The sequence below is a fragment of the Sphingobium indicum B90A genome, from assembly GCF_000264945.2.
Lineage (GTDB): Bacteria > Pseudomonadota > Alphaproteobacteria > Sphingomonadales > Sphingomonadaceae > Sphingobium > Sphingobium indicum.
In genome coordinates this window covers 1354988-2253715 of sequence record NZ_CP013070.1, presented here as the reverse complement: position 1 = coordinate 2253715, position 898728 = coordinate 1354988, and the positions used below count along the sequence as shown (strand labels likewise).

Genomic DNA, 898728 nt, shown 5'->3' with positions numbered 1-898728 from the left:
AAAACTTTCATCGAGACATTCAGCGCTGTGGATGCGGTCGAGGCGAAAATGGCGGAGGTTCTCGCCTCGGTCCGCCTGGCGTGCCACGAGATAGCTACGCAATCCTAGCAACAGCCCATGCGGCTCGACCGTTCGGGTTTCTGCGTCAGTCTCGCCATAGACAATACGCATTTTGAACGGTCCGCGCAGGGCCTCGATCAGAACGTCGGTGACCTCGGGTTTCATCGCGACCTTTGGGCCTGGCCGCGCCACTTGGCCCAACGCGGAAAGGACCGCCTCCGCATCGGCTTCGGACCGCAGCGCATCACGTGGAGAGAGGCGCGTTATCAGGCTGTCTCTTAGATCTTCCAGCGCCCGGGCATGGCGGAGCCGGTTCTCATCACGGGCTGCGCGAGCGGCGATTTCCAGAGCCTCGATGGTGTTTTCCTGGCGCGGTTGCAGCCGCTCAGGGATGGGACTTTGGATGCGCCAGCGCCGACGGCGATCATCATCTTCCACAACAACGACATTCGCGAAATTATCCTCCAGCGCACTTGTCATGCGCTGCGCTGTGCGGTGCGAAATGCCGAATTCCTGAGAGATTTCCTCAAGACTGATGCCCAAACGCCGCGAGGCGGCGAGTTGGGCGAGGCGCAGAAGATCGTTGGCCTTGGCGAAAGTCATTATACGTCCATGTCAGAGATTGACACCCTTGCATGCTAAGGAACAGGGTAGCGCCTGTCGAGGTGATTCCCTCGTGGGCGGCGTTGGGCAATCAAGGGGGCCAAGTGAGGACGATCGGGAACACCATTCTGTTTTCAGCGACCGACCTGATGCGGTTCGTCGGCTGCGCGCATGCGACAGCGCTCGACCTTGCCTATATGCGCGGCGAGCCGCTCACTCCCCGGGAAGATACCGAGGATGCCGCGCTGCTTCAGAAACAAGGCGATGCCCATGAGGCCGCCCATTTGGAGAAGCTGAAAGACGCGGGCAACGGGGTAGTCGAGATTGCGCGTGGCGATCTTGCGCAGAACGCGGACGAGACGCGAGCGGCGTTGGCGCAAGGCTCGCAGATAATCTTTCAAGGGGCTTTTCTCGCCGAGCGTTGGGGTGGGTGGTCCGATTTTCTTGAGCGGGTCGAGCGACCATCATTGCTGGGGCCGTTCAGCTACGAAGTGACCGACACCAAGCTGAAGCGCAAAGCCCATCCCAAGCATGTGCTGCAGCTCGTGCTCTATTCCGACCTTTTGGCGGAGATCCAGGGCGTGATGCCGGAGCATGCCCATGTGCAGCTCGGCAATGGGACGCGCGCGACGCTGCGTTTGGCCGACTATGCCCATTATGCGCGCGGTGCGCGGGCTAAGCTCGAGGCCTTTGTTGCTTCCCCTGTGCCAACGCGGCCGATCCCCTGCGCTGATTGTTCGCTGTGCCGATGGGCCGACCATTGCGACGCCGTCTTCACCAGCCAGGACAGCCTGTTCCAAGTCGCCAATATTACCCGCGGCCAAGTGAAGAAGCTCGAGGCGTCCGGCATCGAAACCATGGCCGCGCTGGCTCGGCATGACGGCCCGGTGCGCGGCGTTGCGAGTGCGACGGCGGAGAAGCTTGTCGGCCAGGCCAGACTGCAGCACGCGCGCAAAACCGGCGAACCCGCCTTCGAGTTGCGTCCGGCACAGCCAGGCAAAGGCTTTGACCTGCTCCCTCGGCCGCAGGCGGGCGATCTCTTCTACGACATCGAGGGCGACCCCCATTACGAGGGAGGCCTTGAATATCTGCACGGCGTGTGGGCCGATGATAGTTTCCATGCCTTCTGGGCTCATGACCATGCCGCCGAAGCGCAAGCGCTCGAACGGTTGCTTGCGTTTTTTCGTAATCGCCTCACGGCTTATCCGCAGGCCCGCATCTATCATTATGCACCCTATGAGATCACCGCGCTGCGGCGTCTCACCACGCGCTATGGTATCGGCGAGGCCTTTCTCGACCGCCTCATGCGCGAACGCCGCTTTGTCGACCTCTATGCGGTCGTGCGCGGCGCGCTCATCGCTTCCGAACCGAGCTACTCCATAAAGGCGCTGGAGGCCTTTTATGGCTTGAAGCGCGAGGGCGAGGTCAAGACAGCGGGCGGGTCGGTCGTTGCTTATGAAAATTGGCGCGAGACGGGCGATCAGCAAATCCTCGACGAGATCGAGGACTATAATCGGATCGATTGCCAGTCGACCCAGCTACTGCGCGATTGGCTAGTGGGCATCCGGCCCGATGGTCCCTGGCCCGTGCTTGCGCAGGACGCGGCCGAGCAGGAGGTGGTCGAGGACGAGGAAACGACGGCGCTGCGCGATCGCCTGGCCGCATCCTCTCTGACTCCAGAGCGTCAGGAATTGCTGTTCAATCTGGGGCTGTTCCACAAGCGTGAAGCCAAGCCTGCTCAGTGGACGGTTTTCGACAGCGCGGCGCGCGATGAGGAAGAGCTTGTCGATGATCTCGACGCCTTGGCGGGACTCGAGGCGATATCCGGGATCGAACCCATCAAGCGCTCGGTGATGCGCACCTATCGCTTTCCGTCTCAGGAAACCAAATTGCGCGAAGGCGGCAAGGCCACTGTGCCCGGGATTGACGGGCCGCCGTCAACCGTTGCGATTGAGGCGCTGGATCGCGATGCGTGCACGATCACCTTGAAGGTCGGCGTGGCAAGGGCCGAACTCCTCACCGATCGGCTGACCCTGCATCCGGATTGGCCGCTCGATACCAAGGTGTTGGCCGCAGCGGTGCGCGACGTCATCGAGGATCAATGCGGGCCGCGGCGCTATCGTGCCGTCGATGATCTGCTGTCGGGCGCCGCCCCGCGCCTGAACGGCATCGACGGCGATATCCTCTGCGGCGGGGAACCGGTGGCGGGCGCCATTGCCGCGGCGCACGCCATGGACCAGACGTTGCTCCCGATCCAGGGACCGCCGGGAACGGGCAAGACGCACGTCACGGCCCGGGTGATCCTGGCGCTGGTTAAAGCGGGACATCGGGTCGCCGTCGCCTCGAACAGCCATGAAGCGATCCGCAATGTCCTGCTCGGCTGCCTGCGCGCGAGCGAGGAAGAAGGTGGTGGCTTTCCAGTGTCGTTCGCCCACAAGGTTTCCAGCGGAGATGATGGCTATGCCAGGGATTGTCCCGTTCACCGGGCCACGGCCAATGATGACCTGATCCTCGCCCGCGCCAATGTGGTCGGCGGCACGGCCTTCTTCTTCGCGCGCGATGAGAATGTGCAGGGCTTCGATTGGTTGTTTGTCGATGAGGCGGGGCAAGTGGGCCTCGCCAACATGGTCGCCATGGGTCGTGCCGCGCGCAATATCGTGCTGGTCGGCGATCCGCGCCAGCTGCCTCAGGTCATCCAGGGCGCACATCCTGCGCCCGCCAACCTGTCATGCCTGGAATGGATGCTGGGCGAGCATGCCACAGTGCCTGCCGATCGGGGCATATTCCTTGCTGAGACCCGGCGGATGCATCCGGAGGTTTGCGACTTCATCTCCGACCAGGTCTACGAGGGACGCCTGGCCAGCCATAGCGATACCAAGCGCCAGAGCGTTACCGGAACGGCCTGGCCCACGGCCGGTGCCTTCTGGGTGCCGGTCGTCCACGAAGGCAATGCCCAGATCGCCGCCGAGGAAGTTGCGGCGATCGGCGCGGCAATCGAGAATCTCCTGCAAGGGAGCTGGACCGACAAGAACGGCGCCACGCGCCCTATCGGCCCCGGCGACATCATCGTAGTCGCCCCCTATAACGCGCAGGTCAACGCGCTGCGGGCGGGCCTGCCGAGCAGCATCCGCGTCGGCACGGTCGATAAGTTCCAGGGCCAGGAAGCCCCTATATGCCTGGTCTCCATGACGGCTTCCTCGGCCGATGAGACCGCCCGCGGCATGGAGTTTCTCTTCTCGCTCAACCGCATCAATGTCGCGGTTTCACGCGCCAAAGCGCTCGCGCTTGTATTTGGCAGCGACCGCTTGCGCGAGGCCAACTGCAGCAGCGTCGAGCAGATGCGGCTCGTCAACACGCTCTGTGCGCTTCCGCCGCTTTCTGCGCCCCACAATACGGGATCTTGATCCATGCGTTTCCTCCACACAGCTGACTGGCAGCTCGGCAAGCCCTTCGGCCGGTTCGAGCCCGAGGTGCGCGCGGCGCTTGGCGAAGCCCGCTTCGACGCCATCGACCGGATCGGCGAAGTCGCGGCCGCCAACCAGGTGGAACATGTGATTGTCGCAGGCGACGTCTTCGATACCGAGGGTCCCGAAGATAGGGTCATCGTCCAGGCAGTCTCGCGCATGCAGCGCTATCCCTGCCGCTGGTGGCTGCTCCCGGGCAATCACGACTATGCCCGCAACGGCGGACTGTGGGACCGGGTCCGTCACAAAGCCTCGGACAATATCATCCTGCTCACCGAGCCCGTCGCGCAGGAGATGGAAGCGGGGCTCTGGCTGCTTCCTGCGCCGCTCCTCCACCGCCACCATCTCGACGATCCGACCGAGCTGTTCGACAGCATGGAAACGCCAGGCGCGAAGCTGCGGATCGGCCTTGCACATGGTTCGATCCGTGATTTTACTGCGCGCGGCGAGACCAAGAACCAGATCGCGCCGGATCGCGCGAAGCGGTCCAGTCTCGACTATCTGGCGCTCGGTGATTGGCATGGCACGCTCAAGGTCGAGCCGCGCACATGGTATGCCGGCACCCCCGAAACCGACGGTTTTCAGCGCGATGAGCCGGGCCATGCCCTGATGATCGAGCTTGCGCCGGGAGTGGAGCCAAAGGTGGAACCCGTGCGCACCGGCCGCTTCCAATGGCTGCTCAGGGATTGGACCTTGCAGGACACGGCCGCCTTTTCGGCGGAGTCCGACGTGCTGCTCTCGGCTATCGATCCTGCGGCAACGCTGCTGCGCCTTTCGCTTGCAGGCATCACGAGCCTTGCCGACCGCGTCGAGATCCTGTCGCGGCTCGAAGATGACCTGCGGCATCGCCTCCGTTTCCTGGATGTCCGGGCGGACGATCTTGTCGGCCGGCCGGGCGAGCAGGACTTGGCGGATCTCAAGGTCGAGGGATTGCTCGGCATAGCGGCTGAGAAACTCACCGAGACAATCGCAGCTGGCGGGACTGAAGCCATATTGGCGCGGCGCGCGATGGAGCGGCTCTTTGTCGAATATCATCGGGGGAGCCAAGCATGAGCCTCCAACTGCGGCGGATCAGCCTCAACAATTTCCGCAAGTTCCGCGAGCCCCTGACGATCGAAGGGCTGGGCGAGGGGCTCAACATCATCATCGAGCCCAACGAGCGTGGGAAATCCACGATCCTTGAGGCCCTGCGTGCGGCTTTCTTCGTCCGCCATGCCACGAAGAATCAGCTCGCTCAAAGTTTTGCGCCTTATGGCGAGGCGGTCGCGCCAGAAATCGAGGTCAGTTTCGACATTGGCACCGACAGCTGGAAAATCGCCAAGCGCTTTCTCAAAGGCCCCCAAGTCGAAGTCACGGGGCCGCAGGGCCGGGCGCAGGGCGAGGAGGCCGAAAATCGCCTGCAGGCGCTTCTAGGGTTCGTCAAGGATAGCAGCCAGCGCGGTGACCCGGCCACATATGGTGCGCTCGGTCTGCTATGGGTCCCGCAGGCGCAGGCGCTCGAAGTGACGGCGCCCGGCAGCATCGTGCGCAGCAGCATCCAGGCGACGCTGGAGGCAGAGGTCGGGACGATCGTCGGCGGCGCTGCCTATGAGCGCGTCCGAAAGCGGATCGATGAGCAATATGACATTTACTGGACGCCGACAGGAAAAGCGCAGTCGAAGGGGCGCTGGCAAGCGGCGCGGGATCGTGACCAGCAGGCGCGGCAAACCGCTGCGGATGCGACCAAGCGGCTCGATGCGCTCGAAACGAGCTTCGGCGAGCTGGAGACCGCGCGCGGCCGACTGAAAGTTATCGAGCGGGAGCTGGCGGACGAGACCGAGCAAGAACAGCGCGCCGGTCTTGTTCAGTCTCTGGAGATCGCCAGGGCTGCTGCGCAGATCCTGGAGACCCGCAAAGCCGAGCATGAGATTTTCTCTGCAAACCTCGATCGTCTCGACGATCTGCAATCGCAGCATGAGGCGGCGAAGGAAGCGCTGACGGCCGCTAGCGAATCTTTGACCGCAATCACCGCCGATCGGGAGCAGCTTGCAGATCAGCTGGAAGCGGGTCGCACGAAGGTGGTTGAGGCGAAGGCAGCGCTCGACAAGGCGCGAGATGATCGCGCCACAGCCCGTCAGGCGCTTGTGGAAGGGGACGCACGTCTCGCTAGGCGGCAGCGCCACGCGGCGATCACCGATGCACGCCAGCGGCACACCGAACTCCTCGATCTAGAAAAGCAACTGGCCAATGCCCGCAATCAGGCCGCACAGGTCATTCCGGCTGAGGCGTTCGCTCGCCTGGAGGCCAATGATCGTGCTGTCGCGGAAGCGCGGGCCGCCGTCAATGCCGGCGCTACCACTATCGAGCTTACGGGCGACGCTACGGGCATCACCATAGGCGGCGAGCCCCTGACACCAAATAGCCCGCGCACATTGACCGGTGAGACGCAGATTGCCCTGGGCGGGGGCGTCCTGGTCATCCGTCCGCCGGCAACGGCAGCCAGTGCGGAAGCCCGCCTCGCCGAATTGCTCGAGCGACAGGAACTGGAACTAGCCGGATGGGACGTGGCCGGCCTCGCCGCGGCGCGGACGCGAAACGATACCGCGCGCGACGCGCAGGGGACCGTCCAACTGCTCGAAACCAAGATCGCCGGGCTGACGCCGACACAGCCGCTGTTGGATCTTGCGGCAGGCCCTGATGCGCTCAAGCTGTTCGTGGCAGGTGTTCCAGCGGAATCACCGGCGGCCGATGAAGACGAGATCTCGACCGATCAGCTCACCCGACGCCTGGAAGAGGCGGAAACGGTCGTAGTGCGCGCTGAAACCCTGCACGACCAAGCCGTTCAGGACCTGCGAGAAATAGAGGATAGGGACCGCCCGCTTGCCGCCAAGCAGGCGGGCGCGGAGCGCGATCAGTCTCATGCATCGGATCGCATCGCTCAGCTCGAACAGAAGCCCGATTTTGCCGGGCTGGCCGACGCCATCGCCAAAGCCCGGGAGAATGTTGCCCAGGCCGCTGTCAAGCTGGCCGAAGCGACGCGCGACGCCACCGCGCATGATGCGCAGGCGATCAACCGCAAGATCGAAACGATCGATAGCCGGGCAAGGGCAGGGCAAATCCGGCGGAGCGACCTCGAAAAGGATATCGCCCGCCTTGAGGCGATCATTGAGAGCGAAGGTGGCAAAGGTCTGGCGAGCCTGGCCGCAGCTGCAGCCGAAGAAGCTGATGCCGCAACGCAGGCGCTAGCTCGGCTCGACGAAGAGGCGGCCACGGTCAAAATGCTCAAGGATGTGCTGGACGAGGCGCGTGCGGAGGCATCTCGAACCTTCGTTGGCCCAGTGGCCCAGCGCGCCCGCGTGCATGTTGAGCGCCTGTTTCCAGGCGCAGACCTGAGCTTCGATGAAGAGTTAGGGCTGGCATCCGTCACGCGCTCAGGCCTGAGCGAAGCCTGCGGCACGCTTTCGAAGGGAACGCAGGAACAGTTGGCGGTCCTGACCCGCCTTGCCTTTGCCGACATGCTGCTGGAGCAGGGCATGCCGGTTTCGCTCATCCTCGACGATCCCTTGGTCTATTCCGACGATGGCCGGCTCGATCTGATGACGGAAATCCTGGAGGAAGCCTCCCAACGCATGCAGGTGATCCTGCTGACCTGCCGCGACCGGGCATTTCGGCATTTACAGGCTCAGCGTGTGCAGCTTTAAGCTCATAGCAAAGATCGGAATTCTATGAAGCTTTTGCGTAACAGTGGAAATGAGCGAGTTATTGATAGGCTTCGGGACTGGCTGCAGCCGGACGCAGCGGTTGATTTTATGTCGCCTGTCTTCTCGCTTTACGCATTTGCCGAAATGCACGACCATCTCAGCAAGATCGGACACTGTCGGATCCTTCTTGGCTCTGACAGTGCCATTACGAATTCCCTCTACGGCGGCCCTGCCGACATTGCCGCACGCGGTAAATTGCAGGGTCGATGGCTTGCCAAAATCGCCGTTGAATGGCTGAGCAAACATGCCGAGGTCCGCCACGTCCCAACTGCGCCGCCCCAATCCATGATCATTATTTCTGAAAACCGCAACCGCCACGTTCTGACCGGCACATGCGGGTTCACCACCGATGGCTTGGGAGTTACACCAGGTGACCGACTGGGCCTTGTCCAGCTTTCCGATACAGAAGCAGAAGCGGAGGCATTCGCCGACTGGTTTCAGGCAAATTGGTGCGGAGTGAAACCGAACCCGAGCCAACTTCCCATCAGCCTTAACGTGGCTGCGAGCCATCGCCCACCTTCTCTGCTTTATTTTAAGGTGCTCTACGAGCTGTTCAGGGATTTGGGCGACGAGCTGGACGAGGAGCGGATTATCAAGTCCGCGACGGGCATCCGCAACACGACCGTCTGGAACAAGCTGTTCAAGTTTCAGCGGGATGGCGTCGTCGGCGCTATCGACAAGCTGGAGCGCATCGGCGGCTGCATAATCGCCGATAGCGTCGGTCTCGGCAAAACCTTCGAGGCCCTGGCCGTCATCAAATACTACGAGCTGCGCAACGACCGCGTTTTGGTGCTCTGTCCCAAGCGGCTGCGCGACAACTGGACGCTCTACAAGGCCAATGATCGCCGCAACGTCCTGGCAGGCGACCGCTTCAATTATGACGTGCTGAACCATACCGACCTGTCGCGCGACGGCGGTTTGTCGGGCGATATCGACCTCGGGCATGTGAATTGGGGCAACTACGATCTCGTCGTGATCGACGAGTCCCATAACTTCCGCAACAAGGCGACCCATAAGGATCGCGACACGCGATACGACCACCTGATGAAGCGCATCATCAAGGCGGGCGTGAAAACCAAGGTGCTGATGCTGTCGGCAACGCCGGTCAACAACCGGCTGGCCGACCTCAAGAACCAGATCGCCTTCATGACCGAAGGCAGTGACATTGCCCTGATCGAGCACGGTATTCCGAGCATCGAGGCGACCATCCGCAAGGCGCAGGGGCAATTCAACCGCTGGCTCGACCTCCCCGAGGATGAGCGACGCCCCGCGCGGCTGATGGACATGCTGGGCTTCGATTATTTCAAGCTGCTCGACATGCTCACCATTGCGCGGTCGCGTAAGCATGTGCAGCGCTACTACGGCACGGAGGAAACCGGCCAGTTCCCCGAGCGTCTGCGTCCGGTCAACATCAAGGCCGACGTTGACCTGGCGGGCGAGTTCCGCCCCATCCGCGAGATCAACAACGAAATCCGGCGGCTGACGCTCGGCGCTTATGCGCCCTTGCGATACGTGCTTCCGCACAAGCAGGCCGCCTACGACGAAAAATACAGCACCAAAGTCCGGGGCGGCGAGAGCTTCTTCCGGCAGGTCGACCGCGAGGAAAGCCTGATTCATCTGCTGCGGGTCAATATCCTGAAGCGCATGGAAAGCTCGGTCGCGTCTTTCGCCCTCACCATCAAGCGCCAGCTCGATGACGTGAACGCGCTTCTCGCCAAGATCGATACCCACGAGGAGTCCGTCGATGAGCTGGCCATTGACGATGTTGATATCGACGATCCCGCATTCGAGGCGCTGCTCGTCGGGCGCAAGGTTAAGGTGCTGTTGCAGGACGTTGATCGCGTGCGCTGGCGGCAAGACCTGATCGAAGACCGCAACCGGTTGGCCACGTTGTTATCGGCGGCGCGCGCCGTCACGCCCGAGCGGGACGCGAAGCTCGCCGCCCTCAAGGAGCTGATAGCACACAAGGTTGATGCGCCGATCAACGGCGATAACCGCAAGCTGCTGCTCTTCACGGCCTTCGCCGACACGGCGGACTATCTGTACCGCGAGCTTGCGGGCTGGGCGCATTCGGCGCTTGGCATCAACCTCGCCGTGGTCAGCGGCACCGGCGCGAACAAATCCAGCTTGCCCGGCCTGCGCTCGGATATGAGTTCGATCCTGAGCGCCTTTTCGCCCCGCTCCAAGGAGCGGCCGGAGGAAATGGCGGGCGAGGGCGAGATTGACCTTCTCATCGGCACGGACTGCATTTCCGAAGGCCAGAACCTTCAGGACTGCGATTTCCTCGTGAATTACGACATCCACTGGAATCCGGTGCGCATCATCCAGCGTTTCGGGCGTATCGACCGTATCGGCTCGACCAACACCCGCATCCAGCTCGTCAATTTCTGGCCGAACATGGAGCTGGACGAATATCTCGACCTCGAATCCCGCGTCAGTGGCCGCATGGTGCTGCTCGACGTTTCGGCGACGGGCGAGGAGAACGTCATCGAGTTTCAGGCCGGAAACCAGATGAACGACCTGGAGTATCGCCGCGCCCAATTGCAGAAGATGCAGGACGCGGTGATCGACCTGGAGGATTTATCGAGCGGCGTTTCCATCGCCGACCTGACGCTCAACGATTTCCGCATCGATCTTGCAGGCCATCTGCGCGACCATCGCGACCAGCTCGAAACCCTGCCGCTCGGCACCTATGCCGTCGTGTCGGGGCTGGAGCCGACCGCATCGGACAATGATTTGCCGCCCGGCGTCATCTTCTGCCTGCGCGCCGTGGGCGACGCCGCAGCGCATGCCGCCGAACCTGGCTATCCCTTGAGCCCCAATTTCGTCGTCCATGTTGGCGACGAGGGCGAAGTCCTGTTGCCCTACACGCAGGCCAAGCAGGTGCTCGACCGGCTCAAGAAAACCGCCATCGGGCGCGATTTTCCCGATGCAGAGGCCTGCGCGCGCTTCGACAAGGACACGCGGCTTGGCCGCGACATGGAAAGTTATCAATCGCTTCTCGCCCGTGCTGTCGCCTCGATTGCGGGCAAGAGCGAGGAGCGCGCCATCGCGAGCCTGTTCTCACCCGGCGGCACCCATGCCCTCAAGGGCGAATTCGCCGGTATCAATGATTTTGAGGTCGTCGCCTTCGTCGTCATCCTGCCGCCTGCTGCATCCGAGGGCGTATGACAGCGGATGGAAGCGTGCGCGCCATCGTTGATGCTCTTGCGCTTCCAACCGGCGCGAGGGTCGATGCCCGTGTTCCCAAGAAACTGCTGATCGAGCAGGGTGCGCCGACCAGCACGGACAAGCGCGCCATTCAGGAAGGCGTTGACGAGCTGCAATGGTTTGCGGCCTGCAAGCCCGCGACCATCGGCGTCCCAGCCTTTGCCGACGAGGAGCGCGACTATCTAGAAATCGCCGTCATCGGTTGCGCCTTCCGTGCCGGTGCCAAGGGGACGCGACTGATCGAACTGATCCACCGCGCCATTCCATATCCCGTGTTTCTCATAACGTCGGATGAGGGCGGTTTGACCCTATCCGCCGCGCACAAGCGCAAGGCGCAGAACGAAGCTGGCCGCGTCGTAGTGGAGGGCGTTGTCGCCGCCGCTGGCCTGCATCTGGACGGTGCAGATGCGATGCAGACGGCGTTTTTAGCGAGCCTGGCGCTGGCGGCGCAACCCCGAACCGACCTCCACAGCCTCTATTCCGGCTGGATCGGGCGGCTGGAAGCGCTCAACGCTTCGCGGTTGACGGGGGCCTTCGCGGCAACCGATAATGGTGAAATTGTCATCAGACGTCGTCAGGCGCTCGACGCGCACGCGAAAATGAGCAAAGAAATCGAGGTGTTGCGAGGCAAAGCCAAGCGCGAGAAGCATCTTGCTCGTCGCGTGGAAATGAACATGGAAATACAAAGGCGCGAGGCCGAACTTGCGGAAAACTCTAAATGGCTGTGAATAGTCAAGCAAAGGCACCGAGGGCGATTGTTGGCCCTGTCATTGCAGATCTCGATTCAATCGGGGCGGGCGATGTAACTATTGCTACGGCTTTCTATTCCATGGGCGCACTTAATGCGCTCAACATCGAAGCCAACAGCCTTCGCCTTTTCGTGCGCCTTGATTTAACGTCACCCGTGGAATGGGCGCTCGGCTCTCTGAATCCTCCAGCGCTACGAGATTTTATCCAACGTCATTACGCCACGTGCAACGAGGTAGCACTTTTCGTGAGCCCGTCCGCTCACGCTAAAATTTATAGCGGTCAGCAGGGATATTTGATTGGCAGCGCCAATCTCAGCACGCGGGCGTTGTCTGGAAATGCCGCTGAGGTTCTGTGGTTTGAACGTGACCAAGCGCGGCGCGACCTGATGGATCAAATGTTTGGCGAATACTCACGCCTTTTTAAGCCTCTGAAATTTGATGATCTTGTCGACTACGTGAAGTCGTATGAGAAAGAGGTCGCAAATATAAAGAAAAAGCTACCGCCAATTCTGAATATTGAAGAAGATAGGGTAGCATCCCGCATTATGCGACCCACGCGTTTTGGGGATTACGATGATTTTCTAAAATGGCTTTCTCGCCAGACGGATGATGCGTCGAAAGAAATATCTCGACGCGCGCATGGTAAGGCGCAATTGAGCGGTCACATACGTCAAAACTTCTTTGGGCTTCGGCAGTTTTTTCTCGTTAATCCGGGCAATATGAGCCTGCTTTCTAAGCAGGAGGCAGACACCTACACGTTATCCAAGGATGCAAAAACGGCGGCCACGCTCAGTGCATTTGTTAAGCAGCGCGCACAAGACGAAGGGCCGTTCAAGTTATCCACCTGGCGCACCTATCTGCCTGAGAGCGCAGGTGGTAAGCCAAAATCCGGGGGCGGCACCAGCGGAAATTTGAAGCGTATGCTTCCATTGGTCGCCCGCTATATGCGAGCGAAAGTAGGGAAAAATTCGTGAGTAAGAGTCTTGAGCAAATGAAAAAAATCGAAATGGGCGACGCGCTTACCCAAAGCCAAAATCTCGTTGAAGAGAATATCGCCCGCTTGCTGGAGCTTTTCCCCGCTTTACTCGTCGAGAATAGCGACGGCGGATATGCCGTCGATGTTGAGGTATTGAAGCAGCTGGTCGGCGACGCGACGGTCTCGACCGCCGATGAAAAATACGGGCTATCTTGGCACGGCAAGCGTCAAGCGCGACAGATCGCATTGACGCCTTCAACCGGCACGCTCCTGCCACGTCCGGATGAAAGCGTCGAGTGGGACGGGACGCGCAATCTCCTGATTGAAGGTGACAACCTCGAAGTCCTCAAGCTCCTGCAGAAGAGCTATAACCGAAAAATCAAAGCAATCTATATTGACCCGCCCTACAATACCGGGCGGAATCTCATATACCCGAACGACTATCACGATGGTGTTCGCACCTATCTTGAGGTGACTGGTCAGGTCGAGGGAGAGAAGAAGCTTCAAAGTAATCCGGAGTCGGGAGGCCGCTTCCATACTAACTGGCTATCGATGATTTATCCGCGCCTCAAACTTGCGAGAAATCTTTTGGCACCGGATGGTGTTTTAGTCATCACGATTGATGACAACGAAGTCAGCCAACTTGGCGTGATACTCCGTGAGGTCTTTGAAGAAGGGAACTTCGATCACGTCTGCGTCCCTGTCGTTCATAACCCGCGCGGCGTGCAGGGTAAGAATTTCTCTTACGTTCATGAATACGCGTATTTTGTTTACCCGGCAGGCACCAAGGCAATCTGCGACCGAAAGATCGATGATGCAGATGTGGACTGGTCGCATCTTCGGAATTGGGGCTCTGAATCGGAACGCTCCGATGCCAAGAATTGCTTCTACCCGATCATGGTAAAGGACGGCGCGATTGTCGGCTTTGGTGATGTTTGCCCCGACGAATTCCATCCCAAGCAAACCGAAGTGATTGACGGCATTTCGTACGTTTATCCAATCGATAAGGCGGGAGTGGAGCGCAAGTGGCGCTATGCGCGGCAATCGGTCGAGGGAATTGCTTCGATGCTGCGCGCCAAGCAAACGAGCTATGGCTACGAGATCGAACTTGGGAAAACCTTTGGCCTCTATCGAACCATTTGGAACGACAAGCGGTATGACGCCAACGACAATGGAACCGGCCTTGTTGGCGAATTGGTTCCCGGATCGCCGTTTACCTTCCCGAAGAGCCTTTGGGCTGTCTACGATAGCTTGCTCGCTGCGACCGGGAACGACCCGGACGCCATCGTTTTGGACTTCTTCGCTGGCAGCGGCACGACGGGTCATGCCGTTATGGAACTGAACAAAGACACTGGCGGTAACCGCCGGTTCATTCTCGCTCAACTGCCGGAGCCGGTCGACGGTAACAAGAAATTTCCCACAATCTTTGAGGTAACGAAAGCCCGCATAAAAGCCGCAGGAGAGCGCATTAAGGCGGCAAATCCCATGTTCGCTGGTGATGTGGGTTTTCGGGTTTTCAAGCTCGCATCTTCCAATATTCGTGCATGGGATCCAGAGCCTTCAGACCTTGAAGGCACGCTGCTCGCCAATGCCGAGCACCTTGTGGCGGGACGCACAGAGCAGGACGTGCTTTATGAGCTGCTGCTCAAGCTGGGGCTTGACCTGTGTGTACCTATTCAAACGAAGGAGGTTGCGGGTAAGGTCGTCCGTTCCATCGGCGGCGGCGCGCTGATTGCCTGTCTGGCCGATGGGCTGTCCAAGGAAACGGTCGAAACCCTCGCCAACGGAATTGTCGCATGGCGGAAAGAGCTTGCCCCTGCCGTGGACACCCGCGTGGTCTTCAAGGATTCCGGCTTCGCTGATGACGTTGCCAAATCCAATATGGCCGCGATCCTGAACCAGAACGGCATTCTTGACGTGCGTAGTCTGTAAGGGAGGCCGGAATGAAACTGCATTTCGAGCCCGATCTCGATTATCAGCACACGGCAATCGAGGCCGTCTGTGATCTTTTCCGTGGGCAGGAAATCAACCGCACCGAATTCACCGTCACGCGCCGTCCGCGCCCGCTGCGCGATTCAACGGGGCAGGCGGGTTTAGACCTGGGCGCATTTACCGGCGTTCAGGGTGAACTTGGCCTTGTCGAAAACGAATTGGGCATCGGCAACCGGCTATCCCTGCTCGACGATGAGATCGTTACTAACCTGAAGGATATTCAGCTCCGCAACGGTCTGCCGCCGTCGTCGGCGCTCGCGTCCGGCGACTTCACCGTCGAAATGGAGACGGGGACGGGCAAGACCTACGTTTACCTCCGCACGGTCTTCGAGCTGAACAAGCGTTTCGGCTTCACCAAATTCGTGATCGTCGTGCCGTCCGTCGCGATCAAGGAGGGCGTCTACAAGACGCTCCAGATCACCGAGGAGCATTTCAAAGGCCTCTATTCCGGCCAGCCCTTCGACTATTTCCTCTACGATTCCGCCAAGCTCGGCCAAGTGCGGAACTTTGCCACCAGCCCGACCATTCAGATCATGGTCGTCACCGTGGGCGCGATCAACAAGAAGGACGTGAACAACCTCTACAAGGATAGCGAGAAGACGGGCGGCGAAGCGCCCATCGACCTGATCCGTGCGACGCGCCCCGTCATCATCGTCGATGAACCGCAGAGCGTTGACGGCGGCTTGCAGGGCAGCGGCAAGCAGGCGCTCGGCATGATGAACCCGCTCTGCACCCTGCGTTATTCCGCTACCCACGTGGACAAGCATCACATGGTCTACCGGCTTGACGCCGTGGACGCCTATGAGCGCAAGCTGGTCAAGCAGATCGAAGTGGCCTCGCTCGAAGTCGAGGGCGGCCATAACAAGGCCTATTTGCGTTTCCTGTCGGCCAACAACCGGGGCGGCGCTGTTACAGCCCGCATCGAAGTGGACGCGCAGCAGGGCGCACAAGTCCGTCGCAAGGAAATCACCGTGCAGGACGGGGACGATCTTGAGGATGAGACTGGCCGCGCCGTCTATAAGAATTGCCGCATCGGCGAAATCCGCGTTTCCGGCGACAGCTCATTGCTGGAGGTGAAAACTGACGGCTCCGAAACCTTCCTCTCGGTCGGTGAAGCCATCGGCGACGTGGATGCGGACGCCATCAAGCGGCTGATGATCCGCCGCACGATCCAGGAGCACCTGGAAAAGGAAAAGCGCCTAGCACCGCTTGGCATCAAGGTGCTGAGCCTGTTCTTCATCGACGCCGTGGATCACTACCGCTCATACGATGAGGACGGAAATGCCGTGAAAGGCAAATATGCGACGATGTTCGAGGAAGAATATCGCCGCGCCGCCAAGCTTCCCGAATTTTCCAGCCTGTTCAAGGAAGTCGACCTCACGTCCGAAGCCGAGGACGTGCATGACGGCTATTTCTCCATCGACAAGAACAAGCGCTGGACGGACACCGCCGACAACAATCAGGCGAACCGCGACAGCGCCGAGCGCGCCTATAACCTCATCATGAAGGACAAGGAAAAGCTCTTGGGCTTCGAGACGAAGCTCAAGTTCATCTTTTCCCACTCCGCCCTGAAAGAGGGCTGGGACAATCCCAACGTGTTCCAGATTTGCGCTCTGCGTGAAATCGGCACGGAGCGGGAACGCCGCCAGACCATCGGTCGCGGCCTGCGCCTGTGCGTCAACCAGCAGGGTGAACGGCTGCGTGGCTTCGAGATCAACACGCTCACGGTGGTCGCGACCGAGAGCTATGAGACCTTCGCCGACAACCTCCAGAAGGAAATCGAGGCCGACACCGGCATTCGCTTCGGTATCGTCGAGCAGCACCAGTTCGCGGCGATCCCGATCCAGAAGGACGACGGTACGCTCACGATGCTGGGCTTCGAGGAATCGACGTCGATCTTTGACTTCCTCAAGGCCGAGCAGATGATCGACGCCAGAGGCAAGGTGCAGGACAAGCTGCGGCAGGCACTGAAGGAGGGGACTCTGACCCTCCCGCCTGAATACGCCGCGCATTTGCCGCAGGTGAAAGAAGTCCTGCGCAAGGTCGCTGGCAAGCTCGACATCAAGAATGCCGACGAGCGCGTCACGGTCAAAACCCGTCAGGCCGTCCTGCAAAGCGCCGAATTCCAGGCGCTGTGGGAGCGCATCAAGCACAAGACGACCTATCGGGTGCATTTCGACAACGCGAAGCTGATCGACGATTGCGTCAAGGCCATTGCCGGTGCGCCGCCGATTGCCAAAGCGCGCGTCACCATCCGCAAGGCCGACCTGGCCATCGGGCAGGGCGGCGTGCTCGCAACCGAAACCTCCACGTCCGGCCCCGTGACCATCGAGGAGGGCGATATCGTCCTGCCCGACGTGCTGACTGATCTTCAGGATCGCACCCAGCTCACGCGGCGCAGTCTCGTCACCATCCTGACCGAGAGCGGCAGGCTGTCGGATTTCAAGCGCAATCCGCAAGCCTTCATCGAGCTGGCCGCCGAGGTTATCAACCGCACCAAGCGGTTGGCTCTCGTCGATGGCATCAAATATCAGCGCGTCGGCGTCGATACCTTCTATGCGCAGGAGCTGTTCGAGCAGGAGGAGCTGACCGGCTACCTTAAGAACATGCTCAAGGACACACAGAAATCCGTGTTCGAGCATGTTGTCTATGACTCGGGCGGCGTCGAGCGCACTTTCGCCGAACAGCTCGAAAAGAACGAGGCCGTGAAGGTTTACGCCAAGCTCCCCGGCTGGTTCAAAGTGCCGACGCCGCTTGGAACCTACAATCCCGATTGGGCGGTTCTCGTGCAGATGGATGGCGAGGAACGCCTTTATTTCGTCGTCGAAACTAAGGGCAGCCTGTTCGCGGATGATCTGCGGGACAACGAAGCGGCAAAGATCGCTTGCGGAGAGGCACATTTCAAAGCTCTGGCGATCAACCAAAATCCGGCCCGTTACGTCAAGGCCACCAGGATAAATGACCTCATGGAACATAGCTGAACTTATTGGCCTCGCGAACGACAGCGTCTTCTCGAGGCCAAATTCGCGAAGCTTAACATAAGTAACATTATCAACCTTTTATCGTTTTATATCAATCATTTATCATCCGACGAGCAAGGGTCATTCCGGTGAATTGATATCCGCCCAATAGGTGATCTCCTCGAAAAGGTGCATGCCTTCCGGATCTTCCCATCCCTTACGCCCGTCATCCCACCGGCCGATTACGGGACGATCTCCTTCCCAGAGCAGCATGAGGCGACCGTCTTTTCGGTCGTCGGGCATCGCGCCAATCGGGTCCCACGGGATGTATTTCGCTGTGATCACGCAAAATCTCCTCGCATGCCGGCGGCGCGCGAGTTCATTCACGCTGCGCTGCTCCAGCAACGGCATTGAAGATCGAATCGACGATGTCTAGAAATAAAGTGCCCCGACGGTTTGCAAAGCAGGGACCGCCGGGGGATACCCAGCTCATATGGCGCAAGGGTGCCTAAAAATCAAGTGAAAAGGTTCCCGTGCCAACATTCGTTCATGCCTTGTCCGCTGACCGCTTCGACACTTATCTGAAGTGGGCCGGAGCCGATCAGACGCTCGCAGAGCGCCTGTACACCTATAATGTGCAGCTTTCCGCAGCCCTCTATGGCCCTCTACACATGCTCGAGGTCGTGCTGCGTAACATGGCGGACGCGCGGCTTGCGGCCCAACATGGCGCCGCCTGGATCGACGATCCTGCGATCCTTGTGACGAACTATCAGACGGGCGCAATCGCAAAAGCACGGCAAACGCTGCAGAAAGACGGGAAGGCAGCGACCCGTCCGCAGATCGTAGCGGAGTTGAACTTCGGCTTCTGGGCGTCACTCTTCGGCCCCAAGTCACACCACCTCTGGCAAAGCCTGCGACCCATCTTTCAGGCCAAAGGCGTACAGCGCGGTGTGATCGCGCGGGACTTGCGCGACCTGCGTATATTGCGCAACCGCGTCGCCCACTATGAACCCATCATCGCGCTTCCGCTCGCGCAGCGCTATGCGAGTATCACGACCTTGACGGGCTGGCTGTCTCCAAGCGCCGCGACATGGATCGCCAAGTATTCGACATGGCCGACACTTTATCCGGCCGTACCCATCCTTGTGCCCGACCCTGCATCTGGAGATTTGCTGGTGGCGCCAGCGGCGCTACCCTTTCTCCCTGCATGACCTATCTCTCCGCGACGCCTGGATCTTGAGGACAATGTCGCCCATCCAGCCCGGCATGGCCGAGCGGGCCGCGACCAGCGCGCGCGTACCGGCATCGTCGAGGCGCGCGGCGAAGCGCCCGATCACATCCGCGTCGATATTGCCCTTCCCTAGATGCGCGAGCGCCTGGACGATCGCATTCACAGACTCCGGCGCGTCGAGCACCGGCGCGCGGCTGTGCTTCAAGGTAACGCTGCGGCCGCCAGCCTTGGCGGTGCGGGTGCGGCCGCTGGTGGCGTAGCTCACCCGGGCGGGCACCTGCGTCGAGATACCAAGGCTATTGGCCGCCGCCGCTCCCGACGGCGCGAGCGCATCGCCGCTCTGCGCGGAGAGCGCCTGGGCCAGCTGCCCGGGATCCGGGCTCAGGGCACCAAGCTTGTCATGCTGGCGGGGATAGTCGTAGAGACCGCGGCCGATCCGACGGATGTCACCGGCATGCGCGAGACGCGACAGCGCCATGTCGACCGAGCCGCGCGTACCGAAGTCGACGAACTGCTTGGGCGTAAACACCCAGCCACAGCCCTTGCCGCGCACACGCTTCATAATCCGGTCAGCCACCGCAGACATGTCCATGCTCCTGTCTGTTAGATAGTAGCATGGTTTTTTCTAACAAGCCATGGCCACAGAAAGCGCCAGTTCTCTCGATTTTCCAAGACATTCCAGCACATGGTAGTGGGAGCATCCCTTCGCAAGATCAACCGCCCCATGCAAATCAACGCTCCCGCCCACGCTCCGGCGCTGGCCGCTCGGGACCAGCTCCACCCTCCAGCTCGCGCGCCGGCTCTGTCGCTTGCCGCCCCTGCATCATCTCGCGGGCCAGGGCCAGACGTCGGGAGACCGCCGGCGGCATAGCCGCCAGGAAACCCGCAATTTCGTCGGAAAGCGCCTGGTCGTCGGCCTCGCCGGTGCGTGCAAGCGCCACTGCCGCCTCCGCATAAGCACCGCGTATCTGCTTCTGGCGAACCAGCGCCATCACGTCTTGCGGCCGCCGTTCCTCATCGCGCGCGCGCGCAAAGGCCCGAGCGCGCAGCACGTTGAGTTCATCCATATTGAGCCGGCGCCCCTCCTGACCGATCCGAGCATCGAGATGCAGCGCTGCTGAGCGCACACGCTTTTGAACGTGACCGCGTGCGCGTCTGGGCGTCGCCTCAGCCGCGATGCCGCGCACCCGTAGCTCATGCGCGAATGTCTCTCGCATATGATGGAGGTCGGCCTTGCGCGGATTGAACCGCGTGCCGTCCGCACCTTCGGTGGCCACCGTCAGATGGACATGCGGATGATCGGTATCTGTATGGAGCGCCAGCATATAGGCGTGATTGTCCTCGAACAGGATCCGGGCGAACGCCTGGGCGGCGTCCTGCAGCGTCTCGGGATCGGTCGAACCGCCGGGCATGGAGAGGACCAGCGACAGCGAGGTCGGCCGATCGCGGCCATGCTCGTTCATCGCCTCGTCGAGCATGGTCCAGTCCTGCGCAATCTCCTTCAGGCGCTTGGGATCGTCAATGATCTCACCCTCGCTCGAGCGCACCGCGAGCTTCCCGTGCCGAGCAACATAGTCGAAATGCTCGGATAGATGATGCGCGCCATATTGCTTGCCCGAGACCTTGACCATGACCTCCGGGGCCTTGCGCACGATCCGCTCGAGCTTGGCCCGAGCCTCGGACTGGCTCAGCGGCGCGGCGCGCGCCTGCCCTCCCCGGCCCGATCCGCCCCGTCCGACGCGCACATAAGCCCCCCGCAGTATCCGTTTCCCACCGGTGGGCGGCCGCCATGCCTCCATGAGGCTGGGCAGCGGCAGGATGCCCTCCTCCTCAAGCATCAAGGCTGTCCCAATAGGCAAGATCGCCCTTGAGCGCGGCGCCGAGACCGGCAAGCGCGATCCGGATTTCCGTCCGAAAGCTTGCCACCCGCGCCGCCTCGCGCGCGACATCGAGCCCGGATTCGACCATCACCGAAGCATTGAGCGCACGCGTTGCCTGATTGAGATTGATGCCGATCCGGTTGAGCTCGCGCCACGCCTGAGCCACTGCCGCCCGCTCTTCAAGCGGCAGCGGCGCCGCAGAATGCAGGCGGCGCCGCACAAGCCTCGTCACCCAGTCGGTGCGCTTCATACCCAAAGCATCGGCCTCGGCATCCAGCGCGGCAATTTCCGCATCGGTCAGCCGGATCTCAAACCGCCGTGTTGTTCGCTCCCGCCGGCGGACTGGTCCCGGCGTCCCGCCCGCCTCCGCGTCCACTGCAGTCATGACGAGGCGCCGCAGCAAAGCCGAGCGGCCACCGGCGCTGTCCGCCGCAGCATCGAAGCGCTGGGCGATGTCATCGTCGAGACGGAAGGTGAAGACGGGCATGCATCAAAGGCTATTTGTAGGGGCTCGCAATCGTAGCGGCGTCTGCTCGCCAACAGCGCGATTTCCTGCTCACGCTATCTGCCACTGGCGCGTGGCGCCGTGCTCAAATTAGCTGCCAATGTGCTCGCCCTCATCCGGCGCTGCTCGCAAACGAGGCGTCGCACTCACGCTGTCTGCCAACAACTTCGACCGCCAGCGGGAGGTCGATCAGACGGCCATAGGCTGTCCCGTTTCTCCATCTGCACCGGGCAGTTTCGGGAAAAGCCAATCGGGAACACATTTCGGGAAAATGGCACCTCGTTGCCATCGAGCGCGCCTTGCCGCCGTCAGCCGTCCCACTCGACCTTCGTTTTTGGGAAACTGCTTATCGTCCGGGCGGGGGCGGTTCGTCGAACAGCATTTCCAGATCATCGGCCTCAAACCCGCCCTTGGGGCGCTCGACGAGCGTGAAGCGCCATCGCTGCCCGCGCCGTAGCTCAGTGAACCCGGCGCGCTCCGCCGCTCGGACGTGGACAAAGACCTTGGGCTGCTTGTCGTCACGAGAGATGAAGCCCCAGGCCCCACCACGGTCGAGGTATTTGATCGTTCCGGTCGGCATGATGCCTTCCTTTCGGGCCTAGCCCTCCTTGGCGCAGGCGAGGCACATCGTCGTCGCGGGCGCACGATCGAGGCGCTTGGCCTCGATTTCCTCACCACAGCGGACGCACCAGCCATAATCGCCGCTGTCGATCCGCATCAGTGCGGCGTCGATGCGGCTACATTCGGCTTGCCGGTGCCGCTGCGCCGCCAGTGCCATTGCCTGCACCTGCATGGCGTCGATCCGCGACAGGCGGCCGACGCTTTCCTGATCGAGCGTGACCGGGGCGCGCGTTTCCTCGGCCGCAGCATCATCGGCGACGAGCTGATCGCGAAGCGCCAGCAGTTGCCGACGCCGCGCATCAAGGTCCGGCGCGTCCCCGGCTATGTCAGCGTACCAACAGTACCGGGGCGCGAACGGTGCGGATCATCGTTGTCGTCGTGCTGCCGACGATCAGGGTGCGAAGCGGCGAGTGTCCATAGGCACCCATCACCAGCATCGCGCCGGGATGCGCCGCCATATGATCGCCGATCACCGCATCGACCTTGCCGTCACGCAGGACGGTTTCGGAACAGGCGGGCAGCGTTGCTGCCGCTGCGCCGAGCTGGTCGCGGTGTTTGCCATCATCCGGCCCCGCCATGACGAGGTGTACTGGCAAACCACCGAACAGCGGCGAGGTAGCGACATGACGGACAGCGCGGCAGGCGGCGGGGCTGTTGTCGAAGGCGATCACCACCGCGTCAGGTGCCTTGGCTTCGCGTGAGGCGATCAGCACCGGCTTGTCGCTGGCACGCACGACCCGTTCGACCTTGGAGCCGATATGGTCGGTCGCGAACTCGCCCGACGCGCCGCGCTTGCCGATGATGACCAATGCAGCATCGGCTTCACGCTCGACGATCGTCTCCACGATCCCTCCATGCAGGTGCATCGACGCGACCGTGATGCCCTGCTCCTTCAAGCGAGTGCCGCCTGCGTCCAGCAGGATGCGCCCTTCCTCGATGGCAAGACGCCCCGCCGCTTCCTCGATGCGGGTCAGCTCTTCCAGCAGCTCGCTTTTGACACCGAGGCCGATCGCGCCGCTATGATCGTTGCGCGATGCCACGGCATCCTTGCGCTGGACGACGTGCAGCAGCTCGACATCGGCCCCGAGCCGGGTAGCGGCCCAGGCCGCCAGATCGACGACGCTGGTCGCGTAGGTGGATGCGTCGATACAGGCCAATATGCGGTTCATAAGCCCTCTCCTCAGTGGGCGCCGAGCGCTGCTTCGGCGCCGGGCTTGTCATGGACGGCGAAGCGATCGACCATCGTCGCGCTCGCCTGATTGAGGCCGATGACCTCGACATGGGTGCCTTCGCGGCGGAACTTGAGGATCGCCTTGTCGAGGCTCCCCACCGCCGAAATGTCCCAGAAGTGCGCGGCGGTCAGGTCGATGACCACATTGTCCAGCACCTCCTTGAAGTCGAAGGCGTCGGCGAACCGCTCGGACGAGGCGAAGAACACCTGACCCGAGACGCGGTAGGTCCGCGTCCTGCCATCCGCGCTCAGCTCGGATGCCACGTCGAACAGGCGCTTGACCTTGCTGGCGAAGAACAGACCGGACAGGATCACGCCTGCGACCACGCCTTGCGCCAGATCGTGCGTCGAGACGACAACCAGCACCGTCACCAGCATGACAACCGACGACTGCCACGGATGGCTCTTGAGGTTCCTGATCGATCCCCAGGAGAAGGTGCCGATCGACACCATAATCATCACCGCGACCAGCGCCGGCATCGGAATGCGGGCGACCAGCGGCCCCAGTACGACGATCAGGAACAGCAGGAACGCGCCCGACACAAAGGTGGAAAGGCGGGTGGAGCCGCCCGACTTCACGTTGATGACCGACTGCCCGATCATGGCGCAGCCGCCCATCCCGCCGAGGAAGCCGGTCAGAAAATTGGCGATACCCTGCCCCTTCATCTCGCGGCGCTTGTTCGATGGCGTGTCGGTCAGATCATCGACGATCTGCGCGGTCATCATCGATTCCAGCAGGCCAACCGCCGCCATCGTCAGCGAATAGGGGAAAATGATGCGCAGCGTTTCCAGCGTGAACGGCACCTGTGGGATGCCGAACGCTGGCAGCGACGAGGGCAGCTTGCCCATATCGCCCACCGTGTTGACCTTGATGCCGGCATAGATCGAGACGATCGTCAGGATCACGATCGCGACCAGCGGCGACGGGATCGCCTTGGTCAGACGCGGGAACAGGTAGATGATCGCCAGGCCCGCCGCGACCATCGCGTAGGTTTCCCACCCGACGTTCGTTAGCTGGGGAAGCTGCGCGATGAAGATTAGGATCGCGAGCGCGTTGACGAAGCCGGTGATGACCGAGCGTGACACATACTGCATCAGCAGGTCGAGCTTCAGGAAGCCGGCGACGCCCTGGATCAGTCCCATGAGGATGGTGGCGGCAAAGAGGTACTGGACGCCGTGATCGCGGATCAGCGGCAGGACAAGAACCGCAATGGCGGCGGTTGCGGCCGAAATCATGCCGGGGCGTCCGCCCACGAGCGAGATGATGACGGCGATGGAGAAGGAGGCAAACAGCCCGACGCTTGGATCGACGCCGGCAATGATCGAGAAGCCGATGGCCTCCGGGATCAGCGCGAGCGCGACGACGATACCCGCAAGCACGTCGGCGCGCGGGTTCGAGAGCCATTCGCGTCGAAGCGAAGTAGCAAATGTCATGTAGAAACCTGATCGCAATAGCGAGGGGCGCACGCCGTCAGACGCGTTCAATCAACGATACTCGGAAGCGAGGCCCAAATTCGCTAAGGTTATCCCGGGGATAGGCGCCGGGCCGAGCCACCCGAATCAATCCGGGTCCGTCGAAGGCCTCTAGATAGTCACTGATCGGACCATATTGCAACTGCGAACATCAGCAGCCTGCATTCCCATAATACCATCCCATTCGGGACGGTCGCGGCCAGCGCGCTTCGACTGGTTCAGTCGTAAACGTATATCTGTGCCCGTTTTATGCGCCACCCGCTGTTCGCAAAAACCTTCCTTTCTGACGACCTTGCCGGCGGGCCATGACCGCAACGCATTTCTGCCGCCCGCCGCTTGTCAGAACTGGGCTCTGTTGCAAAGATTGGCGGCAGTCAGAGGTAGGCTGTCGCTCTGCGCCGATCAGGCGGCTGCTGCGAAATGGTGGTTGAGCATGCCCATGGCCTCCGTCAGCGCCGAGGGCCCAATGCCAAAAGCTCTCTCCACAAGGCGCACCTCGCCCCTGATGCCGGGCTGCAGGCACCAGGGGCGAGCCTGTCCTTTGCGCAGGGCTCGCATGACTTCGAATCCCTTGATCGTGGCATAGGCCGTGGGGATCGATTTGAAACCGCGCACCGGCTTGATCAGTATCTTGAGCTTTCCGTGATCGGCCTCGATCACGTTATTGAGATACTTCACCTGCCGGTGGGCCGTCTCCCGGTCCAGCTTTCCTTCGCGCTTCAATTCGGTGATCGCTGCACCATAGCTCGGCGCTTTGTCGGTATTGAGCGTGGCAGGCTTTTCCCAGTGCTTCAGGCCTCGCAGGGCCTTGCCCAGGAACCGCTTCGCTGCCTTGGCGCTGCGGGTCGGCGACAGGTAGAAATCGATCGTGTCGCCCCGCTTGTCGACTGCCCGGTACAGGTAGGTCCACTTGCCCCGCACCTTGACGTAGGTTTCATCCAGGCGCCAGCTCGGATCAAAGCCACGCCGCCAGAACCAGCGCAGCCGCTTCTCCATCTCCGGGGCGTAGCACTGGACCCAGCGATAGATCGTCGTATGGTCGACCGAAATGCCGCGTTCCGCCAGCATTTCCTCAAGGTCGCGATAGCTGATCGGATAGCGACAATACCAGCGCACCGCCCACAGGATCACATCACCCTGGAAATGGCGCCACTTGAAATCCGTCATCGTTCCGTCCGTCCAATCTCCGCCAAGCATGCTCAAGCTTCACGATTTTTGCAACAGAGCCCCTCTGGGTGCCCCTTTGGCGGTCAACAGGGCCTGAGCGTCTGCCCACGTCTCCGGCGAGATCACAGCAGGGAAATAGTGCGGCACCGTGTCCAGCGGAATACGCCGTTTCTTGCCGTCGGCATATTCGGTCCGATGGGGATGGAGGACGCCAATCACGGCCGGATTGGTGAGTATCTTTGCAATATAGGAGCGATGCCAGTGCAGGCCCTTGCGCTTCCCTGTGCCCCAAGGCTCGACCCCTTCACCATTCAATGTAGCCGCGATCGAGTGTTGCCCCGTTCCATCTAAGGTCATCGAAAATATACGCCGAACGATCGCTGCCCGCTCGGGGATCACCTTGATCTGCTGGGTCTGCTTATCTAACTCAAGCCACGCAGGGACGATGCCTGTGAGAGGCTTGGCGGCCACGTTTGCCCTCTTGGCTTCCCAAGCAGCGGACAGACGCTTTGCTTTGGTGGCGCTCTCGTCATTCGCCCGCATGAAGGTCAGCACAGCTACCAGTAGGTCCGTGGGGTCTCGGTCCAAGGAGGCCGGCGTGTACTCGCGCCCATCGTTAAGGGTGACAACGGAAACCCCCGCCTCCACGATGTCCTCCAACACTCGCATGGCCTTACGGGGCACCAAACGGCTTAAACGATCTAGCTGCTCTACCAGCAAGACTGACCCTTGCGGGACCAGCCCGACCTTCACGGCTTCGAGGAAATCTGCCAGTCGTCCCGCTTCGGCATTGCGGCCCCGGAAGCCTGATATGCCCTCATCGTGGAAGGTTAGGACCGTGTCCAATTCCAGATCATGCTCGCGGGCGTATTTGGCCGCCATGTCTGTTTGCCGGCGGCGGCTATCACCCTTGCTCTGCTCAGGCGTACTAAACCGCAAGTAAGAGTAGGCTTTTCGGCGGGGGATAGGGGAGGCGCTTGGGTTCATTTCGTCCATCGGCATAAGCTACCCGAAGCAGGGGTCTTATGTCCATAACCTGCTGATGGTCGGCCCGCCCGGCGCGGGCAAGTCGCTGATGGCGAGTTGCCTGCCCGGCATATTGCCCGAACTGACGCCGGGCGAAGCGCTGGAAACATCCATGGTGGCGAGTGTCGCGGGAACGCTGGAGGGCGGGCGGATCAGCCGGGCGCGGCCCTTTCGCAATCCGCATCACAGCGCGTCCATGGCGGCGCTGGTCGGCGGCGGGCACAAGGCGCGGCCGGGCGAGGTCAGCATGGCGCATCTGGGCGTGCTGTTCCTCGACGAACTGCCCGAATTCCAGAGGACCGTCCTGGACTCGCTGCGCCAGCCGCTGGAGACGGGGGAAGTCACCGTGGCGCGGGCCAATGCGCATGTCACCTTCCCGGCGCGGGTGCAGTTGGTGGCGGCGATGAACCCCTGCCGCTGCGGCCATCTGGGCGACCCGGCGCTGGCCTGTTCCCGCGCCCCGCGCTGCGCGGCGGACTATCAGGCCAAGGTGTCGGGACCGTTGCTCGACCGCATCGACCTGCATGTGGAGGTGCAGGCGGTGACGGCGGCGGACCTGGTCCTGCCCCCTCCCGCCGAAGGATCGGCCGAGGTCGCGGCCCGCGTCGCGGCGGCGCGGACGGTGCAGACGCGCCGCTACGAAGGGACTTCGCTGCGCACCAATGCCGAGGTGGATGGAGAGCGGCTGGAGGACGTCGCCGGGCCGGATCAGGCCGGCCGCGAACTGCTGGCGCAGGCGGCCGCGGCGATGAAGCTGTCGGCGCGGGGCTATACCCGCGTGCTGCGCGTGGCGCGCACCATCGCCGACCTGGCCGGCGCCGAGCGGGTCGGGCGCGTCCATGTGGCGGAGGCGCTCAGCTACCGGCGGCGGGCCCCGGTGAACTGACGGCGCATTCCGCCCGCCGGCGCGCCCTCGCTCAGGGCTTGCCGCGTTCCGCCATCACCACGTCCATGTCGGCCATGGCCAGCCGCAGCAATTCCACCATGCTGCTGCGCGCCGCGGCGGTGTCGCGGGCGGCGATGGCCTGATAGACCGCCTCGTGATCGGGCAGGGGATCGCGCGGCAGCAGCTTCTTGCGATGCTTGAAGGTGGTGGTCCAACCCACCGCCGCTCCCACCGAACTGGCCAGCGCGGCGAGCGCGTCATTATGCGTCGCCGCCAGCACCGCATGGTGGAAACGCTGGTCCGCCGCCCGCCCCTCCGGCGTCGAAAGGCCGTGCTTTCCCATCTCGTCCAGCGCCTGCGCCATGACGGCCAGTTGCTCGTCGGTCCGCCGCCGCGCCGCGAATTCGGCCGCCGCCGGCTCGATCACCCCGCGCAGTTCGAACAGGTCGCGGATGAAGTCGCGGTCCGGTTCCCCCGCGAACATCCAGGCCAGCATTTCCGGGTCCAGCACGTTCCATCGGCTGCGCGGCAGCACGCGGGTTCCGGCCTTGGGCCGGCTTTCCAGCATCCCCTTGGCGATCAGGATGCGCACCGCCTCCCGATAGGCGGTGCGGGACACGCGGAGCCGCTCCGACGCCTCTATCTCCCCCTCGAACAGGTCGCCGGGCTTGTGGGTTCCCATCAGGATCGCCGTGCCCAATTGCCGGGCGATGGCCTGGTGGATGCGAAGCGAGCCTTCGTCCGTAGCTATCTTGCGTTCCGTTACGTCCTTGCGCTCGCTTTCCAATGTTCAGGCCCCCCTGTTCAGTCGTCGAAGGCCGTCGTAGGGCAATGCCGGCCACAAAGGAAGGCGTCCGCCACCAATCGCAACGGCGCGATGTCCGCGTCGATCGCCCGGTCCGCGACCAGCCCGACGAAGCGGCGGTACATGGCCGGATATTCCTCGTCCGGCGCCTTGATCTGGACTTCGCCGTCCAGGCGCAGCGTGTTGCCGCCCTCCGACAGCAGCAGGCTGCCGTTCGCCGTCTCGATCGCGATGTCCCAGGTCTGCGGGCCGGTCTGGCGCCAGTCGAACAGGGCCTCCACCGCCGCGCCCGAAGCCGTCGCCATGCTGAGCGCCGCGCCGATGGGCGCGTCCTTGTTCTCCGGCACTTCCAGCCTGGCCGACAGCATCGTCACCGGCTCCGGCACGATCTCCGTCAGGATCGACAGGGCGTTGATGCCCGGATCGAACACGCCGAAGCCGCCCGCTTCCCAGATCCAGGGCTGGCCCGGATGCCAGTGACGGACATCCTCGCGCCACTGGATGTCGATGCGGCGGATCGCGCGCGACGCTATCCACGCCTTCGCCTGCGCGACCGCGGCGGCATGGCGGCTATGCCAGCTTGCATAGAGGGTGACGCCCTGGGCCCCGGCAAGGGCGATCAGCGCCTCCACTTCCGACACGGTGGCGCCCGGCGGCTTTTCCAGGAAGACATGCTTGCCCGCCAGGATCGCCTGCCGCGCCGCCTGGTAGCGGACCTGCGGCGGCTGGCAGAGGATGACGGCGTCCATGTCCGCCTCCCCGGCCAGCATCGCGTCCAGATCGGGATAGTTGTTCAATCCCTCTCCCTGCGCATTGCGGCTGGCGACGGCGACCAGCTCTATGCCGTCGGTCCTCGCAATGGCGGGAAGATGCTGGTCGCGGGCGATCTTGCCCAGCCCGACAAGGCCTGCCCGGATGGTCATAGGACTTTCACCCTTGCCAGGCCTTCGTCCGCCGCGCGGCGCAGGCCGTTGCGCACCGGCAGGGTGAAGGGCGCGGCCTCCACCTCGAACACGTCGCCTTCCCGCGCGGCGAAGCCGTCCGAAAAGGAGAGGGTGGCCGTGCCGAAGAAATGGACATGGATGTCGCCCGGACGACGGAACAGGCCATATTTGAAATGATGATGTTCCAGATTGCCGATCCGGTGCGACATGTTGGCCTCGCCGGAAAGGAAGGGCCTTTCCCAGACCGTCTCGCCATCGCGGACGATGCGGCTGGTGCCGCGCAGGTCGTCGGGCAGGTCGCCCAGCAGCAGTTCCGGCCCCAGCGCGGCCTGACGCAGCTTGCTGTGCGCGAGCCAGAGATAATTGCCGCGTTCGGTGACATGATCGGAAAATTCATTGCCCAGGGCAAAGCCCAGCCTGACCGGCGCGCCGTCCGCGTCGATCAGGTAGATGCCGGCGACCTCCGGCTCCTCCCCGCCATCCTCCGCGAAGGCGGGCATGGCGAAATCCTCGCCGGGATGGACCAGTGTCCGGCCGTCGCCCTTGTAGAACCATTCGGGCTGCGCGCCGATGCCGCCGTCGGCGGGCTTGCCGCCCTCCACGCCCATCAGGAACATGCGCATGCTGTCGGTCAGATCGCCCGACGCGGCCGCCTTGTGCATCTTGTCGCGGCCCTCCGCCGATCCGAGATGGGTAAGGCCCGTGCCCGCGACCAGCAGATGCGCGGCATCCTCATGGTCGATGGGGCAGAGCAGCCGGACGGCGGAAAGGTCCACCGTCCCGCCCAGCCGCGCTTCGGCCATGGCGGCCAGGCCTTGCCCCGCCGCGATCGCCTCCAGCGCCAGCGCGCGGGTGGAATCCGCGCCCTCCACCCGCCGGGCCGCGCCGGTTCCGTCAAGGGCGGCGACGCCGCGGCGGCCGCCCTCCTCGAACTGGACCAGCGAACGGATCATGGATGGCGTCCCGGACAGGCTCACCGGGCGATCTCCAGCCTGCCTTCGACGCGGCGGTTGAGCTTCCACGGATTGGCGGCCTGGAGGGCGGGCGGCAGCACCGCGTCGGCCACGTCCTGATAGCAGACCGGCCGCAGGAAGCGCATCATCGCCAGCGTGCCCACGGACGTCGAACGGCCGTCGGAGGTGGAGGGGAAGGGGCCGCCATGCACCATGGCATGGGTGACTTCCACCCCGGTCGGCCAGCCGTTCGCCAGCACGCGCCCGACCTTGCGGGACAGGGTGGGCAGCAGCTTCGCGGCATCGGCCTGGTCGCCGTCGTCCATCTGGAGCGTCGCGGTCAACTGCCCCTCCATCCGGGCGATGGTGTCGATGACCTCATCGATCGTCGCGCATTTGACGAGGATGGAGGAGGAACCGAACACTTCATGCGCCAGCGCCGGATTGGCGCGGAACTGCTCGCCGCTGGCGGCGAACAGAGCATGCTGGCCGCGATGGACGCCGTCCGCCGCCATGCCGCGGGCGATGGTGGTGACGCCCTCCGCCCCGGCCAGCGCCGCGACGCCCTTTTCATAGGCGGCATGGATGCCGGGCGTCAGCATGACCTGCGCCGCATTGCCCGACAGGGCCTGGGCCGCCGAAGCGACGAAACGGTCCAGATCGGGGCTGTCGATCGCGATCACCAGTCCGGGATTGGTGCAGAACTGGCCCGAAAACAGCGTCAGCGATCCGACGAAGGCGGTGCCCAGCGCTTCGGCGCGGGCGGCGAGCGCGCCGGGCAGCAGCACGACCGGATTGATGCTCGACATTTCGGCATAGACCGGGATCGGCTCCTTGCGCTCGGCCGCGATCTTCATGAGGGCAAGGCCGCCGCCCCGCGACCCGGTGAAGCCCACAGCCTTGATGCGCGGATCGGCCACCAGCGCGCCGCCCAGGTCGTTGGTCGTGCCGGGCAGGTAGGAAAACACGCCTTCATGCAGGCCGCTGTCCCTGACCGCCGCGGCGATGGCGCGGGCGACCAGTTCGCCGGTGCCGGGATGGGCCGGATGGCCCTTCACCACCACCGGGCAACCCGCGGCGAAGGCGGATGCGGTGTCGCCGCCCGCGACCGAGAAGGCGAGCGGGAAGTTGGACGCGCCGAACACGGCGACAGGACCGACCGGCTGGTTGACGCGGCGCAGGTCGCTGCGCGGCAGCGGCTGGCGCTCCGGCAATGCCTTGTCGATGGTGGCGTCCAGCCAGTCGCCCTGGCGCACATAGCCTGCGAACAGGCGAAGCTGGCCGACGGTGCGGCCCCGCTCGCCCTCCAGCCGCCCGCGCGGCAGGCCGGTCTCGGTCATGGCGGTGGTGATCAGCAGGTCGCCAATGGCCATGATCCGGTCGGCCACCGCCTCCAGAAAGGCGGCGCGGGCTTCGGGCGTCAGGGTCGAGAAGCTCTCGAACGCGGCGTCGGCCAGCGCGCAGGCGTCCGCCACATCGGCGGCCGAAGCGTTGTGAAAGGCGACCTCGCCCTTCGCGCCGGTCGACGGATCGATGGCGAAGAAGGGTTCGCCGCCCTGGCGCTCGCTCGCGCCGACAAGAATGGCTCCGTTGAACATGGGGATAAACTCCGAAATGGGATTAATGATTGTCGCGCGGCAGGCCCATGGTCTGGGCGATGCGCTGATATTTCTCCGCCCCTTCCAGGATCGCGCCGGTGTTCAGCTGGCCGACGACGGAGCGCTGGATTTCTTGCCACGGCGTCTGCGAGGCGGGATATTTATAGCCCCCCTCCGCCTCCAGCGCCGCCCGGCGGCCGGCCAGTTCCTCGTTTGAAATGAGGACGTTCACCGTGCCCTTGTTCAGGTCCATGCGCACCCGGTCGCCGGTCCGCAGCAGCGCCAGGCCGCCCATGGCCGCCGCTTCGGGCGAGGCGTTGAGGATGGAGGGACTGCCCGAAGTCCCCGACTGCCGCCCGTCCCCGATGCAGGGCAGAGCGGACACGCCCTCGGTGATGAGGTAGGCGGGCGGCCGCATGTTCACCACCTCCGCCGCGCCCGGATAGCCGACCGGGCCGGCGCCGCGCATGAACAGCAGCGTATCGGGCGTGATGCCGACGGCCGGATCGTCGATCCGCGCATGATAATCCTCCGGCCCGTCGAACACGACCGCCGGGCCTTCAAAGGCGTTGGGATCTTCCGGATTGGACAGATAGCGCTCCCGGAACTCGTCCGAAATCACGCTGGTCTTCATCACCGCCGCGTCGAACAGATTGCCCGACAGCACCAGGAACCCGGCATCCTCCTTCAGCGGCCGGGCGAAGGGACGGATGACCTTCTCATCCTCGATCTCCACGCCCCGGCAATTCTGACCCATGGTCTTGCCGTTGACGGTCATCGCGCCCTCGCGGATCAGGCCCTGTTCGATAAGCTGGCCCACCACCGCCGGCACGCCGCCGGCGCGATAATAATCCTCGCCCAGATATTCGCCGGCGGGCTGGAGGTTCACCAGCAGCGGCACTTTGTGCCCCACCGTCTCCCAATCCTTGAGCGGCAGCTCCACCCCCACATGGCGCGCGATCGCCGCCAGGTGGATCGGCGCATTGGTCGACCCGCCGATGGCGGAGTTCACCACGATGGCGTTGTGGAACGCGTCCAGCGTCAATATGTCGGACGGCTTCAAGTCCTCCGCCACCATCTCGACGATGCGCCTGCCGGTCCGATAGGCGACCTCCTGCCGGTCGCGATAGGGCGCGGGGATCGCCGCCGATCCCGGCAGCATCATGCCCAGCGCCTCGGCCAGCGAGTTCATCGTCGTCGCCGTGCCCATGGTGTTGCAATAGCCGGTCGACGGCGCGGAGGACGCCACCAGCTTGATGAAGCCCTCATCGTCGATCTTGCCCGCCGCCAGCAATTGCCGCGCATGCCAGACGATGGTGCCCGAACCCGTCCGCTCGCCCTTGAACCATCCGTTCAGCATCGGTCCCACCGACAGGGCGATGGCGGGGATGTTCACGGTCGCCGCCGCCATCAGCAGCGCGGGCGTCGTCTTGTCGCAGCCGGTGGTCAGCACCACCCCGTCCAGCGGATAGCCGTAGATCGCCTCGACCAGCCCCAGATAGGCCAGGTTGCGGTCCAGCCCCGCCGTCGGCCGCTTGCCGGTTTCCTGGATCGGGTGGACCGGAAATTCCAGCGCGATGCCGCCCATCTCCCGAATGCCCTCGCGCACGCGTTCCGCCAGCACCATATGATGGCGGTTGCAGGGCGACAGGTCGCTGCCCGTCTGGGCGATGCCGATGATCGGCTTGCCGCTGCGCAGTTCCTCCAGGCTCAGGCCGAAATTCAGATAACGCTCCAGATAGAGCGCGGTCATGTCTATATTGTCTGGGTTGTCGAACCAGGCGCGGCTACGCAGTTTGTCGGCGGGCTTGGACGAATCGCTCATTGGGAAAGGCACCTGTCGAAGAAGATGGTGGATGGATTCCGGGGCAAGTTGACCCGCTCGCCCCTCAGATATACTCATACAAATAGATTTTCAAGGATGCTTCGGACGAAGTGATGAATTTGATGAGCCGCTATGAGGTCGTCGGCGACTGGGGCACCAGCCGCCTGAGGCTGTTCCGCGTGGAGCAGGGCCGCGTGACGGCGCGCCATGACGGCCCCGGCATCGGCGCGGCGGCGGGGCAGGCGGAAGCGGCCTTCGCCGCCGCCATCGGCCCCTGGCTGGAGGAAGCCGCGCCGACGCAGATCCGCCTTTGCGGCATGGCTGGCGCCCGCGACGGCTGGGTGGAGGCGCCCTATGCGGATTGCCCCGCCGACGTCGCCGCCTGGCGGGCGGCGGCGACGCGGTTCGCCTGGCGCGGCGTGCCCGTCGCGATCATGGCGGGCCTCGCCTGCACCGGCGCGAACGGCGCGCCCGATGTGATGCGGGGAGAGGAAACACAGATATTCGGAGCCATGGCGCGCGATCCGGCGCTGGGGCAGGGCCGCCGCCTGATCGTCCTGCCCGGCACGCACAATAAATGGGCGGTGGTGGAGGATGGCCGCGTCTCCTCCTTCCGTACCATGCCGACGGGCGAGCTTTTCGCACTGCTGCGGGACCGTTCCACCCTGGGCGCGCAGGCCGACCGGCCCGATCCTGCGCGGGAGGCGCAGGGCTTTGCAGAGGGGCTGGCGCGGGCGCAGGAGGGGCGCCCGCTCTCCTCCCTGTTCGCGGCGCGGACCATGCGGCTGCGGGCGGGGCGCCCGGCGGAGTGGGCCGCGGGCTATCTGTCCGGCCTGCTGATCGGGACGGAGATCGCGGAGGTCGCGGACATGCTCGAACAGGCGGACGACATATGGCTCATCGGCGACGGCCGCCTCTCGACGCTCTATGCCGAAGCGCTGGGCAGGCGGGGGCTGGCGGCCCAGGCGCTGGACGGCGACGCCTGCTCGCTGGCCGGGCTGGGCCTTTCTGGGCACCCCCACCATCCCCACGGAGACCCGTCATGACCCTCGACGACCTGCTGGCGCAAGGCGCGCCGCCCATCTGCGCGATCCTGCGCGGCATCCGGCCGCAGGAGGCGCTTGGGATCGGCGCAGCCCTGATCGATGCGGGCGTCCGCATCCTCGAAGTGCCCTTCAACTCGCCTGATCCGCTCGCCAGCATCGCCGCGATGCAGGCCGAATATGGCGACCGGGCGCTGATCGGCGGCGGCACGCTGCTGTCGGTGCGGGCGGTGGAGGAACTGCACGGCGCGGGCGGGCGGATCATGGTGACGCCCAACACCGACATGCAGGTGATCGCAAGGGGCGCCGAACTCGGGCTGGAACTGCTCCCCGGCTTCATGACCCCCAGCGAAGCCTTCGCCGCGATCCAGGCGGGCGCGCGCCGGATCAAGCTCTTTCCCGCTGCCCGTCTCGGCCCCGCTTATGTGAAGGCGCTGAAGGACGTGCTGCCCAAACATGTGGGCGTCTGGGCGGTCGGCGGCGCGGGCGCGGACACGATCGGGGAATGGCTGGCCGCCGGCTGCGAGGGGATCGGCGTCGGCGGCGCGCTCTACCGCCCCGGCGACGGCGCGGCGACGGTCCGGGACCGGGCGGCCGAACTGGTCGCCGCGTGGCGACGGACGCCCTAGGCCGCGTGGACAAATTCGGAATGTCGGGAATGGCCAGTTGCGGTCTTTAGTTTCCGTCACCCCGGACTTGATCCGGGGTCCCGCTTTTCTTGTAAAACAGCGCCTCGACCAAGGCAGCGGGACCCCGGATCAAGTCCGGGGTGACGAATAGGGGGAGGGGTGACGAATGGGGGAACGTCCGCTCCCCACCCAAATCACTCAGTCCGGCGAGTCTTGAATTTGTCCACGCTGCTTTGAGCATTTTCAAGTTGGCCGTTCACGGTCGACGGCTCGGAAAATGCGACCTCTAAGGGGCGTCACCCCACCTGCCGCGCCTCGTCCCGGTCCAGCATGTCGCGCACCTTGGTCGCCAGCTCCGCATAGGTGAAGGGCTTGGTCAGCAGTTCCACGCCCGGGTCGAGACGGCCGTGATGGATGATGGCGTTGCGCGCATAGCCGGTGGCGAACAGCACCTTCAGCCCCGGTTGCTGCGCCCGCGCCTGTTGCGCGATGTCAGCCCCGGTCATGCCGCCGGGCAGGATGACGTCGGTGAACAGCAGGTCGATGGATTGCGCCGCCGCGTCCAGCGCCCGCAGCGCCGCCGCGCCGTCATTCGCCTCGATCACCCGATAGCCCAGTTCCTTCAGCACGTCGACGGTATAGGCGCGCACCTTGTCGTCGTCCTCGCACACCAGCACCGTCTCGTCGCCGCCGCATATCGGCGGGGTGCGATGCTCCGTGCCCGTGTCATTGTCGGGCAGGGGACCGTAGAAGCGGGGCAGGTAGATCTTGACCGTCGTGCCATGGCCGCTTTCGGAATAGACGCGGATATGCCCGCCCGACTGCTTGATGAAGCCATAGACCATCGACAGGCCCAGGCCAGTGCCCCGTCCGACCTCCTTGGTGGTGAAGAAGGGTTCGATGGCGTGGCTCAGCACCTCCTCATCCATGCCCTCGCCGGTGTCGGACACGCTGATCAGCACATATTGGCCGGGGGAAACCTCCGCCTCCTGCGTGGCATAATCCTCGTCGATATGGGTGTTGGCGACCTCTATGGTCAGCTTGCCGCCGTCCGGCATGGCGTCGCGGGCATTCACCGCCAGGTTCAGCAGCGCATTCTCCATCTGGTTGACGTCGATCTCGATCGGCCAGATGCGCGCGCTCTGGATCGTCTCCACCTCTATCGTCTCGCCCAATGTGCGGTTGAGCATGTCCGACATGCCGCTCACCAGCCGGTTGGGGTCAATCCGCTCGGGCGCCAGCGGCTGGCGCCTGGCAAAGGCGAGCAGGCGCTGCGTCAGCAAAGCGGCCCGCTCCGCGCCCGCCATGGCGTTGTCGGCGGCGCGCCGCAGCCGCGCCTGGTCCTCGTGCAGGCCGCGTTGCAGCAGTTCCAGATTGCCGGTGACGATCTGGAGCAGATTGTTGAAATCATGCGCCACGCCGCCGGTCAGCTGGCCCAGCGTCTCCATCCTCTGCGCCTGCCGCAGCGCCTCTTCCGCCTCCGCCAGCGCCCTGGCATGGGCGCGCTGCTCGGTCACGTCGCGGGCGACGCAATAGATAAGGTCGTTTTCCGGCACGGCCGTCCAACTGAAATTGCGGTAGCTGCCGTCCTTCGCCCGGAATCGGTTTTCGAACCGCACCGTCGGCGTGCCCCGCGCCAGCCCGGCGATCTCGCCCTTGGTCTTCTCCAGGTCGTCGGGATGCTCCATCCATTCGGACGTGCGGCCGATCAGTTCCGCCTCGCTCCATCCCAATATGTCGGTCCAGGCCGGACTGGCCGCCAGCCAGGTGCCGTCCCGGTCGGCGACCAGGAAGGGGTCGCGCGCCAGCGCCCAGAGCCGGGCGCGGTCGGCCCGCATCTCCTTTTCGGCCAGCACGCGCTTGGTCGTCTCGCTGACGATGCACAGCGCGCCGCCGACGGAGCCGTCCGCCTCGAACACCGGGGAATAGTTGATGTCGAAGAACACCTGTTCGCCCTGTCCGCCGTCCCGCTCGATATAGAAGGGGCGGTCCTTGGCATGCACCGACTGGCCCCGGTCGATGACGGAACGCAGCAGCGGCTCCAGGTCGTCCCACAATTCCGTCCACCCCTCCCGCGCCGGGCGGCCCAGCACGCGGGGATGCTTGTCTCCGATGGTGGGCGCATAGGCTTCGTTATAGAGCGCGCAGAGTTCCGGGCCCCAGAACAGCACGATCTCCGCCTGCGACGACAGCATCAGCCGCACGGTCGACACCAGCGCGGGCGACCAGCCGTTCACCGGCCCCAGCGGCGATCCCGCGTCGATGCGGGCGGTGAGCGCGCCCAATGCGCCCTGGGCGGCGATCATCTCCGCTATGCCCGGCGCGCCGCTCAATCGATTATCCTGGGTCAGCCTGTCCATAGGGCCAGATACGCCTGTCCAACGCTTTGTATCCGTTCATGCAGAAGGCGTTACGACCTTTGTCCATCGTTCCGGGTTATCCTTGCAACGCGCGAAACAAGCGCGCATGGATCGGCGCCATGACCGCGACGACCCTGAGCCGACCCGCCACCGCCGTCCCACGCCCCGCGCCGATCGCGCGCTGGCTGCTGACGGTCGCAGCCCTCGTCTTCTGCATGGTCGTGGTCGGCGGCATCACCCGCCTGACCGAATCCGGCTTGTCGATCACCCAGTGGAAACCGATCGCCGGCGCCATCCCGCCGCTGACCCACGACCAATGGATGCAGGCCTTTCGCGATTATCAGAAGATCCCGGAATATCGGCAGTTGCGGCAGGGCATGACGCTGGGCGACTTCCAGTTCATCTTCTTCTGGGAATGGGTGCACCGGCTGCTGGGGCGGCTGATCGGCCTGGCCTTTGCGCTGCCGTTGATCTGGTTCGCGTGGAAAAGGGCGATCCCCCAGGGCTATGGCCTGCGCCTCGTCGCGTTGCTGGCGCTCGGCGGACTGCAAGGCGCCATCGGCTGGTGGATGGTGGAATCGGGCCTGTCGGTGCGCACCGACGTCAGCCATTACCGGCTGGCGGTGCATCTGCTGACGGCGCTGTTCATCATGGGCGGGCTGATCTGGACCGCGCTCGACCTGCTGACCCGCGCCAAGACCCCCTTCGCCAAGCCCGCCATGCTCCATCCCTTCGCGGTGGTCGCGCTGCTGGCGCTGCTGGCGCAACTGATGTTCGGCGCCTTCACCGCCGGGCTGGACGCGGGCTATGTCTCCAGCACCTGGCCGCTGATGAACGACCATCTGGTGCCGCGGGGGATCGAATGGCTCGGCTCGCTCTGGGCGACCGTCTCCAGCGATCCCTATCTGGTCCATTTCATCCATCGCTGGTGGGCCTGGGTCGTCGCGATCCTGCTGGTCATGCTGGCGCGCATGGCCCGGCAGGCGGGGCAGCGCGGTCCGTCCATCGCGATCAACGCGACGGTCGGCGCGCAGATCGCGCTCGGCATCGCCACGGTCGTCAGCGGCATGGCGCTGCCTCTCGCGGTGCTGCACCAGGCGGTCGGCGCGCTGGTGGTCGCATCGGCCGCCTGGGGCGCCCACGCCCTGGGCGAACGCCGGGGATAGGCGTTGCCATGCCACGCAGGTATTATTTTACCCGTCAGCAAAGCCGCCGAATCGCTTGACTTGTGCCCTTCGACCCGTCATTAGCGCGCATCTTCGAAAGCTGGAAACAGCCTTCAATTCACTGTTTCATTCTTGGAGTATTGGCACCATGAAGGCGCTGATGAAGACCACCAAGCCGGCAACCCCGGCCACGGTCGAAAAGAAATGGGTTCTGATCGACGCGGAAGGCCTCGTCGTCGGCCGCCTCGCCTCGACCGTCGCGAACATCCTGCGCGGCAAGCACAAGCCGAGCTTCACCCCCCATGTCGATTGCGGTGACAATGTCATCATCATCAACGCGGAAAAGGTGAAGTTCACCGGCCGCAAGCTGACCGACAAGGTTTATTACAAGCACACCGGCTATGCCGGCGGCATCAAGGAAACCACCCCCCAGAAGGTTCTGGAAGGCCGTTTCCCCGAGCGCGTCCTGGAAAAGGCCGTCGAGCGCATGATCCCCCGCGGCCCGCTGGGCCGCCAGCAGATGCGCAACCTGCGCATCTTCGCCGGCGCCGAACATCCGCACGCCGCGCAGAACCCCGAAGTGCTCGACTTCGCGTCGCGCAACCGCAAGAACAAGGTGGGTGCATAATGTCCGATAACCGCCAGTCCCTGTCCGACCTCGCGTCGCTGACCGCCAACGCGCCGGCTCCTGCCGCCGCGCCCGCCGCCGACGCTCCGATCGCGCCGGCTCAGCCCGCCGCTCCGCTGCGCGCCCAGGAAATCGACAGCCTCGGCCGCGCCTATGCGACCGGCCGCCGCAAGGATGCCGTCGCCCGCGTCTGGGTGAAGCCCGGCACCGGCAAGATCACGGTCAACGGCCGCGACCAGGAAATCTACTTCGCCCGCCCGACCCTGCGCCTGGTGATCAACCAGCCCTTCGGCGTCACCGAGCGCGAAGGCCAGTATGACGTGATCGCCACCGTCAAGGGCGGCGGCCTGTCCGGCCAGGCCGGCGCGGTCAAGCACGGCATCGCCCAGGCGCTCGCCAAGTACGAGCCGGCGCTGCGCAGCGCCGTCAAGGCCGAAGGCTTCCTGACCCGCGACAGCCGCGCCGTCGAGCGCAAGAAATACGGCAAGGCCAAGGCCCGCCGCAGCTTCCAGTTCTCGAAGCGCTGATCGTTCGATCAATATGAATGCAAGGGAAGGGGCCGGTTTTCCGGCCCTTTTCTTTTTCGGGCAGAAAGATTGCCGACCGAAGAGACGAGGGAGACGGCAATCCCCTCCCGGTTATCTCTATCCCCGGTCGCCGACATCGGCGAGACGCGCCGTCGCGATCTGCTGGATCTGGAGGACATCCTTGCGCGCCTCCAGGAAGCGGCGGGGATTGATGGCATTGCCGTTCACCCGCACCTCGAAATGAAGATGCGGCCCCGTGGAGCGGCCGGTCGATCCCATGCGCGCAATGGCGTCGCCGCGCGCCACCTGTTGGCCGACCCGCGCGCTGAAGCCGGACAGATGGGCGTAGCGGGTCAGGATGCCGTTGCCATGCGTGACCTCGATCACATTGCCATAGCCGCTGCGCTGGCCGACGAAACTGACCTTGCCCGATGCGGCGGCCAGGATCGGCTGGCCCATGCTGCCCGGAAAATCCAGGCCCGCGTGAAAGGCCGCATGGCCGTTGAACGGATCGCTGCGATAGCCATAGCTGCTGCTCATCATCGGCGTCGCCGTCGGCTTGCCGGAAGGGATGGCGAGCAGGCTCGCTTCCAGGAATTCCATGCGGGACAGCGCCTTGGCGAGCTTTTCGAACTCGCCCGGCAGGACGTCCTGTCCTTCCCAAGGCACGAAGGGGCCGCCCATCGCCCGGTTTTGCGCGCGGGCGGCGCTGCGGGCGAGGCTGTCGGGATTGAGGCCGAAGCTGCGGATCGCGGCGGCCGCCTTGTCGGCGCGCTTCTGGACGGCGCCGGTCAGCAGGGCGGCGAAGCGGCGCTGCCGGGCGTCGATCCGCAGCAGCGGCGCCGCTTCCGGCGCAACGCTGATCTTGGTGTCTAGCTTGGACGTGCCGCCCTTGGTTCCGCCATCGACCTTGCCGACCACATCGCCGGCGGGGGCCGTGCCGTCCTGGCCGAAATGCGTGCGGTAAAGGTCGTCCATGAAGTCCTGGCGCTCCTGCAGCTCCTGCGCGAGCTGGTCGACCGACTTGCGATAGCGCGCGACCTGGCTGGCGCTGCTGGAGATGGCCTTGTCCCGGGCGGCGAGAGCGGCGCGCTCCTGCTCGATCTCAGCGCTGCTGGCGGCCACGGACAGGCCGAATCCAATCCCGCCGACCAGGGCGGAAGAGAGCAGGCCGACCGCGGCAAGCTGCGCCCTGCGCGAGATATGGATGAACTTCACCTGGCCGCCGGAGCGCAGGAAAATCTCCCGATCCGGGCACAGCTTCGAACACCGGGCCGTCATGCCGGCCCAGAGGGCGGCTGCCCCCATCTTGCTCCATTGCGACAATTGCGACCCCGCGTGCGTTTTTAGTGAACGGGGCGCTAACAAATGGAATCGAGTCGCGCGAATCCGGCGACGGGGAGTCGTGACGAGTCGAAGGATGAACGGGGTGAAACGTGGAACTATGCAAATCGGTTCCGGCCTGCCGCAAATTTTTCTCGGCCTGTCTTCCCTGGCGCGGCCCGACAGTCCCGGTGCATCATCTCAGGACGGACGGCTCGTTTATCCGCCTCTTCGCCACGCAGGCCGGGCGTTCTTGACCCGCGCCCCCCGCATGGCTATAGGCGCGCCTGCTCAAAGACCGGATAAGGAGCGGATTCGTTCGTGCCGATCCCGGTCCTGGGGCATCAGAGCTGAACATTGCCGGTGCTCCTGCGGCTCCGGGCGGGTTTCCGCCGGAGCCTTTGCCGTTTGGAGGCGATTCGTTTTCCAGGCCGCAAGGAACGCGGGGATGCATGCGGTAAAGTAACTGAAAAAGGTGAAGGGCTTCATGCCAACGATCAACCAGCTGGTCCGCAAGGGCCGCGAGCTGCAGAAGACCAAGTCGAAGGTTCCTGCAATGGAAGCGAACCCGCAGAAGCGCGGCGTTTGCACCCGTGTCTACACGACGACCCCGAAGAAGCCGAACTCGGCCCTCCGCAAGGTGGCGAAGGTGCGCCTGGTCAACCAGCGCGAAGTCATCACCTACATTCCGGGTGAAGGCCACAACCTTCAGGAGCACAGCGTCGTGCTGATCCGCGGCGGCCGCGTGCGCGACCTTCCCGGTGTGCGCTATCACGTGCTGCGCGGCGTTCTGGATACCCAGGGCGTCAAGGACCGCAAGCAGAGCCGTTCGAAGTACGGCGCCAAGCGTCCGAAGTAAGGGGAGACCAGAAACATGTCACGTCGTCGTCGCCCCGAAAAGCGCGTCATCCTGCCCGATCCCAAGTTCGGTGATGTCGTGCTGTCGAAGTTCATGAACAGCATCATGCAGGACGGCAAGAAGGCCGTCGCCGAGTCCATCGTGTACGGCGCTCTCGACACTGTCGAGGCGAAGTCCAAGAAGGACCCGATCGCCATGTTCCATGACGCGCTGAACAATGTGAAGCCCGGCATCGAGGTCCGCAGCCGCCGCGTCGGCGGTGCGACCTACCAGGTCCCCGTCGAAGTGCGCCCGGAGCGCGCCCAGGCGCTGGCGATCCGCTGGCTGATCACCGCGTCGCGCAACCGCAGCGAAACCACCATGGCCGCCCGCCTGTCGGGCGAGCTGCTGGACGCCGCCAACAACCGCGGCAATGCCGTCAAGAAGCGCGAAGACACGCACCGCATGGCGGAAGCGAACCGCGCCTTCTCGCATTATCGCTGGTAATCCGGCGCTGGAAAAAGGCGAAGCGGGCATCCATATCGCCCGCTTCCTCTCATGGTTTCAAAAAATCGGTCCGTTCGCCATGGGTGGCTACCCATGGCGAACGGATTGGTTTAGGGGCCACGCGCAGATTTAACGAATCCCCAACCGCCGGCGCGCCGGCAACGGAGAAGCATCATGGCCCGCAGCCATCCGCTCGAACGCTATCGCAATTTCGGTATCATGGCGCATATCGACGCCGGCAAGACCACCACGACCGAGCGCATCCTTTACTATACCGGCAAGTCCTACAAGATCGGCGAAGTCCATGACGGCGCCGCCACCATGGACTGGATGGAGCAGGAGCAGGAGCGTGGCATCACCATCACGTCTGCGGCCACCACCTGCTTCTGGAACGACCATCGGCTGAACATCATCGACACCCCCGGCCACGTCGACTTCACCATCGAAGTCGAGCGTTCGCTGCGCGTGCTGGACGGCGCGGTCGCCGCGTTCGACGGCGTCGCGGGCGTGGAGCCGCAGTCGGAAACCGTGTGGCGCCAGGCGGACAAGTACAAGGTGCCGCGGATGTGCTTCATCAACAAGCTCGACCGTACCGGCGCCAACTTCTATTATTGCGTGCAGACGATCATCGACCGTCTGGGCGCCACCCCGGCCGTCCTCTACCTGCCCATCGGCGCGGAATCGGACTTCAAGGGCCTGGTCGACCTGGTCGAGAACCGCGCCATCATCTGGAAGGACGAGAATCTGGGCGCCGAATTCTCCTATGAGGAGATTCCGGCCGACCTCGCCGACAAGGCTGCCGAATATCGCGAAAAGCTGATCGAACTCGCCGTCGAGCAGGACGACGATGCGATGGAAGCCTATCTGGAAGGCAATCTGCCCGACGTCGCCACGCTCAAGAAGCTGATCCGCAAGGGCACGCTGGGCCATGCCTTCGTGCCGGTGCTGTGCGGCTCGGCGTTCAAGAACAAGGGCGTCCAGCCGCTGCTCGACGCGGTGGTCGATTATCTGCCTTCGCCGCTCGACATTCCCGACGTCCAGGGCATCAACCCCGACACCGACGAGCCCGACAGCCGCAAGACGGCCGACGATGCGCCCTTCTCCGGTCTGGCGTTCAAGATCATGAACGACCCGTTCGTGGGTTCGCTCACCTTCCTGCGCGTCTATTCGGGCACGCTGACCAAGGGCAGCTATCTGAACTCGGTCAAGGACAAGAAGGAAAAGATCGGCCGCATGCTCCTCATGCACGCCAACTCGCGTGAGGACATCGACACCGCCTATGCCGGCGACATCGTCGCCCTGGCGGGCCTCAAGGAAACCACCACCGGCGATACGCTGTGCGCCGAGCGCCAGCCGATCATCCTGGAGCGGATGGAATTCCCCGAGCCGGTGATCGAGCTGTCGGTCGAACCCAAGACCAAGGCCGACCAGGAAAAGATGGGCATCGCGCTCAACCGCCTGGCCGCCGAGGATCCGTCTTTCCGCGTCTCGACCGACCACGAATCGGGCCAGACCATCATCAAGGGCATGGGCGAACTCCACCTCGAAATCCTGGTCGACCGCATGAAGCGCGAGTTCAAGGTCGAGGCCAATGTGGGCGCGCCGCAGGTCGCCTATCGCGAATATCTCGCGAAGAAGGTCGACATCGACTACACCCACAAGAAGCAGTCGGGCGGATCGGGCCAGTTCGGCCGGGTCAAGGTGACGGTCATCCCCGGCGAGCGCGGTTCTGGCTACCAGTTCTTCGACGAGATCAAGGGCGGCAACATCCCGCGCGAATATATCCCGTCGGTGGAAAAGGGCTTCCGCGAGACGGCCGAGACCGGTCATCTGATCGGCTTCCCGATCATCGACTTCGAAGTCCACCTGACGGACGGCGCCTATCACGACGTCGACTCGTCGGCCCTGGCCTTCGAAATCTGCGCCCGCGGCGCGATGCGCGAAGCGGCCGCCAAGTCGGGCATCAAGCTGCTCGAGCCGATCATGAAGGTCGAGGTCGTGACCCCGGAGGAATATCTGGGCGACGTCATCGGCGACATGAACAGCCGTCGCGGCCAGATCCAGGGCACCGACAGCCGCGGCAACGCGCAGGTGGTCGAGGCGATGGTCCCGCTGGCCAACATGTTCGGCTATGTGAACCAGCTTCGTTCGTTCACCCAGGGGCGCGCGAACTACTCGATGATCTTCTCGCACTATGACGAAGTGCCGCAGAATGTGGCGGACGAAGTCAAGGCGAAGATGGCCTGATAATTTTCCTTGGCCGGGTCGTGTAAACGGCTCGGTTAGGGGCTGGTATTCTCTGAATTTGCTGCTATGGACGCGCCTTCGCGAGGCGCGGCCGAGCGGTCAGACCAAAGCTGATTTGATTAGAAGGTAGGATAAAATGGCTAAGGCTAAGTTTGAGCGGAACAAGCCGCACTGCAACATCGGCACCATCGGTCACGTCGACCATGGCAAGACCTCGCTGACCGCGGCGATCACCAAGGTGCTCGCCGAAACCGGCGGCGCGACCTTCGTCGACTATGCCAATATCGACAAGGCTCCCGAGGAGCGCGAGCGCGGCATCACCATCTCGACCGCCCACGTCGAATATGAGACCGAAGCCCGCCACTACGCCCACGTCGACTGCCCGGGTCACGCCGACTACGTCAAGAACATGATCACCGGCGCGGCCCAGATGGACGGCGCGATCCTGGTCGTTTCGGCCACCGACGGCCCGATGCCGCAGACCCGCGAGCACATCCTGCTCGCCCGCCAGGTCGGCGTGCCGCAGCTCGTCGTGTTCATGAACAAGGTCGACCTCGTCGACGATCCGGAAATCCTGGAACTGGTCGAGCTGGAAATCCGCGAACTGCTGTCGTCCTACGACTTCGACGGCGACAACATCCCCGTCATCCCCGGCTCGGCCGTCAAGGCTCTCGACGGTTCGAACGACGAAATCGGCAAGCAGGCCGTTCTGAAGCTGATGGCTGCCGTCGACTCGTTCATCCCGCAGCCGGAGCGTCCGGTCGACAAGCCGTTCCTGATGCCGATCGAAGACGTGTTCTCGATCTCGGGCCGCGGCACCGTCGTGACCGGCCGCGTCGAGACCGGCATCGTCAAGGTCGGCGAGGAAGTCGAGATCGTCGGTCTGAAGGACACCCGCAAGACCACCGTCACCGGCGTCGAAATGTTCCGCAAGCTGCTCGACCAGGGCGAAGCCGGCGACAACATCGGCGCGCTGATCCGTGGCGTGGGCCGTGAGGAAGTCGAGCGCGGTCAGGTTCTGGCCAAGCCCGGCACCATCACCCCGCACACCGAGTTCGACGCGGAAGTCTATGTCCTGTCGAAGGAAGAAGGCGGCCGTCACACCCCGTTCTTCGCCAACTATCGTCCGCAGTTCTACTTCCGCACCACGGACGTGACCGGCGAAGTGATCCTGCCCGAGGGCACCGAGATGGTCATGCCCGGCGACAATGTGAAGCTCGGCGTGAAGCTGATCGCCCCGATCGCGATGGATGCGGGTCTCCGCTTCGCCATTCGTGAAGGCGGCCGCACCGTCGGCGCAGGGGTTGTCGGCACGATCTCGAAGTAATATAGGACCGCAGCGGCGCGAATCGCCTGATTCGCGCCGCTGAGTTTTTTGCCGCCCCGGATCGCCTTTCTCCGGCTCGCATGAGCTAGAAGGGCCAGGAACGGGGCGGATATTTTTTGGTTGGCGCATTTTCACAAGTCATCGGCTGCTCCGGCTGATTTCTGAAAATGCTCCGGGGTTTTTGGCTCTTTCGCATCGGTACAGGAACAATGGACAGCAACATCCGCATTCGCCTCAAGGCGTTCGATCATCGCGTGCTCGATCAGGCGACCGGCGACATCGCCGACACCGCCCGCCGCACCGGCGCCCTTATCCGCGGTCCGATTCCCCTTCCGACGCGCATCGAAAAGTTCACGGTCAACCGTGGCCCGCACATCGACAAGAAGTCGCGCGAGCAGTTCGAGGTCCGCACCTACAAGCGCATGCTTGACATTGTGCAGCCGACGCCGCAGACGGTCGACGCGCTGATGAAGCTGGACCTGGCTGCCGGCGTGAACGTGGAAATCAAACTCGCTTAAGCGAGTTTGCCTTCAGCCCCGGCGAAAGCCGGGGTCTCGGGCAGACAAGCAAGTTCCTGTTGTCCTTTTGGCGGCAGGGTATCGGGCATTCCGGCTTGCCGGAAGCTCAAACGACACAAGGGATACCGCACGGCCCGCCGGTGAACCGGCCAAGGCTCGTGGTCCTGGTCCCCCGTCGCCTTTCCCTGGCGGGATCGGCATCCAACCCGGACGGGGTGATTGTTATGCATGGGTTGGCCGCGAGGGAGAGATCCTGAGCGGTTTTTTCGTTGGATACGCCCGCTGCTAAGGCGGGCCTCTATGGGAGTAATCGGTGATGCGCACAGGCGTGATCGCTAAGAAAGTCGGGATGACCCGTCTGTTCCAGGAGGACGGACGTCATATTCCGGTTACGGTTCTGGCCCTTGAGGGCAATCAGGTCGTGGCCCGCAAGGAAGTCGAGCGTGACGGTTATGTCGCGGTTCAGCTCGGCGCGGGCGTCGCGAAGGTCAAGAATGTCGCCAAGCCGCAGCGCGGCCACTTCGCCAAGGCGGAAGTGGAGCCGAAGGCGCGCCTGGTCGAATTCCGCGTCGCCGAGGATGCGCTCCTCGATGTCGGCGCCGAGATCGCGGCCGATCATTTCATCGCCGGCCAGCTGGTCGACGTTGCCGGCCACACCCAGGGTAAGGGTTTCGCCGGCGCCATGAAGCGCTGGGGCTTCGGCGGCATGCGCGCCACCCACGGCGTGTCGATCAGCCACCGCGCCCATGGTTCGACGGGTAACCGCCAGGATCCGGGCCGCGTCTTCAAGAACAAGAAGATGGCCGGTCACATGGGCGACCGCGAGCGGACCCAGCAGAACCTGGAAATCGTCCGCACGGACGTCGAGCGCGGCCTGCTGTTCGTCAAGGGCAGCGTCCCCGGCGCCAAGGGCACCTGGCTGACCGTCTGCGACGCCGTCAAGGTGAAGCGTCCGGCGGACGCGCCCTATCCGGCGAGCCTGAAGCAGGCTGCCAACAGCAACAACGCTCCGGCTGAAACGCCCGCTGAAGAAGCGGCCGCGCCCGAAGCGACCGAAGGCCAGGAGGGCTAATCATGAAGGTCAAGGTACAGACCCTCGATGCCGCAGCCGCCGGTGAAGTGGAACTGAACGATGCCGTGTTCGGCGTCGAACCCCGCACCGACATTCTGCACCGCGTCGTCACCTGGCAGCTCGAAAAGCGTCGCGCTCCGGCTCGCGCCACCCGTGAGCGTTCGGACGTTGCCCGCACGGGCAAGAAGTTCGGCCGCCAGAAGGGTGGCGGCACCGCCCGTCACGGCGACCGCAAGGCGCCCGTGTTCATCGGCGGCGGTAAGGCGCACGGCGCCCGCGCCCGCACCTTCGGCCACGACCTCAACAAGAAGGTTCGCGCGCTCGGCCTGAAAATGGCCCTGTCGTCGAAGGCCAAGGACGGATCGCTGATCGTTCTCGACAATCTCGACGTGGCGGAAGGCAAGACCAAGGCTCTGGTCGCGCACCTCGCCAAGCTGAACCTCAACAAGGCTCTGTTCATCGACGGCGACGCCGTGAACGTCAGCTTCGCGAAGGCTTCGGCGAACATCATCGGCGTGGACCTGCTGCCCGCCGTTGGCGCCAACGTCTACGACATCCTGAAGGCCGACTCGCTGGTGCTGACCCGCGCCGCGGTCGAAAAGCTGGAGGCCCGTTTCAATGGCTAAGAAAGAAGCCGCGACCGTCGACAACCGTCATTATGACGTCGTTGTCGCGCCGGTCATCACCGAGAAGTCGACCCTTCTCTCCGAGAACAACGCCGTGGTCTTCAAGGTCGCCAACGATGCGTCGAAGCCGGAGATCAAGGCCGCCGTCGAAGCCATTTGGGGCGTGACGGTCAAGAGCGTGAACACGCTGGTCGCCAAGGGCAAGACCAAGAAGTGGAAGGGCAAGCCCTATACGCGCTCGGACGTCAAGAAGGCGATCGTTCGCCTGGCCGATGGCCAGTCGATCGACATCACCGAAGGAGTGCGCTGACCATGGCGCTTAAGAGCTACAACCCGACCAGCCCCGCCCAGCGCGGCCTGATCCTCGTCGACCGCAGCGCGCTGCACAAGGGCAAGCCCGTCAAGGCGCTGACTGAAGGCAAGCGCAAGACCGGCGGCCGCAACAACAAGGGTCATGTGACCTCGCGCGGCATCGCCGGCGGTCACAAGCAGCGCTACCGCATCATCGACTTCAAGCGTCGCCTGTGGGACGTCGAGGGCACGGTCGAGCGTCTGGAATATGACCCCAACCGCACCGCCTTCATCGCGCTGGTCAACTATCCCGACGGCACCCAGGCCTATATCCTGGCGCCGCAGCGTCTGGCTCCCGGCGACAAGGTCGTCGCGGGCAAGAAGACCGACGTGAAGCCGGGCAATGCGATGGAACTCGGCCAGATGCCGGTCGGCACCATCATCCACAATATCGAGATGAAGCCCGGCAAGGGCGGTCAGCTCTGCCGTTCGGCGGGCACCTACGCCCAGCTCGTCGGCCGCGATCGTGGCATGGTGATGGTCCGCCTGTCCTCGGGCGAGCAGCGCTACATCCGTTCGGACTGCATGGGCACCGTCGGTGCCGTGTCGAACCCGGACAACGCCAACACCAATCTCGCCAAGGCCGGCCGCAATCGCTGGCTCGGCAAGCGTCCGCTGACGCGCGGTGTGGCGAAGAACCCGGTCGACCACCCGCATGGCGGCGGTGAAGGCCGGACCTCGGGCGGCCGTCATCCGGTCACGCCCTGGGGCAAGCCGACCAAGGGTGCACGCACCCGCCACAACAAGGCGACGGACAAGTTCATCATCCGTAGCCGCCACGCGAAGAAGAAGAGGTAAGCGAGATGGCTCGTTCCGTCTGGAAAGGTCCGTTCGTGGACCTCAGCCTTCTGAAGAAGGCGGAAGTGGCGCAGGACGCCGGTGGCCGTTCGGGTCCGATCAAGACCTGGTCGCGCCGTTCCACCATCCTGCCGCAGTTCGTCGGCCTGACGTTCAACGTCTATAACGGCCGCAAGCATGTGCCGGTCTCGGTGAACGAGGACATGGTGGGTCACAAGCTGGGCGAATTCGCCCCGACCCGCTACTTCCCCGGCCACGCCGCCGACAAGAAGGGCAAGCGCTAATGAGCAAGGAAAAGGCTCCCCGCCGCGTCGCGGACAATGAGGCGCTGGCCGTCGGCACGCAGATCCGCGGTTCGGCCCAGAAGCTGAACCTGGTCGCCACGCTGATCCGCGGCCGCAAGGTCGAGGACGCGCTGAACATCCTCGCCTTCTCGAAGAAGGCGATGGCCGTCGACGTGCGCAAGGTGCTGGCTTCGGCCATCGCCAATGCGGAAAACAACCACAATCTGGACGTCGACTCGCTGGTCGTCGCGGAAGCATCGGTGGGCAAGAGCTTCACCATGAAGCGCTTTCACGCTCGCGGCCGCGGCAAGTCGACCCGGATTCTCAAGCCCTTCAGCCGCGTGCGCATCGTCGTGCGCGAGCAGGCCGAAGCGGAGGCGTAAGCACATGGGTCACAAGAGCAATCCGATCGGTCTGCGTCTGCAGATCAACCGTACCTGGGACAGCCGCTGGTTCGCGGAAGGCGCCGACTATGGCCGCCTGCTGCTGGAGGATCTGAAGATCCGCCAGTACATCATGAAGAACCTGCCGCAGGCCGCGATCTCCAAGGTCGTGATCGAGCGTCCGGCCAAGCTGTGCCGCGTGTCGATCTACGCCGCCCGTCCCGGTGTCATCATCGGCAAGAAGGGCGCGGACATCGAAAAGCTGCGCAAGAAGCTGGGCGGCTTGACCTCTTCGGACGTCAGCCTGAACATCGTCGAAATCCGCAAGCCGGAAATCGACTCCAAGCTCGTCGCGCAGGGCATCGCCGACCAGTTGGAGCGCCGTGTGGCATTCCGCCGCGCCATGAAGCGCGCGGTGCAGTCGGCCCTGCGTCTCGGCGCGGAAGGCATCAAGATCACCTGCGGCGGCCGTCTGGGCGGCGCGGAGATCGCCCGCGTGGAATGGTATCGCGAAGGCCGCGTTCCGCTGCACACGCTGCGCGCGAACGTCGACTATGCCGAAGCCGAAGCCCACACCGCTTATGGCGTTTGCGGCATCAAGGTCTGGATCTTCAAGGGTGAGATTCTGGGCCACGATCCGATGGCCACCGACCGGCTGATGCTGGAGGCTCAGACCTCCGGCGTGCGCCCGGCGCGCTGAGAATAAGGTAGGTATAGCGTCATGCTGCAACCGAAAAAAATGAAGTTCCGCAAGACCTTCAAGGGCCGGATCAAGGGCGACGCCAAGGGCGGTTCGGCTCTGAACTTCGGCGCCTATGGTCTGAAGGCCCTGGAGCCCGAGCGCGTCACCGCGCGCCAGATCGAGGCGGCCCGCCGCGCGATCCAGCGCCACCTGCGCCGTCAGGGCCGCCTGTGGATCCGCGTGTTCCCCGACGTGCCGGTTTCCAAGAAGCCCGCCGAAGTCCGTCAGGGCAAGGGCAAGGGTTCGGTCGAATATTGGGCAGCCCGCGTCAAGCCGGGCCGCATCCTGTTCGAACTGGACGGCGTGCCCGGCCCGCTCGCAGCAGAGGCTTTCTCGCGCGCCGCGATGAAGCTGCCGATCAAGACGAAGGTTGTCGCTCGCCTCGGCGACACCTCCCACCTGGAGGGCTAAGCCGTGGCGAATGTTGCCGACCTCAAGACCAAGACGGACGACGAACTGTCGACCGAACTCAACAACCTGAAGCGCGAGCAGTTCAACCTGCGCTTCCAGGCGGCCACCAACCAGCTCGAAAAGCCGAGCCGGGTGCGTGAAGTCCGCCGGTCGATCGCGCAGATCAAGACCCTGCAGTCCGAGCGTTCGCGCTCGGTCGCGAAGTAAAGGAAACACACGATGCCCAAGCGCGTGCTGACGGGAACGGTGGTTTCCGACAAGACCGACAAGACGGTGGTGGTTCGCGTGGAGCGCAAGGTTAAGCATGCGCTCTACGGCAAGATCATCCGCCGCTCGAAGAAGTACCATGCCCATGACGAGGGCAATGTCTACAAGGAAGGCGAAACGGTCCGCATCGAGGAGACCGCTCCGATTTCCAAGCTCAAGACCTGGAAGGTCATCGAGCGCGTGGACACCCACAAGTCGCCCGAAACGGCGGCCTGAGGTTAGTCATCGGCCGTAAGGGTCGAAATTTCGGACGCGGGGCTGGCCTTTTCGTCAAGAAGAGGTTACAGGCCCGCGCTTCGTGTTTCGAATCTTCCGGTCGAAACTCGAATTCGGAACCGCCGGGAATTGCCCCGGTAGGCCAAATAAGAAGGAACCGGATCCATGATCCAGATGCAATCCAATCTTGACGTCGCTGACAACAGCGGCGCCAAGCGCGTCCAGTGCATCAAGGTGCTGGGCGGATCGAAGCGTCGCTTCGCGAGCGTGGGCGACATTATCGTCGTCTCGATCAAGGAAGCCGCGCCTCGTGGCAAGGTGAAGAAGGGTGACGTGCATCGCGCCGTCATCGTGCGCACCGCCAAGGACGTGCGTCGCGCTGACGGCAGCGTGATTCGCTTCGACGGCAATGCCGCCGTGCTGATCAACAAGAACGAGGAGCCGATCGGCACCCGTATCTTTGGCCCGGTCGTTCGCGAACTGCGCGCCAAGAAGCACATGAAGATCATCTCGCTCGCCCCTGAGGTGCTGTAATGAGCGCTGCCAAGATCAAGAAGGGCGACAAGGTCGTCATCCTGGCCGGCAAGGACAAGGGCCGCACCGGCGCCGTCCTGCAGGTGCTGCCGAAGGACGACAAGGTCCTGGTGGAAGGCATCAACGTGCATGCGCGCCATCGCAAGCCGGACCAGGCGAACCCGCAGGGCGGCATCGAGCGCAAGCCCGCGCCGCTCCACATTTCGAACGTCGCTGTCGCCGACAAGGATGGCAAGCCGACCCGCGTCCGTTTCGAGGACCGCGACGGCAAGAAGGTCCGCGTCGCCGTCAAGTCCGGTGAGGTGCTGTAATGAGCGACAAGTACATCCCCCGCTCCAAGTCGCTCTATGACGCCGAAATCGCCAAGGCGATGACCGCGAAGTTCGGTTACAAGAACGTCATGGAAGTGCCGAAGATCGAGAAGATCACGCTCAACATGGGCGTCGGCGAAGCGACCCAGGACAAGAAGAAGGTCACTTCGGCGGCCGAGGAAATGGAACTGATCGCCGGCCAGAAGCCGGTCATCACCAAGGCCCGCAAGTCGATCGCGCAGTTCAAGCTGCGTGAAGGCATGCCGATCGGCGCCAAGGTCACGCTGCGCCGCGAGCGCATGTACGAGTTCCTGGATCGCCTGATCAACATCGCGCTCCCCCGCGTGCGCGACTTCCGGGGCCTGAACCCGAAGAGCTTCGACGGCCGCGGCAACTACGCCTTCGGCATCAAGGAGCAGATCATCTTCCCGGAGATCAACTATGACCGCATCGACAAGGTGCGCGGCATGGACATCATCGTGACCACCACGGCGAAGACGGACGAGGAAGCGCGCGAACTGCTGCGTCTCTTCGGCTTCCCCTTCCCGATCGAAGAGAAGCAGGCGGCCTGAACGGGCCCCGCTTCTCTTTCCGACAAACCCAAGGAAAGAGAACTTAAGTCATGGCGAAACTGAGTTCGATCAACAAGAACGAGCGCCGCAAGAAGCTGGTGAAGAAATATGCCGGCCGCTATGCGAAGCTCAAGGCGATCGCGAATGATACGACCGCTGACGACAGCGATCGTCTGATCGCGCGTCTGAAGATGGCGGAAATTCCCCGCAACGGCAATCCGACCCGCGTGCGCAACCGCTGCGAGCTGACGGGCCGTCCCCGGGCCTATTACCGCAAATTCCGTCTCTGCCGCGTGCAGTTGCGTGATCTGGCCAACAAGGGCCTGATCCCCGGCGTCACCAAGTCGAGCTGGTAAGGATCATTTGAGATGGCATTGACCGATCCCCTGGGTGATATGCTCACCCGCATCCGCAACGGGCAGCAGGCGAAGAAGGACAGCGTCGTGTCCCCCGCTTCGAAGCTTCGCGCCCGCGTGCTCGACGTGCTGCAGCGCGAAGGCTATATCCGTGGCTATTCCGAGGAACTGCTCGGCAACCATCCCGGCCTGCGCATCGAGCTCAAATATTTCGAAGGCCAGCCGGCGATCAAGCATGTCGCCCGCGTGTCCAAGCCGGGCCGCCGCGTTTACTCCGGTTCCAAGGAACTGCCGGTGATCCGCAACGGCCTGGGCATCACCATTGTCTCGACGCCCCGCGGCGTTCTGTCCGACGCCGAAGCGCGCGAGCAGAATGTCGGCGGCGAAGTGCTGGCGGAGGTGTTCTGATGAGCCGTACTGGTAAAAAGCCGGTTGCCGTCCCCGCGGGCGTCACCGCCGCCATCGCCGACGGTCAGCTTTCGGTGAAGGGGCCCAAGGGCACCCTGTCGCTGCCGCTGGCCGACGAAGTGACCTACAGCATCGAGGAAGGCTCGATCGCCGTGAAGCCTGCCAATGACAGCAAGCGCGCCCGCGCTTTCTGGGGCATGCAGCGCACGCTGATCGCGAACCTGATCACCGGCGTGACAGAGGGCTTTTCGAAGAAGTTGCTCATCACCGGCGTCGGTTACCGCGCCAACGCCCAGGGCAAGACCCTGAAGCTGCAGCTCGGCTATTCGCACGACGTCGATTTCGCGGTGCCGGAAGGCATCGAGATCAAGACCCCGGACAACACCACGGTCGAGATCAGCGGCATCGACAAGCAGAAGGTGGGTCAGGTTGCCGCCGAGATCCGCCGCTGGCGCAAGCCCGAACCCTATAAGGGCAAGGGCATCAAATACGCCGGCGAGTTCATCTTCCGCAAGGAAGGGAAGAAGAAGTAAGATGGCAAAGCTTTCCCTCTTCGCGCGGCGCCGTCGCCGCGTCCGCACCGCGCTCAAGGCTGTTTCGGGCACGCGTCCGCGCCTCAGCGTCCACCGTTCGGGCCGTCACATCTACGCCCAGGTCATCGACGACGCGCAGGGCAAGACCCTGGCGGCCGCGTCGACCCTGGACAAGGATGTGCGCGGCAAGACCGGCGCCACCGCCGACGCCGCCGCCGATGTCGGCAAGCGCGTCGCCGCCGCGGCGACCGCCGCCGGCGTCACCCAGGTCGTGTTCGACCGTGGTGGCTTCCTGTTCCATGGCCGCGTCAAGGCGCTGGCCGATGCGGCCCGTGAAGCCGGGCTGGAGTTCTGACAAATGGCTGACGAAAACGAAATCCAGGCCCAGCCGGGCGCACCGGCTGCCGTTGAAGGCGGCGAGCAGACCGAAGGCCGTCGCGGCCGTGGTCGCGGCGGCGACCGCAACCGTGGCGAGCGTGGCGGCCGTGGCCGTCGCGACGACCGTCGCGGCAATCGTGACGAGGAACAGGGCGAGGAACTGATCGAGAAGCTGGTTCACATCAACCGCGTCTCGAAGACCGTCAAGGGCGGCAAGCGCTTCGGCTTCGCGGCTCTGGTCGTCGTCGGCGACGGCAAGGGCCGCGCGGGCTTCGGCCATGGCAAGGCGCGCGAAGTGCCCGAAGCCATCAGCAAGGCGACCGCTTCGGCCAAGAAGGCGATGGTTCGCGTTCCGCTGAAGGAAGGCCGCACGCTGCACCATGACGGCCTGGGCCATTTCGGCGCGGGCAAGGTGACGGTTCGTTCGGCCCCGGCCGGTACGGGCATCATCGCCGGTGGTCCGATGCGCGCCGTGTTCGAAAGCCTCGGCGTCGCTGACGTCGTGACCAAGTCGAACGGCACGTCGAACCCCTATAACATGATCCGCGCGACCTTCGCGGCGCTGGGCGAGCAGACCAGCCCCAAGTCGGTGGCGCAGCGTCGCGGCAAGAAGGTCGCCGACCTTCTGCGTCGCGGCGGCGTCTCGGCCGAAGTCGCGCAGGCCGATGCCGAAGCGATTGCGGAGTAACAGGATATGGCGAAGATCAAGATCAAGCAGATCGGTTCGCCGATCCGTCGCCCCGAAGCCCAGAAGAAGATTCTGATCGGCCTGGGCCTTGGCAAGATGCACCGCGTGGTGGAACTGGAAGATACCGCGGAAGTCCGCGGCGCGATCAAGAAGCTCCCCCATATGGTGGAAGTGGTCGAGTAATATCCGTCATCCCGGCGAAGGCCGGGATCTCAGGCCGCTGGGCGAACCCTCGATGGGGTTCTGCCCAGCCTCACGAGGCCCCAGCCTTCGCTGGGGCTGCGGCCCGGCCCTTTGGACCGGGCCTTGCGCGAACATAGCGAAAGCGAGTGCACAATGACCAAGCTTAACGAACTCAATGACAATGCCGGCGCCCGCAAGGGCCGGATGCGCGTGGGCCGTGGTATCGGTTCCGGCAAGGGCAAGACCGCCGGTCGCGGCCAGAAGGGCGCGAAGGCGCGTTCGGGCGTCAGCATCAACGGCTTCGAGGGTGGCCAGATGCCGCTCCACATGCGCCTGCCGAAGCGCGGCTTCAACAATATCTTCGCTAAGGATTTCGCGATCGTGAACCTGGGCGCCGTGCAGAAGGCGATCGACGCCGGCAAGCTGGACGCCAACGCGACCATCGACCATGCGGCGCTGAAGGCCGCTGCCCTCGCCCGTGGCGGCAAGGACGGCGTGCGCCTGCTCGCCAAGGGCGATCTGACCGCCAAGGTCAGCTTCCTGGTCGCCGGCGCGTCGAAGGGCGCGGTCGAAGCGGTCGAGAAGGCCGGCGGCAAGGTCGATGTGATCGAAGTCGTTCCGGCGGCTGAAAAGGCCAAGGCGAAGAAGGGCACCGCCCTTGCCGCGAAGAAGGCCGCTGCAAAGGCCTGATCCGGCCCGCCAAGTCTTGCAAGCATGACCCCGCTGCCCGATATGGGTCGGCGGGGTCATGTGCATCGGGGAACGCTGTTTGTCGCAGGAGCGGCAAATCCCGGTTCGACAGCGCCCCATGACCTCGCTAAGGGGTTAGCGATTCAGGCCGGAGCGTTACTCCGGCAAGATGTTTTGAAGGGCAGCCAAGATGGCATCGAGAGCCGACCAGCTCGCATCCAATCTCAGCCTGGCGAAGTTCAGCCAGGCGACCGACCTCAAGAAGCGCCTGTGGTTCACGCTGGGCGCGCTGATCGTCTTCCGCTTCCTGAGCTTCGTGCCGCTGCCGGGCGTCGATCCGACCGCGCTGTCGCAGCTCTACGCGCAGACCAATGGCGGCATCCTCGACATCTTCAACACCTTTTCGGGCGGATCGCTCTCCCGCATGAGCCTGATCGCGCTGGGGGTGATGCCCTATATCACCGCGTCCATCGTGGTGCAGCTTGCCGCCAGCCTCTCGCCGCAACTCGCGGCGATCAAGAAGGAAGGCGAAAGCGGCCGCAAGAAGCTCAATCAATACACCCGTTACGGCACGGTCGGCCTGACCGCCGTGCAGGGCTATTTCATCGCCGTGGGGCTGGAGAGCTTCGGCGCGCAATCGGGCGTGCAGGCGGTGGTCGACCCTGGCTATCTGTTCCGGGTCGCGGCGGTGGTCTCGCTGATCGGCGGCACCATGTTCCTGATGTGGCTGGGTGAGCAGATCACCTCGCGCGGCATCGGCAACGGCGTCTCGCTCATCATCATGGCGGGCATCGTCGCGCAATTGCCGGTGACGCTGAGCAACCTGTTCAAGTCGAGCAGCACGGGCGCGATTTCCGGCCTGGTGATCTTCCTGGTGATCGTGCTGGGCTTCGGCCTCATCGCCTTCATCTGCTTCATGGAGCGGGCGCAGCGCCGGGTGCTGATCCAATATCCCAAGCGCCAGACGCGGCAGGGCCTGATGCAGGCGGACCGCAGCCATCTGCCGCTGAAGGTCAATACCGCGGGCGTGATCCCGCCGATCTTCGCTTCGTCGCTGCTGCTGATGCCGCTCACCGTCTCGCAATTCGCCGGCCAGACCGTGGCGGGCGAGAGCAGGCTCGGCGATTTCGTGCTGACGCTGAACCAGTATCTGTCGCACGGCAGCCCGGTCTATATGGCGCTCTATGGCCTTGGCATCGTCTTCTTCTGCTTCTTCTACACTGCAGTGGTGTTCAATCCGGAAGAGACGGCCGACAATCTCAAGCGCAACGGCGGCTTCATCCCCGGCATCCGCCCGGGCAAGAACACCGAAAATTATCTGGATTATGTGCTGACGCGCATCACGGTAATCGGCGCGGCCTATCTGGCCTTCATCTGCCTGGTGCCGGAATTCGCCATCGCCCGGGCGGGCATTCCCTTCTACCTTGGTGGGACTAGCCTGTTGATCGTCGTCAATGTTACGGTCGACACCGTGACGCAGATCCAGAGCCACCTGCTCGCCCATCAATATGGGGATCTGATCAAGAAGGCGAAGCTGAAGGGGCGTCTGCGCTAACGCTGCGCGGCGCGGTTAAAAAGCGCGAAGAACAGGGGAGAATGCGCGACATGAATATCATTCTGCTCGGCCCTCCGGGCGCCGGCAAGGGAACGCAGGCGACGCGCCTGGTGGACAGCCGGGCCATGGTGCAACTGTCGACCGGCGACATGCTGCGCGCGGCGGTGAAGGCCGGGACGCCCATCGGCCTCAAGGCCAAGGCGGTGATGGAGGCCGGCGAACTGGTGTCCGACGAGATCGTCTCCGGCATCATCGGGGAGGCGCTGGACGCCCTGGCTCCGGAAACCGGCGTGATCTTCGACGGCTATCCCAGGACGGAGGCGCAGGCGCATTCGCTGGACGGCATATTGGCCGACCGCAATCGGACGCTGGACCATGTGATCGAACTGGAAGTGGACGAGGACGCGCTGGTCGAGCGCATCACCGGCCGCTTCACCTGCGCGACCTGCGGCGAGGGCTATCACGACAGGTTCAAGACGCCGAAGGTCGAGGGCACCTGCGACAAATGCGGCGGCCATGAATTCAAGCGCCGTCCGGACGACAATGAGGAAACCGTGCGGACCCGCATGGCCGAATATCGCGCCAAGACAGCGCCCATCCTGCCGATCTACGAAGCGCGCGGCATCGTGTCGCGGGTCGACGGCATGGCCGACATGGACGATGTGACCGTCGCTATCGCCGCCATATTGGACGGCAAGGCCGCCTGAGCTAAGCTGGCCCTCCATTCCGGAGGGAATTTATGCGCAAGATCGTGGCTTTGGGGTGGGCTGGCGCGGCGATGGCCGCACCGGCCCATTCTGCTGTTACCGCCAGCAGCGATGCCGGCTTTGCGGTGGAGAACAGCGTTCAGGTCGCCGCCGATGCCGCGACGGTCTATCGCCTTCTGAGCCAGCCCGGACGCTGGTGGAACGGTGCGCATAGCTATAGCGGCTCTGCCGCCAATCTCAGGCTGGAACCAGTGGCGGGCGGATGCTTCTGCGAAGCATTGCCGGGCGAAGAGGGACGGGTGGGCAGCGTCGAACATGCCCGTGTGATCCATGCCGCGCCTGACCGGCAATTGCGGCTGTCCGGCGCCCTTGGGCCGTTGCAGGCCGAAGCCGTGACCGGGACGCTGACTTTCGACATCGCCCCGTCCGGGAAGGGCGTGCGTGTCGTCATGAGCTATGTGGTCGGCGGTTATATCCGCATGGGCGCCGCCAGGATCGCGCCGGTGGTGGACAAGGTGCTGGCGGAGCAACTGTCGGGATTGAAACGGGCGGCAGAGGAGGATGCCGCTGGTCGAACCGGCCTGTGATGGGCGTTCCTGGGGTCCGCAGCCAGCGGCAAGAAAGGCCATGAGCGGACATTAGTTTTCCGTCACCCCGGACTTGATCCGGGGTCCCGCTTTTGCCTCTACACCGCGCCCAGCCCAAGGCAGCGGGACCCCGGATCAAGTCCGGGGTGACGAATGGGGGAATGACGGCTTCCCACCCAATCCAGTCATCGACGGAAGCATGGCTTATATCGCTGCTTAACCACGATATTAACGGAATGATTGCTGTTTCTTTGCTATGGCGCGGTCATGCCGGGGCCGCGCCCTTCTTCCCGCCGATTGACGGAACTGGACGCCTTGCGCGGGCTGGGCGCGCTATGCGTGCTCGTCTTCCATTATTCCACGCGCTTCCATGAACTGTTCCCGCAGGCGGCCCATGTGCCCTTCCGCTTTCTGGGCGGCAATTACCGGGTGCTGCTGTTCTTCGCCATTTCCGGCTTCGCGATCTTCTTCACGCTCGACCGCATCCGCACGACGGCCGATTTCCTGGTCAACCGTTTCGCGCGGCTCTATCCCGCCTATCTCGTCGCGATGCTCCTGACGCTGGGCATCGAATCCCTGGCGCGGGTTTCCCAATTGCTGATCGGGTCGGCGGCGATTCTGGCCAACGTCACCATGCTGCAGGGCTTCGCCTTCCTGCCGGAGGTGGACGGCGCCTATTGGACGTTGACGGTGGAGATCGCCTTTTACGCCTGCATGCTGTCGATCTGGAAGTACACGGGGCTAAGGCGGCTGGAACTCTTGCTGCTGGGCTGGCTGGCCGCGCGCTGGCTCTATGCGCTGTGGCCGGGCATGCCGGAAAGGATCGTGATGCTGCTGGTGCTGCGCTATGTGCCTTTCTTCATCATCGGCATATTGTCTTATCGCGTCTGGGCAGGGCAGCGAAGCTGGCGCCAGCAGGCACCCCATGCCGCGCTCGCGCTGCTGTCGGTCGCGACGATCGACAGCCCGGACATGCTGCTGGCCGGCGTCCTGCTGCTGGCGACGTTCGTGGCGCTCGTCGCCGGGCGGCTGCGTTTCCTCAGCTTTCGTCCGCTCGTCTGGATGGGCGGGATCAGCTATTCCTTCTACCTCATCCATCAGCATGTCGGCTTCGTCGTCATGCTGAAGATGGCGGAGGCGGGGTACAGTCCCTGGACGGGGTTCGCGGCGGCATTCGCCGTGGCGCTGGTTTTGGGCACGCTGATCAACCGGCTGGTCGAGCGGCCCGCCGGGGAAGCGATATTGCGCTGGTGGCGGAATCGGGGAAGGTCCGCGCCCAACGAAGGTGCGCCGAGCCAAGCCTGACCGCTCTCCCCGCCCAGGCCATTCACAACCAATTCAAGCAGCCCGCGTTATGCATGGCATGGATGCAGGATGAAGGAGAAAGGCGATGGCCTGGATCGGACGGAGGTTCCTCGCGGCGATCGGCCTTGCCGGTGCGCTGGCCTTGGGCGGCTGTGCTTATGACGATGGCTATTATGGCGGCGTGAGCGTGGGCAGCGGCTATTATGGCGGCGGCTATTATGACGATTATTGGGGTCCGGGCTATTATCGTCCCGGCTATATGGCGGCTGGTATGACGGCTACTACTATCCCGGCAGCGGCTATTATGTGTACAATCGCAGCGGCCATCGCCAACGTTGGAGCGAAGGCCAGCGCCGCTATTGGGAAGGACGCCGGGAGGCCCGCCGCGATGACGGGCGGCGCGGCAACTGGAACAATGGCGCACCGCGTCAGGGCTGGCGGGAGCGTTCCGGCGGCGACGGCAATCGGTGGAGCGGCAATTGGCGGAACGCCCGTCAGGGCAATCCCGCTGCGGGCGCGCAGGCGCCCCGGCCAGGAAGGGGACAAGGGGATATGACGACGCCACGGACGGAACGCAATTGGGGGACGCCGCGCACCCGATCCGACGGCGGCGCGCGTTCCGGCCGTGAGGGCTGGCGGGGTCGGCGCGACTGATGCGGCTTGGGTCCAGCGCGGTTCTCGCCCTGCTCCTGCTCGCGGCCTGCGACGGCCGGGAGGAGAGCGCGATCGACAATCTGGCCAATGGCGCCAATGCGGCGCAGGTCGAAAATAATTTCCGGGCGGAGGCGCAGGCGGTGCTGGAGCCGCTTAACCCGCCGGCGCCCGGCATGCCCGGCGGCCTGCCGGTCGACCCGCAGCCAGTGGTGGAGGAAGGCTCCATCGATCCCAAGGGCGCGCAGGGCGCAGCCCAGGTAGTGCAGGGCTATTACGGCCTGCTGGAGGAAAAGCGCTATAATGACGCGCAGGATCTGTGGAACGACAACAGCGCCATGGGGGCGGAAGACGATGCGCGCTTCGCCGCCCGTTTTCGCGGATTCAGCGAGATCCATGCCCAGTTGGGCGCGCCCGGCGCGATCGAGGGGGCCGCGGGATCGCTGTTCGTGACGGTGCCGGTGCAGGTCTATGGTCGCCTGGCCGCGAACGGCAAGCCCTGGTATCGGCTGCGGCAGGTGACGTTGCGCCGGGCCAACGATGTGCCCGGCTCCAGCGAGGCGGACCGCCGCTGGCATATAGAGAGCATCGGCCCCTATGCGCCGCCGACTGAGGAAGCGGCGGAGACGGGCAACGCCATCTCCGCCACGGATGGTCTTCTTAAGAAATAGTCGCCTTCACGATCTTGCCGGGGGTCTTGGGCGGCTCGCCCTTGGGCAGGGCGTCGACATGTTCCATGCCGGAGGTGACTTCGCCCCAGACAGTATATTGGCCATCCAGGAAGGTGGCGTCGTCGAAGCAGATGAAGAACTGGCTGTTGGCGCTGTTCGGATTCATGGCGCGGGCCATGGAACAGACGCCCCGGACATGCGGTTCGCGGCTGAATTCGGCCTTCAGGTCGGGCAGCTTCGACCCGCCCATGCCGGTGCCGGTGGGGTCGCCGCCCTGGGCCATGAAGCCGGGGATGACGCGGTGGAACACGACGCCGTCGTAGAAGCCGTCCTTGGCAAGCTGGATGATGCGCTCGACATGGCCGGGGGCCAGGTCGGGACGCAGCTTGATGACGACGTCGCCGCCGCTGTCGAGGGAAAGGGTCAGGGTGTCGTCGGCCATGAAAAATCCTCTCTTCGGGGAAAATTGGGGTGATGGACCATATAGAGCGTTGAGACGGGGATGGAAGCCATTGCAATTGTGACGGGCATGGGCAAAAGCAGCGAAATGCTACAGGAACCGGACAGTAGGGGACGCGATGAGCGAACGAGCCGATACGGCCGAACCCCGGCCGGACGAACTGGGCGATATCGCCGCTGAACAGGCGGAATCCCGCCATGACGAGGATGACCGGCTGAAGGGCGAATTCGTCTCCGCCGTGCTGGACGCGGTGGAGGCGGACGACCGCGACCGCGCGCGCGAACTGGTCTCGCCGCTGCACCCCGCCGACATCGCCGACCTTCTGGAACTCACCCCCTCCGAACGGCGCGGGCAGGTGGCGGCGGCGCTGGGCGACCTGGTCGGCGCGGAGGTTCTGTCCGAACTCAACGATTATGTCCGCGACGACCTGCTCGATGCGCTGCTGCCCGAACAGGTGGCGGAGTTCGCCGCCGAACTGGACACCGACGACGCCGTCGCCATCATCGAGGATATGGAGGAGGCCGACCAGCAGGCCGTCCTCGACGCGATGGAGCCGGAGGACCGCGCCGCCATCGAAAGCGCGCTCTCCTATCCGGAGGAATCCGCCGGGCGCCTGATGCAGCGCGACCTGGTCGCGGTGCCGGAACATATGACGGTCGGGCAGGTGATCGACTATCTGCGCGACAATCGCGACCTGACCAGCGATTTCTGGGAAATCTTCGTCGTCGACGAGGCGCACAAGCCGATCGGCACCTGCCAGTTGAGCTGGGTGCTGACCTGCCCGCGCAGCGTCGCCATGGCGGACCTGATGAAGCGCGAACAGACGCTGATCCCGGTCGACATGGACCAGGAAGAAGTGGCGCTGCGCTTCCAGAAATATGCGCTGATCTCCGCCGCCGTGGTGGACGGCAGCGGGCGGCTGGTCGGCATGATCACCGTCGACGACATCGTCCACATCATCTCCGAGGAAGCGGGCGAGGATATCCTCCGCCTGTCCGGCGCGGGCGAGGGCGACATCAACCAGCCGATCCTGGAAACGGTGCGCACCCGCCTCCAATGGCTGGTGGTCAACCTCGGCACCGCGATCCTGGCGGCGTCGGTGGTCGGGCTGTTCCAGTCGACCATCTCCCAATATGTCGTGCTGGCGGTGCTGATGCCCATCGTGTCGGGCATGGGCGGCAATGCGGGGACGCAGACCATGGCGGTCGCCGTGCGCGCCCTCGCCACCAACCAGCTCACCAGTTCCAACACCATCCGCCAGATCGCGCGCGAATTCCGCATCGCCAGCGCCAACGGCACGGCGCTCGGCATATTGATCGGCGTCGCGGTGGGGCTGATTTACGGCAATCACGACCTTGGGATCGTCATCGCGCTCGCCATGCTGATCAACAATCTGGTGGCCGGGCTGGCGGGCATATTGGTGCCGGTGACGCTCGACCGGATGAATATCGACCCGGCCGTATCCTCGGCTGTGTTCGTGACGGCGATGACGGACGTGATGGGCTTCTTCTCCTTCCTCGGCCTTGCCACGGTCTGGGGTTTGTAATCGGCCAGCCAGCGCCCATCTTCCTGCCATGCCGCTGCACCTCACCAAGATCGCCTTTCGGAGCGAAAGTCCCGCGACGCTCCGCGCCTGGCTGGAAAGCCATGCGGAGGAGGCGCGGCTGACCACGCGCTACCTGCCCAAGCGGGTCGAGGAACTGGCGGGCGGTTCGCTGTTCTGGATTCACGGGCACCAGCTTGTCGGGCGCAGTCCATTGCTGGGCTTTCAGGAAACCGGGCAGGGCCGTTACTGGATCAGGCTGGAACCCCGGCTGATCCCGGTGCGCACATTGCCCAAGCGGGCGCATCAGGGCTGGCGCTATCTGGAGGACAAGGACGCGCCGCCTGATCTGGGGTCGGGCGAAGCGAACGATCTGGACGCCATGCCGACGCGGTTGCTGGGGGAATTGTCGAAGCTGGGGTTATTGTAGGATCCCTCGGTGACTTTCAGGCGAGCACCTTCACCTGCTCTCCAATCTCCCGCAGTTCCGCGACGAAGCGCTTTCTCTCCTCCATCTTGCGAGCCTCATCCGGCACCCTCAGCAAATAGCTGGGATGCACCGTGATCCAGCCCTGCGCGCCGCTCTCCAGGGCGATGGGCGCGCCGCGGACGCGGCTGATCGTCACCGCCTTCCCCAGCAGCGCCCGCCCCGCCGTGGCGCCGAGCGCGACGATAATCCGGGGCCGGACCAGCTCCAGCTCCTGCGTCAGCCACCAGCGGCATGCCTGGATTTCCGGCGTTTCGGGCGTCTGGTGGATGCGCCTCTTGCCGCGCCGCTCATGCTTGAAATGCTTGACGGCGTTGGTGATGTAGGCGCGCCTGCGGTCGATCCCCGCCTCCTCCAGCGCATAGTCGAACAATTGCCCGGCCGGCCCGACAAAGGGGCGCCCGGCCAGATCCTCCTGATCGCCGGGCTGTTCCCCGATGAACATAAGCGGGGCGTCGACCGGCCCTTCTCCGAACACCGTCTGGGTCGTGTCGCGGTAGAGCGGGCAGCGGGTGCAACCCATCGCCTCCTCCCGCAGCGCGCTCCAGGCCGCCGCGGCGTTCCCCTGCCGGGCGGAAGGCTTGGGCGGCGTCGCGATCATGGCCGCCTCCCGTGACTGGGCGCCTGCCACAAGCTCCGGGATGAGCGCGGCTTCGGGCAGGTTGCGCCAATATTTCCGGGGCATTTCGGACAGCATCGCGCCGACCTTGAGCCGCGCCGGATTGAAGATCGCCGCATAATAGCCCTTCCAGATGTCCTCGACCGGGTCTTGCGCGGGCGCATCCCGGCGGGTGGCGCCCGGTCCTTCGGTCAACGCATCGCCGTCCCAATGGATGCTGAGTTCCGGCGTCAGGATCGACCAGCGCATCGAGGCGAAACGGCGCGCGAAGAATCCGGCATTGGCGCGGACGATATGATGGTCCGGCTCGAACCAGGCGACGAAGCGAGGCCCCTCCGCATCGGCCAGTTCGCGGAAGCGGACGAAGGCGCGCATCTTGTGCATGTCGCGCCGCACCGCCTTGGCCAAGGCCTCCACCCGGCGGACCAGCGGGTCGGCACGATCCTCCAGGCTGGCGGGGCGGTCGCGCAATTGGACGAGCAGGGCGTAGAGCAGGGCGAAACGCTCCGCATCGCGGTGCAGGATTGCCCTTTCCGCCAGTTCGACAAAGGCGCGCGGAACGGAAAAGGCGACCTCGCCTACGGGCGGAGGCGCTTCGTCCGCCGCGAAGAGATCGCCTTCATCCCCTGTCTGCCAGAGGATGTCGGCTGGCTTCGTGCCGGCGAGGGCGAAGGCGCGCGCGGCCACGCGCCAACCGTCGAAATCATCCGGTCCGTTCAGCCGCGCGCGATGCATGGACCCTAATCATTCGCCTCGGCGCGCTGCAATTCGGCCGGTTTGCGCTGGGCGAACCGGGCGGCCAGCTTCTGCTCCTCCTCCGCGGTCAGTTCCTTCGCCGCGTCGGGGAACATCTCCTCCTCTTCCTCCTCGATATGGTGGAGGTAGCGCTTCTTCATCTGGGCGAAGACGCGGTTCCATTCATCGCCATTGAAGGGCAGGCCTTCCAGTTCCTCAAGATAATCGTCGATCTCCTTATGCTCCGACACGCTGTGCTGGGCGTCTTCGCGCAGGTCGGGCCGCGCCAGCATGGTGGCGTAGAGCGTTTCCTCCTCCGCCGCCGCATGGGCCGTCACCTCCACCCGGAACTGTTCGAACAGCTTTTCCAGCCGATCCGGCTCCGCCTGCGCATCGGCCATCTTGTCGAACAATTGCCGATGGGCGTCATGATCCTGCTTCAATCGGTCGAAAATGCTGGCGTCGGCCATGGGGCATGCTCCTTCTCTTGCGGAAGGAACAACGATGGACCGGGCCTTTGGGTTCAGCCGAACAGGGCGTGAAAAATGATCGCGACGGGAATCCAGAGCAGCCCGCCGCCAATGCTGGCGCCCCAGAGCTGCACCAGATCGCGGCGGAAGCGAAGGTCGAGGCTGTGCGCGGGCAGGCCGCTGCTGTCGAGCAACTCCCAGCGGCGCTCCAGCCCCCGCGCCGCGACGGCAAAGCCGCCGATCGCCACGATGATGCCCAGGTGCAGCAGCAGCGACCCGCCCATCTTGGCGACGATGAAGATCTGAAGCAGGCAGAAGACGACCAGGGCGACGGCCAGATGGGTGCTCATCCGCTGGGCATGGCCCGTGCGGCGGGTCGCGCCATCGTTCCACTTCGTCGCCAAAAATCCGGCCCTTTCCTTGCGTCGGACAAGGAAAACATGAACCGCCCGTCCGATCAACGGCAAAATGCGCGCGACTCATGGAAAAAGCTCATATTGCGAGGCGGGCGGGTGCGCGATGTGCAGGGTCAGCCGGTCGGCCAGATGCACCGGGCGCCAGTCGGCCGCGACCAGGAAGGGGCGCAGCTTGGCGACGCTCCGCGTCAGCCGGGCGACATCGTCCAGCCGCAGCCGCCGGTGGCGGCGGCTGGCGACGATCCGGTCCACCGCCTTCACCCCCAGTCCCGGCACCCGCAGCAACGCCCCGCGCGGGGCGCGGTTGACGTCGACCGGAAAGCAATCCCGGTGCCGCAGCGCCCAGGCGAGCTTGGGATCGATGTCGAGCGGCAGGCAGCCGGTGGCGGGATCGGCGGCGCTTTCCAGTTCCTGCGCCGAATAGCCGTAGAAGCGCATCATCCAGTCGGACTGGTAGAGCCGATGTTCGCGCATCAGCGGCGGACGCTTCAAGGGCAGCACGCTGCTGGGCGAGGGGATGGGGGAGAAGGCGCTGTAATAGACCCGCCGCAGCCTGTGCCGGCTGTAGAGCGCACTGGCCCGCCGGATGATGGCGCGGTCGTCCGCCTGGTCCGCGCCGACGATCATCTGGGTGGACTGGCCGGCCGGGGCGAAGCGCGGCGCATGGGCGTAGCGGCGACTGGCGTCCGACCCATCCTCTATGGCGTCGCGCATGCCCGCCATGGCGCTTTCGATCCGCTGCCCGTCCTTTTCCGGCGCCAGCCTGCGCAGGCCCTGCTCGGTCGGCAGTTCGACGTTGATCGACAGCCGGTCGGCATAAAGGCCCGCCTGGCGCGCCAGTTCCGGATCGGCGTCGGGAATGGTCTTGAGGTGGATATAGCCGCGAAAATCATGCTCCTCGCGCAGGCTGCGGGCGACGGCCACCAACTGTTCCATCGTGTAGTCGGACGACCGGATGATGCCGGAGGAGAGGAACAGCCCCTCAATATAGTTGCGGCGATAGAAGCTGAGCGTCAGGTCGACCACTTCCCGCACGGTGAAGCGGGCGCGCCGCACATCGCTCGACCGGCGGTTGACGCAATAATGGCAGTCGAAGATGCAGCTGTTGGTCAGCAGGATCTTGAGCAGCGAAATGCAGCGGCCGTCGGGCGCGTAGGCATGGCATATGCCCATGCCCTCGGTCGAGCCGATGCCGCCCTTCCGGCCCGAGGCGCTGTCGCGCTTCGCCGTGCCCGACGAGGCGCAGGACGCGTCATATTTGGCGGCGTCGGCCAGGATTTCCAGCTTCTGTCGGGTGGTGAGGGCGGTCATGATTGTTCATCATATGTTCCTCATCCGCCCCTGTCCATAATCTCGATCAGTCAGGCTCGCCGGGATCGGCATCCAGGACCTGGCGCACCTTTGCCGCCAGTTGATCGAGCGTGAAGGGCTTGGCGAGGAAGGAGACGCCGGGGTCGAGCATGCCGTTATGGACGATGGCGTTGCGGGTATAGCCCGTGGTGTAGAGGATCTTGAGGCCCGGTCGGCTCGCCCGCGCCCGGTCGGCCAGGTCGCGCCCGTTGATGCCGGGCATGACCACGTCGGTGAACAGCATGTCGATGCGCGGCTGGATCGTCAGCATTTCCAGCGCCTGTTCGCCGTCGGATGCCTGGACGATGGTGTAGCCCAGCTCCCGCAGCGAATCGACCGACATGTGCCGGACGCGCTCCTCGTCCTCCACCACCAGGATGATCTCTTCCCCCTTGGCGCGGGGCAGTTCGGCGGGCGCCGCCTGGACGGCGCCGGCGACCGGCTCCGGCCCGTAATGGCGCGGCAGGTAGATCTTGATGATCGTGCCCTCGCCGGGTTCGGAATAGATTTTCACATGACCGCGCGACTGCTTGATGAACCCGAACACCTGGCTGAGGCCGAGGCCGGTGCCCTTGCCCACGCCCTTGGTGGTGAAGAAGGGGTCGAAGGCGCGCTCCACCACCTCGGGCGGCATGCCGGTGCCGCTGTCGGTGACCGACACCATCACATATTGCCCGGCCAAGACGTCGTTGTGGGCGGCGGCATAGGCATCGTCGAGATGGGCGTTGGCCGTCTCGATCGTCAGCTTGCCGCCCATGGGCATCGCATCGCGCGAATTGACGCAGAGGTTGATGATGGCCGATTCGAGCTGGCTGGGGTCGATGCTCGCCCGCCACAGCCCGCCCGCCAGCACGGCCTCCACCCGGATGCTCTCGCCGATCGTGCGGCGCAGCAGTTCAGACATCCCGCCGACCAGCTTGTTGACGTCGGTCGGCTGCGGGTCCAGCGGCTGCTGGCGGGAAAAGGCGAGCAGCCGGGCGGTGAGCTGGGCCGCGCGTTGCGCCCCTTCGGTCGCGTTGTCGACGCCCCTGACGATCCGGACGTCGGTGCCCGGCGCCAGCCGCCGCCGGACAATGTCGAGCGAGCCGATGACGATGGCGAGCATATTGTTGAAGTCATGGGCGATGCCGCCGGTCAGTTGGCCGATCGATTCCATCTTCTGCATCTGGCGCAATTGCCCCTCGGCGGCTTCGCGCTCCCGCGCCTCGCTCATCAGGCGGCGGTTGATGTCGGCCAGCGCCTGCTGGCTTTCCGTCGCCTCGGCCACGCGGCGATAGGCGGTGCGCAGCGCCACCGCGCCCAACAGGGTGATCAGCACGGCGGACACGGCAAGTCCGATCGAAACCATGGTGCTGAGGCGATTGTCATTGGCCGTCCGGCCCTTCAGCAACTGCGCCTCGCGCGCCCGCATCGCCGCCACCAGGGCGCGGATGCGGGCCATCGTGACCATGCCCGCATCGAAATCGCCCGCCGGGATGATCTCCCCCCGCCGCCGCCGCTCTATGCCCGTGCGCATCAGGAACAGCCGGTCGTCCAGCAGTTCCTCCAGTTCCTCCACCGATCGGGCCTGCGGGGGATTATCGCGCACCTCCACGCGCAGCGCGGCGAGTTCCTGCCGCCATCGGCCGCGAAATGCCTCATAGGGACCAAGGAAGGAGTCCTTGCGCGTCAGCATGAACCCGCGCTGGGCGCTTTCCGCCTCCTGCACATGCAGCAGCAGCGTCGAAAGCTGGTTCTCGACGCGCAGGGTGTGCTGGACCCAGATGTTGACCCGCTGCTGCACCGCGTAGAGCCAATAGGTGCTGCCCACAGCCAGCCCGACGATCAGCAAGGCCAGAAGCAGCAGGAAGATCGACCGTTCGGGGCGGATGGCGGGCATGGCGCGGAAGATGCGGAAATATGGTGCGGGTAGCAAGCGGGGACAGGCGGTTGCAATCGGATGAGGCCTGACGGGCGCGTCGGGCATTGGCTGCCGTAGAGCGCGATGTGGGGGCGGGGGAGTTGGAACGCCCGCCCTCATTCCCCCGGCCTAATCCCGCCAGCGTGGATCGATCCGGTCGATCTTCCGCACCAGCGCCTCGAAATCCGGCACGCCGGGGCCGGTCGGCAATTGCACGCCGCTCAGGTCGCGCTGGTGCACGGCGATGACCTCCGGCGGGATGTCCACCGGCGTCCCGGCCGCGCCGGTCGCGACCTGTATCTCGCAGGCGCGCTGGAGCAGCCATTGGGTCAGGAAGGCTTGGGGCAGGGACTTCGCCATGACCAGCGTGCCATGGTTGCGCAGCATCATGATGCGCCGGTCGCCCAGATTGGCGACCAGTCGTTCTCCCTCCTCCGGCCGGATCGTGACGCCTTCGAAATCATGATAGGCGATTCGGCCGATGAAGGCGGCGGCGTAGAAATTGGTGGGCGTCAGCCCCTCCCGCGTGGCGCTGACGGCCATGCCGGCGGTGGTGTGCGTGTGGATGATGCAGTGCGCGTCGGGCAGGTGGCGGTGGAAAACGCTGTGCTGGGTGAAACCGGCGCGGTTGACCGGATAGGGGCTGCCGTCCAGCACATGGCCGTCAATGTCGATCTTGACCAGGTTCGACGCGGTCACTTCGCCGTAGAGCAGGCCGAAGGGATTGATCAGGAAGGCGTTTTCCTCGTCCGGCACGCGCAGGGTGATGTGATTGTAGATCAGTTCCGACCAGCCCAGATGGTCGAAAATGCGGTAACAGGCGGCAAGTTGCTGGCGCGCGGCCCATTCCGCGGGCGACATGTCGGGGCGCTTGCCCTTGGTTCTGGCGGCTGTTGCCATGGCGATCCTCCTTATCGTTGATGGGGCGACTATCTGCCTGTCCCGCGCCTCTGTCGAGAAAAACGGCTTTTGGGTTGAATTTGCGCGACTCTGCTGGTAGGGCGCGCCCCACACGGCGCAGGGTGACCTGCGGCGACTCACCGCTATTTCATTCGGGCGGCCCGTCGGGAAGGGTTGAATTTCCTGGCGATCCGTCCGTTTTCGACTGGAGTTTGACTGGCTTATGCAAATCATCGTTCGCGACAACAATGTCGACCAGGCCCTGCGCGCGCTCAAGAAGAAGCTGCAGCGCGAGGGCGTGTATCGCGAGATGAAGCTGCGCCGTCACTATGAGAAGCCCTCGGAAAAGCGCGCCCGCGAAAAGGCCGCCGCCGTTCGCCGCGCCCGCAAGCTGGAGCGCAAGCGCGCCGAGCGCGACGGCGTCCGTTAAGGACCGCCGTTTCGGGGCGGCCGCCCGGCCGTCCCTCCTTCCGCTGAAAACACCACCCGCACCAATTTGCGAGGCTTAAGCCATGTCGACCACGGCCGTTCCCCTTCATCCTATCGCCAAGGGGTCTTTGACGCGCCTCTGGGTGGGTGTCGCCGCGGTGGCGCTGGCGGCCGGCGGCCTGGCCTGGGCCGGGCAGCGGGGCGTGGAGCCTTCGCCCGCCAGCTTCCTGGTGCATAATGGCGGCGAAGAGGGCGTGGTGACGACCGAATCGGGTCTCCAGTTCAAGGTGCTGGAGGAAGGCGCCGGTCCCAGCCCGACGGCCGCCGACGTGGCGCTGGTGGGCTATAAGGGCGCGTTGCTCGACGGCACCGTGTTCGACGAGAATCCGCAGACCGCCATGCCGGTGGACGGCGTGGTTCCGGGCTTTTCCGAAGGTTTGCAGAAGATGAAGAAGGGCGGCAAGTACCGCCTGTGGATTCCGCCGCAGCTTGGCTATGGCGAGCAGGCGGCGGGTCCGATCCCGGCCAATTCGGTGCTGGTGTTCGATGTCCAGTTGCACGACTTCAAGTCCAAGGCGGACATCATGCGCATGCAGCAGATGATGCAGCAGGGCGGAATGCCGCAGGGCGCGCCGGGGCGCTGAGTCCGGACATGGCGGAAAAGCAATTAGGGCCGGGATTTCCCGGCCCTTTTTGTTGAGCCAACGCTCCCTCCGGCGCAACCTGCTCCTGCGAAGGCAGGAGTCCAGTTCAGGCGGTGCCATGGTCCACTAGGGTGTGTGGGGATTCAGCCCATGGCGGGCTGCAAATAGCGGCTTTCTGCGCTTCCGGTGCTCACGTACTGAAGTACGCTGCGCGCCGGTTCTCGAAATCCACTATTTTCGCCTCGCCCTGAACTGAATCCCCACACACCCTAGGGCAGGACTAGGCTCCTGCCTGCGCAGGAGCAGGTTGCATACACTACCCGGCCACCGGAACCGCCGCGCTCCTGCCGTTTTCCGCCTCCAGCGCCTTCGACCGCTCCTCCAGATAGACCTTGATCATCGCGACGATGGGATCGGCCAGGAACAGCCCCATGATCCCGAACAGCGCGCCGAAGAGGATCTGCGCGGCCAGCACCAGCGCGGGCGCCAGGTCGGTCGCCCGCTTGGCCACCATCGGCACGATCAGATAGCCGTCGACGATCTGCACCGCCAGATAGACCCCGAAAGCGTAAAGCCCCGCATCCACCCCGGCGGAAAAGCCCACGAGCACGATCAGCACGCCCGAAATGATCGATCCGATATTCGGCAGGAAGGCGAACAGCCCGGTCAATATGCCCAGCAGCCCCGCCATCGGCACGCCGCCCGCCCACAGCAGCAGCCAGGTGCCGACCCCCTCCACCGCCATGCCGATCAGCCGCCCGAACATCAGCCGCCGCAGCGTCCAGCCCATCCTGTCGGCAATGGCGTAGAAGCGGTCGCGCCTGTCCATCGGCAGCATCCAGGCGACGCCTCGCTCATAGATTTTGGGTTCTATCGCGATGAATATGGCCAGCACCAGCATCATCACCCCGCTGGTGACCGCGCCGACCATGGTCCCGACCGCCGCCGTCACCCGGCCGAGCGAGCTCATCGCCTGTTGCGCCAGGCTCTTGAAATCCTCCGGCCCTAAATCCCCCGGCATGGTGGTGACGCCCAGTTGCTGCAACCACTGGCCGATGCGGTTGACCTGCGTCTCGACGATCACCCGCATCGCCTGCGCCTGCGCGGCCAGGCTCGATCCAGTAAGGTAGAAGGTATAGACCAGGAAGGTCAGCGCGGCGACCAATATGATGGCCAGCCGCCAGCCCCGCCCGATGGGCATCAGCCTGCCCAACAGCCGCGTGCCGCCGTCCATCATCGTCGCCAGCACCAGCGCGCCCATGATCAGCATGATCGGCTGGGCCAGCAGCACCAGCAGCGCGATGGCGATGCCCATGGCGAACCACACGCCCGCCCGCTTGACCTCATGCTGGACCAGCGGGCTGCGCAATTCGCTGGGACCGGGTTCCTCTCTGTGGATTTTCGTCCCGCTCAACCCAAAGCCCCTATCCGAAACGCTTATTTCGGCGGGGTAACGCTCGCCGGGCGCAGGCTGTTCCCCGCGCGGCCAGCGCGGAAGGCATGGAGCCAGCTTAGCGGGTTCCAGGACGAATCGCCGTCCAGCGAGAAGGTGATGAACTCAGCCCGGCCGCCGATCGCTTCCCACGGCACCGGCCCGCCCAACCCGTTTTCCTCCAGCGGCGCGCGGCTGTCCGCGCTGTTGTCCCGATTGTCGCCCATCAGGAAGACATGGTCCGCCGGAACCCGCACCGGCCCGTACCAGTCCAGCGTGCTCGGCCCCATGTCGATGGTGACATAGCTTTTGCCGTTGGGCAGCACCTCCTGCCGCACCGGCAGTTCGCACCAGCTTCTGCCGCTCGCGTCCGTCACCAGCGCGCCGGGGAACTGCATGGGTGGGCAGGGGGCGTTGCCGTCGACGGGGATGCGGATGGGCTTCAGCACCCTTTGCCGCACCGGCACGCCGTTCAGCACGACCTGGCCGCCGCGCACCTCCACTATGTCGCCGGGCAGGCCGATGACCCGCTTGATATAATCCTCCCGCTTGTTCTGGGGCGAGACGATGACGATGTCGCCGCGTTCCGGCAGGCGCCCGAAAATCCGCCCTTTCAGAAAGGGCAGCGGATGGAAGCTGGGGGACACGTAGGACCAGCCATAGGGATATTTGCTCACCACCAGCCGGTCGCCCTTCAGCAGCACCGGCATCATCGATTCGCTGGGGATGTAGAAGGGCTTGGCGACGAAGCTGTGGAAGGCCAGCACCGCCAGGATCAGCAGGGTGATGCTTTTAACCTCCTGCCACCAGTTCACCGGCGTCTTTTCCGGTTCGGAAGCCGGGCTGCCGGGCTGTTCGGATGAGGCGGAATCGTTTTCGGTCATGTCGGCTGCCGTCATGGGAGGATTTCCGGCTGGAGAGGTGCGACGCTTATAACGGCAGGGCTTCGATAATCACAAAGGCCTGCGCCCATGGATGATCGTCGGTGAGCGTCAAGTGAACGACCGGCCGGTGCCCCGCGGGAACCAGCGATTCCAGCCGGGCCAGCGCTCCGCCCGTCAAATGCAGCGTCGGCGCGCCGCTGGGGCCATTGACGACGCCGATGTCCTTCATGAACACGCCCTGCTTGAACCCGGTGCCGACGGCCTTCGAAAACGCCTCCTTGGCGGCGAAGCGCTTGGCAAGCGTGCCCGCCTTGGTGAAGGGACGGCGGTTGGCCTTGGCCCGTTCCACATCGGTGAACACGCGATTCTCGAACCGCTCGCCGAAACGGTCGAGCGAATTCTCGATTCGCTCGATATTGCAGAGGTCGGAACCCAGGCCGACGATCAACGCGCCAGGTCCATCTGGCGGCGCATTTCGCGGATGCTGCTCTCCAGCCCGCCGAAGATCGCCTCCCCGATCAGGAAATGCCCGATATTGAGTTCGGCGATCTGCGGGATCGCCGCGACCGGCCCGACATTGTCGAAGGTCAGGCCATGGCCGGCATGGGGTTCGATGCCGTTCTTCGCCGCCAGCGCGGCGGCGTCGGCCAGCCGCCGCAATTCCTCCGCCCGTTCGGACCCTTCCAGATGCGCGTAGCGGCCGGTGTGCAGTTCTACCACCGGCGCGCCCAGGCGCATGGCCGCCTCGATCTGCGCGGCGTCGGGCTCGATGAACAGGCTGACGCGCACGCCCGCCTTGCCCAGCGCGTCGACGATCGGGTGGAGAGCGTCGATCTGCCCGGCGGCGTCCAGCCCGCCTTCGGTGGTCCGCTCCTCCCGCTTTTCCGGCACGATGCAGGCGGCATGCGGCCGATGCCGCAGCGCGATGCCCAGCATTTCCTGCGTCGCCGCCATCTCCAGGTTCAGCGGCACCGTCAGCGCCGCCATCAGCGTGGCGATGTCCTCGTCCCGGATATGCCGCCGGTCCTCGCGCAGATGGGCGGTGATGCCGTCGGCGCCCGCCTTGGCCGCCAGCAGCGCGGCCTTGACCGGGTCGGGATGCGTTCCCCCGCGCGCGTTGCGGATGGTCGCCACATGATCGATGTTGACGCCCAGGCGCAGATGAGCGGGGGTTCGGGACATGGGCTACTGCTTCCGGCTGCCGGGCTTGATCGCCGGGATCGCCGCCAGTTCGGGCGGGATCTGGTCGGCGTCATAGACCGGGAAGTTGATGCTGACGAGCGGGTAGAAGGGCACGCCCAGCTCCACCTCTCCGGCGGAACGGTCCACCAGCGCGGCTTCCGCTATGACGATGCCGCCTTCCGCCGCGACCGCCTCTATCGCCTGGCGGGAGGACAGGCCGGTGGTGACGACGTCCTCCACCATCAGCACCTTTTGTCCCGGCGCGATGGAAAAGCCGCGGCGCAGTTCGAACCTGCCCTCCGGCCGCTCCAGGAACACGGCGTCCTTGTCCAGCGCGCGGCCGATTTCATGGCCGATGATGAGTCCCCCCATCGCCGGGGATACCACCAGGTCGATTTCCTGCCGCAATTCGCGCGGCAGCTTCTGCACGGTGGCGCGGGCCAGCCGTCCGGCGCGTTCCGCGTTCATCAGCACGCGCGCGCATTGCAGGTAGTTGGCGCTGCGGCGGCCGGAGGACAGGATGAAATGCCCCTCCAGCAACGCGCCCGCAGCCCTGAATTCCGCCAATACTTCCTCGTCGGTCATTCTTGTCTTCGATCCATTCGCCCGTGCCGCCCGCTTCATGCGCGATGCGGCGCGCCTTTCCCGTCATGGGTCGCCCCATGATCTCGCCCCATGTTTGCGCGGTTGCGCGCGGGGAGCGAGATAGGCTCACCAACTAGGCGTTGCAACAGCGAAGAAAATCTGGTTGTGGAACCTTGAGGCGTTACAAAAGATGCTTATAAGCCGCGGCAGACCGATACGGGCGGGGGGGACGTGTATGCGTGCGTCTTCGTTGCCGCGGCGCCAAGGGGTTACGGGGTAAGAAGACGCTTATGAACAAGGTGAAATCGCTCGTTCTCGCCGGGTTGTTGGCCTTTGCGCCGACGCTCGCCATGAACGGTCCGGCGCTGGCCCAGGACAATGCCGCGGTTGCGGCTCCGGCTGCCGGGAATGAAGCTGTGGCCGCTGATTCGGCCGGCAATGCAGCGGCTCCCGCCGCGGAAGCCGCGCCCGCCGCGAAGGTGGCCGCGCCGCCCCGGATGAAGCCGACGCCGGGCATCGGCATGCCCATGCCGGGTGAAATCACCCTCCAGAAGCAGTTTTCGCCCACCGGGCACACCGCACGCTGGCTGCATGACGTGATGCTGCTGCCGATCATCACCATCATCTCGATCTTCGTGCTGATCCTGATGCTCTACGTGATGGTCCGCTTCCGTCGCAGCGCCAATCCGACGCCGTCCAAGACCTCGCACAACACGGTGATAGAGGTGATCTGGACCGTGGTGCCGGTGGTGATCCTGCTGGCCATTGCGGTTCCCTCCATCGGCCTGCTCGCCGACCAGTACAAGCCCGCGCCGAAGGATGCGCTGACCGTCAAGGTTACCGGCTATCAGTGGTATTGGGGCTATGAATATCCCGACAACGGCATCCCGGAATTCGTTTCCAACATGCTGCCCAAGGACAAGGCGGAGGCGAACGGCGAGCCCTATCTGCTCGCTCCCGACAATCGCCTGGTCCTGCCGGTCGGCCGCCCGATCAAGCTGATCATCACCGGCGCCGACGTCATCCACAGCTTCGCGGTCCCCTCCCTCTGGGTGAAGATGGACGCGGTGCCGGGCCGCCTCAATGAAAAGAGCTTCACCATCGAGAAGCCGGGCGTCTATTACGGCCAGTGTTCGGAATTGTGCGGCGCGCGCCACGGCTTCATGCCGATCGCGATCGAGGCTCTGGAACCCGCGCAGTTCGACCAGTGGCTCCTGTCGCAGGGCGGCACGCTGAAGGGCGCCGCCGCCGCGACCACGGCCGAAGCTGCCGCGCCCGCCGCCGCTCCTGCCGCCAAGCTTTGATGTAAGGGCATAGACGCCATGACCACCATTACCGCAGATCATCACGGCGATCATGCTCATGATCATCATGACGCCGACCACAAGCCGGCCTTCTTCCAGCGTTGGTTCATGTCGACCAACCACAAGGATATCGGCACCCTCTACCTGATCTTCGCGATCATCGCCGGCATCATCGGCGGCGCGATTTCCGGTCTGATGCGCGCCGAACTGGCGCAGCCGGGCATCCAGTATCTCCAGACCTGGGCGCAGTTCAGCGACGGTCCCGAAGCGACGCTGGACCAGGCCTATCACCTCTGGAACGTGCTGATCACCGCCCACGGCCTCATCATGGTCTTCTTCATGGTGATGCCCGCGATGATCGGCGGCTTCGGCAACTGGTTCGTGCCGATCATGATCGGCGCGCCGGACATGGCCTTCCCGCGGATGAACAATATCAGCTTCTGGCTGCTCATCCCCGCCTTCGTCCTGCTGCTCGGCTCGACCTTCGTGCCCGGCGGCACCGGCAACGGTGCTGGCACCGGCTGGACGGTCTATGCCCCGCTCTCGACCAGCGGTTCGGCGGGTCCGGCGGTGGACATGGCGATCCTGTCGCTCCACGTCGCGGGCGTCAGCTCGATCCTGGGCGCGATCAACTTCATCACCACCATCCTCAACATGCGCGCGCCGGGCATGACCCTGCACAAGATGCCGCTGTTCGTCTGGTCGGTGCTGGTCACCGCCTTCCTGCTGCTGCTCGCGCTTCCCGTGCTCGCCGCGGCGATCACCATGCTGCTGACCGACCGCAATTTCGGCACCACCTTCTATGATGCGGCCGGCGGCGGCGATCCCGAACTGTACCAGCATCTCTTCTGGTTCTTCGGCCATCCCGAAGTGTACATCATGATCCTGCCGGGCTTCGGCATCATCAGCCAGATCGTCTCGACCTTCAGCCGCAAGCCCGTGTTCGGCTATCTCGGCATGGCCTACGCCATGGTCGCGATCGGCGTGGTCGGCTTCGTCGTCTGGGCGCACCACATGTTCACCACCGGCATGTCGGTGAACGTGAAAATGTACTTCACCGCCGCCACCATGGTGATCGCGGTGCCGACCGGCATCAAGATCTTCTCCTGGATCGCGACGATCTGGGGCGGCTCGATCAGCTACAAGACCCCGATGGTCTGGGCGCTGGGCTTCATCTTCCTGTTCACCGTGGGCGGCGTCACCGGCGTGGTGCTGGCCAATGGCGGCGTCGACGACGTGCTGCACGACACTTATTATGTCGTCGCGCACTTCCACTATGTGCTCTCGCTGGGCGCGGTGTTCGGCCTGTTCGCGGGCTTCTACTACTGGTTCCCGAAGATGTCGGGCCGGATGTACAACGAATTCCTCGGCCATCTGCACTTCTGGGTGTTCTTCGTCGGCGTGAACATGCTGTTCTTCCCGATGCACTTCCTGGGCCTGTCGGGCATGCCGCGCCGCTATCCCGACTATCCGGAGGCGTTCGCCTATTGGAACAAGTTTGCCAGCCACGGCTATGAGATCATGGCCGCCGGCATGCTGATCTTCTTCGTCAACCTCATCTGGTCGCTGGCCGCGGGCAAGAAGGCGGAGGGCAATCCCTGGGGCGAAGGCGCCACCACGCTGGAATGGACCCTGTCCAGCCCGCCGCCCTTCCACCAGTTCGAAACGCTGCCGGTCATCGACTGACCGCAGCCGGGGGCGTTCCGGTTTGCCGGAACGCCGGGATTGGCGTAAAGGCCGCCAGTTCCTGGAATCAGGCAATCCCGGCACGGTCGCCGCGCCGGGATGCCGCATGAGGAGACTATGGCAAGTTCGCCGTTCATGTCCGAAGGTCCGCTTCCCGTGATTCCCGCGCATTGGCGGGACTTTGTCGCGCTGACCAAGCCCAGGGTGATGACGCTGGTCGTCTTTACCGGGCTGTGCGGTCTGCTCGCGGCGCCGGGGCATATCCATCCGGTGCTGGCCTTCACGGCGATTCTCTGCATCGCGCTCGGCGCGGGCGCGGCGGCCGCGCTCAACCAATGGTATGAGGCGGACATCGACGCGAAGATGAAGCGCACGGCCAACCGCCCGCTGCCCGCGGGCCGGATGGACCGGCAATCCGCGCTGCATTTCGGCGTCGGCCTGTCCTTCTTCTCCGTGCTGCTGATGGGCGTCGCGACCAACTGGCTGGCGGCGGCCGTGCTGGCGGTGTCGATCCTCTTCTACGTCTTCGTCTACACCATCTGGCTCAAGCCCCGGACCGCGCAGAACATCGTCATCGGCGGCGCGGCGGGCGCTTTCCCCCCGGTCATCGGCTGGGCGGCGGTGACGGGCGACATCGGCGCGCTGCCGGTCGCGCTGTTCATGCTGATCTTCTTCTGGACGCCGCCCCATTTCTGGGCGCTGGCCCTGTTCGTGAAGACCGATTATGCGGCGGCGGGCATCCCCATGCTGCCGGTCGTCTCCGGCGAGGTCGCGACCCGCCGCCAGATCTGGTTCTACACCGCGATCATGGCGGTCGCCGCCATGGCGCCGGTGCTGCTGCGCCTGACCGGCCCGATCTACGGCACGACGGCCCTGCTGGGCACGGCGCTGTTCGTCGCCATGGCCTTCCAGGTGCTGCGGCGGCGGGAAAGCGACCCCGCCCGCATGGCGCCCGAACGGCGGCTGTTCAAATATTCGATCCTCTATCTCTTCCTCCTCTTCGGCGCGGTCGTGGTCGACCGCTGGGTGTTCGCATGACTCCCGACGAAGACAGGCAGGTCCGGACGCGGCAGAAATCCCGCGCCATCGTGACGGGGGTGCTGCTGGGCGCGCTGGTCATCCTTTTCTACGCGATCACCATCGCCAAGATCGGTGGGGGACAGTGATGGCCAGCCTTCCTCCTTCGCCCTTCGACCGGGATCGCCGCAACCGGCGGACGATGATCGGCATGGCGGGCGTGGGCCTTGCCATGCTGGGCCTGGGTTTCGCCTCGGTTCCGCTCTACCGCATCTTCTGCGAGCGGACCGGATTCGGCGGCACCACGCAGCGGGCTGACGCCGATGTGCAGGTTGCAGAAGCGGCGGGGCATCGCATGTCGATCCGCTTCGATTCCAACGTGACGCCGGGCATGCCGTGGCAGTTCCACCCGGAACGCCACACCCAGACGGTGACGGTCGGCGCCCGGAACATGGCGATCTTCGTCGCGAAGAACCTGTCGGACCGGCCGGTCACGGGCACCGCCACCTTCAACGTCACGCCATCCCAGGCGGGCGCCTATTTCACCAAGATCCAGTGCTTCTGTTTCACCCAGCAAACGCTACGGCCGGGGGAGCAGGTGCGCATGCCGGTGATCTATTATGTCGATCCGAAGATATTGACGGATGCCGACAATAAGGACACGCAGGAAATCACGCTGAGCTACACCTTCTATCCTGTTGAGCAGGATAAAAAGCCAAGCTAAGGCACAATCATAACGCGAACGGGGATGAGAAACGTCATGGCAGGCGCCAAGAACCACGATTATCATATTCTTCCGCCCAGCATCTGGCCCTTTTTCGGCTCCATGTCGGTGCTGGTCATGGCTTTCGGCGCGATCATGTGGATGCATCCGGACGCCACGCCGGCCGGCGGCGGCTGGGTTTTCCTGATCGGCCTCGCGGGCGTGCTGTTCACCATGTATAGCTGGTGGGCCAATGTCATTACGGAGGCGCATGCCGGCGACCATACGCCGGTGGTGCAGCTCCACCTGCGCTACGGCATGATCCTGTTCATCGCATCGGAAGTCATGTTCTTCGTGGGCTGGTTCTGGTCCTTCTTCGACTTCTCGCTCTTCCCCAGCCAGTTGGCGCCGATCGAGGGGATGTTCCCCTCGAAGGGCATAGAGGTGATGAACGCCTTTGAACTGCCGTTGCTCAACACGCTGATCCTGCTCTGCTCCGGCACGACCGTGACCTGGGCGCACCACGCCCTGATCCATGGCGACCGCGACGGGCTGAAGAAGGGGCTGACGCTGACGGTCATCCTGGGCGCGCTCTTCTCCGCGATCCAGGCCTATGAATATGCCCATGCGCCTTTCCCCTTCGGCGGCAGCCCCTACAGCTCGGCCTTCTACATGGCGACCGGCTTCCACGGCTTCCACGTGCTGGTGGGCACGATCTTCCTGATCGTGAACCTGATCCGCGCGCATCGGGGCGATTTCACCCCGCGCCAGCATTTCGGCTTCGAAGCCGCCGCCTGGTACTGGCATTTCGTCGACGTGGTGTGGCTGTTCCTCTTCGTCGCTATCTATGTCTGGGGCGGCTGGGGCGCGCCGGTCCACGGCGGCTGATCCTCCCACCAATGAGTGCACGAATAACGGCCGGACCTGTTCCGGCCGTTTTCTTTTTGGGCGGCGGGCATTATGCCTGACGCCATGTCGGCCCCCGATCCTCATCCGCCCGCGCCGCAGCCCTTGCTGATCGGCGCGATGGCAGGCGCCTGCCCGCAATGCGGCGCGCCCACGCTGTTTTCCGGCCCGGTCCGCTTTGCTGCCGCCTGCCGTTCCTGCGGGTTGGACTATGGCCAGTTCAATGTCGGCGACGGCCCCGCCGCCTTCCTGACGCTGATCATCGGCGCGCTGATGGTGGCGATGGCGCTGATATTGGAACTGAAGGCCCATCCGCCGCTCTGGCTGCACCTGCTGCTCTGGACGCCGCTGACCGTGGCGGCGGTGATGGGCAGCCTGCGCGTGGCGAAGGGCGCGCTGCTGATCCTGGAATATCGCAACAAGGCGCGCGAGGGCCGCCTGATCGCAAGGGACCGCGAAGCATGAGCCGCCGCCTGCCCCTCATCCCCACGCTGATCGTCGCGGCGGCGGTGCTGGTCATGATCGGCCTCGGCGTCTGGCAACTCCAGCGCCGCGCCGAAAAGGAAGCGACGCTGGCCTTGGTTGCCGCCAATCCGGCCAAGCCGCCCGTCGCTTTCCCGGCCCATCCGCCGGTGCCGCCCGAACTTCTTTTCCGCCGCTCCTCCGCCCATTGCCTGCGCGTGGTCCACTGGCGCAGCGAAGCCGGGCGCGCCGCTGACGGATCGGTCGGCTACCGCTACATCGCCGAATGCGCGACCGGCGCGGAGGGTCCCGGCGTGCTGGTCGCGGCGGGCGTCGCGAAGACGCCTGACGCAAGGCCCCAATGGCAGGGCGGCCAGATGCGCGGCTGGATAGGGGAGGAACCCGATCACCGATCCCTTCTGTCGCGCATCGGCGGCCAGGCCATGCCGCTCCGCCCCATGCTGATCGCCGGGGAGCCGGTGCCGGGCCTCAAGCCGCTGGCGCCGCCCACCGCCGCCGACGTGCCCAACAACCATCTGGCCTATGCCGGGCAATGGTTCTTCTTCGCCGCCGTCGCGATGGTCATCTACCTGCTCGCGCTGCGCAGACGGACGCCGCGACCTTAAATGCTTGCCCGAAGGCGCGTCGAGCGCTACCGGGCTACCCCCATGCACTATGTGAGCACCAGGGGAAGCGCGCCCGCGCTCGGGTTCGAGGATGTGACGCTGGCCGGGCTGGCGTCCGATGGCGGACTCTATGTGCCGGAAAGCTGGCCCAGCTTCTCCGCCGACCAGATTCGCGCGCTTTCGGGCCTGTCCTATGTCGAAACGGCGGTGCGGGTCATGACGCCCTTCGTCGCCGGATCGCTGGGCGAAGAGGAACTGCGCGAATTGTGCGCCGCCGCCTATGGCCGGTTCAGCCACGACGCGGTGACGCCGCTGGTGCAGCTCGACGATCGGCACTGGCTGCTGGAACTGTTCCACGGGCCGACCCTGGCGTTCAAGGATGTGGCGTTGCAACTGCTCGGCCAGTTGTTTGAACGCTTCCTGTCGCGGCGGGACGATCATCTGACCATCGTCGGCGCGACGTCCGGCGACACCGGGTCGGCGGCCATCGACGCAGTGGCGGGGCGAGAGAAGATCGACATCTTCATGCTGCATCCCGACGGCCGCGTGTCCGACGTGCAGCGCCGCCAGATGACCACCGTGCTCGCGCCCAATGTCCATAATATCGCCATCGACGGCAGCTTCGACGACGCGCAGGCGCTGGTGAAGGCGATGTTCAACGACGCCGATTTCGCGCGCCGCTTCAACCTGTCGGCGGTGAACAGCATCAACTGGGCGCGGCTGATGGCGCAGGTCGTCTATTATTTCTACGCCGCCGTGCGCCTGGGCGCGCCGGACCGGGCCATCGCCTTTTCCGTCCCCACCGGCAATTTCGGCGACGTGTTCGCAGGCTATGTCGCGGCGAAGATGGGCCTGCCCGTCGCGAAGCTGATGGTCGCGACCAACGTCAACGACATCCTCCACCGCGCCTTGGCGGAGGGCGACTATAGCCAGGGCCAGGTGGTGGCGACCGCGACCCCCAGCATGGACATCCAGGTCAGTTCGAACTTCGAACGGCTGCTGTTCGACGCGGGCGGCCGCGACGGCAAGGCGCTCGCCGAACAGATGAAGGGCTTTGAAGCCAGCAAGGCGATGCGCCTCACCAATGCGCAGCGGGATGGCGCGTCCGCGCTGTTCACCTCGGCGCGGGTCGATGCCGACGCCATGACCATGGCGATGCGCTGGGCCTATGACGCGGCGGGGCAGGTGATCGATCCGCACAGCGCCATCGGCCTGGCGGCGGCGCGCTCGATCGACCTCGATCCGGCGGTGCCCGTGGTCACGCTGGCGACGGCGCATGCGGCGAAATTCCCCACGGCGGTCGAGCGGGCTACCGGCATCCGCCCGTCTCTGCCTTCGCGCGTGGGCGACCTGTTCGCGCGGGAAGAGGCCTATGCCAAGCTGCCCGGCACCTTCGAAGCGGTCACCGCCTATGTCGCGGAGCGGGCGACGCCGAGGGGCTGAGGTGAACCTCCAGACCCTTCCCGGCGAACCCTGGTCCGATTACGGCCTGATCGATTCGGGCCATGGACGGAAGCTGGAACGCTATGGCCGCTACCGCTTCATCCGGCCGGAGCCGCAGGCCATGTGGGCGCCCGCGCAGGACGACTGGCAGGCCGACGGCGAATTCATCCCCGGTTCCGACGAGGAAGGCGGCGGGCGCTGGTTCTACGAACGGCCCGTCCCGGCCGAAGGCTGGCCGCTGCACTGGCAAGAGGTGACGTTCCAGGCCAGTTGCACGCCCTTCCGCCATCTGGGCTTCTTTCCCGACATGGCGCCGGTCTGGGACTGGATGCGCGGCAGGATCGCGGACAAGGACCAGGCGCAGGTCATGAACCTGTTTGGCTATACCGGCGTCGGCACGCTGGCGATGGCGGCGGCGGGCGCGCAGATGGTGCATGTCGACGCTTCCAAGAAGTCGGTGGCGCAGGCGCGGGCCAATGCGGCGCTGTCGGGGCTGGAGGATCGCCCGGTCCGCTGGATCGTCGACGACGCGGCCAAGTTCGTGGCGCGGGAGGTGCGGCGCGGCCGGCGCTATGACGGCATATTGCTCGACCCCCCCAAATATGGGCGTGGTCCCGATGGCGAGGTCTGGCGGCTGGAAGAGGATCTGCCGGGACTGATCGCGCATTGCCGCCAATTGCTGGATGCGGACAGCCGCTTCCTGTTCTTGACTGTCTATGCCGTCCGCATGTCGGCGCTGGCCATCGGGGAATTGCTGCGCCAGGCCTTTGCCGATCTGCCGGGCACCGTGGAAGCGGGCGAACTGGCGGTGCGCGAAGAGGCGCGCGGATTGATGCTGCCCACCGCGATCTGGGCCCGGTGGAGCCGCTAAGTCCATTCTGTCAGGTGGCGACGGGCGGCTGAAGTTTGTTCCGTCTGCGCGGTTCAGACGTGTCAACCGGGCTCCTGCCCGCGCCCGATTAACGCGGTGCGCTCTAGAAACTGGCCTTCAGCCCGTCGATCACGAATTGCGCGGCCAGAGCCGCCAGCAGGACACCCAGCAGCCGCGTGATTACCGCCTCGATCTTGGCGCCGAGCAGCGCCATGATCGGCCCAGCGGCCAGCAGCGACGCCAACATCAGCACCAGCGTCACGACCACGGCGCCGATCACCACCAGCCGTTCGCTCAGCCCTTCCGCCCGCGACATCAGCAGCATCACCGTGGCGATCGAACCCGGTCCGGCGATCATCGGCATCGCCATGGGGAAGACCGACACATCCTCCACCTCGGGCGTCTCCGCGATCTTCTGCGCCCGGTCTTCGCGCCGCTGGGTGCGCTTTTCGAACACCATGTCCATGGCGATGATGAACAGCATGATTCCGCCCGCGATGCGGAAGCTGTCCAGTTCGATCCCCAGAGTGCCCAGCAACTGCTTGCCCCAGAGCGCGAACAGCAGCAGGATTCCGGCCGCGATGGCCACGGCGCGGATCGCCATGCTGCGCCGCTGGACTTGCGTCGCGCCGGTGGTGAGGCTGGCATAGATCGGCGCGCAGCCCGGCGGATCGATCACCACGAACAGGGTGACGAAGGCGGAGATGAACAGTTCCGTCATGGCGCCGCGGCCACCCTGTCGTCGATCACGGTTTCATAGTCGGTCCCATTCCACATGCGCACGGTCACGCGGCGGCTGCCGTCGGCTGCGGCCTCTGCGTTCCAGCTCAGGCTTTCGTCGCGGGGAGCCGTCTGCATCTCGCCCTTTGCCGCTTTGCGGCCCGGCGGAGGGCTGGCGGGGCGCGGGGCCTCTCCTGCGCGGGGGCGCTTGCAGGTCGCGACCTTGCCGATGAGGAATTCGGGCGCTTCACGGGCGCTGGCGAGCGTGTCGCCATGGTCCATGATCCACTTCCACTCGCCCTTCCTGTCCCGCTGCCAGATGGTGGTGAAATAGCCGACCGATCCGTCCGGCCGCTTCCAGCCGCCGGTGCTGGCCGCCAGATTGCCGTCGCAGGACACATAGATGGCCGACGGCGTCCAGCTTACCGGGGCAGGGGGGTCGGCCCGCCCCTTCAGCCATTGCTTCGCCAGGACCCGCTGCGGCACGAACATGACGGCCTCGTCCGCAGCGGTTTCGCGGAAGGCGGTCCATTGCCCCTTCTGCTGCGCCAGCCGGTTGAAGGCGAGTTCGGCGGCGAACACGGAACTGGGGTCGGGCTGATAACGCATGGGCGGGCGTGCGCCCACCAGCGCCGGCAATGTCAGGGCAAGAAGCGCGGCGCGCGCCTTCACAGCCCCTCCGGCCTGGGCAGTCCGGCCCGCGCATGCGCCGCCACCAGCGTATTGCGCAGCAGGACGGCGATGGTCATCGGCCCGACGCCGCCCGGCACCGGGGTGATGGCGCGGACATGCGCCAGCGCTTCGGCCGTGGCGACGTCGCCGACGATCCGGCTCTTGCCGTCCTCCGTATCGGTGACGCGGTTGATGCCGACGTCGATCACGGTCGCGCCCGGCTTGATCCATTCGCCCTTCACCATCTCCGCCCGGCCCACGGCGGCGACGACGATGTCGGCGCGATGCACGACCGAGGCAATGTCCCGCGTGCGGCTGTGCGCGATGGTGACCGTGCAATTTTCCGCCAGCAGCAATTGCGCCATCGGCTTGCCCACGATGTTGGAGCGGCCGACCACCACGGCTTCCAGCCCCGAAAGGTCGCCCAGCTCATCCTTCAGCAGCATGATGCAGCCCAGCGGCGTGCAGGGCACCATCGCCTCCTGCCCGGTGGCGAGCAGGCCCGAATTGACGACATGGAACCCATCCACATCCTTGGCGGGATCGATCGTGCCGATCACCGACGCCTCGTTGATGTGCGGCGGCAGGGGCAACTGGACCAGGATGCCGTCCACCCGCTCGTCGGCATTCAGTTCCTCGACCAGGTCCAGCAATTCCTCCTCGCCTATGGAGGCGGGCAGCTTGAACTCCATGCTCTCCATGCCCGCGGCGACGGTCATCTTGCCCTTGTTGCGGACGTAGACGGAACTGGCCGGATCTTCGCCGACCAGCACCACGGCCAGCCCCGGCTTGCGCCCGGTCTTGGCGATGAAGGCGCCGACCCCGTCCGCGACCTTGCCGCGAAGCGTCTCCGCAAAGGCCTTGCCGTCGATGATCTTGCCGATGGTCATGATGCTTCACCCTGTTATTCGATAATGGTGGAGAGCCGGCCAGAGGCCAACGCTTCACCGCCCCCCTTGATCCGCAGCCGCTTTAGCCGGTTGGCGTCGCCCGATTCCAGCGAAATCGCGCCGCGTGGCCAATCCAGCCGCTTCGCCAGCAGCGCGATCAGCGCCGCATTGGCCTTGCCCCTTTCCGGCACGGCGCGGACGCGGGCGCTCAGCCAGTTCGCGCCCTTGTCGTCCGTCCAGACGCCGCCGACCTCTTCCCGCGCCGCGCCCGGCGTCAACCGGACGGAAAGGATGAGGTCGTCTCCGTCCCGACTCCAGACCGTCACACCAGTCCGAACAGCGGCGGCAATATGGCCTGGCGGATGATCAGAATGCCCAGCAGCACGACCATGGGCGACAGGTCCAGCGCCCCCAGGTCCGGCAGCACCCGGCGGATCGGATTGTAGATGGGCGCCGTCATCCGATCCAGCGCCACCATCACCGTGCGCACGAAATCATTGGAAAGATTGACGACGTTGAAGGCGATCAGCCAGCTCATGATGGCCTGGATGATGATGATCCACCACAGCACATCGAGCAGGATGACGATGATCTGATAGAGGGCGTAGGCCATGCGATCTCCGATTTGATTGGGATTGCTCTAGCCGAGGCGGGCGGCGCGGGACAAGCCATGGTGGGAGATTTGATTAAGTTGGGCGGTCGAAGGCTGGTGGAGGGAATGGGGCGTGACCTGCGTATTTCCCCTCCACCATCGGCTGCGCCGACGGTCCCCCTCCCCATGCAGGCATGGGGAGGAATGGGTTAGCGGCGCACCAGGGTACCTGCGCCGCGGTCGGTGAAGATTTCCAGCAGCATCGCATGCGGCACGCGGCCGTCCAGGATGACGGCGGCGTCCACCCCGCCTTCGACCGCGCGGACGCAGGTTTCCAGCTTCGGGATCATGCCGCCGCTGATCGTGCCGTCCGCCTCCAGCCCGTTGATCGCCTCCGGGTCGAGATCGGTCAGCAACTGGCCCTGCTTGTCCAGCACGCCCGCCACGTCGGTGAGGAGGAAGAAGCGCGCCGCCTGCAATTCCGCCGCGATGGCGCCCGCCATGGTGTCGGCATTGACATTATAGGTGTGCCCGTCCGCGCCGATGCCCACCGGCGCGACCACCGGGATGATGCCGTTCTGGGTCAGCGTGTCCAGGATGCTGCGGTCGACCCTCACCGGATCACCGACAAAGCCCAGGTCGACATTGCGCTCTATGCCGGAATTGGGGTCCGCCTCACGCTTGCCCAGCACCTTTTCGCACAGGACCAGGCCGCCATCCTTGCCCGAAATGCCGACCGCGCGCCCGCCAGCGCCGGAGATCCAGCCGACGATTTCCTTGTTGATGGAACCGGCCAGGACCATTTCCGCGATCTGCGCGGTTTCCTTGTCGGTGACGCGCAGGCCGCCGACGAACTGCGATTCGACGCCCAGTTTCTTCAGCATCGCGCCGATCTGCGGCCCGCCGCCATGGACGACGACGACATTGATGCCGACCGCCTTCATCAGCACCACGTCCTCCGCGAAATCGCGGGCCGCCTCCGGATCGCCCATGGCGTGGCCGCCATATTTCACGACGAAGGTCTTGCCCGCATATCGCTGCATATAGGGCAATGCCTCGACGAGGGTTTCGGCCTTGGCGAGGAGCGCCGGATCGGGGGCGTGCTTGCTGTTCATGCGCGGGCGCATAGGGCTTTATGCCCCCCGCTGCAAGTTAGCGGTCGAGCCGCCGCCCCAGCGCGACCAGCGCGTAGATGACCGGCGGCACCAGCAGGGCCGACAGCGCGACCTTCGCCAGCATCTGGCCCAGCAGCAGTTCGCCGATGGGGAACACGCCGTAGAAGGCGATGGACACGAAGAGAAGCGTGTCCGCGATCTGGGAGAGGATGCTGGCCACCGCGGCGCGCAGCCAGAGGAGGCGGTCGCCCTCCCTGCCTTTCAGCGCGGCGAAGAGGGTGACGTTCAGCGTCTGGGAAATGCCGTAGGCGACGATGCCGCCCAGCCAGATGCGCGGCGTGCCGCCCATCATCAGCGCGAAGGCGTCTCGCCTTGCCGGGTCCATGTCGCTCGCGGCGGGCACGGCCAGCACGGCGATGGACAGCAATATGGAGGCGATCAGCGGCAGGAAGCCCACCTGCACCAGCCGGTTGGCGACGGCGCGGCCATGCAGTTCCGCCACTGCGCTGGAAATCGTCACCAGCAGCAGGAAGGCGAAGATGCCCGCCTCCACCGCCAGCGGGCCAAGGCCGAACCAGGGGCCGATGGCCGACAGTGGTCCCAGCGTCACCTGCTTGTTGCCGAGCACGCCCGCGATGCAGACCATGCCGCCGTAGAAGATCGAGAAGACGAAAAGCGAACGCGCGATGGGCGCGGGATGCGAAGCCATTGCCGGCACTTACCGGGGTTTTGGCGGAGTGGGAAGTGGTTAGACGACGGGACAGCTTCCGTTCGCTCGCTCAGCTCTCCAAAACGCCCTTGGCGGCGCGCAGCCCCGCCTTGCCGTTCCGCGCGAGCGTGCGTTTCAACGCTTCCGGGCTTGGTGCGACGAGGAAGCCGAAGCTGACGCAGCCCTGTTTCGTCTCCACCGCATGGTGCAGGCGATGGGCCTGGACGATCCGCTTCATATAGGCGGAGCGCGGGACATGGCGATGGCCGACGCGGCGGTGGACGATGATGTCGTGGAAGCCGAGATAAATGGCCCCATAGGCCGCGATGCCGGCGCCCATCGCCGTCGCCCAGTCGCCCCATTGCCATTGCACGCCGCCCAGCAGCAGCAGGATGGAGGGCATGGCGAAGATCACGAAATAGAGGTCGTTCGCTTCCCAGCGGCCGGTGCGTTCCCGATGGTGGCTGGCGTGCAGGAACCAGCCCGGCCCGTGCATGACCCAGCGGTGCATGACATAGGCGAAGCCCTCCATCGCGGCGACGGTGGCCAGGAAGATCAGGATCGGCGGCAGGGCGTTCATGCGCGCCCTTATAGGGCGAGGAGCCTGTTCAGGCGACCCGCAAAAAGGGCAAAGGAAAAAGGGCCGCGATCCAATGGATCACGGCCCCCCAAGACTTTTCCGTCGATCAGAAGGACGCGGTGACCGAACCGACCACGCCACCCCTTGCCGCGTCGCGGAAGTTGCCGACGCCAGCATTGGGCCGGAAATGGGTGTCGGTGTCCACATAGCTGACGCCGAAGGTCAGGTGGCTCCAGGTGTAGGTCGCGCCGACGCTCCAGTCGGTATAGCCCTTGCCGACGGGAACCAGATAGCTGGGACCGAAATTGTGGCCCAAATGCGCCGACACGCCCAGCGGGGTGTTCGGGATGCTGGCCGACAGGTCGCCCGCGAGGTACAGATTGTCTTCACGCGGCTTGCTGCCAGCGAAGGACAGGGCGTGCTGCTTGGGCGCATAGGCGGCGCTCAGCTTGGCGGTCGCCGGGCCGAACGTGCCCTTGACCGAGGCATAGGGCTCGACGAAGTCGGTGTTGCCGCCGCCCGAGCTAGGATAATAATAATAGAGCACGCCGACATCGAAGGTGGCCGCGCCGACCGTCTTGGAATAGCCGGCGATCAGGTCGAGTTCCTGGTCGCTGCCAGCGGCGACATAGTCATCGATGGAAGAACCCCAGGTCGAGACATAGAAGCCCGACGCATGGGTCACGGTGATGCCGCCCTGCAGCGCGAAGCGCTTGTCGGTCTGCGAGAGGCCGCGGAAGCGATAGTCGGTGACGACCGCCGCGTTGCCGGTGACAGTCAGTTCCGGAGTGGGCTCGTCCTGGGCGAAGGCCGGCGCGGAGAGCGCGGCAAGAGCAACGGCCGAGAGGCCGAGAATGGACTTACGCATATGGTTTCCCCTTGATGGTTCTGCGATCGTCCCGCCTGCGTCATGGTCCCCGGTCTCTTGTCGCCCTGCACGGGATGGACCGGGTTGCCTCAACGGGTGAGGAAATGCCTGCCTCCACTGCGGCGCACAAGAATTTATTGCCGTTGCGTGTCGTTTGCTTCTCTAATGTTGCTGGTCTGCAACAAAATCAGGCATGATTGTGGCGCGGCGCTGGTCGATGCGCGCTTTTCGCCGCAATTGCCGGGTCGTTATTGCCGGAATGAGCCTTCGCGGGGCGCGTGGATCACCCGCTGCGGATAGGGAATGGTGATGCCATGTTCGCGGAACAGCAGCCACAACCGGCCGAGAACATCGGACTTCACATTGCCGACGCCGCTTTCCGGATCGCTGATCCACACCAATATATCATGTTCGACGCGATTCTCGCCAAAGGCGGTGAGCCAGACATTGGGCTTGGGATTGCGCAGCACGCGGGGGCTTTCCTGCGCGGCGCGCAGCATCAATTCCTGCGCCAGCTTCAGGTCGCTGTCATAACCGATGCCGACGGGGATGCGGACGCGGACGTTGCGGTCGGAATAGGACCAGTTCTCCACCTCCTGCGTCATCAGGTTCTCGTTGGGGATCAGATGTTCCTTGCCGTCGCGGGTGATGACGCTGACGGCGCGCACGCCGATCTTGTTCACCCAGCCGAAGCTGTCGCCAACGACGATGACGTCGCCCGGCTTGATCGATCGGTCCATCAGCAGGATGATCCCGGCGATCAGGTTGCCGAAGGTCTTTTGCAGGCCGAAGCCGACCGCCAGCCCCAGCGCGCCCGAAAAGACGGCGAAGGCGGTCAGGTCTATCCCCAGCAGGTCGACGCCGATGAAGAAGGCGGCGACGACAACGACTATGGCGGCCAGCTTCTGCGCGAGCAGCTTCTGCGTGGCGTCCAGCCCGTGGGCGCGGGTGATGCTGCGCCCGACAACGCGGTTGGCAAGGCGGACCAGGGCGAACAGCGCGACGCAGATCGCCGCCATGCTGACCAGCCCCAGCAGCGTGACGCGCCGCTTGCCCAGGTCCAGGCCCACGCCGTCCAGCATGTCCGCCACCGGGGCGAAGCCGCCGCTGCTGCCGGAAAGGACCATCACGAACAGCAGCAGGGCAATCGGCAACACCGCAAGGCGCGGAATGGCGAGGCTGCGCAATATGTGCACCGCCAGCAGCGAGAGCGAGAGGGCAAGCGCGGCGCCCAGGATCAGATGGGCGAAATCCCCGATCGGCCAGAGGGCGACAGCCAGAGCCATGACGGCGGCGGCGATGGCGTGGCGCAGGATCGGGCGCAGATGCCCGGCCAGCGCCTCCCCCAAAGCGCGGAATCGGCGGCGCAGGCGAGGCGAGGCGAATCGGGCGACGGCGCTGGCGACCAGATGGATGGCGACGGCCAGCGCCAGCGCGACCAGTGGGTGGACGACGGCCGGATCGCCGGGCAACAGGGACAGGAGGTCGGGCAGGCCAGGCGTCATCCGCGCGCCGCCCGGAAGCGGGCAAGGCCGGCGTCCAGATCCGCCATCAGGTCGTCGCTGTCCTCCAGCCCGATCTGGAGGCGGACGACCGGCCCCTCCGCCTGCCAGGCGGTGGCCGTGCGGTATCGGGCCGGATCGACGGGAAGCGCAAGGCTTTCGAAGCCGCCCCAGCTATAACCGATGCCGAAATGGGCAAGGCCGTCGATCAGGGCGGCGCGCGCCTTTTCATCGCCGCCCTTGAGGACGAAGCTGAACAGCCCGCTGGAGCCGGTGAAATCACGCTGCCACAGGGCATGGCCAGGGCAGGAGGGCAGGGCCGGATGAAGCACGCGGGCGACGTCGGGCTGCTGCGCCAGCCATTGCGCGATGCGCAGGGCGCTGGCCTGGTGCTGGTTGAGGCGGACGCCCAGGGTGCGCAGGCCCCGCGCCGCGAGCCAGGCGTCGTCGGGGCTGGTCATCTGCCCGAACAGATAGGCGGCCTGGCGGATTTTCGCGAAGAAGGCCGGGGTGGCCGTCACCGATCCGATCATCACGTCGCTGTGGCCGACGATATATTTGGTGCAGGCAAGGATGCTGATGTCGACGCCATGGCTGAGCGCCGGGAAGAACCAGGGCGTGGCCCATGTGTTGTCGATCAGGGTCGCGATGCCCCGGTCGCGGGCTATGGCGGTGATGGCGGGAACGTCCTGCACCTCGAAGGTCAGGCTGCCGGGGCTTTCCAGGAAGATGGCGCGGGTGGCGTCGGTGATGAGGTCCGCGATCCCGGCGCCCGCCATCGGGTCGTAATAGACCGTCTCTATGCCGAGCGGCCGCAGCATCTGTTCGCAGAAATTGCGCGTCGGGTCATAGGCGCTGTCGACCATCAGCAGTTGGTCGCCGGGCTTCAGCACCGCCATCAGCGCGCAGGCGATGGCCGCCACGCCCGACGGATAGAGCATGGTGCCTTCGGCGCCCGGCTCCATTTCGGTGAGGGCGTCGGCCAGGCTCCATGCCGTCGGCGTGCCCTTGCGGCCGTAGAACAGGCGTTCATGCGTGCTGCGCCCTGCCGCGCTACGCAGATGCGCGACATCGTCGTACAGGATGGTCGATGCGCGCCAGACCGGCGGGTTGACGATGCCGCCGGGCTGGCCGGGCATGCCGGTCCATTCGGGCTTGCGGCCCGCCTGCGCGATCTGGGTCAGGGGCTTGCGGTCGCGCCGCTTGTCGGAATCGCGGCTCATGCGGCGGGGCCGGTCGCTTTCGGCGTGGCGGGGTCCAGCCCCCATTCTGACCAGCTTCCGTCATAGAGGGTGACGTCGGTCTTGCCGAGCAGTTCGAGGCCCGCAAGCAGGATCGCCGCCGTCACGCCGCTGCCGCAGCTCGTGATGATCGGGCGGTCGAAATCCGTCCCGGCGTCAAGGAACAGGCGGCGCAGTTCCTCGCCCCGCTTCATGCTGTTGTCGGCATGGTAGAAGGCGGAGGAGGGAATGTTGCGGCTGCCCGGAACATGGCCCGACGCCATGCCGGGGCGGGGCTCCTTCTCCTCGCCCGTGAAGCGCGGCGCGCCGCGCGCGTCCAGCACCTGTTCGGCCTGACTTTCGACATTGGCGAGAAGATCCTCCTTGGTGCGGACCTGGCCCGCCGCGCGCTTCGCCACGGCATTGCCGGGTGGCGGCGTCGGCATGCCGCTTTCCGTCGGCCGTCCCTCCGCCAGCCATTTGGGCAGGCCGCCGTCCAGGATCGCCGCGCTCTTGCCCACGCCATAGAGGCGCATCATCCACCAGCCGCGCGCCGCGCTGTGGGTCGGGCTGTTGTCATAGACGACGATGCGGCTGTCCGCGTCGATGCCAAGCCGGCGGCAGCGTTCCGTCATGAAATCGTCGGTCGGCAGCATGCCGGGACGCGGATCGTCGGGATCGGCCAGGGTGGGGAGGTCGAGGAACGCGGCGCCGGGGATATGGGCGGCCTCGAACTCGGCCCTGGGGTCGCGGGGCACGCCGGGCAGGAACAGGCTGGCGTCGACGATCCGCAGGTCTGGCTTGCCCAATTCCCCCTCAAGCCAGTCGGTCGATACCAATATGTCCATGCGCGCCCTTGCTCCCTGGCTGGTTCGGCCACCCGCACGGGTGGCGCGGAGCCATTCTAGGAGCGGCAGGCGGAGGTGGAAAGGGCCGATTGGCCTTAGCTGGAGAGGCTGAGCGCGGTCGCGCGGCTGCCCGGCGCGCGGTATTGGCGCGGGCCAAGGTCAAGGCGGAAGGGGGAAAGGCGCTCGGCCGGGGGCGACTGTTCCTCCCCGACGATGAAGACGCCGCCGCTGCGTCCCGTCCCTTCGCTCTCGCCCGTCCAGCGATAATGGGCGTCGAAGGCGATCAGCGGGATCAGCAGGGCGCGCTGGCCCATGGGGATCGCGGCGATCGCCTGGGCGTCGAGGCGCATTTCCCCGCTGAGCTTCTGCGTTTCGCCCGGCGCGATGGATACCACCGAATGGACGGGAAGGCCGGTTTCGCCCGCGAAGAACGACTGGAACAGCGCCTGTTGCTGCGCATCGGCATTGGTGATCAGGCTGCGGACGAGGATGTCCTCCGCCGCGCGGGTGCCGCGATTGCGGAGCGTCAGCCGATAGCCGATGGTCGCGCCCAGCAATGTCAGGCGGGCGGCCTGCACGTCCATGGCAAGTTCGATCCATGGGCGGTCGGCATCGTCCGGCGCGGCTTCGGGTTCGGGCGGGGCAGGCGTTGCGCTGGGAGGCGGAGGGGGCGGCGGCGGCGCGGTGTCGGCTTCCGCTTCAGCTTCGTAAGGCGGTTCCTCCGCCGCGTCCTGCCTGCGGCGGCGCAGCCAGGAATAGGCCCCGATCAGCAGCATGGCGGCCGCCGCTGCGGCGGCGATCCAAGGCCATGCGGGCGCGGCTGGAGGCTCAGGCGGACTTGGCGATACCGGCGTCGGACTCGAAACAGTGCCGTTGTCGGCTGAGGGGAGGTCCTGGTCGGCGGCGGGAGGCGGCGGCGAAGCGGCTTCGCCGGGAACCGCGCTTTCGGCCGGGGCCTGGCTTTGCGGTGCGGCTTGCGGCGGGCGCACCGGCTCGGCGGATCGCTGGACAGGTTGGTTTTGCGCCGGTGCCGGCGTCGGGACCGGCGCGGCGATGGGCGGAAGCTGAATCGTCGGCGCGACGACCGGCGGCGGCGTCGCTGGGGTCGGCGCGCCGCGGAACACGTCCAGTTCCGGCCCCTGCGCATTGGGATCGGTCCGCGGTTGCGCCGGCGTGCGCGGCAGGTTGAAGACCGGCTCCGCACCATTGTCCTGCTGCGCGAGGGCAGGCGCGGCCAGCAGCAGCGGCGCGGCGAACAGAAGCGAGAAGCGAAACCCCATGGGTGGCAGCCAAGGCATTCGCCCAAGTGAACCCGCCATGAACGAAAGGCAAGAGAGGCGCGACGATGACATCTGCCGTGCGATGGCGTAGATGGCCTGCCCATGACTGACATGCCGACTCCACTTCAGCCGTCCCCGATTCATTTGGGCCAGACCAGCGCCCTGCCTGCGCGTCCGGAAGACGCCGTGCTGGACTATGTGCCCAATCCCCGGCCGGGCAAGCCCTATCTGGTGCGCTTCACCGCGCCGGAATTCACGTCGCTCTGCCCGGTGACGGGACAGCCGGACTTCGCGCATCTTGTGATCGACTATGCGCCCGCCGCGACCATCGTGGAATCCAAGTCGCTGAAGCTGTTTCTGGGCGCCTTCCGCAACCATGCCGCCTTCCACGAGGATTGCACGGTCGGAATCGGCGAACGCCTGTTCGCGGAGATGAACCCGGTCTGGCTGCGCATCGGTGGCTACTGGTATCCGCGCGGCGGCATTCCCATCGACGTGTTCTGGCAATCCGGCGAGCCGCCCGCCGGCCTTTGGCTGCCGCCGCAAGACGTGCCGGGCTATCGCGGCCGGGGGTGAACCCTGCCGTCATGCCAGCGAAAGCTGGCATCTCAGGAGGGGAAACGTGACCGTGCGGCGAAGTTGGACCTACATCATGACCAACAAGCCGCATGGCGTGTTGTATGTGGGGATCACCAGCAGCCTTGCCGCCCGCGTCGACCAGCACCGTCGCGGCGTGGGTTCGGCTTTCTGCCGCAAATATAATCTGTATCGGCTGGTGCTGGCTGAGGAGCATGACCGGGTCGAGGATGCCATCGCCAGGGAAAAGGCGCTGAAAGCCTGGAAGCGGGATTGGAAGATTCGGTTGATCGAGGAGAGCAATCCGGAGTGGCGGGATTTGTTCGACCTTATCGTGTAGCGGCCTGAGATCCCAGCCTTCGCTGGGATGACGGGAGGTGTGCTGGTGCGACGGCATCGCTTTGTTTGACAAACGAACAACAAGATTCGACCAACGACATCGGCGGCGAGGCGCCCGGCTTGACCGGCAGGCCGAAACAGCCGATCCCCCTGTCATCCTGGCGCGCGTCTTCAGCCGTGCCGTTCCAACCTGTCGGAGTTGCGAACCCCATGTCCTTTTCGAAGATACTTCCGCTGATGCTGGCGGCCGCGCCCCTTGCGATGGCGATGCCGGCGCTGGCGCAGACGGCGGCTGCCGGGCCAGCCGCGGGCGTCACCACCCAATTGCCCCGCGGCGCCGCGCCCAGCCATTATGCCATCACCGTCACGCCCGACGCGGCGAACCTGAAGTTCACGGGCAAGGTGAAGATCGACCTCGCCGTGGCGCAGGCCATGCCCACGCTGGTGCTGAACGCCGCCGACCTGACCGTGAGCAACGTCACCCTGACCCCGGCCAAGGGCAAGGCGATCAAGGGAAGCGCCAAAATCGACGCCGACGCCCAGACCGTGACCTTCGATTTCGGCAAGCCGGTCCAGCCGGGCAGCTACACGCTCGCCATCGACTATGCGGGCATCATCAACACCCAGGCGAACGGCCTGTTCGCGCTCGACTATAGCGACAATGACGGCAAGGCGAAGCGCGCCCTCTTCACCCAGTTCGAGGCGCCCGACGCCCGCCGCTTCGTGCCCAGCTTCGACGAGCCGAGCTACAAGGCGACTTTCGACCTTTCCGCCGTCATCCCCGCCGACCAGCTTGCCGTCAGCAACATGCCGGTCAAGAGCAGCGCCGCCGCCGGGCCGGGCAGGAAGCTGGTGACGTTCGGCACCAGCCCCAAAATGTCCTCCTACCTGCTCTTCTTCGGCCTGGGCGAGCTGGAGCGCGCCACCAAAATGTCCGGCGCGACCGAAGTTGGCGTGATCACCGGCAAGGGGAATACCGGCAAGGCGCAACTGGCATTGGACGCGTCGGCGGCGATCCTGCCCTATTATAACGACTATTTCGGCGTCCCCTTCCCGCTGCCGAAGCTCGACAATGTCGCCGGGCCGGGCCAGAGCCAGTTCTTCTCCGCCATGGAGAATTGGGGCGCGATCTTCACCTTCGAACGCGCCTTGCTGGTCGATCCGCGCTTCACGTCGGAAAGCACGCGGCGGACCATCTATTCCATCGTCGCGCATGAAATGGCGCACCAGTGGTTCGGCGACCTCGTCACCATGGCCTGGTGGGACGATCTCTGGCTGAACGAAGGCTTCGCAAGCTGGATGGCGACCAAGGTCACGGACAAGCTGAACCCGGAATGGGAAATGCTGCTCAGCCGCGTCAACGGCCGCGAGCGGGCGATGAGCCTGGATTCGCTGGCGACGACCCACCCGATCCTCCAGAAGATCCACACCGTCGATGAAGTGAACCAGGCGTTCGACGATATCACCTATGAAAAGGGCGAGGCGGTCATCACCATGCTGGAGGGCTTTGCGGGGGAGGATGCGTGGCGTTCGGGCATCCGCGCCTATATGAAGCAGCACGCCTATGGCAACACCGTGACCGACGACCTGTGGAAAGCGGTCGAGGGCGCGGGCGCGAAGGGCGTGGTGGGCATCGCGCATGATTTCACCAGCCAGCCGGGCATTCCGCTGGTGAAGGTGGACAGCGCCCAATGCCAGGGCGGATCGACGCTCCTGTCGCTGAGCCAGGGCGAATTCAGCCGCGATCGCAAGAACAAGACGCCGCTCAAATGGAATGTGCCCGTCATGGCGCAGACCATTGGCGGCGCGCAGCAGCGCCTGATCCTCAACGGCTCCGCGCAGGTGACGCTGCCGGGTTGCGGCGCCTATGTCATCAATGCGGGCCAGACCGGCTATTATCGCTCGCTCTATCCGGAAGCGAACGTCAAGGCGCTGGCGAAGGACTTTACGAAGCTCGCCTCCATGGACCAGATCGGCCTGCTGGCGGATAATTTCCAGCTTGGCCTGGGCGGCTATCAGCCCATGGGCCTGGCGCTCGACCTGGTGGACGCCGTGCCCGCCGACGCCAGTCCCGCCGTGCTGGCGGAGGTGCCGGACTATCTCGACAGCGCCCACACCATGCTGGAAAGCGACAAGGCGGCGCAGGCGCGGGTCGCGGCCTATGCCTCTAAAAAACTGAGCCCGGTGCTGGCGATGGTCGGTTTCGACGCCAAGCCGGGTGAAAATCCGCAGGTGCCGGTGCTGCGTTCGGCGCTCGTTTCCACGCTGGGCGGCATGGGCGACAAGGCCGTGGTGGCGGAGGCGAACAAGCGCTTCGCCGCGCTGGCGTCCAATCCGGCGGCGCTCGACGGGCCGCTGCGCAATGTCTGGCTGCGCATCATCGCGGAAAATGCCGACGCCGCGACCTGGGACAAGCTGCGCGCCATGGCCAATGGCGCGAAGTCGGACCTGGAAAAGAGCACGACCTTCGCGCTGCTGGGCGTCGCCAAGGATGAGGTGCTGGCGAAGAAGGCGCTCGACCTCGCCATGACCGACGAGCCGGGCAAGACCACCAGCGCGGCGATCATCTCCGCCGTGGGCGGGGAGCATTCGATGCTGGCGGTGGACTATGTGCTGGCGCATCGCCAGCAATATGAAGCGATGATCGACGTGTCGGCGCGCAGCCAGGCGATTGCGCGGCTGGGCGGCAACTCGGCCGATCCGGCGATGGCGACGAAACTGGACGCCTATGCCACCCAATATCTGACGCCGGAATCGCGCAAGGTGGTGGACCGCTCCATCGCCGCGATCAAGACGCGGATCGAGACGCGGGCGCGACTGAAACCCGCGCTGACCGCCTGGTTCGCCACCAAGTGAAAGGAAGGGCGGTGGAGCGATCCACCGCCCTTTTCATTCCTCCCTACGCAAAGCGTGGGGAGGGGGACCATGCGAAGCATGGTGGAGGGGAAGCAGCACAGGTCGCGCCTCCTTCCCCCTCTTCCTTACCCCAACGGCGCGCTCGCCCAACGCCGCAGCCGCCCGTACAGCGCCGCGATCACGCCAAAGAAGGCAAGGATCGACAAGGGCACCGCCCAGCCATTTTCCGCCACCAGCGCCAGCGGCGCATCGCTGTCGGTCGCCGCGACCATCCCTGCGAAGGCCACGCCGAACAGGCTCTCCCCCACGATGAAGCCTGTCGCCATCAGCACCCCCATGCGCTCGGCGAATTCGGGGTTGGCCTGACGCAGCGCCCAGCGGTTGTAGACATGCCCGATCACCGCGCCGACCGGGATCAGCAAAGTCAGCGCCATCGGCAGGTAGATGCCCATGCCCACCGCCAGCGGCGGCAGCCGCAGCTTGCCCGCCTTGCCCAGCAGTTCGTCGATGGCGACGACGACCACGCCGATGCCCGCGCCGAAGCCGATCAGGCCCCAGTCGAGATCGCCGCCCAGCACGCCCTTCGCCAGCGCCGAAATCAGCGCCGCCTGCGGGGCGGGCAGGGCGGTCTCCTTGGCGCCCGGCGCGCCCGCGAAACCGAAGGCGCTGTTGAGCAGGTCCAGCACCGGCGGGATCACCAGCGCGCCGAAGATCACGCCCAGCACCAGCGCCACCTGCTGCTTCCAGGGGGTCGCGCCGACCAACTGGCCGGTCTTCAGATCCTGCAAATTATCGTTGGAAATGGTCGCGATCCCAAAGATGATGGCGGTCGTGAACAGCGCATAGGCGATCAGCGCCTGGGCCTGCTTCGGATCGCCGCCCGACCCGTAGATCGCCGCCAGGATCAGCGAAGCGCCCAGCACCGCAAGTATGCCGACGCCGGAAATCGGGCTGTTCGACGCCCCGATCAGGCCCGCCATATAGCCGCAGACCGACGCGATCACGATGCCCGCGACCAATATATAGGCCAGCGTCAGGCCGATGATCGGCACCGGATTGGCCGCGATCGGCCCGCCCTGCGCGAACAGCCACAGCAGGATGGCGATGGGGATCAGAGAGGCGAGAATGGTGCCGCCGACGATGCCGATGGGCAGGTCGCGCTCGGTCAGTTCCAGCAGCCCGGCATTGCCGCCCTTGCGCACCTTGGCGGCGGCGAGGGCGGACCGGATGCCGCTGACGATGGGGCCAAGGATTTTGAGCAGGGTCCAGATCGCCGCGACGCCTATGGTGCCCGCGCCGATGAAGCGCGCCTTCATGCGGAAGGTGGCGCCGACGATCTCCGAAAGCTCCGCGCCCGAAGGGAGCGGCGCGGTGAGATAGGGCACCAGCCCGACCCAGCTTATCAGCAGGCCGAAGAACATGGCCACGCCCACTGACAGGCCGACCAGATGGCCGACGCCGATCAGCGCCATGGAAAAGCTGGTGGAGACGCTCGTCGCGCCCGCGCCGAATTTGAAGAAAGTCGCGGCTTCCTCCGCGACCAGCTTCGTCTTGGCGAGGATGGAGAAGGCTGCGGCCGCGACCGAACTGGCGACGATGGCGGCCAGCCCGCGCTTATTCTCCTCCAGCCCCTCGCGCGATCCAGCGCCGACCTTCAGCACTTCGGCGGCGGCCACGCCTTCGGGATAGGGCAGGTCCGATCCCGTCACCAGCGCCCGGCGCAGCGGCACCGAATACATGACGCCCAATATGCCGCCCAGCGCGATGGTGAAGGCGGAGAGCCAATAGGGGAAGCCCTGCCACCAGCCGATGATGACCAGCCCCGGCAGCACGAAGATGATCGCGGACAAGGTGCCCGCCGCCGACGCGATGGTCTGGACGATATTGTTCTCCAGAATCGTGCCGGTCGCGAACAGCCGCAGCACCGCCATGGATATGACGGCGGCAGGGATCGACGTGGCGAAGGTCAGGCCGATCTTCAGCCCCAGATAGACGTTCGCCGCCGTGAACAGCAATGTGATGAGCGCGCCCAATATCACGCCGCGAAGCGTCAGCTCCGCCATCGGGGCCGCCCTGGCCGAATCACCTGTCACTTGTCTGTCCCCTTGCCTGCGGTTGTTTTATCGATGTCCGGTAATAATGTTGCTTGCGCGTGGATCAATCGGAAAGTGTCAGGAAGGGGAAACGGGTCCGCGCTCGGCGGCGACGGCCTCGTCCAGATAAGCGTCCACCAATTGTGTCCAGAGCATATAGCCGCGCGGGTTCATGTGCAGCCCGTCGGGTCGGAAGAGCGACGCGTCGGGTAGGCCGTCGGCCGCCAGCAGCACCCGCCCGACATCCAGATAATCGAAGCGCGTCACCCGCGACCGCGCCGCCACCGTCATGTTGACCGCCGCCATCTTCGGCCAGAGTGTCCAGCGGATCGGGCTGGGCTTCAGCGACAGATAGGCGATATGCGCCTTGGGATAATCGGCGCGAAGCTGCCTGAGCAGGGTCAGCACATTGTTCGCGACCTCGGCCGGGGTGGCGCCCGCCGCCAGATCATTTTCCCCGACATAGACCAGGATGGAGCGCGGCTTCGCCTTGGGCAGCAGGCGCTTGTAATAATGCAGCACGTCGGGCGTGGTCGCGCCGCCGAAGCCGCGATTGACCGTGCCGATGTCGGGGAAGCTCCCGCCAATGTCCCACAGGCGTATGCTGGAACTGCCCAGGAACAGCGTGGCGTCGGCGACCGCCGGTCCCGCCTCATTGGCCTTGGCGAAGGCCTCGATCTCCCGGGAAAAGGGGAAGGCGGGGTCGGCGTTGATCCTGGGTGCCGGGACCTGCGGCTCCGCTGCCCGCAACGCGCCGCCCGGCCCGATCAGCAGGCCAAGGCCGAGCAGCGCGGACGCGACCTTAATGCCGATGCAGCGGACGGAGTTGATATTTGCCGTTCGCATAGGTGCCGAACATGCCGGAGATGGCGGGATGGTCGACAGGCTCCTCGCTGTCGTCCGCGACCAGATTCTGCTGGCTGACATAGGCGACATAGCTGCTTTCGCCATTTTCGGCGAGCAGGTGGTAGAAGGGCTGGTGCTTGTCCGGCCGGACCTCCTCGGGAATGGCCTGGTACCATTCTTCGGTATTGGCGAAGACCGGATCTATATCGAACACCACGCCGCGAAAACCGAAGAGGCGGTGCTGCACGACATCGCCGAGGCTGAAGCGGGCGTGGACGATGGGCGGGGCGGTAACATCGGGTCCGAAAATCTGAATCATGTCGTTCATATGATGCAATTTAGGATGGTTGCGTTGCGAAACAAGAAAAATGCTCGCCGCTGCTTGGCAAGGTAGGAATCATTCGCTAATGGCCGCCGCTCGACCGGGACGGCGCGCGCCGGACCTTCTGCGGAGAGGTGGCAGAGTGGTCGAATGCACCGCACTCGAAATGCGGCGTGCCGGCAACGGTACCGAGGGTTCGAATCCCTCCCTCTCCGCCACCTAGCTTTCCTTCCACATCCGTTCCGAATCATGAAAGCTTAGCTTTTCTGCGGCTTTCAGCGTGATTCGCGTCCACGTTCATCCCTGCCAGTCCACCAGTGACCGATTGGAAATGTGGGAAAGAATGTGGGAGATTTGGTGGCATGGGAAAGCTCTCCGCCAGCGCCGTGAAGGCAGCAACTCGTCCCGGGCGGATCGGGGATGGCGATGGCCTGTTCCTCGTGGTCCAGCCCGGCGGCGGCAAGAGTTGGGTCTGCCGGGTGCAGAAAAATGGCAACCGGCGCGACTTTGGCCTGGGCAGCGCGTCCAAAGTCTCGCTGGCGACAGCCCGCGAGCGGGCGCGGGAAATCCGCACCTGGGTCGAGCTTGGGCTGGATCCGATCTTCGAGCGGCGCAAGGCCCAGGGCATTCCCACCTTCCGGCAGGCTGCGGCCCGGGTGATTGCTGCTCACAGCAAGACATGGCGAAACGAGAAGCATGAGAAGCAATGGCTCCAGACGCTCGATGCCTATGTGTTCCCGAATATAGGCCATGTCCAGGTCCACGAGATCACTGGCCCGATGATCCGCAATCTGCTCTCCGACATCTGGCTTGCCAAGCCGGAGACGGCGCGGCGGGTCCGTCAGCGGATCGGCACCGTACTCGATTGGGCCTATGCCTCCGGCTATCGCGAGAGCGAGGCGCCGATGCGGGCGATCACCAAGGGGCTCCCCCGGCAGCCCAAGAAGGAGGGGCATTTTGCGGCCATGCCCTATGCGAAGGTGCCGGCCTTCATGGTCAAGCTCGCCGAGCGGGAATCCTTCAGCCGTCTGGCGTTGCGCTTTGCCATCCTGACCGCCGTGCGATCGGGCGAGGTGCGCGGCGCGGCGTGGGAAGAATTCGATCTGGAGGAGAAACTCTGGACGATCCCCGCTGCGCGGATGAAGGCGTCGCGCGAGCATGTCATTCCTCTGTCGGCCCCCGCTCTCGCCATCCTCGAGCGGTGTCGCGAACTGCGAATCGGGTCGCGGTCGCTCGTGTTTCCCGGTGCCAGGGGGGACATGCCGATGAGCGACATGACACTCACCAAGCTGCTTCGTGAGATGAAGGAGGACGCAACCGCCCACGGATTTCGCTCTGCCTTCAGGGACTGGGTCAGCGAGGAAACCAATCACCCCGGCGAAATCGCGGAAGCGGCATTGGCGCACCGGGTCAGGGATAAGACGGAAGCTGCCTATCGGCGAGGTAATCTGCTCGAAAAGAGAAGGAAGCTGATGGACGAATGGGGGGCTTATTGCAGGACGCGATGACTGGCCGCGGCCCATAGTGGACGAACAGCCCCGAAATTTCAGTTTTCAGGTTCGCTCGGTCCGGTCTTCCAATTTATTCTGGCGGCAGAGCGTGCTGCGGTCCGTGGCGAGTTTTTTGAAGAGGGTCTGGAGATGATCATTTAGCTTGGGAAACTGCCCGTTGCCCGCCGATGCTCAGTCTGGCGCACTCGTAACGCGGAGTTAACCTTGGCCGCGAATAGATCGGGGGATGGAGAGACGAGCTCAAGCCAGTGCTGCAGGCACGCCCGTGGCGCCTCGCCGGCGGACAGCGCCCGTCCTGCCCGACGCTGTCTATCGCGATCTCCTCTCCACGCTCTTCACCATGACAATGCCGATCATTGGCTTTGGTATTCTATATGTCGTCGTGGGGTTGCTCATTTATCGCAAATGGCAGGATGGCATCATCCTCGGCCTGATTGTCGCAGCCGTCCTCGTGACTGCGGTGCGCATAGTGATGATCGCGCGCTTTAATCAGGCCGGCGGCGTCCGCCAGGACATTGAACTGCTTCACCGATGGGAGAGGAGGCATATCCTCCTCACTTGCCTGTTTGCCCTGCTCCTGGCGGGGCTCAATGTCCGCGCCCTCATGACGCACCAACCCCTCATTCACGTAGCGACGCTCAGTCTTGTCTTCACCTTCGGCGCGGGCATCGTGTCACGGAACGCATCACGACCGCTCTTGTGCATCTTGAGCCTTGGCTGTTGCGTTCTCCCGACTGCTTTTGCCATGATGCTGCACGCGGCGAGCAAATATGATGAACCGCTCCATGGCGAATTTTTCGCTTTTGAGGCACTTCTGCTCCTTGTGGTCGCAGCGATGAGCCTCAGTTCGGTTCGCCATCTTTTTCACGCGGCCGTCGAACATCTGACCATGAAACACGACCTTGCGCAGCTTGCCCGCTTCGATCCCCTGAGCCGGTCGAGTTCATCTATCGTGAAGAACCCGACATGCAGCAGGATGGCGATACATATCCCGATAGCGGTTGGCGTATCCGGGGCCGGCAAGGTTCAGCATCCGATGCGGATATGGAAGCGCGGAAATCTTCCTATGTAGCGCTGGGAGCCGTGCTCAATCGAGACGATAGCTGGCTGCGGTGGATTGACGCACCGGTCGGCACTGCCCTGATGCGGGACTTCGACAGGAATATTTATGTGGCGCAGGAGTAAGGCCGGTCCACATCGAACGGAAGCTATCTGTCGCGATAATCACTTACTTCGATCAGACCTCTAAGCCGCCTCTTTTGCGTCCATATCCAGCACCAATTGCCGCCCGTCATCCTGCGCTTTCGCATGGATCGGGCACAGCGTCCTGCTGCCGCAGGCAAGCGTCATCCACTCGATTTGTCCGTCGATCTTTGCGCCATCATGCCGCCCTTCGCGCATGATCCTGACGATGCCAGCGCCCTCTGCGGCTACCGCAAAATGGCAGCGGCCGCTGCCAATATCATGATGGCCTTTGAGCAATGTCCCGTCGGAAAAGGCGAAGGAAAAGCCATCCGTCACGGCGCTGGCGGGCAGGTCGAGAACGGTCTCGACATCGCCGGTCAGCTTGAGCTTCCCGCCATCCATTGCCTCGATCTGCACGCCCATGCCTGGCCCTTCCCCTGAGAATCGGAATGGGCCTGAGAATAGAACATATAGGGAACATAAGGAAGGGGTGCCGGTTAGGGAGATGCGCGCAAGATAAAGGCCGGCACGCTTCGTCGCATCTGCCCGGCCAAGCCCTTGTCTGCACATCCTTTTTTGCGGAGACGGCCTGTCTCCTTCGGGAGATCGAACCGGCACTGTTCGCTCGCAACGCCGCAGGAAAGCGGGACTTCTGCGCGAGATACTTGAGGCGGTGGGGCCTTTCTCGCCATATCCTTGATGATGGCACAGGATGACGATAGCTCCGAGCCCCGCGTCGGGCGTTCGCGGCGCGACAGCGCCCGCCCACCGCGTGGCACGAGGCTGCGCTCGGAGATCATGAAGCAGGTCGCTCGGCGCGGCGGCAATCCGCGCCGATTGGGTGATGCTGGTGTGGGTTCTGGACCTCGCACCGGCCGCTTCAATGCGCGGGGCCGTGGCGCCCGGATCGCCGCCGCCGTGCCGCGCGGCTCGGGCTGGTCCTTCGACCGGGGCAGCGGCATGCGGGTGCGGCCCCGCCGCGTGACGGTGAAGGCTCGGGTGGTGAAGCTCGCCGGCAAGGCGGGGGCTGTGGGTACGCATTTGCGCTATCTCGAACGCGACGGCGTCAGCCGTGAAGGGGATCGCGGGCGCTTCTACTCGACCTTCGCCGATGAAGCCGATGCCAGGGCCTTTGCCGAGCGTGGGGTGGACGACCGCCACCAGTTCCGCCTGATCGTCGCGCCCGAGGATGGTCCGGCCTTCGATCATCTGCGCGATTTTACCCGCGACCTGATGGCGAAGATGGAGGAGGATCTGGGTACGACCCTGGACTGGGTGGCGGTGGATCATTTCGACACGGGCCATCCCCATAGCCATATCCTGATCCGGGGCATCACCGAGGACGGCAAGACCCTCAATATTGCAGGCGACTATATCGCCCATGCCATCCGCTACCGGGCATCGGAAATCATGACCCGGGCGCTGGGACCGCAGAGCGAGATCGAGGTGCGCCAGCAACTCGCGCTGGAGGTCGATGCCGAACGGCTCACCCGGCTCGACCGGATGATGCTGGCCCAGGCCAAGGATCATGTCATCGACCTCCGCCGGATGGAGGGAGAGGTGGCGTTCGATCCCGGTCACCAGCTGCTGCTGGTTGCCCGGGCGCGGGTGCTGGAGCGGATGGAGTTGGCACAGCAGGCCGGACCGCTTTCCTGGACGCTTACCCCTCATATGGAAAAGACCCTCACCGATTCGGGGCTACGCGGCGACATCATCCGCCTCATGCACCGGGAGATGACGAAGGAGAAGGAAGCGACCCAGATCGATGCCGGCCGCTACGTCGTCCATGGCGTCGATGGAGTAGCCGCACAGATGACAGGGCCGGTCATTGGCAAGGTGGTGAAGCGAGGCGCTGCCGATGACGATCATGAGCGCCGCTATCTCATCGTCGACGGCATCGACGGGCACAGCCATTATGTCGATATCGGCACCAGCACAGAGCCCACGCCGGTCGGCGCCATGGTGAGTCTGACGCCGAGGCAGGCCGAACCCCGGGCCGTTGATCGCACCGTCATCCAGATCGCCCAAGCCCATGCCGGACGCTATGGTCTGGGCATTCACCTCAACCATGACCCTCATGCCAGCGAGGCTTTCGTGGAAACCCATGTGCGGCGGCTGGAAGCCATCCGCAAGGCGACCGGCAAGCCTGAACGCGAACCGGATGGGACATGGAAGATCGGTCCCGATCATCTCGATACCGTGCGGGCCTATGAGCAGAGGAAACTCAGGGCCGAGCCGGTCAAGGTCGAGATGCTGTCGGCAGGGCCGATCCTCCAGCAGGCGGGCGTTCATGCCGCGACCTGGCTGGACCGTGAGCTGACCGCCCCTGACAAAGCGCCCATCGCCACCAGCGGTTATGGCCAGGAGGTGCGCAAGGCGCTGGCGCTGCGCCAGCAATGGCTGGTCGAGCAGCAACTGGCTGAGCGGCAGGGCAATGAGGTGATCTACCGCCGCAATCTGCTGCGCATCCTCCGGGAGCGCGAGGTGCGGGCCCTGGCGGGGCAGCTGTCGAAGGAACTGGGCCTGCCCTTTGCCGAGACGGTGCCCGGCGAACGGGTGGAGGGAACGCTCACGCGCAAGGTGAACATGACCTCTGGGCGGTTCGCGCTGATCGAGCGCAGCCATGAGTTCACGCTCGTGCCCTGGCGCGATGAGCTGGAACGGCATGTCGGCAAGCAGCTTTCCGGGCTGATGCGCGAGGACCGGCGGATCAGCTGGACCATAGGCCGGGGCCGCAGCGGTCCCACCATCGGCGGCATGTGAGTCCGATCCGGGCCCATCTGGGCCGATCTGCACCATCCCCAAGCAGAAGCCGGACAGCGATACTCGTCCATGGCAGCGGATCGCTTCTGTGTCCCCCCTTGCGCTGGGCTGGTCCGCTGCCACCGGAGATCAACCCCCTATGAAGAGCTACAAGACCCGGCATCAACTGTTCCTGCCCGAGGAGATGAGCAGGCGGCTTGAGCATCTGGCAAAGAGCTCGGGCCGGGCGCGGTCGGAAATATTGGTCGAGGCGCTCGACGCCTGGTTCAACCGGCGGCAGGCGCCAAAGAGCGATGAGGCCATCGGCATCCGTCTCACCAGGATCGAGCGCAACACCGACTGGCTGCGGCGCAACCAGGCACTGGTCTGGGAGGTGCTGGCGCGCATGGTCCGGCATCAGCTCACCACCGGGGCCATGACCCCGGTGAACGCCGCCGCGCAGGCCGCTGGGGCCAAGATGTTCGCCGAGCTGATCGACGAGATTGCCGATCGGTTCGCGGGCAAGGCGGCTCCGGCGACCGACGATCCCATCACCCGAAAGCTGAGGAGTTTGCAATGAGCCGTGAGCATCGACCGCTGAAGAACACGGACCTGCCGCCGCAGGACGGGATCGAACCCATCACCGTGCGCATTCCCGACGCATGCCGGATGCTAGGGATCCGACGCAGCAAATTCTATGAGCTCATCGCAGAGGGCGAGATCAGGACGCTCAAGCTTGGAAGTGCTACGCTCGTGCCCGTCGAGGGGATCAGGGAACTGGTGGCCCGGCTCAAGGAAGGCTGACCTGGAAAGCCGCCGGGCCGCCGCCGACCAATAGCCGCCATACGGGGGCGACCGCTAATCTTCCCAAAAGCAGCCGCTCATCGAACGAGTTTGCTTGATCTTCCTATTTTGCTAATTCGTGTCAATGAGAACCGCGATCTTGATATTGGTAGCCGTGACGAGTGGTTGTGGTTCGAAATCGAGCGTTGATCCCTTCGCAAACTGCGCGACCCCGATCCCCGGCTTTCATAGTTTCCGTTCGCGATATTTCGCCGAACATTGGTCCGCCCCGATAGACGGGCATTATGCCAACATCGTGAAGGTCGATAAGTCCGGGAGGATTACTTGGAACGGCGTCGATCTTTCCTCAATGCATGACGATGGTGAGGCGGCGCTTGAAACCTATTTGACGGGCCTTAACTCAATACCCGTTCCCAAGCCTGTCACGGCCTTAGATTTCGATGCTGGCGCACCTTGCGCAAAGATCACCGCCGTTCGGAAATTGTTGATCACGCATCTGCATTGCTCCGACACAGGCAAGTGTTTTCAAGGCACCCTCGAATAACGCGACCAGCATGCCGGGATGAGCACTCATCTGACTGAAAGCGGACTGTCCCCTTTCCCCCACCATCGGCTCTCCCGGCCCACGAATCGCGTCCAGCTTCCTGTAACCCGCTGGTCCGGTTCGGGATTAGAAAACTGCCCAGCGGCAAGCGACCAGAAATTGCCGTTCCGCTTTACCTTGTGCTTGTCCGAAACCGGCCACTGGGCCAGATGTGAATAAAGTTGCGTCTGGGGACCAATATCATATGCCATTTGAACCTTTTGGCTATCGTTTTGAGATCAACTCGCCGATGTCACCGAGTGAAGTAAAAATCGCCATTAAGTCGCGTAAGAAGGGGTGGTTCGACGCCAAGAATGGTGCGCGCGGTTGGATTGTCGGACCATTGATATGTCTCTGGTTTAGTGCGTTTGACCAATATGGCCCCATGTTGTTCGGGGTGATTTCCAGCGATGCCGCAGGGTCGCGAGTGCGCGGCAGAGCGGGTTCCGACCTTAACGGCGTGGTCATGTTTTCGCTCCTTATCCCGTTTATGATTTTCATAGTATACAAACTAATTTCGCAAGGGACCGCGTCATTTCGTCAGTTACTGGTGATTGCAGTGGTTTTCCTTCTTGGAGGGCCACTTATTTATTGGTTGGCGCACAAAGGTCGACGAGAGGCTGAACCTCTCATCCGGTTTCTTCGCGACACTCTAACTGTCTCTGGAAAAACGCTTCGACGGAAATCAGACGCAGCCGTCATTTCCAGAGAGTTGGTCATGTCTATCGGAGGGGAGAGGTTTTCAGGCGTGGTCACGCCCAATGCGATCCATGATGCGTTAATCGCGGTTGGAACCGGCAGTTTTGTGATCTTGGAGGCGGGGCCAGAAACCTACATACAGACTGCTTCTCGCGACGGTGCCTATATTGTGGAGAAGCGAGATGGGGGGAGTTTTGAGCACTTCCGAGCGTTACGTTCCAACGATAATTTGCGACTTGCCGAACGCAATAATGATCTGTTTGATTTCGAGGAAGTCCGAGAAGTGTTCATGGCTTACGCTTCAGAAGCTTCCGCGCCACCCTTTGTAACTTGGGAGAAAATGCACCTAAGCGAGTAAATCTGATGGCTGATATCGCTCAATTGCTCTCCAAACCCGCCAGTCCGCAAACCACCCAGCATTGTCGCTCCTGCCCTCGAATCGTGTCATTCTACCGAGAGGCCGATGGTCCGCTCGCGAGCGGGGCAGCCGACAGGCAGGTTTTCGATGGAAGCGGACTGGTTGGTTACGGGCCGAGACGATCTGAATTTCGTCACACTATGCCCGGCCTTGGGTGGATTGCGGAATGGCCGTTCGTTGGTGAATATCAATAGAAGCGGACGTCGAAAGTGCATAAGGCGGGAAGGAGTTAGGCATAATGACGAACGCACAATGGACAGGTATAGTGCTTTTCGTCTCCTGTGGCCTTCTCGTTTTGGTTTTCGCAGCCAACTACAATTTGCCCGGAAATGCGGTGATACCCGGACGCGTGACCAAGCCAGTCGCATATTGGGGCAACATTGCGTTCTTCGGTGGTTTCGCGTTGTTCGGTTTATATGGCGCAACTATCGGATTTTAGAATGTCGGCTTCGGGGCCGCTACAGAGGCCGTGTTGGCGTCAGTGATTGGCCGACTGTTGTCCGTCACATACCTGCGACCCATATAGCGAATGCCGCATACCCAGTCATGAGCGTCAGTGCGACTAACCGTCCGGTATGCATCCAGAACAATAATGGCCCCTTACGCCGCCTTGGAGAAAGGCCGTATGAAGGCATAATACCCGTCGCCAAGCCCCGGACGAGAAGAACAGCAAACAGAACGGCAAAAGCCAAAGGGAAAATTGATGCGCTCATGACGACCGATTATGGCTGCTCGCTGCGCGGCTCACAATGTCTGCATATGGTCGTTAGACGACTATCACGCCCATATCGCTACTGCGCTGATGGAAAGTAGGATCGCGACGGCGATGCCCGCCCATACGCGCCAAGGCAGTAGCGATCCAATAAAACCGGCTATGAAATCCATCATCTTTTCATGATGCAGTGATCATTCAACGTCCGCAATCAGGAAACGCAACGAGGCGATTTTCTGGCCGACATTGGTCGACTCCGGCGCGGCTGCTTCCTCCGTACGGCAAGGGCAGCTTCCCCAGTCGCCTGCCACAGACCGGTCATTTCGGAATCAGCCAATCTCGGCCGAACAATAGTATCTGGACAGATCCAAGAGCGTCCGTCATCATGCTATTAAGCTGGTGATTTTATGACCAGCAGAGATGTCCGTGGGAACGGGCGTGGGAAAGCTGCAGTTAACGTGGACGAAAGGCTTGGATTTATACCGTTTTATTTGCGAGTATTAATCCCTCCCTCTCCGCCACCTAGCTTTTCTTCCCCATCCGTGGCCCGATGATCGCAATCTGCTCTCCGACATCTGGCTTGCCAAGCCGGAGACGGCGCGGCGGGTCCGTCAGCGGATCGGCACCATACTCGATTGGGCCTATGCTTCGGGCTACCGCGAGAGCGAGGCGCCGATGCGGGCGATCACCAACGTGCAGCATAGCAGCGGCTTCTGCGGCCGACCCCTTTTGCGGCCGTTCAGCTGACGATTTTGGATCCGCAGGTGCAGATAGTCCGCTAGCCGGCTCAGCTTGATCTCGGCGCTCAGGCGCTCGATGGACCTTACTGAAAGGATCGAGATGCCATGAACCTACACTTGCTGGATCATCGCCGTCGTCTGGCTGGCCTCTAGGAAGCTCGGGATAGCTAGCTTGCGCAACTTGGCCATGGATAGCTTAGCCGTACCGGGCAGCCTCAGCACTCTTCCACTCCGGCCGGGAGAATGGCGCCTCTAAGCTGTCTGAGCCAGGGGCGGTGCCGCGGCGGCAAGTCTACCGTAGCGCCTTCCGACGCCCTTTCCTGCATCCTTGGCGGCGTAAAGAGCTTCGTCTGCCCTAAGCCGCAGTTCCACGGTATTTGCGGCGTCTTCGGGCAGACACGCGAAGCCGATACTGGCGCCTACCCGGGCTGGCACGCTCTGGCCGGTTTCGTATGCGTGGCGAGAAATGGCAGCAATCAGTCGGTCGGCAAGTGGGGCGACTTGGTCTGGCACCATTCCCCGCACAACAACCATGAATTCGTCGCCTCCCATGCGCGCGAGCAAATCATCGTCCCCGAGTGCGTCGCGCAGTCGACGTGCCACCTGGGTGAGCAGGAGATCGCCAGCACCATGTCCGAACCGGTCGTTCACCTCCTTGAAGCCATCGAGATCGATGCTGATAAGCGCCATCTGCCGCTCCGCATCAGGAACTATCCGACTGAGAGCTTGATCCATCCCTTGTCGGTTGAGGACGCCGGTAAGCCAGTCGTGCTCGGCCAGATGGCGGGCGTGGGCCTGCGCCGCCAGGGTCTGCAACATCGATCGATGAAAGGTCATGATGATCTGCATTGCACCCAGCAAAAATGGTGGTGTAATTGGGAGGATCACGAGGAGCCATGGCTGGCCGGATGTGACTGCGCCGGTCACAAACGGGATATCACAAAGTAGAACGAGCAAGAACGCAAAGCGCGGAGCGGCATAGTTGCGGGCGCAGATCGGTCCGATCATTGCCATAACGAGCGTCGCTGAAAGGACGCTAAGGACAAGATCCCCCGAGGAAATGATCGTGAATGCAAGCAGGCCCTGCAAGGTGCACCATAGGACGGACAAAAGAACGGACCTGTCAATTGTCGGCAGGTGAGTCGAGCTACGCTGGGCCCGACCTTGCCATTCGATCACTCTACAGGCAGCAACCGCCACCTCGCCTGCGATGAACAACCAGTAGATCGGCTGTCCGCTGCGATGCCATGCAACCAGTTCGATGGTCAGCGCGCAAAAGGATCCCATCAGCGCGGCCAGCGGCGTGGTGAGAAGTTGCGCTAACAAAAACTCGCGGCCGGCATCGTCGACGTCATTCGTCGGCTTAAAGAGCCACTGCGCCGCCCGAAGTCGGCAGCTAAGCCTTGCTCGACCCGATATGTCTACGGCAGGTTGACCCATAGCCCAAATGTGACCGGAACGCCTTCAAAAAAGGTTAATCATTCGCCGCGTTGAGACATCTTCGTGGATCAGAGGCGATATTCAGCGCCTCTGGTCACGACATGCATGGATAGTATGCAAACGGCGTCCACCTGGCCTGGCGCCATGGGTCCGCCGCTTCAAGCTGCCTGATTGCAGACGACCCATTCTTGCCCCTCAACCGCGCCATCTCCTTACCCTCCCGATCGCTGCGGCGCTCTTGCCGAGCCTTTCACGGCCAGAGCTTGATTCCGCAGCCTGCGAGCAGAGGCGTGGCTGCCCGCAAGCCGCCTTGTCTCCAGCCGATAACGATGGTCTTGTCGCCTCTCCTTGACCCATGGATGATATCACGGCCGGAACAGTCCGTAGATATCCGGATGGACGGCAATCGGGGGCATATCGATCTTCCGCCGGTTGACAGGCCGGCGCGTGACGCTGCCTGCCGGTCGTTTTGCCGGGGAGACAAGGCGTGGTGAGGGTAGGGAAGCAGCTTGATCATGCCGGTCTCTCCGCTTCGCAGGCGCGGGAGCGGCTGGCCGAGGATGGTCCCAACGAGCTGCCCCGCCCGAACCGGAGGACGCCGCTGCGGATCGCGGCGGAAGTGCTGCGCGAACCCATGTTCGCCATGCTGCTGGCAGCCGGGATCATCTATCTGCTGCTTGGTGACAGGACGGAAGCGTCGGTCCTGCTCGGCTTTGCGGGTCTGTCCATCCTTATCACCATCGTCCAGGAAGCGCGGACGGAGCGCACGCTGGAGGCGCTTCGCGACCTGTCGGCACCGCGCGCGCTGGTCATCCGCGATAACGAAACCGTGCGCGTCCCCGGCCCTGAGGTCGTGCATGGCGATATGCTGGTGCTGGAAGCGGGTGATCGCGTCGCGGCCGATGCGCTGGTGATCGAGGCGCAGGAGATGGAGGCGGACGAATCGCTGCTGACCGGGGAGGCGGTTCCGGTTCGCAAGCGTACCGCCCGAACCGGCGAACCGGATCGGGCCGAACCGGGCGGCGACGATACGCCTTATCTTTTTTCGGGCGCCGTCATCACGCATGGGCGCGGCATTGCGCGGGTGAGCGCCACTGGCCTGCGCAGCCGCATCGGTCAGGTCGGACGGTTTCTGGAGACGTTGGAAACGGAAGTCCCGCATCTTCAGAAGGAAACCGCGCGGATTGTCGGCCTTTGCGCCATCGGCGGCGTGACTGTCGCGCTGCTGGTGGTCCTTCTCTATGGCGGGTTGCGCGGCGACTGGATGGCTGCGCTGCTTGCCGGGGTCGCAACAGCCATGTCCTTGCTGCCCGAAGAATTCCCCGTGGTCCTCACCATCTTCCTCGCCATGGGCGCGTGGCGCATCGCGCAGGTGGGCGTGCTCACGCGCCGCGCGTCCGCCGTCGAGGCTCTGGGCGCCGCGACGGCGCTATGCACTGACAAGACCGGGACGCTGACGCAGAACCGCATGACAGTCACGGAACTGTGGCTCCCGTCAGGGGAAACGGTGCCGCTGGGCGACGGATTGGTCTTGCCCGAATTCCATGCCCTGATCGAAACTGCGGCGCTGGCCAGCGCCCCGGTGCCGGTCGATCCCATGGAGGTTGCCTTCCACGGTGCCGCGAGGGATGCCCGCGTTCCGGCGCGGGAAGGATGGCAACTGGTCCACACCAATGGGCTTCGGCCCGACCTGCTGGCTATGTCCAATCTGTGGCGGACAGGCGCGGAAGGAACGCTGGCCGTAGCCGCCAAGGGCGCGCCGGAAGCCATAGCCCGACTTTGCCGGCTGGATGCCGCAGCGCATCAGGCGCTTGATCAGGCCGTCCGCGCCATGGCGGCCCGGGGCATTCGCGTGCTGGGGGTGGCCAGCGCGACGATCGCGCCGGAGGATCGGGACAAGGGGCATGAAGCGCATGACTTTTCGCTGCTCGGGCTGGTCGGCCTGTCCGATCCGCTGCGGGCGGGGGTTCCCGAAGCGATAGCGCAATGCGCCGCCGCTGGTGTCCGGGTGGTGATGATCACCGGCGACTATCCCGCCACGGCCCAGGCGATCGCGGCGCAGGCGGGAATCGCTTCGGACGGAGCCATGACCGGCGATCAGATCAGCGCGCTATCGGATACCGAACTGGCCGAGCAGGCGAAGGAAATGACCATTTTCGCCCGCATCATGCCCGAACAGAAGCTGCGCATCGTCTCCGCGCTCAAGGCGGCGGGAGAGGTCGTCGCGATGACCGGCGACGGGGTGAACGATGCGCCTGCGCTCAAGGCGGCGCATATCGGCATCGCCATGGGCAAGCGCGGCACGGATGTGGCGCGCGAGGCAGCAGCCATCGTCCTGGTGGAGGATGATTTCGGCGCCATCGTCGTCGCCATCCGCCTTGGCCGCCGCATCTACGACAATATCCGCAAGGCCATCGGCTTCATCTTCGCCGTGCATGTCCCGATTGCGGGGCTTGCCCTTTCCCCGCTGCTGCTGGGCCTGCCGCTGGTGCTGGGTCCGATCCAGATCGCCCTGCTCGAAATGATCATCGATCCTGTCTGCGCGCTCGTCTTCGAAGCCGAGCGCGCAGAACAACACATCATGCGACGACCTCCGCGCAATCCCGCCAAACGCCTCTTTTCCATGGACCTCATCGTCCCAAGCGTTCTTTACGGCGGCATCGCCTTCGCGCTGCTGCTGGGGCTTCACATCGCCATGACATATTGGGGCTTTGCACCCGATCGAGTGAGGACCGTCCTGTTCTTCGGGTTGGTTGCTTCCATCATGGCGCTGGTGCTGGTGAACCGATCCTTCAGCACGTCGCTGACCCGTGCGCTCTGGCGTAACAATGCGTCGCTGCGCTACATGGCGGCTGCCGTGCTGGCAGCGTGCGGATTGATCCTAACCCTGGAGCCGCTGCGCCGCCTGCTCCACTTCTCCCAGCCAGATCCAGCAGATTTGCTGTTCCTGATCTTGCTGCCTGTCCTGCTGCTCTTGCTGTGCGAAGGCATGAAAGGCTGGCAGAAAAATATCAGCCCCTGATCCTTCGCTCTCCCTCATTCTGCGGGCGCGAAACATCTCGCCATGGCTTCGTCATCCGACGACGGCTTGCCGCATGGGTCGAGGTCATGGAGGAATGCGATGATGTCCGTCACTTCCTGGGCTGACAGGACAAAACGGGGCATATTCCGGTGACCGACCTCCAGCCCCTTGAGCAATGCCGGCCGCAAAGCATCGACAGGATATTGTCGATAAAGATTCCGGAAGGGCGGCGCGAGCGGGTCGGGGCTGTTGCCGGCCTCGCCAATGGCATGGCAACTCGCGCAACGCCGCTCGGCCAGTTCACGCCCTCGGGATACATCTCCAGCATTCCCGGCCGCGGCCATGGTTGCGGCACTCATCAGCGCGAGGCTGATTGCGATGGCGACCTTCCACATGGCTCTTTACCCCGATGACAGGAGGTCTGAATAAATCCGAAGCCCGCCGCTGTCCAATCCCGTCAAGCCTCGAGCGCCACGGGCTTGCCGATCCTGCGCGGGGCGGAGATGCTTCCGCCCTCGAAACTGCGGCCGTGGGCGTTCACAGCGGCTGCCGGTTGAGCCGGAGCGCATTGGCGACCACGCTGACGGAGGACAGCGCCATCGCCGCGGCAGCGATCATCGGGGACAGCAGGATGCCGAAGATCGGGTAGAGCAGGCCGGCCGCGACCGGTATCCCCGCCGCATTGTAGATGAAGGCGAACACCAGATTCTGGCGGATGTTGGACATGGTCGCCTGCGACAGGCGCCGCGCCCGGACGATGCCATTGAGGTCGCCCTTGAGCAGGGTGACGGCCGCGCTTTCTATCGCCACATCGGTGCCTGAACCCATGGCGATGCCCACATCGGCGGCGGCCAGCGCCGGCGCATCGTTGACGCCGTCCCCGGCCATCGCCACGATCCGGCCTTCCTTCTTGAACTTCGCGACGACCGCACTCTTCTGGTCGGGCAGGACTTCGGCCTCGACCTCTTCGATCCCCAGTTTCGCCGCGACCGCCTCGGCCGTCGTCCGGTTGTCGCCCGTCAGCATCACGACCCGGATGCCTTCCTGCCGCAGGGCCGCAAGCGCCTGCGGCGTCGTTTCCTTGACCGGATCGGCGATTGCGAAGGCGCCCGCGACTTTGCCGTCGACGCCGATGAAGATAGCCGTAGCGCCCGTGCGGCGAAGGTCATCCGCCTGCTCGCTCAGTTCGGAGGGGTCGACGCCCTGATCCTTGAGAAACACCGCATTCCCCAACACGATCCGCTTGCCCTCGACAGTACCAAGCGCGCCTCGTCCGGTGGGCGAGTCGAAGTCGGCGACCTCAGGCAGATCGAGCCCCCGCGCCCCGGCGGCCTCGACGATGGCGAGGGCCAGCGGATGTTCCGATGCGCGCTCCACCGCCGCCGCCAGCCGCAGGACTTCCCCATCATCGAAGCCGGTTACGGGCACGATCCCGGTCACGGCGGGACGCCCTTCGGTGAGGGTGCCGGTCTTGTCGACGACCAGCGTGTCGACCTTCTCCATATGCTCCAGCGCTTCGGCATTCTTGATCAGCACGCCGAGCCCCGCGCCGCGCCCGACGCCGACCATGATCGACATCGGCGTGGCGAGACCCAGCGCGCAGGGGCAGGCGATGATCAGCACCGCGACGGCTGCGACCAGGCCATAGGCGAAGCGCGGCTCCGGCCCCCAGATGCCCCAGCCGATGAAGGCGAGCATGGCGATGCCGATCACGACCGGCACGAACCAGCCGGAGACCTGGTCGGCCATGCGCTGGATCGGCGCGCGCGACCGCTGGGCCTCGGCCACCATCTGGACGATGCGCGCCAGCATCGTATCGCGCCCGACCTTCTCGGCGACGATGACGAGAGCGCCGGTCTGGTTGAGCGTGCCGCCGATCACCTTGTCGCCCGCCGCCTTGGTGACCGGCATGGATTCTCCCGTCACCATCGACTCGTCGAGCGAGGAACGGCCGTCGGCGACGACGGCATCGACCGGCACCTTCTCGCCGGGGCGGACGCGCAATCGGTCTCCAACCGACACCAGATCCAGGCCGATCTCTTCTTCGGTGCCGTCCGGCCCGATCCGGCGCGCGGTCTTGGGCGCAAGGTTGAGCAGCGCCTTGATCGCGCCCGAAGTGCGCTCGCGCGCGCGAAGCTCCAGCACCTGCCCCAGCAGGACCAGCACCGTGATCACCGCCGCCGCCTCGAAATAGATGGCGACGCTGCCGTCCGCTCCCCGGAAGGCGGGCGGGAAGACGCCTGGCGCAAGCGCCGCGACCATGCTGTAGGCCCAGGCGACTCCGGTGCCCATCGCGATCAGCGTGAACATGTTGAGGTTGCGGCTCTTGAGCGATGTCCAGCCGCGCTCGAAGAAGGGCCAGCCCGCCCACAGCACCACGGGCGTCGCCAGCACCAGTTGAATCCAGGTCGAGACCTTCATCGGCACCAGATGGTGGAGAGCAGGGAAGACATGCCCGCCCATCTCCAGCAGGAGCACCGGCAGGGCCAGCGCAAGTCCGATCCAGAAACGGCGGGCCATGTCGCGCAGTTCGGGACTCGGCCCGCTTTCGGCGGTGACCGTGGCGGGCTCCAGCGCCATGCCGCAGATCGGACAGGCGCCCGGATGATCCTGACGGACCTCCGGATGCATCGGACAGGTCCAGATCGTCCCCGGCGGAACATCGGCCTGCGGGGCAGGGGGACCGAGATAGCGTTCGGGGTCGGACACGAACTTGGACCGGCAGCCTGCGCTGCAGAAATGATAGGTCATCCCGGCATGATCCGCATGATGCGGCGTCTTCGCGGGATCGACCGACATCCCGCAGACCGGATCCCTGGCCTGAGACCCGCCGGAAACATCCGCCTGATCATGATGATGGTGATGTTCATGCGTCATCGAGCAGCTCCTGCGGGGGCATGGATTTCCATCGTTTTATTTGCGGTTATGAATCCCTCCCGCCGCCAGTTCAGCCCCTGAATGGACAGGGCGTCGCCCTCCATAGCGTCGCTGTTGCCGCCGAAGTCGGCCTCCAATTTTCCTTAACCATATCTGCGTATGATTCGCCGAAAAGGTCGAGGGCGAAATGAGCGTAGAAGCAAAATTTTCAACCGATGATGCACAGGAACTGCAGCTACCACAAAGCCCGAAGCGACAATGGTTCCGTCTGCCGCGCAGGATGCTGGTCGGCGGCGTTCTGTTGGTGATGGCCTTCGCCGTGCTGGTGCGCAGCTTTGTCTTCACAGCCGGTTACAATACCACATTGGTGGCGGATATAGGTGTCGTCAGGGCTCCGATCTCCGGCGAAGTCGACCGGCTTGGCGCGAATGTCGGGGACCGCGTGACGCGGAACCAGCTGCTGGGCAGCTTTGCCGCTCCGGTCGGCCTGTCGGCGGCTGTCCGCGCCGGATCGGAAGATGTGGATCAGATCCGCACGAAACTGGTCAGCATCGACGGCCGAATGGCCGCTCTTGCGGCGGACGCCGCCCGCATCCGCAGTGAATCGGGCATCTATCGATCTGAAAAGCTGGTGCAGATGGATGCCGTCGCGGACGAAAGCTCCGCCCAACTGTCCGCCGCGCAGGCGCGGCTGGCCTTTGCGCAGAAGCAGTTGGAACGCGCCCGGTCTCTTGCCGAGCGGGGCTTTATCAGCGCGGCCGGACTTCAAAGGGCAGAACAGGATCAGCGCGCCGCCCTGGCAGAGCAGAATGCGGCGTTGGCGCGCCGACGCACAAACCTGATCGAGGCGCGCGCCGCGGGTCGAGGCCTGTTCCTCAACAACGGCTACAGCAACGTCCAATATTCGACCCAGCGCCTGAGCGATCTCAACCTTGCCATGAGCGAACTGCGGGGCGAGAGGGAGAATCTCGCCGCAGCGCTCGCCAACGCGCAAAAGCTGAGCGACGGCGGCAAGGCCGGCGCCATGCGGCGGTTGCAGCTTCCGTTGCAGGCGAGCGTCAACGGACGGGTGTGGGCGAAGGTCGCTGCCCCCGGGGAATCGCTGCGTGAAGGCGATCCGATCTACATGCTCGCGGACTGTTCGTCCTTCTTCGCCTATTTCACCGTTGGCCGCAGCGCCTACAGCAAGCTCAACATCGGCGCGCCCGTGACGTTCGTCGCATTTTCGAACGGCGATCGCTGGCCAGGCACCATCGTCAACATGGGGGTGGGCGATCCTTCCCAGCTCCGCGTCACCAGCCACATTCCCAATCCTGCCGCGGGCGAATATCTGATCGGCGCGCGGATCATGCTGGATGCGCAAGGCCGGAAGCAGTGCCCGGTCGGCACGGCGGGCCGGGTGGTGCTGTAACGCGGCCATGAACATCGTCGAGATCCCCTCCTATTTCTGGGGCCTCGCCACCCTGGGCCTTTGCCTGCTGGTGTTTCCGCAACTCGACCCAGCCAACCGCCTGCATCGGCTGATCGTCAGCGCCGCCGCGATCGGATCGATCCTGATCTACATGATATGGCGCCTGCTCGCCACGCTCGATCTGGATAGGCCGGTTTCCGCGCTGCTTTCCGCCGGCTTCTTCATGCTGGAGGTCTGCTCCACGCTGGGCGGGGTGCTGGTCCTGGTCGTGCTGACGCGAAGGCGCGACCGCCTGAAGGACGTCAGCAGCAACATACGCTGGCTGCACGCCAACAGGCCCAGCGCGGCGATCTTCATCTGCACCTATAATGAAGATATAGGCATTCTCGACCGCACGATCACCGGCGCGCTCAACCAGAATTATCCGGCGAAGGTCTACCTGCTGGACGATGGCCGCCGGCCGGAGGTGGAGGCGCTGTGCCGCCGCCGCCAGGTGGAATGGCTGACGCGCCCGGACAATGTTCATGCCAAGGCCGGCAATATGAATGCGGGCATGACGACCCTGGCGGCGCGCGGCGAGATGCCGGATTTCGTCGCCATATTGGATGCGGATTTCGTCGCGCTGCCCAATTTCATGTCCCATTGCCTGGCGCTGTTCCAGGATCCCGCCGTGGGGGTGGTGCAGACGCCGCAGCACTTCTTCAACCCCGATCCATTGCAGCACAGGATCAAGGGGCATCTGGACCTGCCCGACGAGCAGCGATTCTTCTTCGACACTTTGCTGCCCGCCAAGGACGGATGGGGCACGGCTTTTTCCTGTGGGACATCGTCGGTCGTCCGCACCGGCGCGCTTGCCCGGATTGGCGGCTTCCCTACCGACAGCATTACCGAAGACATGCTGCTGTCGATCCGCATGAAGGAGCATGGCTTCGTGACCGCCTATCTGAACGAAAAGCTCAGCCTTGGCCTCGCGCCGGAGGGAATCGGCGAATATTGCACCCAGCGCATCCGCTGGTGCATCGGCGCGATGCAGATCATGCGCAGCGCCGACGGCCTGTTTTCGCGCAAGGGGCTGAACTGGATCGACAGGATGAGCCTGATGGAAACCCTGCTCTACTGGATGGGCAGCTTTCCCTTTCGCCTCGCCTGTCTGCTGGTGCCGATCCTCTATTGGTTGACGGGCCTTACCGTCATGGATGCGCCGATCGGCGAGCTTGCGACTTTCCTGCTGCCCAGGATCCTGGTGGAAGCCTTCGCCATCAGCTGGTATTCCAACGGCCGCATCCTGCCGCTGTTGACGGACACGTCCCAGTTGCTGGTCGCGCCAGAGATTGTGGCGGCATCCTGCCACACCCTGCTGTTCCCTGGGGAACGTCCGTTCAAGGTGACCAACAAGGGCGGCGACCGTTCCCGGACGGTGATCCACTGGAAATTGCTTTCGCGCTTTGCGGTCGTCCTGCTGCTGACGGCGGGCGGGATGCTGTTCAGCTATGGCTCGCCGCTGGCGCCCACCTTCTTCTCCGAACAGAAAGACGTCGTGGCGTTCTGGAGCATATACAACGTCCTTGTCTGCATCATCGCGATCATCGTCTGCATCGAAAAACCCCGAAGGGCGGAAGAACGCGCCCCCATCAGCGGAACGGCGCTTTTCAACGCAGGGGACAGCGCCACTCCGGTCCGGCTGCTCGACATTTCCTCCAGCGGCGTGGCCTTTGCCAATGAAGGCGGTTGGCGCATAGGCGACAGGGGCACGATTTCCATCAGGGAATTGGGGGAGGTTCCGGCGATCATCGCGCGGATCACGGATCGCGTCGTCGGGGCAAAGATCCTCCTTTCGCCCCAGCAGCAGGTTGCGCTTACACATTTCCAGTTTGCCGGCGATCGCATGCGCACGCCCGACGTGTCCACGCTGGGCAGCGTCCTGGCGCTGATCAGGGGGCTGGCGCTGAACTGATCGGATGCGGCGACTGATCGGATGCGGCGACAATCGGCGCCAGCATGGCCACCGATATTATTGCCCCATCTCCCGTCGCGCCATGCGTCATGCCGGCGCCGGTCCGGAACTGTCCCGCTGCACCAGCCTGAAGCTGAAGTGCGGCGTGTCGGCCGCGCCCCCCGCCAGCGCGTCGATCACGGCGCTGCCCATCGCCTCCAGCGGCTGGCTGACGGTGGTGAGGGGCGGCCAGGCCGTAAGGCCGGCGGGCGTGTCGTCGAAGCCGACCACCGACAGATCCTCCGGCACGCGCAGCTTCAGCCGGTGCGCCACCGTCAGCGCGCCGAGCGCCATGTCGTCATTGGTCGCGAAGATCGCGGTGGGGCGCTGGCCCTGGGTCAGCAAATGCTCGCCGGCCTTTATGCCCGACTCGAAATCGAAGGCCCCTTCGACGAACAGCCCCTCCTCCAGGAGCAGGCTCGCCGCGATCATGCCGTCGCGAAAGCCCTCGACGCGCTGCATCGCCGCCTTGTGGCTGGCGGGCGGGGTGATCACGCCGATGCGGCGATGGCCAAGACCGATCAGATGATCCGCGACCATCCGCCCCGCCGCCCGTTCCGGCGTCGGGATGTTGAAGCTCTCCGCCATCACCGATCCGGCGATGCGGGCGCAGGGCAGCTTCAGTTCGGACAGGCGCTGGAGCAATTGCGCGTCGTCGGACAGCGGCGGCACCAGGAAGACCCCGTCGGGCCGCAGCGCCGCGACCAGGCGGTCGAGAATGGCGAAGCGTTCCTCCCCCGCCAGCGGCATCGGCTCCACCACCAGGTGATAGCCCAGATCCCGGCATCGGTTCGCCGCGCCCGACTGGATGCCGCCATTATAGGAAGGCGCGGGGTTGTTGTAGAGGAAGGCGATCATGAAGGACCGGCCCCCAGCCAGCCGCCGCGCCGACTGGTTGGGCCGGTATCCAAGCTGGCGGATCGCCGCCGTCACCCGTTCGCGCAGCTCCTCGCTGACATTGGGCGCCTTGTTGACCACGCGGGACACGGTCTTGATCGATACGCGGGCCAGGGCCGCGACGTCGTGGATGCTGGGCATCAGCGATGCCGGTCGGAAGGAGGAGCGGTCATAAGCCGGTCTTGCCATGGAAGGCGAAGCGAGGAAACAACGTTTACCCGGACAATCGACAGGCAAAGCCATCATGGTTGTGCCGGAACCGCAACCATGGCGCTCCGATCGGCAGATCGATGCCCATCGTCGTGAAAAATCTTCTTGATCGGCCATCGGCGCTGGGCTAGAGCGACAAGACAACGTTGTCATACTCTCCAAGCAGGACAACGGCTGTCATCCCGGGCGGCGGTCGGATGAACTGCACGCTTCAGGTCGTTGCCCGGGATGCGCTTTTTTCAGGATCGACGCAGCGTCAGCAGCACTTTCAGGCCGGGGGCGTTGTCCTCCAGCGCCACTCCGCCATGATGCAGCCGCGCCACCGCCTCCACCAGCGACAGGCCCAGCCCAGATCCCGGCCTGCCCCGCGCCGGGTCGAGCCGACCGAAGCGCCTCAGGGCGGCAGCACGGCTCTCCGCCGGGATGCCTGGGCCATTGTCGGCCACGGCGATCAGCAGGTCGCCATTCTCGATCGCCGCGCTCAATTCGATGCGGTCGCCGCCCTCCGCATAATAGAGCGCGTTTTCGACCAGATTGGCGAGCGACTGGCTCACCAGTTCGCGATGGAGCGGAAAGACCAGCGCGTCAGGCGCGGAAACGGCCAGCGCAAGGCCGCTATCCTCCACCAGCGGACCGTAGATTTCCTCCACGTCGCGCAGCAGTTCCGCGACCTGGGTATCGCGCCGTCGGTCGCCGCCGAAGCCTGCCTCGGTCCGGCTGATGAGCAGCGCGGTGGTCAGCATGGAACGCAGCGTCTGCGCTTCATGATGCACCTTTTCCAGCGCATCCAGCGCGGTGTCGTCCCGCGTCTGGGCGCTGGCCTGCTCGACCACGGAAATGAGGCGCGTCACCGGGGATTTGAGGTCGTGGGCAAGGCCGTCGGTCATCATGCGAAGCTGCGTCACCAGCGCATCGATCCGTTCCAGCATGGCGTTGATCGACTGGCCGAGCCGGTCGAAGGCGTCGCCGCTGCCGTCGGTCGGCACCCGCCGGTCGAGCGCGCCGACGGCGACGTCATTGGCGGTCGCCGCGATGTCCGACACCTGCCGCGCCAATATGCGGCCCAGCATGATCGCGATGCCCAGCGCCAGCACCAGGCTCATGACGAAGGCGACGGTCAGCGCCTCCTCATAGATGCGGGTGAGTTGCAGGCTGTTGGAAACCACCATGCCGGTCAGCAATTGCCCGCCGTCCCCCAGCTTCACGGGAATGACGCCCATCGGCTCCGGCGCGTCGCGGCCCGTGCGGTAGAGCGACATGATCTGCCAGCGCCCGTCGGCGGGCAGCCCGGCTGGCCAGGCGCCCAGATTGCCGCTGATCGGCCGTCCGGCCGCGTCGGTCAGCAGCAACACGGCGCGTTCCCCCTCTATGGCGCGGAATCGTCGGGCGATCTCGGCGCGCAGGGCGGCCGACCCGCCGCTGCGGTGAAGCGCGAGCAGGTCGTCGCGGGCATCCTCCACCGCCTGCCGGTCGGCGGCGACGACGGTGCGCTGGCTGGCCTGCTGCACGAACAACAGCACGCCGCCCGTCACCAGGAACTGGCAGAGGAAGGCGAGGCCGACGAAGCGCCCGATGGTCGAACGGGCAAAACCGAACCAGCGGCGGGAGGGAGGGGGCTTAGCGATTGCTAAAGGGCCTTTTTTGGGTGGTTTGCCTTCATCCCTTTCGTCACCCCGGGCTTGACCCGGGGTCCCGCTGCCTTTTCCAGGCGGGCACCTCGAAAGAAAGCGGGACCCCGGATCAAGTCCGGGGTGACGGTGGAGCCCTCCCGCACGCCGCTAACTCTCCGGCCCCAGCCGATAGCCCATGCCGCGCACGGTATGCAGCAGGGGCTTGTCGCCGCCATCGTCCAGCTTGCGACGCAGGCGGCTGACATGCACGTCGATGACGTTGGTGCCGGGATCGAAATGATAGTCCCAGACGCCTTCCAGCAACATGGTTCGCGTCACCACCTGGTCTGGATGGCGCAGGAAATATTCCAGCAGGCGGAACTCGCGCGGTTGCAGGTCGACGGAGCGCGATCCCCGCTTCACCCGGCGGGAAAGCAGGTCCATCTCCAGGTCCGCGTGCCGCAAATGGGTGACGACCCCGCCGCCGCCGCCCCGGCGCAGCAGCAACTGGACGCGGGCCATCAGCTCGGCGAAGGCGAAGGGCTTGGCCAGATAATCGTCCGCGCCGCTGGTCAGCCCCTCCACACGGTCCTCCGGCGTGCCCAGCGCGGAAAGGATGATGACCGGCGTTTCGATCTCCGCCGCGCGCAGGGCCTTCAGCATCGCCATGCCGTCCATCGCCGGCATCATTCGGTCCAGGATGATCGCGCCATAGCTGCCGTCGCTCGCCAGGAACAGGCCGTCGCGGCCATTGTCCGCCCGGTCGACGGTGAAGCCCGCCTCGCCCATGCCCTTGGCGACATAGGCGGCGGTCGCCGCATCGTCCTCCACCACCAAGATCTTGTGGCTCATCTCTTTCCTCCCGGCCGGTCCAGCATCACCACCCGCATCCGGTGCGCATGCTTCAGGCCCAGCGCTATCCTGGATCGGTCATGGCGTAGCAGATAGGCGCTGGCCTGATCCAGCGAGCGGATCGGCATGCCGTCCAGGCTGACCACGCCGTCGCCGACGCGGATGCCCAGCCGCGACGCCTGGCCGTCCGTCTCCATGCTGGTGACGACCAGCCCAGATCCGTCCGGCACGCCGTTGCTGAGGGTGATGCCGGGCAAGGCGCGGGCCTGCGCGGCGGCCGCCTCCATCCGGTCGTCGCCGGCATGGCGGACGTGCAGGAAGAAGGCGCCGCTCATGACCAGCGCGCAGAGCGCCAGCGCCGCCAGAAGGACGCCCGATGCCGCGTTGCTCAGCCTCTGCCTGTCCATGCGCCTGCTTTCATGGGCGGAAGGATGATCCATGGGAGCCGCCATGTCATGTTACGCTTTGTTCATGCCGCGGTTCATGCCGCGGCCGGGCCTTCATGGACGGCGACCCGCCCCGTCCGCTCCAGCTTGCCCCAGCCCACGACCCAGCCGCCGATGGCCGACGCGATGGCCCGCACCACCACCCAATACATGATCTGGCGATAGACGAAGCGCTGGGCCACCAGCAGATGCGGCGGATAGCGCGCATCCCGATTGTCGAGCGCATAGGCGACCCAGCCGCACAGCATGTCGATGCCGGTGAAGGCCAGCCAGTACAGCCCCATGGTCCAGACGTCGCCGCTGGTCTGCGCCCAGCCATGCTGCTTCACCCGGACGATGGTGCCCAGGATGGACGCGATCAGCGCCAGGTCGATCAGGGGAGATATGGCGGCGAACATTATCTGGAACAGCCACGCCTGCGGCAGTCCCACCAGCGCCAGCCCGGTGGGCCGCCGGTCGCGCAATATGCGGCGATGCTTCCACAGGCATTGCAGCGTGCCGAACGCCCAGCGATAGCGCTGCCGGGCGAGCGCCCGGAAGCTTTCCGGCGCCTCGGTCCAGGCGACGGCTTCGGGATCGAAGGTGACGCGCCAGCCTGCCTGCTGGATCGCGATGGTCAGATCCTGATCCTCCGCCAGCGTATTTTCAGGATAGCCGCCCACCGCGTCCAGCGCCGCCCGCCGCCACGCGCCGACCGCGCCGGGCACCACGGTCATGGCGTCGAACCCGGCCAGCGCCCGGCGCTCCAGATTCTGCGCGGTGATATATTCCACCGCCTGCCAGCGGGTGACGAGGTTGACGCGATTGCCCACCCGCGCATCGCCCGCGACCGCGCCCAGCGCCGGATCGGCGAACCAGCGGGCGAGCCGGGCGATCGTCTGCGGCTCGAACTGGGTGTCGGCGTCCAGCGCGATGACGATCTCTCCGGTCGCTTGCGCCAGCGCCCGGTTCAGCGCCGCCGCCTTGCCGCCGTTCGGGAGCGTCAGCAGCGTCACGCGGGGATCGTCGGCGAAGGCCTGCGCCACGATGGCGCTGGTGGCGTCCCTTGACCCGTCGTCCGCGACGATCAGTTGCAGCCCCGGATATTGGCTGGCCAGCACCCGGCGAACCGAGGATTCGATGACCCGCGCTTCATTATAGGCGGGGATGATGACGGAGACGGTCGGCTGATGGTCCGGCGGCGCGGGGCGGCCGCGCCGCGCCTGGAACCAGGCGAGGAAGGTCATCAGCACCGCCCGCGCCAGCCCTAGCGAGATGGCGACGTAGAAAATCCACCCCAGCAGCGCGGACAGCGTCGCCAGCGCCACGAAGGCGGCGACGTCGACCCGCACCGCCAGCAGGTCGCCGGCCCCGACCGGCGGCATGGCCGCCTTCGCCGGAATCCCGGCAAGCTGCGACACCGGCACGAAGCGATAGCCCTCCGCCCGCAACTGCGCAATGATGCGGGGCAGCGCGGCCACCGTCTGCGACCGCTCGCCCCCGCCGTCATGCAGAAGGACGATATTTGCGGAGCGGTCGGCGCTGGCCGCATGCACCTGGTCGATCACCTGCCGCACTATGGCGTCGGCGCCGGGGCGCTGCCAGTCATTGGGATCGACATGCAGGCCGACCACCGTATAGCCCAGCTTCTGCGCCGCCAGCGCGGGGCCTAACTCGTCCGCCGTGGTCGGTTCCGCATCGCCGAAATAGGGGGCGCGGAACAGCCGCATGCCGCGCCCGGTATAGGCCTGCACCAGCCGCTGCGTGGCGTTGAGCTGCAACCGGGTCGGCTCCTCCGACCAGGTGGCGAGGTTCGGATGGTCGTAGGTGTGGTTGCCGATCTCGTCCCCGTCCGCGACGATCCGTTGCAGCAGCCCCGGATGCTCCAGCGCGTTTTCGCCGATGACGAAGAAAGTGGCGGGCGTGCGCGTGCTCTCCAGCACCTTCAATATCTTCGGCGTCCATTCCGCATCCGGCCCGTCGTCGAAGGTCAGGGCCAGCATCCTGCGGTCCTGCCCGCCTGCGCGCTCCACCTGATAAGGCGTTGGCAGAGCGCCATAGCTTTCCTGTTCGATGGTCCCCTGCGGCCCGAAGGCGATGGCGCGATGGCCCTGCGCGGGCGTGGCGGTGATGCGCAGGATTTCGCCCGAACCCTCGACATCGGTGTTGAGCGTGCTCGCCATCGTGCCCAGCTTCGGCCGGCCGCCGGTGCGCCACGCGGTCAGGTCTGCCCAGAAGCCGGGGTCTTCGCTGCCCAGCCGCCACAGCGCGACGCTCCGGATGCCGAGCCGCTTCAGCACCAGCAACTCGTTCCAGCTCGCGGCGGCGTCCAGCATCCAGATCTGGTGGCGCTGCCCCGCCTCGTCATAGGCGAAGCCCGCATTGCCGCTCGCCGCGTCGTAGAGCGGGCGGGCGGCGCTGTCATGCGCGGCGAGCCAGGCCTCGTCCAGCGACAGGGCGTCGGCGGTCCCGCCATGCCAGTCATAGGCATAGCTGCCGAGCGCGACGACGATCCTGTCAGCGCCGATGGCGCGCAGCGCTGCCTCCGCCTGCCGGGCGAACCAGCCCTGCGCGGCGATGGGGCCGGGCTGGCCGCCCTGCCAATGCTGGTCGTAATCCATCAGGATCACCCGGTCCGCCACGGCGGCAAAGCGGGCCAGCGGCCAGCCTTGCTCCCCCGCGGGCACCGTCAGCGCGATCTTCGCGCCCTGCGGCAGGGCGACGCGCAACATGCGCAGGAAGCGCAGATAGCCGGGCATGGCGCTGTCGGGCAGCGATTCGAAGTCCATGACCAGCCCCGCCTCATGGCGGCGGGCGACATAGCCGCCCAGCTGACGGGCCAGCGCCCGCGACGCGACGGCATTGCGCAGCAGCCGCGCCGCGCCCGCGCCGTCCCAGCTTTCGCTGCCGATATTCTGCACCATGGGCAGCACCCTGGGCGGGCGGGGCATGGCGGCGATCATGCGGTCGAACGCCGCGTCGGCCGCGACATGGATCGGCTTGCCGGCGCCGGGCACGCTGATCAGCGCCGGCACCACCCAGTCCAACTGCCCGACATGGCGGCGCAGGGAGGCGATGCTGCTTTCATCGCCCGGCATGTAGAAGCCGACGTTCAGCGGCCGGGCCTGCGCGCGATGCCCGCCCCAACGCGGCAGCCATCTGGCGATGCCCCGGCGCAGCGAGGATATGCCCGACAGCCGGGCGGCATGCGGCTGGGGCAGCGGCAGGGCAAGGTCGCCCTCCGATGGGACGGCGACCAGGGTGGTGGCGAAGGCGAAGGCGGCCAGCAGGATCAGCAGCAACGCGCCCGCCAGCAGCCGCCGCGCCCAAAGCCCCCTGCGGCCGGTAGGATCGAAGAAGATCGGTCTGATCATGGTTCGCGCTGTCGCCCTGTTTCGCAGCGCAGCCTTTAGCCGCCGCGCCCTGCCGAGCCGATGAGCCGTTCATGAAATATCGGTCATATATTCGAACGCGGGGAATTGGGCGGGAGCGGACGTCAGTTCCTCCCTGCGCGCAGCGTGGGGAGGGTCGAAGAGAGGCACGTGACTCTCTTCGACGCCGCCGAAGGCAGTGGTGGAGGGGAAATGGCGGGACCTGCGTATTTCCCCTCCACCAGCCTTCGGCTGGTCCCCCTCCCCATCTCTCGATGGGGAGGAATAGGATAGGCTTTCCCCCAAACCAACCGCGGCAGTTCATACTCCACGCCGAAAATGCGCGGGCGGTCTTGCCCTTCATCGCCCGACATCCGATATCGCCGCCATCGTCCGCACGTTCCATGATTTTCAGGGAGTTTCCATGTCAGCCAGTCCCCGTGCCGTGACGCGCGCCGTCGAACCGCTTTTCCTCGATCGCTGGTCGCCGCGCGCCTTCGATTCCTCCGCGATCCCGCAGGAGGATCTGGACACGATCTTCGACGCGGCGCGCTGGGCGCCCTCCGCCTTCAACTATCAGCCCTGGCGCCTGCTCTACGCCACCCGCGACAGCGTCGACTGGGGCCGCTTCCTGGGGCTGCTGATGCCTTTCAACCAGGCATGGGTGCAGAATGCCTCGGCGCTGCTGTTCATCCTGTCCGACACGCTGATCGCCGCGCCGGGATCGGAAGATTTCAAGCCCTCGCACAGCCACAGCTTCGATGCCGGCGCGGCCTGGGCGCTGCTGGCGTTGCAGGCGACCCGGATGGGCTATCACAGCCATGCGATGACGGGCGTCGATTTCGACAAGGCGCGGGCGGAACTGGGCGTGCCGGATCGCTTCCGGATCGAGGCCGCCGTCGCCATCGGCCGCATCGCCGACAAGGCGATCCTTCCCGAAGCGCTCCAGGAGCGCGAGGCGCCGAGCGGCCGCAAGGACATTGCGGAATTCGTCACGGCGGGCAATTTCCCCGCATAAGGCGGGAGCGCGGTTCCAACCTCAGGCCTGGGTTCCTGCCTGCGCAGGAACACGGCCTTGCATCATTACTGGCGGGGCCTTCGGTTCGCCCTGAACTGAATGTCGATCCTAATGATCGACTGCCATCTTCAACCAACCCCAAAAATGGTGAGGCCCGGTCCCGCTTGCGCAGGCCGAGCCTCATTCCCTCTCCAAACTGGTAAGCGGATCAGCCGTCGTAATCGCCGCCGATATTCTGGTTGCGCGGCGGGGCGGCGGCGGTCAGGCGCAGGGCCTCCGCCGACTGGGCGATCGAACCGATTTCGTCCGGCGTGTCGTCGTCGTCGATCTGCACCTTCTGCAGCGATGCGACGAGCGAATCGTGCAGATCCACCGGCAGGACGGTCTCCTCCGCGATCTCGCGCAGGGCGACGACCGGGTTTTTGTCGCGGTCGCGATCCAGCGTCAGCTCGGCGCCGCCGGAAATCTCGCGGGCGCGCTGCGCGGCAAGCAGGACGAGGTCAAAACGGTTGGTAACCTTGTCGACGCAATCTTCGACGGTAACGCGGGCCAAACGGGCGCTCCTGAACCAAGAGAAATCGTGAAAGGCGCGCCTAACAGCGCAGGTCTTAAGAGTCAATGAAAAGCCCATAAACTGTGGCCAGCCGCCCCGAATGAGGGCATGAACGGAGCATGGCGAGCATCCAGCAGGCAGAGCCGGGGCCAGGCGAGGGGCCAGGTGAGGGGCAGATCGGCCTGTCGCTGCATGGCGACCGCCTGCGCGTGATAGAGACGGGACCGGCGCTGCGCCAGGCGCTGGTGGACCTGATCGACGGCGCGCAGGAAAGCCTCAAGCTCTATTATTACATCTTCGCCGCGGACGGCAGCGGGCAACTCGTCCTCGACCGGCTGATCGCGGCGCGGGGGCGCGGCGTTGCGGTCACGCTGATGATCGACGCCTTCGGATCGGGATCGACGCCGCTCGCCTTCTTCGATCCGCTGCTGGCGGCGGGCGGGCATTTCGGCCGCTTCGGCGCGCGCCGCTCGATGCGCTACCTGATCCGCAACCACCAGAAGCTGGCGATCGCCGACGACCGGCGGCTGCTGATGGGCGGCTTCAATGTCGAGGACGGCTATTTCGGCATTCCGGAGGAGGATTGCTGGCACGATCTGGGCCTGCTGGTCGAAGGGCCGCAGGTGCAGGCGATGACGAGCTGGTATGGCCAGCTCTGGCGCTGGGTCTCGACCCGCGGGCAGCGTTTCCGCACGCTGCGCCGCATGGTGCGCAACTGGCACAGCCCCCTCCATCCGAAGGCAGGCGATCCGATCCGCTGGGTGATCGGCGGCCCCACCCGGCGGCTCAGCCCCTGGGCGCAGCTTGTGAAACACGATCTGGAGCGGGCGCGGCGGCTCGACATGGTGGAGGCCTATTTCTCGCCGGGCCGCGGCATGTTGAAGCGCATCGCCCGGGCGGCGCGGCGGAAGGGATCGCGCCTCGTCCTGCCCTCCAGGTCCGACAATGGCGCCACCGTCGCGGCGGCGCGCCTGCTCTACGGCCCGCTGCTCAAGCGCGGCGTGGAAATCTGGGAATATCAGCCCTGCAAGCTGCACATGAAGCTGATCGTGGTGGACGATGCGGTCTATGTCGGATCGGCCAATTTCGACATGCGCAGCCTGTTCCTGAACCTGGAGATCATGCTGCGCGTCGAAGATCCCGGTTTTGCCCAGGCGATGCGCGCCCTGGTCGACCGGCGGGTCGCGCAAAGCCGCCAGGTCACGCTGGAAACGCACCGCGCTCAGCGCAGCCTGCCGACGCTGGTCAAGCAGTGGATCAGCTATTTCCTGGTCGGCGTGCTGGATTACACCGTGACCCGCCGGCTCAATTTCCGCGACCCGGATGCCGATTAGGGCGGGGACAGAGCCGTTGCGGTTCCCCCCGCCCCGGAAGCGCGCTAGGGTGGCGGCGTGACAAGGGAGACGGACCCGGCGGCCTACGACCTCGCCGTGATCGGCGGCGGCGTCAACGGCTGCGGCGTGGCGCGCGATGCGGCCGGGCGCGGTGCGCGGGTGTTGCTGCTGGAGCGCGGCGACCTGGCGCAGGGCACCTCCTCCGCCTCCACCAAGCTGATCCATGGCGGGCTGCGCTATCTGGAGCATCGGGAGTTCGGCCTGGTGCGCGAATCGCTGGCGGAACGCGAGCGGCTCTGGGCGATCGCGCCGCACATCATCCATCCGTTGCGCTTCGTGCTGCCCTGGGTGCCGGGGCTGCGGCCGCGCTGGATACTGCGCCTTGGCCTGTTCGCCTATGACCATATGGGCGGCCGCCGTGCCCTGCCGCCGACCCAGAGCGTCGACCTGCGCCGGCATCCGGCCGGGCGGCCGCTGAAAACAGGCTTCGGCACGGCCTTCGTCTATTCCGACGGCTGGGTGGACGATGCGCGCCTCGTCATCCTGAACGCCCGCGATGCCGCCGACCGGGGCGCGGAGGTGCGCACCCGGACGGACGTGCGGCGGCTGGAGCGGGAAGGCGGCGGCTGGACGATCCATGCGCAGGCAGGCGACGGAACGACGCCGCGCTTCCGCGCCCGCGCCGTGGTCAACGCCGCCGGGCCGCTGGCGCTGGACCTGCTCCATCGCGCCCATGGCGAGACGGACCGCCACATGCGGCTGGTGCGCGGATCGCATATCGTCGTGCCGCGCCTGTTCGACCACGGCTTCGCCTATTTCTTCCAACTGCCCGACGGCCGCATCTTCTTTGCCCTGCCCTATGAGCGCGACTTCACCCTGATCGGCACGACGGACCGCGACCATGGGGGATCGGTCGACAACGTCCGGCCCGATCCCGAAGAGATCGCCTATCTCTGCGACGGGGCGAACCGCTATTTCCGAAGGACCATCGCGCCGCAGCATGTGCTGTGGTCCTATGCCGGGGTCCGCCCGCTGGTCGACGACGGCTCCGGTCGACCGGAAGCGGCGACGCGGGGCTACCGGCTGGAGCTTGACGCGCCGGACGGAGAGGCGCCGCTGCTCAGCCTGTTCGGCGGCAAGATCACCACCTATCGCCGCCTCGCCGGGGAGGCGGTGGCGATGCTGAAGCCCTTTCTCCCCAGCCTGTCGGGCGGCGACTGGACCGCGAAGGCGGCGCTGCCGGGCGGCGACTTCCCGATGCAGGGGCGCGACCGGCTGATCGCGGACCTGGGCTGCGACTATCCTTTCCTGGACTATGCCTCGGTGGAGCGGATCGCCTGCGCCTATGGCACCCGCGCCTGGGATTGGCTGGACGGGGCGCGGGACATGGACGGGCTGGGCACGCATTTCGGCCACGGCCTGACGGAGGCGGAGCTGCGCTATCTGGTGGCGCGCGAATGGGCGATGACGGCCGACGACATATTATGGCGACGGACGAAGCTGGGGCTGCGTCTGGACGCGGGGCAGAAGGCGCATGTCCGCGAGTGGCTGGGGGAGACGGGATGAGCGAGCGGCCGATATTGGTGCTGGACGAGGGCACGACGTCCACCCGGGCGATGCTCTACGCCCCGGACGGGCGGCGGCTGGGCATGGCGCAGGCGGACCTCAGCCAATATTATCCCCAGCCCGGCTGGGTCGAGCATGATGCGACGGAGATCTGGGAAAAGACCCTGGCCTGCGCGCGCGACATGGTGGCGCTGGCGGGCGGGGCGGATCGGGTCGCCGCCATCGGCATCACCAACCAGCGCGAAACCGTGGTCGCCTGGGACCGACGGACAGGCGAGCCGCTGGCCCCCGCCATCGTCTGGCAGGACCGCCGCACCGCCGGTCATTGCGCCGCCCTGCGCGAGGCGGGGGAGGAGGAGGCGGTCCAGCGGCGGACGGGACTGGTGCTCGATCCCTATTTCTCCGCGACGAAGATGCGCTGGCTTCTGGACCATGCGCCCGCCGTGGCGGAGGCGGGAGCCAGGCTCGCCTTCGGCACCATCGAAAGCTGGCTGATGTGGAAGCTGACCGGCGGACAGCATGTCAGCGACGCCAGCAATGCCAGCCGAACCCAGTTGATGGCGCTGGACGGCACGGATTGGGACATCGGCCTGTGCGACCTGTTCGGCGTGCCGCCGCAGGCCCTGCCGGAGATCGTCGACAATATCGGCGCCTTTGGCGCGACGCAGGCCGAATGGTTCGGCCAGCCGATCGCGATCCGGGGACTGATGGGGGATCAGCAGGCGGCGACCATCGGCCAGGCCTGCCTGACGCCGGGCGACGCCAAGGCGACATTGGGCACCGGGGCCTTCGTCCTTGCCCATATGGGCGGGGCCGTGCCGGTATCGCGGCATCGGCTGCTCGGCACCCTGCTTTGCCGCCTGCCGGGCGAGACGAGCTATGCGCTGGAAGGATCGCTGTTCGTCGCGGGCAGCCTGGTCCAGTGGATGCGCGACGAACTGCGCCTGATCGCCACGGCGGAGGAAAGCGAAGCGCTGGCCCGTTCGGTGCCGGACAGCGGCGGCGTCGCCATGCTGCCCGCATTGGCGGGGTTGGGCGCGCCGCACTGGCGCGCCGACGCGAAGGGGACGATCCATGGGCTGACGCTGGGCACGAAGCGGGCGCATATCGTGCGCGCGGCGCTCGAATCGCTCTCCCACCAGCTTCACGACCTGGCCGGCGCGTTCGCGGCGGACGGCATGCCCTGGCGAACCCTGTGCATCGACGGCGGGATGAGCGCCAACGACTGGATCGCGCAGGATCTGGCCGACATTCTGGACCTCCCCGTGGATCGCCCCGCCGATGTGGAGACGACCGCCAGGGGCGCGGCGATGCTGGCGGCGGTGGGCGCGGGCCTGTTTCCCTCCCTAGCCGCGGCAGCCGCGGCGATGCGGGCGGAACGGCGATGCTTCATGCCGGCCTTGCCGGACGATGCCAGGAACGAAAGGCTGCGGCGTTGGCATGCGCTGCTGGCCTGTGCGTGATTTCTCGCGTGTATATTCGGAATCGTGAGTATATTTTAACGATAAGCGTCTAATGCGGGGCGGAACATGCAGACGTCTCTTCAACATCCTTCTTCCCGCCTTGCGCCGCTCGCTTTGGGTTGCGCCTATTTCCTCATGGCGGCGCTGGCGCTGGCCAGTTCGCGCTTCGAAGGGGGACTGGCCTTCATCTGGGGCGCCAATGCGCTGCTCATGGCCTATCTGCTGACGTCGCGAGCCGGCGCCTGGCCCTGCGCGCTGATCGTCTGCGGCGTGGCGAGCGCGCTGTCGACCGCCCTGTGGGGCATGGGGACGCTCGCCGCCGTGCCGATGGCGGTCATCAACCTGCTGGAAGCGGTGATCGTCGCGCTGATCTGCCGCCGCTTCGCGCCGGGCGGCAAATTCGCCGGATCGATGCAGCGGCTGTTCGTCTTCATCCTGGCGCTCTGCGGCCCGGCCAATCTGATCGCGGGCCTGGCCGCCGCCACGGTCGCGTCGGCGCTGACGACGGTGCCCTTCGCCTCGTCGCTGCTGCAATGGTATACCGGGCATGTGCTGGGCGGGCTGACCTGCACGCCGATCCTGATGATGCTGATGCGGGGCGAATTGCGGCGCTGGTTCGGCCAGACCCCGCCCCGGGGCAAGTGGGAGGCGCTGGGGCTGTTGCTGCTCTTTGCGCTGGCGACCGCCTTCGTCTTCTATGCGGCGCGCTATCCGTTGCTGTTCGCGCTGCTGCTGCCGATGGTCGCCATCGTGTTCCGCCTGGGCAATCTGGGCGCGGCGGCTTCGGTCATGATCCTGGCCATGATCGGCGGCATGGCGACCATGACCGGCCACGGCCCGCTGTACATGATCCCCGGCACGCTGGGCGAGCGGATGCAGTTCTTCCAGCTTTTCCTGGCCTTCAGCTTCCTGCTGTCCATGCCGATCGCGGCGGAACTGAACAGCCGCCGCCGCCTGTTCCAGATGTTGCAGGAAAGCGAGGCGCGCTACCGCGCCATTGCGGAAAATAGCGGCGACGTGGTGCTCAACATCAGCGTCGGCGGCGTGATCGAATATGCCTCCCCCGCCGCGGCGGAGCAGATCGGCTGCGCCCCGGAACTGCTGATCGGCCAGGATGCCGCCAATCTGGTCGACCCGGCGGACCGGGACCAGGTGATCGCGACGCTGGACCGCGCGCTGGACCAGCCGGGAGAGGTGCAGACGGTGGAATTCCGTCCCTTCATCTCCGCGCAGGGCAGCGAATGGTGCGAGATGGTGGCTCGGGCCGTCGTTGACGAACGCGGCCTGCCTACCGGCGTCGTCAGCACGATCCGCGACATGTCCCGGCACAAGGCGCGGCAACGCGCGCTTCAGCAGGTGGCGGCGCTGGATTCGCTGACCGGGGCGGACACCCGCCGGGCCTTCCTGGAAAAGCTGGAGGAGGAGATGCTGCGCGTCCGCCACGGTGCGCGGGCCTGCCTGTTGCTGATCGACATCGATCATTTCAAGGCGGTCAACGATTGCTATGGCCATGGCGCGGGCGACCGCGTGCTGGCGGGTTTCGTGGAGCGGCTGCGTCCGGGGCTGCGCGGCGGCGACAGCATCGGCCGTCTGGGCGGCGAGGAATTCGCCATATTGCTGAGCGGCACGGATGTCGTGCGGGCGAGCATGATCTGCGAAAGGCTGCGCGAAATGGTGACGGCCCATCCGGTTCAGATCGATTCGGGCGAGGTGATCCCGGTGACGTTCAGCGCGGGCTTGGTCGGGCTGGGCAGCCAGAGCGACGCTCAGGCGGTGCTGGAGGCGGCGGACAAGGCGCTCTACAACGCCAAGCACAGCGGACGGAACTGCCTGCGCCTGGCGGCGTAGGGAGCGTTTGGACCCTCTGGACGAAGCGCCCTCCCGGCGGTTGGGCGCGCGCAGCAGCGCGACGGGGATAATGGCGGGCCGAAAAGTTCCCCAGGTCTATCGCAAGAATCTCGCGATGATATGTTGTAACTTTCCCCCGCCTCGCTTATGTAGCACGCACCATGCCGATCAGCCTTCGCCAGCATCTGCTCAACGGCCGGATCGATCGCCTCGCGATCGCTCTGTCGGGCATGTGCGTGGCGCATTGCTTCGGCACGGCCGTGCTGCTGGGCGTGCTCGCCTCGGCCGGGGGGATTTTCGAAAGCCCGATCTTCCATGAGGCCGGACTTGCGCTGGCGATCCTGCTCGGCGCGGTGGCGCTCGGCCACGGCGCGGTGGCGCATGGCTTCATGATGCCCGCCGCCATCGGATCGCTGGGCCTGGGCATCATGGCGGGCGCGCTCACCATGGACCATGGCTGGCAGGAAAGCGCCTATACGTTGCTGGGCGTCGGCATCCTGGCGCTCGGTCACGATCTCAATCACCGCGCCGGGCGATAGCCGCTCCGGCATCTCAGGCGGGACCGCCCAGCGATCCGGAAATGCGGCAAGCCAAGAAGGTCGGTCCTCGACCCCGGCTCAGATCGGCTTCCGGTCCAGCCGGTGCTCGCCCTTCACCCAGCGCACGGTGCCGGTGCTGGCGCGCATCACGACGCTGTCGGTGGTGAGCCTGCCGCCCGGCAGCCGCTTGACCCCGGCCAGCAGCGATCCGTCGGTGACGCCGGTCGCCGCGAAGATGCAGTCGCCCTTGGCCAGTTCGTTGAGGTCATAGACCTTGTCCAGATCGGCAATGCCCCATTTGCGGGCGCGGGCGCGCTCGTCGTCGTTGCGGAACAGCAGCTTGCCCTTGAACTGCCCGCCGACGCAGCGCAGCGCCGCGCAGGCCAGCACGCCCTCCGGCGCGCCGCCCGAACCCATGTACATGTCGATATTGGTTTCCGGATCGGTGGTGGCGATCACCCCCGCCACGTCCCCGTCCGGGATCAGCATGATGCCGCAGCCGATGGCGCGCAGCTCCGCGATCAGCTTCTCATGGCGCGGCCGGTCCAGCACGCAGACGATGATCTCATGCGGATCGACGCCCTTGGCGCGGGCGACCGCCTCGACATTCTCCTTCACCGGCCTGTTGAGGTCGATGACGCCGTCCGGCAGGCCGGGGCCGACCGCCAGCTTCTCCATATAGACGTCGGGCGCGTTGAGCAGGCCGCCCTCCTCGGAAATCGCCAGCACGGCCAGCGCGTTGGGACCGGCCTTGGCGGTGATGGTGGTGCCCTCCAGCGGATCGAGCGCGATGTCGATCCGGGGGCCGGTGCCGATCGCGTTGCCGACCTTTTCCCCGATGTACAGCATCGGCGCCTCGTCCCGTTCGCCTTCGCCGATGACGACGGTGCCGTCCATATAGAGGTCGTTGAAGGCCAGGCGCATCGCCTCGACCGCGGCGGCGTCGGCGGCCTTTTCATCGCCCCGGCCGATCAGCTTCGACGCGGCGATGGCGGCCGCCTCGGTCACGCGCACCATCTCCAGCACCAGCACGCGATCGAGTATCGAGCTTGCCTGCACCATGTCGTTTCCCCTTCAGCCGCTATTTTGGGGAGGGCGATAGGATGTCGGCCGGCCATTGTCGAGGGCGTGCCTTTCACGAAGCCGATGCAATGAAGGCATTTGCCCGATTGAGCGCCGTCATATGGCGAGATTGGATGGAGAGCGGACGTTCCCCTATTCGTCACCCCTCCCCCTATTCGTCACCCCGGGCTTGACCCGGGGTCCCGCTGCCTTGGGCTAGGCGCGGACTCAGAAAGAAAGCGGGACCCCGGATCAAGTCCGGGGTGACGGTAAATGATGTCCGCTCACGGCCAACTTCAGCCCCGCCAACACACCTCCAAGCATCAATCCAGTATATGCATCACCACCGGCGTTTGCAGCAGGCTGTCCGACCCGGCCAGCCGGTCCAGCGTCTCGCGCACGCAGCGTTCCTCGCCCGCATGGGTGACGATCGCCACCAGCACCCCGTCCGTCTGGCTGGCGCCGCGCTGGATCATGCTCTCTATGGACACGCCGGCGTCGCGGGTCGCCGCCGCGATCTCCGCCAGCACGCCGGGCCGGTCCTGCACCTTGAAGCGCAGATAGGCGCGGCCGACGCGCTTGCCGGCATCCGCGGGCTTCTGCTGCGCGAGCGCCGCGACCGGCATGGCCAGCGCGTCGCCATATTCGTCGCGCGCCACGTCGATCAGGTCAGCGACCACCGCCGATGCGGTGGGGCCGTCGCCGGCGCCGCGCCCCTGGAAGAAGAGGCGGCCGACGAAATTGCCCTCCGCCACCACGGCGTTCAGCGATCCGTCGACATGGGCGAGCGGATGGTCGAGCGGCACCAGCATCGGATGGACGCGCTGGAACAGGCCTTCCGGGCCGTTTTCCGCCATGCCGACCAGGCGGATGCGATAGCCCAGCGCCGCCGCTTCCGCGATGTCGGCGGCGATGACGTGCCGGATGCCGGTGATCGCGACCGCGTCGAAATCCAGTTCCGTGCCGAAGGCGAGGCTGGCGAGGATGGTCAGCTTGTGCGCGGCGTCGACGCCGTCGATGTCGAAGCTGGGATCGGCTTCGGCATAGCCCAGTTCCTGCGCTTCCTTCAGCACCTCGTCGAAGCCGCGTCCTTCTTTCTCCATCGTGGTCAGGATATAGTTGCAGGTGCCGTTGAGGATGCCGTAGACGCGGGCGATCTCGTTCGCGGCCGCGCCCTCGCGCATGCCCTTGATGACCGGGATGCCGCCCGCGACCGCCGCTTCATATTTGAGCGCCACGCCCGCCTTTTCCGCCAGCCCGGCGAGGTCCAGGCCATGATGGGCCAGCATCGCCTTGTTGGCGGTGACGAAGGGCTTGCCGACGCTCAGGCACTGGCGGGCGAGGGTGAGGGCAGGGCCGTCCGCCCCGCCGATCAGTTCCACCACCACGTCGATGTCGTCGCGGGTCGCCAGCGTCGTCATGTCGTCCACCCATTCATAGGGCGACAGGTCGACGCCGCGATCCTTGTTCCGGTCGCGGGCGGAGATGGCGACGATCTGGATCGGGCAGCCGGCGCGGCGAGCGATCAGGTCCGCATTGGTCTGGAGCAGCCGGATGACCCCGCCGCCCACCGTGCCGAGGCCGACCAGCGCGACGCGCAGCGGGGCATGGCGGTGCAGATTGGTCATGGCTTGCGTTCATCCTTCCTGATCACGAGACGCCGCGCTGATAGCGGCCTCTGCGCGTCTGTCCAAGGAAAAGGAGCCGATGTCGGAACCGGAAAGGCTGTCGCCGCTGCCAGGTCAGCGAACCGTCCTCGTCCGCCCGCAGGGGCCAAGGGCGTCCAGGACAATCCGATAATCCGCGCGGGCCAGCTCGGCATCCTGGGGCGACAGCGCGCGCACGGACCGGGCAGGCAGGGCATCGGGCAGGCCGCAGGCCAGGCGGTACCAGAGCAGGCTGCCGGGCGCGGGGGGGCGGGCTGCCTCATCCACGATCTCGCCCAGCGCCACGGCCCAGCGCGGTTGCTGCCCGGGCCGGCGCAGTATGGACAGCGAGACAGGGTCGCCATTTTCGGTGCGCAGGAAGATCTGCGTCTCCCCTTCCCCGGCGATGGTGCCCGCGACGTGGAAGGCGTCGCCCAGCCCCACGATGCGGGGCGGCGCATCGACGGCGACCAGTTCGGACAGGATCGCCTTCACCCGCTCGGTCTCGGCCGGGGTGGCGAGGATCTGCGCGTCGCGGGCGATGAGCTGGATTTCGCCGGGACGCCCTCCGGGACGCGCGAACAGGATGACCTGCGCCTTCTTCAGCTTGGGCATCTTGCCCCGCGCGTCGAGCGGCGCGTCATAGAGGTAGCGGACGGTCGGGCTGATTCCCCCTTCGCCGCGAATCAGCGCGCCGACATTCGCCTCCACATAGACCCTTTGATGCCCCGGCGGCACGGCGCCGGCCTGCCCCGGCTTCAACTTGATGATGTTGCCAATCCGCGCCTGTGCCACCAGCGGCGCGGCGTCGGCGAGGTCGGCTATGTCCGCATAGGATAGGCCCGCGACACGCTCGGATGATTGCGCTACCATCCGGTCCGAATCCGGCTGAGCCGCAGAAATCCGCGATTGTGCGGCGAAAATGAGGCAGATCAGGGTGAGCGTCCGCAGGGGCATGGTGGATTTCTTTTTCATCTTCGTCCTAATGATGGCAGTCCGTGACATGTTTGTCACATGCAAGTCTTTCCGGTGTGTAATGGCGGTCGCAAATGATCATATCGATAAAGCGTTTGCGTGCCACGATGCGCCGCGATAGGAGTTCGCACGGTAGCAAATGGACGGATAGGGGCCAAGATGACCGGGGTTAGCCCGGCCAGCTCGGGCCGTTTTTGGCTTATTTGCCGAATAACAACTGGTAAGCTGAGTTAAGGAGTGTCGTTGCCGAATGGCCTATGCTGACCACTCGCAAGGATCGAGTCGTACGATCTCGATCATCATCGTCGCCCTGATTCACGCTGTTCTGGGTTACGCCTTCGTCACCGGCCTTGGCATGAAATATGTCAAAAAGGCGGCGGAACAGCTGAACGTGATCGACGTAAAGGAGGAACCGCCGCCACCGGACGAGGAGCCGCCGCCGCCGCCGCCAGACCAGCCGGTCGAACCGCCGCCGGTCGTCGCGCCGCCGCCGATCGTTCAGACCCCGGCGCCCGCACCGCCGATTCAGACGGTCCGGACCCCGCCGCCGGTCTTCAACCCGGTTCCGGTCGCCGCGCCGCCGCCGCCGGCTCCGCCGCCGCCGGAGGTTCCCGCCTCCCGCGCGTCCCCGCGCAGCAGTCCGGGTAGCTGGCTCAGCGATGCCGACTATCCCAGCCGCGCGCAGCGTGAAGAACGTTCGGGCACGGCCGGGTTCCGCCTGGAAATCGGTCCGGACGGTCGCGTGACCAACTGCACCATCACCTCTTCGACCGGCCATGCCGACCTCGACGAGGCGACGTGCCGCCTGCTGCCGCGACGTGCGAGGTTCAAGCCCGCGACGGCAGCCGGAGGCGGTCCGATGTCGGACACGTACAATGGCCGGATCACCTGGCGTCTGCCGGAGTGATTTTGAAAAGGGCGGGCGGTCGCCTCCGGATGATTGGACGCCGCCTACCCTTGTTTATTGATCCTTTGAGAGGGAAGTCTTGAACATGTTGATGTATCTCGCAGCAGCTGCCGCGCCCAAGGCGGAGAACCCCTATGGCCTGATGGAGGCCCTGGAGCAGGGCGGCACCATCGCCTGGACCGTTTTCATCATCCTTTGCGGTATGTCGGTCGGCACCTTCTACATTCTGTTCACCAAGCTGATCGAACAGCAGAAGGTGATCAACCAGGGCAAGAAGGTTCGCGCAACCTTCTGGCGCGCCGCCAGCCTGAAGGAAGGCACCGCCAAGCTCGAAAAGAACTCGGCCTACAAGCAGATCGTCGATGACGGCATCAAGGCCCAGGAAGAACACACCAAGCTGACCGACCCGGTCGAAGCCCATGACTGGCTGCACGGCTCGCTCGCCCGTTCGGAAGCTTCGATCAACTCGAAGCTCGGCGGCGGCCTGGCGTTCCTCGCCACCGTCGGTTCGACCTCGCCGTTCATCGGTCTGTTCGGTACGGTTATCGGCATCTACCGCGCGCTCATCAAGATCGGCGCCGCCGGTCAGGCCTCGATCGACGCCGTCGCCGGCCCGGTCGGTGAAGCTCTGATCATGACCGCCCTGGGTCTGGCCGTGGCCGTTCCCGCGGTGCTCGCCTACAACTTCCTGCAGCGCCGCAACAAGTCGATCGCCGAACAGCTCAACGGCTTCACCGTCGACCTGCTGGCTCACCTGGTGTCGAACGGCGCCGTGAAGCCGACGATCGCCGCTGCCCCGGCCGCTCCGGCCGCCAAGCCGGCAGCCGCGCCGACCAAGGCCTGATAGGCTGAGATGCCGATAAGGGGGCCGGCGGCGGCTGCGACGCTCGGTCTCCCCTTATCGGACGTGGGCTCCGGAACGCCGGGGCGCCATCGACAAGCATGTTAGGAAATAATCAATGGCAATGAGTGTTGGCTCTGACGGCGGTGACGACAAGCCGATGTCCGACATCAACACGACGCCGCTCGTCGACGTCATGCTGGTGTTGCTCATCATCTTCCTCATCGCGGTCCCGGTCGTCGTCCAGACGGTTCAGCTACAGCTTCCCAAGGTCGCGTTCGAGCCGACGACGACGAAACCGGAAAATGTTTCCCTGTCGATCACGCAGGCTTCCGACGGTAGCTGTGCGGTCTACTGGAACCTGACCCGCGTGTCCTCCAACGAGCTGCTCGACCGCGCGGTCGCGAAGCTGGAGGCGGACATCAAGAAGGCGGGCGGCGTTGAGAACCTGACGCCGGAGGATCTGCCCGAAGTGCATATCCGCGGCGACATCAACGTTCCCTATCGGTGCATCGGCGGCACCATCTACACGATGCAGCGCGCCGGTTTCCCGAAGGTCGGCTTCATCTCCGAGCCCGAACCGGGCACGACGACCCGCCGGCTTTAAGTTCTAGGAGTATCGCCACATGGCTATGAGTGCCGGAAGTGAAGATGGCGAACCGATGGTGGAAATGAACACGACGCCGTTGATCGACGTCATGCTCGTTCTCCTCATCATGTTCATCATCACCATCCCGATCCAGACCCACGCGGTCAAGATCGACCTGCCGCAGAACGCCCCGCCGACCGACAGCGTCATCGACCCTGTCAAGAACAAGGTGGCGATCGATCCCAGCGGCGTCATCACCTGGAACGGTTCGGCCATCGACCTGCTGACCCTGCGTCAGTATCTGCAGCAGTCGCTGCGGTTGCCGGTCGAGCCCGAATTGCAGTTCCAGCCCAACGCGGCCACCCGCTACGTCGTCGTCGACGAGGTGCTGGCCGAGATCAAGCGCGCCGGCGTGACCAAGCTGGGCTTCGTCGGCAACGAACAATACGGCAATTTCTAAGGCCGTCGGGACCGGGTCCGGCAACGCTGGACCCCGGTTCGGGAAAGATTTGCGCATCGGACGGGGCGCATGTCGGGCGTTCGCTGGATCATCGAACGCCTGCGCGCCCTCAGGGCACGAATACGCCGCCGCTGTCTGGCCGGGAATGTTCGACTTCCCGTTTCCGGGCGCGGGCTGGGGTGACGCAATCGGGCGCGTGATGCGCGGACCTGCATGGGGGCTGCTTCGGCGGCCCCTTATTTTTGCCTGGCCTTGCCCGGTTTAATGCTTTCTTCACCGCGACCGGCGATGATGCGGATGGTCAAATCGGCATTGGATCATGGGCGCCACAGTTCAGACAAATCCGTATCGCGGCAGCAATCGTCTGGCGGATCGCCGCACGGCGCTGATCGGCGTTCGGATCCGGCGGCCGGGCGAAACCTGGTTCAAGAGCCAGGTCACGGATGTCTCCGAAGTCGGCTTCCGCCTCAAAAGTTTCATGAAATTGGCGGCCGGCGACGATCTTTGGATCATGCTGCCGGGCTTCGAAGGCCGCCGCGCGCGCGTGTTGTGGAGCCGGTCGCATGAATCGGGCTGCGTCTTCGAACGCCCGCTGCATCCGGCGATCCTCGATCACATCATCCGAATCGGCCAATAAGCCATCGGGCCTTGCCTAAGGGCATGCGCCGACCATTCGCCCATCGCGCCTCTCATCGGCGCGATGAACGCCCCCGCGTCACGCGCAGCATCCGCTGGAGCATTTTCCAGTCGGCCCTAAACGCGCAGCGCTGGCCCAAACACGCCTGACCGGCTGCGGCGCGGATCCGTCAGAAGAACAGCTTGCGGAAACTGATCGTCACCGCCCGCCCCAGCGGGTCGAGATAGCCGGGCTGGTAGCGGACCGGCGTGATCCCGTCCGCATCGGTGACGCTGCGCCGCTGGTTGAACAGATTGTCGATGCCGATCGATATGCGCGCGCCGCGCAGGAAGGGATGCTTCTTCACCAGCGAAGGCATCTGCCCCAGATTGGCGAACAGGCGCAGGTCCGCCGTCGCCAGGCTGCCGAAGTCCAGCCGCGATGCCCCACCCGTGGTTCCGCCCAGCGCGCCATCGACATGGGTGCCGCTTTCCCAATCCACGCTCAACCGCGCGCCCAGGCCGTTATTGACATAGCCCAGCCGCGCATTCAGCTCATGCCGCGGCTGGCCGCCCGACGACCCTGTGGCGTCGCCGTTCAGCAGGTCCAGTTCCGGCACGCCGGGCGCGATCAGGATGCTCTCGTTGAGATGCCAGGTGTGATAGAGGCTGAAGCTGAGCCGCCCACCGCCTCCGCCGCCCCTTCCGCCGCCGAAACCGCCCGGCCCGCCAAAGCCGCCGCCCGGTCTTCGCGGGCCTTCGCCAAGGCCTCCGCCCGGGCCGCCGCGATCGCCTTCGCCCCGTGGCCGCTCGCCGCCATCCTGCCCTTGAGGGCGCTGCCCGCCCGGCCCGCGATTGCCGAACAGGCCGCGCAGATCCTGCAATTCCCTGGGTCGCTCCTCCGGCTTGGCGCCCGCGGCCCGCCAGGCCTCCACCACCTTCTGGATGTGCGATTTCAGCGGAACGGACAGGTCGAAACCCCAGCGAAGCTGCTCGCTCCGCGACCGCAGGAAATTGATTGGCCGCGCATCGATCTGCGTCAGATTGCCGTCATCGTCCCGCAGGAAACGCTGGGGGAAGGCATCCTCGATGGCGGGGGTCGGCGTCGGAAAGGCCGAGATCGGGTTGCTCGTCCGGCTGTTGGCGTAGGTCGCCGTCAGCGTCAGATTGGGTTTCTCGAACGGCTTGATATTGGCGCTGAGGCGGAACTGGTCGCGCACGCTTTCTCTGAGGGCGGCATTGCCCCCGCTCAGTTGCGTCACGAACACGGTCTGCCCGGTCGCATAGTCGAACACCGACACATTGGGTGTGGAGATCGGCGGATCGGTGATCTGCGCGCCCGTGGGCGCGGCGCGATCCTGGTTCGCGGACATCAGCAACTGCACGGCGGGCACCGGCCGCCAGCGCATGCCGTATCCCAGGGTCGAAAGCGTACCGAAGTCGGAATAATGCTGCGCCGCCGCGTTCACATTGACGCCGATGTCGCCCACCGCGCCCAGCACTCCCTTCGACCGGCTGGTGATCGGCAGGTCGACGCTGATCTGCCCGCTGCCGATTTCCCGGCTGTAGCTGTTGTCGCGCTGCTCGCCCGAACGGATCGACCAGCTATCGAAGCCATTGGCCGATCCGCCCACGCGCACCGCGGTCGTCACCGCCCCGGCCGGCAGGTCGAACAGCGGACCCGACAGCAGCAGGTCGCCCTGCACCGCCTTCGATTCCGCCTCCGCCCGGTCGATCACCCGCGTCGACAGCAGGTCGGACGAAAAGCCGCCGAACGGGTCCGCGCCCGCATCGATCGCGCTCTGGATCGCGCCGGTCGCGAATCCCCGGTCGGTCGAAGTGCGCGTGTTCGAATAATCGCCATTGCCGGTGAAGGACCATTGCCAGCCGCCGCCCAGAAGGCCGCTGAGCGTCACCCCGACATGGCCGGTCGTGCCCTTGATCTGCTGCCCCAGCTCGCCCGCCTGGCGCAGATAGCGATAGAAGCTCGTCGGCGTGGCGAAGGGCGAGAAGGGGTTGCCCGCCGGCAGGTCGAACGCCGCCGCCTGGAACCCTTGCAGGCTGTCATTGTCGGACAGCTCCAGCCGCCCGTTGACGGTCATCGACACCTTGCCCAGGGCGCGGGCCAGGGTCGCATTGGCGGCGAAGCTCTCCGTCGCCGGGCTGAGCGTGCGATGATGGGCCAGCTCGCCGCCGGTCATGCCGTTCCCGCCCACCAGAAAGGCGTCGATGCCCGACTGCCGGTTGGCCCGCTCGCCCTGCACGATCGGCGCCACGCCGCGCTCGCTTTCCAGCAGCGACGCGGCGGTCCTGTACTGCATGTCGAGGGTGAAGCGATTGTCGCCTCGGATGCGCAGCAGCGCGCCTTCGACGGAGCCATTCTCCCGCCCGCCCTGCGTCGTGGCGCCTGCCCGCAGGTCCGCCGTTTCGGCGCGGAACCGCTGGCGCAGTACGATGTTCACCACCTTCTGCGTCGGCGCATAACCATAGCTGAGCGCCACCTGTTCGGGCAGGATGTCGACCCGCGCCACCGCTTCGGACGGGATGTCCTGGATTTCCGAAAAGCTGGAGATCCGCTTGCCGTTCAGCAGGATCACCGGCGTGCCGTTGGTCTGGGGCGACAGTTCCGCGATCATCTCCGATATGGACGTGACGCCCAGGGCGCGGACATCGGCGGCGGAAAGCTGCTGCTCCGGCCTCACATTGCCGACCACGGCGCCGCGTTCGGGCTGGCCGGTGACGACGATCTCGTCCGCATCGTCCATCTGCCCGGCCGGGCCCCTGGGTTCCTCGGTCTGCGCCATCAGCGCGCCCGGCGCCGCACTCATCATCAACGGAAACAAAAGACAGGCAAAGGAACGGCGCACTGTTTACCCCTTAGGATCAAACCCTGAATGCTCTCCCTCTAGGCGGGAGTTGTCGCAAGACTCTGGCAATGCCCATAGAGATTTGTCGCAAAATGTAACCCGGCATCGCCCCGCCCGACCCGCCGCGCCGGAAAGGGGACCGTTCGCCTGCCGATTGCATTGCCCGCCAGACTTTCTACACCTTGGCCCATGCGCACGCTCTATCCCGCCATCGAACCCTTCGCCTCCGGACATCTCGATGTGGGCGACGGCCACCGCGTCTATTGGGAGCGGGCCGGGACGCCGGGCGCCAAGCCTGCCGTCTTCCTGCATGGCGGCCCCGGCGGCGGCATATCGCCCGATCACCGCCGCCTGTTCGATCCGGAACGCTATGACGTGCTCCTTTTCGACCAGCGCGGCTGCGGCCGCTCGACGCCCCATGCGGAGCTGGAGGCGAACACAAGCTGGCACCTGGTCGCGGACATCGAACGGCTGCGGCGGATGATGGGCGTCGAGCGATGGCTGGTCTTCGGCGGAAGCTGGGGGTCGACGCTGGCGCTGGCCTATGCCCAGAGCCATGCCGACCGCGTGACCGAACTGGTGCTGCGCGGCATCTTCACCATCCGCAGGCAGGAAATCGACTGGTATTACCAGCAGGGCGCCAGCCGCATCTACCCGGAAAAATGGGAACGCTTCGTCGCGCCCATTCCGGAGGCGGAGCGCGGCGACCTGCTCCACGCCTATCGCCGCATCCTGACCGGCGACGACCGCGCCGCCCAGATCGCCGCCGCCAAGGCGTGGAGCCTTTGGGAAGGCGAAACCATCCGCCTGCTGCCCGACGAGGCGCTCTCCGCCACCCATGAGGCGGACGACTTCGCACTGGCCTTCGCCCGCATCGAAAATCATTATTTCGTCCATGGCGGCTGGCTGGAGGAAGGGCAGCTCATCCGGGACGCCGGGAAGCTGGCGGACATTCCCGGCGTCATCGTGCAGGGCCGCTACGACATGGCCTGCCCCGCCGAAACGGCCTGGGCGCTGCACAGGGCCTGGCCGCAGGCGCGCTTCGAGATGATCGAAGGGGCGGGCCATGCGTTCAACGAACCGGGCATATTGGACGCGCTCATCAGGGCGACGGACGGGTTTGCCGCCCAAGCGAAAGGATAATCATGCGCACATGGATGGTGCTGGCGGGGGTGTTCGGCCTGATGGCCTGCGGCGAGGGCAGCGACCCGATCACTGCGGTCGACCGCCGGGAAACGCCGGAAACCGGCGCGGCGGCAGCCGTCGCGAAGCTGGACGAGGCCCAGCGCAACGGTGTGCTGGAACGCGCCGTGCGGGCGTCGGGCGCGGCTTGCCCCACCGTCATCCGGTCGGAGCGGATGCAGGTGCGGCCCGGCGTCCAGGGTTGGAAGGCCGAGTGCAATGACGGCACCGCGCATCTGATAGAGATCCACGCGGACGGCACCGCCGACGTCACCAGCCGCACGCGCTGACCGCCGGTTCGGGGCATGTCCCGGTCCGACGCGATGGCGGACCATCGCCGTCAGCCTGCGGCGACATCCTGAAACTGGAGGTTGGCCAGCCGCGCATAGAGGCCCTTCTGCCGCATCAGCATGGCGTGGTCGCCCTGTTCGACCAGCCGTCCTTCGTCCAGCACCAGGATGCGGTCCGCCGCCCTGACCGTGGCGAGGCGATGGGCGATGACGATGGTCGTGCGCCCCTGCATCAGCCGGCCGAGGGCGTCCTGCACCAGCCGTTCCGATTCGGCGTCGAGGGCGGAGGTCGCTTCGTCCAGCAGCAGGATCGGCGCATCGCGCAGCAGGGCGCGCGCGATGGACAGGCGCTGGCGCTGGCCGCCCGAAAGGCGCGCGCCGCCTTCGCCCAGAAAGCTGTCCAGGCCCTGCGGCAGGGCGCGCAGGAAAGCCTCCGCATTGGCGGCGCGGGCGGCGGCCCAGATCTGATCGTCGCTGGCGTCCCATCGGCCGTAGCGCAGATTGTCGCGGGCCGACGCGGCGAAGATGATGCTTTCCTGCGGCACCATGGCCATCATGCCGCGCACCTCCGCCGGATCGGCCTGGGGCAGGGGAACGCCGTTAAGGCGGATCACGCCCGAATCGGGATCGTAGAAGCGCAGCGCCAACTGGATCAGCGTGGATTTCCCCGCGCCGGACGGGCCGACGATGGCGACCGTCTCGCCCGGCGCGATGTCGATGGAGATGCCGTGCAGCGCCGCCTGATCGGGCCGGGTGGGATAGCGGAAATGCACATCCTCGAACTGGAGATGCGCGCCATGCTCGGTCCGCGGCACGGGAACGGGGCGGGGCGGGGCTGTGATCTGCGGCGTGGCGCTCATCAGTTCATGCAGCCGCCCGGCGGCGCCCGCGCCGCGCAGCAGGTCGCCCCAGGTTTCCGACAGCGCGCCGAACGCGCCCGCCACCAGCCCGCCCGTCAGGACGAAGGCGGCGATGCTGCCCCCCGAAAGGCGCCCGGCGGCGACGTCCAGCGCGCCCTGCCACATGACCGCCGTGATCGACCCGAAGACCAGCGCGATGACGATGGCGGTCATCGCGGCGCGCAGGGCGATCCGGCGGCGCGCCGTGGCGAAACCCGCCTCGACCGTGGTGTCGAACCGCGCCGCTTCCCGTCCTTCCTGGCCGAAGGCCTGGACGATCTTCATCGCGCCCAGCGTTTCCGACGTGACGCTGCCGACATCGGCCAGCCGGTCCTGGCTTGCCCGCGACAGGGCGCGCACGCGGCGGCCAAGGCCGATGATCGCCACCAATATGACCGGAATGCCGAGCAGCAGCAGCCCCGCGAGCTTGGGCGCCAGCGCGAAGAGATAGATAAGGCCGCCGGTCCCCGTCACCACATTGCGCAGCGCGATCGAAACGGTCGATCCCACCACCTGGTCGATGATCGCCGTGTCGGCAGTCATGCGCGACGCGATTTCGGAGGGGCGGTTTTCCTCGAAGAAGCGGGGTTCCTGCCGCAGCAGATTGGCCTGCGTGGCCGATCGGATGTCAGCGACGACCCGCTCCCCCAGCCAGGACACGAAATAGAAGCGCGCCGCCGTGGCCAGCGCCAGGATCGCGACGATCAGGAACAGATATTCGAACCACCGGCTGATGTCGCCGCCGCCCATGAAGCCCCGGTCGATGACCAGCCGGAAGCCGCTGGGGATCGCCAGCGTCGCGGCGGAAGAGACCAGCAGCGCGGCGAGCGCCCCGGCGATGCGGCCGGGATAGCGGCTGGCGAAGCGCCAGATCATCGCCAGGCTGCCAAGCGGGGGGCGCGTCCTGTCGCGCGGCGATGGCTGTTCCACATCTACCATGACGCCGCGCTCTAAAGGGATTTCGCGTGAAAGGGAACATTGTCCATCGGTCCTAGCCGGCGGGCGCGATCTCCGCCGCCAGCGTCATGATGCGCTGCGGCCCGGCCCGGCCGGTCAGGGCATAGGCCATGTCGCCCGCCTCCCAATAGGCGATGACGTCCTCTGCGCGCCGGGCGAGCAGCGGGCGCGCCTCCGCCGGGGTTTCGGCCCGGTCGGCGAAGAAGGACAGTTGCTCCCCCTCCGGCGTGGTGATCGACACGGCGACGGCGGGGCTGTCGGGCGTGGGATAAAGCTGCACGTCATGGACGCGCCATCTGGCGGGCAGCGGCGGCAGGACGATGCCGGTCGACCGTTGGATCTCGCCGGGGTTGAGCGTCGCGCTTTCCACTTGCGACGCCATGCTCTGGCGCAGCAGCCCGGTGCGGTGGGACGCGGCGGCCTGGTCCAGGAAGGTGGTGGCCTGCGCGGACTGCGGAAATTCGCCCAACTCCCCCCTCGCGATCCAGCCGCTCGCGACCAGGGCGGCGATGCCCGCCGCCCGGCCGATATGGCGCCAGGCGCGGCGACGGTCATTGTCGTTGGCGACCGGGACCGATGTGTCGCGGCGGCGGCCGACCAGCGTTCCCTTGGTCCCGTCATGCCTCAGCCGGAAATCGATATGCGGCCACCGCTTGCGCCAGCGCCTGGCGACCAGCCGCTCGCCGGGGCGGGCGGCGTCGTCCAGCAGCACCACCGCCCCCGGAGACAGGCGGGCGAACAGGCTGTCCGCCGCGCCCCGCACCAGCGGATGCACCGCCCAGGGCGGCCCGTCGATGATCAGCAGGTCGATGCTGTCGGGCAGGCTGTCGATGTCGTACCAGCGGCCCGGCCAGTCCTCGCTCTCCGCAACCAGCGGCGCATGGCGCAGATCGGCCGTCAGCCCATGGTCCGCCAGCCAGTTGCGGGTCGCCTGCACGAATCCGTCATGCTGGTCGAAGCTGGTCAGCCGTCCTCCGCCGTGCAGGGCAAGGGCGCGGGCGGCGATCAGCGTCGATGCGCCCGCCCCCAGTTCCACGACATGGGCAGGCCGCAGCCGCGCGATTTCCCGCACGATATGGCGCAGGAAACCCATGTCCGCCTTCCAGCTTCCCAGATGCGGCAGGGCGTCATGGGGCAGGCCAAGCTCGTCCAGCAGGGCGCGCTTGTCCGCCTTGCGCCCGCCCGACAGGCTGGCCAGCAGCCAGGGCCAGCTGATCGCGCCGAAGCCGATGCGCCAGGCCATGTCGGACAGCCGACGCCGGGCCGCCAGCGCATCGGCGTCGTCGATGGGCAGCAGGCCGGTCAATTCTCTGGAGGTCACGGCTAAGCCTATCCTTTATCTGCGGGTCGAGACTGGTTATGCGGCGGGATAGCCCGTTCGCATAGACCCGACTATCGCCAGCATAGGGAACGCCGATGACCCGCATCATATCCGCGACTGTTGAACGTTGGCCGGTCGCGGGAACCTTCACCATCAGTCGCGGGGCCAAGACGTCGGTGGACGTCGTGGTCTGCACCGTGGGCGACGGCGCGCATGTCGGCCGGGGCGAGGGCACGGCCATCTATTATGAAGGCGAGACGGCGGAGGGCTGCGCGGCGGCGATCAACGCCTATTCAGGGCCGCTGGAGCGCGACGCGCTGCTGGAAGCGATGCCGCGGGGGGCGGCGCGCAACGCGCTGGATTGCGCGCTCTGGGATCTGGAGGCGAAGCGCGCCGGCGCGCCCGTGTGGAAGCTCGCCGGGCTGGCGGAGCCCGCGCCCCTGCCCACCGCCTTCACCATCAGCCTGGGCGCGCCGGAGAAGATGGAGGCGGATGCGCGGGCAGCGGCGGGACGCGGCTTCGGCCTGCTCAAATGCAAGCTGACGGGCGAGGGCGACCGGGCGCGGATCGCCGCCGTGCGGGCGGGCGCGCCGGACGTGCGGCTGATCGTCGACGCCAATGAAAGCTGGCACGAGCTGGACATCGCGGCGGAGGCGCAGGCCCTGGCGGACCTGGGCGTGGAGATGGTCGAACAGCCGGTCTTCCACGGCAGGGAGGAACGGCTGGCGGGGATCAGGTCGCCGCTGCCGCTCTGCGCGGACGAGAGTTGCCACACGCGCGCCGACCTCGACCGGCTGGGGGATTTCGACGCGGTGAACATCAAGCTCGACAAGGCGGGCGGGCTGACCGAGGCGCTGGCCCTATCGCGGGAGGCAAGGGCGCGGGGGTTCCGCGTGATGGTCGGCTGCATGCTGGGCACGTCGCTGGGCATCGCGCCCGCCGCACTGGTGGCGCAGGGGGCGGACTGGATCGACCTCGACGGCGCGCTGCTGCTGGCGAGGGACCGGGAAGGGGGGCTGCAACTGCGCGACGGGCTGCTGCTGCCTGGCGGGCTATGGGGCTTGGATTAAGTTATCTCCCAACCCGTCATGCTGAACTTGTTTCAGCATCCATCGTGCCTCCAGGCACCTTACGCCGGTGGGGAGAAATGGATGCTGAAACAAGTTCAGCATGACGAAGGAGGAGAGGGGGGCGACCCTCAATAACCCAGCGTCAATCCCACCGCATAATATTTCGGCCCCACATTGGCTTTCGCCCGCAGCTTGGGGATCAGCGGCATGGCAAGCGTCGCATAGGGGCGTGTATTGTCGCCGCTGAAGCGCACGCCTGCGCCGATGGTGGCGGAGGCGGGGAGGGTATAGCTCGCCTCCACCCGCCCATAGAGCTTCGTGTCCCCATCGCGCAGATAGACGCCGCCGCCCGGCGTCAGGCTGAAGCCGCCAATGTCCATCGCATAGCCCGCGCCGATTTCCGTGCCCCAATGCCCATCGGCGCGTCCGTAATTGGCCTCGGCCCCTATCCCTTCGGCATGGGCGGCGGGGGCGAAGGCGAGCGTGGCGGCGGCCAGCAGATAGAGGGGCTTCATGGCTGTTCCCAGATGTCCGTTCATGATCGCACCCGCCTGACTCCCGCCGCCGCGCCGGGCAAGCGGGAGCAGGCAGAGCGAGTCCGATATGCGGCCAGGCGAGTCAGGCGCGGGCGTCGCCCCCCGGCTGGTCGACCCGCACCACCGGCTGCACCTCAGCATAGGGCATGATCGCCCGGCCGTCGGGCGCGGCGGTGAAGCTGGTCTGCGTGGGATAGGCGAATTCGATCCCCTCCGCGTTAAAGCGCTTCCAGATGGCCAGGCCCACCCGGTGGCGCGAGAGGAAATAATCGTGCGTGTCGGGGTCGGGCACGTCGAAATTGAGCTGATAGTCGAGCGAACTGGCGCCGAAGCTCACCAGCCCCGCATTGACGAAGACATGCCCTTCCGCCTCGACGATCTCCTTCAGCATGGCGGGGATCGCCTCGGCCTTGTCCTCCGGCGTCTGGTAGATGATGCCGATGGCGAAGGTCACGCGCCGCTGCGCCAGCGTCTGCAGGCTGGTGATCTCCTTCTGGAGGAGGTTCGCGTTGGAGATCACCTTCTTCTCGCCGCTCATCGCGCGCAGGTGCGTGCTTTTCAGGCCGATGCGCTCCACCCTGGCGGTGGTCTGGTCATATGTGATGACCTCCCCCTGCCGGAACGGCTTGTCGAAGATGATCGACAGCGCGGCGAACAGGTCGGAAAATATGCCCTGCGCCGCCAGGCCGATGGCGATGCCGCCGATGCCCAGGCCCGCGACCAGGCCGGTGACGTTCACCCCCAGATTGTCCAGCACGACGATCAGCGCGATGGCGAACAGGGCGAATGTTACCAGCACGCGGATCAGGCCCATGGCGTTGGCCAGGCTCTGGCTCTCGTCCGCCGTGGTGCGCCGCTCGACCAGGCCCAATATGATCTCCCGCGCCCAGATGGCGCATTGGAACACGGCGGCGATGGTGAACAGGAAGGCGACGGTCTTCAGCACCATCTGCGGCGGATTGGCGTAGCTCACCACCAGCCGCGCTGCGACCATCGCCATGAAGAAATGGGTGGTGCGGGCAAAGGCGCGGCCGGCGACATTGGCAAGGCCCAGCGTGTCGCCCGGATGCCCCTTCAGCCGTCCGCCCACGCTGCGCAGCGCCGTCAGCAGGCTGTAGATGACCACCGCCGCGCCGATGGCGATCAGGATCTGCAGATAATGGAGCGAGAACCAGTGGACCGTCGATTGCCACATCTCGCCGAGATTGGGCGGGCGGACGTCGATCTGCGGCAGGGCGGCGGTGTCTTTCTTGGCGGCCATGAATATCCTTGCGGTTCTGGATGCGGATCAGGCCGCCAGGGGAAGGGCGGTCGTGCCGCCGGCCTCCTCCAGAAAGGCGATCAGTCCGCGTTCGTAACGGGACAGATAGCGGGTTGCGCGCGGCAGGCGAAGCCCCTGTCGCCATATGTCCTGTCCGTTGCGGCAAAGCTCTATCAGCGCGGGGTGGATATAGCTTTTGCGGCTGATCGCCGGGGTGTTGCCCAGCGCCGCGGCGACCGGCTCTATCATCTGCTTGAGCGAGACGCTGCCCGCCGCCAGCGTTTCGAAGGCGATGACGGAGGCGCCCCAGGTGCGGAAATGCTTGGCGGTGAAATCGCCGCCCATCGCCTCCGATATATAGGCGTTGACGTCGCTGGAGGTGATCGGCCGGGCGATCCCTTCCTCATCCACATATTGGAAGAGATGCTGCCCCGGCAGGTCCTGCACCGCGCGGACGAAGCGGACAAGGCGGCGGTCGGTGATCGTCAGTTCATGCTCCCGCCCGGACTTGGCCCGATACCGCAGCCGCAGCGCCTGGCCGCGCAGGTCGACATGGCGGCGGCGCAGCGTGGTCGCGCCGAAGCTCTTGTTCGCGGCGGCATATTGCTCGTTGCCGACGCGCACCTTGGCCAGGTCGAGCAGGCGGACGACCGCGGCCAGCGTCTTTTCCTTGCGCAGGCCGCGCTTCGACAGGTCGGCCTCGATCCGCGCGCGCAGCCTGGGCAGGGCGCGGCCGAAGGCGGGGCAGCCGGCATATTTCTCCGCCTCCCGCGCGGCGCGGAAATCGATGTGATAGCGATATTGCTTGCGGCCCCGGTCGTCATAGCCGGTCGCCTGAATATGGCCCTGAGGGTGGGGACAGAACCAGCAGTCGCGATAGGCGGGCGGCATGGCGATGGCGTTCAGCCGGTCGATCTCCTCCCGATCGGTGATGCGCGTGCCGCTGGCGTCGAAATAGGCCCATCCCCTTTTCATCGCCCTGCGCGTGATGCCGGGCAGGCTGTCATTGGCATGGACGACGGAATCGGGCGGCATGGTTTTTCCTCAACCCGCCGTTCCTCGCTTCGTTCCGCAATGCGCGATGGGGGCAGGAAGAGAATGGGTACCCGCCATTTCCCCTATTCGTCACCCCGGGCTTGACCCGGGGTCCCGCTGCCTTGGACGAGGCGCGGTGTAGAGGAAAAAACGCGGCCCCCGGATCAAGCCTGTCCTGAGCTTGTCGAAGGTGACGGTGCGGCCATGTCAACTCCTGGCCAATGACCGAAGCCCAACCCCTCAATGAATCCGCCCGAACCGCATGCCGCCGGACAGTTGCCAGTGCTGCGGATGCCTGCGCATCACCGACAGATGGGCGAGCGTCAGCGTCAGGCACAGGATCGCGGCGGGGATCGCCACCGCCTGCGCCATTGGCGCCAGCAGGGCGACCGCCGTCGCGGCGACCGTTCCGCCCAGCGCCATCAAGGTCGCGCCCGGCTCCCCATCCGGGCCGCGCAGCCAGAAGACGCAGCCGCCGATGCCGAGCGCAAAGGCCATGGCGAACCGCGCCGCCTGCGCCGGTTCCGCCAGGCCGCAGCCGATCAGCAGCAGCAGGATCGCTCCCGCCAGGCCCCGGCGCGGCAGGCGTCCGAGCAGATGGGCGATGACCGGATAGATCAGCAATTCGCCCATGGCGATGGCGGCCAGTATCGCGGCGGCGAGCCGCGCCTGCTCCGGCCCCGCGATCAGCGCGACGAGCGCCGTCCCGGCCCAGGGCGCCAGCCGCAGCGGCGCCATGCGGATATGGCTGATCCAGCCCCGCAGCCCCGCGCGCGTCTCCCAGCGCCGGTCCGCCAGCCGCAACTGGAAGGCGGCGACGATGAACAGGGCTTCGGCGCCCCAGGGCAGCAGCGCCGGCGCGACCAGCGGCGCGGCGAGCACCAGCCCCAGCAGCAGCCCGTGGGCCGCGCCCAATATCCTCAACTCGCCCTTCATGCGACGCTCCCCTGCGCGACTGGTGTTGCGGGAAATAACGGCCGCCGGGCCGCCAATTTGCGCTTGCGGGTCAAATAAGTGTCGAGTCCGATCTGCAACGACAGCATCATGAAGATGAACGGCTGATAGGCGATGCCCACGAACAGCGATCCAACCATGTAGATGACATGCCCCTGCTGCAGGGCGAGGGCGAAGGGCGACACCCATGCCTCGTCCCCGTCCCGCGCCCGGTACATGCGCCGTATCGCCTCGGTGCGGATGAAGCAGATGAGGTGCAGCAGCCCCCACAGGACGAAACCGAAATAGCCCTGCTCTCCCAGCATCTCGAAATAGGCGCTGTGATAGGCGCGGCCATGGTCGGTGATCATGCGCTTTTCCATGCGCGATCCGGCGGCGTCGATCACCCGTTCCTGCATGACATAGGTGAACTTGTTTTGCAGGTAATTGTCGAAGCCGCCGCCGCCCGGATGGTCCTTCACATAGTCCAGCGTCCATTTCCACACGGCGAGGCGGGTGGAGGCGCTTTCGTCCTGGCTGTGATTCTCGATGGTCGACATGCGCTGGGTGAAGCTGGCGGGCAGGAAGGGGATCGCCGCCAGCGCCGCCAGCGCCATCAGCGGGCCATAGAGGAACCGCCGCTTCGACCGCATCAGCATCAGCCCCGCGAGGACGGCGATGCAGACCAGGCCCGTCCGCGCCTCCGTGCCGATGGGCATCAGAAGGCAGGCGAAGCAGAGCGCATAGGCGAACAGCCTGACCCGCCAGTCGGGGGGAAAGACGGTGCCGTGCCGCGACAGCCACAGGATCAGCGGGATCAGCGAAATGGCGACGGTCGAAATGATGCTGCCTTCATAGAGGCCGCTATTATTGTCCACCATCAGGTTCAGCACGCCATAGCCGCCGCCCGACAGCGCCGTCTTCATGCCGCCGTTGATGATGATCGTGCTGGCGCAAAGCACCATGAACAGGGCCAAGGCCTCGATCCGCAGGCGCGTGCGCAGCGTGACGGGCAGGAAGATGGCGAACAGCATCGCCTTCCACACCCAGCCCCATTTGGTCGCGGCGTTGATCGGGAAATCCGCCGTCATCGTGGTATAGGCGCACCAGGCGAGCAGCAGCAGCAGGATCGCCTGGCGCGCCGACAGGCGGCAGTCCTTCTTGTCGTCGACCAGCATCCACGATCCCACCGCTGCCACGAAGGCGATGAAGGAAATGGGAATGCTGTTCAGCAGGAAATAGGACAGCCGCTGGGGCGAGACGATGTCGATATAGGCATAGACGGCGATCAGCAGGAACGGCCGCTTGAAGCCGGCCAGGAAAAAGGCGCCGAGGAAGGCGACGAAGAACAGGTCACGCATCGCCATTCTCCGGATCGCGATCCAGATCGGGCCGCGACAGCAACCGCCAAGCCGCCAGCATGATGACGCCATGGCTGATGAGAAGAGAAAGAGCGTCGATCATCGCGGCTGTGCGAACTATCCATCATCTACAACGTGCTCCTGCGAAGGCAGGAGCCCAGTCCCAACGTCTGAACTGGGCTCCTGCCTTCGCAGGAGCACGGTGCCATGGACGCCGGATCACCTCGTCATAGCCCAACAGAGTTGACGGCCCGTTAAACCTTTTCCGGCAAGACTCAGCGCCATGACACGGATTCTCCATGTGCTGGACCACAGCCTGCCGATGCACAGCGGATATACTTTCCGCACCCGCGCGATATTGCGGGCGCAACTGGCGAAGGGCTGGGACGTGCGCGGCATCACGGGCCATCGCCACGCCGCGCCGGGACCGCTGGAGGAAATCGTCGACGGCCTGCATTTCCACCGCACGCCGGGCGAATCGACCGGCGGCAATCCGCTGCTGCGCGAATGGCGGGATATTTCCGCCCATGCCGACGCCATCGAATCGCTGGTGCGCCAGTGGCGGCCCGACATCATCCACGCCCATTCCCCGGTGCTGAACGCGATCGCCGCGCAGAAGGTGGCGAAGCGGCACCAGATTCCCATGATCTACGAAATCCGCGCCTTCTGGGAGGATGCGGCGGTCGGCAACGGCACCGGAACGGAGGGCAGCCCCCGTTACTGGCTGACCCGCCAGCTTGAAACCCATGCGGTCCGCGCCGCCGATGCCGTGGCGGTGATCTGCGAAGGGCTGCGCGGCGACCTGGTGGCGCGGGGCATCGACGCCGCCAAGATCATCGTCTCGCCCAACGGCGTCGACATGGACCAGTTCGGCACGCCCGTCCCCCGCGATCCTGCGCTGACGGCCAAGCTGGGCCTAGATGGAGCCGATGTCGTCGGCTTCATCGGCAGCTTCTACGATTATGAGGGGCTGGACGACCTGATCGCCGCCCTGCCCAGACTGGTGCGCGCCCGCCCGAAGGCGAAGCTGCTGCTGGTCGGCGGCGGCCCCCGCGAACAGGCGCTGCGGGATCAGGCCATGGCCTCACCCTTCGCCGACCATATCGTCTTCGTCGGCCGCGTGCCCCACGATCAGGTCGAGGATTATTATGCGCAGGTCGACATATTGGCCTATCCGCGCAAGGCGATGCGCCTCACCGACCTGGTGACGCCGCTGAAGCCGCTGGAGGCGATGGCGCAGGGCCGCCTGGTCGCGGCGTCCAGCGTCGGCGGCCATCGCGAACTGATCGAACATGGCGTCACCGGCACCTTGTTCGCGCCGAACGATCCCCCCGCCATCGCCGCCGCCCTGGCCGGGATGTTCGCGGATCGCGGCTTCTGGGACGAACGGCGGGCGGCGGCGCGCGCCTTCGTCGAGCGCGAGCGTAACTGGTCGTCAAACATTCTTCGCTACGAACCCGTCTATCGGCAATTGCTGGCGCGCCCCCATCGGGTGCGGGCGGCGGCGTGACGGGAATGCGCGGGCTGGCGAAGGCGCTGCTCGGCGCGCTGGGGGCCGGGCTGCTCCTCTTCTCGCTGCCGGTCGGGCTGGTCGAAACGGTCGTGGCGTCCAGCGGCCTCAGCGAAGCCGTGCCGGCCGCCGCGCCGCCGCTGGGGCTGAAGGCCCGGCTGCTGCTGGCGGGTTTCGGCGCGGCGATGGCGCTGGGCCTGATCTGGGCGGGACAAAGGGAAAAGCGCGTCGCTCTGCTGACGCATGACAAGCAAGGGCGCGGGAACGGCGCCTCAGGAGTGAGTGAAATGGGTTTTGCATTGTCGAAGCTGAACTGGCTGTCGCGGGACCGGCGCAAATCGGGGCCGGCGCTGCGCCGCGCCGACGCCCATCCCGACGCGCCCGCCCGGTCGCCCATCTTCGCCAGCCGCGACTTTGGCGGCCTCGACATTTTCGCCCGCACCGCGCCGGGGCGCGAAGATGGGAAGGCGCAAGCCCCCGTCGAAGCGCCCGCCTCCGTGCCGGGCGGCCTTTCCATTCCCGGCGCGCCGGAACGATTGCCGGAGGAAACGGCCTTTGCCCGCCTCCAGCGGGCGTTCGCGCCGGAAACGGCGGATGCCGAACCTCAGCAGGCCGCGCAACCCGCGCGATCGGAGCGGACTTCCGCCCCCACCGCGCATCTGTCGCTGTCGGAACTGACCCAGAGGCTGGAACAGGGCCTTGCCCAGCGCAAGCGCATGGGCCGGCCCGCCTCCGTTCTGGCGGACATGCCGGTCGAACCCGCCGTGCCGGTGCGCGACCAGGTCGAGCAGGGCGTGGACGAAGCCCTGCGCGCCGCCCTGGGGACTTTGCGCACCATGGCCGGCCGCGCCCGCTGAACCGACCGGCAGGGCGCGCTGGACGGCGCGCTCCGACCGGGGCCGATTCACCAGTCCTCTATGGTGAGCGCCGACAATTCCATCCACTCGCCGCCCGGCGCCGGACGGCTGCTGTCGATGCCGATGTCCGCGACGAAATGACCGGACAGGCTCCATTCCGCTTCCTCTATCCCCTCGGCGAAGGCGGCGCGCCGTTCCGCGGCATCCGGCCCGGCAAGCGTCAGCGCAATGACATGGCGCCGCCCCTGGAACAGCGCGCTGGCCCATGGACGGCTGGCGGCGCGCTCCACCATGACCTCCCCGCCCGCCCGCGCGATCAGTTGCGCCAGCAGGCGAGGCAGCGGGTCGCGCGCTTTTGCCCTACCTTCATTCTGGAGCAGATTCCGGATGGGAGCGTTCACCTGGATGCTTGTCATTCGCCCGTGCTCCTGCGATATGTGTTCATGAAATGTTCTACTCGTCTCTTCATCCGTTCGCCCGGTTCGCGGCCCCTGCGCAGGTCCAAGACCAGCCGGGGATCGCGCACGCTCTCGCGGCCGAACCTGGTCGCCGGAATATCGTTTTCCCGCAGAAATTTCTCGACCTCACGCAACAACATATCCCCGCTTCTCCTCTGCCGATTCGATCCGCCGGCGCGAATCCTCAGGCGATTTTCATGTTGCCAAATTTCCTACTTGTCTAGGAAAATTCCTATCAGTAATGGATGAGATATGGTCGGTACTGGAGAAAATCCGCGCATGGTGCTGGAACGGCTGATTGCCGAGCGGGGCGACAGCTATTCGGATCTCTCGCGCCTGCTGAACCGCAATCCCGCCTATATCCAGCAGTTCATCAAACGCGGCACGCCGCGCAAGCTGGATGAGGAGGACCGGCGCATATTGGCCCGCTATTTCGGCGTGGCGGAGGAGATGCTGGGCGGATCGGCCCAGCGCGGCGCGCCGCCTTCCAGGGTGCGCTCGCTGCCCTCTGTGGTCAGCGTGCCGCGCCTTTCGCTGGGCGCTTCGGCCGGGCCGGGATCGCTGGACGAGGATGAGCGGGCCGCCGGCCTGATGGCGTTCGACGCCAACTGGCTGCGCCACTTGGGGGTGCGGCCGCAGAAAATATCGATCATCCGCGTCGACGGCGAATCCATGGCCCCCACGCTCAGCGACGGCGATGAGATCATGGTCAATCATGACGACGATGCGGAACGTCTGCGCGACGGCGTCTACGTGCTGCGGCTCGACGGGGTGCTGATGGTGAAGCGTGTGGCCATGGGGCCGCGCCGGGGCTTTTTTTCCGTGCTCAGCGACAATCCCCATTATCCCGACTGGATCGACATCGATCCGGCGCTGGTCGTTATCGTGGGACGGGTGGTATGGACCGGACGACGGCTGGTCTAGAGCGGGTTTCGATCTGATTGAATCAGATCGCCGCTCTAGATTATTTGTTTTCCGCGATTTCTTAACCAGCGATCGGTTCCGATCGCTTGGAAATCGCTCTAGGAGGCTCGATTTTGAACGATAACGGCGCCGTCATCCGCAAGGCCATGGAATGGCGCGGGGCGCGGCTGGCGCTGGCGACGGTGGTGGCGACCTGGGGTTCCGCCCCCCGGCCACGCGGCAGCCATATGATCGTGCATGAGGACGGCCGCTTCGAAGGCAGCATCTCCGGCGGCTGCGTGGAAAGCGACGTGCTCCAGCGCGCCGCCGAGGTGATCGCGGGCCGGCCGGCGCATCTGGAAAGCTATGGCGTGGCGGACGGCGATGCCTGGGCGGTCGGCCTGCCCTGCGGCGGGGAAATCCGCGTGCTGGTCCAGCCGGTCGGCGCGGATGGATTCGATCCCGCGCTGTTCGAACGGATCGCGGCGGAAAGCGAAAAGGGCAGGGCGCTCACCCTGTCGACCGACCTGGAAACCGGCCTGACGCGGGAAGGGGCGACCGAGGGCCAGTTCCACAACCGCTACGATCCGCCCCGCCGGTTGCTGATCGTGGGCGCGGTGCAGATCGCCCAGTCGCTAAGCGCCCTGGCCCAGGCTATCGGCGTCACCCCGGTCGTCATCGACCCACGCGGCCGCTTCCTGACGGAGGAGCGCTTCCCCGGCGTCGAACTGGATGACCGCTGGCCCGACGAAGCCGTCGCCGCCCGCTTCCCCGGCGAATCGACCGCGGTGGTGACGCTCAGCCACGACATCAAGATCGACGATCCGGCATTGGTTGCGGCCCTGCGCGCGCCCACCGGCTATATCGCCGCGCTCGGTTCCCGCAAAAGCCACGCGGCGCGGCTGGAACGGCTGGCCGCCTTGGGCTTCCCCCCGGAAGAACTGACACGCATAGACGGCCCCGCAGGCCTGAACATAGGCGCGGTGGGCGCCGCCGAAATCGCCCTCTCCGTCGCGGCCGGCATGATCGCCGCCTTCAACTCCAAACGCTAAAAATCCTCCCCATCAACGATGGGGAGGGGGACCATTCGCAAGGCAAATGGTGGAGGGGAATTGCGCAACGCTCACCCCTAACAGCATTTCCCCCCATTCTTGCCCCCATAGCGCGCCTCCTGCCGCTCCCGGAAAAAGGCGATCCGCTCCATCGGCACCCGCTCCGGATGATGCTCCCGCATATGCCGCAGATAGGCGTCATAATCCGGCACCCCGACCATCATGCGCGCCACCTGCCGCAGCCTGTGGAGAAACAGGCTCATTCCGCCGGCACCAGTTGCGCCGGAATTTCCCGAGCCGTCGGCGCCGCAGCCTTCCGCGCCGCCAGGCAGGTGCGCAGCGTGAAGAACAGCACCGCCAGCACCACGAACAGGAATATCGCCACCAGCCCGGCGTCGACCCGGTCGTTGAAGATGATCGCTTCCATCTCCGCCATCGACTTGGCGGGGGCCAGCACTTCGCCCCTGTCGGCAGCCGCGCCGAACTTGGCCGCATGCGCCAGGAACCCGACCTTCGCATCCGCCGAAAACAGTTTCAGCCAACCCGCCGACAGGGTGCAGACCAGCAACCATGCAGCCGGAACGATCGTCACCCAGGCAAAGCGGTCCCGCTTCATCCTGAACAGCACCGCCGTCCCCAGCATCAGCGCGATGGCCGCCAGCATCTGGTTGGAAATGCCGAACACAGGCCAGAGCGTGTTCACCCCGCCCAGCGGATCGGTCACGCCCTGATAGAGGAAGAAGCCCCATGCCGCGACCGTCAGCGCCGTCGCGACGATCCCCGGCGCGATGGTCTTCGTATCCTTGAACCCCGGCACCGCCAGCGCGATCAGATCCTGCAACATGAAGCGCCCGGCCCGCGTGCCCGCATCCACGGCGGTCAGGATGAACAGCGCCTCGAACAATATCGCGAAATGATACCAAAACGCCTTCATCGCCGGGCCGCCCACGACATGGGAGAAAATCTCCGCCATCGCCACCGCCAGCGTCGGTGCGCCCCCGGCGCGGGAGATGATGCTATGCTCCCCCACATCCTTCGCGGTCTGCAGGATCAGGTCGGGCGAGATGGGAAAGCCCATGGCCGTCACCGCCGCCGCCGCGCTTGCCGCGTCCGTGCCGATCGCCGCCGCCGGGCTGTTCATCGTGAAATAGATGCCGGGGTCCAGGATCGACGCGCCCACCAGCGCCATGATCGCCACGAACGCCTCCATCAGCATCGCGCCATAGCCGATCATCGGCGCATGCGCTTCGCTGGCGATCAGCTTGGGCGTGGTGCCGCTGGAAATGAGGGCATGGAAGCCCGAAACCGCCCCGCAGGCGATGGTGATGAACAGGAAGGGGAACAGTCCGCCCGCCCAGACCGGCCCGTTGCCGCTCGCGAACTGCGTCACGGCATGCATTTTCAGCGGGGGCGCCATGATGACGATGCCCACCGCCAGCGCCGCAATGGCCCCGATCTTGAGGAAGGTTGACAGATAATCCCGCGGCGCCAGCAACAGCCACACCGGCAATATCGCGGCCACCGCGCCATAGCCGATCAAAATCCAGCAAAGCTGCACCGGCGTGAAGGTGAAGGCCGGACCCCAGACCGGCGAAGCGGCGATGCTCTGCCCATAGACGATGGCCGCCAGCAATCCGACCAGCCCCAGCAGCGACACTTCCCCGATCCGCCCCGGCCTGATCCACCGCGTATAGACGCCCATGGCCATGGCGAGCGGCACCGTCGCCGCCACGGTGAACATGCCCCAGGGGCTTTCCGCCAGCGCCTTCACCACGATCAGCGCCAGCACGGCCAGGATGATGACCATGATCATGAAGGCCCCGAACAGCGCAATGGTGCCCGCGACCTGCCCCATTTCCATGCGGATCAGCTCGCCCAGCGACTTGCCGTCGCGCCGCATGGAGATGAAGAGGACCATGAAGTCCTGCACCGCGCCCGCCAGCACAACGCCCGCGATGATCCACAGCGTGCCCGGCAGATAACCCATCTGCGCCGCCAGCACCGGCCCCACCAGCGGCCCCGCGCCCGCAATGGCGGCGAAATGATGCCCGAACAGCACCGTCCGGTCGGTCGCGACATAGTCCAGCCCATCGGCCCGCCGGATCGCGGGCGTGGGCCGCGACGGGTCCAGCCGCATCACGTGCCGCGCGATGTAGAGCGCATAATAGCGATAGGCGACCAGGAAGCTGCTGACCGCCGCCACCACGATCCACAGCGCGTTGACCGTCTCGCCGCGCGACACCGCCACGACCGACAGCGCCGCCGCGCCCACTAACGCTATCATAATCCAGGGTATGTGCCGGGTCATCGCTTTCTGGCTGCCTTTTCGTTGGATACCCGCACAGTAGGGCCACGGTCCTCAAAGACAATCATCTTGTCCGGAACCCCGTCCGCGCACCGATTGCCGCTCATCGGCGGCGCGCCGATCTGCCCGGATTCGCCTTGGAAAGAAAAAGAACATATCATGAACATATATGACCGATTCGCATGGAGCAACCGCCATGGAAAGCCGCCCGACCGACACCCTGTTCCGCCTGTTCTTCGCGTTGAAACCGACGGCGCTGATCGCCCGTCAGACGGATCATTTCGCCGAAAGCATCGCCGGCGGCGCCCGGCGGATCGCCGTGGATCACCAGCATGTGACGCTGGCGATCACCAGCGACCATGTCGATTATCCCTATGCCGTGATCAAGGCGCTGATGCGGGCCGGGACGGGCGTGATGGCGGAACCGTTCGACCTGCGGCTGGACCGGCTCAGCATCGGCAGCCGGTCCGCCGCCCTGCGGCCATCCCATAATGTCCCGTTGCTCGGCGCGCTGCAAAGGCGGATCGCGGCGGCGACGAAGGGGGCGGGGGTGATGCTGCGCCCCGGCTGGAGCTTCAGCCCGCACCAGACGCTGTTCTACCGCGACGGCCCGCCCGAACAGCGCCGGGTGGAGGGCTTTGGCTGGCATGTCGACCGCTTCATGCTGATATGCAGCCATGTCGGGCGCACCCACCATGAAACCCTTGCCACATGGACCTTGAAGGGGAGCGGGCAGTACAGCCTTTTCTGAGGATCTCAGCGCTTGCGCACGAACTCGGCACGAAGCACCAGTCCCTTGATGCCGTCATGGCGGCAGTCGATTTCCTGGGGATCGCCGGTCAGGCGGATCGATTTGATCAGCGTGCCGCGCTTCAACGTCTGGCCAGCGCCCTTGACGACCAGATCCTTGATCAGCGTGACCTGATCGCCGTCCGCCAGCAGATTGCCCACCGCATCGCGCACTTCGACGGCATCGGCGGCCTGGGTTCGGGCAGCAGCCTCGGCGGCGCTGATCCACTCGCCGCTGGCTTCGTCATAGACATAGTCATCATCGGCCATGGCGGCTTATCCCTGCGTTACGCTTTCCAGCACGGCGGCGCGCAATTCGGGAAGGCCCATGCCCTTTTCGCTCGACGTCGCGATGATGTCGGGATGGGCGGCGGGCCGCTTGCGGATCGCGTCGGTCACCGCTTGCTTCACCTCGGCAAGATGGCTGGCCTTCACCTTGTCCGCCTTGGTCAGCACGATGCGGTAGCTGACCGCCGCCGCGTCCAGCATGTCGAGGATGTCGGTATCGACATCCTTGATTCCATGGCGGCTGTCGATCAGCACCAGCGTGCGCTTCAGCTTCGGCCGGCCGCGCAGATAGTCGTTCACCAGGAAGCGCCATTTGCGCACCATGTCCTTGGGCGCCTTGGCATAGCCATAGCCCGGCATGTCGACCAGCCGGAAGCGCAGCGGGTCGCCCACGTCGAAGAAGTTGAGTTCCTGCGTCCGCCCTGGCGTGTTGGACGTCCGCGCCAGCCCGTTGCGGTTGGTGAGCGCGTTCAGCAGCGATGATTTGCCGACATTGGACCGGCCCGCGAAAGCCACCTCGTTCACCGCCATGTCGGGCAGGAATTTAAGGTCGGGCGCGGATTTGAGGAAGGCGATGGGGCCTGCAAAGACCTTGCGCGCTTCCTCGATCAATTCAGCCTGTTCCTGTTCGGTCAACGGGCCGGCCTTATTTCGCGGTCGCTGCGCTGAGTTGCGGGTGGCGCTTGTAGAGCCACCATTGCTGCAGCATCGACAGGCAGTTGTTGGTGATCCAGTAGACCAGCAGGCCCGCCGCGAAGGGCGCCATGATGAACATCATCATCCACGGCATGATCGCGAACACCTGCTGCTGCATCGGGTCCATCTGCGCCGGGTTCAGCTTGAACTGGAAATACATGCTGATGCCCAGCAGCAGCGCCAGCACGCCGATGCCCAGGAAGGCGGGCGGGGTGAAGGGCAGCAGGCCGAACAGGTTGACGATGTGCAGCGGATCGGGCGCGGAGAGATCCTTGATCCACAGCACGAAGGGCTGGTGACGCATTTCGATGGTAAGCTGCAACACCTTGTACAGCGCGAAGAAGATCGGAATCTGAATGAAGATCGGCAGGCAGCCGGCCAGCGGGTTCACCTTCTCGCGCTTGTAAAGCTCCATCATCTCCTGCTGGAGCCTGGGCTTGTCGTCCTTATATTTCTCCTGCAGCGCCTTCATCTTGGGCTGCACGGCCCGCATCGCCGCCATGCTGGCGAACTGGCGCTGGGCGACGGGGAACATCAGGCCCCGGACCACGAAGGTCAGGCAGATGATCGCCACGCCGAAATTGCCGATATGTTCGAACAGCCAGTGGAGCAGGGCGAAGATCGGCTTTTCGAACCAGTAGAACCAGCCCCAGTCGATCGCCCGGTCGAACAGCGGAACGCCCGCATCCTGATAGGCTTCCAGCGTCTTCACTTCCTTGGCGCCGACGAACAGCCGGTTGGTCTGCGTCACCGCCTTGCCCGGCGCGACCATGATGGGGGCCAGCGACACGTCGGTCTGGAACTGCGTGCCGGCGCCCTTGCGCATCTGGCCGGTAAAGGCGGCCTTCTGGTCCGGGATCAGGGCGGAGAGCCAATATTTGTCGGTGAAGCCGATCCAGCCGCCGGTCGACTGGAAGCTCTGCGTGGCCGGGCCCTTTTCCAGATCCGAGTAGTTCACGTCATAATTGGCCGCGCCGTTGAACACGCCCATCGGGCCGACATGGATCGTCCAGGTGTCCGGGTCCGCCGAGGGCGTGGCGCGGCTGACATAGCCATAGCTCTTGACGCCGACCGCGCCGGCGCCGCCGTTCGACACCTTCTGCTGCGCGGTGATCATGTAGTTTTCGTCGATGGAATAGCGGATTTCGAAGGTCTGGCCCGCGCCATTGTTCCAGCTCAGCGTGACGGGGCTGGTCGGGGTCAGTTCCTTGGCGCTGGCGGTCCAGACGGTGCCGCCGTCGGGCGTCTTCACCCCTTCGCCCTGCCAGCCGAAGCCCGCAAAATAGGCATGCTTCGTGCCGCTGGGGCTGTAGAGGCGGATCGCGGGCGAGGATTTCGCGATGGTTTCCTTGTAGGTCGGCAGCACGATGTCGTCGATGCGCGCGCCCTTCAGGTTGATCGACCCGGTGATCTTGGGCGTGCGGATGGCCACGCGGGGGCTGTCCTTCAGCACCAGCGCCAGATCGCGGATCGCGGCCGCGCCTTCGGCAGCGGGCGCGGCGCCGGACGGGGTGAGCGGCGTCGTCTTGCCGCCCTCGATCTTCGTGGCCGGCGGATTGGCGGCGGGGAAGAAATATTGGGCGACATAGGGCCAGCCGAACAGGATCGCCGCGGTCAGCACCACCGCCAGGATGATATTCTTCTTGTCGTCCACGCTTGTCGCTCTCGAATCTCGTCTGTCAGGGAACCGGGTCGTAACCCGAACCGCCCCATGGGTGGCATCGCATTAGCCGCTTCGCGGCCAGCCAGCTACCCTTCACCGCACCATATTTGCCGATCGCCTGGATCGCATATTCGGAACAGGATGGGGCATAGCGGCAGGAGGGCGGCAAAATGCGCGAAGGCCCGATCTGCCAGAAGCGCGCGACCAGGATGAGGATGCGGGATATCACCCTCCCACATCCGTTCGGGCTGAGCCTGTCGAAGCCTTTTTCTTCTCTTTGGAGGAATCCCGCCTCCTTGGCGGCGCTTCACCCAGGGGCCGCGACATCACCTTCTTCAGCGCCTTCTCCAACTCGCCCCGAAGCAGGCCGAAATCGCGCTCGATCCCCTCGGACCGCCCGATCAGCACATGGTCGGCGCCGGCCACGCCATGAACGGGCAGCAGTTCCCGCGCCAGAACGCGAAAACGGCGCTTCATCCGGTTGCGGATGACAGCGCCGCCAATCTTTTTCGTGACCGTGATGCCGTAGCGCATCGCCGGATCGCCGTCGCCGCGTTCGCGCACCAACAGGACAAAGCCCGGCATGGGCGCGCGCCGCCCGCGATTCGCCGCCAGAAAATCAGCGCGCCGGCTCATGACCGCAGGCGCGCGTTCAAGCGGCGCGTCGTTCAGGCGCTCAGGCTCTTGCGGCCGCGGGCGCGACGAGCGCGCAGCACGTTGCGGCCGCCGGGGGTCGCCATGCGGGCGCGGAAACCGTGACGGCGCTTCCGAACCAGATTGCTCGGCTGATAGGTGCGCTTCATCGTTCATTCCTCAAAAAACTAAAAGAATCGGGCGTGACAAAAAAGGGCCGCCGGGCAGGCGGCCGCATGTCAGAGGGCGTCCGATAGGCAAAAGGGAGAGGCGAGTCAATGGTCGAGGAGGGGGGATCATGGTTTTGAAGATGGTTGAACGGAATGTCGGATCCTGGCCATCCCAAGACATTCCCCTCCCGTAAACGGGAGGGGTTAGGGGTGGGCGCGAGCGGAGCGAGCTTCTGACCCAACCGTTGCGAATCAACGCAGATGTTGCGCTAGCCCCCTCCCGCCTGCGGGAGGGGGAATGACGGCTAACCACCCCCAAAGCCGCCGCTTATTTCCCCCGCGCCGCGCTCACCGCCGCTTTCAGCGCATCATAGCCCACAGCCCCGTTCAGCACCTGTCCCCCGATCACGAAGGTCGGCGTGCCGCTCGCCTGCAGCTTCTGCGCCAGCCCGATATTGGACTGGATCTCCGCATCATATTTGCCCCCGGCGATCGCCGCCTCCGCCGCTTTCGCGTCGATCCCGACCTTCGCCGCCGCCGCCAGGATGGTCTCCCGCGTCACCTTCCCCGCGGCATAGAGCGCCCTGTGGAAAGGCATATACTGGTTCTTCTCCGCCGCCAGCAGCGACACCTTTGCCGCATCGATGCTCTCTTCGGACAGGATCGGCAGTTCGCGATAGACCACCTTCACGCCCTTGTCCTCGCCCACCAGCCGGGCGAGATCGGGCAGCGAGGCCCGGCAATAGCCGCAGGCATAGTCGAAGAATTCGACCACCGTCACATCGCCCTTGGCCGCGCCTTCCCACGCCCCGGCATAGGGCGTTTCGATGGTCTGGCGGCTGGCGTCGATGGTGCCGGACATCCGCTTGGCCTGCAATTTCTCGACCGCCTGCGGAATGATCTCCGGATGCTCCAATATATAGTCGTGCACGATCCGCTCGATCGTGGCCTTGTCGCTGGCGTCGACGCGGCCCGTGCTCTGGGTGCCGAGCGCAGCGCCCGTCGCGGTGGCGGCGATGAAGGCGAAGACGCCAAGGGTCATCATCATGGTCCTGTTGGAAAGCGCAGCGCGAAAGCCGGGACGCGATTGGTCTGTCATCTCTTCTTTCGCTTCTGCTCGACGGCTGCGCGGGAAACCATGGCGATATCCTGCGCGCGCAGATAGTCAACCGTGCCCGGCTTCAACCCCTGCATCGCGGCGTCGGCGCTGCGCAGCGCCATCTGGTCCTCGCCCATCATCGAATAGCGCTCCGCCGTCGCCAGCGCGGCGCGGGGCAGGTCGCCGCGATGTTCATAGACCACGCCCAACTGATACCAGGCGAAGGGGTTTTCCCGGTCCCGCGCAATGGCGTTGCGCAGCACCTTCTCCGCCTCCGCGAAATTCGCGTCATTCTCCGTCGCGATCAGCGCATGGCCCAGCAGCGTGGCGATCAGCGGCTGGTTGGTCAGTTGCACCGCCTCGCGCAGCGGCGGGATGGCGTCGGCGGGCTTGCCGCTTTCCAGCAGCACCTGCCCTTTCAGCTCCAGAAAATAGGGATCGTGCGGCGCGGCGGCCAGCAACGCGTCGACCTCCGCCAGAGCCTTGTCCGGATAGGCGCTCTTGTGCCAGGCATAGGCGCGGGCATAATGAGCCGGGAGCGACTGGTCGCTTTCGGGATATTTGAGCAGGGTCTGGCTGGGTTCCGACACGAAGCCCACCAGCTTCGCCTTGATCCTTTCGAACCGCGCCTCCAGCTTCGGGTCCATCGGCTTGTCCCAGGCGGGATCGACCGTATAGACTTCCCGCAGCACGTTGATGCGCTCGCCCGACAGCGGGTGGGTGCGGCCATAGCTGTCGTCCTGCGGAATGGCGAGGCGATATTCCTGGTTCTGCAGCTTCTTGAAGAATTCCAGGCTGCCCTTGCCCGAAACCCCCGCCTTGCTGAGATAACGCGCCCCGGCAAGGTCGGCGGAGCTTTCCTGCGCCCGCGAAAAGGCCAGGAACTTGCCCATCGCCGCCTGCTGCCCCATGCCGAGGATGCCCATGCCCGCTTCCGCGCCGCCCGCCGCGATGGCCGCCGCACCCAGCACCAGGCTGAGCAGGGTGATGCCGGTCGCCTCCTTCATCCCCTCTCCATAACGGATGACATGGCCGCCCTCTATATGGCCGAGTTCGTGCGCGACCACCCCCTGCACCTGGTTCACATTGTCGGCGGCCGCGATCAGCCCGCTATGCACCCAGACATATTGGCCGCCCGCGACGAAGGCGTTGATATTGGGGTCGTTGATGACCAGCACCTGGACGTTGCGCGGCTCCATGCCCGCGGCCTGCACCAGCGGCGCGGACATGTCGGCCATGAACGCCTCCGTCTCCGCGTCCCGCAATATCTGCTGCGCCGCCGCCGGGCGCGCCAGCAGGGCCAGCGATGCCGCCGCAACGGCCGCGAAACGAAGCCAGCGCGAGGTCATGCGATCACGATTGGGCATGCAGGGGCGGTGCGGGGCAGGGGAAGAGGCTCCATCGCTGACTGTCCGGATGAACGGCAACTGAAAGGCGTTATGTAGCCTATTAAGCGGCAGGTCCAATAGCGGCTTTGGGGGGAAGCGGCCTTTCCGTTTCCATGCCATATGGAACTAGCCAGAGTTCATAACCCGACTTGTGAACGTCCACCATCGGTTCTTTGCAGTCCTGCCCATCTTCGTCACCCCGGACTTGATCCGGGGTCTCGCTGCCTGAGACCAGGCGCAGGGGAGAGAAGAGCGGGATCCCGGATCAAGTCCGGGATGACGAATGCGAAGGTCCAGCGCCGGTTGAAACCCGGCGTCCAAAATCATTGCAACGCCGCGACATCATTCCCACCCGAAAATAAAAGCGCCGCCGTCTGGCCGGTCGAACCGGCAAGACGGCGGCGTCTTATATTATCGCGTGCGCGTTACTGGCCGAAGGTGCGTTGCCACCAGCCACGGCGCGGGGTGCCGTCATCATTTTCACCGCCGCCCTCGGCATCGCCGTTCACCGTGACCGCTTCGGCGGTTTCGGCAGGCGCGACGGCTTCGACTGGCGCTTCCGGCGCAGCCTCTACGGCGACGGCTTCTTCCGCTACCGGCTCAGCCTTCTTGCGACGGGTGCGCTTGGGCTTGGCGGGGGCATCCTCAGCCACCGGTGCTTCCGGCACGGCTTCGACGGGCGCGGCTTCTTCCGCTACCGGTTCGGCCTTCTTGCGGCGGGTGCGCTTGGGTTTGGCAGGCGCCTCTTCGGCCACTGGCGCTTCCGGCGCGGCTTCGACAGGAGCCTCGACCACGGCTTCCACTGCCTCGGCGGCAGGGGCTGCGCTTTCCTTCGCCTTGCGTGCGCGGGGACGCCGGCGGGTCTTGGGTGCTTCCTCCTTGGCCGGTGCTTCGGGCGCGGCTTCCGCGACCGGCTCGGCGACCGCCTCGGCCTCGACGGCCTCGACCGCTTCCTCGCTCGCGACCGAGCCTTCGCTCACCGCTTCCTCGCCAGCCTCGCGGCGGCGGCGTCCGCCCCGGCGGCCACGACGACCACGGCGACGGCCTTCGCCTTCACCCTCGGCGGCGGCTTCCACAGTCGCGGCTTCGCCTTCGCCCTCGGCGTCCTCCTCGGCCACGTCGGCATCCTCGCCGGCTTCGCCCTGCGCTTCGCCCTCGGCGCGATGCTCGTCGCGCTGGCCGCCCCGACGGCGGCGGCGGCGGCGGCGACGACGGCCGCCTCCTTCCCGATCATCGCCGCGATCCTCGCCACGCTCGGCGCGTTCCTCCTGCGCGGCTTCGACCTCCTCGATCTCTTCCTCGTCCAGTTCCTCCACGACGTCGAGATCGTCATCGTCCTCGACCATCGGCGTATAGTCGACCACCCGCTCCGGACGCGGCCCGCTGGCCTCGACCGACATGCGCGCGCCCTCCACCTCGCCATCGGGCAGGATCGCGATGCGCACGCCATAGCGCTGCTCGATCTCGTCCAGTTCGCGGCGCTTGTTGTTGAGCACGTAGAAGGCCGCCTCCTGGCTCGCCCGCAGCGTGATCAGGTTGCCGCGCCCGCGCGCCGCCTCCTCTTCCAGCATGCGCAGCGCGGAAAGGCCCGCCGACGAAGCGGTGCGGACCAGCCCGGTGCCCTCGCAATGCGGGCACTGGCGGGTGGACGCCTCCAGCACGCCGGTGCGCAGCCGCTGGCGGCTCATCTCCATCAGGCCGAAGCCCGAAATCCGGCCGACCTGGATGCGGGCGCGGTCGTCCTTCAACGCCTCCTTCATCGCCTTCTCGACCTTGCGGATGTTGGAGTTCATCTCCATGTCGATGAAGTCGATGACGACCAGCCCGGCCATGTCGCGCAGGCGCAACTGCCGCGCAATCTCCCGCGCCGCCTCCAGATTGGTGGCGACGGCGGTCTGCTCGATGCCATGCTCGCGGGTCGACCGGCCGGAGTTGATGTCGATCGACACCAGCGCCTCGGTCGGATTGATGACCAGATAGCCGCCGGACTTCAACTGCACGACGGGATTGTACATCGCTGCAAGCTGGTCCTCGACGCTCGCCCGCTGGAACAGCGACACCGCGTCGGCATATTGCTTCACCCGGCGCGCATGGCTGGGCATCAGCAGCTTCATGAAGTCCTTGGCCGCCTTGTAGCCATATTCGCCCTCGACGATGACTTCCTCGATATCCTTGTTGTAGATGTCGCGGATCGCCCGCTTGATGAGGTCGCTGTCATTGTGGATCAGCGCGGGGGCGTCGGATTTCAGCGTCTTTTCGCGGATCTCGTCCCACAGGCGCGCCAGATAGTCGAAGTCGCGCTTGATCTCCGGCTTGGTGCGCTGGAGGCCCGCGGTGCGGACGATGCAGCCCATGGTGGAGGGCAGGTTCATCTCCGCGATGATCGACTTGAGCCGCTTGCGGTCGGCGGCGTTCGAAATCTTGCGCGAAATCCCGCCGCCATGGCTGGTGTTGGGCATCAGCACGCAATAACGGCCCGCCAGCGACAAATAGGTGGTCAGCGCCGCGCCCTTGTTGCCGCGCTCCTCCTTGACGACCTGCACCAGCAGCACCTGGCGGCGCTTGATGACGTCCTGGATCTTGTAGCGGCGGCGCAGCGCCATGCGCTTGCGGCGCAGTTCGTCGGCGGCGTCGTCGCCCTTGCCGCGACGGCCGCGGCCCCTGCCGCTGTCACCATTGCCGTTTTCGGCCGCCTCTTCGCCATGATCCTCATCGTCATGATGATGGGTCGCCTCGACGACTTCCAGACCGCCATCGCCCGCATCGGCATGATCGTCATCGTCATAGTCGGCGCGCAGCGCGGCCTCTTCCTCCGCATGGGCGCGTTCCTCGCGCAGCAGCGCTTCGCGGTCCTCGCGGGGGATCTGATAATAATCGGGATGGATTTCGCTGAAGGCCAGGAAGCCGTGGCGGTTGCCGCCATAATCGACGAAGGCCGCCTGCAACGACGGCTCCACGCGAGTGACCTTGGCCAGGTAGATATTGCCCTTGAGCTGCTTGTGCTCGGCCGATTCGAAGTCGAACTCCTCGATCCGGTTACCTTTGACGACCGCGACCCGGGTTTCTTCCCGGTGGCGCGCATCGATCAGCATACGCATTGTCATTCATTGTTCTCCGGCGCTGGCGGCCGACGGCACTGGGCCGGGCTGCCGCGCGATAGCAAGGGGGCGGCGCGAATTGCTGCATCGCCCGGTTTGGACAGGAAAATTGCGCGTCTGCTGCCGGGGCAGGGCCGGACCATGTGCCGGACACCGCCAACCACGCCGCATCGCCCGGGATCGGGTTCAGCGTGGATTGGAAATCATGCCTCATGCAGCGTCAACCTGTTCGGGCATCGGTTCCGGGCGTTGCTGCCCGCCGGTGCCATCGTGAATATCCCCGAAAGAACGGCCGCCTGAAAAAAAGACGCGTCTTCAAGGAATGTGAATGGGTAGCAGTCAAACTGGCAAGGAGCAACGGCCCTTGGAAATATTGTTTCACGTTGCGCCATTCCGGCCGGGACAAACCCCGGGCGATTTACCGCCCTTATGGTAAATATGTCGTTAAGCCTGTCGTTGGGCAATGCCTGACCCGCCATTCGGCTTCAGGCCGGACGCCGCGAAATTGCGCTGGACGGCGATGGGCCGCCCGGTGCACAAGCGGCCCATGCTTCAAAGTCTTGCGCTCGCAAGCATGATCCTTTCGGCCGCGCCCCTTTCCGCCGCCCCCCTTCATGGCGATCGGGCGAGCATCCGCTTCGACGCGCCCGCGCACATGGCGGCCCGTCCGGCGAAGCGCCTGCACGGCATCACCGTTCCCATCCCCCCCGTGGCGCGCGGCGTCTCCCTGCCGCCGGTGGAGGGGCCTCGCGACGCGTCGCGCCCGCTGGTCGTGATCGACGCCGGCCATGGCGGCCATGATCCGGGCGCGGTCAACCGCGACAATGGAGAGCGAGAGAAGGACGTGACGCTCGCCATCGCATGGGCGATCCGCGACCAACTGCTGCGGTCGGGCCGCGTCCGCGTGGCGCTGACCCGCAATGACGACCGCTTTCTGGTGCTTCAGGAACGCCACGGCATCGCCCGCCAGCTCAATGCGGACCTGTTCATCTCCATCCACGCCGATTCGGCCGACAATGACAAGGCGCGCGGCGCGACCGTCTATACCCTGTCCGAAACCGCCTCCGACCGGGAGGCTGCGCGGCTTGCGGCGCGCGAAAACGGGGCGGACGTGCTGAACGGCGTCAATCTGGGCGGCCAGTCGAGCGATGTCTCCTCGATCCTCATCGACCTGACGCAAAGGGAAACGATGAACGTTTCGGTGGCCTTTGCCCGGCTGCTCCAGCGCGAGGCGGCGCCCTATGTCCCGTTCCGCGGCACGGCGCATCGCTTCGCCTCGCTGATGGTGCTGAAGGCGCCCGACACGCCGTCCGTGCTGTTCGAGGCCGGCTATCTCTCCAACGCCGCCGACGCGGCTTTCCTGGCGTCCAGGGAGGGGCGGGAAAATATCGCCAGGGGCGTCGCCCGCGCCATCGAGGTGCATTTCGCCCGCAGGCTGGCGGCAGGCGACAAAGGGGCGGGCGGCTAAATATTTCGGTGCTCCTGCGCAGGCAGGAGCCCAGTCCAGACGCTTGAACCGGGTTCTCACGAGCCACTCGTCTCGTTCGAATGCCTGCGCCGGAACACACGCCGTTTTGATCGAAGGGCAGCGCAGGGCTTCTGCTCATGCCCTGCCATTCCACGCTGGCGCTTCCCGCATTTTGACCTTACAGCCTCGACCATCATGGAAGAGGCACGCCCCGAAAACGCCGCATCGTCCTTCGTTCAGCGCCTGCGCCAGGGCGCGATCGACTTTCGCGAACGCTTCCGGCCTCATTGGGACAAGCGCTGGTTCCGCTGGATCGCGACGGGCCTGGGCGGCCTCATCCTGGCCTATGCGCTGTTCTGGCTGGTCTTCGCGCGCGGCCTGCCTGATGCTGCGACGCTGCTCAACTATGAGCCGCCGCTGCCGACCATCGTGCGCGACACCAACGGCCAGCCGGTCCACAGCTACGCCCGCGAACGGCGCGTGCAGCTCCAGTACAGCGACTATCCGCCGCTCCTCATCCGCGCCTATTTGTCGGCGGAGGACAAGACCTTCTTCGAACATCATGGCGTCGACATTCCCGGCTTCATCGGCGCGGTGTTCGACTATGCGACCAAGATCGGGTCGGGCCAGCGCGCCCGCGGCGGCTCCACCATCACGCAGCAGGTGGCGAAGAACCTGCTGATCGGCGACGAATATTCGCCCACGCGCAAGGTGAAGGAGATGATCCTGGCCTATCGCATGGAAGGGGTGCTGACCAAGCAGCAGATCCTCGAACTCTACCTCAACCAGATATTCCTGGGCCGCAACGCCTATGGCGTGCAGGCGGCGGCGCGCGCCTATTTCGACAAGGACGTGGCCGACCTCAAGCTGCATGAAATGGCCTATCTGGCGATCCTGCCCAAGGGTCCGGCCAATTATCGCCCGGAAAGCCCCACCGGCCATGAACGCGCCCTGGAACGCCGCAACTGGGCGCTGGGGGAAATGTACAAAAATGGCTGGATCACGGAGGCGCAGCGCAATGAGGGGCAGGCCCAGCCGCTCGGCACCGTGGCCGCGCACGGCTCCAGCTTCGACGCCCGCGCCGGCGGCTATTATATGGAGGAGGTGCGCCGCCGCCTGATCCAGCTTTTCGGGGAAAAGGCGGAGGATGGCCCGAACAGCGTCTATGCCGGCGGCCTCTGGGTGCGCAGCCCCTATGACCCGAAGATGCAGGATCTGACGACGACGGCGCTGCGCAACGGGCTGCTGCGCTTCGACGCGGGCAAGGGGTGGTCCGGCCCGGTCGCCAGGATCGACATGGATCGCGGCTGGCATCGCGAACTGGCGGCAAGCTATATCGACGTCGACTATGCCGGATGGCGCGTCGCGGTGATCGTCAGCCGAGATTCCTCGGCGGCGCAGATCGGCTTTTCCGACGGATCGACCGGCACCCTGCCCGCCGACGCCGCGCAACTGCCCTATCGCAGGACCGGCGGCCCGGCCTTCGCCGCGATGAAGCCCGGCGACCTGATCGTGGTGGCGCGCAACGGATCGAGCTGGGCGCTGCGCAACGTGCCCGAAGTGTCCGGCGGCATGGTGGTCGAGGAAACCCATTCGGGCCGCGTCCGCGCCATGCAGGGCGGCTTCGACAACCGCCTGTCCTCCTACAATCGCGCCACCCAGGCGATGCGCCAGCCCGGCTCGACCATCAAGCCCTTCGTCTATGCCGCCGCGCTGGACAATGGCATGACCCCGGCCTCGATCATCGTCGACGGGCCGCTTTGCGTCTATCAGGGCGCGGGCCTGGGCCAGAAATGCTTTCGCAACTTCACCGGCGGCAGCGCCGGGCCGCAGACGATGCGCTGGGGCGTCGAACAGTCCCGCAACCTGATGACCGTGCGCGCCGCCAGCCAGACCGGCATGGACCGCGTCGTGCGCACGATCAAGGCGATGGGCATCGGCGATTACCAGCCCTATCTCTCCTTCGCCTTGGGCGCGGGCGAAACCACGGTGGAGCGGATGGTGAACGCCTATGCCATGCTCGCCAATCAGGGGCGGCAATTGACGCCCAAGCTGATGGACTATGTGCAGGACCGGCGCGGCAAGGTGATCTGGCCGCTGCGCTGGCGCGCCTGCGACGGCTGCAACATGGCCAATTGGGACGGCAAGCCCATGCCCCGCTTCGGCTTCGAGGGGCGGCAGGTGATGAACCCGATGACCGCCTATCAGGTCGTCCACATCGCCGAAGGCGTGATCCAGCGCGGCACCGCGACGGTGCTGGCGGACCTGAAACGCCCGCTGTTCGGCAAGACCGGCACCACCAACGGCCCGACCAATGTCTGGTTCGTCGGCGGATCGCCCGACATCGTGGCGGGCGTCTATATCGGCTATGACCAGCCGCGCAGCCTGGGCGGCTGGGCGCAGGGCGGCCGCGTCGCCGCGCCGATCTGGAAGGCGGCGATGGCCCCGGTGCTGGAAACCATGCCCAAAACGCCCTTCATCGCCCCAGCGGGCATCCGCATGGTCACCATCGACCGCCGTTCGGGCAAGCGCGTCTACGGCGTCTGGCCGACCGACGAACCCAAGCCCGCCGTGATCTGGGAAGCGTTCAAGCCCGAATCCGAACCCCGCCGTTCGATCCGCAAGGAAGAGGTCGCCGCGCAGGACAAGGCCGCCGCCCGCATCGAAGCGACCGTCCAGCGCCGCCAACGCACCGACAGCGACTTCCTGCAAGACCAGGGTGGGATCTACTGACCTGCGGTTGGGGGTGGGGATCGGACGTTCCCTTATTCGTCACCCCGGGCTTGACCCGGGGTCCCGCTGCCTTGGTCGAGGCGCTGTTTTACAAGAAAAGCGGGACCCCGGATCAAGTCCGGGGTGACGGGAAACTGATGTCCGCAACTGGCCAATTGCGGCTATCAGGCGCGCCGTGTTCCTGCGAAGGCAGGGACGCAGTCCGGCTCTCTGCGGGGTATCGGACCTTCCGAACTGGGCTCCTGCCTCCGCAGGAGCACGCTGTGCTTCAAGGAAATGGGCCTGTCCGCTCCCCGCCCCTGTCGCTTGGTCAGGCAAATCCGGAATTTGCCCTTCTCCTCTGGCGAAGGCGGCCTGATGGCGCATCCATTCGCACTCGGCGTGGCGGGGTGGACGGGCGGTGCCTGTTCGTGGAGGAAGAAGGCGACGGCGGTTCGATCAGATTTGCTGACATGGCTCTTGGTTCCTGTCGCCGCCTGATTAAGGGTCGGCCGAAACAGGCGCCGGCAGCTTTTCCCTCTGGCTCTGATCGTCTTTGCCGATCAGGATGGCGGCAAAGGAGAGTCCAGGATGAGCGGAAAGATCAGGGTCGGCATCGGCGGTTGGGTCTTCGAACCGTGGCGCGGCACCTTCTATCCCGAAGGACTGCGGCAGAAGGACGAGCTGGCCTATGTGGGACAGCATCTGACCGCGACGGAGATCAACGCCACCTATTACAGCACGCAAAAGCCGGCGACCTTCGCCGGCTGGGCGAAGGCCGTTCCGGAGGGCTTCCAGTTCGCCGTCAAGGCCTCGCGCTTCTGCACCAATCGGCGCGTGCTGGCGGAAGCTGGCGAGTCCATCGCCAAATTCGTCAACCAGGGGTTGATCGAACTGGGCGACCGGCTGGGACCGATCCTGTGGCAGTTCATGCCGACCAAGACATTCGATGCGGAGGATTTCGGGGCTTTCCTGCAGCTGCTGCCGGCCAGCGTCGACGGCGTGCCGCTCCGCCATGCGCTGGAGGTGCGGCATGGCAGCTTCGATGATCCGGCCTTTTTCGACCTCGCCCAAAAGGCCGGAGCGGCCGTGGTGCATGCCGACCATCCGGAATATCCCGCGCTCCACGGTCATGATGTCGGCTTTTCCTACGCCCGGCTGATGCGCACGCGGGAGGAGGAGCCGACCGGCTACTCGGCGGAGGAGATCCAGGGCTGGGCGGACAAGGCGCGCGAGCGGGCGGCCAGGGGCGACGTCTACGCCTTTTTCATCAGCGGCGCGAAGGTCCGGGCGCCCGCCGCGGCGCAGGCCATGATTGTGGCTTTGCGGTAACATCGACTGTTGCATTTGCTGCAACTGCGGAACCGTCCTTTGCGATTGTTACAATGGCATGTCGGGCGCATAGGCCCGCTCGCCCTTGGTGGCGATAAAGAACAATGATTGCAGGACGAATGATATGCGACACACGGTTCAGGGCGTTGCCCTTATGGTTGCGGTCGGCGCGCAGATGCTGACCTTCTATTCGGTGCTGTTTGCCTGAGCGCAACATGGCCCGATCCAAAAAGTCCGTCATGGACATAGAAAGAGCCGCCCTGGATATTGCCACGGGCGGCTCTTTCATTATCGCGGGACTGGATCAACCTTCCGCCAGCCATCCCGCCAGCAGATAGGCGACGACGCCGACCGGACCCAGGGCACACAGCGTCAGCAGCACGAGCGCGATCCGGATCAGCGTGACATCCAGGCCAATGCGGTTGGAAAGCCCGGCGCACACGCCCATGATCTTTCCATTGCGGCGGTCGAGGGTGAAGCTGTTGTTCATGAATCTGGCCTTCCTGAAGATGCGACGGGATCAGGCGATCGGCGCGACCGGAACGGCGGCGCCGATGAAGATCGCGGAAACCAGCAGGGCGCCGGTAAGGGCGAAGGCGGCGGTTTGCAGCTTGGCGAACATGATATACTCCCTGATATGTGCCTGGCCGGACCGTCCGGCCGTGATGCCGGGAAGATTGCAGGAGCCGTGCCAATTTCGATTTCAACCGGAATTTCAGGGGATTTTGCGAACTGGCCGCCATTTATTGGTGGGAAAATTTCCGTTAATTGGGTAAATTTCCTGCAAGTCAGGAATATTTGCAGCGTGTTTGTCTGAACGAGCCGCTCCTCTTCGTCTATGGCACGCTCCGGCCCGGCTGCGACGATCCGATGGCGCGCTGGTTGCGCGATGCGGCGCGCCATGTCGGCCCGGCTGTGGCGCAAGGCGGGCTCTATCGCGTGGCTGCCTATCCGGGTTTCGTGCCAGGCGAAGCCGGCGACGTGGCGGGCGACCTGTTCGCGCTGGCCGATCCGGGGGCGGTTCTCGCCGCGCTCGACGATTATGAGGAATGCGCCGCCCATTTCGCCCGGCCGCATGAATATCGCCGCGAACGGCTGACCGTCCGCGGCGAAAATGGGCCGGTGGAGGCGTGGACATACATCTACAATCGCGACGTCGCCGGGCTGGAGCGGATAGAGAGCGGGGATTTCCTGAGTTGAAAATGGCCTGCTCCGGGCGTGGGCGCGGCTGTGGCACGCTGCTTTGCATCGGATGCATGTCGCGCAGGCCGCGTTTCTGTCGCGCACCCTTATGCGCAAAACCAGTTCCAACCTTCGTGCGCGGCTGGGGCATTTTCGAGTTGACCGTTCACGGTCAACGGCTCGGAAAATGCGACATCAAAGGACAAGAGCGTTTTCGCTCATTGTGAAAAGGCTCTAGGTTCTTCCGCCATGGCTTGAGGAGAGACGCGCATGACCGACCAACAGGATCAGCCCGAACGTTTGCCCGAAGACAGCAACTGGATCGGTTCGACCGGCCTCGACCGGCGCAAGCTGCTGGTGGGCGGGGCGTTCGCCGCCGGTTTCGCCGCCGCGTGCCGCCCCGTGTCCAGCAGCGCGGTCCAGACCTCCGGCGAGGGGCTGAAGGAGGAAGCGGTGTCGATCGAAGCGAGCGACGGCTTCGCCATGCCCGCCTTCGTCGCCCGGCCCGCCGCCGCCAAGGCCGCGCCGATCATCGTCGTCGTGCATGAGATATTCGGCGTGCATGAATGGATACGCGACCTGTGCCGCCGCTTCGCCAAGGCGGGCTATCATGCCATCGCGCCCGACCTGTTCGCCCGCCATGGTGACGCGACCAAGGTCGCCGATTTCAAGCAACTGGTCGGCACCATCGTGTCCAAGGCGTCCGACGAGCAGGTGTTGAAGGACATCGACGCCACCTATGCCTGGGCTGGCAGCCATGGCGGCGACGGCAGGCGGCGCGGTATCACCGGCTTTTGCTGGGGCGGGCGAGTGGTGTGGCTCTACGCCGCCCACAGCGCGGAACTGGACGCGGGCGTCGCCTTCTACGGCCGGCTGATCAGCGACAAGACCGAATTGCAGCCGCTCAGCGTCATCGAGCAGGTGAGCGCGCTCAAGGCCCCGGTGCTCGGCCAATATGGCGCGCTGGACAAGGGCATCCCGCTGTCCGATGTCGAGAAGATGCAGGCCGCGCTGAAGATTGCGGGCAAGTCGCCGCCGGATGCGATCACCGTCTATCCCGGCGCCGACCACGGCTTCATGGCCGACTATCGCCCCAGCTACAACGAAGCCGCCGCCAAGGCCGCGTGGGACGCGACGCTCGGCTGGTTCGGCAAATATGTGAAGGGATAAGGATCGTTCGGCCGGGGCCGGCCTGAACCGATGCCTTATTTCTGCTTCATCGCCTCCACGGCGGCCAGCGTGCTCTTCACATGGCCGGCATAGTTCATCTCGCTATGGACGAAGGCGATGCGGCCGCTGGGCGCGATGACATAGGAGGTGCGGTCGGTCATGCCCGGCCGCATCTTCAGCGCCACGTCATAGCCCGACACGATGTTGGGACCAGCCGACGCCACGGCGAACTTGCCCGCGCATTCCTTGGTGGAGAAGGCGACCAGATCGTCCACCGGATCCGCCGACATGCCGATGACGGTCGCGCCGGCCTTCCTGAAATCCTCGATATGCTCCGCGAATTCCCGCGCTTCGGCGGAGCAGCCCGGCGTGAACGCCTTGGGGAAGAAATAAAGCACCACCGGCCCGCGCTTCAACTGGTGCGACAGAGTCAGGGTGAAGGTCTTGCCCGCCATTGCGCCGCGGGTGGTGAAGTCGGGCGCCTTGGCCCCGATGGCCAGCGCCGCCATGGCGCCCTGCGAACCGACGGCGGCAGCGGCAAGGGCGAGAGCGATGTTCAGGCTTCTCATCATCGGCTTCCTCTTCTTTCAGGCGGTGGGGCGGGGGACATGCGATAGTCCATCCCTTCGGCCATGGTGATGACTGCAACGTTCGCCGCGCGCAAGTCCGCCATTGGACCGGCCGGATCGCGGGACAAGAAAAGTCCGCCCATTTCCGGCGCGCCATGGCATAACCCCCTTGGTCGAGAAGGAGTGCGGCAGGGATGAAGCAGGAACGCGGGCAGGCCGGAACCCATTGGCGCAACGCCGGTTTCCTTTCCATGCGCGCGATGATCCTCCTGCCGCTGCTCGTCCTTGCGGCGTGCGGCGACAAGCCGGGCGAACAACCCGGCATCGCCACCAATATCGTCGATGAGGCGATGAACGAGGTCCAGCAGGTGCCGGAGGGCGCGAACGGCATGCAGACCGCGGAGCCCGCGCCGGAAATGCCTTCCTCCCCCGCGCCGGTCGGGTCGACCATCCCCGCCAGCGTGCAGGGGCGATGGGCGGGCCTGGACGAAAGCTGCGCCGACCGCGCGACCGAACTGGAACTGACGATCACGCCCACCAGCCTGGTCTTCCTGGAGAGCGAGGGGAAGGCGACCGGCGTGTCCCATGGCCCGGACGGCCGCATTCGCATCGACGCGGCCTTCACCGGCGAAGGGCAGAGCTGGAACCGGAAGCTGGAATTGCGTCCCTCGGCCAGCGGGCGGGAATTGACGGTGATCGACGACGGCCGGGCGGTGACGCGGAAACGGTGCAGTTAGGCGGCGCGGTCGAGTTCAGGGCTGGCCGGGGTGTGATTTGGGTGGAAAGCGGCCATTCCCCTATTCGTCACCGCTCACCCTATTCGTCACCCCGGACTTGATCCGGGGTCCCGCTGCCTTGGACGAGGCGGGCGCTCAGACAAGAAAGCGGGACCCCGGATCAAGCCCGGGGTGACGGAAAACTAATGTCCGCTCATGGCCAATTCCAGCCACTCCTTCTCCACAGGCCGCGCAAGGATTGAATCTTCCCAAATCCGCCGCCCTCGGATAGGGGCAGGCACTTGATGCGTTTGCCCGTCTGAAGGCCAGGCGCCCCGACATTCTGGAGACCACCCATGCGCGCCGAAGCGCAGCAATATATCGACCGCATCGACGCCGCGCTGGACCTGCTGCGGCGCTTCCTCGACTGGGACCGCGCCCTTCGCCGCCTCGACGAGCTGAACGCCCGCGTCGAAGACCCGACGCTCTGGGACAATCAACGCCAAGCGCAGGAGGTGATGCGCGAACGCACCCGGCTGGACGCAGCCATCGGCGCGACCCGCGCCATCGACAGCGAGAAGACCGACACCGCCGAACTCATCGAAATGGCCGAGGCCGAAGGCGACGAGGACATGGTGAACGAAGCCATCGCCTCCTTGAAGGCGCTGGCCGACCGCGCCGATGAGGACAAGATCAAGGCGCTGCTGGCGGGCGAGGCCGACGCCAGCGACACCTATCTGGAAATCCACGCGGGCGCGGGCGGCACGGAAAGCCAGGATTGGGCTGAAATGCTCAGCCGCATGTACCGCCGCTGGGCGGAACGGCGCGGCTACAAGGTCGAACTGGTCGACTATCAGGCGGGCGACCAGGCGGGCATCAAGTCCGCCACCTTCCTGTTCAAGGGCGAGAACGCCTATGGCTATGCCAAGACCGAAAGCGGCGTGCACCGCCTGGTCCGCATCAGCCCCTATGACAGTTCGGCGCGCCGCCACACCAGCTTCTCGTCCGTCTGGGTCTATCCGGTGATCGACGACAATATCGAGATAGAGGTCAATGAAAGCGACCTCAAGATCGACACCTACCGTGCTTCGGGCGCTGGCGGCCAGCACGTCAACACAACGGACTCCGCCGTCCGCATCACCCACGTTCCGTCGGGCATCATCGTCGCGTCGCAGAATGACCGGTCGCAGCACAAGAACCGCGCCACCGCGATGAACATGCTGAAGGCGCGCCTCTACGAAGCGGAACTGCGCCGCCGGGAGGAAGCCGCTTCGGGCGAATATCAGGCCAAGACGGAGATCGGCTGGGGCCACCAGATCCGCTCCTACGTCCTTCAGCCCTATCAGTTGGTGAAGGATCTGCGCACCGGCGTCACCTCCACCTCGCCCGACGACGTGCTGGACGGTGCGCTCGACCCCTTCATGGCCGCCGCCCTGTCGCAGAAGGTGACGGGCGAGAAGGTCGATGTGGAGGATGTCGACTGATGAAGGGTCCGATGCTGGCGGCCGGAACACTGCCAGCATGCTTGCTCCTGCTGGCGGGCTGCGGCCCGTTGTCGCCGGACAGCAATGGCGACCGCCCGGCAGGCGCCCGCGCCTTCCCCCGCGCCGACCGGCCGGTGGCGCCCATCGTCTCCACCCGCTGGTCCAGCGAGGAAGCCCGCGACCGGGTGAACGAGGCCGAGGATATCATGGACCGCGCCGGCATCCGCCCCGGCATGACCGTGGCGGACATCGGCGCGGGCGAGGGCTATTATACCGTCCGCCTCGCGAAAAGGGTGGGGAGCAATGGCCGCGTGCTGGCGGAGGACATCATGCCCGAAGTGATCGAGGCGCTGTCCCGCCGCATCACCCGGGAAGACTGGCGCAATGTCAGCGTCCGCCTCGGCGCGCCGGAGGATCCGAAGCTGCCGGAAAACAGCTTCGATCGCATCCTCATGGTCCACATGTACCATGAAATCGCGGAGCCATACGCCTTTCTCTGGCATGTGAGTCCCGCGCTCAAGCCGGACGGCGAGTTGATCGTGGTCGACGCCGACCGCCCGACCGACCAGCATGGAACGCCGCCGCGCCTGCTGGCCTGCGAACTGGCGGCCATGGGCTTCCGGCTGGAGGAACTGATCCCCAAGCCGACGGCCGGCGGCTATTTCGCCCGGTTCAAGCGCATCGCCGCCCGCCCCGAACCCGCCTCCATCGTGCCTTGCGCCCTGCGGTCCTGAACCCTTGCCGCCCTGAAATGCTTTCCTTCGCCCGTAATATGATTAAGGGGCGACCAACATGATTCTCATACCGGGGGGAGAGGCCGGGATATGATTGATCTGACTGGCGCCGGGGAAAGGCGGCTCGAACCGCGCCGCAAGATGTTCGGGCCGGTGGCGCTGCGTTTCGGCGGCATGGCGGCCAGGGCGCATTTTCTGGACCTGTCCTGCTGGGGCGCGCTGGCCTATTGCGAAACGCCGCCGGGGCAGGGCGCCTATCTCGTCGTCGAAGCGCTGGGCGTGCAGGCCAGCGCCCGCGTCATCTGGGCAAACGGCAAGCGTTTCGGCATCCAGTTCAGCCAGCCCCTGACCCAGGAGGCGATGGACGCGTGGATAGAAGGCGCCTGAACTTCCGGTTCCGTCAGCCCTTCCGCCGCCACCTCCGAAAGAAGGACATGCCCAGCAATCCGCCGCCGACCAGCGCCGCGATCGCCCCTCCGGCGCTTGCCAGCGCCCAGGCGCCGGCCGCCAGCAGGCCTGTCAGGAAATCGACGATGATCAGCGTCAGATGGATCATCGGCGTAGGAAGGCGTCAATCCTGCCCAAGTTCCTTCGCTTCCTGATATTTGAGTTCCAGAAAGCGGTTCTGCACCGCCAGCTTGTCGAGGTCGCCGCTCGCCAGATTTTCGCTCATCCGCGCGATTTCGGCGTCGATCACGCCCAGCCCATCGATCAATTGCCGTTCGGGAACGCGCCCATTGCGCTCCTCCCGCCGAAGCGGCTCGGGAATGGATCGGTAGCCGGTGACGAGTTCGGGCAGGTGATCGGCCAGCAATTTGCGGATTTCCTGCGCCGCCGGATCCTGCTCGCCCAGCCGTTCGAGTTGCGGCGCCAGAGCTTCCAGCTTGACGCCGATGCTGTCGACCAGCGTGACGGCGGGCGCGGGCAGCGCCTTGCGCTGGTTTTCCAGCCAGATTTCGGTTTGCAGGGGCAGGGCGGTGAGCGCGGTGTCCGCCAGCGCCTCCGTCCGCACCCTTTTTTCGCCGGGCAGCATGGCGACCAGCAGCACGGCCGCCAGCATGACCCCCAGCGCGATCATCACCCCGGTCGTGCCCAGCGGGGTCACGAAACCCGCCACCGCGCTGGCGACCAGGACCGCAACCACCGCCCAGAAGGCATGTTTGACCTTCCGCATCAGCGCCGCGTTGCGCCGTTGCCGGGCGCGCGCCGACAGGCTCTGCCCGCGCTCGCTGTGGCGGCGGAGGACGGCCTCCGCATCGGCCAGCACGCGGTCGGAACGGCCCATTCCCTTACGCCTCGATGGAACTCAGCAGCGGATTGTCGGCCCGCGCCTGGCTCGCCGCCTGCGCCTGTCCTTCGGCGCGGGCGATATAGCCCTTGGACTTTTCCACCTCGTTCGACAGCGTGTTCACCGTCGTCTTCATATTCTCCAGCGCCTTCAGCTTGAACGCATCGATATTGTCCATCGTGTCGTAGATATTCTGGAAGGCGCGCTGCAGCGTCTCGATGGGAATGGTGCTGGACGCGGCCTGCTCGTGGATCTGCGCCGTCTGGTTCTTCAGCATCTCGCCGGTCGAATCGATCATGTTCGCGGTGGTGGTGTTGAGCGCGGTGATCTGTTCCAGCACCAGGCGTTGCCCGACCAGCGCCTGCGCCACGGTCACGGCGGTGCGCAGCGCGGCCACGGTCGTGGTGCTGGCGCGGTCCACGCCCTTCACCAGCTCCACATTGTTCTTCTTGACCAGGTCCAGCGCCAGATAGCCCTGCACCGTCACCGCCATCTGCGTCAGCAGGTCCTGCGTGCGCTGGCGGATGTAGAAGAGGGCGCTCTCGCGGATCGCCTTGGCCTTGGCCGGATCGGTCGGATCCAGTTCCAGCGCCTTCGCCTCCAGCCGGGCGTCCAGCGTCTTGGAGATGTGGATCATCTGCTCCAGGCGGCCCATCGTGGCCCACATATTCTGCCGCTCGACATCGATGGCGGCATTGTCCTTGATCAGCACGTCCTTGCCGCTGGCGAGGGAACCCAGGATCGAATTGATGTGGCTCTGCGCGCTCTTGTAGCTGTCGAAATAATCGCGCATCCGGTTGCCGAAGGGGATCAGGCCGAACAGCTTTTTCGGCGCGGTCAGGCTGCCGCGCCTCCCCGGATCGAGATCCTCGATGGTGCGGCGCAGTTCCGCCAGGTCAACCCCGACCTTGTTGTCGCTGTCCATCGCCCGCACCGGCCGGTCGAGGAAGCGGTTGCTGTGCCCGGCCGCTTCCGCGATTTCCTTGCGCCCCATATTCGTAAGCTGGTCGACCCGCTGGCCGAATTCGGGCGAATTGGCGTCCTGCGCCACCAGATCGTCGATGAAGGCATCGACCTTCTCGTCCAGCTTCGAGCGTTTCTCCTCGTCCAGCGGCACCAGCCCTGCCGCCTTTTCAGGCGCGACCGGCGGCACCGGATCGGGCGGGGTCAGGTTCAGCGTGTCAGCGGCGGCGGTCGGCGCGGTCGAAGCCATGTCATCTCCCAGGGGCGAGGGGGGTTCGAACTGTTATATGCGTATAGAACAGTTGGCCCGCAAGTCCATGATGCGAGCTTTAAACCCTCACCCCTTGCCATTGCAATCGCCCGGCGCCCGGTTAGCATGGCGCAAGGCACGAAGGAGGGCGCATTGAACGACGGACCGGACGAACAGAGGATCGCAGCCGTGGCGGCCGATCCGCGCTATGCCCGGCTGGTGGCGCGGCGGGCGCGGCTCGGCTGGCTGCTGTCCGCCGTCATCTTCTTCGCTTTCGTCGGCTATCTGCTGCTGGTCGCTTTCGACAAGGCGCTGCTGGGCATGCCGATCGGCCAGGGCGTGACCTCGATCGGCATTCCGCTTGGCCTTGGCCTCATCCTGCTCGCCATCGCGCTGACCGGCGCTTATGTGGCCCATGCCAACCGCCATCATGACGCCCAGATGGCCGCGCTCCTGACCGACCACGGCTTCCAGGATCGCGCCGCATGACGGCGTGGCTTGCCGCGCTCGCCGCCGTTTCCATCGCCCTTCTCCCACTCCCCGCGCTCGCGGCGGCGCTGGAGGGGGAGGCGCAGCGCCAGCCGGTCAACTGGGTCGCGATCCTCATGTTCGTCGCCTTTGTCGGGCTGACGCTCTGGATCACCAAGGCGGCTGCGGCGCGCACCCGCACCGCGTCCGACTTCTACACGGCGGGCGGCGGGATCAGCGGTTTCCAGAACGGCCTCGCCATGGCGGGCGACTATATGTCGGCCGCCTCCTTCCTCGGCATCTCGGCGCAGATCTTCAACGACGGCTATGATGGCCTCATCTACTCCACCGGCTTTCTGGTGGGCTGGCCGATCCTGCTGTTCCTGATGGCGGAACGGCTGCGCAATCTCGGCCGCTTCACCTTCGCCGACGTCGCCTCCTACCGCTTCGCCCAGCCGCCGGTGCGCAGCTTCGCGGCGGTCAGCACCTTGCTGGTCGTCAGCTTCTACCTGATCGCGCAGATGGTCGGGGCGGGGCAGCTCATCAAGCTGCTGTTCGGCCTGCCCTATGCCGTGGCGGTGGTGATCGTCGGCGCGCTGATGATGCTCTATGTGCTGTTCGGCGGCATGCGCGCCACCACCTGGGTGCAGATCATCAAGGCGGTGCTGCTGCTGGGCGGCGCCAGCTTCATGGCGCTGATGGTGCTGGCGCATATGGGTTTCAGCCTTGAAGCGCTGTTCGCCCGCGCGGTGGAGGTGAAGACGCAGGCGGCCCTTGCCGATGGCGCGACCACGGCCGAAGCGGCGGAGAGGGGGCGCTCCATCATGGCGCCGGGCAATTTCATCAAGGATCCCGTCTCCGCCATTTCCTTCGGCCTCGCGCTGATGCTGGGAACCGCGGGCCTGCCGCACATATTGATGCGCTTCTTCACCGTTCCCGATGCGAAGGAAGCGCGCAAGTCGGTGCTGTGGGCGACCGGGTGGATCGGCTATTTCTACATCCTGACCTTCATCATCGGCTTCGGCGCCATCGTGCTGGTGGGAACGGAATCCAGCTATCTGGACGGGCAGGGCGCGCTTCGCGGCGGCGGGAACATGGCGGCGATCCATCTGGCCCATGCGATTGGCGGCAACGCCTTTCTGGGCTTCATTTCGGCGGTGGCCTTCGCGACCATCCTCGCCGTGGTGGCGGGGCTGACGCTCTCTGCGGCGTCGGCGGTCAGCCACGATCTCTACGCCACGGTCTTCAAGCATGGCCAGGCGAGTTCGGCGGACGAACTGCGCGTGTCGCGGCTGACCACGCTGGCGCTGGGCGCGCTGGCGGTGCTGCTGGGGCTGCTGTTCGAAAAGCAGAATGTCGCCTTCATGGTCAGCCTGGCCTTCGCGCTGGCCGCGTCGGGCAATTTCCCGGTGCTGATCCTCTCGCTGCTCTGGAACGGATGCACCACGCGGGGCGCGGCCTGGGGCGGGACCATCGGCCTGCTGACCGCCTTCGTGCTGACGCTGCTGTCGCCCGCCGTGTGGACGACCACCTTCAACCTCGGCCCCGCGCCCTTCCCCTACAGTTCCGCGGCGATCTTCTCCGTCCCGGCGGGCTTCCTCTCGATCTGGCTGATCTCTTTGCTCGACCGCTCGCCCCGCGCGGCGGTGGACAAGGCGGGCTATCCGGCGCAGCGGGTGCGGGCGGAAACGGGGATCGGCGCCTTCGCGGCATCCGACCACTGAGCCTTTCTCCCAGCCGACGCGCCGCCCTTGCCGCAGCGCGTCATTTCCTGTAGGGGCGCGCCCGATAGTCCTGAGCAGGCGCGGTGCCCGCCGGGAAACCTTAAATCCCGAAGGCAGTTGCATGTCCCTGCGTAATATCGCGATCATCGCGCACGTCGACCATGGCAAGACCACGCTCGTCGACCAGCTTTTCCGCCAGTCCGGCACCTTCCGCGACAACCAGCGCGTCGAGGAACGGGCGATGGACTCCAACGACCTGGAAAAGGAACGCGGCATCACCATTCTGGCGAAGCCCACCTCGGTCGAATGGAACGGCACGCGCATCAACATCGTCGACACGCCCGGCCACGCCGACTTCGGCGGCGAGGTGGAGCGCATCCTGTCCATGGTCGACGGCGTGATCCTGCTGGTCGATTCGTCGGAAGGCGCGATGCCGCAGACCAAGTTCGTGACCGGCAAGGCGCTGGCCCTGGGTCTTCGCCCCATCGTCGTCGTCAACAAGATCGACCGCCCGGACGAGCGCATCCAGGAAGTGCTGGACGAGGTGTTCGACCTGTTCGTGACGCTGGACGCCACCGACGAGCAGCTCGACTTCCCGGTCCTCTATGCGTCGGGCCGCAACGGCTATGCCAATGAAGACCCGTCGCTGCGTTCCGGCACGCTGGAGCCGCTGTTCCAGAAGATCGTCGACCATGTGCCGCCCCCGGCGCTGGACGTGGACGCGCCGTTCAGCTTCCTGGTGACGCTGCTCGACCGCGACAATTTCCTGGGCCGCATCCTCACCGGCCGCGTCAATTCCGGCACGCTCAAGGTCAACCAGCCGATCCATGCCATCGACGCCGACGGCAATGTGCTGGAAACCGGCCGCGCGTCGAAGATCCTGTCCTTCCGCGGGCTTGACCGGGTGCCGGTGGAAGAGGCGAAGGCGGGCGACATCATCAGCCTTGCCGGCCTGACCGTCGCGACCGTGGCCAACACCATCGCCGACCCGTCCGTCACCACCGCGATCCAGGCCCAGCCGATCGATCCGCCGACCCTCTCGATGCGCTTTGCCGTCAATGACTCGCCGATGGCGGGCCGCGAAGGCAGCAAGGTGACGAGCCGCATGATCCGCGACCGCCTGATGCGCGAAGCGGAATCCAACGTCGCGATCAAGGTGACGGAATCGGCCGACAAGGACAGTTTCGAAGTCGCCGGTCGCGGCGAACTGCAGCTTGGCGTGCTGATCGAGACGATGCGCCGCGAGGGCTTCGAACTCGGCATTTCGCGCCCCCGCGTGCTGTTCGGCGAGGATGAGAACGGCAACAGGACCGAGCCTTATGAAACCGTCGTCATCGACGTGGATGATGAATTCTCCTCGACGGTCGTCGACAAGATGAACCAGCGCAAGGCGGAAATGACCGACATGCGCCCGTCGGGCGGCGGCAAGACCCGCATCACCTTCTCCGCGCCCTCGCGCGGCCTGATCGGCTATCATGGCGAATTCCTGTCCGACACGCGCGGCACCGGCATCATGAACCGGCTGTTCGAGAAATATGGCCCGCACAAGGGCAATATCGAAGGGCGCAAGAACGGCGTGCTGATCTCCAACGGCGCGGGCGAGGCTGTCGCCTACGCCCTCGGCCCGCTGGAGGAACGCGGCGTGCTGATGGTCGGCGTGGGCGAGGCGCTCTACGAAGGCATGATCATCGGCCAGAACGCCAAGCCGGAAGACCTGGAAGTCAATCCGATGAAGTCGAAGGCGCTGACCAACTTCCGCGCCAGCGGCAAGGATGACAGCATCCGCCTGACCCCGCCCTGGAAGATGACGCTGGAACAGGCCATCGCCTATATCGACGATGATGAGATGGTCGAGGTGACGCCCAAGAACATCCGCCTGCGCAAGCGCTATCTCGATCCCAATGAACGCAAGCGCATGTCGCGGGCCAAGGCTGCGGCCTGATCGTTGGAGGGATGAAAAGGGGTCGGGTCGCGAGACGCCGGCCCCTTTTCATGGGAGGCCGGCAACGATGCCAGCCATGCGATTCCTTGTTTTCCGCGATTTCTTGACCAGCGATCGGTTCCGATCGCTTGGAAATCGCTCTAGGGCGTGTGGGGGATTCAGCCCATGGCGGGCTGCAAATAGCGGCTTTCTCCGCTTCCGGTGCTCACGTACTGAAGTACGCTGCGCGCCGGTTCTCGAAATCCACTATTTTCGCCGCGCCCTGAACTGAATCCCCACACACCCTAAAAGGATCGCCCCCAGAATTTGGCGACCTTCGGATCGCTGGCGCAGGAGGTTCGCAGCGCCTGCCATTGCGCCTGATCCAGCGCCGGGCGATAGGCCGCGCCCGGCTTCACGGCGGCGGTAAAACGGCGGCGGCGTTCGGCGGAGAGCGGATGGGAGGAAAGCCAGCTCATCGCCCGCGCCTCCCTTCCTTCCTCCTTGCCGCCGATCCGTTCGAAGAAGGCGGCGGTCGCGGCGGGCGAAATCCCGGCGGCGCGCATCTGCTCGATGGCGACGCCGTCCGCAGCGGTTTCCGCGCCCCGGCCATAGCTCAGCGACAGCACGCCGTTCAGATAATTGCCCGCATTGCCCCCCGCGCCGCCCAGCACGACGCTGAGGCCTAGCTGGCGGATGAGGCCCGTCATCGTGTCGCGGTGGCGCACATGGCCCAGTTCATGGCCCAGCACGCCCGCGACTTCATCGGCGGACTTGGCCTGCTGGATCAGCCCGTCGAACAGGATGATACGCCCCCCTGGCAATGTCACCGCGTTCACCATCGGAATGTTGGCGAGCGCTATGTCGCGGGCCTCGCCGCCGGGGTCGACCTGCGTCGCCAGCCGCCTGAGCGCGGCGTCGCCCGCCGGCGTGCGGCAGAACCGGCCGCCGAAATCGCCCACCATGGCGTCGCCCATCCGGTTCTCCCAGCTTTGCGGGACGAGCGGGGCGACGACGGCGGGCGCTTCGAGCGCGCCCCAGACGATCAGCGCGGCGGCGATGGTGAATATCCCCGCCGCCGGCCACAGGCCGAAGCGGTCGATCCAGCGGCCATAGCGTTCGCCCTTCGGCAGATGGGCGGCGATGTCGGGAGGCGCTTCGCCGGAAAAGCCCAGGCGCCAGCCGGGCACCGCCTTATGCCCATAGGCCGAACGGTCGTCGTGCAGGCCGATGACGGTAAGGTCGCTCCAGTCGGCGGGCAGGCCCGTCCAGCCGCTTTCCGGCTCCTCCAGCACGAACCCGGCCCCGGCGGGACGAAGCAGGACGTTGCGCCGCACCGCCGTCACGCCGTCATAATGCCAGAGCCGGAAGTCCGACATGCCGTTCAGAAAGCGCCGACGTCCAGCGCGTCGAGCAGTCCCTCGCCATGGCGGCTGGTCTTCGTCTGCGACTGGGTGAGTTCATCGGTATAGATGGTGCCGGTCGCGCCCATATGGGTGACAAAGAATTTCCAGTGCCGATATTGCAGGAAGATCGCCCCGATGCCGATCGTGCAGACCACCAGCGCAACATCGCCCAGGAACAGCAATATCCAGTCCTTGGTCCGGGCGTAGAAATGGAAGTCGAGGCCGGTGAGCGACAGTCCCTCCACCGCTTCCCGGAAGAAGCTGGCGTAGAAGGCGAGAGCGATGAGGCCGAGCCCGAGATAGAAGACCAGCACGAATCCGATCACGCCCAGGATCGCGCCGGCCATTTGCGATCCGGCGCCTCCCTGCCCCGGAAAGCCCAGCATCGCCGCCATTGCCGCGCCGCCCACGAACAGCAGGATCGGCAGCAGGTAGAAGAGGAGGAAGCGCTTGAAGGTCGGGCCATGATCGCCCGCCGCTTCGAAGGCGTGCGGGCCGAAGCTCATCTTGTTCCAGCGCTCGTTCCACAGCGACATCATCGACCAGGGGATGAGCAGGCCGAGAGCCATGCTGCCCACGGCCGACTTCCACATATAGGAAATGCCGTAGCCGAAGCCCTGATCGTCGCTGCCGCCCCGGATGCCGTGCCACCATGTCCGGCTCAGGCGGTAGCGCAGCGCGCGGAAGCGGGCGAGGCCGACCATGTAGAAGATCGTCACGAACGCCGCCAGCGTCAGTATCGCGGCGATGCCCCCATGCCCCTGGAGGACGAGGGCCTGCGCGCCGAATTGCAGGAAGAGGAACGGCAGGCCGATCAGCGCCAGCACCATCAGGAAGCCCAGGAACAGCTCCTTGCCCGTTCCCGTCCATTCCAGCCTGTCGTCGATGAAGCGCGTGTTCGCCCAGAGATAGCGTCGCGTGCGCGTCGTCGCCCAGAAGCGGTATATGCCCAGCGTGACGATCGTCAGCAGCAGGTTGGTGAAGGCGATGGGCGCATAGTCGCGCCAATTGCCCTCGAAAGCGAAGCCGTCGCCGCCAATGCGTTCCTGATCCATGAATGCCCCCTTTGTCCCCGGCGGCAGAAGACTATGCCGGGGACCGTCGGTCAAGGGGTTTCGTGACCGTGCCGGACGCTATCCCGCTGAAATGGCGGGGATTGCTCTTTTACGCTCGATCAGAAGCGGGCATATCGTTCATTGCCGACAAAGCCGAGCTTCGTCACGCCTGCCCGGCGGATGTCGGCCAGCACTTCATCCACCGTCACGTAACGCGCTCCCGCATCGGGCTGGAACTGGAGTTCCGGTTCGGCAGGCAGGCGCAGCGCGGCGGCGAGATATTGGCGGAGGGTCAGCCGGTCGACGGCCTCGCCGTTCCAGCGGACGGTGCCGTCGGCGTCGATGCCGACCCTGTTCTTGACGGCGTCGATCGGCGGCGGGGTCAGCTCCTTGGGGGTCTGCGGCAGGTCGACGCCGACGCTGTGCGTCTGGAGCGGGATCGTGATGATGAACATGATCAGCAGCACCAGCATCACGTCGATCAGCGGCGTGCTGTTCATGTCCGACATCGGCGTTTCCCCGTCGCCCGGCCGGGGTCTTGCGAAGCTCAAGGCCATATGCGTCCCTCCCATGGGAATAATGATATAACAGCACATACATCATGCGCTGACCGCGATGCGCTGGCAAGAGGGCTTCTATTGACAGGGCGGGCGGCCCATTTATGGGGAAGGCGCGGCTTTTCCCGGCTGCGCGATCCGCCATTTCAACAGAAAGACCCTCCGTGTCCGCCATGCTCAAGATCACCCTGCCCGACGGTTCCGTGCGTGAAGTCGCGCCCGGCACTACCCCGGCGGACATTGCGGCGGCGATCGGGCCGGGGCTGGCCAAGGCGGCCATCGCGGCGCGGGTCGATGGCGAGCTGCGCGACATCATGCGGCCGCTGGAGGCCGATGCGCAACTGGCGTTGGTGACGTCGCGGGATGAGGCGGACGCGCTGGAACTGGCGCGGCACGACTTCGCCCATGTGCTGGCCGAAGCGGTGCAGGCGCTGTTTCCGGGAACGCAGATCACCTTCGGCCCGGCGACGGACGACGGCTTCTATTATGACTTCGCGCCCCCCCTCGTCGAAGGAAAGCCGCGACCCTTCACGGAGGAAGACCTGCCCGCCATCGAGGCGAAGATGCGGGAGATCATCGCCGCCGACAAGCCGCTGCGCCGCGAGGTGTGGAAGCGCGAGGACCTGATCGCGCGCTGGCGGGCCGGGGGCGAGACCTTCAAGGCCGAATGGGCCGCCGAACTGCCCGAGGGCGAGGAACTGACCGTCTATTGGTCGGGCGGCGACTGGCTCGACATGTGCCGGGGACCGCATCTGGCCTCGACGGGCAAGCTCGATCCCGCGGCGTTCAAGCTGACCCGCGTGTCGGGCGCCTATTGGCGCGGCGACCAGAAGAACGCGATGCTGAGCCGCATATATGGCACCGGCTGGCTCAACCGGAAGCAGCTCGACGCGCACCTCACGCGGCTGGAGGAAGCGGCCAGGCGCGACCATCGCAAGCTCGGCGCGGAGATGGACCTGTTCCACCTCCAGCAGGAGGCGCATGGATCGGTCTTCTGGCACCCCAAGGGCTATATCATCTGGCGGGCGCTGGAGGCCTATATGCGCCGCGCCATCGACGATGCGGGCTATCGCGAGGTGAAGACGCCGCAGGTCATGGACGCCCGCCAGTGGGAGCAGTCCGGCCACTGGGGCAAATATCGCGAAAATATGTTCGTCATCCCCGACGAGGTGCCCAATGTCGAGGATGAAGGGCCGCTGGTGTCGGACGATGCCGACTGGATGGCGCTCAAGCCCATGAACTGCCCGGCGCATGTCCTGATCTTCCGCCAGGGGATCAAGAGCTATCGCGACCTGCCGCTGCGCTTCTACGAAAATGGCTGCTGCCATCGCAACGAGCCGCATGGCGCGCTGCACGGGCTGATGCGCGTGCGCCAGTTCACGCAGGACGACGCGCATATCTTCTGCCGCGAAGACCAGATCGTGGAGGAAGTGCGGGCCTTCTGCGCGCTGGCGGACCGCATCTACAAGGATTTCGGCTTCACTTATTCGATCAAGCTGGCCCTGCGTCCCGAAAAGCGCTTCGGCAGCGATGCGATGTGGGATCAGGCGGAAAACGAACTGCGCGACGCGGTGGCGGCGGCTGGCCTCGACACGCCCGAATATGGCTGGGAGGAGCTGCCGGGCGAGGGCGCCTTCTATGCGCCGAAGCTGGAATGGCATCTGACCGATGCGATCGGGCGGACCTGGCAGGTAGGCACGATCCAGTCGGACCGGGTGCTGCCGGAGCGACTCGACGCGTCCTATGTCGGCGAGGATGGCGAGCGGCACCGGCCGGTGATGCTGCATCGGGCGATCTTCGGTTCCTACGAGCGGTTCATCGGCATCCTCATCGAACATTATGCGGGCCGTTTCCCGCTCTGGCTGGCGCCGGTGCAGGCGGTGGTGGCGACCATCGTGTCCGATGCGGACGGCTATGCAAGCGAGGTGGCGGAAAAGCTGCGCGCCGCGGGAATCCGGGCGGAAACCGACCTCCGCAACGAGAAGATCAACTACAAGGTGCGCGAACACAGCCTGGCCAAAGTGCCCAATCTGCTGGTCGTCGGCCGGCGGGAGGCGGACGAGGGCACGGTGGCCCTGCGCGAGCTTGGCAAGGAGGGGCAGAGCGTCCTTTCTGTCGACGACGTCATCGCCCGTCTTGCAAAAGAGGCGCGGGCGCCCGATATGCGGTGAGGCAGCAATGCCACATGGGGCCGGTAAATCCGCGTTGCGGACTTGCCGCCCCTTTCGGCTTTGCGCTAAAGGGCCGCCAGAGTCGATCGATCAACTACCATAGGAGAAGCCACTATACGTCCCCCAATGATGCGCCGTCCCATGGCGCCGCCGCCGAAGTCCGGTCCCCGTTACAACGAGTTCATCAACGTGCCCAAGGTGCGCGTGATCGATGACGAAGGCGAAAATCTGGGCGTGATGTATACGCAGGAAGCGATAGAGCGCGCCTATGAGATCGGGCTGGACCTGGTCGAGGTGTCGCCCAACGCCGATCCGCCGGTGTGCAAGTTCCTGGACATCGGCAAGTACAAGTACGAGGCGCAGAAGAAGGCGAACCTCGCCCGCAAGACCCAGAGGACGCAGGAGATCAAGGAGATCAAGATGCGTCCGAACATCGACGATCACGACTATGATACGAAGATGAAGAAGGTCCATGATTTCATCGGCGAGGGCGACAAGGTGAAGATCACCCTGCGTTTCCGCGGCCGTGAATTGTCGCATCAGCAGCTTGGCATGCAACTGCTCCAGCGCGTGGCGGAGAATGTGGGCGAGATCGCGAAGGTCGAAGCCTATCCGCGCATGGAGGGCCGCCAGATGCTGATGGTGCTGGCGCCGAAATAAGGCCGCCGATTTTTAGACGAGCTTTGTCGATCGGTCCCCCTCCCCATCGAAAGATGGGGAGGGGGACCGGCCGAAAGCTGGCGGAGGGGAGCGCCGCAGGCCCTTGCGCGAACTGCAAGGCCGGGCCTCATCCGGCTTGGCCGCCGAGAATCGACGCGGATGTCGCGCCGCATTTCATCCTTCGCTCCCAAACCGGATTGTCGCCAACTCAGCCGTAAACCGGCGTGGAGGGCCGTTCCGCCCGCTGGATGCGGTCGCGGCCTGACTTCTTGGCGCGGTAGAGCGCCTCGTCGGCCTGGCCGATGGCCGCCATCACCGGCCCACCCCGCCATGCGCATAGCCCTGCGGAAAAGGTGATCGGCTGGTCGCTCACCATGCCGACAGGCTCCCGCCGCATCCGTTCCGCGATGCGCGCCAGCGACCAGCTCGCCTCATCCTCTATCGCGTCCTGATAGAAGATCGCGAATTCCTCGCCGCCCCAGCGGGCGATGATGTCGATGCGGCGGGTCTGCGACGACAGGCGAGAGGCGAAATCGGCCAGCACGCGGTCGCCCTCGTCATGGCCCAGCATATCGTTGACCTGCTTGAAATGGTCGAGATCGATGATCGCGATGCAGCCCCTGCGCCTGGCGAGCGGAAGCGCGTCGAGCTGCGCCAGGAAGCCGCGCCGGTTGGCGATGCCGGTCAGCGCATCCTCATTGGCGGCGATGTTCAGTTCGTCGATCCGCTCCCGCGTCGCGACGGCGGCTCCGCGCACCCCATGGAAAAGCCTGGAAATAATGTCCCCCACTTCCGGCAGGGTCGGCCCGCCGCGTTTGCGGGCGGACTGCTCGGCCGGGTCCAGCGCGTCCGCCAGCGCGTGGATCGGGTCCAGCAAGGCGCCGATGCCGATCAGCGCTCCGGCTGCACCCGCCATCGTCGCCAGGGCGAGGACGATGAATTCCGCCCAGGCGATCCGCCCCGTCGCCGCGCCCCAGACGATATAGCCCAGCAGCGGCAGGTGGGTGGTCAGGAAGCAGAGGGTGAAGAGGCGAAACCGCAGCGAGCGGGGAAAGATGAAGGATGTCGCGAGGTAGAATTGCATCCCGTGGCCCTGTCATTGCAATCGGGGCAAAATTGGCGCGGCGCGTAAAGAGGGGATGAAGGAAGAGGGTTAACGCCCGGCTCAAGGACGAACCGTGCCGTGCATGAGTCGAACGGTTGGAGCGTCATGCGGAAAAGCCGGTCCGGCAGCCTGTCGGAGGGCAGGATCGCTCTCCGCCGCAAGGGATGCTCTGAACTGCTTCAGCGGGACGCGCCCGGCACCCATTTCACATCGCCCGCGCCATTGCCGTTCAGGCGCCGGGCCAGCACGAACAGCAGGTCGGACAGGCGGTTGAGATAGGCCAGCGCGTGCGGATTGAGCGCGACCTCGGCCGCCGCCGCGGTGGCGGATCGTTCGGCGCGACGGGTGACGGCGCGGGCCAGGTGCACGGCCGCTGCCGCCGCCGACCCGCCGGGCAGGACGAAGCTGTCCAGCGGCGCCAGGTCCGCGTTCATGACATCGATCTGCCGCTCCAGCCGCTCGACCTGAAGGGCGACGATCCGCAGCGCCCAGGGTTCGTCCTCTCCGTCCGGGATGGGCGTGGCAAGGTCGGCGCCCAGGTCGAACAGGTCGTTCTGGACCGTCGTCAGCCAGCCCGCCTCCGGCCTGTCGCCGATGGCGATGACGGCAAGCCCGATGGCGCTGTTCGCTTCGTCGACATCGCCCACCGCCTGCATGCGCGGGGCATGCTTGGGCAGGCGCGAGCCGTCGACCAGCCCGGTGGTTCCCCCGTCCCCGGTGCGGGTGTAGATCTTGTTCAGCTTCACCATGCCGGGCGGCGCATCAGCCATTGCCCTTCATCAGCAGCAACAGCGCGACGATGATCACCGCCACCGCCTGGAACAGGATGCGGTTCATCATCATCCTGTTCTGCTTCAGGCTGGACGGGCTGGGTCCGCCCTCGGGCGAGTTCAACTGCTCCTTGGTCATCTGAAGAAAGGCGACGATCCCCCGGATCAATGCGAACAGGGTGGCGCCCATGGCCAGGATCAGGGCGATGACGAGCAGCGTGTTCATGCGCTGAATCTAGGCGCTGGCCAGCGAAATGCCAATCGGAAAGCGCGCATGGCGCAGATCGTCGGCCAGGCGCCGGGGGTCCACGCCCTCCGCCCGCAGATCGGCAAGCGCGATCGACCCGTCCCGCTTGGCCAGCCGCCTGCCGTCCGGCCCGGCCAGCAGCGGATGATGGACATAAAGGGGGGACGGCAGGCCAAGCAGCGCCTGGACCAGCCGGTGGATGTCGGTCGCGCTCCGCAGGTCGTCGCCGCGCAGCACATGGGTCACGCCCATCGCCGCATCGTCCAGCGTGCAGGAGAGATGATAGCTGGCGGGCGCGTCTTTGCGCGCCAGCACGACGTCGCCGGCGGCAAGCGGCTCGGCGCGGACGGGCGACGCCGCGTCGTCGGCGGGCGGGAAGGGCAGGGCGCGCCAATGCAGCGGCCCGGCCTGCGCGACCGCGCGCGCCATGTCGATCCGCCAGGCATGCGGCTCCCCCGCCGCGATCCGCCTTGCCCGCGCCGCTTCGTCCAGCCGCCGGCATGTGCCGGGATAGACCGGCCCCTCCGGCCCATGCGGGGCGGCGGCGCTGGCGGCTATGTCGGCGCGGGTGCAGAAACAGGGATAGAGCAGGCCCATCGCCTCCAGCCGCTCCAGCGCGGCCCGGTAGCGGTCCAGCCGCGCCGACTGGAAGACGATCTCCCCGTCCCAGGCGATGCCCAGCCAGCGCATGTCCTCGACGATGCCGTCGACATGCTCCGGCCGGCTGCGGGTGCCGTCTATGTCCTCGATCCGCAGGCGGAAGGAACCGCCCCGCGCATGGGCCAGGTCCATCGCCAGCAACGCCGACCAGGCGTGCCCCACATGCAACCTACCCGTGGGGCTTGGGGCGAAGCGAGTCACCATATGCTGTGGCTGTGCCGATTGAGTCATACAGGCCCTTGACGGGGTGGGGGTGTTAATGCTGTCATGCCGGCGTCACGTTTCTGAACGATCAGGGCGGTGGCGAAAGGGGGTTGAAGGGTAATATATGTACCATCCCGACCTGATACGACATCCGGAAAACTGTCCGGCTTTGGTGCTGAATGCGGACTACACGCCTTTAAGCTATTATCCACTGAGCCTCTGGCCCTGGCAAACCGCCATCAAGGCGGTTTTTTTGGATCGGGTGGACATCGTCGCCAGTTATGAGCGGCAGGTGCACAGCCCCAGCCTTCGGATGCAGATCCCATCGGTGATCGCGCTGAAGCAATATGTGAAGCCGTCGGAACATCCCGCCTTCACCCGGTTCAACCTGTTCCTGCGCGACAAGTTCGCCTGCCAATATTGCGGCTCCCCGAACGACCTGACCTTCGACCATGTCATTCCGCGCCGCGCCGGCGGGCGGACGACCTGGGAAAATGTCGCGACGGCCTGCTCGCCCTGCAACCTCAAGAAGGGCGGCCGCACGCCGAAGGAGGCGCATATGCAATTGCACGTGACGCCGATCCGCCCGACGAGCTGGCAGTTGCAGGAACATGGCCGGGCCTTCCCGCCCAACTATCTGCACGAAAGCTGGCACGACTGGCTTTACTGGGACGTGGAACTGCTGGCTTGAAATCCTGGGCGGGGGGACCGCATGCTCCCGCCCGCGCGGGAACAGGCCGCGTCCCTCATTCCATTCCCGGCAGCCAGTCCAGGTCCATATCCTTGTGCCGGTTGGTGTAATGGCCGATCTCCTCCAGCCGCGCCATGTCGCGCAGGGTGATCCGCCCATTGGCCCGGCTGATCAGCCCTTCCTGCTCCATCTGCCGGATCATCCGGTTCACATGGACGGAGGTGAGGCCGATGGCGTCGCCGATCTCCTCCTGCGTCAGCTTGAGGTCGAAGCTGTCGGTGATGCTGTCGTCCGTCACCCGCAGGCGATCGAATATGTCCAGCAGGAAGGACGCCACCCGCGCCTTGGCCGACGTCCGCCCCAATGAGGCGAGCCGGTCGGTCAGCGCGACGCGCTCCGCATTGGACAGCAGGAACAGCAGCGCCGCGACGCGGGGATATTCCTCCAGCAGGCGGCGCAGCGCATGCTTGTCGAACGGGCAGATGATCGCGTCCGACAGAGCCACCAGCGATTCCGGCGCCCGGCTGTAGATCGTGCTGGCCGATCCGATGAAATCGCCCGGAAAATAGACGCGCAGGATCTGCCTGCTGCCGTCGGGCAGGATGACGAAGCTCATCACCCGCCCTTCGCGCAGGACGAACAGTTCGGTCACCATCTCGTTGACGCGCTGGATCATCGCGCCGCGCCTCACCTTGCGGGGATTTTCCTCCAGCCTCGTAAGCGCCTTCTTCTCCGCATCGGACAGGGGCACATGCTTCGCCAACCTGTCCGCGAAACAACTTGTTGCCACCAAAAACACCTTTTTGCTTGCATTGTCGTTACGATGGCAAAACGCCCCACGCGTCTTTTGGCTGCATTTCCGCAAACTGCACTAAACTCGATCAATAATGGGCGGGCGAACGCACAAATGTTTCAAGGGCGCGCAGAAACGCGCCCATGAACGGACAGCCGCGCCGCACGCCTTGCGGAAACCGGAATTAACGTTAAGAACCCAGCCGATGGACCGCATTCACATCCGCGGCGGCAAAGCGCTGAACGGCCGCCTTCCCATTTCCGGCGCGAAGAACGCCGCGCTGACCCTGCTGCCCTGCGCGCTGCTGACCGACGAGCCGGTGACGCTGCGCAACCTGCCGCGCCTGGCGGACGTGGACAGCTTCGGCCACCTGCTGAACCAGCTTGGCGTGTCGACCATGGTGGAGGGCGCCCGGCCGGAGGATTTCGGCCGCGTCATGACCATGCGGGCAGGCCGCGTCACCTCTACCGAGGCTCCCTATGACATCGTGCGCAAGATGCGGGCGTCGATCCTGGTGCTCGGCCCGCTGCTCGCCCGCGCGGGCGAGGCGCGGGTGTCGCTGCCCGGCGGCTGCGCCATCGGCAACCGGCCCATCGACCTGCACCTGAAGGCGCTGGAGGCGTTCGGCGCGGTCATAGAGATCAACGCCGGCTATGTCCGCGCCAGTTCGCCGGACGGGGGCCTGCCGGGCGGCATCTACACCTTCCCGGTGGTGTCGGTCGGCGCGACGGAAAATGCGCTGATGGCCGCCGTGCTGGCCAAGGGCACCTGCACCCTGGAAAATGCCGCGCGGGAGCCGGAGATCGTCGACCTCTGCAAGCTGCTGATCGCCATGGGCGCGGACATAGAGGGCGTGGGCTCCGACAAGCTCGTCATCCACGGCCGCGACCGGCTGCACGGCGCGACCTACAGCGTCATGCCCGACCGGATCGAGGCGGGCAGCTATGCCTGCGCCGCGGCGATCACCGGCGGGTCGCTGGAACTGGCGGGCGCCTGCGCCGACGACATGCACGCCATCCTGGCCGCGCTGCGCGACGCCGGGGTCCATGTCGAGGAACTGAGGGACGGCATCAGGGTGTCGGCGGACGGCCGGCTGCGCCCGCTCACCATCTCGACCGCGCCTTTCCCGGCCTTCCCGACCGACATGCAGGCGCAGTTCATGGCGATGCTGACGCTGGCCGACGGCGCATCGGTGCTGACGGAGACGATCTTCGAAAACCGCTACATGCACGTGCCCGAACTGGCCCGCATGGGGGCGGACATCGGCGTCAACGGCCGCACGGCGGTGGTGCGCGGGGTCGACCGGCTGGTCGGCGCGCCCGTCATGGCGACCGACCTGCGCGCCTCGATGAGCCTCATCCTCGCCGGCCTCGCCGCGGAGGGGGAGACCCAGGTCAACCGCGTCTATCATCTCGACCGCGGCTATGAACGGCTGGAGGAGAAGCTCTCCGCCGTCGGCGCGGACATAGAGCGCGTCAGCGATGGCTGAAGGACGCGGGCTCGAGACGGACCGCGCGGCGCTGCTGGCGCGCTACGATCTCGATACCGGGGGCTTCGACACGCTCGACCAGATCACCGCCTTCGCCGCCGCGCTGTGCGAAGCGCCCATCGCCCTGGTCAGCGTCGTCGAGGATGAACGCCAACGTTTCCTCGCCCGCAACGGCCTGGATGTGGAAGAAACCCCCCGCGACATATCCTTCTGCGCCCATGCCATGCAGGGTCCGGAAATCTTCGTGGTGTCCGACGCGACGCGGAACCCCGATTTTCGCGACAACGCCCTCGTCACGGGGGCGCCCTTCATCCGTTTCTACGCCGGTGCGCCGCTGATCGACGGCGAAGGGGCGTCGCTGGGCGCGCTCTGCGTCATCGACGACAAGCCGCGCGACGACCTGACGGATCTTCAGCGCCAGGGGCTTTCCCTGCTCGCCCGCCAGGTCATGGTGGAACTGGAGGGCCGCCGCCGCGACCGCGACGTGATCGCCCGGCAGCAAAGGGACGCGCAGGCGGTGGCGGAAAGCGACCGCATGTTCCGGACCCTGGCCGACACCATGCCGCAAATGGTCTGGTCGACGCTGCCGGACGGCTATCATGATTATTACAATGCCCGCTGGTATGAATTCACCGGCGTTCCCGCGGGATCGACCGATGGCGAGGGATGGAACGGCATGTTCCATCCGGACGATCAGGAACGCGCCTGGGGGCGCTGGCGCCATTCGCTGGAAACCGGCGAACCCTATGAGATCGAATATCGGCTGCGCCATCATGGCGGCGATTATCGCTGGACATTGGGCCGCGCCCTGCCGATCCGGGACGAACATGGGGCGATCGTGCGCTGGATCGGCACCTGCACCGACATTAACGACCAGATCGCCATGGTGGAGGAGCGGGAGGTCATCGCCCATGAACTCTCCCACCGGATCAAGAACATATTTTCGGTGATTTCCGGGCTGATCGGCCTGTCGGCGCGCCAGCATCCGGAAATCCGCGCCGTCGCCGACGACCTGCGCGACCGCATCATGGCGCTGGGGCGCGCCCATGATTTCGTGCGGCCCCACGGCCCCAATTCGCAGCCGGACAAGGGCGAGGGGCGGCTCTGGGGCATATTGGAACAGATTTTCGCGCCCTATCGCGACGCGCTGGGTCCGCGCATCCATTTTTCCGGCGACAATCCCGAAATCGACGACCGCTCGGCCACGCCGCTGGCGCTGCTGTTCCATGAACTGGCGACCAACGCCGCCAAATATGGCGCGCTCTCCCTGCCCGACGGGCGGGTGAAGATGGAGGTGAAGGACGAGGACGGCCAGATCCGCATCGACTGGCGGGAGGAGGGCGGTCCGTCGACCGTCCCCCCGACCGGCGAGGGTTTCGGCAGCCGCCTGATGCAGCTCAGCGTCGAACGGCAACTGGGCGGCCGCATGACCCGTGACTGGCGGCCCGAGGGCCTCAGCCTCAGCCTCTGGATTCCAGCGCGCTCCATGAGCCGGACGCCGGCAGGAAAGGGGTGAAGCCGGCGATTTCGGCGGCTTCCAGTTCGGGCCGCTCGGTGGCGGCCAGATGCAGCGTCTCGGCGATGCTGCGGGCGCGGAAAGGCTTGGTGATGACGCCCAGCGCAGCGACGGAGGCGGCGCCGATCTGCGCCGGATTGGCCGTCACATAGATGACGCGGATGCCATATTGGCTGGCCAGTTCGACGCCGATGCCCGGCCCGGTCGGGCCGTCGCGCAGGTTGAGATCGACCAGGGCGATGTCGCAATCATAGGCCGCGTCGAGCGCCGCCTGGCGATCCGCCGCGATGGCGCCGACGGTAAAGCCCGCGTCCTCCACGATATGCTCGATTTCCAGCGCGACGAAAATCTCGTCTTCTACGATCAGAACCTTTTTGCTCATTCCAACGTCCAGGCAACCGGAGGCGTAAAATGCGCAAATCGCCGGGCGGTTCCCCAAGGCGCTGAAATTTTTTCAGGCGCCGTCGGGCGGCACGCTGGTCCAGAGCGTTTCGAACGCGGTGCCCCGCATCAGCAGCACGGAGGCGGGATAGCCCGCGCCGCTGGCCTTGCGGGCGGTGTCGGTGGCGTTTTGCACCGCCGCCTCCCGCGTCGCGAAGGGGCCGTAATAGCGGTTGTCGAGGTTGATCTTCCACACGCCCTCATGTTCCAGGACGATGTAGCGGGCATGGGGCAGGGGCACTTACAAGACCTCCGTATTATAATGGTGCCAGGCCATGATCGCCGCCGCGCCGCGATGGGGGCGCCAGGGTTCGGCCAGTTCCCGGGTCAGCTTCTCGCCGGGCCGTTCGGGCAGGCCCAATATCCGCCCGATCTCGATCTGCACCGCCAGGTCTCCCGCCGGCCAGACATCCGGCCGCCCTTCCGCGAACAGCAGATAGATTTCCGCCGACCAGCGCCCGATCCCCTTGATCCGCACCAGTTGCGCGATGGCTTCCTCATCGTCCTGGGGCAGGTCGTGCAGGTCGATGCCGCCGCTCACCACCAGTTCCGCCAGGCTGCGGGCATAGCCCTGCTTCTGCCGCGACAGGCCGCAGGCGCGCAGCGCGTCGAAATCGCGGGAGAGCAGGGCGTCCGGCGCGCAGCCCGCGCCCAGTTCCGTCTCCAGCCTGCGCCAGACGGCGGCGGCCGCGGCGACGCTCACCTGCTGGCCGACGATGGTGCGCAGCAGGGTTTCATAGCCCGGTTCGCGCATGCGGGGCAGGGGATAGCCGACCCGGCCGATCGCCGCGGCGAAACCCGGCTCCATGGCGGCGATGACGTCCAGGCTGGCCCGCAACTCTTCCGCTGTATTCACCATCAATTGTCGCCCGGCCCTTGATTTCCCGTCGCCCGTCCGACATGAGCGGCGGGAAAAGATATGAGGGATCTGGGTACATGGCGAAACTGATCGTGGTCAACCGTTCGGGCGAAGAACAGGCGGTGGAGGCGCAGAGCGGCCTTTCCGTGATGGAGATCATCCGCGACAACGGCTTTGACGAACTGCTGGCGCTGTGCGGCGGCTGCTGCTCCTGCGCGACCTGCCATGTCTTCGTCGACCCGGCCTTCGCCGACAGCCTGCCCGCGATCAGCGAGGATGAGAACGACCTGCTCGACAGTTCCGACCATCGCAACGAGACCAGCCGCCTGTCCTGCCAGTTGCAGTTCAGCGATTCGCTGGACGGCCTGCGCGTGACGATCGCCCCGGAAGACTGAGTCCCCCCCAAAAAATTCCTCCCTATGCGAAGCATGGGGAGGGGGACCGGCCGAAGGCTGGTGGAGGGGAAATACGCAGGTCGTGCCCCCTTCCCCTCCACCAGCCTTCGGCCGGTCCCCCTCCCCATCTCCCGATGGGGAGGAACAGGTCGCACCCCCAACCGTCCACCGCCGCTAAGGCCGCACCCTCAGCGTGGCCGCAGGCGCCTCGCCGGTCAGCGGCGTCACCTTCCACACGATCCGCTTGCCCTGCGGCATATTCTGCGCGCCGTCCTCCTGATTCTGGCTGACGATCTCCGCATCGGTGGTCAGCGTGAACAGCCCGTCCAGCGCCTTGGCCGCATCCTCGCCCGCGCCCCCGCCCATCGGGTTCTGGCTCTTGTCATAGCCGTTGGAATAGCCCGGCGCCTTCACCCGCACCCGGTCCTCCCCGCGCAGTTCCACCGCGACGAAGGGCAGCACGATCTGCGCATCGCTGTTGAACGGAAAGAGGAAGGCGTGGGTCAGCCGACCGCCGATGGCATAGTCGATCTCGAACCGCCGGTTCCCCATATAGCGGGCCGACCGAAATCCCTTTTCCTTCGAAAGCGCCGCCGCGATGGCCTGCATCTGCTGCTCGTCGCCCTTGCCGTCCTTGCCGTCGAAACTCTCCCCCTGCTCCTTCGATTGAAGCGCGGTGCGCAGGCTGCTCTGCCTATCCTTGGGCGCGGCATCGTCTATCGGATCGTCGCCCGACGGCATGGAGCCAAGCCCCTTGCCGACATCCGACGCCAATATCTCGCCCTTATAGGTGAAGCTGAAACTCCGGTCGGCGCGGATATCCAGCGTCGATTCGAACCTGCCCGGCGTCACCAGACAGGCCGACAGCAGCAGACTGGCCGCCAGCACCCCGGCGAAGCGAAGAAAAGCGCCCATGTCCACCCCCCGTCAGTCGCTCTTACCGGCTGGCCGCCGCGTAGAGGGCAATCGCCGCCGCATTGGACACGTTCAGGCTTTCCATGCGCGGACTGATCGGCAGTTTAGCCAAAATGTCGCAATGCGCCATGCTGTTGTGCCGCAGCCCTTCGCCCTCGGCCCCCAGCACCAGCGCGACCCGTGACGTGCCGATGGCCTCGCCCAGGGTCTGCTCCGCCGCGCCGTCCAGCCCGATGCGCCAGTAACCCGCCTCCGCGATCTCATCCAGAGCGCGGGCCAGGTTCACCACCCGCACCCAGGGCACGATCTCCAGCGCGCCCGAAGCCGACCGCGCCAGCACCCCCGATTCGGGCGGCGCATGCCGGTCCTGCGTCACGATGCACAGCGCGTCGAACGCCGCCGCAGACCGCAGGATCGCGCCGACATTATGCGGGTCCGTCACCTGGTCCAGCACCAGCACCGGGCGCTTGTCGTCCTGCCCCGCCTCCAGCACGTCGCCCAGCCACACATCGTCCAGCGGCTCCACCTCCGCCACGATGCCCTGATGCGGCGCGTCCGACGGCACCATCCGGCCCAGATCGGCAACATCGGCATAGACGATGGGCAGGACCGGCGGCAGGTCGAGCGCATTCAAAGCGTCCCGCGTCCCCCATATCTTGCGCACCACCCGGTCGGGATTGGCCAGCGCGGCGATGACGGCATGCCGTCCATAAAAACGGGGGAAAGTGCCCTTGGCCTTTCCGGTGCGATTTCCTCTTTTCATGGGAAGCGCTCTTTTCACATTGAGCCATTGACAGGCAAGTCTCCTTTCGCCATTGGAGCGCCCTCCAGCCGGTCGGGGCACTCTCCGACGCGGTTAGGCGACTGGACAGGTGGCCGAGTGGTTAAAGGCAGCAGACTGTAAATCTGCCCGGGTTTCCCGTACGCTGGTTCGAATCCAGCCCTGTCCACCATCGCCCCCCTCAGGCCGCACTGACCGGCCTTATGGCTCAGCCCATCTCTCCGCCGGTTGCTTGCATGCGTCGACGGGATAAGTGCGGTTCATCCGACATCTGCTACACTTCCCCTGATGAGCATCAACCGCCGCGCCGTCCTGACCGCTGCCCTTGCCGGCTTCCTCACGCTCCCGCTGCCCCGCCGCGCCCTCGCGGCGGGCGAGGTGGAGCGCGTGGACGACCTGATCGCTCGCATGACCATAGAGGAAAAGGCGGGCCAGATGACCTGCCTGGCCGACAGTTTCCGCCCCTATAACCCGCCCAATCCGCAGGTCGGCATCCAGAATGAAAGGCAACTGGCGGACGAGATCCGCAAGGGCAGGGTCGGCTGCCTGTTCAACGGCATCGGCGTGGCGGGCGCCCGCCGCGCACAGGACATCGCGCTCAAACAAAGCCGCCTCGGCATCCCCCTGCTGTTCGCGGGCGACGTGATCCATGGCCTGAAGACCATCTTCCCCGTGACCCTCGCCGAATCGGCCAGCTTCGATCCGGCGCTCGCCGAACGCACCGCCCGCGCCATGGCGGTGGAGGCGACGGCGGCGGGCCTGCACCTCACCTTCGCGCCGATGGTCGACGTCGCCCGCGACCAGCGCTGGGGCCGGGTGGTGGAGGGGGCGGGGGAGGACGTCGCCCTCGGCAGCCTCTTCGCCGCCGCCCGCGTGCGCGGCTTTCAGGGCCGCGATCTGCGCCGCGACGACAGCCTGCTCGCCTGCCCCAAGCATTTCGCCGCCTATGGCGCGGTCGCGGGCGGCCTGGAATATGGCAGCGTCGACATCAGCGAAGAGACGCTGCGGGAGACGCATCTGCCCCCCTTCGGCGCGGCCTTCGCGGCAGGCGCGCTCGCCACCATGGCGGCGTTCAGCGAGATCAACGGCGTCCCCGCGACAGCCGACCGCGACCTCCTCACCGACCTGCTGCGCGGCGAGATGAAATTCCGCGGCTTCGTCTTTTCCGACTATACCGCCGACGAGGAACTGATCGCCCATGGCTATGCGGAGGATGAGCGCGACGCCGCCCGCCTCGCCATTCTCGCGGGCGTCGACATGTCGATGCAGAGCGGCCTCTATATCCGCCACATCCCCGATCTGGTGAAGAGCGGCGCGGTGCCGATGGAGACGGTCGACGTGGCCGTCCGCCGCATCCTCTACGTCAAGACCGCCATCGGCCTGTTCGAAAACCCCTACCGCTCATTGAATGAGGAAGTGGAAAAGACCCGCATCTTCACGCCTTCCCATCGCGCCCTTGCCCGCGAAGCCGCCACGCGCTCCATCGTGCTGCTCCAGAACAACGGCGTCCTCCCCCTCGACCCCGCCAGGGGCCAGACCATCGCCCTGATCGGCCCCTTTGCGGAGGACAGGATGAACGTCTACGGCCCCTGGGCCTTTTACGGCGACAAGGGGAAGGGCGTCGACATCGCCACCGGCCTGCGCGCCGCCATGCCGGACCCGTCCAAATTGCTGATCGCGCCGGGCAGCGGCATATTGACGCCCATCGACGGCGGCGTCGCCAAGGCGGTGGAGACCGCGAAGGCGGCGGACATCGTCCTCCTCGCGCTGGGTGAATCGCAGGACATGTCGGGGGAGGCGCAATCGCGCACCGCCATCGAAATCCCCATCGTGCAGCAGGCGCTGGCCGACGCGGTCGCCGCCACCGGCAAGCCCGTCATCGTCCTGCTCCGCCACGGCCGCGCCCTCGCGCTGCACGACGGCGTGGCCAATGCGCAGGCGATCCTCGCCACCTGGTTCCTGGGTTCGGAATCCGGCCACGCCATTGCCGACATTATTTTCGGCAGGGAAAACCCCTCCGCCAAGCTGCCGGTCAGCTTCCCCTGGGAATCGGGGCAGGAGCCTTTCTTCTACGACCGCAAATCGACCGGCCGCCCGGTGATCGACAACCGCACCGAATATCGCTCGCGCTACACGACCACCGACAACAGCGCCCGCTTTCCCTTCGGCCACGGCCTCAGCTACAGCGAGTTCGTTCTCGACCAGCTCAAATTCTCCGACACCGCGCTCCGCTGGGACGCCGCCATCGGCATCACCGTCCGCGTCACCAACAAGGGCCAGCGCAAGGGCAGCGAAGTGGTCCAACTCTACATCCGCGACCGCGTGGCGAGCCGCACCCGCCCCATCCGCGAACTCAAACGCATAGAGCGCGTCACGCTGGGACCGGGGGAAAGCAAGACGCTCCGCTTCTCCCTCTCCCGCATCGACCTGGAATTCGTCGGCGCAGGCAACCGCCGCATCGCCGAACCCGGCGCCTTCGACCTGTGGATCGGCCAGTCCAGCGTCGGCGGCCTGCAGGGCGCCTTCACCCTCTACGCCGCAGGATAGCAGCGGCCATGGGCCTTCACCCCATAACGTCATCCCGGGCTTGACCCGGGATCCCGCTTTCTTTTCTTCCGCCGCGCCAGGGGAAGCTGGACCCCGGGTCAAGCCCGGGGTGACGAAACCCGGATGGAGTGGGCGAAACCCTGTCCTACACCCCCGCGACCATGCCATAACCCCACCGGCTCTTTCCCACCGTCAACCCACCCACCCCGCACTAGGGTGTGTGGGGATTCAGCCCATGGCGGGCTGCAAATGGCGGACTTCTGCGCTTCCGGTGCTCACGTACTGAAGTACGCTGCGCGCCGGTTCTCGAATTCCACCATTTTCGCCTCGCCCTGAACTGAATCCCCACACACCCTAAGCGGGCACCTCCGCGCACCCATTCCGCAAAAATTCTCCTATTGCGAAATCAACGCCACCACTCCGCACCCACGCAAATGCGTGGGCCACAACGCCGTGAACTTCGCAACGACAGCACCTGCTGCAAAACTCCACCCCGACGCCTTCACCCCACCTCGCGCCTCTATTTTTTCGTTTCCGCATTTTCCGAGTCAGCAGGTGATACCACCCGCTTTGAAAATGCTTTAGAGGCCCCCTCCATGCTCAACCTGAACGGCATCACCGTGCGCCTCGGCGGCCGCGCTATTCTCGACCGCGCCAGCGCCGCGCTGCCGCCGCGCAGCCGCGTCGGCCTCATCGGCCGCAACGGCGCGGGCAAATCGACCCTGATGAAGGTGATGATCGGCCAGATCGACCCGGATGAGGGCAGTTGCGACATGCCCCGCGACACCCGCCTCGGCTATATCGCGCAGGAAGCGCCGTCGGGCACCGCCACCCCCTTCGACACCGTCCTCGCCGCCGACAGGGAACGCGCCGAACTGATGGCGGAGGCGGAGCATACGCAAGACCCCGACCGCCTCGGCCATATCTACGAACGGCTGAACGCCATCGACGCCTATACCGCGCCGGCCCGCGCCGCCCGCATCCTGGTCGGCCTGGGCTTCGACGAGGAAATGCAGGGCCGCCCGCTCGACAGCTATTCGGGCGGCTGGAAGATGCGCGTGGCCCTCGCCGCCCTGCTCTTCTCCAATCCCGACCTGCTGCTGCTCGACGAGCCGTCCAACCATCTCGACCTGGAAGCGACGCTCTGGCTGGAAAACTTCCTCAAAAGCTATCGCGGCACCGTCGTCGTCATCAGCCATGAGCGCGACCTGCTCAACAATGTGGTCGACTATATCCTGCATCTGGAGGGGGGCAGGGTCACCCTCTATCCCGGCGGCTACGACGCCTTCGAACGGCAGCGCGCCGAACGCCTCGCCCAGCAGGAGGCCGCCCGCGCCAAGCAGCAGGCGGAGCGTGAGAAATTGCAGGATTATGTCGCCCGCAACTCCGCCCGCGCCTCCACCGCGAAACAAGCCCAGTCCCGCGCCAAGGCGCTGGCGAAGATGCAGCCCATCGCCGCCGCCATCGAAGACCCGACGCTGCATTTCGGCTTCCCCAGCCCGCCCGAACTGCGCCCACCGCTCATCACCATGGACATGGCGGCGGTCGGTTACAACGACACGCCCGTCCTGCGCCGCGTCAATCTGCGCATCGACCCCGACGACCGGCTGGCGCTGCTCGGCCGCAACGGCAATGGCAAGACCACGCTGGCCCGCCTGATCGCCGCGCAGTTGAAGCCGATGGAAGGCGCGATGAACGCTTCGGCCAAGATGAATGTCGGCTATTTCACCCAATATCAGGTGGAGGAACTGGACGTCGGCGACACGCCGCTCGAACATATGAGCCGGGTGATGAAGGGCGCAACCCCCGCCGCCGTCCGCGCCCAGCTGGGCCGCTTCGGCTTCTCCGGCGAGCGGGCCACGCAGAAGGTCGGCTCCATGTCGGGCGGCGAAAGGGCGCGGCTGGCGCTCGCCCTCATCACCCGCGACGCGCCGCACCTGCTGATCCTCGACGAGCCGACCAACCATCTCGACGTCGACAGCCGGGAGGCGCTGGTGCAGGCGCTGAACGACTATTCGGGCGCGGTGGTGATCGTCAGCCACGACCGCCACATGATCGAACTGGTGGCCGACCGCCTCGTGCTGGTCGACAACGGCACGGCCCAGCCCTTCGACGGCAGCCTGGAGGATTATACCGACATCATCCTGCGCAAGGCCGACGGAAACGGTGGCGGCAATGGGGGTTCGGGGGGCGATGCCCCGAAGACCGACCGCAAGGCGGAAAAGCGCAACGCCGCGCAATGGCGCGAACGGCAGAAGGCGGCGAAGAACGCCGTCAGCAGGGCGGAAAAGGAAATGGCCGCGCTGGCCGCCGAACGCAGCCGCATCGACCAGGCGCTGTTCGACCCCAAAAGCGCGACCGGCGCGGAGGCGAAGATGACCATGACCGAACTGATGATGAAGCGCGCCGACCTCGAAAAGAAACTGGAAGCGGCCGAAGAAAGCTGGATGGAAGCCAGCGCCGCGCTGGAGGAACTATAAGAGCCTGCTCCGCACCAGCGCTGACCTTCACCCGCCCGAAGGTTCCTCCGTCAAAGGCCCCTCCAACCCATCCGCCCCCGTCCGCATCTTCGTCACGATATTCCACGTCGCGATGAACAGCGCCGCGATCACCGGCCCGATGACGATGCCGTTGAACCCGAACAGGTCGATCCCGCCCAGCGTCGTGATCAGCACCACATAGTCGGGAATCCGCGTATCCCGCCCGACCAGTATCGGACGCAGGATATTGTCCACCATCCCGATCACGAACATGCCGCAAAAGGCGAGGATCAATCCCTCCACCACCGCCCCGGTCACGAACAGGTAGATGGCGACCGGCACCCAGACCAGCCCCGTCCCGACCGCCGGGATCAGCGAGAAGGCCCCCATCAGCACGCCCCACAGCAGCGCCCCCGGCAGCCCCAGCGCCCAGAACACCACGCCGCCGATCACCCCCTGCACGATGGCGACGACGATGCTGCCCTTGATCGTGGCGCGGGTGACGATGACGAACTGCTGCATCAACGCCTGGCGATAGGCGGTGCGCATCGGCGCCGCCCGGTCCACCATCGCCGCCAGCTTCGGCCCGTCGCGCAACAGGAAGAAGGTCAGGTACAGCATCACGCCCAGCGCCATCAGGAAGCTGAAGGCGCTCTGCCCGATCTGCAGCGCCTGCGTCGCCACCGTGCGGAAACTGGACGTTATGCCCTCGCTCAGCATCTCGCGCACCGCGGCGAAATTGGTGATGCCCAGCCGCTCCAGAAAGGCCGCGGCCCATCTGGGCAGGCTCGCCTGGAACTGCGCGAACATGCGGGCGAAGTTGATCTCGCCGGTTTGCACCTTGGCGTAGAAGAGGGTCGCTTCCTGCACCAGCGCCATGGCCAGGATGATGGCCGGCACGATCACCAGCGCGACGATCAACAGCAGCGTCAGCGCCGCCGCGCTGTTCCGGTGCCGGGGCATCATGCCGACCAATCCCTGGTTGACGGGGGCGAACAGGATGGCGGCGATCACGCCCCACAATATGGCCGCGAAAAAGGGTTCGATCACCAGGGCGAAGGCGACCGAGACGATGAGGACGAAGCCCAGGAAGACTCCATCCTCTATCCGCGCTGCTGACGGCTCTTTATTGTCCATGACGCCGCTTTGGCAGAAGTCCCGATGTAAATCTATCCGCCGGTCATTCCGCCTTGGCACTGAACCCGAAGCTGACAGATACCTTGGGGTCCAGCCCCGCGCTGCTGTCGCCATTGCCGACGCCGAAGGATGCGCGGGCTATGGTGGCCGATCCGGAAACCTTGCGCGCCTTGCCGGTGCCGGACAGGGTGAAGCGGATGCTCTGCGGCTTGCTCACGCCCTTGAGGGTCAGGGTGCCAGAGGCGCGATAGCCGTTCGCGCCGGCCTTCTCCGCGCCCTTTGCGGTGAAGACGGCCTTGGGGTGCGCCGCCGCGCCGAAAAATTCGTCCCCGGCCAGCATGCCGTCCTTGTAGCTGTCCCCGACGCTGGCGCTTGCCAGGTCGATCTCCACGCGGATGTCGGCGCTGTCCGGATGGTCCGGGTCCATCGCGATCTTCGCCGTCCATCTGGAAAAGCCGCCGCTGATCGTCTCGCCGCCGTTCCCGACGGAAAAGCCGATGGTCCCGCCGGGCTGCACCGCCCAGGAGGGCGGCGGGCCGGCCGGTTCTTCCGCCGCCGCCGCATTGTCGGCTTCGGCCGGGACAGCAGCATTGCCGGCACTGTCGGCCGGCTCTGCGGCATTGGCGGGCGTTTCTTCTTCCTCCCCGACCGCCGCTGGCAGGACCGGCGCGGCGGCCGCCTTCGGAGCGGGCGCAGGCAGGATGACGCGCCCCAGGACGAACCCCAGCGCGATCAGCGCGGGCAAGGCCGCCAGCCACAGCGGAGAGCGGGCGGGCATCATCCGCCACAGCAACCCGTCGCCCTTCAGGACATGATGCCGCAGCGCGCCCGCGACATGCAGCGCGAACAGCGCGATGCCGATCCAGGCGATCAGGCCGTGCCCGCCCTCGGCCAGTTCATGCGCGTTCATGGGCAGGGGCAGGTGGGGCAGGGGGACGATGCCGAAGATCAGGGTCGGCACCTTCACCTTCGCGGTCGACACCAGCGCCCATCCCGTCAGCGGCGCACCCAGCATGAAGAGGTAGAGCCCCGCGTGCACCGCCTTGGCCAGGGCGCCCTGCCAGCCGCGCTCGACCGGCGCCGGGCGCGGCTTCCAATAGCGTATGGCGATGCGGGCGCAGGTCAGCAGCAGGATAGAGATGCCGATCGACTTGTGCCATTGGAACAGCGCGAAGCCGCGCGCGCCGAGATCTTCCAGCGCCCATCCCACCGCGATCTGGAAGGCGAGCAGGGCGGCGATCGCCCAGTGCAGGAAAATGGCCAGCCGGCTATAGCGTTGCATCAAGACCCCCATGCGACAATGTGGCGCGGAAGCTATGCCGCGCCTGCGCGGAAGTCCACCGCCGCGCCGGGAAACGATCCGTTACCTCAACGGATGAACGGCCTTCGCGCCTGTGTCATAAAGGTCGCAGCCCGACCAATTTCCACCTGATGATTGCATCCCGGCGGCCAGTGGCTAAGAGCATAGGAAAACAGGACACAGGACAAGCAGGACATGGCCAAACCCGAATCCTGGCGCCTTAGCCCGGCAGCTTATCGTTTCGTCACCAGCATCGACACCCGCTTCCAGGACATCGACACGATGGGCCACATCAACAATGTGGCGATCTCCGGCATATTCGAAACGGCCCGCATCCGGTTCCACCATCATCTGGGCCGCCATCCGCAGGAACAGGGGGTGCGCTGGCTGGTCGCGAACGTGAACCTGAATTTCGTCGAGGAAGCCCATTTCCCCTATCCGTTCGAGGTGCATTGCGCGATCGGCCATATCGGCCGCACGAGCTGGACCATCAGTTCGGCCGGCTTTCAGAAAGGGGTGTGCGTCGCGACCGCAGACACCACCGTCGTCACCCATGGGTCGGAGGGACGTCGCGCCATAGACGAAACCCTGCGCGAGGCGATGGAACGCAATTTCATCATCCGCCCCGACTGAATGTCGATCGGTCCTGGCGGAAGCCGTCCATGCGGCGGCTCCACTGGAAGGCGATGACCGCGGCCTTGGCCGGCTGGATCATCGCCAGCGCGAGCAGGATCGCAAGGCCGGGCCATAGCGCCGCCTGCACCCCCAGCGGAATGTCCAGCGCCGCGTTCACCTCTATCATCAGCGGCACGAGCAGGTGCCCCAGCAGCAATATGACGATATAGGCGGGGAAATCGTCCGCCCGCGACGCGTCCCACGCCTGCCCGCAATGGCGACAGGCGGGGCTTGGCTTCAGGAAGCGCGCGAACATGCGGCCTTCGCCGCAGGCGGGGCAACGGCCCCTGAGGGCAAGCGCGAGCGCCGGCCGCAAAGGCCGCGCCGCATCGTCATGGGGCAATCCCTGATCCATCGCCTTCCCCTATGGCCAATGGACGGTCCGCGCAATATGCGCGCATCCTGTTAGAGCTTCCGCGCCGCGCAAAGCCTGTTAAGAAGCGGCCATGCGCCTTCCGGGACCGACCGAAACCTTCGTCCTGTTCGACGACGCCCGCACGCGGGCGCCCGCCCCCGCGCGCCTCTATCGCGATCCGGTGTCGGTCATCGCCGCCCATCGGCTGGCGGAGGTGCAGCCGGCGCTGGACCGCCTGGCCGAAGCGGCGGAGGCCGGGCTGCACGCCGCCGGCTTCATCGCCTATGAAGCCGGGCTGGCGCTGGAGGATCGCCTCCACCCGCTGGCGGAGCGGCACCGGCAGGACCGGCCGAAGACGCCGCTTCTCTGGTTCGGCCTGTTCGAAGGGGTGCGCCTGATCGATCCGGGCGCCATGACCGGCCTGCTGCCCGATCCGGCGGGCGCCGGGGTGGACAGCGTCCAGCCGCTGATCGACGAGGGCGCCTATCGCGCCGCCTTCGCCCAGGTCCAGGACTATATCCGCGCCGGCGACATCTATCAGGTCAACCTGACCTTTCCCTGCGCCGCGCATTTCAGCGGCGATCCCATGGCGCTCTATGCCGCGATCCGCCCGCGACAGCAGGCCGGTTATGGCGGCATGCTGCGCACCGGCGACCATATGATCCTCTCCTTTTCGCCGGAGCTGTTCTTCACCCATGTCCGCGGCCAGTTGACCGCGCGCCCGATGAAGGGCACCGCCCCCCGCGATCCCGACCTGGCCCGCGACGCCGACCTCATCCAATGGCTGGAGCGGGACGCCAAGCAGCGCGCCGAAAACCTGATGATCGTCGACCTGCTGCGCAACGATCTGTCGCGGGTCTCCCGCGCCGGCACGGTCACGGTGCCCGACCTGTTCAAGGTGGAAACCTATCCGACCGTCCACCAGATGGTGTCGACCGTCCGGGCGCGGCTGCTGCCTGGCCTTTCCCCGGTCGACGTGCTGCGCGTCCTCTTCCCCTGCGGGTCGATCACCGGCGCGCCCAAGGTTCGGGCGATGGAGATCATCGATGCGGTCGAACCCTTCGCGCGCGGCGTCTATACCGGCTCCATGGGCTGGATCGATCCGTCGGGCGACGCCGCGTTCAATGTTGCCATCCGCACCATTTGCGTCGAAGAAGGCAGCAGGGAGGGGCGCCTGGGTCTGGGATCGGGCATCGTCGCGGATTCGGATGTCGCGTCCGAATGGGCGGAATGCCTGGCCAAGGGGCGCTTCCTCGCACCGGCCTGATTCATCGGCGCCATCATCGATCGGCATAAGGGGTTTGCGGTTTTCCATGGCATTGGCTGACGGACGGTTCGATCTGCTCGAAACCATGGCCTTCGATCCGGTCGAAGGCATCAGATTGCTGGAACTGCATCTGGAGCGGTTGAAGACCAGCGCGGAAGCGCTCGACTTCGCCTTCGACCGTCATGACGTGCGCAATGAGCTTCAGGCCGCGACCTTCCGCCTGCGGGAGCGCAGCCGCCTTCGCCTGCTGGTGTCGCGCCGGGGCTCCATCGCCATCGAAGTGCGCGAATATCGCACCTGGCCGCAGGCGATCATGCAGGTCGCGCTCGTCCCCCGCAACGCGCCCGCCGCCGATGCGCGGCTGGCGCACAAGACGACGGACCGCTCCCTCTACCGCGACGCCTTGCATCGCGGGGGCACCTATGAGGTGGTGATGACGGATGAGGAGGGCTTCGTGACGGAGGGCAGCTTCTCCTCCATCTTCATCGAACGCGGCGACAAGCTGCTGACGCCGCCTTTGTCGCGCGGCGTGCTGCCGGGCGTGCTGCGCCGCAGCCTGCTCGACATGGGCGAGGCGGTGGAGGCGGACCTGCGCCCCCGCGACCTGGAAAATGGCTTCTTCATCGGCAATGCCGCGCGCGGCATGGTGGCGGCGTCGCTGTCGCGTTGATGCGCCGAACCGATTTTCCCTGACCCTTATATCCGCACCTGCGGCCACCGGACGCCAACTGGCGGTTGCCCCTTCTTTCGTTGCGCACTAAGGAGCCTGCCGTCCGTATCATTGCGGGCCTTGGGGATTCTTCAGAAAGATTGTCACGATGAGCCAGACTTCCGCAGCCCTCGGTCGCATCCAGCCCTCCGCCACCCTGGCGATGAGCGCGCGCGTGAATGCCCTGAAAGCCGAAGGCGTGGACGTCATTGGCCTCTCCGCCGGCGAACCGGACTTCGACACGCCCGACTTCGTGAAGGAGGCGGGGATCCAGGCGATCCGCAAGAACCTCACCCGCTACACCGATGTCGACGGCACCGCCGACGTCAAGGACGCCGTCGCCTTCAAGTTCAAGCGCGACAATGGCCTGCTCTACAAGCGCAGCCAGATCAGCGTGAATTCGGGCGGCAAGCACACGCTGTTCAACGCGCTGGTCGCGACCGTCGATCTCGGCGACGAGGTCATCATTCCGGCGCCCTATTGGGTCAGCTATCCCGACATCGTGAACTTCGCGGGCGGCACCCCGGTCTTCATCGAGGCGCCGGCGAGCCAGGGCTACAAGATCACCGCCGCCCAGCTCGACGCCGCGATCACGCCCAGGACCAAGTGGGTCATGCTGAACTCGCCCTCCAACCCGTCGGGCGCGGCCTATTCGGCGACGGAGCTGAAGGCGCTGGGCGAGGTGCTGCTGCGTCATCCGCATGTGCTGGTGATGACCGACGACATGTATGAGCATGTCTGGTATGCGCCGACGCCCTTCGCCACCATCGCGCAGGTCTGTCCCGACCTCTACGACCGCACGCTGACGGTCAACGGCTGTTCCAAGGCCTTTTCCATGACGGGCTGGCGCATCGGCTTTGCCGGCGGCCCGGAATGGCTGATCAAGGCGATGGGCAAGCTCCAGTCGCAGTCGACCAGCAATCCCTGCTCGATCAGCCAGGCGGCCGCCGTCGCCGCGCTGACCGGCGATCAGGATTTCCTGGAGGAACGCAATGCCGCCTTCAAGAAACGCCGCGACATGGTCGTCGCCATGCTGAACGACGCGCCGGGGCTGGACTGCCCGACGCCGGAGGGCGCCTTCTACGTCTATCCCGACGCCAGCGGCCTGATCGGCAAGACGACGCCCAAGGGGCAGGTCATCGACAGCGACGAAGCGCTGATCGGCTATTTCCTGGACGAAGCCAAGGTCGCCGCCGTCCATGGCGCGGCCTTCGGCCTCTCCCCGGCCTTCCGCATCAGCTACGCCACCTCCGATGAGGTGCTGCGCAAGGCCTGCACCCGCATCCAGGAGGCCTGCGCTGCCTTGAAGTGACCGTTTCAATCCCCCTGTCGAAGATGGGTGAGGGATTGAAGCTGGAGAGGGGAAGGGCGGAACAGGCCTGCCTTCCCCTCCCGACCCCCCTCTTTTAGGCTGTATCGACATTCAGCCCTGACGGCCTGCAAATGGTTGAAGCGAGTCACGTGCCTCGCTTCAATTTCCGTGCTTCCGGTGCTCACCTACTTTGAGTAGGCTGCGCGCCGGGTCACGGAAAACCACCATTTTCGGCTCGCCATCTTCTGAATGTCGATACAGCCTAGGAAATGGAAAATTTCCCCGTCGCCGTCTTGCGGATGGAGAGAGGGAGTTTATATCCCGTTTCGAACCGAAACTGGCTTGGTCCGACATCCATCGTTCCGCATCGGGCGTTGGTCGAAACTGCCCTGGCGCAGCGTTCATCCGGGACTAAGCCGCGCGACATTCATGGCCGCCCCTTGCGGCGGCCGAGACGACCGAAAGGAAGAACGCCATGTTGGCCTTCTTGAAATCCGACCTGTTCCTGCGCTTTCTGGGCGGGTTCGCGATCGGCGCGATCGGCGTCTTCGTGCTTCAGCCGAACAGCGACGCGCCGCCGCTGACCGGCCAGGCCATGGCGGCGTCGGCCCCGGCTCCGATTGTGGACAATGCGGCGCGCTGACGGCATCGCCCTCGCCTTTCTGGCGGCTTTGGCCGTCGCTTCCCCCTTGCGCGCGGAACGGGCGGTGCTCGCGCCGGTTCCGGCGGTTGACGCCGCCCCGGCCCGAAAGCTCGAAACCGCCATTTTCGCGGGCGGCTGCTATTGGGGCGTCGAAGGCGTCTTTTCGCATGTGAAGGGCGTGCGTCTCGCCGTGTCCGGCTTCGCGGGCGGCCCGCGTGGCCGCAGGGTGGATTACGAACAGGTGAGCGAGGGCGATACCGGCTTTGCCGAATCCGTCCGCGTCACCTACGACCCCAGGCAGGTCAGCTACGGCACGTTGCTGCGCATCTTCTTCTCGGTGATCGCCGATCCGACCACGCTCGACTATCAGGGTCCGGATCACGGCACGCAATATCGCAGCGCGCTGTTCCCCCTGAACGCGGAGCAGGAACGGGCCGCCAGGGCCTATCTCGTCCAGCTTGGCCAATCGGGCCTCTGGCGCGACCCCATCGTCACCCGCATCGAACGCTTCACCGGCTTCCAGGATGCGGACGACTATCATCAGGACTTCCTGAGGAAAAACCCCCGCCACCCCTATGTCCAGCGATGGGACATACCCAAGCTGACGGCCCTCAAGGCGCTGTTTCCCGCATTTTACAGCGACCGCCCCTCTGCTTGAAAGGAAATTTCATGAGCGACACCCACGGCCTCAAGCTGCTCTCGACCCTGCATGAAGACGGTCGCCTGACCGTCGAACTGGCGGAAGAAACGCTCCCCGCGCCCAAGGGCGACGAAGTGCTGGTCCGGGTGGAAGCCGCGCCGATCAATCCTTCCGACCTGGGTCTGCTGTTCGCTGCCGCCGATCTGGCGAATGCCGATTATGCGGAGGGCCGGATCGTTGCCCGCATGTCCGATCCGGCGCGCCGAGCGCTGGCGGGGCGCGTCGGCCAGCCCATGACCATCGGCAATGAAGCCGCCGGCACCGTCATGGCCGCGGGCGAGGCGCCGGAAGCCCAGGCATTGCTGGGCAAGCGGGTCGCGATGATCGGGGGCGGCATGTTCGCGGAATACCGCCTGCTTGGCGCCGCAGGCTGCATGGCCCTGCCGGACGATGTCACGGCGGAGCAGGGGGCGTCGGCCTTCGTCAACCCGCTGACGGCGCTGGGCTTCGTCGAAACCATGACGCGTGAAGGGCACAGGGCGATAGTGCACACCGCCGCCGCCTCCAATCTGGGCCAGATGCTGGTGCGCATTTGCCAGGAGGACGGCATTCCGCTGGTCAACATCGTCCGCAATGAAGCGCAGGTGGCGATCCTCCAGGACATGGGCGCCGAATATGTGCTGGACAGTTCGAAGGAGGACTTCGTCGCCCGGCTTCAGGATGCGGTCGCTGCCACCGGCGCCACCATCGCCTTCGACGCGATCGGCGGCGGCCATCTGGTCAGCCAGATTCTCAACGCCATGGAGCAGGTGGTGAGCAAGAACGCGCCCTATAGCCGCTATGGCTCGGACATATTGAAGCAGGCCTATATCTACGGCGCGCTGGACATGTCGCCGACCATCCTGACGCGCAGCTTCGGCTTTGGCTGGAATATCGGCGGCTGGCTGCTTTTCTCCTTCCTGCAAAAGGCGAGCACCGAAACCGCCGAGCGCCTGCGCCAGCGGGTGCGCGATGGCCTGACGACCACCTTCGCCAGCCATTACAAGGCGCGCATCTCCCTCAAGGAAGCGCTGAGCCGCGACGCGGTGCTGACATATAGCGCCCGCCGGACGGGGGAGAAATATCTGATCGTACCCAATGGCTGAGTTGGGGTGGGAAGCGGACCTTTCCCCTATTCGTCACCCCGGACTTGATCCGGGGTCCCGCTTTTCTTGTAAACTAGCGCCCAGCCCAAGACAGCGGGACCCCGGATCAAGTCCGGGGTGACGGAAAACGGATGACCGCAACTGGCCGAAGCGCCCCTCTATAGAAAGGTCGTAGCCGCCGCCATTGCGCCAGCCCCCGCCAGGCCAGCCAGCAGCGCCACCAGCATGTAGCGCCAGCCGCTGCCCACCCGGATCAGCCTGACCTCCGTCAGGGGCGGCGGCGGGGGGGCGCCGCCCTTTTCCGGAAAGGCCTCCTCGATCCGCTTCACGAGGCCCGGCAGGCGCTGCAAGATCCGGACATTCTCGATCAGCGCGTCGGCGGCCTTCGCCTCCGGCCCCAGTTCGGCGCGCAGCCATTCCTTCACATAGGGGCCGCTCGTCTCCCACAGGTTGATGTCAGGGTCGAGCGCGGTCGCGACGCCCTCCACCATCACCATCGTCTTCTGCAGCAGCAGCAGATGCGGCTGGGTCTGCATGTCGAAATCGCGGGTGATGGCGAACAGGCCGTCCAGCATGCCGCCGACCGACAGTTCGCGCACCGGCTTGCCCCGCATCGGTTCGCCCACGGCTCTGAGCGCGGTCGCGAACTCCTCGACATTGTGATGGCCCGGCACATATTGCGCCTCGAAATGGATTTCCGCCACGCGGCGGTAATTGCCGGTGATGAGGCCGTAGAGGATCTCCGCGAGCCACATCCGCGCCCGCCGGTCGATCCGGCCCATGATGCCGAAATCGATCGCGACGATGTCGCCATTGGCGGTGACGAACAGATTGCCCTGATGCATGTCGGCATGGAAGAAGCCTTCGGCGATCGCCTGGCGCAGGAAGGCGTTGACCAGCCTTGCCGCGATCTCCTTCACATCATGGCCGGCGGCGATCAGCGCGTCCCGGTCGGAGATCTTGACCCCGTCGATCCACTCCATCGTCATGACCTTGCCGGTCGTGCGGTCCCAATCGATGGCAGGCACGCGATAGCCGGGCATGGCCTCCATCGCCTCGCCCAGTTCCGAAGCCGATGCCGCTTCGCGCCGCAGGTCCAGTTCCCGCGCCGTCCAGCGCTTCATGTTCGCGATGACGAGGCGGGGACGGAGGCGGGCCACTTCGCCGCCCAGCATCTCGACATGGGCGGCGGCCCATTCATAGGTCTGGATGTCGCGGTTGAACTGGTCGATGACGCCGGGACGGATCACCTTCACCGCGACGTCGCGCCCGTCCGTCGTCACGGCGCGGTGCACCTGCGCGATGGATGCGGCTCCCACCGGCGCCTCGTCGAAGCGGCTGTAGAGCGTTTCCAATGGCCGCCCGAAGCTCTGCTCCATCTGCGCCCGGATGGTGGCGAACGGCACGGGGGGCAGGGCGTCCTGCAGGCGCAGCAGGTCGTTCGCCGCATCCTCCCCCACCAGGTCGGGGCGCGTCGCCAGCGTCTGGCCCAGCTTGATCGCCGCCGGGCCGATCGACTGGAAGGCGTCGGCATAGCGCGGCTGCCGGGGCACCCGCGCGCCCAGCCGCGCCACCCGCACCAGCCGCCGCACCGGCGTCGGCGTCAGCGGATCGCGCTCGATCCCGGTCAGCGCGCCATGCCGCGCCAGGGTGCGGCCCCATTTCAGCAGCCGCCAGATATGCGTGAGGTGGGAAGGCATCGCTATTTATGCCCTTCCCCTGCGGGAGAAGGACGTGACGGGCGCCCCATCAGATTTTCCACCCGCTATGGATCGCCACCAGTCCGCCGAGGATCGGCTCCACCTTCGTCTGCACGAAGCCGGAGTCGCGGATCATCCGCTCGAACTCCGGCATGGGGGGGAAGCGGCGGATCGATTCGACCAGATAGCGATAGCTGTCCTCATCATCGGCCAGCAGCTTGCCGAGCCGGGGCACCAGCCGGTGCGAATAGACGTCATAGACGTCGGAAAAGCCCGGCCATGTCGTGGTGGAAAATTCCAGGCAGAAGAATCGCCCGCCGAACTTCAGCACCCGATGCGCCTCGCGCAGCGCCCTGTCGACATGGGTCACGTTGCGGATGCCGAAGGCGATCGTATAGGCGTCGAACGCCCGGTCCGCGAAGCTCAGCTCCTCCGCATTCTGTTCCGACCAGATGAGGCCCTCCAGCCCCTTCTTCTTCGCCCGCTCGACGCCCACGGTCAGCATTTCGGGGTTGATGTCGGACACGGTCACCTGGGCGCCATGGCGATGCAGGCGGAAGGCGATGTCCCCTGTGCCGCCCGCCATGTCCAGTATCCGCTCGTCCCGGCGCGGCTTCACCCGGTTGACGAACTGGTCCTTCCACAGCCGATGCGCGCCGCCCGACATGGCGTCGTTCATCAGATCATATCTGGACGCGACGTTGGAGAAGACGGCGCGGACCATCCCCTGCTTTTCGGCGGCTTCGACATCGCGATAGCCAAAGGAAGCGGTTTCACTCATGGCCGCACGCTCTAGAGCATTTTTCCGGGCAGAGGAAACATCTGAGATCGGGTAAAATGTCCATGGCCCGCCGCATGCGCCAAGTCGCCTGTTGCCGGGCCGTCCGGCGCATTACATAGAGGGCCATGCCCGAACTTCCCGAAGTCGAAACCACCGTGGCGGGCCTGCGCTCCGTCCTGCAAGGCTCGCTCCTGACGCGGGTGGAGCCGCGGCGCGCCGACCTGCGCTTCCCGATACCCGTCGACCTGCGCCAGCGGCTGACCGGCGCCACCGTCACCGGCCTGTCGCGCCGCGCCAAATATGGCCTGATCGACACCGATCGCGGCGACACGCTGATCTTCCACCTTGGCATGTCGGGCCGCTGGCGAATCGATCCGGCGGAGATCGGGGCGCATGATCATCTGCTGATCGGGACGGGGGGAGGGCGGCTGCTTGCGCTGAACGACCCGCGCCGCTTCGGCTCGCTCGACCTGGTTCGCAGCGAGGCGCGGGAAGCCTATAATCCCTTCACCCGCATGGGACCGGAACCGCTGGGGCCGGATTTCACCCCCGATAGCCTGACCGCCGCGCTCAAGGGCAAGGCGACGTCGATCAAGGCCGCGCTGCTCGACCAGCGCATCGTCGCGGGACTGGGCAATATCTATGTCTGCGAGGCGCTGAACATGGCGGGCATCGCCCCGACGCGCGAAGCGGGCCGGGTCGGCCGGGCGCGTCTCGTCCTGCTGGTCGACGCGATTCGGGAGGTGCTGGCCGCCGCCATCGCCGCGGGCGGCTCCACCCTGCGCGACTATGCGCGGCCCGACGGGGAACTGGGCTATTTCTCCAAGCAATGGCGGGTCTATGGCCGCGAAGGGGAGCCCTGCGTCTGCGGCACGCCCATCAGGCGCCGCGTGGACGGGGGCAGATCGACCTTTTTCTGCCCGAAATGCCAGAAATAGCGGGGCGCTCGGCGGTTGACGCAACCCCGGTTCCCCTGTAAGGGGCGCACCTTCACGAGAGCTGGTTGGCGATTCCGACGGGCTCCTTCACGAGATTTGACGAGAACCGAGGACAATAAATGGCCAATACGCCGCAAGCCAAGAAGCGCATCCGCCGCAACGCCCGCCGCGCCGAGATCAACGGCGCCCGCATCAGCCGGATTCGCACCCTGGTGAAGAAGGTCGAAACCGCCCTCGCCGCCGGCGACAAGGCTGCCGCGACCACGGCGCTTCAGTCGGTCCAGCCGGAACTCGCTCGCGGCGTGGCCCGCGGCGTGCTGCACAAGAACACTGCGGCCCGCAAGTTCGGCCGTCTGACGAAGCGCGTCAGCGCTCTCGGCTGAGACGCAGCCGCTTTTTTAAGCTCGTCAGTCAGGACAGGCCCGCCCCGCAATCATGCAGGGCGGGCTTTTTCATATTCTGTTCACCAAAGGGTCATTTTGGAGGAAGCCCCGGTTTCCCGCGATTCTCCTTCGATTCGAGCGCGGGGCCTGCTTGGGCAAGCTTATAAGTAACTGAAAAATGGTGATAATTTATCAAACCGGCCTTTTCTGCGGAGTTTGCCGAGTCAACGGGTTTATTTAACATTTTTGACAGGCAGCGCCCTTGATCCGATGAAGCAGGCCTGTCTATTTTGATCCTCCGGCCGCCACTCGAATCGAATTTCCGGCGGTCATCAGAAGGTTGGTTGATGCAAGGCGTTCGGAAAGGCGGGGCTTTTCCGGAACGGGTCTCTGTGTCGCATCGCCCCTGCCTATGGGGGTGCAGTTGATGGGGGTCGACTGTTTATGAAGGATATTGCGGCAGTGATTGGAAGTTTGAGCGGTCTCGACACGCAGCAGAATGCGCGCCTGGAGACTGCCTGGGCGACCATTCGCGCCGGCCTGCGCCGCGATATCGGCGCGCGCATGTTCGACCAGTGGCTGAAGGCCGCGCAACTGGGCGACTATTGCCCCGAATCGCAGACGCTCGACCTGCTGTTCGCTTCCGACTTCACGGCCAATTTCGTGTCGGGCCAGTTCGGCGACCGCCTGCGGATGGCGTGGCGCTGCGCGGGAGCGGGCGTGCGGGAGCTGCGCCTGCTGCGTGCCCCCAATGCGGTCGGACCCCGCATTCTGGAATTGCACCAGGCGGAGGAGACCGTTGCCGACGACGGCGCCGCCGACCTGCCACCCGCTTCCAATTTCCAGCCGCGCCATGGCTTCGACGGGTTCGTGACGGGCGAGACCAATCATCTCGCCTTTTCGGCGGCCCAGGCCATGGCCGGGGAAGCCCAGCCGCGCTTCAGCCCCCTCTTCATCCATGGCGGCACCGGCCAGGGCAAGACGCACCTTCTCCACGCCATCGCCCGGCTCTTTTCCAGCCATTCGCCTTCGGCCCCGGTCCTCTATATGTCGGCCGAGCGGTTCATGATGGAATTCGTGAACGCGATGCGCGCCAATGAAACCATGATGTTCAAGGCGCGGTTGCGGGCGGCGCGGCTGCTGCTGATCGACGACATCCAGTTCATCGCCGGCAAGGGATCGACGCAGGAGGAGTTCCTGCACACGATCAACGACCTGATCGATTCGGGCGCCCGCATCGTCGTGACCGCCGACCGCGCGCCGCAGATGCTGGACGCGATTGATGCGCGCATCCTCTCGCGCCTGGCTGGCGGGCTGGTGGCCGACATCCGTCCTGCCGGACTGGACCTGCGCCTCGCGATCCTGGAGGCGAAGCGCGCCATCGCCGGCGATCCGCCGGTGCCCGACGCCGTGGTGGATTTCCTTGCCCGCTCGATCCGTTCCAATGTGCGCGAACTGGAGGGCGCGTTCAACAAGCTGATCGCTTACGGCCAGCTTACTGGCCGCTCCATCGACCTGGAATTCGCGCAGGCGATGCTGGCGGATGCGGTGCGCGCCAATGCCCGCCGCATCACCGTGGACGAGATACAGAAGGCCTGTGCCGCGCATTACAAGATCGACGCGGCGGAAATGCGTTCCAAGCGCCGGGCGCGGGCGGTGGCGCGTCCCCGTCAGGTGGCGATGTACCTCGCCAAGAAGATGACGCCGCGTTCCCTGCCCGAAATCGGCCGCATCTTCGGCGGACGCGACCATAGCACCGTGATCCACGCCGTGCGCACGATCGAGGAACTGCGTCAGAGCAATCCGGACATGGACGCCGACATTCGCGCCCTGCAGCGCCAGTTGGAAGGCTGACAGCCGGGTGGCTTTGGATTAGGCTTTGCCCATGATCCGACAGCTTGCCCTTTTCCTTGCCGCTTTCATCGCCTTCACCCCCGCTTCCGCCCAGACGGCCCCGGTTCCGCCGCCCGCCGATGTGAAGGTCGCGCTGGAAACCGGCAGCGGGCGGATAGTGGTGGCCGTGCATCTCGCCCAGGCGCCCGTCACCGCCGCCAATTTCCTGCGCTATGTCGATCAGAAGCGGCTGGACGGCACATCATTCTATCGCGGCGTCGGCACGGGCGATTATGGTTTCGTGCAGGGCGGGGCGCAGAACGACCCAAAGCGCATATTGCCGCCGATCAAGCATGAACCGACCAGCCAGACCGGCCTCACCCATGATGACGGCGCGCTTTCCATGGCCCGCTATGCGCCCGGCAGCGCCACCGGCGATTTCTTCATCGTGCTAGGCAAGATGCCGGGCATGGACGCGCATCCCGAAGCGCCGGGCGACAATCAGGGCTTCGCCGTCTTCGCCCATGTGGTGGAGGGGCTGGACGCGGTGAAGACGATCCTCGCCGCGCCCAAATCGCCCACGGCGGGCGAGGGCGTGATGAAGGGGCAGATGCTGGAAGAGCCGGTGAAGATACTGACGGCGCGGCGTATCCCCTGATCGCCCTATAGATGGAAGGCGACAGTTCGCTTTCTCTCCCCGTTCGCCCTGAGCTTGTCGAAGGGCCTTACTTCTTCTTCGGATGCGTGATTTAAAAGAAAAGTGAAGGGCTTCGACAGGCTCAGCCCGAACGGTTTTCTGAGGTCCGCTAGTGGCCAAAAACCCCACAGCCCCATAAAAAACCCGGCGATCCTCGACCGCCGGGTAATTGGGCATGGCCATAAGCCGCCCGCCTGAAAAACCGCTCAACCCTTCTTTTCGGGCGGCAGCGTGATCTTCACATTTTCCCCATTCTGGCCGGGGAAGCCGGTGAACATCGCGTCGATCAGGTTCGGCACCAGATAGGTCAGCTTGTTGGACAGCGACTGGGCCTGCGCCTTGCCCTCGAACAGGCGGCGATTGTCGGCGGCGCGGTCGATCTTCATGCTGAGGTCGCCGGTGTAGACGGTATAGCTGGTCACGTCATTATAGCCGCCCGGACCGAACAGCCACGGATCATAGAAGCCATAGCCCCAGGGGCGGCCCCAGCGGCCGCGCCAGCCCCATCCGCCGTAGAAGAACGGGTCCGGCGCGCCGAAGCCGGTCGAGCGCACCTTTTCCCGCCCATTGTCGACGCCATAGGCCACGCGCACGATCAGGTCCGCCCGCGCCGGATCGCCGGCCGCGACATAGCCGGTCTGGGTCAGCCGCTGGCCGACAAGGTCGGCATAATGCGAAAATTCAAGGCCGCCTGCCAGGCGCGGATCGTCCGCGACGATGGTGAAGCTCTGGCCGGCGGGGGCCGGAAGCTGCTGAAAGCGGGCGACGTCCGCCTTGAACGACGTCGCGCAGCCTGAAAGCGCCGCGAGCGCCAGGGCGGGCGCCGCGAGCAAGCCGATCTTTTTGAAACGGGTCATTTTTCTTGCGTCCTGTACCAGGCACCAAGCCTGCCAAACATCTTGCGTCCTGCCTTAACAAAACGCAACTGAACATCGTTTGAACGCGCGTAACGGGCGAACGGGCGCAAACCATGTCCTGCCATCCCTATGACGGCGCGGCACGGATCATTCCGTCAGACCGGAAACGGCCGCCGCTTCGACGGCCGCCGCGGCATCAGCGCATCAGGCCCATCGCGTCATAGGCCGCGCGGAGCGTGGGCTCGGCAGCGGCAGACGCCTTGGCCGCTCCCTTTTCCAAGATGGCGTCCAGCGCCGCGTCGTCGGTGCGCAATTCCATGAACCGCGTGCGGATCGGGCGGAGCGTTTCCACCAGCAGTTCGCCCAAGGCCGGCTTGAACGCGCCGAAGCCCTTGCCCGCGAACTCTGCGCAGACGGCGTCGGCGGTCCTGCCCGCCAGCGTCGCATAGATGCCGACCAGATTATTCGCCTCCGGACGCCCGGCCAGCCCCTCTGCGCTTTCGGGCAGCGGTTCGGGATCGGTCTTCGCCTTCTTCACCTTCTGCATGATCGCGTCGTCATCGTCGGTCAGGTTGATGCGGCTCATGTCGGACGGGTCGGACTTGGACATTTTCGCTGTGCCGTCGCGCAACGACATGATGCGCGCCGATTCCTTCGGGATGATCGGGTCGGGCAGGGTGAACAATTCCACGCCGAAATCGGTGTTGAACTTGGTCGCGATGTCGCGGGCCAGTTCCAGATGCTGCTTCTGATCCTCGCCCACCGGCACATGGGTGGCGTTGTAGACCAGGATGTCCGCCGCCTGGAGCACCGGATAGACGAACAGGCCGATGGACGCCCCCTCGCGATCCTTGCCGACCTTATCCTTGAACTGGGTCATGCGATTGAGCCAGCCGATCCGCGCCGTGCCGTTCAGCAGCCAGCACAGTTCCGCATGGGCGGGCACCCGCGCCTGGTTGAACAGGACGGAACGGTCCGGGTCGATCCCGGCGGCCACCAGCGCGGCGGCCATGTAGCGGACATTGCGGATGCGCTGTTCGCGCCCCTCATGCACGGTGATCGAATGCATGTCGGCCAGGAAGAAGAAGCACTGGCTCTGGCTGTCCATCTCATCCTGCATCCGCACCCAGTTGCGGATCGCGCCCAGATAATTGCCCAGGTGCAGATTGCCGGTCGGCTGGATGCCGGAAAGGACGCGCATTCTTCTATCCGTTCTCTGTCTTGGTTGCACTTTTGCGCCGCATCAGCGCCTTGAGGTCGGACAGCCGATAGGCGCCCGTGACGAAACAGGCCACCCCGTACAGCGCGATCCCCGCGCCGACAAGCAGGGCGAGCGCGACATAGCGCTGGACCATCGCCCCGCCGAGCCACGGATCGAGCACTCCCTCGCCCGCATAAAGCACGCCGCCCATCGCGGCCGCAGCCACCGCCAGCCGGGGCAGGCGCCGCCGCAATTGCGCGTCGGCGGCGAAATGCCCGCGCTTCACCAATGTCAAATAGAGCATCGCCACATTGACGGTGGAGGAGAGCGCCGTCGCCAGCGGCGGCCCGACATGGCCCAGCAGCGGGATCAGCACGATATTGCCGATGATGTTGATGAGGATCGACAGCATCGCATAGCGCACCGGCGTCTTCGTATCGCCCCGCGCATAATAGCCGGGCGTCAACACCTTCACGAGCACATAGGATGGCAGGCCGATGGAAAAGGCCGACAGCGCCCATCCGCAACGCTCCGCATCCTCGACGGTGAAGCGCCCATATTGGAAAAGGCCCCGCACGATCGGTTCCGCCACGGTGATGAAGGCGACGGTCGCGGGCAGCGTCAGGAACAGCGCCAGTTCGATGCCCCGGTTCTGCGTGTCCATCGCTTGCCTGTCCTGCCCCGTGGAAAGCAGGCGCGAAATGGTCGGCAGCAATATGGTGCCCAGGCCGATGCCGATCAGCCCCAGCGGCAACTGGTTCAGCCGGTCTGCATAATAGATATAGGTGATCGAACCGGAGGCGAGCAGCCAGCCCGACAGAGCGGTCGAGATCAGCAAGTTGATCTGCGAAGCCCCGGCCCCCGCCGCCGCCGGGACGATCAGCCGCAGCAATTCCTTCACATCGGCATCGAAGCGCGGGCGCTTGAGCTTCATCGACACGCCCGCCCGGCGGCAGGCCCAGATCAGCCAGAGCAGTTGCAGCGCGCCGCCGACCGTGACGGAAATCGCCTGCACCCGCGCCGTTTCATATTCGTCGGCGCCATGGAACAGCCACAGCCCCGCGATCATCGCCACGTTGAGCAGGATCGGCGCGGCCGCATTCACCCAGAATTTGTCGAGCGAATTCAATATCCCGCCCAGCAGCGACGCCAGGCTGATCAGTGCCAGATAGGGCAGGGTGATGCGCGAAAGCATGACCGCGAAGGCGAACTGCTCCGGCGTAGGATTCTGGCGGGAGAAGCCGCCGGAGAGTGCCCAGGTGATCGGCCACGCCGCCGCGATCAGGAGCGCGGTGAAGACGACCAGCACCGGCAATAGCACGGCAAGGGCGCGCTCGGCGAAATGATAGCCTTCCGCGACCCCGCCCGGTCCCGCCGCCTTGCGGTTGAACATCGGGATGAAGGCGGCGGAAAAGGCGCCCTCGGCAAAGAGGGCGCGGAACATGTTGGGCAGGCGGAAGGCGACCCCGTTGAAGGCGTCCGACGCGAAGCCCGCCCCGACATAGCGCGCCGCCAGCGAATCGCGCACCAGCGCGAGTATCCGGCTGGCGAGCGTCAGCCCGCCGACGGAACCGAGGGCCTTGGCGAGCTTCATGGCAAGACCTCTCCTCCCGTTCGCCCTGAGCTTGTCGAAGGGCTGCACTTCTTCTTGATCGGAAGAAAGTGGAGGGCTTCGACAAGCTCAGCCCGAACGGGGGGATGGATCATTCCCAGACTCAGGCGTGCCCTGCCGGTTCGCCCGCGGTCTGCGCCATCGCCTCGGCCTGCTGGATGTAAAGCCCCCCGAAATCGATGGGATCGAGCAGCAGCGGCGGGAAGCCGCCATCGCGGATCGCGTCGGCCAGCACGCGGCGGGCGAAGGGGAAGATGAGGCGCGGCGCTTCCGCCAGCATGAAGGGCTGCATCTGGTCCTCCGGCACGTTGCGCATGCCGAAGATCGCGGCATAGACCAGTTCGACGGCGAAGGCGGTGCCCTGCGGCGCGGTCGCCTTGACCTCGATCTTCAGCGATACCTCGACCACTTCCTCGCCCACCTTGTCGGCGCCGATGTTGAACTGCACGTCGATCTGCGGCTGGTCCTGCCACTGGTATACGGCGGGCGCGTTCGGATTTTCGAAGGACATGTCCTTCACATATTGGCTGATCAGCGCGATCTGCGGGCCGTTGTCGGCGCCATTGCCGGTGGTCTGAACGGTATCGGCTTCCTCGGCCATCTGATTTCCCTGGTTCTTAAGGTTTGCTGGGGGCGGAATGTCCGCGCCTGTCGATCCGCGCGCTTAGCAGGGGCGGCGGGAGGGGGCAATGCGGCACTTGAACAGCGGCCATTTGAATATGCGCGGAAACATGCCTATGTTGGTTGCGTTACAGTTTCAGATTCAGTCCAAAGGGTGCCTGACCCCGTGTATGTGATCGTTATCCTCGCCATGATTGCCGGTTTTCTGGCGTTGCGGCTTTATTCGGTGCTCGGCAAGCGGACCGGGCATGAGCAGGAGCCCGCGCTTCGCCCGGCGGAGGAACGCGCCAAGGTGACGATCGTGCAGCCGCGCCCGGTTCCGGAAATGGCGGGCGATTCGGTCCGGCTGTCCGAAGGGCTGATCGCGCCCGGCGGCGAAGCGGGCGTGCGCGCGCTGATCGCGGCGGACCGCAGCTTCGACGTGCCCCAGTTCGTGGAAGGCGCCAAGGCCGCCTACAAGATGGTGCTGGAGGCGTTCTGGCGCGGCGACCGGCAGGAACTGGAATGGCTGTGCGACGCCGATGTGCTGGCCTCCTTCGAGGAAGCGATCGCGGCGCGGGAGGCGGAGGGCCATGTCCTCGACAACCGCCTTGTCCGCATCGAAAAGGTGCAGATCGTCGACGCGGGCGTCACCGGACGCATGGCGGAGATTTCGCTGCGCTTCGAAGCGGACATCGCCGCCGTCACCCGCGACCGCGACGGCAATGTGGTTGCCGGCTCGCTGACCGACGCCGTCGGCACCAACGACATCTGGACGTTCACGCGCGACCTGCGCAGCACCGATCCCAACTGGAAGCTCAGCGAGACCGATGAGGCGGCATGACCCTGCGTCAGTCGTGGGGGGCGCTGGCCGCGGCGCTGCTGCTGTCGGCTTGCGCGGGCGGCGTGATCCCGCCCGGCGCGGGCGGGCCTGCGCCGGCCCGGCCGCCTCGCGGCGGTGGAGAGACCGCAACCCGTCCCGTTCCCGCCACCCCTCGTCCGCCCGTGCCGGTCACGCCCCCCGCGGCCGCGCCGACGGACACGGCCAATGCTGTTAGCGCCGGCGTCACGCCCGGCCCGGCCATTGCCGACCTCATTCCGTCCGGCGATCGTTCGCGCAAGGCGTTGCAGGCCTTTCGCCTGTCCTGCCCTTCGCTGATGCGGCGGAACGACCAGAGCGGACTGACGCGCGGTTCGGACTGGAACAGCGCCTGCGCCGCCGCGTCGAGCTGGCCGGAAGCTTCGGCCGGCGAATTTTTCGCCCGCTATTTCGAGGCGGTGCAGGTGGGCGATGGAAAGGCCTTCGTCACCGGCTATTATGAGCCGGAGATCGCTGGGTCACGCATGCGGCAGCCTGGCTATGACGTGCCGATCTACCGCCGCCCGCCCAATCTGATCGACGTCAATCTGGGCCAGTTCAGCGACAGCCTGAAGGGCAAGACCATTCGCGGCAAGGTCGACGGCACCAATCTGGTGCCCTTCGACGAAAGGTCGCAGATCGTTTCGGGGTCGCTCGCCGGCAGGGGGCTGGAACTGGCATGGGCCGCCGATCCGGTGGAATTCTTCTTCCTTCAGGTGCAGGGCAGCGGACGGCTACTGCTGCCCGATGGAGGGGTCATGCGGATCGGCTATGACGGCCAGAATGGGCTCGATTATACCGGCATCGGCAAGCTGATGAAGGATCGCGGCCTGATCCAGGCCGGGTCGATGCAGGACATCATGCAATATCTGCGCGCCCATCCGGCCGAGGGCGCGGCGATCATGAACGAGAACAAGAGCTTCGTCTTCTTCCGCGAACTGACCGGCGCCGGCCCCCTTGGGGCGATGGGAGTCGCGGTGACGCCCGAAGCCACGGTGGCCGCCGATCCCCGCTATGTGCCGCTGGGCGCGCCGGTGCTGCTTTCGCTCGACCGGGCGGAACCCAACGGCATATGGATAGCGCAGGATACCGGCGGTGCGATCAAGGGCGCCAATCGCTTCGACAGCTTCTGGGGCGCGGGCAGCAATGCGCGCAGCGTCGCGGGCGGCATGTCGGCGCGGGGCAGCGCGCTCGTCCTGCTGCCGATCGGATCGGCGGCGCGCCTCGGCCAGCAGCCCTGACGTCATGCGGCGATGCCTCGGCGCAGTCTCACCTCCGATGAACAGGCGCTCTGGACGGCGCTGACCCGCTCGATCAGGCCGCTGAGGCCGGGCGCGCGCGTCTCCGCCATCCCCACGGTTCCGGTTCCCGCCAAGGAGAAGACAGGGTTAACGGTTCCCTCCGCCCGGACGGTCGCGACGGCCCAGCCGCGCACGCCCGCGGCCACCCTGGATTCAGGTTGGGAGCGCAGAATCCGTAGCGGAAATCTGACGCCCGACATGACCATAGACCTGCACGGCCACAGCCTGTCGGCAGCCCATGCCCGGCTTAACCAGGCGCTGGCCTCGGCCTGGGCAAGGGACGTCCGCATCATGCTGATCGTCACGGGGAAACCGCCGAAAAGCCCGTCGGCAGGCGGCGGTCCGCGCCGCGGCGCCATTCGCGGCGAGATCGGCCACTGGCTGGAAACCAGCAGCTATGCCGATCGCATCGCCAGCGTGCGGATCGCGCATCAGCGCCATGGCGGCGACGGGGCGCTCTACGTCATCCTGCGGCGCAAAAAATAAGCCTTTCGGACGGATCCACTGACCTTTTCTTAACCACTGTCCTTCATATCCCGATGATCCAGTCCAAACCTCGGGCTGGCTGGGCAGGGAGGCACATGCAGGGCGTGACATTGACGAGCCGCGCCACCGCCTTCGCCTGTGCCGCGGGGGCGCTGGTGTTCATCCTGTCGCTGGTCCTGGGCCAGGGGCAGGCCACGGACATGGACGGCGTCGGCCGATCCCTCATCATCGCGATCCTGTGCGGTACGCTGAGCTGGGCGTCCGCCCGCCGGACCGTGGCCACGACCGCAAGCGCCATCGACGGCGCGACCGAACGCCTGCTGGCGGCGGCGCATGGCGACCTGCAATCCGCCGTGCCCCGCGACATCGGCCAGGAACTGCCCGATCTGTCGGTGGCGATGGAAAGCCTGTTCAGCCAGGTGCGCACCAATCTGGACCATGTGCAGGCGCTGGCCCTGTTCGATCCGGTGACGGGCCTCGCCAACCGCATCAGCTTTTGCCGGCAGGTCGAACGGCTGCTGGCGGAACGCAGCGAGGAGGGGCTTGCCGCCCTGTTCTTCATCGACCTGGACGGGTTCAAGGGCGTCAACGACACGCTGGGCCATGCGGCGGGCGACCAGTTGCTGGCGCGCGTCGCCGGCCGGCTGCGGGAAGTCGCCATGGCGCAGGCCAGCGCGGGCGCGGGCGATTGCCTGATCGGTCGCCTGGCGGGCGATGAATTCACCCTGTTCGTCCCCAGCTTGTCGGACATGGACAGCGCCGGGCGGATCGCCCGCGCCATCCAGTTCGCGCTGCGCGAGCGCTTCGACCTGGGCAGCCAGCATGTCGACCTGGGCGCGTCGATCGGCGTCGCCTGTTATCCTGAACATGGCGACACGCTGTCCGCGCTGCTGCGGTCGGCGGACATCGCCATGTATCATGCCAAGCATCAGGGCCGTAACCGGGCCGAGATGTTCACCACCGAACTGGCGCTGGAAGCCGCCGACCGCGCCGAGCTGGAGCGCGACCTGCTGCTGGGCCTGCAACGGGAGGAGTTCCTGCTGGAATTCCAGCCGCAGATCGAGATCGGCAGCGGCCGGGTCATCGGCGCCGAGGCGCTGATCCGCTGGGCGCATCCGGAACGCGAGCTGGTGATGCCCGGCTCCTTCGTGCCCATCGCGGAGGAAAGCGGCGCCATCGTGGCGCTGGGCGACTGGGTCATGGGCCGGGTGTGCGAGACGGCGGCGCGCTGGTCGCAGGCCGGTGTCAGGCAGCGGATCGCGATCAACATATCCTCCCGCGAACTGGGGCAGGCCGATTTCTTCATGCGCCTGCGTCATGCGATAGACGCGCATCGGGCGCCGGCGATCATGCTGGAACTGGAGATCACCGAATCGCTGGCAATGGAGATGAAGGCGCGGACTCTGGACCAGATCCGCGCCCTGCGGCGGGACGGCGTGCGCATCGCCATCGACGATTTCGGAACCGGCTATTCCAACCTCTCGCGACTGCGCGAATTGCCGGTCGACCGGGTGAAGATCGACCGTTCGCTGGTCCGCGACATCGCCGTTTCGGCCGAAGCCCGCACGATTTGCAGCGCCGTCGTCGGGCTGATCCAGGGATTGGGCATGGAAGTGGTGGTCGAGGGGGTGGAGACCGAGGCGCAGATGGAAATGCTGCGCGTGATCGGCTGCACGCTGTTCCAGGGCTATCATCTGGCGCGGCCGATGGGCGAGGAGGATTATCTCGCCCGCTTCGCCGCGCCCGCGCCGCTGGCCAGGCAACGCTCCGTCTGAGGCGGCGGCCTATTCGCTTCCCGCTCACCCTGAAATGAATGTCGATGGGTCCTGGGCAGCGTGGACAAACTCGAAATGTCGGGAAATGGGTTTTCCGTCACCCCGGACTTGATCCGGGGTCCCGCTTTCTTGTCTGAGCGCCCGCCTCGTCCAAGGCAGCGGGACCCCGGATCAAGTCCGGGGTGACGAACAGGGGGGAGGGGTGACGAATAGGGGAACGTCCGCTCCCCACCCAAATCACTCAGTCCGACAAGTCTTGAATTGTCCACGCTGGTTAGACTAGCTCGCCAGGGCCTTCGCCGTAACCAGCCGATAGATTTCGGCGAGGTCGCGCAGGTCGGCCAGCGCTACCGCCTCGTCCAGCTTGTGCATGGTCGCGTTGTTGAGGCCGAATTCCACCACCGGGCACAGGCGCGAGAGGAAGCGCGCGTCGGACGTTCCGCCGGTGGTCGACAGTTCCGCCTCCACCCCCGTCACGTCGCGGATCGCGCCCGCGACCATGTCCGACAGCATGCCCGGCTCCGTCAGGAAGGGTTCGCCGCTGATCTTCGCTTCCACCCTGCCCCCTTCGGCCGCGGCGATGGCGGCGATGCGGTCGACCAGCTCCGCGCCGCCATGTTCATTGTTGAAGCGGATCGAGATGCGCGCCTGCGCGGCGGCGGGGATCACGTTGGTCGTCGGATTGCCGACGTCCAGGTTGGTGATCTCGATATTGCTCGCCTGGAACCAGTCATTGCCCTCGTCCAGCACCAGCGCGTCGATGGCGGAAAGGATGCGGATCAGGCGCGGGATCGGATTGTCGGCCAGATGCGGATAGGCGACATGGCCCTGCACGCCGTCGACATGGATCCACATGTTGACCGATCCGCGCCGGCCGATCTTGATGACGTCGCCCAGCCGCCGCGAGGAGGTTGGCTCGCCCACCATGCAGAGGTCAGGACGCAGGCCGTGCGCGGCCATCCGCTCCATCAGGGCCAGCGTGCCATGGACGGCCGCGCCTTCCTCATCGCCGGTGATGATCAGGCTGATCGTGCCGGGCAGGTCTTCGGGCAGGTCGTGCAGGGCCGCGACATAGGCGGCGATGGCGCCCTTCATGTCGACGGCTCCGCGCCCGTAGAGCAGCTCGCCGCGAATCTCCGGCCGGAAGGGATCGCTCGCCCAGCCATTGCCCGGCGGGACCACGTCCAGATGCCCGGCAAAGGCGAAATGCCTGCCCGGCCCGGTCGTCCGCCATGCCAGCAGATTTTCCACCGGGCCGTCCGGCGCCTCACCGGCCAGGAAGCGGTCGACGGTGAAGCCCAGCGGTTTCAGCATCGCCTCCAGCACGGCGAAAACCTCCCCCGTGGCGGGCGTGACGGAGGGACAGGCGATCAGCTTCTCGGCTATGTCGATTGGGTTGGCATCGGTGCTGGTCTTGCTCATGCGGTTGCGTTAGAGCATTTTGAAGCCGGCTGAAACAGGCGCGGCGCGCAAAATGCGGTGGAGAACAGGGCGCATTTTTGAAGCCGGCGGAAGCGCCGGCGGCGCTGCCGGCAGGAGGACATGTCATGCCCAAGGTCGACCTTGCGGCCATCGAACAGACCAATCGGACAGGCTATCCGCCTGAACATGCGGGCGCGGTGGCGGGGCGATGGGTGCGCAGGCTGGGGCCGGCGACCGGCCTTTCGGATTTCGGCGTCAGCCATGTGGTTCTGAAGCCCGGCGCGGCATCCTCCCAACGGCACTGGCATGAGGATGAGGACGAGTTCGTCGTCATGCTGAGCGGCGAGGCGGTGCTGGTCGAGGAAGGAGGGCGCACGCCGCTGCATGCCGGGGACATGGCATCCTTTCCGAAGGGCGATCCCAACGGCCATCATCTGGTGAACGAAAGCGGCGAGGATTGCGTTTTCCTGGCGGTGGGGCGCGTTCCGCTGGGGGATGCGCATTATCCCGACATCGACATGCAATGGGTCGGGGGCAGCTATCGCCGCAGGAATGGAAGCGGCTTTTGAGGCTGGACCGCCGGGCATTGATGGCCACTCTGGGCGCCGCGATGACGGCTCCCAAGGCCCTGGCCGCGTCCCCCGCCGGGGTGGTGAAGCCGCCCCGGCTGCGCCCCGGAGACAAGGTGGGCCTGATCGAGCCGGCGGGCTTCACCGACGATGCCTTCGACCTCGATCTGGTCAAGGAAACGATCGTCGCCATGGGGCTGGCGCCCAAGCCCGCCCGGCATCTGGTCGAACGTCACGGCTATCTGGCCGGGACCGATGCCGACAGGGCGGCCGACGTCAACGCGATGTTCGCCGATCCGGAGGTGCGGGCGGTGTTCGCCACCCGGGGCGGATGGGGCTGCGCGCGCATCCTGCCCTATCTCGACTTCGCGAAGATCAGGGCCAATCCCAAGCTGCTGGTCGGATTTTCCGACATTACCGCGCTGCATCTGGCCTTCGCGGCGCGGGCGGGTTTCGTCACCATCCACGGCCCCAATGCGGCGAGCAGTTGGCCGCGCTTTTCCTGGGACGCCTTCCGCGCCGTCGCCTTCGAAGGGGCGACGCCGCTGATGGCCAATCCGGAGGGGCATGAGGACCGGCTGGTGCAACGCAGCGGGCGCATCCTGACCTTCCGGGGCGGGAAGGCGAGCGGGCGGCTGCTGGGCGGGAACCTGACCGTGCTCTCGACGCTGATGGGAACGCCCTGGCTGCCGGATTTCGACGGCGCGATCCTGTTCATCGAGGATGTGAGCGAGCAGCCCTATCGAATCGACCGGATGCTGACCCAATTGGCGCTCGCCGGCGTGCTGGGCAGGGTGGCGGGCGTGGCGTTCGGGCAATGCACCGATTGCGGCCCCAGCGGCGCCTCCTATGGCGGGTTCACCCTGGCGGAGGTGTTGCAGCAGCATCTCGCGCCGCTGGGCGTGCCGGCTTTCCAGGGCGCGCTGTTCGGCCATGTCGCCAGCCAGTTCAGCCTGCCGGTCGGCTGCCGGGCGGAGATCGACGCCGACGCGGGAACGATCCGGCTGCTGGAGGCGGCGGTTCGCTGAAAGGAGCGACGACATCGAGCCGAGGGTTCAGTCCTTGTCGTCGGTGGGCCGCACATAGGCGCCGCGCCCGTCGGGCGGGACGAGCGACCTGTCCTGGATCGTCAGGACGAGCGTGCGAAAGCCGGGTTCGGGCACGTCCCTGGTCTTTTCGGAGGTAAGGATGACGGCGCCGTCCCTCTCGGCCCACCGCCCCTCCGCGAACAGGTCGAGCGCGCCATAGACCAGATACCATTGGAAGCGGCCGTCCGGATGCAGCATCAGTTCGGACCCCGTCTCCATCACGCCGCGCAGATAATAGTGCCCCGCCCGTTCGCCGGCTTGCGCCCAGGCCGGCCCGGCCAGAAACGCGGCAAGGGGGAGAAGGGCGGTGAGGACGCGCATCGGGCGATGCTATCGCAGGATGGCCCGGCGGAACAGGCCTCCCATGCGCGCGGGCTACGCCCGACGCGGCGGGACGCCTGCCCAAGCCATCGTGCTCCTGCGAAGGCAGGAGCCCAGTCCCGCCCTCCCGCTTGAACTGGGCTTTCATGGCCCCCAATGCCCGCAAGGCCTCAGCGCGCCGCGCTCGACGCGATCCCGGCCCTTTCCCCGACCGCGATCCTTCGCTAAAGCCGCCCGATGATCCTCGTCATCGACAATTATGACAGCTTCACCTGGAACCTCGTCCATTATCTCATGGAACTGGGCGCGCAGGTGGACGTCGTCCGCAACGACGCCATCTCCGCCGGGCAGGCGCTCTCCACCGGCGCGCAGGCTTTCCTGCTGTCTCCCGGCCCGTGCACCCCCAATGAGGCGGGGGTCAGCCTCGATCTGGTCGCCGCCTGCGCCGATGCGGGCGCGCCGCTGCTGGGCGTATGCCTGGGCCATCAGTCGATCGGCCAGCATTTCGGCGGCAGGGTGGTGCGCGGCGGCCTGATGCACGGCAAGACCTCCCCCGTCACCCATGACGGCAGCGGCCTGTTCCAGGGGCTGCCTTCGCCCTTCACCGCCACCCGCTATCATTCGCTGATCGTGGAGGAGATTCCCGAAACGCTGATCGTCAACGCCACCAGCGAGGACGGCTCCGTCATGGGTTTCCGGCATCGCGACCTGCCGATCCATTCGGTTCAGTTCCACCCGGAAAGCATCGCCACCGAACATGGCCATGACATGCTGGCGAACTTCATGCGGATCGCGGGCATTCCGGTTCGGGAACGCGTGACGGGCTGAACCGCTTTCCTTTTCGGCCTCGCCAGCGGTCCTCATACCTCCAAGGCCGCAGCGACTTTCGCGCATCCCATCTCGACTCCGGCGCCGTCCCATGATTAAGGCAGCGACGATGACCCGCCTGCCCGATCCAACCCTGCCCCTCGACGCGCAACAGGCCGCAACGGCCTTCGACCTGCTGTTCGATGCCGACCTGCCGGAAGAGGAGATCGCCGGCTTCCTCGTCGCCATGGCCCGACGGGGCGAGACGGCGACGGAGATCGCCGCCGCCGCCCGCGCCATGCGCCATCGCATGATCCCGGTCACGGCTCCGGCGGGCACGATCGATGTCTGCGGCACGGGCGGGGACGGGCACCATACGCTCAATGTCTCGACCGCCGTGTCGCTGGTGGTCGCGGCCGCGGGCGTTCCGGTGGCCAAGCACGGCAATCGCGCCGCCTCCTCCAAGGCCGGCGCCGCCGACACGCTGGAAGCGCTCGGCCTGGACCTGGACCGCGCCGCCGCGACAGCCGAAGCGACGCTGGCCGATCTCGGCATCTGCTTCCTGTTCGCGCAGAACCATCATCCCGCGCTCAGGCGGCTCGGCCCCATTCGCCGGGCGATAGGGGAACGCACCATCTTCAACCTGATGGGGCCGCTCGCCAATCCGGCCGGGGTGCGCCGCCAACTGGTCGGCATCGCCCGCCCGGACTATGTCCCCATCTATGCGGAGGCGCTGGCGGAACTGGGCGTCGACCATGCGATGATCGTTTCGGGCGACGAAGGGCTGGACGAACTGTCGCTGGCCGGCGGCAACGCGCTGGCGGAGGTGAAAGGCGGCGGCCTGGTCGCGATGCGTCGCCTGACTGCCGCTGAACTCGGCCTTTCCACCCATCCGGTCGAGGCCATCAGGGGCGGCGACCCCGCCCATAACGCCGCCGCCCTGCGCGCCCTGTTGCAGGGCGAAACCGGGCCCTATCGTGACGCGGTGCTGCTGAACGCCGCCGCCGCCCTCGTCGTCGCGGACGCCGTGTCCGATTTCCGCGAGGGCGTGGAGGAAGCCGCCGAAACCATCGACCGGGGCCTTGCCAACGCGTTGCTCAATTGCTGGATAGCTTTCAAATGACCAACAAGCTGATCGAAATCTGCGACGTGAAGCGGGATGAGGTCGCCCGGCGCAAGGCCGCCACGCCCATATCCTCGCTCCACGCCCGCGCCGCCGCACAGACGCCGCCGCGCGGCTTCCGCAAGGCGCTGGACGATGCCGCCCGCTCCGGCTTCGGCCTGATCGCGGAGGTCAAGAAGGCCAGCCCGTCCAAGGGCCTGATCCGCCCCGATTTCGATCCGCCCGCCCATGCCCGCGCCTATGCGGCGGGGGGCGCGGCCTGCCTGTCGGTTCTGACCGACGAACCCTATTTCCAGGGGCATGACGATTATCTGGTCGCCGCCCGGTCCGCCTGCGCCCTGCCGGTGCTGCGCAAGGATTTCATGGTCGATCCCTGGCAGGTGCTGGAAAGCCGGTCGTTCGGCGCCGACGCGATCCTGATCATCGTCGCCGCGCTGGACGACAACCAGATGGCGGAGATAGAGGACGCCGCCCTTGGCCTGGGCATGGATGCGCTGGTCGAAGTGCATGACGCGCAGGAACTGGAGCGGGCGATGAAGCTGCGTTCCCGCCTGATCGGCGTCAACAATCGCGACCTGCGCGACTTCACCGTCGATTTCGCCCGCACCTACGAACTGGTGGGGCAGGCGCCGGAGGGCTGCACCTTCGTCGCGGAAAGCGGCATCGGCGGCCATGACGACCTGATCGCCATGTCTGACCATGGCGTGCACTGCTTCCTGGTCGGGGAAACGCTGATGAGGCAGGCGGACGTCGAAGCCGCCACGCGCAAGCTGCTCACGGGCCGATGAGCAAGCTCACCCATCTGGACGAGGAGGGATCGGCCCATATGGTCGACGTCTCCGCCAAGGCGATGACGACGCGCAAGGCCGTTGCGGGCGGGCGCATCAGCATGACCCCCGAAGCCGCGGCGGCGATCGCGCAGGGATTGGTGAAGAAGGGCGACGTGCTGGCCGTAGCCCGCGTGGCCGGCATCATGGCGGCGAAGAGGACTGCCGACCTCATCCCGCTCTGCCACCCGATCCCGCTCAGCTCCGTCAGCATCGACCTCAATCTGGACGGCAGCGGCGTGTCCGTGACGGCGACCGCGAAGACGGCCGGCCAGACCGGCGTGGAGATGGAGGCGCTGACCGCCGCGTCGGTCGCGTTGCTGACGGTCTATGACATGGCCAAGGCGCTGGACAAGGGCATGGTGATCGGCGAGGTGCGCCTGCTGGCCAAGAGCGGCGGCAAGTCCGGCGACTGGACGGCCGGAGACGGACCGGCATCATGAGCCTGCTTCCGGTCGCGGAGGCGCAAAGCCGCCTGATGGCGCTGGCGACGCCGCTGCCGGCGGAGCATGTGGCCGTTCCCGCCTGCGCTGGACGCTGGCTGACGGAGGATGTCGTCGCGCTGCGCGACCAGCCCTGGGCCGACCTTTCCGCCATGGACGGCTATGCCGTTCGCGCCGCCGAATGGCCGGGGCCGTGGCAGGTCGCTGCCGAAAGCGCGGCCGGCGGGCCGCCGCCGCCGCTGCTCGAACCCGGCCAGGCCTGCCGCATCTTCACCGGCGCGCCCTTGCCCCAGGGCGCGGACAGCATCCTGATCCAGGAAAACGCCGCGCGCCAAGGCGATGTGCTGCGCGGATTGGACGAGGCGCTGGCGACCGGCCGCCATGTCCGCCCGGCCGGTTCCGATTTCCGCAAGGGCGGCCTTTTGCTGAAGGCCGGCGGCGCGCTTGGCCCCGCGCAGATCGCGCTGGCCGTGCTTGGCGGCCATGCTGCGTTGCCCGTCTCGCGCCGGGCGCGGGTCGCGCTGCTCTCCACCGGCAACGAACTCGTGCCGCCCGGCATGCCGACGCAGCCGGGCCAGCTTCCCTCATCCAACGCGCCCATGCTGGCGGCAATGCTCTCCGGCCTCTCCTGCGACATCGTCGACCTGGGCATCGTGCCCGACGATCTGCCGGGCACGGTCCGGGCCTTCGTCCGCGCCGGCGAAGCCGACATCATTCTTTCGACCGGCGGCGCGTCGGTGGGCGATCACGACTTCGTCCGCCCGGCCTTCGTCCAGGCGGGCGGCTCGCTCGATTTCTGGAAGATCCGCATGCGGCCTGGCAAGCCGCTGATGGCGGGGACATTGGGTTCCGCCGTCTTCCTGGGCCTGCCCGGCAATCCGGTGTCCGCCTTCGTGACGGCGACCCTGTTCCTGCTTCCGCTTGTCCGCCATATGATGGGCGCGGCGTCGCCCCTGCCGCGCACCGCGCCCGCAACGCTCGCCGCCCCGCTGCCCGCCACGGGGGAACGGGACGATTATCTACGCGCCTTCCGCACCGAAGCCGGCATTGTTTCCGTGACGTCGCAGGACAGCGCCGCCACCGCCGCACTGGCCATGGCGGACTGCCTTATCCTGCGCCCCGCCGGTTCGGCCCCGGCAGCCGCCGGCGATCCCGTCACGGTCCTCCCCCTCGCATAAGGAAAGGGGCCGCCCAGGCGACCCCCTTCCCGTGCAGTCCTGATGGATGGCGGCGACAATCGGCCGCGCCGGAACGCCGCCTTACCCGTTCAGCGCTGCTGCTTGCCGGGCGACTTGTCCTGACGGCGCTCGTCGCCCATCTGGCCTTGCCGGTTTTCCTGCTGCTGCTGGCGTCCACCCTGGCGGGAGCGGTCGCCGCCCTGCTGGTCGCGACGTTGATCGCCGCCCTGATTGTTCTGGTTGGCCATGTTTCTCTCCTATTCACCTTCATCGGGGAAGGCAGGCTTTAAACGGCCCGTGGCCTCCCGCGTTCCCGTAAACGCGGCCAACGGTTAGGCGCTTGACTTGCCCCGTTCCGTTTCCTATGCGTTCTCCATCCGTTCCAAGGAGGGCAAGGCGAGATGTTGACACCCAAGCAACAGGAATTGCTGAGCTTCATTCAGACCCGGCTGGAGGAGGGGGGCGTGTCTCCCTCTTTCGAGGAGATGAAGGAAGCGCTGGACCTGCGGTCCAAATCCGGCATCCACCGCCTGATCAACGCGCTGGAGGAGCGAGGCTTCATCCGCCGGCTGCCCAATCGCGCCCGCGCCCTGGAGGTGCTCAAGCTGCCCGACGCCATGCATCGCGCGCCCAAGCTGGTCGTGCCGGCCAAGGCGCCGCTGACGAGCGGTCCGGCGTTGAGCCAGCCGCCGGTCGCCGCCAACGACATATTGGAGATTCCGCTGCATGGCCGCATCGCGGCCGGCGTGCCGATCGAGGCGCTGGAGGGGCAGAACATGCTTTCAGTCCCCGCCGCGCTGCTGGGCACCGGAGATCATTATGCGTTGGAGGTGGCTGGGGATTCGATGGTCGAGGCAGGCATACTCGACGGCGATTTCGCGCTGATCCAACGCACCGACGTTGCGCGGGAGGGGCAGATCGTCGTCGCGCTGATCGACGAAAATGAAGCGACGCTCAAATATTTCCGGCGGGAAGGGCCGAAGGTTCGGCTCGATCCCGCAAACAGCGCCTATGAGCCGCAAATCTACGATCCGCGGCAGGTCCGCATCCAGGGCAAGCTGGCCGGGTTGCTGCGCCGCTATAACTGACCGCCCCTGTATCCGCGCGGCCGACCGGAGGGTCGCGCGATCCACGGGTGCTCGTCATTCCATGCCTTCGCGCCGCGCATGGCGCCATGGTCCAGATCGATGGCCAGGCCGCCCGTCCGGGCGAGGAACCGTCGATCCGCCTTCAGCCAGCGGGGGCGACAGGCGCCCGGCAGGCGACGGTCGCTGACGACGATGTCCGCATGGGCGCAGTCCCGCGCCAGTACCGCATTGTCGATCTTCACGCTGCTCCGCGTCAGCAGCAGGTTCCAGTACCGGCGTCCACCTCTCAGGCGAACGGCGCAGAGATCGGGAGAACAGCGCGCCTGGGGCAGCGTCGTCAATGCCTGCAAGGTGCCGTCATGACCCGCGCTTTCCACCATGACGTCGCGGGCATATCCGCCAGCGCGGGCGCGCAGCATCGCCATGCCGCCATCGGCGGTGCGCAGCGCGACATGGCGGCCATCGCCGCTGATCAATATGGCGGGCATCGGGCTGGCCAGGATCATCGTCATGCCCGCGGACACCGGCATCAGGCCCGCCCAGCGCCACCCGCTTCGCCATAGCAGGCACCAGAGCATTCCCATCAGGATCAGGCCGAACACCGTGCCCGATTGGGCAGGGGCCAGCACCACCGCCCAGGGGCTGGACGCCACGCCATGAGCGACCAGCAACAGCAGGTCGAGTGCCCGCGCCGTGAGCCACCAGAAGGGCGCGCCCCATCCGCCCAGGTCGAACAGCAAGGCCATCGCCTCCAGCGGCATGACGACCAGGGTGGTGAGCGGTATCGCCACCAGATTGGCGACCGATCCCAGCATTCCCGCCTTGTGGAAATGGAACAGCGCAATCGGCGCCAGCACCAGTTCCACGGCCAGCCCCGTCGCCAGCATGCCCGCCAGATTGCGCCCGATCCGGCGCCACATCCCCTCGTCACGCGCAGCCACGAAGGTACGGAAGGCCGGATGCTCGCCCAGCGACACCAGGGCGATCACCGCCGCGAAGCTCATCTGGAAACTCGGCCCTACCAAGGCTTCGGGCCAGAGAACCAGCACCACCAGCGCCCCTGCCGCCACCAGCCTGAGGGTGATCGCGTCGCGCCCCATCGCCATCCCGCCCAGCACCAGCAAGGCAGCGATGCAGGAGCGCACGGTCGGCACTTCGGCCCCGGTCAGCAACGTATAGCCGATGCCCGCCAGTGCTCCTCCGCCCGCGGCGACCAGCATCAGCGGCCGGTCGAGCGCCGCCCGTCGGCTGAGCGCCATCATCCGCATCAGCAGGAAGATCACCGCAGCGATCAGGGCCGTCACATGCAGGCCGCTGATCGACAGCAGGTGCGCAAGGCCGCTGCGCCGCATCGCCTCAGCATCCGCTTGCGCGATCGCGCCCTGATCGCCCGTGGCCAGGGCAGCGGCGATGCCGGCGCCCTTGCCCGGAACGCGCTCCAGAACATGCTCGAACAGGCGCGCCCTCAATCGGGGGGCGGCCGTGGCGGGCCGCAGGACCGCGACCGGCGGCAGCGCGCGCCCGGTCGCGCCGATGCCCTCGAAATAGGCGCGGCGCGCAAAATCGTAGCCGCCCGGCAGGCTGGGCGGCGCGGGCGGCATCAACCTTGTGCGGAAAGCGATAATGGCGCCCTCTCCGACCCCCGCCGGCATCGACGCATCGTCAAGATTGACGCGCACCAGCGAGGGCAGGGCGGGCATGCCGATCGGCCGGACCAGCACGCGACTCATGCGTTGCGCGGGCAGCCTTTCGACCGACCGGACCTCTCCCTTCAGCGCGACGAAGGTGGGGCGGGCAAGGGGCGGCGATCCCAGCATCATCGATTTCCCCCAGACCAGCAGACATCCCGCGCAGGCCAGAAGTCCCCCGGCGATGATCGCCCGGCGCATCCGCCCGCCTGGCGGCAAGAGCAGCGCGCCGCAGGCCGCCGCCAGCATCGCGCAACAAAAGGCCAGCCATTCCAGGCGATTAGGAAGAACGAACCAGGCCGCTATGCCGATCGCCAGCGCGACCGGAACCCATAAGGGCAGGCGTTCGCGCTCCTCCTCCAGCCAAAGCTCCAGCCCGCGCCCAATCCGCGCCGCTTTCCCCCGCACAGAAGTGACAACGGAGGTTTGTCGTGGCTCGAAAGCCATGCTAGGGGGCGTCGCGATCATGGATGTGTCGGGTGGCTAATCGGGCGAATGTCAGGGAATGAAGCGGTGAGTGCTACAGGTTCGAACAAGCAGGTAGTAACCCGTTTTGCGCCGTCGCCCACTGGTTTTCTTCACATCGGCGGGGCGCGCACCGCGCTTTTCAACTGGCTGTTCGCGCGCCATCATGGCGGCAGGTTCCTGCTGCGGATCGAGGATACCGACCGGGCCCGCTCCACGGAAGAGGCGGTCGCCGCCATATTCGACGGGCTGGAATGGCTGGGCCTGGGCGGCGACGAGCCGGCGGTCTTCCAGTTCGAGCGGACGCCGCGCCATGCCGAGGTGGCGAACCAGTTGCTCGCGGGCGGCCATGCCTATCGCTGCTATGCGACGCCGGAGGAACTGGCGGAACTGCGCGAACAGCAGCGCGCCGCCAAGCAGCCTATGCGCTATGACGGGCGCTGGCGCGACCGCGATCCGTCGGAGGCTCCCGAAGGCGCGCCCTTCGTCATCCGCCTGAAGGCGCCGCGCGAGGGCGAGACGGTGATCGAGGACGCCGTGCAGGGGCGCGTCGTCGTGCAGAATGCGGAACTGGACGACATGATCCTGCTGCGTTCCGACGGCACGCCCACCTATATGCTGGCCGTGGTGGTCGACGATCATGACATGGGCGTCACGCATGTCATTCGCGGCGACGACCATCTCAACAACGCCTTCCGCCAACTAGGCATCATAAGGGCGATGGGTTGGGAAGAACCCGTCTATGCCCATATCCCGCTGATCCACGGGTCCGACGGGGCCAAGCTGTCGAAGCGGCACGGCGCGCTGGGCGTGGACGCCTATCGCGACGAAATGGGCATGCTGCCCGAAGCGGTGCTCAACTATCTGCTGCGCCTGGGCTGGGGCCATGGCGATGAGGAGATCATCTCCCGCGAACGGGCCGTGGAACTGTTCGACATTGCAGGCGTCGGCCGTTCGCCCTCGCGCTTCGACATCAAGAAGCTGGAAAATTTGAACGGCCATTATCTGCGCGAAGCCGACGATGCTCGACTGGCGGCATTGGTCGCGCCAAGGGTCGCGGCCCGGCTGGGCATCGCCTTGCCTGAGGGCGGGCAGGAACTGCTGGCCGCAGCCATGCCGTCGCTCAAGCCCCGCGCCAGGACGCTTAATGAAATTGCCGAGGGCGCGGAATTCCTGTTCAAAAATTGCCCGCTCGATTTTGACGAGAAGGCCCTGGCTCTGCTAGACGACTCCGCGCGCGCGCTGCTGGGGAAGACGGCCGACGCTCTTGCACCCGTCCAGTCCTGGACGGTCGAAGCGATCGAGGAAGCGATACGCCGCGTGGCGGAGGATGCCGGCCTCGGGCTTGGAAAGGTCGCGCAGCCTTTGCGCGCGGCGTTGACCGGTCGCACGGTTTCGCCGGGAATTTTCGACGTCCTTTTCCTTCTGGGGAAGGCGGAGAGCTTGGAACGATTGTCCGCTGTGAGGCACGCATCGGGCAATTGAAGTATCAGGAGAACACCATGTCGGATAACAATGCCATTTTGAGCGTCGGGGGCGACGCGAAAGACTATGCCATTCTGAACGGCACGGTCGGCCCGCAGGTCATCGACGTCCGCAAGCTCTACGCCAACACCGGCATGTTCACCTACGATCCCGGCTTCACCTCTACCGCGAGCTGCGATTCGGGCCTGACCTATATCGACGGCGACAAGGGCATATTGCTGCACCGGGGCTATCCCATCGACCAGCTTGCCGAACAGTCCAGCTTCATGGAGGTCAGCTACCTGCTCCTCAACGGCGAACTGCCGTCGAAGAAGGAACTGGAGGATTTCACCCGCACCATCACGCGCCACACCATGGTGCATGAACAACTCACCACCTTCTATCGTGGTTTCCGCCGCGACGCGCACCCGATGGCGATCATGTGCGGCGTGGTCGGCGCGCTGTCGGCCTTCTACCATGATTCGACCGACATCAACGATCCGGAACAGCGCAAGATCGCCAGCCACCGCCTGATCGCGAAGATGCCGACGATCGCGGCGATGGCTTACAAATATTCGGTCGGCCAGCCCTTCGTCTATCCGCGCAACGACCTCAGCTACACCGCCAACTTCCTGAACATGACCTTCTCCGTCCCGGCGGAGGAATATGTCATCGATCCGGTCGTGGTCGACGCGATGGACAAGATCTTCACGCTGCATGCCGACCATGAGCAGAATGCGTCGACCTCCACTGTGCGCCTGGCCGGTTCGTCGGGCGCCAACCCCTTCGCCTGCATCGCGGCGGGCATCGCCTGCCTCTGGGGCCCGGCGCATGGCGGCGCGAACGAAGCGGCGCTCAACATGCTGCGCGAAATCGGCACCGTCGACCGCATTCCGGAATATATCGCCCGTGCCAAGAACAAGGACGATCCGTTCCGCCTGATGGGCTTTGGTCACCGCGTCTACAAGAATTACGACCCGCGCGCGACCGTCATGCAGAAGACCGCGAAGGACGTGCTGGAGAAGCTGGGCGTCAACGACCCGATCTTCGACGTGGCGAAGGAACTGGAGCAGATCGCGCTCAACGATCCTTATTTCATCGAGAAGAAGCTCTATCCGAACGTCGACTTCTATTCGGGCGTGATCCTGTCGGCCATCGGCTTCCCGACCGAGATGTTCACCGTGCTGTTCGCGCTCGCCCGCACCGTCGGCTGGGTCGCGCAGTGGAACGAGATGATCTCCGACCCCGCGCAGAAGATCGGTCGCCCGCGCCAGCTCTACACCGGCCCGGCGCAGCGCGACTATGTGCCGGTCGAAAAGCGCTGAACGGCGCTCAATGAGATAGGGAGGCGGCGCCCGTTTGAGGCGCCGTTTTTCGTTCTGGCGGGGATGGGCGTGGCTGAAGTTGGCCATCTCCCGGCATTCAGAATTCCCAGACGCTGCTCGTCCCGCCGCCTTCGCGGGACCATCGGCTGTTCACTCCATGCTTCTTACTCCACCCTTCCCCAAAGCCGCCGCACTGGTTAGAGCCGCCTCATGATCGGCCGTCTTACCTTGAGCGATTTCCGCAACCATGCGGATGCGCTGATCATGCCCGATCACAGCTTCATCGTGCTGACCGGCGATAATGGCGCGGGCAAGACCAACATATTGGAAGCCGTGTCGATGCTGGCGCCGGGACGCGGCCTGCGCGGAGCGGCCCTGCGCGACATGGCGCGCCAGGACGGCGCGGGCGGCTTCGGCATAGCGGCGGAGGTGGATGGAGTGATGCTGGGGACCGGCGTCCTCGCCTCCGCCCCCGACCGGCGACAGGTGCGGATCGGCGGCGTCGCCTCCTCCGCCAACGCGCTGGCGGATCATCTGTCCATTGTCTGGCTCACCCCCGCCATGGACCGGCTGTTCACGGACAGCCCCGGCGGGCGACGGCGTTTCCTGGACCGGCTGACGCTGGCGCTTCACCCCGGCCATGCCACGCACAGCGCCCGCTATGAGGCGGCGATGCGGGCGCGCAACCGGCTGCTGAACGATCTGTCCGCCGCCGATCCTTCCTGGCTGAGCGCGCTGGAAACGCAGATGGACGAGCATGGCGCGGCCCTTGCCGCTGCCCGCCTCGATCTGGTGGGCCGCTTGCAGGCCGCGCTGGAGGACCAGCCCGACCATCCCTTCGCCCGTCCGCTGCTGGCGATAGAGGGGGAAGGGGAGGGCGAGGAACCCCTGGGGTTCCGCCTGTCCCGCGAGCGCCGCCGCGACGCCGCCGCCGGGCGCACCTTGTCCGGCCCGCACCGGCAGGATCTGGCCGTCGTCCACGCCGCCAAGGCGCAGCCTGCCGCGCTTTGCTCGACAGGCGAGCAGAAGGCCTTGCTGCTCTCCATCCTGCTCGCCCATGCGGCGCTGGTTTCGGCCCATCGCGGCCAGCCGCCGGTGCTGTTGCTCGACGAAGTGGCGGCGCATCTCGATCCGTCGCGGCGGGCCGCGCTGTTCGACCGGCTGCGCGAAACCGGCGGCCAGGTCTGGATGACGGGAACGGAACCAGGACTTTTCAACGACTTGCCCCTGGCTAGCCGGTTCGGCGTAACGGCCGGCCAGGTCTTTCGTTCCGCAGATTGACGCGCTGCAACAACGACTCGTCGCTGGTTGCTTTTCATCCCGTCCGGCGTCTGCCCTAAAGCGTCTCACGGGGTTAAGTCGTTCCAATAATCGGGGGTCGCATTCCTATGATCGGTGGTTTTCGCGCTATTGTCGCAGCGGCAACGCTTGCACTCGGCGCCCTGATCACGACCCCGGCCGCCGCCGGCGTCCTGCAATGCGTGCCCTTCGCCCGGCAGGTTTCCGGCATCGAGCTTTACGGCAACGCCAATAGCTGGTGGAGCCAGGCCGAGGGCCGCTATGAGCGCGGCCATGAACCCCGCGTCGGCGCCGTCCTTGCCTTCTCTGCCAGCCGTTCCATGCCGGTCGGCCATGTCGCCATGGTCAGCAAGGTGGTCAGCGAGCGCGAGGTGCTGCTGACCCATGCCAACTGGTCCTATCGCGGCGGCATAGAGCGCAACGTCCGCGCCATCGACGTGTCCCCGAACAATGACTGGACCGACGTGCGCGTCTGGTATGGCCCGATCGGCGACCTGGGCCTTCGCCCGAACCCGGCCAAGGGCTTCATCTACGCGCACAAGGCGGGCGAGGCTCCGGTGCAGATCGCCATGGCGGATCGCGCGACCGCGGGCGCCGAGGCCGCCCGTGGTGCTTTCTGACATTTTAACCATTTCCTAAGGGCTGCCGCCTAGTTTCCTTGGCGGTGGGGCGATTCTGAGACTTTTGGGGTCGCATGAAAGTGGGAATGATGCGCTGGGCAGCCTTGCTGCTGGCGGGCTTGGCGACGACGCCCGTGCTGGGCGCGACCGTGCTGCAATGCGTGCCCTATGCGCGCACCGTGTCCGGCGTCCGGATCTATGGCGACGCGCTGACCTGGTGGGACCAGGCGGAAAATCATTATAAGCGCGGCCATGCGCCCCGCAGGGGCGCGGTGCTGGCCTTCCGTCCCGTCGGCCCGATGGTGCTGGGCCATGTCGCAGTGGTCAGCAGGGTGCTGGACGACCGGCGCGTGCTGATCCGGCATGCCAACTGGTCGGCGCCCGGCGCGATCGAGGAGGATGTGCTGGCAGTCGACGTGTCCGAGGAAGGCGACTGGAGCGCGGTGCGCGTCTGGCACAGCCCGACCAACCAGATGGGCGCGCGCAGCAACCCGACCTTCGGCTTCATCTATCCCGACAAGCCGCAATTGCGCGAGTTCCGGCCAGACCCGGCGCTGGGCGTCAGCACGCGCTTCGCCAGCATGACCGTCGTCAAGGATGATCCGGAGGAGGAGGCCGCCTCACCGCGCCGGGCCGCCGCCGCGCCGCCGCGCCTGGCGCTCGACCTGCGCGCCATCGGTTATGCCGATGCGACGCCTTCGGCCCGTTCGCTGCGCGACATCATCGCGGACGTGAAGCGGGACTCCGCCCTTCGTTGAAGCATCCCGGTGTTCCTGCGAAGGCTGGAACCCGGTTCCTTTTCAGGCAGCGCAGGCGAAAATCATTCCGCCTTGTCCGCCGCTTCCTCCGCGCCCTCGGCAGGATTCTCGAACCAGGCCTCGACCGGCCCGGACAGCTTGATCGTCAGCGGCTGGCCGTGACGGTCGCGGGTCTTGCCCGCCGCCACGCGAATCCAGCCTTCGGAGATGCAATATTCCTCGACATCGTTGCGGACGCGGTCCTTGAAGCGGATGCCGATGCCCCGCTGGAGCACGTCCATGTCGAAAAAGGGACTCTTCGGGTTGGTGGAAAGGCGGTCGGGGGGCGTATCGCTCATGATGGTCCAAATCCTGTCAATCTGGGCGCGGCCTAGCCTCCAGGCCCACCTGCCGTCAACCGTTACGGTCCATCGTCGACATCGCAGAAGATGCGCCGGATAACCCCCTGCGCCAGCCAGGACTGGAAACGGGCATGTGCATCGGCCAGATCCAGGAAGGGGTAGGCGACCGGCCGTTCCCCCGCCGCCCGGCTGGCGACGACCAGCCGCATCATGGCATCGGGGGCCGTGGTCAATATGCGCCCGCGCCGGTCGGTTGCGGCGCTGTTGACGCCGACGACATGGCCATCCTCGGCAAAGACCGGCCCGCCGCTGATGCCCGACAAAGTGCCGTCGCCCATCGGAATGCGCGCATGTTCGGCCCAGGCGAGCACGGGCTGCGTATCCTGCCCAGCGCCACGTCGGGCGCGGGCGGCGCCGATCAGTTCCGATATGACCAGCGTCGGTTGTCCGCCCGGAAAGCCCATATGATAGCCGACCGATCCGGGCGGCGGCATGCGGTCCGACAGCGGCAGCGCGTGGTCGCTCGCCACGCCGCCGCGCACCAGCGCCGCATCGGCCTCCCGGCTTTCGACCAGGCGCGACACGGGACGGGCGAAGCCGCCCTGCTCTATGCCGACCCGCGCGCAGCCATGGGTGACATGCTCGGCGGTCAGCCAGGCGCCGTCCCGGTCGATGGCGAAGGTCGTGCCCATGCTGTCGGCGGGGGCCTCCGTCCGTTCCTCGATGACGAAGCTCTCATCGCTCCATTGCGGCATCGGCCGGCGCGGCGAGCGCGGGTCGAACGCCTCGACATGCAGCGGCGTAGGCTTGGTGACCTCGCTGATCCACAGCAGGGCGAGGATGATGCCGAGCAGGCCGGGCAGACAGCCGAAGCGTCGGCCCGCCATGGCTCAACCCGCGACCGCGCCGGCGGTGAGGCAGGCTATGGCGACCTTCATCATGGCGAGGAAGATGGCGGCGGACCGTTCGTCCGCCTCGATCCGGGTCGGCAGCGCGCCGAGCAGGAAATCGACCGCGCGAAAGGCGATGAGTTGCAGGATCAGCGTCACGCTGCCCCAGATCATGATGTCCCAGACATTGACTGATCCCGCCAGGCAGAAACCCAACGGCACGGCCAGCCCGATCGCAGCCCCGCCCAGCGAGATCGCCGCGGCCCCGTTGCCCGCCCGGATCAGCGCGAATTCGTCATGCGGGGTGATCCACATGTAAAGCGCCAGCGCCGCCAGCCAGGCCAGCGTTGCGGAGGCGAGGTGCAGCAGGAAGATGGGCAGGCCGGACAGCAGGCTCTGGATGACGGGCATGGGATCGGTCATCCCGTCAAAATGCCGCAAGCGCTTGCCGGGCGCAATCGCGATAGACGACGGAATGGGCGGGCCTTTCCAATCCTCCCCATCGGCGGATGGGGAGGGATTTCATGGCAGAAGGTCAGGTCAATTGCACACCCGCACCTTCACGCGCCGGTCGCGATAATGATTGTAGCGCCATTCGGTCCAGCAACGCTGGCGATAATGCCCGCGCCAGGACCGCCGGTCGCCGCGCCAATAGCGGCGGTCGTCATGCCGCCAGTCGCGCCGCCCGTCCCAGCGCCTGTCGTCCCAGCGCCTGTCGTCCCAACGCCTGTCGTCCCAACGATCGCCGCGATACCCGTCGCGATAGCCATAGCCGCCATAATATTGCGCCTGTGCAGGGGCCGCGCTCGCCCCCATGGCGGTGATCGCCAGGCCCAGGGCGGCAGCGCCCTTCCACAAGATGTTCATGTCCGTTTCTCCTCAGCATGCACGCCCGTCGCCGGGGTCATGAAGGAAAGATGCTCCGGCCTTACTGAACCGTCCGGGAACGGCGTCGTCAGCCAATGTTCATGGATGGATCAGCGGCCCCGAAGGGCGCTTTCCGCCTCCAGCATATAGTCGCGGGTGATCGGCAGGCTGCGGCGGTCGCGAACATATTGGACCTGGTAATTCACCATGCCGCCATGTTCGAACACGGTGGCCGCGCCCGCCAGATAGAAGGTCCATAAGCGGAAGAATCGTTCGTCGTACAGGGCGATGATGTCCGCCTTGTGCGCCAGCGTCCGCTTGTACCATTGGCGGATGGTGAGGCCGTAATGGATGCGCAGCACCTCTACATCCGTGACCATCAGGCGCGTGCCCTCGCTGCCCTGGATCATTTCCGACAAGGCGGGGATATAGCCGCCGGGGAAGATATATTTCCGGGTGAAGGCGTCCGTGATGCCCGGCCCGTCGACCCGGCCGATGGTGTGGACCAGCATCACCCCGTCCGGCGTCAGCAATTCGCGGCACTTGTTGTAGAAGGTGCGGTAATCCCCGGTCCCGACATGTTCGAACATGCCGACCGAAACGATGCGGTCGAAGGGGCCGTCGATGTCGCGATAGTCGATCAGTTCGAAGCGCACATGGTCGGCCACGCCCGCATCCTGCGCCCGCTGCCGCGCGACCTTGAGCTGCTCCTCCGACAGGGTGATGCCGGTCACGTCCACGCCGCAGGTGCGGTGCAGGTACAGCGCCATGCCGCCCCAGCCGCAGCCTATGTCCAGCACCTTCATGCCCGGTTTCAGGTGCAGCTTGGCGGCGATATGCGCCTTCTTGTCCTCCTGCGCCTGTTCCAGGCTGATCCCCGCCTCATTGTCCGCATCGGGGAAATAGGCGCAGCTATATTGCCGGTCCCGGTCGAGGAAGAGGGCGTATAGCGCGCCCGACAGGTCGTAATGATGCGCCACATTGGCCTTTGCCCGCGCCCGGTGATTGGCGGCCCACAGCTTGCGCCGGACGGCCTTGAACCCGCGCTTTATGGCGCCAAGGTCGCTGATCGACTTGCCCGTCTCCCACGCATTGTTCATGCGGATGAGGGAGATCAGTTCCATGATCCCGCCGCCCTCTATGGCGACGCGCCCGTCGATGAACGCCTCCGCCATGCCCAGGCGCGGATCCTTGACGATGTCGAACGGCACCCGCGCGTCGTGGAATTTCAGCGCCAGCGACGGAAAGCCCGGCTCAGGGGTTCCAACCGTGATCTTCCTGCCGTCATGATAATAGATGCTGAGCTGGCCCCGCGTGACCAGCCGCTTGATGACGCGATCAAACAATTTCATGGGGCTACCCTGTCAGGTCATCCGGTCGGCGTCAAATGCCCGCATACCAGTCATAACCGGCCCGGTCCTCCCAATAGCCGCCCTTGCCGCCGCCTATGCCCTCCAGGCTTGCGACCGCCTCGATCTTCATCAGATATTTCGCCTGCTTGTAGCCCAGTTGCCGTTCCACCCGCAGCCGGAGCGGCGCGCCGTTCGCCACGCGCAGGGGTTCGTCGTTCAGCGCGAAGGCCAGGATGGTCTGCGGGTGGAACGCGTCCACCAGGTCGATGCTTTCATAATAGCCGCGCCCGCCGCCCATATCGTCGGCGCAGTGGAAGACGATGTACCGCGCCCCGTCCCGCAGCCGCGCCGCGTCGAGGATAGGCTTCAGCGGCACGCCGCGCCATTTGCCGATGGCGCTCCACCCCTCGACGCAGTCGTGGCGCGTGATCTGCTCGCGATGGGGAAGGGCGTGGAGCTGCGCTAGGGAGAGGGAAAGCGGCTGTCCCACCAGCCCCGACACGTGCAGCCGCCAGTCGGCAAAGCCGTTGCGCCACAGCGCCTTATATTCGGGCGTGTTTGGATTGGCCGTGCCGTTGGGGCGGAAGAAGGGGGAGATCTGGTCGGGCCGGAATTCCCGCGCCAGCGCGTCGCGGGCCATCAGGCCGCGCTGCGCCCATTTGTGGAAATTCTCGGCGGAAAACAGCGCGTCCCGTACCGCCTCGTTCTTCGCCAGCCGGTCGCATCCCGCCAGCGTCGCGGCGGCCCCCAGCACCAGGGAGCGGCGGCTGAGGATCAGGCTCAACGCCGCGCCTCCGGCACGCGATAGCGCCCGCTGATCATCGAGCGGATTTCGTTCAAGGGTCCGGCGAGCAGCACCATCAGCATATGCACCAGGAAAAAGGCCGCCAGCGCGAAGGCCGCGATGAAATGGATCGAGCGCGCCGACTGGCGGCCGCCGAACAGGTCGACCAGCCAGGGCCAGGCCGCGTTCATGCCCGGCGACATGGCAAGGCCCGTCAGGATCATGAGCGGCAGCGCGACGAAGATCACGGCGATATAGCTGGCCTTTTGCAGCACATTATAGCGCAGCGCCGCTTCCCCCGCGGGAAAGCGCAGCCGGGCATGATCGCGGATGTCCTGCCACACATGGCGCGGCGCCAGTTCCCCGCGCCGGAAGGCAAGGTCGCGCCCCAGATGCCCGCCGAACAGGCTCCAGAGCATGTAGAAAAGCAGCGCGAAGGCGAAGATCGGCGCGGCGCTCAGGTGCCAGTGCCGCGACATCGCCAGGTCATAATGCGCGGGCAGGGTGATCCAGCTTCCGAACCGCTCCAGCCCCAGCCAGGCATGGTCGTAATTCGCCCCATATTGCCCCCAATAGAGCCGGGGATGCGCGTTGAAGATGCCCAGCCCGCTGGTGAACAGCACATAGAGCAGCAGCGCGTTCAGCCAATGCCACAGCCGCACCGGCAGCCGGTGGCGCAGCACCGTTTTCCGCTGGGGCAGGGCGCGTTCCATGGGCCATGGATACCCTTTTGGGCCGACAGCGTCAAAAGGATGGAGATGCTGTGCGCATGAAGCTTTTTTCATGATTTCGTTCATATGGGAGCCAGCTTGCAGGTCCATAAGCGCGTCGAAGCGCCCATGGGAACGGAAAGGGGAGGCGCCCCATTTTCATGCAAAGTCAGACTGTTGCGAAAAAGCATCATGCGTTCGTAAAGTTCATATCCAACTTGCAACAATAACAATCAGGTTACATATGCGCGTCGTCAGCGACACCAATCGCTGCATGCAGGACGGGAGGATAGACCGAATAGAATCGGCATTCCAAATGGCGATGAAATAAATAACGCAACGCTATCCCGTAAAAAGAGAACAAACGCCTGTCCTGTTCCTGGACTGTGCGTTTCTGATGACATGAGGACTTTATGAAGACTGTGATTTTCGCAGCCCTTGCTGCTGCCGCCGTTTCCGCTCCCGCTTTCGCCCAGGACGCTGCGCCCTTCACCGGCCCGCGCGCCGGCGTGACGCTGGGTTATGACAAGTTCGACGGTAACGACGGCTTCGCTTACGGCGCCAGCACCGGTTATGACATTGCGATCACGCCCAACGTAACCTTTGGTCCGGAAGTGGCATTCAGCGACTCCACCACCAGCCTGGGCGCCGGCGTGGAAGTTAGCCGCGATCTCTCCGCTTCGGTGCGTCTTGGCTATATCCTCAATCCGAAGGTGCTGGCCTTCGGCAAGGTGGGCTATGCCAATACCCGCGTTGAAGCGTCGAACAGCAACTCGGGTGGATCGTTCGAAGGCGTGCGCTATGGTGGCGGCCTGGAATTTGCTGTGACTGGCAACACTTACATCTCGGCTGAATATCAGCGCAGCGAGTATGAAGACGGCATTGGCGGCCGCGACGCTGGCGTCGTCGGCATCGGTTTCCGTTTCTAATCCCCTCTCGGATGGAACAGGGAAAGGGCGGCCCGGCTGGGGCCGCCCTTTTTCCATGCCCTGCTTCCGTCGTCTCGATGATCGGTAGCGCTTCCTGTTCCTGCGAAGGCAGGAACCCAGTCCTGCCGCTCATGTTGAATTCTTCGCTACCTAATCCCAGGGTAGCGCCCTCAAATCCGGTTCCACCCAAGCGCGCCGCGCCTCCACCGACATCAGCCGCTCCCGCGACCAGTAGGCGAACAGCCAATCCTTGTCGGCCATCGGAGATTCCATCAGCGCCGCAAAGGCCTCCGCTGGCGAAGCCCCGCCCGGCAACCCCGCCAGCACCGCCCGCGCCGCCATCAGCGAAGCCAGGGTGATCGTCTCATGATAGCCGGACGTGTCGCTGTTCACCCCGCCGACGCTCTCATTATAGGCGGCGATCATTCCCGCCATGTCGCGCTCCGGCACGATGTCCGGCCGCCGCAGCATCAGCCACAGCGCCGTCGAGAAATGCGCCCGGTGCGTCCATTCCTCCTTGGGCAGCGTCCCCGCGCAAAAGCCCGTCGCAATCCGCTCAATCTCATCGTCCGTCATTCCGTTCGCCCCCAAAAAAGAAAAACCCCGCCGTTCCGGGCGGGGTTTCCATCTCACGCCACATAGGCGCGCCTATTCGACCCCGCTCTATCCCAGCGCCGCTTGCTTCTCCGCCGCCAGCCGGTCCAGTTCCGCCCGGCTCTTCTTCTCGCTGGCCGACTTCAACTGCCCGCAGGCCGCCATGATGTCCCGCCCGCGGGGCGTGCGCACCGGCGCGCTGATCCCGCCCTCGAACACGATGTCGGAAAAGCGCCTGATCCGCTCCGGCGTCGAACATTCATAGTCCGTGCCAGGCCAGGGATTGAACGGGATCAGATTGACCTTGGCGGGCAGCTTATACTGGCGCAGCAGCCGCACCAGTTCCCGCGCATCCGCGTCGCTGTCATTCTTGTCCTTGATCATCACATATTCGAATGTGATGCGCCGCGCATTGTTCGCGCCCGGATAGTCGGCGCAGGCCTGCAACAGATCCTCGATGCCGTATTTCTTGTTCAGCGGCACCAGTTCGTCGCGCACATCCTTGGTCACGGCATGCAGCGAAACCGCGAGATTGACGCCAATCTCTGCCCCTGCCCGCGCCATCATCGGCACCACGCCGGAGGTCGACAGGGTGATCCGCCGCTTCGACAGGGCCAGCCCGTCGCCGTCCATCACCACCTTCAACGCATCGCGCACATGGTCGAAATTATAGAGCGGCTCGCCCATGCCCATCATCACGATGTTGGTCAGCATCCGCCCGTCGGTGCTGTACTGGGATGCGTCGTCCGCCTCATCGTCATTGGCCGACGCCATGCTCCCCTTGGGCCACTCGCCCAGCGCATCCCGCGCCAGCATCACCTGCCCGACGATCTCGCCCGGCGTCAGGTTGCGCACCAGCCGCATCGTGCCGGTATGGCAGAAACGGCAGTTGAGCGTGCACCCGACCTGGCTGGAGACGCAGAGCGTTCCCCGGTCCGCGTCCGGGATGAACACCATCTCATAATCCTGCCCGTCGTCGGACCGCAGCAGCCATTTGCGCGTGCCGTCGCTCGACACCTGCGCCTCGACCACTTCGGGCCGCCCCACGACGAAGCGTTCCGCCATCCAGCCGCGCATCGGCTTGGCAAGGTCGGTCATGGCGTCGAAATCGGTCTCGCCGCGATGATAGAGCCAGTGGAACAACTGTTTCGAGCGCAGCTTCGCCTGCTTGACGTCCAGCCCGGCCTCTTCCAGCGCGCCCCCGATTTGCGGCCGCGACAGCCCCATCAGGTCGACGCGCCCGTCTTCGCGAGGCGTCACGGCGCGGGGCACCGGCACAGGATCGATAGCGCCGGGAATCGGCATCAGGGGATTGGCGACTGACTGCATGCCCGCGCCCTTAGCGGATTTCGGGGGATTTTGGAAGGGCGGCGCTAAACCTCCCCCGTTCGCCCTGAGCCTGTCGAAGGGCTTTACTTCCTCTTCACCTTCAACGCTCGAAAGAAAGTAAAACCCTTCGGCAAGCTCAGGGCGAACGGGGAGGGGGGAAGGCCTTACCGAATCCTTGCACACCCCAAAGCCGCAGCATCGATCGCCGTAGCCGCCCCGCGCAACGCATAGGTATCCGCAAAACCCCGCCCCCGCGCATCCCGCGTCTGCACGCTCATGCTGGTCGCGGATCGCATCGCCGCGACGATCGCCGCGTCGGCCCGCATATCCGGCGCCCAGGCATCCACCTGCCCCGCCACCAGCGTGAACCGCCGATCCCCCACATTCAGGATCACCGCCGCGTCATTCGCCCGCATCCGGCTCAATCGGAAATGCACCTGCCCGCGCACCCTCTGGCGCGGCCAGCTTCCGACCGCCGCAAAGCCCTCCGACTTCGCGGCTACGGGCATGGCGATGGCATAGCAGCGCGGGCCGCCGCCGGATGGGGAAGGGGCCGGATCGCGAAACGCCCCCCACGCCTCGAACACGCCCAGCGAGTCCCGTGCCTGCGCGGCGCCGCCGACGGTCAGCAGGGAAAGAGCGAGGGGCCACAAAGCTTTCACTCCCCCGGCAAAGCGCAAGCCGTTCCTTTTTGCAACCCTCGCCGCAACAAAGCGCCACCCAGCGCTTGCAGGGGCCGCAACAGCGGCTATGAAGGATCATCCATCATTGTCGCCCGGATTCGACTGTCTCCGGGCTTTCGCAAGAAAAGAAACGGACAGAACAGGGACATGAAGGCCACCATCGAACGCGCAACGCTGCTCAAGAGCCTCAGCCACGTCCAGTCGGTGGTCGAGCGGCGCAACACGATTCCGATCCTGTCCAACGTGCTGATCGAAGCGTCCGCGGACGGCGCGATCAAGCTGATGGCGACCGACCTCGACCTCCAGATCGTCGAAAGCGTCTCCGCCCAGGTCGAACAGCCCGGTGCGACGACCATTTCGGCCCACACCCTGTTCGACATCGCCCGCAAGCTGCCCGAGGGGTCGCAGGTCTCGCTCCACGCGGCGGAGGGCAAGATGCTGATCCAGGCGGGCCGCGCCCGCTTCAACCTGTCGACCCTTCCCCGCGACGACTTCCCGGTGATCGCCGAAGGCGACCTGCCGACCAGCTTCGAACTGCCCGCCGAAACGCTCAAGCAGATCATCGACAAGACGCGCTTCGCCATCTCGACCGAAGAGACGCGCTATTATCTCAACGGCATTTATTTCCATGTGTCGGATGACGGCCAACCCGTTTTGAAGGCCGCCGCGACCGACGGCCACCGCCTCGCCCGCGTCACCGTGCCCCGTCCCGACGGCGCGGACGGCATGCCCGGCATCATCGTGCCCCGCAAGTGCATCGGCGAACTGCGCAAGCTGCTGGATGAGGTCGATGGATCGGTGCAGATCAGCCTGTCCGCCAGCAAGATCCGCTTCGGCCTGGGCAGCGCGATCCTGACCAGCAAGCTGATCGACGGCACCTTCCCCGATTACAGCCGCGTCATCCCGACCGCCAACGACAAGCTGCTCAAGATCGACCCGCGCAGCTTCGAGGAAGGCGTGGACCGCGTCGCCACCATCGCCACGGAAAAGACCCGCGCCGTCAAGATGACGCTGGACCGCGACAAGATCACCCTGTCCGTCACCAGCCCCGAAAACGGCACGGCGGCGGAGGAAGTCCCCGGCGCCTTCCAGGGCGAGGGTTTCGACATCGGCTTCAACGCCCGCTATCTGCTGGACATTCTTGGCCAGATCGACAGCGACCTGGTGGAACTGCACCTGGCCGACGCCGCCGCCCCGACCCTGATCCGCGAAGACGACCGCAGCCCGGCCCTCTATGTGCTGATGCCGATGCGCGTCTGAGGGGTTAAGCCGCTTCAAGACATATCCTCCTTCCGTAGGCGGGAAGGGGAATGTCTTGGGAACCATTCACCGCAGGAACTCCCCGATCAGGTAAGTTTCTTTCAATCTCTTGTCGTTACGCGGGATATATGACTTCCTTGCGGGCGAACCTGGCAGAACTGCAAACGCGGCGGACCGATCTCGTCGCCGCGCTCGGCCTTGCCGAAAGCGGCGCCTCTGTCGACGCATCCTGGATTTCCGGTACTTTCGTCCATATCGCCCGACTCTGGCCGCTGATCCTGCTGGGGAAGCTCTGCATCACCGCGTTGCTGCACGTGCCTCTCTACGGCGACGGCAATGCCGGTCATGCCGTCGCTCTGGCGGCCATGTTGCTGGTCGACGGCGTCGCCATCGTCCTGCCGCGCGGGGCCAGGTTCCAGCTTTTGCGGCCGCACCACCAGAAATGGCTGATGCTGCCCATGGTGCTGCTCTCGGGCCTCAGCTTCAGCCTGATGCTGGGCCCGGCGCTGATCGCCGGCGAACCGTCGCGCAACCTGGTGGCGGAAATGGCGGTTGCGCTGATGGCCGTTTCGATCTTCGGCGACCGGCGCCTGCTGGGCGTCAGCTATTTCTGCGGCTTGCTGATCGCATCCATCCTGCACCGAAGCGATTTCGCCCAGATCGGCCTGTTGATCAGTTGCATCGCCGCGATGCTGGTCGCCGCGCTGCGCCAGGCGCAGGCCGACATGAACCGCGCCATCGCCTTCCACCAGCGGGACTTGAGGGCGCAGCGTTCCGACCGGCTGCTCCGCGAATATGAGCAGTCGGGCCGCGGCTGGTTCTGGGAAACCGACCGCCATGGCTGCATCGCCTATATTTCCGACACATTGGCCCGCACGCTCGGCCTGGGTAACGAGGCGCTGATCGGCCGCCCGATCACGGAGATCATCCGCCCCGGCGACCGGCAGGATGGCGATGGCGAGCGCACATTGGGCTTCCACCTGTCGGCGCGCACGGGCTTTGCCGAAATCCCGGTCCGCGCCGCCATGGCGAAGGACGAACGCTGGTGGTCGATCTCCGGCCAGCCGGTGTTCAACGAATTCGGCCAGTTCCATGGCTTCCGGGGAAGCGGCACGGACCTCACCGAAATGCGCCGCAGCCAGGCGGAGGTGACGCGGCTCGCCCAATATGATTCGCTGACCGGGCTTGCCAACCGGGTGCAGATGATGCGCTCGCTGGAGCAGGCGGTCGCGGGCAAGAAGGGGCAGCCGCGCGACTGCACGCTGATGATGCTGGACCTCGACAGGTTCAAGATCGTCAACGACACGCTGGGCCACCCGGCGGGCGACGCGCTGCTGCGCCAGGTCAGCGAACGCATCCAGCGCGTGGTCGGCAACAAGGGACTGGTCGGCCGCCAGGGCGGCGACGAGTTCAAGATCCTGCTGCCCGGCCGGCCCGACAAGATCATGCTGGATCACCTGGCGCGGGCGATCATCACCGACGTGTCCCAGCCCTATATGGTGGAAGGCACGGCGGTCGTCATCGGCGTGTCGATCGGCATCTCCTTCTGCCCGCAGGACGGCGTCACGGCGGATGAACTCATCCGCAACGCCGACCTCGCGCTCTATGCCGCCAAGGGAGACGGGCGCGGCGTCTATCGCTTCTATTCGCCCGAAATGCACGCCGATGCCGAGGATCGCCGCCAGTTGGAGGAGGATCTGCGCAGGGCGCTGGTCGAAAACGCCTTGCACCTCGTCTATCAGCCGGTGGTATCTTCTCGTACCGAACAGATCGCCGGCTATGAGGCGCTGCTGCGTTGGCAGCATCCCGTGCGCGGGGCGATCTCCCCCACGCTTTTCATCCCCATCGCGGAGGAAAGCGGCCTGATCGGGCCGATCGGCGAATGGGTGCTGCGCACCGCCTGCCGCGATGCGGCGCAATGGGCGGATGGCGTGCGGGTGGCGGTGAACGTCTCGCCGATCCAGTTCGCCAATCAGGGCCTGCCCTCGATCGTCATGAATGCGCTCGCCGCCTCCGGCCTGACGGCCGAGCGGCTGGAGCTGGAGATCACCGAGAGCGTGTTCCTGAACGACGATGACGGCACGGATCTGATGTTCTCGCGCTTGAAGGGCATCGGCGTGCGCCTGGCGCTGGACGATTTCGGCACCGGCTATTCCTCGCTCGGCTATCTCAAGAAAGCGCCTTTCGACAAGATCAAGATCGACCAGAGCTTCGTGCGCGGCGCCGCGATCAAGGGCAGCCCCAACAGCGCGATCATCAAGGCGATCGTCAGCCTGGCCGAAGCGCTGGGCATGGACACCACGGCCGAGGGGGCGGAAACGCAGGACGAACTCGCGCTGATCCGCAACCTTGGGTGTAGCCATATCCAGGGCTATGTCTATGGCCGCCCGCTGCCGGCGGCGGACGTGCTGATCCAGCAGCATGGCCATGGCGGCGTCGTCACGCCGCAGGGCTTCCAGTCGAGCCGGACGGAACGCAAGACCATGCTGCGCACCGTCGCGGTCCACCATGACGGCCATGTCTACACCGGGCGCATCCGCAACATCTCCGCCACCGGCGCGCAATTGGAAGGCTTGTGGAACGTGCCGGAGGGCACGCTGTTCACGATCGAACTGGGCGACAACCAGACCGTCAACGCCATGGCGCGCTGGTCCAGGGGAGATCGGCTGGGCGTGGAATTCGTTCAGGCGATCGACCCTTCCACCCTGCGCGCAATGCCTCGGTCGATGGCTTCTTGAGGACGCGCGGCGACCGGGCCGGTCCGTGCGAAAAGGCTGGGCGGGAGTTGGCCAATAGCGGACATCATTTACCGTCACCCCGGACTTGATCCGGGGTCCCGCTTTTCCCTCCACACCGCGCCTCGTCCAAGGCAGCGGGACCCCGGATCAAGCCCGGGGTGACGAATAGGGGGAGGGGTGGCGAAATCGGGAACGTCCGCTCTCCACCCTCTTCCAGTCACTCGAGCATCGCGGCGAGGGCGGGCGTCATATATTCCTGTCCACCGCCTCCAACCCGCCGGATCAGGCATGCGGCGATGCCGTGCCGCGTGGCGAGGGCCATGCCCCGTTCATGCCCCATTATCGTGATCGCCGTCGCCCAGGCGTCGGCCAGCATCGCGCTTTCGTGGAGCACGGTCACGGAAGCGACGTCATTGGCGATCGGCGCGCCGGTGGCTGGGTCCATGCTGTGGGAGAGGCGAATGCCCGCCTCCTCGCGAAAGCGGCGATAGTCGCCGGAGGTGGCGACCGACATGCCGCAAAGCGCTATCCGCAGCGTCGGGAGCCGGAGGCCGGGCGGCGCCTCCACATCCACCCACCAGGGTTGAAGGTCTGGCCTTATGCCTTGCCCCCGCAATTCGCCGCCGATCTCCACCAGGAAGTGCGCGGCGCCACGTTCGCATAGCGCATTGGCGACGGCATCGACGGCAAAGCCCTTGGCGATCCCTGAAAAGTCCAGCGTCACATCGGCCATCCGGCGGGCCCGGTCGCCCTCTATCTCCATGGCTCTCCAAGGGGAGGGGTGATGGGACTCTTCGGAAAGGCCCTTCAGCCCGCCCGGACCGAAGCCCCATTTCGCCACCAGCCGGCCCACCGCCGGATCGAAGGCGCCGTCCGACAGCCGGGCCATGTCCAGCCCGGCGCGCAGCACGGCCAGCATGTCGGCAGGCAGCGGCATCCATTGGCCGACCGGCGCGGCATTGAAGCGGCTGATGGCGGAATCCGCCTCCCAATTGCTCATCTGCGCGATGATGCGGCTCAGCACCGCTTCTATCGCCGCCGCGCTGCCGGGAGGCGCGTCGACGATGCGGGCAGACCAGCTCGTGCCCATGGTCGGCCCGCCAAGGTCGCTGATCCTGCCTGTCCGGACGCCCGGTCCGAACATGTCGGGCGAAAGGTTGGGCGGGATAGCGATGCGGATCGGGCGAGCGGTCAGCCCTGCACCTCCACCGTCATGGCATAGGTGGCGCGGTCCTGGGGCGGGCCCATGGGAGGGCGCGGCGCGCCTTCGCCCTGCGGCTGGCCCTGGGGCCTGCCCGCGCCCGGCGCACCGCCGGGGCCGCCCGCGCCGGGGCCTTCGCCGCCGGGGCCGCGCCGTCCGCCGGAGCTGATGCTGACCCAATACATGCCCGCTTCCGGCCAGGTGAAGCTGACCTTCCCCTCCGCGTCGGTCTTCGCGTCCATCTGCTTGAGGTCCGACCGATAGCGGATGCCGCCGGGAATGGCGACCACGTCCAGCCCGGCGGCCGGCTTGCCGTTCAGCAGGAACTGGAAGGTGGCGGCTTCGCCCACGGCAAGGTCGTTGGGGTGGGTGACGGGCACCATTTCCAGCCCCTTGCCCGTGGTCGTGAAGACCTTGCGGTCCGGCTCGCCCGCCGTCACGAAGGTTTCGATCCGGGTGCGCGCCGTCGCCGTCTGCACGTCCGTCGCGCCCTGCGGCACGGCGGTTGCCAGCGTCGCGGCGGTGGTGCCGCGCGGCAGCATCTTGCGCTCGCCGTTCAGCATGTAACTGCCCATCAGCATCTCGTTGACGATGGCGATCTTGTAGGTGCCCTTCGTCTTGATGCCGAGGTCGAAGGTCTGGCGCAGCTTGCCGATGGCGCGGTTTTCCACCTGCGCCGCGCTGCCGTCCGGCGCGGTCGCGATGGGCTGCCAGTCCTGGCCCGGATGGTCGAAATAATAAAGGTCGCTGGAAATGGCGGCGTCCACCGTCACCCATTCATTGCCGGAGCCCGCGAACATGGTTTCGGACGGCAGCATCCAGGGCCGCGCCGCGTCCGCCATCTGCGGCAGGGCCATGGTGGCGCTGGCGGCAAGCAGCCACAACGTCTTGCGGAATTTCATCATGGCTTCCCTCCTCAGCGCGACAGCACGGCGCTGACCGCGCCCAGTTCGAACTGGCCGCTGGCGCTGCCCCTGGCGCCCGCTGCCGTCACGTTGAGCGGCACCCGCACCGCCTCCCGCCCGCCGGATTCGCGCGCGGCCTCCACCACCAGCGTATATTTGCCGGGGGCCAGCGCCGGCATGCCGCCCTTTCCGGCGGTGAAGCTCAGCTTATGGGTGCCGGGCGCGCGGGTGGCGCCGGAGATGCCGTCGGCGGGCAGGGTCAGCGAACGGCCCGAGGCGCGCCACCACATGCGGATGTCGCGCAGCCATTTGACGCCGGCATTGTTGCGCTTGTCGACATCGTAGAGGACCGACAGGGTACGGGCGGGCGCGCCCTCCTTCTCCAGCCAGATCGCGACATAGGGGCGGTGATATTCCGCCACCGACAGGCGCGGCAGGGTGAGCGTGACGTCCAGCGTCTGCGCGGCGGCGGGCATGGCGAGGGCGCTGGCACCCATGGCCGCGCCGGTCAGGACGATCTTGTGGCTGATTTGCATGAGGTGAAGCATTCCCCCGTTAATGGATGAAGATGATGGCGAGGACCGCCGGAATGGCGAGGCCGGCGGCGACCAGCGGCCAGGTGGTCGGCCGCTTCCTGGCGTGGAGCCAGAGCAGCAGCAGGCCGGTCAGGGCGAAGAGGAAGCAGGCGATGGCGAAGATGTCGATAAACCACTTCCAGACATTGCCGGCATTGCGGCCCTTGTGCAGGTCGTTGAGATAGCTGATCCAGCCGCGGCTCGTCGCCTCGCTGGAGACTTCGCCGCTATGCCGGTCGATCGATACCCAGCCATCGCCGCCGGGGCGCGGCAGCGCCAGATAGACTTCGTCCGCCGACCATTCCGCCTCGCCAGCGCCGCTCTGGCCGATTTCCTTCTCCACCCATTGGGCGACCGGGGCGGGCAGGGGCTTCCTGGCGTCTGGCGCGTCGTCAGGCGCGACCTGCTTCAGCAGGGCGGGCGGCAGGGTGGCGGACCTGGTCACGGTCTGCGGCGACCCCTCGACATCGGCGGCGTGGTTCAGCGTGATGCCGGTGAAGGCGAACAGCAGCAGGCCGATCAGGCTGATCGCGGAACTCACCCAATGCCAGCTATGAAGCTGTTTCAGCCAGAAGGCCTTGGCGCTCTTCTTCTTGTTCGGCTGGGTGCGGACGGGGGCGTGCATCGGAAGCGGGACGAGTCCTGTGGGAGATGAGGCGGGTTGAATAACGCGAACGACTCGCAATTGCAAACATGGGGCGTGGCAAATTTGTATCAAAATGTACCGGGCAACGCCGGATCGTTTCCGCAGAGCGCCGGTCGGCAGGGGAGGGCGCCGTCATGCTATTGACGGGTGGCCCTATCGCAATTAGCCGCCTTCATGAAACGGGCGTGACATGAAAAACGTCATTCGCTCCAACGGGCTTTCCTGCAAGGAACAACGATATGCTGACGCCGGCCATAGCCGCTGGAATGCTGATGATGGGCGCGCAGGCGGGAACGGATGGGGCGGCGGCGGCCGTTCCTCCCCCCATGGCCGCGCCCGACGCTCCGGCGGCCGCGCAGGCCCCGCCGGAAGGCGCGCCGCAAGTGCTGGTCGTGCCGCCGCCGCCGGTGATGCCGAACCTGCCGGGCGCCGATGCGCCTGCGGCTGCCGCGCCCCAGCCGGGGGAGATCGTCGTCACCGGCCACACCCGCCCGCCGCCGGGCGATCCGCTGGAACGGCTGAACGAAAAGAGCTTCGAGGCCGTGCAGTCGGTCGACAAGGCGGTGGTGGAGCCGGTCGCAAAGGCCTATAACAAGGGCCTGCCCAAGCCCGCGCGCAAGGGATTGCGCAACTTCTTCTCCAACCTGCAGGAGCCGGTGGTCTTCCTTGCCTATATGCTCCAGTTCAAGCCGGGCAAGGCGATGGAGACGGCGGGGCGGTTCACCATCAACACGACGTTGGGCGTGGCGGGCCTGTTCGACGTGGCGAAGCGCAAGCCCTTCTTCCTGCCCTATCGGCCCAATGGCCTCGCCAATGTGCTGGGCTATTACGGGGTGGGGCCGGGGCCTTACATGTACCTGCCCATCGTCGGGCCGACGACGCTGCGCGACATCATCGGGGACACGGTGGACAAGCTGATCGTGCCCTTCGCCGTGGGCAAGCCGTTCAACGAGCCCAAATATGTGATCCCCGCGACGATCCTGAACCAGTTGGGCCAGCGCGCCGCCTTCGACGAGACGATCCAGCAGATCCGCAGCGAGGAAAATCCCTACGCATATTATCGCGAACTCTACCTGAAGCAGCGCAAGGCGGAGATCGAAGCGCTGCACGGCCGCGCCGTGGAGGAGCCGGTGACGCCGGTCTACGGGCCTGGGTTGGGGAAGGCGCTGCCGCCGGAGCCGACCCCAACCCCCTGAAAATTGTCCTGTTTGGGTTGAAGCACGACGTGCTCCTGCGCAGGCAGGAGCCCAGGTCGACCGTCGGAACTGGGTTCCTGCCTGTGCAGGAACACGCTTCCTTCCAAACCGGACAACCCCCGTCATTCCCACCTCCGCGGGAATGACGGGAGTTGTGCGTGTTGGAGGATAGGGCGGGGATCACCGCCCCAACAACCCCCGCGCCTGCCCGGCGATCTCCGCCAGCATCGCGACATTGGGCGTCGCCGCCGCCTTGGCGCGCTGGACCAGGGCGCGGAACTGCTGGATGCGGGCGCCCTTTTCCTTCAGCCATGCCTCGACATGATGGGCGATGTCCTTGCCGGCCCCTTGCGCCAGGAAGTCGAGCCGCACCTGCTGCATGTCGCGCGCCACGCCGGAGATCAGCAGCCGCTCCCACGGGTCGGACGGCGCCATGCGCGCGGCGGTGGATTGGACCCAGTCGATGCCGACCGCTTCGCCCAGATGGGTGAAGGCGCGGGTGAGGGCGACTTCATCCACCGACAGGCGCCCGGCCAGCGCGGCGATGCCGACCGCGCCGTCCAGCTTGAACAGGCCGGCGGCGCGGCGGGTCAGCGCTTCCGGCGCGCCCAGGGCCAGCAGCCGGTCGGTCACCGCTGTGACGCGACGCAGCGCCTCGCTGGTGAGCAGGTCGTCCACCTGCTTCGCCAGCTTGTCCACGCCCTTGGCCAGCGCGCCATGGCCCGCCTGCGGCAACGTGCCGGGCGGCAGGCTGCGGAGGATGTCCGCGATCTGCGCCCGCATGCCGCTGGCGATGTCTCCGAACAGGGCAAGCCGGGCGGCTTCGGACATTTCCGCCGCGTCTATATCCTCCCATAGCCCGCGAATGTCGTACAGCCGCTCCGCGATCAGGAAGGCGCTGGCAAGGTCGGCCAGCGAACAGCCCTCCTCCTCCGCCAGTTCGAACGGATGGATCAGGCCCAGCCGGTTGACGATGCGGTTCGCGACCTTGGTGGCGATGATCTCCTTCTTCAGCGCGTGGGCGGCGATGGCGTCGGCTTCCTTCTTCCGCATCGCGGGCGGGAAGGCCTGGGCCAGTTCGGCGTCCATGCCGGCGTCGGCGGCAAGGTCTCCATGCTCGATGGCGTCCTGCAAGGCGAGCTTGGCGGTGGAAAGCAGCACCGCCAGTTCGGGCCGGGTGAGGCCAAGCCCATCCTGGCCGCGCCGCAGCAACTGGTCGTTGGCCGCAAGGCCCTCGACCTGCCGATCCAGCCGGCCCGACTCCTCGAAGGTCTCGATCAGCCGCACATAGCTTGCCAGTTCCGCCGCGCCGCCAGCCTCCGCGATGGAAAGGCCGAGCGCCTGGAGCCGGTTGTCCTCCAGCACGATGTCGGCCACCGCGTCGGTCATCCCGACCAGCAGCTTGTTGCGGTCTTCGAAGGACAGGCGGCCCTCCGCCATTTCCTTGTTCAGCGCGATCTTGATGTTCACCTCATTGTCCGAACAGTCGACGCCCGCCGAATTGTCGATGAAGTCGGTGTTGATCCGCCCGCCGCGCAGGGAGAAGGCGATGCGCGCCGCCTGGGTGACGCCCAGATTGGCCCCTTCGCCCACCACCTTCACGCGAAGCTGCTCGGCATTGACGCGCAGCCGGTCGTTGGCGGGGTCGCCCACATCGCCATGGCTCTGCGCGGCGGCCTTCACATAGGTGCCGATGCCGCCGAACCAGAGCAGGTCGTTCGGGCTTTTCAGGATCGCGGAGATGAGCGCGGTCGGCTCCATTTCCGTGTCGGCGACACCCAATATCGCCTGCACCTCCGGCGTCAGGGGAATGCTCTTGAGGCTGCGCGGGAAGACGCCGCCGCCCTGGGAGATCAGCGCCTTGTCATAATCGTCCCAGCTTGATCGCGGCAACTGGAACAGCCGGTTGCGTTCCTCCCAGCTTCTCGCCGGATCGGGATCGGGGTCGAGGAAGATGTGGCGGTGGTCGAAGGCGGCGACCAGCCTGATCGCCTTGCTCAGCAGCATGCCGTTGCCGAACACATCGCCCGACATATCGCCGCAGCCCACGACGCGCACCGGATCGTTCTGCACGTCGACGCCCATTTCCGCGAAGTGGCGCTTCACGCTGATCCACGCGCCCCTGGCGGTGATGCCCATCGCCTTGTGGTCATAGCCGTTGGAGCCGCCGCTGGCGAAGGCGTCGCCAAGCCAGAAGTCCCGTTCCAGCGCGATGGCGTTGGCCACGTCGGAAAAGGTCGCCGTGCCCTTGTCGGCGGCGACGACGAAATAGGGGTCGTCGCCGTCATGGATGACGACCTGCGCCGGGTGCCGCACCTTGCCCTTGACGATATTGTCGGTGACCGACAGCAGGGCGCGGATGAAGATGCGGTAGCTTTCCGTGCCCTCCGCGAACCAGGCGTCGCGGTCGACCTGCGGATTGGGAAGCTGCTTGGGATAGAAGCCGCCCTTGGCGCCGGTCGGCACGATGACGGCATTCTTCACCCGCTGCGCCTTCATCAGGCCCAATATTTCGGTGCGGAAATCGTCCCGCCGGTCGGACCAGCGCAGCCCGCCGCGGGCGACCGGACCGGCGCGCAGGTGGATGCCCTCGACCCGCGGCGAATAGACCCAAATCTCCCGCCAGGGCAACGGCGCGGGCAGGCCGGGAATCCGCGCGCTGTCCAGCTTGAAGGCCAGCGCCTCCTGCGCGGCCCCGCTATAGAAATTGGTGCGCAGCGTCGCGGAGATCACGGCCCGCAGCAGGCGCAGCACGCGATCCTCGTCTATGGCGGTGACCTTCTCCAGCCCCGCCTCGATCTCCCGTTGGGCGGCAGCGGCGCGGGCTGGGCCGTTCCTGGCCTCCGGATCGTGCAGCGCTTCGAACAGCTCGATGAGCTGGCGGGCGATGCCCTGTTCGCGCCGCAGCGTTTCGGCGAAGGTCGCCATGCCATAGGCCATGCCGGTCTGCCGCAAATAGCGGAACAGGGCGCGCAGCAGCACGACCGATCGCTGGTCCAGCCCGGCGGTGACGATCAGTTCGTTGAAGCGGTCGTTTTCCGCCACGCCTTCGGTGACTTGCGCGATCGCCTCCGTGACGATGTTGGCGCGGGCGATCACCGTTTCCGCGTCGCCCCCCGCCGGCAGTTCCAGGACGAAGCGCTGGACATGGCCAAGCGCGCCCCCCTGTCCCCTGGCTTCCACCGCCGTCAGCATCTCGTCGATCACGCGGAAGCCGAAATTCTCGAAGGCGGGGACCACTTCGGACAAGGCGATGGCGTCATGGCTGTAGAGTTTCAGCCGCAGCCGTTCGGGCGCATCCTCAGCATTGCGGTAGATGCGGATCGACTTGTCGCCGGGGGCCGACAGGCTGTGCAGCAGGCGGATGTCGATGGCCGCCTCCGCCGGGCCGGCGCCGTTGCGATAGCCCATGGGGAAGCCGGGGGCGTAGCGCTGCGCCAGCGTCGCGGCGCGGCCCGCCTCCTCGCTTTCGGCCAGCGCCTCCTCCACGGCGGGCAGCCAGCCGCGCACCATCTGCTTCAACTGCCGGTCGAGCGGTTGCTCGTCGGGCACGATGCCGCCGTCGCGCAGGTCGAGCGTGATGCGCAGCAGGGCGAGGCCGCTTTCCTCCAGCGCGATCGACCAGCTCAGCACCGGGCCGTTGCAGGCCTGGCTCAGCATGTCCTGCACCGCGACGCGGCGCGCCGTGGTCAGTTCCTCGCGCGGCAGCCAGGCGAAGGCGTAGAGATGGCGCGCCAGCGCGCTTGTCCCCAGCACCAGCTTCGGGCGCGGTCGGTCCGTCAGCGACATGAAGGTCAGCACCAGCCGCTCCAGCGTCTCGCGGTCGAAACCGATGAGGATGTCGTGTGGCAGGGCGGTCAGCGCATGGGTCAGCATCTTGCCCGCATGGCCGTGCGGATCGAAATCGAACTTGTCCATCAGCGCCGACAGGGCGGAACGCAGCAGCGGCACCTTGTCCGGCGTCGTCGCCAGCCCCGCGCTGGTCCACATGCCGGCGTGGATGGAAAGCGCCGTCACCTGCTTGCCGTCCCGCACCGGCACGATGATCAGGTCCAGCAGGACCGGGCGATGGACCCGCGAAAGCCGGTTGGACTTGATGATGAGCGGCGTGCGCTTGCCTTCCTCGAACCAGTTGAAGGCCGCATCCAGGGTGGCGGGGGCCAGCAGGGGCCGGTCGTGCAGGCCGCAGACGCCGATGCGCGTGGTCGCCTTTCCATCGCGACGGCGCACTTCATGGCCGATCTGGGTGAAGTGGCGGGCCAGGAACCAGCGGAGCAGCGCCGCCCCTTCCTCGTCCGGCACGGCATCGGCGTCGGCGGCCATCGCCTCCCGCATCCTGGGCCAGTCGGCCACGGCGGCGCGGACGTCGGCCAGCGTTTCCTCCAGCGCCTTTTCCAGCGCCCGGCGGGCCTTCGCATCGGCGCGGTCCGCCTCGATATAGATCATCGATTCCCGGCGCGCGCCGGCGGTTTCATTGTCCAGGATCGCCTTCAAATGACCGTTGCCGTCGCGGTCGACCGACAGGACGGGATGCAGCAGGCGATGGATGATGATGTCGGCGGCGGCCAGCGCATTGGCGATGGAATCGACCAGAAAGGGCATGTCGTCATTGACGATGGCGATCCGCATGTAGCGCCCCGTCGCCCCTTCGCCCAGCGTTTCCATGGCGATGGCGACATGGCCGGGGCGGCGGGTCGCGGCGGTCCCGGCGATGAAGGCGGCGGCCGTCAGCATCGCCTTCTGGTCGAAGCCTTCGCTTTCGCCGGGAAGCGCCCCCCGCGCCAGCGCGGCTTCCAGCGCCTTGCTTATATTATGGTCAACTTGCCTCGATTCAGCCAATGCCGTCATGCGCCTGCCTCTTGCCGCGGGTTCTTTCCCGCTTTCGTGAACGGAGAAGGCGCTGCAGAACCGCCACGCGACTTCTCAAATCGATGCGGTCCACTATGCGCTACTGCGGCGTGAGGCTCAACCCAGAATGGGAAACAAAGTTACATCATATTGAAATAATATGATGCAGCGCAACATGGGACGCATGCCCGAAGAGAAGAGATGGAGATCGGAGCATGATGCCGTCCTGTCAATCCGGCACGGCTGTTTCTGCCGACGGAGGGGGCTTGGGGAGCGACCAAGGAGGGTTCTGATCGCTTGGAAATCGCTTTAGGGTGTGTGGGGATTCAGCCCATGGCGGGCTGCAAATAGCGGCTTTCTCCGCTTCCGGTGCTCACGTACTGAAGTACGCTGCGCGCCGGTTCTCGAAATCCACTATTTTCGCCGCGCCCTGAACTGAATCCCCACACACCCTAGCCCGCAGCGGCGATGATCGCCCGCTGGCCGATCTCCGACCCTTCCGGCAAGGCGCCGACGATGGCGAGCGATCCGTCCTTTTCCCGCCGGGCGATGACCACGGCCAGGCCGTCGCCGTCGGTGGCGACCGCGAAGGGATCGAGCGCGGCGGCAGCCTTCATCGCCGCGCGCGCGGTCTGCTGGCGATCGGGCTTGGCCGGGCTGTCGGTGCGGCGCTGGGCCCGTTCGTCGCGGACCAGCGCTTTCAGGCCGCCTTCATAATTGGCGAGATAGTCGCCGAAGCTGCCCAGGGCGATGCCGTTGGCGCGGGCATGGTCCAGCGCTGTGGCATATTCGGTGATGCGCGTCTTGTCGTAGCTGGAACCGAAGACCAGCTTCACCACTGCGGTCATCGGGGCGCGGGCCTGGACCTTGAGGCCGCTATTCTCCAGCAGTTCGGCATATTCATCCGGACGGGCAATCGTGACCAGCGCGAAATCGTAGCTGAGGCCGATGGCGCGATAGAGCGCCGCATGGCTGCGCGCTTCGCTGGTGCGGGCCTGCTCCGCGCTGTCGCGGGCGAGGGCGAGCCAGTCGGCCAGCGGCGCGTCCTCGTCCGGGCTTTCCATGCCGCCAAGGTCGAGCGTGTCGAAATCCTCCACGGCCGGACCGTCGGCCCAGATCGGCGCGACCGGCGGCGCGGTGGGGCTGGATAGCAGGGCGGCTTCTACCTCCCGGTCGATCTCCGCCGTGACGGCCTGGCTGGCCGCTTCCTTCCAGTTGATGACGCCGAAGACGAAGTCGATCGTCTCGTCATCCGAGGAGAAGGGCATCAATATGCCGCGATACAGGATTTCCGCCCCGCGCTGGTTGACGAATCCGGCTTCGAATCCGATGGGCGCGGCGTTGGCGATGATCTGGAGATAATGGTCGGTCAGCCGCGACAGCAGCGACCGGGCGGGCACGTCGTTGATGTACTGGATCTGTCCTTCGATCTCGCATTCCTCGCGCAGCGCGGTGCCGAGATAGACGATGGCGGGATTTTCCAGCCCCGTGCTGAAGTCGAGCAGGACGCTGAACGGCCCGAAATCCTCCAGATCCTGGGGCACCAGATCTTCGATGGACGGCAGGCTGCGGTCGCCCAGCAGAGACGCCCAATAATTATAGGCGCGCACCTGCATCCGGCGCTCGTCGGCGCCGACAAGCGGCGGCGTTTCGATAGCCGCGTCGTCGGCCGGACCGAAATCGTCCTCGTCATCGGCGATTTCATGCCCCCGCAGAGTGTCCATCCCATCGGTCCTTGGTTCGGGTAAGATCTTCCTTAAGACTCGACAGTGCCATTGGATGGTAAACATGCCGTAAAGGCGGGATGAAATGATGATCCGAAGCGGTTTGGAGGCGGCGAGGGACGGCAAATCGCATTTGCCCGCTTGTCCTTCCCGCCAAGCGCTGTTATCTGCCCGCCCCAACGCCGCTTTAGCTCAGTCGGTAGAGCATCGCATTCGTAATGCGAGGGTCACGTGTTCGAGTCACGTAAGCGGCACCAGTCCTCATTTGAAACTGATTAGTCTTCTGACTTCTCCCCGGTGTGATCCGATCACAACCGGCAGTCTGTCGTTCCCTTCCTCATAGAAAATCCCCTGACTACCGTTCAGGAACGAGATTTTTCTTCGATAGCTGTTCGTAAGCTATTGGTGCGATTCGACGTGTCGGATATATTGAATGAACGGATTTTCTTTAATTTATATCCGTCCCCCCTTCATCCCATCCCTAAATACCACAAAACCAACTATCGGTCCTACACGTCCCAATGAGAACAAACCAAGATCGAATTTCCTACCGTCAGTCCGTCCTGTCGTTCGTGAATCTCCAGCGATTCTCGTCTCCCTTCGCTGTGACCTTGACACTGAAACAGGGGATTGCGGGTGCCGGTGGTTTGGCTGGTCGTTACCAGAAGATCGACATGTACGAGGTTCGAAAGAATTTCCGTCACTTCATGAATTTCCTGAACCGTCAGGTGTATGGAAAAGCTGTGGAACGGTACGGTAAACGGATCGATGTCCTGGCGGTGATCGAGGGTGGGAATCTCACCCGGTCCCACTACCATCTCATTCTCGATTGTCCCCGACCGGAACTCGAACTGGAATTCCCGGCGATGATCCGTGACTGCTGGTCCCGGACCGAATGGGGCTACAAGCAGATCGACATCAAATCCCAATGTGACGAGGGATGGTTGTCCTACATTAGCAAGCTACAGAGTAAGGTCGAATATGATGAATCATTCGACTGGGAAAACTCTCACCTGAGTTGATCGCTGGGTCTAAGACCCCCTTCGACCACCTTCGCTATCATCCACAATCCCAACTTGGTTCGAAAACAGCATCGGACCTTGATTCTATAATATTATCTAAAACACTTAGAAACAGTTCTGAAATCACTTCTACAAAACATTAAAGAACCGCATTTAAAATGTGCGAAGCACCATCCGAAGGATGTATTATAAAACCAACTAAGGAGAATATATGACAGACACAAAAACACTTGTAAATTTCAACGTGCCAACAGCCACTCTACAGACATTCGATAAGCTATGCCGTTTGTACGGCAAGCCAAGATCGCAAATTCTGAATGAGCTGCTCTATGGGTATATTCTGGAATTCGGTAAGCAGGCATTTTCCAGAATCGATCAGGTTCGAAAAATCGATGAGAGCCTGAATTCAGCCTTTGAAAATGGCGATGGCACGGATTTGGATGATTTGCCGCCGAAGGCGGAAAATGACGTTCAGACCGGCTTGAATCGGAAATTTTCGAGCTTTGGAAGAAAGGATGAAAAGCCTTTGGAGGATCGCTGACATGCGGGAAGCGATCCGAAGGAGGAAGGTTAGAAGGGTGCTGTTGACGCTGCTCGATATAACGCCATTTCAACGTGCGGTGGCTTTCGAGAAGGAAACGATCAGGGAACGGCTTTATAGCCGTAATCTGGTTTCGATGGAGGTTCCGTGCCGGTGAGCCTCTTCGAAATTAACGCCCGTTGTCCATCCTTTCTGATGGCGGGAGCCCGTCCACGACAAACCAAGGTTTATTTTGGACGGAGCCCGGTGATGAGCCGTTATGTTGCCTATTTTCGAGTATCGACAGCCGCGCAGGGACGATCCGGTCTAGGGCTGGCTGCTCAGAGATCGAAGATCGAAGCGTTCCTAAACGTCGATGACGAGGTGATTGCCGAATTTGTCGAGGTTCAGTCTGGCAAGGCTGATAATCGCGAAGAACTGTGGAAGGCGATTGCCCATGCCAAGAAGCATGGAGCGAAAATCCTGATTGCAAAGCTGGATCGGTTTTCGCGCAAAGTCAGCTTCATCGCCGGGATCATGGAGCAGGGGATTGGGCTGGTGGTGGCCGAGATGCCCCATGCCACGGATTTCCAGCTGCATATTTTTGCGGCTTTGGCGCAGGAGGAACGGCGGCTGATTTCCGAACGGACCCGCAATGCCTTGGCGGAAGCGAAGAAGCGGGGAGTGGCCTTGGGCAAGAATGCTCAGGCATTGAAGGAACGGCGACGGCAGCAGGCATTGGATTATGCCCGTTCCATCGAACCGATTTTGGAGCCGATGCTGACGGGCGGCTGGTCGTTCACGGCCATTGCCGATAAGTTGAATGTTGCCGGAATCGATGCTGCCAAGGGTGGTCGGTTCACGGCCCAGACGGTGAAGAACATCATCGTCCGCCTGCGCATGGAGGAAATAGCCCATGCACGTTGAGAGGATTGGTCCTGTTTCGCTGACTGGCGTTGCTGGTTCTCCATTTTATTATGCCCGCTACCGGAAGAACGGTCGGCAGGTCGTGAAATCGCTCAAGACCCAAGATGTTCATGATGCGCGCCGGAAGGTGGAGGCGATTGCCGAGCAGCTTGGTCATCGCAAGGTCAAGGAACGAGTCGATTTCAGCTTTCGCCGTTTTGCCCTCGACACGATTGAGGCTGACCGGAAGAAGGTCCAGCGCGGCGAACGGGCTGCTACGCTGGTCAAGGACAGCGAATGGATTTTAAAGAAATATCTGACGGAGCGGATTGGAGCCGTCGATATCCGCAAGGTAGATTATCAGCGGATGCAGGAGGTAGTGGACGAACTGACCGACCTCGAATTGAAATCCACGTCCATCAAGCGGATCATGGTGCTGGTCAGCAAGACGTTGAAAACAGCTGTCCGTGCCGGGGTGTTGAGCCATGTGCCGATGATGCCGGAAATCAGCCTGAAGCATCGGACGCGGGGATGGTTTTCCGAGCAGGAATATGATCGTCTGCTACAGGCTTGCCGCGATCATGAGAAGGCGAAGACGAAGGTTCGTTCGCAGACGGTGGGATCGGAATTGCGGCGGTTCATCCAGTTCATGGTCGAGACGTTCATGCGGCCTAGCGACGTGAAATTGCTGCGGCATCGTCATGTCGAGATCGTGCGGACCAACCGGACACAATATCTGCGGATTTCCACGGATTTCAGCAAGACCGTTGCCACGCCCATTATCTCGATGCCCGGCGCTATCGATGTATATGAGGAGATTTTGAAGGAGCAGAAGGCCAACGGCTTTGGCGGGCCGGATGATTTTCTGTTTCTGCCACGATATACGGGCCGGAAATTCGCCTTTGAACTGCTGCGTCGGCAGTTTCGGGTGGTAGTGGAATCCGCTGGATTATCTGTGTCGGCGACAGGTGAGGCACGGACGATCTATTCCCTGCGGCATACCGCTATCATGTCCCGGCTCATCAGCGGCGATGCCATCGACCTGCTGACGCTTGCGAGGAATGCCCGCACCAGCGTGGAGATGATCGACCGTTTCTATGCCAAGCATCTGACGGCGGAAATGAACGTTGAGCAGCTGCACGGTGCGAAGTTGGCATTCGCGGATTAGCGGGAGCTGCCGGATGAACGTTTCTCAGGAGCAACCTTGGTAAAACGCCTGATGGCATCAAACGCAAGATAGTGGCTCTCATAGCACCGTGACGCCGGTTGGAGCTGATACTATACGGGCGGCCATGGCGATAAAGCGCAACATTAAGCTTGTGTCGGACGAACAGCTGCAGGCGTTCTTCGATGACTTCGAAAGCAGTTCCACGGTGCTGGAGGGAGGCGGCCTCAGTTTTCCTGGCTTTCGCGCAACAAATTATTTGCAGGAAATCCTTCCGGACGCCTTTATCGTTAAACCGGCGCTGCGACGTTCAGCAGCCATTCGGCTCTTTCGTAGGGCACTTTTTCAAGCGCGCCGAGACGGGCCGCTGACAGCTGAAACGGTTATCGGAAGAGCAGAGGAATTTCTGCGAACGGATCGTGCTGTCAGCCTGAAGAAGTTCACTCTGTGGACAAAAATCAGAGCTAAAGGGATGGATCAAGCGCAGGAAATTAAGTTCAAATGGGGCGACATTGTCAACGGCGGAGCAAAAGTCGGCCATTCGGCGGCGTAAAACCAGGCCATCGTGTTACATGCCGGGGGGAGTGGCGTGAGGGCGTAGCCCGAGGGCCACTCCCCCCGGCATTGGTGTAATTTTCAGGGTCTGGTTTTGGCCTTGCGGGCCCGGCTGTGCGCGAGGCGATAGCTTTCGCCGTTCATCTCGAGGATGCTGACGTGATGGGTCAGGCGATCGAGGAGCGCGCCTGTGAGACGCTCAGATCCGAAGGTTTCGGTCCATTCGTCGAAGGGCAGGTTGCTGGTGATGAAGGTGGAGCCGCGTTCGTAACGCTGGGAGATCAGCTCGAACAACAGTTCGGCGCCGGTCTTGGAGAGCGGCACAAAGCCCAGTTCGTCGATGATGAGCAGCTTGTATCCGGCCATCTGCTTCTGGAAGCGCAGAAGACGGCGCTCGTCGCGGGCCTCCATCATTTCGCTGACCAGCGCTGCCGCGGTGGTGAAGCCCACCGACAGTCCTTTCTGGCATGCTGCCAGTCCGAGCCCCAACGCTACGTGCGTCTTTCCGGTGCCTGATGGCCCCAGAGCGATGGCGTTCTCACGCCGCTCGATCCACTCGCAGCGCGCCATCTCGAGCACCTGCATCTTGTTGAGCCTGGGGATGGCGGCGAAGTCGAAGCTGTCGAGGCTTTTGACGGCGGGGAAGCGCGCGGCCTTGATGCGCCGCTCGACCATGCGACGCTCCCTGTCGATCATTTCCATCTCGACGAGGCGGGCGAGGAAGCGGATATGATCGACGCCTTCAGCGGCACATTGCCGCGCGAGCTTGTGATGCTCACGCAGGCACGTAGGCAGCTTGAGCGCCTTGAGATGGTGAGCGAGAAGGATCTCCGGGGCCTGATCGCTCATGCGGCCTCCTGCCGGTCGGAGAGCAGGCTCAGATAGGCTCTGGCAAAGGTCTTCTCGACCGTGGTGCGTGGCAGGAAGGGATAGACGTCCAGGTCCAGCCTGGGCGGTACGCGTTCGATCCGGCACAGGACGAGGTGCTTGACGGCATCGAAGCCGATGGCGCCAAGATCGATGGCCTGTTCGACCGCCGCCTGGAGATCGGCGAGGGTGAACGTTTCCAGCAGGCGCAGTACCTGCACATATTCGCGCCTGCCATGTTTGTGCATGCGCCCTTCCATCAACCGCTGCAGTGTCGTGAACGCTTCGGGCAGGTCCCAGCCCTGCAAAGGCGCAGCCTGGTCGAATGCGTTGATCTTCTGCTCGATCAGCGGGAGATAATGGAGCGGGTCGAAGACAACCTCCTCGCGGGCATAGCAACGAGGATGACGGGCGATGACTTCGCTGCGGCAGCCGATCACCACCTCATCGACATAGGCCCTGATCCAGACCTCCTGATGGCCCCAGGCCACCGGAACCGAATAATCGTTGGTCCTGTAGCGCACCAGGGATTGCGAGGAGACCCGCCCGCCTTTCTGATCGCAGGCCTCGAAGGGTGTAGCGGGCAGAGGCTGCATGGCCGCGAGATCGCGCTGCAGCCGCTCACCGATCGTCTCGCTCTGCCCGCGCACCTTGTCCTGCTGGCGCTTGCGGCATTGCTCCTCCAGCCACAGGTTGAACGCCTCCCAGGTCGGGAACTTCGGGATCGGCACCATGAAGTTGCGCCGGCAATAGCCTACCAGCCCCTCCACATTGCCTTTCTCGTTCCCCTTGCCCGGGCGAGCATAGCGGTCGCGGATCACGTAATGTGACAGGAAAGCGCTGAACAGCGTGGCACGCTGCCGCGTGCCGTCGGGCAGGATCTTCGTCACAAGGCAGCGATCGTTGTCATAGACGATCGAGCGCGGTACCGCGCCGAAAAACGCGAAGGCATGCACGTGTCCGTCCACCCAGGCCTCCGCCACCGCCGCCGGATAGGCCCGCACATAGCAGGCATCACTGTGCGGCAGATCGAGCGCGAAGAAGTAGGCCTTCTGCTCCACCCCGCCGATCTCCACCAGCGCTTCCCCGAAATCGGCCTGCGCATCTCCCGCAGGGTGCGCCAGCGGCACGAACATCTCCCGGCTGCGCTGTTCGCGCTCCCGGATGTAATCCTTGATGATCGTATAGCCGCCGGTGAAACCATGCTCGGTGCGCAAACGGTCGAATACCCGCTTCGCCGTATGGCGTTGCTTGCGCGGGACACTGCGGTCACCCTCAAGCCATCCATCAATGATCGCCACAAACCCGTCCAGCTTCGGGCGCTGCGGTACGGACTGGCGCCGGTAACCCGGCGGCGATGAAAACGACAGCATCTTGCGTACCGTTTCGCGCGACACATTGAAACGCTTCGCCGCCGCCCGTTGGCTCATGCCATCCGCGCAAGCCAGACGGACCTGAAGATAAAGTTCCACGCTGTAGATCCCCACACCTCCCTGACTCGGCAGAAAGGCTTCAAGGTGGACGACTTTTACGCCGCCCGCAGCAGGACTATCCCGCCGCTACCGTGGTCGAATATTGCTCCGCCGTTCTCACGCAGAACCAGCAGAGAATGCCGATGCAGCAGGGCCAAACGATGCTGTGCTATCTGCTACCGCCTATGACCTGACGGACAAACAGTTGATCTCGGCGTTTACTGCGGCAACGGGGCGTTCGCCCATGTTCACGGTGGAGACGGATCATGGGTCTCCTGCCTATGTGACGCCACGCCAACTTCTTCACATGCCGTTCGGCGCGGTCCTGTTGGCGAACCTCACGGTGAAAGAAACGGGCCATGCGGCCGCTGGTGGAATCCGAATATATTACCTCAAACACGACGGCGACCGCTTCTTGTCGTCAGGCAAATTCGAAGAAATTTATACGAGTGACATGGGCCTGCCGCCTGAGAAGATTACTGTCACTGGTAGTTTCACCACATATCCGGCGATCTATATCGAGGATGGCGATGGCAACGGAGGGTACTGGTCTGGATGGGTAGACCTGATAGAACTCCGCCCGGAAGGGCCGGCGCGGTCTGACGCCATTCCCGTATATTATTCAAATAAGGATGCCATCCCCGGCAACGGGGAAAAGCCCGTTGAGTTGGAGGGCAAGATAATCAACATCCGACGTGATAAGGGTTTCGACGTCGTTGACGAGAAAGCTGGAATTCGAGAAAGCTATATTCGCTCTGGGACCAAATTTGTCCGGGCAGGGGGAGGAGCTTCCAAATTCCCCGATCTATGATTCCCGTCCTCCTCGCCATAGCCGATCGTTAAGCGAAGAATTCGTCCAGCGTAGGCCCTGGCTCAGGCAGGGGGATGATCGTCACGTCAGCTATGGTCCGCTGAATGGTGAGCTGCGCCTCCGATTTCCATCCGGCGAATTTGCGGCAAGGTCCGCACTGGACTCTATAATCATGTAACGGCACGTCCGACACATGCCATTCCAGTGCGAACCGCCCGCATTTCGGACACGTGGTTGGCGCGTTACGATCAGTCATGTTTCACCAGTATCCATGCCATGCCGTCGCGGGCAATCTTGCCGTCATTCTTTAGAGTCGTCAGCTGCGGGCTGAGGCTCGTCCTTGCTACGTCATCCCGGCCATATTCCTTAGCGAAGCATTCCAGCAGGTCGAGCGCGGATGCTCCCTGCGGGAAATGACGTTCCAATGCGTCCAGCACCATTGCCTTTACGCTCATCTTCCGCCCACCGCTCGGCGGCGTGGCAGCCTTCTCGACAGATTCTATCTGTGGGATCGCAGCAAGAGCTGCTTCGACGGCTGCCATTTCGGCCTCGATTGCTGCGACCTTCGCTATCGCGTGATCCAGTTCCTCTGACAGCTTGCGCTTAAGCGCCGCAAGAACGTCTACTGTGCTTTCCATAAGCGGAATTTAACAGGCGGATGGGCAGCCTTCAATCCAATCCCAAAAAAAATTTAGGGCAGAATTAAAATTCATCTTGCGCGAATTAAAACCAATGATATTGAGCCTCCGTCCTTTAAGGGCAATTTAATCCAAACCCACCCAATCTAACCCATTGGGTTTACTGACGGAGTTTAACAATGATTCGTAATGCCAACACCTACGCCTATCACGTCTGCATCGCAGGACAGGGTGGCCTGCCTATGGTCGAGCCCGTCTGGGCTTCTCAGGAGCAAAATAGCTTTGATCCGGCCACCTCAACCCCGCTTCCCTTCATCATGGGGGTAGATTTGAGCCATGAACACGAGGGCCGCATCTTTAATGACAAGGGCGATTGCATCCAGACTTTCGCCTTCAATGTCGAGCCCATGGCCGGTGGGTGGGTCGATAAGCACGGTGTCGCTGCTTTCAACGAACGGCAAAGCGTCGTTTTGGAGTTTCAGTTTGAGATGGAGGAGGCGATCGATTGGGGCGACTTCATTCTTAACCCAGTCGCTTATGTTCGTCATGGCGGCTGCTTCTTGGATGCAATTGAGATTAACGGAAAGCTCTGCATGCCCCTTTCGGCGACCGAAAATTAATTGTGTAATTTTTAAAAATAGGACCATCTAATTATGTTTAAAGATCTTAATTTGCTTTCTCAGCCGCCCGTTCTCCCATTCGAAACGCGATCCAGCCGCACCCAGATTCACATCACTGGCTGTGCCGGTTTGGTGAAGCTAGACAAAATTAGGAATGACGTGGCGACCTACTGGGAAAAGCAAGACGTCGAAGCGTTCGGGGTGCATATTTTCGAGAAGGAACTGAGCGTCGATCAACGGCTGGATGGCACGCCGATTAACCCGCGCCGGTCGCAGAAAAACTGGGGATGCATTTGCAACGTCGCTTCTGTCGGCGGGATAGAACTCGAAGGTCGCGTGGAGATTAGAGCATTGTCTCCCGACGGCGATTTGCTGCTGCACTTTGCACAAGATCCGGGAAAGACCGGCTGGCCGATCAACCAAGTGGATGACCGGAGTTTCTTCCAGCTAGAACCCTGCCGTCGCTATGCCGCTGGTCGGACTTTCGGCGTTGGCTCTGGCACATTCATAATTGAGGATAGCAGCCCATTCGATCCTGATCTGATGGACCTGAATATCGTCCAGACTGGCTGGGGCGGCTTCATCAATTCTATTAGCTACAAGGGCGAGGTGATCGACATGCACGATCACGTGTGGATAGCTGAACAGCCGCCAAGAGCGTTTGTCTTCGAGGCGGAGGGCAAGCGGGCATGAGTATCCACGAAACATCTTTACGAAATATCGCCCACGCTCAGATTGAGCGGCTGGAGGGCCAGCTTCATGCGATGAAGGATGCGCTTGGTCTTCTGCTGTCGCATGCCATATCTACCAGCGGTGATCGAACATTCGATATGATCGATGCCTTCCAAGCGAGTGTCGATGCTTCCAGTTTGGAGTTCGATAATGCGCGGAGCTTGGATGCTGCTCTGCATATGGCCGATGGCATAGTGGAGGAGGCCAGATATTGGCAAGATTTTGAGCGAAAATGTGCTGCTAATCTGATCTGATAGAAATGGCTCCCCTCGCATGAGGGGAGCATTTCGGCCCAAATGTCATTTGCCAAAGCGGGTCTTGAAGGTGCCAACAGCATTGGTGATGTGCGTGTCGAACTCACCGGCACGAACAGCCTCCCGCACAGTCTCGAACGTTTTGACCAATTCCTGCCGGTCCTTGACCCGGATGGCGGTCTTGCCCTTGGCAAGCTCCAGCGTCTGATTCCCATATTTGATCCAGACGATAATCGTCCCATCCTTGTCCTCCAGCCACCACGGACGGACGCGGGTGCGAACGGGCGTTTCCGTAACTTCGTCGCTCGCTTCATCGCGGACGCGGCGATATTTTACTCGCTGATAGCCTTTCCCGGTTTCCGATGCCTGCGCTAGTGCGATCTGATCGCCGATCCGGTCAATCAGCTTTTGGCGCATGGTGTTGATGCCACGGGTCCGCATTTCGGTGGCATTGGACTGGACGAGAGTAAGCGAAGAAAGCAGAGACATGGACAACCTCCTGTTTGTTGGTTGCCACGCGGTCCACTGGGCCATCTGTTCGGACAACGGCTAATACAAGCTTTTGCCTACCGCTATCGTCGCCAATTTGTCAGAGATGGTGACAGCAATTGCTGTCACCTCCTTTCGTCAAATTATTCTGCGGCTTCCTCGATGGGTGTATCGTCGACCGCCTTCTTTTTGCTCCGAATTTTCGTTGCCGCGACTGCAACCGTTCCGGCTGTGGCCAACGTTTGAGTGGCGAGATTTTTAACCTCGTCTGCAAAGCCGGGGATCGTCTTGATGGCTTGGAGCACTATCTTTGACGATGCAAGCTCATGCAGGGGGCTGCCGTGGCTGTGTGTTTCGACTACTCTAAGCGGCAGTTCATCCAAACGATTCAAGGCTGATGCCAGCAGTCTTGCTTCAAGCTCCTTATCGACCCTTGCTGCTTCACGGCTATACCCTTCATACGCACGGGAAACCGATGCTTTGAAAGCGTAGTCTTCTGCTAAACGAAATCGCTGGCCGATCTGTTTGGTTGCAAGCCAAGCAAACCACACTGGCGCACCCACAGCGAATACAGAGATCAGCACATTCAGCGCGACAGTCACAGGAGGAGCGGTCTTGATAATGTCAGACAGTTCGACAATTCGGTAGATGCCCAGTCCACAGGCCGCAACGAGCGCAATGAGCAGTCCACCAACCCAATATTTTATAGAACCAGAAAGCGAATCGGACCGTTCGCTAAAGGCGGCCGCAAGGCCAACGCTGGTAGCGGCTGAATAGGCCGTTTCACAACGAGCCAAAATTCCCTCGGCATTTTCCTTGAGTGAGATGAGATTCTTCTCATTGGCTTCTGCCGTCTCACGCAACGTCTCGATGTGAGCATGGTCTTTGGAGACGGCTCTCTCGATGTCCGAAATTTTCTGCCGATACTCTGCTAAAGATTCCATCGTTTCTGGCAAACGGTCAGCAGCATCATACGCATTTTCGATTTGATCGACCATTTCACCGAGCGATCCAGTTCGGGGCTCCAGATCCCTTAACCGTGCCTCCATGCTCGTGATGCGTGTTTTCAGCTGGCGCAATGCCTTCGAGGCATCCGACCCATCATCGCTCTTTAAAATCGGCTTTAAAGCATTTCGCAAACCGTTGAGCGTCAGAACATAGGCAGCAACACCTTGGTTTGCATTGCCCCAAATGTTGCCAACTGTTGTTTGGCGAAGGTGCTGTAGTCGACGAATGTAATCCTGGAGACGAGACTCGGCCTCACCAAGATTCGCTTCGTCGTGATCGGTGATAGAGTCTAAGACTGACTGTGCATCTTCCATCAACTCGACACGCGTGAGACCGGGGAAGCTCCAGTTGTTGTGTGCGTTGCCAAAGGGCTCATCGTTTGGAATGGAAGAGCCGACCTGAGAAATCAGCTTTTCGAGTTCCTTTTTTAACGTCGATAATGTGTCGCTCACGAAGCCCCCGTTCAATTCATCCCATAGAGTGGGCAGTTGAACGCGGAAGCTACCTTACTGACGGCAGCGTTGAAAAGCCTCGATATTTTATTCTCAATCCATCTTCGAGGTTTTTGTCGGTGAAAGAGCATCTGTTATGCCGTGACCCTATTGGGGTCAAAATGGACTGCGATTTTGCCTCATAACTGACTGATTTTCATAAAGAAAAGTTGGATCAGTTTGTTTGTCAAAGAGGGGCAAAACAAAGAAAAATACTGTAAATTCAGTATGTTATATGAAGAAATGTTATTCGTAATGCGAGGGTCACGTGTTCGAGTCACGTAAGCGCACCAGTTTTTCAAGCGCTTAGCAGCATTCCAGACCAGCCCATTCCCATGAATGAGCGTGGATAAGCACACGATAAGCACGGGGAGATTGATCTGCCCCCACCGAGTGGACCGATTGGTTTGCTAGTGGATTAAGCCCATCGCCGCCATATCCGGACGGAGGTGGAGCGAAGCGGAACCGGAGGCCGGATATGGCGGTGTCGCCGTTTCTGGTGCCGGTGGTCGGTAGCCCAGGCGGCTGTGCGGGCGAACGGTGTTGTAATGCCGCCGCCATGCTCGATCAGCACCTTGGCCTCCGCGAAGCTGTAGAAGACTCGCCGTTGAGCAGTTCGTCGCGAAGCGACCCGTTGAGCCGCAGGTGGGCATAAAGATTGGTGTGCGCGGTCGGCAAAGGGGGTCGTGTTCGATAACTGCGGTTATGTTTCCTGCTCGCTTGCTGGTTGACGGAGTGGCACGGAATGCGCATATTTATACGTATGAAAGGAGGCTGCAATGGGCAGGTATGAGCATGAATTTGCTGGGCAGGCCCGTAAGCCGACCAATGTGTCTCTCGATATAGCGCTGGTGGCGGAGGCGAAGAGGCTGGGTCTCAACATTTCGCGTGCATGCGAGGTAGGATTGATCGAGCAGATAGCCAAGGAGCGGGGGCGGCTATGGAGGGTGGAAAACGCTTCTGCGCTAGCAAGCTCAAATGATTACGTTGAGCAGAATGGCTTGCCTTTAACGAGGCACCGCCAATTCTGATGGCGAAATTCGATGTGTACCGCCAGAAGAGTGGCGGTCCCTTTGTGCTCGATTGTCAGGCGGACCTGCTCAGCGATCTGAACACGCGCCTTGTCGTCCCGCTGCTGCCGATTGACCGAGCCCCCAAACCTGCCGCGCGGTTGAATCCGATATTCGAGGTGGAAGGCGTGCGGTTTGTGATGGTTACGCAGTTTGCTGCGAGTGTCCCTATCCGCGAAATAGGAGAAATAGTGCAATCGCTCGGTTCTGAGGCGGACGCGATTGGTGCCGCACTGGACATGCTCATCATCGGTTTTTGAAACTGGGAGCCGGAGCGCGTATCATCTTGTTTGGCATAGAGGCCGATTGGCATTGACTTGTTGGAAAATGTTGCTGATATGCTCCCACCGTGATAGCAAATCGGGGTGGATGATAGAGATATCATCGGAAACGTATCGGCATGCATATGCCATTTGGTTGCGAACCGGAAGTTGGCCGGTTGCGCAACACCACGGCGACATTGAAGTTAAATTCAATCCCTATCACGATCCTAGAAACGGGCAATTCACTTTCGCGCCGGGCGGGTCGCGCTCGCTGAGTCGAGTAATAGTTTCACCTGGTCGGCGAGATGCTACTCGCACGGAGGGTGTGGCGACGGTCGCCGGTGGTCAGGTTGGCGGCGGCTTGAATGTCCTGCCCGCCGAAGGCCGATCCGCGCCGCCCCAAGATATTGTGTATCGGTCAAGCGAAAGTAATGCCGCTATTGTACTTGCATCGTTGCCTCGCGTGCCGAGAGTCCCGCGCGGAAGCAATATTCGGGCATTCCAGGATCCTATGACGCTGCAGCAGGCTGTGCCCGGTTTGCGAGGCCAGCCCGGAGGGGCGATTGTCGCGCTTGCCGACAGCCTCTTCGATATTGCTGGTCCTGCACAAGAACTGACCGCCGAACTGACGCGCGAATGGTCGAACCAGTTGATTAACCAAATCCGAGCTGTCGATCCTAATTATCGGTTTGATAGTCTTGGTTTCCCTCAGACATTGCACGGCCAGGTCAACCAATTGAACACGCTGCGCTTCGATCAAGCTGTAGCATTTCTAAGAACCGGGAACGAAGTGCGTCCATTGCAGGTCGAAACGCTCCGTTTTGTCCAGGAGAGAGTTGATCAGGCTTATGCGGAGGGTATCAAATTGTTACGTGCAGGCAGGCTGAATATTCGCCTTTCGGAGCAGGAAGCACTGGGCAATTTCATTGATCGACGGGTCCGGAGCGACCTGCGTAGGCGTTACCATCAATATGGCATTGATGCGGCCGGGAAAGGGCCAGTGCGCGTGAACAGGAGAGAGAATGACAGTTCCGGCAGTGAGTTGAGTTTTCGGCTTCCCGATATTCGTGTCGGCAATATCGCCTACGATGTTACACTCACGCAAAAGACCTTGCGAACGCCGCAGGTGCGCGGCTTTTTCGATGCTGATTTTCGTCCGACCCATGTGGTCATCATTCGTCTTCGTCAGATCGGGGCCGAGAGTAGCTACATTATCACCCGACCGGAGGCGAAGCGATGAGCGATCCTTTCATTAGCTCTTACCATAATCCTGATCCTTATATTCCTGCATCCCTCAGCGAAATCTATGATCTGCTGGGGTCCATGTTTTTGGGAGCGCCTACCTTCATCGACAAATCGGGGGTATTTCCGGAGCGGAATATCGACAGTGAGTTTCATGCATTGACCGAAGGTGCGCAAAAGGTGCGCAAGAAACTGGGGGAGGAGGATTATGCGCAATTGATCAACCTTGCTGGACAGGCGAAAGCCCTGTTCGCCGATGATCCTAACGATGATAATGACAAAACCGATCAAGGCCGGAGCCTATTATATGAAATTGAGAAATTGATCCAAGCTGCACGGTGGCATCGCGTGGCAGTCCAGCTGAAGGATGATGAGGGCGAGGTTACTGGCGACTGACGTAATGACCCTATCCCAGTTCTGCCACCGGCCAGAATGAGAGATCCGGCTTTTCATCGACCGGGGTTAACCCCGGCCGATGAAGCAAATTCGGCAGGCGTCATGAATCCCAGGGATGTGTGAGGTAGTGCAGCCTTGATGACGGCCGCGCGCGAGACACGCTGGCGCCAGAACCAATCGTGCGAGGCAATAATAGCGTGCGGCACGGTGGCATACGTGCTTGCCGGGGCCGTTCGCAAGTTTGCGATTCGGCGCAGCGGCCAAAGACAGATCATCGATCTGGCCGTTGCTGGAGACTTCCTCGGATTTGGCCGGCCGATCCAGCTTTCTTCCTCGAAGCCGCGTCGAACGACACGCGAATCGCTTGCTTCACACGCGATCAGATCGAGCGGCTGGCAGTTCGCTTCGCTTCCATAGCGAAGCTGCGCGCGGCTATGATGCGCACGGGCGGTCGGGTTTCACATGATGGCTTCCAAGGTTGGTGTCGCAACCCCTCGGAATCATATCGAAGCTCGGCCGTCCATCGTTACGGCCGCGTTCTGACATAGTCTCTCAGAGAGAACGTGACACGGCTCTCGAAACCCATAGGGTACGCCGAAACTGGTGGAAGGTGTCCAACATGAAGATGATCGGCCTGATCGGGGGCATGAGCTGGGAGAGCTCCGCCGAATATTACCGCATCCTCAATGAGGGGGTGCGCGAAAGGCTGGGTCCGACCGCATCGGCCCGGTGCCTCCTATGGTCGTTCAACTTCGCGGAAATCGAGGAATTGCAGCATAAGGGAGACTGGCGGGGTCTGACGGCGCGCATGGTTGATGCGGCACGACGCCTCGAAGCGGGTGGTGCGGACCTATTGCTGATCTGCACCAACACTATGCACCGCATGGCTACCGATGTTCAGGCGGCGGTCGACGTGCCGCTGCTCCACATCGCGGATCCCACCGCGGAGCGCATCAAGGCGGCCGGCTTCAGCAAGGTTGGGCTGCTCGGCACCGCATTCACGATGGAACATGCCTTCTACAAGGGGCGGCTCGCCGATCAGCATGGCCTTAGCGTCATAATTCCAAACGACGAGGACCGCGCCACCGTCCACCGCATCATCTATGAGGAGTTGGTCGCAGGGAAGGTCTTGCCGACATCGCGTGATGCTTACCGCGCGATCATAGCCCGCCTGGTCGAAGATGGCGCACAAGCGGTAATCCTGGGATGTACCGAGATAATGCTGTTGGTCCGGCCTGAAGACAGTCAGGTGCCAATTTTCGACACGACCGCGATTCATGCGGCAGCGGCGATCGAGATAGCCCTGACTGGCTAACCGGGTGCCACCACCCGAAGCTGGTGGGGTGATGCATCGGGACCTGACGCCATGCTCCCGGAAGCAGACCTATACTCGCCCCTTCTTAGCATTTTTTTCACCATGATAGTTTAGGAGCGATAGATCTGGGAGAAGCTGGCGCGTGCTCAAGGCGTTACAGATTGGCTACAAACCTCGTGAGACACGTCATCCGGTGTTGATTCCGGCGCGGATGCGTGTGGGCCAGTCCTGGATCGAAGTGGTCATTCATAATCTGTCCTCCGGTGGCGCACTCGTGGCATCTGACGAAGCCCCTGAGCGCGGCACCTATATAGAGATCCGGCGTGGGCGACAGACGATTATAGGGCGGGTCGTCTGGCGGAAAGATCGCTTTTTCGGGATTCAGGCGCAGGGCAGGCTCGACATCGCTGCCATAATCAATGAACCCCGCTTGGCTTCCCGTCCCCGATCTGCGAATGATCCCGAATCATCCTATGAACGCCGAGCTCAGCCAAGAGCGGACGCAGATGCTCGCATTGCGCGCCAATTGGAGAATAGCCGACGTTGGTCAGCGGCATTCCAATTTGGTGTGTTCGTAGTCCTTGCTCTCATTGCTGCAGGCTTTGCCGCCAACGAACTTTACCACATCCTCTCGCGACCGTTTTCCGAACTGGAAAGTCACCTTTAGGTTTCGTGGACAAAGGGTATCCATAGTTTGACTGAGGCGAGTGCGACGAAGCCCAGATAGGATTCTCGGGTTTTGTCGTAGCGGGTCGCGATGCGCCGCCAGTTCTTGCAGCGGCTTGGTCAAGCCATTGGGAGGAGCAATTCTTGATCCTGTCAGAGTCCATCCCGCGGTTCGCAATCATTGGCAAGGAACGTCCGATAATTGTCCTCAAGTCCGGCAGAACTGTGCTGACCGAACGATCCATTGAATTATTCGTCAGCTTGAATGGGTCGTCGTCGACCCTTCGATCATGTTCCACCATGTGGCTGGCGAGCCAGCCGTTTTAACGCCTCATCTTTGGTCGGAAGCATCCAAGGTCACCCGCGTGGCGGCGGCAGCGGCGGCAGCCCGGTTTTCCACGCCCATCTTCACGAAAATCTGTTCCAGATGCTTGTTCACGGTACGCGCGCTGATGTTGAGTATCTCGCTCGCATCCCGGTTGGACTTGCCGCGCGATATCCACAACAGGACTTCCGCCTCGCGCCGGGTCAGGCCGAAGGCCTCCTGAAGATCGACTATCTCGCCATCCTCGATCGTGCGGGAAAGATGGAACATGGCTTCGCCCGCCCCATTTTCGCCCCTTGCGGTAACGGTCAGCCTGCCGCCATCGATCGGAATGACGACTGAACGCTGGCCGGGGGCGCTCCGGGCGGCAAGGGTCCGCATCGCGCTTTCGACCTGGGCGGTGACGGCTGGCCCCAATTCTTCGAGAAATTGCCGGGTCTGGTCCGTCGCCCATTTGATCCCGCCCGCTTCGTCGGCCACCATGATGCGCCCGCCCGCATGGTCCAGCGCGGCCAACGCCCGGCGCGCGAGCCGGGCGTTGCCCAGATGGACGGCGATGCGCGCGACCAGAACCTCCAGCACCAACGGCTTGGTCACATAATCGACCCCGCCCGCCTCCAGCCCGCGCAGGACATCGGCGGTTTCGGTAAGGCCGGTCATGAAGATCACCGGCAGGTGCGCCGTCGCGGGTTCAGCCTTCAGCCGGCGGCAACCGTCGAAGCCGCCCATGCCCGGCATCACGGCGTCCATCAGGACCAGGTCGGCCCCCTCCGCCAGGGCCAGCGCCTCCTCTCCCGACGCGGCCAGGATGGCGTCCCAACCCTCGCCCTCCACCATGCGGCGGAGCATGTCCCGGCTGTCGGGATCGTCATCGACGATCAGGATTTTCGCGGTCATGACGGCTCCGTCCCGTCGACCGTCGCGGCCGGACCGAGCAGTGTCAGCACCCGGTCGCGCATCTCTTCCACATCATAGGGCTTGAGCAGATAGTCGTCATGCGGATCGTCGATCTGGCGCGGGCGCTGAAAGTCGTGGACATTGGCCGACACCATCAGGATGCCCACATCCTCGTCCTGCTCCTGCCCGCGGATCGCGCGCGCCACGTCCCAGCCGCTCATCCGCGGCATGGCGATGTCCAGCAGGATCAGGTCCGGCCGATGTTCCCGATAGAGGCGAAGGCACTCCGCGCCGTCCTGCGCGAAAACCAGGCGGCAACCCAAGGGCGACAATATCCCGCGCGCCAGATCGAGATGCGCCGGATCGTCGTCCGCCACCAGGATCGTGCGGGGAATGCCTGCGTTCCCTGGCGCGACCGCCGCGCTTTCAGCCTTGCGATCGGCGCCCGGCGCTTCGGAAAAGAACATCTTGACGCGGAAGACGCTGCCCGCGCCGGGCCGGCTTTCCACCGTCACCTGTCCGCCCATGATGTCCGCCAGCAGCCGCGTTATCGTCAGGCCCAGGCCGACGCCGGGCTGGCCCGGCACCGCGTTGATCCGCTCGAACGGTTCGAAGATGCGCTTCAGGTCGTCGGCGGCGATGCCCACGCCGCTATCCTTGATCTCGAACTCCGCCACCGGATTGCGCCAGTGCACGGCGAGGGAGGCGGACCCGTGCGGCGTATATTTGATCGCGTTGGAGATGAGGTTGATCAATATCTGCCGCAGCCGCTTTTCGTCGGAATAGACCCATTGCGGCAGATGGGGGGCGCGGCTGTGGGAGAACTGAATGCCCCGCGCAGCCGCCTGAAGCCGGAACATGTCGCCCAGTTGGTGGAGCAGGTCGTGCAGGTTGACCGGGGCGCGCTGGATGCGGACCGACCCGTTTTCGATCCGCGATACGTCGACCAGCCCGTCGATCAGGTCGGTCAGATGGGTGGCGCTGCGGCGGATCACGCGGACCGCGTCGGCCAGATGCGCCGGATCCTTGTCCAGCAACTGGGCATAGCCGGAAATGGTGTTGAGCGGCGTGCGGATTTCGTGGCTGATGCCGACGATGAAGCGGCTCTTGGCCAGGTTGGCGGCGTCGGCGGCTTCCTTCGCGCGTTGCAGTTCGGCGTCGGTGCGGGCGTGCGCCTCTATCTCATCGACCAGCATGCTGGTCTGCCGGTCGGATTCCTCCTCGGCCGCCCGCTGGCTTTCGCGGCTGAGCACCAGATACCAGGTCGGAAAGATGCCGACGATCAGCATGCCGCCCAGCGTCGTCCACAGGATGCGGGCCACCGTCCGGCCATCGCTGCCCTGCCCGACGGATTGGTAATAGGTGACGGCCAGCACGACCGAAATGATTGTCGCCGTCAGGCCATAGGCGCCCAGGAAGCGGACGATGCGCAGGTAGACGATGTCGTTCAGCGTCCACGGCACGATCCGCCTCATCGCCTGCGCCAATTGGGCGGTCCAGCTTTGCGGCGGCTTGCAGGCGTCATGGCATCGCGCCTCCAGCGTGCAGCAGAGCGAGCAGATATTGCCCTGATAGACCGGGCAATGCGCCATGTCCGAAGGTTCGAAGCTGTTTTCGCAAAGGATGCAGCGATGCTCCTGCGGCGCAAGGATGTCGACCGGGCGGGCGAGATAATAGCGCCCGCCCGTCGCCCAGGCGAGCAGCGGCGCGGCGATGAAGGTTGTGGCAAGGCCGATGATGGGCGACACGGCGCGGGCGTCCTCGCCCAGCATGCCGCTGAAGCTGGCGGTGGAGATGAGGAGGGAGAGGACCATCGCGCCCACGCCCACCGGGTTGATGTCGTGCAGATAGGCGCGGCGAAACTCAATGCCCTTGGGCGATAGGCCGAGCGGCTTGTTGACCATCAGGTCGGCGATGACCGCGCCGAACCATGCGACCGCGAAATTGCTGTAGAGCGCCAGCACGCGCTCCACCACATTCTGGATGCCGCCCTGCATCAGCATCAGCGCGATCAGCACGTTGAACACCAGCCACACCGCGCGGCCGGGATGGCGGTGGGTCAGCCGGGAAAAAAAGTTGGAGGAAGCGATCGAGCCTGCATAGGCGTTGGTCACGTTGATCTTGATCTGGCAGATGGCGACGAACAGCCCCGTCAGCATCAGCGCGGCCATGGGCGAATGGAGCAGCGCCCCGAAATTCATGTAATAGAGCATGGTCGGGTTGGTGGCGTCGCCCACGCCCATGCCCGCGCCCAGCGCCATGACCGCCAGGAAGGATCCGAACAGGATCTTGATCGCGCCCGGCACGATCCATCCCGGCCCCGTCAGCAACAGCGCCGTCCACCAGCGCCTTTTGCCTGCCTGTTCCCGGTCCGGCAGGAAACGCAGATAATCGACCTGCTCGCCGATCTGGGGCAGCAGAGAGAGGAATACCGCAAGGGCAAGGCCGAAGCGGAGCGACGGCGGCGCGGGGGACGTCCCGGCATAGCCGGTCCATAGCGCCAGCCCATCCTGCCCCTTGCCGATGAAATAGAGCAGCGGCGCGCATTGCAGGATCAGCCAGATCGGTTGGGTCCAGTTCTGCCAGGCGCTGATCCGCGCGAAGCCATAGGCCGATATGGGGATGACGATGAGCGCGCTGATCAGATGGGCGATGGGCAGGGGGATGCCGAAGCACAGTTTGAGCGCCGCCGACAATATCACCGCCTCCAGCGCGAAGAGGATGAAGGTGAAGGAAGCGTAGACCGCCGAGGTGATGGTCGAGCCGAGATAGCCGAAACCCGACCCCCGCGTCAGCAGGTCCATGTCGACATTGTAGCGCGCGCCATAATAGCAGACGGGCAGGCCCGATATCAGGAAGATGATGCCCGCCATCAGCAGCGCCAGGACCGTGCTGTCGAAGCCGTAGGCGACCGTGACCGTCGCCCCGATCGCTTCGCAGGCGAGGAAGGCGACCGAACCGAGCGCCGTGTTGGCGACCCAGGCGGGCGACCAGCGCCGCGCCTTCCGGGCGGTATAGCGCAGCGCATAATCTTCCAGCGTCTGGTTGTTGACCCACTGGTTATAGATGCGGCGGGTTCCGACCACGCGCTGCCGCTTGGCGACGATGCGGCCCGGAAGGTTGGAAGCGCCGCCCCCCGCCATGGTTCAGCCCGTCGCCAGCAGCAGCACGCCGCCCGCCGCGCCCAGCATGCCCGCGAAACGGCTGACCGGACGGCCGGCGAAGCGGGCGACGGCAAGGCCCGCGCCGTGCAGCAGCGCCGTCGTCAGCGCGAACCCGGCCGCGAACCGCCAGGCGACGGCGCCATGCGGCAGTTCCGCGCCATGGGCATGGCCATGGGCAAGGGCGAACAGTCCCACCAGTGCGAGCGCGACGGTGAGCGGCGCCCGCACGGCGAAGCAGAGGGCCAGCCCCAGCACCACCAGCGACGTGGCGATCATGCCCTCCGCCAGCGGCAGCGCGCCGCCCGCCGCGGCCCAGCCGAAACCCGCCAGCATGCAGGCGATGAAGGCCAGGGGCGGCGCTCCTATATGGCGGGGCAGGGCGATGCCCGCCCACAGGCCCACCATCAGCATCGCAGCCATATGGTCGAAGCCGGTCAGCGGATGCTGCAAACCGGCAAGGAAGGCCGATCCCTGCTCGCCATGCCCCGGATGCGCCCAAGCGGCGGTGGGAAGGACGGCAACGGCCGCCGCAACGATCGCGCGTCCCTTCATGCTTCCGATCATCATGCTCCCTTCCGTTCCAGGCCACCGGCCTTGATAATGAAATTCGCCACGTCCGCCACGCTTTGTCCTGCCCGCACATTGGCGAAGACGAAGGGGCGATCCCCCCGCATCTTCCTCGCATCGCGGTCCATCACCTCCAGGCTGGCGCCGACAAGGGGCGCGAGGTCAATCTTGTTGATGACCAGCATGTCCGACCGGGTGATGCCGGGGCCGCCCTTGCGCGGGATCTTGTCGCCCGCCGACACGTCTATGACATAGATGGTGATGTCGGCCAGTTCCGGGCTGAACGTCGCCGCCAGATTGTCGCCGCCGCTTTCGATCAGGATCAGGTCCAGCGCGGGAAAGCGCCGTTCGAGCTGGCCGACGGCGGCAAGGTTGATCGATGCGTCCTCCCGGATGGCGGTGTGGGGGCAGCCGCCGGTTTCCACGCCCAGGATGCGTTCGGGCGCCAGAGACCCGGCGCGGGTCAGGAATTCGGCATCTTCCTTGGTGTAGATGTCGTTGGTGATCGCCGCGATGTCATAAGCGTCGCGGAAATATTTGCACAGCGCGTCCATCAGCGCCGTCTTGCCGGAGCCGACCGGGCCGCCGATGCCGACGCGCAGAGGGCCTGAATGGCCGAAATGATCTGAATCGAATATGTCGCTCATGTCCTGAACAGCCTGGTATATTGGGTTTCATGCGCCATGGAGCCGAGGTCCGCCATCAAGCATGCCGATCCCATGGCCAGGAAGGGGTCGCCGTCGGGCAGGTCGGCAGCCTGCGCGGCGGCGGCGATGATCGCGGGCCGCAGCGCCAGCATGACGCGCTGCCCGTCGGTCTGCCCCAGGGGCACGAGCCGTTGGGCGGCGGACACCAGATTGGCCGCCAGCCCGTGCAGATAGGCGGTCGCGGCGGGCCGCAGCGCGATGCCATGGCAGGCGAACAGCGCCGCCGCCGCGACCGGGTAGACGAGATCGTCGGGTTCGATCCCCTCGATCAGCCTGTCGAAGGCGGAGGCCCCCGTCGCGTCGAGGGCGATCCGGCGGAACGCCCCGCCCTGCGCCGTCGCCTCCAACCTCCGCTCATGGCTCGTCTGGCTGGCCGCGCCAAGGTCGGCAATCTCCAGCAACCCGTCCCGGTCGCCCGCCCGTGCCGCGCGCCAGGCATGGACGAACAGCACCATGTCGTTATGCGCCGACCCGCGGGCGATCAGATCGCCGATCCAGTCCGCGGTGCTGGCGCGATCCGTTACGAAGCCCGCCTCCACCGCCCATTCCAGCCCGCCCGAATGAGCGAAGGCGCCGATCGGCCAGGCCGGCGACATCCAGCTCATCAGGTCGAACAGCGCGCCTTCATCCATGCGCATGCTCGTGGCGGTGATGATCCCCGCCGTCATGATGATGGCGCCCATGGCCGACACCCTCATAGGCGCCGCCTTCGGGATCGAAGGGCGCCAGCACATGTTCGCAGCGTCCGCCCAGCCCCTCGATCATCTCCGCGATCACATGGTCGTGCCGGATGCGCATCCCGTCGCCCAGCAACTGCGTCGGCAGGTGCCGGTTGCCCAAGTGCCAGGCCAGCCGCAGCAGCAGTGGCATGTTGGGCGCCGTGATCTCGATCAGCGGTTCGGGCGCGGCCTCCACGCGAACAAGCTCTCCGCTATCCAGCGCCAGCCCGTCGCCGTCGCGCAAATGCACGGCGCGCGGCATGTCGAGCAGGATGCCGCGCCCGCCCTGCGTCGTATAGACCATGCGCCGCCGGTTGCGCAGATCATGGTCCAGCCGGACGCTGTCGGCCCAGGGACCGTCGACGCCGTCCCTTGCCTGCGGGATGATGGAGAGGATGCGGTTCACCGGGGCGTTCATGGAACGGGCCTTCAATAGAGGTGGTAACGTTGCGCCAGCGGCAGCTCGGCCGCCGGTTCGCAGGTCAGCAATTCGCCGTCGGCATGCACTTCATAGGTTTCCGGATCGATGCGCAGGTCGGGAAGCGCGTCGTTCAGCTTCATGTCCTTCTTGCCGATGCCCCGCGTGCCGACCACCGGCAGCACCGCGCGCGCCAGGCCCAGCCGTCCCGCCACTTCCCCGTCGATCGCGGCCTGGCTGACGAAGCTGATGCAGCTCGCCGCCATCGCCTTGCCATAGGCGCCGAACATCGGGCGGGCATGGACGGGCTGGGGGGTGGGGATGGAGGCGTTGGGATCGCCCATCATGGCGTGGACGATCATCCCGCCCTTCAGCACCAGATCGGGCTTCGCGCCGAAGAATGCGGGGGACCAGAGCACGAGGTCGGCCAGCTTGCCGACCTCCACCGATCCGATCTCGCGGCTCATGCCCTGCGCGATGGCGGGGTTGATCGTATATTTGGCCACATAGCGCCGCACGCGCAGATTGTCGCTGTCCGCCCTGTCGCCGGGCAAGACGCCGCGCTGCGCCTTCATCTTGTGCGCCGTCTGCCAGGTGCGGGTGATGACTTCGCCGACCCGGCCCATGGCCTGGCTGTCCGACGAGAGGATCGACAGCGCCCCCATGTCGTGCAGAATATCCTCCGCCGCGATGGTTTCCTTGCGGATGCGGCTTTCGGCGAAGGCCAGATCCTCCGGGATCGACGGGTCGAGATGATGGCACACCATCAGCATGTCCAGATGCTCGTCGATGGTGTTGACCGTGAAGGGCATGGTGGGGTTGGTGGAGCTGGGGATCACGTTGGCGAAACCCGCCAGCTTCAATATGTCGGGCGCATGGCCGCCGCCCGCGCCCTCGGTATGGAAGGCGTGGATGGTCCGCCCCTTGAAGGCGGCTATGGTGTCCTCGACAAAGCCGCTTTCGTTGAGCGTGTCGGTGTGGATCATCACCTGCACGTCCATCCGGTCCGCCACCGACAGGCAGCAGTCGATGGCGGCGGGCGTGGTGCCCCAATCCTCATGCAGCTTGAGCGCGGCGGCCCCGGCCTCCACCATTTCGACGATGGCTTCGGGGCGGCTCGCATTGCCCTTGCCCGCGAAGGCCAGGTTGATCGGGAAGCCCTCGGCCGCCAGCAGCATCCGCTGGATATGCCACGGCCCCGGCGTGCAGGTGGTCGCGTTGGTGCCGGTCGCCGGCCCCGTGCCGCCGCCGACGAAGGTGGTGACGCCGCTGCTCAGCGCCTCCTCCACCTGCTGCGGGCAGATATAGTGGATATGCGCGTCGATGCCGCCCGCCGTCAGTATCTTGCCCTCGCCCGCGATGATCTCCGTTCCCGGCCCGATGACGATGTCCACGCCGGGCTGGATGTCGGGATTGCCCGCCTTGCCGATGGCCGCGATGCGCCCGTTCTTCAGCGCCACGTCGGCCTTGTAGATGCCGGTCCAGTCGATGATGACGGCGTTGGTGACGACCGTATCCGCCGCGCCCGCCGCATTGGTGATCTGGCTCTGGCCCATGCCGTCGCGGATCACCTTGCCGCCGCCGAACTTCACCTCCTCGCCCAGGATCGTGCAGTCGCGCTCTATCTCTATGATCAGGTTGGTGTCGGCAAGGCGCAGGCGGTCGCCCGTCGTCGGGCCGAACATGTCCGCATAGGCGGCGCGGGGCATGGCATAGGGCATCAGTCCAGCGCCCCCATGACCTTGCCCTGAAAGCCGATCACCGTCCGGCCGCCGCGCAGGGGGATGAGGTCGACCTCCCGCGTCTGCCCCGGCTCGAACCGCACCGCCGTCCCGGCGGGAATGTCCAGCCGTTGGCCCAGCGCGGCCTGCCGGTCGAAGATCAGCCCGTCATTGGCCTCCGCGAAATGATAGTGGCTGCCGACCTGGACCGGCCGGTCGCCGCTGTTCGCGACGGCAAGGCGCGTGACGGGCTGGCCCGCGTTCAGGATGTGATCGCCGGGGCCGGGCAGCAGCTCGCCGGGAACGACGTCATCGTATGGGGTCATGCACCGTCACCAGCTTCGTGCCGTCCGGAAAGGTCGCCTCGACCTGCACATCGGGGATCATCTCTGCGATGCCGGGCATCACCTGCGCGCGGCTGAGCACATGGGCGCCCGCCTCCATGAGGTCGGCGACGCTGCGCCCGTCGCGCGCGCCCTCCAGCACATGGTCGGAGATCAGCGCGACGGCTTCGGGATAGTTGAGCCTGACGCCCCGTTCCAGCCGCCGCCGGGCGACCATCGCCGCCATGGCGAGCATCAGCTTGTCCTTCTCCCGCGGGGTCAGCAGCATCTCAGCACCTCCACACGCGGGGCAGGGGGCGGCCCTCGCGCAGGGCCATCAGCGCCGCCATGATGTCGGCGCGCAACGCCGCGCCGTCCGGCGCGAGCAGCCGGATGGCGAGCAGGCCGTTCCACGCGCTGGCGGCGGCGCGTCCGGCCGGTTCGGCCAGGGCCTGCCGCACCGGCTCCAGCAGCGCGGCGGCGCGGGCGGAGGCGTGGACGATGACGGCCATCGCGCCTGCTCCCCCGCCGATGGCGGAGCGGCGCATCATCGCGTCGACATCCCCTTCCAGCGCCAGCGCGTCGGCATAGATCAGCCGGCCGTTCCGGTAGATGCGCATCCGGTCGCCGAGCGCGCCGTGCGCCATGCGCTCGCCCATCGCCGCGCGGCCCAGGACCACGGCCTCCAGCCCCAGGAAGGTCACGTCGGCATCGAGCAGGATGCGCGTCTCCCGGGCCAGGCGGGCGCGGTCGAACAGGATCGTTTCCTGCGGCAGCCATTCCGCGTCGGCGCCCTGTTCGACCCGCAATTGCGTATAGATCCGGCAGCCATGGGACAGGGCGCGATAGACTTTCTCCGCCGCCTGGCCCGTCACGGTGGCGCTGGTCTCCGCCGCCCAGCGGACGGACTGGCGCACGCTGTCGCCCTCCGCCAGGCCGCCCGCCGTGTTGATCAGCACGGCGCATGGCCGTCCCCCTTCGTCGCGGCGCGGCATGCGGGCGCGCAGGCAGCCTGCCTGATAACTGTCCTTCATCACGGTCCGCCCGTTTCGTTGCCCGAAAGCGAGCCGCAACTCGCCATGGCTGCGCAGGCTGTTCGGCACCGCACAAGGACCGGAAGCGATCCGGGCGGCCTGCCTGCCGATGTCGGGGTCGAACGTGGGACCGAACAAGATTTGTCTCCTCCCCGATCATTATCTCCAGAAAAAATCCGCGTTCAATGCGCCTTGTCGCCGAAAGGGTGGACGTTTGACGTATTGACCGCCAACGCCCCAAGGGCGGCGCGCGGCGCCCCTCCGGCCTGCATCCGGATCTACGTCAAATGCCGCATGCCGTGTTGCTGCTGCATTGCACAATATGTCCCCGCAAATCAGTAAAGGGGACAATCACGATGAAGCGATACGGGAAAATGGCCATGCTTCTGGCAGCCGGAGCAGCGGCGCTGACGGCCGGTTCGATACAGGCCCAGGCGCAGGATGCGGGCAGCGAGCCGGTCATCCTGACGGGCGGCGTCACCTTCCTGACCGACTATCGCCTGCGCGGAGCGTCGCTGTCCGACAACAAGCCGGTGATCCAGGGCGTGGTGTCGGCCAAGATCCCGGTCGCGGGGGCATTCAGCATCTATGGCGGCATCTGGGGTTCCAGCCTGGACAAGGATGCCGGAGGCGGCGCGATGGAAACCGATTTCTTCGGCGGCGTGCAGGCCGATGTCGGCGACGTCAATATTCGCGCCCGCTATTTGCGGCTCGTCTTCCACGACATCGACGATCTGGATTTCGACCAGTATGAATTCGGCATCAACGCGCCGGTCGGCCCGGTGACGGGGGGCGCGGGCGTGATCCATGACGAATATAATGGCGGCGGCCATTCCACCTATGTCTACGGCAGCGCGCGCTATGCCGTGCCGAAGACCGGCCTCGCCTTCCGCGGCCTGCTCGGTTACGAGGACGGGACCAACTGGGACGACAAGGTCAACTGGCAGCTTGGCGCCTTCTATACCTATAAGGCGGTGACCTTCGGCATCGATTATGTCGACACCAACCGTTATTCCGCCAATTCGCGCGGCGGCAACCGGGCGAAGGGCGCGGCGCTCTTTTCCATCGGCGCGGTCTTCTGACCCGCGCACCCACGCACACTACGTCAAATGACCCATGGCTGCGCGCATCGCGCCGCAGCATCCTTGCCCGGTGGAGCGGCGACGCGGTCGGCCGGGCAACAGTCACAGGAGCATATTCATGAAAAAAGGGCTTGGCAGGAAATCCTTTCTGGCGCTGACGCTGGCCTGCACCATGCTGGCGACCGCGTGCGGCAAGTCGGAAAGCGGCAACGCCACGGCGGCGGCCGGCGGCGACGCGATCAAGGTCGGCATCCTGCATTCGCTGTCCGGCACCATGGCGATCAGCGAGGATACGGTGAAGAATTCCACCCAACTCGCCATCGATGAGATCAACGCGGCGGGCGGCGTGCTGGGCAAGCAGATCGCGGCGGTGACGGAAGATGGCGCGTCCGACCCAGCCATCTTCGCGCAGAAGGCGAACAAGCTGGTCTCCGACGACGGCGTAGCCACGGTGTTCGGCGGATGGACCTCCGCCAGCCGCAAGGCGATGCTGCCGGTGTTCGAAAAGACCGGGAACCTGCTCTGGTATCCGGTGCAGTTCGAAGGGAATGAATGTTCACCCAACATCATGTATTCGGGCGCGCAGCCCAACCAGCAGACCCTGCCCGCCTATGACTGGGCGAAGGAGAAGGGCTACAAAAACTTCTTCCTGGTGGGGTCGGACTATGTCTATCCGCGCACCGCGAACCTGATCGTCAAGAAGCATCTGGAAAAGGACGGCCTGAAATTGGCCGGCGAGGAATATCAGCCGCTGGGCGGCACCGAATTTTCCGGCGTCATCGGCAAGATCAAGGCGGCCAGGCCCGACATCATCTTCAATACGCTGAACGGCGATTCCAACGTCGCCTTCTTCAAGCAGATGGCGGCGGCGGGCCTGACGCCCAAGGTGATCCCGGTCATGTCCTTCTCCATCGGCGAACAGGAAGCGCAGGCCATGGGCCCGGCGCTGGTCGAGGGCAGCTATGCCGCCTGGAACTATTTTCAGACGCTGGATGGCGACGCCAACGCCAAGTTCATCAAGGCGTACAAGGCGAAGTTCGGCGAGGACAAGGTGCTGACCGACCCGATGGTCCACGGCTATGTCGACGTCTATGTGTGGAAGGCGGCCGTGGAAAAGGCGGGCAGCACAGATCCGGCGAAGGTGCGGGCGGCGGCGGTGACGCTGGACGCTGTCGACACGCCGCTGGGCAAGGTGAACTTCGTCAAGAACAACAGCCTGGTCCAGACCGCCTATATCGGCGAAGCGGACCCCAAGGGCCAGTTCAAGATCCTCTGGACGTCGAAGGGCGCGATCCAGCCCGAACCCTATGATCCGCTGGCCTTCCCCGGAAAGACCTGCAGCATCGGCTGACGACGCGACCCGTCGGCCCGGTGCGCAACCCGCCTTCGCGTCCGGTTCAGGCTCCCTCTCAAGAACCGGCGCGAAGGCGGAAAGCGCCAAGGACCAAGCAACAGGGAGGCGCCCATGGACGCCGCATTTCTCTTCGGCCAGCTTTTCAACGGCTTCAGCGTGGCGTCGCTCTACATCCTCGCCGCGCTGGGCCTGGCGCTCAGCTTCGGGCTGATGCGCGTCATCAACATGGCGCATGGCGAAATATTGATGGTGGGCAGCTATCTTGCCTATCTCACCATCCTGTTCGTGCCGGGGCCGATGGGCATCATCGTCGCCATGCTCGTCGCCTTCCTGGGCGCGGGGATGCTCGGCGGCCTGCTGGAAGTGACGCTGGTGAGCAAGCTCACGTCCAGGCCGCTCGACACGCTGCTGGCGACATGGGGCGTCAGCCTGATCCTTCAGCAGGCGGCGCGCGACCTGTTCGGCGCCACCGGCGTATCCGTGACCGCGCCCGCATGGCTTGACGGCGGCTTCGCGCTCGGACCGCTGCAACTGCCGACGATCCGGCTGTTCATCCTGCTGCTGGCGGCGTTGATACTGGGCGGCCTGGCCGCGTTGCTGCGTTATACGCGCATCGGCCTGCTGGTGCGCGCCGTCAATCAGGACCGGGCGACCGCAGCGGCGATGGGCGTCAACGTGCGCCAGGTGGACGCCTTCATCTTCGCGCTGGGCGCGGGCGTCGCGGGCGTCGGCGGCGTGGTGCTGGCGCTGCTCGGCCCGGTCACGCCGACCGTCGGCCAGGGCTATATCGTGACCGCCTTCCTGGTCGTGATCCTGGGCGGCCTTGGCAGCGTCGTCGGGACGACGCTGGCGGCGCTGATGATCGGCCTGTTCATGGCGCTGTCGCAAATCTTCGTGGACGTGAGCTTCGCGCAGGTGCTGACGCTGATCTTCGTCATCCTCTTCCTCCAGTTCCGGCCGCAGGGCGTGATCGCCGTCCGCTCCCGCGCGCTGGACGCAGAATAGGAGACCGGCGCATGACCGGGACGCTCCCCATCAAACAGGCCGCCACCGGCGTGGCGCTGATCCTCGCCATCGCCGCGCCGTGGCTGCTTTCGGCTTATGACCTCAACCTGCTGGCCCGTTTCCTGGCGCTGTCGCTGACCGCCATGGGGCTTGTCCTCATCTGGGGCGAAGGCGGGATTTTGAGCCTGGGGCAAGGCGTGTTCTTCGGCCTGGGCGGCTATGCCCTCGCCATGCATCTGAAGCTCGCCGGACTGGCGGAGGGGGAATTGCCCGACTTCATGATCTGGTCGGGGACGGAGGCGCTGCCCTGGTGGTGGTCCCTGGTCAAAAGCCCCTTCGCCGCCGTCGCGGCCGTGCTGGTCGTGCCGACCGCGCTCGGCGCGCTGATGGCCTGGGCCATATTCCGGCGGCGAATCGGCGGCGTCTATTTCGCGCTGATCACCCAGGCGCTGGCCCTGGCCTTCGCGACCCTGCTCGTCAGCCAGCAGGGGCTGACCGGCGGGTTCAACGGCCTGACCGACTATCAGACGCTGTTCGGCTTCAACCTCAACCTGCCTTCCACCACGCTGGCGCTCTATTTCATCACGCTCGCGCTGGTCGTGGCAGGCCTGTTGGGCCTGCGCTGGCTGCTGGCGAGCCGCTACGGCAAGCTGCTGCGCGCCAGCCGCGACGGCGCGAACCGCATGCGTTTCCTGGGCTATGACCCCACGCCCTACAAGGTGATCGCCTTTGCCGTCGCCGCGCTGCTGACCGGCATGTCGGGCGCGCTCTTCACCCTGCATGCCGGCGTGGTGTCGCCCGCGCTGGTGGGCGTGGTGCCCTCCATCGAGATGGTGATCTGGGCCGCCATCGGCGGGCGCAACAGCCTGATCGGAGCGATCGCGGGCGCGCTGCTGGTCAATTTCGCCAAGGACAAGATTTCGACCGCCATGCCCGAAGTGTGGCTCTATGGCCTTGGCGCGCTGTTCATCGCGGCCGTCACCATCCTGCCGCAGGGCCTGGCAGGCCTGTTCGGTCCCGACCATCCCTTCCGTCCCGGCAAGGCAGGCGACCTGTTCGCCCGCTGGCGCCGCGAAAGGGCCAAGACCGCGTCGCAACCCATCGCAGGCGAGGCCGCGCCATGACCGTTCCCATGCTCCAGCTTGAAAATGTCGTCGTCGATTTCGACGGGTTCAAGGCGATAGACGATCTGTCGCTGACCATCGAAAGCGGGTCGATGACCGTGGTGATAGGCCCCAATGGCGCGGGCAAGTCGACCATGTGCGATTCCATCATCGGCAGGGTCCGGCCGGCTTCCGGCAGAGTCCTGTTCCACGGCGCGGAGATACAGGCGGAAAGCGAACATGCCATTGTCGGGCGCGGTATCTGCCGCAAGTTCCAGACGCCCGGCGTGCTCGTCGCCCTGTCGGTGATCGACAACCTTGCCATCGCCGCGACGCGCGACCGGAACTGGTGGGCATGTTTTTCCCGCAAGGGCGAGGCGGAAGCGCGTGCGCGCGCCGAGGAGATATTGGAGCAGATCGGCCTCACCGATCGCCGCGACACGCTGGCGGGCAATCTGTCGCATGGCGAAAAGCAATGGCTGGAGATCGGCATGGTGGTTGCGACCGACGCCGAACTGCTGCTGCTCGACGAGCCGACGGCCGGCATGGGCGCTTCGGAAAGCAGCCAGACCGCGACCCTCGTCCGTTCCCTGCTGGGCAAGCATGCGGTGCTGGTGATCGACCATGACATCGATTTCGTGTCGCAACTGGGCGGTCATGTCGTCGTGCTGCATCAGGGACGGCTGCTGCGCGAAGGCACGCTGGAGCAAATCCGCGCCGACGAGGAAGTCGCCGCCATCTACCTCGGGAGGGCGAAATGACCGACCTCATGAACCTGCGCAGCGTGTCCGCCGCCTATGGCAAGGGGCAGGTGCTGTGGGACGTGGCCTTCGACCTGAAGGCCGGGGACGCGATCACGGTGCTGGGCCGCAACGGCGTGGGCAAGACGACGCTGATCCGCACCATCATGGGCCAGTTGCCGGCGTCGGGGGGCCATATCTACTGGCATGGCGACGAAATCACGGAGATGCGCCCGCATCAGCGATCGCGCATCGGCATCGGCTTCGTGCCGCAGGGGCGCCATATCTTCCCGCATCTGACCGTGCGCGAAAATCTGGAAGTCGGCCTATCCGCGCTCGCCCGCAAGGGGTTCAAGGGGCCGAAGGCAGTGCCCGAAATGGTGTTCGACCTGTTCCCCAAGCTGACGCAGATCGCAGGCCGCAAGGCCGGGGTTCTGTCGGGCGGCGAACAGCAGCAGCTCGCCATCGGTCGCGCCCTGGCGGGACAGCCGCAACTGCTGCTGCTCGACGAACCGACGGAGGGCATCCAGCCCAATATCGTGCAGCAGATCGAGGACGCCCTGCGCCGCGTGCGGACCGAACTCAACGTCGCGATCCTGATCGTCGAACAGAATCTGGATTTCGCCTGGAGCTTTGCCGACCGCTATCTGGTGATGCAGCGCGGCCGGATCGTGAAGGAGGGCAGGACCGCGCAGGACAGCGCCGATACGGTGGCCCATCTGGTCCATGTCTGACGTTTTCGGTCGGCCGCGCGGGTCGGCTTTCTAGACCCCTGTCCCTCAGTTCATGACGCGGCGTTCGGCTTCGGCAAGGGCAAGCCTTCTTCCCGTGACCAGCGTCTGGCCGATGAAAAGGACGATCAGGATCGAACCGACCGTCCCCACGAAAATATCAAAGCCGGACCAGCGCCCGAAAAGTCCCGGCGCCGTTCCCAGCACCATCATCATGACCGTCATGCCGATCAGCATGAACCTGAGTTCGGTCGGCCCGGCGGAAAGGTAGGACAGCTTCAATTCGCCCAATACCCGCGCCGAGAGAAAGGCGTGGATCGACAGCAGCAGATAGCCCGCGAGCGCGACCATGGCGACATCCATCGTCACGAACGGGCTGAGGCCGATCCCGGCCAGGATGAGCAGCGTCGCCAGCCCGTCGCAGCTATGATCGATGAAATAGCCGTAGGACGGGCGCTCTATGCGCCGGTATCGCGCCAGGCTGCCGTCCATGGAATCGCCGAACCACTGCACCGCATAGCCCGCAATGGCAAGCAGCAGCCAGGACGAGGCGATGTTGCTGGCGGCATATCCGGCAAAGACCATGACCGCGCCTGCCATGCCGGTCGCGGTCAGGCGATCCGGCGTTACCCAGGACGGCATTCGTCGGCACAGCCAGTCGAGCAGCCGCCGTTCATTGGCGGCAAGCCAGTTCTGCTGGATTCGGGAAAGCGATGGAGGGGATTGGGGTTGGATCGTCATAGGCCTTCGATCATGGTCTGGAACAGCCGGCGCGTCCGGGGAGCGGCAGGCGCGATATATGCCGGCATCAACCGCCGCATCCGAAGATGCGCCGGCCAAGGAAAATCGGCGCGACGACAGATGCCGTCAGTGTAGCCCTAAAGGAAAGCCGGTCTTGCTGCATGATATGCTTCCCTATGCGCGGGAGCACTCAAGTCTCTCTGTCGGGTCGTGCGGAAAGAAGACCCGATGGGCCTTCCTAACAGCCTTCATGCGGGCCGAACAGAATTTTCCCGACCCTGGGCGCTTTTCCGACAGACGGACGGGATGTTCCGTGCTATTGACCCATTATTGCGCGAAATTTGCCGCAAGCATTCGCCGTGACAGAGAGACCGTCGTGCTCCCGCTTGCCAGCCGAGGAGCCTATGATGGAAGACCTGAATTACCTGTTGAAGCGCGAGCAGGAGGAATTGCTGCGCGCCCGGATCGCCCATGGCCCGGCGGCGCGCCGGGCTCATCAACGGCTGGCGGAAGGATATGCGGGTCGCATCCGCCGCCATCCTCATCCCTATCGATCCCGGCGCCCGGATGGCTCTGCGTCGTTCAACCCGTTCCCGCTCGACGTGGAAGGGGGCGCGGCATGAGCAGGGTCGTCAACGTCAGGGTCGCCATGGATGTCATCAAGGCGACGTGCGCCAAGCATGCATTCCGGGTGTCCGCGGTGGAAACGCTGGTTTCCGGCGGCACCAGGGTGGTGATGCTCGATCCCCGGGACGCCGACGCCTTCCGCATATTGATGAAGGACAAGCTGATCGAGGGTGCCGTGACGCGATCCGCATCCCACATGGCCCGGCAATGGACGCCCTCGCACCATCGGAGATGACCATGGACCGCTTCGATTATCTCGCGCGCCGCAAGCAGGCGGAGCTGAACCAGGCCGCTCTTGCCGTCTGCCCGGTCGAGAAGAACCGGCATGAGGAGCAGGCGCGCGCCTATGCCAAGATCATTTCCGTCCTGCGCCGGGAAGAAGAAGCCTCACTGCATGTCCGATAGCCGGGCGCGACCGCCCGGCTTCGCCGCGAACCAGATATTATGCCAACGCTCCGTGCTGCCGACATAGGCCGGCAGGATGATTTCGTCGACTTCGAAACCCGTTTCCTCAAGCCTGCCCGCAAAGCCGTCGTCGGCGTAGGAAGACCAGACGGACAGCAGGCCCCCCGGCCGCAGCGCGGCATAGGCCGCGGCAAGGCCGCGATGGGAATATAGTCGGTCGTTACCGGACGTGATGAAGCCGTCCGGGCCGTTATCGACATCCAGCAGGATGGCGTCGAACCCATCCGACGTCTCCGCAATGATGTCGTAGACGTCGCGCAGGCGGAGGCTGACGCGCGGGTCGGCAAGATTTTCCTTGAACAGATGCGCCAAGGGTCCCTTGGCCCAGACGACGATCTGGGGAACCAGCTCCGCGACGGTCACGAAGGCCTGCGCGCTCCAGGCGGCAAGGACAGCGTCCAGGGTGAAGCCCATGCCGAGCCCGCCGACCAGGACATGACCGTCCTTTCCGGCCAGGCGTTCGCTTGTCAGGGTGGCAAGCGCCATTTCCGACAGATGGTCCTGGCTTCCCATCAACTCGTCGCGGCCGAACTGTATGGAAAATTCCTTGCCGCATTTGAGCAGGTGCAACTGGCCGCCGCCCGGAATGTCCGCGACATCCACCGTTTCTATGGGCGGATGGCTTCTTGCCCTTCCGGTCCTGGCCTGCCGCTTGCCGGCGACGCCGACCTGCATGTCAGAAGGCCGCCTTGATGAAGCGCCGTTACGATTCATGCTGTTCCTGTCGCTTTTTCAAGATCAGTCGCGACGTAAACCAGCATGGCGTCCATTGCGCGGTGACGATGTTCAATGCCCGGCCCGCACCTTCTTTGCAAGGCCGCGCGGCAGATCCTTTTCCGTGGCGGACGCGCTGCCGATGTCCTCTGTCACGAGGGAAAGGGGCGGCGGGGCACCCGATCATCTCCCGCGGCGGACGACGTGCCCATGTTCGTGCCCCGCCGCGCCGTTCAGGAGTTTGCGGCCTGGTCGCGGGGGTGAAGCACGAAGCGATAGTCGAGCGTGTGGAAGGGCACCTCGACAGTCTCGCCGGTCGGCGCGACGCCCGGTTCGTGCCTGACGAACTGGCCCACGCAGGAACCGCGCACGCCGAAGACCGAGTCGGAATCGAGATATTCGTCGCCGTCGACGAAGACATGGGTGATCAGGGGATCGAAGCCGGGCTTGGCGATCCTGTAATGCATGTGGGCCGGGCGCATCGGGTGGAGCCTGGTGGCGTCCAGCATCTCGCCGACCGTGCCATCCGATGGGATGGGATAGCTTTTCGGCAGGATCGATCGGAAGCTGAAGCGTCCTGCCGCGTCGGTGTGGAAAACGCCTCGAAGCGCCGCTTCATCCAGCGACCAGTCCGGCGACTGAACGTCGTAAAACCCCTCGGCGTCGGCCTGCCAGACATCCACGACGGCGTCGGCCACCGGCCCATCGGGCGACACCACCTCCGCCCGCACGAAAAGCGGTTCGCCCTCGACGCCCCTGGCGAGATTGCTGCCATGCGTGGCGAGCACGGGCGCGCCCTCGACATGGAAGGGGCCGAAGACGGTCTGTTCGGTCGCCTCCGCAGGACGGCTGTGATTCTGGGCGACGACCAGCATGGAAAGGCCCAGCGTGTCGGACAGCAGGACGAATTCCTGGCGGACGTCGGAACACATATGTCCCGTGCGGGTCAGGAACTTGATCCCTTCCATCCACTCCGCTTCGGTCAGCTTGGTTTCCCGCGCGAAATCGTGCAGATGCCTGATAGCGGAGGCCAATATCTCATGCAATCGCGGATCGGGCGTGTTTTCGATCCGGCGCAGCACTTCCGCGGTGATGGTAAATTCGTTCAAGTCGCGCATGACGGGCTCCAGGCGCCTCCGGATCGGGCGTCCATTTGCTACTCTTATCGGCCCGTCAGGGGACGCGCTCCTGTGAGAAAATGCGATTTTCATGCAGAAACTGGCTGAGCGCCCGGCCGCGCAACGCGTCGGTTCGACAGGTCAGGACTGCACCGATCGGCGATAATGCCCCGGCGTCGCGCCCACATGCCGCCTGAAGGTGTGGGTCAGATGCTCCTGATGGGAAAATCCGCAACTATAGGCGATTTGCGCCAGCGACAGGTCGCTGTGCGCCAGGAGCCTCCTTGCCCGGTCGACGCGCCGCCGAAGGACGAATTGATGGGGGGACAGGCCGGTGGCCAGCTTGAACTGGCGGACGAAATGGGAAACGCTGAGGCCGCCGACCAGGCTCAATTCCTGAAGCTGGATCGGCCTGTCCAGATGGGCTTCCACGAAATCCTCCACGCGTTTCAGCCGTCCTCGCGCCAATCCGCGATTGTTCTCGGCGGCAGGGGAGGGGGGCGCCGAATAATCGTGCCGGATCAGCCGGGCCGCGATCGCCAGCGCCATCTGGTCCGCATAGAGGGCGGTGGAAGCGCCGCCCGACGCGGCGACGCTTCTGACCTCCAGGGCCAGTTGTTCCAGCAGTTCGTCGCGCTGGCCGATCCGGGGGCGGAGGCGGATGCCGTCGGGAAAGTGATAGCCCAGGGACGCCGCCACCTCGTTGACGACGCTGCTGCGGATATAAAGATGCAGGGTTTCGACCGAATCCGCCAATTGGATGGAAAATGGCGAGTTGGCCGGCCACAGGCAGAGGCCCCCCGGCGGCACGACGGTCGTGATCCTTTCGTCTTCGGTGGCGCCGGTGATCTGGGCGGGGCCGCCCAGATGGAACACCAGCAGATGGTCCGGCACGGCCCTGGCGGACGCTTCGAAGGGTTCCTCCTGCTGTTCCGACAGGAACAGGGATGTCCAGCCCAGCGCGGCGCTGGAAGTCTGGACGGGGTTGCTGGAACCCAGGAACAGCCCGTGCGTGTCGCCGATGTCAAAATGTGCGGCCGCCGCCATCATTCCTCCACTAAATGCGCTCAGCCACGGCCAATCCGTGCGGCCCGTTCAGCCATCATGGGTGCATCGCGCCGGTCATAGGCCCGCCGGCCGCAAAAATACAGGGCCTGCCGGTCGGCGCCAGCCGCCCACCGTGCCGACCGCCCAACGAAGGCAGCAAGATTATGCAGAAGAAAGGCGGCCGGACGCAGGATCATGCCGCGGACATGGCGGCAGGATGGCGCATCCGTCCTGCCCCGCCGGAACAGCGCGATCGTCGATGTTCGGGGGCAAAACCAATGGAAAGAAGTCCCCCCATGCTTTACCTGCGCATCTGCTTTGACAAGCCCGACATGCTGGCGCGCCGCGACGAATATCGCCAGGCCCATCGCGCCTATCTCGCTTCGGGCGTGGTCAAGCTCGTGCAGGCAGGCCCGATGATGGCGGATGACGACAGCCACAATATCGGCAGCTTCATGGTCGTGGAAGCCGAAGACCTGGAAAGCGTGAAGAAATTTCACGATGAGGATCCCTTCACGAAAGCCGGCATTTTCGATGAGGTGCGCATCTGCCGCTGGGACCGCCACATCGGCTGACCGGCACATCGGCTGACCGGGGCTTCTCGATCCGGGGCGGCAATTGATGGCGCCGCTTCGCGCGCCCGCCGCAACGCTGCAAGTGGACCTATCTCTACGCTGTATCGACATTCAGAAGATGGCGAGCCGAAAATGGTGGTTTTCCGTGACCCGGCGCGCAGCGTACTTAAAGTACGTGAGCACCGGAAGCACGGGAAACCGCCCTTTGCAGGCCGCCAGGGCTGAATGTCGATACAGCCTAAAGCGGCGCGCCACGAACCCCCGGCCGCCGTCGACCGCATGTTCGCCGCACTGCGCCGGCGGTAAGGCAATGCCGGCAGGCTCGCCCGCTATCGGCGCGTGATCCGTCAGGCCCATGCCCGGTTCAGCCCCCCTCGACACCGATCGCGACGGCAGGGCTTGCCGGCCGGGCCGCGGCGCGCATCGGGACCGCCAGACCTTGCCCGCTGGGCATTGTCGCTGCCGATGCGAACCGGCTGCTGCCCAGGCCCCCGAACGACCGGCCCGGCGCCGATGGCCGTGACGCCGTCATCCCGAAATGGCGGATCGTTGGATGCGATGCGTTAGGCATTGCGTCATATCGGCATGAACTGGATCCGAATTGACGCCTTTCAACGGGATGGAGGTGTTTCTCGATGGAATCCGATCCTCATCAACTGGACAGGACGGACCTGCGCCTGCTGCGCGAGATCGTCGAGGACGGCCGCATTTCCGACGTCGCGCTGGGCGAGAAAGTGCATCTGTCGAGCACGGCGGCCGCTCGTCGCCGCAAGATATTGGAGGAACGGGGCATGGTGCCCCGCTACGCGGCCAGTCCCGACCTTGTCCGGTTGGGATATGGCATCGTCGTCCATGTCTCGATCGAACTGGTGTCGCAGGCGGAGCAGGTTCTGAACGAATTTGAACAGGCGGTCGTCAAATGCCCGTCCATGAGCTATTGCAGCTTCGTGTCGGGCGACACGGATTTCATGATGACCGTGCATGTCCGGTCCTTCGCCGATTACGACCGTGTTTATCGCCGGGAACTGTCGACCCTGCCCCATGTGGCGAAGATCCGCAGCAGTTTCGTCATGCGGCCGGTCGCCCAGCGAACGGTTCCGCCGGTCCTGTTCGAAGGGCTGAAATAAGGCCGGTGCGAATCATCCGGCGCATCCCGCCTGTTGATGCCGGATTCCGGCGCTTCATGACCGATATGCGCCGGATTTCAGCAATATCGGCCGGTTTTCTTGTCGACTTTAACGGGAAGCCGCGATGCCAACTGTGTAACATCTGCGGTGCGGGACCATGGAAGGTCCGGCGACGATAAGATGTGGTTGGGCGCCCGGAATGCCGGGGCCGATGCAAGGTGATATTCCGGGGAAAGCCAACAGGCGTTCGTCAGCCCCTGACGATCACGTGCCGTCATGGCGCGAACCCTTGCCCATGCCTGAGGAGGATGACGAAAGGCCCGCAGGACGCGCAAACAGGGGACATCAAGATGGTGGTTGCACTTCCAGGTAGGTCATGGGCAGGTAGGTCATCGACGGGTAGGACATCGGAACGCCGTCATCGACATCGCAGGCATTTTCTGGCGACGACGGGCGGGTTGCTCACCATGCTGTCGGCCGCGCCGGCCCTGGCTCAGGACGCCGCCGACGCGCCAGAGGCGAGCCAGATCATCGTCACCGGATCGCGCATCGTGCGCGACGGCTACAGCGCGCCCACGCCCGTCACGGTGATGAGCCAGGCGGACATCGCGGCCCAGGCGCCCGCCAATATTTCCGACTTCGTCAACCAGCTTCCCTCCATCGCGGGCAGCGGCACGTCGGGCACCCAGTCGGGCGGCCTTTCCAACGCGGTGGCGGGGATCAATTCGATCGGCCTGCGCGGCCTGGGCACGGGACGCACGCTCGTCCTGCTGGATGGCCAGCGGTCGGTGGCCTCGACCGTCGGCGGCGTGGTGGATATCAACACCATTCCGCAGGATCTGGTGGAACGGGTCGAAGTCGTGACCGGCGGCGCTTCGGCGGCTTACGGATCGGACGCCGTGGGCGGCGTCGTCAACTTCGTGCTGAACAAGGATTACAAGGGGTTTCGCGTCGGGCTGGACCAGGGAATCTCCAGCCATGGCGATGGCCGCAACTACAAGATCATGGCCAGCGCCGGCCTGTCTCTGCTCGACGACAGGCTGCACATGCTGTTCAACGGCGAATTCTTCCACCAGAATGGCGTGGATACGATAGACCGCGACTGGAACGACCGCGGTTATTTCATGATCAACAACCCCGCCTATAACGGCACAAACGGCCAGCCGCAGCGGCTGGTGGGGACAGGGGTGGGGCCTTCGGGCTATACGGCGGGCGGGCTGGTCGGCGCCGGTCCGCTGCGCGGCACCTATTTCCTGGGCGCCGGGCAGACCGGGCAACTGACCTATGGATCGGTGCTCAGCCCGTGGATGGTCGGGGGCGACACCGGCGTGACGCTGGCCGGGCATATCGGCACCAATTCGCTGATTCCGCATGACGAGCGCCTGAGCTTCTTCAATCGCACCGCCTTCGACCTGACGCCGGACATCACCATCTTCGGCCAGTTTTCCTACAATCGCTCCACAAGCCGCAGCTTCTATCAGCAGACGCCCAGCACCGGCGTCACGATCCAGGCGGACAATGCCTATCTGCGGACCTATTACCCGGCGGTCGCGGCGCGGATGGCGGCGGGTTCGTCCTTCACGATGGGGACCAGCAACGCCGGCTTCCCGGTTCCGGGCAGCGACATAAAGCGCGAGGTCTATCGCTTCGTCGGCGGGGTCGAGGGCACATTCGGGCTGCTCGAACGGAACTGGAACTGGAACGCCTATTATCAGCATGGCGAGACCAAGGCGCATGAGGAACTGACGAACACCTGGAACAACGCCCGGATGGCGCTGGCCCAGGACGCCGTGTTCGGGCCGGGCGGCAGCATCGTGTGCCGTTCGACGCTGACCAACCCCACCAATGGCTGCGTGCCGATCAACCGCCTGGGAACCATGGGCCCCTCGGCGGAGGCGCTCGCCTATATCTACGGCGCGCAGCAGCCCCAGCGCGACCAGACCATCAAGCAGGATGTCGCAGCCGCGACCATCAACGGCGAGCTGTTCGACCTGCCGGGCGGGGCGGCGGCCGTAGCCTTCGGCGCGGAATGGCGCAAGGAGCAGATCGGCGGCACCGTCGACCCGCAGTTCAACTCGGGCTGGCTCTACGGCAACTATCTCGTCAATCGCGGCAAATATACGGTGAAGGAAGGCTTCCTGGAAGTCGACCTGCCGGTGATCAAGGGGCTGAACCTGAACGCGGCCGGCCGCTTCACCGACTATTCGACATCCGGTTCGGTCCAGACCTGGAAAGTCGGCGGAACCTTTCAGCCGATCCCCGACATCCGCTTTCGCGGCAATGTCAGCCATGACATCCGCGCGCCCAATCTTCAGGAACTGTTCGCGGCGGGCACGGCGCGCACCAATACCGTCATCATCCCGGCAGGCGCCAATGCGCCCGCCACAGGTTCCCTTCAGTTCGTGCAGAACCAGGTTGGCAATCCGGCCCTGACGCCTGAGGTCGCGGACAGCTGGACGGTGGGAACGGTGCTGACGCCCGGCTTCCTTCCGGGCTTCACCGCCTCCTTCGACTATTATTCGATCAAGATCGACAAGGCCATCGGCAATGTCACCGCTCAGGATACGGTGGACCTGTGCTATTCGGAGGGGGTTGCCGCCTATTGCAGCAATATCGTCTTCGTCGGAAACACGCTCAGCAGCATCGTCCTGCGCCCGATCAACTTCGCGAAGCAGACCGCTAAGGGTTTCGACATCGAGGCGAGCTATCGCCTGCCATTGTCGAACATATCCGAAAATCTGCCGGGAACTTTCACGATCCATGGCATGGCGACCCATTATATCAAGAACGTGATCGACAACGGCATCAGCTTCCCGATCGACTATGCCGGGGTCAATGGCGGTTCGCTGGCGGGCACCTATTCCTCGCCGAACTGGGTCTATCGCATCAGCGCCTTCTATGATGCCGATCCCGTCACCTTCAACCTGGTGGCGCGCGGGTTCAGCGACGGCGTCTATGGCAACGACTACATCCAGTGCACGACCAACTGCCCGGCATCGACCACGCAATATCGCACCATCAACGACAATCATATCGACGGCGCGACCTATGTCGACGCGTCGCTGGGCTTCAAATTCAAGGCCCATGGCGGCAAGGGGACGTTGACCTTCATCGTCAACAACCTGTTCGACAAGGCTCCGGTCCCCGTCGGCAACGGTCCGGACGGGAACAACGTCCCCGCCTATGCCCAGACTAGCCGCAGCCTTTACGACGTGATCGGCCGCGTCTACCGCGTCTCCGTCAAAATGCAGTTCTGATGCCCCGAAAGAAGGTATTGACGTCCATGACATGCATGAAGAAAGCCGCCATCGTCCTCGCCTTGGCCTCCACCCTCATGACGCCCGTGGCCCAGGCCGCGGCGCCCAAGGCGATGAAGACCGCCGCGGCATCGGCCGTGGACGCCCAGGCCAAGCAGATCCAGGTGATGGTGGATCAGGTCTTCAGCTATGCCGAGCCGGGGTTCCAGGAGGTGAAGACCTCCGAATATCTGACCGCGATACTGGAACGGAACGGCTTTACCGTGACGCGCGGCGTGGCGGGCATACCCACGGCCTTCACCGCCACCTGGGGCAGCGGCGGTCCGCTGATCGCGCTGGGCAGCGACATCGACGACGTGCTGGGCGTGTCGCAAATTCCCGGCATTCCGAACATCAAGCCGCTGCTGGAAGGCGCGCCGGGCCATGGCGAGGGGCATAATGCGGGCATGCCCCTGGTCATCGCCGCCGCCATCGCGGTCAAGCAGGTGATGGAAAAGAACAAGATTCCCGGCCGGCTGATGCTGTGGCCCGGCGTGGCGGAGGAATTGCTGGCGACCAAGGCCTATTATGTCCGCGACGGGCTGTTCAAGGATGTCGACGCCTGCATCTTCACCCATGTCAGCAGCGATTTTTCGACCGGCTATGGCGAAATGGGCTCCAACGGCATGGTGTCGGTCGAATACAGCTTCCACGGCAAGACCGCGCATGCGGGCGGCATGCCCTGGGAAGGGCGCAGCGCGCTGGACGGGGTGGAACTGATGGACGTGGCGTGGAATTTCCGGCGGGAGCATCTGCCGCTGACGCAGCGTTCCCATTCCGTCATCACCAATGGCGGCGGCCAGCCCAATGTGGTGCCGGACACGGCGTCGGTCTGGTATTATTTCCGGGAACGGACGTTCAAGTCGATCCGCGATCTCTACAATGTCGGCAATGAGATCGCCGACGCTGCCGCCAAGGCGACGGGCACGACGGTGACGCGCCAGATTTTGGGCTATGCCGCGCCGAATTTCGGCAACAAGCCGCTGGCGGAAGCCGCCTATGCCAATATCGTGGCGGTGGGCATGCCGAAATGGACCGCCGACGACCAGGCCTTCGCCAAGGCGGTGCAGGAGACCAACAAGCGCAAGGTCGAACCGCTGCGGGACAAGGTGGCCGAACTTTCCACGCCCGAAAGCCGCAAGCCGTCGATGGGGGGCGGCTCCGACGACATCGGCGACATCATGTGGACGGTGCCGACCATCACCATCCGCTTCCCGTCGAACATCCCCAACATGATCGGCCACAATGTCACGTCCGCGATCGCGATGGCGACGCCGATCGCGCACAAGGGCGCCGTCGCGGGGGCCAAGGCGCTGGCGATGACGGTGCTGGACTTGATGACCACGCCCAAGCTGGTCGCGGACGCCAAGGCCTATTTCAAGGATGTGCAGCTCAAGACCGACAGCTACGACCCGGTGATCACCGCATCGGACAAGCCCGCCATCTGGCTCAATGCAAAGACGATGAAGCTGCTGCGGCCGGAAATGGAGAAATTCTATTACGATCCCGCCAAATATCCCACCTATCTCGACCAGCTTGGCATCAAATATCCGACATTGACGCCGCAATAGGAAGCAATCCACAGCCATGAACATGAAAAGGAAAAAGCCTTTGGGTCGCACCCTTGCTCTTGTCGCTGCGTTGCTGTCCACCGTTGCTTCGCCCGCCGTTGCGGTCGCGGCGTCGCCCAAGGCCCTGAAGGCCGAGGCCGTGGTCGGCGTGGAAGCGCAGGCCAGCCAGGTCCAGGTGATGGTGGATCAGGTCTTCAGCTTTGCCGAGCCCGGTTTTCAGGAGGTGCGCACCTCCGATTATCTGGCGGGGATATTGGAACGGAACGGCTTTACCGTGACGCGCGGCGTGGCGGGCATACCCACGGCCTTCACCGCCACCTGGGGCAGCGGCGGTCCGCTGATCGCGCTGGGCAGCGACATCGACGGCCTGCTGGGCGTGTCGCAGACGCCCGGTTCGCCTGCGATCAAGCCGCTGGTCGCGGGCGCCCCCGGCCATGGGGAGGGCCATAATAGCGGCATGCCGATGATGATCGCCGCCGCCATCGCGGTCAAGCAGGTGATGGAGAAGAACAAGATTCCCGGCCGGCTGATGCTGTGGCCCGGCGTGGCGGAGGAATTGCTGGCGACCAAGGCCTTCTACGTGCGATCCGGCATGTTCAAGGATGTCGACGCCTGCATCTTCGGCCATGTGAATACCGGCTTCGGCACGGCCTATGGCGACATGGGCCTTACCGCCATGGTGTCGGTGGAATATGAATTCACCGGCAAGACGGCCCATGCCGGCGCCATGCCGTGGGAGGGGCGCAGCGCGCTGGACGCCGTGGAGTTCATGGACGTGGCGTGGAATTTCCGCCGCGAGCACCTGCCGCTGGCCCAGCGTTCGCACGACGTCGTCACCAATGGCGGCGGCCAGCCCAATGTGGTGCCGGACAAGGCGTCGGTCTGGTACTATTTCCGGGAAAAGGACTTCGCCTCGGTCCGGTCGCTGTTCGAGACGGGCAATGAGATCGCCGATGCCGCCGCTCAGGCCACCGGCACTACGGTGAAGCGCCGCCTGCTGGGCTATGCCGCGCCGAATTTCGGCAACAAGCCGATGGCGGAGGCCGCCTTCGCCAACATCCAGGCGGTCGGCATGCCCCAATGGTCGGCCGCCGACCAGGCCTTCGTCCGGTCGGTGCAGACGGCCAACAAGCTGAAGGTCCAGCCCCTGGGCACGGCCGTGATGCCGCTTTCCACGCCGGAAACGCGCGGGTCCGCCAGCATTGGCGGATCGGACGACATCGGCGACGTGATGTGGGCGGTTCCGACCATCACCATCGGCTATCCGGCTAACATCCCCAATGTCATCTTCCATCATGCCACCGCCGCGATGGTCATGGCCACGCCGATCGCGCACAAGGGGACGGTGGCGGGAGCCAAGGCGGTCGCGATGACGGTGATCGACCTGATGACCCGGCCGAAGCTGCTGGCGGACGCCAAGACCTATTATCGCGACGTGCAGTTGAAGACCCAGTCCTACGATCCCGTCCTGACGGCGGAGGATCGGCCGGCCATTCACCTCAACGAAAAGGTGATGAAGGAGATGCGGCCGCAGATGGAGAAATATTATTATGATCCCGCGCGATATTCGACCTATCTGGAGCAGTTGGGAATAGCATATCCCGGTCCGGCCGCCGACAAATAAGGTCCGGCGACCTCTGGCTCAGCGCCGCCATCCTGCGCTCTGGAGGATTTGGCGAGCGCGATGACGCGGTGGATCGGCTTCATTTCCGGCCTTCGCGGGAACGGCGGACGAAGAAAAAGGCCGGAGCGTGACGTCGCGCTCTGGCCTTTTCGGGCTTCAGGGCTTGCGCCCCCCCCCTCGGCCCCGTCACCCGATCTGCTGGTCGGGCAGCGCATGGGTGGGCCTCGATCCCCACAGCGCATAGAAGAGGATGTAGAGTTCGCAGGCCGCGGTCAGCAGGAAGCTGGTCTGCAAGCCGAAATGGTCGGCCAGCCAGCCCTGCACCACCACCAGCGCGCCGCCGGCGATCGCCATGATCAGCAGGCCCGATCCTTCCTCGGTCAGCGGCCCCAGCCCCTTGATGCCCAGGGTGAAGATGGTCGGGAACATGATCGAGTGGAACAGGCCCACCAGGATCAGCGACCACATCGCCACCTCGCCATGGGCGAAGACGGTGATCATCATCACGAGGAAGGCGCCGATAGAGAAGGCGGCCAGCACCTTGCCCGCGTCGAACCGCTGCATGATCGCCGACCCCGCGAACCGGCCGACCATCATCCCGCCCCAGAGGAAGGTCAGGTAACGGCCCGCCTGCTCATGGGTCAGGTTGGCGATGTCGGGCTGGCTGACGAAGTTCACGAACAGGTTGGCGACGCCGATCTCCGCGATCAGGTAGATGAAGATGGCCGGGATGCCGAACACCAGGTTGCGATGCGCCCAGAGCGAATGCTTCTTCCGCTCCTCCTTGGCGAGGCGGGTGGCAGACGCGCCCATGGCGGGCAGCGGGAAGCGCGCGATCACGACCGCCAGCACCACCAGCACCATGGCGACCAGGCCATAGGGCAGGATCACCGACTGGGCGTCGGCCAGCCGCTCCGCCTGCGTCAGCACGACTTCGCCCTGGGCGGTGCCGCCCTTCGACCGGCCGAGGATCAGATAAGCCCCGAACATCGGCGCCAGCATAGTGCCGGCCGAATTCATCGCCTGCACCAGGTTAAGGCGGGACGAGGCGGTTTCCGGCCTGCCGACCACCGCGACATAGGGGTTGGCCGCGACCTGGAGCAGGGTGATGCCGCTGGCGATCACGAACAGCATGAGCAGCGTCACGCCATAGGAGGGGATGGACGCCGCCAGCATCATGCCCAGCGCGCCCGCCGCCATGACCAGCAGGCCCGTCACCAGCGACCTCTGGTAACCGATGCGCTCGATCAGCTTGGCCGAGGGGATGGAGGCGACGAAATAGGCGATGAACCATACCGATTCGATCAGCGTCGTCTGGGTGTAGCTGAGTTCGAACACGCTGCGCAGGTGCGGCAGCAGCGTGTTGTTGATGACGGTGATGAAGCCCCACATGAAGAAGAGGCTGGCCAGCAAAGTCAGGGCAGGGCCGTAGCGCGTGCCCGGATCATGGGCCGCCACGGGCGCCGCGGTTGAGGAAATCGGTCCTGCCATTCATCCTTCTCCGGAAGTGTCGAAAAGGCGCGCCGCCGGAACAGGGTTGCGCCTGATTATTTTGTATGAGTATATCTCCACCGATGACGCGTCAATGGCGTCGGGGAGGAACCGCATGCGAAAGGCCCTTATGAATAAAATGGTATTGGCAACGTTGTCATACGGCGGCGCCCTGATGATGACAAGCACGGCGGCACTGGCGGCGGAGGCCAGCCGCGCGCCCGCCGGCACGCTGGCCGACGGCACGGCGATCGAGGCGATCACATTGAAGAACGCGCAGGGCGTGTCCGCCACCATCCTGACCTATGGCGCGACGCTGCAAAATCTGGCCGGGCCGGACCGCAACGGCAGGATCGCGGACGTCCTGCTCGGCTATGACGATCTTGCCGGCTATGTCGACCGTCCCAATTATTTCGGCGTGACCGTGGGCCGCTATGCCAACCGGATCGCGGGCGGCAAGTTCACGCTGGACGGCAAGAGCTATCGATTGCCGCTCAACGACAAGGTCAATTCGCTGCATGGCGGCGGCAAGGGATTCGACAAGCAGGCGTGGAAGGTCGTGTCGCTGAAAAGCGGGCCGACCGCCACGCTGGTCCTGTCGCTCACCAGCCCGGACGGCGACGCCGGCTATCCGGGCAAGCTCGACGCGACCGTCACCTATACGCTGGACGAGGCGGGCAATCTGGGCATCGCCTTCGACGCGAAGACCAGCAAGCCGACCATCGTCAACATGACCAACCATGCGATCTTCAACCTGGCGGGCGAGGGATCGGCGGAGAGCGCGCTGGGGCATCTGCTGACCATAACCGCCAGGGCCTTCACCCCGGTGGACGCCAATCTGATCCCGACCGGCGAACTGAAGCCGGTGGAGGGCACGCCGTTCGATTTCCGCGCGCCGCGCCGCGTGGCGGACGGCATTCGCGATGGCCGCGACGCGCAGATCGTCGCCGGGCGCGGCTATGACCATAATTTCGCGCTGGACAAGGGCGTGACCAGGACGCCCGAACTGGCCGCGCGCCTGGAAGACCCGGCGTCGGGCCGCGTGCTGGAGGTGCTGACCACGGAGCCGGGCGTGCAATTCTACACCGGCAATTTCCTGGACGGCACGCTGATCGGCAAGCAGGGTCATCTCTACCGCATGGGCGACGGCATTGCGCTGGAGCCGCAGAAATTCCCCGATTCGCCCAACCAGCCCAAATTCCTGTCGGCGCGGGTCGATCCGGGCAAGCCCTATCACCACCAGATGATCTACCGCCTGTCGGTCAAGCGCTGAAGACCGGGCATGGCCGAATGGGGCGGGCGACAGGCTGGGCGGCCCTAGGCTGTATCGACATTCAGCCCTGGCGGCCTGCAAATGGTTGAAGCGAGTCGCGTGCCTCGCTTCAATCCCCGTGCTTCCGCTGCTCACCTGCTTTGAGCAGGCTGCGCGCCGGGTCACGGAAAATCACCATTTTCGGCTCGCCATCTTCTGAATGTGGATACAGCCTAACTCCGGCTGAACGGCAGCAGCGCTTCATAGACCGGAAGCGGCGGCTTGCCCTCTACCGGAACCCCCCGGCGCAGCAGGAAGGCGTGGCGAACGATCTCCGCCTGCTGCTCCAGCCCGTAGCGGCGGAAAGGTTTGCCAGGCACGATGTCGTAAGCATAGCGGCAGAAGGGATGGCGCATCAGCGGCAGATACCATCTGCCGCCCCGCTGCGCCTGCCAGACATGGGTCATCTCATGGATGAAATGTCCCTGGATGGACAGCGGGCTGTCGCAGAAATCGGCGCAGAACAGGCCGCTTTCCGGATGGAACCATAGGTCGCCGTCCGGCGCCATGGTGACTTGCCGGGGCTGGAAGGGCCACCATTTGCGATCATGCACCTGCACCCGCCGATAATCGATGGCGGCGGCGAACACCGACCGGGCGAGGGCGGTTTCGGACTCGGTCAGCGGGCGTCCGGTCAATGCGCCTCATGCTCCGTCGATTCGGCGGCCGGAGCGGCGGCGCCGGGCTTCTGGATGACGGCGTCGACCAGCAGGCGGTCGCCATTGGCCAGCAGGAAGGTGAGCGTCATCTTGCCCCGGCCGATCGCCGTGTCGTTGACGCCCCAAAGCATCAGATGCTTGCCGCCCGGCGCGAAGGCGACCTTGGATTTTGCCGGGATGGGAACGCTGTCGAGCGGCTTCATGGTCATCTTGCCGCCCTCGCTCATGCTTTCGTGCATCTCGACCTTCAGGGCGTAATCGGTGAGCACGCCGCGCAGCGCCGTGTCCGCATCGCCGCCATGGGCGACGAAATATCCGGAGGAGGGCATGTCCTTGTTGGGGCTGAGCCGCACCCAGGCCTGATCGATATAGGTGGGCGCGGGATCGCCGCAGGCGGCGAGCGCGAGAGGGGCGGCAAGGGCGATCAGCGGGTAAAATGCGCGCATGGGCAAAGGCTTCCTCAATGTCCCGTTTCCGGTCGTTTCCATGAGGTAATCGTCACAGCTTCTTGTGCCAAGCAAAAGCACGCCTATATCCCTTGCGCAAACGCCCTTGCCTTGGCGCTTTCGTGAGGTATGGGGCCGTCAACCGCTGAATATGATTTGGGGTTCAAAGAGGACACAATGGCAAAAGTAATCGGTATCGACCTGGGCACCACCAACAGCTGCGTTGCTGTGATGGACGGCGGCAAGCCCAAGGTGATCGAAAATGCGGAAGGCGCGCGCACCACGCCCTCCATCGTCGCCTTCACCAAGGATGGCGAACGCCTGATCGGCCAGCCCGCCAAGCGGCAGGCCGTGACCAATCCGGACAATACCATTTTCGCCGTGAAGCGCCTGATCGGCCGCCGCTTCGACGATCCGATGACGAAGAAGGACATGGAGCTGGTGCCCTACAGCATCGCCAAGGGTCCGAACGGCGACGCCTGGGTGCAGGCGGGCGGCAAGGATTATTCCCCTTCGCAGATTTCCGCCTTCATCCTGCAGAAGATGAAGGAAACCGCCGAAAGCTATCTGGGCGAGACGGTCACGCAGGCGGTCATCACCGTTCCGGCCTATTTCAACGACGCCCAGCGTCAGGCGACCAAGGACGCGGGCCAGATCGCTGGTCTGGAAGTGCTGCGCATCATCAATGAGCCGACCGCGGCCGCGCTCGCTTACGGCCTCGAAAAGCAGGACGGCAAGACCATCGCCGTCTATGACCTTGGCGGCGGCACCTTCGACATCTCGATTCTGGAGATCGGCGACGGCGTGTTCGAGGTGAAGTCAACCAACGGCGACACCTTCCTGGGCGGCGAGGATTTCGACGCCAAGCTGGTGGAATTCCTGGCGGCTGGTTTCCAGAAGGATGAGGGCATCGACCTCACCAAGGACAAGCTGGCGCTCCAGCGCCTCAAGGAAGCGGCGGAAAAGGCGAAGATCGAATTGTCCTCGGCGCAGTCGACCGAAGTCAACCTGCCCTTCATCACCGCTGACCAGAATGGTCCCAAGCATCTGGTCAAGACCATCACCCGCGCCGATCTGGAACGGCTGGTGGCCGACCTCATCAAGCGGACGATGGAGCCTTGCAAGAAGGCGCTGGCCGACGCGGGCGTCTCCGCGAGCGAGATCAGCGAAGTGGTGCTGGTGGGCGGCATGACCCGCATGCCCAAGGTGCGCGAGGCCGTGAAGGAATTTTTCGGCAAGGAACCGCATACCGGCGTGAACCCGGACGAAGTCGTCGCCATGGGCGCCGCCATCCAGGCGGGCGTGTTGCAGGGCGACGTCAAGGACGTGCTGCTGCTCGACGTGACCCCGCTGAGCCTCGGCATCGAGACGCTGGGCGGCGTGTTCACCCGCATGATCGACCGCAACACCACCATCCCCGCCAAGAAGTCGCAGGTCTATTCGACCGCCGACGACAATCAGCAGGCGGTGACGATCCGCGTGTTCCAGGGCGAGCGTGAAATGGCGGCGGACAACAAGCTGCTCGGCCAGTTCGACCTGGTCGGCATCCCCCCCGCGCCGCGCGGCGTGCCGCAGATCGAGGTGACGTTCGACATCGACGCCAACGGCCTCGTCAACGTCCATGCCAAGGACAAGGGCACGGGCAAGGAACAGCAGATCCGCATCCAGGCGTCGGGCGGCCTGTCGGACGCCGACATCGACCAGATGGTCAAGGATGCCGAGCGCTTCGCCGAAGAGGACAAGAAGAAGCGCGAGGCGGCCGAGGCGAAGAACAATGCCGAAAGCCTGATCCACACCACCGAGCAGCAGCTTAGCGAGCATGGCGACAAGGTGGACGCTGGCCTCAAGTCGGAGATCGAAACCGCCATCGCCGCCACCAGGTCGGCGGTCGAGGGCGGCGATGCCGAGGCGATGAAGGCGAAGGCGCAGGAATTGGCGCAGATCGCCATGAAGCTGGGCCAGGCCATTTACGAGAAGGAGCAGGCGGCCGCCGCTGCTCCGGGCGGGGACGCGCCGAAGGCGGACGACGATGTCGTCGACGCCGAATTCTCCGAAGTGGACGACAACAAGGCGTAAGCTGATGTGCTTGCCCCGTCATGACTGCTATGGCCGTGACGGGGCAGGGACGCCGGGGGCGAGATGAGCACCGAAATCGACTATTACGAACTGCTCGAAGTCGAGCGCACGGCGGATGCGGCCGCGATCAAAAGCGCATACCGCAAGCTGGCGATGAAATATCACCCGGACAAGACCGGGGGCTGCACCGACAGCGAGGCCAAGTTCAAGGCCGTTTCCGAAGCCTATGAATGCCTGAAAGACCCGCAGAAACGCGCCGCTTATGACCGTTTCGGCCATGCGGCGTTCCAGAATGGCGGCGGTTTCGGCGGTGGCGGGCGCGGCGCGGGCGGCTTTTCCGACCTTGGCGATATTTTCGAGACCATCTTCGGCCAGGCGGCGGGCGGCTTCGGCGGCGGGCGGCAGGCCCAGCGGCGCGGCGCGGACCTGCGCTACGACATGGAAATCACGCTGGACGACGCCTATCACGGCAAGAAGACCGAGATAGAGATAGAGGTTTCGGCGCCTTGCGAAAGCTGCGACGGGTCCGGCGCGCAGCCGGGCACGGGCGTCAGGAGTTGCGGCACCTGCCATGGCCATGGCCAGGTGCGGGCGCAGCAGGGCTTTTTCGTGGTCGAACGCACCTGCCCATCCTGCCATGGCGCGGGCCAGGTGATCGAAAGCCCCTGCCGTAGCTGCCGGGGCGAAGGCCGGGTGGACAGGCCCAAGACCCTGTCCGTCAACATTCCCGCCGGCGTCGACGAAGGCACCCGCATCCGCCTGTCGGGCGAGGGCGAGGCCGGGGCGCGGGGCGCTCCCGCGGGCGACCTCTATATCTTCCTGCATGTGAAGCGGCATCCGATCTTCGAGCGGGACGGGACGACCCTGTTCGCCCGCGCCCCGGTCAGCATCACCACGGCGGCGCTGGGCGGCGTGATAGAGGTGCCGGGCCTGGACGGGCAGCGGCATGAGATCCGGATTCCCAGCGGCATCCAGTCCGGCAAGCAGATCCGTCAGCGCGGCGCGGGCATGCCGGTGCTGAACGGGCGCGGGCAAGGCGATCTGGTGATTCAGGTCGATGTCGAGACGCCGACCAAGCTGAGCGCCAAGCAGCGCGAACTGCTGGAAGCGTTCCGCGAAACCGAAACGGGCGAGGAATGCCCGCAATCGACGGGATTTTTCAGCAAGCTCAAGGAATTATGGGGGGATTGATTTCTCCCCATTTCCTTTAAAAGCACCGTGCTCCTGCGAAGGCAGGAGCCCAGTCCCACCCTTCGAACTGGGCTCCTGCCTTCGCAGGAGCACGGTGCGCTTGATTGAAGCAAAGCTTCCTCCCCCTCCCGCCGCGCCCAGCGAAAAAGGGAAATTCCCGCGCCATCGGCAGGAAGCTGGCCACGCTCGCCACCAGTCCCGCGCCCATAATGTCCAGAGCGCATAGTCCAGCCCGACCAGCGCCATCGACACCGCCAGCTAAAGCCTGAGCGCCGGCAGCGCGCATCCGACATAAACCAGAGCGTGGTGGAGGTCGACAGCAGAGCCATCGCCGTGAGCGCGGCCAGCCATTGCAGACTGTTGGCGACCAGCATCAGCATGCCCAGCATGCAGGACAGCAGAAGCGCGCGCCCGCGCCGATCATATTGTCCGATGGGCCTATGCCGCCCCGGGCGCATTGTGTCAGGAGGTCGGCGGCGGTGGAGGAAAGCGCAAGGACGCCCGCCCGGTTGGCCGGGGCGCGGCGTCCCTGCCTCGTCCTGGGACTCAGGCCGCCAGGAACATTTCCGGATCGAGCGCCATCAGGCTGTCCGCGCCGCCCTCGATCTTCCGGCGGAGCGCGCCCGCGTCCGGCATGATGCGTTCCGCGAAGAAGCGCGCGGTCACCAGCTTGGCTTCCAGGAATTTGGCGTCGCCTTGGCCGGCCGCCAGCAGGGCGGTGGCCGCCTTCGCCATGCGCAGCCACATCAGGCCGGTCGCGACGATGCCCAATATGTGCATATAGTGAACCGCGCCGGCGCCGGCATTGTCGGGGTTCTTCATCGCATTCTGCATCAACCACATGGTCGCCGCGCCGAGCTGGCCGCTCGCCTTTTCCAGCGCTTCGGCAAAGCCGGCGAGCTTTTCGTCGCCCTTGGCCTGCGCCACTTCCTCCCCGACGATCTTGAGGAAGGCCTGGAGCGCGCGGCCGCCGTTCATGGGCAGCTTGCGTCCGACAAGGTCCATGCCCTGGACGCCGTTGGTGCCCTCGTAGATCTGGGCGATGCGGGCGTCGCGGACATATTGTTCGACGCCATTTTCCCAGATGTAGCCATGGCCGCCGAACACCTGCTGCGCCATCACGGTGACGTCGAAGCCCTTGTCCGAGCCATAGCCCTTGATCACCGGGGTCAGCAGTTGCAGCAGGTCATCGGCCGCCTGCCGTTCTTCCTCCGTGGCCGCCTGATGGGCAAGATCGACCTGGAGCGCGCCCCAGAGCATCAGCGCGCGCAACCCCTCCGTCAGGGCCCTCGCCTCCATCAGCATGCGGCGGACGTCGGGATGGGCGAACAGCGTGTCGGCCTTTTCCTGCGGATCCTTGGGGCCGGTGAGCGCCCGGCCCTGGCGACGTTCATGGGCGTAGGCGGCGGCGTTCTGATAGGCGACCTCCGCCTGGGCCAGTCCCTGCAGGCCGACGCCCAGGCGGGCGGCGTTCATCATGATGAACATGGCGGCCAGGCCCTTGTTCTCCTCGCCCACCAGCCATCCGGTCGCGCCGTCATAGTTCATGACGCAGGTGGAATTGCCGTGGATGCCCATCTTGTGCTCCAGCGAACCGCAGGAGACGGCGTTGCGCTCGCCCAGCGATCCGTCCTCGTTCACCAGGAATTTGGGAACGACGAAGAGGGAGATGCCCTTGCTGCCTTCCGGCGCGTCAGGGGTCTTGGCCAGGACGAGGTGGATGATGTTTTCCGTCAGGTCATGCTCGCCGGCCGAAATGAAGATTTTTGTGCCGGTGATCGTGAAGCTGCCGTCAGGCCCTGGCACGGCCCTGGTCTTGATGAGACCTAGATCGGTGCCGCAATGCGGTTCCGTCAGGTTCATCGTGCCAGCCCATTTGCCCGACACCATATTGGGGATGTAGATCCGCTTCTGCTCCTCGCTGCCCTTGGCGATCAGCGCTTCGACCGCGGCATTGGTCAGGCCGTGATACATTTTGAAGCTCAGATTGGCCGAGAGCGTATATTCGCTGACGGCCGTCCCAACGATGCTTGGGAGGCCCTGGCCGCCATATTCGATCGGCGCGTTCAGCGTCGTCCAGCCGCCCTCGACATAGGTGTCATAGGCCGCCTTGAAGCCGGTCGGCGTGGTGACGCTGCCGTCCGGGTGGCGGGTGCAGCCCTCCTTGTCGCCCACGGCGTTCAGCGGGAAGAGGATTTCGGCGGCGACCTTCCCGCCTTCGGTCAGGATCGCCTCCACCAGGTCGGCGGTCGCGTTTTCGAAGCCGGGCAGATTGGTGTAGCGATCCAGCCCGAGGACATGGTCGAGCACGAAGCGGGTGTCGCGAACAGGGGCGGTGTAGCTGGGCATGATCTTCTCCGACGGATTTTGTTCTGCGGTTAGGGGGATTATTGCTGGAGGACGTCCAGGAAATGCATCAACTCCGCGATGGTGGCGTCGATGTCCTCCTTCTGGCGGTTGAGCAGGGCGATGCGCGCCTCGCACTTGGCGACGGTGACGCGGAGCTGTTCCTCATGCTCCTCGTCGGCGTCGTAGAGGTCGATCATCTCGCGAATGTCGGACAGGCTGAATCCCACCCGCTTGCCGCGCAATATCCAGGCCAGGCGGGCGCGGTCGCGACGCGAATAGATGCGCGCAAGGCCCTGCCGTTCCGGCGCGATCAGCCCTTCGTCCTCGTAGAAGCGCAGGGCGCGCGCGGTGACGCCGAATTCCTCCGACAGGTCGGTGATGCTATAGGCTTGCCGGTCGCTATGATCGGGCAGTTCGACGATGCCCGCAAGAGTGGTGCGTTTGTCCATGGCAGGTGATGTAACTCTGCTTTACGTTTACGTCAAGGTTAGTATGCCAGCCGTGGCCCTTTTGTCCTAGTGACAGGACGGGCGGGCGCCGCTAGGGCTTTGCGCCATGATGGGGGCAGTCAGACGATCGGAATCCGCGAAGGGCCTTTTGGCCGCGCTGGCTATGCTCGTGCTGGCGATGCAGCTTGTCGCGCCTTCGGGCTTCATGCCTGTGCGCACCGAACGGGGCGTTGTGGTGACGCTCTGCACGGGGCAAGGGGCGGTCAACGTCGTGGTCGACCGGACTGTCTTCGACCGGGACGGGGCGTCGGACAAGCATCGCCCGGATGACGGCGCACCGGGGCAGCAGCATTGTCCCTTCGCCGCATCGGTGCAGCCGCTGGTTCCGCCGCTGGCCCTCGCCGATCTGCCTCTGCCCGCCTGGCAATTGGGTTTCGGGTCGATCGCCTTCGCGCTCAAGACCGGGCTGATCGCCCGGCTGGCCGCGCCGCCGCCGCCCTCCTCGGGGCCGCCCGCCTTCTGAAAAATCCGCCATTTTCCGCGATTTTTTCAGCAAGGTCATCGTTTCATGTCTGTCTTTTCCGTTTCGCGCGGCATTTCGCTGTGCGCGCTTGCCTGTTCCCTGTCCGCTCCCGCCCTGGCCGAGGAGGCCGAGCAGAGCCGGATCATCGTCACCGCCAGTCCCATGGTGGAGGATGCTGCGACGAAAATCGTCCGCACCCCCGGCGGCGTCGACGTCGTGCCGGCGGAGGATTTCGGCGACAAGCTCGCCGTTTCCCTGCGCGATGCACTGAGCTTTTCCCCCGGCGTCTATACGCAGCCCCGGTTCGGGCAGGAGGTGCGGATTTCCATTCGCGGGTCCGGCCTGTCGCGGGGCTATCATATGCGCGGCCTGACGCTGTTGCAGGACGGCATTCCGATCAACATGGCCGACGATAACGGCGATTTCCAGGAACTGGACCCGCAGGTGTTCCAGCATCTGGAGGTCTATCGCGGCGGCAATGCGCTGCGGCTGGGCGGGTCGACGCTGGGCGGGGCGATCAATGCGGTGACGCCGACCGGGCTGAGCGCGCCGGGTGCGGAGATGCGGGTCGATGGGGGGGCGTTCGACACGCTACGGGCGAAGGCGGCCTATGGCTATAGCGACGGGCGCGGGGATGCGTGGGCCGCGTTGACCGCCGATCGGTCCGATGGCGATCGGGACCATGGGCGGCGGCGGGCGCTGCGGTTCAACGGCAATGTCGGGCTGAAGCTCAATGACCGGGTGGAGACGCGCTTCTATGCCAGCGTGCAGACGATCCGGCAGAAATTGTCCGGCGCGCTGAATGAAGGCGATGCGCTGGACTATCCGGCCAAGGGCAATTTCGCGGGCGATCAGGCGCGCAACATCGATTCGATCCGGCTGCAGAACCGCACGACCGTGGCGCTGGATCGCGGCGAACTGGCCTTCGGCGTCTATTTCAACGCCAAGGCGCTGGATCATCCCATCTATCAGGTGGTCGACCAGAAGTCGGAGGATCGCGGGTTCTTCGCCAGCGTCGATCTGGCGGCCGATCTGGGCGGGATGCCGGTCGAACTGACTTTGGGCGCGCAGGCGCGGTTCGGGCATGGGCGCTTCCGCCAGTTCGTCAATCTGAACGGGCGGGCGGGTGCGCCGACCTCTTATCAGAAGGCGCGGGCGCAGACGATCAACAGCTATGGCGAGCTGCGGATCGCGCCCGTCGCGGGGCTGTGGCTGATCGCGGGCGGCATCTATACCCATGGCGAGCGGCGGCTCGACAACCGCCTCGCCCCGGCGCGGAGCGGGGACGTGTCGTTCGACGCCTTCGCGCCGAAATTCGGGCTGCTGTTCGAGCCGGCGCAGGCGGTGCAATTCTACGCCAATTACAGCCGCTCGGCGGAATTGCCCGGCTTCATCGAACTGGGGCAGGCGCCCGCCGGTGGTGCGCCGGGCTTTACGCCGCTGGCCACGCAAAGGGCATGGACGGTTGAGGTGGGCACGCGCGGCACGCTGGGCATCGCGCATTGGGACGTCAGCCTCTATCGCGCCGATCTCAAGGGCGAGTTGCTGCAATATAATGTGGTGGCGGGGCTGTATCCGGCAGCGACCTTCAATGCCGGGCGGACGCGGCATCAGGGGATAGAGGCGGGGCTGGACCTGAAGCTGACCCCATGGGCGAGCCTGAGGCAGGTCTATCAATATAGCGATTTCCGCTTCCGCGACGATGCGCAGTTCGGCGACAATCGCCTGCCGGTGGTGCCGCGCCATTTCTACCGGGCGGAGCTGAAGTTGGGGACGGAGCGGCTGAGCATTTCGCCCGCCATCGAATGGCTGCCGCAGGGGGCATGGGTCGACTATGCCAACACGAAGCGGGTCGGGGATTATGCGACGCTGAACCTCGGCGCGCAGGCGGAGGTGAAGCCGGGCGTCACCCTGTTCCTGGATGCGCGCAACCTGACCGGGGAGCGGGCCGTGGGCGATATTGGCGCCTTGGTCCGCTATGTGCCGGACAATCCAGCGACGCTTGCGAATGAGGGCAGCGTGGCCTTCTACCCCATCGAGCGGCGCGCCTTCTATGGCGGCGTGCGGGCGCGGTTCTGACCGTGAAAAGCGGTTCCTTCTATCGGGCGATGTGGCGCTGGCATTTCTATGCCGGGCTGATCGTGTTGCCGGTGCTGGCGCTGATGGCGGTGACGGGCGCGCTCTATCTCTACAAGCCGGAGATCGAGCGGGCCGTCTATCATGACCGGATCGTGGTGCGGCCGGGCGGAGTGCTGCTGCCGCCGTCGCGGCTGGTCGCGGCGGTGGAGAAGGCCAGCGGCGGGGCGGTAAGCCAGATGCAGCGGCCCGCCGCCGCCGATGAAAGCTGGCGGCTGACGGTCGGCGGGACGGTCTGGTTCGTCGATCCCCATGACGGACGGATATTGGGGAGGCTGGTGGACGGCGGTGTCATGCGGACGGTCAAGGAACTGCACAGTCTGGCGTTGACCGGGCCTGTCGGCAACCGGCTGGTCGAGGTGGTGGCGGGCTGGGCGATCCTGTTGTGCGTGACCGGGCTGTATCTGCGCTGGCCGCGTGCCGGGAACCGAGCGCTGGCGCTGCGCGGGCGGCCGGGCGGGCGGCTGTTCTGGCGCGACCTGCATGGCACGGTCGGTTTTCTGGCGGCGGGGGCGATCCTGTTTCTGGCGGTGACCGGCATGCCCTGGACTTCGGTCTGGGGCGGAGGGTTGCGCGGGCTGATCGCGGAGCGGGGGCTGGGGCGGCCTTCGGCGGCGGTTATTCCGTGGAGCGCGCCGGTGAAGGAGGCGCTGCCCTGGGCGTTACGGGAGCGCGGCGCTGTGCCGGGCGGTTCGGGTGGCGTGGGCGTGGATGAGATCGTGCGGATCGCCGAAGTGCGCGGGTTGAAGGGCGGGGTCATGATCGGCTTTCCGGCCTCTGCGGGGATGCCGTGGCTGGTGTCGGCGCAGGCTGTGAAGGCGCAGGATGCGCATGTGCTGACCATCGATGCGGGGTCCGGCGCGGTGGCGCAGGATGTCGACTGGCGCATGTTCGGCGGCGGAGCCAGGGCGGTCGAATGGGGCGTCGCCACCCATCAGGGGCTGGAATATGGCGAGGCGAACCGATTGCTGATGCTGGCGGGATGCCTGTGCCTGCTGCTGCTGTGCCTGACCGCGCCGCTGCTGTGGTGGAAGCGGCGGTCGGGTGAGCCGCCTGCGGCGGGGCTGCGCGAGAAGCGGGTCGTGGCGGGATCGATGCTGGGGCTGGGGTTGCTGTTTCCGTTGACCGGGTTGAGCATGGCGGCGGCTTTGGCTGGGGAATGGGTTTGGGGGCGGTTGCGTTCCGTTCGGTCTTGATGCGTTGCGCTGTCGTGACTGGTTTGGGTGGAAAGCGGACCTATCCTGTTCCTCCCCATCGGTAGATGGGGAGGGGGACCGGCCGAAGGCTGGTGGAGGGGAAAAGGCGCGACCTCCGAATCTTCCCCTCCACCACCGCTTTCAGCGGCGGTCCCCCTCCCCACGCTTCGCGTAGGGAGGAATTGATGTCCGCTACTGGCCAATTGCCGATTAGGATCGCGACGGGGGCTGGAGCCGACTCGGCTTTAGGTTTAGGGGCATCGGCATGTTGCGCCTTTCCGGATTGAAGCTGCCCCTCGACCATCCTGCCGAGGCGATGCCAGCCGCCATTTGCGAGCGGCTGGGCCTGGAACCGCGGCAATTGCTGAGCCATGTCGTGGTGCGGCGGGGCAATGATGCGCGGCGGAAGAATGCGATCCAGCTTGTCTATAGCGTCGATATAGAGGTGACGGACGAGGCGGAGGTGCTGGAGCGCTTCGCCGGGGACCATGACGTGCGGCCGCGTCCGGACACCGGCTATCGCTTCGTGGCGAAGGCGCCCTCCGGCTGGTCGGGCAAGCGGCCCGTCGTCATCGGCGCGGGACCGTGCGGCCTGTTCGCGGGGCTGATCCTCGCGCAGATGGGCTTCCGCCCGATCATCCTGGACCGGGGCAAGGTGGTGCGGGAGCGGACCAAGGATACATGGGGCCTGTGGCGCCGGGCCGAGCTGAATCCCGACAGCAATGTCCAGTTCGGCGAGGGCGGGGCGGGGACTTTTTCCGACGGCAAGCTCTATTGCCGGGTGAAGGATCCGCGCTTCCTGGGACGCAAGGTGCTGGAGGAATTCGTCGCGGCGGGCGCGCCGGACGATATTTTGACCGAGGCGCATCCGCATATCGGCACCTTCCGCCTCGTTTCCATGGTGGAGGCGATGCGGCGGCAGATAGAGGGGCTGGGCGGCGAATATCGCTGGCAGCACCGGGTCGACGATCTGGAACTGGAGCGGCAGGGCGACGGCCCGCGGAAGCTGCGCGGGGTGCATCTGGCGGACGGGGGCTTCATCGAGACCGATCATGTCGTGCTGGCGGTCGGCCACAGCGCCCGGCCGACCTTCGAAATGCTGCATCGGCGGGGCGTGCATATCGAGGCGAAGCCCTTTTCCATCGGCGTGCGGATCGAGCATCCGCAAAGCTGGATCGACCGGGCGCGCTACGGCAATTGCGCGGGGCATCCGGTGCTGGGCGCGGCGGCCTACAGCCTGGCGCATCATTGCGCCAATGGGCGCACCGTCTACAGTTTCTGCATGTGTCCCGGCGGGCGGGTGGTGGCGGCGACTTCGGAGGAGGGGCGCGTCGTCACCAACGGCATGAGCCAATATTCGCGTGCGGAGTTCAACGCCAATTCCGGGCTGGTGGTCGGCATCGATCCGGAGCGCGACTATCCCGGCGGGCCGCTGGCGGGGATAGAGTTGCAGCGCCATTGGGAAAGCATGGCCTTCGTCGCGGGGGGCGAAAGCTATCATGCGCCGGGGCAGAAGGTGGGCGATTTCCTTGCCGGCCGCGCCTCGACCGAATTGGGGGAGGTCATTCCCTCCTACAAGCCGGGCGTCACCATGACCGACCTGTCGCGCTGCCTGCCCGATTTCGTGCTGGAGGCCTTTCATGAGGCGATCCCGGTGTTCGGACGGCAGATCGCCAACTATGACCACCCCGACGCGGTGATGACGGGGGTGGAGACGCGCACCTCCTCCCCCATCCGGATCACGCGGGGGAAGGATTTTCAGAGCCTGAACGTCGCGGGGCTCTATCCCGCCGGGGAAGGGGCGGGCTATGCGGGCGGGATACTTTCCGCCGCCATCGACGGGATCAAGGTGGCCGAGGCGGTGGGGCTGAGCATCGTCGGAGCGTAGCAGGGCCGCGCTATCCTCCCGCGACTTCGGCATCGGGACGCCGCCACCGCCCGACGGCGCAGGGGCCGGCACTGACCGGGAGGAACCGGAACCCCGGCACAGACATTGTGCATATCGTCAGCGGGCGAGGCGTCGGGACGGGACGCGCGGGCGCATTATGCCGCGATCCTCTCGACCGTTTGCCCGAATAACGCCGGCGTGCGGCCCACGCCGCCGGAAGGGAGGCGCGGCGATGATCGTCATTTACGTTCACGCCCTGACGGCGACCGGCGTGGTGCGCAATGCGCGGCTGCTGGCGGCGGCTTTGGCGGAGCGCGGCCATCGTGTGGAACTGGTCACGGCGGCGCCGGGCGGCGAGGGCGTGCCGGGGGTGCGGCACTTCCCGCTGCTCCAGCGGAGCCATGCGTCGAGCCTGATCGAAAAGCTGATCGCGATCCGCGCGCTGCGCCGCCATTTGCGGCGGCGCAGGTCCAGCCTGCTGATCTCCGCCGGCAATCATGGCCATTTCGTCGCCTGGGCGGCCAGCAGGGGCCTTGGCGGCCCGCGCCGGGTCTATCGCATCAGCAACGACATGGTGCGCGCCATTCCGGGCGCCCCGCATGGCGGGTCGGCAGGGTGGGAACGGCGGATCATGACCCACCTGATCGCCGCGGATGCCGACCGGATCGTGCTGGTGTCGCCGACCCTGGCCGCAGCCCCGGCCTTTGCGGCGGCGGCGCGCGAGGGGCGGGTGGCGGTCATCCCCAACGGCATAGACGCCGCCGCGGCGCGGGCAAGGGCGGAAGGCCCGGCGCCCCATGGCTGGATGACGGAGGGTGTTCCGGTCATCCTCGCCATCGGGCGGCTGGCCAGGCAAAAGAATTTCGAGACGCTGCTGCGCGCCTTCGCCACCCTGCGGCAGAGTCGGCGGGCGCGGCTCATCATCCTGGGCGAAAGCCGGGACCGCATGCGCGACAGGCTCATGGCGCTGGCCCGAAGGCTGGGCGTGGCGGACGATCTGGCGCTGCCCGGCGTGGTAGCCAATGTCTTCCCCTGGCTGGCGCATGCCGACGCCTTCATCCTGCCGAGCTGGTGGGAAGGATCGCCCAACGTGCTGCTGGAGGCGATGGCCGTGGGCGTTCCGGTGGTTGCCTCCTGCACGGCGGGCAATGCGGCCGATCTGCTGGATGGCGGGCGCTTCGGCCGGCTGGTCGATCCCGCCGATGCCGCAGCCATGGCGGATGCGCTGCTGGGCCAGATCGATCCGGCGCGCGCCGTCCTGCCTGGCGACAGGATCGATGCGTTCAGCCTGGACCGGGTGAGGGCGGCCTGGATGAATATCGTCGAGCGGCGGGACGTGCCGGCATGCCCCGGAAAGGACCGAGTCGTCGCGGCGAGGCGCGGTCCCGCCCATCAAAACTGATCAACGACAACGGGTTGGCGCATATCCCGGCCTCATCCTTGCAGCCATGCGGCGGCACCCGGGAAACGGGCCGATCGTGAAATATCATGCATGCCGATGAGATTGCTGGTTTATATTCATTACCAGGAGAGCCGATTTTATAATATATAACTTCGCGCCGCTTTCGGCCGGTCAGACACCGCCGCAGCCGCGATCCACTCAATCATTATCCCGGCGGAGGAGGCCCTTATGCGTGCCAGATATTTGGTGCTTTGCTCATCCCTGCTGCTGTCGACAGGGGTGAGCGCCAGACAGCCCGGCGAACAACTGACCGTCATTGCGTCTGCGGATAAGGAAATGACCATCGAAAAATGGCAGGGACGGACCGCGAGCCGGCTGGCCGGCAGCATTCGCCGCGCCGCCGACCAGAATTTCGACCGCGATGCGACCGGCTATACCCGCGTCGAATTCCGCCTGGGCGAGGATGGGCGGCCCCAGGCCGTCGCGCTGGCCCGACCTTCATCCTCGCGCGCCGTCGACCGCATATCGCTGCGCGCGGTGAGCACCATGGGGCGGCTGACGCCCCTGCCGCCGCAGATCGCCGCCACTTCCCGCTTCGAGGCATGGATCATCGTCGCCAGCGATGCCAGGGAACGCGACGACATGTTGGGGCGGTTGCGCACCGACCACCGCGCCCGGATGATGGCGCAGGCCGGCGGCGACCGGCCCGTCCTGATTGCGTCGCGCTGAACGCCGTCCTTCCCCCCACGGACGACATGGCGCGACGCGGAGTCTGGAGGAGCGGCCTGCCGGCACGATGCGGCGCGGGCCACCGGCGCGCATCCGCCCATTCGCTCCTCCAGCTTCCGCCGCCTGTTAGCGGAATGGGCGGCGGAGCGGCGTTAGGGCTGCGCCTTCGCCATCCGGACACGGTCATGCGTCTTGCGGGCAATCCCCATGCCCGAAATTCAGCGAACAGATAGGCGTTGACGCCTTTCCCTATGCTCGACCTGTCGGTTCCCGCCTGTCCACGGCTCCCGTCGCGGCGCCGGCGTCATGGCGCCCAGGTCGACGGGCGTTTTCAGCCGGGTGCCCGTCAATGCCGGACATGGTCGCGACCTGAACCAGCCTGTCTCCTGCGACAAGCGCCCCAGCGTGCACGCTGAATATGTCGGAAGCCATATATCGGCTGAACGGATATTTTAATATTCTGTATCAAAGCGATACATATTTGCTCCCCATGTCGAAATAGGGTGGAGCATCGATTGTGGATGCGTAAAGATACGCAACAGGGACAGGCTTCCGGTCGGAAACGGGGCTGGCCGGCAGCGGGGGTTCAGCGAAGGCCAGTTCCGATGCCGACGCCGGCCTTCCGGAACCATCGGAGGCATGAATTTGGCGCCAATCTCCCCGCGGGCTCCCGCAACGGCTCTGCGGATGATCGCGCCAAAATGCTGCACAGGGCGACAAGGGTGGGAGAGGACATGATTGGCAGCTTGGGGGTCGCGCTTCCCGGCACGGGGTGCAGGGCATGATCGCCGCGATGTTCCTTGCTTCCGCCCTGACCGTGGTCGACGGCAGCATGCTGCGCGTGAATGGCGAGCCGATCCGGCTGCTCGGCATCGAGGCGCCTGACATTGCCGACCGCTGCCGCAAGAGGAAGGCCTGCGCGCGGGATAGTTCCCGCCAGAGCAGGGAAAGCCTGAAGCACGCCTTGCGCGACCCCATCACCATCGTTCCCGTGGCGCGCGACGCCGATGGCCGCACGGTCGCCATCGTCTATGCCGGGGGGCTCAACATGTCGTGCGAGCAGCTTCGCAAGGGCATGGCCGTCTACAAGCCCGCCTGGGACTTGGGGCGCCGCCTGGCCAAGGAATGCCGTTTCGCGACAAAGCGCTGACCGGGCTGGGCATCCTTGGCGGTCAATGCCCGGCAGGTTTTGCCGCTCTCAATATTTTCGAAGAAAATGTGGATGCCCGACAAGGATTCGAACCTTGATTGACGGAGTCAGAGTCCGCTCTCTTACCATTAGAGGATCGGGCATCAGGATGGGCCACAGGCTCACCGGAGAGGCGCAAATAGGCGGCGATTCCGGATTGGTCAAGGGGGTTTGAGACAGGCTTTCCCGACAATCATACCCTGCCGACCGCCGCCCCGAAAGAAAACCCGCCGGACAAGCTGTCGCTTCCGGCGGGTTCTCCATCGATCCCTTTTGGGGTACGAAGGGCTGGGAGCCGCTTCCTGAGATAGGAAGCGGATCCCTTTATTTCAAAGCGCTTATTCCATGTCCTCAGTGGTGAAATCCTCACCCTGGACGACGGCCAGCGGATCGTCGCCGATGGCGGCTTCCGGACCCTGGCGCAGTTCGGCGGCATGCTCTTCGGCAGCCGTCTTGGGTGCGATCAGGTCGACCTGGCTGGAGGCGCGCAGCGCGGCCCGCATCGCCGCGTCGCGCGACGAGGCGGCGACCCGCATGCGGTTCATGCCCGCGCCCGTGCCCGCCGGAATCAGGCGGCCCACGATGACATTTTCCTTCAGGCCCACCAGCGTGTCCTTCTTGCCCTGGACCGCCGCTTCCGTGAGGACGCGGGTGGTTTCCTGGAAGGACGCCGCCGAGATGAAGCTGCGGGTCTGCAGCGACGCCTTGGTGATGCCCAGCAGCACCGGCTTGCCCTCCGCCGGCTGGAAGCCGGGCTGGAGCTTCGCGTTGATCTCCTCCATCTCCTCGCGGTCGACCTGCTCGCCCACCAGCAGCGTGGTGTCGCCGGACACGGTGATCTCGACCTTCTGCAGCATCTGGCGAACGATCGTCTCGATGTGCTTGTCGTTGATCTTCACGCCCTGCAAGCGATAGACTTCCTGGATTTCGGCAACCAGATATTCGGCCAGCGGCTCGATGCCCAGCACCTCCAGAATGTCGTGCGGGTCGGGCGAACCACCGATCAGATTGTCGCCGCGCTTCACATAGTCGCCTTCCTGGACGTCGATCACCTTGCTCTTGGGGATGAGGTATTCGACCGGCTCGCTACCATCCTCGGGATTGATGGCGATCTTGCGCTTCGCCTTGTAATCCTTGAGGAACTGGACGCGGCCCGACACCTTGGCGATGATCGCATTGTCCTTGGGCTTGCGGGCTTCGAACAGTTCGGCGACGCGCGGCAGACCGCCGGTGATGTCGCGGGTCTTCGCAGCTTCGCGAGAGACGCGCGCCAGCACGTCACCGGCCTGCACCTGCGCGCCGTCGTCCACCGACAGGGTCGCGCCCACCGCCAGCATGTAGCGAGCGGCTTCGCCCGACTGGTCGTCGAGCAGGGTGAGGCGCGGACGCAGATCCTCCTTGGTGCGGGCGGAACCGCGATGCTCCGTCACCACGCGCTGGGCGATGCCGGTGGCTTCGTCGGTCTGCTCGGTCAGCGTCTTGCCGTCGATCAGATCCTGATATTTCACGATGCCCGGCTTTTCCGTGATCACCGGCATGGTGAAGGGATCCCACTCGGCGAAGCGCTCGCCCTTCTTCACGGCATCGCCATCCGCGAACAGGATGGTGGCGCCGTAAGGCAGGCGGTGCGTTTCGCGCTCACGGCCCTCGGAGTCGATGATCGCGATCTCGCCATTGCGGGCGAGGCTGAGGCGGCGACCGTTCTTGTCGGTGATGGTCGGCATGTCGCGCAGCTCGATCGTGCCGTCCGACATGGCTTCCAGGTTCGACGTTTCGTTGAAGTTCGCCGCGCCGCCGATGTGGAAGGTACGCATGGTAAGCTGCGTGCCCGGCTCGCCGATGGACTGCGCCGCGATGACGCCGACCGCTTCGCCGATATTGACCGGGGTGCCGCGAGCGAGGTCGCGGCCGTAGCACTTGCCGCAGACGCCCATCTTGCTTTCGCAGATGAGAGGCGAGCGGATCTTCACCGACTGCGTGCCGATGGCCTCGATCTGGGCCACGAGCGCTTCGTCGAGCAGCGTGCCGATCGGCACGATGACCGAACCGTCCTTGCTGTCGACGATGTCCTGCGCCGTGGTGCGGCCCAGGATTCGTTCGCCCAGCGAGGCGATGACGCTGCCGCCCTGGACGATGGCCTTCATCTCCAGCGCCTTGTCGGTGCCGCAGTCCTCTTCGACGATGGTGCAATCCTGGCTGACGTCGACCAGACGGCGGGTCAGGTAACCCGAGTTCGCCGTCTTGAGCGCGGTGTCGGCCAGGCCCTTGCGGGCGCCGTGGGTGGAGTTGAAATATTCAAGGACGGTGAGGCCTTCCTTGAAGTTCGAGATGATCGGCGTTTCGATGATCTCGCCCGAAGGCTTGGCCATCAGGCCGCGCATGCCGGCAAGCTGCTTCATCTGCGCCTGCGAACCGCGAGCGCCGGAATGCGCCATCATGTAGATGGAGTTGATCGGCGCCATGCGGCCGGTCTGCGGATCCTTGGGCTGGGCGCGGATTTCGTCCATCATGGCGTTCGCGACCTGGTCGCCGCAACGGCTCCAGGCGTCGATCACCTTGTTGTACTTTTCCTGCTGGGTGATCAGGCCGTCCTGATATTGCTGCTCATAGTCGGCCACCAGCGCCTTGGTTTCGTCGACCATCGCGGTCTTCGAATCCGGGATCACCATGTCGTCCTTGCCGAACGAGATGCCGGCCTGGAACGCGTGGCGGAAGCCCAGGGCCATGATGGCGTCGGCGAACAGCACCGTGTCCTTCTGACCGGTGTGGCGATAGACCTGATCGATGACGTCGCCGATTTCCTTCTTGGTCAGAAGGCGGTTGACGACGTCGAAGGGCACCTTGTGGCTCTTGGGCAGGCATTCGCCCAGCAGCATGCGGCCCGGCGTGGTTTCAAACCGCTTCATATACTGATTGCCGGCTTCGTCGGTCTGCGGCACCCGGCTGACGATCTTCGAGTGCAGGGTAACGGCCTTGGCATAGAGCGCCTGATGGACCTCCTGCATGTCGGCCAGCAGCATGCCTTCCCCCGGCTCGCCTTCGCGCTCCATCGACAGATAATAGATGCCCAGAACCATGTCCTGCGACGGAACGATGATCGGCTTGCCGTTTGCGGGGCTGAGGATGTTGTTGGTCGACATCATCAGCACGCGTGCTTCAAGCTGCGCTTCCAGCGAAAGCGGCACGTGAACGGCCATCTGGTCGCCGTCGAAGTCGGCGTTGAAGGCCGAGCAGACCAGCGGGTGAAGCTGGATCGCCTTGCCTTCAATGAGGACCGGCTCGAACGCCTGAATGCCGAGGCGGTGGAGCGTCGGCGCGCGGTTCAGCATCACCGGATGCTCGCGGATCACCTCGTCCAGGATGTCCCAGACTTCCTTGCGCTCCTTCTCGACCCACTTCTTCGCCTGCTTCAGGGTCATGGAAAGACCCTTGGCGTCGAGGCGGGCGTAGATGAAGGGCTTGAACAGTTCGAGCGCCATCTTCTTCGGCAGGCCGCACTGGTGCAGCTTCAATTCCGGGCCGGTCACGATGACCGAACGGCCCGAATAGTCGACGCGCTTGCCGAGCAGGTTCTGGCGGAAGCGGCCCTGCTTGCCCTTGAGCATGTCGGACAGCGACTTCAGCGGACGCTTGTTCGCGCCGGTGATGACGCGGCCGCGGCGGCCATTGTCGAACAGGGCGTCGACCGCCTCCTGCAACATGCGCTTTTCGTTGCGGACGATGATGTCCGGGGCGCGCAGTTCCATCAGCCGCTTCAAACGGTTGTTGCGGTTGATGACGCGGCGGTAGAGGTCGTTAAGGTCCGACGTCGCGAAGCGGCCGCCGTCCAGCGGCACCAGCGGGCGCAGTTCCGGCGGGATCACAGGAACCACGTCCAGGATCATCCATTCAGGCCGGTTGCCCGATTCCAGGAAGCTCTCAACGACCTTGAGGCGCTTGATGATCTTCTTGGGCTTCAATTCCGACTTGGTGACGGCCAGCTCGTCCAGCAGCACCTGCTTCTCGCCCTCCAGGTCGAGGTCCATCAGCATCTGCTTGACCGCTTCCGCGCCGATCCCGGCGGAGAAGGCGTCCTCGCCATATTCGTCCTGCGCGTCGAGCAGTTCGTCCTCGGTCAGAAGCTGGTACTTCTCCAGCGGGGTCAGGCCCGGCTCGGTGACGATGTAGCTTTCGAAGTAGAGGACGCGCTCAAGCTGCTTCAACTGCATGTCGAGCAGCAGGCCGATGCGGCTGGGGAGCGACTTCAGGAACCAGATATGCGCGACCGGCGCGGCCAGTTCGATATGGCCCATCCGCTCGCGGCGGACCTTCGACACAGTGACTTCGACACCGCACTTTTCGCAGACGATGCCCTTGTACTTCATGCGCTTGTACTTGCCGCACAGGCATTCATAGTCCTTGATCGGACCGAAGATGCGGGCGCAGAACAGGCCGTCACGTTCCGGCTTGAACGTGCGGTAGTTGATGGTTTCCGGCTTCTTGATCTCGCCGAAGGACCAGCTGCGGATGCGCTCCGGAGAGGCAAGGCCGATCTGGATCTGGTCGAAGGTTTCCGGCTTCTGGATCGGATTGGCGAAGTTCGTCAGTTCGTTCATTTTCATGCTCCTAAGCCAAAGGCTTCAGGTTCAAATTCCGTCCGTTCGCCCTGAGTAGGGACTGAGCTTGTCGAAGGCCCGTATCGAAGAGTCCTTCGATACGCCATTTCGCTCAATGGCTACTCAGGACGAACGGTGATTCCATGGTCCGGCTTACTCGGCCGCCTGCGCGAAGCCGTCGTCGTCCTCGATCTCGTCCATCGACGCGAGTTCGACGTTGAGGCCCAGCGAGCGCATCTCCTTGACCAGCACGTTGAAGCTTTCGGGAATGCCGGCCTCGAACGTGTCGTCGCCCTTGACGATCGCCTCGTAGACCTTGGTGCGGCCGACCACGTCGTCCGACTTCACCGTCAGCATTTCCTGCAGCGTGTAGGCGGCGCCATAGGCCTGGAGCGCCCACACCTCCATCTCGCCGAAGCGCTGGCCGCCGAACTGAGCCTTGCCGCCCAGCGGCTGCTGGGTGACGAGGCTGTAGGGGCCGATGGAACGCGCATGGATCTTGTCGTCGACCAGGTGGTGGAGCTTCAGCATATAGATGATGCCCACGGTCACCTTGCGGTCGAACTTGTCGCCCGTGCGGCCGTCATACAGGTCCGACTGACCTGAGGAGTGCAGGCCCGCCAGCTCCAGCATTGCCGACACGTCGGCTTCGCGGGCGCCGTCGAACACCGGGGTCGCCATCGGCACGCCGCGCGACAGATGTTCGGCGAGGTCGACGATCTGTTCCGGCGTCCGGCCTTCGATCTGATCGGCATATTGCGGCCCATAGGTTTCGAGCAGACGGGTCTTCACCGCGTCCGGCATCTCGCCCCCTTGAGCGTTCGGATTGGCTTCGCGCCATTCCTCCAGCGCATGCTTGAGTTGCTGGCCGAGGCCACGGGCGGCCCAGCCCAGATGCGTCTCGAAGATCTGCCCGACATTCATGCGCGACGGCACGCCCAGCGGATTGAGCACGATGTCGACATGGGTGCCGTCCTCCAGGAACGGCATGTCCTCGATGGGCAGGATGCGGGAAATGACGCCCTTGTTGCCGTGACGGCCCGCCATCTTGTCGCCCGGCTGCAGCTTGCGCTTCACCGCGACGAAGACCTTGACCATCTTCAGCACGCCCGGCGGCAGTTCGTCGCCGCGCTGCAGCTTGTCGACGCGATCCTCGAACTTCTCGACGATCAGCTTCACCGCTTCGTCATATTGCGCCTTGACCGCTTCGATCCCGGCCTGGCGGGCGTCGTCCGCGACCGCGAACTTCCACCATTCATGCCGCTCGACCTCGGCCAGCAGCGCTTCGTCGATCTCCACGCCCTTCTTGATGCCCTTGGGCGCGGCGGCGGCGACCTGACCTAGCAGCATTTCCTGCAGGCGGTTGAAGGTGGCGCGGTTCAGGATGGCGCGTTCGTCCTCCCGGTCCTTGGCGAGGCGGTCGATTTCCTCCCGCTCGATCGCCATGGCGCGCTCGTCCTTGTCGATGCCGTGGCGGTTGAAGACGCGCACTTCCACGACCGTGCCCGCGACGCCCGGCGGCAGGCGCAGCGAGGTGTCGCGCACGTCGCTCGCCTTTTCGCCGAAGATGGCGCGGAGCAGCTTTTCTTCCGGAGTCATCGGCGATTCGCCCTTGGGCGTAATCTTGCCGACCAGGATGTCGCCCGGCTCCACCTCGGCGCCGATATAGACGATGCCCGCCTCGTCGAGGTTGCGCAGCGCTTCCTCGCCGACGTTCGGGATGTCGCGGGTGATGTCTTCCGGACCCAGCTTGGTGTCGCGGGCCATGACCTCGAACTCCTCGATATGGATCGAGGTGAAGACGTCATCCTTCACGATCCGTTCGGAGATCAGGATGGAGTCCTCATAGTTGTAGCCGTTCCAGGGCATGAACGCGACGAGCGTGTTGCGGCCCAGCGCCAGTTCGCCGAACTCGGTCGACGGACCGTCGGCGATGACGTCGCCCGCCTCGATCAGGTCGCCCACCTTCACCAGCGGACGCTGGTTGATGCAGGTGTCCTGGTTCGAACGCTGGAACTTCTGCAGCGTGTAGATGTCGACGCCCGACTGGCCGGGTTCGATGTCGCCGGTGGCGCGGATCACGATGCGGGTTGCGTCGACCTGATCGATGATGCCCGCACGACGCGCCGCGATGGCGGCGCCTGAGTCGCGGGCGACCGTGCCCTCCATGCCGGTGCCGACGAAGGGCGCTTCGGCCCGGACGAGCGGAACCGCCTGACGCTGCATGTTCGATCCCATGAGGGCGCGGTTGGCGTCGTCATTTTCCAGGAAGGGGATGAGCGAGGCCGCGACCGAAACGAGCTGCTTCGGGCTGACGTCCATCAGGGTGATATGATCCTTGGGCGCCATCAGGAATTCGCCCGCCTCGCGCGCGGAGATCAGGTCTTCCGCCAGCGTGCCGTCGGCGTTCAGTTCCGCGTTGGCCTGCGCGATGGTGTGCTTGGCTTCTTCCATCGCGGACAGATAGACGACCTCGTTCGTCACCTTGCCGTCGATCACCTTGCGATAAGGCGTCTCGATGAAGCCGTACTTGTTCACCCGGCTGAAGGTAGCCAGTGAGTTGATCAGGCCGATATTCGGGCCTTCCGGCGTTTCAATGGGGCAGATGCGGCCATAATGCGTCGGATGGACGTCGCGGACTTCGAAGCCTGCGCGCTCGCGGGTCAGGCCGCCCGGCCCAAGCGCCGACACGCGGCGCTTGTGGGTGACTTCCGACAGCGGGTTGGTCTGGTCCATGAACTGCGAAAGCTGGCTGGAGCCGAAGAATTCGCGCACCGCGGCCACGGCGGGCTTCGCGTTTATCAGGTCGTTCGGCATCACGGTCGACACGTCGACGCTCGACATGCGTTCCTTGACGGCGCGCTCCATGCGCAGCAGCCCGACGCGATACTGGTTCTCCAGCAATTCGCCGACCGAACGGACGCGGCGGTTGCCGAGATTGTCGATGTCGTCGATCTCGCCCTTGCCGTCCTTCAGGTTCACCAGTTCCTTGACGACCGCAAGAATGTCCTCGGTCCGCAGGGTGGTGACGGTATCCTCGGCGTCGAGGTCGAGGCGCATGTTGAGCTTCACGCGGCCCACGGCCGACAGGTCATAGCGTTCCGGATCGAAGAAGAGGCCCGCGAACAGCGCTTCGGCGGTTTCCTTCGTCGGCGGTTCGCCGGGGCGCATCACGCGGTAGATGTCGGCCAGCGCCTGGTCGCGCTCCTCGGCCTTGTCGGCCTTCAGCGTGTTGCGGATCCACGGGCCCGTGGTGACATGGTCGATGTCCAGCAGTTCCAGCCGGTCGATGCCCGCCTTGTCCAGCTTTTCGAGATTTTCCGGCGACACTTCGTCGCCCGCCTCGATATAGATTTCGCCGGTCGCCTCGTTGATGAGGTCATAGGCGCTGTAGCGGCCATAGACTTCCTCGGTCGGGATCAGCAGGGTTTCCAGGCCGTCCTTCTCCGCCTTGTTGGCGGCGCGGGGCGAAATCTTGTGACCGGCGGCGAAGACGACCTCGCCCGACTTGGCGTCGACGATGTCGAAGGCGGGCTTCTGGCCGCGCCAGGCTTCGGCGGTATAGGGGATCTGCCAGCCGCCTTCGCCGCGCACGAAGGTCACCTTGTTGTAGAAATAGCCGAGCATGTCCTCCGGCGTCAGGCCCAGGGCATAGAGCAGCGCCGTGACCGGCAGCTTGCGCTTGCGGTCGATGCGGACGTTGACGATGTCCTTGGCGTCGAATTCGAAGTCCAGCCAGCTGCCGCGATAGGGGATCACGCGGGCGGCGAACAGATATTTGCCCGAAGAGTGGGTCTTGCCGCGGTCATGGTCGAACAGCACGCCCGGCGAGCGGTGCATCTGCGACACGATGACGCGCTCCGTGCCGTTGACGATGAAGGTGCCGTTCTGCGTCATGAGCGGCATGTCGCCCATGTAAACGTCCTGCTCCTTGATGTCCAAAACGGAGCGGGTTTCGGTGTCTGCATCCACCTCGAACACGATCAGGCGCAGCGTGACGCGCATCGGCGCCGCATAGGTGATGCCGCGCTGACGGCATTCCTCGACGTCATATTTCGGGTCTTCCAGCTCGTAATGGACGAAGTCCATCTCGGCGGTGCCGGCGAAGTCGCGGATCGGGAAAACGCTGCGCAGCGTCTTTTCCAGACCGGAGACATAGCCGATCTTGGGGTCGGAGCGCAGGAACTGCTCATAGCTCTCCCGCTGGACCTCGATCAGGTTCGGCATCTGCACCACTTCGTGGATGTCGCCGAATACCTTTCTGATGCGCTTCTTCGCGCCGGTATTGCTGATCGTCGGGAGAGCCTTGGTCGCCATTGCGTATCCTGCCTGGTTGTTCGTCGCATTTTTTCGCATCGCAGCGAAAATTCAGCCTGGCCTGGCGATTTCAGGGGTGATTCGCCCCATCATCGCCACGCAAAAAAGTGCGGGCCGGGACTGTCCGATCCGCACTGTCAGCGTCCTGTGACCCGCCGTTTTCGCCCAATCCCGCCGGTTCCGTGCGCTAAACGAAGCCGGTCCCCGGGCGATCCGGGGGACGGTTCCCCCCTTGCCCGAAGGCAAGGCCGGAACCGGATTTGAAAGGTGCATATAGGCCCCATGTCCCCCTTTGTGAAGGGGGCAGGCGGCTTGATTCTGGCTGGTTGCCGCCAAGGGTCGTTGCTGTAGAGAGATGGGGTGATTCCCGCCGTCATTCAACCCTTTCCGCCATCGTCGCGCCTGCCGTGAAGCAATGGGCCCGCCTGTGCTGCGTATCGGCGCTGGCCATGGCGCCTGCCCATGCGCAGGCGGATGAAGGCGAGGGCGCGCAGGGGCGGATCGTCTTCGTCACGGCCCGCCGCGTGGCCGAAGCGCAGGACGCGGTTCCGATCAGCCTCGTCCGCCTCGATGCGACCGACCTGGAACGGCGCGGCGTCGCGCGGCTGGCCGACCTGGCGGGGGTCGTGCCCAATCTCGCCATGCCCACGGTCGGCGCCTTCGGCGCGCAGCAGCCGATCATGCGCGGCGTCTTCTCCCCCATCGGCGCGTCCACGGTCGGCCTCTATGTCGATGACGTCCCTGTCCAGATCCGGTCGCTGGAGGTGGCGGGCAATCCCGACCTGCGCCGTTTCGACCTTGATCGCGTGGAGGTGCTGCGCGGCCCGCAGGGCACGCTGTTCGGCGCCGATTCCATGGGCGGAACGATCCGCGTGCTGACCCGGCAGCCCCAGTTGGAAGGCCTGGATGCATGGGCCGGCGCGGAGCTTTCGTCCGTCAGGGGCGGGGGGCTTGGCCGCGAAGTGCAGGCGGCGTTGGGCGGCGCGATAGTGCCCGGCCGGATCGGCGCGCGCATCAGCGCCTATCATCGCCGCGACGCGGGCGTCGTCGATCGGTTCGATCCCGCCTCCGGCGCTTTGCTGGCCCGGAATGTCGATCATGACGCGACGCTGGGCCTGCGTTTCGCCGTGAAGGCGGCCCTGGGCGATCGTCTGGAGCTGACGCCGTCGCTTTTCTACCAAAGAACGGCGCGGGGCGACCTGCCCTTTTACGAAAGCAGCCTCGGCCCCTTCCGCCAGTCCGCCAGCCTGCGCCAGCCGGGCCGCGACCGCTTGCTTCTGCCCAGCCTCACCGCGCGGATGGACCTGGGCGGCGCCACGCTTACCGGCGTCACCGCATGGCTGGATCGCCGCAACCGCCAGATCGTGGACTATTCCGGCTTTTTCGGGGAGATCGTGCTGGGCGGCATGGTTCCCGGTATCCGCACCCCAGGCGGCAGCTATAGCCGCACGACGGTCGACCAGGCCGTTTTCACGCAGGAACTGCGCGTCGCGTCGGCCGATCCGCAGGCGTCCGTCCGCTGGCTCGTCGGCGCTTTCTACAGCCGTTCGCGGATCGCCATGGAACAGGGGGTGGTGGAGCCGGGGATCGCCGATCTGGCGCAATCGCAACTGGGCCTGTCGGTCGAGGAGATTTTCGGCCTGCCGCTGCTGCCGGGCGGGCAGAGCTATCACAGCCGCCAGCAGATTCGCGAGCGCAGCCTGGCGGCCTTCGGACAGGTGAACTGGGCCTTTGCGCCCCGCTGGGAAGTGACGGGGGGCCTGCGGTTGTCGCATAATCCCTTGCGCTTCCGCCTGATGTCGGAGGGGCCTTTCGCCGGCGGCAGCAATGCGGTCGGCCCCCGACGCCAGAGCGACACGCCCCTCATCCCCCATGCCGCCCTGTCCTGGCGTCCGGGGGGCGACAGCCTGGTCTATCTGAGCGCGGGCAAGGGTTTTCGCGGCGGGGGAACCAATGGAGCGGTGCCGGCGAACGGTTGCGCGGCCGATCTCTCCGCATTGGGCCGCGCCGCCGCGCCGGACAGCTATGGCTCCGATTCGCTCTGGAGCTACGAGGCGGGGGTGAAGGCGGGATTGCCCGATCGGCGGCTTCGCCTGTCGCTGGCCGCCTTCCGCATCGACTGGCGACGCATACAGCAGTCCGTCACCCTGCCCAATTGCGGCTTTTCCTATGTCGACAATCTGGGCGCGGCGCGCAACCGGGGCGTCGAGCTGGCGTTGCGGAGCGAGCCGTCGCGGCGGCTGGCGCTGGATTTTTCGCTGGGCTTCGTCGATGCGCGCTTCCGCCGCGATGTCGGACCTCCGGGCGCGGGCATCGTCGCTGCGGGGGACCGCATTCCCTATGTGCCGCGCTGGTCGGGGACGATGGCGGCGGAATATGGCTTCACGCTGCCGGGACGGCTGGAGGGGTTCGTCCGGACCGAATGGCGGCATGCCGGACGTTTCCGCCGCGCGCCCTCGACCCGGTCCACCGCCTATGATCCACGCGTCTATGCGGGCGAAGGAAGCGACCTGCTGTTCCTGCGCCTGGGCATCGGCCGGGACGGATGGCACCTGTCCGCCTTCGCCGACAATCTGCTGGACAGCAGGACGGTGCTCTATCGCAATGCGGAACTGGTGCCGGCGACCGGATCGCCCCTGCGCGAAATGACGCAGAGGCCGCGCACCGTCGGCCTGTCAGCCAGCATCGGCCTTTGACGGACGTACCGACGCGATGAGCGGCGCCGCGGCCAGCGCCAGCGCCGCATAGACCGATATGGGTAGGCCATAGCCGCCGCCCGCAGCGCGCATCTGGTCGGTCCAGAGCGGCGCCAACGCGCCCAGCAGGCTGACCACCGCGGTGTTGAGGCCCAGCAGGCGCGCGAACGCCTCCTCCTTCACGACGTCGGCCAGCAGCATCGATCCGGACTGGCCCGGCAGCGCGCTGGCGACGCCCCAGAGCAGGACGAACAGCCAGACCCCGGCCATGCCCATCATGCCGGCCCCCAGCAATGCCATCGTCCCCGCCGCCAGCAGCAGCGCCGTGGCGATCAGGCTGCGCCGCGCGCCAATGCGGTCGGCCAGCATGCCGCCCGCCAGCAGCGCGGGCAGGCCGACCAGGTTGGCGCTGCTATAGGCCAGGACCGCGCCGGACTGGCCTAGGCCCTGCGTCATCAGGCAGTCCACCGCCGCGAACAGCACGCCGTTGATGGCAAGCTGCAACAGGGTCATGGCCAACAGGATCCGACGGAAATTCCCGCTGCCCAACGCCCTCCATGGCGCGTCCCGACCCGCCGCCGGTTCCGGCGCGACATCCGCCCGCCCGCCGGGCACGATCAGGACCAGCGGAGGGCAGGCCAGCATGATCGCCGCGGCGCAGAGCAGCATGGCCGCGCGCCATGTCCAGCAGGTCATGGCCGCGCCGACAAGGGGCGGCACCACCGCCCCTGCGGCGACGGCGGCGCCCAGGAAGATGGCGAGCGCCAGTCCGCGCCGCGCGACATGATGCCGGGTGATGACAGCGATGCCGGGCACGATGGTCGATGCGCCGACGCCAAGGCCCGACAACGCCATGCCCGCCATCAGGACGGGCCGCTGCTGCGCCATGGCGGCAAGGGCGAAGCCCGCCGCGCTCAGCAGAATGCCGATCAGCAGCACCGGGCGGACCCCCGCCTTGCCCAAGGCCCAGCCGACCGTCAGGCTGGCCAGGCTCATCGCCAGCAGGAATATGGTGATGCCGCCGCCTGCCTGTCCGAAATCGGCCGCCATGCCGGGAAGGAGCACGCCCAGCGACATCAGCGTGCCGCCCTGGACCAGCAGGGTGATCGCCGCCAGGGCAAGGACCGGAGGCCAGCCGCCGTCTGTCGAAGGACGGGGAGAGGGGTGCAAGGGGCGCGGCACGGCAGCAGCCTTATCGGTTTTTCCAGTGATTTGAACGGGGAATGTCCGATTTGTGCAATGCGGCGAGGTGCGCTTGCGTATATCCCGTATCGGGAAATCGGGGAGAATGGACAAGGCTGTGATCCGGACGGAGGAAATCTACGACGCGGCGACCGACGATGAGTCGTTCGATCGGCTGGCTGCGACGCTGGCCGATGCGGTCGGCGCGCGATCGGGCGTCCTGCATTGGGGCCGCACGCCCCAGCATGTCGCGGAAATTTCCTATTCCGGCTATTTCTCCGACGCGCAAATGGCGCTTTACGACGAGGAGTTTCAGGGCGACGACATCTGGGGCGTCGCGCTGGACCGGGCGGAGGCGATCAACCGCGTCTGGAATGTGGAGGCTCTTGTGCCCATCCGGGCCTATGAGGACAGCCGGATCTATAATGAGTGGATCAGGGGCATGGGCGACGACACTTTCCATTGCCTGGGCGGCGTGATCCAGAAGGACGGGACGACCGGCCATATCGGCCTGCACCGGGGCCGAGCGCAAAAGCCCTTCAGCGAGGGCGAGGTGCGGGCGATGCAGGACAATATCGGTCATATCGGCCGCATGTTCGCAATCCGCAGCAAGCTGGACCGCGCCCGTCATCATGGCCGATCGCTGCACGCGACGCTCGACATGGTGGGCCACGCCGTCTTCACCCTGCGTCCCAACGGCGCGCTGATCGACTGCAACCGCCTGGCGGACGCGCTGCTGCGCCGGGGCGATGCGCTCGGCCTGCGCCAGCGGCAGTTGAAGGCGCTCGACCCCCGCGACGACGAAGCGCTGCAGGCGGCCTTCCGCGCCGCGGCCGCGCGCCAGGGCGGGCAGGCAAGCGCGATCTTCGTCCATCGCGAACGGGGCCTGCCCTATGTGCTGTCGATCGCCGCAGTGCGCGTCGGCACGGAACGGCAGATCGTCGCGATCGTCACCGATCCGGCCGACCGCGATCTGAGCCTTTCCAGCCGCATCCGCGCCCTATACGGCCTCACCAGGGCGGAGGCGGAGGTGGCCGAGGCGCTTTGCCAGGGACGGGGGCTGGAGGAATTGTCGCAGGAACGCGGCGTCGCACTCAACACGGTGCGGACGCAGATCAAGAATATCTATGTGAAGCTGGATTGCAGCCGCCAGTCCGAACTGGTCGCCCGCATCGGCGCGCTGCCGCGCCTGAGCGGGTTCGAGGACATGGAATAAAGGGCGTGACGCGGCGCGCCTTCACGGTTGGGCGGGCGCCGTGACCGCCGGTGAGGGCGGCGCGATCTTCACCACTTCGAAGCGTTCCTTCCGGCGCACGCCCGCCAGTTCCGGGGCGGCGGCGGGCGGCGCGGGAACCGCCGCCCTGGGATTGCGCTGGAGCATGCATTCATCCTTGTTGCCCCGCGGTGTCTGAAAGCAGTTCCAGAGCGATCGCTGCAATCCCGTGGCGCTGTTGTGGATATAGGCAAAGGCCATGCTTTCCATCTGGTCGCCCGACAAGGGCAGGCCGCCCGGCGCAGTCCCTGTCCGCCAGGCCATGATCCGGCATTCCGGTCGCCCGGCGCAAAAGGTCTGGGCCATGGCCGGCCAATTGTCGGGCGAGGCGGTGCGCCCCAGTTCGACCAGGAAGCTCCTGGCCCCCGGCGCGATGGCGATCAGCCGCACGCCCGCCATCGTCCGGCCCAGCGAATCGGCCCCGATCATCTGTTGCGGCCTGGCGGCGAGATCGGTCACCGTGCTGCCGGCCAGGATGAGCGGCGACGGGCCGGCAGGCGCGGCCGGATCGCCCTGATGCGCGGAGGACAAGCGCGCGATGCGCTGCACCAGCGGCTCGCCGCTCTCGCCAGCGCGGCGGAAGGCGGGGGGCGTGCCCCACCAGCCCCGCCAGCGGAAGAAGAGATGAGTGCCGACCGACGCGATCTTGTCCAGGCTGCCGCTCCAATAGGGAACCACCCAGTCGGTGTGATAATGGGTGGCGTAGCCGACCGGCCTGTAGACCTTGCCCGCCAGCGCCGACCGGGCGATGTCCCGCGCCCTTTCCCAGGCCGCCTGGGTCGGCGCGCGGGCGAGCGCGCCGTCGCAGGTGAAGGTGAACTGGCACCCCGTCGCCCGTTCCTGTCCCTGAAAGACGACGCCGCAGACCGTCTTGGGAAAGGCGGGATGCCGCACGCGGTTCAGCACCACCTGCGCGACGGCCCGCTCGCCCACGGCATCGTCGCCCGCCTCGTAAAGCTGCGCGGCGGCCAGGCAGTCCGTGGCGCGGGCAAGGTCGACGGGCGATCCTGAGAAGATGAATGGCCGCGCCGCCGGATTGGGCAGGCGGGAGAAGGGAATGGCGGCGTTCAGCGCCCGCGCCTGGTCGCGCTCCAGGGCATAGACCTCCACCGGGGCAACCGCCGGCGGAGGCGTCGCGGGACGCCTGAACCGGGCGGCGGCGACCGCCTCCAGGCGCGCCTTGCCCGGTGGCACCCGCGCCTCCCACGCGGCGACCAGGGCGGGCAGGCCGACGAACAGCAGGGGCCAGAGCAGCCACATCGAACGATGCGGCTGGATGCCGAGATGTGCGTCGTTCATGCCCGTTCCGGCTCTTGCCTGCGTCCGGCCTTATTCGGGCAGGAAATCGGGCACCGACAGATAGCGTTCGCCGGTGTCATAGTTGAAGCCCAGAACGCGGCTGCCCGCCGGCAGTTCCGGCAGCTTCTGGGCGATGGCGGCCAGCGTCGCGCCGGAGGATATGCCCACCAGCACGCCTTCCTCCCGCGCGGCGCGGCGGGCAAACTCCTTGGCGTCGGCCGGATCGACCTGGATCACGCCGTCCAGCAACTGCGTGTGCAGGTTCGCCGGGATGAAGCCCGCGCCGATGCCCTGGATCGGGTGCGGGCCGGGCTGGCCGCCGCTGATGACATGGGACAGGGTCGGTTCGACCGCATAGACCTTGAGATGGGGCCAGAGCGATTTCAGCACCTGCGCCACGCCGGTGATGTGGCCGCCGGTGCCGACGCCGGTGATCAGCGCATCGAGCGGCGCGTCGGCGAAGTCGGTGGCGATCTCCTGCGCCGTGGTGCGGACATGGACGTCGATATTGGCGGGGTTCTCGAACTGCTGGGGCATCCAGCTGTTGGGCGTCTGCTCGACCAGTTCCAGCGCGCGCTCGATCGCGCCCTTCATGCCCTTTTCCCGCGGCGTCAGGTCGAAACTGGCGCCATAGGCCAGCATCAGCCGGCGGCGCTCCAGGCTCATGCTTTCGGGCATGACCAGGATCAGCCTGTATCCCTTGACCGCCGCCACCATGGCCAGGCCGACGCCGGTATTGCCGGATGTCGGCTCTATGATGGTGCCGCCGGGCTTCAGGTCGCCCGACGCCTCTGCCGCCTCGATCATCGACAGGGCGATTCGGTCCTTGATCGACCCGCCGGGGTTGGACCGTTCGGACTTGATCCACACTTCCGTGCCTTTTGGCGCGTCCCCGAACAGCCGGTTTACGCGGATATGCGGCGTGTTGCCGATGGTTTCCAAGATGCTGGATGCCTTCATTGCGCTATCTCCTGAATGGATTTTGGCTCCTGCGTGGACTCGGCCGCCCTTGTTTCGGGTGGGTCGAAGGTACGGGCAAGACGGAGTTCTGGAAAGAGCTTCGCCCAGATCAGGGTTATCGCGATGGCGCCGATCCCGCCGCCGATCACCGCCGCGACAGGGCCGACCAGCGCGGCGAGGAAGCCGGATTCCGCCTCCCCCAGTTCGTTGGAGGCGGAAATGGTGAGCTGCGACAGGCTGGACACGCGGCCGCGCATCTCGTCCGGCGTGTGAAGCTGGATCAGCGACTGCCGGACATAGACCGACACCATGTCGGCCGATCCCAGCAGGACCAGCGCCGCAATGCCGACTTCGGGCGCAATGGCGCGGGGCAGGAAGGCGGTGGAGCCGAAGACGATGGTGGCGATGCCGAACAGAATGACGGCCCCCAGCATTTTCAGGCCCACCTCCGTCCTCATCGGCCGGAAGGAAAAGAAGAGGGCCGTGGCGCCCGCGCCGATGCCGGGCGATGCGGCGAGATGGCCCAGGCCTGCCGACCCCACATGCAATATGTCGCGGGCATAGACGGGCAGCAGCGCGGTCGCGCCCGCCAGCAGCACCGCGAACAGGTCCAGCGTGATGGTGGCCAGCACCAGCCGGTTGGTGCGGACATAGGTCAGGCCGTCGATCATCTGGCGCACCGGATGGCGGCTGGTGTCGCGGGGCGGCTGGGGCACCGGGCCGATCAGCAGCATGCAGAGCAGGGCGACGGCGAACAGGCCCGACGCCAGCGCATAGGCGCCCCAGGGCTGCGCCGCATAGGCATAGCCGCCCAGCGCCGGCCCGGCGATCATGCCCGCCTGCCAGACGACGCTGGAAATGGCGATGGCGTTGGGCAGCACCTCGCGGGGCACCAGATTGGGGGCGAGCGCGCTGTAGGCCGGTCCGTTGAAGGCGCGGGCGACGCCGACGATGGCGGCGATGCCGAAGATCAGCGGCAGGCTGACCCAGCCCTCATAGGTGGCGAAGGCCAGCGTGCCCGACGCCAGCACCAGCAGCAGCAGGGTGAAGCGGGTGATCATGCGGCGGTCGAAATGGTCCGCCACCCATCCGGTCACGGGGGTCAGGAAGAAAAGCGGCAGGAACTGGGCCAGGCCGATCAGCCCAAGCTGGGCGGCGGCGGCGCCGGTGCTCATGGTTTCGCGGGCGACATTATAGGCCTGCCACGCCAGCACGATCATCATGCCATATTGCGCCAGCACCGCCGTCAGCCGGCCCAGCAGATAGGCGCGGAAATTGCCGAAGCGCAGAGGGTGGCGGGGAATGGAGGGGCTGTGCATGGCACCCCTCCTTTAGCGCCTGCGCAGCGGGTTTCGCAACCGAGCGAGTAGAGAAAAGGCGCAGCAATATTTGGGGCGGGGAAGGTTTGGCTTTTAGGTGGGGCGGGGGATTGGGGATGTGGAGGGGTGGTCGTTATTGGCCCGTTACGGTCATCAGTTTCCGTCACCCCGGACTTGATCGGGGGTCTCGCTGCCTTGGACGAGGCAGTGTAGAGGGAAAAGCGGGACCCCGGATCAAGTCCGGGGTGACGGAAGGAGGAATGACGGCTTCCCCCCCCAACCCCCTCAATCCGGCGCGTGCAGCATGATCCCGCTGACCGACCCGTTGCGCACCGAGCAGACGAAGGGCACCGACCCCCGGCCGCCGGAGACTTCGCCTTCCACTTCCCACCCGGTGGACATGGTGCTGGCGGCCACGCGGCCCAATATCTTCGCGCCCGGCCCGGCCTCTTCCCGCGCCTTGGCAGCGCAGGCGTTGCGCGCCGCCGCGGCGGTGCGGATCGTGCCATAGCCGGGGGAGACATAGGGCTGGCGCTTCGCGTCGCGTTCGGCCTGGCGGTCGCGGGCGATGTCGCTGGCGATGGCGGCGTCTACGGCGCGGTGCAGGTCGCGCCGATTCTGCGCATGGAGGGCCTGCGCATGGACGGGGAGCGCCAGGCCCGCCGACGCCAGACCCAGGATGCAGATGATCGTCTTTCGCATGGCGTTTCTCCCCTCCGCTTATTTGAACAGGCTGCCCAATATGCCGCGCACCAGTTGGCCCGCGATTCCGCCCGACCTGCGGCTGGACCCGCCGAACACGGCGCGGCCCAGTTCATTGGCGACCTGACGCCCGACCGACGACGCGGCAGATCGGGTGGCGGACTGGATCGCCTTGTCGAAACCGGACGGCTTGGCGGCTTCACGGGCGGCGGCGGCTTCCTGCCGGGCCTGTTCCTTGAGCTGGGCCTCGCGCTGCTTCGCCTCCACCTTGGCCTGGGCGGCGGCGGCCTTGTCGGCTTCGGCCTGCGCCTTGGCGGCCTGCGCGGCGGCTGCGGCGGCCTGACCCCGCGCCGCCAATATCTCCTCGGCGGACTCGCGGTCGACGGTCGCGTCATATTTGCCCGCGCAGGGCGAAATCGACTGGATGATCGCCCGCTCCTTCGCGTCCAGCGGGCCAAGGCGCGAGCGGGGCGGGGCGATCAGCGTCCGCTGCACGATGCCGGGCGAGCCGTCCTCCTGCAACAGCGACACCAGGGCCTCGCCCACCTTGAGTTCGGTGATGGCGGTCTCGACATTCAGGTCCGGATTGATGCGGAATGTTTCCGCCGCCGCCTTGATCGCCTTCTGGTCGCGGGGGGTGAAGGCGCGCAGCGCGTGCTGGACGCGGTTGCCAAGCTGGCCCGCCACATCCTCCGGAATGTCGATGGGGTTCTGCGTCACGAAATAGACGCCCACGCCCTTGGATCGGATCAGTCGCACCACCTGCTCGATCTTGTCGGTCAGCGCCTTGGGCGCGTCGTCGAACAGCAGATGCGCTTCGTCGAAGAAGAAGACGAGCACCGGCTTGTCCGGATCGCCCACTTCGGGAAGCGTCTCGAACAGTTCGGACAGCAGCCAGAGCAGGAAGGTGGCGTAGAGCTTCGGGCTCTGCATCAGCCTGTCGGCGGCGAGGATGTTGACATAGCCGCGCCCCTTCTCATCCACCTTCAGCATGTCGTGGATGTCGAGCGCGGGTTCGCCGAAGAAATGGTCGCCGCCCTGGCTTTCCAACTGGAGCAGCTGCCGCTGGATCGCGCCGACGCTGGCCTTGGTCACATTGCCATATTGGGCGGACAGGCTGTCGGCATTTTCCGCGCAATAGGCCAGCATCGCCTGCAGATCGCCCAGATCCAGCAGCAGCAGGCCCTGCTCGTCGGCATATTTGAAGGCGATGGAGAGCACCCCCTCCTGCGTTTCGTTGAGACCCATCAGGCGGGACAGCAGCAGCGGCCCCATCTCGCTGACGGTGGTGCGGACGGGATGGCCCTGCTGCCCGTACAAGTCCCAGAAGATGGCGGGATTGTCGGCATAGCTGTAATTGTCGAGGCCGATCTCCTGCGCGCGGGCGACCAGCTTGTCGGCATTTTTCGCGGTGGGGGAACCGGCCATGGAAATGCCAGACAGGTCGCCCTTCACGTCGGCGAGGAAGACGGGGACGCCCAGCGCGGAGAAGCTTTCTGCGATGCCCTGCAGCGTCACGGTCTTGCCGGTGCCGGTCGCGCCCGCGATCAGCCCGTGGCGGTTGGCCCGGCGCAGGTTCAGCGTCTGCGGGATGCCGCCAACCTTGTCCGGCGCGCCAAGGCCGATGAAAATGCCGTCGCTCATCTCGCGTCATTCTCCCAAAAGGTGACGGGCCGCGCCCACCGGAGTCTGCCGCCCCTTTGTAAAGGGGAGGCGGGGCTTCCGGCAAGCGCGACCCGTAACGATCGGCTGGTTTTCAGTTCCTTGCCTGTCGCGCGTAGCGCGCCCTTATTTGTCGCGCAGCCGCACCGGCAGGAACACGGCGGGCTGGCCGCGCCGCAGCACCTGAAGCAGGATCGCGCTGCGGCCCTGCGCCGACACCGCCTTCACCTGCGCGTCGAGGTCCGCCTGGGTCGCGACGGGCCGGTTGTTCGCGGTGATGATCACATCGCCGCGGCGCAGGCCCTTGGCGCCCGCATCGGTCGATCCGTCGACGGCGGTGATCACGATGCCCCGCGTATCGGCGGCGATGCCGAGTTGGCGGATGATGGTGGAGGTCAGCGGAATGGCCGAAATGCCCAGCGATTGCTGGCTGGCCTGCCCGTTGTTGGACGGGTTGTTCGGCTGCTGGCTGAAATCCTCATCCTGGCTCTGAGCGAAGGCGTTCAGTTCGTCCTCCGACGGGCGTTCGCCCACCACGGCGGTGACGGTCTGGCGCTGGCCGTTGCGCAGCAGCACGATGGGGACGCGGCCGCCGATGGGTTGGGAAGCGACGATGGACGAGAGATTCTGGTCCGGCGTCACTTCCTGGCCGGCGACGCTGACGATCACGTCGCCCGCCTTGATCCCGGCCTTGTCCGCGCCCTTGCCCGGCTCCACGCCCTGGACGAATTCGCCGCGATTCTTGGCGAGGCCGAGCGAATCGGCCAGATCCTCGCCCAGCGGGCTGATCTGGATGCCCAGATAGCCGCGCTTGACCGCCTGGCCCTTGCGCAGCGTGTCGACGATCGGCGCCGCCTGTTCCGACGGGATGGCGAAGCCGATGCCGACATTGCCGCCGGAGGGCGAGAGGATCTGGCTGTTGATGCCGATCACATTGCCGCGCATGTCGAACATCGGGCCGCCGGAGTTGCCCTGGTTGATCGAGGCGTCGGTCTGGATGAACTTGTCATATGTGCCGCCGGTGCCGCGATGCACGGCGGAGATGATGCCCGCCGTCACCGTGCCCGACAGGGCGAAGGGGTTGCCGATGGCGATCACCCAGTCGCCCACGCGCGCCTTGGTGCTGTCGCCGAACTTGACGAAGGGCAGCGCCTTTTTCGGCTCGATCTTCAGCACGGCGATGTCGGTCGCGGGATCGCGGCCCACCAGCCTGGCCGGATATTCCTCGCTGTTGGTCAGGGTGACGGTGATGGAATCGACGCTGGCTCCTTCGGCGCCGGCGGACACCACATGGTTGTTGGTGACGATATAGCCGTCGGCCGAAATGATGAAGCCCGACCCCAGTGATTGCGCCTGGCGCGTCTGCGGCCTTCCGCCCGGAGCGCCGAACAGGTCGCCGAACGGCGTGCCGGCAAAGGGATTCTGCACCTGCACGCGCTGCTTGGTGGAAATGTTGACCACGGCCGGTTGCAGCTTTTCGACCATGTCGGCCAGGCTGGCCGGGGCGCCGGCGGGGGCTGCTGCCTGCATGCCTTCATTCTGCGCGACCTGGGCGCCGACATTCGGGCTGGAGGTAACGGCGATGGCGGTGCCGCCGAGCAGCAGGGCGCCGGTAATGGCATAAGCGTAACGCACTCGTGACGGTCCTCTCATGAACTTGGCGAAGGAAAGGCGGGACTCTGCGATGAGCGGGATGCGCCGTCTAGTCTTAACCCTCATTGAATGACGCGGGTTCCGTAATGAAATCAACGCCCCTGAAACTGTTTCAGGAAATCATTGTCGCGGGAGAGGACCATGGCGGTCGACCCCTGCCGATCCGGGGCGAACGTATAGCGATAGGCCTGCATGGCGCGATAAAAATCGTAGAATTGCGCATCCTTGCCGAAGCTGTCCGAATAGATGCGGGCGGCGTTGGCGTCCGCTTCGGCGCGGATGATCTGCGCCTGCTTGGCCCCCTGGGCCCGGATGGTGAGCGCCTCCTGCTCCCGCGCCGTCCGCATCCGGGTGAAGGCGCTTTCCAGCGGCGCGCCGTCGGGCAGGTCGGCCCGCTTGATGCGCACGTCGACGATCTGCGCGCCATATTGGCGGGCGACGCGGTTCAGGCCGGCCTCTATATTGTCCATCACTTGGCCCCGCTCGGGGGAGAGCAGCGCCGCGAAGGGCCGCTTGCCCAGTTCGTTGCGCAGCGCGGAACCCAGGATCGGGCGGAGCGCGTCCGACACCCGCTCCTCGCTGCCCGCCGCGATATACATGCGCAGCGGATCGACGATGCGGTAACGGGCGAAGGCGTCGACCTGCAGGCGCAACTGGTCGGTGGACAGCACCTGCTGCCGCTCCATCTCCACCGACAGCACGCGCTTGTCGATCCACACGATCTGGTCGATGAACGGCCAGCGCAGGATGACGCCCGCGCCGGTCTTGCCGAAATCCTCGTTCGGGCGGTATCGGTTGATGATCTTCTTGGGATCGCCGAAGCGCACGATCACGCCCTGCTTGGTTTCGGGCACGATGGCGATGGTGCTGCCGACCAGCAGCAGCGCGGCGATGGCCAGCAGCGCCAGCGCGACGGGATGGCGGACAAGGCTCTGCATCACTGGCCCTCCACGGTCGCGCTGCCCTGCGGCGCGCCGCCCTGTGCCCTGCGCCTGAGTTCGGGAAGGGGCAGATAGGGCGTGACATTGCCGCCCTCGACGATGGTCTTGTCGACGTTCGACAGAACACCCTCCATGGTTTCATAATACATGCGGCGGCGGGTCACGTCGGGCGCGAGCTTGTACTGCTCGTACACCTTGTCGAACGCGGCGGCCTCGCCCTGCGCCTTGGCCGTCACCTGCTGCGCGGCGGCGCGGGCTTCGTTGAGATAGGTCTGGGCGGTCTGCTGCGCAGCAGACACGGCCTTGAACGCGTCGTTGACGGCGGTCGGGGGATCGGCCTGCTTGATGGCGACGCCCTGCACGCGGATGCCGGACCTGTAGCCGTCCAATATCTCCTGCATCCGCTGCTCGACCTGCTGCTCGATCTCGGTGCGGCCCGCGCCCAGCGCATCCTCCAGGCTGACGCTGGCGACGACCGAGCGCATCGCGCTTTCGGCGACTTCGCGCACCGAGGAGTCAGGGTCGGAAAGCTGGAACAGGTAAAGTTCCGGGCTGCGGATGTTCCAGCGCACCGAATAAGCGAGGTCGATGATGTTCTGGTCGCCGGTCAGCACCAGATTCTCGCTCTCCGCCCGCGTCGACCCGATGTCGATGGTGCGGATTTCCTCGACATCGACGGTCGTCACATTTTCCAGCGGGGCGGGCAGCGTCAGGCTGATGCCGGGGGAGAGGGTGCGGCTGTACTTGCCGAGCAGGGTGACGACGCCGCGCTCCTGCGGGCCGACGCGGTGGAAGCAGGTCAGGACCAGCCACAGCACCACCAATATGCCGATGGCGGCTGGCCACAGCGCCTTGCCGGAGGGGCGCGGCGGCAGATTGCCGAAGCCGCCCCCGCCCTGGCCGAAGCTCTCCTTGCTGCGGCGGAGCAGTTCCTCGATCGCGGAAGGGCCCTTGGCGCCGGGGCGGCCCGGCTGGGTCCAGGGGTTGCGCGGTCCGTCGCTCCCCTTGCCGTCGCCGTCCCTGCCCTGGCCGTCATTGCCGTCCGGCCCGTCGCTCTTGCCGCCCCACGGACCCTGGGCCATGGCGCTCGCTATGCCCGGCATCCACCCGAAAAATCTCTTCATGCCCCCTCTATAGGTAGGCTCTCCGGCGAAAAACAGTGCCCTTCGCAACGATTATTGTTTCGAATGATGTCGGCGGCCAAGAAAAACGGCCCCCTGCCGGTTTCGCCGGACGGGGAAAGTCCCTAGATGGCCTGCCATGACCCAGCTCGAAGATTTCGCCGCCCGCCTGAAAACGCTGACCGACGGCCGCGCCAGCGCGCCGCGCCTCAAGGACGGGGTGATGTCGCTGGCGCTGGACGTGGCGGGCCTGTCGCCGGAGCAGCGCGACGCCGTTGCCGCCGCGATCCGCGAAGGCGCGCTGACCGTGCCGGGCGTCGACGACGTGCGCATCGCCATGACCGCCGAGCGCAAGCCGTTGAAGATCGTCGCCGTCGCGTCGGGCAAGGGCGGGGTGGGCAAATCGACCCTGTCGGCCAATCTCGCTGTCGCGCTGCAAAGGCTGGGGGTGAAGGTCGGGCTGGTCGACGCGGACATTTACGGCCCGTCGCAGGCGCGGCTGATGGGCAGCGAGGACAGGAAGCCGCAGGCCAGGGACAAGCAGCTCATTCCGGTGCAAAGCCCCTTTGGCGTTCCGATGCTGTCCATGGGGCATCTGGTGGAGCCGGGCAAGGCGCTGGCCTGGCGCGGGCCGATGGCGGGCAATGCCCTGGCCCAGTTGATCGAGGCGGATTGGGGCGACATGGAACTGCTGGTCGTCGACATGCCGCCGGGCACCGGGGACGTGCAATTGTCGATGGTGCAGAAGCACAAGCCGGTCGGCGCGGTCATCGTCTCCACGCCGCAGGATCTGGCGCTGATCGACGCCACCCGCGCCGTCAGCCTGTTCGAACAGACGCAGGTGCCGATGATCGGCCTTGTCGAGAATATGGCGGGCTATGCCTGCCCCCATTGCGGGGAGGTGTCGGACCCCTTCGGCCAGGGCGGCGCGGAAGCCGCCGCCGGGGAGATGGGCATGCCCTTCCTCGGCCGGATACCGCTCGCCATCGACATTCGCCGCCGGTCCGACGCTGGCGATCCCCCGGCAGCGGGCGACGACGCGCACGGCGCGGCTTTCCGCGCCATTGCGGAGAAGGTGGCCGCATGGTTGCGGGACGGGCGCTGACATCCCTTCTTCCGTCGTCCCAGCCTCTTCTCTCGTCATCCCAGCGAAAGCTGGGATCTCGTGAGGCTACGCCGCGCCCTATCGCCTGAGATCCCAGCCTTCGCTGGGAGGACGGGGTTGGCGGCAAGGCTGCCCGATGGAACAGCAGGACAGCCCATCCCCCATCGTCATGCTGAACGTGTTTCAGCATCCATTTCTCCCCATGCGGCCAAGGCGCCTGGAGGCACGATGGATGCTGAAACACGTTCAGCATGACGGAGGAAGGGGCGCAGGGTCCAGCCACCCCTGCACGCACCCCGCCATCATGTCGATGGAACGGCTTGCGCCCCTCCCGCGTCCTTCCCATGTCCCAGCAACAGGAAGGACCGCCCCATGCCGCTTACCGCCGACCAGGATATAGCCGATCTGCTGAACGAAACCCGCACCATCGCTCTGGTCGGCATCTCCGACCGCCCCGATCGGCCGAGCTACGGCGTGATGAAGACCCTTCAGGACCATGGCTATCGCGTGCTGCCGGTCAATCCGCAGATTGCGGGCGAGCATGTGCATGGCGAGTTCGTCTGGGCCAGCCTGTCGGACATCGGCGTGCCCATCGACATGGTCGACATCTTCCGCCGCAGCGAGGCGGCGGGCGAAGCGGTGGACGACGCCATAGCGGCGGGCGCGAAGGCGGTCTGGATGCAGTTGGCCGTGGTGAACGAAGCCGCCGCCGCCCGCGCCGAGGCGGCTGGCCTGAAGGTCGTCATGGACCGCTGCCCGGCAATAGAGATACGCCGCCTCCGGCTTGAGCCGGTCGGCTCGCAATAGGGCTTTCCAGAGCTTCCGCGCCTCTTTATCAGCGGTCTCATGGGGCGCGCACCGCGGAAGCAGGGTCAGCAGACGGAAAGGGGTTTGAACCGGCGCGCGCTGCTGGTCGGCGGCGGCGCGACGGCGGGCCTGCTGCTGGCATGGGCGGTCTGGCCCCGCGCCTATCGACCCAATCTCAACACCGCGCCGGGCGAAACCGCCTTCAACGCCTTCCTCAAGATCGACCGGGCGGGACAGGTCATCGTCATCGTGCCGCAGACGGAAATGGGGCAGGGGGTCTCGACGCTCCTGCCGCAGATCTTGGCCGACGAGCTGGGCGCTGACTGGCGCACCATAGGCGTGCAGAGCGCGCCCATCGGGCCGCTCTACGCCAATGTCCTGCTGGCGCGCGAATGGCTGGCCAATGACTGGAGCAGGCTTGCCGGGGAAGCGGGCGAATGGACCATCGATCAATATGCCATCCGCCGCGCCCTGATGCTGACCGGGGCTGGCACGTCGGTCCCGATGTTCCACCAGGCCTATCGGGAGGCGGGCGCGGCGGCGCGGGTGCTGCTGTGCAAGGCGGCGGCGGCGCGATGGGACGTGGCGTGGGAAAGCTGCGACATCAGGGACGGCATCGTCTCCGACGGCGGAAAGCGCACGCTGGAACTGGGCGAGGTGGTGGAGGATGCCGCGACATTCGACCTGCCCGACATATTGCCTTTCCGCCAGGCGGAGGTGGATCGGTTGGCGGGGCAGGATCTTCCCCGGCTCGACACCCCGTCCAAGATCGACGGCAGTCATAATTTCGCCGCCGACATCCGCCTGCCCGACATGGTCTTCGCTTCCATCCGGCAGGGTCCGATCGGGGACGCCGTCCTGAAAAGCGTCAATGAGGGCGCGGCGAAATCCGTCACCGGCTTCCTGAAACTGGTCCGGCGGGAACGCTGGGTGGCGGCGATCGCCAGCAACTGGTGGACGGCGAACAAGGCGCTGGATCTGGCCGACCCCGTCTTCGCGCTTTCCGGCACGCCGGTGGGCAGCGCCGGGATCGAGGCGGCGCTGGAGCAGGCCTTTGCCGACTCCTCGGGCGAGCGGCTCTATGAGCGGGGTGATCCGCAATCGCTGTTCGAGGATGCGACCGTCCTCGCCAGCGAATATCGGGTGCGGCCGGGCCTGCATCTGGCGATGGAGCCGATGTGCGCCATCGCCCGGATCGGCGAGGACGGCGCGGAGGTGTGGATGGCGACGCAGGCGCCCGGCCTGGCCCGCGCTGCCATCGCCAGGGCGCTGGACCTGCCGGCGGAGGCAGTGACGCTCTATCCGCTGCATGCTGGCGGGGGCCATGGCCGCCGCATGGATTTCGAGGCAGGGGTGCAGGCCGCGCTCCTCTCCCGCGAGATGGGGCGGCCAGTGCAACTGCTCTGGTCCCGGCTGGAGGATGTGATCCAGGACCGGCCCAGCGCCCCCGCCCATGCGCGCATGGCTGGCAAGCTGGGCCGCAACGGCGCGGTAGAGGGCTGGTCCGCGAAGGTCGCCGCCCCCTGCGCCCTGACCCAGACATGGGCGCGCATCGCCCATGGCAAGCTGCCGCACGAAGCAAGCGCCGATGCATCGGGCACCTCCACCCGGCTGGCGGTGGCGGGCATGGATTTGCCTTATTCGGTGCCCAACTGGGCGGTTGATCATTTCCCCGCCGATGTCGGCCTGCCGCTGGGCTTCGCGCGCGGCAACGCGAATCTGCACGGGGCGTTCTTCACCGAAAGTTTCATGGACGAACTGGCCCACCAGGCGCAGATGGAGGCGATGTCCTTTCGTATCCAGATGCTGGGCGGCAATCCCCGGCTGGCGCATTGCCTGACCACCGTGGGCGCCATGGGCGGCTGGCAGGGCGGCATAGAGGGAAGCGGGCAGGGGCTGGCGGCGCATGTGATGAACGGCGCCTTCATCGCCGTCATGGTGGAGGCGGGCGTGGACGAGGGCAAGCTCCAGGTCTCGCGGATCGTCGCCGCCGTCGACGGCGGGGAACAGGTCAATCCCGACATCGCCCGGCAGCAGGTGGAAAGCGGTCTGATCCACGGCTTGGCATTCGCCATGGGGGCGTCCGTCCCCTATGCGAAGGGCATGCCGACACGGGCGATATTGGGCCGGATGGGCCTGCCCCGGCTGGACGATGTGGGGGAAGTGACCGTCGAACTGATCCGCAGCACAGCGCCGCCCGCTGGCCTCACCGACCTGGGCGCGCCCGTGGTCGCGCCCGCGGTGGCCAATGCGCTGTTCACCACCACCGGGCGGCGGTTCCGCAGCCTGCCCCTGTTGATGGAAGGATGAGGGACTTGGGCAAGATCGGCCTGCTGGTCATCAATCTGGGCACGCCGGACGGGCCGGACCCGGCGTCGGTGCGGCGCTATCTGGCCGAATTCCTGTCCGATCCCCGAGTGGTGGAGATACCGCAATTCCTCTGGCAGCCGATCCTGCGCGGCCCGATCCTGCTGACCCGGCCGAAGAAATCGGCCCATGCCTATCGGCAGGTGTGGATGAAGGATGGGTCGCCGCTCGCCGTCTATACCCGCGATACGGCGCGGGGGTTGCAGGACAGGCTGGGGCCGGAGGTGATGGTCGACTGGGCCATGCGCTACGGCAATCCTTCCATCGGCTCGCGGCTGGCGGCGATGGTCGCGGCGGGGTGCGACCGCATCCTGCTGGCGCCGCTCTATCCCCAATATTGCGCGGCGACGACGGCGACCGCGCTGGACGCCGCCTATGCCGCGCTGGGGAAGATGCGGGCGCAACCGGCGATCCGCACCCTGCCGCCCTATCATGCCGATCCCGCCTATATAGAGGCGCTGCGCGCATCGACGCAGGCGCAGCTTGCCGCGCTGGACTTCGCGCCGGACCTGCTGATCGCCAGCTTCCACGGCATGCCGGAGAGGACGCGGCAATTGGGCGATCCTTATCGCGACCAGTGCGTCGAAAGCGCGCGCCTGCTGGGCGAAGCGCTGGGCAGAGAGGTGCGCGTCACCTTCCAGTCCCGCTTCGGCCCCGCCAAATGGCTCGGCCCCGCGACCGACGAGACGCTGCGGCAACTGCCATCCGAAAATGTCCGGAACGTTGCTGTCCTCACTCCCGGATTCTCGGCGGACTGCCTGGAAACCCTGGAGGAAATCGCCATTCGCGGCAAGGAGGATTTTATCGCTTCCGGCGGTAATAATTTTGTCCATTTGAGTTGTTTGAACGCGTCTCAGGACGCTATGAATCTGTATGAGAGTCTGACCCGTCGCGAACTGGCCGGTTGGCTGGAGAGGTAAGTTTCGTCCCGTCATTTTTCTTTGAGGAGAGCCATCATGAGCAAGGTTGCAGTCGTCACGGGCGGAACACGTGGAATTGGCGAGGCAATCAGCCTGGCGCTCAAGGACATGGGGTTCGCGGTCGCCGCAAACTATGCCGGCAACGACGCCAAGGCGCAGGCCTTTTCCGAGAAGACCGGCATAGCGTCGTTCAAATGGGACGTGGGCGATCACCAGGCCTGCCTGGACGGCTGCGCGCAGGTGGTCGAAGCGCTGGGGCCGATCGACGTGGTGGTCAACAATGCAGGCATCACGCGCGACGGCGTGCTGGCGAAGATGAGCTTCGACGACTGGAACGAGGTGATGCGCATCAACCTTGGCGGCTGCTTCAACATGGCGAAGGCGACCTTCGGCGGAATGCGGGAGCGCGGCTGGGGCCGTTTCGTCAATATCGGATCGATCAACGGACAGGCGGGCCAATATGGCCAGGTCAACTATGCCGCCGCCAAGTCCGGCATTCACGGTTTCACCAAGGCGCTGGCGCAGGAAGGCGCGAAATATGGCGTTACCGTCAACGCCATCGCGCCGGGCTATATCGACACCGACATGGTCGCCGCCGTTCCCCCCGCCGTGCTGGAAAAGATCGTCGCCAAGATTCCGGTCGGTCGCCTGGGCCATGCCGATGAAATCGCGCGCGGCGTCGCCTTCTTCTGCAGCGAGGATGGCGGTTTCGTGACCGGCAGCACGCTGTCGATCAATGGCGGCCAGCACATGTACTGATGGCAGGCGAGGGGCCTTCCCATGACGCTTCGGCGCCGGCGGCATCGCCCTTCGCTCCGCCGGTCAAGCGCAGCGTGACGATTGCGGGCCATCAGACCGCGATCAGCCTTGAACCGATATTCTGGCAAGCCCTCCGCGCGGCCGCCGCGCGGGAGGGCTTGCCGGTCAACGCCCTGATCGCGCGCATCGACGTGGCGCGCATGGCGACGGCCGCGCCACCCAATCTGGCGAGCGCGATAAGATGCTGGCTTTTCGACGGCGCTATACGATCATAAAATAATAATTAGTCGCAATAGCGTTGACTCTGCGAACAAGTCGCAATAGCAGGCCCCTCAAGGTTCAAGAAAGGGGTTCTTTTTCCATGTCCAAAGCACTGTCACGACCTTCCTTCCTGGCGCTGGGTTGCGTCGGCGCGATCGCCTTCGCCACGTCCGCCCAGGCGCAGGACGCCGCGCAGGGCGCCAAGCTCGGCGGAATGACGGTTACCGACACGGCCATCGACGAATCTCCGATCAAGGTCGAGAAGGCTGAATCGCCCAAATATACCCGGCCGTTGCTCGATACGCCGCAGACCATCACCGTGATCGGCAAGGAAACCATCCGGCAGCAGAACCTGCTGACGCTGCGCGAAGTGCTGTCGACCGTTCCCGGCATCACCTTCGGCGCGGGGGAAGGCGGCTTCGGCTATGGCGACCGCATCATCCTGCGCGGGCAGGACGCGAAGAACGACGTCACGGTCGACGGCGTGCGGTCCGGCGCGTTCCTGAACCGCAACGAAGTCTATAATATCGAACAGGTCGAAGTCACCAATGGCGCCAATTCGGTAATGAACGGCGGCGGCTCCGTCGCCGGGACGATCAACCTGGTGACGAAGCGTCCGCTGGCCGACGACAACACGATCCTCAACGCCGGGATCGGCACGGACAATTATTATCGCGCGACCATCGATGCGAACAAGCGCGTCAACGACCTGATCGCCGTTCGCCTCAATGCCGTCTATCATCGCAACGACGTGCCGGGCCGCGATGTCGAGGACTATGAGCGCTGGGGCGTTGCGCCCGCGATCACCATCGGCATCGACAGCCCGACCAGCCTGACGCTGCAGGGCGAATATCTCGACGACAAGGCAATGCCGCAATATGGCATCCGCTACTTCCCGGCTCTGGGCGGCATCGTGGACCAGTTCGACCGTTCGGGCTATTACGGCTTCGCCAATCTCGACCGTCAGGACAGCAAGACCAAGTCGTTGCAGGCGATATTCAGCCATGCCTTCAGCGACACGGTCAAGGTCCGCAACCTGACGCGGTACGAACATATCCGCCAGGACACGGTGACCAGCCAGCCGAACGGGGTCTTCTGCCTCGACAACGGCACGGCGGGCGGCTTCAATCCCGATACCGGCGGTGCTTGCACGCAGCGCATCGGCACGACCGCCGCCGGCGAGACGCTCACCATCCCGGTCGGCTATTACCTGCCGATCGGCGGTCGCGGCAACCAGCGCTTCATCACCAATGAAACCGCCTATAACCAGATCGACCTCAGCGCCGATTTCGACACCGGGGGCATCGGCCATACGCTGGTCGTCGGCGGCTCGGCCCTGTGGGAGCGCTACGACCAGTTGCAGGGCAGCCTGGGCCGTACCGCCAACGGCTTCGATCCCTATGCCGCGCCCTTCACCACGCCGACCACCGGCGCCAGCGCCGCCAATCCGGCCTATAATGCCGCCGCCAGCCTTGGTTTCTACCTGCCGCTGGTGAACATCGCTGATCCGTCTGCGGGCATCGTCGGCCCGGCCGCCACTACCGGCCTGCCCCGCGTCTATGGCAGCAACAATTATGTCGGTCCCGTCAACTTCATCCTCGGCACGCATAATGTCGGGGAGCAGACCAGCTACGCCGCCTATCTGTTCGACACGATGAAGTTCACCGACTGGTTCGAGATCAACGGCGGCATCCGCTATGAGAAGGTCAAGGGCTTCAACCGCACCTTCACCTACAACACGACCGGCGGCTCGGCGCAGCTTGGCCAGATCAGCACGGTGGGCAATCGCCTGGAGGTGGACGACAATCTCTTCTCCTTCCGCGTCGGCGCGGTCGTGAAGCCGACGCCGGACACCAGCCTGTATGTCGCTTTCGGCAACTCCAAGCTGCCGTCCAAATCGTCGGTCGACGGAAGCTGCACCGCGGACAATGCCGCGGGCGGCAGCGGCACCTGCAATGTCAGGCCCGAAACCACGAAGAACTATGAAATCGGCGCAAAGGCCGACCTGTTCGACAAGCAATTGCTGCTGACGCTGGCGCTGTTCCGCAACGACCGCAATCAGATCAAGGTGGTGTCGGGCGATCCGCTCCTGCCCGATCAGGCAACGGACGGCCACCAGCGGGTGGAGGGCGTGTCCTTCGGCGCGTCGGGCAACATCACCAGCAACTGGACGATTTCAGCCAATTACATGTACCTCAAGAGCAAGATCAAGCAGGGGGTTTCCGACTATTGCCTCGCCCATCCGGGCGCGACCGACCCGGCCGCCGGCACATGCGCCAACAGCACGACCTTCCTTGATCCGACGGCCGGTTACTCGCTGACCAATACCCCGAAGCATTCGGGCAGCCTGTTTACGACCTACCGCTTCGGCTTCGGCCTGGAACTGGGCTATGGCCTGACCTATCAGGGCAGCTTCCTGCTGAACCAGCCGTCGCTCGCCCAACTGGTCGCCAACAGCTATGTCGGTTATCGCGTGCCGAGCTACACCATCCACCGCTTCATGGCCTCCTACCCGATCACGGAGAATCTGACGGCGCAGGTGAATGTGCAGAACTTCACCAATGAGAAATATGTGACCACGGTGCGCAACAACACCAATAATAGCTGGGCGCAGCCCGCCCCGACCCGGTCGGCGGTGTTCAGCCTCAACTATATGTTCTGACCGATCCCTATCCCCCGGCACTCGTCCCTTGCCGGGGGAAACGGGCGGGCGGCGATGCACTCCCATCCTCCTCGGGTCGCCGCCCGTCCGGTCCCTTCGCAAAGATGCGATTGAGTAGCATTAGGATTCGCGTTATGGACGGGCTTCGCCTGCACGGCGGCAAAGGGGATCTGGCATGCTTCGCGTAGCGGATAGATTTGTTGAAGAGGTGGAGGATGACGCGATCCTCGCGCCGCCCGCCGCCCCGCCTTCCATCCCCAATGCGCCCTTCCGCCCTGAAGCTGCTCCGGCCCGTTATGGCGCGCGGCGCGGACTGAACTACCCGGCGGTCCTTGTCATCGTCCTGCTTCATGCCGTCCTGATCGCCGCGCTGGTCCAGGCCCGGCATCATGTGCAGCGCGTGCGGGAGGCGCGCCTGTCGGTCGTGAACCTCATGCCGCCTCCACCCCCGCCCCCTTCCGCGGAGGCGCCGCCCCCGCCCCCGCAGGCCGAGGTCGTCGCCCCGCCGCCATTGGTGAAGGTACCCCAGCCGCCGGCGCCGACAGTGGCGACCACGCCGGACATTGCGCCTCCTGCGCCGCCTGCTCCCCCCGTCACGGTTTCCGCGCCGCCCGCGCCGCCCGCCGCATCCATGGGATCGAGCGTCGTCCAGGGCGGCGACCTGGGCGCGCAGATGATCGCCGGCAAGCCGCCCCGCTATCCGGTGGAAAGCCGTCGCAAGCGCGAGCAGGGGACGGTCGTCCTCGCGCTGACGCTGGGTCTGGACGGCGCGGTGGAGAGCCTGTCCATCGCCCGGAGCAGCGGTTTTCCCCGGCTGGACAATGCGGCGCGCGACGCGGTGCGCGGCTGGCGCTGGAGGCCCGTGATGCGCGACGGCCAGGCCGTCCGGGTCAAGGGCGTGGTCGAGATTCCCTTCGTCCTGCGCAGCGGGACGGAATGATGGACATGGCCTGTTTCCGCTCATCGCCATGCTGACCGTCATTCCCGAATTGCTGGATGCCGATGCGGTGCGGCGCCTGCGCGACCTGATCGACGCGGCGCAGTGGGTGGACGGCAATGTCACCTCCGGCCATCAATCGGCGCTGGCCAAGCGCAACCTGCAACTGCCGGAGGATTGCGCCGAAGCGAAGCAGGCGGGGCAGATCGTGCTCGACGGCCTCCGCCGCTCGCCCCTGTTCATCGCCGCCGCGCTGCCGCTGAAGATATTTCCGCCGCTGTTCAACAGCTATGCGGGCGGGCAGGCCTTCGGCACCCATGTCGACAATGCAGTGCGGATCCAGGCGGGCACGGGCTTTCGCGTGCGGTCCGACCTGTCGATCACCGTCTTCCTGGAAGAACCCGATCGCTATGACGGCGGCGAACTGACGGTCGAGACCAATTTCGGCGTGCAGCAGGTGAAGCTGCCCGCGGGTCATGCGGTGCTCTATCCGTCATCGTCGCTGCACCGGGTGGAGCCGGTGACGCGGGGACGGCGCGTGGCGAGCTTCTTCTGGCTCCAGTCCATGGTGCGGGACGACGCGGCGCGGCAGATGCTGTTCGATCTGGACAGCAGCGTTCAGGCGCTGGCGGGCGAACTGGGGCATGACGATGCGCAGGTCATCCGCTTGACGGGCGTGTATCATAATCTTCTGCGGCGGTGGGCGGACGCCTGACGCGATGCGCAATGGCCGACAGCGGCACGCGCAAGCCGTGCCTGCTCCCCGCTGCTTCTCCTTTCGCGAGCGGTGCCCCCGCAAAAAAGTTCGCATTCGGTAGTTGAAGTGGCCGCTTCCCCTCCATTCGCCAAAGGTTTAAAGGCGGCGTCATGAACGATCTAACCCTTCCCTCCGCGCCCGCCGAAGCCAAGGCGCAAAGCTGGAAAGTGACCTTCCCCTGCACCCGCGCCGAGGCTGAGGCGCTGGATGGCGACATCGCTGCCTTTGCCCTGATGGATCGGCCGCCCGTGCTGATGACCAGCGAAGCGGAGCCTGATAATGAGCAGAGCTGGCGGCTGGACGCCTATTTCGAAGGCCAGCCCGGCCCCGCCGCGATCCGGCTGCTCCGCTCGCTCGTCCCCAGCGCCGCCGGCATCAAGCCGGTGATCGAGCAATTGCCCGATGAGGATTGGGTGACGTTGAGCCAGCAGGGGTTGGAACCCGTCACCGCCGGCCGCTTCCACGTCCGCAACCTGGCCGGCGATCCTGCGGCGCCCGGCCACGTCAATTTCCTGATCGAGGCGAGCCGCGCCTTCGGCACGGGCCAGCATGAAACCACGGCGGGCTGCCTGATCATGCTCGACCGCATGCGGCGCGTCGGCATGCGTTTCGGCAATGTCGCGGACATCGGCACGGGCACCGGCCTGCTTGCCTTCGCCGCGCTGCACCTTTGGCCGCGGGCCTATGCGACCGCGTCGGACATCGACCCCGTGGCGGTCGAGATCAGCGCCGCCAACGCCGTGGCCAATGGCGTTGCGACGGGCAAGGGGCAGGGGCAGCTTGCGCTCTACACCGCCGCCGGCGCGGATCACCCGGCGATTGCGACGCGCGCGCCCTATGACCTGCTGATCGCCAATATCCTGGCCGGTCCGCTGATCGAACTCGCCCCGTCGCTTTGCGCGCTGGTGGAGGAAGGCGGCACCATCCTGCTTGCGGGGCTGCTCCGGGAACAGGCCGATGCGGTGCTCGCCGCCTATCGCGCCCAGGGGATGCGCCTGGCCGAGCGGGCGGACCGGGGCGACTGGCCTACCCTCCGCCTGCGCAAGCGGCCCCGGATCGGCTGGAGGCGCCCGATCCGCATCGACGGCAATGCGCGTGGAGAAGCGCCCGGCTTCGGCAGTCTTTGATTTTCAACGCGGGGAATCGCTGCCCGATCGCTTGGCCACGGCCTCAGTTCGCGAATCCAGCGCCCAGCAGCAGCAGCAATTTCACGTCGATTGCGAAACCGTCCATCCGCCATGCCGCGATCCTGTCGTGGATGGCGTTCAGCGGCACGCGGTGGACCAGTATGTCCTCGCCTTCCACGCCGCCGCCTTCGCCGGTTTTCATGAGGTCGTGGGCGCGGAACAGGCTGAAGCTCTCCGACACCATGCCCGGCGAACTGTAATATTCGCCCAGATTTTCCAGCCGGCCGGGTCGGTAGCCGGTCTCCTCCTCCAGTTCGCGGGCGGCGGCGAGCATGGCTTCCTCGCCCTCATCCTGGTCGCCCACCAGCCCGGCGGGCAGTTCGATGCAGCGGCGGCCCAGCGGCACGCGATATTGGTCGACCAGCAGCACATGCCGGCCATCCGCAGCCTCATCCACGGCCAGGATGACGGCGGCGCGGATGCCTCGCGCCCGGCCGACATATTCCCAGCGGCCCCGCCGCTTGGCGGTGATGAAGCGGCCCTCCCACATGATCTCCTCGGGGGAGGTTCCGTCCTGTTCGCTCATAATTCGATCAACCTGTCGGGCAGTTCATTGGGATTGTCGCCGGTTGCCGGGAAATGCTCGGCCAATACGCGGCCGACCTGCCGCACCGCCTCTGCCATGCCTTGGGCGGCGCGGCCTTCGCGCACGCCATCGATCAGCGCCGCCATGGCCTCGCCCCAGACCTCCGGCGCGACTCTTTCGTTGATCGCCGCATCCGCGACCAGTTCCGCCCGATGTTCGTCCAGCGAGAGGTAGATGAGCACGCCGGTCCGCCCCCGCGTGCGCCCCTGGGCGACGGCTCGGAACAGGGTGATGGCGCGGCGGCGCACGCGGCGGGCCTTGGTGGCTTTCGGGGTCAGGGCCATGCGCAGCGGCATCCAGGCGAGCGCGTAGCGGACGAGGAGGAATTTGAGGATCAGCAGGCCCAGCAGGACCGTCAACAGCTTCCAATCCTCGATCTCATGCTCCCAGCTTTGCAGCAACCAGGAACAGAGGCGGCGGAAATGCTGCGGGAATGCCGCCGCCGCCGACAGGACCAGGAACGCCGCGCCGATGGCCCAGTGCAGTCCCGCGTCATGATAGGCGTCGGAGCGGCGCGCGACGATGGTGACGATCTCCCCATCGGTCGCCTTTTCCGCTTCGGCCACGGCGGCGGTCACGCGGTCGTGATCGGCTTCGTTCATGATCAGGCGCATCACCAGTCCCCCGAAGCGCCGCCGCCGCCGAAGCTGCCGCCGCCGCCGGAAAAGCCGCCGCCACCGCCCCAGCCGCCACCGCCCCAGCCCGATCCACCGCCGCCGCCCCAGCCGGAATCGCCCGGTCCCCAGAGGATGATCGGTCCCGATCCACCCCGATAGCGTCGCCCCTTGCCCCGTCCGGAAAGCATGGCGATGACGATGATCGCGACGATGATGAGCCAGAATATCGCCATGAATGTCCCGCCATCGTCCGACGCGTCGCGCGCCTTTGCCTCGGCCTGCGCCGCAAGCGCCCTGGCCTCGTCCGGCGGCAGGGTCAGCAGCTTGCCGATCGCGTCCACGCCCGCATCGATGCCGCCGGGCAAGTCGCCCGCCTTGAACCGGGGCGTGATGGCGTTGCGGATGATCTGGGACGACAGGGCGTCGGTCATGATGCCTTCCAGGCCGTAGCCGACCTCGATCCGCACCTTGCGTTCGTTAGGTGCGACGATCAGCAGTGCGCCCTCATTCTTTTCCTTGTCGCCGATCCCCCAGGCGCGGCCCAGCCGGTAGCCATAATCGGATATGTCATAGCCCTGAAGGTCGGGCAGGGTCGCTACCACCAATTGCCGTCCGCTCTGCCGTTCCAGCGCCGCGAGCTTGTCGGTCAGCGCCTGTTCCTGTTGCGGGGAGAGCAGGGCGGCGTCGTCCACCACCCGGCCGGTCAGCTTGGGGAAGGTCTGGGCCTGTGCGGAAGGCGCGATTCCCGTCACTCCCGCCGCGGGCATGAAAACCAGCAGCGCGAGGATCAGGAACAGGCGGCGGAGCATCACCGGATCAGTTGCCGAAATCGACCTTCGGCGCTTCTTCCGCGCCGGGCGTGGTGGCCTGGAACGGGGTCATCGGCTTGGCGCCATGGATGATCTTCGCACCGATCGCGTCGGGGAAGGTGCGGATGCGGGTATTATAGGCGCGCACCGCTTCATTATAGTCGCGGATGGCGACGGCGATGCGGTTCTCCGTCCCTTCCAGTTGCGACTGGAGGTCGAGGAAATTCTGATTGGCCTTGAGGTCCGGATAGGCCTCGACCGAGGCGAGAAGGCGGCCCAGCCCCTGGCTCAGTTGCGCCTGGGCCTGCTGGAACTGCTGCACCTTGGCGGGGTCGGACAGATCATCGGCATTGACCTGAACCGATGTCGCCTTGGAACGGGCTTCGGTTACCTTGACCAGCGTGTCCTGTTCCAGCTTGCCGGCGGCCTTCACGGTCGCCACCAGATTGTCGATCAGGTTCGCCCGGCGCTGATATTGCGCCTGGACGTCGGCCCATTTCGCTTTTGCGGCCTCCTCCGCGGCGGGGACGCTGTTGATGCCGCAGGCGGACAGGGCAAAGGCGCCCAGCAGCGGCAGGAGGAACAGGCGGAATTGGCGCAGGATCGTCATGGAACATCCTCTGGCTTGTTTCGCCCATGGAAATAGGCGGTTGTGGAACCCTTCGCAACGGCCCATGCTTTTTCCTATCGCAATCGGAACAAGGGGTTTTGCCATGGGGCTGATTTCCGAATTCAAGACGTTCATCAACCGCGGCAACGTCATCGACCTGGCCGTGGGCGTGATCATCGGCGGCGCCTTCGCCACCATCACCAAATCGTTGACCGACGATCTGATCATGCCGGTGGTCGGCTATGTCTTCGGCGGGGCGGACTTTTCCCGCTACTTCATCCGGCTGGGCGACCTGCCCGCCGGGTTCAAGGGGAATCCGGAAAGCTATGGCGACCTGAAGGCAGCCGGGGTCGCCATGTCCGGCTGGGGCGAATTCCTGACCGTGTTCGTCAATTTCCTGATCCTGGCCTTCATCATCTTCCTGCTGGTCAAGGCGGTGAACAAGCTGATGCCCAAGCCTGAGGAAGGCCCCGCCGCAACGCCGGAAGACGTGATGCTGCTGCGCGAAATCCGCGATTCCCTTAAAAAATAAGTCGTTTCCGCGACGAAAGGAGCGTGCGGCGGGAACCATCCTTCGCGCGACCAGTTGATGGGCGTCAGGGTTCCGGGCTTCCGGCACCCTTGCCGAATGACGTCAGCCCATGGGGGCGCAACAGGAGAAAACGCCGTGAAAACCATCGTATCAGTCCTTGGCCTTGCCAGCCTGATCGCGCTTGCTGCGTGCGATTCCAAGCAGGAGAACAAGGTCGAGAACGCGTATGAGAATCAGGCGGACGCCATCGACAACCAGGCCGACAATATGGAAGCGATGGCCGATAATCTGAGCGGCAATGCCGAAGCCGCCGCCGAAAATGCCGCGGACGCGCTGGAAAACAAGGCGGACGCCACTCGCGAAGCTGGCGAGAAGGCGGGCGATTCGGTTGAGAAGCGCGAGGCGCAATAGAGCATCGCGCTCCAGGTTCAGCGCCGTTAACCGAGCCGCAAGGGGCGTCGCGACTGCCGGTCGCGGCGTCCCTTTTTCCTTTCGCGGTTTCACGGTCGCTGTCTTTAACGGGGATTTAACCACAGCCGCGCCATGGTCCGCGCCTATCCATGAGGCGGTGGAATGGACGAGCTACTCCAGGAATTCATATCGGAAACGCAGGAAACGCTGGAGGCGCTGGCTGGAGAGGTCGTCGCCTGGGAAGCCGATCCCGCCGACCGGGACCGGCTGGACGCCATTTTCCGCTTTTTCCATACGGTGAAGGGAAGCTGCGGCTTCCTGAACCTGCCGCGCTTCGAACGGCTGAGCCACGCGGCCGAGGATGTGTTGTCGGAAATCCGGGCGGGCAAGCGGATCGCCGACCCGGCCACCGTCAGCGCCGTTCTGGGCATCATGGACCGCATCGCGGAACTGGCGGAGGCGGTGGCCATCGGCGCCGCCCTGCCGCAGGAGAATGACGATTATCTGATCGCCGCGCTGACCGGCAGGCTGGTCGCGGCGGAGGTTGCCGGGCCGGATGAGAATGAGTCACTGACGGCGGCCGTCGCGGTGGCGAGGGCTTCGGGCGGGCAGGCGGCGCCGCGCACCATCCGCCTGCCGCTGTCGCTGATCGACCAGTTGATGAACGGCGTGTCCGACATGGTGCTGGCCCGCAACGAGCTGTCGCGCAAGCTGCGCGAACGGTCGGGCGATCCGGAGCTGGAGAGCGCCTTCGAACGGCTGTCGACCTGCGTGGCGGACATGCGCGACGCCATTTCCAAGACGCGGATGCAACGCGTCGACCGGCTGTTCACCGCCATCCCGCGCATGGTGCGCGACCTTGGCCGGGATCTGGGCAAGCGCATCGACCTTAGCCTGGAGGGCGGCGATGTCGAGATGGACCGGGAAATGGTCGAGATGGTCGTCGATCCGCTCACCCATATCGTCCGCAACAGCATCGACCATGGCATAGAGACGCCGGAAAAGCGGCGGGCGCTGGGCAAGCCCGAAGCGGGCCGGCTGCGGCTGGAAGCGCGCCAGTCGGGCAACCAGATCGTCATAGAGATTTCCGATGACGGGCATGGGATCGACACCGGACGGTTGGTCGACAAGGCTATTGCTGCGGGCCGCCTGACGCCCGAAGCGGCGGCGCGGATGAGCGAGGCGGAGAAGCTCGACCTGATCTTCCACCCCGGCCTTTCGACCGCCAACCAGGTCACGGCCATTTCCGGGCGCGGCGTCGGCATGGACGTGGTGCGCGCCAATGTGGAGCGGATCGGCGGCGTCATCGCGCTCGACAACCGGCCCGGCTGCGGATTGACCATCACCCTTCGGGTGCCGCTGACGCTGACCATCATTCCGGGATTGATCGTGCGGGCCGGCGACCTGCATTTCGCCATTCCCCGCGCCGCCGTCGTGGAAATCCTGCACGACAACAATGAGACGCTGAACATCGCGCAGGTGGGCGGCGCCAAGATCGCGACGATCCGTTCCGTCCGCCATTCGATGATCGATCTGGAGGATGTGCTGGGCATGGAGCGCGTCGCGCAGCCGGGGCCGCGCGCCGTGATGGTCGTGCGCTCCGCGACCGGCGTGCCGTTCGCCATGGGCGTGTCGGCGGTGGAAAATCACGAGGAACTCGTGATCCGTCCCGCATCGCCGCTGGTGATGGCGTCGGGCGTCTATGCCGGCATGACCCTGCCCGACAATGGCAAGCCGATGCTGTTGCTGGATGCGGCGGGCCTCGCCAATGCGGCGCGCCTGCCCAATATCGTCGACGATCATGCGGCGCGTCGGGCCGGAGAGGGCGAGGAGGCGCAGGGCGTCGTCGAGATGGTTCCCGCCTTGCGGTTCGAGGAATATTCGGGCGAGCGTCGATTGCTGAAGCTGTCGCTGATCGAGCGGGTCGAGGACATCGACGCCCGGCTGTTCGGCCGGTCGGGCGGTTGCGGCTTCGTGCGCCTGGACGGACGGCTGGTGCCGGTCGCCAACGGTCATCACGCCTTTTCCGAGGAGAAGGTCGCAGCGCTTCGCCTGCGCGACGGTGCGCGGGAGGCCTGCTATCCGGTCGCCGCGGTGCTCGACATCGTGGAAATGCCCGCCGTGCCGGACATGGTCGCAATGCATGGCCTGTTGAGCGGCGTCGCGGTGATCGACGGCGAGCATCTGGAGGTGATCAATCCCTTCGCCCTGTTCGCCGCCCTGCCGGACGAGCCGATCGCCGAGCGGAGCAGCGGCCGCTGCCTGCTGGCCGACAGCGAGGATGGCTGGACCCGCGAGATATTGGCGCCGCTGCTTCGACAGGCCGGGCATGAGGTGGTGATGGGCCTGCCCGCCGACGAAGCGGTCGACCCGCAGGACGTGGTGCTGTTCACCGGATCGGACGCGTCGCAGGCCGGCGAACTGCTGGGCTGCCGCATCGTCCATCTGCGCGCCACGCCCCGGCCCGCCGGTCCGCAGGACAGCAGCATCTATCGTTACGATCAGGACGCGCTGATGGCCGCGCTCTCCGGATCGCAGCGGTAGGAAGGGAGAATGGCCGCATGAACCAGCTTTACCTTTTCGCCACGCTGGCGGGCACGAGGATCGCCGTCCAGACCCGGGAGGTCGAGGCGGTGGTCAAGCTGACCGACATCTCGCCGGTGCCGGGCATGGGCGCGCATGTCGCGGGCCTTTCCGCGCTGCGCAGCCGGGTGCTGACCGTCATCGACGCCGCCGCGCTGGTGCGCGGGCTGCCGACGCCCGCGGAAAAACGCGGTTTCGCGATCATCGCCGACATCAGCGGCCACAGCTATGGACTGATGGTCGATGCCGTGCACGACATCTGCCAGGTGCCGGAGGGCGAATTGCCGCTGCGCGGCCAGCTGGATCCCGCCTGGGCTCCCTATGCCCGCGGCCTGGTGGAGCATGAGAGCCAGCCCTATCTGCTGGTGTCGCTGAGCGGCTTCATCGAGGGCGGCTCGCTCGCGCAGGCCGCATGACGATCTCGCACCGGCGTTTACCAAATCCTCGCCTTTGCCGGTTAAGGCCTGTGACCATGGGACGCAAAAAAAGGGACGCATTATGAAAAACTGCCTGGTCGTCGATGATTCGAAGGTCATCCGCAAGGTTGCCCGCCACATATTGGAATCGCTCGACCTTTCGGTGAGCGAGGCGGTCGACGGCCGCGACGCCCTTACGCAATGCGAAACGTCCGTGCCGGATGTGGTCCTGCTGGACTGGAACATGCCGGTGATGAGCGGCATGGAATTCCTCCAGGCGCTGCCGGACGCCAATCTGGCCACGCGGCCCAAGATCATCTTCTGCACCACGGAAAACGGCATCGGCCATATCAAGGCCGCGGTGGAGGCAGGCGCGGACGAATATGTGATGAAGCCGTTTGACCGGGAAACGCTGGAAAGCAAGCTGACGATCGTCGGCGTGATCTAGCGCCGCGTTCGGGATCGACCGATCTCCGCCGACCTTCCCGTCTTTTCCTTCAGCTCGCCTTTGTTCAGAAAGATTGCCTTCGATGACCGTTCACGTGCCGATCATGGCCAGCAGGGACGAGGACAGGGCGCTGCGCACCCTGATCGTCGACGATTCGGTTGTGGTCAGGACGGTCATAGAGCGGATTTTGAACGCCGACCGGCGATTTTCCGTCACGCACAAGACCAACAGCGCCGAACATGCGCTGGGCTATTTGCAGGACCATGAGGTCGACCTGATCCTGCTCGACATAGAGTTGCCGGGGCAGAGCGGCCTCATGGCGCTGCCGGCGATCCTGGGGATCAACCCCCGCGCCAAGGTCGTGATCCTGTCGGGCAATTGCGAGGAGGGGAGCGCCGCGGCGGTCGAGGCGCTGGCGCTGGGCGCGAGCGACATATTGGCCAAGCCGGGAAGCGGCAGCTTCGGCGAGCATTTCCCCCAGGCCCTGATCGACCGCCTGTTGCGTCTGTTCAGCGGCGCTGCGACCCCGGTCACGGTCCGACCGCCGCTGCGGATCGATCCGGAACAGGCGGCCAAGCCGCTTGCCTGCCTGGGCATCGGCGCATCGACCGGCGGCATCCATGCCCTGGGACAGCTTTTCGCGGGGCTGGCCGCGCCGCTGGGCGTGCCGATCCTGCTGACCCAGCATCTGCCGGCCAGCTTCACCCATTATTTCGTCCAGCAACTGGGGCGGATGACGTCCCTGCGCGTCAAGGTGGCGGAACAGGGCGAGATGCTGGCACCCGACATCGTCTATGTCGCGCCGGGCGACGCCAATCTCCAGCTTCGGCCGGGCCTTCACGGCCGGGTGTCGGTGGCGCTCAATCCGCAGCGCACGCCGACCGGCAACCTGCCCGGCGTCGACCCGATGTTCGCCAGCATGGCCCAGGCCTATGGCGCCGGCGCGGCGGGCGTGGTGCTGACCGGCATGGGGCGGGACGGGACGGCCGGCGCGCGCGACATCGTGGCGGCGGGCGGCTGGATCGTGGCGCAGGACGAAGCGAGCAGCGTGGTCTGGGGCATGCCCGGATCGATCGCCGGAGAAGGATTGAACTGCGCCCTGCTGGAACCCCATGCGATCATGGACTTCGTGGCGCGAAGAGGAAAGAACAGGAACTGATGGCATTGCCCCCTTCGGCCGACTCCCTCCCGTCCGGTTCCGCTTCGGCCGCTTCCATGGGCGGCGCGGCGCGCATCCTTTCCGGCCTGCTGGAGGCGCGCACCGGGCAGATCCTGTCCGAAAGCCGGGCCTGGCGGATGGAAACGGCGCTGAAGCCGGTGCTGCGCGCCCATGGACTGAGCGACATGGATGCGCTGGCGTCCCGCCTGATGGGGCGCAAGGACGCTACGCTGGAAAATGACGTGGTGAACGCGCTGCTCAACAATGAGAGCAGCTTCTTCCGCGACCTCCAGATCTTCGACATGATCCACCGCCATATCCTGCCGCGCATCCATGGGCAGCGGTCGGACCGGACGTTGCGCATCTGGAGCGCGGGCTGTTCGACGGGGCAGGAGGTCTATTCGCTGGCGATCCAGCTTTGCAACGACATGGCGCGCTGGCGCGGCTGGCGCATCGAGATATTGGCGACCGACATCTCCACCGCGGCCATCGCCCAGGCGAAGGCAGGCATCTTCACGCAGATGGACGTGCAGCGGGGCCTGCCGGTGGGCGACCTGCTCAAATGGTTCGACCCCGCGGGCGACGACTGGCGCGCCAATGCGGCGCTGCGCCAGATGATCGATTTCCGCACCGACAATCTGTTCGACGCGCGCGCGCCCCAGGGGGAATACGACCTTCTGCTCTGCCGCAACGTGCTCCTCTACTTCACGCCCGAACGTCGCCAGAGCGTGCTGCGTCTCCTTGCACGGCACAGCCATGCGGGCTCCGTCCTGCTGCTCGGCGCGGGGGAGACGGTGATCGGCCATAGCGACGATTTCATCCCCCACGCCGAATTTCGCGGCGGCTATGGACGCCGGGACGCCGCGACCCAGGCGGGCGGAGCGATGCGCCGGGCGGTCTGATCGCCCCGGCGGGAAAATGCCGCAGCCCGCTTGATTGGCCTGCCGCTGTCGGCCATGGTCTGTCCGCGCCCTCCAGGCGCTGACGGACGCATGCGAGTGACTGGCCCTTGGCGATGAACGACTTTCCGATGATCGACACGCCGTCGCCCAATTTCGACGAGCGCAGCCTGCCAATCTCCATGCTGGTGCTGCATTATACGGGAATGGTCGATGCGGCCACGGCGATCAACTGGCTCGCCAGCCCGGAATCCAAGGTTTCCGCCCATTATGTCGTGACGGAGGATGGGCAGGTCATCCGCATGGTCGATGAGGAAAAGCGCGCCTGGCATGCCGGACGGGCGCATTGGCGCGGCATCGACGACATCAATTCGGCCAGCATCGGCATAGAGATCGTCAATCCGGGCCATGAATGGGGCTATCGGCCCTTTCCGGACGCGCAGATGGGGTCGCTGATCCCGCTGATCCACCAGATCGTGCAGCGGCACAAGATCACGCGGGGCAACATCGTCGGGCATAGCGACGTCGCCCCGGCGCGCAAGCAGGATCCGGGCGAGCTTTTCCCCTGGGGGCAGTTGGCGCGGCTGCGGCTGGCCTTGCCGCGCCCGACCAGGAATCTGATGGACCCGCATTGGAGCGACGGCGGCTTCATGCTGGCGCTGGAGCGTTTCGGCTATGACATTGCCGAGCCGCAGGCGGCGGTGGTGGCGTTCCAGCGGCGCTTTCGCCCCGAACTGATCGACGGGATCATCGATGGAGAGTGCCGGGCGATCCTGCTGGCGCTGCTGCTGCCCAAGCCCCAGGGTGACGACTAAGCGGCGTGATGACTGAACGGGGATGACGGATGCCCCGGACCCGTGTATAGGCGCCCATGCCAGAGGGCCGGGCGGCCGCGGCGTGGCGGGTAACTTCCACGGCGAGGAAAGTCCGGGCTCCACGAAATGACGGTGCCGGCTAACGGCCGGCTGGAGTGATCCAAGGGACAGTGCAACAGAAAGCAGGTCGCCCAAGGCTTCGGCCCCAAGACTTCGGTCGGGTGAAATTGAAAGGGTGCGGTAAGAGCGCACCGCGCCTGCGGCAACGCAAGGCGGCACGGTAAACCCCACCGGGAGCAAGACCGAATAGGGGCGGCGCGCAGTTTCGGCTGCTAGGCCAGTTTCGGCTGAGACCGCCCGGGTTGGTTGCTTGAGGGACGGAGCGATCCGTCCCCTAGAGGAATGGTCGCCACCCTTCGCAAGAGGGGGACAGAACCCGGCTTACAGGCCCTCTGGCATCTCGATCGGATGAACAGCCGGATTTCGGCTTTTAGCCACTTCCCGACATTCCGAATTTGTCCACGCTGCCTAGTTCTGCCGTTGGGAAATTTTCGCAGCGTCCGAACTGGGTTCCTGCCGGCGCAGGAACACGACGGCCCATATATTCTCAACCCAGCCCGAACTCCGCCCAGATGGGGAGATGGTCCGACGCCTTGCGGGCCGCCGCGCTTTCATGGACGCCGCAGTCGACCAGTTTCAACCGCCCGCAATGCATGATCCGGTCGAGCCGCGCCACCGGGCGCCGCGCATGGAAGGACCGGCCGCAGGGCGCGAAGCTGTAATGGCGGGCGAAATCGGCCAGGCATCCCCGTTCCGCGCTCCATTCGTTGAGGTCGCCCATCAGCACCGTCGGCATGGCGTCGCGTGAGGATGCGGCGTGGATCACCGCCGCGGCCTGCTTGCGTCGCCACAGCCCGGACAGGTCGAGATGCATGCCGAAGACGCGCAGGGACGCCTTGCCCAGCGTCACTTCCGCCATGGTCGCGCCGCGCGGCTCCAGGCAGGGGAGGTGCAGCACGTCGTGCGCGCCGACCTCCGCCTCCTTGCGCACCAATATCGCGTTGCCGTGCCAGCCCATCGAGTCCACATGCACGTTCAGCGGCACGGGCCGGTAGGGGCTGATGCTCTCCAGCAGCCAGGGTGGCAGCGCCGCCGAGCGCACGCCGAAGCGGCGGTCAGCCTCCTGCAACGCGATGATGTCCGCGTCGAGTTCGTTCAGCACGTCGATCACCCGCTCGGGAACCCGGCGGCGGTCGGTGCCAATGGCTTTGCGGATATTGTAGCTGGCGACGCGAACGGTCTTCATGGCGAAACAATGCGCCATGGCACGCCCGGTTTCCATCGGAAGATGCAAAGAGCAATTGTGTTCCGCATATGTTCTGATATGCGTGAGCCATGGCAAAAGCAAAGCGCAAATTCGTCTGTCAGCAATGCGGCACCGTTTCCGGCCGGTGGCAGGGGCAGTGCGACGATTGCGGCGAATGGAACAGCATCGTCGAGGAAGCGGCGGAGACGGTCTTTTCCGCCCGCCATGACCTGCATAGCGGGGGCAGGGCGCTGATGCTGGTGGGGCTGGACGACAAGGTGGAGCTGCCGCCGCGCACCACGACCGGGATCGCGGAATTCGACCGGGCATTGGGTGGCGGGATCGTTTCCGGTTCGGCCACGCTGATCGGCGGCGATCCGGGCATCGGCAAGTCGACGCTGCTGTTGCAGGCGGCGGCGCGCATCGCTTCGGCCGGGCACAGCGTCGCCTATATCAGCGGCGAGGAGGCGTCGGACCAGGTCCGGCTGCGCGCCCAGCGCCTGGGTCTGGGCAATGCGCCGGTGCAACTGGCCAGCGCCACTTCCGTGCGCGACATACTGACCACGCTGGGGGAGGGCGCCCCGCCCGCGCTGCTGATCATCGATTCGATCCAGACGATGCACAGCGACCTGATCGAGGGCGCGCCGGGCACGGTCAGCCAGGTGCGCGCTTCCAGCCAGGAACTGATCCGCTTCGCCAAGCAGCGCGGCACCGCGCTGATCCTGGTCGGCCATGTGACCAAGGACGGCAGCATTGCCGGTCCCCGCGTGCTGGAGCATATGGTCGACACGGTGTTGAGCTTCGAGGGCGAGCGCAGTCATCAATATCGTATCCTGCGCGCCATCAAGAACCGCTTTGGCGGCACGGACGAGATCGGGGTGTTTGCCATGGTGGCGGAAGGGCTGGAGGAGGTCGCCAACCCCTCCGCCCTGTTCCTCACGCATCGCGACGAGAATGTGACCGGCGCGACCGTGTTTCCCGCGCTGGAGGGGACGCGGCCGGTGCTGGTGGAGATCCAGGCGCTGGTGGTGCGGCTTTCCAGCGGCGCGACCCCCCGCCGCGCCGTGGTGGGGTGGGACAGCGGGCGGCTTGCCATGGTGCTGGCCGTGCTGGAGGCGCGCTGCGGCCTCAGCTTCTCGACCTGCGAAGTCTATCTGAACGTCGCGGGCGGCTATCGCCTGTCGGACCCGGCAGCCGACCTTGCCGTCGCCGCCGCGTTGATGTCGGCCCTGTCGGAGCGTCCCGTGCCCGCCGATGTCGTCCTCTTCGGCGAAATCGCGCTGTCGGGGGAAATCCGTCCCGTGGCGCATGCCCCGCTGCGGCTGCGGGAAGCCGCCAAGCTGGGTTTCAACCGCGCCTTCGTCCCCGCCGCCGTGGCGGACGGGGTCAAGGGCATTTCGGTCAGCGGCTATCGCGCCCTTGCGCAACTTGTTGACCAGATGCTTGGGCGCGGATAGCCACGGCGCGATGAACGCGATCGATATTCTCGTCCTGCTGCTGATCGGCGGCTGCGCCATTTTCGGGCTGATGCGGGGTTTCGTGCAGGAAACCCTGTCGCTGATCGCATGGGTGCTGGCGATCTTCGCGATCCGGCTGTTCCATGCCTCGGTCACGGAACTGGCCACGTCCTTCGTCGGCAGCACCAGCGGGGCGGCGGTGCTGGCCTTCGCGCTGGTGTTCGGCGTCACCTTCGGCGCGGGCAAGCTGCTCGCCCGCGCCATTGGCCGCCGCACGCGGCAGTCGGTGCTGGGGCCTGTCGACCGGGTGCTGGGCGCGGGGTTCGGGGCGGTGAAGGGGCTGATCGGCGCGACGCTGGTCTTTCTGGCGTTCAGCCTGGTTTACGACACCTTCTACGGCAGCGGCGCACGGCGGCCGGACTGGCTCTCCGACGCGCGCACCTATCCGCTGCTGAACGCCAGCGGCCAGGCGATCAGCGAATTCGTCGCGGAACGGCGGGCGCGCAGGCCTTCGGAAACGGATTAGGGCAGCCCCGTCCGTTCCGCCTGCGTATTGGAGGCAACTTTCGGTTCTGCCCGCCCGTTTATGGGGCAACAGCAACCGAAGGAGACATCCGATGGGTGAGATGACCGACAAGGTGAAGGCGGCCGGCAACAAGGCTGCCGGAGCGATCAAGGAAGCAACCGGCCGCAACCAGCGCGATCCCGATCTGGTCGCGGAAGGCCGGGCGCAGAAGGCCAAGGGCACGGCGCAGGACATCAAAGGTTCGGTCAAGGGCGCGCTTGGCGACAAGATCTGAACGCAAGTCCAAGAGCGTTTCATAGAATGGCCTCGCCTTTTTGGCGGGGCCTTTTACTGTATTATTGACATCATACGCCTCTTGCTGTTCCAATCCGTTCGGCAAGGGAGTTCAGGACCATGTTGGACAGACGGTCGATCATCGCGGGCGGGACGGCTTCGTTCCTGTGCGCCGCCGGGTTGCGGGCGCAGGTTCTGCCGCCGCAGGGTTTTGCGACGCCTTCGGGCACCGTCCCCTTCGCGCCCGACGTGTTTCGCGAGCGCCGCCGCCGGGTGATGGAGGCGTTGAAGGACGGCGTCGCCGTCGTCCATGGCGCGGGGCCGGTGGAAAGCGGCGCGGCGGTGGCGCCGCCCTTCGTGCAGGATGGCGATTTCGCCTGGCTGACCGGCATTGTCGACGAGCCGGGCGCCGTCCTGGTCATGGCGCCTGCCGAGCGCACGGTCAGGGAATGGCTGCTGCTGCCGTCCCGCGACGTGGAGTCGGAGCGGTGGGAGGTAGAGCGCCTGCCGCTGGGCACCGAACTGGAGCGGCGCACGGGCTTTTCGCGGGTGGCGCGCACCAGCGGCCTGGGGAGCCTGGTCACCACCCTGGCCGAGCGGTCCAAGACGCTGCATTTCCTGGGGCCGATCGTCAGCGCGTCCGCGCCCGTGCCCAAGGCGCTGGAGCTTTACGGCAAGGTGATGCAGCGGGTGCCGGGCGTATCGTTGAAGGACGACAGCGGCCTTCTGCCCTCGCTGCGCATCGTCAAGGAGGCGCGCGAACTGGAGTTGATGCGCAAGGCGATGGCGGCGACGGCGCGGGGCCATCTTGCGGCGATGAAGCAGGTGCGCCCCGGCATGACCGAAAGGCAGTTGAAGGCGATATTGGAGGATGGCTTCCGCGCCGGGGACGGCGAGGGGCTGGCCTATGACAGCATCGTCGCCACCGGGCGCAACGCGGCGTCGCTGCACTATACGGGCGGCGGCGGGGTGATCGGGGAGAAGGATCTGATCCTGATCGACGCGGCGGCCTCCGTCGGGGGCTATGCCTGCGACGTGACGCGCACCTTCCCTGCCAGCGGCAGGTTCACCGACGAGCAGCGCGCATCCTATGAACTGGTGTTGGCTGCCCAAGCGGCGGCTGTCGCGAAGCTCAAGGCCGGGGTCTATTATGAGGATCTGGTCGAGGCGGCGAAGGAGGTGTTCCGCAAGGCGGGGCGGGTCGACGATTTCACCCATGGGTTGGGGCATCTGGTCGGGCTCGACGTCCATGATGCGGGCGACATGTCGAAGCCGCTGCCGGCGGGCGCGGTGATCACGGTGGAGCCGGGGCTTTATGTCCAGTCCGCCAATTACGGCATCCGGATCGAGGATCTGTACCTGATCACGCCGACAGGATCGCAGCGGTTGAGCGAGGGCGTGCCGCGAACGGTGGAGGAGGTCGAGGGGGCGATGGGGCGGTAGGCTTGCTTTTGGATAGCGCCGGGCTCCTGCGAAGGCAGGAGCCTATGCCGCGTGGACAGATTCGGAATGTCGGGAAATGGCCATACCCGACCTTGTTGCATCCTAATTCCCTTTCCGCTAAAGGCGCCGCAAGCAATCGGGCGGTTCGCCGCCTGATACCCTGACAAATCCATGGCGCCCAAAAGGGGGCACCGGATGGACGCTGGCCGGCGAGGTTTCGCCCGCCGGCGATTTTGTCGTTTGGCGGGGTGGCGTAGTTTTCCGGGCCTTTCGGTCCAAATGAGGTGATGATGTTCGATTCGCTCAGCGATCGTCTTGGTGGGGTATTCGACAAGCTGCGTGGGCGCGGTGCGCTGACGGAGGACGATGTCCGCGCCGCGATGCGCGAGGTGCGAATCGCGCTGCTGGAGGCCGATGTCGCGCTTCCCGTCGTCCGCCAGTTCGTGGAGCAGGCGACCGAGCGGGCGGTCGGCAGCGACGTGCTGCGCTCGGTCACGCCGGGGCAGATGGTCGTCAAGATCGTCTCCGACACGCTGACCGAGACGCTGGGCGCGGAAACCAGCGATCTGCTGATCGACGTGATCCCGCCCGCCGTCATCATGATGGTCGGCCTGCAGGGGTCGGGCAAGACCACCTCCACCGCCAAGATCGCCAGGCGCCTCAAGGAAAAAGAGCGCAAGAAGGTGCTGATGGCATCGCTCGACGTCCAGCGCCCCGCCGCGCAGGAGCAGTTGGCGGTGCTTGGTACCCAGACCGATGTGGCGACCCTGCCCATCGTGCCGGGGCAGCAGCCGGTCGACATCGCGAAGCGGGCGTTGCAGGCGGCGAAGCTGCAGGGCTTCGACGTGGTGATGCTGGACACCGCCGGTCGCCTGCATGTCGACCAGGCGCTAATGGACGAGATGAAGGCGGTCGCCGAAGTCTCCAACCCGGCGGAAATCCTGCTGGTGGTCGACTCGCTGACCGGCCAGGACGCGGTGAATGTCGCGACCAGCTTTACGGCGCAGGTGCCGCTGACCGGCGTGGTGCTGACCCGGATGGACGGCGATGCCCGTGGCGGCGCGGCGCTGTCGATGCGGGCCGTCACCGGACGTCCGATCAAGTTCGCGGGCACCGGCGAAAAGCTGGACGCCATAGAGCCGTTCCATCCGGCGCGGGTGGCGCAGCGCATCCTGGGCATGGGCGATGTCGTGTCGCTGGTCGAGAAGGCGGCCGAGACCATCGACGCCGAGGAAGCCGACAAGCTGGCCAAGAAGATGGCCAAGGGTCAGTTCGACATGAACGACCTGCGCGCCCAGTTGAACCAGATGCGCCGCATGGGCGGGCTTGGCGCGCTGGCGGGCATGCTGCCGGGCCTCAAGAAGGCGCAGGCGGCGATGGCCAATAGCGGCGCCAACGACAAAACGCTGATCCATCTGGACGCGATGATCGGGTCGATGACCCCCAAGGAGCGGGAAAAGCCCGCCCTGATCAACGCCAAGCGCAAGATCCGCATCGCCAAGGGCAGCGGCACCACGGTGCAGGAAGTCAACCGTCTCCTGAAAATGCATCAGGAAATGGAAACGGCGATGAAGAAGATCCGCAAGATGGGTGGCCTCAAAGGGCTGGCCAAGATGTTCACCGGCGGCGGGCTGGACGGGATGCTCGGCGGGGGCGGCGCGCCGCCGCAGGGCCTGCCGGGGCTGGGAGGCAATATGCCGAACCTGCCGCCGGGCTTTCAGAATTTCTTGAAGAAATAGCCCGTCATCCCAGCGAAGGCTGGGATTTCAGGCACCAGATCCCAGCCTTCGCTGGGATGACGAATTGAGAAACAGACAGTTAGTTAGAAAGGTCAAATTACATGGCAACGTCCATTCGTCTTTCGCGCGGCGGTTCCAAGAAGCGTCCCTATTATCGCATCGTCGTGGCCGACAGCCGCGCCCCGCGTGACGGCAAGTTCATCGAGCGCATCGGCAGCTACAACCCCGTCCTGCCCAAGGGCGACGAGAAGCGCGTCGTTCTGGACGTCGAGCGGGCGAAGCACTGGGTCGCCGCCGGCGCGCAGCCGACCGACCGCGTGGCCCGCTTCCTGGACGCCGCCGGCGTGAAGGAGCGCGCCGCCCGCAACAACCCGAAGAAGGCCGAGCCGGGCCAGAAGGCCAAGGATCGCGCCGAAGACCGCGCCGCCAAGGCCGCGGAAGCCGCTGAGGCCGCCGAAGCCGCCAAGGCCGCCGCCGCCGAGGCCGCTGCCGCTCCGGCCGAAGAGCCGGCTGCCGAAGAAGCAGCCGCTCCGGCTGAGGAAGCCGCCGCCGAGCAGGCCGAAGGCTGAGCCCTTTGACCGACAAGCCCGTCACTCTCGCCGTCATCATCGGCGCGCATGGGGTGACGGGCGAGGTCCGCCTGAAGCTGTTTGGGGAGGGGGCGGAAACGCTCAAATCCTATGGCGGCTTCGATGCGGCGGGGCGCACATTGACGTTGAAGTCGGTGCGCCCCGGCCCCAATGGCGCGGTCGCGCGCTTTGCCGAGGTCGGCGATCGCTCCGCTGCGGAGGCGTTGCGGGGGACCGAGCTGACGGTGCCCCGGTCCGCCTTGCCTCCCCTGGGGGAGGGCGAATATTATCATGCCGACCTGATCGACCTGCCCTGTTTCTCCAGCGAGGGAGAGGGGCTGGGCCATGTCGTGGCGGTCGAGAATTTCGGCGCGGGCGACATCATCGAGGTGGAGCGGCCCAACGGCAAGCGCTTCATGGCGCCGATGCATGCGGTGACCATCGCGGATGGGCGGGCGGTCGTCGAGGCGGCCTTCGCCGTTTGATTTTTCGGTTGGCCTGCTCCTGCCTTCGCGGGAGCATGTTGCGTGTAGATGAGAGACCGTTGGAGGGCGAACCATGCCGAAAATCCTTGCCGCCCTCTACCTGCTCCTGATGGTCGCCGCTGGCTGGCGGCTGTTCGCCATGTCCTGGTCGCGCGCGCTCAAGATCGCGGCGGCCGCGGCGCTGGTCATTCCCATTCCCATGCTGTTCCTGCTGCCCGCGCTGATGCAGCCGGACCGTCCCTTCGCCGACCTGCTGCGCGGCATCGGCATCGCGTTGATGCTGGGCGGCGCGGCGTCGATGCTGGGCGGCGTGGCGGGGGCGTGGCTCAAGGCGCGCAGGACGTGAGCTTCCAGGCCCAGCTATTGACCCTCTATCCGGAGATGTTTCCGGGGCCTTTGGGCATGTCGCTGGCCGGGCGGGCGCTGGCGGAGGGGAAATGGGCCTGCGATCCGATCCACATCCGCGACTTCGCCACGGACAGGCACCGCACGGTGGACGATACGCCTGCGGGCGGCGGCGCGGGCATGGTGCTGCGCGCCGACATATTGGCCCATGCCATCGACCATGCGCTGGCAAAGCGCCCGGACCTGCCCGTCATCGCCATGACGCCGCGGGGCGCGCCGGTCACGCAGGGGCGGATTCGCGAACTCGCCGCCGGTCCGGGAGCGACCATCCTCTGCGGCCGGTTCGAGGGGTTTGACGAGCGGATTTTCGAGGCGCGGCCCGTCGAGCAGGTCAGCATGGGGGACATCATCCTTTCCGGCGGGGAAATGGGCGCGCTGATGCTGCTGGATGCTTGCATCCGCCTGCTTCCTGGGGTAATGGGCGCCGCTTCCAGTGGGGATGAGGAGAGCTTCGAAAGCGGCCTCCTCGAATATCCGCACTATACCCGGCCCGTTATATGGGAAGGGCGCATGATCCCTGAAGTGTTGCGATCGGGGGATCATGCGAAGATCGCCGCCTGGCGGAAACAAAGGGCGGAAGAGGACACACGGCTAAGGCGGCCGGACCTTTGGGAACGCCATATCGGCGTTCGGGACCAGTCGCCCTCTGGTGCGCAACGCGAGAAGTAGGACTTAGAAGTCATGAACCTGATCCAGCAGATCGAGGCCGAGAATATCGCGGCCCTGGCCAAGGACATCCCGGAATTCCGCCCCGGCGACACGCTGCGCGTCGGCGTGAAGGTCATCGAAGGCGACCGCAGCCGCGTTCAGAATTACGAAGGCGTCTGCATCGCCCGCTCGAACAAGGGCATGGGCAGCAACTTCACCGTGCGCAAGATCAGCTTCGGCGAGGGCGTGGAGCGCGTCTTCCCGCTTTATTCGCCGAACATCGATTCGATCACCGTCGTCCGCAAGGGCGTGGTGCGTCGCGCCAAGCTCTATTATCTGCGCGGCCGCACCGGCAAGCGCGCTCGCATCGCCGAGCGCCGCGACGTGCGCAGCGAGGATTGATCCTTCCGAAAAGCTGTCCTTGACAGTTGTAAAAAAGAGACAGGCGGCGTCCGTGAGGGCGTCGCCTTTTTCTTTGTGTTTCAATGGCTTGATTGGGAATTGTCTCGCCTCTCGCGGGTCTGGCCAAGCATGATTTCGCATGCGCATCGAAATTCGTTTTTCCTTGATGGCGGTTTTGTGTCAGCGTTCCGTTTCCAGAGGTTGCTCAATATTTCCGACGATCAGACCGGCAGGTTTGGCGCAGGGAAAGTGCGTCTTGAAGATATTTGGAGAAATAGAGGCAATTAAAACAAGAAAATATCTGTCGGGAGAGGCTCTTTTAATAACAAAAGCAAGGGGCCTGTTCATGAACGCAAAGAGTTTTATTTCTCGTACGGCGATGATTATCGCGCTATCGTCTCCAACGACTATTCTGGCTCAGACGACGGATCCGCAAGCAGCCTCTGCCACCGATGGCGCTGCGATCATCGTGACCGGCACCCGCCTCACCGGCATGCGAGCGGTCGATAGTCCTGCTCCGATCCAGCTTTTGAGCGCGGATACGTTGCAACGCACGGGGTCTCCGGACCTGATGCAGAGCCTGGCGCAACAGCTTCCCTCGGTTCAGGCGCAATCCTTCGGCGGTGACCTTCAGGCGCATAATCTGCAGATGAAGCTGCGCGGCCTGAGCCCGAACCACACGCTGATCCTGGTCAACGGCAAGCGCCGCCATGGCACGGCCAACGTTTCGGTCGCGGGCGGGCCCTACGGCGGCAGCGCCGCGCCGGACATCAGCTTCATCCTGCCCGAATCGATCGAGCGCGTCGAAGTGCTGCAGGACGGCGCGGCGGCGCAATATGGCACGGACGCCATCGCGGGCGTCATCAACTTCCTCCAGAAGAAGGCCGACCATGGCGGCTCGATCAATGCCACCGGCGGCGAATATTATGACCAGGGCGGCAAGACCTACGCGATTGGCGGCAATATCGGTCTCGCCCCTTTCGAGGGCGCTTATCTCAACATCTCCGCGCAGAAGAAGCACAAGGGGTTCAGTTTCCGCGGCGACATCAATCCGCAGGCGATCCGGTTGTCCTCGACCTACCCGGAAATCAAGAATCTGCCCGGTTATCCCTATACCAACCGGATCATCGGCGATCCGCACATCGACCAGACGGTCGTGAACTACAATGCCGGCTATGAATTCGGCGATTATGAAATCTACAGCTTCGGCAGCTACGGCCACAAGAAGGCGGCCGCCTATGAAAATACCCGGCCGCCGACGACCGTCGTCAGCGCCAGCGGCGTGCCCTATTATGCCGGGGGATTCCAGCCGCAGGAGCGGATCGACGAAACCGATTATTCGGTGACCGGCGGCTTCCGCGGCACGGTTGGCGACACGACCTTCGACCTGGCCTCCACCTACGGCAAGGATGTGGTAGAGGTCTATGTCTACCATTCGGCCAACGCCCAGCTTTACGCCGATACCGGCTTCACGCCCGAAACCTTCCACAATGGCGATTTCTTCAACACCCAGTGGAGCAACACGCTCGACCTGACGCATGCGCTGGACGTTGGCCTTTCGGAACCGATCAACATCGCGGCTGGCCTGGAATTTCGGCACGAGACCTACGGAATCCGCGCCGGCGATCCGGCCTCCTATTATGGCGGCGGTGCGCAGTCCTTCTTCGGCTACAGCCCCAATGACGCGGGCAAGTATAAGCGGGACAATTTCTCGCAATATCTGGACATCAGCCTAAAGCCGCTGGAAAACTGGCTGGTGGATGGCGCGGTCCGTCACGAACATTATAGCGACTTCGGTGACACGACCGTCTTCAAGCTGACCACCCGCTACGACTTTTCCGATGCCTTTGCGCTGCGCGGCACGGTCAGCACGGGCTTCCGTGCGCCGACTCTGGCGGAAGGCGGCTATTCGGGCCTGAACGTGGGCCCCGGCTTCATCGGCGGCGTGCTGCCGCCCGCTTCGGCCGCGGCAGGAGCGTTGGGCTTCGGCGGTCTCAAGCCTGAAAAGTCCACCAACTTCAGCCTGGGCACGGTGTTCAATCCCACGCGGAACTTCACCCTCACGCTGGACGCCTATCAGATCACGATCCGCAACCGCATCATGACCTCGACGGCCTTCTCCGGTTTCACCGGCAATCGCTGCCCGGCGGGCTATGCCGGCAGCAACGCGGCGGCCTGTCTGCCCTTCGATGCGGACCAATATGCCATTTACAACCAGCTCGCGGTGCTGAGCGCGGTGAATGCGGCGCTGGGCGGCAGCAGCACGGTGACCGACTGGCGGACGGCGGATGCCATCCCGGCCTATGTGCTGTTCGCGGACAATGGCATCGATCGCAACACCGAAGGCGGCGTGTCGGTGCAGAGCTTTGTCAATGGCGTGAAGATGCGGACTCGCGGCATCGATCTGGTGGCGAGCTACCTCACGGAGCTGGGCGATATGGGCAAGCTCGACCTGACGCTCACCGCCAATTACAATCAGAACAAGGTGCTGGGCATCAATCCGCTGCCCTCCGCGCTCTATTCCAGCACGATCAATCCGGAGCTTACGCGCCTGATCGACGCGACGAGCGAGGTGGAACTGGAGCATAGCACGCCGCGCTTCCGGGGCACGTTCAACGCCTTCTGGACCTGGGGCAAGTTCACGGCGAACCTGCGCGAAAGCTATTATTCGCAGGTCTACACGCTGGAAACGGCGCGTAGCGGTCCGGATGCGGGCAATCTGATCAAGGTGCCGGTCAAGGAGGCGTTCATCACCGACCTCGAACTGGGCTATCAGATCGCCAAGCCGATCAAGATTTCCGTCGGCGCAAACAATCTGTTCAACAAATATCCGACGCAGCGGTCCAAGGAGTTCATCCGCAACACGGAGCTGGCCAATCAGGAGCGTGGCTATTCGACGAGCAAATATCCGACCTTCTCGCCCTATGGCATCAACGGCGGCTATTATTATGCGCGCGTGAACGTGACTTTCTAAAGAACATGGGCGGGCCGTTCGGTCTGCCCTTTTCGACCGGAAAGGCGGCGAACGGCAGCGGTCCGTCGCCGCCTTTTCTTCCATCTGGTACGTAAGCCCATGCCGCTTCTTCATCGTCTCGCCGTTCCGGCCGATGAACCATCCCTTGTCCATGTGATGACCCTGGCCATCGACCGCCTGCAATCCGGCTTCCTGACGCCTGAGCAGGTGAAGACCAGCCATGGCTTCATGGGGCTGGACAGCCGGTTGATCGCGGACGGCACTTATTTCGTGATCGAGGATCGGGGGGAGATTGCCGGGTGCGGCGGGTGGAGCCGGCGCGCCACGGCCTATGGCGGCGACCATAGCGCGGGGCGGGACGACCGGCTGCTCGATCCGGCGGCGGAGGCCGCCAGGGTGCGGGCCATGTACACCCATCCCGATCATGTGCGGAAGGGCGTGGGCACGATGATCCTCTCGCTCTGCGAAGCGGCGGCGCGGGCGGAGGGCTTTGCGGCGCTGGAGCTTTCCGCCACCATGGCGGGGGTGCCGCTCTATCGCAGCTTCGGCTTTGCCGACGTGCGGGCGTTCGAGGATAGCGGCGTGCCGCTGATCCTGATGCGCAAGCCTATTTCCGACTCGTGAACCACAGGCCGATCAGGCTGAGCGCCGCCGCCGCCGACATGTAGAGGCCGACCAGTTCCACGCCCTGCACCTGGATCAGCCAGGTCGCGACGATGGGCGCCATCGCGCCGCCGATGATCCCGCCCAGGTTGAAGGCGAAGGATGCGCCGGTATAGCGCAACTGCACCGGGAAGAGATGCGGCAGATAGGCGCCCAGCGGGCCGTAGACGAAGCCCATCAGGAGCAGGGCGAGGCTGAGGATCAGGAAGATCGGCAGCAACTGCCCGGTGCCCATGGCGGGGCCGAAGATGACGCCCATCGCCACCGTGCCGATGCAGCCCGCGACCAGCACGCGGGTGGGGCTGCTCCTGTCCGCCCACCAGCCCGCGATGACGATGCTGAGCGCCATGAACAGGATCGCGCCCAACTGGATGGCGAGGAAGGTTTCGCGGTCGATCTTGAGCGTCGTGGTGCCGTAGCCGAGCGCGAAGGCGGTCGCGATATAATAGACGGCGAAGCAGGCGGCGCAGGCGAAGGTGCCCGCGACGGCCGCGCCCAGATGGCTCTGGAGCAGCGTGGCGAGCGGCACGGCGGGCGGCGGGGCTTCGGCGCGGGCGGCGGCGAATTCGGGCGTTTCGGTGAGCTTCAGGCGAATCCACAGGCCCAGCAGCACCAGCACCGCGCTGCCCAGGAAGGGCAGGCGCCAGCCCCAGGCGAAGAAATCATCGTCGGTGAGGAAGGTGCCCAGGACCAGGAACAGCCCGTTGGCGGCGATGAAGCCGACCGGGGCGCCCAATTGCGGGAACATGCCGAAACGGGCGCGCCAGCCCGGCGGGGCGTTCTCCACCGCCAGCAGCGCCGCGCCGCCCCATTCGCCGCCCAGCCCCAGGCCCTGGCCGAAGCGCAGCAGGCAGAGGATCAGCGGCGCCCACCAGCCGATGCTTTGATAGGTGGGCAGGAAGCCGATGGCGAGCGTCGACCCCCCCATCAGCATCAGCGACGTCACCAGCGTCGCCTTCCGCCCGATGCGGTCGCCATAATGGCCGAACACCGCCGCGCCGAGCGGCCGGGCGAAGAAGGCGAGGGCCAGGCTGCCATAGGCCGCCAGCAACTGCGCGGAGGGGGAGGAGGCGGGGAAGAAGAGCGGGCCGAAGACCAGGCTGGCGGCGGTGGCGTAGATATAGAAGTCGTAGAATTCCACCGCCGTGCCGATCAGGCTGGCCGCCAGCACCCGCTTGTGCCGCAGCATCGCGCCGATCCCGCCCATCTCCTCCGAAGTCGCTTCCGCCACCTGCGCCGCCCCCGTCGCCATCATTTCGCTCTTTTCTGGTTCAGCAATTCATAGGCCATGACCGCGCAGGCCACCGCCGCGTTCAGGCTGTCCGCCTTGCCCAGCATCGGCATCTTCACCAGCAGGTCGCATTCCGCCTCATAGCTTTCGGGCAGGCCCTGCGCCTCATTGCCGACCAGCAGGAAGCTGGGGCTTTGGTAGCGCGGTTCCTGATAGTCGCGCGTGGCCTTCAGGCTGGTGCCGATCAGTTCGCCCGGTCCTTCGCGCAGCCAGTGCATGAATTCGCCCCAGCGCGCCTGGGTGATGGACTGGGTGAAAAGGGCGCCCATGCTGGCCCGCACGGATTCGACGGAGAAGGGGTCGACGCAATCGTCGATCAGGATCAGCCCGCCCGCGCCCACGGCGTCGCCGGTGCGCAATATGGTGCCCAGATTGCCGGGATCGCGCAGCGACTGGGCGACGATCCAGATGTCGGCCTTGCCCCGATCAAGCTTCGCCAGCGGGGTCAGCCGGTCGCGATAGACGCCGACCACCGCTTGCGGATTGTCCTTGCCGCTGATCTTGGAGAGGATGTCGGGCGTGGTTTCGATGACGTCGCCGCCCGCCGCCTCCATCGCCGCGATCAGCTCGGCGGCCAGGGGATGGGTGGAGCCGGCGTGGAACAGCATTTCCGGCAGCACGCCTTCCTCGCGCGCTTCGGTCAGGATGCGCAGCCCTTCGGCCAGGAAGAGGCCCTCCGCCTTGCGGAATTTCTTTTCGCGCAGGGAGCGGACGCGCTTCACCAGCGGGTTGGAAAATCCGGTGATCTCTCGCGCCACGATCCTGTCTCTTGCCCTTTTCGAAGGTCCGCCGAAACGGCCTCTCTATAGGGGGAGCGCGGAAAAGGGTAGGGGGCTTGGCCGTTCAGAAAACCGCCGCCACCAACTGCGCGAACGCGTCGGCGCGGTGGCTCATGCCATGCTTTTTTTCCGGGTCCATCTCGCCGAAGCTGATGTCGTGGCCATGCGGCTGGAAGATCGGATCATAGCCGAAACCCCGGTCCCCGCGCGGCGGCCAGATGATGGTGCCGTCGACGCGGCCCTCGAACGCCTCCACATGGCCGTCGGGCCAGGCGAGGGCAAGCGCGCAGATGAAATGCGCGCCGTGGCCCGCTTCCGGCCCCTTCGCCTGGATATTGTCCCAGACCAGCCGCATGGCGATGCCGAAATCCTTGGTCGGGCCGGCCCAACGAGCGGAGAAGATGCCCGGATCGCCGTTCAGCGCCTCCACGCACAGGCCGCTGTCGTCGGCCAGCGCGGGAAGGCCGGAAAGGTCGGCCGCCTGCATCGCCTTCAACTCCGCATTGGCGATGAAGGTCGTGCCGGTCTCCTCCGGTTCGGGCAGGTCCAGCGCGGCTGCGGACACCGTCTCTATGCCATAGGGCGCCAGCAATTCGCCGATTTCCCGCACCTTGCCGGGATTGTGGCTGGCGATCACCAGTCGTCCCGGACCCAGCTTGCGGATCGCCTGTTCCTGCCCGAAATCGTCACTCATCCTGTCGTCCCCTATCGTCGCCCGCGCTGAAACGAGCGGAAGGAAGGATTATCTCCCGGTCGCCTTGTCCTGCGCCGCGAAAATCTGCGCGCAACCGATGCGGGCGAGGCGCAGCAGGCGCAGCAGTTCCTCCTCGTCATAGGTCGCGCCCTCGGCGGTCGCCTGCACCTCCGCGAACTTGCCGTCCCCCGTCAGGATCAGATTGGCGTCCGCCTCGGCATTGCTGTCCTCGGCATAGTCGAGGTCCAGCACCGGCGTGCCATTATAGATGCCGCAGCTTATCGCCGCGACCTTCTGCACGATGGGGTCTTCGGCCAACGCGCCAGACGCCAGCAGCCCGTCGATGGCGATGCGCAGCGCCACCCAGCTTCCCGAAATGGCGGCGGTGCGGGTGCCGCCATCGGCCTGGATCACGTCGCAGTCGACGACGATCTGCCGCTCGCCCAGTTTCTGGAGGTCGACCACGGCGCGCAGCGAGCGGCCGATCAGGCGCTGGATTTCCTGGGTGCGGCCCGACTGCTTGCCCTTCGCGGCCTCCCGGCTGCCGCGGGTGTGGGTGGCGCGGGGCAGCATGCCATATTCCGCCGTGACCCAGCCCGATCCCTTGCCGCGCAGGAAGGGCGGCACCTTTTCCTCGATGGAGGCGGTGCACAGCACGCGCGTGTCGCCGAAGCTGACCAGGCAACTGCCCTCGGCATGGATGGTGAAGCCGGGTTCCATGGTGATGTCGCGCATCTGGTCGGGCGCGCGGCCGGAAGGACGCATAAATATTCTACTCCGAAGCGTTGTGTCGAGCGGGCTTAGCGTCGGGCGGCCCATCATGCCAGTGGCGATGCAGCCGAAAGATGCTAGAGAGCGGCTATGCGGACGAAAGCATTATCGATCTTGGCGGCCCTCGCCCTGTTGGGCGGCTGCGCCATGGAACAGGCGGAGCTGGAAAAGCCGACCCTGGCCGGCGACACGATCAGGTTTTCCGCCGGTCCCTGCTTCGGCGCCTGCCCCAGCTACAGCCTGCGCGTGACGCCGGACGGGTCCGGCCTGATCGAGCCGCAGCGCTTCACCGCCATTCCCGGCCCGACCCGCTTCACCGTGACGCCGGCGCAATATCGCCGCTTCCGCGCCGCGCTGGCGCAGTTCCGGCCCGCGCAGGGGACGGTCCGGCGAATCGGCCAGGGGGAAAATTGCGTCCGCTTCGCCACCGACATGCCCGGCTATGTGATCGAATGGACCCGCGGAGAGGCGCCGCCCACCCGGCTGGAGTTCCAGTCGGGCTGCATGGACGCGGGCTATGGCAAGCTGCGCGCCGCCATAGCGTCGATCCCCAGGATGCTCGATGTTGCCGCCATGGTGAAGCCGACGGCGGCGAAGGGCCGGTGACGGACGGGCTTGAGCCGCAACCGATGCTTGCCTAGATAAAGGCCATGGCGGTCACCCCGATCACCGAACTGAACGAACGCGCGCGTGACGTTTTCCGTCTGGTGGTCGAGAGCTATCTCGGCACCGGGCTGCCCGTGGGTTCGCGCACGATCAGCAAGATGGCGTCGCTCAGCCTGTCGCCCGCCTCCATCCGCAATGTGATGCAGGATCTGGAGGAACTGGGCCTGCTCGCCGCGCCGCATACCTCCGCCGGCCGTATGCCGACCGAAACGGGTCTGCGGCTGTTCGTCGACGGCATGATGCAGGCGGCGGAACCCTCGGTCGAGGAACGGCGCGCGATCGAGGCCGGGATCAGCGAAGGCGGTCCGATCGAGGAGGCGCTGTCGGCCGCGACCGCCGCCCTGTCCGGGCTTTCGGCCTGCGCCGGCATCGTGATGGTGCCCAAGCGGGAGCCGGTGCTGCGGCAGTTCGGCTTCGTGCCGCTGAACGAGCGGCAGGCGCTGGCGGTGCTGGTGGGGCAGGACGGTTCCATCGAAAATCGCGTCGTCGACCTTCCCGTCGGCGTCACGCCGATGATGCTGAACGAGGCCGCCAACTTCATGTCGGCGCGCTTCGGCGGCATGACGCTGGCGCAGGCGGGCGACGCCCTGCGGCGCGAGGTGGAGGGAGACCGCAGCGCGCTTCAGGGCGCGGCGCGGGAATTGGTGGCGCGGGGCATCGCCCTCTGGTCGCAGGATGCCGACGACCGCCCGGTGCTGATCGTGCGCGGCCAGGCGCACCTGCTGGACGACGGCACCGCCGCCGACCTGGAGCGGGTGCGGCAATTGCTGGAACAGCTTGAAGGCAAGCAGGAGATTTCCCGGCTGCTGGAAAGCGCGCTGGCGGGCAGCGCGACCAAAATCTTCATCGGTTCGGAAAACAAGCTCTTTTCCCTGTCCGGTTCTTCGGTCATAGCCGCCCCCTACCGGAGCGGTGACGGCCGGGTGGTGGGCGTGGTCGGGGTAATCGGCCCGACGCGCTTGAACTATGCGCGGGTGATCCCCATGGTGGACTTCACCGCACAGACGCTGTCGAGATTGATGAGATGAGCGAAGACAAGCAGAATATCGAGAATACCGAGGTCGTGGACGAACTGCCCGAGGATACCGCGCCGGCAGGCGACGCGGCGGCGGAGCGGATCGCGAGCCTTGAAAACGAACTGGCCACCGCCAGGCAGGACGTGCTCTACGCCCATGCCGAAACGCAGAATGTGCGGCGGCGGCTGGAAAAGGAACTGGCCGACGCGCGCGCCTATGCCGCGACGGCCTTTGCCCGCGACATGCTGTCGGTGGCGGACAATCTGGGCCGCGCGCTCCAGGCGATCCCCGCCGACCTGCGCGAGGACGAGAAGTTCAAGGGCCTGGTCGCCGGGCTGGAAGCCACCGGGCGGGAACTGGAGGCTGTGTTCGGCCGCAACGGCATCGAGAAGCTGGTGTCGGTCGGCCAGCCGCTCGATCCCAACAAGCATCAGGCGATGATGGAAGTGCCCTCCGCCGATGCCGAGCCGGGGACGGTGCTGGTGGAGATGCAGGCGGGCTATACGATCAAGGATCGGTTGCTGCGTCCCGCGCTGGTGAGCGTGGCGAAGAAGCCCGACTGATCGGTCGCGCCGGGGGGTGGCCCGACGGTCGTCCTGAGTGGCGTGGACAATTCGGAACGTCGGGAAATTGGCTAATCCAGGACATTCCCCCTCCCGCAAGCGGGAGGGGTTAGGGGTGGGCGCGAGCGGAGCGAGCTTCCGGGGTAGCCGTTGAAAGCCGCCGCTGATGTCGCGCCAGCCCACCCCCTGGCCCCCTCCCGCCTGCGGGAGGGGGAATAACGGCTCCCCGCCCCAAAACACTCAGTTCGGCGAGTCTTGAATTTCTCCGCGCTGCCTGGACGCTCACGAGCCACTCGTTTCGCTTGAGCGCCTGCGCATCGAGCGGCAGGAGGACGCCGATGGCGAGCGCTTAAGGCAGGCGGCGGCGGATCATCCGGACCACTTCGCCTTCGGGAGAGCGGCGGGCGGTTCCGTCCCGTCGGCCGCCCGCCCTTCAGGCGACTTGCCGTCCTAAGTCGGAGGATGCGGCGCGCAGGCTGGACAGCTTGCCCTCCACGCTCATGAAGCCGCGTTCCAACTGGTCGATTTCAGAAGCCACCACTTCGGTATCCTGGCGGATCGCGCTGATGGTCGAGGACATGGAGTCGGCGGCAAGGGCGGTTTCGTCGACCGCCGCGGTGATCATCGTCACCGTCTGCGCCTGCGCGTCCATGGCGTGGCGGATGCGTTCGGCGCTGGCCTGAACCTCTCCCACCGTGTCGCGGATGCGCTCGTTGGTCTCCACCGACTGGCGGGTCGAGGCCTGGATGTCGGCGATCTTGCCCGCGATTTCGTCCGTGGCGCGGGCGGTCTGGTTGGCCAGGCTCTTGACCTCCTGCGCCACCACCGCGAAGCCGCGCCCGGCATCGCCGGCGCGGGCAGCCTCGATCGTGGCGTTGAGCGCGAGCAGGTTGGTCTGCCCGGCAATGTCGCGGATCAGGCCCAGGATCGATTCGATCGATTTCGCATGGTCCGACAGGGTGGTGGACATGGCGACGGCATCGCCCGACTGGCGAGCGGCGCGCTGGGCGACGCCGGCGGCGCTCTCCACCTCCGTCCGGGCATCCTCTATGGCGCGGATCAGTCCGGCGGAGGTGCGGGCGGCTTCGCGCATGGCAAGGGCGGATTGTTCGGCGGCGGCGGCGACTTCCGACGCCTTGCCCAGCATGCCGCGGGTCGCGGCCGACGCGTCCTTCGCCTGCTCGCGCAACGATTCGCCCAGTTGCGACGCGCCGTCAATCTCTCCCATGATCCGCTGTTCGAACATTGTGCCGAAGCGCTGGCGTTCGTTGCGCTGCGCCTCCGCCTCGTCGCCGGCGACGACATTGGCTATCAGCCCGGCATCGACCATGCTGACCTGCATCATGACATGCACCAGTTGACGGCGGCTCGCGTCATCCTCCGCGCGTTGCCAGATAAGGTCGACCAGCTTTTCATTGGCGATGGCGACCGGCATCAGCACCGCGCGCAGCGGAGAGCCGTGCTTGCGCGCATGGCGCACGCAGGAAATAGAGGAGAAAGCCCATTCCCCCGATTCGTAATAGCCCAGTTTCTGGCGCACATATTCATGCGCCTCCGTCTCGATCTTGGCGAGCGTGGCGGGGCTGAGCTTTTGCCGCAGCCCGGTCTGTTCGAGATAGGCGTCGAAGAAGGTGCGCGCCGCCATGCCGGCCTGATCGCCCAACAGATCGCGAATCTGGCGCAGGCCGCGCGCCAACTCGCCATGGGGATCGACCTCGCTTATCATGGCGAGCAGGGCGTTCTTGGGCGTGGCGGCGGAATTCATGTGCGGCAAAACCCCTGAATTGGTCTGATTGTCCCGACGGGCTATAGGGCCATTTGGTTAATCACTTCTTAGGGCCGACCCATATTCCGCGCTGGAGGAACGGCCATGTCCCGCATGAAGCGGCGCAAGGCCGGCATTCACGTCCCTGAACGATGAAATTCATTATCGCTTGTGGAACGATCCGCGATCACGCGGTCAGGGCGACTTGCCCTATCGACATATCGCTCCTAAGGGGACGGGACTCGAGGGACAACATCAGGGATGTAGGGAAGATATGGCGCGAACCACGAGCCGGCCGCTCTCGCCGCATTTGACGATCTGGAAATGGGGGCCAGCCATGGCCGTCTCCATCATGCACCGCGTGACCGGCAACGGTATGGCGACGGCAGGGGCCTTGGGCCTGGTCTGGTGGCTGATGGCCGCCGCCATGGGGCCGGAGGCCTATGCGATCTTCGTCGCATGCGCGACATCGCCTATCGGCTATCTGGTGATGGCGGGGCTTAGCTGGTTCTTCTTCCAGCATCTCTGCTCCGGATTGCGCCATCTCGTGCTCGACATGGGCGCGGGCTATGAACTGAAGAGCAACAAGAGCTGGTCGCTGCTGACCTTCGCCCTGTCGACGCTCCTCACCATCGGCTTCTGGGCCGCCATCTGCACGGGGAAATTCTGATGGGTACGGGAACCGGGATCGGCCGCGTCCGCGGTCTTGGATCGGCCAGGCATGGCGCGCATCACTGGCTGGCGCAGCGCTATACCGCCATTGGCAATCTGCTGCTGGTGCTGTGGCTGCTGTTCAGCCTGATCGCCCTGCCGGGCCTCGATTATCAGAGCGTCGTGGGCTGGATCGCCAATCCGCTGGTGGCGGTGCCGCTGATGCTGATGATCGTCAGCATCTTCTGGCACCTGCGCCTGGGGATGCAGGTGATGCTGGAGGATTATGTCCATGACAAGGGCCTGGCCTTCCTCTCCATGCTGCTGCTGAACTTCTATGCCTTTGGCGGCGCGGCCGCGGGCGTCTTCGCGATCGCCAAGATCGCCTTCACGGGGATCGTCAAATAATGAGCGAAGCCTACAAGATCATCGATCATACCTATGACACGGTCGTCGTGGGCGCCGGCGGCTCCGGCCTCCGCGCCACCATGGGCAGCGCGGAGGCGGGCCTCAAGACCGCCTGCATCACCAAGCTGTTCCCGACCCGCAGCCACACCGTGGCGGCGCAGGGCGGCATCGCGGCGAGCCTGGGCAATAATTCGCCCGACCACTGGACCTGGCACATGTACGACACCGTCAAGGGGTCGGACTGGCTGGGCGACCAGGACGCGATCGAATATATGGTGCGCGAGGCGCCCGCCGCCGTGATCGAGCTGGAACATGCGGGCGTGCCGTTCAGCCGGAACGACAACGGCACCATCTACCAGCGTCCGTTCGGCGGCCACATGCAGAATATGGGCGCCGGCCCGCCGGTGCAGCGCACCTGCGCCGCCGCCGACCGCACCGGCCACGCCATGCTGCATGCTCTGTACCAGCAGAGCCTGAAATATGACGCGGACTTCTACATCGAATATTTCGCCATCGACCTCATCATGGAAGACGGCCCGAACGGCAAGGAATGCCGCGGCGTCATCGCCATCTGCATGGAGGATGGCTCGATCCACCGCTTCCGCAGCCATGCCGTGGTGCTGGCGACCGGCGGCTATGGCCGCGCCTATTTCTCCGCCACCTCGGCGCATAGCTGCACCGGCGACGGCGGCGGCATGGTGCTGCGCGCCGGGCTGCCGCTCCAGGACCTGGAGTTCGTGCAGTTCCACCCCACCGGAATCTACGGCGCGGGCGTGCTCATCACGGAGGGCGCGCGCGGCGAGGGCGGCTATCTGACCAATTCCGAAGGCGAGCGCTTCATGGAGCGTTATGCCCCCTCGGCCAAGGACCTGGCGTCGCGCGACGTCGTGTCCCGCTCCATGGCGATGGAAATGCGCGAAGGGCGCGGCGTGGGTCCGAACAAGGACCATATCTACCTGCACCTCGACCATATCGATCCCAAGGTGCTGGCGGAGCGCCTGCCGGGCATCACCGAGAGCGGCAAGATCTTCGCGGGCGTCGACCTGACCCGCCAGCCGCTGCCGGTGACGCCGACCGTCCACTATAATATGGGCGGCATCCCCTGCAATTATCATGGGCAGGTGGTGACCAAGGTCGGCGACGATCCGGAAGTGGTGGTGCCGGGCCTCTATGCGGTCGGCGAAGCGGCCTGCGTGTCGGTCCATGGCGCGAACCGCCTGGGTTCCAACTCGCTGATCGACCTTGTCGTGTTCGGCCGCGCCACCGGCCTGCACCTCAAGGAAACGCTGAAGCCGAACGCCAGCCATCGTCCGCTGCCCAAGGATGCGGCAGACCTGGCGCTGGGTCGCCTGGATCACTATCGCAACGCCAAGGGCGGATCGCCGACGGCGAAGATCCGGCTGGAAATGCAGCACACCATGCAGAAGCATGCCGCCGTGTTCCGCGACAGCGCCCTGCTGGCCGAGGGCGTCACCAAGATGGCGCAGGTCAACCAGAGCCTGACCGATGTCGGCGTGTCGGATCGCTCGCTGATCTGGAACACCGACCTCATCGAGACGCTGGAACTGGACAATCTGATGTCCCAGGCGGTCTGCACCATGGTCAGCGCGGAAAACCGCAAGGAAAGCCGCGGCGCCCACGCGCATGAGGACTTCCCGAACCGCGACGACAATGAGTGGATGAAGCACACCGTAAGCTGGTTCGACGGCTGGGGCGGAAAGGGCGGCAAGGTGACGCTCGATTACCGTCCGGTGCACGACTATACGCTCACGGACGAGGCGGAATATATCAAGCCCAAGGCGCGCGTTTACTAAGGCCGCTTGGACAATTCGGGATGGCGGGGAATGGCCAGTGGCGGTCATTACCCCACCGTCACCCCGGACTTGATCCGGGGTCCCGCTTTTCTTGTAAAGCAGCGCCTCGACCAAGGCAGCGGGACCCCGGGTCAAGCCCGGGGTGACGAATAGGGGAATGACGGCTCCTCACCCAAATCAGTCTGGCGAGGCTTGAATTTGTCCACGCTGTTTAAGGGCAGGTTTCGATCGCTTCGAAATCGCTCCGCGAAGCGCGGTCTGGCCGAAACGGGAGAGGGCGGGCTGCGAGGCTCGCCTTTTTTCTTGAGGGCGGTATCGCGTCAGGCGATTGGCCGCTTGCGGCGGGCATCTTCTACTGGGGACGGGCGCATCGCCGCCCATCCTTATCCCGTCGCATTCGGTTTGCGCCTCATGCCGCGTGGAATGCGCCGTGCCGCGCGACCGCGACGCGGTTGCGGCCGGAGCGTTTGGCTTCGTAGAGCGCCATGTCCGCCACCGCCAGCCAGCTTTCGCCGGTCGGCCAGTCGCCGCGCAGTTCGGCCACGCCGAAGCTGACCGTCACGCGCAGCGGCGGCGGGCCGGGGATTTCGGCCGCGGCAATCGCCTCGCAGAAACGTTGCGCCGCGCTGGCGGCGTCTTCCTCGGCGGTTTCGGGCAGCAATATGCCGAATTCCTCGCCGCCAAGCCGTCCCAGCGAATCGCTGGGCCGTTGCAGGCTGGTGCAGAGCCGGGCGATGCCCCGGATCACCTGGTCGCCCGCCGGATGGCCATGGGTGTCGTTGATCCGCTTGAAATGATCGATGTCGAACAGCAGCAGGCTGGCGGGCCGCTGATGCCGTTCGAACAGGGCGATGGCGCGGTTCATTTCGATGAGGAAGGCGCGGCGGGTCAGCGCGCCGGTCAGATGATCGCGTTCGGCGATGCGGCGCAGTTCCAACTGTTCGACCACCAGCGCGGCCAGATTCTTGAGGATGGCGATCTGGCCGGGGTCGAATTCCCGCGGCACGGTGTCGATGGCGCAGAGCGAGCCGATATTATAGCCGTCCGGCGTCTCCAGCGGGATGCCCGCATAGCTGCGGATATTGGGATCGCCCATGACGAGCGGATTGTCGCGGAAGCGGGCGTCCTCCTGCGCGTCGGTGACGACCATCGGCGCCCGCTGGCGGATGGTGTGGTCGCAAAAGGCGATGTCGCGGGAGGTTTCGCCGGCATCCAGACCGGCCCGCGACTTGAACCATTGCCGTCCGGCGTCGACCAGCGAGATGGCGGAAATCGGCACGCCCAAAATGCTGCGGACCAGATCGGTGATGCGGTCGAAGGAGGGTTCCCTTGGCGTGTCTAGAACGTCGTAGCGTTCCAGCGCGGCCATGCGCGCCGGTTCGTCGGTCAGCTTGGGATCGAGCATTGCCAATGCACCTCAATGGCCGGCGCAGCCGGTCCTGCGGCCCGCGACTCTCGTTGAACCTTTATCTCACGATAATGGCTTGGCGATGTTTAACAAAGACTTGGCGGGCACGACCCGCCTCATTCCTCGCCGAACTTGTCCTCGACCAGCGTCACCAGCTTGCCCAGCGAATCGGCCGCCTCCGGGCCGGTGGCGCTGATCGTGATGCTGTCGCCCATCGCCGCGCCCAGCATCATCAGCCCCATGATGGAGGTTCCGGTGACTTCGCTGCCGTCCTTGCGCACGGTGATCTGCGCGGGCAGGCCGCTGGCCAGGGTCACGAATTTCGCGCTGGCGCGGGCGTGGAGGCCCCGCCGGTTGCTGATCCTGACTTCCCGGCTGATTTCGCTCATGTGGTGCTGCCCAACAGTTCCGATGCAACGCTGATATATTTCTGGCCCGCCTCCCGCGCCGCGGCCACGGCCTGGCGCACGTCCATGACCTTGCGCGCGCTTTCCAGGCGGATCAGCATGGGCAGGTTGATGCCCGCGATCACCTCTATCTCGCCCGCCTTCAGCAGGGAGATGGCCAGGTTCGACGGGGTGCCGCCGAACAGGTCGGTCAGCAGGATCACGCCCGACCCGTCATTGACGCGCGCGACCGCGTCCGCAATGTCGGCGCGGCGCATCTCCATGTCGTCCTCCGGCCCGATGCAGATGGTCTCGATCTGCTGCTGCGGACCGACCACATGTTCCATCGCGACGACGAATTCCGTCGCCAGCGCCCCATGGGTGACGAGTACCAGTCCAATCATCTTGCTTACGTGGCCCACCTGTTCTTCATGGATTACGCTTTCGGGCCTCCCGGTGCGCGCTTCTCCAGGGCGTCCTGGGGCGCTGATTCCATATTGCGGTGCGAGACCGTGGGCGAAAAGCCCGCATCTTGCAAGTCTCTGGCGATGCGTTCGGCGACATGGACCGACCGATGGCGGCCCCCGGTGCAGCCGAACGCCACGGTAATGTAGCTTTTCCCGCCCTCCGCATAGCGGGGCAGCAGCAGCGTCAGCAATTGTTCGATCCGCTGGACGGCCTCCTCATAGGCGGGGTCCGCCATGACATAGGCGGCGACGTCGGGGTCCAGGCCGGTCTTGGGCCGCAGCGCCTCCTCCCAATGCGGGTTGCGCAGGAAGCGCATGTCGAACACCAGGTCGGCGTTCAGCGGCACGCCCCGCGAATAGCCGAAGGACATGATCGTCAGCACCGGGTCCGACAGCCCCTCGCGGGAGAAGCGGTTGCGGATTTCCTGCTGCAAGCCGTTGCTGGTGAGGCTGCTGGTGTCGATCACCTGATTGGCCCAGCGGCGCAGCGGTTCGGTCAGTTCCCGTTCGCGGGCGATGCCGTGGCGGGCGGGGCGGTCGGTCGCCAGCGGGTGGCGGCGGCGCGTCTCGGCGAAGCGGCGCTCCAGCTCGGCGCCGGAGCAGTCGAGGAACAGCGTCTCGACATCATGGCCGTGGCGGGAGCGCAGCGCCTTGATCCGCTGGACGATGGCGGCGGCGTCGAAGCCCCTGGTCCGCGCATCGATGCCCAGCGCCAGCGGACGGTCCGTCCCCTCCTCATGCCCCTCCGGCAGGGGGGTGTCGAGCAGCCGGTCGAGCAGCACCAGCGGCAGATTGTCGACCACTTCCCAGCCCATGTCCTCCAGCGTCTTGAGCGCGGTGGTCTTGCCCGCGCCCGACAGGCCGGAAACGAGCAATATGGTCTTCGGCGTTTCGAAACTCACGATGGGCTCGCGCTCTTCAGGCCCATGTTCCTGACTGCGAGTTCCACCTTGATCGGGGCGGACGCTTCGAACGGGGCGAGGCGGACGACGGGGATGTCGACGCCCGCGATCGATCGTTGCACGGTTTGCGGCGGCATGCGCTCCACCGCGTCGCTCAGGTCGACGGCCAGGGCGACGGGGGCGTTGTCCGCATGGGGCATGTCGACCAGGCCCAGGCCGCGCACCTCCATCATCCCGGCGATCCGGTCGGGGGCGCGGGCGAACAGGCGGCCCTCAATCTCCAGCAGGCGGGTATAATCGTCGCTGACCAGCACCGCGCCGCGATCGATCAAGCGCAGCGCCAGGTCGGACTTGCCCATGCCGCTGGGGCCGCAGAGCAGCACGGCCCGGCCGTCAATCGCCACGCTGGTCGCATGCAGGGTTTCGCAAGAGGGTGTCGACGCCATATCGCCTTATCGCTTTGACGTCATATTAGCCCGTCTTGGCGCTGGGGGAAATCGAATTAACCGAGGGGGTTCCCATTATGGTGCGGTTATCAAATCCTCCCTACGCGGAGCGTGGGGAGGGGGACCATGCGAAGCATGGTGGAGGGGAAATTCGGAGGTCGTGCCCCATTCCCCTCCACCACGCTTCGCGCGGTCCCCCTCCCCATCTCCCGATGGGGAGGATTTGGAGAGGTTTGCTTTTTACCGCCGCCTTATTCCGAAACGATGCCCGGATCGCGTTCCACCGCCATGGGCAGGCGCATGATGAAGCAGGCGCCGCTTTGCGCGTCCTGGCGGTCGGCGATGCTGATCTTGCCCTGGTGCCCCTCCACGATGGAGCGGGCGATGGCGAGGCCCAGGCCGCTATGCTTGCCGAACGCCTCGCTTTCCGGGCGGACGCTGTGGAAGCGGCGGAAGACATGTTCGCGTTCGGATTGCGGGACGCCGGGGCCTTCGTCCTCCACGCTGACCAGAACTTCATTGTCCGCCACCGTCGCGACGATCTGGACCAGCCCGCCGTCGGGGGAGAAGGAGATCGCATTGTCGATGAGGTTGTCGAGCACGCGGACGATCCGCTGTTCCTCGCCCAGCACCACGGCAACGTTCCGGCGCGGGCGGGCGAAGGCCAGGCGGACGCCGCGGGGCACGCCGCGGGCTTCGCGGGCGACCACCATCCGCTCGATCAGCAGGCCCAGGTCGATCGGCTCGAACCGGGTGCGCGACAATTGGGCGTCGATGCGGGACGCCTCCGCAATGTCCGTGACCAGCCGGTCCAGCCGCCGCACATCGTCCTGCGCGATGGCCATCAACTGGGCGCGCAGTTCCGGCTTGTCCACCCGGTCCAGCGCGTCCAGCGCGGAACGCAGCGAGGCGATGGGGTTCTTGAGTTCATGGCTGACGTCGGCGGCGAAGGCGTCCGTCGCGTCGATCCGCTGGCGCAGCGCATGGCTCATGTCGGACAGGGCGCGGGCCAGCATTCCGATCTCGTCGCGCCGGTCGGGCAGGCGGGGCACGGTGACTTCGCGGGCGCGGCCGAGGCGCACGCGCACCGCGGCGCGGGCGAGGCGCTGGAGCGGCTGCACGATGGTTCGCGCCAGGAACAGCGAGAGCAGCACCGACGCCAGCACCGCCGCCGCCAGCACCATGCCCAGGCGGAAGCGTTCGGCCCGGACGATGCGGGTGATGTCGCGGGCGTTTTCGGTCGCCAGCAGGCCGGTGCCGTCCTTCACGTTGACGGCGGCGGAGATCATGAAGGTGCGGTCGGGCGCATAGCGGTTCGCCGCCTGGGTCCGGCCGCTTTTCCGCGCCACCACCATTTCAGGCCAGGCCTGCGCCCGGTCGACCGCCGGCTCCTCGAAATTGGGCGGCCGGTCGGCGGAGACGATGCGGTCGATCACCTTGTCGAGGAAGCGGGCGACATGGCGCTGCCATCCCTCCTCGGCGGGCAGGCGCAGGCGATAGCGCGGGGCGTTCATGGCGAAGCTGTCGGCGATCAGCCGCCCCTCGGCATCATAGCGGCGGACGCGGTCGCCGGTCTGCCGGGCATAGGCGGCGATCAGCGCGTCCTGCCGGTCCGCAGGCGCATTTTCCAGGCCGATGGCCAGCAGCTTCAATTCGCGGGCCGACTGTTGCAGCCGGTCGTCGACGATGCGCGTGCGGTAGCTGTCCAGGTAGAAGAAGCCGCCCGCCAGCAGCGCCAGCGCGAACACGTTGACCGCCAGGATGCGGGGGGTCAGGCTGATCCGGCCGGACCAGCTCCACCCCGCGCCCGCGTCATGCTTCTTCGGAGAAACGATAGCCGGCGCCATAGAGGGTGTCGATTGCGTTGAATTCGGGGTCGACTTCGCGGAACTTGCGGCGAAGGCGCTTGATGTGGCTGTCGATGGTGCGGTCGTCGACATAGACGTCGTCCTGATAGGCCGCGTCCATCAACTGGTTGCGGTTCTTGACCACGCCGGGGCGGGCGGCGAGCGTTTCCAGGATCAGGAATTCGGTGACGGTCAGCGTCACGTCCAGGCCCATCCATTTGACGCGGTGGCGGGCCGGGTCCATCTCCAGCCGTCCGCGCACTATGGGTTCGGCGACCGGCTCGTCGGGCGCGGCATCCGCCTTGCTGACCTCCGCCCGGCGCAGGATGGCCCGGATGCGCGCGATCAGCAGCCGCTGGGAAAAGGGCTTGCTGATATAATCGTCCGCCCCCATGGCCAGGCCCAGCGCCTCGTCCAGCTCATCGGCCTTGGACGTCAGGAAGATGACCGGCATATGGCTCTTTTCCCGCAGCCGCCGCAGCAGTTCCAGCCCGTCCATGCGCGGCATCTTGATGTCGAACACGGCAAGGTCGGCGGGATTTTCGATCAGCGCCTTCAGCGCCGCCTCCGGATCGGAATAGAGGCGCGTCAGAAACCCCTCCGTCTGCAATGCGATGGAGACGGAGGTCAGTATATTCTTGTCATCGTCCACCAGAGCGATGGTTGCGGTCATGCTGTGTCCCGAAAAATCGTCGGCAATGGGAATGCCCCTGCGTTAGACGAAGGCGGCTGCCCCCGCAAGGAAGGTCCGGCGGCGGGTTATGCGGTGTAGCCGTGGGAATTCGGGATAAACGCAGCAGTTGCGGAGTTTTCCGGGGTTTGACGCGCCTTATGCAAAGGCTTATGCCCGATGCGTCTGCAGCAGACGGTGCCAGCGGCCTGAAGATCGCGGCGTCGGGAGGCGGACCGGCCGTAAGCATATAACATGGCGGCCGGAGATAATGATATTCAGGAGTAAAGGCGTGCAGGCCAAATCCCCTTTCACCCTCGATCAGCAGGGTATTTCCACCAGCGCTGATCAATATTGGAATCTGGGCACCGCGCCGCTGGTCGAAGCCGCGCTTGCCAATGGCGAAGGCATTTTGGCCAAGGACGGCCCGCTGGTCGTCAAGACCGGCAAGCATACCGGCCGGTCGGCGAGCGACAAGTTCATCGTCCGGGACGCGGAAACCGAATCCACCGTCTGGTGGGGCAAGACCAACGTGCCCATGACGCCGGAGCATTTTGCGGCGCTGAAGGCCGATTTCTTCGCCGCGCTGGGGCAGAAGGACAAGCTCTACATCGCCGACCTGTTCGGCGGATCGCAGCCCGAACATCGCGTCAACGTGCGCGTCATCAACGAATTCGCCTGGCACAACCTGTTCATCCGCACGCTGCTGGTCCGTCCGGGCGCGGAGGAGCTGGCCGGCTTCACCCCCGAATATACGATCATCGACCTGCCGACCTTCCAGGCCGATCCGGCCCGCCACGGCAGCCGCAGCGAAACCGTCATCGCGGTCAACTTCACCGAGAAGCTGATCCTGATCGGCGGCACGCGCTATGCCGGCGAGATGAAGAAATCCGTCTTCGGCATCCTCAACTATCTGCTGCCCACCCGCGGCGTGATGCCGATGCACTGTTCGGCCAATATCGGCCCCGATGGCGACACCGCCGTCTTCTTCGGCCTGTCGGGCACGGGCAAGACCACCCTGTCGGCCGACGCCAGCCGCACCCTGATCGGCGATGACGAGCATGGCTGGTCGGACACGGCGGTCTTCAATTTCGAGGGCGGCTGCTACGCCAAGATGATCAACCTGTCGGCCGAGGCCGAGCCGGAGATCTTCGCCACCACCAAGCGGTTCGGCACGGTGCTGGAAAATGTCGTGATCGACGAGGAAACCCGCGAGATCGACCTGGACGACAACAGCCTGGCCGAAAACAGCCGCGGTTCCTACCCGATCGACTTCATCCCGAACGCGTCGGAGAAGAATCTGGGGCCGGTGCCGAAGAACATCATCTTCCTGACCGCCGATGCCTATGGCGTGCTGCCGCCGATCGCGCGGCTGACGCCGGAACAGGCCATGTATCACTTCCTTTCGGGCTATACGGCGCGGGTCGCCGGGACCGAGATCGGCGTGACGGAGCCGACGGCCACCTTCTCGACCTGCTTCGGCGCGCCCTTCATGCCGCGCCATCCCTCCGTCTACGGCAATCTGCTGAAGGAACGGATCAACAAGGGCGGCGTGACCTGCTGGCTGGTCAACACCGGCTGGACCGGCGGCAAATATGGCGTCGGCAAGCGGATGCCGATCAAGGTGACTCGCGCCCTGCTGAACGCCGCGCTGGACGGCAGCCTCAACAATGCCGAATTCCGCGTCGATCCGAATTTCGGTTTCCAGGTGCCGGTATCGGTGCCGGGCGTGGATTCGACCATCCTCGATCCGCGCGCGACCTGGGACGACAAGGCGGCCTATGACGAAACCGCCGGCAAGCTGGTCAAGCAGTTCGTCGACAATTTCGCCCAGTTCGAGGACCATGTCGACGCATCGGTGCGCGAGGCGGCCCTGACCGCCGCCTGACGCCAAGGCAATCCGCGAGGAAAGGGGGCCGGAGGAGCGATCCTCCGGCCTCTTTCGCTTCCTGTCGGCGGGGCGGGATGCTATCCTGCATCAAATCATTGGCGGGATATGTCCTATGTTTGACGATTTGCTGAGAAATCTGGGCGGCCTGGAAGCGGTCGCCGCGAAGATCGGCCTTCAGCCCGAACAGATGCAGGCGCTGATGAGCGAGATCGGCGGCAAGATCGCGGCGGGCGAGACCGACGTCGCCGCGCTGGCGACCACGGCGGCCGAACATGGCGTGTCGGCGGACAAGTTGCAGGAACTGTTCGCGCAGTTCGGCGGGCCTGAGGCCATATTATCCAGGATCGGCGGCCTGTTCGACAGGGACGGCGACGGCAATCCGCTCAACGAACTGGGCGGGCTGGCGAAGGGATTGTTCGGCTGATCTCCGTCATCCCAGCTTTCGCTGGGATGACCTGTTTGGCAGGAATAGCCGGGCATACCCCCGATGGGGTATGCTTTTGGATAGGGAAGCGGTTATGAACTTGCGCGGGGACGGGCGTGTCGGCGCTCCGGAGCAAGGGAAATCATCATGGTGGGGGTCATGCTGCGCGGCAGCGCCGTCATTGCGGCGATCTTGAGCGGCAATGCGCAGGGACACAGCTCATTCGGGCCAAGCGAATGGATGCAGGACGGCGCCTGCATGCCCGCCTATCGGGCCTTGCATGCGTCCCGGCCGCGCAATCTGCCCTGCTGCGTTCCGGCGCGGCGGGCGGCGCCGCTCCCTTGCCCCCGGTCCTGATGCCGGCGCGGATGATCGCCAGCTTTCGCGCCGACAAGTTTTTTTCGCCTTGCCTTGGAACGTCCCAGGGGGCATTCGCGCTGCATAGCTTATTGCGAAGCCCACGCAACTGACGCTCCTACCAGGCGACAGTCGCCCTGGATTTGGCAGGGGAAAAGGTTTTGAACGACGTGACGATCGAAAAGCCGGTGCTGGAACCGACCGGCGCGCTATCCGTGGAAACCGTGCTGTCGGTGCGGCATTGGAACGAACATCTTTTCAGCTTCCGCATCACGCGGCCGGCCAGCTTCCGCTTCCGGTCGGGCGAGTTCGTGATGATCGGGTTGCAGGGCGACAATGGCAAGCCGCTGCTGCGCGCCTATTCGGTCGCCAGCCCCGCCTGGGACGAGGAACTGGAGTTCCTGTCGATCAAGGTGCAGGACGGGCCGCTGACGTCGAAGCTGCAACTGATCCAGCCGGGCGACCAGATCTATCTGGGCCGCAAGCCCACCGGCACGCTGGTGACGGACGCGCTGCTGCCGGGCAGGCGGCTGTTCATGCTGTCGACCGGCACGGGGCTGGCGCCTTTCCTCAGCCTGGCGCGCGATCCGGATGTCTATGAGTTCTACGAGCAGGTCGTGGTGGTGCATTCCGTCCGCCGGGTGAGCGACCTCGCCTTCCAGGACGAACTGTCGGGCAAGCTGGCGGACGATCCGCTGGTGGCGGAACAGGCGGCTAGCCAGTTCCATTATGTGCCGACCGTGACCCGCGAGCCGTTCCGCAACAATGTCCGCATCGACAAGCTGGTCGAAAGCGGGGCGCTGTTCGAGGGCATTCCGGGCGAAGCCAGGTTCAACCCGGAAACCGACCGGATCATGATGTGCGGCAGCATGGAGATGATCAAGCAGTTCGGCGCCTATTTCGAGGAACAGGGCTTTGCCGAGGGTTCCAACGCCGCGCCGGGCGCCTATGTGATCGAGCGTGCCTTCGTAGGCTGATCGTCCGAGGGATCGACGGGGGCAAGCGCCAACAGGTGACGCCGTCCTTGAAGACCATCAGGGCCAGGGTGGTGCGCTGAACGGGGGCCGAACCGCCGGTGCAGCATTTGCCTGCAGTCGGTCCGGACGGCGGCATCGACGCTCCGGTCGCCGCAAAGGCGGGCGCGGCAAGAGCGTGGCGCGCCCGCAAGTCTGGAGCAGGCAGCGGATTTCGGAGCAGCCGCGCCGTCGGATCGCAATCAGCGGGATGGGGGGAGGAGCGATTTCAGCGCGCTTCGCAACCGATCCGGCCTGAAGGGCTTTACTAGGCGCGGCACATTCGCGAAGCGGGCGGGGATGGCCCAGCCGTCATAGCCGGTGGCGAAGGCGAAGGGGATGCGCTGCGCCGCCAGCGCGTCGGCGACAGGAAACGCCATGTCGCCGCACAGGTTGACGTCCAGCACGGCAAGGTCGATCCGCGTTCCCGACTCGATCAGCGACAGCGCGTCCGCAACGCGGGGCACCGGGCCAAGGATCACGGCATTGTCCTGCGTCAGCGCCTCGGCAAGGTCGGTGGCGATGAGATATTCATCCTCCGCGATCAATATGCGGCAATCCTGCAATGCAGCTTCCGTCATCTTCCACCGCCTTCATCCCGCAGCGGGACATGGCCCGGCAATCCCCCGCGCAGCAGGGAACGCCGGGGACTCGACTTCGTCGAGCAGCCTGGCGCGGACCTGCGCCACAGCTTGTGCCTTCTTGCCCATGATCTTCCCTGTTGCGCCATCATGGTAACGCGCCCGCAGGGGAATCGGGCCTAAAATAAGTCGCTTGCCCTGAACTTTTTTCCGGACGGCTTCATTGCTCCCTTGGAAAAGCGAAGCCTGCCCGACAGGGACATCAATGCGGCCGGGGCATTGGCCAGGCGAGTGGATGCCCGAATGGCTGTGCCGTCCATGGCGACAAGGCCGAAATCGACGAACCGCCGGACTCCGGAACGGTCAATCGTCGGTTTCCGCGACGCCGTTGCGATTGTCGTCCTCGCCGACGGAGCGGCCGCCCAGATGGCCGGTGCCGTGATAGCCGATCTCCGTCTGGCCGCCATGGCCCATGCGGCTGCCGAAGTCGTTTTTCGACTTCCTGCGTCCATGCGGATAGGGCGCGCCGGCGCTTTGCCCGCCCGGACTGGCGGCCGACATGTCAAGATCGCTGACGCCGTCGGGATGGGATCGCTTGCCGCCATCCTGCGGCTGCATGCTCCTGTCCTCGCCTTCGTCGTCATCGGCAGGCGCCATGTCCGCGCCGCCCGCCTCCACGAAGGCGGTGCCGGATATGTCCTCAACCTCCGCCCGCACGCCTTTGATGTGGCGGCGCCTATGCGCCTTGCCGGCAGGCTCGTCGGCGGCGCGTTCGCCGCGCCAGCCCTGTTCGGGCGGGGCGGCATCGTCCTTGATGGGCGATCCTTGCCCTTGCAGAAATGCGTTGCGCTCGTTCATCGCGATTCTTCCCGAAAATATCTTCTCTCCGTCACCAACGTCCCGCGTCGCGGGGCGATCCGCATGGCGGGCTAAACTGGATCAGTTTCCGGCGGCCTTTCCCCTGTTGCGGCGGATGCCGATCCCGAAGGGCGAGTTTTCGGAAGAACCCGGCGGGAATATCCTGGATCGGTTGGCTGTAAACTGAATTATCGCTCCATCGCGGATCGCGGAACGCTTGCTGCCGGCGCGGCTTAACTGCCCTTGTTCGATGTGGGAGCAGTCATGGCCAGGGCGAATAGAAGCATCGGGGCAAGGGTTCGACTGCTCGTCGGCGCGGCCATCGAGACGGCGGGGATCGCCGCGCTGTGCATCCTGGCCCATGCCTGGCTGACCGGCGCGTCGCTTCGCCCGGAGGCTGTCATGGCCGCGATGCTGGGCGCGGGCGCCATCGTCCTGATCGCAGGGAGCGTGATCGCCTGCGTCGTTCCCATCCTGCACGGCGATTTCAAACAAGGTCAGCCGCGAATTCGCGGCAGTCGTTTTTCATCCGGCAATGGAGCCTGAGGAGATCATTCCATGTTCATGCATAACAAGCGGCTTCAATATACGGTGAGGGTTTCCGAGACCAATCCCGCGCTCGCCTCCCTGCTGCTGGAACAATTTGGCGGGCCGGACGGAGAACTGGCGGCGGCCATGCGCTATTTCACCCAGGGACTGGCCGAGGACGATCCGGGGCGTAAGGACATGCTGCTGGACATCGCGACCGAGGAACTCAGCCACCTGGAAGTCATCGGGTCGATTGTCGCCATGCTGAACAAGGGCGCGAAGTCGGCCCTGACCGAAGCGTCGATGGAGGAGGCGGAACTCTACATGTCGCTGAACGCGGGCGGGAACAGCCATACCCAGTCGATCCTCTATGGCGGCGGGCCCTCGCTCACCAACAGTTCGGGCGTCCCATGGACCGCCGCCTATGTCGACAGCCGCGGCGATCCCACCTGCGACCTGCGGTCCAACATCGCCGCGGAAAGCCGGGCCAAGATCATCTACGAACGGCTGATCAACATCACCGACGATCCGGGCGTCAAGGATGCGCTGGGCTTCCTGATGACACGGGAGGTTTCGCACCAAAAGAGCTTCGAAAAGGCGCTCTATTCGATCAAGGACAATTTCCCCGCCGGCAAGCTGCCCGGCCTTGCCCCCTATGCCAGCCTCTATGTCAACGCGTCCCAGGGCGAAGGCGATGCGGTCGGCCCCTGGAACACGGGCGAGCAGTGGGAGCGGATCGACGATATTGAGAGCAGGTTGCCTCTCGATGGCGGCGACGGCCAGGCGTCGGTCGCGCTCCCCGAGCAGGAGATGCAGGACTTCGCGGCGATGACCGAACGCCTGAAGTCCGATCCCAACGCCAATCCGGTGACCGGCGCCGATCTGGGCGGCGGGCCGGGCGCGGGCAAGCTGAGCGACGAGGATCTGGGCGGGGCGAGCGACATGGCCGACGCCCGGTCGCAGGCCGCCGCGAAACGCCCCTTTCCGTCGGGCGAGGAATGAGATGGTAGGGTACGCCTTGCGACGGAGCGCGGGAGAGCAGGCCAGCCGTTGAGCATCGACCTGTCGCCGGTTCTGGCCGGCACGACGGCCAGCCTGCTCGCGGGCGCGGCGACCGGATTGGGCGGATTGCCCCTGCTGGGCATCGGCCGGTCGGCGCTGCGTTACCAGGGCGCGATGCTGGGGTTCGCGGCGGGCGTGATGCTCGCCGCGTCCTTCTTTTCGCTGATCGTGCCTGCTGTCGGCATATTGGATCGGCAGGGCGTCGGTTCCTGGCCCGCGGCAGGGACGGTTGCCGTCGCGGTGCTGGTAGGCGGGCTGCTGCTGCTGGCCCTCAGCCGTTTCTCCCTGGAGCGGTTCACCACTGCCGAGGGCTTGGACCGGATCGGCCATCGCATCTGGTTGCTGGTGGCGGCGATCACGCTCCACAACGCGCCGGAGGGGCTGGCGGTCGGCGTCAGCTTCGCGCGGGATGCCGGGGGAGAGGGCTATGCCACGGCGCTAGGCATCGGCATTCAGAACATACCCGAAGGCTTTGCCGTGGGGAGCGCGCTGGCGTTGCGCTACCCGCCGATATGGGCCTTTGCCGGGGCGCTGGCCTCAGGGTTGGTGGAGCCTGTCTTCGGGGCCTTGGGCGCGGCGCTGGTGCATCGCTACGCCATGCTGCTGCCCATCGCCCTGTGCCTGGCGGCAGGCGCGATGATCAGCGTCGTGATGGACCAGATCGCGCCGGAACTGGGCGAGGACGGGCAGTCGGCGCAGGCGAGCCTGCTGGTCGGCCTTGCGGTCATGACCTGCCTTGACATTGCGCTGGGTTGAAGGCGGTTCGGCGCGGCGCCGGGCTGGCGGAGTGAAAAGCGCGGCCGCACTAACATAGGGTTGCGACACCGGAGTCCTCCTTCGGCCCGCCGGGCGTTGTCGCAGCGACAGCCCTGTAGAAGGAGAACCCCATGCCTTGTTCCAGCATGCCGCGTCCCGCATCCACTGCCCTGATCCTGATTGCGGCCTCCGCCCTGCTTTGCGCTTGCAGCCCCGCCGCGCAGAATGAAAATGGCAGGGTGCCGGGCGGGACCAACCAGCAGGAGGCGATCAACGCCGCCGGCGACATGGGCGGCGCGAACGCGATGCCGGGCATCGGCGCTCCCGGCGCGGGCGGCAACGGGACGCAGCCATGAGCGGCGGCGGCACGTTCCGGCCCGGCCTGCCCGCCTGCCTGGCCCTGCTGGTCCTTTCCGGCTGCAACCAGACCGACGGCGCGTCGGAGCAGGGGCCGGCCAATGGCAGCGCCACGGTGGCCAAGCATTATGAAGGGCCGAAGCCCGAAGGCGTTTCCCGCCCGGACGAGGCGGTCACCACCACCTTCTACATCCCGCAGGCGGCGATCGGGGATATGTATGAGATGGAGGCGGGCAAGATCGCCATGGTGCGCGCCCGCGCGCCCGAAGTGAAGGCATTTGCGCGGATGATGGTCGCCGACCACCAGCGGAGCAGCGATCGGCTCCGGCGCTTCGTCGCCGACAATCCGGTCAACATCGCCATTCCGCAGAATATCGATGCGCGCCGCCGGGCGATGCTGGGCCAGCTCAACGGCGCGGGGGACCAGGAATTCGACAGCGTCTATGTCGGCCAGCAGGCCGCGGCGCATCTGGAGGCGTTCAACCTGCAAAGCAGCTATGCCAGGCGGGGCGATTATCCGGCGCTCAGGAAGATGGCGGGAGAGATGGTTCCCGTGATTGCGGCGCACCGCAAGCAGGCGGAGGCGCTGGACGCCAGATTCGGTCCGACCGCGCGGTCGGTCCCGGCCGGGCAATGACGCGCGGAGGTTATCATAAGTTAATGTGCGCCTGAGGCGACGCGCCTATCCCTTTCCCTGGGGGCGATATTGTCGCAGGCGCAAGAACAATGGACCGGATCTTCACCAACGTCGCCACCAGCAGCGCACGGCTGATGGGACAACCCCATGCTTTCATCCTGTCGACTTTGCTGATCATTCTATGGGCCGTGTCGGGGCCGTTTCTTCACTACTCCGACACATGGCAGTTGATCGTGAACACTGCGACGACGGTGCTGACCTTCCTGGCCGTCTTCCTGATCCAGAACAGCCAGAACCGCGACGGCGCAGCCATGCAGGCGAAGCTGGACGAGATCATCCGGTCGCTGGACAAGGCGCGGGTGGAATTCGTCGGCATCGAACATCTGACCGACGCGCAGATCGCTGCGATCCGAGACGCGCTGGAACGCGACATCAAGGACAAGTCCGGCCGCGAAGGGTCGATCGGACCCACGGTCGAGCGCCTGCTCCAGCGTTATTGAGCGGCGCTATGCGGCGAGGCGGCTCAGCTTGAACCGGATTTCCATCGTCAGGCCGGCATCCTTCCATGACCGGACGAGGGTGCCGCCCGTGCCCTTGAGCGACGCCTGTTCCAGCGCCGTTCCGAAGCCTTCGCGATCCGGCGTCCGGTCCAGGCGGGGGCCGCCGCATTCCGCCCAATGGATGATCGCATCGTCATCCTGAACGCTGACGGTGACGTCCAGCCGGCCGTCCGGGGTCGAGAGCGCGCCATATTTGGCGGCATTGGTCGCCAATTCGTGCAGCAGCAGCGCGACCGAGGTGAACGCGCCGCCGCCGACGGGCAGGTCCGTGCCCTTCACGAATATGCGCTTGCGCTCATCCGCCAGTTCGTGGGGAGCGACGATGGCCTCCAGCAGCGAGAACAGGGTGGTGGAGCTTTCCGTCGTCCCTTCATTGTCCAAGTCGGGCAAGGTGAGCTGGTGCGCGGCGGCGAGGGCCATCAGCCGCGCCGTCAGGTCGCTTGTCAGTTCCCCGACATCATGCGCGCCGCGCGCGCTCAGCGCCACCAGCCCGGTGGCCAGGGCGAAAAGATTTTTGACGCGGTGACGCATCTCCTTGAGCAACAGCATCTGTTGCGCGGCGGCGCGTTTCTGGGCGGTGATGTCGCGGGCGATCTTGGAGGCGCCCAATATCTGCCCCGCCGCGTTGCGGACGGGGGACACGGTCAGGGATATTTCGATGAGCGTGCCGTCCTTGCGGCGGCGGACCGTCTCGAAATGATCGATCCGCTCGCCGGCGCGCAGGCGCGCGAGGATATGCTCCTCCTCATGCAGGCGGTCTTCGGGAATGACGATCGTCACCGGCTTGCCGATCGCTTCCTCGGCGGAATAGCCGAACAGGCGGGACGCGCCCCGGTTCCAGGTGGTGATGACCCCGTCCAGCGTCTTGCTGAGAATGGCGTCGTCGGAATTTTCCACAATGGCGGCCAGCCAGGCTCCGGCGTCGATTTCCGATGTCCTGTCCGACCTGCCTGCCTCAATCGCTATATCCGGTAGATCCGACAATCCTGCTTCCTTGCGTCCGCCCTGTCGGGCGCTAGAAGGCTGCATGGAAAGCCAGCCTCGATGGGCCGCTTATAATGGCCGTTCATTGCTGTGCACTTAACCAGATTAAGCATCCGGTCTTGGTCGCGCCGGCTTTTTCCCGGCCGTCAACGCACCTGTCGCTCCGGAACGGGCGGGGCCTGATGACAAGCCATGCCCTCCGGCTCCATGGTGGTGGGGGAGCCGAGCGAATGGGCAGGCGGATCGTCGGATTTGCGCGGATCGCCGGGGGACACCGGCAACATCTTCCCGGTCTTCCGGTCCAGTGCGCGGGCCACGACGATGTCCGCCACCGTCGCGCCCATGACGAAGGCGATCGGCGCCCAAAGCGGCCGGCGCCGGCTGGCGAGCACGAGCGCCGCAAGGTCCAGCGCATCGCCGGCCACGCGGTTCCAGACCCGCGTGGAATGCGCCGGCGCTGCCAGGATGCCGGCGCCGGACAGCAGTTCGCGTGCGCCGAACAGCCTTATCGTGACGCGGGCGGCGGCATGGTCATGGCCCAGCCGCCTGGCGATGGCGCGCGGCCGGGCGACTTCCGCCAATCCCAGTCCTATGGAGAAAAGACCCAGCCCAAGGCTCCAATGCTTCGGTTCCATCTGCAACCAGCCTCCTGGGCAGGAGAACGGCGGGTCGCGAAGGCGGGTTCCCGATGGCGCCGGACGCGCTCTAATGCATGTTAGGGCGGATGTCCTATGTTCCGGCGCGCAATGGCGGAGTTCGGACGAGGAATATCATCGACCTGAATGAAAACTGATGAACTGGCGGAGGATGCGACAGTCGGCATCCGCTTCATCCAAGTGGAACACAGCCGCCTCATGGTTCGTTCTCGCGTCCTCAAGAAACGAATACAGGAGAGTATATGCGTGAGATCAGTTTTTCCATGCGTGCTTTCGCTGCCGCATCGGCCCTGTTCCTGGCGAGCACGCCCGCAATGGCCGGCGACGAGGAGCGCGCTCTTGCCGCGATTGCGCAGGCCCAGGGCAAGATCGACGCGGCGGGCAAGCTGAAGGCCGGCGACTTCGATCCGGCGGTGCTGGCGAAGGCGCAGGCGTCCCTGCGTCTGGCGCAGGAGCAGCTCAAGAGCGGCAAGGAGCAAGCCGCCATCCGGGCGGCGGTCGAGGCGCAGCAATTTGCCGATACCGCGATCGGCGAAAGCCGCCTGCGCGCCGAAGCCGATGCGCGGATGCAGGCGTCGACGGCCGCGGTCGCGCAGCAGGATGCCGCGGCGGCCAATGCGCGCGCCGAGGCCGCCGAGCGCGCCGCCGCTTCCGCGGCCGCAGATGCCCGTGCCGCCCGCGCCGCCGCGGCGGCGCCCGTGCCAGCTACCACCACGGTGACCACCGAAACCGTCAAGACCGCCCCCGTCACGGCGCGCAAGGCGGCCCCGGTCAAGCGCAAGGTGGTGCGGCGGACGACAAGCCCAGTCCGCGCTTCCGTGGTGGAGAAGACGACCACGACCGTCACCCAGCGCTGAACGGCCAATGGCGCACATGGCGGCTTTCCGAACGGGAGCCGCCATGTTTCGCGCATGGCGACCGATCGGGTCGGAACAATCGCGGGCGGCGCGACTTATCAAGCTGACTTTACGCAGCGAGGCCGATCATGTTGTGGACCATCCTTGTCATCCTCCTCATCCTGTGGGCATTGGGCGCGTTCGTCATGCCGGTCGGCGGTGCGTTGATCCATCTGCTGCTGGTGCTGGCGTTGGTCGTGCTGATCTATCAGCTTGTGGCGGGCCGACGGGTTCCCTGATCTCTTAAGTTCAGCACGTCCTGAGTAATGTCGGCATTTATCGCGGCAGTCGTTGCGGCGGGCGCATGAAGAGTTGATCCGGATCAGTATGTTTTTTCAGGAACGCACCCGCGATCCGGGATTTTTAGCCATGATGAATGAGAGGTTTTATCGTGGCGACATTATGGGAATATCACGGATCACAATTTTTGCAGCAGCGTTTTCAGGAGGAACTTTCCTACTGGAATCGCGAGCGGCTGTCGCCGGCATTTCCGTCGGACATGACGGCGGACAGGTTCGACCGTGACCGGCGCATGCTCCGGCTGGAGCATGGCTTCATCGAGGAACTGCGCGCCGAGGTCCGCGAGAAGGCGGCGCGGGCGCCGACCGATCCCGACGGGTTCATCGCCTGGTTCGAAGGGCTGAAGGAAAGCGGGCCGGGCCAGCACGATCCGCTTTTCCCCTGGCTGGCGCAGGAAGCGAGCCGGGACGAAATCCGGTGGTTCCTCTCGCAGGAGGCGGCCGGGGAAGCAGGGTTCGACGATCTGGTCGCGCTGACCCAGGTGAAGCTGCCGCCCCGCGCCAAGCTGGAACTGGCGCGCAATTATTGGGACGAGATGGGTCGGGGCAACGCCAAGGGCATGCATGGGCCGATGCTGAGCCAGTTGGTCGACATACTGGACCTCGACATCGGCATCGATAGCACCGCGTGGCAGAGCCTGGCCCTCGCCAATGCGATGACGGCTATGGCGACGTCGCGCTGCCACGCATGGCACAGCGTGGGCGCGCTGGGGGTGATCGAGCTGACCGCGCCCGGCCGCTCCGCGCATGTCGCCCAAGGCCTGCGCCGCATCGGGCTGAGCGGCGGCGAAAGGCGCTATTTCGATCTGCACGCCGTGCTGGACGTGAAACATAGCCGCGACTGGAACGATGAGGCCATAGCGCCGCTGGTTGCCGAAGACCCCCGGCGGGCCACCGCCATGGCGGAAGGCGCGCTGATCCGCCTGCGATGCGGGCAGCGTTGCTTCGAGCATTATCGCGCCCATTTCGGGCTGGGATGAGGCGCGATGGCGGCGAACCCCAAAATCCTGCTGGTGGAGGATGATCCGGCGATAGCCGGCATCATCGCGGAGCTGCTGGAAGAGGCGGATTACGAAGTGGACGGTCCCCATGCCAGCCTGGCCGACGGCATGGCGGCGGTCGCTGCGGACTTCCCGGCGGGCGCGGTGCTCGACGTGCGGGTGGGGGATGGGGACGTCGGCCTGCTGGCCGACGATCTGGACCGATATGACATCCCTTATCTGTTCTGCACCGGAGCCTTCGCGCATCCCGCGCTGGATGCCCATCCCGGCGCGCCGCTGGTGCCCAAATGGGCCTTGTCCCGACAGTTGATCGATGCCCTGCGCCAGATCGTGCATTAGAAAGAGGATGCCCCCATGAGCGCGCCAGATGGAAAGGGCGATACGGCCGAAACCCTGTCGCCGATCATCTCCGAAGATATTGAGAAGGCGGCCGCCGCATTGCTGAAGGACTGCTGTTCCGCCGAACTGACCCTGGCGACGGCGGAAAGCTGCACCGGCGGGTTGCTTGCGTCGCTGCTGACCGATGTGGAGGGCGCAAGCCATGCCTTCGAGCGCGGCTTCGTCGTCTATAGCGAGGATGCCAAATGCGAATTGCTCGGCATCCGCAGCGAGCGGATCGAGGCCTGCGGCGCGGTCAGCCGGGAGGTGGCGGTGGCGATGGCCGAAGGCGCCATCGAACGGTCCCATGCGGACATCGCCCTTGCCGTAACCGGCTATGCCGGCGCGGCGCCGCCGGGGGAGGAGGCGGGCCTGGTCCATTTCGCCTGCGGCAGGCGCGGTGGATTGACGGCGCATCGGGAGGAACATTTCGGCGATATAGGGCGAGGGCCGGTGCGGATCGGCGCGATCCGGGTCGCGCTGGAGATGATGAGGCAGGCCCTTGAGCAAGGTTGAGGATTTCGCGTCGATCCATAGCCACGGCCTGGTCCGCATCGCGGCGGCGACGCCCAGGGGCAGCGTCGGCGATGTGGGAGCCAATGCGCGGGAGATCCGCGCGCTGGCGCAGCAGGCGGCGGACGGCGCGGCCGACCTGGTCCTGTTTCCCGAACTGTGCCTCTCCTCCTATGCGATCGACGACCTGCACTTGCAGGAGGCGCTGCTCGACCGGGTGGAGCGGGAAGCGGCGGCGCTGATCGAGGGGAGCGCCGGCTGGCCGGTGCTGCTGGTCGGCGCGCCGCTTCGCCGCGGCGGGCGGCTCTACAATTGCGCGCTGGTCATCGCGGACGGGCGGCTGCTGGGCGTGGTGCCGAAAAGCTATCTGCCCAATTACCGGGAATATTATGAAAAGCGCTGGTTCGCGCCCGGAGCCGGTCTTTCCGGGCTGGAGATCGATGTCGGCGGCCATGTCGCGCCGTTCGGCACGGACCTGCTGTTCGCGGCCGACGGCTATCCCGACTTCATCTTCCATGTCGAGATCTGCGAGGATTTCTGGGCGCCGCTGCCGCCCTCCACCATGGGGGCGATGGCGGGTGCGCTGATCCTGTGCAATCTTTCGGCATCCAACATCACCATCGGCAAGGCGCGCGACCGGCATCTGCTCTCCGCCTCCCAATCCGTGCGCTGCCAGGCGGCCTATGCCTATTCGGCGGCGGGCGCGGGCGAGAGCACCACCGACATGGCCTGGGACGGGCAGGCCATGGTGCATGAACTGGGCGAACTGCTGGCGGAATCGGAGCGGTTCGGGGATGCGGCCGAGCTGCTTTACGCCGATGTCGATGTGCAACGCCTGCGGCTGGAGCGGATGCGCAACGGCACCTTCAACGACAGCGCCGTCGTCGCGGACCATCCGGAAACCCGTTTCCGCACCGTCCGTTTTCCGTTTCGGCGCAGTGGCGGGGACGTGGGCCTGCATCGGTCGCTCACCCGCTTTCCCTTCGTCCCCGCCGATCCGGCGCAGCTTGCGGCGGATTGCTACGAGGCTTTCAATATCCAGGTCGAGGGGTTGGTCACGCGTTTTCGCGCCACGGCGGGCAAGCATTTCGTCATCGGCGTGTCGGGCGGGCTGGATTCCACCCACGCGCTGATCGTCGCCGCCAAGGCCTGCGACCGGCTGGGCCTGCCGCGCTCCGCCATATTGGGCTATACCATGCCGGGCTTCGCCACGGGCGAGCTGACCAAGGGCAATGCCTGGGCGCTGATGAACGCGCTGGGCGTCGCGGGGGAGGAGATCGACATCCGTCCTGCCGCGCGCCAGATGCTGGGCGACATGGGCCATCCCTTCGCGCGGGGAGAGCCGGTCTATGACGTGACCTTCGAAAATGTGCAGGCGGGGCTGCGCACCGACTATCTGTTCCGGCTGGCCAATCGCCATGGCGGCTTCGTGGTGGGCACGGGCGACCTCAGCGAACTGGCGCTGGGCTGGTGCACCTATGGCGTGGGCGACCAGATGAGCCATTATGCGGTCAACAGCGCCATTCCCAAGACGCTGATCCAGTTCCTGATCCGCTGGTGCATCGCGACCGGCCAGTTCGACGCGGCGACCGCCCGGATATTGGACGCGATAGTGCATACCGAAATCTCGCCCGAACTGGTGCCGGCGGGGGAGAACGGCGCCTTGCAGAGCACGGAGGATCGGGTCGGCCCCTATGCGCTCAACGATTTCTTCCTGCATTACATCGCGCGCCTGGGCCTGCCGCCGTCGAAGGTCGCCTTCCTGGCATGGCACGCCTGGCGGGACGCCGGGAAGGGAGCGTGGCCGGCCGATTATCCGGAGAGCGCCAAATGCGCCTATGACCTGCCGACGATCCGCCATTGGCTGGAGAATTTCCTCCACCGCTTCTTCGCGATCAGCCAGTTCAAGCGGTCCGCGCTGCCCAATGGGCCGAAAGTCTCCTCCGGCGGCGCGCTGTCCCCCCGCGGCGACTGGCGGGCGCCGTCGGACGGGACTGCGACTGTCTGGATCGACGAATTGGCCCATGGCCTGGATGGCGATGAAAATAAATCCTGATCCACGCCGAAGTCTTCACTCGGCGCGGTGACCACATGTTGGAACAATAGTCTGAACACGGATTTTAGGATCGATGCCGATATTTCACATTCACCTGTTCAACGACGATAATGTGATCGACGAGGCCGGCCAGCAATTCGCCGACGTGGCGGAGGCGCGGGCCGAAGCCGTCCGCAGCGGGCGCGAAATCATCGCGGAACATGTCATTCACGGCCGGCCGATCAACCTGGATCATCACCTGGTCCTGCAGGACGATCAGGGCCGAAGGTTGGAAACGATATATTTCCGCGATGTCGTGACGTTCGATGGCTGACCTGCGAGGATTCCGCGGGGCGCCCCTGTCGCGCATCATCCCCTTGCGGCCCCTGCGTCCCATGACGCGGAGCGTCGGCTGATGCCGCATCCAGCCTTGCAACTGTTCCTCAACCGCCTTCTGCTTCGCTCCGCGCTGGCGGAGGAGGAACGGCAGGCGATCCTGTCCATGCGCGTCCATCCGGCGCAGGTGTCGCCCAATGTCGACATCGTCCCTCCCGGCCGTCTGGTGACCTATTCCTGCCTGGTGGCGGAGGGGCTTGCAGGGCGGTTCGGGCAGTTGCCGAGCGGCCTGCGCCAGATCACGGCGATGTATATTCCCGGCGACATGTGCGACCTGCATTCCGCGATGCTGCCGCGGGTGGAATGGGCGTTGCAGGCCCTGTCGGCGCCGCTTGCCTATCTGAAGATCCCGCATGAGGAATTGCTGCGGGTATCGCGAACCTATCCCCGCGTGGCGGAGGCCTTTTGGCGCGACTGCGTGGTCGACGCCTCCATCATCGCGCAATGGGTGGTCAGCCTGGGCAGGCGGGACGCGACGGCGCGCACCGCGCATCTGCTGTGCGAAATGGCGTTGCGCCTGGAATGCGCGGGTCAGGGCTCGCGCGAGGCCTTCGAACTCAAGGCGACGCAGGCGCACATCGCCGACGCGCTGGGTATCACGCCGGTGCACATGAACCGCGTCGTCCGCGGGCTGAGGCTGCAGGGCGTCCTGTCCTGGACCGGGCGCACCATCCGCGTGCTGGATTGGGACGGCCTCGTCCGCATCGCGAGCTTCGACAGCGGTTATCTGGAAATCCCTCGGGAATAGCTCACAGCAGCCAGCTTGCCGCCAGCGACAGGGCGCAGAGGAAGGTGACGCCGGTCGTCGTCCAGCCCAGCAGGTTGGTCCAGCGGCCATTGGTGCGCGCGCCGACCACGCCGGGGCGGTTGGTGAGCAGCATCATGAGCAGCAGCAGCGGCGGCACGGAAAAACCCTGGACGATGCCCGACCAGACCAGCGCCTTCATCGGGTTGAAGCCCAGGAAGTTCATCGCCACAGCCAGCACCGTCACCGCCGCGATGATGGCATAGAACAGCCTGTTGTCCTGCGGCGCGTCATGCAGGCTGCCCGCGCGGCCCAGCCCCTGCACCACGTCATAGGCCGCGCCCGTGGTCATCACCGGCACCGCCAGGAAACCCACCCCCACCACGCCGGCGGCGAAGAGGAATTTCGCGGCCTGACCGGCGATGGGCTCCAGCGCAGCGGCAGCGTCGGCGGCGGTCTCGATCTCCGTCCGTCCGGCGGCGTGGAGGGTGATGCCGGTCGCGAGCAGGATGAAATAGAGGATGAGGTTGGAAAAGATCATGCCGGTCAGCACGTCGCGGCTCGTCCGCTTCATCTCCGACGCGGTCGCGCCCTTGCGCTGCCAGAGCCGGCGGCGGCCCAGGGCGATCTGCTCCTCCACCTCCTGATTGGATTGCCAGGTGTAGATATAGGCGGAAAGCGAGGTGCCTATGCAGGCGACGATCAGCGACAGCGATTGCGCATCGATCCTGAGCGCGGGGATGAAGGTGGCGCGCAGCACCGCGACCGGATCGGGCCGGGCCATGACCGCCGCCGCCACATAGGCGAGGAGGATGAGCGCCAGCCAGCGGAACACGCGCCGGATGAGCATGTAGGAACCGAAATATTGCAGCGCGAAGATGATCGCCGCCGCGCCCACCACGATCAGCGGCACCGGGATGGGCACCAGCAGGTTGAGCGCCGCGCCGATGCCGCCCAGGTCCGCCGCCGCCTCTATGATGTTGCCGGCGAAGGCGAGCGTCACCAGCGGCAGCAGCAGCCAGCGCGGGAACTGATCGCGGATGCAGGCGAACAGGCCCTTGCCATAGACCTGCCCGATCTTCGCCGACAGATAGACGACGACATACATCATCGGCAGCAGGACCGGCGCGATCCACAGAAAGGCAAGGCCGTAGCGCGCCCCAGCGCTGGCATAGGTGCCGATCGCGGAAGGATCGTCGTCGGCGGCGCCCGTCACGATGCCGGCGGCGAGCATCTTCATGACGCCCCGGCGCGGCCTGTCCATCGGCATGCCGGTTTTCAGCGGTTCACGGGATTGGGCAGTCAATTTCCACCTCGAACGGGCAAAGCCGTGGTTCAACACGGCAGGCACGGCAGGAGGTGCATGGCCGTTAATCCATGATAGTGGGCCGGTTTCCAATATGCGCCGATGCCGGATTTTCGATCACATGGGTTAGCGGATCGGCCGGGTCGCGCCGCCGGACCGGAACGCGCTCCGCCGGAGGGGAATTGGGGCGGCATGGCGGATCATATGGCAGATTGGGCGGCTGCGATGCGGGCGGGGGACCATGCCGCCGCCTGGGCGATTTCGGAACGGGAACTCCAGCGCCGCGACCCGGCCCGCCGGGACGATCAGGCGCTGCCCTATCATCAGCGCTGGGTATGGGACGGGCGGCCCTATGAGGGCAGGCATTGCCTGGTGCGCTGCTATCATGGGTTGGGCGACAGCATCCAGTTCGCCCGCTTCCTGCCGATACTCGCGGCGCGCGCGGCGTCGCTGACGGTGGAGATGCAGCCGCGCCTGATCGACATCATCGCCGGACCGGGCGGCGTTATCCGCTTTCTCCCCTTTCTGGACGCCCATCCGATGCCGCCGTCCGAATGCGACCTGGAGATCACCGAACTGGACTTCGCGCTTCGGCTGACCCCAGCCGATGCGCCGATGCCCTATCTCGCGCCGGAAAGGGGCGTGCTGCCGCATGGTTGCGTCGGGCTTTGCCATGGCGCTGGGTCGTGGGACGCGGCGCGTTCCATACCGCCGCACCTGCTGGCGCCGATCTGCGCCATGGCGCCCTGCATCAGCCTGATGCCCGAACCGACGACGCTGCCCGTGCTGAACCCGGACGGATGCCCCTTTGACATGAAGGCGACGGCGGCGCTGGTCGCCGCGACGGAGCTTGTCATCACCGTGGATACGATGATCGCGCATCTGGCCGGCGCCATGGGCAAGCCGACCTGGCTGCTGCTGAAGTCCGATCCCGACTGGCGCTGGCCGGTGGGCGCGCGCGGCACGCCCTGGTATCCGTCCATGCGGATCTATGCCCAGCAGAGCGCCGGGGACTGGGAAACACCATTGGCCGAACTGGTGCGCGACCTTGCCGCCCATCCGGCGATCACAGCGGAAAGGTAGCTGAACATGGGAGACATGCCGACCCCGTCCGTGCCCGTGTCCTGGGGGGAGTTGCTGGACAAGATGACGATCCTGCAGATCAAGCAGGAGCGGATCGCCACGCCCGCGGCGCGGGACAATGTGGGCAGGGAATATCGGTTGCTGAGCGCCATTGGCGGGCAGGCCCTGCGGGATGGGGCCGTGGGCGGACTGGTCGAAAGCCTGAAGCGGGTGAACGAGGCGCTTTGGGAAATCGAGGACGCGATCCGGGGGGAGGAGGCGGCGGCGCGGTTCGGCGCGTCCTTCATCGACCTTGCCCGGTCGGTCTACCGGATGAACGACCGGCGCGCCGCGATCAAGCGGGAGATCAACCGCCTGCTGCAATCCGAACTGGTGGAGGAAAAAAGCTATGCCGCCTGCGCGGGGGATTGAGATGCGGCGGCTGGGCGTCCTGACATTCCACCGTTGCATCAACTACGGTTCCTATTGGCAGGCGCGCTGCCTGGTCGAGGGATTGCGCGGCATGGGCGTCGAGGCCGAATTGCTGGACCATGACTCGCCGCGCGTCACCCGGGCCGAGCTTCGCTGCGCGCTCAGCCCCACCCTGCCGCAGCGGACGCCGCGCAGCGATTTTCCGGCCTATGCGCGCAAGACCCGGAAATTTCGCGAGGCGTTCGAGCGATTGCCCCTGTCGCGCCGGTTTCCCATCGATCGGCCGGAAGAGATGGGGGATTATGACGCCGTCATCGTCGGCAGCGACGAGGTGTGGAACCTGCGTCATCCCTGGTATGGGGGCTGTCCGGCCTTTTACGGAACGGGGGTTCGCGGAACGCTGATCTCCTATGCGGCCAGTTTCGGCAACCAGAATGCGTCGGATGGACTGTCCGACCATTGGGCCAGCCAGATCGGCAACTTCGCCTCTATTTCCGTGCGCGACGAAAACAGTCGTCGGATGATCAGAACCGCGCTGGGGCATGATCCCGACGTCGTGCTGGACCCTTGCCTGCAATTTCCCGGACCGGCAGCGCGCAGGGGCGCGTCGGGCGAAGGCTATGTGGCGCTTTACGGTCATAATTTCCCGGAGTGGTTCTGTCTTTCCGTCCGCCACTGGGCAAGGGCGCGCGGGCTCCCGATCCGCAGCATAGGCTATCGCAACGACTGGGCGGACGAGCAATGGCTGGAGGCCGGACCGCTGGAATTCGCCGAGCTGATGGCGGGCGCCGACGCCGTCGTCACCAATTTCTTCCACGGCTGCGTCTTCGCTTTGCTGAATGGGCGTCCTTTCGTCGCGGCGCCGTCCGCCTACCGCATGAACAAGGTGCGCGACCTGATGCAGGGGCTGGGCGCGGAACGGCACATGATCCTGCCGGAGGATGATGACCGGACCGTCGCCCGCCGCCTCGACGAACCACCCGCGCCGGCGGTGCGGCAGCGCATCGATCGATTGCGGGCGCGGTCGAGCGATTTCCTGCGCCGGGCGCTGGCGATGGCGTCATGAGCGCTGCCGCGGTCAGCCCCCGTGACATGGTTTCGTCGGGCCTCTGCATCGGCTGCGGCGGTTGCGTCGCGCAGGCCCGGCCGGGACAGGCCCGGCTGGAATGGAACAAGGACGGGCATCTTAATCCGGTCGGCGACCGGGACTGGTATCGGCGGCCCAGCGAAGGCCTTTCGGCATGCTGCCCTTTCTCTCCGCGCGCCATGGATGAGGATGAGATCGCCCGGCGGCGTTTTCCGGCGGCAGCGGCGCAGGATGATCATATCGGCCGTTTCGATGCCGCCTATGTCGGCCATGCCGCCGAAGCAGGTTATCGCGAGAGGGGCAGTTCGGGCGGCATGGCAAGCTGGGTCGCGGGCGAACTGTTGCGGCGGGGGATGGTGGACGGCGTGGCGCATGTGACGCGGGCCGATCCCGCGACCGAGGGGCGTCTGTTCCGCTATCGCATAGCGCGCGATCTTCCCGCTTTGTGGGAGGGGGCGCAGTCGCGCTACTATCCCGTCGACATGGCCGAAGTGCTGCGCGAGATCCGGGAGGTGCCGGGCCGCTATGCCGTCGTCGGCATTCCCTGCTTCATCAAGGCGGTGCATCTCGCCTGTGACGCCGATCCGTTGCTGCGGGCGCGCATTGTCTTCACCTTGGGCCTGGTGTGCGGGCATATGAAAAGCCGTCATATGGTGGCCAGCTTCGCCCGGCAGATGGGTCTGCGCCCGGCGTCGGTCCGGCAGATCGACTATCGGGTGAAGGACGCGGCGCGGCCGGCCAACTGGTACAGGGCGCGGCTTGCCGACCACGCCGGCGAGCAGCGGATGCAGGATTGGTGGCACCTGGTGGATGGGGACTGGGGGGCGGGATTCTTCCAGAACCGCGCCTGCGACTTTTGCGACGATGTGGTGGCGGAGACCGCCGACATTGCTTTTGGCGATGCCTGGGTGGAACCCTATTCCTCCGACGGGCGCGGCACCAATGTCGTGGTGGTGCGATCGTCCGCGCTGCATGCGATGCTGCGCGAAGGGATCGATGCGGGAAGGCTGGCCTTGCAGCCCGTCGCCGCCGGTTTCGTGCGGGAAACGCAAGCGGCGGGCTTTCGCCAGCGGCGGGAAGGGCTGGCCTATCGGCTTTGCTGGCGAAAGGCGGGTGTCCGGCCGCGCAAGCGCGTGCGGCCGGGCAGCGCGGGCCTGCCGTGGCGGCGCAGGATGATCTATCGGCTGCGCCACGCGATCAGCAGGGGCAGCGGCACGGTGTTCCGGCTGGCCGAGGTTGTGGGCAGGCCCGGCCTGTTCCTGCTCTGGGCGCGGGCCATGCTGAAGCTCTACCACGGCCTTGCTTATTCGCGGGGATGGCTGGGGAGGGTGTTGGACCGTTTCGCGTGACCCTTGGCAGCAATGGTCAGCGGGCGCCCGTTGCGCCCTTACCCCTTGTCGCGTTCCACGAATTTGTTGAACCGGCTTTCCTTCCCGTCCTTCGTCTTGTCCTGATAGAGGAAGGCGAGCTTGTTCTCATCGAAGATGCGGAAGAATTCATCCCACTCGATTTCGTCCAGCGCGTCGTCCTCCTCGCGAAAGTCGATGCGCAGCAGGCCGCCGCCCTTTCCATTGTCCTCGGTCGCCTTGACGATTGTGGGGCGGCCGCCGCGATCTTCCACCCATTTGCGGATGGTGTCATGGTCGGTGGTCGTGTCCGATGCGCTCATGATGCATTCCTTTCCTTATCTTGTCGCGGCGGCATAGATGCCGTCCATGATGTCGGCCACATGCGCCAGTTCTTCGCATCCCGGATCGAAGCGGGGGGAGCGGGCCAGCTTTTCGGCCCATTCCCCCGCCATCCGGCCGCCCCATGGATCGCCAGGCTCGGACAGCGCCTCCCGCGCCGTGCCGCGGAACAGCTCTGCCCGGAAGTCGTAGAAGGAGCCGTCGATGTTGCGGAAGGCGACGCCCGCCTTGTCGCCGTAGAAATCGGCGGCGATCACCGCATCCTGCCCCGCATGGAGGTTCCAGGAGCAGGCGATCCGGACCATGCGCCCGTCCGCCAGATGCAGCGTCGCCATGCCGAGATCCTCGACCTGCCGGCCGCGATCCTCCAGCGGGTGTCCTTTCGCGAAGAGGGCGGCATCGATCCGCTCCACCTCAGGGAAGTCGAGCACCCAGAGCGCCAGGTCGATCAGATGCACGCCAAGGTCCATCATGCAGCCGCCGCCCGACAGTAAGGGATCGTGGAACCACGGCTTGTCCGGGCCATAGGCGTTGTGGAAGATGAGGTCGACGGCATGAACCTGGCCCAGTTGGCCGGCGCGGACATGATCCCGCAGGGCACGCATTCCTGCGGTGCCGCGATAGGACAGGTCGACGCCCAGCAGCCGGTCAGCGGCGCGGGCGGCGTCGATCACTGCGCGGACCTCCGCCCCGGTGCGGCCCAGCGGCTTCTGGCAGAAGACCGGCACGCCCCGCTCCAGCGCGCGGATCGACTGTTCTGCGTGGAGCGCGCTGGGGGTGGCGATGACGATGCCGTCGAGCGGCTGTTCCAGCAAGGCGTCGAGCGAGTCCAGCCGCACCGCATCGGGAGCGAGCAGGGCTGCCTCCGCACCGTTGCCGGGCAGGGCGTCGGCAATGGCGGCGGCCTCTATCCCGCCGGTCGCCAGCATGGCCTCCATCCGGTTGCGGCCGATCCAGCCCACGCCCAGAAAGCCGATGCGCGGGCGGGTGAGGAGGGCGGGGGCAGGGGCGATGGCGGCACTCATGGGACGATGATCGCCTTTACGAAGCCGTCCGGCTTGTCCCGCGTGGCGTCCAGCGCCTCGCCCAGCCGGTCGAGCGGATAGCGGTGGGTGATGAGCGGCGCGGGATCGATGCGGCCGGAGGCGACGGCCGCGACCGCTTCCCTCATGCCCCCGACATAGGCCGCCGGATCTCGTTCATGCGCGTTGATGACGTCGATGCCGCGCCAGTTCCACAGCCACATGTTCACCTGGCGCGGCCCGTCCTGATGATAGCCCGCGACGATCAGCTTGCCGCGTTCGGCGGTGAGTTCGCCCGCCAGGTCGAGCGGCCATTGCTTGCCCACCGCCTCTATCGTCCGTTCGCAGAAGCGTCCTTCGGTGAGCGCGCCGACCCGATCGATGATCGCCTGATGATCGTCCATCGCGATCGTCTCCGCCGCGCCGTGATCGCGGGCGAGGTCGAGCGAGGAGGGGCGCCGCGAAATGGCGATGACGCGGGCTCCGGCCTCCGTCGCCAGCCGGGTGAGCAGCGCCCCCAGAAAGCCGATGCCGATGATCGCGACGGTCTGGCCCGGCCGGATGTCGGCGCGGCGGAAGATGTTGAACGCGCACCCCAGGGGCTCGCCGGGGAAGGGCAGCCCGTCCAGTTCGGGCGGCAGCCGCACGATGGCGCTTTCGTCCGCCAGATCATGGTCGGCATAGCTGGCATAGGAAAGCGCCGCCACGCGGTCCCCGACCGTTACGGAGGTCACGTCCTTCCCGACGGCATCGACAATGCCCCAGCCCTCATGGCCGAGCGCGCCCGGCTCCAGCGGGAAGCCTTGCCATTCCGGTCCCGCCCAGGGGGTGAGGTTGGAGGCGCAGACGCCGCATCCCTCCAGCCTTATGCGGACCTGACCGGGGCCGGGCCGCGGCATCGGAACCTGGTCGATCCGCACCGCGCCGGGGTCGGTCACGACCGCCGCGCGCATGGTCGCCGCCTTTTCGGCCGGCTCGCGCTCCGCCATCAGCAATTCGCTCATTCCGCCGCCAGCGCTATCGCGCCCTCCCCACGAATGAAGGCCTCCAGCGCTTCATGCGCCCGGTCATCGGTCATCTGCATCGGCGGATGCTTGCAGAAATAGGCGGCCGCCGGATGGATGGGGCCGCCCAGACTGCGATCCAGCGCTATCTTGGCGCAACGGATCATGTCGATGGCGACGCCCGCCGAATTGGGGCTGTCCTCCACCGACAGGCGCAGTTCCAGGTTCATCGGCACGCCGCCGAAGAGTTGCCCTTCCATGCGCAGGAAACAGACCTTGTTGTCATTCTGCCAGGCGACATAGTCGGACGGGCCGATATGGATATTCTCATCCTCCAGCCGGGTTTCCGCGACCGACTGCACGGCTTCGGTCTTCGAAATCTTCTTCGACTTCAGCCGCGAACGGTTCGACATGTTGAGGAAGTCGGTATTGCCGCCGGTGTTGAGCTGATAGGTGCGGTCCAGCTTCACGCCCCGCTTGGCGAACAGGTCGGTGAGAACCCGATGGACTATGGTCGCGCCCAGTTGCGCCTTGATGTCGTCCCCGATGATCGGCACGCCGGCCCGTTCGAACCGGTCCGCCCATGCGGGGTCGCTGGCGATGAAGACCGGAATGTTGTTGACGAAGGCAACGCCCGCCTCCAGCGCGCATTGCGCGTAGAATTCCGTCGCCTGCTGCGATCCCACGGGCAGATAGTTGAGCAGCACGTCCACCTTCGCCTCGCGCAGCCGCTTTACCACCTGTGCGCGGTCGGGTTCGGCGGCGTCGGCAGGCAGGAAGGTGCGCTCGTCGGGATGGTCGGCCATGTGGTCCGCGCAGCCGTCCAGCAGGCGGCCCATCTCCACCTTGACCCCGCTTGGGCGGACGTCGCCGCAGAAGGTCTGGGTGCAATTGGGCCTGGCGAAGATCGCTTCGGCGATGTCGCGGCCGACCTTTCGCCGGTCGATGTCCCAGGCGGCGGCCAACCGGATGTCGCAGGGGCGATAGCCGCCCAGTTCCCAATGCATCAGGCCGCTATGGTCGTTGCTTTCAGCGCGATAGTGCGACAGGCCCTGCACCAGCGAACTGGCGCAATTGCCGACGCCGACGATGCCGATGTTGATGGCTTGCATGATGCGTCTCCGTCAGGCGGTGCGGGCGACCGGCTGGGCGGCCGATGCCGGGGCGTAGCGGTCGATCATCCAGGCGCAGAAATCCGCGAAGGCCTGCGGATCGTGGACCGCGCTGCTGTGATGGGGGGCGATGCCCAGATGTTCGGGCGTGAAGCAGAAGGTGACGGTGACGTCGAAATCGCCGAGCGCCTCCATCTGCCGGTCGAACCAGTCGACCGCATTGGGACGGAAGCTGTCGGCCCAGCTCAGGCCGGTGCGCAACTGCTTCACCCCCAGCCGCTTCATCCAGTCGACGGCATCGTTCAGGCGCGGATCATTGAAATGGAACCATTGCATCAGCCCCATCTCGCCAGCGACCCTGGCATAGTCCTCCAGTGCGGGCTTGGGCGTGCCGTCGGCGCGGATCAGCCCCATGTAGAAATGGCGGTAATAGCTCGATCCTTCCGCCTCGCGATGGCGCGTGGTCGCGCCCCATTCCTGCGGCAGGTCGTAGAGGCTGTACCAGTAGATGCGCGGCACCCGCCCGATCAGCAGTTCGGCGGTGCGGTTGAGGCCGAAGACCTGCACTTCCTCCGCGCCGAAGGAGCCGACGCCGACCTCCGTCACCCAGACCGGCTTGTCGGGCGCCACCGCCTCGATCTCCGCGATCCTGGCCGGCCAGTCGTTGAGCGGCCAGAGGTTCCAGTCGAGCGGGAAGCCGTGCACCGCCACGACATCCACCGCGTCCAGCGCACCATGGTCGCGCATCCGGTTCACCCAATGCGGATCGATGGGCGACATGCCGCCCAGCACGCGGGTCACGGCGGGATTGGCGTCGGCAATTGCGGCGCCCGCGCGGATCACCATGTCGGCATAGAGCGACCAGTCGGGGTCGACCTCCGGGTCCCAATGCGACTTGTTGTTGGGTTCGTTCCAGATCATCGCGGCTTCGATCATGCGTCGGTTCCCTCCTCTGGTCCTTTGGCTGGATAGACGGCCGGCCTGCCCATCAGCTCCCCGAACGGGACCGGGGCGGCGCGGCAGAGATAGACTTCCTCCTCCGGCTCGGCCTCTATGGTGAAGCCGGCGGCGCGCAGCAGCGCCTGCGCGCCGGCCTTGTTCGGGGCCCACCAGTTGGTCCAGTCATGCGCGAATTTCCGTTCGATGAAGTGCAGGCGCGGATAGGCCGGATTGTCGAAGAAGCCGGGCGGGCGGCTGGTGCCGGGGACGTGGAAAGGGTGATCCTCCGGCACCAGCAGCACGTCGGACGAACCCTGCTGCATCGTCTGGAACAGCATCATGTCGCCCGCCACATGCTCGCGGATCAGGTCGAGCGCGAGCAGAGGGTGCCGCAGATGGTAGAGCACGCCCATGAAGATCACGAGGTCGAAGCGGCGGCCGAGCTTTCCGACATCATAGACGGACAGGTTGCGGAACTCGATGCCGTCATGGCCCAGCGCTTCGGCGGCGAAACGGGCCTGGGCAAGATAGCGGTCGTCGGAATCGATGCCGAGGACTTCCGCCGCGCCGCGGCGTTTCATCTCGATCGAATAGAAGCCGGCGTTGCAGCCGATGTCGAGCACCGATTTTCCCGACAGGTCTTCGGGAATGGCGTCCGCAAAGCGCGCGAACTTGAAGGCGGGATAATCGCCCAGGAAATGGTCCGGCGCGGTTTCCATGCCGCCGATGCGAAGATTGTGGAACCATGGGCCCAATTCCTCGATCTGGCGGCGCAACGCGTCGGTCTTGCGGTCGGCTGCGAGATTCACTGTCTTCATGCGGGCACCTCGTTCAATCGGGTCACGCTGCCGCCGGCCGACCCCAGCAGGATCGTGCTGATCGAACCGGGATCGACTTCGAACCTCAGCAGATTGTCGAGGCTGAGGCCGAGATAATGCGCGATCGTCCCGCGGATGATGTCGCAATGGGTGACGCAGAGGATGGTGGCCCCCGTGTTTTCCCGCGCGACCGTTTCCAGATGCCGGACGGTCCGGGCGACTGCGCCGCCCATCGTCTCTCCGCCCGGCGTCGCGCTGGTGGAGCGGCTGCGGTTCCAATCGCGCCAGCGCGGGTCTTGCTCCAGTTCCGGAAAGGACCGTCCGTTCCAGGAGCCGAAATCGACCTCGTCCAGATCGGGGGCGATGACGACCTCCAGCCCCAGGGCTTGGGCGATGATCGACGCGGTTTCCACCGTGCGCCGGCGCGGGCTGGCATGGATGGCGTCTATGCCGTGCAGGCCACGCCATGCCGCGACGCCGGCTGCCTGCACGCGGCCGCGCGCGGTGAGGGGCGACATGCCCGCCCGCCCGCTCAACAGCCGCCCATATTCGCCATGCATCCCATGCCGGATCAGGTGAAAGCAGGTAAGCGGCGGTTCGCGGGAGGAAGACAGCATCAACATAGATGCTGCTTAACAGGATCGGGAGAAGGAAAGTTCCATAGACGTAATTCTCAAAAAGGTAAATGGAAACATCGTGAATAACTTGTGTGTCACCCGTATAACATAGATTATTCTCATGAGTTTGTACTGAGTGGATATTAAAGGATTTCTCGAAATATTACCGGAACCTGGCGGTAGAAGAAGATGTTGATGGTCCCGTTGCCACGGTTGCGGGGAATGGAACGTTCCCGCAGCCAATCCTTGGCAAATCATCATCAATGAGGGGAGCGGCCGTGGAAAAGATACTTGTCACGGGTGGCGCCGGCTTCATCGGCCGGACGGTTTGCCGGGAATTGCTGGCACGCGGCCATGCCGTTCGCGTGCTGGACAGCATGATAGAGCAGGTTCACGGAGACATTGAACGGCCGGCCGACCTCGATCCGGAGGTCGAGCTGATCCGCGCCGACATACGCAACGGCCATGCGGTGGACCGCGCCTTGCAGGGTGTCGACGCCGTCATCCACCTCGCCGCCGAAGTCGGGGTCGGCCAGTCCATGTATGAGGTGGAGCGCTATACCTCGGTCAACGACGTCGGCACCGCCGTCCTCTTCGAACGGCTGATCGACCGTCCGGTGCGGCGCGTGGTGACAGCCTCCTCGATGAGCATCTATGGCGAGGGGCTGTACCGCGACGAGGATGGCCGGATCGTCCAGGACGCGGAGCGCGGGTCGATCCGCGACAATCAGAAGATCTGGGATCCGGTCGACCGACAGGGTCGCCCGCTTACGCCCATCGCCACGCCGGAATGGAAGCAGCCCAATCTCGCCTCCATCTACGCGCTCAACAAATATGTGCAGGAACGCACGACCCATATCATGACCGCGCCCTATGGCATGGAGGGCGTCTGCCTGCGCCTGTTCAACGTCTATGGGCCGGGGCAGGCACTTTCCAACCCCTATACCGGCGTGCTGGCGATCTTCGCGTCCCGCCTGCTGAACGGGCAGAAGCCGATGATCTTCGAGGATGGCGGGCAGCGCCGCGACTTCGTGCATGTCGGCGACGTGGCGCGCGCCTTTGCCGACGCGCTGGAACTGCCGCAGGCGGCGGGCGGCACCTTCAACATCGGTTCCGGGCAGGACCGTTCCGTCACCGAAGTGGCGCAATCGCTTGCGCTGGCGATGGGCCGGAACGATGGGGAACCCGAAATTGTCGGCAAGGCGCGGACCGGCGACATCCGCCATTGCTTCTGCGACACCGGCAAGGCGGAGGAAGTGCTGGGCTTCAAGGCGCGGCAGGACTTCCAGCAGGGCCTTGCCGTGCTGGCCGAATGGGTGGCGCGGCAGACCGCCGACGACCGCGTCAATCAGGCGCGGGCGGAGCTGGAAGCGCGGGGGCTGGTCGCGTGAAGCGCGCCGACGGAAGGCCCGTGCTGGTCACGGGCGGGGCCGGTTTCATCGGCTGCAACATCGCCGACCGGCTGGCGGGGGAGGGCGAGCAGGTCGTCGTCTATGACTCGCTGGCCCGGCCCGGTGTCGAGCGCAACCTTGCCTGGCTGGAGCAGCGCCACGGCGCCGCGATCACGCCGGTCATCGCCGATGTGCGGGACGATGCGGCGGTGGACCGGGCGGTCGCCGGCGCGAAGGCGGTCTTCCACATGGCCGCGCAGGTCGCCGTCACCACCAGCTTCACCGACCCGCGCGCCGACTTCGAGGTGAACGCGCTCGGCACGCTCAACGTGCTGGAGGCGGCGCGCCGCCGCGCCGCGCCGCCGCCCGTGATCTTCGCCTCCACCAACAAGGTCTATGGCGGGCTGGAGGATCTCGACTTCCCGCTGATCGACGGCGCTTATCTGCCAGCTGCCGAGCATCTGCGCGCCAATGGCATCGACGAGAGCCGCCCGCTCGATTTCCATACCCCCTATGGCTGTTCCAAGGGCGCGGCGGACCAATATGTGCTGGATTATGCACGCAGTTTCGATCTGCCCGCCGCTGTGCTGCGCATGAGCTGCATCTACGGCCGGCGGCAGATGGGGACGGAGGATCAGGGCTGGGTCGCGCATTTCCTGATCAGCGCCCTGGAGGGGCGACCGATCACCCTTTATGGCGACGGTCATCAGGTGCGCGACATATTGGACGTGCAGGATGCGGTGGACGCCTATCTGGCGGTCTGGCGGCAGATCGGACGGGTGAGCGGCCGCGCCTTCAACCTGGGCGGCGGGCCGGACAATGCCGTCAGCCTGCGGCAGATCCTGGCCTTTATCGGCGTCCATCTGGGCAAGTCCATCGTGCCCGACTTCGCGCCCTGGCGGGCGGGCGACCAGCGCTATTTCGTCGCTGACACCGGCGCGGCGCGCACGGCGCTGAACCTGAAGGCGCGCAAGCCCTGGCGGCAGGGCGTGGCCGATCTGGCCCGCTGGCTGATGGAGGAGCGGGCGGAGAGCGCCGGGCCCAGGCTGATGACCGCGAGCGCGCTGTGAGGGGCGGCGGGCATCTGCTGCTGTCCGCCGACGCGGTGGGCGGCGTCTGGCAATATTCGACCGACCTGATCCGCGCGCTCCAGCCCCATGGCTATCAGGTGACGCTGGCCGTCATGGGGCCTGCGCTGAGCGAGGCGCAGCGGGCGGAGGCGGCGGCCATAGCCAATTGCCATCTGGTGGAAACCGGCCTCGAACTCGAATGGCTTGCGGCGGAAGCGGCGCCCATCGTGCAGGCCGAAGCGCGGCTGGCGGAAATGGCGGGCGACCTTCGCGTCGACGCGGTGCAACTGCATACGCCGGCGCTGGTCAGCGCCGGCCGTTATCCCTGCCCGGTGATCGCGCTGCTGCACAGTTGCGTCGCGACCTGGTGGGAAGCGGTGCGCGGCGGTCCCATGCCGGAGGATTTCAACTGGCGCGCGGCGCTGGTCGCGGCCGGCCTTCGGCAGGCGACCCGCGTCATCGCGCCCAGCATGGCTTTTGCGGAGGCGGCGCGCCGCCGCTATGGCGTGCTCCCCATGGCGGTCCATAATGGCCGGTCCTTTCCAGTGAAGCCGCAGGCGATGCAGGACCATGTGTTCACGGCCGGTCGCCTCTGGGACGAGGGCAAGAATATCCGGGTGCTGGATGAGGCGGCCGCCCGCATCGCCGTGCCGTTCAGGGCTGCCGGACCGCTTGAGGGGCCGCAGGGAGCGGGGATCGGTCTGCATTCGCTGGTGTCGCTCGGCCCGCTCGACAGCATGGCGCTGGCTCGGCATCTGGCCAGCCGGCCGGTCTTCGCTTCGGCGGCGCTTTACGAACCCTTCGGCCTTGCGGTGCTGGAGGCGGCGCTGGCCGGTTGCGCGCTGCTGCTGTCCGATATTCCGACTTTCCGGGAGCTATGGGATGGCGCCGCCATCTTCGTCCATCCTCGCGACGCGCAGGGCTTCGCCTGGGCGATAGAGGAATTGCTGGGCGACGGCGCCACCCGCGTGGAAATGGGCCAGCGCGCCCAGACGCGGGCGGGCGCCTACACCCCCGCCGCCACGGCCGCGCACATGGCCGGCCATTATCGCGCCGTCCAGCGGAAGGTGGCCGCATGAAGATCCTCTATTTCACCCATTCGCTGCTGTCCTGCTGGAACCACGGCAATGCCCATTTCCTGCGCGGCGTGCTGCGCGAACTCGCGGCCATGGGCCATGACGTGCTGGCGCTGGAGCCGGAGGGCAATTGGAGCCTCGCCAACCTCCTGTCCGACCATGGGGAGGAGGGGCTCGCCGCCTATCGTCAGGCCTATCCCGAACTCCGTGCCCAAGGCTATGGCATGAAGGACGATCTGGTCGCGCTGGTCGACGGCGCCGACCTCGTCATCGTCCATGAATGGAACGAACCGTCGCTGGTCGGCGCGCTCGGCCTGATCCGGGCGGGGCGGAGCGATTTCACCCTGCTGTTCCATGACACCCATCATCGCGCCGTGTCCGATCCGGATGCGATCCGGGCGTTCGACCTGTCGGGCTATGACGGTGTGCTGGCGTTCGGCGAGGCCTTGTCGGAAGTCTATCGAAGCTGGGGCTGGGGCGAGTGCGTCTGGACTTGGCATGAAGCCGCCGACACAAGGCATTTCCGTCCCTTGCCCGGTGAGAAAAGCGGCCTCGTCTGGATCGGCAACTGGGGCGATGGGGAGCGTACCGCCGAGCTGGAGGATTACCTCTTCCGCCCGGCGCGGCAGGCGAAGCTCCCGCTCGACATCTATGGCGTGCGCTATCCTCAGGAGGCGCTGGCGACGCTGGAACGCTACGGCGTCGCCTATCATGGCTGGGCGCCCAATGCCGCCGCGCCGGAGGTCTTCGCCCGCCACCTTGCCACCGTTCATGTGCCGCGCCGCTATTATACGCAGCTTCTGCCCGGCATTCCGACGATCCGGGTGTTCGAGGCGCTGGCCTGCGGCATTCCGTTGCTGTCCGCCCCTTGGGACGACAGCGAAGGGCTGTTCCGGCCCGGCGAGGATTTCCTCTTCGCCCGGACCGGCGACGAGATGAAGAGCCATATGCGCGCCATCAGCGAGGATGCGGACCTTCGCGCCAGCCTCGTCCGCAACGGATTGGAGACGATCCGCAGCCGCCATAGCTGCGCCCATCGCGCGCAGCAGCTGATGGACATCACGGCGTCGCTCGACGCGCAGCCGATCAGGAGCGTTGCATGAAGATCGCCTTTTACGGCTCCAGCCTGCTTTCCTCCTACTGGAACGGCGCAGCCACCTATTATCGCGGGATATTGGAGCAGCTTGCCCGGCATGGCCATCGCATCGCATTCTATGAACCGGATGCCTTCGACCGGCAGCAGCATCGTGACATCGACCCGCCCGACTGGGCGCGCGTGGTGGTCTATCCCGCGACGCCGGACGCGCTGAAGGGCGTGATGGACGAGGCCGCCGAGGCCGACGTCGTCGTGAAGGCCAGCGGCGTCGGCGTGTTCGACGACGAGCTGCTGGACGGCGTCATGCGCCGCGCCCGGCCCCATGCGCTGCGCATCTTCTGGGATGTGGACGCCGCCGCGACGCTGGACGAGATGCGCGCCGATCCGGACCATGCCGTGCGCCGCGCCTTGCCCGGACTCGACATGGTGCTGACCTATGGCGGCGGCGATCCGGTGGTGAACGCCTATCGCGGCTTCGGCGCGGTGGAGTGCGTTCCCGTCTACAATGCGCTCGATCCGCAGAGCCATCATCCCGTGCCGCCCGATCCGCGCTTCACCGCCGATCTCGCCTTCCTTGGCAACCGCCTGCCCGACCGGGAGGCGCGGGTGGAGGAATTCTTCCTGAAACCCGCCGCCTTGTTGCCCGGCCGGCAATTCCTGATCGGCGGCAATGGCTGGGATAGCAAGGCGATGCCCGGCAATGTCCGCCATCGCGGCCATATCTACACCGCCGAGCACAACGCCTTCAATTGCAGCCCGCTGGCCGTGCTGAACGTTGCCCGCGACAGCATGGCGCATATCGGCTTTTCCCCCGCGACCCGCGTGTTCGAGGCGGCGGGAGCAGGGGCCTGCCTGATCACCGATGCGTGGGAGGGGATAGAGATGTTCCTGACCCCGGACGAGGAGGTACTGGTCGCCCGCGACGGGCAGGATGTGGCGGATCATCTGGCGGCGCTGACGCCGGAGCGGGCGCGGGCGATCGGACAGGCGGCGCTCGCCCGTGTCCGGGCCGAACACAGCTATGAACTGCGCGGGCATCAGGTCGACGAAATCCTGCGCGACCGATCCGGGCGGCGCGCCGCCAGGCAGCATCAGATGGAGGGAGCATGAAACTCGTCGTCCTCGGCCTCAGCCTGTCTTCATCCTGGGGCAATGGTCATGCCACGACCTTCCGTGCCCTGCTCTCCGCCTTTGCCGGGCGCGGGCATGAGATACGCTTCCTGGAGCGGGACGTCCCCTGGTATGCCGGCCAGCGCGACCTCATCGATCCCGCCTTCTGCCGGCTGGAATTCTACGACAGCGTGGAAGCGCTGGAAGATTGGCGGCATGAGATCGAGACGGCGGATGCGGTCATGGTCGGCTCCTATGTGCCCGACGGCATCGCGGTCGGCCATTATGTGCAGCGCACCGCGCGCGGGGTCACCGCCTTCTACGACATCGATACGCCCGTCACGCTGGCGGCGCTGCGCGAAGGGCGGTGCGACTATCTGTCGGCGGAACTGATCGCGGGCTATGACTGCTATTGCTCCTTCACCGGCGGCCCCACGCTCGACCTGCTGGAGCGGCATTATCGTTCCCCCATGGCGCGGGCGCTCTATTGCTCGGTGGATGCGTCGGCCTATCGGCCGATGGACGTGCCGAAGAAATGGGATCTCTCCTATCTCGGCACCTACAGCCCGGATCGCCAGCCCACCCTGGAGAAGCTGCTGATCGAACCGGCGCGGCTGCTGCCCGACAGGCGTTTCGTCGTCGCCGGGCCGCAATATCCCGATGACATCGACTGGCCCGCCAATGTGGAGCGGATCGAGCATCTCGCCCCGCACGACCACGCCGCTTTCTATTCCGCCTCGCGCTACACGCTGAACGTCACGCGCGCCGACATGATCGAGGCGGGCTGGTCCCCCTCCGTCCGGCTGTTCGAGGCGGCGGCCTGCGGCACGCCGATCATCTCCGACGTCTGGCCGGGACTCAACGAACTGCTGGAGCCCAATCGCGAAATCATCTTCGCCTGGAATCCGGAGCAGGTGATCGTCGCCCTGCATGAGGATCGCGCCGATATAGGCGAGGCCGCCCGCCGCCGCATCCTGGACCGGCATATATCGCGCAACCGCGCCGCCGAGCTGGAAAACTGGCTGCAGGGGGCCGCCCGGATGCGCACGCGGGACATGGCGGCCGCCGAATGAAGAACGACAGGACAGAAAAGGACGGAGGGTCGATGAACGGAAAGCGTGAAACAGCCCTGGTGGCCGGAGGAGCCGGCTTCATCGGGTCGCATCTGTGCCGGACGCTGCTGGATCAAGGGCATGAGGTCATCTGCCTCGACAACCTCCAGACCTCGCGGGAGGTCAACCTGCGGATGCTGGAGGGGCATCGCGCCTTCACCTTCGTGCGCGGCGACATCGTCGATCCCCTGCCCGATGCGGTCACGCGCAGGCGCGACATCAGCCGCATCTACAATCTCGCCTGCGCGGCTTCGCCGCCGCAATATCAGGCCGATCCCGAACATACGATGCTGACCAGCGTAGTCGGAACCGATCGCCTGCTGCGGCTGGCGGAGCAGGTTGGCGCGCGCTTCCTGCTCACCTCCACCAGCGAGGTCTATGGCGATCCGGAGGCGCATCCCCAGCGCGAGGACTATCGTGGCTGGGTGAACTGCACCGGCCCCCGCGCCTGCTATGACGAGGGCAAGCGCGCGGCGGAGGCCATGGCCTTCGACTTCGCCCGGCTGGGCCGCGCCGATGTGCGGGTGGCGCGGATCTTCAACACCTATGGCCCGAACATGCATCCCGACGATGGCCGCGTGATCTCCAACCTCGTCTGCCAGGCGTTGTCGGGCGACGCCATCACCATCTATGGCGACGGATCGCAGACGCGCAGCTTCTGCTTCGTGTCGGACATGGTCGACGGGCTGATCCGATTGATGGAGGCGCCCTTGTCCGACATGGCGCCCGTCAATCTGGGCAATCCGGAGGAATACAGCATCCTGCAACTGCTGGACCAGGTGGTGGCGGCCACCGGCACGCGGTCGCAGGTCGTCTTCCAGCCGCTGCCGGTGGACGATCCGCGCCGGCGCAGGCCGGACATCCGCCGGGCGAGCCAGTTGCTTGGTTGGGAACCCCGCGTTCCCCTGAGCGAGGGGCTGGCGATCACCTGCGCCTTTTTTGAGAAGGAACTTTATGACCGCGCGCCGGGATTCGCATGCGCGTCCTTCGTCGAAGGGGCGGGCATCGCGGCGGAATGAAGCCGGGCGTCAGGCGCTGCCCTGGCGGCGCCAGGCGAGCGAGGCGACGATTTCCCTGGGGGCGATGGGCTTTTGCAGCCGCAGGACGTCGTTGAGATCGGACGGTATGACTTCCTCGTCATAGCCGGTCAGGAAGAGGAACGGCACGCCCCGTTCCTTCAGCAGCCGGGCGAGGCGAAAGGAGGGGCCGTTCCCCAGATTGATGTCCAGCACGGCGGCGGAGGGCCTCCCAGCCGGATCGCGTCCATGGCCTTCTCCTCGGTCGGGAAAGGGCCCAATATTCCGGCTCCCGCGTCGCGCAGCGCGTCCGCAGTGTCGAAGGCAAGATAATAGTCGTCCTCGACGATCAGCACCGTCTGGGCCGCGAGAGCGGTATCGTCCATCCGTCCGTCCTCAGTTGCCGCCCGCTTCGGCGGGGCTGGCCTGATGCGATCCGTCGGCGCCCGTCCCGGCGGTGTTGAAGAAACCGCCCGCCAGCAGGATGGCGAAGGCGATCACGACCAACGCCAGGCTGATGCCCAGGACATAGCGGGTGACATGGGTGGAAGCCCCGCTCCGCGCCTCCTGCCGCGAGACATGGGTGACGACGCGGCCGTCTTCCTCTTCCTTGTGCATCGCAATCTCTCCTTTCCTTGGGGAGAGAACAGGCACGCGGACAGGCTGGTTCCCGGCAAGGCGCGGTTCGTGCCGATCTTTTGTCGCTCAGCGCCTGCGGTGAAGGAACTCCGCTATGGCATTGACATGATGGCCGACCCGCTCGACCGCTTGCTCCAGCCGGGCCCGCGACGTGCCGAAACGCTGCTGCCAGTAGCGCGCATCCCCCTCCCGATCCAGCGAGACATGCTTGAGGTCCGCTGGAGCGGCGGGGGCGGAGAGGGTGCGGACGTCGGTCATCGGCCCGCGTTCAAGAGATCGATATGATGTTTCACCACGGGCACGATCTTCGCCGCCGCATCCTTGAGCGAACGATTGGAGCCATTGGCGGCATAATCCTGGTGCAGTTGCAGCGCCTGGGCGTGGGCCGCCTTCTGCTGCTGCCAGTAGAGGGTGTCGCGGGCAACGCCCCTTGCCTGCTTCAGCGCCGCGACCTTCGCCTGCTGGTCGGGCGTCAGGCCGGGCGGCGGCGCCTTGACGTCGGAGGCCGCCGCCGCGCTCTTAAGCATGGCGGTGCTCTTCCCGTGATCCCCGATCATCATGGTGGCGAAGCTCTTGACCCTGGCGTCGCTGGTCGTTTCCAGCACGATCTTGCTGGACGTCTGCTCGAACAGGTCGCCCGCGCCTGCCTTGCCCAGATAGGCGGCGGGCGATTCCGCAGCGGCGGCAGGCGTGGCGAGCGCCATCAGCGGCATCAGAAAGAGCATTCTGGACATGGATCGTTCCTCCTGCCGATCCAGCGATTTCGCCGGCTTTGCGGTTCCGCGACCTGACGCCGGCACGATAACCTGGATTAGGCGGACGGCAATTTCCAGAGGAGCGCCGGGGGGATGCGCCACGTTCATCGGCTCTTTTCCTCGTTCCATCCAAATTATTTCCATCATGCAAACATAAGTGAATCCGGCATGAACCAGAACCGCTATGGTGGGGTCAGGTTCAATCGACATTGATCCAGGGGGGCTTAACAGGGAGTAGTCCATGTTAAGCCAGGTTGCCGAAAGCGAAAACCAGGTTCATTTCCGAATGCATCAGTTTCTGGCGCGGGAGAATGAGAAGCCCGATGCCATGCTGTATGTTCAGGAAGGGTGGGCGTGCCGTTACCGGCTGTTGTCGGACGGCCGCCGCCAGATCACCGCGCTGTACCTGCCGGGGGATTATTGCGACCCGCAATGGGCGCTGGGCGGCGTGTCGTCCCAGCCGGTGGTGGCGATCACCAATGTGAGGGCGCTGCGGTTGCCCTGCCGCATACCGTCGCACGCCGGTTTCGATGGGCGGCACGGCTTCTGGCAAGCGCTGTCCGGCACGATCGAGCGGCAGGCCAACTGGCTCGTCACCCTGGGGCGCAAGACGGCGCTGGAACGGGTGGCGCACCTGCTGCTGGAACTGTTCGAACGCATGCGGCAGGCGGGCCTTGCCTATGGCCAGCAATGCGCCATGCCGCTGACGCAGATGGAAATCGCCGACATGACCGGGCTGACCCCGGTTCATGTGAACAGGACGCTGCAATCCATGCGCGCGCGAGGTCTGGTGGAACTGCAATCCAAATGGCTGCGGATACCGGAGCTTCCGGCCCTGCGCGAAGTCGCCGCCCTGACGGGTCACGACATGGCGGGATGATGGGAAGCGCCGGCAGAGGCGGGTGCCGAAGAACAGGGACGGCATCGGGGCAGGAAGGGATCGCCCGCCGCCATGCTGTGGAGGATGAGGCATAATCGTCATGCCTGGCCTTCGATGCCGCGAAACGGGAAGGACCGCCGTATGCATGAACCGGAACGGCCCAGCGACCGGCGTCTCGGGTGGGCGGCGATCTGGGTGGTGGGGATTGTCCTGCTGGTGATCGCCGTCGTCTTCATCGGGCGCAATTTCTGGCACCATGACGTGCTGAAGGAAGACCAGCAGACGGGCGAGAACCGCGCCGACGACCATGAGGGCCTGACGCCGAACGAAAAGCGGTGAAACCGGCCATATAGCCTAGGGTGTGTGGGGATTCAGTTCAGGGCGCGGCGAAAATAGTGGATTTCGAGAACTGGCGCGCAGCGTACTTCAGTACGTGAGCACCGGAAGCGCAGAAAGCCGCTATTTGCAGCCCGCCATGGACTGAATCCCCACACGCCCTAGTCGCTGGGGTGGAGCAGCCTCTTGGTCATGGGCAGGCTGATGTGCACCTTGAACGCGTCGGGCGTCCAGTCGATGGTGCCCGAACCATCCAGTTCGAACGGGATCGTCTTCGTCAGCAGCTCCGTGCCGAAGCCGGAACGGCGGACCGCCGGGGGGGCATCACTGCTCTTTTCCTCCCACAGGATGCGCAGCATCGGCACGGCCTGTTCGCGATCGCTCCACCAGCGGAGCCAGACCTGGCCCCCATCCGACCCCAGCGCGCCATATTTGATGGAATTATTGCCCAATTCGTGAAAGGCGAGAGCCAATGTCGTCGCGGCCGAGGTGCGCAGCCGGATGTCCGGCCCCTCCAGAAAAGCCTGTTCCCCGGCCCTGACGGCGAACGCCGCCAATTCGTCCATGACCAGGTCGTGCAGTTCAAGGCCGTGCCGTTCCGCCAGGGCCAGATTGGATTCGATCCGGGCGATGGCGTCCAGCCGTCCCAGGAAATGGCTGGTGAGATGGTCGATGGAATCGCTGGTGGCGGCCGTCCGCCGAAAGATGGAGCGGACGGAAGCGATCAGGTTGCGCAGCCGATGCTGCACGTTGCGTAGCAGATATTGCCGCGCCGCTGCTTCCATGGCGTCGACATTACTGAACTGGACGACGCAGATGCGATAGTCGGGCGTCGCCACCAGCACGGCGGCGAACAGCCGCGCCTCGCATTTTCCGTCGTCCCAGCTCAGCCGCGCCGCGGACTCGCCCGATGCCGGGACGACCAGCCGCCCGCCGATCAGCCGCTCCGGCCGGATGCCCAGCAGTTCCGTCAACGCCGCATTGGCGCGCAATATGGCGTCGTCCGGCCCGACCTGGACCTGGGGCAGGGGGCATGCATCGAAGAGGGCGAGAAAGTCGCTCCAGCCGTCGGTCGGGGATGGTGTCGTCACGATGTCTCTTGCGCCGCCGGATGCAGATAGTACGGGTCGAAGGCGCAGACGCGCTCCAGCGCTGCCAGGTCCGGCACGACGAGATGGCGCCGGTGCAATTCTATCAGCCGTTGACGACGCATTTCCTGCAATATCCTGTTGGTGTGCACCATCGTCAATCCCGTTGCGTCCGCCAGTTCAAGCTGCGTGACGGGAAAGTGGAAGCCGCCGCCGCTGACGAGGCCTACCGTCAGCAGCCGGTGATAGAGTTCGCAGAAGAGGTGGCTGAACCGCTCCAGCGCGGTGCGGCGGCCCAGATTGACGCACCATTCGCGTTGGATGGAGGCGGTGATCAGGGCGTTGATCCACATCGCCCTCGTGACTTCGGGATGGCTGAGCGCGATCTCCTCGAACTGGTTGCGACCGACTTCCGCCACCTTGATCGGCGTGAGCGCGGTGACGCCATGGTCGGCGCGATGCAGCAGGAAACAGAAGGGATCGCACAGGTCGCCGGGCAGCAGCAGGCTGACGATCTGGCGGCGGCCGTCCTCCAGCATCTTGTACCGGGCGGCCCATCCCTCCAGCAGGAGGAAGATGGAGGTCAGCCGGTCACCCTGGGCGAACAGGTCCGTGCCGGTGCGCAGCGGCGGGAGCGTGCGGCATGCCAGCGCGTTGATCATGTCCCGGTCGCGCCGGCCAAGTGGCCAGTGCGCCGCCAGGTTGAGGGTAGTGATGCTATCCTTCATCGCGGCATGCGGGATATCGAGCGATGACATGGCGCGTTTTCACCTATGTTGTTTTTCGTCGCTCATTCCCGTGCGACGGCTTGCGGGAGAGGAGAGATGAATGACGAAAGGGGCGGCCCCCGGCACGGTTCGCGTGCTGGTGGTGGAGGAGGATTATTTTCTCTCGAGCGATCTTGGCGTCTTGCTGGTCGAGGAGGGGTTTTCGGTGATGGGGCCGCATGGCAGCCTGTTCGGCGCGCTCAAGGCGATTGCGGCGCAACTGCCCGACATCGCCCTGTTCGACGTCAATCTGCGGGGGGAGATGAGCTATCCCCTGATCGACGAACTGACCGCGCGGTCCGTGCCGGTGATCATCGTGACCGGCTGTGACGAGCAGAGCCTGCCGACGAACTGCCGGGGATGCAGGCGGGTCGCCAAGCCCTATTCCCCCGCCGACATATTGAAGGCGATCGATGCGGTTCTGGCCGGGACCGGCCATCGGCTCTGACATCGGGACTCTCCCATTCCTTGCGAACCGATCATGTGCCCGGTCGTTCCAAAGCCCCGCCTGCGAGACGATGGCGGCGGATCGGCGGGCGCCCGGACGGTCGAGGGATAGGGTGGGCGGCATGGCAGGGCAACCAGCGGCAGGACGAGCCGTTCCCCAGCAATGCTGATCTGGGTTAATCGCCGCCTGCTTTCCAGGTTGACGGGCATCGGGCGCGTCACTGATCGGGACGGGCCTCAACCCCGGCCGCGAATCGAAAATTCCGACATCATCTGGATGAGCGCCTCCAGCCCCTCGTCCCCCTTTTCCAACGCGTCGTTCAGGGCGCGTTCGATGATGTCCGAAACGAATTGGGATGGGCCGGCATAGGCGAGGGACCAGGTGAGGAAATAACGATGCGGGGTTTCGCCCGATGCGATCGTGCGAATTTCGCCATGTCGCGGATCGCGCAATATGCTTGCCTTCAGTTCTTCGATGGCAGACGGCGCGCCCTCCAGATATTGGGCGAAGCGGTTGCCCGTGAACAGGAGCGCGCCGGTCACGTCCAGCGAACGATTGCGTGGGATGGAGATATCGACGATTTCTTGTATGTGTTTTTCAACGTGGGTTGCATCGAACTGGCTGGTGCTAATATAGGACCATCGAGTGAACATGCCGCAATGATGCCATTTGTCTGAGGAAAGTAAAGGCGGGGCTTGCGGTGGCGTGGAAAAGTCGGGTAAAAATGGCCCGGCAAATATAGACATGCACGGTTAATGGAACTGTTCCGGCCGACACCGTAAAAATACTTATTGCCGCGATAATCGGCCTACAAGTTCAACCGTTTAAGGGATTCCACGAATCTGGGGGAACCTGTATGACCGAGCCGCTGGAAAAGGCGTCCGACGACAAGGGCGCGATGATGGAGAAACGCCGGCATCCGCGGCAGACCGTCTTCAAGACGGCGCTGCTCTATCCGGTCGTCGAGGAAGCGAACCTGTCGGTCGAGAATGTGTCGCATGCGGGGCTGAGCGGGCGATGCGCCCTGTCGCTGGGCCTGCATCAGCAGGTTCATGTGAGTTTCGACGACGCCAGCTTCCGCACGGCGGAGGTGCGCTGGATCAACGGTTCCCAATGCGGTCTCCTGCTGGAGGAGACGTTGCCCTGGATTCCGGGCGAGGAACCCGACCCGAACGCCGCGCCCAACCGATATCAGCCGCGCAGCCTGCGTCTGGCGGTCAATTTCTCCGCCACCCTGGTGACATCGACGCCCGTGCTGATCGGGACGATCCGCAATCTTTCCGCAGAGGGAATGATGATCGAGGTGGGCGGGCTAAGCGAAGGCACGCGCCTGCTTGTGAAAACCCGTGGTCTGGATATACGAATGGGGCGGGTGCAATGGTCGAGCGGCGGAATGATTGGGGTCTTCTTCGAAACCCGCCGGGCGACGACGAACTGACGCGAAAAAAAAGGATCGGAGGCGAAACCATCGGCGGTTTCGCGCGTTTGCGCGGAATAGGTGGTTTAGGCGAATGGCTATGAACCCAGGATGCCCAGTCTATATCGTGGACCACGACAGCCGGATGCGCCAGGATCTGGTGCGCATCCTGCGTCGCGAGGGATTCGCGCCCGTCCCCTTTTCCTGCGGTGCGGATTTCATCGAGGCGCTGGATTTCCTGGCTCCCGGCATCGCGTTGATGGAACTGCATCTGGCCGACATGGCCGGGGCGGCGCTTCAGCAGGAACTTTCCTCGCGGCGGGTGGACATTCCCCTGGTCGTCATGACCGCGTCCCGCCACATTCCCACGGCCGTCGACGTCATCAAGCGCGGCGCGGTCGACTGCCTGGAAAAGCCCTTTGCCGACGGCCTGCTGCTCAAGGTGCTCGCCAACGCCTGGCCCATGCTGGAGCGGAACATCGAGATCCAGCGGCGCCGGGAAACCGCAGCGGCCTATTTCGGCAGCCTCACCAAGAGGGAGCTGGATGTCGTGCGGGCGCTCAGCGCCAGCGGCAGCAACCGGGATGTGGCCGATGAGCTGCGGATCAGCGTCAGGACGGTGGAGATGCATCGCGCCAGCATCATGAAGAAGTTTGGCGTCAGGAAATTTTCGGAGATCATCCGGTTTCTGCCGGATGCAGGATTATCGTAATCGTACAGGTGCCCGGTTTTTCCATCTGCTTCAGTCAATGGATTGGCAATGATGACATGGGATGTTCGCCGCCCGTTATTCGGGCACGGCATTGTCAGGAGAAAATGGACCGATCTCAGACAGACATCTGACAGTGCAACAGCGCCTTCCTTCAAACCATGGTTAATGGTGGAGGAACCAGTAAGGGGTGGAAGTCATATCGCCGACGATCCGGAATTCTTCAAATCGCGGGAAGAATGCAGAAGGATCATCGGGCAATATCAGAAAGTCCAGAATGTCGCGAGTTTCGAGGAAGAGGAAGGCAGCATAGACTGCCTGTGCTGATCGCATCCGTTCCGTCGCCTTCATCGTCGATGCGCATCATCCGGGTGGATCGGCGATCCGCGCGACCATGCCGGAGGCGGGCGGGAACATCAGCTTCTCGACGCCCCCGGTCGTCAGCAGCGGCCGCCATTTTTCCTGCGATGTCCACGCGGCCGCCCGGTTGCCGAGATTGAAGGCGCAGAGCAGCCGCTCATTCCCATGCGTCCGTTCGAACAGCAGCAATTCGTCCGGCCCCTCCAGGAATTGGATCGCCCCCGCCCGCAGAGCCGGCGATCCGTTGCGCAGCGCAAGCACCCGGCGCGTCCAGTGCAGCAGCGAATCCGGCCGCGCCTCCTGCACGTCGACGGCCAGGGCGCGATGCGATTCCCCGACCGGCAGCCAGGGCTTGACCTCCGAAAAGCCGAGATAGGGCGCGTCCGACCGCCAGGGCATCGGCGTCCGCGCGCCATCGCGGGACAGGGTCAGCGGCCAATTGGCGATGGCTTCTGGATCCTGGAGATCCTCGAACGCGATGTCGACCTGCGGCAGCCCCAGTTCCTCGCCATAATAAAGGAAGATGTTGCCGCGCAGGCAGGCCAGCAGCAGCATCTTCATCCGGCAATAGGCGTCCGGGTCGATCGCCCCGGCCCAGCGCGACACGGCGCGGGGCGCATCGTGATTTTCGAACGCCCAGCTTGGCCAGCCCGCATCGGTCCGGGCCGGCCATTTGGCGAGCGCGGTCCTGAGGAAGTCGGCGGTCAGTTCGGGCGCGTAGAGAAAGTCGAAGCCATAGGCCGTATTCAGTCTGCGATGGCCCTGGGTAAAGGCCTTCATCTCGACATCGCTGTTTTCGCCGCCGACTTCGGCCACGGTGAAGCGGTCTTCATATTCATCGAAGACCTGCCGGACCTTTTCCAGGAAAAGGGGAATGTCGGGATGGCTCTGGCTGTATTTCCTGATCTGGAAGTCGAAGGGGCGGGTGCGGACCTTGCCGTCTTCGGGCGCGGGCGGGTTGTCGCGCAGCAGCGGGTCGTGCATCGAATGGTTGATCGCGTCGATGCGGAAGCCGTCCACGCCGCGGTCCAGCCAGAAGCGTATGATGTCGAACACGCTTTGCTGCACCTGCGGATGATGCAGGTGCAATTGCGGCTGTTCCCGCAGGAACTGGTGCATGTAATATTGGCCGCGCCGCGCGTCCCAGGTCCAGGCCGGGCCGCCGAAAACCGACTGCCAGTTGTTGGGCGGCGACCCGTCCGGCTTGGGGTCGGCCCAGACATACCAGTCCGCCTTGGCATTGTCGCGGCTGGAGCGGCTTTCGGCGAACCAGCCATGTTCATCGGACGTGTGCGCCCAGACCTGGTCGATGACGACGCGCAGGCCGAGTTCATGCGCCCTGGCCACCAGGGCGTCGAAATCCGCCAGCGTGCCGAAGATCGGGTCGACATCGCAATAATCCGACACGTCATAGCCGAAGTCGCGCATCGGGCTCCTGAAAAAGGGCGAAAGCCAGATCGCGTCCACCCCGAGCGACGCGACATAGGGCAGATGCGCGGTGATGCCGGGAAGGTCGCCTATCCCGTCGCCGTTGGAGTCGGCGAAGCTGCGCGGATAGATCTGGTAGATAGCGGCGCCGCGCCACCAGGGCAGGTTCGAATCCGTCATGGGGCAGGGACACTCCGCACATTGCTGGCATAGGATGTCCTTCTGACGGGATCGGGGGGCTTTTCATAGGGGCCTTGATCGCCGGGTCGGAAGAGGGAAAGCCCGACCCTTACCGCGAAGCAACCGCCTTGGGCTGGGGCAAGGGCGGTGCTCCCGTCCCCAGGGTCGCCAGATATTTGATCACCGCGGCCCGATCCTCCGGCTTGCGCAGTCCGGCGAAGCTCATCTTCGTCCCCGGCATGTCCCGCCCCGGCGAGGCGAGGAAGGCGAAGAGTCTTTCATAGCTCCAATCGCCCTTTTGCGCCCGCATGGCGGGGGAATAAGCGAAGCCCGCATGGCTGGCCACCGCTCTGCCGACCACGCCCCACAAATTCGGCCCGATCCCGTTGGGGCCGCCTTGGCCAAGGTCATGGCAGCTCATGCATTGCTGCGCCTTCCGCTTCCCCGCACCGGCGTCCGCACTGGCGAGCAGGGCGCCGAGGTCAGGGGGTGGAGCGGCTGCGCCGCCGCCGCCCTCCGTCCCGGGCGCCGGCGCCTTGCCCCGCATGTCGCGATGATAGGCGATGACGCGGCTGCCTTCCCCCGGTTCGCTGAAGCTGGCGGGCCAATCGCGCTGGATGGCCGCCATGTCGACGCGCGGCGGCATGTCGTCCATCCTGTAGGCAAGCTGTCCCGGCCTTTCCCGCGTGTAGAGCCGGTCGCTGAACCACCCCGCGCCCAGCAGCGTCGCGGCCGCCCCGGCGACGCACAGCCCCACCGCCAATCCGCGCATCCGGCCCATGGCTCAGCCCCCTCCGCCCATGAAGATGGCGCGGGTCCAGAAGGCATAGTTCGCCTCTATGGTCATGATCCGCACCAGCACCAGCAGCACCAGCGGCGGCACCAGGATCGCGTAGATCAGCGACAGCCGTTCCCAGGCCAGATGCATGAAGATCGACAGGATCAGCCCCGCCTTGAGCAGCATGAAGAGGATGATCAGCGTCCAGCGGACGATGCCCTGCACATGGAGGTAGTCGACCATGTAGGACATGGCGCTCAGCAGGAAGAGGTATCCCCAGACCTTGAGGTAGAGGCTGATCGGATGATGCTGCCCCTCATGGGCGGCCGATGGATGTTCCATGATCCCCCTCCCGTCACCAGAGATAGAAAAAGGCGAAGATGAAGACCCAGACGAGGTCGACGAAATGCCAGTACAGCCCGGCGATCTCGACCGCGCTGTAATCGCCGGTGCGGTCATAATGGCCGCGCGCGACCTTATAGGCGATGATCAGCAGCAGGATGACGCCGCAGGTCACATGCAGCCCGTGGAAGCCGGTGATCATGAAGAAGCTGGCGCCAAATTGCGGCGCGCCCATCGGGTTGCTCCAGGGGCGCACGCCTTCCTCGATCAGCTTGGTCCATTCGAAGGCCTGCATCGACACGAAGGTCGCCCCGAACAGCGCGGTCAGCAGCATCAGCGCCGCCGTCTTCCGCCGGTCGCGGCGGTATCCGAAATTGACGGCCATCGCCATGGTGCCGCTGGAACTGATCAGCACGAAGGTCATGATCGCGATCAGGATCAGCGGAATATCCTGCCCGCCGATGCTGAGCGCGAACACCTCCGCCGTGTTGGGCCAGGGCAGCACGGCGGAGGCGCGCACGGTCATGTAGCCGGTCAGGAAGCAGGAGAAGATGAAGGTGTCGCTGAGCAGGAATATCCACATCATCGCCTTGCCCCAATGGGTCTGGCGGAAGACTTCCTGGTCGGCGGACCAGTCGGCCGCGATCTCCCGCAAGGTGGGGGCGATGACTTCCCTATCCCTGATGCCTTGGGCCATGGCGCTAATCCTCAGGTCGACAGCAGCAAAGCGGCGAGAACCAGCCAGATCGCCAGCAGGAAATGCCAGTAGAGGGCGCACAGGGCGATAGTGCGCACGTTCGCCCTCGCCAGCGCCCGCCCGGCGGCGACGAGGCCGCCGACGACGTGCAGGCCGTGAAGCGCCGTCAGCAGGTAGAAAAAGGCATTGGCCGGGTTGGCAGACAGGCCGTAACCCGCCGTCCGATAATGCCACCACAGCATGAGTTGCCCGGCGAGAAAGAGCAGGCTGAGGGCCGTTCCGGTCAATGCTGCGCGAACCTGCCGCCTCTGCCGCGCCACTTCCCAGGCGATGCTGCTGGCGATCAGAACCGCCGTGTTGATCCAGAGCAGCGGCGGATCGGGCATCTGCTGCCAGTCGTCGGCATGGCCGATCGCCTCATGCAGCCCCATGCGCATCAGATAGGCCGCCACGAGCAGCGAGAACATCACCAGCGCCACGCCGAAATAGGCGACCATGCCGACCGTTGCCGCCGATGGTCGTTCGCGTTCGACCGGATTGCCCGGCTCCCAGCTCTTTTCGGTGAGGCGCGTAATGATGCTCATCCGCCCAATTCCGTTCTGGGCTCCGTCTGGGGGATGAAGTCGCGTTCCGCCCCCGGCACGCTGTAGTCATAGGCCCAGCGATGGACCACCGGCAGATGCGGTCCCCAATTGCCGTGGGCGGGCGGCGTGTCGGGGGTCAGCCACTCCAGGCTGGCCGCGCCCCAGGGATTGGGACCGGCGCGGGGGCCGCGGAACAGGCTCCAGATCATGTTGAAGAAGAACAGGCCCTGCGCCGCGAACACCACCAGCGCGGCGATGCTGATCCATTGATTGGCGAGGTGCACCGATTGCGGGATGAAGGCCGTATCGCCCAGCGCATAATATCGGCGCGGCACGCCCAATATGCCCAGATAATGCATCGGTAGGAAGATCGCGTAGACGCCAAGGAAGGTGATCCAGAAGTGGAGTTTCCCCAATGTCTCGTTCCACATCCGCCCGGTGATCTTGGGATACCAGTGATAGATGGCGCCGAAGATCACCAGCACCGGAGACACGCCCATGACCATATGGAAATGCGCGACGACGAAGAAGGTGTCGGACAGCGGCACGTCGACGCTGACATTGCCCAGGAACAGCCCCGACAGCCCGCCGTGGATGAAGGTGAAGATGAAGGCGATGGCGAACAGCATCGGCACGCGCATATGGATGTCGCCGCGCCACAGCGTCAGCAGCCAGTTATAGACCTTGATCGCGGTGGGAATGGCGATGATCAAGGTCGATGTCGCGAAGAAGAACCCGAAATAGGGGTTCATGCCGCTCACATACATATGATGCGCCCAGACCAGGAAGCTGAGCGCGCCGATGATGACGATCGCCCAGACCATCATGCGGTATCCGAAGATGTTGCGCCGGGCATGGACGCTGATCAGGTCCGACACGATGCCGAAGGCGGGCAGGGCGACGATATAGACTTCCGGATGGCCGAAGAACCAGAAGAGATGCTGGAACAGGAGGGGGCTTCCCCCCTGCGTGTCGGTGATCGCGCCCATGGACTGCATCGTCGGCATGAAGAAGCTGGTGCCGGCGAAATGGTCGAACAGCATCATGATCGCCGCGACGAACAGGGCCGGAAAGGCGAGCAGGCCCATCACCGACGCGGTGAAGATGCCCCAGACCGACAGCGGCATGCGCATCAGCGTCATGCCCCGCGTCCGCGCCTGGAGCACCGTCGTCACATAATTGAGGCCCCCCATGGTGAAGGCCGCGACGAAGATGGCGAGGCTGACCAGCATGGTCGCTATGCCCCATTGGTGGCCGGGCGTCCCTTCGGTGATCGCTTGCGGCGGGTAGAGCGTCCAGCCCGCTCCCGTAGGCCCGCCGGGCACGAAGAATCCGGCCACCAGCACGACCACCGACAGCAGGTAGAACCAGTAGCTCAGCATGTTGACGAAGGGGAACACCATGTCCCGCGCCCCGATCATCAGCGGGATCAGGTAATTGCCGAAACCACCCAGCAGCAGCGCCGTCAGCAGGTAGACGACCATGATCATGCCGTGCATCGACACGAATTGCAGGTAATTGTCGGGCTGGATCGCCGGGAACACCCCCGGAAACCCCAGTTGCAGCCGCATCAGCGCCGACAGCACCAACGCCACCAGTCCGATGGCGATGGCGGTCACGCTATATTGGATGGCGATGACCTTGTGATCCTGGCTCCAGACATATTTCGTGACCCAGCCATGCGGATGATGCAGCGGGCGCAGGTCGTCGGCCAGGGTCGTAGCCATCAGCGAATGCTCCAGGAGGCAGGGACGATGCAGGCATTGGCCTTGATCAGCAGGATCGACATGGCGGCGGGGGGCGTCTCCGCCAATATCTGGCCGAAGCTGCTCTGCTGCGCCTGCCATTGCGCGAAGGCCTGGGGCGTTTCCACCACCACCTTGCCGCGCATCGCATGATGGCCGGTGCCGCACAGTTCGGCGCAGAGGATGTCGAACGTGCCCGTCTTCGTCGGGGTCAGCCAGAAATAAGTGACGATGCCGGGCACGAGGTCCATCTTGGCCCGGAATTCCGGCACGTAGAAATCGTGCAGCACGTCCTTGGACCGCAGCACGATCTTCACCGGCTTGCCGACCGGCAGGTGCAGGTCGCCGCTTTCGACCAATATGTCGTCGCGTCCGAACGGATCGAGCGGATCGAGCCCCAGCCCATTGTCGGGGGTGATATATTTGACCCCCGCCGCGCCCAGCACGCCGTCCGGCCCCGGATAGCGGAACGACCATTGCCATTGCTGCCCCACCGCCTCGATGACGGTGGCCTCTTTCGGCACCGACACATATTTGCCCCAGGCGACGAGGCCCGGCGCCAGCATCCCGGCGATGCCGATGGCGGTCCAGAATGTCAGCCGCCTTTCCAGCGTGCTGTTTTCCGGTTCATAATGCGCCCGGTGGCCGGGGCGGTGGCGATATTTGGCGAGTGCCCAGGCAAGAAAAAGGTTGAGCCCGACAAAGGCCGCCCCGCATATCCAGAGCGTCACGTCCAGCGCGGAATCGATCGATCCCCAATTGGATGCGATGGGCGTGCTCCACCAGGGACTGAACAGGTGAAAGGCGACCGAGCCGACCACGAGCATGGCGATGGCTACCGCAACCGGCACAAGCCCTCTCCCACATTGGCAGGCGCTCGCAGCCTTTCAATCCGGCATTTCGAGTCGCCCCGGTAACACCTGCTTCGGCAACTTACAGAAAAAAGGCTGATGGGGGAAGCGGTTGGGAAATGGATGGGTGCGGGCGTCGCTTGCGCCTTTTCCGGTTCGGGCCTTCATGCCCGATTGACAGCGTCCGCCATTGCGACGAAAAGAACAAATAGGGAACATATATGGCTGAGTCGGTGAAGACCCTCGCCGCCCTCAGGCGGCATATCGCATCGCTGGAGGGCGTTCCAGCCGCGCAGCCCCATGCGCGGGTGGAAACCGGCCATGCGCCGCTCGACCATGCGCTGGACGGCGGCTTGGCGCGGGGCCGGGTGCATGAATTCTTCGCCGCGGCGGATGAAGCGGCGGCGGGGGCCGGCCTGGCCCTGATTTTAGCGCGGCTGGCGGCGGGGGAAGCGCCCCTGCTCTGGCTGCGCACGGCGGCGGCGGGCCGGGCCGGAGGCATGCCTTATGGTCCTGGACTGGCGGCATTTGGCATCGATCCCGCCCGGCTGCTGATCGGCGTGATGGCCGATGAGGCCATGCTGCTGCGGGCGGCGGTCGATGCGCTGCGCTGCCCCGCGCTGGGCGCGCTGCTGGCGGAATTGCGCGGTCCGGCGCCCTTGCTGGACCTGACCGCCAGCCGGCGGCTGGCGCTGGCGGCGGAGTCGTCCGGCGTCACGGCCTTCATGTTGCGGGTAAGCGGCGATCCGGTGCCGAGCGCGGCGGACACGCGCTGGCGCGTGGCGGCGGCGCCATCGCCGCCCTTGCCGGGAAATGGGCCGGGCAGGAGCGCCTTCGACCTCAGCCTGCTGCGGCGGCGGGCGGGACGGGATGGGCTTTGCTGGCGGCTGGCCTGGGACAATGGCCGGGGCATGTTTGAAGAAAGGGAAGGTGGGCGCGATGAACGCCATGGCCTTGGACAGGATGGCGGCGGACGGGACGGCGGAGGACGCGATGGGCAAGCGCCGCTATCTGGCGCTGTGGTTCCCGTTCCTGCCGATCGACCGGCTGCGCATCGCGCGGCCTGACCTCTGGGCGCAGGGCGAAGGACCGGCCGTCGTCGTCGAGCAGGTGCGCGGCGCGATGCGGCTGGCGACGCTCGACGCCGATGCCTTGGCCCTGGGCCTGACGCCCGGCATGACGCTGGCCGATGCGCGTGCGCGGGAGCCGGAACTGCGCGTGTTCGATGCCGATCCCCATGGCGACCAGGACTGGCTGGAGCGGCTGTGCGACGGTTGCGCCCGCTATACGCCGGTCGCCGCGCTGGATTCGCCCTTCGGCCTGATGCTCGACATTAGCGGCTGCGCCCATCTCTGGGGCGGGGAGGACATGCTGGCGCGAGAGGTGACGGAGCGGCTGGAGCGCCATGGCATGCGGGTGCGCCATGCTCTTGCCGGAACGGCGGAGGGCGCGCATGCGCTGTGCCGTTTTCCGGTCGGCGCGGCGGCGGACGAGGATGCGGCGCTGCGCCGCCTGCCGGTGGAGGCGTTGCGGCTGGAGGATGAAAGCGCGGTGGCGCTGCGCCGGGCGGGGTTGCGGACGGTGGGAGATCTGGCGGCGCGGCCGGCGGCGGTCCTGGCGTCGCGCTTCGGCGAGGAGGCGGTGGACGCGTTGAATAACCTGCTGGGGCTGGGGCGGCGGCCGCTCGCGCCCCGGCGGTCGCGCCCGGCGATCCGGATCGAGCGGCGCTTTGCCGAGCCGATGGGCAGCACCGCCTTTGCCCTCCGGACGCTGGAGGAGATGGCGGCCGAGGCGGGGGAGCGGCTCAGCGAACGCGGGCAGGGCGGGCGGCGGTTCGAGGCGCTGTTCTTCCGCAGCGACGGCCTCGCCTTTCCCTTGCGGGTGGAAACCAGCCTGCCGGTGCGGGACGCGCCCGCGATCATGCGGCTGGTGCAGGAACGGATCGATGCGCTGTCCGATCCGCTGGACCCCGGTTTCGGCTTCGACATGCTGCGCCTTGCCGTGCAGCGGGCGGAGCCGATGGCGCCCACGCAACTGGCGCTGGAAGGGGGAGAGGCGCGTCGCGAGGAAAGCGTCGCGGCCCTGGTCGACCGGCTGTCGATCCGGGCAGGCCGGGCGCGCATCCAGCGGCTTCACCCGAAGGACAGCCATGTCCCCGAACAGGCCCAGCTTGCCCTGCCCGCCGTGGAAAGCCGCGCCCCCATGAACTGGCCGCAGGAGGGGGAGGAGGGGGAGCCGCCCATGCGCCCGCTGCATCTGTTCGATCCGCCCCAGCCGATCGACGTGGTGGCCGAGGTGCCCGATGGTCCGCCGCATCGCTTCCGCTGGCGCAAGGCATTGCATGAAGTAACGCGCTATGAAGGCCCCGAACGCATCGCGCCCCCATGGTGGACGGCCAGGGACGGCGCTCTGGAGGGGGAAAGCGTGGGGCTGACCCGCGACTATTATCGGGTCGAGGATGCGCGGGGGCGGCGCTACTGGATATTCCGCAACGGGCTTTACGGCGCCGAAGCGGAACATCCCGGCTGGTACATCCATGGCCTGTTCGCATGAAGCGCCACGGCAAGGGCCCCGACCCGTCCAGGCCCAAATCCATCGACCGGCGCGAACTCAACGCGCTGGAGAAGGCGCGCCGGAAGCCCCGTGGCGAACCTTCGCCGACCGGATTGCCCAAGGCGCCGCCCTTTGCCGAACTGGTGGCGGCGACCAATTTCTCCTTCCTGCGCGGGGCATCCCATCCGCAGGACATGGTGGCGCGCGCCATCGCCCTGGGGCTTGAGGGGCTGGGCATAGCCGACCGCAACAGCGTCGCCGGGGTGGTCCGCGCCCATGTGGCGCGCAAGCGCTGGCCCGAACGGATGCGCGCCGCCTTGCTGGAGGCGCGCAAGGAAGCGGGACAGCCGCTGGAACTCAGCGAAGAGGAGGAGCGCGCCTGCCGGACCGACCTGCGGCTGGTCGTCGGCGCCAGGCTGGTCTTCGTGGACGGCACGCCGGACATCGTCGCCTATCCCGCGACCCGGCGGGGTTGGGGCGAACTCACCAAATTGCTGACCCTCGGCAATCTCCGTTCGGTGAAGGGCGATTGCATCCTTCGCTATGAGGATCTGACCGCCTATCTGGACGATCTGCTGCTGATCGTGATGCCTGGCTCCACCGCCACCCAACAGACCGCGCATCGCAAGCCGGTGGACTATGAACATGACGACCGGCCGTCGCAGGAAGCGATCAGGCAGGGCCATCTCAGCCTCGTGCCGCCGCCGGCTCCGTCCGACCTGGAAGCTCTGCTGGTCCGATTGTCGCATCTTGCGCCGCGCCGGGTCTGGCTGGCGGCGGCATTGCGGCGGGATGGGCGGGATGCGCGGCGGCTGGCGCAGTTCAAGGGGCTTTCGGCGATAACGGGCGTGCCCTTGCTGGCGACCATGGACGCGCTCTATGCCAGCCCGGCGCAGCGTCCCCTTCAGGACGTGCTGGGCTGCATTCGCGAAGGCACCACCATCGCCAGGGCAGGACGCCTGCTGGAGGCGAATGCGGAAAGGCATGTCCATGACCCTGCCGAAATCGCCCATCTGTTCCGCGATTGCCCGGAAGCGGTGGCGGAAAGCGGACATTTTCTGAGCCGGGTGCATTTCACGCTCGACCAGCTTTCCTATGAGTATCCCCATGAACCCGTGCCGGAAGGATGGACGGCGCAGCAATGGCTGGAGGAACTGACCTGGTCCGCCGCCCATGCCCGCTATGGCGCGCGCCTTCCCCTGAAAGTGCGCCAGACGCTGGAAGAAGAATTCAGTCTCATCGCCAAGCGCAACTATGCCTATTATTTCCTGACCGTGCACGACATCGTCGCCTTTGCCCGGACGAAGGGAATCCTTTGCCAGGGGCGCGGATCGGCGGCGAACAGCATGGTCTGCTTCCTGCTGGGGGTGACGTCCATCGACCCGCTCAGGCACGACCTGCTCTTTTCCCGCTTCGTATCCGAAGATCGCAACGAACCGCCCGACATCGACGTCGATTTCGAACATGAGCGGCGCGAGGAGGTGATGCAATATATCTACGAACGCTATGGCCGTCATCGCGCCGGGATCGCCGCGACCGTCATCCATTACCGTTCGCGCAGCGCCGTGCGGGAAGTGGCGAAGGTGCTGGGCCTTGGCGAGGATGTGTCGGCCCGCCTCTCCAGCACGGTCTGGGGCAGCTATTCGAGCGACATGAACGACGCCCGGATCGTGGAGGCGGGCTTCGCGCTCGACAATCCGCAGATCGCGCAGTTGAAGGCGGTTGTCGACCAATTGCTGTCAGAGCCCTTTCCGCGCCACCTTTCGCAGCATGTGGGGGGCTTCGTGCTGACGCAGAACCGGCTGGACGAGACGGTGCCGCTGCATCATGCGGCAATGGAGGATCGCAGCTTCATCGAATGGGACAAGGACGACATCGACGCCCTTGGCCTGATGAAGGTCGACGTGCTGGCGCTGGGGATGTTGAGCTGCATCCGCCGGGCGTTCGACCTGATGCGGGAACAGGGGCTGGGCGACCATCAGTTGACGGTCGATATGGAAGCGCAGGACGAAGCCGTCTACAACATGCTGTGCAAGGGCGACAGCATCGGCGTGTTCCAGGTGGAAAGCAGGGCGCAGATCAACATGCTGCCGCGCCTGAAGCCCCGTTCGATCTATGACCTGACCGTGCAGGTGGCGATCGTTCGTCCTGGACCGATCGAGGGCAATATGGTCCATCCCTATCTGCGGCGGCGATGCGGGGACGAGAAGGTCGAATATCCCCGGCCATCCCCGCATCATGGGCCGGCCGACGAACTGCAGAAATTGCTGGGCGAGACCTACGGCGTGCCGCTGTTCCAGGAACAGGCGATGAAGCTCGCCATCACGGCGGCAGGCTTCGAGCCGGCGGAGGCCGACGCCCTGCGCCGCGCCATGGCGACATTCCGCAATGTCGGCACGATCCATCATTTCCGCGAGAAGATGATCAGGGGCATGGTGGAGCGCGGCTATGAGGCGGAGTTCGCCGAACGATGCTTCAAGCAGATCGAGGGTTTCGGCAGCTACGGCTTTCCCGAAAGCCATGCATTGTCCTTCGCGCGGCTGGTCTATGTGTCGGCCTGGATCAAATGCCACCAGCCTGCCGTGTTCGCCTGCGCGCTCCTCAATTCGCAGCCCATGGGTTTCTATGCCCCGGCCCAGATCGTGCGCGATGCGCGGGAGCATGGCGTCACCGTGCATGATGTCGATGTGAATATGAGCGGGTGGGACAATGCGCTGGAACCGCTGCTGCGGTCGCGGGACGGCGGGCGGGGCGAGGGAGAGGGGCGAGCCCTGGCGTTGCGCCTGGGGCTGCGGCAGGTGGAGGGTTTTCGCGAGGATTGGGCGAAGCGACTGGTCGCGGCGCGGAAGGAAGGGCTGTTTTCCACCATGGAGGATCTGGCGCGGCGGGCGGGATTGCCGGCGCGGGCCTTGCGATTGCTGGCGGATGCCGATGCCTGCCGCTCGCTGGGGAAGGACCGGCGGACCGCCCTGTGGGAAGCGCGGCGGACGCCTTCGGACGAATTGCCCCTGTTCGCCGCCGCCAAGGCCCGAGAACTGGGGGAGGAGCCGGATGCGATGCTGCCCGCCATGGCTTTGTCCGAGCATGTCGAGGCCGATTATCTGGTGACGCGCCTGTCGCTCAAGGGCCATCCGATGCAATTCCTGCGCCCGGTCTTCGCGGCGGAAGGCGTGCTGAGCTGCGCCCAGATTGCGGCGGCGAGGAACGGGACGCTGGTGAAGACGGCCGGCGTGGTGCTGGTGCGGCAGCGGCCGGGCAAGGGCAATGCGGTCTTCATCACCATCGAGGATGAGACGGGGATCACCAATATCCTTTTGTGGGCGCGGTTGTTCGAAATGCAGCGGCGCCCGGTCATGGCGTCGCGGCTGATGCTGGTCGAAGGGGAAGTGCAGCGCAGCAAGGAAGGCGTCGTCCACCTGATGGCATCCCGCGTGCATGACAGGACGGCGGAATTGTCGCGGCTTTCGCAAACGGATGTGCAGGAACCTTCCCGCATGCGTCCTCGGCATGCCTCCGGGCATCCGCGCAATGTGCGGATATTGCCGCAATCGCGGGATTTTCATTGATGCGGGAAGAAGTTTGCGGCTTCCCTTTGAGGAGTTACTTACGGATGTGAATAAAGTGTTAGAAGATTTTTCCAATATATATGATAATATTCATGTAATATTTATAAATTCTCTCATATTATTTTTGACATATATACAAATCTGCGAATTAAATTTCCATATACAATTATATCGAAGGATATATACTATAAAATATACCTAATTTATGTTAGGAAATCATGATTCATTAACCCGCATTATTTAAAATCCCGCCTGTGTTCTGGAGCGATGATCCGCGCAGAAAGGGAATGGGAATGTTCGGCAGAGCGGTGGGGCGATTGCTGCGGGACAGGACTGGGAATGTCCTGATGATGGCGGCTGCCTCCATGCCCCTATTAGTGGGCGCGGCGGGGCTGGCGACCGATACGGTGCAATGGACCCTCTGGAAACGGCAGATCCAGCGGCAGGCGGACAGCGCCGCGCTGGCGGGAGCCTATGCGGTGGCGCAGGGCTTCAACGCGTCCGACAGCGCGACAGCGGACATCAGCCGCATGGCGCTCGTCGCCCTGACGCAGACTCCGACGATCGAAAATGCGCCTACCAGCGGTCCATTCGCCGGCAATGCCCAGGCGGTGAGGGTGGTGCTGCAAACCTCCGCGGAACTGCCCTTTTCGAAGATATTGGGGGTGAAGGCGCCGGTTATTTATGGCGAGGCGACCGCTGCGGTAGTGGGCAGCGGCGATTATTGCGTCGTGTCGCTGGAAAAGACGAGTACGGTCGGCATCACGCTCCAGGGCAATGCCACGGTCAATCTGGGCTGCGGCATAGTTACCAATTCGCGGGCATCCAACGCGGTCTATGCAGGCGGCAGCAGCACGGTGGCGGCGACTCCGGTGGCGGCGGTGGGCGGGCTGACGTCCAGTTCCAACTATGCTACCGGCACCACTCTATTGCCTTACAGTATCCCGGTGCAGGATCCCTTTGCTGGGTTGCCCACGCCTACAGCCGCCAACTTTACTGGGTGCAACCAGAAGCTCAGCGCCAAGAGCGGGGAAACTCAGTCCTATTCGCCCGGCTGCTATAATAATGTCGACATTAAGGGGACGGTCAATCTGGAGAAGGGCGTTTATTATATCGACGCTACATCGTTCGATGTCGGTGCGCAGGCGACCATCAACGGCACTGATGTCACCATCATCCTGACCAGCAGTAATGCTGCCAACAACCCCAGTTCCATCTCGACCATTAACATCAACGGCGGCGCGACGATCAACCTGAAGGCGCCGACGGACACCGCCAACCCCTATCATGGCGTCCTGTTCTATCAGGACCGGCGCGCGCTGGATTCGGGAACCAACACGATCAACGGCAATGCGAGTTCGGTCCTGCAAGGCGCTTTCTATTTTCCGGGCCAGGCAATGTCGTTCAGCGGCACGTCGGGCATGACCACCGACTGCGTGAAGATGGTGGGCAAGCGCGTCACCTTCATCGGCAACAGCAATATCGTCAATCAATGCAAAGATACGGGAGTCGACAAATTCACGGCAACGCTGGTGAAGCTGGTGGGATGATGAAGCGGCTGCTCTCCGACCGATACGGCAACAGCACGGTCGAACTGGCGATCATCATGCCGGTCCTGGTCCTGCTGACCTGCATGGCGGGCGACGTCGCCATGGCGTTCAAGGCGAAGATCGGGCTCCAGCGCGCGGCGGAGCGCACGGCGCAATTGGCGGCCGCGGGCGGCTACACCAACGACACCACCGACACTTCGAAGGCCTATAATAATCTGGCCGCCGACGCGGCGGCCGCTGCCGGCGTTCCGACCGGCAACGTAACCGTCACACCCACGCTGCTCTGTAATGCCACTGTGCAGACCGCCAGTCCCGAAGTTCCATGCCCCGACGGTCAGCAGACGAAGCGCTATGTCGCGATCGCCATTTCAGGCACCTATACGCCGATGTTCGCCAAGCTCATGCCCAACAGCCTGTGGTCGTCCCAGGGGATCGCGCTCACCGGCTCAGCCTCGGTGAGGCTGCAATGATCCGGCTGGCGCGGGACCAGCGCGGCGCGGCGGCGATCGAATTCGTCCTTGCCGTGCCGCCGTTCATCATGCTGTTGATGGGCGCGCTGCAACTGGGCATCATCGCCTGCGCGCGCACGGGCCTGCAACACGCGGTGGACGAAGGCGCGCGCTATGCCAGCATCTTCCCCAGGCCTTCCGATACCGACATCATCGCCAAGGTCAACTCGCGCGAATTCGGCCTGGACCCCGCCTATACCAACAACCCGACCGTCACCCACGGCACGCAATATGGCGTGCCTTATACCGAAATCACCATGACCTATTCCCGGCCATTGAACTTCATCGTCTATCAAACCCGGGCCATATCGATCAGCTATACCCGGCGAGCCTATTAGGCCGTAAACTCGTAAATGGCGCGCCTCGAACGCGCCATTTACGAGTTTACGGCCTAACGCCTCAACTGGCCCCGGATACCGGACGGGCCGTCGCACCCTGCTTCTGCTTGCGGAGGGGGCTGTGCAGGGGAAGCCTTCCCGCTCCCCATCGCAGATCGTCCGCCATTCGCATGAAACTGCCGCGCTTCTTTTCCTCTTCCGCCTGCGACATGGCCATCGACCTTGGAACCGTGAACACGGTCATCTATGTGCGCGACCGGGGCATCGTCCTCAACGAGCCCTCCGTCATCGCGATCGAGACCCGTGACGGCATTCGCAAGGTCAAGGTGGTCGGCAACGAAGCCAAGCTGATGATGGGAAAGACGCCCGCCGGCATCCAGGCGATCCGGCCGTTGCGCGACGGCGTGATCGCGGACATCGACGTGGCCGAGCAGATGATCAAGCATTTCATCGACAAGGCGCTGAACGGCGCCAACCGCTTCGGCCGCCGCCATGAAGTGGTGATCTGCGTGCCGACAGGTTCGACCATGGTGGAACGGCGCGCCCTGCGCGACGCCGCCTCCAACGCGGGGGCCTATCGGGTCCAGTTGATCGAGGAGCCCATGGCCGCCGCGATCGGCGCAGGCCTGCCCGTCACGGAGCCGCGCGGGGCGATGGTGGTCGACATCGGCGGCGGGACGACGGAGGTCGCCGTCCTGTCCCTGCGCGGCATCGCCTACAGCAGTTCGGCGCGGGTCGGCGGCGACAGGCTGGATGACGCCATCGCTTCCCATATCCGTCGCACGCATAATCTGATGATCGGCGAAGCGACGTCGGAACGGGTGAAATGCGAAATAGGCGCCGCGACCTCGCCGGATGGCGAAGGCCGTCGCATGACGGTGAAGGGCCGGGATCTGGTGAACGGCCGCCCTGCCGAAATGTCGATCAGCGAGGCGGAGATCGTGGATGCTCTGTCCGAGCCTGTCGGCCAGATCAAGATGGCGGTGATGACCGCGCTGGAACAGACGGCGCCGGAACTGTCCGCGGACATCATCGAGGAGGGGATCACCCTGACGGGCGGCGGCGCGCTGCTCCGGCGGCTGGACGAAGCGTTGTCCGACGCGACGGGACTGCCCGTCACGGTCGCGGACAAGCCGCTGATCTGCGTGGCCATGGGTGCGGGCCGGGCGCTGGAAGACCGCGCTTATGACGGCGTGCTGACCATTTCCTGACAACCGCCTGCCGCTGGCGGGCGGGAGTTGGGGTGGAGAGCCGTCATTCCTCCTTCCGTCACCCCGGATCAGGTCCGGGGTGACGGAAAACCGATGACGGGAAGCGGCCCACTCCTCCAGGCCGCCCGTGCTCAGCGATTCTACCCTTCCCGCCCATAGGCGACCACGGTTTCCACCTCCGCCTTGTCGCCCAGCACGACGCCGACGCGCTGGTGCAGTCCGGTTGCCTTGACCTCCATGATCCGCTGATAGCCGTTGCTGGCGGCGCCGCCGGCCTGCTCCACCAGGAAGGACATGGGGTTCGCCTCATACATCAGCCGCAGCCGCGCCTTGTCGGCATAGCGGTGATCGGCGGGATAGAGGAAGATGCCGCCCCGTTTCAGGATGCGATGCACGTCGGCCACCATCGAAGCGGTCCAGCGCATGTTGTAATCCTTGCCCAGCGGCCCCTCCGTGCCCTGGATGCGTTCCTCTATGTAGCGCGCGATGCCGGGCGACCATTGCCGCCGCCGGGCCATGTTGATGGCGAATTCGGCATTGCCCTGCGGCATTTCCATCGGCCCGTCGGTCATCCGCCACGATCCGATTTCGCGGTCCAGCGTGAATTCGTAGACGCCCGTCCCGATGGTCAGCACCAGCAGCGTCTGCGGCCCGTAGATCGCATAGCCCGCCGCGACCTGCTGCGTGCCGGGCTGGAGGAAATCCTGCTCCGTCACCTCGCGGCCCGAACATTCCTCCGGCGCCTTGAGCACGGAGAAGATGGTGCCCACGCTCAGGTCGACATCGATATTGCTGGACCCGTCGATCGGATCGAACAGCAGCAGATATTCGCCCTTGGGGTAGCGATTGGGGATGCGATGGATCGTCTCCATCTCCTCCGAAGCCATGGCGGCCAGGTGCCCGCCCCATTCATTGGCGTCCAGCAGCAGTTCGTTGGCGATGACGTCCAGCTTCTTCTGCACCTCCCCCTGCACATTCTCGCTGCCCAGGCTGCCCAGCACTTCGCCCAGCGCGCCCTTGGACACGCTGTGGCTGATCGTCTTGCAGGTGCGCGCGACGGTTTCGATCAGCAGGCGCAATTGCGGCGGGATGGCATTGGCCTGGCGCTGCTGCTCGATCAGGAAGCGGGTGAGGGTGACGGATTGCATAGGCGGTTTACTCGCTCAAGAGAATATGGCGCGCGGAACGCACGCCATGCATGGGACCGCAAATGCCGTAGCGGCCGGAAAGCCATCGGAAAAGCGCCAATTCATAACGCCCCTGTGACGAAGGACGACCCGTTCGCGCTTCGGGACTGACCGCTATTCAATGGCAAAATGTCCATCCGTCCTAGACCCGCTTGGCGATGGCGCCCGCCGCCCATCCCATCCCAACCGCCAGCATCATCGCGACTAGGCCATAGGCGAAGGGCCATTGTTCGGCCGCGACGGCCATGAAGCGTTCGAAGCCCGATTTGCGGACGGTGATGTCGCGCACGGCGGCGGCCACCACGCGGCCATCCTGCACGAGGAAGGTTTCCGCGGTATAATCGCCCACGATCACGCGCGCCGAAAGCGGCAGCCGGGCGCGATAGAGCACGCCGTCGGTGATTTCGACCGTTCCGGGCCGCTCGACATAGAGCCCGGCGCGTTCCCTGAGGTCGATCAACCCCTTCTGGAACCGATCCAGTTCCGCGCTGTCGTTGAGCGAGGAGGGCGAAAGCTGGAGCTTGTCCACGCCCATCTCGTAGATCGCGGCCGTCCGCTCATCGACCACCTTGTCGACCGGCCGGGACGATGCGATGGCGTAGAAGCTGGGGGCCGAGCGGAAGCGCGCGCTGTCGGCATTGACCCAGATGCCGGCAACCTTCCGCTTTTCGCGCATCGTGATCGACTGGTCCGGCCCCTTCAGCACGACCATGATGTCCGGCGGCTTGCTGGGCCGTCGCCCGTCGGGATAGACGATCGCGCCGAACAGCAGCAGGTCCGCGCCGGTGAAGCTATATTGTATTTCCACGTCCCGCTGGGACACGTCGGGCACCAGTATCGGTTCGTCCGCCGCGGTCAGCAGCAGCAGGGCCGGGGGCAGCGCCAGAAGCGCCCGCCGCCTCACCGGATCTCCACCGTATAGATTTCGTCGGGGCGGAACCCCAGGCCCAGCGCCATCCGCGCCGCGACCAGCAGAACGATCGCGGCCAGCAGGATGCGCAGATATTCGGGCCGGATCGTCATGGAGATGCGCGTCCCCAACTGTGCCCCGGTGACGCTGCCGATCAGCAGCAGCAGGGCGAGCACCAGGTCGACCGCATGGGTCGTCATGGCGTGCATCATCGTCGTCGCCATGGTCACGAACAATATCTGGAACAGCGACGTGCCGACCACCGACTGGGTCGTCATGCCCAGCAGATAGAGCATCGCCGGGACCAGGATGAACCCGCCGCCCACGCCGAGCAGCATGGTGAGGATGCCTGTCGCCATGCCCAGCAGCAGCGGCGCCAGCGGAGAGATGTAGAGCCCCGACCGATAGAAGCGCCACCGCATCGGCATGGCGGCGACCAGCGGATGATGCCGCCTCTTGCGCGCCTGGATCTTCCTGCCGGTCTTGAGCGCGACCAGAGCCTGTATGGACTCCTTCGCCATCAGCGATCCGATGCCGCCCAGCATCAGCACGTAGAGAATGCCGATCACCGTGTCGATCTGCCCTATGACTTGCAACATGCGGAAGATCAGCACGCCCAGGCCCGCGCCCACCACGCCGCCGGCGATCAGCACGCCGCCCATGCGGAAGTCGACCGTGCCGCGCGCCATATGGGTGAAGACGCCGGACACGCTGGCGCCCGTCACCTGGCTGGCCGCCGAAGCCGCCGCGACGGTCGGCGGGATGCCGTAGAAGATCAGCAGAGGCGTCGTCAGAAATCCGCCGCCGACCCCGAACATGCCGGAAAGCAGGCCCACCACGCCGCCCAGGGCAATGATGACCAGCGCATTCACCGACAGGTTGGCGATGGGCAGATAGAGATCCATGCGGTTCCTGGGTTAAGCCCAATATGCGGAGAGATAAAGGCGCAGCCGCTTAAAAATCAGCCCCCAACGTGACGGCGAGGCCGGAAGGCGGCGCTGCCCGGCCTGCAACGCGTTCCCGCCATTCGATGCTCAACCTTGCTGCGGCGGGTTTAAGCGGCAGGCGCATTTGAAGCTCCGGGCCGATGTCCAGCCGCTCGACCTGCGGTTGCGCGCCGCCGGAGAGGCTGCCGCCGATCCGCACGGGCGAATGGCCGAGCGGCGACAGCAGCGACATCTTGCCGTCGACGAACAGGTCGCGGGAGCGGAAACCGACCATGCCGCCCTGCGCATAGGCTTCGGCTTCCAGAAAGCGAGCGAGCGGCGTCGGCCCGAAACCGCCCACGGCCAGCACGGCATTGGCGTTGCGCCCGCCCTTGCCCAGCGCGATCCGTCTCTCAGCCGCGAAGCTGATCGCAATGCTGCGTGCCGGCTGCCATGCCAAGCCCAACGCCGCTTCGGGAGAAGCCGGATCGTTGAGCGCGGCGCTGGCTCGCGCATAAGCGGTCGCCCGGCTCGATGCCTGCGGAGTCAGATCGAAATCAAGGCGGACGCCCGATTGCGATCCGCCGAGCCTGCCGCCCGTCACCGCATCGGCGCGGGTCGCGCTTCCGTCGCGCCAGAACAGCCAGGCGCTGCCATGCCAACGCGCAACGCCTGCCGATGGAGGGGAGGCAGGAGGCAATGCAGGCGCAGGGTTGATCGGTGCAGCGGTTTCACCGGCCTTGCCCATCTCCCATGCCGTCGAGGCTTCCTCTTTGGCGGCCAGGGCGGGGGAGTTCGCCCCCATCGTCCTGCCCGGCCGCGATAATGCCATGAAGCGCCTGGGCCGCGCGAGGAGCGCGGCGCCCGGCCCTGCGCGCGGCGCATCCCGCCAAAGCGGCAGGCCAAATCTTCTCGCCTTTGCCGCTCCATTTTTCGAATAGGCGGCAGGATGGAAAGTCTCCTCATCGATCATTCCCGTCGCCGCATCGGGAAGGTCGCCCTCCGAACCGGCCAGGCGGATCGCGATCCAGCCCGTCATGACCAGGACGAAGAAGCGGAACGGGCGCCCCGTGGCGGCCTCGTTCATGCCGGAGAATCCAGGTCGGGAAAGCGGTGCTGCGTCTTGTCCCAGGTCAGCGGCCTGCCGACCAGCGACCGAAGATACAGGAACACCGCGCGACGGGCGGCCATCATCGCAATGATGTTCGCGATCAGCGTGCGCGGTATCGCCCCCAGCCCGAAGGCCCAGCCATAGGCGAGGCCCGCGAAAATCGCGCGCATCGCCATGCGCCAGATCATGAAGCCGAAGTTGATCCACAACAGCGCTTCGACCGTGGGCGTGGGATTGGGCACTGGAAAGGCGGTGAACAGGCTTCCGACCAACAGCACGCCCCAGAGCAGCAGCGCCAGATAGGCGGTGAACAGGATGAAGGCGGAAAGGGCGGCCGTGCGGTCCCGCATGCGCATCCACCATTCGGCGGGGCCGCCGTGCCAGCCCATGCGGTCCCACCCGGCAAGCGAAATGCCCACCATCCAGCGCGCCTTCTGTCTGACGGCGCCCTTCAGATTGTCGGGGAAATATTCCTTTGTCGCGACAAGTTGGCCGTCCCTGTCGCGCATGCGGACGAATATGCCGCGCCCGCCCATATTGCCGATGCGCAGCCCGACCTCATAATCCTCGGTCAGCGATTCCGGATCGAACGGTCCGCCGGTGGCGGGATTCACCAGCCGCTCCAATATCTGCCGCTCGAACGCGCAGGCGACCCCGGCCGAGGGCATGGACGCGCCCATGGCTTCGCGCACGGTCAGGAACTTGCCATGACTCTCTGAGAATTCGTCGCAGTAATGATTGGCTATGGCCCTCGACCACCAACCTCCATGGCCGCGCAGCGGCAGGACCGGGAGCTGGACGAGCTGGAATCGGTCCGTCATCAGATCGAACAGCAGGATCTCGTCGCGGTGGACGACATCTTCCGCATCGTGCAGCGCGATCGCCTTGAAGCGGACCCCCGTGCGTTCCTCCTCCCGCAGCATGGCGCGCCAGGCTACGTTCAGGCAATCGGCCTTCGTCGTCGGTCCGTCCCGTTCGTTGATGCACAGGATCAGCCGATCGTTCCCCGCGGCCAGGGGCGCAAGGATATCCAACGTCGCCCGGTCATTGGGATAGACGCCGACGAAGATCCGATAATCCTGATCGCCCCACTGGCCCAGCGCATTGTCCAGCATCGGGCCGATCACATCCGCCTCCTGCCAGGCGGGTATGAAGATGGCGATGCGGCCTGGCCGCGGCGAAGCCGGAAGGGTCGCGGTCGTCATTCGTCGGTGGCGCGAATAGATAATCAACTTGCGCCACAGCCTTCGACACAGGAAGACCATGTCTATGATGAAATCATCGATTCCGCCGATCGCCAGTCCCACCACCGCGAACAGCAGGATTTCATGATGAACCCTCGCCAGAACAGCGAAGATCGCTTCCCCCACGGAATGTAACTCCCTATCTCCGCTGATCACCATATGGCAGCAAAGATTTGATTCTCAAATATTTATTCATTGCCATATCGAAACTATATTGAGTCCCAACGTCGCAGGAGCAAGCATGATCAACCGTCCATCCTCGGCATTGCGCGATTTCCTGAGGAGCGAAGCGGGCAGCGGCATCCTGCTGATGGCGGCCGCCGCCATGGCCATGCTGTTCGCCAATCTGCCCGGCGCGGCGGGGCACTTCCATCACGCCTTCGTCCATGCCGGGATCGGGCCGGAACTGAAGCCCGGCCTGGGCCGCATGACCGTCCACCTGTGGGTCAATGACGGGCTGATGGCGATCTTCTTCCTGCTGGTGGGGCTGGAGATCAAGCGCGAACTGGTCGACGGAGGCCTTTCGACATGGGAACGCAGGCGGTTGCCGTTCATCGCGGCGGCGGCGGGCATGGTCGTGCCGGCCTGCGTCTATCTCGCCATCGCCGGGGGGCAATCCGCCCTCTCGAACGGCTGGGCCATTCCGGCGGCCACCGACATCGCCTTTGCGATCGGCGTGGTGGCGCTGCTGGGGCGGCGGGTGCCGGCCTCGCTCAAACTGATGCTGACGGCCATCGCCATCGTCGACGACATGGGGGCTGTCGCGATCATCGCGCTGGTTTACACCCAGGGCATCGACCTGGCCGCCCTGGGCGGCGCGGCAGCGATGCTCCTGTTGATGTGGGGGCTCAACCGCTTGCGGATTCAGGCGCTCTCACCCTATCTCCTGATCTTCGCGGTCCTGTGGTATTTCACCCTGCTTTCCGGCGTGCATGCGACGGTGTCCGGCGTGCTGACGGCGATGTTCATCCCGATCAAGCCCACGCCCGGCGCGCCGGACGCCGTCGACAGCCCGCTGCATCGGCTGGAGCATGCGGTGCATCCCTGGAGCGCTTATCTGATCGTGCCGCTTTTCGGCTTCGTCAATGCGGGCGTGCCGGTGGATCGCACGGTGATCGGCATGCTGTTTACGCCATTGCCGCTGGGCGTGGCGCTTGGCCTGTTCTTCGGCAAGCAGATCGGCATCTTCGGCGGAATCTGGCTGGCGGACCGTTGGGGGATCGCGGAAAGGCCCGGCGGCGCAAGCTGGGCGCAGGTCTATGGCATGGCGCTTCTTTGCGGCATCGGTTTTACGATGAGCCTCTTCATCGGCGCTCTCGCCTTCCCCCATTCCCCGACGCTTGTCGAGCAGGCGAAGATCGGCATTCTCGCCGGCTCGCTGCTTTCGGCCATCATGGGCTATCTCGTCCTGCGCGGCGCCAGGCGACCCTGAGGATCGGGATTATCCGCCAGGCCGCTCCTTCCATGCGCCGGATGGAATCGCATGGCCATTGGCCCGATGCTATCGTGCGCCTGCCGTAGAGCGACTCGCACAAGATGCGAACCCCAACCAATCTCTTTCAGCGATCAGGTAGGAGGGTGAATATGAATGGGGAGATGGATGTCAACTATCTGCTTCACAGGCAGCAGGTTGCAATGATCCGCGCGCAGATGAGCCGGTCGGCAAAGGGCCGGGAAGCCTATGAAGGCCTTGCGCGCGGCTATACGGATCGGATCGACGCCTATCGCCGTCGGAATGAAAGGCTGGTCGATCTGGCGCATTAAAGCCGCGCGCTCTGGCGGAGCCGACCGGCGATCATCTTCGTTCGATCAGCCGCTCTATCGATTGGCGGTGCGTTTCATTGTCGCCGCATTCCTTTTCCAGAACCGACTTGATCTGCTCCAGTTCCGCTTCGGTCAGATGCTCGATGCCGATGAATTCATTGCGCGCCGTCGACATGGCGCGGATCAATTCGTCCATTTTCGCCTGGATGGCGGAGCTGTCGCGATTTTGCGCATTCTGGATCAGGAAGACCATCAGGAAGGTGACGATCGTCGTGCCGGTGTTGATGATAAGCTGCCAGGTGTCGGAATAATGGAAGATCGGGCCAGTCACGATCCAACCCAGGATCACCAGCACGGCCAGGATGAAGGCCGCAGGCTGGCCCGACCAACTCGCGATCCGGTGGGCAAAGGCCGTGAAAATCCTGTCCATCTCTCTTTTTCTCCCTTGGCCGCGGCAAGCATTTAGCCTCTGTTCAGACCATGCTTGCCATGAAGCGGGGATGACAGCCATCCCCCTCCGTTCGCTGGCCTGCGGGCTCGGCGCTTCCCTCCTTCTCATGTCCTGCGCGACCGTGTCGCCCGAATCGCGTCTTCGCGCGGGGCTGATCGATGCGGGCATATCCCCCCGCATGGCGGCCTGCATGGCCCAAAGGATGGTCGACCGGCTGAGCCTGCCGCAACTCCGCAGGCTCCAGTCGCTGGCCTCGCTCCGCAAGTCTCACATGGCGGACATGACCGTCGATCGGTTCCTCTTCAAGGTCCGCGCGCTGGAGGATCCGGAGATATTTGCCGTAACCAGCAAGGCGGCAATCATCTGCGCCATCGATCGCTGATTCCGCAATAAGGCCGGGGATCGCTTCGCAAGGTTTTGCAATTTTGCAAAGTTGATTTGCGAAATTCGCTGGCATTGCCCCTTTGCCTGTGCTTAGCCGCTGATCACAAGAGTTTCAGCGGAAAGGACGGGCGAGCCCCATGAACATCCACGAATATCAGGCGAAGGAGCTGCTGGCGAAATATGGCGCGCCGATCGCCGCCGGCTATGCAGCCTTCTCCGTCGAGGAAGCCGTCGAGGCCGCCAAGAAGCTGCCTGGGCCGCTCTATGTCGTGAAGTCGCAGATCCACGCCGGCGGCCGCGGCAAGGGCAAGTTCAAGGAACTCGGTCCCGATGCGAAGGGGGGCGTCCGCCTGGCCTTCAACCTGGACGAGGTGAAGGCCCACGCCGCCGACATGCTGGGCAATACGCTGGTCACCATCCAGACCGGCGAAGCGGGCAAGCAGGTCAACCGCCTCTACGTCACCGACGGCGCCGACATCGCCAAGGAATTCTACCTGGCTCTGCTGGTCGACCGCGCCACTGGCCGCGTGGCCTTCGTCGTGTCGACCGAGGGCGGCATGGACATCGAGGAAGTCGCCCACTCGACCCCTGAGAAGATCCATACCTTCGCCGTCGATCCGGCCACCGGCTTCATGCCGCACCATGGCCGCGCCGTCGCCGCCGCGCTGGAACTGACCGGCGATCAGGCGAAGCAGGCCGCCAAGGTCGCATCCTCGCTCTATGAGGCCTTCCTGGCGACCGACGCCTCGCAGATCGAAATCAACCCGCTGGCCGTCACCCAGCAGGGCAACCTGCTCGTCCTCGACGCCAAGGTCGGCTTCGACGGCAACGCGCTGTTCCGTCACAAGGACATCGTCGAGCTGCGCGACCTGACCGAGGAAGACGCAGCCGAAGTCGAGGCTTCGGAATATGACCTCGCCTACATCAAGCTGGACGGCAATATCGGCTGCATGGTGAACGGCGCCGGCCTGGCCATGGCGACCATGGACATCATCAAGCTGAACGGCGAATTCCCCGCCAACTTCCTGGACGTCGGCGGCGGCGCTTCCAAGGAGAAGGTGACCGCAGCCTTCAAGATCATCCTGAAGGATCCGGCGGTGAAGGGCATTCTCGTCAATATCTTCGGCGGCATCATGAAGTGCGACATCATTGCCGACGGCATCGTCGCCGCCGCCAAGGACGTGAACCTGTCGGTTCCGCTGGTCGTCCGCCTGGAAGGCACGAACGTCCAGCAGGGCAAGGACATTCTCGCGGCTTCGGGCCTGGCCATCGTCCCGGCGGACGATCTGGGCGACGCGGCCAGGAAGATCGTGGCGGAAGTGAGGAAGGCGGCCTGACGCAGCTTTACGCCTGAACAAGACACCAAAAAGGGGTGCGGGTGGTCCGGGAACGGACCGCCCGCGCCCTCGTTCGCATTTGCTGGCGCATCTGCGGGCTTGGCGTGAATGAAGGAAGGATGTTGAGATGAAGATCCTTGTGCCCGTGAAGCGGGTGATTGATTACAATGTGAAGCCTCGGGTGAAGGCGGATGGAACGGGCGTCGACCTGGCGAACGTCAAGATGAGCATGAACCCGTTTGACGAGATCGCGGTCGAGGAAGCCATCCGCCTGAAGGAAAAGGGCGTGGCGACCGAGGTGGTCGCCGTGTCGATCGGCGTCGCCAAGGCGCAGGAGACGCTGCGCACGGCTCTGGCCATGGGAGCGGACCGGGCGATCCTGATCCAGACCGATGACGAGGTGGAACCGCTGGGCGTCGCCAAGCTGCTCGCCAAGGTGCAGGAAGAGGAAGGCGCCGGCCTCATCATCCTGGGCAAGCAGGCGATCGACGACGACAGCAACCAGACCGGCCAGATGCTCGCCGCGCTGCTGAACCTGCCGCAGGGCACCTTCGCCAGCAAGGTGGAGGTCGAGGGCGACAAGGTCAGCGTGACCCGCGAAGTGGACGGCGGCCTGGAGACGGTGAAGCTCAACACGCCCGCCATCATCACCACCGACCTGCGCCTGAACGAGCCGCGCTATGCTTCGCTGCCCAACATCATGAAGGCGAAGTCGAAGCCGCTCGCGACCAAGCCGCCCGCCGATTACGGCGTGGACATTTCGCCGAGGCTGGAGACGCTCTCCGTCGCGGAACCGGCCAAGCGTTCGGCCGGCGTGAAGGTGGCTGACGTCGATGAACTGGTCGCGAAGCTCAAGGCTCTGGGAGTTGCCGCATGAAGACGCTTGTCTGGGTTGAACATGAGGGCGGCGCCGTCAAGGACGCGACCCTTTCCGCCGTCACCGCCGCGTCGAAGCTGGGCGAGGTGCATCTGCTGGTCGCCGGTAAGGACGTCGGCGGCGTTGCCGCCGAAGCCGCCAGGATCGCTGGCGTGGGCAAGGTCCATGTCGCGGACGACGCCGCTTTCGGTCATGCGCTGGCCGAGAATGTCGCGCCGCTGGTCGTCGAACTGATGGGCAGCCATGACGCTTTCGTCGCGCCGGCCACCAGCAACGGCAAGAATATCGCGCCGCGCGTCGCCGCTCTGCTCGACGTGATGCAGATCAGCGACATTTTGTCGGTCGAGAGCGAAGATACGTTCACTCGTCCGATCTATGCCGGCAACGCCATCGCGACCGTCAAATCGAAGGACGCCAAGAAGGTCATCACCGTTCGCGGCACGGCTTTCGAGAAGGCGGCCAAGGAAGGCGGCAACGGGGCGGTGGAAGCGGTGGCTTCGACCGGGGACAAGGGGCTGTCGTCCTTCGTCGGGGCGGAGATCGCCAAGCTGGAGCGGCCGGAGCTGACTTCTGCCAAGGTGATCGTTTCGGGCGGTCGCGCGCTGAAGGACGGCGAGACGTTCGAGGCGACCATCTTCCCGCTGGCGGACAAGCTGGGCGCGGCGGTCGGTGCGAGCCGCGCCGCGGTCGACGCCGGTTATGTGCCGAACGACTATCAGGTCGGGCAGACCGGCAAGATCGTGGCGCCGGAAGTCTATATCGCCGTGGGCATTTCCGGGGCGATCCAGCATCTGGCGGGGATGAAGGACAGCAAGACCATCATCGCCATCAACAAGGATGAGGACGCGCCGATCTTCCAGGTGGCGGACATCGGGCTGGTCGGCGACCTGTTCAAGGTGGTGCCGGAGCTGGTCGAGAAGCTGTAAGCGGTTTCCCCCAAAGGTTCAAAGGAGGGCGCGGGCCTTTGGGTCCGCGCCCTTTTTTCGTTCTATTCGCAGCGGACGTCATTCTTGTCGATGGCGCGGCCGGCGAGGGCGCCGCCGGCGCCGCCGATGATGGTGCCCAGCGTCTTGGAGCCGCCCGGCGCGATGATGTTGCCCAATACGCCGCCCGCTATGGCGCCGACGATGGTGCCGGTGGTGCCGTCGTCGCGCTTGCAATAGTAGCGGCCGTCATTGTCGCGGTAGATATAGTCATTCTCGCCGATGGGACGGCCGCCGGGGCGTTGGCCGTAGCCGGGCCGGTCATAGCCGTAGCGGCTGCCGTCGCCATCCGAAACGCAGGCCGTCAAGGGCATCGCAAGCAGCGCCGCTGCCAATAGGGGGGTGCGCATGTTTTTCTCTCCTCATCTTGTCCCTGCCACGGGGACAACCCCTGGGAGAGGGGGAAGTTGCGCAAAATAGTCTGCCCGCCGCGGCGCCAAAAGGGGGGAAAGGCAGCCGGGCGGGCAGTGATGCCAGCGGGGAGAGGGTGTTCACCGCTGGAAAGGGATGGGGTCGGCCGTCAGGGCGTCAGGGGCGCGGCGGTGGTGCTGGCGGCGGGCGTGGCGAGATTGGGGCTGGTCGCCGTGCTGTCGCTGTCGCGGCGCTGGTCGAGGTCCGACTTGGCCTGGTTGTAGCGGGCGACGAGATCGTCCTTGAATTCCGTCAGCTTGCCTTCGTCATAGAGTTTCTTGCCGACATAGCCTGCGATCGCGCCGAAGATCAGGGTGCGGATCATGGGGTTGGCTCCTTGTTTCGTAGGGAATTTGCAAGGATAACATTGGCGGCGCGGATCGGTTCCGGCGGTGCGGCAGGGCGAGCGGGGCCGGCGATGCGAGGAGCCGGGCGGCGTTGTTCAGCCCGCGGCGGCAACGCGGCGGGCGCGGCTTTCGTCGACATATTCCTGTCGTCGGGCCATGACCAGAAAGGCGGCTTCGGAGCGCAGGCAGCGCTGGCGGACATTGTCCAGGGTGGCGGCGTCGGCTTCGTTTCGGGCCTGGCGGGCGAGGGCGCGGAAATCGGGGTTGGCCATGGGACGCTCCTTTCAAGAGTGGCGGGCGCCGCGTGGGCGGCGCCCGGCCTGTCAGCGGCGCATCATTGCGCGTGCTGGATATTCACCGCCGCCATCTTGCCGCGCTTGTCCTGCTCCAGATCATAGGAGACGCGGTCCTTTTCGCGCAGGGTGGCGAGACCGCCGCGCTCCACGGCGGAGATGTGGACGAAAGCGTCCGGGCTGCCGTCATCGGGGGCGATGAAGCCATAGCCCTTGTCGGCGTTGAAGAATTTGACGGTTCCGATGATGCTCATGGGGTATTTCCTTCTTTACGTGGGCGCGTCCCGTGTGGACGGGCCTTGCGCTAGAGGGGCAGGGAAAGAAGGAAGTTTGGTGCCGCAAAGCGCCGAAAGACCGTCGATTTGCGACTATAGCATTCCCCATATAGGGGCATGAGGGCGGAATAGCAAATCGGCGGGTGCGATCATGCTGCTCCCGCCAGCGCGGCGAAGCCGAAAAAGGTGTCGCGGGCGCGGGCGGCGGCATGTTCATAGGGGCGGCGCTCCGCCTCCACGCGCAGGGCCAGCGCCTGTTCCTCTGCCGTCGTCAGGTCGCGCTCATAGGCGTCGATGTCGTAGAGGGCGTCGCTTTCGTCGCCGTCGAAGCCGGGCGGCGCGGGATAGTCGGTGCGCCAGCCGTCCCTTTCCGCATCCCACCAGATGCCGCGCAGCCGGGCGGCGGCTTCCTCCGGCGGGAAGCTGGCGCGGTCGACCGGCGGAGCGGCGGGAATGGGCCGAAGTTCACACCGTCCATCGAGGGGGAAGAGCGGGGCCTTGCCGCCCTCGCCCAGCGCCAGGCGCGCGGCGACGAACAGCGCGGCGGAGGCGCCGGGCGACACGGCGGTGGCGGCCTGTTCGATGGCGGGCGCTTCTTCGGGGGAGGCGGGGCCGGGCAGGGCGGCGTGGTCCGCATCGGCGGCCATGGGCGGGGGCGGGGGCGGGGCGTCGGGGCGGTCGGCCTGCGCCTGATCCTCCGGACAGAGCATGTCGAGATAGGCGGCGAAATCCTGCGCCACCACGCGGGCGAGGGCGGCGTCGCTGCCCTGCGGCGGGCTGTCGGCCATGCGGTCGAGGCGGGAGAGCATCGACATGGCGAGGCGGTTGTCGTGGCGGTGGCGGGTGATTTCGCCTGCGTCCATGTCCTTGCGGATCACCTCCTCATGGCCGGTGAGGGCGCGGGCGAGCAGATCATCGGCGAGGCGGGCGCGGGCGATGAGGATGGCGGCGTCCCAGCCCAGGCGAAAGGCCGCGCCGTCGCGGCGGATGCGCAGGGCATAGGCCGAGCGCGGGCTGATGTGGGCGGCTTCGCAGGCGGAGAGAATGATGCCGGTGGCGGCGAGGGTTTCAAGGAAGGCGCGTTGGCGAGCGGGGCTCCAGCCGTCGGCGCGGATCTGCTGCGCGGGGGTGGGGAGGGGAGGGAATTGGCAGGTCATGGCAAGGCCCTTTTCCATTAGGTGCTTTGCCGGGAGGATATGTCAGGGGAGGGGGTGTAGGACAGAACAAAACGGGAACATTTTCAGTAGCCGAGCAGGAACTGTGCAACACCGCTCCACCGTCCAATGTTCTACACAGTACATCGACTCATATATGATCGCGTTAGGTGATAGGCTAGTAACATTTTCGGAGCTTGACGGCACAATAGAGGTCGTTCAGCGTAACGACATGGACGAAGTGAAGATTGAACAAGACCCGGACGGCGAAATCGCTCCCTTGGATCAGCAGGAGGACGAAGAAGATGTTTTGGGAAGCAATGGGCTTACCCGTTTCGACGCGGCAATTTCGTCGACTGATTGGACTACCGAAACAGTCATAAGCCAGCTCCGAAAAGGCAATATATTTCTCGATCCGGACTTCCAACGTCGGGACGCATGGACGGTACAGAGGAAGAGTCAATATATTGAAAGCTTGATACTCGGAATTCCCACTCCACAAATTATTCTTGCGGAGAGAAAAGAGAAGCGAGGATCTTACCTTGTTATTGATGGTAAGCAACGCTTGCTTTCTCTTCGGCAGTTCTCCGCATCTGCAAACGATAAGGAGTTTTCCCCCTTTAAACTTCGTGGCCTGCAAATGAGAGATGATCTTAATGATCAATCTTATGATGATATTTCAAATAATTTGTTTAAAGCGGTGGCGCCAGATTTTGATAACGCTACTATTAGAACCGTAGTAATTAAATCATGGCCTTCAGAAGAATTTCTTTATGAGGTTTTTCTACGTATAAATAGTGGGAGTGTCCAACTTTCACCACAAGAACTCCGGCAGGCTTTGCATCCTGGCCCATTCACCAAGTCTCTTAATGAATTTGTAATATCGAGTAAAACAATTCACGAAATGCTTGGCCTAAAGCAGCCTGATTTTCGGATGAGGGATAATGAACTAGCGCTGCGTTTTGTTGCGTTCAAATTATTTTTAGAGAATTATAATGGAAATCTCAAGTTAATACTTGATGAAACAACAAAAATTTTAAACTCTGGATGGAAAAATTGCTCAAATTTGGTTGATGATCTTTTTAAAGAAATGGAGTTTTCAATAAAATCAACCAAAGATATTTTTGGACGGGACGCATTCAAAAAATGGAATGGATATCATTTCGAAAACAGAATAAACCGTGCAGTTTTTGATGTGATGGCTTACTATTTTTCTGATCGGCAGACTGCCGAGCGCGCGATTGTTCGAAAAGATGATGTTGTTGCAGCGTATAAAGACATATCAAAGGATTGGCGTTTTAGTTCATCAGTGAGCGGGACGACTAAGAGCGTCGAAGCAGTGCATTATCGATTCTCACTCTGGTCAAATGCTTTGAACAAGGTCTTGGACCTTAATCTAAGTTCTCCCATCTGACCGATGGCACGGCCTCCAAGACTGAGAGAATTGGAAAAACGTTACAAGGAATTGAGAAAGGAATTTCTTCCATCCCATTTTTCTAAAACGGGGTCGTATTCTGACGCTCAATATCGTTTTGCAGCAGCCTTTCGACTATTGTTTCACTCAGAGCTTGAGGGATACCTAGAAGCTTTGGCGTCGACTTTGCTCGACGGCATCGACGTTCGGGTCAGGTCTGGTCAGCAGTGCAAAGGTGCAGGCGCTATTCTTTGTCTTTATAAATCTGAGACAATGGGCGGCATGCCCATGCAAACTGACGAAATTGACACGCGGTCGTTCATCATTCGAAAGCAGCTGGCCTGCATTAACGAACATAAGCGCAGAATAGCCTCCAATAATGGAGTGAAGGTTCACAATTTACTCTCGATGTTCATACCCTTGGGGCTGGATGAAACGCAAATTAGTGAACAGCTTCTGATAGACTTGACGACTCTTGGGGCAAGGCGTGGGGATGTGGCGCATAAAGGTTTTAGGGCTATCACGGCCTTACCCGATCCAAAAGAAGAGAAGATTTTGGCTGAAAGGATCATCATTTCCCTGAAAGATTTTGAGATCCTCGCAGCCTCGATCTTCTAACTACTCCGCTGCAACAGCTTCCATCCCCAACAACGGCGCGAGATAGCGCCCGGTAAAGCTCCGGGCGTTCTTCGCGACCTTTTCGGGCGTGCCTTCGGCCACCACTTCGCCGCCCTTGACGCCGCCTTCCGGGCCCATGTCGATGATCCAGTCGGCGGTCTTGATGACGTCCAGATTATGTTCGATCACGACCACGCTGTTGCCTTGTTCGACAAGGGCGTGGAGGACTTCCAGCAGTTTGCGGACGTCCTCGAAATGGAGGCCGGTGGTGGGTTCGTCCAAGATATAGAGCGTGTTGCCGGTGGCTCGACGCGACAATTCCTTGGCGAGCTTGACGCGTTGGGCTTCGCCGCCCGATAGGGTCGTCGCCTGCTGGCCGACCTTGATATAGCCCAGGCCCACTTCGGCCAGCATCGCCATCTTGTCGCGGATCGGGGGGACGGCCTTGAAGAATTCCACCGCATCCTCGACCGTCATGTCGAGGACGTCGGCGATGGACTTGCCCTTGAACTTCACCTCCAGCGTCTCGCGATTGTAGCGGGCGCCGTGGCAGACGTCGCAGGTGACGTACACGTCGGGGAGGAAGTGCATCTCTATCTTGAGCACGCCGTCGCCTTGGCAGGCTTCGCAGCGGCCGCCCTTGACGTTGAACGAAAAGCGGCCGGGCTTGTAGCCGCGCGCCTGCGCTTCGGGGAGGCCGGCGAACCAGTCGCGGATGTTGGTGAAGGCGCCGGTATAGGTCGCCGGGTTGGAGCGGGGGGTGCGGCCGATGGGCGACTGGTCGATGTCGATCACCTTGTCGCAATATTCGAGGCCGGTCACCTTGTCGTGCGGGCCGGCGACGATGCGGGCGCCGTTGAGGGCGCGGGCGGACGCCGCATAGAGGGTGTCGATGGTGAAGCTGGACTTGCCCGAACCCGACACGCCGGTGATGCAGGTGAAGGTGCCGAGCGGGATGCTGGCGGTGACGTTTTGCAGGTTGTTGGCGCGGGCGTTGTGGACGGTGAGTTTCTTGCCCGATCCCTTGCGGCGGCGGGGCGGGACTTCGATGCGGCGGGCGCCGTTCAGATAGTCGGCGGTCAGGCTGTCCTTGTGCGCGAGCAGTTCGTTGAGGGTGCCCTGCGCGACGATCTGGCCGCCGTGGACGCCCGCGCCCGGCCCCATGTCGACGATATAGTCGGCGGTGCGGATCGCATCCTCGTCATGTTCCACGACGATGACGGTGTTGCCGAGGTCGCGCAGGCGCTTGAGCGTGACGAGCAGGCGGTCATTGTCGCGCTGGTGCAGGCCGATGGAGGGTTCGTCGAGGACGTAGAGGACGCCCGACAGGCCGCTGCCGATCTGCGAGGCGAGGCGGATGCGCTGGGACTCGCCGCCGGACAGGGTGCCGCTGGTGCGGTCCAGGTTCAGATAGTCGAGGCCGACATTGTTGAGGAAGCCGAGGCGCTCCACGATTTCCTTGAGGATGGCGCGGGCGATCTGGTTCTGCTGGTCGTTGAGGCGGGTGGGGAGGGTGGAGAAGAAACCGAGCGCGTCCACCACCGAGCGGCGGGTGGACATGGAGATGTCTTCGCCCGCGATCTTCACCGCCAGCGCTTCGGGCTTGAGGCGGGCGCCGTGGCAGGTCTCGCACGGCATGGCGGTCTGGTATTTGCTGAGTTCCTCCCGCATCCAGGCGGATTCGGTCTGGAGGAGGCGGCGGTTGAGGTTGCCGATGACGCCTTCGAAGGGCTTTTTGACCTCATAGCTTTTCTTGCCGTCGACGAAGCGCAGGGTGACGGGCTTGCCGGCGGTGCCGTGGAGGATGATCAGCTTCACCTCCCCCGGCAGGTCGGCCCAGGGGGTGTCGAGGGAGAAGCCGAACTCCCTGGCGAGGGAGCCGAGAACCTGCATGTAATAGGGGCTGGGCGGGTTGGACTTGGCCCAGGGGACGACGGCGCCCTTCTTGAGGCTGAGGGCTTCGTTGGGGACGACGAGTTCGGGGTCGAACTCCTGCCGTTCGCCCAGGCCGTCGCAGGCGGGGCAGGCGCCCTGGGGGGCGTTGAAGGAGAAGAGGCGCGGTTCGATCTCGGCTATGGTGAAGCCGCTGACGGGGCAGGCGAACTTCTCGCTGAAGACGATGCGGTTTTCGGGGATGCCGGCGTTCTTCATGCCCTTTTTGGTGGAGGTGAGGTCGGCGGCTTCGACAAGCTCAGGGCGAACGGAGGTGGGGGTGGGCCCCAGCGCCTCCGCCACGCTGGTGTCGGCGAGGTCGACATAGGCGAGGCCGTCGGCGAGTTTCAGGGCTTGTTCGAAGCTGTCGGCGAGGCGGGTGGCCATGTCGTCGCTGACGGCCAGGCGGTCGACCACCACTTCGATGTCATGCTTGTATTTCTTGTCGAGGGCGGGGGCGTCCTCGATCGCGTAGAGTTCGCCGTCGATGCGGACGCGGGTGAAGCCGGCCTTCTGCCACTCCGCCAGTTCCTTGCGATATTCGCCCTTGCGGCCGCGGACCACCGGGGCGAGGAGATAGAAGCGGGTGCCTTCGGGGAGTTGCATCACGCGGTCGACCATCTGGCTGACCGTCTGCGCGCTGATGGGGAGGCCGGTGGCGGGGCTGTAGGGAATGCCGACGCGCGCCCAGAGGAGGCGCATATAGTCGTAGATCTCCGTCACGGTGGCGACCGTGGAGCGCGGGTTGCGGCTGGTCGTCTTCTGCTCGATGGAGATGGCGGGGGAGAGGCCGTCGATATGCTCTACGTCCGGCTTCTGCATCATCTCCAGGAACTGGCGGGCATAGGCGGAGAGGGATTCGACATAGCGGCGCTGACCCTCGGCATAGATGGTGTCGAAGGCGAGGGAGGACTTGCCGGAGCCGGACAGGCCGGTGATGACGATCAGGCTGTCGCGGGGAAGGTCGACGTCGACGCCCTTGAGATTATGCTCGCGTGCGCCGCGGACGCTTATGGTGGTCAGCATTCGGTAGACCTTTGCCGAGAAATTTGCGTGAGACTCATGGGGGCGTGTTGTTCCAGATTTGTTCTTGGGAGGCAAGGGCCGGGCCGGCGCAAGATAGGGACTGTGCGGCGAAAGGAAAAGGCGGCGGCTTTGCTCCCGCGCCGGGCTGGGTTAAAGGGCGGGGATGAGCGGGATTTCGGTTCGGATGCGGTGCGGGGCGCTGGCCGCCGTAGTGGCGCTGGCGGGGTGTGGCGGGGGCGTCGAATATCGGCCGGTGAGCGACGTGCCGGTGCGGGTGGGCAAGCCCTATAGCGTCAGGGGCGTGACCTATGTGCCCGCCGCCGATCCCGGCTATGACTATCTGGGCTATGCGAGCTGGTATGGCGGGGAGAGCGGCAACCGGACCGCCAATGGCGAGCGGTTCCGGCCCAAGGCGGTGACGGCGGCGCATGTGACGCTGCCGCTGCCGAGCTATGTCGAGGTGACGGCGCTGGAGACGGGGCGCACGATCCTGGTGCGGGTGAACGACCGCGGCCCCTTTGCCGGGCGCGGGCGGATCATCGACCTGTCGCGCGGGGCGGCGGAGCAACTGGGGATCAGGGCGGCGGGACATGCGCCGGTGAGGGTGCGGGTGGTGGAGCCGCCGGAGAGGGACCGCAGGAAGCTGCGCGAGGGGCGGCAGGCGCCCGAGCGGCCGGTGGTGGACGCCCGGACGCTCGCCAATTTGCGGGCGCAGCTTGCTGCTGAGGGGCGCTGATGTCGTTCGTGGATGCCGGTCGTCGGTTCGTCGTCCGGGGATGCTGCCGGGCGCGGCGGGTCGGCGGATCATCGAATGGGGAAAACGGTCCCTTCGCAGCGGCGCTATGATGCAGGGCGAGGCGGCGATCACCGAATCCGGTTCGGCGGTTCGCCTGACGACAGTTTGAAAAGAGATCCCGGAGAGCCCGACAGCTTCCTGGATGCACCCCCGGCCATTCCCTTGCGCCGGGGGTGCTTTTTTATGTGCTTCGACTGCTGGACATTGTAATTTTACGTTACGGAAACATTGTTTTTCTTGCGTAAAATTGTCGTTTGTCCGCGTGAGACTGCACTTGGTCGAGAAGATCGTCGTTGGCCGACAGCAACGGGCACCAGTCGAAAGCGAAAAGCGGCGCGTTTGCAATGCGCCTAATCAGAATGGGCGAAGACAGAGACGATGATCTGTTGGAAGGCCCCTCTCTTCTCTTCGCTTGAGGTTCGCGCCGCGCTCCACGCGGAAGGGCCGACAAAAGCATAGCGTTGAGGAGACAATTGCCATGATCGCCATCAAATTCGCCGCTGCCATTGCCGCCATGGGCGCCGCCGGCACGGCTTCCGCCATCGAATTCGAGTCCAACGGAAAAAGTGTCGAGGTCAGCTATCATGATCTGGACCTGTCGAAGACGAGCGACCAGCGGGTCCTGAATGCCCGGATACGCCGTGCTGCGGCAAAGGTCTGCCCGCTCAACGATAACACGGCCGCGTTCGAGAAGTGCCAGCAGGTTGCCGCCGCGCATGTCCGCGGCGCGGTGGAACTAGCGATCGCCAAGGCCGGGAATGGCGAGCGTTTTGCCGATAGGGGCAAGGAAAAGCCCGTCGGTGCGGGCAACTAAGCTTTTCAATCGATTTTGAAGGAAGGCCCGGTGGTTGCCGGGCCTTTTTTGTTTTGGGAGCGGAGCGTGATGGGGTGACGTTGCGCATTTCCCCTCCACCACCGCTTTCGGCGGCGGTCCCCCTCCCCATCCTCGATGGGGAGGATTAATAAGGGTCAGCGGCCCGCCAGGGCGCGGGCGTTGGCGAGGTAGGTGCGGCCGATGCGGATTTCCGTGTCGTCGGCCAGGCAGGCGGACCAGACGCCGCTGCCGTCGTGGCGCAGGCGGGCGATATGGTCGCGGCGGACGATGTGGGAACGGTGCAGGCGGACGAATTGCTGAGGGTCCAGCCGGTTTTCCAGCGAGCTGATCGTCTGGTGCAGCAGATAGCTGTTGGCCCCGACATGCAGCCGCATATAGTCCCGCTCCGCCTCGATCCGGTCGATCTGGGCTGCGCCGATGCGGATCAGTTCGGAGCGGTGGGGCACCCAGAATTCCTCCGCCCATTCGGGTTCATCCTCTGCGCTGGTGGCGGGGGAGGGGGCGGCGCGGTTGCCCAGCGCCTGTTCGACCCGGTCGATGGCGCGGGACAGCCGTTCATGGGCGACCGGCTTTAGCAGATAGTCCACGGCGGCGAGGTCGAAGGCCTCCACCGCGAAGCCCTCGAACGCGGTGACGAAGATCACCGCCGGGCATATGCCCATGCGCGAGGTCGCCCGCGCCACGCCTATGCCGTCCAGCAGGGGCATGGCGATGTCGAGCATCACCAGGTCCGGCTCCAGCCCCTCGATCAGGCGCAGCGCCGCTTCTCCATCGCTGGCGGTGCCGACCAGGGCGATGCGCGGTTCGCGGGCGCAGAGCATTTGCAGGCGTTCCACGGCCAGGGGTTCATCGTCGACGATCAGCGTTCGGATGGTCATGGGTTCAACCTTTCACGGATCGCGCCAGGGTGTGCGGAGATTTCGTTCGGGGCGAGGCGAAAATGGTGGATTTTGAGAACCTCGAAACGAGGCGCGTGACTCGTTTCGACGCAGCGTACTTCAGTACGTGAGCACCGGAAGCGCAAAAAGCCGCCATTTGCAGCCCGTCCCGGACGAAATCTCCGCACACCCTAGCTCCTGCGGATGATGGGGAGGGTGAGGTCCACCGCGAAGCCGCCGCCGGGGCGCGGGCCGTAGTCCAGGCGGCCCTGTTCGCCGAAGCGGGCGGTCAGGCGGTCGCGCACATTGGCGAGGCCGATGCCGCTGCCCGCGTCGGCCTCGCGGGGCGGCTTGTCGCCATTGTCGGTGACGCTGATGTGGAGCATGCCTTCCTCCTCCCGCGCTTCGATGGCGATGGCGACCGGGCTGGAGGTGCGCGACACGCCGTATTTGATCGCGTTTTCGACCAGCGGTTGCAGGATCAGGCCGGGGACGCAGGCATTGAGCAGCCGGTCGGGAATCCGGATGCTGGTCGACAGGCGATCCGGGAAGCGGACCGCCTCGATGTCCAGATAGAGTTTCTGGAGATGCACCTCCTCCTCCAGCGAGACATCCTCCAGCGGGTCGCCGGTAAGGCTGGTGCGGTAGAAGTTGGAGAGGGAGAGGATCATCTGTTCCGCCTCGTCGCGCCGGTCCTTCATGACCAGGGAGGACAGCGAGTTCAGCGTGTTGAACAGGAAATGCGGGTTCACCTGGTAGCGCAGCGAGCGCAGTTCGGCCTGCTGGGCGGCGCGTTCCAGCCGGTCGGCGCGGCGTTCCACCCGATGCGCCTCGCTGGCGTAGGAAAGGGCGAGGTAGAGGCCCGCCCAGGCGGCGAGGAAGAAATAGCGGCTGATCGCGTCCTCCACGATCTGCATCAGGGCGAAACCCTGTTCGCTGGCATATTTCTGATAATCGGAATCGGGAAAGAGCGAGGCCGGGTCGTAGATGTTGAAGACATAGAAATTGGCCGCCGCCGTCGCCAGCGCGAAGGGCGCGGCGAGGGTGAAGGCGGCGATGATGCGCGTCGCGAGCGGCTGGCGGTCGAAGCGGCGCAGGCAGAGATAGAGAACCCAGGTGACGACGATGCCGATCACCGTCACCACGGCGCGGCGGGCGGCCATGGTCCCCTGCGCCTCGAACCCCATGACGGAGGCGCGCAGCGTCACCAGCACCGCGTAGAAGAACCAGAAACCCAGTATCGAATAGAGTGCGACCGTCGGCGGCACGCCCGGCTCGCCGTCCTCGTTTTTCATGCTCATGGGCGGAAGTCTAGGCCAAGGCGGGGGCGCTGTCGCCCCTGGACGGCGAAGCTGGTCGAAGGGTTCCATGCGTTGGTCGATAGGGGAGCGGGCGGAACCCGCCCCCGCCGCCGTCCGTTTCATGGCGCGAGGCGCTGATGCGTTCAAAAGGAGAGCATGATGAACGACAAGACCGATATTCGGCCCAACAGCCGCGAGGAAGCGGGCGACAAGCGGCCCACCGACGCGCAGGACCATGCCGTGACGACCGAGGAGAAGCTGGACGAGGGATTGATGGACAGCATGGATGCGTCCGACCCGCCGTCCGCGACCGCGCCGGGCGACAATGGCGATCCGGTTCCGTCATCCGGTTTCCCGGAAGGCGAACAGGGACCGGGAGGCAAGGGCCATCCCGAAGGCAAGGGCGGAAAGGACGGGCGATAGACGCTGGGGGAAATCGTGATATGATCGGTTGGAGGGCAGCCGCGACGTTGCCCTCCGCAGGTGAGAGGAGCCACTTCATATGCCGACTTCCGCCACTCCCGCGATCGAGCGCATCGCCCGCGTGCTGGCGGGGCGCCAGCTCAGCCTGAACGGCGAGGGCAGCGATCCGCATGCGGCGAGCGCAGTCGACGCCAGTTGGCAGGACCATGTCGACGATGCCTATGCGATCCTGCACACGCTGCGCGAACCCGATGCGCAAATGGCGCAGGCGGGCGATGTGGCGGTGTGGCGCAGCATGATCGGCGCGGTGCTGGAGCGGCGCGCGGATTAGGGGATTGGGGCCGGGGCGGACCCGCCATTAAGCGACCGTGCTCCTGCGAAGGCAGGAGCCGGGTCCGGGCGGTGCGATGGTCCATAGAGGGCGGAACTGGGCTCCTGCCTTCGCAGGAGCACGGTGCGCTTTGGACCGGACGCTCTCCGCCGGCGCGCTGTCCCTCCGTTGGGCGCATTCATGAAAATTACATGTTGCGCCGCACAAAGAAAAATGATTCCCTATGCTTGTCGGCAGAACCGGCGCTTAAGCTTGCAGTAACCATAGGGGGCGCATGTTCTGCTTACGACTTGAAGTCGGAGGGCAAAGACATGGCACGAGTGCAAGACCTGCGGACGGGGCGATCACCCTGGCGGAATTGCGAGAATTCGCCAGTTTCCCGGCCGCTACGCAGCGTTACATCCGAAGATCGCTGGACATCGGACTCCATCGGCGCGACGCCATGAAGCTGTGGTCGCGCGACATGGTGGAGGAAGCCAGCATCCGGGCGCAGGCGCGGGTCTACGGGCGGCTGGACGAGATCAAGGCGCGGGTGCCCGACGACAGCGGCCTGGACCAGATGGAGCCGTTCATGGCGCCGCTGGTGACGGTGTCCGCCTTCGACCTGGGGCAGGACCGGCTGTGCAGCTTCTCGGCCTATCGCTTCCTCTATGAGCGGCTGTTGGGGCGGGATCGCGGCCGTGGCTGCCGGGCGCCTTCTGCGCGGCGGCCAGCCTGCCGCATCTGCACCCCGAAAAGCGCCGGGCGCTGCTCCAGTCGATCAGCGAGGCGGCGGCGACGGCGGTCGGATGGTCGAACCGGGAGCCGACCTTCTATCCCGAATGGGTCGAGAAGGTGGACCTGAGCAAGGCGAACTGAACGTGCGATTCGGGTCCGTCCGGGGGACGGGCGCGGGAAACGCGGCGATGACGGCGCGGCGGGCGAGGCCCGGCGCGCCGTTGCCTTTTCCTGTCCGGAAGACCCGCCATCCCATTGATCCAGATCTGGATTATCATCATCGACTTGCCGGCGGAACTATGCCCTATTGCCGCCCGCAGGCGCGAGCCTGCGTGCGACCCAACTGAAGCCCCGCCCTTCTTCGCAAGAGGCGGGGCTCCTTTGCCTTTGGCGAGGAAGGACGGGCGCGGTTGGCGGAACGCAAGCCCTTGAATCGCTGGTCGGAGTTCCTAGATCGGGGTTCGTCACTCTTCCCCTTGGAGTGACGCCTCCCTGAACCTTGGCCCCGCCGTGGAGCTTGCTCCGGCGGGGTTTCTTTTTCGGCCGGGTCGGTGCCGTTCCGCCTTCCTTGCCGATAGCGATTGACAGGCATAAATGTGTAGATACACATATAGGAGCGAATCGGCATGATCGAACCGATGGGGTTCGGTCGCGCCGCTTCGGTGGAAGGCGGCTGGAGCATCGCGCGGGAAAGGCGGGAACCGATCCGCTTGGAACGATGCGACACCAAAAGCTCCGGCCCGAAGCCCTCGCAATCGTCGCGGCGGGGCGGATCTGTTTTCGACGCTTGTCGGGGACAGGCCTTTCCAATCTCAAGCAGAGCCCATCGGTCGAATGGGCCTTCCCGGGAGGGGGATTGATGATGATGAAATGGAAGGCTGTGCTTTGTCTTGCCGGCGCGGCGGTGGTCGTGCCGGTTGCCGCTCATGGTCAGTCGCCGTCCGGACCCATCGGGGAGGCGCCGGCATCGGCGGAACCGGCCGCCAGCCCGGCCGACATCGTCGTGACGGCGCAGAAGCGCGCCCAGAGCCTCAGCACCGTGCCGATGTCGGTGACGGCGCTGACCGGGGAGCAGCTTGCGGCGCGGGGGATCAACGATGTCCAGGATCTGGCGAAGGTCACGCCCGGCCTCAATTTCGTGCAGAGCGGCAGCGGCGTGCCGGTCTATTCGCTGCGCGGCGTGGGCTTTTACGACACGGCGGTGGGCGCGCGCCCGACCGTCAGCGTCTATGTCGACGAGGCGCCCTTGCCCTTTTCCGTGATGACGACCGGCGCCGCCTTCGATCTGGAGCGGGTCGAAGTGCTCAAGGGGCCGCAGGGAACCCTGTTCGGCCAGAACGCCACGGGCGGCGCGATCAACTATATCGCCGCGAAGCCCAGGGATGAGCTTGGCGCGGGCGTGACGGCGAGTTTCGCGCGCTTCAACACGCTGGACGCGCAGGGCTATGTCACCGGCCCGCTCGCGCCGGGCCTCAACGCCCGCCTGGCGGTTCGCGGGGTGCGCGGCGACGGCTGGCAGCAAAGCTATACCCGCAACGACAGCCTGGGCCGCCAGCGCATGCTCCAGGGCCGGTTCCTTCTGGACTGGCAGGCGTCCGACCGCCTCAAGCTCTCGCTCAACCTCAACGGTTTCATCGACGATGGGGATATGCAGGCCGGGCAGTTGCTGACGGTCATTCCGCTGTTCGCGCCCTTTGCCGCCACGATACCGCTCGTCACCAACTATCCCCGGTCGCCTGAGACGCCCCGCGCCGCCGACTGGAACGCCGATACGCCGTTCCGCAAGGACAACAGCTTCTACCAGGCGGTGCTGCGCGGGGATTACGAACTGACCGACGACATCACGCTGGTCTCGCTCAATTCCTATTCCCGCATGCGCATGCACCAGCGGATCGACCTGGACGGCACGTCGCTGTCGAACGGCGACCAGACCGTGCGCGGGCGGATCACCTCCTTCTCCACCGAGGAGCGGCTGACCGGCAATTTCGGGCCAGCGACGGTCATCCTGGGCCTGAACTACGCCTATGACAGGACGCGGGAAGACGCGTTCTGGTCCATGCCCTATTCGACCCAGAACAGCTATTTCACCCCGCTGACCAACGACGTCGCCGCCGCGCCCTATGGCTATCAGACTTCAACACCTATGCGGCGTTCGGCAATGTCGACTATGACATCGGCCGCCTGGTCACGCTGCACGCCGGCGCCCGCTATACCAAGGCGGACCTCCGCTATGAAGGCTGTTCGCGGCCGGGCAACCAGCATTCCGCCGATGCCTCGACCCGCCTGTTCAACGGCGTGCTCGCCATGGTGGGACGGCCGCTGATCCCGCCCATTCCGCTGAACGGCTGCTCCGCGCTCGACAACAACCTGGCCTATGCGGAGCATATCGGCGGAACCTTCAACGAGGACAGCCTGTCCTGGCGGGTGGGCGTCGACGTGAAGCCGGCCGAGCGCGTCCTGCTCTATGCGAATGCCAGCCGGGCTACAAGGCGGGCAGCGTGCCTGTCCTTTCGGGCACCAGCGTCGACCAGTATCTGCCGGTCAAGCAGGAGAGCGTCCTGGCGCTGGAGGCGGGGTTCAAGGCGTCGCTTTTCGCCGCTGTCGACGTGACCGCCCGTCTTCAACTATGACTATTCGGACAAGCAGCTTCAGGGCGCATCAATACCCTTGCGGGCGCCCTGCTCGCGCTCGTCAATGTTCCCAAGTCGCGAATTCGCGGTTTCGAGGGGCAGGTCACGGTCTATCCGACCAGCGGCCTGTCGCTGACCGCCGGCGACCTACCTGGACTCGAAGGTCACGTCCGACTTCATAAACTATACCATCATCGGCACGCGCAAGAACTTCATCGGCAATGATTTTCCCTATACGCCCAAATGGCAGGTCAATCTGGACGGCAATTACAGGTTTCCGGTTTCCGACCGGCTGGATGCCAATCTGGGCGCCAATTACAGCTATCGCACCAGCACCAATGCGGGCTTCGGCAACGAACCGCTGCTCTACATGAAGGATTATGGCGTGCTCGACCTGCGCGCCGGCTTCGGCAGCAGCGACGGCAGGTGGCAGGTCAGCGCTTTCGGGCGCAACGTGACCAACAGCTATTACTGGACCAACGTCGCCAAGCTGTTCGACGTGGTTCGCAGGCTGGCCGGGCAGCCCGCGACCTACGGCATCCAGATGAACTGGCGGCTCTAGCCGCGAACGACCGTCCGCAGCTTATGGGTCTCCACCGGGCCTTGAACGCCAGGCTTCGCGCCGCTTTTCCCACCAGGACATGCAGGCGGGAGCCGTGCACCGCCTGCCACGCATGCTGGGCGACCTCCTCCACGGGAGTGAGCTTCGCCCCGGATTTCAGCACGCGGTCCCGCTTGCTGTCTTCGCTGGAACCGGGCGTGCCGGCCAGCATCGGCGTGTCGACGAAGCTGGGAAAGAGGCAGCGGACCTTGATGCCCGAAGGCCCCCATTCCACGTCCAGCGCCTCGGAAAGGCCGCGAATGCCGTATTTCGTCGCCGAATAGACCGCCAGGCCGGCCGATCCGTAAAGCGCCGACGCGCTCGCCATGTTGAGCAGGCAGCTTCCCGCCGTGGCGGCGAGATAGGGGTGGGCGGCATGCGCGCCGTACATCATTCCGCGCAGGTTGATGTCGATCAGCGCATCGATTTCATGTTTCGCGGCATGCTGGAACGGCCCGCCCAGTCCGATGCCGGCATTGTTGAACATGACGTCCAGCCGGCCGCCGCTGAACTTCGCGAATTCGGCCAGGCTGCGGTCCCATTTATCCCTGTCGCGCACATCGAGGAGATGGAGCGAGGTATGCCCCTGGGGCAATTGGGCCGCCGTTTCCACCATGCCGGCTTCGTCGATGTCGGCAATGCCCACCAGCCAGTCTTCCGCCGCGAAGCGCAGCGCCACCGCCCTGCCGATCCCCGATCCGCCCCCGGTGATGAAGATCGCCCTGGGTTCATGCATCCAATCTCTCCCCGCCTGTCCGGCGATCATGTTCGTTGACCGGCCGGAGCTTGGCGGAATTGGTTTAATTTTACAACCATTACGTCTGAATGTCGGCCATCGGCGCCGCGCTGCATATCGCCCGTCAGGGGATTCCCCGCTATGCGTGTCCTTGGGAGATTCGAGGTGACGGTGACGGGCAGTTCGGGGAAATGCAGGATGCGCGCTACCGGGAAAGGGAAACCGGGCCGTGGCGGCTGAAGACGGAGGGGGGCAGGCCTATTTCCTGCCGATGGACGACGGGCGGTTCATGCCCACGCCCCATGCCGGGGGCGCGTGGAACGTCGCCGAACAGCATGTGGCGCCCGCCATCGGCCTGCTGGTCCATGCGGTGGAGGGCCGCGCGCGCCGACCGATTGCAGGTGGCGCGCCTGTCCTGCGACATCTGGGGCACCATGCCGATCGAGCCGGTCGGTATCGACGTCGCGGTGCTGCGGCCCGGCCGGACCATCGAACTGGTGGAGGCCCGGATCAGCCATGGCGGCCGTCCCGCCATCGTCCTGCGCGCCTGGCTGGCCCAGGCCTATGACAGCGGCGGCATGGCGGCGGTCAATTTTCCTTCCCTGCCGCCGCCCCAGGCCGTGCCCGCATGCGACCTGTCCCTCCTCTGGCCGGGCGGCTTCATCGCCAGCGTGGAGGTGAGGCGGGAAGGGCAATGGCCGGGCCGCGCCCGGTGCTGGGCGCGTTCGCCGCTGGCGCTGCTGGAAGGGCGGCAGGTGTCGGCGGCGGCGCGGTTCATGGGCCTGGCCGACATCGCCACGGGCTGGCGCCGCTTGCCTCCCCGCAGGAGGCGGCCTTCCCCAATCTGGACCTGACCGCCCATTTCCTGCGGTCGCCGGTGGGCGAATGGATCGGTTTCGACACCAGCGTTTCCGCCGGGCCGACGGGCACCGGCCTGACGCACAGCATCCTGCACGATGAAGGCGGGGCGTTCGGCACGCTCTGCCAATCCCTGACGATACGCCCGAAGGACTGAGCGGCGCCGGTTGCCCAGCGTCACCGCCGGGCGTCACCGCCTGGCGGCGCGATCCGTCCGGCCGGGCGTCGCGCCCTCCAGTTCCACCGCGCCCTCCAGTTCCACCGCACGTTGCAGGCGGCGGCGTACCTTGACCGCCGCCAGGTCGTTGGACAGCAGCATGGGTTTCAGGTCGAAGAAATCCTTGCTCCCCATCTCTCGCTGGGCGGCGGCGATGATCGGGCCGTCCTCCGTCTCGAAGGCGGCGTGCATGGCCGCCGTCTTGAACGCGTTATAGTCGCCATCCTCTTCCGCATGGTTGCGGCGGGTGGCGAAGAAATAATGGGTCTCATTCTCGTCGCCCGGCGTGCAACTGTGCAGGTCATATTGGCTGATGCCCTGTTCGAAGGGCGCGTCGTCCTGCGCCGCCGCGATCGACAACTGGATATTGGCGGGCGCCGTCCAGGTGACGCGGATGCTGTGGCGGGCCGCCTCCTCCGGCCGGGGCAGGAAGGGGGCGAAGATGCCGATGGGCGGGGTCTGGCTGTAGTCCCAACTGGCGGAGACGCTGTTCTCCGTCTCCTCCACCTGCGGGATCAGCGGCGACAATTGCCCCCGCGTCGTGATGATTTCGCCATGGACATAGTCGACATGGCTGAGGTCCATGACATTGTCCAGGATCAGGCGGTAATCGACCGGCAGCTTCATATAGGTGTGGCCGACGCCGTTGGCATGGCCCCTGTCCAGCGGCGAGAAGTCGGGAAGCAGGGCGGGATCGGCCGCCTCCTCCGCCATCCAGATCCAGATGAATCCGTGCCGTTCGATCAGCGGAAAGCCGCGCACGACCTGTCCCCTGGGCAATTGGCCGCGACCGTGCGGGTTGTGGACGCAATGGCCGCCGGCGTCGAACCGCAGCCCGTGATAGGGGCAGGCGATGGCGTCGCCCACCCGGCTGCCCATGGAAAGCGGGGCGAAGCGGTGCGGGCAGCGGTCCTGAAGGGCGACCGCCTCGCCCTGCGCGTTGCGGAAGATGAGGACCGACATGCCCAATATCCGACGGTGGAACAGCTGCGTCGCGTCGACTTCGCTGGAGAGGGCGGCGACGTACCAGGCGCGTTTCAGATACAGGCTGCTTGCCGACATGATCATCCTTTTCCCATGGTCGCCGCACCCGTGGCGGCGGATGCGGGGCGACCAGCAAGCGGCGTGCCAGATCGCGCCGCGCGGTCCTGCCGATGCGGCCGAGGCCGCCGAAATGCCGGTCCCGCGCCGGGAAAAGGGGGCGGGAAGGAAAGGGCGCCCATCGCCCCCGCGGCGGGCGGGCATGATCGGGCTGTTGAAAATCATCCGACATTGCCCCTATGACTGTCGAATATTAAACAGGAGAGGACATGGCGCGGGCAGGCGGATCGGCATCCGGCAAGTCGGGACTGGGCACGGCATTTCACGATGGCGGGGTCGCGCCGGTGGGCGAGAGCGACCTTGCCGATCTGCGCGACAGCTTCCACTTCGACCCGGCGCGGGCGGAAATCCGCCTGGGCAAGCGGCGGATGCTGCTGGTCGACGACATCGTGCTTGGCCAGTTGCGGCGGGAATTGGTGCGCGCTCTTGGTTATGAAAGCGCGCGCATGCTGATGTCGCGCATCGGCTATGGCACCGGCGTCGCGGATGCGCAGCTCGCGCAGGAATTGCGGCATAGCGGCACCCTGGAGGACATCTATCGCGCCGGGCCGCAATTCCATGCGCTGAAAGGGGCCGTGCAGGTCGAGGAACTGGCGTTCGAGGCGGATTTCGAGGCCGGGCGCTTCCATGGCGAATATGTCTGGCACAATTCGGCGGAATGCGCGTCCCATGTGCAGGAAATGGGCATCGGCGCGCATCCGGCGGGATGGCAGCAGGCGGGATATGCTTCGGGCTATGCCTCCACCTTCTTCGGCCGGCCGATGGTGTTCCGCGAACTGGAATGCATCGCGATGGGGCATGACCGCTGTTATCTGGTCGGGCGGCCGGCGGACGAGTGGCCGGACGCCGACAACGAACTGCGCTGGTTCCGCGCCGACACCTACAGCCGCCGCCCGGCGCCGCCGGACAGCGCGGCGCCGGTCGACGCCGACCTGCATATCGGCGCCCGCGCCATCGTGGGCGCGTCGTCCGGCTTCAACACGGTGCTGCACCTGGTGGACAAGGTCGCGCCGACCATGGCGCCGGTGCTGTTCCTGGGCGAAAGCGGCGTCGGCAAGGAAGTGTTCGCGCGCGAGCTGCACAAGCGCAGCCGGCGGGCCGACAGGCCGATCGTCGCGGTCAACTGCGCCGCCATTCCGGAGACATTGCTGGAAGCGGAACTGTTCGGGGTGGAGAAGGGCGCCTTCACCGGCGCGATCGCCACGCGCCCCGGCCGGTTCGAGCGGGCGGCGGGCGGCACGCTGTTCCTGGACGAGATCGGCACGCTGTCCCTCGCCGCGCAGGGCAAGCTGCTGCGCGTGTTGCAGGACGGCGATTATGAGCGGGTGGGCGGGACGAGGACGCTGACCGCCGATGTCCGCCTGATCGCCGCCACCAATGCCGACCTGCGCGCCGAGATGGAGGCAGGCCGTTTCCGCGCCGACCTGTTCCACCGGCTGAGTCCCTTTCCCGTCTATATCCCGCCGTTGAGGGAGCGGCGGGCGGACATCCCGGTGCTGGCCAATCATTTCCTCGCCCGTCTCTGCCAGCGGCACGGGCGCGGCCTGCTGCGTCTGGAGGCGGAGGTCGTCCGCGCCTTCCACGACTATGGCTGGCCGGGCAATATCCGCGAGATGGAGAATCTGGTGGAGCGCGGCGTCATCCTGGCGGCGGATGGGGAAGCGATCGGCCTGCACCATCTGACGCTGGGCGTGGGCAACCGGACCGAAGGCTTCGTGCCCGACCCGTTCCGCGATTTCGTCGCGCGCCGGTTTCGCGGGGGCGGCGGGGGCGCGGAGGCGGATGTCGGCGCGATGCTGCTCGACAGCGGGCTCAGCCGGCAGGAGATCGCCGACCGGCTGATCGCGGCCGCGCTGGAACGCAGCGGGGGCAATGCCAGCGCCGCCGCCGCCGCGCTGGGCATGACGCGCGCGCAGGTGCAATATTGGAAGGGGCGGCGGGGCGGATGAAGGCCCGCTTCCGCTATCGAAGGCCGCGGTCGGCCGGCGGCCCCGTCACCGTCTTCACCGCCTGGCGGAAACCTTCGATCAGCGGCGATTCGTCGCCGGAACGGCAGATCATGCACAGGTCGAACGCGGCCGGACCGTCATCTTCGGCCAGCGGCACATAGACCACGTCCGGCAATTGCAGCGTGCGCGCCGATTCCACTGCCGCCGCCAGTCCCACGCCGCTCGACACGAAGGCGACGGCCGTCACCACGTCATCGACCGTCTGCACGACATTGGGTTCGATGTTGAGATCGTGAAAGGCGCGCAGCAGGAAATTGCTGAACCCGCCCGACTGGCTGGCGCGGGGGTAGAAGATCATCGGTTCCCCCGCCAGGTCCGACAGGGCGATGGATGCGCGGCGCGCCAGCCGGTGATGGCGCGGCATGGCGATGATCATCGGTTCATGCACCACGCTTTCCCATTGCAGTCCGGGATATTCGAGGAAGAATCGGTTGAAGCCGATGGCGATCCGCCGTTCCTGCAGCGCCTTAACCTGCGTGTCGCGGTCCATATTGTGCAGGACCACCTCGACATTGGGATAGCGCTTTCGGAATTCGAGCACGATGCGCGGCACGATGTCGAGCACGGCGGACCCGAACACGCCCACGTCCAGCCGGCCGAGCGCGCCCTGGCCGATCAGTTGCGTCGTGGCGCACGCCTGTTCCACCAGGTTCAGGATGTTCACCGCCTCCGTATAGAGGGCCTGCCCGGCGGCGGTGGGTTCGACGCCATGACGCTTGCGCACCAGCAGGGACACGCCCAGCACTTCCTCCAGATACTGGATCTGGCGGGTCAGCGGCGGCTGGGACAGATGGAGTTCCTGGGATGCGCCCCGGATGCTGCCGTGGCGCACGGTCTCCACGAAATAGCGCAGGTGGCGGATGTCGATGCGGTTCGCGAACATGTCTTGCGCCTTTCCGATGCTGTCGAGATATGCCTTGCAGGTATCTCAAAGAGCATAAAACAGTATTATTGGGTAAGGCTATCCTTCGTTAGAAGGTCTGGCAACGACATGGAGAGGACAGTTGGCGCATTTCCGGCATTTCATCGACGGAACCTTCACGCAGGGAACGTCCGGCAGGACTTTCCCCAAATATCGGCCGAGCGACGGAGCCCTGATCGGCCATGTGCATGAGGGCGGCCGCGCCGAGATCGACCTGGCGGTGCAGGCGGCGCGGGCGGCGCAGAAAGGCCCGTGGGCAGGGCTGACGGTGGATGATCGGTCCGACCTGATGCGGGCCGTCGCGGACGGGATCACCCGGCGCTTCGACGATTTCGTGGCGGCGGAAATGGCCGATACCGGCCAGCCCCGGTCGATGATGGAACATGCCTTCATCCCGCGCGGCGCGGCCAATTTCCGGATTTTCGCCGACGTCGTGAAGAATGTCGCGACCGAGAGCTTCCAGACGCCGACCCCGGACGGGCGGGGCGCGCTCAACTATGCGATTCGCAAGCCCAAGGGCGTGATCGGCGTCATCTGCCCGTGGAACGCGCCGCTGCTGCTGATGACGTGGAAGGTCGCGCCGGCTCTGGCCTGCGGCAACAGCGTGATCGTGAAGCCGTCGGAGGAGACGCCGGGCACCGCGACGCTGCTGGGCGAGGTGATGAACGATGCGGGCGTGCCCGCGGGCGTCTATAATGTCGTCCATGGCTTCGGCCCGGACAGCGCTGGCGGATACCTGACACAGCATCCGGGCGTCGACGCGATCACCTTCACCGGCGAGACGCGCACCGGCACCGCCATCATGCAGGCGGCGGCGCACGGCCTGCGCGACGTGTCCTTTGAATTGGGCGGCAAGAACAGCGCGATCGTCTTTGCCGACGCCGACCTCGACGTGACGCTGGAGGCGCTGGGCCGATCCGTCTTCCTCAATTGCGGGCAGGTGTGCCTGGGCACCGAGCGGGTGCTGGTCGAGCGGCCGCTGTTCGAGGCGCTGGTCGCGGGTCTCAAGGAAAAGGCGGAGGCGCTCAAGCCCGGCGCGACGCTGGGTCCGCTTATCTCCGCCGAGCATCGCGAGAAGGTGCTGTCCTATTATGCGAAGGCCGTGGCGGAGGGGGCGAGGGTCGTGACCGGCGGCGGCGTGCCGACCATGCCCGACGAGCTTTCGGGCGGCCATTGGGTGCAGCCGACGATCTGGACCGGCCTGGCGGACGAGGCGTCGGTCTGGAACGAGGAGATTTTCGGTCCCTGCTGCCATATTCGCCCCTTCGGCAGCGAGGAGGAGGCCATCGCCGTCGCCAACGCGACCGATTACGGCCTTTCCGCCGCCATCTTCACGCAGGACCTGTCGCGCGCGCACCGCGTCGCGGCGGAGGTCGACGTGGGCATCACCTGGGTCAACAGCTGGTTCCTGCGCGACCTGCGCACGCCCTTCGGCGGCACCGGGCACAGCGGCATCGGCCGGGAAGGCGGGGTCCACAGCCTCGAATTCTACACCGAGCTGCGCAACATCTGCGTGAAGCTGTGACCATGCTGGACGCGGCCACCATCGCCCGGCATGGCGACGAGCTTTACGAGGCGCTGGTCGCCGGCGCGACCGTCCCCAACCTGCGGGACCGGGTGCCGGGCATCACCATCGTCGATGCCTACCACATCCAGGCCCGCATGGTCGGGCGGCGCGTCGCCGCGGGCGAGACGGTGGTCGGCAAGAAGATCGGCGTCACGTCCAGGGCCGTGCAGAACGCCATCGGCGTGTTCGAGCCGGACTTCGGCATATTGACCAGCGCCATGGCCTATGACGATGGCGCGACCGTCCCCATCGAAGCGCTGATCCAGCCCAAGGCGGAGGCCGAGATCGCCTTCGTCCTGAAACGCGACCTGAAAGGGCCCGGCGTCACGGCGGCGGACGTGCTGGCGGCGACGGACCATGTCCGCGCCTGTTTCGAGATCGTCGACAGCCGCATCACGAACTGGGACATCCGCATCCAGGACACTGTGGCCGACAACGCGTCCTGCGGCGTCTATGCGCTGGGCCGCGAGAAGATCGATCCGCGCGACGTGGATCTGGCGCTGGCCGGCATGTGGGCGGAGCGCAATGGCGAGCAGGTGGCCGTGGGCGTGGGCGCGGCCGTGCAGGGATCGCCCGCCAATGCGGTCGCCTGGCTCGCCAATACGCTGGGCCGGCTCGACATGCCCTTCCTGGCCGGGGAGGTGATCCTGTCCGGTGCGCTGGGACCGATGTTCCCGGTGGGCGAGGGCGACCATATCGCCATGCGCATCGGCGGGATCGGCGATTGTTCCCTGACCTTCGGCCGGAGGACCGCCGATGCTTGACGCAGCAGCCATCGCCGAACTGGCGGACCGGGTGGACGGCGCCCAGTCGAACCGCCGCACCATCGCGAAGCTGACCGACGATTATCCCGGCATGACCGTCGATGACGGCTATGCCGTGCAGGACGAATGCCTGCGCCGCTGGCAGGCGCGGGGCCGGGCGCTGATCGGCTACAAGGCCGGTCTCACCTCGCGGGCCAAGATGATCCAGATGGGCGTCGACGTGCCGAGCTTCGGCCTGCTGATGCGCGACACATGCGATGCGGAGGGCGGCGCGGTGCCGACCGCCGGGCTGATCCATCCGCGCGTCGAGGGAGAGATCGCCTATGTCATGGCCCGCGACCTGTCCGGCCCGGACGTTTCCATCGATCAGGTCCATGCCGCGACGGACTTCATCCAGCCCGCCATCGAGATACTCGACAGCCGGTTCGAAAAGTTCAGGTTCGACCTGCCGAGCGTCGTCGCGGACAATGGCTCCAGCGCGCGCTTCGTCATGGGCGGGCGGATGCGGCGGCCCGGCGACGTCGACCCCGCGACCATCGGCATCGTGCTGGAAATCAACGGCGAGGCGGCGGCGCTGGCCTGTTCGGGCGCGGTGCTGGGCCATCCCGCCCGCGCCGTGCAGATGCTGGTCGCCTGGCTGCATGAGCGGGGGCGGATATTGCCCGCCGGATCGGTGGTGCTGACCGGCGCCGCGACGGAGGCGATGCCGATCGACAAAGGCGACATCGTCTGCGCCCGCTTTCAAGAGATGGGCAGCATCAATGTGAGGATCGACTGATGCCGATTATATCCGTGGTCATTGGCGAAGGCCGTTCGATGGAAAGGAAACGCGCCTTCATCCGCGCCCTTACCCAGGCGACGGTCGAAACCATGGACGTGCGTCCCGACCAGGTGCGCGTGATCCTGAACGAAACCCCCTTGGACCATTATGCCGTCGCCGGCGTGACGTTCGGCGAAAAGGCGCAGCAGGGACAAAGTCGATGACCAAAGTGAAATGCGCCATCATCGGGCCGGGCAATATCGGCACCGACCTGCTCTACAAGCTGCTGCGTTCCGACAGGCTGGAGCCGGTCTGGATGGTGGGCGTCGATCCGACGTCCGAGGGGCTGGCGCGGGCGCGGGAGCTGGGGCTGAAGACCACCGACGCGGGCGTCGATGGCCTGGTGCCGCATGTCGCCAGGGACGGCGTGAAGATCGCGTTCGACGCGACGTCGGCCTATGTTCATGCCGAAAACAGCCGCAAGCTGAACGAGCTGGGCGTGCTGATGATCGACCTGACGCCGGCGGCCATCGGTCCGCTTTGCGTGCCGGCGGTCAACCTGGCGCAACAGGCGCGCGACGGCGCGGTCAACGTCAACATGGTGACCTGCGCGGGTCAGGCGACGATCCCGATGGTGAACGCGGTCAGCCGCGTCCAGCCGGTCGACTATGCGGAGATCATCGCGACCGTGGCGTCCAGGTCGATCGGCCCCGGCACGCGCAAGAATATCGACGAGTTCACCCGCACCACCTCCGCCGCGATCGAGAAGGTCGGCGGCGCGGCGAAGGGCAAGGCGATCGTCGTCATCAATCCCGCAGAACCGCCGCTGATGATGCGCGACACCGTCTATTGCGAGACCGCCGACGAGCCGGACCGCGAGGCGATCAGCGCATCCGTGCGCGAGATGATCGCGCAGGTGCAGCGCTATGTGCCGGGCTATCGGCTGAAGAACGGCCCGACCTTCGAGGGGCGCAAGGTCTCCATCTTCCTGGAGGTGGAGGGGCTGGGCGACTTCCTGCCCCGATATGCGGGCAATCTGGACATCATGACCGCCGCCGCCGCGCGCACGGGCGAGATGTTCGCGCAGGAGATGATGGAGAGCGTGCAATGACGACGACCGCGCAGATCAAGGGCCGGAAGGTCAAGCTGCATGACATGTGCATGCGCGACGGCATGCATTCGATGCGGCACCAGATCAGCCTGGACCAGATGATCGCCATCTCGACCGGGCTGGACGAGGCGGGCGTGCCCCTGTTGCAGGTGACGCATGGCGATGGATTGGGCGGTTCGTCGCTCAACTATGGGCGCGGCGCGCACAGCGACCGCGACTATATCACCGCCGTCGCGTCCCGCATGAAGAACGCCACCGTGTCGGTGCTGCATGTGCCGGGCATCGGCACGCTGGACGAACTGCGCATGGCGGCGGATTGCGGCGCGGGCTGCGTCCATGTCGCGTCCCACTGCACGGAGGCGGACGTGACCGAACAGCATATCGGCCTTGGCCGGAAGCTGGGGCTCGACACCGTGGGCTTCCTGATGATGGCGCACATGACATCGGTCGAAACGCTGGTCGAACAGGCGCTGCTGATGGAAGGCTATGGCGCGACGACCGTCTATTGCGTCGACAGCGCCGGCTACATGCTGCCCGAAGAGGTGACGGCGCGGATCGGTGCGTTGAGGGGGGCGTTGCAGGCGGAAACGGAGATCGGGTTCCACGGCCATCACAATCTGGGCCTTGGGATCGCCAATTCGCTGGCCGCCGTGGCGGCGGGAGCCAGCCGGATCGACGGGTCCGCCGCCGGTTTCGGCGCAGGCGCCGGCAACACCCCGCTGGAGGTCTTCGCCGCCGTGTGCGAGCGGATGGGGGTGGAGACGGGCGTCGACACCTTCCGCCTGATGGACGTCGCGGAGGAGCGGGTGCTGCCGATGATGGCCAGGCCCCCGCGCGCCGACCGGGACAGCCTGACGCTGGGCTATGCCGGGGTCTATTCCACCTTCCTCTACGCGGCCAAGGATTGCGAGCGCAAATATGGCCTGCCCGCCCGCGACCTGCTGGTCGAACTGGGCCGCCTGAAGATGATCGGCGGGCAGGAGGACATGATAGAGGATACCGCCCTCACCATGGCGAAGGAGCGCGGGCTGATTTCGGCCTGACGCCGGTTTTCAGATCGGAGTGAAGAACATGTCCGTTCCGGGCAGGAATTTCGGCGCCCATTGCGTGGTCGTCGGCGCGAGCGGCGCATTGGGCAGGGCGATCGTCGCCGGGCTGGTGGCGCGCAAGATGCATGTCGTCGCGGTGGCGCGGTCGCGCGAGCCGCTGGAGGCGCTGGTCGATCGCCATGGCGCGGGCGTGGTGATGCCGGTCGTGGCCGACTTCGCGTCCGACGATGCGGTCGATGCGCTTCGGGCGCGGCTGGACCGGCCGGTCGCCATGGTCGTCCATGCGCCGGGCGTGCCGGTGGCGGGCGGCATTCGCGCCGCGCCCACCGACGCGCTGGTGGAGGCCTGCAACATCAAGGTCGGCGGCTTCGTCCGACTGGTGCGCGCGGTGGAGGACCGACTGCACCGCCACAGCCGCCTGGTTGCGATCGGCGGCCATTACGGGTTCGAGCCGACGGCCTATGCCGCCACCGCCGGGGTCGCCAATGCGGCGCTCGCCAATGTGGTGCGGCAGATGAGCTGGGCCTATGGCGGAGAGGGGGTCACCGCCCATCTGGTCGCCCCCGGCCCCGCCGATACCGATCGGCTGCACAAGGTCGCGGCGGCGCGGGCGTCTGAAAATGGCGGCTCGGTCGCGGACGAGCTGGACGCGATGCGCGGCGAATCCGCCATTGGCGCGCTCACCACCCCGGGCCAGGTCGCCTGGGCCGTGGCGATGCTGCTCGATGCGGAGGCGGACGCCATGGCGGGCGCTGCGATGATGCTGGACGCGGGCCGCAGGCGCGGCCTGCCCTGAAGGAAGGAGAAGCGGCATGCCCATCGTGCAATTCCACCTGGTGGCGGACCAATATCCGGACGAGGCGGTGGCCGCGCTGCTGGAGGCGGCCTCGCTATTCTATGTGCAGGCGCTTTATCCCACGGTCTCGCCGCCGCCCCTGGAGCGGGTGCGCGCCTTCGCGACGAACGTGCCGGCGCATCGCTGGGCGACGGGCGGCCGGCTGGTCAGCGACGGAGGGACGGCCGCGCCCTGGTTCACCTGCATCGCGCTGGAAGGCCGCCCGGCCGGCCAGTTGCAGGCCCTGGCGGCGGGATTCACCGACCTTGTCGAGCGCCATCTGGGCTGCGAACGGTCGCTGATACGCGGCACGGTGATGCAGGTCGCGCCCGCGCTGTGGAGCATCGGCGGCGTTCCCGCCAGCGAGGCGCGCGCGTCCGAAGCGTCGCTGCGCGCCGGATGACGGATGGCGGGCGCAAGGTGATATGCGTGGAGTATCACAGGTAAGCGGAAAGGGTATTTGTCGGTAATTCACCCCATGATTATGATCGGTGAAAAGAACAGAATGACGGCAGGAGAGAGATCGGATGGACGATCGCGATGTGGAAGGCCTGACGCAAGCGGCGTCGTTTCAGATAGAGATTGCGGGCGCGCGCTTTCCCTGCCGCGCCGACCAGAGCCTGTTGGCGGCGATGATCGAGTCCGGGCGCAAGGCGCTGGCCGTGGGATGCCGCGGCGGCGGCTGCGGCGTCTGCCGCATCCGGATACAGGCGGGCCGCTGTTCCACCGGGCATATGAACCGCGCCGTGGTGAGTGCTGCGGACGAGCGGGACGGCATCGTCCTGGCGTGCCGCGCCTATCCGTCGAGCGACATCCGCGCCGTGCCGCTGCCGCGCGCGTCCCTTGGCGTCGCGCCGGTCGGCCGCGCCGCATGAGCGCGATCGCGGACATCGGCGCCCCCGCGGCGCAGGCGGTGGAGCGGATGCTGTCGGCCGCCCGCGCCCGCGCGGAGGCGATCGGCGTTCGCGTGCATGTCGCGGTGGTGGATGGGGCGGGCAATCTTGCGGGCTATCTGCGGATGCCGGGATCGTTCCTTAGTTCAGGCGAACTGGCGATCGACAAGGCCTATACCGCTGCCAGCTTCGCGATGACGACGCGCGATTTCGGCGCGCTGCTGGAGCAGGCGCCGCGCCCGGTGCGCGACGGGTTGCTGCGCCGCCCGCGCCTGACGGAGGTTCCGGGCGGCTGCCCCGCCGAATTGCAGGGCCGCCCGGTCGGGGCGGTCGGCGTGTCCGGCGGCAGCGAGGTTGAAGACGAGGACATCGCCGCAGCCGCCCTGGCGGCCATGCTGCGCGAGGATATTTCTGGGAGAGAATGAATGGCGATTCGTGGATTGCTCCGGGTCGGCGAGGTGTGCGTCAGGGTGTTCGACATCGACGAAGCCCGCCGCCACTATGGCGAGCGGATGGGCCTCATCGAAACCTATCAGGGCGACCCCGACAAGCTCTATTACAAGGTCGCGGACGAGCATGACTGGTATTCGCTGGTCCTGAAAAAGGCCGATGCGCCGGGCGTCGAATATTTCGCCTTCCGCACCTATGAGGATGCGGAGATCGACCATTTCGCCGCGGCGCTGACCGATTACGGGCTTGCCGTCGAACATGTGGAGGCGGGCGTCTATCCCAAGAGCGGCCGGCGCATCCGCTTCACCCTGCCGTCGGGCCATGTCATGCACATCTATGCCGACAAGGAGAAGATCGGCAACGGCATGCCGACCCGCAACCCCGGCACCATTCCCGACGAAGGCTATATTCGCGGCTTCCGCTGCGTGCGGCTGGACCATGTGCTGCTGGGCGGTCCCGACATCGTCAAGAACAGGGACATCTTCACCGGCATATTCGGCTTTACCGTCAGCGAGGAACTGGTCACGCAGGGGGACGAGACCCGGCTCGCCGTCTTCCTGTCCTGCTCCAACAAGCCGCATGACATCGCCTTCATCCTGCAACCGGAGGGCAGCCGGTTCCACCATGTCTCCTTCCTGCTGGATTCGGTGAACGACCTGTTCCACGCGGGCGACCTGATCGGCAAATATGAGATCCCGGTCGACGTGTCGGTGAACCGCCATGGGGTGACGCGCGGCGCGACCATCTATTTCTTCGATCCGTCGGGCAACCGCAATGAAGTCTTCACCGGCGGCTATGTCCATTATCCCGACACGCCGACGCTGACCTGGGACACCAGCCAGTTGGGCAAGGCCACATTCTCGCAGGACAATATGCCGCGCGACAGCTTTCTGAACGTTCTGACCTGACGGTCGTCGACACGACAGGCCGCGAAAAGGCGGCCGAGATATAAGGGACAAGGGGAGTTTAATCATGAAGTCTGGAATTTCGAACGGCGCGTCCGCGCTGGCGGTGGCGCTCGTCCTTTCGACATCGGTCGCGATGGCGCAGGACGCCGCCGCGCCGCAGGAAAATGTCGGCCTCCAGGACATCGTCGTCACCGCGCAGAAGCGGTCCGAAAGCGCGCAGCAGGTGCCGATCGCCATTTCCGCCGTCACGTCCGAAGCGCTCCAGTCCAAGGGGCTGACCGACATCGCCAGCATTTCCGGGCAGGCGCCCAACGTCACCCTGAAAAGCTCCGGCGCGTTCGGCGGGTCCAGCTCGACCCTCTTCACCTATATCCGCGGCATCGGCCAGAATGATTTCGGCTTCAACCTGGAACCGGGCGTGGGCGTCTATGTCGACAATGTCTACCTCGCCCGCAACATCGGCGCGAATGTCGACCTGCTGGACCTTCAGCGCGTCGAAGTGCTCAAAGGACCGCAGGGCACGCTGTTCGGGCGCAACACCATCGGCGGCGCGCTCAACATCGTCACGTCCGATCCGGGCGACGAATGGAGGGTGAAGGGCGAGGTCACGACCGGCCGATACGACCGCATCGACGTGCGCGGCGCGCTGGAAGCGCCGCTGGCGCCGGGCGTGCTGCACATGGGCCTGGCCTTTTCCACCAAGCATCGCGACGGCTGGCAGAAGCGCATCCCCTATGAAGGCGATACCGGCAACAACCCGATCTGGCTGCTGGCGACCGGCGGCGCGTCGGGCGGCCCGGCCAACGGCAATACGGACGGCGCGATCCTGTTCCCGACGACCGCGAAGGACAGGCCGGGCCGGTCGGGCAACATGAACCAGACCGCCGTGCGCCTGAAATTCCTGTTCACGCCCAATGACAGGCTGACCATGCGGCTGATCGGCGACTATCTGAACGTGGATGAGCAGGCGACGCCCTTCTCGCTGCTGGCGGTCAACCAGAATGCTTATGTCGCGCTCTACAACACCTGCATCTCTGGCAATCCGGCCTTCTACGCGCCGGTCGCCGCGCTGGCGGGCGTGCCGGCCGCTGGCGTGACCGACCTGTGCCAGGGCGCGCGCGGCAATGCCGGGTCGCCGGCCGGCATCCAGCCTTCGCTGGAAAGCCAGGCGGGGCAGAACCTGCCCTATGACAACCGCTATGTGATCCGCAACGCGGACGGCAGCATCAACCCAGACCTCAGCTACGCCAGCGGCGCCAATTACAACAAGATCGACAATTACGGCATCAACGGCCAGATCGATTACGACCTGACCGACGCGCTGACGATCAAGTCGATCACCGCCTATCGCCGGTTGAAGTCCAAATTCGGCGCCGACATCGGCGGCGCGCCCTTCTCCGCGCTGGCGCCCACCTTCGCGGATTGGGAAAACCAGCTTTCGCAGGAAGTGCAACTGGTCGGCAACATCTGGGACAATCGCTGGAAATTCGTGCTGGGCGGCTATTATTTCCACGAATATGGCCGTCATGCGGACCGGGTGCCCTTCATCGGCGGCATGATCCAGATCGTGTCGAACGACCGTTACGACACAAAATCCTACGCCGCCTTCATGCACAACAATATCGATGTCATTCCCGACAGGCTGGGGCTGACGCTCGGCATCCGCTATACCCGCGACGACAAGCGCTTCACGGGCACGCAGCGGGACGAAAACGCCTTCGGCCTGCGCCTGACGCAGGCGCCGCCCGCGCTCGTCCTGCCCGATCCAAACGACATCTACCGCGTCTATCCGCTGGGCGAAAACAGCATGTCGTTCGAAAACGTCTCCTACCGGATCGGCGCGGAATATCATATCAACCGGCGGGTGATGGCCTATGCTTCCTACGCCACGGGGTACAAGGGCGGCGGCTGGACCACGCGCCTGACGCTGCCCAATTTCACCGTCGTCAACGGCGTGCCGGTCAAGCTGCCCGCGCCGACATTTGGCCCCGAAAAGGCCTATACGACCGAAATCGGCATCAAGTCCGAACTGTTCGACCGCCGCGTCCGGCTGAACGTCGCGGCGTTCAACACGGAATATAACAGCATCCAGCTCACCTTCCAGAACGGATCGTCCCCGGTCACCGCCAATGGCGGGGACGGGCGCATCCGGGGCGTGGAGGCCGAACTGAACCTGGCCCCGGCGCGCAACTGGACGCTGGACGCCAGCCTTGGCTATCTGGACGCGGAATATCAGAGCATCCTGCCCGGCGTGCCGCTGACGGGGAAGGAGAAGTTCGTGAACACGCCCAAATGGCAGGCGCAGGCGGGCACCGCCTACACCTTCGAGACGGGCGGCATCGGCAGCTTCACGCCGCGGGTCGACTGGACCTATGCCAGCAAGACCTACAATGACGAGGCGAATACGCCCTTGCTGGCCACGCCGGCAGGCAGCTTCTTCAACGGTTCCGTCACCTGGCGCGCGCCCGGCGAACGCTACGAGCTTCAGGCCGGGGTCACCAACATCGCCGACCGGCGCGCCGTCGTGTCGGGCTACACCAATGCGGAGGCGATCTATTCCGGCGTGTTCAGCCGCCCGCGCGAATGGTTCCTGACCCTGCGCGTGCGCAACTGAGGACAAGGGGGTTCCCGCAGCGGTTCGGGCTGCGGGATACGGGGCGCAAGGGACGGTTCCCGCGCGCCGGCCTGCCATGACCGTCCGGATCGGCTGCCCAGGCAGGCCGGTCCGGGCGGTCCTTTTTTCCTGGGGGGAGGAAGGCGGGCGCGGTTTCGACAAAATTGTCGACGACGGACCGCAATTGACGAAATTGTCGATGCGGCTTGCGCGAAAACCCTGGATTTTCGGGGAAAGTCGAACTGGCATGGCCCTTGCTAAACCAAAAGGACAAGGCAACAGCCGGGAGAGGAAGATGGCGGAACAGCCGCAATCCGACATATTGGACGCGAAGTTCGTGCGCGTCCGCAACCGCCGCGAAAACGGGCTGGTCGAATTCGACTTCGCCATCGGCGCGCCGGAAATCTTCGTGGAACTGCTGATGCCGACCGCGGCGTTCGAGGAATTCTGCGCCGTCAACCGCGTGATCGACGTAACCGGCCAGCCGCTGGAGCAGGACGATTTCGACGTCCGGCTGGCGCGGGTGATCGCCGGCGAAGCCCGATAGGCAAGAGAGGAGAGACCGACCCCATGCAGATGGACCTGCGCACCGTCACCATCGCGCCGCAGCGGCAGACCTATGGCCATGTCGCGCGCCATATCGGCGGCGACAAGCCGGCGTCCCGCTATCAGGAGGGCACGATCGGCCTCCAGACCACGGGCAACCAGCATTATCGTCCGCTCTGGGATCCGGCCCACGACTATTTCGACGAGAGCCGCACGAAGCTGAAGATGGCGGACTGGTACGCCTTCCGCGATCCGCGCCAATATTATTACGGCAGCTACGTCCTGGCCCGCGCCAGGCAGCAGGAAGCGGCAGAGGCCGCCTTCGACTTCGTCGAGACGCGGGGGCTGGCCGACGCTTTGCCCGACGACATCCGCGCCCTGGCGCTCGACCTGATCCTGCCGCTGCGCCATGTCGCCTGGGGCGCTTCGATGAACAATGACTTCATCGCCGCCTATGGCTATGGCACGGGCATCACCCAGCCGGCGCTCTATTATGCGATGGACCAGCTGGGCATCGCGCAGTTCGACACGCGCCTTGGCCTGCTGCTCGCCGAACCCGAAGCGCTGGACGCGGCGAAGGAGGCGTGGCTGCGCGACGTGCGCTGGCAGTCGCTGCGTCGCCTGGTCGAGGATATGTTCGTCGAGCAGGACTGGTTCGAACTGTTCGTGGCGCAGGATTTCGTGCTCGACGGCCTGCTCTATCCCCTGGTCTTCCAGACGATCGTCGACGGCGACCTGGCGCAGCGCGGCGGCGCGGCGGTGGCGATGATGACCCAGTTCCAGAACGAATGGGCGGCAGAGACGCGCAAATGGGTCGACGCGCAGATCAAGGCCGCCTGCGCCGACGATGCGGGCAATGCCGCGCTGATCGGCTGGTGGATCGCCAAATGGACGCCGCGGGCCGCCGCCGCGCTCTGCCCGCTGGCCGAAATGGGGCTGGGCGACCGATCCGCCGCCGTCATGGACGAACTGTGCGCCGCGCTCGACGCCCGCGCCGCCAAGGCGGGGGTCCGCGCATGAGCAGCACCGTCTTCCTCGCGCTTCAGGCCAATGACGACACCCGCCATGTCATCGACGCGATCATGGCGGACAATCCCGCCGCCAGCCTGGACCCGCAGCCGGCGATGGTGCGCATCACCGCGCCGGGCACGCTGGTCGTGCGCCGCGAAACGATCGAGGAGCTGATCGGCCGCGATTTCGACCTTCAGGAACTGCACGTCAACATGATCTCCCTGTCGGGCCGCGTGGACGAGACCGACGACATATTCACTCTGAGCTGGGACCGCTGAGCCATGGACATGCCCGTCACGAAGAAGAAGAAACTCGGCCTCAAGGAACGCTATGCGCTGATGACGCGGGGCCTTGGCTGGGAGCCGAGCTATCAGCCGATCGACGACATCTTCCCGATGGACCGGTTCGAGGGGATCAGGATCCACGACTGGGACGCGTGGGAAGACCCGTTCCGCCTGACCATGGACGCCTATTGGAAATATCAGGCGGAAAAGGAGCGGAAGCTCTACGCCATCGTCGACGCCTTCGCACAGAGCAACGGCCATCTCACCCTGTCCGATGCGCGCTACATCAATACGGTCAAGCTGTTCGTCAACGGCTTCGCCCCGCTGGAATATATGTCGCACCGGGGGTTCGCCCATATCGGGCGGCAATTCCGCGGCGTCGGCCCCAGGGTTGCCTGCATGATGCAGTCGCTGGACGAGATGCGTCATTCGCAGACGCAGATCCACGCCATCAGCAACTATAACCGCTATTATAGCGGCATGGCGGAGTTCCGCCATCATCACGACTATCTGCCCTATCTTCAGGTGCCCAAGAGCTTCTTCGAGGATGCGGCGACCGGCGGCCCGTTCGAATTCATCGTCGCCATCGGCTTCGCCTTCGAATATGTGCTGACCAACCTCGTCTTCGTACCCTTCATTTCGGGCGCGGCCTATAATGGCGACATGGGCGCGATGACCTTCGGCTTTTCCGCCCAGTCGGACGAGGCGCGGCACATGACCCTGGGGCTGGAGGTCATCAAGTTCGTGCTGGAGCAGGACCCGGCCAATGTCCCGATCGTCCAGAAATGGCTGAACAAATGGACCTGGCGCGGCGTGCGGCTGCTGACGCTGGTCGCGATGATGCAGGATTACATGCTGCCCAAGCGGGTGATGAGCTGGGCCGAGGCGTGGGAAATCTATTTCGAGGAGAATTGCGGCGCGCTGTTCCGCGATCTCGCCCGCTACGGCATCGTCATGCCGCCCTGCGTCGAGCAGATCAGGCTGGAGCGCGACCACCTGTCCCATATCGCATGGTGCCATTTCTACCAGGCGCGCGGCACCAGCGACTTCCATGTCTGGCTGCCGTCGAAGGAGGACATGGACTGGCTGTCCGCCAAATATCCGGACACGTTCGACCGCTATTACCGTCCGCGCTATGAATATTGGGCGAAGTGCGAAGCGGAAGGAAAGCCGTTCGAGGCGACGGCCGTGCCGATGCAATGCCAGGTCTGCCAGATTCCGATGATGTTCACCGAGCCGGGCGACCCGCTGACGCTGTGCCAGCGCCATGCCGAATACAAGGGCGAGCAATATCATTTCTGCTCCGACCATTGCCGCGACATTTTCGAGGATGAGCCTGAAAAATTCATCCAGTCCAAGATCGCCGGGCATGAGGTTTTCAAGGGCAATGCCTTCCGCCCCGGCACGGACCCGACGGCCGAGGGCTTCAATCCCGCCGCCGAGGCGCTCGCCTTCTTCCGCATCGAGCATGGGCGGGACAACGGCCTGCACAACGGGTCCAGGGACGAAGCGAATTTCGCCATGTGGCGCGGCCTTGCAAAGGCCAACGACTGACAGCCGGCCACACCGCCTTCACGGAAGGGATAATATTCCAGGAGAGACATCATGGCCGTCAAAGCCATCGACACCTATGAATTCGAACCGGCCGACAAGGCCGAAAATTTCCACGGCGCCTGCGTCATCTATGCCGGCTGGGACGGGCATCTGCTCTTTTCCAGCCCCTATGCCTGGCCGTTGCCGCCGGACCTGCCCTTCGCGCACTTCATCGCCGGACCCATGGCGGAGATTTTCGGCCAGCATCCCGACTGGGCGGGGATCGACTGGAACAGCGCCGTCTGGACCCGCAACGGCGAAGCCTTCGTCCCCGACATGCAGGCCGGCATCGCCGCCAACGGCCTCAGGCACAAGGATGCGTTGCGATTCCGCACGCCGGGCCTGGATGGCCTGAACGGAGCCGGCATCTGATGAGCTATACCCTGACCATCGAGACCACCGGCGACGAGGTGGAAGTGGCGGAGGGGCAAACCATCCTCGACGCCTGCCTGCGCGCAGGCATCTGGTTGCCGCATGCCTGTTGTCATGGCCTGTGCGCGACCTGCAAGATCCAGGTGACGGACGGCGAAATCGACCATGGGGAGGCTTCCAGCTTCGCGCTGATGGATTTCGAGCGCGACGAGGGCAAGGCGCTGGCCTGCTGCGCGCGCCTTGAAAGCGACGCCAGCATAGAGGCGGATATAGAGGAAGACCCCGACGCGCTGGGAATCCCGGTCGAGGATTTCGAGGGCGTCGTCACCCGCATCGATCCGCTGACCCCGACGATCAGGGGCGTCCATGTCGCGCTGAACCGGCCGATCCGCTTCCAGGCGGGGCAATATGTGAACCTGACGGTGGGGGAGGAGGGGGTTCTGACCCGCGCCTTCTCCCTTGCCAGCGATCCCCATGCGCCCGACGCCGTCGAACTCAATATCCGCATCGTGCCGGGCGGCGTCGGCACGACATGGATACATGAGCATCTGAAGGAGGGCGACCGGGTGAAGCTGTCCGGCCCCTATGGCCGCTTCTTCGTGCGCCATTCGGCGAAGGCGCCCCTGCTTTTCCTGGCCGGCGGTTCGGGCCTGTCCTCGCCCCGGTCGATGATCCTCGACCTGATCGCCCGCAACGAGACGCTGCCGATCACGCTGGTCTATGGCGCGCGCAGCCGGGAGGAGCTTTATTATCATGAGGAGTTCGAGGCGCTGGCGGCGGCCCATGCCAATTTCCGCTATATCCCCGCGCTTTCGGATGAGCCGGCGGACAGCGGCTGGACGGGTTTTCGCGGCTATGTCCACGAAGCCGCACGGGCGGCGTTCGACAATGATTTCCGCGGGCACAAGGCCTATCTTTGCGGTCCGCCGGTGATGATCGAGGCCTGCCTTGCCGCGCTGATGCAGGGGCGGCTGTTCGAAAAGGACATCTACACCGAAAAATTCTTCTCCGCCGCCGACGCGCAGCAGGTTCGAAGTCCGCTTTTCAGGCGCATCTGACCGGATATTGCGCTAGGATCGGGCAGCAAGCGGCGAAACGGCCGGACCGGCGAGGGGAGAAGGGCGAAGATGGCGAGCAAGGCGCTCGACGACCGATCGGGCCGGATCGACCTGTGGTCGAAATTGCGGTTCGACCCCGGCACCGGGACCGTCTGGCTGGACGAACAGCGGATGTTGCTGCTGCACGCCGGGTCGCTGGGCGCGCTGCGGGCGGAAATGGTGCGCACGCTGGGCGAAGGCCGGGCCGGCGCGCTGCTGATGCGCATGGGCTATCAATCCGGCGTGCAGGACGCCGAGATCGCCCGCAAGATGGTGGGCGACCGCGATTATGAGGAGGTCTTCCTGCTGGGCCCCCGGCTTCACAAGCTGGAGGGGCTGGTGCAGGTGGAGACCATCCAGTGCGAGCTGGACCTGGACGCCGGGCGTTTCCACGGCGAGTTCCGCTGGACCGAAAGCTGGGAGGCGGAAAGCCAGATCGCCCATTTCGGCATCGGCGAACATGCCACCTGCTGGAACCAGTTGGGCTATGCCTCCGGCTATGTCAGCGCCTTCATGGGCCGGCCGGTCATCTTCCGCGAGACGATGTGCAAGGCGAAGGGCGACCCGCATTGCACCATCGTGGGCGAGATCGCGTCCGACCTGCCGGCGGACGACCCCTATCTGAAGGCCATGCGCCCGGAGGACATAGCCGGGCAGTTGCGCGCCATGGCGGAGGAGATCGGGGAGCTGCGCGCATCCCTGCGGCGGGAAAAGCAGACCGGATCGTTGATCGGCCAGTCGCCCGCTTTCTTGAAGTCGGTGAACCTGCTGCGCCGCGCCGCCGACAGCAACATCACCGTCCTGCTGACCGGCGAGACGGGCGTCGGCAAGGAAGTGTTCGCCCATTGGCTGCACGACAACGGGCCGCGCCGCGACAGGCCCTTCGTTGCGATCAATTGCGGCGCCATCCCCCATGACCTGATCGAAAGCGAGCTGTTCGGCGTCGAGCCGGGCGCCTATACCGGCGCGCAGCGGCAGCGGCTGGGCCGGTTCGAGCGGGCGGACGGCGGCACGCTGTTCCTGGACGAGGTGGGCGACCTGCCTTTGCCCGCGCAGGTCAAGCTGCTGCGCGTGCTCCAGACCGGGGAGGTGGAGCGGCTGGGCGGCGACAGGCCGGTGCATGTCGACGTCCGCATCGTCGCGGCGACCAATGTCGACCTGACATCGGCGGTGGCGGCCAGGACGTTCCGCGCCGACCTCTTCTACCGGCTCAACCCCTTTCCCGTCGCCATCCCGCCGCTGCGCGAGCGGGCGGCCGACATTCCTCTGTTCGTCGAGGCGCTGGTGGAGCGGCTCGCCCGGCGGCACGGCAAGCCGGTGCGCGGCGTGTCGGACCAGGCGATGCGCGCGCTGATCGCCTATCATTGGCCGGGCAATGTGCGCGAGCTGGAAAATGTGCTGGAGCGCGGCGTGCTGCTGGCCGAACCGGGCGGGCGGATCGACGTCGACACCCTGTCGATCATGCTGGAGCCGGACAGCCGCGAACAGGCGCATGTGCGGCCGGACGGCAGGCTGGCGGTCACCGGCGCGCCGCTGATACCCGACATCGAACGGGCGCCGCTGCTGCTGGCGGATTATGAGGCCGCGCTGGTGGGGGAGGCGCTGCGCCGCGCCGGGGGCAATGTCGCGGATGCGGCGCGCATGCTCGGCATGTCCCGGCGGCAGCTGGACTATCGATTGAAGCAGGGCGGCGGCTGAACGCCGCGAACGCGCTTCATTCCCTGGGGCGGTCGGCGAACTTGCCCAGCATGTCCTCGCTATAGCTATGCTCCGGATAGGGCAGCATCTGCGCCAGCCAGCCGGCATGGGCGGCCTTGAGTTCGGCGACCTTGCCGGGCATCGCCGCCTTGCGGTCGGCGCGTTCGCGCTCGTCCTGCGACAGGTCGAACAGATAGTCCCGCCCGTAGGACCGCAGATATTTCCACTGGCCGCTGCGCACCGCGATCTGGTCGCCGGCGCGGTGGCGCCAGAACAGCGTGCGGTCGGTCCTGCTGTCGACGTCGCGCAGGAAGGGCATGAGGTCGATGCCGTCCAGCCCCTCCACCCGGCCGGGGTCGCCGCCCGCCGCCGACAGCAGCGTGGGCAGGGCGTCCATCGACATGGTCACCTGCGCGCTGTCCCGCCCCTTGGGCAGATGGGCGGGCCAACTGACGATCAGGGGCACGCGGATGCCGCCCTCCAGCAATTCGCCCTTCATCCCGGTCAGCGGCCAACTGTCGGAAAAGCGCTCTCCGCCATTGTCGCTGGTGAAGATGACGATCGTGTCCTCCTGCAGCCCCAACGCCGCCAGTTCGGCCAGCACGCGGCCGACATTGGCGTCCATGCCCTCCATCATCGCGGCATAGGCGCGGACATTGCCGCCGTCCATCTGGCGGGGATCGGCGGCGGCGCTGCCCTGGGCGGCGTCGCCCGGACCCTGCCAGGGCCAATGGGGGGCGGTGAAGTGCAGGCTGATGAAGAAGGGGCGGTCCTGCCGCGCCGCCAGCCGCATCCGATCGATCGCCTTCGCGCCGAGCAGGTCCGTCAGGTAGCCGGGGCGCTGGATTTCCGTCCGGTTCTCGAACAGCTTGCCCATCTCATGCCCGTTGATGGTGGTCGCATGGGCGAAATAGTCGGTGCCGCCCGACGCTATGCCGAAGAAATAGTCATAGCCGTGATCGAGCGGGCTGGAGGCCGGCAGTTCCCCGACATGCCATTTCCCGACCAGCGAGGTCGCGTAGCCAAGATCGCGCAGCAGGCCGGGCAGGGTCCGGGTGCCGCGGGGCAGGGACAGTTCGTCGCCGTTGAAGGCGATCGGCTCCTCCAGCCCGATGCGGAACCGCCCCTGGTAACGGCCGGTCAGCAGGGCGATGCGGGTGGGCGAGCAGACGCAGCTATTGGCATAGGCGTTGCCGAACTTCACGCCGCGCGCGGCGATGGCGTCGATCGCCGGGGTCCGGATGTCGCGGCTGCCATAGCAGCCCAGGTCGGCATGGCCCATGTCGTCTGCCATGATGTAGAGGATGTTGGGCCGGCGCGCGCCGGATCGCCCGCCGCGGGCGACGGCGGGGGCCGCCACCGCTGAACCGAGGGCGGCGAGCGCCGTCCGGCGCGTCATCGCGCCGGTCATGCATGTCTTCATGTCGTCAAACCTCCTGTCCGGTCACCAGCGGGTCGAGAGCGTCACGCCATAGAGGACCGTTCCTTCGTTGGGCACGCAGGTGTTGGTGTTGCTGAGGCCGTCGAACGGCTCCTTGCGCAGGCAGGTCTTTTCCGAGGTCAGATTGTCCGCGTAGAAGGAAATCTGGTGCCGCCGGTCCCGCCCGAAATCGAAGCCGATGGAGGCGTCGACGAAGAAGCTGGGATCGATATAGCCGCTGCGCGCCTTGGTCAGTTCATTATATTGCGTGCCGACATAGCGGCCGCTGATCCGGCCGGTCAGGCGATTGTCGCCCAGTTCCACGGTCTGGCTGGCGGCGCCGTTGAACGACCAGCGCGGCGATTGCTGGAGCGGCGCGCCCTTGAGCGCGGTCTGCGGGGTGAGCGCGCCGACGTCGATCACCTCGGTGTCGAGGAAGGCGCCGGCCAGGTCCAGTTCGAAGCCGCCGCCGGGCGCGATCTTCGCCTCCGCCTCGACGCCGGTCAGCCGCGCCTTGGGCAGGTTGATGAAGGCCGGGCCCAGCACCGGCACCTGGCCGAAGGTCTGAAGATCCTTCCAGTCGTAGCGGAACGCCGCGACGTTGATCTGCACCCGCCGGTCGAACAGGCGCGACTTGAGGCCGAGTTCATAGGCGTCGAGCGTTTCCGGGCGGACCGGGGTGTTGCCGGTGCCGTTGAACACGCCCTGGGCGCGGATGTCGAAGGAACCCGATTTGAAGCCGCGCGAATAGCTGAGATAGGCCATGACGTCGGTCGCCAGTTCGTAATGGGCGGAGATCTTGCCCGCCAGCTTGCTGACGTCCTGCTTCAAGGGGGTGAGCGGGCCGCGGCAGCCGACCACGCCCGCCGCGCAGGGCAGCGTGAAATTGGCGGCGAGGCCGGTCAGGAAGCCGCGCGAGAAGAAGAAGTCGGCGGGCAGGCGGGCCGCGCCGGGCAGGCCGGTCACGCTGTCGAGGGCGGTGATGACGTCGCGCAGGCCCTGCCGCCGGTCATTGGTCCAGCGCAGGCCGGCGCTGACGTCCAGCCGGTCGGTCAGCGCATAGTCGATCTGGCCGTAGAAGGAGGCGATCTCCGCCTTCTGGTCGATGGCGACCATCGGCACCACCGCCAGCGTCGGCGGCCCGGCGAAATTGTTGCGCACGATGGTGGCCAGGCTGTCCTTTTCATAGGACCAATAGGCCCCGGCGATCCATTTCAGCGGCCCCGCCGTGTCCGACGCCAGCCGCACCTCCTGCGAATAGACGTCGTAGACCGCGTCCTGGAACACCTGGAATTGGGCATAGGGCAGGCCGCCGCCTTCCTCCGCATAGAGAATCTTGGTGCGGTCGAAGGCGGAGATGGCGGTCAAGGAGAAGCCGCCGAAATCATGGCGCAGGCGCAGCGATCCGCCCTCGAAATCGACATCGGCCAGGTTGCTGCCCGCGTCATAGGCGTCGCGCCAGCGCGACAGCGAGGGATTGAAGGTCAGGCCGCCCTTGCCGGTCGACACGCAATTGTTGACGCGTTCGAACTGCTCCACGCCCAGATCGTTGGCGGGGCAGGGGGTGACGCCGTCGGGCAGGAAGCGGCCGACCGCCTTGCGCGGCAGGCGCGATCCGCGATTATAGCCGACATGGCCCGACAGCAGCAGTTCGGTGTCCTTATCGGGTTGCCAGCCGATGCCGAAGCGGCCGGAATAGCGCTTGGTCGATCCGATCTTCGCCCCGGTCGAAACGTCGCGGAACACGCCGTCGCGGGTCTGCACCTGCCCCGCGACGCGGATGGCGAGCGTGTCGGTCAGCGGCAGGCCGATCGCCCCCTCCACATCGACGCGGTCGAAGCGCCCGGCATTGATGCGGGCATAGCCGTTGAAGCCCTCCCCAGCGTCCGGCCGGCGCGACACATAGTTGATCGCGCCGCCGGTGGTGTTGCGGCCGAACAGGGTGTTCTGCGGCCCGCGCAATATCTCCACCCGTTCCAGGTCGAACAGGCCGAAGGTGCTGGAGAAGGGCGTCACCAGCGACACCTCGTCCAGATACTGGCCCACCGCCTGCTGCGCGGTAAGGTGGAAATTCTGGGTGCCAACGCCGCGGATGGAAATGCCGGCATTGACGGCCGAGCTCTGCTTGAAGCTGAGGTTAGGGAATTGCCGGACCAGGTCGGTCGGATCGGCGATGCGCCGTTCGGCCAGCGCCTCCCCGCCCAGGGCGTTGATCGCGATCGGTATGTCCTGGACGTTTTCGGCGCGCTTCTGCGCGGTGACGACGATGTCCTGGATGCCGCCCGATCCGGCATCGTCCTGCGCGGCGGCCATCGCCGGCAGGCAGAGGCCGGCGAGCAGAGCCAGCTTCGGCACGCGGTGCGCCAGACGTCGTTTCCCGTTCATATTCTCCCCTCCATGGTCTGGCCGATCGTCCGTCGGCCCGGCTTGTCCCATGCACTGTCGCCACAAGGGGGCGGGAGGACAATGGGGCTCGGCCTTGTCCGGTGACAAGGTACAGCCTATACCCTGATGCGGCGCCCGCAGAGGCGCGGCAGCAGCAGGGGGAGAGGTCGGCCATGTTCCGTTTCACGCCGCGCCAGTTGGAAATCTTCCTGGCGGTCGGCCGGGCGCAATCCTTCCGCCAGGCGTCGGAAAACCTGCGCATATCGCAAGCCGCCGTCAGCGAGCAGATGCGGGCGTTGGAACAGCAGGTCGGCGCCACCCTGTTCCACCGCAGGGCGGGGCGCAGCATGAGCCTGACGCCCGAAGGCGAACGGTTCCGGGAAGGAGTCATGGCCTTCGCCCAGAAGGGGCATGAACTGGGACGGCTGTTCCGGGGAGCGGCCCCGCAGAAGGTGCGCATCTTCATCGGCACCTTCCTGCTCAACGAATATGTGCGCCCGGCGCTGCCCCGATTCCTGATGGAGAATAGCGACATCGCGCTCGACTTCGTGCACAACGAGTCGGGCGCGGACGTCGACGACCAGGTGGCGCGGGGCATGCTGGACTGCGCGATATTCTCCCGCCCGCAATCCGATCCGCCGGGCGCGTTCGAACCGATCTTCGCTGAGCCGGCCTTCGTGTTCGCGACGCGCGAGCTGCGCGACCGGGCGCAGGCGCAGGGATTGCAGTCGCTGCCCTTCATCAGTTGGAACATTCCGCCGCTGCGAAGCTGCGACCAACTGCGCATGCTGGCCTCGGTCGGCATCATGCAGCCGACGCTGCACAGCGAGGTGCAGCATCATGAGGTCGCGGTGGAACTGGCCACGCAGGGCGCGGGCGCGGTCATCATGCTGCATTCCACGGTGCAGCGGCTGGATTGCGGGCACCGGCTGGTGCCCATCGTCAAGGTCGGCACCTGGGAAAGGCGGCTGTTCCTGTCCCAGTCGCTCGACCAGGGCATGCGCGACCGCCTGGCATTGTTCTTTCGCGAGATAGTCGGAAACGGGGAGCCGCGCCGAGGGGGAGGCCGGCCGGGAAGCGCCTGACCGGCGGGGCCGCCACGGCTGGAGGTCGATACAGCCCTAGGACCGATCGACATTCAGTTCAGGGCGAGCCGTTTTCTGTGACCCGGAGCGCAGCGTACTTAAAGTACGTGAGCACCGGAAGCACGGGAAACTGCCATTTGCAGGCCGTTATGGGCTGAATGTCGATCGGCCCTAGGGCAGCTTCCTGACGGCGCCGAGATAGTCCCTCTTGCCCAGGGGCACTCCGCTCGCCCGCAGGATGTCATAGGCCGTGGCGGCATGGAAATAGAAGTTGGGCTGGGAAAAGCTCAGCAGGAAATCCTTGCCCAGCAGGTTCCAGCGCAACTTGTCGCCGATGGTGAAGGTCATCTGCCTTTCGCTGAGGCCCTCCACATCGGCAATCTCTAGCGCCCGGAGCGCGTCGATGGTTTCGGCCATCCGGGCGGCCAATCCTTCGAAACTGTCGGGCGGCATCGTTTGGTCGGGCGAGAAATTTCCGCTCTGGACGCCGCGGATCGCCCCGATCGAATGCACGGCGCAGCTTTTCACCTGATAGGCGAAGTCCAGCATGTCGGGCGCGAGTTTCGCCTGAAGCAAATGTTCGTGGGGAAGGGCGTGCTGATCGCAATAAGTCTTCGCCTTCGCCACCAGCCGCGAGACCGATTCCAGGATCTGGAGGCAGCCGGGCACGAAGGCGTCATACAGCGTCATCATGGATATTGAACCTCCGGCTGGACAGTGGAAGGATCAGCAATGACCGATCCTGTCGGGGCCGTAAACATTTTCCGAATGGCCGGGCGATTCCGCCGGACTGTCGCAGCCTAACGCCGCCGGTAGCGAAAGTACCAGACCTCATGGCCGAGCTTGCGGGCCTTGGCTTCGTAGCGGGTTTCCGGCCAGCCGCCGGGGCGGTTCTGGAAATCCTGGGGGGTGCTGGCCAGCCATTCGAAATCGGGATGGCCGTTCATCACCATCAGCGCCCAGCGCAGATAGACCGGGTGATCCGTGCCGAAGCGAAATTCGCCGCCCGGCTTGAGCTTGCGCGCGATCATCGCGACCGGGCCGGGGTTCATCATGCGGCGCTTGGCATGGCGCGCCTTGGGCCAGGGATCGGGGTGGAGCAGGTAGACGAAGCTGAGCGCGCCGTCGGGGATGCGGGCCAGCACCGACAGCGCGTCGCCCATGTGGAGCCGGACATTGCCCAGCGCCTGGTCGCGGACATGGCCGAGCGCGGTGACGACGCCGTTCAGGAAGGGTTCGCAGCCGATGAAGCCATGGTCGGGCAACAGGTCGGCGCGATAGGCGAGATGCTCCCCGCCGCCGAAGCCGATCTCGAAATGCAGGGGGCGGTCGTAGCCGAACAGGCCGGCGGCGGTGACCTCTCCCTCTTGCGGGACGGAGAGGGCGGGGAGCAGGGCGTCGACCAGCTCCTGCTGCCCCTTGCGGAGCTTGTGCCCGGACTGGCGGCCGTAGAGGCGGTTGAGCGTGGTGGGATCGCCGGATTTATGCGCTGTCATGCGCGGGCGGATAGAGCATTTTCGAGGCGAGTGAAATCACCTGCCGGATCGAAAATGAGGGACGGGCGAGAAGGGGCGCGGCGTCGTGGGGGCGCCTCCTGTCCCCGGTGTTGAGGAGATGGCGCCGGGGACAGGAGGCTGAGGCCCGGCGCCGTGGGCGGGCGCCGGGCTTGTTCCATTGGGGGGCGATGGGTGAGGGCCGATGCGAACCCGTCAGGTCACTTGCCTTTGGCGAAGCGGCCCTCGGCGTCCTTGCATGGCCCGGCCAGCGCGGGGCTGCGCCGCCGACCGGGAGGGCAAGGGCGACAAAGGCGAAAGGTCATAACGGCCCGGTCATCGCATTCCCCTTTGGAAAGAGGGTTGCCGGACCCGACAGGGGTGCGGGTCCGACGGCCTGCTTATGGGCGTTTCGCGGGCGGCGCGCCAATGAACTTTTGGTCATGTTGCCGCCATGCGCGGCCCTGTCAGGCGGCGGGCAGCCGTTCGGCCATGCCGCTGTTCTGCTGCATCATGGCCGCGGCGCGTTCCGTGGCGAAGCGGGTGTCGTCGGCCAGTTTCTTGACCTCGCCCGCGACCACCGCGAAGCCGCGACCGGCCTCCCCGGCGCGGGCGGCCTCTATCCGGGCGTTGAGGGCGAGCATGTTGGTCTGGGCGGCGATGCCCCGGATGGTCGACACGATGTCGGCCAATTGGTTCATCGTCTTTTCCAGCGCGTTCTTCTGCCGCTCCAGATCATGCTGGAGGCGGTGGCTGTCGGCCAGGCGGTGGCGCGCCTCCCGCTCCTGCCGGACCTGGCGGGTGATGTCGGTGGCGATCTTCACGACCTTGCGCGGGGTGCCGTCGGCTCCGAAGACGGGATTGTAGGTGGCCTGCAACCAGATTTCGCGGCCGTCGCGGTCGCGGCGTTCATAGGCGCCCGCGTCGAACGCGCCGGAACCGAGTTTCTGCCAGAAATCGGCATAATCCTGCGATTGGGCATGGTCGGGCGCGCAGAATATCCGGTGGTGCTTGCCGGCGATCTCTTCCAGGCGATAGCCCATCAGGCCCAGGAAATTGGCGTTGGCAGTCAGGATCGTGCCGTCCAGCGCGAATTCGATCACCGCCTGGCTGCGGTTGAGGGCGGCCCATGCGGCTTCGGCGCCGTTGGTGCCGTAAGAAAGGGAAGAGGCCAAACCATGTCTCCTAATCCACGCTACGCTAAACGAGCCATGGTTAAGGAACGGTGAGGATGAAGGAAAAGGGGTCGCCGAACGACTGGCAACCCCTTGATGTACCTTTATAACCCAGGCTAAAGCGCGGCCCTGAGTTTCTCCACCAGATCGGTGCGTTCCCAGGGGAAGAAGTCGCCTTCCGGCTTGCGGCCGAAATGGCCGTAGGCGGCGGAGGGCTGGTAGATCGGCTTGTTGAGGCCGAGATGCGTGCGGATGCCGCGCGGGGTGAGGCCGCCCAGTTCCTTGATGCCCTTGATCGCCTGTTCGATCCGGTCGTCGCCGACGGTGCCGGTGCCGTGGGTGTCGACATAGAGGGAGAGCGGCTCGGAAACGCCGATGGCGTAGGCGAGCTGGATGGTGCAGCGCTTCGCGAGACCGGCGGCGACGATGTTCTTCGCGAGGTAGCGGGTGATATAGGCGGCCGAGCGGTCGACCTTGGTCGGGTCCTTGCCGCTGAACGCGCCGCCGCCATGGGGCGATGCGCCGCCATAGGTGTCGACGATGATCTTGCGGCCGGTGAGGCCCGCGTCGCCGTCCGGGCCGCCGATTTCGAAGCTGCCGGTCGGGTTGATGTGGTAGACGGTCTCGTCGCTGAGCAGGTTGGCGGGCATGACTTCCGCGACCACGCCCTTCACGTAATTTTTGAGTTCGGCTTCCTTCGCGCCCTCGTCATAGCCCGGCGCGTGCTGGGTCGAGACGACGATGGCGGTGGCGGCGGCGGGCTTGCCGTTTTCGAAGCGGAGCGTGACCTGGCTCTTCGCGTCCGGCTCCAGGAAGGGGGCGCGGCCGCTGTGGCGGTCGGCGGCCATCTTCGCCAATATCTTGTGGCTGTAGTCCAGCGTGGCGGGCATGAGGTCGGGCGTCTCGTCGCAGGCGAAGCCGAACATGATGCCCTGGTCGCCCGCGCCTTCATCCTTGTTGCCCGCCGCGTCGACGCCCTGCGCGATGTGGGCGGACTGGCCGTGGAGGTTGTTTTCGAAGCGGAAGCTTTCCCAGTGGAAGCCGTCCTGTTCGTAGCCGATGCGCTTCACCGTTTCGCGGACGGTGCGTTCGATCTCTTCCTGCGCGCCGGGGGCCCAGGCGCCGTCCTCATAGACGCCCTTGCAGCGGATTTCGCCCGCGAGGACGACGAGCTGGGTCGTGGTCAGCGTTTCGCAGGCGATGCGGGCTTCGGGGTCTTTCGACAGGAACAGGTCGACGATGGCGTCGGAAATCTGGTCCGCGACCTTGTCGGGATGGCCTTCGGAAACGGATTCCGAGGTGAAGAGATAGTTGTTGCGCATGGGACTCCCGTTAGCAGGCTGTTCGAGCAAGCGACATAAAGAAAAGTTTATGTGGCTATTAGCGGGTCGATCTGCGGGTGGCAATGGCCAGCAGGACGAGCGCGGCCATGAAGGCGAAGGACGCCCAGTTGCCGAGGCGGGAGAAGAGCGTCGGCGGCAGGGGAGAGGGGAGCGCGGTGTCGAGGAAACCGGCGCGGTGGTGGGCGATGCGGCCGAGGATCTGGCCGCGCGCGTCGATCACCGCCGAGACTCCCGTGGGGGTGGAGCGGATGATGGGAATCCCCTCCTCCAGGGCGCGGAGGCGGGCTTGGGCGAGATGCTGGACCGGGCCCCAACTGCCGAACCAGGCGTCGTTGGAGGGGTTGAAGAGGAAGTCGGGGCGATTGGCCCTGTCCACCACCTGGCCGGAGAAGATGATCTCATAGCAGATCTGCACGCCCATCCTGAGCGGGGGGCGGCCGAGCGTTGCGGGCAGGGTCAGGCTTTGCGGGCCGGGGCCGGGCCAGAAATCGACTGCGCCGGGGACCAGGCGGGACAGGCCGAGCGGCTGGAGGATGTTCCGCATCGGCAGATATTCGCCATAGGGGACGAGGTGGGACTTGTCGTAGCGGCCGCGCAATCGGGCCTTCGCGTCCACGATGAACAGGCTGTTGTTCGCGCCGGAAAGGGCGTTTTCCGTGATGCCGTCCTTTTCGACCTGCTGGAAATAGACCTTCGTCGCGCCGGTCATGAGGAGGTCGCCGGGGCCGAGAAGGGCCGCGAGGCGGGCGCGCCAGTCGGGTTCCAGGTCGAGATAGGCGGGGATGGCGGCTTCGGGCCAGAAGATCAGGCGCGGGGCCGGGCGGGGGGTGCCGGAAAGAGTGGCGAGGGTCTGGAAATGGGCCTGTTCCAGTTCGGGGGAATATTTCTCGTCCTGGCCGATATTGGGTTGGACCACGCGGATTCTGGGCGCGCCTGAGGGGGTCGGTGGGGCAGGGGAGAGATTGCCCCACAGGGCCAGGGCGACGAGGGGGGCGGTGAGGGCGGCGGCTGGGCGGAACTGGCGGCGGAGGGTGAGGAGGATGGCGCCGGATGCCAGGATCGCGAGCGCGCCGAGGCCGTAGGTGCCGATCAGGGTGGAGGCGATCGCCATGCCGGTGGGGAGGAGGGTGACGCCCAGCGGGTTCCACGCGAAGCCGGTGAAGAGGGTGGCGCGGAGATATTCGGAGGCGAGCCAGGTGGCGGCGAAGAGGAGGGTTGTCGTGAGGATAGTGGCCTCGCTTCGCTCGGTGCCCACCCCCGGCCCCTCCCGCTTGCGGGAGGGGAGATGATAGGCTGCGAGTGTAGCCAGTGCGGGATAGACGGCCAGGTAGAGGGACAGGAGGATCACCGCGCCATAGCCGAACCAGTGGGGCATCGCGTCCTGGAAGGTGAAGGCGTGGGCGATCCAGTTGAGGCCCAGGGTGAAATGGCCGACGCCGAACAGCCAGCCGCGCAGGAAAGCGCCGCGGCGGTCGGGCGCGCGTCCGATCAGGAGAATGAGGAGCGCGAAGCAGGCCAAGGTGACCGGCCAGAGCCTCAGCGGCTCGAAGCCAGTCGCCGACAGGAAACCGGCGAGCAGGGCGGCAAGGTTCGGGAAGCGGGACAATATGTCCTTCATGCCGTCGCCGGTCAGCGCAGCGTGGCCATGGTGGCGTTGCTGCACTTGTCGCTCTTGTCCCCGCCGCCGGACAGGGCCGAGGCGGCGATGAAGCCGCCGACCAGCAGCACCAGGAAGGCGGCGGAGAGCAGGCCGAGATATTTCTCTATGAACGCCTTGATCGGGCGGCCGAACTTCCAGAACAGGAAGCCCACCAGCATGAACTGGAAGGCGCGGCTGAGGATGCTGGCCCAGAGGAAGGTGAACAGCGACAGGCCTATGAAGCCCGCCGTGATGGTGATCAGCTTGAAGGGGATGGGCGTCGCGCCCTTGATCAGGATGATCTCCGCCCCGTAATCGCGCAGGTAGCAGGCGGCGACGGGGAATTTGGCGGCGAGGCCGAGGGCGTGCAATATCTGCTGGCCGACCGTTTCATAGAGGAAATGGCCGATGGCATAGCCGAACAGCCCGCCCAGGACAGAGGCGATGGTGCAGATCAGCCCGAAGCGGATCGCGCGTTCCGGGCGGGCGAGGCACATCAGGCCCAGCAGCGGGTGCGGCGGGATGGGGAAGAAGCTGCTTTCCATAAAGCTGATGGCGAAGAGCCAGCGTTCGGCGTGGGCGTGGGCGGCTTTCGCCAGCGTCCATTGGTAGAGCTTTGTGAGCATCGGGTTGAGGCCCTAGCCGAACTGCCTTCAGGCCGCCAGTGCTTTTGCCGGGACGATCGTCTGCTGCGGCGGGTGGAGGGGATGGAGGGGGGCAGGTCCGATGAAGAGGCGGGGCGCAAGTCCATGGGCGGGCGCGTGGGGAAGCGACAGGGCCTTGATTGGCGCGGGGTCGCGGCGCTAGCTTCGTCCTGTAGGAGACGCATATGCTTGGCATGGGAGAGGGCGCCTGCCCCTTTGAGTTCAATACCGATCCGGCGACGTTCAAGGTTGGGGATCAGGTCAGCTATCGGGTGACGGGCAGCCTGGAGGGCATGCCCTTTGCCGGCGTGCTGCTGGAGGTGCATGAGGACCATGTGGTGCTGACGTCCGACCCCGACGACAAGGCGAGCCGGATGCGGGCGACCCGGGAAAGCCGTCCTGTCGTCCGGGAGGAGGACGTCTGTTGACGCCACGGCGTTGACGGCGCGGCGGCGTCTGGGCATGACCCCTTATGAGTCCGGCCCGGCGCATCCGAGTGAATTTGACCTTATCCCTTCCCTCCCAATGGCGCGAGCGCGGCGGCGGATTGCTGCTGGCGCTGCTGTTCAACGGGTTGCTGCTGCTGGCGTTGCTGACGCTGGCGCCGGAGCCGGTGATCCGGCTGCCGGACCTGCGCAATCCGGTGACGTTCGAGATGGCGCCCGCGCCCAAGGCGGAGAAGGCGCGGAGCAAGGCCGAGAAGAGCGAGAAGAAGAAGCAGGAGAAATCGGCGCAGCGGCAGGTGCAGCAGCCGGTGGTCAAGCGCGACCGTCCCGTGGTGAAGCCGACCGAGCAGCAGCCCTCGCCGCTGCCCTTCCTGGTGCTGGACAGCCAGCAGATGGCGTCCGCCGACATCGGCAGGATGGCGAAGAAGGGCGCGGCCGACGGCGCGACGGGGCAGGGCAACAGCGCGGCGGTGGCGGGGCCGGGCGAGGGGCCGGGCGGCGTGCAGTTGTTCGATGCGGAATGGTACAGGCGGCCGAGCCATGCGGAACTGGCGGGCTATCTGCCCGCCAATGCGCCCGGCAGCGGCTGGGGTCTGGTGGCGTGCAAGACGGTGGATCATTATCATGTCGAGAACTGCCAGGCGCTGGGGGAATCGCCGATGGGGTCCGGCTTTGCCAAGGCGGTTCGGCTGGCGGCCTGGCAATTTCTGGTGCTGCCGCCGCGGGTCAACGGCAAGGTGATGGTCGGGAGCTGGGTTAGGATCAGGATCGACTATACGCGCAGCGTGGCCGGGGCGGACGATGTGGGGCGGTGAACCGGAGACGGGTATTTTAACCCATATGGAACATTTTTGTTGACATCGTCACGCTGTTCTGGCACATAGGTCGACATTGGGAAAATGTGAGTCGCCGATGAGGCGGTGAAGGGCTGGTCCTTGGCGGGGTCGGCCCTTTTGCTTTGCATGCGGGGGATTGGCTGTGGCGGACGGAGAGCGGAAGAGGAGCCGGTTCGGCGGGCGGGCCGACGCGCCCGATCGGGTGCTGGCGCTGGAGAATGGGCCGCAGGGGGCGCTGGGCGTCGCGCCGCAGATGCGGGCGGTGCGCAGGAATGGCTGGACGCCGGCGCTGCGGCAGAAGTTCCTGGAGACGCTGGCGCAGACCTGCAACGTCAGCGAGGCGGCGCGGGTCGTCGGGCGGAATTTGTCGACCGTCTATTATCTGAAACGGCGCGATCCGGCCTTTGCGCGGGCGTGGAAGCAGGCGCTGAGCATCGGGCATGAGGAGTTGCGGGCGCTGATGCTGCGGCAGGCGCTGTTCGGCACGGAGGATGAGGAGATCGTGCTGGACGGCGACGGGGCGGTCAAGAGCCGGAAGATCAAGCGGGGGCATCCGCACATGATCCAGGCGCTGCTGTTCAGGGCGCATGAGAAGGAGGTGGAGGAGATGCAGCGGCTGGAGAGCGTGGAGCGGCCGGACGGCGAGGATGCGGTGGAGCGGTTGCGGGCGGCGCTGGATGAGGTACGGAAGCGGAGTGGGGGGTAGGGGATTTTTGGGTGGATTCCCGTCATTCCCCCTCCCGCAAGCGGGAGGGGGCTAGGGGGTGGGCTGGCGCAACATTCGCGTTGTTTTGCAACGGCCAAGTCAGAAGCTTCCCCGGATCAAGTCCGGGGTCGCGCCCACCCCTAACCCCTCCCGTTTACGGGAGGGGAATGTCTTGGGATGGCCATTTCAGGTCGTCTCTTCAGGGGGCGTAGCGGAGGTGGATCAGGGGGTAGGGGCGGCCCTGGCCGTCCTGGTCGGAGCGGCCGGTGCGGGCGAAGCGCATGGCTTCGTAGAAGCCGATCGCCTGCGCATTCTGTTCGTTGACGTCGGTGGTGAGCGTGGGGTGGAGCGACAGGGCGTGGTCGACCAGTTGGCGGCCGACGCCCTTGCCGCGCCATGCGGGGTCGATGAACAGCGCCTCCATATGCGCGCCGTCGATCAGCATGAAGCCGATGGCTTGATCGTCCGGGTCGGTGGCGAGCCAGGCGGGCGCCTGGGGGAGGAAGGCGGCGACCTCCGCCTCTATCGCGGTGCGGTCTGCCGGCGTCAGGAAATCATGGGTCGCGTCGACGGCCTTGCGCCAGATGTCGAGCATGCGGGCGCCGTCGGCGGCGCGGGCGGGGCGGATCGAACTCATGGCGGGCATATAGGGGCGTGGGCCGGATCGGCCAAATCGACGTCCTTGGAAAATCGATGAATGGAGGCGGGCGCATGGCTCTTTCGGATTTCGAGCGGCTGGCGCATCTGCCGGAGGCGGCGCGCGAGCGGGTGCTGGCTGGGCTGGGCGCGGCGGCGGCCGATGCGCTGGCGCATGACTGGCGCTGGCTGGCGCGGCCGGAGCAACTGGCGCCCGAAGGGGACTGGCGCATCTGGCTGATGCTGGCGGGGCGCGGGTTCGGCAAGACGCGGGCCGGGGCGGAGTGGGTGCGCTCGGTCGCGGAGAGCGATCCCAAGGCGCGGATCGCGCTGGTCGGCGCGACGCTGGGCGAGGCGCGGGCCGTGATGGTGGAGGGAGCGTCGGGCATATTGGCCGTCGCGCCCTGGTGGAACCGGCCGGTCTTCGCGCCGGCGCTGCGCAAGCTGGTGTGGCGCAATGGCGCGGTGGCGACTTTGTTCGGGGCGGCGGAGGCGGAGGGGCTGCGCGGGCCGCAGTTCAGCCATGGCTGGGCCGACGAGATCGCCAAATGGGCGGGCGGGCAGGCGGCGTGGGACAATCTGATGATGGGGATGCGGCTGGGTGGCGCGCCGCGCGTGCTGGCGACGACGACGCCCCGGCCCGTTCCCCTCGTGCGGGGGCTGGTGGCGCGGGACGGCGGCGACGTGGTCGTGACGCGGGGGCGGACGGCGGACAATGTCGCGCATCTGGCGGACGGTTTTCTGGCGGCGATGGAGCGGAACTATGGCGGCACGCGGCTGGGGCGGCAGGAATTGGATGGCGAGCTGATCGAGGAGGTCGAGGGCGCGCTGTGGAGCCGCGATCTGCTGGAGCGGTGCCGGGTGGCGCATGTGCGGGGGACTCTGGCGCGGGTGGTGGTGGCGGTCGATCCGCCTGCCTCGGCGCATGGGGATGCCTGCGGGATCGTCGTGGTCGGGCTGGGGGAGGACCGGCGGGCCTATGTGATTGCCGACGCGACCGTGGAGGGCGCGACGCCGGAGGGCTGGGCGCGGGCGGTGGCGGCGGCGGCTTTGGTGCATGGCGCGGACCGGGTGGTGGCGGAGGCCAATAATGGCGGGGCCATGGTCGGGAGCGTGTTGCGGGCGGCGGAGGCCGCGCTGCCGGTGCGGCTGGTGCATGCGAGCCGGGGCAAGGTGGCGCGGGCGGAGCCGGTGGCGGCCCTGTATGAGGCCGGGCGGGTCGTGCATCGCGGCGGCTTTCCGGCGCTGGAGGACCAGTTGTGCGGGTTGATGCTGGGGGGCGGCTATGTGGGGCCGGGGCGGTCGCCGGATCGGGCCGATGCGCTGGTCTGGGGGTTGACGGAGTTGATGTTGGGGAAGCGTGGGGAGGCGCGGGTGAGGGGGTTTTAGGGGGTTTTGGGGGAGATGGACCATTCTATTCCTCCCCATCGGTAGATGGGGAGGGGGACCGCCGCTGAAAGCGGTGGTGGAGGGGAATGGGGCACGACCTCCGCATTTCCCCTCCACCACTCGCTTCGCGAGTTGAATGGAGGCACGTGACTCCATTCAACCCCCTCCCCATGCTTCGCATGGGGAGGAATTGGAGAGGCCTCGGCCCCCTGACGTTGCGAATTATTGCGGGGGTGGAATGAGGGAACAAGGGTTCGGGGTTCTGCGTAGTCTGTCCGTGTGATTTTTGAGGAGATTGGGTCATGAAATGGGCCGGATGGATGATGGCTGCGGGTGGGCTGGCTTTGGTGAGTGGGCCGGTGATGGCGGCTTCGCTGAGCAGCAAGGAGCGGGCGCGGGTGGCGCGGGCGGCTCCGCGGGATCGGGACGATGTGCGTTATTGTCTGCTCCAGGCGAAGAAGGGGCGGGACAAGGGGACGGTGATCGGGGCCGCTGGCGGCGCTGGCGTCGGGGCCCTGGCCGGGGGGAGTTTGGGCGAGTCCTTGCTGGCCGGTGCGGCGGGGGCCGTGGCCGGGCGCGTGATCGGGAAGAGCGAGGGGACGAATTCGGCCTGCGATCGGGTTCTGGCTCGCAATCCCTAGGGTTTTGGAAGGGGGCTGCCCCCCTCCAAGTTTCGGTAGGCGGCTGAGCGCCGCCAACCTTCACTATCCTCCCCCCGTTCCGGAGGGAGGATTTTTTGTGGGTGGGGTTTCATGAAATTTTTCGGGGTGAAGGCGGCGCGGGAAAGTGCGCGGCCGGTGTTGGCGCGGGCCTGGGGTTCGGGCGGGGTGGCGCTGGGCGAGTGGCCCGCCAGCTATGAGGCGCAGGTGCGGGCCGGGGTGGTCGGCAATCCGGTGGCGCAGCGGGCTTTGCGGCTGGTGGCGGAGGGGGCTGGCGGGACGGCCCTGATTGTCGGCGGCGTGGGCGAGGATGAGCGGCGGCGGGTGAAGGCGCTGGTGACGCGCTGTTCTTCGGGGCAGTCGCTGGTGGAGACGCTGGCGAGCCATTTGCTGCTGCACGGCAACGCCTATGTGCAGGTGATGACCGGCGCGGATGGGGCGCCGGTGGAACTCTATGCGCTGCGACCGGAGCGGGTGAGCGTGGAGCCAGATGCGCGGGGGTGGCCGGCGGCTTACCTCTATCGCGTGGGGGAGAGCGTGACGCGGCTGTCGCCGGAGGATGGCGCCGGGCGGACGGGGATCGTCCATCTGAAGGCGCTGCATCCGCTGGACGATCATTATGGGCTGGGCTGCGTGGGCGCGGCCGCGGGAGCGGTGGCGATCCACAATGCGGCGACGGTTTGGAACAAGGCGCTGCTGGACAATGCGGCGCGGCCTTCGGGGGCGATGGTCTATGATCCGGGCGACGGGTCGGTGATGGCGCCGGACCAGTATGAGCGGGTGAAGCGCGAGATGGAGATCGCCTTTTCGGGCGCGGCCAATGCCGGGCGGCCGATGCTGCTGGAGGGCGGGCTGGACTGGAAGGCGATGAGCCTGACGCCCGCCGAGATGGATTTCGTGGGGCTGAAGGCGGCGGCGGCGCGGGAGATCGCGCTCGCCTTCGGGGTGCCGCCGATGCTGATGGGGCTGCCGGGGGACAATGCCTATGCCAATTATCGCGAGGCCAATCGGGCGCTTTGGCGGCAGACGATCCTGCCGTTGATGGCGAAGATCTGCGGCGGGCTGGCGCAGGGGTTGCAGGGGTGGTGGCCGGAATTGCGCCTGGATGCGGATCTGGATGCGGTGCCTGCCTTGTTCGAGGAGCGGAGTGCGATCTGGGAGCGGGTCGGGGGGGCGGACTTTCTGTCGGCGGAGGAGAAGCGGGCGGTTTTGGGGATTGGGTGAGGGTGGTTCTGGTTCTGTGGTTTCTCGACCTTGGCCTGTCCTGAGCGCCTGCCGCAGGCGGGCAGTCGAAGGGCTCGAAACGAACGGGGGTTTGTTAGTTCGACAGGAACGGAGGTTCGTTAGCTCGAAATGAACGGGTGTGGGATTGGAGGCGGGCGATGAAATATGATGGGGAGATGCTGGCGCGGCTGGTGGCGCAGGCAGAGGCGCAGCCGGTGGCGGCGGACATGCTGATGATCCGGGCGTTGATCGAGGAGGCGAGCGAATTGGGCGCGGGGCGGGCGTTGGAGCGGTTGGGGCTGGCGGATCGCGGGGCGCAGGACGACGTGCGGGAATTGCGCGAGCTGCTGGGCGCGTGGCGCGACGCGAAGAAGGCGGCGCGGGGGGCCGTGGTGGCGTGGGTCGCGCGGGTGGTCATGGCTTTGCTGCTGCTGGGGATGGCGGTGAAGCTGGGGCTGGCGGGGCTGGTGCATGAGTGACGTGCGCTTCGCCGGATATGCGGCGGTGTTCGACCGGGTCGACCGGGGCGGCGACGTGGTGCGGGCGGGGGCCTTTGCCGGGGTGGCGGCGGGGGTGCCCTTGCTGTGGCAGCATCGGCCCGGCGAGGTGATCGGGACGGTCGAGAAGGTCGAGGAGGATGCGCGGGGCTTGCGGGTGATCGGGCGGGTTTCGGGGCGGACGGCTGCCGGGCGGGAGGCTGGGAGGGCCTTGCGCGAGAAAGCTGTGGATGGGCTTTCCTTTGGCTATCGGGTGCGGGAGGCGCGGGGGGTTTCGCCGCGGGAGTTGCTGGACCTGGAGGTGGTGGAGGTGAGCGTCGTGACGCATCCGATGCAGGATCTGGCGCGGGTGATTGCGGTGGAATAGGGGGCCTTACCCCTCATCCAACTTCGCCTAGGCGGCTTTGCCGCCAAGGCTTCGTATCCTTCTCCCGCAAGGGGAGAAGGAGGTGTTCGGGCGGTCCGGTGGGCCGCCCTTTTTCGTGGGAGTGGTGGATGACGGATCAGTTGGAAGCGAGCTTTGACGTGGTGGCGCAGGGGGAGCGTCTTGCCGGGCTGGAGAATGAGGTGGCGGCTTTGCGGGGGGTGCTGCTGGTTCAGCAGAGGCCTGCGCTGGACGGCGTGAAGGGCGGGGCGGTCGATCCGCGCCGGGCGGCCTTTGTCGAGCGCTATGTGCGGCAGGGGCTGGAGGCTGGAGTGGAGCTCAAGAGCTTTTCCGGGGCTTCGGGCGCGGCGGGCGGCTATGCGGTGCCGCGGGAGATCGATCAAATCATCGATGCGACGCTGAAGGGGATTTCGCCCATTCGCGCCATCGCCAATGTCGTGCGCACGGGGACGGCGGGGTATCGCAAGCTGGTGACTTCGGGCGGCATCGTGTCGGGCTGGGCCAGCGAGACGGGGGCGCGGGCGGAGACGGCCACGCCCAGTTTCAACGAGATCGTGCCGCCTTCGGGCGAGCTTTACGCCAATCCGGCGGCGTCGCAGGCGATGCTGGACGATGCGCGGTTCGATGTCGAAGGCTGGCTGGCGGGGGAGATTGCCCGCGAGTTCGCGGCGGCGGAGGGGGCGGCCTTCGTCAACGGCAATGGGACGAACAAGCCGAAGGGTTTCCTGACCTATGCCGCCACCAATGAGGCCGACAGCGTGCGGGCCTTCGGGTCGCTGCAATATGTGGCTTCGGGGGCTTCGGGGGCCTTTGCGGCTTCGGGGCCGGACAAGCTGATCGACCTGGTGCAGGCGCTGCGGACGCCTTACCGGCAGGGGGCTTGCTTCGTGATGAATTCGGCAACGCTGGCGGTCATCCGCAAGATGAAGACGAGCGACGGCGCGTTCATCTGGCAGCCTTCCCTTGCAGCGGGACAGCCGGCGACCCTGCTGGGCTATCCGGTGGTCGAGGCGGAGGACATGCCGGACATCGCCGCGGGTTCGCTGTCGATCGCGTTCGGCAATTTCCAGGCGGGCTATGTGATCTCCGAACGCAGCGAGACGAGCATTTTGCGCGATCCGTTCAGCAACAAGCCGTTCGTGCACTTCTACGCGGTGAAGCGGATCGGCGGGGCCGTGGCGAATTCGGAGGCGATCAAGCTGATGAAGTTCGCGGCTTCCTGATCACCCCTCATCCAACTTCGCCTAGGCGGCGTTGCCGCCAAGGCTTCGTATCCTTCTCCCACAAGGGGAGAAGGAAAGACTGGGGGCGTCCTGTGGGCGTCCCCTTTTTTCCGGGGAGGGGCCATGTTGGCGGATCTCAAGGCCTGGTTGCGGATCGGGTCGGATGATGAAGATGGCGTGCTGGAGCGGCTGTTGGGGAGCGCTTCGGGGCTTTGCGAGCAGTTTATCGGGCAGTGGCTGGTGGTGCGGGAGGCTTCCGAGACCATCGTGGCCGATGGAAGCTGGCGGCGGCTGACGGCGCGGCCGGTGGTGGCGATATTGGGCGTGGAGGTGGAGGGCGTCGCCTTGGCGCCGGGGGCCTATGCGGTCGATATCGATGCCTCCGGTGACGGCTGGGTGCGGGCGCGGCTGGTGGATGGGCCGGGCAAGGTGACGGTGCGCTATCGGGCGGGGCTGGCGGCGGATGCCGAGGGGCTGCCTGAGGCGATCCGGCAGGGGATCGTGCGGCTGGCGGCGGAGCATTTCACGGCGCGGGACGGGGAGGCGGCGACGCCGCCCGCCGTGGTGAGCGCCCTGTGGCGGCCCTGGCGGCGGATGCGGCTGGCGTGAGGGCGCGGCTCTGGGCACTGGTGGAGGCGCGGATCGCGGTGCGGCGGCGGCGGATTGCCGCGGCGGCTTTGGCGGCCGGGGTTGAGGAGGCGCGGGTCGAGGGGGATGCCGTGCGCCTGTCCGGGGTTGGGCTGAGGCGGCGGTGGATGGGCGATCTGGGGTTGCGGGAAGCGGGGAGAGGGCGATGAGCGCGGAGGTGGCGGTGCGTGGCGCGCTGGTGGCGGCGCTGCGCGGGGATGCGGCATTGATGGCGGGGCTGAACGGGCTGTTCGACGGTGCGCCGGGGCGGGCAAGCGCGCCCTATGGCGTGGTGGGGGACTGTATCGCGCTGGATTGGGGCGCGAAGGATCTGGACGGGCGGGAGCTGGTGGTGACGGTCAGCCTGTTCGATGCGGGGGAAGCGCCTGCGCGGCTGGCGGGATTGTTGGCGCGGGTGGATGCTGTTTTGCGCGGGCTTGGGCTTGCGGGGGGCTGGCGGGTCGTCGGGGCGCGGCTGGTTCGCTCGCGGGTGGCGCGGACTGGGGCGCGGGACGGGTGGCAGGCTTTGGTGGATTATCGGGTGCGGGTGGTGGGGGTGTGAGGGCCGCGGCTTTACAGCGCTGAGGGTGTTTCTTCCGGATAGGGCGGAAGCTCGCTGCGCTCGCACCCACCCCTAGGCCGTATCGACATTCAGAAGCTGGCGAGCCGAAAATGGTGGTTTTCCGTGACCCGGAGCGGAGCGTACTCAAAGTACGTGAGCACCGGAAGCACGGGATTGAAGCGAGGCACGTGACTCGCTTCAACCATTTGCAGGCCGCCAGGGCTCAATGTCGATACGGCCTAGCCCACTCCCTTGAAAGGGAGGGGAATGTTGGGGGTCAGGACTTCGAATAGTCTTCATATTCTCCGATGATCTTGTCGCGATATTCGCTGATCTGGTCGTCGGCGTCCGATTGGGCGTCCTTTTCCGACATGCCGCTCGACCTGTCGTCCGCGACGATGGCGGTGCGGAAGGCGGCTTCCTTCGCGCCGCATTCCGTCTTCAGCACGGCCTGGAAATCGCCGAGCGACAGTTTTTTGTCGATGGCGGGCTGAATCTGTTTCGACAGGCATTCCGAATAGGCCTTGCGGCCATTGCCGACGGCGTCGCCGCTTTGCGGGGCGGCGGCCAGCAACAGCATCAGGGGGATGGTCACGAACATATTGGCCTCTCTCCAAATCCCGATTCTTGCACGGTTTATCTTAGAGGAGAATGCGCCATGGGCGTGGAAAAAGGAAGCGCGTTTCTGTTGAAAATAGGCGATGGCGGGGCGCCGGCGGCCTATGCGACCGTGGCCGGGATGCGGACCACGCAACTGTCCGTCAATGGCGAGGCGGTGAACGTCACGCACAAGGGGTCGGGCGGCTGGCGCGAATTGCTGTCGGGCGCGGGGGTGCGATCCGTCAGCGTGTCGGCGGCGGGCATATTCACCGGATCGGCGGCGGAGGTGCGGCTGCGCAACCATGCGCTGGCCGGAACCGTCGAGGATTATGAGCTGAGCTTCGAAAGCGGCGAGAAGATGCGGGGCCGCTTCCTGGTGACGCGGCTGGACTATGCCGGGGATTATAATGGGGAGCGCAACTATGCGCTGAGCCTGGAAAGTTCCGGGCCGGTGGTGTCGCTGTGAGCGGGGGCAATGGTGCCCCAGCTAACAGTGCTCGCGGCGAGGCCGCGCTGGAACTGGGTGGGGAGCGCTTTGTGCTGCGGCCCAGTTTCGCGGCTTTGGTGGCGGCTGAGGAGGAATTGGGACCGTTGTTCGCGCTGGTGGAGCGCGCCGCCGACGGGAAGCTGTCGCTTGGCGAGATGGCCGGGCTGTTCTGGCATTGCCTGGCGGAGCCGCCCGCGGGGCTGACGCGGGAGGCGCTGGGCGAGGCGATCGTGGCGGCGGGGCTGGCGAAGCTGACGCCGGTTCTGCGGGGGATATTGGGACAGATATTGGGGGGACGATGAGCTTTTTCAAAGCGGCGGCGCGGCTGGCGGGGGTCGCGGGGTGGCTGCTGGGATGGCGGCCGGAGGAATTCTGGCGGGCTACCCCGGCGGAGTTGGAGAGCGTGTTGCGGGCGGCTCGCGGCGAAGAGGACGAGGCGCGCGCCGGGATGGATCGGGGGGAGTTGGAGAGGTTGCGGGCTGGGATGCCGGATTGAGGTTGGGGGTGACTGCGCTTCTCGACCCTGGCCTGTCCTGAGCGCCTGCCGCAGGCGGACAGTCGAAGGGATCGAAACGAACGGGGGTGATGGAAGGGGCGGGAATTCAGTTCCAGCGTTTGGACTGGGCCCCTGCCTTCGCAGCGCACTTTGTTCTTCAGCGTGTTTTTTTGGGGGTCGGGATGGACGAGGAGATCGACGATCTGGTCGTGCGGGTGCGGGCGGATAGGCAGGCTTTTGCGCGGGATGTGGAAGCCATGCGGGGAACGCTGGAGGGGCCTTTGGCGAGCGGTGCGGAGCGGGCTGGGCGGCGGATCGAGCAGGGATTGCTGCGGGCCGTGCGGACCGGCCAGTTCGGGTTCGAGGAATTGAAGGCCATCGCGCTGCGCGTGCTGGACGACATTGCGGCCAATGCCTTGCGGGCCGGGATAGGCAGCATCGGCGGGGACGGCGGGTTGATCGGCTTGGCTGCTTCGGCGCTGGGATTGCCGGGGCGGGCGACTGGCGGGCCGGTGGCGCCGGGGCGGGCCTATGTCGTCGGGGAGCGGGGGCCGGAGGTCTTCGTGCCTACGACGAGCGGGCAGGTCGTTCCCAATGGCGCGGGCGTCCGGGACGTGCGGCTTTCCATCGCGGTGCAGGGGCAGGGCGCGGACAGCGCCCGGTTGTTGGCGCGCAGCGCGCGGCAGGTGGCGCGCGCGGTGAGGGGGGCGATCAGCGGATGAGCGGGCTTGGATATTGGCTGGCCGATGCGCGGCGGGGGCAGGAAACGCGGTTCATGAAGCGCTTTGCGCCGACGCATTGGACCGTCAATTTTCCCCGGCCGATGATGGCGAGCGTCGTCACCGCCGCACCGGATGCGTTGCGGGTGGATGCCGTCTTCTATGGGTCGGGGGATCTGGCGGGGCTGATCTGGGAGGCGGAGGACAAGTGGAGCCATGCCCTGCTGGCCTATGAGACGGATCGGGATTTTCGCGATTGCGTGCTGCGCTTTCGCTGGCGGAGCGGCGGGCTGCGGCGGCTGGACGAGACGCATGGGCCGACGCTGACCATTGAGGGGAGGGACGCGGCCGGGCATGCGCGGGCCTGGTATGTGCGCTTGTGGAACTATGCGAGCGGCGGGCCAGAAGATGCTGTGATCGCATTGGATTTTTCCGCGATCAGGAGCGGATTCCTGCTGGCCGAGGGCGAAGACGTCTGGGCGGGCGACGTGGACCGGATGTTCATCTCGCTCGCCGCGCCGGGCTATGATGCGGGGAGCGCCGCCTTCGCCGCGGCGGTTGAGGGATGGTGCGAGCTTTCGGAGATAAGCTGCGACGGCGCCGGGTCGGTGCTGCGCGTGGGCGATGTGGTGCTGCCCGAACATGGGCTGTCGATGGCGACCGGCTATGACGACTGCTTCAACCAGACGCCGGAGCGGATCGTCGCGTCGATCCATGCGCTGGGCTATCGCGGGGACATCAATCATTATGTCGGGATGAGCCATTATTTCCGGCTCGAACCGCTGGGCGGCGGATTTTACATCAGCCTGGCGGGCGGGGTGCTGAACGCGCCCTGCGCCGCCTGGCATGCGGACTTCGCACAGCGGGCCAAGGCGCTGGGGCTGGGGGTGATCTGGTCGCTTTCCTATGAATTGTTCGACGCGCATTGCTGGAACGACTGGAAGCAGCGGGCGGAGGATGGTTCTCCCGCGCTGACGGGCTGGTCGCCGCCTTCGACCCTGCTTTCCCCCGCGCATGACGGGGCGATGAGCTATTTGCGGCTGGTGGCAGGGGCCTTTGTTTCCATTGGCTTGACGGCTGGATTGGAGATCAGGTTTCAGGTGGGCGAGCCATGGTGGTGGGTGATGCCCGCGGACGGGCGCATCTGCCTGTATGACGATGCGGCGCGGGCGGCGTTCGGCGCGGCGCTGGTGTCCATCCCGGACGTGCGGGGGACGCTGAGCGCCGGGCAAAAGGCGCTGCTGGACCGGGCGGGCGAAGTGCTGGCAGCATCGACGGCGGCGCTCTGCGCCTGGGTGAAGGGGGTGGCGCCGGGGGCGGTGACGCATCTGCTCGCCTATCTGCCGACCGTGCTCGATCCGCTGGCGCCGGAGGCCAAGCGGGCGAACATGCCGGTGGGATGGGCGTCGCCGGCCTTCGATGTGTTGCAACTGGAAGATTATGACTGGGTGACGCAGGGGCGCGAGCGGCTGACGGCGCGGGGCGTGGAGCTGGCGGTGGAGCGGCTCGGCTATCCGGTCGAGGCGCAGCATTATCTTTCGGGTTTCGTGCTGCGCGGGGAGGATGCCGCGCAATGGCGCGAGATCGCGGCGGCGGCCGATGCGGCGATGCGGCGGGGGACGGCGGCGACCTTTATCTGGGCGCTGCCCCAGGTGGCGCGGGATGGCTTCACCTGCTTCAGATTATATGGGGAGGAAGATGTGCAAGCCTTTGACGATGTGTCCTTTCCCTTGAGCGTCGGGCGGGAGGCGAGCGTTTCGCCGGCTTTCTCCACGCAGGTCGTGGAGAGCGTCTCGGGGCATGAGCGGCGGAGCAGCGACTGGGCGGATGCGCGCCTGTCCTTCGATGCCGGGCCGGGCGTGCGGTCGGAAGCGGACATGGCGGCGCTGATCGCCTTCTTCCGGGCGCGGCGCGGGGCGGCGCGGGGATTCCGCTTCAGCGATCCCTATGACGACCGCAGTTGCGCCATGGGGGAGGCGCCGGGGCCTTTGGACCAGCGTCTGGGGTTGGGCGACGGCGTTCGGGCGGAGTTTCCGTTGCAGCGCTTCTACGGCGCTGGCGAGGAGGCGCAGGCGCGGCGGATCACGCGGCCGGTGGCGGGGACCATCAGGGTCGCCGTGGATGGCGTGGAGATGGCGGGCGGCTGGAGCCATGCCGGGCTGGGCGTGATCGCCTTCGACGTCGCGCCTGCCGAGGGGGCTGTGCTGACCGCCGGTTTCCGCTTCGACGTGCCGGTGCGCTTTGCCGAGGACCGGCTGGACATCAACCGGGCGACCTTCGCGGCGGGCGAGGCGCCCTCCGTGCCATTGGTGGAGATCAGGGAATGAGCGGCCTGGAGGCGTTGGGGAAGCCGCTGGCGACGCTGGCCTTTTGCTGGCGGATCGAGCGGCGGGACGGGGTGACGATCGGGCTGACGAGCCATGATCGCGATCTGGAGATCGGCCATCTGCTCTATCGCGCGGCGCCGGGGATGACGCCTTCCGCCGTGCGCAGCGGCATCGGAGTGGAGGGCGCGGACAGCGATGTCGAGGGCGCGCTGGTGGCGGATGCGATCAGCGAGGCGGATTTGGCGGCGGGGCGCTGGGAGGGGGCCGGGCTGGAGTTGCGGCTGACCGAGTGGGAGGCGCCGGGCGACCTATGGCTGCTGCTGGCGCGGGGGGAGATCGGGGCCGTGACGCGCAAGGCGGGAGCCTTTTCGGCGGAGCTGGTGGGCGCGATGGCGGCGCTCAAGGCTTCGGTCGCGCCCTCCACTTCGCCGGACTGCAGGGCTGTGCTGGGAGACAGGCAATGCCGGGTCGACCTGGCCGGGCGGCGGCGCGTGGTGGCTGTCGGCGCGGTCGAGGATGCGGTGGCGAGCGTGGCCGGGCTGGAGCCGGGGGCCTATGCCTTCGGGACGTTGCGATGGCTGACCGGGGCCAATGGCGGGATAATCCAAGGGGTGATCGACAATGGCGCCGAGGATGTCAGCCTGGCCGATCCGCCGCCCTTTGCGGTGGAGGCGGGCGCCCTGGCGCTGCTGACCGAGGGGTGCGACCGGCAGTTGGCGACCTGCGTCGGCCGGTTCGGCAATGCCGTGAATTTTCGCGGGGAACCCTATCTGCCGGGGACGGATTTGCTGACGCGCTATCCGGGGGCGGCTTGAGCGGGGTGGTGGCCGCCGCCCGCGCCTTGGTGGGAGCGCGGTTCCGCCTGCACGGGCGGCTGCCCGAACGAGGGCTGGACTGCGTCGGGCTGGCGGCGCTGGTCCTGGGACGGGCGGCGCCGGAGGGATATGGGCTGCGGTCCGGGGATGAGGGGCAGGCGGCGGACTGGCTGCGGGCGGCGGGTCTGCGGCGGGTCGATGCGGCGCGGGAGGGCGACCTGGCGCTGGTGCGGCCGGGGCCGTTGCAACTGCACCTGATGATCGTCGTGCCGGGCGGGCATGTCCATGCCCATGCGGGCGTGGGGCGCGTGGTGGAGATGCCGGGGCCTTCGCCCTGGCCGGTGCTGGGTTACTGGCGGGCGGAATAGGAGAATCTATGGCGACGATCGTGTTGACCGCCCTTGGCACGGCCATTGGCGGGCCGTTGGGGGGCGCCATTGGCGGGCTGATCGGCAATGCTTTCGACCATGCGGTGCTGTTCAGGCCCAAGGGGGTGGAGGGGCGGCGGCTGAACGAGGTTCAGGTCCAGACGTCGACCTATGGATCGCAGCTGCCCAGGCTGTTCGGGACGCTGCGGGTGGCGGGAACCGTGATCTGGGCCACGGACCTCAAGGAGACGAGGCACAGGAGCGGCGGGGGCAAGGGGCGGCCCAGCGTCACCAGCTACAGCTATTCGGCGAGCTTTGCCGTGGCGCTGTCGGCGCGCGCCGTGCGGTCGGTGCGGCGCATCTGGGCGGACGGCAACCTGCTGCGCGGGGCGGCGGGGGACTTCAAGACGGAGATGGGAGCCTTTCGGCTGCATTCGGGCGGCGAGGACCAGGCGGTCGATCCGCTGATCGCGGCAGCGGAGGGCGTGGGGGCGACGCCGGCGCATCGGGGGATTGCCTATGCGGTGTTCGAGGATCTGTCGCTCGCGGACTATGGCAATCGCATCCCGTCGCTGACCTTCGAGGTGGAGGCTGACGAGGGGCCGGTCGCGATTGCCGGTCTGGCGGCGGAGTTGAGCGGGGGGATGTTGACCGGCGACGGGCTGGGCGCGGTCGCCGGCATGGCGGCGGGCGGCGCGGATGTGGGCGATGCGCTGGCGCCGCTGGCGGAGGCGTTCGGCCTGGCCCTTGTGGCCGAAGAGGCGGGATTGCGCCTGCGGGCGGGGGACGCGGAGGGGGCGATGGTGATCGCCGCCGGGGCGCTGTGCCGGTCCGTCAACGGGCGGGCGCTGAACGGGTGCGAGCATTCGGGCGGCTCGGCGGACAGCGTGCCGGCGGCCTTGTCGGTCCGCTATCACGATCCGGAGCGCGACTATCAGGCGGGCGTGCAGCGCATCGGCCGGCCGGGTCCGGGACGGCTGGAGCAGGGCATCGACCTGCCGATGGCGCTGTCCGGCGAGGAGGCGCGGTCGCTGGTGGCGCGGAAGCTGGGAATGGCATGGGCCGGGCGTTCGACGATGACGCTGCGCTGCGGCTGGGATGCGCTGCGCCATGCGCCGGGCGATGTCGTCGCGGTGGAAGGCGTGCCGGGCCGGTGGCGGATCGAGGAGCGCGAATGGGAGGCGATGGCCGTGCGCCTGGCCTTGAGGCGCGTGCCGGGGGCCGGCGCCGCGATCCCGCTGGGGGCGTCGTCCGGCGCGATGGTGCGGCAGGCGGACAGGCCGCATGGGCCGACCATGCTGATGCTGGCGGACCTGCCCATGATCAGGGAAGGGGTGGCGGCGGCGCCCCTGATCGTCGCGGCGGCGAGCGGCGGCGAAGGGTGGCGCGGCGCGGCGCTGTTCGTGATCGGCGCGACAGGGGAGGCTTCTCCCGCCGGGCGGACGGCGGGCCGCGCCGTGATGGGATGGGCCGACAACGCCTTGCCCGCCGGGAGCGTGACGATGGTCGACAGCATCCATGCTCTCCACGTGACCCTGCTGTCGGCGGACATGGAATTGGCGGGAGCGGACGAGGCGGCGCTGGGCCTGGGGCGCAATCTGTGCCTGGTCGGGCAGGAACTGGTCCAGTTCAGCCATGTCGCGCAGACCGGCGAGGCCAGTTTCCGGCTGGAAGGCCTGCGGCGCGGATTGTTCGGAACCGAATGGGCGATGGCGTCCCATGAAGAGGGTGAGGCTTTCCTGCTGCTGGAGGAGGACCGGCTGGTCGAGCTTGCCCCTTATGGAAGCGGGGCGGAGATTGGCGGCGGCCTTCATGTCTCGGCGGTCGGGGTGGGCGACAGCGCGCCGGCCGATGCGCTGTTGACGATAAGGGGGGAGGCGGTGGTGCCGCCTTCTCCCGTGCATGTCACGGCGCGGGGGGATGGGACCGGCGGCTGGATCGTCGGCTGGACGCGGCGCGGCAGAGGCGGATGGCGCTGGACCAGCGGGACCGATGTGCCCCTGGGCGAGGATCGGGAGAGCTATCAACTGCGCGTGTCGGCAGGGTCGACGGAACTGCGGAGGATCGTCACCGACCGATCGCCCTGGACCTATGATGCCGCGGCGGTGGCGGAGGATATGGGCCATCCGGGCGAACTGGCGGTCGAGATCCGGCAGGTCGGCACCTATGCGCTGGGCCGCGCCGCGCGCATCGTTCTGGCGGGCTGATGCCGGCCCTTTGAAGAAAAGGACAATCGAATCATGACGATGGACTCGACGCTTCGCTGGGCCTTGCCCCAGCTCTTTGCCGGGCAGGCGCAGAAGGAGCTGTTTCATAACGAGGCGCTGGCGCGGATCGACATGCTGCTGCACGGCGCGGTGGAAAGCGCCGACCAGGACGAGCCGCCCGCATCGCCGGCGGTCGGCGCATGCTGGATCGTGGCCGCCGGGGCGGGCGGCGCCTGGGAAGGGCAGGATGGGGCGCTGGCCTGCTGGACGGAAGGGGGGTGGCGTTTCGCCGCGCCGCGCGAGGGCCTTTCGCTGTGGGTCGCGGACAGGGGGCATGCGATGCGTCATGACGGGGCGCATTGGGAGGATTGCGCCGTGCGGGCGGACGGGTTCTATGTCGGCGGGGAACGGGTCGTGGGCGCGGCGGCGGCGGCCATCGCCGATCCCGCGGGCGGCGCGACCGTCGACATGGAGGCGCGTTCGGCCCTTGCCGCAATTCTGGGCGCGTTGCGAACACATGGCCTGATCGCGACCTGAGCCGGCTGTGGCTTTTGATGGGGCGGCCCCTTGCCGAAATTGCCTTTGCGAATGAGGGGCCAAGGGCAGGACGGCGGCGTAACTGCGTTATTTTTGCAACAGTTTTGCCAATTGTGGACTTGCCATGAAACTTTCTAGCCGATACAGGGTTTCAGCAGTCCTTCGTGACACTTTTGAAAGGGGAATTCAGATGCGGAAGCTTGCCCTCGCGGCTGTGCTTGCGACCAGCGCCCTGGCCACCCCGGCCTTGGCGCGTGACAATAGCTGGTATGTCGGCATCGACTCCGGCGTTGTTCTCGTCGAAGATCAGGACATCACTTTCACCCCCGGCAACGCTGGCGCCGCCAGCAACACGGTCGCCGGCGTGGACTACCACAAGGGCTTCGACGGCGACGCCGTGATCGGTTACGACTTCGGCGGTTTCCGCCTGGAAGCGGAAGCCGGTTACAAGCGCGCTGAAGTCGACCTGGACAAGAGCGGTTTCGGCGGCGCGGCTTCGGCCCTGTCGTTCATGCTGAACGGCTTGCTGGACTTCGGTCCCGATGACGGCCTGCAGGGCTTCGTCGGCGGCGGCGTCGGCGTGTCGCGCGGCAAGCTGGCCAACGACCTGGTCAACGATTCCGACACCGGCTTCGCCTGGCAGGCGATCGCTGGCGTCCGCTATCCGCTGACCACCAACGTGGACGTCTCGCTGAAGTATCGCTTCTTCAACCAGGACGACATCAAGCTGGTTCCGGCCTACACGACCATCGGCGGCCCCGCCGGTTCGTCGGTCGACACCAAGCTGCGCACCCACAGCCTGCTGCTGGGCCTGACCTACAACTTCGGTGGCGAACCGGCTGCTCCGCCGCCGCCTCCGCCGCCTCCGCCGCCCCCGCCGCCTCCGCCCCCGCCGCCTCCGCCGCCGGTGGCCGAGTGCAGCCCTGGGCCGTACATCGTCTTCTTCGAATGGGACAAGTCGGACATCACGCCTGACGCCGCCACCATTCTGGACAATGCGGTTTCGGCCTACAGCAACTGCGGCAGCGCCCAGGTCATGCTGGCGGGTTATGCGGACCGTTCGGGTTCGGCCTCCTACAACGTCGGCCTGTCCCAGCGCCGCGCCGATGCCGTCAAGGCCTATATCTCGTCGAAGGGCATCCCTGACGGCGTGATCACGACCCAGGCGTTCGGTGAATCGAACCCCCGCGTCGAAACCGCCGACGGCGTTCGCGAACTGCAGAACCGTCGCGTGGAAATCACCTACGGTCCGGGTTCGGGTCAGTAAGATTTTCCATCCTTCGGGATGGAAGAGGATCGAGGGGCTGGTCGCAAGACCGGCCCCTTTTTCCATGCGGTTTGTCCGCGGAGGAGAGGTAGCGAAGCCAGCCGTGATTGGCTTCGCACGAAATGGCCGGTGTTCCGTTCGGGCTGGGCCACGCCGCCCCGAATGCAGGGTGTGAATGCAAGCCGGCGGGATTGGGCTGCTGTCGAGCCGCGTGTCTTGTTCGAGCGCCTGGCGGGAGTTGGTCCTGGCTTTGGCCCGGCGGAGCGATCGGAACGAAAAGCTGTGACATTTCGGACCGCCTAGGCAACAAAAGACCGTCATGCCGCGTTCGCCTGGCAGCATTCCTCTGGGAGTTGGATCATTATGAAAATTGCCGCAATTCTTCTGGCATTGCCCATGGCCGCCATGGCGTCGGGTTGCGCGACCGGATCGTCGGCGACGGCGCCGGTCGGCGATGCCGCCGCGCCTGTCGCCCATGCGAAGCTGCTGGCCGGAGACGGATCGCCACGAGGAGAGGCGACCGTGACCCAGGCCGCCGATGGCCTTCACGTGCTGGTGCGCGGCCAGGGACTGACGCCGGGCATGCATGCCGTGCATGTCCATACCGCCGGAAGCTGCACGCCGCCCGACTTCGCCAGCGCGGGCGGGCATTGGAATCCGACCGGACACAAGCATGGCAAGGATAATCCGGCGGGCATGCATATGGGCGACATGCCCAACATGATCGCGGGCGCCGACGGTGCGGGCGAGATGGAATATGTCATTCCGGGCGGGACAGTCAGTTCGGGAACGACTCCCTTGCTGGACGGCGATGGCGCGGCGGTCGTCATCCATGCGCAGGCCGATGACAACAAGACCGATCCGGCGGGCAATGCCGGTGGGCGCGTGGCCTGCGGCGTCTTGTCTGCGGGATAGCTTTCGCGGGCGATGGATCGATTTCGGTCTGTCGGAAAGGGCGCTTCTCTTCTTCAGGAAAGAAGGGGGCTTCGACAGGCTCAGCCTGAACGGGGATAGGGGTGGTCCTGCACGCCGTAGCGTTCGATCATGTGGTAGGTCGAACCTGTCTGGCCTGGCTGGCTTTCATACAGGGCGAATTCGTCGACCGTGAAGGGCGCGCTTGCGAGGGCGGCGTGGAGGGCCATGAACGGTTCCATCGGACCGGCTGTCCGGCCGAAGCGCGCCAGGGTGATGTGGGGCAAATAGCTTCGATTGTCGGGAGGAAGGCCGATGCGGACGCAGGCGCGGTCGACCTTTCGATGAAGTTGCGCGAGGGGGTCGCGGGGCTGCACGCCCGCCCAGAGCGTGTGGACCTGGCCCTTGCGGTCGAAGCAGCCGACGCCGGACAGGGCGATTTCGAACGGCGAAAAGCGGATATGGCCCAGCGCGTCGGCCAGGTCGTCGGCCTGCGGGCGGTCGACTTCGCCCACGAAGCGAAGGGTGAGATGCAGTTGGTCGTCATCCTGCCAGCGCGCCCCGGCGATGCCATGCATCAGGCCGAGCAATCGGACGCGGATGGCGGGCGGGGGGCGGATGGCGACGAAAAGACGGTGCATGCTCCTGTCATAGCGGCTTCGTCGCAACGAGTCAGGCTGCGGTCCGTGCTTGAATATGGCGCGGGATAAGCCGATAATAGGGAAACCGGCTGCTATCCCGCCGGTGAAGGAGATTTTCTCATGGCCAATTGGTCCGATCCGCGTTCTGACATTGCGGGTTTTGGCGGCGCGACCGTCGCGCGCGGGGAGGCGTATGACGCTGGCCTGCGCAGCTATATGCTGTCGGTCTACAATTATATGGCGAGCGGCGTGCTGCTGACCGGCGTGGTCGCGATGCTGTTCGCGTCGAGCGGCCTTGCCTACCAGATATTGGCCGGGCCGGGCATATTGAAATATGTCATCATGTTCGCGCCGCTGCTGTTCGTGATGACCATGAGCTTCGGCATCAACCGGCTGTCGACCTTTGCGATGCAGGCGATGTTCTGGGCCTATGCGGCGGTGATGGGTCTGTCGCTCTCCTCCGTCCTGCTGGTCTATACCGGCACGTCGGTGGCGCAGACCTTCTTCGCAACGGCGGCGGCTTTCGCGGGGCTGAGCCTGTGGGGCTATACGACGAAGCGCGACCTTTCGGGCTTCGGCACCTTCCTGATCATGGGCGTGGTCGGCTTGCTGGTGGCGAGCCTCATCAACCTGTTCCTGCGGTCGGGCCCGATGAACCTGGTGATCAGCTTCATCGGCGTGCTGCTGTTCGCTGGCCTGACCGCCTATGACACGCAGAAGATCAAGAGCATCTATGCCCATGTCGCGGGGACCGACATGATGGGCAAGTCGGTGGTGATGGGGGCGCTGAACCTCTATCTCGACTTCATCAACATGTTCCTGTTCCTGTTGCGCTTCATGGGCAGCCAGCGGGACTGAGGGCGCCATTGCAAGATTGGGGAAAGGCCCGGTGGAGAGGTTCGCCGGGCCTTTTTGTATTGGAGGACAGCATATGGGGCGTAACGGACTGGCGGAGGAAAAGAGGCGCTACCTGCGCAATTCCCCTCCACCAGCCTTCGGCTGGTCCCCCTCCCCATCGAAAGATGGGGAGGATTTTTAAGGTTTTTGCATCTGGGCGATGAGGGCGTTGTCCATCTCCTTCTGCCGTTTATAGGCCGGGCGTTCGCGCAGGCGGGCGGCATAGGCTTCGAAGACGGGGCGGCTGGGGATCGTGCCGAAGGTCAGGCCCCAGTCGATCTGCGAACCGACATAGACGTCGGCGGCGGTGAACTGGCCGCCGCAAATCCAGCCGGGGCCTGAGACGGCATGTTCCAGCGTGTCGACCATGGTGTCGAACGTGCCGTAGCCCGCCGTTCGTTCCCGGCCTTCGGGAACGACGAAGCCGAGCGCCTTGTTGATGACGGCCGCTTCCACCGGGCCGGCGGCGAAAAACAGCCAGCGATAATAGTCGGCGCGCCTGTCCGTCGGCGGCGCGAGGTTCGCGGCGGGAAAGGCGTCCGCCAGATAGGCGCAGATCGCCGCGCATTCCGTGATCGTCCTGCCGCCATGGACGATGGCGGGAACCTTGCCCATCGAATTGATCGCCAGATAATCGGCGGACTTCATGCCGCCTTCGCCATAATCCAGCACGACCATCTCATAGGGTTGGCCGACCTCCTCCAGCATCCAGCGGGCGATCTGTCCCCGCGACATCGGGTTGGTGTAGAGGGTAATGGTTTCAGCCATGGCATGCTCTCCTGCGATCGGCGGGCGTCGTTCGGGATCGGGCGAGGCTGTTCCATGGACCGGCCATGGCGAGCGGCGGCGCGGATCAGGGAAGCGGCCCGATAGTCCCGTCCGGTTCATTACCATCGCTCAAGAAAAAGGGCGACCCGTCGGGCCGCCCTTTTTTCCTTCATTCTTCGACCCTTTACTTGGCCGATTCCGCAGGCTTCGACCGGCCGCGCTTCTTGCCCTTCTTGGGGGCGGCGGGGGTGATTTCGAAGGCCAGCGCGTCGTCCTTCAGCCGGACATGGACTTCGCCGCCATGGACCAGCTTGCCGAACAGCAGTTCCTCGGCCAGCGGCTGCTTGATCTTCTCCTGCATCAGGCGGCCCATCGGGCGCGCGCCGTACAGCTTGTCATAGCCGCGCTTGGTGAGCCAGGCCTTCGCCTCGTCGTCCAGGGTGATGTGGACGTCGCGGTCGGCCAGTTGCAGTTCGAGCTGGAGCACGAACTTGTCGATCACCCGCGCCACGATTTCCGGCGGCAGATAGCCGAAGGGAACGATGGCGTCGAGGCGGTTGCGGAATTCGGGGGTAAAGAGCTTCTTCACCGCGTCTTCCTGCGCATCCTCGCGGGTGAGTTCGCCAAAGCCGATGCTTTCCTTCGCCATGTCCGACGCGCCGGCATTGGTGGTCATGATGAGGATGGTGTTGCGGAAATCCACCGTCTTGCCGTGATGATCGGTCAGCCGGCCATTGTCCATCACCTGGAGCAGGATGTTGAACAGGTCCGGATGCGCCTTCTCGATCTCGTCCAGCAACAGGACGCTGTGCGGATTCTGGTCCACCGCATCGGTCAGCAGGCCGCCCTGGTCATAGCCGACATAGCCCGGAGGGGCGCCGATCAGGCGGCTGACCGAATGGCGTTCCATATATTCCGACATGTCGAACCGCTGGAGCGGAATGCCGAGCAGATGGGCGAGTTGCCGCGCAACCTCCGTCTTGCCGACGCCGGTGGGGCCGGAGAAGAGATAGTTGCCGATCGGCTTGTCCGGATCGCGCAGGCCCGCTCGCGACAGCTTGATCGCGGAGGACAGCACCTCGATCGCCCGGTTCTGGCCGAAGACGACGCGCTTGAGGTCCGTGTCGAGCGTTTCCAGCACCGATTTGTCGTCGGCCGAGACGGTCTTGGGAGGGATGCGGGCCATGGTCGCGATGACCTGCTCGATCTCCCTGGGAGTGATGGTCTTCTTGCGCTTCGACGGCACCACCAGCATCTGCATCGCGCCGACCTCGTCGATCACGTCGATCGCCTTGTCCGGCAGCTTGCGATCGTTGATGTAGCGCGCCGACAGTTCCACCGCCGCCTTGATCGCGTCGGGGGTGTATTTGACGTGGTGATGCTCCTCGAACGCGCTGCGCAGCCCGGCCAGGATCTTGATCGTGTCCTCGACCGTGGGTTCGTTGACGTCGATCTTCTGGAACCGGCGCAGCAGGGCGCGGTCCTTCTCGAAATGGTTGCGGAACTCCTTGTAGGTGGTGGAGCCGATGCAGCGGATCGTGCCGCCTGACAGGGCAGGCTTGAGCAGATTGGACGCATCCATCGCGCCGCCGCTGGTCGCGCCGGCGCCGATGACGGTGTGGATCTCATCGATGAAGAGGACCGCGTGCGGCATCTTCTCCAGTTCGGTGACGACCGCCTTCAGCCGCTCCTCGAAATCGCCGCGATAGCGGGTTCCGGCAAGCAGCGCGCCCATGTCGAGCGAGTAGATCACCGCTTCCTTGAGGACGTCGGGAACCTCGCCCTCCACGATCTTGCGCGCCAGGCCTTCCGCGATGGCGGTCTTGCCCACGCCCGGATCGCCCACATAGAGCGGGTTGTTCTTCGACCGGCGGCAGAGGATCTGGATCGTCCGGTCGACTTCGGAAGCGCGGCCGATCAGCGGGTCAACCTTGCCCCGCGCCGCCTTCTCATTGAGGTTGACGGTGAACTGCTCCAAGGCGCTGTCCTTCTTGCCCTTGCTGTCCTGCGTCTTCTTTTCCTCTTCGGCGGCGCCCTTCGTCTCGCGCTGCTGCTCGGGGACGGCGGTGCCCTTGCCGACGCCGTGGCTGATGTAGCTGACGGCGTCCAGGCGGCTCATGTCCTGCTGCTGGAGGAAATAGACGGCGTAGCTCTCCCTCTCGGAGAAAAGCGCGACGAGCACATTGGCTCCCGTCACTTCGTCTTTTCCGGAGGACTGGACATGCAGGATGGCGCGCTGGACCACCCGCTGGAAGCCGCTGGTGGGGGAGGGGTCGCTGGCCCCTTCCACCTTCAGGCTGTCGAGTTCGGTGTCCAGATATTGCGTCACCGCGTCGGACAGTTCGCCAAGCTCCACGCCGCAGGCCTGCATCACCTTCGACGCATGTTCATCGTCGATCAGCGCGAGCAGCAGATGCTCCAGCGTCGCATATTCGTGACGGCGCTCCGACGCGTGGGTCAGCGCGTTATGCAGGGTGGTCTCAAGGGCGGGTGCGAAAGATGGCATGTTCTTTATACTCCTGACCCCCAATGAGGGGTTGTCTTGAACCATATGTCGGCATTGCTCGACGCCGGATCAAGATGGACATCCTGACCGCCGGAATTGCCAGACTGCCCATGCCCGGAGAGACCCTTGTCGGAGTCGCGGAGGGCGGGGCGCGGGTTCATCGCTTGAATAACGCCTCGGCGCTTGCCTTGTGGTTAACGGCGTTATCAATCCTGGATCGGGTGCGGGCGATTTCGCCCTCCAGCGCTTCGATGCGCGCTTCGAGATCGGAAAGGGACAATGGGCCCAGATCCTGTCGGAGCAGTCGGGCCAGCGGATCATCGGCCTTTCGGGGCAGATCGTCATCCATGTCCATGACTTGCAATGTTGACCCTGCGGGCCACTCTGTCAATAAGGCCTTCATTCCGCCCGTCGATTGTGGTGCGGTGCAACATCTGCCGCGAGGGCCGTAATGGCGAATGAAGGCGCAAGGCCGAACGAAATGCCGACTGAAATGACGGCGATCGGCATAGCGGCTCCGGGTGGGCCGGAGGTTCTGGTGCCGCAGCGGCGGCCGGTTCCCGCGCCTGGCCCCGACGAGGTGCTGATCAAGGTGGCGGCCGCAGGGATCAACCGGCCCGACGTGATGCAGCGGCTGGGAAAATATCCGCCGCCGCCCGGCGCGCCGGACATTCCGGGGCTGGAGGTTTCGGGCACCATCGTCGCCGCGGGCGGCAGCGCCGAGTTGCTGATCGGCCGGCGCGTCTGCGCGCTTCTGCCTGGCGGGGGCTATGCCGAATATGCGGTGGCGCCCGCAGGCCAGTGCCTGCCGGTGCCGGACGATTATGACCTGGTCGAGGCGGCCGCCCTGCCGGAAACGCTGTTCACCGTGTGGAGCAACCTGTTCGAGCGCGCCTATGTGGTGGAGGGCGACACCGTGCTGGTCCATGGCGGCACCAGCGGCATCGGCACCATGGCGATCTCGCTCTGCAAGCTGTTCGACATCGCCGTCATCGTGACCTGCGGCAGCGACGGGAAGTGCGAGCAGGCGAAGGCCTGGGGCGCGGACCATGCGATCAATTATCGCAGCCAGGATTTCGTCGAGGAAGTGAAGCGCATCACCGGCGGGCAGGGCGTGCAGGCGGTGCTGGACATGGTGGGCGGGGATTACCTGCCGCGCAACATCCAGTGCCTGGCGGAGGACGGGCGCCATGTGTCCATCGCGACGACGGGCGGACCCAAGGCGGAGGTCTTCATTCCCGCGATCATGAGAAGGCGGCTGACGCTGACCGGATCGACGCTGCGGCCGCGATCCGTGGCATTCAAGAGCCTGGTGGCGGACGAGCTGATGCGGGTGGTATGGGCCTTTATCGAGCAGGGAAGGCTGCGCCCGGCGATGGACATGCGCTTTCCGCTGGCGGAGGCGGCGAAGGCGCATGCGCGGATGGATTCGGGCGATCATTTCGGGAAGATCGTATTGACGGTTTGAGGGGGGAGGCGGGCCTATCCTGTTCCTCCCCATCGAGATGGGGAGGTCTGCGACTGGCCACAACCGTCGCATTTCCGTCACATTCGCTGCGAAATTGTAACATAGAGCCGCTAGGGATTCGCGCCTGAGGGAAACAGCTCAGGGGTCGCATCATGAACGCCGTCACGCGCCTGCCTTTCCTGGCGGAGTTGGACGATGGCGCCGACGACAGGTTCGCCATTCCGGAAAGGGAGGGAACGCGTCGCCGCTATCGCACGATCTGGATTTCGGACATTCACCTGGGCACGCGGGGCTGCAATGCGGGGATGCTGATCGATTTCCTCGACAGCGTCGACAGCGACACCATGTACCTGGTGGGCGACATCATCGACGGCTGGCGTTTGAAGCGCCGCTTCTACTGGCCCGCCGCGCACAATGACGTCATCTGGCGCTTGATGAAGCGGGCCAGGCGCGGCGCCCGCGTCGTCTATATCCCCGGCAATCATGACGAGATGTTCCGCCAGTTCACCGGCCTCAGCTTCGGCGGCGTCGAGATAAGGCGCAAGGCGATCCATGAGACCGCCGACGGCCGCAAGCTGCTGGTGCTGCATGGCGACGAGTTCGACGCGATCATGCTGGCGCACCGCTGGCTCGCCTTCGTCGGCGACGCGGCCTATGCCATGCTGATGCGCGTCAATGTCGTGGTGAACGCGGCGCGCCGGCGCATGGGCCTGCCCTATTGGTCGCTCAGCAAGATGGCCAAGCACAAGGTCAAGAACGCCGTGGAGTTCATCTCCCGCTTCGAGGAGGTGGTGGCGCATGAGGCCGGATCGCGGGGCGTCGACGGCGTGGTCTGCGGCCATATTCACAATGCCGAAATCCGCGAGATCGCAGGCGTCCAATATTATAATGACGGCGACTGGGTGGAGGGATGCACCGCGCTGGTCGAGCATTTCGACGGGCGGATGGAGGTGTTGCACTGGGCCGAGGAGATCGCCCGGCGCGCAGCAGGCGAACCCTCCCGGATCGCGGCCTGACAGGAGCGCCCGCCATGCGCATCATCATCGTCACCGACGCCTGGAGCCCGCAGGTGAACGGCGTCGTCCGCACGCTCCAGACCATGCAGGCGGAACTGGAGAGGATGGGGCATGAGGTGAAGCTGATCTCGCCCGACCTGTTCGGCTCCATCCCTTGCCCGACCTATCCGGAAATACGGCTGGCCTTCGCCCGTTCGGGCGTGGTGGGGCGGATGATCGCGGCTTTCCGTCCCGACGCGATCCATCTGGCGACCGAAGGGCCGCTCTGCCTGGCGGCGCGGCGCTGGTGCCTGCGCGGCGGCATCCGCTTCACCACCGCCTATCACACCCATTTCCCGGACTATGTGGCGCAGCGCACCGGCCTGCCCGCCGCCTGGTTCTGGCGTTATATCCGCTGGTTCCACGGCCCGGCCGAAGCGGTGCTGGCGTCGACGCCGTCGGTACGGCGGCAATTGCGCGCTCATGGGCTGGCGCAGGTCCGCCCATGGGGCAGGGGAGTGGACCTGGCCGCCTTCACGCCGCAGGCGACGCCGCCCGCCTTCTTCGCCGGGTTGCCGCGCCCGATCCAGCTTTATGTCGGCCGCGTCGCGGTGGAGAAGAATCTGGAGGCTTTCCTGGCCAGCGGCCATCCCGGCGCCAAGCTTGTGGTAGGCGACGGTCCGGCCCGCGCCATGCTGGAAAAGGCCTATCCGCAGGCGCATTTCCTGGGACCCATGTTCGGAACCGAACTGGCCGGGGCCTATGCGGGCGCGGACGTCTTCGTCTTTCCCAGCCGCACCGACACGTTTGGGCTGGTGATGATAGAGGCGCTGGCCTGCGGCACGCCGGTCGCGGCCTATCCGGTCACGGGGCCGGTGGACATCGTCACCCCGGAAAGCGGCGCCTTGTCCGACCGGCTGGAGGACGCCATCGCCGCCGCGCTCCTCTGCGACCGCAGCGCCTGCGCCGCCCATGGCCGGAGCTTCAGTTGGGAACGCAGCGCGCGGGAATTTCTTGCCGGCCTGCACAATATCGATCCCCAGGCGCTCGACAGCGCGGCCTGACGCTTTTCCTTGCCGGGCGGGGCGGGATGCACTATCTCAGGTCGGGCGTGGCCGCCCTGCTTGGGCGGCCCTTGTCGTTTCATGCCGGAGAATTCCCGTGTCCCAGCCTCTCATGCCCCATGCGACCGCCAGTTGGCTGGTCGACAACACCGCGCTGAGCTTCGACCAGATCGCGGAGTTTTGCGGGCTGCATATCCTGGAAGTCCAGGCCATCGCCGACGATACCGCAGGCACCAAATATACCGGCCGCGACCCGGTGCGCGCCCATGAGATCACGATGGAGGAAATCCACAAGGGCGAGGCCAATCCGGATTACCGCCTGAAGATGCTGAAGGGCCCGGAGCCGGTCCGCCGCACCAAGGGGCCGCGCTACACCCCCGTCAGCAAGCGCCAGGACAAGCCGGACGGCATCGCCTGGATCCTGCGCAACCATCCGGAGATTTCGGACGGCGCCATCGGCAAGCTGATCGGCACCACCCGCACCACCATCGCTGCGATCCGCGACCGCACCCACTGGAACATCTCCAACATCGTGCCCAAGGATCCGGTGACGCTGGGTCTCTGCTCGCAGCGGGAACTGGACGCGCTGGTGACGAAGGCGGCGAAGAAGGCGGGCATCGAAGCCCCCACCGATTCGCGCCTGGACGGCGACCGCGAGGCGCTGATCAACGAATTGCGCCGCGAGCGCGAGGACGCCACGCGCCGCGCGGAAGAGGCGCTCAAGAGCGAATCCGACCTGATTTCGGGCGCCGCGAAGATCCTCGATCCGTTCAGCGACAACAAGGGTCACCTGTGATGCCGTAACGTCAATCCGCTCCGCGCGGAGGGACGAGATAAAGCACCGCAGCAAGGGCCGCGCCTCGGCATGAGGCGCGGCCCTTGCTGCGGTGCTTTACGCTTGCGTAAAGGGAAAGCGTGACTTAGACTTCCATGCATGGAGAGCAACGAAAACATCTGGAAAACCCGCTATAATCATCCCTTTCCGTGGGAACAGACATTCCCGCCGCTATCGATGGTGGACATGGTGGCGAACAGCGCCACGGCCCACCCGCAGGCGGTGATGATCGACTTCATGGGCCGCAAGACGAGCTATGGCGAAATGTGGCGCACCATCCGGCGGGTTGCCAGGGGCTTGCAGGATATGGGCGTCCGGAAGGGCGACCGGGTCGGCCTCTACCTTCCCAACGTGCCCCATTATGTCGCGGCCTATTATGGCGCGATGATGGCCGGGGCCATTGTGGTCAACTATTCCCCCCTCTACACCGCCGCCGAACTGGAGCATCAGGTCGAGGATAGCGGCACGAAGATCCTCTTCACCCTGTCGGCCAGCGCGCTGCTGCCCACCGCGCTGGAGGTGCTGGACAACAGCAGCCTGGAGCGGCTGGTCGTCGGCAGCGTCGCGGAAGTGCTGCCGCCCGCCAAGTCGGTGCTGTTCCGCCTGTTCAAGCGGAAGGAGACCTCCACGGTCCCGCACGATCCGCGCATCACCCATTATGCCGATCTGCTGCGCCATGGCGAGGATCCCGCGCCCGTGGCCATCGAACCGGAGCAGGACATCGCCCTGCTGCAATATACCGGCGGCACCACCGGCATGCCCAAGGGCGCGATGCTGACCCACCAGAACCTGACAGCCAATGCGCGGCAGGTGCGCCTGATCGATCCCCATCTCGAAGCGCCCGACCGCATATTGGCGGTGCTGCCCTTCTTCCATGTCTTCGCCAATACCTGCGTCCTCAATCGCACGGTGCTGAACGGCGGGGAGATGGTGATGCTGCCGCGTTTCGACGGCACGCAGGTGCTGGCGGCGATCCAGCGGACCAGGGCGACCTCGCTGCCCGGCGTGCCGACCATGTACCAGGCGCTGCTGGATCATCCGGCGACGCCGAATATCGACTTTTCCTCGCTGCGCCTGTGCATTTCCGGCGGCGCGCCCCTGCCGCTGGAGGTCAAGCAGCGGTTCGAGGCGATGACCGGGGCCACGCTGGTGGAGGGATATGGCCTCACCGAAAGCAGCCCGGTCCTCTGTTGCAACCCCTTTGAGGGCCTCAACAAGCCCGGCACCGTGGGACAGCCGGTTTCCGGCACGCGGGTCAAGCTGGTCGACCGAGAAGACCCGACCCGCCCGTCCCCCGAAGGCGAACCGGGCGAGCTGGTCTTTGACGGGCCGCAGATCATGAAGGGCTATTGGCAGCGCCCGGACGCCGACAAGGAGGTGTTCGTCGACGGCTGGCTGCGGACCGGCGATGTCGGAGTGATCGACGCGGACGGCTATGTGAAGATCGTCGACCGGCTGAAGGACATGATCGCTGTAGGAGGCTTCAAGGTCTTCCCCAGCGAGGTCGAGAAAGTCCTCTACCACCATCCGGCGGTCAAGGAAGCGCTGGTGATCGGCATTCCCGACCATTATCGCGGCGAATGTCCCAAGGCCTTCGTGACCTTGCAGGACGGGTCGGACATCGATGGCGCGGCGCTCAAGGACTGGTTGAACCCGCAACTGGGCAAGCATGAGAAGGTGTGCGAGGTGGAGGTGCGCCTGAACCTGCCCACGACGCTGGTCGGCAAGCTGTCGCGCAAGGAACTGGTGGCCGAGGAGCGCGCCAAGGCGGAGGCGGCGGCGCGGCAGACTGGAACCGCGGGCTGATCCTTCCTATCTGTGCGGCCAATGCAGGATAAGGACGCGCATATATGGCCGAAGAGATCGCAACCCTGGCTGGCGGCTGCTTCTGGTGCACGGAGGCGGTGTACCAGAATCTGAAAGGGGTGAAGGCCGTGGAAAGCGGCTATATCGGCGGCGCGCAGCCCGACCCGACCTATGAGCAGGTCTGTTCCGGCGCGACCGGCCATGCGGAGGCGATCCGCATCACCTATGATCCGGCGGTGATCGGCTATGGCGACCTGCTGGACATTTTCTTCGCGACCCATGATCCAACTACGCTCAACCGCCAGGGCAATGACGTCGGCACGCAATATCGCTCGGCCATCTTCCCCCATTCGCCCGAACAGGCGGCGGAAGCGAGGGCGGGGATCGAGCGGGCGCAGGCGGATCAGGCGAACCCCATAGTCACCGCAATCGAGCCGGACGCGCCCTGGTATCCGGCGGAGGAATATCACCAGAAATATTGGGAGCGGGTGGGGGACAGGAACCCTTATTGCATGGCGGTGATCCCGCCCAAGCTCGCCAAATTGCGCAAGGGCTTTGCCGAGCGGATCGAAGCCTCCTAACGGTTCGTCGCCTGAGGCTTGTCCTGCCCGATCGCATCCCTAAGCTCGCGGAAATGACAAGCCGGGGAAGAGATATGAACAAGATCGCATGGATGGCCGCGCCGGCTTTGCTGCTGTTCCTGCCGGGCTGCATTGCCCGGACGGCGGCGAATATCGTGACGGCGCCGGTGCGCGCAGGCAGCCAGGTGGTGGACTGGAGCACCACCAGCCAGGAAGAGGCCGACCGCAATTACGGCCGCAAGATGCGCAAGCAGGAAGCGCGCGAGGCCCGCGAGCGGAAGAAGGAGGAAGAACGCCGCCGCCGCGAATGCCGCGATGCGGGGTATGATAATTGCGGGTAATCCTGCCGTGAAAACCGCCGTGTTCCTGCGAAGGCAGGAACCCGGTCCCGCCGTCTGATCTGGGTTCCTGCCTTCGCAGGAATACGGCTTCAGGCGGCCGCCCGTCGCAGCCGGTCGTTGATCGCCACGCCGATACCTTCGTTCGGTATCGGCGCCACGGCGATCCGTTCCGCCGCGCTGGCGTCCCCCATGTGCAGCGCCGCGAACAGATGCGCCGCCGCTTCCCGCAGGTCGGCATCGGGGCTGAGATTCACATGGCAGGGCATCAGCCCGAAGCCGATCAGATATTCGTCCTTCTCCGCCTTCAGCGCGTTCAGCCGCACCGGCTTGGACGGCGCATAATGGCTTTCCAACTGGCCCGGCGCCTCGATCTTCGCATTGTCGGCGCCCGTCACCACCGGCAGCATGCCTGCCTCCTCCAGCATCGCCGCCGTGACCGGGCCGGGGCGCAGCAGGCGGATGCAGTCGGTTTCCGGGGCGACGATGGTCGATTCCAGCCCTTCGCTGGTCGGTCCTTCGTCCAGGATCATGCGGATCTTGCCATTGAGGCTCGCCATCACATGTTCGGCGCGCGTCGGGCTGATCGATCCGCTGCGATTGGCCGACGGCGCGGCGAGGGGGCGCCCGCTTTCCCGGATCAGCGCCCGCATCGCCGGATGCGCGGGCAGGCGCAGCGCCACGGTCGGCAACCCCGCCATCACCAGCGGCGATAATCCGCCGTCGGCGCGAGCGGGCAGGACCAGCGTCAGCGCTCCGGGCCAGAAGCGTTCCGCCAGCCTGTCCGCCACCGGCGAAAACTCCGCCAGACGCCCGGCCATCTCCCGGTCCGCGACATGCACGATCAAGGGATTGAAGCTGGGCCGCCCCTTGGCGGCGTAGATCGCGGCCACGGCGTTGGAATCCGTGGCGTCCGCCGCCAGGCCATAGACCGTCTCCGTCGGCACGGCGACCGGCTCGCCCGCACGGATCAGCAGCGCCGCCTCGCGCAGCGCCTCGCTGCCGTAGCGGCTTATTCGGGTGGAGAAGACTGGATTTGGGATGGTCACGGCCCCAGCGGTATAAGCCCCGAATTCGGGCAGTAAAAGGCCATTGCTACAGAAGAATGACATGGGCGTCGCGCTTGCCCGTCAAGCGGAGGAGGGCTAAGCGAGAGCGCCATGAAAGATGCCCTGCTGACCCGCATTGCCGAAGCGCTGGAACGGATCGCGCCGCCGCCCGCTTCTGCCGCCGATCTGGCCGCCGCGCCTGCCTATATATGGAACGGCGCGACGATCCGGGCGGCGGAGGGCTTTGCGCCGGTGGATTATGCCCTGCTGACCGGCATCGACGCGCAGAAGCAGGCGCTGCTGGAGAACAGCCGCCGCCATGCCGCCGGTCATGCCGCGCATGACGTGCTGCTCTGGGGCGCAAGGGGGACGGGCAAGTCGGCGGTCGTCGCCGCCGTGGTCGGCAAGCTCCAGTCCGAGGGGCAGGACATCGCCCTGCTGCAATGCGCGATCGACGAACTGGCCAGCCTGCCGCGGCTTTTCACTTTGTTGCGGGACACGCGGCGGCCCTTCATCCTGTTCCTCGACGATCTGGGCTTCGATGAGAATGGCGTTGGCGACGCCCGTTCGCTTCGGTCGCTGCTCCAGGGGGGAACCGCCGCCCGACCGGCCAATGTCCGCCTCTATGTGACATCGAACCGCCGCCATATCGTGCCGCGCCACCTGTCGGAGCAGGACGACCCGGTCAATCCGCGTGACGTGGTGGACGATAAGATGGCGCTGTCCGACCGTTTCGGGCTGAGCCTGGGGTTCCACGCCATCGACCAGGACGCCTATGTCGCCATCGTCGGTGGCTATGCGGCCAGCCTTGGCCTCCACTTCGAACCGCTGGAGGCGATCCAATGGGCGACCCAGCGCGGCAGCCGGTCCGGGCGCGTGGCCTGGCAATATGTGGTGGAGCTGGCGGGACGGAACGGCCTCAATATCTAGGCTGTTTGAGATCGACGCTTACGTGCTCCTGCGAAGGCAGGAGCCCAGATCGACGGTGGAACTAGGGTCAGGACCTATTAAATTGGTTGTATGCTGGGTTGAGTGGTGATTCAAGGTAGCAGGGAGGTGCTGCCATGGATGATCTATTATTGCTGACGGAGGGGCAAATGCGGCGGATCGAACCGTATTTTCCTTTGTCACATGGCGTTGCTCGGGTGGATGACCGGCGGGTACTCAGCGGGATATTGTTCGTGATCCGCAATGGCCTGCGCTGGCGGGATGCGCCCTCTGGCTACGGTCCACACAAGACGATCTACAACCGGTTCATCCGATGGAGCAGGCTTGGTGTTTTCAATCGCATTCTGACGGAACTAGCCGGGCAAAGCGGAGGCTCGGATCAATTGATGATCGATACAACCCATCTCAAAGCGCATCGCACCGCCGCCAGTCTGCTCAAAAAGGGGCTCTACCCCGATATATCGGACGCAGCCGGGGCGGGCTGACCACCAAGCTGCATGTGGTATGCGATGGCAAGGGCAGGCCTGTGCTCCTGCGCCTGACCCAAGGCCAGGCCAGCGACCACCCTGCCGCTCTCGCCATGCTCCAGGACCTGCCACCCGCGCGCCATCTGCTCGCCGACCGGGCCTATAGCTCAATAGCCTTCCGCAATGCGCTGGCACAACGGGGCATCATTCCTTGTATCCCGCCCCACCCCAAGCATCGCATCCAGCAGCCCTACGACGCAGCCCTCTATCGAAAGCGCCACAAGATCGAGAACCTCTTCGCCCGCCTCAAAGACTGGCGACGAATCCATACCCGATACGATCGATGCGCGCACACATTCCTCTCCGCCATCGCTTTCGCCGCTGCTTTCATCTTCTGGCTCAATCAATGAGTCCTGAGCCTAGGCTCCTGCCTTCGCAGGAGCACGCGCCGTTTTATTAACAGGCACCCTTTTATCAGCACATGCCGTTCAATGGCTCGTTCCCCGTCACCTCACTTCGCTGCCGTCACGCGCCAGACGACCCCGCCCACATCGTCGCTCACCAGCAACGCGCCCTTCGCATCGGCGGTGACGTCCACCGGCCGGCCGCGCGCCTCGCCCTGGGGACTGAGGAAACCCGTCAGCACGTCGATCGGCTTGGCCTTGCCGGTCTCGCCATTGTCGCCGAAGGGCACGAACACCACCTTGTAGCCCGACCGGGGTTTCCGGTTCCAACTGCCGTGCAGCCCGACGAAAGCGCCGTTGGCGTAAGGCCCGCCCAGCGTCACCTTGTCGGCGAAGCTGAGGCCCAGCGGCGCGACATGATTGCCCAGCGCATAATCCGGCCGCTTGGTATATTCGCGGACTTCCGGCCGTTGCGGCTGGACCCGGCGATCCTCGTAACCGCCCCAATAATTCCACGGCCAGCCATAGAAGGCGCCGAATTCCACCCGCGTCAGATAATCGGGCACCAGATCGCTGCCCAGCATGTCGCGCTCGTTCACCACGCCCCACAGCGCGCCGCTTTTCGGTTCGAAGGCCAGCCCCACCGGATTGCGCAGGCCCGAAGCGTAGATGCGATAGGCGCCGGTCTGCGGATTGACCTCCAGCACTGCGGCGCGATTATCCTCCGTCGCCAGGTCGTTTTCGCCGATATTGCTGTTGGAACCGATACCCACATAGAGCAGCCCCTGCGGGCTGGCGGCCAGGCTGCGCGTCCAGTGCATGTTGGGCGCCTGCGCGGGCAGGTTCAGGATCTTGCGCCCCTTGGCGGCGATCTTCGTCTCGCCTTCCTTGTACGGAAAGGCCATCAGCGCATCGGTATTGGCGACGTAGAGCGTGTCCCCGACCAGCGCCATGCCATAGGGCGAATTCAGCCCGGTCAGGAAAGCCGTCTTGGTTTCCGCCCGGCCGTCGCCATCGGCGTCGCGCAGCAGGGTGATGCGGTTGGCGGACGGCACGCCGGCCCCCGCCTTGTTCATCAGATAGTTCATCACCCGGTTGACGATGCCGCTTGTGGGCCGCGCCGGGCTGTTGGTTTCCGCCACCAGCGCGTCGCCATTGGGCAGTCGCAGCAGCGAGCGGGGATGGTCCAGCCCGTCCGCGAAGCGATCGACGCTGAGGCCCTTCGCGGGAACGGGCTTTTCCCCACCCTTCCACGGCACGGCCTCCGCGACGTTCATCGTCGGGATCATCTCGCTGCGGGGGCTGGTGAAAACCGGCTCCTTGCCCACATCGGCGCCGGCGGGAAGCCGCGCCGCGTCGCCCCGCGCGAAGTAGAAGAAAAGGCCGACGAGAATGGCCAGCGTGAGGATGGTGAGCGCGATCAGGTGCTTCTTCATGGCGTATCGTTTATGCTGGCCCATGGATGGTGGCAAGGCGCGCAAGTGCCCGATGCGGAGCTATTTTCCCCGGTCCCAGAGCCACAGCAGCACCGCGATCGCGATGCCCAGCGCCGTGCCCGCCAGCAGGCCGGCGCTCGGCTGGCCCATCAGGCCGCCGACGATGGTGCCGCCCAGGATGGTGAGCGCCAAAATGGCGCCTGCGCCGATCGGTTCTTTTCTGCCCTTGGTCATTCCGCGGTCCTTGCCACGCCCGGGGATGCATGGCCAGCGCTTTCCCGCCTGCGCCTTTTCAGGACAGCCTGTCCCACCCTGGGATGGCTGTGCCACGGCGGGACTTGGCTAATGGATCGTTCACCCTCGCAGGCCGCCCTCCGCCGTCGATGGGTGCGGCTGGCATGGGGATTGAACCGCGATCCCCACCGTCAGGGTGGGGACTTTGGGGGGCCAGGTCATGAACATGCCATATCTTTCGAATCGAAAGAGCTATGAGGACGCGGCAGAGCTGATGTCGCTGTTCGGCGACAATGCGGGCTATGAAGCGGCGGCGCGGGCCGACCGCAGCCGGGATCTGGGCAACCATATCCGTTTCTGCCACTGGCGGCAGATCGAGCGGCTGATCGTATTGCTGACCCATGAAGGGGCGATGGGCACGATCCATTGATCGGCGCTTCCGTCCCTTCGCCATGCCGAAGACCGGCGCGGCGAAGGGGCCGGATGCCGCCTTCAGAGCCGCAGGCCGGCGGTTTCCGGTAATCCCGCCAAGATGTTGAGGTTCTGCACGGCGGCCCCGGCCGCGCCCTTGCCCAGATTGTCGAGCGCCGCCACCAGCCGCGCCTGGCCGGTCGCCTCATTGCCGAAGACGAACAGCGCCAGCCGGTCGGTCGCGCCGACATGCTCCAGCCGGACCTGCGTCATCGCCGCGCTGTCCTCCAGCGCTTCCACGCCGACGATGGGCGATCCCGCATAGGCGGCGGCCAACGCCCCATGCACATCCGCCGCCGAAGGCGCGCCGGGCAGGGCGCGCAACTGCAACGGCACCTCCACGATCATGCCGCGATAGGCATTGGCCACGGCGGGGGCGAAGAGGGGCGGGTGCCGCAAGCCGGAATAGCGCTGCATTTCCGGCACATGCTTGTGCGCCAGCCCCAGCCCATAGGGCCGGAACGCGCTCGGCGCGTCCCCGGCGCCCTCATATTCCGCGATCATCGACTTGCCGCCGCCCGAATAGCCGGATGCGCCGGATACCGTCACCGGCCAGTCGACGGGCAGCAGTCCGGCGAGCACCAGCGGCCGCACCAGCGCCAGGAAACCCGTCGGCCAGCAGCCCGGATTGGCGACGAAGCGCGAATTCGCCAGCCTTTCCCGATGCCCCGGCTCCAGTTCGGCAAAGCCGTAGGTCCAGCCATCGGCCACCCGATGCGCCGTCGACGCGTCGATCACCCGCGTCCGGCCATTGTCGATCAGCGCCACCGCTTCGCGCGCCGCATCGTCGGGCAGGCAGAGGATGACGATGTCCGCCGCGTTCAGCGCGTCCCTGCGCGCCGACGCATCCTTGCGCCTGTCCGCGTCTAGCGTGATGATCGACAGTTCCGGTCGGCCCGCCAGCCGTTCGTTGATTTCCAAACCCGTCGTGCCGACGCCGCCGTCGATGAATATCCTTTGTGTCATGCGCCAATTCTCCGCCGCGCCGTCACGGGTTCCGCATGATCCGCCGCCAGCCGTCCGACGACGTCGGCCAGCGGCTCGATCACCACGCTCATCCAATAGGCGTTGGCATGTATCATGTTATGCTCGTCGGTCATGATGCCGACATGGCCGGGAAAGAAGACGAAGTCCCCTCGTCGGAGCGGCGCGCCGGGCGCGATGGGGGAACCGATCCCCTCGCGCTGAAGATCGGTGTCGCGGGGCGCCTTGATCCCGCACTGGCCGAGCGCCACCTGCACCAGGCCGGAGCAGTCGACGCCGCGATGCCCACGCCCGCCCCAGACATAGGGCTGGCCCAGATAACGCTCCGCCACCGCGACCCAGTCGCTTTCCAGCGCGTCGATCGCCGCAGCATGGCGCTTGTGCACATAGCCTTCGGCGCAGGCGTGGAAATCCCCCTGCGCCTCGGCCGCGAACTGCGCGCCGCGCGGCCAGTAATCGGCAATGGGGGACTTGATGTCGGCGGCGCTGAAAAGCGGGGCGGTGCCGGCGATCACGCGGCTGTTCGACACTTCCCGCACGTCCAGCGCATCGCGCCGGACATAGCCGACATAGCCGTCATGCCCGCAAAAGCCCCAGGCCCAGTCGGCCGTCACGTCCAGCGCGTGGAAGCTCTCCCCGCGCAGCAATTCGCTCACCGCCCGCGCCTTGGGCGTGTCGGACGCCAACAGGGGCGCGCCGGCGGCGACGCAGGTCAGTTCGACGGCGCGGGCATAATGGGCGGAAAACAGCACGCCCGCCAGCGCCAGGTCGGCCAGGTCGCCGCGCGCCGCATGGACCCGCGTGTCCAGCTTGACCGACCGGCCGTCCAGCTTGAATCGGATGCGTTCAGGCGGTGCGTTCCGCAGAGGAGAAGTTGAGGCGTTCATCGCGGCCGGTTCCTGCGATGAAATGGTGAAAGGCGTCAAGAAATTCCGCCCCTTTCGGGGTGCGGGTGATGAAAATATTGCGCCGGTCGGTGGAGTCCCGCTCCCGTCGCAGATAGCCCAGCGCCGATAATTTGTTGAGAGCGCGGGTGATGACCGGCTTCGACACGTTGAGCGCCTCCGCGAGTCCCCGCACCGTATGCGGCCCCGCGCCGATATAGACGGTCAGCATCAGCGCCATCTGCCGGTTGGTGAGGTCGGGCCTGCCCGACCGCACATAATCGACCAATGTGCGCATCCATTGGCCGAGCGGCTTCAAGCCGGGACGGTTCAGCTCTGCGGCTTCATTCTGGGCGGAGTGGGCATCCATGACCTCGTAACGCACGATAGCCAATCCGGTTGCGTAACGGCCTCGACAATCGCTTTCTTTTTACTTTTTGCGGCCGTAGCGCGCTTGCAGCATATGGAAGGCGGCGCGCAATCCCAGCGCCTCGCCCCCCTTCGGGCGTCCCGGCCGCGAAGCGGGGCGCCAGGCGAAGGTGTCGAGATGCACCCAAGGCACGGCGTCGGGCACGAAGCGCTTGAGGAACAGGGCGGCGGTGATCGCCCCGGCAAAGCCGCCTTCGCCCGCATTGTTGATGTCCGCCACGTCGGATTTGAGCATTTCGGCATAGCCGTCCCACAGGGGCAGGCGCCAGGTCGGATCATCCACCGCGGTCCCGGCCGCATCCATCTCCGCCGCGAGCGCCTCGTCATTGGCGAACAGGGCCGGGAGGTCCGGTCCCACCGCCACCCGCGCCGCCCCGGTGAGCGTCGCATAGTCGATGATGAGGTCCGGCTTGTCCTCTCCCGCCAGCGCCAGCGCGTCGCCCAGCACCAGCCGTCCCTCCGCATCGGTATTGCCGATCTCGACCGTCAGCCCCTTGCGCGAGCGCAATATGTCGCCGGGCCGGAAGGCATTGCCGGACACCGCATTCTCCGCCGCCGGGATCAGCAGGTGCAGCCTGACCGGCAGGCGCGCGCCCATGACGAGCTGCGCCAGCGCCAGGGCATGGGCCGCGCCGCCCATGTCCTTCTTCATCAGCCGCATGGCGGAGGACGGCTTGATGTCGAGGCCCCCGCTGTCGAAGCAAATGCCCTTGCCGACGACCGCGACCTTCGGGTGCCCGGGATCGCCCCAGCGCAATTCGATGAGGCGCGGCGCGAAGCGCTTGTCCGCCGCCTTGCCCACGGCATGGATCATCGGGAAGCCATGTTCCAGTGCGTCGCCCTTCGTCACCTTGCAGTCGGCCTCGAAGCGTTCCGCCACCTTGCGGGTCGCGGCTTCCAGTTCGGCCGGGCCCATGTCGGCCGCAGGCGTGTTGACGAGGTCGCGCACCAGCGCCACCGCTTCGGCCAGGCGCGCGGCGGCGTCGATCTGCGCCACTTCCGCGGTCAGCAGCACGCGCGCGCCCGATCCATTTTCTTCCCTGCGATAGCGGTCGAAGCGATATTGCGCCGTCAGCCATCCCAGCATCGCTGCCCCCGCCGCGCCCTCGGCCAGCCGATAGGCGCCTTCGGGCAAGGCCTCGGCCAGCCTGGCAAGGCACCATGGTCCCAGCTTCGCGGCGGAAGCGACGCCGGCCACCACCGACCAGTCCGCCGCCTCCTCGCCAGGCAGGATGGCGAATTCATGCGCCTTACCCCTGAATTTCTGGGCGGCCGCCAGGGCGCGTACCCGCTCCGGCTGGCTTCCCAGCCAGCTTTCCAGTCCTTGCGCATCCACGATCCGGATCGAACGGGCGGGTTGATTGTTGTCGGCTTTCAGCAGGTCGGAAAAATCGTTCATGCAATGTGTTTTGGAGAAAGGCGGCGGGTAAGAAAAGCGCAATCTTTCGTCGTCCGAGCGCCTCTTTCGACCGCGCCGTCATTTGCGTCGGACGGCGCGCGGGCATAGATTGAACGGAGTTAAAAGAAGGAGAGACAAGATGATGCACAGCGACGACGGCCGCCTTCAGGCCCTGCGCGCCCGCGCCTATGCGCTGGCGGAAAGCGGGCGTTTCGATGGAGCGCATGCGGTGGAGCAGGCATTGATAGCGGAAGGCTGGCCCAATGCCGGCGCGGCGCTTCAGAGCAGCTATGCGCGCAAGGCGATCAGCGAACGGTGCATGGCGGCGGCCAAGGCCCATTGATGCACGGGATCGAGGGGAGGGGATTGGCGGGACTGCCCCTGGCGGCGGTCCTGCTGCTTTGCGCCTGTTCGCCTTCGAAGGGCGCGAAGAATGGGGACGAGGCGGCTCTGCCGGGCAATGACGTCGCGGCCAGCAATTTCGCGAACCGCATGTCCGGCCAGCCGGAGCCGCCGTCGCCCGCCCAACCGTTCGAGCAGAAGGAGAAGACCGATCTGCTCGAATTCGCCTATGCCTATCCCGCGCAGGCCGCGCAGATACCCGTCCTGGCGGAGAGGTTCGGCAATGCGCTGAAGGTCGGGAAAGCGGATGCGCTGAAAATGGCGCGCGAAGACCGGAAGGCCGCCAGGGAGGCCGACTATCCCTTCCGGGCGCATTCGCTCGAAACCCGCTGGACCGTGGCCGCCGACACGCCGCGCTTCCTGGCGCTCCGATCGGAAAGCTACGTCTATACCGGCGGCGCGCATGGCATGACGGGCTATGAGGCGTTGCTGTGGGACAAGGCGCGCAAGCGGGAGACGGCGGTCACGGCGTTGATGACCTCCCCCGCCGCCTTCGCGGCCGCCATCCGGGACCGCTTCTGCGACGCGTTGGACAAGGCCCGCGCCGAAAAGCGAGGCGCTCCGGTGAAGCGCAGCGATGACGACGACTTCACCAAATGCATCGATCCGATGCAGCAGGTGCTGGTGCCGACATCGAAGGACGGCAAGCTGGTCGACGGCGTGACCGTCGTCATCGGTCCCTACAGCGCCGGTCCCTATGCCGAGGGCAGCTATGAGATCGCGCTGCCGGTGGACGCGGCCATGCGCAAGGCGATCAAGACGGAATATCAGGACGCCTTTGCGGCGGCGGAATGACGCTGCCCCCCACAATGGGCCGTGCCCCTGCGAAGGCGGGAGTCCAGCTATGACGTCGGAACTGGGTTCCTGCCCTAGCAGGAACATGGTGCCCTAAACCGACGGCACTCCGTAAAGGTCATGCTCGTCCGCATCCTCGATCAGCACGTTCAGGATGCTGCCCGGCGCCAGCCCTTCTCCTACATCGCGCAGGAAGACATTGCCGTCGATCTCCGGCGCGTCGGCCTGGCTGCGCGCCGTGGCGCCGATGGAGCCGTCCTCGTCCGCTTCGCCCACCTCGTCGATGATGACGGGCAGCACGCGGCCCACCTTCGCCTGCAAGCGGGCGGCGGAGATGGCGGCGGTCCTTTCCATGATCCGCTGGTATCGTTCTTCCTTGACCTCCTCCGGCACCGCGCCGGGCGGGTCGTTGGCCGCCGCGCCCTCGACCGGCTCGAAGCGGAAGGCGCCCACGCGGTCGAGTTGCGCCTCGCCCAGCCACTGGAGAAGATAGTCGAAATCCGCCTCCGTCTCGCCGGGGAAGCCGACGACGAAGGAGGAACGGATCGCGATGTCAGGGCAGATGTCCCGCCATTTGCGGATGCGGTCCAGCACCTTCGCTTCGTTCGCCGGGCGCCTCATGGCCTTGAGGACCGAAGGCGCGGCATGCTGGAACGGGATGTCGAGATAGGGCGTCAGCAGCCCCTCGGCCATCAGCGGGATCACATGATCCACATGGGGATAGGGATAGACATAGTGCAGCCGGACCCAGGGCGGCGTGCCCTCCGCGGTGCGAAGCTGCCCCAGCTCGCGGGCCAGGTCGGTCATGTGCGCGCGAACCTCGCGTCCCTTCCATTGGCGCGCCTCATGCCGGGTGTCGACCCCGTAAGCGGAGGTGTCCTGGCTGATGATCAGCAGTTCCTTCGTTCCGGCATGCACCAGCTTTTCCGCCTCGCGCAGCACGGCGTCGATGCGCCGGCTGGCCAGGTCGCCGCGCAGCGAGGGGATGATGCAGAAGGAGCAGCGATGGTTGCAGCCTTCCGAAATCTTGAGATAGCTGTAGTGGCGCGGCGTCAGTTTCAGCCCGCCCTCCGGCACCAGGTCGACGAAGGCGTTGGGTATGGGCGGCGAGGCTTCATGCACCGCGTTCACCACGGCCTCATATTGATGCGCGCCGGTCACGGCCAGCACCTGCGGGAATTTTGCGCGGATCAGTTCCGCCTCATTGCCCATGCAGCCGGTGACGATGACGCGGCCATTCTCCGCGATCGCCTCGCCAATGGCTTCCAGCGATTCCTCCTTGGCCGAATCCAGGAATCCGCAGGTATTGACCAGCACGACGTCGGCGCCGGCATAGTCTGCGGACATCTGATAGCCGTCGGAACGCAGCTTGGTCAGGATGCGCTCGCTGTCGACCAGCGCCTTGGGACAGCCCAGCGACACCATGCCGACCTTCGGCGCTTCGGGAATTTTGGTTGCCATGATCGGCGCGCACATAGGGATTTTTGCGCCCAATGTCACGGGGCCACGCAAAAGCCCTCGGAATCAGGCCGGCGCGCGTGCCTGCCCGGCCGCATCGCCCCGAACGATCTCTATGATGAGATCGCCGGTCTGGAGCTTCGCCGCTTCCTCCTCCCAGAAACCGATGGCGCGTTCCTGACGATGGATGCGCACGCCCAGGCCCGTCCGGATGTCGGACAGCGGCCGCCCGATCTCCTCCGGCAGAACGAAGCGTTCGTTCAGCTTCACCTGACCGCCCGAAGCGGCAAGGTCCGACATGTAATCCGCGATATGCTGGCCGCTGGTGCTGCCCGCCAGCAGCAGCCCGGCGAAGCTGACCGGATTGATCACCGTGGTCGCGCCGGCCTGCCGCGCGGGCAGTTCGTTGTCCTCGTTGCGCACGACGATGCTGATGGGCAGGCGAGGGGCCAGGTGCCGCGCCGTCAGCGTGATCAGGATGGAGGTGTCGTCCCGCCCGGCCGACACGATCATCGTCCGCGCCCGGTGGATCGCCACATCGTTCAACGTCCGGTCCCGCGTCGAATCGCCGCATAATATGTTGCAGCCCAGCGCTTCGGCCTCCGCCAGCGCCTTTTCGACCGGATCGACCACCACGATCTCCCGCGGGTCGACGCCCCGCGCCAGCAATTCCCGCACCGCCTCGGCCCCGCTGGTGCCAAAGCCGGTGACGACGATGTGATTGTGCAGATCGGCCTGAATGCGAGCCATGCGCCACCTGTAGAGGATGTTGCGGAAGAAGAGATTATAGGCCGTGCCCAGAAAGATCAGCCATACGAACAGGCGGATCGGCGTCACCAGCAAAGCCTCGAACAGCCGGGCTTCCGGGCTGACCGGCACGATGTCGCCATAGCCGACCGTCGTCACCGTGACCGTGGTGAAGTAGAGCACGTCGATGAAGCTGATCCGGTTGTCTAGATTGTCCTTCAATCCGTCCCGGCCGACCCAGTGGATCAGCAGCACCAGCCCGATCAGGCCGAAGACCAGCGCCACCCGCCAGCCGAGATCGGCCCAGATCGGCAGCGAAGACCGCCGCCGCAGGAACCCCGCCGCGCTGGACGGCGGCCGGACGGGCATGATCCTCATCGGGCCTTTTCTTCGATGATGTCGAGCGGAAGCGTCGCGGGAACGGCAAGGGCAGGAAAGCGAAGAAGGACCATCCACGACATCGCCACGTCTTTAGCCCCCTGGTCCCGCCATGGCTAGATCGCGTTCGGATCGACGGGCAAGCCGCATGTCCCTGCGCAGGAACACGCCGTCAGCCCATCTGTCCTCCGAAGGCCTGCGCCGTCGCCGCCATCGCGCTGTCCTGCGTCAGGTCGTAATGCAGGGGCGTCACCGTCACATAGCCTTCGGCAATGGCGGCCAGGTCGCTCCCCTCCGGCACGGCGTCGCTCTTGCCGAGGCCGAACCAGTAATAATCATAGCCGCGCGGATCGGTGCCGTGGATGATCTTGGTCCGGTCCACATCGTGAAAGCCCTGCCGCACCACGCGAATGCCCTTCACGGCTTCGGCATCGACCGCCGGAAAGTTCACGTTGAACAGCATCCGGGGGCTGGCCGGCATGGCGATGAGCGGGCGCAACACCCGCTCGCCCCAGGCCCGCGCCGCAGCGAAGGGCACGGCGTCGCCCATCCCCTCCCGCGCATAGACCTGGCTGAGCGCGATCGACCTGATGCCGGAGATCGCGCCCTCCATCGCGGCGGACACCGTGCCGGAATAGGTCACGTCCTCCGCCAGGTTGGCGCCGCGATTGACGCCCGACAGCACCAGGTCGGGCTTCGCATCCTTCATCAGATGGCCGACCGCCATCATCACCGCGTCGGTGGGCGTGCCCGTGACGCTGTAATGTTTCTCGCCATGCTGGCGGACGCGCAAGGGGCGCGTCAGCGTCAGGCTGTGGCCGGCGCCGGACTGCTCCTCGCTGGGCGCGACAATCCAGATGTCGTCGGACAGCGTGCGCGCAATCTCCTCCAGCACGGTCAGGCCCGGAGCATGAACCCCATCGTCATTGGTGAGCAGGATGCGCATGTCCTTGAAATCCGTTCGCTTCGAGCGAAGTCGAGAAGCTCATTCACCCCGTTTCTCGACTTCGCTCGAAACGAACGGGGCAGGCGAATTACGAATGCCGCAACCGCGTCAGGCCGCCCATATAGGGGGCCAGCACCTCCGGCACGATCACGCTGCCGTCCTCCTGCTGGTAATTTTCCAGCACCGCCACCAGCGTCCGCCCCACGGCCAGGCCCGACCCGTTCAGCGTATGCAGGAAGCGCGTATTCTTCTCGCCCTCCGGCTTGTAGCGGGCGTTCATCCGCCGCGCCTGGAAATCGCCGCAGTTGGAGACGGAACTGATCTCGCGATAGGTCTGCTGGCTGGGCAGCCACACCTCCAGATCCCAGGTCTTGCGCGCCCCGAAACCCATGTCGCCGGTGCAGAGCAGCATCTTGCGATAGGGCAGGCCCAGCGCCTGCAACACGCCCTCGGCCGCCGCGCACATGCGCTCATGTTCGGCCTCCGATTCCTCCGGCTTGCAGATCGCGACCAGTTCGACCTTCTCGAACTGATGCTGGCGGATGAAGCCGCGCGTGTCGCGCCCGGCCGAACCCGCCTCCGACCGGAAACAGGGCGTCAGCGCGGTCAGCCGGAGCGGCAGGCTCTCTGTCGGCACGATCTGCTCGCGCACGAGGTTGGTGAGGGAAACCTCCGCCGTGGGAATCAACCAGCGCCCGTCGGTGGTCCTGAACAGATCCTCCGCGAATTTCGGCAACTGCCCCGTGCCGAACAGCGCCTCGTCCTTCACCAGCAGCGGCGGATTGACCTCCTCATAGCCATTCTCGCCCGACTGGCGGTCCAGCATGAACTGCGCCAGCGCCCGGTGCAGCCGCGCCATCTGTCCGCGCAGCGCAGTGAAGCGCGCGCCGGAAAGCGCTGCGCCGCCCTCGAAATCCAGCCCCAGCGCCGGACCGAAATCGGCATGATCCTGCGGCGTGAAGGGGAAGCTGCGCGGTTCGCCCCACCGCGCCACCTCGACATTCTGGGTCTCGTCTTCCCCCGGCGGCACGTCGTCCGCCGGCAGGTTGGGGATCGCCGCCAGCCGCGCCGCCAGCGCCTCGCCGATTTCCCGATCCTCCGCCTCCAGAGCGGGCAGGTTTTCCTTGAGCGCGGCGACTTCGGCCTTCAGCGCCTCTGCCGTCGCCATGTCCTTCTGCGCCATCGCCTGGCCGATGGCCTTGCTCGCCTCATTGCGGCGCGCCTGGCCCTGTTGCAATGCGGTCTTGATTGCGCGGCTCCGCTCGTCGAGCGCCAGCAGTTCCGCGCTCAGCGGCTCCAGGCCGCGCCGCGCCAGTCCAGCGTCGAAAGCGGCGGGATTTTCGCGAAGGAAACGAATGTCGTGCATGGGTCAGCCCTATGCCGTTCTGCGACCAGCCGCGCAACCCTGCTCACCGCCGTCCGTTGGTCATGGACTCAGGCGTTGAAGAGAGAGGAACCGGACGATGCAGATAGACCATGGCGCGATGGTGCTGGTGGCCGACGGGCGCAAGATGCTGTTCTTTCGCAACAAGGGCAGCCCGGACTTCCCCAACCTGGAAACGGAAGAGGTGAAGCAGCAGGACAATCCCCCCGACCGCGAACAGGCATCCGACGGCACGGGGCGCGGACCCAATTCGGTCGCCAGCCATCGCGGCTCCGTCGAGCAGACCAATTTCCACGATCTGGAGGAATCGCGCTTTGCCGCCGAGGCGGCAGAATTGCTCAAGCGCCGGGCGCTCGCCAATGATTTCGAGAAGCTGATCGTCGTCGCGCCGCCCACCGCTCTGGGCGAGATGCGCAAACATTATCACAAGGAGGTGCAGAACCGGCTGGTGGGCGAGATCGCCAAGGATCTGTCGAACCATCCCGTGCCGGAAATCGAGCGGATCATCGCGACGAGCTGAAACCCAATCCGACCGGCGCTCCCCCCGGATCGCCGGCCGGATCGCCCCGCGGTTAACCCTCGGCGCCCGCCTTGGCGCGGGCGAACCGCTTGCGCGCCAGCAGGGCCGCAGCGCCCGCCCCGAACAGCAGCACCATCGGCGGCGCCGGCACATCGGTCGGCGGCGGCGGATGATGATGGTCGCCGCCCGACGAGCTGGAGGATGAGGAGGTCGAAGAGGAGGTGGAGGACGACGTCGAGCTGCTGGTCGACGAACTGGTCGAAGAGGAACTGGACGTCGAGCTGGATGTCGAGGAACTGCTGGTCACATTGCCGCTGGAGGTGGAGACGTTGCCCGAGGAGGTCGACACATTTCCCGACGAGGTCGACACGTTGCCGGACGACGTCGACACATTACCCGAAGAGGTGGAGACCCCGCCCGTGGACGTCGACACGCCGCCCGTCGATGTCGAGACGCCGCCGGTCGAGGTGGAAACGCCGCCGGTGGTCGAGCTGGTCGAACTGGTGATGCCGCCGGTCGAGCTGCTGGTGGAGGAGATCACCACCGATCCGCCCGAACCGCCGCCGCTGCCGCCGAAGAAGCCGCCGAAGAACCCGCCGCCGCCAAAGCCGGGACCGCCCGCCAGCACGACCGGCGCGCCGCCGCCACCGCCGCCGGACATGACCGGCATTTCCGCCGCCGCGACGGGCGCGGGCAGGGGGATGGGCGCGGCCTGGGTGGTCACCGTCACCGTCTGCGGCGCGCAGGACACCGTCTTCACCACGCGCTGCACCTTGCGAACGGCATAATGCTTGCGCGGCGCCGCCTTGACGCTTTTCGTGCTCTGGACCCCTGCCGGACGCGCGCTTTCGGCGACGTGAACCGCGCCGCCGCCGATGATCGCGCCGCCGGCGGCGCAAGCGCATAATTTAGCCAATGCCATCCGTACCGACATAGGTTCCACTCTTGTTTGTCTTCGGCCCGGCGCTCTCGTCACTGCGTCGCGCAATAACGGAAGCGGGGTCGTTCCCTGTTGCCAACAACGCAAAACAAAACGTTAACTTCAATGGCGTTAACTCTGAATATCGGGGTCAAGTCGAGGAAAAAACTAATAAAATATGAGCATATATGGTTAACGTCCCATAGTGAGACGGCGGCCGGCCGCTTGGTCGATACGCCCCGTCCATTTTCTTTTATCATCGCCTAGTGCTTGGGAATCGCGAACTTTCCGGGGATAAAACGCGCCGCGATGCGCGGTCGGCGCGCCGCAAGACCGATTGCCCGCTTGTCTCAGGCCGTGGCGCTGGCTATTAGGCGCCGTCAACCACAAGTCACGGATACCCCGGCACTTTCAGCATCGGGGATCCCGCGAGTCGGAGAGCCAGATGGCATCGGTCCTGAATTCCGATAAAGACGGCCAAAATCCGCCGAAATCGGCTGTAACACTCCCACCCGACTATCGTCCTTCCGCAGACGAAGAGTTCATGAACCCGCTCCAGTTGGAATATTTCCGGCAGCGCCTGTGGGACTGGAAGAAGCAGATACTGGCCGAAGCGGAAGGGACATTGGCCGTCCTGCAGAACGAACCGCTCCGGGAGCCCGACCTCAACGACCGCGCATCCAGCGAGACCGACTGGTCGATCGAACTGCGCACCCGGGACCGCCAGCGCAAGCTCATCTCCAAGATCGACGCCGCGCTTCGCCGCATCGACGAGGGCGAATATGGCTATTGCGAAGTGACCGGCGAACCGATCTCGCTGGGCCGCCTGGAGGCCCGGCCGATCGCGACCATGACGGTCGAGGCGCAGGAACGGCACGAGCGGCAGGAAAAGGTCTCTCGCGACGATTAACCTTTTGTCCATGCCGCCATGGCAGGGTCGCCGGGAATTCCAGTGATCTTGCAGGGCGTTGTCGATGGATAGCAATCAGGATGATGGTGGCCGCGGCCCGGCGCGTTCCGGCCCGCGCGACAGCCTTTTCCTGCTCACCAATCTGAGTTCGGCGGACGGCGCTCCGCTCGGCCGCGCGCGGGTCCGCAATCTTTCCGCGACCGGCCTGATGGCCGATTGCGAGCGCGCCATACCAACCGGCCTGCGCATCCGTTTCGACCTGCGCGGCATCGGGCAGGTCAACGGTTCCGTCATCTGGTCGCGCGAAGACCGGATCGGCATCGCCTTTGACGAGCAGATCGATCCGCAACTGGCCCGTCGGCCGGTCTCCAGGCCGGAAGGGCAACGCACGGTGCCCGATTATCTGCGCCAGCGACGGTTCATTCGTTGAGCGGTTTTATGTGACTTTGGCAAGAATTGGCCCATTGCGGCCATTGGCCTGTCCCCGGACCCTTCGGCAAGCTCAGGACAGGCTTGATCCGGGGTTCCGCTGCCTTGGGCTGGGTGCTGTTTACGAGAAAAGCGGGACCCCGGGTCAAGCCCGGAGTGACGAATAGGGGGCACGTCCGCCTTCCCCAAAATCCGTACCAAAGCAGTTCGGCCCGACCTTCGAAAAAAAAAGCCCCGCAGGCCGTCTGGCCCCGGAGCCTTCCAATCATCCGTCACCTTTGGAAAAGGGCAGGATCGGCGGCAAGGGACCGCCGATCCATGCCTTTCGCACAGGCGTCACCGCTGTCAGTGTTGCGCCTCCATTTCCTCCTTCAGCCGCAGCTTCTGCTTCTTGAGCGATGCCACCAGGATCGCGTCGGGCATGGGACGACTCGTCTCCGCCTTGATTCGCGCCTCAAGCCCGGCATGCTTGGCTGAAAGAGCTGAAATGTGGCTGTTTTCCATGACATTCTCCTTACGAGGGCAATGGATGAACGAGTAGATCACGATTCGCCGGCCGAGTCTTCGGGCGATTCGCGCTTTGCGACGGGCCGCCCTGAAATTTGCGATGGTTCGTGCCGGCCTGCCGGGCTATCAAGGGGCGATGGGACGGCAATCGGTGCGAAAGTAGGTGTAGGGTGAGCCGCGAAGACATCATGCGTCGGCTGGAATTGCTGCGAATCGAGCATCGCGACCTGGACAGCGCCATTGGCGCCCTGGTCGACTCCGGTTCGGGCGACCAGATGCAGGTCGCGCGCCTCAAGAAGCGGAAATTGCGCCTGCGCGACGAAATGGCGCTGCTGGAGGACCAGCTCGTCCCCGACATCATCGCCTGAATGGCGGGGCGGATTATGGCCGATGCGATCCCGACTGATCCTCAATGAGACAATTCGGGGTTAACGGGGCCGCATCGGGACTGACAAGGCGTCCGCTCTATGGCACATATCCGCCATGAAACTCGCCGCTTCTCTTGACCAGGGCCTGCATCGCCGCCTGGTCGACGGTCTCTATGTCGAAGCCATGGTCATGGCGGACGAAGCGCGCGCCTATTTCGACCTTCGCGACGGGGGCGACGCGGATGTCGACGATCCGGTCCGTCGCGTCGCCTTCGCCTGCGAATCGCTCAAGGTGACGACCCGCCTCATGCACATCATCGCCTGGTTGCTCAGCCAGCGGGCCTGGCAGCGCGGGGAACTCAGCGATGCGGAGATGCTGGACGAGAAATATCGCCTCGGCCACGCCGCGACCACCGATCCCTCGGTGGTCGGCGGCTTCCCCTTCGCCGCCCGCGCCCTGATAGACGGCAGCGAGGATCTTTACGAACGCGTCGCCCGCCTTCAGGATCGCATGGCGCGCCCGCGTGCGCAGGCCGAACCCAATCCCGCCCGCGCCCTGATGGATCGCCTCAACGCCGCCTTCTGATGCGCCGTAATGGGCCAGTCGCGGCCTTTGAGCGCCCAGGCGACGTTCGTTTCCTGTCCCCGCCCACGCTCCAGCCGGAATCGCCGCACAGCCTGTCCCGCCATGATCTTGGGGGCTGGCCATCTGCCCGATATCTGGTCTAGATCAGCGATATGAACATCGGTTTGCGGACCTGCCGCCGCATTTCAGGCCTGCCGCAAGCTGCTCTGCTCGTGCCGCTGCTTCTGCTCGCGCCCGCCGCTCATGCGCAGGCGGAGCCGCAGCCGGGCGCGCAGCCGGTTCCCGATCAGCCCGATCCCGACCTGGCCCCCATGCCGGACATCGGCGTCGACTGGCCCGACATGGGGCAGCCCGACATCGTCACGCCGATGGTCGAACTGCCGCCCCAGCCCTCCGATGCGCCGCAGCAGGCGGTCGCCCCCGAAGCCATGGAGGAACCGGCCGAGGAGACCCCCACCCATACCCAGACGGGCGCGGACACGGGTGAGGAGCGCCGCTACACCGTCGCGCTGGATGGCGTGGAGGAGATTGCCGACGCCCGGTTCACCAGTCGCTTCAACGAATTGTCGGTGCTGCGCCAGGGGGAGGGGAAGCCTGCCAACCTTGCCCAGATCAACCGCCGGATCAAGGAGGACAGCGACCTGCTCGACCGCCTGCTGCGCGCCAAGGGCTATTATGCGGCGCGCATTCGCGGCGCTGCGGCGCCGCCGCCGGCGGGCAGCGACAGGCTGGCCGTCACCTTCCGGATCGTGCCGGGCGCTCGCTATCTGCTGTCGTCCGTCGAACTGAAGGGCCTGGAAAGCACCGGCGAGCGCGAGGCGAAGTTGCGCGCCGCCTTTCCTCCCGGGCCAGGCGATCCGGTCGACGCCGACGCCATCCTGGCCGGGCAGCAATCCCTGGCCGTCGCGCTGCTCGAAAACGGATTTCCCTTCGGCAAGGTCGAGGAACCGGAAGTCCGCATCGATCATGAGGAGCGAAAGGGCGATCTGGACATCGTCGTCAATCCGGGCGCCTACCGCACCTTCGGCAGGATCGTCATGGCCAATGACGCGCTGTTCAGCGCCCGCCATGTCCAGCGCATCGCCCGCTTCCGCCCCGGCGACACCTATATGGCGTCGGACGTCGAGGATCTGCGGCAGGCGCTGGTGGCCACCGGACTCGTTTCTTCCTTGACCATGACGCCCAGGGACGCGGGGGACGGCGAGCATGTCGACCTGGCCATAGACGCCCGGCCCGCGCCGCTGCGCACCATCGCCGGGGAACTGGGTTACGGCACGGGGGAGGGTTATCGCGCGGAGGTGAGCTGGACGCACCGCAACTTCTTCCCGCCCGAAGGCGCGGTGACCCTGCGCGGCGTGATCGGCACGCAGGAGCAGACGGCATCCTTCACCTATCGCCGCAACAATTTCCGCCGCCGCGACAATGTGCTGACGGGCCTGCTTTCCGTCAGCAACATCAAGCGCGATGCCTATGACGCGCGCACCATCACCCTGTCGGGCGTGCTGGAGCGGCAAACCAACATATTGTTCCAGAAGAAATGGGTCTGGCGCATCGGCGGCGAACTGATCGCTTCGGACGAAGCGGATGCGTTCAGCAACGGCAACCGCCGCACCTTCCTGATCGGCGCCATCCCCTTGAGCCTCACCTATGACGGCAGCGACGACCTGCTGAATCCCAGTCGGGGTTTTCGCCTGGGCGGCCGCGTCAGTCCCGAACTGTCCTTCCAGAACAGCACCTTCGGCTATGCCCGCGTGCAGCTCGACGGCAGCGTCTACCGGCCGATGAACGACCGCATCGTGCTCGCCGCCCGCGCCCGTTTCGGCACGATCCTGGGGTCCACGGTGGACCGGATCGCGCCATCGCGGCGCTTCTATGCTGGCGGCGGCGCGTCGGTGCGCGGCTATGGCTATCAGGCGATCGGCCCACGCTACGGCCCCGGCGACGATCCGGTCGGCGGCAAGAGCCTGGCGGAATTCTCGCTGGAATCGCGCATCCGATTCGGCGATTTCGGCGTCGTGCCCTTTGTCGATGCCGGCAATATCTCGACCAGCTTCCTGCCGCGCTTCCGCGACCTGCGCATCGGCGCGGGGCTGGGGGTGCGCTATTACAGCAGCTTCGGCCCGATCCGCATCGATGTCGGCACGCCGCTCAATCCGCAGTCGGACGATCCCAAGGTCGCGGTCTATGTCTCGCTGGGGCAGGCCTTCTGATGGCCGTGGAGACGCCCGCGCCGCGCCGCCGCCGCGCCTGGGACGGCCGCTGGCAGCGCTGGGTCGCGGGCGTGATCGCGATGCTGCTGCTGATCGTCGCGGGCACGCTGGCCTGGCTCGACACCGCGCCCGGCCATCGCTTCCTCGTCGCCCGCATCGCGAAGATCAGTCCGCCTTCGGGCCTGCGCATCCATGTCGACCGGATCGACGGCAGCATCTACCGAAAGGCGGTCCTTCACGGCCTGACCCTGTCCGATCCCAAGGGCGCGTTCCTGGACGCGCCGCGAGTGGAACTGGACTGGTGGCCCTTCGCCTGGCTTTCCAACCGGCTCGACATCGACCGGCTCGTCATTCCGCGGGCGACCCTGCACAAGCTGCCCAGGCTCAACCCCAGCGAGCGCGAGGGGCCGATCCTGCCCGGCTTCGACATCCGGTTGATGCAATTTTCGGTCGGCCGCCTCACCATCGACCGGCGCGTCACCGGGAAAATCCAGCAGGCGACGCTTTCCGGCGACGCCGATATTCGCGGCGGCCGCGCCATTATCGACCTGTCCGCCCGCGTGCTGAATAGGGAGGACGCGCTCAACATCGCGCTCGACAGCCGGCCCGACGACGACAGGTTCGACCTGGACGTCACGGTCAATGCGCCCAGGGGCGGCGTGCTGGCGATCATGGCCGGGCTCAGGCAGGACGCCAATCTGCGCATCCAGGGGCGGGGAAGCTGGACCCGCTGGGACGGGCGCCTCGCCGCCACGCTGGACAGCGAGCCGGTCGTTGACCTGAAGCTGGCGGCCCGCAGCGGCGCCTATGCCGCGACCGGCACCATCGAGGGGCGCGCCATGGCCGGGCAAGGCCTTGTCCAGCGTCTCTCCGCGCCGCGCCTGGCCATGCAGGCAAGCGGATCGATGGCCGACCGGGTGATCGACGGCAAGCTCTCGCTCCGTTCCGCCGCCATCGATCTCGACGCGGACGGCGCCATCGACCTGCGCAACAATGCGTTCGACAATCTGCTGGTCGATGTGAAGCTGGCGCGCCCGCAGGCTTTGCTCAAATCGATGGGCGGCCGGGATGTCGCGGCCCGAGTCCGGCTGGACGGCCCGCTCTCCGGTTTCGGCTATGAATATCTGCTCACCGCCAGGCAACTCGCCTTCGGCAAGACGGTGATCCACGATGTCCGCGCCGACGGCAAGGGGCGCAGGGCGAAAGGCGGCCCGGCGCTGATCCCCGTCCATCTGCGCGCCCGGCGCCTGGACGGCCAGGGTCCGCTGGTCGAGGGCATCATCCGCAATTTCGACCTGGACGGCGTGTTGCAACTCAGGAACCAGCAGATCGTCAGCAATCCGATGACGGTGCGATCCGACAAGCTGCGCGGCAGGCTGCTTTTCCTCGCGGACCTGAAATCCGGCCGCTACGACATCGGCCTGGACGGCCAGATCAGCGGCCTGGCCATTCGCGGCCTGGGCATCGTCGACCTGACGTCGAAGCTGCGCGCCGTGCCCGGCGCGCGGGGCGCCTTCACCCTGAGCGGCAATGCGATGGCGCGGATGCGGCGGCTGGACAATGGCTTCCTGCGTTCGCTGGGCGGCGGCCTGCCGGTATTGCGCAGCGGCCTGTCCCTTGGGCCGGACGGCCAGCTTCGGTTCACTGACCTCCGCCTCCAGGCGCCGCTGCTGACGCTCTTGGCCAAGGGCTATCGTCGGCATGACGGCACGTTCCATTTCGAAGGAAACGGCCAGCACGGGAGCTATGGTCCGCTGCGCCTGACGCTGGACGGCAGGATCGACCGCCCTACCGTCGATGTCGTGCTGCAAAGTCCGTTGAAGGCGCTGGGCGTCACCGACCTGCACGCCCATCTGGTTCCCGATGCGGCAGGCTATGGCTTCACGGCTGAGGGGGGATCGACCCTCGGTCCCTTCACCGGAAACGGCGTGATCCTGCTGCCGCCGGGGGGCCAGGCCATCGTCCGCATCGCCCGCGTCACCGCATCGGGCGTCAGCGCCAGCGGCGACCTGCGCCCGGTGACCGGCGGCCTGGACGGCGTGCTGAACGTCGGCGGCCCGGTGACCGGCACCGTCGCCTTCGCCCCGGTAAACGGCGTGCAGCAGTTGAAGCTCGCCCTCGCCGCCACCGACGCCAGTTTCGACGGCCCGACCAGCATCGCCTTGCGCCGGGGCAAGCTGGACGCGACGATCCTGCTCGACCCTTCCGGCACGACGATCGGCGCCACGGCGCAGGCGCGGGGCCTGCGCGTCGGCGCGATCCAGATCGGGCGCCTTGCCGCCACTGCCGATCTGGTCGACGGCAGCGGCAAGGTGACGGCCAGCCTTTCCGGCCAGCGCGGCCGCCTCTTCGACCTCAGCGGCGAGGCGCAGGTCACGCCCGGTCGCATCCAGCTTCAGGCCGGCGGCACTGTCGACAAGCGGCCGATCAAGCTCAATCGCCCGGCCATATTCACCCGCACGCAGGACGGCTGGCGGCTCGATCCCGCATCGGTCGGCTTTGCGGGCGGCTCGCTCCAGCTCGGCGGGGAACTCAGCGGCCAGACCACCAGCATGGAGGCGCGGCTGCAAAGGCTGCCGCTTTCGCTGCTGGACGTCGCCTATGACGATCTGGGCCTCGGCGGCACGGCGACCGGCTCGCTCAGCTATGTCCACACTCGCGGCGGCATGCCCACCGGCAGGGCGGACCTGCGCGTGCGCGGCCTGTCCCGATCCGGCCTGTCCCTAAGCTCCCGCCCGGTCGATGCAGGGGTGAACGCGGTCCTGACCCATGACCGGCTGGCCACCCGCATGATCTTCGTCGCGGACGGCCAGACCATCGGCCGCGCCCAGGCATTGCTGACGCCGCTGGGCGTCGAAGGCAGCCTGGTGGATCGGCTCAACCGCGCGCCCCTGTTCGCGCAGCTTCGCTACAACGGCACCGCCGACACGCTCTGGCGCCTGACGGGCGTGGAGATCGTCGACATATCCGGCCCGGTCGGCGTCACCGCCGATGCGCGGGGCACGCTGGGCAACCCCGTCATCACCGGATCGCTGGCGACCGGCAATGCCGCGATCAACAGCCCCGTCACGGGCATGCGCCTGCACGGCGTCAGGGCGCGGGGCCGCTTTTCCGGCGCGCAACTGGTCATGACGGATTTCGCCGCCACCGCGCAAAATGGCGGCAGCGTCACCGGCACCGGCAGCTTCACCTTTATGGGGCTTGCGGGCGTCGGCATGGACCTGCGCCTCCAGGCGGAAAATGCCGCGCTCCTCGAACGGGACGACATCGCCGCCACCGTCACCGGCCCGATCACCATCGGGTCCACCGGCAAGGGCGGCACCATTGGGGGCGACCTGATCCTCAACCGCAGCCGCTTCACCATGGGGCGCGCCGCCGCCGTGGCGCAGATCCCTGAACTGCGCGTCATAGAGATCAACCGTCGCGGCGACGAGATAGAGCGGCCCCGCACCAGCATTCCCTGGAATCTCGCGATCAAGGCGCGCGCCCGCAACCGCCTGACCGTCACGGGCCTTGGCCTGGAGAGCGAATGGCGCGCCAATCTGGACATTGGCGGCACCGTCGCCAGCCCGGCCATCGCCGGCACCGCCGATCTTGTCCGCGGCACCTATGATTTTGCCGGCCGCCGCTTCGACCTCAAGGAAGGCAAGATCCAGTTCGACGGCCGCACCCCCGTCAACCCGACGCTCGACATCGATGCGGAGGCGAATGTGAGCGACCTCACCGCCACCATCCATGTCGGCGGCACCGGCCTCAAGCCCGCGATCAGCTTCACGAGCGTGCCCGCCTTGCCGCAGGACGAACTGCTGTCCCGCATCCTCTTCGGCACGTCGATCACCAACCTGTCCGCGCCCGAAGCGCTGCAACTCGCCTCGGCCGTGGGTTCGCTCCAGGGGCAGGGCGGCCTCGACCCGATCAACGCCGTGCGCAAGGCGGCGGGGCTGGACCGGCTGCGCATCATCGCCGCCGATCCGACGCAGGGGCAGGGCACCTCCATCGCGGCGGGCAAATATCTGACGCGCAAGACCTATGTGGAACTGATCACCGACGGGCAGGGCTATTCCGCGACCCGCATCGAATATCAGGTCACGCGCTGGCTCTCGCTGCTCGGCGCCATATCCACCCTTGGCCGCGAAAGCGCCAATGTCCGCGTCTCCAAGGATTATTGACCGTGCCCAGATCCCGCATCGACGCAGCCGCCGCGATCAGCGTCATGGACCTGTTCACCATCGGCATCGGGCCGTCCAGTTCGCACACGGTCGGGCCGATGCGCGCCGCGCTGATGTTCATGGATTCGCTGCCCGCCTTACCGGCCCGCGTGCAATGCGAACTCTACGGGTCGCTCGCCCTCACCGGAAAGGGGCACGCGACCGACACGGCCATATTGCTCGGCCTTTCCGGATACCGTCCCGAAAGCGTCGATCCCGACGCCATTGCCGACATCCTTGCCGCCATCCGGGGCGAGCGGCGCATCCGCGCCGGCAGCGCGGCGGGCCGCTTCGTCCCCTTCGACGAAACCGTCGACCTCCTCTTCCGCACGGGAGAGTTTCTGGAGGCGCACAGCAACGGCATGCGCTTTTCCGCCTGGCTCGACGGGCAGGAGGAGCCGCTGGTCCGCGATTATTATTCGGTCGGCGGCGGCGCGGTCCTGCCGGGCGCGGAGGCGATCGCCGCCGACGCGCCGCTCGGCCATAATGTCGTCCAGCCCTATCCCTTCTCCTCCGGCGCGGAAATGCTGGCGCTGGGGGAGAGCACCGGCCTCAGCATCGCCACGCTGGTGCTGCGCAACGAAGGGGCCTGGCGCGCGCCTCAGGAAACCGAGGCTTTCCTGGACAGCGTGATCGACGCGATGAGCGCCTCCATCGATCGCGGCATCAAGGGGGAGGGGCTGCTGCCCGGCGGCCTCAAGGTCCGCCGCCGCGCCCGCGCCATCCATAACCGGCTGCTCCTGCAGCAAAATGCCCTCGGCCCGGCGCAGATCTTCGAATGGGTCAGCCTCTTCGCGCTGGCGGTGAATGAGGAAAATGCCGCCGGCGGCCGCGTAGTCACCGCGCCGACCAACGGGGCGGCGGGCGTCATCCCCGCCGTGCTGCATTATTATCGCCGCTTCGTCCCCGGCGCCGACCGGAATGGGGAGCGCCGCTTCCTGCTGACCGCCGCCGCCATGGGTTTCCTCTACAAGAAGCGCGCCTCCATCTCCGCCGCCGAAATGGGTTGCCAGGGGGAGGTGGGCGTCGCCTGTTCCATGGCCGCGGCTGGCCTCGCCGCGGTGCTGGGCGGCACCAACCAACAGGTGGAAAATGCCGCGGAGATCGGCATGGAGCATAATCTGGGCCTCACCTGCGATCCCATTGGGGGGCTGGTGCAGATCCCCTGCATAGAGCGCAACACCATGGGCGCGGTGAAGGCGATCAACGCGGCCTATCTCGCGCTGCAGGGCGACGGCCGCCATATCGTCAGCCTGGACGCGGTCATAGAAACGATGCGCCAGACTGGCGAGGACATGGCCAGCCGCTACAAGGAAACCAGCCTCGGCGGCCTGGCCGTCAATGTCGTCGAATGCTGATCGACTCGTCGCCCGCACGCCTCGCAAAGCCAATGAACCGAGCCGCTTCTGTGGCATAAATGACACGAATTCAGCCGTTTATCTCCGGTTCATGCAACCTCATGGGACTTCCGCGACTTCATCGTCTCCCCGGCTGAAAGGGGATGAGAAGATAAAGTGGAGTACCCGAATATGCACAAGATCCTGGCCGCAACCCTCCTGACCGGCGCAGCGGTCTCAAGCCCCGCTCTGGCGCAGGACGTCAATCCCACCTTCACCGGCCCTCGCGTCGAGGCGATTCTGGGCTATGACCATACGGGCGCCGGCAGCAGCGTCGACAATGACAATGACCGGGACGACCAGTCGATCGATGGCCTGCTCTACGGCGTGGGCGCTGGTTATGACGTGAACCTTGGCAGCGCGGTCGTCGGCGTCGAGGGCGAATTCACCGACTCCACCGCGAAAAGCGGTCGATCCGACCCCACCGACCAGTTCGGCTTCGGCCGCGTCAAGCAGGGCCGCGACCTCTATGTCGGCGCGCGGGCGGGCATCCTGGCCAGCCCGAACACGCTGGTCTATGTGAAGGGCGGCTACACCAACACGAAGCTGGATGTGCTGGCCGGCAACACCAATGTGGAAACCGACACCAATTTCAAGCTGGACGGCTGGCGCATCGGCGCGGGCGTGGAGCGGGCCATCAACGCCAACACCTTCGCCAAGCTCGAATATCGCTATTCCAAATATGAGGATGCGCATATCGATTTCGCCGACGGCACCACGACCGACGAATTCGGCATCGACACCGACCGGCACCAGATCGTCGCAAGCCTGGGCTGGCGCTTTTGATGGACGTTGGGATGGGGGGAAAGGCGGTGGCTTATCCCCTCTCCCAACTCCGCCTACGGAAGGTGGACAATGCGGGATGGCGGGAAATGGCCATCATAAGACATTCCCCTCCCGCAGGCGGGAGGGGCTAGGGGTGGGCGCGACCCCGGACTTGATCCGGGGGAGCTTCCGGCTTAGCCGTTGCAAAACAACGCAGATGTCGCGCCAGCCCACCCCCTAGCCCCCTCCCGCCTGCGGGAGGGGGAATGACGGCAACCACCCAAATCGACAAGCCGGCAAGCACAGAATTTGCCCACGCTGCCTGGCTTCACTCCGTTCAACAAGCTTCGCCTAAAGCGTCGCCTCGATCTCCCGCGCCGCCATGTCGGGATTGTCCGCCAGGCTGATCGGCCGGCCGACAACCAGGATGGAAGCGCCCCGGTCCAGCGCCTCGCGCGGCGTCACCGCGCGCTTCTGGTCGCCCATCGCGCCGCCCGCCGGCCGCACGCCCGGCACCACGAAGAAGCCGTCCGGCCAGGCCTTCTTCGCCAGCGCGACCTCTTCGCCGGAACAGACGATCCCGTCCAGCCCGGCGCTGCGCGCCAGGTCGGCCAGCCGCGCCACCTGATCCTCCGCCTTGCCGCCAACGCCGATGTCCAGCAGGTCGCCATCATCCAGGCTGGTCAGCACCGTCACGGCGACCACCCTGGTCTTGATCCCGGCTGCCGCCTTCGCATCCTCCAGCATGGCGCGCCCGCCGGCGGCATGGACGGTCAGGATCGCGGGTTCCAACATATGCAGCGCCTGCACCGCCTTGGCGACCGTGTTGGGAATGTCGTGCAGCTTCAGGTCGAGGAAGATGGGCAGGTCGAATTTCATCATCTCATGCACGCCGTGATGGCCATGGGCGCAGAAGAATTCGAGGCCCAGTTTCAGCCCGCCCACATGATGGCGCACCTGCTGCGCAAGATCCTGGGCCTTGCGCAGGTCGGGCGTATCGATGGCGACATAGATGGGGCTGGTCATGCTGGTCCTGTGGTGGAAAGGGTAGGGGCCGCGGCCGGACTGTCGGCGGCGGCGGCGGGGAATGAAGGGGCGGAAGAGGGAGCGGCGGTTGCCGCGACCAGGGCGCGTTCGGTGCTCTCCAGCTTGCGCTTCATCCGCCAGCGCGTGGCCCGCGCCATGATCCAGAAGGGCAGCGCGCCCAGCAAATAGGCGCCGATCAGCAGGACCGGCAGCTTCGTTTCCATGACCAGGTCGCCCCAGAGGTTCACTTCCACGCGCGTGTAATTGGCGACGCAGAATAGCGCGAGGGCGACGGCGACGACGACCCAGAAGGCAGTCCGCAGAAATTGCATCAACGCTCCTATAGCTGCTGAACGGGCAGCTTAGGCGATTTTGTCGCGCTGCGGAAGCGCCTCGTCGGCAGGAGTGAAGGCGATGCGCAGGGAAAGCGTCTTTTCCGCGCCGGGTTCCATGCTTTCCATGCCCTCCGGACGATTGACGGCATCGGGCATGTGGCTGACCGGCTCCAGGCAGAAATCGCGGGAAAGGGGCGGCCGATAGACGTGGAACCATGACGCGCCCGATGCGCTCAGCACGATCCGCGTCCCGTCGCCCCGCCGTACGATGGCGCTGCCGTTCCAGCCGCCATAGACATTGTCGATCAGCCCGTCGCCCCGCACCGGCGCGCCCGCCGACCAGTCGCCCAGCGCATCCGCCGCAACTTCCCGCACGGGCAGCAGGTCGGCCGCGGCAAGCCACAGCCGGTCGGCCTGGAACTGGAGCGAGCTGTCTTCGTCCGCCTGGAAATAGGGGTGAAATCCCAGGCCCGCCGGCATGGCTTCATCGCCGATGTTGCGCAGCGTCAGCCTCATTTCGATGGCATCGTCGAACAGGGTGAAATGCTGCTGCGCCTCATAGGCCCAGGGCCAGCCGCCATCGCCGTCATATCGATGGGTCAGGTGCGCGCTGTCCTGCGCGACGGCCTCGACATGCCATGCGGATGTCCAGCCGATGCCGTGGATGCTGTGCGGATGATCCCCGAAATTGAGCGGCAGCCGCACGTCGCGACCGGCGAAGCGGAAGCGGCCATGGGCGATGCGGTTCGCATAGGGCACCAGCGGAAAGCTGGCCATCTGCAACGGATCTGCGCTGTTTGCAGGAGCGGTGCGCAATATCTCCGTCCCCGCGAAGCGCAGCGCCGCCAGAGATCCGCCGACGGCAGGGGCGAGCGCGGCTTCCACCGCGCCCGCCTTCAAGGCGATGAGGCCGTTCAGCCGACCATGTCCTCAAGCTCTCGACCCTTCGTCTCATGCACCAGGGCGCGGACGAAGAAGAAGGAGACGGCCGCGAAGAAGGCATAGCCGGTATAGGTGATCGCCAGGCCTGGCGACACCGCCAGTGCCGGGAAGCTGACGGAGATCAGCGCATTGGCTATCCACTGCGCGAAGCCGGAGACCGCAAGGCCCGATCCCCGGATCTGGTTGGGGAACATCTCGCCCAGCATGACCCACATGATCGGGCCCCAGCTCATGTTGAAGAAGATCACGTAGAGATTGGCGGCGACCAGCGCGATCACGCCGTTATTGCCGGGCAGCGACACCGCGCCGCCTGGCGCCGTGACCGCTGTCGAAAAGGCATAGGCGACGGTCGCCAGCGTCACCGCCATGCCCGCCGATCCCATCAGCAGCAACGGCTTGCGCCCGACCCTGTCGACCAGCGCGATGGTGGCAAGGCAGGCGCCGATGGACAGCACGCCCGACAGGATGTTGGTCTGGAGCGCATAATCCTCCGAAAAGCCGACCGCTTCCCAGAGCGTCGCGCCATAATAGAAGACGACGTTGATGCCGACGAGCTGCTGGAACACGGCCAGGCCGATGCCGGTCCAGACGATGGGGCGGATCTTGCCGCTGGCCTTGTCGATCAGGTCGCCGAGCTTGGGCCGGTGATGATCGGCGGCCAGGCTGTTGCGGATTTCCACCACCTTGCGCGATGCGGTCTCCGCGCCGAACAGGCGGGTGAGCACGGCATGGGCGCGCTCCTCCTGCCCGCGCGCCACCAGATAGCGGGGGCTTTCCGGGATGACGAGCAGCGCCAGGAAGTAGATCGCGGCCGGAATGGCCTGAAGCCAGAACATCCAGCGCCAGGCCGGAAAGCCCAGCCACAGCTCCGCCGTCGATCCGCCGGCATAGCGCGCCAGCACGAAATTGGCGACGAACGCGCCGGTCAGGCCGGATATGATCATCACCTGCTGCACGCTGGACAGCCGGCCGCGCACCGCCGCCGGAGTGACTTCGGAAATATAGACCGGGGAGATCACGCTCGCCGCGCCCACGCCCAGGCCGCCGATGATGCGCGCGACGATGAAGATGGCGGACGATCCCGCCGCTCCCGCCAATATCGCGCTGGCGAGGAACAGCACGGCCGACAGCATCATCACCCCGCGCCGTCCGATCAGGTCGGCCATGCGCCCGGCCAGGAACGCGCCGATGGAGGAGCCAACCAAAATGGCGCCGACATTGACGCCGATGCCCAGCTTGCCCAGGTCGAAGGCGCTTTCCAGCCCCTTCTGCGTGCCGTTGATGACGCCGCTGTCATAACCGAACATGAAACCGCCGATGGTCGCGACGGCGACGATGGCGGCGATGAAGGCCATATTGACCTTCTCGGCACTCCCTTCGGTCATTCCTGCTCCTCCGATTTTATTCTAAATGGCTGCAATATAGGATGTTTGCCCGCGCACGCCGGGATCGAAAGCGAAAAGATCACCGGCGCAGGGCTGCGCGACAAGCTGGTCGCTCGTCAAGCCCTTGCGCGCCGTGGTGGCATAGGCGACCGACAGGTCCGGCCTGCCAAAGGCGATCTTGGTGATGTTGGCGACGGGAAAGCGGACCTCCGTCATCAGCCTGCCCGCGGGATCGTAGCGCCGCGCGGCCCAGCCGGCGAACAGCCCGGTCCAAAGGCAACCTTCCGCATCGACGGTCGGCCCGTCGGGATAGCCTGCGCCGTCCTCTATCTCCACGAACAGCGCCGTATCGTGAAGCGTGCCGTCGGCGGCGATCCGCGTCCGCCAGATCCGCTTGCCGAGCGTGTCGGTGTGATAGAGCAGCGTGCCGTCGGGCGAAAGGGCAGGACCGTTGGTGATGGCAATGGGGGGCAAGCCGCTTTCGGTCAGCCGGTCCCGGTGCAGCCGGTAGAAACGCCCGCTATCGGCCGCCTCCCCATCGTCCATCGACCCGAACCACAGACCGCCCGCCGGATCGACGGTGGCGTCGTTCAGCCGGTTGCCGGGCCGGTCGGCCTCCGGCGCATGCAGCAAGGCGAAGCTGGCGGCATCCGGATCGAAACGGTGCACGCCGGACTGCAGGCCCACCGCGAACAGCCCGTCCCGCGTCGGCACTATCCAGCCGACCTGGGCCGGCGCATCCCAACTGCGGGCCACGCCCAGATGGGGATCGAAGCGGTAGATGCGCTTCTGCTTGATGTCGACGAACCACAGCGCGGCATCGCGCGCCACCCAGACGGGGCCTTCGCCCAGGGTTGCGCCGACGCTCAGCACGCTTTCCGGAACGGGCGCCATGGCGTCAGCGCCAGCCCGCGTCGATGAAATAATCATGCCCGGTGCACATGCGCGCATCGTCGGACGCCAGGAACATGGCCAGCGCCGCCACGTCCGCCGGCATGATCCGCCCGTCCAGGCATTGCGCGGCGACGATCTCCGCCTCGCCCTCCGGCGTGTACCATTTCATCTGGCGCGGCGTCTTCACATTGCCGGGGATGATGGTGTTGACGCGGATATTGTCGCGGCCCAGGTCGCGGGCCAGGCTGCGCGTCAGGCCCTCTATCCCGGCCTTGGCGGTCTGGTACAGCACCAGGTCGGGCAGGGCGAGGTGCCAACTGATCGACCCGAAGTTCAGGATCACGCCCCCGCCGGCGCGCTTCATCGCCGGGACCACGGCCTGCGCTGCGAAGAACAGGTGGCGCAGGTTCACCGCCATCCGCTCGTCCCAATAAGCGGGCGTGACTTCCTCGATGCCGTGACGGTCGTCATTGGCCGCATTGTTGATCAATATGTCGACGCCGCCAAGCTGTTCCTCCACCGTGGCGATCATCGCCTGCACGGCTTCGATGTCCCGAAGGTCGCAGGGGTGGAAGATCGGCGGGAAATCCGCGCCCTTCAGCCGCTCCGCGACCGCCTCGCTCTCCTCTTGCGCGATGTCGCAAAAGGCGACCCTGGCGCCTTGCGCGGCAAAGGCTTCAACCAGGCCTTCGCCGATCCCGCTGCCGCCGCCGCTGATGAAGATGCGCTTGCCCTTCAGGCTCGGATAGACGGCGCTGTTCATGCGAGCAGACCCCGCTTGGCGAGGTTCGCCATCAGCGCCGAAAGCCCGAAACTCCAGGGTTCGGCATCCTTCGACGTCACCACCCGGTTCACCAGCCTGCCCAGGCGCGGGGTAGAGATGGCGACGCTGTCGCCCACCTTGTGGGTAAAGCCGTGCCCCGGCTCGTCGCGATCCTGCACCGGCGCGAACAGCGTGCCCAGGAACAGGGCGAACCCGTCGGGATATTGATGTTCCGACAGCGTCTGGCGCACCAGTTCCAGCGGATCGCGACTGATCTGGTTCATGCTGCTGGTGCCCTCCAGCCTGTATCCTTCCGGCCCGTCGATGGTCAGTTCCACCACGGCATCGCGCACGTCGTCGATGGTGAAATCACTGTCGAACAGCCGGACCAGCGGCCCCAGCGAGCAGGAGGCGTTATTGTCCTTCGCCTTGCCCAGCAGCAGCGCGGAACGCCCTTCGAAATCGCGCAGATTGACGTCATTGCCCAGCGTCGCGCCGATGGCCTGTCCGTCCGCGCCGACGATCAGCACGATCTCCGGCTCCGGATTGTTCCAGTTCGAATCGGAACGGATGCCGATTTCCGCGCCGGCGCCTACCGTGGACAGCACGGGCGCCTTGGTGAACACCTCGGCGTCGGGGCCGATGGCGACCTCCAGATATTGCGACCAGAGACCATCTTCGATCAGCGCCTGCTTGAGCGCCGCGGCTTCGGTCGAACCCGGCACTACCGCCCGGATGGACCCGCCGACCCTCTCCTCCAGTCGCGACCGGATGTCCGCCGCCGCGCCTGCGTCGCCGCGCGCCCGCTCCTCGATCACGCGCTCGATGGCGGACAAGGCGAAGGTCACGCCGCAGGCCTTGACGCATTGCAGGTCGACCGGACTCAGCAGCGGCAGGTCCAGCGCGTCCAGCGCGCCGAGCGCCGCGCCGTCGGCCGCTTTGGCCGTGGGCAGCATCTCCACCAGTTGCGCGACAGTGGGCGCAACGCGGCTCATGTCGTAGGCGATGCCGCCCTCCACCAATATGGGACTGGGGCCTTCCGCCGTTTCCACGCGGCCCATGAACAGGCCGGACCGCCAGTCGGCGGGAAGGCAATCGAGCAAAGTGGAGACCCCCGGCATCATCGACTCCTAAGAACATACGTTATTGATAGCGCTACCAACACGACTGGCGACGGAAGTCAAGGGTGCTGCGACGGTAAAGCGGGAACTGCCCCTTCATCCGCGCATTTCCTCCTGGAAAAGGAGGCTGCACGCTCATGGCCGCTCGCGCATATTGGCAGGGGCAGATTCGTCTGGCGCTGGTATCCATTCCGGTGGAAATCTATGCCGCCACCAAGTCAGGCGCGCAGATCGCCTTTCACCAGATCCACCAGCCCAGCGGGAAGCGCGTCCGTTATGAAAAGACCGTCCCCGGCATTGGTCCGGTCGATCCTGAGGACATCGTCAAGGGCTATGAACTGTCGAAGGGTGACTATGTGCTGCTCCAGCCCGACGAGATCGAGGCGGTGAAGCTGGAAAGCAAGAAGACGCTCGAACTCACCCAGTTCGTCGACGCCAGCGAGATCGATGTCCTTTATTATGAGCGGCCCTATTATGTCGTGCCCGCCGACGACCTGGCGGAGGAGGCCTTCATCGTCCTGCGGGAGGCGCTGAGGCGGACGAGGAAGGTCGGCCTGGGCCAGCTCGCCATGCGGGGCCGGGAATATGTCGTGTCGCTGAAGCCCTGCGGCCGGGGCATGGTGCTGGAAACGCTGCGCTACGCCGATGAGGTGAACCGCGCCCAAAGCTATTTCCGGGACATAGAGGATGCGAAGCCGGATGCGGAACTGCTCGACCTGGCGGAGACGCTGATCGAGAAGAAGACCGCGCCCTTCAAGCCCGACAGCTTCCACGACCGCTATGTGGATGCGCTGGAGCGCTTGATCGAAAAGAAGAAGAAGTCGAAGGGCCGCCGGATCATCGAGGAGGAAGAGGAGGGCACGGTCGCGCGCGGCAGCAATGTGATCGATCTGATGGCGGCGCTCAAGAAATCGGTCGGCTCCGGCACGGCTGCATCTGGCTCGAAACCGGCCGCGAAGAAAGCACCCGCCAAGACGCCCGCCAAGACCGCCACGCGAAAGACGCCCGCCAAGCCGGCCAGTCGAAAACGGGCCTGACCCATGGCCGATGCCGATCCGCTCACCGCCTATAACCGCAAGCGCGATTTCAGCCGGACTCGCGAACCGGCGGGCAGGCGCGGCCGCAGGCAGGGCAACGGCTTCATCGTGCAGAAGCATGACGCGACCCGCCTGCATTACGATTTCCGCCTGGAAATGGACGGCGTGCTCAAGAGCTGGGCGGTGACGCGAGGGCCCAGCATCGATCCCGCGGACAAGCGGCTGGCCGTCCGAACCGAGGATCACCCGCTGTCCTACGCGACGTTCGAGGGGACGATCCCCAAGGGCGAATATGGCGGCGGCACGGTCATGCTCTGGGACGAGGGCACCTGGGAGCCGGTCCCCGGCAAGAGCGCGAGCGACCTTGAGAAAGGGCATCTCCACTTCATCCTGCACGGCCAGCGGATGCGCGGCGAATGGCTGCTGATCCGGCTGAAGCCGCGAGGTCGGGAAAAGAGGGAAAACTGGCTGCTGCGCAAGATCGAGGATGCCCATGCCGGCAGCGCTGACGATCTTATCGCCCGCAATCTGACAAGCATCAGGAGCGGCCGCACCATGGCGGAAATCGCGGCGGGCGCGCCGGCCATTTCGCTGAAGGGGAAGAAGGGAAAGGCCTTCGACGCGGCGATGGCGCAGGCCGACCGGGCCGTCCCGGCGAAGAGGCGCGCCAGGGCGGGATCGGACCGCCCGCCGCCCTTCCAGCCGCCGCAACTGGCGACCCTGGTCGACGCCGTGCCCACGGGCAATGGCTGGATGCACGAGATCAAATATGACGGCTATCGCTGCCTGGTTTCGGCATCGGGCGGGAAGGTCAGGATTTTCACGCGGTCCGGCCTCGACTGGACGGATCGCTTCGCGCCCCTCGCCGCCGAAATCGCGGCGATGAACCTGCCCGGCGCCCTGATCGATGGGGAGGTCGTCGCGCTCGGCAGCGATGGGAATCCGGATTTCTCCACGCTCCAGCAGCTGTTGAAGGGGGAGGGGAAGGCGGCGCTGCACCTCTTCGCCTTCGACCTGCTCCAACTGGACGGGCAGGATCTGACCGCCATGCCCAATATCGGCCGGAAGGAAAAGCTGGCCGCCCTGTTGGGCGAAGGTGCCGCGCATATCCATGTCGGGGACCATGTCGTCGGGGCAGGGGAAAGGCTGTTCCAGGCCATGTGCGGCGCGGGGCAGGAGGGGATCATTTCAAAGCGCGCCGATGCCCCCTATCGCGGCGCGCGCACGAAGAATTGGCTGAAGGTCAAATGCACCCGCCGCCAGGAATTCGTCATCGTCGGCTGGACCCCCAGCGGCGCCAGCGGGCGCTCCATCCGCAACCTGCTGCTCGGCCAGCGGGAGGGGGAGGGGCTGGTCTATGCGGGAAAGGTCGGCACGGGCTTCAACGCGGCCAACAGCGCCGGGCTGGTCGCGGCGCTCGGCAAGCGGGGGCGCAAGACCGCCGCGCTCAGCGTGCCGCGCAGCGAAAGCCGGGGCGCCCAATGGGTTCGCCCCGATCTGGTCGCGGAAATCGCCTTTGCCGAATTCACGGCGGAAAATATCGTCCGCCATGCCAGCTTCCTGGGCCTGCGCGAGGACAAGGCGGCCAGGGAGGTGCGACGCGAGGAAGCCATGCCGACGTCTGAAGCCCAAAGTTCGATCCGGATCAGCAATCCCGACCGCCTGATCTTCCCGGAGGCGAAGATCACCAAGGGCGAGCTTGCCGAATATTACGCCCGCATGGGCGCGGCGATGCTGCCCTGGATCGCCCGTCGGCCGATCAGCCTGGTCCGCTGTCCGCAGGGCCGCGCGAAGAAATGTTTTTTCCAGAAGCATGACAGCGGCAGTTTCGGCGACCATGTCAAACATGTCCCGATCCGCGAGAAGGAGGGGAATGAGGAGGATTATCTTTATATAGAGGATAGCGATGGCCTGTTGGCCTGCGTCCAGATGGGGGCGATCGAATTTCACGGCTGGGGTTCGGGCGTCGCGGATGTCGAGCGGCCGGATCGCATGATCTTCGACCTCGATCCGGACGAAGGGCTGGACTTCGAGGATGTGAAGAAGGCGGCGCGGGACATCCGCCGGGCGCTGGAGGATATGGGCCTTGCCAGCTTCGCCATGCTGTCGGGCGGCAAGGGCATCCACGTCGTCGTGCCGCTGACGCCGCAGGCGCAATGGCCGGAGGTCAAGGATTTCGCTGACCGCTTCGCCCGTGCCCTCGCCGCCCAGGAACCGGATCGCTTCACCGCGACGATGAGCAAGGCGAAGCGCAAGGGCCGAATCTTCATCGACTGGCTGCGCAACCAGCGCGGCGCCACGGCGGTGCTGCCCTATGTGGTGCGCGCCCGCGAGCTTGCGTCCGTCGCCGCCCCCGTCACCTGGGAAGAGTTGGACGGGATCGAGAGCGCGGCGCACTTCACGGTGAAGGACGCCGCCCTCCTGCTCGACCGCGCTTCTTCGCGAGACTTGCGCGGCTGGGGGGAAGCGCACCAGCCGCTGCCCGCTCATTAGGGCCGATCGCTGGCCAGGCAGCGTGGACAAATTCAAGACTCGCCGGATTGAGTGATTTGAGTGGAGAGCGGACCTATCCTATTCCTCCCCATCGCAAGATGGGGAGGGGGACCGGCCGAAGGCTGGTGGAGGGGAAAATGCGCAGGTCGCGCCATTTCCCCTCCACCCCTCGCTTCGCGAGCGGTCCCCCTCCCCACGCTGCGCGCAGGGAGGATTTAGTGGCTGCTATTGGCCATTTCCCGACATTTTCGAATTTGTCCACGCGGCCTAGGAAATCTTGGAAGGCAAGGAAAAACGGAGCGGTGGTCCGGTTCGGTCAGGTCGAAAGCCCCTCCAGCGGATTTTCGCCGCATCCGCCTTTTCTGCGCGGACGCTTTGTTGCATATCGGGAATCACCATGACGAAGCCGACCGAAGAAGCGCCCGAAAGCGGCGCCGCAACCCCCGCCTCCACCAACGAGACGTCCGACATGGCCTCCGCGGCCCGCAAATCGGCGGGCAAGGCCGTCTGGATGGGAACGGCCGTCGGCATCGGATCGGCCGCCATCGTCGCGGCCTTGCTCTACGCAAACAAGAAACGGGGCTGACGCTCCCGAAAGGCTAAAAAAGAGGCGGCATGGCCTTCGCTCCATGCCGCCCCATGATGCGACCCTTCCAGGGTTCTTTCTCCGCTCGGGCGGAGAATTCCTAAGCCGCGCCGCCGCTCAGATAAGCGATCAGTTCCGGCTTGCTGACCGTTGCGCTCTTGTCGGCATCTGCGGTGACGAATGCGCCATCGGCCCAGGCGGTCACCTCCGCGGGCGCGAGGGACTTGCCCGTCGCCTTCAGTTCCTGGTCCTTCAACGCCACCATCCAGCGCGAAAATTCCGCCTTGTCGAGTTGGCCGTCATGATTCTGGTCATAGGCCGGAAATTCGGTGTCGACGATGGACGCGACCGCATCCCCTGAGGTGGCGGGCTGGGCCTGGTTCCCCTGCGGCGAGGCGGGAACGGACTCCTGCGGGGCGGCCGCCCCCGCCTGCGCCAGGGCGGCCGCCCCCGCCTGCGCCAGGGCGGGCGTCGCTGTCAAAAGGGCGCTCGTCAGAAGAAATGCGCGGATCATCATCTGCTCCAAGGAACCGATCGGGCGAACTTTCACGGCGATAATAGCCAAATAAAACATGCCGTTCCTGACTTTTTGTTCATCCCTCTCCACTCATCTTCCGATTCGGTTCAGCTTGGCGACCGATGCTGCGATTAATGGGACGAAGCACGGAAAAGCGGCGGGTCTTTCCGGCGATTTGCCCCGCAAAGGCGGTGCTGCTAGGCGGCGCAGCGACATTCAACTCATGCACGCAGGATTCGCCCGATGGTCCCCCGTTACGCCCGCCCGCAAATGACCGCCCTCTGGGAGCCGGAAGCCCGCTTCAGGATATGGTTCGAGATCGAGGCGCATGCGACCGAAAAGCTGGGCGAACTGGGCGTGGTGCCGCCATCCGCCGCCAAGGCGCTGTGGGACTGGTGGGCGACCGAGCCCGCGATCGACGTGCCCGCCATCGACGCCATCGAGGCGGTGACCAAGCATGACGTCATCGCCTTCCTGACCTGGGTAGCGGAACAGGTGGGCGACGAAGCCCGCTTCATGCACCAGGGCATGACGTCCAGCGATGTGCTGGACACCTGCCTTGCCGTGCAGTTGAGCCGCGCCGCCGACCTGTTGATCGACGACCTGGACAAGCTGCTGGAGGTCATCAAGCGCCGCGCCTATGAGCATAAGCTGACCCCGACCATCGGCCGCAGCCACGGCATCCATGCCGAGCCTGTGACCTTCGGCCTGAAAATGGCAGAGGCCTATGCGGAGTTCAGCCGCTGCAAGGCGCGCCTGATCGCCGCCCGCGCCGAAGTCGCCACCTGCGCCATTTCCGGCGCGGTCGGCACCTTCGCCAATATCGACCCCCGCGTCGAGGAGCATGTCGCAGAAAAGCTGGGCCTCGCCGTCGAGCCGGTGTCGACCCAGGTCATCCCGCGAGACCGGCATGCGATGTTCTTCGCCACCCTGGGCGTCATCGCCTCGTCCATCGAGCGGCTGGCCGTCGAGGTCCGCCACCTCCAGCGCACCGAGGTGCTGGAGGCGGAGGAATATTTCTCGCCGGGCCAGAAGGGCAGCAGCGCCATGCCGCACAAGCGCAACCCGGTGCTTACCGAGAACCTGACCGGCCTTGCCCGCATGGTGCGCAGCTATGCGCTGCCGGCGATGGAGAATGTGGCGCTCTGGCACGAACGGGACATCAGCCATTCGTCGGTGGAGCGCTATATCGGCCCCGACGCCACCATCACGCTCGACTTCGCGCTGGGGCGCCTGACGGGGGTCATCGACAAGCTGCTTGTCTACCCTGAGCGGATGATGAAGAATCTCGACAAGATGGGCGGCCTGGTCCATTCGCAGCGGGTGCTGCTGGCGCTGACCCAGGCGGGCGTCTCGCGGGAGGACAGCTACCGCTATGTCCAGCGCAACGCGATGAAGGTCTGGGAATCGGACGGCCAGCTATCGTTGATGGAATTGCTCAAGGCCGATCCGGACGTCGCCGCGGCGCTCACGGCCGAGCAGATCGAGGAGAAGTTCAACCTCGATTATCACTTCCGCGAGGTCGACACGATATTCCGCCGGGTGTTCGGGGAATAGGATCGAACAGGCCCGGCAAGCCGTGCCGGGCCTGCCGGTTCCGTGGTCCTGTGAAAGCAGGAGCACGGTGCAGCGCTGGTGGATTGCTGCCGCGCTAAAACCCGGCCCTCACGACGGAAAAGCCGTCAATGCGGAACGGCGTCGGATTGCCGCCGGATCAATTCGTAATCCAACAGCAGATGCGACGGCTTTTCCTCCGACTTGCCCTTGCGCGCCTTGATCTGCCGCACCAGCAACTCGACGGCGGCGCGCGACATGGCGCTGATCGGCTGGCGGATGGTCGTCAATTCGGGCCAGATCGTGGTCGCCAGCGACGTGTCGTCGAAGCCGCATACGGTCAGGTCGCCCGGCACGTCCAGCCCGCTGCGATGAGCAATGGCGACGGCCGCCGCCGCCATGTCGTCATTGCTGGCGAAGATCGCGGTCGGCGGCTTGGGCAGCGCCAGGATTCGCTCCGCCGCGTCCAGCCCGGATCGATAGGTGAAATAGCCCTGTTCGACCAGCGTCTCGTCCGGCGCGATGCCAGCTTCCGCCAATGCGTCGCCATAGCCCTCCAACCGGCGCTGGCTGGCGCTCTGGTTCGGATGACCCTTGATGAAGCCGATGCGGCGATGGCCCAGCGCGATCAGATGGCGCGTCATCGCCAGCGCGGCGGCATGGTCGTCGATGCTGACCGCCGACATGTCGGCGGGCGCCTCCCCGGTGGCGACGGCGACGGCGACCAGGTCCGCCGCCTTCAGCGCGTCCTTCATCGCCTGGTGGTCGCACAGCGGCGGCGGCAGGATGACGCCGTTGATCCGGCCGCGCAACAGATGGTCGACCACCGTGCCGACGGCGGTTTCCTCATCCCATTTCTCCACCACCAGGTCGACGCCGCTGCGGCTGGCCTGGTCCAGGCTGCCGACCAGGAATTCGCTCAGATAGGATGCCGAAGGGTTGCTGTAGAGCAGGCCGATGCGGGTTTCGTCCCCGCCCGCCAGGCTGCGCGCGGCGGCGCTGGGCGAATAGTTGAGCGCGGCGATGGCCGCTTCCACCTTTTCCTTTGTGGCGCTTCGGACGATCTGTTCGCCGTTGATCACGCGGGACACGGTCATGGGCGAAACGCCCGCATGTTTCGCGACATCGTTGATGGTCGGGGCGTTGCGCTGCCGCCTAGAGCTTCTCGGTTCCATGAGCGTAATGGTAACGGGAAGCTCGCCCGATACTAAGCAAAATCCTCCATCGTCTTTTCGGATCGCGTCAATTACGACTCTTGGCGCGGGGATGGCCGCTCGCGTCCAGCACGGTTTCCATCGCGACATAGGTGGAGGTGCTGGCGACATGGGGCAGGCTGGAGATCTTCTCCCCCAGCACGGCGCGGTAACGGCGGATGTCGGCCGTCCTCACCTTCAGCAGATAATCGAAGCTGCTGGCGATCATATGGCATTCCTCGACCTCGGGAATGCGGCGGACGGCGGCGTTGAACTCGTCCAGCGCCTTTTCGCGCGTGTCGGACAGCTTCACCTCGGCGAAGGCGACATGGTCCATGCCCAGCTTCGCCGGATCGACGATCGCCCGAAATCCCCGGATCACCCCCGTTTCGATGAGGCGGCGCAGGCGGACCTGGCAGGGCGTCTTGGACAGGCCCACCGCCTGGGCCAGGTCGGTGACGGTCATGCGGCCGTCCTCTATGAGGGCGGCGACGATCTTCCGGTCGAATTCGTCCATCTCGATCGTCGGCGGATTTTTCATGGGCTTTGCCGTGGAAGCATGCTGTCGCGAAAACCATGGATTTTCCGACAAATATGATGGTCGGGGAGAGAGGATTCGAACCTCCGGCCCCTGCCTCCCGAAGACAGTGCTCTACCAGGCTGAGCTACTCCCCGACCGATAGCGGGTCCGTTTCGAGGCGGGCCCGCTGGGCAGGCCGCAGCCTATAGAGGTGGCTTTTCCGGCTGGCAAGCGGCCGTTGCGGTTTTTTTTGGGCGGTTCATAAAAGCCCCGCCTGGCGGAAGCTGAAACGCCCCTTTCGCCCGTGAATCACATGGTCCGCCAGCGCGATCTCGATCGGACGCAGGCGTTTCGAGAGGGTCCGGGTCAGCCGGATGTCGGCCCAGCGCGGAAAGGGGCTGTCGGGCCGCTGCTGCTCGATCGCCAGCCAACGGCTCTCCCACCGCAGCAGCGCGTTCACGGTGTCGCGCCAGTCCTGATCGGCGCGCAGCCGGTGAAGCGGCCGCCATTCGTCGTCCAGGACGAGAAGGTTCAGGGAGGCGGGTTGCGGCATGCGTCGCAGAATGGCCCTGCGCCGCCCGGGCGGTAGGGGAAGGCTGGTCCTTTTCGGAGGAAGCGGCAGCCAATCTTGTCCGTTTCGCAGCATTTGGCGTCGGCGGGCCGCTTCGCTACAGGAGGGGGCAGCCCGCCAGAATCATGAAAGTGTCCCCATGGCATCCTCTCCGCCCCATTATGAGCAGCAATATCTGGACCTGATGCGGCACATCTGGCTGCATGGGGATGAGCGGATCGACCGGACGGGCGTGGGCACGCGGTCGATATTGGGCGCGACGATGCGCTTTTCGCTGGCCGACGACGCGGTGCCGCTGCTCACCACCAAGCGGGTCTATTGGAAGGTTGCCGCGCGGGAGATGCTGTGGTTCCTGACCGGCGACACCAACATCCGCGAACTGGTGCGGCAGGGCGTGCATATCTGGACCGACTGGCCGCTGGACAGTTACCGCAAGGCCACGGGCGAGGAAATCGACCGCGACGCGTTCGAGGCGCGGATCGTCGAGGATCAGGCCTTCGCGGCGCGCTGGGGCGATCTGGGGCCGGTCTATGGCGCGCAATGGGTGAACTGGCCGCGCTATGAGGAGGTCGGGGACGGCCTCTACCGCCGGGCGGCGCAGGGACATAACCAGATTGCCGATCTGGTCGAGGCGATTCGGACCAGCCCCGGCTCGCGGCGCTTGCTGTTCACTGGCTGGAACGTGGCGGAAGTATCGCGCATGGCGCTGCCGCCCTGTCACATGACCTATCAGTTCCAGGTGGCGAACGGGCGGCTGAATGGGCTGCTGTTCCAGCGGAGTTGCGACCTGGGGCTGGGCTTCGCCTTCAATATATTCGGCCTGTCGATGATCACCCGGATGCTGGCGCAGCAATGCGATCTGGAGGCCGGCGAGATCGTCTGGCAGGGCGGGGACGTGCATCTCTACCTCAACCACGCCGAACTGGTGGAGGAGCAGATCGGCCGAATTCCGTCGGGCAGCCCGAAATTGCGGATCAACCGCCGCCCTTCGAGCATTTTCGATTATCGGATCGAGGATTTCGAAGTGGCCGATTACGCGCCGCAAAGGCATATCGCCGCCCCCGTCGCCGTCTAGCGGAGGACGAGGCGCGGCCAGATGGGTCAGCAAGGCTTGCCTTTGCGGGTGTTGTAATATAATAATTGCACTGAGCAATATTATTGCAATGCACAAAAGGAGGCAGGATGAGCGACCGGATCGATTCGGACGCTGGAAGGGAGGAGGCAGGGCGTAATCTGCCGCCGCTCCGGCTGCATGTGCCGGAGCCGAAATTCAGGCCTGGCGACAGCGCCGATTTCAGCGACTTCGACATTCCGCCCGCCGGTGCGCAGGCGCGGCCGGACGAGACGGCGCAGCCCGCCGGGATGCGCGACCTCGCCTATGGGCTGGTCCGGGTGCTGGATGAGGAGGGGGCTGCGGTCGGCCCCTGGGATCCCAAGCTGCCGCCGGAAATGCTGCTCAAGATGCTTCGCAACATGGCGCTGACGCGGGCGTTCGACGCGCGCATGTTCCGCGCCCAGCGGCAGGGCAAGACCAGCTTCTACATGAAGTCGACGGGCGAGGAGGCCGTGTCGATCGGCGCCGCCGCGGCGCTGGCGAGCGATGACATGTGCTTTCCCAGCTATCGCCAGCAGGGCATATTGATCGCCCGTGGCTGGCCCATCGTCGACATGATGAACCAGATCTATTCGAACAAGGGCGACAGGCTGAAGGGGCGCCAGCTTCCCATCATGTATTCGGCGCGGGACGCGGGGTTCTTCTCCATTTCCGGCAACCTCACCACCCAATATCCGCAGGCCGTGGGCTGGGCCATGGCCAGCGCGGCGCGGGGCGACACGCGGATCGCGGCGACCTGGTGCGGGGAAGGGTCCACGGCGGAGGGCGACTTCCATTCGGCCTGCACCTTCGCCAGCGTCTATCGCGCGCCGGTCATCATGAATGTCGTGAACAACCAGTGGGCGATCAGCAGCTTTTCGGGCTTTGCGGGGGCGGAGGCGACGACCTTCGCGGCGAGGGCCATCGGCTATGGCATTGCAGGCCTCAGGGTCGACGGCAACGATGCGCTGGCGGTCTATGCCGCGACGCGCTGGGCCGCGGACCGGGCGCGGGCCAATGCAGGCCCGACCCTGATCGAACATTTCACCTATCGGGTCGAGGGGCACAGCACGTCGGACGATCCCGGCGCCTATCGCTCCGCCGACGAGGCGAGCCACTGGCCGCTGGGCGACCCCATTGCGCGGCTCAGGAAGCATTGCATCGCGCTCGGCATCTGGGACGAGGAGCGGCACGCAGCGATGGACAGGGAACTGGCCGAAATGGTCCGCGACGCGGCGCGGGAGGCCGAGAAGAACGGCATTCTGGGCCATGGCCTGCACCATCCGATGGAATCGATGTTCGAGGACGTGTTCGAGGAGATGCCCTGGCACCTGCGCGAGCAGCAGCAGAAAATGCTCGACGAATGGAAGGCAGCCGGCCTGTGAGCGACATGATGAGCGAAGCGGTGACGGAAATCCGCGGCGACACGGTGCAGATGAACATGATCCAGGCGATCAACAGCGCGCTGGACGTGATGATGGGGCGCGACCCCGCCGTGGTCGTGATGGGCGAGGATGTCGGCTATTTCGGCGGCGTCTTCCGCGCCACGGCGGGCTTGCAGCAGAAATATGGCAAGAACCGCGTGTTCGACACGCCGATCACCGAATGCGGCATCATCGGCGTCGCGGTGGGCATGGGCGCCTATGGCCTGAGGCCGGTGCCGGAAATCCAGTTCGCCGATTATATCTATCCCGCGCTGGACCAGCTCGTGTCGGAAGCGGCGCGGCTTCGCTATCGCTCCGCGGGGGAGTTCATCTCGCCCATGACGGTGCGCTCGCCCTTTGGCGGCGGCATTTTCGGCGGACAGACGCACAGCCAGTCGCCCGAGGGCATCTTCACCCATGTGTCGGGCGTGAAGACGGTGATCCCCTCGACCCCCTATGACGCCAAGGGCCTGTTGATCGCGGCCATAGAGGATAATGATCCGGTCATCTTCTTCGAACCCAAGCGCATCTATAACGGGCCGTTCGACGGCCATTACGACACGCCGGCGCGAAGCTGGGCGGGGCATGCGCAGGCGCAGGTGCCGACCGGCCATTACCGCGTTCCGCTGGGCGAGGCGCGGGTGGCGCGGGCGGGCGAGGCGCTGACCGTGCTCTGCTATGGCACGATGGTGCATGTGGTAGAGAACAGCGTGGCCGAAATGGGCGTGGATGCGGAAATCCTGGACCTGCGCACGCTGGTGCCGCTGGACATCGAGGCCATAGAGCGGTCGGTGCGCAAGACCGGGCGCTGCATGATCGTACATGAGGCGACGCGGACGAGCGGTTTCGGCGCGGAACTTTCCGCCCTGGTGCAGGAGCGGTGCTTCTACCATCTCGAAGCGCCGATCGAGCGCGTGACCGGCTTCGACACGCCCTATCCGCACAGCCTGGAATGGGCCTATTTCCCCGGCCCGGTGCGCATCCGCGAGGCGATCAACAAGATTTTGAAGGATTGAGGGGCTGTCATGGCGCTTTTTACGTTCAGGTTGCCGGACATCGGCGAAGGCATCGCGGAAGCGGAGATCGTCGGCTGGCACGTGAAGGTCGGCGACCGGGTCGAGGAGGACCAGCCGATCGCCGACATGATGACCGACAAGGCGACGGTGGAGATGGAATCGCCGGTCGCGGGCACCGTGGTCCGGCTGGCGGGCGAGCCGGGGCAGCAGATCGCCATCGGATCGATGCTGGTGGAGATCGAGACGGAGGGGGAAGGGGAGACGCCTGCTCCCCCTTCTCCCCTCCCTTCCAGGGAGGGGCCGGGGGTGGATGGCGAGCGAAGCGAGCTTGCCCCGGCCTTTGAAGAACAGCCGGCCCCGCCGGAAGCTACCCCCGACCCGTCTTTGAGAGAGAAGGGAGAAGTGCTGGCTTCCCCCGCCGTTCGGGCGCGGGCGAAGCAATTGGGGATCGATCTTGCCCAGGTGAAGCCCAGCGGCGATCATATCCGCCATTCCGATCTGGATGCCTTCCTGCTTTATGGGGCGGGTCAGGGCTATCGGCCGGCCGGGCGCGCGGCAAGGCGCGCCGACGAAGAGGTCAAGGTCATCGGCCTGCGCCGCCGCATCGCGGAGAATATGGCCGCCTCCAAACGCGCCATCCCGCATTTCTCCTATGTCGAGGAGATCGACGTCACCGCGCTGGAGGAAACCCGCGAGCAGTTGAACGCCCATCGCGGCGAACGGCCCAAGCTGACTCTGCTGCCGCTGCTGATCGTGGCGATCTGTCGCGCGCTGCCGGATTTTCCCATGCTGAACGCGCGCTATGACGATGAAGCGGGGGTGGTGACGCGCCATGGCGCGGTGCATATGGGCATCGCGACCCAGACCGACGCGGGGCTGATGGTGCCGGTGATCCGCGACGCGCAGGACCGCAATGTCTGGCAGCTCGCGGCGGAGATCAAGCGGCTGGCCGACGCCGTTCGCGCGGGCAAGGCCAGGTCGGATGAGCTGTCCGGCTCCACGCTGACGCTGACGTCGCTGGGGCCGCTGGGCGGGGTGGCGACGACGCCGGTGATCAACCGGCCGGAAGTCGCGATCATCGGCCCGAACCGCATCGTCGAGCGGCCTGTCTTCCGGGGGAAGGAGGTGGTGCCCGCCAAGCTCATGAACCTGTCGATCAGTTGCGACCATCGGGTGGTGGATGGATGGGATGCGGCGAGCTTTGTCCAGGCGGTGCGGAAGTTATTGGAGACGCCGGTTCTATTGTTTGCGGATTGAGAGGCGGTATCCCATTCCTCCCCACGCTGCGCGTATGGAGGATTAGTTTGCGCTCTCAACGTACCGTGGCGCGATAACTGAGGCGACCGCTTTCGCCGGGGGATATTTCGTCGGGGACGGTCCAGCGGATATGGGTGATGTCGGCGGGGACTGCGCGGCGGGTGCCGCCCAGCGCCGTCGGCAGCCATAGGTCGGAGAGGCGGCCCCATCGTGCGCCGCCGTCGACCGACACCTGCATGGCGGGATCGGTGAGGTCTGGCTGAGCGCCACGCGGGACGGCGTTGGTGACGGCCAGGTTGCGGATCGTGCGGTTGCCCGCATTGCGCCAGTTGACGACGAAGATGAGCTGGTCGCCCGATTCCGCCCGGCCGGCGCTTTCCAGCACGCGGCGGGCGCGGCCGTTGATGTCGGTGCTGACCCGCTCCACGAACATCTGCCGTTCCAGCCGGATTTCCTGCCGTGCCCAGGCAAGCTGCGGCGCCGCCATGCAGGCCAGGGCGACCAGCCAAGCCCCCGATTTCATCCCAGTCCCCCAAGCTGTTGCCCGGCCAATGTGGCAGCAGGTGCCGAAGATTTGGTTAAGGCCTTGTTTCCCTTGCTATCCGCCTGATCCGCTGATGTAAATTATCGGGCCGAAATTGACGGGCGGGCGCCGCCCGTGCAGAAAAAGGGCGGCGGGCGAGGATATTTCAGGCGTGACACCCCAGGAACAGCAGGAGATCAACCGGCGGCGGGACCGCTTGCTGGCGTCGATTGCGCTGACGACCGGCGTCGGGCTGATCCTGGCGCTGCCCTTCGCCTTGAGGGAGGGCGCCGAGTTCTTCCTGCCGCTGACCGCCGCGCTGGTGATCGCCATTGCGCTGGTGCCCTTCCTGGAGTGGATGGAGCGGCGGAGCGTGCCTTCGCCTCTGGCCGCGCTGACGGCGGTGATCGCCTTCCTGCTGGTGGCGAACACGGCGCTGGTGCTGATCGTCGTCCCGGCCGCCGACTGGTTCCGGCTGCTGCCCGAACGGCTGCCCAAGATTCAGAACAACCTGGCGCCGCTGATCGATTTCTATTCGCAGCTTCAGCGTTTCGTCGACGAAACGGTGCAGATGCTGGCGACCGGGCCGGTGGCGGCGGCGCAGACGGCGGCGGTGGACGCCCCCCGGTCGCTGCTGCAGTTCGCGGCCACATCCGCCCCGGCGGCGATCATCCAGATGGTGTTCGCGCTGCTCATCATCTATTTCTTCCTGGCCGGCTGGACGCGGCTGCGGCGGCGGACGATCAACAGCCGGGGCAGCTTCGACGGCGCGATGGCGGTGGCGCGGGTGATCCAGAATGTGGTGGACGCGACATCCGCCTATGTCCTCACCATCGCGACGATCAACCTGTGCCTGGGCCTGGCGGTCGCCTTCGCCCTGTGGCTGATCGGCATGCCGTCCCCGCTGATGTGGGGCGGCATCGTCGCGCTGCTGAATTTCGTGCCCTATTTCGGGCCGATGCTGGCGGCGGCCCTGCTGGCGCTGGGCGGGCTGATGGTGTTCGACGACGTGTGGAGGGCGCTGCTCCCCGCCGCCTTGCAGGTCGGTTTCCACCTGGTGGAGGCCAATGTCGTGACACCGACGATATTGGGGCGGCGGCTGACCATGAATCCGCTGCTGATCCTGGTGTCGCTGACCTTCTGGGGATGGGTGTGGGGAACGCCGGGCGCTTTGCTGGGCGTGCCGTTGCTGATCATCATCCAGACGGTCGTGTCGGCCGCCGGAACGCCCGACATAGCGGGTTTCCTGTTCGAGCGCGGCACGTTGACGGTCGACCCGCGCAAAGAAAATGACGAAAGCCGCGAAACTGATGTCGCAGGCGGTTGACAGGGGGAACGGGGCCGCATAGATGCCCGCCCACACCGAACGCGGGTGTAGCTCAGTTGGTTAGAGCGCCGGCCTGTCACGCCGGAGGTCGCGGGTTCGAGCCCCGTCACTCGCGCCACTTTCCTTGAAAGGAAGGAGGTGGATGGTTTTCCAGATCAGCATCGTCTGGTGGCCTGCATGGCCCACGCCAAGATGCCGCCCTGCGCGGGTGTAGCTCAGTTGGTTAGAGCGCCGGCCTGTCACGCCGGAGGTCGCGGGTTCGAGCCCCGTCACTCGCGCCATTCTCCCCCGGATCGAGTGACGATGCTGTTGGACGCGGCGCTTGCCCTGCGTCCTTCGATAATGGCTGATTTGCGTCATTTTTCGCCGAAGTTCACAGTGTATGCGCGCGCGTGCCCGGGCGCGCGTAGGCGTTGCGTGTCGGACATTTCAAAGAGGCGGAAAGGATAGGCGGGTCGGCGGGCAGTAGGACAGGCCAAATTTCGGGGCTGTTGGAGAAATAGGATGGTTTTCGAGGATGTTGTGGCCGTTTGGCCACGGATGGTTCCCGATGGGTCGGCGGGGCCTTTGGGTGGAGAGCGGAGGTTTCCCTATTCGTCACCCCGGGCTTGACCCGGGGTCCCGCTTTCTTTTTGAGTCCGCGCCCGGCCCAAGGCAGCGGGACCCCGGATCAAGTCCGGGGTGACGGTGGGGCAATGACCGCAACTGGCCAATCCAAAAACATTCCCCCTCCCGTAAACGGGAGGGGTTAGGGGTGGGCGCCACCCCGGACCTGATCCGGGGAGCTTCTAACTTAGCCGTTGCACAGCAACGCGCATGTCGCGCCAGCCCACCCCCTAACCCCCTCCCGCTTGCGGGAGGGGGAATGACGGCTTCCCACCCGAAATGCCTAAAAACCGCGCCAGCGCCCCGTCTCCATCCAGGACAGGAGGCGCTTCAACGGCAATATCCATATCCAGATCAGGCCGAGAAAGACGTAGACCGGCACCTGCGCAACCATCGGCAATCGTCCGATCAGCCCCGACAGGCTTCCCACCAGCACCGCCCACAGCGCGATCAGGCCCAGGATCATGAACATGCCCACGGGCTTGCGCCAGCTTGGCCTGTAGGTGGGACGGGGGTCGATGCTCATGCCTCATATCCTTCGATCAGTTCGACTTCGGTCAGGATCAGATTGAGCGGCAAGTCCCACGGATCGGCGGGCAGGTCGTCATGTTCCTGCACCGACCAGGCCAGCCCCAAGCGCAGCGCGTCGGGATAGCGGGCGAAGACCCGGTCGTAATAGCCGCCCCCCTGGCCCAGCCGGTTCATCGCCCGGTCGAAGCCGATCAGCGGGGCGACGATGACGTCGGGCGTCACCGGATCGCCGGTCGGTTCAGGATGGCTGGTGCCGAACAGGCCGGGGAAAAGCCGGTCCTCCGGCCGCCAGCTCAGAAAATCCATGCTGCCGAGGCGATCGAGCACGCGGGGCAGGGCCAGCGTCTTGCCCATGGCCTGCAAGGGGGCGGCGAGCCGCTGGGCCGGGGCTTCGTCGTCCAGCCCCATGTAAAGCGCCACCACCTCGGCGTCCGCCAGCCGCCGGGCGAGGGGGGAGGGGATCACCTTGAACGCCAGCCGGTGCGCCAGCGGATCGAGCGAGGCCACGAAGGCGCGCCGCCTCTGCCGGGCGATGGCACGCAGGGTCGCCTTGTCTGTGTCGTCGCTCATCGGGGGCCTTATGTTGGCGAAAGGACATTGCGGGAGGGGGGTGACGGGACCGCCTCGGCCGTGTGCTGGAAAATCCTCTGACGCCTCAACGTCAGGTGGGAACCATGTAGATCGGGCCGGAACCCGCCCAGGGACAGTCCCCTTGGATGTGATTATCGCCTCAGGGATGTTCGCTAAAGCTCGATACCGCGCAGTGCCCGTCGCCTCTCTATCTAGGCTTCGGGCGAAGCTGCGACAAGTCTTTCGCGCAGCTTTTCTATGCGCGTGGCGAGGGATTCGAGCGCGCGGGCAGCCGGTTCGTCCCCGGACTCCAGCGCCAGCGTCTGTTGCCGCCCTATCGCCTCGCGCTTGAGGTCATTGAGTTCGTCGGCGAGGAACAGCGCGGCGAACAGCAGCGTGCGCACTTCGGTCAACCCCGGCGTGTTCTGCTGCGCCAGCCGCGCCTTGCGCTCGATCAGATTGGCGAGATGCGCCAGATGCGCCTCCTCCCCGTCGCGGCAGCGCAGGTCGTAGACGCGCCCGGCGATGTGCAATGTGGTTTCAGCCACCGGCCCGTTCCTTCACGTCCTGCCCCTTCAATTCGGTGATGAGACTGTCCAGCGACCGCAGCGCCGTGCGGGCGGCGGCGGCGTCGATGCCGGGCAGGGCGCCGGCTGGGAGGTCGGAAGAGGGGACAGGCGCGGCCGCAAGGCCTTCCACATCCTGTTCCAGCCGGTCGATCGCGCGCTCCAGCGTGCGGATGGCCTGCATCATTCGGTCACTTGCCATGTTCCACGCATAGACAAAGTTTTCGCCGCGCAAAAGCCGTCATTCGGCGGCTTGGCGCAGCCTGGGGGCCACCCGTGGTTGACGCCTTGTCCCTGAGGCGACAAAGGGGGCGCAATTTCGATTCGCTGGCCTTAACAGGGGGCCATAGACAAGCCAGGAAAGACGCCGCTTCGATGACCGTTTCCGAAAAGTCCCTCGCCAACGCCATACGGGCGCTTTCCATGGACGCGGTGCAGGCCGCCAACAGCGGCCATCCGGGCATGCCGATGGGCATGGCGGACGTCGCCACGGTGCTGTTCAAGGACTATCTGAAATTCGATCCGAAGGCGCCGAAATGGGCCGACCGCGACCGTTTCGTGCTGTCGGCGGGCCATGGGTCGATGCTGATCTACTCGCTGCTGCACCTGACCGGCTATGCGCGCCCGACCATGGAGGACATCGCGAATTTCCGGCAACTGGGCAGCCCCTGCGCCGGGCATCCGGAGAATTTCGAACTGGCGGGCGTGGAGGCGACCACCGGGCCGCTGGGTTCGGGCCTGGCCACCGCCGTGGGCATGGCGATTGCCGAGCGGCATCTGAACGCGCAGTTCGGCGACGAACTGGTCGATCACCGCACCTGGGTGCTGGCAGGCGACGGCTGCCTGATGGAAGGCGTCAACCATGAGGCCATCGGCCTGGCGGGGCATCTGAACCTCGGCCGCCTGATCGTGCTGTGGGACGACAACAAGATCACCATCGACGGCGCGGTCGACCTGTCGAGCAGCGAGGATGTGCGGGCGCGCTATGCCGCGACCGGATGGCATGTGGTGTCGTGCGACGGCCATGACGTGGCCGATGTGCGCCGCGCCATCGACGAGGCGCTGGCCGATCCGCGTCCGTCGCTGGTCGCCTGCGCCACCAAGATCGGCTATGGCGCGCCGAACAAGGCGGGGACTTCGGGCGTCCATGGGTCCGCGCTGGGCGAGGCGGAAGTCGCCGCGGCTCGCGAATTCCTGGGCTGGTCGGCCGAGCCTTTCGTCATTCCCGAAGACATCGCCGCCGCCTGGAAGGCCATTGGCGCCAAGGGCGGCGACGCCCGCGCGGCCTGGGCGGATCGTCTCGGCTCCAACGCGCACAAGGCGGAATTCGAGCGGCGCATGGCCGGCGAACTCCCCGCCGGTTTCTCGCTCGACGCCTATATCGACACGCTGATCGCCAATCCGCAGAAGGTCGCCACCCGCAGGGCGAGCGAACTGGCGCTGGGCGCGATCAACGACCTGCTGCCCGAGACGCTGGGCGGTTCGGCGGACCTGACCGGCTCCAACAACACCAAGACCAAGTCGACCGGGCCGCTGACGAAGGACGATTATTCGGGCCGCTACGTCTATTATGGCATCCGCGAATTCGGCATGGCCTGCGCGATGAACGGCATGGCGCTGCATGGCGGCGTCATTCCCTATGGCGGCACCTTCCTGGTGTTTTCCGACTATATGCGCGGCGGCATCCGCCTGGCCGCGCTCCAGCAGATCCGCGCCATCCATGTGCTGACCCATGACTCCATCGGCCTGGGCGAGGACGGCCCGACCCACCAGCCGGTCGAGCATGTCATGTCGCTGCGCATGATCCCGAACCTGGACGTCTATCGTCCGGCGGACATCGTCGAGACGGCGGAATGCTGGGAACTGGCGCTGAAGGATGCGGACGGCCCGTCGGTGCTGGCGCTGACCCGGCAGAACCTGCCGCAGTTGCGCACCGAGAAGGCGGGCGAGAATCTGTCGGCCAGGGGCGCCTATCGGCTGAAGGCCGCGACCGCCGAGCGCAAGGTGGTGCTGGTCGCCACCGGCTCCGAGGTCGAGATCGCCGTCGCCACCGCCGCGCTGCTGGAGGAGCAGGGCATCGGCGCGGATGTCGTCTCCATGCCCAGCTGGGCGCATTTCGATGCGCAGCCGCAGGCCTATAAGGACGATCTGCTGCCGCATCATGTGCTGCGCTGCTCCATCGAGGCGGGCACGACTTTCGGGTGGGAGCGTTATGTCGGCATCGCCGGGCTGCGCTTCGGCATCGACACGTTCGGCGCTTCGGCTCCGGCGGACGTTCTTTACGATCATTTCGGCCTGACGGCCGCCAAGATCGCGCCGCGCATCGTGGCCGCGCTCGACTGAAATTCAACCAACCGGGAGACAAGTGCAGTGGCAACGAAGGTAGCAATCAACGGTTTCGGCCGTATCGGCCGTCTGGTGGCGCGCGCGATCCTGTCGCGGACCGACCATGATCTGGAACTGGTGAGCATCAACGACCTGGGCGACGCCAAGTCCAATGCCCTGCTGTTCAAGCGCGACAGCGTCCACGGCAACTGGGGCGGTGAAGTCAGCGTCGACGGCGACGCGCTGATCATCAACGGCAAGCGCATCGCCGTCACGGCGGAGCGCGACCCCTCCAAGCTGCCGCATGCCGCGCAGGGCGTGGAAATCGCGCTGGAATGCACCGGCATCTTCGCCGACAAGGCGAAGGCCAGCGCGCACCTGACCGCCGGGGCCAAGCGCGTCATCATCTCCGCCCCCGCGACCGGCGTCGACAAGACCGTGGTGTTCGGCGTCAACCATGAGACGCTGAGCGCCGACGACGTGGTGATCTCCAACGCGAGCTGCACCACCAACTGCCTGGCTCCGCTCGCGAAAGTCCTGCACGACGCCCTGGGCATCGAAAAGGGCTTCATGACCACGATCCACAGCTACACCAACGACCAGAACACGCTGGACCAGTTGCACAAGGACATGCGCCGCGCCCGCGCTGCCGCCGTGTCGATGATCCCGACCACCACCGGCGCCGCCCGCGCCGTGGGCGAGGTGATGCCGGAACTCAAGGGCAAGCTGGACGGTTCGTCGGTGCGCGTGCCGACGCCGAACGTCTCGGTCGTCGACCTGAAGTTCATCGCCAAGCGTTCGACCAGCGTCCAGGAAGTCAACGAGCTGCTGAAGGCCGCTTCGGAGGCCGGGCCGCTCAAGGGCATATTGGGCTATTCGGACGAGCCGCTGGTGTCCATCGACTATAATGGCGATGCGCGCAGCTCGACCGTCGACAGCCTGGAAACGGCCGTGATCGACGGCACGCTGGTCCGCGTGCTGAGCTGGTACGACAATGAATGGGGCTTTTCGAACCGCATGATCGACACCAGCGGCGTCGTGGCGAAGTTCCTCTAAACGACATAACCCCGCCGGACCGATCCGGCGGGGTTTTTCATCCAATTCCACGCATTACAGGGAGCGATCATGGCAAAGCCGTTCAAGACACTCGACGACATGGGGGACATCACGGGCAAGGTGGTGCTGGTGCGCGAGGATCTGAACGTGCCGATGCAGGATGGCTCCGTGACGGACGACACCCGCCTGCGCGCCGCCATGCCGACCGTGCTGGAACTGGCCGACCGGGGCGCGAAGGTGCTGATCCTCGCTCATTTCGGCCGTCCCAAGGGGCAGAAGAACCCGGAATATTCGCTGTCGAAGATTACCCGCCCGCTGACGGCGGTGCTGGGCCGCGACGTGCAGTTCATCCCCGATTGCCAGGGCGAGGCGGCGACGGACGGCATCAAGGTGATGCGCAACGGCGACATCTCGATCCTGGAGAATACGCGCTTCCATGCAGGCGAGGAGAAGAATGATCCCGCGCTGGCGGAAGCGATGGCGGCGATCGGCGATCTCTATGTGAACGATGCTTTCTCCGCCGCTCACCGCGCCCATGTTTCGACCGAGGGTCTGGCGCACAAGCTGCCCGCCTTTGCCGGGCGTTCGATGGAGAAGGAACTGGACGCGCTCCAGGCCGCGCTGGGCGAGCCGGTGAAGCCGGTCGCGGCGGTCGTGGGCGGCGCGAAAGTGTCGACCAAGCTCGACGTGCTGAACAATCTGGTCGCGAAGGTCGACCATCTGATCATCGGCGGCGGCATGGCCAATACCTTCCTGTTCGCGCGCGGCGTCGATGTCGGCAAGTCGCTGTGCGAGAAGGATCTGGCCGCGACGGCGGAGGCGATCTTCGACAAGGCGGAAGCGGCGGGCTGCACCATCCATCTGCCCTATGACGTCGTCGTGGCGAAGGAATTTGCCGCCAACCCGCCCTCCTTGCGCACCTGCAACGTGCATGAGGTGGCCGAGGACGAGATGATCCTGGACGTCGGTCCGGCCGCCGTCGAGGCATTGGGCGATGCGATCAAGAACTGCCGGACTTTGGTGTGGAACGGCCCGCTCGGCGCGTTCGAGATCGCGCCCTTCGACAAGGCGACCGTGGCGCTGGCGAAGACGGCGGCGGCGCTCACCAAGGAAGGCGGGCTGACCTCCGTAGCGGGCGGGGGCGACACCGTGGCGGCGCTCAACCATGCGGGCGTGGCGGGCGATTTCAGCTTCGTCTCGACCGCTGGCGGCGCTTTCCTGGAGTGGATGGAAGGCAAGGAACTGCCGGGCGTAAAGGCCTTGATGGCCTAGGTTTTGGAGGATTCGGTCCATGGCGGGCTGCAAATGGCGGTTTTCTGCGCTTCCGGTGCTCACGACCTGCAGGTCGCTGCGCGCCGGTTCTCGAAAACCACCATTTTCGCTTCGCCCTGAACCGAATCCTCGCAAAACCTGAAAAGATTGCGGGGCGCGCCTTGGAGAGTGGCGCGCCCCGCTCGACCGTGGACGCCGCGCGCGGCGTTCCTCCCATAGACGCGCTGCCGGGTGGGCGGCGCTTCCAACCAAGAGGTATGTGCAGATGCAGTTCGAGGACATGAAGGCGAAGATCGAGGGCGGCAACGGCTTCATCGCGGCGCTCGACCAGAGCGGCGGTTCGACGCCCAAGGCGCTGAAGGGCTATGGCATCGAGGAAGACGCCTGGACCAATGAAGAGGAGATGTTCGGCCTGATCCACGCGATGCGCAGCCGCATCATCACCTCGCCGGTCTTTTCGGGCGAGAAGGTGCTGGGCGCGATCCTGTTCGAGCGCACCATGGACGGCGAAGCGGGCGGCAAGTCCGTTCCGCAGGCGCTGATCGAGCGCGGCGTCGTGCCCTTCATCAAGATCGATAAGGGGCTGGAGGATGAGGCGAACGGCGTGCAACTGATGAAGCCCAATCCGGGCCTCGACACGCTGCTGCACCGCGCCAAGGCGCTGGGCGTGTTCGGCACGAAGGAGCGTTCGGTCATCAACCTCGCCAATCGCGAGGGCATTGCCGCCGTCGTCAGGCAGCAGTTCGAGGTCGGGCAGCAGGTGCTGGCGGCTGGCCTGGTTCCCATCATCGAGCCGGAAGTCAACATCAAGAGCCCGGAACGCGCCGAGGCCGACCAGATATTGCTGGAGGAAATCCTCAAGAATCTGGACGCGATGACGGGCGACGACAAGGTGATGTTGAAGCTGTCGCTGCCGGTCAAGGCCGGTCTGTTCGACCCGCTGGTCGACCATCCCCGCGTGCTGCGCGTGGTGGCGTTGTCGGGCGGCTTCTCCCGCTCCGAAGCCTGCGTCGAACTGGCCAAGAATCGCGGCATCATCGCGAGCTTCAGCCGCGCTCTGCTGAACGACCTGCGTCATCAGATGAATGACGATGAGTTCAACGCCTCGCTGGGCGAAGCCATCGATGAGATTCATGGAGCTTCGACGCAGAAGGCGGCTTGATCGGGATATTGGCGCTTAAGCGCCTTCTGGCTGGATGGAGGCCGGACCTTCTTAATCCTCCCCATCGGTAGATGGGGAGGGGGACCATGCGAAGCATGGTGGAGGGGAATGGGGCACGACCTGCGTATTTCCCCTCCACCACCGCCTTCGGCGGCGGTCCCCCTCCCCATGCTTCGCATAGGGAGGAATTTAGTGGCAGCTATTGACCGATAAGGGATGGTCAGTTCCCGCTTCCGATGGCTTCCCTCAATATGCGCGCGTCGGTGATGGCCTGCGCGTCATAATCATTGTTGAAATAGGCCCAGACGGTCCGGCCTTCGCGGCTCTGCGCCTTCATCCATTCGGCCCAGTCCTCCAACCTTTCGCGGGAATAGCCGCCGCGATATTTGCCCTTCGTGCCGTGGAAGCGGACATAGGCGGTCGTGCCGACGGCCAGCCGGGGACTGGCCGAGCCGGGCATGTCGTGGACGCAAAAGGCGGCGCCGTGGCGTTCCAGCAAGGCATAGACCTCATCCACATACCAGCTTGGGTGCCGGAATTCGAAGACCGGAACCGGATGGCGCGGGGCGATGCGCAGGAAATCCTCCAGCCGGGGCAGGTCCAGCGTGAAATGCGGCGGCAGTTGATAGAGGACAGGCCCAAGGCTGTCGCCGAAATGGGCGAAGGACGCCATCATCCTTTCCAGCGGCTCCTCGCAATCCTTGAGCTTCTTCATCTGCGTCAGATAGCGGTTCGCCTTGGCCGCATAGCAGAAGCCGCTGGGCGCCTGTTCGCGCCATTTGTCGACCGTTTCCGGGCTGGGCAGGCGGTAGAAGCTGTTGTTGATCTCCACCGTGTCGAACTGTTCGGCGTAGAAGGCGAACCAGTTTTTCGCCGCCATCTTCTCCGGGTAGAAGCGCCCGCGCCAATCCCGGTAATTCCATCCTGAGCAGCCGATCCTGATCATGGGGAGGAAACGTGGGCGGGGTGGAATAGGCTCCCCCTCTTTTCCAATCCGTCCAAAAGCGGCTAAGGCGAGGGGCATGACCGATTTCACCGACGAAGAACTCGCCCTCGATCCGAATTTCGCCGACCGTTTCGAGCAGGGCTTTCGTCCAGCCTGCCAGCTTTACCTGATCTCGCCGCCGGCGATCGGGGCGGACTTTGCCGACAGAATGGCCGCCGCCTTCGACGGGGGCGGCGTCGCGGCGTTCCAGTTGCGGTTGAAGGGGCTGGACGAAGACGCCGTCGCCCGCGCCGCCGAACCGCTCCAGAAGCTCTGCGCCGAACGGGACGTCGCCTTCATCGTCAACGACAGCATGGCGCTGGCGAAAAGACTGGGCGCGGATGGGGTGCATCTGGGGCAGGGGGATGGCGACCCGAAGGAAGCGCGCAGGTTGCTGGGGCCGTCGGTGCAGATCGGCGTCACCTGCCATGACAGCCGTCATCTGGCGATGGAAGCGGGCGAGGCTGGGGCGGATTATGTCGCCTTCGGGGCCTTTTATCCGACGACGACCAAGGAAACCCATTATCGGCCCGATCCGTCGATCCTGGGCTGGTGGACGGCGCTGTTCGAACTGCCCTGCGTCGCCATTGGCGGCATCACGGCGGAGAACGCCGCGCCGCTGGTGAAGGCGGGGGCGGATTTCCTGGCGGTGAGCGGGGCGGTGTGGGGCCATCCGGAAGGGCCGCGGGCGGGCGTGGCGGCTTTCGAGGCGGTGTTGGCGCGGAAATGAACGCGCCGTGCTCCTGCGAAGGCAGGAGCCTGGGCAGCGTGGACAAATTCAAGACTTGCCGGACTGAGTGATTTGGGTGGTTTCCTGTCATTCCCCCTCCCGCAAGCGGGAGGGGGTTAGGGGGTGGGCTGGCGCAACATCCGCGTTGTTTTGCAACGGCCAAGTCAGAAGCTCGCTCCGCTCGCGCCCACCCCTAACCCCTCCCGTTTACGGGAGGGGAATGTCTTGGGATGGCCATTTCACGACATTTTCGAATTTGTCCACGCTGCCTAGTCCTGCCCTTAGTTAAGTGAATCATCGCACCGTCTGAACTGGGCTCCTGCCTTCGCAGGAGCACGGTGGGAGAAGCAGGAGCGATGGGAGAGGCAGGAGCACGGTGGCAGAAGGGAGGTAGGCAGCTTTCCTGCACTTTGCGCGTTTTCTCTTCCATAATCGGGAGAGTATCGCCTTGAAAACCTATGCCTTGATCCTCGCATCGCTATGTTCGGCCTGCAACATGACCGTGACGGACGCGGACGAGAGCGCTCCGTCCAATGCCGCTTCCCCTCAGGCGAAGGATGCCGCGGCCCGGCCCGCCGATCCCTATGGCTTCGTCATCGTGCCGGAACCGGCGGGATCGCCTGCGCGGGTGGAGGCGGTGTTGCAGGCGCAGGTGGCGCTGGACCGGGCGGGCTTTTCGCCCGGCGTGCTGGACGGGAAGGAGGGCATGTCCTTCACCACCGCGCTCAAGGGTTTTCAGGAGGCGAGGGGCCTGCCGACTACGGGGCGATATGATGAAGCGACCGCCAGGGCGCTGCTGGGCGACCGGCCGCAGCCCGCAACATGGCTGGTGACGATCCCGGCGGGGTTCGCGAAGGGGCCGTTCTTCGCGGTTCCCAAGGATCTGAACGATCAGGCGAAGCTGCCTGCGCTCGGCTATCGCAATCTGCTGGAGAAGCTGGCCGAGCGGTTCCACACCCGGCCGGAGGTGCTGGCAGCGCTCAATGCGCCGGATACGAAGGTCGGCGCGGGCGCCACTATCCGCGTGCCCGCCATCGCCAACCAGCCGGTGGCGCGGATCGAGGGGGACGAACGGGGCTGGGGCGAAACCCTGGCGTCGCTGGGGGTCGCCAGGGACCAGCCACAGGCCGACCATATCGTCGTCGACAAGTCGGACGGGGTGCTGAGGGCCTATGATGCGCAGAACGGGCTGATCGCGCAATTTCCCGCCACCATGGGGTCACAGCATGATCCGTTGCCGATTGGAACCTGGGAAATCAAGGGGTTGAGCCGCAATCCTGACTTTCATTATAATCCCGACCTGTTCTGGGATGCCTCCTCCACGGACGAGAAGGCGGTGTTGAAGCCCGGCCCGAACGGCCCTGTCGGCGTGGTGTGGATCGACCTGTCCAAGCCGCATTACGGCATTCACGGCACGCCGGAGCCGCAGACCATCGGGCGGACGGAAAGCCATGGCTGCATCCGCCTGACCAACTGGGACGCGGCGCGGCTGGCGCAGATGGTGCAGTCCGGCGTGAAGGCCGTGTTCCAGCCATGAGGGCGCGCGGTTGGGCCGGAATCGGTCTGGCCGTCCTGTTCTGCGCCGGCTTTCTGAAATTCTGCGTGCGGATCGTCCCCGCCGACGCGCCGGTTCCGATGCTTCCCTCGCGGCCCGCCGCTGCGGATGCGGGGCCTTTGCTGATCCCGGTGGAGGGGGTGCCGCCCACCGCGCTCAGCGACACTTTCGCCCAGGCGCGGGCGAGCGGGGCGAGGCCGCACGACGCCATCGACATCATGGCGGCGCGGGGCAGGGCGGTGCTGGCGGCGGCGGACGGGCGGATCGAAAAGCTGTTCTGGAGCGAGGAGGGCGGGCGGACCGTCTATCAGCGCTCCTCCGACGGGCGGCGCATCTATTATTATGCGCATCTGGACGGCTATGCGCCGGGTCTTGCGGAAGGGCAGGCGGTGCGGCGCGGACAGCGGATCGCCAGCGTCGGCAGCAGCGGCAATGCCGATCCGGCGGCGCCGCATCTGCACTTCGCGGTGCATGAGATGGCGCCGGGCGAAGCATGGCATGGGGGGCGGCCGGTCAATCCCTATCCCCTGCTGGCCAGGCGGCGATAGGCGGCTGCCCCCTTGCCCTTTCGCCTTCGGCCATGTAAGGGCGCGGCCAGCCTCCAGAGGCCGGCTCTTTTCACCTTCAGACATATAGGCAGGCTCTTCCCATGAAGATCAGCGGCGTCGAGATTCGTCCCGGCAACAACATCGAATATGACGGCAGCCTGTGGCGCGCCGTGAAGATCCAGCATACCCAGCCCGGCAAGGGCGGCGCCTATATGCAGGTGGAACTCAAGAACCTGATCGACGGGCGCAAGAACAACGTCCGTTTCCGGTCCGCCGAGACGGTAGAGCGCATCCGGCTCGACACCAAGGATTTCCAATATCTCTATGCGGAGGGCGACATGCTCGTCTTCATGGACACGGAAACCTATGAGCAGATCAATCTGGCCGCCGATCTGGTCGGCGATGCCGCCGCCTTCCTGCAGGACGGCATGATGGTCATGCTGGAAATGTATGAGGAACGCCCGATCAGCGTCCAGCTTCCCGAAACGGTCGAGGCGACCGTGGTCGAGGCCGACGCCGTGGTGAAGGGCCAGACCGCTTCGGCCAGCTACAAGCCCGCCATCCTCGACAATGGCGTGCGCGTCATGGTGCCGCCGCACATCGTCACCGGCACGCGCATCGTCGTCGACGTCTATGAGCGCGAATATGTGAAGCGCGCCGACTGATATCGATTCCCCCTCCCGCAGGCGGGAGGGGTTGGGGGTGGGCGGCGAGCGTGAGCGAGCCTTTCCGCCCCTTCCTTTTTTAAAAAGGCCGCTGGTGCGGCCGCCCACCCCCGGCCCCTTCCGCTTGCGGGAGGGGGGAGACAAGAAAATGGTATCGCACTCTGGCCTTCTGACCGTGATGGAACGCGCCGCGCGCAAGGCCGGCTCCAAGCTGCGCCGCGACTTCGGCGAGGTCGAGCATCTCCAGGTGTCGCGCAAGGGGCCGGCGGACTTCGTGTCCAAGGCCGACCAGCAGGCGGAAAAGACCCTGGTGGAGGAATTGCAGAAGGCGCGGCCCGACTGGGGTTTCCTGCTGGAGGAAGGCGGCGAGATCGCGGGCGATCCGAGCAAGCCGCGCTGGATCATCGATCCGCTGGACGGCACCACCAATTTCCTCCACGGCATCCCGCATTTCGCGATCTCCATCGCGGTGGAGGAGCCGCTCTACGGCGGCAGGCGGGAAGTGACGACCGGCCTCATCTACCAGCCCGTCACCGACGAAAGCTATTGGGCGGAAAAGAGCCGGGGGGCCTGGCGGCACGACCAGAGGCTGCGCGTGTCGGCGCGGCGCGACCTGGGCGATTGCGTGATCGCCACCGGCGTCCCCTTCCTGGGCCATGGCGATTTCGCGCAGTGGACGCGCATCTTCGGCGCGGTCGGTCCTTCGGTGGCGGGCATCCGCCGGTTCGGCGCGGCCTCGCTGGACCTCGCCCATGTCGCCTCCGGCCGTTATGACGGATTCTGGGAAAGCGGCTTGCAGCCCTGGGACGTGGCGGCGGGCCTGCTGATGGTGCGGGAGGCGGGCGGCTTCGTGTCCGATTTCCGCGGCGGCGACCAGGCGATCGAGCGCAGGGAAGTCATCGCGGGCAACGACGCCATCCACAGCAAATTACATAAGTTGGTGGCTGGAGCGCTGCGCTGACGGCCTGCTTTTGGTAGCGTGATCAGGTTGCCGCAATTGTTGCGAATCATTCTCATGCCGCCGGGCCTTGCTTCGCATATGCAGCGGGCTTAAAGCGCGCCTCATTATTCATTGACCCAGGGGATACCGTTGGTCGATCTAGCTGAATATCTGCCGATCCTGATATTTCTCGGGATCGCCCTGCTGCTTTCCAGCGCATTCGTGTTCCTGCCGATGCTGGTAGGCCGCCTGACCGGGGCTCATCAGCCCGACCCAGCCAAGCTCAGCGAATATGAATGCGGCTTTCCCGCGTTCGAGGAACCGCGCAGCCAGTTCGACGTGCGATTCTACCTCGTCGCGATCCTCTTCATCATCTTCGACCTGGAAGCGGCGTTCCTCTATCCCTGGGCGGTCAGCCTCGACCAGATCGGCTGGGCGGGCTGGGCGACGATGATGATCTTCATAGCGGAGCTGGTGCTCGGCCTCGTCTATGCGTGGAAGAAGGGAGCACTCGATTGGGAGTAGAACTTGAGCGGCCCGCGCCCGGCACCTTGCTGCCCGCGGGGACGCAGCCCGACCAGCATTTCTTCGACGCGCTGAACAGCGAGGTAAGCGACAAGGGCTTCCTGGTCACGTCGACCGAGGAACTGTTCCAGTGGGCGCGCACCGGATCGCTGTGGTGGATGACCTTCGGCCTCGCCTGCTGCGCGGTGGAGATGATCCACGTCAACATGCCCCGATACGACATGGAGCGTTTCGGCGCCGCGCCGCGCGCGTCCCCGCGCCAGTCGGACGTGATGATCGTCGCGGGAACGCTGTGCAACAAGATGGCTCCCGCGTTGCGCAAGGTTTACGACCAGATGTCCAATCCGAAATATGTGATTTCGATGGGAAGCTGCGCGAACGGCGGGGGCTATTATCACTACAGCTATTCGGTAGTGCGCGGCTGCGACCGGATCGTGCCGGTCGACATCTATGTGCCGGGTTGCCCGCCGACCGCCGAAGCCCTGCTTTACGGCGTGATGCAGTTGCAGCGGAAGATCCGCCGGATCGGGACGGTTGAGCGTTAATATGGGTCATTCTGCTCCTAGGATCGCGACCATCGACGGGATCGCGCAGGAAATCGCCGGGCTGCTGGGATCGATGCTGGTCGACACCGTCGACCATGCCGATGAACTGAGCTTCACCGTGGTTCGCGAAAAGCTGGCCGACGCGATGGTCCTGCTGCGCGACAAGGCGCAATATCAGCAGCTTATGGAGATCGCCGGCGTCGATTATCCGGAACGCCCGGAGCGGTTCGAGGTCTGCTACCACCTGCTGAGCGTCACGCGGAACCACCGCGTCCGCGTGAAGGTGTCGACCGACGAGGACAGGCCCGTTCCCACCGTCACGCACATCTGGCCGGTCGCCGGCTGGCTGGAGCGCGAGGTGTTCGACATGTACGGCGTCATCTTCGAGGGCAATGCCGACCTGCGCCGCATCCTGACGGACTATGGCTTCAAGGGCCATCCGCAGCGCAAGGACTTCCCGCTGACCGGCTATGTCGAGATGTGGTATTCCGAAGAGGACAAGCGCGTCGTCTACAAGCCGGTGAAGCTGGCGCAGGATTTCCGCAATTTCGACTTCATGTCGCCCTGGGAAGGCGCGCAATATGCGCTGCCGGGCGACGAGAAGGCCCCGCAGGCGCCCGGCGCGCCGACGCCTGTCGCGGCTCCGCTGCCCGCCGCCGGCGCCGCGCCCAAGGGAGAGCCCAAGGGCGATACGCCCAAGGTGACGGAAAAGACGGCCGAAACGGGCGCCGGCGAACCGGCCAACAAGGAAGCCGCCAAGCCGACCGAGGCGAAGCCGGTTCCTGAAGGCGCCAGGACAAGCGAAGGCGAGGCTGTGGTCGAGCCCGCGCACAACCCCGGTTCGGTAAAGGCCGACCAGGGCCAGGGTGCCGCCAAGCCCGAGGATAAGGCCTGATGTCCGACTATCTGGAAAAGCTGGACCATGTGACCGACGCGGCGGACCCGTCGCTGGGCGATACGGAAATCCAGAACTACACGATCAACTTCGGCCCGCAGCATCCTGCCGCGCACGGCGTTCTGCGCCTGGTCATGGAGCTGGACGGCGAGATCGTCGAGCGCTGCGACCCGCATGTCGGCCTGCTGCATCGCGGCACGGAAAAGCTGATCGAGCACAAGACCTATTTGCAGGCGCTGCCCTATTTCGACCGGCTCGATTATTGCTCGCCCATGGGCATGGAGCACAGCTATGTGCTGGCGGTCGAAAAGCTGCTCAATCTGGAAGTGCCGATCCGCGCCCAATATCTGCGCGTGTTCTTCGCGGAACTGACCCGCATCAAGAACCACATGCTGAACCTGGGTTCGCATGTCATGGACGTCGGCGCGATGACGCCGAACCTGTGGCTGTTCGAGTTGCGCGAAGACTGCATGAACTTCTATGAGCGGGCGTCCGGCGCGCGCATGCATGCGGCCTATTTCCGGCCCGGCGGCGTTCATCAGGACGTGCCGCTGAAGCTGCTCACCGACATTGCCGACTGGCTCGACACCCGCCTGCCGCGCCTGTTCGAGGACGCGATCAGCCTGGTGGCCGACAATCGCATCTTCAAGCAACGCAATGTCGACATAGCCGTGGTCAGCAAGGAAGACGCGCTGAAATGGGGCTTTTCCGGACCGATGCTGCGCGGTTCGGGCATCGCCTGGGATCTTCGCAAGGCGCAGCCCTATGACGTCTACGATCGGATGGAATTCGACATTCCGGTCGGCACCAATTTCGACTGCTACGACCGCTTCATGGTCCGCGTCGAGGAAGTACGCCAGTCCGCCCGCATCATGAAGCAGTGCCTGGCGCAGATGCCGGAAGGTCCGGTGCTCTCGCTCGACACCAAGGTCGCGCCGCCCAAGCGCGGCGAAATGAAGCGCTCGATGGAAGCGCTGATCCACCACTTCAAGCTCTATACCGAGGGCTTCCACGTTCCGGCGGGCGAAGTCTATGTGGCCACCGAAAGCCCCAAGGGGGAGTTCGGCGTCTATCTGGTCGCGGACGGCTCCAACAAGCCCTATCGCTGCAAGATCCGGCCGACCGCCTTCAGCCACCTTCAGGCGATGGATTTCATGATGAAGGGCCACATGCTGGCCGACACAACCGCTGTCCTGGGCGCCATGGACATCGTGTTTGGAGAATGTGACCGCTAATGGCTGACGCAGTTCATATCCCGGACGAGGCCGAAACGCGCGCGCGCTGGGGCGCGTTCGCCTGGACGGCCGAAAATGCCGAGCAGGCGAAGAAGGTCATTGCCCGCTATCCCGCCGGGCGGCAGCAGTCGGCGGTGATGCCGTTGCTGGACCTCGCCCAGCGGCAGGTGGGGGCGGAGACGCAGACCCAGGGCTGGCTGCCGGTGCCGGTGATGGAATATATCGCCGACCAGCTCGAAATGCCGTACATGCGCGTTTACGAGGTCGCGACCTTCTACACCATGTACAACCTCGCGCCCGTGGGCCGCTATCATGTGCAGGTCTGCGGCACGACGCCCTGCATGCTGCGCGGATCGGACGATGTCTTCTCGGCCTGCAAGAACAAGGGCCTGGTGAAGGGCGGGACGACGCCCGACGGCCTGTTCACGCTGACCGAGGTCGAGTGCCTGGGCGCCTGCGCCAATGCGCCGATGGTGCAGATCAACGACGATAATTTCGAAGACCTGACCTATGACAGCATGAGCGCGATCCTGGACGATCTGGCCGTGGGCAAGCAGCCCAGGATCGGGCCGCAGATCGATCGGCAGACGAGTTGCCCGGAGGGCGGACCGACCACGCTCAAGGAGATGGTCGGTGAGAATCATGATTATCGGGGGGAGTGGGCGTGATGGCCGCCGACATTCTCCGTTCGTCCAGAGTAGCCGCTGAGCTTGTCGAAGTGGCGTATCGAAGGACAGATGTTTCGCGTGACCCTTCGATACGGGTCTTCGACTTCGCTCAGCCCCTACTCAGGGCGAACGGGTTTGAGTTGGGAGTGGCCGCATGAGCGACGTCATCGCACCCCTTGCCGACAAGGATCGCATCTTCACCAACGTCTACGGTTTCCAGGACTGGGCCATCGACGCGGCGATGAAGCGCGGCGACTGGGACAATACCAAAAAGCTGCTGGAAATCGGCCAGGACGAGATCATCGAGCGCATCAAGGCGTCCGGCCTGCGCGGTCGCGGCGGCGCGGGCTTCCCGACCGGCATGAAGTGGAGCTTCATGCCCAAGGAAAGCAAGGACGGCCGTCCGAGCTTCCTGGTGATCAACGCCGACGAATCCGAGCCGGGTTCGTGCAAGGACCGCGAGATCATCCGCCACGATCCGCACAAGCTGATCGAGGGCGCGCTGGTCGCCGGTTTCGCGATGCGGGCGCGGGCCGCCTATATCTATATTCGCGGCGAGTTCATCTATGAGGCGAAAGTCCTCTTCGCTGCCGTCGAGCAGGCCTATGAAAAGGGCTTCCTGGGCAAGAACGCCTGCGGTTCCGGTTATGATTTCGACGTCTTCGTCCATCGCGGCGCGGGCGCCTATATCTGCGGCGAGGAAACCGCGCAGATCGAAAGCCTGGAAGGCAAGAAGGGCCAGCCGCGCCTGAAACCGCCTTTCCCGGCGGGGGCGGGCCTTTATGGCTGCCCGACCACGGTGAACAACGTCGAATCGATCGCGGTCGCGCCGACGATCCTGCGCCGTGGATCGGCGTGGTTCTCCAGCTTCGGGCGGGAGAACAACAAGGGCACCAAGCTGTTCCAGATCAGCGGCCATGTGAACAAGCCCTGCGTCGTCGAAGAGTCGATGGGCATCAGCTTCAAGGAACTGATCGACCGGCATTGCGGCGGCATTCGCGGCGGCTGGGACAATCTGCTGGCGGTGATCCCCGGCGGGTCGTCGGTGCCGCTGGTTCCAGCGGCGCAGATCATGGACGCGCCCATGGACTTCGATGGGTTGAAGGCGCTGGGTTCCGGCCTCGGCACCGCTGCCGTCATCGTCATGGACAAGTCGACGGACATCGTTCGCGCCATTTCGAGGCTCAGCTATTTCTACAAGCATGAAAGCTGCGGCCAGTGCACGCCTTGCCGCGAAGGCACCGGCTGGATGTGGCGCGTGATGGAGCGGCTGCGGTCGGGCGACGCCGACCAGGGCGAGATCGACATGCTGTTCCAGGTGACGAAGCAGGTCGAAGGCCACACCATCTGCGCGCTGGGCGACGCGGCGGCCTGGCCGATCCAGGGGCTGATCCGGCACTTCCGGCCTGAGATCGAGCGGCGGATCAATGAGAATAAGGGTAGCGCCCCCGTCATGGAGGCGGCGGAGTGAAGTTCGCGCAACCCATTATCGGCGCGGTTGTGGTTGGGTTGGCTCTGTGCGGGTCCAAGCCTGCATTTGCGAAAGCGCAGTCATTAAAAGAAATCAACAGGATACGGTCTATCACTGTTCAGTTCGGCGATTGCGTGATGAAGCATAATGCCGCTCTTGGGCGGGCGGTCGTTTTGAGCAATTTGTCGAATGATGTCATCCTGCATAGCGCGTCGCGCCTGATGGATGGAGATTGTTTGAGTCGCACGGACGCCGGTATGGGCTCTCAAATGACGTTCACCGGCGATCAATTCCGCTATGCGATGGCGGGCGCATTGGTTCGCATGGATTATCCTGTGCGCCGCCATTTTGATTTTACGAACGTGCCACCGCTTGTCCATGCTATCCCGAAGCCGATTGATCCTTCCCTGAAAAAGGGAAGTCGCAAGGCCGCAAAGGCGGAGGAAGAATATGCGAAGGATCGAGCCTTTCTCTTTCTTTCCCGCTTTGGCGAATGTGTAGCCCGTCGCAATCCCGACCGGACACAGGATTTATTGCTCGCGGACATCGGAACGGTGGAAGAAAAGGCCGCTTTCAACGAATTGTCGGCATCGTTGGGAGAATGTCTTGGCGATGGCCAGATGAGTTTCGGTCGGGAGATGTTGCGAGGATCGCTTGCTCTCAACTTCTACAGGCTTGCAGGCGCGCCGTTGGACGCGCGGGTAGTGACCCTGAAGGTGGATAACTAATGCCTAAAGTCAAAGTAGACGGCGTAGAACTGGAAGTCCCGGCCGGGGCGACGGTTCTTCAGGCCTGCGAGATGGCGGGGAAGGAAATCCCGCGCTTCTGCTATCATGAGCGGCTCAGCATCGCGGGCAATTGCCGCATGTGCCTGGTCGAGGTGAAGCCGGGGCCGCCCAAGCCGCAGGCTTCGTGCGCGCTGCCGGCCGCCGAGAACCAGGAAATCTTCACGCAGACCGAGATGGTCAAGAAGGCGCGGGAAGGGGTGATGGAGTTCCTGCTCATCAACCACCCGCTCGACTGCCCGATCTGCGACCAGGGCGGCGAGTGCGACCTGCAGGACCAGTCGGTCGCTTACGGCAAGGGCAGCAGCCGTTTCGACGAGAACAAGCGGGCCGTCACCGAGAAATATATGGGGCCGATCGTCAAGACGGTCATGACCCGCTGCATCCAGTGCACCCGTTGCGTGCGCTTTGCCGAGGAAGTCGCGGGCGTGCCGGAAATCGGCGCCATCTATCGCGGCGAGAATATGCAGATCACCACCTATCTCGAACATGCCGCCAAGAGCGAGCTTTCGGGCAATGTGGTCGATCTCTGCCCGGTCGGCGCGCTGACGTCCAAGCCCTATGCGTTCGAGGCGCGTCCCTGGGAATTGAAGAAAACCCACGCCATCGACGTGATGGACGCGGTCGGCACCAATATCCGCCTCGACAGCCGGGGTCGTCAGGTGCTGCGCGCCGTGCCGCGCATCAATGACGACGTGAACGAGGAGTGGGCGAGCGACAAGACCCGGCACAATGTCGACGGTCTGGTGCGCAAGCGGCTCGACAAGCCCTATGTCCGCAGGGACGGCAAGCTGGTTCCGGCGACCTGGAATGAGGCTTTTGCCGCAATCGCTGCCGTGAAGCATGGCGGGTCGGTCGCGGCGCTGGCGGGCGATCTGCTCGATTGCGAGACGATGTTCGCGGGCAAGGCGTTGGTCGAGAAGCTGGGCGGTTCGCTGCTCGAAGGGCGTCAGACCGGCCTTGCCTATGACGTGTCGAGCCTTTCCGCCGTCAATTTCAACAGCACTCTGGCCGGGATTGAAACCGCCGACGTGATCCTGCTGGTCGGCACCAACCTGCGCTGGGAAGCGCCGCTGGTGAACACCCGCATCCGCAAGGCGATCAAGAAGGGTGCGAAAGTCTTTGCGCTCGGCCCGCAGGTCGACCTGACCTACAAGGTCGAGTGGTTGGGCAATGACGCGTCGCTGCTCGCCAGGCTGCCGCAGGCCGTGGTGGAAGCGTTCGGCAAGGCGGCGCGTCCGGCGATGATCGTCGGCGGCGGCGTGCTGGCCAAGGACGGCGCGCATGGCGACACGCTGGCGCTGGTCGAGACGCTGGGCCTGATCAGGGAAGGCTGGAACGGTTACAACGTTCTGCACTTCGCGGCGGCGCGCATGGGCGGGCTGATGCTCGGCTATGCGACCGACGGCGGCGTGAAGGCGGTGGCTGCGGCCAAGCCCAAGCTGCTCTTCTCGCTGGGCGCGGACGAGGTCGACTATTCGGCGTTCCCGGACAGCTTCAAGGTCTATGTCGGCCACCATGGCGACAAGGGCGCCCATGCGGCGGACGTGATCCTGCCGGGCGCGAGCTATGCCGAGAAGGCGGGCACCTACGTCAATCTGGAGGGCCGGGTGCAGCGCGGCGAAAAGGCCGTGTTCGCGCCGGGCGACGCCCGCGAGGACTGGTCGATCCTGCGCGCCTTGTCTGAAGTGCTGGGCGCGACCCTGCCCTTCGACAGCTTCGAGCAGCTTCGCGCCGAAATGGCGAAGGCGGTTCCGGCGCTGGGCGTCGAGGGTCTGTCCGATTATGGCTGGTCCGTCCCGTCGCTGCCGACCGGCGCGAGCGGCGAATTCGGTTCGCCGATCAAGGATTTCTACCTGACCAACGCCATCTGCCGCGCCAGCCCGACGATGCAGCAATGCTCGGCGGAACTGATCCATGGGCAGACCTATGCGGAGGCGGCGGAATGATGATAGCGCATAAGCCTCCGTTCGTCCTGAGCTTGTCGAAGCCTGTCCTGAGCGCCTGCCTTGCCTTGCGGGCAGCCGAAGGGGGCTGCACTTCTCTTCAAGAAGGACTGGGCTTCGACAAGCTCAGCCCGAACGGTTCTGGGGTCGGGGAAGCATGACCGCCTTTTTCCAAAATCTCGGCCTGCCTTTCGAGGGCGCCTGGCTGCTGTCGACCGTCATCGGCATTTTGGTGATCGCCCTGCCGCTGATGCTGGCGGTGGCGATGATCATCTATGCCGACCGCAAGATCTGGGCGGCGATGGCGCTGCGTCGCGGTCCGAACGTCGTCGGCCCCTTCGGCCTGCTCCAGTCTTTCGCGGATGGCGCCAAGGTGTTCCTGCAGGAAACCATCATCCCGTCGGCCGCCAACCGCGCTCTCTTCCTGATCGCGCCGATCATCACCTTCACGGTGGCGCTGATCGCCTGGGCGGTGATCCCGTTCCAGGTCGGGGTGGTGGTCGCCAACATCAATGTCGGCCTGCTGTACATCCTCGCCATCTCATCTCTGGGCGTTTACGGCATCGTGCTGTCGGGCTGGGCGTCCAACTCCAAATATCCCTTCTATTCCGCGATCCGCGCCAGCGCGCAGATGATCAGCTATGAAGTCTCCATCGGCTTCATCCTGGTGTGCGTCGTGCTGTGGGCCGGCAGCTTCAACCTGACCGCCATCGTGGAAAGCCAGCGGGGCTATTACGGCTTCCTGAACGGCAACGGTTTCAACCCGCTGCTTTTCCCCATGTCGATCATGTTCCTGGTGTCGGCCATGGCGGAGACGGGCCGCGCCCCCTTCGACCTGACGGAAGCGGAATCGGAACTGGTGGCCGGTTATCAGACCGAATATTCGTCCATGGCCTTCGCCCTGTTCTGGCTCGGCGAATATGCGAACGTGATCCTGATGTGCGGCCTGAACGCCATCCTGTTCTGGGGCGGATATCTGCCGCCGTTCGACTGGGCGCCGCTTTATCTGGTGCCGGGCATCGTCTGGTTCCTCGCCAAGATCCTCTTCTTCTTCTTCGTCTTCTCCTGGGTGAAGGCGACGGTGCCCCGTTACCGCTATGACCAGTTGATGCGGCTGGGCTGGAAAATCTTTCTGCCGACCTCGCTGCTGTTCGTCTTCCTGGTTTCGGGCTTCCTCATGCTGACGCGCTATGGAGGCGCACAATGAGCCTCGGTTACTACGTCAAGAGCTTCACCCTCTGGGAGTTCGTGAAGGCGCATGCTCTGACCTTGAAATATTTTTTCAAGCCCAAGGCGACGATCAACTATCCCTATGAGAAGAATCCGATTTCGCCGCGCTTCCGGGGGGAGCATGCGCTGCGCCGCTATCCCAATGGCGAGGAGCGCTGCATCGCGTGCAAGCTGTGCGAGGCGATCTGTCCGGCCCAGGCCATCACCATCGAGGCGCAGCCGCGCGACGACGGCAGCCGCCGCACGACGCGCTACGACATCGACATGACCAAGTGCATCTATTGCGGTTTCTGCCAGGAAGCCTGCCCGGTGGATGCCATCGTCGAGGGTCCGAATTTCGAATTCTCCACCGAAACCCGCGAGGAGCTGATCTACGACAAGGCCAAGCTCCTTGAAAATGGCGACAAGTGGGAGCGGGCGATTGCCGCGAACCTTGCCGCCGATGCGCCCTATCGGTAATGGGCGTGCGGAATCTCCAAGAGCCGTTCGGCCTGAGTAGGGACCGAGCCTGTCGAGGGCCCGTATCGAGGGCACTTAGCGCGTCCTTCGATACGCTGCTTCGACAAGCTCAGCAGCCACTCAGGATGAACGGGGTAGGGGCCGAGGGGGCCGAGCAAATCCAATGATCCATGTAATCGCCTTCTACCTGTTCGCCATATTGGTGGTGAGCAGCGGCGCGCTCACGATATTGTCGCGCAATCCGGTCCATTCGGTCCTCTGGCTGATCATGGCCTTCTTCAACGCGGCGGGGCTGATGGTCCTGCTGGGCGCCGAATTCATCGCGATGCTGCTCGTCATCGTCTATGTCGGCGCGGTCGCCGTGCTGTTCCTGTTCGTTGTCATGATGCTCGACATCGACTTCGCCGAACTGCGCGCCGGTTTTGTCGATTATCTGCCCTTCGGACTGCTGATCGCGCTGGTGCTGCTGGCGGAGATCGTGCTGGGCATCGGCCTGTGGAGCGCCGGTCCCATCGAACTGGCGCAGCGCGCCGCGCCGGTGAACCCGGAGCTTTCGAACATCCAGGCGATCGGCGCACTGCTCTACACCCGCTACATCTTCCTGTTCGAAGCGGCGGGCATCGTCCTGCTGGTGGCGATGATCGGCGCCATCGTGCTGACCCATCGCGCCCGCGGCGGCGTGCGCGGCCAGAATGTCGCGAAGCAGAACCGCCGCCGTCCCGAAGACGCCGTGCGCAACGTCAATCAGCCAGTCGGGCAGGGGGTGGAGCTGTGATCGGCCTTAGCGTTTACCACTCGCCGTTCGTTTCGAGCGCAGTCGAGAAACGCATCGCGCAGCCCTACCGTGTCTCGACTTCGCTCGACACGAACGGAACGAAGGGGAGCAAGGCATGATCGGCCTTCAACATTATATGGTCGTCAGCGTGATCCTCTTCGTGATGGGGGTGCTGGGTATCTTCATCAACCGCAAGAATGTCATCATCATCCTGATGGCGATCGAACTGATCCTCTTGAGCGTGAACATCAACCTCGTCGCCTTCAGCGCCTTCCTGGGCGATCTGGTGGGGCAGGTGTTCAGCATGTTCGTGCTGACCGTCGCGGCGGGTGAGGCGGCCATCGGCCTTGCCATCCTCGTCATCTACTTCCGCGGTCGCGGCACCATCGCCGTCGACGACGTCAACCGGATGAAGGGCTGAAGCTCGATGATCCAGCTTATCGTCCTTCTCCCGTTGCTGGCTGCCGCCATCGCCGGTCTTGGCAACAAGGCCCTTGGCAAGCTGCCCGCCAAGATCGTCACCACCGGCGCGCTCTTCGCCTCCTGCGCGATGAGCTGGCCGATCTTCATCGGCTTCCTGACCGGCCATGCCGAACCCTATGTGGCCCCGGCCTTCACCTGGATCCAGTCGGGCAGCTTCGACGCCCAATGGGCGCTGCGGGTCGACACCATGACGGCGGTCATGCTGGTGGTCGTCACCAGCGTGTCCAGCCTGGTCCACCTCTATAGCTGGGGCTATATGGAGGAGGAGCCGGACCAGCCGCGCTTCTTCGCCTATCTGTCGCTCTTCACCTTCGCGATGCTGATGCTGGTGACGGCGAACAACCTGCTGCAGATGTTCTTCGGCTGGGAAGGCGTCGGTCTGGCCTCCTATCTGCTGATCGGCTTCTGGTTCCGCAAACCCTCCGCCAACGCCGCCGCGATCAAGGCGTTCGTCGTGAACCGCGTCGGCGACCTTGGCTTCATGATGGGCATTTTCGGCACCTATCTGGTGTTCAACACCATCTCCATCCCGGAAATCCTGGCTGCCGCGCCCTCCATGGCCGGTTCGACCATCGGCTTCCTGGGCCATCGTTTCGACACCATGACCGTGCTTTGCCTGCTGCTGTTCATCGGCGCGATGGGCAAGTCGGCGCAGCTTGGCCTCCACACCTGGCTGCCGGATGCGATGGAAGGTCCGACCCCCGTGTCGGCGCTGATCCACGCGGCGACCATGGTGACGGCGGGCGTGTTCATGGTGTGCCGCCTGTCGCCGATGTTCGAGGTTTCCCCGACGGCGCTGGGCTTCGTGACCTTCATCGGCGCTGCCACCTGCCTGTTCGCGGCGACGGTGGGCACGGTGCAGAACGACATCAAGCGCGTCATCGCCTATTCGACCTGTTCGCAGCTTGGCTACATGTTCTTCGCGGCGGGCGTGGGCGCTTACGGCGCTGCGATGTTCCACCTCTTCACCCACGCCTTCTTCAAGGCGCTGCTGTTCCTGGGCGCGGGTTCGGTCATCCATGCGATGCACCATGAACAGGACATGCGTTACTATGGCGCGCTGCGGAAGGAGATACCGATCACCTTCTGGACGATGACGCTGGGCACGCTGGCGATCACGGGCGTCGGCATTCCGCTCGCCGGCTATGGTTTCGCGGGCTTCTATTCGAAGGACGGCATTCTGGAAGCGGCCTATGCTTCGGGCGGGGCGGGCGTCGGCGCCTATCTGGTCGGCGTGTTCGCGGCCTTGCTCACCAGCTTCTATTCGTGGCGCCTGGTGTTCCTGACCTTCTTCGGCAAGCCCCGCTGGGCCGCTTCGGAACATATCCAGCATGCGGTTCACGGGCACCATGAATCTCCGGAGGAAGAAACCGGGCATGACGGCCATGGCCATGACGATCATGGTCACGGCCACGAGCAGACCGGCACGGCGGGCTATCATCCGCATGAAAGCCCCTGGGTCATGCTGATCCCGCTGGTGGTGTTGAGCCTGGGCGCGGTGTTCGCGGGTTTCGCTTTCCACGATCAGTTCATCGGTCCCGAAGGCGGCATCGAGTTCTGGAAGGGCGCTTTGGCGTTCGACAGCCACCTGATGCACGCCGCGCATGAAGTGCCGACCTGGGTCAAGTTCGGTCCGTTCACGGTGATGCTGACCGGGCTGGCGATCGCCTGGCTGGCCTATCTCAAGTTCACCGACTGGCCGCGGCGCTTCGTCGCCACCTTCGGCGCTCTGTACCAGTTCCTGCTCAACAAATGGTATTTCGACGAACTGTACCATTTCCTGTTCGTCAAGCCCGCCTTCGCCATCGGCCGCTTCTTCTGGAAGTTCGGCGACGTCGGCTTCATCGACCGCTTCGGGCCAAACGGACTCGCGGCGCTGGTCGTGCAGGGCAATAAAGTCACCCGTCGGCTTCAGTCCGGCTACCTCTATACCTACGCGCTGGTGATGCTGATCGGCCTCGCCGCGGCCGCAACCTGGGCGATGACACGATAATGGACGGCTTCCCCATCCTTTCCCTGATGATGGCAGTGCCGATGGCGGGGGCCATCGCCTGTCTGTTCGCAGGCGCCAACCAGGCCCGCTGGATCGCGTTGCTGGCTACGCTGGCCGATCTGGCGCTGGGCGTCATCCTCTGGATGAATTTCGACCAGTCGGGGGCGGCCGCACAGTGGCAGTTCCAGGAATATGCGCCGATCTTCGGCCGGTTCGCCTGGGCGCTGGGCATTGACGGCATCGCGCTGCTGCTGATCGCGCTGACCGTATTCCTGATGCCGATCTGCATCGGCGCGAGCTGGATCGCCATCGAGAAGCGCGTGCCGGAATATATGGCGGCCTTCCTGTTCATGGAGGTGCTGATGATCGGCGTCTTCACGGCGCAGGATCTCTACCTTTTCTACATCATGTTCGAAGCTGGCCTGATCCCGATGTACCTGATCATCGGCATCTGGGGCGGTGCGGATCGCATCTACGCTTCGTATAAATTCTTCCTCTACACGCTGCTCGGATCGGTGCTGATGCTGATCGCGATGATGTGGATGGTGCATGAGGCGGGGACGACCGACATCCCGACGCTGATGGCCTATAATTTCGATCCGCATATCCAGACATGGCTGTGGCTGGCCTTCTTCGCCAGCTTTGCCGTCAAGATGCCGATGTGGCCGGTCCACACCTGGCTGCCCGACGCGCACGTCCAGGCGCCGACCGCGGGGTCGGTCATCCTGGCGGGCGTGCTGCTGAAGATGGGCGGCTACGGCTTCATCCGCTTCTCCCTGCCGATGTTCCCGGAGGCGTCCGCGCAGTTGGCGCCGCTGGTCTGGGGCCTGTCGATGGTCGCGGTGGTCTATACCAGCCTCGTCGCGCTGGTTCAGTCGGACATGAAGAAGCTGATCGCCTATTCCTCGGTCGCGCACATGGCCATCGTCACCATCGGCCTGTTCGCCTTCAACCAGGCTGGCCTGGAAGGCGCGATGATGGTGATGCTGGGCCATGGCCTGGTGTCGGGCGCGCTGTTCCTGTGCGTCGGCGTCATCTACGACCGGCTCCACACGCGGGAGATCAGCCGTTATGGCGGCCTCAGCATCAACATGCCCAAATATGCGGTGCTGTTCATGCTGTTCACCATGGCGTCGGTCGGCCTGCCGGGCACCAGCAACTTCGTGGGCGAATTCCTGTCGCTGATGGGCATTTACCAGGCGTCTAGCTGGGTCGCGCTGGTCGCCACCACGGGCATCATCCTGGGCGCGGCCTATATGCTCTATCTCTACCGCCGCATCTGCTACGGCGAACAGAAGAATGCGGACGCGGCGGCCATGCCCGACCTGTCGGCGCGTGAAATCTGGCTGCTGGCGCCAATAGCCGCGGCGGTGCTGTGGATGGGCGTCTATCCCGAAAGCTTCCTGGCGCCGATGCGTCCGGACATTCGCGCCCTGGAAGCCCGCCTCGCCCCTGCCGCTCCGGCGGGAGATTCCAAGATCAAGATGGGCGCGCCCAAGCCTGTCGAGGACGCCCATCATGAAGAAGCCCCTGCATTGTCTCACGAAGAAGCGTCGGGGGAGGCGCACTGATGATTGATTCCGCTTCCCTTCTGGCGGTCCTGCCGGAACTGATCCTGACCGCCGGCGGCCTGGTCCTGATGCTGGTCGCTGCCTATGGCGGCGACGCGACGGCGCGGGTCGTGAACTGGCTGTCGGTGCTGACGCTGGCTATCGCAGGCCTGGCGCTGTCCACGTCGCTGGCGCATGGACCCGATGCCTTTGACGGGCTGGTGCGCGCCGATGCCTTCTCCGCCTTTGCAAAGGCGCTGATCTATGGCGCGGCGGCGGCGGCGATCCTGCTCGCCCCGCGCTATTTCTCGGTCGGCGGCGCGCCGCGCCCCGAATATCCGGTGCTGATCCTCTTTTCTTCGATCGGCATGGGCATGATGGTGTCGGCGGGCGACCTGCTGACGCTTTATGTGGGCCTCGAAATGCAGAGCCTTGCCGCCTATGTGCTGGCGAGCTTCATGCGGCAGGACGAGCGTTCGTCCGAAGCGGGCCTCAAATATTTCGTCCTGGGTTCGCTGGCGAGCGGCATCCTGCTCTACGGTTCGGCGCTTCTCTATGGCTTCACCGGCAGCACCGGCTTCGACGGCATCGCGGTCGCTCTGGCCGACGGCGTGTCGAAGGGGGAACTGTTCGGCCTGGTGTTCGTGCTGGCGGGCCTTGCCTTCAAGATCAGCGCCGTGCCCTTCCACATGTGGACGCCGGACGTCTATGAAGGCGCGCCGACGCCGGTCACGACCTTCTTCGCCAGCGCGCCCAAGGTGGCGGCCATCGGCCTGACCGTCCGCGTCGCGATAGAGGCGCTGGGTCCGGCGGGTCTCGACTGGCAGCAGGTGGTGATCTTCGTCGCGCTCGCCTCGATCCTGTTCGGCGCGGTCGCGGCCATCGGCCAGACCAACATCAAGCGGCTGATGGCCTATTCGTCGATCAACAATGTCGGTTTCGCGCTGATCGGCCTGGCCTGCGGCACGCCCGCGGGCGCGGCGGCGACGATGAGCTATATGGCGATCTATGTCGTCATGACCATCGGCGGCTTCGCCTGCATCCTGCAGATGCGCGATGCGCAGGGCCGTCCGGTCGAGACCATCGCCAGCCTGGCGGGCCTGTCGCGTTCGCGCAAGGGGCTGGCGGCGGCGCTGGCGATCTTCATGTTCTCCATGGCGGGCATCCCGCCCCTCTTCGGCTTCTGGGCGAAGTTCCTGGTGTTCGACGCGGCGGTCGCGGCGGGCCTGACGGCGCTGGCGGCCTTCGGCATCGCCATGTCGGTGATCGGCGCCTTCTATTATCTCAAGATCATCAAGACGATGTATTTCGACGAGCCGGCCGCGCCCTATGAAGCGCGGGGCGGAGCGGTGGAGAATGTGATCCTGACGGCCTGCGCGGTGGTGATCGTCTTCGGTTACTTCCTCAATCCCGTCCTCGACAAGGCGAGCGCGGCGGCAGCGGCGTCGCTGTTCTGACCGAGCTTCGCTTCGTCGAGGAGACCGGCTCCACCAATGCCGACATGCTGGCCTTGGTGGGGCAGGGCGCGTCCGAAGGATGCTGGCTGCGCGCCGCCCACCAGACCGGCGGACGCGGGCGCATGGGGCGCCATTGGGAAAGCCCGGAAGGCAATCTCTATTGCTCGACCGTGATCCGCCTGCGCGATGGCGACCCGTTGCCCTTTACGCTGGCCCTGGTCGCGGCCAATGCCGTCCATGCGCTCGTCGCGCCGCTTTGCGCGGGGCAGGCGCGGATCAAATGGCCCAATGACGTGCTGGTCGACGGCGCCAAGATCGCCGGCATCCTGCTGGAACGCGCCGGCGATGCCGTTGTCGCCGGGATCGGCATCAATGTGACCGGACATCCGGTCGGGCTGGACCGGCCGGCGACCAGCCTGTTCGCGCAGGGCGCCCCGGATGCCGACGCGGCCGCCCTGCAGGTCCGCCTTGCGGAGCTGTTCGCCCATTGGCTGGCGATCTGGCGGGCGCAGGGGCTGGATCCGGTACGCGCCCACTGGCTGGCCAACGCCCATCCCGCCGGCACGCCGATGCGCGTCGCGCAACCCGATGGCGAAACGATAGAGGGCAGTTTCGACACGCTCGACCGCGATGGCATGCTGATCCTGCGCTTGGCGAATGGCGAGAGCCGTGCCATTCATGCCGGCGACATCCTTCTCATCTGACATCGGGGACCGGCCATGCTTCTCGCGATCGACGCGGGTAACACCAATGTGGTTTTTGCGCTGCTGGAAGGGCGGGAAATCCGCGCCCGCTGGCGGATCGCGACCGACCCCCGGCGCACGGCCGACGAATATGCGGTGTGGCTGAACCAGCTCCTGATGCTGGAGGGGTACAGGATCGCCGATGTAGAGGCGGTGATCATCGCGACCGTGGTGCCGCGCGCCCTGCACAATCTCCAGGTGCTGGCGGATAAATATTTCAGGACGACCGCCCTCGTCGCGGGCCAGGCGCCGGTGGAGTGGGGCATCGCGCTGGATGTGGCAGAGCCTGCCTCGGTCGGGGCGGACCGGGTTGTAAACGCCATCGCCGCGCACCATCTCTATCAGGAGGATTTGATCGTCATCGATTTCGGCACGGCGACGACCTTCGACGTGATCGATTATCATGGCGCTTACAAGGGCGGCATCATCGCGCCGGGCATCAACCTGTCGCTGGACGCGCTGGTCGCGGCGGCGGCGAAGCTGCCCAAGATAGCGATCGCCCCGCCGGAGAATCGATCGGTCATCGGCCGCACCACCGAAGCGCAGATGCATATCGGCGTCTTCTGGGGCTATGTGGCGATGATGGAGGGGCTGGTCGCCCGCATGCGCGCGGAAATCGGCCGTCCGGCCAAGGTGATTGCAACGGGGGGGCTGGCGGTCCTCTTCGACGACAATAGCGATATTTTCGATGCGATCGCGCCCGATCTCACGATCCAGGGCCTCGCACTGCTGTATGAACGGAGTTTGAAAACAGAATGATACCCGGAAATGAGCTGATCTTCCTGGCCCTTGGCGGTTCGGGAGAGATCGGCATGAACGTCAATCTATACGGTTGCCAGGGCAAATGGGTGATGGTCGATCTGGGCCTGACCTTTGCCGATCCGGCCTATCCCGGCGTGGAACTGGTGCTGCCGGACCTGAGCTTCATCGAGGATCGGAAGGACGACCTGCTGGGCATCGTGCTGACCCACGGGCATGAGGACCATATCGGCGCCATTCCCTATCTCGCGGCGGATCTGGGCGTGCCGCTCTATGCGACGCCCTTCACCGCGGGGCTGATCCGGCTGAAGCTGGAGGAGGAAGGGCTGACGGAGGAGGTGGAACTCAACGTCATCGACAATGAAGGCAGCTTCGCGCTGGGCCCATTCGGCTTCCGCTACGTGCCGCTCGCCCATTCGATCCCCGAAGGCAATGCGGTGCTGATCGACACGCCCCATGGAAAAATCTTCCATACCGGCGACTGGAAGCTGGACGAGACGCCCCTGCTGGGCCAGCCCTCCACGCCGGAGGAACTGACGGCCATCGGCGACGAGGGCGTGCTGGCGCTGGTGTGCGACAGCACCAATGTCTTCAATCCCGAGGCGAGCGGTTCCGAGGGCGACGTCCGCGAAGGGCTGATGAGCACGATCAAGGGCGCGAAGGGAAGGGTGCTGGTCACGACCTTCGCCTCCAATGCGGCGCGCCTGCAGACTTTGGGGGAGGTCGCCAATGCCGTCGGGCGCAAGCTCTGCGTGGCGGGGCGCTCGCTGGACCGCATCATCTCCACGGCGCGGACGGCCGGCTATCTCAGGGATTTCCCGCCGACCGTCGATTGGGACGACGCCATGGCCCTGCCGCGCAATGAGGTGATGATCATCGCCACCGGCGGCCAGGGGGAGGCGCGGGCCGCCCTGTCCCGCATCGCCTTCGACAGCCATCCGATCAAGCTGGACGAGGGCGACCTGGTCGTCTTCTCCTCCAAGCAGATTCCGGGCAATGAGATCGCCATCGGCCGAATCCAGAACGCGCTGGCGGCCAAGGGCGTGCTGATGGTGACAGATCGCCAGGCGGAGGTGCATGTGTCCGGCCATCCGGGGCGTCCCGAGCTGGAGGCCATGTATCGATGGGTGCGGCCGCAAATCCTGCTGCCGGTCCATGGCGAGCGGCGGCATATGGCCGAACAGGCGCGCCTGGGGCTGGCGAGTGGCGTGCCCCATGCGGTTGTGCAGTCCAATGGCGACGTGCTGCGGCTGGCGCCCGATGGGCCGGAGATCATCGGCAACCAGGCGACGGGCCGACTGGTGCTGGACGGCGACGTCATCCTGCCGGCTGACGGCGCGACGATGAACGAGCGGCGCAAGGTCGCGCTGCATGGCCAGATCAGCGTCGCGGTGGCGCTGGACGGCAAGGGCAGGGTCATCGGTTCCCCCGCCTTGCGCACCCAGGGCGTGCCCGTGGAAGAGGACAAGGCCGCATTCCTGGAGGAGGCCGCGGACGAAGCGGCCGGCGCCGTCGCCAAGGGATCGCAGGAAGAAGAGGCCCTGCGCGAACGGGTAAGGCTGGCGGTGCGGCGCACGGCGACGCGCTGGACCGGCAAGAAGCCGGTGGTGGACGTGCTGCTCATTCGCGCCTAGGCCTTCGCTCATGAACTGGTATGCGATCTTTGCCATCTACGCGCTGTTCTGGGTGATCAGCGCCTTCATCGTGCTGCCCTTCGGCGTTCGCACGCCCGACGAAACGGGCGAGGCATTGCGGCCGGGCCAGGCGGAGAGCGCGCCCAGCAATTTTCGCCCCGGCAGGGTCGCCATCCGCGCGACGATCCTGTCGGCGGCTCTCTTCGGCCTCTATTACGCCAATTATGTCGAAGGCTGGGTGACGCTGGAGCGGTTCACGCATATCGGCTGAGCGAAAGGACGGCCGCGAAGGGCATTGGTTCAGCCGGCGGCGATCACCATCATGTGCATCCGCGCCCTGATGCGGAAGCCGAGCGTTTCGTAAAGCGCCACCGTCGCCTCATGCGCGGCATAGGCGTGGAGGAAGGGCGTTTCGCCCCGTTCCAGCATGGCCTTTGCGACGATCCGCATCAGCCTTTTGGCATGGCCCCGCCCGCGATGATCGGGATGGGTGCAGACCCCGCTGACCTCGGCAAAGCCCGGCATGCGCATCCGTTCGCCCGCCATGGCGATCAGCCTGCCCTGTTCCCTGATGCCGATGAACCGGCCGAGCCGATGGGTGAGCGGCAGGAAGGGACCAGGCCTGGTCATCAAGGCAAGGGCGCGCATTTCCTCAGCGTCCTCATCGGTCAGGGTGACGATGTCCGCGGCGGCGGCGTCGCCCGGAATATCGTCCGCCGCCATCTGCGCAAGCATCGCTTCGCGGACCAGCCTCATGCCTGGCGGGGGCGTCTGCGCGTCGGGTTCGACGATCCAAAGCTCTCCCTGTTCGGGCGCGAGCGCGGCCAGCGCCGATTGCGCGGCGGGACTGGCGTCGGCCGCCGCGGCGAAGGGCCCGTAGCGCGGATCGATCCGCAGGGCGAGCGCATTCCCCTGGGCCAAAGGCTTCCAGCCGCTGTTGAGGGCGTTCCAGACCGGGCGATGCAGGGAATGGGGCATGATGGCGCTATTTTCCGGCTAAGGCCATGGAAAGCAAGTCCTCCTGTCTTGCTCCGTCGGCAAGAAGCCGCGACCATCGCCTGATTCCGTAACGACGGCCAATTTCCAGCGCTTTTGGGCGCCGCGATTTACCAAATGGAAATCATGTTTCGGCAATGGTGGCAGTGACGTGTCACGCCCTCAACGAAACTTGATCGCATCCTTGCGCGGGCGCATGACGCCGGACACTCAGCAAAGCGCTGAAGTGCAGGCGAATCTCGTCAAATCTCTCTATGCTTCTCCCGCATCGCTGATGATCGGCGCGGTGGCGGGTGGCGCGCTGGGGTTGGTGATCGCATGGCATGCGAAACTCACGGCCATTACCGTGATCGCAATTCTGATCTGCCTTGTAGGCCTCAGCCGGTCGATTTCGGCCGTCTATTTTCATCGGCAACTCGCCCATCAGCATCGCGTCACGCAGCCGATCTGGGGACTGGCCTATGAACTGGGCGCCTGGGGCTATGCGGCATTGTTGGGGATATTGGCCTTCGCAACGCTCATGTTGAGCGGAGACATAAAGCTGCATACCTTGAGCGTCTGTCTGGTGGCCGCCTATTCCGGCGGAATTGCAGGGCGGAATGCTGGCCGCATCCATATCGCCGTCGGTCAAACCTGCTTTGCACTGTTGCCGACATGTCTTGGCCTGGTCATGTCCGGAGGGCTTGGCTACCGGGTGCTGGCGACGATGCTGTTCCTGATGATCTTCGCCATGGCGGAGATCACCAAGACGACGCACCGCATCGTCCTGGAGGCGTTGCAGGGCAAATATGAAAAGACCCAGCTTGCCGTCAAGTTCGAGCGCCTGGCCCGGTTCGACAGCCTGACGGGCGTCGAAAACCGCATGGCGATGCAGATGCGGTTGCGCGAAATGTTCGACGGCCGACGATCCGACAAGTATCCTATGGCGGTGTTCTGGATGGATCTGGATCGCTTCAAGGAAATCAACGACTCGCTGGGGCATATGATCGGCGACCAGCTCTTGTGCAGGGTTGCCGAAAGATTGTCTCACGCGCTGGACGGGCGCGGCCATGTCGCGCGATTCGGAGGGGACGAGTTCGTGCTGATCTGTCCGGGCGCCGACCGATCCGAAGCGGAGCGGATTGCCGGCGACATCATGGCCGAATTCACGCATGATTTCGACGTGGGCGGCTATCATCTGGGCGTGACCGCCTCCATGGGCATAGCCGTCGCCCCGGAGGACGGCCAGGACAGCGACGAACTGCTCCAGCATGCGGACATGGCGCTCTACCAGGCGAAGCATGCCGGGCGGAACCGCCACGCGCAGTTCACCTGGTCGATGAAGGAACGGCAGAATCGCACCTATGACCTGGAAATGGGTCTGCGCAGCGCCATGGCGAACAAGGAACTGATGCTGCATTATCAGCCGATCTTCGATACGCGATCGGGCAAGATCGCGATCTGCGAAGCGCTGATGCGATGGGACCATCCGACGCTCGGCCGTATTTCACCGGCGGAGTTCATCCCCATCGCGGAAAGCTGCTCGATGATCGAGCCGATCACGGCCTGGGCGCTGGAGCAGGCCTGCCAGGACGCGATGGAATGGGATGAGAATGTCCGCGTCGCGGTCAATATCTCCCCCGTCTTGATCAAGAGCGACGGGTTGCCCCGCGCGGTGATCGCGGCGCTGATGCGATCGGGATTGAAGGCGCGCCGGCTGGAACTGGAAGTCACCGAGTCGATCTTCCTGGAGGATAGCGGCCGCACCAACCTGATCCTGTCCGACCTTCAACGGATCGGCCTGCGACTGGCGCTTGACGATTTCGGCACCGGCTATTCCTCGCTCGGCTATCTGCGCGACTATGCCTTCGACACGATCAAGGTCGACCAGAGCTTCATGCGCGGGGTCGAGGGCAATGCCCGCCACAGAGCCATCGCCCAGTCGGTCGCCTATCTGGCGCACGCCCTGGATGTGGAAACGGTGGCGGAGGGCATCGAGACCGACGATCAACTGCGCTGCGCCCATGAAATGGGCTTCACCAATGTCCAGGGATTCGTGCTGAGCCGGCCGGTGCCCGCAGCTCAGGTGCTGGAGATGATGCGAAGCATGGAGGGCAGTGCGCGAAACGTTGCGGCAGCGCCGGATCGCCGTCGCGCCTGACAGGATTATTTGTGAAGTCTGGTCTGGGCCGAGGCCAGCCGACGCATCATTCTCACATCCTTGATGTCGAGTTCAAGTGCGGTAGCGGCCCATTTTTCGACAATATCCTTGAGTTCCGCATATTCCAGCGGATTGACGCGGCGACCGGCCTCGAACACGCCGACATGGCCGGCATGGCGCCTTTGATTTTCGCCGATATAATCCCGCACGGCTTGTTCGCCGTCGCCGTCGTCGACGAGGATGGTGACGATTCCCATGTCCGCCATTTCCTCCGCGGAATAGACCTTTCCGGACAGGATCATGCGTTCCGCCATGCGATGGCCCAATTTTCGGGCAAGGATGGAATAGGCGCCCATTCCCGGGAACAGCCCGAACAGCATTTCGGGAAGGCCGAAGCGCGCGCTGCGTTCGGCAATCACGACGTCGAAACACAATAATGCTTCGAATCCGCCTCCCAATGCATCACCCTGGGCCAAGGCAATGGAAACCACCGGCACATCGGCATTTCGCCATGCACGATGCACCACGTCGATGCATGCGTGGCCATATTTGATGAGGGCGGGCAAATCGGCGCGTTCGATGCAACTCGCAAACAGTTCCAGGTCGCCGCCCAGGTTGAACACTCCCGGAAAACGCGATCCCAGCACCATATATTTGACCGGCAGCGTTCCCTCGTCGAACAGGCGTCGAGTTTCAGTCTGCCACATGCGGATGTCGCGCAGCATGGGCATGCTGTAGTTCGGGCGATTCGTGGGCGTCATGAACGCCCACAACGTGGCCGCATCCGCGTCCCAGCTCACGTCGATCTGGCCCAGGTCGAACATCGTCGAGGTGCCGATGTCCGGCGCGGAAACCACGCTTTCCGTAACGGCGGCGAGGGCTGCATCCTCCTCCGCCGGAAGATGGGCGGGCGTCAGGTCGTCCATATGTTCTCGCGCGGAATTAAATCGCCCGGAATCAATCATCTGAGCCCCCGAGTTGCTATTGACGATGAGCAGAACAGGGTTGCGGCCCTTATGCAATCGCGCCGATGGGCCTTGCCGCTGAATTAACCATTTTTAGTTGCAACTGTTGCAGGGATGTCGCCAATTATTCCGTTACGCAAAGGTAAACGTTGCATTAATGCAACAAACTGACTTTTGACGATATGCCGCAAATCGGGTGCAGGCCTTTGTTAACCTTTATTAATTACGATCCCGATCATGAACAGGCCCCGAACCGACAAGCAGCTTGTGACCCTGCTGCTGCACGATGCGCAAGGAGAGTCATGGCGGCTCAGCCTGGCGGCGGATTGTCTTTGCTTCATCGGCAATTATCGCCGCGTCGATGGCTTCGACGTCGATGCCGTCGTGGCGCTGGACGGACTGCGCAAGAAGGGCTGAAGCGCGCCTTTGCGGCCTTGTCTGGCGCGCCTTTCGATCCTACAGCGCGCAGCGTGACAAATCCCCGCTTTTCCTTTTCGATTGCCGCGACCGACGGCAAGGCCCGCACCGGCGCCATCCAGATGCGGCGGGGCGAAATCCGCACGCCCGCCTTCATGCCGGTCGGCACCGCCGCCACGGTCAAGGCGATGCGGCCTGCCGAAGTGCGGGCGGCCGGCGCCGACATCATCCTGGGCAACACCTATCACCTGATGCTTCGGCCGGGCGCGGAGCGCGTGGCGCGACTGGGCGGGCTGCACGGCTTCATGGGTTGGGACCGGCCGATCCTGACCGACAGCGGCGGATACCAGGTGATGAGCCTCAGCGCGCTGACGAAGATGAGCGAGGAGGGCGTCGCCTTTTCCAGCCATATCGACGGGTCCAGGCATATGCTGACCCCGGAACGCTCGATGGAAATCCAGCGGTTGCTGGACAGCGACATCGTCATGGCCTTTGACGAGTGCACCAGGAACGGCTGCACCCATGACGAGGCGGCGAAGTCCATGGAGCGGTCCATGCGCTGGGCGAAGCGATCGCGCGACGGGTTCGACGCAGGCGGGGAGCATGCCGAACGGGCAGCCCTGTTCGGCATCCAGCAGGGATCGCTGGACGAGGGGCTGCGGCGGATTTCGGCGGAAAGGCTGATCGACATCGGCTTCGACGGTTATGCCGTGGGCGGGCTGGCGGTGGGCGAGGGGCAGGAGGCGATGTTCGCCACGCTCGACTTCGCGCCCGACATGCTGCCGGCGGACAAGCCGCGTTACCTGATGGGCGTGGGCAAGCCCGACGATATCGTCGGCGCTGTGGAGCGGGGGATCGACATGTTCGATTGCGTGCTGCCGACGCGCAGCGGGCGCAACGGACAGGCCTTTACCTGGGCCGGGCCGCTCAATATCCGCAATGCGCGCTTCGCGGAGGATATGGGACCGCTCGATCCGCGCTGCGCTTGTCCCGTATGCGCGACCTGGAGCCGCGCCTATCTGCATCATCTGGTCAAGGCCGGCGAGATGCTTGGCGCGATGCTGATGACGCAGCACAATATCCATTTCTACCAGGCGCTGATGCAGGAAATCCGGGACAGCATAGCCGCCGGGCGCTTTGCGAGCTTCGCGGCGGATTTCAGGCGGGATTACCAGAGGGCCTGAGGCGCGGGTTCCCCAGGATGCGTATCGTTCCAGCATCGATACGGCCTAGGGTGTGTGGGGATTCAGTTCAGGGTGCGGCGAAAATAGTGGATTTCGAGAACTGGCGCGCAGCGTACTTCAGTACGTGAGCACCGGAAGCGCAGAAAGCCGCTATTTGCAGCCCGCCATGGACTGAATCCCCACACACCCTAGCGGAACACCACCGTCTTGCCGCCATTCTGGAGCACCCGGCGGTCGGCCAGCCAGCTTACCGCCCTGGCCAGCACCTGGGCTTCGATGTCGCGGCCGATGCGGATCATGTCCTCCGCCGTCGCGCGATGGTCCACGCGCTCCACCGCCTGTTCGATGATCGGCCCTTCGTCCAGATCGGCGGTCACGAAATGGGCGGTCGCGCCGATCAGCTTCACGCCCCGCTCATGCGCGCGGTGATAGGGGCGCGCGCCCTTGAAACCGGGAAGGAAGCTGTGGTGGATGTTGACGCAGCGCCCGGCCAGCCTTTCCACCAGCCCTTCGGAAAGCACCTGCATATAGCGGGCGAGGATCAGATATTCGGAGCGTGTCCGTTCGAACAGGCTGAACAGCGCCTCCTCCTGCGCGGCCTTGTCGCCATTGGGCGGCAGCTCATGATAGGGGATGCCGTGCCATTCGGTGATCCGGCGCATGTCGGGATGGTTGGACGCCACGCCCATGATGTCGACCGCCAGCGTGCCCGTCTGCCAGCGGTGCAGCAGGTCCGCCAGGCAGTGCGACCCCTTGGAGACCGCGATCAGCATGCGCGGCTTTTCATCGGCGCTGGTCAGCCGCCAGTCCATGGCGAAGCGGGCGCCGACATCGCCGAACTCGCCGCGCAGCCGGTCGGTGTCGCCCATGCGATCGTCCGTCGCCTCGAACGCGACGCGCATGAAGAAGCGGCCCGCTTTCCGGTCGGCATATTGCTGGCTGTCGGTGATGAAGCCGCCGCGCTCCGCCAGGAACTGGCTGACGGCCGCGACGATGCCGACCTGGTCGGCGCAGGCCAGCGTCAGCACCCAGGATGGGACAACCGGATCAGTCAACGCGCATCTCCCCCGCAAGATCGGGAACCCGTTGCCTCAAGCCTGCGCGCCGATCAACCCGTTATCCGCGTCCTTCGCCCTGCACGCCGGTCATGGCGAAGATGCCCGTCGCATTGCCGGTGTCGAAGGCAAGGTCCAGCCTGCCGGTTTCAGGATCGATGTCGCGGCTGATGAATTCGTAGAACGATCCTGGAACCCGGCGCAGTTCGTTGCCGGCAAAGAGCCGTTCCACCGTGTCGGCGCGCAGGGCCGTCTGCCTGACCCGTCCGGTGCGGGAGATTTCCAGCCGGTCCTTGATCGGCCAGTCCTCCGCCTTCAACCGTTCCGCCAGTGCGGCGACGTCCGCCACCCGGTCCGTCGCGTGGTTGAAGGCATTGCCCTCCGTCGCGATCCAGGCCGCCTCATGGGAACGGGAAAGCAGCAGTTCATAATCCTCGACGCTCGGCGGCCGATGCTGCCGGTCGAAGGCCGCGACGATCGCGGGCAGGGCCGCGGCGGCTTCCTCCAGCGTGACGGGGCGGTCGTCCGCGAATTTTTCCAGCACGGCCTGGGCTTCGGATGTCAGCGGATCGCGGGAAGTGCCGAATATGCGCGCCGCCGCCTCTGCGAATTCCGGGTCGAAGCGGTCGACATGCAGTTCCGACAGGAAGAATTGCGGGATCGCTTCGGGCAGGTCGACATGGCGATAGGCCCGGCCGGTCATCCGCAGCCGGTCCAGCGGATAGACGGCGGCCATCTCATAGCCCAGCGGCACCAATATGCGGGTGAACGCCTCCTCGCCCGGCGGCAATTGTCCGGTCGCGCCCTTGGCCAGCCGCACGGTGCGCAGCGCGCCATGGTCGAACACCACCTTGCCGCCCCGCGCCAGCCGGTCCGCGACATAGGCGGCCCCGCTGGGCACCCTTTCCAGAAGGTCGTGGAACAGCGCGACGTTCATCGCCATGGCGAAGGCGGCGCGCGTGACATGGGGGCCGCCCTGTCCCGTCAGGCGGGGGTCCAGATCGAGCGCTGCGAGCGCCGCCCGTGCCGGTTCGGGGCCGAGAAACCCCTCCACCAGCGCATTGATCACCGACTGATTTTCCACCGACATGGGACGCTCCGTGCTGATGCGCCATTATCGCACGGTTGAAATAAAATTCCAAGCTGTGGCAAGATTTACATCTTCTTCGGCATGCACTCCGCCCCGGCCGCCTTGATCGCGCCGCACAGCCGGCTGGCGTCCGCGCTGCTTGCCAGGGGACCGGCCTGCAACCGGGTCACGCCGCCGCTGGTCAGGATATAGGGCTGGTAGCCGGACAGGCCGCCGACCTTCGCGCTGAGCTGCGTCCAGAGCGCGCGGGCGCGCGCCTCCGCGCTGAAGGCGCCGATCTGAACGCGCCAGCCGCCGCTCGCCGGCTTGGGCAGGGCGGGCCTGGATGCAGGGAGTCTGGATTCTGGGGGCCTGGATTCTGGGGGCTTGGCGGCTGTTGTCTTGGCGGGCGCTGGTTTCGCCGTCGGTTCCGGAGCCTTGGGCTTGGATGGAGTGGAGGGCGGCAATTGCGCCGTCCGCACGGGGGCAGGGGCCTCCCGCACCACGGGCGCGGGCAGGCGGGGTTCATCCGCCGTCGCGCTCTGCCGGCCGATGGACCCGGCCATGGCGATCGCGTCGTTGCGCTGGTCCTGCGGAATATATTTGTCCATCTGGCGGAGGCTGGCCGTCGCCTGGGCCAGGCCGGATTGCGACGCCCGCGTCATCAGCGCATAGGCGCGCACCCAGTTCTTCGCGGTCAGGTCTCCGTTGAACAGGGCGGTGCCGACGATATATTGCGCGCGCGGCTCGCCCCGTTCGGCGGCGCGTTGCAGATAGGGAAAGGCGCCTGCGCGGTCGCCCTGCTGGAACATCAGAAGGCCCAGATTGTCCTCGGCGCGGGAATGGCCCTGTTTCGCGGCCTTGCGATACCAGTCGATGGCGAGCGCGGGATCGGCCTTCACGCCGCGACCCAGCTTGTAGGCCTGGCCCATGTTGAACTGCGCATCGGGATCGCCGGACTGCGCCAGCGGCTGCCACACCGCCACCGCCCTGGCATAATCGCCCTGCTGCCAGGCATCGACGCCGGCCTTCACATCGGCCGACGCAGCCTGCGCCAGGCTCAACATGGTTCCGGCGGCCAACACGCCCCAGATCTGCTTCATGCTCATGCTCCCCAAGGGTTCTTGCACGATCCTATGCCGACGCAAGGTTAATAGCGACTTAGCATTAAGAACATCGCCTTTTTACGGGCTGTCAGGCTTCCGCGCGGATTAACCAATTCTTAGGCGGGCCTGTGGCACTCCTCCCCCCAATTGGATTTTTGGGGGAAGTTGCGTGCGCATATTGGCATTGGCATCGCAAAAGGGGGGATCGGGCAAGACCACCCTGTCGGGACACCTGGCCGTCCAGGCGCAAATGGCGGGCGCCGGTCCGGTCGTGCTGATCGACATCGACCCGCAAGGATCGCTGGCCGACTGGTGGAACGAGCGCGAGGCCGAATATCCCGCCTTCGCCCAGACCACGGTGGCGCGCCTGGCCGCGGACCTGGAGATACTGCGCCAGCAGGGCTTCAAGCTCGCCGTCATCGACACGCCGCCCGCCATCACCATGGCGATCCAGAGCGTCATTTCCGTCGCTGAGCTGATCGTCGTCCCGACCCGCCCCAGCCCGCACGATCTGCGCGCCGTGGGCGCCACGGTCGACCTGTGCGAACGGGCGGGCAAGCCGCTGATCTTCGTCGTCAACGCCGCCACGCCCAAGGCGCGCATCACGTCCGAAGCCGCCGTCGCCCTGTCGCAGCATGGCACGGTCGCGCCGGTCACGCTGCACCACCGCACCGATTTCGCCGCATCGATGATCGACGGCCGCACGGTGATGGAGGTCGACCCCAATGGCCGCTCCGCGGGGGAGGTCACGCAGCTATGGACCTATGTGTCTGACCGGCTGGAAAAGAATTTCCGCCGCACCGTCTTTTCCGTGCCGCACAATGCCGTCGGCACGGCGGGCACGGTCCGTCCGGCAAGCGGCGGCTTCGGCCGCCGGATCTCGCAATAAGAGAAGGGGAGCATCATGGTCGAACCGAAACCTCTCGCTTCGCTGACGTCCGGCCTGCTGGCGCGCAAGGGCGCCGCATCGCCCGCCATGCGCCGTCCCGTCTTCGGCCTGACCGCCGGAGCCACGGCGTTGCAGGAGGATCTGGGCTGGAACGACATGGGCTTTGACGTGACGCAGCCGGAACCGGCGCCGTCCGAAGCCCGCTCCGTCGCCGGTCTGACGCCGATGACGGCGGTTCCCGCCGTCGCGCCGGTGCCCGCCGTCGTGACCGAGCGCGAGGAACTGGCCGAACGCATCGCCGAAACGGCTGCCCCCGCCAAGGTCGAAAAAACCAGGAAGAAGGCCCGTGCCTCCGCCGCGGCGAAGGGTCGCAAGGCCGCCTTCACCCTGCGGCTGGATGCCGACCGCCATCTGAAGCTGCGCCTTGCCAGCGCCATTGTCGGCCGATCCGCGCAGCAGATGGTGACAGAGGCGCTGGACGCCTATCTTGCCAGCCTGCCGGAGGTGGACCGGCTGGCCCGCGAACTGCCGCGCGCGGCGACGACCAGGGATCGGTAAAGCCATGAAGCGCAAGGCCTTCGCCAAAGCAGCGGTCGCGTCGATGCTGATCGGCACGACCATGGTGGGATGCACCGGGGCGGCTTTCCGCACCGCCGCCGTCGCTCCGCAAAAGCCCGATCGGCTGGCGGCCGGCATCGAAAAGGCGCTGGCGGATCGCGACGGCGCCCGCGCGGTCGACCTGGCGGAGGCCGCCGTGCAGGCGGCGCCGCAGGATGCCGGCTACAGGCAGTTGCTTGGCCGCGCCTATGTCGCCGACGGCCGCTTCGCATCGGCGGAAACCGCGCTGGCCGACGCGATGACGCTGGGCAATCGCGATGCGCGCACCATCGTCACCCTCGCGCTGGTAAAGGTAGGCCTGGGCAAGGACCGCGCCGCCCGCGACCTGCTCGCCAGTCATGCCGACATCGTTCCGGCGGCCGACTATGGCCTGGCCATGGCGATGGCGGGCGACGCGCCGGAGGGCGTGCGCATCCTGTCCGAAATGATCCATGATCCGGCGGCCACCGCCCGCACCCGCCAGAACCTGGCCTATGCCTATGCCTTGGCCGGGCGGTGGAAGGATGCGCGCATGATGGCGGGCTTCGACCTCGATCCGCTTGCCGCCAACCAGCGCATCACTCAATGGGCGCAGAATGCCGCGCCCGGCCTTTCGCAGCAGCGCGTCGCGGCGCTGATGGGCGTGACGATCGACGGCGCGGACGCCGGCCAGCCGGCGGCCCTCGCCCTTGCGGCGCCATCGTCGCCGGTTCGGACGGCGGAAGCCGCTCCGGCCGAGCAGGCCGTCGAGGCCGCGCCGGTGGAGGTCGCCGCCGTCGATCCCGCACCCGCGCCGTCGCCCGCCATTGCCGATGCGCCGGCGCCGATGATCCAGGCCATTGCAGCGCCCGTCCGCATCGCCGCCCCGCGCCAGGCCGCGCCGCTGCGCGCCGTGACGCCCCCGCGCCTTCGGGAGGCTCCGCGCCTTCAGCCGGCGGCCTTCCAGGCCAGCGGAAGGGCCAGCGGCCATTGGGTGGTTCAGCTCGGCGCCTATGACAATGCCGCCATCGCCAAGGAAAAATGGTTCGCCATGGCCCGCCGCAACAGCGTGCTGGCGAATTTGCCGGTCGTCACCAGCCAGATCACGGTGAACGGCGCGACCTTCGCCCGTCTGGCCGTCGGCGGCTTCGACGAGCGGGGCGAGGCCGTCGCGCTTTGCCGCGCGATCCAGGCGCGGCGCGGCCAGTGCTTCGTCCGGGAGAATGCGATCGATGCCCTGCCGCAACGCTGGGCGCTGGCGACCAAGGGCCGTCAATACGCATCGCGCTGAACAAAAAAGCTGACCAGGATCGCATTTGCGGGCGGCATCCATGATGTCCGCCCGCATATTCCTTGCAGGCGCGACCTGCTTCGAAGCCGGATCCGCCGCGCGGGGCAGGGCGGCTGTACATGCGCGTAAATCAGGTGGAAATTGGCTCCCCGAGTAGGATTCGAACCTACGGCCATTCGATTAACAGTCGAATGCTCTACCGCTGAGCTATCGGGGAGCGGCCCGGCTCGTGCCGGGCAGGCCGCGCATATGCAGCGGCTTTTGCGAAATGGCAAGGGCAGGAAATGCCGCCGGTCCGAAAAAATGCGCGGGCGGCCCGATATGCGCGGAACATGGGTCGGGGCGCATCGATCCGGCCGGTTGAAGGAGGATTTCCGGCACCGCCGCCGGATGGAAATTGGCTCCCCGAGTAGGATTCGAACCTACGGCCATTCGATTAACAGTCGAATGCTCTACCGCTGAGCTATCGGGGAGCGACCCGGCTTCCGCTGGGCAGGCCGCGCCTATAGCAGCGGCTTTCCGGCAATGGCAAGCGCCAAATGACGGAATTTTCACGCGATGAACTGTTCGGCCGCGATCCGGTCGTCCAGCGTATGTTCCGGGTCGAACAACAGCGTCAGCGGCGTCGCGCGGTCGATCTTCACCTCCACCTGGGCGACGTCGCGCACTTCGCGCTGGTCCGCCACGGCGCTGACCGGGCGCTTCACCGGATCGAGCGCGGTGAACTGGATCACCGTATTTTCTGGCAGGATCGCACCGCGCCAGCGCCGGGGGCGGAAGGGGCTGATCGGCGTCAGCGCCACCAGCGCCGATCCCAGCGGCAGGATCGGCCCATGGGCGGAAAGATTATAGGCCGTCGATCCGGCCGGCGTCGCCACCAGCACGCCGTCGCACACCAGTTCGGGCAGGACGGTGCGGTCGTTGACCTTCACCTCCAGCTTGGCGGTCTGGCGCGTTTCGCGCAGCAGCGAGACTTCATTGATGGCGGGGATGGAAAAACGCTCCCCATCCACGGTGTCGACGATCATGCGCAGCGGGCTGACCTTGAAGGGCTTGGCCGCCTCTATCCGCTGTTCCAGCCGTTCGAGCCGCCATTCGTTCATCAGGAAGCCGACCGTGCCCAGATTCATGCCGAACACCGGCAGGATGCGGCGCCCCTCCAGCATGGAGTGCAGCGTCTGGAGCATGAAGCCGTCGCCGCCCAGCGCGATGATCATGTCCGCCTGCTCCACGGGCACGAAATCATAGGAAGCGCGCAGCCTTTCCTCCGCCGCCTTGGCTGCCGGGCTGGGGGACGCGACCAGGGCGCGCCGGACGTCGTCGGTCATCCGCCGGTCACGCTCATATGCCGCCGCACCGCCGGCGCGGCGTCCGCGCCGATGCGGAAGTCATGCGCCGCCGGCTTCAGCCGCAGGGCGCGGTCGATCAACGGCTCCACCGCCGGCAGTCCGCCCTGGCGGAAGGCGGCCTTCAGGTCGACATGATCCTCATGGCCCAGGCACATGAAGATCTTGCCCTCGCAGGTCATGCGCATGCGGTTGCAATCGGCGCAGAAATTATGGGTGAGCGGCGTGATCAGCCCCAGCCGCGCCTTCAACCCATCGACCGCATGATAGCGCGCCGGGCCGCCGGTGCGGTGCGGGATCGGCGTCAGCGCGCGATGGCGGCGGATGGAATCGGCGACCTGCGTCAGCGGCAGATAATGGTCCGTGCGGTCTTCCCCGGTCTCGCCCAGGGGCATGGTCTCGATCAGGGTCAGGTCGAAACCCTGATCGTCGCACCAATGCAGCATCGGCAGGATCTCGTCCTCATTGACGCCCTTGAGCGCGACCATGTTGATCTTGACCGCCAGCCCGGCCGCCCGCGCCGCCGCCAGCCCCTCCAGCACCGGCCGGATGTCGCCGTTCCGCGTTACATGCGCGAAACGTTCGGGGTCCAGGCTGTCCAGGCTGACATTGACGCGCCTGACGCCCGCATCGGCAAGCGCCTGCGCATGGTGCGCCAGCCGCGTGCCGTTGGTGGTGAGCGTCAGTTCATCCAGGCCCGCGCCCACATGTCGCCCGATCCGCCGGACGAGGTCGATGATGTCGCGCCGCACCAGAGGTTCGCCGCCGGTCAGCCTGATCCTGCGCACGCCCCGGGCGATGAAGAGGTCGGCCAGCAGCGCGATCTCCTCCAGCGTCAGAATTTGGTCCCTGGGAAGGAATGTCATCCGCTCCGCCATGCAATAGCGGCAGCGCAGGTCGCAGCGATCCGTCACCGAAATCCGCAAATAGCTGATCCGGCGGCCGAGTGCATCGGTCAGGGCCGTGCGTCCAGGATCGGCCATCTCCATATGTCCTAGCTAGGCGATGGACCTGCCCCGCGCAAGCGTCACTGGTTGCGGCAGCGTAAACAGGTCGCTAACCGATGGGCATTAGGTAAGAGGGCGTGAACCGTCCCGAGGAGCATCATGTGAGCGGCGAGACCGCACTGGACGGACAGCGCAGCCTCTTCATCCTGTCGCCGGGCGACCGCGACGGATTGTCGCAGCAGGCGAGGGCGGCGGGCTGGCGCGCCATAGCCGCCCGTCGCGCCACCGATGCCGCGCAGCGCTTCCTGCACAGCGACGCCCAGATCGCCCTGGCCGACATGCGCGGCGCGGGCGATGGCGACATCCGCCTGATCGCGTCGCTGGGTCCGTCGGTGGATGCGGGCGGGGGCGCGCTGATCGTGCTGGTCGACGCGGGGGACATGGCCGCAGTGCCGGCATTGCTGGAGGCGGGGGCGACGCATTTCCTTGCCGCGCCCTTCACGCCCGCCGAACTGCGCGCCACGCTGGCTTCGGCGCAGCGGCTGGTCGACCGGCTGGTCGGCGGGACGACGCACAGCCGGCGCGCCCAGCGCATCCGGCGCGGCGACGCGCTGTTCTGGGAGAGGGATGGGGACCGCATCCGCATCAGCGACAATCTTGCGCGCCATCTGGGTCTTGACCGGCAGAGCGTCGACCCGGCGACCTTCATCCGCCGCCTGCCGCGTGCCGAGCGCCGTTCCGTGATCGCCGCGCTGCGCGGCATGATGCGGTCCGGCCGTCCGGAGGCCTTCGCCCATGCCGCGCCGGGCCGTCCGGGCGACCGGCTGGTGCATCATCTGCGGCTGGTCGACGGGGTCGTCGCGGCGGATGTGGAGTGGCTGTCCGACGCGCATGGCCATGACGCCACCGGACGGGACGACCTGACCGGGCTGCGCTCGCGCCAGGCGGCGCTCGATTGGCTGGAACAGCGGCAGGGGCTGGCGACGACGGTGCTGCTGCTGTCGATCAGCCAGTTCGACCGCATGAACGCCGCCTATGGCCAGGTCGTGGGCGACGCGCTGCTGGGCCGGATCGCCCGCCGCATAGAGCGCATGACCGTCGACATGGCGGTCGGCGCGATGGTCGCGCGCATCGCCGGGACGGAATTCCTGATCGGCCTGACGGGCGAGGCGGCGACGGCGGAAAAGGCGACCTTCCTGGCCCGGCAACTGATCGGCGCCATCGGCCGGCCGTTCAGCGCTGGGGACCATCTGATCCGCCTCACGGCGCGCTGCGGCATCGCCCAGTCGCGGGCGGACGACGACGCCACCCGCCTTATCCGCCGCGCCGGCACCGCTTTGGCCGACGCCAGGGTCGGGGGCGGGGAGGGCATCCGCATCTTCTCCTCCGAAAAACGCAGCCGCCAGGTGGATGCCGACCAGTTGGAAACCGACCTGCGCCTCGCCCTGGATCGAGGGGAAATCGGCATATTGTTCCAGCCGCAATATCCCGTGGATGGGGAGCATATGATCGGCGTGGAGGCATTGGCCCGCTGGAACCATCCGCAATATGGCGCTCTGGGGGCGGGAATGCTGTTCGCCACGGCGGGGCGTTCCGACTATATGCTGCCGCTTTCCGCGCATATCCAGGCCGAAGCGCTGCGGCAGGCCGCCGCCTGGCCGCGCGCGCTGTCGCATCTGCGCCTGTCGATCAACGTCACGGCGGAGGACATCGCCCAGCCCGGCTTCATGCCGCAATTCCTGAACCTGGTGGACATGAGCGGCTTTCCCCGGTCGCGCCTGACGGTGGAGATCACCGAGAGCGGCCTGATCGAGGATGTGGACAATGCCACCGCCTTGCTGACGGCGCTGCGGGCCGAAGGGCTGGCGGTGGCGGTGGACGATTTCGGCACCGGCTATTCCAGCCTTGCCTATCTCAAGAGCCTGCCGCTCGATTATCTGAAGATCGACAGCGGGCTGGCGCAGGACATCGCCGGGACCGCCCGCGACCGAATCATCGTGCGCGGCGTCATCCATATGGCGAAGTCGTTGGGCCTGCGCGTCATCGCCGAAGGGGTGGAGACGGAGCAGCAGCTGGACCTCCTCACCCGCGAAGGTTGCGATTATTATCAGGGTTTCCTGCGTTCGGCGGGCGTTTCCTCCGCCGATCTGGTGGCGCTGGCGCTAAAGGCCTAACCCCACCCGCCCGATCAGGCTTGCTCCCGCATGGCGGCTGCGGGAGCCTGCGATGCTGCTGTCGGCATAGCGCAGGCCCGCGAACCAGCGGCCTTTCATATAGTCGACGCCAATGCCATAGTCCCAATAGGTGCCGTCCGGGCGCAGTCGCGCGGCGCGGGCCGGGTCGCGCGCATCGCCCGAAGACCGGCCGATCCGCGCCGAGACGGTGAGGGGCGTGCCCGGCAACCCCATCGCCGCCGAAGCGGACAGATAGAGATTGTCGCCGCCGATGGACGATTGCCGGGGAGCATAGCTGCCGTTGAAGTCGATGCTGGCCGGTCCGATCTGGAAAGCCGCGCCTGCGCCGAATTCGCCATAGCCTTGCCCCGAGCTTCCGGGGAAAAGGCGATAGCGCCCTTCGGCGGAAAGCCGCCAGCCGCCGACCTGTCGCGCATAGGCCGCGCCCAGGTCGACGACGGCATCGGCTCCGCCGTGCCGGTCGCTGCCGCTCAGCGAGGCGGCCGTGCCGTCGATGCTCAGCCCGTCCGCCACGGGCACGGACAGCGTGCCCCGCAGCACCGGGTCGCCCTCGCTCCAACTCAGCCCCCGGCGCCGTTCCTCGCTGGCGACTTCCACCGTCGCGGAGACGCCGTCGGCATATTGCGCGAAGGCGGGGCCGGCGCCGACGCCAGCCTGGAAGGCGCTGGCCAGAAAGGCGCAGGCCAGCGCCGCCCCTTTCTCAGTTGGAGGCAAGATTGCGCACGGCGTCAAGCTCTGCCAGCAGCGGCGCGCGGTCCGCCTGCGCAACCGCGATCAGATGGTCGCGGATTTCGCCTTCATGGCGCGCCAGGTTGCGTTCCCCCGACTGGCGGCCGGGCGTGCAGGCGCCATGCTCGCTGCCCGAAAACTGCTTGTCGCTGGAAACCGTGCGGCTGAGCGCCGGCCCATGGCTGAGCGCCCGGTCGACCAGGATGGTGGCGGTCCACTGGCACCGTTGCATGTCCGCGCGGTTCGGGGTCTTGGCGCCGATGGTCCTGGCGCGGAACTCGGCGCGGGCGCTGTAGGTCGCCTCCACCGGCTTTCCCCCATGGTCGATCCGGACGCTGTGCGTGGCCGCCGCCGCGGCGAGGGCAATAAGGGTCAAACTCATGTCTTTCTCCTGCTCGACGCCGGACTTTGCTGTCCGGTCGTCAGAGCGGGATTAGGTCGCGACTGTTGCTGGCTGTTGTCCCAGGGATGACAAAGGGGTGCTGGCGCTTGACGCGGGGAAACGCCGATAGCGGCATTGCCTCACCGTCGCCCGGACCCTTCGGCAAGCTCAGGACAGGCTTGATCCGGGGAGCCGCTTTTCCCTCTGCACCGCGCCTCGGTCAAGGCAGCGGAACCCCGGGTCAAGCCCGGGCGACGGATAGGGGAATGTTCGCTTATTCACCCAAGAACACTCGGTCTGGCGGATCTTGAATTTGTCGACACACCCTAGGCCGCGGCTTTCGCCAGCCCCTTGGAAAGCTGCAGCGCGCCATTGAGCCGCGCCGCCGGATCGGCCCAGGCGCGGTTCACCACGACCTTGCTGTCGGGCCGCAACCGCGCCACGCCGTTCAGCCGCTGGATATAGGCGACCAAACCCTCCGGCCGGGGGAAGCGGTCCTCGAAGAAGCTGACCAGCGCGCCCTTCGCCCCGACGTCGATCTTGGCGATATTGGCGGCGACGCAATTCTGCTTGATCTCGATGATCTTGAACAGGTTTTGCGTCGGCGGAGGCAGCTTGCCGAAGCGGTCGATCAGTTCGGCGGCGAAGGCCTCCAGCCCCTGCCGGTCCTCGACTTCGTTGAGGCGGCGGTAAAGGCCCATGCGCAGGTCGAGGTCGGGCACATAATCCTCCGGAATGAGGATCGGCGCGTCGACGGTAATCTGCGGCGAGAAGCTCTCCCGCGCCTTCTCCAGCCCCGCGCCGCCGGCCTTCGCCTCCAGGATCGCGTCCTCCAGCATCGACTGGTAGAGTTCGAACCCGACCTCCTTGATATGGCCGGATTGCTCGTCGCCCACCAGATTGCCCGCGCCGCGTATGTCGAGGTCGTGCGACGCAAGCTGGAACCCCGCGCCCAGCGTGTCCAGGTCGGACAGAACCTTCAGCCGCTTTTCCGCCGTTTCGGTGATCACCCGGTTGGCTGGCGTGGTGAAATAGGCATAGGCGCGCGTCTTCGCCCGCCCGACCCGCCCGCGAAGCTGATAGAGCTGCGCCAGGCCGAAGCGGTCCGCCCGGTGGATGATGAGCGTGTTGGCGGAGGGGATGTCCAGCCCGCTTTCGACGATGGTGGTCGAGAGCAGCACGTCGTAGCGCCTGTCGTAAAAGGCGGCCATGCGTTCCTCCACCTCCGTCGCGCTCATCTGGCCATGGGCGACCACCGGCCGCACTTCGGGCACTTCGGTGCGGAGAAATTCCTCGATCTCCGTCAGGTCGGAAATGCGCGGCACGACGAAGAAGCTCTGGCCGCCGCGATAATGTTCGCGCAGCAGTGCCTCGCGGATCACCACCCCGTCCCACGGCATGATGTAGGTCCGCACCGCCAGGCGATCCACTGGCGGCGTCTGGATGACCGACAGTTCCCGCAGGCCCGACATCGCCATCTGCAAGGTGCGCGGGATGGGCGTCGCCGTCAGCGTCAGCACGTGGACGTCGGTCTTGAGCGACTTCAGCCGTTCCTTGTGCGTCACGCCGAACCGCTGCTCCTCGTCCACGATGACGAGGCCCAGCCGCTTGAACTCCAGCCCCTTGGCCAGCAGCGCGTGGGTGCCCACCACGATGTCGACGGTTCCGTCGGCAAGGCCGGCCTTCACCGCCTTCGCCTCCTTGTCCGGCACCAGGCGGGACAGGCGGCCGATCTTCACCGGGAAACCCCGGAAACGCTCCTCGAAATTCATGTGATGCTGCCGGGCGAGCAGGGTGGTCGGGCAGATCACCACCACCTGCATCCCCGCCATCGCGGCGACGAAGGCGGCGCGCAGCGCGACCTCCGTCTTGCCGAAGCCGACATCGCCGCAGACCAGCCGGTCCATCGGCCTGCCCGCGCCCAGATCCTCTATCACGTCGCTGATCGCCCGGTCCTGATCGTCGGTTTCCTGATAGGGGAAGCGGTCGACGAAGGCGGGATAGCCCGCGCTGTCGGGTTCCGCCACGGTCGCGGGCCGCAGGGCGCGCTCCGCCGCGGTCTTGAGCAGTTCGCCCGCAATCTCGCGGATGCGTTCCTTCATCCGCGCCTTGCGCCGCTGCCAGGCCTCCCCGCCCAGCTTGTCCAGGCTGACACCCTCGCTTTCGGAGCCGTAGCGGGAGAGAACCTCCAGATTTTCGACCGGCACATAGAGCTTGTCGCCGCCCGCATATTCCAGCGCGACGCAATCATGGGCCGCCTTGGCGACGGGAATCTGGGTCAGTCCCTCATAGCGGCCGATGCCATGGTCCATGTGCACGACCAGATCGCCGGGCGAGAGCGTCGCCAGTTCGGCCAGGAAAGCGTCCGCGCTTTTCTTCCGCTTCGCCCGCCTCACCAGCCGGTCGCCCAGCATGTCCTGTTCGGTCAGCACCGCCACGTCGGGCGCGGTGAAGCCATGATCCAGCGGCAGGACGGTCAGCACCGTGCTGCCCCCGGCCGCGATGCCCAGCGCCTCCTGCCAGCTGTCCGCCGCCGCGATCCGCTTCAGCCCATGATCGGCCAGCAGGCCGGAAAGCCGTTCCCGCGCCCCGCCCGAATAGCTGGCGATGACGACCTTCTTCTTTGTCCGCTGGAGCGCGGCGATATGCTTGCTCACCGCCTCATAGACATTGGCGTTCTGCGCCCGCTCCGGCGCGAAGTCGCGGGGGCCATCCACTGCGAAGTCGAGGACGGAGGCGCTCTCCGGTTCATGGAAGGGGGTGGTGGCGTGCATCGGCCAGTCGCGCGCCAGGGCGGCCCATTCCTCCGCCTCCAGATAGAGGGCCCGTGGCTCCAGCGGCCGATAGGCGCCCGGATCGGAGGATTTCGCCGCCGCGCGGTTCGCATGATAGTCCCTGATCGCCTCGAACCGCGCCTCCGCCGCGCCCGCCACGCCATGGTCCAGCAGGATCAGGCTGTCGTCGCCCAGATGGTCGGTCAGGGGCACCAACCGTTCCTCGAACAGCGGCAGCCAATGTTCCATGCCCTGCAGGCGGCGCCCGTCGCTCACCGCCTGATAGAGCGGGTCGCCCGTGGCCGTGGCGCCGAAAATCTCGCGATAGCGGCCGCGGAAACGCTTGATCGTCTCCTCGTCCAGCAAAGCCTCCGACGCCGGGAGCAGGGTGAAGCCCTCGACGCTGCCGCTGGTCCGCTGGTCGGCGGGATCGAAGCGGCGCACCGTCTCTATCTCGTCCCCGAAGAAATCGAGCCTGAGCGGCTGTTCCTCGCCGCCGGGGAACAGGTCGACAATGCCGCCGCGTATGGCGAACTCGCCCCGGTCATGCACGGTGTCGGTGCGCACATAGCCATTGGCCTGCAACATGTCCGCCAGCCGGGAGATCGCGATCCGTTCCTTGGGCGCGAGCTTCGCCACCAGTTGCCGCACGCGGAACGGCGTCAGCGTGCGCTGGGTGAGGGCGTTGAGCGTGGTGAGGACGAGTTGCGGCCCCCGCGGCCTCCCTTGCAGGGCGTAGAGGCCCGCCAGCCGCGCCGCGGCGGTGCGCAGCGAAGGGCTGGCCCGGTCATAGGGCAGGCAGTCCCAGGCGGGGATTTCGACGATCTCGATCTCCGGCGCGAAATAATGCGCGGTATCCGCCACGGCGCGCATGAGCTGTTCGTCAGGGGCGACGAACAGGGTGCGGGACGGGGCTGCCCGCGCGATGTCCGCCAGCAGCCAGGGCTGGAAACCGGCCGGCACGCCGGAAAGGGTCATCGGGGCGGAGGCTTTGAGAATCTTGAGAAGGTCGGTCATTCTTTACTCAGTCCCCCTCCCGCAAGCGGGAGAGGTTAGGGGTGGGCGTTGCAACGGCGGTGGAGCAGGCCCACCCCCAGCCCCTTCCGCTGCGGAAGGGGAGCGTGAGGCTACTTCTTCCCGATCTCCACGAAATCCATCTTCGCGAACCTTTCCCACATCGGCCCGCGCCATTGTTCCGGCAGCGGCAGCGTGCCCAGGGCCCAGGCCATGATGTCGGCATCCTGTTCCTCGATAAACCGTTCGAACCAATCCAGTTCCTCTTCGCCCCATTCCGCATGGTAGCGATCGAAAAATCCGCCCACCGCGAGGTCCGCTTCCTTGATGCCGCGATGCCAGGCCCGGAATTGCAGGCGGCGGATGCGAGGGTCTTCGTTCACAATTTGTTCCTTGGACGAGCATGGCGAAATTGCCGATCGGATGTTTGCGCATCGTCCCGGCTGGGCTAGACGCATGCAGATAGCCATGCGACCCGACATCCTCAACCCACTCTTCACCGAAATCGAGGCGCTGAAAGGCGTCGGTCCCACATTGGCAAAACCGCTGGAGCGGTTGGGCCTGGCGCGGGCCGTCGACGTCGCCTTCCACCTTCCGGTCAGCTTTGTCGACCGCCGCATGGTGGACGAACTGATGCTAGGCGATTCAGGCCGGGTCATCGGCATCACGCTGACGCCCACAGACTATCGCGCCTCCGGCAGCGCCCGCGCCCCGTTCCGCGTGATCGCGCAGGACCGGCACGGCAACAGCGTCGCGCTGGTCTATTTCGGCCGCAACAGCGCCTGGCCGCGCAAGCTGCTGCCGCTGGGCGAACCCAAATTCGTCTCCGGCAAGCTGGAGGCCTATGGCGACAATCTGCAGATCGTGCATCCCGACCATGTCCTGCCGCCGGAGGAAGCCGCCACCATTCCCGCGCGCGAGCCGGTCTATGGCCTGTCCGAAGGGTTGACCAACAATCGCCTGCGCGACCTGGTGGCGCAGGCGTTGGCCCGCGCGCCCGAACTGCCCGAATGGATCGAACCCAGCCTGCTCGCCCGCAAGGGCTGGCCGGGATGGCGGGAGGCCCTGCAGCGCATCCATGCCGATCCCGCGGACGCGCTGGCCCGCGAGCGGCTCGCCTATGACGAGATATTCGCCGGCCAGCTCGCGCTGATGCTGGTGCGCCAGTCGTCCCGCAGGCGCAGGGGCGTGCCCGTTGCCGGGGACGGCCGGCTGCGCGCCATGCTCAAGCTGCCATTCGCGCCGACCGACGCGCAGAGCCGCGCCTTCATGGAAATAGAGGGCGACATGGCCCAGCCCGTGCCCATGCTGCGCCTGTTGCAGGGCGATGTGGGGTCGGGCAAGACGCTGGTCGCGCTGATGGCGCTGCTCAACACGGTCGAGGCGGGGGCGCAGGGCGCGCTGCTGGCGCCGACCGAAATCCTTGCCCGCCAGCATTATGAAACGCTGCGCGGGATGGCGTCGGGCCTGCCGGTGAATATCGCCATCCTGACCGGGCGCGAAAAGGGCAAGGCGCGCGAATCCACCCTCATGGGACTGGCGGACGGCAGCATCGACATATTGGTCGGCACCCACGCCATCTTCCAGGATGCGGTGCGATACAAGAACCTCGCCCTGGCGGTGATCGACGAGCAGCATCGCTTCGGCGTCGCGCAGCGCATGATGCTGGCGGCCAAGGCGGAGCGCGCGCCGCACCTGCTGGTGATGACCGCCACGCCGATCCCGCGCACGCTGACGCTCACCTATTATGGCGAGATGGACGTATCCCGCCTGGACGAGATGCCGCCGGGCCGGCAGCCGATCCAGACCGTCGTCATGTCCTCCGGGCGTCTCGACGAAGTGGTGGAGGCGCTGGCCCGCCATGTGGAGGGCGGGGGGCAGGCCTATTGGGTCTGCCCGCTGGTCGAGGAAAGCGAGAATAGCGACCTTGCCGCCGCCGAGGCGCGGGCGGAAACGCTGCGGACGCGTTTCGGCGAGCGCGTCGCCATCGTGCACGGCCGGATGAAGGGGCCGGAAAAGGATGCCGCGATGGAATCCTTCGCCTCCGCCCGGGCGAAGATATTGGTGGCGACCACCGTGATCGAGGTCGGCGTCGACGTTCCCAAAAGCAACCTCATCATCATCGAAGGGGCCGACCGCTTCGGTCTGGCGCAGCTTCACCAGTTGCGCGGGCGCGTGGGGCGGGGGCAGAACCAGTCGGTCTGCATCCTGCTGCGCGGCAATGCGCTGAGCGAGACCGCCAGGGCGCGGCTGGCCCTGATGCGGGAAACCAATGACGGTTTCCGCATAGCCGAGGAAGACCTGCGCCTGCGGGGCGCGGGGGAGATATTGGGCACGCGCCAGTCGGGCGAGCAGCAGTTGAAGCTGGCGACGCCGGAGCATCTCTCCGCCTTGCTCGATCCGGCGCGGGACGACGCGCATCTGCTGATCGACCGCGATGGGGGACTGAGCGAGGCGCGGGGGCAGGCGGCCAGGATCTGCCTCTACCTCTTCGAACGCGACGCGGCGGTGGGTTTGCTGCGCAGCGGCTAGGAACGTGGCGTTCCTGCGAAGGCAGGAGTCCAGTTCAGGCGGTTTTGCGGCTGGCGGCGTCGGAACTGGATTCCTGCCTTCGCAGGAGCACGGCAGGGGTTTGAGGGATTGTCGCGCGCATTGTGGAAGCAACGGCTTGCCGCACCCGCGAAACCATCCCGCCGCCCTGTCGTTGCACGGCCATGCAATCCGACATCAGCCTGCACCATGTCACGTCAATGGCGGCGATCTCCATCGGCCTGTCCGTCGCCGTCGCCTTCCTGCTCCACTGGCTGGCCTATTGGCTGGCGACCCGCATCGTCCGGCGGATGCGGATAGAGCCGGTGATCCTTCCCGCCCTCTACCACCCCAGCCGCTGGCTGATCGTCCTGATGACGCTGGCGGCGGGCATCCAGCCGCTGACCTTCAGCCCGAATGTGGAGGCGATCTGGTCCATCGGATCGAAAATGCTGTTCATCCTGCTGATGGGCTGGCTGGTCTTTTCCCTGATGCGGGCGGGACGCATCATCCTGGAGCGCCGCAGCGACATCAGCGTGGAGGATAATCTGAAGGCGCGGCGGCAGCATACCCGCATCCGCATCCTCTATCGCGTGGCGCAGTTCATCGTCGGATTCCTGATCGTCTCGCTGATGCTGATCGCCATCCCCGGCGTGCGGAGCGTCGGCGTCACGCTGATGGCGTCGGCGGGGCTGGCGGGGCTGGCGGTCGGCGCGGCGGCGCAGCCCGCGCTCAAGAACCTGATCGCCGGCATCCAGATGGCCTTTTCCGAACCGATCCGGCTGGACGATGTCGTGATCGTCGAGGGAGAGTGGGGCCGGATAGAGGACATCAAGCTGACCTATGTCGTCGTTCGCATCTGGGACGACCGGCGGATGATCGTGCCTGTTTCCTATTTCCTGGAAAAGCCGTTCCAGAACTGGACGACGAAAACCTCCGACCTGCTCGGCACCGTCTTCCTCTATGTCGATCCCGCCGCGGACATAGAGGCGATCCGGGCGAAGTTCATCGAGGCGGTCAAGGCCAACAGCCGCTGGGACGGGCGCGTCGCGATATTGCAGGTGACCGACCAGCGCGCCGATGCGCTGGAGCTGCGCGGCCTGCTGAGCGCCAGGAATGCGGGCATAGCCTTCGACCTGCGCTGCGAGGTGCGGGAGGCGATGATGGATTTCCTGCGGACGCGCATGCCGCAGGCGCTGGTCCGATCGCGGCAGCGGCTGGAGGCGGGGGACGATCTGGGAAAGGCGTTTACCAGGCCGTCTGGCGCGGCGGAATGAGCGACAGCATGGCCTCATAGACCCGCGGTTCGATGGGCTTGAGGAACTCGACGCCGATCCGCCCATCCTCCGACCAGCGCACTTCCGCGGCATGATCCTTCACCACGGGCAGCCATATCGTCACCCGTTCGCCCATGCCAAGGGGCGCCTCCGTCCGGCACATCAGTCCCAGGGCGGAGATGTTGATGATCCGCGTGCCATGGGTCCGCCCCTGCGCCGTGATATGGCTGACCATATCGACCAGGTCGCGCTGCGCGCGCCGTTGGTTGACGGCGCTATCCCGCGACTGGTTCAGGTGGGAAAGGCTTGCGAACACCGAAGGCATGTTCGCAGGATAGGCTGAGGAAGATGGCCTCTTCCTTAAATTCCATGGTTAAAGCCCTTTAAAGGCTCTTTTGATTTCAGGCGGTTATCAGCCCGTGCTTCTTCGCGCCGAAGCTGAGCTTGTCCCCCGCCTTCAACGGCAGGGCAGGGTCGCTCACCACCTCGCCATTGACGCGGATCGCGCCCTCCGCCAGCTTCCGCCGCACTTCCTTGTTGGAGGCGGCAAAGCCCAGCGCGGTCGTCCCCTGCACGATGTTCAGCCCTTCGGCGCCAAGGCTGGCGGTCGGCAGGTTGGCGTCGGACGCGCCCTCTTCGAAGGTCCGCCGGGCCGTTTCCGCAGCCGCTGCGGCGGCATCGGCGCCGCGGCAGAGCGCCGTGGCCTCGTTCGCCAGGATCTTCTTCGCCTCGTTGATCTCCGCGCCCTGCAAGGCGGCCAGCCGCTCCACCTCGTCCATCGGCAGGTCGGTGAACAGCCGCAGCCGGTTGGCGACGTCGGCATCGGCCGTGTTGCGCCAGAACTGCCAGTAATCATAGCTGGAAAGCTGGTCCTCGTTGAGCCATACCGCGCCGCCCACGGTCTTGCCCATCTTGGTGCCGTCCGCATTGGTGAGCAGCGGGGTCGTCAGTCCGAACACCTGCGTGCCGTCCACCCGGCGCGTCAGTTCGACGCCGTTGACGATATTGCCCCACTGGTCCGATCCGCCCATCTGCAACCGGCAGGCCGAACGGCGCGACAGTTCCAGAAAGTCATAGGCCTGGAGGATCATATAGTTGAATTCCAGGAAGCTGAGCGACTGTTCCCGGTCCAGCCGCAGCTTCACCGAATCGAAACTCAGCATCCGGTTGACCGAGAAATGCTGGCCGATGTCGCGCAGGAAGGGGATATATTCCAGCCGGTCCAGCCATTCCGCATTGTCGAGCATGATCGCGTCGGTCGGCCCGTCGCCGAAGGTCAGGAACCGTTCGAACACCCGCTTGATGCTCGCCACATTCTGCGCGATGGCGTCTGTGGTCAACAGCTTGCGCGCTTCGTCCTTGAAGCTGGGGTCGCCGATCTTGCCGGTGCCGCCGCCCATCAGGACGATGGGCTTGTGCCCGGCCTTCTGCAACTGCCGCAGCATCATGATCGACACCAGGTGGCCGACATGCAGCGAGGGCGCCGTGGGATCGAAGCCGATATAGCCCGGCACGACCTGCCTGGCGGCGAGCGCGTCCAGCCCCTCCGCATCGGTCAACTGGTGGATATAGCCGCGCGCGTCGAGCAGGCGGAGCAGGTCGGAGGAATAGCTGGTCATGATGCCGCGCCCTGTAGCATCGGCTAACCGACACGAAAAGGGCTTCATGGGGCAAGCTGATCCCACCCCGTTCGGGCTGAGCCCTTCGACAGGCTCAGGGCATGCTTGTCGAAGCCCTCCACTTCTCTAAAGAAGGAACAAGTCGCAGCCCGAACGGAGGAAATGGAAATGCTGGCAATAGGCCTGATGTCGGGCACCTCCCGCGACGGCATAGACGCCGCCCTGATCGAAACCGACGGCGAAGGCGCGAACAAGGGCGTCGCCTTCCACGCCATGCCCTATCATGACGGCTTCCGCCTTCGCCTCGCGGAAGCCTGCCAGCGGGCAATGACCATGGAAAAGCCCGGCTTCGAACCGCTCATCCACGCGGTCGAGGAGGAACTGACGGAGTTCCATGTCGAGGCGGTGTCGGACCTGCTGGCCCGCAGCGGCCATGTGACGCAGGACATCGCCGTCATCGGTTTTCACGGCCACACCGTCGCCCACCGCCCCGAACGCCGCTGGACCTGGCAGATCGGGGACGGCGCGGCGCTGGCGGGTGCGTTCGGCATCCCGGTGGTCGCGGACCTGCGCAGCGCCGACGTCGCAGCCGGAGGGCAGGGCGCCCCGCTGCTTCCCGTCTATCATCGCGCTCTGGCGCACGACCTGCCCAAACCGGTCGCCGTCCTCAATCTGGGCGGCGTCGCCAACATCACCGCCATCGGCTCCAATGGGGAGATCGTCGCCTTCGACACCGGCATGGCGAGCGGCCTTATCGACAATTGGATGCAGGCCCGTGGCGACCGGGGTTTCGACGAAAATGGCGAGACGGCGGCAGGCGGACGGGTGGATGAGGAACGACTGGCCGATATGCTGTCCGACCCCTGGTTCGCCGTCCCTCCGCCCAAGAGCATAGACCGCGAGGCCTTCGCCATCGAGGCGGTGCGCGACCTTTCCCTGGCGGACGGCGCGGCGACCCTGACCGCCTTTTCCGCCGCCGCCGTGGCGCGGGGGCTGGACCATCTGGCGGAGCGGCCGAAGCGCATCTATGTCGCCGGCGGCGGGCGCCGCAATGCGACGCTGATGCGGATGCTGGGCAGCTATAGCGGGGCGGAGGTGCGGCCGGTGGACGAGCTGGGATGGGATGGCGACGCGCTGGAGGCGCAGGGTTTCGCCTATATGGCCGTCCGCCACATGAAGGGCCTGCCGATCAGCTTCCCCGGCACCACCGGCGCGCCGCAACCGCTGACGGGGGGCGTCCTCTTCGAACCGGCCTGATCACCGTTTGCGCGTCAATTCCCGCATCGCGCCGTCTATCCCGTCGATGGTCAGCGGATACATGCGCCCGTTCATGATCTCGCGGATCATCATGGTCGACTGGCTATAGCCCCAATGCGCCTCCTGCGCGGGGTTCAGCCACACGGCAGCCGGATAGGTATGCAGCACGCGGCCCAGCCAGGTCGCGCCCGGCTCCTCGTTCATATGTTCGACCGACCCGCCGGGATGGCTGATCTCATAGGGACTCATCGCCGCGTCGCCGACGAAGATCACCTTATAGTCATGCCCATATTTGTGCAGTATGTCCCAGGTCGGCGTCCGTTCCGAAAAGCGGCGGCGGTTGTCCTTCCATACGCCCTCGTACAGGCAGTTGTGGAAGTAGAAGAATTCCATGTTCTTGAATTCGCTGGTCGCGGCCGAGAACAGTTCCTCGCATAGCGTGATGAACGGGTCCATCGATCCGCCCACGTCCAGGAACAGCAGCAGCTTCACCGCATTGTGCCGTTCCGGCCGCATGCGGATGTCGAGCCAGCCCTGCCGCGCCGTTCCCCGGATGGTTTCGTCCAGGTCCAGCTCATCCGCCGCGCCCTCCCGCGCGAAGCGCCGCAGCCGCCGCAGCGCCACCTTGATGTTGCGGGTGCCCAGTTCCTTCTGATTGTCCAGATTGGCGAATTCGCGCTTTTCCCACACCTTGATGGCGCGCTTGTGCTTGCTCTCGCCGCCGATCCGCACGCCTTCGGGATTATAGCCGCCATGGCCGAAGGGGGATGTGCCGCCGGTGCCGATCCACTTGTTGCCGCCCTGATGACGCCCCTTCTGCTCCTCCAGCCGCTTCTTCAGCGTCTCCATGATCTCGTCCCAGCTGCCCAGCGACTTGATCTTCTCCATCTCCTCCGCGCTCAGGAACTTCTCCGCCACCAGCCGCAGCCATTCCTCCGGAATTTCCGCCTCGACGCCCTCGGCGCCCAGCACGCCCCTGAACACGCGGGCGAACACCTGGTCGAAGCGGTCGATCAGCCCCTCGTCCTTCACATAGGTGGCGCGGGCGAGATAATAGAAATCCTCCGGCCGCTGGCCGATGACGTCGCGATCCAGCGCCTCCAGCAGCAGCAGATGTTCCTTGATGCCGGCGGGAATGCCGGCAGCGCGCAGCGCATCGAGAAAGTTGAGCATCATGATGGCGTCCCTTGTCCGCCAGCTTGATCGATCATGCAAGCACCCCCGCGTTGTCGGAATGTTAAGTGTTGCAATGCATCGTTAACAAGGCAGTATCCATATCGGGCGGAATAGGGCAGCGATCATTGGAAAATCTAGACTTGTTGACCGACCTGGGGGAACGATCGGGCGACATCGCATTGCAATGCAGCGAAACGGCTGGCTTCCTGGGCGAACTGACTCGCCGCATCCATGACGATTCGGCGCATCTGGTCGAATTGCAATCGACGATGCAGGCGCTGGCGGTCAGCCAGAATGAAAGCGTGCTGGCGGCCCAGGAACTCAGCCTCACCGCCCGCCGCGCGGGGCAGATCATCGCCCAGGGGCATGAGGCCATCGGCCGTTCCCTGGGCCAGGTGACGGAACTGATCGAGAATGTGACCGGCCTTGAAGGCCATCTGCGCCAGTTCCTGGACGTCATCGAGACGGTGGGCGACATTTCAGGGCAACTCGGCGCCATCGCCCGGCAGACGCGCCTTCTGGGCGTCAACGCAGCGATCGAGGCCGCCCGCGGCGGCGAAGCGACGCAGGGCTTTGCCGTGGTGGCGGACGAAATCAGGCGGCTGGCCGAGCAGGCGGGCGAGTCGGCGGCATCGGTGGGCGACAAGCTGGGTCTGCTCGACCGCGACGCCCGGCAACTGATCGGCGGGGTGGAGGCCAATATCCTGCGCGGCCGCGACGTCGGTTCGCATATCGACACGCTGCGCGTCAGCATGGCCGAAATCGCTTCGCTGGTGACGCAATTCGGGGAACGGTCCGACACGATCGTCACCTGCACGGACGAGGCCGACGGCGACGTGGCGGCGCTGCGCCAGGGACTTGCCCGTTTCAGCCAGTCGGCGACCGAAAGCGCGACCCGCGTCGAAACGGCGCGCGGCCATCTGGAGCGGCTGGAGGGCATGGCCAATGCCATGCTCAACACGGCGGCGCATAGCGGCCATGTCACGCGCAACAGCCGCTATATCGCCTTCGCCGAAGAGGGGGCGGAGGAGCTGCAGGCGCTGATCGAAGGGGCGCTGGCGCAGGGGGAATTGGACATGGCCGGCCTGTTCGATACCGCATACCGGCCGCTGCCCGGTTCCGAGCCGACGCAATATGAAAATGGCTTTACCGCCTTTGCCGACCGCTTCGTGCAGCCCCTGCTCGACCGGCGGACGGCGCAGGACAGCGCCATAGTGGGCTGTTGCCTGATCGACATGAACGGTTATCTGCCGACCCATATCAGCGCGCGCAGCCAGCCGCAGCGGCTCGGCCAGGCGCGCTGGAACATGGAACATGCGCGCAACCGGCAGATTTTCATGGACAGCCAGACCCGCCGCGCCCTGGACGGGGACGGGGACTTCTTCCTGTTCACCTACCGCCAGGATCTGGGCGAGGGACGTTACCGGGCGCTGCGCAGCGTGTTCGTGCCGCTGATGTTCGGCGGGAGGCGCTGGGGGCTTTATGAGGTCGGCTATCTGATCTGAGTTGCGGGGCGGTTTGTCCCGATTTCATGGGCAGGCGATTTCGTCCAAGGCATTGCCCGGAAAGCCGTGTCGCGCCGAAATGAAGTTCGGCATGACGGATGTTTTCCGCCATTTCTCCGGCGGCGTGGACAAATTCAACATTCGCCGGAATGAATGATTTTGGGTGGAAAGCGGACCTATCCTATTCCTCCCCATCGATAGATGGGGAGGGGGACCAGCCGCAGGCTGGTGGAGGGGAATGGGGCACGATCTGCGTATTTCCCCTCCACCACCGCTTTCAGCGGCGGTCCCCCTCCCCACGCTGCGCGTAGGGAGGATTTTAGGTCCGCAACTGGCCATATCACGCCATTTTCGAATTTGCCTGCGCCGCCTAAACCGGCAATCGGCTTCCATCGCTCGGAACTAACGCAGCTTCGCGTCCGCAGTTCGCACCGTCATCTGGCCGTTGGCGGTGTAAGCCGCCGTCGCCCCCGCCTGCGCGGTCTGCGGATCCTTTCCGTCCAGTATCTGGGCCATCTGCCGCGCGCTGGGCACCTTGTCATAGACGCCGTAGAGATCGGTTTGCCCCACCGAATGGATCGAAAGCCTGTAGCCGCGGCCTGCTTCGGCCGGGTCGAACGCCATCACCGTGCCCGCATCGTCCACCGGCACGATGATCGCGCCGTAGGCGATGCCGGCCTGCTGGAGGATGTCGAGGCTGCCGTCGGCGGTATCGACCTTCCCCCGGATGCAGAGGGCCTCCCGCCCTTCGCGCGGCAGGGCGACGTCGACGGGGGCGGCGGCGGATCGTTGAGTCAGCCGGGCTTCGCCGGCGTCGGCGGCGGGGCAGGCGGTCAGCCTTGCGGGCTTGGTCGCATGGATGGAGGAGGAGTCGTCGAAGCGGAGTCCGGCCAGCATCCCGTCCAGCCCGGCGAGCACTTCCTTCCGCCGTTCCGTCGGCCCGGTGACGCGCAGCTTCACCAGCCATCGCCCGACGTGCAGGAAAGCCGCGGCGGTGGTGAGCGCGCCGTCGGCGGCATCGTCATAGACGGCGCGGATGGCGCCATCGGCATGACCCGCCACGGCGACGCTGGCATAGGCGGTGCGCCGCGTCCTGGCGCCGAAGCGCTCCGTCACGGCCTTGTCCGTCATATAGGCGGCCAGCGAGGCGTCGGCATAGCTCGGCAGATAGACATAGAGCGTCGCCTGGATCGCGCCGTCGTCCGACAGATATTGCGCGTAATTGTCGATCCCCTTGCCGCCGTGGGAAACCTCCCCGCTCTTGGACAGCGACAGGCCGGCGACGCTTTGCGGCATGCCGATCCCGGCCGCGTCGGCGCGCAGGTCGGTAATGGTGGTGGTCCAGGCTTCCCGTTCCTCGGCCGCGCGCGCGAATGCGGGCGCTGACAAAGCCAGCACCGCCGATAAAAGGGACAACGCACGCTTGGGCATTGGCATCCTTCCCTAAATTCATGGCCGTCTTTTCGCGGCTTTGAATGTCAGAAGGGAAGTTGAGCCGAAATGCACCGGCGGCGCAAGCGGCCTTTCAGGCTATGGGAGGGATTTGTGCCGGATAATGGGGCAGATCAGGGTCCAGATGCGCCCAATCGGGCGCTGCGTCGGTCCAGATGACCGCCTGAGGGGCCAGAAGATCGGGATCGTCCAGCGCTCCCGCCCGGATGAAGCTCAGGTGCGGGCGCGATTCGGCCAGGCTGAAGAGCGGCGTGCCGCATTCGGGGCAGAAGCCGCGCCGCATCGCCGTGCCGCTGTCCGCGATGCTGTGATGCCAGCGCACCTCGCCCGTGACCGTCAGCTTGTCGGACGGGAAGCAGACGTTCACGGTCCCCGATCCGCCCCCCAGATATTGGCAGAGCCGGCACCAGCACATGCGCGCCGCCAGGGGTTCCGCGTCGATGGCTATCCGCACCCTTCCGCACAGGCATCCGGCTTGATGAGGCATGGTTCGGGCCTTTCCGATGGGCGGGAGGGGAGCGGCCCCTACCGTCCCTGCCGCCTGGCCATGAAGGCCAGCCGTTCGAACATCATGACGTCCTGCTCATTCTTGAGCAGGGCGCCGTGCAGCGGCGGGATCGCCTTGGTGGGATCGCGGTCCTGCAACACCTCGAGCGGCATGTCCTCCGCCAGGATCAGCTTCAGCCAGTCGAGCAGTTCGCTGGTCGAGGGCTTCTTCTTGAGGCCGGGAACTTCGCGGATTTCGTAGAAAATCTCCAGCGCGCGGTTGACCAATATCTTCTGGATGCCGGGGAAATGCACGTCGATGATGGCCTGCATCGTCTCCCGGTCGGGGAATTTGATATAGTGGAAGAAGCAGCGGCGCAGAAAGGCGTCGGGCAGTTCCTTCTCATTGTTGGAGGTGATGACGACCACCGGCCGTTCCTTCGCCGCCACGGTCTCCCCCGTTTCATAGACGTGGAAGGCCATGCGGTCGAGTTCCTGCAACAGGTCGTTGGGGAATTCGATGTCGGCCTTGTCGATCTCGTCGATCAGCAGCACCGGAAGGGTGGGGGATGTGAACGCCTCCCACAGCTTGCCCTTGCGGATATAATTGCCGATGTCGTGAACGCGCTGGTCGCCAAGCTGGCCGTCGCGCAGCCGGGCGACGGCGTCATATTCATAAAGGCCCTGATGCGCCTTGGTCGTCGACTTGACGTTCCATTCGATCAGCGGCGCGTCCAGGGCCTTGGCGATTTCCTGCGCCAGAACGGTCTTGCCGGTGCCCGGCTCCCCCTTCACCAGCAGGGGGCGGCGAAGCAGCACCGCAGCGTTGACCGCGACCTTCAGATCGTCGGTGGCGACATAATCCTGCGTGCCTTCGAACCGCATATTCCTGTTTCTCATCCTGCCTGCGTCGCGCCAACTATGGCAAAGCAGGGGAGGAGCGCAAAGCCTTTATGCGCGGTTCAGCGTCTGATCCTTGCCGGCGCGGATCCCGGCGCGGGCCTGAAGCACGTCCCACAGCCCGCGATGCTGGTTGAGCAACTGGCGCGTTCCGAACAGGATGGCGCGGTCGATGGCGTCGTCGCCGCCGATCTGCCTGGCGACCTCCAGCGTCGCGGCGCGATCCGGAAGGTCGCAGAGATGGGGTTCCAGCCCGACGCGAATCGCGGCGATGTCCAGCACGTGCCGCACCGCCCGCCAGTCGAGCACCAGCGCGATGGCCGCCCCCATGGCGCAGCCGCGCCGGTCCGACTGGGCCAGCATGTCGAGCGCGTGGCGCTGCTGGCTGACGACGGTTTCGCAATCGCTCTGCCCCGCGGTGCTGGGAGCGGGACCGACGGCGACCGTCACCTGGGTCAGATAGGCCCGTTCCCGCGCGAAAGCGTCGGCCGCCTGGACCAGCCAGGCCCGCGCCGCATTGTCGGCAGAGCGCGTGGCGGCATGGTCGATCACGCCGGGATGACGGCCATGGAGCAGGCAGAGATAATAGGCCGCGTCCGCCAGGTCGGGCAGCGACAGCGCGGCATTCGGCCCGAAACTCGCCCGCGCGCCGCTGGCATAGCCATGGCCGGCGGTGCCGTCGGCGGCGACCACGGCGTCCAGAATCTGCGATACATCGCCAAATTGATAGCGCGGTGCTGCTTCGCTCATCATCTTCCCCTGCACGCGCCGGACAACCAGCGGAGCCACATTCCGCGACCGTAGAGAGTCGAGGTAAAAGAGGAGTTTACGCCAGTAAAAAAGGGCGGCCAAAAGCCGCCCTTTCGGATCATTCCGCCGTATCCCGGCCTCGGCCTGCCGATACGCCCTTATTGGTCGAGGAAGCTGCGCATCTTGCGGCTGCGGCTGGGGTGCTTCAGCTTGCGCAGCGCCTTCGCCTCGATCTGGCGGATGCGTTCGCGGGTCACGCTGAACTGCTGGCCCACTTCCTCCAGCGTATGGTCGGTGTTCATGCCGATGCCGAAACGCATGCGCAGCACGCGCTCCTCGCGCGGGGTCAACGATGCAAGGACGCGGGTGACGGTTTCCTTGAGATTCGCCTGGATCGCCGCATCCACCGGGATGATCGCATTCTTGTCCTCGATGAAGTCGCCCAGATGCGAATCCTCCTCGTCGCCGATGGGCGTTTCCAGGGAGATCGGCTCCTTGGCGATCTTCATCACCTTGCGCACCTTCTCCAGCGGCATGGACAGGCGCTCGGCCATCTCCTCCGGAGTCGGTTCGCGACCCTGTTCGTGCAGGAACTGGCGGGACGTGCGGACCAGCTTGTTGATCGTCTCGATCATGTGGACCGGGATGCGGATGGTCCGCGCCTGGTCCGCGATGGATCGGGTGATCGCCTGCCTGATCCACCAGGTGGCGTAGGTGCTGAACTTGTAGCCGCGCCGATATTCGAACTTATCGACCGCCTTCATCAGGCCGATATTGCCTTCCTGAATAAGATCAAGGAATTGCAGGCCGCGGTTCGTATATTTTTTAGCGATGGAGATGACGAGGCGCAGGTTCGCCTCGACCATTTCCTTCTTCGCGATGCGCGCCTCGCGCTCGCCCTTCTGCACCATGTTGACGATGCGGCGGAATTCGGAAAGCGACATGCCGGTCGCCTGCGCGATCTCGCTCACCTCGACGCGGATGCGCTCCACGGCGCGTCCCTCGGCAGCGGCGAAGGCCGTCCACTTCTTGTCCAAGCCCGACACCTTGTCGAGCCAGCCATCGTCCAGCTCATGGTTCACATAGCGGTCGAGGAAATCCTTGCGACTGACCTTGTGCCGCTCGGCCAGGCGCAGCATCTGCCCGCCCAGCGCGGTCAGGCGCCGGTTATAGGCATAGAGCTGGTCGACCAGATATTCGATCTTCTGCTGGTGAAACTGGACGCTTTCGACCTCGGCGGTGAGCTGCTCGCGCAGTTCCTGATAGTCGTCCTCCGCCTTCTGGCTCAGCGTCTCGCCATTGGCCATGGCGGCCATGCGCGATTCCTGCGCCTTGGAGAAGGTGCGGAAAATCTCCGTGATGGTCGCGAATTTCTCCAGCGCCATCGGTTTCAGCGTCTCTTCCATCTGGGCGAGGGAAAGGGTGTTGTCCTCCTCTTCCTCCTCCTCCATCCGGCGGGCGCGGCGCTCGGTCAGGCCGTCCTCATCCTCGTCGGTATCGGCGGATTCCTCCTCCGGCTCCTCCTCTTCCTTGAAGCTGGGGCCGGCGGTCTTCTCGCTGATCTCGCCATCGTCGTCCTCGGCGCCCTCCTCCAGATTTTCCGGGGCCGGATCTTTCGACAGCATCGCGTCGAGATCCAGGATCTCGCGCAACTGCATCTCGCCATTGTTGAGGGCGGTCGACCATTCGATGATCGCGTTGAAGGTGGTCGGGCTTTCGCACAGCCCCAGGATCATCGTGTCCCGGCCCGCCTCGATCCGCTTGGCGATGGCGATCTCGCCCTCGCGGCTGAGCAGTTCCACGGCCCCCATTTCGCGCAGGTACATGCGCACGGGGTCGTCCGTGCGGTCGACCGTTTCCTTCTTCTTCTCGGTAACGGGACGCGGCGAGCCGTCATCATCGGCGCTGTCGTCCGCGCTGTCGTCGTCGCCGTCGTCGCGCTGGTCGTCCCCGTCCTCGCCGGCTTCCTCATTCTCGACGATGTTGACGCCCATTTCGTTGAGCGCGGACATGATGTCCTCGATCTGTTCGGAGGACATCTGGTCCTGCGGCAGCGCGTCGTTCAGTTCGTCATAGGTGATGTAGCCACGCTTCTTCGCGCGGGCGATCAGCTTCTTGACCGACGCCTCGTTCAGATCCAGCAGCGGCGCATCGCCGGTATCCTGATCTTCGCCCGCACCCTTGCCGTTCGCCTTGCTCGCCATTTATTCGCCTTAATTCCGCCGCCCCGTGAAGGGGCGATCCAATCATATAATATCTTCGGACTGCGCCAGTTCCGCCAGGCGGCGATCATGATCCAGCTTCAACCGGCGGACCCTTTGCTGTTCGGCAAAGCTGTCCTCGTTGAGGTCGTCTGTCGCCCGCCGGGTGGCCTCCGCCAACGCCGCCTCCAGCTCCGGTCCCTGCGCCATCACCCGAATCGCCTCGTCCAGATCGCGCCGCACGCGATCCGAGTCGGCCTTGCTTCTGTGGGGGGTGAATGTGAACGTGTCGGCCCGGAGCATCCCCTTTGCCATATTATACACTTCACCTTGCCCCAATATGGTAAGGAGGCCATCGGTTTCAACTGTTTCTTTGCCGAACGACGCGGCGATCATCGCGTTCAGCAATTCCGCCAGCACGGGGTCGGCGATGCGAAGCCCCGCAAGCATCTCGCGATGCAGCGCAATCTGTTCGGGATGCCGCAACAGGCTGGCCAGCACGGCGCGCAGCAGGCGTTGCTCCATGCCGCTGGCGCCGATCGCCCGCGCCTCGCTTCCGGCGGGGGGAAGGGGGGGCTTCCAATTGCCCCGCCGGTCGCGCTGCCAGCCGGAGCGGGCGCCGCTCCCGCCGCGCTGATGACGGGGCTGGAATGCCGCCCGCGCAAAGAACAGCGCGTCATAGCGTTCCCGAAAGGCGTGGACATAATGCGCCCGCACGTCGGGATGGGCGATGGCGTCGGTGATCGCGGAAAGGCGCTGCTTGAGCGCGGCGCGCTGTTCCGGCGTGTCCAGCGGCGCGGCGGCCCGTTCATATTTCCATAGCCGCTCGACCAGCGGTTCGGCCGCGCCCAGCACCGTTTCCATGGCGGCAGGCCCTTCGGCGCGAATCAGGTCGTCCGGGTCTTTGCCTGCCGGCAGCGTCGCGAAGGCCAGGCTCATCCCCGGCCGCAGCAGCGGCAAGGCGCGCGTCGCCGCCCGGATCGCCGCCTTCTGCCCCGCCGAATCGCCGTCGAAGCAGAGGATCGGCACATCGGCCATCTTCCAGAGCCGCTCTATCTGATGTTCGGTCAGCGCGGTGCCCAATGGCGCCACCGCTTCCTCAAAGCCGGCCTGGGCGAGGGCGATCACGTCCATATAGCCCTCCACGACGATGATCCGCCCCGTCTGGCGGCTGGCGGGGGATGCCCGGTCGATATTGTAGAGCGTCCGCCCCTTGTCGAAGAGGGGCGTGTCGGGGGAGTTCAGATATTTGGGCTCGCCCGCGCCCAATATGCGCCCGCCAAAGGCGATGACCCGGCCGCGAATGTCCCGGATCGGCAGCATCAGCCGGCTGCGGAAACGGTCATAGCTGTCGCGTTTCCTACCCCCGTCCGGCTCCGCGCCATCGGGATCGATCAGCAATCCCGCCTCGATCAGCAGAGGCTCGCCGAAATCCTTGAGCGCCGCCTTCAGCCGCCCGCGCCCGTCAGGGGAAAATCCGAACCCGAAGGCCTTGGCGGTCGCCGCGCTTATCCCCCGCTTCTGGAGATAGGCTCTCGCCTCCGCACCCTTTATCCCGCCAAACTGCTCCTCGAAAAAGCCCTGCGCCGCGGCCATGACGTCGTGCAGCCCCTTGGCCTGCTCCGCCCGCTTGGCAGCGCGGGGATCGGGCGCGGGAACCTCCATGCCCGCCGCCTGCGCCAGTTCCTTCACCGCCTCCATGAAGGGCAGGCCGCGCTGATCGGTCATCCAGCAGATCGCGTCGCCATGCGCCCCGCAGCCGAAACAGTGGTAGAAGCCCTTTTCGTCGTTGATGGTGAAGCTGGGCGTCTTTTCGTTATGGAAAGGGCAACAGGCCTTATATTCGCGCCCCGCCTTCTGCACCTTCACCGTCCGCCCGATCAGGGTCGACAGCGAGGTGCGGGCGCGCAGTTCATCAAGGAAGGCCGGGGATAGGCTCATGCTTAGCTGGCATCCTCGCCCCTGAATTCATCTCCCCCACACCCGTTCGTTTCGAGCCCTTCGACTGCCTGCGAAGGCAGGCGCTCAGGACAGGCCGAGGTCGAGAAACGCTCACGCGGCGGCCGGGCGAAATGAGACACTGAAGACCAATTCCCCGCTATCATTGCTTCCTTCTTGGCGCGCGACCAGCCGCCAACGATCCGCTCCGCCTCCAAGGCTTCGATCCGCGAAGAAAAAGCCTCGCTCCAAACGAGCGTCACCGGCAAACGCCTGCGCGTAAACTGGCTCCCTTGCCCTGACTGATGCTGCCCAATTCGATGCTCCAGATCGTCGGTATGCCCTGTATAATAGCGCCCGTCCGAGCATCGCAGCATGTAAGTCCAGAACGCCATGATTTGATTATGCCGGAACAAGCGCCCGTGTCGAGCCACACATGCTCACCCCGTTCGTTTCGAGCGAAGTCGAGAAACGATATGTGTCCGCTTTCCGTTTCTCGACTACGCTCGAAACGAACGGGGGTCGGAATAAGGGAGGCGGTCAAAAATGCCGCGCTCCCGCCAAACCCCTTTAAGAAAGTGCCGCCTTCACCAACCCGCTGGCCTTGCTCATATCGATCACCGACCCGTGCCGTTCCTTCAGCACGGCCATGACCTTGCCCATATCCTTGACGCTCGCGGCGCCCACCTCCGCCTTGATCCCCTCGATAGCGGCCTTGGTCTCATCCTCGCTCAACTGCTGCGGCAGGAAGCTGTCGATCACGTCCAGCTCCGCCTGCTCCTTCGCCGCCAGCTCGTCGCGCCCGCCATTCCTGAACATCTCGATGGATTCGCGCCGCTGCTTCGCCATCTTCTGGAGCACCTCGACAACGACCGTGTCGTCATCCGGCACGGTGGTCGCGGTGCGCAGCTCTATGTCGCGGTCCTTCAGCTTCGCCAGGATCAGGCGCACGGCGGCCAGCCGATCCTTCTCCCCGGCCTTCATGGCGGCGACCTGGGCGCTTTTGATCTCGTCGCGAATCATGCGAATGAATCCTGTCTCTTCCGGAAAGGTCCAGATATAACGCCAAAAGAGATTTTTAACAGGAGTTGACCCGGCGGCCTCACCCGCATAGGTGACCGGCCGTTTAACCCGCTTCAGACGGGTTCCCGCAAAAGCATAAAGGACGATATGACCATGGCGAACGCCAAGACCCTCATTGTGCCCAAAGGAGCGACAGGGTTATTGGTTTTCGCCGATGGCTCGGCGGTGTTCGGCCGCGGTTTCGGCGCTGTCGGCGATGCGGTGGGCGAGCTTTGCTTCAACACGGCGATGACCGGCTATCAGGAAGTGATGACCGACCCCAGCTATGCGGGCCAGATCGTCACCTTCACCTTCCCGCATATCGGCAATGTCGGCACCAACCTGGACGATGTGGAGGCAGACCTGCCCCACGCGCTGGGCTGCGTCGTGCGGCAGGACGTCACGGAACCCAGCAATTTCCGCAATGTCGAACCCTTCGACCAGTGGATGAAGGAAAATGGCCGCATCGGCCTTTCCGGGGTCGACACCCGCGCCCTGACCCGCATGATCCGCCTGAAGGGCGCGCCCAATGTCGTGATCGCGCACGATCCGGAGGGGCGGTTCGACATCGAAGCGCTCGCCAACAAGGCCGCCGCCTGGCCGGGTCTGGAGGGTATGGACCTCGCCATCGAAGTCTCCGCCAAGGAAAGCCGCCTGTGGAAGGACGGCGTGTGGAAGCTGGGCTTCGGCTACGGCCTCGATGAAGCCGGTGAAGAGCGCCCTCATGTCGTCGCCATCGATTATGGCGCGAAGAACAACATCTTCCGCAACCTCGTAAAGGCCGGCGCCCGCGTCACCGTCCTGCCCGCCACCGCCAGCTTCGAACAGGTGATGGAGCAGAATCCCGACGGCGTCTTCCTCTCCAACGGCCCCGGCGATCCGGCCGCAACCGGCGAATATGCCGTGCCGGTGATCCGGAAGGTGCTGGAAGCCGGCAAGCCAATCTTCGGCATCTGCCTCGGCCACCAGATGCTGGCGCTCGCCGCCGGAGCGAAGACCATCAAGATGCACCAGGGCCATCGCGGCGCCAACCACCCGGTCAAGCGCCTGTCCGATGGTCTGGTCGAGATCACCTCGATGAACCACGGCTTCGCGGTCGACAGCGACACGCTGCCCGCCAACGTGAAGCCGACCCATGTGTCGCTCTTCGACGGCAGCAATTGCGGCATCGAACTAACGGATAGGAAGGCTTTCTCGGTCCAGTACCACCCCGAAGCCTCGCCCGGCCCGCAGGACAGCTTCTACCTGTTCCAGCGGTTTGTTGAGGAGCTTAAGTGAGCCTCAACCTGCCCCCGGTTGACGAAAGCCGCCTCGCAGCAGAGTGGGAGGCGGACAAGGCCGTCCTCGCCAATCTCGCGGCGAATGGCGATGTGGCGCGCATCGCGCGCCCGGTCGATGTCAGCTTCAAGGGCAGCGAAAAGGATTTCGAGCGCGTCCTGACCATCGCCAGCCAGTTCGGCTTCGTCGAACTGGACCGCGAAGAGGATGAGGATGGCGACCTGTTCCTGTTCCTCGAATGCGAGCAGCCCGTCGATGAACAGTCGATCCGCGCACTGACGAAGAAATGCCTCCAGATCGAAATCCTCTGTGGCGTCGAATATGACGGCTGGGGTTGCGAGGCCCGGACTGGGGGCGTGCATTGAGCATCCTCTTAAAACGTCTAGTATCACCACCAAGCCTTGCCCGGCGCCGAGCGGTGGCAACGGCGATGCTTTTGAGTGCCGCCGCTTGTAATAGTCCGGCTACTTCTAACACCGCATTGCCCGAGTTAAAGGCTGTCGATCCGGGGCCGACAGATGATCGCACAAGCAGTCTGCAGGTGACAACGAGTCTGGCGGACGCTGTCAAAACGTGCGGGATCGACAATCGCTTATACAACAGGATGACTCCTGGCATCGATGGCACGTTACGATACGCGCCTCTGCTGGGTCTGTCCGCCGAACAGAAGAAAGAGGTCCGGCTCCAAGTTGCGTGCCTGCAACAGTGGGACCGCCTCACCAACTATCACGCCCGCGTCATCTTTTTGGAAACAGAGCAATAACAATGCCCAAACGCACCGACATCTCCTCCATCCTTATCATCGGCGCGGGCCCGATCATCATCGGCCAGGCTTGCGAGTTCGACTATTCGGGCACGCAGGCGGTGAAGGCGCTCAAGGAAGAGGGCTATCGCATCATCCTGGTGAATTCCAACCCGGCCACCATCATGACCGACCCGGAATTCGCCGACGCGACCTATGTCGAGCCGATCACGCCTGAAATCGTGGCGAAGATCATCGAAAAGGAACGCCCCGATGCGGTGCTGCCGACCATGGGCGGCCAGACGGCGCTCAACACCGCGCTCGCCCTGTTCAACGACGGCACGCTGGACAAGTTCGGCGTCAAGATGATCGGCGCCGACGCGGCCGCCATCGACAAGGCCGAGGACCGGCTGAAATTCCGCGACGCAATGGACAAGATCGGCCTGGAATCCGCCCGCTCGCGCATCGCACATACTATGGAAGAAGCGCTGGAAGCTCTTGAATTCACCGGGCTTCCGTCCATCATCCGCCCCAGCTTCACGCTCGGCGGCACCGGCGGCGGCGTCGCTTATAACAAGGAAGAGTTCAAGCGGATCGTCGCCGAAGGCCTCGACGCCTCGCCCACGACCGAAGTCCTGATCGAAGAGTCGCTCCTCGGCTGGAAGGAATATGAGATGGAGGTCGTCCGAGACCGGAACGACAATGCCATCATCATCTGTTCCATCGAAAATGTCGACCCGATGGGCGTCCATACCGGCGATTCCATCACCGTCGCGCCCGCGCTGACGCTGACCGACAAGGAATATCAGATCATGCGCAACGCGAGCATCGCGGTGCTGCGTGAAATCGGCGTGGAAACAGGCGGTTCGAACGTGCAGTTCGCAGTCAATCCGAAGGATGGCCGCCTCATCGTCATCGAGATGAACCCCCGCGTCTCCCGTTCTTCGGCGCTGGCGTCGAAGGCGACCGGCTTCCCCATCGCCAAGGTCGCGGCGAAGCTGGCCGTCGGCTACACGCTGGACGAGATCGAGAACGACATCACCGGCGCGACCCCGGCCAGCTTCGAACCGACCATCGACTATGTCGTGACCAAGATCCCGCGCTTCGCCTTCGAAAAGTTCAAGGGGTCCGAGCCGCTGCTCGGCACCGCGATGAAGTCGGTGGGCGAGGTGATGGCCATCGGCCGCAACATCCATGAATCGATGCAGAAGGCGCTGCGCGGCCTGGAAACCGGCCTTTCCGGCTTCAACAATGTCGATCATCTGGAGGGCGCGCCCAAGGACGACATCGTCGCTGCCCTGGCCCAGCCGACCCCGGACCGCCTGCTGGTCGCCGCGCAGGCCCTGCGCGAAGGGCTGACCGTCGCGGAGATCCACGCCATCGCCAAGTTCGATCCCTGGTTCCTGGAACGGATCAAGGAAATCATCGACGCCGAGGCCGAAATCCTGTCGAACGGCCTGCCGCAGGACGCGGAGGGCATGCGCCGCCTGAAATCCATGGGCTTCTCCGACAAGCGCCTCGCTTATCTGGCGCTCAAGTCCGCCAATCTGCGCGGCATGGAGCGGGGCATCGCGCGCGGTTCGGGCCTGATCCACGAAGCGGTCAAGGCCATGACCGGCGGCGTCACGGAGGATGAGGTCCGCGCCCTGCGCCATCGGCTGGGCGTGCGCCCCGTCTTCAAGCGCATAGACACCTGCGCCGCCGAGTTCGAGGCGAAGACGCCCTATATGTATTCGACCTACGAAGCCCCGATCTTCGGCGAGGCGGAGAATGAGGCGCAGCCCAGCGACCGGAAGAAGGTGGTGATCCTGGGCGGCGGTCCCAACCGGATCGGGCAGGGCATCGAGTTCGACTATTGCTGCGTCCACGCCTGCTTCGCGCTCAGCGAAGCGGGTTACGAGACGATCATGGTCAACTGCAATCCTGAGACTGTATCAACCGACTATGACACGTCGGACCGTCTCTATTTCGAGCCGCTGACGGCCGAGGACGTGCTGGAAATCCTGAGCGTCGAAATGTCGAACGGCACGCTGGCCGGCGTCATCGTCCAGTTCGGCGGCCAGACGCCGCTCAAGCTGGCGCAGGCGCTGGAGGATGCGGGCGTGCCGATCCTGGGCACCAGTCCCGACGCCATCGACCTTGCCGAAGATCGCGAGCGGTTCGCCGCCCTCATCGACAAGCTCAAGCTCAAGCAGCCCGCCAACGGCATCGCCCGCAGCCGCGAGGAGGCCATCGCCGTCGCCAACCGCATCGGCTATCCGGTCCTGATGCGCCCGTCCTATGTCCTTGGCGGCCGCGCCATGGAGATTGTCGACGGCCAGGCGCAACTGGAGGAATATATCGCCACCGCCGTTCAGGTGTCGGGCGACTCTCCGGTCCTGATCGACCAATATCTGCGCGACGCGGTGGAGGTGGATGTGGACGCGCTTTGCGACGGCGACGACGTCGTGGTCGCCGGCGTGCTCCAGCATATCGAGGAGGCGGGCGTCCATTCCGGTGACTCCGCCTGCTCGCTGCCGCCCTACAGCCTGTCGGACGACATCATCGCGGAGATCGAGCGTCAGGCCGACGTCCTGGCCCGCGCCCTGTCGGTCCGCGGCCTGATGAACATCCAGTTCGCGGTCAAGGATGGCGTCGTTTACCTGATCGAGGTCAACCCCCGCGCCAGCCGGACGGTGCCCTTCGTCGCCAAGGCCATCGGCACCCCCATCGCCAAGATCGCCAGCCGCGTGATGGCGGGCGAGAAGCTGAAAGACCTGCCGAGGATAGACCGGAACGCCATCGGTCATATCGCGGTCAAGGAAGCCGTCTTCCCCTTCGCCCGCTTCCCCGGCGTCGATCCGGTCCTCTCGCCGGAAATGAAGAGCACCGGCGAAGTCATGGGCATCGACAGCGATTTCGCCACCGCCTTCGCCAAGGCGCAGCTGGGCGCGGGGACCATCCTGCCCAAGGGCGGCACGGTGTTCGTGTCGGTCAAGGACAGCGACAAGCCGGTGATCCTGCCCGCGGTGCAGAAGATGGCGGCGCTGGGCTTCACCATCATCGCCACCGGCGGCACGGCCCGCTATCTGGGGGAGCAGGGCATCGCCGTCCAGCCGGTCAACAAGGTGGCCGAAGGGCGCCCTCATATCGTCGACAGGATCACCGACGGCGACGTCGACCTGATCTTCAACACGACGGAGGGGTGGCAGTCGCTCAAGGACAGCAAGGCGATCCGCACCAGCGCGCTGCGCGCCAAGGTCGCCAGCTTCACCACCGCGGCGGCCAGCGTCGCGGCGGCGAATGCGATCGAGGCGCTTCGGGGGCATGCCCTTGAAGTGCGTTCGCTCCAGTCCTATTATCCTGTGTCGCAAGCCTGATCCCCTGCACAAGGAAGCATGCTGCGGGCGGCCCCAGGGTGGGGGCCGCCAAAGGGAAGTTTTGACGAAGGATTTGCAAGAATGGCGACCGTCGAGAAGATGCCGATGCTGCAGATGGGCTATGACAAGCTCAGCGAGCAGCTCCGCGAATTGAAGGCCGAGCGGCCGTTGATCGTGGACGCCATCGAAGAAGCCCGCGCGCACGGCGACCTGTCGGAAAATGCCGAATATCACGCCGCCAAGGAGCGTCAGGGCCAGGTCGAAGCCACCATTGCCGATCTGGAAGACAAGCTGTCGCGCGCCCAGATCATCGATCCCAGGACGCTTTCGGGCGACAAGGTCGTGTTCGGCGCGACCGTCACCCTGCTCGACGAGGACGACAAGCCGGTGAAGTACCAGATCGTCGGCCAGGCCGAGGCGGACGCCAAGGTCGGCATGATCAGCTATAACAGCCCGCTTGGCCGCGCGCTGATCGGCCGCCAGATCGGCGAGGAAGTCGAAGTGTCGGTGCCGTCGGGCGACAAATTCTACCTGGTCGACAAGATCGATTTCATCTGATCCATCCGTGAAACTGCCTGCCGGCCGCATGACGAACGGGATCGCGGCGATAAGCTTCGCCGCGTTTCTCCTGCTCTATCTGACGGGGCAGGTCGACAATGCCGCCATCATCGCCGGGTTCATCCCGGCGCGGGTGGAGGATGGCGCGCTGCTGGCCGGCATGGCGGCGGTGCCGTTCTGGCTGACGCCGATCAGTTGCACGCTCGTCCACGCCAACTGGCTGCATATCGGCTTCAACCTGTTCATGTTCGTCTTTTGCGGGCGGCAGGTGGAGCATGTGCTGGACAAGGGCGGGACGCTGCTGCTCTATATCGCGGGAGCCTATGGCGCGACGGCGCTGCAATGGGCGATCGATCCGCACTCCACCAGTCCGATGGTGGGCGCCAGCGGCGCGATATCGGCGATCATCGCCACCTATGCGCTGCTTTACAGCCAGCAGAAGGTCCGGCGCGTAGGGCCGGTGTCGGCCAATCTGGTCCGCCTGCTCTGGCTGGCGGCGAGCTGGATCGCGCTCCAACTGATGATCGGTTTCGCCACGGCCCAGGGTCTGGGCGACATAGGCCGGATCGCGATCGCCGCGCATATCGGCGGCTTTTTGGTGGGGCTGGTGCTGACGCGGCCGCTGCTGCGCTGGCGTTTCCGCAAGCGTCCCCAGCCCTTTTCCTGAAGGTCTGATTTCAGCAGCGCCCGCTTTCCCGGTCCTCAACCGCTGGGCAGGTCGGGTTCCAGCAGCCGGTGCAGGTGCACGATCACATAGCGCATCTCCGCATCGTCGACCGTCCGCTGCGCCGCGCCGCGCCAGGCATTTTCGGCGGCGGCATAATCGGGATAGACCCCGACCAGTTCGATCGAGTTCAGATCTTCGAAATCCAGCGTCTGGGGATTTTTGACGCGACCGCCCATTACAAGGTGCAGCTTGCTCATGGTATCTTATGTTCTCCCGTTCGGTGAACCCATACCCTAGCAGGCCGCCCGCACCCGTCCAAGGGGGCAGGCGGTCGGACCGGCATGCTTTTGGCGGCGGCGCGATCAGCTTTTCGGCAACCGCGCCTTTACCGCTTCGCTAAGGGCATCGACCTTGGCGGCCACCAGCGCCGCGACGTCGTCGGCAAGGCGCGACGCCTTCGCGCCCAGATCGGCCGACGCCACGGTGTCGCGGGCCGATGCCGCCGCTTCCTTCGTTCCCTCGGCCGCATTGTGCAGCGCTTCACCGGCGTTGGCGCGCAGGCTTTCCGCATTTTCCGCCGCCACGGCCTTGGCGGCCAGCGCCGCTTCCAGCACCCTGGTGCCCGCGCTCGTGGCAAGGGCGGGCAGGGCCTTCATCGCGGCGCGGCTCCTGGGAAACATCCAGGCGATGACGGCCCCGGCCGCCACGGCGCCCGCAACGGCGGCGATGGGATGTTCCTGGACGATCTCATTGGCGCGGGCCGCGATCCGCTGCGACCTGTCCCGCGCATCCGCATAGGCGTCGCCGGCCTTTTCGCGGCCGGTCTGGATAAGGTCGCCGGCGCTTTCCCGCGCGCGATCCGCCGTGCCGCGGAACTTGCCGGACGCGGTCCCGGCAATGTCGTTCGCCGCCTCGCGGGCGCGGGTGAGTTGAGTGCGGATGTCAGCCATCGTCAGTCTCCGAAATCTCTTCTGTGCGGTTGCTTATCCGAACGTATATCCGCCGGAAAAGTGCCCCCAGCGGACGGCGCAGCAAATAGAGGGCGAGCGCGCCGGCCGCCGCCGCGCTCGCGGCCGGCCGCCGCCGGATCTGGGCAGCGGCGTGGGCGGCCCCGCCCGTCAGCGTTTCCGTCGCCTTGTCCTTCGCGTCCTGCTTGAGCCGGGCGGGGGCGACGCGCGCCTTGGCCGCAAGGGCGCTGGAGAGGAGCGCGGCCTTGCGCGCATCCGCCCGCGCCGCCGCATCCCGATAGGCTTCCTCGCGCTTCACGGCTTCACCGCCTTCCTCATCCGGCCGATGCGCCCCTTCGCGACCAGCAGCAGCAGCAGCGCGACGACCAGCGCGCCGCCGAACACCGCCGCCGCCGCCCAGCCCGGCCCGACAAGGGGCGACAACGCCAATATGACGCCCACCAGCCCGGCGACGATCGCCGCGAAGACAAGCATGACGCCCGCCGTCGCGAAGATCAGCGCGTCGCGGACCCCTGCGCCGATGATGCCGGCGCGCAGCTTCTGCCGTTCGGCTTCCGCTTCCGCATAGGCCCGCCCGTCGCTGTACAGGCGCGCGAAGACGTCCCGCACGGACTCTTGCTGTGCCTCGTTCTGCAGGGGCTCTTGGGTCAAGATATCCTCCGCCCCGGCGCCGGGGCCTTATCGTCCGTCAATGGGCAGGGACGCGATCAGGCGTCTTCGTCCGGCCCCTTGGCAAGACGCATCAGCACGAAGCCGACCACCGCCGCCGCGCCGATGGCCACGGCGGGGCTCTTGCGCACGAAATCCCGCGCTTCGGTCATCAACTGGTCGACATCCTTGCTGTCCAGCGTCTTCGCCGCGCCGGCCACGGATTCGGCGGCCTGGCGGGCATAGTCGCCATATTGCGGACCCAGCTTCGCATCCACGGTGCCGGCCGTGTCGGAAATCAGCTTGGCCAGGCTCTGCATGGCCGATCCGGTCTTGTCCTTGGCGACGCCCGCGGCCGACTTGGCCGTCTTCGACGCCTGGTCCTTGAGCGGGTCGATATGCGCCTTCCAATCGACGGCGTTCAGCTTGTCGGCGGCGGCCTTGGCCGCCTTTTCGGCCTGCGCCTTGATCGGCGCGATCTGCGCGGTCCAGCCATGGGCGACGGCGCCGTTGCCGGGCGTCTTGGGCGCGGCGGCCTTGCGCGTGGTGGCGGTCTTGACGGGCGCGGCCTTCACCAGCGTGCCGGACAGGGCGGCCTTGGCCGGCTTGGCCTTGGGCGCCTTGGCGGGGCTGGCCTTTTTGACGCGCTTGGCGGGCGGGGTTTCGGGGGTGTCGGCCATCGTCCTAAGTCTCCCTTTGAAATGCAGCGGAATCGCGAAGCGGGCTGGCGGCTCTCCCTCTAATGCTTCCCACCGCCCACAGTTCCGTTGCCGTTACTATTTTGAGCATCGGCATTTTTCGAGTCCTTGCAAGCCCCCGCATTGCCAAGCGGAAGGTCGGTGGCTAAGCGGGGCGCGAAAAGCGACCAGAGCCAGTTCCAAGGAGCGATCCATGACCGCCATTCTCGATATCCACGCCCGCCAGATCCTGGACAGCCGCGGCAATCCGACCGTCGAGGTCGACGTGATGCTGGAGGATGGCAGCTTCGGCCGCGCCGCCGTGCCGTCGGGCGCGTCCACCGGGGCCTATGAAGCGGTCGAGAAGCGCGACGGCGACGCCGCCAAATATCTGGGCAAGGGCGTGCTGGCCGCCGTCGCCGCCGTCAACGACCAGATCGCCGAGCAGATCATCGGCCTGGACGCCGAGGATCAGGCCGAAGTCGACGCCGCGATGATCGCGCTGGACGGGACGGACAACAAGTCGAACCTGGGCGCCAACGCGATACTGGGCGTCAGCCTGGCCGTGGCGAAGGCGGCCGCCGATGCGCGCGGCCTGCCGCTCTATCGCTATGTCGGCGGCGTCAACGCCCATGTGCTGCCGGTGCCGATGATGAACATCATCAATGGCGGCGAGCATGCCGACAACCCCATCGATTTCCAGGAATTCATGATCATGCCGGTCGGCGCGGAGAGCATCGCCGACGCCGTGCGGATCGGTTCGGAAATCTTCCATACGCTGAAGAAGGGCCTGCACGACAAGGGGCTTGCGACCTCGGTGGGCGACGAGGGCGGCTTCGCGCCCAACATCGCCTCCACCCGCGACGCGCTCGACTTCATCATGCTGTCGGTGGAGAAGGCGGGCTACAAGCCGGGCGACGACGTCGTGCTGGCGCTGGACTGTGCGGCGACCGAATTCTTCAAGAACGGCAAATATGAGATTTCGGGCGAGGGCCTGTCGCTCAGCCCGGTCGAGATGGCCGATTACCTCGCGGCCCTGTGCGCCGACTATCCGATCAAATCGATCGAGGACGGCATGAGCGAGGATGATTTCGAAGGCTGGAAGGCGCTGACCGACAAGATCGGCGGGAAGGTCCAGTTGGTGGGCGACGACCTGTTCGTCACCAACCCCAAGCGCCTGGAAATGGGCATCGGCAAGGGGCTGGCCAACTCGCTGCTGGTCAAGGTGAACCAGATCGGATCGCTGACCGAAACGCTGGCCGCCGTCGACATGGCGCACCGGGCGCGCTACACCGCCGTCATGTCGCACCGTTCCGGGGAGACCGAGGACGCGACCATCGCCGACCTGGCCGTCGCCACCAATTGCGGCCAGATCAAGACCGGCTCGCTCGCCCGTTCCGACCGGCTCGCCAAGTATAACCAGCTTATCCGGATCGAAGAAGAACTGGGCGACATCGCGCTTTACGCAGGACGTTCGATTTTCCGTTAAGTCGAATATCCGCCACCGGCCGCAAGCGCCTTAAATTTCGCTTGCGGCTGGCCCTTCCCTGTGATTCAACTGGCCCATGGCGCATATCGCGAAACTCCGCATATTGCTTTTTTCGGCTTTCGGGCCTGCGATTGCGGTGCTTCTTCTTCTCTTCTTCGCGGGCTATGTGGTGCTGGGTTCCAACGGCGTTCTGGCCTGGGGCGACTATAAGCGGCAGCTCCATCATGCGCGCGCCGAACTGAAGCAGGTCCAGGCCAGCCGGCAGGAATTGAAGAACCGGGTGGACCTGCTCGATCCCCGGCGCGTCGATCCCGACCTTTCCGACGAGTTGATCCGGCGGGAACTGGGCGTCGTTCATCCTGATGAGGTGATCGTCCCGCTGAACTGATCGCCGCGGATGGCCGGCGGGTCGCCCTGACCGCGCTTTTGGGCGCCATGCCGCGTTGCATTTGGTGGCGGACTGTCGCTATATCGGCCTTCCTTCCATCCTCACCCACGCAAAAGGATAAGAGCCTTGGCGAAACCAACGACGCCGCGTCCTTCACGCGCAAAGGCAAAGGCGGCTGCACCCGCCGCCGGCGCGGACCATAACCGGCCTCGCCCCGACACTCCGAAAGATTATGACGCCAGCAAGGAAGAGTTGCTGGAATTCTACCGGCAGATGGTGCTGATCCGCCGTTTCGAGGAAAAGGCCGGCCAGCTTTACGGCCTGGGCCTGATCGGCGGCTTCTGCCACCTCTATATCGGGCAGGAAGCGGTCGCCGTGGGCATCCAGTCGGCGCTTCAGCCGGGCAAGGACAGCGTCATCACCGGCTATCGCGACCATGGCCACATGCTGGCCTATGGCATCGATCCCAATGTCATCATGGCGGAACTGACCGGCCGGGAAGCGGGCATCTCCCGCGGCAAGGGCGGTTCGATGCACATGTTCAGCGTCGAGCATAAATTCTACGGCGGCCATGGCATCGTCGGCGCGCAGGTGTCGCTCGGCGCGGGCCTTGGCTTTGCGCACAAGTACAATAATGACGGCGGCGTCTGCGTCGCCTATTTCGGCGACGGCGCGGCCAACCAGGGCCAGGTCTATGAGAGCTTCAACATGGCCGAGCTATGGAAGCTGCCGATCATTTTCGTGATCGAGAACAACCAGTACGCCATGGGCACCAGCGTCAACCGCTCCTCGGCGGAAGACCAGCTCTATCGGCGCGGCGAGAGCTTCCGCATTCCCGGCATCCAGGTGAACGGCATGGACGTGCTGGCGGTGCGCGGCGCGACGGAAGAGGCGCTGAAATGGGTGCAGGCGGGCAATGGTCCCATCCTGCTGGAGATGAAGACCTATCGCTATCGCGGTCACAGCATGTCCGACCCGGCCAAATATCGGTCGCGCGAGGAAGTGCAGTCGATGCGCGAAAAGTCCGACCCGATCGAAGGCGTCAAGAAATATCTGGCCGAAATGGGCGTGGGCGAGGACGAACTCAAGAAGATCGACCAGGACATCCGCAAGGTCGTCAGCGACGCGGCGGATTTCGCCGAAACCTCTCCCGAACCGGAACTGCACGACCTTTATACCGACGTGCTGGTGGAGCAATATTAATGGGTATCGAAATCAAGATGCCGGCGCTGTCCCCGACGATGGAGGAAGGCACGTTGGCGAAGTGGCTGGTGAAGGAAGGGGACGAGGTCCGCTCGGGCGACATCTTGGCCGAGATCGAGACCGACAAGGCGACGATGGAATTCGAAGCTGTCGATGAAGGCAAGATCGGCCAGATCATGGTGGCCGAGGGGACCGAGGGCGTGAAGGTCGGCACCGTCATCGCCACCATGGCCGCGGATGGGACGAGCGAGACCGCCCAGGCCCCGAAGGCCGCGGAAAGCGCGCCGCCGGCCGCTCCCGAAGCCGCTCCGGAACCCAGGAAGGCCGAAAGCGGCACCGCCAAGCTGGCGACCGAGGCCAAGGCGACCGTCAAGGATCCCGCGCTGCCCGAGGGCACCGGATATATCAAGACGACCGTGCGCGAAGCGCTGCGCGACGCCATGGCGGAGGAAATGCGGCGCGACGAGCGCGTCTTCGTCATGGGCGAAGAGGTGGCGGAATATCAGGGCGCCTACAAGGTCACCCAGGGCCTGCTGGAGGAGTTCGGGGACCGGCGCGTCATCGACACGCCGATCACCGAATATGGCTTTGCCGGCATCGGCGCGGGCGCGGCGATGGGCGGGTTGAAGCCGATCGTCGAGTTCATGACCTTCAACTTCGCGATGCAGGCGATCGACCACATCATCAACTCGGCGGCCAAGACCAACTATATGTCCGGCGGCCAGATGCGCTGCCCCATCGTGTTCCGTGGCCCCAACGGCGCTGCCAGCCGCGTCGCCGCGCAGCACAGCCAGAATTACGGTCCGTGGTATGCGTCGGTTCCGGGGCTGATCGTGATCGCCCCCTATGACGCGGCCGACGCCAAGGGGTTGCTCAAGGCGGCGATCCGCTCGGACGATCCGGTCGTGTTCCTGGAAAACGAACTGGTCTACGGCCGCAGCTTCGACGTGCCAGAGGTGGACGACTATGTCCTCCCCATCGGCAAGGCGCGCATTGTCCGCGAGGGCAAGGATGTGACGTTGGTCAGCTACTCCATCGGCGTCGGCGTGGCGCTGGAAGCGGCTGAGGCGTTGGCCGGCGAAGGCATCGATGCGGAGGTCATCGACCTGCGCACGCTGCGCCCGCTCGACACGGCGACGGTGCTGGAGAGCCTGAAGAAGACCAACCGCCTGGTGGTGGTGGAAGAGGGCTGGCCGGTCTGCTCGATCGCGTCTGAAATCGCGGCCGTGGTGATGGAGCAGGGCTTCGACGACCTCGACGCCCCGGTGCTGCGCGTAACCAACGAGGATGTGCCGCTGCCCTATGCGGCGAACCTGGAAAAGGCGGCGCTTATCGACGCAGCCCGGGTTATCGCGGCGGCGAAGAAGGTTTGTTATCGGTAGGAATTGGACAGGGGAGCGGTGCGTGCCGCTCCTCTGTCAACTACAGGTCGATGCAGTCACATTTTCCGGGTTGTAGATGCCTACGCCGCCTGTTGGTCCTGCATATTCGCGATTATCCCGGACATACATTCCTGCTGTCTCCACCATGCTCGACAAGTTGAGCCAGCGCGATCCGATCAACGGCTGATATCTGTACGCCACCTCGGCAAGGATGACCGCGCCACCCTCAGGCGCCTTCAGCGTCTGGCTATTTACCGAAATGCCCGTCAGATTAGTGTCCCCCTGCTTGCCGAAGCCGGAGGAGTAAGTCAGGCTGCCTCGGCATCTCTGCCAACGGATGCGGTAGCGGTCCGTCGTATTAGGGTTCGCCACCGGCTCAAGGCTGGTGAGGACGACTTTTCCGTTGGTGAACAGGCCCAGGGCGGAACCCTGGAGGTCGGCACCCGTCATCAGATCATTTATTTGTGCTTCCGTTATCTGTTTGGTTGATAACAGGTCGCCTGTTCCAATGCGGGAACCATCATCCGCGAGCCGTAACGCTAACTGGCTGACCCGCATTTTGGTGACTGTATAGTTGGCCAGCTCGGCAGCCGTAAGCGTGGCCACTAGGACGAATGGCAGGCATAGGGCGAATTCGACCACCGCGATGCCGTTTTGCGCGCGGGTTAGGCCACAAATCCAGTTCGAACCCCGCGCAAAAATATTGCTGTTCCTCCTCATGGGCAATTCCTCACGACGGAAACAGGTTCGCCGGGTTTCTGGCCATAGGGCTGGTTAGTCAGCACGGTCTTTGCCGAGAGATGGACCTTGCCGGGCAGGCCGATCATCTTGTCCAGAGGGAAGAAGCGGGGATATTGGACGTCCACGATCATGACCACGGCTGCCTGGGTGCCGCCCTGACCTTCGCTGCCGCCGTCCGCATCCCGAACGCCGTTGCCATTATTGTCCTGAAACGGCTCCCCATCATCGCATTTGTCGTTGCCGTTATTGTCATTATAGGGTTCTGCGACCGCCTGTGCTGCCTTCGTGTAGGAATAGAAGTTGCGACGGCTGATGCTCACATCGGCATTGGCCGCGAGCCGCTTGACCTGATCTTCGATCTTCTGGTTGATGGCCAACTGCGTCGTTTCTTCCTGCGCGCTTTCCAGCGTCGAATCTCGCGCCGCCTTCTGCACCACGCCCTGAAGCACGCCCTGCATGTACAGCGTATGCGCCAGGTCGAGCGCGCCAAGCATCAGCAGCAGGAACACGGGCGCGATCAGCCCGAATTCCGTGATGGCGGTGCCCCGCTGGTCGCTGGAGCGGCGGAAAAGCGCTGCCACTGACATCAGCTTGTCAGCCTGAGTTGGGAAATCTGATTGGCGATATTGCGGAAAGTCTGTTGCAGGGCTGCCGAACTCTGGGCCGAGAAGAAGCGATCCTTGCTGGCGCAATCCGTCAATATATTTTCGATGGTGGTGTTCTTCGTGCCGAACCATACCACCCACAGCGTCGTGTTGGGCATGTTCTTGATTGCAGCGCATGTTGCCGCCGTCCGGGCGTAAACCTGCTGTGTCAATGTCGCACTGGTGGAGGTGCCATCCGTCGGAACCGTATTTGGATCGGTCTGACGGCGATCATACCAGGCCATGCCATAGGCCTGATAAATGTCTACATCGGTGTCGGCCTGACCATCGGTCATGAAAATGACGTGCCGCTGAATTTCTCCGCCGCGCGCCGTCGTTGCGTTTTCCGATGCGAACAGACCTGTGGGAGAAATCAGGCGCGCGCCCCAGATCAGGCCAATATCGTGATAGGTTCTACCGTTCGGCGTCAAAGTATCGACATAGCCATCGAAATCCGATGCAGAGGCCCACTGACGCAGTTTCGTGGCTGCGACCGGGCATTCGGTGCTGTTATTGGCAGAAAAGGCGCTGAACGTGGTGATGTCGCTCGTACTTCTGGTGCTGTCATAATAGGTTGTACCGCGCCGATATATAGTTTGACCCAGAGCAGGCGCCCATTGCGTTTCTGGCGCCGTCGTGGGTAGCGCATTGACGTCAAGGTCGAAGGCGCCTTCCGGGAGCGGGATATAGGTTGTCGCGCGCGCAGTTTGCCGTTCTTCGATGCAACCGTTCCACGTTATAGTCCTGTCGTTATAATAGGATGAATTCAGTTGATTGTTCGTCGTGCCGCCGATGGGCAAGGTGACTGTTCCAGCGGCGGTCCATCCATTACCCATTTTCAGTCCACGCAAATCGAAAGATACCAAGCCGTAATGCCAGGCATTGAACGCGACTGTGTCTGAAGTGGCGGTGTCGGACCACTGATAGGTATAGGTGCGCGTATAGGATCGCGATCTTATTTGATAGGTGCATCTCTTGTTGTTCGAGGTCCAACTGACAAACTGGCGCTGCGTATCCTGCCACGGCTGCGTGGCCTGCCAGTTGCCATGTCCCTGCAAGCCGCCATTGCTCTCATTGATGCCATTGCTGAGGGTTCCGGTGGCAACCGAGGATTCCGTGGGATCGACATAAGTCGATTTGCAGAGCGCATCGCTAGCGGTGGTTGCGGTCTTCTGGGTCCAACTGATCCATAGCCAGTCTGTTTTGTCGCTGTCGACATAGGATACAGGCCGACCATATACGACGACCCGTTCACGTGACTGATAGGAGGAAAAATCCCTGAACCATTCGGGCGGAAGCAGCCTGCCGACGTTCACGTTGGTGGCATAAGGCACGAAGCCGAAACGAATCTGGGTTTCCGAACTGGTGCCGCCAGAAGGAGCGCCGCCATCACATGCTGCGACGGTGTCCAGCCTGGCCACGATCTCGAAGAAGCATCTAACAGCGCGTCGCAAGCCGACGATCTTCGTTTCGGTATCTCCGGAAATGGCACTCGCCATTGAACCTGTGGTGTCCAACACGAACATCACATCGGTATTCGGCAGGCGCATTTCGGCGTCGCAAGTGACCTCGATAGTTTTGGAATTAATGCCGAAAATCCGCATGATCGCCATCGGCAGCGGCACAGACGCCGTGCCGGTAACCTTTCCCGCGGACTCGCTGAACGATCGCATCACCGTTCCGCTGCCATAGGAGCCTGGTCGGAAATTGGCGTCGAACATCCCATTGGCTGCATTCAGGGCCTGGTTGTTGTTGGCGGCCCATGCGCCGCCGCCCATGGTCTTGCGGCCCGCCAGAGCGCCAGCGTCGCAGGCTTGTTGCAGCCTCGACTTGGTCAGATAGATACGGCTCATGTCGACGCCGCCGCCGATCAATCCCATAAGCGGCAGGACGGCCGCCGCCACAATGGCCAGCGTATTGCCTGCCTGATTGTGGTAAAGCCGCACCAGAATGAACAGCGCGCGCTTGATCCGATCGCCCATAATCCGCTCTGCCTTCGCTTGCCCCGCATCCCCAATTCAGGCAGGGCACCCCCATGCCCGTCAGGGGCAATTGCCAGGATCACTATGCCGGTTGGGGTTAAAAAGCTGATAATTTCGACAAAATCCATTTCCTTCGATATAGGTGGATGGATAAGGTGAGCGACGATCTCGCCACCTTGCCGTCGCTGCTCAGCGCCTATGCCGGCCCGGACGCGCCCCGTCATCGGTTGGTCTGGGCGCTCGATGCCCGCTTCTCGCGGCTCGTGGCGACGACGAGCGAGCCTGTCATCGGGCAGATGCGCATGGCCTGGTGGAACGATGCCCTGACCGACGAAAGCGGCGTCAGGGGGCGGGGGGAACCCTTGATCGATGCGATGCGGGAGATAAAGGGCCTGCCGCCCTGCGGGCTTTCGCAATGGCTTGACGGCTGGGAAGCGTTGATCGGGGAGGTGGACCTTCCCGGCTATGCGGAGGGGCGGGGCGGCGGCCTGTTCCGCGCTCTGGCGGGGCGGGAGGATATGCCGCCATGGCTCGACCGGGCGGGAGCGGCCTGGGCCTTGTGGGATCTGTCCGGACATTGTGCGGACCGGCAGGTTGCGGAAAAGGCAATCGATCTGGCGCGGGGATATATAACCGGCGGTAGGCTGCCCTGGCCGAAGGAATGGCGCCCGTTGCGGATCGCCTGTCAGCTTGCGCGTCACGACATCGAAAAGGGCCGCCGCGCGCCGGCGGGATTGACCCCGGCGCTATATTGGCGATTGGTGCGCGTCGCGCTGCTGGGGCGATAGGGGGATAGTGTGGAGCGAGTTCTGGGGGGTGCGATAGCGGCATTGCTGCTGGCGGCGGGCGGACTGTTCTGGTGGCAGGGACAGGCGAACAATGAACCCGTGCCCCACCCCCTGGTCGGATCGCCCCCGCCGCCCGCTGTCGACGCCCTGCCGGAGGGCGATCCGGACGCTTCGGGGGAGGCGCCGCCCATGCCCGGCGAAGCGTCGCCGCAAAGCCGCGAGCAGAAGCGATTTGCCCGTTACGACCGCAATCGCGACGGCGTCATCTCGCGGGTCGAGATGATGGGCAGCCGCGTCAGGGCGTTCAAGGCGCTGGATCGCGACAATGACAATCTCCTCTCCTTCGAGGAGTGGGCGGTGACGACATCGGATCGCTTCGCCAGGGCGGACGCCAATGGCGACGGCAGGCTGACACCCGCCGAATTCGCGACGACCGCCCCGAAACGCGCGGCCGCGCCGAAATGCCGATGCTGACGCGTCAGGCGGGCTGAAGCTCGCCCAGCCATTGGCCCAGGGCGGCGCGGGCGCGGGCGGTCATCGCTTCCTTGCGCTGTTTCTTCTTGACGTCTTCCAGCGGCGGGAAGAGGCCGAAATTGACGTTCATCGGCTGATAATCCGCCGTCTCGACATTGCCGGTCACATGGCCGAGCAGCGCGCCCAACGCCGTTTCGGGCGGCAGCGGGGCGAGCGGCCTGCCCAATATTTCCGCCGCGGCAAATCGCCCGGCGAGCAGCCCTATGGCCGCGCTCTCGACATAGCCTTCGCAGCCCGTCACTTGGCCCGCAAAGCGGATATGCGGCGCGCTTTTCAGGCGCAGCGTGCCATCCAGCAGCTTGGGGCTCTGGATGAAGGTGTTGCGGTGAAGCCCGCCGAGTCGGGCGAACTCCGCCTTCTCCAGACCCGGAATGGTGCGGAACAATTCGACCTGCGCGCCATGCTTCAGCTTGGTCTGGAAGCCGACCATGTTCCACAGCGTGCCCGAAGCATTGTCCTGCCGCAACTGCACCACGGCATAGGGCCAGCGGCCGGTGTGCGGATCGTCCAGGCCCATCGGCTTCATCGGCCCGTGACGCAGCGTTTCCGGGCCGCGTGACGCCATCACCTCGATCGGCATGCAGCCTTCGAAATAGGGCGTGTCCTTTTCCCACTCCTTGAAATCGGTCTTTTCGCCGTCCAGCAGTCCCTGGACGAAGGCCTGATACTGACCCCTGTTCATGGGGCAGTTGATGTAATCCTTGCCCTCGCCGCCGCCGGGGCCGATCTTGTCCCAGCGATTGGCCATCCAGCATTTGTCCATGTCGATGCTGTCATGATGCACGACCGGCGCGATGGCGTCGAAAAAGGCGAGATGGTCGATCCCCGCCGCCTGCCCGATGCTGGCGGCGAGTGCTGGGGCGGTCAGCGGGCCGGTCGCGACGATGGTCATGCCCTCTGTCGGCAGCGCGTCGATGCGCTCCCGCACGATCTCTACATTGGGATGGCTGGCCAGCGCGCGGGTGACGCCGTCGGAGAAAATATGCCGGTCCACCGCCAGCGCCGATCCGGCGGGCACCTTGGCCGGTTCCGCCTGCGCCATGATCAGCGATCCCAGCCGCCGCATCTCCTGATGCAGCAGGCCCACGGCATTCTTGTCCGCATCGTCGGAACGGAAGCTGTTGGAGCAGACCAGTTCGGCCAGCCCCTCCGTCTGGTGCGCGGGGGTCATGTCGCCGCTTCCGCGCATTTCCGACAGGCGGACCTTCACGCCCGCCTGCGCCAATTGCCATGCCGCTTCCGTGCCCGCGAGTCCGCCGCCGATGATGTGAACCTGATGCATGGGGCGACCCATGGTCCCCCGCGGCGCGCAGGTCAACCGCTGTCAGGCGACGGCCAGATCCGCTTTGCCCTGATAGGCGGCCTCGTCCAATATCCCCTCCCGCTTGGCGACGATGGTGGCGACCAGCACCTGCCCCGCGACATTGACGGCGGTGCGCCCCATGTCGAGGATCGGGTCTATGGCGAGCAGCAGGCCCGCGCCCTCCAGCGGCAGGCCGAGCGTGGAAAGCGTCAGAGTCAGCATCACGATGGCGCCGGTCAGGCCAGCCGTCGCGGCCGATCCCACCACAGATACGAAGGCGATCAGCGCATAGTCCGCCGCATGAAGCGGTATGCCGTAGAAACCGGCGACGAATATCGCGGCCAGCGCCGGATAGATGGACGCGCAACCGTCCATCTTCGTGGTCGATGCCAGCGGAATGGCGAAGGCGGCATAGCCCTTTTCCACGCCCATCCGCTCGGTCACGGTTTCGGTGACGGGCAGGGTGCCGACCGAGGATCGCGACACGAAGCCAAGCTGGATGGCGGGCCATGCCTTGGCGAAGAAGGGCAGGGGGCTGAGGCCGTTGGCGGCGAGCAGCAGCGGATAGACCACCAGCAGCACCAATGCGAGACCCAGATACACCGCCCCCGCAAAGCCGCCGAGCTGGGCCAGCGCGCTCCAGCCATAGGTCGCGACGGCGCTGCCGATCAGGGCGGCCGAACCGATGGGCGTCAGCCGGATGATCCAGCCCAATATCGCCCGCACCACGGCCAGCAGCGAACGGACGAAGGCCAGGAAAGGTTCGGCTTTCTCCCCGACCTTCAGCGTCGCAAGGCCGATGGCGATGGAAACGACCAGCAATTGCAGGATGTTGAAGGACAGGCTGGTGGTCGCGCCCGTATCCGTGAGCTTGGTGCTGGCGGACAGGGCGAAGCTGTTGCCGGGGACCAGGCCTTTCAGGAAATCGAGCCAGCCGCCCACGGAATCCGGCTTGGCGGTTGCCAGCGCCTGTCCGTGGAGGCCGGAACCCGGCTGGACGATCAACCCGATGGCCAGGCCGATGACGACGGCGATCAGCGCGGTGATCGCGAACCAGAGCAGCGTCTGCCCCGCCAGCCGGGCCGCATTGTCCAGCGCGCGCAGATTGGCGATGGAGGCGACGATGGCCGCGAACACCAGCGGCGGCACCACGGCCTTGAGCAACGAGACGAAGATCGATCCCGTCGTCTTGAGCGCGGTCGCCAGCCCGTTGAGATCGCCGTCCGGCCCAGGCCCCATGGATCGCGCCACAAGACCGAGCAACAGGCCGACAGCCATGCCGACCAGAACCTGAAATCCGAAACTGCGATAGTTGATGGCCATGGGCATTTCCTTCGGGCGACCGGCGCGCGATATGGGGAGTGGCTCCGCCAGATGCGCGCAAGCAATTCTTTATGGGGGTGAATGCGGATAAGGACGCCCTCTTTCCGCTACTTGACGGCCAAACGGATTGGCGGCCGCGATCCGCTATGCCACAGAATGGACCGAAATCCAGCAGGAGATGCGATTTGACGAATTGGTGGGTGGTTCCGATGGCCCTGATCCTGCCCGCGCTAATCCTGCCCCGCGCCGCGCAGGCAGCCGGCGATCCGGCACTGGCCAAGGATGTGCTCGTCCGATCCATCGCCTTTCGCACGGTGGAGGGGCAGGGGCAGGTGCCCCGTCTGGCCGCTTATTATGCGTCGGTGCTGCGGCAGGCGGGCTTTGCGGCGGCGGAGGTCGAGATCATGCCGATGGGCGAAACGGCCAGCCTGGCCGCGACCATCCGGGGCAGCGATCCGCGGCTCAAGCCCCTGCTGCTGATCGGCCATATGGACGTGGTGGCCGCCAATCCGGCGGACTGGACGCGCGATCCCTTCGTGCCGGTGGAGGAGGGCGGTTATATTTTCGGGCGCGGCGCGGAGGACAATAAATATGACGTCGCCATGATGGTGGCGATGCTTGCGGGCCTGCGCAAAGAGGGCTGGCGACCCCGGCGGACCGTCACGCTGCTGCTGTCGGGCGATGAGGAAACGCATATGCGCACCGGCAGGGCGCTGGCGGAGAAATACAGGGATGCAGAATTGCTGCTGAACGGCGACGGCGGCGGCGGGCTGCTGGACGAGGGCGGGCGGGCCGTGCTGTACCAGTTGCAGGCGGGCGAGAAGACCTATGCCGATTTCGAGATCGCCTTCACCGATGCGGGCGGCCACAGCAGCGCGCCGACGCCGGGCAATCCCATCCATCGCATGGCGCGGGCCATCGGCCGGATCGCGGCCTATCGCTTCGCGCCGATGCGCAATGAACTGACCAGGGCATCCCTGCTGCTGTCGGCCGACCGGATCGGCGGCGCGGCGGGCGCGGCGATGCGGCGCTATGCGGAGACGGGGGACAGGAAATCGGCCGATCTTCTGTCCGACTATCCCGAATTCGCGGGACAGGTGCGGACGACCTGCGTCGCCACCATGGCGCAGGCGGGCCATGCGCTCAACGCCCTGCCGCAGAGCGCGAAGGTCGACGTCAACTGCCGCATCTTTCCCGGCGTCGCCATCGATGCGGTGAAGGCGGAACTGGCGCAGGTGATCGACGATCCGGGCGCGAAGATCGCCACGCTGGACGATCCGCAGGCCAGCAGCGCCTCCCCCCTGCGCAAGGACGTGGTGGATGCGGTGAGGGCGGCCGTGGCGGCGCGCCATCCGGATATTCCGGTGATCCCCTCCATGTCGGCGGGGGCGACGGACAGCCTTCATTTCCGGGCGCTGGGGGTGCCGAGCTATGGCGTGTCCAGCCTGTTCCAGCGGGGCGAGGACGGCTTTGCCCATGGGCTGGACGAGCGGGTGCCGGTGGCGGGAATTCCGGCGGCGCTCGACCAGTGGGAAAGGGTGGTGAAGGCTTTGGCGGGATAATCGCCCCAATGCGCGACGTGCTCCTGCGCAGGCAGGAGCCCAGTCCAAACGGCGAAACTGGGCTCCTGCCTGCGCAGGAGCACGTCGCTATTTCACCGCCCCGCCGCGATGCTGTTCGCGGCGGAGAGGACCGCCTGGACCGAGGCGGTCGCGACGTCCGTATCCGTGCCGATGCCGAAGATGGTACGGCCATCGGGCGTGCGGCATTCGACATAGGCGGCCGCCGCGACGTCCGTGCCTGCGCCGATGGCATGTTCGCTATAGTCCGCGACCTCCAGATCGACGCCCAGTTCGTCGCGCAGCGCGGCCAGCACCGAGGAGATGAGGCCGTTGCCGCGCCCGGAAATGCTCCGTTCGCCGCCCTTGTGCGTGATCTTGCCGGTGAAGATGCGGTCGCCCGCCGCGCCGCTCTCATGATAGTCGATCAGGCTGTAGGTCTGCTCGCCCGCCAGGCGATAATGGGTCTCGAACGCGGCCCATATGTCGGCGGCGTTGAGTTCGCGGCTGCTTTCGTCGGCCAGCGCCTGCACCACCTTGGAGAAATCGGCCTGCATCCGCTTGGGCAGTTTCAGCCCCTTGTCCTGTTGCAGCACCCAGGCGACGCCGCCCTTGCCGGACTGGCTGTTCACGCGGATCACGGCCTCATAGTCGCGGCCCAGATCCTTGGGGTCGATGGGCAGATAGGGCACGTCCCAGATCTGGTCGTTGCGCGCTTCCTGCGCGGCGAAGCCCTTTTTGATCGCATCCTGATGGCTGCCGGAAAAGGCGGTGAACACCAGTTCGCCCGCATAGGGATGGCGCGGGTGGACGGGCAACTGGTTGCAATATTCGACGGTCTGGATGACCTCGTCGATGTCGCTGAAATCCAGCCCCGGATTGATCCCCTGCGTGTACATGTTCAGCGCCACCGTCACCAGGTCGCAATTGCCGGTGCGCTCGCCATTGCCGAACAGGCAGCCTTCGACGCGGTCCGCGCCCGCCATCAGGCCCAGTTCCGCCGCCGCCACGCCGGTTCCCCGGTCATTATGGGTGTGCAGCGATATCACCACCCTGTCGCGCCGGGAGATGTTGCGGCAAATCCATTCGATCTGGTCGGCATAGATATTGGGCGTCGCGCATTCGACCGTGGCCGGCAGGTTCAGGATCAGCGGCTTTTCCGGGGTCGGCTGCAATATGTCGATCACCGCCTCGCAGCATTCCAGGCTGAAATCCAGTTCCGCGGTGGAGAAGGTTTCCGGGCTATATTCGAAATGCCAGTCGGTGTCGGGCTGCTTCGCCGCATTGTCGCGCAGCAGTTTCGCCGCGGTGACGGCGATTTCCCGGATCTGCGGCCGGTCCATCTGGAAGACGATGTTGCGCCATGCGGGCGACACGGCGTTGTAGACGTGGACGATGGCCTTCTTCGCGCCGCGCAGGGATTCGAAGGTGGTGGCGATCAGGTCTTCGCGGGCCTGCGTCAGCACCTGCGGGAAGACGTCGTCGGGGATCGCGCCGTCGCGGACCAGGCCGGAAATGAAATCGAACTCGGTCGCGCCCGCGCTGGGGAAGCCGACCTCGATCTCCTTGACGCCGACCTTCAGCAGCAGGTCGAAGAAGCGGCGCTTCTTTTCGGCGTTCATCGGGTCGATCAGCGACTGGTTGCCGTCGCGCATGTCGGTCGACAGCCAGCGCGGCGGTGCGGTGATGACCTTTGAGGGCCACTGGCGGTTGGGCAGGTCCACCTGGGGGAAGGGGCGGTATTTCAGCGAGGGATCGTTCAGCATCATGACGAAAATGGCTTCTCTGCATACGGGCGAGCCAGTTGGCGCCTGCCCGGTGGTACGACTATCTGCTTGATTATGCCCTTAGGCGGATTGCCGCGTCGTTCAAGCGAAGAGCAGCACAAAAACCACGCCTAAGGGCGTGTAAGTCGTAGCAGGGGAAGAAGCGCGCGCTGCATGATGGGGCCGCTTTACCCGGAGTTGGGGGAAAGCGCAAGGTTGGCGTCGTTTGCGGATGGGTGGGGGAGCAGGCCGGGCCATTCCTTCTCCCCTTGAGGGAGAAGGATACGGAGCCTTGCTGAGCGGCGCGAAGCTAGGCGCAGTTGGATGAGGGGGAGCGGGCCTGCGGCCCGCGCGATCCAAAGGATCGCAACCCCCTCACCCAGCTACGACTAGGGTCAGGACCTATTAAATTGGTTGTATGCTGGGTTGAGTGGTGATTCAAGGTAGCAGGGAGGTGCTGCCATGGATGATCTATTATTGCTGACGGAGGGGCAAATGCGGCGGATCGAACCGTATTTTCCTTTGTCACATGGCGTTGCTCGGGTGGATGACCGGCGGGTACTCAGCGGGATATTGTTCGTGATCCGCAATGGCCTGCGCTGGCGGGATGCGCCCTCTGGCTACGGTCCACACAAGACGATCTACAACCGGTTCATCCGATGGAGCAGGCTTGGTGTTTTCAATCGCATTCTGACGGAACTAGCCGGGCAAAGCGGAGGCTCGGATCAATTGATGATCGATACAACCCATCTCAAAGCGCATCGCACCGCCGCCAGTCTGCTCAAAAAGGGGCTCTACCCCGATATATCGGACGCAGCCGGGGCGGGCTGACCACCAAGCTGCATGTGGTATGCGATGGCAAGGGCAGGCCTGTGCTCCTGCGCCTGACCCAAGGCCAGGCCAGCGACCACCCTGCCGCTCTCGCCATGCTCCAGGACCTGCCACCCGCGCGCCATCTGCTCGCCGACCGGGCCTATAGCTCAATAGCCTTCCGCAATGCGCTGGCACAACGGGGCATCATTCCTTGTATCCCGCCCCACCCCAAGCATCGCATCCAGCAGCCCTACGACGCAGCCCTCTATCGAAAGCGCCACAAGATCGAGAACCTCTTCGCCCGCCTCAAAGACTGGCGACGAATCCATACCCGATACGATCGATGCGCGCACACATTCCTCTCCGCCATCGCTTTCGCCGCTGCTTTCATCTTCTGGCTCAATCAATGAGTCCTGAGCCTAGGCAGCAAGCTGCCAAGTCTGCGCAGCCTCGGCCAGAGGCACGTGACTCTGGCCGACCCTCAAGGGAGAGGGATATTGGGAGCACTTACTTCTGGAACGCCGCGACGATCTTCAGTTCCACCGCGTCGCCGACCATCGGCACGCCATAGCCCATGCCGAAATCGCTGCGCTTGATCGTGGTGGTCGCGACGAAGCCGACATTTTCCTTGCCGCCCATCATCGCCGGAGCCTTGCCCGCGCCGTAGAATTCGGTGTCCAGCGTCACCGGCTTGGTGATGCCCTTGATGGTCAGGTTGCCGGTGATCTCCGCCTGGGTGCCCTGCACCTTCACGCCGGTCGACACGAAGGTCGCCTTGGGGAATTTGGCGGAATCGAAGAATTCCGGCTTCATCAGATGCTCGTCCAGCTTGGCGATGCCGGTCTTGAGGTTGGCGATCGGAACCTCGACCGAAACCTTTGCGGCGGAGGGGTTCTTAGGGTCGAGCGTCAGCGTGCCGGTCGATTCGGACAGGACGCCCAGATTGTTGGAAAAGCCCATATGGTCATAGGCGAAGAGAATCTGGGTGTGGCCGGGGTCGATGGTATAGGCGCCGCCGGTGACGCGCGCGGCGTCCTTCGCGCCGGGCGCGGCGGGCATTTGCTGAGCGATGACGGCGCTGCCGCCGGCCAGGGCGATCAGGGCGGCGGCGGGGATCAGATATTTGCGCATGGGGATGCTCTCTCCGAAACGTTCAAGGGACGCCGCCACGATAGGCGACGTCCCTCGATTGTTCCAGAGCCGTAACCGGAAACAATGGGTTACCGTTACGCTATGTCGGCGTGGCCGTCAGTTCTTGTCCTTGTCGACCAGCTTGTTCGCGCCGATCCAGGGCATCATGGCGCGCAGCTTGGCGCCGGTCTCCTCGATGGGATGGCGCTGGGCGGCGATGCGGCTGGCCTTCAATTCCGGCTGGCCGGCGCGGTTGTCGAGCACGAAATCCTTGACGAAGCGGCCCGACTGGATGTCGGCCAGGACGCGCTTCATTTCCTTCTTCGTTTCTTCGGTGATGATGCGCGGGCCGGTCTTGATGTCGCCATATTCGGCGGTGTTCGAGATCGAATAGCGCATGTTGGCGATGCCGCCTTCATACATCAGGTCGACGATCAGCTTCAGTTCGTGCAGGCATTCGAAATAGGCCATTTCCGGGGCGTAACCAGCCTCGACCAGCGTTTCGAAGCCCGCCTGGACCAGCGCGGTCGCGCCGCCGCACAGCACGGCCTGCTCGCCGAACAGGTCGGTTTCGCATTCCTCGCGGAAATTGGTTTCGATGATGCCGCTGCGGCCGCCGCCGACGCCCGAAGCGTAGGACAGGGCGATGTCATGGGCGTTGCCGGTCGCGTCCTGATGGATGGCGATCAGGCAGGGCACGCCGCCGCCCTTCACATATTCGCCGCGCACGGTGTGGCCGGGGCCCTTGGGCGCGATCATGATGACGTCGACATCCTTGCGCGGCTCGATCAGGCCGAAATGGACGTTGAGGCCGTGCGCGAAGGCCAGCGCCGCGCCGGGGCGCAGATTGGCGTGGATGTCGGCGGCGTAGATGGCGGCCTGATGCTCGTCGGGAGCCAGGATCATCAGCACGTCGGCCCATGCGGCGGCTTCCGCGTTCGGCAGCACCTTGAAGCCCGCGCCTTCGGCCTTCTTGGCGCTGGGCGAGCCGGGGCGCAGCGCGATGGCGACTTCGGCGACGCCGGAATCGCGCAGATTCTGCGCATGGGCGTGACCCTGCGAACCGTAACCCAGGATGGCGACCTTCTTGCCCTTGATCAGGCCGATGTCGGCGTCGCGGTCGTAATAAACCTTCATTTGACGTTCCTTCTTTCAGTTCGGGTGGCGCCTTTCGGAGCCGAGATTGGCGGTGAGGGGGACCACCTGCGCGCGGGGGAGGGGCTGCTGGCCCTCACCCTCCCACCGCTGCGCGGCGGGCCCCTCCCTCTCCCACAAGGGGAGAGGGGTAATTTCTTCAGTTCGACTCCTTGCCGCGGATCAGGCCGACGACGCCGGTGCGGCCGACCTCGACCAGGCCGATCTGGCGCATCAGGCCGACGAAATTGTCGATCTTGTCCGTCGTGCCGGTGATCTCGAAGATGAAGCTCTCTATCGTGGTGTCGACCACCTTCGCCCGGAACACGTCGGCCAGGCGCAGCGCCTCTATCCGGTTCTCGCCCGTTCCCGCGACCTTGACCAGCGCCAGTTCGCGCTCGACGAAGGGGCCGTTGTCGGTCAGGTCCGTCACCTTGTGCACCGGCACCAGCCGTTCCAGTTGGGCGATGATCTGGTCGATCACCTTGGGCGGGCCGCTGGTGACGATGGTGATGCGGCTGATCGCATGGTCCGGGGTGATGTCCGCCACGGTCAGGCTGTCGATATTATAGCCGCGCGCGGTGAACAGGCCCGCGATGCGCGCCAATATGCCCGCCTCGTTCGAAACCGTCAGCGACAGGACGTGCCGCTCGCTAATCTCTTCCTGAATGTGCATCAGATCGTTCCGTTGTCCGCTTCTTCGCCGTCATGGCGTTGCGAGATCATGCCCGTGAAGGCGTAGTGCCAACTGCCGTCGTCGCGATGGGCGAGGCGCACGGGGAAGCCCGCAATCGCATCGAACATCCGCGCCAGATGCTCGCCCACATAGCGGGGGCTGACCAGCAGGCGGCCGATATGGCGTTCGTGAAAGTCGAAGCCATGATCCAGATGCACTTCCCAGGCCTCATTCTCCGGATCGGCATGGTCCACCGTCCAGCCGGTCAGCTCGGCGGTGCCGGCCAGCCGTTCGAAATCGAAGGGTTCGCTCACATGGATGCGGAGCTTCAGATGTTGCGTCACGCCCCCATCCTTTACACCAGCGCCTTCGCTTCGTCCGACATGACGCCTTCGACCTGGCTGGGGTCGAGCAGCATGTCGGTATGCGCCGCGCCCGAGGGGATCATCGGGAAGCAGTTGGTGAGCTTCGCCACGCGGCAATCGACCAGCACCGGGCCGGGCGTGTCGATCATCTGGGCAATGCCCGCCTCCAGTTCCTGCGGCCCCTCGATGCGGATGCCGGTCCAGCCATAGGCCTCCGCCAGTTTCACGAAGTCGGGCAGGCTGTCCGAATAGCTGTTGGAATAGCGGCTTTCATAGGTCAGTTCCTGCCACTGGCGGACCATGCCCATATATTCATTGTTCAGGATGAAGATCTTGACCGGCAGGCGGTACTGGCTGGCGGTGCCCATTTCCTGGATGTTCATCTGGATCGAGGCGTCGCCCGCGACGCAGACGACCAGGCTGTCGGGATTGCCCAGTTGCGCGCCGATGGCGGCCGGGAAGCCATAGCCCATCGTGCCCAGGCCCCCGGAGGTCAACCATTTGTTCGGCGCGTCGAAGCCGAAATGCTGGGCCGCCCACATCTGGTGCTGGCCGACTTCGGTGGAGATGATGACGTCCTTGGCCGAGCGCGACGCCTTGTAAAGCTGGGCGATGGCCTCCTGCGGCATGATCTCTTCGCGGCTGTCGGGATAGGCGAGGCTGTTGCGCGCGCGCCAGCCGTCGATCCGCGCCCACCATTCGGAAAGGTCCGCCGCCTTGTGGCCGCGATCCTTCCAGAGCGCGATCATGTCGGCAAGGGCGCTGGCGACGTCCGCGATGACGGCCAAGTCGACGTCGACCGTCTTGTTGATCGAGCTGCGGTCGATGTCGATATGGATCTTCTTCGAATCCGGCGAGAAGGCGTCGAGGCGGCCGGTCACGCGATCGTCGAAGCGGGCGCCGACGCAGACGATCAGGTCCGCCCTGTTCATCGCCCAATTGGCTTCATAGGTGCCGTGCATGCCGAGCATGCCGACCCACTGATCGGACGAAGCGGGGAAGGCGCCCAGGCCCATCAGCGTCGAGGTGACGGGCGCGCCGGTCAACGCCGCGATCTCGCGCAGCAGGGCGGATGCTTCGGGGCCGGAGTTGATGACGCCGCCGCCGGTGTAGAAGATCGGGCGCTCGGCCGCCGCCAGCATCTCCACCGCGCTGGCGATGGCGGCAGGGTCCGCCTTCGTCTGGGGGCGGTAGCTGGCATGTTCGAACGCCTGCGGCTTGCTGTAGGGCGCGGTCGCGATCTGGACATTCTTCGGAATGTCGATGACGACCGGGCCGGGGCGGCCGGTGGTGGCGATATGGAACGCCTCATGCACGACGCTGGCCAGCTTGTTCGGCGACTTCACCAGATAATTGTGCTTGGTGCAGTGGCGGGTGATGCCGACCGTGTCCGCTTCCTGGAAGGCGTCGGTGCCGATCAGATGCGTGGGAACCTGGCCGGTGATGACGACCATCGGGATGGAATCCATCAGCGCGTCGGTGATGCCGGTGACGGCATTGGTCGCGCCGGGGCCGGAGGTGACGAGCACGACGCCGGGCTTGCCGGTGGAGCGGGCATAACCCTCCGCCATATGGGTCGCGCCCTGTTCGTGGCGGACCAGGACATGGCGGATCTTCGGATGATTGAAGAGTGCGTCATAAATGGGCAGCACCGCGCCGCCCGGATAGCCGAACACGACCTCGACCCCCAGGTCGATCAGGCACTCAACCAATATGTCCGCGCCGCTCTTTTCGGCCACGATGGATCCTTCCGTTGGATAATTGCTGCGCCCTCTGCTCCAGAAGCGGAGCTATGGCAAGGCGGCTGCGTCTATTGGACATAAAATGGCAAGTCAAGAGTTATTGTTGTAATTTTATTGCCAATTCGCCCAATATTTCAGCATCAATCTGTCTGTTCTCGCATAGCCATTCCGGGGGTGGCTGGCGCGAAAACCAGGTATATTGGCGTTTCGCATATTGGCGGGTGGCGATGCGGCCGCGTTCCAGCATCGTGTCGCGGTCGATCCGTCCCGCCAGCCAGGCGGCGATTTCGGGCACGCCGATGGCGCGCATGACGGGAAGGTCGGGGGAAAGGTTGCGGGCGAGCAGGGCCTCGACTTCCGCCGCGGCGCCGCCGTCCAGCATCTGCCCGAAGCGCAGGTCGCAGCGGGCGATCAGCCAGTCGCGGGGAGGGAGAAGGATCAGGGGCGAGAGGGCTATGCCGTCGGCGATGCCGCCGCTTTTATGCTGCTGCCATTGGGCGAGGGGCTTGCCGGTGGAGCGGACCACCTCCAGCGCGCGGGCGACGCGGGTGGTGTCGGCGGGGGCTAGGCGGGCGGCGGCTTCGGGGTCTTCTTTTGCGAGCGCGGCGTGGGCGTCGGCCACTGGAAGGGCGCGGACGGCGGCGCGGATGGCGGGGTCTATGTCCGGGACCGGGGCGATGCCGTCCAGCAGGGTGCGGAGATAGAGGCCGGTGCCGCCGACCAGGATGGGCAGGCGGCCCGCCTTATGCGCCTTGTCGATTTCGGCTTTGGCTTCGGCGGCCCAGCGGGCGGCGGTGCAGGCCTCTGCCCCGTCGATATGGCCGAACAGGCGGTGCGGGACGCCGTCCATCTCCTCATCGGTCGGCCGGGCGGAGAGGATCCGGAGGTCGGCATAGACCTGGCTGGCGTCGGCGTTGATGACGATGCCGCCGGTCATGTGGGCCAGGCGGACCGCAAGCGCGCTCTTGCCGCTGGCGGTGGGCCCGGCAATAAGCGCGACGCGGGGGCGGGATTCGCCCTTCGATGTGGCAGGAGTATCCATGTTCGTTGCGACCTTAGTGGCAAGCGGGGCCTTGAGTCAGGAAGATATTGCCGATGCCGTCGGACGCTTGGCGACGGCGGGATGCGCGCCCGTCGATAGCAACTGGCTGGACGAGGGCAAGGCGGCGGATATTTTCTTCGGGTTCGATCCGGTCGCGGCGCGGGCGGTGCTGACCGGCATCGGCGAGCGGGTGGACGTGATCGTCCAGTTGGCCGAGGGGCGCGAGAAGAAGCTGCTGATCGCGGACATGGATTCCACCATGATCACCGTCGAGTGCATCGACGAACTGGCCGACTATGCCGGGATCAAGCCGCAGATCGCCGAGATCACCGAGCGGGCGATGCGCGGCGAACTGGATTTTGCGGGCGCGCTGCATGAGCGGGTGGCCCTGCTGAAGGGGCTGGCGGACGCGGCCATCGACCAGTGCCGCGAGGAACGGGTCGTCATCATGGGCGGCGCCAGGGAACTGGTGCGGACGATGAAGGCGCGGGGCGCGACGACTTTGCTGGTGTCGGGCGGCTTCACGCGCTTCACCGGGCCGGTGGCGGAGGAAATCGGCTTCGACGCGGCGGTCGCCAATGTGCTGGAGATTGCGGACGGGGCCTTGCTGGGCACGGTGACGGTGCCCATCGTCGACGCGGCGCGCAAGCGGGCGGAACTGGAGGCGGCGATCGAGGGCGGCATCGACCGCGCCCTGACGCTGGCGGTGGGCGACGGAGCCAATGATATTCCGATGATCCAGGGGGCGGGACTGGGCGTCGCCTATCATGCCAAGCCCAAGACCCGCGAAGCCGCGGCGGCTGAGATCGTGCATGGCGATTTGTCCGTGCTGCTCTACGCACAGGGGATTGCTTCGGCGGAGTGGGTCGTGGGTTGATCCTGGCGCGCCCAGAATGACCGCGATTGGCCATTTTCAGACTCTCTTTTCAATTGTCCGGCCCTGAATCCAGATGATTGGCTCAGGATCGGCGTAACCCAATGGCCACAGCTTCCCTAAAAAACATCCTATTTCTCCACCACCTCCACAATTCCGGCTGTCCTATTCCACGCCAGCCAGCCTATCCCGCATCGCTCTTTGAAACGTCCGACCAATCGCCTCACACGCATACGCGCGCCCAGGCACGCGCGCGCATGCACTGTGAACTTCGGGGTGAAACGCTCGATAGCGAACATGGAAAAAGGCCAGAAAACCGCCGTTTCCTGACCTTTCATGCCTCGACTATGTCACTCTGCTCCCCGGAGGGACAGCGCCTATCAGGCCCGCGCCAGCAGCCCTTCGACCAGCCCCTCGAACAGCCGCCGGCCATCGGTCGCGCCATGGGCCGCCTCGATCACGCGCTCCGGATGCGGCATCATGCCCAGCACATTGCCGGTCTCGTTCAAAATGCCCGCGATGTTCCGCGCCGACCCGTTGACGCTCTCCGCATAGCGCAGCGCCACGCGGCCTTCGCCCTCCAGCCTGTCGAGCGTCGCCGCGTCGGCGAAATAATTGCCGTCATGATGCGCCACAGGAAAGCTGATCGCCTCGCCCGCTTCATAGCGGCTGGTGAAGGCGCTCTGCGCATTCTCCACCGTCAGCGCGACGTCGCGGCAGACGAAATGCCCGCCCGCGTTGCGCAGCAGCGCGCCGGGCAGCAGCCCGCTCTCCGTCAGCACCTGGAAACCGTTGCAGATGCCCAGCACATAAGCGCCGCGATCCGCCGCCCTTGCCACCGCCTGCATCACCGGCGAGCGTGCCGCCATCGCGCCGGAGCGCAGATAGTCGCCATAGGAAAAGCCGCCCGGCACCCCGATCAGGTCGATATCGTCCGGCAGTTCGGTGTCGCGGTGCCAGATCATGGCGGGCTTCGCGCCGGTCGCCGCCTCGAACGCCACGGCGAGGTCGCGGTCGCAATTGCTGCCGGGGAAGACGATGACGGCGCTCTTCATGGCTCAGGCCTTTTCGATGCGGTAGTTTTCGATCACCGTGTTCGCCAGCAGCTTGCGGCACATGGCGTCGATATCCTCGTCGCTGGTGCCGTCGGCCAGGTCCAGCTCGATCAGCTTGCCCGCGCGCACGTCGTTGACGCCGCCGAAGCCAAGGCCTTCCAGCGCATGATGGATCGCCTTGCCCTGCGGATCGAGGACACCGCCCTTGAGGGTGACGAAGATGCGGGCTTTCATGGGGCAGGGAACTCCGTAATCAGGCTTTCGCGCACCCCCTAATCCCCTCGGCTGCCGCAGGCAAGGCATTATGCTTTCCCGATCGGCGGCGTTGCTTTAGGCGGGCGCCATGAATCAGGAATATCTCTATTATGCCTGCGCCGTCGCCGCCGTGATCCTGTCCGGCCTCGCCAAGGGCGGGTTCGCCGGGGTGGGGGCGCTCGCCATGCCGATCATGGCATTGGGCGTGGACCCGGTGAAGGGGGCGGCGATCCTGCTGCCCATCCTGATCCTGCAGGACGCCGTCAGCGTCTGGTCGTTCCGCCATAGCTGGGACCGGCACATAGCGAAGGTCATGCTGCCGGGCATGGCGATGGGGGTCGCCATCGGCTATGTCTTCGCGGCCCAGGTGTCCGAAGTCGCGGTGCTGGGCGTGCTGGGCCTGATTTCGGCGCTGTTCGGGCTTCAGCGGCTCTGGATCGAGCGCGGCGGCGCGATGGTGCTGCCGTCCAATTCGCCGGGCTGGATCGGCATGCTGTTCGGCGTGGCGAGCGGCTTCACCAGCCAGATCGCCCATGCCGGGTCGCCGCCCTTCCAGATGTGGGTGCTGCCCAAGCGCCTGCCCCGCGACACGCTGGTCGGGACGACGGCGGTCACCTTCGCCACGATGAACTGGATGAAGGTGCCCGCCTATGCCGCCCTGGGGCAGTTCACCCGGACCAATTTGCTGGCGACCGCGACGCTGATTCCCGTGGCCGTCGCGGCGACCCTGGCGGGCGTGGTGCTGGTGCGGCGCGTGGATCCGGCGCGCTTCTACACGCTCATCTACGTGCTGATGGTATTGCTGGGCATCAAGCTGCTGGTGGACGCGCTGCTCGCCTGAGCAGCGCGCCGAATTTCGTCAGTCCTTGCTGCGCTTCTTGCGGTGGGTGTCCAGGTCCAGCACGGTCGTATCGACGCCCTCAGGCATCAGGCCCAGACGGCGGGCGACTTCCTGATAGGCCTCGACTTCGCCGCCCAGGTCGCGACGGAAACGGTCCTTGTCCAGCTTCTCGCCGGTGGCCATGTCCCACAGGCGGCAGCCGTCCGGGCTGATCTCGTCGGCCAGGATGACGCGGCTGTAATCGCCGTCCCACAGGCGGCCGAACTCCAGCTTGAAGTCGATCAGGCGGATGCCGATGCCCGCGAACAGGCCGCACATGAAGTCGTTGATGCGGATCGCCATGTCGGCGATGTCGTGCATCTCGTCCTGGCTGGCCCAGCCGAAGCAGGCGATATGCTCTTCCGACACCAGCGGGTCGCCCAGCGCGTCGTCCTTGTAGCAATATTCGATCAGCGTGCGGGGAAGCTGCGTCCCTTCCTCGATCCCCAGCTTCTTGCTGAGCGAGCCGGCGGCGACGTTGCGCACCACGACTTCGATCGGCACGATCTCGACCTGGCGGACAAGCTGCTCGCGCATGTTGAGGCGGCGGATAAAGTGGGTCGGAACCCCGATCTGGCCGAGCAGGGTGAAGATATGCTCGGAAATCCGGTTGTTGAGCACGCCCTTGCCCGAAATCGTGCCCTTCTTCTGGGCGTTGAAGGCGGTGGCGTCATCCTTGAAATATTGGATGATCGTGCCCGGCTCCGGGCCTTCGTAAAGGATCTTTGCCTTGCCTTCGTAGATCTGGCGGCGACGGGCCATGCGCGGTTCCTGTCTTCCCAAGAATGAATGTGCCCCGGCAAACGCGAATCGGGAAGGATCAGCGGGTGCCGGGGCTGCTTGGGCTGGCCCTTAGACCAAAGTGGGCAAGGGTGCAAATGGATGGGGGTACCTACAGCACGTCCCCGAACATGAACCAGATCAGCGCCAGCCACGCCAAAAGGCCGACCGCCCCCAATATGACGCCCGATCTGGCGCGAATGGCGGCAAGGGCGCCGCCCGCTTCTTCCTCATCATCATCCATCTGTCCGACAGTAGCGGCGCCGGCGGGAAAGTTAAGCCGGTTGCGCCTCCGGTTTCACTTCGCCATCGCGCTGGACCGCCATAAGCCGCTCCGTGAAGCGCTGCCGCCACCAGCTTATGTCCTGCTGCTCCACGCTGTCCATCATGGCGCGCCAGCGGCGCTTGCGCTCGTCCAGGGGCATGGAAAGGGCGCGGGTGATGGCGTCTGACATCTCCTCCGGGCTGTAGGGATTGATCAGCAGCGCGTCCTTGAGCTGCTGGGCCGCGCCGGCGAAGCGCGACAGGATGAGGACGCCGGGATCGTCGGGATCCTGCGCCGCCACATATTCCTTGGCGACCAGGTTCATGCCGTCGCGCAGCGGCGTGACCAGCCCGATCTTCGCGGCGCGGTAGATGCCGGCCAGCTTGTCGCGCGGATAGCCCTGGTTGACGTAACGGATCGGCGTCCAGTCGACGTCGCTATATTCGCCGTTGATGCGGCCTGCCAGCGCGTCGAGCGTGGCGCGGATCTGCTGATAGCTTTCCACCTCCCCGCGGGAGGGCGGCGCGATCTGCGTCAGCACGACGTTGCGATGCTGTTCGGGATGATCCTTGAGGAAGCGGGCATAGCCGTTGAACCGCTCCTCCAGCCCCTTGCTGTAGTCCAGGCGGTCCACGCCCACGATCATGGGACGGTCCTGAAGCGAACGGCGGACCTTCTCATACATGTCCTTGGCGGCGTCGCTGACGGCGGCGCTGGCATATTCCTGCGCGTTGATGCCGATGGGGCAGGCGATCGCCTGGATCGTCCGGTTTCCCAGCGTCACGAAATCGCCGTCGACCGTTCCGCCCATCTCCCGCTCCACATAGTGGCGGAAGGATTCCAGCCATTCCTCCGTATGGAACCCCACGACGTCATAGGCGAACAGCGTCTGCACCAGCTTGCTGTGGTGGGGCAGCGACACCAGGAGCCGGGTCGGCGGCCAGGGGATGTGCAGGAAGAAGCCCATGCGATTGTCATGGCCCCGATCGCGCAGCATCCGACCCAGCGGGATCATGTGATAATCCTGGACCCAGATGATGTCCTCCGGCTCGATCAGCGGGCTAGTCGTGTCCGCGAAACGCTGGTTGACGCGGTTGTACCCGCCCTCGAAATCGCGGGCATATTCGGCCAGGTCGATGCGGAAATGGAACAGCGGCCAGAGCGTCTTGTTGGCATAGCCGTTATAATATTCGTCGACGTCCTGCTCCTCCAGATCGATGGTCGCGGTCTTGACCCCTTCATCCTCCGAAAAGCCGATTTGTCCGGTGAAATTCTCCGTGACCTCGCCCGACCAGCCGACCCAGATGCCCCGGCTTTCCCGGAGGGCCTGGGAAAGCGCGACGGCCAGGCCGCCCTGGTTGCCGGTCTTGGTCGGGCGACTGACCCGGTTGGAAATGACTATCAGGCGGCTCATGCCAAGCGCCTCCATGCCAAGCGCCTCATCGCATCACGCTCCACGGTTTGCTCAAGAGCACGGCGCAATTGATGATGCCGACCAATGAGTAGGTTTGGGGATAGTTCCCCCACAATTCCCCGGTGGCGGGGTCGATGTCTTCGGAAAGCAGCCCGGCGGCGGTGCGGCGGGACAGCATCTCCTCGAACAGGCTGCGGGCCTCCTCGCTGCGGCCGGTCCGATGCAGGGCCTCTATCAGCCAGAAGGTGCAGACGTTGAAGGCGGTGACCGGCTCCCCGAAATCGTCCGGCGCGCTGTAGCGCAGCATGTCGTTGCCCCGGCGAAGATCCTGCTCCAGGGCCTTCAGTGTGCCGACGAACATGGGATTGTCGGCCGCCAGGAAGCGCAGGTCCAGCAACTGGAGCAGCGAGGCATCCCGCGCGTCGTCCTCGAAAGTGGCGGAAATGGCGTTGCTGTCCGTCCGCCAGGCCGACTGGAGGATGCGGGCCTTCATGACCTCCGCCCGTTCGCGCCAATGGACTTCGCGGTCCGGCAGCCCAAGGGCCGCCGCCGCATGGGCGAGGCGGTCGCACGCCGCCCAGCACATCACCGCGCTATAGCTGTGGACATGGGCGCGGGTGCGCAATTCCCACAGGCCGGCGTCGGGCTGGTCATAGACCTGCCAGGCGCGCTCGCCCACGGCCTCCAGCGCCTCGAAATCCGACAGCCCCGCCATGCGCAGCAGGCGCTGGTCGATGAAGCCCTGCACGGAGGAGAGGACGATCTGGCCATAGGCGTCATGCTGCACCTGGGAATAGGCGGCATTGCCGACCCGCACGGGCCCCATGCCGCGATAGCCGGGCAGGTTCTGCGCCTCCCGCTCCTCCAGCGTGGCGTTGCCGCGCACGTCGTAGAGCGGCTGGATATGGCCGCCCCGCGCACCGTCGACGATGTTGCGGAGGTAGACGAGATAGCTTTCCAGAACGTCCAGCGCGCCCAGCCGGTTCAGCGCCTCCACCGTGTAATAGGCGTCCCTGATCCAGCAATAGCGATAGTCCCAGTTGCGGCCGCTGTCAGCATGTTCGGGAATGCTGGTGGTCAGCGCGGCGACGATGGCGCCGGTTTCCTCATGCTGGCACAGCTTGAGCGTGATGGCGGAGCGGATCACCGCCTCCTGCCACTCGGCTGGAATGGCGAGGCCGCGCACCCAGATCTGCCATTCGTGGATCGTGTCGTCCAGCATCCGCTCCACTGCGGGGCGGAGGGCGTCGGAAAAGCTCTCGTCCGGACCCAGGAAGAAATGCATGTCATGTTCCAGCCGGAACCAGCTTTCCTGGGAGATGAGGCCGATGGGCGCATTGGTGGAAACGCGCATCGCCATATAGGACAGCACCAGCCGGATATGGTTTGATCCGTAGCTGATCGGCACCTTTTCCGAATGCCAGGAGGTGGTGGGGCGCAACCTGACGCGAACGCGCGGGCTGCCGGATACGGGCCGCACCACGCGGGCGAACGCGACCGGGCGGTACATCCGGCCCAGATGCTTGTGGCGGGGGCAGAAATCGTAAAGCTCTATCGCATTGCCCTGCGCGTCGGTCTGGCGGGTCACGAGCACGGGGGTGTTGCGGACATAATGCTGCTCGATCCGGACGCAGTGTTCCAGTTCTATGGCCCAGAAGCCCCGCGCATCCGGTTCATCCCAGGCGGCATCGTCCAGCAGGGCCGAGAATACCGGATCGCCGTCGACGCGGGGGACGCAGGCCCATATCATCCGCCCGGCCCGGTCGATCAGCGCCGAAGCCTGGCAATTGCCGATGGGCCACAGGTCGAGCGTGCGCTCATTCCCGCCGGGAAGGTCGTTTTTCTGCGTCTCTATCGGTCCGTCCCCCTTGTTCGTGCACGACGGGGGCGCCGGACCATCGGATCAGTCGGTGCCAGCGACCCCCTGAGCCAGATAATGCCTGACGGCGGCAACCTGTTCCAAAGAGAATGCGGCGAGCGTCGCCCGGGGCACGCCGACGAGAATGCCGGCGCCGCCCAGATCGCGCGCCACGGCAAAGCCCTCCTCATCGGTGACGTCGTCGCCGATGAACAACGGCGTGCCGCCGGCCATGGGCGCGCGGCGCATCAGCGCGCGGACGGCGCTGCCCTTGTCGCCGCCGCTGGGACGCAGTTCGTAGAGCATCTTGCCCGGCTGGAGCGCGAGGTCGAGCCGGTCCGCCAGGCCGGCGGCGAGGTCGCCCGCCTCCCGGCCCCATTGGGGCGCGCCGCGGAAATGCAGGCCGACGCTGATCGTCTTGCGCTCGACAAGGACGCCGGGCTTGCCGGACGCGAAGGTCTGGAAGGCGGCTTCCGCCTCATTGATCGCGGGCAGGCGGGCGGGCGCCTCTATGGGGCGGCCGGGTTCCGCCAGTTCCAGCCCATGGGTTCCGGCGAGCAGGAACTGCCCGAAGCCGAAATCGCGCAGGGTGGCGACGGATCGGCCGCTGACGATGGCAAGCCGCCCCTCGAGCCGATCGCGCAGGCGGCCGAGCAGAGCGAGCAGGTCGTCATCGACCTCCACGCCGTCGGGCGTGTCGGCTATGGGGGCCAGCGTTCCGTCGAAATCGAGGAACAGCGCGGCCCCGGTCAGCAGCCGGGGCGGCGGAGGGGGAAGATGGGGAACAGGGGAAAGACGGGAATCGGACACGCGCGCAAGTTGGCGCGTGGCGCGGATTGTGCAAGCCCCGTTGAACCCTGTTCGCGATTTTTGCGGGGCTTCACCGCCGTTCCTCCGCCCAGGGCGCCGACCAGGCGATGCGGTGGAGCGCGCGGAAGGCCTGCATGATGGAGGCGATCAGATCCGGGCGATCCTGGGCGGTTTCATGGGCGCGGGGGGACAGCCGGGCGTCCTTGGACATATGCATGACAGTTCCTTTCCATGAACGTTGTGGAGAATGAATGGCGTTTTTCGGGATTTCCTATCGCTCTTTTTCAGGAGGGCGGCCAACAAAAGGGTGGACGGGAATCATAAGGCTGGCTTATCCATGGCGCATGAGACCATTGCCGCCCCTGTCAGCCGTCCGCGTGTTCGAAGCCGCCGCACGGCTGGAGAATTTCACCGCCGCCGCGCAGGAATTGGGGATGACCCAGGCGGCGGTCAGCTATCAGGTGAAGTTGCTGGAGGAGCGGCTGGGCATCAGCCTGTTCCAGCGGGCGGGACGGAAAGTGGCGCTGACCGACAGGGGGCGGGAGATCGCGACGGTCGTGTCCCGCGCCTTCGACCAGATGCGGGAGGGGTTCGCCGCGCTGACGCAGGACCATATGACGATCCTGACGATCAGTTGCACCAACAGCTTCGCGCATCTCTGGCTCGCCCAGCGGATCGGGACGTTCCAGATGGGCCAGCCGGGGCTGGCCGTGCGGATCGACGCGACCGACCGGGTGGTGGACCTGGCCCGCGACGGCGTGGACGTGGCTGTGCGGGGCGGGCGGGGCGAATGGCCGGGGCTGGAGGCGAAGCTGCTGACCCACAACCGGCTGGCGCCGCTTTGCAGCCCGGCCTGGCTGGCGGCGAACGGACCCATTGCCGATGCACGGGCGCTGCACGCCATGCCGCGCCTGTCGCCGGACGACATGTGGTGGCATGAATGGTTCGCCGCCGTGGGGGTGGAGGCGGACGGCAAGGGGCTTCCGCCCGCCATCGCGCTCGATTCCCAGGTGATGGAGGGCCGCGCCGCCATGGCGGGGCAGGGGGTGGCCATCGTCAATCCCTTCCTGTGGAAGGCGGAGGTGGAGGCCGGATTGCTGGTCGAGGCCGTGCCCTCCTATGTTCGGGAGCGAGCGAGCTATTGGGTGGTCTATCCGCCCCATGCGCGCAACACCGCGAAGGTGAAGGCGTTTCGCGACTGGATCGGCGCGGAGTTTGCGCGGGAGATCGCGGCGGACCCGGAAGGGCGGTTTTTGCCGCGGTGAAGCGCGTTGATGTTGCGTGTTCCTGCTAAGGCGGGAAACCAGTTCCGCCCTGGGCCGCTTGGACAAATTCGGGACGTGGGGGATGGGCATTTCCGGACATCATTCCTCCCTACGCGAAGCGTGGGGAGGGGGACCAGCCGCAGGCTGGTGGAGGGGAAATTTCGGAGGTCGTGCCTTTTCCCCTCCACCACGCTTCGCGCGGTCCCCCTCCCCATCTCTCGATGGGGAGGAATAGGATAGTTCCGCTTTCCACCCAAATTACTCAGTCCGGCGGGTCTTGAATTTGTCCACGCTGCCTGGGGCGAACTGGACTCCTGCCTTCGCAGGAGCAGGGTGGGATTAAACTCCGTTTCCGTTTTGTCGCGGCGCTGCTATTCCCCGTCGGGATGACCGATTTTCGCGACCCGTTCGACGCTATCAAGGATCACCCGTTCGACGATGCGCTGTCGCAGCGCTACCTCGTCTATGCGCTCTCCACCATCACGGCGCGGTCGTTGCCGGACCTGCGCGACGGGTTGAAGCCGGTGCACCGGCGGCTGCTGTGGGCGATGCGGTTGCTCAAGATGGAGCCGGGCGGGGCTTCGCCGGACGTGCTGGTCGCCAATCCGGCGCGCAACACCACGTCCTACAAGAAATGCGCCCGCGTCGTCGGCGACGTCATCGGCAAATATCACCCGCATGGCGACGCGTCGGTCTATGACGCCATGGTGCGGCTGGCGCAGGATTTCTCGCTGCGCACGCCGCTGGTCGACGGACAGGGCAATTTCGGCAATATCGACGGCGATAATGCGGCGGCGATGCGTTATACCGAAGCGCGGCTGACGCAGGCCGCCGCCGACCTGATGGCGGGGCTGGACGAGGGCACCGTCGAATTCCGTCCCACCTATAATGGCGAGGATCAGGAGCCGGAGGTGTTTCCCGGCCTCTTCCCCAACCTGCTGGCCAACGGCGCCAGCGGCATCGCGGTCGGCATGGCGACCAGCATCCCGCCGCACAATGTCGCCGAACTGATCGACGCGGCCAGCCTGCTGATCGACAATCCGGACGCCGAACATGCCGAGCTGATGCGGATCGTGCGCGGGCCGGACTTTCCGACCGGTGGCGTGCTGGTGGACAGTCCTTCCATCATTTCAGAGGCTTATGCGACGGGGCGTGGATCGTTTCGAACCCGCGCCCGCTGGCACAAGGAGGATGGCGGGCGCGGCACATGGGTCGCGGTGGTCACGCAAATCCCCTTCCAGGTGCAGAAGTCCAAGCTGATCGAGCAGATCGCGGCGCTGATCAACGACAGGAAGCTGCCGATACTGGCCGATGTGCGGGACGAGAGCGACGAACTGATCCGCATCGTCATCGAACCCCGCGCCCGCACCGTCGACCCGGACGTGCTGATGGACAGCCTGTTCCGGCTGACCGACCTGGAAAACCGCTTCCCGCTGAACCTGAACGTGCTGGACGCCACGCGCACGCCCAGGGTGCTGGGGTTGAAGCCGGTCCTGATCGAATGGCTGAAGCACCAGATCGACGTGCTGGTGAAGCGCGCCCAGCACCGGCTGGACAAGATCGCGGCGCGGCTGGAGCTGCTGGACGGCTATATCATCGCCTATCTGAACCTGGACCGGGTGATCGAGATCATCCGGACGGAGGATGAGCCGAAAGAGGTGATGATGGCCGAATTCGGCCTGAACGACCGGCAGGCCGAGGCGATCCTGAACATGCGGCTGCGCAGCTTGCGCAAGCTGGAGGAGATGGAACTGCGGCGCGAACATTCGGAACTGCTGAAGGAACGGGATGACCTCATCAAGCTGGTCGAAAGCCCGGCGCGGCAGCGGACGCGGCTGAAGAAGGATCTGGCGGACCTGCGCAAGCGCTATTCGCCCGACAGCGATTTCGGCAGGCGGCGTACTTTGGTCGAGGAGGCGGCGCCGGCGCGGGAAATCCCGCTGGAGGCGATGATCGAGAAGGAGCCGATCACCGTGATCCTGTCCGAACGCGGCTGGATCAGGGCGATGAGCGGGCATCGCGACCTGGCCTCCGCCGATACGCTGAAATTCAAGGAAGGCGACGGTCCGATGATCGCCTTCCACGCGCAGACCACCGACAAGCTGCTGCTGGCGACGGAGACCGGGCGCATCTTCACCCTGGGCGCGGACAAGCTGCCGGGCGGGCGCGGTTTCGGCGATCCGGTGCGGTCGCTGGTCGACATGGACGGCACCGGCCAGATCGTCGCGCTGATGCCTGCGCGGACCGGCGGCGAACTGCTGCTGGCGTCATCCGACGGGCGGGGCTTCGTGGCGGCGGTGGCCGACGTGATCGCGGAAACCCGCAAGGGCAAGCAGGTGGTCAATGTCCGCACCGGCGCGAAGCTGAGCGTCGTGCATCCCATCGCGCCCGATGCCGACAGCGTCGCCGTGGTGGGCGAGAATCGCAAGCTGCTGGTCTTTTCCCTGATCGAAATGCCGCGCATGGCGCGGGGGCAGGGCGTGCAGATGCAGCGATACCGCGACGGCGGCCTGTCGGACGCCATCGCCTTCCGCCTGTCGGACGGGCTTAGCTGGGCCATGGGCGGCGGGACGGGGCGGGTGCGCACGGAAGCGGACATGACGCCATGGCGCGTCGCCAGGGGCGCGGCCGGGCGGATGCCGCCCACCGGCTTCCCCCGCGATAACCGTTTCTGACAAACGGATTTTTCGCTATCATCGCATCGAAATCCCGGGAATGTCGTTTCCCGAATATTTACCCTTTGGCCCTATCGCCGGGGCCATGGAATCCATGTCGATGCGCGATCGGCCCACAGAAACGCCGGACGTCAAGCTTCTTTCGGGGCATGACGGCGCGCATCCTTCGCCGACGCTGCCGATGCCCGACTGGATGGCGGCATTGCCCTTTCCCGCCACCATATTATCGTTCGAGAACAATCGATTAGCCATGGTTGGGGCCAATGCGGCCTTCGCGCACAGCTTCGAGTGCATCCTGTCGGGCAAGGCCGAACGGTCCCACGCGGCCGAATGGCGCAAGCGAATCGTGGAGAGCATCCTGTCCGGCCGCGATTCGGAAGGATTCGAATTGCGCCGCGACGGGGCGCTGGGACCGGAATATTTCTATTGCACGGTCGGCCGCCTGCCGAAACGGGACGGCAAGCCCGACCTTTTCCTGTTCACGGCGCTCGACCGCACCAGCGACCGGACCATCGAGAAGAATCTGAGGCGGGAATTGCTGTCCGACGGGTTGACGGCGCTGCCCAACCGGACGGGTTTCGGCGAAGAGATCGAAGACCGGCTGACCAACGCGCCCTGGCCGGAAAATGCGCAGTTCGGCGTCATCGCCATCGATCTCAGCCGGTTCAGCCGGGTCAATGAATCGCTGGGGCCGATGGCCGGCGACGAATTGCTGATCACCGTCGCCAAGCGGTTGAAGTCGGGCCTGCGCCAGGGCGATGTGCTGGCGCGCATCGGCGGCAATGATTTCGCGATCTTCGCCCGTCTTAACAACGGCTTGTCCGACGCCCTTCACATCGTTCAGCGCATTCGCGATGCGCTGAGCTATCCGATCAGGCTGAGCGATCTGCAGATCAGGGTCGATTGCGCGATCGGCTGCGCCCTGTCGACCAGCCTGAGCGAAGATCCCGAGGACGTGGTGCGCAAGGCGCAGGCCGCGGTGAAGATCGCCAAGCGCAGCGGCAAGGTGGAAATCTATCGCAACGGCGTGCTCAAGGAGGCGCAGCGGCGCTTCTCCGTCGAGAGCCGGTTGCGCGACGCGCTGGCGCAGGGCGGGCTGACCCTGGCCTACCAGCCGCTCATCCACCTCCAGACCGGGGAAGTCACGGGTTTCGAGGCGCTGGCGCGGTGGGAGGACGAGGAACTGGGCCATGTCTCGCCCGCCGAATTCATCGCCGTGGCGGAGGAAAGCGGGCTGATCACCTCCCTGGGGCGCTGGGCGGCCTATGAGGCGGCGCAGGCGCTCAGCCGGTGGGACGCGAAATTCGGCCAGCCGGCGCCGTTGGGCGTCAATGTGAACCTGTCCCCCATTCAGATGGCGCGGGACGATGTCGCCTCCATGTTCGAGGAGGCGCTGCGCTATTCGGGCATTTCGGGCAAGCGCATGACCGCGGAACTGACCGAAAGCGCCATCATCGCCGATCCGGAAAAGGCCCGGAAGCTGCTGTTCGCGCTCAAGGACCTGCACATGCCGATCGCCATGGACGATTTCGGCACCGGCTATTCCAACCTGGCGAGCCTGCACAGCCTGCCCATCGACATATTGAAGATCGACCGCAGTTTCGTGACCTCCATGCTGGAGGACCGGGACAAGGAGATCATGGTGCGGACCATCCTGTCGCTGGCCGAATCGCTGGGGCTGCACGTGACGGCCGAGGGCATCGAGACGCAGGAACTGGCCCATGCGTTGCAGAATCTGGGCTGCTGGCAGGGGCAGGGCTATTATTTCGCGCGGCCGATGCCCGAAGCCGACGCCTATGACTATTGGCGGGCGCGCTGGAACTTCGAAACGGTCTGATCCGCGATTTCCGACAGGCGGGCTTCGTCGGGAAAGCCCTCCGCCACCCAGATGTCCTGAACTTCCGCCAGCGCCTTCGCCACGTCCGGGCCGGGTTGCAGGCCCCGCTCGATCAGGGCGCCGCCGCCCAGCGGCAGGCGCGGCGGCGTCCAGCCCGCGAGCAGCTTCATGTCGTTGAGCGGCGCCGATGGATCGATCAGCATGCGGTCGATGGCCCCTTCCACGCCGATCCGGAAGGCGAGGGCGCGGGGCGGAGCGGAGGCTGCGCCCTCCAGCGCGGTGGCCAGGCGCTTCCGGGCCTTGTTGGACAATTTGAGCCGGGCGCCGACCTGGTCGGCGACGCGGGGGTCCGGGGGAAGCAGGGCCGCCAGGCGGCGCAGGGCCGCCGGGGCGGTGCCGGAGGCGGCCTCGCGATCGATCAGCGCGGACAGGCGGGCCAGCCCGCCATGGTCGACCTCCGGAAGGACGGGCAGCAATATGCCGCCGTCGACCATGAGCCGGAGCGAGGCCAGCGGGCGGGGCAGGGCGAGCAGCTTGAGCAGCTCGTCCGCTATGCGTTCGCGGGAGAGGGCCATCAGGCTGTTGGCGGCCTGCCGGCAGGCGGCATAGGCCTCATCATCGGGTTCGTCATGGCCGAAGCGGGCGAGGAAGCGGAAATAGCGCAGGATGCGCAGATGATCCTCCGCGATGCGGGCGCCGGCGTCGCCGATGAAGCGGACGCGATGCGCGCGAAGGTCGGCGACGCCGCCGAAGAAGTCCGTGATGGCGTGGGTCAGCGGGTCGGCATAGAGCGCGTTGATGGTGAAATCGCGCCGGGCGGCGTCTTCGCGCCAGTCGTCGGTATAGGCGATGGTGGCGCGGCGGCCGTCCGTGCTGACGTCGCGGCGCAGGGTCGTGATCTCCACCGGCCAGCCGTTGATCACCGCCGTGATCGTGCCATGGTCGATGCCGGTCGGCACGGCCTTTATGCCGGCGGCCTTGAGGCGGTCGATGACGGATTGCGGCTCCAGCACGGTGGCGATGTCCAGGTCGTTGACCGGCAGGCCCAGAAGGCCGTCGCGCACCGCGCCGCCGACGAAGCGGGCGAGGCCCTGTTCCGCGCCAAGCGCCCTCAGCAGCGCGTCCAGGCCGGGGCGGTGGCGCCAGTCGGCGTCAGGCAGCAGGCTGGTCATGGCCTAGCCTGCGCGACAGATTGGCGAGGATGGCGGCGGTGATGCCCCAGATGCGCCGTCCTTCCCAGAATATTTCGTAATAATGCCTTTCAACACCCTGAAATTCGATCGATCTTCTGATTCGGTTGGCGGGGTTCAGGGCGTAGGAGAGGGGGAGTTCGAACAGGTCGGCGACCTCGGCCTCCTGCGGGAAGAGGGGGAGGTCGGGCGGGATCACGCCCAGCACGGGGACGATGTCGAAGCCGGTGAAGGTGTGATAGCGGTCCGACGTGCCGATGATGTCGACCAGGTCGGGCAGGAGGCCGATCTCCTCCTGCGCTTCCCGCAGGGCGCCGGCGATTTCGTCGGGGTCGTCGTCGTCGACCCGCCCGCCGGGGAAAGCGACCTGGCCCGCATGCTTGCGCAGTCCGGTCGAACGCTGGGTCAGGATCAGGCCGGGTTCGGGGCGGTCGGTGATCGCGACCAGCACGGCGGCGGGAAACAGCATGATGTCGCCGTCGATGCGGGGATCGCGGGTGTCGGCGGCCAGGACGCCGACCTCCCGCTCATGCCCTTCCCGGAGGGCGGTCCGCAGCCGCTCCGCCAGGGTCATGCCGATCCGTCCAGCGCGAAGAAGGCGCCGTTACTCCAGAGACCGATGGGTTCGGCGCCTTCGTCCAGCGCCAGGTTCATCAGTTCATAATAGACGCTGCGGGCGATCAGCGCCTCCAGCCCGCCGCGGACGTGGAGATAGGGATGCGGACCGTCGGGCGTTTCGCGCAGGATGAGGGCGTTGTCCGGCCCGGCGGCGATCAGGTCGCTCGTGTTGAGCCGGAAGGCGAGGCTGCGCGTCCGGCCTTCGCCCTCGCTCTTGAGCTCGACGGCGACGAAGGGCGCGTCCTCCACCTCGATCGACAGTTTTTCGACGGGCGTGACCAGCACATGGCTGCCGTCCGGTTCGCGGCGCAGGATGGTGGAAAAGAGGCGGACCATGGCCTCCCGCCCGATGGGCGAGCCTTGATGGAACCAGGTGCCGTCGCGGGCGATGCGCATGTCGCTGTCGCCGCAATGGTCGGGGTTCCATTTCTCCACGGGCGGCAGGCGCTTTTCCTGGAGCAGCCGCGCGATGTCCGTCAGGGAAAGGCTGGCGAGATCGGGGGGCGGCTCCATCGGCATAGGGCGGAGATAGGGGGCGGAGCGCCCGAAGGCAAAAGGGAAATTTCAGGCGCGGACGGTGGCGCGCGGACCCAGCATGCCCGTGCCGCCCAGGGGCCGCCCGTCGACCGACAGCGCCAGCAGGCGGCGCGGCTCGAACGGGCCGGGGCAGTCCCAGCCGCCGGTCGCTTCCGCCGAAAAGCCCCAGAAGCGGCCATAATATTCCGGATCGCCGATCATCATCAGCGGATCGCTGCGCTGCGCGCGGGCGGCCGCCACGACGGCGTCCATCAGGGCGCGGCCATGGCCCGTCCCCTGGACGGCGGGGTCGACGGCGACGGGACCGACCATGATCAGCGGCGTCTGGCCGCCGTTTCCATCGGCGAGGGCGACGGGCCAGCTTTGCAGCGAACCGATCAGCCTGCCCTTCTCATCCTCTATCCCGAAGGAGAGTTCGGGAAGCCACGGCATGCCGTCGCGAATCAGATAGGCTGTGCGGCCGTGCCGGTCAGCGCCGAAGGCGGCGTCGAGCAACCGCTCTATCGCGTCCCGCGACATCATGTTGAGGGGCACTATCACAGACACGTCTTGCCGATCCGTCCTCAATGGCGCATGGACGCGCCGAGAGCGGCGGGCTTTAGCGCGTGGCTCGCAAAATAAAAGTCTAAAACTGGCCCACTCCCGCAGCAGGGACCGGCCGAACGTGGCGAGCTATGAACAGCGGATTTGACGATTTCCTGACGTTGGAGGTGAACAATCTGGACGTGGATGTCCTGACCGGCATCTATTCGGAGGAGACGCACCTGCCGCAACCGCTGCGCATATCGATCAGGGCGCGGTTGAAGGTCGCGGATCATTACGATCCCGACACGCCGCTGTCCCGGTCCAAAAATTACATGGACCTCAAGCATGCGGCGACCACGGCCTTGCCCGAAGGACAGCATTTCACCCTGATCGAGGCGGTGGCCGACCATATCGTCGAGACGATCTTCCTCCAGGACGACAAGGTCAGCCATGTCGAGGTGAAGATCGTGAAGCTCGCCCTCAGCGAAAAGGGGGAGGAGATCGGGATCACCATGGGGCGCGGGCGGCGGTAGGTTCCTGATCTTTTGGGCGTGCTCGTTTCGATCGGAGCGCTTCCTGCTCCTGCGCAGGCAGGAGCTCAGTTCAAACGGCGGAACTAGGCTCCTGCCTGCGCAGGAGCACGGTGAGCTTATCCCTTGATCAGCCCGATTTCGCGCAGCCGCTCGGTCAGATAATCATGCGCGGTGATCGGCGGGTCGCGTCTGGGGTGGTCCGCATCCACGCATTGGGGCAGCGCGTCGATCAGGAAATCCGGCCGCAGGTGCAGGAAGAAGGGCATGGAATAGCGCGAATAGCCGCGCCGTTCCGGCGGCGGGTTGACGACCCGGTGGCTGGTCGAGGGCAGGCGGTGGTTCGTCAGCCGCTGGAGCATGTCGCCCACATTGATGGCGAGCGCGCCGGGCGGCGGAACCACGGGCAGCCAGTTGCCGTCCCGATCCTTCAGTTCCAGCCCGCCTTCCTCCGCGCCCAGCAGCAGGGTGATGAGGTTGATGTCCTCATGCGCGCCGGCGCGGATGCCCGGCGCCTGCGGCGAGACGGGCGGATAGTGGAGCAGGCGCAGGATCGAATTGCCGTTTTCGACGGGCTTGTCGAACCAGCGCTCCTCCAGCCCCAGATAGAGCGCGATGGCGGAGAGCAGGTCGGCGCCGACGCGGTCGAATTCGGCATAGAGGCGCGAGAACGTCTCATGGAATTCCGGCAGTTCCTCCGGCCAGACATTGGGCGGCATGCTCCGCGCCAGCGGATCGCCTTCGGGGAGGTCGCGGCCGACATGCCAGAATTCCTTGAGGTCGTTCTCGCTCGCGCCCTTGGCGATCTCCACGCCGAAGGCGGTGTAGCCCCGCTGGCCGCCATTATACCGGGCGTCGTAGCGGCGCTTGACCTCCTCCGGCAGGGCGAAGAACCGGCGGGCGAGCGCCCAGCCACGGTCGATCAGCGCCTGGTCCATGCCATGGTCCTTCACCATGGCGAAGCCGAAGCGCTGGAAGGAACCGCCGAAGGCGGCGGCGAAGTCGGCCCTGGCCATGTTGGCCAGGGACAGGACGGGCACTTGTCCCGGCACCGATTGCGACACGCGATTTCTCCGAAATTCAATTGGATCGGGCTGGCGCGCCGTCGTGGCGGCGCGGGTCATGCGCGCATCCTTGATCGTCCTTCGCGGCTGATGCAAGGATAAGCCATGAACTATTGGCTGATGAAATCGGAACCCGACGCCTTTTCCTATGACGACCTGGTCGAAAGGGGCAGGGCCGAGTGGGACGGCGTGCGCAATCACGCCGCGCAGGGCCATATGAGGGCGATGCGCAAGGGCGACCTTTCCATCTTCTACCACAGCAATATCGGGGTCGAGGCGGTCGGCATCATGGAGATCGTCGGGGAGGCAGCGCCCGACAGCACGGATGAGACGGGCAAGTGGATCGCCGTCCATGTGGCGCCCAAGGAAAAGTTCGAAAAGCCCGTGACGCTGAAGACGATGAAGGCCGATCCGAAGCTGGCTGATATGGCGATGATACGCCAATCCCGCCTTTCCGTGTCCCCGCTGACGGCGGCGGAATTCAGGCATATCGTCGATTTATCAAAGGGTTGAGAAACGGTTGCGGGAAATGCAATCGTTTCGCCTTTGTTTGCGATTGTCGTTTTCCCCGCGCGCTTCATAAACCGGCGCCAACAGAAAAGAATATTCCAGAGGTGTTTGATCGGCATTCACAAGGAGTTTACTCATGCGAATGCTGTCCAAGTTTCTAATGTCCGCCCTGGTCGTCGTCGGCGCCGCCAATGCCGCGGCCCATGCCGAAGAGGCCGCCAAGCAGAAGTTCACGCACGAAGGTTACACCTATGTGTATGACGTCAAGGACACCAAGACTGGCAAGGTGATTTCCGGCCGTCGCTATCCCGACGCCGTCGCCTTCAACCTTTCGGTCAAGAATGGCCGCGTTTCGGGCGTTTCCGGCGGCCAGGCCGTGGATTTCAAGGTCGATGACGCGCGCGGCGCCGCCGCCGAATAAGCCTGCGGGCGCGTTGAACAGGAAAAGGGGCGGCTTCCCATCGGAAGCCGCCCCTTTTCGCGCCTGTCAGCGGCAGCGACGCTTGCTGTCGATTTCCTTGCCGAGCAGCGCGCCGCCGGCCGCGCCCAGGATCGTGCCGGTGGCGCGGTCGCCCCGCGTGTCGATGGCGCGCCCGACCAGCGCGCCGCCCACGCCGCCGACGATCAGGCCGGTCGTGCCGTTGGACTTGCGGCAGTACATGCGGCCGTCGCGGCCGCGCCATTCGCGATATTCATAATGGCGGCGGGCGTTGGCGCCGTCCGTGGGAACGGCCATCGAGGCGGGAATGGCCAGCGAGACGGCGGCCATGGCCATAAGGGCTTTACGCATTTTATCTCCTCCAAAAGGCGTGCTTTGATCGTTCAACCCGCGCATATTGATGGAGGTTGCATGAACCTGCGACAACGGCGCATCATGTTGTTTTCCATATGATAAATTTCGAGGCGAAGCGATGGACGGTTGCGACGAGGGGACGGCGGAGGCGCTGATCCGGACGCTGGACCTGGCCCCGCATCCGGAGGGGGGATGGTTTCGGGAGACCTGGCGGGCGGCGGCCGAACCGGGCGAGCGGGCCGGCGGGACGGCGATCTATTTCCTGCTGGAGGCGCATCAGCGGTCGCACTGGCACCGGGTCGACGCCGACGAGCATTGGTTCTGGCATGGCGGGGCGCCGATAGGGCTTTCCATCGCGGAAGAGGGCGGGGCCGTGCGGAACCTGCTGCTGGGCGGGGACGTGCTGGCGGGGCAGAGCCCGCAGGCGATGGTTCCGGCGGGTCACTGGCAGGCGGCGCGGCCCATGGGCGGCTGGAGCCTGGTCAGTTGCACGGTGGTGCCGGGATTTGAATTTTCGGGCTTCGCGCTGGCGCCGGAGGGCTGGTCGCCGGGGGGCTGAACCGTGGCGAAAATTTATCCACATTTATCCACAGCTTTAGCGCGAGGCGCCCTTCCAGCTGCGAGATTCCGCTTTGAGCGACTCGCTTTTGGTGAGAGCATCATCTTATCGGAAAGACCGGGAGACAGAGAAATCTGGATGCCAAAGTCGATGAGAAATCAGTGACTTGAAGGAATTTTCGAGCGTTGGGAAAGAAGCATGGACCGGAAGGAAGATGCGGAAAATCCGACGGTTCTCAATGGATGATGCCGGGTACGCGCGAAAGTGAACGTCGGGCATCGGGCAAAGAGGACAGGCTGCGGGAGAAAGGCCGACCGGCCGGACGAACGGAGCCGAAACGATAGCAAAGCCTTTGAGGCGGACCTATCGAACGCCGAGTCCGATGATCGCATCTTGAAAGAGAAGCGGATCGGGAGACGCGACGGAAGTGGGGACCGGCAGAAATGCCGGCCCCCATTTTGCTTTTCGGGCTGGATGGAATGGCATCAGTGGGCGCGGCGGGCGATCCAGAGCGTGGCGCAAAGCGACAGCGCCAGCCCCGACCCCAGCCAGAGCAGGAGAATGACCGCCATGGCCGCGCGGCTTTGGGGACGGTCCGACAGGCGGCGCGCTTCGGCCCGGAACTGCGTCATCAGCGGCGGGGGGATGAGGCGGATCGCCAGCGCTATGCCGAGCGGCAGGATGATGAGATCGTCCAGATAGCCCAGGATCGGGATGAAGTCCGGGATGAGGTCGACCGGGCTGAGCGCGAAACCGGCGACTCCCGCCGCGACGAGCTTTGCGAGCAGAGGCGTGCGGCTGTCGCGGGCGGCGATCCACAGGGCCATGATGTCGAGCTTCAGCGCGCTGGCCCAGCTTTTCAGGCGTTGATATGCCATCGGGCGACTATAGCGCGGATGGCGCGGGAATGTCATGGTGCCGGATGAGGGGATCGAACCCCCGACCTTCGGTTTACAAAACCGCTGCACTACCGCTGTGCTAATCCGGCATGTCCGCGTCGGACGGGGAGCGCCTTACTATCAGATGATGCCGAACGTCCAGCCCTCTGTTGCGGCGATTTTCCGATCGAGCGGCGCCGGGTTCCACAGGCCGGGGCGCGGGGCCATGCGGCGCAGCCAGGCGGCGGTCAGGATCGCGTCGGCGCCGTGATCGTCGGGGGGAAGGCCCTCATGCGGCTGCGATTCGACGGCAAGGAGAGCGTCGTTCAGCGCAGGCAGGTCGCGCATCTTCGCCCTGCCCCTGGGGCGTCCGGCGGCGCGGGCGGCGATGCTGGTATAGATTTCCACGATCAGCGAGCCGCTTTCGGGCGGCGGGTCGAAGGGCCAGATGGGGACATGGGGATGGACGCGGTGGAGCAGGCGCATCCCTGAAAAGCTGGCCTTGGCGACCTGCGCCGCGCCGATGGCGTCATAGACGGTGGAGGGCTTGCCGCCGCCCTGCGCGTTGTAGTGCGCCTCGCAGGCGCGGTTGTGCATATAGTCCGCCTTGATGCCGTCGGCCTTGCCGAAATAGAAATGCCGGCGGTGGGTGCGTTCCAGCAGGCTGGCCGCGCCCAGGTCTTCGTCCGCGCAGATGCTCTCGACATAGGCCCAGAAGGCGGGGCCGGTGACGGGCACCTCGTCGCCGGGCAGATAGCCCTGGCGCGCGACATAGGGCGGGGCGAAGCTGAAATCGAAGCCGAACAGCGTCGGGGCTTCGGCCGCCGCGTGGACAAGCCAGTCCGCGACGGCGCTGCGCGACCAGAGGCCGCCGCCGTCCGGATGCTGGAGCCGGGGCGCCGCATCGCCGGCCTCGCACAGGGCGACGGCTATGCCCTTGTGACGCGAACCCTTTGCGCCGGACCAGTCGATGACGGCGTAGCGGACGAAGCGGGGCGTCATTTCGGGCGGCGTTCGGCCCTCAGGCGCTCCCAATAGGCCATGCGTTCGGCGATGCGCGCTTCGAAGCCGCGTTCGGTGGGGGCGTAGAAGCTCTGGGGCTGCATCTCTTCGGGCCAGTAATTGTCGCCGGAAAAGTCGTCCTGCGCGTCATGGTCGTACTGATAGTCCTTGCCGTAGCCGATGCTTTTCATGAGCCTGGTCGGGGCGTTCAGGATATTCTGCGGCGGCATCAGCGATCCGGTCTCGCGGGCGGACCTCCAGGCGGATTTCATGGCGCTGTAGGCGGCGTTGGATTTGGGCGCGGTGGCGCAATAGAGGCAGGCCTGGACGATGGCGAGTTCGCCTTCGGGGGAGCCGAGAAATTCATAGCTGTCCTTGGCGGCGAGGCATTGGACCAGCGCCTGCGGGTCGGCGAGGCCGATGTCCTCCGCGGCGAAGCGGACCAGGCGGCGCAGGACGTAGAGCGGCTCCTCCCCCGCGGTGAGCATGCGGGCGAGATAATAGAGCGCGGCCTGCGGGTCGGAACCGCGCAGGCTTTTGTGGAGCGCGGAGATGAGGTTGTAATGCCCCTCCCGGTCCTTGTCGTAGACCGCGACGCGGCGGTGGAGCAGGGCGGAAAGGCCCGCCGGATCGAGCGGCTGCGGGAGGTCGATGGAATAAAGCGTTTCGACCTGGTTCAGCAGGAAGCGTCCGTCGCCGTCGGCGCTGGCGAGCAGGGCTTCGCGGGCGGCGGCGTCGAGCGGCAGGGGGCGGCCGGTCAGCGCTTCGGCGCGGTCGAGCAACTGTTCCAGCGCGCTCGCGTCCAGCCGGCGCAGGATCAGCACCTGCGCGCGGGAGAGGAGCGCGGCGTTGAGTTCGAAGCTGGGATTTTCCGTGGTCGCGCCCACCAGCGTGACGGTGCCGTCCTCCACGAAGGGGAGGAAGCCGTCCTGCTGCGCCCGGTTGAAGCGGTGGATCTCATCCACGAACAGCAGGGTCTTCTCGCCCCGCCGGGCATGGTCCTTCGCGGCGGCAAAGACCTTCTTGAGGTCGGCCACGCCGGAGAAGACGGCGGAGATCGGTTCGAAACGCATGCCCACCGCGTCGGCAAGCAGGCGGGAGATGGTGGTCTTGCCCGTGCCCGGCGGACCCCAGAGGATGATCGAGGAGAGGCGGCCGGCGGCGACCATGCGGCCGATCGCCCCCTCCGGCCCGGTCAGATGGTCCTGGCCGACGACCTCCGCCAGCGCGCGCGGGCGCAGCCTGTCGGCCAGCGGCGCGTCGGCTGGGACAGGGGGGATGTCGTCGGGAGCGAAAAGATCGGCCATTGTCCCGGATATAGGAAGGCTTTGGCTTTCAGGGAACAGGGCTGGACCGCACCAGCGCGCCATGTTCGCGCTGGCGGATGATGCGGATATAGGTGTCGACCAGCGCCTGGTTCACCTGGTCCCAGCCATAGCGTTCCGCTTGCCCCATGGAGGCTGCCCCGGCGGCGGCGCGGGCGGCGGGATCGGTGCAATAGGCGGCCAGCGCGTCGGCGAAGGCGGTGATCGCTCCGGGGCGGATCAGGCGGCCGGTGACGCCGTCGGCGACCAGGCTCTCGCTGCCGGTGGCGCGGGCGGCGACGGTGGGCAGGCCGCATGCCATCGCCTCCAGCGTGACGTTGCCGAAGGTTTCCGTGACGCTGGGGTTGAACAGCATGTCCATGCCCGCGACGGCCCGGCCAAGGTCCGCGCCCTTCTGAAATCCGGTGAAGACCGCGTTGGGCAGGCGGTTCGCGAACCATTGCCGCGCCGGGCCTTCGCCCACGACCAGCACCTTGTGCCGCACATTCTTTGCCGCCAGATGATCGATCGTGTCGGAAAAGACGTCGAGGCCCTTTTCCATCACCAGCCGGCCGATGAAGCCGATCACCGGATCGTCGTCCGCGATGCCGAGCGACCGGCGCCAGGCCATGTCGCGGCGGCCCGGATGGAAGATGTCCCGGTCTATGCCCCGCGTCCAGATGCCGACATCATAGCTCATCCGCTGTTCGCGCAGGAGCTGCGCCATCGATTCGGACGGCGCGACGATGGCGTCGCAGCGGCGGTAGAAGCGGCGGAGCAGCGATTCGATCACCGGCTCCAGAAAGGCGAGGCCGTAATAGCGCGGGTATGTTTCGAAGCGCGTATGGACGGATGCGACCGCCGGCAGGCCGTGGCGGCGCGCCCAGGCGACAGCGCGATGGCCCAGCGGATCGGGGCTGGAAACGTGGACGAGGTTGGGGCGAAAGGCCCTCAGGTCGCGGCGCACCGCGCCCGACATGCGGTAGGGAATCCGATATTCGCGCCGGCCCGGCACCGGCACGGAAGGCGCGCTGACCAGGTCGCCCGCCGGTTCGAAGGCCGGGCTGTCCGTGGTGGGCGAATAGACGCGCACCGCCGCCCCCTGCCGCAGCAGATAGGCGACGAAGCGGTTGAGCGCCTGGTTCGCGCCATCGCGCACATAATTGTAATTGCCGCTGAAGAGTGCGACGCGAAGCCCCGTGACATCCATCCGCCGCCCTTAACGCAGGCAAGCGCAAAACCCAAGGGAACCGGGACGCCGTTCGGGATTTTTGCATGGCGGCGGCAATGACGGCCGGCCGGCGCGGTTGTTTCCCAAAGGAAGAGGATGCGTGATGACCGGGAGCTTTCGCAAAGGAGCGAGGGTCAAGTGGAACCGGGGGCAGGGCGTCGGCCGCGGGAGAATATCGGAACGGTTCGAGCGGCAGGTGGAGCGCCGCATCGAGGGCGCGGTCGTCAGGCGCAACGGTTCCAGCCGCGATCCCGCCTATCTGGTGGCCGCCGACAGCGGGTGCGAAGTGCTGAAGCTGGGTTCGGAGCTTTCGCCGGCCTGAGTCCTTTTCCCGCCGAGCGGCCTTTTCCCGGCCATGGCTTCCGTGGCAAGGAAGGGCATGGCCGCTTGCTCCATGACCGTCGACGCCTTGCTGACCGGCATGCCCGTCCCCTTTCGCGACGGCGAGCATAGCGCGATCGCGAAGCGGCCGGTGTCGGGCGCGGTGCGGATCGGCTGGCTGGGCCTGGAAGGCGACGGCGTGGCCGACAGCGTGCATCACGGCGGCTGGGACAAGGCGATCCACCTCTACCCGCAGGACCATTATGGCTGGTGGCGCGAGCGCAAGCCGGGCCATCCCCTGCTGGAGAAGCCGGGCGCCTTTGGCGAGAATATCGCGTCTCGCGGGATGACGGAGGAGGACATCTGCCTTGGCGACCGCTTCGCGCTGGGCGGCGCGGTGGTGGAGGTGAGCCATGGACGGCAGCCCTGCTGGAAGATCGACCATCGTTTCGGCGCGCGCGACGTGATGGCGACCATCGTCAGGACGGCGCGATGCGGCATCTATTTCCGCGTCCTTCGGGAGGGGGAGGCGGAAGCCGGGACGCGGATGGAATTGCTGGAGCGGCCCTTGCCCCAATGGCCGATTGCGCGGGTGTTCCGGCTGTTGATCGGCGGCGGGCACAAGGGCGATCCGGACGCCGTGCGGGCGCTGGCGGACATGCCGGTGCTGGCCGAGGCATGGCGGGAGCGGGCGCGGAAACTGGCCTGACGGCGGAAGGGCGCGGCGGCCGGAATCAGCCCCCGGTCTTCCCCCGCGCAAAGGCGACGAGCGATCCGAAGGTTTCGAACGTGTCGCCGTCTATATCCTCATCCTCGATCAGGATGCCGAAGCGGTCCTCCATCTCGGTGAGCAGGCCCGCGACGGCCATGGAATCCAGTTCGGGCAGAGCGCCGAACAGCGGCGTGTCGGCATCGAAGGCGTCCACCCGGTCCTGCGACAGGACCAGCACGTCGCGCAGCAGGGCGCGCATCATCGTTTCGATATCCATGGTCCGGTCGACCGGCTGTGCATTGTCCGCCCGCATGATGGGCGCCTACCTAGTCGTTCCGCCGCTAACCTACAAGCGCGGAAATGGCGGCGCGCGCAGCCGGGAGCCATATCGACGCCCTTCTGGGATTGAAGAAATCGAGCCGGTGGAGCGTTTCCCGCTCCTCCATCCAGTCGGTCTTGTAGCCGTTGTCGCCGGTTCCATAGTCGATCGTCGCGACATGATCCCGATCGATGGCGTGGGCGAACATCGCATGGCTGAGCAGGCTGCCGGGGGAGGCGCCGTCGAACCCCTGGTCATGGGCCAGCTTGTGGATCAGGGCGACGCCGTTCTCCACCGTCCATAGCTGGGTCGCCACCGGCTGGTCCTCCAGCCGCGCAAAGCCCAGGCGCAGCGTGCCGGCGGCGCTTTCCCGCCGGGCCAACGCATGGAGAAAGCGCAGATCGGCCTCCGGCTTCTTCCAGCTTCGCGCCTGCACGGCGGCATAGTCGCGCCACAGCGCGTCGGTCAGCCGGTCCGCGATGCTGAGGGTGAAGCGGCTCGCGCGCTTCTTGCGCGCGATCAGCGTGCGCAGGCGGCCGGGCCGCTGCGCCCAATAATCCGCGAAGGTCCGGCCGTTGAGGTGCAATATGTGCCGCCCGCCCATCGGCCGCCGGACGCTGAACCAGCCGGCGCGGCGAAAGGCGTCGAGCAGCATGTCCGACGCGCCGGTGACGGGATAGAGGTCGATCTGGGCGCTGTCGTTCAGCAGGGATTGGGCGATGACTTCGACCAGGCGGCGGCGCACGGCCTCGTCGGGAGGGCCGAGGAAGATCGGCGCCCAGTGGAAGCTGTACCAGTTGGCGAGCGCGCTGAGCCGTCCCGCGCCGGGCGAGAGCAGGAAAAGCCATGCCTGGCATTCCCCCTCCAGCGCCTGGAATATGCGGACGTCCGTCGCGGGAAAGCAGTGCGCGTGGAGCGATTCGAACCAGTCGATGCGGTCGAACAGCGAGGGCGTGCAGGCGCGGTCGAGCGCCGGGCCCACGGCCTGGCGCGCATCTGCGACGCTGCGATATTCCCTTGCGACCAGCAAACCATTATCTCCCCGTCGACAGCATCGCCTTTAGGAAAAAAGTCTGGAGATGGAGTTAAGCGATTCCCCCGCGCCCAGGGCGGCCCCCATGATCGATGGCGCGCAGGTGCGGCCGATCGACCATCTGCTGCTGCGCGGCGACCCGGAACGGCCCGCGCTGGACGGGCGGTCGGGCACGCAAAGCTATGCCGAACTGGAAGCGACATTGGGGCGGCTGGCGGCATGGCTGGCCGGATTCGGGCTGGAAAAGGGGGCGCGAGTCGCAAGCTGGGTCGCAAAGGGCCCGGTCGCTGCGCTGATGCCGCTCGCCGCGCCCCGCGCCGGGCTGGTCCATGTGCCGGTCAACCCGCTGCTCAAGCATGCGCAGGTCGCGCATATATTGGCGGACAGCGGCGCGTCGCTGCTGATCGGGACGGCCAGCCGCCTGGCGACGCTGGCGCCGGGCGACGTGCCGGAACGATGCGACCTGCACCGGGAGGACGATGCGGCCTGCGCGATGAGCGGCGGGGAGGCGCTGGCGCCGTCCCATGCCGCGCCGGACGAACTGGCCGCGATCCTCTACACCAGCGGATCGACCGGGCGGCCCAAGGGCGTGATGCTGAGCCACGCCAATCTCTGGCTGGGCGCTGTATCGGTGGCGGAATATCTGAAGCTGGCGGCGGAGGACCGGACGCTCTGCCTGCTCCCCTTCAGCTTCGATTATGGGCAGAACCAGTTGTTTTCGACCTGGTTCGCCGGCGGATGCGCCTGTCCGCTCGACTATCTGACGCCGCGCGACGTGGTGAAGGCGGTGGACCGGTGGGACATCACCACCCTGGCGGGGGTGCCGCCGCTCTGGGTGCAGTTGACCGAGCTGGACTGGCCCGCCGACGTGGCGGCGAAGCTCAGGCGGCTCACCAACAGCGGAGGGGCGCTGACGCGGCCCCTGGTGGCGAAGTTGCGGGCGCTGTTTGCGCGGGCGGACCTCTACCCCATGTATGGGCTGACGGAGGCGTTCCGCTCCACCTATCTGCCGCCCGCGCTGGTGGACAGCCATCCCGACAGCATGGGATCGGCCATTCCCCATGCGGAGATACTGGTCGTTCGTCAGGACGGTTCGGTGGCGGGCGACGACGAGGCGGGCGAACTGGTGCATTGCGGGCCGCTGGTGGCGCAGGGCTATTGGCGCGATCCGGCGCGCACGGCGGAGCGGTTCAGGCCTGCGCCCGCGGCCTCCCGCTATGGCGGCATGGCGGTGTGGTCGGGCGACACCGTCCGCCGGGATGCGCGGGGACTGCTTTATTTCGTCGGACGCGACGACGCCATGATCAAGTCCGCCGGCAACCGCATCAGCCCCACGGAGGTCGAGGAAGCCGCCGTCGCGGTGGAGGGGATTGGCGAAGCGGTGGCGCTGGGCGTCCGGGACGATCGGCTGGGGCAGGCGGTGCTGTTGTTGTTGCGCGGCGCTTCGCCGGAGCTAAAGGCGCAGGTGGAGGCGCGGCTTCGGCAGGAGCTTCCCAATTTCATGCAACCGCGAGAGATCGTCATGCTGTCCGAATTTCCCCGCAATCCCAATGGCAAGATCGACCGCGTGGCGCTGGCGAAGGAATTTGCGGCATGAAGCCGATGGGACCGATCCCGCCCTTCTTCGCGGGCGAGGAGGGCATGTTGCTGATCGGCGGCTGCGGCGCGGCGAGCCTGGTCGAGGAGGCCGGGGACACGCCGCTGTTCGTCTATGACATGGGCATCGTAGAGGGGCAGGCGCGGGCCTTTCGCGACGCCATGCCCGCGGCGCTGTCGCTCCATTATGCGGTGAAGGCCAATCCCCATGCCCCCCTGCTGGAGCGGATGGCGAAGCTGGTCGACGGATTCGACGTGGCGTCGGGCGGGGAACTGGCGCGGGCGCTGGAGGCGGGGATGGACGCTGCCCATATCAGCTTCGCCGGGCCGGGAAAGCGCGACGATGAACTGATCGTCGCCATAGACAGCGGCGCGACGATCAACCTGGAGTCGGAGGGCGAGGCGCGGCGGGCCATCGCGCTCGCGGAGCGGCGCGGCAGGACGCCGAAGCTGGCGGTGCGGGTGAACCCGGATTTCGACCTGAAGGGGTCCGGCATGCGCATGGGCGGCGGGGCCAAGCCCTTCGGCGTGGACGCGGAGCGCGCGGCGGCGCTGGCGCGCCGGGTGATCGAGGCCGGGGGCGAGTGGCGCGGCTGGCATATCTTCGCCGGCAGCCAGGCGCTGGGGGCGCAGGCGCTGATCGAGACGCAGGCGGCGACGGTCGATCTCGCCGCCCGCCTGTCCGAAGCGGTGGGGGCGGCGCCGCCGCTGGTCAATCTGGGCGGCGGCTTCGGCATTCCCTATTTCCCCGGCGACGAACGGCTGGACATCCGGCCCATCGGGGATGCGCTGGGCGGGATGCTCGACCGGCGGGCGGACATATTGCAGGACAGCGCCTTCGCCATGGAACTGGGCCGCTGGCTGGTGGGGGAGGCGGGGGTCTACCTCACCAGCATCGTCGATGTGAAGAAAAGCCAGGGCGAAACCTTCGTCGTCGTCGACGGCGGGCTGCACCATCAACTCGCGGCGAGCGGCAATTTCGGCACGGTGGTGCGCCGCAACTATCCCATCGCCGTCGCCAATCGCTTCGGGGAAGCCCCGGCGGAGGATGGCGTGACGGTCGTGGGTTGCCTCTGCACGCCCATCGACAGGCTGGGCGACAAGGTCGCGCTGCCGCCGGTGGAGGAGGGCGACCTGGTCGCGATCTTCCTGGCGGGGGCCTATGGCGCCTCGGCCAGTCCGGCTGCTTTTCTGGGTCACCCGGCGCCTCGGGAACTGCTGATCGGCTGATTTTAATCAACTGATTTGCCAATAACTTAACTCCTAACGCTATTTTTACCCTTTGGGGGCAAGAAGGCCGTCGAAGCTGAATGCTCGACGGTTGCCGGCGCCTCCCCTTGGCGGTTGTCGGCGCGGCCGCGAAAAGGGGTGAATCTATGCGTTTCCTGTCACTTTCCCGCGCGTTGATCGGCGTGTCCCTGCCGGCTCTGGCTCTTTCGGGCTGCGCTTCGGGCGGGGGCGCGCCCAACCTGCCGCCGGCGTCCTTCGTTTCGACGCAGGAGGGGCCGGGCGAGGAATATGTGATCGGCCCGCTCGACGACCTCACCATCTTCGTCTGGCGCAATCCCGACCTGGGCGCGAAGGTGCAGGTGCGGCCCGACGGGCGCATCACCACGCCGCTGATTTCCGACATGCCGGCGGTCGGCAAGACGCCCCGGCAACTGGCCGACGACCTGAAGGTGGCGCTGGGCAAATATATCGAAAATCCGCTGGTGTCGGTGATCGTCAACAATTTTTCCGGCACTTTCAGCCAGCAGGTGCGGATCGTGGGCGCGACCGAAAAGCCCGCCTCCATCCCCTATCGCGCCAATATGACGCTGCTCGACGCGATGATCTCCGTCGGCGGCCTTTCCGAATATGCGGCGGGCAACAGGGCGAAGCTGGTCCGCTTCAACAAGGAAACCGGCAAGCAGCAGGAATATCAGGTCCGCATCGGCGACCTGCTGAAGCGCGGGGACAGCAAGGCGAACGTCATGCTGGCGCCCGGCGACGTCATCATCATTCCCGAAAGCATGTTCTGACATGGCGGCGCTGGTCGACGAACTGCTGGTCATCCTGCATGGCCTCTGGCTCCGCCGCTGGCTGGCGCTGGGCGTGGCCTGGGGCGTGTGCCTGGCTGGCTGGCTGGGCGTGGCGCTCATCCCCAACAGCTATGAATCCAAGGCGCGTGTCTATGTGAACACCCAGTCGCTGCTGGAGGACAAGGTGGGCATCACCCAGGTCCAGGCGCAGCAGGACCTGGACCGCCTGCGCCAGACCCTGGCCAGCACGGCCAATCTGGAACGGGTGGTGAAGGAGACCGATCTCAACCGGACGGTCGACGGGCCGCGCGACCTGGCGGCGAAGATCACCAGGCTGCGCGAGACGATCACCGTCATGGCGCAGCTTGACCCCAGCATGATCGACATCAGCGCCACATGGGCCGATTCGGGCCTGTCGGACGGCGCCAATGCGCGCATTTCCCAGCAGATCGTGCAGAAGCTGGTCGACATATTCCAGGAAACCAACCTGTCCTCCGACAAGGTGGAGACGAGCCAGAGCCTTGCCTTCCTGGACCAGCAACTGGCGGCGCGGGGCAAGCAGCTTGCCGCCGCCGAACAGCGCCGCGTGGAATTCGAGCAGCGCTATGCGGGCATGTTGCCGGGCGCAGGCTCCATCGGCCAGCGCATGGACGCCGCCCGGTCGGAGATCAACAGCATCGAATCGCAGCTTGTGCAGGCGCAGAGCGCATTGGCGGCGATGAACGGGCAATTGGCGGGCACGCCGCAGACGCTGCCGGGCGTGGGCGCTTCGGGCGCTCCCTCGGCCCTGGCGCAGGCGCAGGCGGACCTTGCCTCCATGCGGGCGCGGGGCTTCACCAACAGCCATCCGGACGTGATCGCGGCCCAGCGGCAGGTGGACCTGCTGCGCGGGCAGGGCGGCGGCGGCGGGGCGGGCACGCCCAACCCGGCCTATCTTTCGATCCGGTCGATGCAGGCGGAACGCGCCGCGACGGTGCAGGGGCTTTCCGCCCGCAAGGCGCAGTTGCAGGCGGACCTGAACGCCATGGCATCCCGCCAGACGGACGAACCGGGTCTTGCCGCCGAGCAGGAACGGCTGGACCGCGACTATCAGGTGCTCAAGACCCAATATGACAAGATGCTGGCCGACCGCGAGGAAATCCGCCTGCGCGGCGACGTGAAGTCGGAGACCGGATCGGTCCAGTTCCGCATCGTCAATCCCCCCAGCCTGCCGACCGCTCCGGCCGCGCCCAACCGGCCGCTGCTGCTGTTGGGCGTGCTGGTCCTGGGGCTGGGCGCGGGCATCGGCACGGCCTTTGCCGCGGCGCAGCTGAAGGGCGGCTTCCCCAATGCGGCGCGGCTGGAAAAGGCGCTGGGCGCCTGCGTGATCGGATCGATCAGCCAGACCGTCAACGCGGCGCAACTTGCGGCGGAAAGGCAGCGGATGAAGTGGTTTGCGGGCGCCAGCGGCGGCCTTGCGGCGCTGTGCCTGTTGCTGATCGTCATCGAATTCGTCCAGCGCGGGCTGGCCTGAGGAGGGACCGGAGATGAACAAGCACAAGTCCCTTTCCGGCGGATCGCTGATCGAGCGGGCGACCGAAATCTACGATTTCAGCGCGGCCCTGCGCGGGCGCGCCGCGCCGGCGGTGGAGGTGCCGGAGGGCGAGCCGGTGGTGGAGATCGCGCAACCCGCGCCCGCCGCCGCCGAAACGCCGGTCCCCGCCCATCGCGCCCCGGACTGGATGGGGCCGGTGCAGCCGATCGACCGCATCGCGCTGGTCGAGGCGGGCTATCTGCTGCCCGACGGCCCCGTCACCGCGATGAGCGAGGAGTTCCGGCTGCTCAAGCGCGACCTGCTGGCTGAACTGGCGGGCAATGCGCGGGGCAACCGGGTGCTGGTCTGTTCCGCCCATAGCGGGGAAGGAAAGAGCTTCTGCGCGATCAACCTGGCGCTCAGCCTGGCGGCGGAAAAGGATCGCGAAATCCTGCTGGTCGACGCCGATTTCGGCAAGCCCGGCATTCCGCAGGCGCTGGGCCTAGCGGCGGGGCCGGGCCTGATGGACGCGCTGGCCGATCCGGCGGTGGCCATAGAGGATTGCGTGCTGCGCACCGACATTCCCTCGCTCTCCGTCCTTCCGGCCGGGCAGCGGAGCAACAACGACACCGAATATCTCGCCTCCGCGCGGACGGAAATGCTGCTGGACCGGCTGACCGAGGGGCGGCCCGACCGCATCGTCCTGTTCGATTCGCCGCCCTTGCTGGCGGCGTCTCCGGCGGCGGTGCTGGCCGGTCATGCCGCCCTCGCGCTGCTGGTCGTGCGGGCGGACAGGACGACCGAAGGCGCGCTGCGCGACGCGGCCGGGCTGCTCAAGGGCGCGTCCAAGGTGAAGCTGCTCCTCAACGGCGTGAACTTCGCCACCGGCGGGCGCCGTTTCGGCGGCTATTATGCCCAGGGCCATGACGGGGAGCATGCGGGCTGATGATCTCTCGCATCGCCCTTATTCTCGCGGCCGTCGCCCTGGCCTCGCCCGCCCTTGCGCAGGACGGGGAACGCAAGGTCGACGTCGCGCCCTATCTGGGCATCGACCAGGTCGTGGTCGCGCCGATCCAGGGCGGCGGCGACGTGCTGACCTATACCAACGTCACCGCGGGCGTGACCGCCAGCATCCAGACGCGGCGGCTGGAGGCCTCCGCCGACCTGCAATATGCGCACAGCTTCGGCTGGGGCGGCGACCTTAGCGACCAGGACGTCATCAGCGGCATCGTCAGCGGCCAATATGGCCTGGCGCGCGGGCTGACGCTGAACGCGGGCGGCCTTGCGGCGCGGGTGCGGACGGACGGGCTGTCGGGCGCGTCGGTGCGCAACGACGGCTATAGCAGCCAGGTCTATGCCGGCTATGTCGGGCCGTCCTATGTCACGCGGCTGGGCGACCTGGACATCGGCCTGTCCTATCGCCTCGGCTATGCGCGGCTGGAGGATGACGTGAATGTCGACTTCCCCGGCGCGCCGCTGGGGAACGGATTTGCCGAGTCCACCACCCATGACCTGATGGGATCGGTGGGCGTGGGGCCGGGCGTGTGGATGCCGTTGGGCCTCGTCGCCAGCGCGGGCTATGGCCGGGAGGATGCGAGCCAGCTCGACCAGCGGTTCGAGGACGAATGGGCGCGGCTGGACGCGACCCTGCCGGTGTCGCCCACGCTCGCCCTGATCGGCGGCGTGGGTTACGAGAAGATCGAGATCAGCCAGCGTTCGCCCCTGCTGGACGGCAACGGCGTGCCGGTGATCTCCTCCAGCGGCCGCTACGTCACCGACGAAGGATCGCCGCGCCAGCTGATCTACGATTTCGACGACATCATCTGGGATGTCGGCGTGCTGTGGCGGCCGAGCCACCGCACGTCGCTGACCGCGCGGGTGGGCGAACGCTATGGCGGCATGACCTATTCGGGCAGCTTCATCTGGCAGGGGCGCGACAAGTCCTTCGCGCTGGTGGTGTTCGACGGCATCGACAGCTTCGGGCGGGTCATCACATCCGACGTGGCGGCGCTTTCGGGCAGCGACCTCGACATCGTGCGCAACCCCTTCACCGGCGACTTCACCGGCTGCGCCTTCTCCACCACCGGCGGCGGGCAGTGCTTCAACGACGCGCTGGCCGGGGTCACGGGGGTGAATTTCCGCTATCGCGGCGTCGCGGCCCAGTTCGCGGCCGAACGCGGGCCATGGGGGATGGGCATCGGCGCCGGCTATTCGCAGCGCAAGTTCGTGACGCCTTCGGGCGAGACCGTGCTGGTGCGCGGCTCGCGGGACCAGAACTGGTACGGCAACGCCTCGCTCACCTATCGCGTCGACAGCCGGTCGAGCATCGATACGGCGGTCTACGCCAATTATTTCGACGCCAGCGGCAACCGGCTGGACGTGCTGAACCTGGGCGCCTTCGCCAGCTATTACCGGCTGGTCACGCGCAATTTGCAGGCGTCGGCTTCGGTCGGCCTCGACAGCGCCAAGGCGGACGATCTGGACGCCGTCATCAACGCCATGGGCCAGTTGGGCCTTCGCTACACATTTTAAGCCAATGCCCGGTCGGGTGGAGAGATGGACATGTACGATCAGTTCTACGGATTGCAGGGACGCCCGTTCCAGCTGACGCCGGACCCGCATTTCTATTTCGAGAGCGCGACGCACCGCAAGGCGCTGTCCTATCTGGGCTATGGCCTGGCGCAGGGGGAGGGCTTCATCGTCATCACCGGCGACATCGGCGCGGGCAAGACGACGCTGGTCGGGCACCTCATGAACACCATCGACCCTTCGCGGCTGACGGCGGTGAAGATCGTGTCCACGCAGGTCGAGGGCGACGACATGCTGCGCCTGGCCGCGCAGAGCTTCGGCCTGGCGGTCGACGGGAGCCCCAAGGCGCAGATCTTGAAGCAGATCGAGGGCTGGCTCCATGCGCAGGCGCGGGCGGGCAAGCGGTCGCTGCTGATCGTGGACGAGGCGCAGAACCTGCCGATCTCCGCCATCGAGGAATTGCGCATGCTCTCCAACTTCCAGTTGGGCGGGCAGTCGCTGTTGCAGATATTCCTGCTGGGCCAGCCGGAATTTCGCGACCTGCTGAAGTCGCCGGAACTGGAGCAGCTTCGCCAGCGCGTGATCGCCACCCATCATCTCGACCCGATGATGCGGCGGGAGGTCGAACCCTATATCCTGCATCGCCTGTCGCTGGTCGGCTGGCAGGGCGATCCGCAATTCACGCCGGAGGCCTTTGCCGCCATCTATGCCGCGACCGGCGGCGTGCCGCGCCGGATCAACGTGCTGGTGAGCCGCGTGCTGCTGCTGGGCGCGCTGGACCGGCTTTCGGTGATCGATGCCGAGGTGGTCTATGCCGTGGTGAGCGACATGGGCGCGGACGCCGACGTGACGCCGGAACCGATGGCGCCCAGCGTGCTGGACGATGCGGAGGAACTGGCGGACATGCCCGCCGCAGCGCCCCTTGCGGCCGATCCCGCGGTTTCGGAGGAGGTTGCGTCCCTGCGCGCCGAGGTCGAGGCGTTGAGGGCGGCCAGGCCCGATCCGGCCGCGGACCTGCTGGAGGAGATCGCCTCCCTGCGGGCGGAGATCGACACGCTTCGGGCCGAGAACGACTTTGCCCGCAGCGCGCCGAGCGTCGATCCCGAAGCGCTCAAGGACTGCTTCACCCTGGTCGAGGAGCGGCTTTCCACGCTGGAGTTCCGCGTCACGGAGCAGGATACGGCGCTGCGCCGGGTGCTGACGCTGCTGGTCGAATGGGTCGAGCGCGAGGAAAAGCTGGGCGAGGCGCAGCAAAGCGCCGCCGCCTGACCGGACCCATGCTGAACGCCCTATCCGTCGACGTCGAGGACTGGTTCCAGGTCGGCGCCTTCGAGCGCACGATCCGGCGCGAGGATTGGGCGGGCCTGGCCCATCGCGTCGAGGGCAACACCGATGCGGTGCTGGCGCTGTTCGAGGAGGCGGGGGTCAAGGCGACCTTCTTCACGCTCGGCTGGGTGGCGGAACGCTATCCGGCGCTGATGCGGCGCATCGTCGATGCGGGGCATGAGGTCGCCAGCCACGGCTATGACCACAAGCGGGTCTTCACCTTCGACGGGGCGCAGTTTCGCGCCGACCTGCGCCGGTCGCGGGCGATATTGGAGGATGCGACCGGGCAGGCGGTGACCGGCTATCGCGCGCCCAGCTTTTCCATCGACCGGCGCAATCCCTGGGCGCATGAGGTGCTGGCGGAGGAGGGCTATGCCTATTCCAGCAGCGTCGCGCCGGTCCGGCACGATCATTATGGCTGGCCCGAAAGCCCGCGCTTCGCCTGGCGGCCGGTCGAGGGATCGCCGCTGGTCGAACTGCCCGTGACCACCGCGAGGTTCGCGGGCCGGACGCTGGCGGCGGGGGGCGGCGGCTTCTTCCGTCTGCTGCCCTATGGCTTTTCGCGCTGGGCGATCCGGCAGGTGAACCAGCGGGACGGGCGACCGGCGATCATCTATTTCCATCCCTGGGAGATCGACGCCGAACAGCCCCGCGTCCAGGGCGCGCCCCTGCGATCGCGGGTGCGGCATTACAGCAACCTGTCGGTCATGGCGGCCAAGCTGCGCCGCCTGACGCGGGATTTTTCCTGGACCCGCGTGGATGCGCTGGCGGCGCAAGAAGCGGAGCGGGCGGCATGATGGCGGGGGAGATGCTCGTCACCAGACTGAACCTTGCCGATCCGGCGCAGCGGGATGCCGCGGACGGCTTCGTGATGGCGCATCCGCAGGGGACGCCCTTCCACCGGCCGGCCTGGTTGACGGGCGTGGAGCGGGGGACGGGCAACCGGGCGCATATGCTGGCCGCCGTCGCGCCTTCGGGGGAGATTGCGGGGTTGCTGCCGCTGCATCATGTGCGCAGCGCCCTGTTCGGGCAGGCCCTGGTGTCGTCGGGTTTTGCCGTCGACGGCGGGATTCTCGCCAGCGACCCGGCGGCGGTGCCCGCGCTGGCCGCCGCCTGCCAGGGCATGGCGCGGGACGGCGGCATCGCGTCTGTGGAGATTCGCGGCGGTCCGGCGCCGGGCGAGGGCTGGACGCTGCATGAGGGCAGCCATGTCGGCTTCGCCCGCCCCATCGCGGCGGACGACGAGGCAGAACTGCTGGCCGTGCCGCGCAAGCATCGGGCGGAATTGCGCAAGGCGCTGGCCAATGACGCGCTGCGCGTCGAGATCGGGCGGGATGCGCGGCATCGACGGGCGCATTACCGCGTCTATTCGGAAAACGTGCGCAATCTCGGCACGCCGGTCTTCCCGGCGCGGCTGTTCCGGGAGGTGCTGGCGGCCTTTGGCGAGGATGCGGACATATTGGTGGTCCATGAGGGCGAGCGGCCGGTCTCCGCGGTGCTGACCCTCTATCACCAAGGGCGGGTCATGCCCTTCTGGGGCGGCGGGATCGCGGATGCGCGGCGGCTGCGGTCCAATGAACTCATGTACTACCGGCTGATGGGCCATGGCCGGGCGCGGGGCATGCGCGTCTTCGACTTCGGCCGGTCCAGGACGGGCAGCGGCCAGGCGGCGTGGAAAAGGAGCTTCGGCTTCGATCCCGCGCCGCTTTCCTATCATGGCTGGTCGGCCACGGGCGAGCGGCGGGACGTCAATCCCGACAGCCCGCGCCACCAGCGGCGGATCGACCTCTGGAAGAAGCTGCCCCTGCCGGTCGCGAACCTCATCGGACCGTTCATCGCGCGGGGGCTGGGGTGAGGGGGGAGATACTCTTCCTCTGCCATCGCATCCCCTTTCCGCCGGATCGGGGCGACAAGATCCGGTCCTATCACCTGCTGGAGCGGATGGCGGAGATCGCGCCGGTCCATGTCGGCTGCTTTGCCGACGATGCGCGGGACATGGGCTTTGCGCCGGACATGGCGAAGATGACCGCCAGCCAATGCGTGCTGATGCGCGACCGTTCGCGCATCGCGGCGGGCCTGAAAGGGCTGGCGAAGGGGCAGCCCCTGCTGGTTTCGCTGTTCGATCATCCCGGCCTGCATCGCTGGGTCGCGAAGACGCTGGCGGAGCGTCCCATCGCGGCGGTCGCCGCCTATTCGGCGCAAATGGCGCATTTCGTGCCCGCGCTGCCGGAGGGGGTGCGCTTCGTCATGGATTTCGTGGATTTCGATTCGGCCAAATATGCGGCCTATGGCGCGCAAGGCTTCGGCCCCATGGCCTGGATCAACCGGCGGGAGGGGCGCGCGCTGCTGGATTTCGAGCGGAAGGTCGCGGAGCGGGCCGACCTCTGCGCCTTCGTCAGCGAAGCGGAGGCGGCGCTGTTCCGGCGGGCGAGCGGGCTGGGGCCTGACCGCATCGTCGGCGTCGACAATGGCGTGGCGCTGGACTTTTTCGATCCCTTGGCGGATTTCCCCGCCGTGGACCGGCCGGAGGGGCGGCTGCTCGTCTTCACCGGGCAGATGGACTATCGCCCCAATGCCGAGGCGGTGGAGAGCTTCGCCCGCGAAACCCTGCCCGCCATCCGCGCCCGCCGTCCGGATGCGATCTTCGCCATTGTCGGGCGCAATCCCGCGAAATCGGTGCAGGCGCTGGCGGCCCTGCCCGGCGTGGTCGTGACCGGCGCCGTGCCCGACGTGCGCGGCTGGCTGGCGGCGGCGGACGCGGTGGTGGCGCCGCTGCGGATCGCGCGCGGCATCCAGAACAAGGTGCTGGAGGCGATGGCCATGGCGCGGCCCGTGGTCGCATCGCCGCAGGCCGCCGAGGGGATAGACGCCCGCGACGGCGAGCATCTGCTGATCGCCGCCGACCCCGCGCAGGAGGCGGAGGAGGTGCTTGCCCTGCTATCCGACCCGGAGCGCGCCGCGCGGATTGGCCATGCGGCGCGATGCCGGATGGAGGAGCGCTACCGCTGGTCGGCGACGCTGGCGGCGCTGCCGGACATGCTGTTCGGATCGCCCGGCGTCGGCGGCATGAGGGCCGCCTGATGGAAGACGCGCTTCCCATGCGGCCGGAGGTGAAGCTGTCGGGCTGGCGCGGTCATCTGACCGCGCTCGCCATCGTCGCCTGCACGATCCTGGCGCTGTTCCACCGCGACCTGCTGGGCATGGTCGCGATCTGGTGGAACGCGTCGACCTATGGCCATTGCCTGTTCGTTCCGATCCTGGTCGCATGGCTGGTGCAGCAGCGCCTTCCGGGCCTGCGCCGGCTGGAGCCTTCCGCCTGGGCGCCGGGGCTGCTCTGGCTGGGGCTGGGCGCTTTCGCCTGGATGCTGGGCGCGGCGGCGGGCGTCGCCGTGGTCCGCCATGGCGCGCTGGTGATGATGTTGCAGGGTTCGGTGATCGCCCTGCTGGGACCGGCCGTGGCGCGGGCGCTGCTGTTTCCCCTGTTCTACGCCTTTTTCATGGTGCCCTTCGGCGAGGAGATCGTCGCGCCCCTGCAACTGGCGACGGCGCATATCAGCATGATCCTGCTCGGCCTGACCGGCGTTCCCGCGCAGATGCAGGGCATATTCATCACCACGCCCAATGGTTATTTCGAGGTGGCGGAGGCCTGTTCCGGCGCGAAGTTCGTGATCGCCATGACCGCCTATGGCCTGCTGGTCTGCAATGTCTGCTTCACCAGCTGGAGGCGGCGGGTCGCCTTCATGGTCGGCGCGCTCTCCCTGTCCATATTGGCGAACGGCGTGCGGGCCTTCGCCACCATCTTCGTCGCGGAAGTGACCACCATCGATGCGGCGGCGGGCTTCGACCATGTGGTCTATGGCTGGCTGTTCTTCGCCGTCATCATGATCGTGGTGATGGCGATCGCCTGGCCCTTTTTCGACCGGCAGCCCGGCGACCCCTGGTTCGATCCTGAAGATCTGCGCCATAAGGGCCATTCTGCGACGGGCGCCGTCGCGGGCGTCGCGCTGGCGATGATCGTGGCCGCGCCGCTCTGGCTGGCGGCGAGCGCGGCGGCGGGCCAGCCCCTGCCCGGCGCGCCCGCGATGCCGCAGGTCAAGGGTTGGGTCCGAAGCGACGAGCCGCCGCTTCGGCCCTGGCAGCCGCGCTTCGACGGCGCCGATCATCTGGCCATGGCGCGATATGGCGATGCCAAGGGGCAGGTCGTCGATCTCGCCATCGCGACGTTCGACCGGCAGGACGAGGGGCGCGAACTGGTCGGCTTCGGCCAGGGCGCGGCCGGCGCCGACAGCGGATGGACCTGGTCGCAGCCCGCCCCCGCGCCCGGCGATGCGCGGGGCGAGCAGATCACCGGCCCCGGCCGCGTGGTGCGCCATGTCGTCAGCTTCTACGTCGTCGGCGGGGGCAGACCCACCGGCAGCGCCCATCTGGTCAAGCTGGCGACGATGAAGGCGCGCCTGCTGGGCGGCGACCGGCGCGCCGCCGCCATCATGGTTTCGGCGGAGGAACGGGCGGGGCGTTCCGCCGATGCCGCCATCGCCGCTTTCCTGCATGATCTGGGCGATGTGAAGGATTTGGCTGACCGCAGCCTTGGAACCCGCTAAGACCCTTCGCATGTGCGGAATTGCGGGCATTTTCCATCTAGAAACGGCCAAGCCGGTCGATCCGGCGCGGGTCGGGCTGATGCTGGACGCCATGCCGTGGCGCGGGCCGGACGACAGCGGCGTGTGGACCGCGCCGGGGGTGGGGCTGGGCCATCTGCGCCTGTCGATCATCGACCTGGGCAGCGGCACCCAGCCCATGCTGACGGAGGATGACAGCCTGGCCGTCGTGTTCAACGGCGAAATCTACAATTTCATGGAGGTCAGGGCGGAACTGGAGGCCAAGGGCCATGTCTTCCGCACGCGGAGCGACACGGAGGTCATCCTGCACGGCTATCGCCAATGGGGCGAGGCCTGCGTCGAGAAGTTCAACGGCATGTTCGCCTTCGCCCTGTTCGATGCGCGGGCGCAGGCGCTGTGGCTGGTGCGCGACAGGCTGGGGGTGAAGCCGCTGTATTATGCGCTGCTGTCCGACGGCAGCCTGATCTTCGGGTCGGAACTCAAGAGCCTGCTCGCCCATCCGTTGCTGCGCCGGGCGCCGGACCTGTCGGCGGTCGAGGATTATCTCGCCTATGGCTATGTGCCCGACGACGCCTGCATGGTGGCGGGCGTGCGCAAGCTGGGCGCGGGCGAGACGCTGCGCATCGTGCGCGGGCGGCCGCTGCCGCAGCCGCAGCGCTATTGGGACGTCAGCTTCGCCGACCGCAGCCGGGCGAGGCCGGAGGCGCTGGAGGAGGAAATGGTCGCGCTGATGCGGCAGGCCGTGCGGTCCCGCATGGTGGCGGACGTGCCTTTGGGCGCGTTCCTGTCGGGCGGGGTGGACAGCAGCAGCGTGGTCGCGCTGATGGCGGAGGCGTCGAAACAGGCGGTCAAGACCTGCACCATCGGCTTCGACGTCAGGGAACTGGACGAGACCGCCTATGCCGACAGGGTGGCGCGGCGCTTCGCCACCGACCATCGCACCCGCATCGTGTCGCCCGACGATTATGGGCTGATCGACACGCTGGCGCTGCATTTCGACGAGCCCTTTGCCGACGCCTCCGCGCTGCCGACCTACCGGGTGTGCGAACTGGCGCGGGAGAAGGTGACGGTGGCGCTTTCCGGCGACGGCGCGGACGAGGCCTTTGCCGGCTACAGGCGGCATCGGTTCCAGATGCAGGGGGAAAGGCTGCGCGGCCTGATCCCCGCTTCGGTGCGGCGGCCGCTGTTCGGGACATTGGGCCGCTACTATCCCAAGGCCGACTGGGCGCCCCGGCCCCTGCGCGCGAAGTCGACCCTGCTGGAACTGGCGGGGGAGGGCGGGGAAGCCTATGCCGCGTCGGTCGGGGTTACGCCCCATGCGCTGCGGCAGCGTCTGTTCAGCGCGGACATGAAGGCGCGGCTCGGCGCCTATCGGGCGGAGGATCGCTATGTCAGGATGATGGCGGAGGCGCCGGCGCGCGATCCGCTGGACCGGGCGCAATATGCCGACATCCGCATCTGGCTGCCCGGCGACATATTGACCAAGACCGACCGGATGAGCATGGCCGTCAGCCTGGAGGCGCGGGAGCCGTTGCTGGATCATCGGCTGGTGGAGTTCGCGGCGCGGCTGCCCGTGGCGCAGCGGATTCGCGGGAACAGCGGCAAGTACCTCATGAAGAAGGCGATGGAGCCATTCCTGCCGCAGGACATACTCTATCGCCCGAAAATGGGCTTCGTCACGCCGATCAGCGCCTGGTTCAGGGGGCCGCTCGCCGGGGAGGCGACGGCGATCGCGGGAGGATCGGCCTTGGCGAAGACCGGCTGGTTCGATGCGCGGATGCTGGGCAAGGTGGCGGCGGATCACAAGGCCGGGCTGGCGGATCACGGGCGGCTGCTGTGGCAGTTGCTGATGCTGGACAAGGCTTTGGCGCGGTTGTTCAGCCTTTGATCGTTGCGCCAGATGCTTCTGCGAAGGCAGGCGTCCAGTCCCGTCGCTGCACAAGATCGCGGCGCCTGAACCGGGTTCCTGCCTGCGCGGGAACGCTTCTTCTCCATTCAAACTCTTGAAAGCCGCCTCCGGCAATGCCAACGGAGCGGACACGCCAAAGCCAATCAGGGTCCACGAGTGACAGTCTCCAAGGAAATATTGCGGGTGCGTCTGTACCTGCTGTGTCTGCTGGGGGACATGGCGGCGCTGTTCCTGTCCTTCCTGCTCGCCAATTACCTGGTGCTGGGCGCATGGCTGGGCGAGCCGGGCAAGCCCCACGGCATCGTCATGTTCGCGATGATCGCGCCGCTTTACGTCCTGCTGGGCGTGCAGGGCGGCGCCTATGGCATCCACATGCTGGAGGATCTGCGGCGCGGCATATTCCGGGCGTTGATGGCGCTGGCGCAGGCGGCGATGCTGATGCTGCTGATCGTCTATCTGGGCAAGATCGCGGAGCAGCTTTCGCGCCTGACCTTCATCGTCGGGCTTGGGATTTCGGCGGTGGGCGTGGCGGCCGTGCGGCTGGCCATCGGGCGGCTGAGCGCGCACCTGCTGGGCGAGGTGCCGCACCTGACGGCGGTCATCATGGACGGGGTCACGATCGATGCCGGCCCGCACATGCATGTGATAGAGGCCGCCGGCGCGGGATTGCATCCCAAGGGGCATGACGCGGACATGGCGGCCCGCCTGGCCGCCGCCGTGGGGCTGGCGGAACGGGTGATCGTCGCCTGCCCGATGGAGCGGATGGACGACTGGTCGGTGGCGCTCAAGTCCCTGTCGGCGCGGGGCGAGATCGTGGTGCCCGAACTGCTGCGCTTCGCCCCGGCACGGGTGGACGAGTTTGACGGCCAGCCCACGATCATCGTGGCGGGCGGCCCGTTCCAGTTCCGCGACCGGCTGATCAAGCGCCTCTTCGACATCGTCGTGGCGACGGCGGCGACCATCGCCTTGTCGCCGGTTTTGATCGGCGCGGCCCTGGCGGTGAAGCTGACCAGCCCCGGCCCGGTCATCTTCCGCCAGCCGCGCATCGGCCGCGACGCCCGGCCGTTCAGCATCTACAAGTTCCGGTCCATGCGGACGGAGGCGAGCGACCGGAAGGCCGACAGGCTGACGGCGCGGGACGACGACCGGGTGACGGCTGTAGGCCGTTTCCTGCGCAAGACCAGCATCGATGAGCTGCCGCAGCTTTTCAACGTGCTGCGCGGCGACATGAGCATCGTCGGCCCGCGCCCCCATGCCGCTGCCGCCAAGGCCGGCGACAGCCTCTATTGGGAAGTGGACGAGCGCTATTGGGAGCGGCATTGCATCAAGCCGGGCATGACCGGGCTGGCGCAGGTGCGCGGCCATCGCGGATCGACCGACCATCATCAGGATCTGATCGACCGGCTCCAGTCGGACCTGGAATATGTCACCCAATGGTCGATCTGGCGCGACCTGCGCATCATCGTCGCGACCATCGGCGTGCTGGTGCACCATAAGGCCTATTGATGGACTGGATCGACCTGATCGCGGCGTTGCTGTTGCTGCTGTCGCTGGTGGCGGTGGCGTGGCCGTTTCTTTTCTACCCGCTGATCCTGCGCCTGCTGCCGACGAAGGCGGAACGGCCGGTCGCGGGGCTGGCGCCGTCCGCATCGCTGCTGTTCTGCGCCTATAACGAGGCGGCGGCGATGCCGGAAAAGCTGGCCAATCTGGCGATGTTGAAGGTGCGCTGCCCGGCGCTGGAAATCCTTGCCTTCGACGACGGATCGTCGGACGAGACGGCGGCGCTGATCGCGGCGCGGGGCGATCTGGTGACGCTGCTGCGCGGGCCGGGGCGCAGCGGCAAGGCGCATGGCATGAAGCTGCTGGCGGCGCGGGCCAAGGGCGACGTGCTGATCTTCACCGACGCCAATGTCATGCTGGACCCCGACGCCGTCGACAATCTGCTGGCGCGCTATGCCGATCCTGAGATCGGAGGCGTGCTGGGGTCGCTGCACTATATGGGCGATGGGGAAAGCGCGACCGCCTCGGTCGGGTCGCTCTACTGGCGGATCGAGGAGCGGTTGAAGGACGAGGAATCGCGCACCGGGAACGTGCTGGGGGCGGACGGGTCGATCTTTTCCATCCGGCGGGCGCTTTATCCGGAATTTCCCGACAGCGTGCTCGACGATCTGACCGTGTCGATGGCGGTGGTCTTCGCGGGCAGGCGGCTGGTGAAGGCGAAGGACGTGATCGCCCGCGAGCGGCTGGTCGCCGGGCGCGGCGACGAATATCGGCGCAAGGTGCGCATCGCCGCCCGCGCCTGGCACACGCACAGCCATTTGCGGCCGCAATTGCGGCGGATGGGGGCGTTGGATCGGTTCAAATATGCCTCTCGCAAGATCGTGCGCTGGTTCGGCGGGATATTCATCCTGACGGGCCTCGTCGCGGCGGGGACGCTGGCGATGCGGATTTCGCCGACGCTCTACATGGTTGGCGGGCTGACGGGGGTGTTCATCCTGTGGCGCGGGCTGCGGTCCAGCGGCGGGCCTTTCGCGGCGGTGGTGGACATCGTGCTTGCCTATTTCGCGACGCTCCAGGGCGTGGCGAAGGCGATGACGGGGCGGACCGTGACCATCTGGAATCCGGCCAAGTCGCGCTGATCCACCTTCGCGGGGATGACGGCCTGAAAGGGGCGGGCGCCACGGAATCGCTCGCCAAAGCGGCGGCATATTGTATAGGCCGGTGCCAACTGCTTTTTGGAGCCAAGGCGTGATCACTTTCCAGCGGGTGGCGAAGGCCGCCGGCAAGCATCTGACCCGGACCCTGCTGGCCGCGCGCAAGGCGCTGGGCGCGCGGGCGAACCGGGGCTGCCCGGCCTGCGGGCAGGCGGTGGTCGGCTTCTTCCGCTATGGCGACAATGCCGAATGGGGTTGCCCGAACTGCGGCGCTTCCCCCCGCGAACGGCTGATGAACCATCTGATCGCGGGCCATGTGCTGACCGTGCCGGAACAGGGCGCGGTGCTGCACATGGCGCCCAATGAGGGCAGCCTGGTGCGCCGCTTTTCCGCCGCCGCGGACTATACGCCGGCCGACCTCGATCCCGGCCGTTATCCTGTGCCGAACATGCGGCGCGTGGACCTGATGGCGCTCGACGCCAGCGATCGTTACGACCTCTTCTACGCCAGCCATGTGATGGAGCATGTGCCCGACGATCATGCCGTGCTGCGCAACATCCATCGCGCGCTGAAACCCGGCGGCGAGGCGTGGCTGATCGTCCCGTTATGGGACAAGCCGACCGAGGACGGCAGCTTCGACATGCCTCCCCGCGAACGGGAGCGGCGTTTCGGCCAGTGGGACCATGTGCGCCAATATGGCCCTGACTTCGCCGACCGCATCCGGGCGGCGGGCTTCGACCTGGAGGAGATCGACGCCGGCGCCATCGACGCCGATACGCGGCATTATCATGCGCTGGACGACAGGCTGTTCCGTGCGCGCAAGCCTTTGACGACCGGCGCGCGGTGAGCATGCCGCCCGGCAGCGCGCTTGCCCGGATGGAGGGATCGGCGCGCATCCTTGCCCTCATCAAGCTTGCCAATGTCGGGCTGACGCTGATCTGGGGCTTTGCCGTCACCTATGTCTTCGTGCGCGTCCTGCCGTTGCGCGAGTTCCAGTCCTTCCTGCTGCTGGTGGCGTTCGGCAATTTCACGATTTCCGCCGAATTCGGGCTTACCAGCATCATCTATGCGCGGCTGCGGCGGTATTGGCTGGGGAATTCGGGGCCGGGAAATTCGGGGCCGGGAAATTCGGGGCCGGAGAAGGGCGAGGCGGGCGGCTTCCGGCTGGAGGAAATGGGCGTGCTGTTCCTGTTCCTGGGCCTGCTGATCGTCGGCGGCCTGGCTGTTCTGCTGGCCGCGCTGGCGGCGGGCGGGCTGCATACGGGCATGCCGCTTCTCTTCCTGCTTTTCTTCCTGTCCGCCTGTCTCAACCTGCCCGCCCTGCTCGCCAAGAGGGCGTTGGCGGCGGTGGACGGCAATTTCCTCTGGGAAGCGCTGGATTGCCTGCGCCGGGCGATGGCCATCGCGCTGCTGCTGTTCATCCTGCAGGGGCTGGACCCGCGCATGTCCGTCGCCTTGCAGCTTTGCGTCAGCATCGCGGTGATCGGCTATGCCATCGCCCTGGTGCATCGGCGCCTGGGCATGCGGGCGCGGCACTGGCTGTCCTTCAGGGTCGGCGGCGGCCATGTCAGGCGCCATTATCTGCGGGACATCGGCGCTTCGGCGGCCTTCACCATTTCCGAAATCCTGGCCTATAACGCGCCTTATTTCACCATTGCCGCCGCGACCCAGGATGCGCGGCCGATGCTGGTCTTCGACTTCTTCTTCAAGATGTCCCGTTCCCTTTCCATGCTGGTGAGGGCGATGGTGGAGGCGGCCTTGCCCCGGATCACCCGCGCCTTCCACGCCGGCGACCGGGCAAGGCTGCGCCAGTTGGTGACGCGGGCGCTCGGCGCGGCGCTATTCTTCGCGCTGGGCGCTTCGGCGGCCTTGCTGCTGCTGGGCGAGTGGCTGTTCGCAAAGCTGTTCGACGGCCGCGCCGCGATCGACCGGGTCGACCTGCTGCTGATCGGCGGCGCGCTGCTGGCGCTCGCCCTGATCTGCGTGTCCGTCTATGTGCAGGGCGCGCTGGGGCGGTTCAGGCTGCTGCTCCGCCGGTCCTTGCCCTTCCTTGCCGGGTCGCTGCTCAGCGTGCCGCTGGCCCGGATATTCGCGCCGGATCGGTTCGACCTCATGTTCCTGTTCCTCTACGCGCTGACCCTGTTCGTCGCGGCGTTCATCCACGGACTTTCGCTGCGCCAGTTGGTGGGGAAGCGCGCATGAAGGTCGCCATGTGCGATCCGTCGCTTTTCACCGGGCGCTATGACGACAGCCTCTGCGCCGCGATGGCGGGCGAGGGCGCGGAGGTCGCCTTGCTCGGCCGGCCGATGCGGGCGACCGACGCCATCGTGCCGCGGGGCTATCGCTACGAGCCGCGCTTCTTCCGCCGGAGCGAGGCGCTGCGCCGGCGCATGGGGGAAGGGCGGGCCTTCCGCCTGCTCAAGGCGGCGGAATATGGCCTCAGCTGCGTGCTGGGCGACCTTGCCCCGCTGGCCGGGGCGGATGTCGCGCATATGCAATGGCTGCCGCTCGCGCCGGCCGACCGGATCATGCTGCGGCGGCTGAAGGGCAGGACGGCGCTGGTCCACACGGTTCACAATGCCGATGCCTATCATGCCGACGCCGGGGTGCAGGGCAGGGGCTATCGCGGCCTGCTCGACATGTTCGACGCGCTGATCGTCCATGGCGGGACGACGCGGGAAGCGCTGGAGCGGCAGGGCGTCGATCCCAAGCGCATCCATGTGATTCCGCACCCGCCGATGCGGCTTGCGCCCGCCGGAGCGGAGGATTTGGCGCAGGTGCCGGATGCAATCCTGCCGCGCCTGCTGTTTTTCGGCACCATCCGGCCTTATAAGGGCGTCGACCTGCTGCTGGAGGCCTGCCTGTCGCTCTGGCGCGCCGGGCATCGCTTCGAACTGGCGCTGGCGGGCAAGCCCTTCATGGACATCGCCCCGCTGATCGAGCGCGTCCGCGCCGCGGGCTTTGGCGAGCGGTTGATCACCGATCTCGCTTTCCTCACCGAACAACGGCTCGACGCGCATATGGCGAAGGCGGACATATTAGTCTTCCCCTATCGGCATATCGACAGCAGCGGCGCTTTCCTGTCGGCCCTGCACCATGGCAAGGCCATGGTCACGTCGGACGCGGGCATGTTCGCCGACCTGCCGGAGGGGGTCGCCGCCAGGACGCCGGCGGGAAACGCGCCCGCGCTTGCGCAAGCCCTCTTGCCCCTCGTAGAAAGCGCGGCCATCAGGCAGGCTTTGGGAGCGCGCGCGCGCACCTATGGAGATTCAATGGGCAACTGGAAGGACATGGCCCTGGCCACCATCGCCATCTATCGCGGCGTGACCGGGAAATGAGCCGTCATATCCGGGAACTGCGCGACCGGGCGCTGGCGGTTCGGCTGGCGCTGGCGGGGCGGGTGCATCAATATCCCGAAATCCAGGCGCTGCGCCGTTTCCTGGGCGCCTTCGCGGTGGATTGCGTGTTCGACGTCGGCGCCAACCGGGGCCAATATGCGACGATGCTGCGCAGCGATGCGGGCTTTGGCGGCACGATATTGTCCTTTGAGCCCAATCCGGACATCTTTTCCGAACTGGAACGCAACGCCTCGTCCGACCGCCGATGGCATGTGTTCAACATGGCCCTGTCCGACTTCGACGGCATGGCGAGCTTCAACATCATGGCGGCCGACCAGTTCAGCTCGCTGAAGGCGCCGTCGGGGGAGCAGGACGCGATCTTCGCCGAGCGCAACAGGGTGACGCGCACGGTCGACATGCAATGCCGCCGGCTGGAAAGCCTGTTGCCTGACCTCAGGCGCGCCCACGGCTTTACCCGGCCTTTCCTGAAGATGGATACGCAGGGGCACGACCTGTCCGTCTGCGAAGGGGCGGGCGACGCGCTGCGCGACATGGCGGGCGTGCAGACCGAACTCGGCGTCCGGCCGATCTATGAGGGCGGAACCGGCTATCGCGCGATGATCGACTGGCTGGCGGAGCATGGCTTCGTCCCCTCCGCCTTCTTCGCCAACAACAAGGGGCATTTCCCCCTGCTGGTCGAGATGGACGGCATTTTCGTCAACCGGGCGCTGCTGCCGCGGGAAGGCTGATGTTCAATCGGTTGCGCCCCATCAGTGCCACCCGCCTGTTCCTTGCGGGCGCGATCGGGCTGACGCTGTGGCTGGGCGCGACTTTCCTCTGGCATGTGACCTACAGGCAGGGCATCAGCCTGGCGGTGATCCTGTTCCTCGACCAGGATTTTCCGGCGCTTCTGGGCGGATTGCTGCTGCTGACGCTGGCCGCGCCCTTCGCGGAGGGCATGGGCTGGCGCCTGCCGCCGCCGCGCGCGCGGGTGATGGTGCCGCTGGTGCTGTTCTTCGGCCTGGTGGCATGGGCGGGGCATTACTGGCTGTTCCAGGACTATTCCATCTCCCGCGACGAGGAGGTCGCCCGCTTTGCCGCCGCCTATATGCGGGAGGGTTTCCTGGCCCGCCCGATCCCGATGGAGTGGGAGGCCTATCGCCGGGCGATCATGCCCGAATTCTTCTCCCCCTTCGGCGCGGCGGATTATTGGACGGCGGCCTATCTGCCGGTGAACAGCGCGATCCAGGCGCTGTTCTGGCAGGCGGGCGACCCCAATCTGGCCGGGCCGGCGCTGCTGATGGCGGGGCTGTTCGCGCTGTGGCGGGTGGCGCTGCACCTGTTCCCCGACAGGCCGGACGCGGTGTGGGTGACGATGCTGCTGGGGCTGTCGTCTGCGCAGCTATGGGTCACGGCGATGACGCCCTATGCCATGACGGGGCATTTCGCGCTCAACATGGTCTGGCTGGCGCTGGTGCTGCGCGGCGGGGCGGTCGGGCATCTGGGCGCGGGCGTGGTCGCGCTGGCGGCGGCGGGGCTGCACCAATGGCATTTCCCGCCGATCTTCATCGCGCCCTTCATCCTCTGGATGCTGCTGGGACGGCGGTGGCGGGTCGCGATCTTCCACATGCTGGTGCTGGCGGTCGTCGTCATCGTCTGGGCGAAGCTATGGCCCGCCTTCCTGACCCATGCGCTGGGGCAGGCGACCGACGTGCGCCCTTCCGCAGGCGTGGCGGACAAGGTGGGCAGCCTGTTCGAGCGGCTGGGGGACCGCTGGCAGCCGCTGGTCAATCTCAGCCGCTTCGCCGCCTGGAACAACATATTGATGGTGCCTCTGGCGACGCTGGGCGTGTTCGCGATGCGCTGGCGCGGGGCGATCCGGGGGCAGGAGATCGCGCTGCCGCTGGCGCTGGGCTGCTTTGCCGGATGCGCGCTTGCCCTGGCGCAGGGCTATGGCTGGGGCTATCGCTATGCGCACGGATTCATCGGGCCTTTCTGCCTGCTGGCGGGCCTTGGCTGGGCGCGCTTCCGGACGGGCGCCATGCGGCCCCTGTTCCTGGGAACCGCCATCACCTTGCTCAGCAGCGCCTTCCTGGTGTGGCGGACGCACAGCTTCGTCGCGCCCTATGCGGCGAGCCACCGGATGATCGACGCGTCGCGGGCCGACGTCGTCCTCGTCGATCCGCGCGGCGGGCTTTACGTGACGGACCTGGTGCGGGGGCGCAACGGCGTGCCGGGCAAGCCGATGGTGATGAACCTTGGCATGCTGACGCTTGAGCAAGTGGACAATCTTTGCAGGAATTATGTGGTGGAACTGTTCGACCGCGCCGAATTCCGGCCGCTGGGCGTGCCGCTGGCGCGATGGAATCTGGGGCGCATGGACGCGCTGCGCGCGCATATGAAGGAGGAGGGCTGCGACAAGCCGGTGCAGCCGCCCCTGCCGGAGACGGAGGAAGAGGCCTTCAACGCGGCGGGGGATGTGCTGTAACGCGCCGTGCTCTTGGCCGCGCAGGAGCGCATCGCTTCTACTGCCCCTTCACATAGACCCGCTTGCCGCCGATCCACGTTTCCAGCACTTGCGTGCCCCGAATCTCGGCGGGGCTGGAGGTGGAAATGTCCCGGTCGATCAGCAGGAAATCCGCCCGTTGGCCCGGCGCCAGGCTGCCGAAGCGCTTTTCCGCGAAGGCCGCATAGGCCGCCGTCCGGGTGAACGCGTCCAGCGCCGCCTCCAACCGAACCCGCTGTTCCGGCATCCAGCCGCCCGCCGGTTGCCCCGACGCATCCTCCCGCGTTATGGCGGCGGCGATTCCGGAGAAGGGATTGGGGCTTTCCACCGGCACGTCCGACCCGAAGGCGAGCGGCACGCGATTGTCCAGCATCGCCTTCCACGCATAGGCGCCCTTCAACCGCGCCTCGCCCAGCCGCGCCGTCGCCATGCGCCAGTCGGACGTCTGGTGCACCGGCTGCATGGAGGCGACGATGCCGAACTGGCCGAAGCGCGGCAGTTCGGCCGGGTCGACGATCTGCGCATGTTCGACGCGCCAGCGCCGGTCGCCCTTGTAGGTTTCGCTCAGTTCCTGCACCGCGTCCAGCACTTCGCTGTTGGCCGCGTCGCCAATGGCGTGGACCGCGATCTGGAAATTGTCCATCGCCGCCCGGCTCATGATGTTGCGAAGCTGGGTGGAAGGGATCATCGGCAGGCCGCGCTGTCCCGGCGCATCGGCATAGTCGGCCTTCAGCCAGGCCCCCCGCGATCCGAGCGCGCCGTCCAGGACCAGCTTGATCCCGCCCATGCGCAGATGATCGTCATAGAGCCAGGGCGTCGGTTCCGGCCCGGCGATCAGCACCATGTTCTCAAGACCAAGGGCATAGGACATGATCCGCACCCGCAGCGCGCCGCGATCCGCCGACCGGCGAAAGGCCTGCCAGTCGTCGATGCTGGTGCCCATGTCGGCAATGCCGGTGATGCCCTGCCGCAGCAGCGCCTGCTGCGCCTTTTCCAGCGCGATGTCGCGGTCCTTGGGCGCCGGGGGCGGCACCACGCGGGTGATCAGCTCCATCGCCTTGTCGACGAACACGCCGGCGGGCTTCCCCGCCGCCATTTCGATCCGCCCGCCGGCGGGCGCCCTGGTCGCGGCGGTGACGGCCGCCGCCTTGATCGCCAGCGAATTGGCCCAGCCCGCATGGCCGTCCACCCGTTCCAGCCAGACCGGAACGTCGCTGACGGCGGCATCCAGTTCGGCCGCCGTCGGAAAGCGGCCCAGGCCCCAAAGCTCCTGGTTCCAGCCCGTGCCGATGATCCATTTGCGGCCCGTATTGGCGGCGGCATAGGCCCGGATCTTCGCCTGCGCCTCCGCCAGCGATTTGGTGTCCGACAGGTCCAGCGTGATCAGCGACAGGCCATAGCCCATCACATGCCCATGGGCGTCGATCAGGCCGGGGATAAGCGTCCTGCCGCCCGCGTCCAGCTTGAAGTCGGGGCGCTTGGGCTGGGCCTGTTCCGGTTCGTTCCGCTTCCGCTTGCGGGGGCGCGGCTGCTCCGGTTCCCGGTAGCGGTCGGGCAGCAGCCTTTCCACCTTGCCCTCATCGTCGATGGTGAGCGCCCGGAAACGCACCAGCCGGCCGTCGGCGTCCAGCGCGATGCCGTTCACATTGTCGATGATGCCCGACGCGAGCGCGGGGACGGGAAGCGCCAGGGCAAGGGCGGTGGCGAGGGTGGCAAGGGCGATGGCGCGGCCGTTCCCGCGCAGCTTGCCGCAGGGGCGCATTGTCGCTGGGCCAGGCCCAGGGCGAACGGCGCTGCTGGTCATGCCGGCCTTGTTCATGCCCGCGTGATCCGCCGGACGAGCGCGCTGGTGTCCTGCCGGTGGCCGCCCATCGCCTGCACATCGGCATAGAATTGGTCGATCAGCGCCGTCACCGGCAGGGTCGCGCCATTGGCCCGCGCCTCCTCCAGCGCCAGCCCCAGGTCCTTGCGCATCCAATCCACCGCGAAGCCGAAATCGAAACTGTCCGCCGCCATCGTCTTCCAGTGCTTGTCCATCTGCCAGCTTTGCGCCGCGCCGCCCGAAATCGCGTCGAACAGCTTGTCCAGGTCCAGTTCCGCCGCCTGCGCGAAGCGCAGCGCTTCGGCCAGGCCCTGCACGACGCCCGCGATGCAGATCTGGTTCACCATCTTGGCGGTCTGGCCCGCGCCCGCCTTCCCGACATGGACGATGCGCGGCGCATAGGCCTGCATCACGATCCGGGCCGCCGCGACCGCCGGTTCGCTGCCCCCGCACATGACCGCCAGGCTGGCCTTTTCCGCCCCGGCCTGACCGCCCGTCACCGGCGCGTCGACGCAGTGCAGCCCTCGGCTTTCGCCCTCCACGAACAATTGCCGCGCGATCCGCGCCGATACCGTGGTATGATCAATGAAGAGGCCGCCCGGCTTCATCGAGCGGAAGGCGCCGTCGCGGCCCAGGGTGATCTGGCTCAGATCGTCGTCGGTGCCGACGCAACTGATGACGATCTCCGCATCCTCGGCCGCCTTGGCCGGGTTGATCGCGACCGCGCCGCCATAGGCCTCCGCCCAGCGCTTCGCCTTGCCGATGGAACGGTTGTAGACGGTCAGTTCATGCCCCGCCTTCGCCAGATGCCCCGCAATCGGGCCGCCCATGACGCCCAGGCCGATAAACGCGATTTTAGCCATATGCCTCGATCAGTTGGATGCGCGCCCCGCAAGCCATAGGCAGAGTTTTCCGTCAGTGCCAGTTCCTTCCGCCGCAATTTTAAGCTAGGTGGCGCGCCATGAACACGCTGAGCAAGATAGAGAGCGCCGTGCCGCTGCCCATTTCCGTCGACGACATACTGGCGGCGCGGGTGCGAATTTCGGGTTCCGTCGTGCATACGCCGACGCTGGTCAGCCAGACGCTGTCGGCCATGTTCGGCTGCAAGGTGTATCTGAAGTTCGAGAATCTCCAGTTCACCGCCGCCTACAAGGAGCGCGGGGCGCTCAACCGATTGCTCCAGTTGGACGAGGAGGCGAAGGGGAAGGGCGTGATCGCCGCGTCTGCCGGCAATCATGCGCAGGGCCTTGCCTATCACGGCAGGCGGCTGGGCGTGCCCGTCACCATCGTCATGCCCAACACCACGCCCACGGTGAAGGTCACCCAGACGCAGGGCCATGGCGCGACCGTCGTCCAGTTCGGCGAGAAGTTCGACGACGCCTATGCCCATGCCCGCGAACTGGAGGTGCAGCAGGGCCTGACCTTCGTCCACCCCTTCGACGAGCCGGACATCATGGCCGGGCAGGGGACGGTCGCGCTGGAGATGCTGGAGGACGCGCCGGAGATCGACACGCTGATCGTGCCCATCGGCGGCGGCGGCCTGTTTTCGGGCATGGCGACGGCGGCCAAGGCGATGAAGCCCGACATCAAGGTCTATGGCGTGCAGGCGGAGCTTTATCCGTCGATGTACGACTATATCAAGGGCGCGAACCTGCCCTGCGACGGCGACACGCTGGCGGAGGGCATTGCCGTCAAGGAGCCGGGCGAACTCACCCGCCGCTTCGTCGAGCGGCTGGCGGACGACGTGCTGCTGGTCAGCGAGCGCCATCTGGAGGAAGCGGTCAGCCTGTTGCTCCAGATCGAAAAGACCGTGGTGGAGGGGGCGGGCGCCGCCGGCCTGGCCGCGCTGCTGACGCACAAGGAGCTGTTCGCCGGGCGCAGCGTGGGGCTGATCCTGACGGGCGGCAATATCGATACGCGGCTGCTGGCCAATGTGCTGCTGCGCGACCTGGCGCGATCGGGCCGGCTGGCGCGGCTGCGCATCATCCTTCAGGACCGGCCGGGCGCGCTGTTCCATGTGGCGCGCATCTTCGACCAGGAAGCGGTCAACATCCTGGAACTGTCGCACCAGCGGATCTTCACCAATCTGCCGGCCAAGGGCCTGAGCCTCGACGTGGAATGCGAGACCCGGGACGGCGCCCATCTGGAACGGCTGATCGCGGCGCTGCGTCAAGTGGGATATGAGGTCGCGCCGATCGAGGTGGCTTAGCGGATTTGCGGCGAAGGGTGGAAAGCCGTCATTCCCCCTCCCGCAGGCGGGAGGGGGCTAGGGGGTGGGCTGGCGCGACATCTGCGTTGATTCGCAACGGTTGGGTCAGAAGCTCGCTGCGCTCGCGCCCACCCCTAGCCCCTCCCGCCTGCGGGAGGGGAATGTCCTGGACTGGCCATTTCCCGCCTATCGCGCAAACCTCCAGTCTCTTCTCTGCCGCTTAACCAATTTTCGTGGTAAATAAACTTTTCACAGCCGCTCGCGAACGGCATAGTCGACTCATGAATCAGGGGTCGGGCAGCGCTGTGGGGGAGATGCGGTCGTGAGTGCGCCTTTCCGCTTTCCGCGCTTTTTCGTCACTAATCCCAGCCCCTGCCCCTATCTGCCCGGCAAGAGCGAGCGGAAGGTGTTTACCGAACTCAGCGGCGACAACGCGTCCGAACTGAACGACGCCCTTGGCCGCATCGGTTTCCGCCGCAGCCAGAATGTCGCCTATCGCCCTAGCTGCGCGGACTGTTCGGCCTGTGTTTCGGTGCGCGTCGTCGCGGGCGAGTTCGAACCCAATGCGACCCAGCGCAAATTGCTGCGCAAGAATGAAGACCTGGTCATCACCGCCTGCAAGCCCTGGTCGACGGAGGAGCAGTTCGCGCTGCTCCAGCGCTATCTGCGCGCCCGGCATCCCGGCGGCGGCATGACCGAAATGGACGAGATGGACTTTGCCGACATGGTCGAACAGACCCCGGTGGAAAGCCATGTCGTCGAATATCGCGAGCCGGGCGAGGATGGCCGCCCCGGCAGGCTGATCGGCGCCTGCCTGACCGACCGGCAGGGCGATGGCCTGTCGATGATCTACAGCTTCTTCGATACGGAGCTGGAGCATCGCAAGGGGCTGGGCAACTTCATCATCATGGACCACATCCTGCGCGCGGCGAAGGCGGGGCTGCCTTATGTCTATCTCGGCTATTGGGTCGAGGGATCGCAGCGGATGCAGTACAAGATCCGCTATCGGCCGCTCGAACGGCTGAGCCGCAACGGTTGGGCGCGGTTCGACCCGCAGGAGCAGGCGCAGGCGGCGCGGCAGGCGGAAAGCCGCGACGATCCGGCCTTGCCCCGCGAACTGGCGGCGATCTTCCGGAAATAAAACTCGATGGCCACCGGGGACAGGCCGGGCGCAGGCTGTATCGACATTCGGCCTTGGCGGCCTGCAAATGGTTGAAGCTGGTCACGCGCTTCGCTTCAAGAATCGCGAAAAGCCGCCAATTTTCGGCTCGTCATCTTCAAAATATCGATTCAGCCCAGGGACGTCTTCGCATGGCCGGCCCGGAACGGCTTTGCGTCATCATGGATTTATTACGTACTACGCTATTGGAAAGCTTATTTAACTTTTTCCGTTACTGCTTTCCGATGGGTTGCGTAAATAGCGATGGATCAGGGTCGATAGATGGACCGTTTTGCTGATCGCAGATTTGGGGAATTTGCCTCCGGACTGGCTCGGGAAGGGCTGGGATGGGATTCATTCTTCTATCGCAACGAACTGTCCTTCTCCCCTGTTTTCCAGCGCGTTTCGCCGCCGCTGATTCGCTGGATCGCCGACCGTCGCGGCCGCATATTGTCGCGGGAGATCATGTCGGACCTCTTCGCCCGTCATTTTTCCGGCGACATCACCGGCAATGGCTGGCGCGCCATGCTGGACAGGCATGACTGGAAGGCGCTGGCCGACGCGGCCAGGCGCTCCGCCCGGCCAGATCCCGTTCCCGTCCGGATGCGCACGCTGGCCGGAGAGACCAGGACGGGGATCGTGCGCATGACGCTGGTCGCGGAACCCGATGAGGCGCCGCTGTGGTACGGAACGATAGAGGACATAGACGAGCGCCACGACCTTGACCGCCACGCATTGGCGGCCGCCCTGGCGGAAAGCCGGCAGCATTATCGCTGGTCGGTCGAACTCAGTCCGCAGGTTCCCTGGACGGCATCGGCGAGCGGCGACATCGAAGAGGTGGGCCCTCGCTGGCAGGAACTGACCGGCATCGCCCCGGCGCGCGCGCGGGGCAGGGGATGGATCGATTCGCTGCATCCCGACGATGTCGACCGGACGCTGGCCGTCTGGTCGGAAAAGCTGCGCACCGGCGATCCCGTCGATGTCGACTACCGGCTGCGCCTTTCCGACGGCGGCTATCGCTGGATGCGCTCCCGCGCATCGGCGCGGCGGGACGCGAAGGGCCGGATCGTGCGCTGGTACGGCACGCTGGAGGATATTCACGCGCAGAAGCTGGCGCAGCGCGAACTGGCCAACAGCGAGGAGCGCTTCCGCCTGGCGGTGCAGTCGGCGCGGCTGGGCATATGGGATTTCGACGCGGTCGCCGGCACGCGGACATGGTCGCGGGAATTCCGGACCATGCTGGGCCTGTCCGACACCGAACCGGCGACCAGCGAACTGGCATTGCGGCTGGTGCACCCGGAGGACCGGCCGCGCCTTGCCGAAATGCTGGACGTCGTCGCGAGCGAGCGCATGCCGCCGCATTTCGAGGCCACGTTGAGGGTGTACAGGGCCGATACCGGCGCCCTGCGCTGGATCAAGAGCGTCGGCTGGAGCAGCTTTTCCGATTCCGGCAAGCCGCTGCGCGTCATCGTCACTTTCCAGGATGTGACCGAGGAGAGGAACAGCGAGGAACGCATACGCTGGGCCGCCACGCACGATCCGATGACGCGCATGCCCAATCGGGCGCTGTGGCAGGCGACATTGGAGGAGATGACGAAGCAGGCGCGGCGGACGGGGGAGAGCTTTGGCCTCATCCTGGTCGACATCGACGACCTGAAGCGGACCAACGACACGCTGGGCCATGACGCGGGCGATGCGCTGCTCTGCGGCTTTGCGCAGCGTTTCGCCTCCTGCGCGCCGGCCGATGCCATGATCGGACGGCTGGGCGGCGACGAATTCGGCATGATTGCGCCCTCGCTGGCCAGCAGCGCGGCGCTTTCGGCGTGGAGCGCCGAATTGCTGGGCGGGGTGCGGGTGCCCTATGTCCATAATGGGCGGTCGCTCGACTATGGGATCAGCATGGGCGGCGCGGTCTTCGGCGAACATGGCGAGGACGCGGCGGAATTGCTGAAGGCGGCGGACCTGGCGCTCTATGCGTCCAAGTCCACCGGGCGCGGGCGGCTGACGCTGTTCCAGTCGCAATTGCGCGCCGACGCGCAGCAGCGCAGTTCGATGATCCACATGGCGCGCCAGGCTATCGTGGACGATCTGGTCGTCCCCTATTACCAGCCCAAGGCGGACATGCGGACCGGCCGGATTTTGGGCTATGAGGCGTTGCTCCGTTGGGAGCATCCCCGCACCGGCGTGCATTCGCCCGACACCATCGCCGCGGCTTTCGACAATGCCGAACTGGCGGTCGAGCTCACCGAAAAGATGCTGGCGAAGGTCGTCCGCGACGTCGACCGATGGCTGCGCGCAGGCCATGATCCGGGCCGGGTCGCCATCAACGCGTCCGCCGCCGATTTCATTCAGCATGATTTCGCCGACTATGTCCTCGCGCATCTGGCGCGCTGCGCCGTCCCGCCGCAGCAGTTCGAGATCGAGGTGACGGAGACCGTTTTCCTGGGCCGGGGCGCCGAACAGGTTGAGCGGGCGCTGCACCGCCTGTCGTCGGCGGGCGTGCGGATCGCGCTGGACGATTTCGGCACCGGCTACGCATCGCTCAGCCATTTGAAGCAATATCCGGTCGACGTGCTGAAGATCGACCGCAGTTTCATCAGCAATATCGAGCAGGATGCGGGCGACGCCGTCATCGTCGACGCCATCGTCAAGCTGGGCAGCAGCCTGGGCATGGAGGTGGTGGCCGAAGGCGTCGAAACCGCCGGGCAGGTCGAGATGCTGATCGCGCGCGGCTGCACCATCGGCCAGGGTTACCTGATGGGAAGGCCCCGGCCCTGGGCGGCGGTGCGCTCGCGCGCTGCCTAGGGCATCGTGCATTCAATGAATCCCGCCATTTGCGCTGACTAGGCAGCGTGGACAAATTCAAGACTCGCCGGACTGAGTGATTTGAGTGGGGAGTGGACGTTCCCCTATTCGTCACGCCTCCCCCTATTCGTCACCCCGGGCTTGACCCGGGGTCCCGCTGCCTTGGACGAGGCGCGGCACTCAGAAGGAAAGCGGGACCCCGGGTCAAGCCCGGGGTGACGGAAAACTGATGACTGCTATTGGCCATTTCCCGACATTCCGAATTTGTCCACGCTGCCTAGCCACTGCGGCGTTCGACAGGCTCGGTCCCTGCTCAGCGCGATGCTCCAGTTCCGTTTCGCATGGTGGAAGCGCAGCGTGTTCCTGCGAAGGCAGGAACACGGTTCGGCTTGAACGCCGGCTTTCCGCTCGAATCCGTCCCGCGATACCGGGGCAGTGGATCTGTTCTACCGTCCCCTGCGCCTGCGGACCGGAACCTCGGTCACATAGGTGCGGGTGGTGGTGACGGCGGGCTGGATCACGACGGTCGTGGTGGTGGCGCCCGGATAATAATAGCCGCCCGATATGAAGCCCGGCGCCTGCGTCGTCGTGACGACGGGTTCTCCCGGACCGCCATGCCGCTCCGTCCGGTTCGGCCCGGCGGCATAGGGCGGCGGGTCGAAATCGACGCCCGGTCCACCCTGGACCTGCCCTTCGAAACGGCCTTCATAATCGCCGCTGAATGTCTTGCCGTCCTTGTCGCGCCAAGTGCCGCTCCAGCGCCCTTCATAGCCGAGCGGCGGCGGAGGCGGGCCATCCCGCGCGGTGACTTCGTCATCATAGCGCAGGCCAGGCGGCGGCGCGTCGCCCGCCTCCTCCCATGCGACGCCGCTGCGATAATCGCGCACGCGGCCGTCCCGGTCGGTCATCACCGCATCGTCATAATAGCGCGACCAGCCATGGCCGCTGACGGGCGCCGGCAGCCCATAGGCGCCATGGTCGCGGATATGATAGGCAGGGCTGATCCAGTAGCGCGGCAGCACATAGCCCACCACCGGCCGGCGATAGGCCGCCCAGCCGCCCGGCGCGTACCAGCCCGCGCGCCAGCGGCCCTGATGGCGCGGGCCCCAGCGGTGAACCGTCGCGCCCGCATGCATTGGCGGTCGGGCGGCGATGGCTCCGCCCCTGGCCGGCCCGTTCGCGGAAACCGGCGCCGTCAAACCGATCGCCAGGCCGGCGCCGGCCAGGATGAAGCTCCGGATATGCATGCTCGAATCCCTGCTTTCGGCTGATATGTTAACGACTTGTTTAGCATGATGGACGGCCGCCATCCAAGCGTCGGCATTTTCAGGCCTGTCCCGAAAAGGGGCAGGCCCCTAAACCAGACGCGGCGCGATCCGCCCGACCAGCGCCTCCAGCCCCCTTCTGTCCGCACTGTCGAAGCGCGCCGGGATCGGGCTATCCAGGTCCAGCACGGCGACGACCCGGCCTTCGACGATCGCCGGCACGACGATTTCCGAGGCGCTGGCGGCGTCGCAGGCGATATGGCCGGGAAAGGCGTGCACATCCTCCACCAGTTGCGTCTGGCCGCTGGCCGCCGCGGCGCCGCAGACGCCCTTGCCCAGCGGGATGCGGATGCAGGCGGCCTTGCCCTGAAAGGGGCCAAGGACCAGTTCGCCGTCCACCATCCGGTAAAAGCCCGCCCAATTGAGGTCGGGCAGGAATTGCCAGATCAGGGCGGAGACATTGGCCATATTGGCGATGGCGTCAGCCTCGCCCGCCGTCAGCGCATCGGCGGCGGAGAGCAGGTCTTCGTGGAGCGCGGCCTTGTCGGCGTGGGCCGAGGGAGAAAAATCGAACATGGCCGGAATATAGGGTGTGGCGCGGGTGCAGGCCAGTCCGGTTAATCCAGCCTTACCTTGCCGCGTCCGGCCTTGACCGAACTGCGCGCCTTCTTGGCGTCGACGCGCCGCGCCTTGGCGGCCTTGCCCGGCCTGGTCGCCTTGCGCGCCTTGGGCACGATGGTGGCTTCCCGGATCAGTTCCACCAGCCGGTCCAGCGCCTCCTGCCGGTTCAGGAGCTGCGACCGCGATCCTTCGGAGCGGAGGATCAGCACCCCATCCGCCGTCATTCGCCGCCCGGCGATGACCGCCAGCCGGTGCTTGATCGCCTCCGGCAGCGACGGGCTGTTCGCCACGTCGAAGCGCAGTTGCACCGCGCTGTCGGTGGTGTTCACATGCTGGCCGCCGGCCCCCGTCGAGCGGACGAAACTTTCCGTCAGTTCGTCGCTGTCGATGGAGATCGACCGGGTGACGGGGATGCGGGGCAAGAGCGCTAAAGCCCGGCCTGTTCGAGCAGTTCCTGCCCGAAGCCCGCCGCCGCAAAGGTCGCGGGCAGGGGGGCGGTCGCCTCCGCCGGCGGCTTTTCCCCGCGGGGAATGCTGAGAAAGCGGCTGTGCAGCAGCATCGGCCCCTGACCCGATCCATAGACCGGATCGCCCGCAATGCCGAAGCCCAGGCCATGCAGCGCATGGGTCCGGATCTGGTGGGTGCGTCCGGTGCGAGGGGTGAAGACGATCAGCGCCCGTCCGTCCTTTTCCACGATCTTGCGCCATTCGGTGAACGCGGCCTTGCCCGCCTTCGCCGGGATCATCCGCCAGCCCTGGGCAGGCGTGCTGACCTTCTTGAGCGACAGGTCGATGGCGCCGCTGTCCTCCGCCGGGACGCCGTCCACCACCGCGACATAGCGCTTCGCGACTGTCCCAGCCTCGAAGGCGGCGGCGAAGCGCTTGTGCGCCTTGGGATTGCGGGCGAGCAGCAGGCAGCCGCTGGTGTCGCGGTCCAGCCGGTGAACCGGCAGCGGCCAGCGCTGGAAGCCGAAGGTCAGCGAGGACAGGTGGTTTTCCAGCGAAAGCGACCCGTCACGCGGCGCGTCGACGGGCAGGCCCGCCGGCTTGTCGAGGATGATGGCCTCGCCATCGATGAACAGAACTCGGTCATGAAGCAGGGACAAGGGGCGTTTTTCCGTAAATGCAGGGCAGCGATTGACGCGCGTGCGGCTTCCTATAGGGCGTGGAGGGCATGGAGAACAGGGGGCATGAGGCGCATCCGCCGGGCGGAGGGCGGCTGGAATGGATCGATGTCGCGCGCGGCATCGGGATCGTCGCCGTGGTCGTCGGCCATGTGTGGACGCGCGGCGGGCTGCGCGATGCGATGTACAGTTTCCACATGCCGCTGTTCTTCCTGCTGTCGGGCCTGCTGTCCCGCCCGCAGCCGGTGGGACGCTTCGCCCGCCGCCAGCTTGCGTCGCAGATGCGGCCCTATGCGGCTTTCCTGATCCTGCTGATCCTGGCGGACCAGATCATAGAGACGATGAAGGGCGGCAGGCCGATCTTCCATGACTGGCCGGGGGATCTGGCGCCGATAATGCTCGGCGGCTCCTGGCTGCGGGGACCGTTCACCATCTTCTGGTTCGTGCCCTGCCTGATGATGGCGCGCATCCTGTTCAACATGGCGCTGGCCCGCTGGCCAGACCCGCTCGACCGGCGCTGGGCGCTGCTGATGCTGCCTGCCCTGCCGATCGCCTATGGCGTGGGCTGGTTCGCCGGCCTGTCGCCGCTGGGGCTGCTGACCGTGCCCATGGCGCTGGTCCTGCTCTGGGTGGGGGCGGCCTGGCAGCGCGTGAACTGGCGAGGCTGGATGCTGGCGCCGCTGGTCCCGCTGTCGCTGGCCGGGCTGACGGCGCTGCTGCCGACGCTCAACATGAAGGCGGCCGACTATGGCTGGCCCCTGCTGTCCATCGGATCGGCCGTGGCGACCAGCCTGCTGCTGTTCCGCCTTTCGGTGCGGATCGCGCCTTTCAGCGGCTGGATCGCCGCCATCGGGCGAGCGTCGCTGGTGATCATGTATCTCCATGTGGCGGTGATCCACTATCTCTCGCCCTATGTGGGCAAGCCGTGGCTGCTGGCGCAGGCGCTGCTGATGCCGATCGCCGCCTATTATCTGATCCGGGCCGTTCCCGGGGCGCGAAGGATTTTCCTTTAGGCTGTATCGACATTCAGCCCTGGCGGACGCTCCCTCTATTCGTCACCCCGGACTTGATCCGGGGTCCCGCTTTCTTGTCTGAGTGCCCGCCTCGTCCAAGGCAGCGGGACCCCGGAGCAAGTCCGGGGTGACGGTGGGGCAATGAGCGAAATTGGCCATTTCCCGACATTTTCGAATTTGTCCACGCTGCCTGGGACCGCTTCGTCAATGCAGGTGCCGCAGCTTGTCGGGATTGCGCATCACATAGATGCCGGTGACGCGTCCATCCTCTATGTCGAGCGCCGTGGTCTGGAGTTCGCCGTCCGCCTCGCGGGTGACGAAGCCGGGGAGGCCGTTGATCAGCCCCACGCGCACCAGCGTCGAGCCATATTTGCCGAACAGCACGGCCAGCGCCTTGTGGACCTGCATCACCTGGCCGAAGCCCAGCACGGGGACGATCGCGGCGGGGCGCTTGCCGCCGCCGTCGCTGTGCAGGCTGACATCCTGGGCCAGCATCGCGCCCAGCGCCGTCATGTCCCCGCTGCGCGAGGCGGCGAAGAAGGCGCCGGCGATCTCCAGCCCGCGCTGCCTTTCCACCCGGTATCGGGGCCGGGCTTCCCGCACATGGGCCCGCGCCCGCGCCGCCAGTTGGCGGCAGGCCGCCGGATCGCGCTCGACCGTGGCGGCGATTTCCTCGAATCCGACGCCGAAGACGTCATGCAGCAGGAAAGCCGCCCGCTCCAGCGGCGACAACCGCTCCAGCGCGAGCATCAGCGGCAGGGTGACGTCCTCCTCTTCCTCGTCCTCATCCACCACCGGATCGGGCAGCCAGGGGCCGATATAGGTTTCGCGGTTGCGCCGCGCCGACTTGAGCTGGTCCAGGCACAGCCGCGTCACCGCGCGGCGCAGGAACGCCTCCGGCTCGCGCACCGCTTCCCGGTCGGCGCCCATCCAGCGGATGAAGGCTTCCTGCACCACATCCTCGGCATCCGCGACCGAACCCAGCATGCGATAGGCGACGCGGATGAGGCGGGGACGCAGCGGATCGAAGCTCTCCGCTGCGTCCCCATGCGTCCCCTGCGCCATCACGCAGCCGCCCTGGCGGGCGTGTCGTGCCATAGGCCGAAGCCCACCGCGATGCGGTTCCAGCCGTTGATGACGTTGATCATCAGGGTCAGTTTCACCTGCTCCTCCTCCGAAAACTCGGCCGCCAGCGCCTCATGGGCCGCTTCATGGCTGTGCCCTTCGGAAAGCCGCGTCAAGGCCTCCGTCCATTGCAGCGCGGCGCGCTCGCGGGCCGTGTAGCAGGGCGCCTCCCGCCAGGCGGAGAGCAGGTAGATGCGCTGTTCGCTTTCGCCCTGGGCGCGGGCTTCGGCCGTGTGCATGTTGATGCAGTTGGCGCACTGGTTGATCTGCGACGCGCGGATCTTGACCAGTTCGATGAGGCTCGGCTCCAGGCTGGCGTTGATGGCGGTGGAGGTGGCGAACCAACTCTTCATGAGCTGGGGCGCGGCGGCGAAGGGATCGAGCTTGGCGGTCATGTCAGCACCTTTCTTCTGGGGTTGTGCCGACATGACGAGACAGGATGGGCTGGCGTGACATGGGTTGCGAAAAAAATGCGATGCGGGGATTGGTGGGGGTGGTTTCCCGCCACCCCTCCTTTCGTCACCCCGGGCTTGACCCGGGGTCCCGCTGCCTTGGACGAGGCGCGGCACAGACAAGAAAGCGGGACCCCGGATCAAGTCCGGGGTGACGGTGGGGCAATGTCCTGATTGGCCAACAGCCGCCGTTGCCGTCCCGCTTCGGGAGCGCCTGCCGCCAAGCTCATTTCCCGACCCTTATCTCGAACAGCCTGGCCCAGTTCTTGCCCGTCACGAACAGGCGGTCGGCCTTTGCGTCATAGGCGATGCCGTTCGCCACGGCCTCGCTGTCCCTGGCGCCGCTCGCCTTCAGGAGGGGCGCGATGTCGAGCCAGTCGATGACCGCGCCCGTGCGCGGGTCGATCCGGACGATATGGGTGTCGTACCAGATATTGGCCCAGATCTCGCCCTTCACATATTCCAGCTCGTTGAGCCGCTCCACCGGACGGCCGTTCCATGTCACCGTGATCCGGCGCTCCTCGGTCAGTCCTTCGGGGTCCAGGAACCGCAGTTGCGCGGTGCCGTCGCTCATGATGAGGCTGCGCCCGTCCTGCGTCAGGCCCCAGCCTTCGCCTTCGTAGCGGAACTGGGAAACCGGCGAGAAGTCGTCCAGCTTCCAGACGAAGCCCTGCCGATGCCGCCAGGTCAGGCTGATCAGCCGGTCCTTCCAGTTGACGATGCCCTCGCCGAAATAGGGGCGGGGAACGATGCGGCGGGCCAGCACCTTGCCGCTTTTGGGGTCGACCTTCCGGATTTCCGACTCGCCCTCCAGCCCCGTGCTCTCGTACAGGGCGCCGTCGTGGTAGAAGAGTCCCTCCGTAAAGGCGCCGGGATCGTGCGGATAGCTTCGCACCAGCTTCCATCGCGTCTCCGCCTGAGCCGGGACGATCAGCAGCCATGCGCCCAGCAGCGCGAAAAGAGCGCGCCTCATTCGGCGGCCTGATCCATCATCGCTCCGGCAAGCCAGCCGGGCAGGTCGGCGGCGTCGATATCCTCCACGCGCCGCAATTCGATGGAAAGGCCAAGGTCGGGCAGCGCCGCCTTCTGGCGCTTCTCATCCGCCCGCGCGAGCGGCACGGCCACCAGGCGCCGGTTCACCTTGTTGCGATAATGCATGCGGGCGGTGTTTTCCTGCCCGACATAGCAGCCCTTGTCGTAATCGACGCCGCCCAGTTCGCCGGCATTGGCTTCCAGCCAGAGAATCTGGTCCTGGCCCAGTTCGCCCACGCCCTCGAATATGCCGAGCGACAGCCGGTGCGCCCGGAATGCCGCCGAAGCGTCGCCCTCGTCCGCTGGCGCGATCCAGCGATGGCCAAGCTGCGGCAGGCGGGGGTCGAACGGCTTGCCGGGCGCCTCCAGCGCCCAATGCACCGCCAGGGCATCCTCCCGCGCGATCGCGACCTTGCGCCGAAGCCGGTAGAGCGCCAGCCGCCTGGCCAGCGCGTCCGCCTGGCTCGCCTCGCAATCAATCAGCACGTCCCCGCCGTCCGCCCACAGGATGAAGTCGAACAGCGCCTTGCCCTGCGGCGTCAGCAGCGCGGTCCAGCGCGGTTCGCCCTCCTTCAACCCCGGCACGTCGCGGGTGAGCAGGCCTTGCAGGAAGATTTTAGCCTCCTCGCCGGAAATTCTGAGGAGCGCGCGGTCGGTAAGGGTGGTGCCGGTCATCGGCTTTAGGTAGGACAATCGCCCATCATATCCAAGCCCACCCCCCAAGCTGGCGAGACCGACATGACTTTCGACCTCCTCCTCAAGAACGGCACCGTGCACACCCCCGGCGGCGCGGAAAGCGTGGACGTGGGCGTCAGCGGCGGCAGGATCGTCGCCATCGGCACATCCCTGGGCGGCGCGGGCGAAGTGATCGACTGCACCGGCCTGGACGTGCTGCCGGGCTGCATCGACAGCCAGGTCCATTTCCGCGAGCCGGGGCTGGAGCATAAGGAAGACCTGGAATCGGGCAGCCGCGCCGCTGTGCTGGGGGGCGTCACCGCCGTCTTCGAAATGCCGAATACCAACCCCAATACCGACACCGCCGAGCGCGTGCACGACAAGCTGAAGCGCGCCCGTCATCGCATGTGGTGCGACCATGCCTTCTATGTCGGCGCCACCGCCGACAATGCCGAACAGTTGAGGGAACTGGAACGCATCCCCGGCACGTCGGGCGTCAAGATCTTCATGGGCGCGTCGACCGGCAGCCTGCTGGTCGACGATGACGACGCCCTGTCGCGAGTCCTGGCCAGCGGCACCCGCCGCGTCGCCATCCATGCCGAGGACGAGGCGCGGATGAACGCCCGCAAGGATTATCGGGTGGAGGGCGACCCGTCGTCCCACCCGGTCTGGCGCGACGATGAAAGCGCGATGATCGCGACCAGGCGCATCATCGACCTGGCCCGCAAGGCGCGCCGCCGCATCCACATATTGCATGTGACGACGCCCGCCGAACTGGAATATATCGCCCGGAACAAGGACATCGCGACCTGCGAGGTCACGCCCCAGCATCTGACCCTGGCGGCGGAGGACGCCTATCCGCGCCTGGGCACCTATGCGCAGATGAACCCGCCGATCCGGTCGGGCGCGCATCGCGACGGCCTGTGGCATTGGCTGAACCAGGGGGTGCCGGACGTTCTGGGCAGCGACCATGCGCCGCATACGATGGAGGAGAAGGCGAAGCCCTATCCCGCATCGCCCAGCGGCATGCCGGGCGTCCAGACGCTGGTGCCGCTGCTGCTCAACCATGTGGCGGAAGGGCGCCTGTCGCTGCGCCGGTTCATCGAACTGACCTCTTCGGGGCCGCAGCGCGTCTTCGGCCTGGTGGGGAAGGGGCGCATCGCGCTCGGCTATGACGCGGACTTCACGGTGGTCGACCTCAAGAAGCGCTGGACCGTCGGTCGCGACTGGCTGGCATCGCGCTGCGACTGGTCCCCGTTCGAGGGGATGGAGCTGACCGGCAAGGCCGTCGGCACCATCATCCGCGGCCATCGGGTGATGTGGGAAGACGCGCTCGCCAACCAGGCCGTGGGGGAGCCTGTGCGGTTCGAGGCGACCGAGTTCGCTTAGGCCGTCGCCAGGCGATTGCGACGGGCGGCGGTCAGGCTGTCCGCCGCGAACAGGATGAGGCTGAGCCAGATCAGCGCGAAGCTCGTCATCTGCCCCGCGGTCAGCCTTTCGCCGAACAACAGGATGCCGCACAGGAACTGCATCGAGGGCGCCAGATATTGCAGCAGGCCAAGCGTCGCCATCGGCAGCCGATGCGCGGCGGTCGCGAACAGCAGCAGCGGCACTGTCGTCACCGCTCCGGCGGCGATCAGCAGGATGGTGGTCGGCGCGTCCTGCCCGAAGCCGATGCCGCCATGCGCGGACAGCCAGAACAGATAGGCCATGGCCGCCGGCATCAGCAGCAGGGTCTCCACGCCCAGCCCCGCCATCGGCGCGACCGGCGTCAGCTTCCGGATCAACGCGTAGAAGGCGAAGCTCAGCGCCAGCGCCACGCTGATCCAGAGCGTGGTGAGGGCGGTCGCGGCCATGATGGCGACGCCGACCGCCGCGATTCCCACCGCCGCCAGCTGTCCCCGCCGCAGCCGTTCGTGGAGCAGCAGCACGCCCAGGCCCACCGTGACGAGCGGATTGAGGAAATAACCCAGGCTGGCGGCGAGCACATGCCCGGCGTTCACCGCCCAGACATAGGTCAGCCAGTTGGCGCCGATCATCACCGCCGACGCGGCAAGGGCCGAAAGCAGCCGCCGGTCGCGCAATATCGGCCCCAGATCGGCCAGGCTTCGCCGCGCCAGCAGCAGCGCCAGGATCAGCAGCAGCGACCACAGGATGCGCTGGCTGACGATCTCCACCGCGTTCACATGATGCAGCAGCTTGAAATAGATCGGCAGCAGGCCCCACAGGCCATAAGCCGTCACCGCGGCGATCAGGCCGCGGCGGACCGCCCGTTCCGATGGCGGAAGGGAATTCAGAGGATGCCTCCGCCCAGGAACAGCCGCAGCGCGCCGAACCCCGCAACGATCAGGCAGAAATTGCGCCCGCCGTTCCTGGCCGAGAACATGCCGACAAACGCGCCTAGCAGCGCCATCGGCACCAGCAGCCAGTTGAGCGCACCCAGCAGCGGAAAGACCGCCGGGATCATCAGGATGAGGGTGACGAGGCCGATCAGGGCCGACAGCATGTTGAGCATGATCGCACAAATGGCGCTTCGCCGGGGGAAGGGCAAGATGGGCGGCGGGGCCAGTTGGCGCGGATTGGCCCGGCGCGGGAGAAAATTCGCCGATTCACCACAATCCCTAACGAAAAATTAACCTCTGATATTCATCCCTTGTTTACGAAGGAGTGAAGCCATGGCGTCTGTTCGATCTTTCTGTGTTCTGGCGATGATCGTCGCCCTGCCGCTGGCGGGCTGCGGCAAGAAGGCGGATGATCTGAACGCGCTCGACGCCCAGCTCACCAACAATGCGGCGGATGCGCTCGCCAATCAGATCGTGGTCGATCCCCGGCTCGCCGGCCAGTCCCAGGCCAGCGCCAGGCTGCCTGCGCTGAAGGGAGAGGCCGCGACCGCCCTCGCGGCGGCGGTGAAGCTCGCCGGCGGCAGGCTGCTCGCCGCGCCCGCTCCGGCGGAAGGGGAGGCGAAGGAGTCCGAATCGACGCTCGCCGCCGTGGCCGGCGAACAGAAGAAGCCGGGCGGCAACGCCTTTTGCCGCGAACAACTGGTGCAAGGCGCGCAGTGGGTCAGCCGCCTGCCCGAACCCTTCACCGTCTATCCCGGCGCGCAACTGACGGAGGCGGCGGGCGCGGAAAAGGACGGATGCACGTTGCGCGCGGCGACGTTCGTGACCCCCGTGCCGTGGCAGAGCGTGATGGATTTCTACTATACCCAGGCGCGCCGCGCGGGTTTCGACGCCGAACACAGGGTGATGGGCGGCGACCATGTGCTGGGCGGCACGCGCAAGGGGGACGGCAGCGCCTTCCTGCTGCTGTTCACCCAGGCGCCCGGCGGCAGGACCAGCGTCGACGTGCTGGCGGATAACGGGCGATAAGGGCGAAGGCAAGTCGGGCTCTTGCCAATGCATGACATTCCCCTCCCGCAGGCGGGAGGGGCTAGGGGTGGGCGCGAGCGTAGCGAGCTTCTGACCTAACTGCTGCAAAACAACGCGGATGTCGCGCCGGCCCACCCCCTAACCCCCTCCCGCTTGCGGGAGGGGGAATGACAGGAAACCACTCATAGCCTCCATGCCTATCCTCCACTTCGTCGGCGCGCCCTTCTCCCAAGGCCAATGACCGCTTTCCAAGCCTTGCAGAAATGCTCTAGGGCGGGCGGCATGACCAATATTCTTCTCGTCATGGCAGGGGGCGCCGTCGGATCGGCCCTGCGATACCTGCTCGGGCGTCTTGCTGCGCAGATGATCCCCGGCGCCTCCTGGCCCTGGGGGACGTTCGGCGCGAATGTCGTCGGCGGTTTCGCGATGGGGCTGCTCGCCGGATGGCTGGCGCGCTTCAACGCGCCGTCGGGCGAGCCGATCCGCCTGCTGCTGGCCGTGGGCCTGCTCGGCGGCTTCACCACCTTCTCCTCCTTCAGCCTGGAGACCATGCTGATGATGGAGCGCGGACAGACGGGCATGGCGCTCGGCTATGCGGTCATTTCCGTCGTCGGCGCCGTGGGCGCGCTGGCCGGCGGCCTGGCCGTGATGAGGAGCGTCGCATGAAGGGGCGTCCACCCGGCAGATCTTCCGGCCCGCGCAAGTCCGGCACCGCTCCTGCGGGTCGTGCGCGGGGGGCGGTCAAGGCCGCTCGCGCCCGCAAGCCCGATGCGCCCAAGGCCGGTCCCAGGCCGCCTGCCGCGAAACCTGCCGCAAAACCCGCAGCCGCGAAGCCGGCCAAGCTGTCCCCAGCCAAGGGCGTTTCGCTGGATGTGCGGCAGTTTCGCGTAGGGGCGGACGATGACGGTATCCGGCTGGACCGCTGGTTCCAGCGGCATCTGCCCGATGTCGGCTTCAACACGGTCTCCCGCTGGGCGCGCACCGGCCAGTTGCGCGTCGATGGCGCCCGCGCCGCGCCGGGCGACCGCATCGCGGAGGGCCAGAGCATCCGCGTGCCCCCCGCCGAACCCAAGGCGCCCGAAACCGCGAAGCCCAGGCGCGTCCGCCCGCAACTGACCGACGATCAGATGGCCTTCGCCCAGGGACTCGTCATCCATCGCGACGCGCAGGCCATTGTCATCAACAAGCCGCCTGGCCTCGCCACGCAGGGCGGCACCAAGACGGACGATCATGTCGACGGCCTGCTCGATGCGCTGGAGTTCGACCTGGACCAGCGGCCCAAGCTCGTCCACCGGCTGGACAAGGACACGTCCGGCGCGCTGCTGATCGCCCGCACCGCCCGGTCGGCGGCCTATTTCGCCAAGGCCTTTTCCAGCCGCACGGCGCGCAAGGTCTATTGGGCCATCGTGATGGGCGTGCCCTCCATCGAGGACGGCATGATCGAACTGCCCATCGCCAAGCAGCCCGGCACCGGCGGCGAGAAGATGCATGTGGATGAGGAGGAGGGGCTGCCCTCCCGCTCGCGCTATCGCGTGATCGAGCGGGCGGGCAACCGCGCCGCCTGGGTGGAGCTGCAACCCTATACCGGCCGCACCCACCAGTTGCGCGTCCATATGGCGGCCATCGGCCATCCCATCGTCGGCGACGGCAAATATGGCGGCAAGGACGCCTTTCTGAGCGGCACGATCAGCCGCAAGATGCACCTTCACGCCCGGCGCATCCGGGTCGATCATCCCGATGGTGGCCGGGTCGACGTGCGGGCCGAACTGCCCGAGCATTTCGCCGCCAGCCTTGCCTCGCTGGGCTTCGACCTTTCCGCCGGCGACCTGCCGCTGGACGAGGAGATCGCCCGCCCGCCCACGCGGGAGGATGAGAAGAAGGCCGCCCGCGCCCATGCCAAGCAGATCCGCAAGGGCCGCAAGGGCGAAAGGCGCGCGCGCGGCTCCGGCGGGGGAGCGCGCAGGAAGTCATGACGAACAGGCTTGCGGTGTTCGATTGCGACGGCACGCTGGTCGACAGCCAGCACAGCATCTGCGCGGCCATGGTCCGCGCGTTCGAGAGCGAGAAGCTGGCGGCGCCCGACCGGGCGGCGATCCTGTCGGTCATCGGCCTGTCGCTCCCGCTCGCCATGGCGCGCCTGCTGCCCGATGCGGAGGTCGGTTATCATGACCATCTGTCGGAAAGCTACAAGCTGGCCTTCCAGCAGCTTCGCCGGGAAAATGCGGTGTCGGAACCGCTTTATCCCGGCATCGCCGCGCTGATCCGCGAACTGGATGCCGATGGCTGGCTGCTCGGCGTCGCCACGGGCAAATCGGACCGGGGATTGCGCCTCTGCCTTGCCCATCATGGCATCCACGCCCATTTCGTGACCTTGCAGACCGCCGACCGCCATCCGTCCAAGCCGCATCCCTCCATGCTGTTGGCCGCCATGGCCGAAGCGGGAGCGACGCCCGAAAGCACGGTGATGATCGGCGACACCAGCTTCGACATCGACATGGCGCTGTCCGCCGGCACGCGGGCGCTGGGCGTTGGCTGGGGCTATCACACGCCGCAGGAGCTGATCGGCGCGGGCGCGCACGGCGTCGCCATGGACAGCGAGGAGCTGCGCGGCCATATCCACGCTTCCCTCATGCGATCCCTATGACCGACATGCCGCCCGTTCCGCCCGTCGACCCCCAAAAGGTCGCCCGCCAGCGCTTCTTCGCGCTCGGGCTGTTCCGCCTGTCGGGCGCGCTGCTGGTGATGTTCGGATTCCTGGTGCTGATGCAGCGTTTCCATTGGGTGCAGGGGAGCAAGGCGAAGGCCATGGGCGCGATCTTCGTCCTCGTCGGCCTGTTCCAGTTCGTCATCGTTCCGCGCCTGCTGCTCGCGCTGTTCAGGAAACCGCCGCAATCATGAAGCGCTTTTATGAGGACGCCGCCGTCGTCGCGGGCGAATCCGGTTTCGAAATCCGCCTGGACGGCCGCCCGGTCCGCACGCCGGCCCGCGCGCCGCTGGCGCTGCCCACCCAGGGGCTTGCGGAGGCGATCGCCGAGGAATGGCGCGCGCAGGGCGAAACGGTCGACCCGCGTTCCATGCCGTTCACGGGCCTTGCCAACGGCGCCATCGACCAGATCGCGCCCCATAGCGGGAGCTTCGCGGCGGGGATCGCCCGCTATGCCGAAAGCGACCTGCTCTGCTATCGCGCGGAGGGGCCGGCGGAGCTTGTCGCGCGGGAGGCCGCGGCCTGGGATCCGCTGCTGGATTGGGCCATGGCGCGCTATGACGTCGCCTTTCGGGTGACGCAGGGCGTGGTTCCGGTCGCCCAGCCCGCCCGGACGCTGGAAAGGCTGGCGGCTGCCGTCGCTGCGTTCGATCCCTTCACGCTCGCAGGGCTGTCGACGCTGGTGACGCTGTCAGGCTCGCTCGTCTGCGGCCTCGCGGTGGTGGAGGGCGGCCATGACGCGGACCTGATCTGGACGGCGGCCGAGATCGACGAAGCCTGGGAAGTCGAACAATGGGGCGAGGACAAGGAGGCCGCCGCCCGGTCGGCGCGGCGCAGGCACGAATTTGCCATGGCCCGAGCCTTTTGCGAGATGACCCGCGCCTGACCGGGTGGGAATGACGCCGCCTCTTCGTTCAATATCAATGAGCGGGCAGCCCTTCGCGCCCGCTTCCGTTGCATGATCGAGGAGTGTCCATCTTGCCGTCCCGTACCTTTCTCGTCGCCCTGATCGCCCTGTCCGCGCCGCTGGCGGCGCCGGCGCTTGCGCAGGAGGCGGCGCAGGCCGCTCCCGCCGCAGGCCAGATGACGCCGGAGCAGATCGCTGCCTTCAACCAGGCGGTCACGGATTTCACCGCCGGACAGACCGCGCAGCAGGCCGGCGACAATGCCGGCGCCGCCGCGAAATATGAAGCCGCGCTGCCCGCCATCCGCACGGCGGTGCAGGCCGATCCCGCCAAGATCGACAATGTGAATTTCCTCGCCAACGCGCTTTACGCCAATGCGGCGGCTCAGGGCGCGCTGGGCAGGATGGACAAGGTGATCGCGCTCTACACCGAATCCGCGCCCTATTGGCGCAAGCTGGTGGAGGCGAAACCCGCCGACGCCGCCAGCCGCAATATCTTCGCCGGCATATTGATCCAGATGGGCAATCAGAAGCTGGCCGGCAGTGACAAGACCGGCGCTGATCCCCTCTATCAGGAGGCGCTGGCCCTCGCCCGCAAGTCCGTCGCGGAAAACGCCCAGGACGCGGTGTCCCGGAACATCCTGCTGTCGGCGCTGATCGGGGCCAGCCAGACCGGCAACGACCCGGCCCTGTCCGCCGAAGCGCTGAACATGGGCAAGGCGATGCTGAGCGACGGCACCATCGATGCGATGAACAGGCCCTCCATCGAGGCGATGACTGGCGCCAAATCGGGCTGACGCGGCTTTCCGTTCGTCCAGAGCGGGTTTTGATCTGATGAATCAGCTCTCCGCTCTGGATTCGTGGTTAATCAGCGATCGGTTCCGTTCGCTTGGAATCGCCCTAGCGCCAAGGTCGCAACTGGCTCCTGCCGCCGCAGGGGCGCGCCGAAAGCTCTTGTCCTAGGCAGCGTGGACAAATTCAAGACTTGCCGGACTGAGTGATTTGGGTGGTTTCCCGCCACCCCCTCCTTTCGTCACCCCGGGCTTGACCCGGGGTCCCGCTGCCTTGGACGAGGCGCGGCACTCAGAAAGAAAGCGGGACCCCGGGTCAAGCCCGGGGTGACGGTGGGGCAATGTCCGCAACTGGCCATTTCACGACATTTTCGAATTTGTCCACGCTGCCTAGGCCGTTATGCCCGTGATCTTGTCGGCATAGAGCAGCCGACCCGGCCCCATCAGGCCGATGAATTGCGGCAGCATATGGCGGGCAAGCGCGAAGCAGCCCTCGCTGCGGCCGATCTTGCCCCAGCTCGCGATATGGTTCTCGCTGACATAGTCCGCGCCATGCACGACGATGGCGCGCATTTCCGCATTGTTGTTCTGCGGGTCCAGCCCGGCCAGCCGCATCGCCCGGCCGTGCTGGCCCTCATAGATTTCGCCGGTCTTGAACGCGCCAGAACTGCTCGCCAGCGAATTGGGCTCATTGGAAAAGCTGTGGAGCCATCCCGAATGCTCCGGGTCGGAACCGCGGCCGTGGGCGACCAGATAGGAACTGGCCTGTCCGCCGATCAGATCGACCACATGGAAGCGCAATTCGCGGGATGGCGCGTTGAAATCGGCCAGCGCCACCCGGTCGCGCAGCGTGAACATATGCCCATGCTGGTCCAGCGCGGCCTTGGCCCGTTCCAGCAGTTTCGCATAGGGCTGGGCAGCGAGCGGTCCCGGCGAGGCGGGACGCGGAACCGGAGGAACGGCCGGCTGCGGCTGCGTTTCGCCCAGCGGAGCGGCCCGCCCGGCACTGTCGGCAAGAAACGAAAAAGCCAGCCCGCTCAAAGCGAGCTTGGTAAAATTACGACGATCCATGAATCGCAATATAGCAAAGGAGCGGCGACAGTCCAAGGGCGCCGCCGGATCGCCGCCGCCGTCCATCCCCATGATGGCCGGAAAACCGTCGTCCCGCCTCCTTTCCGGGGCGGGAGACCGCGGCCGATGCCTGGGGGCCTATTCGGTGGCGTTCGCGCCTTCGTCGCCGCCCAGGCGCGCGGTCATGCCGGTCGCGGCGGCGTCATCTTCTATCTGCTGCTGTTCGGAAATGCTGGGCGGCGGGGCGGGTTCCGGCGCGGCATTGTTGCTCGGCTCCGGCGCCGGGGCCACGGGTTCTTCCTCGATGACGTTCTCGACAGGCGGTTCGACCAGGTTGTTGGTCACGGGCGCCTCTTCCTCCTTCTTGCCGCAGGCGGCGAGGACGAGCGTGCCGGCAAGGGCGAAAAGGGCGAGTTTGCGCATGAAGATCAATCCTTGGATGCGATGGTGGCGGCGGGCGCGGCGGTCGGATCGACGCGGCGGCTGGACGCCTCGATCTTCGCCGCCAGCAGCTTGTCCCAGCCATAGGGATCGGAACGGAAGTTCATCGTGCCGTTATTGCCGGCAAAGGCGGTCCAGTAAAGCAGGTACACCGCCACTTCCTTCGGCAGCGACACGCGCTGGGTCTTGCCGGTGTCGATCAGCGACTGGATCTTGCCCGCAAGGTCGGGATCGCTCGCCACCATCAGTTCCGCCAGCGGCACGGGCTTTTCCAGGCGGATGCAGCCATGGCTCGCCAGTCGGTCATAGCTTGAGAATTTCGCTCGCGACGGGGTGTCGTGCAGGTAGACGGCGAAGGGATTGTTGAAGTCGAACTTCAACCGGCCCAGCGCGCTGTTGGGGCCGGCGGGCTGCACGATGCGCTCCCCGGTCTCCGGCGTGCCGACGATCTTGTAGCCCTGACGGATCAGCGCGGCGCGCCCCTTGGGCCATAATTCGCGCTTGGCGATGGAGGCGGGGACGTTCCACGGCGGATTAACCACGATGGAATGGATGCTGGAAACCAGCATCGGCGTCGCATTGTCGGGCGCGCCCGTCACGGCGCGCATCGACGTCACCGGCTCGTCCCCCTCGAACACGGTCAGCACGGCGGCGGCGATGTTCACCTGTACCCGGTTGACCGGCAATTGCCGCGGCATCCAGCGCCAGCGTTCCATATTCGCCATGATCGCGGCGATGCGGTCGTCCACCGGCACGTTCAGTTCCCTGAGCGTCCGGGCGTCCAGCAGGCCGGTGGGGTTGAGGCCATAGCGCCGCTGCGCCCGTTGCAGCACGTCGACCAGCTTTTCGCCGGGCGTGACGCTCTTGTCCTCTATGGCGATGCGCGCCCGCACGACATCGGGCGAGGATTGCGCCGTCAGCGTCGGCCAGCCGCCCGCATCGCGAATCCGCTCATAATTGGCGAGGCCCTTGCGCAGCCCGTCATAGCCCGCATAGGGCGGCGTCAGGCTGAGCGCCCATTGCGGCAGCCTGTCTTCGGCGATCGCCTTGGCAAGGCCGGGCCGGGGGTCGAACCGCGCCGGGCGCAAGGCCCAGATCTCCAGGAAATCGGCGGTGTCCACGCGCCCGGTGCTGAGCGCCTTCGCCCGGTCCAGCACGGCGGACAGAAGCGCGTCGCCCTTCAGTTCTCCGGTCGCCCTGGCCCGTGCCATCAGCCCCTGCACCGCGCCACCCTTCAGCCATTCGTTCAGCCATTTTTCCTGCGCCGCCGAGGGTTGCGGCAGCGGCACGGGCGGCGGCGTGACGATGGCCGGGGGCAGGATGACCTGCGGGGCGGGGGGCTGCGACGAGGGCGCCGGCATGGTCGGCGCGACGGCGGGCGGCTGCGCCGCCGCGGGCAGCGCGACGGCGGCCAGGAGGGAAATTACGGAAAAACGGATCATTTCAGGACGGTTCATGCTGGACCAGATAGCGCAAAGCCCGCATCGTTCAAACTCGAAGATAGCGGAAAAGATGATGCTGCACGTCGTTCACCATCCGGCCTATGTCTCTCCGGCAACAGCGGGCAGTTCCTTTCGCTTCGACAAATACGGGCTGGTGATGGAGGCGCTGACCATGGCGGCGGCACCCTTTACCGTGCATGAACCCGCCCCCATGCCGCGCGCCTGGATAGAGGCGGTCCACGACCCCGATTATGTCGAGCAGGTCGCGACGCAGGCCGTGCCGCCGGAAAAGGAAAGGCGCATCGGCTTTCCGGTGACGGCGCGGGTGGCGCGCCGTTCCATGCTGTCGCCCGGCGGCACATGGCTGGCGGCGCGGCTCGCCATGCGCCATGGCTATGCGGCCAATGCGGCGGGCGGCAGCCATCATGCGCTGCCCGGCAGCGGCGCGGGATATTGCGTGTTCAACGACCTGGCCATCGCCGCGAACCGGCTGATCGCGGAGGGGGACGCGCGGCGGATATTGATCCTCGACCTCGACGTGCATCAGGGGGTCAGCACGGCCGTGCTGACCGGCGGGCGAGGGGACATATTCACCCTGTCTATCCATGCGGACCGCAACTTTCCCGTGCGCAAGGCCCGCTCGACGCTTGACATAGGCCTGCCCGACGGCACGGGCGACGAAGCCTATATGGATGCCCTTATGAAGGTCATGCCGCCCGTGCTCGACGATTTCCGGCCCGACCTGATCCTCTACCAGGCCGGGGTCGATCCGCATGAAGGGGACCGCCTCGGCCGTCTGGCGCTGAGCGATGCCGGCCTGGACCGCCGGGACCGCGCCGTGATGCGCGCCGCGCGCCGCCGGGGCATTCCGCTCGCCAGCACCATGGGCGGCGGCTATGGCGAAGACCGCATGGCCATCGCCCGGCGGCATGCCGACTGCATGATCCGGCTGGCGGAAGAGGCGGGCGATGGCCGATAGCTGCCGTCGAGCGCGCTATGCTTCAAGGAAAACAGAAGGTCGGCAAACCCCCATCCGCGCTCAATGCAGCGTCGCCTCCCCCGTCGCGTCGGAACCGGCGGCCTGCCTGCTCTCCATGATTTTTGCCGCGACCAATCCCGCCGCGACCAGCGCCGCGAAATCGCTGAAGGCCAGATAAAGGATATAGCCCCAGGGCGCATGATTGAACACGGCTTGCCCTACATGCAGCCACAGCACGGCCGCGAGCGCGAACAGGACCGTCGCTCTCGCCCGGCCGCCCAGATCGCCGCTCGCCAACCGCAGCATCAGCGCGATGACGATGCCGACGACCAGCGCCAGGATCAGCCCGCCGATCAGCGCCCCGGCATCGGTCACCGGAAATCCGCTGTTGTTGTAGAAGACCGTCGCGACAGGCCCCTTGCCGTAGAGGATGGTGCCCTGCGCGGTCGCCGGGTCGGGAATCACATAGACGCCGGTGCCCGACGGCGTCAGCGCCTGCGCCAGGGCCGCCTGCAAATTGCTGCCGGCGGCGGATTCGGCGCGGTTAAAGGCGAGGGCGCTCAGCGGCGTCCCCCAGAAGATGAAGCCGACGAGATACATGGCGACGCCGCCGATCAAGCCGCCCAACAGGGTCTTGAACATATGCCCTCCTGTCCTCTCAACGGTCGAGAGGCTGACGGACAAACGCCGGAACGGCAATATCTTTCCGGGAAGGGCGCTCAATCGCCCTTGCGGGAGGCCTTTTCCGATATGCCCGACACGCCTTCGCGCCGGTCGAGTTCGTCCAGCACGTCGTCCAGCGAGATGTCGAGGTCGGCCAGCAGCACCAGCAGGTGGAACAGCAGGTCCGCGCTTTCCCCGATCGCGCCCTGCCGGTCGGAAGCCATGGCGGCGATCACCGTCTCCACGGCCTCTTCGCCGACTTTCTGCGCGATCTTGGCCCGCCCCTTGGCGGTCAGCTTCGCCACATAGGATTGGCCGGGATCGGCATCCCGCCGCTGGCGGATGGTTCGTTCAAGGTCGAAAAGGGTCGCGCGCATGGCGCCATCAAGCGCCGCGCGCGCAAACCGTCAAACGAAAACTTACTTGCGCTTGCGGCGGGCGACGAAAACCCGCGCGCCCAGCACCGCTGCGCCCAGGCCGAACAGCGCCATCTGCTCCGGTTCGGGCACCGGCGTCGGCGTGCCGCCGGACGAGGAACCGCCCGAGCTGCTGGAGCCGCCGCACTTCTTGCCCCAGCACCAGGTCGCTTCCGCCGGAGCCGCCGCGCCCATCAGAGCGGCCACGCCAGCGGCCAGAAACAGCTTGTTCACATTCATCGTCTTCACCCCGCTGTTGATTTGAGTCAGGTGAGGGAAGAGGTGCAGGCGCCGTGCCAGTTCCGCCAAATGGAGGCGGAAGGGGGGCGCAATGGTTAACGCAGGCCTGCCGTCATTGGTTAATGTAAAGGAAACCGACGCTTTTTCGGCGGAATGCGGTCGGTCAGGCGGCCCGCACCGCTATGCCAGCGGCGGCAAGCGCCTGATGCGCTTCAGCAATGCTATGTTGACCGAAATGAAATATGGAGGCCGCCAGCACCGCGCTGGCATGCCCCTCCACCACGCCCTGGACCAGATGGTCCAGCGTGCCGACGCCGCCGCTGGCGATCACCGGGACCGAAACCGCATCGGCAATGGCGCGGGTGAGGGCAAGGTCATAGCCCGCCTTGGTCCCGTCGCCGTCCATGGAAGTGACGAGCAGTTCGCCAGCGCCCAGTTCCGCCAGCCTGACGGCATGGTCCAGCGCGTCGATGCCGGTGGGTTTGCGCCCGCCATGGGTGAAGATTTCCCAGCGGCCTTCCGCTACCCGCCGGGCATCGACGGAGCCGACGACGCACTGGCTGCCGAAGCGGTCGGCGATGTCGGCCACCACTTCCGGCCGGGCGACGGCGGCGCTGTTCACGGCCACCTTGTCCGCGCCCGCGAGCAGCAGCGCCCGCGCATCTTCGGGACTGCGCACCCCGCCGCCGACCGTTACGGGCATGAAGCAGACTTCGGCGGTGCGCCGCACCACGTCCAATATGGTGCCCCGCGCCTCATGGGTGGCGGTGATGTCGAGGAAGCAGAGCTCGTCCGCGCCCGCCGCATCATAGACCTTGGCCTGCTCGACCGGATCGCCCGCGTCGCGCAGGTCGATGAAGTTCACGCCCTTGACCACCCGGCCATTGGCGACGTCGAGGCAGGGGATGACGCGGGTGCGGACGGTCATGTCACGCCGCCGCCTGCGCCACGGCCAGCGCGGTCTTCAGGTCCAGCCGCCCGTCATAGAGCGCCCGGCCGGTGATCACGCCTTCGATGCCTTCATCGGCATGCAGGCTGAGGATGCGGATGTCCGCGATGCCCGCGACGCCGCCGCTGGCGATCACGGGAATGTTCGTGGCCCGCGCCAGATCGACGGTCGCGTCGATATTGCAGCCCTTGAGCAGGCCGTCGCGGCCCACGTCGGTGAAGAGCAGGCTGGCCACCCCCGCATCCTCGAACCGCCGGGCAAGGTCGACCACCGGCATGTCGGACTTCTCCGCCCAGCCGTCGGTCGCGACGAAGCCGTCCCGCGCATCCACCGCCACGACGATGCCGCCGGGGAAGTCCCGCGCCGCCGCCTTGACGAAATCCGGGTCTTTGAGCGCCGCCGTGCCGATCACGATGCGCGATACGCCCAGGTCGAACCAGCGTTCCACCGCCTCCCGGTTGCGGATGCCGCCGCCCAGTTGCACATGGCCGGGGAAGGCTTCGACAATGGCTTCGACCGCTTCGGCGTTGACGGCGCGACCCGCGAAGCTGCCGTCCAGATCGACCACATGCAGGTGCTGCGCGCCCGCTTCCGCGAACAATATCGCCTGCGCGGCGGGATTGTCGCCATAGACGGTAGCGCGGTTCATGTCGCCCTCCGCCAGGCGGACGACCTGGCCGCCCTTGAGGTCGATGGCGGGAAAAACGATGAGGCTCATTTCAACATCCGTTCGGTTCGAGCGAAGTCGAGAATTTGTTGCACGCCCCATGTCTTGACTTCGCTCGACACGAACGGGGGGAAGGGCAGGCTCATGGACGCCATTCCAGAAAGCGGGACAGGAAGGAAAGGCCGTAATTCTGGCTCTTTTCCGGGTGAAACTGGCAGCCGATGATCGTGTCGCGCGCGACCGCGGCGACCAGCGGCCCGCCATGATCGGTGACGGCGGCGACATCGGCCTGGTCGGCCGCGTCGAAATGATAGCTGTGCAGGAAATAGGCCTCGCCCGTTTCCAGTAGCGGCGGCGCGCCGCGCAGGGTCACGTCGTTCCAGCCCATATGCGGCACCTTGACCGCCGGGTCTTGCGGCTCGATCAGGCGCACGGTGCCGCCGATCCAGCCCAGCCCCTCATGCCGCCCGAATTCCTCCCCCGCATCGGCCAGCAACTGCATGCCCACGCACACGCCCAGGAAGGGCGCGCCGCGTTGGTGCACGGCTTCATTCATCGCCTCCACCATGCCGGGGATGGCGACCAGCGCGTCGCGGCAGGCGCGGAAGGCGCCGACGCCGGGCAATACGATCCGGTCGGCCCTCGCCACGACATCGGCGTCGGCGGTGATGACGGCGTCCGTCGCGCCCGCCTTGCGCAGGGCGTTATGCACCGAATGAAGGTTGCCCGCGCCGTAATCGATCAGGGCAAGCGTCGTCACAATATCCCCTTGGTCGACGGAATGGCGTCGGCCTTGCGCGGATCGATCTCCACCGCCTGCCGCAAGGCGCGGGCCAGGCCCTTGAAGCAGCTTTCGACGATATGGTGATTGTTGCTGCCGTAGAGATTTTCGATGTGCAGCGTGATCCCGGCGGCCTGGGCGAAGCTGTGGAAGAAATGCTCCACCATCTCCGCGTCCCATTCGCCGATGCGCTGCACGGTGAAATCCGCCTTGAACACCAGCCAGGGACGCCCGGAAATGTCCAGCGACACGCGGGTCAGCGTCTCGTCCATCGGGGAATAGACGCTGCCGTAGCGGGATATGCCGCGCTTGTCGCCCAGCGCCTTGGCCACCGCCTCGCCGATGGCGATGGCGGTGTCCTCCGTCGTGTGATGCTGGTCGACATGCAGGTCGCCGACCGTCTTCACGTCCATGTCGATCAGCGAATGGCGGGACAGTTGTTCGATCATATGATCGAAAAAACCGATGCCCGTCGAAACGGTATAGATGCCGGTGCCGTCGAGATTGACGGTCACGTCGATCTGCGTTTCCGCAGTGTTGCGGTGAATGTCGGCCGTGCGCATGGCTGCGCCCTATAGCGAACTGTGCGGCTGTTGCAATGTGCCCGGCAATCTGTGGCGCGCACTTGACCCGCGCCGCCGCGCCGTTAGGACATTGGCGCATGAGCGAAGACCTGCCCGACAGCCTGATTCCCTATGACGAAATCGTGCAGGAGGCCCTGCGCGCCGTGGTCGGCCGCGTATTGGGCGAAATCGAGCGTTCCGGCGGGCTTCCCGGCGCGCATCATTTCTACATCACCTTCAAGACCCAGGCCGCCGGAGTCGATATTCCGCGCCATCTGGTCGAACGCTTCCCGGACGAGATGACCATCGTGCTCCAGAACAAATTCTGGGATCTGAAGGTCAGCGACGACGCCTTCGGGGTCAGCCTGACCTTCAACCAGGTGGCGGCGCATCTGCATATTCCCTTCGCCGCGATCACCGCCTTCGTCGATCCGGCGGTCAATTTCGCCCTCCAGTTCCAGGCGCAGGCCGACATCGCGCCCGAACCGCATGAGGAGGCGGAAAACGACGCGCCGCAGGTCATGACCGAGGACGGCTCCAATGTCGTGACCGTGGATTTCGGCAAGAAGAAATAGGCTCTGGTATCGGGGACCGGGCGTCCCCAGATTGGCGGCACTCCGGCCATTTCAGGGAGTGCCCGACTTGAGCGATACCCGCACCGAAACAGACAGCATCGGCGCCATCGAAGTGCCCGCCGGCGCCTATTGGGGCGCGCAGACCCAGCGCAGCATCGAGAATTTCCCCTTCGGTCCCGATGAGCGCATGCCGATCGGCATCGTCCACGCGCTGGCCATCGTGAAGCAGGCGGCGGCGCGGGTGAATCGCGGCCATGGACTCGATTCGGGCCTGGCCGACGCCATAGAGGCGGCGGCGGCGCAGGTGATCGCGGGCCGCCATGACGACCAGTTCCCGCTCGTCATCTGGCAGACGGGCAGCGGCACCCAGTCCAACATGAACGTCAATGAGGTGATCGCGGGCATCGCCAATGAGGCGCTGACCGGCAGGCGCGGCGGGAAAAGCCCGGTCCATCCCAACGATCATGTGAATATGGGGCAATCGTCCAACGACAGCTTCCCCACGGCATTGCATATCGCGGCGGCGCGGGCAGTGACGGGGCATTTGTTCCCCGCGCTCGACCGGCTGCACGCCGCGCTGGACGCCAAGGCGAAGGCGTGGGCGGGCATCGTCAAGATCGGCCGCACCCATTTGCAGGATGCGACGCCGCTGACATTGGGGCAGGAATTTTCCGGCTATGCGCATCAGCTTTACCGCAGCCGCAAGCGGATCGAACCCGCGACCATGCACGGCATGACGGCGCTGGCGCAGGGGGGCACGGCGGTCGGCACCGGCCTCAACGCGCCCGCAGGTTTCGACGCGGCGGTGGCGAAGGAGATCGCGACGCTGACCGGCCTGCCGTTCCGGACGGCGGAAAACAAGTTCGAGGCGCTGGCGTCCAACGATCCGCTGGTGCACCTGTCCTCCACGCTGGCGACTCTGGCTGTGGCGTTGACCAAGATCGCCAACGACATCCGCCTGCTGGGCAGCGGGCCGCGTTCGGGCCTTGGCGAACTGGACCTGCCCGCCAATGAGCCGGGCAGTTCGATCATGCCGGGCAAGGTCAACCCGACCCAGTGCGAGATGCTGACGATGGTCGCCGCGCAGGTGATCGGCAATCATCAGGCGGTTACGGTCGGCGGGTTGCAGGGGCATCTGGAACTCAATGTGTTCAAGCCGATGATCGGCGCGGCGGTGCTGCGGTCCATCCATCTGCTGAGCGTCGGGATGGACAGTTTCGCCGAACGCTGCGTCGAGGGGCTGGAGGCGAATGAAAGGCGGATCGCCGAACTGGTCGACCGCTCGCTGATGCTGGTGACGGCGCTGGCGCCTGAAATCGGCTATGACAATGCCGCGAAGATCGCCAAGCACGCCCATGCCGAAGGGTTGACGCTGAAGGAGGCGGGGCTGGCATTGGGGCTGGTGGACGAGGCGACGTTCGACCGGCTGGTGCGGCCGGAAAATATGGTCTGATCCAGATCAACATGGCGGAACCGGGCAGGCTGCGATACATTGACGCCTTATGAGCAAGACATCGCCCGATAAACCGCTGATCGCCGTTCGCCCGCCCCGCAAGGCCGGGCTGCTCAGGAAGGCGGCGCGTGTCGGGGCGACGGTCGTCGCGGCGCGGGTCGCGGCGGACACGGGCAAGAAGGGCGTTATCGGCCTGATCGCGGGCATGGGCGCAAAGCGGCTCATCATGCGCCATCCGGTCGGCGCGCTGTTCGTGACGGGCGCCTACATGGCCGGCAAGGTCTATGAGGCGAAGCGCGAGGCGGACCGCAAGCGCACCACCAAGGCGCTGCCCGACGGCAGCGCGCCGCCGATCCTGATCGAGGAGGCGCGCAAGGCCCGCAAGCGTTGACGGCGCGATAGTCCCCCCTTGCCAAATCGCGTCCATGGCGGCACTAGCGGCCATGGCCGACAGCATTCCCATCGAGACGCCCGATTTCAAGCGCCGCGGCGTCCTGTTCGTTCTTTCCTCGCCTTCGGGCGCCGGCAAATCCACCATTGCGCGCAAATTGCTCGCCGCCGAACCGGATCTGGCGATGTCGGTGTCCGCGACGACGCGGCCGATGCGGCCGGGCGAGGTCGACGGCAAGGATTATCATTTCGTCGATCTGGAGGAATTCCGGCGGATGATCGCCGATCATGAATTCCTGGAATGGGCGCATGTCTTTGGCCAGCGTTACGGCACGCCTCGGGCGCCGGTGGAGGCGATGCTGAAGTCGGGGCGGGACGTGCTGTTCGACATCGACTGGCAGGGCGCGCAGCAGTTGCACCAGATTGCGGGCGGCGATGTCGTGCGCATCTTCATCCTGCCGCCGTCGATGGAGGAACTGGAGCGGCGTTTGCGGGGCCGGGCGACGGACAGCAATGAGGTGATCGAGGGCCGCATGGCCCGCGCCGCCGGAGAGATCGCGCATTGGGACGGCTATGATTATGTGCTGTGCAATGTCGATGCGGAGGATTGCTTCCAGCGGGTCCAGACCATCCTGCATGCCGAACGCATGAAGCGCAGCCGCCAGACCGGGCTGATCGGCTTCATCCGCAGGCTCAGCCGCTATCATCAGGAGGATTGAGGGTCTTTCAACCCTCGAACCCCGCAGGGTCGGCCCAGTCGGGATGGACCCAGGCCATCGCCTTGAACAGCGTTCCCATCGCGTCGTCGTCGGTCAGGCGGCGGCGGGCGGCCTCCACCTCCTCTGCGCGGGCGGGCGTGGTCCTGCTGAGTTGATCGGCGCGGGCGTCGATGCCGAGCTGGCGCAGGAAGGCGCCCTGGCCGACCGTCCGCGTCACGCGCAGCCCGGCCTGCCGCGCCATATTGCCGATCATGGTGAAATCGACATGGGTGGTGAGGTCGCTCTCGCCCGGTTCCAGGAAGGGATCGGCATAGCGATGCGCCCTGACCGCCTGGAGCGTGTCGCCGGTCGCCGGGCCTTCATAGCCATAGTCGATGACGATGGCGGCGCCGCCCTGCTTCGCGATTCGGTGCGCCAGTTCCAGCGCGATGGCCGATCCTGCGAGGGGCATTTCCAGGATCGCGCCTTCCGGGGCGTCGGCGGCCATGGCGGGGATGCCGGATTCGACGCGGCGGTATCCGGCCATGGGGGCGAAACGGTCGGGCTGGTCCGGATCGGGGCGGACGACGACTCGCTCGCGCCATTCGCTGCCGACGCGGACAAGCTGCCGGACGGGAAGCGCGTCGAAAAATTCATTGGCGACGACCAGCAGCGGTCCCTGTTCGGGCAGGCTGGACACGGAATCATGATGCGCGACATTGGGGATGAGCGCCCCCTGCCGTTCGCGCAGGCTGGGGCTGGTTTCCACGAAATGGACGCGGGGGTGGAAGGTGACGCTGGCCATGGCGCGCAGCGCGTCGGACGCCAGCGTGCCGCGGCCGGGGCCAAGCTCCACATAATGGGCCGCCGGGCGGCTGCCGGACCGCATCCATATGTCCGCCAGGCAGAGGCCGATCAGTTCGCCGAACATCTGGCTGATTTCGGGCGCGGTGGTGAAGTCGCCCGCCGCGCCCATCGGGTCGCGGGTGCCGTAATAATGCTGGTTCGCCTCCGCCATATAATGGGCGACGGAGATGGGGCCGCCCGCCTCGATCTGGCGGGCGAGCCGTTCGGACAAGGTCAGTTCAACTGACACTCGCGCTGCCCGCGACGGGTTCCACGCGGACGCGGCGGCCCTTCGCCGTGACGATCAGGTAGAGGCCGCCCAGGATCATCGGCACGCACAGCCACTGGCCCATGTGCAGCCCGGTGCGGGCGGCGAATTCCATGAGTTGGGCGTCCGCCTCCCGCACATATTCGACGCCGAAGCGGAAGATGCCGTAGCCGAGCAGGAAGATGCCGACCAGCATGCCGGGCTTGTAGCGGGCGCGGGTCTTCCAGAAGGCGAAGGCGAGGATCAGGAACAGGACTATGCCTTCGAGGAAGGCTTCGTAAAGCTGGCTGGGATGGCGGGGGAAAGGGCCGCCGGTCGGGAAAATTATGGCCCAGGGCACGTCCGTCTCCTTGCCCCAGAGTTCCCCGTTCACGAAATTGGCGAGGCGGCCGAAGAACAGGCCGAAGGGGACGCAGCAGGCGACGAAGTCATGGATGCGCAGCCAACTGAGCTTTTCCTTGCGCGCCATGTAGAGGATGCCGAGCGAGACGCCGATGGCCCCGCCGTGGAAGGACATGCCGCCGTTCCACAGCTTGAAGATGTCCAGCGGATTGCGGAGGATTTCGGGCTGGTAGAAGAAGACATAGGCCAGCCGCCCGCCGATGATGATGCCCAGCGTCGCGTAGAAGATCATGTCGTCGGCATGGCGGCGCGCCATAGGCGATCCGGGCTGGGCGATCAGCTTCAGCAGATACCAGTAGCCGATCAATATGCCCGCCAGATAGGCGAGGCTGTACCATTTCAGCGTGAAGAAGCCGAGGTCGAGCGCGACTGGGCTGAGGCCGAGCTGGTCGAAGCGGATGGCGCCCGAAGCGGCGGCGGCAAGGTCTAGGATCAAGTTGGCGTTCCCCTTGGGAAATTCGGTCCCCGCCATAGAGCAAGGTGGGGGACGGAGGGAAGGGAGGAAGTTGATCCGGCTGCTGCGGGAAGCCGCATGGCGACTGCGACAGCGGGCAGGCGAAGTGCGGGGGAAGTGGAGGCGGAAGGGTGTCGGAGGCCGCCGTGAACCGGGATTCGGTTCAGCTTTCCTTCGGTCGGCTAGGGTGTGTGGGGATTCAGCCCATGGCGGGCTGCAAATAGCGGCTTTCTCCGCTTCCGGTGCTCACGTACTTAAGTACGCTGCGCGCCGGTTCTCGAAATCCACTATTTTCGCCGCGCCCTGAACTGAATCCCCACACACCCTAGGCCGCTCTCCGTTTCACCCCAAAAAACAGGGGAGCCGACGCGCAGTCCCATGCGCCGGCTCCCCCTTTGCGCTGATGCCTTGCGACCCAAGGCTCAACGACTGCGCCATATAGACGGCGCAGCCATGCATCAGCCGTGCAGCTTCAGCGCCGTTTCCGCGATGCGGCGGCCCTGATAGCGCGCGCCGTCCAGTTCCTCTTCGCTCGGCTGGCGGCTGCCGTCGCCGTCGGCCAGCGTGGTCGCGCCATAGGGCGCTCCGCCGCGGACCTTGTCCACGCCCATCTGGCCGGCAAAGCCATAGTCCAGGCCGACGATCACCATGCCGAAATGCAGCAGGTTGGTGATGATCGAGAACAGGGTGGTTTCCTGCCCGCCATGCTGGCTGGCGGTCGAGGTGAAGGCGCCGCCCACCTTGCCGTTCAGCGCGCCGCGCATCCAAAGGCCGCCGGCCTGGTCGAGGAAGGCCGCCATCTGGCTGGACATGCGGCCAAAGCGGGTGCCGGTGCCGATGATGATCGCGTCATAATCCGCCAGGTCCGCGACGGCCGCGACGGGCGCTTCCTGGTCGAGCTTGAAATGCGCGGCTTTCGCGACTTCCAGCGGCGCCGTTTCGGGCACGCGCTTGATGTCGACCTGCGCGCCGGCGGCCGCCGCGCCTTCCGCCACGGCCTTCGCCATGGTTTCGATATGACCGTAGGACGAATAGTAGAGAACCAGAACCTTTGCCATGCGTATCTCCATTTCTTCTAATGCGTTGATCGTAAAAAGGTTTCGAACAATTTGGCCGCCCGCGCCGGAGTGGGGGGAGAAGCGCGGGCGGCCTTTCGGCCCGTCCGGAGGGAGAAGGGACGGACCTTATTCGCTGTCCACCAGGACGATTTCGGCGTCCTCGATGGCCTTGATGGTGATGGGCGCGCCGCCGATGATCGCGGCGCCGTCACGCGCCTCGAACAGTTGGCCGTCTATTTCGATCCGGCCGGTTGCCGGGACCAGGTAGAGGTGGCGCCCTTCGGCGCTGTCATAGGTGACGCTGTCGCCCGCCTTGACCGTGCCGCCCAGCAGCCGGGCGTCGGCGCGGATGCGCAGCGCCTCCCTGTCCTCGTCATGGCCGCTCGCCAGCACCACCAGCCGGCCCGACCGATCGCCCTTGGGAAAGGGCTTGGCGCCCCAGCTCGGCTGGCCGCCCCGGCTGCGCGGCATGACCCAGATCTGGAAGAGGGTCGTCGTTTCGTCCTCCAGATTATATTCCGCGTGGCGGATGCCGCTGCCCGCGCTCATCACCTGCACGTCGCCCGCCTCCGTGCGGCCCTTGTTGCCCAGGCTGTCCTGATGGGTGATCGCGCCGGTGCGGACATAGGTGATGATCTCCATGTCCGCGTGCGGGTGCGGCGGAAAGCCGGAGCGGGGACCGATCTCATCGTCGTTCCATACCCGGATCGCGCCCCAATGCATGCGGGACGGATCATAATAGTCCGCAAAGGAGAAATGATGCCGCGCATTCAGCCAGCCATGGTCGGCGTGGCCGAGCGAGGCGAAGGGCCGGCGGTCGATCCGGCTGCCAACTGTCATGCTCATCACTCAGGCCTTTCGAAGGATTGCCGGAAGGTTCCGGCTTGCTTTCCATCAATCTAGCAATCAGGATCGTTTCTTGAATAAGCAGCATTGAAACGGATTGTTTCCTTATGCGTCTTCCCGATTTCGAGGCATGGGCGATGTTCGCCGCCGTGGTGGAGCATCGCAGCTTCACCGACGCGGCCAAGGCGCTGAGCGTGTCGAAGGCCACCGTGTCCAAGGCGGTGACGCGGCTGGAGCAGCATCTGGACACCAGCCTGTTCAGCCGCACCAGCCGCCGCCTGGCCCTGACCGAAAGCGGCAGGCGGCTGGCCGAGCATGCGGCCCGCATCCTTTCCGAAGGGCAGGCGGCGGAGGAGGCGGCCAGGGACGAAACGGCGGAACTTTCCGGCACGGTCCGGCTGGGCGCGCCGATGACCTTCGGCCTGCTCCGCATCGCGCCGCTGGTCGCGGAATTCACGAAGCAGAATCCGCATGTCGACATCGACCTGCACCTGTCCGATGCGCGCATCGACCTGGTGGACATGGGCCTGGACGCCACCATCCGCATCGCCGACATGCCCGACAGTTCATTGCGCGCCCGGCGCCTGGCCGACGTCACGCTGCATGTCGTGGCGTCGCCCGCCTATCTGGCGGAAAGGGGGCGGCCCACCCATCCGTCCGACCTCGGCGACCATGACTGCCTGTGCTATTCCAACACGCCGACGCCCGACGTCTGGCGCTTTTCCGGGCCGGGCCAGCAGAATGTCGTGGTGCAGGTCCGCGCCCGCCTGACGGTCAACAGCGGGGAGGCGATGCTGCCCGCGCTGCGCAGCGGCGTCGGCATCGCCCGGCTGCCCGACTTCATCGTCGGGGAAGCGATCGCCTCGGGCGAACTGGAGGAGATACTGGTAGACTGGCGACCGCCGCCGTTCGGCATTCACCTCGTCACGCCGCCATCGCGACTGCGGCCTGCGCGGGTGGATGCGGTGCTCGACTTCCTGACCCGCCATCATGGATGTTGACCGCTCGTTTCGAAGTCGAATCCATATTGACTCCGCCTGAATCATTTTGGCTTCAAAACATTGAAAATAGATTCAAAATCCAGCGACTCGCGGATTTCTGCCGGTTAGCGAAAAATTAACCTTTGTCCTTCAGAAGTTTTTTGGTTAATGAATTGGTGCGGCCGTCGTTCTTTGGGGGTGGACGGAACTGCTACGCAAAGGGGCTTCACATGCGCGTGCTGCTAATCGAAGACGAACCGACGACCGCGAAGGCGATCGAGCTGATGCTCACGACGGAGGGGTTCAACGTCTACACGACCGACCTTGGCGAAGAGGGTCTCGACCTCGGCAAGCTCTACGACTACGACATCATCTGCCTCGACCTGAACCTGCCGGACATGCACGGGTACGACGTGCTCAAGAAGCTCCGCGCCGCCAAGGTGCAGACGCCGGTGCTGATCCTGTCCGGCGTGGCGGAGATGGACAGCAAGGTCCGCTCCTTCGGCTTCGGCGCGGACGATTATGTGACCAAGCCGTTCCATCGCGAGGAACTGATCGCCCGCATCCACGCGGTCGTGCGCCGGTCCAAGGGCCATTCGCAGTCGGTCATCCGCACCGGCAAGCTGGCGGTCAACCTGGACGCCAAGACCGTGGAAGTGGACGGCAATCGCGTCCACCTGACCGGCAAGGAATATGCGATGCTGGAGCTGCTTTCGCTCCGCAAGGGCACGACGCTGACCAAGGAAATGTTCCTGAACCACCTTTATGGCGGCATGGACGAGCCGGAACTCAAGATCATCGACGTCTTCATCTGCAAGCTGCGCAAGAAGCTGGCGCTGGCCTGCAACGGCGAAAATTATATCGAGACCGTCTGGGGCCGCGGCTATGTGCTGCGCGATCCGGACGAGGCGGAGGAATTCGCGACCAAGGTCGCCTGATCCGGCCATGGCGCCCGGAAGAAAAGGCCGGCGTCCCTGGGGGATGGCCGGCCTTTTTCCTGGGCGCTCCCCGGCGCCCGAACATGGCGTCGCCCGCTCAGGACGGAGCCGAGATCATCGCCATTTATTGTTGGTGTCCGGTCCCTGCACCCGCGTCCTGAACCCCGGCCGCTTCGTTTCGCCCGATGGCCGGAACGCCTCCGGCACCTGATAACCATCGGCCGGGCGATCTGCGGGCGCGCGGCTTCTGACCGCTTCCGGATTGATCTGCGCCTCCAGTTGCACGCCGAAGCTCTGTCCCTTCCGCCAGGCGATCTTCCCTGGGGCGGGGCGGCAGTCGGGCAGGAGGATGACGACGCGTTCCCCGACGGCAAGGTCGAGATCGCACCGCCCGCCAAGCCCCATTTCCGAAACGTCGCGGACCAGGATGTCGATTTCGCCATAATCCGCGTGGCGCATGAGCGCCTTCAGCAGCCTGCGCTGGCGGTCATATTGCCGGTTGGAGGCGAAATCGGAATCGGAAACGGACATTCAGTCCTGTATCTCTTCAATATTCGGCGCCTTGACGCACCTTTGGCGATCCTTGGCCCCAGTCGACGTCGCCGGCCGGAACCATCTGACATACCGATCTAAACGCTTAGGGATGCCATGAAAAGCACCATCATCTCAAACCGTTCGGATCAAAGGATTTCAGCCTTCGGTTTGAAAAAGGGGAAGGCCGGCGACCCTGGAGCGCGTCGCGTCCGATTTGACGCAGGGCGCTCCATGATCGCCGGCCTTCGATCAGGCGGTGAGGCGGCCATGCGGCTGAAAGCCGGTCGGGGACAGGCCGCCTCCGCGCGGGGTCAGTCGGCCGCCTGATCCGAAGATGCGGTGCTGCCCGAACCAGAGGCCTGTCCGCTGCCGGAGAGTTGCCCGGCCGCATCCACCGAGGCGATGCCGCCCGCGCCGTTCGCTGCGCCGCTGGCTGCGCCGGCAGCGCTGCCGGCGGCATTGCCGGCTATCGAGCGGGTCCGGCCCACGGCATTTGCGGTGCGGTCCCGCGCTGCCCCTGCGGTGGCGCTGGCGCGGTCCTTGGCCTTGGCGGCGGTCCCGGCGGCGCGATCCCGCGCTGCGCCGACCGTGCTGCCGGCCTGGTCGCGCAGGCCGCCCACGGCGTTGCGCACATCGCCGGTCCCCAGCGTGTCGGCGGTCAGGCTGCCGCCCGCCGATCCGCCGGCGGAACCCGAAGCGCTGCCGCCGTGGCTCTTGCCGTGGCGGCTGACCGAGCCGGATGCGGAACCGCTGCCGCTGCCATGGCCCGAGCCGCTGGCGCCGACGCGGCCATTTTCCAGGTCGATGCTGCGGTCCAGGCCGATGCCGCCAGATCCGCCCAGCGTGCCGCCCAGCGATCCGCCCGCGCCACCCAGCGCGCCGCCCAGGCCGCCGCCCAGCATGCCGCCGCCACCGCCGCCCAGCAATTGGGCAGAGGCGGGCGCGGCCGTCATGGCGGCAAGAGCGGCGGTTGCAATCAGGAACTTGACTTTCATCGATCGTCTCCTTGTTCGTTGTCGATCCGATGACAAGACAACGTGAGGGCGATGCGATTTAATCCCGCCGTGCCGAAAAAAATTTTCAAGCACTTGAAAATCAGTCGTTATTTCTGCAATTCCCGCAAACGACGCTAAGGCGGCCGCCCCGCTTCGCCTCCGCCCGCAGGGCCGCCAGGCTGCCGGTGGCGAACAGCCGCCCGGCGACCAGCGGCGCAGCGAAGGACGTGCCGCGAACCTTGCCCTTGCCGCCATCGGTGCGGGCCGCATTCATGTCCGCCCCCGGCGCGGCGAAATCGACATGGCGCGCTCGCCCGGCCTCCGGCAGGACGCGGCCCCGCCCGTCTATCCCGGTGACGGCGATCACCCCGGCATAAGAGGCCGGATAGGCCGGCGGCGCGGCCGGTCCGTCATTGCCGACCGCCGCGACGACGGACACGCCGCGTTCCCGCGCCAGCCGGATCGCGCCTGCCAGCAGGGGATTGTCCGGTCCCACCAGGCTGACCGTCACCACATCGGCCCCGCGCGCCGCCATCCATCCCAGCGCCCGCGCCATCGCAAAGGCGCCGCCGCCCGCCGGATCGTCGCCATATATATCGGCCACCAGCAGGGGTGCGCCGGGCGCCGCGCCCCTTATGCCGGTCGTCCCGCTGATGAGGGAGGCGACCGCCGTCCCATGCGCGCTGGCGCGGGGAGCGCCTCGGGCAAAGCCGCGCTGCTCGATCGGGCCGCTCAGGGCCGGATGGCGCGCCACGCCGCCGTCGATCAGTCCCGCCGCCTTGCCCCGCACCGGCCCGGTTTCCGCAAGCGCGGCGGCGGCAAGGCCGATGGAGGCGCCGCTGGGGAAATAGAGATTGTCGGCGCTGGCCTGCGCCTCTGGAGCGAGGGACCGGACTTGCTTCAACGCCCGCGACAGGCTGCGGCCCTGCGGCACGGTCAGGCGGGTGACGCTGAGGTCCAGCCCCTCTATGGCGGCATTTTCCACGCCATAGCCGGCGGAACGCAAGGCTGCGACGCTTTCCGCCCGCGCCCCGGTCAGCAATATGACCCCGCGCCGCGCCGGTTCGCGCCGGTCGTCCAGTTCCACCGAATCGGCGTGCCGCCGCAGCAGATCGTCGATCCGCGCCGCCCGCGCCGCAACCAGCCGGTCGGCCAGGCGCGCAGGCGACAGCCGGTCGATCCCCGCCTGGTCCAGCGTGCCTTCCACCCGGTCCAGCACATGCGGCGCCACGCCGCCCGCCTGGCCGCTCACCTGGCCCAGGGCGCCGCCCGGCGCGGGCAGCAACTGCGCCTGCGCGCCCGGTGCGGTCAGCAGCAGGCCGGCGAGGATCCATGGACGCGTGAACTTCATTTCGACCTCCCAGCCGCCGGCCTTTCCATCATTGGACCGCATTACGGTCCTTTCGCTCCCAAAATGATTCATCGCGAAAAAATTTCCGATAAAAGATTCATGATTCAGGGATGAAACGCGCGGCGGCAGCCGTTTCATCCCTCAGGAAGCTGAATGGAGACCGGATGTCGTTCGAAAGCGATCTGTTGGCGATCCTGCCCCGGCTGCGGCGCTTTGCCGCCAGCCTGTCGCGGGACCGCGCCGATGCGGACGATCTCTGCCAGGCGGCGTTGGAAAAGGCGCTCCGGGCACGCGATCAATGGCAGCCGGGAACGAGACTGGATAGCTGGATGTATCGGATCATGCGCAATCTGTGGATCGACGAGGGCCGCTCCCGGCAGCGCGCCGCCCGCACCTTCGCACCGGAGGAGGCGGGCGAGCATGTCGGCCATGCCGGCGACCGCGACGTGGAGGCGCATGTCATGCTGTCCGACGTCGACCGCGCCATGCACGGCCTGCCCGACGAGCAGCGGGAGGCGATCGCCCTCGTGCTGGTGGAGGGGCTGTCCTACAAAGAGGCGGCGGAGGTGCTGGACATTCCGATGGGCACGCTGACGTCGCGGCTGGTGCGCGGGCGCGGCGCGTTGATCGAACTGCTGGGGGAAGCGGCATGACGGACATGGATGAAGCCATGCTGATCGCCTTCGTCGATGGCGAACTGGACGAGGTGAACCGGCGGCGCGTGGAGCGGGCCGTGGCGGAAGACCCGGCCCTGGCCGCGAGGTTGGACATGCATCTTCGCCTGCGGGAGCGATTGGCGGGCCATTATGCGCCCATCGAAGCCGAGCCCGTGCCGGCGGCGATGCAGGCCCTGTTGCGGGAGGAGGCGAAGGTCGTCCCGTTCGCTCGTCCGGCGACGGAGCGGCGGCGCGTCTGGGTCACGGGCGGGGCGATCGCTGCGAGCCTGCTGCTGGGGCTTGGCATCGGGCATTTTTCAGGTGGGAGCGGCGGTCCGATTGCGGTGGAGCGCGGCGCGATGGTCGCGCAGGGCGAACTGGCGTCGGCGCTCGAAACCCAACTCGCCTCCGCCCAGCAAGACGGGCCGATCCGCATCGGCCTCAGCTTTCGGCGCAAGGGCGGCGGCTGGTGCCGCAGCTTCGAAGGACAGGCCCTTTCGGGCGTCGCCTGTCGCGAGGAGCAGGGCTGGCAGGTGCAGCAGCTCTTGCCGGGCGCGGGGCAGGGGACGGCCTATCGGCAAGCGTCCTCCGGCGACATGCGCCTGATGGCGACCGTCGATGCATTGATGGACGGCTCCCCGCTCGACGCCGCGCAGGAGAAGGCGGCGAAGGACGGGCGGTGGCAATAGGATAGAGGCTGGAAGGGGTGGGGCGGCGGATGTTCCCCCATTCGTCACCCCGGGCTTGACCCGGGGTCCCGCTGCCTTGGACGAGGCGCACTCAGAAAGAAAGCGGGACCCCGGATCAAGTCCGGGGTGACGGAAAACTAACGTCCGCTACTGGCCAAACCAGCCCCGATGGCATCGCAGGAAAAGGCTAACGCATCTGCATGGCCGTCCCGCTCAAAACTCGAAATTCAACCGGCCATAGTAGAAGCCGCCGCTCGCGCCATAGGGCGAATATTGATTGTAGAGGGAAAAGCCGTTGGCCTGCAATGAAACGGGCAATTTGTCGGGATAGATGTTGAACAGATTGTTCGCCCCCGCCGTCAGCTTGATGCCCTTGCGCAGTTCCATCCCCAGTTCCAGGTCGAAAATGACCTTGGGGTCGATCTCCGCATCCAGCGAGGGCGTGGTCGGATGGACCATCGTCACCTTGCCATATCGGGTGGCGCGCAGGTTCAGGCTGGCCGGTCCCCTGGTCCAGAACATGTTGGCGATGAACTTGTCGCGCGGCGTGCCCTTGGTGAAATCCCCCCGTTTCGCCCGGCCGATCAGCATCAGCCCGGAATCGGCCAGCACCAGCGGCACGGCGTCGACATGGGTGAAGACGGTCTTGTTGAAATTGGCGGACAGGCTGAACAGCGCATGGCCCAGATCGCCCAGGCCCGCCCGCCAGGTGCTGACCACGTCCAGCCCCCGCGTCCGGGTGTCGGCGGCGTTGGAGAAGTAGAATCCGCCCGCCGAGGAGGTGATGCCCGCCGCCGCCAGAACCCCGCGCACCAGCGGCCCTTGCAGGGTTTCGGACAGCAGGATGCGGTCCTTGATCCTGATCTGATAGGCGTCGACCGTGATGTTGAGGCGCGGCGTGGGCGTCAGGACGATCCCGGCGGACAGGTTCCGCGATTTTTCCGGTTTCAGCGGCGTCGCGCCCAGCGCCACGGCGGCGGCGGAATCCACCGGCAAGGCCGACACGGGCAGCAGCACGCCGCCGACATTGATGGTGCTGGCGGAGGAATAATGCTGCTGTTGCAGGGTCGGGGCGCGGAAGCCCGTGCTGGCGGTGCCGCGCAGCGCCAGCCCGCGCAGCGGCTCTATGCGCACTGACGCCTTGCCGGTGTCGGTCGTGCCGAAGTCGGAATAATCCTCATGCCGCCCGGCCAGCGCGACCTCGAACCCCTCGACGACCTGCTGTTCCAGGTTCAGATAGGCGCTCCAATTGTCGCGGCTCCATGTTCCGGCGGAGGAAAGGGGGAAACCCGTCACCCCCTGCGACCCGGATGTCCGCAGCACGCCGGCATTGGGGCCGGTGGTCGATCGGTATCCGCCGTCGATATAGGAAACCGGGTCGCCCGCGCCGATGGCGTAGCTGTTCCAGCGATATTCCGCGCCCAGCGCCACCAGCAACGGTTCGGCCAGGCCCAGATCGACCGTCTTCTGAAGGTCGAGATTGGTCGTCCATTCCTTCGACGTGACGGCGCCGATATGCATGTCGGTGGGGCTTGCGGGGCCGAGCGAGGCGTTGAGGACCGAACTTTCCCGATATTTCGCCCAATCGCGGGAAAAGCTGCTGGACAGGTCGTAATGGAATGTGTCCGACAGGTCGCCGCGCAGCCCCGCCGTGGTCTGGAAATCCTCGTCATAGATGTGGAGATGCGGGCTGTAGCCGTTGGGGAACAGTTCGGGAATATTGTTCGGCGCGTCGGGGAAGCGATAGGTCAGCCAGGCGTCGCTATGCCGTCGCGACGCCGTGCCGAACAGGTAGAGTTCGACCTGATCGCTCACCGGCAGCGACAGGTCATATGCGAAGTTGATGCCCGACACCTGCGGCTGGCCGCCGCGGTTCACCCTGCGGTCGACGGTCGCCTCCCGCGGGTCGAGCGCGCCCGTGGTCGAGGAATAGAGCTGGCCCACCCGCGCATAGAATTGTCCCGGATTGGGCGCGCTGCGATAGGTGCGGCCCTGAAGGAAGGCGTCCAGCGTGAAGTGGACATGGCCGCCGTCGCCGATGCCGAAGCCCTTGCTGATCTGGAACCGGCCCTGTTCGCCGCCGCCGTCCGCCGTGGCGCCGCCCAGGAAGGAGGCGCTGCCGCTGGCGTCGTTCTTCAGCAGGATGTTGACGACGCCCGCGATCGCGTCCGACCCATATTGCGCCGATGCGCCGTCGCGCAGCACCTCTATCCGTTCGATGGCCGAGGAGGGGATAAGGTCCAGGTCGGGCGGCGACTGGCCGTTCTGGGTCGTGCCGTTGATGAACAAGGTCGCGGTGTTGTGACGCCGCTTGCCGTTCACCAGCACCAGCAGATGGTCGCCGGCAAGGCCGCGCAGCGACAGCGTCTTGACGGCGAAGCTGGCGCCTGCGCCGCTGTTCGACACGTTGATCGACGGCACCAGCGTGCCCAGCAGGTCGCGCACGGACTGCTTGCCGCTCGCCTCCAGATCCTTGGCGCTCAGCACGTCGATGGGGGCCAGGCTTTCCGCGACGGTGCGGGTGGTCTGGCGGGTGCCGGTCACGATGATCGGGGCCGAGGCCTCCTCCGCATCGGCGGGAGCCATGGCGACCGGAGCCCCCGACCCGCCCGCCATGGCGACCTGCGCCAACTGGACCGACAGCGGGCTGCGATGGGCGACGGTGCGGCTGGCCGGCACGGCAAGGGCGATGACTCCCGCCCCTGCCTCGCTATGCCTGAGCGCGGTCCCGGCCAGCAGTCGTTTCAGCGCGTCTTCGGTCGACAGCCAGCCCTGCACGCGTCGGCTGCGGATCGACGCGACCTCGTCATAGGGGAACAGGATGCGCACGCCCGACTGGGTCGAAAGCTGGCGCAGGGCGCTGCTCAGCGGCTGAGGGGCGATGTCGAACTTGTGCCGCTGCGACAGGGTGGCGTCCATTTTCGGCGACGCCACGAGCTTCGTGGGCGAAACAAGGCATGCGGCAAAAGCGAAGCCCGCCAATGCATGGCGAATGCGCATCGAATATTCCCCTGTTGCGGACGGCTTTTGCCGTTCCGACGTCGTCCAACGAAGAAAAAGTCCCGATCCGCCATCCATTCCGGTGAAGCGGGCGGGAAGGATCGGATGCGACGGATAAGGGATCGGGAAATCAGCGGGAAATGAGATTTCCTCATCCCGATATTGCAAGTTGCGCCGGGCGCCTTCATCAATCCCCGGTTTGCAGGAACCAGCGCCGGTCCCCCTCCAGCCCGATCGCCGTCAGCCGGCCGCTGCGGAAGGCGCCGGTGTCGATGCCGATCCGGTTGGGCCGGACGTCCACATCGGCGCTGATGTTGTGGCCGTGGACGATCATCTTGTCCAGGCGCCCTCCATGGTTCAGGAAATCGCCCCTGATCCAGCGCAGGTCGGCCGGAATCTGGGCATGGAGCGCGACGCGCGGCCGCACCCCCGCATGGACGAAGAGGTAATCGCCCAGCGGCAGCATATCGGGGAGGTCGTCCAGGAAATCGACATGGTCGCGCGGGACGTGAGCCAGCATCCATCGCGCCATCGCCTCGTCGCTCATCCGGGCGCTGTCCTCCGGCCCCAGTCCGTAGCTGGCCAGCGTCTCCACCCCGCCATGGCGGCGGAACAGGCGGGCGGCCTGCGCCTTGCCGCGCGCGGCGGCGACGAACATCTCCTCATGATTGCCCTTGAGGAAGCGGACCTCCTCGCCGGAGCGCGCCAGGCCCATCGCCCGTTCGACCACCTGCCGCGACTGCGGCCCCCGGTCGACCAGGTCGCCAAGCAGGATCAGCAGCCGGGGCAGGGGATGGCGCCCCGCCTCGTCCAGCGCGATCCGGTCTAGCAACTGGGCGAGCAGGTCGTCGCGGCCGTGAACGTCGCCTATGGCATAGACGCGCCGGTCCCCGCCCACGCTGGGGGGCGGCGCATGCTCCCGCGCCTTCCGCGCTCGGAACGGCATCAGCATGGCGGGCCTGCCTCACACATCATGCCGCCAATGTCGCACAGCGTCACAGGCGCGGCAATGTGACGCCCTGCTGCCCCATATATTTGCCCGCGCGGTCGGCATAGCTGGTCTCGCACGGCTCATTGCCCTGGAGGAAGAGGAACTGGCACGCCCCCTCATTGGCGTAGATCTTGGCCGGCAGCGGCGTGGTGTTGGAAAATTCCAGCGTCACATGCCCTTCCCAGCCCGGTTCCAGCGGCGTCACGTTCACGATGATGCCGCACCGCGCATAGGTGGACTTGCCCAGGCAGATCACCAGCACGTCGCGGGGCACGCGGAAATATTCGACCGTCCGGGCCAGCGCGAAGCTGTTGGGCGGGATGATGCAGACATCGGTCTTGCGGTCGACGAAGCTGTTGGCGGCGAAATCCTTGGGGTCGACCACGGCGCTGTCGACATTGGTGAAGATCTTGAACTCGTCCGCCACCCGCGCGTCATAGCCGTAGGAGGATAGGCCATAGCTGATGCAGCCGTCCCGCCGCTGGCTCTCCACGAACGGCTCTATCATGTTGTTGCTCCGCGCCTGTTCGCGAATCCACTTATCCGACAATATCGACATGGCTGTTCAGCTCTTTCCAGGGGTGATGCCCAAATCGGCGGGACCGAAGGCATGGGGCAGGAGTTCGGCGACGCGATGTTCGACCAGCGCGTCTCCTTCCGGCGCCGCGCAGTAAATGGCGAGCGTCCGCCCGGCCATCTGCTCGGCTTCGTTCATGATCTGGCGGCACCGGCCGCAGGGGGTGACGATGGCCTGCCCCGATATGGCGCCGTCCGCACCCATGGCGCCGCCCACGACCGCAACCGCCTCCACATCGGCAAGGCGGCCCTGCGCATTCGCCGCGGCCAGCGCCACCGTTTCGGCGCAGAGCGACAGGCCATAGCTCGCATTCTCGAAATTGCAGCCGGTCACGATCCGCCCGTCGGTCAGCCGCACCGCCGCGCCGACGGCGAAGCGGCTGTAGGGCGCGTGCGCATGGCGCATCGCTTCCCGCGCCGCTTCGACCAGCTTTTCCGTCGCATTCATCGCGCCATCACATCCCATCGCACCGGACCGTCGATGCCGTCGATATGCCGCATATCATTGGCTGTCCACATCACCCATTTGCGCTGCCCGCCATCGGGCGCGAAGAAATTGCGGTCCAGCCACAAGGTGCGGTTGATCCCCGACGCGATGGCGTATTGGGCGTCGAAATCGTCGCTGACGTTGAGCAGCACCGGCGTGCCCGCATGACTTTCGATCAGGTTGATCAGCGTGTTCAGTTCCGACAGCACCGCATCCTGCCCCGGCCGCGCGCGGCAGCCCGGATCGAACGCCAGCCTGATCACCGGGGGCAGCGCGGCATTGTCGCGCGGCACCATGGTCATGAAGCCCGTCGCCTGTTCCGAAGCCCTGGCGCACAGGCTGAAATCGAGCGCGGCGCCATAGCGCATCCCCGCCGCCCTCGCGCCCGCCCAGTTCGCCTCGAACGCTGGATCGCGGAAGCGCCCGCCGCTCGATGCGCGGATATAGGCGAAATCGGCCCCCTGCGCCGCCAGCGTGCCCCAGTCGATCGGGCCGTTGTCCGACGACACCGACACGCCCTGGGTCGGGAACGCCTCCCGGCCGGGCGCCCATTCCCGCGCATAGAGCCACCCGCCCAGGGCCAGCAGGCCCGGAACGGCAAGAAACAGGCAAAGACGGGCCATGAAATGGCCGGCGCTGACGATATGGATGCCCCTTACCCCTTGATGTGCAGGACGCAGATCAGCGTGAACAGGCGACGGGCCGTATCGAAATCGACCTTGACCTTGCCGTCCAGCCGCTCGATCAGCGTCTCGGCGGCGGCATTGTGGATGCCCCGGCGCGCCATGTCCACCGTTTCGATCTGCTGCGGCGAAGCGTTGCTGATCGCCTGGTAATAGCTGTCGCAGATCGCGAAATAATCCCGGATCGGGCGGCGGAACCGACCCAGGCCGAGGACGATCGCCTCCAGCGGATCGCCGTTTTCCCGGCGTATCTCCATGACCAGCCGGCCTTCCTCGACGCGCAGGTGCACCTTGTAGGGGCCGGCATAGCCGTCCTCATGGCTGCGCTGCGGCTCGAAATAATTATCCTCCAGCAGGTCGAATATGGCGATGCGCCGTTCCTGCTCCACATCGGCGTTGCGCCAGAGGATCGTCCGCTCGTCGAGCGTGATATCGATGATGCGCGGATCGGCCATGAACGCTATGGTCAGTGCGGCGGCGCAAGGGGAAATGCAACCGGGAAAAGCAGGGGCGCGGTTGTCCACAGCTTTTCCCAATCGTTTCAATGTCGGACCTTGCGCCCCGCCGCCAGCGAAGCGATGAGGGAGGCATGGTCGAACTCGTGCAAATAAACGCCGCCGCGGAAGCCGGCATCACCGAACTCCCGCGCAATGTGGAGGCGGAGGCCGCGCTGCTGGGCGCGCTGATGATCGACAACCGCATTGCCGAGGATGTGCAGCTCAAGCTGAAGCCGGAGCATTTCTTCGAACCCCTGCACGGCCGCATCTACGAAGCCGTGATGAAGCTGGTCGAGCGGGACATGGTCGCCAACCCGGTGACGCTGAAGCCGCTGTTGGAGCAGGATCCGGCGCTCAAGGAACTGGGCGGCGTCGGCTATCTGGCGCAATTGACCGGCAATGGCGCGGCGCTGCTGGGCGCGAGGGACTTCGCGACGCAGATATACGACCTCGCCTTGCTGCGACAGCTTGTTCATGTCGGCCGGGAACTGGTTGAAAACGCGCTGGACACCAGCGAGGACGTAAACCCCCGCGAGCAGATCGAGCAGGCCGAGGTCGCGCTCTACAAGGTGTCGGAAGGGGAGGGAGAGACCGGGTCGGTCAAGAGCTTCGCCACGGCCACCACCATGGCGGTCCAGATCGCGGAGCGCGCGCTCAACAGCGGCGGGCATGTGTCGGGCATCACCACCGGCATCAACAGCCTGAACGAAAAGATCGGCGGCATGCACAATTCGGACCTGATGATCCTTGCGGGTCGTCCGGGCATGGGCAAGACGTCGCTGGCGACCAATATCGCCTATAATGCGGCCTCGCGCTGGCTGCGCGACAATGCCGACGGCATTCCGCCGGAAAAGAATATGGGCGCGAAGACAGCTTTCTTCAGCCTGGAAATGTCCGCCGATCAGCTTGCCACCCGCGTGCTGGCCGAACAGTCGGGCATCAGCGGCGAAGCGTTGCGCATGGGCAAGATCAGCCGCGCCGATTTCCAGAACCTCTCCCGCGCTGCGCGGGAGTTGCAGGAATTGCCGCTGTTCATCGACGATACGCCAGGCCTGACCATCGCCGCGCTGCGCACCCGCGCCCGCCGGTTGAAGCGGCGGCATGACATCGGCTTCGTCGTGGTCGACTATCTCCAACTGCTCCAGGGCACGGGAAAGGGCGACAATCGCGTCAACGAGATTTCGGAGATTTCCCGGGGCCTTAAGACGCTGGCGAAGGAATTGAATTGCCCGGTTCTGGCGCTGTCCCAGCTCAGCCGCGCCGTCGAACAGCGCGAGGACAAGCGGCCCCAGCTATCGGACCTTCGCGAGTCCGGCTCCATCGAGCAGGACGCGGACATGGTCTGGTTCGTCTTCCGCGAGGATTATTATGTCGCCGCGAAGGAGCCAGGGAACAAGGAAAGCCCCGAACATCTGGAATGGGCGCAGGAGATGGAGCGCATCTACGGCCTGGCCGAGATCATCGTCGCCAAGCAGCGCCATGGTTCGACCGGGCGCATCCGCATGAAGTTCGACGCGAAGATCACCCGCTTCTCCGACCTGGCGGAAGGCAGCTATATGGAGGATTACGAGTAGAAGCATGCGTGCTCCTGCGCAGGCAGGAGCCCAGTCCGGACGTTCCACCTGGGTTCCTGCCTGCGCAGGGGCATGGTTCAGCCCGAAACAAACGCCTGGAACACCAGCGCCAGCCCCACCATGCTGACGAGATAGGCGATGGTCCGCACCATGGGCACGCCCATGCCGTAAAGCGGCAGGTAAACCGCCCGCGCCCCCAGCCAGAGCCACCCGCCAAGCGCCGTCGTCCCGCTGGTCTTCCCGGCGATCACCACGCCCAGGAGCACGATGATCGCGATCGGATAGGTTTCCAGGAAATTCGCCTGCGCCCGCACCAGCCGCCCGCCGACGGGATCGAGCGGCGGCAATTCCTCGTCCCGCGCCCCCATGTTCCATTTGGCGCCATATTGCCGCGTCTTGATGTGCGCCGCCGCGAAGATGTGGACCAGCAGCAGCACGCAACTCCACGCCAATATCTTCAGCTCGACCGCCATGTCTCGTCCCTCCGCTCAGTCTGTCATGACCGGCGACCATATCGCGCCCGCTTGGCCCGCGCCATAAGTCTCGATTGCCGTCGGCAGCGGATTGGCTGCCGGCGCCCATCGTCGGATCTCAGGTCAATCGCGCATGCGCATTGCGGATATGGGGTGTCTGCTGAATCAGATAGCGGCTGAACTGAACGGCGAAAGGCGCCGATAGCCGATAGGCGACATCGCCATCGCCGGTCCTGTATTGCTGCACCACATGCCGGTCGATCAGGCGCCGCAGGATGTAGCGGCTGGTTTCGATCGACTCATCGGCAAATTCGATGACCCGCTCCAGCGACGTTTCGGTGCCGTTCTCGCCGTCGATGAAAAGCCCGATGCTGATCCAGAAGGGCCCGTCCCCGTCCAGGAAATCGTCAAGATACTGTCGGCGCGCCCGGACGAGGGTTAGCAGCAATTCCGCGCTGACCAGCGCATCTTGCTCACCGATCGGGCGAGCCTTGCTTCCCGAACCGGCAGGGGGGGCGGACCCCCCCCTTTTTTTCGATGAATGACATAGGCACTCTCTTTCGAAGCCGGAAGATTCGGAAGAGCGCAAGGTTCCACGAGTCGAGATATTCTCGACGCAGCCGCCCTTTCGGTCAGAACACCGGCTGGTTAGCCGGATCGTCTGGATCGGCGGCGGAGGAGGGGATCGGCGTCACCGGCGAGTGAATGCCGCATTCCACCTTGTCCCACCCGCGCCAGCGCCCGGCGCGGGGGTCTTCGCCCGGCAGCACCTTGGACGTGCAGGGTTCGCAGCCGATGGAGAGATAGCCCTGCGCCTCCAGCGGGTGGCGCGGCAGCTTCTCCGCCTCGAACCAGGCCTCCAGGTCGTCCTTCGTCCAGTCGCCCAGCGGGTTGATCTTCAACCGCCCGTCCTCGACCTCGAAACGGGGCAGGTTCTGGCGCGTCACCGACTGGAACGCCTTGCGCCCGGAAATCCAGGCGTCCAGCCCTTCCTTGGCGCGGTTCATCGGCTCGACCTTGCGGATTTCGCAGCAGCCGTCGGGATCGTAGGACCAGCGCAGGCCGGTCTCGTCCTTCGCCGCCAGCACTTCGGCATGGGGCGCGACGGCGCGGCTGTCGGTAAAGCCCAGCGTCCGGATCAGCGTTTCGCGATAATCCAGCGTTTCGCGAAACATCTTGAGCGTGTCGACGAAGATCACCGGCACGTTCTTGTCGGCCTTCGCCACCAGATCGAGCAGCACTGCGCTTTCCGTGCCGAAGGAGGAGACGACGGCGACATTGCCCGCCAGCCCCTCGGCAAAGACGGTCTTGAGCATGGAGAGCGTGTCGACGCCCTCGAAGCGGGCGTTGAGCGCATCCGCATCCGCCTGGGTGAAGGCGGGGCGGGCGTCGATCACGTCAAGCTGGCGGGCAGGTTCAGCCATTTGCATTCTCCGGGTGCCGTTTCGCCCAGACCGGGCGGCGGCCGTCGATCGTCTTCTGATAGACGTCCTCATAACGATGGAGCGCGCGCTCCACGGCGGCATCGTCCAGCGCCTTGTCGGGCCGGAAGCTGTCGAAGCCGCAGCGGCGCATCGCGACGATCTGGTCCACCAGCACATCGCCCACGGCGCGCAGTTCGCCCCGATAGCCGGCCTCGCGCAATATCCGCGCCGCCGAATAGCCGCGCCCGTCGCCGAAGGCGGGGAAGTTCACCTCCACCAGCGACAGCCTGTCCAGATAGGGCAGCAATTCGCGGGCATCCTCGCCCGCTTCGATCCGGACGGCGGTCGAATTGGACTGGCCGGTGAAGGATTCGACCGTGACGGCCGGTTCCTGGCCGCCATCGCCTTCGCGGAAGGACAGGAACTCAACCATAGATCGCCTCCTTGAAGGGCCTCATGCCAAGACGGCGATAGGTGTCGAGGAAGCGTTCGCCCTCCTCCCGCTGTTCGAGATAGAGGTTGGTGACCTTCTCGATCGCGTCGACCACGCCGTCCTCCGAAAAGCCGGGGCCGGTGATCTGGCCGACGCTGGCGTCCTCCGCGCCTGACCCGCCGAGCGAAAGCTGGAAATTCTCCACGCCCTTCCGGTCCACGCCCAGCACGCCGATATGGCCGGCATGATGATGGCCGCAGGCATTGATGCAGCCGGAAATCTTGACCTTCAGCTCGCCCAGCTCCTTCTGCCGGTCCGCCGCGGCGAACCGTTCCGACAGCTTCTGCGCCAGCGGGATGGAGCGGGCATTGGCGAGGCTGCAATAATCCAGGCCAGGGCAGGCGATGATGTCGGTGATCAGGTCCAGATTGGCCTCGGCAAGGCCGGCCTCGTCCAGCTTCTGCCAGATGGCGTGGAGGTCCGCCTTCTTCACATGCGGCAGGACCAGGTTCTGCGCATGGGTGACGCGCAGCTCGTCGAGCGAATATTGTTCGGCCAGGTCCGCCACCAGCGCGATCTGCTCCGCGGAGGCGTCGCCCGGAATGCCGCCGCGCGGCTTCAGGCTGATGTTGACGATGGCATAGCCCGGCTGCTTGTGCGCCGCGACCTGACGGTCCACCCACAGGGCGAAGGCTGGATCGCTGCGGTCGATGCTGTCGCCCAGGCCCGTTTCATAGGCGGGGCCGGCGAAATAGGCGCGGATGCGGTCCAGTTCCTCGGTCGGCGGGTTGAGGCCCAGCGTCCGCATATGGGCGAACTCCTCCTCGACCTGCCGCCTATATTCCTCGACGCCCAGTTCATGGACCAGAATCTTGATCCGCGCCTTGTACTTGTTGTCGCGCCGGCCATAGCGGTTGTAGACGCGCAGGCACGCCTCCAGATAAGAGACGATTTCATCTTCGGGCACGAAGTCCCTGATAAGCGGCGCAACCATGGGCGTGCGCCCCATGCCGCCGCCGGCATAGACCTCCGCGCCTATCCGGCCGTCGCGCGACACCAGCTTGAGGCCGATGTCGTGCAGGCGCATGGCGGAGCGGTCCTCCTCGCTCGCGATCACGGCGATCTTGAACTTGCGCGGCAGATAGGTGAATTCGGGATGGAAGGTCGACCATTGGCGCAGCAGTTCCGCCCAGGGACGCGGGTCGGCCACTTCGTCCGCCGAAACCCCGGCATATTGGTCGGAAGAGATGTTGCGGATGCAATTGCCGCTGGTCTGGATGGCATGCATCTCGACCGTCGCAAGCTCGGCAAGGATGTCCGGCGCGTCGGCCAGCTTGATCCAGTTATATTGCAGGTTCTGCCGCGTGGTGAAGTGGCCGTAGCCCCGGTCATATTTCGCCGCGATCTCGCCCAGCTTGCGCATCTGCCGGGCGCTCAGCGTGCCATAGGGAATGGCGACGCGCAGCATATAGGCGTGCAGCTGAAGATAGAGGCCGTTCATCAGCCGCAGCGGCTTGAACTGGTCCTCCGTCAACTGCCCGGCCAGACGGCGCTGGGTCTGGTCGCGAAATTCCTCGACGCGGGCGTCGACGATGGACTGGTCGTAGCTGTCGTAACGATACATGGTTCAGATCACCCAGTTGCCGGCATCGGCGTCATTCGGTTTCAGCGTCAGGTCGGGGCGCACCGTCGGTCCCAGGGCGCGGATGCGGTCCTTGATATGCGCGGGGCGCACGCCGTCTTCGGTCACGGTCGCATCGATCACATAGGCGCCCACGACCCGCAGCGCGGCTTCCTCCGCCCGGGCCAGATCCTCGCCCTTGTCGCCCACATCGACGGAATCGCCGACCTGTCGCGACCAGCCGTCGCCCGCCCACCAGATCACGTCCCCGGTGCCAAGGTCATTGCCGGTCAAAATCTTCACTTTTCAGTCTCCGCCCCAAATGTCTCCCGCGCGGCCCAGCCGCCCAGCACATCCTGCGCCAGCGCATAGGCCGCCACCTCCCCAACCACAATCAGGGCGGGGCTTTTCACTTTTTCCCGCGCCACCATCTCGCCCAGATCGGCAAGCAGGGTGCGCAGCGTCCGCATGTCGGCGCGCGTGCCGTTTTCCAGAACGGCGACGGGAATGGCCGGGGACACGCCGTCCGCGATCAGCTTGTCGGCGATGTCCGCCGCCGTCGCTACGCCCATGTAGATGACCAGCGTGCGCCCCGCGCCAGCCAGCCCGGACCAGTCCTGATCGGTCAGCCCCTTGCATTGCCCGGCGACGAAGCTGACCGCGCTTGCCGCGTCGCGATGGGTGAGGGGCAGTTGCGCCTGCGCCGCGCAGCCGATGGCGGCGCTGATGCCCGGCACGATTTCCACCGGCACTCCGGCGGCGCGGCACGCCTCCATCTCCTCGCCGCCGCGGCCGAAGATGAAGGGATCGCCGCCCTTCAGCCGCACGACCCTGCGCCCGGCGAGCGCCAGTTCGACCAGCAGGGCATTGATCCCATGCTGAGGCACCGAATGGCGGCTGCGCCGCTTGGCGACGGAAATCAGTTCGGCATGGGGGGAGGCGAGCGCCAATATGTCCGCCGAAACCAGCCCGTCATGCACGATCACCTCCGCCTCGCCGATCAGCCGCGCGGCGCGCAGCGTCAGCAGTTCCGGATCGCCCGGACCCGCGCCGACAAGGGTGACAGTGGCAGGTGGAATTTCAGCCATGCTGGGCAGATGGCGAAAACCGACCCCGGTTTCAATTCAGAATGCGTTGGCCGGGACGAAGGAAAATTTGGGGAGGATCGATTTGATCCGTCGCGCTGCCGCCCGGTGGCTCAATCCCCCCGGTGGCTCAATCCCCCATCGCGCTCGTGTCGATGTCCTTAAGGCCGATGCCGATGGACGCGCGCGGCTGCTCGATCTCCACCGACGCGACCGGATAGGCGCAATAGTCCGCCGCATAATAGGCGCTGGGCCGATGATTGCCCGAAATGCCCACTCCGCCGAAGGGCGCGGAGGAGGAGGCTCCGTTGGTCGGCCGGTTCCAGTTGACGATGCCCGCCCGGATATTGGCCCAGAACTGGTTATATTGCTCCGGCGATCCGCCTATCAGAGCGGCGGACAGGCCGTAGCGGGTGTTGTTCGCCTCCCGGATCGCGGATTCGAAATCCGGCACCCGGACGACCTGCAACAAGGGGCCGAACAGTTCGACATCGGGCCGCTCCGCCATGGCGGTCACGTCGATGATCGCCGGCGTTACGAAGGGCAGCCCCTTGGTCGTGCGGACCATATGCTTGATCGGCTTGCCGCCGTTGCTCATCAGATAGAGGAAACTCTCGGTCAGATGATCCGCCGCCTGGTTGTCGATCACCGGACCCATATAGGGCGCGGGGTCGGCATGGGGATGATCGACGATCAGCCGGTCGGCCAGCCTCTTGACCTCTCCGACCAGCGTGTCGGCCAGTTCCTCCTTGACGATCAGCCGGCTCGCCGCGGTGCAGCGCTGCCCGCTCGACAGGAAGGCCGACTGCACGATCAGCGTCGCCGCGCTGGCGATGTCCGCCGTGTCCCAGGCGACGATCGGGTTGTTCCCGCCCATTTCCAGCGCCAATATCTTGCCGGGATTGGCCGCGAATTGCCGGTTGATCGCGATCCCGGTCTGCGCCGACCCGGTGAAGAGGACGCCCCCCACATCGGGATGGGCGGCCAGCGCCTTGCCCTCGTCGGGTCCGCCCAGCACCAGCCGCACGGCATCCTCCGGCACGCCCGCCTCATGGTAGCAGCGCACCAGCATCTCGCCCACGGCGGGCGTTTTTTCCGACGGCTTGAAGAGGACGGCGTTGCCGGCCAGCAGGGCAGGGACGATATGCCCGTTGGGCAGGTGCGCCGGGAAATTATATGGCCCCAGCACCGCCATGACGCCATGCGGCTTGTGCCGCACGGACTGGCGCGCGCCCATCGCGGCCTCCAGCCGCCTCTGTCCGGTGCGTTCGGAAAAGGCGGCGACGGAAATGTCGACCTTGTTCATCACCGCCATCACTTCGGTCCGCGCATCCCACAGCGGCTTGCCGGTTTCGCGGGCGATCAGGTCGGCCAGCGCCTCCTCATTGGCGCGCACCACATTGACGAAGCGGCGCAGCGTTTCGATGCGGTAGGCGATGGGCTGGGCGGCCCATTTCGGCCAGGCGGCACGGGCCAGGGCGACCTCCGCCTCCACATCGCTGGCGGTCCCCTGCCACAAAAGCGCGCCAGTGGCGGGTTCGAACGAAGTCAGCGCGGCGGACATGGTGCCGATATGGCAATTAATTCCGCTTTAGGGAAGGGCCTGGCTCCCGGCGAGGCATCGGCTCAGGGCAGGTCCGGGGCGTCGCCCATCGCTTCGCCCATGCGCCGGACCGCCGCCACCTTCGCATGCAGCGGCGCCCAGTCATCATCCCGGTCGATGGCGCTCCAGATCGCCTCCACCTCATCGATATGCATGGAGCAGGGCAGCGGATCGGCCCAATAGCCATGATCCATCGGCCCGCTCGCCTCGAACCCGGCGATCGCCTCGCGGAAACCGGCCCATTCCTCCGCGGCATAAGGCGCGCCGTCGCGGGGGTCGCCGCCCCGCCAGTCTTGGAAGAAGCGATCGATCGGCCGCTGGGTGGCGACCATGCCCCGAACCGCCGCCTCGACCATGGCGGCGGCATCGTCCGTCGGCAAGACTCCCAGGCGCCAGCAGAAGCGGCGCGCCATCGCTTCGCCATAAAGCGCTGGAAAACGCTCCAACTGCGCGATCAGCGGTTCGGCCTCCGTCAAGGGACGCAGCGACACGGCAAGCTGCGCCACGTCCCAATGGATCGCCTCCGCCTGCCGTCCGAAGGCGTAGAGCCCGGCATGGTCGAAATAGGCGGCGGTGAACCCCGGTTCCCAAAGCGGCGCGAACCGCCACGGCCCATAGTCGAAGCTCTCGCCCGTCACATTGATGTTGTCGCTGTTGAGCACGCCATGGACGAAGCCCGCCACCATATAGCTCGCCGCCAGATCGGCCGTGCGTTCAACCACCCGGCCCAGCAGTTGCGCGGGAGGATTGTCGCCCGGCTCCTCGCCGTAGAGCTTCGTCAGCGCATAGTCGACCAGCCGCTCCAGCAGCGCCTTGTCGTCGAAATAGGCGGCGCGCTGGAAGGAGCCGATTCGGATATGCGAGTGGCTGAGCCGCACCATAACCGCCGCGCGGGTGGGGGAGGGTTCGTCATTGCGCTCCAGCGCCTCGCCCGTCTCGACGATGGAAAAGGTCTTCGAGCTGTTGACGCCCAGCGCCTCGAGCATCTCCGTCGCCAAAATCTCCCGCACGCCGCCCTTCAGCGTCAGCCTGCCGTCGCCGAAGCGGCTATAGGGCGTCCGGCCCGAACCCTTGGTGCCCAGGTCCAGCAGCCGGCCGACGCCGTCCCGAAGCTGCGCGAACAGGAAGCCGCGGCCGTCCCCGATGTCGGGATTGTACACGCGGAACTGATGCCCATGATAGCGCAGCGCCAGCGGCTGGGGCAGCGATCCCTCCAGCGGCTGGAACCGGCCGAAATGCGCCAGCCATTGCTCATCGCTCAGGTCGCTGAGGCCCACCGCTTTCGCCCATCGGTCATTGCGGAAACGCAGGATGGTCCGGGGAAAGTCCGCCGCCGCGACGGGATCGGCAAAATCGGGCTGCAGCACGGCGATTTCATTCGCGGGGCTGAATTTGGCGGGTTGCAGGGCAGGACGCATGCGGCGATATGGGGGATGCAGGGTGGAAGGATCAAGCAGCTTGAGCAGCCATAGCGACGGATACTGGTGGTCCCCCGACGGGCTGAGGCTCCATTATCGCGATTATGCCGGGGGGGAGGATGGCCGTCCGCCCCTGCTCTGCCTGCCGGGCCTCACTCGCAACGCCCGCGATTTCGAGCCGCTGGCGGCGCGCCTCGCCGGGCCATGGCGCCTCATCTGTCCCGACATGCGCGGCCGCGCCGAAAGCGCGCAAGCGAAGGACCCGATGACCTATGTCCCGCTCACCTATCTGCAGGACATCGGCCGCCTGCTGGCGGACTTGGCCATCACCCGCTTCGTCGCCATCGGCACGTCGCTGGGCGGCATCATCACCATGCTGATCGCGGCGACCCATCGCGAATGGCTGGCGGGCGCGCTGCTCAACGATGTCGGGCCGACGCTGGAGGAGGCCGGCCTTGCGCGCATCCGCACTTATGTCGGCATCGGCCAGTCGCATCCAAGCTGGGTCCATGCCGCCCGCGCCCTGGAGGAATCGAACCGGGACATCTATCCCGGCTATGGCCTCGACCAATGGCTGGCCATGGCCAAGCGCCTCTACCGCCTCAACAGCGCGGGGCGCGTCGTGCTCGACTATGACATGCGCATAGCGGAGCCGCTGCGGGTCGCGGGCAGCGAGGGGAGCGTGGACATGTGGCCGGTCATGCAGGCCTTTCGCGACATTCCGACGCTGGTGCTGCGGGGCGAGCGTTCCGACCTGCTCTCCGCCGCCACCGCCGCCCGCATGGTGGCGGAAATCGGCCCTGGCGCGGAATGCGCGACCATTTCCAATGTCGGTCACGCCCCCGTCCTGGACGAGCCGGAATCCGTCGTCGCCATCGACCGGCTGCTGGCGCGGGTGCTGAATGGCTGAAGCGGCTTGAGCGGCATGGTCCGTTTCGCCGCGCCCCGGCCTCGGCAGATCGATGGCCCGCCCCGGCTGCTGCATGTCCACGGCAGCTTTTCCCTGGGCGGCAAGGAGGCGCGGGCCGTGCGCCTGATGAACCTCTGGGGCGACCGCGCCCGTCACAGCATCGTCAGCGCCGCACCCCAACTGATGAGCGCGCGCGACGCCATCGACCCCGCCACGCCGGTCGACTTTCCCGAACCCCCTCCGCTCGCTGGCAGGCCGGGCCTTGGGCGCTTCAGGGCGATCGCGGCCTTCCTGGCGGATTACGACCTTGTCCTCAGCTATAATTGGGGCGCGATGGACGCGGTGATGGCGCGGCGCATCCATGGCGGGCCGCCACTGATCCATCATGAGGACGGCTTCAACGCGGATGAGGCGGGCGGCCTCAAGCCGCAGCGCAACCTCTATCGCCGCCTGGCGCTCCAGCGCGCGCATGCGCTGGTCGTCCCGTCCGTCCGGCTTGAAGGCATCGCCCGCGACATGTGGCGTCAGCCGCCGCGGAAGGTCCATCTGATCCGCAACGGCATCGACACGGCGCGCTATGGGCAGCCGCCCTTGCCCGACGCCATTCCCGCCCTCGACCGCGCGGCCGGCAAGCTGCTGGTCGGCACCGTGGCGGGCCTGCGTCCGGTCAAGAATATCCGCCGCCTCGTCCGCGCCGTCGCGCCGCATCGCGACCGGCTGCAACTGGTGGTGGTGGGGGAGGGGCCGGAGCGCGACGCCATAGCGGCGGAAGCCAGGGATCATGGGCTGGCGGACATCTGCATGGCCGGATTCCTGCCGGAACCCTGGCGCTTCATGGGCCTGTTCGACATCTTCGCTTTGTCTTCCGACAGCGAGCAGTTCCCGATCTCGCTGGTGGAGGCGATGGCGGCGGGCCTGCCCGTCGCATCGACCGACGTGGGCGACGTCGCCGCCATGGTCGCGCCCGAAAACCGGCCGTTCATCGTCCCGGACGAGGCGGCCCTGTCGGCCGCGCTCGGCACGCTGGCCGGCGACCCCGACCTGCGGCAACGGCTTGGCGAGGCGAATCGTCACCGCGCCGGGCGCGATTTCACCGAAGCCGCGATGGTGGACGCCTATGCCGCGCTTTACGGGCAGGCACTATCCAGTCCCCATATTTTGCGGTAGGGCGCGCCCAAATATTCGTCATCCGACCGCAAAGCTGCTATAGGGCGGCCTTCATGTGGTTGGGGGCCACGGAATTTTTTGCGTGGGAGATTGCGTTGTTCAAGGGGTTGAAGCCCATCGTTTACGGCGGCCGGGAAGTCTGGCCATTGGTCGAAGGCGGCAAGGGGGTGGCCGTTTCCAACCATGCCAGTTCCGGCGCCTGGGCGGCGGCCGGCGGCATCGGCACGGTGTCGGCGGTCAATGCGGACAGCTATGACAGCTTCGGCAACGTCATTCCCCAGGTCTATCATGGCCGCACCCGTCGCGACCGGCATGAGGAACTGATCGCCTATGCCATAGACGGCGCGGTCGAACAGGTGAAGCGCGCCTTCGAAATCGCGGGCGGCAAGGGCGCGATCAACATCAACGTGCTCTGGGAAATGGGCGGCGCGCAGCGCGTCCTGCACGGCGTCCTGGAAAAGACGAAGGGAATGGTCGCGGGCGTCACCTGCGGCGCGGGCATGCCCTACAAGCTGTCGGAGATCGCCGCCTCCTACGGCGTCAACTATCTGCCCATCGTCAGTTCCGGCCGCGCCTTCCGCGCCCTGTGGAAGCGCGCCTATTCCAAGGCGTCGGAATGGCTCGCCGCCGTGGTCTATGAGGACCCGTGGCTGGCGGGCGGGCATAACGGCCTGTCCAACGCCGAAGACCCGAAGGCGCCGCAGGATCCCTATCCCCGCGTCCGCGACCTGCGCGTCACCATGCGGGAAGGCGGCATTTCCGACGATGTGCCCATCGTCATGGCGGGCGGCGTCTGGGCGCTCAAGGACTGGAACGACTGGATCGACAATCCCGAACTGGGCGCGATCATGTTCCAGTTCGGCACCCGTCCGCTGCTGACGCAGGAAAGCCCGATCCCGCAGCTCTGGAAAGAGCGGCTGATGCAGTTGGAGCCGGGCGACGTGCTGCTGCACCGCTTCTCGCCGACCGGCTTCTACAGTTCGGCGGTTCGCAATCCCTTCCTGCGCCAGCTTGAGGCGCGCTCCGAACGGCAGATTCCCTTCAGCACCGAACAGGCGGGCGACCATACGCACCAGCTCGACGCGGGCGTGAAGGGCAAGAATTTCTGGGTGACGCGGGGCGACCTGCTGCGCGCCCGCGAATGGGTGGGGCAGGGCTTCACCTCCGCGCTCAAGACGCCCGACAATACGCTGGTGTTCGTGACCGAGGAGGAAAAGGCCGAAATCCGCAAGGACCAGACCGACTGCATGGGCTGCCTCAGCCAATGCGCCTTCTCAAGCTGGATGGACAGCGAGACCAACTCGACCGGGCGCCTGGCCGACCCGCGCAGCTTCTGCATCCAGAAGTCCTTGCAGGAGGCGGTGCATGGCGGCGATCTCGACAAGAATCTGCTGTTCGCGGGCCATGGCGCCTATAAGTTCAAGCAGGATCCCTTCTACTCCAACGGGTTCGTGCCGACCGTGAAGCAGCTCGTCGATCGCATCCTGACCGGCGACTGATGGCGGATATTCAGGGACTGGCGGTGCTGCATTACGACACGCCGCATTTCGATGTCGTGCGACCGGGGCAGTTCGTGCTCTGCGCGGTTTCGGGTGCGCGTATCGATCTGGAAGACCTCAAATATTGGAGCGCGGAGTTTCAGGAGGCTTATCGGGGGCCGGAGGAAGCGACCCGTTCCTTCCTGGAACATCGCGGCGCCGGCTTTCGCTAACAGCTTGAATATAGATTGATTTGCGAGGACTGCCGGGATGAAGCGGCACTTCTTGCCGCATTGCGCCCTAATGATGTTCAAGACCCCGTATTTTCGGTTCGGCGCTTTTATGGTTCGGCTGGGCGCAGTTATTCTATTCCTTTCTCCGCGCTGATGGTTTATCCTTCATAAACGAGGCGACGAAGATCGCTCGACCAAGGAAGGATGCAAGCGATGTCGCGGATCGACATTTTCGGTGATCGTCTCTGTGTTGTGACGAGCCTGCTGATCATGGGCTGGTTCCTCTACAATGTGGTGTTCTGACAGGCGCGTCTCACCCTTGTTCTCTAAATGACCGAACTCGGGCCGGCTGTGCCGCGAAACCTGCGGTCTGCACGACTTAAGCAAAGCTATCTTCCATCTCTCTACAAATACAGTAGATATATTGCCGAGCGCAACGCTCCGCGGCTTTTGAAGGATGTCAGCTTGCTCCGCGTCACCAACGGCTAAAGCGCACGGTACTGAAGCGACGACGCAAGGTTTCGTGTTCCTCCTCGACAGGAGAAGACGATGACCCGCAATGCCATTCGTTCCCGCCGCCAACGCCGATTCGGCGCCAGCCCGCAGATCCACATTCCCCATTCCTCCTGGACCCGTCCCGAACGTCCATCCGAAAGCGGGACGCCGGTCAAGCCCGACGAGTTCTGGAGCCGCCTGGGGCTTTGAACCGGGGTGTTTCCGTGAAGTGGGATAAGGCTGGCCATCGTCCGCCTTCTCGCGCTGAACCGAATGCCGATCGGCGCTGGAGCGCGTTGGCTACTTCCCGTCACTCCGAGTCAAGCACGGGGTGACGAAAGGAGGAGTGGCGGGAAACCACCCAAATCCCTCAGTCCTTCGAATGTTGAATTGCCCGCCTGCCTGGAGGGATTTCCCAAGCAGGCGGAAAATCTTCATGGCATGGTTTTCAGATCATTTCCTGCCCGCGCTGGCGAGATAGGCGATCAGATTGGCGCGATCCGCGGGATTGGGCAGGCCCGCGAACATCATCTTGTTGCCCGGCACGCTGGCGGACGGCTTGGTCAGGAAAGCGTCCAGCGACTTGGCGTCCCAGCGGATACTGGCTTTCTTCATCGCGGCGGAATAGGCGAAACCCGGAGCCGCGCCGGATGGCCGGCCCACGATTCCCGCGAGCGACGGACCCAGACGGTTGACTCCCGGATCGACCGCATGACAGGCCATGCAGCGGGCGAAGACCGCCTTGCCCTTGGCGGCGTCGCCCGCCTGGGCGAGCGCGGGGCTCGCGATCAGCATGGAAGCGGCGAGCGCGGCGAACCTCGAAATCATCGATTGTCCTCTTCCCTTGATGACCGGCTGGAATTCATGCCGGGGTGCGTAAATGGCGAATAGCAGCCTGAATCTGAACGGGAATTGAAGAGCGCGCCGGAAGGGCGCTCTATGGAGAGCGGCGGAAAGGCTGTTCGGCGCTCTGGGTTGGGGTGCTGCCCTCCCAGGTCCGCCGGACAGCCTCTCTCCCCATCTGCCGACAACCCGGCGCCAATAAAAAAGCCGCCCGGTGAGGGGCGGCTTTCCTATTGTCGTTCCGAAAGGAAGGCTCAGGCTTCTTCGGCCGGAGCTTCTTCGGCTTCCACGGCGATTTCGCCGGGTTCCGCATTCGGATCATAATCTTCGATGAAGCCGCTCTCGTCCTTTTCGAACAGGTCGGCCATCACGTCCACGCCCTGGCTCTGAAGCTCTGCTTCTTCCGGCGAGCGGGCGACGTTCACCGTGATGGTGACGGCGACTTCCGGGTGCAGCGCGACCTTGACGTCGAACACGCCCAGCGCCTTGATCGGGCGTTCCAGCACGACCATCGCCTTGGTGACGTTGGTGACGCCATCGGCGTGCAGCGCTTCCACCACGTCGCGGACGGCGACTGAACCGTAGAGATGGCCGGCGTTGGACGACTGGCGGATCAGGACGATCTGCTTGCCGTTGACGCCTTCGGCAGCCTTTTCGGCGTCCGAGCGGCGGGCGGCGTTGTCCGCCTCGATCTTGGCGCGGTTGGCTTCGAACACCTTTTTGTTGGCGGCGTTCGAACGCAGCGCCTTCTTGTTGGGCAGCAGGTAGTTACGCGCGTAACCGTCCTTCACGGTGACGACGTCGCCGATGGCGCCCAGCTTCTCGATCCGTTCGAGGAGAATGATTTCCATGGGTCTTACTCCCTCACTTCACGATGTAGGGCAGCAGGCCCAGGTGACGGGCGCGCTTGATGGCCTGGGCCAGTTCGCGCTGCTTCTTGGCGGACACCGCGGTGATGCGGCTGGGGACGATCTTGCCGCGCTCGGACACGAAGCCCTGGAGCAGACGGACGTCCTTGTAATCGATCTTCGGCGCATCCTTGGCGGCGAAGGGGCAGCTCTTGCGGCGGCGGAAAAACGGGCGTGCCATGTTTCAGATCTCCTTATTCGCCAGCCGGGGCTTCTTCGCGCTCGCGGCGCGGGCCGCGATCGCCACGCTCGCCGCGCGGACCGCGCTCGGCGCGTTCCTGCTTGCGCATCATGACCGACGGGCCGGTTTCCAGCTCATCGACCTTGATGGTCATGTAGCGGATGATGTCTTCGTTGATCTGGGTCTGGCGTTCCAGTTCCGCGACGACGCCGGCGGGGGCGTCGATGTTCAGCATCACATAGTGCGCCTTGCGGTTCTTGGCGATCTTGTAGGCCAGGCTGCGCAGGCCCCAGGTTTCCACCTTGGTCACCTTGCCCTGCATTTCCTCGACGATCTTGGTGGCGGTTTCCGCCAGGGCGTCCACCTGCGCCTGTGCCAGATCCTGGCGCGCAAGGAACACATGCTCGTAAAGAGCCATGGATATTGCCTCATCTGTTGGCCGATCGCTGACGCCCGCCCCATGCGGAACGCCCCTCCGGCTGTCGTCCATAAGCATTCGTTCGCAGGGCCGCGAGTCACCTCCGGCCAAGCGAAGCGGCGCCTATGGCGGAAATGCGGGGGAAAGGCAAGGAAGAGTTGAAAGGGTTTGAGCCAATCCCTCCTCCGTTCGGGCTGAGCCCTTCGACGGGCTCAGGACAGGCTTGTCGACGCCTTCCACTTCCTTCTATCCATGGAAAAGTAAGGAAAGCACTTCGACAAGCTCAGTGCGAACGGATGTGATTTCTGGGGGAGATGGTAATGGCGGTCGGGATCGCGGCGCTTTCGCTGATTTTGCTGATGGTCGCGGCCTATCGGGGGATGAGCGTCATCGTGATGGCGCCGTTGCTGGCGATGCTGGCGGTGTTCCTGACCGATCCGGCCGCGGTGCCGGCGGTCTTTTCCGGCCTGTTCATGGACAAGGTGGGGAGCTTCCTGAAACTCTATTTCCCGGTCTTCCTGCTGGGCGCTCTGTTCGGGAAGCTGATCGAGATTTCGGGCTTTTCGCGTGTCATCGTGACGGCTGTGATCGGGCTGGTGGGGGCGCAGAGGGCGATCCCGGCGATCATGCTGGTGACCGCGCTGCTGACCTATGGCGGGGTTTCGGTGTTCGTGGCGGTGTTCGCCGTCTATCCCTTCGCCGCCGAGATGTTCCGGCAGGGCGACATCCCCAAGCGGCTGGTGCCCGCGACCATCGGCCTGGGGGCGATCACCTTCACCATGGACGCGATGCCGGGGACGCCGCAGATCCAGAACATCATCCCCACCAGCTTCTTCGGCACGACCGCCTGGGCGGCGCCGGTGCTGGGGCTGATCGGATCGGCCTGCATCATGGGGCTGGGCCTTGCCTATCTGGGCTGGCGCCGGCGGGCGATGCGGGCGGCGGGGGAGGGCTATGGCGCGCCGGAGACGCTGGTGAACGAACCGGAGGCGGCGGACATGGGCGGGCGGGCCGTGCATCCGCTGGTCGCCCTGCTGCCGTTGCTGGTGGTGGGATTGGGCAATCTGGCGCTGACCATGCTGATCCCGCGCCTGGCTGCGGGGGAGGAGGTTAGCATGTCGCTGCCCGGCTTGACCGATCCGGTCGCGGCGAAGGTGGCGCAGGTCGCTGCGCTCTGGGCCGTGGAGGGCGCCTTGCTGCTGGGCATCGGGACGATCCTGCTCTTTGCCTTCCGCCCCGTGGCGCGGCGCTTCGCCGACGGGTCGAAGGCGGCGGTGGGCGGCGCCCTGCTGGCGGGGATGAATACGGCGGTCGAATATGGCTTCGGCGCGGTGATCGCGGCGCTGCCGGGTTTCCTGGTGGTGAAGGAGGCGCTGAGGGCCGTGCCCGATCCGTTGGTCAATGAGGCGATCACGGTGACGTCGCTTGCCGGGATCACGGGGTCTGCTTCGGGCGGGCTGTCGATAGCGCTGGCGGCTATGGCGGAGCAGTTCGCGGCGGCGGGGGACGCGGCGGGCATCCCGCGCGAGGTGCTGCATCGGGTGGCCTCCATGGCGAGCGGGGGCATGGACAGCCTGCCGCATAACGGGGCCATCATCACCCTGCTGGCGGTGACGGGGCTGACCCATCGGCAGGCCTATAAGGATATTTTCGCGCTGACCCTGATCAAGACCTTCACCGTGTTCGTGGTGATCGCGGTCTATTATCTGACGGGGTTGACATGAAAAACGCCCCGGAGCGTGGCTCCGGAGCGTTCCGGCCGATATGGCCGGCTTAGCGGAGGGCGCCTGCGACGACCGTGCCGATGATGCCGCTGGTGATGGCGATCAGGACCGCGTCATTGCCGGAGCGGACCCAGCGGTAACCGCGCGGCGGGGCGTTCAGGCGATAGCCGCGATAATTGTCGATCACGCGATAGTTGGTCGCATAGCGACGGTCGAATCGCTGCCCCTTGGCCCAGCGGCGATGATTGTCCTTGCGGACCACCGTGGTCCGGGTGACGGTGCGGCCGTGGGGGCCGTGCTTCACGACCTGGCGGACTTCACGCTGATGCGCGGCCTGCGCCTGCGAGGCGACCATCGGGCTGGCGGTCATGGCGGTGGCGGCCAGGCCCATCAGAATCTTCTTGAACATGATCTTGCTCCTTCTTTCTTGCTCCGGCCGGCTCTCCCGGCGTTGAAGACAGAATTAGGAGCCATTTGTCGCAGGCCTGTGCCGACCATGCCCAAGGATTGTCGAAAATTGTAACAGAAGCGGAATTAGTCTGAATATCGGTTCAGAAAAGACCGCCTTTCAAGGGCTTGAAGGAACTTTCGGTCCGCCGTCATTCGTGGCGCAGGGCGTCGATGGGGTTGAGCGCGGCGGCGCGTCGGGCCGGGAAATAGCCGAAGACCACCCCGATGGCGGCCGAAAAGAGGAAGGCGATCACATTCACCTTCACGTCGAAGATGAAGGGCACCTGCATCAGCGGCGCGATCGCGACCGACGCGACCAGCGCCAGGAACAGGCCGATCAGCCCGCCCAGGCAGGACAGCACGATGGCCTCGACCAGGAACTGCATCAGCACTTCGCGCGCGACCGCGCCGATGGCGAGGCGGATGCCGATCTCCCGCGTGCGCTCCGTTACCGAAACCAGCATGATGTTCATGATGCCGATGCCGCCGACCAGCAGGGAAATCGCCGCCACCGCCGCCACGATCTGCGTCAATATGGTGGTGGTGCCGGTCAGCGTGTCGCTGATCTGCTTGGTGTCGAAGACGTTGAAATTGTCCTCCGCGCCCGGCTTCACCTTGCGGCGTTCGCGCATCAGTTCCTCCAGGCTGGCCTGGACCGCGCTGGTGTCGTAGGCGTCGTCCACCGCGACCATGATCTGGCTGATGTCGCGGTCGCCGGTGAAGCGGCGCTGGACGAACTTGATCGGCATGACGACGACATCGTCCTGATCCCCGAATCCGCCCTGGCCCCGCGTGGCGAGCGCGCCGATCACCTGGCAGGATACGCCCTTGATGCGTATGCGCTTGCCGACCGGGTCATTGCTCTGGAACAGGTTGGTGCGCACCGTATTGCCGATGATGCAGACGGGTTTTCCCGCCTCCTCCTCCTCCGGCATGAAAAGGCGGCCGGTATCGGCCTTCCAGCTTTGCACCTCGAAATAGGCGGCGGTGGTGCCGTAGACGGTGGTGGACCAGTTGCTGCCTTCGTAAATGGCCGTGCCGCTGGATTGCACCATCGGCGCCACGGCGCGGACGCCGGTAAGCTGGTTTTCGATGGCGGTCAGGTCGGCGGGCTTGAAGTCGGGCGGGCGCGGGCCGCCGCCGCCCCGGCCGAAACCCTGGCCGGGGCGGAGTTGCAGCACATTGGCGCCGAGCGAGCTGATCTGCTCGCGCACGGCGGCGGTCGCGCCATTGCCCAGCGTGACCATGGTGACGACCGCCGCCACGCCGATGATGATACCCAGCGTGGTGAGGAAGCTGCGCAGCTTGTGCCGGTTGATCGCCCGGAAGGCGAGGATGACGGTGGTGCCTAGCATCTTTCGCGCGCGCCTTCGTTCATTCCCGCCTTCGCGGGATTGACGGGGGAGGGTATCGCCATCACGCCGTCACCCCCTGCTCGACCCGCTCCACCAGCCCGTCCTTGAAATGCACGATGGTCCGCGCAAAGGCGGCCATGTCCGGCTCATGCGTCACCATCAGCACGTTGATGCCGCCATTGCGGTTGAGGTCGGTCAGCAGTTCCATGATCTCCACCGATCTTTCGGAATCGAGGTTGCCGGTCGGCTCGTCCGCCAGCAGCACGTCGGGCTGGGTCACGATGGCGCGGGCGATGGCGACGCGCTGCTGCTGCCCGCCGGACAGTTCGGCGGGCGTGTGGTCCCACCAGTCCTTCAGGCCGACCTTGTCCAGCGCGGCCATGCCGGCCTCATATCGGGTCTTCTTGTCCTCGCCGCGATAGAGCAGGGGCAACTCGACATTCTCCAGCGCCGTGGTGCGGGACAACAGGTTGAACCCCTGGAACACGAAGCCCAGATAGCGGCGGCGCAGCAGGGCGCGCTGGTCGCGGTCGAGCGTTTCGACATGCCGCCCCTTGAACAGGAACTCCCCGCCCGTGGGCACGTCGAGGCAGCCCAATATGTTCATCGTCGTCGACTTGCCGGAGCCGGAAGGCCCCATGACCGCCACGAAATCGCCCTGCGCAATGTCGAGATCGATGCCCTTCAGCGCCTGAAAGGCGGTCGGGCCGGCACCATAGACCTTGGTGACGCCGCGCAGGGAGATGATCGGATCGGCCGCCATGCGCGTCAGCTTCCGCTCTGGCGGCCGGTGCGGACCGGCGCTGTTTCCGCCTTCCCGCCGCCCGAATTGCCGAGCTTGCCGACGGTCGCCGGGCTGCCGTCGGTGGAGCGGTCGCCTTCCGGCCTGCGGTTGCGGTCACGCGGTCCGCCGCCCCGCGAACCGCCATCGGCCTGGTCCTCCGCCGGAGCCTGCTGGCCGGCGGCAAGTTGCCCGGTGATGACGCGCATGCCGGGCTTGAGGCCGCCGCCGGTGATGACCGTGCGCGCGCCGTCGCTGGCGCCGACGGTCACCTGCACTGCCCTGGGATTGCCGTCCTCGCCCACGACGTAGACGGTCTGGCTGCTGCCGATGCCGAAGCTGACCTGCCGGTTCGCGCCGCCCCGGCGGAAACGGCGGGGGCCGGGGACGATCTGGCTGGTGATGCCGCCGCCCTGGTTGCCCGCGCTGGGCTTGAAGCGAAGCGCGCTGTTGGGGACGAGCAGCACGTCATGCAGTTCCTGCGTCACGATGTCGGCGGTCGCGGTCATGCCGGGGCGCAATATCTCGTCCTTGTTGTCCACCGACAGCACCGCCGTATAGGCGACGACGGTGCCCGTCGTGCTGCTGGCCGCGCTGCTGCCCGATGAGGAGGAGGAACTGGCGCTGGCGCTGTTGGAGCCGACATTGACCCGCGTCACCCGCGCCGGAAAGGTGCGGCCGGGGAAGGCGTCGACGGAGAAATTGGCGCTCTGGCCTTCCTTCACCTGTCCGACATCCGCTTCGTCGACCGAAACCTCCACCTCCATCTGGGTCAGGTCTTCGGCGATGGTGAAAAGGACCGGCGCGTTCAGCGAGGCGGCGACGGTTTGTCCCGGCTCTATGTCGCGGGACAGGACGACGCCGGTCACGGGCGAGACGATCTGGGCGATGGAAAGATTGGTCTGCGCCGTGGAAAGCTGCGCCTGCGAAACGCGAACCTGCGCCTGCGCCGAGCGGAGGTTGGCGAGGGCGGAACTGTAGTCGGCGCGGGCGGCATCCAGTTCCGTCCTGGCGGGAACGCGCCCGCCGGAGAGCTTGAACACGTTGAGCTGGCGGTCGAGCGTCGCCTTGGCCAGCGCCGCCTGCGCCTCCGCCTGTGCAACGCCAGCCTGCGAGGAGGCAAGCTGCGCCCGGTTCTGGTTGATCGTGTCCACCAGCCGCCGGGTGTCGAGTTCGGCCAGCTTCTGCCCCCTGGTCACGCGGTCGTTCACATCGACATGGACCGCCGTGATCTTGCCCGACTGTTCTGAACCGACATCGACCTGGTTGATGGGCTTCAGATTGCCGGTGGCGGATACGGAGACGGTGAGGTCGCCCTTGCGCACTTCCCGCGTCGCGTAATTGGGCTTGTCGTCCCCCGAAAAGCAGCGGGCAAGCAGCAGGACGAGGATCAGCAGGGCGACGCCGACCGCGCCCCGGACCGCCCATTTGCGCCACGGCCTTTCGGGCCGCTCCCCCAGAAAGTCGTTCAGGCCCTGATCGCTGGTCGCATCGTTAGTCATTGGGACGGTTTTCCATATTCTGCCAGCCGCCGCCCAGCGCATTGTAGAGCTGGGCCAGGCCAAGGACTTCGTCGGATTGCGCGCCGGCAAGGCTGTTGCGCGCATTCAAAAGGCTGTTCTCGCTCTGGGAAAGCGTCTGGAAATCGATCAGGCCCGCCTGATACTGGCTGCGCGCCAGGATCGCGGCGTTGTTCGACGCTTCATAGGCGGTCGCGAACTCCGCCTTGCGGGCGCGGGCGCTCGACAGCGACACCATGGCATTCTCCACATCCTCCAGAGCGGACAGCACCGCCTGCTTGTAGGCGGCGAAGGCGGCGTCGGTCGCCGCCCGTTGCGAACGGACCTGCGAGGCGAGGCGTCCGCCGTCGAAGATGACCTGCGCCACATTGGCGAAGACGCCGCCGGTGACCAGGCTGAACAGGTCTTTGAAGCTGTTGGAGGTCGTGCCGATATTGCCGCTGATGCCCAATGAGGGATAAAGCTGCGCCTGCGCCACGCCGATGCGCGCCGTTGCGGCGGCCAGCGCCCGTTCGGCCGAGCGCACGTCCGGCCGCTGGCGCAGCGTGTCGGCGGGGATGCCGGTGGCGATCTGCGCGGGCGCGGCGGGGATCGGGGCGGGGGTTTCAAGGCTCCGGGTCGCTTCGCCGGGCGCCTGCCCCGTCAGCACTGCGATGCGGTTGAGGCTGCCCCGAAGGCTCGCCTCAAGCTGGGGCACGGTCGCGTTGGTCTGCGCCAGTTGCGCCCGCGCCTGCTCTGCGTCCAGCGAGGAAACCAGGCCCGCCTGAAGCCGCCAGCTGGCGATATTGTAATTGTCCTGCTGGATCGCCTGCGTCTCGCGCGCGATGCGCAACTGCTCCTGCGCCAGGCGCGCCTGCACATAGTTGGTGACGAGTTCGGAGACGATCGTCGCACGCACATTGGCGAGGTCGTATCCGGAAGCGGCAAGATCGGCCCGCGCAGCCTCCGCCGAACGGGAAAGCTCGCCGAACAGGTCGACCTGCCAGCTTGCATTGGCGCCCACCGAATAGCTGCTCGACCAGTTGGAGCCGCCGCCGCCGATCGGATTGCCGCTGGGGTCCAGCCGGCCGCCCGCATCCCGGCTGCTGTAGTTGCGCCCGCCGCTGGCCGATCCGTTCACCTGCGGCAGGAAGGCGGCCCTTGCCTGCCGCAGCGATTCCCGCGCCTGGCGAAGGCGCGCCTGCGCCTGCACGATGTCCAGATTATGGGCGATGGCCCGGTCGATGAGGCCGCTCAGCGCCGGATCGTCGAGCCGCGTCCACCAGGCGGCCAGTTCCGCCTCGTCCAGCGGAGCGCCGGCGCCCTGGATATAGGCCGCCGGCACGCCGAGCGCTGCGGGGGCGGGGGCGCGATAATCGGGGCCGGCCGCGCAGCCCGACAGGACCAACGCGGTTCCCGTGATCCATCCAAAGCGATATCGCACCTTTTCCTTATACTCCGTCATCGTTAAAGGCGGTCCTCCAGCGAGAACTGCCGAAATGGGCCGGGCGCCTCAACGGCATTTGTGTCTCAAAGTGTAACGGCTTTGAAAAATTGCGCTTTTGCAGGGGCGCGCAGGTCAGAAGGTGGATGATGAGGGCATTTCTTTTTCCGGGGCAGGGCAGCCAGTCGGTGGGCATGGGCAAGGCGTTGGCCGACGCCAGCCCGGCCGCGAAGGAGCTGTTTCAGGAGGTCGACGACGCCCTGTCGCAGCATCTGTTCCGCATCATGGTGGAGGGGCCGGAAAGCGACCTGACGCTGACGGAGAATGCCCAGCCCGCGATCATGGCCAATGCGCTGGCGACCCTGCGCGTGATGCAGAGGGAGGGCGGTTTTTCGCTGGCGGAAAAGGGCGATTATGTCGCCGGGCACAGCCTTGGCGAATATAGCGCGCTCTGCGCGGCGGAGGCGTTCGACATCGGCACCACGGCGAAGCTGCTGAAGCTGCGCGGGCGGGCGATGCAGGCCGCCGTGCCGGTGGGCGAAGGCGCGATGGCGGCTCTGCTGGGCGCGGATATCGAAAAGGCGCAGGCACTGGCCGACGCTGCCGCCGAGGGCGAGGTGTGCACCGTCGCCAACGACAATGACCCGACCCAGGTGGTGATTTCTGGGCATCGCGGGGCCATCGAGCGCGCGGTGGCGCTGGTCAAGGACCATGGCATCAAGCGCGGCGTGCTGCTGCCGGTGTCGGCGCCCTTCCACTGCCCGCTGATGCAGCCCGCCGCCGAGGCGATGGAGGAAGCGCTGGGCAAGGCGGCGATCGGCACGCCGCTGCTGCCGGTCTATGCCAATGTGCTGGCGAGCGCGATTGCCGATCCGGAAGAGATCAAGCTGCGGCTGGTGGAGCAGGTGACGGGCCGGGTCCGCTGGCGCGAATCCGTCGCGGCGATGTGGGACGCGGGCGTGACCGAATTCGTCGAACTGGGCGGCAAGGTGCTGGGACCGATGGTCAAGCGCATCGCGCCCGACGCCACCGTGCGCAGCATCGTGACGATGGACGATATAGAGGCCGCGCTGGGCGCGCTGTGACCGGCGGCATGAGCAGCGCTCCCGTCCTGACCAGCCGCGACGGGGCCGTGTTGACGGTCACGCTCAACATGCCGGACCGGCGCAATCCGATCTCCGATCCGGCGATGGTCGATGCGCTCTGCGCTGTGTTCGAGGAGGCGGAGCGGGATTTGTCGATCCGCGTCGCGATCCTGACCGGGGCGGGGAGCGCCTTTTCCTCCGGCGGCGACCTGAATGCGATGCGGCCTGATGCGGGCGGGTTGCGGGCGGGGCTGCCTGCGCAGACGCGGCGCAATTACCGGGCGGGAATCCAGCGATTGCCTTTGCTGTTCCAGGCTTTGGAATTGCCGGTGATCGCGGCGGTCAATGGCCCCGCTATCGGCGCTGGCTGCGACCTGACGTTGATGTGCGACGTCAGGATCGCGGCGGAATCGGCCAAATTCGCCGAGTCCTTCGTGAAGCTGGGCATCGTGTCGGGCGATGGCGGGGCCTGGCTGCTGCCGCGCATCGTCGGCTTTTCCAAGGCGACCGAACTGGCGCTGACCGGCGAGACCATCGACGCGCAGGAGGCGCTGCGCATCGGGCTGGTGAGCGAGGTGGTGCCGGACGCCGACCTGCTGGCGGCGGCGCGGGCCGTGGCGGACAAGATCGCCGCCAATCCGCCGCACGCGACGCGCATGACCAAGCGGCTGCTGCGCGCCGCGCAGACGGCGGAATTGAACCAGATCATGGAAATGGCGGGCGCGATGCAGGCGCTGGCCCATGCGACGGCGGATCATGACGAGGCGATAGACGCCTTTTTCGAGCGCCGGACGCCGAACTTCAAGGGAGATTAGAATGTTCGATCTGACAGGCATGACCGCGCTGGTGACGGGCGCTTCGGGGGGTATCGGCTCCGCCATCGCGAAAGCCCTCGCCGCGCAGGGCGCCACCTTGGCCCTTTCGGGCAGCAATGAGGAGAAGCTGAAGGCCTTTGCCGCGGAACTGGGCGGGGACCACAAGATTCTGGTCTGCAACCTCGGCGATCCGGCGGCGGTCGACGCGCTGGTGGGGCAGGCGGTCGAAGCGCTGGGCGGGAAGATCGACATCCTCGTCAACAATGCGGGCATCACCCGCGACAACCTGATCCTGCGGATGAAGGATGAGGAATGGTCGGACGTGATCTCGGTCAATCTGGAGGCGGCCTTCCGCCTTGCCCGCGCCGCCGCCAAGCCGATGATGAAGGCCCGTTTCGGCCGCATCATCTCCATCACCTCCGTCGTGGGCGTCACCGGCAATCCGGGCCAGGCCAATTATGCGGCGTCGAAGGCGGGCATCATCGGCATGTCCAAGTCGCTGGGCCAGGAACTGGCGAGCCGGGGCATCACCGTGAACTGCGTCGCGCCGGGCTTCATCCGTTCGGCCATGACCGACGCGCTGAACGACGCGCAGAAAAGCGCGATCCTGACGAAGATTCCGGCGGGCGACCTGGGCGCGGGCGAGGATATCGGCGCGGCTGTGGTCTATCTCGCCAGCAAGGAAGCGGGTTACGTCACCGGCCAGACGCTGCACGTCAATGGCGGCATGGCGATGATCTGAAGGGGAAGGATCGGTCGATCCCAAAGTCCCACGCTGCGGCTTTATTCCATCGCGCCCGGAAATTTTGGGCATTTGCAAAGCCGCCGCCTTGTGCCATCGGGGCTGAAGAGTCGAACGCAGGTGGGGCGATGCCACCCGATTGTCTCTTGCCTCTTGCCTCTCGTTGGGCTTGCCTCTAGGGCATGCCTTAACAGATATTCAGAACCATCAACGATACCCAGTAAGAAGGACCACTCATGAGTGAGACCGCGGATCGCGTAAAGAAAATCGTCGTCGAGCATCTGGGCGTCGAAGCCGAAAAGGTGACCGAGGATGCGAGCTTCATCGACGATCTGGGCGCTGACAGCCTGGACATCGTCGAGCTGGTGATGGCGTTCGAGGAAGAATTCGGCGTCGAAATCCCCGACGACGCGGCGGAAAAGATCGCCACCGTCAAGGATGCCATCGATTATATCGACAGCAAGCAGTAAGGGCGCCTGGCGGCCTGCCCGAAGACGGGTGGCCGCCGCGTTTGAAAAGGAAAAGGCTCCTCCTGTCCGGCGAAACCGGGTCTTGGGGAGCCTTTTCGCATCTGGTCCCCGTTCACAATCCCCTTTCGAAGGGTTAGATGGGCGGCGTTGAGCCAAAAAGATTTTTCGGAGCAAGCATATGCGTCGTGTTGTCGTAACCGGCCTTGGCATGGTCAGCCCGCTTGGCGGGGATGTGGAAACGACCTGGAAGAACATCATCGCGTCCAAGTCCGGCGCGGCGACGATCACGCGCTTCGACGCCAGTGAGTATAAGTGCCGCATCGCCTGCGAAGTGAAGCCGGCGGATCATGAATATGGCTATGACGCCGGGCTGGACGTCGATCACAAGATCCAGCGGCAGGTCGACCCCTTCATCGTCTACGGCATTTCCGCCGCCAGCCAGGCGCTGCGCGACGCGGGGCTGGACGATATGAGCGAGGAGGAGCGGCTGCGCGCCGGCTGCTCCATCGGCTCGGGCATCGGCGGCCTGCCGGGCATCGAAAGCGAATCGCTGGTGCTGGCGAACCGTGGGCCGGGCCGGGTCAGTCCGCATTTCGTCCATGGCCGCCTGATCAACCTGATCTCCGGGCAGGTTTCGATCAAATATGGCCTGATGGGCCCCAACCATGCCGTCGTCACCGCCTGTTCGACCGGCGCACATTCCATCGGCGACGCCGCCCGCATGATCGCGCTGGACGATGCCGACGTGATGCTGGCCGGCGGCGCGGAAAGCGCGATCTGCCCCATCGGCATCGCCGGATTCGCGCAGGCGCGCGCGCTCTCGACCGCCTTCAACGACAGCCCGGAAAAGGCTTCGCGACCCTATGACGTCAACCGCGACGGCTTCGTCATGGGCGAGGGCGCGGGCGTGGTCGTGCTGGAGGAATATGAGCGGGCCAAGGCGCGCGGCGCGAAAATCTATGCCGAAGTGGTCGGCTATGGCTTGTCGGGCGACGCCTATCACGTGACCGCCCCCCATCCGGAGGGCCATGGCGCCTATCGTTCGATGGAGATGGCGCTCAAGAAATCGGGCCTGGGCCTGGGCGACATCGATTATGTGAACGCGCATGGCACCTCGACGCCTCTGGGCGACGAACTGGAACTGGGCGCGGTGAAGCGGCTGTTCGGCGATCATCTGGGCACCATGTCGATGAGTTCGACCAAGTCGGCCATCGGCCACCTGCTGGGCGGCGCTGGCGCGGTGGAGAGCATCTTCTGCATCCTGGCGCTGCGCGACCAGATCGTGCCGCCGACGCTGAACCTCGACGAGCCGAGCGAAAGCTGCAAGGGCGTCGACCTGGTCCCGCATGTCGCCAAGGAACGCAAGGTGCGGGCCGTGCTGAACAACAGCTTCGGTTTCGGCGGGACCAACGCCTCCCTCATCATGAAGGCGGTCTGAGAAGGCTCCAATGCGGCGGCTTGGCTTTGGCATAGTGCTGATCGGCCTGGCCGTCGCGGCGTTCGTAGCGTTCCGCTTCGTCCATGGCTGGACCGAAACCGGCCCGGCGATGAAGGACATCACGCTGGTCGTGCCGGAAGGTTCGACCATCGCGGACGCAGCCATTCTCCTGAAACAAAAGGGGGCGGTGCGCTCGGCCGACGCTTTCCTCACGCGGGCCAAGGTCTTCGGCCGCGGCAAGTCGATCAAGGCGGGCGAATTCCTGATCCCCAAGGGCGCCAGCAATTCCGATATTTTCCGCATCCTCCAGGGCGGCAGGACGCTGACCCGGCTGATCACCATACCGGAAGGCATGCCCTCCATATTGGTGCATGAGCGGTTGATGGCGAATGAGGAACTGACCGGCGAGATTCCTGTGCCGGAGGAAGGCAGCGTGCTGCCCGACAGCTATGCCTTCGACAAGGGCGAAGGCCGGGCGGCAGTGCTGAAGCGGATGCAGGATGCCATGAGCAAGGCGCTCGCCAAGATGTGGGCGGAGCGGGCGCCGAACACGGTCGCGAAAACGCCCAGGGAAGCCATTATCCTTGCCAGCATCGTCGAAAAGGAAACGGCGGTGCCTTCGGAACGGCCGACCGTTGCGGGGGTTTACGGCAATCGCCTGAAGGCGCGCATGATGTTGCAGGCCGATCCGACGATCATCTATCCGATCACCAAGGGCAAGCCCCTGGGCCGACGGATCAGGAAATCCGAAATCGCGGCGGTCAACGACTATAACACCTATGCGATGATCGGCCTGCCCAAGGGACCGATCGCCAATCCGGGCCGCCTGTCGATCCTGGCGGTGCTGCACCCGGCGGAAACGAAGGCGCTCTACTTCGTCGCGGACGGGAAGGGCGGCCATATCTTCGCGGACACGCTGCAAGAGCATAATGACAATGTGCGCAAATGGTTCGAAATCCGGCGGGCGAGGGGGGAGCTTTGAAGTGAGCGGACCGATGGCGCGCTTGGGTGGGGAGCGGACGTTCCCCTATTCGTCACCCCTCTCCCTATTCGTCACCCCGGACTTGATCCGGGGTCCCGCTGCCTTGGACGAGGCGCAGCACTCAGAAGGAAAGCGGGACCCCGATCAAGTCCGGGGTGACGGGAAACTGACGTCCGCAACTGGCACAACCCGCCGCCGCCAATCGCCGGCTCTACTGCCCAAACCCCGACTCGCGCGCCAACGCCACCGCTTCCCGCGCGGCGGCGAGCAATGCGCCGCTTTTCGCCTCGCACTCCCGCTGTTCATATTCCGCGGTCGAATCCGCGACGATGCCGGCCCCTGCCTGCACATGCATCACCCCGTCCTTGAGCACGGCGGTGCGCAGCACGATGCAGCTATCCATATTGCCGTCCGGCCCGAAATAGCCGACGCCCCCGGCATAGGCCCCCCGCGTTTCCGGCTCCAGTTCCGCGATGATCTCGCAGGCGCGCACCTTGGGCGCTCCCGATACGGTCCCTGCCGGAAAGCCCGCGAACAAGGCGTCGAGCGCGTCCTTGTCGGGAGCCAGCCGTCCCACCACGTTCGACACGATATGCATCACATGGCTGTAGAATTCGACGCTATAGCTGTCCGTCACGGTCACGCTGCCCGCCGTCGCCACCCGTCCCACATCGTTGCGCCCCAGGTCGAGCAGCATCAGATGCTCTGCTCGTTCCTTGGGATCGGCCAGCAGGCTTTCGCGGTTGGCGGCGTCCTCGACGGCATTCCGGCCGCGTGGGCGGGTGCCGGCGATGGGCCTGATCGTGACCTCGCCGTCCCGCGCCCGAACCAATATTTCCGGACTCGACCCGATCAGCGCAAAGCCGGGCAGGTCGAGATAATAAAGGAAGGGCGAGGGATTGATCCGCCGCAACGCCCGGTAAAGCGCAATCGGCGGCAGGGTGAACGGGCTGGTGAAGCGCTGCGCCAGCACCACCTGAAAAATGTCGCCCGCGACGATATAATCCTTCGCCTTCTCGACCATCGCGGCGTAGCGGCCCGGCTCCAGCACCGGCGTCACCGCGACATCGGCGATCTCGGCCGGGGCGGCCGGCGCGGGCAGGGGGGCCGCCAGCTTCGCGGCGACCGCATCGATCCGCTCCAGCGCCTGCTCGACGGCGCGGTCGGCATCGGCAAAGCTGCCCTTCCACACCGGCGCGACCAGGAACAGCGCGTCGGCCAGCCGGTCGAACACCAATATGACGGTCGGCCGCACGAACAGCATGTCCGGCAGAGCGATAGAATTTTCAGGCGGACGCGGCAGCTTTTCCACCAGCCCGACCGTCTCGTAGCCGAAATAGCCGACCAGGCAGGCCAGAGCGGCGGGCAGCGCCGGGTCGAGTTCCGCCCGGCATTCCGCCACCAGCGCCCGCAAAGCATCCAGCGCGTAGGCGCCTTCCGGCACGAAGGCCTGCCGGTCGGTCGCCCATTGCCGGTTGATCTCCGCCGCATGGCCCTGCGCCCGGAAGACGAGGTCGGGGGCCAGGCCGATCAGGCTGTGACGGCCCCGCACCGCGCCGCCCTCGACCGATTCCAGCAGGAAGTCGCCACGGTCGGCCTCGAACAATTTGAGCGCCGCGGAAATCGGCGTGTCGGTGTCGGCGATCTGGCGCCGCCACACCAGCGCGGATCGACCCGCCGCCAGTGCCTTGCGCGCGCTTTCCATGCCGTCCATTGCCGCCGGTCCCCCTGCGCCCATCTTACTGACCGCCGCCATTGGCGCTGGCCAGCGCGCGCTGGACGGAGGCCACGGCATTGGGGTTGCGCTTGACGCCCAGTTCCTTTTCGACGGCGCGCTCGAACTGCTGGCCATATTCCTGGCCCACCACTTCGCTGAGCTGGTCGCGAACCTGGTTGACCAGCGCCTTGTCGCTGCCCGCGTCGCCGCGCTTGATGCCGTTCAACTGCACCACGAAATAGCCCCGATCCTGCCCGGCGGGCAGCGTCTTCACGCTGTTGGTCGCCATGGTGAACAGCATCGCCACCTCGGCGGGCGGACGCTGGCCGTCGCGCATGATGTCGGCGCGGCGGCCGCCCACCACTTGCGGCCTGGGCAGGGCGACGCCGGCGGAGGCGACCGCCTCGTCCAGTTTCATGCCCTTGGCGACCTTGGCGCGGATCTGCTCGGCCAGCGCCTTGGCCTTCTCATTGCCCTGGGCGAGCTTGTACTGCATCGCCACCAGCGGCTTCACCTTGGCGAGCGGCGGCGGCGCGGCGGCCTGGATGTCGCCGGGCGCGGCCAGCGCATAGCGCTTCTCCGCCACGATCGGAACCAGTTGCGCGTCGTCGTCCTGGCTCATGCCGAAGACGGGGGCGAGCAGCGGCTTCACGTCGGCCGGAACCTGATAGGCGGCATCCTCCACCTGCTTGCCGGAGGAGACGAGGAAGGGCGTGGTCTCCAGCTTCAGGCCATTGTCCTTCACCACTTCATCGAAGCTGCCGCCATTGGCGATCTGATCCTCTATCTTGCCGGTGAAGTCGTTGAGCAGCCGCTTTTCCTTCTGTGCGCGCAGCGCGGCGACGATCTCGTCCCGCACCGCCGCCAGGGCGCGGGCCGGGGTCGTGCTGACCGCCGTGACCCGCAGCAGCACCCAGCCCAGCGATCCACGCAGCGGCCCCACCAGCTCGCCCTGTTTCGCGGCAAAACCGGCATTGGCGACGGCGGCGGACGCGGCGGAGGCCAGCGCCTCCCGGCTCTGGTCCTTCAGTTCGGAGACGGAGAGGCCGGCCGATTGCGCTGCGGCGGCGAGCGACTTGCCGCCCTTCACCTGATCCGCGATCGCCTTCGCGGCGGCCTGCGTCGGCAGGATCAACTGCTCGAAGCTGCGGCTTTCCTTCGCGGCATAGGCTGCCTTGTTCTGGTTGTAATAGCTGGCGATTTCCGCATCGGTCGGCTGCGCCGCCTGGGCGAAGCGTTCGGCGTCGATCACGGCATAGCGGATGCGGCGCTGTTCCGGAATGGTGTAGCGCGCCGCATTCTTCCTGTAGAAGTCGTCAAGCTGCGCGTCGGTCGGGTCGGCGATGTCCTTGAAAGCGGTGGCGGGAATGACGGCGATGGTGCCCTGGCGCGCCTCCAGCAGCAGCGAGGCATAGGGCAGCACCATGGAGTCGGTCAGCTTCACGCCGAGTCCCAAGGGGGCGAGCATCTGGCGCTCCAATATCTCCCGGCTGATGTCGTCGCGCAGCGCCTGCTCGGTGATCCGTTCGCGCAGCAGCAACTGCCGGAAATTCTCCTGGCTGAAATTGCCGGCTGCATCCTGGAAGGCGGGGATCTGCGCGATCTGGGCATCGACCAGCCGCTTGGAGATATGGACCTTCTGGTCGCTCGCATATTCCTTCAGCGTCATCGACGCGACAAGCTGGTCATAGACCTGCGCCGCGCCGCCCTGCGCCAGGAAGTCGCCGATCTGCAACCCCGGATTGGACCGGCGCGCATTTTCGAACACGCGCTGCACCCGGTCCTGGAATTCGGTCATGGTGAGGCGCGCTCCGCCCGCCCTGGCCGCGGTTTCGCCGCCGCCCATGGACGATCCGAACTTGCCGCTCGTGATGTCCCCCATGATGAAGGCGGCCGCGATGATCCCCAGGAAGATCAGGGCCGCAAAGGCGCCCAATTTGGAGCGGATGAAACGGCGAAAGACTGAAAGCATGGAGGAAAGTCCGTAAAAGCGGCTTTGATGGCGGCCCGCTTTAAGGGCGGATCGTCGCGTGGGCAAGGGGCGGTGGGGCGCCAAGGCTGGACAAATGCCCGCACGCCGTTCATCGGCTCGGCCAACCCGGCGCGCGGATTGGAGAGCCGCGCCGCAGGGGACCGTGCAGCAAAAGCATAAGGGGAAAGATCGATGAGCAGGCGGAAGCTGGTTGTCGGCAACTGGAAGATGAACGGCCTGCGCGCCCAATTGGGCGAGGTGGAGGCCATTGGCGGGCTGGCGCGCGACTATCCGGCGGCGGAAGTCGGGCTGTGCCTGCCCGCGACGCTGATTTCGGCGGCGGACGGCGTGAAGGGCGCGGCCTTCATCGGCGCGCAGGACTGCCATATGAAGGAAAGCGGCGCGCATACCGGCTGCCTCTCCGCCGCCATGCTGGCCGAAGCCGGGGCAAGCTGGACCATCGTCGGCCATAGCGAGCGGCGGCAGGACCAGGGCGAAACCGACGCGGACATCGCGGCGAAGGCGCTGGCGGCCAAGGCTGCGGGGCTGAAGGTCATCCTCTGCGTGGGCGAAAGCCTGGACGTGCGCGACGCGGGGGATGCGGAGGCGGTGGTTTCGGCGCAACTGCTCGCCTCCTTGCCGGAAGGCGCGGCGTCCGACTGGCTGGCCATCGCCTATGAACCGATCTGGGCCATCGGCACGGGCCGGATCCCCACAATGGAAGCGGTCGCCGCGATGCACGCCGCCCTGCGCGCCGCGCTGGCGAGCCGGATCGGCGCGGATGCCGACGCGATGCGAATCCTCTATGGCGGATCGATGAACGGCGACAATGCGGCGGAGCTTCTGGCGCTGGCCGATGTCGACGGCGGCCTGATCGGCGGCGCGAGCCTGACGGCGGCGAAATTCGCCCCGGTGATCGCGGCGGCGGCCTGACCCCAACAAAAAAAATAAGCCCCTCCCTTTCAAGGGAGGGGGAAGGGGTGGGTGCGAGCGCAGCGAGCTTCCATGCCATCAACCATGCGATAACGCCGCATGCCGCCGCCCACTCACCTCCAACCCCTCCCGCCTGCGGGAGGGGGAGAGGACGGGGGCGGTTGCCCCGGCGCGCCATCATCGCTATGTGCGCGTCAACGCACCCTTTACCGGACAGATATTCGTCTCATGTTCACCTTCATCCTTGTCGTGCAGGCCATCGTCGCTGCCCTGCTGGTCACCGTCATCCTGATGCAGAAGTCGGAAGGCGGCGGCCTGGGCGTCGGCGGCAGCCCGGCGGGGTTCATGTCGGCGCGCGGCGCGGCGGACTTTCTGACCCGATCGACCACGGTTCTCGCCGGCATCTTCGTGACGCTGTCGGTCGTGCTCGCGGTGATCGCCTCGATCCAGCACCGGCCGAGCGACATCGACACCTCTCTGGTGAAGCAGGCGCCGGCCGCTCCGGCATCCGGTCCGGCCCCGGCGACCGGCAACGATCCGCTGGCCGGCGCTGCTGGCGCGGCGAGCGGCAATGCCGCCAACGGCGCGGTTCCGCTCGCCAACTAAGCCGCCTTACGGTCATTTCGATCTTTTTTCGCACGCGCGATGATTCGCGCGCTTGCCCAACTCGTTTGTAAAAGGCTAAGCCTCTCCTCCCATGGCGCGGTATATTTTCATCACCGGCGGCGTGGTCTCCTCGCTTGGCAAGGGCCTGATGGCCGCTTCGCTCGCAGCACTGCTGCAGGCGCGAGGTTTCCGTGTGCGCATTCGGAAATTCGATCCCTATCTCAACGTCGATCCGGGCACGATGAGTCCCTATCAGCATGGCGAGGTCTATGTGACCGACGACGGGGCGGAAACCGACCTCGATCTTGGCCATTATGAGCGCTTCACCGGCGTTTCGGCGCGGCAGTCGGACAATGTGACGCAGGGCCGGGTCTATCAGACCATCATCCAGCGCGAACGGCGCGGCGACTATCTGGGCGCGACGGTTCAGGTGATCCCGCACGTCACCGACGAGATCAAGGCCTTCGCCCTGGCCGACTCCGACGACCTCGATTTCGTGCTGTGCGAGATCGGCGGCACGGTGGGCGACATCGAATCGCTCCCCTTCATGGAGGCGATCCGCCAGTTGCATAACGATCTGGGGCGCAACCGCTCCATCTTCGTCCATGTGACGCTGGTCCCCTATATCGCGGCGGCGGGCGAGCTGAAGACCAAGCCGACCCAGCACAGCGTGCGGGAACTGACGTCGCTGGGCATCCAGCCCGACATATTGCTCTGCCGCTGCGAACATCCGCTGCCGGAAAGCGAGCGGCGCAAGATCGCCCTCTTCTGCAATGTCCGTCCCGAAGCGGTCATCCCCGCGCTCGACGCCAGCAGCATCTACGCGGTCCCGACGCAATATCATGCCGAAGGGCTGGACGATGAAGTGCTGCGCGCCTTCGGCATCGAAAACGCCCCCGCGCCCAAGCTGGACCGCTGGCACGACATCATGGACCGGCAGCAGAATCCGGAGGGCGAGGTCACCATCGGCGTCGTCGGCAAATATGTCGGCCTGCCCGATGCCTACAAGTCGCTCTATGAGGCGCTGACCCATGGCGGCTTCGCCAACCGGGTGAAGGTCAACATCAAATGGCTGGACGCCGAGCTGTTCGAGGAAGAGGGCGCGGACATCGCCGCCCGCCTGGAACCGATGCACGGCATCCTCGTCCCCGGCGGCTTCGGCGTGCGCGGGTCGGAGGGGAAGATCGCCTCCGTCAAATTCGCCCGCGAACGCAACGTGCCCTTCTTCGGCATTTGCCTCGGCATGCAGATGGCCTGCATAGAGGGGGCGCGGAACACGGCGGGCATCGCCAACGCCTCCACCACCGAATTCGGCGAAACCAGCGAGCCGGTCGTCGGCCTCATCACCGAATGGATGAGCAAGGAAGGCCTGCAGAAGCGCACCGCCGAAACCGACCTTGGCGGCACCATGCGCCTGGGCGCCTATCCGGCGAAGCTCACCGGCAACAGCGTCGTCGCGGGCATCTATGACGCCACCGACATCAGCGAACGGCACCGCCACCGCTATGAGGTGAACGCGGGCTATCGCGAACCGCTGGAAAAGGGCGGGCTGATCTTCTCCGGCATGTCCCCCGACGGCACGCTCCCGGAAATCGTCGAGCGGCCCGACCACCCCTGGTTCGTCGGCGTGCAGTTCCACCCGGAACTCAAGTCCAAACCCTTCGACCCGCATCCGCTCTTCGCCAGCTTCATCGAAGCGGCGGTGAAGCAGAGCCGGCTGGTGTAAGAGGAACGGGGCCGCAAAGGCCCCGTTTTCTCCTACACCGAAATATGGATATCGTGCTCCTGCGAAAGCAGGAGCCCAGTCCCGCCGTCTAAGTTGAAATGCACCGTCTGAACTGGGTTCCTGCCTACGCAGGAACACGGATCACCCCTGGACAGGCGTCAACTTCAACAACCGCCCCCGCGACCCTTGCCCGCCATCCTCCAGCAGCCAGAGCGCCCCATCCGGACCTTGCTCCACCTCGCGGATACGCGCGCCCATGTCCCACTGGTCGGCCTTGGCGGCATTCTCCCCGTCCAGCTTCACCCGCACCAGCGCCTTGCTCGACAGCCCGCCGATGAACAGCGAATCCTTCCACTGCGGAAACAGGTCGCCCGAATAATAGACAAGCCCGCCCGGAGAGATCACCGGATTCCACCAGACCTTCGGCGCCTCGAAACCGTCGCCCGCCTTATGATCGGGAATGTCCCGCCCATCATAATGGCTGCCGTTGGAGGCGAGGGGATAGCCATAATTCAACCCCGGCTTGATCAGATTGACCTCATCCCCGCCCTTGGGCCCCATTTCCTGCTCCCACAGCCGCCCGTCCTTGTCGAAGGCGATCCCCAGCAGGTTGCGATGCCCATAGGACCAGACCGCAGGATGAAACCCCTTCGCCGCCAGCGGATTGCCCGCCGCCGGGCTTCCATCCAAATTCAACCGCAATACCTTGCCCAAGGTCGATTTCGGATCTTGCGCCGGATCGAATTTCTGCCGCTCGCCATTGGTGAAGAACAGATATTTCCCGTCCGGCGAAAAGGCGATCCGCCCCGAATAATGGCCGTTGCCCTCGACATAGGGGCTGGCCCGGAAAATCACCTTCACCCCGTCCAGCTTGGTCGTCCCGTCGCTCGCCTGATCGAAACGCCCGGTGGCCAGCGCCACGCCCTTGCCGCCCGGACCCGCCTCCGAAAAGCTGAAATAAACCGTCCCATTCTTCGCAAAGCCGGGCGCTGGCACTACGTCCATCAGCGCGCCCTGACCTGCGCTGTCCACCGGCGGAATCCCCGCGACGGGAATTTTCGTCCCATTCTTCGGATCGAACAGGATCATCTCGCCCGCCTTCTCCGTCACCAGCATCCGCCCGTCGGGCAGGAAGGCCATCGCCCAAGGAGACTCGAAATCCGCGATCACCGACGTCTTGAACGGCTTTTCCGTCGCGACATTCTGCCCGGTGGCATTGTCCGCCGAACAGGCGATCAGGGCTAGCGGCAGGGCGGTCAGGGCGAAATGGCGCATCTTTTTCCTCCTCGTCGGACGATGAAATGTCCCGCGACAAATAATGTTGCAGCTTTGCGGCATTCTGCCTATATCGCGCTTGCTTCCTTACATCGTCAAACATGTCGGGGTCGCGGGCGGAACGCCTGCGGCAACAGGGAAGCTGCATATTGCTTGTGGAGACTTCATGGCGGACATCGCCGAACTGACAGCCCTGATCGAACCGGAGGTGAAGGCCCTGGGCTTCGACCTCGTGCGCATCAAGCTGTTCGGGTCGGGCGACGAATATACGCTTCAGATCATGGCGGAGCGCCCTGAAACGAAGCAGCTCGTCATAGAGGATTGCGCCGCCATCTCCCGCCGCCTCTCGGACGTGCTGGACGAAGCCGACCCGATCGAGGAGGCCTATCGTCTGGAGGTCAGTTCGCCGGGCATCGACCGCCCGCTGACCCGCCTCACCGATTTCCTCGAATGGACGGGGCATGAGGCGAAGATCGCCGCCACCGAAACCGTCTCCGGCCGCAAGAGCTTCCGGGGCGTGCTGAAAGGCGTGGAGGGCGAGGACATTTTGTTCGCCGATGCCAAGGCCGGCGACGTCGCCATCCCCTTCGCGCTGGTGGGCGACGCCAAGCTGATACTGACCGACGCGCTGATTGCTGCTAGTATGCCGCTCTCCTCCGATGGGGCGGACGAGTTCGAAACCGAAGAGTAAGGGTTTAACGATCATGGCCAACGCCATTTCCGCCAACAAGGCCGAACTGCTCGCCATCGCCAATTCGGTGGCCAGCGAAAAGATGATCGACAAGGCCATCGTCATAGAGGCGATGGAAGACGCGATCCAGCGCGCCGCCCGCGCCCGCTACGGCGCGGAAAACGACATCCGTGCCAAGCTGGACCCGGAAACCGGCGATCTGCGCTTGTGGCGCGTGGTCGAAGTGGTCGAGGTCGTGGACGATTATTTCAAGCAGGTCGACCTGCGCCAGGCGCAGAAGCTGAAGAAGGACGCCGTGATCGGCGACTTCATCGTCGACCCGCTGCCTCCTATCGACCTGGGCCGCATCGACGCCCAGTCGGCCAAGCAGGTGATCTTCCAGAAGGTCCGCGACGCCGAGCGCGAGCGCCAGCATGAGGAATTCAAGGACCGCGTGGGTGAAATCATCACCGGCGTCGTCAAGTCGGTCGAATTCGGCCATGTCGTGGTGAATCTCGGCCGCGCCGAGGGCGTCATCCGCCGCGATCAGCAGATCCCCCGCGAAGTCGTCCGCGTCGGCGACCGCATCCGCTCGGTGATCCTGAACGTGCGCCGCGAAAACCGGGGTCCGCAGATTTTCCTCAGCCGCGCCCATCCCGAATTCATGAAGAAGCTGTTTGCGCAGGAAGTGCCCGAAATCTACGACGGCGTGATCGAGATCAAGGCCGCCGCCCGCGATCCGGGCAGCCGCGCCAAGATCGGCGTCATCAGCCGCGATTCGAGCATCGACCCGGTCGGCGCCTGCGTCGGCATGAAGGGCAGCCGCGTGCAGGCCGTCGTGCAGGAAATGCAGGGCGAGAAGATCGACATCATCCCCTGGTCGGAAGACACCGCCACCTTCGTCGTCAACGCGCTCCAGCCCGCGCAGGTCGCGCGCGTCGTCATCGACGAGGAGGAGGAGCGGATCGAGGTCGTCGTTCCCGACGATCAGCTTTCGCTCGCCATCGGCCGCCGCGGCCAGAATGTCCGCCTGGCCAGCCAGCTCACCGGCAAGGCCATCGACATCATGACCGAGGCCGATGCGTCCGAAAAGCGCCAGAAGGAATTCGTCGCCCGCTCCGAGATGTTCCAGAACGAACTGGACGTGGACGAAACCCTCTCGCAGCTTCTGGTGGCGGAGGGCTTCGGCGAACTGGAAGAAGTCGCCTATGTCGGCGTCGAGGAACTGGCCGCGATCGAGGGCTTCGACGAAGACCTTGCCGCCGAATTGCAGAGCCGCGCCCAGGAAGCGCTGGACCGCCGCGAAGCCGCCGCCCGTGAGGAACGCCAGGCGCTGGGCGTCGAGGACGCGCTGGCCGACATGCCGCACCTCACCGAAGCCATGCTGGTGACGCTGGGCAAGGCGGGCATCAAGACGCTGGACGATCTGGCCGATCTCGCCACCGACGAACTGGTCGCGAAGAAGCGCGTCGACCAGCGCCGCCGCCGCGAGAACAAGGAAGAGGACAAGGGCGGCATATTGGCCGAATATGGCCTCACCGAGGAACAGGGCAATGAGATCATCATGGCCGCCCGCGCCCACTGGTTCGAAGGCGAGGAAGCGTAAGCGCCAATGCCCTTCGTAGACATCCGTCTGGCCGGAAACGCCACCCGCGAGCAGAAGGCGGCCATCGTCGCCGACGTCACCCGGTCGCTCGTCGAGCGACTGGGCAAGTCGCCTGCTGCCGTTCAGGTGGTGATTTCGGAGGTTTCGACGGAAAATTACGGCGCAGGCGGCCAACTCATCGCCGACCGCGACGCGCCCAAAGCAGGGGAGGACGCCCATGCCGCGGTCACTTCCCGATGAGAGGTTAAGCTCGCCCCATAGCGCTACCCTACCAACTCCCCTCCCTTCCAGGGAGGGGTTGATCGGAGTCACGTGCCTCCGATCAAGGGTGGGTGCGATTGCATCAGCAATCGCCAGCAACGGCGATTGGGCGAGGGCGGATGCGCGCTACGCGCGACCCACCCCCAACCCCTCCCTGGAAGGGAGGGGAGAAAAAGCATGACCGAACGCAAATGCATCCTGTCCGGCGACCGCGCCGACCCGGAAATGCTGGTGCGCCTCGCCTGCGGCCCGAACGGCGAAATCCTGCCCGACATCCGCGCCAAGGCCCCCGGCCGCGGCGCCTGGATCGGCGTCACCCGCGCCGAACTTGAACAGGCGCTGACAAAGGGCAAGCTCAAGGGCGCGCTCGCCCGCGCCTTCAAGACCGGCGACCTGCAAATCCCCGAAACGCTGCCCGCCCTCATAGAGGACGGCCTGCGCAAGGCATTGCTCGACCGCCTGGGCCTGGAGGCGAAGGCGTCCATGGTCCTGACCGGCTCGGAAAAGATCGATGTCGCCTGCCGCAAGGGCGACGTCACGCTGCTGCTCCACGCCGCCGACGCTGCCGCCGACGGCAACCGGAAGCTGGACCAGGCGCTCCGCGTCGGACAGGAGGCCGAGGGCACGGATTTGGCGGGCATCGTCTTGCCTGTGGACCGACACGCCCTATCTATGGCAATGGGGCGGGACAATGTCGTCCATATCGCGGTGACCGACTCGCGTGCGGCGTCACGTCTGCGCGGCGCCATAGGCCGCTTGGAAAGCTATCTGGGTTGCGCTAACGGAGCGCCGGTGCATGGGGAGCGTGACTCCGCAGGGGCACTGGGCGCCTGAGGTAGCATTGGAATGAAGGCGCCGACGGGCCTTGCCGGTCGGGTTGATGTGAAGGGTATAGTTCAGTCGTATGAGTGACAGCAAGGAAGACAAGCCGGTTCTGGGCCGCAAGCCGCTGGGGATCAAGCGCACGGTCGAGTCCGGTCAGGTGCAGCAGCAGTTCAGCCATGGCCGCAAGAATACGGTCGTGGTCGAGGTGAAGCGGCGCCGCATCCTGGGCAAGCCGGGCGAAGCCGGTCACGCTGCGCCTGAGCCGCAGGCCGACCCCACGCCCGTTGCTGCCGCGCCTTCGACGCAGCCGCCGCAGGCCCGCGCGCCGCAGCCGGCCCCCGCCCGTCCGGCGCCACCGCAAAGCCTGATGTCGCGTCAGGAATTGCAGGCGAAGCTGCTGCGCGAGGCCGAGGAAGCCCGCATGTCCGCGCTGGAGGAAGCGCGCCGCCGCGAAGACGCCCAGCGCCTTGCCGCGAGCGAGGAGGAAAAGCGCCGCGCCGAGGAAAACCGCCAGACTACCGAAGCGGCCGAGGTCGAAACCACGCGTCAGCCCGAAGTCGAGACCGGGCCGGCCGAGGAAGCCGCCAGGGCGCCTGTCGAGGAATCCGGGCCGACCGCCGCCGATGTTCCGGTCGACGCCGCGCCCTCCGCCGCCGAGCCGAAGTCCGCCGCCTCGACCGCCATGCCGCCGCCGCGCCGCTTCACGCCGGTCGCGCCGGTCAAGCGCCCCGAACCGGCCAAGCCCGACCGCGCCAAGCGCGGCGACGACAATCGCCGCCAGGCCGGCAAGCTCACCGTCACCCGCGCCCTTGCAGATGACGACAGCGCCCGCGCCCGCAGCCTCGCCGCGCTGAAGCGCGCCCGCGAGAAGGAGCGTCGCGCCCATTATTCCGGCGGCGCTCAGCAGCGCGAGAAGCAGACGCGCGACGTGGTCGTGCCGGAAAGCATCACCGTCCAGGAACTGGCCAACCGCATGGCCGAAAAGGGCGCGGACCTGGTGAAGGCCCTGTTCAAGATGGGCACCGCCGTCACGCTCAACCAGCCGATCGACCAGGATACGGCGGAACTGCTGGTCGAGGAGTTCGGCCACCGTATCCAGCGCGTGTCCGACGCCGACGTTGAAATCGGCATGGAGGGTGAGGTCGACGCGCCCGAAACGCTTAAAGCCCGTCCGCCGGTCGTGACCATCATGGGCCATGTCGACCATGGCAAGACGTCGTTGCTCGACGCGTTGCGCGGCACCAACGTCGTGTCGGGCGAAAGCGGCGGCATCACCCAGCATATCGGCGCCTATCAGGTGAAGACGAAGGGCGGCGACACCATCACCTTCCTCGACACGCCGGGCCACGAGGCCTTTTCGGAAATGCGCGCGCGCGGCGCCAACGTCACCGACATCGTCATCCTGGTGGTGGCGGCGGACGACGGGCTGATGCCCCAGACCATCGAGGCCATCAACCACACCAAGGCCGCCGGCGTGCCGATGATCGTCGCGATCAACAAGGTCGACAAGCCCGAAGCCAATCCCCAGCGTATCCGCGAACGCCTGCTCGAACATGAGATCGTGGTCGAGGATATGGGCGGCGAAACGCAGGACGTGGAGGTTTCCGCGCTCAAGCGGACGGGCCTCGACGATCTGCTCGACAAGATCATGCTCCAGGCCGAACTGCTCGAACTGACCGCCAATCCCGACCGCGCCGCCGAAGGCAATGTGGTCGAGGCGCAGCTCGACAAGGGCCGCGGCGCGGTCGCCACCGTGCTGGTGCGCAAGGGCACGCTCAAGATCGGCGACACCTTCGTCATCGGGTCGGAAAGCGGCAAGGTCCGCGCAATGATCAACGACAAGGGCCAGAATGTGAAGACCGCCGGTCCCTCGACCCCGGTCGAGGTTCTGGGCCTGTCCGGCGTGCCGATGGCGGGCGACCAGCTCACCGTCGTCGAGAACGAGGCCCGTGCCCGCGAAGTCGCCGCCTATCGCCAGGAACAGGCGACCAAGAAGCGCACCACGGCCGCCCCGACCAGCTTTGAACATATGTTCTCGGCGCTGAACACCAAGGTCATCGAATATCCGGTGGTGGTGAAGGGCGACGTGCAGGGTTCGGTGGAAGCGATCGTCTCGTCGCTGAACCGCATCTCGACCGACGAGATCAAGGTCCGCATCCTGCATTCGGGCGTCGGCGCGATCACTGAAAGCGACGTCACGCTGGCGGCCGCCAGCCGCGCCCCGCTGATCGGCTTCAACGTGCGCCCCAATGCCAAGGCGCGCCAGTTGGCGGAGCGCGAGAAGATCTCGTTGCGCTATTATGACGTGATCTACGACCTGCTTGAGGAAGTGCGCGGCGAAATGGCCGGCCAGTTGGCGCCGGAACGCATCGAAACCATCGTCGGCCGGGCCGAGGTGCTTCAGGTCTTCCCGGCGGGCAAGAAGGACAAGGCGGCGGGCCTGCTCGTCCTCGAGGGCATCATCCGCAAGGGTCTGGCAGCGCGCCTCACCCGCGAGGATGTCATCGTGTCGCGCACCCACATCGCCTCGCTGCGCCGCTTCAAGGACGATGTGTCCGAAGTCCGGGCAGGCATGGAATGCGGCGCGGTGCTCCAGGACACCAACGACATCAAGCCCGGCGACACGCTGGAACTGTTCGAGGTCGAGGAACGCGCCCGCACGCTGTGATCCATGTTCCCCCTTCCGCAGGCGGGAGGGGGCTGGGGGGTGGGCTCGCCCTCTCCTGAACTGCAATGGCCGATGGGGAGAGCCCACCCCCGGCCCCTCCCGCTTGCGGGAGGGGAGGATATAATGCCCGCTCCCAATGAAGGCCCCTCCGTCCGGCTCCTCCGCGTGGGCGAACAGGTGCGCCATGTCCTGTCCGACATCCTCCAGCGCGGTGACGTGCATGACGATGTCCTCGCCAGCCATGTGGTCAGCGTCACCGAAGTCCGCATGTCCCCCGACCTGCGCCACGCGACCGTCTTCATCAAATCGCTGCTCGGCCAGGATGAGGCCGCCGTGCTGAAGGCGCTGCGCACCAACACCGCCTTTCTCCAGCGGGAGGTCGCGACCCGCATCCGCCTCAAATATGCGGCGAAGCTCAAATTCCTCGCGGACGAAAGCTTCGACGAGGGCAGCCATATCGACAAGCTGCTCCGCGACCCAAAGGTTGCCCGCGACCTGGAGCAGCCGGAAATCGAGGACGATTAAGCGCGACGTGCTCCTGCGAAGGCAGGAGCCTAGTCCAGGCGGCAGAACTGGGCTCCTGCCTTCGCAGGAGCACATCGCGCTTGATCGAAAGTCTTTTTCCACCGTCGACGTGACGGCGCAGCCCCGCTAACAGCGTCTCTCCGGCAGGAGCAAAAGGGGCTGAGGCGCATGAAAAAGATCGGCATATTGGCAGTCGCGCTGACGCTGGCCATACCCGCCGCCGCCAAGGAAGCGCCGATCCACCCCGCCGTCACCAGCGACCCCGCGCCCGACGCCGCCTATCCCGCCGGCATGAGCGCCTTCACCATTCCCTCCGAAGACGGCGCGCTCAACGCGGTCCTCTACACCGCCGCCGGTTCCGGCCTGCACCCGACGCTGCTCCTCCTCCACGGCTTCCCCGGCAACGAGCAGAATCTGGACCTTGCCCAGGCCGCCCGCCGCGCCGGATGGAATGTCCTGACCCTCCATTATCGCGGCAGTTGGGGCAGCCCCGGCAGCTTCTCCTTCACCCACGCCTCCGAAGACGCCTGGAACGCCCTGCAATATCTTCAGCAATCCGCCACCGTCGCCCGATACCGCATTGATACCAGCGCCATCGTTGTCGCGGGCCACAGCATGGGCGGCTTCATGGCCGCCGATGTCGCCGCCGCCGAACCCCATGTCGCGGGCCTCTTCCTGATCGACCCCTGGGATCCGTCCGAAACCGCCGCCGCCCTCTCCACCCCGGAGGGCGAGGCCGCCTGGAAAGCCGAAGTCGCCAGCGACCTGCCGCCCCTGCACGGCGCCACCTATGACAGCCTGACCACGGAAATCCGCGCCGACACGGAAAAATTCGACCTCGGCCGCAAGCTGGTGGGCTATGCCCGCCGTCCGCTCGTCATCATCGGGGCGGAACGCGGCATCGGGGCCATGGCGCGCAAGGTCACCGCCGACGCGCAATCCGCCAATCCCGACACGCGGCTGATGGTCTGGCCGACTGACCACAGCTTCTCGGACAAGCGCATCGCCCTGGCGGACGCGCTCGTCCGCTTCCTCAAGCAGATCGCGCCGATGACCCGCTGATGGCCAAGCTCTATTTCTACTATAGCTCGATGAACGCGGGCAAATCGACCACCCTGCTGCAATCCAGCTTCAACTATCGCGAGCGCGGCATGGAGACCATGTTGTGGACCGCCGCGATAGACGACCGCTACGAACGGGGCCTGATCGTCTCGCGCATCGGGCTGGAGGCGAAGGCGCATCTGTTCGACGCCGCGACGGACCTGTTCGCGCCCATCTCCGCCCGGCATGCCCGGACGCCCCTGTCCTGCGTGCTGGTGGATGAGGCGCAGTTCCTGAACGCCGACCAGGTCTGGCAGCTTGCGGCGGTGGCCGACCGGCTGGCCATCCCCGTTCTTTGCTACGGCATCCGCACCGATTTCCAGGGGCAATTGTTCGAAGGCAGCGCCGCGCTGCTCGGCCTCGCCGACACGCTGACGGAGATCAAGACGATCTGCGAATGCGGGCGCAAGGCGACCATGAACCTGCGCGTGGATGGGGAAGGGCGCCCGATCCGCGAAGGCGAACAGACCGAAATCGGCGGAAACGACCGCTATGTCGCGCTCTGCCGCCGCCATTTCGTGGAAAAGCGCTCCGCTCGCTGACCACCGCAAATGCCGTAACGGTCCAGGAAGGGCTGACAACCGGCGACAGGAGGGCTAGAGCGCGCCGCCATGCACGGCTGGATCATCCTCGATAAACCCCATGGCCTTGGCTCGACGCAGGCGGTGAGCGCGGTCAAACGCGCCCTGCGCGTCAGCGGCGCGGGCAAGTGGAAGGTCGGCCATGGCGGCACGCTCGATCCGCTGGCGACCGGCGTGCTGCCCATCGCGGTCGGGGAGGCGACCAAGCTCGCCGGGCGGATGCTCGACAGCGACAAAATCTATGATTTCACCGTCCGTTTCGGCGTCCAGACGGACACGCTGGACCTGGAGGGCAAGGAAATCGCCGCCAGCGACCATCGCCCGACGCTGGCGGAGGTGGAGGCGATATTGCCCCGCTTCACCGGCCCCATCGAACAGGCGCCCCCCGCCTACAGCGCCATCCTGATCGACGGCCGGCGCGCCTACGACCTCGCCCGCAAGGGGGAGGATGTGGAGATGAAGACCCGCGCCGTCACCATCCATGCTCTCGCCATCAAGGGACAAGAGGCGGAAGGGCCAGAGATCGGGACAAGGGGGCTCGCCTCCGTCACCCTCCGCGCCCATGTCTCCAAGGGCACCTATATCCGCTCCCTCGCCCGCGACATCGCGCTGGCGCTCGGCACGGTCGGCCATGTCACCATGCTCCGCCGCGTCAAGGCAGGGCCGTTCACCCTGGAATCCGCGATTTCGCTGGACAAATTGGACGAAGCTGCTAGGGGCGGCGGCATCGCGCAGCTTATGCTGCCGTTGACCGCAGGGCTGGACGACATCCCGGCTCTCGCAGTCTCTCCCGACGAAGCGCTGGCTCTCCGACAGGGGAAGGTGCTTGTGGGGAAACCGCATACCGGTCTCATGCTGGCGATGGAGGGCGCAACGCCCGTCGCGCTGGTGGAGGCCAGTGGCCCAGAACCCCTTAGGGAAATCCGGGTGGTGCGCGGCTTCAATCTCTAGATGTTACGAAAGGAAGCCGATGTCGATTACTGCCGAGCGCAAGGAAGCGCTGATCAAGGAACATGCCCGCGCCGAGGGCGACACAGGTTCGCCGGAAGTCCAGGTTGCGATCCTCTCGGAGCGCATCGCCAACCTGACCGAGCATTTCAAGGGTCATCACAAGGATAACCACAGCCGTCGCGGCCTGCTGATGCTGGTCAACAAGCGCCGTTCGCTGCTGGATTACCTGAAGAAGAAGGATGGGGCGCGCTACACCGACCTCATCGCCAAGCTGGGCCTGCGCAAGTAAGCCTCCTATAGAAGGAACGGCCCCCATGTCGGGGCCGTTTCCGATTCTGACAACATGGCGCTGGGCAATCCGGCACGGCGTCATGATCCGGGGGACATCCCCCACACCGTTCGCCCTGAGCTAGTCGAAGGGCACTCCTTCTTTTGAAGGGAAGGATTGGGCTTCGACAGGCTCAGCCCGAACGGAGGAGAGATAGGCTCTCCATCCATGGACCATCCGGTCCGAAACAGGCCCCGCCCGGCAATAGGGCCAGGCGGGCGAAGGAAAAAACCAATGTTTGATGTAAAGAAGGTATCAATCGAGCTGGGCGGCAAGACCCTCACGCTCGAAACCGGCCGCATTGCGCGTCAGGCCGACGCCGCCGTGCTGGCGACCTATGGCGAAACCGTGGTGCTGTGCGCCGTGACCGCCGCCAAGTCGGTGAAGGAAGGACAGGACTTCTTCCCGCTGACCGTCCATTATCAGGAAAAATATTCGGCCGCCGGTCGCATTCCGGGCGGCTTCTTCAAGCGCGAGCGCGGCGCGACGGAAAAGGAAACGCTGGTTTCCCGCCTGATCGACCGCCCGGTTCGCCCGCTCTTCCCCGAAGGTTTCTATAATGAAATCAACGTCATTGCCCAGGTTCTGAGCTTCGACGGCGAAAGCGAGCCCGACATCGTGGCGATGATCGCCGCTTCGGCCGCGCTGACCCTGTCGGGCGTGCCCTTCCTGGGTCCGATCGGCGCCGCCCGCGTCGGCTACAAGGATGGCGAATATCAGCTCAACCCCTCGCTGGACGAAGTGAAGACCGGCGAGCTCGACCTGGTCGTCGCCGCCACCGGCAATGCGGTGATGATGGTCGAATCCGAAGCCAAGGAGCTTTCGGAAGACGTCATGCTCGGCGCCGTCCTCTTCGCCCATGAAGCGTCGAAGAAGGTCGTCAACGCGATCATCGACCTCGCCGAAAAGGCCGCGAAGGATCCGTGGGACGTCGCCAAGGGCGACAATCTCGACGACCTCAAGAAGAAGCTCAAGAAGCTGATCGGCAAGGACATTGCGGCCGCCTACAAGCTGACCGACAAGTCCGCCCGTTCGAGCGCGATCAACGCCGCCCGCGACAAGGCCAAGGCCTTTTTCGCGGAAGAGGGCCTGGACGCCCAGACCGTCATGGCCGGCATCAAGCTGACCAAGAAGCTGGAGGCGGAGATCGTCCGCACCGCCATCCTCAAGGAAGGCAAGCGCATCGACGGCCGCACCACCACGCAGATCCGTCCGATCGAGGCGATGGTAGGCTTCCTGCCGCGCACCCATGGTTCGGCGCTGTTCACCCGCGGCGAAACGCAGGCGATCTGCACCACCACGCTTGGCACCAAGGACGCTGAGCAGATGATCGACGGCCTGACCGGCCTCCACTATGAAAGCTTCATGCTGCACTATAACTTCCCGCCCTATTCGGTCGGCGAAGTGGGTCGCTTCGGCGCGCCGGGCCGTCGCGAAGTCGGCCATGGCAAGCTCGCATGGCGCGCCCTGCACCCCGTGCTGCCCAGCAAGGAGGAATTCCCCTACACGATCCGTGTCCTCAGCGACATCACCGAATCCAACGGATCGTCCTCGATGGCGACGGTCTGCGGCGGTTCGCTCTCGATGATGGATGCCGGCGTTCCGCTGAAGCGTCCCGTCTCCGGCATCGCCATGGGCCTGATCCTGGAAGGCAAGGAGTTCGCGGTCATCAGCGACATCCTGGGCGATGAGGATCACCTCGGCGACATGGACTTCAAGGTGGCGGGCACGGAAGCGGGCATCACCACCATGCAGATGGACATCAAGGTCGCCGGCATCACGCAGGAAATCTTCGAAGTCGCGCTGCGCCAGGCGAAGGAAGGCCGCGCCCACATCCTGGGTGAGATGAGCAAGGCCCTGTCCTCGACCCGCACCGAACTGAGCGCGCACGCTCCGCGCATCGAGACGATCCAGATCGACAAGTCGAAGATCCGCGACGTCATCGGCACCGGCGGCAAGGTCATCCGCGAGATCGTCGCGGAAACCGGCGCGAAGGTCGACATCGACGACGAGGGCATCATCAAGATCAGCTCGTCCGACATCAACCAGATCGAAGCCGCCAAGAAGTGGATCCTCGGCATCGTCGAGGAAGCGGAAGTCGGCAAGATCTACACCGGCAAGGTCGTCAACATCGTCGACTTCGGCGCGTTCGTGAACTTCATGGGCGGCAAGGACGGCCTCGTCCACGTCTCCGAAATGAAGAATGAGCGCGTGGAAAAGCCGACCGACGTCGTGTCGGAAGGCCAGGAAGTGAAGGTCAAGGTTCTCGAAATCGACCCGCGCGGCAAGGTTCGCCTGTCGATGCGCGTGGTCGACCAGGAAACCGGCGAGGAACTGGAAGACACCCGTCCGCCCCGCGAACCCAGAGGGGATCGGGGCGGCGACCGCGAAGGCGGCCGTGGCGACCGCAATCGCCGCGACCGTGGCGGGGACCGCGGCGGACGCGGGGGCGATCGCGGCCCGCGCCGCGACCGCGGCCCCCGGGCCGAAGGCAAGGGCGACGATGACGGCTCCAGCGCCGGCCTGCCGGATTTCCTGACCCAGGATTGATCCTGGTCCATCAGGTTCAGAAAAAAAGGAAGGGCGTCCGGTCATCCGGGCGCCCTTTTCGATGAATTTGACCGCTTCCTGATCTCCATCAATTGGCGTTTCCGGCAGTTATGTTACTGTAACGACCAAGGAACCGGGGGGATATATGCAGCGCAAGAACGAAAGATTCGTGGAGCGGTTGCCGCTTGTCTTGCGCCGGCCTTGGCATGCTTATCTGCTGGCGACCGTTTTCTGCCTGATCGCTTTTGCCATTCGCACCGTCGCGGAAATCGCCATGCCGGTCGGCTATCCCTTCGTGTCCTTCTTTCCCGCCGTGATCCTGACCTCCTTCCTGTTCGGGGTGCGGCCGGGCATCTATGCGGGCGTGCTGTGCGGCCTCATCTCCTGGTATTTCTTCATTCCGCCGCGCATGGCGTTCGATCTTCATCCGGGCGTGCTGTTGGCGCTGGTCTTCTACGGCGCCGTGGTGGTGGTGGACATCGCGCTGATCAACCTGCTGCAGAAGGCGAACTTCAAACTGGCGGTAGAGCGGGAACGCAGCCGCGCCCTGGCCGAAAACCGCGAACTGCTGTTCCACGAATTGCAGCACCGCGTGTCCAACAATCTTCAGGTCGTCGCCGCCATGCTCTCGCTCCAGCGGCGCCATGTCGATCATGACGTGGCTCGCCGGGCGCTCGACGACGCCTCGGCCCGGCTGGCGCTGGTCGGCCGGATCAGCCGGGCGCTCTACAATCCTTCGGGGGAGGGGCAGAATGTCCGCTCCTTCCTGACGACATTGACCGCCGACGTGCTGGAGGCCAGCGGCCGCGACGACATCGTCCTGACCGTCGATGCGCCCGACGGCCTGACCCTGGAACCCGACATCGCCGTGTCGATGGCGCTGATCGTGACCGAAGCGGTCAACAATGCCATCGAACATGGCCTGCCGCATCGGGGCGGCAGCATCCATGTCGGCCTGGACATCAGCGACGGTACGATAACGCTCGACATCACGGACGATGGAAAGGGACTGCCCGCCAATTTCGACCCCGGTTTCGGCCAGAGCCTGGGCCTGCGGATTTCCAACGCCCTTGCCGGCCAACTGAACGGCCGCTTCTCGCTCATGCCCGCGGCGAAGGGCGGCGCGACAGCGCGGCTCGACCTGCCTGTTCGCGCATAGCGACAGACAGGCACATTCTGCCGCTTGGCGAGGGCCATTCCCTCGGCTATGACCCGGCCATGCTGACGAAAACCATGACGCGCATCGGCGCGGCTACCGCACCGCTTCTGCTCGCCGCCCTGCTGTCGGGCTGCGCGACGTCGAAGAACAAGGCCGACACACAATATGTCGCCCGCGACGTGTCCACGCTCTACAATGCCGGCAAATATCGCCTGGATCGCGGGCAGTACAAGCTCGCCGCCGCCCTGTTCGACGAGGTGGAGCGCCAGCACCCCTATTCGCCCTGGGCGCGCCGGGCGCAGCTTATGTCGGCCTTCAGCTATTACATGAATCAGGATTATCCGGAATCGATCGGCGCGGCGCAGCGCTTCCTGTCGATCCACACCGGCAACAAGGACGCGCCCTACGCTTATTATCTGATCGCGCTCTGCTATTATGAACAGATCGCCGACGTCACCCGCGACCAGAAGATCACGCAACAGGCGCTGGACGCGCTGGGCGAACTGATCCGCCGCTATCCCGACACGCGCTACGCGGCCGACGCCCGGCTGAAGCTCGACCTCGTGAACGATCACCTCGCGGGCAAGGAGATGGAGATCGGCCGCTTCTACCAGCGTCGCGGCCAATGGCTGGCCGCCACGCTGCGTTTCCGCACGGTCATCGACAAATATCAGACGACCACCCACACCCCCGAAGCGCTGGAGCGCCTGGTGGAAAGCTATCTCTCGCTCGGCATCCCCGCCGAAGCGCAGAAGGCCGCCGCCGTGCTGGGCCGCAACTATCCCGGTTCGAAATGGTATGAGCGCAGCTACAAGCTGATGCGCGAACATCCGAACAAGGCCTGACCTGAATTATCCCCCTCCCGCAGGCGGGAGGGGCGAGGGGTGGGCCGCGAGCAAAGCGAGCGTTCCGCCCTAGCGTTGAAAGAAGCGCCGCTGGCGCGGCGCACCCACCCCCGGCCCCTCCCGCTTGCGGGAGGGGGGAGTCGCTCGCCTTTGCTGACCGCTCTCTCCATCCGCAATGTCGTGCTGATCGAGGCGCTGGACCTGGATTTCGGGTCTGGCCTTGGCGTGCTGACCGGCGAGACGGGCGCGGGCAAGTCGATCCTGCTCGATTCGCTCGGCCTCGCGCTGGGCGCCCGCGCCGACAGCGGCCTCGTCCGCAACGGGGAAGCGCAGGCCAGCGTCGCCGCCACCTTCGAAGCGCCCCGCGCCGGTCATCGCGTGACGGACCTGCTGGCCGACAACGGCATAGACATCGAACCGGGCGAACCGCTGATCATCCGTCGCATCGTCAAGGCCGACGGCGGCAGCCGCGCCTTCGTCAACGATCAGGCCTGTTCGGCCGCCCTGCTGCGCGACCTCGGCAGCGCGCTGGTCGAAATCCACGGCCAGCATGACGATCGCGGCCTGCTCAACCCACGCGGCCACCGCGCCCTGCTCGACGCCTATGGCCGCTGCGACACGGGCGCGGTCGCACAAGCCTATCACGCCTGGCGCGCCGCCGCCGACCGCCTCGCGGAAAGCCGCGCCAGCGTCGAGAACGCCGCCCGCGACCGCGAATACCTGACCCATGCGGTGGACGAACTCACCCGCTTCGCCCCCGAACCCGGCGAGGAAGCCACGCTGGCCGAAGAACGCGCCACCATGCAGAAGGGCGCGCGCCTCTCCGACGACCTTTCCGCCGTCACCGAATGCTTCACCGGCTCCGACGGCGGCCTCGCCCAATTGCGCCAGGCCGCCCGCCGCCTCGACCGCATCGTCAGCGAATATGAACCGCTGGCCGAAGTCCTCGCCGCCCTCGACCGCGCCGTCATCGAAGCCAGCGAAGCGGAGGACCGCCTCAACGAAGCCGCCGAGGCTTTGAGCTTCGACCCCGCTCGCCTCGACGCCATCGAAACCCGCCTGTTCGACCTGCGCGGCCTGGCCCGCAAGCATCAGGTCCAACCCGACGACCTCGCCGCCCTGCGCGACGAGATGGCCGCGAAACTGGCTGCCATAGAGGGCGGGGAAGACCATCTCGCCGCCCTGGAAACCGATGTGAAGGCCAAGGCCGCCGCCTATCGCGAAGCCGCCCAGTCCCTCTCCGCCGAACGCCGACAAGCCGCCGGAAAGCTGGACGCCGCCGTCGCCGCCGAACTCGCCCCGCTGAAACTGGACGCCGCCCGCTTCCGCACCGTCGTCGCGCCGCAGGAGGAGGGGCAATGGGGCGCCCACGGCATGGACCGGGTGGAATTCGAAATTTCCACCAACCCCGGCGCGCCCTTCGCCCCGCTGGTCAAGATCGCCTCTGGCGGCGAACTCTCCCGCTTCATCCTCGCGCTCAAGGTCGCGCTGGCGGAACAGGGCGACGCGGACACGCTGATCTTCGACGAGATCGACCGCGGGGTAGGGGGCGCCGTCGCTTCCGCTATCGGGGAGCGCCTGTCCCGCCTGTCCCGAACCAACCAGATACTCGTCGTCACCCACAGCCCGCAAGTCGCCGCACGCGGCGCCGGCCATATGCTGATCGCCAAATCCAGCGACGGCACCGTCACCCGCACCGGCGTCCATGCGCTGAGCGACGGCGAACGCCGCGAGGAAATCGCGCGCATGCTCTCCGGCGCCGAAATCACAGCCGAAGCCCGCGCCCAGGCCGAACGCCTGCTGGAAAAGCTATAAAGCAGCCGCGTTCCCGAAGTAGCCCGGCCGCAAGCAACCACTTGCAGTCATTCGTGTAAGGAGCGCCGTTGCCGGCAAGCGGTCACGGCCCATCGGCAAGGGCGGCGTTTTGCGGGGCTGCGGGGAAGACGAGTCCGCTGACGATATGAGCGGTGATCGCGCCGCCCATCTGCGCGGCGACGAATGCAGGCACGCAGGATGGGGCGATCCCGGCGAAACTGTCGCTCAGCGATCGGGCAAGGGTGATGGCGGGGTTTGCGAAGCTGGTTGAAGAGGTGAACCAATAGGCGGCCACGATATAGAGGGCGACGCTGATCGGCACGCTTTCCGGGCGCATCCGCACGGTTCCGATGATCGTCAGCACCAGACCGAAGGTGGCGATGGCCTCACCGGCCCATTGCCCGCCGCCGCCGCGCAACTTGGCGGATAGCTGGAGCAATGGGACGTCGAACATCAGGTGGGCCAGCCACACGCCCATGATCCCGCCCGCCAACTGGGCGGCGGCATAGGCCAGCGCCGCATGGATGCGTATGTGGCCGCGCATGCACATGACGAACGTGACGGCAGGATTCATGTGCGCGCCCGACACCGGCCCCAGCATCGTGATCAGCACGAACAGGATCGCGCCGGTCGCCAGCGTGTTGCCCAGAAGCGCGATGGCGATGTTTCCGCCCGCGATGCGCTCGGCCATGATCCCGGACCCGATGACGGTCGCAAACAGCAGCAGGCTGCCAAGCGCCTCGGCCAGAACAGCGCGGTGGTTCATGCCGGTCGAATGCGATTGCCGTCCGCGTCGACGACCTGCTCCCCATCCTCCTTCGCGAACGCGCCGCGCTGCTGCGCGGGGAGAATGTCCAGCACCGCCTCCGACGGGCGGCACAGCTTCACGCCCAGCGGCGTCACGACCAGCGGCCGGTTGATGAGGATCGGGTGCGCCATCATCGCGTCGATAAGGGCGTCGTCGGTCAGCGTCTCGTCATCCAGGCCGAGTTCGGCATAGGGCGTGCCCTTCTCGCGCAGCAGGTCGCGAGGCGACATGCCGGCGCGTTCGATGAGTTGGACAAGAAGCGCCCTTGCGGGGGGCGTCTTCAGATATTCGACGACATGCGGCTCCATTCCGGCGTTGCGGATCATGGCGAGCGCGTTGCGCGACGTCCCGCACTCAGGATTGTGATAGATAATGATGTCGGTCACGGCCTGGTCCTTCAGCAGCAGGCAAGTTCGGCGCGCAGCGGCTCGCACAGTTCGGCGCGCCCTCCGCAACAGTCTTTGGCGAGGAAGATCATCAGGCCGCGCAACGCATCGATGCTGACACGCTGTATCTGCCGTCGCCCGCGCTTTTCGGGGACGACCAGCCCGGCTTTTACGAGGACCGCCAGATGGCTGGAGAATGTGCTCTGGCTCAGCCCGCCAGCTTCCGCCAACTGCCCGGTCGAAAGGCCTTCCGGCTCATGCTGAACCAGCAGCCTGAAGGTCGCCAGGCGGGTTGGATGCGCGAGAGCCGCAAGAATTGAGAGCGCCGCTTCAGTTTTCATGCATCGGAATTATCCGATGGAATGCGGGTGGTCAATAACGCATCGGATAATGTCGATGTGTTTCTGTCAATTATCGCGCTCGGCTCGTCGGTAAGCCGACATTCCTCTTTTCACCAATAACCATTTCGACAACCCTGTTCCCCCGCGGACCCAGAATATCCGCTACCCGTGCGCAAAGGCCGACGCTAAAGACAGGCGCATGACCGACCTTACGTCCATGACCGAAGCCGAAGCCGCCAACCGCCTCATGCGCCTGGCGCGGGAGATTGCGCGCCACAACCGGCTCTATCATGATCAGGACCAGCCGGAGATCACCGACGCCGCCTATGACGCGCTGATCCGCGAGAATAACGCGCTGGAAGCTGCCTTCCCGCACCTTATCCGCAGCGATTCCCCCAACGCCCAGGTCGGCGCGGCACCCACTTCCGCCCTCAAGAAGGTCCAGCACGCCGTTCGCATGATGAGCCTCGACAACGGCTTCGCGGACGAGGACATCGCCGAATTCATCGCCCGTGTCCGCCGCTTCCTCGCGCTCCCCGAAGACGCGCCCGTCGCCCTCACCGCCGAACCCAAGATCGACGGCCTGTCCTGCTCGCTGCGCTATGAGAAGGGCGAACTGGTCCTCGCCGCCACGCGGGGCGACGGCACGACGGGGGAGGACGTCACCGCCAATGTCCGCACCATTGCCGACATCCCTGAGCGCCTGACCGGCGACACCGTCCCCGACCTGTTTGAAGTCCGGGGCGAAGTCTATATGGCCAAGGCCGATTTCGTGGCCTTGAACGAACGCCTGCTGGCCGAAGCCGAAGACCCCGAAAAGGCCCGCCAGTTCGCCAATCCCCGCAACGCCGCCGCCGGTTCGCTGCGCCAGAAGGACGCCGCCGTCACCGCCAGCCGTCCGCTGCGCTTCCTCGCCCATGGCTGGGGCGAAGTCAGCGCCGTCCCCGCCGAAACCCAGCTCGGCGTCATGCAGGCCATCGCAAGCTGGGGCCTGCCCGTCTCCGACCGCCTGACCTGCGTCGACACGCTGGAATCGCTGATCGCCCACTATCGCGCCATCGAAGCCGCCCGCGCCGAACTGCCCTTCGACATCGATGGCGTCGTCTACAAGGTCGACCGCCTCGACTGGCAACAGCGCCTGGGCTTCGTCGCCAAGGCCCCGCGCTGGGCCATTGCCCATAAATTCCCCGCCGAACGGGCGCAGACCACGCTGGAGGCCATCGACATCCAGGTCGGCCGCACCGGCAAGCTGACCCCGGTCGGCCGCCTGACCCCCGTCACCGTCGGCGGCGTCGTCGTCTCCAACGTCACCCTGCACAATGCGGACGAGATCGCCCGCCTCGGCGTGCGCCCCGGCGACCGCATCGTCGTCCAGCGCGCAGGCGACGTCATCCCGCAGGTGGTCGACAACCTCACCCGCGACGATCCGCGCGCGCCCTTCGCCTTCCCCGACCATTGCCCCGTCTGCCAGTCCGAAGCCGTGCGCGAGGAAGGGGAGGTCGACATAAGATGCACCGGCGGCCTCATCTGCCCCGCCCAGCGGTTCGAACGGCTGCGCCATTTCGTCAGCCGCGCCGCGCTCGACATAGAGGGGCTGGGCGAAAAGAGCATAGAGGAATTTCTCGACCTCGGCTGGATCGCGGAACCGGCCGACATCTTCCGCCTGAAGACGCACCGCGCCGACCTGATGGGCCGGGAGGGGTGGAAGGAGAAATCCGTCGACAATCTCCTCGCCGCCATAGAGGCCAAGCGCCAGCCCGACGCCGCCCGCCTGCTCTTTGGCCTGGGCATCCGCCATATCGGCGCGGTGACGGCCCGCGACCTGCTGAAACGCTATACCAGGCTGCCTGCCATCCACGCCCTCGCGCTGGAGATCATCGCCCTGCGCGACGCCGCGCAGCCTGCGGAGGGGGAGGAGGAAAGCCGCTTCCGCAACCGCCTGGACAAGGCCATCGCCGAACAGATCGGGGTCGAGAATGTGGGCTCGGCGGTCGGCCACGCGCTGGCCGATTTCTTCCACGAACCGCATAATGTGGAGGTCTGGAACGACCTGCTGAGCGAAGTCTCCCCGCCCGACTATGTGGTCGAAACCACCGCCAGCGCGGTCACCGGCAAGACCGTCGTCTTCACCGGCAAGCTGGAAACCATGAGCCGCGACGAGGCGAAGGCGCAGGCCGAACGCCTGGGCGCCAAGGCCGCCGGATCGGTCAGCGCCAAGACCGACCTGGTCGTCGCAGGCCCCGGCGCGGGTTCCAAACTGAAACAGGCCGCCGCTCTGGGCATCGAAGTGATCGACGAAGCGGCCTGGGCCGAAATCGTCAAGGCTGCGGGATAGGTGGGCAAGGCGTAAAGTGGTCCATTTCCCTCATGGTCCATTCCGCTCGCCAACCAGGGATTTCTCAAACCGGGAGCGGCACGCCCGGCAGGTTCTTCGATGTGCGGATGGTGAGCGAGGTCTTCACGCTCACGACATTGGGGGCGGGCGTCAGTTTTGACGTCAGGAACTGCTGGAAACTTTGCAGATCCTTCGCCACCACCTTCAGGATGAAGTCGATCTCGCCGTTCAGCATATAGCATTCGCGCACCTCCGGCAGGGTGGCGATATGATCCTCGAACGCCTTGAGGTCCGCTTCGGCCTGGCTTTTCAGGCTGACCATAGCGAAGACCGTGATGGTGTAGCCCAGCATCGATGGGTTGACCACGGCATGGTAGGAGCTGATGGCGCCGCTTTCCTCCAATGCGCGGACGCGGCGCAGGCAGGGGGGAGCCGTCAGGCCCACCTTGCGGGCCAGCTCCACATTGGTCATCCTGCCGTCATCCTGCAATTCGCCCAGGATCTGGAGGTCGATGTCGTCAATATTGGGGCCGGCCATTATTCCGCTTATTTCCTTGCCTGTTAATATGGCGTTACCATAATAATATTTCAGGACAATGCAATTGTCCCACTATGCGACGTTCGCATAAGAACCCGTCCGCGGCCCTTCCCCTTTGCGGCCCGAAGCATTATTCCTGTGTAACGATCTCTCCGGCGAAGGTTGTTCAGCGCTGCGCCGGGGCTGGAATTTGGGGAATTTTGGTGCGCTTCAACGATCTCATGCAGACGGTTCTCGCCGCGGAAGGACGCAGCGGCCTGGGCGCGGTCACCTTGTGGCGGCAATGCGTGGATCTGCTGGCGCAAAATGACCGGCATGACCGTCCGATCATGTCCGATGCGGAGCGCGCGGCCCTGCTGGAACGGCTGTCCGGACTGTTGCCCAAGCTGTCGGAAACGCAGCGGATCGCGACCGTGGTGGAATTGGGCGGGCGGTTGCGGTCGCCCAGGCTGGTCGAATTCTTCGCCAATGATCGCCCGGCGATCGCGGCCGCCGCCATGTCCCGCGCGCGCCTGTCCGATGCGGCCTGGGTGGAGATGTTGCCCCGCCTGACGCCCACGGCGCGCGGCGTGCTGCGGTCGCGGCGCGACCTTGGCCCCGCGACGTTGCAGGGGCTGGAGGCTTTCGGCGCGACCGACCTTGTGTTGACCAGCGATGTCGTCGTCGAGCAGGAAGACATGCTGCTGACAGAGGCGATGATCGTTCCTGCCGATCCCCCGGTCGATCCGGCCCCGGCCGAGCCGGCGGAGGAAGACCGCAGCCAAATCCGCAACCTGGTCGACCGGATAGCGCGCTTCACCAGCGCCCGGCGCGCAGGCGACGCGGACGAAGCGCCGCAACGCCCCGCCATCGCCGGGCCGCGCGCCTTCGCCTTCGAAACCGATGCGTCAGGGACGATCGTCTGGATCGACCAGGGGCCGCGGGCGGCGCTGATCGGCCTTGCGCTCAATGAAACGGCGCTGGAAGGCGGCAGCGGCCCGGACGGCCATGTCGCGGGCGCCTTCATGCGGCGCAGCGGTTTTCAGAACGGCCGCTACACGATCGTCGGCGGCACCATGGCGGGCGAGTGGCGGCTGTCGGCGACGCCTTTTTTCGATCCGCGCTCCGGCCGTTTCCAGGGCTATCGCGGGCAGGCGCGGCGGCCCTATCTCCACGAAGTCGCCGCCGAACCGCGTGCCGAACCCGTGTCCATCGCGGGCCTGTCCGCCGATTCGATCCGGCAACTGGTGCATGAACTGCGCACGCCGCTGAATGCGATATTGGGCTTTGCCGAGATCATAGAGCAGGAGCTGTTCGGTCCGGCCGGTCCTGAATATCGCGACATGGCGGGCAAGATCGCGGTGGATGCGCGGCATCTGCTGACGGCCTTCGACGATCTGGACCTTGCGGCCCGGGTGTCGCGGGGCGAGGGCGGGACCGAGCCGCCCCGCGCAATCGATCCCGCGCTTCTGGTGACGCAGGTGTCGACCCGCTTCCGCGAACAGGGCGACGGCGCGCAGATCGACATCGCCATGGCGCGGGGCCTGCCGATGGTGCGGATCGACCCGGTGCAGGGGGAGCGGATGATCCAGCATCTGCTGCGCACGCTGATCTCCGTCTCGCCGGCGGGGGAAGCGTTGACCGGCGCCTGCTGGTATCAGCCGGACGGGGCGGAAGGCCGCGTGGTGCTGGCCATCGACCGGCCGTCGACGCTGGCGGGGATGGAGGAGGAGCGGCTGCTCGATCCCGGCTATATGCCGGACGGCAATTGGGCGGACGGGCCGCTGCTGGGCCTGGGCTTTTCCCTGCGGTTGATCCGCAGCCTGGCGACCGGGTGCGGCGGCGCGCTGGACATCGAACCGGGCCGCTTCCTGCTCGCCGTGCCGGCCATGGCGGAGACGGAGGACGCCGTCGGCAGCGCCTGATGCGCTGGGGGAAACCCTATCGCAACCAAATCAGGGTAGCGGTGACGGGATGACCACGCTTTCCCATGACGGCAACCTGCTCCGCGCCCCGGCGGCGGAGGACAGGATCATGCTCGATCCGGATTTCGGCACGCGCTTCATGCTGTTCGTGGATACGGAGGAGGAGTTCGACTGGAACGCCCCCTTCCGCCGGACGGGCCATGGCGTGACGGCGTTGCAGGGGATGGAACGCGGCCAGGCCTATTTCGCGGCCGCCGGGGTGAAGCCCGTCTATGTGACCGACTATCCGGTGGTCGACAGCGACGCGGCGGCGGCAATGATGGGACGCTGGCTGGCCGACGGCGCGGCCGACATCGGCGCGCATCTCCATCCCTGGGTCAATCCGCCGCATGTCGAGGAGGTGACGGCCGCCAACAGCTATGTCGGCTTTCTGCCGGAGGCGGTGGAGCGAGCGAAGCTGGAAGCGCTGTGCCAGCGGATCGCGGAACGCTTCGGCGCGCGGCCCGTCGCCTACCGGGCCGGCCGCTACGGCGTCGGGCCCAACAGCGCCCGCCTGCTGGAGGAGGCGGGGTTCCGGCTGGACAGTTCGGTGCGCAGCCGATTCGATTACAGCGCGCAATATGGCCCGGATTTCCAAGGCCTGCCGCAATATCCCTATTGGGCCGGACCGGGACGGAGCCTGGTGGAGCTGCCGCTGTCCACCGCCTTTGCTGGCCTGCTGCGCGGCGGCGGCGAGCGGCTGTACCGGACCGTGCAGCGCATGGGGCCGGTGGCCGGCGCATTGGCGCGAACCGGGATGTTGAGCCGCATACCGCTGACGCCCGAAGGCATCGGCGCGCAGGAGGCCATCGCCGCGATCGACGCCTTGCTGCGGGAAGGCGCGCCGGTGCTGAATTTCAGCTTCCATTCCCCGACGCTGGAGCCGGGGCATACGCCCTATGTGCGCGACGAGGCCGACAGGACAGCCTTCTATGGCTGGTGGGACGCGGTGCTCGATCATCTGGACAAGCGGAATGTCCGACCCGCGACGCTCGACGCCTTCCTCAAGGCGGTCCAACCGCGAGGACAGGCTTGCCAAGCGGCCTGATGCTGCCTATCCGGGCAACAAGGTGGGGCCTGTAGCTCAATGGTTAGAGCTGGCCGCTCATAACGGCTAGGTTGCGGGTTCGAGTCCTGCCGGGCCCACCAAATCCCTTCGCTTCGATCACCGTGGCGCATTCTGTCTTGGGCGGGCATGCATGGTTTCGTGCTGCCTGCGGACGAATGCAGGAAAAGGCGGAGCGATTGCAGTTTGTGCAATGCAAAAATTTCGCTTGCGACTCGGAGCAATCGGTGACAGTTTTCGACCCGTCGAAGCATGGGCGCTTCGACACATAGGTTGAACCTGCCGATGACGGCGAGGGTTCGACTGCGGTCCTTCAAAGGTCCGACATGGCAATGACGCCGCCTGGACAAGGTCAATGACCTGCGTTCCGGCGGCTTTTTTTATTGATTTTCGCTGGCGGCATGGATGCCGCCGGGCGGTTTTCGACATCGATTTCGCACGCTGGACCGCTTCCGGCGGTGGCCGGTCGCGCACTGCTTCCGGCGGTCACGATCAACAAGGAAAGGGCATTGGGGAATGGCAGAGGGGGATAATCGGCATGGCGTCGACCGGCGCGGACTGCTGAAGACGAGTGGAACGGCGGCGCTGTTCGCCGCGGTGCAGCAGGCCTTTCCGTCGGGCGCGTTCGCGGCCGGTACGGGGCCGGAGGTCACGGGCGCGAAGCTGGGCTTCATCGCGCTGACCGATGCCGCGCCGCTGATCATCGCCAAGGAACTGGGTTTCTTCGCCAAATATGGCATGCCCGACGTGCAGGTGACGAAGCAGGCCAGTTGGGGCGCGACCCGCGACAATCTGGTGCTGGGCAGCGGCGGCGGCGGCATTGACGGCGCGCATATCCTGACGCCCATGCCCTATCTGCTGACGCTGGGCGCCATCGGCAAGGCGACGCCGATGAGCATCCTCGCCCGCCTGAACGTCAACGGCCAGGCCATCTCCGTGTCCAAGGAATATCTGGGCGCCAAGGCGGACATGAACGCAGCCAAGATGAAGGGCGTCATCGCCCAGCGCAAGGGCGCGGGCAAGAAGATCACCATGGCCATGACCTTCCCCGGCGGCACGCATGACATGTGGCTGCGCTACTGGCTGGCGGCCGGCGGGATCGACCCGGACAAGGATGTGGAACTGATCACCGTCCCGCCGCCGCAGATGGTCGCGAACATGAAGGCCGACACCATGGACGCCTTCTGCGTGGGCGAACCGTGGAACGACCAGTTGGTCGCGCAGCAGCTTGGCTATACCGCCGTGTCGACCGGCCAGATGTGGATGAACCATCCCGAAAAGAGCTTCGCCATGCGATCCGACTGGGTGGCGAAATATCCCAAGGCGGCGCAGGCGATCACGGCTGCGATCATCGAGGCGCAGCGCTGGGCCGACAATCCGGGCAACATCACCCGGCTGGCCGGAACGATAGCCGGGCGCGATTATCTGAAGTGCCCGATCACCGACATCGCCGACCGCTTGCAGGGCAATTTCAACATGGGCGACGGGCGCAAATTCCCGAACGCGGCCTTCAAGATGAAGTTCTTCGCGGGCTATGCCTCCTTCCCGTACAAGAGCCACGATCTCTGGTTCCTCACGGAGAACCAGCGCTGGGGCAAGCTGCCCATGTCGCTCGACACCAAGGGCGTGATCGCCAAGGTCAATCGGTCCGACATCTGGCGCAAGGCCGCCGCGATGCTGGGCGGCAAGGGGCCTGCCAGCGACAGCCGCGGCGTCGAAAAATTCTTCGATGGAAAGACCTTCGACCCCGCCAATCCCAAGGCCTATCTCGCCAGCCTGGCGATCAAGCGGGTCTGATGAGCAAGGCCAGATGAGCAAGGAGAGCAGCATGGCGTCGCCATCGCCCAGCAAAAATGGTGGACCGTCGGCTTCGGCCGGCGGTGCCGCCGCCGAATTGGGGGTCATCGTGCCCTATCCCGAAGAAGCCATCGCCCGCCGCAGCTTCGAGCCGGTGGCCGTGCCGGTGCACCCGCTGGTGCGCCGCGCCCGGTCCTTGGCGGCTGGCATGCTGCCAACCATGGTGATGATCGCCGTGCTGCTGGCCTTCTGGCAGTTGCTCTGCGGATCGCCGGACGCGACTTTCCCCAGCCCGCTCAAAGTATGGCAGGAAAGCCATGAGGTCATCGTCCACCCGTTCAAGGGCGTGGAGATCGGCTTCACCCATTTCAGCATCCAGGATGGGGGCGATGTCGGCATTGCCGGGCATGTGCTGACCAGCCTCAGCCGCGTGCTGATCGGCTACAGCATCGCGGCGGTGATCGGCGTGGCGCTGGGCATATTGATCGGGCAGAGCGTCTTCGCCTTCCGCGCCCTCGACCCGCTGTTCCAGGTGCTGCGCACCGTGCCGCCGCTGGCCTGGCTGCCGATCAGCCTCGCCATTTTCCAGCAGGCGCAGCCTTCGGCGATCTTCCTGATCTTCATCACGGCGATCTGGCCGATCATCTTGAACACGGCGGCGGGCGTGCAGACGCTGCCGGTCGCCTATCGCAACGTCGCCAAGGTGCTGGCGCTCAATCCGGTCGAATATTTCGTCCGCATCATGCTGCCCGCCACCGTGCCGCACATGTTCACGGGCCTTCGCATCGGCGTGGGCATGAGCTGGCTGGCCATCGTCGCCGCCGAAATGGTGCAGGGCGGCACCGGCGTCGGCTTCTTCATCTGGGACAGCTACAACAGCTCGCTGCTGACCGACACCATCGTCGCGCTGATCTGGATCGGCATGGTGGGCTTCGCGCTGGACCGCATCGTCGCCTTTGCGGGCCGCATCATCGGCCGCGCAGGCTGAGAAGGGGAGGGCATTGTCATGAAACAGCGCAGCTATCTCGCGCTAGAGGGCATCACCGTCGAATTTCCGACCAGGGCAGGGCGCTTCTGCGCGCTCGACGGGATCGACCTGGAGGTTGAAAAGGGCCAGTTCGTGGCGCTGATCGGCCATTCGGGCTGCGGCAAGTCGACGCTGCTCAACGCCGTCGCCGGGCTGGTCAAGCCGACGCGGGGGGCGATCTTCCTCGATGGCGAACTGGTCGACGCGCCGGGGCCGGACCGGGCGGTGGTCTTCCAGGACCACAGTCTGCTGCCCTGGCTGACGGTCGAGGAGAATGTCCGCCTGGCGGTCGACAAGACGGCGGGCGGCAAGAGCAAGGCCGAGCGCAGGGACTGGGTCATGCACAATCTGGAACTGGTCCAGATGGCCCACGCCGCCGCCAAGCGCCCCGGCGAACTGTCCGGCGGCATGAAGCAGCGCGTCGGCATTGCCCGCGCCATCGCCATGAACCCGCGCGTCTTGCTGATGGACGAGCCGTTCGGCGCGCTGGACGCGCTGACACGGGCGGCGTTGCAGGATGTGGTCATGGATTTGCAGGCGCGGCTCAACAACACGGTGCTGATGATCACCCATGACGTCGACGAGGCGGTTCTGCTGGCCGACCGGGTTGTCATGATGACCAACGGCCCGGCGGCGCGGATCGGCGAAGACCGGGCCGTGACGCTGGCGCGGCCCCGCAACCGGCTGGAGGCCATCGACACGCTTGAATATGCGGAGGCGCGCTCCGCCGTCATCCACTTCCTGCACGAGCGTTACCGCAATCCGGCGACGCTCGCCGCCTGAAAATCCGGTTTGGAGAGGATGCCCTGAATAGGCCCAGAAAAGCCATCGGGAGCAAATGAAGGGGGATTTATGAAGAAGGTTTCTTTCCTGTTGTCGGCGTCGGCCCCAATAATGGGGCTGTCCGCGGTCGCGGCGCCGGCGCTGGCGCAGGATGTCGTGTTCAAGCCCATCGTGGAGGCGCGCCTGCGGTACGAGACGGTCGATCAGGCCGGTCCCGCGCCGCTCAGCAGCAGCCGCGACGCCCATGCCGTGACGATGCGGCTGCGCGCAGGCGGCGAGATTTCGAAGGGCCCCTGGGCCTTCCTGGCGGAAGCCGAAGGCACGCTGGCGATCGATGAGGATTATAACAGCGGCGTCAATGGAAAGGCGCTCTATCCCATCGTCGCCGACCCGGAGACGGTCGAGGCCAACCGCGTTCAGATCCAGTACCGCACAAAGCCGCTGGTCGTGACCGTGGGCCGCCAGCGGATCAACCTGGACGACCAGCGTTTCGTCGGTTCGGTCGCCTGGCGGCAGAATGAGCAGACCTTCGATGCCGTGCGCGTCGAATATATGGGGATCAAGAACCTGAAGGTCGACCTGACCTACGCGATTGCGGCGCGGACCATCTGGGGCATAGACGGCGGCAAGTTCGGTTCGGCCAACCGGCCGACGGACATTGAGGGCGACGATGTCTTCGCCAACATCTCCTACAAGACCAAGCTGGGGACGCTGACCGGCTTCGCCTATCTGGTGGACGAGGATGAGGCGGTCGTGGCGTTGCGCCGGAACAGCAGCCAGACCTATGGCGCGCGTTTCGCGGGCGCGGTGCCCTTCACGAAGAAGGTGAAGCTCAGCTACCTCGCCAGCTATGCGCGGCAGAGCGACTATGCGACCAATCCGGTCGACTATTCGGCGGATTTCGTAACGGCCGAACTGGGGCTGGACGTGGCCGCGTTCAAGCTGACGGGCGGCTATGAACTGCTGGGGTCGGACGGGGGCGCGACCGGGATTGCGGGCGGCTTCGCCTTCCAGACGCCCTTCGCCACGCTGCACAAGTTCAACGGCTGGGCCGACAAGTTCCTGACGACGCCCGGCACCGGCATTCAGGACTATTATGCCGGGGTCGCCTATACGGTGCCGAAGGTCGGCAAGGCGGGGCCGCTGGTGGCGTCCTTCACCTTCCACCGCTTCAGTAGCGACCGCCTGTCGATCCATTATGGCGACGAATATAATGCGCAGGTCACGCTGAAGCTGAACAAGCATCTGAGCGCGCTCGTCAAATATGCCGATTACCAGCGCAAGGGCATCGCCAGCTTCACCGGCGATGCCGACACCAGGAAGTTCTGGGCGCAGATCGACTACGCATTCTGACTTCTGCCGGCGCGCCTCAGGGCCGCCGTCATGGGCCATCGTTGCCGGGATCATGGAAGGACCGGCAGCGATGGCCTTTGCTTTTTAGGGTGTGTGGGGATTCAGCCCATGGCGGGCTGCAAATAGCGGCTTTCTGCGCTTCCGGTGCTCACGTACTGAAGTACGCTCCGTCGAAACGAGTCACGCGCCTCGTTTCGAGGTTCTCGAAATCCACTATTTTCACCGCGCCCTGAACTGAATCCCCACACACCCTAAAGGGCGCTCCAGGGCCGGCAGCCGCCGCAATCGGGAAGGGCTGATCTTCGATCAGATGGCGCGTCCAGGGCCGAAACCCCAAAGCTGCCGCGACCGTTGGTCACGCGAAGGTAAAAGGCGGAGGATCGACAGGATGGGCAAGGGCATTTTGCTGTGGTTGCTGTTCGCTAAGCAGGCCATTCTAAAGCCTGCCGGAAGCCCTGATATTTCGGGTAATGGTCGGGGAGACAGGATTCGAACCTGCGACATCCTGCTCCCAAAGCAGGCGCGCTACCAGACTGCGCTACTCCCCGGCGCTCGCGGGCCTTAGCGGTGAAGCAACCGGCGCGTCAATCGCGCTTTTGTTTCCTCCGCCGTTCACCGCATGGAAAAAGGGCGGATCGTACGAAGACGATCCGCCCTTTCGAAAATCCCGCTGAAGCGAAGATTATTCGGCGTTCGCGGCGTTGCCAGCGACGTTCGCAGCGTTGGCGGCGTTGTCGGCAGCGTTCGCGGCGTTGTCGGCAGCGTTGGTGGCGTTTTCGACAACGTTCTCAACAACAGCGTTCGAAGCGTTCGCGGTCTCGTTGGCCGGCTTCTCACCGCAAGCGGCGAGGGCCATCAGGCCGGCCGAAGCGAAAACAACAGCGATCTTCTTCATTGTGTACGGCTCCCATAGCATTTTGCCGCGTTGCCACGCCAAAATCGTGACTTACGCGAGCGACCCGCATTAACGTGTGCGCTGCACAAATCAATGCTTTTCTGCGTCGGTGAAGCGACAGAATCACGCGACAAGCAGTTGTCTACAATAAAAGTTCAGTTAACGCCTAACGATTCCGGCGCATTCGCGATTTCGAAAAGCGCAACCGCCCAGGCGGCGACATTCTGCCGAAGCTGTGCCGGGTCGATCTTGTCCAGCGTGTCGTCCGGCGTGTGATGAATGTCGAAATAGCGGGTGCCGTCCTGCTGGAGATCGACCACAGGGACGCCCGCCTTCACCAGCGGCTCTATGTCGGAACCCCCGCCGGCGGGCAGGCGGCTGGCGCCGATGCCGAGCGGAGCCAGCCCGGCCGCGACCCGGCGGGCGAGCGCGTCATGGCCCTGCGGCAGCCTGAAATCCACGCGCCAGACGCGGTCGGCCCCGAAATCCGATTCCATCGCCATGGCATGCGCTTCCTTGCCATGGGCGTCGAAATAGGCGCGGCCGCCATTGCCGCCGACCTCCTCCGCACCGGCCATCAGCAGGCGGATGGTGCGGCGTAGCGGCCCGGCCTTGGCGGCCTGGAGCGCCGCGGCGGCCACGATGCCGCAGCCCGCGCCATCGTCTATCGCGCCCGTGCCCTGATCCCAGCTATCGAGATGGCATGCGGCGACGACGACGCCCGCCTTGGGATCGCTGCCGGGGATTTCGGCGATGACGTTGCCCGACGGCTGGTCCTTCAGCATTTTGGAGGTGAGCGTCAGGTGCAGCCGCACGGGCTGTCCCCGCGAGACCATGCGGGCGAGCTGTTCGGCGTCCGGCACGCTGAGCGCGGCGGCGGGAATGGGCTTCACGCCATCGGCCCACATCTGAACGCCCGTATGGGGCTGGCGGTGGTTGTCGGTGCCGATGGAGCGGATCAATATGGCGATGGCGCCCTTTTTCGACGCGATGCTTGGCCCCTGGCGGCGGGTCGCGCCGAAATAGCCGTAGGAACTGCCGTCCTGGGTCGCATGCATCGCATGGCTGACGAAGACGATCCTGCCCTTCAGGCTGCCTTCCGGCGCGGCCTCCAGATCGGCCAGCGTGGGGAAATAGGCGACCTCCCCCTCTATTCCCTTGTCCGGGGTGGATGCGCTGTTGCCCAGCGCGGCGAGGACCAGATTTTGCGGGAAGGGCGCGATCACGCGGGCTTCGTCATGGCCGCGCAGCCAGACGGGCATGGTGTAAGGTTCGGCGCGGACGTTGGAGAAGCCCAGGCTCTTGAGCTTCGCCACTGTCCAGTCGCGGGCGCGGGCCTCCTGCGGGGTGCCGGCGGGGCGGGGGCCGACTTCGGTGGTGAGGCCTTCGGTGAAGTCCATCGCGACCGTGTCCGTCAGGGCGGCGGCGCGAATCGCATCGATGCTGGACGCGGCCAGGAGGGGGGAGGGGGTGAGGATGCTGCCGAGGAGGAGGGCGGCAAGCGTGCCCGGTCGGATTTTCTGCATGGATGAAGGCTTAGCGGGGCATCCCCCATTTGCCAACGCGTTCCGCCTCCGCTAACCCGGCGCCGATTTCCAACGATTGTCCTTTCGGAGCAGCTTCAAGCCATGTCCGCCTCGTCCCAATACGCCTTCGTCATGAAGAGCATGACCAAGAGCTTTCCCGGCGCCGCCAAGCCGGTGCTCAACCAGATCAACCTGCAATTCTATCGCGGGGCGAAGATCGGCATCGTCGGCCCCAACGGCGCGGGCAAGTCGACCCTGATGAAGATCATGGCCGGCATCGATACCGATTATAGCGGGGAGGCATGGCCGGGCGAGAATATCACGGTCGGCTATCTGCCGCAGGAGCCGCAACTGGACCCGAACAAGACGGTTCTGGAGAACGTCAAGGACGGCGCGCGGGAGATTGCGGACAAGCTGGACCGCTTCAACGAGATCAGCATGATCATGGCCGACCCGCCGGAGGACGTCGATTTCGACGCGCTCATGGAGGAAATGGGCACGCTGCAGGAGCAGATCGACGCCGTGGACGGCTGGACGCTCGACAACCAGCTTGAAATCGCGATGGAGGCGCTGCGCTGCCCGCCTTCGGACTGGCCGGTCGACAGCCTGTCGGGCGGTGAGAAGCGCCGCATCGCGCTCACGCGGCTGCTGATCCAGAAGCCGGACATATTGCTTCTCGACGAACCGACCAACCATCTGGATGCCGAAAGCGTCGAGTGGCTGGAAAACCACCTGAAGGAATATGCGGGCGCGGTGCTGATGATCACCCACGACCGCTACTTCCTGGACAATGTGGTCGGTTGGATCCTGGAACTCGATCGGGGCAAATATTTCCCCTATGAGGGCAATTACTCCACTTATCTGGAGAAGAAGTCCAAGCGTCTGGAGCAGGAAGACCGCGAGGCGACCGGCCGCCAGAAGGCGATCAACGACGAGCTGGAATGGATCAGGGCCGGCACCAAGGGCCGCCAGACCAAGTCCAAGGCGCGCATCAAGAAGTTCGAGGAACTGGTCGCCAGCCAGGAAAGCCGCACGCCGGGCAAGGCGCAGATCGTCATCCAGGTGCCCGAACGCCTGGGCGGCAAGGTGATCGAGGCGAAGAATATCTCGAAGGCCTATGGCGACAAGCTGCTGTTCGAAAACCTCTCCTTCATGCTGCCGCCGGGCGGCATCGTCGGCGTCATCGGGCCGAACGGCGCGGGCAAGTCCACCCTGTTCAAGATCATTACGGGGCAGGAACAGCCCGATTCGGGCGAGATCGACATCGGTTCGACCGTGCGCCTGGGCTATGTCGACCAGAGCCGCGATCATCTCGACCCGTCGAAGAATGTCTGGGAAGAGGTTTCGGATGGCCTGGATTATGTGAAGGTCAACGGGCACGACATGTCGACCCGCGCCTATGTCGGCGCCTTCAACTTCAAGGGGCAGGACCAGCAGAAGAATGTCGGCAAGCTGTCGGGCGGCGAGCGCAACCGCGTCCACATCGCCAAGATGCTGAAGAAGGGCGGCAACGTCCTGCTGCTCGACGAACCGACCAACGATCTGGACGTCGAAACGCTGGCGGCGCTGGAAGAGGCGATCGAGAATTTCGCGGGCTGCGCCGTGGTGATCAGCCACGACCGCTTCTTCCTCGACCGGCTGGCGACGCATATCCTGGCCTTCGAAGGCGACAGCCATGTCGAATGGTTCGAGGGCAATTTCGCCATGTATGAGGAGGATAAGCGGCGTCGCCTGGGCGATGCGGCGGATCGCCCAACACGGCTCGCCTACAAGAAGCTGACGCGCTGATTCCAGCGATGCGGCGCGAAAACCGTCAACGAATTGCAAACATTGCAATGGGTGGCGTGTTTTTCGCAATTGCAAAATGACGTGCTGCACTGCACATAGAAAAGGCCTTTCAGGCATCCTCTCCTAAAACTTTCAGGCCGGTCCTTCTGGGATCGGCCTTTTTTTTGGTGATGGGCGCCTCATTCATGGGCTTGTTCCGCGATGCGGATATTCGGGCGGCATATTCCGCCGATGCGCCCACCTATGCGGCCTTATCCCTAAAACGGCGTGGACAAATTCAAGGCCCGAACTGAGCGATTTGGGTGGTTATCTGTCATTCCCCTATTCGTCACCCCGGGCTTGACCCGGGGTCCCGCTGCCTTTTCCAGCCGGGCACTCAGACAAGAAAGCGGGACCCCGGATCAAGTCCGGGGTGACGGTGGGGCAATGTCCGGAACTAGCCATTTCCCGACATCCGCATTTGTCCACGCCGCCTGGGACACACTGGGTTTAATCAAAAATGCACGCTGTTCCTGAGCCCATCGAAGGGCTCAGTCTACTCAACGCAAATGGTCCCAATATTGCCCGATGCCCGAAGGGCGAATTCGCGGCAAAGCATGATTCTTTCCATCTCGGTGCTTCACGCTGCATCTGACTTGGGTTAGTCCCCTCAGGACCAGCGACGGGGGCAGACATTCGGCAATGAGGGCGAAGCAGGTTTAATGGCGTTGACCCCTCTTGCTGCCGTGATCCTGGGCGTCGTACTGGCCTTGTGGCTGGGCGCGGCGATCTGGGCCTTGTCGAGCGGCCAGCGCAGGCGCCGCGAAGGCATGCAGGCGCAGGGAAAGCTGGACCGGCTGTCCGCCCTGATCGCCTCCGCACCCGCCGCGCCCATCGTGATCCATTCCGACGGACGGCTGGAAGCGGCCGACCGGCTCGCCAAATGGCTGGGCAAGGAGCGGGTGCCGGCCTTCGTGTCCGAACTGACCGCGCCGGACGGCGGCCTGGAACCCGATGACGCGACCGCCCTGGCGCAGGAGATCGCCGCCGCCCAGCGCGCAGGGCGCAGCTTCGCGCTGCCGGTGCGGGGCGTCGATTCGTCGCGGTTGCTGCTGGTGCGGGGCGCGCCGGCAGGGTCGGTGCTGGCCGAAAGCGGCGGGGTCGTCCTCTGGATCTTCGACGCGACCGACAGCCAGTCGGAAATCCAGACCCTCAAGGGCCGGGTAGAGCAGCTTCGGGAAGCCCTGGAGGCGCTGGCGGGCCTGGTGGAGGCGGCGCCCTTTCCCATGTGGCATCGCACGGCGGACATGCGGCTCAGCCTGGTCAACACGGCCTATGTCCGGGCGGTGGATGGAGAGAACGCCCGCGAGGTCATCGCCAACGGCACCGAACTGGTCGAGACGGTCGGCGGACTGACGCCGCAGGCCGCCGCCGCCCAGACCCTTGCCGACGGCACGCCTGTCGAGCGCATGGTTCCCGCGACCATCGACGGCGAAAGGCGGACCATCCGCGTGGTCGATGTCCCGCTGGGCGCGGCGGGGGTGGCCGGTTTCGCCTTGGACCAGAATGAACTGGAACAGGCCCGCGTCGAGCATCGGCGGCTGGAGGCGGCGCAGCGCGACCTGCTGGACCGCCTGTCCGCGGGCGTGGCGCGTTTCGGGTCCGACCGGGCGCTGCGCTTCTGGAACCAACCCTTCATGAGCCTGTTCGGGCTGGATCAGGAGCGATTGGCCGACAATCCGCCGTTCGAACGGGTGCTGGATCAGATGCGGGAGGCGCGGCGGCTGCCGGAAAATCGCGATTTTCCGGCATGGCGGGCGGAGCGGCGCGACTGGTTCCTCTCGCCCGATCCGCGCGAGGAGAATTGGCTGCTGGCCGACGGCACCCATTTGCGCGTCTATGCGCAGCCGCTGCCCGATGGCGGGCTGTTGCTGATCTTCGAGGACCGGACCGAGCAGGTCCAGTTGTCGAGCGCCCGCGACACGCTGCTCCGCGTCCGCACGGCGACGTTCGACAATCTGTTCGAATCGATCG

General features: G+C 65.6%; 888 protein-coding genes, 12 tRNA genes, 1 other RNA gene, 8 pseudogenes and 1 other annotated feature (2 of these 910 only partly in view). Of the genes and pseudogenes, 509 read left to right on the top strand and 400 right to left on the bottom strand.

Going from position 1 to position 898728, the window contains the following annotated elements; all coding sequences use genetic code 11:
• Positions 1 to 663, bottom strand: partial view of a helix-turn-helix transcriptional regulator gene (locus tag SIDU_RS10985; protein WP_007684600.1) — the 5' portion only. The gene continues 321 nt to the left of window position 1, outside the view; the window shows 663 of its 984 coding nt (coding positions 1-663); its start codon is at positions 661 to 663; the stop codon falls past the left edge of the window.
• Positions 664 to 767: 104 nt separating this feature from the next.
• On the opposite strand from SIDU_RS10985, the gene SIDU_RS10980 reads away from it, so the two are divergent.
• The 8 genes from SIDU_RS10980 to SIDU_RS10950 are packed head-to-tail and all read left to right on the top strand — an operon-like array spanning position 768 to position 17775.
• Positions 768 to 4067 (top strand): TM0106 family RecB-like putative nuclease, encoded by a 3300-nt coding sequence (locus SIDU_RS10980; protein ID WP_007684599.1) that lies wholly within the window; start codon positions 768 to 770, stop codon positions 4065 to 4067.
• Positions 4068 to 4070: 3 nt separating this feature from the next.
• Positions 4071 to 5180, top strand: coding sequence for a metallophosphoesterase family protein (locus tag SIDU_RS10975; protein ID WP_007684598.1), 1110 nt, complete (start codon positions 4071 to 4073; stop codon positions 5178 to 5180).
• Entirely contained in the window at positions 5177 to 7807 is a 2631-nt protein-coding gene (locus tag SIDU_RS10970) for an AAA family ATPase (RefSeq protein ID WP_007684597.1), read from the top strand. The genes SIDU_RS10975 and SIDU_RS10970 overlap by 4 nt, the downstream gene beginning before the upstream one ends.
• A 24-nt stretch (positions 7808 to 7831) precedes the next feature.
• Entirely contained in the window at positions 7832 to 11038 is a 3207-nt protein-coding gene (locus SIDU_RS10965; RefSeq protein ID WP_039979851.1) for a helicase-related protein, read from the top strand.
• A gap of 14 nt (positions 11039 to 11052) precedes the next feature.
• Positions 11053 to 11805 carry a DUF4391 domain-containing protein gene (locus SIDU_RS10960; RefSeq protein ID WP_007684595.1) on the top strand — a complete coding sequence of 251 codons (753 nt, stop codon included), beginning with the start codon at positions 11053 to 11055 and terminating at the stop codon, positions 11803 to 11805.
• Entirely contained in the window at positions 11796 to 12800 is a 1005-nt protein-coding gene (locus SIDU_RS19335) for a phospholipase D-like domain-containing protein (protein WP_148663256.1), read from the top strand. Before SIDU_RS10960 ends, SIDU_RS19335 begins: the two co-directional genes overlap by 10 nt.
• Positions 12797 to 14734: a site-specific DNA-methyltransferase gene (locus tag SIDU_RS10955; RefSeq protein WP_233431814.1), complete on the top strand. Its 1938-nt coding sequence runs from the start codon at positions 12797 to 12799 to the stop codon at positions 14732 to 14734. The genes SIDU_RS19335 and SIDU_RS10955 overlap by 4 nt, the downstream gene beginning before the upstream one ends.
• Before the next feature lie 11 nt (positions 14735 to 14745).
• Complete coding sequence (locus SIDU_RS10950) at positions 14746 to 17775, top strand: type III restriction-modification system endonuclease (RefSeq protein ID WP_007684592.1); 3030 nt, start codon at positions 14746 to 14748, stop codon at positions 17773 to 17775.
• Positions 17776 to 17895: 120 nt separating this feature from the next.
• Here SIDU_RS10950 and SIDU_RS10945 read toward each other — a convergent pair whose 3' ends face one another.
• Entirely contained in the window at positions 17896 to 18165 is a 270-nt protein-coding gene (locus tag SIDU_RS10945; RefSeq protein ID WP_233431813.1) for a hypothetical protein, read from the bottom strand.
• 122 nt (positions 18166 to 18287) lie between these two features.
• Between SIDU_RS10945 and SIDU_RS10940 the strand changes: the two genes are divergently transcribed.
• Complete coding sequence (locus SIDU_RS10940) at positions 18288 to 18965, top strand: hypothetical protein (RefSeq protein WP_007684587.1); 678 nt, start codon at positions 18288 to 18290, stop codon at positions 18963 to 18965.
• Here the strand turns inward: SIDU_RS10940 and SIDU_RS10935 are convergent.
• From SIDU_RS10935 to SIDU_RS10895, 9 genes are all read right to left on the bottom strand, one after another.
• Positions 18945 to 19577 (bottom strand): DUF6088 family protein, encoded by a 633-nt coding sequence (locus SIDU_RS10935; protein WP_007684585.1) that lies wholly within the window; start codon positions 19575 to 19577, stop codon positions 18945 to 18947. The genes SIDU_RS10940 and SIDU_RS10935 overlap by 21 nt on opposite strands.
• 139 nt (positions 19578 to 19716) lie before the next feature.
• Positions 19717 to 20823, bottom strand: coding sequence for a relaxase/mobilization nuclease domain-containing protein (locus SIDU_RS10930; RefSeq protein ID WP_007684583.1), 1107 nt, complete (start codon positions 20821 to 20823; stop codon positions 19717 to 19719).
• The gene (locus tag SIDU_RS10925) at positions 20816 to 21352 is read right to left on the bottom strand and encodes a plasmid mobilization protein (protein WP_007684581.1); all 537 of its coding nucleotides are present in this window, start codon (positions 21350 to 21352) and stop codon (positions 20816 to 20818) included. Before SIDU_RS10925 ends, SIDU_RS10930 begins: the two co-directional genes overlap by 8 nt.
• Positions 21353 to 21716: 364 nt before the next feature.
• On the bottom strand, positions 21717 to 21950 hold the full coding sequence (locus SIDU_RS10920) for a cold-shock protein (protein ID WP_004213294.1): 234 nt from the start codon (positions 21948 to 21950) through the stop codon (positions 21717 to 21719).
• A gap of 18 nt (positions 21951 to 21968) precedes the next feature.
• Positions 21969 to 22163 carry a TraR/DksA family transcriptional regulator gene (locus SIDU_RS10915; RefSeq protein ID WP_004213295.1) on the bottom strand — a complete coding sequence of 65 codons (195 nt, stop codon included), beginning with the start codon at positions 22161 to 22163 and terminating at the stop codon, positions 21969 to 21971.
• A gap of 154 nt (positions 22164 to 22317) precedes the next feature.
• Positions 22318 to 23160 carry a universal stress protein gene (locus SIDU_RS10910; RefSeq protein ID WP_004213296.1) on the bottom strand — a complete coding sequence of 281 codons (843 nt, stop codon included), beginning with the start codon at positions 23158 to 23160 and terminating at the stop codon, positions 22318 to 22320.
• 11 nt (positions 23161 to 23171) lie between these two features.
• Complete coding sequence (locus tag SIDU_RS10905; RefSeq protein WP_007684580.1) at positions 23172 to 24656, bottom strand: SulP family inorganic anion transporter; 1485 nt, start codon at positions 24654 to 24656, stop codon at positions 23172 to 23174.
• A gap of 87 nt (positions 24657 to 24743) precedes the next feature.
• Positions 24744 to 24798, bottom strand: a sequence feature (sul1 is cis-regulatory element that is thought to sense ions involved in sulfur or methionine metabolism; They are found in Alphaproteobacteria).
• A 299-nt stretch (positions 24799 to 25097) separates the two neighbouring features.
• Positions 25098 to 25862: an IS6-like element IS6100 family transposase gene (locus SIDU_RS10900; RefSeq protein ID WP_001389365.1), complete on the bottom strand. Its 765-nt coding sequence runs from the start codon at positions 25860 to 25862 to the stop codon at positions 25098 to 25100.
• A gap of 39 nt (positions 25863 to 25901) precedes the next feature.
• Positions 25902 to 26858, bottom strand: coding sequence for a recombinase family protein (locus SIDU_RS10895; RefSeq protein WP_158514627.1), 957 nt, complete (start codon positions 26856 to 26858; stop codon positions 25902 to 25904).
• A 34-nt stretch (positions 26859 to 26892) separates the two neighbouring features.
• On the opposite strand from SIDU_RS10895, the pseudogene SIDU_RS10890 reads away from it, so the two are divergent.
• Positions 26893 to 27774, top strand: a pseudogene (locus SIDU_RS10890) (YifB family Mg chelatase-like AAA ATPase); the annotation flags it as partial.
• A gap of 31 nt (positions 27775 to 27805) precedes the next feature.
• On the opposite strand, the gene SIDU_RS10885 reads toward SIDU_RS10890, so the two are convergent.
• From SIDU_RS10885 to SIDU_RS10865, 5 genes are read right to left on the bottom strand one after another with little or no spacing between them, the layout of a single operon-like run.
• Positions 27806 to 28561 carry a FadR/GntR family transcriptional regulator gene (locus SIDU_RS10885; protein ID WP_007686609.1) on the bottom strand — a complete coding sequence of 252 codons (756 nt, stop codon included), beginning with the start codon at positions 28559 to 28561 and terminating at the stop codon, positions 27806 to 27808.
• 17 nt (positions 28562 to 28578) lie between these two features.
• Complete coding sequence (locus tag SIDU_RS10880; RefSeq protein WP_007686608.1) at positions 28579 to 29502, bottom strand: Gfo/Idh/MocA family protein; 924 nt, start codon at positions 29500 to 29502, stop codon at positions 28579 to 28581.
• On the bottom strand, positions 29499 to 30476 hold the full coding sequence (gene araD1 / locus SIDU_RS10875; protein WP_021223486.1) for an AraD1 family protein: 978 nt from the start codon (positions 30474 to 30476) through the stop codon (positions 29499 to 29501). The genes SIDU_RS10880 and araD1 overlap by 4 nt, the downstream gene beginning before the upstream one ends.
• A gap of 20 nt (positions 30477 to 30496) precedes the next feature.
• Entirely contained in the window at positions 30497 to 32074 is a 1578-nt protein-coding gene (locus SIDU_RS10870; protein WP_007686604.1) for an aldehyde dehydrogenase (NADP(+)), read from the bottom strand.
• A gap of 22 nt (positions 32075 to 32096) precedes the next feature.
• Complete coding sequence (locus tag SIDU_RS10865) at positions 32097 to 33899, bottom strand: IlvD/Edd family dehydratase (protein ID WP_007686602.1); 1803 nt, start codon at positions 33897 to 33899, stop codon at positions 32097 to 32099.
• Positions 33900 to 34012: 113 nt separating this feature from the next.
• Between SIDU_RS10865 and SIDU_RS10860 the strand changes: the two genes are divergently transcribed.
• Both SIDU_RS10860 and SIDU_RS10855 read left to right on the top strand, forming a co-directional pair.
• Positions 34013 to 34945, top strand: coding sequence for a 2-dehydro-3-deoxygalactonokinase (locus SIDU_RS10860; protein WP_007686600.1), 933 nt, complete (start codon positions 34013 to 34015; stop codon positions 34943 to 34945).
• A complete protein-coding gene (locus SIDU_RS10855) occupies positions 34942 to 35571 on the top strand; it encodes a 2-dehydro-3-deoxy-6-phosphogalactonate aldolase (protein WP_007686598.1) in 630 nt (209 codons plus the stop codon). Before SIDU_RS10860 ends, SIDU_RS10855 begins: the two co-directional genes overlap by 4 nt.
• A 296-nt stretch (positions 35572 to 35867) precedes the next feature.
• On the opposite strand, the gene SIDU_RS10850 is transcribed toward SIDU_RS10855, so the two are convergent.
• On the bottom strand, positions 35868 to 37931 hold the full coding sequence (locus SIDU_RS10850) for an ATP-binding protein (RefSeq protein WP_007686596.1): 2064 nt from the start codon (positions 37929 to 37931) through the stop codon (positions 35868 to 35870).
• Positions 37932 to 38050: 119 nt separating this feature from the next.
• On the opposite strand from SIDU_RS10850, the gene SIDU_RS10845 reads away from it, so the two are divergent.
• The 3 genes from SIDU_RS10845 (at position 38051) to rpsI (ending at position 40252) form a co-directional block, all read left to right on the top strand.
• Entirely contained in the window at positions 38051 to 39097 is a 1047-nt protein-coding gene (locus SIDU_RS10845; protein WP_037511047.1) for a COX15/CtaA family protein, read from the top strand.
• Between the two features lie 148 nt (positions 39098 to 39245).
• Positions 39246 to 39725, top strand: a complete 480-nt coding sequence (gene rplM / locus SIDU_RS10840; protein WP_007686594.1) for a 50S ribosomal protein L13 — start codon at positions 39246 to 39248, stop codon at positions 39723 to 39725.
• Positions 39725 to 40252, top strand: a complete 528-nt coding sequence (gene rpsI / locus SIDU_RS10835) for a 30S ribosomal protein S9 (protein ID WP_013039155.1) — start codon at positions 39725 to 39727, stop codon at positions 40250 to 40252. Before rplM ends, rpsI begins: the two co-directional genes overlap by 1 nt.
• A 117-nt stretch (positions 40253 to 40369) precedes the next feature.
• On the opposite strand, the gene SIDU_RS10830 is transcribed toward rpsI, so the two are convergent.
• Positions 40370 to 41560 (bottom strand): M23 family metallopeptidase, encoded by a 1191-nt coding sequence (locus SIDU_RS10830; RefSeq protein WP_007686592.1) that lies wholly within the window; start codon positions 41558 to 41560, stop codon positions 40370 to 40372.
• Between the two features lie 502 nt (positions 41561 to 42062).
• Here SIDU_RS10830 and rpsL point away from each other — a divergent pair.
• From rpsL to SIDU_RS10675, 31 genes and pseudogenes are all read left to right on the top strand, one after another.
• The gene (gene rpsL / locus SIDU_RS10825) at positions 42063 to 42434 is read left to right on the top strand and encodes a 30S ribosomal protein S12 (protein ID WP_007686591.1); all 372 of its coding nucleotides are present in this window, start codon (positions 42063 to 42065) and stop codon (positions 42432 to 42434) included.
• Positions 42435 to 42449: 15 nt separating this feature from the next.
• Positions 42450 to 42920: a 30S ribosomal protein S7 gene (gene rpsG / locus SIDU_RS10820; protein ID WP_007686590.1), complete on the top strand. Its 471-nt coding sequence runs from the start codon at positions 42450 to 42452 to the stop codon at positions 42918 to 42920.
• Positions 42921 to 43094: 174 nt separating this feature from the next.
• Entirely contained in the window at positions 43095 to 45167 is a 2073-nt protein-coding gene (fusA, locus tag SIDU_RS10815) for an elongation factor G (protein WP_007686589.1), read from the top strand.
• Between the two features lie 136 nt (positions 45168 to 45303).
• Entirely contained in the window at positions 45304 to 46494 is a 1191-nt protein-coding gene (gene tuf, locus SIDU_RS10810) for an elongation factor Tu (protein WP_007686588.1), read from the top strand.
• Between the two features lie 209 nt (positions 46495 to 46703).
• A complete protein-coding gene (gene rpsJ, locus SIDU_RS10805) occupies positions 46704 to 47012 on the top strand; it encodes a 30S ribosomal protein S10 (protein ID WP_007686587.1) in 309 nt (102 codons plus the stop codon).
• A 316-nt stretch (positions 47013 to 47328) separates the two neighbouring features.
• A complete protein-coding gene (rplC, locus tag SIDU_RS10800; RefSeq protein WP_007686585.1) occupies positions 47329 to 48084 on the top strand; it encodes a 50S ribosomal protein L3 in 756 nt (251 codons plus the stop codon).
• Positions 48085 to 48086: 2 nt separating this feature from the next.
• A complete protein-coding gene (rplD, locus tag SIDU_RS10795) occupies positions 48087 to 48710 on the top strand; it encodes a 50S ribosomal protein L4 (RefSeq protein WP_007686583.1) in 624 nt (207 codons plus the stop codon).
• On the top strand, positions 48703 to 49020 hold the full coding sequence (locus SIDU_RS10790) for a 50S ribosomal protein L23 (protein WP_007686581.1): 318 nt from the start codon (positions 48703 to 48705) through the stop codon (positions 49018 to 49020). The genes rplD and SIDU_RS10790 overlap by 8 nt, the downstream gene beginning before the upstream one ends.
• A gap of 2 nt (positions 49021 to 49022) precedes the next feature.
• Positions 49023 to 49859, top strand: coding sequence for a 50S ribosomal protein L2 (rplB, locus tag SIDU_RS10785; RefSeq protein WP_007686579.1), 837 nt, complete (start codon positions 49023 to 49025; stop codon positions 49857 to 49859).
• Between the two features lie 5 nt (positions 49860 to 49864).
• Positions 49865 to 50143: a 30S ribosomal protein S19 gene (gene rpsS, locus SIDU_RS10780; RefSeq protein WP_007686576.1), complete on the top strand. Its 279-nt coding sequence runs from the start codon at positions 49865 to 49867 to the stop codon at positions 50141 to 50143.
• Positions 50143 to 50526, top strand: a complete 384-nt coding sequence (rplV, locus tag SIDU_RS10775; protein WP_007686575.1) for a 50S ribosomal protein L22 — start codon at positions 50143 to 50145, stop codon at positions 50524 to 50526. Before rpsS ends, rplV begins: the two co-directional genes overlap by 1 nt.
• Positions 50527 to 50530: 4 nt before the next feature.
• Positions 50531 to 51226 carry a 30S ribosomal protein S3 gene (gene rpsC, locus SIDU_RS10770; RefSeq protein WP_007686574.1) on the top strand — a complete coding sequence of 232 codons (696 nt, stop codon included), beginning with the start codon at positions 50531 to 50533 and terminating at the stop codon, positions 51224 to 51226.
• Positions 51227 to 51247: 21 nt separating this feature from the next.
• On the top strand, positions 51248 to 51679 hold the full coding sequence (rplP, locus tag SIDU_RS10765) for a 50S ribosomal protein L16 (RefSeq protein ID WP_007686573.1): 432 nt from the start codon (positions 51248 to 51250) through the stop codon (positions 51677 to 51679).
• Between the two features lie 3 nt (positions 51680 to 51682).
• Entirely contained in the window at positions 51683 to 51886 is a 204-nt protein-coding gene (gene rpmC, locus SIDU_RS10760; RefSeq protein WP_007686572.1) for a 50S ribosomal protein L29, read from the top strand.
• A gap of 12 nt (positions 51887 to 51898) precedes the next feature.
• Positions 51899 to 52162: a 30S ribosomal protein S17 gene (gene rpsQ / locus SIDU_RS10755; protein WP_006960320.1), complete on the top strand. Its 264-nt coding sequence runs from the start codon at positions 51899 to 51901 to the stop codon at positions 52160 to 52162.
• Positions 52163 to 52327: 165 nt separating this feature from the next.
• On the top strand, positions 52328 to 52696 hold the full coding sequence (gene rplN / locus SIDU_RS10750) for a 50S ribosomal protein L14 (protein WP_007686569.1): 369 nt from the start codon (positions 52328 to 52330) through the stop codon (positions 52694 to 52696).
• Entirely contained in the window at positions 52696 to 53007 is a 312-nt protein-coding gene (rplX, locus tag SIDU_RS10745; RefSeq protein WP_007686567.1) for a 50S ribosomal protein L24, read from the top strand. The genes rplN and rplX overlap by 1 nt, the downstream gene beginning before the upstream one ends.
• Positions 53007 to 53579 (top strand): 50S ribosomal protein L5, encoded by a 573-nt coding sequence (rplE, locus tag SIDU_RS10740; RefSeq protein WP_007686565.1) that lies wholly within the window; start codon positions 53007 to 53009, stop codon positions 53577 to 53579. Before rplX ends, rplE begins: the two co-directional genes overlap by 1 nt.
• A gap of 50 nt (positions 53580 to 53629) precedes the next feature.
• Entirely contained in the window at positions 53630 to 53935 is a 306-nt protein-coding gene (rpsN, locus tag SIDU_RS10735; RefSeq protein ID WP_007686564.1) for a 30S ribosomal protein S14, read from the top strand.
• Positions 53936 to 53947: 12 nt separating this feature from the next.
• On the top strand, positions 53948 to 54343 hold the full coding sequence (rpsH, locus tag SIDU_RS10730; RefSeq protein ID WP_007686563.1) for a 30S ribosomal protein S8: 396 nt from the start codon (positions 53948 to 53950) through the stop codon (positions 54341 to 54343).
• Positions 54343 to 54876 carry a 50S ribosomal protein L6 gene (gene rplF / locus SIDU_RS10725; protein WP_007686562.1) on the top strand — a complete coding sequence of 178 codons (534 nt, stop codon included), beginning with the start codon at positions 54343 to 54345 and terminating at the stop codon, positions 54874 to 54876. The genes rpsH and rplF overlap by 1 nt, the downstream gene beginning before the upstream one ends.
• A 1-nt stretch (position 54877) precedes the next feature.
• A complete protein-coding gene (gene rplR / locus SIDU_RS10720) occupies positions 54878 to 55231 on the top strand; it encodes a 50S ribosomal protein L18 (RefSeq protein ID WP_007686561.1) in 354 nt (117 codons plus the stop codon).
• A 3-nt stretch (positions 55232 to 55234) separates the two neighbouring features.
• Positions 55235 to 55942, top strand: coding sequence for a 30S ribosomal protein S5 (rpsE, locus tag SIDU_RS10715; protein ID WP_007686560.1), 708 nt, complete (start codon positions 55235 to 55237; stop codon positions 55940 to 55942).
• 6 nt (positions 55943 to 55948) lie between these two features.
• A complete protein-coding gene (rpmD, locus tag SIDU_RS10710; RefSeq protein WP_007686559.1) occupies positions 55949 to 56125 on the top strand; it encodes a 50S ribosomal protein L30 in 177 nt (58 codons plus the stop codon).
• Between the two features lie 153 nt (positions 56126 to 56278).
• Complete coding sequence (gene rplO, locus SIDU_RS10705) at positions 56279 to 56815, top strand: 50S ribosomal protein L15 (protein WP_007686558.1); 537 nt, start codon at positions 56279 to 56281, stop codon at positions 56813 to 56815.
• A gap of 190 nt (positions 56816 to 57005) precedes the next feature.
• Positions 57006 to 58370, top strand: coding sequence for a preprotein translocase subunit SecY (gene secY, locus SIDU_RS10700; RefSeq protein ID WP_007686557.1), 1365 nt, complete (start codon positions 57006 to 57008; stop codon positions 58368 to 58370).
• A gap of 50 nt (positions 58371 to 58420) precedes the next feature.
• A complete protein-coding gene (locus SIDU_RS10695; protein ID WP_025771376.1) occupies positions 58421 to 59077 on the top strand; it encodes an adenylate kinase in 657 nt (218 codons plus the stop codon).
• A gap of 32 nt (positions 59078 to 59109) precedes the next feature.
• Positions 59110 to 59664 carry an SRPBCC family protein gene (locus SIDU_RS10690; protein WP_007686553.1) on the top strand — a complete coding sequence of 185 codons (555 nt, stop codon included), beginning with the start codon at positions 59110 to 59112 and terminating at the stop codon, positions 59662 to 59664.
• Positions 59665 to 59931: 267 nt separating this feature from the next.
• Positions 59932 to 60969, top strand: coding sequence for an acyltransferase family protein (locus tag SIDU_RS10685; RefSeq protein WP_025771378.1), 1038 nt, complete (start codon positions 59932 to 59934; stop codon positions 60967 to 60969).
• A gap of 85 nt (positions 60970 to 61054) precedes the next feature.
• Positions 61055 to 61623: pseudogene (locus SIDU_RS10680) on the top strand (hypothetical protein).
• A complete protein-coding gene (locus tag SIDU_RS10675; RefSeq protein ID WP_007686547.1) occupies positions 61623 to 62291 on the top strand; it encodes a hypothetical protein in 669 nt (222 codons plus the stop codon). Before SIDU_RS10680 ends, SIDU_RS10675 begins: the two are co-directional and overlap by 1 nt.
• On the opposite strand, the gene SIDU_RS10670 is transcribed toward SIDU_RS10675, so the two are convergent.
• The gene (locus SIDU_RS10670) at positions 62281 to 62733 is read right to left on the bottom strand and encodes a peptidylprolyl isomerase (protein ID WP_007686545.1); all 453 of its coding nucleotides are present in this window, start codon (positions 62731 to 62733) and stop codon (positions 62281 to 62283) included. The two genes, SIDU_RS10675 and SIDU_RS10670, sit on opposite strands and share 11 nt — an antisense overlap.
• Positions 62734 to 62869: 136 nt before the next feature.
• Here SIDU_RS10670 and mgtE point away from each other — a divergent pair, with 136 nt between their 5' ends.
• Both mgtE and SIDU_RS10660 read left to right on the top strand, forming a co-directional pair.
• Positions 62870 to 64297, top strand: a complete 1428-nt coding sequence (gene mgtE / locus SIDU_RS10665) for a magnesium transporter (protein WP_007686543.1) — start codon at positions 62870 to 62872, stop codon at positions 64295 to 64297.
• A gap of 28 nt (positions 64298 to 64325) precedes the next feature.
• On the top strand, positions 64326 to 64724 hold the full coding sequence (locus tag SIDU_RS10660; protein WP_007686541.1) for a DUF1489 family protein: 399 nt from the start codon (positions 64326 to 64328) through the stop codon (positions 64722 to 64724).
• Between the two features lie 16 nt (positions 64725 to 64740).
• Here SIDU_RS10660 and SIDU_RS10655 read toward each other — a convergent pair whose 3' ends face one another.
• The 6 genes from SIDU_RS10655 to SIDU_RS10630 all read right to left on the bottom strand — a co-directional run bounded on the left by SIDU_RS10655 (position 64741) and on the right by SIDU_RS10630 (position 71171).
• Positions 64741 to 66135, bottom strand: a complete 1395-nt coding sequence (locus tag SIDU_RS10655; protein ID WP_007686539.1) for a UdgX family uracil-DNA binding protein — start codon at positions 66133 to 66135, stop codon at positions 64741 to 64743.
• Positions 66136 to 66140: 5 nt separating this feature from the next.
• The gene (locus SIDU_RS10650) at positions 66141 to 66605 is read right to left on the bottom strand and encodes a hemerythrin domain-containing protein (protein WP_007686537.1); all 465 of its coding nucleotides are present in this window, start codon (positions 66603 to 66605) and stop codon (positions 66141 to 66143) included.
• Between the two features lie 53 nt (positions 66606 to 66658).
• Positions 66659 to 67009 (bottom strand): hypothetical protein, encoded by a 351-nt coding sequence (locus SIDU_RS10645; protein ID WP_007686535.1) that lies wholly within the window; start codon positions 67007 to 67009, stop codon positions 66659 to 66661.
• Positions 67010 to 67084: 75 nt separating this feature from the next.
• Complete coding sequence (locus SIDU_RS10640; protein ID WP_073507139.1) at positions 67085 to 68332, bottom strand: putative DNA modification/repair radical SAM protein; 1248 nt, start codon at positions 68330 to 68332, stop codon at positions 67085 to 67087.
• A gap of 46 nt (positions 68333 to 68378) precedes the next feature.
• Positions 68379 to 70250 (bottom strand): CHASE3 domain-containing protein, encoded by a 1872-nt coding sequence (locus SIDU_RS10635; protein WP_007686517.1) that lies wholly within the window; start codon positions 70248 to 70250, stop codon positions 68379 to 68381.
• 150 nt (positions 70251 to 70400) lie between these two features.
• Positions 70401 to 71171, bottom strand: coding sequence for a class II aldolase/adducin family protein (locus SIDU_RS10630; RefSeq protein ID WP_007686515.1), 771 nt, complete (start codon positions 71169 to 71171; stop codon positions 70401 to 70403).
• A gap of 223 nt (positions 71172 to 71394) precedes the next feature.
• On the opposite strand from SIDU_RS10630, the gene rpsU reads away from it, so the two are divergent.
• Both rpsU and SIDU_RS10620 read left to right on the top strand, forming a co-directional pair.
• Complete coding sequence (gene rpsU / locus SIDU_RS10625) at positions 71395 to 71601, top strand: 30S ribosomal protein S21 (protein ID WP_004208618.1); 207 nt, start codon at positions 71395 to 71397, stop codon at positions 71599 to 71601.
• A gap of 82 nt (positions 71602 to 71683) precedes the next feature.
• Positions 71684 to 72244 (top strand): FKBP-type peptidyl-prolyl cis-trans isomerase, encoded by a 561-nt coding sequence (locus SIDU_RS10620; RefSeq protein ID WP_007686512.1) that lies wholly within the window; start codon positions 71684 to 71686, stop codon positions 72242 to 72244.
• Positions 72245 to 72560: 316 nt separating this feature from the next.
• Here the strand turns inward: SIDU_RS10620 and SIDU_RS10615 are convergent, their stop codons facing one another.
• Genes SIDU_RS10615 through pyrE form a run of 5 tightly spaced genes read right to left on the bottom strand, consistent with a single transcriptional unit; the run spans position 72561 to position 76327 of the window.
• The gene (locus SIDU_RS10615; protein ID WP_174550394.1) at positions 72561 to 73658 is read right to left on the bottom strand and encodes an AI-2E family transporter; all 1098 of its coding nucleotides are present in this window, start codon (positions 73656 to 73658) and stop codon (positions 72561 to 72563) included.
• 23 nt (positions 73659 to 73681) lie between these two features.
• Positions 73682 to 74575, bottom strand: coding sequence for a signal peptidase I (gene lepB / locus SIDU_RS10610; protein WP_007686510.1), 894 nt, complete (start codon positions 74573 to 74575; stop codon positions 73682 to 73684).
• Between the two features lie 31 nt (positions 74576 to 74606).
• Positions 74607 to 75008 (bottom strand): holo-ACP synthase, encoded by a 402-nt coding sequence (gene acpS, locus SIDU_RS10605; protein WP_007686508.1) that lies wholly within the window; start codon positions 75006 to 75008, stop codon positions 74607 to 74609.
• The gene (locus SIDU_RS10600; protein ID WP_007686507.1) at positions 75005 to 75742 is read right to left on the bottom strand and encodes a pyridoxine 5'-phosphate synthase; all 738 of its coding nucleotides are present in this window, start codon (positions 75740 to 75742) and stop codon (positions 75005 to 75007) included. The genes acpS and SIDU_RS10600 overlap by 4 nt, the downstream gene beginning before the upstream one ends.
• 3 nt (positions 75743 to 75745) lie before the next feature.
• The gene (pyrE, locus tag SIDU_RS10595) at positions 75746 to 76327 is read right to left on the bottom strand and encodes an orotate phosphoribosyltransferase (RefSeq protein ID WP_020819365.1); all 582 of its coding nucleotides are present in this window, start codon (positions 76325 to 76327) and stop codon (positions 75746 to 75748) included.
• A gap of 290 nt (positions 76328 to 76617) precedes the next feature.
• On the opposite strand from pyrE, the gene coxB reads away from it, so the two are divergent.
• From coxB to SIDU_RS10550, 10 genes are all read left to right on the top strand, one after another.
• On the top strand, positions 76618 to 77631 hold the full coding sequence (coxB, locus tag SIDU_RS10590) for a cytochrome c oxidase subunit II (protein ID WP_007688548.1): 1014 nt from the start codon (positions 76618 to 76620) through the stop codon (positions 77629 to 77631).
• Positions 77632 to 77649: 18 nt separating this feature from the next.
• Positions 77650 to 79317: a cytochrome c oxidase subunit I gene (gene ctaD / locus SIDU_RS10585; RefSeq protein ID WP_007688550.1), complete on the top strand. Its 1668-nt coding sequence runs from the start codon at positions 77650 to 77652 to the stop codon at positions 79315 to 79317.
• Positions 79318 to 79434: 117 nt separating this feature from the next.
• Positions 79435 to 80355 (top strand): heme o synthase, encoded by a 921-nt coding sequence (locus SIDU_RS10580; protein WP_007688552.1) that lies wholly within the window; start codon positions 79435 to 79437, stop codon positions 80353 to 80355.
• Complete coding sequence (locus tag SIDU_RS20235) at positions 80352 to 80483, top strand: hypothetical protein (RefSeq protein WP_007688554.1); 132 nt, start codon at positions 80352 to 80354, stop codon at positions 80481 to 80483. The genes SIDU_RS10580 and SIDU_RS20235 overlap by 4 nt, the downstream gene beginning before the upstream one ends.
• Entirely contained in the window at positions 80483 to 81058 is a 576-nt protein-coding gene (locus SIDU_RS10575; protein WP_007688557.1) for a cytochrome c oxidase assembly protein, read from the top strand. Before SIDU_RS20235 ends, SIDU_RS10575 begins: the two co-directional genes overlap by 1 nt.
• A gap of 36 nt (positions 81059 to 81094) precedes the next feature.
• Positions 81095 to 81925, top strand: a complete 831-nt coding sequence (locus SIDU_RS10570; RefSeq protein WP_007688559.1) for a cytochrome c oxidase subunit 3 — start codon at positions 81095 to 81097, stop codon at positions 81923 to 81925.
• Between the two features lie 72 nt (positions 81926 to 81997).
• Entirely contained in the window at positions 81998 to 82408 is a 411-nt protein-coding gene (locus SIDU_RS10565; protein WP_025771396.1) for a DUF983 domain-containing protein, read from the top strand.
• Positions 82405 to 83031, top strand: coding sequence for an SURF1 family protein (locus SIDU_RS10560; protein ID WP_007688561.1), 627 nt, complete (start codon positions 82405 to 82407; stop codon positions 83029 to 83031). The genes SIDU_RS10565 and SIDU_RS10560 overlap by 4 nt, the downstream gene beginning before the upstream one ends.
• Before the next feature lie 42 nt (positions 83032 to 83073).
• Positions 83074 to 84474: a threonine synthase gene (gene thrC, locus SIDU_RS10555; protein WP_007688562.1), complete on the top strand. Its 1401-nt coding sequence runs from the start codon at positions 83074 to 83076 to the stop codon at positions 84472 to 84474.
• 1 nt (position 84475) lies between these two features.
• Complete coding sequence (locus tag SIDU_RS10550) at positions 84476 to 85345, top strand: class I SAM-dependent methyltransferase (RefSeq protein ID WP_007688563.1); 870 nt, start codon at positions 84476 to 84478, stop codon at positions 85343 to 85345.
• Between the two features lie 103 nt (positions 85346 to 85448).
• Here SIDU_RS10550 and SIDU_RS10545 read toward each other — a convergent pair whose 3' ends face one another.
• The 13 genes from SIDU_RS10545 to SIDU_RS10485 form a co-directional block, all read right to left on the bottom strand.
• Positions 85449 to 86066, bottom strand: a complete 618-nt coding sequence (locus tag SIDU_RS10545; protein WP_007688564.1) for a MarC family protein — start codon at positions 86064 to 86066, stop codon at positions 85449 to 85451.
• Complete coding sequence (locus SIDU_RS10540; RefSeq protein WP_007688565.1) at positions 86063 to 86737, bottom strand: Cif family virulence factor; 675 nt, start codon at positions 86735 to 86737, stop codon at positions 86063 to 86065. Before SIDU_RS10540 ends, SIDU_RS10545 begins: the two co-directional genes overlap by 4 nt.
• Positions 86734 to 87627: a bifunctional methylenetetrahydrofolate dehydrogenase/methenyltetrahydrofolate cyclohydrolase FolD gene (gene folD, locus SIDU_RS10535; protein ID WP_007688566.1), complete on the bottom strand. Its 894-nt coding sequence runs from the start codon at positions 87625 to 87627 to the stop codon at positions 86734 to 86736. The genes SIDU_RS10540 and folD overlap by 4 nt, the downstream gene beginning before the upstream one ends.
• Positions 87628 to 87641: 14 nt before the next feature.
• Positions 87642 to 87953 (bottom strand): DUF167 family protein, encoded by a 312-nt coding sequence (locus SIDU_RS10530; RefSeq protein WP_013039206.1) that lies wholly within the window; start codon positions 87951 to 87953, stop codon positions 87642 to 87644.
• On the bottom strand, positions 87950 to 88240 hold the full coding sequence (locus SIDU_RS10525) for a YggT family protein (protein ID WP_007688568.1): 291 nt from the start codon (positions 88238 to 88240) through the stop codon (positions 87950 to 87952). The genes SIDU_RS10530 and SIDU_RS10525 overlap by 4 nt, the downstream gene beginning before the upstream one ends.
• A 188-nt stretch (positions 88241 to 88428) precedes the next feature.
• Positions 88429 to 89346, bottom strand: coding sequence for an acetylglutamate kinase (argB, locus tag SIDU_RS10520; RefSeq protein WP_020819357.1), 918 nt, complete (start codon positions 89344 to 89346; stop codon positions 88429 to 88431).
• A 25-nt stretch (positions 89347 to 89371) separates the two neighbouring features.
• Entirely contained in the window at positions 89372 to 90043 is a 672-nt protein-coding gene (locus tag SIDU_RS10515; protein WP_007688571.1) for a queuosine precursor transporter, read from the bottom strand.
• Positions 90044 to 90113: 70 nt separating this feature from the next.
• Positions 90114 to 90623, bottom strand: a complete 510-nt coding sequence (locus SIDU_RS10510) for a sterol desaturase family protein (protein WP_007688574.1) — start codon at positions 90621 to 90623, stop codon at positions 90114 to 90116.
• Positions 90624 to 90729: 106 nt separating this feature from the next.
• Complete coding sequence (locus SIDU_RS10505) at positions 90730 to 91491, bottom strand: TorF family putative porin (protein WP_007688576.1); 762 nt, start codon at positions 91489 to 91491, stop codon at positions 90730 to 90732.
• Between the two features lie 248 nt (positions 91492 to 91739).
• Entirely contained in the window at positions 91740 to 92996 is a 1257-nt protein-coding gene (locus SIDU_RS10500) for a mechanosensitive ion channel family protein (RefSeq protein ID WP_007688577.1), read from the bottom strand.
• The gene (metC, locus tag SIDU_RS10495; protein WP_025771401.1) at positions 92993 to 94216 is read right to left on the bottom strand and encodes a cystathionine beta-lyase; all 1224 of its coding nucleotides are present in this window, start codon (positions 94214 to 94216) and stop codon (positions 92993 to 92995) included. Before metC ends, SIDU_RS10500 begins: the two co-directional genes overlap by 4 nt.
• Positions 94213 to 95061 carry a 3-mercaptopyruvate sulfurtransferase gene (gene sseA, locus SIDU_RS10490; RefSeq protein ID WP_007688581.1) on the bottom strand — a complete coding sequence of 283 codons (849 nt, stop codon included), beginning with the start codon at positions 95059 to 95061 and terminating at the stop codon, positions 94213 to 94215. Before sseA ends, metC begins: the two co-directional genes overlap by 4 nt.
• A gap of 95 nt (positions 95062 to 95156) precedes the next feature.
• On the bottom strand, positions 95157 to 96341 hold the full coding sequence (locus SIDU_RS10485; protein ID WP_007688584.1) for a hypothetical protein: 1185 nt from the start codon (positions 96339 to 96341) through the stop codon (positions 95157 to 95159).
• Between the two features lie 102 nt (positions 96342 to 96443).
• Between SIDU_RS10485 and queF the strand changes: the two genes are divergently transcribed.
• From queF to SIDU_RS10470, 3 genes are all read left to right on the top strand, one after another.
• The gene (queF, locus tag SIDU_RS10480; protein ID WP_174550393.1) at positions 96444 to 96917 is read left to right on the top strand and encodes a preQ(1) synthase; all 474 of its coding nucleotides are present in this window, start codon (positions 96444 to 96446) and stop codon (positions 96915 to 96917) included.
• Positions 96918 to 96993: 76 nt separating this feature from the next.
• Positions 96994 to 97257, top strand: a complete 264-nt coding sequence (locus SIDU_RS10475) for a GIY-YIG nuclease family protein (protein ID WP_025771403.1) — start codon at positions 96994 to 96996, stop codon at positions 97255 to 97257.
• 209 nt (positions 97258 to 97466) lie between these two features.
• Positions 97467 to 100112: a M1 family metallopeptidase gene (locus tag SIDU_RS10470; protein ID WP_007688591.1), complete on the top strand. Its 2646-nt coding sequence runs from the start codon at positions 97467 to 97469 to the stop codon at positions 100110 to 100112.
• A 125-nt stretch (positions 100113 to 100237) separates the two neighbouring features.
• Here SIDU_RS10470 and SIDU_RS10465 read toward each other — a convergent pair whose 3' ends face one another.
• The 3 genes from SIDU_RS10465 to hspQ form a co-directional block, all read right to left on the bottom strand.
• Positions 100238 to 102175 carry an OPT family oligopeptide transporter gene (locus SIDU_RS10465; protein ID WP_007688593.1) on the bottom strand — a complete coding sequence of 646 codons (1938 nt, stop codon included), beginning with the start codon at positions 102173 to 102175 and terminating at the stop codon, positions 100238 to 100240.
• Between the two features lie 108 nt (positions 102176 to 102283).
• Entirely contained in the window at positions 102284 to 103051 is a 768-nt protein-coding gene (locus SIDU_RS10460) for a GDSL-type esterase/lipase family protein (RefSeq protein WP_007688594.1), read from the bottom strand.
• Positions 103008 to 103379: a heat shock protein HspQ gene (gene hspQ, locus SIDU_RS10455; RefSeq protein ID WP_007688595.1), complete on the bottom strand. Its 372-nt coding sequence runs from the start codon at positions 103377 to 103379 to the stop codon at positions 103008 to 103010. The genes SIDU_RS10460 and hspQ overlap by 44 nt, the downstream gene beginning before the upstream one ends.
• A 122-nt stretch (positions 103380 to 103501) precedes the next feature.
• On the opposite strand from hspQ, the gene SIDU_RS10450 reads away from it, so the two are divergent.
• Positions 103502 to 103591, top strand: a tRNA-Ser gene (locus tag SIDU_RS10450).
• Positions 103592 to 103735: 144 nt separating this feature from the next.
• Entirely contained in the window at positions 103736 to 104881 is a 1146-nt protein-coding gene (locus SIDU_RS10445; RefSeq protein ID WP_007688596.1) for a tyrosine-type recombinase/integrase, read from the top strand.
• 373 nt (positions 104882 to 105254) lie between these two features.
• Here SIDU_RS10445 and SIDU_RS20350 read toward each other — a convergent pair whose 3' ends face one another.
• A complete protein-coding gene (locus tag SIDU_RS20350; RefSeq protein ID WP_129965438.1) occupies positions 105255 to 105497 on the bottom strand; it encodes a hypothetical protein in 243 nt (80 codons plus the stop codon).
• A gap of 72 nt (positions 105498 to 105569) precedes the next feature.
• Complete coding sequence (locus SIDU_RS20345) at positions 105570 to 105767, bottom strand: hypothetical protein (protein WP_073507137.1); 198 nt, start codon at positions 105765 to 105767, stop codon at positions 105570 to 105572.
• A gap of 83 nt (positions 105768 to 105850) precedes the next feature.
• Here SIDU_RS20345 and SIDU_RS20340 point away from each other — a divergent pair, with 83 nt between their 5' ends.
• Positions 105851 to 106069, top strand: a complete 219-nt coding sequence (locus SIDU_RS20340) for an immunity protein Imm33 domain-containing protein (protein WP_084191195.1) — start codon at positions 105851 to 105853, stop codon at positions 106067 to 106069.
• Between the two features lie 60 nt (positions 106070 to 106129).
• Here the strand turns inward: SIDU_RS20340 and SIDU_RS10425 are convergent, their stop codons facing one another.
• Complete coding sequence (locus tag SIDU_RS10425) at positions 106130 to 106492, bottom strand: hypothetical protein (RefSeq protein WP_007688598.1); 363 nt, start codon at positions 106490 to 106492, stop codon at positions 106130 to 106132.
• 276 nt (positions 106493 to 106768) lie between these two features.
• Between SIDU_RS10425 and rlxS the strand changes: the two genes are divergently transcribed.
• The 7 genes from rlxS to SIDU_RS20335 all read left to right on the top strand — a co-directional run bounded on the left by rlxS (position 106769) and on the right by SIDU_RS20335 (position 112774).
• A complete protein-coding gene (gene rlxS / locus SIDU_RS10420) occupies positions 106769 to 108832 on the top strand; it encodes a relaxase/mobilization nuclease RlxS (RefSeq protein WP_050983569.1) in 2064 nt (687 codons plus the stop codon).
• A 139-nt stretch (positions 108833 to 108971) separates the two neighbouring features.
• Positions 108972 to 109391, top strand: a complete 420-nt coding sequence (locus SIDU_RS10415; RefSeq protein WP_007688601.1) for a ribbon-helix-helix domain-containing protein — start codon at positions 108972 to 108974, stop codon at positions 109389 to 109391.
• Entirely contained in the window at positions 109388 to 109615 is a 228-nt protein-coding gene (locus SIDU_RS10410) for a helix-turn-helix domain-containing protein (RefSeq protein WP_007688602.1), read from the top strand. The genes SIDU_RS10415 and SIDU_RS10410 overlap by 4 nt, the downstream gene beginning before the upstream one ends.
• 139 nt (positions 109616 to 109754) lie before the next feature.
• The gene (locus tag SIDU_RS19315; protein WP_129965439.1) at positions 109755 to 110159 is read left to right on the top strand and encodes a hypothetical protein; all 405 of its coding nucleotides are present in this window, start codon (positions 109755 to 109757) and stop codon (positions 110157 to 110159) included.
• Positions 110160 to 110403: 244 nt separating this feature from the next.
• Positions 110404 to 111255: a hypothetical protein gene (locus tag SIDU_RS10405; protein ID WP_025771410.1), complete on the top strand. Its 852-nt coding sequence runs from the start codon at positions 110404 to 110406 to the stop codon at positions 111253 to 111255.
• A 298-nt stretch (positions 111256 to 111553) separates the two neighbouring features.
• Complete coding sequence (locus SIDU_RS19310) at positions 111554 to 111754, top strand: hypothetical protein (protein ID WP_129965440.1); 201 nt, start codon at positions 111554 to 111556, stop codon at positions 111752 to 111754.
• 834 nt (positions 111755 to 112588) lie between these two features.
• Positions 112589 to 112774, top strand: a complete 186-nt coding sequence (locus SIDU_RS20335; protein WP_409349302.1) for a phage integrase central domain-containing protein — start codon at positions 112589 to 112591, stop codon at positions 112772 to 112774.
• 245 nt (positions 112775 to 113019) lie between these two features.
• Here the strand turns inward: SIDU_RS20335 and SIDU_RS10400 are convergent, their stop codons facing one another.
• On the bottom strand, positions 113020 to 114207 hold the full coding sequence (locus SIDU_RS10400; protein ID WP_007688604.1) for a GGDEF domain-containing protein: 1188 nt from the start codon (positions 114205 to 114207) through the stop codon (positions 113020 to 113022).
• Positions 114208 to 114697: 490 nt separating this feature from the next.
• Here SIDU_RS10400 and SIDU_RS10395 point away from each other — a divergent pair, with 490 nt between their 5' ends.
• The gene (locus tag SIDU_RS10395) at positions 114698 to 117229 is read left to right on the top strand and encodes a cation-translocating P-type ATPase (protein ID WP_007688605.1); all 2532 of its coding nucleotides are present in this window, start codon (positions 114698 to 114700) and stop codon (positions 117227 to 117229) included.
• 14 nt (positions 117230 to 117243) lie between these two features.
• On the opposite strand, the gene SIDU_RS10390 is transcribed toward SIDU_RS10395, so the two are convergent.
• Positions 117244 to 117624, bottom strand: coding sequence for a c-type cytochrome (locus SIDU_RS10390; RefSeq protein WP_007688607.1), 381 nt, complete (start codon positions 117622 to 117624; stop codon positions 117244 to 117246).
• 142 nt (positions 117625 to 117766) lie between these two features.
• Positions 117767 to 120106 (bottom strand): heavy metal translocating P-type ATPase, encoded by a 2340-nt coding sequence (locus tag SIDU_RS10385; RefSeq protein WP_007688609.1) that lies wholly within the window; start codon positions 120104 to 120106, stop codon positions 117767 to 117769.
• A gap of 187 nt (positions 120107 to 120293) precedes the next feature.
• Between SIDU_RS10385 and SIDU_RS10380 the strand changes: the two genes are divergently transcribed.
• Together SIDU_RS10380 and SIDU_RS10375 are read left to right on the top strand one after the other, a co-directional pair.
• Positions 120294 to 121517, top strand: coding sequence for an HlyD family efflux transporter periplasmic adaptor subunit (locus tag SIDU_RS10380; protein ID WP_233431812.1), 1224 nt, complete (start codon positions 120294 to 120296; stop codon positions 121515 to 121517).
• Positions 121518 to 121524: 7 nt separating this feature from the next.
• A complete protein-coding gene (locus SIDU_RS10375) occupies positions 121525 to 123471 on the top strand; it encodes a glycosyltransferase (RefSeq protein WP_007688614.1) in 1947 nt (648 codons plus the stop codon).
• Between the two features lie 87 nt (positions 123472 to 123558).
• On the opposite strand, the gene SIDU_RS10370 is transcribed toward SIDU_RS10375, so the two are convergent.
• On the bottom strand, positions 123559 to 124548 hold the full coding sequence (locus tag SIDU_RS10370) for a LacI family DNA-binding transcriptional regulator (RefSeq protein ID WP_007688616.1): 990 nt from the start codon (positions 124546 to 124548) through the stop codon (positions 123559 to 123561).
• Between the two features lie 46 nt (positions 124549 to 124594).
• Here SIDU_RS10370 and SIDU_RS20230 point away from each other — a divergent pair, with 46 nt between their 5' ends.
• Positions 124595 to 124726: a hypothetical protein gene (locus SIDU_RS20230; RefSeq protein ID WP_257787138.1), complete on the top strand. Its 132-nt coding sequence runs from the start codon at positions 124595 to 124597 to the stop codon at positions 124724 to 124726.
• A 130-nt stretch (positions 124727 to 124856) separates the two neighbouring features.
• Here the strand turns inward: SIDU_RS20230 and SIDU_RS10365 are convergent, their stop codons facing one another.
• The 4 genes from SIDU_RS10365 to SIDU_RS10350 all read right to left on the bottom strand — a co-directional run bounded on the left by SIDU_RS10365 (position 124857) and on the right by SIDU_RS10350 (position 130878).
• Positions 124857 to 126149 (bottom strand): sensor histidine kinase, encoded by a 1293-nt coding sequence (locus tag SIDU_RS10365; RefSeq protein WP_007688618.1) that lies wholly within the window; start codon positions 126147 to 126149, stop codon positions 124857 to 124859.
• A 246-nt stretch (positions 126150 to 126395) separates the two neighbouring features.
• Positions 126396 to 127079: a winged helix-turn-helix domain-containing protein gene (locus SIDU_RS10360; protein ID WP_007688619.1), complete on the bottom strand. Its 684-nt coding sequence runs from the start codon at positions 127077 to 127079 to the stop codon at positions 126396 to 126398.
• Positions 127076 to 127519 (bottom strand): PDZ domain-containing protein, encoded by a 444-nt coding sequence (locus SIDU_RS10355; protein WP_007688620.1) that lies wholly within the window; start codon positions 127517 to 127519, stop codon positions 127076 to 127078. Before SIDU_RS10355 ends, SIDU_RS10360 begins: the two co-directional genes overlap by 4 nt.
• Positions 127520 to 127560: 41 nt before the next feature.
• The gene (locus SIDU_RS10350) at positions 127561 to 130878 is read right to left on the bottom strand and encodes a glycosyltransferase (RefSeq protein WP_007688622.1); all 3318 of its coding nucleotides are present in this window, start codon (positions 130876 to 130878) and stop codon (positions 127561 to 127563) included.
• A 421-nt stretch (positions 130879 to 131299) separates the two neighbouring features.
• Here SIDU_RS10350 and SIDU_RS10345 point away from each other — a divergent pair, with 421 nt between their 5' ends.
• Entirely contained in the window at positions 131300 to 131893 is a 594-nt protein-coding gene (locus tag SIDU_RS10345) for a nitroreductase family protein (protein WP_007688624.1), read from the top strand.
• A gap of 208 nt (positions 131894 to 132101) precedes the next feature.
• Here the strand turns inward: SIDU_RS10345 and rpoZ are convergent, their stop codons facing one another.
• Complete coding sequence (gene rpoZ / locus SIDU_RS10340) at positions 132102 to 132446, bottom strand: DNA-directed RNA polymerase subunit omega (RefSeq protein ID WP_007688625.1); 345 nt, start codon at positions 132444 to 132446, stop codon at positions 132102 to 132104.
• 119 nt (positions 132447 to 132565) lie between these two features.
• Here rpoZ and SIDU_RS10335 point away from each other — a divergent pair, with 119 nt between their 5' ends.
• The 5 genes from SIDU_RS10335 to SIDU_RS10315 all read left to right on the top strand — a co-directional run bounded on the left by SIDU_RS10335 (position 132566) and on the right by SIDU_RS10315 (position 139196).
• A complete protein-coding gene (locus tag SIDU_RS10335; protein ID WP_007688626.1) occupies positions 132566 to 133780 on the top strand; it encodes a phospholipase D-like domain-containing protein in 1215 nt (404 codons plus the stop codon).
• 57 nt (positions 133781 to 133837) lie between these two features.
• Positions 133838 to 135346, top strand: a complete 1509-nt coding sequence (locus tag SIDU_RS10330; RefSeq protein ID WP_007688627.1) for a glycerol-3-phosphate dehydrogenase — start codon at positions 133838 to 133840, stop codon at positions 135344 to 135346.
• Positions 135343 to 136809, top strand: a complete 1467-nt coding sequence (locus SIDU_RS10325; protein ID WP_007688629.1) for an FGGY family carbohydrate kinase — start codon at positions 135343 to 135345, stop codon at positions 136807 to 136809. The genes SIDU_RS10330 and SIDU_RS10325 overlap by 4 nt, the downstream gene beginning before the upstream one ends.
• A gap of 66 nt (positions 136810 to 136875) precedes the next feature.
• A complete protein-coding gene (locus SIDU_RS10320; protein WP_037507993.1) occupies positions 136876 to 138657 on the top strand; it encodes a sensor domain-containing diguanylate cyclase in 1782 nt (593 codons plus the stop codon).
• A gap of 161 nt (positions 138658 to 138818) precedes the next feature.
• Positions 138819 to 139196 carry a MerC domain-containing protein gene (locus tag SIDU_RS10315; RefSeq protein ID WP_007688631.1) on the top strand — a complete coding sequence of 126 codons (378 nt, stop codon included), beginning with the start codon at positions 138819 to 138821 and terminating at the stop codon, positions 139194 to 139196.
• A gap of 78 nt (positions 139197 to 139274) precedes the next feature.
• Here the strand turns inward: SIDU_RS10315 and glpX are convergent, their stop codons facing one another.
• The 3 genes from glpX to SIDU_RS10300 form a co-directional block, all read right to left on the bottom strand.
• Entirely contained in the window at positions 139275 to 140258 is a 984-nt protein-coding gene (glpX, locus tag SIDU_RS10310) for a class II fructose-bisphosphatase (protein WP_007688632.1), read from the bottom strand.
• Between the two features lie 323 nt (positions 140259 to 140581).
• Positions 140582 to 141886, bottom strand: coding sequence for a homoserine dehydrogenase (locus tag SIDU_RS10305; protein WP_007688633.1), 1305 nt, complete (start codon positions 141884 to 141886; stop codon positions 140582 to 140584).
• Positions 141887 to 142000: 114 nt separating this feature from the next.
• On the bottom strand, positions 142001 to 142861 hold the full coding sequence (locus SIDU_RS10300) for a hypothetical protein (RefSeq protein ID WP_007688634.1): 861 nt from the start codon (positions 142859 to 142861) through the stop codon (positions 142001 to 142003).
• A gap of 268 nt (positions 142862 to 143129) precedes the next feature.
• On the opposite strand from SIDU_RS10300, the gene SIDU_RS10295 reads away from it, so the two are divergent.
• The 5 genes from SIDU_RS10295 to SIDU_RS10275 all read left to right on the top strand — a co-directional run bounded on the left by SIDU_RS10295 (position 143130) and on the right by SIDU_RS10275 (position 146313).
• Complete coding sequence (locus tag SIDU_RS10295) at positions 143130 to 143786, top strand: energy transducer TonB (RefSeq protein WP_013039248.1); 657 nt, start codon at positions 143130 to 143132, stop codon at positions 143784 to 143786.
• An 85-nt stretch (positions 143787 to 143871) separates the two neighbouring features.
• Positions 143872 to 144630, top strand: coding sequence for a MotA/TolQ/ExbB proton channel family protein (locus SIDU_RS10290; RefSeq protein ID WP_013039249.1), 759 nt, complete (start codon positions 143872 to 143874; stop codon positions 144628 to 144630).
• 115 nt (positions 144631 to 144745) lie between these two features.
• Positions 144746 to 145234, top strand: coding sequence for an ExbD/TolR family protein (locus tag SIDU_RS10285; protein WP_013039250.1), 489 nt, complete (start codon positions 144746 to 144748; stop codon positions 145232 to 145234).
• Between the two features lie 19 nt (positions 145235 to 145253).
• On the top strand, positions 145254 to 145676 hold the full coding sequence (locus tag SIDU_RS10280; protein WP_007688641.1) for an ExbD/TolR family protein: 423 nt from the start codon (positions 145254 to 145256) through the stop codon (positions 145674 to 145676).
• Between the two features lie 319 nt (positions 145677 to 145995).
• The gene (locus SIDU_RS10275) at positions 145996 to 146313 is read left to right on the top strand and encodes a PilZ domain-containing protein (RefSeq protein WP_007688643.1); all 318 of its coding nucleotides are present in this window, start codon (positions 145996 to 145998) and stop codon (positions 146311 to 146313) included.
• 169 nt (positions 146314 to 146482) lie between these two features.
• Here SIDU_RS10275 and SIDU_RS19645 read toward each other — a convergent pair whose 3' ends face one another.
• On the bottom strand, positions 146483 to 149158 hold the full coding sequence (locus SIDU_RS19645; protein ID WP_037507989.1) for a TonB-dependent receptor: 2676 nt from the start codon (positions 149156 to 149158) through the stop codon (positions 146483 to 146485).
• A 189-nt stretch (positions 149159 to 149347) separates the two neighbouring features.
• On the opposite strand from SIDU_RS19645, the gene pip reads away from it, so the two are divergent.
• Together pip and SIDU_RS10260 are read left to right on the top strand one after the other, a co-directional pair.
• A complete protein-coding gene (gene pip / locus SIDU_RS10265) occupies positions 149348 to 150301 on the top strand; it encodes a prolyl aminopeptidase (RefSeq protein ID WP_007688645.1) in 954 nt (317 codons plus the stop codon).
• 2 nt (positions 150302 to 150303) lie between these two features.
• Positions 150304 to 150630, top strand: a complete 327-nt coding sequence (locus tag SIDU_RS10260) for a hypothetical protein (protein WP_037507986.1) — start codon at positions 150304 to 150306, stop codon at positions 150628 to 150630.
• Positions 150631 to 150680: 50 nt separating this feature from the next.
• On the opposite strand, the gene SIDU_RS10255 is transcribed toward SIDU_RS10260, so the two are convergent.
• Positions 150681 to 152468: an ABC transporter transmembrane domain-containing protein gene (locus SIDU_RS10255; RefSeq protein ID WP_007688648.1), complete on the bottom strand. Its 1788-nt coding sequence runs from the start codon at positions 152466 to 152468 to the stop codon at positions 150681 to 150683.
• 52 nt (positions 152469 to 152520) lie between these two features.
• Positions 152521 to 153807, bottom strand: coding sequence for a class I SAM-dependent methyltransferase (locus tag SIDU_RS10250; RefSeq protein ID WP_007688650.1), 1287 nt, complete (start codon positions 153805 to 153807; stop codon positions 152521 to 152523).
• 95 nt (positions 153808 to 153902) lie between these two features.
• Here SIDU_RS10250 and dgcA point away from each other — a divergent pair, with 95 nt between their 5' ends.
• On the top strand, positions 153903 to 154877 hold the full coding sequence (gene dgcA, locus SIDU_RS10245) for an N-acetyl-D-Glu racemase DgcA (RefSeq protein ID WP_007688651.1): 975 nt from the start codon (positions 153903 to 153905) through the stop codon (positions 154875 to 154877).
• A 128-nt stretch (positions 154878 to 155005) separates the two neighbouring features.
• On the opposite strand, the gene SIDU_RS10240 is transcribed toward dgcA, so the two are convergent.
• The 5 genes from SIDU_RS10240 to SIDU_RS10220 all read right to left on the bottom strand — a co-directional run bounded on the left by SIDU_RS10240 (position 155006) and on the right by SIDU_RS10220 (position 160003).
• Positions 155006 to 155392: a hypothetical protein gene (locus tag SIDU_RS10240; RefSeq protein ID WP_007688652.1), complete on the bottom strand. Its 387-nt coding sequence runs from the start codon at positions 155390 to 155392 to the stop codon at positions 155006 to 155008.
• 103 nt (positions 155393 to 155495) lie between these two features.
• On the bottom strand, positions 155496 to 156674 hold the full coding sequence (locus SIDU_RS10235; protein ID WP_007688653.1) for a mechanosensitive ion channel family protein: 1179 nt from the start codon (positions 156672 to 156674) through the stop codon (positions 155496 to 155498).
• 27 nt (positions 156675 to 156701) lie between these two features.
• Complete coding sequence (locus SIDU_RS10230; protein ID WP_007688655.1) at positions 156702 to 157709, bottom strand: DNA topoisomerase IB; 1008 nt, start codon at positions 157707 to 157709, stop codon at positions 156702 to 156704.
• A 240-nt stretch (positions 157710 to 157949) separates the two neighbouring features.
• Positions 157950 to 158645, bottom strand: coding sequence for a hypothetical protein (locus tag SIDU_RS10225; RefSeq protein WP_073507136.1), 696 nt, complete (start codon positions 158643 to 158645; stop codon positions 157950 to 157952).
• Positions 158642 to 160003 carry a putative O-glycosylation ligase, exosortase A system-associated gene (locus SIDU_RS10220; RefSeq protein WP_025771426.1) on the bottom strand — a complete coding sequence of 454 codons (1362 nt, stop codon included), beginning with the start codon at positions 160001 to 160003 and terminating at the stop codon, positions 158642 to 158644. Before SIDU_RS10220 ends, SIDU_RS10225 begins: the two co-directional genes overlap by 4 nt.
• Before the next feature lie 283 nt (positions 160004 to 160286).
• Between SIDU_RS10220 and SIDU_RS10215 the strand changes: the two genes are divergently transcribed.
• Positions 160287 to 161513: a TIGR04063 family PEP-CTERM/XrtA system glycosyltransferase gene (locus tag SIDU_RS10215; RefSeq protein WP_007683161.1), complete on the top strand. Its 1227-nt coding sequence runs from the start codon at positions 160287 to 160289 to the stop codon at positions 161511 to 161513.
• Between the two features lie 5 nt (positions 161514 to 161518).
• Complete coding sequence (locus SIDU_RS10210) at positions 161519 to 162370, top strand: hypothetical protein (RefSeq protein ID WP_007683162.1); 852 nt, start codon at positions 161519 to 161521, stop codon at positions 162368 to 162370.
• Positions 162371 to 162417: 47 nt separating this feature from the next.
• Here SIDU_RS10210 and SIDU_RS10205 read toward each other — a convergent pair whose 3' ends face one another.
• Both SIDU_RS10205 and SIDU_RS10200 read right to left on the bottom strand, forming a co-directional pair.
• On the bottom strand, positions 162418 to 162786 hold the full coding sequence (locus tag SIDU_RS10205; RefSeq protein ID WP_007683163.1) for a hypothetical protein: 369 nt from the start codon (positions 162784 to 162786) through the stop codon (positions 162418 to 162420).
• Complete coding sequence (locus SIDU_RS10200) at positions 162783 to 162968, bottom strand: hypothetical protein (protein ID WP_007683166.1); 186 nt, start codon at positions 162966 to 162968, stop codon at positions 162783 to 162785. The genes SIDU_RS10205 and SIDU_RS10200 overlap by 4 nt, the downstream gene beginning before the upstream one ends.
• Before the next feature lie 112 nt (positions 162969 to 163080).
• Here SIDU_RS10200 and SIDU_RS10195 point away from each other — a divergent pair, with 112 nt between their 5' ends.
• Both SIDU_RS10195 and SIDU_RS10190 read left to right on the top strand, forming a co-directional pair.
• Positions 163081 to 163752 carry a S24 family peptidase gene (locus tag SIDU_RS10195; protein WP_037509455.1) on the top strand — a complete coding sequence of 224 codons (672 nt, stop codon included), beginning with the start codon at positions 163081 to 163083 and terminating at the stop codon, positions 163750 to 163752.
• A gap of 113 nt (positions 163753 to 163865) precedes the next feature.
• The gene (locus SIDU_RS10190; protein ID WP_007683170.1) at positions 163866 to 164783 is read left to right on the top strand and encodes an XdhC family protein; all 918 of its coding nucleotides are present in this window, start codon (positions 163866 to 163868) and stop codon (positions 164781 to 164783) included.
• A gap of 77 nt (positions 164784 to 164860) precedes the next feature.
• On the opposite strand, the gene SIDU_RS10185 is transcribed toward SIDU_RS10190, so the two are convergent.
• Positions 164861 to 165046 carry a YbdD/YjiX family protein gene (locus SIDU_RS10185; RefSeq protein WP_007683172.1) on the bottom strand — a complete coding sequence of 62 codons (186 nt, stop codon included), beginning with the start codon at positions 165044 to 165046 and terminating at the stop codon, positions 164861 to 164863.
• Positions 165043 to 167091 carry a carbon starvation CstA family protein gene (locus SIDU_RS10180; RefSeq protein ID WP_039979563.1) on the bottom strand — a complete coding sequence of 683 codons (2049 nt, stop codon included), beginning with the start codon at positions 167089 to 167091 and terminating at the stop codon, positions 165043 to 165045. Before SIDU_RS10180 ends, SIDU_RS10185 begins: the two co-directional genes overlap by 4 nt.
• 166 nt (positions 167092 to 167257) lie before the next feature.
• Here SIDU_RS10180 and SIDU_RS10175 point away from each other — a divergent pair, with 166 nt between their 5' ends.
• Positions 167258 to 167839 carry a 2'-5' RNA ligase family protein gene (locus SIDU_RS10175; RefSeq protein WP_084191194.1) on the top strand — a complete coding sequence of 194 codons (582 nt, stop codon included), beginning with the start codon at positions 167258 to 167260 and terminating at the stop codon, positions 167837 to 167839.
• A 5-nt stretch (positions 167840 to 167844) separates the two neighbouring features.
• On the opposite strand, the gene SIDU_RS10170 is transcribed toward SIDU_RS10175, so the two are convergent.
• The 9 genes from SIDU_RS10170 to SIDU_RS10130 all read right to left on the bottom strand — a co-directional run bounded on the left by SIDU_RS10170 (position 167845) and on the right by SIDU_RS10130 (position 176906).
• A complete protein-coding gene (locus SIDU_RS10170) occupies positions 167845 to 168147 on the bottom strand; it encodes an alkylphosphonate utilization protein (protein ID WP_007683177.1) in 303 nt (100 codons plus the stop codon).
• 6 nt (positions 168148 to 168153) lie between these two features.
• Positions 168154 to 168801, bottom strand: coding sequence for a ribosome biogenesis GTP-binding protein YihA/YsxC (yihA, locus tag SIDU_RS10165; RefSeq protein ID WP_007683179.1), 648 nt, complete (start codon positions 168799 to 168801; stop codon positions 168154 to 168156).
• Between the two features lie 10 nt (positions 168802 to 168811).
• Entirely contained in the window at positions 168812 to 170515 is a 1704-nt protein-coding gene (gene yidC / locus SIDU_RS10160; RefSeq protein ID WP_007683182.1) for a membrane protein insertase YidC, read from the bottom strand.
• 25 nt (positions 170516 to 170540) lie between these two features.
• Positions 170541 to 170753, bottom strand: coding sequence for a membrane protein insertion efficiency factor YidD (gene yidD / locus SIDU_RS10155; protein ID WP_007683184.1), 213 nt, complete (start codon positions 170751 to 170753; stop codon positions 170541 to 170543).
• The gene (gene rnpA / locus SIDU_RS10150; RefSeq protein WP_007683186.1) at positions 170750 to 171160 is read right to left on the bottom strand and encodes a ribonuclease P protein component; all 411 of its coding nucleotides are present in this window, start codon (positions 171158 to 171160) and stop codon (positions 170750 to 170752) included. The genes yidD and rnpA overlap by 4 nt, the downstream gene beginning before the upstream one ends.
• 32 nt (positions 171161 to 171192) lie before the next feature.
• Positions 171193 to 171327: a 50S ribosomal protein L34 gene (gene rpmH / locus SIDU_RS10145; protein WP_007683189.1), complete on the bottom strand. Its 135-nt coding sequence runs from the start codon at positions 171325 to 171327 to the stop codon at positions 171193 to 171195.
• 328 nt (positions 171328 to 171655) lie between these two features.
• Positions 171656 to 172426 carry a DsbA family protein gene (locus tag SIDU_RS10140; protein ID WP_007681830.1) on the bottom strand — a complete coding sequence of 257 codons (771 nt, stop codon included), beginning with the start codon at positions 172424 to 172426 and terminating at the stop codon, positions 171656 to 171658.
• Positions 172423 to 173775: a M48 family metalloprotease gene (locus tag SIDU_RS10135; RefSeq protein WP_007681831.1), complete on the bottom strand. Its 1353-nt coding sequence runs from the start codon at positions 173773 to 173775 to the stop codon at positions 172423 to 172425. The genes SIDU_RS10140 and SIDU_RS10135 overlap by 4 nt, the downstream gene beginning before the upstream one ends.
• Positions 173776 to 174239: 464 nt before the next feature.
• Positions 174240 to 176906: an Rne/Rng family ribonuclease gene (locus SIDU_RS10130; protein ID WP_037509462.1), complete on the bottom strand. Its 2667-nt coding sequence runs from the start codon at positions 176904 to 176906 to the stop codon at positions 174240 to 174242.
• A gap of 469 nt (positions 176907 to 177375) precedes the next feature.
• On the opposite strand from SIDU_RS10130, the gene SIDU_RS10125 reads away from it, so the two are divergent.
• From SIDU_RS10125 to SIDU_RS10115, 3 genes are all read left to right on the top strand, one after another.
• Entirely contained in the window at positions 177376 to 178380 is a 1005-nt protein-coding gene (locus SIDU_RS10125) for an N-acetylmuramoyl-L-alanine amidase family protein (protein ID WP_007682189.1), read from the top strand.
• A gap of 195 nt (positions 178381 to 178575) precedes the next feature.
• On the top strand, positions 178576 to 181113 hold the full coding sequence (locus SIDU_RS10120; protein WP_007682197.1) for a penicillin-binding protein 1A: 2538 nt from the start codon (positions 178576 to 178578) through the stop codon (positions 181111 to 181113).
• 570 nt (positions 181114 to 181683) lie between these two features.
• On the top strand, positions 181684 to 182424 hold the full coding sequence (locus tag SIDU_RS10115) for a DUF72 domain-containing protein (protein WP_007687608.1): 741 nt from the start codon (positions 181684 to 181686) through the stop codon (positions 182422 to 182424).
• Positions 182425 to 182728: 304 nt separating this feature from the next.
• On the opposite strand, the gene SIDU_RS10110 is transcribed toward SIDU_RS10115, so the two are convergent.
• Positions 182729 to 182914 carry a PspC domain-containing protein gene (locus SIDU_RS10110; RefSeq protein ID WP_007687609.1) on the bottom strand — a complete coding sequence of 62 codons (186 nt, stop codon included), beginning with the start codon at positions 182912 to 182914 and terminating at the stop codon, positions 182729 to 182731.
• 308 nt (positions 182915 to 183222) lie between these two features.
• On the opposite strand from SIDU_RS10110, the gene SIDU_RS10105 reads away from it, so the two are divergent.
• Both SIDU_RS10105 and SIDU_RS10100 read left to right on the top strand, forming a co-directional pair.
• Complete coding sequence (locus SIDU_RS10105) at positions 183223 to 183624, top strand: gamma-glutamylcyclotransferase family protein (RefSeq protein WP_007687613.1); 402 nt, start codon at positions 183223 to 183225, stop codon at positions 183622 to 183624.
• Between the two features lie 252 nt (positions 183625 to 183876).
• Positions 183877 to 184776, top strand: coding sequence for a dienelactone hydrolase family protein (locus tag SIDU_RS10100; RefSeq protein WP_007687615.1), 900 nt, complete (start codon positions 183877 to 183879; stop codon positions 184774 to 184776).
• A 35-nt stretch (positions 184777 to 184811) separates the two neighbouring features.
• On the opposite strand, the gene SIDU_RS10095 is transcribed toward SIDU_RS10100, so the two are convergent.
• The gene (locus tag SIDU_RS10095) at positions 184812 to 185348 is read right to left on the bottom strand and encodes a peroxiredoxin (protein ID WP_007687616.1); all 537 of its coding nucleotides are present in this window, start codon (positions 185346 to 185348) and stop codon (positions 184812 to 184814) included.
• A gap of 191 nt (positions 185349 to 185539) precedes the next feature.
• On the opposite strand from SIDU_RS10095, the gene SIDU_RS10090 reads away from it, so the two are divergent.
• The 4 genes from SIDU_RS10090 (at position 185540) to SIDU_RS10075 (ending at position 188666) form a co-directional block, all read left to right on the top strand.
• Positions 185540 to 186082: a hypothetical protein gene (locus tag SIDU_RS10090; protein ID WP_007687618.1), complete on the top strand. Its 543-nt coding sequence runs from the start codon at positions 185540 to 185542 to the stop codon at positions 186080 to 186082.
• A 335-nt stretch (positions 186083 to 186417) separates the two neighbouring features.
• Positions 186418 to 187545 (top strand): peptide chain release factor 2, encoded by a 1128-nt coding sequence (prfB, locus tag SIDU_RS10085; RefSeq protein WP_013039286.1) that lies wholly within the window; start codon positions 186418 to 186420, stop codon positions 187543 to 187545.
• On the top strand, positions 187545 to 188279 hold the full coding sequence (locus SIDU_RS10080; RefSeq protein WP_007687622.1) for a class I SAM-dependent methyltransferase: 735 nt from the start codon (positions 187545 to 187547) through the stop codon (positions 188277 to 188279). Before prfB ends, SIDU_RS10080 begins: the two co-directional genes overlap by 1 nt.
• A gap of 90 nt (positions 188280 to 188369) precedes the next feature.
• On the top strand, positions 188370 to 188666 hold the full coding sequence (locus tag SIDU_RS10075) for a PilZ domain-containing protein (RefSeq protein ID WP_007687625.1): 297 nt from the start codon (positions 188370 to 188372) through the stop codon (positions 188664 to 188666).
• Positions 188667 to 188679: 13 nt separating this feature from the next.
• Here the strand turns inward: SIDU_RS10075 and SIDU_RS19810 are convergent, their stop codons facing one another.
• The 3 genes from SIDU_RS19810 to SIDU_RS10065 are packed head-to-tail and all read right to left on the bottom strand — an operon-like array spanning position 188680 to position 190780.
• Positions 188680 to 188835 carry a hypothetical protein gene (locus SIDU_RS19810; RefSeq protein WP_007687627.1) on the bottom strand — a complete coding sequence of 52 codons (156 nt, stop codon included), beginning with the start codon at positions 188833 to 188835 and terminating at the stop codon, positions 188680 to 188682.
• A gap of 15 nt (positions 188836 to 188850) precedes the next feature.
• A complete protein-coding gene (locus SIDU_RS10070) occupies positions 188851 to 189564 on the bottom strand; it encodes a hypothetical protein (protein WP_007687628.1) in 714 nt (237 codons plus the stop codon).
• A gap of 4 nt (positions 189565 to 189568) precedes the next feature.
• Positions 189569 to 190780, bottom strand: a complete 1212-nt coding sequence (locus SIDU_RS10065; protein WP_007687630.1) for a toxic anion resistance protein — start codon at positions 190778 to 190780, stop codon at positions 189569 to 189571.
• Between the two features lie 126 nt (positions 190781 to 190906).
• Here SIDU_RS10065 and SIDU_RS10060 point away from each other — a divergent pair, with 126 nt between their 5' ends.
• The 3 genes from SIDU_RS10060 to typA all read left to right on the top strand — a co-directional run bounded on the left by SIDU_RS10060 (position 190907) and on the right by typA (position 194914).
• Positions 190907 to 191269: a DUF485 domain-containing protein gene (locus tag SIDU_RS10060; protein WP_025771440.1), complete on the top strand. Its 363-nt coding sequence runs from the start codon at positions 190907 to 190909 to the stop codon at positions 191267 to 191269.
• Positions 191266 to 192972, top strand: coding sequence for a cation acetate symporter (locus tag SIDU_RS10055; protein WP_007687634.1), 1707 nt, complete (start codon positions 191266 to 191268; stop codon positions 192970 to 192972). The genes SIDU_RS10060 and SIDU_RS10055 overlap by 4 nt, the downstream gene beginning before the upstream one ends.
• A gap of 121 nt (positions 192973 to 193093) precedes the next feature.
• Complete coding sequence (gene typA / locus SIDU_RS10050; RefSeq protein ID WP_007687636.1) at positions 193094 to 194914, top strand: translational GTPase TypA; 1821 nt, start codon at positions 193094 to 193096, stop codon at positions 194912 to 194914.
• A gap of 284 nt (positions 194915 to 195198) precedes the next feature.
• Here typA and SIDU_RS10045 read toward each other — a convergent pair whose 3' ends face one another.
• From SIDU_RS10045 to SIDU_RS10035, 3 genes are all read right to left on the bottom strand, one after another.
• Positions 195199 to 196272, bottom strand: a complete 1074-nt coding sequence (locus SIDU_RS10045; protein WP_007687638.1) for a M48 family metallopeptidase — start codon at positions 196270 to 196272, stop codon at positions 195199 to 195201.
• Positions 196273 to 196277: 5 nt separating this feature from the next.
• Positions 196278 to 197354: a YjgN family protein gene (locus tag SIDU_RS10040; protein WP_007687640.1), complete on the bottom strand. Its 1077-nt coding sequence runs from the start codon at positions 197352 to 197354 to the stop codon at positions 196278 to 196280.
• 119 nt (positions 197355 to 197473) lie between these two features.
• The gene (locus SIDU_RS10035) at positions 197474 to 197911 is read right to left on the bottom strand and encodes an ExbD/TolR family protein (RefSeq protein WP_007687641.1); all 438 of its coding nucleotides are present in this window, start codon (positions 197909 to 197911) and stop codon (positions 197474 to 197476) included.
• Positions 197912 to 198084: 173 nt separating this feature from the next.
• Here SIDU_RS10035 and thrS point away from each other — a divergent pair, with 173 nt between their 5' ends.
• The gene (thrS, locus tag SIDU_RS10030; protein ID WP_037509471.1) at positions 198085 to 200082 is read left to right on the top strand and encodes a threonine--tRNA ligase; all 1998 of its coding nucleotides are present in this window, start codon (positions 198085 to 198087) and stop codon (positions 200080 to 200082) included.
• Positions 200083 to 200208: 126 nt separating this feature from the next.
• Positions 200209 to 200742 carry a translation initiation factor IF-3 gene (infC, locus tag SIDU_RS10025; RefSeq protein WP_013039295.1) on the top strand — a complete coding sequence of 178 codons (534 nt, stop codon included), beginning with the start codon at positions 200209 to 200211 and terminating at the stop codon, positions 200740 to 200742.
• 208 nt (positions 200743 to 200950) lie between these two features.
• Here the strand turns inward: infC and SIDU_RS10020 are convergent, their stop codons facing one another.
• The 4 genes from SIDU_RS10020 to gluQRS all read right to left on the bottom strand — a co-directional run bounded on the left by SIDU_RS10020 (position 200951) and on the right by gluQRS (position 203728).
• The gene (locus SIDU_RS10020) at positions 200951 to 201826 is read right to left on the bottom strand and encodes a GGDEF domain-containing protein (RefSeq protein ID WP_007687644.1); all 876 of its coding nucleotides are present in this window, start codon (positions 201824 to 201826) and stop codon (positions 200951 to 200953) included.
• 200 nt (positions 201827 to 202026) lie between these two features.
• Positions 202027 to 202596 (bottom strand): cob(I)yrinic acid a,c-diamide adenosyltransferase, encoded by a 570-nt coding sequence (locus SIDU_RS10015; protein WP_025771764.1) that lies wholly within the window; start codon positions 202594 to 202596, stop codon positions 202027 to 202029.
• Between the two features lie 13 nt (positions 202597 to 202609).
• Positions 202610 to 202843: a twin transmembrane helix small protein gene (locus tag SIDU_RS10010; RefSeq protein WP_007687646.1), complete on the bottom strand. Its 234-nt coding sequence runs from the start codon at positions 202841 to 202843 to the stop codon at positions 202610 to 202612.
• Positions 202844 to 202852: 9 nt separating this feature from the next.
• Positions 202853 to 203728, bottom strand: coding sequence for a tRNA glutamyl-Q(34) synthetase GluQRS (gluQRS, locus tag SIDU_RS10005; protein WP_073507135.1), 876 nt, complete (start codon positions 203726 to 203728; stop codon positions 202853 to 202855).
• Between the two features lie 124 nt (positions 203729 to 203852).
• Here gluQRS and SIDU_RS10000 point away from each other — a divergent pair, with 124 nt between their 5' ends.
• Positions 203853 to 204419 carry an HNH endonuclease gene (locus SIDU_RS10000; RefSeq protein ID WP_007687648.1) on the top strand — a complete coding sequence of 189 codons (567 nt, stop codon included), beginning with the start codon at positions 203853 to 203855 and terminating at the stop codon, positions 204417 to 204419.
• A 55-nt stretch (positions 204420 to 204474) separates the two neighbouring features.
• Here SIDU_RS10000 and SIDU_RS09995 read toward each other — a convergent pair whose 3' ends face one another.
• Complete coding sequence (locus tag SIDU_RS09995) at positions 204475 to 205212, bottom strand: Crp/Fnr family transcriptional regulator (RefSeq protein ID WP_025160496.1); 738 nt, start codon at positions 205210 to 205212, stop codon at positions 204475 to 204477.
• Between the two features lie 205 nt (positions 205213 to 205417).
• On the opposite strand from SIDU_RS09995, the gene murA reads away from it, so the two are divergent.
• Complete coding sequence (gene murA, locus SIDU_RS09990; RefSeq protein WP_007687655.1) at positions 205418 to 206701, top strand: UDP-N-acetylglucosamine 1-carboxyvinyltransferase; 1284 nt, start codon at positions 205418 to 205420, stop codon at positions 206699 to 206701.
• Complete coding sequence (locus tag SIDU_RS09985) at positions 206694 to 208217, top strand: sensor histidine kinase (RefSeq protein WP_007687656.1); 1524 nt, start codon at positions 206694 to 206696, stop codon at positions 208215 to 208217. The genes murA and SIDU_RS09985 overlap by 8 nt, the downstream gene beginning before the upstream one ends.
• On the opposite strand, the gene SIDU_RS09980 is transcribed toward SIDU_RS09985, so the two are convergent.
• From SIDU_RS09980 to SIDU_RS09970, 3 genes are all read right to left on the bottom strand, one after another.
• Entirely contained in the window at positions 208162 to 208599 is a 438-nt protein-coding gene (locus SIDU_RS09980) for a response regulator (protein ID WP_007687657.1), read from the bottom strand. The genes SIDU_RS09985 and SIDU_RS09980 overlap by 56 nt on opposite strands.
• Before the next feature lie 72 nt (positions 208600 to 208671).
• Positions 208672 to 208899 carry a hypothetical protein gene (locus tag SIDU_RS09975; RefSeq protein WP_007687658.1) on the bottom strand — a complete coding sequence of 76 codons (228 nt, stop codon included), beginning with the start codon at positions 208897 to 208899 and terminating at the stop codon, positions 208672 to 208674.
• Positions 208900 to 209517 (bottom strand): DNA-3-methyladenine glycosylase family protein, encoded by a 618-nt coding sequence (locus SIDU_RS09970; protein WP_007687659.1) that lies wholly within the window; start codon positions 209515 to 209517, stop codon positions 208900 to 208902.
• 77 nt (positions 209518 to 209594) lie between these two features.
• Between SIDU_RS09970 and SIDU_RS09965 the strand changes: the two genes are divergently transcribed.
• Positions 209595 to 209912 (top strand): 2Fe-2S iron-sulfur cluster-binding protein, encoded by a 318-nt coding sequence (locus SIDU_RS09965; protein WP_007687660.1) that lies wholly within the window; start codon positions 209595 to 209597, stop codon positions 209910 to 209912.
• 174 nt (positions 209913 to 210086) lie between these two features.
• On the opposite strand, the gene SIDU_RS09960 is transcribed toward SIDU_RS09965, so the two are convergent.
• Complete coding sequence (locus tag SIDU_RS09960; RefSeq protein WP_007687661.1) at positions 210087 to 210827, bottom strand: hypothetical protein; 741 nt, start codon at positions 210825 to 210827, stop codon at positions 210087 to 210089.
• 22 nt (positions 210828 to 210849) lie between these two features.
• On the bottom strand, positions 210850 to 211590 hold the full coding sequence (gene rlmB / locus SIDU_RS09955) for a 23S rRNA (guanosine(2251)-2'-O)-methyltransferase RlmB (RefSeq protein WP_007687662.1): 741 nt from the start codon (positions 211588 to 211590) through the stop codon (positions 210850 to 210852).
• Positions 211591 to 211693: 103 nt separating this feature from the next.
• On the opposite strand from rlmB, the gene SIDU_RS09950 reads away from it, so the two are divergent.
• The 3 genes from SIDU_RS09950 to SIDU_RS09940 all read left to right on the top strand — a co-directional run bounded on the left by SIDU_RS09950 (position 211694) and on the right by SIDU_RS09940 (position 216635).
• A tRNA-Tyr gene (locus SIDU_RS09950) sits at positions 211694 to 211780 on the top strand.
• A 116-nt stretch (positions 211781 to 211896) separates the two neighbouring features.
• Entirely contained in the window at positions 211897 to 214155 is a 2259-nt protein-coding gene (locus tag SIDU_RS09945; RefSeq protein WP_007687668.1) for a glycoside hydrolase family 3 N-terminal domain-containing protein, read from the top strand.
• Between the two features lie 596 nt (positions 214156 to 214751).
• The gene (locus tag SIDU_RS09940) at positions 214752 to 216635 is read left to right on the top strand and encodes an ABC-F family ATP-binding cassette domain-containing protein (protein WP_007687670.1); all 1884 of its coding nucleotides are present in this window, start codon (positions 214752 to 214754) and stop codon (positions 216633 to 216635) included.
• Positions 216636 to 216662: 27 nt separating this feature from the next.
• Here SIDU_RS09940 and SIDU_RS09935 read toward each other — a convergent pair whose 3' ends face one another.
• Positions 216663 to 217772, bottom strand: a complete 1110-nt coding sequence (locus tag SIDU_RS09935) for an AI-2E family transporter (protein ID WP_007687672.1) — start codon at positions 217770 to 217772, stop codon at positions 216663 to 216665.
• Positions 217773 to 217815: 43 nt separating this feature from the next.
• Positions 217816 to 219054: a YceI family protein gene (locus SIDU_RS09930; protein ID WP_007687673.1), complete on the bottom strand. Its 1239-nt coding sequence runs from the start codon at positions 219052 to 219054 to the stop codon at positions 217816 to 217818.
• Between the two features lie 213 nt (positions 219055 to 219267).
• Here SIDU_RS09930 and SIDU_RS09925 point away from each other — a divergent pair, with 213 nt between their 5' ends.
• Positions 219268 to 219705, top strand: coding sequence for an acyl-CoA thioesterase (locus SIDU_RS09925; RefSeq protein ID WP_007687676.1), 438 nt, complete (start codon positions 219268 to 219270; stop codon positions 219703 to 219705).
• Here the strand turns inward: SIDU_RS09925 and SIDU_RS09920 are convergent.
• On the bottom strand, positions 219689 to 220102 hold the full coding sequence (locus tag SIDU_RS09920) for a DUF983 domain-containing protein (protein WP_007687678.1): 414 nt from the start codon (positions 220100 to 220102) through the stop codon (positions 219689 to 219691). The two genes, SIDU_RS09925 and SIDU_RS09920, sit on opposite strands and share 17 nt — an antisense overlap.
• A gap of 91 nt (positions 220103 to 220193) precedes the next feature.
• Here SIDU_RS09920 and pabB point away from each other — a divergent pair, with 91 nt between their 5' ends.
• The 6 genes from pabB to SIDU_RS09895 all read left to right on the top strand — a co-directional run bounded on the left by pabB (position 220194) and on the right by SIDU_RS09895 (position 225818).
• A complete protein-coding gene (pabB, locus tag SIDU_RS09915) occupies positions 220194 to 221369 on the top strand; it encodes an aminodeoxychorismate synthase component I (protein ID WP_007687679.1) in 1176 nt (391 codons plus the stop codon).
• A gap of 46 nt (positions 221370 to 221415) precedes the next feature.
• The gene (locus tag SIDU_RS09910; RefSeq protein ID WP_007687680.1) at positions 221416 to 222039 is read left to right on the top strand and encodes an aminotransferase class IV; all 624 of its coding nucleotides are present in this window, start codon (positions 221416 to 221418) and stop codon (positions 222037 to 222039) included.
• Positions 222040 to 222187: 148 nt separating this feature from the next.
• Positions 222188 to 223390: a pyridoxal phosphate-dependent aminotransferase gene (locus SIDU_RS09905; protein ID WP_007687681.1), complete on the top strand. Its 1203-nt coding sequence runs from the start codon at positions 222188 to 222190 to the stop codon at positions 223388 to 223390.
• Positions 223391 to 223865: 475 nt separating this feature from the next.
• On the top strand, positions 223866 to 224033 hold the full coding sequence (locus tag SIDU_RS19805) for a hypothetical protein (protein ID WP_007687689.1): 168 nt from the start codon (positions 223866 to 223868) through the stop codon (positions 224031 to 224033).
• The gene (gene msrA, locus SIDU_RS09900; protein WP_007687690.1) at positions 224020 to 224691 is read left to right on the top strand and encodes a peptide-methionine (S)-S-oxide reductase MsrA; all 672 of its coding nucleotides are present in this window, start codon (positions 224020 to 224022) and stop codon (positions 224689 to 224691) included. Before SIDU_RS19805 ends, msrA (SIDU_RS09900) begins: the two co-directional genes overlap by 14 nt.
• Positions 224692 to 224702: 11 nt before the next feature.
• The gene (locus tag SIDU_RS09895; RefSeq protein WP_007687691.1) at positions 224703 to 225818 is read left to right on the top strand and encodes a zinc-binding dehydrogenase; all 1116 of its coding nucleotides are present in this window, start codon (positions 224703 to 224705) and stop codon (positions 225816 to 225818) included.
• A gap of 158 nt (positions 225819 to 225976) precedes the next feature.
• Here SIDU_RS09895 and ubiB read toward each other — a convergent pair whose 3' ends face one another.
• Together ubiB and SIDU_RS09885 are read right to left on the bottom strand one after the other, a co-directional pair.
• A complete protein-coding gene (ubiB, locus tag SIDU_RS09890; protein ID WP_007687692.1) occupies positions 225977 to 227518 on the bottom strand; it encodes a 2-polyprenylphenol 6-hydroxylase in 1542 nt (513 codons plus the stop codon).
• 49 nt (positions 227519 to 227567) lie between these two features.
• Positions 227568 to 228299, bottom strand: coding sequence for a class I SAM-dependent methyltransferase (locus SIDU_RS09885; RefSeq protein ID WP_007687694.1), 732 nt, complete (start codon positions 228297 to 228299; stop codon positions 227568 to 227570).
• Positions 228300 to 228424: 125 nt separating this feature from the next.
• Here SIDU_RS09885 and mutM point away from each other — a divergent pair, with 125 nt between their 5' ends.
• From mutM to SIDU_RS09865, 4 genes are all read left to right on the top strand, one after another.
• Positions 228425 to 229237: a bifunctional DNA-formamidopyrimidine glycosylase/DNA-(apurinic or apyrimidinic site) lyase gene (mutM, locus tag SIDU_RS09880; protein WP_007687696.1), complete on the top strand. Its 813-nt coding sequence runs from the start codon at positions 228425 to 228427 to the stop codon at positions 229235 to 229237.
• Positions 229238 to 229356: 119 nt separating this feature from the next.
• Positions 229357 to 229620, top strand: coding sequence for a 30S ribosomal protein S20 (gene rpsT / locus SIDU_RS09875; protein WP_007687699.1), 264 nt, complete (start codon positions 229357 to 229359; stop codon positions 229618 to 229620).
• A 444-nt stretch (positions 229621 to 230064) separates the two neighbouring features.
• Complete coding sequence (gene dnaA / locus SIDU_RS09870; RefSeq protein ID WP_025771757.1) at positions 230065 to 231474, top strand: chromosomal replication initiator protein DnaA; 1410 nt, start codon at positions 230065 to 230067, stop codon at positions 231472 to 231474.
• 31 nt (positions 231475 to 231505) lie between these two features.
• Positions 231506 to 232111 carry a peptidylprolyl isomerase gene (locus SIDU_RS09865; RefSeq protein WP_007687703.1) on the top strand — a complete coding sequence of 202 codons (606 nt, stop codon included), beginning with the start codon at positions 231506 to 231508 and terminating at the stop codon, positions 232109 to 232111.
• A 245-nt stretch (positions 232112 to 232356) separates the two neighbouring features.
• Here the strand turns inward: SIDU_RS09865 and SIDU_RS09860 are convergent, their stop codons facing one another.
• The 4 genes from SIDU_RS09860 to secB form a co-directional block, all read right to left on the bottom strand.
• Complete coding sequence (locus tag SIDU_RS09860; protein WP_007687705.1) at positions 232357 to 233007, bottom strand: DUF4136 domain-containing protein; 651 nt, start codon at positions 233005 to 233007, stop codon at positions 232357 to 232359.
• Positions 233008 to 233203: 196 nt separating this feature from the next.
• A complete protein-coding gene (trpS, locus tag SIDU_RS09855; RefSeq protein ID WP_007687707.1) occupies positions 233204 to 234208 on the bottom strand; it encodes a tryptophan--tRNA ligase in 1005 nt (334 codons plus the stop codon).
• 4 nt (positions 234209 to 234212) lie between these two features.
• Positions 234213 to 235802, bottom strand: a complete 1590-nt coding sequence (gene murJ / locus SIDU_RS09850) for a murein biosynthesis integral membrane protein MurJ (protein WP_007687709.1) — start codon at positions 235800 to 235802, stop codon at positions 234213 to 234215.
• Between the two features lie 121 nt (positions 235803 to 235923).
• Complete coding sequence (secB, locus tag SIDU_RS09845; RefSeq protein ID WP_007687711.1) at positions 235924 to 236421, bottom strand: protein-export chaperone SecB; 498 nt, start codon at positions 236419 to 236421, stop codon at positions 235924 to 235926.
• A gap of 186 nt (positions 236422 to 236607) precedes the next feature.
• Here secB and SIDU_RS09840 point away from each other — a divergent pair, with 186 nt between their 5' ends.
• From SIDU_RS09840 to SIDU_RS09825, 4 genes are all read left to right on the top strand, one after another.
• On the top strand, positions 236608 to 237264 hold the full coding sequence (locus tag SIDU_RS09840) for a Tim44/TimA family putative adaptor protein (RefSeq protein ID WP_007687714.1): 657 nt from the start codon (positions 236608 to 236610) through the stop codon (positions 237262 to 237264).
• The gene (gene mltA, locus SIDU_RS09835; protein ID WP_037510066.1) at positions 237261 to 238520 is read left to right on the top strand and encodes a murein transglycosylase A; all 1260 of its coding nucleotides are present in this window, start codon (positions 237261 to 237263) and stop codon (positions 238518 to 238520) included. Before SIDU_RS09840 ends, mltA begins: the two co-directional genes overlap by 4 nt.
• Positions 238521 to 238532: 12 nt before the next feature.
• Positions 238533 to 239066 carry a Smr/MutS family protein gene (locus SIDU_RS09830; protein ID WP_007687721.1) on the top strand — a complete coding sequence of 178 codons (534 nt, stop codon included), beginning with the start codon at positions 238533 to 238535 and terminating at the stop codon, positions 239064 to 239066.
• A 95-nt stretch (positions 239067 to 239161) separates the two neighbouring features.
• A complete protein-coding gene (locus SIDU_RS09825) occupies positions 239162 to 240841 on the top strand; it encodes a putative bifunctional diguanylate cyclase/phosphodiesterase (protein WP_007687722.1) in 1680 nt (559 codons plus the stop codon).
• Between the two features lie 279 nt (positions 240842 to 241120).
• On the opposite strand, the gene dapE is transcribed toward SIDU_RS09825, so the two are convergent.
• Entirely contained in the window at positions 241121 to 242263 is a 1143-nt protein-coding gene (dapE, locus tag SIDU_RS09820) for a succinyl-diaminopimelate desuccinylase (protein ID WP_007687724.1), read from the bottom strand.
• A 125-nt stretch (positions 242264 to 242388) separates the two neighbouring features.
• Between dapE and SIDU_RS09815 the strand changes: the two genes are divergently transcribed.
• Positions 242389 to 242832 carry a cupin domain-containing protein gene (locus tag SIDU_RS09815; protein ID WP_007687725.1) on the top strand — a complete coding sequence of 148 codons (444 nt, stop codon included), beginning with the start codon at positions 242389 to 242391 and terminating at the stop codon, positions 242830 to 242832.
• 20 nt (positions 242833 to 242852) lie between these two features.
• Positions 242853 to 243860: a S66 peptidase family protein gene (locus SIDU_RS09810; RefSeq protein ID WP_165362010.1), complete on the top strand. Its 1008-nt coding sequence runs from the start codon at positions 242853 to 242855 to the stop codon at positions 243858 to 243860.
• Between the two features lie 27 nt (positions 243861 to 243887).
• On the opposite strand, the gene SIDU_RS09805 is transcribed toward SIDU_RS09810, so the two are convergent.
• The gene (locus SIDU_RS09805) at positions 243888 to 244241 is read right to left on the bottom strand and encodes a hypothetical protein (RefSeq protein WP_007687730.1); all 354 of its coding nucleotides are present in this window, start codon (positions 244239 to 244241) and stop codon (positions 243888 to 243890) included.
• A gap of 237 nt (positions 244242 to 244478) precedes the next feature.
• Here SIDU_RS09805 and SIDU_RS09800 point away from each other — a divergent pair, with 237 nt between their 5' ends.
• From SIDU_RS09800 to SIDU_RS09780, 5 genes are all read left to right on the top strand, one after another.
• Entirely contained in the window at positions 244479 to 245069 is a 591-nt protein-coding gene (locus SIDU_RS09800; protein WP_007687732.1) for an anthranilate synthase component II, read from the top strand.
• A 109-nt stretch (positions 245070 to 245178) separates the two neighbouring features.
• On the top strand, positions 245179 to 246171 hold the full coding sequence (trpD, locus tag SIDU_RS09795; RefSeq protein WP_013039328.1) for an anthranilate phosphoribosyltransferase: 993 nt from the start codon (positions 245179 to 245181) through the stop codon (positions 246169 to 246171).
• A complete protein-coding gene (gene trpC / locus SIDU_RS09790) occupies positions 246168 to 246959 on the top strand; it encodes an indole-3-glycerol phosphate synthase TrpC (protein WP_007687736.1) in 792 nt (263 codons plus the stop codon). The genes trpD and trpC overlap by 4 nt, the downstream gene beginning before the upstream one ends.
• The gene (gene moaC / locus SIDU_RS09785) at positions 246956 to 247441 is read left to right on the top strand and encodes a cyclic pyranopterin monophosphate synthase MoaC (RefSeq protein ID WP_007687738.1); all 486 of its coding nucleotides are present in this window, start codon (positions 246956 to 246958) and stop codon (positions 247439 to 247441) included. The genes trpC and moaC overlap by 4 nt, the downstream gene beginning before the upstream one ends.
• Positions 247438 to 248619, top strand: coding sequence for a molybdopterin molybdotransferase MoeA (locus tag SIDU_RS09780; RefSeq protein ID WP_007687740.1), 1182 nt, complete (start codon positions 247438 to 247440; stop codon positions 248617 to 248619). The genes moaC and SIDU_RS09780 overlap by 4 nt, the downstream gene beginning before the upstream one ends.
• An 89-nt stretch (positions 248620 to 248708) precedes the next feature.
• On the opposite strand, the gene SIDU_RS19800 is transcribed toward SIDU_RS09780, so the two are convergent.
• Positions 248709 to 248867: a hypothetical protein gene (locus SIDU_RS19800; protein WP_007687742.1), complete on the bottom strand. Its 159-nt coding sequence runs from the start codon at positions 248865 to 248867 to the stop codon at positions 248709 to 248711.
• A 153-nt stretch (positions 248868 to 249020) separates the two neighbouring features.
• Between SIDU_RS19800 and lexA the strand changes: the two genes are divergently transcribed.
• Complete coding sequence (gene lexA / locus SIDU_RS09775) at positions 249021 to 249707, top strand: transcriptional repressor LexA (RefSeq protein WP_007687744.1); 687 nt, start codon at positions 249021 to 249023, stop codon at positions 249705 to 249707.
• Here lexA and SIDU_RS09770 read toward each other — a convergent pair.
• Positions 249698 to 251803 carry a ComEC/Rec2 family competence protein gene (locus SIDU_RS09770; protein WP_007687745.1) on the bottom strand — a complete coding sequence of 702 codons (2106 nt, stop codon included), beginning with the start codon at positions 251801 to 251803 and terminating at the stop codon, positions 249698 to 249700. The genes lexA and SIDU_RS09770 overlap by 10 nt on opposite strands.
• A gap of 87 nt (positions 251804 to 251890) precedes the next feature.
• Here SIDU_RS09770 and gltX point away from each other — a divergent pair, with 87 nt between their 5' ends.
• The 5 genes from gltX (at position 251891) to SIDU_RS09745 (ending at position 257326) form a co-directional block, all read left to right on the top strand.
• On the top strand, positions 251891 to 253345 hold the full coding sequence (gene gltX, locus SIDU_RS09765; RefSeq protein ID WP_051924125.1) for a glutamate--tRNA ligase: 1455 nt from the start codon (positions 251891 to 251893) through the stop codon (positions 253343 to 253345).
• Between the two features lie 17 nt (positions 253346 to 253362).
• Positions 253363 to 254649, top strand: a complete 1287-nt coding sequence (locus SIDU_RS09760; protein WP_007687747.1) for a citrate synthase — start codon at positions 253363 to 253365, stop codon at positions 254647 to 254649.
• A 210-nt stretch (positions 254650 to 254859) separates the two neighbouring features.
• Positions 254860 to 255930 carry a DNA replication/repair protein RecF gene (recF, locus tag SIDU_RS09755; protein WP_007687748.1) on the top strand — a complete coding sequence of 357 codons (1071 nt, stop codon included), beginning with the start codon at positions 254860 to 254862 and terminating at the stop codon, positions 255928 to 255930.
• Between the two features lie 107 nt (positions 255931 to 256037).
• Complete coding sequence (locus SIDU_RS09750; RefSeq protein ID WP_007687749.1) at positions 256038 to 256568, top strand: CHAP domain-containing protein; 531 nt, start codon at positions 256038 to 256040, stop codon at positions 256566 to 256568.
• 86 nt (positions 256569 to 256654) lie between these two features.
• Positions 256655 to 257326 (top strand): CHAP domain-containing protein, encoded by a 672-nt coding sequence (locus SIDU_RS09745; protein ID WP_007687750.1) that lies wholly within the window; start codon positions 256655 to 256657, stop codon positions 257324 to 257326.
• A 62-nt stretch (positions 257327 to 257388) separates the two neighbouring features.
• Here the strand turns inward: SIDU_RS09745 and SIDU_RS09740 are convergent, their stop codons facing one another.
• The 7 genes from SIDU_RS09740 to SIDU_RS09710 all read right to left on the bottom strand — a co-directional run bounded on the left by SIDU_RS09740 (position 257389) and on the right by SIDU_RS09710 (position 262273).
• Positions 257389 to 257664, bottom strand: a complete 276-nt coding sequence (locus SIDU_RS09740; RefSeq protein WP_007687751.1) for a DUF3297 family protein — start codon at positions 257662 to 257664, stop codon at positions 257389 to 257391.
• 62 nt (positions 257665 to 257726) lie between these two features.
• A complete protein-coding gene (locus SIDU_RS09735) occupies positions 257727 to 258554 on the bottom strand; it encodes a S1 family peptidase (RefSeq protein WP_007687753.1) in 828 nt (275 codons plus the stop codon).
• Between the two features lie 3 nt (positions 258555 to 258557).
• Positions 258558 to 258980, bottom strand: a complete 423-nt coding sequence (locus tag SIDU_RS09730; RefSeq protein WP_007687754.1) for a DUF350 domain-containing protein — start codon at positions 258978 to 258980, stop codon at positions 258558 to 258560.
• A gap of 117 nt (positions 258981 to 259097) precedes the next feature.
• Positions 259098 to 259424 (bottom strand): hypothetical protein, encoded by a 327-nt coding sequence (locus tag SIDU_RS09725; RefSeq protein WP_073507134.1) that lies wholly within the window; start codon positions 259422 to 259424, stop codon positions 259098 to 259100.
• 110 nt (positions 259425 to 259534) lie between these two features.
• On the bottom strand, positions 259535 to 260776 hold the full coding sequence (locus SIDU_RS09720; protein WP_007687761.1) for an SAM-dependent methyltransferase: 1242 nt from the start codon (positions 260774 to 260776) through the stop codon (positions 259535 to 259537).
• A gap of 31 nt (positions 260777 to 260807) precedes the next feature.
• A complete protein-coding gene (locus tag SIDU_RS09715) occupies positions 260808 to 261554 on the bottom strand; it encodes a molybdopterin-dependent oxidoreductase (protein ID WP_025161056.1) in 747 nt (248 codons plus the stop codon).
• A 2-nt stretch (positions 261555 to 261556) separates the two neighbouring features.
• On the bottom strand, positions 261557 to 262273 hold the full coding sequence (locus tag SIDU_RS09710; protein ID WP_007687763.1) for a cytochrome b/b6 domain-containing protein: 717 nt from the start codon (positions 262271 to 262273) through the stop codon (positions 261557 to 261559).
• Between the two features lie 410 nt (positions 262274 to 262683).
• On the opposite strand from SIDU_RS09710, the gene SIDU_RS09705 reads away from it, so the two are divergent.
• On the top strand, positions 262684 to 263199 hold the full coding sequence (locus SIDU_RS09705) for a porin family protein (RefSeq protein ID WP_007687764.1): 516 nt from the start codon (positions 262684 to 262686) through the stop codon (positions 263197 to 263199).
• A 150-nt stretch (positions 263200 to 263349) separates the two neighbouring features.
• Here the strand turns inward: SIDU_RS09705 and SIDU_RS09700 are convergent, their stop codons facing one another.
• The 3 genes from SIDU_RS09700 to SIDU_RS09690 form a co-directional block, all read right to left on the bottom strand.
• Positions 263350 to 263775: a hypothetical protein gene (locus SIDU_RS09700; protein WP_007687765.1), complete on the bottom strand. Its 426-nt coding sequence runs from the start codon at positions 263773 to 263775 to the stop codon at positions 263350 to 263352.
• 87 nt (positions 263776 to 263862) lie between these two features.
• Entirely contained in the window at positions 263863 to 265122 is a 1260-nt protein-coding gene (gene rlmN / locus SIDU_RS09695; RefSeq protein ID WP_007687766.1) for a 23S rRNA (adenine(2503)-C(2))-methyltransferase RlmN, read from the bottom strand.
• 164 nt (positions 265123 to 265286) lie between these two features.
• Positions 265287 to 265775: a hypothetical protein gene (locus tag SIDU_RS09690; protein ID WP_007687767.1), complete on the bottom strand. Its 489-nt coding sequence runs from the start codon at positions 265773 to 265775 to the stop codon at positions 265287 to 265289.
• Positions 265776 to 265952: 177 nt separating this feature from the next.
• Between SIDU_RS09690 and dnaN the strand changes: the two genes are divergently transcribed.
• Together dnaN and SIDU_RS09680 are read left to right on the top strand one after the other, a co-directional pair.
• Positions 265953 to 267065 (top strand): DNA polymerase III subunit beta, encoded by a 1113-nt coding sequence (dnaN, locus tag SIDU_RS09685; protein WP_007687769.1) that lies wholly within the window; start codon positions 265953 to 265955, stop codon positions 267063 to 267065.
• Positions 267066 to 267193: 128 nt separating this feature from the next.
• Positions 267194 to 269803: an EAL domain-containing protein gene (locus SIDU_RS09680; RefSeq protein ID WP_007687770.1), complete on the top strand. Its 2610-nt coding sequence runs from the start codon at positions 267194 to 267196 to the stop codon at positions 269801 to 269803.
• 217 nt (positions 269804 to 270020) lie between these two features.
• Here SIDU_RS09680 and SIDU_RS09675 read toward each other — a convergent pair whose 3' ends face one another.
• From SIDU_RS09675 to SIDU_RS09660, 4 genes are read right to left on the bottom strand one after another with little or no spacing between them, the layout of a single operon-like run.
• Entirely contained in the window at positions 270021 to 270947 is a 927-nt protein-coding gene (locus SIDU_RS09675; protein WP_084191193.1) for an FAD:protein FMN transferase, read from the bottom strand.
• A gap of 47 nt (positions 270948 to 270994) precedes the next feature.
• Positions 270995 to 271909 (bottom strand): DUF4198 domain-containing protein, encoded by a 915-nt coding sequence (locus SIDU_RS09670; protein ID WP_007687772.1) that lies wholly within the window; start codon positions 271907 to 271909, stop codon positions 270995 to 270997.
• Positions 271910 to 271920: 11 nt separating this feature from the next.
• Positions 271921 to 272445: a DUF2271 domain-containing protein gene (locus tag SIDU_RS09665; RefSeq protein ID WP_007687773.1), complete on the bottom strand. Its 525-nt coding sequence runs from the start codon at positions 272443 to 272445 to the stop codon at positions 271921 to 271923.
• A 19-nt stretch (positions 272446 to 272464) separates the two neighbouring features.
• Positions 272465 to 273109 carry a PepSY-associated TM helix domain-containing protein gene (locus SIDU_RS09660; RefSeq protein WP_007687774.1) on the bottom strand — a complete coding sequence of 215 codons (645 nt, stop codon included), beginning with the start codon at positions 273107 to 273109 and terminating at the stop codon, positions 272465 to 272467.
• A gap of 260 nt (positions 273110 to 273369) precedes the next feature.
• Here SIDU_RS09660 and SIDU_RS09655 point away from each other — a divergent pair, with 260 nt between their 5' ends.
• Complete coding sequence (locus SIDU_RS09655) at positions 273370 to 274326, top strand: MlaA family lipoprotein (protein ID WP_007687776.1); 957 nt, start codon at positions 273370 to 273372, stop codon at positions 274324 to 274326.
• A gap of 180 nt (positions 274327 to 274506) precedes the next feature.
• On the opposite strand, the gene SIDU_RS09650 is transcribed toward SIDU_RS09655, so the two are convergent.
• Positions 274507 to 279174, bottom strand: coding sequence for an NAD-glutamate dehydrogenase (locus tag SIDU_RS09650; RefSeq protein ID WP_007687778.1), 4668 nt, complete (start codon positions 279172 to 279174; stop codon positions 274507 to 274509).
• Positions 279175 to 279626: 452 nt separating this feature from the next.
• Complete coding sequence (locus SIDU_RS09645; RefSeq protein WP_007687782.1) at positions 279627 to 280898, bottom strand: PAS domain-containing protein; 1272 nt, start codon at positions 280896 to 280898, stop codon at positions 279627 to 279629.
• A gap of 181 nt (positions 280899 to 281079) precedes the next feature.
• Between SIDU_RS09645 and SIDU_RS09640 the strand changes: the two genes are divergently transcribed.
• From SIDU_RS09640 to SIDU_RS09615, 6 genes are all read left to right on the top strand, one after another.
• Positions 281080 to 281155, top strand: a tRNA-Thr gene (locus SIDU_RS09640).
• A gap of 354 nt (positions 281156 to 281509) precedes the next feature.
• Positions 281510 to 281920 carry a rolling circle replication-associated protein gene (locus SIDU_RS09635; protein WP_129965445.1) on the top strand — a complete coding sequence of 137 codons (411 nt, stop codon included), beginning with the start codon at positions 281510 to 281512 and terminating at the stop codon, positions 281918 to 281920.
• A 211-nt stretch (positions 281921 to 282131) separates the two neighbouring features.
• On the top strand, positions 282132 to 282461 hold the full coding sequence (locus SIDU_RS09630; RefSeq protein ID WP_129965446.1) for a hypothetical protein: 330 nt from the start codon (positions 282132 to 282134) through the stop codon (positions 282459 to 282461).
• 249 nt (positions 282462 to 282710) lie between these two features.
• The gene (locus tag SIDU_RS09625) at positions 282711 to 283367 is read left to right on the top strand and encodes a recombinase family protein (protein WP_007686280.1); all 657 of its coding nucleotides are present in this window, start codon (positions 282711 to 282713) and stop codon (positions 283365 to 283367) included.
• On the top strand, positions 283357 to 284514 hold the full coding sequence (locus SIDU_RS09620; protein ID WP_129965447.1) for a site-specific integrase: 1158 nt from the start codon (positions 283357 to 283359) through the stop codon (positions 284512 to 284514). Before SIDU_RS09625 ends, SIDU_RS09620 begins: the two co-directional genes overlap by 11 nt.
• A gap of 124 nt (positions 284515 to 284638) precedes the next feature.
• A complete protein-coding gene (locus tag SIDU_RS09615) occupies positions 284639 to 285064 on the top strand; it encodes a hypothetical protein (RefSeq protein WP_007686283.1) in 426 nt (141 codons plus the stop codon).
• 83 nt (positions 285065 to 285147) lie between these two features.
• Here SIDU_RS09615 and istB read toward each other — a convergent pair whose 3' ends face one another.
• Together istB and istA are read right to left on the bottom strand one after the other, a co-directional pair.
• Positions 285148 to 285915 carry an IS21-like element ISSsp5 family helper ATPase IstB gene (istB, locus tag SIDU_RS09610; protein WP_007686288.1) on the bottom strand — a complete coding sequence of 256 codons (768 nt, stop codon included), beginning with the start codon at positions 285913 to 285915 and terminating at the stop codon, positions 285148 to 285150.
• A complete protein-coding gene (gene istA, locus SIDU_RS09605) occupies positions 285912 to 287405 on the bottom strand; it encodes an IS21 family transposase (protein ID WP_011950768.1) in 1494 nt (497 codons plus the stop codon). Before istA ends, istB begins: the two co-directional genes overlap by 4 nt.
• Positions 287406 to 287508: 103 nt before the next feature.
• Here istA and SIDU_RS09600 point away from each other — a divergent pair, with 103 nt between their 5' ends.
• On the top strand, positions 287509 to 288216 hold the full coding sequence (locus SIDU_RS09600) for a hypothetical protein (protein WP_148663251.1): 708 nt from the start codon (positions 287509 to 287511) through the stop codon (positions 288214 to 288216).
• A 248-nt stretch (positions 288217 to 288464) separates the two neighbouring features.
• Here SIDU_RS09600 and SIDU_RS09595 read toward each other — a convergent pair whose 3' ends face one another.
• Positions 288465 to 288854 (bottom strand): hypothetical protein, encoded by a 390-nt coding sequence (locus tag SIDU_RS09595; protein ID WP_007686294.1) that lies wholly within the window; start codon positions 288852 to 288854, stop codon positions 288465 to 288467.
• Positions 288855 to 289033: 179 nt separating this feature from the next.
• Here SIDU_RS09595 and SIDU_RS09590 point away from each other — a divergent pair, with 179 nt between their 5' ends.
• The 3 genes from SIDU_RS09590 to SIDU_RS19290 are packed head-to-tail and all read left to right on the top strand — an operon-like array spanning position 289034 to position 290460.
• Positions 289034 to 289474, top strand: coding sequence for a hypothetical protein (locus tag SIDU_RS09590; RefSeq protein ID WP_007686296.1), 441 nt, complete (start codon positions 289034 to 289036; stop codon positions 289472 to 289474).
• Positions 289475 to 289507: 33 nt separating this feature from the next.
• Positions 289508 to 290167, top strand: coding sequence for a hypothetical protein (locus tag SIDU_RS09585; RefSeq protein ID WP_007686298.1), 660 nt, complete (start codon positions 289508 to 289510; stop codon positions 290165 to 290167).
• Positions 290164 to 290460: a hypothetical protein gene (locus SIDU_RS19290; protein WP_129965714.1), complete on the top strand. Its 297-nt coding sequence runs from the start codon at positions 290164 to 290166 to the stop codon at positions 290458 to 290460. Before SIDU_RS09585 ends, SIDU_RS19290 begins: the two co-directional genes overlap by 4 nt.
• Before the next feature lie 45 nt (positions 290461 to 290505).
• On the opposite strand, the gene SIDU_RS09575 is transcribed toward SIDU_RS19290, so the two are convergent.
• The 3 genes and pseudogenes from SIDU_RS09575 to SIDU_RS19870 form a co-directional block, all read right to left on the bottom strand.
• Positions 290506 to 290949 carry a DUF6641 family protein gene (locus tag SIDU_RS09575; RefSeq protein WP_007686300.1) on the bottom strand — a complete coding sequence of 148 codons (444 nt, stop codon included), beginning with the start codon at positions 290947 to 290949 and terminating at the stop codon, positions 290506 to 290508.
• Between the two features lie 143 nt (positions 290950 to 291092).
• Positions 291093 to 292409: an AAA family ATPase gene (locus SIDU_RS09570; RefSeq protein ID WP_025771727.1), complete on the bottom strand. Its 1317-nt coding sequence runs from the start codon at positions 292407 to 292409 to the stop codon at positions 291093 to 291095.
• 449 nt (positions 292410 to 292858) lie between these two features.
• Positions 292859 to 293084 (bottom strand): annotated as a pseudogene (locus tag SIDU_RS19870) (integrase core domain-containing protein); the annotation flags it as partial.
• Positions 293085 to 293227: 143 nt separating this feature from the next.
• Between SIDU_RS19870 and SIDU_RS09560 the strand changes: the two are divergent.
• The 6 genes from SIDU_RS09560 (at position 293228) to SIDU_RS09535 (ending at position 297401) form a co-directional block, all read left to right on the top strand.
• Complete coding sequence (locus tag SIDU_RS09560) at positions 293228 to 293479, top strand: type II toxin-antitoxin system CcdA family antitoxin (RefSeq protein ID WP_007686304.1); 252 nt, start codon at positions 293228 to 293230, stop codon at positions 293477 to 293479.
• A complete protein-coding gene (locus tag SIDU_RS09555) occupies positions 293479 to 293778 on the top strand; it encodes a CcdB family protein (protein ID WP_007686306.1) in 300 nt (99 codons plus the stop codon). The genes SIDU_RS09560 and SIDU_RS09555 overlap by 1 nt, the downstream gene beginning before the upstream one ends.
• Before the next feature lie 328 nt (positions 293779 to 294106).
• Positions 294107 to 295021 (top strand): hypothetical protein, encoded by a 915-nt coding sequence (locus SIDU_RS09550; protein ID WP_233431811.1) that lies wholly within the window; start codon positions 294107 to 294109, stop codon positions 295019 to 295021.
• Positions 295018 to 295419, top strand: coding sequence for a hypothetical protein (locus tag SIDU_RS09545; protein WP_007686310.1), 402 nt, complete (start codon positions 295018 to 295020; stop codon positions 295417 to 295419). The genes SIDU_RS09550 and SIDU_RS09545 overlap by 4 nt, the downstream gene beginning before the upstream one ends.
• 619 nt (positions 295420 to 296038) lie before the next feature.
• Positions 296039 to 296734 (top strand): aspartate/glutamate racemase family protein, encoded by a 696-nt coding sequence (locus SIDU_RS09540; protein WP_007686311.1) that lies wholly within the window; start codon positions 296039 to 296041, stop codon positions 296732 to 296734.
• Between the two features lie 142 nt (positions 296735 to 296876).
• Positions 296877 to 297401 (top strand): PilZ domain-containing protein, encoded by a 525-nt coding sequence (locus SIDU_RS09535; protein WP_007686313.1) that lies wholly within the window; start codon positions 296877 to 296879, stop codon positions 297399 to 297401.
• Here SIDU_RS09535 and SIDU_RS20010 read toward each other — a convergent pair.
• From SIDU_RS20010 to SIDU_RS09485, 11 genes and pseudogenes are all read right to left on the bottom strand, one after another.
• Positions 297398 to 297517, bottom strand: a pseudogene (locus SIDU_RS20010) (IS5 family transposase); the annotation flags it as partial. The gene SIDU_RS09535 and the pseudogene SIDU_RS20010 sit on opposite strands and share 4 nt — an antisense overlap.
• A 214-nt stretch (positions 297518 to 297731) precedes the next feature.
• Positions 297732 to 298622 (bottom strand): response regulator transcription factor, encoded by an 891-nt coding sequence (locus tag SIDU_RS09530; RefSeq protein ID WP_007686316.1) that lies wholly within the window; start codon positions 298620 to 298622, stop codon positions 297732 to 297734.
• Positions 298619 to 301765 (bottom strand): hybrid sensor histidine kinase/response regulator, encoded by a 3147-nt coding sequence (locus tag SIDU_RS09525; protein ID WP_007686318.1) that lies wholly within the window; start codon positions 301763 to 301765, stop codon positions 298619 to 298621. Before SIDU_RS09525 ends, SIDU_RS09530 begins: the two co-directional genes overlap by 4 nt.
• A 3-nt stretch (positions 301766 to 301768) precedes the next feature.
• Positions 301769 to 302353 (bottom strand): HupE/UreJ family protein, encoded by a 585-nt coding sequence (locus tag SIDU_RS09520; RefSeq protein WP_007686319.1) that lies wholly within the window; start codon positions 302351 to 302353, stop codon positions 301769 to 301771.
• Positions 302350 to 303000: an urease accessory protein UreG gene (ureG, locus tag SIDU_RS09515; RefSeq protein ID WP_007686321.1), complete on the bottom strand. Its 651-nt coding sequence runs from the start codon at positions 302998 to 303000 to the stop codon at positions 302350 to 302352. The genes SIDU_RS09520 and ureG overlap by 4 nt, the downstream gene beginning before the upstream one ends.
• Positions 302997 to 303743 carry an urease accessory protein UreF gene (locus SIDU_RS09510; protein WP_007686323.1) on the bottom strand — a complete coding sequence of 249 codons (747 nt, stop codon included), beginning with the start codon at positions 303741 to 303743 and terminating at the stop codon, positions 302997 to 302999. The genes ureG and SIDU_RS09510 overlap by 4 nt, the downstream gene beginning before the upstream one ends.
• Positions 303685 to 304197 carry an urease accessory protein UreE gene (locus SIDU_RS09505; RefSeq protein WP_007686324.1) on the bottom strand — a complete coding sequence of 171 codons (513 nt, stop codon included), beginning with the start codon at positions 304195 to 304197 and terminating at the stop codon, positions 303685 to 303687. The genes SIDU_RS09510 and SIDU_RS09505 overlap by 59 nt, the downstream gene beginning before the upstream one ends.
• Before the next feature lie 11 nt (positions 304198 to 304208).
• The gene (ureC, locus tag SIDU_RS09500) at positions 304209 to 305918 is read right to left on the bottom strand and encodes an urease subunit alpha (RefSeq protein ID WP_007686326.1); all 1710 of its coding nucleotides are present in this window, start codon (positions 305916 to 305918) and stop codon (positions 304209 to 304211) included.
• Positions 305918 to 306244 (bottom strand): urease subunit beta, encoded by a 327-nt coding sequence (locus tag SIDU_RS09495; RefSeq protein ID WP_007686328.1) that lies wholly within the window; start codon positions 306242 to 306244, stop codon positions 305918 to 305920. The genes ureC and SIDU_RS09495 overlap by 1 nt, the downstream gene beginning before the upstream one ends.
• Positions 306228 to 306530, bottom strand: a complete 303-nt coding sequence (locus tag SIDU_RS09490; RefSeq protein ID WP_007686330.1) for an urease subunit gamma — start codon at positions 306528 to 306530, stop codon at positions 306228 to 306230. Before SIDU_RS09490 ends, SIDU_RS09495 begins: the two co-directional genes overlap by 17 nt.
• Position 306531: 1 nt before the next feature.
• Positions 306532 to 307413 carry an urease accessory protein UreD gene (locus SIDU_RS09485; protein ID WP_007686332.1) on the bottom strand — a complete coding sequence of 294 codons (882 nt, stop codon included), beginning with the start codon at positions 307411 to 307413 and terminating at the stop codon, positions 306532 to 306534.
• 236 nt (positions 307414 to 307649) lie between these two features.
• Here SIDU_RS09485 and SIDU_RS09480 point away from each other — a divergent pair, with 236 nt between their 5' ends.
• From SIDU_RS09480 to urtE, 6 genes are all read left to right on the top strand, one after another.
• Positions 307650 to 308357, top strand: coding sequence for a TorF family putative porin (locus SIDU_RS09480; protein WP_007686334.1), 708 nt, complete (start codon positions 307650 to 307652; stop codon positions 308355 to 308357).
• 118 nt (positions 308358 to 308475) lie between these two features.
• On the top strand, positions 308476 to 309708 hold the full coding sequence (gene urtA, locus SIDU_RS09475; RefSeq protein ID WP_007686336.1) for an urea ABC transporter substrate-binding protein: 1233 nt from the start codon (positions 308476 to 308478) through the stop codon (positions 309706 to 309708).
• 114 nt (positions 309709 to 309822) lie between these two features.
• The gene (urtB, locus tag SIDU_RS09470) at positions 309823 to 310716 is read left to right on the top strand and encodes an urea ABC transporter permease subunit UrtB (RefSeq protein ID WP_007686338.1); all 894 of its coding nucleotides are present in this window, start codon (positions 309823 to 309825) and stop codon (positions 310714 to 310716) included.
• Between the two features lie 11 nt (positions 310717 to 310727).
• A complete protein-coding gene (gene urtC, locus SIDU_RS09465) occupies positions 310728 to 311840 on the top strand; it encodes an urea ABC transporter permease subunit UrtC (protein WP_007686339.1) in 1113 nt (370 codons plus the stop codon).
• The gene (urtD, locus tag SIDU_RS09460; protein WP_007686341.1) at positions 311837 to 312580 is read left to right on the top strand and encodes an urea ABC transporter ATP-binding protein UrtD; all 744 of its coding nucleotides are present in this window, start codon (positions 311837 to 311839) and stop codon (positions 312578 to 312580) included. Before urtC ends, urtD begins: the two co-directional genes overlap by 4 nt.
• Positions 312577 to 313293, top strand: coding sequence for an urea ABC transporter ATP-binding subunit UrtE (gene urtE, locus SIDU_RS09455; protein WP_007686343.1), 717 nt, complete (start codon positions 312577 to 312579; stop codon positions 313291 to 313293). The genes urtD and urtE overlap by 4 nt, the downstream gene beginning before the upstream one ends.
• A 45-nt stretch (positions 313294 to 313338) precedes the next feature.
• Here urtE and SIDU_RS09450 read toward each other — a convergent pair whose 3' ends face one another.
• A complete protein-coding gene (locus tag SIDU_RS09450; RefSeq protein ID WP_013039427.1) occupies positions 313339 to 314031 on the bottom strand; it encodes a CDP-alcohol phosphatidyltransferase family protein in 693 nt (230 codons plus the stop codon).
• A 404-nt stretch (positions 314032 to 314435) separates the two neighbouring features.
• Here SIDU_RS09450 and SIDU_RS09445 point away from each other — a divergent pair, with 404 nt between their 5' ends.
• The 3 genes from SIDU_RS09445 to SIDU_RS19280 are packed head-to-tail and all read left to right on the top strand — an operon-like array spanning position 314436 to position 315063.
• Positions 314436 to 314654 (top strand): hypothetical protein, encoded by a 219-nt coding sequence (locus SIDU_RS09445; RefSeq protein WP_007686348.1) that lies wholly within the window; start codon positions 314436 to 314438, stop codon positions 314652 to 314654.
• Positions 314651 to 314893, top strand: a complete 243-nt coding sequence (locus tag SIDU_RS09440) for a hypothetical protein (RefSeq protein WP_007686350.1) — start codon at positions 314651 to 314653, stop codon at positions 314891 to 314893. Before SIDU_RS09445 ends, SIDU_RS09440 begins: the two co-directional genes overlap by 4 nt.
• A gap of 2 nt (positions 314894 to 314895) precedes the next feature.
• Positions 314896 to 315063, top strand: a complete 168-nt coding sequence (locus SIDU_RS19280) for a hypothetical protein (protein WP_013039429.1) — start codon at positions 314896 to 314898, stop codon at positions 315061 to 315063.
• Here the strand turns inward: SIDU_RS19280 and SIDU_RS09435 are convergent.
• The 3 genes from SIDU_RS09435 to SIDU_RS09425 all read right to left on the bottom strand — a co-directional run bounded on the left by SIDU_RS09435 (position 315046) and on the right by SIDU_RS09425 (position 318005).
• Positions 315046 to 315798, bottom strand: coding sequence for a spermidine synthase family protein (locus tag SIDU_RS09435; RefSeq protein WP_007686354.1), 753 nt, complete (start codon positions 315796 to 315798; stop codon positions 315046 to 315048). The genes SIDU_RS19280 and SIDU_RS09435 overlap by 18 nt on opposite strands.
• 272 nt (positions 315799 to 316070) lie before the next feature.
• Positions 316071 to 316955 carry an intradiol ring-cleavage dioxygenase gene (locus tag SIDU_RS09430; RefSeq protein ID WP_007686357.1) on the bottom strand — a complete coding sequence of 295 codons (885 nt, stop codon included), beginning with the start codon at positions 316953 to 316955 and terminating at the stop codon, positions 316071 to 316073.
• Between the two features lie 141 nt (positions 316956 to 317096).
• The gene (locus SIDU_RS09425) at positions 317097 to 318005 is read right to left on the bottom strand and encodes a helix-turn-helix domain-containing protein (RefSeq protein WP_233431810.1); all 909 of its coding nucleotides are present in this window, start codon (positions 318003 to 318005) and stop codon (positions 317097 to 317099) included.
• A gap of 293 nt (positions 318006 to 318298) precedes the next feature.
• On the opposite strand from SIDU_RS09425, the gene SIDU_RS09420 reads away from it, so the two are divergent.
• On the top strand, positions 318299 to 318577 hold the full coding sequence (locus SIDU_RS09420) for a YciI family protein (protein ID WP_007686361.1): 279 nt from the start codon (positions 318299 to 318301) through the stop codon (positions 318575 to 318577).
• A gap of 111 nt (positions 318578 to 318688) precedes the next feature.
• Here the strand turns inward: SIDU_RS09420 and SIDU_RS09415 are convergent, their stop codons facing one another.
• Positions 318689 to 318934, bottom strand: coding sequence for a hypothetical protein (locus tag SIDU_RS09415; protein ID WP_007686363.1), 246 nt, complete (start codon positions 318932 to 318934; stop codon positions 318689 to 318691).
• 278 nt (positions 318935 to 319212) lie between these two features.
• On the opposite strand from SIDU_RS09415, the gene SIDU_RS09410 reads away from it, so the two are divergent.
• The 4 genes from SIDU_RS09410 to SIDU_RS09395 all read left to right on the top strand — a co-directional run bounded on the left by SIDU_RS09410 (position 319213) and on the right by SIDU_RS09395 (position 326195).
• Positions 319213 to 319704 carry an Lrp/AsnC family transcriptional regulator gene (locus tag SIDU_RS09410; protein WP_007686366.1) on the top strand — a complete coding sequence of 164 codons (492 nt, stop codon included), beginning with the start codon at positions 319213 to 319215 and terminating at the stop codon, positions 319702 to 319704.
• Between the two features lie 467 nt (positions 319705 to 320171).
• Positions 320172 to 322961 (top strand): TonB-dependent receptor domain-containing protein, encoded by a 2790-nt coding sequence (locus SIDU_RS09405; RefSeq protein WP_037510947.1) that lies wholly within the window; start codon positions 320172 to 320174, stop codon positions 322959 to 322961.
• Positions 322962 to 322996: 35 nt separating this feature from the next.
• Entirely contained in the window at positions 322997 to 324571 is a 1575-nt protein-coding gene (locus SIDU_RS09400; RefSeq protein WP_013039434.1) for an amidohydrolase, read from the top strand.
• Positions 324572 to 324587: 16 nt separating this feature from the next.
• Positions 324588 to 326195, top strand: a complete 1608-nt coding sequence (locus tag SIDU_RS09395; protein WP_037510949.1) for an amidohydrolase — start codon at positions 324588 to 324590, stop codon at positions 326193 to 326195.
• Between the two features lie 186 nt (positions 326196 to 326381).
• On the opposite strand, the gene SIDU_RS09390 is transcribed toward SIDU_RS09395, so the two are convergent.
• Positions 326382 to 327686 carry a sugar MFS transporter gene (locus SIDU_RS09390; RefSeq protein ID WP_007686371.1) on the bottom strand — a complete coding sequence of 435 codons (1305 nt, stop codon included), beginning with the start codon at positions 327684 to 327686 and terminating at the stop codon, positions 326382 to 326384.
• Positions 327687 to 327816: 130 nt separating this feature from the next.
• Between SIDU_RS09390 and SIDU_RS09385 the strand changes: the two genes are divergently transcribed.
• Positions 327817 to 328959, top strand: coding sequence for an aldose epimerase family protein (locus SIDU_RS09385; RefSeq protein ID WP_454888508.1), 1143 nt, complete (start codon positions 327817 to 327819; stop codon positions 328957 to 328959).
• A 212-nt stretch (positions 328960 to 329171) separates the two neighbouring features.
• Here SIDU_RS09385 and SIDU_RS09380 read toward each other — a convergent pair whose 3' ends face one another.
• Both SIDU_RS09380 and SIDU_RS09375 read right to left on the bottom strand, forming a co-directional pair.
• Positions 329172 to 329636, bottom strand: a complete 465-nt coding sequence (locus tag SIDU_RS09380; RefSeq protein ID WP_007686375.1) for a hypothetical protein — start codon at positions 329634 to 329636, stop codon at positions 329172 to 329174.
• Complete coding sequence (locus SIDU_RS09375; RefSeq protein ID WP_007686376.1) at positions 329633 to 330103, bottom strand: copper chaperone PCu(A)C; 471 nt, start codon at positions 330101 to 330103, stop codon at positions 329633 to 329635. Before SIDU_RS09375 ends, SIDU_RS09380 begins: the two co-directional genes overlap by 4 nt.
• A 177-nt stretch (positions 330104 to 330280) precedes the next feature.
• Here SIDU_RS09375 and dnaK point away from each other — a divergent pair, with 177 nt between their 5' ends.
• Together dnaK and dnaJ are read left to right on the top strand one after the other, a co-directional pair.
• Positions 330281 to 332179 carry a molecular chaperone DnaK gene (gene dnaK, locus SIDU_RS09370; RefSeq protein WP_007686378.1) on the top strand — a complete coding sequence of 633 codons (1899 nt, stop codon included), beginning with the start codon at positions 330281 to 330283 and terminating at the stop codon, positions 332177 to 332179.
• A 63-nt stretch (positions 332180 to 332242) separates the two neighbouring features.
• Positions 332243 to 333370, top strand: a complete 1128-nt coding sequence (dnaJ, locus tag SIDU_RS09365) for a molecular chaperone DnaJ (RefSeq protein WP_007686380.1) — start codon at positions 332243 to 332245, stop codon at positions 333368 to 333370.
• A gap of 546 nt (positions 333371 to 333916) precedes the next feature.
• On the opposite strand, the gene SIDU_RS09360 is transcribed toward dnaJ, so the two are convergent.
• Positions 333917 to 335719, bottom strand: coding sequence for an acyl-CoA dehydrogenase C-terminal domain-containing protein (locus SIDU_RS09360; RefSeq protein ID WP_007681967.1), 1803 nt, complete (start codon positions 335717 to 335719; stop codon positions 333917 to 333919).
• Between the two features lie 38 nt (positions 335720 to 335757).
• Positions 335758 to 336168, bottom strand: coding sequence for a MerR family transcriptional regulator (locus SIDU_RS09355; protein WP_007681965.1), 411 nt, complete (start codon positions 336166 to 336168; stop codon positions 335758 to 335760).
• Between the two features lie 106 nt (positions 336169 to 336274).
• On the opposite strand from SIDU_RS09355, the gene SIDU_RS09350 reads away from it, so the two are divergent.
• From SIDU_RS09350 to SIDU_RS09320, 7 genes are all read left to right on the top strand, one after another.
• Entirely contained in the window at positions 336275 to 336691 is a 417-nt protein-coding gene (locus SIDU_RS09350) for a DUF2946 family protein (RefSeq protein WP_007681963.1), read from the top strand.
• 45 nt (positions 336692 to 336736) lie between these two features.
• Entirely contained in the window at positions 336737 to 338770 is a 2034-nt protein-coding gene (locus SIDU_RS09345; RefSeq protein WP_037510952.1) for a TonB-dependent receptor family protein, read from the top strand.
• Positions 338771 to 338772: 2 nt separating this feature from the next.
• Complete coding sequence (locus SIDU_RS09340; RefSeq protein WP_409349293.1) at positions 338773 to 340023, top strand: PepSY-associated TM helix domain-containing protein; 1251 nt, start codon at positions 338773 to 338775, stop codon at positions 340021 to 340023.
• 265 nt (positions 340024 to 340288) lie between these two features.
• Entirely contained in the window at positions 340289 to 341911 is a 1623-nt protein-coding gene (locus SIDU_RS09335) for an NAD(P)/FAD-dependent oxidoreductase (RefSeq protein WP_007687056.1), read from the top strand.
• Between the two features lie 232 nt (positions 341912 to 342143).
• The gene (locus tag SIDU_RS09330) at positions 342144 to 343313 is read left to right on the top strand and encodes a glycosyltransferase (protein ID WP_007687057.1); all 1170 of its coding nucleotides are present in this window, start codon (positions 342144 to 342146) and stop codon (positions 343311 to 343313) included.
• A gap of 228 nt (positions 343314 to 343541) precedes the next feature.
• Positions 343542 to 344042, top strand: coding sequence for an energy transducer TonB (locus SIDU_RS09325; protein WP_007687058.1), 501 nt, complete (start codon positions 343542 to 343544; stop codon positions 344040 to 344042).
• A 781-nt stretch (positions 344043 to 344823) separates the two neighbouring features.
• Positions 344824 to 345192: a thermonuclease family protein gene (locus tag SIDU_RS09320; protein ID WP_007687059.1), complete on the top strand. Its 369-nt coding sequence runs from the start codon at positions 344824 to 344826 to the stop codon at positions 345190 to 345192.
• A gap of 69 nt (positions 345193 to 345261) precedes the next feature.
• On the opposite strand, the gene SIDU_RS09315 is transcribed toward SIDU_RS09320, so the two are convergent.
• The 3 genes from SIDU_RS09315 to rpoB all read right to left on the bottom strand — a co-directional run bounded on the left by SIDU_RS09315 (position 345262) and on the right by rpoB (position 354143).
• A tRNA-Gln gene (locus SIDU_RS09315) sits at positions 345262 to 345335 on the bottom strand.
• A 234-nt stretch (positions 345336 to 345569) separates the two neighbouring features.
• On the bottom strand, positions 345570 to 349826 hold the full coding sequence (rpoC, locus tag SIDU_RS09310) for a DNA-directed RNA polymerase subunit beta' (protein ID WP_007687060.1): 4257 nt from the start codon (positions 349824 to 349826) through the stop codon (positions 345570 to 345572).
• 153 nt (positions 349827 to 349979) lie between these two features.
• Positions 349980 to 354143, bottom strand: coding sequence for a DNA-directed RNA polymerase subunit beta (rpoB, locus tag SIDU_RS09305; RefSeq protein WP_007687062.1), 4164 nt, complete (start codon positions 354141 to 354143; stop codon positions 349980 to 349982).
• A gap of 407 nt (positions 354144 to 354550) precedes the next feature.
• On the opposite strand from rpoB, the gene SIDU_RS09300 reads away from it, so the two are divergent.
• On the top strand, positions 354551 to 356839 hold the full coding sequence (locus SIDU_RS09300; RefSeq protein ID WP_233431809.1) for a TonB-dependent receptor: 2289 nt from the start codon (positions 354551 to 354553) through the stop codon (positions 356837 to 356839).
• Here SIDU_RS09300 and SIDU_RS09295 read toward each other — a convergent pair.
• Entirely contained in the window at positions 356819 to 358021 is a 1203-nt protein-coding gene (locus SIDU_RS09295; RefSeq protein ID WP_233431808.1) for an MFS transporter, read from the bottom strand. The genes SIDU_RS09300 and SIDU_RS09295 overlap by 21 nt on opposite strands.
• A gap of 106 nt (positions 358022 to 358127) precedes the next feature.
• On the opposite strand from SIDU_RS09295, the gene SIDU_RS09290 reads away from it, so the two are divergent.
• Positions 358128 to 359237 carry a helix-turn-helix transcriptional regulator gene (locus SIDU_RS09290; RefSeq protein ID WP_007687067.1) on the top strand — a complete coding sequence of 370 codons (1110 nt, stop codon included), beginning with the start codon at positions 358128 to 358130 and terminating at the stop codon, positions 359235 to 359237.
• 21 nt (positions 359238 to 359258) lie between these two features.
• On the opposite strand, the gene SIDU_RS09285 is transcribed toward SIDU_RS09290, so the two are convergent.
• The 8 genes from SIDU_RS09285 to hflK all read right to left on the bottom strand — a co-directional run bounded on the left by SIDU_RS09285 (position 359259) and on the right by hflK (position 368954).
• Entirely contained in the window at positions 359259 to 360593 is a 1335-nt protein-coding gene (locus SIDU_RS09285; protein WP_007687069.1) for a cell wall hydrolase, read from the bottom strand.
• A 30-nt stretch (positions 360594 to 360623) separates the two neighbouring features.
• Complete coding sequence (cysK, locus tag SIDU_RS09280; RefSeq protein ID WP_007687070.1) at positions 360624 to 361553, bottom strand: cysteine synthase A; 930 nt, start codon at positions 361551 to 361553, stop codon at positions 360624 to 360626.
• Positions 361550 to 362872: an MFS transporter gene (locus SIDU_RS09275; protein ID WP_007687072.1), complete on the bottom strand. Its 1323-nt coding sequence runs from the start codon at positions 362870 to 362872 to the stop codon at positions 361550 to 361552. The genes cysK and SIDU_RS09275 overlap by 4 nt, the downstream gene beginning before the upstream one ends.
• Positions 362873 to 363157: 285 nt before the next feature.
• Positions 363158 to 363574, bottom strand: coding sequence for a hypothetical protein (locus SIDU_RS09270; protein WP_007687073.1), 417 nt, complete (start codon positions 363572 to 363574; stop codon positions 363158 to 363160).
• An 18-nt stretch (positions 363575 to 363592) separates the two neighbouring features.
• Positions 363593 to 365218, bottom strand: a complete 1626-nt coding sequence (locus SIDU_RS09265) for a helicase HerA-like domain-containing protein (RefSeq protein ID WP_007687075.1) — start codon at positions 365216 to 365218, stop codon at positions 363593 to 363595.
• Between the two features lie 144 nt (positions 365219 to 365362).
• Positions 365363 to 366871 carry a Do family serine endopeptidase gene (locus SIDU_RS09260; RefSeq protein WP_007687076.1) on the bottom strand — a complete coding sequence of 503 codons (1509 nt, stop codon included), beginning with the start codon at positions 366869 to 366871 and terminating at the stop codon, positions 365363 to 365365.
• 110 nt (positions 366872 to 366981) lie between these two features.
• Positions 366982 to 367827, bottom strand: a complete 846-nt coding sequence (gene hflC, locus SIDU_RS09255) for a protease modulator HflC (protein WP_007687078.1) — start codon at positions 367825 to 367827, stop codon at positions 366982 to 366984.
• The gene (hflK, locus tag SIDU_RS09250; RefSeq protein WP_007687080.1) at positions 367827 to 368954 is read right to left on the bottom strand and encodes an FtsH protease activity modulator HflK; all 1128 of its coding nucleotides are present in this window, start codon (positions 368952 to 368954) and stop codon (positions 367827 to 367829) included. Before hflK ends, hflC begins: the two co-directional genes overlap by 1 nt.
• Before the next feature lie 334 nt (positions 368955 to 369288).
• Between hflK and SIDU_RS09245 the strand changes: the two genes are divergently transcribed.
• From SIDU_RS09245 to SIDU_RS09200, 10 genes are all read left to right on the top strand, one after another.
• A complete protein-coding gene (locus SIDU_RS09245; protein ID WP_233431895.1) occupies positions 369289 to 370056 on the top strand; it encodes an Mrp/NBP35 family ATP-binding protein in 768 nt (255 codons plus the stop codon).
• Between the two features lie 372 nt (positions 370057 to 370428).
• On the top strand, positions 370429 to 370863 hold the full coding sequence (locus SIDU_RS09240) for a CoA-binding protein (protein WP_007687084.1): 435 nt from the start codon (positions 370429 to 370431) through the stop codon (positions 370861 to 370863).
• 39 nt (positions 370864 to 370902) lie between these two features.
• On the top strand, positions 370903 to 373173 hold the full coding sequence (locus SIDU_RS09235) for a molybdopterin cofactor-binding domain-containing protein (protein WP_050983556.1): 2271 nt from the start codon (positions 370903 to 370905) through the stop codon (positions 373171 to 373173).
• On the top strand, positions 373170 to 374150 hold the full coding sequence (gene hemH / locus SIDU_RS09230; protein ID WP_174550392.1) for a ferrochelatase: 981 nt from the start codon (positions 373170 to 373172) through the stop codon (positions 374148 to 374150). The genes SIDU_RS09235 and hemH overlap by 4 nt, the downstream gene beginning before the upstream one ends.
• 36 nt (positions 374151 to 374186) lie before the next feature.
• Positions 374187 to 374909, top strand: a complete 723-nt coding sequence (gene phbB, locus SIDU_RS09225) for an acetoacetyl-CoA reductase (RefSeq protein ID WP_007687090.1) — start codon at positions 374187 to 374189, stop codon at positions 374907 to 374909.
• Positions 374909 to 375184, top strand: coding sequence for a ribbon-helix-helix domain-containing protein (locus SIDU_RS09220; protein WP_007687092.1), 276 nt, complete (start codon positions 374909 to 374911; stop codon positions 375182 to 375184). The genes phbB and SIDU_RS09220 overlap by 1 nt, the downstream gene beginning before the upstream one ends.
• A gap of 86 nt (positions 375185 to 375270) precedes the next feature.
• A complete protein-coding gene (locus SIDU_RS09215) occupies positions 375271 to 377832 on the top strand; it encodes a TonB-dependent receptor (RefSeq protein WP_007687094.1) in 2562 nt (853 codons plus the stop codon).
• A gap of 175 nt (positions 377833 to 378007) precedes the next feature.
• Positions 378008 to 378772 carry an energy transducer TonB gene (locus tag SIDU_RS09210; protein ID WP_025771705.1) on the top strand — a complete coding sequence of 255 codons (765 nt, stop codon included), beginning with the start codon at positions 378008 to 378010 and terminating at the stop codon, positions 378770 to 378772.
• Between the two features lie 28 nt (positions 378773 to 378800).
• Entirely contained in the window at positions 378801 to 379484 is a 684-nt protein-coding gene (locus SIDU_RS09205; RefSeq protein ID WP_007687096.1) for a Fe2+-dependent dioxygenase, read from the top strand.
• A gap of 152 nt (positions 379485 to 379636) precedes the next feature.
• Positions 379637 to 380653: a 50S ribosomal protein L11 methyltransferase gene (locus tag SIDU_RS09200; RefSeq protein ID WP_007687097.1), complete on the top strand. Its 1017-nt coding sequence runs from the start codon at positions 379637 to 379639 to the stop codon at positions 380651 to 380653.
• 43 nt (positions 380654 to 380696) lie between these two features.
• Here the strand turns inward: SIDU_RS09200 and SIDU_RS09195 are convergent, their stop codons facing one another.
• Genes SIDU_RS09195 through SIDU_RS09180 form a run of 4 tightly spaced genes read right to left on the bottom strand, consistent with a single transcriptional unit; the run spans position 380697 to position 383335 of the window.
• Entirely contained in the window at positions 380697 to 381239 is a 543-nt protein-coding gene (locus SIDU_RS09195; protein ID WP_007687098.1) for an NUDIX hydrolase, read from the bottom strand.
• Positions 381236 to 381913, bottom strand: coding sequence for a TPM domain-containing protein (locus tag SIDU_RS09190; RefSeq protein ID WP_007687099.1), 678 nt, complete (start codon positions 381911 to 381913; stop codon positions 381236 to 381238). The genes SIDU_RS09195 and SIDU_RS09190 overlap by 4 nt, the downstream gene beginning before the upstream one ends.
• Positions 381913 to 382725, bottom strand: coding sequence for a TPM domain-containing protein (locus SIDU_RS09185; protein WP_007687101.1), 813 nt, complete (start codon positions 382723 to 382725; stop codon positions 381913 to 381915). Before SIDU_RS09185 ends, SIDU_RS09190 begins: the two co-directional genes overlap by 1 nt.
• Before the next feature lie 7 nt (positions 382726 to 382732).
• Positions 382733 to 383335, bottom strand: coding sequence for a LemA family protein (locus SIDU_RS09180; RefSeq protein WP_007687102.1), 603 nt, complete (start codon positions 383333 to 383335; stop codon positions 382733 to 382735).
• A 103-nt stretch (positions 383336 to 383438) separates the two neighbouring features.
• Between SIDU_RS09180 and mscL the strand changes: the two genes are divergently transcribed.
• From mscL to rnpB, 9 genes are all read left to right on the top strand, one after another.
• Positions 383439 to 383867, top strand: a complete 429-nt coding sequence (gene mscL / locus SIDU_RS09175; protein ID WP_073507133.1) for a large conductance mechanosensitive channel protein MscL — start codon at positions 383439 to 383441, stop codon at positions 383865 to 383867.
• 135 nt (positions 383868 to 384002) lie between these two features.
• Positions 384003 to 384278, top strand: coding sequence for a hypothetical protein (locus SIDU_RS09170; RefSeq protein ID WP_007687106.1), 276 nt, complete (start codon positions 384003 to 384005; stop codon positions 384276 to 384278).
• Positions 384279 to 384440: 162 nt separating this feature from the next.
• A complete protein-coding gene (locus SIDU_RS09165) occupies positions 384441 to 386822 on the top strand; it encodes a chemotaxis protein CheA (protein ID WP_007687108.1) in 2382 nt (793 codons plus the stop codon).
• A 17-nt stretch (positions 386823 to 386839) separates the two neighbouring features.
• The gene (locus tag SIDU_RS09160; RefSeq protein WP_007687110.1) at positions 386840 to 387277 is read left to right on the top strand and encodes a chemotaxis protein CheW; all 438 of its coding nucleotides are present in this window, start codon (positions 386840 to 386842) and stop codon (positions 387275 to 387277) included.
• Positions 387278 to 387359: 82 nt separating this feature from the next.
• Positions 387360 to 387725, top strand: a complete 366-nt coding sequence (locus SIDU_RS09155) for a response regulator (protein WP_007687112.1) — start codon at positions 387360 to 387362, stop codon at positions 387723 to 387725.
• A gap of 82 nt (positions 387726 to 387807) precedes the next feature.
• Entirely contained in the window at positions 387808 to 388884 is a 1077-nt protein-coding gene (locus tag SIDU_RS09150; RefSeq protein WP_007687115.1) for a chemotaxis protein CheB, read from the top strand.
• Entirely contained in the window at positions 388884 to 389786 is a 903-nt protein-coding gene (locus tag SIDU_RS09145) for a CheR family methyltransferase (RefSeq protein WP_007687116.1), read from the top strand. The genes SIDU_RS09150 and SIDU_RS09145 overlap by 1 nt, the downstream gene beginning before the upstream one ends.
• Before the next feature lie 113 nt (positions 389787 to 389899).
• A complete protein-coding gene (locus tag SIDU_RS09140; protein ID WP_007687118.1) occupies positions 389900 to 390598 on the top strand; it encodes an N-acetylmuramoyl-L-alanine amidase in 699 nt (232 codons plus the stop codon).
• 59 nt (positions 390599 to 390657) lie between these two features.
• Positions 390658 to 391058, top strand: an RNA gene (gene rnpB / locus SIDU_RS09135) — RNase P RNA component class A.
• A 147-nt stretch (positions 391059 to 391205) separates the two neighbouring features.
• On the opposite strand, the gene SIDU_RS09130 is transcribed toward rnpB, so the two are convergent.
• Positions 391206 to 391904 (bottom strand): endonuclease/exonuclease/phosphatase family protein, encoded by a 699-nt coding sequence (locus SIDU_RS09130; RefSeq protein ID WP_025771699.1) that lies wholly within the window; start codon positions 391902 to 391904, stop codon positions 391206 to 391208.
• Positions 391905 to 391993: 89 nt separating this feature from the next.
• Between SIDU_RS09130 and radA the strand changes: the two genes are divergently transcribed.
• The 10 genes from radA (at position 391994) to rplS (ending at position 399851) form a co-directional block, all read left to right on the top strand.
• Positions 391994 to 393361 (top strand): DNA repair protein RadA, encoded by a 1368-nt coding sequence (radA, locus tag SIDU_RS09125; protein ID WP_007687127.1) that lies wholly within the window; start codon positions 391994 to 391996, stop codon positions 393359 to 393361.
• Between the two features lie 10 nt (positions 393362 to 393371).
• Entirely contained in the window at positions 393372 to 393887 is a 516-nt protein-coding gene (locus tag SIDU_RS09120; RefSeq protein WP_007687129.1) for a CvpA family protein, read from the top strand.
• A 91-nt stretch (positions 393888 to 393978) separates the two neighbouring features.
• Positions 393979 to 394161, top strand: coding sequence for a general stress protein CsbD (locus SIDU_RS09115; RefSeq protein WP_007687130.1), 183 nt, complete (start codon positions 393979 to 393981; stop codon positions 394159 to 394161).
• Positions 394162 to 394280: 119 nt separating this feature from the next.
• Positions 394281 to 395603 (top strand): aminopeptidase P family protein, encoded by a 1323-nt coding sequence (locus SIDU_RS09110; RefSeq protein WP_007687132.1) that lies wholly within the window; start codon positions 394281 to 394283, stop codon positions 395601 to 395603.
• A 287-nt stretch (positions 395604 to 395890) separates the two neighbouring features.
• Entirely contained in the window at positions 395891 to 397342 is a 1452-nt protein-coding gene (gene ffh, locus SIDU_RS09105) for a signal recognition particle protein (RefSeq protein ID WP_007687133.1), read from the top strand.
• Positions 397343 to 397443: 101 nt separating this feature from the next.
• A complete protein-coding gene (gene rpsP, locus SIDU_RS09100) occupies positions 397444 to 397911 on the top strand; it encodes a 30S ribosomal protein S16 (protein ID WP_007687139.1) in 468 nt (155 codons plus the stop codon).
• A 5-nt stretch (positions 397912 to 397916) separates the two neighbouring features.
• Complete coding sequence (rimM, locus tag SIDU_RS09095) at positions 397917 to 398396, top strand: ribosome maturation factor RimM (RefSeq protein WP_007687140.1); 480 nt, start codon at positions 397917 to 397919, stop codon at positions 398394 to 398396.
• A 73-nt stretch (positions 398397 to 398469) separates the two neighbouring features.
• On the top strand, positions 398470 to 398742 hold the full coding sequence (locus tag SIDU_RS09090) for a hypothetical protein (protein WP_007687142.1): 273 nt from the start codon (positions 398470 to 398472) through the stop codon (positions 398740 to 398742).
• On the top strand, positions 398739 to 399470 hold the full coding sequence (gene trmD, locus SIDU_RS09085) for a tRNA (guanosine(37)-N1)-methyltransferase TrmD (protein ID WP_007687144.1): 732 nt from the start codon (positions 398739 to 398741) through the stop codon (positions 399468 to 399470). The genes SIDU_RS09090 and trmD overlap by 4 nt, the downstream gene beginning before the upstream one ends.
• Positions 399471 to 399482: 12 nt before the next feature.
• Positions 399483 to 399851, top strand: coding sequence for a 50S ribosomal protein L19 (gene rplS, locus SIDU_RS09080; RefSeq protein ID WP_007687146.1), 369 nt, complete (start codon positions 399483 to 399485; stop codon positions 399849 to 399851).
• A gap of 180 nt (positions 399852 to 400031) precedes the next feature.
• On the opposite strand, the gene SIDU_RS19640 is transcribed toward rplS, so the two are convergent.
• Positions 400032 to 400199 carry a hypothetical protein gene (locus tag SIDU_RS19640; protein WP_158514626.1) on the bottom strand — a complete coding sequence of 56 codons (168 nt, stop codon included), beginning with the start codon at positions 400197 to 400199 and terminating at the stop codon, positions 400032 to 400034.
• A gap of 121 nt (positions 400200 to 400320) precedes the next feature.
• On the opposite strand from SIDU_RS19640, the gene SIDU_RS09075 reads away from it, so the two are divergent.
• Both SIDU_RS09075 and SIDU_RS09070 read left to right on the top strand, forming a co-directional pair.
• On the top strand, positions 400321 to 402825 hold the full coding sequence (locus tag SIDU_RS09075) for a TonB-dependent receptor plug domain-containing protein (RefSeq protein ID WP_233431807.1): 2505 nt from the start codon (positions 400321 to 400323) through the stop codon (positions 402823 to 402825).
• A 99-nt stretch (positions 402826 to 402924) separates the two neighbouring features.
• Positions 402925 to 403449, top strand: a complete 525-nt coding sequence (locus SIDU_RS09070) for a GNAT family N-acetyltransferase (RefSeq protein WP_025771694.1) — start codon at positions 402925 to 402927, stop codon at positions 403447 to 403449.
• Here SIDU_RS09070 and SIDU_RS09065 read toward each other — a convergent pair.
• The 4 genes from SIDU_RS09065 to rph all read right to left on the bottom strand — a co-directional run bounded on the left by SIDU_RS09065 (position 403433) and on the right by rph (position 407017).
• Positions 403433 to 404740: an MFS transporter gene (locus SIDU_RS09065; RefSeq protein ID WP_007687152.1), complete on the bottom strand. Its 1308-nt coding sequence runs from the start codon at positions 404738 to 404740 to the stop codon at positions 403433 to 403435. The genes SIDU_RS09070 and SIDU_RS09065 overlap by 17 nt on opposite strands.
• On the bottom strand, positions 404740 to 405537 hold the full coding sequence (locus tag SIDU_RS09060) for a TrmH family RNA methyltransferase (RefSeq protein WP_007687154.1): 798 nt from the start codon (positions 405535 to 405537) through the stop codon (positions 404740 to 404742). Before SIDU_RS09060 ends, SIDU_RS09065 begins: the two co-directional genes overlap by 1 nt.
• 85 nt (positions 405538 to 405622) lie before the next feature.
• Positions 405623 to 406252, bottom strand: a complete 630-nt coding sequence (rdgB, locus tag SIDU_RS09055; RefSeq protein WP_007687157.1) for an RdgB/HAM1 family non-canonical purine NTP pyrophosphatase — start codon at positions 406250 to 406252, stop codon at positions 405623 to 405625.
• Positions 406253 to 406300: 48 nt separating this feature from the next.
• A complete protein-coding gene (rph, locus tag SIDU_RS09050) occupies positions 406301 to 407017 on the bottom strand; it encodes a ribonuclease PH (RefSeq protein WP_007687158.1) in 717 nt (238 codons plus the stop codon).
• Between the two features lie 96 nt (positions 407018 to 407113).
• Here rph and SIDU_RS09045 point away from each other — a divergent pair, with 96 nt between their 5' ends.
• The 3 genes from SIDU_RS09045 to grpE are packed head-to-tail and all read left to right on the top strand — an operon-like array spanning position 407114 to position 409268.
• Positions 407114 to 407629, top strand: a complete 516-nt coding sequence (locus SIDU_RS09045) for a DUF6438 domain-containing protein (protein WP_007687160.1) — start codon at positions 407114 to 407116, stop codon at positions 407627 to 407629.
• 44 nt (positions 407630 to 407673) lie between these two features.
• The gene (gene hrcA, locus SIDU_RS09040; RefSeq protein ID WP_007687163.1) at positions 407674 to 408717 is read left to right on the top strand and encodes a heat-inducible transcriptional repressor HrcA; all 1044 of its coding nucleotides are present in this window, start codon (positions 407674 to 407676) and stop codon (positions 408715 to 408717) included.
• Positions 408714 to 409268 (top strand): nucleotide exchange factor GrpE, encoded by a 555-nt coding sequence (gene grpE / locus SIDU_RS09035; RefSeq protein ID WP_007687165.1) that lies wholly within the window; start codon positions 408714 to 408716, stop codon positions 409266 to 409268. Before hrcA ends, grpE begins: the two co-directional genes overlap by 4 nt.
• Positions 409269 to 409701: 433 nt before the next feature.
• On the opposite strand, the gene SIDU_RS09030 is transcribed toward grpE, so the two are convergent.
• Complete coding sequence (locus SIDU_RS09030; protein WP_007687169.1) at positions 409702 to 411033, bottom strand: methyl-accepting chemotaxis protein; 1332 nt, start codon at positions 411031 to 411033, stop codon at positions 409702 to 409704.
• 337 nt (positions 411034 to 411370) lie between these two features.
• Here SIDU_RS09030 and sdhC point away from each other — a divergent pair, with 337 nt between their 5' ends.
• The 3 genes from sdhC to sdhA are packed head-to-tail and all read left to right on the top strand — an operon-like array spanning position 411371 to position 413906.
• On the top strand, positions 411371 to 411703 hold the full coding sequence (sdhC, locus tag SIDU_RS09025; RefSeq protein WP_409349292.1) for a succinate dehydrogenase, cytochrome b556 subunit: 333 nt from the start codon (positions 411371 to 411373) through the stop codon (positions 411701 to 411703).
• Positions 411703 to 412092 carry a succinate dehydrogenase, hydrophobic membrane anchor protein gene (gene sdhD, locus SIDU_RS09020; RefSeq protein ID WP_007687171.1) on the top strand — a complete coding sequence of 130 codons (390 nt, stop codon included), beginning with the start codon at positions 411703 to 411705 and terminating at the stop codon, positions 412090 to 412092. Before sdhC ends, sdhD begins: the two co-directional genes overlap by 1 nt.
• Positions 412092 to 413906, top strand: coding sequence for a succinate dehydrogenase flavoprotein subunit (gene sdhA, locus SIDU_RS09015; protein ID WP_007687172.1), 1815 nt, complete (start codon positions 412092 to 412094; stop codon positions 413904 to 413906). Before sdhD ends, sdhA begins: the two co-directional genes overlap by 1 nt.
• A 409-nt stretch (positions 413907 to 414315) precedes the next feature.
• On the opposite strand, the gene SIDU_RS09010 is transcribed toward sdhA, so the two are convergent.
• The 7 genes from SIDU_RS09010 to SIDU_RS08980 form a co-directional block, all read right to left on the bottom strand.
• The gene (locus tag SIDU_RS09010; protein WP_007687174.1) at positions 414316 to 415311 is read right to left on the bottom strand and encodes a sensor domain-containing diguanylate cyclase; all 996 of its coding nucleotides are present in this window, start codon (positions 415309 to 415311) and stop codon (positions 414316 to 414318) included.
• Between the two features lie 119 nt (positions 415312 to 415430).
• Entirely contained in the window at positions 415431 to 415703 is a 273-nt protein-coding gene (locus SIDU_RS09005) for an HPr family phosphocarrier protein (protein ID WP_007687175.1), read from the bottom strand.
• Positions 415700 to 416104, bottom strand: coding sequence for a PTS sugar transporter subunit IIA (locus tag SIDU_RS09000; protein ID WP_007687176.1), 405 nt, complete (start codon positions 416102 to 416104; stop codon positions 415700 to 415702). Before SIDU_RS09000 ends, SIDU_RS09005 begins: the two co-directional genes overlap by 4 nt.
• A 32-nt stretch (positions 416105 to 416136) precedes the next feature.
• Complete coding sequence (rapZ, locus tag SIDU_RS08995) at positions 416137 to 417069, bottom strand: RNase adapter RapZ (protein ID WP_007687177.1); 933 nt, start codon at positions 417067 to 417069, stop codon at positions 416137 to 416139.
• The gene (locus SIDU_RS08990; RefSeq protein ID WP_007687178.1) at positions 417066 to 417515 is read right to left on the bottom strand and encodes an HPr kinase/phosphorylase; all 450 of its coding nucleotides are present in this window, start codon (positions 417513 to 417515) and stop codon (positions 417066 to 417068) included. The genes rapZ and SIDU_RS08990 overlap by 4 nt, the downstream gene beginning before the upstream one ends.
• Before the next feature lie 251 nt (positions 417516 to 417766).
• On the bottom strand, positions 417767 to 419362 hold the full coding sequence (locus tag SIDU_RS08985; protein ID WP_007687179.1) for a sensor histidine kinase: 1596 nt from the start codon (positions 419360 to 419362) through the stop codon (positions 417767 to 417769).
• Positions 419328 to 420035 carry a response regulator transcription factor gene (locus SIDU_RS08980; protein WP_007687180.1) on the bottom strand — a complete coding sequence of 236 codons (708 nt, stop codon included), beginning with the start codon at positions 420033 to 420035 and terminating at the stop codon, positions 419328 to 419330. The genes SIDU_RS08985 and SIDU_RS08980 overlap by 35 nt, the downstream gene beginning before the upstream one ends.
• Before the next feature lie 289 nt (positions 420036 to 420324).
• Between SIDU_RS08980 and SIDU_RS08975 the strand changes: the two genes are divergently transcribed.
• The 3 genes from SIDU_RS08975 (at position 420325) to SIDU_RS08960 (ending at position 423681) form a co-directional block, all read left to right on the top strand.
• Positions 420325 to 421920, top strand: a complete 1596-nt coding sequence (locus SIDU_RS08975) for a phosphoenolpyruvate carboxykinase (protein ID WP_007687181.1) — start codon at positions 420325 to 420327, stop codon at positions 421918 to 421920.
• A gap of 115 nt (positions 421921 to 422035) precedes the next feature.
• Positions 422036 to 422347: a hypothetical protein gene (locus SIDU_RS08970; RefSeq protein ID WP_007687182.1), complete on the top strand. Its 312-nt coding sequence runs from the start codon at positions 422036 to 422038 to the stop codon at positions 422345 to 422347.
• Positions 422348 to 422865: 518 nt separating this feature from the next.
• A complete protein-coding gene (locus tag SIDU_RS08960; RefSeq protein WP_007687185.1) occupies positions 422866 to 423681 on the top strand; it encodes a ferredoxin--NADP reductase in 816 nt (271 codons plus the stop codon).
• Between the two features lie 239 nt (positions 423682 to 423920).
• Here the strand turns inward: SIDU_RS08960 and SIDU_RS08955 are convergent, their stop codons facing one another.
• Together SIDU_RS08955 and SIDU_RS08950 are read right to left on the bottom strand one after the other, a co-directional pair.
• Positions 423921 to 424298: a response regulator gene (locus SIDU_RS08955; RefSeq protein WP_007687187.1), complete on the bottom strand. Its 378-nt coding sequence runs from the start codon at positions 424296 to 424298 to the stop codon at positions 423921 to 423923.
• A gap of 363 nt (positions 424299 to 424661) precedes the next feature.
• The gene (locus SIDU_RS08950) at positions 424662 to 425156 is read right to left on the bottom strand and encodes a hypothetical protein (RefSeq protein WP_007687189.1); all 495 of its coding nucleotides are present in this window, start codon (positions 425154 to 425156) and stop codon (positions 424662 to 424664) included.
• A gap of 264 nt (positions 425157 to 425420) precedes the next feature.
• On the opposite strand from SIDU_RS08950, the gene SIDU_RS08945 reads away from it, so the two are divergent.
• The 6 genes from SIDU_RS08945 to SIDU_RS08920 all read left to right on the top strand — a co-directional run bounded on the left by SIDU_RS08945 (position 425421) and on the right by SIDU_RS08920 (position 428996).
• A complete protein-coding gene (locus SIDU_RS08945; protein WP_007687191.1) occupies positions 425421 to 425702 on the top strand; it encodes a hypothetical protein in 282 nt (93 codons plus the stop codon).
• Positions 425703 to 425714: 12 nt separating this feature from the next.
• On the top strand, positions 425715 to 426686 hold the full coding sequence (locus SIDU_RS08940; protein ID WP_007687193.1) for a manganese catalase family protein: 972 nt from the start codon (positions 425715 to 425717) through the stop codon (positions 426684 to 426686).
• A 48-nt stretch (positions 426687 to 426734) separates the two neighbouring features.
• On the top strand, positions 426735 to 427502 hold the full coding sequence (locus SIDU_RS08935) for a ZIP family metal transporter (RefSeq protein ID WP_007687195.1): 768 nt from the start codon (positions 426735 to 426737) through the stop codon (positions 427500 to 427502).
• 131 nt (positions 427503 to 427633) lie between these two features.
• The gene (locus SIDU_RS08930) at positions 427634 to 427858 is read left to right on the top strand and encodes a hypothetical protein (protein WP_013039541.1); all 225 of its coding nucleotides are present in this window, start codon (positions 427634 to 427636) and stop codon (positions 427856 to 427858) included.
• Positions 427855 to 428496, top strand: a complete 642-nt coding sequence (locus SIDU_RS08925) for a DUF4142 domain-containing protein (protein WP_007687206.1) — start codon at positions 427855 to 427857, stop codon at positions 428494 to 428496. The genes SIDU_RS08930 and SIDU_RS08925 overlap by 4 nt, the downstream gene beginning before the upstream one ends.
• Positions 428497 to 428585: 89 nt before the next feature.
• Complete coding sequence (locus tag SIDU_RS08920) at positions 428586 to 428996, top strand: low affinity iron permease family protein (RefSeq protein ID WP_007687207.1); 411 nt, start codon at positions 428586 to 428588, stop codon at positions 428994 to 428996.
• Positions 428997 to 429002: 6 nt separating this feature from the next.
• Here the strand turns inward: SIDU_RS08920 and SIDU_RS08915 are convergent, their stop codons facing one another.
• Positions 429003 to 430040, bottom strand: a complete 1038-nt coding sequence (locus tag SIDU_RS08915; protein WP_007687209.1) for a PAS domain S-box protein — start codon at positions 430038 to 430040, stop codon at positions 429003 to 429005.
• Between the two features lie 146 nt (positions 430041 to 430186).
• Positions 430187 to 430675: a hypothetical protein gene (locus SIDU_RS08910; protein ID WP_007687211.1), complete on the bottom strand. Its 489-nt coding sequence runs from the start codon at positions 430673 to 430675 to the stop codon at positions 430187 to 430189.
• Positions 430676 to 430938: 263 nt separating this feature from the next.
• Between SIDU_RS08910 and SIDU_RS08905 the strand changes: the two genes are divergently transcribed.
• From SIDU_RS08905 to SIDU_RS08875, 8 genes are all read left to right on the top strand, one after another.
• Positions 430939 to 431553 (top strand): hypothetical protein, encoded by a 615-nt coding sequence (locus tag SIDU_RS08905; protein WP_007687212.1) that lies wholly within the window; start codon positions 430939 to 430941, stop codon positions 431551 to 431553.
• Positions 431554 to 431681: 128 nt separating this feature from the next.
• Positions 431682 to 431831, top strand: coding sequence for a lmo0937 family membrane protein (locus SIDU_RS19270; protein ID WP_007687214.1), 150 nt, complete (start codon positions 431682 to 431684; stop codon positions 431829 to 431831).
• A 137-nt stretch (positions 431832 to 431968) separates the two neighbouring features.
• A complete protein-coding gene (locus SIDU_RS08900) occupies positions 431969 to 432871 on the top strand; it encodes an iron-containing redox enzyme family protein (protein WP_049775038.1) in 903 nt (300 codons plus the stop codon).
• 6 nt (positions 432872 to 432877) lie between these two features.
• Positions 432878 to 433231 carry a response regulator gene (locus SIDU_RS08895; RefSeq protein ID WP_007687217.1) on the top strand — a complete coding sequence of 118 codons (354 nt, stop codon included), beginning with the start codon at positions 432878 to 432880 and terminating at the stop codon, positions 433229 to 433231.
• A 15-nt stretch (positions 433232 to 433246) separates the two neighbouring features.
• On the top strand, positions 433247 to 433786 hold the full coding sequence (locus tag SIDU_RS08890; protein ID WP_007687220.1) for a CinA family protein: 540 nt from the start codon (positions 433247 to 433249) through the stop codon (positions 433784 to 433786).
• Positions 433773 to 435839, top strand: a complete 2067-nt coding sequence (locus SIDU_RS08885) for an NAD(+) synthase (RefSeq protein ID WP_007687222.1) — start codon at positions 433773 to 433775, stop codon at positions 435837 to 435839. The genes SIDU_RS08890 and SIDU_RS08885 overlap by 14 nt, the downstream gene beginning before the upstream one ends.
• A gap of 73 nt (positions 435840 to 435912) precedes the next feature.
• Positions 435913 to 436152, top strand: coding sequence for a DUF6894 family protein (locus tag SIDU_RS08880; protein WP_007687224.1), 240 nt, complete (start codon positions 435913 to 435915; stop codon positions 436150 to 436152).
• An 81-nt stretch (positions 436153 to 436233) separates the two neighbouring features.
• Positions 436234 to 436962, top strand: a complete 729-nt coding sequence (locus tag SIDU_RS08875) for a Crp/Fnr family transcriptional regulator (RefSeq protein ID WP_007687227.1) — start codon at positions 436234 to 436236, stop codon at positions 436960 to 436962.
• Position 436963: 1 nt separating this feature from the next.
• Here SIDU_RS08875 and SIDU_RS08870 read toward each other — a convergent pair whose 3' ends face one another.
• Positions 436964 to 438229, bottom strand: coding sequence for an NRAMP family divalent metal transporter (locus SIDU_RS08870; RefSeq protein ID WP_007687229.1), 1266 nt, complete (start codon positions 438227 to 438229; stop codon positions 436964 to 436966).
• A gap of 240 nt (positions 438230 to 438469) precedes the next feature.
• Here SIDU_RS08870 and SIDU_RS08865 point away from each other — a divergent pair, with 240 nt between their 5' ends.
• The 4 genes from SIDU_RS08865 to SIDU_RS08850 are packed head-to-tail and all read left to right on the top strand — an operon-like array spanning position 438470 to position 442195.
• Positions 438470 to 439348, top strand: coding sequence for a glycosyltransferase family 9 protein (locus SIDU_RS08865; protein ID WP_037511533.1), 879 nt, complete (start codon positions 438470 to 438472; stop codon positions 439346 to 439348).
• A 15-nt stretch (positions 439349 to 439363) separates the two neighbouring features.
• Positions 439364 to 439759, top strand: coding sequence for a DUF6165 family protein (locus SIDU_RS08860; protein ID WP_007687231.1), 396 nt, complete (start codon positions 439364 to 439366; stop codon positions 439757 to 439759).
• Entirely contained in the window at positions 439737 to 440825 is a 1089-nt protein-coding gene (locus SIDU_RS08855; RefSeq protein ID WP_007687232.1) for a polysaccharide pyruvyl transferase family protein, read from the top strand. The genes SIDU_RS08860 and SIDU_RS08855 overlap by 23 nt, the downstream gene beginning before the upstream one ends.
• Positions 440822 to 442195: a Coenzyme F420 hydrogenase/dehydrogenase, beta subunit C-terminal domain gene (locus tag SIDU_RS08850; RefSeq protein WP_007687233.1), complete on the top strand. Its 1374-nt coding sequence runs from the start codon at positions 440822 to 440824 to the stop codon at positions 442193 to 442195. The genes SIDU_RS08855 and SIDU_RS08850 overlap by 4 nt, the downstream gene beginning before the upstream one ends.
• 38 nt (positions 442196 to 442233) lie before the next feature.
• On the opposite strand, the gene SIDU_RS08845 is transcribed toward SIDU_RS08850, so the two are convergent.
• From SIDU_RS08845 to SIDU_RS08815, 7 genes are read right to left on the bottom strand one after another with little or no spacing between them, the layout of a single operon-like run.
• A complete protein-coding gene (locus tag SIDU_RS08845; RefSeq protein WP_007687246.1) occupies positions 442234 to 442515 on the bottom strand; it encodes a hypothetical protein in 282 nt (93 codons plus the stop codon).
• Between the two features lie 15 nt (positions 442516 to 442530).
• Positions 442531 to 443559 (bottom strand): Gfo/Idh/MocA family protein, encoded by a 1029-nt coding sequence (locus tag SIDU_RS08840; RefSeq protein WP_007687248.1) that lies wholly within the window; start codon positions 443557 to 443559, stop codon positions 442531 to 442533.
• The gene (locus SIDU_RS08835; RefSeq protein WP_007687249.1) at positions 443556 to 444560 is read right to left on the bottom strand and encodes an MDR/zinc-dependent alcohol dehydrogenase-like family protein; all 1005 of its coding nucleotides are present in this window, start codon (positions 444558 to 444560) and stop codon (positions 443556 to 443558) included. Before SIDU_RS08835 ends, SIDU_RS08840 begins: the two co-directional genes overlap by 4 nt.
• A complete protein-coding gene (locus tag SIDU_RS08830; RefSeq protein WP_007684622.1) occupies positions 444557 to 445672 on the bottom strand; it encodes an inositol-3-phosphate synthase in 1116 nt (371 codons plus the stop codon). Before SIDU_RS08830 ends, SIDU_RS08835 begins: the two co-directional genes overlap by 4 nt.
• Positions 445673 to 445684: 12 nt before the next feature.
• Positions 445685 to 446608: a glycoside hydrolase 5 family protein gene (locus tag SIDU_RS08825; protein ID WP_007684624.1), complete on the bottom strand. Its 924-nt coding sequence runs from the start codon at positions 446606 to 446608 to the stop codon at positions 445685 to 445687.
• Positions 446605 to 447429 carry a TIGR04290 family methyltransferase gene (locus SIDU_RS08820; RefSeq protein WP_007684626.1) on the bottom strand — a complete coding sequence of 275 codons (825 nt, stop codon included), beginning with the start codon at positions 447427 to 447429 and terminating at the stop codon, positions 446605 to 446607. Before SIDU_RS08820 ends, SIDU_RS08825 begins: the two co-directional genes overlap by 4 nt.
• On the bottom strand, positions 447426 to 448052 hold the full coding sequence (locus SIDU_RS08815; protein WP_007684629.1) for a histidine phosphatase family protein: 627 nt from the start codon (positions 448050 to 448052) through the stop codon (positions 447426 to 447428). Before SIDU_RS08815 ends, SIDU_RS08820 begins: the two co-directional genes overlap by 4 nt.
• Before the next feature lie 272 nt (positions 448053 to 448324).
• Here SIDU_RS08815 and SIDU_RS08810 point away from each other — a divergent pair, with 272 nt between their 5' ends.
• The 7 genes from SIDU_RS08810 to SIDU_RS08780 are packed head-to-tail and all read left to right on the top strand — an operon-like array spanning position 448325 to position 455920.
• Entirely contained in the window at positions 448325 to 449437 is a 1113-nt protein-coding gene (locus SIDU_RS08810) for an NAD-dependent epimerase/dehydratase family protein (protein ID WP_007684631.1), read from the top strand.
• Entirely contained in the window at positions 449434 to 450507 is a 1074-nt protein-coding gene (locus tag SIDU_RS08805) for an SDR family NAD(P)-dependent oxidoreductase (RefSeq protein ID WP_007684633.1), read from the top strand. Before SIDU_RS08810 ends, SIDU_RS08805 begins: the two co-directional genes overlap by 4 nt.
• A complete protein-coding gene (locus SIDU_RS08800) occupies positions 450504 to 451586 on the top strand; it encodes a glycosyltransferase family 4 protein (RefSeq protein ID WP_007684636.1) in 1083 nt (360 codons plus the stop codon). Before SIDU_RS08805 ends, SIDU_RS08800 begins: the two co-directional genes overlap by 4 nt.
• Positions 451583 to 452686, top strand: a complete 1104-nt coding sequence (locus SIDU_RS08795; protein WP_007684638.1) for a CgeB family protein — start codon at positions 451583 to 451585, stop codon at positions 452684 to 452686. The genes SIDU_RS08800 and SIDU_RS08795 overlap by 4 nt, the downstream gene beginning before the upstream one ends.
• Complete coding sequence (locus tag SIDU_RS08790) at positions 452683 to 453789, top strand: CgeB family protein (RefSeq protein ID WP_007684641.1); 1107 nt, start codon at positions 452683 to 452685, stop codon at positions 453787 to 453789. The genes SIDU_RS08795 and SIDU_RS08790 overlap by 4 nt, the downstream gene beginning before the upstream one ends.
• Complete coding sequence (locus SIDU_RS08785; protein WP_007684645.1) at positions 453786 to 454862, top strand: CgeB family protein; 1077 nt, start codon at positions 453786 to 453788, stop codon at positions 454860 to 454862. Before SIDU_RS08790 ends, SIDU_RS08785 begins: the two co-directional genes overlap by 4 nt.
• 32 nt (positions 454863 to 454894) lie before the next feature.
• Complete coding sequence (locus SIDU_RS08780) at positions 454895 to 455920, top strand: NAD-dependent epimerase/dehydratase family protein (RefSeq protein ID WP_025771675.1); 1026 nt, start codon at positions 454895 to 454897, stop codon at positions 455918 to 455920.
• A 9-nt stretch (positions 455921 to 455929) separates the two neighbouring features.
• On the opposite strand, the gene SIDU_RS20005 is transcribed toward SIDU_RS08780, so the two are convergent.
• From SIDU_RS20005 to SIDU_RS08760, 5 genes are all read right to left on the bottom strand, one after another.
• Complete coding sequence (locus SIDU_RS20005) at positions 455930 to 456067, bottom strand: response regulator (RefSeq protein ID WP_233431887.1); 138 nt, start codon at positions 456065 to 456067, stop codon at positions 455930 to 455932.
• A gap of 11 nt (positions 456068 to 456078) precedes the next feature.
• Entirely contained in the window at positions 456079 to 456303 is a 225-nt protein-coding gene (locus SIDU_RS20000; protein WP_233431886.1) for a response regulator, read from the bottom strand.
• A 10-nt stretch (positions 456304 to 456313) separates the two neighbouring features.
• The gene (locus SIDU_RS08770) at positions 456314 to 456535 is read right to left on the bottom strand and encodes a hypothetical protein (protein ID WP_007684649.1); all 222 of its coding nucleotides are present in this window, start codon (positions 456533 to 456535) and stop codon (positions 456314 to 456316) included.
• 87 nt (positions 456536 to 456622) lie between these two features.
• Entirely contained in the window at positions 456623 to 456814 is a 192-nt protein-coding gene (locus SIDU_RS08765; protein ID WP_007684652.1) for a DUF3606 domain-containing protein, read from the bottom strand.
• Positions 456811 to 457290, bottom strand: coding sequence for a DUF4142 domain-containing protein (locus SIDU_RS08760; RefSeq protein WP_233431885.1), 480 nt, complete (start codon positions 457288 to 457290; stop codon positions 456811 to 456813). The genes SIDU_RS08765 and SIDU_RS08760 overlap by 4 nt, the downstream gene beginning before the upstream one ends.
• A 307-nt stretch (positions 457291 to 457597) precedes the next feature.
• On the opposite strand from SIDU_RS08760, the gene SIDU_RS08755 reads away from it, so the two are divergent.
• Together SIDU_RS08755 and SIDU_RS08750 are read left to right on the top strand one after the other, a co-directional pair.
• Entirely contained in the window at positions 457598 to 458191 is a 594-nt protein-coding gene (locus tag SIDU_RS08755; protein ID WP_233431884.1) for a Crp/Fnr family transcriptional regulator, read from the top strand.
• Between the two features lie 141 nt (positions 458192 to 458332).
• Entirely contained in the window at positions 458333 to 458530 is a 198-nt protein-coding gene (locus tag SIDU_RS08750; protein ID WP_007684655.1) for a hypothetical protein, read from the top strand.
• 158 nt (positions 458531 to 458688) lie between these two features.
• Here SIDU_RS08750 and SIDU_RS08745 read toward each other — a convergent pair whose 3' ends face one another.
• On the bottom strand, positions 458689 to 459618 hold the full coding sequence (locus tag SIDU_RS08745; protein ID WP_007684656.1) for an HWE histidine kinase domain-containing protein: 930 nt from the start codon (positions 459616 to 459618) through the stop codon (positions 458689 to 458691).
• Complete coding sequence (locus tag SIDU_RS08740) at positions 459615 to 460373, bottom strand: Crp/Fnr family transcriptional regulator (protein ID WP_007684657.1); 759 nt, start codon at positions 460371 to 460373, stop codon at positions 459615 to 459617. The genes SIDU_RS08745 and SIDU_RS08740 overlap by 4 nt, the downstream gene beginning before the upstream one ends.
• Positions 460374 to 460443: 70 nt before the next feature.
• Here SIDU_RS08740 and SIDU_RS08735 point away from each other — a divergent pair, with 70 nt between their 5' ends.
• Positions 460444 to 460830 (top strand): response regulator, encoded by a 387-nt coding sequence (locus SIDU_RS08735; RefSeq protein WP_007684658.1) that lies wholly within the window; start codon positions 460444 to 460446, stop codon positions 460828 to 460830.
• A gap of 236 nt (positions 460831 to 461066) precedes the next feature.
• On the opposite strand, the gene SIDU_RS08730 is transcribed toward SIDU_RS08735, so the two are convergent.
• Positions 461067 to 461576, bottom strand: a complete 510-nt coding sequence (locus tag SIDU_RS08730; RefSeq protein WP_233431883.1) for a BLUF domain-containing protein — start codon at positions 461574 to 461576, stop codon at positions 461067 to 461069.
• A gap of 110 nt (positions 461577 to 461686) precedes the next feature.
• Here SIDU_RS08730 and SIDU_RS08725 point away from each other — a divergent pair, with 110 nt between their 5' ends.
• The 3 genes from SIDU_RS08725 (at position 461687) to SIDU_RS19865 (ending at position 463283) form a co-directional block, all read left to right on the top strand.
• Positions 461687 to 462268, top strand: a complete 582-nt coding sequence (locus SIDU_RS08725) for a PilZ domain-containing protein (protein WP_007684660.1) — start codon at positions 461687 to 461689, stop codon at positions 462266 to 462268.
• Between the two features lie 106 nt (positions 462269 to 462374).
• Entirely contained in the window at positions 462375 to 462959 is a 585-nt protein-coding gene (locus tag SIDU_RS08720; protein ID WP_007684661.1) for a response regulator transcription factor, read from the top strand.
• Between the two features lie 48 nt (positions 462960 to 463007).
• Positions 463008 to 463283 (top strand): hypothetical protein, encoded by a 276-nt coding sequence (locus tag SIDU_RS19865; RefSeq protein WP_174550390.1) that lies wholly within the window; start codon positions 463008 to 463010, stop codon positions 463281 to 463283.
• 36 nt (positions 463284 to 463319) lie between these two features.
• Here the strand turns inward: SIDU_RS19865 and SIDU_RS08710 are convergent, their stop codons facing one another.
• From SIDU_RS08710 to SIDU_RS08680, 7 genes are all read right to left on the bottom strand, one after another.
• Complete coding sequence (locus SIDU_RS08710) at positions 463320 to 464924, bottom strand: alpha-amylase family glycosyl hydrolase (RefSeq protein ID WP_007684663.1); 1605 nt, start codon at positions 464922 to 464924, stop codon at positions 463320 to 463322.
• Between the two features lie 109 nt (positions 464925 to 465033).
• The gene (locus SIDU_RS08705; RefSeq protein WP_007684665.1) at positions 465034 to 465705 is read right to left on the bottom strand and encodes a c-type cytochrome; all 672 of its coding nucleotides are present in this window, start codon (positions 465703 to 465705) and stop codon (positions 465034 to 465036) included.
• Between the two features lie 3 nt (positions 465706 to 465708).
• Positions 465709 to 466044, bottom strand: a complete 336-nt coding sequence (locus tag SIDU_RS08700) for a cytochrome C oxidase subunit IV family protein (RefSeq protein ID WP_007684668.1) — start codon at positions 466042 to 466044, stop codon at positions 465709 to 465711.
• Between the two features lie 13 nt (positions 466045 to 466057).
• On the bottom strand, positions 466058 to 466741 hold the full coding sequence (locus tag SIDU_RS08695; RefSeq protein WP_007684670.1) for a heme-copper oxidase subunit III family protein: 684 nt from the start codon (positions 466739 to 466741) through the stop codon (positions 466058 to 466060).
• Between the two features lie 11 nt (positions 466742 to 466752).
• Positions 466753 to 467325 carry a cytochrome c oxidase subunit 3 gene (locus SIDU_RS08690; RefSeq protein ID WP_007684672.1) on the bottom strand — a complete coding sequence of 191 codons (573 nt, stop codon included), beginning with the start codon at positions 467323 to 467325 and terminating at the stop codon, positions 466753 to 466755.
• Positions 467322 to 469052, bottom strand: a complete 1731-nt coding sequence (locus SIDU_RS08685) for a cytochrome c oxidase subunit I (RefSeq protein WP_007684674.1) — start codon at positions 469050 to 469052, stop codon at positions 467322 to 467324. The genes SIDU_RS08690 and SIDU_RS08685 overlap by 4 nt, the downstream gene beginning before the upstream one ends.
• A complete protein-coding gene (locus SIDU_RS08680) occupies positions 469052 to 469921 on the bottom strand; it encodes a cytochrome c oxidase subunit II (protein WP_007684676.1) in 870 nt (289 codons plus the stop codon). Before SIDU_RS08680 ends, SIDU_RS08685 begins: the two co-directional genes overlap by 1 nt.
• A gap of 221 nt (positions 469922 to 470142) precedes the next feature.
• On the opposite strand from SIDU_RS08680, the gene SIDU_RS08675 reads away from it, so the two are divergent.
• The 7 genes from SIDU_RS08675 (at position 470143) to SIDU_RS08645 (ending at position 479648) form a co-directional block, all read left to right on the top strand.
• On the top strand, positions 470143 to 470988 hold the full coding sequence (locus tag SIDU_RS08675; RefSeq protein WP_007684678.1) for an ImuA family protein: 846 nt from the start codon (positions 470143 to 470145) through the stop codon (positions 470986 to 470988).
• Positions 470885 to 472474 carry a Y-family DNA polymerase gene (locus SIDU_RS08670; RefSeq protein WP_007684680.1) on the top strand — a complete coding sequence of 530 codons (1590 nt, stop codon included), beginning with the start codon at positions 470885 to 470887 and terminating at the stop codon, positions 472472 to 472474. Before SIDU_RS08675 ends, SIDU_RS08670 begins: the two co-directional genes overlap by 104 nt.
• Entirely contained in the window at positions 472471 to 476040 is a 3570-nt protein-coding gene (locus SIDU_RS08665; RefSeq protein ID WP_007684682.1) for an error-prone DNA polymerase, read from the top strand. The genes SIDU_RS08670 and SIDU_RS08665 overlap by 4 nt, the downstream gene beginning before the upstream one ends.
• Before the next feature lie 293 nt (positions 476041 to 476333).
• A complete protein-coding gene (locus tag SIDU_RS08660; protein WP_025771666.1) occupies positions 476334 to 477590 on the top strand; it encodes a pilus assembly protein TadG-related protein in 1257 nt (418 codons plus the stop codon).
• Complete coding sequence (locus tag SIDU_RS08655; protein WP_007684687.1) at positions 477587 to 478060, top strand: TadE/TadG family type IV pilus assembly protein; 474 nt, start codon at positions 477587 to 477589, stop codon at positions 478058 to 478060. The genes SIDU_RS08660 and SIDU_RS08655 overlap by 4 nt, the downstream gene beginning before the upstream one ends.
• Positions 478057 to 478437, top strand: coding sequence for a TadE/TadG family type IV pilus assembly protein (locus SIDU_RS08650; RefSeq protein ID WP_007684689.1), 381 nt, complete (start codon positions 478057 to 478059; stop codon positions 478435 to 478437). The genes SIDU_RS08655 and SIDU_RS08650 overlap by 4 nt, the downstream gene beginning before the upstream one ends.
• Positions 478438 to 478607: 170 nt before the next feature.
• Positions 478608 to 479648 (top strand): rod shape-determining protein, encoded by a 1041-nt coding sequence (locus SIDU_RS08645; RefSeq protein WP_007684691.1) that lies wholly within the window; start codon positions 478608 to 478610, stop codon positions 479646 to 479648.
• Between the two features lie 140 nt (positions 479649 to 479788).
• Here SIDU_RS08645 and SIDU_RS08640 read toward each other — a convergent pair whose 3' ends face one another.
• The 5 genes from SIDU_RS08640 to SIDU_RS08620 all read right to left on the bottom strand — a co-directional run bounded on the left by SIDU_RS08640 (position 479789) and on the right by SIDU_RS08620 (position 485185).
• A complete protein-coding gene (locus SIDU_RS08640) occupies positions 479789 to 480796 on the bottom strand; it encodes a class 1 fructose-bisphosphatase (RefSeq protein ID WP_007684693.1) in 1008 nt (335 codons plus the stop codon).
• Between the two features lie 181 nt (positions 480797 to 480977).
• Complete coding sequence (locus SIDU_RS08635; RefSeq protein ID WP_007684696.1) at positions 480978 to 481739, bottom strand: TIGR02186 family protein; 762 nt, start codon at positions 481737 to 481739, stop codon at positions 480978 to 480980.
• Positions 481736 to 482650 (bottom strand): sulfite exporter TauE/SafE family protein, encoded by a 915-nt coding sequence (locus SIDU_RS08630; protein WP_007684698.1) that lies wholly within the window; start codon positions 482648 to 482650, stop codon positions 481736 to 481738. Before SIDU_RS08630 ends, SIDU_RS08635 begins: the two co-directional genes overlap by 4 nt.
• Before the next feature lie 49 nt (positions 482651 to 482699).
• A complete protein-coding gene (locus tag SIDU_RS08625) occupies positions 482700 to 483758 on the bottom strand; it encodes a hypothetical protein (protein ID WP_007684699.1) in 1059 nt (352 codons plus the stop codon).
• A complete protein-coding gene (locus SIDU_RS08620; RefSeq protein ID WP_050983540.1) occupies positions 483755 to 485185 on the bottom strand; it encodes a glycosyl transferase family protein in 1431 nt (476 codons plus the stop codon). The genes SIDU_RS08625 and SIDU_RS08620 overlap by 4 nt, the downstream gene beginning before the upstream one ends.
• 82 nt (positions 485186 to 485267) lie before the next feature.
• Here SIDU_RS08620 and nhaA point away from each other — a divergent pair, with 82 nt between their 5' ends.
• Together nhaA and SIDU_RS08610 are read left to right on the top strand one after the other, a co-directional pair.
• Complete coding sequence (gene nhaA / locus SIDU_RS08615) at positions 485268 to 486458, top strand: Na+/H+ antiporter NhaA (protein ID WP_007684703.1); 1191 nt, start codon at positions 485268 to 485270, stop codon at positions 486456 to 486458.
• Positions 486459 to 486610: 152 nt separating this feature from the next.
• Positions 486611 to 486790, top strand: coding sequence for a hypothetical protein (locus SIDU_RS08610; RefSeq protein WP_007684706.1), 180 nt, complete (start codon positions 486611 to 486613; stop codon positions 486788 to 486790).
• Positions 486791 to 486821: 31 nt separating this feature from the next.
• Here SIDU_RS08610 and SIDU_RS08605 read toward each other — a convergent pair whose 3' ends face one another.
• Complete coding sequence (locus SIDU_RS08605) at positions 486822 to 487220, bottom strand: low affinity iron permease family protein (RefSeq protein ID WP_007684708.1); 399 nt, start codon at positions 487218 to 487220, stop codon at positions 486822 to 486824.
• Between the two features lie 70 nt (positions 487221 to 487290).
• Between SIDU_RS08605 and SIDU_RS08600 the strand changes: the two genes are divergently transcribed.
• From SIDU_RS08600 to SIDU_RS08585, 4 genes are all read left to right on the top strand, one after another.
• The gene (locus SIDU_RS08600) at positions 487291 to 487623 is read left to right on the top strand and encodes a hypothetical protein (RefSeq protein WP_007684711.1); all 333 of its coding nucleotides are present in this window, start codon (positions 487291 to 487293) and stop codon (positions 487621 to 487623) included.
• A gap of 139 nt (positions 487624 to 487762) precedes the next feature.
• The gene (gene sucC / locus SIDU_RS08595) at positions 487763 to 488962 is read left to right on the top strand and encodes an ADP-forming succinate--CoA ligase subunit beta (protein WP_007684713.1); all 1200 of its coding nucleotides are present in this window, start codon (positions 487763 to 487765) and stop codon (positions 488960 to 488962) included.
• A 127-nt stretch (positions 488963 to 489089) separates the two neighbouring features.
• Positions 489090 to 489839 (top strand): electron transfer flavoprotein subunit beta/FixA family protein, encoded by a 750-nt coding sequence (locus tag SIDU_RS08590; protein WP_007684714.1) that lies wholly within the window; start codon positions 489090 to 489092, stop codon positions 489837 to 489839.
• A complete protein-coding gene (locus tag SIDU_RS08585) occupies positions 489836 to 490765 on the top strand; it encodes an electron transfer flavoprotein subunit alpha/FixB family protein (RefSeq protein WP_007684716.1) in 930 nt (309 codons plus the stop codon). Before SIDU_RS08590 ends, SIDU_RS08585 begins: the two co-directional genes overlap by 4 nt.
• Positions 490766 to 490827: 62 nt before the next feature.
• Here the strand turns inward: SIDU_RS08585 and SIDU_RS08580 are convergent, their stop codons facing one another.
• From SIDU_RS08580 to SIDU_RS08565, 5 genes are all read right to left on the bottom strand, one after another.
• On the bottom strand, positions 490828 to 491172 hold the full coding sequence (locus SIDU_RS08580; protein ID WP_007684717.1) for a glycine zipper 2TM domain-containing protein: 345 nt from the start codon (positions 491170 to 491172) through the stop codon (positions 490828 to 490830).
• A 170-nt stretch (positions 491173 to 491342) separates the two neighbouring features.
• Complete coding sequence (locus SIDU_RS08575) at positions 491343 to 491558, bottom strand: hypothetical protein (protein WP_007684720.1); 216 nt, start codon at positions 491556 to 491558, stop codon at positions 491343 to 491345.
• 117 nt (positions 491559 to 491675) lie between these two features.
• Positions 491676 to 491852, bottom strand: coding sequence for a hypothetical protein (locus tag SIDU_RS19795; RefSeq protein WP_007684721.1), 177 nt, complete (start codon positions 491850 to 491852; stop codon positions 491676 to 491678).
• A 62-nt stretch (positions 491853 to 491914) separates the two neighbouring features.
• On the bottom strand, positions 491915 to 492127 hold the full coding sequence (locus tag SIDU_RS08570) for a cold-shock protein (protein ID WP_007684722.1): 213 nt from the start codon (positions 492125 to 492127) through the stop codon (positions 491915 to 491917).
• Positions 492128 to 492297: 170 nt separating this feature from the next.
• The gene (locus SIDU_RS08565; RefSeq protein WP_025771659.1) at positions 492298 to 493305 is read right to left on the bottom strand and encodes a hypothetical protein; all 1008 of its coding nucleotides are present in this window, start codon (positions 493303 to 493305) and stop codon (positions 492298 to 492300) included.
• Positions 493306 to 493534: 229 nt separating this feature from the next.
• Here SIDU_RS08565 and SIDU_RS08560 point away from each other — a divergent pair, with 229 nt between their 5' ends.
• Both SIDU_RS08560 and SIDU_RS19265 read left to right on the top strand, forming a co-directional pair.
• A complete protein-coding gene (locus SIDU_RS08560; protein WP_073507186.1) occupies positions 493535 to 494716 on the top strand; it encodes a GmrSD restriction endonuclease domain-containing protein in 1182 nt (393 codons plus the stop codon).
• A 30-nt stretch (positions 494717 to 494746) separates the two neighbouring features.
• Positions 494747 to 495334, top strand: coding sequence for a HEPN domain-containing protein (locus SIDU_RS19265; RefSeq protein ID WP_129965402.1), 588 nt, complete (start codon positions 494747 to 494749; stop codon positions 495332 to 495334).
• Here the strand turns inward: SIDU_RS19265 and uvrA are convergent, their stop codons facing one another.
• Entirely contained in the window at positions 495335 to 498292 is a 2958-nt protein-coding gene (uvrA, locus tag SIDU_RS08550; RefSeq protein ID WP_007684730.1) for an excinuclease ABC subunit UvrA, read from the bottom strand.
• A gap of 163 nt (positions 498293 to 498455) precedes the next feature.
• On the opposite strand from uvrA, the gene SIDU_RS08545 reads away from it, so the two are divergent.
• Entirely contained in the window at positions 498456 to 499028 is a 573-nt protein-coding gene (locus SIDU_RS08545) for a septal ring lytic transglycosylase RlpA family protein (protein ID WP_073507132.1), read from the top strand.
• Positions 499029 to 499566: 538 nt separating this feature from the next.
• Positions 499567 to 499902 carry a UrcA family protein gene (locus tag SIDU_RS08540; RefSeq protein WP_007684746.1) on the top strand — a complete coding sequence of 112 codons (336 nt, stop codon included), beginning with the start codon at positions 499567 to 499569 and terminating at the stop codon, positions 499900 to 499902.
• Positions 499903 to 500057: 155 nt separating this feature from the next.
• Here SIDU_RS08540 and SIDU_RS08535 read toward each other — a convergent pair whose 3' ends face one another.
• Both SIDU_RS08535 and SIDU_RS08530 read right to left on the bottom strand, forming a co-directional pair.
• Complete coding sequence (locus tag SIDU_RS08535) at positions 500058 to 500801, bottom strand: LytR/AlgR family response regulator transcription factor (protein WP_007684748.1); 744 nt, start codon at positions 500799 to 500801, stop codon at positions 500058 to 500060.
• A 191-nt stretch (positions 500802 to 500992) separates the two neighbouring features.
• Positions 500993 to 502102 (bottom strand): sensor histidine kinase, encoded by a 1110-nt coding sequence (locus SIDU_RS08530; RefSeq protein ID WP_007684750.1) that lies wholly within the window; start codon positions 502100 to 502102, stop codon positions 500993 to 500995.
• Positions 502103 to 502258: 156 nt separating this feature from the next.
• On the opposite strand from SIDU_RS08530, the gene SIDU_RS08525 reads away from it, so the two are divergent.
• From SIDU_RS08525 to SIDU_RS20295, 7 genes and pseudogenes are all read left to right on the top strand, one after another.
• Complete coding sequence (locus SIDU_RS08525) at positions 502259 to 502525, top strand: hypothetical protein (protein WP_007684751.1); 267 nt, start codon at positions 502259 to 502261, stop codon at positions 502523 to 502525.
• Positions 502526 to 502604: 79 nt separating this feature from the next.
• Positions 502605 to 502856: a hypothetical protein gene (locus SIDU_RS08520; RefSeq protein WP_007684754.1), complete on the top strand. Its 252-nt coding sequence runs from the start codon at positions 502605 to 502607 to the stop codon at positions 502854 to 502856.
• A 274-nt stretch (positions 502857 to 503130) separates the two neighbouring features.
• Positions 503131 to 503714: pseudogene (locus SIDU_RS08515) on the top strand (hypothetical protein).
• 577 nt (positions 503715 to 504291) lie between these two features.
• Positions 504292 to 504867 (top strand): annotated as a pseudogene (locus SIDU_RS20300) (TonB-dependent receptor plug domain-containing protein); the annotation flags it as partial.
• A gap of 755 nt (positions 504868 to 505622) precedes the next feature.
• A pseudogene (locus tag SIDU_RS19990) lies at positions 505623 to 506036 on the top strand (TonB-dependent receptor); the annotation flags it as partial.
• A 35-nt stretch (positions 506037 to 506071) separates the two neighbouring features.
• The gene (locus tag SIDU_RS20225) at positions 506072 to 506203 is read left to right on the top strand and encodes a hypothetical protein (RefSeq protein WP_257787149.1); all 132 of its coding nucleotides are present in this window, start codon (positions 506072 to 506074) and stop codon (positions 506201 to 506203) included.
• A gap of 151 nt (positions 506204 to 506354) precedes the next feature.
• Positions 506355 to 506600, top strand: a pseudogene (locus SIDU_RS20295) (TonB-dependent receptor domain-containing protein); the annotation flags it as partial.
• A gap of 37 nt (positions 506601 to 506637) precedes the next feature.
• On the opposite strand, the gene SIDU_RS08505 reads toward SIDU_RS20295, so the two are convergent.
• Complete coding sequence (locus SIDU_RS08505) at positions 506638 to 507540, bottom strand: SDR family oxidoreductase (protein WP_148663250.1); 903 nt, start codon at positions 507538 to 507540, stop codon at positions 506638 to 506640.
• A 335-nt stretch (positions 507541 to 507875) separates the two neighbouring features.
• On the opposite strand from SIDU_RS08505, the gene SIDU_RS08500 reads away from it, so the two are divergent.
• Entirely contained in the window at positions 507876 to 508394 is a 519-nt protein-coding gene (locus SIDU_RS08500; protein WP_250637873.1) for an acyl-CoA thioesterase domain-containing protein, read from the top strand.
• Positions 508343 to 508555, top strand: coding sequence for a thioesterase family protein (locus SIDU_RS20290; RefSeq protein ID WP_335682231.1), 213 nt, complete (start codon positions 508343 to 508345; stop codon positions 508553 to 508555). Before SIDU_RS08500 ends, SIDU_RS20290 begins: the two co-directional genes overlap by 52 nt.
• Before the next feature lie 33 nt (positions 508556 to 508588).
• On the opposite strand, the gene SIDU_RS08495 is transcribed toward SIDU_RS20290, so the two are convergent.
• Positions 508589 to 509677, bottom strand: a complete 1089-nt coding sequence (locus SIDU_RS08495) for an aromatic ring-hydroxylating dioxygenase subunit alpha (protein ID WP_025772747.1) — start codon at positions 509675 to 509677, stop codon at positions 508589 to 508591.
• Positions 509678 to 509925: 248 nt separating this feature from the next.
• Here SIDU_RS08495 and SIDU_RS08490 point away from each other — a divergent pair, with 248 nt between their 5' ends.
• Positions 509926 to 511665, top strand: a complete 1740-nt coding sequence (locus SIDU_RS08490; protein ID WP_007684766.1) for a sigma-54-dependent Fis family transcriptional regulator — start codon at positions 509926 to 509928, stop codon at positions 511663 to 511665.
• A gap of 13 nt (positions 511666 to 511678) precedes the next feature.
• Here the strand turns inward: SIDU_RS08490 and SIDU_RS08485 are convergent, their stop codons facing one another.
• Positions 511679 to 512608 (bottom strand): LysR family transcriptional regulator, encoded by a 930-nt coding sequence (locus SIDU_RS08485; RefSeq protein ID WP_007684768.1) that lies wholly within the window; start codon positions 512606 to 512608, stop codon positions 511679 to 511681.
• 121 nt (positions 512609 to 512729) lie between these two features.
• Between SIDU_RS08485 and SIDU_RS08480 the strand changes: the two genes are divergently transcribed.
• The 19 genes from SIDU_RS08480 (at position 512730) to SIDU_RS08390 (ending at position 530199) form a co-directional block, all read left to right on the top strand.
• Positions 512730 to 514172, top strand: coding sequence for a 2-hydroxymuconic semialdehyde dehydrogenase (locus tag SIDU_RS08480; RefSeq protein ID WP_007684770.1), 1443 nt, complete (start codon positions 512730 to 512732; stop codon positions 514170 to 514172).
• A 2-nt stretch (positions 514173 to 514174) separates the two neighbouring features.
• A complete protein-coding gene (locus tag SIDU_RS08475; RefSeq protein WP_007684772.1) occupies positions 514175 to 514978 on the top strand; it encodes a fumarylacetoacetate hydrolase family protein in 804 nt (267 codons plus the stop codon).
• A complete protein-coding gene (locus SIDU_RS08470) occupies positions 514971 to 515756 on the top strand; it encodes a 2-keto-4-pentenoate hydratase (RefSeq protein WP_007684773.1) in 786 nt (261 codons plus the stop codon). Before SIDU_RS08475 ends, SIDU_RS08470 begins: the two co-directional genes overlap by 8 nt.
• A complete protein-coding gene (locus tag SIDU_RS08465; protein WP_007684774.1) occupies positions 515756 to 515962 on the top strand; it encodes a tautomerase family protein in 207 nt (68 codons plus the stop codon). The genes SIDU_RS08470 and SIDU_RS08465 overlap by 1 nt, the downstream gene beginning before the upstream one ends.
• Complete coding sequence (locus tag SIDU_RS08460) at positions 515959 to 516849, top strand: acetaldehyde dehydrogenase (acetylating) (RefSeq protein ID WP_007684776.1); 891 nt, start codon at positions 515959 to 515961, stop codon at positions 516847 to 516849. Before SIDU_RS08465 ends, SIDU_RS08460 begins: the two co-directional genes overlap by 4 nt.
• On the top strand, positions 516846 to 517892 hold the full coding sequence (dmpG, locus tag SIDU_RS08455; protein ID WP_007684778.1) for a 4-hydroxy-2-oxovalerate aldolase: 1047 nt from the start codon (positions 516846 to 516848) through the stop codon (positions 517890 to 517892). The genes SIDU_RS08460 and dmpG overlap by 4 nt, the downstream gene beginning before the upstream one ends.
• A gap of 28 nt (positions 517893 to 517920) precedes the next feature.
• The gene (locus tag SIDU_RS08450) at positions 517921 to 518694 is read left to right on the top strand and encodes an SDR family oxidoreductase (RefSeq protein WP_007684780.1); all 774 of its coding nucleotides are present in this window, start codon (positions 517921 to 517923) and stop codon (positions 518692 to 518694) included.
• A 16-nt stretch (positions 518695 to 518710) separates the two neighbouring features.
• Entirely contained in the window at positions 518711 to 519136 is a 426-nt protein-coding gene (locus tag SIDU_RS08445; protein ID WP_007684782.1) for a tautomerase family protein, read from the top strand.
• A gap of 124 nt (positions 519137 to 519260) precedes the next feature.
• Positions 519261 to 519608, top strand: coding sequence for a 2Fe-2S iron-sulfur cluster-binding protein (locus tag SIDU_RS08440; RefSeq protein WP_007684784.1), 348 nt, complete (start codon positions 519261 to 519263; stop codon positions 519606 to 519608).
• Positions 519605 to 520051 (top strand): GlcG/HbpS family heme-binding protein, encoded by a 447-nt coding sequence (locus SIDU_RS08435; protein ID WP_007684785.1) that lies wholly within the window; start codon positions 519605 to 519607, stop codon positions 520049 to 520051. The genes SIDU_RS08440 and SIDU_RS08435 overlap by 4 nt, the downstream gene beginning before the upstream one ends.
• Positions 520052 to 520984, top strand: a complete 933-nt coding sequence (locus SIDU_RS08430) for a catechol 2,3-dioxygenase (RefSeq protein ID WP_007684789.1) — start codon at positions 520052 to 520054, stop codon at positions 520982 to 520984.
• A 64-nt stretch (positions 520985 to 521048) separates the two neighbouring features.
• The gene (locus SIDU_RS08425) at positions 521049 to 523598 is read left to right on the top strand and encodes a TonB-dependent receptor (protein ID WP_007684791.1); all 2550 of its coding nucleotides are present in this window, start codon (positions 521049 to 521051) and stop codon (positions 523596 to 523598) included.
• A 295-nt stretch (positions 523599 to 523893) separates the two neighbouring features.
• Positions 523894 to 524145 carry a phenol hydroxylase subunit gene (locus SIDU_RS08420; protein WP_007684793.1) on the top strand — a complete coding sequence of 84 codons (252 nt, stop codon included), beginning with the start codon at positions 523894 to 523896 and terminating at the stop codon, positions 524143 to 524145.
• A 23-nt stretch (positions 524146 to 524168) separates the two neighbouring features.
• Positions 524169 to 525164: a ferritin family protein gene (locus SIDU_RS08415; RefSeq protein ID WP_007684794.1), complete on the top strand. Its 996-nt coding sequence runs from the start codon at positions 524169 to 524171 to the stop codon at positions 525162 to 525164.
• Positions 525161 to 525433: an MmoB/DmpM family protein gene (locus SIDU_RS08410; protein ID WP_007684796.1), complete on the top strand. Its 273-nt coding sequence runs from the start codon at positions 525161 to 525163 to the stop codon at positions 525431 to 525433. The genes SIDU_RS08415 and SIDU_RS08410 overlap by 4 nt, the downstream gene beginning before the upstream one ends.
• A gap of 3 nt (positions 525434 to 525436) precedes the next feature.
• Positions 525437 to 526993 carry a YHS domain-containing protein gene (locus tag SIDU_RS08405; protein ID WP_007684800.1) on the top strand — a complete coding sequence of 519 codons (1557 nt, stop codon included), beginning with the start codon at positions 525437 to 525439 and terminating at the stop codon, positions 526991 to 526993.
• Positions 526994 to 527044: 51 nt separating this feature from the next.
• Positions 527045 to 527404 (top strand): phenol hydroxylase subunit P4, encoded by a 360-nt coding sequence (locus SIDU_RS08400; RefSeq protein WP_007684802.1) that lies wholly within the window; start codon positions 527045 to 527047, stop codon positions 527402 to 527404.
• A complete protein-coding gene (locus SIDU_RS08395; protein ID WP_007684803.1) occupies positions 527404 to 528462 on the top strand; it encodes an NADH:ubiquinone reductase (Na(+)-transporting) subunit F in 1059 nt (352 codons plus the stop codon). Before SIDU_RS08400 ends, SIDU_RS08395 begins: the two co-directional genes overlap by 1 nt.
• Before the next feature lie 69 nt (positions 528463 to 528531).
• Complete coding sequence (locus tag SIDU_RS08390; protein WP_007684806.1) at positions 528532 to 530199, top strand: sigma-54-dependent Fis family transcriptional regulator; 1668 nt, start codon at positions 528532 to 528534, stop codon at positions 530197 to 530199.
• A gap of 16 nt (positions 530200 to 530215) precedes the next feature.
• Here SIDU_RS08390 and SIDU_RS08385 read toward each other — a convergent pair whose 3' ends face one another.
• Both SIDU_RS08385 and SIDU_RS08380 read right to left on the bottom strand, forming a co-directional pair.
• Positions 530216 to 531622 carry a sulfatase family protein gene (locus SIDU_RS08385; protein ID WP_007684807.1) on the bottom strand — a complete coding sequence of 469 codons (1407 nt, stop codon included), beginning with the start codon at positions 531620 to 531622 and terminating at the stop codon, positions 530216 to 530218.
• Positions 531623 to 531643: 21 nt separating this feature from the next.
• On the bottom strand, positions 531644 to 534004 hold the full coding sequence (locus SIDU_RS08380; RefSeq protein ID WP_007684809.1) for a TonB-dependent receptor: 2361 nt from the start codon (positions 534002 to 534004) through the stop codon (positions 531644 to 531646).
• Between the two features lie 173 nt (positions 534005 to 534177).
• Here SIDU_RS08380 and SIDU_RS08375 point away from each other — a divergent pair, with 173 nt between their 5' ends.
• Positions 534178 to 535089: a LysR family transcriptional regulator gene (locus tag SIDU_RS08375; protein ID WP_007684811.1), complete on the top strand. Its 912-nt coding sequence runs from the start codon at positions 534178 to 534180 to the stop codon at positions 535087 to 535089.
• Positions 535090 to 535260: 171 nt separating this feature from the next.
• Here SIDU_RS08375 and SIDU_RS08370 read toward each other — a convergent pair whose 3' ends face one another.
• The 6 genes from SIDU_RS08370 to SIDU_RS08345 form a co-directional block, all read right to left on the bottom strand.
• On the bottom strand, positions 535261 to 535782 hold the full coding sequence (locus SIDU_RS08370) for a DUF1993 domain-containing protein (protein ID WP_007684812.1): 522 nt from the start codon (positions 535780 to 535782) through the stop codon (positions 535261 to 535263).
• A 107-nt stretch (positions 535783 to 535889) separates the two neighbouring features.
• A complete protein-coding gene (trmB, locus tag SIDU_RS08365) occupies positions 535890 to 536585 on the bottom strand; it encodes a tRNA (guanine(46)-N(7))-methyltransferase TrmB (RefSeq protein WP_007684815.1) in 696 nt (231 codons plus the stop codon).
• Between the two features lie 464 nt (positions 536586 to 537049).
• On the bottom strand, positions 537050 to 537757 hold the full coding sequence (locus SIDU_RS20270; protein WP_007684817.1) for a methyl-accepting chemotaxis protein: 708 nt from the start codon (positions 537755 to 537757) through the stop codon (positions 537050 to 537052).
• A 116-nt stretch (positions 537758 to 537873) separates the two neighbouring features.
• Complete coding sequence (gene metK / locus SIDU_RS08355) at positions 537874 to 539079, bottom strand: methionine adenosyltransferase (RefSeq protein WP_007684819.1); 1206 nt, start codon at positions 539077 to 539079, stop codon at positions 537874 to 537876.
• 58 nt (positions 539080 to 539137) lie between these two features.
• A complete protein-coding gene (gene lnt, locus SIDU_RS08350; protein ID WP_073507131.1) occupies positions 539138 to 540718 on the bottom strand; it encodes an apolipoprotein N-acyltransferase in 1581 nt (526 codons plus the stop codon).
• An 11-nt stretch (positions 540719 to 540729) separates the two neighbouring features.
• Positions 540730 to 541365 carry a YqaA family protein gene (locus SIDU_RS08345; protein ID WP_007684114.1) on the bottom strand — a complete coding sequence of 212 codons (636 nt, stop codon included), beginning with the start codon at positions 541363 to 541365 and terminating at the stop codon, positions 540730 to 540732.
• Between the two features lie 203 nt (positions 541366 to 541568).
• On the opposite strand from SIDU_RS08345, the gene SIDU_RS08340 reads away from it, so the two are divergent.
• The 3 genes from SIDU_RS08340 to SIDU_RS08330 all read left to right on the top strand — a co-directional run bounded on the left by SIDU_RS08340 (position 541569) and on the right by SIDU_RS08330 (position 543371).
• On the top strand, positions 541569 to 541811 hold the full coding sequence (locus SIDU_RS08340; RefSeq protein WP_007684113.1) for a hypothetical protein: 243 nt from the start codon (positions 541569 to 541571) through the stop codon (positions 541809 to 541811).
• Positions 541812 to 541855: 44 nt separating this feature from the next.
• A complete protein-coding gene (locus tag SIDU_RS08335) occupies positions 541856 to 542644 on the top strand; it encodes a hypothetical protein (RefSeq protein ID WP_174550389.1) in 789 nt (262 codons plus the stop codon).
• A gap of 163 nt (positions 542645 to 542807) precedes the next feature.
• A complete protein-coding gene (locus SIDU_RS08330; RefSeq protein WP_007684109.1) occupies positions 542808 to 543371 on the top strand; it encodes a hypothetical protein in 564 nt (187 codons plus the stop codon).
• Positions 543372 to 543570: 199 nt separating this feature from the next.
• On the opposite strand, the gene SIDU_RS08325 is transcribed toward SIDU_RS08330, so the two are convergent.
• Positions 543571 to 544017 (bottom strand): acetyltransferase, encoded by a 447-nt coding sequence (locus SIDU_RS08325; protein WP_013039645.1) that lies wholly within the window; start codon positions 544015 to 544017, stop codon positions 543571 to 543573.
• Between the two features lie 65 nt (positions 544018 to 544082).
• Here SIDU_RS08325 and SIDU_RS08320 point away from each other — a divergent pair, with 65 nt between their 5' ends.
• From SIDU_RS08320 to SIDU_RS08280, 9 genes are all read left to right on the top strand, one after another.
• Positions 544083 to 545396 (top strand): DNA-packaging protein, encoded by a 1314-nt coding sequence (locus tag SIDU_RS08320; protein ID WP_007684105.1) that lies wholly within the window; start codon positions 544083 to 544085, stop codon positions 545394 to 545396.
• Positions 545397 to 545698: 302 nt separating this feature from the next.
• Positions 545699 to 546037: a hypothetical protein gene (locus tag SIDU_RS08315; RefSeq protein ID WP_007684103.1), complete on the top strand. Its 339-nt coding sequence runs from the start codon at positions 545699 to 545701 to the stop codon at positions 546035 to 546037.
• 111 nt (positions 546038 to 546148) lie between these two features.
• Positions 546149 to 547279 carry a phage portal protein gene (locus SIDU_RS08310; RefSeq protein WP_007684100.1) on the top strand — a complete coding sequence of 377 codons (1131 nt, stop codon included), beginning with the start codon at positions 546149 to 546151 and terminating at the stop codon, positions 547277 to 547279.
• Between the two features lie 158 nt (positions 547280 to 547437).
• The gene (locus SIDU_RS08305) at positions 547438 to 547758 is read left to right on the top strand and encodes a DUF6127 family protein (RefSeq protein WP_007684098.1); all 321 of its coding nucleotides are present in this window, start codon (positions 547438 to 547440) and stop codon (positions 547756 to 547758) included.
• On the top strand, positions 547751 to 548143 hold the full coding sequence (locus tag SIDU_RS08300; protein WP_007684096.1) for an HK97 family phage prohead protease: 393 nt from the start codon (positions 547751 to 547753) through the stop codon (positions 548141 to 548143). Before SIDU_RS08305 ends, SIDU_RS08300 begins: the two co-directional genes overlap by 8 nt.
• 128 nt (positions 548144 to 548271) lie before the next feature.
• A complete protein-coding gene (locus SIDU_RS08295) occupies positions 548272 to 549384 on the top strand; it encodes a phage major capsid protein (protein ID WP_007684095.1) in 1113 nt (370 codons plus the stop codon).
• 123 nt (positions 549385 to 549507) lie between these two features.
• A complete protein-coding gene (locus SIDU_RS08290; RefSeq protein WP_007684093.1) occupies positions 549508 to 549993 on the top strand; it encodes a head-tail connector protein in 486 nt (161 codons plus the stop codon).
• Positions 549990 to 550181, top strand: coding sequence for a hypothetical protein (locus SIDU_RS08285; protein ID WP_233448186.1), 192 nt, complete (start codon positions 549990 to 549992; stop codon positions 550179 to 550181). Before SIDU_RS08290 ends, SIDU_RS08285 begins: the two co-directional genes overlap by 4 nt.
• Entirely contained in the window at positions 550178 to 550573 is a 396-nt protein-coding gene (locus tag SIDU_RS08280; RefSeq protein WP_007684090.1) for a DUF3168 domain-containing protein, read from the top strand. Before SIDU_RS08285 ends, SIDU_RS08280 begins: the two co-directional genes overlap by 4 nt.
• Positions 550574 to 550850: 277 nt before the next feature.
• On the opposite strand, the gene SIDU_RS08275 is transcribed toward SIDU_RS08280, so the two are convergent.
• A complete protein-coding gene (locus tag SIDU_RS08275; RefSeq protein ID WP_007684089.1) occupies positions 550851 to 551174 on the bottom strand; it encodes a hypothetical protein in 324 nt (107 codons plus the stop codon).
• 57 nt (positions 551175 to 551231) lie between these two features.
• Between SIDU_RS08275 and SIDU_RS08270 the strand changes: the two genes are divergently transcribed.
• From SIDU_RS08270 to SIDU_RS08220, 11 genes are all read left to right on the top strand, one after another.
• Positions 551232 to 551639 (top strand): phage tail tube protein, encoded by a 408-nt coding sequence (locus SIDU_RS08270; RefSeq protein WP_007684088.1) that lies wholly within the window; start codon positions 551232 to 551234, stop codon positions 551637 to 551639.
• A gap of 71 nt (positions 551640 to 551710) precedes the next feature.
• Positions 551711 to 551962 carry a gene transfer agent family protein gene (locus SIDU_RS08265; RefSeq protein WP_007684087.1) on the top strand — a complete coding sequence of 84 codons (252 nt, stop codon included), beginning with the start codon at positions 551711 to 551713 and terminating at the stop codon, positions 551960 to 551962.
• Positions 551959 to 552156: a phage tail assembly chaperone gene (locus SIDU_RS08260; RefSeq protein WP_007684086.1), complete on the top strand. Its 198-nt coding sequence runs from the start codon at positions 551959 to 551961 to the stop codon at positions 552154 to 552156. The genes SIDU_RS08265 and SIDU_RS08260 overlap by 4 nt, the downstream gene beginning before the upstream one ends.
• 182 nt (positions 552157 to 552338) lie before the next feature.
• Positions 552339 to 552878: a hypothetical protein gene (locus tag SIDU_RS08255; RefSeq protein WP_025772753.1), complete on the top strand. Its 540-nt coding sequence runs from the start codon at positions 552339 to 552341 to the stop codon at positions 552876 to 552878.
• Entirely contained in the window at positions 552875 to 555202 is a 2328-nt protein-coding gene (locus SIDU_RS08250; protein ID WP_007684084.1) for a DUF2460 domain-containing protein, read from the top strand. The genes SIDU_RS08255 and SIDU_RS08250 overlap by 4 nt, the downstream gene beginning before the upstream one ends.
• On the top strand, positions 555199 to 556017 hold the full coding sequence (locus SIDU_RS08245) for a DUF2163 domain-containing protein (RefSeq protein WP_007684082.1): 819 nt from the start codon (positions 555199 to 555201) through the stop codon (positions 556015 to 556017). The genes SIDU_RS08250 and SIDU_RS08245 overlap by 4 nt, the downstream gene beginning before the upstream one ends.
• A gap of 8 nt (positions 556018 to 556025) precedes the next feature.
• On the top strand, positions 556026 to 556385 hold the full coding sequence (locus SIDU_RS08240; RefSeq protein WP_007684080.1) for a hypothetical protein: 360 nt from the start codon (positions 556026 to 556028) through the stop codon (positions 556383 to 556385).
• 8 nt (positions 556386 to 556393) lie between these two features.
• On the top strand, positions 556394 to 558592 hold the full coding sequence (locus SIDU_RS08235) for a phage tail protein (RefSeq protein WP_007684078.1): 2199 nt from the start codon (positions 556394 to 556396) through the stop codon (positions 558590 to 558592).
• 33 nt (positions 558593 to 558625) lie between these two features.
• Complete coding sequence (locus SIDU_RS08230; RefSeq protein ID WP_007684077.1) at positions 558626 to 559129, top strand: DUF2793 domain-containing protein; 504 nt, start codon at positions 558626 to 558628, stop codon at positions 559127 to 559129.
• Between the two features lie 190 nt (positions 559130 to 559319).
• A complete protein-coding gene (locus SIDU_RS08225; protein ID WP_007684075.1) occupies positions 559320 to 560396 on the top strand; it encodes an OmpA family protein in 1077 nt (358 codons plus the stop codon).
• Between the two features lie 363 nt (positions 560397 to 560759).
• A complete protein-coding gene (locus SIDU_RS08220) occupies positions 560760 to 561311 on the top strand; it encodes a superoxide dismutase family protein (RefSeq protein ID WP_025772754.1) in 552 nt (183 codons plus the stop codon).
• An 80-nt stretch (positions 561312 to 561391) separates the two neighbouring features.
• Here the strand turns inward: SIDU_RS08220 and thpR are convergent, their stop codons facing one another.
• Positions 561392 to 561949 carry an RNA 2',3'-cyclic phosphodiesterase gene (gene thpR, locus SIDU_RS08215; protein WP_007684072.1) on the bottom strand — a complete coding sequence of 186 codons (558 nt, stop codon included), beginning with the start codon at positions 561947 to 561949 and terminating at the stop codon, positions 561392 to 561394.
• A gap of 120 nt (positions 561950 to 562069) precedes the next feature.
• Here thpR and SIDU_RS08210 point away from each other — a divergent pair, with 120 nt between their 5' ends.
• Complete coding sequence (locus SIDU_RS08210) at positions 562070 to 562807, top strand: Bax inhibitor-1/YccA family protein (RefSeq protein WP_007684070.1); 738 nt, start codon at positions 562070 to 562072, stop codon at positions 562805 to 562807.
• A gap of 177 nt (positions 562808 to 562984) precedes the next feature.
• Here the strand turns inward: SIDU_RS08210 and SIDU_RS08205 are convergent, their stop codons facing one another.
• The 3 genes from SIDU_RS08205 to SIDU_RS08195 form a co-directional block, all read right to left on the bottom strand.
• On the bottom strand, positions 562985 to 563614 hold the full coding sequence (locus tag SIDU_RS08205) for a glutathione S-transferase family protein (protein WP_007684068.1): 630 nt from the start codon (positions 563612 to 563614) through the stop codon (positions 562985 to 562987).
• A gap of 184 nt (positions 563615 to 563798) precedes the next feature.
• Entirely contained in the window at positions 563799 to 566120 is a 2322-nt protein-coding gene (gene clpA, locus SIDU_RS08200) for an ATP-dependent Clp protease ATP-binding subunit ClpA (RefSeq protein ID WP_007684066.1), read from the bottom strand.
• Positions 566121 to 566277: 157 nt separating this feature from the next.
• Positions 566278 to 566475, bottom strand: coding sequence for a DUF1192 domain-containing protein (locus SIDU_RS08195; protein WP_007684063.1), 198 nt, complete (start codon positions 566473 to 566475; stop codon positions 566278 to 566280).
• Positions 566476 to 566601: 126 nt separating this feature from the next.
• On the opposite strand from SIDU_RS08195, the gene SIDU_RS08190 reads away from it, so the two are divergent.
• The 7 genes from SIDU_RS08190 to SIDU_RS08160 all read left to right on the top strand — a co-directional run bounded on the left by SIDU_RS08190 (position 566602) and on the right by SIDU_RS08160 (position 573210).
• Positions 566602 to 567588, top strand: a complete 987-nt coding sequence (locus tag SIDU_RS08190; RefSeq protein ID WP_007684061.1) for an NAD(P)H-quinone oxidoreductase — start codon at positions 566602 to 566604, stop codon at positions 567586 to 567588.
• Positions 567589 to 567740: 152 nt separating this feature from the next.
• Positions 567741 to 568604, top strand: a complete 864-nt coding sequence (locus tag SIDU_RS08185) for a UDP-2,3-diacylglucosamine diphosphatase (protein ID WP_007684059.1) — start codon at positions 567741 to 567743, stop codon at positions 568602 to 568604.
• A 14-nt stretch (positions 568605 to 568618) separates the two neighbouring features.
• Positions 568619 to 569647, top strand: a complete 1029-nt coding sequence (locus SIDU_RS08180; protein WP_007684056.1) for a glycosyltransferase family 4 protein — start codon at positions 568619 to 568621, stop codon at positions 569645 to 569647.
• Positions 569648 to 569759: 112 nt separating this feature from the next.
• Complete coding sequence (locus SIDU_RS08175) at positions 569760 to 570443, top strand: DUF1013 domain-containing protein (protein WP_007684054.1); 684 nt, start codon at positions 569760 to 569762, stop codon at positions 570441 to 570443.
• 138 nt (positions 570444 to 570581) lie between these two features.
• Positions 570582 to 572288: a long-chain-fatty-acid--CoA ligase gene (locus SIDU_RS08170; RefSeq protein ID WP_007684052.1), complete on the top strand. Its 1707-nt coding sequence runs from the start codon at positions 570582 to 570584 to the stop codon at positions 572286 to 572288.
• A 44-nt stretch (positions 572289 to 572332) separates the two neighbouring features.
• On the top strand, positions 572333 to 572869 hold the full coding sequence (msrA, locus tag SIDU_RS08165) for a peptide-methionine (S)-S-oxide reductase MsrA (RefSeq protein WP_007684050.1): 537 nt from the start codon (positions 572333 to 572335) through the stop codon (positions 572867 to 572869).
• Between the two features lie 74 nt (positions 572870 to 572943).
• Positions 572944 to 573210, top strand: coding sequence for a hypothetical protein (locus SIDU_RS08160; protein ID WP_007684048.1), 267 nt, complete (start codon positions 572944 to 572946; stop codon positions 573208 to 573210).
• 89 nt (positions 573211 to 573299) lie between these two features.
• Here SIDU_RS08160 and SIDU_RS08155 read toward each other — a convergent pair whose 3' ends face one another.
• On the bottom strand, positions 573300 to 574256 hold the full coding sequence (locus tag SIDU_RS08155) for an L-threonylcarbamoyladenylate synthase (protein ID WP_037509642.1): 957 nt from the start codon (positions 574254 to 574256) through the stop codon (positions 573300 to 573302).
• 111 nt (positions 574257 to 574367) lie between these two features.
• Here SIDU_RS08155 and SIDU_RS08150 point away from each other — a divergent pair, with 111 nt between their 5' ends.
• Both SIDU_RS08150 and SIDU_RS19050 read left to right on the top strand, forming a co-directional pair.
• Positions 574368 to 575186: an ATP-binding protein gene (locus tag SIDU_RS08150; RefSeq protein ID WP_007684044.1), complete on the top strand. Its 819-nt coding sequence runs from the start codon at positions 574368 to 574370 to the stop codon at positions 575184 to 575186.
• Between the two features lie 134 nt (positions 575187 to 575320).
• Positions 575321 to 576081 (top strand): IS5 family transposase gene (locus SIDU_RS19050; protein ID WP_233431879.1). Its coding sequence is split into 2 segments (ribosomal slippage): positions 575321 to 575654 and positions 575654 to 576081, totalling 762 coding nucleotides; the frame shifts between segments, so codons are not numbered across the junction.
• A 101-nt stretch (positions 576082 to 576182) separates the two neighbouring features.
• On the opposite strand, the gene SIDU_RS08135 is transcribed toward SIDU_RS19050, so the two are convergent.
• Complete coding sequence (locus SIDU_RS08135; protein WP_007684042.1) at positions 576183 to 577511, bottom strand: PQQ-dependent sugar dehydrogenase; 1329 nt, start codon at positions 577509 to 577511, stop codon at positions 576183 to 576185.
• A 60-nt stretch (positions 577512 to 577571) separates the two neighbouring features.
• Positions 577572 to 577745, bottom strand: coding sequence for a hypothetical protein (locus SIDU_RS19790; RefSeq protein WP_007684040.1), 174 nt, complete (start codon positions 577743 to 577745; stop codon positions 577572 to 577574).
• A gap of 226 nt (positions 577746 to 577971) precedes the next feature.
• On the opposite strand from SIDU_RS19790, the gene SIDU_RS08130 reads away from it, so the two are divergent.
• Positions 577972 to 578175: a hypothetical protein gene (locus SIDU_RS08130; protein WP_013039676.1), complete on the top strand. Its 204-nt coding sequence runs from the start codon at positions 577972 to 577974 to the stop codon at positions 578173 to 578175.
• Between the two features lie 62 nt (positions 578176 to 578237).
• Here the strand turns inward: SIDU_RS08130 and argC are convergent, their stop codons facing one another.
• Genes argC through SIDU_RS08110 form a run of 4 tightly spaced genes read right to left on the bottom strand, consistent with a single transcriptional unit; the run spans position 578238 to position 581912 of the window.
• The gene (gene argC / locus SIDU_RS08125; protein WP_007684035.1) at positions 578238 to 579182 is read right to left on the bottom strand and encodes an N-acetyl-gamma-glutamyl-phosphate reductase; all 945 of its coding nucleotides are present in this window, start codon (positions 579180 to 579182) and stop codon (positions 578238 to 578240) included.
• Entirely contained in the window at positions 579179 to 580087 is a 909-nt protein-coding gene (locus tag SIDU_RS08120) for a C40 family peptidase (RefSeq protein ID WP_007684033.1), read from the bottom strand. The genes argC and SIDU_RS08120 overlap by 4 nt, the downstream gene beginning before the upstream one ends.
• A complete protein-coding gene (locus tag SIDU_RS08115) occupies positions 580047 to 580454 on the bottom strand; it encodes a MarR family transcriptional regulator (protein ID WP_021223951.1) in 408 nt (135 codons plus the stop codon). The genes SIDU_RS08120 and SIDU_RS08115 overlap by 41 nt, the downstream gene beginning before the upstream one ends.
• Before the next feature lie 60 nt (positions 580455 to 580514).
• Positions 580515 to 581912: a leucyl aminopeptidase family protein gene (locus SIDU_RS08110; protein WP_007684030.1), complete on the bottom strand. Its 1398-nt coding sequence runs from the start codon at positions 581910 to 581912 to the stop codon at positions 580515 to 580517.
• 139 nt (positions 581913 to 582051) lie between these two features.
• Here SIDU_RS08110 and SIDU_RS08105 point away from each other — a divergent pair, with 139 nt between their 5' ends.
• Positions 582052 to 582255, top strand: coding sequence for a hypothetical protein (locus SIDU_RS08105; protein WP_007684028.1), 204 nt, complete (start codon positions 582052 to 582054; stop codon positions 582253 to 582255).
• Positions 582255 to 583109: a PdaC/SigV domain-containing protein gene (locus SIDU_RS08100; RefSeq protein ID WP_007684026.1), complete on the top strand. Its 855-nt coding sequence runs from the start codon at positions 582255 to 582257 to the stop codon at positions 583107 to 583109. The genes SIDU_RS08105 and SIDU_RS08100 overlap by 1 nt, the downstream gene beginning before the upstream one ends.
• 93 nt (positions 583110 to 583202) lie before the next feature.
• On the opposite strand, the gene rimO is transcribed toward SIDU_RS08100, so the two are convergent.
• The 4 genes from rimO to serS all read right to left on the bottom strand — a co-directional run bounded on the left by rimO (position 583203) and on the right by serS (position 588004).
• Entirely contained in the window at positions 583203 to 584585 is a 1383-nt protein-coding gene (gene rimO / locus SIDU_RS08095) for a 30S ribosomal protein S12 methylthiotransferase RimO (RefSeq protein ID WP_174550388.1), read from the bottom strand.
• Positions 584586 to 584633: 48 nt separating this feature from the next.
• The gene (locus SIDU_RS08090) at positions 584634 to 585683 is read right to left on the bottom strand and encodes a potassium channel family protein (RefSeq protein WP_174550406.1); all 1050 of its coding nucleotides are present in this window, start codon (positions 585681 to 585683) and stop codon (positions 584634 to 584636) included.
• Between the two features lie 181 nt (positions 585684 to 585864).
• A complete protein-coding gene (gene surE / locus SIDU_RS08085) occupies positions 585865 to 586638 on the bottom strand; it encodes a 5'/3'-nucleotidase SurE (RefSeq protein ID WP_007684019.1) in 774 nt (257 codons plus the stop codon).
• An 88-nt stretch (positions 586639 to 586726) separates the two neighbouring features.
• Positions 586727 to 588004 carry a serine--tRNA ligase gene (serS, locus tag SIDU_RS08080; RefSeq protein WP_007684017.1) on the bottom strand — a complete coding sequence of 426 codons (1278 nt, stop codon included), beginning with the start codon at positions 588002 to 588004 and terminating at the stop codon, positions 586727 to 586729.
• Between the two features lie 97 nt (positions 588005 to 588101).
• On the opposite strand from serS, the gene SIDU_RS08075 reads away from it, so the two are divergent.
• The gene (locus SIDU_RS08075) at positions 588102 to 588542 is read left to right on the top strand and encodes a host attachment family protein (protein ID WP_007684014.1); all 441 of its coding nucleotides are present in this window, start codon (positions 588102 to 588104) and stop codon (positions 588540 to 588542) included.
• A 52-nt stretch (positions 588543 to 588594) separates the two neighbouring features.
• On the opposite strand, the gene SIDU_RS19260 is transcribed toward SIDU_RS08075, so the two are convergent.
• A complete protein-coding gene (locus SIDU_RS19260; protein ID WP_129965400.1) occupies positions 588595 to 588693 on the bottom strand; it encodes a PEP-CTERM sorting domain-containing protein in 99 nt (32 codons plus the stop codon).
• A 70-nt stretch (positions 588694 to 588763) separates the two neighbouring features.
• On the opposite strand from SIDU_RS19260, the gene SIDU_RS08070 reads away from it, so the two are divergent.
• The 3 genes from SIDU_RS08070 to SIDU_RS08060 all read left to right on the top strand — a co-directional run bounded on the left by SIDU_RS08070 (position 588764) and on the right by SIDU_RS08060 (position 590801).
• Positions 588764 to 589330, top strand: coding sequence for a hypothetical protein (locus SIDU_RS08070; RefSeq protein ID WP_007684013.1), 567 nt, complete (start codon positions 588764 to 588766; stop codon positions 589328 to 589330).
• 576 nt (positions 589331 to 589906) lie between these two features.
• Positions 589907 to 590371 carry an RNA polymerase-binding protein DksA gene (dksA, locus tag SIDU_RS08065; RefSeq protein WP_025160963.1) on the top strand — a complete coding sequence of 155 codons (465 nt, stop codon included), beginning with the start codon at positions 589907 to 589909 and terminating at the stop codon, positions 590369 to 590371.
• Positions 590372 to 590435: 64 nt separating this feature from the next.
• On the top strand, positions 590436 to 590801 hold the full coding sequence (locus tag SIDU_RS08060; protein ID WP_007684010.1) for a PilZ domain-containing protein: 366 nt from the start codon (positions 590436 to 590438) through the stop codon (positions 590799 to 590801).
• A 344-nt stretch (positions 590802 to 591145) separates the two neighbouring features.
• Here the strand turns inward: SIDU_RS08060 and SIDU_RS08055 are convergent, their stop codons facing one another.
• Positions 591146 to 591304, bottom strand: a complete 159-nt coding sequence (locus tag SIDU_RS08055; RefSeq protein WP_007684009.1) for a YdcH family protein — start codon at positions 591302 to 591304, stop codon at positions 591146 to 591148.
• A 191-nt stretch (positions 591305 to 591495) separates the two neighbouring features.
• On the opposite strand from SIDU_RS08055, the gene SIDU_RS08050 reads away from it, so the two are divergent.
• The 6 genes from SIDU_RS08050 to SIDU_RS08025 all read left to right on the top strand — a co-directional run bounded on the left by SIDU_RS08050 (position 591496) and on the right by SIDU_RS08025 (position 600862).
• Positions 591496 to 591675, top strand: coding sequence for a YdcH family protein (locus SIDU_RS08050; RefSeq protein WP_013039685.1), 180 nt, complete (start codon positions 591496 to 591498; stop codon positions 591673 to 591675).
• A 115-nt stretch (positions 591676 to 591790) separates the two neighbouring features.
• Positions 591791 to 592261, top strand: coding sequence for a DUF1465 family protein (locus SIDU_RS08045; RefSeq protein ID WP_007684007.1), 471 nt, complete (start codon positions 591791 to 591793; stop codon positions 592259 to 592261).
• 152 nt (positions 592262 to 592413) lie between these two features.
• Entirely contained in the window at positions 592414 to 594471 is a 2058-nt protein-coding gene (locus SIDU_RS08040) for an autotransporter assembly complex protein TamA (RefSeq protein WP_007684006.1), read from the top strand.
• Positions 594471 to 598640 (top strand): translocation/assembly module TamB domain-containing protein, encoded by a 4170-nt coding sequence (locus SIDU_RS08035; RefSeq protein WP_007684004.1) that lies wholly within the window; start codon positions 594471 to 594473, stop codon positions 598638 to 598640. Before SIDU_RS08040 ends, SIDU_RS08035 begins: the two co-directional genes overlap by 1 nt.
• Before the next feature lie 2 nt (positions 598641 to 598642).
• Complete coding sequence (locus SIDU_RS08030) at positions 598643 to 600037, top strand: L-serine ammonia-lyase (RefSeq protein WP_025772759.1); 1395 nt, start codon at positions 598643 to 598645, stop codon at positions 600035 to 600037.
• Positions 600038 to 600208: 171 nt separating this feature from the next.
• Positions 600209 to 600862 carry an outer membrane protein gene (locus SIDU_RS08025; RefSeq protein WP_007683483.1) on the top strand — a complete coding sequence of 218 codons (654 nt, stop codon included), beginning with the start codon at positions 600209 to 600211 and terminating at the stop codon, positions 600860 to 600862.
• A gap of 330 nt (positions 600863 to 601192) precedes the next feature.
• On the opposite strand, the gene pyrF is transcribed toward SIDU_RS08025, so the two are convergent.
• The 7 genes from pyrF to SIDU_RS07990 are packed head-to-tail and all read right to left on the bottom strand — an operon-like array spanning position 601193 to position 607307.
• Positions 601193 to 601867, bottom strand: coding sequence for an orotidine-5'-phosphate decarboxylase (pyrF, locus tag SIDU_RS08020; protein ID WP_007683485.1), 675 nt, complete (start codon positions 601865 to 601867; stop codon positions 601193 to 601195).
• On the bottom strand, positions 601864 to 602199 hold the full coding sequence (locus SIDU_RS08015) for a lipopolysaccharide assembly protein LapA domain-containing protein (protein WP_007683486.1): 336 nt from the start codon (positions 602197 to 602199) through the stop codon (positions 601864 to 601866). Before SIDU_RS08015 ends, pyrF begins: the two co-directional genes overlap by 4 nt.
• Positions 602200 to 602229: 30 nt before the next feature.
• Positions 602230 to 603102: an aldose 1-epimerase gene (locus SIDU_RS08010; RefSeq protein WP_007683488.1), complete on the bottom strand. Its 873-nt coding sequence runs from the start codon at positions 603100 to 603102 to the stop codon at positions 602230 to 602232.
• Positions 603103 to 603116: 14 nt separating this feature from the next.
• Positions 603117 to 604529, bottom strand: a complete 1413-nt coding sequence (locus SIDU_RS08005; protein ID WP_007683490.1) for a sugar porter family MFS transporter — start codon at positions 604527 to 604529, stop codon at positions 603117 to 603119.
• A gap of 21 nt (positions 604530 to 604550) precedes the next feature.
• Positions 604551 to 605423, bottom strand: a complete 873-nt coding sequence (locus SIDU_RS08000; RefSeq protein ID WP_007683492.1) for an SMP-30/gluconolactonase/LRE family protein — start codon at positions 605421 to 605423, stop codon at positions 604551 to 604553.
• A 4-nt stretch (positions 605424 to 605427) separates the two neighbouring features.
• Positions 605428 to 606186 carry an SDR family NAD(P)-dependent oxidoreductase gene (locus SIDU_RS07995; RefSeq protein WP_007683494.1) on the bottom strand — a complete coding sequence of 253 codons (759 nt, stop codon included), beginning with the start codon at positions 606184 to 606186 and terminating at the stop codon, positions 605428 to 605430.
• Positions 606183 to 607307, bottom strand: a complete 1125-nt coding sequence (locus SIDU_RS07990) for a fumarylacetoacetate hydrolase family protein (RefSeq protein WP_037510877.1) — start codon at positions 607305 to 607307, stop codon at positions 606183 to 606185. The genes SIDU_RS07995 and SIDU_RS07990 overlap by 4 nt, the downstream gene beginning before the upstream one ends.
• Positions 607308 to 607444: 137 nt before the next feature.
• Here SIDU_RS07990 and ku point away from each other — a divergent pair, with 137 nt between their 5' ends.
• From ku to SIDU_RS07975, 3 genes are all read left to right on the top strand, one after another.
• On the top strand, positions 607445 to 608344 hold the full coding sequence (ku, locus tag SIDU_RS07985; RefSeq protein ID WP_007683497.1) for a non-homologous end joining protein Ku: 900 nt from the start codon (positions 607445 to 607447) through the stop codon (positions 608342 to 608344).
• A gap of 3 nt (positions 608345 to 608347) precedes the next feature.
• Positions 608348 to 610837, top strand: coding sequence for a DNA ligase D (gene ligD, locus SIDU_RS07980; protein WP_007683499.1), 2490 nt, complete (start codon positions 608348 to 608350; stop codon positions 610835 to 610837).
• A 397-nt stretch (positions 610838 to 611234) separates the two neighbouring features.
• Positions 611235 to 611423, top strand: a complete 189-nt coding sequence (locus tag SIDU_RS07975) for a hypothetical protein (protein ID WP_007683500.1) — start codon at positions 611235 to 611237, stop codon at positions 611421 to 611423.
• A 100-nt stretch (positions 611424 to 611523) separates the two neighbouring features.
• Here the strand turns inward: SIDU_RS07975 and SIDU_RS07970 are convergent, their stop codons facing one another.
• Entirely contained in the window at positions 611524 to 611997 is a 474-nt protein-coding gene (locus SIDU_RS07970; protein ID WP_007683502.1) for an EF-hand domain-containing protein, read from the bottom strand.
• 186 nt (positions 611998 to 612183) lie between these two features.
• Between SIDU_RS07970 and purB the strand changes: the two genes are divergently transcribed.
• On the top strand, positions 612184 to 613497 hold the full coding sequence (gene purB, locus SIDU_RS07965; protein WP_007683504.1) for an adenylosuccinate lyase: 1314 nt from the start codon (positions 612184 to 612186) through the stop codon (positions 613495 to 613497).
• Positions 613498 to 613622: 125 nt separating this feature from the next.
• Here purB and SIDU_RS07960 read toward each other — a convergent pair whose 3' ends face one another.
• From SIDU_RS07960 to SIDU_RS07945, 4 genes are all read right to left on the bottom strand, one after another.
• Positions 613623 to 614669, bottom strand: coding sequence for a LacI family DNA-binding transcriptional regulator (locus tag SIDU_RS07960; RefSeq protein ID WP_013039702.1), 1047 nt, complete (start codon positions 614667 to 614669; stop codon positions 613623 to 613625).
• A gap of 67 nt (positions 614670 to 614736) precedes the next feature.
• Positions 614737 to 615228 carry an Lrp/AsnC family transcriptional regulator gene (locus tag SIDU_RS07955; protein ID WP_007683509.1) on the bottom strand — a complete coding sequence of 164 codons (492 nt, stop codon included), beginning with the start codon at positions 615226 to 615228 and terminating at the stop codon, positions 614737 to 614739.
• A 57-nt stretch (positions 615229 to 615285) separates the two neighbouring features.
• Positions 615286 to 615362 (bottom strand) — tRNA-Pro (locus SIDU_RS07950).
• A 104-nt stretch (positions 615363 to 615466) separates the two neighbouring features.
• Positions 615467 to 615760 carry a JAB domain-containing protein gene (locus SIDU_RS07945; protein ID WP_007683511.1) on the bottom strand — a complete coding sequence of 98 codons (294 nt, stop codon included), beginning with the start codon at positions 615758 to 615760 and terminating at the stop codon, positions 615467 to 615469.
• A gap of 157 nt (positions 615761 to 615917) precedes the next feature.
• Between SIDU_RS07945 and thyA the strand changes: the two genes are divergently transcribed.
• From thyA to SIDU_RS07925, 4 genes are all read left to right on the top strand, one after another.
• Entirely contained in the window at positions 615918 to 616853 is a 936-nt protein-coding gene (gene thyA, locus SIDU_RS07940) for a thymidylate synthase (RefSeq protein WP_007683513.1), read from the top strand.
• A 107-nt stretch (positions 616854 to 616960) separates the two neighbouring features.
• Positions 616961 to 618256, top strand: coding sequence for a 3-methyl-2-oxobutanoate dehydrogenase (2-methylpropanoyl-transferring) subunit alpha (locus SIDU_RS07935; protein ID WP_007683515.1), 1296 nt, complete (start codon positions 616961 to 616963; stop codon positions 618254 to 618256).
• Positions 618257 to 618306: 50 nt separating this feature from the next.
• Positions 618307 to 619311 (top strand): alpha-ketoacid dehydrogenase subunit beta, encoded by a 1005-nt coding sequence (locus SIDU_RS07930; RefSeq protein ID WP_007683517.1) that lies wholly within the window; start codon positions 618307 to 618309, stop codon positions 619309 to 619311.
• A 9-nt stretch (positions 619312 to 619320) separates the two neighbouring features.
• Positions 619321 to 620568: a dihydrolipoamide acetyltransferase family protein gene (locus SIDU_RS07925; RefSeq protein WP_007683519.1), complete on the top strand. Its 1248-nt coding sequence runs from the start codon at positions 619321 to 619323 to the stop codon at positions 620566 to 620568.
• A gap of 55 nt (positions 620569 to 620623) precedes the next feature.
• Here the strand turns inward: SIDU_RS07925 and SIDU_RS07920 are convergent, their stop codons facing one another.
• Positions 620624 to 621091 (bottom strand): hypothetical protein, encoded by a 468-nt coding sequence (locus SIDU_RS07920; protein WP_007683521.1) that lies wholly within the window; start codon positions 621089 to 621091, stop codon positions 620624 to 620626.
• Positions 621092 to 621263: 172 nt separating this feature from the next.
• Between SIDU_RS07920 and SIDU_RS07915 the strand changes: the two genes are divergently transcribed.
• From SIDU_RS07915 to SIDU_RS07905, 3 genes are all read left to right on the top strand, one after another.
• On the top strand, positions 621264 to 622418 hold the full coding sequence (locus tag SIDU_RS07915) for an AI-2E family transporter (RefSeq protein WP_007683523.1): 1155 nt from the start codon (positions 621264 to 621266) through the stop codon (positions 622416 to 622418).
• A 41-nt stretch (positions 622419 to 622459) separates the two neighbouring features.
• Positions 622460 to 622536, top strand: a tRNA-Asp gene (locus SIDU_RS07910).
• An 86-nt stretch (positions 622537 to 622622) separates the two neighbouring features.
• A tRNA-Asp gene (locus tag SIDU_RS07905) sits at positions 622623 to 622699 on the top strand.
• A 608-nt stretch (positions 622700 to 623307) separates the two neighbouring features.
• Here SIDU_RS07905 and SIDU_RS07900 read toward each other — a convergent pair.
• The 4 genes from SIDU_RS07900 to SIDU_RS07885 all read right to left on the bottom strand — a co-directional run bounded on the left by SIDU_RS07900 (position 623308) and on the right by SIDU_RS07885 (position 624878).
• Positions 623308 to 623550 (bottom strand): DUF2842 domain-containing protein, encoded by a 243-nt coding sequence (locus SIDU_RS07900; RefSeq protein ID WP_007683526.1) that lies wholly within the window; start codon positions 623548 to 623550, stop codon positions 623308 to 623310.
• The gene (locus SIDU_RS07895) at positions 623547 to 624125 is read right to left on the bottom strand and encodes a 5-formyltetrahydrofolate cyclo-ligase (protein WP_007683528.1); all 579 of its coding nucleotides are present in this window, start codon (positions 624123 to 624125) and stop codon (positions 623547 to 623549) included. Before SIDU_RS07895 ends, SIDU_RS07900 begins: the two co-directional genes overlap by 4 nt.
• Positions 624126 to 624337: 212 nt before the next feature.
• Entirely contained in the window at positions 624338 to 624673 is a 336-nt protein-coding gene (locus tag SIDU_RS07890) for a cell division protein ZapA (RefSeq protein ID WP_007683530.1), read from the bottom strand.
• On the bottom strand, positions 624666 to 624878 hold the full coding sequence (locus SIDU_RS07885) for a hypothetical protein (RefSeq protein WP_007683532.1): 213 nt from the start codon (positions 624876 to 624878) through the stop codon (positions 624666 to 624668). The genes SIDU_RS07890 and SIDU_RS07885 overlap by 8 nt, the downstream gene beginning before the upstream one ends.
• A 188-nt stretch (positions 624879 to 625066) precedes the next feature.
• On the opposite strand from SIDU_RS07885, the gene tkt reads away from it, so the two are divergent.
• From tkt to SIDU_RS07865, 4 genes are all read left to right on the top strand, one after another.
• A complete protein-coding gene (tkt, locus tag SIDU_RS07880) occupies positions 625067 to 627034 on the top strand; it encodes a transketolase (RefSeq protein ID WP_007683534.1) in 1968 nt (655 codons plus the stop codon).
• A 27-nt stretch (positions 627035 to 627061) separates the two neighbouring features.
• Positions 627062 to 628072, top strand: coding sequence for a type I glyceraldehyde-3-phosphate dehydrogenase (gene gap / locus SIDU_RS07875; protein WP_007683536.1), 1011 nt, complete (start codon positions 627062 to 627064; stop codon positions 628070 to 628072).
• 69 nt (positions 628073 to 628141) lie between these two features.
• Positions 628142 to 629344 carry a phosphoglycerate kinase gene (locus tag SIDU_RS07870; RefSeq protein WP_037508165.1) on the top strand — a complete coding sequence of 401 codons (1203 nt, stop codon included), beginning with the start codon at positions 628142 to 628144 and terminating at the stop codon, positions 629342 to 629344.
• Between the two features lie 265 nt (positions 629345 to 629609).
• Positions 629610 to 630506, top strand: coding sequence for a fructose bisphosphate aldolase (locus SIDU_RS07865; protein WP_007684837.1), 897 nt, complete (start codon positions 629610 to 629612; stop codon positions 630504 to 630506).
• A 220-nt stretch (positions 630507 to 630726) separates the two neighbouring features.
• On the opposite strand, the gene SIDU_RS07860 is transcribed toward SIDU_RS07865, so the two are convergent.
• Positions 630727 to 631452, bottom strand: coding sequence for a DUF72 domain-containing protein (locus SIDU_RS07860; protein WP_025772719.1), 726 nt, complete (start codon positions 631450 to 631452; stop codon positions 630727 to 630729).
• Positions 631453 to 631528: 76 nt separating this feature from the next.
• Here SIDU_RS07860 and thiE point away from each other — a divergent pair, with 76 nt between their 5' ends.
• The 24 genes from thiE (at position 631529) to SIDU_RS07740 (ending at position 655353) form a co-directional block, all read left to right on the top strand.
• The gene (thiE, locus tag SIDU_RS07855; RefSeq protein ID WP_007684841.1) at positions 631529 to 632221 is read left to right on the top strand and encodes a thiamine phosphate synthase; all 693 of its coding nucleotides are present in this window, start codon (positions 631529 to 631531) and stop codon (positions 632219 to 632221) included.
• A gap of 448 nt (positions 632222 to 632669) precedes the next feature.
• A complete protein-coding gene (locus tag SIDU_RS07850) occupies positions 632670 to 633758 on the top strand; it encodes a L,D-transpeptidase family protein (RefSeq protein ID WP_007684843.1) in 1089 nt (362 codons plus the stop codon).
• Positions 633755 to 634324 carry a M23 family metallopeptidase gene (locus SIDU_RS07845; protein ID WP_007684845.1) on the top strand — a complete coding sequence of 190 codons (570 nt, stop codon included), beginning with the start codon at positions 633755 to 633757 and terminating at the stop codon, positions 634322 to 634324. The genes SIDU_RS07850 and SIDU_RS07845 overlap by 4 nt, the downstream gene beginning before the upstream one ends.
• A gap of 101 nt (positions 634325 to 634425) precedes the next feature.
• Positions 634426 to 634989 carry an elongation factor P gene (gene efp, locus SIDU_RS07840; protein WP_007684847.1) on the top strand — a complete coding sequence of 188 codons (564 nt, stop codon included), beginning with the start codon at positions 634426 to 634428 and terminating at the stop codon, positions 634987 to 634989.
• Between the two features lie 148 nt (positions 634990 to 635137).
• Complete coding sequence (locus tag SIDU_RS07835; RefSeq protein WP_007684848.1) at positions 635138 to 635950, top strand: inositol monophosphatase family protein; 813 nt, start codon at positions 635138 to 635140, stop codon at positions 635948 to 635950.
• A 129-nt stretch (positions 635951 to 636079) separates the two neighbouring features.
• Positions 636080 to 636454 carry an NADH-quinone oxidoreductase subunit A gene (locus tag SIDU_RS07830; protein ID WP_007684850.1) on the top strand — a complete coding sequence of 125 codons (375 nt, stop codon included), beginning with the start codon at positions 636080 to 636082 and terminating at the stop codon, positions 636452 to 636454.
• Complete coding sequence (locus SIDU_RS07825; protein WP_007684852.1) at positions 636445 to 636999, top strand: NuoB/complex I 20 kDa subunit family protein; 555 nt, start codon at positions 636445 to 636447, stop codon at positions 636997 to 636999. Before SIDU_RS07830 ends, SIDU_RS07825 begins: the two co-directional genes overlap by 10 nt.
• Before the next feature lies 1 nt (position 637000).
• Positions 637001 to 637894: an NADH-quinone oxidoreductase subunit C gene (locus SIDU_RS07820; RefSeq protein WP_007684854.1), complete on the top strand. Its 894-nt coding sequence runs from the start codon at positions 637001 to 637003 to the stop codon at positions 637892 to 637894.
• Positions 637894 to 639129, top strand: a complete 1236-nt coding sequence (locus tag SIDU_RS07815; RefSeq protein ID WP_007684856.1) for an NADH-quinone oxidoreductase subunit D — start codon at positions 637894 to 637896, stop codon at positions 639127 to 639129. Before SIDU_RS07820 ends, SIDU_RS07815 begins: the two co-directional genes overlap by 1 nt.
• Positions 639129 to 639797 (top strand): NADH-quinone oxidoreductase subunit NuoE, encoded by a 669-nt coding sequence (nuoE, locus tag SIDU_RS07810; protein WP_007684858.1) that lies wholly within the window; start codon positions 639129 to 639131, stop codon positions 639795 to 639797. Before SIDU_RS07815 ends, nuoE begins: the two co-directional genes overlap by 1 nt.
• A gap of 154 nt (positions 639798 to 639951) precedes the next feature.
• Positions 639952 to 641268, top strand: a complete 1317-nt coding sequence (gene nuoF, locus SIDU_RS07805; protein ID WP_007684860.1) for an NADH-quinone oxidoreductase subunit NuoF — start codon at positions 639952 to 639954, stop codon at positions 641266 to 641268.
• Positions 641265 to 641996 (top strand): hypothetical protein, encoded by a 732-nt coding sequence (locus tag SIDU_RS07800; protein ID WP_007684862.1) that lies wholly within the window; start codon positions 641265 to 641267, stop codon positions 641994 to 641996. Before nuoF ends, SIDU_RS07800 begins: the two co-directional genes overlap by 4 nt.
• Entirely contained in the window at positions 641996 to 644002 is a 2007-nt protein-coding gene (gene nuoG, locus SIDU_RS07795; RefSeq protein ID WP_007684864.1) for an NADH-quinone oxidoreductase subunit NuoG, read from the top strand. Before SIDU_RS07800 ends, nuoG begins: the two co-directional genes overlap by 1 nt.
• Positions 644003 to 644156: 154 nt before the next feature.
• Entirely contained in the window at positions 644157 to 645206 is a 1050-nt protein-coding gene (nuoH, locus tag SIDU_RS07790; RefSeq protein ID WP_007684866.1) for an NADH-quinone oxidoreductase subunit NuoH, read from the top strand.
• Complete coding sequence (gene nuoI, locus SIDU_RS07785) at positions 645203 to 645688, top strand: NADH-quinone oxidoreductase subunit NuoI (protein WP_007684868.1); 486 nt, start codon at positions 645203 to 645205, stop codon at positions 645686 to 645688. The genes nuoH and nuoI overlap by 4 nt, the downstream gene beginning before the upstream one ends.
• A gap of 163 nt (positions 645689 to 645851) precedes the next feature.
• Complete coding sequence (locus SIDU_RS07780) at positions 645852 to 646463, top strand: NADH-quinone oxidoreductase subunit J (protein ID WP_007684870.1); 612 nt, start codon at positions 645852 to 645854, stop codon at positions 646461 to 646463.
• A gap of 115 nt (positions 646464 to 646578) precedes the next feature.
• Positions 646579 to 646884: an NADH-quinone oxidoreductase subunit NuoK gene (gene nuoK / locus SIDU_RS07775; protein ID WP_007684871.1), complete on the top strand. Its 306-nt coding sequence runs from the start codon at positions 646579 to 646581 to the stop codon at positions 646882 to 646884.
• 6 nt (positions 646885 to 646890) lie between these two features.
• Positions 646891 to 648939, top strand: a complete 2049-nt coding sequence (gene nuoL / locus SIDU_RS07770) for an NADH-quinone oxidoreductase subunit L (protein ID WP_007684873.1) — start codon at positions 646891 to 646893, stop codon at positions 648937 to 648939.
• On the top strand, positions 648939 to 650510 hold the full coding sequence (locus tag SIDU_RS07765) for an NADH-quinone oxidoreductase subunit M (protein ID WP_007684875.1): 1572 nt from the start codon (positions 648939 to 648941) through the stop codon (positions 650508 to 650510). The genes nuoL and SIDU_RS07765 overlap by 1 nt, the downstream gene beginning before the upstream one ends.
• Positions 650510 to 651946: an NADH-quinone oxidoreductase subunit NuoN gene (gene nuoN / locus SIDU_RS07760; RefSeq protein WP_007684878.1), complete on the top strand. Its 1437-nt coding sequence runs from the start codon at positions 650510 to 650512 to the stop codon at positions 651944 to 651946. Before SIDU_RS07765 ends, nuoN begins: the two co-directional genes overlap by 1 nt.
• Positions 651943 to 652650, top strand: a complete 708-nt coding sequence (locus tag SIDU_RS07755) for a biotin--[acetyl-CoA-carboxylase] ligase (protein ID WP_084191191.1) — start codon at positions 651943 to 651945, stop codon at positions 652648 to 652650. The genes nuoN and SIDU_RS07755 overlap by 4 nt, the downstream gene beginning before the upstream one ends.
• 15 nt (positions 652651 to 652665) lie before the next feature.
• On the top strand, positions 652666 to 653448 hold the full coding sequence (locus tag SIDU_RS07750; protein ID WP_007684882.1) for a type III pantothenate kinase: 783 nt from the start codon (positions 652666 to 652668) through the stop codon (positions 653446 to 653448).
• A complete protein-coding gene (locus SIDU_RS07745) occupies positions 653445 to 655082 on the top strand; it encodes a ribonuclease J (RefSeq protein ID WP_007684883.1) in 1638 nt (545 codons plus the stop codon). Before SIDU_RS07750 ends, SIDU_RS07745 begins: the two co-directional genes overlap by 4 nt.
• 10 nt (positions 655083 to 655092) lie before the next feature.
• Positions 655093 to 655353 carry a DUF1467 family protein gene (locus tag SIDU_RS07740; protein WP_007684885.1) on the top strand — a complete coding sequence of 87 codons (261 nt, stop codon included), beginning with the start codon at positions 655093 to 655095 and terminating at the stop codon, positions 655351 to 655353.
• A 29-nt stretch (positions 655354 to 655382) separates the two neighbouring features.
• On the opposite strand, the gene SIDU_RS07735 is transcribed toward SIDU_RS07740, so the two are convergent.
• On the bottom strand, positions 655383 to 656060 hold the full coding sequence (locus tag SIDU_RS07735; RefSeq protein ID WP_007684887.1) for a GNAT family N-acetyltransferase: 678 nt from the start codon (positions 656058 to 656060) through the stop codon (positions 655383 to 655385).
• Between the two features lie 214 nt (positions 656061 to 656274).
• On the opposite strand from SIDU_RS07735, the gene SIDU_RS07730 reads away from it, so the two are divergent.
• On the top strand, positions 656275 to 658218 hold the full coding sequence (locus SIDU_RS07730; protein WP_007684889.1) for a putative bifunctional diguanylate cyclase/phosphodiesterase: 1944 nt from the start codon (positions 656275 to 656277) through the stop codon (positions 658216 to 658218).
• A 5-nt stretch (positions 658219 to 658223) separates the two neighbouring features.
• Here the strand turns inward: SIDU_RS07730 and SIDU_RS07725 are convergent, their stop codons facing one another.
• Positions 658224 to 659183: a crotonase/enoyl-CoA hydratase family protein gene (locus tag SIDU_RS07725; RefSeq protein WP_025772718.1), complete on the bottom strand. Its 960-nt coding sequence runs from the start codon at positions 659181 to 659183 to the stop codon at positions 658224 to 658226.
• A gap of 237 nt (positions 659184 to 659420) precedes the next feature.
• Here SIDU_RS07725 and SIDU_RS07720 point away from each other — a divergent pair, with 237 nt between their 5' ends.
• The gene (locus SIDU_RS07720) at positions 659421 to 659600 is read left to right on the top strand and encodes a hypothetical protein (RefSeq protein ID WP_007684892.1); all 180 of its coding nucleotides are present in this window, start codon (positions 659421 to 659423) and stop codon (positions 659598 to 659600) included.
• Positions 659601 to 659653: 53 nt separating this feature from the next.
• A complete protein-coding gene (gene tgt / locus SIDU_RS07715; RefSeq protein ID WP_007684894.1) occupies positions 659654 to 660784 on the top strand; it encodes a tRNA guanosine(34) transglycosylase Tgt in 1131 nt (376 codons plus the stop codon).
• 188 nt (positions 660785 to 660972) lie between these two features.
• Here tgt and purU read toward each other — a convergent pair whose 3' ends face one another.
• The 3 genes from purU to SIDU_RS07700 all read right to left on the bottom strand — a co-directional run bounded on the left by purU (position 660973) and on the right by SIDU_RS07700 (position 664017).
• A complete protein-coding gene (gene purU, locus SIDU_RS07710) occupies positions 660973 to 661812 on the bottom strand; it encodes a formyltetrahydrofolate deformylase (protein ID WP_007684896.1) in 840 nt (279 codons plus the stop codon).
• 88 nt (positions 661813 to 661900) lie between these two features.
• Positions 661901 to 662929, bottom strand: coding sequence for a 2-oxoadipate dioxygenase/decarboxylase family protein (locus SIDU_RS07705; RefSeq protein WP_007684898.1), 1029 nt, complete (start codon positions 662927 to 662929; stop codon positions 661901 to 661903).
• A gap of 65 nt (positions 662930 to 662994) precedes the next feature.
• Positions 662995 to 664017 carry an SPOR domain-containing protein gene (locus SIDU_RS07700; protein WP_007684901.1) on the bottom strand — a complete coding sequence of 341 codons (1023 nt, stop codon included), beginning with the start codon at positions 664015 to 664017 and terminating at the stop codon, positions 662995 to 662997.
• 166 nt (positions 664018 to 664183) lie between these two features.
• Here SIDU_RS07700 and SIDU_RS07695 point away from each other — a divergent pair, with 166 nt between their 5' ends.
• From SIDU_RS07695 to SIDU_RS07685, 3 genes are read left to right on the top strand one after another with little or no spacing between them, the layout of a single operon-like run.
• Positions 664184 to 664903 carry a ParA family protein gene (locus SIDU_RS07695; protein WP_007684902.1) on the top strand — a complete coding sequence of 240 codons (720 nt, stop codon included), beginning with the start codon at positions 664184 to 664186 and terminating at the stop codon, positions 664901 to 664903.
• Between the two features lie 15 nt (positions 664904 to 664918).
• Complete coding sequence (locus SIDU_RS07690; protein WP_007684904.1) at positions 664919 to 665461, top strand: hypothetical protein; 543 nt, start codon at positions 664919 to 664921, stop codon at positions 665459 to 665461.
• A 4-nt stretch (positions 665462 to 665465) separates the two neighbouring features.
• The gene (locus SIDU_RS07685; RefSeq protein WP_007684906.1) at positions 665466 to 666770 is read left to right on the top strand and encodes an SPOR domain-containing protein; all 1305 of its coding nucleotides are present in this window, start codon (positions 665466 to 665468) and stop codon (positions 666768 to 666770) included.
• Between the two features lie 142 nt (positions 666771 to 666912).
• Here the strand turns inward: SIDU_RS07685 and SIDU_RS07680 are convergent.
• From SIDU_RS07680 to moaA, 4 genes are all read right to left on the bottom strand, one after another.
• A tRNA-Asn gene (locus SIDU_RS07680) sits at positions 666913 to 666987 on the bottom strand.
• Between the two features lie 181 nt (positions 666988 to 667168).
• A tRNA-Asn gene (locus tag SIDU_RS07675) sits at positions 667169 to 667243 on the bottom strand.
• A gap of 78 nt (positions 667244 to 667321) precedes the next feature.
• On the bottom strand, positions 667322 to 668098 hold the full coding sequence (locus SIDU_RS07670) for an NAD kinase (protein WP_007683197.1): 777 nt from the start codon (positions 668096 to 668098) through the stop codon (positions 667322 to 667324).
• Entirely contained in the window at positions 668095 to 669105 is a 1011-nt protein-coding gene (gene moaA, locus SIDU_RS07665; RefSeq protein WP_007683200.1) for a GTP 3',8-cyclase MoaA, read from the bottom strand. Before moaA ends, SIDU_RS07670 begins: the two co-directional genes overlap by 4 nt.
• A gap of 119 nt (positions 669106 to 669224) precedes the next feature.
• On the opposite strand from moaA, the gene SIDU_RS07660 reads away from it, so the two are divergent.
• Positions 669225 to 671237 carry a putative bifunctional diguanylate cyclase/phosphodiesterase gene (locus SIDU_RS07660; RefSeq protein ID WP_007683202.1) on the top strand — a complete coding sequence of 671 codons (2013 nt, stop codon included), beginning with the start codon at positions 669225 to 669227 and terminating at the stop codon, positions 671235 to 671237.
• Here the strand turns inward: SIDU_RS07660 and SIDU_RS07655 are convergent.
• The 4 genes from SIDU_RS07655 to SIDU_RS07640 all read right to left on the bottom strand — a co-directional run bounded on the left by SIDU_RS07655 (position 671226) and on the right by SIDU_RS07640 (position 676540).
• On the bottom strand, positions 671226 to 671972 hold the full coding sequence (locus SIDU_RS07655) for a TorF family putative porin (protein ID WP_007683204.1): 747 nt from the start codon (positions 671970 to 671972) through the stop codon (positions 671226 to 671228). The genes SIDU_RS07660 and SIDU_RS07655 overlap by 12 nt on opposite strands.
• Positions 671959 to 672369: a hypothetical protein gene (locus tag SIDU_RS07650; protein WP_007683207.1), complete on the bottom strand. Its 411-nt coding sequence runs from the start codon at positions 672367 to 672369 to the stop codon at positions 671959 to 671961. The genes SIDU_RS07655 and SIDU_RS07650 overlap by 14 nt, the downstream gene beginning before the upstream one ends.
• A gap of 326 nt (positions 672370 to 672695) precedes the next feature.
• On the bottom strand, positions 672696 to 676160 hold the full coding sequence (gene mfd, locus SIDU_RS07645; RefSeq protein ID WP_007683318.1) for a transcription-repair coupling factor: 3465 nt from the start codon (positions 676158 to 676160) through the stop codon (positions 672696 to 672698).
• A 110-nt stretch (positions 676161 to 676270) separates the two neighbouring features.
• Positions 676271 to 676540: an FAD assembly factor SdhE gene (locus SIDU_RS07640; RefSeq protein ID WP_007683316.1), complete on the bottom strand. Its 270-nt coding sequence runs from the start codon at positions 676538 to 676540 to the stop codon at positions 676271 to 676273.
• 85 nt (positions 676541 to 676625) lie between these two features.
• Here SIDU_RS07640 and recG point away from each other — a divergent pair, with 85 nt between their 5' ends.
• The gene (recG, locus tag SIDU_RS07635) at positions 676626 to 678689 is read left to right on the top strand and encodes an ATP-dependent DNA helicase RecG (RefSeq protein ID WP_007683314.1); all 2064 of its coding nucleotides are present in this window, start codon (positions 676626 to 676628) and stop codon (positions 678687 to 678689) included.
• A 182-nt stretch (positions 678690 to 678871) separates the two neighbouring features.
• Entirely contained in the window at positions 678872 to 679963 is a 1092-nt protein-coding gene (locus SIDU_RS07630; RefSeq protein WP_007683313.1) for a mechanosensitive ion channel family protein, read from the top strand.
• Here SIDU_RS07630 and SIDU_RS07625 read toward each other — a convergent pair.
• Both SIDU_RS07625 and tyrS read right to left on the bottom strand, forming a co-directional pair.
• A complete protein-coding gene (locus SIDU_RS07625; protein WP_007683312.1) occupies positions 679935 to 680288 on the bottom strand; it encodes a PilZ domain-containing protein in 354 nt (117 codons plus the stop codon). The genes SIDU_RS07630 and SIDU_RS07625 overlap by 29 nt on opposite strands.
• 76 nt (positions 680289 to 680364) lie before the next feature.
• Positions 680365 to 681582: a tyrosine--tRNA ligase gene (gene tyrS / locus SIDU_RS07620; protein WP_073507130.1), complete on the bottom strand. Its 1218-nt coding sequence runs from the start codon at positions 681580 to 681582 to the stop codon at positions 680365 to 680367.
• 168 nt (positions 681583 to 681750) lie between these two features.
• Between tyrS and SIDU_RS07615 the strand changes: the two genes are divergently transcribed.
• The gene (locus tag SIDU_RS07615) at positions 681751 to 682839 is read left to right on the top strand and encodes an anhydro-N-acetylmuramic acid kinase (protein ID WP_025772715.1); all 1089 of its coding nucleotides are present in this window, start codon (positions 681751 to 681753) and stop codon (positions 682837 to 682839) included.
• Here the strand turns inward: SIDU_RS07615 and SIDU_RS07610 are convergent, their stop codons facing one another.
• The gene (locus tag SIDU_RS07610; RefSeq protein ID WP_007683309.1) at positions 682840 to 684015 is read right to left on the bottom strand and encodes a vWA domain-containing protein; all 1176 of its coding nucleotides are present in this window, start codon (positions 684013 to 684015) and stop codon (positions 682840 to 682842) included. It abuts the gene before it with no gap.
• Positions 684016 to 684155: 140 nt separating this feature from the next.
• On the opposite strand from SIDU_RS07610, the gene SIDU_RS07605 reads away from it, so the two are divergent.
• A complete protein-coding gene (locus SIDU_RS07605) occupies positions 684156 to 685520 on the top strand; it encodes a methyl-accepting chemotaxis protein (RefSeq protein ID WP_007683308.1) in 1365 nt (454 codons plus the stop codon).
• 402 nt (positions 685521 to 685922) lie between these two features.
• Here SIDU_RS07605 and SIDU_RS07600 read toward each other — a convergent pair whose 3' ends face one another.
• From SIDU_RS07600 to SIDU_RS07565, 8 genes are all read right to left on the bottom strand, one after another.
• On the bottom strand, positions 685923 to 686951 hold the full coding sequence (locus SIDU_RS07600) for a hypothetical protein (RefSeq protein WP_007683307.1): 1029 nt from the start codon (positions 686949 to 686951) through the stop codon (positions 685923 to 685925).
• A 94-nt stretch (positions 686952 to 687045) separates the two neighbouring features.
• Positions 687046 to 687459 carry a GFA family protein gene (locus SIDU_RS07595; protein WP_025161101.1) on the bottom strand — a complete coding sequence of 138 codons (414 nt, stop codon included), beginning with the start codon at positions 687457 to 687459 and terminating at the stop codon, positions 687046 to 687048.
• Between the two features lie 38 nt (positions 687460 to 687497).
• The gene (locus SIDU_RS07590; RefSeq protein WP_007683305.1) at positions 687498 to 688343 is read right to left on the bottom strand and encodes an AAA family ATPase; all 846 of its coding nucleotides are present in this window, start codon (positions 688341 to 688343) and stop codon (positions 687498 to 687500) included.
• A 66-nt stretch (positions 688344 to 688409) separates the two neighbouring features.
• Positions 688410 to 689108, bottom strand: coding sequence for a DUF6975 family protein (locus tag SIDU_RS07585; protein ID WP_020818870.1), 699 nt, complete (start codon positions 689106 to 689108; stop codon positions 688410 to 688412).
• Between the two features lie 158 nt (positions 689109 to 689266).
• Positions 689267 to 691312: an RNA polymerase sigma factor RpoD gene (gene rpoD, locus SIDU_RS07580; RefSeq protein ID WP_007683302.1), complete on the bottom strand. Its 2046-nt coding sequence runs from the start codon at positions 691310 to 691312 to the stop codon at positions 689267 to 689269.
• A gap of 42 nt (positions 691313 to 691354) precedes the next feature.
• On the bottom strand, positions 691355 to 693250 hold the full coding sequence (gene dnaG / locus SIDU_RS07575) for a DNA primase (protein ID WP_007683300.1): 1896 nt from the start codon (positions 693248 to 693250) through the stop codon (positions 691355 to 691357).
• Positions 693251 to 693252: 2 nt separating this feature from the next.
• Positions 693253 to 693642: a GIY-YIG nuclease family protein gene (locus SIDU_RS07570; protein ID WP_020818868.1), complete on the bottom strand. Its 390-nt coding sequence runs from the start codon at positions 693640 to 693642 to the stop codon at positions 693253 to 693255.
• Between the two features lie 175 nt (positions 693643 to 693817).
• Positions 693818 to 694270 (bottom strand): GatB/YqeY domain-containing protein, encoded by a 453-nt coding sequence (locus tag SIDU_RS07565; protein WP_007683296.1) that lies wholly within the window; start codon positions 694268 to 694270, stop codon positions 693818 to 693820.
• A gap of 153 nt (positions 694271 to 694423) precedes the next feature.
• Here SIDU_RS07565 and carA point away from each other — a divergent pair, with 153 nt between their 5' ends.
• From carA to SIDU_RS07535, 5 genes are all read left to right on the top strand, one after another.
• Entirely contained in the window at positions 694424 to 695587 is a 1164-nt protein-coding gene (gene carA, locus SIDU_RS07560) for a glutamine-hydrolyzing carbamoyl-phosphate synthase small subunit (protein ID WP_025772714.1), read from the top strand.
• The gene (locus tag SIDU_RS07555) at positions 695584 to 695952 is read left to right on the top strand and encodes a ribonuclease E inhibitor RraB (RefSeq protein ID WP_007683292.1); all 369 of its coding nucleotides are present in this window, start codon (positions 695584 to 695586) and stop codon (positions 695950 to 695952) included. The genes carA and SIDU_RS07555 overlap by 4 nt, the downstream gene beginning before the upstream one ends.
• A gap of 400 nt (positions 695953 to 696352) precedes the next feature.
• Positions 696353 to 699688, top strand: coding sequence for a carbamoyl-phosphate synthase large subunit (gene carB / locus SIDU_RS07545; protein ID WP_007683288.1), 3336 nt, complete (start codon positions 696353 to 696355; stop codon positions 699686 to 699688).
• An 81-nt stretch (positions 699689 to 699769) separates the two neighbouring features.
• Positions 699770 to 700246: a transcription elongation factor GreA gene (gene greA / locus SIDU_RS07540; protein ID WP_007683285.1), complete on the top strand. Its 477-nt coding sequence runs from the start codon at positions 699770 to 699772 to the stop codon at positions 700244 to 700246.
• A 7-nt stretch (positions 700247 to 700253) separates the two neighbouring features.
• On the top strand, positions 700254 to 700913 hold the full coding sequence (locus SIDU_RS07535; protein WP_007683283.1) for a rhomboid family intramembrane serine protease: 660 nt from the start codon (positions 700254 to 700256) through the stop codon (positions 700911 to 700913).
• A 35-nt stretch (positions 700914 to 700948) separates the two neighbouring features.
• On the opposite strand, the gene SIDU_RS07530 is transcribed toward SIDU_RS07535, so the two are convergent.
• The 5 genes from SIDU_RS07530 to SIDU_RS07510 all read right to left on the bottom strand — a co-directional run bounded on the left by SIDU_RS07530 (position 700949) and on the right by SIDU_RS07510 (position 703209).
• Positions 700949 to 701170: a DUF4170 domain-containing protein gene (locus SIDU_RS07530; RefSeq protein ID WP_007683280.1), complete on the bottom strand. Its 222-nt coding sequence runs from the start codon at positions 701168 to 701170 to the stop codon at positions 700949 to 700951.
• A gap of 105 nt (positions 701171 to 701275) precedes the next feature.
• Positions 701276 to 701863 carry a DUF883 family protein gene (locus SIDU_RS07525; protein ID WP_007683278.1) on the bottom strand — a complete coding sequence of 196 codons (588 nt, stop codon included), beginning with the start codon at positions 701861 to 701863 and terminating at the stop codon, positions 701276 to 701278.
• Positions 701856 to 702179 (bottom strand): hypothetical protein, encoded by a 324-nt coding sequence (locus tag SIDU_RS07520; RefSeq protein WP_037510741.1) that lies wholly within the window; start codon positions 702177 to 702179, stop codon positions 701856 to 701858. Before SIDU_RS07520 ends, SIDU_RS07525 begins: the two co-directional genes overlap by 8 nt.
• Entirely contained in the window at positions 702176 to 702490 is a 315-nt protein-coding gene (locus SIDU_RS07515) for a phage holin family protein (protein ID WP_007683274.1), read from the bottom strand. Before SIDU_RS07515 ends, SIDU_RS07520 begins: the two co-directional genes overlap by 4 nt.
• Positions 702491 to 702588: 98 nt before the next feature.
• Complete coding sequence (locus SIDU_RS07510; protein ID WP_007683272.1) at positions 702589 to 703209, bottom strand: hypothetical protein; 621 nt, start codon at positions 703207 to 703209, stop codon at positions 702589 to 702591.
• Positions 703210 to 703420: 211 nt separating this feature from the next.
• On the opposite strand from SIDU_RS07510, the gene eno reads away from it, so the two are divergent.
• The 4 genes from eno (at position 703421) to SIDU_RS07490 (ending at position 707668) form a co-directional block, all read left to right on the top strand.
• A complete protein-coding gene (gene eno / locus SIDU_RS07505; RefSeq protein WP_007683270.1) occupies positions 703421 to 704695 on the top strand; it encodes a phosphopyruvate hydratase in 1275 nt (424 codons plus the stop codon).
• A 76-nt stretch (positions 704696 to 704771) separates the two neighbouring features.
• The gene (locus tag SIDU_RS07500) at positions 704772 to 705083 is read left to right on the top strand and encodes an FtsB family cell division protein (protein ID WP_007683268.1); all 312 of its coding nucleotides are present in this window, start codon (positions 704772 to 704774) and stop codon (positions 705081 to 705083) included.
• A 126-nt stretch (positions 705084 to 705209) separates the two neighbouring features.
• Positions 705210 to 706286 (top strand): pyruvate dehydrogenase (acetyl-transferring) E1 component subunit alpha, encoded by a 1077-nt coding sequence (gene pdhA / locus SIDU_RS07495; protein ID WP_013039827.1) that lies wholly within the window; start codon positions 705210 to 705212, stop codon positions 706284 to 706286.
• Positions 706286 to 707668 (top strand): pyruvate dehydrogenase complex E1 component subunit beta, encoded by a 1383-nt coding sequence (locus SIDU_RS07490; RefSeq protein ID WP_007683263.1) that lies wholly within the window; start codon positions 706286 to 706288, stop codon positions 707666 to 707668. Before pdhA ends, SIDU_RS07490 begins: the two co-directional genes overlap by 1 nt.
• Before the next feature lie 36 nt (positions 707669 to 707704).
• Here SIDU_RS07490 and SIDU_RS07485 read toward each other — a convergent pair whose 3' ends face one another.
• The 3 genes from SIDU_RS07485 to SIDU_RS07475 are packed head-to-tail and all read right to left on the bottom strand — an operon-like array spanning position 707705 to position 711035.
• Positions 707705 to 708388 (bottom strand): TadE/TadG family type IV pilus assembly protein, encoded by a 684-nt coding sequence (locus tag SIDU_RS07485; RefSeq protein WP_007683261.1) that lies wholly within the window; start codon positions 708386 to 708388, stop codon positions 707705 to 707707.
• The gene (locus tag SIDU_RS07480; RefSeq protein ID WP_007683259.1) at positions 708385 to 708996 is read right to left on the bottom strand and encodes a TadE/TadG family type IV pilus assembly protein; all 612 of its coding nucleotides are present in this window, start codon (positions 708994 to 708996) and stop codon (positions 708385 to 708387) included. The genes SIDU_RS07485 and SIDU_RS07480 overlap by 4 nt, the downstream gene beginning before the upstream one ends.
• A complete protein-coding gene (locus SIDU_RS07475; protein ID WP_007683258.1) occupies positions 708996 to 711035 on the bottom strand; it encodes a Tad domain-containing protein in 2040 nt (679 codons plus the stop codon). The genes SIDU_RS07480 and SIDU_RS07475 overlap by 1 nt, the downstream gene beginning before the upstream one ends.
• A 146-nt stretch (positions 711036 to 711181) precedes the next feature.
• Here SIDU_RS07475 and SIDU_RS07470 point away from each other — a divergent pair, with 146 nt between their 5' ends.
• Positions 711182 to 711823, top strand: coding sequence for a hypothetical protein (locus tag SIDU_RS07470; RefSeq protein WP_025772712.1), 642 nt, complete (start codon positions 711182 to 711184; stop codon positions 711821 to 711823).
• Positions 711824 to 711832: 9 nt separating this feature from the next.
• A complete protein-coding gene (locus SIDU_RS07465; protein ID WP_025772711.1) occupies positions 711833 to 712297 on the top strand; it encodes an EF-hand domain-containing protein in 465 nt (154 codons plus the stop codon).
• A gap of 4 nt (positions 712298 to 712301) precedes the next feature.
• Here SIDU_RS07465 and trmFO read toward each other — a convergent pair whose 3' ends face one another.
• Together trmFO and SIDU_RS07455 are read right to left on the bottom strand one after the other, a co-directional pair.
• Positions 712302 to 713639: a methylenetetrahydrofolate--tRNA-(uracil(54)-C(5))-methyltransferase (FADH(2)-oxidizing) TrmFO gene (gene trmFO, locus SIDU_RS07460; protein WP_007683255.1), complete on the bottom strand. Its 1338-nt coding sequence runs from the start codon at positions 713637 to 713639 to the stop codon at positions 712302 to 712304.
• Between the two features lie 42 nt (positions 713640 to 713681).
• Entirely contained in the window at positions 713682 to 714983 is a 1302-nt protein-coding gene (locus SIDU_RS07455; protein ID WP_007683254.1) for a dicarboxylate/amino acid:cation symporter, read from the bottom strand.
• 209 nt (positions 714984 to 715192) lie between these two features.
• Between SIDU_RS07455 and SIDU_RS07450 the strand changes: the two genes are divergently transcribed.
• Positions 715193 to 716545 carry a M20/M25/M40 family metallo-hydrolase gene (locus SIDU_RS07450; RefSeq protein ID WP_025772710.1) on the top strand — a complete coding sequence of 451 codons (1353 nt, stop codon included), beginning with the start codon at positions 715193 to 715195 and terminating at the stop codon, positions 716543 to 716545.
• A gap of 92 nt (positions 716546 to 716637) precedes the next feature.
• On the opposite strand, the gene leuA is transcribed toward SIDU_RS07450, so the two are convergent.
• Complete coding sequence (leuA, locus tag SIDU_RS07445) at positions 716638 to 718311, bottom strand: 2-isopropylmalate synthase (protein WP_007683252.1); 1674 nt, start codon at positions 718309 to 718311, stop codon at positions 716638 to 716640.
• A 459-nt stretch (positions 718312 to 718770) separates the two neighbouring features.
• Between leuA and SIDU_RS19045 the strand changes: the two genes are divergently transcribed.
• Positions 718771 to 719531, top strand: a protein-coding gene (locus SIDU_RS19045) for an IS5 family transposase (RefSeq protein WP_233431879.1) whose coding sequence is annotated in 2 segments (ribosomal slippage) — positions 718771 to 719104 and positions 719104 to 719531 — 762 coding nt in all. Because the reading frame shifts where the segments join, the coding sequence is not laid out codon by codon here.
• Positions 719532 to 719628: 97 nt separating this feature from the next.
• On the opposite strand, the gene SIDU_RS07430 is transcribed toward SIDU_RS19045, so the two are convergent.
• The 6 genes from SIDU_RS07430 to miaA form a co-directional block, all read right to left on the bottom strand.
• Entirely contained in the window at positions 719629 to 720252 is a 624-nt protein-coding gene (locus SIDU_RS07430) for a YceI family protein (RefSeq protein WP_007683244.1), read from the bottom strand.
• A 117-nt stretch (positions 720253 to 720369) separates the two neighbouring features.
• On the bottom strand, positions 720370 to 721389 hold the full coding sequence (ilvC, locus tag SIDU_RS07425; protein ID WP_007683242.1) for a ketol-acid reductoisomerase: 1020 nt from the start codon (positions 721387 to 721389) through the stop codon (positions 720370 to 720372).
• A gap of 157 nt (positions 721390 to 721546) precedes the next feature.
• Entirely contained in the window at positions 721547 to 722062 is a 516-nt protein-coding gene (ilvN, locus tag SIDU_RS07420; protein ID WP_007682086.1) for an acetolactate synthase small subunit, read from the bottom strand.
• The gene (locus tag SIDU_RS07415) at positions 722062 to 722406 is read right to left on the bottom strand and encodes a hypothetical protein (protein ID WP_007682087.1); all 345 of its coding nucleotides are present in this window, start codon (positions 722404 to 722406) and stop codon (positions 722062 to 722064) included. The genes ilvN and SIDU_RS07415 overlap by 1 nt, the downstream gene beginning before the upstream one ends.
• Before the next feature lie 11 nt (positions 722407 to 722417).
• The gene (locus SIDU_RS07410) at positions 722418 to 724166 is read right to left on the bottom strand and encodes an acetolactate synthase 3 large subunit (protein WP_007682093.1); all 1749 of its coding nucleotides are present in this window, start codon (positions 724164 to 724166) and stop codon (positions 722418 to 722420) included.
• Positions 724167 to 724266: 100 nt separating this feature from the next.
• Entirely contained in the window at positions 724267 to 725211 is a 945-nt protein-coding gene (gene miaA, locus SIDU_RS07405; RefSeq protein WP_007682094.1) for a tRNA (adenosine(37)-N6)-dimethylallyltransferase MiaA, read from the bottom strand.
• Between miaA and serB the strand changes: the two genes are divergently transcribed.
• On the top strand, positions 725210 to 726088 hold the full coding sequence (gene serB, locus SIDU_RS07400) for a phosphoserine phosphatase SerB (protein WP_007682095.1): 879 nt from the start codon (positions 725210 to 725212) through the stop codon (positions 726086 to 726088). The two genes, miaA and serB, sit on opposite strands and share 2 nt — an antisense overlap.
• A 377-nt stretch (positions 726089 to 726465) precedes the next feature.
• On the opposite strand, the gene purQ is transcribed toward serB, so the two are convergent.
• Positions 726466 to 727140, bottom strand: coding sequence for a phosphoribosylformylglycinamidine synthase subunit PurQ (purQ, locus tag SIDU_RS07395; protein WP_007682099.1), 675 nt, complete (start codon positions 727138 to 727140; stop codon positions 726466 to 726468).
• A gap of 3 nt (positions 727141 to 727143) precedes the next feature.
• Positions 727144 to 727374: a phosphoribosylformylglycinamidine synthase subunit PurS gene (gene purS, locus SIDU_RS07390; RefSeq protein WP_007682101.1), complete on the bottom strand. Its 231-nt coding sequence runs from the start codon at positions 727372 to 727374 to the stop codon at positions 727144 to 727146.
• Between the two features lie 109 nt (positions 727375 to 727483).
• Between purS and SIDU_RS07385 the strand changes: the two genes are divergently transcribed.
• The gene (locus SIDU_RS07385; RefSeq protein ID WP_007682102.1) at positions 727484 to 728236 is read left to right on the top strand and encodes a sulfite exporter TauE/SafE family protein; all 753 of its coding nucleotides are present in this window, start codon (positions 727484 to 727486) and stop codon (positions 728234 to 728236) included.
• Between the two features lie 18 nt (positions 728237 to 728254).
• Here the strand turns inward: SIDU_RS07385 and purC are convergent, their stop codons facing one another.
• The 6 genes from purC to SIDU_RS19785 form a co-directional block, all read right to left on the bottom strand.
• Positions 728255 to 729037, bottom strand: coding sequence for a phosphoribosylaminoimidazolesuccinocarboxamide synthase (purC, locus tag SIDU_RS07380; RefSeq protein WP_007682103.1), 783 nt, complete (start codon positions 729035 to 729037; stop codon positions 728255 to 728257).
• A gap of 130 nt (positions 729038 to 729167) precedes the next feature.
• A complete protein-coding gene (locus SIDU_RS20215; protein ID WP_007682106.1) occupies positions 729168 to 729299 on the bottom strand; it encodes a hypothetical protein in 132 nt (43 codons plus the stop codon).
• Positions 729300 to 729330: 31 nt separating this feature from the next.
• Positions 729331 to 730734 carry an alpha,alpha-trehalose-phosphate synthase (UDP-forming) gene (gene otsA, locus SIDU_RS07375; RefSeq protein ID WP_025161097.1) on the bottom strand — a complete coding sequence of 468 codons (1404 nt, stop codon included), beginning with the start codon at positions 730732 to 730734 and terminating at the stop codon, positions 729331 to 729333.
• 25 nt (positions 730735 to 730759) lie between these two features.
• Positions 730760 to 732538 carry a glycoside hydrolase family 15 protein gene (locus SIDU_RS07370; protein WP_257787151.1) on the bottom strand — a complete coding sequence of 593 codons (1779 nt, stop codon included), beginning with the start codon at positions 732536 to 732538 and terminating at the stop codon, positions 730760 to 730762.
• Positions 732539 to 732637: 99 nt separating this feature from the next.
• A complete protein-coding gene (gene otsB / locus SIDU_RS07365) occupies positions 732638 to 733402 on the bottom strand; it encodes a trehalose-phosphatase (protein WP_007682809.1) in 765 nt (254 codons plus the stop codon).
• Positions 733403 to 733472: 70 nt separating this feature from the next.
• Positions 733473 to 733619, bottom strand: a complete 147-nt coding sequence (locus tag SIDU_RS19785) for a hypothetical protein (protein WP_007682811.1) — start codon at positions 733617 to 733619, stop codon at positions 733473 to 733475.
• 127 nt (positions 733620 to 733746) lie between these two features.
• Here SIDU_RS19785 and SIDU_RS07360 point away from each other — a divergent pair, with 127 nt between their 5' ends.
• The 3 genes from SIDU_RS07360 (at position 733747) to SIDU_RS07350 (ending at position 739179) form a co-directional block, all read left to right on the top strand.
• On the top strand, positions 733747 to 734667 hold the full coding sequence (locus tag SIDU_RS07360; RefSeq protein ID WP_025772102.1) for a LysR substrate-binding domain-containing protein: 921 nt from the start codon (positions 733747 to 733749) through the stop codon (positions 734665 to 734667).
• Between the two features lie 386 nt (positions 734668 to 735053).
• Positions 735054 to 737342, top strand: a complete 2289-nt coding sequence (gene parC, locus SIDU_RS07355) for a DNA topoisomerase IV subunit A (protein ID WP_007682815.1) — start codon at positions 735054 to 735056, stop codon at positions 737340 to 737342.
• A 94-nt stretch (positions 737343 to 737436) separates the two neighbouring features.
• Positions 737437 to 739179 (top strand): putative bifunctional diguanylate cyclase/phosphodiesterase, encoded by a 1743-nt coding sequence (locus SIDU_RS07350; protein ID WP_007682817.1) that lies wholly within the window; start codon positions 737437 to 737439, stop codon positions 739177 to 739179.
• Here the strand turns inward: SIDU_RS07350 and SIDU_RS07345 are convergent.
• Genes SIDU_RS07345 through SIDU_RS07330 form a run of 4 tightly spaced genes read right to left on the bottom strand, consistent with a single transcriptional unit; the run spans position 739143 to position 742046 of the window.
• Positions 739143 to 740351, bottom strand: coding sequence for a CCA tRNA nucleotidyltransferase (locus SIDU_RS07345; protein WP_007682819.1), 1209 nt, complete (start codon positions 740349 to 740351; stop codon positions 739143 to 739145). The two genes, SIDU_RS07350 and SIDU_RS07345, sit on opposite strands and share 37 nt — an antisense overlap.
• Positions 740332 to 740943, bottom strand: coding sequence for a CoA pyrophosphatase (locus SIDU_RS07340; RefSeq protein ID WP_007682820.1), 612 nt, complete (start codon positions 740941 to 740943; stop codon positions 740332 to 740334). The genes SIDU_RS07345 and SIDU_RS07340 overlap by 20 nt, the downstream gene beginning before the upstream one ends.
• Complete coding sequence (locus SIDU_RS07335; RefSeq protein WP_007682821.1) at positions 740940 to 741506, bottom strand: DUF1285 domain-containing protein; 567 nt, start codon at positions 741504 to 741506, stop codon at positions 740940 to 740942. Before SIDU_RS07335 ends, SIDU_RS07340 begins: the two co-directional genes overlap by 4 nt.
• Positions 741507 to 741551: 45 nt before the next feature.
• Positions 741552 to 742046 carry a GNAT family N-acetyltransferase gene (locus SIDU_RS07330; RefSeq protein ID WP_174550404.1) on the bottom strand — a complete coding sequence of 165 codons (495 nt, stop codon included), beginning with the start codon at positions 742044 to 742046 and terminating at the stop codon, positions 741552 to 741554.
• A 152-nt stretch (positions 742047 to 742198) separates the two neighbouring features.
• On the opposite strand from SIDU_RS07330, the gene SIDU_RS07325 reads away from it, so the two are divergent.
• Entirely contained in the window at positions 742199 to 742582 is a 384-nt protein-coding gene (locus SIDU_RS07325) for a dihydroneopterin aldolase (protein WP_007682823.1), read from the top strand.
• Positions 742583 to 742698: 116 nt separating this feature from the next.
• Here the strand turns inward: SIDU_RS07325 and SIDU_RS07320 are convergent, their stop codons facing one another.
• Entirely contained in the window at positions 742699 to 743643 is a 945-nt protein-coding gene (locus SIDU_RS07320; RefSeq protein WP_025161094.1) for an isopenicillin N synthase family dioxygenase, read from the bottom strand.
• A 105-nt stretch (positions 743644 to 743748) separates the two neighbouring features.
• Here SIDU_RS07320 and SIDU_RS07315 point away from each other — a divergent pair, with 105 nt between their 5' ends.
• Together SIDU_RS07315 and SIDU_RS07310 are read left to right on the top strand one after the other, a co-directional pair.
• Positions 743749 to 744156 (top strand): EVE domain-containing protein, encoded by a 408-nt coding sequence (locus SIDU_RS07315; protein ID WP_007682825.1) that lies wholly within the window; start codon positions 743749 to 743751, stop codon positions 744154 to 744156.
• A 133-nt stretch (positions 744157 to 744289) separates the two neighbouring features.
• Positions 744290 to 744574, top strand: a complete 285-nt coding sequence (locus SIDU_RS07310; RefSeq protein ID WP_013039857.1) for a hypothetical protein — start codon at positions 744290 to 744292, stop codon at positions 744572 to 744574.
• 66 nt (positions 744575 to 744640) lie between these two features.
• Here SIDU_RS07310 and SIDU_RS07305 read toward each other — a convergent pair whose 3' ends face one another.
• Positions 744641 to 744943, bottom strand: coding sequence for a glycine zipper 2TM domain-containing protein (locus tag SIDU_RS07305; protein WP_025161093.1), 303 nt, complete (start codon positions 744941 to 744943; stop codon positions 744641 to 744643).
• Between the two features lie 121 nt (positions 744944 to 745064).
• Here SIDU_RS07305 and SIDU_RS07300 point away from each other — a divergent pair, with 121 nt between their 5' ends.
• The gene (locus SIDU_RS07300; protein WP_007682828.1) at positions 745065 to 745505 is read left to right on the top strand and encodes a cupin domain-containing protein; all 441 of its coding nucleotides are present in this window, start codon (positions 745065 to 745067) and stop codon (positions 745503 to 745505) included.
• Positions 745506 to 745990: 485 nt separating this feature from the next.
• Here the strand turns inward: SIDU_RS07300 and SIDU_RS07295 are convergent, their stop codons facing one another.
• The 5 genes from SIDU_RS07295 to SIDU_RS07275 form a co-directional block, all read right to left on the bottom strand.
• Entirely contained in the window at positions 745991 to 746383 is a 393-nt protein-coding gene (locus SIDU_RS07295) for a YkvA family protein (protein ID WP_007682830.1), read from the bottom strand.
• Between the two features lie 35 nt (positions 746384 to 746418).
• Positions 746419 to 746493, bottom strand: a tRNA-Thr gene (locus tag SIDU_RS07290).
• Between the two features lie 31 nt (positions 746494 to 746524).
• Positions 746525 to 747385, bottom strand: a complete 861-nt coding sequence (locus tag SIDU_RS07285; RefSeq protein ID WP_007682833.1) for a hypothetical protein — start codon at positions 747383 to 747385, stop codon at positions 746525 to 746527.
• On the bottom strand, positions 747382 to 748692 hold the full coding sequence (locus tag SIDU_RS07280) for a replication-associated recombination protein A (RefSeq protein WP_007682835.1): 1311 nt from the start codon (positions 748690 to 748692) through the stop codon (positions 747382 to 747384). Before SIDU_RS07280 ends, SIDU_RS07285 begins: the two co-directional genes overlap by 4 nt.
• Positions 748693 to 748720: 28 nt before the next feature.
• Positions 748721 to 749899, bottom strand: a complete 1179-nt coding sequence (locus SIDU_RS07275) for a glycosyltransferase family 4 protein (protein ID WP_007682837.1) — start codon at positions 749897 to 749899, stop codon at positions 748721 to 748723.
• A 124-nt stretch (positions 749900 to 750023) separates the two neighbouring features.
• Here SIDU_RS07275 and SIDU_RS07270 point away from each other — a divergent pair, with 124 nt between their 5' ends.
• Together SIDU_RS07270 and SIDU_RS07265 are read left to right on the top strand one after the other, a co-directional pair.
• A complete protein-coding gene (locus SIDU_RS07270; RefSeq protein WP_007682839.1) occupies positions 750024 to 750242 on the top strand; it encodes a hypervirulence associated TUDOR domain-containing protein in 219 nt (72 codons plus the stop codon).
• 57 nt (positions 750243 to 750299) lie between these two features.
• A complete protein-coding gene (locus tag SIDU_RS07265) occupies positions 750300 to 750950 on the top strand; it encodes an MOSC domain-containing protein (protein ID WP_021223977.1) in 651 nt (216 codons plus the stop codon).
• A gap of 25 nt (positions 750951 to 750975) precedes the next feature.
• On the opposite strand, the gene SIDU_RS07260 is transcribed toward SIDU_RS07265, so the two are convergent.
• A complete protein-coding gene (locus SIDU_RS07260) occupies positions 750976 to 751266 on the bottom strand; it encodes an acyl carrier protein (RefSeq protein ID WP_007682841.1) in 291 nt (96 codons plus the stop codon).
• A 28-nt stretch (positions 751267 to 751294) separates the two neighbouring features.
• Positions 751295 to 752302: a GNAT family N-acetyltransferase gene (locus tag SIDU_RS07255; protein ID WP_007682842.1), complete on the bottom strand. Its 1008-nt coding sequence runs from the start codon at positions 752300 to 752302 to the stop codon at positions 751295 to 751297.
• Between the two features lie 88 nt (positions 752303 to 752390).
• On the opposite strand from SIDU_RS07255, the gene SIDU_RS07250 reads away from it, so the two are divergent.
• The 19 genes from SIDU_RS07250 to SIDU_RS07160 all read left to right on the top strand — a co-directional run bounded on the left by SIDU_RS07250 (position 752391) and on the right by SIDU_RS07160 (position 776298).
• Positions 752391 to 753902 (top strand): acyl-CoA ligase (AMP-forming), exosortase A system-associated, encoded by a 1512-nt coding sequence (locus SIDU_RS07250; RefSeq protein ID WP_007682843.1) that lies wholly within the window; start codon positions 752391 to 752393, stop codon positions 753900 to 753902.
• The gene (locus tag SIDU_RS07245) at positions 753899 to 755131 is read left to right on the top strand and encodes a pyridoxal-dependent decarboxylase, exosortase A system-associated (RefSeq protein WP_007682844.1); all 1233 of its coding nucleotides are present in this window, start codon (positions 753899 to 753901) and stop codon (positions 755129 to 755131) included. The genes SIDU_RS07250 and SIDU_RS07245 overlap by 4 nt, the downstream gene beginning before the upstream one ends.
• 146 nt (positions 755132 to 755277) lie before the next feature.
• Positions 755278 to 755922: an XrtA/PEP-CTERM system exopolysaccharide export protein gene (locus SIDU_RS07240; protein WP_007682845.1), complete on the top strand. Its 645-nt coding sequence runs from the start codon at positions 755278 to 755280 to the stop codon at positions 755920 to 755922.
• A gap of 1 nt (position 755923) precedes the next feature.
• Positions 755924 to 757435: an XrtA system polysaccharide chain length determinant gene (locus tag SIDU_RS07235; protein ID WP_007682846.1), complete on the top strand. Its 1512-nt coding sequence runs from the start codon at positions 755924 to 755926 to the stop codon at positions 757433 to 757435.
• Between the two features lie 13 nt (positions 757436 to 757448).
• On the top strand, positions 757449 to 758381 hold the full coding sequence (locus SIDU_RS07230) for a P-loop NTPase (RefSeq protein WP_007682848.1): 933 nt from the start codon (positions 757449 to 757451) through the stop codon (positions 758379 to 758381).
• Positions 758381 to 759967 carry a hypothetical protein gene (locus tag SIDU_RS07225; protein ID WP_073507129.1) on the top strand — a complete coding sequence of 529 codons (1587 nt, stop codon included), beginning with the start codon at positions 758381 to 758383 and terminating at the stop codon, positions 759965 to 759967. Before SIDU_RS07230 ends, SIDU_RS07225 begins: the two co-directional genes overlap by 1 nt.
• A 30-nt stretch (positions 759968 to 759997) precedes the next feature.
• A complete protein-coding gene (locus tag SIDU_RS07220) occupies positions 759998 to 761233 on the top strand; it encodes an XrtA/PEP-CTERM system-associated ATPase (protein ID WP_007687003.1) in 1236 nt (411 codons plus the stop codon).
• Between the two features lie 8 nt (positions 761234 to 761241).
• On the top strand, positions 761242 to 762087 hold the full coding sequence (locus SIDU_RS07215) for an XrtA system polysaccharide deacetylase (protein WP_007687005.1): 846 nt from the start codon (positions 761242 to 761244) through the stop codon (positions 762085 to 762087).
• Positions 762084 to 763145, top strand: a complete 1062-nt coding sequence (locus SIDU_RS07210; protein ID WP_007687007.1) for a FemAB family XrtA/PEP-CTERM system-associated protein — start codon at positions 762084 to 762086, stop codon at positions 763143 to 763145. The genes SIDU_RS07215 and SIDU_RS07210 overlap by 4 nt, the downstream gene beginning before the upstream one ends.
• A complete protein-coding gene (locus tag SIDU_RS07205; protein WP_007687009.1) occupies positions 763142 to 764371 on the top strand; it encodes a TIGR03087 family PEP-CTERM/XrtA system glycosyltransferase in 1230 nt (409 codons plus the stop codon). The genes SIDU_RS07210 and SIDU_RS07205 overlap by 4 nt, the downstream gene beginning before the upstream one ends.
• The gene (gene xrtA, locus SIDU_RS07200; RefSeq protein WP_007687010.1) at positions 764371 to 765891 is read left to right on the top strand and encodes an exosortase A; all 1521 of its coding nucleotides are present in this window, start codon (positions 764371 to 764373) and stop codon (positions 765889 to 765891) included. The genes SIDU_RS07205 and xrtA overlap by 1 nt, the downstream gene beginning before the upstream one ends.
• Before the next feature lie 10 nt (positions 765892 to 765901).
• Positions 765902 to 767797: an XrtA/PEP-CTERM system amidotransferase gene (locus tag SIDU_RS07195; protein ID WP_007687012.1), complete on the top strand. Its 1896-nt coding sequence runs from the start codon at positions 765902 to 765904 to the stop codon at positions 767795 to 767797.
• Between the two features lie 177 nt (positions 767798 to 767974).
• Entirely contained in the window at positions 767975 to 769324 is a 1350-nt protein-coding gene (locus SIDU_RS07190; protein ID WP_025772092.1) for a sugar transferase, read from the top strand.
• Complete coding sequence (locus SIDU_RS07185) at positions 769324 to 770457, top strand: glycosyltransferase (protein WP_007687015.1); 1134 nt, start codon at positions 769324 to 769326, stop codon at positions 770455 to 770457. The genes SIDU_RS07190 and SIDU_RS07185 overlap by 1 nt, the downstream gene beginning before the upstream one ends.
• A 109-nt stretch (positions 770458 to 770566) precedes the next feature.
• Complete coding sequence (locus SIDU_RS07180; RefSeq protein WP_007687017.1) at positions 770567 to 771319, top strand: class I SAM-dependent methyltransferase; 753 nt, start codon at positions 770567 to 770569, stop codon at positions 771317 to 771319.
• 2 nt (positions 771320 to 771321) lie between these two features.
• The gene (locus tag SIDU_RS07175) at positions 771322 to 772674 is read left to right on the top strand and encodes a hypothetical protein (protein ID WP_233431894.1); all 1353 of its coding nucleotides are present in this window, start codon (positions 771322 to 771324) and stop codon (positions 772672 to 772674) included.
• Positions 772671 to 773810 carry a glycosyltransferase family 4 protein gene (locus tag SIDU_RS07170; RefSeq protein ID WP_007687021.1) on the top strand — a complete coding sequence of 380 codons (1140 nt, stop codon included), beginning with the start codon at positions 772671 to 772673 and terminating at the stop codon, positions 773808 to 773810. The genes SIDU_RS07175 and SIDU_RS07170 overlap by 4 nt, the downstream gene beginning before the upstream one ends.
• Positions 773807 to 774559 (top strand): FkbM family methyltransferase, encoded by a 753-nt coding sequence (locus SIDU_RS07165; protein ID WP_037511390.1) that lies wholly within the window; start codon positions 773807 to 773809, stop codon positions 774557 to 774559. The genes SIDU_RS07170 and SIDU_RS07165 overlap by 4 nt, the downstream gene beginning before the upstream one ends.
• Positions 774559 to 776298: a hypothetical protein gene (locus SIDU_RS07160; protein WP_007688457.1), complete on the top strand. Its 1740-nt coding sequence runs from the start codon at positions 774559 to 774561 to the stop codon at positions 776296 to 776298. Before SIDU_RS07165 ends, SIDU_RS07160 begins: the two co-directional genes overlap by 1 nt.
• A 37-nt stretch (positions 776299 to 776335) precedes the next feature.
• On the opposite strand, the gene SIDU_RS07155 is transcribed toward SIDU_RS07160, so the two are convergent.
• Together SIDU_RS07155 and SIDU_RS07150 are read right to left on the bottom strand one after the other, a co-directional pair.
• Positions 776336 to 778078: an amidohydrolase gene (locus SIDU_RS07155; protein ID WP_007688459.1), complete on the bottom strand. Its 1743-nt coding sequence runs from the start codon at positions 778076 to 778078 to the stop codon at positions 776336 to 776338.
• 53 nt (positions 778079 to 778131) lie between these two features.
• Positions 778132 to 779001 carry an NAD(P)-dependent oxidoreductase gene (locus SIDU_RS07150; RefSeq protein ID WP_007688461.1) on the bottom strand — a complete coding sequence of 290 codons (870 nt, stop codon included), beginning with the start codon at positions 778999 to 779001 and terminating at the stop codon, positions 778132 to 778134.
• Positions 779002 to 779099: 98 nt separating this feature from the next.
• Here SIDU_RS07150 and SIDU_RS07145 point away from each other — a divergent pair, with 98 nt between their 5' ends.
• The 3 genes from SIDU_RS07145 (at position 779100) to SIDU_RS07135 (ending at position 784311) form a co-directional block, all read left to right on the top strand.
• Positions 779100 to 780347, top strand: a complete 1248-nt coding sequence (locus tag SIDU_RS07145; RefSeq protein WP_007688463.1) for a threonine ammonia-lyase — start codon at positions 779100 to 779102, stop codon at positions 780345 to 780347.
• A gap of 322 nt (positions 780348 to 780669) precedes the next feature.
• Entirely contained in the window at positions 780670 to 781488 is an 819-nt protein-coding gene (locus tag SIDU_RS07140) for an arginyltransferase (RefSeq protein ID WP_007688465.1), read from the top strand.
• Between the two features lie 300 nt (positions 781489 to 781788).
• A complete protein-coding gene (locus tag SIDU_RS07135) occupies positions 781789 to 784311 on the top strand; it encodes a sensor domain-containing protein (protein ID WP_007688466.1) in 2523 nt (840 codons plus the stop codon).
• Between the two features lie 446 nt (positions 784312 to 784757).
• Here SIDU_RS07135 and SIDU_RS07130 read toward each other — a convergent pair whose 3' ends face one another.
• The 4 genes from SIDU_RS07130 to SIDU_RS07115 all read right to left on the bottom strand — a co-directional run bounded on the left by SIDU_RS07130 (position 784758) and on the right by SIDU_RS07115 (position 787302).
• Entirely contained in the window at positions 784758 to 785558 is an 801-nt protein-coding gene (locus tag SIDU_RS07130; protein ID WP_007688468.1) for an RcnB family protein, read from the bottom strand.
• Positions 785559 to 785666: 108 nt separating this feature from the next.
• A complete protein-coding gene (locus tag SIDU_RS07125) occupies positions 785667 to 786152 on the bottom strand; it encodes a GAF domain-containing protein (RefSeq protein WP_007688470.1) in 486 nt (161 codons plus the stop codon).
• 41 nt (positions 786153 to 786193) lie between these two features.
• Positions 786194 to 786619, bottom strand: a complete 426-nt coding sequence (gene arfB / locus SIDU_RS07120) for an alternative ribosome rescue aminoacyl-tRNA hydrolase ArfB (RefSeq protein WP_007688472.1) — start codon at positions 786617 to 786619, stop codon at positions 786194 to 786196.
• 5 nt (positions 786620 to 786624) lie between these two features.
• Positions 786625 to 787302 carry an RluA family pseudouridine synthase gene (locus SIDU_RS07115; RefSeq protein ID WP_007688475.1) on the bottom strand — a complete coding sequence of 226 codons (678 nt, stop codon included), beginning with the start codon at positions 787300 to 787302 and terminating at the stop codon, positions 786625 to 786627.
• A gap of 68 nt (positions 787303 to 787370) precedes the next feature.
• Here SIDU_RS07115 and SIDU_RS07110 point away from each other — a divergent pair, with 68 nt between their 5' ends.
• On the top strand, positions 787371 to 788333 hold the full coding sequence (locus tag SIDU_RS07110; protein ID WP_007688477.1) for an acyltransferase family protein: 963 nt from the start codon (positions 787371 to 787373) through the stop codon (positions 788331 to 788333).
• 204 nt (positions 788334 to 788537) lie between these two features.
• Here the strand turns inward: SIDU_RS07110 and SIDU_RS07105 are convergent, their stop codons facing one another.
• The 4 genes from SIDU_RS07105 to ygfZ form a co-directional block, all read right to left on the bottom strand.
• Positions 788538 to 789398 (bottom strand): sigma-70 family RNA polymerase sigma factor, encoded by an 861-nt coding sequence (locus SIDU_RS07105; RefSeq protein ID WP_007688478.1) that lies wholly within the window; start codon positions 789396 to 789398, stop codon positions 788538 to 788540.
• On the bottom strand, positions 789398 to 789853 hold the full coding sequence (locus SIDU_RS07100; protein ID WP_007688480.1) for a carboxymuconolactone decarboxylase family protein: 456 nt from the start codon (positions 789851 to 789853) through the stop codon (positions 789398 to 789400). The genes SIDU_RS07105 and SIDU_RS07100 overlap by 1 nt, the downstream gene beginning before the upstream one ends.
• Before the next feature lie 283 nt (positions 789854 to 790136).
• Positions 790137 to 790883: a glutaminyl-peptide cyclotransferase gene (locus tag SIDU_RS07095; RefSeq protein WP_007688482.1), complete on the bottom strand. Its 747-nt coding sequence runs from the start codon at positions 790881 to 790883 to the stop codon at positions 790137 to 790139.
• Positions 790880 to 791617 carry a CAF17-like 4Fe-4S cluster assembly/insertion protein YgfZ gene (ygfZ, locus tag SIDU_RS07090; RefSeq protein WP_007688484.1) on the bottom strand — a complete coding sequence of 246 codons (738 nt, stop codon included), beginning with the start codon at positions 791615 to 791617 and terminating at the stop codon, positions 790880 to 790882. The genes SIDU_RS07095 and ygfZ overlap by 4 nt, the downstream gene beginning before the upstream one ends.
• A 63-nt stretch (positions 791618 to 791680) precedes the next feature.
• On the opposite strand from ygfZ, the gene SIDU_RS07085 reads away from it, so the two are divergent.
• A complete protein-coding gene (locus SIDU_RS07085; RefSeq protein WP_007688486.1) occupies positions 791681 to 793006 on the top strand; it encodes a dihydroorotase in 1326 nt (441 codons plus the stop codon).
• Here the strand turns inward: SIDU_RS07085 and rarD are convergent.
• Both rarD and SIDU_RS07075 read right to left on the bottom strand, forming a co-directional pair.
• Positions 793003 to 793872, bottom strand: a complete 870-nt coding sequence (rarD, locus tag SIDU_RS07080) for an EamA family transporter RarD (protein WP_325065443.1) — start codon at positions 793870 to 793872, stop codon at positions 793003 to 793005. The two genes, SIDU_RS07085 and rarD, sit on opposite strands and share 4 nt — an antisense overlap.
• A 38-nt stretch (positions 793873 to 793910) precedes the next feature.
• Complete coding sequence (locus SIDU_RS07075) at positions 793911 to 794132, bottom strand: hypothetical protein (RefSeq protein WP_007688490.1); 222 nt, start codon at positions 794130 to 794132, stop codon at positions 793911 to 793913.
• A gap of 160 nt (positions 794133 to 794292) precedes the next feature.
• Here SIDU_RS07075 and SIDU_RS07070 point away from each other — a divergent pair, with 160 nt between their 5' ends.
• From SIDU_RS07070 to SIDU_RS07040, 7 genes are all read left to right on the top strand, one after another.
• Positions 794293 to 794988 (top strand): hypothetical protein, encoded by a 696-nt coding sequence (locus tag SIDU_RS07070; protein ID WP_007688492.1) that lies wholly within the window; start codon positions 794293 to 794295, stop codon positions 794986 to 794988.
• A 282-nt stretch (positions 794989 to 795270) separates the two neighbouring features.
• The gene (gene crcB / locus SIDU_RS07065) at positions 795271 to 795654 is read left to right on the top strand and encodes a fluoride efflux transporter CrcB (protein ID WP_007688494.1); all 384 of its coding nucleotides are present in this window, start codon (positions 795271 to 795273) and stop codon (positions 795652 to 795654) included.
• The gene (locus SIDU_RS07060; protein ID WP_007688495.1) at positions 795651 to 796961 is read left to right on the top strand and encodes an RluA family pseudouridine synthase; all 1311 of its coding nucleotides are present in this window, start codon (positions 795651 to 795653) and stop codon (positions 796959 to 796961) included. Before crcB ends, SIDU_RS07060 begins: the two co-directional genes overlap by 4 nt.
• Entirely contained in the window at positions 796958 to 797632 is a 675-nt protein-coding gene (locus SIDU_RS07055) for an HAD-IA family hydrolase (protein WP_007688498.1), read from the top strand. Before SIDU_RS07060 ends, SIDU_RS07055 begins: the two co-directional genes overlap by 4 nt.
• Positions 797629 to 797886, top strand: a complete 258-nt coding sequence (locus SIDU_RS07050; protein ID WP_007688500.1) for a hypothetical protein — start codon at positions 797629 to 797631, stop codon at positions 797884 to 797886. Before SIDU_RS07055 ends, SIDU_RS07050 begins: the two co-directional genes overlap by 4 nt.
• Entirely contained in the window at positions 797883 to 798578 is a 696-nt protein-coding gene (locus SIDU_RS07045) for an ATP12 family chaperone protein (protein ID WP_007688502.1), read from the top strand. The genes SIDU_RS07050 and SIDU_RS07045 overlap by 4 nt, the downstream gene beginning before the upstream one ends.
• 92 nt (positions 798579 to 798670) lie before the next feature.
• A complete protein-coding gene (locus SIDU_RS07040) occupies positions 798671 to 799393 on the top strand; it encodes a hypothetical protein (protein WP_007688503.1) in 723 nt (240 codons plus the stop codon).
• Between the two features lie 384 nt (positions 799394 to 799777).
• Here SIDU_RS07040 and SIDU_RS07035 read toward each other — a convergent pair whose 3' ends face one another.
• The 3 genes from SIDU_RS07035 to SIDU_RS07025 all read right to left on the bottom strand — a co-directional run bounded on the left by SIDU_RS07035 (position 799778) and on the right by SIDU_RS07025 (position 802341).
• Entirely contained in the window at positions 799778 to 800458 is a 681-nt protein-coding gene (locus tag SIDU_RS07035; protein WP_025772081.1) for a murein L,D-transpeptidase catalytic domain family protein, read from the bottom strand.
• Positions 800459 to 800596: 138 nt separating this feature from the next.
• A complete protein-coding gene (locus SIDU_RS07030; RefSeq protein WP_007688506.1) occupies positions 800597 to 800881 on the bottom strand; it encodes a hypothetical protein in 285 nt (94 codons plus the stop codon).
• A gap of 5 nt (positions 800882 to 800886) precedes the next feature.
• Complete coding sequence (locus tag SIDU_RS07025) at positions 800887 to 802341, bottom strand: L,D-transpeptidase family protein (RefSeq protein ID WP_007688508.1); 1455 nt, start codon at positions 802339 to 802341, stop codon at positions 800887 to 800889.
• Positions 802342 to 802414: 73 nt separating this feature from the next.
• Here SIDU_RS07025 and SIDU_RS07020 point away from each other — a divergent pair, with 73 nt between their 5' ends.
• Positions 802415 to 803320, top strand: coding sequence for a histone deacetylase family protein (locus SIDU_RS07020; RefSeq protein WP_039980436.1), 906 nt, complete (start codon positions 802415 to 802417; stop codon positions 803318 to 803320).
• A gap of 60 nt (positions 803321 to 803380) precedes the next feature.
• Here the strand turns inward: SIDU_RS07020 and SIDU_RS07015 are convergent, their stop codons facing one another.
• The 7 genes from SIDU_RS07015 to hisB all read right to left on the bottom strand — a co-directional run bounded on the left by SIDU_RS07015 (position 803381) and on the right by hisB (position 807599).
• On the bottom strand, positions 803381 to 803962 hold the full coding sequence (locus tag SIDU_RS07015; protein WP_007688512.1) for a hypothetical protein: 582 nt from the start codon (positions 803960 to 803962) through the stop codon (positions 803381 to 803383).
• A gap of 77 nt (positions 803963 to 804039) precedes the next feature.
• The gene (locus SIDU_RS07010; RefSeq protein WP_007688514.1) at positions 804040 to 804360 is read right to left on the bottom strand and encodes a phosphoribosyl-ATP diphosphatase; all 321 of its coding nucleotides are present in this window, start codon (positions 804358 to 804360) and stop codon (positions 804040 to 804042) included.
• A gap of 42 nt (positions 804361 to 804402) precedes the next feature.
• Positions 804403 to 804639, bottom strand: coding sequence for a PEP-CTERM sorting domain-containing protein (locus SIDU_RS07005; protein WP_025551763.1), 237 nt, complete (start codon positions 804637 to 804639; stop codon positions 804403 to 804405).
• A 163-nt stretch (positions 804640 to 804802) separates the two neighbouring features.
• Positions 804803 to 805567 (bottom strand): imidazole glycerol phosphate synthase subunit HisF, encoded by a 765-nt coding sequence (gene hisF / locus SIDU_RS07000; RefSeq protein WP_007688517.1) that lies wholly within the window; start codon positions 805565 to 805567, stop codon positions 804803 to 804805.
• A gap of 1 nt (position 805568) precedes the next feature.
• Entirely contained in the window at positions 805569 to 806306 is a 738-nt protein-coding gene (gene hisA, locus SIDU_RS06995) for a 1-(5-phosphoribosyl)-5-[(5-phosphoribosylamino)methylideneamino]imidazole-4-carboxamide isomerase (RefSeq protein ID WP_007688519.1), read from the bottom strand.
• A gap of 91 nt (positions 806307 to 806397) precedes the next feature.
• On the bottom strand, positions 806398 to 807015 hold the full coding sequence (gene hisH, locus SIDU_RS06990) for an imidazole glycerol phosphate synthase subunit HisH (RefSeq protein ID WP_007688524.1): 618 nt from the start codon (positions 807013 to 807015) through the stop codon (positions 806398 to 806400).
• A complete protein-coding gene (hisB, locus tag SIDU_RS06985; RefSeq protein ID WP_007688525.1) occupies positions 807012 to 807599 on the bottom strand; it encodes an imidazoleglycerol-phosphate dehydratase HisB in 588 nt (195 codons plus the stop codon). Before hisB ends, hisH begins: the two co-directional genes overlap by 4 nt.
• A 98-nt stretch (positions 807600 to 807697) precedes the next feature.
• Between hisB and SIDU_RS06980 the strand changes: the two genes are divergently transcribed.
• The 4 genes from SIDU_RS06980 to gmk all read left to right on the top strand — a co-directional run bounded on the left by SIDU_RS06980 (position 807698) and on the right by gmk (position 810736).
• Complete coding sequence (locus SIDU_RS06980; RefSeq protein WP_007688526.1) at positions 807698 to 808174, top strand: SspB family protein; 477 nt, start codon at positions 807698 to 807700, stop codon at positions 808172 to 808174.
• A 67-nt stretch (positions 808175 to 808241) separates the two neighbouring features.
• Positions 808242 to 809627, top strand: coding sequence for a class II fumarate hydratase (gene fumC / locus SIDU_RS06975; RefSeq protein ID WP_007688527.1), 1386 nt, complete (start codon positions 808242 to 808244; stop codon positions 809625 to 809627).
• A 49-nt stretch (positions 809628 to 809676) separates the two neighbouring features.
• A complete protein-coding gene (locus SIDU_RS06970; protein ID WP_007688529.1) occupies positions 809677 to 810018 on the top strand; it encodes a hypothetical protein in 342 nt (113 codons plus the stop codon).
• A 52-nt stretch (positions 810019 to 810070) separates the two neighbouring features.
• Entirely contained in the window at positions 810071 to 810736 is a 666-nt protein-coding gene (gene gmk, locus SIDU_RS06965) for a guanylate kinase (protein ID WP_007688531.1), read from the top strand.
• 7 nt (positions 810737 to 810743) lie between these two features.
• Here gmk and SIDU_RS06960 read toward each other — a convergent pair whose 3' ends face one another.
• The 4 genes from SIDU_RS06960 to SIDU_RS06945 all read right to left on the bottom strand — a co-directional run bounded on the left by SIDU_RS06960 (position 810744) and on the right by SIDU_RS06945 (position 814589).
• The gene (locus SIDU_RS06960; protein WP_007688533.1) at positions 810744 to 811811 is read right to left on the bottom strand and encodes a class I SAM-dependent methyltransferase; all 1068 of its coding nucleotides are present in this window, start codon (positions 811809 to 811811) and stop codon (positions 810744 to 810746) included.
• Positions 811801 to 812703 (bottom strand): prolipoprotein diacylglyceryl transferase, encoded by a 903-nt coding sequence (lgt, locus tag SIDU_RS06955; protein ID WP_007688535.1) that lies wholly within the window; start codon positions 812701 to 812703, stop codon positions 811801 to 811803. Before lgt ends, SIDU_RS06960 begins: the two co-directional genes overlap by 11 nt.
• A gap of 440 nt (positions 812704 to 813143) precedes the next feature.
• The gene (wrbA, locus tag SIDU_RS06950; protein WP_007688537.1) at positions 813144 to 813743 is read right to left on the bottom strand and encodes an NAD(P)H:quinone oxidoreductase; all 600 of its coding nucleotides are present in this window, start codon (positions 813741 to 813743) and stop codon (positions 813144 to 813146) included.
• Between the two features lie 126 nt (positions 813744 to 813869).
• The gene (locus SIDU_RS06945; protein WP_007688539.1) at positions 813870 to 814589 is read right to left on the bottom strand and encodes a pirin family protein; all 720 of its coding nucleotides are present in this window, start codon (positions 814587 to 814589) and stop codon (positions 813870 to 813872) included.
• A 107-nt stretch (positions 814590 to 814696) separates the two neighbouring features.
• Between SIDU_RS06945 and SIDU_RS06940 the strand changes: the two genes are divergently transcribed.
• Positions 814697 to 815590, top strand: coding sequence for a LysR family transcriptional regulator (locus SIDU_RS06940; protein ID WP_007688541.1), 894 nt, complete (start codon positions 814697 to 814699; stop codon positions 815588 to 815590).
• A 209-nt stretch (positions 815591 to 815799) separates the two neighbouring features.
• On the top strand, positions 815800 to 816507 hold the full coding sequence (gene ctrA / locus SIDU_RS06935; RefSeq protein ID WP_007688543.1) for a response regulator transcription factor CtrA: 708 nt from the start codon (positions 815800 to 815802) through the stop codon (positions 816505 to 816507).
• Between the two features lie 114 nt (positions 816508 to 816621).
• Here the strand turns inward: ctrA and SIDU_RS06930 are convergent, their stop codons facing one another.
• The 3 genes from SIDU_RS06930 to SIDU_RS06920 form a co-directional block, all read right to left on the bottom strand.
• On the bottom strand, positions 816622 to 817038 hold the full coding sequence (locus tag SIDU_RS06930) for a hypothetical protein (protein WP_007688544.1): 417 nt from the start codon (positions 817036 to 817038) through the stop codon (positions 816622 to 816624).
• 314 nt (positions 817039 to 817352) lie between these two features.
• Positions 817353 to 818036, bottom strand: coding sequence for a hypothetical protein (locus SIDU_RS06925; RefSeq protein ID WP_073507128.1), 684 nt, complete (start codon positions 818034 to 818036; stop codon positions 817353 to 817355).
• A 100-nt stretch (positions 818037 to 818136) separates the two neighbouring features.
• Positions 818137 to 819429 carry a S8 family serine peptidase gene (locus tag SIDU_RS06920; protein WP_129965398.1) on the bottom strand — a complete coding sequence of 431 codons (1293 nt, stop codon included), beginning with the start codon at positions 819427 to 819429 and terminating at the stop codon, positions 818137 to 818139.
• Between the two features lie 122 nt (positions 819430 to 819551).
• Here SIDU_RS06920 and SIDU_RS06915 point away from each other — a divergent pair, with 122 nt between their 5' ends.
• Positions 819552 to 820040: an RNA polymerase sigma factor gene (locus SIDU_RS06915; protein WP_007682404.1), complete on the top strand. Its 489-nt coding sequence runs from the start codon at positions 819552 to 819554 to the stop codon at positions 820038 to 820040.
• The gene (locus SIDU_RS06910) at positions 820037 to 820732 is read left to right on the top strand and encodes an anti-sigma factor family protein (RefSeq protein ID WP_007682401.1); all 696 of its coding nucleotides are present in this window, start codon (positions 820037 to 820039) and stop codon (positions 820730 to 820732) included. The genes SIDU_RS06915 and SIDU_RS06910 overlap by 4 nt, the downstream gene beginning before the upstream one ends.
• Before the next feature lie 213 nt (positions 820733 to 820945).
• Here SIDU_RS06910 and SIDU_RS06905 read toward each other — a convergent pair whose 3' ends face one another.
• The 6 genes from SIDU_RS06905 to SIDU_RS06880 are packed head-to-tail and all read right to left on the bottom strand — an operon-like array spanning position 820946 to position 826924.
• A complete protein-coding gene (locus SIDU_RS06905) occupies positions 820946 to 823900 on the bottom strand; it encodes a TonB-dependent receptor plug domain-containing protein (RefSeq protein WP_007688934.1) in 2955 nt (984 codons plus the stop codon).
• 19 nt (positions 823901 to 823919) lie between these two features.
• Positions 823920 to 824684 (bottom strand): metallophosphoesterase family protein, encoded by a 765-nt coding sequence (locus tag SIDU_RS06900; protein WP_007688936.1) that lies wholly within the window; start codon positions 824682 to 824684, stop codon positions 823920 to 823922.
• A gap of 43 nt (positions 824685 to 824727) precedes the next feature.
• Complete coding sequence (gene dcd, locus SIDU_RS06895; RefSeq protein WP_007688937.1) at positions 824728 to 825282, bottom strand: dCTP deaminase; 555 nt, start codon at positions 825280 to 825282, stop codon at positions 824728 to 824730.
• A gap of 6 nt (positions 825283 to 825288) precedes the next feature.
• Positions 825289 to 825747, bottom strand: a complete 459-nt coding sequence (locus SIDU_RS06890) for a cytidine deaminase (protein WP_013039929.1) — start codon at positions 825745 to 825747, stop codon at positions 825289 to 825291.
• Positions 825744 to 826409, bottom strand: coding sequence for a glycoside hydrolase family 25 protein (locus SIDU_RS06885; protein ID WP_007688951.1), 666 nt, complete (start codon positions 826407 to 826409; stop codon positions 825744 to 825746). The genes SIDU_RS06890 and SIDU_RS06885 overlap by 4 nt, the downstream gene beginning before the upstream one ends.
• Before the next feature lie 32 nt (positions 826410 to 826441).
• Positions 826442 to 826924: a UPF0262 family protein gene (locus SIDU_RS06880; protein WP_007688952.1), complete on the bottom strand. Its 483-nt coding sequence runs from the start codon at positions 826922 to 826924 to the stop codon at positions 826442 to 826444.
• A 134-nt stretch (positions 826925 to 827058) separates the two neighbouring features.
• On the opposite strand from SIDU_RS06880, the gene SIDU_RS06875 reads away from it, so the two are divergent.
• Positions 827059 to 828540, top strand: a complete 1482-nt coding sequence (locus SIDU_RS06875) for a replicative DNA helicase (protein WP_007688953.1) — start codon at positions 827059 to 827061, stop codon at positions 828538 to 828540.
• A gap of 77 nt (positions 828541 to 828617) precedes the next feature.
• Here SIDU_RS06875 and SIDU_RS06870 read toward each other — a convergent pair whose 3' ends face one another.
• The 9 genes from SIDU_RS06870 to SIDU_RS06830 all read right to left on the bottom strand — a co-directional run bounded on the left by SIDU_RS06870 (position 828618) and on the right by SIDU_RS06830 (position 836597).
• Positions 828618 to 829013, bottom strand: coding sequence for an MAPEG family protein (locus tag SIDU_RS06870; protein ID WP_007688954.1), 396 nt, complete (start codon positions 829011 to 829013; stop codon positions 828618 to 828620).
• Between the two features lie 118 nt (positions 829014 to 829131).
• Positions 829132 to 829461: a hypothetical protein gene (locus SIDU_RS06865; protein WP_007688955.1), complete on the bottom strand. Its 330-nt coding sequence runs from the start codon at positions 829459 to 829461 to the stop codon at positions 829132 to 829134.
• Between the two features lie 184 nt (positions 829462 to 829645).
• The gene (locus tag SIDU_RS06860) at positions 829646 to 830437 is read right to left on the bottom strand and encodes a phosphoadenylyl-sulfate reductase (protein ID WP_007688961.1); all 792 of its coding nucleotides are present in this window, start codon (positions 830435 to 830437) and stop codon (positions 829646 to 829648) included.
• Positions 830430 to 830870, bottom strand: coding sequence for a DUF934 domain-containing protein (locus tag SIDU_RS06855; protein WP_007688963.1), 441 nt, complete (start codon positions 830868 to 830870; stop codon positions 830430 to 830432). The genes SIDU_RS06860 and SIDU_RS06855 overlap by 8 nt, the downstream gene beginning before the upstream one ends.
• On the bottom strand, positions 830863 to 832494 hold the full coding sequence (locus tag SIDU_RS06850) for a nitrite/sulfite reductase (protein WP_007688965.1): 1632 nt from the start codon (positions 832492 to 832494) through the stop codon (positions 830863 to 830865). Before SIDU_RS06850 ends, SIDU_RS06855 begins: the two co-directional genes overlap by 8 nt.
• A 3-nt stretch (positions 832495 to 832497) precedes the next feature.
• Entirely contained in the window at positions 832498 to 832794 is a 297-nt protein-coding gene (locus SIDU_RS06845; RefSeq protein ID WP_007688967.1) for a DUF2849 domain-containing protein, read from the bottom strand.
• Positions 832791 to 833579, bottom strand: coding sequence for a uroporphyrinogen-III C-methyltransferase (cobA, locus tag SIDU_RS06840; protein WP_007688969.1), 789 nt, complete (start codon positions 833577 to 833579; stop codon positions 832791 to 832793). Before cobA ends, SIDU_RS06845 begins: the two co-directional genes overlap by 4 nt.
• 127 nt (positions 833580 to 833706) lie before the next feature.
• The gene (gene astD, locus SIDU_RS06835; RefSeq protein ID WP_007688970.1) at positions 833707 to 835140 is read right to left on the bottom strand and encodes a succinylglutamate-semialdehyde dehydrogenase; all 1434 of its coding nucleotides are present in this window, start codon (positions 835138 to 835140) and stop codon (positions 833707 to 833709) included.
• Positions 835141 to 835202: 62 nt separating this feature from the next.
• Positions 835203 to 836597, bottom strand: coding sequence for a protein adenylyltransferase SelO (locus SIDU_RS06830; RefSeq protein ID WP_007688973.1), 1395 nt, complete (start codon positions 836595 to 836597; stop codon positions 835203 to 835205).
• A 40-nt stretch (positions 836598 to 836637) separates the two neighbouring features.
• On the opposite strand from SIDU_RS06830, the gene SIDU_RS06825 reads away from it, so the two are divergent.
• The 5 genes from SIDU_RS06825 to SIDU_RS19780 all read left to right on the top strand — a co-directional run bounded on the left by SIDU_RS06825 (position 836638) and on the right by SIDU_RS19780 (position 841090).
• Complete coding sequence (locus tag SIDU_RS06825) at positions 836638 to 837507, top strand: alpha/beta fold hydrolase (protein ID WP_007688975.1); 870 nt, start codon at positions 836638 to 836640, stop codon at positions 837505 to 837507.
• 15 nt (positions 837508 to 837522) lie between these two features.
• Positions 837523 to 838674, top strand: a complete 1152-nt coding sequence (locus tag SIDU_RS06820) for a glycosyltransferase family 4 protein (protein ID WP_039980487.1) — start codon at positions 837523 to 837525, stop codon at positions 838672 to 838674.
• Positions 838675 to 838769: 95 nt separating this feature from the next.
• Positions 838770 to 840173 (top strand): NAD(P)H-dependent flavin oxidoreductase, encoded by a 1404-nt coding sequence (locus SIDU_RS06815; RefSeq protein ID WP_007688979.1) that lies wholly within the window; start codon positions 838770 to 838772, stop codon positions 840171 to 840173.
• Positions 840173 to 840385: a DUF2093 domain-containing protein gene (locus tag SIDU_RS06810; RefSeq protein WP_007688981.1), complete on the top strand. Its 213-nt coding sequence runs from the start codon at positions 840173 to 840175 to the stop codon at positions 840383 to 840385. The genes SIDU_RS06815 and SIDU_RS06810 overlap by 1 nt, the downstream gene beginning before the upstream one ends.
• A 549-nt stretch (positions 840386 to 840934) precedes the next feature.
• Entirely contained in the window at positions 840935 to 841090 is a 156-nt protein-coding gene (locus tag SIDU_RS19780; RefSeq protein ID WP_007688983.1) for a hypothetical protein, read from the top strand.
• A 243-nt stretch (positions 841091 to 841333) separates the two neighbouring features.
• Here SIDU_RS19780 and SIDU_RS06805 read toward each other — a convergent pair whose 3' ends face one another.
• The 4 genes from SIDU_RS06805 to rpsF all read right to left on the bottom strand — a co-directional run bounded on the left by SIDU_RS06805 (position 841334) and on the right by rpsF (position 843230).
• Positions 841334 to 841708, bottom strand: a complete 375-nt coding sequence (locus SIDU_RS06805) for a c-type cytochrome (protein WP_007688985.1) — start codon at positions 841706 to 841708, stop codon at positions 841334 to 841336.
• Between the two features lie 269 nt (positions 841709 to 841977).
• Complete coding sequence (rplI, locus tag SIDU_RS06800) at positions 841978 to 842574, bottom strand: 50S ribosomal protein L9 (protein ID WP_007688987.1); 597 nt, start codon at positions 842572 to 842574, stop codon at positions 841978 to 841980.
• Positions 842575 to 842587: 13 nt separating this feature from the next.
• Positions 842588 to 842812 carry a 30S ribosomal protein S18 gene (gene rpsR, locus SIDU_RS06795; protein ID WP_004212076.1) on the bottom strand — a complete coding sequence of 75 codons (225 nt, stop codon included), beginning with the start codon at positions 842810 to 842812 and terminating at the stop codon, positions 842588 to 842590.
• 13 nt (positions 842813 to 842825) lie between these two features.
• The gene (gene rpsF / locus SIDU_RS06790) at positions 842826 to 843230 is read right to left on the bottom strand and encodes a 30S ribosomal protein S6 (protein WP_007688995.1); all 405 of its coding nucleotides are present in this window, start codon (positions 843228 to 843230) and stop codon (positions 842826 to 842828) included.
• A 320-nt stretch (positions 843231 to 843550) separates the two neighbouring features.
• Between rpsF and SIDU_RS06785 the strand changes: the two genes are divergently transcribed.
• Entirely contained in the window at positions 843551 to 844954 is a 1404-nt protein-coding gene (locus SIDU_RS06785) for a GntP family permease (RefSeq protein ID WP_007688997.1), read from the top strand.
• Between the two features lie 49 nt (positions 844955 to 845003).
• On the opposite strand, the gene SIDU_RS06780 is transcribed toward SIDU_RS06785, so the two are convergent.
• The 5 genes from SIDU_RS06780 to SIDU_RS06760 form a co-directional block, all read right to left on the bottom strand.
• On the bottom strand, positions 845004 to 845363 hold the full coding sequence (locus SIDU_RS06780; protein ID WP_007688999.1) for an RcnB family protein: 360 nt from the start codon (positions 845361 to 845363) through the stop codon (positions 845004 to 845006).
• Between the two features lie 190 nt (positions 845364 to 845553).
• Positions 845554 to 846759, bottom strand: coding sequence for an ABC transporter permease (locus tag SIDU_RS06775; RefSeq protein WP_007689001.1), 1206 nt, complete (start codon positions 846757 to 846759; stop codon positions 845554 to 845556).
• 61 nt (positions 846760 to 846820) lie between these two features.
• Positions 846821 to 847522, bottom strand: a complete 702-nt coding sequence (locus tag SIDU_RS06770) for an ABC transporter ATP-binding protein (RefSeq protein WP_007689003.1) — start codon at positions 847520 to 847522, stop codon at positions 846821 to 846823.
• A gap of 5 nt (positions 847523 to 847527) precedes the next feature.
• A complete protein-coding gene (locus SIDU_RS06765; protein ID WP_007689005.1) occupies positions 847528 to 849042 on the bottom strand; it encodes an efflux RND transporter periplasmic adaptor subunit in 1515 nt (504 codons plus the stop codon).
• Positions 849035 to 850504: an efflux transporter outer membrane subunit gene (locus SIDU_RS06760; protein ID WP_007689007.1), complete on the bottom strand. Its 1470-nt coding sequence runs from the start codon at positions 850502 to 850504 to the stop codon at positions 849035 to 849037. The genes SIDU_RS06765 and SIDU_RS06760 overlap by 8 nt, the downstream gene beginning before the upstream one ends.
• Before the next feature lie 128 nt (positions 850505 to 850632).
• Between SIDU_RS06760 and fabD the strand changes: the two genes are divergently transcribed.
• The 6 genes from fabD to mltG all read left to right on the top strand — a co-directional run bounded on the left by fabD (position 850633) and on the right by mltG (position 856015).
• Positions 850633 to 851568, top strand: a complete 936-nt coding sequence (gene fabD, locus SIDU_RS06755; RefSeq protein ID WP_007689009.1) for an ACP S-malonyltransferase — start codon at positions 850633 to 850635, stop codon at positions 851566 to 851568.
• An 8-nt stretch (positions 851569 to 851576) separates the two neighbouring features.
• The gene (locus tag SIDU_RS06750) at positions 851577 to 852383 is read left to right on the top strand and encodes a crotonase/enoyl-CoA hydratase family protein (RefSeq protein WP_025772065.1); all 807 of its coding nucleotides are present in this window, start codon (positions 851577 to 851579) and stop codon (positions 852381 to 852383) included.
• 1 nt (position 852384) lies between these two features.
• Entirely contained in the window at positions 852385 to 853125 is a 741-nt protein-coding gene (fabG, locus tag SIDU_RS06745; protein ID WP_007689014.1) for a 3-oxoacyl-[acyl-carrier-protein] reductase, read from the top strand.
• 236 nt (positions 853126 to 853361) lie between these two features.
• Complete coding sequence (locus tag SIDU_RS06740; RefSeq protein ID WP_007689016.1) at positions 853362 to 853595, top strand: acyl carrier protein; 234 nt, start codon at positions 853362 to 853364, stop codon at positions 853593 to 853595.
• Between the two features lie 178 nt (positions 853596 to 853773).
• Positions 853774 to 855033, top strand: coding sequence for a beta-ketoacyl-ACP synthase II (gene fabF, locus SIDU_RS06735; RefSeq protein ID WP_007689018.1), 1260 nt, complete (start codon positions 853774 to 853776; stop codon positions 855031 to 855033).
• A gap of 10 nt (positions 855034 to 855043) precedes the next feature.
• Entirely contained in the window at positions 855044 to 856015 is a 972-nt protein-coding gene (gene mltG / locus SIDU_RS06730; protein WP_007689020.1) for an endolytic transglycosylase MltG, read from the top strand.
• 211 nt (positions 856016 to 856226) lie between these two features.
• Here mltG and trpE read toward each other — a convergent pair whose 3' ends face one another.
• Both trpE and SIDU_RS06720 read right to left on the bottom strand, forming a co-directional pair.
• Positions 856227 to 857729, bottom strand: a complete 1503-nt coding sequence (trpE, locus tag SIDU_RS06725; RefSeq protein ID WP_007689022.1) for an anthranilate synthase component I — start codon at positions 857727 to 857729, stop codon at positions 856227 to 856229.
• 25 nt (positions 857730 to 857754) lie between these two features.
• Positions 857755 to 859704 (bottom strand): peptidylprolyl isomerase, encoded by a 1950-nt coding sequence (locus SIDU_RS06720; protein ID WP_007689024.1) that lies wholly within the window; start codon positions 859702 to 859704, stop codon positions 857755 to 857757.
• A gap of 192 nt (positions 859705 to 859896) precedes the next feature.
• Here SIDU_RS06720 and tpiA point away from each other — a divergent pair, with 192 nt between their 5' ends.
• From tpiA to SIDU_RS06705, 3 genes are all read left to right on the top strand, one after another.
• Positions 859897 to 860637, top strand: coding sequence for a triose-phosphate isomerase (tpiA, locus tag SIDU_RS06715; RefSeq protein ID WP_007689026.1), 741 nt, complete (start codon positions 859897 to 859899; stop codon positions 860635 to 860637).
• Positions 860638 to 860865: 228 nt separating this feature from the next.
• Complete coding sequence (secG, locus tag SIDU_RS06710; RefSeq protein WP_007689028.1) at positions 860866 to 861243, top strand: preprotein translocase subunit SecG; 378 nt, start codon at positions 860866 to 860868, stop codon at positions 861241 to 861243.
• A gap of 91 nt (positions 861244 to 861334) precedes the next feature.
• Entirely contained in the window at positions 861335 to 862969 is a 1635-nt protein-coding gene (locus SIDU_RS06705; protein WP_007689030.1) for a CTP synthase, read from the top strand.
• Between the two features lie 141 nt (positions 862970 to 863110).
• On the opposite strand, the gene SIDU_RS06700 is transcribed toward SIDU_RS06705, so the two are convergent.
• Positions 863111 to 864244 carry a PQQ-dependent sugar dehydrogenase gene (locus tag SIDU_RS06700; protein WP_007689032.1) on the bottom strand — a complete coding sequence of 378 codons (1134 nt, stop codon included), beginning with the start codon at positions 864242 to 864244 and terminating at the stop codon, positions 863111 to 863113.
• 166 nt (positions 864245 to 864410) lie between these two features.
• On the opposite strand from SIDU_RS06700, the gene rimP reads away from it, so the two are divergent.
• The 14 genes from rimP to recN all read left to right on the top strand — a co-directional run bounded on the left by rimP (position 864411) and on the right by recN (position 880129).
• Positions 864411 to 864935 carry a ribosome maturation protein RimP gene (rimP, locus tag SIDU_RS06695; protein WP_007689034.1) on the top strand — a complete coding sequence of 175 codons (525 nt, stop codon included), beginning with the start codon at positions 864411 to 864413 and terminating at the stop codon, positions 864933 to 864935.
• A gap of 13 nt (positions 864936 to 864948) precedes the next feature.
• The gene (gene nusA, locus SIDU_RS06690) at positions 864949 to 866520 is read left to right on the top strand and encodes a transcription termination factor NusA (RefSeq protein WP_007689036.1); all 1572 of its coding nucleotides are present in this window, start codon (positions 864949 to 864951) and stop codon (positions 866518 to 866520) included.
• A gap of 6 nt (positions 866521 to 866526) precedes the next feature.
• A complete protein-coding gene (locus tag SIDU_RS19040) occupies positions 866527 to 866760 on the top strand; it encodes a tautomerase family protein (RefSeq protein ID WP_007689038.1) in 234 nt (77 codons plus the stop codon).
• A gap of 198 nt (positions 866761 to 866958) precedes the next feature.
• Positions 866959 to 867615, top strand: coding sequence for a DUF448 domain-containing protein (locus tag SIDU_RS06685; protein WP_007689040.1), 657 nt, complete (start codon positions 866959 to 866961; stop codon positions 867613 to 867615).
• A gap of 70 nt (positions 867616 to 867685) precedes the next feature.
• On the top strand, positions 867686 to 870274 hold the full coding sequence (gene infB, locus SIDU_RS06680; protein ID WP_007689041.1) for a translation initiation factor IF-2: 2589 nt from the start codon (positions 867686 to 867688) through the stop codon (positions 870272 to 870274).
• A 123-nt stretch (positions 870275 to 870397) separates the two neighbouring features.
• Positions 870398 to 870799, top strand: coding sequence for a 30S ribosome-binding factor RbfA (gene rbfA, locus SIDU_RS06675; protein WP_007689043.1), 402 nt, complete (start codon positions 870398 to 870400; stop codon positions 870797 to 870799).
• 168 nt (positions 870800 to 870967) lie between these two features.
• On the top strand, positions 870968 to 871861 hold the full coding sequence (locus SIDU_RS06670; protein WP_007689046.1) for an alpha/beta hydrolase: 894 nt from the start codon (positions 870968 to 870970) through the stop codon (positions 871859 to 871861).
• Positions 871861 to 872442 carry a thymidine kinase gene (locus SIDU_RS06665; RefSeq protein ID WP_007689047.1) on the top strand — a complete coding sequence of 194 codons (582 nt, stop codon included), beginning with the start codon at positions 871861 to 871863 and terminating at the stop codon, positions 872440 to 872442. Before SIDU_RS06670 ends, SIDU_RS06665 begins: the two co-directional genes overlap by 1 nt.
• Before the next feature lie 69 nt (positions 872443 to 872511).
• On the top strand, positions 872512 to 873432 hold the full coding sequence (truB, locus tag SIDU_RS06660) for a tRNA pseudouridine(55) synthase TruB (RefSeq protein ID WP_007689049.1): 921 nt from the start codon (positions 872512 to 872514) through the stop codon (positions 873430 to 873432).
• Positions 873433 to 873451: 19 nt separating this feature from the next.
• A complete protein-coding gene (gene rpsO / locus SIDU_RS06655) occupies positions 873452 to 873721 on the top strand; it encodes a 30S ribosomal protein S15 (protein ID WP_007689051.1) in 270 nt (89 codons plus the stop codon).
• Between the two features lie 273 nt (positions 873722 to 873994).
• Positions 873995 to 876310 carry a polyribonucleotide nucleotidyltransferase gene (gene pnp, locus SIDU_RS06650; RefSeq protein WP_007689053.1) on the top strand — a complete coding sequence of 772 codons (2316 nt, stop codon included), beginning with the start codon at positions 873995 to 873997 and terminating at the stop codon, positions 876308 to 876310.
• A gap of 145 nt (positions 876311 to 876455) precedes the next feature.
• Positions 876456 to 877469, top strand: a complete 1014-nt coding sequence (locus tag SIDU_RS06645; RefSeq protein ID WP_007689055.1) for a sensor histidine kinase — start codon at positions 876456 to 876458, stop codon at positions 877467 to 877469.
• 59 nt (positions 877470 to 877528) lie between these two features.
• Positions 877529 to 878314, top strand: coding sequence for an outer membrane protein assembly factor BamD (locus SIDU_RS06640; RefSeq protein WP_007689057.1), 786 nt, complete (start codon positions 877529 to 877531; stop codon positions 878312 to 878314).
• 150 nt (positions 878315 to 878464) lie between these two features.
• A complete protein-coding gene (gene recN, locus SIDU_RS06635) occupies positions 878465 to 880129 on the top strand; it encodes a DNA repair protein RecN (protein WP_007689059.1) in 1665 nt (554 codons plus the stop codon).
• 82 nt (positions 880130 to 880211) lie between these two features.
• On the opposite strand, the gene SIDU_RS06630 is transcribed toward recN, so the two are convergent.
• From SIDU_RS06630 to SIDU_RS06620, 3 genes are read right to left on the bottom strand one after another with little or no spacing between them, the layout of a single operon-like run.
• Positions 880212 to 880895 (bottom strand): aquaporin, encoded by a 684-nt coding sequence (locus tag SIDU_RS06630; protein WP_007689061.1) that lies wholly within the window; start codon positions 880893 to 880895, stop codon positions 880212 to 880214.
• Complete coding sequence (gene arsC / locus SIDU_RS06625; protein ID WP_007689063.1) at positions 880892 to 881323, bottom strand: arsenate reductase (glutaredoxin); 432 nt, start codon at positions 881321 to 881323, stop codon at positions 880892 to 880894. The genes SIDU_RS06630 and arsC overlap by 4 nt, the downstream gene beginning before the upstream one ends.
• Before the next feature lie 11 nt (positions 881324 to 881334).
• Positions 881335 to 881664, bottom strand: coding sequence for an ArsR/SmtB family transcription factor (locus SIDU_RS06620; protein ID WP_007689065.1), 330 nt, complete (start codon positions 881662 to 881664; stop codon positions 881335 to 881337).
• A 199-nt stretch (positions 881665 to 881863) separates the two neighbouring features.
• On the opposite strand from SIDU_RS06620, the gene ligA reads away from it, so the two are divergent.
• Positions 881864 to 883999 (top strand): NAD-dependent DNA ligase LigA, encoded by a 2136-nt coding sequence (gene ligA / locus SIDU_RS06615; protein WP_007689067.1) that lies wholly within the window; start codon positions 881864 to 881866, stop codon positions 883997 to 883999.
• A 64-nt stretch (positions 884000 to 884063) separates the two neighbouring features.
• On the opposite strand, the gene SIDU_RS06610 is transcribed toward ligA, so the two are convergent.
• Positions 884064 to 884537, bottom strand: a complete 474-nt coding sequence (locus SIDU_RS06610; RefSeq protein ID WP_007689069.1) for an Lrp/AsnC family transcriptional regulator — start codon at positions 884535 to 884537, stop codon at positions 884064 to 884066.
• A 200-nt stretch (positions 884538 to 884737) separates the two neighbouring features.
• On the opposite strand from SIDU_RS06610, the gene SIDU_RS06605 reads away from it, so the two are divergent.
• The 7 genes from SIDU_RS06605 (at position 884738) to SIDU_RS06575 (ending at position 892506) form a co-directional block, all read left to right on the top strand.
• Positions 884738 to 886441, top strand: a complete 1704-nt coding sequence (locus SIDU_RS06605) for a sensor histidine kinase (RefSeq protein ID WP_007689071.1) — start codon at positions 884738 to 884740, stop codon at positions 886439 to 886441.
• 49 nt (positions 886442 to 886490) lie between these two features.
• Positions 886491 to 887528, top strand: a complete 1038-nt coding sequence (locus SIDU_RS06600) for a polysaccharide deacetylase family protein (RefSeq protein WP_007689072.1) — start codon at positions 886491 to 886493, stop codon at positions 887526 to 887528.
• 25 nt (positions 887529 to 887553) lie between these two features.
• A tRNA-Ile gene (locus SIDU_RS06595) sits at positions 887554 to 887629 on the top strand.
• Positions 887630 to 888062: 433 nt separating this feature from the next.
• A complete protein-coding gene (locus SIDU_RS06590; protein ID WP_007689074.1) occupies positions 888063 to 889343 on the top strand; it encodes a CmpA/NrtA family ABC transporter substrate-binding protein in 1281 nt (426 codons plus the stop codon).
• 31 nt (positions 889344 to 889374) lie between these two features.
• Complete coding sequence (gene ntrB / locus SIDU_RS06585) at positions 889375 to 890331, top strand: nitrate ABC transporter permease (RefSeq protein WP_233431877.1); 957 nt, start codon at positions 889375 to 889377, stop codon at positions 890329 to 890331.
• A gap of 18 nt (positions 890332 to 890349) precedes the next feature.
• Positions 890350 to 891153, top strand: coding sequence for an ABC transporter ATP-binding protein (locus SIDU_RS06580; protein ID WP_007689089.1), 804 nt, complete (start codon positions 890350 to 890352; stop codon positions 891151 to 891153).
• A gap of 69 nt (positions 891154 to 891222) precedes the next feature.
• The gene (locus SIDU_RS06575; RefSeq protein WP_007689091.1) at positions 891223 to 892506 is read left to right on the top strand and encodes an alginate export family protein; all 1284 of its coding nucleotides are present in this window, start codon (positions 891223 to 891225) and stop codon (positions 892504 to 892506) included.
• A 471-nt stretch (positions 892507 to 892977) separates the two neighbouring features.
• Here the strand turns inward: SIDU_RS06575 and SIDU_RS06570 are convergent.
• From SIDU_RS06570 to SIDU_RS06560, 3 genes are all read right to left on the bottom strand, one after another.
• A tRNA-Pro gene (locus tag SIDU_RS06570) sits at positions 892978 to 893054 on the bottom strand.
• 134 nt (positions 893055 to 893188) lie between these two features.
• On the bottom strand, positions 893189 to 893401 hold the full coding sequence (locus SIDU_RS06565; protein WP_007689093.1) for a hypothetical protein: 213 nt from the start codon (positions 893399 to 893401) through the stop codon (positions 893189 to 893191).
• Between the two features lie 155 nt (positions 893402 to 893556).
• Positions 893557 to 894927, bottom strand: coding sequence for a M28 family peptidase (locus SIDU_RS06560; protein WP_007689095.1), 1371 nt, complete (start codon positions 894925 to 894927; stop codon positions 893557 to 893559).
• Positions 894928 to 895029: 102 nt separating this feature from the next.
• On the opposite strand from SIDU_RS06560, the gene ettA reads away from it, so the two are divergent.
• Together ettA and SIDU_RS06550 are read left to right on the top strand one after the other, a co-directional pair.
• On the top strand, positions 895030 to 896715 hold the full coding sequence (gene ettA / locus SIDU_RS06555; RefSeq protein WP_007689097.1) for an energy-dependent translational throttle protein EttA: 1686 nt from the start codon (positions 895030 to 895032) through the stop codon (positions 896713 to 896715).
• Positions 896716 to 897416: 701 nt separating this feature from the next.
• Positions 897417 to 898728, top strand: partial view of a sensor histidine kinase gene (locus tag SIDU_RS06550; protein ID WP_039980499.1) — the 5' portion only. It continues 1034 nt past the right edge of the window; the window shows 1312 of its 2346 coding nt (coding positions 1-1312); its start codon is at positions 897417 to 897419; its stop codon lies beyond the right edge, outside the window.

Excerpts from the sequence above, each read along its gene's own strand:
- SIDU_RS10975 (WP_007684598.1), top strand. The coding sequence starts at position 4,071 with ATGCGTTTCCTCCACACAGCTGACTGGCAGCTCGGCAAGCCCTTCGGC.
- SIDU_RS10970 (WP_007684597.1), top strand. The coding sequence starts at position 5,177 with ATGAGCCTCCAACTGCGGCGGATCAGCCTCAACAATTTCCGCAAGTTC.
- SIDU_RS10965 (WP_039979851.1), top strand. The coding sequence starts at position 7,832 with ATGAAGCTTTTGCGTAACAGTGGAAATGAGCGAGTTATTGATAGGCTT.
- SIDU_RS19335 (WP_148663256.1), top strand. The coding sequence starts at position 11,796 with ATGGCTGTGAATAGTCAAGCAAAGGCACCGAGGGCGATTGTTGGCCCT.
- SIDU_RS10950 (WP_007684592.1), top strand. The coding sequence starts at position 14,746 with ATGAAACTGCATTTCGAGCCCGATCTCGATTATCAGCACACGGCAATC.
- SIDU_RS10945 (WP_233431813.1), bottom strand. The coding sequence starts at position 18,165 with ATGCCGTTGCTGGAGCAGCGCAGCGTGAATGAACTCGCGCGCCGCCGG.
- SIDU_RS10935 (WP_007684585.1), bottom strand. The coding sequence starts at position 19,577 with ATGGACATGTCTGCGGTGGCTGACCGGATTATGAAGCGTGTGCGCGGC.
- SIDU_RS10930 (WP_007684583.1), bottom strand. The coding sequence starts at position 20,823 with ATGCTTGAGGAGGAGGGCATCCTGCCGCTGCCCAGCCTCATGGAGGCA.
- SIDU_RS10925 (WP_007684581.1), bottom strand. The coding sequence starts at position 21,352 with ATGCCCGTCTTCACCTTCCGTCTCGACGATGACATCGCCCAGCGCTTC.
- SIDU_RS10920 (WP_004213294.1), bottom strand. The coding sequence starts at position 21,950 with ATGCCGACCGGAACGATCAAATACCTCGACCGTGGTGGGGCCTGGGGC.
- SIDU_RS10915 (WP_004213295.1), bottom strand. The coding sequence starts at position 22,163 with ATGCAGGTGCAGGCAATGGCACTGGCGGCGCAGCGGCACCGGCAAGCC.
- SIDU_RS10910 (WP_004213296.1), bottom strand. The coding sequence starts at position 23,160 with ATGAACCGCATATTGGCCTGTATCGACGCATCCACCTACGCGACCAGC.
- SIDU_RS10905 (WP_007684580.1), bottom strand. The coding sequence starts at position 24,656 with ATGACATTTGCTACTTCGCTTCGACGCGAATGGCTCTCGAACCCGCGC.
- SIDU_RS10900 (WP_001389365.1), bottom strand. The coding sequence starts at position 25,862 with ATGACGGATTTCAAGTGGCGCCATTTCCAGGGTGATGTGATCCTGTGG.
- SIDU_RS10895 (WP_158514627.1), bottom strand. The coding sequence starts at position 26,858 with ATGGACGAAATGAACCCAAGCGCCTCCCCTATCCCCCGCCGAAAAGCC.
- SIDU_RS10880 (WP_007686608.1), bottom strand. The coding sequence starts at position 29,502 with ATGACCATCCGGGCAGGCCTTGTCGGGCTGGGCAAGATCGCCCGCGAC.
- araD1 (WP_021223486.1), bottom strand. The coding sequence starts at position 30,476 with ATGATCCGTTCGCTGGTCCAGTTCGAGGAGGGCGGCCGCCGCGGCGTC.
- SIDU_RS10870 (WP_007686604.1), bottom strand. The coding sequence starts at position 32,074 with ATGTTCAACGGAGCCATTCTTGTCGGCGCGAGCGAGCGCCAGGGCGGC.
- SIDU_RS10865 (WP_007686602.1), bottom strand. The coding sequence starts at position 33,899 with ATGAGCGATTCGTCCAAGCCCGCCGACAAACTGCGTAGCCGCGCCTGG.
- SIDU_RS10860 (WP_007686600.1), top strand. The coding sequence starts at position 34,013 with ATGAATTTGATGAGCCGCTATGAGGTCGTCGGCGACTGGGGCACCAGC.
- SIDU_RS10855 (WP_007686598.1), top strand. The coding sequence starts at position 34,942 with ATGACCCTCGACGACCTGCTGGCGCAAGGCGCGCCGCCCATCTGCGCG.
- SIDU_RS10850 (WP_007686596.1), bottom strand. The coding sequence starts at position 37,931 with ATGGACAGGCTGACCCAGGATAATCGATTGAGCGGCGCGCCGGGCATA.
- SIDU_RS10845 (WP_037511047.1), top strand. The coding sequence starts at position 38,051 with ATGACCGCGACGACCCTGAGCCGACCCGCCACCGCCGTCCCACGCCCC.
- rplM (WP_007686594.1), top strand. The coding sequence starts at position 39,246 with ATGAAGGCGCTGATGAAGACCACCAAGCCGGCAACCCCGGCCACGGTC.
- rpsI (WP_013039155.1), top strand. The coding sequence starts at position 39,725 with ATGTCCGATAACCGCCAGTCCCTGTCCGACCTCGCGTCGCTGACCGCC.
- SIDU_RS10830 (WP_007686592.1), bottom strand. The coding sequence starts at position 41,560 with ATGGGGGCAGCCGCCCTCTGGGCCGGCATGACGGCCCGGTGTTCGAAG.
- rpsL (WP_007686591.1), top strand. The coding sequence starts at position 42,063 with ATGCCAACGATCAACCAGCTGGTCCGCAAGGGCCGCGAGCTGCAGAAG.
- rpsG (WP_007686590.1), top strand. The coding sequence starts at position 42,450 with ATGTCACGTCGTCGTCGCCCCGAAAAGCGCGTCATCCTGCCCGATCCC.
- fusA (WP_007686589.1), top strand. The coding sequence starts at position 43,095 with ATGGCCCGCAGCCATCCGCTCGAACGCTATCGCAATTTCGGTATCATG.
- tuf (WP_007686588.1), top strand. The coding sequence starts at position 45,304 with ATGGCTAAGGCTAAGTTTGAGCGGAACAAGCCGCACTGCAACATCGGC.
- rpsJ (WP_007686587.1), top strand. The coding sequence starts at position 46,704 with ATGGACAGCAACATCCGCATTCGCCTCAAGGCGTTCGATCATCGCGTG.
- rplC (WP_007686585.1), top strand. The coding sequence starts at position 47,329 with ATGCGCACAGGCGTGATCGCTAAGAAAGTCGGGATGACCCGTCTGTTC.
- rplD (WP_007686583.1), top strand. The coding sequence starts at position 48,087 with ATGAAGGTCAAGGTACAGACCCTCGATGCCGCAGCCGCCGGTGAAGTG.
- SIDU_RS10790 (WP_007686581.1), top strand. The coding sequence starts at position 48,703 with ATGGCTAAGAAAGAAGCCGCGACCGTCGACAACCGTCATTATGACGTC.
- rplB (WP_007686579.1), top strand. The coding sequence starts at position 49,023 with ATGGCGCTTAAGAGCTACAACCCGACCAGCCCCGCCCAGCGCGGCCTG.
- rpsS (WP_007686576.1), top strand. The coding sequence starts at position 49,865 with ATGGCTCGTTCCGTCTGGAAAGGTCCGTTCGTGGACCTCAGCCTTCTG.
- rplV (WP_007686575.1), top strand. The coding sequence starts at position 50,143 with ATGAGCAAGGAAAAGGCTCCCCGCCGCGTCGCGGACAATGAGGCGCTG.
- rpsC (WP_007686574.1), top strand. The coding sequence starts at position 50,531 with ATGGGTCACAAGAGCAATCCGATCGGTCTGCGTCTGCAGATCAACCGT.
- rplP (WP_007686573.1), top strand. The coding sequence starts at position 51,248 with ATGCTGCAACCGAAAAAAATGAAGTTCCGCAAGACCTTCAAGGGCCGG.
- rpsQ (WP_006960320.1), top strand. The coding sequence starts at position 51,899 with ATGCCCAAGCGCGTGCTGACGGGAACGGTGGTTTCCGACAAGACCGAC.
- rplN (WP_007686569.1), top strand. The coding sequence starts at position 52,328 with ATGATCCAGATGCAATCCAATCTTGACGTCGCTGACAACAGCGGCGCC.
- rplX (WP_007686567.1), top strand. The coding sequence starts at position 52,696 with ATGAGCGCTGCCAAGATCAAGAAGGGCGACAAGGTCGTCATCCTGGCC.
- rplE (WP_007686565.1), top strand. The coding sequence starts at position 53,007 with ATGAGCGACAAGTACATCCCCCGCTCCAAGTCGCTCTATGACGCCGAA.
- rpsN (WP_007686564.1), top strand. The coding sequence starts at position 53,630 with ATGGCGAAACTGAGTTCGATCAACAAGAACGAGCGCCGCAAGAAGCTG.
- rpsH (WP_007686563.1), top strand. The coding sequence starts at position 53,948 with ATGGCATTGACCGATCCCCTGGGTGATATGCTCACCCGCATCCGCAAC.
- rplF (WP_007686562.1), top strand. The coding sequence starts at position 54,343 with ATGAGCCGTACTGGTAAAAAGCCGGTTGCCGTCCCCGCGGGCGTCACC.
- rplR (WP_007686561.1), top strand. The coding sequence starts at position 54,878 with ATGGCAAAGCTTTCCCTCTTCGCGCGGCGCCGTCGCCGCGTCCGCACC.
- rpsE (WP_007686560.1), top strand. The coding sequence starts at position 55,235 with ATGGCTGACGAAAACGAAATCCAGGCCCAGCCGGGCGCACCGGCTGCC.
- rpmD (WP_007686559.1), top strand. The coding sequence starts at position 55,949 with ATGGCGAAGATCAAGATCAAGCAGATCGGTTCGCCGATCCGTCGCCCC.
- rplO (WP_007686558.1), top strand. The coding sequence starts at position 56,279 with ATGACCAAGCTTAACGAACTCAATGACAATGCCGGCGCCCGCAAGGGC.
- secY (WP_007686557.1), top strand. The coding sequence starts at position 57,006 with ATGGCATCGAGAGCCGACCAGCTCGCATCCAATCTCAGCCTGGCGAAG.
- SIDU_RS10695 (WP_025771376.1), top strand. The coding sequence starts at position 58,421 with ATGAATATCATTCTGCTCGGCCCTCCGGGCGCCGGCAAGGGAACGCAG.
- SIDU_RS10690 (WP_007686553.1), top strand. The coding sequence starts at position 59,110 with ATGCGCAAGATCGTGGCTTTGGGGTGGGCTGGCGCGGCGATGGCCGCA.
- SIDU_RS10685 (WP_025771378.1), top strand. The coding sequence starts at position 59,932 with ATGCCGGGGCCGCGCCCTTCTTCCCGCCGATTGACGGAACTGGACGCC.
- SIDU_RS10675 (WP_007686547.1), top strand. The coding sequence starts at position 61,623 with ATGCGGCTTGGGTCCAGCGCGGTTCTCGCCCTGCTCCTGCTCGCGGCC.
- SIDU_RS10670 (WP_007686545.1), bottom strand. The coding sequence starts at position 62,733 with ATGGCCGACGACACCCTGACCCTTTCCCTCGACAGCGGCGGCGACGTC.
- mgtE (WP_007686543.1), top strand. The coding sequence starts at position 62,870 with ATGAGCGAACGAGCCGATACGGCCGAACCCCGGCCGGACGAACTGGGC.
- SIDU_RS10660 (WP_007686541.1), top strand. The coding sequence starts at position 64,326 with ATGCCGCTGCACCTCACCAAGATCGCCTTTCGGAGCGAAAGTCCCGCG.
- SIDU_RS10655 (WP_007686539.1), bottom strand. The coding sequence starts at position 66,135 with ATGCATCGCGCGCGGCTGAACGGACCGGATGATTTCGACGGTTGGCGC.
- SIDU_RS10650 (WP_007686537.1), bottom strand. The coding sequence starts at position 66,605 with ATGGCCGACGCCAGCATTTTCGACCGATTGAAGCAGGATCATGACGCC.
- SIDU_RS10640 (WP_073507139.1), bottom strand. The coding sequence starts at position 68,332 with ATGACCGCCCTCACCACCCGACAGAAGCTGGAAATCCTGGCCGACGCC.
- SIDU_RS10635 (WP_007686517.1), bottom strand. The coding sequence starts at position 70,250 with ATGCCCGCCATCCGCCCCGAACGGTCGATCTTCCTGCTGCTTCTGGCC.
- SIDU_RS10630 (WP_007686515.1), bottom strand. The coding sequence starts at position 71,171 with ATGGCAACAGCCGCCAGAACCAAGGGCAAGCGCCCCGACATGTCGCCC.
- rpsU (WP_004208618.1), top strand. The coding sequence starts at position 71,395 with ATGCAAATCATCGTTCGCGACAACAATGTCGACCAGGCCCTGCGCGCG.
- SIDU_RS10620 (WP_007686512.1), top strand. The coding sequence starts at position 71,684 with ATGTCGACCACGGCCGTTCCCCTTCATCCTATCGCCAAGGGGTCTTTG.
- lepB (WP_007686510.1), bottom strand. The coding sequence starts at position 74,575 with ATGACGGCAGCCGACATGACCGAAAACGATTCCGCCTCATCCGAACAG.
- SIDU_RS10600 (WP_007686507.1), bottom strand. The coding sequence starts at position 75,742 with ATGTCCCGAACCCCCGCTCATCTGCGCCTGGGCGTCAACATCGATCAT.
- pyrE (WP_020819365.1), bottom strand. The coding sequence starts at position 76,327 with ATGACCGACGAGGAAGTATTGGCGGAATTCAGGGCTGCGGGCGCGTTG.
- coxB (WP_007688548.1), top strand. The coding sequence starts at position 76,618 with ATGAACAAGGTGAAATCGCTCGTTCTCGCCGGGTTGTTGGCCTTTGCG.
- ctaD (WP_007688550.1), top strand. The coding sequence starts at position 77,650 with ATGACCACCATTACCGCAGATCATCACGGCGATCATGCTCATGATCAT.
- SIDU_RS10580 (WP_007688552.1), top strand. The coding sequence starts at position 79,435 with ATGGCAAGTTCGCCGTTCATGTCCGAAGGTCCGCTTCCCGTGATTCCC.
- SIDU_RS20235 (WP_007688554.1), top strand. The coding sequence starts at position 80,352 with ATGACTCCCGACGAAGACAGGCAGGTCCGGACGCGGCAGAAATCCCGC.
- SIDU_RS10575 (WP_007688557.1), top strand. The coding sequence starts at position 80,483 with ATGGCCAGCCTTCCTCCTTCGCCCTTCGACCGGGATCGCCGCAACCGG.
- SIDU_RS10570 (WP_007688559.1), top strand. The coding sequence starts at position 81,095 with ATGGCAGGCGCCAAGAACCACGATTATCATATTCTTCCGCCCAGCATC.
- SIDU_RS10565 (WP_025771396.1), top strand. The coding sequence starts at position 81,998 with ATGCCTGACGCCATGTCGGCCCCCGATCCTCATCCGCCCGCGCCGCAG.
- SIDU_RS10560 (WP_007688561.1), top strand. The coding sequence starts at position 82,405 with ATGAGCCGCCGCCTGCCCCTCATCCCCACGCTGATCGTCGCGGCGGCG.
- thrC (WP_007688562.1), top strand. The coding sequence starts at position 83,074 with ATGCACTATGTGAGCACCAGGGGAAGCGCGCCCGCGCTCGGGTTCGAG.
- SIDU_RS10545 (WP_007688564.1), bottom strand. The coding sequence starts at position 86,066 with ATGACGGAACTGTTCATCTCCGCCTTCGTCACCCTGTTCGTGGTGATC.
- folD (WP_007688566.1), bottom strand. The coding sequence starts at position 87,627 with ATGACCATCGGCAAGATCATCGACGGCAAGGCCTTTGCGGAGACGCTT.
- SIDU_RS10525 (WP_007688568.1), bottom strand. The coding sequence starts at position 88,240 with ATGGCCTACGCCCTCTATCAGATCATCGTCATCCTGCTCGATGTGCTG.
- argB (WP_020819357.1), bottom strand. The coding sequence starts at position 89,346 with ATGCGCCCGCGCATGAACAGCAAGCACGCCCCCGATCCGGCGCTCCTC.
- SIDU_RS10515 (WP_007688571.1), bottom strand. The coding sequence starts at position 90,043 with ATGGCTTCGCATCCCGCGCCCATCGCGCGTTCGCTTTTCGTCTTCTCG.
- SIDU_RS10510 (WP_007688574.1), bottom strand. The coding sequence starts at position 90,623 with ATGAACGCCCTGCCGCCGATCCTGATCTTCCTGGCCACCGTCGCCGCG.
- SIDU_RS10505 (WP_007688576.1), bottom strand. The coding sequence starts at position 91,491 with ATGCGTAAGTCCATTCTCGGCCTCTCGGCCGTTGCTCTTGCCGCGCTC.
- SIDU_RS10500 (WP_007688577.1), bottom strand. The coding sequence starts at position 92,996 with ATGACGCCTGGCCTGCCCGACCTCCTGTCCCTGTTGCCCGGCGATCCG.
- metC (WP_025771401.1), bottom strand. The coding sequence starts at position 94,216 with ATGAGCCGCGATTCCGACAAGCGGCGCGACCGCAAGCCCCTGACCCAG.
- sseA (WP_007688581.1), bottom strand. The coding sequence starts at position 95,061 with ATGGACATATTGGTATCGACCGACTGGCTTGAGGGGGAATTGGGCAAG.
- SIDU_RS10485 (WP_007688584.1), bottom strand. The coding sequence starts at position 96,341 with ATGGGGTTTCGCTTCTCGCTTCTGTTCGCCGCGCCGCTGCTGCTGGCC.
- queF (WP_174550393.1), top strand. The coding sequence starts at position 96,444 with ATGACTGACATGCCGACTCCACTTCAGCCGTCCCCGATTCATTTGGGC.
- SIDU_RS10475 (WP_025771403.1), top strand. The coding sequence starts at position 96,994 with ATGACCAACAAGCCGCATGGCGTGTTGTATGTGGGGATCACCAGCAGC.
- SIDU_RS10470 (WP_007688591.1), top strand. The coding sequence starts at position 97,467 with ATGTCCTTTTCGAAGATACTTCCGCTGATGCTGGCGGCCGCGCCCCTT.
- SIDU_RS10465 (WP_007688593.1), bottom strand. The coding sequence starts at position 102,175 with ATGGCGGAGCTGACGCTTCGCGGCGTGATATTGGGCGCGCTCATCACA.
- SIDU_RS10460 (WP_007688594.1), bottom strand. The coding sequence starts at position 103,051 with ATGCGAACGGCAAATATCAACTCCGTCCGCTGCATCGGCATTAAGGTC.
- hspQ (WP_007688595.1), bottom strand. The coding sequence starts at position 103,379 with ATGAACGACATGATTCAGATTTTCGGACCCGATGTTACCGCCCCGCCC.
- SIDU_RS10445 (WP_007688596.1), top strand. The coding sequence starts at position 103,736 with ATGGGAAAGCTCTCCGCCAGCGCCGTGAAGGCAGCAACTCGTCCCGGG.
- SIDU_RS20345 (WP_073507137.1), bottom strand. The coding sequence starts at position 105,767 with ATGTTCGACGGCCGCGTGAAAAAGATGGCGAACCGAACTGAGGCTCAT.
- SIDU_RS20340 (WP_084191195.1), top strand. The coding sequence starts at position 105,851 with ATGCAGCAGGATGGCGATACATATCCCGATAGCGGTTGGCGTATCCGG.
- SIDU_RS10425 (WP_007688598.1), bottom strand. The coding sequence starts at position 106,492 with ATGGGCGTGCAGATCGAGGCAATGGATGGCGGGAAGCTCAAGCTGACC.
- rlxS (WP_050983569.1), top strand. The coding sequence starts at position 106,769 with ATGATGGCACAGGATGACGATAGCTCCGAGCCCCGCGTCGGGCGTTCG.
- SIDU_RS10415 (WP_007688601.1), top strand. The coding sequence starts at position 108,972 with ATGAAGAGCTACAAGACCCGGCATCAACTGTTCCTGCCCGAGGAGATG.
- SIDU_RS10410 (WP_007688602.1), top strand. The coding sequence starts at position 109,388 with ATGAGCCGTGAGCATCGACCGCTGAAGAACACGGACCTGCCGCCGCAG.
- SIDU_RS10405 (WP_025771410.1), top strand. The coding sequence starts at position 110,404 with ATGCCATTTGAACCTTTTGGCTATCGTTTTGAGATCAACTCGCCGATG.
- SIDU_RS19310 (WP_129965440.1), top strand. The coding sequence starts at position 111,554 with ATGACGAACGCACAATGGACAGGTATAGTGCTTTTCGTCTCCTGTGGC.
- SIDU_RS10400 (WP_007688604.1), bottom strand. The coding sequence starts at position 114,207 with ATGGGTCAACCTGCCGTAGACATATCGGGTCGAGCAAGGCTTAGCTGC.
- SIDU_RS10390 (WP_007688607.1), bottom strand. The coding sequence starts at position 117,624 with ATGTGGAAGGTCGCCATCGCAATCAGCCTCGCGCTGATGAGTGCCGCA.
- SIDU_RS10385 (WP_007688609.1), bottom strand. The coding sequence starts at position 120,106 with ATGACGCATGAACATCACCATCATCATGATCAGGCGGATGTTTCCGGC.
- SIDU_RS10380 (WP_233431812.1), top strand. The coding sequence starts at position 120,294 with ATGAGCGTAGAAGCAAAATTTTCAACCGATGATGCACAGGAACTGCAG.
- SIDU_RS10375 (WP_007688614.1), top strand. The coding sequence starts at position 121,525 with ATGAACATCGTCGAGATCCCCTCCTATTTCTGGGGCCTCGCCACCCTG.
- SIDU_RS10370 (WP_007688616.1), bottom strand. The coding sequence starts at position 124,548 with ATGCCCAGCATCCACGACGTCGCGGCCCTGGCCCGCGTATCGATCAAG.
- SIDU_RS20230 (WP_257787138.1), top strand. The coding sequence starts at position 124,595 with ATGGAAGGCGAAGCGAGGAAACAACGTTTACCCGGACAATCGACAGGC.
- SIDU_RS10360 (WP_007688619.1), bottom strand. The coding sequence starts at position 127,079 with ATGAGCCACAAGATCTTGGTGGTGGAGGACGATGCGGCGACCGCCGCC.
- SIDU_RS10355 (WP_007688620.1), bottom strand. The coding sequence starts at position 127,519 with ATGGATCATCCTTCCGCCCATGAAAGCAGGCGCATGGACAGGCAGAGG.
- SIDU_RS10350 (WP_007688622.1), bottom strand. The coding sequence starts at position 130,878 with ATGATCAGACCGATCTTCTTCGATCCTACCGGCCGCAGGGGGCTTTGG.
- SIDU_RS10345 (WP_007688624.1), top strand. The coding sequence starts at position 131,300 with ATGTCAGCCAGTCCCCGTGCCGTGACGCGCGCCGTCGAACCGCTTTTC.
- SIDU_RS10335 (WP_007688626.1), top strand. The coding sequence starts at position 132,566 with ATGGCGAGCATCCAGCAGGCAGAGCCGGGGCCAGGCGAGGGGCCAGGT.
- SIDU_RS10325 (WP_007688629.1), top strand. The coding sequence starts at position 135,343 with ATGAGCGAGCGGCCGATATTGGTGCTGGACGAGGGCACGACGTCCACC.
- SIDU_RS10320 (WP_037507993.1), top strand. The coding sequence starts at position 136,876 with ATGCAGACGTCTCTTCAACATCCTTCTTCCCGCCTTGCGCCGCTCGCT.
- SIDU_RS10315 (WP_007688631.1), top strand. The coding sequence starts at position 138,819 with ATGCCGATCAGCCTTCGCCAGCATCTGCTCAACGGCCGGATCGATCGC.
- glpX (WP_007688632.1), bottom strand. The coding sequence starts at position 140,258 with ATGGTGCAGGCAAGCTCGATACTCGATCGCGTGCTGGTGCTGGAGATG.
- SIDU_RS10305 (WP_007688633.1), bottom strand. The coding sequence starts at position 141,886 with ATGACCAATCTGCACCGCCATGCCCCGCTGCGCGTCGCGCTGGTCGGC.
- SIDU_RS10300 (WP_007688634.1), bottom strand. The coding sequence starts at position 142,861 with ATGCCCCTGCGGACGCTCACCCTGATCTGCCTCATTTTCGCCGCACAA.
- SIDU_RS10295 (WP_013039248.1), top strand. The coding sequence starts at position 143,130 with ATGGCCTATGCTGACCACTCGCAAGGATCGAGTCGTACGATCTCGATC.
- SIDU_RS10290 (WP_013039249.1), top strand. The coding sequence starts at position 143,872 with ATGTTGATGTATCTCGCAGCAGCTGCCGCGCCCAAGGCGGAGAACCCC.
- SIDU_RS10285 (WP_013039250.1), top strand. The coding sequence starts at position 144,746 with ATGGCAATGAGTGTTGGCTCTGACGGCGGTGACGACAAGCCGATGTCC.
- SIDU_RS10280 (WP_007688641.1), top strand. The coding sequence starts at position 145,254 with ATGGCTATGAGTGCCGGAAGTGAAGATGGCGAACCGATGGTGGAAATG.
- SIDU_RS10275 (WP_007688643.1), top strand. The coding sequence starts at position 145,996 with ATGGGCGCCACAGTTCAGACAAATCCGTATCGCGGCAGCAATCGTCTG.
- pip (WP_007688645.1), top strand. The coding sequence starts at position 149,348 with ATGCGCACGCTCTATCCCGCCATCGAACCCTTCGCCTCCGGACATCTC.
- SIDU_RS10260 (WP_037507986.1), top strand. The coding sequence starts at position 150,304 with ATGCGCACATGGATGGTGCTGGCGGGGGTGTTCGGCCTGATGGCCTGC.
- SIDU_RS10255 (WP_007688648.1), bottom strand. The coding sequence starts at position 152,468 with ATGGTAGATGTGGAACAGCCATCGCCGCGCGACAGGACGCGCCCCCCG.
- dgcA (WP_007688651.1), top strand. The coding sequence starts at position 153,903 with ATGACCCGCATCATATCCGCGACTGTTGAACGTTGGCCGGTCGCGGGA.
- SIDU_RS10240 (WP_007688652.1), bottom strand. The coding sequence starts at position 155,392 with ATGAAGCCCCTCTATCTGCTGGCCGCCGCCACGCTCGCCTTCGCCCCC.
- SIDU_RS10235 (WP_007688653.1), bottom strand. The coding sequence starts at position 156,674 with ATGGCCGCCAAGAAAGACACCGCCGCCCTGCCGCAGATCGACGTCCGC.
- SIDU_RS10230 (WP_007688655.1), bottom strand. The coding sequence starts at position 157,709 with ATGCCGCCCGATTCCGTCGTCCATGCCAATGACAGCCTGCCCGGCATC.
- SIDU_RS10225 (WP_073507136.1), bottom strand. The coding sequence starts at position 158,645 with ATGAAGGGCGAGTTGAGGATATTGGGCGCGGCCCACGGGCTGCTGCTG.
- SIDU_RS10220 (WP_025771426.1), bottom strand. The coding sequence starts at position 160,003 with ATGCGTGACCTGTTCTTCGTCGCCTTCCTCGGCGCCTTTTTCCTGGCC.
- SIDU_RS10215 (WP_007683161.1), top strand. The coding sequence starts at position 160,287 with ATGACACGGATTCTCCATGTGCTGGACCACAGCCTGCCGATGCACAGC.
- SIDU_RS10210 (WP_007683162.1), top strand. The coding sequence starts at position 161,519 with ATGCGCGGGCTGGCGAAGGCGCTGCTCGGCGCGCTGGGGGCCGGGCTG.
- SIDU_RS10205 (WP_007683163.1), bottom strand. The coding sequence starts at position 162,786 with ATGACAAGCATCCAGGTGAACGCTCCCATCCGGAATCTGCTCCAGAAT.
- SIDU_RS10200 (WP_007683166.1), bottom strand. The coding sequence starts at position 162,968 with ATGTTGTTGCGTGAGGTCGAGAAATTTCTGCGGGAAAACGATATTCCG.
- SIDU_RS10195 (WP_037509455.1), top strand. The coding sequence starts at position 163,081 with ATGGTCGGTACTGGAGAAAATCCGCGCATGGTGCTGGAACGGCTGATT.
- SIDU_RS10185 (WP_007683172.1), bottom strand. The coding sequence starts at position 165,046 with ATGAGCCTGTTTCTCCACAGGCTGCGGCAGGTGGCGCGCATGATGGTC.
- SIDU_RS10180 (WP_039979563.1), bottom strand. The coding sequence starts at position 167,091 with ATGACCCGGCACATACCCTGGATTATGATAGCGTTAGTGGGCGCGGCG.
- SIDU_RS10175 (WP_084191194.1), top strand. The coding sequence starts at position 167,258 with ATGACCGATTCGCATGGAGCAACCGCCATGGAAAGCCGCCCGACCGAC.
- SIDU_RS10170 (WP_007683177.1), bottom strand. The coding sequence starts at position 168,147 with ATGGCCGATGATGACTATGTCTATGACGAAGCCAGCGGCGAGTGGATC.
- rnpA (WP_007683186.1), bottom strand. The coding sequence starts at position 171,160 with ATGAGCCGGCGCGCTGATTTTCTGGCGGCGAATCGCGGGCGGCGCGCG.
- rpmH (WP_007683189.1), bottom strand. The coding sequence starts at position 171,327 with ATGAAGCGCACCTATCAGCCGAGCAATCTGGTTCGGAAGCGCCGTCAC.
- SIDU_RS10140 (WP_007681830.1), bottom strand. The coding sequence starts at position 172,426 with ATGACAGACCAATCGCGTCCCGGCTTTCGCGCTGCGCTTTCCAACAGG.
- SIDU_RS10135 (WP_007681831.1), bottom strand. The coding sequence starts at position 173,775 with ATGACCTCGCGCTGGCTTCGTTTCGCGGCCGTTGCGGCGGCATCGCTG.
- SIDU_RS10130 (WP_037509462.1), bottom strand. The coding sequence starts at position 176,906 with ATGCTGATCGATGCGCGCCACCGGGAAGAAACCCGGGTCGCGGTCGTC.
- SIDU_RS10125 (WP_007682189.1), top strand. The coding sequence starts at position 177,376 with ATGCCTGACCCGCCATTCGGCTTCAGGCCGGACGCCGCGAAATTGCGC.
- SIDU_RS10120 (WP_007682197.1), top strand. The coding sequence starts at position 178,576 with ATGGAAGAGGCACGCCCCGAAAACGCCGCATCGTCCTTCGTTCAGCGC.
- SIDU_RS10115 (WP_007687608.1), top strand. The coding sequence starts at position 181,684 with ATGAGCGGAAAGATCAGGGTCGGCATCGGCGGTTGGGTCTTCGAACCG.
- SIDU_RS10110 (WP_007687609.1), bottom strand. The coding sequence starts at position 182,914 with ATGAACAACAGCTTCACCCTCGACCGCCGCAATGGAAAGATCATGGGC.
- SIDU_RS10100 (WP_007687615.1), top strand. The coding sequence starts at position 183,877 with ATGACCGACCAACAGGATCAGCCCGAACGTTTGCCCGAAGACAGCAAC.
- SIDU_RS10095 (WP_007687616.1), bottom strand. The coding sequence starts at position 185,348 with ATGATGAGAAGCCTGAACATCGCTCTCGCCCTTGCCGCTGCCGCCGTC.
- SIDU_RS10090 (WP_007687618.1), top strand. The coding sequence starts at position 185,540 with ATGAAGCAGGAACGCGGGCAGGCCGGAACCCATTGGCGCAACGCCGGT.
- prfB (WP_013039286.1), top strand. The coding sequence starts at position 186,418 with ATGCGCGCCGAAGCGCAGCAATATATCGACCGCATCGACGCCGCGCTG.
- SIDU_RS10080 (WP_007687622.1), top strand. The coding sequence starts at position 187,545 with ATGAAGGGTCCGATGCTGGCGGCCGGAACACTGCCAGCATGCTTGCTC.
- SIDU_RS10075 (WP_007687625.1), top strand. The coding sequence starts at position 188,370 with ATGATTGATCTGACTGGCGCCGGGGAAAGGCGGCTCGAACCGCGCCGC.
- SIDU_RS19810 (WP_007687627.1), bottom strand. The coding sequence starts at position 188,835 with ATGATCCATCTGACGCTGATCATCGTCGATTTCCTGACAGGCCTGCTG.
- SIDU_RS10070 (WP_007687628.1), bottom strand. The coding sequence starts at position 189,564 with ATGGGCCGTTCCGACCGCGTGCTGGCCGATGCGGAGGCCGTCCTCCGC.
- SIDU_RS10065 (WP_007687630.1), bottom strand. The coding sequence starts at position 190,780 with ATGGCTTCGACCGCGCCGACCGCCGCCGCTGACACGCTGAACCTGACC.
- SIDU_RS10060 (WP_025771440.1), top strand. The coding sequence starts at position 190,907 with ATGGCGCAAGGCACGAAGGAGGGCGCATTGAACGACGGACCGGACGAA.
- SIDU_RS10055 (WP_007687634.1), top strand. The coding sequence starts at position 191,266 with ATGACGGCGTGGCTTGCCGCGCTCGCCGCCGTTTCCATCGCCCTTCTC.
- typA (WP_007687636.1), top strand. The coding sequence starts at position 193,094 with ATGTCCCTGCGTAATATCGCGATCATCGCGCACGTCGACCATGGCAAG.
- SIDU_RS10045 (WP_007687638.1), bottom strand. The coding sequence starts at position 196,272 with ATGTCGGACTTCCGGCTCTGGCATTATGACGGCGTGACGGCGGTGCGG.
- SIDU_RS10040 (WP_007687640.1), bottom strand. The coding sequence starts at position 197,354 with ATGGATCAGGAACGCATTGGCGGCGACGGCTTCGCTTTCGAGGGCAAT.
- SIDU_RS10035 (WP_007687641.1), bottom strand. The coding sequence starts at position 197,911 with ATGGCCTTGAGCTTCGCAAGACCCCGGCCGGGCGACGGGGAAACGCCG.
- thrS (WP_037509471.1), top strand. The coding sequence starts at position 198,085 with ATGCTCAAGATCACCCTGCCCGACGGTTCCGTGCGTGAAGTCGCGCCC.
- infC (WP_013039295.1), top strand. The coding sequence starts at position 200,209 with ATGATGCGCCGTCCCATGGCGCCGCCGCCGAAGTCCGGTCCCCGTTAC.
- SIDU_RS10020 (WP_007687644.1), bottom strand. The coding sequence starts at position 201,826 with ATGCAATTCTACCTCGCGACATCCTTCATCTTTCCCCGCTCGCTGCGG.
- SIDU_RS10015 (WP_025771764.1), bottom strand. The coding sequence starts at position 202,596 with ATGGTGAAGCTGAACAAGATCTACACCCGCACCGGGGACGGGGGAACC.
- SIDU_RS10010 (WP_007687646.1), bottom strand. The coding sequence starts at position 202,843 with ATGAACACGCTGCTCGTCATCGCCCTGATCCTGGCCATGGGCGCCACC.
- gluQRS (WP_073507135.1), bottom strand. The coding sequence starts at position 203,728 with ATGGTGACTCGCTTCGCCCCAAGCCCCACGGGTAGGTTGCATGTGGGG.
- SIDU_RS10000 (WP_007687648.1), top strand. The coding sequence starts at position 203,853 with ATGTACCATCCCGACCTGATACGACATCCGGAAAACTGTCCGGCTTTG.
- murA (WP_007687655.1), top strand. The coding sequence starts at position 205,418 with ATGGACCGCATTCACATCCGCGGCGGCAAAGCGCTGAACGGCCGCCTT.
- SIDU_RS09985 (WP_007687656.1), top strand. The coding sequence starts at position 206,694 with ATGGCTGAAGGACGCGGGCTCGAGACGGACCGCGCGGCGCTGCTGGCG.
- SIDU_RS09980 (WP_007687657.1), bottom strand. The coding sequence starts at position 208,599 with ATGAGCAAAAAGGTTCTGATCGTAGAAGACGAGATTTTCGTCGCGCTG.
- SIDU_RS09970 (WP_007687659.1), bottom strand. The coding sequence starts at position 209,517 with ATGGTGAATACAGCGGAAGAGTTGCGGGCCAGCCTGGACGTCATCGCC.
- SIDU_RS09965 (WP_007687660.1), top strand. The coding sequence starts at position 209,595 with ATGGCGAAACTGATCGTGGTCAACCGTTCGGGCGAAGAACAGGCGGTG.
- SIDU_RS09960 (WP_007687661.1), bottom strand. The coding sequence starts at position 210,827 with ATGGGCGCTTTTCTTCGCTTCGCCGGGGTGCTGGCGGCCAGTCTGCTG.
- rlmB (WP_007687662.1), bottom strand. The coding sequence starts at position 211,590 with ATGAAAAGAGGAAATCGCACCGGAAAGGCCAAGGGCACTTTCCCCCGT.
- SIDU_RS09945 (WP_007687668.1), top strand. The coding sequence starts at position 211,897 with ATGAGCATCAACCGCCGCGCCGTCCTGACCGCTGCCCTTGCCGGCTTC.
- SIDU_RS09940 (WP_007687670.1), top strand. The coding sequence starts at position 214,752 with ATGCTCAACCTGAACGGCATCACCGTGCGCCTCGGCGGCCGCGCTATT.
- SIDU_RS09935 (WP_007687672.1), bottom strand. The coding sequence starts at position 217,772 with ATGGACAATAAAGAGCCGTCAGCAGCGCGGATAGAGGATGGAGTCTTC.
- SIDU_RS09930 (WP_007687673.1), bottom strand. The coding sequence starts at position 219,054 with ATGCAACGCTATAGCCGGCTGGCCATTTTCCTGCACTGGGCGATCGCC.
- SIDU_RS09925 (WP_007687676.1), top strand. The coding sequence starts at position 219,268 with ATGGCCAAACCCGAATCCTGGCGCCTTAGCCCGGCAGCTTATCGTTTC.
- SIDU_RS09920 (WP_007687678.1), bottom strand. The coding sequence starts at position 220,102 with ATGGATCAGGGATTGCCCCATGACGATGCGGCGCGGCCTTTGCGGCCG.
- pabB (WP_007687679.1), top strand. The coding sequence starts at position 220,194 with ATGCGCCTTCCGGGACCGACCGAAACCTTCGTCCTGTTCGACGACGCC.
- SIDU_RS09910 (WP_007687680.1), top strand. The coding sequence starts at position 221,416 with ATGGCATTGGCTGACGGACGGTTCGATCTGCTCGAAACCATGGCCTTC.
- SIDU_RS09905 (WP_007687681.1), top strand. The coding sequence starts at position 222,188 with ATGAGCCAGACTTCCGCAGCCCTCGGTCGCATCCAGCCCTCCGCCACC.
- SIDU_RS19805 (WP_007687689.1), top strand. The coding sequence starts at position 223,866 with ATGTTGGCCTTCTTGAAATCCGACCTGTTCCTGCGCTTTCTGGGCGGG.
- msrA (WP_007687690.1), top strand. The coding sequence starts at position 224,020 with ATGCGGCGCGCTGACGGCATCGCCCTCGCCTTTCTGGCGGCTTTGGCC.
- SIDU_RS09895 (WP_007687691.1), top strand. The coding sequence starts at position 224,703 with ATGAGCGACACCCACGGCCTCAAGCTGCTCTCGACCCTGCATGAAGAC.
- ubiB (WP_007687692.1), bottom strand. The coding sequence starts at position 227,518 with ATGCCTTCCCACCTCACGCATATCTGGCGGCTGCTGAAATGGGGCCGC.
- SIDU_RS09885 (WP_007687694.1), bottom strand. The coding sequence starts at position 228,299 with ATGAGTGAAACCGCTTCCTTTGGCTATCGCGATGTCGAAGCCGCCGAA.
- mutM (WP_007687696.1), top strand. The coding sequence starts at position 228,425 with ATGCCCGAACTTCCCGAAGTCGAAACCACCGTGGCGGGCCTGCGCTCC.
- rpsT (WP_007687699.1), top strand. The coding sequence starts at position 229,357 with ATGGCCAATACGCCGCAAGCCAAGAAGCGCATCCGCCGCAACGCCCGC.
- dnaA (WP_025771757.1), top strand. The coding sequence starts at position 230,065 with ATGAAGGATATTGCGGCAGTGATTGGAAGTTTGAGCGGTCTCGACACG.
- SIDU_RS09865 (WP_007687703.1), top strand. The coding sequence starts at position 231,506 with ATGATCCGACAGCTTGCCCTTTTCCTTGCCGCTTTCATCGCCTTCACC.
- SIDU_RS09860 (WP_007687705.1), bottom strand. The coding sequence starts at position 233,007 with ATGACCCGTTTCAAAAAGATCGGCTTGCTCGCGGCGCCCGCCCTGGCG.
- trpS (WP_007687707.1), bottom strand. The coding sequence starts at position 234,208 with ATGCGCGTCCTTTCCGGCATCCAGCCGACCGGCAATCTGCACCTGGGC.
- murJ (WP_007687709.1), bottom strand. The coding sequence starts at position 235,802 with ATGAAGCTCGCCAAGGCCCTCGGTTCCGTCGGCGGGCTGACGCTCGCC.
- secB (WP_007687711.1), bottom strand. The coding sequence starts at position 236,421 with ATGGCCGAGGAAGCCGATACCGTTCAGACCACCGGCAATGGCGCCGAC.
- mltA (WP_037510066.1), top strand. The coding sequence starts at position 237,261 with ATGACCCTGCGTCAGTCGTGGGGGGCGCTGGCCGCGGCGCTGCTGCTG.
- SIDU_RS09830 (WP_007687721.1), top strand. The coding sequence starts at position 238,533 with ATGCCTCGGCGCAGTCTCACCTCCGATGAACAGGCGCTCTGGACGGCG.
- SIDU_RS09825 (WP_007687722.1), top strand. The coding sequence starts at position 239,162 with ATGCAGGGCGTGACATTGACGAGCCGCGCCACCGCCTTCGCCTGTGCC.
- dapE (WP_007687724.1), bottom strand. The coding sequence starts at position 242,263 with ATGAGCAAGACCAGCACCGATGCCAACCCAATCGACATAGCCGAGAAG.
- SIDU_RS09815 (WP_007687725.1), top strand. The coding sequence starts at position 242,389 with ATGCCCAAGGTCGACCTTGCGGCCATCGAACAGACCAATCGGACAGGC.
- SIDU_RS09810 (WP_165362010.1), top strand. The coding sequence starts at position 242,853 with ATGGCCACTCTGGGCGCCGCGATGACGGCTCCCAAGGCCCTGGCCGCG.
- SIDU_RS09805 (WP_007687730.1), bottom strand. The coding sequence starts at position 244,241 with ATGCGCGTCCTCACCGCCCTTCTCCCCCTTGCCGCGTTTCTGGCCGGG.
- SIDU_RS09800 (WP_007687732.1), top strand. The coding sequence starts at position 244,479 with ATGATCCTCGTCATCGACAATTATGACAGCTTCACCTGGAACCTCGTC.
- trpD (WP_013039328.1), top strand. The coding sequence starts at position 245,179 with ATGACCCGCCTGCCCGATCCAACCCTGCCCCTCGACGCGCAACAGGCC.
- trpC (WP_007687736.1), top strand. The coding sequence starts at position 246,168 with ATGACCAACAAGCTGATCGAAATCTGCGACGTGAAGCGGGATGAGGTC.
- moaC (WP_007687738.1), top strand. The coding sequence starts at position 246,956 with ATGAGCAAGCTCACCCATCTGGACGAGGAGGGATCGGCCCATATGGTC.
- SIDU_RS09780 (WP_007687740.1), top strand. The coding sequence starts at position 247,438 with ATGAGCCTGCTTCCGGTCGCGGAGGCGCAAAGCCGCCTGATGGCGCTG.
- SIDU_RS19800 (WP_007687742.1), bottom strand. The coding sequence starts at position 248,867 with ATGGCCAACCAGAACAATCAGGGCGGCGATCAACGTCGCGACCAGCAG.
- lexA (WP_007687744.1), top strand. The coding sequence starts at position 249,021 with ATGTTGACACCCAAGCAACAGGAATTGCTGAGCTTCATTCAGACCCGG.
- gltX (WP_051924125.1), top strand. The coding sequence starts at position 251,891 with ATGTCAGGGAATGAAGCGGTGAGTGCTACAGGTTCGAACAAGCAGGTA.
- SIDU_RS09760 (WP_007687747.1), top strand. The coding sequence starts at position 253,363 with ATGTCGGATAACAATGCCATTTTGAGCGTCGGGGGCGACGCGAAAGAC.
- recF (WP_007687748.1), top strand. The coding sequence starts at position 254,860 with ATGATCGGCCGTCTTACCTTGAGCGATTTCCGCAACCATGCGGATGCG.
- SIDU_RS09750 (WP_007687749.1), top strand. The coding sequence starts at position 256,038 with ATGATCGGTGGTTTTCGCGCTATTGTCGCAGCGGCAACGCTTGCACTC.
- SIDU_RS09745 (WP_007687750.1), top strand. The coding sequence starts at position 256,655 with ATGATGCGCTGGGCAGCCTTGCTGCTGGCGGGCTTGGCGACGACGCCC.
- SIDU_RS09740 (WP_007687751.1), bottom strand. The coding sequence starts at position 257,664 with ATGAGCGATACGCCCCCCGACCGCCTTTCCACCAACCCGAAGAGTCCC.
- SIDU_RS09735 (WP_007687753.1), bottom strand. The coding sequence starts at position 258,554 with ATGGCGGGCCGACGCTTCGGCTGTCTGCCCGGCCTGCTCGGCATCATC.
- SIDU_RS09730 (WP_007687754.1), bottom strand. The coding sequence starts at position 258,980 with ATGACCGATCCCATGCCCGTCATCCAGAGCCTGCTGTCCGGCCTGCCC.
- SIDU_RS09725 (WP_073507134.1), bottom strand. The coding sequence starts at position 259,424 with ATGAACATCTTGTGGAAGGGCGCTGCCGCCCTGGGCCTGGCGATCACC.
- SIDU_RS09720 (WP_007687761.1), bottom strand. The coding sequence starts at position 260,776 with ATGAAATTGTTTGATCGCGTCATCAAGCGGCTGGTCACGCGGGGCCAG.
- SIDU_RS09710 (WP_007687763.1), bottom strand. The coding sequence starts at position 262,273 with ATGGAACGCGCCCTGCCCCAGCGGAAAACGGTGCTGCGCCACCGGCTG.
- SIDU_RS09705 (WP_007687764.1), top strand. The coding sequence starts at position 262,684 with ATGAAGACTGTGATTTTCGCAGCCCTTGCTGCTGCCGCCGTTTCCGCT.
- SIDU_RS09700 (WP_007687765.1), bottom strand. The coding sequence starts at position 263,775 with ATGACGGACGATGAGATTGAGCGGATTGCGACGGGCTTTTGCGCGGGG.
- rlmN (WP_007687766.1), bottom strand. The coding sequence starts at position 265,122 with ATGCAGTCAGTCGCCAATCCCCTGATGCCGATTCCCGGCGCTATCGAT.
- dnaN (WP_007687769.1), top strand. The coding sequence starts at position 265,953 with ATGAAGGCCACCATCGAACGCGCAACGCTGCTCAAGAGCCTCAGCCAC.
- SIDU_RS09680 (WP_007687770.1), top strand. The coding sequence starts at position 267,194 with ATGACTTCCTTGCGGGCGAACCTGGCAGAACTGCAAACGCGGCGGACC.
- SIDU_RS09675 (WP_084191193.1), bottom strand. The coding sequence starts at position 270,947 with ATGTTCGGACCGGGCGTCCGGACAGGCAGGATCAGCGACCTTGGCGGG.
- SIDU_RS09670 (WP_007687772.1), bottom strand. The coding sequence starts at position 271,909 with ATGATGAAATTCCGCAAGACGTTGTGGCTGCTTGCCGCCAGCGCCACC.
- SIDU_RS09665 (WP_007687773.1), bottom strand. The coding sequence starts at position 272,445 with ATGCAAATCAGCCACAAGATCGTCCTGACCGGCGCGGCCATGGGTGCC.
- SIDU_RS09660 (WP_007687774.1), bottom strand. The coding sequence starts at position 273,109 with ATGCACGCCCCCGTCCGCACCCAGCCGAACAAGAAGAAGAGCGCCAAG.
- SIDU_RS09655 (WP_007687776.1), top strand. The coding sequence starts at position 273,370 with ATGCTGACGCCGGCCATAGCCGCTGGAATGCTGATGATGGGCGCGCAG.
- SIDU_RS09650 (WP_007687778.1), bottom strand. The coding sequence starts at position 279,174 with ATGACGGCATTGGCTGAATCGAGGCAAGTTGACCATAATATAAGCAAG.
- SIDU_RS09645 (WP_007687782.1), bottom strand. The coding sequence starts at position 280,898 with ATGGACACTCTGCGGGGGCATGAAATCGCCGATGACGAGGACGATTTC.
- SIDU_RS09630 (WP_129965446.1), top strand. The coding sequence starts at position 282,132 with ATGACAGACACAAAAACACTTGTAAATTTCAACGTGCCAACAGCCACT.
- SIDU_RS09625 (WP_007686280.1), top strand. The coding sequence starts at position 282,711 with ATGAGCCGTTATGTTGCCTATTTTCGAGTATCGACAGCCGCGCAGGGA.
- SIDU_RS09620 (WP_129965447.1), top strand. The coding sequence starts at position 283,357 with ATGCACGTTGAGAGGATTGGTCCTGTTTCGCTGACTGGCGTTGCTGGT.
- SIDU_RS09615 (WP_007686283.1), top strand. The coding sequence starts at position 284,639 with ATGGCGATAAAGCGCAACATTAAGCTTGTGTCGGACGAACAGCTGCAG.
- istB (WP_007686288.1), bottom strand. The coding sequence starts at position 285,915 with ATGAGCGATCAGGCCCCGGAGATCCTTCTCGCTCACCATCTCAAGGCG.
- SIDU_RS09595 (WP_007686294.1), bottom strand. The coding sequence starts at position 288,854 with ATGGAAAGCACAGTAGACGTTCTTGCGGCGCTTAAGCGCAAGCTGTCA.
- SIDU_RS09590 (WP_007686296.1), top strand. The coding sequence starts at position 289,034 with ATGATTCGTAATGCCAACACCTACGCCTATCACGTCTGCATCGCAGGA.
- SIDU_RS09585 (WP_007686298.1), top strand. The coding sequence starts at position 289,508 with ATGTTTAAAGATCTTAATTTGCTTTCTCAGCCGCCCGTTCTCCCATTC.
- SIDU_RS19290 (WP_129965714.1), top strand. The coding sequence starts at position 290,164 with ATGAGTATCCACGAAACATCTTTACGAAATATCGCCCACGCTCAGATT.
- SIDU_RS09575 (WP_007686300.1), bottom strand. The coding sequence starts at position 290,949 with ATGTCTCTGCTTTCTTCGCTTACTCTCGTCCAGTCCAATGCCACCGAA.
- SIDU_RS09560 (WP_007686304.1), top strand. The coding sequence starts at position 293,228 with ATGGGCAGGTATGAGCATGAATTTGCTGGGCAGGCCCGTAAGCCGACC.
- SIDU_RS09555 (WP_007686306.1), top strand. The coding sequence starts at position 293,479 with ATGGCGAAATTCGATGTGTACCGCCAGAAGAGTGGCGGTCCCTTTGTG.
- SIDU_RS09545 (WP_007686310.1), top strand. The coding sequence starts at position 295,018 with ATGAGCGATCCTTTCATTAGCTCTTACCATAATCCTGATCCTTATATT.
- SIDU_RS09540 (WP_007686311.1), top strand. The coding sequence starts at position 296,039 with ATGAAGATGATCGGCCTGATCGGGGGCATGAGCTGGGAGAGCTCCGCC.
- SIDU_RS09530 (WP_007686316.1), bottom strand. The coding sequence starts at position 298,622 with ATGACCGCGAAAATCCTGATCGTCGATGACGATCCCGACAGCCGGGAC.
- SIDU_RS09525 (WP_007686318.1), bottom strand. The coding sequence starts at position 301,765 with ATGGCGGGGGGCGGCGCTTCCAACCTTCCGGGCCGCATCGTCGCCAAG.
- SIDU_RS09520 (WP_007686319.1), bottom strand. The coding sequence starts at position 302,353 with ATGATGATCGGAAGCATGAAGGGACGCGCGATCGTTGCGGCGGCCGTT.
- ureG (WP_007686321.1), bottom strand. The coding sequence starts at position 303,000 with ATGAGCGACATATTCGATTCAGATCATTTCGGCCATTCAGGCCCTCTG.
- SIDU_RS09510 (WP_007686323.1), bottom strand. The coding sequence starts at position 303,743 with ATGGGCGCCATCATCATGACGGCGGGGATCATCACCGCCACGAGCATG.
- SIDU_RS09505 (WP_007686324.1), bottom strand. The coding sequence starts at position 304,197 with ATGAACGCCCCGGTGAACCGCATCCTCTCCATCATCCCGCAGGCAAGG.
- ureC (WP_007686326.1), bottom strand. The coding sequence starts at position 305,918 with ATGCCCTATGCCATGCCCCGCGCCGCCTATGCGGACATGTTCGGCCCG.
- SIDU_RS09495 (WP_007686328.1), bottom strand. The coding sequence starts at position 306,244 with ATGACCCCATACGATGACGTCGTTCCCGGCGAGCTGCTGCCCGGCCCC.
- SIDU_RS09490 (WP_007686330.1), bottom strand. The coding sequence starts at position 306,530 with ATGCTGCTGACCCCGCGGGAGAAGGACAAGCTGATGCTCGCCATGGCG.
- SIDU_RS09480 (WP_007686334.1), top strand. The coding sequence starts at position 307,650 with ATGGCCATGCTTCTGGCAGCCGGAGCAGCGGCGCTGACGGCCGGTTCG.
- urtA (WP_007686336.1), top strand. The coding sequence starts at position 308,476 with ATGAAAAAAGGGCTTGGCAGGAAATCCTTTCTGGCGCTGACGCTGGCC.
- urtB (WP_007686338.1), top strand. The coding sequence starts at position 309,823 with ATGGACGCCGCATTTCTCTTCGGCCAGCTTTTCAACGGCTTCAGCGTG.
- urtC (WP_007686339.1), top strand. The coding sequence starts at position 310,728 with ATGACCGGGACGCTCCCCATCAAACAGGCCGCCACCGGCGTGGCGCTG.
- urtD (WP_007686341.1), top strand. The coding sequence starts at position 311,837 with ATGACCGTTCCCATGCTCCAGCTTGAAAATGTCGTCGTCGATTTCGAC.
- urtE (WP_007686343.1), top strand. The coding sequence starts at position 312,577 with ATGACCGACCTCATGAACCTGCGCAGCGTGTCCGCCGCCTATGGCAAG.
- SIDU_RS09450 (WP_013039427.1), bottom strand. The coding sequence starts at position 314,031 with ATGACGATCCAACCCCAATCCCCTCCATCGCTTTCCCGAATCCAGCAG.
- SIDU_RS09445 (WP_007686348.1), top strand. The coding sequence starts at position 314,436 with ATGATGGAAGACCTGAATTACCTGTTGAAGCGCGAGCAGGAGGAATTG.
- SIDU_RS09440 (WP_007686350.1), top strand. The coding sequence starts at position 314,651 with ATGAGCAGGGTCGTCAACGTCAGGGTCGCCATGGATGTCATCAAGGCG.
- SIDU_RS19280 (WP_013039429.1), top strand. The coding sequence starts at position 314,896 with ATGGACCGCTTCGATTATCTCGCGCGCCGCAAGCAGGCGGAGCTGAAC.
- SIDU_RS09435 (WP_007686354.1), bottom strand. The coding sequence starts at position 315,798 with ATGCAGGTCGGCGTCGCCGGCAAGCGGCAGGCCAGGACCGGAAGGGCA.
- SIDU_RS09430 (WP_007686357.1), bottom strand. The coding sequence starts at position 316,955 with ATGCGCGACTTGAACGAATTTACCATCACCGCGGAAGTGCTGCGCCGG.
- SIDU_RS09425 (WP_233431810.1), bottom strand. The coding sequence starts at position 318,005 with ATGATGGCGGCGGCCGCACATTTTGACATCGGCGACACGCACGGGCTG.
- SIDU_RS09420 (WP_007686361.1), top strand. The coding sequence starts at position 318,299 with ATGCTTTACCTGCGCATCTGCTTTGACAAGCCCGACATGCTGGCGCGC.
- SIDU_RS09415 (WP_007686363.1), bottom strand. The coding sequence starts at position 318,934 with ATGGGCCTGACGGATCACGCGCCGATAGCGGGCGAGCCTGCCGGCATT.
- SIDU_RS09410 (WP_007686366.1), top strand. The coding sequence starts at position 319,213 with ATGGAATCCGATCCTCATCAACTGGACAGGACGGACCTGCGCCTGCTG.
- SIDU_RS09405 (WP_037510947.1), top strand. The coding sequence starts at position 320,172 with ATGCTGTCGGCCGCGCCGGCCCTGGCTCAGGACGCCGCCGACGCGCCA.
- SIDU_RS09400 (WP_013039434.1), top strand. The coding sequence starts at position 322,997 with ATGAAGAAAGCCGCCATCGTCCTCGCCTTGGCCTCCACCCTCATGACG.
- SIDU_RS09395 (WP_037510949.1), top strand. The coding sequence starts at position 324,588 with ATGAACATGAAAAGGAAAAAGCCTTTGGGTCGCACCCTTGCTCTTGTC.
- SIDU_RS09390 (WP_007686371.1), bottom strand. The coding sequence starts at position 327,686 with ATGGCAGGACCGATTTCCTCAACCGCGGCGCCCGTGGCGGCCCATGAT.
- SIDU_RS09385 (WP_454888508.1), top strand. The coding sequence starts at position 327,817 with ATGAATAAAATGGTATTGGCAACGTTGTCATACGGCGGCGCCCTGATG.
- SIDU_RS09375 (WP_007686376.1), bottom strand. The coding sequence starts at position 330,103 with ATGCGCGCATTTTACCCGCTGATCGCCCTTGCCGCCCCTCTCGCGCTC.
- dnaK (WP_007686378.1), top strand. The coding sequence starts at position 330,281 with ATGGCAAAAGTAATCGGTATCGACCTGGGCACCACCAACAGCTGCGTT.
- dnaJ (WP_007686380.1), top strand. The coding sequence starts at position 332,243 with ATGAGCACCGAAATCGACTATTACGAACTGCTCGAAGTCGAGCGCACG.
- SIDU_RS09360 (WP_007681967.1), bottom strand. The coding sequence starts at position 335,719 with ATGCCCAGCTACACCGCCCCTGTTCGCGACACCCGCTTCGTGCTCGAC.
- SIDU_RS09355 (WP_007681965.1), bottom strand. The coding sequence starts at position 336,168 with ATGGACAAACGCACCACTCTTGCGGGCATCGTCGAACTGCCCGATCAT.
- SIDU_RS09350 (WP_007681963.1), top strand. The coding sequence starts at position 336,275 with ATGATGGGGGCAGTCAGACGATCGGAATCCGCGAAGGGCCTTTTGGCC.
- SIDU_RS09345 (WP_037510952.1), top strand. The coding sequence starts at position 336,737 with ATGTCTGTCTTTTCCGTTTCGCGCGGCATTTCGCTGTGCGCGCTTGCC.
- SIDU_RS09335 (WP_007687056.1), top strand. The coding sequence starts at position 340,289 with ATGTTGCGCCTTTCCGGATTGAAGCTGCCCCTCGACCATCCTGCCGAG.
- SIDU_RS09330 (WP_007687057.1), top strand. The coding sequence starts at position 342,144 with ATGATCGTCATTTACGTTCACGCCCTGACGGCGACCGGCGTGGTGCGC.
- SIDU_RS09325 (WP_007687058.1), top strand. The coding sequence starts at position 343,542 with ATGCGTGCCAGATATTTGGTGCTTTGCTCATCCCTGCTGCTGTCGACA.
- SIDU_RS09320 (WP_007687059.1), top strand. The coding sequence starts at position 344,824 with ATGATCGCCGCGATGTTCCTTGCTTCCGCCCTGACCGTGGTCGACGGC.
- rpoC (WP_007687060.1), bottom strand. The coding sequence starts at position 349,826 with ATGAACGAACTGACGAACTTCGCCAATCCGATCCAGAAGCCGGAAACC.
- rpoB (WP_007687062.1), bottom strand. The coding sequence starts at position 354,143 with ATGGCGACCAAGGCTCTCCCGACGATCAGCAATACCGGCGCGAAGAAG.
- SIDU_RS09290 (WP_007687067.1), top strand. The coding sequence starts at position 358,128 with ATGGACAAGGCTGTGATCCGGACGGAGGAAATCTACGACGCGGCGACC.
- SIDU_RS09285 (WP_007687069.1), bottom strand. The coding sequence starts at position 360,593 with ATGAACGACGCACATCTCGGCATCCAGCCGCATCGTTCGATGTGGCTG.
- cysK (WP_007687070.1), bottom strand. The coding sequence starts at position 361,553 with ATGAAGGCATCCAGCATCTTGGAAACCATCGGCAACACGCCGCATATC.
- SIDU_RS09275 (WP_007687072.1), bottom strand. The coding sequence starts at position 362,872 with ATGCACAGCCCCTCCATTCCCCGCCACCCTCTGCGCTTCGGCAATTTC.
- SIDU_RS09270 (WP_007687073.1), bottom strand. The coding sequence starts at position 363,574 with ATGCGAAAGACGATCATCTGCATCCTGGGTCTGGCGTCGGCGGGCCTG.
- SIDU_RS09265 (WP_007687075.1), bottom strand. The coding sequence starts at position 365,218 with ATGAGCGACGGCATTTTCATCGGCCTTGGCGCGCCGGACAAGGTTGGC.
- hflC (WP_007687078.1), bottom strand. The coding sequence starts at position 367,827 with ATGCAGAGCCTTGTCCGCCATCCCGTCGCGCTGGCGCTGCTGGCCATC.
- hflK (WP_007687080.1), bottom strand. The coding sequence starts at position 368,954 with ATGAAGAGATTTTTCGGGTGGATGCCGGGCATAGCGAGCGCCATGGCC.
- SIDU_RS09245 (WP_233431895.1), top strand. The coding sequence starts at position 369,289 with ATGACCGCCGAGCGCAAGCCGTTGAAGATCGTCGCCGTCGCGTCGGGC.
- SIDU_RS09240 (WP_007687084.1), top strand. The coding sequence starts at position 370,429 with ATGCCGCTTACCGCCGACCAGGATATAGCCGATCTGCTGAACGAAACC.
- SIDU_RS09235 (WP_050983556.1), top strand. The coding sequence starts at position 370,903 with ATGGGGCGCGCACCGCGGAAGCAGGGTCAGCAGACGGAAAGGGGTTTG.
- hemH (WP_174550392.1), top strand. The coding sequence starts at position 373,170 with ATGAGGGACTTGGGCAAGATCGGCCTGCTGGTCATCAATCTGGGCACG.
- phbB (WP_007687090.1), top strand. The coding sequence starts at position 374,187 with ATGAGCAAGGTTGCAGTCGTCACGGGCGGAACACGTGGAATTGGCGAG.
- SIDU_RS09220 (WP_007687092.1), top strand. The coding sequence starts at position 374,909 with ATGGCAGGCGAGGGGCCTTCCCATGACGCTTCGGCGCCGGCGGCATCG.
- SIDU_RS09215 (WP_007687094.1), top strand. The coding sequence starts at position 375,271 with ATGTCCAAAGCACTGTCACGACCTTCCTTCCTGGCGCTGGGTTGCGTC.
- SIDU_RS09210 (WP_025771705.1), top strand. The coding sequence starts at position 378,008 with ATGCTTCGCGTAGCGGATAGATTTGTTGAAGAGGTGGAGGATGACGCG.
- SIDU_RS09205 (WP_007687096.1), top strand. The coding sequence starts at position 378,801 with ATGCTGACCGTCATTCCCGAATTGCTGGATGCCGATGCGGTGCGGCGC.
- SIDU_RS09200 (WP_007687097.1), top strand. The coding sequence starts at position 379,637 with ATGAACGATCTAACCCTTCCCTCCGCGCCCGCCGAAGCCAAGGCGCAA.
- SIDU_RS09195 (WP_007687098.1), bottom strand. The coding sequence starts at position 381,239 with ATGAGCGAACAGGACGGAACCTCCCCCGAGGAGATCATGTGGGAGGGC.
- SIDU_RS09190 (WP_007687099.1), bottom strand. The coding sequence starts at position 381,913 with ATGCGCCTGATCATGAACGAAGCCGATCACGACCGCGTGACCGCCGCC.
- SIDU_RS09185 (WP_007687101.1), bottom strand. The coding sequence starts at position 382,725 with ATGCTCCGCCGCCTGTTCCTGATCCTCGCGCTGCTGGTTTTCATGCCC.
- SIDU_RS09180 (WP_007687102.1), bottom strand. The coding sequence starts at position 383,335 with ATGACGATCCTGCGCCAATTCCGCCTGTTCCTCCTGCCGCTGCTGGGC.
- mscL (WP_073507133.1), top strand. The coding sequence starts at position 383,439 with ATGGGGCTGATTTCCGAATTCAAGACGTTCATCAACCGCGGCAACGTC.
- SIDU_RS09165 (WP_007687108.1), top strand. The coding sequence starts at position 384,441 with ATGGACGAGCTACTCCAGGAATTCATATCGGAAACGCAGGAAACGCTG.
- SIDU_RS09160 (WP_007687110.1), top strand. The coding sequence starts at position 386,840 with ATGAACCAGCTTTACCTTTTCGCCACGCTGGCGGGCACGAGGATCGCC.
- SIDU_RS09155 (WP_007687112.1), top strand. The coding sequence starts at position 387,360 with ATGAAAAACTGCCTGGTCGTCGATGATTCGAAGGTCATCCGCAAGGTT.
- SIDU_RS09150 (WP_007687115.1), top strand. The coding sequence starts at position 387,808 with ATGACCGTTCACGTGCCGATCATGGCCAGCAGGGACGAGGACAGGGCG.
- SIDU_RS09145 (WP_007687116.1), top strand. The coding sequence starts at position 388,884 with ATGGCATTGCCCCCTTCGGCCGACTCCCTCCCGTCCGGTTCCGCTTCG.
- SIDU_RS09140 (WP_007687118.1), top strand. The coding sequence starts at position 389,900 with ATGAACGACTTTCCGATGATCGACACGCCGTCGCCCAATTTCGACGAG.
- SIDU_RS09130 (WP_025771699.1), bottom strand. The coding sequence starts at position 391,904 with ATGAAGACCGTTCGCGTCGCCAGCTACAATATCCGCAAAGCCATTGGC.
- radA (WP_007687127.1), top strand. The coding sequence starts at position 391,994 with ATGGCAAAAGCAAAGCGCAAATTCGTCTGTCAGCAATGCGGCACCGTT.
- SIDU_RS09120 (WP_007687129.1), top strand. The coding sequence starts at position 393,372 with ATGAACGCGATCGATATTCTCGTCCTGCTGCTGATCGGCGGCTGCGCC.
- SIDU_RS09115 (WP_007687130.1), top strand. The coding sequence starts at position 393,979 with ATGGGTGAGATGACCGACAAGGTGAAGGCGGCCGGCAACAAGGCTGCC.
- SIDU_RS09110 (WP_007687132.1), top strand. The coding sequence starts at position 394,281 with ATGTTGGACAGACGGTCGATCATCGCGGGCGGGACGGCTTCGTTCCTG.
- ffh (WP_007687133.1), top strand. The coding sequence starts at position 395,891 with ATGATGTTCGATTCGCTCAGCGATCGTCTTGGTGGGGTATTCGACAAG.
- rpsP (WP_007687139.1), top strand. The coding sequence starts at position 397,444 with ATGGCAACGTCCATTCGTCTTTCGCGCGGCGGTTCCAAGAAGCGTCCC.
- SIDU_RS09090 (WP_007687142.1), top strand. The coding sequence starts at position 398,470 with ATGCCGAAAATCCTTGCCGCCCTCTACCTGCTCCTGATGGTCGCCGCT.
- rplS (WP_007687146.1), top strand. The coding sequence starts at position 399,483 with ATGAACCTGATCCAGCAGATCGAGGCCGAGAATATCGCGGCCCTGGCC.
- SIDU_RS19640 (WP_158514626.1), bottom strand. The coding sequence starts at position 400,199 with ATGAACAGGCCCCTTGCTTTTGTTATTAAAAGAGCCTCTCCCGACAGA.
- SIDU_RS09070 (WP_025771694.1), top strand. The coding sequence starts at position 402,925 with ATGCCGCTTCTTCATCGTCTCGCCGTTCCGGCCGATGAACCATCCCTT.
- SIDU_RS09065 (WP_007687152.1), bottom strand. The coding sequence starts at position 404,740 with ATGGCGACGGGGGCGGCGCAGGTGGCGGAAGCGACTTCGGAGGAGATG.
- rdgB (WP_007687157.1), bottom strand. The coding sequence starts at position 406,252 with ATGAGTGACGATTTCGGGCAGGAACAGGCGATCCGCAAGCTGGGTCCG.
- rph (WP_007687158.1), bottom strand. The coding sequence starts at position 407,017 with ATGCGTCCTTCCGGCCGCGCGCCCGACCAGATGCGCGACATCACCATG.
- SIDU_RS09045 (WP_007687160.1), top strand. The coding sequence starts at position 407,114 with ATGCGGACGAAAGCATTATCGATCTTGGCGGCCCTCGCCCTGTTGGGC.
- hrcA (WP_007687163.1), top strand. The coding sequence starts at position 407,674 with ATGGCGGTCACCCCGATCACCGAACTGAACGAACGCGCGCGTGACGTT.
- grpE (WP_007687165.1), top strand. The coding sequence starts at position 408,714 with ATGAGCGAAGACAAGCAGAATATCGAGAATACCGAGGTCGTGGACGAA.
- SIDU_RS09030 (WP_007687169.1), bottom strand. The coding sequence starts at position 411,033 with ATGAATTCCGCCGCCACGCCCAAGAACGCCCTGCTCGCCATGATAAGC.
- sdhC (WP_409349292.1), top strand. The coding sequence starts at position 411,371 with ATGGCCGTCTCCATCATGCACCGCGTGACCGGCAACGGTATGGCGACG.
- sdhD (WP_007687171.1), top strand. The coding sequence starts at position 411,703 with ATGGGTACGGGAACCGGGATCGGCCGCGTCCGCGGTCTTGGATCGGCC.
- sdhA (WP_007687172.1), top strand. The coding sequence starts at position 412,092 with ATGAGCGAAGCCTACAAGATCATCGATCATACCTATGACACGGTCGTC.
- SIDU_RS09010 (WP_007687174.1), bottom strand. The coding sequence starts at position 415,311 with ATGCTCGATCCCAAGCTGACCGACGAACCGGCGCGCATGGCCGCGCTG.
- SIDU_RS09005 (WP_007687175.1), bottom strand. The coding sequence starts at position 415,703 with ATGAGCGAAATCAGCCGGGAAGTCAGGATCAGCAACCGGCGGGGCCTC.
- SIDU_RS09000 (WP_007687176.1), bottom strand. The coding sequence starts at position 416,104 with ATGATTGGACTGGTACTCGTCACCCATGGGGCGCTGGCGACGGAATTC.
- SIDU_RS08990 (WP_007687178.1), bottom strand. The coding sequence starts at position 417,515 with ATGGCGTCGACACCCTCTTGCGAAACCCTGCATGCGACCAGCGTGGCG.
- SIDU_RS08985 (WP_007687179.1), bottom strand. The coding sequence starts at position 419,362 with ATGGCGCCGGCTATCGTTTCTCCGAAGAAGCATGACGCGGGCGCGGGG.
- SIDU_RS08980 (WP_007687180.1), bottom strand. The coding sequence starts at position 420,035 with ATGACCGCAACCATCGCTCTGGTGGACGATGACAAGAATATACTGACC.
- SIDU_RS08970 (WP_007687182.1), top strand. The coding sequence starts at position 422,036 with ATGTTTGACGATTTGCTGAGAAATCTGGGCGGCCTGGAAGCGGTCGCC.
- SIDU_RS08955 (WP_007687187.1), bottom strand. The coding sequence starts at position 424,298 with ATGACGGAAGCTGCATTGCAGGATTGCCGCATATTGATCGCGGAGGAT.
- SIDU_RS08950 (WP_007687189.1), bottom strand. The coding sequence starts at position 425,156 with ATGAACGAGCGCAACGCATTTCTGCAAGGGCAAGGATCGCCCATCAAG.
- SIDU_RS08945 (WP_007687191.1), top strand. The coding sequence starts at position 425,421 with ATGGCCAGGGCGAATAGAAGCATCGGGGCAAGGGTTCGACTGCTCGTC.
- SIDU_RS08940 (WP_007687193.1), top strand. The coding sequence starts at position 425,715 with ATGTTCATGCATAACAAGCGGCTTCAATATACGGTGAGGGTTTCCGAG.
- SIDU_RS08930 (WP_013039541.1), top strand. The coding sequence starts at position 427,634 with ATGCCTTGTTCCAGCATGCCGCGTCCCGCATCCACTGCCCTGATCCTG.
- SIDU_RS08925 (WP_007687206.1), top strand. The coding sequence starts at position 427,855 with ATGAGCGGCGGCGGCACGTTCCGGCCCGGCCTGCCCGCCTGCCTGGCC.
- SIDU_RS08920 (WP_007687207.1), top strand. The coding sequence starts at position 428,586 with ATGGACCGGATCTTCACCAACGTCGCCACCAGCAGCGCACGGCTGATG.
- SIDU_RS08910 (WP_007687211.1), bottom strand. The coding sequence starts at position 430,675 with ATGGAACCGAAGCATTGGAGCCTTGGGCTGGGTCTTTTCTCCATAGGA.
- SIDU_RS08905 (WP_007687212.1), top strand. The coding sequence starts at position 430,939 with ATGCGTGAGATCAGTTTTTCCATGCGTGCTTTCGCTGCCGCATCGGCC.
- SIDU_RS19270 (WP_007687214.1), top strand. The coding sequence starts at position 431,682 with ATGTTGTGGACCATCCTTGTCATCCTCCTCATCCTGTGGGCATTGGGC.
- SIDU_RS08900 (WP_049775038.1), top strand. The coding sequence starts at position 431,969 with ATGAGAGGTTTTATCGTGGCGACATTATGGGAATATCACGGATCACAA.
- SIDU_RS08895 (WP_007687217.1), top strand. The coding sequence starts at position 432,878 with ATGGCGGCGAACCCCAAAATCCTGCTGGTGGAGGATGATCCGGCGATA.
- SIDU_RS08890 (WP_007687220.1), top strand. The coding sequence starts at position 433,247 with ATGAGCGCGCCAGATGGAAAGGGCGATACGGCCGAAACCCTGTCGCCG.
- SIDU_RS08880 (WP_007687224.1), top strand. The coding sequence starts at position 435,913 with ATGCCGATATTTCACATTCACCTGTTCAACGACGATAATGTGATCGAC.
- SIDU_RS08875 (WP_007687227.1), top strand. The coding sequence starts at position 436,234 with ATGCCGCATCCAGCCTTGCAACTGTTCCTCAACCGCCTTCTGCTTCGC.
- SIDU_RS08870 (WP_007687229.1), bottom strand. The coding sequence starts at position 438,229 with ATGCCGATGGACAGGCCGCGCCGGGGCGTCATGAAGATGCTCGCCGCC.
- SIDU_RS08865 (WP_037511533.1), top strand. The coding sequence starts at position 438,470 with ATGGCAGATTGGGCGGCTGCGATGCGGGCGGGGGACCATGCCGCCGCC.
- SIDU_RS08860 (WP_007687231.1), top strand. The coding sequence starts at position 439,364 with ATGCCGACCCCGTCCGTGCCCGTGTCCTGGGGGGAGTTGCTGGACAAG.
- SIDU_RS08855 (WP_007687232.1), top strand. The coding sequence starts at position 439,737 with ATGCCGCCTGCGCGGGGGATTGAGATGCGGCGGCTGGGCGTCCTGACA.
- SIDU_RS08850 (WP_007687233.1), top strand. The coding sequence starts at position 440,822 with ATGAGCGCTGCCGCGGTCAGCCCCCGTGACATGGTTTCGTCGGGCCTC.
- SIDU_RS08845 (WP_007687246.1), bottom strand. The coding sequence starts at position 442,515 with ATGAGCGCATCGGACACGACCACCGACCATGACACCATCCGCAAATGG.
- SIDU_RS08840 (WP_007687248.1), bottom strand. The coding sequence starts at position 443,559 with ATGAGTGCCGCCATCGCCCCTGCCCCCGCCCTCCTCACCCGCCCGCGC.
- SIDU_RS08835 (WP_007687249.1), bottom strand. The coding sequence starts at position 444,560 with ATGAGCGAATTGCTGATGGCGGAGCGCGAGCCGGCCGAAAAGGCGGCG.
- SIDU_RS08830 (WP_007684622.1), bottom strand. The coding sequence starts at position 445,672 with ATGCAAGCCATCAACATCGGCATCGTCGGCGTCGGCAATTGCGCCAGT.
- SIDU_RS08825 (WP_007684624.1), bottom strand. The coding sequence starts at position 446,608 with ATGATCGAAGCCGCGATGATCTGGAACGAACCCAACAACAAGTCGCAT.
- SIDU_RS08820 (WP_007684626.1), bottom strand. The coding sequence starts at position 447,429 with ATGAAGACAGTGAATCTCGCAGCCGACCGCAAGACCGACGCGTTGCGC.
- SIDU_RS08815 (WP_007684629.1), bottom strand. The coding sequence starts at position 448,052 with ATGTTGATGCTGTCTTCCTCCCGCGAACCGCCGCTTACCTGCTTTCAC.
- SIDU_RS08795 (WP_007684638.1), top strand. The coding sequence starts at position 451,583 with ATGAAGATCCTCTATTTCACCCATTCGCTGCTGTCCTGCTGGAACCAC.
- SIDU_RS08790 (WP_007684641.1), top strand. The coding sequence starts at position 452,683 with ATGAAGATCGCCTTTTACGGCTCCAGCCTGCTTTCCTCCTACTGGAAC.
- SIDU_RS08785 (WP_007684645.1), top strand. The coding sequence starts at position 453,786 with ATGAAACTCGTCGTCCTCGGCCTCAGCCTGTCTTCATCCTGGGGCAAT.
- SIDU_RS08780 (WP_025771675.1), top strand. The coding sequence starts at position 454,895 with ATGAACGGAAAGCGTGAAACAGCCCTGGTGGCCGGAGGAGCCGGCTTC.
- SIDU_RS20000 (WP_233431886.1), bottom strand. The coding sequence starts at position 456,303 with ATGGACGATACCGCTCTCGCGGCCCAGACGGTGCTGATCGTCGAGGAC.
- SIDU_RS08770 (WP_007684649.1), bottom strand. The coding sequence starts at position 456,535 with ATGCACAAGGAAGAGGAAGACGGCCGCGTCGTCACCCATGTCTCGCGG.
- SIDU_RS08765 (WP_007684652.1), bottom strand. The coding sequence starts at position 456,814 with ATGACCGACGTCCGCACCCTCTCCGCCCCCGCCGCTCCAGCGGACCTC.
- SIDU_RS08760 (WP_233431885.1), bottom strand. The coding sequence starts at position 457,290 with ATGTCCAGAATGCTCTTTCTGATGCCGCTGATGGCGCTCGCCACGCCT.
- SIDU_RS08755 (WP_233431884.1), top strand. The coding sequence starts at position 457,598 with ATGCATCAGTTTCTGGCGCGGGAGAATGAGAAGCCCGATGCCATGCTG.
- SIDU_RS08750 (WP_007684655.1), top strand. The coding sequence starts at position 458,333 with ATGCATGAACCGGAACGGCCCAGCGACCGGCGTCTCGGGTGGGCGGCG.
- SIDU_RS08740 (WP_007684657.1), bottom strand. The coding sequence starts at position 460,373 with ATGTCATCGCTCGATATCCCGCATGCCGCGATGAAGGATAGCATCACT.
- SIDU_RS08735 (WP_007684658.1), top strand. The coding sequence starts at position 460,444 with ATGACGAAAGGGGCGGCCCCCGGCACGGTTCGCGTGCTGGTGGTGGAG.
- SIDU_RS08730 (WP_233431883.1), bottom strand. The coding sequence starts at position 461,576 with ATGTCTATATTTGCCGGGCCATTTTTACCCGACTTTTCCACGCCACCG.
- SIDU_RS08725 (WP_007684660.1), top strand. The coding sequence starts at position 461,687 with ATGACCGAGCCGCTGGAAAAGGCGTCCGACGACAAGGGCGCGATGATG.
- SIDU_RS19865 (WP_174550390.1), top strand. The coding sequence starts at position 463,008 with ATGATGACATGGGATGTTCGCCGCCCGTTATTCGGGCACGGCATTGTC.
- SIDU_RS08710 (WP_007684663.1), bottom strand. The coding sequence starts at position 464,924 with ATGACGGATTCGAACCTGCCCTGGTGGCGCGGCGCCGCTATCTACCAG.
- SIDU_RS08705 (WP_007684665.1), bottom strand. The coding sequence starts at position 465,705 with ATGGGCCGGATGCGCGGATTGGCGGTGGGGCTGTGCGTCGCCGGGGCG.
- SIDU_RS08700 (WP_007684668.1), bottom strand. The coding sequence starts at position 466,044 with ATGGAACATCCATCGGCCGCCCATGAGGGGCAGCATCATCCGATCAGC.
- SIDU_RS08695 (WP_007684670.1), bottom strand. The coding sequence starts at position 466,741 with ATGGCCCAAGGCATCAGGGATAGGGAAGTCATCGCCCCCACCTTGCGG.
- SIDU_RS08690 (WP_007684672.1), bottom strand. The coding sequence starts at position 467,325 with ATGAGCATCATTACGCGCCTCACCGAAAAGAGCTGGGAGCCGGGCAAT.
- SIDU_RS08685 (WP_007684674.1), bottom strand. The coding sequence starts at position 469,052 with ATGGCTACGACCCTGGCCGACGACCTGCGCCCGCTGCATCATCCGCAT.
- SIDU_RS08675 (WP_007684678.1), top strand. The coding sequence starts at position 470,143 with ATGGCTGAGTCGGTGAAGACCCTCGCCGCCCTCAGGCGGCATATCGCA.
- SIDU_RS08670 (WP_007684680.1), top strand. The coding sequence starts at position 470,885 with ATGGCGGCGGACGGGACGGCGGAGGACGCGATGGGCAAGCGCCGCTAT.
- SIDU_RS08665 (WP_007684682.1), top strand. The coding sequence starts at position 472,471 with ATGAAGCGCCACGGCAAGGGCCCCGACCCGTCCAGGCCCAAATCCATC.
- SIDU_RS08660 (WP_025771666.1), top strand. The coding sequence starts at position 476,334 with ATGTTCGGCAGAGCGGTGGGGCGATTGCTGCGGGACAGGACTGGGAAT.
- SIDU_RS08655 (WP_007684687.1), top strand. The coding sequence starts at position 477,587 with ATGATGAAGCGGCTGCTCTCCGACCGATACGGCAACAGCACGGTCGAA.
- SIDU_RS08650 (WP_007684689.1), top strand. The coding sequence starts at position 478,057 with ATGATCCGGCTGGCGCGGGACCAGCGCGGCGCGGCGGCGATCGAATTC.
- SIDU_RS08645 (WP_007684691.1), top strand. The coding sequence starts at position 478,608 with ATGAAACTGCCGCGCTTCTTTTCCTCTTCCGCCTGCGACATGGCCATC.
- SIDU_RS08640 (WP_007684693.1), bottom strand. The coding sequence starts at position 480,796 with ATGCAATCCGTCACCCTCACCCGCTTCCTGATCGAGCAGCAGCGCCAG.
- SIDU_RS08630 (WP_007684698.1), bottom strand. The coding sequence starts at position 482,650 with ATGGATCTCTATCTGCCCATCGCCAACCTGTCGGTGAATGCGCTGGTC.
- SIDU_RS08625 (WP_007684699.1), bottom strand. The coding sequence starts at position 483,758 with ATGAACGAGGCCGCCACGGGGCGCCCGTTCCGCTTCTTCGTCCTGGTC.
- SIDU_RS08620 (WP_050983540.1), bottom strand. The coding sequence starts at position 485,185 with ATGGTGATCAGCGGAGATAGGGAGTTACATTCCGTGGGGGAAGCGATC.
- nhaA (WP_007684703.1), top strand. The coding sequence starts at position 485,268 with ATGATCAACCGTCCATCCTCGGCATTGCGCGATTTCCTGAGGAGCGAA.
- SIDU_RS08610 (WP_007684706.1), top strand. The coding sequence starts at position 486,611 with ATGAATGGGGAGATGGATGTCAACTATCTGCTTCACAGGCAGCAGGTT.
- SIDU_RS08605 (WP_007684708.1), bottom strand. The coding sequence starts at position 487,220 with ATGGACAGGATTTTCACGGCCTTTGCCCACCGGATCGCGAGTTGGTCG.
- SIDU_RS08600 (WP_007684711.1), top strand. The coding sequence starts at position 487,291 with ATGACAGCCATCCCCCTCCGTTCGCTGGCCTGCGGGCTCGGCGCTTCC.
- sucC (WP_007684713.1), top strand. The coding sequence starts at position 487,763 with ATGAACATCCACGAATATCAGGCGAAGGAGCTGCTGGCGAAATATGGC.
- SIDU_RS08590 (WP_007684714.1), top strand. The coding sequence starts at position 489,090 with ATGAAGATCCTTGTGCCCGTGAAGCGGGTGATTGATTACAATGTGAAG.
- SIDU_RS08585 (WP_007684716.1), top strand. The coding sequence starts at position 489,836 with ATGAAGACGCTTGTCTGGGTTGAACATGAGGGCGGCGCCGTCAAGGAC.
- SIDU_RS08580 (WP_007684717.1), bottom strand. The coding sequence starts at position 491,172 with ATGCGCACCCCCCTATTGGCAGCGGCGCTGCTTGCGATGCCCTTGACG.
- SIDU_RS08575 (WP_007684720.1), bottom strand. The coding sequence starts at position 491,558 with ATGATCCGCACCCTGATCTTCGGCGCGATCGCAGGCTATGTCGGCAAG.
- SIDU_RS19795 (WP_007684721.1), bottom strand. The coding sequence starts at position 491,852 with ATGGCCAACCCCGATTTCCGCGCCCTCGCCCGCCAGGCCCGAAACGAA.
- SIDU_RS08570 (WP_007684722.1), bottom strand. The coding sequence starts at position 492,127 with ATGAGCATCATCGGAACCGTCAAATTCTTCAACGCCGACAAGGGCTAT.
- SIDU_RS08565 (WP_025771659.1), bottom strand. The coding sequence starts at position 493,305 with ATGACCTGCCAATTCCCTCCCCTCCCCACCCCCGCGCAGCAGATCCGC.
- SIDU_RS08560 (WP_073507186.1), top strand. The coding sequence starts at position 493,535 with ATGGACGAAGTGAAGATTGAACAAGACCCGGACGGCGAAATCGCTCCC.
- uvrA (WP_007684730.1), bottom strand. The coding sequence starts at position 498,292 with ATGCTGACCACCATAAGCGTCCGCGGCGCACGCGAGCATAATCTCAAG.
- SIDU_RS08545 (WP_073507132.1), top strand. The coding sequence starts at position 498,456 with ATGAGCGGGATTTCGGTTCGGATGCGGTGCGGGGCGCTGGCCGCCGTA.
- SIDU_RS08540 (WP_007684746.1), top strand. The coding sequence starts at position 499,567 with ATGATCGCCATCAAATTCGCCGCTGCCATTGCCGCCATGGGCGCCGCC.
- SIDU_RS08535 (WP_007684748.1), bottom strand. The coding sequence starts at position 500,801 with ATGACCATCCGAACGCTGATCGTCGACGATGAACCCCTGGCCGTGGAA.
- SIDU_RS08530 (WP_007684750.1), bottom strand. The coding sequence starts at position 502,102 with ATGAGCATGAAAAACGAGGACGGCGAGCCGGGCGTGCCGCCGACGGTC.
- SIDU_RS08525 (WP_007684751.1), top strand. The coding sequence starts at position 502,259 with ATGATGAACGACAAGACCGATATTCGGCCCAACAGCCGCGAGGAAGCG.
- SIDU_RS08520 (WP_007684754.1), top strand. The coding sequence starts at position 502,605 with ATGCCGACTTCCGCCACTCCCGCGATCGAGCGCATCGCCCGCGTGCTG.
- SIDU_RS08505 (WP_148663250.1), bottom strand. The coding sequence starts at position 507,540 with ATGCATGAACCCAGGGCGATCTTCATCACCGGGGGCGGATCGGGGATC.
- SIDU_RS08500 (WP_250637873.1), top strand. The coding sequence starts at position 507,876 with ATGTGGCGCCCGCCATCGGCCTGCTGGTCCATGCGGTGGAGGGCCGCG.
- SIDU_RS08495 (WP_025772747.1), bottom strand. The coding sequence starts at position 509,677 with ATGTCGGCAAGCAGCCTGTATCTGAAACGCGCCTGGTACGTCGCCGCC.
- SIDU_RS08490 (WP_007684766.1), top strand. The coding sequence starts at position 509,926 with ATGGCGCGGGCAGGCGGATCGGCATCCGGCAAGTCGGGACTGGGCACG.
- SIDU_RS08485 (WP_007684768.1), bottom strand. The coding sequence starts at position 512,608 with ATGTTCGCGAACCGCATCGACATCCGCCACCTGCGCTATTTCGTGGAG.
- SIDU_RS08475 (WP_007684772.1), top strand. The coding sequence starts at position 514,175 with ATGCTGGACGCGGCCACCATCGCCCGGCATGGCGACGAGCTTTACGAG.
- SIDU_RS08470 (WP_007684773.1), top strand. The coding sequence starts at position 514,971 with ATGCTTGACGCAGCAGCCATCGCCGAACTGGCGGACCGGGTGGACGGC.
- SIDU_RS08465 (WP_007684774.1), top strand. The coding sequence starts at position 515,756 with ATGCCGATTATATCCGTGGTCATTGGCGAAGGCCGTTCGATGGAAAGG.
- SIDU_RS08460 (WP_007684776.1), top strand. The coding sequence starts at position 515,959 with ATGACCAAAGTGAAATGCGCCATCATCGGGCCGGGCAATATCGGCACC.
- dmpG (WP_007684778.1), top strand. The coding sequence starts at position 516,846 with ATGACGACGACCGCGCAGATCAAGGGCCGGAAGGTCAAGCTGCATGAC.
- SIDU_RS08450 (WP_007684780.1), top strand. The coding sequence starts at position 517,921 with ATGTCCGTTCCGGGCAGGAATTTCGGCGCCCATTGCGTGGTCGTCGGC.
- SIDU_RS08445 (WP_007684782.1), top strand. The coding sequence starts at position 518,711 with ATGCCCATCGTGCAATTCCACCTGGTGGCGGACCAATATCCGGACGAG.
- SIDU_RS08440 (WP_007684784.1), top strand. The coding sequence starts at position 519,261 with ATGGACGATCGCGATGTGGAAGGCCTGACGCAAGCGGCGTCGTTTCAG.
- SIDU_RS08435 (WP_007684785.1), top strand. The coding sequence starts at position 519,605 with ATGAGCGCGATCGCGGACATCGGCGCCCCCGCGGCGCAGGCGGTGGAG.
- SIDU_RS08430 (WP_007684789.1), top strand. The coding sequence starts at position 520,052 with ATGGCGATTCGTGGATTGCTCCGGGTCGGCGAGGTGTGCGTCAGGGTG.
- SIDU_RS08425 (WP_007684791.1), top strand. The coding sequence starts at position 521,049 with ATGAAGTCTGGAATTTCGAACGGCGCGTCCGCGCTGGCGGTGGCGCTC.
- SIDU_RS08420 (WP_007684793.1), top strand. The coding sequence starts at position 523,894 with ATGGCGGAACAGCCGCAATCCGACATATTGGACGCGAAGTTCGTGCGC.
- SIDU_RS08415 (WP_007684794.1), top strand. The coding sequence starts at position 524,169 with ATGCAGATGGACCTGCGCACCGTCACCATCGCGCCGCAGCGGCAGACC.
- SIDU_RS08410 (WP_007684796.1), top strand. The coding sequence starts at position 525,161 with ATGAGCAGCACCGTCTTCCTCGCGCTTCAGGCCAATGACGACACCCGC.
- SIDU_RS08405 (WP_007684800.1), top strand. The coding sequence starts at position 525,437 with ATGGACATGCCCGTCACGAAGAAGAAGAAACTCGGCCTCAAGGAACGC.
- SIDU_RS08400 (WP_007684802.1), top strand. The coding sequence starts at position 527,045 with ATGGCCGTCAAAGCCATCGACACCTATGAATTCGAACCGGCCGACAAG.
- SIDU_RS08395 (WP_007684803.1), top strand. The coding sequence starts at position 527,404 with ATGAGCTATACCCTGACCATCGAGACCACCGGCGACGAGGTGGAAGTG.
- SIDU_RS08390 (WP_007684806.1), top strand. The coding sequence starts at position 528,532 with ATGGCGAGCAAGGCGCTCGACGACCGATCGGGCCGGATCGACCTGTGG.
- SIDU_RS08385 (WP_007684807.1), bottom strand. The coding sequence starts at position 531,622 with ATGAAGACATGCATGACCGGCGCGATGACGCGCCGGACGGCGCTCGCC.
- SIDU_RS08380 (WP_007684809.1), bottom strand. The coding sequence starts at position 534,004 with ATGAACGGGAAACGACGTCTGGCGCACCGCGTGCCGAAGCTGGCTCTG.
- SIDU_RS08375 (WP_007684811.1), top strand. The coding sequence starts at position 534,178 with ATGTTCCGTTTCACGCCGCGCCAGTTGGAAATCTTCCTGGCGGTCGGC.
- SIDU_RS08370 (WP_007684812.1), bottom strand. The coding sequence starts at position 535,782 with ATGATGACGCTGTATGACGCCTTCGTGCCCGGCTGCCTCCAGATCCTG.
- trmB (WP_007684815.1), bottom strand. The coding sequence starts at position 536,585 with ATGACAGCGCATAAATCCGGCGATCCCACCACGCTCAACCGCCTCTAC.
- metK (WP_007684819.1), bottom strand. The coding sequence starts at position 539,079 with ATGCGCAACAACTATCTCTTCACCTCGGAATCCGTTTCCGAAGGCCAT.
- lnt (WP_073507131.1), bottom strand. The coding sequence starts at position 540,718 with ATGAAGGACATATTGTCCCGCTTCCCGAACCTTGCCGCCCTGCTCGCC.
- SIDU_RS08345 (WP_007684114.1), bottom strand. The coding sequence starts at position 541,365 with ATGCTCACAAAGCTCTACCAATGGACGCTGGCGAAAGCCGCCCACGCC.
- SIDU_RS08340 (WP_007684113.1), top strand. The coding sequence starts at position 541,569 with ATGCTTGGCATGGGAGAGGGCGCCTGCCCCTTTGAGTTCAATACCGAT.
- SIDU_RS08335 (WP_174550389.1), top strand. The coding sequence starts at position 541,856 with ATGAGTCCGGCCCGGCGCATCCGAGTGAATTTGACCTTATCCCTTCCC.
- SIDU_RS08325 (WP_013039645.1), bottom strand. The coding sequence starts at position 544,017 with ATGCCCGCCATGAGTTCGATCCGCCCCGCCCGCGCCGCCGACGGCGCC.
- SIDU_RS08320 (WP_007684105.1), top strand. The coding sequence starts at position 544,083 with ATGGCTCTTTCGGATTTCGAGCGGCTGGCGCATCTGCCGGAGGCGGCG.
- SIDU_RS08315 (WP_007684103.1), top strand. The coding sequence starts at position 545,699 with ATGAAATGGGCCGGATGGATGATGGCTGCGGGTGGGCTGGCTTTGGTG.
- SIDU_RS08310 (WP_007684100.1), top strand. The coding sequence starts at position 546,149 with ATGAAATTTTTCGGGGTGAAGGCGGCGCGGGAAAGTGCGCGGCCGGTG.
- SIDU_RS08305 (WP_007684098.1), top strand. The coding sequence starts at position 547,438 with ATGAAATATGATGGGGAGATGCTGGCGCGGCTGGTGGCGCAGGCAGAG.
- SIDU_RS08300 (WP_007684096.1), top strand. The coding sequence starts at position 547,751 with ATGAGTGACGTGCGCTTCGCCGGATATGCGGCGGTGTTCGACCGGGTC.
- SIDU_RS08295 (WP_007684095.1), top strand. The coding sequence starts at position 548,272 with ATGACGGATCAGTTGGAAGCGAGCTTTGACGTGGTGGCGCAGGGGGAG.
- SIDU_RS08290 (WP_007684093.1), top strand. The coding sequence starts at position 549,508 with ATGTTGGCGGATCTCAAGGCCTGGTTGCGGATCGGGTCGGATGATGAA.
- SIDU_RS08280 (WP_007684090.1), top strand. The coding sequence starts at position 550,178 with ATGAGCGCGGAGGTGGCGGTGCGTGGCGCGCTGGTGGCGGCGCTGCGC.
- SIDU_RS08275 (WP_007684089.1), bottom strand. The coding sequence starts at position 551,174 with ATGTTCGTGACCATCCCCCTGATGCTGTTGCTGGCCGCCGCCCCGCAA.
- SIDU_RS08270 (WP_007684088.1), top strand. The coding sequence starts at position 551,232 with ATGGGCGTGGAAAAAGGAAGCGCGTTTCTGTTGAAAATAGGCGATGGC.
- SIDU_RS08260 (WP_007684086.1), top strand. The coding sequence starts at position 551,959 with ATGAGCTTTTTCAAAGCGGCGGCGCGGCTGGCGGGGGTCGCGGGGTGG.
- SIDU_RS08255 (WP_025772753.1), top strand. The coding sequence starts at position 552,339 with ATGGACGAGGAGATCGACGATCTGGTCGTGCGGGTGCGGGCGGATAGG.
- SIDU_RS08250 (WP_007684084.1), top strand. The coding sequence starts at position 552,875 with ATGAGCGGGCTTGGATATTGGCTGGCCGATGCGCGGCGGGGGCAGGAA.
- SIDU_RS08245 (WP_007684082.1), top strand. The coding sequence starts at position 555,199 with ATGAGCGGCCTGGAGGCGTTGGGGAAGCCGCTGGCGACGCTGGCCTTT.
- SIDU_RS08235 (WP_007684078.1), top strand. The coding sequence starts at position 556,394 with ATGGCGACGATCGTGTTGACCGCCCTTGGCACGGCCATTGGCGGGCCG.
- SIDU_RS08230 (WP_007684077.1), top strand. The coding sequence starts at position 558,626 with ATGACGATGGACTCGACGCTTCGCTGGGCCTTGCCCCAGCTCTTTGCC.
- SIDU_RS08225 (WP_007684075.1), top strand. The coding sequence starts at position 559,320 with ATGCGGAAGCTTGCCCTCGCGGCTGTGCTTGCGACCAGCGCCCTGGCC.
- SIDU_RS08220 (WP_025772754.1), top strand. The coding sequence starts at position 560,760 with ATGAAAATTGCCGCAATTCTTCTGGCATTGCCCATGGCCGCCATGGCG.
- thpR (WP_007684072.1), bottom strand. The coding sequence starts at position 561,949 with ATGCACCGTCTTTTCGTCGCCATCCGCCCCCCGCCCGCCATCCGCGTC.
- SIDU_RS08210 (WP_007684070.1), top strand. The coding sequence starts at position 562,070 with ATGGCCAATTGGTCCGATCCGCGTTCTGACATTGCGGGTTTTGGCGGC.
- SIDU_RS08205 (WP_007684068.1), bottom strand. The coding sequence starts at position 563,614 with ATGGCTGAAACCATTACCCTCTACACCAACCCGATGTCGCGGGGACAG.
- clpA (WP_007684066.1), bottom strand. The coding sequence starts at position 566,120 with ATGCCATCTTTCGCACCCGCCCTTGAGACCACCCTGCATAACGCGCTG.
- SIDU_RS08195 (WP_007684063.1), bottom strand. The coding sequence starts at position 566,475 with ATGGACATGGATGACGATCTGCCCCGAAAGGCCGATGATCCGCTGGCC.
- SIDU_RS08190 (WP_007684061.1), top strand. The coding sequence starts at position 566,602 with ATGCCGACTGAAATGACGGCGATCGGCATAGCGGCTCCGGGTGGGCCG.
- SIDU_RS08185 (WP_007684059.1), top strand. The coding sequence starts at position 567,741 with ATGAACGCCGTCACGCGCCTGCCTTTCCTGGCGGAGTTGGACGATGGC.
- SIDU_RS08180 (WP_007684056.1), top strand. The coding sequence starts at position 568,619 with ATGCGCATCATCATCGTCACCGACGCCTGGAGCCCGCAGGTGAACGGC.
- SIDU_RS08175 (WP_007684054.1), top strand. The coding sequence starts at position 569,760 with ATGCCCCATGCGACCGCCAGTTGGCTGGTCGACAACACCGCGCTGAGC.
- SIDU_RS08170 (WP_007684052.1), top strand. The coding sequence starts at position 570,582 with ATGGAGAGCAACGAAAACATCTGGAAAACCCGCTATAATCATCCCTTT.
- msrA (WP_007684050.1), top strand. The coding sequence starts at position 572,333 with ATGGCCGAAGAGATCGCAACCCTGGCTGGCGGCTGCTTCTGGTGCACG.
- SIDU_RS08160 (WP_007684048.1), top strand. The coding sequence starts at position 572,944 with ATGAACAAGATCGCATGGATGGCCGCGCCGGCTTTGCTGCTGTTCCTG.
- SIDU_RS08150 (WP_007684044.1), top strand. The coding sequence starts at position 574,368 with ATGAAAGATGCCCTGCTGACCCGCATTGCCGAAGCGCTGGAACGGATC.
- SIDU_RS08135 (WP_007684042.1), bottom strand. The coding sequence starts at position 577,511 with ATGAAGAAGCACCTGATCGCGCTCACCATCCTCACGCTGGCCATTCTC.
- SIDU_RS19790 (WP_007684040.1), bottom strand. The coding sequence starts at position 577,745 with ATGACCAAGGGCAGAAAAGAACCGATCGGCGCAGGCGCCATTTTGGCG.
- SIDU_RS08130 (WP_013039676.1), top strand. The coding sequence starts at position 577,972 with ATGCCATATCTTTCGAATCGAAAGAGCTATGAGGACGCGGCAGAGCTG.
- argC (WP_007684035.1), bottom strand. The coding sequence starts at position 579,182 with ATGACACAAAGGATATTCATCGACGGCGGCGTCGGCACGACGGGTTTG.
- SIDU_RS08120 (WP_007684033.1), bottom strand. The coding sequence starts at position 580,087 with ATGAACGCCTCAACTTCTCCTCTGCGGAACGCACCGCCTGAACGCATC.
- SIDU_RS08115 (WP_021223951.1), bottom strand. The coding sequence starts at position 580,454 with ATGGATGCCCACTCCGCCCAGAATGAAGCCGCAGAGCTGAACCGTCCC.
- SIDU_RS08110 (WP_007684030.1), bottom strand. The coding sequence starts at position 581,912 with ATGAACGATTTTTCCGACCTGCTGAAAGCCGACAACAATCAACCCGCC.
- SIDU_RS08105 (WP_007684028.1), top strand. The coding sequence starts at position 582,052 with ATGATGCACAGCGACGACGGCCGCCTTCAGGCCCTGCGCGCCCGCGCC.
- SIDU_RS08100 (WP_007684026.1), top strand. The coding sequence starts at position 582,255 with ATGCACGGGATCGAGGGGAGGGGATTGGCGGGACTGCCCCTGGCGGCG.
- rimO (WP_174550388.1), bottom strand. The coding sequence starts at position 584,585 with ATGTGCGCGCCGATCATGGCAACCAAAATTCCCGAAGCGCCGAAGGTC.
- SIDU_RS08090 (WP_174550406.1), bottom strand. The coding sequence starts at position 585,683 with ATGCCCGTCCGGCCGCCGTCCAGCGCGGCGGGGTTCCTGCGGCGGCGG.
- surE (WP_007684019.1), bottom strand. The coding sequence starts at position 586,638 with ATGCGCATCCTGCTCACCAATGACGATGGGGTTCATGCTCCGGGCCTG.
- serS (WP_007684017.1), bottom strand. The coding sequence starts at position 588,004 with ATGCACGACATTCGTTTCCTTCGCGAAAATCCCGCCGCTTTCGACGCT.
- SIDU_RS08075 (WP_007684014.1), top strand. The coding sequence starts at position 588,102 with ATGCAGATAGACCATGGCGCGATGGTGCTGGTGGCCGACGGGCGCAAG.
- dksA (WP_025160963.1), top strand. The coding sequence starts at position 589,907 with ATGGCATCGGTCCTGAATTCCGATAAAGACGGCCAAAATCCGCCGAAA.
- SIDU_RS08060 (WP_007684010.1), top strand. The coding sequence starts at position 590,436 with ATGGATAGCAATCAGGATGATGGTGGCCGCGGCCCGGCGCGTTCCGGC.
- SIDU_RS08055 (WP_007684009.1), bottom strand. The coding sequence starts at position 591,304 with ATGGAAAACAGCCACATTTCAGCTCTTTCAGCCAAGCATGCCGGGCTT.
- SIDU_RS08050 (WP_013039685.1), top strand. The coding sequence starts at position 591,496 with ATGCGTCGGCTGGAATTGCTGCGAATCGAGCATCGCGACCTGGACAGC.
- SIDU_RS08045 (WP_007684007.1), top strand. The coding sequence starts at position 591,791 with ATGAAACTCGCCGCTTCTCTTGACCAGGGCCTGCATCGCCGCCTGGTC.
- SIDU_RS08040 (WP_007684006.1), top strand. The coding sequence starts at position 592,414 with ATGAACATCGGTTTGCGGACCTGCCGCCGCATTTCAGGCCTGCCGCAA.
- SIDU_RS08035 (WP_007684004.1), top strand. The coding sequence starts at position 594,471 with ATGGCCGTGGAGACGCCCGCGCCGCGCCGCCGCCGCGCCTGGGACGGC.
- SIDU_RS08025 (WP_007683483.1), top strand. The coding sequence starts at position 600,209 with ATGCACAAGATCCTGGCCGCAACCCTCCTGACCGGCGCAGCGGTCTCA.
- pyrF (WP_007683485.1), bottom strand. The coding sequence starts at position 601,867 with ATGACCAGCCCCATCTATGTCGCCATCGATACGCCCGACCTGCGCAAG.
- SIDU_RS08015 (WP_007683486.1), bottom strand. The coding sequence starts at position 602,199 with ATGCAATTTCTGCGGACTGCCTTCTGGGTCGTCGTCGCCGTCGCCCTC.
- SIDU_RS08005 (WP_007683490.1), bottom strand. The coding sequence starts at position 604,529 with ATGACCGAAGGGAGTGCCGAGAAGGTCAATATGGCCTTCATCGCCGCC.
- SIDU_RS08000 (WP_007683492.1), bottom strand. The coding sequence starts at position 605,423 with ATGGCGCCCGTTCCGGAAAGCGTGCTGAGCGTCGGCGCAACCCTGGGC.
- SIDU_RS07995 (WP_007683494.1), bottom strand. The coding sequence starts at position 606,186 with ATGAACAGCGCCGTCTATCCGAGCCTGAAGGGCAAGCGCATCTTCATC.
- SIDU_RS07990 (WP_037510877.1), bottom strand. The coding sequence starts at position 607,307 with ATGCCGGGGGTCTCCACTTTGCTCGATTGCCTTCCCGCCGACTGGCGG.
- ku (WP_007683497.1), top strand. The coding sequence starts at position 607,445 with ATGGCCGCTCGCGCATATTGGCAGGGGCAGATTCGTCTGGCGCTGGTA.
- ligD (WP_007683499.1), top strand. The coding sequence starts at position 608,348 with ATGGCCGATGCCGATCCGCTCACCGCCTATAACCGCAAGCGCGATTTC.
- SIDU_RS07975 (WP_007683500.1), top strand. The coding sequence starts at position 611,235 with ATGACGAAGCCGACCGAAGAAGCGCCCGAAAGCGGCGCCGCAACCCCC.
- SIDU_RS07970 (WP_007683502.1), bottom strand. The coding sequence starts at position 611,997 with ATGTTTTATTTGGCTATTATCGCCGTGAAAGTTCGCCCGATCGGTTCC.
- purB (WP_007683504.1), top strand. The coding sequence starts at position 612,184 with ATGGTCCCCCGTTACGCCCGCCCGCAAATGACCGCCCTCTGGGAGCCG.
- SIDU_RS07960 (WP_013039702.1), bottom strand. The coding sequence starts at position 614,669 with ATGGAACCGAGAAGCTCTAGGCGGCAGCGCAACGCCCCGACCATCAAC.
- SIDU_RS07955 (WP_007683509.1), bottom strand. The coding sequence starts at position 615,228 with ATGAAAAATCCGCCGACGATCGAGATGGACGAATTCGACCGGAAGATC.
- SIDU_RS07945 (WP_007683511.1), bottom strand. The coding sequence starts at position 615,760 with ATGCCGCAACCCGCCTCCCTGAACCTTCTCGTCCTGGACGACGAATGG.
- thyA (WP_007683513.1), top strand. The coding sequence starts at position 615,918 with ATGGCATCCTCTCCGCCCCATTATGAGCAGCAATATCTGGACCTGATG.
- SIDU_RS07935 (WP_007683515.1), top strand. The coding sequence starts at position 616,961 with ATGAGCGACCGGATCGATTCGGACGCTGGAAGGGAGGAGGCAGGGCGT.
- SIDU_RS07930 (WP_007683517.1), top strand. The coding sequence starts at position 618,307 with ATGAACATGATCCAGGCGATCAACAGCGCGCTGGACGTGATGATGGGG.
- SIDU_RS07925 (WP_007683519.1), top strand. The coding sequence starts at position 619,321 with ATGGCGCTTTTTACGTTCAGGTTGCCGGACATCGGCGAAGGCATCGCG.
- SIDU_RS07920 (WP_007683521.1), bottom strand. The coding sequence starts at position 621,091 with ATGAAATCGGGGGCTTGGCTGGTCGCCCTGGCCTGCATGGCGGCGCCG.
- SIDU_RS07900 (WP_007683526.1), bottom strand. The coding sequence starts at position 623,550 with ATGAGCATCGACCCCCGTCCCACCTACAGGCCAAGCTGGCGCAAGCCC.
- SIDU_RS07895 (WP_007683528.1), bottom strand. The coding sequence starts at position 624,125 with ATGAGCGACGACACAGACAAGGCGACCCTGCGTGCCATCGCCCGGCAG.
- SIDU_RS07885 (WP_007683532.1), bottom strand. The coding sequence starts at position 624,878 with ATGATGCAGGCCATCCGCACGCTGGAGCGCGCGATCGACCGGCTGGAA.
- tkt (WP_007683534.1), top strand. The coding sequence starts at position 625,067 with ATGACCGTTTCCGAAAAGTCCCTCGCCAACGCCATACGGGCGCTTTCC.
- SIDU_RS07870 (WP_037508165.1), top strand. The coding sequence starts at position 628,142 with ATGGCAAAGCCGTTCAAGACACTCGACGACATGGGGGACATCACGGGC.
- SIDU_RS07865 (WP_007684837.1), top strand. The coding sequence starts at position 629,610 with ATGCAGTTCGAGGACATGAAGGCGAAGATCGAGGGCGGCAACGGCTTC.
- SIDU_RS07860 (WP_025772719.1), bottom strand. The coding sequence starts at position 631,452 with ATGATCAGGATCGGCTGCTCAGGATGGAATTACCGGGATTGGCGCGGG.
- thiE (WP_007684841.1), top strand. The coding sequence starts at position 631,529 with ATGACCGATTTCACCGACGAAGAACTCGCCCTCGATCCGAATTTCGCC.
- SIDU_RS07845 (WP_007684845.1), top strand. The coding sequence starts at position 633,755 with ATGAGGGCGCGCGGTTGGGCCGGAATCGGTCTGGCCGTCCTGTTCTGC.
- efp (WP_007684847.1), top strand. The coding sequence starts at position 634,426 with ATGAAGATCAGCGGCGTCGAGATTCGTCCCGGCAACAACATCGAATAT.
- SIDU_RS07835 (WP_007684848.1), top strand. The coding sequence starts at position 635,138 with ATGGTATCGCACTCTGGCCTTCTGACCGTGATGGAACGCGCCGCGCGC.
- SIDU_RS07820 (WP_007684854.1), top strand. The coding sequence starts at position 637,001 with ATGGGTCATTCTGCTCCTAGGATCGCGACCATCGACGGGATCGCGCAG.
- SIDU_RS07815 (WP_007684856.1), top strand. The coding sequence starts at position 637,894 with ATGTCCGACTATCTGGAAAAGCTGGACCATGTGACCGACGCGGCGGAC.
- nuoE (WP_007684858.1), top strand. The coding sequence starts at position 639,129 with ATGGCTGACGCAGTTCATATCCCGGACGAGGCCGAAACGCGCGCGCGC.
- nuoF (WP_007684860.1), top strand. The coding sequence starts at position 639,952 with ATGAGCGACGTCATCGCACCCCTTGCCGACAAGGATCGCATCTTCACC.
- nuoG (WP_007684864.1), top strand. The coding sequence starts at position 641,996 with ATGCCTAAAGTCAAAGTAGACGGCGTAGAACTGGAAGTCCCGGCCGGG.
- nuoH (WP_007684866.1), top strand. The coding sequence starts at position 644,157 with ATGACCGCCTTTTTCCAAAATCTCGGCCTGCCTTTCGAGGGCGCCTGG.
- nuoI (WP_007684868.1), top strand. The coding sequence starts at position 645,203 with ATGAGCCTCGGTTACTACGTCAAGAGCTTCACCCTCTGGGAGTTCGTG.
- SIDU_RS07780 (WP_007684870.1), top strand. The coding sequence starts at position 645,852 with ATGATCCATGTAATCGCCTTCTACCTGTTCGCCATATTGGTGGTGAGC.
- nuoK (WP_007684871.1), top strand. The coding sequence starts at position 646,579 with ATGATCGGCCTTCAACATTATATGGTCGTCAGCGTGATCCTCTTCGTG.
- nuoL (WP_007684873.1), top strand. The coding sequence starts at position 646,891 with ATGATCCAGCTTATCGTCCTTCTCCCGTTGCTGGCTGCCGCCATCGCC.
- SIDU_RS07765 (WP_007684875.1), top strand. The coding sequence starts at position 648,939 with ATGGACGGCTTCCCCATCCTTTCCCTGATGATGGCAGTGCCGATGGCG.
- nuoN (WP_007684878.1), top strand. The coding sequence starts at position 650,510 with ATGATTGATTCCGCTTCCCTTCTGGCGGTCCTGCCGGAACTGATCCTG.
- SIDU_RS07750 (WP_007684882.1), top strand. The coding sequence starts at position 652,666 with ATGCTTCTCGCGATCGACGCGGGTAACACCAATGTGGTTTTTGCGCTG.
- SIDU_RS07745 (WP_007684883.1), top strand. The coding sequence starts at position 653,445 with ATGATACCCGGAAATGAGCTGATCTTCCTGGCCCTTGGCGGTTCGGGA.
- SIDU_RS07740 (WP_007684885.1), top strand. The coding sequence starts at position 655,093 with ATGAACTGGTATGCGATCTTTGCCATCTACGCGCTGTTCTGGGTGATC.
- SIDU_RS07735 (WP_007684887.1), bottom strand. The coding sequence starts at position 656,060 with ATGCCCCATTCCCTGCATCGCCCGGTCTGGAACGCCCTCAACAGCGGC.
- SIDU_RS07730 (WP_007684889.1), top strand. The coding sequence starts at position 656,275 with ATGACGCCGGACACTCAGCAAAGCGCTGAAGTGCAGGCGAATCTCGTC.
- SIDU_RS07725 (WP_025772718.1), bottom strand. The coding sequence starts at position 659,183 with ATGATTGATTCCGGGCGATTTAATTCCGCGCGAGAACATATGGACGAC.
- SIDU_RS07720 (WP_007684892.1), top strand. The coding sequence starts at position 659,421 with ATGAACAGGCCCCGAACCGACAAGCAGCTTGTGACCCTGCTGCTGCAC.
- SIDU_RS07705 (WP_007684898.1), bottom strand. The coding sequence starts at position 662,929 with ATGTCGGTGGAAAATCAGTCGGTGATCAATGCGCTGGTGGAGGGGTTT.
- SIDU_RS07700 (WP_007684901.1), bottom strand. The coding sequence starts at position 664,017 with ATGAGCATGAAGCAGATCTGGGGCGTGTTGGCCGCCGGAACCATGTTG.
- SIDU_RS07690 (WP_007684904.1), top strand. The coding sequence starts at position 664,919 with ATGGTCGAACCGAAACCTCTCGCTTCGCTGACGTCCGGCCTGCTGGCG.
- SIDU_RS07685 (WP_007684906.1), top strand. The coding sequence starts at position 665,466 with ATGAAGCGCAAGGCCTTCGCCAAAGCAGCGGTCGCGTCGATGCTGATC.
- SIDU_RS07670 (WP_007683197.1), bottom strand. The coding sequence starts at position 668,098 with ATGACCGACGACGTCCGGCGCGCCCTGGTCGCGTCCCCCAGCCCGGCA.
- moaA (WP_007683200.1), bottom strand. The coding sequence starts at position 669,105 with ATGGAGATGGCCGATCCTGGACGCACGGCCCTGACCGATGCACTCGGC.
- SIDU_RS07650 (WP_007683207.1), bottom strand. The coding sequence starts at position 672,369 with ATGAGTTTGACCCTTATTGCCCTCGCCGCGGCGGCGGCCACGCACAGC.
- mfd (WP_007683318.1), bottom strand. The coding sequence starts at position 676,160 with ATGACCGACCTTCTCAAGATTCTCAAAGCCTCCGCCCCGATGACCCTT.
- recG (WP_007683314.1), top strand. The coding sequence starts at position 676,626 with ATGCGACCCGACATCCTCAACCCACTCTTCACCGAAATCGAGGCGCTG.
- SIDU_RS07630 (WP_007683313.1), top strand. The coding sequence starts at position 678,872 with ATGCAATCCGACATCAGCCTGCACCATGTCACGTCAATGGCGGCGATC.
- SIDU_RS07625 (WP_007683312.1), bottom strand. The coding sequence starts at position 680,288 with ATGCCTTCGGTGTTCGCAAGCCTTTCCCACCTGAACCAGTCGCGGGAT.
- tyrS (WP_073507130.1), bottom strand. The coding sequence starts at position 681,582 with ATGACCAGCTATTCCTCCGACCTGCTCCGCCTGCTCGACGCGCGCGGC.
- SIDU_RS07615 (WP_025772715.1), top strand. The coding sequence starts at position 681,751 with ATGCTGGCAATAGGCCTGATGTCGGGCACCTCCCGCGACGGCATAGAC.
- SIDU_RS07610 (WP_007683309.1), bottom strand. The coding sequence starts at position 684,015 with ATGATGCTCAACTTTCTCGATGCGCTGCGCGCTGCCGGCATTCCCGCC.
- SIDU_RS07600 (WP_007683307.1), bottom strand. The coding sequence starts at position 686,951 with ATGCCCAAGCGTGCGTTGTCCCTTTTATCGGCGGTGCTGGCTTTGTCA.
- SIDU_RS07595 (WP_025161101.1), bottom strand. The coding sequence starts at position 687,459 with ATGCCTCATCAAGCCGGATGCCTGTGCGGAAGGGTGCGGATAGCCATC.
- SIDU_RS07590 (WP_007683305.1), bottom strand. The coding sequence starts at position 688,343 with ATGCGGTTCGAAGGCACGCAGGATTATGTCGCCACCGACGATCTGAAG.
- SIDU_RS07585 (WP_020818870.1), bottom strand. The coding sequence starts at position 689,108 with ATGAGCGAAGCAGCACCGCGCTATCAATTTGGCGATGTATCGCAGATT.
- rpoD (WP_007683302.1), bottom strand. The coding sequence starts at position 691,312 with ATGGCGAGCAAGGCGAACGGCAAGGGTGCGGGCGAAGATCAGGATACC.
- dnaG (WP_007683300.1), bottom strand. The coding sequence starts at position 693,250 with ATGAGCCTATCCCCGGCCTTCCTTGATGAACTGCGCGCCCGCACCTCG.
- SIDU_RS07570 (WP_020818868.1), bottom strand. The coding sequence starts at position 693,642 with ATGGCGTTCTGGACTTACATGCTGCGATGCTCGGACGGGCGCTATTAT.
- SIDU_RS07565 (WP_007683296.1), bottom strand. The coding sequence starts at position 694,270 with ATGATTCGCGACGAGATCAAAAGCGCCCAGGTCGCCGCCATGAAGGCC.
- carA (WP_025772714.1), top strand. The coding sequence starts at position 694,424 with ATGGCGAACGCCAAGACCCTCATTGTGCCCAAAGGAGCGACAGGGTTA.
- carB (WP_007683288.1), top strand. The coding sequence starts at position 696,353 with ATGCCCAAACGCACCGACATCTCCTCCATCCTTATCATCGGCGCGGGC.
- greA (WP_007683285.1), top strand. The coding sequence starts at position 699,770 with ATGGCGACCGTCGAGAAGATGCCGATGCTGCAGATGGGCTATGACAAG.
- SIDU_RS07530 (WP_007683280.1), bottom strand. The coding sequence starts at position 701,170 with ATGAGCAAGCTGCACCTTGTAATGGGCGGTCGCGTCAAAAATCCCCAG.
- SIDU_RS07525 (WP_007683278.1), bottom strand. The coding sequence starts at position 701,863 with ATGGCTGACATCCGCACTCAACTCACCCGCGCCCGCGAGGCGGCGAAC.
- SIDU_RS07510 (WP_007683272.1), bottom strand. The coding sequence starts at position 703,209 with ATGGCCGACACCCCCGAAACCCCGCCCGCCAAGCGCGTCAAAAAGGCC.
- eno (WP_007683270.1), top strand. The coding sequence starts at position 703,421 with ATGACCGCCATTCTCGATATCCACGCCCGCCAGATCCTGGACAGCCGC.
- SIDU_RS07500 (WP_007683268.1), top strand. The coding sequence starts at position 704,772 with ATGGCGCATATCGCGAAACTCCGCATATTGCTTTTTTCGGCTTTCGGG.
- SIDU_RS07490 (WP_007683263.1), top strand. The coding sequence starts at position 706,286 with ATGGGTATCGAAATCAAGATGCCGGCGCTGTCCCCGACGATGGAGGAA.
- SIDU_RS07485 (WP_007683261.1), bottom strand. The coding sequence starts at position 708,388 with ATGAGGAGGAACAGCAATATTTTTGCGCGGGGTTCGAACTGGATTTGT.
- SIDU_RS07480 (WP_007683259.1), bottom strand. The coding sequence starts at position 708,996 with ATGTCAGTGGCAGCGCTTTTCCGCCGCTCCAGCGACCAGCGGGGCACC.
- SIDU_RS07475 (WP_007683258.1), bottom strand. The coding sequence starts at position 711,035 with ATGGGCGATCGGATCAAGCGCGCGCTGTTCATTCTGGTGCGGCTTTAC.
- SIDU_RS07470 (WP_025772712.1), top strand. The coding sequence starts at position 711,182 with ATGGATAAGGTGAGCGACGATCTCGCCACCTTGCCGTCGCTGCTCAGC.
- trmFO (WP_007683255.1), bottom strand. The coding sequence starts at position 713,639 with ATGCATCAGGTTCACATCATCGGCGGCGGACTCGCGGGCACGGAAGCG.
- SIDU_RS07455 (WP_007683254.1), bottom strand. The coding sequence starts at position 714,983 with ATGGCCATCAACTATCGCAGTTTCGGATTTCAGGTTCTGGTCGGCATG.
- SIDU_RS07450 (WP_025772710.1), top strand. The coding sequence starts at position 715,193 with ATGGCCCTGATCCTGCCCGCGCTAATCCTGCCCCGCGCCGCGCAGGCA.
- leuA (WP_007683252.1), bottom strand. The coding sequence starts at position 718,311 with ATGATGCTGAACGATCCCTCGCTGAAATACCGCCCCTTCCCCCAGGTG.
- SIDU_RS07430 (WP_007683244.1), bottom strand. The coding sequence starts at position 720,252 with ATGCGCAAATATCTGATCCCCGCCGCCGCCCTGATCGCCCTGGCCGGC.
- ilvC (WP_007683242.1), bottom strand. The coding sequence starts at position 721,389 with ATGAAGGTTTATTACGACCGCGACGCCGACATCGGCCTGATCAAGGGC.
- ilvN (WP_007682086.1), bottom strand. The coding sequence starts at position 722,062 with ATGCACATTCAGGAAGAGATTAGCGAGCGGCACGTCCTGTCGCTGACG.
- serB (WP_007682095.1), top strand. The coding sequence starts at position 725,210 with ATGTTCGTTGCGACCTTAGTGGCAAGCGGGGCCTTGAGTCAGGAAGAT.
- miaA (WP_007682094.1), bottom strand. The coding sequence starts at position 725,211 with ATGGATACTCCTGCCACATCGAAGGGCGAATCCCGCCCCCGCGTCGCG.
- purQ (WP_007682099.1), bottom strand. The coding sequence starts at position 727,140 with ATGAAGAGCGCCGTCATCGTCTTCCCCGGCAGCAATTGCGACCGCGAC.
- purS (WP_007682101.1), bottom strand. The coding sequence starts at position 727,374 with ATGAAAGCCCGCATCTTCGTCACCCTCAAGGGCGGTGTCCTCGATCCG.
- SIDU_RS07385 (WP_007682102.1), top strand. The coding sequence starts at position 727,484 with ATGAATCAGGAATATCTCTATTATGCCTGCGCCGTCGCCGCCGTGATC.
- purC (WP_007682103.1), bottom strand. The coding sequence starts at position 729,037 with ATGGCCCGTCGCCGCCAGATCTACGAAGGCAAGGCAAAGATCCTTTAC.
- SIDU_RS20215 (WP_007682106.1), bottom strand. The coding sequence starts at position 729,299 with ATGGATGATGATGAGGAAGAAGCGGGCGGCGCCCTTGCCGCCATTCGC.
- otsA (WP_025161097.1), bottom strand. The coding sequence starts at position 730,734 with ATGAGCCGCCTGATAGTCATTTCCAACCGGGTCAGTCGCCCGACCAAG.
- SIDU_RS19785 (WP_007682811.1), bottom strand. The coding sequence starts at position 733,619 with ATGCATATGTCCAAGGACGCCCGGCTGTCCCCCCGCGCCCATGAAACC.
- SIDU_RS07360 (WP_025772102.1), top strand. The coding sequence starts at position 733,747 with ATGAGACCATTGCCGCCCCTGTCAGCCGTCCGCGTGTTCGAAGCCGCC.
- parC (WP_007682815.1), top strand. The coding sequence starts at position 735,054 with ATGACCGATTTTCGCGACCCGTTCGACGCTATCAAGGATCACCCGTTC.
- SIDU_RS07350 (WP_007682817.1), top strand. The coding sequence starts at position 737,437 with ATGTCGATGCGCGATCGGCCCACAGAAACGCCGGACGTCAAGCTTCTT.
- SIDU_RS07345 (WP_007682819.1), bottom strand. The coding sequence starts at position 740,351 with ATGACCAGCCTGCTGCCTGACGCCGACTGGCGCCACCGCCCCGGCCTG.
- SIDU_RS07340 (WP_007682820.1), bottom strand. The coding sequence starts at position 740,943 with ATGACCCTGGCGGAGCGGCTGCGGACCGCCCTCCGGGAAGGGCATGAG.
- SIDU_RS07335 (WP_007682821.1), bottom strand. The coding sequence starts at position 741,506 with ATGCCGATGGAGCCGCCCCCCGATCTCGCCAGCCTTTCCCTGACGGAC.
- SIDU_RS07330 (WP_174550404.1), bottom strand. The coding sequence starts at position 742,046 with ATGATGTCGCGGGACGCGATAGAGCGGTTGCTCGACGCCGCCTTCGGC.
- SIDU_RS07325 (WP_007682823.1), top strand. The coding sequence starts at position 742,199 with ATGAACAGCGGATTTGACGATTTCCTGACGTTGGAGGTGAACAATCTG.
- SIDU_RS07315 (WP_007682825.1), top strand. The coding sequence starts at position 743,749 with ATGAACTATTGGCTGATGAAATCGGAACCCGACGCCTTTTCCTATGAC.
- SIDU_RS07310 (WP_013039857.1), top strand. The coding sequence starts at position 744,290 with ATGCGAATGCTGTCCAAGTTTCTAATGTCCGCCCTGGTCGTCGTCGGC.
- SIDU_RS07305 (WP_025161093.1), bottom strand. The coding sequence starts at position 744,943 with ATGCGTAAAGCCCTTATGGCCATGGCCGCCGTCTCGCTGGCCATTCCC.
- SIDU_RS07300 (WP_007682828.1), top strand. The coding sequence starts at position 745,065 with ATGGACGGTTGCGACGAGGGGACGGCGGAGGCGCTGATCCGGACGCTG.
- SIDU_RS07295 (WP_007682830.1), bottom strand. The coding sequence starts at position 746,383 with ATGGCATATCAACGCCTGAAAAGCTGGGCCAGCGCGCTGAAGCTCGAC.
- SIDU_RS07285 (WP_007682833.1), bottom strand. The coding sequence starts at position 747,385 with ATGACGCCCCGCTTCGTCCGCTACGCCGTCATCGACTGGTCCGGCGCA.
- SIDU_RS07280 (WP_007682835.1), bottom strand. The coding sequence starts at position 748,692 with ATGGCCGATCTTTTCGCTCCCGACGACATCCCCCCTGTCCCAGCCGAC.
- SIDU_RS07275 (WP_007682837.1), bottom strand. The coding sequence starts at position 749,899 with ATGGATGTCACGGGGCTTCGCGTCGCACTCTTCAGCGGCAATTACAAT.
- SIDU_RS07270 (WP_007682839.1), top strand. The coding sequence starts at position 750,024 with ATGACCGGGAGCTTTCGCAAAGGAGCGAGGGTCAAGTGGAACCGGGGG.
- SIDU_RS07265 (WP_021223977.1), top strand. The coding sequence starts at position 750,300 with ATGGCCGCTTGCTCCATGACCGTCGACGCCTTGCTGACCGGCATGCCC.
- SIDU_RS07260 (WP_007682841.1), bottom strand. The coding sequence starts at position 751,266 with ATGCGGGCGGACAATGCACAGCCGGTCGACCGGACCATGGATATCGAA.
- SIDU_RS07250 (WP_007682843.1), top strand. The coding sequence starts at position 752,391 with ATGATCGATGGCGCGCAGGTGCGGCCGATCGACCATCTGCTGCTGCGC.
- SIDU_RS07245 (WP_007682844.1), top strand. The coding sequence starts at position 753,899 with ATGAAGCCGATGGGACCGATCCCGCCCTTCTTCGCGGGCGAGGAGGGC.
- SIDU_RS07240 (WP_007682845.1), top strand. The coding sequence starts at position 755,278 with ATGCGTTTCCTGTCACTTTCCCGCGCGTTGATCGGCGTGTCCCTGCCG.
- SIDU_RS07235 (WP_007682846.1), top strand. The coding sequence starts at position 755,924 with ATGGCGGCGCTGGTCGACGAACTGCTGGTCATCCTGCATGGCCTCTGG.
- SIDU_RS07230 (WP_007682848.1), top strand. The coding sequence starts at position 757,449 with ATGAACAAGCACAAGTCCCTTTCCGGCGGATCGCTGATCGAGCGGGCG.
- SIDU_RS07225 (WP_073507129.1), top strand. The coding sequence starts at position 758,381 with ATGATCTCTCGCATCGCCCTTATTCTCGCGGCCGTCGCCCTGGCCTCG.
- SIDU_RS07220 (WP_007687003.1), top strand. The coding sequence starts at position 759,998 with ATGTACGATCAGTTCTACGGATTGCAGGGACGCCCGTTCCAGCTGACG.
- SIDU_RS07215 (WP_007687005.1), top strand. The coding sequence starts at position 761,242 with ATGCTGAACGCCCTATCCGTCGACGTCGAGGACTGGTTCCAGGTCGGC.
- SIDU_RS07210 (WP_007687007.1), top strand. The coding sequence starts at position 762,084 with ATGATGGCGGGGGAGATGCTCGTCACCAGACTGAACCTTGCCGATCCG.
- xrtA (WP_007687010.1), top strand. The coding sequence starts at position 764,371 with ATGGAAGACGCGCTTCCCATGCGGCCGGAGGTGAAGCTGTCGGGCTGG.
- SIDU_RS07195 (WP_007687012.1), top strand. The coding sequence starts at position 765,902 with ATGTGCGGAATTGCGGGCATTTTCCATCTAGAAACGGCCAAGCCGGTC.
- SIDU_RS07185 (WP_007687015.1), top strand. The coding sequence starts at position 769,324 with ATGGACTGGATCGACCTGATCGCGGCGTTGCTGTTGCTGCTGTCGCTG.
- SIDU_RS07175 (WP_233431894.1), top strand. The coding sequence starts at position 771,322 with ATGCCGCCCGGCAGCGCGCTTGCCCGGATGGAGGGATCGGCGCGCATC.
- SIDU_RS07170 (WP_007687021.1), top strand. The coding sequence starts at position 772,671 with ATGAAGGTCGCCATGTGCGATCCGTCGCTTTTCACCGGGCGCTATGAC.
- SIDU_RS07165 (WP_037511390.1), top strand. The coding sequence starts at position 773,807 with ATGAGCCGTCATATCCGGGAACTGCGCGACCGGGCGCTGGCGGTTCGG.
- SIDU_RS07160 (WP_007688457.1), top strand. The coding sequence starts at position 774,559 with ATGTTCAATCGGTTGCGCCCCATCAGTGCCACCCGCCTGTTCCTTGCG.
- SIDU_RS07155 (WP_007688459.1), bottom strand. The coding sequence starts at position 778,078 with ATGCGCCCCTGCGGCAAGCTGCGCGGGAACGGCCGCGCCATCGCCCTT.
- SIDU_RS07150 (WP_007688461.1), bottom strand. The coding sequence starts at position 779,001 with ATGGCTAAAATCGCGTTTATCGGCCTGGGCGTCATGGGCGGCCCGATT.
- SIDU_RS07145 (WP_007688463.1), top strand. The coding sequence starts at position 779,100 with ATGAACACGCTGAGCAAGATAGAGAGCGCCGTGCCGCTGCCCATTTCC.
- SIDU_RS07135 (WP_007688466.1), top strand. The coding sequence starts at position 781,789 with ATGGACCGTTTTGCTGATCGCAGATTTGGGGAATTTGCCTCCGGACTG.
- SIDU_RS07130 (WP_007688468.1), bottom strand. The coding sequence starts at position 785,558 with ATGCATATCCGGAGCTTCATCCTGGCCGGCGCCGGCCTGGCGATCGGT.
- SIDU_RS07125 (WP_007688470.1), bottom strand. The coding sequence starts at position 786,152 with ATGTTCGATTTTTCTCCCTCGGCCCACGCCGACAAGGCCGCGCTCCAC.
- SIDU_RS07110 (WP_007688477.1), top strand. The coding sequence starts at position 787,371 with ATGGAGAACAGGGGGCATGAGGCGCATCCGCCGGGCGGAGGGCGGCTG.
- SIDU_RS07105 (WP_007688478.1), bottom strand. The coding sequence starts at position 789,398 with ATGGCGCAGGGGACGCATGGGGACGCAGCGGAGAGCTTCGATCCGCTG.
- SIDU_RS07100 (WP_007688480.1), bottom strand. The coding sequence starts at position 789,853 with ATGACCGCCAAGCTCGATCCCTTCGCCGCCGCGCCCCAGCTCATGAAG.
- SIDU_RS07095 (WP_007688482.1), bottom strand. The coding sequence starts at position 790,883 with ATGAGGCGCGCTCTTTTCGCGCTGCTGGGCGCATGGCTGCTGATCGTC.
- ygfZ (WP_007688484.1), bottom strand. The coding sequence starts at position 791,617 with ATGACCGGCACCACCCTTACCGACCGCGCGCTCCTCAGAATTTCCGGC.
- SIDU_RS07085 (WP_007688486.1), top strand. The coding sequence starts at position 791,681 with ATGACTTTCGACCTCCTCCTCAAGAACGGCACCGTGCACACCCCCGGC.
- SIDU_RS07075 (WP_007688490.1), bottom strand. The coding sequence starts at position 794,132 with ATGCTCAACATGCTGTCGGCCCTGATCGGCCTCGTCACCCTCATCCTG.
- SIDU_RS07070 (WP_007688492.1), top strand. The coding sequence starts at position 794,293 with ATGGCGTCTGTTCGATCTTTCTGTGTTCTGGCGATGATCGTCGCCCTG.
- crcB (WP_007688494.1), top strand. The coding sequence starts at position 795,271 with ATGACCAATATTCTTCTCGTCATGGCAGGGGGCGCCGTCGGATCGGCC.
- SIDU_RS07060 (WP_007688495.1), top strand. The coding sequence starts at position 795,651 with ATGAAGGGGCGTCCACCCGGCAGATCTTCCGGCCCGCGCAAGTCCGGC.
- SIDU_RS07055 (WP_007688498.1), top strand. The coding sequence starts at position 796,958 with ATGACGAACAGGCTTGCGGTGTTCGATTGCGACGGCACGCTGGTCGAC.
- SIDU_RS07050 (WP_007688500.1), top strand. The coding sequence starts at position 797,629 with ATGACCGACATGCCGCCCGTTCCGCCCGTCGACCCCCAAAAGGTCGCC.
- SIDU_RS07045 (WP_007688502.1), top strand. The coding sequence starts at position 797,883 with ATGAAGCGCTTTTATGAGGACGCCGCCGTCGTCGCGGGCGAATCCGGT.
- SIDU_RS07035 (WP_025772081.1), bottom strand. The coding sequence starts at position 800,458 with ATGGATCGTCGTAATTTTACCAAGCTCGCTTTGAGCGGGCTGGCTTTT.
- SIDU_RS07030 (WP_007688506.1), bottom strand. The coding sequence starts at position 800,881 with ATGCGCAAACTCGCCCTTTTCGCCCTTGCCGGCACGCTCGTCCTCGCC.
- SIDU_RS07025 (WP_007688508.1), bottom strand. The coding sequence starts at position 802,341 with ATGATCCGTTTTTCCGTAATTTCCCTCCTGGCCGCCGTCGCGCTGCCC.
- SIDU_RS07020 (WP_039980436.1), top strand. The coding sequence starts at position 802,415 with ATGCTGCACGTCGTTCACCATCCGGCCTATGTCTCTCCGGCAACAGCG.
- SIDU_RS07015 (WP_007688512.1), bottom strand. The coding sequence starts at position 803,962 with ATGTTCAAGACCCTGTTGGGCGGCTTGATCGGCGGCGTCGCCATGTAT.
- SIDU_RS07010 (WP_007688514.1), bottom strand. The coding sequence starts at position 804,360 with ATGCGCGCGACCCTTTTCGACCTTGAACGAACCATCCGCCAGCGGCGG.
- SIDU_RS07005 (WP_025551763.1), bottom strand. The coding sequence starts at position 804,639 with ATGAATGTGAACAAGCTGTTTCTGGCCGCTGGCGTGGCCGCTCTGATG.
- hisF (WP_007688517.1), bottom strand. The coding sequence starts at position 805,567 with ATGACCGTCCGCACCCGCGTCATCCCCTGCCTCGACGTCGCCAATGGC.
- hisA (WP_007688519.1), bottom strand. The coding sequence starts at position 806,306 with ATGAGCCTCATCGTTTTTCCCGCCATCGACCTCAAGGGCGGCCAGGTC.
- hisB (WP_007688525.1), bottom strand. The coding sequence starts at position 807,599 with ATGCGCACGGCCGACATTCACCGCAACACTGCGGAAACGCAGATCGAC.
- SIDU_RS06980 (WP_007688526.1), top strand. The coding sequence starts at position 807,698 with ATGAGCGAAGACCTGCCCGACAGCCTGATTCCCTATGACGAAATCGTG.
- SIDU_RS06970 (WP_007688529.1), top strand. The coding sequence starts at position 809,677 with ATGAGCAAGACATCGCCCGATAAACCGCTGATCGCCGTTCGCCCGCCC.
- gmk (WP_007688531.1), top strand. The coding sequence starts at position 810,071 with ATGGCCGACAGCATTCCCATCGAGACGCCCGATTTCAAGCGCCGCGGC.
- lgt (WP_007688535.1), bottom strand. The coding sequence starts at position 812,703 with ATGGCGGGGACCGAATTTCCCAAGGGGAACGCCAACTTGATCCTAGAC.
- wrbA (WP_007688537.1), bottom strand. The coding sequence starts at position 813,743 with ATGGCAAAGGTTCTGGTTCTCTACTATTCGTCCTACGGTCATATCGAA.
- SIDU_RS06945 (WP_007688539.1), bottom strand. The coding sequence starts at position 814,589 with ATGAGCATGACAGTTGGCAGCCGGATCGACCGCCGGCCCTTCGCCTCG.
- SIDU_RS06940 (WP_007688541.1), top strand. The coding sequence starts at position 814,697 with ATGCGTCTTCCCGATTTCGAGGCATGGGCGATGTTCGCCGCCGTGGTG.
- ctrA (WP_007688543.1), top strand. The coding sequence starts at position 815,800 with ATGCGCGTGCTGCTAATCGAAGACGAACCGACGACCGCGAAGGCGATC.
- SIDU_RS06930 (WP_007688544.1), bottom strand. The coding sequence starts at position 817,038 with ATGTCCGTTTCCGATTCCGATTTCGCCTCCAACCGGCAATATGACCGC.
- SIDU_RS06925 (WP_073507128.1), bottom strand. The coding sequence starts at position 818,036 with ATGAAAGTCAAGTTCCTGATTGCAACCGCCGCTCTTGCCGCCATGACG.
- SIDU_RS06920 (WP_129965398.1), bottom strand. The coding sequence starts at position 819,429 with ATGCGGTCCAATGATGGAAAGGCCGGCGGCTGGGAGGTCGAAATGAAG.
- SIDU_RS06915 (WP_007682404.1), top strand. The coding sequence starts at position 819,552 with ATGTCGTTCGAAAGCGATCTGTTGGCGATCCTGCCCCGGCTGCGGCGC.
- SIDU_RS06910 (WP_007682401.1), top strand. The coding sequence starts at position 820,037 with ATGACGGACATGGATGAAGCCATGCTGATCGCCTTCGTCGATGGCGAA.
- SIDU_RS06900 (WP_007688936.1), bottom strand. The coding sequence starts at position 824,684 with ATGCTGATGCCGTTCCGAGCGCGGAAGGCGCGGGAGCATGCGCCGCCC.
- dcd (WP_007688937.1), bottom strand. The coding sequence starts at position 825,282 with ATGTCGATATTGTCGGATAAGTGGATTCGCGAACAGGCGCGGAGCAAC.
- SIDU_RS06890 (WP_013039929.1), bottom strand. The coding sequence starts at position 825,747 with ATGAATGCGACGGAAAAGCTGGTCGAAGCGGCGCGGGAAGCGATGCGC.
- SIDU_RS06885 (WP_007688951.1), bottom strand. The coding sequence starts at position 826,409 with ATGGCCCGTCTTTGCCTGTTTCTTGCCGTTCCGGGCCTGCTGGCCCTG.
- SIDU_RS06880 (WP_007688952.1), bottom strand. The coding sequence starts at position 826,924 with ATGGCCGATCCGCGCATCATCGATATCACGCTCGACGAGCGGACGATC.
- SIDU_RS06875 (WP_007688953.1), top strand. The coding sequence starts at position 827,059 with ATGGTCGAACTCGTGCAAATAAACGCCGCCGCGGAAGCCGGCATCACC.
- SIDU_RS06870 (WP_007688954.1), bottom strand. The coding sequence starts at position 829,013 with ATGGCGGTCGAGCTGAAGATATTGGCGTGGAGTTGCGTGCTGCTGCTG.
- SIDU_RS06860 (WP_007688961.1), bottom strand. The coding sequence starts at position 830,437 with ATGGCTGAACCTGCCCGCCAGCTTGACGTGATCGACGCCCGCCCCGCC.
- SIDU_RS06855 (WP_007688963.1), bottom strand. The coding sequence starts at position 830,870 with ATGGTTGAGTTCCTGTCCTTCCGCGAAGGCGATGGCGGCCAGGAACCG.
- SIDU_RS06850 (WP_007688965.1), bottom strand. The coding sequence starts at position 832,494 with ATGTATCGTTACGACAGCTACGACCAGTCCATCGTCGACGCCCGCGTC.
- cobA (WP_007688969.1), bottom strand. The coding sequence starts at position 833,579 with ATGGCTGAAATTCCACCTGCCACTGTCACCCTTGTCGGCGCGGGTCCG.
- astD (WP_007688970.1), bottom strand. The coding sequence starts at position 835,140 with ATGTCCGCCGCGCTGACTTCGTTCGAACCCGCCACTGGCGCGCTTTTG.
- SIDU_RS06830 (WP_007688973.1), bottom strand. The coding sequence starts at position 836,597 with ATGCGTCCTGCCCTGCAACCCGCCAAATTCAGCCCCGCGAATGAAATC.
- SIDU_RS06820 (WP_039980487.1), top strand. The coding sequence starts at position 837,523 with ATGGTCCGTTTCGCCGCGCCCCGGCCTCGGCAGATCGATGGCCCGCCC.
- SIDU_RS06810 (WP_007688981.1), top strand. The coding sequence starts at position 840,173 with ATGGCGGATATTCAGGGACTGGCGGTGCTGCATTACGACACGCCGCAT.
- SIDU_RS19780 (WP_007688983.1), top strand. The coding sequence starts at position 840,935 with ATGACCCGCAATGCCATTCGTTCCCGCCGCCAACGCCGATTCGGCGCC.
- SIDU_RS06805 (WP_007688985.1), bottom strand. The coding sequence starts at position 841,708 with ATGATTTCGAGGTTCGCCGCGCTCGCCGCTTCCATGCTGATCGCGAGC.
- rplI (WP_007688987.1), bottom strand. The coding sequence starts at position 842,574 with ATGGAAATCATTCTCCTCGAACGGATCGAGAAGCTGGGCGCCATCGGC.
- rpsR (WP_004212076.1), bottom strand. The coding sequence starts at position 842,812 with ATGGCACGCCCGTTTTTCCGCCGCCGCAAGAGCTGCCCCTTCGCCGCC.
- rpsF (WP_007688995.1), bottom strand. The coding sequence starts at position 843,230 with ATGGCTCTTTACGAGCATGTGTTCCTTGCGCGCCAGGATCTGGCACAG.
- SIDU_RS06785 (WP_007688997.1), top strand. The coding sequence starts at position 843,551 with ATGGCGGTCGGGATCGCGGCGCTTTCGCTGATTTTGCTGATGGTCGCG.
- SIDU_RS06780 (WP_007688999.1), bottom strand. The coding sequence starts at position 845,363 with ATGTTCAAGAAGATTCTGATGGGCCTGGCCGCCACCGCCATGACCGCC.
- SIDU_RS06775 (WP_007689001.1), bottom strand. The coding sequence starts at position 846,759 with ATGCTAGGCACCACCGTCATCCTCGCCTTCCGGGCGATCAACCGGCAC.
- SIDU_RS06770 (WP_007689003.1), bottom strand. The coding sequence starts at position 847,522 with ATGGCGGCCGATCCGATCATCTCCCTGCGCGGCGTCACCAAGGTCTAT.
- SIDU_RS06765 (WP_007689005.1), bottom strand. The coding sequence starts at position 849,042 with ATGACTAACGATGCGACCAGCGATCAGGGCCTGAACGACTTTCTGGGG.
- SIDU_RS06760 (WP_007689007.1), bottom strand. The coding sequence starts at position 850,504 with ATGACGGAGTATAAGGAAAAGGTGCGATATCGCTTTGGATGGATCACG.
- fabD (WP_007689009.1), top strand. The coding sequence starts at position 850,633 with ATGAGGGCATTTCTTTTTCCGGGGCAGGGCAGCCAGTCGGTGGGCATG.
- SIDU_RS06750 (WP_025772065.1), top strand. The coding sequence starts at position 851,577 with ATGAGCAGCGCTCCCGTCCTGACCAGCCGCGACGGGGCCGTGTTGACG.
- fabG (WP_007689014.1), top strand. The coding sequence starts at position 852,385 with ATGTTCGATCTGACAGGCATGACCGCGCTGGTGACGGGCGCTTCGGGG.
- SIDU_RS06740 (WP_007689016.1), top strand. The coding sequence starts at position 853,362 with ATGAGTGAGACCGCGGATCGCGTAAAGAAAATCGTCGTCGAGCATCTG.
- fabF (WP_007689018.1), top strand. The coding sequence starts at position 853,774 with ATGCGTCGTGTTGTCGTAACCGGCCTTGGCATGGTCAGCCCGCTTGGC.
- mltG (WP_007689020.1), top strand. The coding sequence starts at position 855,044 with ATGCGGCGGCTTGGCTTTGGCATAGTGCTGATCGGCCTGGCCGTCGCG.
- trpE (WP_007689022.1), bottom strand. The coding sequence starts at position 857,729 with ATGGACGGCATGGAAAGCGCGCGCAAGGCACTGGCGGCGGGTCGATCC.
- SIDU_RS06720 (WP_007689024.1), bottom strand. The coding sequence starts at position 859,704 with ATGCTTTCAGTCTTTCGCCGTTTCATCCGCTCCAAATTGGGCGCCTTT.
- tpiA (WP_007689026.1), top strand. The coding sequence starts at position 859,897 with ATGAGCAGGCGGAAGCTGGTTGTCGGCAACTGGAAGATGAACGGCCTG.
- secG (WP_007689028.1), top strand. The coding sequence starts at position 860,866 with ATGTTCACCTTCATCCTTGTCGTGCAGGCCATCGTCGCTGCCCTGCTG.
- SIDU_RS06705 (WP_007689030.1), top strand. The coding sequence starts at position 861,335 with ATGGCGCGGTATATTTTCATCACCGGCGGCGTGGTCTCCTCGCTTGGC.
- SIDU_RS06700 (WP_007689032.1), bottom strand. The coding sequence starts at position 864,244 with ATGCGCCATTTCGCCCTGACCGCCCTGCCGCTAGCCCTGATCGCCTGT.
- rimP (WP_007689034.1), top strand. The coding sequence starts at position 864,411 with ATGGCGGACATCGCCGAACTGACAGCCCTGATCGAACCGGAGGTGAAG.
- nusA (WP_007689036.1), top strand. The coding sequence starts at position 864,949 with ATGGCCAACGCCATTTCCGCCAACAAGGCCGAACTGCTCGCCATCGCC.
- SIDU_RS19040 (WP_007689038.1), top strand. The coding sequence starts at position 866,527 with ATGCCCTTCGTAGACATCCGTCTGGCCGGAAACGCCACCCGCGAGCAG.
- SIDU_RS06685 (WP_007689040.1), top strand. The coding sequence starts at position 866,959 with ATGACCGAACGCAAATGCATCCTGTCCGGCGACCGCGCCGACCCGGAA.
- infB (WP_007689041.1), top strand. The coding sequence starts at position 867,686 with ATGAGTGACAGCAAGGAAGACAAGCCGGTTCTGGGCCGCAAGCCGCTG.
- rbfA (WP_007689043.1), top strand. The coding sequence starts at position 870,398 with ATGCCCGCTCCCAATGAAGGCCCCTCCGTCCGGCTCCTCCGCGTGGGC.
- SIDU_RS06670 (WP_007689046.1), top strand. The coding sequence starts at position 870,968 with ATGAAAAAGATCGGCATATTGGCAGTCGCGCTGACGCTGGCCATACCC.
- SIDU_RS06665 (WP_007689047.1), top strand. The coding sequence starts at position 871,861 with ATGGCCAAGCTCTATTTCTACTATAGCTCGATGAACGCGGGCAAATCG.
- truB (WP_007689049.1), top strand. The coding sequence starts at position 872,512 with ATGCACGGCTGGATCATCCTCGATAAACCCCATGGCCTTGGCTCGACG.
- rpsO (WP_007689051.1), top strand. The coding sequence starts at position 873,452 with ATGTCGATTACTGCCGAGCGCAAGGAAGCGCTGATCAAGGAACATGCC.
- pnp (WP_007689053.1), top strand. The coding sequence starts at position 873,995 with ATGTTTGATGTAAAGAAGGTATCAATCGAGCTGGGCGGCAAGACCCTC.
- SIDU_RS06645 (WP_007689055.1), top strand. The coding sequence starts at position 876,456 with ATGCAGCGCAAGAACGAAAGATTCGTGGAGCGGTTGCCGCTTGTCTTG.
- SIDU_RS06640 (WP_007689057.1), top strand. The coding sequence starts at position 877,529 with ATGCTGACGAAAACCATGACGCGCATCGGCGCGGCTACCGCACCGCTT.
- SIDU_RS06630 (WP_007689061.1), bottom strand. The coding sequence starts at position 880,895 with ATGAACCACCGCGCTGTTCTGGCCGAGGCGCTTGGCAGCCTGCTGCTG.
- SIDU_RS06620 (WP_007689065.1), bottom strand. The coding sequence starts at position 881,664 with ATGAAAACTGAAGCGGCGCTCTCAATTCTTGCGGCTCTCGCGCATCCA.
- ligA (WP_007689067.1), top strand. The coding sequence starts at position 881,864 with ATGACCGACCTTACGTCCATGACCGAAGCCGAAGCCGCCAACCGCCTC.
- SIDU_RS06610 (WP_007689069.1), bottom strand. The coding sequence starts at position 884,537 with ATGGCCGGCCCCAATATTGACGACATCGACCTCCAGATCCTGGGCGAA.
- SIDU_RS06600 (WP_007689072.1), top strand. The coding sequence starts at position 886,491 with ATGACCACGCTTTCCCATGACGGCAACCTGCTCCGCGCCCCGGCGGCG.
- SIDU_RS06590 (WP_007689074.1), top strand. The coding sequence starts at position 888,063 with ATGGCAGAGGGGGATAATCGGCATGGCGTCGACCGGCGCGGACTGCTG.
- ntrB (WP_233431877.1), top strand. The coding sequence starts at position 889,375 with ATGGCGTCGCCATCGCCCAGCAAAAATGGTGGACCGTCGGCTTCGGCC.
- SIDU_RS06580 (WP_007689089.1), top strand. The coding sequence starts at position 890,350 with ATGAAACAGCGCAGCTATCTCGCGCTAGAGGGCATCACCGTCGAATTT.
- SIDU_RS06575 (WP_007689091.1), top strand. The coding sequence starts at position 891,223 with ATGAAGAAGGTTTCTTTCCTGTTGTCGGCGTCGGCCCCAATAATGGGG.
- SIDU_RS06565 (WP_007689093.1), bottom strand. The coding sequence starts at position 893,401 with ATGAAGAAGATCGCTGTTGTTTTCGCTTCGGCCGGCCTGATGGCCCTC.
- SIDU_RS06560 (WP_007689095.1), bottom strand. The coding sequence starts at position 894,927 with ATGCAGAAAATCCGACCGGGCACGCTTGCCGCCCTCCTCCTCGGCAGC.
- ettA (WP_007689097.1), top strand. The coding sequence starts at position 895,030 with ATGTCCGCCTCGTCCCAATACGCCTTCGTCATGAAGAGCATGACCAAG.